Annotated in this window: 866 protein-coding genes, 22 tRNA genes, 6 rRNA genes, 1 other RNA gene, 10 pseudogenes, 1 CRISPR repeat array and 1 riboswitch (2 of these 907 cut by a window edge); of the genes and pseudogenes, 420 read left to right on the forward strand and 485 right to left on the reverse strand. The window is 46.4% G+C overall.

Annotation, left to right across the window (positions count from 1 at the left end):
- From nusG to rpsU, 16 genes are all read right to left on the reverse strand, one after another.
- Window positions 1-325 carry the 5' portion of a transcription termination/antitermination protein NusG gene (gene nusG / locus IMZ16_RS04660; RefSeq protein ID WP_193440687.1) on the reverse strand. It extends 224 nt beyond the left edge of the window, so only the first 325 of its 549 coding nucleotides appear in the window; its start codon is at window positions 323-325; the stop codon falls past the left edge of the window.
- 9 nt (window positions 326-334) lie between these two features.
- Window positions 335-538 (reverse strand): preprotein translocase subunit SecE, encoded by a 204-nt coding sequence (gene secE, locus IMZ16_RS04665; protein WP_193440688.1) that lies wholly within the window; start codon window positions 536-538, stop codon window positions 335-337.
- A 13-nt stretch (window positions 539-551) separates the two neighbouring features.
- A tRNA-Trp gene (locus IMZ16_RS04670) sits at window positions 552-623 on the reverse strand.
- Between the two features lie 59 nt (window positions 624-682).
- Complete coding sequence (gene tuf / locus IMZ16_RS04675; RefSeq protein WP_193440689.1) at window positions 683-1,870, reverse strand: elongation factor Tu; 1,188 nt, start codon at window positions 1,868-1,870, stop codon at window positions 683-685.
- A gap of 132 nt (window positions 1,871-2,002) precedes the next feature.
- Window positions 2,003-2,674 (reverse strand): YceI family protein, encoded by a 672-nt coding sequence (locus IMZ16_RS04680; RefSeq protein WP_193440690.1) that lies wholly within the window; start codon window positions 2,672-2,674, stop codon window positions 2,003-2,005.
- Window positions 2,675-2,712: 38 nt separating this feature from the next.
- Entirely contained in the window at window positions 2,713-5,826 is a 3,114-nt protein-coding gene (locus IMZ16_RS04685) for an efflux RND transporter permease subunit (protein WP_193440691.1), read from the reverse strand.
- A gap of 12 nt (window positions 5,827-5,838) precedes the next feature.
- Entirely contained in the window at window positions 5,839-6,945 is a 1,107-nt protein-coding gene (locus IMZ16_RS04690) for an efflux RND transporter periplasmic adaptor subunit (protein ID WP_193440692.1), read from the reverse strand.
- 11 nt (window positions 6,946-6,956) lie between these two features.
- Window positions 6,957-8,198, reverse strand: a complete 1,242-nt coding sequence (locus tag IMZ16_RS04695) for a TolC family protein (protein WP_193440693.1) — start codon at window positions 8,196-8,198, stop codon at window positions 6,957-6,959.
- A 69-nt stretch (window positions 8,199-8,267) separates the two neighbouring features.
- Window positions 8,268-9,626: a sensor histidine kinase gene (locus tag IMZ16_RS04700; protein ID WP_193440694.1), complete on the reverse strand. Its 1,359-nt coding sequence runs from the start codon at window positions 9,624-9,626 to the stop codon at window positions 8,268-8,270.
- Window positions 9,623-10,303, reverse strand: a complete 681-nt coding sequence (locus tag IMZ16_RS04705) for a response regulator transcription factor (protein WP_193440695.1) — start codon at window positions 10,301-10,303, stop codon at window positions 9,623-9,625. Before IMZ16_RS04705 ends, IMZ16_RS04700 begins: the two co-directional genes overlap by 4 nt.
- A gap of 70 nt (window positions 10,304-10,373) precedes the next feature.
- Window positions 10,374-10,445, reverse strand: a tRNA-Thr gene (locus IMZ16_RS04710).
- Window positions 10,446-10,613: 168 nt separating this feature from the next.
- Window positions 10,614-10,686, reverse strand: a tRNA-Gly gene (locus IMZ16_RS04715).
- 47 nt (window positions 10,687-10,733) lie between these two features.
- Window positions 10,734-10,814, reverse strand: a tRNA-Tyr gene (locus IMZ16_RS04720).
- Between the two features lie 12 nt (window positions 10,815-10,826).
- A tRNA-Thr gene (locus tag IMZ16_RS04725) sits at window positions 10,827-10,900 on the reverse strand.
- A gap of 133 nt (window positions 10,901-11,033) precedes the next feature.
- Window positions 11,034-11,921, reverse strand: coding sequence for a tyrosine-type recombinase/integrase (locus IMZ16_RS04730; protein ID WP_193440696.1), 888 nt, complete (start codon window positions 11,919-11,921; stop codon window positions 11,034-11,036).
- A 77-nt stretch (window positions 11,922-11,998) separates the two neighbouring features.
- Window positions 11,999-12,196, reverse strand: a complete 198-nt coding sequence (gene rpsU / locus IMZ16_RS04735; protein ID WP_073177453.1) for a 30S ribosomal protein S21 — start codon at window positions 12,194-12,196, stop codon at window positions 11,999-12,001.
- A gap of 61 nt (window positions 12,197-12,257) precedes the next feature.
- Between rpsU and IMZ16_RS04740 the strand changes: the two genes are divergently transcribed.
- Complete coding sequence (locus IMZ16_RS04740) at window positions 12,258-15,452, forward strand: UvrD-helicase domain-containing protein (protein WP_227411568.1); 3,195 nt, start codon at window positions 12,258-12,260, stop codon at window positions 15,450-15,452.
- Window positions 15,453-15,597: 145 nt separating this feature from the next.
- Here the strand turns inward: IMZ16_RS04740 and IMZ16_RS04745 are convergent, their stop codons facing one another.
- The 4 genes from IMZ16_RS04745 to folE form a co-directional block, all read right to left on the reverse strand.
- Complete coding sequence (locus tag IMZ16_RS04745; RefSeq protein WP_193440697.1) at window positions 15,598-16,599, reverse strand: glycosyltransferase family protein; 1,002 nt, start codon at window positions 16,597-16,599, stop codon at window positions 15,598-15,600.
- Between the two features lie 26 nt (window positions 16,600-16,625).
- On the reverse strand, window positions 16,626-19,280 hold the full coding sequence (locus IMZ16_RS04750; RefSeq protein WP_193440698.1) for a 4-alpha-glucanotransferase: 2,655 nt from the start codon (window positions 19,278-19,280) through the stop codon (window positions 16,626-16,628).
- Between the two features lie 44 nt (window positions 19,281-19,324).
- Complete coding sequence (gene cysS / locus IMZ16_RS04755; RefSeq protein ID WP_193440699.1) at window positions 19,325-20,785, reverse strand: cysteine--tRNA ligase; 1,461 nt, start codon at window positions 20,783-20,785, stop codon at window positions 19,325-19,327.
- An 85-nt stretch (window positions 20,786-20,870) separates the two neighbouring features.
- Window positions 20,871-21,530, reverse strand: a complete 660-nt coding sequence (gene folE / locus IMZ16_RS04760) for a GTP cyclohydrolase I FolE (protein WP_193440700.1) — start codon at window positions 21,528-21,530, stop codon at window positions 20,871-20,873.
- A 137-nt stretch (window positions 21,531-21,667) separates the two neighbouring features.
- Between folE and IMZ16_RS04765 the strand changes: the two genes are divergently transcribed.
- Genes IMZ16_RS04765 through pyk form a run of 5 tightly spaced genes read left to right on the forward strand, consistent with a single transcriptional unit; the run spans window position 21,668 to window position 25,830 of the window.
- Window positions 21,668-21,907, forward strand: a complete 240-nt coding sequence (locus tag IMZ16_RS04765; RefSeq protein WP_193440701.1) for an acyl carrier protein — start codon at window positions 21,668-21,670, stop codon at window positions 21,905-21,907.
- Between the two features lie 24 nt (window positions 21,908-21,931).
- Window positions 21,932-23,176: a beta-ketoacyl-ACP synthase II gene (fabF, locus tag IMZ16_RS04770; RefSeq protein WP_193440702.1), complete on the forward strand. Its 1,245-nt coding sequence runs from the start codon at window positions 21,932-21,934 to the stop codon at window positions 23,174-23,176.
- A 6-nt stretch (window positions 23,177-23,182) separates the two neighbouring features.
- The gene (locus IMZ16_RS04775; RefSeq protein ID WP_193440703.1) at window positions 23,183-23,950 is read left to right on the forward strand and encodes a ribonuclease III family protein; all 768 of its coding nucleotides are present in this window, start codon (window positions 23,183-23,185) and stop codon (window positions 23,948-23,950) included.
- Window positions 23,943-24,392, forward strand: coding sequence for an IPExxxVDY family protein (locus tag IMZ16_RS04780; protein WP_083541107.1), 450 nt, complete (start codon window positions 23,943-23,945; stop codon window positions 24,390-24,392). Before IMZ16_RS04775 ends, IMZ16_RS04780 begins: the two co-directional genes overlap by 8 nt.
- On the forward strand, window positions 24,385-25,830 hold the full coding sequence (gene pyk / locus IMZ16_RS04785) for a pyruvate kinase (protein WP_073177477.1): 1,446 nt from the start codon (window positions 24,385-24,387) through the stop codon (window positions 25,828-25,830). The genes IMZ16_RS04780 and pyk overlap by 8 nt, the downstream gene beginning before the upstream one ends.
- A 62-nt stretch (window positions 25,831-25,892) precedes the next feature.
- On the opposite strand, the gene IMZ16_RS04790 is transcribed toward pyk, so the two are convergent.
- The 5 genes from IMZ16_RS04790 to IMZ16_RS04810 form a co-directional block, all read right to left on the reverse strand.
- Window positions 25,893-27,185 carry an aldehyde dehydrogenase family protein gene (locus IMZ16_RS04790; protein ID WP_193440704.1) on the reverse strand — a complete coding sequence of 431 codons (1,293 nt, stop codon included), beginning with the start codon at window positions 27,183-27,185 and terminating at the stop codon, window positions 25,893-25,895.
- 53 nt (window positions 27,186-27,238) lie between these two features.
- Window positions 27,239-28,498, reverse strand: a complete 1,260-nt coding sequence (locus IMZ16_RS04795; RefSeq protein WP_193440705.1) for an Nramp family divalent metal transporter — start codon at window positions 28,496-28,498, stop codon at window positions 27,239-27,241.
- 6 nt (window positions 28,499-28,504) lie between these two features.
- Entirely contained in the window at window positions 28,505-29,422 is a 918-nt protein-coding gene (gene hutG, locus IMZ16_RS04800; protein WP_193440706.1) for a formimidoylglutamase, read from the reverse strand.
- Window positions 29,423-29,483: 61 nt separating this feature from the next.
- On the reverse strand, window positions 29,484-30,740 hold the full coding sequence (gene hutI, locus IMZ16_RS04805) for an imidazolonepropionase (protein WP_193440707.1): 1,257 nt from the start codon (window positions 30,738-30,740) through the stop codon (window positions 29,484-29,486).
- Between the two features lie 153 nt (window positions 30,741-30,893).
- Window positions 30,894-32,153, reverse strand: coding sequence for an Nramp family divalent metal transporter (locus IMZ16_RS04810; RefSeq protein ID WP_073177492.1), 1,260 nt, complete (start codon window positions 32,151-32,153; stop codon window positions 30,894-30,896).
- Window positions 32,154-32,250: 97 nt separating this feature from the next.
- On the opposite strand from IMZ16_RS04810, the gene IMZ16_RS04815 reads away from it, so the two are divergent.
- From IMZ16_RS04815 to coaE, 4 genes are all read left to right on the forward strand, one after another.
- Window positions 32,251-32,928: a metal-dependent transcriptional regulator gene (locus IMZ16_RS04815; protein ID WP_227411569.1), complete on the forward strand. Its 678-nt coding sequence runs from the start codon at window positions 32,251-32,253 to the stop codon at window positions 32,926-32,928.
- A gap of 104 nt (window positions 32,929-33,032) precedes the next feature.
- Window positions 33,033-34,055, forward strand: a complete 1,023-nt coding sequence (gene ruvB, locus IMZ16_RS04820) for a Holliday junction branch migration DNA helicase RuvB (RefSeq protein ID WP_193440708.1) — start codon at window positions 33,033-33,035, stop codon at window positions 34,053-34,055.
- A 44-nt stretch (window positions 34,056-34,099) separates the two neighbouring features.
- A complete protein-coding gene (locus IMZ16_RS04825) occupies window positions 34,100-34,966 on the forward strand; it encodes an MBL fold metallo-hydrolase (protein WP_193440709.1) in 867 nt (288 codons plus the stop codon).
- Window positions 34,967-35,007: 41 nt separating this feature from the next.
- The gene (gene coaE / locus IMZ16_RS04830; RefSeq protein WP_193440710.1) at window positions 35,008-35,637 is read left to right on the forward strand and encodes a dephospho-CoA kinase; all 630 of its coding nucleotides are present in this window, start codon (window positions 35,008-35,010) and stop codon (window positions 35,635-35,637) included.
- A gap of 62 nt (window positions 35,638-35,699) precedes the next feature.
- Here coaE and IMZ16_RS04835 read toward each other — a convergent pair whose 3' ends face one another.
- The 4 genes from IMZ16_RS04835 to IMZ16_RS04850 form a co-directional block, all read right to left on the reverse strand.
- The gene (locus IMZ16_RS04835; protein WP_193440711.1) at window positions 35,700-38,624 is read right to left on the reverse strand and encodes a reprolysin-like metallopeptidase; all 2,925 of its coding nucleotides are present in this window, start codon (window positions 38,622-38,624) and stop codon (window positions 35,700-35,702) included.
- Between the two features lie 126 nt (window positions 38,625-38,750).
- The gene (locus IMZ16_RS04840) at window positions 38,751-39,398 is read right to left on the reverse strand and encodes a DUF6048 family protein (protein WP_193440712.1); all 648 of its coding nucleotides are present in this window, start codon (window positions 39,396-39,398) and stop codon (window positions 38,751-38,753) included.
- Window positions 39,364-39,807, reverse strand: a complete 444-nt coding sequence (locus IMZ16_RS04845; RefSeq protein ID WP_193440713.1) for a hypothetical protein — start codon at window positions 39,805-39,807, stop codon at window positions 39,364-39,366. The genes IMZ16_RS04840 and IMZ16_RS04845 overlap by 35 nt, the downstream gene beginning before the upstream one ends.
- 421 nt (window positions 39,808-40,228) lie before the next feature.
- Window positions 40,229-40,924 (reverse strand): hypothetical protein, encoded by a 696-nt coding sequence (locus tag IMZ16_RS04850; protein ID WP_227411570.1) that lies wholly within the window; start codon window positions 40,922-40,924, stop codon window positions 40,229-40,231.
- Between the two features lie 1,248 nt (window positions 40,925-42,172).
- On the opposite strand from IMZ16_RS04850, the gene IMZ16_RS04855 reads away from it, so the two are divergent.
- Window positions 42,173-42,712, forward strand: coding sequence for a ClbS/DfsB family four-helix bundle protein (locus IMZ16_RS04855; RefSeq protein WP_193440714.1), 540 nt, complete (start codon window positions 42,173-42,175; stop codon window positions 42,710-42,712).
- Between the two features lie 89 nt (window positions 42,713-42,801).
- Here the strand turns inward: IMZ16_RS04855 and IMZ16_RS04860 are convergent, their stop codons facing one another.
- Together IMZ16_RS04860 and IMZ16_RS04865 are read right to left on the reverse strand one after the other, a co-directional pair.
- On the reverse strand, window positions 42,802-43,971 hold the full coding sequence (locus IMZ16_RS04860; protein ID WP_193440715.1) for a site-specific integrase: 1,170 nt from the start codon (window positions 43,969-43,971) through the stop codon (window positions 42,802-42,804).
- Window positions 43,972-43,976: 5 nt separating this feature from the next.
- The gene (locus IMZ16_RS04865) at window positions 43,977-45,206 is read right to left on the reverse strand and encodes a site-specific integrase (RefSeq protein WP_193440716.1); all 1,230 of its coding nucleotides are present in this window, start codon (window positions 45,204-45,206) and stop codon (window positions 43,977-43,979) included.
- Window positions 45,207-45,220: 14 nt separating this feature from the next.
- Here IMZ16_RS04865 and IMZ16_RS04870 point away from each other — a divergent pair, with 14 nt between their 5' ends.
- Window positions 45,221-45,499 (forward strand): hypothetical protein, encoded by a 279-nt coding sequence (locus IMZ16_RS04870; protein ID WP_193440717.1) that lies wholly within the window; start codon window positions 45,221-45,223, stop codon window positions 45,497-45,499.
- A 206-nt stretch (window positions 45,500-45,705) separates the two neighbouring features.
- On the opposite strand, the gene rlmD is transcribed toward IMZ16_RS04870, so the two are convergent.
- The 7 genes from rlmD to lpxB all read right to left on the reverse strand — a co-directional run bounded on the left by rlmD (window position 45,706) and on the right by lpxB (window position 55,348).
- On the reverse strand, window positions 45,706-47,115 hold the full coding sequence (gene rlmD / locus IMZ16_RS04875; protein ID WP_193440800.1) for a 23S rRNA (uracil(1939)-C(5))-methyltransferase RlmD: 1,410 nt from the start codon (window positions 47,113-47,115) through the stop codon (window positions 45,706-45,708).
- A 53-nt stretch (window positions 47,116-47,168) separates the two neighbouring features.
- Window positions 47,169-48,668, reverse strand: a complete 1,500-nt coding sequence (locus IMZ16_RS04880; RefSeq protein ID WP_193440718.1) for a TlpA family protein disulfide reductase — start codon at window positions 48,666-48,668, stop codon at window positions 47,169-47,171.
- 162 nt (window positions 48,669-48,830) lie between these two features.
- Window positions 48,831-49,598 (reverse strand): succinate dehydrogenase/fumarate reductase iron-sulfur subunit, encoded by a 768-nt coding sequence (locus tag IMZ16_RS04885; protein ID WP_073177505.1) that lies wholly within the window; start codon window positions 49,596-49,598, stop codon window positions 48,831-48,833.
- A gap of 20 nt (window positions 49,599-49,618) precedes the next feature.
- A complete protein-coding gene (locus IMZ16_RS04890; RefSeq protein ID WP_073177507.1) occupies window positions 49,619-51,631 on the reverse strand; it encodes a fumarate reductase/succinate dehydrogenase flavoprotein subunit in 2,013 nt (670 codons plus the stop codon).
- Between the two features lie 41 nt (window positions 51,632-51,672).
- Window positions 51,673-52,347, reverse strand: a complete 675-nt coding sequence (locus IMZ16_RS04895) for a succinate dehydrogenase cytochrome b subunit (RefSeq protein WP_193440719.1) — start codon at window positions 52,345-52,347, stop codon at window positions 51,673-51,675.
- 97 nt (window positions 52,348-52,444) lie between these two features.
- Window positions 52,445-54,235, reverse strand: a complete 1,791-nt coding sequence (locus tag IMZ16_RS04900) for a ComEC/Rec2 family competence protein (protein ID WP_193440720.1) — start codon at window positions 54,233-54,235, stop codon at window positions 52,445-52,447.
- A gap of 9 nt (window positions 54,236-54,244) precedes the next feature.
- Window positions 54,245-55,348: a lipid-A-disaccharide synthase gene (gene lpxB / locus IMZ16_RS04905; protein WP_193440721.1), complete on the reverse strand. Its 1,104-nt coding sequence runs from the start codon at window positions 55,346-55,348 to the stop codon at window positions 54,245-54,247.
- An 81-nt stretch (window positions 55,349-55,429) separates the two neighbouring features.
- Between lpxB and IMZ16_RS04910 the strand changes: the two genes are divergently transcribed.
- A complete protein-coding gene (locus IMZ16_RS04910; protein WP_193440722.1) occupies window positions 55,430-56,071 on the forward strand; it encodes an MBL fold metallo-hydrolase in 642 nt (213 codons plus the stop codon).
- Here IMZ16_RS04910 and IMZ16_RS04915 read toward each other — a convergent pair.
- From IMZ16_RS04915 to aspS, 6 genes are all read right to left on the reverse strand, one after another.
- Window positions 56,068-56,628 (reverse strand): thioredoxin family protein, encoded by a 561-nt coding sequence (locus IMZ16_RS04915; RefSeq protein ID WP_073177985.1) that lies wholly within the window; start codon window positions 56,626-56,628, stop codon window positions 56,068-56,070. The genes IMZ16_RS04910 and IMZ16_RS04915 overlap by 4 nt on opposite strands.
- Before the next feature lie 4 nt (window positions 56,629-56,632).
- On the reverse strand, window positions 56,633-57,544 hold the full coding sequence (gene miaA / locus IMZ16_RS04920) for a tRNA (adenosine(37)-N6)-dimethylallyltransferase MiaA (protein ID WP_193440723.1): 912 nt from the start codon (window positions 57,542-57,544) through the stop codon (window positions 56,633-56,635).
- Between the two features lie 72 nt (window positions 57,545-57,616).
- On the reverse strand, window positions 57,617-57,871 hold the full coding sequence (locus IMZ16_RS04925; RefSeq protein ID WP_227411571.1) for a YkvA family protein: 255 nt from the start codon (window positions 57,869-57,871) through the stop codon (window positions 57,617-57,619).
- 132 nt (window positions 57,872-58,003) lie between these two features.
- Complete coding sequence (locus IMZ16_RS04930) at window positions 58,004-58,552, reverse strand: TlpA family protein disulfide reductase (RefSeq protein WP_193440725.1); 549 nt, start codon at window positions 58,550-58,552, stop codon at window positions 58,004-58,006.
- A 58-nt stretch (window positions 58,553-58,610) separates the two neighbouring features.
- Entirely contained in the window at window positions 58,611-59,684 is a 1,074-nt protein-coding gene (aroC, locus tag IMZ16_RS04935; protein ID WP_193440726.1) for a chorismate synthase, read from the reverse strand.
- 36 nt (window positions 59,685-59,720) lie between these two features.
- On the reverse strand, window positions 59,721-61,469 hold the full coding sequence (gene aspS / locus IMZ16_RS04940; protein WP_193440727.1) for an aspartate--tRNA ligase: 1,749 nt from the start codon (window positions 61,467-61,469) through the stop codon (window positions 59,721-59,723).
- Window positions 61,470-61,880: 411 nt separating this feature from the next.
- On the opposite strand from aspS, the gene IMZ16_RS10485 reads away from it, so the two are divergent.
- Window positions 61,881-62,075, forward strand: coding sequence for a 30S ribosomal protein THX (locus tag IMZ16_RS10485; protein WP_193440728.1), 195 nt, complete (start codon window positions 61,881-61,883; stop codon window positions 62,073-62,075).
- Between the two features lie 38 nt (window positions 62,076-62,113).
- Here IMZ16_RS10485 and IMZ16_RS04950 read toward each other — a convergent pair whose 3' ends face one another.
- Together IMZ16_RS04950 and IMZ16_RS04955 are read right to left on the reverse strand one after the other, a co-directional pair.
- A complete protein-coding gene (locus tag IMZ16_RS04950; RefSeq protein WP_193440729.1) occupies window positions 62,114-62,746 on the reverse strand; it encodes a DUF937 domain-containing protein in 633 nt (210 codons plus the stop codon).
- Window positions 62,747-62,766: 20 nt separating this feature from the next.
- Window positions 62,767-63,276 (reverse strand): DUF2480 family protein, encoded by a 510-nt coding sequence (locus tag IMZ16_RS04955; RefSeq protein ID WP_193440801.1) that lies wholly within the window; start codon window positions 63,274-63,276, stop codon window positions 62,767-62,769.
- Between the two features lie 53 nt (window positions 63,277-63,329).
- Here IMZ16_RS04955 and IMZ16_RS04960 point away from each other — a divergent pair, with 53 nt between their 5' ends.
- Window positions 63,330-64,541 (forward strand): type IX secretion system plug protein, encoded by a 1,212-nt coding sequence (locus tag IMZ16_RS04960; protein WP_193440730.1) that lies wholly within the window; start codon window positions 63,330-63,332, stop codon window positions 64,539-64,541.
- 7 nt (window positions 64,542-64,548) lie between these two features.
- On the opposite strand, the gene IMZ16_RS04965 is transcribed toward IMZ16_RS04960, so the two are convergent.
- Both IMZ16_RS04965 and IMZ16_RS04970 read right to left on the reverse strand, forming a co-directional pair.
- Window positions 64,549-65,724, reverse strand: a complete 1,176-nt coding sequence (locus IMZ16_RS04965; protein WP_193440731.1) for a hypothetical protein — start codon at window positions 65,722-65,724, stop codon at window positions 64,549-64,551.
- Window positions 65,725-66,165, reverse strand: coding sequence for a hypothetical protein (locus IMZ16_RS04970; RefSeq protein WP_193440732.1), 441 nt, complete (start codon window positions 66,163-66,165; stop codon window positions 65,725-65,727).
- A gap of 96 nt (window positions 66,166-66,261) precedes the next feature.
- On the opposite strand from IMZ16_RS04970, the gene IMZ16_RS04975 reads away from it, so the two are divergent.
- From IMZ16_RS04975 to folB, 4 genes are read left to right on the forward strand one after another with little or no spacing between them, the layout of a single operon-like run.
- Window positions 66,262-67,116: a YicC/YloC family endoribonuclease gene (locus tag IMZ16_RS04975; protein ID WP_193440733.1), complete on the forward strand. Its 855-nt coding sequence runs from the start codon at window positions 66,262-66,264 to the stop codon at window positions 67,114-67,116.
- Window positions 67,117-67,168: 52 nt separating this feature from the next.
- Complete coding sequence (gene gmk / locus IMZ16_RS04980; protein WP_193440734.1) at window positions 67,169-67,732, forward strand: guanylate kinase; 564 nt, start codon at window positions 67,169-67,171, stop codon at window positions 67,730-67,732.
- Window positions 67,733-67,755: 23 nt separating this feature from the next.
- On the forward strand, window positions 67,756-68,772 hold the full coding sequence (nadA, locus tag IMZ16_RS04985; RefSeq protein ID WP_193440735.1) for a quinolinate synthase NadA: 1,017 nt from the start codon (window positions 67,756-67,758) through the stop codon (window positions 68,770-68,772).
- A complete protein-coding gene (folB, locus tag IMZ16_RS04990; protein ID WP_193440736.1) occupies window positions 68,772-69,131 on the forward strand; it encodes a dihydroneopterin aldolase in 360 nt (119 codons plus the stop codon). Before nadA ends, folB begins: the two co-directional genes overlap by 1 nt.
- Here folB and IMZ16_RS04995 read toward each other — a convergent pair.
- The 4 genes from IMZ16_RS04995 to IMZ16_RS05010 are packed head-to-tail and all read right to left on the reverse strand — an operon-like array spanning window position 69,128 to window position 73,827.
- A complete protein-coding gene (locus tag IMZ16_RS04995) occupies window positions 69,128-70,126 on the reverse strand; it encodes an LLM class flavin-dependent oxidoreductase (RefSeq protein WP_193440737.1) in 999 nt (332 codons plus the stop codon). The two genes, folB and IMZ16_RS04995, sit on opposite strands and share 4 nt — an antisense overlap.
- A complete protein-coding gene (locus IMZ16_RS05000; RefSeq protein WP_227411572.1) occupies window positions 70,113-72,239 on the reverse strand; it encodes a helix-turn-helix domain-containing protein in 2,127 nt (708 codons plus the stop codon). The genes IMZ16_RS04995 and IMZ16_RS05000 overlap by 14 nt, the downstream gene beginning before the upstream one ends.
- Before the next feature lie 45 nt (window positions 72,240-72,284).
- Entirely contained in the window at window positions 72,285-73,265 is a 981-nt protein-coding gene (locus tag IMZ16_RS05005) for a YihY/virulence factor BrkB family protein (RefSeq protein ID WP_193440738.1), read from the reverse strand.
- A gap of 49 nt (window positions 73,266-73,314) precedes the next feature.
- Window positions 73,315-73,827 (reverse strand): gamma carbonic anhydrase family protein, encoded by a 513-nt coding sequence (locus tag IMZ16_RS05010; protein ID WP_193440739.1) that lies wholly within the window; start codon window positions 73,825-73,827, stop codon window positions 73,315-73,317.
- A 120-nt stretch (window positions 73,828-73,947) separates the two neighbouring features.
- On the opposite strand from IMZ16_RS05010, the gene IMZ16_RS05015 reads away from it, so the two are divergent.
- Together IMZ16_RS05015 and hemH are read left to right on the forward strand one after the other, a co-directional pair.
- Complete coding sequence (locus IMZ16_RS05015) at window positions 73,948-74,826, forward strand: NifU family protein (RefSeq protein ID WP_193440740.1); 879 nt, start codon at window positions 73,948-73,950, stop codon at window positions 74,824-74,826.
- Window positions 74,827-74,946: 120 nt separating this feature from the next.
- Window positions 74,947-75,978 (forward strand): ferrochelatase, encoded by a 1,032-nt coding sequence (gene hemH, locus IMZ16_RS05020; RefSeq protein WP_193440741.1) that lies wholly within the window; start codon window positions 74,947-74,949, stop codon window positions 75,976-75,978.
- Here hemH and metF read toward each other — a convergent pair.
- From metF to IMZ16_RS05035, 3 genes are read right to left on the reverse strand one after another with little or no spacing between them, the layout of a single operon-like run.
- Window positions 75,975-76,931, reverse strand: coding sequence for a methylenetetrahydrofolate reductase [NAD(P)H] (metF, locus tag IMZ16_RS05025; protein ID WP_193440742.1), 957 nt, complete (start codon window positions 76,929-76,931; stop codon window positions 75,975-75,977). The genes hemH and metF overlap by 4 nt on opposite strands.
- 44 nt (window positions 76,932-76,975) lie before the next feature.
- Window positions 76,976-79,663, reverse strand: coding sequence for a methionine synthase (gene metH, locus IMZ16_RS05030; RefSeq protein WP_193440743.1), 2,688 nt, complete (start codon window positions 79,661-79,663; stop codon window positions 76,976-76,978).
- Window positions 79,664-79,670: 7 nt separating this feature from the next.
- Window positions 79,671-80,687 (reverse strand): homocysteine S-methyltransferase family protein, encoded by a 1,017-nt coding sequence (locus IMZ16_RS05035; protein ID WP_193440744.1) that lies wholly within the window; start codon window positions 80,685-80,687, stop codon window positions 79,671-79,673.
- Window positions 80,688-80,748: 61 nt separating this feature from the next.
- Window positions 80,749-80,852: riboswitch (SAM riboswitch) on the reverse strand.
- A 99-nt stretch (window positions 80,853-80,951) separates the two neighbouring features.
- On the opposite strand from IMZ16_RS05035, the gene IMZ16_RS05040 reads away from it, so the two are divergent.
- Window positions 80,952-83,570 (forward strand): MGH1-like glycoside hydrolase domain-containing protein, encoded by a 2,619-nt coding sequence (locus IMZ16_RS05040; RefSeq protein ID WP_193440745.1) that lies wholly within the window; start codon window positions 80,952-80,954, stop codon window positions 83,568-83,570.
- A gap of 16 nt (window positions 83,571-83,586) precedes the next feature.
- Here the strand turns inward: IMZ16_RS05040 and IMZ16_RS05045 are convergent, their stop codons facing one another.
- The 7 genes from IMZ16_RS05045 to IMZ16_RS05075 are packed head-to-tail and all read right to left on the reverse strand — an operon-like array spanning window position 83,587 to window position 90,192.
- Window positions 83,587-84,015 (reverse strand): OsmC family protein, encoded by a 429-nt coding sequence (locus tag IMZ16_RS05045; RefSeq protein ID WP_193440746.1) that lies wholly within the window; start codon window positions 84,013-84,015, stop codon window positions 83,587-83,589.
- A 17-nt stretch (window positions 84,016-84,032) separates the two neighbouring features.
- Complete coding sequence (locus IMZ16_RS05050) at window positions 84,033-85,352, reverse strand: DUF58 domain-containing protein (RefSeq protein ID WP_193440747.1); 1,320 nt, start codon at window positions 85,350-85,352, stop codon at window positions 84,033-84,035.
- Window positions 85,353-85,355: 3 nt separating this feature from the next.
- Window positions 85,356-86,351 carry an AAA family ATPase gene (locus IMZ16_RS05055; protein WP_193439148.1) on the reverse strand — a complete coding sequence of 332 codons (996 nt, stop codon included), beginning with the start codon at window positions 86,349-86,351 and terminating at the stop codon, window positions 85,356-85,358.
- Between the two features lie 17 nt (window positions 86,352-86,368).
- On the reverse strand, window positions 86,369-87,508 hold the full coding sequence (locus IMZ16_RS05060; RefSeq protein WP_193439149.1) for a DUF4350 domain-containing protein: 1,140 nt from the start codon (window positions 87,506-87,508) through the stop codon (window positions 86,369-86,371).
- Window positions 87,505-88,281 (reverse strand): DUF4129 domain-containing protein, encoded by a 777-nt coding sequence (locus IMZ16_RS05065; protein ID WP_193439150.1) that lies wholly within the window; start codon window positions 88,279-88,281, stop codon window positions 87,505-87,507. The genes IMZ16_RS05060 and IMZ16_RS05065 overlap by 4 nt, the downstream gene beginning before the upstream one ends.
- Entirely contained in the window at window positions 88,278-89,234 is a 957-nt protein-coding gene (locus IMZ16_RS05070; RefSeq protein WP_193439151.1) for a DUF4013 domain-containing protein, read from the reverse strand. The genes IMZ16_RS05065 and IMZ16_RS05070 overlap by 4 nt, the downstream gene beginning before the upstream one ends.
- Window positions 89,212-90,192, reverse strand: a complete 981-nt coding sequence (locus IMZ16_RS05075; protein WP_193439152.1) for a stage II sporulation protein M — start codon at window positions 90,190-90,192, stop codon at window positions 89,212-89,214. Before IMZ16_RS05075 ends, IMZ16_RS05070 begins: the two co-directional genes overlap by 23 nt.
- Before the next feature lie 20 nt (window positions 90,193-90,212).
- On the opposite strand from IMZ16_RS05075, the gene IMZ16_RS05080 reads away from it, so the two are divergent.
- Both IMZ16_RS05080 and IMZ16_RS05085 read left to right on the forward strand, forming a co-directional pair.
- Complete coding sequence (locus IMZ16_RS05080; protein WP_193439153.1) at window positions 90,213-90,947, forward strand: RDD family protein; 735 nt, start codon at window positions 90,213-90,215, stop codon at window positions 90,945-90,947.
- 36 nt (window positions 90,948-90,983) lie between these two features.
- Window positions 90,984-91,274: a GNAT family N-acetyltransferase gene (locus IMZ16_RS05085; RefSeq protein WP_193439154.1), complete on the forward strand. Its 291-nt coding sequence runs from the start codon at window positions 90,984-90,986 to the stop codon at window positions 91,272-91,274.
- 33 nt (window positions 91,275-91,307) lie between these two features.
- On the opposite strand, the gene IMZ16_RS05090 is transcribed toward IMZ16_RS05085, so the two are convergent.
- The 3 genes from IMZ16_RS05090 to smpB all read right to left on the reverse strand — a co-directional run bounded on the left by IMZ16_RS05090 (window position 91,308) and on the right by smpB (window position 94,129).
- The gene (locus tag IMZ16_RS05090; protein ID WP_193439155.1) at window positions 91,308-92,048 is read right to left on the reverse strand and encodes a YebC/PmpR family DNA-binding transcriptional regulator; all 741 of its coding nucleotides are present in this window, start codon (window positions 92,046-92,048) and stop codon (window positions 91,308-91,310) included.
- 96 nt (window positions 92,049-92,144) lie between these two features.
- Window positions 92,145-93,593, reverse strand: coding sequence for an OmpA family protein (locus tag IMZ16_RS05095; protein WP_193439156.1), 1,449 nt, complete (start codon window positions 93,591-93,593; stop codon window positions 92,145-92,147).
- Between the two features lie 77 nt (window positions 93,594-93,670).
- Window positions 93,671-94,129 carry an SsrA-binding protein SmpB gene (gene smpB / locus IMZ16_RS05100; protein ID WP_193439157.1) on the reverse strand — a complete coding sequence of 153 codons (459 nt, stop codon included), beginning with the start codon at window positions 94,127-94,129 and terminating at the stop codon, window positions 93,671-93,673.
- Window positions 94,130-94,202: 73 nt separating this feature from the next.
- On the opposite strand from smpB, the gene IMZ16_RS05105 reads away from it, so the two are divergent.
- The 5 genes from IMZ16_RS05105 (at window position 94,203) to IMZ16_RS05125 (ending at window position 100,940) form a co-directional block, all read left to right on the forward strand.
- A complete protein-coding gene (locus IMZ16_RS05105; protein WP_193439158.1) occupies window positions 94,203-95,828 on the forward strand; it encodes an ABC-F family ATP-binding cassette domain-containing protein in 1,626 nt (541 codons plus the stop codon).
- A 156-nt stretch (window positions 95,829-95,984) separates the two neighbouring features.
- A complete protein-coding gene (recJ, locus tag IMZ16_RS05110) occupies window positions 95,985-97,697 on the forward strand; it encodes a single-stranded-DNA-specific exonuclease RecJ (protein WP_193439159.1) in 1,713 nt (570 codons plus the stop codon).
- Between the two features lie 3 nt (window positions 97,698-97,700).
- Window positions 97,701-98,288, forward strand: a complete 588-nt coding sequence (gene nadD, locus IMZ16_RS05115; RefSeq protein WP_193439160.1) for a nicotinate (nicotinamide) nucleotide adenylyltransferase — start codon at window positions 97,701-97,703, stop codon at window positions 98,286-98,288.
- Window positions 98,289-98,294: 6 nt separating this feature from the next.
- Complete coding sequence (locus IMZ16_RS05120) at window positions 98,295-98,636, forward strand: DUF3817 domain-containing protein (protein ID WP_193439161.1); 342 nt, start codon at window positions 98,295-98,297, stop codon at window positions 98,634-98,636.
- Window positions 98,637-98,732: 96 nt separating this feature from the next.
- Window positions 98,733-100,940, forward strand: coding sequence for an outer membrane beta-barrel family protein (locus IMZ16_RS05125; RefSeq protein WP_193439162.1), 2,208 nt, complete (start codon window positions 98,733-98,735; stop codon window positions 100,938-100,940).
- A 6-nt stretch (window positions 100,941-100,946) separates the two neighbouring features.
- Here the strand turns inward: IMZ16_RS05125 and ctlX are convergent, their stop codons facing one another.
- Window positions 100,947-101,870: a citrulline utilization hydrolase CtlX gene (gene ctlX / locus IMZ16_RS05130; RefSeq protein WP_193439163.1), complete on the reverse strand. Its 924-nt coding sequence runs from the start codon at window positions 101,868-101,870 to the stop codon at window positions 100,947-100,949.
- A 66-nt stretch (window positions 101,871-101,936) separates the two neighbouring features.
- Between ctlX and IMZ16_RS05135 the strand changes: the two genes are divergently transcribed.
- Window positions 101,937-102,608, forward strand: coding sequence for a copper homeostasis protein CutC (locus IMZ16_RS05135; RefSeq protein WP_193439164.1), 672 nt, complete (start codon window positions 101,937-101,939; stop codon window positions 102,606-102,608).
- A gap of 133 nt (window positions 102,609-102,741) precedes the next feature.
- On the opposite strand, the gene IMZ16_RS05140 is transcribed toward IMZ16_RS05135, so the two are convergent.
- Window positions 102,742-103,656, reverse strand: a complete 915-nt coding sequence (locus IMZ16_RS05140; protein WP_193439165.1) for a dimethylarginine dimethylaminohydrolase family protein — start codon at window positions 103,654-103,656, stop codon at window positions 102,742-102,744.
- Between the two features lie 234 nt (window positions 103,657-103,890).
- Between IMZ16_RS05140 and IMZ16_RS05145 the strand changes: the two genes are divergently transcribed.
- Both IMZ16_RS05145 and IMZ16_RS05150 read left to right on the forward strand, forming a co-directional pair.
- Window positions 103,891-104,256 (forward strand): hypothetical protein, encoded by a 366-nt coding sequence (locus tag IMZ16_RS05145; protein WP_193439166.1) that lies wholly within the window; start codon window positions 103,891-103,893, stop codon window positions 104,254-104,256.
- 198 nt (window positions 104,257-104,454) lie between these two features.
- A complete protein-coding gene (locus tag IMZ16_RS05150) occupies window positions 104,455-105,270 on the forward strand; it encodes a T9SS type A sorting domain-containing protein (protein WP_193439167.1) in 816 nt (271 codons plus the stop codon).
- Between the two features lie 77 nt (window positions 105,271-105,347).
- On the opposite strand, the gene IMZ16_RS05155 is transcribed toward IMZ16_RS05150, so the two are convergent.
- A complete protein-coding gene (locus IMZ16_RS05155) occupies window positions 105,348-106,631 on the reverse strand; it encodes a citrate synthase (RefSeq protein WP_193439168.1) in 1,284 nt (427 codons plus the stop codon).
- 57 nt (window positions 106,632-106,688) lie between these two features.
- Complete coding sequence (gene eno, locus IMZ16_RS05160) at window positions 106,689-107,990, reverse strand: phosphopyruvate hydratase (protein WP_193440803.1); 1,302 nt, start codon at window positions 107,988-107,990, stop codon at window positions 106,689-106,691.
- A 114-nt stretch (window positions 107,991-108,104) separates the two neighbouring features.
- Here eno and IMZ16_RS05165 point away from each other — a divergent pair, with 114 nt between their 5' ends.
- Window positions 108,105-108,449, forward strand: a complete 345-nt coding sequence (locus IMZ16_RS05165; RefSeq protein ID WP_193439169.1) for a hypothetical protein — start codon at window positions 108,105-108,107, stop codon at window positions 108,447-108,449.
- Between the two features lie 242 nt (window positions 108,450-108,691).
- Here IMZ16_RS05165 and rplQ read toward each other — a convergent pair.
- From rplQ to IMZ16_RS05320, 31 genes and pseudogenes are all read right to left on the reverse strand, one after another.
- A pseudogene (gene rplQ / locus IMZ16_RS05170) lies at window positions 108,692-109,180 on the reverse strand (50S ribosomal protein L17); the annotation flags it as partial.
- Between the two features lie 5 nt (window positions 109,181-109,185).
- A complete protein-coding gene (locus tag IMZ16_RS05175) occupies window positions 109,186-110,181 on the reverse strand; it encodes a DNA-directed RNA polymerase subunit alpha (RefSeq protein ID WP_193439171.1) in 996 nt (331 codons plus the stop codon).
- A gap of 33 nt (window positions 110,182-110,214) precedes the next feature.
- Window positions 110,215-110,823, reverse strand: a complete 609-nt coding sequence (gene rpsD, locus IMZ16_RS05180; protein WP_073177590.1) for a 30S ribosomal protein S4 — start codon at window positions 110,821-110,823, stop codon at window positions 110,215-110,217.
- Between the two features lie 107 nt (window positions 110,824-110,930).
- A complete protein-coding gene (rpsK, locus tag IMZ16_RS05185; RefSeq protein ID WP_193439172.1) occupies window positions 110,931-111,320 on the reverse strand; it encodes a 30S ribosomal protein S11 in 390 nt (129 codons plus the stop codon).
- 12 nt (window positions 111,321-111,332) lie between these two features.
- Window positions 111,333-111,710: a 30S ribosomal protein S13 gene (gene rpsM, locus IMZ16_RS05190; RefSeq protein ID WP_073177594.1), complete on the reverse strand. Its 378-nt coding sequence runs from the start codon at window positions 111,708-111,710 to the stop codon at window positions 111,333-111,335.
- A gap of 10 nt (window positions 111,711-111,720) precedes the next feature.
- Window positions 111,721-111,837 (reverse strand): type B 50S ribosomal protein L36, encoded by a 117-nt coding sequence (ykgO, locus tag IMZ16_RS05195; protein ID WP_014203383.1) that lies wholly within the window; start codon window positions 111,835-111,837, stop codon window positions 111,721-111,723.
- A gap of 36 nt (window positions 111,838-111,873) precedes the next feature.
- Window positions 111,874-112,089 carry a translation initiation factor IF-1 gene (infA, locus tag IMZ16_RS05200; protein ID WP_073177595.1) on the reverse strand — a complete coding sequence of 72 codons (216 nt, stop codon included), beginning with the start codon at window positions 112,087-112,089 and terminating at the stop codon, window positions 111,874-111,876.
- A 5-nt stretch (window positions 112,090-112,094) separates the two neighbouring features.
- Window positions 112,095-113,474 (reverse strand): preprotein translocase subunit SecY, encoded by a 1,380-nt coding sequence (secY, locus tag IMZ16_RS05205; protein ID WP_073177597.1) that lies wholly within the window; start codon window positions 113,472-113,474, stop codon window positions 112,095-112,097.
- 8 nt (window positions 113,475-113,482) lie between these two features.
- Window positions 113,483-113,932 (reverse strand): 50S ribosomal protein L15, encoded by a 450-nt coding sequence (gene rplO, locus IMZ16_RS05210; RefSeq protein WP_073177599.1) that lies wholly within the window; start codon window positions 113,930-113,932, stop codon window positions 113,483-113,485.
- 62 nt (window positions 113,933-113,994) lie between these two features.
- Window positions 113,995-114,171 carry a 50S ribosomal protein L30 gene (rpmD, locus tag IMZ16_RS05215; protein ID WP_073177600.1) on the reverse strand — a complete coding sequence of 59 codons (177 nt, stop codon included), beginning with the start codon at window positions 114,169-114,171 and terminating at the stop codon, window positions 113,995-113,997.
- A 14-nt stretch (window positions 114,172-114,185) separates the two neighbouring features.
- The gene (gene rpsE / locus IMZ16_RS05220; RefSeq protein WP_193439173.1) at window positions 114,186-114,707 is read right to left on the reverse strand and encodes a 30S ribosomal protein S5; all 522 of its coding nucleotides are present in this window, start codon (window positions 114,705-114,707) and stop codon (window positions 114,186-114,188) included.
- 16 nt (window positions 114,708-114,723) lie between these two features.
- Window positions 114,724-115,071, reverse strand: a complete 348-nt coding sequence (rplR, locus tag IMZ16_RS05225) for a 50S ribosomal protein L18 (RefSeq protein WP_073177603.1) — start codon at window positions 115,069-115,071, stop codon at window positions 114,724-114,726.
- Between the two features lie 13 nt (window positions 115,072-115,084).
- Window positions 115,085-115,630: a 50S ribosomal protein L6 gene (rplF, locus tag IMZ16_RS05230; RefSeq protein WP_073177605.1), complete on the reverse strand. Its 546-nt coding sequence runs from the start codon at window positions 115,628-115,630 to the stop codon at window positions 115,085-115,087.
- A 21-nt stretch (window positions 115,631-115,651) separates the two neighbouring features.
- Window positions 115,652-116,050, reverse strand: a complete 399-nt coding sequence (gene rpsH / locus IMZ16_RS05235) for a 30S ribosomal protein S8 (protein WP_193439174.1) — start codon at window positions 116,048-116,050, stop codon at window positions 115,652-115,654.
- A 72-nt stretch (window positions 116,051-116,122) separates the two neighbouring features.
- Window positions 116,123-116,392, reverse strand: coding sequence for a 30S ribosomal protein S14 (gene rpsN / locus IMZ16_RS05240; protein WP_002661334.1), 270 nt, complete (start codon window positions 116,390-116,392; stop codon window positions 116,123-116,125).
- Between the two features lie 2 nt (window positions 116,393-116,394).
- On the reverse strand, window positions 116,395-116,946 hold the full coding sequence (rplE, locus tag IMZ16_RS05245; protein ID WP_073177608.1) for a 50S ribosomal protein L5: 552 nt from the start codon (window positions 116,944-116,946) through the stop codon (window positions 116,395-116,397).
- 2 nt (window positions 116,947-116,948) lie between these two features.
- Entirely contained in the window at window positions 116,949-117,269 is a 321-nt protein-coding gene (gene rplX, locus IMZ16_RS05250; RefSeq protein WP_193439175.1) for a 50S ribosomal protein L24, read from the reverse strand.
- A 20-nt stretch (window positions 117,270-117,289) separates the two neighbouring features.
- Window positions 117,290-117,658 (reverse strand): 50S ribosomal protein L14, encoded by a 369-nt coding sequence (rplN, locus tag IMZ16_RS05255; protein WP_073177612.1) that lies wholly within the window; start codon window positions 117,656-117,658, stop codon window positions 117,290-117,292.
- Window positions 117,658-117,912, reverse strand: a complete 255-nt coding sequence (rpsQ, locus tag IMZ16_RS05260) for a 30S ribosomal protein S17 (protein ID WP_073177613.1) — start codon at window positions 117,910-117,912, stop codon at window positions 117,658-117,660. The genes rplN and rpsQ overlap by 1 nt, the downstream gene beginning before the upstream one ends.
- Before the next feature lie 14 nt (window positions 117,913-117,926).
- Entirely contained in the window at window positions 117,927-118,115 is a 189-nt protein-coding gene (gene rpmC, locus IMZ16_RS05265; protein WP_193439176.1) for a 50S ribosomal protein L29, read from the reverse strand.
- 11 nt (window positions 118,116-118,126) lie between these two features.
- Entirely contained in the window at window positions 118,127-118,552 is a 426-nt protein-coding gene (gene rplP, locus IMZ16_RS05270; protein ID WP_073177616.1) for a 50S ribosomal protein L16, read from the reverse strand.
- Window positions 118,553-118,659: 107 nt separating this feature from the next.
- Complete coding sequence (rpsC, locus tag IMZ16_RS05275) at window positions 118,660-119,394, reverse strand: 30S ribosomal protein S3 (RefSeq protein WP_073177618.1); 735 nt, start codon at window positions 119,392-119,394, stop codon at window positions 118,660-118,662.
- A gap of 8 nt (window positions 119,395-119,402) precedes the next feature.
- Window positions 119,403-119,801 (reverse strand): 50S ribosomal protein L22, encoded by a 399-nt coding sequence (gene rplV, locus IMZ16_RS05280; protein WP_073177620.1) that lies wholly within the window; start codon window positions 119,799-119,801, stop codon window positions 119,403-119,405.
- Window positions 119,802-119,806: 5 nt separating this feature from the next.
- Window positions 119,807-120,085 (reverse strand): 30S ribosomal protein S19, encoded by a 279-nt coding sequence (rpsS, locus tag IMZ16_RS05285; protein ID WP_073177622.1) that lies wholly within the window; start codon window positions 120,083-120,085, stop codon window positions 119,807-119,809.
- Between the two features lie 2 nt (window positions 120,086-120,087).
- Window positions 120,088-120,909 (reverse strand): 50S ribosomal protein L2, encoded by an 822-nt coding sequence (gene rplB / locus IMZ16_RS05290; RefSeq protein WP_073177624.1) that lies wholly within the window; start codon window positions 120,907-120,909, stop codon window positions 120,088-120,090.
- A gap of 85 nt (window positions 120,910-120,994) precedes the next feature.
- On the reverse strand, window positions 120,995-121,282 hold the full coding sequence (gene rplW, locus IMZ16_RS05295) for a 50S ribosomal protein L23 (RefSeq protein ID WP_073177626.1): 288 nt from the start codon (window positions 121,280-121,282) through the stop codon (window positions 120,995-120,997).
- A 6-nt stretch (window positions 121,283-121,288) separates the two neighbouring features.
- Window positions 121,289-121,918, reverse strand: coding sequence for a 50S ribosomal protein L4 (rplD, locus tag IMZ16_RS05300; RefSeq protein WP_073177628.1), 630 nt, complete (start codon window positions 121,916-121,918; stop codon window positions 121,289-121,291).
- Entirely contained in the window at window positions 121,909-122,532 is a 624-nt protein-coding gene (gene rplC, locus IMZ16_RS05305; protein WP_073177629.1) for a 50S ribosomal protein L3, read from the reverse strand. Before rplC ends, rplD begins: the two co-directional genes overlap by 10 nt.
- 218 nt (window positions 122,533-122,750) lie before the next feature.
- Window positions 122,751-124,259 (reverse strand): leucine-rich repeat protein, encoded by a 1,509-nt coding sequence (locus IMZ16_RS05310; RefSeq protein ID WP_193439177.1) that lies wholly within the window; start codon window positions 124,257-124,259, stop codon window positions 122,751-122,753.
- Between the two features lie 85 nt (window positions 124,260-124,344).
- Complete coding sequence (locus tag IMZ16_RS05315; RefSeq protein ID WP_193439178.1) at window positions 124,345-124,482, reverse strand: hypothetical protein; 138 nt, start codon at window positions 124,480-124,482, stop codon at window positions 124,345-124,347.
- Window positions 124,479-124,742: a hypothetical protein gene (locus tag IMZ16_RS05320; protein ID WP_193439179.1), complete on the reverse strand. Its 264-nt coding sequence runs from the start codon at window positions 124,740-124,742 to the stop codon at window positions 124,479-124,481. The genes IMZ16_RS05315 and IMZ16_RS05320 overlap by 4 nt, the downstream gene beginning before the upstream one ends.
- Window positions 124,743-124,854: 112 nt before the next feature.
- Here IMZ16_RS05320 and IMZ16_RS05325 point away from each other — a divergent pair.
- Both IMZ16_RS05325 and IMZ16_RS05330 read left to right on the forward strand, forming a co-directional pair.
- Window positions 124,855-125,043 (forward strand): annotated as a pseudogene (locus tag IMZ16_RS05325) (transposase); the annotation flags it as partial.
- Window positions 124,995-125,984 (forward strand): IS3 family transposase, encoded by a 990-nt coding sequence (locus IMZ16_RS05330; RefSeq protein WP_227411574.1) that lies wholly within the window; start codon window positions 124,995-124,997, stop codon window positions 125,982-125,984. The pseudogene IMZ16_RS05325 and the gene IMZ16_RS05330, both read left to right, overlap by 49 nt.
- On the opposite strand, the gene IMZ16_RS05335 is transcribed toward IMZ16_RS05330, so the two are convergent.
- The 3 genes and pseudogenes from IMZ16_RS05335 to IMZ16_RS10355 all read right to left on the reverse strand — a co-directional run.
- Window positions 125,971-126,519, reverse strand: a complete 549-nt coding sequence (locus IMZ16_RS05335; RefSeq protein WP_193439182.1) for a GLPGLI family protein — start codon at window positions 126,517-126,519, stop codon at window positions 125,971-125,973. The two genes, IMZ16_RS05330 and IMZ16_RS05335, sit on opposite strands and share 14 nt — an antisense overlap.
- Before the next feature lie 101 nt (window positions 126,520-126,620).
- Entirely contained in the window at window positions 126,621-126,827 is a 207-nt protein-coding gene (locus tag IMZ16_RS05340) for a hypothetical protein (protein ID WP_193439183.1), read from the reverse strand.
- Between the two features lie 245 nt (window positions 126,828-127,072).
- Window positions 127,073-127,177: pseudogene (locus IMZ16_RS10355) on the reverse strand (30S ribosomal protein S10); the annotation flags it as partial.
- Window positions 127,178-127,806: 629 nt separating this feature from the next.
- Between IMZ16_RS10355 and IMZ16_RS05345 the strand changes: the two are divergent.
- From IMZ16_RS05345 to IMZ16_RS05395, 11 genes and pseudogenes are all read left to right on the forward strand, one after another.
- Window positions 127,807-129,411: an RHS repeat domain-containing protein gene (locus IMZ16_RS05345; RefSeq protein ID WP_227411578.1), complete on the forward strand. Its 1,605-nt coding sequence runs from the start codon at window positions 127,807-127,809 to the stop codon at window positions 129,409-129,411.
- Window positions 129,408-129,803, forward strand: coding sequence for a hypothetical protein (locus IMZ16_RS05350; protein WP_073180947.1), 396 nt, complete (start codon window positions 129,408-129,410; stop codon window positions 129,801-129,803). Before IMZ16_RS05345 ends, IMZ16_RS05350 begins: the two co-directional genes overlap by 4 nt.
- A 175-nt stretch (window positions 129,804-129,978) precedes the next feature.
- The gene (locus tag IMZ16_RS05355) at window positions 129,979-131,463 is read left to right on the forward strand and encodes an RHS repeat domain-containing protein (protein ID WP_227411481.1); all 1,485 of its coding nucleotides are present in this window, start codon (window positions 129,979-129,981) and stop codon (window positions 131,461-131,463) included.
- 2 nt (window positions 131,464-131,465) lie between these two features.
- On the forward strand, window positions 131,466-132,140 hold the full coding sequence (locus IMZ16_RS05360; protein WP_073180959.1) for a hypothetical protein: 675 nt from the start codon (window positions 131,466-131,468) through the stop codon (window positions 132,138-132,140).
- A gap of 150 nt (window positions 132,141-132,290) precedes the next feature.
- Window positions 132,291-133,796 carry an RHS repeat domain-containing protein gene (locus IMZ16_RS05365; RefSeq protein WP_193439186.1) on the forward strand — a complete coding sequence of 502 codons (1,506 nt, stop codon included), beginning with the start codon at window positions 132,291-132,293 and terminating at the stop codon, window positions 133,794-133,796.
- Window positions 133,796-134,137 (forward strand): hypothetical protein, encoded by a 342-nt coding sequence (locus IMZ16_RS05370; RefSeq protein ID WP_193439187.1) that lies wholly within the window; start codon window positions 133,796-133,798, stop codon window positions 134,135-134,137. The genes IMZ16_RS05365 and IMZ16_RS05370 overlap by 1 nt, the downstream gene beginning before the upstream one ends.
- Before the next feature lie 65 nt (window positions 134,138-134,202).
- Window positions 134,203-134,391 (forward strand): annotated as a pseudogene (locus tag IMZ16_RS05375) (transposase); the annotation flags it as partial.
- Entirely contained in the window at window positions 134,343-135,332 is a 990-nt protein-coding gene (locus tag IMZ16_RS05380; protein ID WP_227411579.1) for an IS3 family transposase, read from the forward strand. The pseudogene IMZ16_RS05375 and the gene IMZ16_RS05380, both read left to right, overlap by 49 nt.
- A gap of 6 nt (window positions 135,333-135,338) precedes the next feature.
- On the forward strand, window positions 135,339-135,677 hold the full coding sequence (locus IMZ16_RS05385; protein WP_193439189.1) for a hypothetical protein: 339 nt from the start codon (window positions 135,339-135,341) through the stop codon (window positions 135,675-135,677).
- Between the two features lie 143 nt (window positions 135,678-135,820).
- Window positions 135,821-136,213 (forward strand): annotated as a pseudogene (locus IMZ16_RS05390) (RHS repeat domain-containing protein); the annotation flags it as partial.
- Between the two features lie 537 nt (window positions 136,214-136,750).
- Window positions 136,751-137,047: a hypothetical protein gene (locus tag IMZ16_RS05395; RefSeq protein WP_073181053.1), complete on the forward strand. Its 297-nt coding sequence runs from the start codon at window positions 136,751-136,753 to the stop codon at window positions 137,045-137,047.
- 815 nt (window positions 137,048-137,862) lie between these two features.
- Here the strand turns inward: IMZ16_RS05395 and IMZ16_RS05400 are convergent.
- From IMZ16_RS05400 to IMZ16_RS05460, 13 genes are all read right to left on the reverse strand, one after another.
- Window positions 137,863-138,117: a hypothetical protein gene (locus tag IMZ16_RS05400; protein WP_193439191.1), complete on the reverse strand. Its 255-nt coding sequence runs from the start codon at window positions 138,115-138,117 to the stop codon at window positions 137,863-137,865.
- 88 nt (window positions 138,118-138,205) lie between these two features.
- On the reverse strand, window positions 138,206-138,367 hold the full coding sequence (locus IMZ16_RS05405) for a hypothetical protein (RefSeq protein ID WP_193439192.1): 162 nt from the start codon (window positions 138,365-138,367) through the stop codon (window positions 138,206-138,208).
- 126 nt (window positions 138,368-138,493) lie between these two features.
- Window positions 138,494-140,005 (reverse strand): hypothetical protein, encoded by a 1,512-nt coding sequence (locus tag IMZ16_RS05410; protein WP_193439193.1) that lies wholly within the window; start codon window positions 140,003-140,005, stop codon window positions 138,494-138,496.
- Between the two features lie 17 nt (window positions 140,006-140,022).
- Window positions 140,023-140,196, reverse strand: a complete 174-nt coding sequence (locus tag IMZ16_RS05415; RefSeq protein WP_159430214.1) for a hypothetical protein — start codon at window positions 140,194-140,196, stop codon at window positions 140,023-140,025.
- Window positions 140,183-140,467 carry a helix-turn-helix domain-containing protein gene (locus IMZ16_RS05420; RefSeq protein ID WP_073177639.1) on the reverse strand — a complete coding sequence of 95 codons (285 nt, stop codon included), beginning with the start codon at window positions 140,465-140,467 and terminating at the stop codon, window positions 140,183-140,185. The genes IMZ16_RS05415 and IMZ16_RS05420 overlap by 14 nt, the downstream gene beginning before the upstream one ends.
- Window positions 140,468-140,705: 238 nt before the next feature.
- Entirely contained in the window at window positions 140,706-141,014 is a 309-nt protein-coding gene (locus IMZ16_RS05425) for a helix-turn-helix domain-containing protein (protein ID WP_193439194.1), read from the reverse strand.
- 67 nt (window positions 141,015-141,081) lie between these two features.
- Window positions 141,082-141,876: a hypothetical protein gene (locus IMZ16_RS05430; protein WP_193439195.1), complete on the reverse strand. Its 795-nt coding sequence runs from the start codon at window positions 141,874-141,876 to the stop codon at window positions 141,082-141,084.
- Window positions 141,877-141,945: 69 nt separating this feature from the next.
- Window positions 141,946-142,197 carry a hypothetical protein gene (locus tag IMZ16_RS05435; RefSeq protein WP_193439196.1) on the reverse strand — a complete coding sequence of 84 codons (252 nt, stop codon included), beginning with the start codon at window positions 142,195-142,197 and terminating at the stop codon, window positions 141,946-141,948.
- 27 nt (window positions 142,198-142,224) lie between these two features.
- Window positions 142,225-142,539 (reverse strand): helix-turn-helix domain-containing protein, encoded by a 315-nt coding sequence (locus tag IMZ16_RS05440; protein ID WP_073177644.1) that lies wholly within the window; start codon window positions 142,537-142,539, stop codon window positions 142,225-142,227.
- Window positions 142,521-142,859, reverse strand: a complete 339-nt coding sequence (locus IMZ16_RS05445; protein ID WP_193439197.1) for a type II toxin-antitoxin system RelE/ParE family toxin — start codon at window positions 142,857-142,859, stop codon at window positions 142,521-142,523. The genes IMZ16_RS05440 and IMZ16_RS05445 overlap by 19 nt, the downstream gene beginning before the upstream one ends.
- Window positions 142,860-142,896: 37 nt before the next feature.
- A complete protein-coding gene (locus IMZ16_RS05450) occupies window positions 142,897-144,252 on the reverse strand; it encodes a tyrosine-type recombinase/integrase (RefSeq protein ID WP_193439198.1) in 1,356 nt (451 codons plus the stop codon).
- 201 nt (window positions 144,253-144,453) lie between these two features.
- Window positions 144,454-144,525 (reverse strand) — tRNA-Glu (locus tag IMZ16_RS05455).
- A 34-nt stretch (window positions 144,526-144,559) separates the two neighbouring features.
- Window positions 144,560-145,855 (reverse strand): N-acetylmuramoyl-L-alanine amidase family protein, encoded by a 1,296-nt coding sequence (locus IMZ16_RS05460; protein ID WP_193439199.1) that lies wholly within the window; start codon window positions 145,853-145,855, stop codon window positions 144,560-144,562.
- Window positions 145,856-145,965: 110 nt separating this feature from the next.
- Here IMZ16_RS05460 and IMZ16_RS05465 point away from each other — a divergent pair, with 110 nt between their 5' ends.
- From IMZ16_RS05465 to IMZ16_RS05475, 3 genes are read left to right on the forward strand one after another with little or no spacing between them, the layout of a single operon-like run.
- Window positions 145,966-148,488, forward strand: a complete 2,523-nt coding sequence (locus IMZ16_RS05465) for a putative LPS assembly protein LptD (protein WP_227411482.1) — start codon at window positions 145,966-145,968, stop codon at window positions 148,486-148,488.
- 46 nt (window positions 148,489-148,534) lie between these two features.
- On the forward strand, window positions 148,535-148,915 hold the full coding sequence (locus IMZ16_RS05470; protein WP_193439200.1) for a RidA family protein: 381 nt from the start codon (window positions 148,535-148,537) through the stop codon (window positions 148,913-148,915).
- On the forward strand, window positions 148,915-149,364 hold the full coding sequence (locus IMZ16_RS05475) for a hypothetical protein (protein WP_073177664.1): 450 nt from the start codon (window positions 148,915-148,917) through the stop codon (window positions 149,362-149,364). Before IMZ16_RS05470 ends, IMZ16_RS05475 begins: the two co-directional genes overlap by 1 nt.
- A 45-nt stretch (window positions 149,365-149,409) precedes the next feature.
- Here the strand turns inward: IMZ16_RS05475 and IMZ16_RS05480 are convergent, their stop codons facing one another.
- Window positions 149,410-150,930, reverse strand: coding sequence for a trypsin-like peptidase domain-containing protein (locus IMZ16_RS05480; RefSeq protein WP_193440805.1), 1,521 nt, complete (start codon window positions 150,928-150,930; stop codon window positions 149,410-149,412).
- 301 nt (window positions 150,931-151,231) lie between these two features.
- Here IMZ16_RS05480 and IMZ16_RS05485 point away from each other — a divergent pair, with 301 nt between their 5' ends.
- Genes IMZ16_RS05485 through IMZ16_RS05495 form a run of 3 tightly spaced genes read left to right on the forward strand, consistent with a single transcriptional unit; the run spans window position 151,232 to window position 153,283 of the window.
- Window positions 151,232-152,476 carry a peptidase U32 family protein gene (locus tag IMZ16_RS05485; protein WP_193439201.1) on the forward strand — a complete coding sequence of 415 codons (1,245 nt, stop codon included), beginning with the start codon at window positions 151,232-151,234 and terminating at the stop codon, window positions 152,474-152,476.
- Between the two features lie 7 nt (window positions 152,477-152,483).
- A complete protein-coding gene (locus IMZ16_RS05490; protein WP_073177666.1) occupies window positions 152,484-152,714 on the forward strand; it encodes a ferredoxin in 231 nt (76 codons plus the stop codon).
- Entirely contained in the window at window positions 152,714-153,283 is a 570-nt protein-coding gene (locus IMZ16_RS05495; RefSeq protein WP_193439202.1) for a 5-formyltetrahydrofolate cyclo-ligase, read from the forward strand. Before IMZ16_RS05490 ends, IMZ16_RS05495 begins: the two co-directional genes overlap by 1 nt.
- Here IMZ16_RS05495 and IMZ16_RS05500 read toward each other — a convergent pair.
- Window positions 153,238-153,822, reverse strand: a complete 585-nt coding sequence (locus tag IMZ16_RS05500) for a hypothetical protein (RefSeq protein WP_193439203.1) — start codon at window positions 153,820-153,822, stop codon at window positions 153,238-153,240. The two genes, IMZ16_RS05495 and IMZ16_RS05500, sit on opposite strands and share 46 nt — an antisense overlap.
- Window positions 153,803-154,957, reverse strand: a complete 1,155-nt coding sequence (locus IMZ16_RS05505) for a hypothetical protein (protein ID WP_193439204.1) — start codon at window positions 154,955-154,957, stop codon at window positions 153,803-153,805. The genes IMZ16_RS05500 and IMZ16_RS05505 overlap by 20 nt, the downstream gene beginning before the upstream one ends.
- A 165-nt stretch (window positions 154,958-155,122) precedes the next feature.
- Here IMZ16_RS05505 and IMZ16_RS05510 point away from each other — a divergent pair, with 165 nt between their 5' ends.
- Window positions 155,123-155,482, forward strand: coding sequence for a hypothetical protein (locus tag IMZ16_RS05510; RefSeq protein WP_193439205.1), 360 nt, complete (start codon window positions 155,123-155,125; stop codon window positions 155,480-155,482).
- 185 nt (window positions 155,483-155,667) lie between these two features.
- Here IMZ16_RS05510 and IMZ16_RS05515 read toward each other — a convergent pair whose 3' ends face one another.
- The 8 genes from IMZ16_RS05515 to rpsL all read right to left on the reverse strand — a co-directional run bounded on the left by IMZ16_RS05515 (window position 155,668) and on the right by rpsL (window position 161,284).
- Window positions 155,668-156,201, reverse strand: coding sequence for a GLPGLI family protein (locus IMZ16_RS05515; RefSeq protein ID WP_193439206.1), 534 nt, complete (start codon window positions 156,199-156,201; stop codon window positions 155,668-155,670).
- A gap of 50 nt (window positions 156,202-156,251) precedes the next feature.
- Complete coding sequence (locus IMZ16_RS05520) at window positions 156,252-156,497, reverse strand: hypothetical protein (protein WP_193439207.1); 246 nt, start codon at window positions 156,495-156,497, stop codon at window positions 156,252-156,254.
- A 120-nt stretch (window positions 156,498-156,617) separates the two neighbouring features.
- Window positions 156,618-157,448 (reverse strand): GLPGLI family protein, encoded by an 831-nt coding sequence (locus tag IMZ16_RS05525; RefSeq protein WP_073177676.1) that lies wholly within the window; start codon window positions 157,446-157,448, stop codon window positions 156,618-156,620.
- A gap of 8 nt (window positions 157,449-157,456) precedes the next feature.
- Window positions 157,457-157,666 carry a hypothetical protein gene (locus IMZ16_RS05530; RefSeq protein ID WP_193439208.1) on the reverse strand — a complete coding sequence of 70 codons (210 nt, stop codon included), beginning with the start codon at window positions 157,664-157,666 and terminating at the stop codon, window positions 157,457-157,459.
- A 178-nt stretch (window positions 157,667-157,844) separates the two neighbouring features.
- Entirely contained in the window at window positions 157,845-158,150 is a 306-nt protein-coding gene (gene rpsJ, locus IMZ16_RS05535; protein ID WP_073177681.1) for a 30S ribosomal protein S10, read from the reverse strand.
- A 99-nt stretch (window positions 158,151-158,249) separates the two neighbouring features.
- Window positions 158,250-160,367: an elongation factor G gene (gene fusA, locus IMZ16_RS05540; RefSeq protein ID WP_193439209.1), complete on the reverse strand. Its 2,118-nt coding sequence runs from the start codon at window positions 160,365-160,367 to the stop codon at window positions 158,250-158,252.
- A 6-nt stretch (window positions 160,368-160,373) separates the two neighbouring features.
- On the reverse strand, window positions 160,374-160,850 hold the full coding sequence (rpsG, locus tag IMZ16_RS05545; protein WP_073177684.1) for a 30S ribosomal protein S7: 477 nt from the start codon (window positions 160,848-160,850) through the stop codon (window positions 160,374-160,376).
- A gap of 23 nt (window positions 160,851-160,873) precedes the next feature.
- The gene (gene rpsL / locus IMZ16_RS05550; protein WP_073177686.1) at window positions 160,874-161,284 is read right to left on the reverse strand and encodes a 30S ribosomal protein S12; all 411 of its coding nucleotides are present in this window, start codon (window positions 161,282-161,284) and stop codon (window positions 160,874-160,876) included.
- A gap of 285 nt (window positions 161,285-161,569) precedes the next feature.
- Between rpsL and IMZ16_RS05555 the strand changes: the two genes are divergently transcribed.
- From IMZ16_RS05555 to trpS, 12 genes are all read left to right on the forward strand, one after another.
- Window positions 161,570-163,168 (forward strand): leucine-rich repeat domain-containing protein, encoded by a 1,599-nt coding sequence (locus IMZ16_RS05555; RefSeq protein ID WP_193439210.1) that lies wholly within the window; start codon window positions 161,570-161,572, stop codon window positions 163,166-163,168.
- Between the two features lie 41 nt (window positions 163,169-163,209).
- Window positions 163,210-164,382, forward strand: coding sequence for a nicotinate phosphoribosyltransferase (pncB, locus tag IMZ16_RS05560; RefSeq protein ID WP_193439211.1), 1,173 nt, complete (start codon window positions 163,210-163,212; stop codon window positions 164,380-164,382).
- 29 nt (window positions 164,383-164,411) lie between these two features.
- Window positions 164,412-165,911 (forward strand): DNA recombination protein RmuC, encoded by a 1,500-nt coding sequence (rmuC, locus tag IMZ16_RS05565; RefSeq protein WP_193439212.1) that lies wholly within the window; start codon window positions 164,412-164,414, stop codon window positions 165,909-165,911.
- Entirely contained in the window at window positions 165,908-166,678 is a 771-nt protein-coding gene (locus tag IMZ16_RS05570; RefSeq protein ID WP_193439213.1) for a TrmH family RNA methyltransferase, read from the forward strand. The genes rmuC and IMZ16_RS05570 overlap by 4 nt, the downstream gene beginning before the upstream one ends.
- A 9-nt stretch (window positions 166,679-166,687) precedes the next feature.
- Entirely contained in the window at window positions 166,688-167,734 is a 1,047-nt protein-coding gene (gene ansB, locus IMZ16_RS05575; protein ID WP_193439214.1) for an L-asparaginase 2, read from the forward strand.
- 83 nt (window positions 167,735-167,817) lie between these two features.
- Window positions 167,818-169,215, forward strand: coding sequence for an aspartate ammonia-lyase (aspA, locus tag IMZ16_RS05580; protein ID WP_193439215.1), 1,398 nt, complete (start codon window positions 167,818-167,820; stop codon window positions 169,213-169,215).
- A 148-nt stretch (window positions 169,216-169,363) separates the two neighbouring features.
- Window positions 169,364-172,873 (forward strand): isoleucine--tRNA ligase, encoded by a 3,510-nt coding sequence (gene ileS / locus IMZ16_RS05585; protein WP_193439216.1) that lies wholly within the window; start codon window positions 169,364-169,366, stop codon window positions 172,871-172,873.
- 11 nt (window positions 172,874-172,884) lie between these two features.
- Complete coding sequence (locus tag IMZ16_RS05590) at window positions 172,885-173,265, forward strand: TraR/DksA family transcriptional regulator (protein ID WP_193439217.1); 381 nt, start codon at window positions 172,885-172,887, stop codon at window positions 173,263-173,265.
- 69 nt (window positions 173,266-173,334) lie between these two features.
- Complete coding sequence (locus IMZ16_RS05595; RefSeq protein ID WP_193439218.1) at window positions 173,335-173,955, forward strand: lipoprotein signal peptidase; 621 nt, start codon at window positions 173,335-173,337, stop codon at window positions 173,953-173,955.
- Window positions 173,956-173,975: 20 nt separating this feature from the next.
- Window positions 173,976-174,275 (forward strand): nucleotidyltransferase family protein, encoded by a 300-nt coding sequence (locus IMZ16_RS05600; RefSeq protein WP_193439219.1) that lies wholly within the window; start codon window positions 173,976-173,978, stop codon window positions 174,273-174,275.
- Window positions 174,268-174,618 carry a HepT-like ribonuclease domain-containing protein gene (locus IMZ16_RS05605; protein ID WP_193439220.1) on the forward strand — a complete coding sequence of 117 codons (351 nt, stop codon included), beginning with the start codon at window positions 174,268-174,270 and terminating at the stop codon, window positions 174,616-174,618. Before IMZ16_RS05600 ends, IMZ16_RS05605 begins: the two co-directional genes overlap by 8 nt.
- 3 nt (window positions 174,619-174,621) lie before the next feature.
- Window positions 174,622-175,590: a tryptophan--tRNA ligase gene (gene trpS, locus IMZ16_RS05610; protein WP_193439221.1), complete on the forward strand. Its 969-nt coding sequence runs from the start codon at window positions 174,622-174,624 to the stop codon at window positions 175,588-175,590.
- Here trpS and IMZ16_RS05615 read toward each other — a convergent pair.
- The 6 genes from IMZ16_RS05615 to IMZ16_RS05635 form a co-directional block, all read right to left on the reverse strand.
- Window positions 175,587-176,279, reverse strand: a complete 693-nt coding sequence (locus IMZ16_RS05615) for a YjjG family noncanonical pyrimidine nucleotidase (protein WP_193439222.1) — start codon at window positions 176,277-176,279, stop codon at window positions 175,587-175,589. The two genes, trpS and IMZ16_RS05615, sit on opposite strands and share 4 nt — an antisense overlap.
- A gap of 32 nt (window positions 176,280-176,311) precedes the next feature.
- The gene (locus IMZ16_RS10430) at window positions 176,312-176,446 is read right to left on the reverse strand and encodes a hypothetical protein (protein WP_262891486.1); all 135 of its coding nucleotides are present in this window, start codon (window positions 176,444-176,446) and stop codon (window positions 176,312-176,314) included.
- 48 nt (window positions 176,447-176,494) lie between these two features.
- The gene (locus IMZ16_RS05620; protein WP_193439223.1) at window positions 176,495-177,085 is read right to left on the reverse strand and encodes a sigma-70 family RNA polymerase sigma factor; all 591 of its coding nucleotides are present in this window, start codon (window positions 177,083-177,085) and stop codon (window positions 176,495-176,497) included.
- 153 nt (window positions 177,086-177,238) lie between these two features.
- A complete protein-coding gene (locus IMZ16_RS05625; RefSeq protein ID WP_193439224.1) occupies window positions 177,239-177,736 on the reverse strand; it encodes a hypothetical protein in 498 nt (165 codons plus the stop codon).
- Window positions 177,737-177,833: 97 nt separating this feature from the next.
- Entirely contained in the window at window positions 177,834-179,111 is a 1,278-nt protein-coding gene (metK, locus tag IMZ16_RS05630) for a methionine adenosyltransferase (RefSeq protein WP_193439225.1), read from the reverse strand.
- Between the two features lie 175 nt (window positions 179,112-179,286).
- The gene (locus IMZ16_RS05635) at window positions 179,287-179,499 is read right to left on the reverse strand and encodes a hypothetical protein (protein WP_193439226.1); all 213 of its coding nucleotides are present in this window, start codon (window positions 179,497-179,499) and stop codon (window positions 179,287-179,289) included.
- Between IMZ16_RS05635 and IMZ16_RS05640 the strand changes: the two genes are divergently transcribed.
- The 5 genes from IMZ16_RS05640 (at window position 179,498) to IMZ16_RS05660 (ending at window position 183,528) form a co-directional block, all read left to right on the forward strand.
- A complete protein-coding gene (locus IMZ16_RS05640) occupies window positions 179,498-180,802 on the forward strand; it encodes a catalase (RefSeq protein WP_193439227.1) in 1,305 nt (434 codons plus the stop codon). The genes IMZ16_RS05635 and IMZ16_RS05640 overlap by 2 nt on opposite strands.
- A 33-nt stretch (window positions 180,803-180,835) precedes the next feature.
- Window positions 180,836-181,603 carry an enoyl-CoA hydratase/isomerase family protein gene (locus IMZ16_RS05645; protein ID WP_193439228.1) on the forward strand — a complete coding sequence of 256 codons (768 nt, stop codon included), beginning with the start codon at window positions 180,836-180,838 and terminating at the stop codon, window positions 181,601-181,603.
- Window positions 181,604-181,694: 91 nt separating this feature from the next.
- Window positions 181,695-182,126, forward strand: a complete 432-nt coding sequence (locus IMZ16_RS05650; RefSeq protein WP_193440806.1) for a deoxycytidylate deaminase — start codon at window positions 181,695-181,697, stop codon at window positions 182,124-182,126.
- Window positions 182,123-183,019 carry a site-specific tyrosine recombinase XerD gene (gene xerD, locus IMZ16_RS05655; protein ID WP_193439229.1) on the forward strand — a complete coding sequence of 299 codons (897 nt, stop codon included), beginning with the start codon at window positions 182,123-182,125 and terminating at the stop codon, window positions 183,017-183,019. The genes IMZ16_RS05650 and xerD overlap by 4 nt, the downstream gene beginning before the upstream one ends.
- Window positions 183,016-183,528 (forward strand): NUDIX hydrolase, encoded by a 513-nt coding sequence (locus IMZ16_RS05660; RefSeq protein WP_193439230.1) that lies wholly within the window; start codon window positions 183,016-183,018, stop codon window positions 183,526-183,528. Before xerD ends, IMZ16_RS05660 begins: the two co-directional genes overlap by 4 nt.
- On the opposite strand, the gene IMZ16_RS05665 is transcribed toward IMZ16_RS05660, so the two are convergent.
- The 14 genes from IMZ16_RS05665 to IMZ16_RS05730 form a co-directional block, all read right to left on the reverse strand.
- Window positions 183,522-183,983, reverse strand: a complete 462-nt coding sequence (locus IMZ16_RS05665) for a heme-binding domain-containing protein (protein WP_317173197.1) — start codon at window positions 183,981-183,983, stop codon at window positions 183,522-183,524. The two genes, IMZ16_RS05660 and IMZ16_RS05665, sit on opposite strands and share 7 nt — an antisense overlap.
- Window positions 183,964-185,598: an Ig-like domain-containing domain gene (locus IMZ16_RS05670; RefSeq protein WP_193439231.1), complete on the reverse strand. Its 1,635-nt coding sequence runs from the start codon at window positions 185,596-185,598 to the stop codon at window positions 183,964-183,966. Before IMZ16_RS05670 ends, IMZ16_RS05665 begins: the two co-directional genes overlap by 20 nt.
- Before the next feature lie 24 nt (window positions 185,599-185,622).
- Complete coding sequence (locus IMZ16_RS05675; protein ID WP_193439232.1) at window positions 185,623-186,882, reverse strand: serine hydrolase domain-containing protein; 1,260 nt, start codon at window positions 186,880-186,882, stop codon at window positions 185,623-185,625.
- 75 nt (window positions 186,883-186,957) lie between these two features.
- Window positions 186,958-187,914 carry a 2-hydroxyacid dehydrogenase gene (locus tag IMZ16_RS05680; protein WP_193439233.1) on the reverse strand — a complete coding sequence of 319 codons (957 nt, stop codon included), beginning with the start codon at window positions 187,912-187,914 and terminating at the stop codon, window positions 186,958-186,960.
- 32 nt (window positions 187,915-187,946) lie between these two features.
- Complete coding sequence (locus IMZ16_RS05685) at window positions 187,947-188,456, reverse strand: acyl-CoA thioesterase (protein WP_193439234.1); 510 nt, start codon at window positions 188,454-188,456, stop codon at window positions 187,947-187,949.
- A gap of 15 nt (window positions 188,457-188,471) precedes the next feature.
- Window positions 188,472-189,026: a hypothetical protein gene (locus tag IMZ16_RS05690; protein WP_193439235.1), complete on the reverse strand. Its 555-nt coding sequence runs from the start codon at window positions 189,024-189,026 to the stop codon at window positions 188,472-188,474.
- A gap of 45 nt (window positions 189,027-189,071) precedes the next feature.
- Entirely contained in the window at window positions 189,072-189,812 is a 741-nt protein-coding gene (locus IMZ16_RS05695) for a sulfite exporter TauE/SafE family protein (protein WP_193439236.1), read from the reverse strand.
- Complete coding sequence (locus IMZ16_RS05700) at window positions 189,797-190,258, reverse strand: FixH family protein (protein ID WP_193439237.1); 462 nt, start codon at window positions 190,256-190,258, stop codon at window positions 189,797-189,799. The genes IMZ16_RS05695 and IMZ16_RS05700 overlap by 16 nt, the downstream gene beginning before the upstream one ends.
- Window positions 190,259-190,260: 2 nt before the next feature.
- Entirely contained in the window at window positions 190,261-191,715 is a 1,455-nt protein-coding gene (ccoG, locus tag IMZ16_RS05705) for a cytochrome c oxidase accessory protein CcoG (protein ID WP_073177735.1), read from the reverse strand.
- Window positions 191,716-191,793: 78 nt separating this feature from the next.
- Entirely contained in the window at window positions 191,794-192,678 is an 885-nt protein-coding gene (locus IMZ16_RS05710) for a cbb3-type cytochrome c oxidase N-terminal domain-containing protein (protein WP_193439238.1), read from the reverse strand.
- Complete coding sequence (locus tag IMZ16_RS05715; protein WP_392437316.1) at window positions 192,675-192,833, reverse strand: cbb3-type cytochrome oxidase subunit 3; 159 nt, start codon at window positions 192,831-192,833, stop codon at window positions 192,675-192,677. The genes IMZ16_RS05710 and IMZ16_RS05715 overlap by 4 nt, the downstream gene beginning before the upstream one ends.
- Before the next feature lie 45 nt (window positions 192,834-192,878).
- Window positions 192,879-195,158, reverse strand: coding sequence for a cytochrome-c oxidase, cbb3-type subunit I (ccoN, locus tag IMZ16_RS05720; protein WP_193439239.1), 2,280 nt, complete (start codon window positions 195,156-195,158; stop codon window positions 192,879-192,881).
- Window positions 195,139-195,363 (reverse strand): cbb3-type cytochrome oxidase assembly protein CcoS, encoded by a 225-nt coding sequence (gene ccoS / locus IMZ16_RS05725; protein ID WP_073177742.1) that lies wholly within the window; start codon window positions 195,361-195,363, stop codon window positions 195,139-195,141. Before ccoS ends, ccoN begins: the two co-directional genes overlap by 20 nt.
- Before the next feature lie 84 nt (window positions 195,364-195,447).
- On the reverse strand, window positions 195,448-197,841 hold the full coding sequence (locus IMZ16_RS05730; RefSeq protein ID WP_193439240.1) for a heavy metal translocating P-type ATPase: 2,394 nt from the start codon (window positions 197,839-197,841) through the stop codon (window positions 195,448-195,450).
- Window positions 197,842-197,916: 75 nt separating this feature from the next.
- Here IMZ16_RS05730 and IMZ16_RS05735 point away from each other — a divergent pair, with 75 nt between their 5' ends.
- The 3 genes from IMZ16_RS05735 to IMZ16_RS05745 are packed head-to-tail and all read left to right on the forward strand — an operon-like array spanning window position 197,917 to window position 200,178.
- Window positions 197,917-198,627 (forward strand): Crp/Fnr family transcriptional regulator, encoded by a 711-nt coding sequence (locus IMZ16_RS05735; protein WP_073177746.1) that lies wholly within the window; start codon window positions 197,917-197,919, stop codon window positions 198,625-198,627.
- A 37-nt stretch (window positions 198,628-198,664) separates the two neighbouring features.
- Window positions 198,665-199,480, forward strand: coding sequence for a 3-methyl-2-oxobutanoate hydroxymethyltransferase (panB, locus tag IMZ16_RS05740; RefSeq protein WP_193439241.1), 816 nt, complete (start codon window positions 198,665-198,667; stop codon window positions 199,478-199,480).
- An 11-nt stretch (window positions 199,481-199,491) separates the two neighbouring features.
- Window positions 199,492-200,178 carry an RluA family pseudouridine synthase gene (locus IMZ16_RS05745; protein ID WP_193439242.1) on the forward strand — a complete coding sequence of 229 codons (687 nt, stop codon included), beginning with the start codon at window positions 199,492-199,494 and terminating at the stop codon, window positions 200,176-200,178.
- A 50-nt stretch (window positions 200,179-200,228) separates the two neighbouring features.
- Here IMZ16_RS05745 and IMZ16_RS05750 read toward each other — a convergent pair whose 3' ends face one another.
- Window positions 200,229-202,508, reverse strand: a complete 2,280-nt coding sequence (locus IMZ16_RS05750) for an aconitate hydratase (RefSeq protein WP_193439243.1) — start codon at window positions 202,506-202,508, stop codon at window positions 200,229-200,231.
- Between the two features lie 164 nt (window positions 202,509-202,672).
- On the opposite strand from IMZ16_RS05750, the gene IMZ16_RS05755 reads away from it, so the two are divergent.
- The 3 genes from IMZ16_RS05755 to IMZ16_RS05765 all read left to right on the forward strand — a co-directional run bounded on the left by IMZ16_RS05755 (window position 202,673) and on the right by IMZ16_RS05765 (window position 206,696).
- The gene (locus tag IMZ16_RS05755; RefSeq protein ID WP_227411483.1) at window positions 202,673-203,452 is read left to right on the forward strand and encodes a WG repeat-containing protein; all 780 of its coding nucleotides are present in this window, start codon (window positions 202,673-202,675) and stop codon (window positions 203,450-203,452) included.
- A gap of 278 nt (window positions 203,453-203,730) precedes the next feature.
- Window positions 203,731-205,860, forward strand: a complete 2,130-nt coding sequence (locus IMZ16_RS05760) for a TonB-dependent receptor (RefSeq protein WP_193439244.1) — start codon at window positions 203,731-203,733, stop codon at window positions 205,858-205,860.
- Between the two features lie 65 nt (window positions 205,861-205,925).
- Window positions 205,926-206,696, forward strand: a complete 771-nt coding sequence (locus IMZ16_RS05765) for a hypothetical protein (protein WP_193439245.1) — start codon at window positions 205,926-205,928, stop codon at window positions 206,694-206,696.
- A 40-nt stretch (window positions 206,697-206,736) separates the two neighbouring features.
- Here IMZ16_RS05765 and serS read toward each other — a convergent pair whose 3' ends face one another.
- From serS to IMZ16_RS05785, 4 genes are read right to left on the reverse strand one after another with little or no spacing between them, the layout of a single operon-like run.
- Window positions 206,737-208,005 (reverse strand): serine--tRNA ligase, encoded by a 1,269-nt coding sequence (serS, locus tag IMZ16_RS05770; protein ID WP_193439246.1) that lies wholly within the window; start codon window positions 208,003-208,005, stop codon window positions 206,737-206,739.
- Between the two features lie 24 nt (window positions 208,006-208,029).
- A complete protein-coding gene (locus IMZ16_RS05775; RefSeq protein ID WP_193439247.1) occupies window positions 208,030-208,530 on the reverse strand; it encodes a hypothetical protein in 501 nt (166 codons plus the stop codon).
- Window positions 208,527-209,792, reverse strand: a complete 1,266-nt coding sequence (locus IMZ16_RS05780) for an oligosaccharide flippase family protein (protein WP_193439248.1) — start codon at window positions 209,790-209,792, stop codon at window positions 208,527-208,529. The genes IMZ16_RS05775 and IMZ16_RS05780 overlap by 4 nt, the downstream gene beginning before the upstream one ends.
- The gene (locus tag IMZ16_RS05785) at window positions 209,789-210,904 is read right to left on the reverse strand and encodes a glycosyltransferase (protein ID WP_193439249.1); all 1,116 of its coding nucleotides are present in this window, start codon (window positions 210,902-210,904) and stop codon (window positions 209,789-209,791) included. Before IMZ16_RS05785 ends, IMZ16_RS05780 begins: the two co-directional genes overlap by 4 nt.
- A 39-nt stretch (window positions 210,905-210,943) precedes the next feature.
- On the opposite strand from IMZ16_RS05785, the gene IMZ16_RS05790 reads away from it, so the two are divergent.
- Window positions 210,944-211,759 (forward strand): class I SAM-dependent methyltransferase, encoded by an 816-nt coding sequence (locus IMZ16_RS05790; RefSeq protein ID WP_193439250.1) that lies wholly within the window; start codon window positions 210,944-210,946, stop codon window positions 211,757-211,759.
- On the opposite strand, the gene IMZ16_RS05795 is transcribed toward IMZ16_RS05790, so the two are convergent.
- The 7 genes from IMZ16_RS05795 to IMZ16_RS05825 all read right to left on the reverse strand — a co-directional run bounded on the left by IMZ16_RS05795 (window position 211,756) and on the right by IMZ16_RS05825 (window position 218,058).
- Window positions 211,756-212,247: a hypothetical protein gene (locus IMZ16_RS05795; protein ID WP_193439251.1), complete on the reverse strand. Its 492-nt coding sequence runs from the start codon at window positions 212,245-212,247 to the stop codon at window positions 211,756-211,758. The two genes, IMZ16_RS05790 and IMZ16_RS05795, sit on opposite strands and share 4 nt — an antisense overlap.
- A 12-nt stretch (window positions 212,248-212,259) precedes the next feature.
- Window positions 212,260-212,538 (reverse strand): virulence protein, encoded by a 279-nt coding sequence (locus IMZ16_RS05800; RefSeq protein ID WP_193439252.1) that lies wholly within the window; start codon window positions 212,536-212,538, stop codon window positions 212,260-212,262.
- On the reverse strand, window positions 212,538-212,711 hold the full coding sequence (locus IMZ16_RS05805; RefSeq protein ID WP_185113755.1) for a hypothetical protein: 174 nt from the start codon (window positions 212,709-212,711) through the stop codon (window positions 212,538-212,540). Before IMZ16_RS05805 ends, IMZ16_RS05800 begins: the two co-directional genes overlap by 1 nt.
- 18 nt (window positions 212,712-212,729) lie before the next feature.
- Complete coding sequence (locus IMZ16_RS05810; RefSeq protein WP_193439253.1) at window positions 212,730-213,515, reverse strand: (Fe-S)-binding protein; 786 nt, start codon at window positions 213,513-213,515, stop codon at window positions 212,730-212,732.
- A 12-nt stretch (window positions 213,516-213,527) separates the two neighbouring features.
- The gene (locus IMZ16_RS05815) at window positions 213,528-214,862 is read right to left on the reverse strand and encodes a (Fe-S)-binding protein (RefSeq protein WP_193439254.1); all 1,335 of its coding nucleotides are present in this window, start codon (window positions 214,860-214,862) and stop codon (window positions 213,528-213,530) included.
- A 7-nt stretch (window positions 214,863-214,869) separates the two neighbouring features.
- Window positions 214,870-215,817 (reverse strand): MlaD family protein, encoded by a 948-nt coding sequence (locus IMZ16_RS05820; protein ID WP_193439255.1) that lies wholly within the window; start codon window positions 215,815-215,817, stop codon window positions 214,870-214,872.
- A 111-nt stretch (window positions 215,818-215,928) separates the two neighbouring features.
- Window positions 215,929-218,058 carry a peptidylprolyl isomerase gene (locus IMZ16_RS05825; protein ID WP_193439256.1) on the reverse strand — a complete coding sequence of 710 codons (2,130 nt, stop codon included), beginning with the start codon at window positions 218,056-218,058 and terminating at the stop codon, window positions 215,929-215,931.
- A gap of 911 nt (window positions 218,059-218,969) precedes the next feature.
- Between IMZ16_RS05825 and lon the strand changes: the two genes are divergently transcribed.
- The 11 genes from lon (at window position 218,970) to IMZ16_RS05880 (ending at window position 229,156) form a co-directional block, all read left to right on the forward strand.
- Window positions 218,970-221,381 (forward strand): endopeptidase La, encoded by a 2,412-nt coding sequence (lon, locus tag IMZ16_RS05830; RefSeq protein ID WP_193439257.1) that lies wholly within the window; start codon window positions 218,970-218,972, stop codon window positions 221,379-221,381.
- A gap of 95 nt (window positions 221,382-221,476) precedes the next feature.
- Complete coding sequence (gene pgi, locus IMZ16_RS05835; RefSeq protein WP_193440809.1) at window positions 221,477-223,117, forward strand: glucose-6-phosphate isomerase; 1,641 nt, start codon at window positions 221,477-221,479, stop codon at window positions 223,115-223,117.
- A gap of 12 nt (window positions 223,118-223,129) precedes the next feature.
- Window positions 223,130-223,423 carry a nucleotidyltransferase family protein gene (locus tag IMZ16_RS05840; RefSeq protein ID WP_227411484.1) on the forward strand — a complete coding sequence of 98 codons (294 nt, stop codon included), beginning with the start codon at window positions 223,130-223,132 and terminating at the stop codon, window positions 223,421-223,423.
- A complete protein-coding gene (locus IMZ16_RS05845; RefSeq protein ID WP_193439258.1) occupies window positions 223,413-223,760 on the forward strand; it encodes a HepT-like ribonuclease domain-containing protein in 348 nt (115 codons plus the stop codon). Before IMZ16_RS05840 ends, IMZ16_RS05845 begins: the two co-directional genes overlap by 11 nt.
- Window positions 223,757-224,059 (forward strand): putative quinol monooxygenase, encoded by a 303-nt coding sequence (locus IMZ16_RS05850; protein ID WP_073177781.1) that lies wholly within the window; start codon window positions 223,757-223,759, stop codon window positions 224,057-224,059. Before IMZ16_RS05845 ends, IMZ16_RS05850 begins: the two co-directional genes overlap by 4 nt.
- A gap of 14 nt (window positions 224,060-224,073) precedes the next feature.
- Window positions 224,074-224,952 (forward strand): bifunctional methylenetetrahydrofolate dehydrogenase/methenyltetrahydrofolate cyclohydrolase FolD, encoded by an 879-nt coding sequence (folD, locus tag IMZ16_RS05855; protein ID WP_193439259.1) that lies wholly within the window; start codon window positions 224,074-224,076, stop codon window positions 224,950-224,952.
- 2 nt (window positions 224,953-224,954) lie between these two features.
- Window positions 224,955-226,196: an MFS transporter gene (locus tag IMZ16_RS05860; protein WP_193439260.1), complete on the forward strand. Its 1,242-nt coding sequence runs from the start codon at window positions 224,955-224,957 to the stop codon at window positions 226,194-226,196.
- 63 nt (window positions 226,197-226,259) lie between these two features.
- Window positions 226,260-226,883: a 7-carboxy-7-deazaguanine synthase QueE gene (locus tag IMZ16_RS05865; protein ID WP_193439261.1), complete on the forward strand. Its 624-nt coding sequence runs from the start codon at window positions 226,260-226,262 to the stop codon at window positions 226,881-226,883.
- A gap of 68 nt (window positions 226,884-226,951) precedes the next feature.
- Window positions 226,952-227,704: an MlaE family ABC transporter permease gene (locus IMZ16_RS05870; RefSeq protein ID WP_073177788.1), complete on the forward strand. Its 753-nt coding sequence runs from the start codon at window positions 226,952-226,954 to the stop codon at window positions 227,702-227,704.
- A complete protein-coding gene (locus IMZ16_RS05875; RefSeq protein WP_193439262.1) occupies window positions 227,704-228,522 on the forward strand; it encodes an ABC transporter ATP-binding protein in 819 nt (272 codons plus the stop codon). The genes IMZ16_RS05870 and IMZ16_RS05875 overlap by 1 nt, the downstream gene beginning before the upstream one ends.
- Complete coding sequence (locus tag IMZ16_RS05880) at window positions 228,506-229,156, forward strand: outer membrane beta-barrel protein (RefSeq protein WP_193439263.1); 651 nt, start codon at window positions 228,506-228,508, stop codon at window positions 229,154-229,156. Before IMZ16_RS05875 ends, IMZ16_RS05880 begins: the two co-directional genes overlap by 17 nt.
- A 6-nt stretch (window positions 229,157-229,162) precedes the next feature.
- Here the strand turns inward: IMZ16_RS05880 and IMZ16_RS05885 are convergent, their stop codons facing one another.
- From IMZ16_RS05885 to IMZ16_RS05930, 10 genes are all read right to left on the reverse strand, one after another.
- Window positions 229,163-229,501, reverse strand: coding sequence for a DUF1049 domain-containing protein (locus tag IMZ16_RS05885; protein WP_073177793.1), 339 nt, complete (start codon window positions 229,499-229,501; stop codon window positions 229,163-229,165).
- A gap of 58 nt (window positions 229,502-229,559) precedes the next feature.
- A complete protein-coding gene (locus IMZ16_RS05890; protein WP_193439264.1) occupies window positions 229,560-230,366 on the reverse strand; it encodes a M48 family metallopeptidase in 807 nt (268 codons plus the stop codon).
- A 372-nt stretch (window positions 230,367-230,738) separates the two neighbouring features.
- Window positions 230,739-231,089, reverse strand: a complete 351-nt coding sequence (locus tag IMZ16_RS05895; protein ID WP_193439265.1) for an Imm10 family immunity protein — start codon at window positions 231,087-231,089, stop codon at window positions 230,739-230,741.
- Window positions 231,090-231,195: 106 nt separating this feature from the next.
- The gene (locus IMZ16_RS05900; RefSeq protein WP_193439266.1) at window positions 231,196-231,693 is read right to left on the reverse strand and encodes a hypothetical protein; all 498 of its coding nucleotides are present in this window, start codon (window positions 231,691-231,693) and stop codon (window positions 231,196-231,198) included.
- Between the two features lie 111 nt (window positions 231,694-231,804).
- A complete protein-coding gene (locus tag IMZ16_RS05905; RefSeq protein ID WP_193439267.1) occupies window positions 231,805-232,161 on the reverse strand; it encodes a hypothetical protein in 357 nt (118 codons plus the stop codon).
- A gap of 9 nt (window positions 232,162-232,170) precedes the next feature.
- Entirely contained in the window at window positions 232,171-232,794 is a 624-nt protein-coding gene (locus IMZ16_RS05910) for an RHS repeat-associated core domain-containing protein (RefSeq protein WP_193440810.1), read from the reverse strand.
- Window positions 232,795-232,880: 86 nt separating this feature from the next.
- Window positions 232,881-233,033, reverse strand: a complete 153-nt coding sequence (locus IMZ16_RS05915; protein WP_193439268.1) for a hypothetical protein — start codon at window positions 233,031-233,033, stop codon at window positions 232,881-232,883.
- A 160-nt stretch (window positions 233,034-233,193) separates the two neighbouring features.
- The gene (locus tag IMZ16_RS05920) at window positions 233,194-233,628 is read right to left on the reverse strand and encodes a hypothetical protein (protein ID WP_073177813.1); all 435 of its coding nucleotides are present in this window, start codon (window positions 233,626-233,628) and stop codon (window positions 233,194-233,196) included.
- Window positions 233,629-233,702: 74 nt separating this feature from the next.
- On the reverse strand, window positions 233,703-234,779 hold the full coding sequence (gene prfA, locus IMZ16_RS05925) for a peptide chain release factor 1 (protein WP_193439269.1): 1,077 nt from the start codon (window positions 234,777-234,779) through the stop codon (window positions 233,703-233,705).
- Between the two features lie 163 nt (window positions 234,780-234,942).
- A complete protein-coding gene (locus tag IMZ16_RS05930) occupies window positions 234,943-235,248 on the reverse strand; it encodes a hypothetical protein (RefSeq protein WP_073177818.1) in 306 nt (101 codons plus the stop codon).
- A 134-nt stretch (window positions 235,249-235,382) separates the two neighbouring features.
- Between IMZ16_RS05930 and fumC the strand changes: the two genes are divergently transcribed.
- Entirely contained in the window at window positions 235,383-236,777 is a 1,395-nt protein-coding gene (gene fumC, locus IMZ16_RS05935) for a class II fumarate hydratase (protein ID WP_193439270.1), read from the forward strand.
- A 259-nt stretch (window positions 236,778-237,036) separates the two neighbouring features.
- Here the strand turns inward: fumC and mutS are convergent, their stop codons facing one another.
- The 6 genes from mutS to hemA are packed head-to-tail and all read right to left on the reverse strand — an operon-like array spanning window position 237,037 to window position 244,187.
- The gene (gene mutS / locus IMZ16_RS05940) at window positions 237,037-239,619 is read right to left on the reverse strand and encodes a DNA mismatch repair protein MutS (protein ID WP_193439271.1); all 2,583 of its coding nucleotides are present in this window, start codon (window positions 239,617-239,619) and stop codon (window positions 237,037-237,039) included.
- Window positions 239,620-240,255, reverse strand: coding sequence for a putative polyvalent protein kinase domain-containing protein (locus IMZ16_RS05945; protein WP_193439272.1), 636 nt, complete (start codon window positions 240,253-240,255; stop codon window positions 239,620-239,622).
- Between the two features lie 30 nt (window positions 240,256-240,285).
- Window positions 240,286-241,314 (reverse strand): uroporphyrinogen decarboxylase, encoded by a 1,029-nt coding sequence (gene hemE, locus IMZ16_RS05950; protein ID WP_193440811.1) that lies wholly within the window; start codon window positions 241,312-241,314, stop codon window positions 240,286-240,288.
- A gap of 2 nt (window positions 241,315-241,316) precedes the next feature.
- Window positions 241,317-242,009: a uroporphyrinogen-III synthase gene (locus IMZ16_RS05955; protein WP_193439273.1), complete on the reverse strand. Its 693-nt coding sequence runs from the start codon at window positions 242,007-242,009 to the stop codon at window positions 241,317-241,319.
- Window positions 242,009-242,935 carry a hydroxymethylbilane synthase gene (gene hemC, locus IMZ16_RS05960; RefSeq protein ID WP_394368268.1) on the reverse strand — a complete coding sequence of 309 codons (927 nt, stop codon included), beginning with the start codon at window positions 242,933-242,935 and terminating at the stop codon, window positions 242,009-242,011. The genes IMZ16_RS05955 and hemC overlap by 1 nt, the downstream gene beginning before the upstream one ends.
- Entirely contained in the window at window positions 242,913-244,187 is a 1,275-nt protein-coding gene (hemA, locus tag IMZ16_RS05965) for a glutamyl-tRNA reductase (protein ID WP_193439275.1), read from the reverse strand. The genes hemC and hemA overlap by 23 nt, the downstream gene beginning before the upstream one ends.
- Window positions 244,188-244,365: 178 nt before the next feature.
- Between hemA and IMZ16_RS05970 the strand changes: the two genes are divergently transcribed.
- The 14 genes from IMZ16_RS05970 to IMZ16_RS06035 all read left to right on the forward strand — a co-directional run bounded on the left by IMZ16_RS05970 (window position 244,366) and on the right by IMZ16_RS06035 (window position 257,794).
- Complete coding sequence (locus IMZ16_RS05970; RefSeq protein WP_073177832.1) at window positions 244,366-245,391, forward strand: rod shape-determining protein; 1,026 nt, start codon at window positions 244,366-244,368, stop codon at window positions 245,389-245,391.
- Window positions 245,392-245,408: 17 nt separating this feature from the next.
- Window positions 245,409-246,263: a rod shape-determining protein MreC gene (gene mreC, locus IMZ16_RS05975; protein WP_193439276.1), complete on the forward strand. Its 855-nt coding sequence runs from the start codon at window positions 245,409-245,411 to the stop codon at window positions 246,261-246,263.
- Entirely contained in the window at window positions 246,253-246,759 is a 507-nt protein-coding gene (gene mreD, locus IMZ16_RS05980; RefSeq protein ID WP_193439277.1) for a rod shape-determining protein MreD, read from the forward strand. Before mreC ends, mreD begins: the two co-directional genes overlap by 11 nt.
- A 6-nt stretch (window positions 246,760-246,765) precedes the next feature.
- Window positions 246,766-248,796: a peptidoglycan D,D-transpeptidase FtsI family protein gene (locus IMZ16_RS05985; protein ID WP_193439278.1), complete on the forward strand. Its 2,031-nt coding sequence runs from the start codon at window positions 246,766-246,768 to the stop codon at window positions 248,794-248,796.
- Window positions 248,793-250,022: a rod shape-determining protein RodA gene (gene rodA / locus IMZ16_RS05990; protein ID WP_193439279.1), complete on the forward strand. Its 1,230-nt coding sequence runs from the start codon at window positions 248,793-248,795 to the stop codon at window positions 250,020-250,022. The genes IMZ16_RS05985 and rodA overlap by 4 nt, the downstream gene beginning before the upstream one ends.
- A gap of 63 nt (window positions 250,023-250,085) precedes the next feature.
- Window positions 250,086-250,733 (forward strand): DUF4271 domain-containing protein, encoded by a 648-nt coding sequence (locus IMZ16_RS05995; RefSeq protein ID WP_193439280.1) that lies wholly within the window; start codon window positions 250,086-250,088, stop codon window positions 250,731-250,733.
- Window positions 250,734-250,759: 26 nt separating this feature from the next.
- Window positions 250,760-251,500, forward strand: a complete 741-nt coding sequence (locus tag IMZ16_RS06000) for a uroporphyrinogen-III synthase (protein WP_073177841.1) — start codon at window positions 250,760-250,762, stop codon at window positions 251,498-251,500.
- 80 nt (window positions 251,501-251,580) lie between these two features.
- Window positions 251,581-251,949 (forward strand): hypothetical protein, encoded by a 369-nt coding sequence (locus IMZ16_RS06005; RefSeq protein WP_193439281.1) that lies wholly within the window; start codon window positions 251,581-251,583, stop codon window positions 251,947-251,949.
- A gap of 111 nt (window positions 251,950-252,060) precedes the next feature.
- Entirely contained in the window at window positions 252,061-253,608 is a 1,548-nt protein-coding gene (locus IMZ16_RS06010) for a sensor histidine kinase (RefSeq protein WP_073177845.1), read from the forward strand.
- A gap of 81 nt (window positions 253,609-253,689) precedes the next feature.
- Window positions 253,690-254,373, forward strand: a complete 684-nt coding sequence (locus tag IMZ16_RS06015; protein ID WP_073177846.1) for a response regulator transcription factor — start codon at window positions 253,690-253,692, stop codon at window positions 254,371-254,373.
- Window positions 254,374-254,495: 122 nt separating this feature from the next.
- On the forward strand, window positions 254,496-255,212 hold the full coding sequence (locus tag IMZ16_RS06020) for a polyprenol monophosphomannose synthase (protein ID WP_193439282.1): 717 nt from the start codon (window positions 254,496-254,498) through the stop codon (window positions 255,210-255,212).
- Window positions 255,185-255,565, forward strand: coding sequence for a DUF4296 domain-containing protein (locus IMZ16_RS06025; protein ID WP_193439283.1), 381 nt, complete (start codon window positions 255,185-255,187; stop codon window positions 255,563-255,565). Before IMZ16_RS06020 ends, IMZ16_RS06025 begins: the two co-directional genes overlap by 28 nt.
- Window positions 255,566-256,699 (forward strand): tRNA guanosine(34) transglycosylase Tgt, encoded by a 1,134-nt coding sequence (gene tgt, locus IMZ16_RS06030; protein WP_193439284.1) that lies wholly within the window; start codon window positions 255,566-255,568, stop codon window positions 256,697-256,699.
- On the forward strand, window positions 256,700-257,794 hold the full coding sequence (locus tag IMZ16_RS06035; RefSeq protein WP_193439285.1) for an LptF/LptG family permease: 1,095 nt from the start codon (window positions 256,700-256,702) through the stop codon (window positions 257,792-257,794).
- On the opposite strand, the gene IMZ16_RS06040 is transcribed toward IMZ16_RS06035, so the two are convergent.
- Entirely contained in the window at window positions 257,788-258,507 is a 720-nt protein-coding gene (locus tag IMZ16_RS06040) for a biotin--[acetyl-CoA-carboxylase] ligase (RefSeq protein ID WP_317173198.1), read from the reverse strand. The genes IMZ16_RS06035 and IMZ16_RS06040 overlap by 7 nt on opposite strands.
- Before the next feature lie 83 nt (window positions 258,508-258,590).
- Between IMZ16_RS06040 and rsfS the strand changes: the two genes are divergently transcribed.
- From rsfS to IMZ16_RS06075, 7 genes are all read left to right on the forward strand, one after another.
- Window positions 258,591-258,953, forward strand: coding sequence for a ribosome silencing factor (gene rsfS, locus IMZ16_RS06045; protein ID WP_073177855.1), 363 nt, complete (start codon window positions 258,591-258,593; stop codon window positions 258,951-258,953).
- A gap of 32 nt (window positions 258,954-258,985) precedes the next feature.
- Entirely contained in the window at window positions 258,986-260,965 is a 1,980-nt protein-coding gene (gene ftsH / locus IMZ16_RS06050; protein ID WP_193439286.1) for an ATP-dependent zinc metalloprotease FtsH, read from the forward strand.
- Window positions 260,966-261,056: 91 nt separating this feature from the next.
- On the forward strand, window positions 261,057-261,638 hold the full coding sequence (locus tag IMZ16_RS06055; protein WP_073177859.1) for an LUD domain-containing protein: 582 nt from the start codon (window positions 261,057-261,059) through the stop codon (window positions 261,636-261,638).
- 6 nt (window positions 261,639-261,644) lie between these two features.
- Window positions 261,645-262,499, forward strand: coding sequence for a phosphatidate cytidylyltransferase (locus IMZ16_RS06060; RefSeq protein ID WP_193439287.1), 855 nt, complete (start codon window positions 261,645-261,647; stop codon window positions 262,497-262,499).
- Window positions 262,499-263,149: a phosphatidylserine decarboxylase family protein gene (locus IMZ16_RS06065; RefSeq protein WP_193439288.1), complete on the forward strand. Its 651-nt coding sequence runs from the start codon at window positions 262,499-262,501 to the stop codon at window positions 263,147-263,149. The genes IMZ16_RS06060 and IMZ16_RS06065 overlap by 1 nt, the downstream gene beginning before the upstream one ends.
- Before the next feature lie 55 nt (window positions 263,150-263,204).
- A complete protein-coding gene (locus tag IMZ16_RS06070) occupies window positions 263,205-263,768 on the forward strand; it encodes a hypothetical protein (RefSeq protein ID WP_193439289.1) in 564 nt (187 codons plus the stop codon).
- A 3-nt stretch (window positions 263,769-263,771) separates the two neighbouring features.
- Entirely contained in the window at window positions 263,772-265,814 is a 2,043-nt protein-coding gene (locus tag IMZ16_RS06075; protein WP_193439290.1) for a cation:proton antiporter, read from the forward strand.
- A 14-nt stretch (window positions 265,815-265,828) separates the two neighbouring features.
- On the opposite strand, the gene IMZ16_RS06080 is transcribed toward IMZ16_RS06075, so the two are convergent.
- From IMZ16_RS06080 to IMZ16_RS06120, 9 genes are all read right to left on the reverse strand, one after another.
- Entirely contained in the window at window positions 265,829-267,667 is a 1,839-nt protein-coding gene (locus IMZ16_RS06080) for an ABC transporter ATP-binding protein (RefSeq protein ID WP_193439291.1), read from the reverse strand.
- 23 nt (window positions 267,668-267,690) lie between these two features.
- Window positions 267,691-268,221: an RNA methyltransferase gene (locus IMZ16_RS06085; protein ID WP_193439292.1), complete on the reverse strand. Its 531-nt coding sequence runs from the start codon at window positions 268,219-268,221 to the stop codon at window positions 267,691-267,693.
- Window positions 268,222-268,232: 11 nt separating this feature from the next.
- Complete coding sequence (locus IMZ16_RS06090; protein ID WP_193439293.1) at window positions 268,233-268,550, reverse strand: hypothetical protein; 318 nt, start codon at window positions 268,548-268,550, stop codon at window positions 268,233-268,235.
- Window positions 268,551-269,510: an endonuclease/exonuclease/phosphatase family protein gene (locus tag IMZ16_RS06095; RefSeq protein ID WP_193439294.1), complete on the reverse strand. Its 960-nt coding sequence runs from the start codon at window positions 269,508-269,510 to the stop codon at window positions 268,551-268,553. It lies immediately after the preceding gene.
- Complete coding sequence (locus tag IMZ16_RS06100; protein ID WP_193439295.1) at window positions 269,507-270,154, reverse strand: rhomboid family intramembrane serine protease; 648 nt, start codon at window positions 270,152-270,154, stop codon at window positions 269,507-269,509. Before IMZ16_RS06100 ends, IMZ16_RS06095 begins: the two co-directional genes overlap by 4 nt.
- 4 nt (window positions 270,155-270,158) lie before the next feature.
- Complete coding sequence (gene mutL, locus IMZ16_RS06105; RefSeq protein WP_193439296.1) at window positions 270,159-271,919, reverse strand: DNA mismatch repair endonuclease MutL; 1,761 nt, start codon at window positions 271,917-271,919, stop codon at window positions 270,159-270,161.
- Between the two features lie 64 nt (window positions 271,920-271,983).
- Complete coding sequence (locus IMZ16_RS06110) at window positions 271,984-273,192, reverse strand: BaiN/RdsA family NAD(P)/FAD-dependent oxidoreductase (protein ID WP_193439297.1); 1,209 nt, start codon at window positions 273,190-273,192, stop codon at window positions 271,984-271,986.
- Between the two features lie 67 nt (window positions 273,193-273,259).
- Window positions 273,260-274,063: a YsnF/AvaK domain-containing protein gene (locus IMZ16_RS06115; RefSeq protein WP_193439298.1), complete on the reverse strand. Its 804-nt coding sequence runs from the start codon at window positions 274,061-274,063 to the stop codon at window positions 273,260-273,262.
- A gap of 19 nt (window positions 274,064-274,082) precedes the next feature.
- Window positions 274,083-274,565: a DUF2382 domain-containing protein gene (locus IMZ16_RS06120; protein WP_193439299.1), complete on the reverse strand. Its 483-nt coding sequence runs from the start codon at window positions 274,563-274,565 to the stop codon at window positions 274,083-274,085.
- Between the two features lie 158 nt (window positions 274,566-274,723).
- On the opposite strand from IMZ16_RS06120, the gene IMZ16_RS06125 reads away from it, so the two are divergent.
- The 3 genes from IMZ16_RS06125 to IMZ16_RS06135 all read left to right on the forward strand — a co-directional run bounded on the left by IMZ16_RS06125 (window position 274,724) and on the right by IMZ16_RS06135 (window position 276,189).
- Window positions 274,724-275,962 carry a bifunctional folylpolyglutamate synthase/dihydrofolate synthase gene (locus IMZ16_RS06125; RefSeq protein WP_193439300.1) on the forward strand — a complete coding sequence of 413 codons (1,239 nt, stop codon included), beginning with the start codon at window positions 274,724-274,726 and terminating at the stop codon, window positions 275,960-275,962.
- Window positions 275,963-275,995: 33 nt separating this feature from the next.
- Window positions 275,996-276,070, forward strand: a tRNA-Val gene (locus tag IMZ16_RS06130).
- A gap of 44 nt (window positions 276,071-276,114) precedes the next feature.
- Window positions 276,115-276,189, forward strand: a tRNA-Val gene (locus tag IMZ16_RS06135).
- Window positions 276,190-276,215: 26 nt separating this feature from the next.
- Here the strand turns inward: IMZ16_RS06135 and IMZ16_RS06140 are convergent.
- From IMZ16_RS06140 to IMZ16_RS06165, 6 genes are all read right to left on the reverse strand, one after another.
- Window positions 276,216-277,628: a nucleoside recognition domain-containing protein gene (locus tag IMZ16_RS06140; protein ID WP_193439301.1), complete on the reverse strand. Its 1,413-nt coding sequence runs from the start codon at window positions 277,626-277,628 to the stop codon at window positions 276,216-276,218.
- Window positions 277,629-277,655: 27 nt separating this feature from the next.
- Entirely contained in the window at window positions 277,656-278,126 is a 471-nt protein-coding gene (locus tag IMZ16_RS06145; protein ID WP_193439302.1) for a DUF6973 domain-containing protein, read from the reverse strand.
- Window positions 278,123-278,974, reverse strand: a complete 852-nt coding sequence (gene accD / locus IMZ16_RS06150; protein WP_193439303.1) for an acetyl-CoA carboxylase, carboxyltransferase subunit beta — start codon at window positions 278,972-278,974, stop codon at window positions 278,123-278,125. Before accD ends, IMZ16_RS06145 begins: the two co-directional genes overlap by 4 nt.
- 139 nt (window positions 278,975-279,113) lie before the next feature.
- Window positions 279,114-280,184, reverse strand: a complete 1,071-nt coding sequence (fbaA, locus tag IMZ16_RS06155; RefSeq protein WP_193439304.1) for a class II fructose-bisphosphate aldolase — start codon at window positions 280,182-280,184, stop codon at window positions 279,114-279,116.
- Window positions 280,185-280,228: 44 nt separating this feature from the next.
- Entirely contained in the window at window positions 280,229-281,107 is an 879-nt protein-coding gene (locus tag IMZ16_RS06160) for an NAD kinase (protein WP_193439305.1), read from the reverse strand.
- The gene (locus IMZ16_RS06165; protein ID WP_193439306.1) at window positions 281,107-281,760 is read right to left on the reverse strand and encodes a CBS domain-containing protein; all 654 of its coding nucleotides are present in this window, start codon (window positions 281,758-281,760) and stop codon (window positions 281,107-281,109) included. Before IMZ16_RS06165 ends, IMZ16_RS06160 begins: the two co-directional genes overlap by 1 nt.
- Before the next feature lie 232 nt (window positions 281,761-281,992).
- Between IMZ16_RS06165 and IMZ16_RS06170 the strand changes: the two genes are divergently transcribed.
- On the forward strand, window positions 281,993-282,283 hold the full coding sequence (locus IMZ16_RS06170) for a GIY-YIG nuclease family protein (protein ID WP_193439307.1): 291 nt from the start codon (window positions 281,993-281,995) through the stop codon (window positions 282,281-282,283).
- A 383-nt stretch (window positions 282,284-282,666) separates the two neighbouring features.
- On the opposite strand, the gene IMZ16_RS06175 is transcribed toward IMZ16_RS06170, so the two are convergent.
- Both IMZ16_RS06175 and IMZ16_RS06180 read right to left on the reverse strand, forming a co-directional pair.
- Window positions 282,667-284,496: an acyltransferase family protein gene (locus tag IMZ16_RS06175; RefSeq protein WP_193439308.1), complete on the reverse strand. Its 1,830-nt coding sequence runs from the start codon at window positions 284,494-284,496 to the stop codon at window positions 282,667-282,669.
- Window positions 284,497-284,601: 105 nt separating this feature from the next.
- Window positions 284,602-284,991, reverse strand: a complete 390-nt coding sequence (locus IMZ16_RS06180) for a DUF4293 family protein (RefSeq protein ID WP_193439309.1) — start codon at window positions 284,989-284,991, stop codon at window positions 284,602-284,604.
- A 144-nt stretch (window positions 284,992-285,135) separates the two neighbouring features.
- On the opposite strand from IMZ16_RS06180, the gene rho reads away from it, so the two are divergent.
- Window positions 285,136-286,998: a transcription termination factor Rho gene (rho, locus tag IMZ16_RS06185; protein ID WP_193439310.1), complete on the forward strand. Its 1,863-nt coding sequence runs from the start codon at window positions 285,136-285,138 to the stop codon at window positions 286,996-286,998.
- 74 nt (window positions 286,999-287,072) lie between these two features.
- Window positions 287,073-287,684: a superoxide dismutase gene (locus tag IMZ16_RS06190; RefSeq protein ID WP_227411580.1), complete on the forward strand. Its 612-nt coding sequence runs from the start codon at window positions 287,073-287,075 to the stop codon at window positions 287,682-287,684.
- 61 nt (window positions 287,685-287,745) lie between these two features.
- On the opposite strand, the gene IMZ16_RS06195 is transcribed toward IMZ16_RS06190, so the two are convergent.
- A complete protein-coding gene (locus IMZ16_RS06195) occupies window positions 287,746-288,282 on the reverse strand; it encodes a hypothetical protein (protein WP_193439312.1) in 537 nt (178 codons plus the stop codon).
- Between the two features lie 93 nt (window positions 288,283-288,375).
- Here IMZ16_RS06195 and IMZ16_RS06200 point away from each other — a divergent pair, with 93 nt between their 5' ends.
- Window positions 288,376-288,771, forward strand: a complete 396-nt coding sequence (locus tag IMZ16_RS06200; RefSeq protein WP_193439313.1) for a thiol-disulfide oxidoreductase DCC family protein — start codon at window positions 288,376-288,378, stop codon at window positions 288,769-288,771.
- Between the two features lie 40 nt (window positions 288,772-288,811).
- On the forward strand, window positions 288,812-290,071 hold the full coding sequence (gene pepT, locus IMZ16_RS06205) for a peptidase T (protein WP_193439314.1): 1,260 nt from the start codon (window positions 288,812-288,814) through the stop codon (window positions 290,069-290,071).
- A gap of 2 nt (window positions 290,072-290,073) precedes the next feature.
- Here the strand turns inward: pepT and IMZ16_RS06210 are convergent, their stop codons facing one another.
- Window positions 290,074-290,523 carry a YkgJ family cysteine cluster protein gene (locus tag IMZ16_RS06210; RefSeq protein ID WP_193439315.1) on the reverse strand — a complete coding sequence of 150 codons (450 nt, stop codon included), beginning with the start codon at window positions 290,521-290,523 and terminating at the stop codon, window positions 290,074-290,076.
- Between the two features lie 256 nt (window positions 290,524-290,779).
- Here IMZ16_RS06210 and IMZ16_RS06215 point away from each other — a divergent pair, with 256 nt between their 5' ends.
- Complete coding sequence (locus IMZ16_RS06215; RefSeq protein WP_073177920.1) at window positions 290,780-291,160, forward strand: group III truncated hemoglobin; 381 nt, start codon at window positions 290,780-290,782, stop codon at window positions 291,158-291,160.
- Here the strand turns inward: IMZ16_RS06215 and IMZ16_RS06220 are convergent.
- From IMZ16_RS06220 to IMZ16_RS06245, 6 genes are all read right to left on the reverse strand, one after another.
- Window positions 291,157-292,230, reverse strand: coding sequence for a calcium:proton antiporter (locus IMZ16_RS06220; protein ID WP_193439316.1), 1,074 nt, complete (start codon window positions 292,228-292,230; stop codon window positions 291,157-291,159). The genes IMZ16_RS06215 and IMZ16_RS06220 overlap by 4 nt on opposite strands.
- Before the next feature lie 54 nt (window positions 292,231-292,284).
- The gene (locus IMZ16_RS06225) at window positions 292,285-292,998 is read right to left on the reverse strand and encodes a DNA alkylation repair protein (protein ID WP_193439317.1); all 714 of its coding nucleotides are present in this window, start codon (window positions 292,996-292,998) and stop codon (window positions 292,285-292,287) included.
- Between the two features lie 26 nt (window positions 292,999-293,024).
- Complete coding sequence (locus tag IMZ16_RS06230) at window positions 293,025-294,308, reverse strand: cation:proton antiporter (RefSeq protein WP_193439318.1); 1,284 nt, start codon at window positions 294,306-294,308, stop codon at window positions 293,025-293,027.
- A gap of 51 nt (window positions 294,309-294,359) precedes the next feature.
- Window positions 294,360-295,565 (reverse strand): GTPase HflX, encoded by a 1,206-nt coding sequence (gene hflX, locus IMZ16_RS06235; protein ID WP_193439319.1) that lies wholly within the window; start codon window positions 295,563-295,565, stop codon window positions 294,360-294,362.
- A 59-nt stretch (window positions 295,566-295,624) separates the two neighbouring features.
- Window positions 295,625-295,897 carry a SemiSWEET family sugar transporter gene (locus tag IMZ16_RS06240; protein ID WP_193439320.1) on the reverse strand — a complete coding sequence of 91 codons (273 nt, stop codon included), beginning with the start codon at window positions 295,895-295,897 and terminating at the stop codon, window positions 295,625-295,627.
- A 71-nt stretch (window positions 295,898-295,968) separates the two neighbouring features.
- Window positions 295,969-296,430, reverse strand: a complete 462-nt coding sequence (locus IMZ16_RS06245; RefSeq protein WP_193439321.1) for an META domain-containing protein — start codon at window positions 296,428-296,430, stop codon at window positions 295,969-295,971.
- A 50-nt stretch (window positions 296,431-296,480) separates the two neighbouring features.
- Here IMZ16_RS06245 and IMZ16_RS06250 point away from each other — a divergent pair, with 50 nt between their 5' ends.
- The gene (locus IMZ16_RS06250) at window positions 296,481-298,622 is read left to right on the forward strand and encodes a S46 family peptidase (RefSeq protein WP_193439322.1); all 2,142 of its coding nucleotides are present in this window, start codon (window positions 296,481-296,483) and stop codon (window positions 298,620-298,622) included.
- Window positions 298,623-298,676: 54 nt separating this feature from the next.
- On the opposite strand, the gene IMZ16_RS06255 is transcribed toward IMZ16_RS06250, so the two are convergent.
- Window positions 298,677-299,795, reverse strand: coding sequence for a DUF3078 domain-containing protein (locus tag IMZ16_RS06255; protein WP_193439323.1), 1,119 nt, complete (start codon window positions 299,793-299,795; stop codon window positions 298,677-298,679).
- 111 nt (window positions 299,796-299,906) lie between these two features.
- Between IMZ16_RS06255 and IMZ16_RS06260 the strand changes: the two genes are divergently transcribed.
- From IMZ16_RS06260 to IMZ16_RS06275, 4 genes are all read left to right on the forward strand, one after another.
- The gene (locus tag IMZ16_RS06260; RefSeq protein WP_193439324.1) at window positions 299,907-300,674 is read left to right on the forward strand and encodes a rhomboid family intramembrane serine protease; all 768 of its coding nucleotides are present in this window, start codon (window positions 299,907-299,909) and stop codon (window positions 300,672-300,674) included.
- Window positions 300,675-300,798: 124 nt separating this feature from the next.
- Window positions 300,799-301,905, forward strand: a complete 1,107-nt coding sequence (gene dprA, locus IMZ16_RS06265; protein ID WP_073177934.1) for a DNA-processing protein DprA — start codon at window positions 300,799-300,801, stop codon at window positions 301,903-301,905.
- A gap of 90 nt (window positions 301,906-301,995) precedes the next feature.
- Window positions 301,996-303,354 (forward strand): NADP-specific glutamate dehydrogenase, encoded by a 1,359-nt coding sequence (gdhA, locus tag IMZ16_RS06270; protein ID WP_193439325.1) that lies wholly within the window; start codon window positions 301,996-301,998, stop codon window positions 303,352-303,354.
- 118 nt (window positions 303,355-303,472) lie between these two features.
- Window positions 303,473-304,324: a UDP-2,3-diacylglucosamine diphosphatase gene (locus IMZ16_RS06275; protein WP_193439326.1), complete on the forward strand. Its 852-nt coding sequence runs from the start codon at window positions 303,473-303,475 to the stop codon at window positions 304,322-304,324.
- On the opposite strand, the gene IMZ16_RS06280 is transcribed toward IMZ16_RS06275, so the two are convergent.
- The 5 genes from IMZ16_RS06280 to IMZ16_RS06300 are packed head-to-tail and all read right to left on the reverse strand — an operon-like array spanning window position 304,321 to window position 307,392.
- Window positions 304,321-304,830: an acyl-CoA thioesterase gene (locus IMZ16_RS06280; RefSeq protein ID WP_193439327.1), complete on the reverse strand. Its 510-nt coding sequence runs from the start codon at window positions 304,828-304,830 to the stop codon at window positions 304,321-304,323. The genes IMZ16_RS06275 and IMZ16_RS06280 overlap by 4 nt on opposite strands.
- An 18-nt stretch (window positions 304,831-304,848) precedes the next feature.
- Entirely contained in the window at window positions 304,849-305,814 is a 966-nt protein-coding gene (locus tag IMZ16_RS06285; RefSeq protein WP_193439328.1) for a ferric siderophore ABC transporter substrate-binding protein, read from the reverse strand.
- 4 nt (window positions 305,815-305,818) lie between these two features.
- A complete protein-coding gene (locus tag IMZ16_RS06290) occupies window positions 305,819-306,217 on the reverse strand; it encodes an ExbD/TolR family protein (protein ID WP_193439329.1) in 399 nt (132 codons plus the stop codon).
- 2 nt (window positions 306,218-306,219) lie between these two features.
- Window positions 306,220-306,900 (reverse strand): MotA/TolQ/ExbB proton channel family protein, encoded by a 681-nt coding sequence (locus tag IMZ16_RS06295; protein ID WP_193439330.1) that lies wholly within the window; start codon window positions 306,898-306,900, stop codon window positions 306,220-306,222.
- Window positions 306,901-306,933: 33 nt separating this feature from the next.
- Window positions 306,934-307,392 carry a hypothetical protein gene (locus IMZ16_RS06300; protein WP_073180111.1) on the reverse strand — a complete coding sequence of 153 codons (459 nt, stop codon included), beginning with the start codon at window positions 307,390-307,392 and terminating at the stop codon, window positions 306,934-306,936.
- Window positions 307,393-307,522: 130 nt separating this feature from the next.
- Here IMZ16_RS06300 and proC point away from each other — a divergent pair, with 130 nt between their 5' ends.
- The gene (gene proC / locus IMZ16_RS06305; protein ID WP_193439331.1) at window positions 307,523-308,326 is read left to right on the forward strand and encodes a pyrroline-5-carboxylate reductase; all 804 of its coding nucleotides are present in this window, start codon (window positions 307,523-307,525) and stop codon (window positions 308,324-308,326) included.
- Window positions 308,327-308,409: 83 nt separating this feature from the next.
- Complete coding sequence (locus IMZ16_RS06310; RefSeq protein WP_317173199.1) at window positions 308,410-310,212, forward strand: DUF885 domain-containing protein; 1,803 nt, start codon at window positions 308,410-308,412, stop codon at window positions 310,210-310,212.
- 90 nt (window positions 310,213-310,302) lie between these two features.
- On the opposite strand, the gene nth is transcribed toward IMZ16_RS06310, so the two are convergent.
- On the reverse strand, window positions 310,303-310,920 hold the full coding sequence (gene nth / locus IMZ16_RS06315) for an endonuclease III (protein ID WP_193439332.1): 618 nt from the start codon (window positions 310,918-310,920) through the stop codon (window positions 310,303-310,305).
- A gap of 30 nt (window positions 310,921-310,950) precedes the next feature.
- Here nth and bcp point away from each other — a divergent pair, with 30 nt between their 5' ends.
- The gene (bcp, locus tag IMZ16_RS06320) at window positions 310,951-311,412 is read left to right on the forward strand and encodes a thioredoxin-dependent thiol peroxidase (protein ID WP_193439333.1); all 462 of its coding nucleotides are present in this window, start codon (window positions 310,951-310,953) and stop codon (window positions 311,410-311,412) included.
- 63 nt (window positions 311,413-311,475) lie between these two features.
- Here bcp and IMZ16_RS06325 read toward each other — a convergent pair whose 3' ends face one another.
- The 3 genes from IMZ16_RS06325 to IMZ16_RS06335 form a co-directional block, all read right to left on the reverse strand.
- On the reverse strand, window positions 311,476-313,008 hold the full coding sequence (locus tag IMZ16_RS06325) for a YifB family Mg chelatase-like AAA ATPase (RefSeq protein WP_193439334.1): 1,533 nt from the start codon (window positions 313,006-313,008) through the stop codon (window positions 311,476-311,478).
- 113 nt (window positions 313,009-313,121) lie between these two features.
- On the reverse strand, window positions 313,122-314,171 hold the full coding sequence (locus tag IMZ16_RS06330) for a mannose-1-phosphate guanylyltransferase (RefSeq protein WP_227411485.1): 1,050 nt from the start codon (window positions 314,169-314,171) through the stop codon (window positions 313,122-313,124).
- A gap of 3 nt (window positions 314,172-314,174) precedes the next feature.
- Window positions 314,175-314,756, reverse strand: a complete 582-nt coding sequence (locus IMZ16_RS06335) for a SprT-like domain-containing protein (RefSeq protein WP_193439335.1) — start codon at window positions 314,754-314,756, stop codon at window positions 314,175-314,177.
- Between the two features lie 63 nt (window positions 314,757-314,819).
- Between IMZ16_RS06335 and IMZ16_RS06340 the strand changes: the two genes are divergently transcribed.
- Window positions 314,820-316,334 (forward strand): GH3 auxin-responsive promoter family protein, encoded by a 1,515-nt coding sequence (locus IMZ16_RS06340; RefSeq protein WP_193439336.1) that lies wholly within the window; start codon window positions 314,820-314,822, stop codon window positions 316,332-316,334.
- A 1-nt stretch (window position 316,335) separates the two neighbouring features.
- On the opposite strand, the gene msrA is transcribed toward IMZ16_RS06340, so the two are convergent.
- Entirely contained in the window at window positions 316,336-316,983 is a 648-nt protein-coding gene (gene msrA / locus IMZ16_RS06345) for a peptide-methionine (S)-S-oxide reductase MsrA (protein ID WP_193440815.1), read from the reverse strand.
- 11 nt (window positions 316,984-316,994) lie between these two features.
- Window positions 316,995-317,963 (reverse strand): ROK family protein, encoded by a 969-nt coding sequence (locus IMZ16_RS06350; RefSeq protein ID WP_073180060.1) that lies wholly within the window; start codon window positions 317,961-317,963, stop codon window positions 316,995-316,997.
- An 81-nt stretch (window positions 317,964-318,044) separates the two neighbouring features.
- Between IMZ16_RS06350 and IMZ16_RS06355 the strand changes: the two genes are divergently transcribed.
- Window positions 318,045-319,520 carry a GMC family oxidoreductase N-terminal domain-containing protein gene (locus tag IMZ16_RS06355; RefSeq protein WP_193439337.1) on the forward strand — a complete coding sequence of 492 codons (1,476 nt, stop codon included), beginning with the start codon at window positions 318,045-318,047 and terminating at the stop codon, window positions 319,518-319,520.
- Window positions 319,521-319,570: 50 nt separating this feature from the next.
- Here IMZ16_RS06355 and secA read toward each other — a convergent pair whose 3' ends face one another.
- From secA to IMZ16_RS06370, 3 genes are all read right to left on the reverse strand, one after another.
- Entirely contained in the window at window positions 319,571-322,642 is a 3,072-nt protein-coding gene (secA, locus tag IMZ16_RS06360) for a preprotein translocase subunit SecA (RefSeq protein WP_193439338.1), read from the reverse strand.
- Window positions 322,643-322,757: 115 nt separating this feature from the next.
- The gene (locus IMZ16_RS06365; RefSeq protein ID WP_073180054.1) at window positions 322,758-322,979 is read right to left on the reverse strand and encodes a DUF2795 domain-containing protein; all 222 of its coding nucleotides are present in this window, start codon (window positions 322,977-322,979) and stop codon (window positions 322,758-322,760) included.
- Between the two features lie 83 nt (window positions 322,980-323,062).
- On the reverse strand, window positions 323,063-324,094 hold the full coding sequence (locus IMZ16_RS06370) for a GDP-mannose 4,6-dehydratase (protein ID WP_193439339.1): 1,032 nt from the start codon (window positions 324,092-324,094) through the stop codon (window positions 323,063-323,065).
- 113 nt (window positions 324,095-324,207) lie between these two features.
- On the opposite strand from IMZ16_RS06370, the gene IMZ16_RS06375 reads away from it, so the two are divergent.
- Together IMZ16_RS06375 and IMZ16_RS06380 are read left to right on the forward strand one after the other, a co-directional pair.
- Complete coding sequence (locus IMZ16_RS06375; protein ID WP_193439340.1) at window positions 324,208-325,002, forward strand: DUF2797 domain-containing protein; 795 nt, start codon at window positions 324,208-324,210, stop codon at window positions 325,000-325,002.
- Between the two features lie 32 nt (window positions 325,003-325,034).
- On the forward strand, window positions 325,035-327,641 hold the full coding sequence (locus IMZ16_RS06380; protein ID WP_193439341.1) for a hypothetical protein: 2,607 nt from the start codon (window positions 325,035-325,037) through the stop codon (window positions 327,639-327,641).
- Between the two features lie 65 nt (window positions 327,642-327,706).
- Here IMZ16_RS06380 and IMZ16_RS06385 read toward each other — a convergent pair whose 3' ends face one another.
- A complete protein-coding gene (locus tag IMZ16_RS06385; RefSeq protein ID WP_193439342.1) occupies window positions 327,707-328,057 on the reverse strand; it encodes a hypothetical protein in 351 nt (116 codons plus the stop codon).
- 50 nt (window positions 328,058-328,107) lie between these two features.
- The gene (locus tag IMZ16_RS06390; protein WP_394368269.1) at window positions 328,108-330,294 is read right to left on the reverse strand and encodes a prolyl oligopeptidase family serine peptidase; all 2,187 of its coding nucleotides are present in this window, start codon (window positions 330,292-330,294) and stop codon (window positions 328,108-328,110) included.
- Between the two features lie 94 nt (window positions 330,295-330,388).
- On the opposite strand from IMZ16_RS06390, the gene IMZ16_RS06395 reads away from it, so the two are divergent.
- Window positions 330,389-330,571 carry a hypothetical protein gene (locus IMZ16_RS06395; protein ID WP_193439343.1) on the forward strand — a complete coding sequence of 61 codons (183 nt, stop codon included), beginning with the start codon at window positions 330,389-330,391 and terminating at the stop codon, window positions 330,569-330,571.
- 80 nt (window positions 330,572-330,651) lie between these two features.
- On the opposite strand, the gene IMZ16_RS06400 is transcribed toward IMZ16_RS06395, so the two are convergent.
- Window positions 330,652-331,197 (reverse strand): hypothetical protein, encoded by a 546-nt coding sequence (locus tag IMZ16_RS06400; RefSeq protein ID WP_193439344.1) that lies wholly within the window; start codon window positions 331,195-331,197, stop codon window positions 330,652-330,654.
- Window positions 331,198-331,214: 17 nt separating this feature from the next.
- On the opposite strand from IMZ16_RS06400, the gene mnmA reads away from it, so the two are divergent.
- Genes mnmA through IMZ16_RS06415 form a run of 3 tightly spaced genes read left to right on the forward strand, consistent with a single transcriptional unit; the run spans window position 331,215 to window position 334,608 of the window.
- Complete coding sequence (mnmA, locus tag IMZ16_RS06405; protein WP_262891538.1) at window positions 331,215-332,441, forward strand: tRNA 2-thiouridine(34) synthase MnmA; 1,227 nt, start codon at window positions 331,215-331,217, stop codon at window positions 332,439-332,441.
- Between the two features lie 30 nt (window positions 332,442-332,471).
- Window positions 332,472-333,887 carry a sensor histidine kinase gene (locus tag IMZ16_RS06410; RefSeq protein ID WP_193439346.1) on the forward strand — a complete coding sequence of 472 codons (1,416 nt, stop codon included), beginning with the start codon at window positions 332,472-332,474 and terminating at the stop codon, window positions 333,885-333,887.
- 7 nt (window positions 333,888-333,894) lie between these two features.
- A complete protein-coding gene (locus IMZ16_RS06415) occupies window positions 333,895-334,608 on the forward strand; it encodes a LytR/AlgR family response regulator transcription factor (protein ID WP_193439347.1) in 714 nt (237 codons plus the stop codon).
- A gap of 50 nt (window positions 334,609-334,658) precedes the next feature.
- On the opposite strand, the gene IMZ16_RS06420 is transcribed toward IMZ16_RS06415, so the two are convergent.
- From IMZ16_RS06420 to IMZ16_RS06435, 4 genes are read right to left on the reverse strand one after another with little or no spacing between them, the layout of a single operon-like run.
- Window positions 334,659-335,033 carry an MliC family protein gene (locus tag IMZ16_RS06420; RefSeq protein WP_193439348.1) on the reverse strand — a complete coding sequence of 125 codons (375 nt, stop codon included), beginning with the start codon at window positions 335,031-335,033 and terminating at the stop codon, window positions 334,659-334,661.
- Between the two features lie 18 nt (window positions 335,034-335,051).
- Window positions 335,052-335,774 (reverse strand): hypothetical protein, encoded by a 723-nt coding sequence (locus IMZ16_RS06425; protein WP_143154072.1) that lies wholly within the window; start codon window positions 335,772-335,774, stop codon window positions 335,052-335,054.
- 17 nt (window positions 335,775-335,791) lie between these two features.
- Complete coding sequence (locus IMZ16_RS06430) at window positions 335,792-336,736, reverse strand: hypothetical protein (protein WP_193439349.1); 945 nt, start codon at window positions 336,734-336,736, stop codon at window positions 335,792-335,794.
- Window positions 336,737-336,757: 21 nt separating this feature from the next.
- Window positions 336,758-338,824 carry a TonB-dependent receptor gene (locus IMZ16_RS06435; RefSeq protein ID WP_193439350.1) on the reverse strand — a complete coding sequence of 689 codons (2,067 nt, stop codon included), beginning with the start codon at window positions 338,822-338,824 and terminating at the stop codon, window positions 336,758-336,760.
- Window positions 338,825-339,032: 208 nt separating this feature from the next.
- Between IMZ16_RS06435 and IMZ16_RS06440 the strand changes: the two genes are divergently transcribed.
- Window positions 339,033-339,530 (forward strand): superoxide dismutase family protein, encoded by a 498-nt coding sequence (locus IMZ16_RS06440; protein WP_193439351.1) that lies wholly within the window; start codon window positions 339,033-339,035, stop codon window positions 339,528-339,530.
- A gap of 12 nt (window positions 339,531-339,542) precedes the next feature.
- On the opposite strand, the gene IMZ16_RS06445 is transcribed toward IMZ16_RS06440, so the two are convergent.
- The 5 genes and pseudogenes from IMZ16_RS06445 to IMZ16_RS06465 all read right to left on the reverse strand — a co-directional run bounded on the left by IMZ16_RS06445 (window position 339,543) and on the right by IMZ16_RS06465 (window position 344,305).
- Window positions 339,543-339,914, reverse strand: coding sequence for a YraN family protein (locus tag IMZ16_RS06445; RefSeq protein WP_193439352.1), 372 nt, complete (start codon window positions 339,912-339,914; stop codon window positions 339,543-339,545).
- A 12-nt stretch (window positions 339,915-339,926) separates the two neighbouring features.
- Complete coding sequence (locus IMZ16_RS06450; protein WP_193439353.1) at window positions 339,927-340,859, reverse strand: S66 peptidase family protein; 933 nt, start codon at window positions 340,857-340,859, stop codon at window positions 339,927-339,929.
- Window positions 340,860-340,975: 116 nt separating this feature from the next.
- Window positions 340,976-341,614, reverse strand: a pseudogene (locus IMZ16_RS06455) (LysE family translocator); the annotation flags it as partial.
- Window positions 341,615-341,697: 83 nt separating this feature from the next.
- On the reverse strand, window positions 341,698-343,851 hold the full coding sequence (gene rnr / locus IMZ16_RS06460; protein ID WP_193439355.1) for a ribonuclease R: 2,154 nt from the start codon (window positions 343,849-343,851) through the stop codon (window positions 341,698-341,700).
- 25 nt (window positions 343,852-343,876) lie between these two features.
- The gene (locus IMZ16_RS06465; protein WP_193439356.1) at window positions 343,877-344,305 is read right to left on the reverse strand and encodes an RpiB/LacA/LacB family sugar-phosphate isomerase; all 429 of its coding nucleotides are present in this window, start codon (window positions 344,303-344,305) and stop codon (window positions 343,877-343,879) included.
- A gap of 520 nt (window positions 344,306-344,825) precedes the next feature.
- Here IMZ16_RS06465 and IMZ16_RS06470 point away from each other — a divergent pair.
- Window positions 344,826-346,016: a phosphoglycerate kinase gene (locus IMZ16_RS06470; protein WP_193439357.1), complete on the forward strand. Its 1,191-nt coding sequence runs from the start codon at window positions 344,826-344,828 to the stop codon at window positions 346,014-346,016.
- A gap of 101 nt (window positions 346,017-346,117) precedes the next feature.
- Here IMZ16_RS06470 and IMZ16_RS06475 read toward each other — a convergent pair whose 3' ends face one another.
- The 6 genes from IMZ16_RS06475 to IMZ16_RS06500 are packed head-to-tail and all read right to left on the reverse strand — an operon-like array spanning window position 346,118 to window position 354,455.
- Window positions 346,118-346,945, reverse strand: a complete 828-nt coding sequence (locus IMZ16_RS06475; protein ID WP_193439358.1) for a class I SAM-dependent methyltransferase — start codon at window positions 346,943-346,945, stop codon at window positions 346,118-346,120.
- 6 nt (window positions 346,946-346,951) lie between these two features.
- On the reverse strand, window positions 346,952-348,820 hold the full coding sequence (gene mnmG, locus IMZ16_RS06480; RefSeq protein WP_193439359.1) for a tRNA uridine-5-carboxymethylaminomethyl(34) synthesis enzyme MnmG: 1,869 nt from the start codon (window positions 348,818-348,820) through the stop codon (window positions 346,952-346,954).
- 28 nt (window positions 348,821-348,848) lie between these two features.
- On the reverse strand, window positions 348,849-349,262 hold the full coding sequence (gene ybeY / locus IMZ16_RS06485; protein WP_193439360.1) for an rRNA maturation RNase YbeY: 414 nt from the start codon (window positions 349,260-349,262) through the stop codon (window positions 348,849-348,851).
- A gap of 3 nt (window positions 349,263-349,265) precedes the next feature.
- Window positions 349,266-351,425, reverse strand: coding sequence for a patatin-like phospholipase family protein (locus IMZ16_RS06490; protein WP_193439361.1), 2,160 nt, complete (start codon window positions 351,423-351,425; stop codon window positions 349,266-349,268).
- Window position 351,426: 1 nt separating this feature from the next.
- Window positions 351,427-353,871 (reverse strand): bifunctional UDP-N-acetylmuramoyl-tripeptide:D-alanyl-D-alanine ligase/alanine racemase, encoded by a 2,445-nt coding sequence (locus tag IMZ16_RS06495; RefSeq protein WP_193439362.1) that lies wholly within the window; start codon window positions 353,869-353,871, stop codon window positions 351,427-351,429.
- Window positions 353,868-354,455 (reverse strand): thymidine kinase, encoded by a 588-nt coding sequence (locus tag IMZ16_RS06500; protein WP_073180008.1) that lies wholly within the window; start codon window positions 354,453-354,455, stop codon window positions 353,868-353,870. The genes IMZ16_RS06495 and IMZ16_RS06500 overlap by 4 nt, the downstream gene beginning before the upstream one ends.
- A 61-nt stretch (window positions 354,456-354,516) precedes the next feature.
- Here IMZ16_RS06500 and IMZ16_RS06505 point away from each other — a divergent pair, with 61 nt between their 5' ends.
- From IMZ16_RS06505 to fabG (IMZ16_RS06515), 3 genes are read left to right on the forward strand one after another with little or no spacing between them, the layout of a single operon-like run.
- A complete protein-coding gene (locus IMZ16_RS06505; RefSeq protein WP_193439363.1) occupies window positions 354,517-355,569 on the forward strand; it encodes a hypothetical protein in 1,053 nt (350 codons plus the stop codon).
- Window positions 355,570-355,571: 2 nt separating this feature from the next.
- A complete protein-coding gene (gene rsmI, locus IMZ16_RS06510; RefSeq protein ID WP_193439364.1) occupies window positions 355,572-356,246 on the forward strand; it encodes a 16S rRNA (cytidine(1402)-2'-O)-methyltransferase in 675 nt (224 codons plus the stop codon).
- A 12-nt stretch (window positions 356,247-356,258) separates the two neighbouring features.
- Window positions 356,259-356,996, forward strand: coding sequence for a 3-oxoacyl-[acyl-carrier-protein] reductase (gene fabG / locus IMZ16_RS06515; RefSeq protein ID WP_193439365.1), 738 nt, complete (start codon window positions 356,259-356,261; stop codon window positions 356,994-356,996).
- A 1-nt stretch (window position 356,997) separates the two neighbouring features.
- Here fabG (IMZ16_RS06515) and surE read toward each other — a convergent pair whose 3' ends face one another.
- Window positions 356,998-357,768, reverse strand: a complete 771-nt coding sequence (gene surE / locus IMZ16_RS06520; protein ID WP_193439366.1) for a 5'/3'-nucleotidase SurE — start codon at window positions 357,766-357,768, stop codon at window positions 356,998-357,000.
- Between the two features lie 113 nt (window positions 357,769-357,881).
- Here surE and IMZ16_RS06525 point away from each other — a divergent pair, with 113 nt between their 5' ends.
- Genes IMZ16_RS06525 through uvrB form a run of 6 tightly spaced genes read left to right on the forward strand, consistent with a single transcriptional unit; the run spans window position 357,882 to window position 364,213 of the window.
- Complete coding sequence (locus IMZ16_RS06525) at window positions 357,882-360,002, forward strand: carboxy terminal-processing peptidase (protein WP_193440817.1); 2,121 nt, start codon at window positions 357,882-357,884, stop codon at window positions 360,000-360,002.
- A gap of 25 nt (window positions 360,003-360,027) precedes the next feature.
- Entirely contained in the window at window positions 360,028-360,783 is a 756-nt protein-coding gene (locus tag IMZ16_RS06530) for an SDR family NAD(P)-dependent oxidoreductase (protein ID WP_193440818.1), read from the forward strand.
- Between the two features lie 2 nt (window positions 360,784-360,785).
- Window positions 360,786-361,457, forward strand: coding sequence for a tRNA (adenosine(37)-N6)-threonylcarbamoyltransferase complex dimerization subunit type 1 TsaB (gene tsaB / locus IMZ16_RS06535; protein WP_193439367.1), 672 nt, complete (start codon window positions 360,786-360,788; stop codon window positions 361,455-361,457).
- Between the two features lie 56 nt (window positions 361,458-361,513).
- Complete coding sequence (locus tag IMZ16_RS06540) at window positions 361,514-361,861, forward strand: type II toxin-antitoxin system RelE/ParE family toxin (RefSeq protein WP_193439368.1); 348 nt, start codon at window positions 361,514-361,516, stop codon at window positions 361,859-361,861.
- Window positions 361,858-362,154, forward strand: a complete 297-nt coding sequence (locus IMZ16_RS06545; RefSeq protein WP_193439369.1) for a helix-turn-helix domain-containing protein — start codon at window positions 361,858-361,860, stop codon at window positions 362,152-362,154. The genes IMZ16_RS06540 and IMZ16_RS06545 overlap by 4 nt, the downstream gene beginning before the upstream one ends.
- A 55-nt stretch (window positions 362,155-362,209) precedes the next feature.
- Window positions 362,210-364,213 carry an excinuclease ABC subunit UvrB gene (gene uvrB / locus IMZ16_RS06550; RefSeq protein WP_193439370.1) on the forward strand — a complete coding sequence of 668 codons (2,004 nt, stop codon included), beginning with the start codon at window positions 362,210-362,212 and terminating at the stop codon, window positions 364,211-364,213.
- 44 nt (window positions 364,214-364,257) lie between these two features.
- Here the strand turns inward: uvrB and IMZ16_RS06555 are convergent, their stop codons facing one another.
- From IMZ16_RS06555 to IMZ16_RS06580, 6 genes are all read right to left on the reverse strand, one after another.
- Window positions 364,258-365,343: an AI-2E family transporter gene (locus IMZ16_RS06555; protein WP_193439371.1), complete on the reverse strand. Its 1,086-nt coding sequence runs from the start codon at window positions 365,341-365,343 to the stop codon at window positions 364,258-364,260.
- A gap of 18 nt (window positions 365,344-365,361) precedes the next feature.
- The gene (locus tag IMZ16_RS06560) at window positions 365,362-366,096 is read right to left on the reverse strand and encodes a hypothetical protein (protein WP_073179993.1); all 735 of its coding nucleotides are present in this window, start codon (window positions 366,094-366,096) and stop codon (window positions 365,362-365,364) included.
- A 45-nt stretch (window positions 366,097-366,141) separates the two neighbouring features.
- On the reverse strand, window positions 366,142-366,864 hold the full coding sequence (locus IMZ16_RS06565) for a hypothetical protein (protein WP_193439372.1): 723 nt from the start codon (window positions 366,862-366,864) through the stop codon (window positions 366,142-366,144).
- A 57-nt stretch (window positions 366,865-366,921) separates the two neighbouring features.
- The gene (gene menD, locus IMZ16_RS06570) at window positions 366,922-368,619 is read right to left on the reverse strand and encodes a 2-succinyl-5-enolpyruvyl-6-hydroxy-3-cyclohexene-1-carboxylic-acid synthase (protein ID WP_193439373.1); all 1,698 of its coding nucleotides are present in this window, start codon (window positions 368,617-368,619) and stop codon (window positions 366,922-366,924) included.
- A gap of 23 nt (window positions 368,620-368,642) precedes the next feature.
- Complete coding sequence (locus IMZ16_RS06575; RefSeq protein WP_193439374.1) at window positions 368,643-369,686, reverse strand: PA0069 family radical SAM protein; 1,044 nt, start codon at window positions 369,684-369,686, stop codon at window positions 368,643-368,645.
- A gap of 117 nt (window positions 369,687-369,803) precedes the next feature.
- Entirely contained in the window at window positions 369,804-372,326 is a 2,523-nt protein-coding gene (locus tag IMZ16_RS06580) for an ATP-dependent Clp protease ATP-binding subunit (RefSeq protein WP_193439375.1), read from the reverse strand.
- Between the two features lie 142 nt (window positions 372,327-372,468).
- On the opposite strand from IMZ16_RS06580, the gene IMZ16_RS06585 reads away from it, so the two are divergent.
- From IMZ16_RS06585 to IMZ16_RS06605, 5 genes are read left to right on the forward strand one after another with little or no spacing between them, the layout of a single operon-like run.
- Entirely contained in the window at window positions 372,469-372,705 is a 237-nt protein-coding gene (locus tag IMZ16_RS06585) for a uroporphyrinogen decarboxylase (protein ID WP_073179984.1), read from the forward strand.
- Window positions 372,702-373,802, forward strand: a complete 1,101-nt coding sequence (locus IMZ16_RS06590; protein ID WP_193439376.1) for a glycosyltransferase — start codon at window positions 372,702-372,704, stop codon at window positions 373,800-373,802. Before IMZ16_RS06585 ends, IMZ16_RS06590 begins: the two co-directional genes overlap by 4 nt.
- 9 nt (window positions 373,803-373,811) lie before the next feature.
- Window positions 373,812-374,234 carry a SufE family protein gene (locus IMZ16_RS06595; RefSeq protein WP_073179980.1) on the forward strand — a complete coding sequence of 141 codons (423 nt, stop codon included), beginning with the start codon at window positions 373,812-373,814 and terminating at the stop codon, window positions 374,232-374,234.
- A complete protein-coding gene (locus IMZ16_RS06600) occupies window positions 374,231-375,202 on the forward strand; it encodes a glycosyltransferase family 9 protein (protein WP_227411487.1) in 972 nt (323 codons plus the stop codon). The genes IMZ16_RS06595 and IMZ16_RS06600 overlap by 4 nt, the downstream gene beginning before the upstream one ends.
- On the forward strand, window positions 375,199-376,098 hold the full coding sequence (locus IMZ16_RS06605; protein ID WP_193439377.1) for a glycosyltransferase family 2 protein: 900 nt from the start codon (window positions 375,199-375,201) through the stop codon (window positions 376,096-376,098). The genes IMZ16_RS06600 and IMZ16_RS06605 overlap by 4 nt, the downstream gene beginning before the upstream one ends.
- Window positions 376,099-376,134: 36 nt before the next feature.
- Here IMZ16_RS06605 and IMZ16_RS06610 read toward each other — a convergent pair whose 3' ends face one another.
- From IMZ16_RS06610 to mraZ, 14 genes are all read right to left on the reverse strand, one after another.
- Window positions 376,135-376,545, reverse strand: coding sequence for a BrxA/BrxB family bacilliredoxin (locus tag IMZ16_RS06610; protein ID WP_193439378.1), 411 nt, complete (start codon window positions 376,543-376,545; stop codon window positions 376,135-376,137).
- Window positions 376,546-376,643: 98 nt separating this feature from the next.
- Complete coding sequence (ftsZ, locus tag IMZ16_RS06615; protein WP_193439379.1) at window positions 376,644-378,497, reverse strand: cell division protein FtsZ; 1,854 nt, start codon at window positions 378,495-378,497, stop codon at window positions 376,644-376,646.
- Window positions 378,498-378,589: 92 nt separating this feature from the next.
- Window positions 378,590-379,972: a cell division protein FtsA gene (gene ftsA / locus IMZ16_RS06620; RefSeq protein ID WP_193439380.1), complete on the reverse strand. Its 1,383-nt coding sequence runs from the start codon at window positions 379,970-379,972 to the stop codon at window positions 378,590-378,592.
- A gap of 5 nt (window positions 379,973-379,977) precedes the next feature.
- Window positions 379,978-380,976, reverse strand: coding sequence for a cell division protein FtsQ/DivIB (locus IMZ16_RS06625; RefSeq protein WP_193439381.1), 999 nt, complete (start codon window positions 380,974-380,976; stop codon window positions 379,978-379,980).
- Window positions 380,977-381,008: 32 nt separating this feature from the next.
- Complete coding sequence (murC, locus tag IMZ16_RS06630) at window positions 381,009-382,367, reverse strand: UDP-N-acetylmuramate--L-alanine ligase (protein ID WP_193439382.1); 1,359 nt, start codon at window positions 382,365-382,367, stop codon at window positions 381,009-381,011.
- Window positions 382,368-382,373: 6 nt separating this feature from the next.
- Window positions 382,374-383,480: an undecaprenyldiphospho-muramoylpentapeptide beta-N-acetylglucosaminyltransferase gene (gene murG, locus IMZ16_RS06635; protein WP_193439383.1), complete on the reverse strand. Its 1,107-nt coding sequence runs from the start codon at window positions 383,478-383,480 to the stop codon at window positions 382,374-382,376.
- 99 nt (window positions 383,481-383,579) lie between these two features.
- Window positions 383,580-384,803, reverse strand: a complete 1,224-nt coding sequence (locus IMZ16_RS06640; RefSeq protein ID WP_193439384.1) for an FtsW/RodA/SpoVE family cell cycle protein — start codon at window positions 384,801-384,803, stop codon at window positions 383,580-383,582.
- Complete coding sequence (murD, locus tag IMZ16_RS06645; RefSeq protein ID WP_193440820.1) at window positions 384,800-386,125, reverse strand: UDP-N-acetylmuramoyl-L-alanine--D-glutamate ligase; 1,326 nt, start codon at window positions 386,123-386,125, stop codon at window positions 384,800-384,802. Before murD ends, IMZ16_RS06640 begins: the two co-directional genes overlap by 4 nt.
- 120 nt (window positions 386,126-386,245) lie before the next feature.
- The gene (gene mraY / locus IMZ16_RS06650) at window positions 386,246-387,487 is read right to left on the reverse strand and encodes a phospho-N-acetylmuramoyl-pentapeptide-transferase (RefSeq protein WP_193439385.1); all 1,242 of its coding nucleotides are present in this window, start codon (window positions 387,485-387,487) and stop codon (window positions 386,246-386,248) included.
- Between the two features lie 86 nt (window positions 387,488-387,573).
- Window positions 387,574-389,034 carry a UDP-N-acetylmuramoyl-L-alanyl-D-glutamate--2,6-diaminopimelate ligase gene (locus IMZ16_RS06655; RefSeq protein WP_193439386.1) on the reverse strand — a complete coding sequence of 487 codons (1,461 nt, stop codon included), beginning with the start codon at window positions 389,032-389,034 and terminating at the stop codon, window positions 387,574-387,576.
- A complete protein-coding gene (locus IMZ16_RS06660) occupies window positions 389,034-391,025 on the reverse strand; it encodes a penicillin-binding transpeptidase domain-containing protein (RefSeq protein ID WP_193439387.1) in 1,992 nt (663 codons plus the stop codon). Before IMZ16_RS06660 ends, IMZ16_RS06655 begins: the two co-directional genes overlap by 1 nt.
- Window positions 391,009-391,374, reverse strand: coding sequence for an FtsL-like putative cell division protein (locus IMZ16_RS06665; protein WP_073179958.1), 366 nt, complete (start codon window positions 391,372-391,374; stop codon window positions 391,009-391,011). The genes IMZ16_RS06660 and IMZ16_RS06665 overlap by 17 nt, the downstream gene beginning before the upstream one ends.
- Window positions 391,375-391,450: 76 nt before the next feature.
- A complete protein-coding gene (gene rsmH, locus IMZ16_RS06670; protein WP_193439388.1) occupies window positions 391,451-392,344 on the reverse strand; it encodes a 16S rRNA (cytosine(1402)-N(4))-methyltransferase RsmH in 894 nt (297 codons plus the stop codon).
- 14 nt (window positions 392,345-392,358) lie between these two features.
- Window positions 392,359-392,826, reverse strand: coding sequence for a division/cell wall cluster transcriptional repressor MraZ (mraZ, locus tag IMZ16_RS06675; RefSeq protein ID WP_193439389.1), 468 nt, complete (start codon window positions 392,824-392,826; stop codon window positions 392,359-392,361).
- Between the two features lie 230 nt (window positions 392,827-393,056).
- On the opposite strand from mraZ, the gene IMZ16_RS06680 reads away from it, so the two are divergent.
- Together IMZ16_RS06680 and yihA are read left to right on the forward strand one after the other, a co-directional pair.
- Entirely contained in the window at window positions 393,057-393,815 is a 759-nt protein-coding gene (locus IMZ16_RS06680) for an alpha/beta fold hydrolase (RefSeq protein ID WP_193439390.1), read from the forward strand.
- A 61-nt stretch (window positions 393,816-393,876) separates the two neighbouring features.
- Window positions 393,877-394,500, forward strand: coding sequence for a ribosome biogenesis GTP-binding protein YihA/YsxC (gene yihA, locus IMZ16_RS06685; protein WP_193439391.1), 624 nt, complete (start codon window positions 393,877-393,879; stop codon window positions 394,498-394,500).
- Here yihA and IMZ16_RS06690 read toward each other — a convergent pair.
- The 8 genes from IMZ16_RS06690 to IMZ16_RS06725 form a co-directional block, all read right to left on the reverse strand.
- Complete coding sequence (locus IMZ16_RS06690) at window positions 394,497-394,823, reverse strand: iron-sulfur cluster assembly protein (RefSeq protein ID WP_193439392.1); 327 nt, start codon at window positions 394,821-394,823, stop codon at window positions 394,497-394,499. The genes yihA and IMZ16_RS06690 overlap by 4 nt on opposite strands.
- A 4-nt stretch (window positions 394,824-394,827) precedes the next feature.
- Window positions 394,828-395,523, reverse strand: a complete 696-nt coding sequence (locus IMZ16_RS06695) for a 3'-5' exonuclease (RefSeq protein ID WP_193439393.1) — start codon at window positions 395,521-395,523, stop codon at window positions 394,828-394,830.
- 9 nt (window positions 395,524-395,532) lie between these two features.
- The gene (gene sufD, locus IMZ16_RS06700) at window positions 395,533-396,840 is read right to left on the reverse strand and encodes a Fe-S cluster assembly protein SufD (RefSeq protein WP_193439394.1); all 1,308 of its coding nucleotides are present in this window, start codon (window positions 396,838-396,840) and stop codon (window positions 395,533-395,535) included.
- Window positions 396,841-396,863: 23 nt separating this feature from the next.
- Window positions 396,864-397,607 carry a Fe-S cluster assembly ATPase SufC gene (gene sufC, locus IMZ16_RS06705; protein ID WP_193439395.1) on the reverse strand — a complete coding sequence of 248 codons (744 nt, stop codon included), beginning with the start codon at window positions 397,605-397,607 and terminating at the stop codon, window positions 396,864-396,866.
- Between the two features lie 156 nt (window positions 397,608-397,763).
- Window positions 397,764-399,212 carry a Fe-S cluster assembly protein SufB gene (sufB, locus tag IMZ16_RS06710; RefSeq protein ID WP_193439396.1) on the reverse strand — a complete coding sequence of 483 codons (1,449 nt, stop codon included), beginning with the start codon at window positions 399,210-399,212 and terminating at the stop codon, window positions 397,764-397,766.
- 49 nt (window positions 399,213-399,261) lie between these two features.
- The gene (locus tag IMZ16_RS06715) at window positions 399,262-399,636 is read right to left on the reverse strand and encodes a four helix bundle protein (RefSeq protein WP_193439397.1); all 375 of its coding nucleotides are present in this window, start codon (window positions 399,634-399,636) and stop codon (window positions 399,262-399,264) included.
- Between the two features lie 49 nt (window positions 399,637-399,685).
- Window positions 399,686-400,015, reverse strand: coding sequence for a HesB/IscA family protein (locus IMZ16_RS06720; RefSeq protein WP_193439398.1), 330 nt, complete (start codon window positions 400,013-400,015; stop codon window positions 399,686-399,688).
- Window positions 400,016-400,117: 102 nt separating this feature from the next.
- Window positions 400,118-400,759, reverse strand: a complete 642-nt coding sequence (locus tag IMZ16_RS06725) for a 50S ribosomal protein L25/general stress protein Ctc (RefSeq protein ID WP_193439399.1) — start codon at window positions 400,757-400,759, stop codon at window positions 400,118-400,120.
- Between the two features lie 93 nt (window positions 400,760-400,852).
- On the opposite strand from IMZ16_RS06725, the gene IMZ16_RS06730 reads away from it, so the two are divergent.
- The gene (locus IMZ16_RS06730) at window positions 400,853-401,437 is read left to right on the forward strand and encodes a Uma2 family endonuclease (RefSeq protein ID WP_193439400.1); all 585 of its coding nucleotides are present in this window, start codon (window positions 400,853-400,855) and stop codon (window positions 401,435-401,437) included.
- Between the two features lie 11 nt (window positions 401,438-401,448).
- Here the strand turns inward: IMZ16_RS06730 and IMZ16_RS06735 are convergent, their stop codons facing one another.
- The 3 genes from IMZ16_RS06735 to IMZ16_RS06745 all read right to left on the reverse strand — a co-directional run bounded on the left by IMZ16_RS06735 (window position 401,449) and on the right by IMZ16_RS06745 (window position 405,310).
- On the reverse strand, window positions 401,449-402,384 hold the full coding sequence (locus IMZ16_RS06735) for a ribose-phosphate pyrophosphokinase (protein WP_193439401.1): 936 nt from the start codon (window positions 402,382-402,384) through the stop codon (window positions 401,449-401,451).
- Between the two features lie 121 nt (window positions 402,385-402,505).
- A complete protein-coding gene (locus IMZ16_RS06740) occupies window positions 402,506-404,065 on the reverse strand; it encodes an SGNH/GDSL hydrolase family protein (RefSeq protein ID WP_193439402.1) in 1,560 nt (519 codons plus the stop codon).
- A gap of 12 nt (window positions 404,066-404,077) precedes the next feature.
- Window positions 404,078-405,310 (reverse strand): OmpP1/FadL family transporter, encoded by a 1,233-nt coding sequence (locus tag IMZ16_RS06745; RefSeq protein ID WP_193439403.1) that lies wholly within the window; start codon window positions 405,308-405,310, stop codon window positions 404,078-404,080.
- A gap of 442 nt (window positions 405,311-405,752) precedes the next feature.
- On the opposite strand from IMZ16_RS06745, the gene IMZ16_RS06750 reads away from it, so the two are divergent.
- Genes IMZ16_RS06750 through IMZ16_RS06765 form a run of 4 tightly spaced genes read left to right on the forward strand, consistent with a single transcriptional unit; the run spans window position 405,753 to window position 411,458 of the window.
- Window positions 405,753-407,003 carry a PSP1 domain-containing protein gene (locus IMZ16_RS06750; protein WP_193439404.1) on the forward strand — a complete coding sequence of 417 codons (1,251 nt, stop codon included), beginning with the start codon at window positions 405,753-405,755 and terminating at the stop codon, window positions 407,001-407,003.
- On the forward strand, window positions 406,990-407,469 hold the full coding sequence (locus tag IMZ16_RS06755; protein WP_193439405.1) for a gliding motility lipoprotein GldH: 480 nt from the start codon (window positions 406,990-406,992) through the stop codon (window positions 407,467-407,469). The genes IMZ16_RS06750 and IMZ16_RS06755 overlap by 14 nt, the downstream gene beginning before the upstream one ends.
- Window positions 407,470-407,479: 10 nt before the next feature.
- Window positions 407,480-409,879 carry a transglycosylase domain-containing protein gene (locus tag IMZ16_RS06760; RefSeq protein WP_193439406.1) on the forward strand — a complete coding sequence of 800 codons (2,400 nt, stop codon included), beginning with the start codon at window positions 407,480-407,482 and terminating at the stop codon, window positions 409,877-409,879.
- A 37-nt stretch (window positions 409,880-409,916) separates the two neighbouring features.
- Window positions 409,917-411,458: a protein adenylyltransferase SelO gene (locus tag IMZ16_RS06765; protein WP_193439407.1), complete on the forward strand. Its 1,542-nt coding sequence runs from the start codon at window positions 409,917-409,919 to the stop codon at window positions 411,456-411,458.
- Between the two features lie 90 nt (window positions 411,459-411,548).
- Here IMZ16_RS06765 and IMZ16_RS06770 read toward each other — a convergent pair whose 3' ends face one another.
- Window positions 411,549-412,097 carry an SPOR domain-containing protein gene (locus IMZ16_RS06770; protein ID WP_073179927.1) on the reverse strand — a complete coding sequence of 183 codons (549 nt, stop codon included), beginning with the start codon at window positions 412,095-412,097 and terminating at the stop codon, window positions 411,549-411,551.
- Between the two features lie 183 nt (window positions 412,098-412,280).
- On the opposite strand from IMZ16_RS06770, the gene IMZ16_RS06775 reads away from it, so the two are divergent.
- The 18 genes from IMZ16_RS06775 (at window position 412,281) to IMZ16_RS06860 (ending at window position 432,055) form a co-directional block, all read left to right on the forward strand.
- Window positions 412,281-413,648, forward strand: coding sequence for a c-type cytochrome (locus tag IMZ16_RS06775; RefSeq protein ID WP_193439408.1), 1,368 nt, complete (start codon window positions 412,281-412,283; stop codon window positions 413,646-413,648).
- A 25-nt stretch (window positions 413,649-413,673) separates the two neighbouring features.
- The gene (locus IMZ16_RS06780; protein ID WP_193439409.1) at window positions 413,674-416,751 is read left to right on the forward strand and encodes a TAT-variant-translocated molybdopterin oxidoreductase; all 3,078 of its coding nucleotides are present in this window, start codon (window positions 413,674-413,676) and stop codon (window positions 416,749-416,751) included.
- An 18-nt stretch (window positions 416,752-416,769) separates the two neighbouring features.
- Window positions 416,770-418,170: an NrfD/PsrC family molybdoenzyme membrane anchor subunit gene (nrfD, locus tag IMZ16_RS06785; protein ID WP_193439410.1), complete on the forward strand. Its 1,401-nt coding sequence runs from the start codon at window positions 416,770-416,772 to the stop codon at window positions 418,168-418,170.
- Complete coding sequence (locus IMZ16_RS06790) at window positions 418,160-418,681, forward strand: DUF3341 domain-containing protein (protein ID WP_193439411.1); 522 nt, start codon at window positions 418,160-418,162, stop codon at window positions 418,679-418,681. Before nrfD ends, IMZ16_RS06790 begins: the two co-directional genes overlap by 11 nt.
- Window position 418,682: 1 nt before the next feature.
- The gene (locus tag IMZ16_RS06795; RefSeq protein ID WP_193439412.1) at window positions 418,683-419,390 is read left to right on the forward strand and encodes a c-type cytochrome; all 708 of its coding nucleotides are present in this window, start codon (window positions 418,683-418,685) and stop codon (window positions 419,388-419,390) included.
- Between the two features lie 8 nt (window positions 419,391-419,398).
- Window positions 419,399-420,730, forward strand: a complete 1,332-nt coding sequence (locus IMZ16_RS06800; protein WP_193439413.1) for a quinol:cytochrome C oxidoreductase — start codon at window positions 419,399-419,401, stop codon at window positions 420,728-420,730.
- 68 nt (window positions 420,731-420,798) lie between these two features.
- Window positions 420,799-421,983 carry a hypothetical protein gene (locus IMZ16_RS06805; RefSeq protein ID WP_193439414.1) on the forward strand — a complete coding sequence of 395 codons (1,185 nt, stop codon included), beginning with the start codon at window positions 420,799-420,801 and terminating at the stop codon, window positions 421,981-421,983.
- A complete protein-coding gene (locus IMZ16_RS06810) occupies window positions 421,984-422,520 on the forward strand; it encodes an adenine phosphoribosyltransferase (protein ID WP_193439415.1) in 537 nt (178 codons plus the stop codon).
- Between the two features lie 44 nt (window positions 422,521-422,564).
- Window positions 422,565-423,266, forward strand: a complete 702-nt coding sequence (locus IMZ16_RS06815; RefSeq protein WP_193439416.1) for a YfgM family protein — start codon at window positions 422,565-422,567, stop codon at window positions 423,264-423,266.
- Between the two features lie 3 nt (window positions 423,267-423,269).
- On the forward strand, window positions 423,270-423,785 hold the full coding sequence (ribH, locus tag IMZ16_RS06820; protein ID WP_193439417.1) for a 6,7-dimethyl-8-ribityllumazine synthase: 516 nt from the start codon (window positions 423,270-423,272) through the stop codon (window positions 423,783-423,785).
- Between the two features lie 57 nt (window positions 423,786-423,842).
- The gene (gene ypfJ / locus IMZ16_RS06825; RefSeq protein WP_073179908.1) at window positions 423,843-424,697 is read left to right on the forward strand and encodes a KPN_02809 family neutral zinc metallopeptidase; all 855 of its coding nucleotides are present in this window, start codon (window positions 423,843-423,845) and stop codon (window positions 424,695-424,697) included.
- A 66-nt stretch (window positions 424,698-424,763) separates the two neighbouring features.
- Window positions 424,764-425,540 (forward strand): Rossmann-like and DUF2520 domain-containing protein, encoded by a 777-nt coding sequence (locus IMZ16_RS06830; RefSeq protein ID WP_193439418.1) that lies wholly within the window; start codon window positions 424,764-424,766, stop codon window positions 425,538-425,540.
- A 118-nt stretch (window positions 425,541-425,658) separates the two neighbouring features.
- A complete protein-coding gene (locus IMZ16_RS06835) occupies window positions 425,659-426,546 on the forward strand; it encodes a GLPGLI family protein (protein WP_193439419.1) in 888 nt (295 codons plus the stop codon).
- Between the two features lie 123 nt (window positions 426,547-426,669).
- The gene (locus tag IMZ16_RS06840) at window positions 426,670-426,921 is read left to right on the forward strand and encodes a FeoA family protein (protein WP_073179903.1); all 252 of its coding nucleotides are present in this window, start codon (window positions 426,670-426,672) and stop codon (window positions 426,919-426,921) included.
- Window positions 426,922-426,942: 21 nt separating this feature from the next.
- Entirely contained in the window at window positions 426,943-428,898 is a 1,956-nt protein-coding gene (gene feoB / locus IMZ16_RS06845) for a ferrous iron transport protein B (protein WP_193439420.1), read from the forward strand.
- Window positions 428,895-429,050, forward strand: coding sequence for a hypothetical protein (locus IMZ16_RS06850; protein ID WP_193439421.1), 156 nt, complete (start codon window positions 428,895-428,897; stop codon window positions 429,048-429,050). The genes feoB and IMZ16_RS06850 overlap by 4 nt, the downstream gene beginning before the upstream one ends.
- 157 nt (window positions 429,051-429,207) lie before the next feature.
- Window positions 429,208-430,596 (forward strand): phosphoglucosamine mutase, encoded by a 1,389-nt coding sequence (glmM, locus tag IMZ16_RS06855; protein WP_193439422.1) that lies wholly within the window; start codon window positions 429,208-429,210, stop codon window positions 430,594-430,596.
- Window positions 430,597-430,684: 88 nt separating this feature from the next.
- A complete protein-coding gene (locus tag IMZ16_RS06860; protein WP_193439423.1) occupies window positions 430,685-432,055 on the forward strand; it encodes a tetratricopeptide repeat protein in 1,371 nt (456 codons plus the stop codon).
- A gap of 85 nt (window positions 432,056-432,140) precedes the next feature.
- Here the strand turns inward: IMZ16_RS06860 and IMZ16_RS06865 are convergent, their stop codons facing one another.
- Both IMZ16_RS06865 and msrB read right to left on the reverse strand, forming a co-directional pair.
- Window positions 432,141-432,881, reverse strand: a complete 741-nt coding sequence (locus IMZ16_RS06865) for a murein L,D-transpeptidase catalytic domain family protein (protein WP_193439424.1) — start codon at window positions 432,879-432,881, stop codon at window positions 432,141-432,143.
- Window positions 432,882-433,021: 140 nt separating this feature from the next.
- Window positions 433,022-433,555, reverse strand: coding sequence for a peptide-methionine (R)-S-oxide reductase MsrB (msrB, locus tag IMZ16_RS06870; protein ID WP_193439425.1), 534 nt, complete (start codon window positions 433,553-433,555; stop codon window positions 433,022-433,024).
- A 21-nt stretch (window positions 433,556-433,576) separates the two neighbouring features.
- On the opposite strand from msrB, the gene IMZ16_RS06875 reads away from it, so the two are divergent.
- On the forward strand, window positions 433,577-434,821 hold the full coding sequence (locus IMZ16_RS06875; RefSeq protein ID WP_193439426.1) for a DUF445 domain-containing protein: 1,245 nt from the start codon (window positions 433,577-433,579) through the stop codon (window positions 434,819-434,821).
- Here IMZ16_RS06875 and IMZ16_RS06880 read toward each other — a convergent pair.
- A complete protein-coding gene (locus IMZ16_RS06880; RefSeq protein WP_193439427.1) occupies window positions 434,806-435,852 on the reverse strand; it encodes a quinone-dependent dihydroorotate dehydrogenase in 1,047 nt (348 codons plus the stop codon). The genes IMZ16_RS06875 and IMZ16_RS06880 overlap by 16 nt on opposite strands.
- 122 nt (window positions 435,853-435,974) lie before the next feature.
- Here IMZ16_RS06880 and IMZ16_RS06885 point away from each other — a divergent pair, with 122 nt between their 5' ends.
- Complete coding sequence (locus IMZ16_RS06885) at window positions 435,975-437,516, forward strand: glycine--tRNA ligase (RefSeq protein ID WP_193439428.1); 1,542 nt, start codon at window positions 435,975-435,977, stop codon at window positions 437,514-437,516.
- A 46-nt stretch (window positions 437,517-437,562) separates the two neighbouring features.
- Complete coding sequence (locus tag IMZ16_RS06890; RefSeq protein ID WP_193439429.1) at window positions 437,563-438,789, forward strand: cysteine desulfurase; 1,227 nt, start codon at window positions 437,563-437,565, stop codon at window positions 438,787-438,789.
- A gap of 50 nt (window positions 438,790-438,839) precedes the next feature.
- On the opposite strand, the gene IMZ16_RS06895 is transcribed toward IMZ16_RS06890, so the two are convergent.
- The gene (locus IMZ16_RS06895; RefSeq protein ID WP_227411584.1) at window positions 438,840-440,024 is read right to left on the reverse strand and encodes an endonuclease/exonuclease/phosphatase family protein; all 1,185 of its coding nucleotides are present in this window, start codon (window positions 440,022-440,024) and stop codon (window positions 438,840-438,842) included.
- Window positions 440,025-440,271: 247 nt separating this feature from the next.
- Here IMZ16_RS06895 and IMZ16_RS06900 point away from each other — a divergent pair, with 247 nt between their 5' ends.
- Window positions 440,272-443,091, forward strand: coding sequence for a carboxypeptidase regulatory-like domain-containing protein (locus IMZ16_RS06900; protein ID WP_455423662.1), 2,820 nt, complete (start codon window positions 440,272-440,274; stop codon window positions 443,089-443,091).
- Window positions 443,092-443,114: 23 nt separating this feature from the next.
- Window positions 443,115-444,557, forward strand: coding sequence for a DUF5689 domain-containing protein (locus IMZ16_RS06905; RefSeq protein ID WP_193439432.1), 1,443 nt, complete (start codon window positions 443,115-443,117; stop codon window positions 444,555-444,557).
- Window positions 444,558-444,612: 55 nt separating this feature from the next.
- On the opposite strand, the gene aat is transcribed toward IMZ16_RS06905, so the two are convergent.
- Window positions 444,613-445,260 carry a leucyl/phenylalanyl-tRNA--protein transferase gene (gene aat / locus IMZ16_RS06910; RefSeq protein WP_193439433.1) on the reverse strand — a complete coding sequence of 216 codons (648 nt, stop codon included), beginning with the start codon at window positions 445,258-445,260 and terminating at the stop codon, window positions 444,613-444,615.
- A gap of 58 nt (window positions 445,261-445,318) precedes the next feature.
- Window positions 445,319-445,696, reverse strand: a complete 378-nt coding sequence (locus IMZ16_RS06915) for a DUF3127 domain-containing protein (RefSeq protein ID WP_193439434.1) — start codon at window positions 445,694-445,696, stop codon at window positions 445,319-445,321.
- Window positions 445,697-445,857: 161 nt separating this feature from the next.
- Between IMZ16_RS06915 and IMZ16_RS06920 the strand changes: the two genes are divergently transcribed.
- From IMZ16_RS06920 to IMZ16_RS06945, 6 genes are all read left to right on the forward strand, one after another.
- A tRNA-Leu gene (locus tag IMZ16_RS06920) sits at window positions 445,858-445,939 on the forward strand.
- An 11-nt stretch (window positions 445,940-445,950) separates the two neighbouring features.
- Window positions 445,951-446,023: transfer RNA gene (locus IMZ16_RS06925), tRNA-Gly, on the forward strand.
- 48 nt (window positions 446,024-446,071) lie between these two features.
- Window positions 446,072-446,155: transfer RNA gene (locus IMZ16_RS06930), tRNA-Leu, on the forward strand.
- A 61-nt stretch (window positions 446,156-446,216) separates the two neighbouring features.
- A complete protein-coding gene (locus IMZ16_RS06935) occupies window positions 446,217-446,603 on the forward strand; it encodes a hypothetical protein (protein WP_193439435.1) in 387 nt (128 codons plus the stop codon).
- 247 nt (window positions 446,604-446,850) lie between these two features.
- Window positions 446,851-447,141, forward strand: coding sequence for a helix-turn-helix domain-containing protein (locus IMZ16_RS06940; RefSeq protein ID WP_193439436.1), 291 nt, complete (start codon window positions 446,851-446,853; stop codon window positions 447,139-447,141).
- Window positions 447,142-447,143: 2 nt separating this feature from the next.
- Window positions 447,144-448,187 (forward strand): primase-helicase family protein, encoded by a 1,044-nt coding sequence (locus IMZ16_RS06945; RefSeq protein ID WP_193439437.1) that lies wholly within the window; start codon window positions 447,144-447,146, stop codon window positions 448,185-448,187.
- Between the two features lie 155 nt (window positions 448,188-448,342).
- On the opposite strand, the gene IMZ16_RS06950 is transcribed toward IMZ16_RS06945, so the two are convergent.
- Window positions 448,343-448,657 (reverse strand): hypothetical protein, encoded by a 315-nt coding sequence (locus IMZ16_RS06950; RefSeq protein WP_193439438.1) that lies wholly within the window; start codon window positions 448,655-448,657, stop codon window positions 448,343-448,345.
- 1,069 nt (window positions 448,658-449,726) lie between these two features.
- On the opposite strand from IMZ16_RS06950, the gene IMZ16_RS06955 reads away from it, so the two are divergent.
- The 13 genes and pseudogenes from IMZ16_RS06955 (at window position 449,727) to IMZ16_RS07005 (ending at window position 461,213) form a co-directional block, all read left to right on the forward strand.
- A complete protein-coding gene (locus IMZ16_RS06955) occupies window positions 449,727-450,113 on the forward strand; it encodes a hypothetical protein (protein ID WP_193439439.1) in 387 nt (128 codons plus the stop codon).
- Window positions 450,114-450,132: 19 nt separating this feature from the next.
- Window positions 450,133-450,756: a DUF3347 domain-containing protein gene (locus tag IMZ16_RS06960; RefSeq protein ID WP_193439440.1), complete on the forward strand. Its 624-nt coding sequence runs from the start codon at window positions 450,133-450,135 to the stop codon at window positions 450,754-450,756.
- Window positions 450,757-450,770: 14 nt separating this feature from the next.
- Window positions 450,771-452,054: an efflux RND transporter permease subunit gene (locus IMZ16_RS10435; protein WP_193439441.1), complete on the forward strand. Its 1,284-nt coding sequence runs from the start codon at window positions 450,771-450,773 to the stop codon at window positions 452,052-452,054.
- A 2-nt stretch (window positions 452,055-452,056) separates the two neighbouring features.
- Window positions 452,057-454,015, forward strand: coding sequence for an efflux RND transporter permease subunit (locus tag IMZ16_RS10440; protein WP_193439442.1), 1,959 nt, complete (start codon window positions 452,057-452,059; stop codon window positions 454,013-454,015).
- An 18-nt stretch (window positions 454,016-454,033) separates the two neighbouring features.
- Window positions 454,034-455,281, forward strand: a complete 1,248-nt coding sequence (locus IMZ16_RS06975; protein WP_193439443.1) for a TolC family protein — start codon at window positions 454,034-454,036, stop codon at window positions 455,279-455,281.
- Window positions 455,278-456,528 (forward strand): efflux RND transporter periplasmic adaptor subunit, encoded by a 1,251-nt coding sequence (locus IMZ16_RS06980; protein ID WP_227411488.1) that lies wholly within the window; start codon window positions 455,278-455,280, stop codon window positions 456,526-456,528. Before IMZ16_RS06975 ends, IMZ16_RS06980 begins: the two co-directional genes overlap by 4 nt.
- 11 nt (window positions 456,529-456,539) lie before the next feature.
- On the forward strand, window positions 456,540-457,745 hold the full coding sequence (locus IMZ16_RS06985; protein WP_193439444.1) for an efflux RND transporter periplasmic adaptor subunit: 1,206 nt from the start codon (window positions 456,540-456,542) through the stop codon (window positions 457,743-457,745).
- Window position 457,746: 1 nt separating this feature from the next.
- Window positions 457,747-457,929, forward strand: coding sequence for a heme-binding domain-containing protein (locus IMZ16_RS06990; RefSeq protein WP_193439445.1), 183 nt, complete (start codon window positions 457,747-457,749; stop codon window positions 457,927-457,929).
- A 41-nt stretch (window positions 457,930-457,970) separates the two neighbouring features.
- A complete protein-coding gene (locus tag IMZ16_RS06995; protein ID WP_227411489.1) occupies window positions 457,971-458,543 on the forward strand; it encodes a DUF305 domain-containing protein in 573 nt (190 codons plus the stop codon).
- Window positions 458,544-458,580: 37 nt separating this feature from the next.
- Window positions 458,581-460,707 (forward strand): heavy metal translocating P-type ATPase, encoded by a 2,127-nt coding sequence (locus IMZ16_RS07000; RefSeq protein ID WP_193439446.1) that lies wholly within the window; start codon window positions 458,581-458,583, stop codon window positions 460,705-460,707.
- A gap of 43 nt (window positions 460,708-460,750) precedes the next feature.
- Window positions 460,751-460,858, forward strand: a pseudogene (locus IMZ16_RS10525) (heavy metal-binding domain-containing protein); the annotation flags it as partial.
- Window positions 460,859-460,861: 3 nt separating this feature from the next.
- The gene (locus tag IMZ16_RS10530) at window positions 460,862-461,008 is read left to right on the forward strand and encodes a hypothetical protein (protein WP_455423665.1); all 147 of its coding nucleotides are present in this window, start codon (window positions 460,862-460,864) and stop codon (window positions 461,006-461,008) included.
- Window positions 461,009-461,015: 7 nt separating this feature from the next.
- The gene (locus tag IMZ16_RS07005) at window positions 461,016-461,213 is read left to right on the forward strand and encodes a type I restriction endonuclease subunit R, EcoR124 family (RefSeq protein ID WP_455423664.1); all 198 of its coding nucleotides are present in this window, start codon (window positions 461,016-461,018) and stop codon (window positions 461,211-461,213) included.
- A 6-nt stretch (window positions 461,214-461,219) separates the two neighbouring features.
- Here IMZ16_RS07005 and IMZ16_RS07010 read toward each other — a convergent pair whose 3' ends face one another.
- The 9 genes from IMZ16_RS07010 to cas6 all read right to left on the reverse strand — a co-directional run bounded on the left by IMZ16_RS07010 (window position 461,220) and on the right by cas6 (window position 475,490).
- Complete coding sequence (locus tag IMZ16_RS07010) at window positions 461,220-462,449, reverse strand: site-specific integrase (protein WP_193439447.1); 1,230 nt, start codon at window positions 462,447-462,449, stop codon at window positions 461,220-461,222.
- Window positions 462,450-462,747: 298 nt separating this feature from the next.
- Window positions 462,748-467,267: direct repeats of the CRISPR family, unit length 30 nt; unit sequence ATTTCAATTCCACAATGGTGCGATTAAAAG.
- A 227-nt stretch (window positions 467,268-467,494) separates the two neighbouring features.
- Complete coding sequence (gene cas2, locus IMZ16_RS07015) at window positions 467,495-467,758, reverse strand: CRISPR-associated endonuclease Cas2 (RefSeq protein ID WP_073178992.1); 264 nt, start codon at window positions 467,756-467,758, stop codon at window positions 467,495-467,497.
- Window positions 467,758-468,762: a type I-B CRISPR-associated endonuclease Cas1b gene (gene cas1b / locus IMZ16_RS07020; RefSeq protein WP_193439448.1), complete on the reverse strand. Its 1,005-nt coding sequence runs from the start codon at window positions 468,760-468,762 to the stop codon at window positions 467,758-467,760. The genes cas2 and cas1b overlap by 1 nt, the downstream gene beginning before the upstream one ends.
- Complete coding sequence (gene cas4 / locus IMZ16_RS07025; RefSeq protein WP_193439449.1) at window positions 468,759-469,289, reverse strand: CRISPR-associated protein Cas4; 531 nt, start codon at window positions 469,287-469,289, stop codon at window positions 468,759-468,761. Before cas4 ends, cas1b begins: the two co-directional genes overlap by 4 nt.
- 7 nt (window positions 469,290-469,296) lie before the next feature.
- Window positions 469,297-471,579 carry a CRISPR-associated helicase Cas3' gene (cas3, locus tag IMZ16_RS07030; RefSeq protein ID WP_193439450.1) on the reverse strand — a complete coding sequence of 761 codons (2,283 nt, stop codon included), beginning with the start codon at window positions 471,577-471,579 and terminating at the stop codon, window positions 469,297-469,299.
- On the reverse strand, window positions 471,563-472,477 hold the full coding sequence (gene cas7p, locus IMZ16_RS07035; protein ID WP_193439451.1) for a type I-PGING CRISPR-associated protein Cas7/Csp1: 915 nt from the start codon (window positions 472,475-472,477) through the stop codon (window positions 471,563-471,565). Before cas7p ends, cas3 begins: the two co-directional genes overlap by 17 nt.
- A gap of 22 nt (window positions 472,478-472,499) precedes the next feature.
- Window positions 472,500-474,023, reverse strand: a complete 1,524-nt coding sequence (gene cas8c / locus IMZ16_RS07040; protein WP_193439452.1) for a type I-PGING CRISPR-associated protein Cas8c/Csp2 — start codon at window positions 474,021-474,023, stop codon at window positions 472,500-472,502.
- Window positions 474,020-474,706 (reverse strand): type I-PGING CRISPR-associated protein Cas5p, encoded by a 687-nt coding sequence (cas5p, locus tag IMZ16_RS07045; protein ID WP_193439453.1) that lies wholly within the window; start codon window positions 474,704-474,706, stop codon window positions 474,020-474,022. Before cas5p ends, cas8c begins: the two co-directional genes overlap by 4 nt.
- Window positions 474,699-475,490: a CRISPR-associated endoribonuclease Cas6 gene (cas6, locus tag IMZ16_RS07050; protein ID WP_193439454.1), complete on the reverse strand. Its 792-nt coding sequence runs from the start codon at window positions 475,488-475,490 to the stop codon at window positions 474,699-474,701. The genes cas5p and cas6 overlap by 8 nt, the downstream gene beginning before the upstream one ends.
- A 342-nt stretch (window positions 475,491-475,832) precedes the next feature.
- On the opposite strand from cas6, the gene IMZ16_RS07055 reads away from it, so the two are divergent.
- Window positions 475,833-477,092 (forward strand): Na+/H+ antiporter NhaC family protein, encoded by a 1,260-nt coding sequence (locus IMZ16_RS07055; RefSeq protein ID WP_227411585.1) that lies wholly within the window; start codon window positions 475,833-475,835, stop codon window positions 477,090-477,092.
- Window positions 477,093-477,099: 7 nt separating this feature from the next.
- Here IMZ16_RS07055 and recN read toward each other — a convergent pair whose 3' ends face one another.
- The 6 genes from recN to IMZ16_RS07085 all read right to left on the reverse strand — a co-directional run bounded on the left by recN (window position 477,100) and on the right by IMZ16_RS07085 (window position 483,022).
- A complete protein-coding gene (gene recN / locus IMZ16_RS07060) occupies window positions 477,100-478,749 on the reverse strand; it encodes a DNA repair protein RecN (RefSeq protein WP_193439456.1) in 1,650 nt (549 codons plus the stop codon).
- A gap of 3 nt (window positions 478,750-478,752) precedes the next feature.
- Window positions 478,753-479,649 carry a type IX secretion system protein PorD gene (porD, locus tag IMZ16_RS07065; protein ID WP_193439457.1) on the reverse strand — a complete coding sequence of 299 codons (897 nt, stop codon included), beginning with the start codon at window positions 479,647-479,649 and terminating at the stop codon, window positions 478,753-478,755.
- Window positions 479,646-480,845 (reverse strand): bifunctional phosphopantothenoylcysteine decarboxylase/phosphopantothenate--cysteine ligase CoaBC, encoded by a 1,200-nt coding sequence (gene coaBC / locus IMZ16_RS07070; RefSeq protein WP_193440824.1) that lies wholly within the window; start codon window positions 480,843-480,845, stop codon window positions 479,646-479,648. The genes porD and coaBC overlap by 4 nt, the downstream gene beginning before the upstream one ends.
- A 90-nt stretch (window positions 480,846-480,935) precedes the next feature.
- Window positions 480,936-481,256 carry a DNA-directed RNA polymerase subunit omega gene (locus IMZ16_RS07075; protein WP_193439458.1) on the reverse strand — a complete coding sequence of 107 codons (321 nt, stop codon included), beginning with the start codon at window positions 481,254-481,256 and terminating at the stop codon, window positions 480,936-480,938.
- A 34-nt stretch (window positions 481,257-481,290) separates the two neighbouring features.
- On the reverse strand, window positions 481,291-482,295 hold the full coding sequence (locus IMZ16_RS07080; protein WP_193439459.1) for an outer membrane protein assembly factor BamD: 1,005 nt from the start codon (window positions 482,293-482,295) through the stop codon (window positions 481,291-481,293).
- An 85-nt stretch (window positions 482,296-482,380) separates the two neighbouring features.
- A complete protein-coding gene (locus IMZ16_RS07085) occupies window positions 482,381-483,022 on the reverse strand; it encodes a TetR/AcrR family transcriptional regulator (protein ID WP_073179017.1) in 642 nt (213 codons plus the stop codon).
- Between the two features lie 92 nt (window positions 483,023-483,114).
- On the opposite strand from IMZ16_RS07085, the gene IMZ16_RS07090 reads away from it, so the two are divergent.
- Genes IMZ16_RS07090 through rnpA form a run of 3 tightly spaced genes read left to right on the forward strand, consistent with a single transcriptional unit; the run spans window position 483,115 to window position 484,843 of the window.
- On the forward strand, window positions 483,115-483,738 hold the full coding sequence (locus IMZ16_RS07090; RefSeq protein ID WP_193439460.1) for a TatD family hydrolase: 624 nt from the start codon (window positions 483,115-483,117) through the stop codon (window positions 483,736-483,738).
- Window positions 483,735-484,454 (forward strand): tRNA threonylcarbamoyladenosine dehydratase, encoded by a 720-nt coding sequence (locus IMZ16_RS07095; protein WP_193439461.1) that lies wholly within the window; start codon window positions 483,735-483,737, stop codon window positions 484,452-484,454. The genes IMZ16_RS07090 and IMZ16_RS07095 overlap by 4 nt, the downstream gene beginning before the upstream one ends.
- Window positions 484,451-484,843 carry a ribonuclease P protein component gene (rnpA, locus tag IMZ16_RS07100; RefSeq protein ID WP_073179020.1) on the forward strand — a complete coding sequence of 131 codons (393 nt, stop codon included), beginning with the start codon at window positions 484,451-484,453 and terminating at the stop codon, window positions 484,841-484,843. The genes IMZ16_RS07095 and rnpA overlap by 4 nt, the downstream gene beginning before the upstream one ends.
- On the opposite strand, the gene IMZ16_RS07105 is transcribed toward rnpA, so the two are convergent.
- Genes IMZ16_RS07105 through miaB form a run of 5 tightly spaced genes read right to left on the reverse strand, consistent with a single transcriptional unit; the run spans window position 484,840 to window position 490,318 of the window.
- Window positions 484,840-486,276, reverse strand: a complete 1,437-nt coding sequence (locus IMZ16_RS07105) for a hypothetical protein (protein ID WP_193439462.1) — start codon at window positions 486,274-486,276, stop codon at window positions 484,840-484,842. The genes rnpA and IMZ16_RS07105 overlap by 4 nt on opposite strands.
- Entirely contained in the window at window positions 486,276-486,812 is a 537-nt protein-coding gene (lptE, locus tag IMZ16_RS07110; RefSeq protein ID WP_193439463.1) for an LPS assembly lipoprotein LptE, read from the reverse strand. The genes IMZ16_RS07105 and lptE overlap by 1 nt, the downstream gene beginning before the upstream one ends.
- 6 nt (window positions 486,813-486,818) lie before the next feature.
- Window positions 486,819-488,075, reverse strand: a complete 1,257-nt coding sequence (locus IMZ16_RS07115; protein ID WP_193439464.1) for a sigma-54 interaction domain-containing protein — start codon at window positions 488,073-488,075, stop codon at window positions 486,819-486,821.
- A 24-nt stretch (window positions 488,076-488,099) separates the two neighbouring features.
- Window positions 488,100-488,882 (reverse strand): Fic family protein, encoded by a 783-nt coding sequence (locus IMZ16_RS07120; protein WP_193439465.1) that lies wholly within the window; start codon window positions 488,880-488,882, stop codon window positions 488,100-488,102.
- The gene (gene miaB, locus IMZ16_RS07125) at window positions 488,879-490,318 is read right to left on the reverse strand and encodes a tRNA (N6-isopentenyl adenosine(37)-C2)-methylthiotransferase MiaB (RefSeq protein WP_193439466.1); all 1,440 of its coding nucleotides are present in this window, start codon (window positions 490,316-490,318) and stop codon (window positions 488,879-488,881) included. Before miaB ends, IMZ16_RS07120 begins: the two co-directional genes overlap by 4 nt.
- Before the next feature lie 179 nt (window positions 490,319-490,497).
- Here miaB and IMZ16_RS07130 point away from each other — a divergent pair, with 179 nt between their 5' ends.
- Complete coding sequence (locus IMZ16_RS07130; protein WP_193439467.1) at window positions 490,498-491,274, forward strand: threonine/serine exporter family protein; 777 nt, start codon at window positions 490,498-490,500, stop codon at window positions 491,272-491,274.
- Window positions 491,255-491,809 (forward strand): threonine/serine exporter family protein, encoded by a 555-nt coding sequence (locus IMZ16_RS07135; protein WP_193439468.1) that lies wholly within the window; start codon window positions 491,255-491,257, stop codon window positions 491,807-491,809. Before IMZ16_RS07130 ends, IMZ16_RS07135 begins: the two co-directional genes overlap by 20 nt.
- Here the strand turns inward: IMZ16_RS07135 and IMZ16_RS07140 are convergent.
- Complete coding sequence (locus tag IMZ16_RS07140) at window positions 491,806-493,029, reverse strand: 3'-5' exonuclease (RefSeq protein WP_193439469.1); 1,224 nt, start codon at window positions 493,027-493,029, stop codon at window positions 491,806-491,808. The genes IMZ16_RS07135 and IMZ16_RS07140 overlap by 4 nt on opposite strands.
- Before the next feature lie 3 nt (window positions 493,030-493,032).
- On the reverse strand, window positions 493,033-494,592 hold the full coding sequence (locus tag IMZ16_RS07145) for a helicase HerA-like domain-containing protein (RefSeq protein ID WP_193439470.1): 1,560 nt from the start codon (window positions 494,590-494,592) through the stop codon (window positions 493,033-493,035).
- 105 nt (window positions 494,593-494,697) lie between these two features.
- On the opposite strand from IMZ16_RS07145, the gene IMZ16_RS07150 reads away from it, so the two are divergent.
- From IMZ16_RS07150 to IMZ16_RS07165, 4 genes are all read left to right on the forward strand, one after another.
- Complete coding sequence (locus IMZ16_RS07150; RefSeq protein WP_193439471.1) at window positions 494,698-495,141, forward strand: hypothetical protein; 444 nt, start codon at window positions 494,698-494,700, stop codon at window positions 495,139-495,141.
- A gap of 102 nt (window positions 495,142-495,243) precedes the next feature.
- A complete protein-coding gene (locus tag IMZ16_RS07155) occupies window positions 495,244-496,623 on the forward strand; it encodes an MBL fold metallo-hydrolase (protein ID WP_193439472.1) in 1,380 nt (459 codons plus the stop codon).
- 2 nt (window positions 496,624-496,625) lie between these two features.
- A complete protein-coding gene (locus tag IMZ16_RS07160; RefSeq protein ID WP_073179038.1) occupies window positions 496,626-496,922 on the forward strand; it encodes a cupin domain-containing protein in 297 nt (98 codons plus the stop codon).
- Window positions 496,923-496,933: 11 nt separating this feature from the next.
- Window positions 496,934-497,236, forward strand: coding sequence for a thioredoxin family protein (locus IMZ16_RS07165; RefSeq protein ID WP_193439473.1), 303 nt, complete (start codon window positions 496,934-496,936; stop codon window positions 497,234-497,236).
- Window positions 497,237-497,270: 34 nt separating this feature from the next.
- On the opposite strand, the gene IMZ16_RS07170 is transcribed toward IMZ16_RS07165, so the two are convergent.
- Complete coding sequence (locus IMZ16_RS07170) at window positions 497,271-498,023, reverse strand: amidohydrolase (RefSeq protein WP_193439474.1); 753 nt, start codon at window positions 498,021-498,023, stop codon at window positions 497,271-497,273.
- 87 nt (window positions 498,024-498,110) lie between these two features.
- Here IMZ16_RS07170 and IMZ16_RS07175 point away from each other — a divergent pair, with 87 nt between their 5' ends.
- From IMZ16_RS07175 to IMZ16_RS07210, 8 genes are all read left to right on the forward strand, one after another.
- Window positions 498,111-498,551, forward strand: a complete 441-nt coding sequence (locus IMZ16_RS07175; RefSeq protein WP_193439475.1) for a DUF6646 family protein — start codon at window positions 498,111-498,113, stop codon at window positions 498,549-498,551.
- A 14-nt stretch (window positions 498,552-498,565) separates the two neighbouring features.
- Window positions 498,566-499,432 carry a carboxylating nicotinate-nucleotide diphosphorylase gene (gene nadC, locus IMZ16_RS07180; RefSeq protein ID WP_193439476.1) on the forward strand — a complete coding sequence of 289 codons (867 nt, stop codon included), beginning with the start codon at window positions 498,566-498,568 and terminating at the stop codon, window positions 499,430-499,432.
- Window positions 499,433-499,642: 210 nt separating this feature from the next.
- A complete protein-coding gene (locus tag IMZ16_RS07185; protein WP_193439477.1) occupies window positions 499,643-502,981 on the forward strand; it encodes a TonB-dependent receptor in 3,339 nt (1,112 codons plus the stop codon).
- Window positions 502,982-503,054: 73 nt separating this feature from the next.
- Window positions 503,055-503,489, forward strand: coding sequence for a hypothetical protein (locus tag IMZ16_RS07190; protein ID WP_193439478.1), 435 nt, complete (start codon window positions 503,055-503,057; stop codon window positions 503,487-503,489).
- A 40-nt stretch (window positions 503,490-503,529) separates the two neighbouring features.
- Window positions 503,530-503,739 (forward strand): hypothetical protein, encoded by a 210-nt coding sequence (locus IMZ16_RS07195; protein WP_073179049.1) that lies wholly within the window; start codon window positions 503,530-503,532, stop codon window positions 503,737-503,739.
- A complete protein-coding gene (locus IMZ16_RS07200; RefSeq protein WP_193439479.1) occupies window positions 503,729-504,058 on the forward strand; it encodes a hypothetical protein in 330 nt (109 codons plus the stop codon). Before IMZ16_RS07195 ends, IMZ16_RS07200 begins: the two co-directional genes overlap by 11 nt.
- Before the next feature lie 3 nt (window positions 504,059-504,061).
- Entirely contained in the window at window positions 504,062-505,069 is a 1,008-nt protein-coding gene (locus tag IMZ16_RS07205) for an aspartate-semialdehyde dehydrogenase (RefSeq protein WP_193439480.1), read from the forward strand.
- Between the two features lie 38 nt (window positions 505,070-505,107).
- Window positions 505,108-506,100, forward strand: coding sequence for a cation diffusion facilitator family transporter (locus tag IMZ16_RS07210; protein ID WP_193439481.1), 993 nt, complete (start codon window positions 505,108-505,110; stop codon window positions 506,098-506,100).
- Here IMZ16_RS07210 and IMZ16_RS07215 read toward each other — a convergent pair.
- Window positions 506,097-506,540 (reverse strand): exosortase F system-associated membrane protein, encoded by a 444-nt coding sequence (locus IMZ16_RS07215; protein WP_073179057.1) that lies wholly within the window; start codon window positions 506,538-506,540, stop codon window positions 506,097-506,099. The genes IMZ16_RS07210 and IMZ16_RS07215 overlap by 4 nt on opposite strands.
- Complete coding sequence (xrtF, locus tag IMZ16_RS07220; RefSeq protein WP_193439482.1) at window positions 506,524-507,048, reverse strand: exosortase family protein XrtF; 525 nt, start codon at window positions 507,046-507,048, stop codon at window positions 506,524-506,526. Before xrtF ends, IMZ16_RS07215 begins: the two co-directional genes overlap by 17 nt.
- A gap of 56 nt (window positions 507,049-507,104) precedes the next feature.
- On the opposite strand from xrtF, the gene IMZ16_RS07225 reads away from it, so the two are divergent.
- The 6 genes from IMZ16_RS07225 to IMZ16_RS07250 all read left to right on the forward strand — a co-directional run bounded on the left by IMZ16_RS07225 (window position 507,105) and on the right by IMZ16_RS07250 (window position 511,175).
- Complete coding sequence (locus IMZ16_RS07225; protein ID WP_193439483.1) at window positions 507,105-508,106, forward strand: aminoglycoside phosphotransferase family protein; 1,002 nt, start codon at window positions 507,105-507,107, stop codon at window positions 508,104-508,106.
- A gap of 90 nt (window positions 508,107-508,196) precedes the next feature.
- Entirely contained in the window at window positions 508,197-508,616 is a 420-nt protein-coding gene (locus IMZ16_RS07230; RefSeq protein WP_193439484.1) for a RapZ C-terminal domain-containing protein, read from the forward strand.
- Entirely contained in the window at window positions 508,613-509,326 is a 714-nt protein-coding gene (locus IMZ16_RS07235; RefSeq protein WP_193439485.1) for a nucleotidyltransferase family protein, read from the forward strand. The genes IMZ16_RS07230 and IMZ16_RS07235 overlap by 4 nt, the downstream gene beginning before the upstream one ends.
- A 153-nt stretch (window positions 509,327-509,479) precedes the next feature.
- Window positions 509,480-510,187 carry an LOG family protein gene (locus IMZ16_RS07240; protein WP_227411586.1) on the forward strand — a complete coding sequence of 236 codons (708 nt, stop codon included), beginning with the start codon at window positions 509,480-509,482 and terminating at the stop codon, window positions 510,185-510,187.
- A 38-nt stretch (window positions 510,188-510,225) separates the two neighbouring features.
- Window positions 510,226-510,699 (forward strand): DUF6702 family protein, encoded by a 474-nt coding sequence (locus IMZ16_RS07245; protein WP_317173200.1) that lies wholly within the window; start codon window positions 510,226-510,228, stop codon window positions 510,697-510,699.
- 44 nt (window positions 510,700-510,743) lie between these two features.
- Window positions 510,744-511,175, forward strand: a complete 432-nt coding sequence (locus tag IMZ16_RS07250; protein ID WP_193439487.1) for a nucleoside deaminase — start codon at window positions 510,744-510,746, stop codon at window positions 511,173-511,175.
- A gap of 1 nt (window position 511,176) precedes the next feature.
- On the opposite strand, the gene IMZ16_RS07255 is transcribed toward IMZ16_RS07250, so the two are convergent.
- From IMZ16_RS07255 to IMZ16_RS07275, 5 genes are all read right to left on the reverse strand, one after another.
- Complete coding sequence (locus IMZ16_RS07255) at window positions 511,177-511,941, reverse strand: type III pantothenate kinase (RefSeq protein WP_193439488.1); 765 nt, start codon at window positions 511,939-511,941, stop codon at window positions 511,177-511,179.
- Window positions 511,938-513,803 (reverse strand): M1 family metallopeptidase, encoded by a 1,866-nt coding sequence (locus IMZ16_RS07260; RefSeq protein WP_193439489.1) that lies wholly within the window; start codon window positions 513,801-513,803, stop codon window positions 511,938-511,940. Before IMZ16_RS07260 ends, IMZ16_RS07255 begins: the two co-directional genes overlap by 4 nt.
- Before the next feature lie 61 nt (window positions 513,804-513,864).
- Window positions 513,865-515,523 carry a DUF6909 family protein gene (locus IMZ16_RS07265; protein WP_193439490.1) on the reverse strand — a complete coding sequence of 553 codons (1,659 nt, stop codon included), beginning with the start codon at window positions 515,521-515,523 and terminating at the stop codon, window positions 513,865-513,867.
- A gap of 102 nt (window positions 515,524-515,625) precedes the next feature.
- The gene (locus IMZ16_RS07270; protein ID WP_394368270.1) at window positions 515,626-516,234 is read right to left on the reverse strand and encodes a C40 family peptidase; all 609 of its coding nucleotides are present in this window, start codon (window positions 516,232-516,234) and stop codon (window positions 515,626-515,628) included.
- 294 nt (window positions 516,235-516,528) lie between these two features.
- Window positions 516,529-518,730, reverse strand: coding sequence for a glutamine synthetase III family protein (locus tag IMZ16_RS07275; RefSeq protein ID WP_193439492.1), 2,202 nt, complete (start codon window positions 518,728-518,730; stop codon window positions 516,529-516,531).
- A gap of 167 nt (window positions 518,731-518,897) precedes the next feature.
- Between IMZ16_RS07275 and IMZ16_RS07280 the strand changes: the two genes are divergently transcribed.
- Window positions 518,898-521,177 carry a DUF5686 family protein gene (locus tag IMZ16_RS07280; protein WP_193439493.1) on the forward strand — a complete coding sequence of 760 codons (2,280 nt, stop codon included), beginning with the start codon at window positions 518,898-518,900 and terminating at the stop codon, window positions 521,175-521,177.
- Between the two features lie 67 nt (window positions 521,178-521,244).
- Here the strand turns inward: IMZ16_RS07280 and rpmA are convergent, their stop codons facing one another.
- Complete coding sequence (gene rpmA, locus IMZ16_RS07285; RefSeq protein WP_073179078.1) at window positions 521,245-521,502, reverse strand: 50S ribosomal protein L27; 258 nt, start codon at window positions 521,500-521,502, stop codon at window positions 521,245-521,247.
- Window positions 521,503-521,530: 28 nt separating this feature from the next.
- Window positions 521,531-521,905, reverse strand: coding sequence for a 50S ribosomal protein L21 (gene rplU / locus IMZ16_RS07290; protein WP_073179080.1), 375 nt, complete (start codon window positions 521,903-521,905; stop codon window positions 521,531-521,533).
- Window positions 521,906-522,132: 227 nt separating this feature from the next.
- On the opposite strand from rplU, the gene IMZ16_RS07295 reads away from it, so the two are divergent.
- Together IMZ16_RS07295 and miaE are read left to right on the forward strand one after the other, a co-directional pair.
- Window positions 522,133-523,962, forward strand: a complete 1,830-nt coding sequence (locus tag IMZ16_RS07295; RefSeq protein WP_193439494.1) for a fibronectin type III domain-containing protein — start codon at window positions 522,133-522,135, stop codon at window positions 523,960-523,962.
- A 104-nt stretch (window positions 523,963-524,066) separates the two neighbouring features.
- Entirely contained in the window at window positions 524,067-524,645 is a 579-nt protein-coding gene (miaE, locus tag IMZ16_RS07300) for a tRNA-(ms[2]io[6]A)-hydroxylase (RefSeq protein WP_193439495.1), read from the forward strand.
- A 54-nt stretch (window positions 524,646-524,699) separates the two neighbouring features.
- Here miaE and porW read toward each other — a convergent pair whose 3' ends face one another.
- The 8 genes from porW to IMZ16_RS07340 form a co-directional block, all read right to left on the reverse strand.
- Window positions 524,700-527,369 carry a type IX secretion system periplasmic lipoprotein PorW/SprE gene (gene porW, locus IMZ16_RS07305; RefSeq protein WP_193439496.1) on the reverse strand — a complete coding sequence of 890 codons (2,670 nt, stop codon included), beginning with the start codon at window positions 527,367-527,369 and terminating at the stop codon, window positions 524,700-524,702.
- Between the two features lie 62 nt (window positions 527,370-527,431).
- Window positions 527,432-528,007: a Maf family nucleotide pyrophosphatase gene (locus IMZ16_RS07310; protein WP_193439497.1), complete on the reverse strand. Its 576-nt coding sequence runs from the start codon at window positions 528,005-528,007 to the stop codon at window positions 527,432-527,434.
- On the reverse strand, window positions 528,007-528,528 hold the full coding sequence (locus IMZ16_RS07315) for a KdsC family phosphatase (RefSeq protein ID WP_193439498.1): 522 nt from the start codon (window positions 528,526-528,528) through the stop codon (window positions 528,007-528,009). The genes IMZ16_RS07310 and IMZ16_RS07315 overlap by 1 nt, the downstream gene beginning before the upstream one ends.
- A gap of 34 nt (window positions 528,529-528,562) precedes the next feature.
- Window positions 528,563-531,265 carry a TonB-dependent receptor gene (locus IMZ16_RS07320; RefSeq protein WP_193439499.1) on the reverse strand — a complete coding sequence of 901 codons (2,703 nt, stop codon included), beginning with the start codon at window positions 531,263-531,265 and terminating at the stop codon, window positions 528,563-528,565.
- A gap of 107 nt (window positions 531,266-531,372) precedes the next feature.
- Window positions 531,373-533,169: a translation elongation factor 4 gene (lepA, locus tag IMZ16_RS07325; protein ID WP_193439500.1), complete on the reverse strand. Its 1,797-nt coding sequence runs from the start codon at window positions 533,167-533,169 to the stop codon at window positions 531,373-531,375.
- Window positions 533,170-533,319: 150 nt separating this feature from the next.
- Window positions 533,320-533,769, reverse strand: a complete 450-nt coding sequence (locus IMZ16_RS07330) for a hypothetical protein (RefSeq protein WP_193439501.1) — start codon at window positions 533,767-533,769, stop codon at window positions 533,320-533,322.
- A 4-nt stretch (window positions 533,770-533,773) separates the two neighbouring features.
- Window positions 533,774-534,322 (reverse strand): hypothetical protein, encoded by a 549-nt coding sequence (locus IMZ16_RS07335; protein WP_193439502.1) that lies wholly within the window; start codon window positions 534,320-534,322, stop codon window positions 533,774-533,776.
- A gap of 10 nt (window positions 534,323-534,332) precedes the next feature.
- Window positions 534,333-534,884, reverse strand: coding sequence for an RNA polymerase sigma factor (locus tag IMZ16_RS07340; protein ID WP_193439503.1), 552 nt, complete (start codon window positions 534,882-534,884; stop codon window positions 534,333-534,335).
- Between the two features lie 252 nt (window positions 534,885-535,136).
- Here IMZ16_RS07340 and IMZ16_RS07345 point away from each other — a divergent pair, with 252 nt between their 5' ends.
- From IMZ16_RS07345 to IMZ16_RS07355, 3 genes are read left to right on the forward strand one after another with little or no spacing between them, the layout of a single operon-like run.
- Window positions 535,137-537,779: a TonB-dependent receptor domain-containing protein gene (locus tag IMZ16_RS07345; protein ID WP_193439504.1), complete on the forward strand. Its 2,643-nt coding sequence runs from the start codon at window positions 535,137-535,139 to the stop codon at window positions 537,777-537,779.
- Between the two features lie 2 nt (window positions 537,780-537,781).
- Entirely contained in the window at window positions 537,782-539,194 is a 1,413-nt protein-coding gene (locus tag IMZ16_RS07350) for a tetratricopeptide repeat protein (RefSeq protein ID WP_193439505.1), read from the forward strand.
- A gap of 6 nt (window positions 539,195-539,200) precedes the next feature.
- The gene (locus tag IMZ16_RS07355) at window positions 539,201-540,502 is read left to right on the forward strand and encodes an alkaline phosphatase family protein (RefSeq protein ID WP_193439506.1); all 1,302 of its coding nucleotides are present in this window, start codon (window positions 539,201-539,203) and stop codon (window positions 540,500-540,502) included.
- A gap of 170 nt (window positions 540,503-540,672) precedes the next feature.
- Here IMZ16_RS07355 and IMZ16_RS07360 read toward each other — a convergent pair.
- The 7 genes from IMZ16_RS07360 to IMZ16_RS07390 form a co-directional block, all read right to left on the reverse strand.
- A tRNA-Asn gene (locus tag IMZ16_RS07360) sits at window positions 540,673-540,746 on the reverse strand.
- A gap of 73 nt (window positions 540,747-540,819) precedes the next feature.
- Window positions 540,820-542,304, reverse strand: coding sequence for an RIP metalloprotease RseP (rseP, locus tag IMZ16_RS07365; RefSeq protein ID WP_193439507.1), 1,485 nt, complete (start codon window positions 542,302-542,304; stop codon window positions 540,820-540,822).
- Window positions 542,305-542,352: 48 nt separating this feature from the next.
- Window positions 542,353-542,988, reverse strand: coding sequence for a Type 1 glutamine amidotransferase-like domain-containing protein (locus IMZ16_RS07370; RefSeq protein ID WP_193439508.1), 636 nt, complete (start codon window positions 542,986-542,988; stop codon window positions 542,353-542,355).
- Between the two features lie 42 nt (window positions 542,989-543,030).
- Window positions 543,031-544,611: an L-aspartate oxidase gene (gene nadB / locus IMZ16_RS07375; RefSeq protein WP_193439509.1), complete on the reverse strand. Its 1,581-nt coding sequence runs from the start codon at window positions 544,609-544,611 to the stop codon at window positions 543,031-543,033.
- A 62-nt stretch (window positions 544,612-544,673) separates the two neighbouring features.
- Entirely contained in the window at window positions 544,674-545,144 is a 471-nt protein-coding gene (gene rnhA / locus IMZ16_RS07380; protein ID WP_193439510.1) for a ribonuclease HI, read from the reverse strand.
- Between the two features lie 109 nt (window positions 545,145-545,253).
- A complete protein-coding gene (dnaB, locus tag IMZ16_RS07385; RefSeq protein WP_193439511.1) occupies window positions 545,254-546,831 on the reverse strand; it encodes a replicative DNA helicase in 1,578 nt (525 codons plus the stop codon).
- Between the two features lie 65 nt (window positions 546,832-546,896).
- A complete protein-coding gene (locus IMZ16_RS07390; RefSeq protein WP_193439512.1) occupies window positions 546,897-547,334 on the reverse strand; it encodes a hypothetical protein in 438 nt (145 codons plus the stop codon).
- A gap of 66 nt (window positions 547,335-547,400) precedes the next feature.
- Here IMZ16_RS07390 and IMZ16_RS07395 point away from each other — a divergent pair, with 66 nt between their 5' ends.
- Window positions 547,401-547,739, forward strand: a complete 339-nt coding sequence (locus IMZ16_RS07395) for a DMT family transporter (RefSeq protein ID WP_193439513.1) — start codon at window positions 547,401-547,403, stop codon at window positions 547,737-547,739.
- Window positions 547,740-547,772: 33 nt separating this feature from the next.
- Here the strand turns inward: IMZ16_RS07395 and IMZ16_RS07400 are convergent, their stop codons facing one another.
- A complete protein-coding gene (locus IMZ16_RS07400) occupies window positions 547,773-549,266 on the reverse strand; it encodes a GH3 auxin-responsive promoter family protein (protein WP_193440826.1) in 1,494 nt (497 codons plus the stop codon).
- 66 nt (window positions 549,267-549,332) lie between these two features.
- A complete protein-coding gene (locus IMZ16_RS07405; RefSeq protein WP_193439514.1) occupies window positions 549,333-549,578 on the reverse strand; it encodes a hypothetical protein in 246 nt (81 codons plus the stop codon).
- A gap of 139 nt (window positions 549,579-549,717) precedes the next feature.
- Here IMZ16_RS07405 and mfd point away from each other — a divergent pair, with 139 nt between their 5' ends.
- Together mfd and pth are read left to right on the forward strand one after the other, a co-directional pair.
- Complete coding sequence (gene mfd / locus IMZ16_RS07410; protein WP_193439515.1) at window positions 549,718-553,146, forward strand: transcription-repair coupling factor; 3,429 nt, start codon at window positions 549,718-549,720, stop codon at window positions 553,144-553,146.
- Between the two features lie 36 nt (window positions 553,147-553,182).
- The gene (gene pth, locus IMZ16_RS07415; RefSeq protein WP_073179123.1) at window positions 553,183-553,746 is read left to right on the forward strand and encodes an aminoacyl-tRNA hydrolase; all 564 of its coding nucleotides are present in this window, start codon (window positions 553,183-553,185) and stop codon (window positions 553,744-553,746) included.
- 15 nt (window positions 553,747-553,761) lie between these two features.
- Here the strand turns inward: pth and IMZ16_RS07420 are convergent, their stop codons facing one another.
- From IMZ16_RS07420 to IMZ16_RS07460, 9 genes are all read right to left on the reverse strand, one after another.
- Window positions 553,762-554,442 carry a carbonic anhydrase gene (locus IMZ16_RS07420; protein ID WP_193439516.1) on the reverse strand — a complete coding sequence of 227 codons (681 nt, stop codon included), beginning with the start codon at window positions 554,440-554,442 and terminating at the stop codon, window positions 553,762-553,764.
- A gap of 38 nt (window positions 554,443-554,480) precedes the next feature.
- The gene (locus IMZ16_RS07425; protein WP_193439517.1) at window positions 554,481-555,032 is read right to left on the reverse strand and encodes a serine O-acetyltransferase; all 552 of its coding nucleotides are present in this window, start codon (window positions 555,030-555,032) and stop codon (window positions 554,481-554,483) included.
- 23 nt (window positions 555,033-555,055) lie between these two features.
- Complete coding sequence (locus IMZ16_RS07430; RefSeq protein ID WP_193439518.1) at window positions 555,056-556,285, reverse strand: glycosyltransferase; 1,230 nt, start codon at window positions 556,283-556,285, stop codon at window positions 555,056-555,058.
- 134 nt (window positions 556,286-556,419) lie between these two features.
- Complete coding sequence (locus tag IMZ16_RS07435; protein ID WP_193439519.1) at window positions 556,420-557,484, reverse strand: Fic family protein; 1,065 nt, start codon at window positions 557,482-557,484, stop codon at window positions 556,420-556,422.
- A 4-nt stretch (window positions 557,485-557,488) separates the two neighbouring features.
- The gene (locus IMZ16_RS07440; RefSeq protein ID WP_193439520.1) at window positions 557,489-558,052 is read right to left on the reverse strand and encodes a DapH/DapD/GlmU-related protein; all 564 of its coding nucleotides are present in this window, start codon (window positions 558,050-558,052) and stop codon (window positions 557,489-557,491) included.
- 4 nt (window positions 558,053-558,056) lie between these two features.
- Window positions 558,057-558,731 (reverse strand): NAD-dependent epimerase/dehydratase family protein, encoded by a 675-nt coding sequence (locus IMZ16_RS07445; RefSeq protein ID WP_193439521.1) that lies wholly within the window; start codon window positions 558,729-558,731, stop codon window positions 558,057-558,059.
- Complete coding sequence (locus tag IMZ16_RS07450; RefSeq protein WP_193439522.1) at window positions 558,728-559,891, reverse strand: glycosyltransferase; 1,164 nt, start codon at window positions 559,889-559,891, stop codon at window positions 558,728-558,730. Before IMZ16_RS07450 ends, IMZ16_RS07445 begins: the two co-directional genes overlap by 4 nt.
- Window positions 559,891-560,724 carry a glycosyltransferase family 2 protein gene (locus IMZ16_RS07455; protein WP_193439523.1) on the reverse strand — a complete coding sequence of 278 codons (834 nt, stop codon included), beginning with the start codon at window positions 560,722-560,724 and terminating at the stop codon, window positions 559,891-559,893. The genes IMZ16_RS07450 and IMZ16_RS07455 overlap by 1 nt, the downstream gene beginning before the upstream one ends.
- A 3-nt stretch (window positions 560,725-560,727) precedes the next feature.
- On the reverse strand, window positions 560,728-562,011 hold the full coding sequence (locus tag IMZ16_RS07460; protein WP_193439524.1) for a nucleotide sugar dehydrogenase: 1,284 nt from the start codon (window positions 562,009-562,011) through the stop codon (window positions 560,728-560,730).
- A gap of 75 nt (window positions 562,012-562,086) precedes the next feature.
- Between IMZ16_RS07460 and IMZ16_RS07465 the strand changes: the two genes are divergently transcribed.
- Window positions 562,087-562,857, forward strand: a complete 771-nt coding sequence (locus IMZ16_RS07465) for an O-methyltransferase (RefSeq protein WP_193439525.1) — start codon at window positions 562,087-562,089, stop codon at window positions 562,855-562,857.
- Between the two features lies 1 nt (window position 562,858).
- Here IMZ16_RS07465 and IMZ16_RS07470 read toward each other — a convergent pair whose 3' ends face one another.
- The 18 genes from IMZ16_RS07470 to IMZ16_RS07555 all read right to left on the reverse strand — a co-directional run bounded on the left by IMZ16_RS07470 (window position 562,859) and on the right by IMZ16_RS07555 (window position 581,212).
- The gene (locus IMZ16_RS07470) at window positions 562,859-563,797 is read right to left on the reverse strand and encodes a glycosyltransferase family 2 protein (protein ID WP_193439526.1); all 939 of its coding nucleotides are present in this window, start codon (window positions 563,795-563,797) and stop codon (window positions 562,859-562,861) included.
- Window positions 563,797-564,753: a glycosyltransferase family 2 protein gene (locus IMZ16_RS07475; protein ID WP_227411491.1), complete on the reverse strand. Its 957-nt coding sequence runs from the start codon at window positions 564,751-564,753 to the stop codon at window positions 563,797-563,799. Before IMZ16_RS07475 ends, IMZ16_RS07470 begins: the two co-directional genes overlap by 1 nt.
- A complete protein-coding gene (asnB, locus tag IMZ16_RS07480; protein WP_193439527.1) occupies window positions 564,726-566,516 on the reverse strand; it encodes an asparagine synthase (glutamine-hydrolyzing) in 1,791 nt (596 codons plus the stop codon). The genes IMZ16_RS07475 and asnB overlap by 28 nt, the downstream gene beginning before the upstream one ends.
- Before the next feature lie 3 nt (window positions 566,517-566,519).
- Window positions 566,520-567,491, reverse strand: a complete 972-nt coding sequence (locus tag IMZ16_RS07485) for a glycosyltransferase (protein ID WP_193439528.1) — start codon at window positions 567,489-567,491, stop codon at window positions 566,520-566,522.
- Window positions 567,492-567,495: 4 nt separating this feature from the next.
- The gene (locus IMZ16_RS07490) at window positions 567,496-568,287 is read right to left on the reverse strand and encodes a glycosyltransferase family 2 protein (RefSeq protein ID WP_193439529.1); all 792 of its coding nucleotides are present in this window, start codon (window positions 568,285-568,287) and stop codon (window positions 567,496-567,498) included.
- Between the two features lie 9 nt (window positions 568,288-568,296).
- The gene (locus IMZ16_RS07495) at window positions 568,297-569,442 is read right to left on the reverse strand and encodes a glycosyltransferase family 4 protein (RefSeq protein WP_193439530.1); all 1,146 of its coding nucleotides are present in this window, start codon (window positions 569,440-569,442) and stop codon (window positions 568,297-568,299) included.
- An 8-nt stretch (window positions 569,443-569,450) separates the two neighbouring features.
- Entirely contained in the window at window positions 569,451-570,395 is a 945-nt protein-coding gene (locus IMZ16_RS07500; protein WP_193439531.1) for a glycosyltransferase family 2 protein, read from the reverse strand.
- Entirely contained in the window at window positions 570,392-571,204 is an 813-nt protein-coding gene (locus tag IMZ16_RS07505) for a glycosyltransferase (protein ID WP_193439532.1), read from the reverse strand. Before IMZ16_RS07505 ends, IMZ16_RS07500 begins: the two co-directional genes overlap by 4 nt.
- On the reverse strand, window positions 571,201-572,034 hold the full coding sequence (locus IMZ16_RS07510; RefSeq protein WP_193439533.1) for a glycosyltransferase family 2 protein: 834 nt from the start codon (window positions 572,032-572,034) through the stop codon (window positions 571,201-571,203). The genes IMZ16_RS07505 and IMZ16_RS07510 overlap by 4 nt, the downstream gene beginning before the upstream one ends.
- A 1-nt stretch (window position 572,035) precedes the next feature.
- Window positions 572,036-572,944, reverse strand: a complete 909-nt coding sequence (locus IMZ16_RS07515) for a glycosyltransferase (protein ID WP_193439534.1) — start codon at window positions 572,942-572,944, stop codon at window positions 572,036-572,038.
- Complete coding sequence (locus IMZ16_RS07520) at window positions 572,941-573,789, reverse strand: glycosyltransferase family 2 protein (RefSeq protein WP_193439535.1); 849 nt, start codon at window positions 573,787-573,789, stop codon at window positions 572,941-572,943. Before IMZ16_RS07520 ends, IMZ16_RS07515 begins: the two co-directional genes overlap by 4 nt.
- Before the next feature lie 138 nt (window positions 573,790-573,927).
- The gene (locus tag IMZ16_RS07525) at window positions 573,928-574,791 is read right to left on the reverse strand and encodes a glycosyltransferase family 2 protein (protein WP_193439536.1); all 864 of its coding nucleotides are present in this window, start codon (window positions 574,789-574,791) and stop codon (window positions 573,928-573,930) included.
- A gap of 6 nt (window positions 574,792-574,797) precedes the next feature.
- On the reverse strand, window positions 574,798-575,802 hold the full coding sequence (locus IMZ16_RS07530) for a glycosyltransferase (RefSeq protein WP_193439537.1): 1,005 nt from the start codon (window positions 575,800-575,802) through the stop codon (window positions 574,798-574,800).
- On the reverse strand, window positions 575,799-576,776 hold the full coding sequence (locus IMZ16_RS07535; protein ID WP_193439538.1) for a glycosyltransferase family 2 protein: 978 nt from the start codon (window positions 576,774-576,776) through the stop codon (window positions 575,799-575,801). Before IMZ16_RS07535 ends, IMZ16_RS07530 begins: the two co-directional genes overlap by 4 nt.
- The gene (locus tag IMZ16_RS07540; protein WP_193439539.1) at window positions 576,773-577,804 is read right to left on the reverse strand and encodes a polysaccharide pyruvyl transferase family protein; all 1,032 of its coding nucleotides are present in this window, start codon (window positions 577,802-577,804) and stop codon (window positions 576,773-576,775) included. Before IMZ16_RS07540 ends, IMZ16_RS07535 begins: the two co-directional genes overlap by 4 nt.
- Window positions 577,801-579,033: an ABC transporter ATP-binding protein gene (locus tag IMZ16_RS07545; RefSeq protein WP_193439540.1), complete on the reverse strand. Its 1,233-nt coding sequence runs from the start codon at window positions 579,031-579,033 to the stop codon at window positions 577,801-577,803. The genes IMZ16_RS07540 and IMZ16_RS07545 overlap by 4 nt, the downstream gene beginning before the upstream one ends.
- 10 nt (window positions 579,034-579,043) lie before the next feature.
- Window positions 579,044-579,886 (reverse strand): ABC transporter permease, encoded by an 843-nt coding sequence (locus IMZ16_RS07550; RefSeq protein ID WP_227411492.1) that lies wholly within the window; start codon window positions 579,884-579,886, stop codon window positions 579,044-579,046.
- A gap of 12 nt (window positions 579,887-579,898) precedes the next feature.
- Window positions 579,899-581,212 carry a UDP-glucose dehydrogenase family protein gene (locus tag IMZ16_RS07555; RefSeq protein ID WP_193439541.1) on the reverse strand — a complete coding sequence of 438 codons (1,314 nt, stop codon included), beginning with the start codon at window positions 581,210-581,212 and terminating at the stop codon, window positions 579,899-579,901.
- A 113-nt stretch (window positions 581,213-581,325) separates the two neighbouring features.
- Between IMZ16_RS07555 and IMZ16_RS07560 the strand changes: the two genes are divergently transcribed.
- From IMZ16_RS07560 to pckA, 15 genes are all read left to right on the forward strand, one after another.
- Window positions 581,326-582,495, forward strand: coding sequence for a lipase family protein (locus tag IMZ16_RS07560; protein ID WP_193439542.1), 1,170 nt, complete (start codon window positions 581,326-581,328; stop codon window positions 582,493-582,495).
- A 63-nt stretch (window positions 582,496-582,558) separates the two neighbouring features.
- On the forward strand, window positions 582,559-582,831 hold the full coding sequence (locus IMZ16_RS07565; protein ID WP_193439543.1) for a hypothetical protein: 273 nt from the start codon (window positions 582,559-582,561) through the stop codon (window positions 582,829-582,831).
- Window positions 582,832-583,016: 185 nt separating this feature from the next.
- The gene (gene rimP / locus IMZ16_RS07570) at window positions 583,017-583,484 is read left to right on the forward strand and encodes a ribosome assembly cofactor RimP (RefSeq protein WP_193439544.1); all 468 of its coding nucleotides are present in this window, start codon (window positions 583,017-583,019) and stop codon (window positions 583,482-583,484) included.
- A gap of 33 nt (window positions 583,485-583,517) precedes the next feature.
- On the forward strand, window positions 583,518-584,753 hold the full coding sequence (nusA, locus tag IMZ16_RS07575) for a transcription termination factor NusA (RefSeq protein WP_073179168.1): 1,236 nt from the start codon (window positions 583,518-583,520) through the stop codon (window positions 584,751-584,753).
- A 61-nt stretch (window positions 584,754-584,814) separates the two neighbouring features.
- On the forward strand, window positions 584,815-587,604 hold the full coding sequence (infB, locus tag IMZ16_RS07580) for a translation initiation factor IF-2 (protein WP_193439545.1): 2,790 nt from the start codon (window positions 584,815-584,817) through the stop codon (window positions 587,602-587,604).
- 269 nt (window positions 587,605-587,873) lie between these two features.
- Window positions 587,874-590,915 (forward strand): SusC/RagA family TonB-linked outer membrane protein, encoded by a 3,042-nt coding sequence (locus IMZ16_RS07585; protein ID WP_193439546.1) that lies wholly within the window; start codon window positions 587,874-587,876, stop codon window positions 590,913-590,915.
- Window positions 590,916-590,927: 12 nt separating this feature from the next.
- Complete coding sequence (locus tag IMZ16_RS07590) at window positions 590,928-592,376, forward strand: SusD/RagB family nutrient-binding outer membrane lipoprotein (RefSeq protein ID WP_193439547.1); 1,449 nt, start codon at window positions 590,928-590,930, stop codon at window positions 592,374-592,376.
- A 273-nt stretch (window positions 592,377-592,649) separates the two neighbouring features.
- Complete coding sequence (locus IMZ16_RS07595) at window positions 592,650-595,682, forward strand: SusC/RagA family TonB-linked outer membrane protein (RefSeq protein WP_193439548.1); 3,033 nt, start codon at window positions 592,650-592,652, stop codon at window positions 595,680-595,682.
- 13 nt (window positions 595,683-595,695) lie between these two features.
- Window positions 595,696-597,201 (forward strand): RagB/SusD family nutrient uptake outer membrane protein, encoded by a 1,506-nt coding sequence (locus IMZ16_RS07600; RefSeq protein ID WP_193439549.1) that lies wholly within the window; start codon window positions 595,696-595,698, stop codon window positions 597,199-597,201.
- 108 nt (window positions 597,202-597,309) lie between these two features.
- Window positions 597,310-599,226: a putative porin gene (locus tag IMZ16_RS07605; RefSeq protein ID WP_193439550.1), complete on the forward strand. Its 1,917-nt coding sequence runs from the start codon at window positions 597,310-597,312 to the stop codon at window positions 599,224-599,226.
- Window positions 599,227-599,228: 2 nt separating this feature from the next.
- Window positions 599,229-600,815 (forward strand): bacillithiol biosynthesis cysteine-adding enzyme BshC, encoded by a 1,587-nt coding sequence (bshC, locus tag IMZ16_RS07610; protein WP_193439551.1) that lies wholly within the window; start codon window positions 599,229-599,231, stop codon window positions 600,813-600,815.
- Between the two features lie 36 nt (window positions 600,816-600,851).
- Entirely contained in the window at window positions 600,852-602,720 is a 1,869-nt protein-coding gene (locus IMZ16_RS07615) for a LysM peptidoglycan-binding domain-containing protein (RefSeq protein ID WP_193439552.1), read from the forward strand.
- Between the two features lie 33 nt (window positions 602,721-602,753).
- A complete protein-coding gene (gene fabD / locus IMZ16_RS07620; RefSeq protein ID WP_193439553.1) occupies window positions 602,754-603,629 on the forward strand; it encodes an ACP S-malonyltransferase in 876 nt (291 codons plus the stop codon).
- A 307-nt stretch (window positions 603,630-603,936) separates the two neighbouring features.
- Entirely contained in the window at window positions 603,937-604,842 is a 906-nt protein-coding gene (locus IMZ16_RS07625; RefSeq protein WP_193439554.1) for a GYDIA family GHMP kinase, read from the forward strand.
- A gap of 98 nt (window positions 604,843-604,940) precedes the next feature.
- A complete protein-coding gene (pckA, locus tag IMZ16_RS07630) occupies window positions 604,941-606,545 on the forward strand; it encodes a phosphoenolpyruvate carboxykinase (ATP) (protein ID WP_073179184.1) in 1,605 nt (534 codons plus the stop codon).
- Window positions 606,546-606,618: 73 nt separating this feature from the next.
- Here pckA and aroQ read toward each other — a convergent pair whose 3' ends face one another.
- A complete protein-coding gene (aroQ, locus tag IMZ16_RS07635) occupies window positions 606,619-607,035 on the reverse strand; it encodes a type II 3-dehydroquinate dehydratase (protein WP_193439555.1) in 417 nt (138 codons plus the stop codon).
- Between the two features lie 71 nt (window positions 607,036-607,106).
- Between aroQ and IMZ16_RS07640 the strand changes: the two genes are divergently transcribed.
- Together IMZ16_RS07640 and IMZ16_RS07645 are read left to right on the forward strand one after the other, a co-directional pair.
- On the forward strand, window positions 607,107-608,405 hold the full coding sequence (locus IMZ16_RS07640; protein WP_193439556.1) for a phenylacetate--CoA ligase family protein: 1,299 nt from the start codon (window positions 607,107-607,109) through the stop codon (window positions 608,403-608,405).
- An 8-nt stretch (window positions 608,406-608,413) separates the two neighbouring features.
- The gene (locus tag IMZ16_RS07645) at window positions 608,414-609,007 is read left to right on the forward strand and encodes a hypothetical protein (RefSeq protein ID WP_193439557.1); all 594 of its coding nucleotides are present in this window, start codon (window positions 608,414-608,416) and stop codon (window positions 609,005-609,007) included.
- A 2-nt stretch (window positions 609,008-609,009) separates the two neighbouring features.
- On the opposite strand, the gene IMZ16_RS07650 is transcribed toward IMZ16_RS07645, so the two are convergent.
- Window positions 609,010-610,236, reverse strand: a complete 1,227-nt coding sequence (locus IMZ16_RS07650) for an NAD(P)/FAD-dependent oxidoreductase (protein ID WP_193439558.1) — start codon at window positions 610,234-610,236, stop codon at window positions 609,010-609,012.
- Between the two features lie 101 nt (window positions 610,237-610,337).
- Here IMZ16_RS07650 and IMZ16_RS07655 point away from each other — a divergent pair, with 101 nt between their 5' ends.
- From IMZ16_RS07655 to IMZ16_RS07690, 8 genes are read left to right on the forward strand one after another with little or no spacing between them, the layout of a single operon-like run.
- Window positions 610,338-611,864 carry an HAL/PAL/TAL family ammonia-lyase gene (locus IMZ16_RS07655; protein ID WP_193439559.1) on the forward strand — a complete coding sequence of 509 codons (1,527 nt, stop codon included), beginning with the start codon at window positions 610,338-610,340 and terminating at the stop codon, window positions 611,862-611,864.
- Window positions 611,861-612,976: a WG repeat-containing protein gene (locus tag IMZ16_RS07660; protein WP_193439560.1), complete on the forward strand. Its 1,116-nt coding sequence runs from the start codon at window positions 611,861-611,863 to the stop codon at window positions 612,974-612,976. Before IMZ16_RS07655 ends, IMZ16_RS07660 begins: the two co-directional genes overlap by 4 nt.
- A complete protein-coding gene (gene fabG / locus IMZ16_RS07665; RefSeq protein WP_193439561.1) occupies window positions 612,977-613,708 on the forward strand; it encodes a 3-oxoacyl-ACP reductase FabG in 732 nt (243 codons plus the stop codon). It abuts the gene before it with no gap.
- 33 nt (window positions 613,709-613,741) lie between these two features.
- On the forward strand, window positions 613,742-614,962 hold the full coding sequence (locus tag IMZ16_RS07670; protein WP_193439562.1) for a beta-ketoacyl-[acyl-carrier-protein] synthase family protein: 1,221 nt from the start codon (window positions 613,742-613,744) through the stop codon (window positions 614,960-614,962).
- Between the two features lie 5 nt (window positions 614,963-614,967).
- Window positions 614,968-615,222: an acyl carrier protein gene (locus IMZ16_RS07675; protein WP_193439563.1), complete on the forward strand. Its 255-nt coding sequence runs from the start codon at window positions 614,968-614,970 to the stop codon at window positions 615,220-615,222.
- A 7-nt stretch (window positions 615,223-615,229) separates the two neighbouring features.
- A complete protein-coding gene (locus tag IMZ16_RS07680; protein ID WP_193439564.1) occupies window positions 615,230-616,111 on the forward strand; it encodes an LpxL/LpxP family acyltransferase in 882 nt (293 codons plus the stop codon).
- 1 nt (window position 616,112) lies between these two features.
- On the forward strand, window positions 616,113-617,591 hold the full coding sequence (locus IMZ16_RS07685) for a phytoene desaturase family protein (protein WP_193439565.1): 1,479 nt from the start codon (window positions 616,113-616,115) through the stop codon (window positions 617,589-617,591).
- Entirely contained in the window at window positions 617,588-619,246 is a 1,659-nt protein-coding gene (locus tag IMZ16_RS07690; protein ID WP_193439566.1) for a C45 family autoproteolytic acyltransferase/hydolase, read from the forward strand. The genes IMZ16_RS07685 and IMZ16_RS07690 overlap by 4 nt, the downstream gene beginning before the upstream one ends.
- Here IMZ16_RS07690 and IMZ16_RS07695 read toward each other — a convergent pair.
- The 21 genes and pseudogenes from IMZ16_RS07695 to IMZ16_RS07795 form a co-directional block, all read right to left on the reverse strand.
- Window positions 619,243-620,411: pseudogene (locus IMZ16_RS07695) on the reverse strand (DUF2062 domain-containing protein). The gene IMZ16_RS07690 and the pseudogene IMZ16_RS07695 overlap by 4 nt on opposite strands.
- Window positions 620,411-620,890, reverse strand: a complete 480-nt coding sequence (locus tag IMZ16_RS07700; RefSeq protein WP_193439567.1) for a hypothetical protein — start codon at window positions 620,888-620,890, stop codon at window positions 620,411-620,413. The pseudogene IMZ16_RS07695 and the gene IMZ16_RS07700 overlap by 1 nt, the downstream one beginning before the upstream one ends.
- Complete coding sequence (locus IMZ16_RS07705; RefSeq protein ID WP_193439568.1) at window positions 620,887-621,264, reverse strand: 3-hydroxyacyl-ACP dehydratase; 378 nt, start codon at window positions 621,262-621,264, stop codon at window positions 620,887-620,889. The genes IMZ16_RS07700 and IMZ16_RS07705 overlap by 4 nt, the downstream gene beginning before the upstream one ends.
- Window positions 621,265-621,882 (reverse strand): LolA family protein, encoded by a 618-nt coding sequence (locus IMZ16_RS07710; protein WP_193439569.1) that lies wholly within the window; start codon window positions 621,880-621,882, stop codon window positions 621,265-621,267. It abuts the gene before it with no gap.
- Window positions 621,879-622,625 carry a polysaccharide deacetylase family protein gene (locus IMZ16_RS07715; RefSeq protein ID WP_193439570.1) on the reverse strand — a complete coding sequence of 249 codons (747 nt, stop codon included), beginning with the start codon at window positions 622,623-622,625 and terminating at the stop codon, window positions 621,879-621,881. Before IMZ16_RS07715 ends, IMZ16_RS07710 begins: the two co-directional genes overlap by 4 nt.
- 34 nt (window positions 622,626-622,659) lie before the next feature.
- Window positions 622,660-623,721, reverse strand: coding sequence for a beta-ketoacyl synthase N-terminal-like domain-containing protein (locus IMZ16_RS07720; RefSeq protein WP_193439571.1), 1,062 nt, complete (start codon window positions 623,719-623,721; stop codon window positions 622,660-622,662).
- Window positions 623,718-624,914, reverse strand: coding sequence for a beta-ketoacyl-[acyl-carrier-protein] synthase family protein (locus IMZ16_RS07725; protein ID WP_193439572.1), 1,197 nt, complete (start codon window positions 624,912-624,914; stop codon window positions 623,718-623,720). Before IMZ16_RS07725 ends, IMZ16_RS07720 begins: the two co-directional genes overlap by 4 nt.
- Window positions 624,914-625,171, reverse strand: coding sequence for a phosphopantetheine-binding protein (locus IMZ16_RS07730; RefSeq protein WP_193439573.1), 258 nt, complete (start codon window positions 625,169-625,171; stop codon window positions 624,914-624,916). Before IMZ16_RS07730 ends, IMZ16_RS07725 begins: the two co-directional genes overlap by 1 nt.
- A 6-nt stretch (window positions 625,172-625,177) precedes the next feature.
- On the reverse strand, window positions 625,178-625,717 hold the full coding sequence (locus IMZ16_RS07735; protein WP_193439574.1) for a 3-oxoacyl-ACP synthase: 540 nt from the start codon (window positions 625,715-625,717) through the stop codon (window positions 625,178-625,180).
- Entirely contained in the window at window positions 625,704-626,864 is a 1,161-nt protein-coding gene (locus IMZ16_RS07740) for a beta-ketoacyl synthase N-terminal-like domain-containing protein (RefSeq protein ID WP_227411493.1), read from the reverse strand. The genes IMZ16_RS07735 and IMZ16_RS07740 overlap by 14 nt, the downstream gene beginning before the upstream one ends.
- A gap of 23 nt (window positions 626,865-626,887) precedes the next feature.
- The gene (locus IMZ16_RS07745) at window positions 626,888-628,159 is read right to left on the reverse strand and encodes an ABC transporter permease (RefSeq protein WP_193439575.1); all 1,272 of its coding nucleotides are present in this window, start codon (window positions 628,157-628,159) and stop codon (window positions 626,888-626,890) included.
- On the reverse strand, window positions 628,149-628,901 hold the full coding sequence (locus IMZ16_RS07750; protein ID WP_193439576.1) for an ABC transporter ATP-binding protein: 753 nt from the start codon (window positions 628,899-628,901) through the stop codon (window positions 628,149-628,151). The genes IMZ16_RS07745 and IMZ16_RS07750 overlap by 11 nt, the downstream gene beginning before the upstream one ends.
- Window positions 628,902-628,927: 26 nt before the next feature.
- Window positions 628,928-629,923: a BtrH N-terminal domain-containing protein gene (locus IMZ16_RS07755; RefSeq protein WP_193439577.1), complete on the reverse strand. Its 996-nt coding sequence runs from the start codon at window positions 629,921-629,923 to the stop codon at window positions 628,928-628,930.
- On the reverse strand, window positions 629,923-630,327 hold the full coding sequence (locus tag IMZ16_RS07760) for a hypothetical protein (RefSeq protein ID WP_193439578.1): 405 nt from the start codon (window positions 630,325-630,327) through the stop codon (window positions 629,923-629,925). Before IMZ16_RS07760 ends, IMZ16_RS07755 begins: the two co-directional genes overlap by 1 nt.
- Window positions 630,324-630,752, reverse strand: a complete 429-nt coding sequence (locus tag IMZ16_RS07765; RefSeq protein WP_193439579.1) for an ABC transporter permease — start codon at window positions 630,750-630,752, stop codon at window positions 630,324-630,326. The genes IMZ16_RS07760 and IMZ16_RS07765 overlap by 4 nt, the downstream gene beginning before the upstream one ends.
- A 3-nt stretch (window positions 630,753-630,755) precedes the next feature.
- The gene (locus tag IMZ16_RS07770; RefSeq protein WP_227411494.1) at window positions 630,756-631,217 is read right to left on the reverse strand and encodes a hypothetical protein; all 462 of its coding nucleotides are present in this window, start codon (window positions 631,215-631,217) and stop codon (window positions 630,756-630,758) included.
- 4 nt (window positions 631,218-631,221) lie between these two features.
- Window positions 631,222-632,361, reverse strand: coding sequence for a beta-ketoacyl-ACP synthase III (locus tag IMZ16_RS07775; protein WP_073179227.1), 1,140 nt, complete (start codon window positions 632,359-632,361; stop codon window positions 631,222-631,224).
- A gap of 3 nt (window positions 632,362-632,364) precedes the next feature.
- Window positions 632,365-633,267, reverse strand: a complete 903-nt coding sequence (locus tag IMZ16_RS07780; RefSeq protein WP_193439580.1) for a dialkylrecorsinol condensing enzyme DarA — start codon at window positions 633,265-633,267, stop codon at window positions 632,365-632,367.
- 14 nt (window positions 633,268-633,281) lie between these two features.
- Window positions 633,282-636,911, reverse strand: coding sequence for an MMPL family transporter (locus IMZ16_RS07785; RefSeq protein ID WP_193439581.1), 3,630 nt, complete (start codon window positions 636,909-636,911; stop codon window positions 633,282-633,284).
- 217 nt (window positions 636,912-637,128) lie between these two features.
- Window positions 637,129-637,353: a hypothetical protein gene (locus tag IMZ16_RS07790; protein ID WP_193439582.1), complete on the reverse strand. Its 225-nt coding sequence runs from the start codon at window positions 637,351-637,353 to the stop codon at window positions 637,129-637,131.
- 26 nt (window positions 637,354-637,379) lie between these two features.
- Entirely contained in the window at window positions 637,380-639,464 is a 2,085-nt protein-coding gene (locus IMZ16_RS07795; RefSeq protein ID WP_193439583.1) for a TonB-dependent receptor plug domain-containing protein, read from the reverse strand.
- Between the two features lie 94 nt (window positions 639,465-639,558).
- Here IMZ16_RS07795 and IMZ16_RS07800 point away from each other — a divergent pair, with 94 nt between their 5' ends.
- The 5 genes from IMZ16_RS07800 (at window position 639,559) to IMZ16_RS07820 (ending at window position 643,093) form a co-directional block, all read left to right on the forward strand.
- Entirely contained in the window at window positions 639,559-640,065 is a 507-nt protein-coding gene (locus IMZ16_RS07800; RefSeq protein WP_227411495.1) for an aminotransferase class I/II-fold pyridoxal phosphate-dependent enzyme, read from the forward strand.
- A complete protein-coding gene (locus IMZ16_RS07805; protein ID WP_193439584.1) occupies window positions 640,062-640,697 on the forward strand; it encodes a TetR/AcrR family transcriptional regulator in 636 nt (211 codons plus the stop codon). The genes IMZ16_RS07800 and IMZ16_RS07805 overlap by 4 nt, the downstream gene beginning before the upstream one ends.
- Before the next feature lie 217 nt (window positions 640,698-640,914).
- Window positions 640,915-641,421, forward strand: a complete 507-nt coding sequence (locus IMZ16_RS07810) for a hypothetical protein (protein ID WP_193439585.1) — start codon at window positions 640,915-640,917, stop codon at window positions 641,419-641,421.
- 386 nt (window positions 641,422-641,807) lie between these two features.
- On the forward strand, window positions 641,808-642,539 hold the full coding sequence (locus tag IMZ16_RS07815; protein ID WP_193439586.1) for a hypothetical protein: 732 nt from the start codon (window positions 641,808-641,810) through the stop codon (window positions 642,537-642,539).
- Window positions 642,530-643,093, forward strand: a complete 564-nt coding sequence (locus IMZ16_RS07820; RefSeq protein ID WP_193439587.1) for a hypothetical protein — start codon at window positions 642,530-642,532, stop codon at window positions 643,091-643,093. Before IMZ16_RS07815 ends, IMZ16_RS07820 begins: the two co-directional genes overlap by 10 nt.
- Window positions 643,094-643,348: 255 nt before the next feature.
- Here the strand turns inward: IMZ16_RS07820 and IMZ16_RS07825 are convergent, their stop codons facing one another.
- Window positions 643,349-644,167 (reverse strand): IS3 family transposase, encoded by an 819-nt coding sequence (locus tag IMZ16_RS07825; protein ID WP_124802870.1) that lies wholly within the window; start codon window positions 644,165-644,167, stop codon window positions 643,349-643,351.
- Complete coding sequence (locus tag IMZ16_RS07830) at window positions 644,161-644,427, reverse strand: transposase (protein ID WP_123249589.1); 267 nt, start codon at window positions 644,425-644,427, stop codon at window positions 644,161-644,163. The genes IMZ16_RS07825 and IMZ16_RS07830 overlap by 7 nt, the downstream gene beginning before the upstream one ends.
- Window positions 644,428-645,050: 623 nt before the next feature.
- On the opposite strand from IMZ16_RS07830, the gene IMZ16_RS07835 reads away from it, so the two are divergent.
- Together IMZ16_RS07835 and IMZ16_RS07840 are read left to right on the forward strand one after the other, a co-directional pair.
- Window positions 645,051-645,464: a single-stranded DNA-binding protein gene (locus tag IMZ16_RS07835; RefSeq protein ID WP_193439588.1), complete on the forward strand. Its 414-nt coding sequence runs from the start codon at window positions 645,051-645,053 to the stop codon at window positions 645,462-645,464.
- A complete protein-coding gene (locus tag IMZ16_RS07840) occupies window positions 645,439-645,876 on the forward strand; it encodes a hypothetical protein (protein ID WP_193439589.1) in 438 nt (145 codons plus the stop codon). The genes IMZ16_RS07835 and IMZ16_RS07840 overlap by 26 nt, the downstream gene beginning before the upstream one ends.
- A 70-nt stretch (window positions 645,877-645,946) precedes the next feature.
- On the opposite strand, the gene IMZ16_RS07845 is transcribed toward IMZ16_RS07840, so the two are convergent.
- Both IMZ16_RS07845 and IMZ16_RS07850 read right to left on the reverse strand, forming a co-directional pair.
- Complete coding sequence (locus tag IMZ16_RS07845) at window positions 645,947-646,303, reverse strand: helix-turn-helix domain-containing protein (RefSeq protein ID WP_073180981.1); 357 nt, start codon at window positions 646,301-646,303, stop codon at window positions 645,947-645,949.
- Between the two features lies 1 nt (window position 646,304).
- Window positions 646,305-646,601, reverse strand: coding sequence for a type II toxin-antitoxin system HigB family toxin (locus IMZ16_RS07850; protein WP_193439590.1), 297 nt, complete (start codon window positions 646,599-646,601; stop codon window positions 646,305-646,307).
- Window positions 646,602-646,665: 64 nt separating this feature from the next.
- On the opposite strand from IMZ16_RS07850, the gene IMZ16_RS07855 reads away from it, so the two are divergent.
- The 3 genes from IMZ16_RS07855 to IMZ16_RS10535 are packed head-to-tail and all read left to right on the forward strand — an operon-like array spanning window position 646,666 to window position 652,505.
- Complete coding sequence (locus IMZ16_RS07855) at window positions 646,666-647,352, forward strand: hypothetical protein (RefSeq protein ID WP_073180985.1); 687 nt, start codon at window positions 646,666-646,668, stop codon at window positions 647,350-647,352.
- Complete coding sequence (locus tag IMZ16_RS07860; protein ID WP_227411496.1) at window positions 647,291-651,781, forward strand: N-6 DNA methylase; 4,491 nt, start codon at window positions 647,291-647,293, stop codon at window positions 651,779-651,781. The genes IMZ16_RS07855 and IMZ16_RS07860 overlap by 62 nt, the downstream gene beginning before the upstream one ends.
- Complete coding sequence (locus IMZ16_RS10535) at window positions 651,768-652,505, forward strand: hypothetical protein (protein ID WP_227411497.1); 738 nt, start codon at window positions 651,768-651,770, stop codon at window positions 652,503-652,505. Before IMZ16_RS07860 ends, IMZ16_RS10535 begins: the two co-directional genes overlap by 14 nt.
- A gap of 83 nt (window positions 652,506-652,588) precedes the next feature.
- Here the strand turns inward: IMZ16_RS10535 and IMZ16_RS07865 are convergent.
- Together IMZ16_RS07865 and rpsT are read right to left on the reverse strand one after the other, a co-directional pair.
- Window positions 652,589-652,660: transfer RNA gene (locus tag IMZ16_RS07865), tRNA-Glu, on the reverse strand.
- A gap of 9 nt (window positions 652,661-652,669) precedes the next feature.
- Complete coding sequence (gene rpsT / locus IMZ16_RS07870; protein WP_073178659.1) at window positions 652,670-652,924, reverse strand: 30S ribosomal protein S20; 255 nt, start codon at window positions 652,922-652,924, stop codon at window positions 652,670-652,672.
- Between the two features lie 181 nt (window positions 652,925-653,105).
- Here rpsT and IMZ16_RS07875 point away from each other — a divergent pair, with 181 nt between their 5' ends.
- From IMZ16_RS07875 to rrf (IMZ16_RS07970), 20 genes are all read left to right on the forward strand, one after another.
- Window positions 653,106-654,827 (forward strand): thiamine pyrophosphate-dependent enzyme, encoded by a 1,722-nt coding sequence (locus tag IMZ16_RS07875; RefSeq protein WP_193439591.1) that lies wholly within the window; start codon window positions 653,106-653,108, stop codon window positions 654,825-654,827.
- A gap of 131 nt (window positions 654,828-654,958) precedes the next feature.
- The gene (gene topA, locus IMZ16_RS07880) at window positions 654,959-657,520 is read left to right on the forward strand and encodes a type I DNA topoisomerase (protein ID WP_193439592.1); all 2,562 of its coding nucleotides are present in this window, start codon (window positions 654,959-654,961) and stop codon (window positions 657,518-657,520) included.
- Between the two features lie 6 nt (window positions 657,521-657,526).
- Entirely contained in the window at window positions 657,527-658,600 is a 1,074-nt protein-coding gene (locus IMZ16_RS07885) for an arginase family protein (protein ID WP_073178666.1), read from the forward strand.
- A gap of 7 nt (window positions 658,601-658,607) precedes the next feature.
- Window positions 658,608-659,597, forward strand: coding sequence for a glycosyltransferase family 2 protein (locus tag IMZ16_RS07890; protein WP_193439593.1), 990 nt, complete (start codon window positions 658,608-658,610; stop codon window positions 659,595-659,597).
- A gap of 1 nt (window position 659,598) precedes the next feature.
- On the forward strand, window positions 659,599-660,723 hold the full coding sequence (locus tag IMZ16_RS07895) for an EpsG family protein (protein WP_193439594.1): 1,125 nt from the start codon (window positions 659,599-659,601) through the stop codon (window positions 660,721-660,723).
- Window positions 660,724-660,726: 3 nt separating this feature from the next.
- Window positions 660,727-661,845 carry a glycosyltransferase family 4 protein gene (locus IMZ16_RS07900; protein WP_193439595.1) on the forward strand — a complete coding sequence of 373 codons (1,119 nt, stop codon included), beginning with the start codon at window positions 660,727-660,729 and terminating at the stop codon, window positions 661,843-661,845.
- 23 nt (window positions 661,846-661,868) lie between these two features.
- Window positions 661,869-662,687 carry a polysaccharide biosynthesis/export family protein gene (locus IMZ16_RS07905; RefSeq protein ID WP_193439596.1) on the forward strand — a complete coding sequence of 273 codons (819 nt, stop codon included), beginning with the start codon at window positions 661,869-661,871 and terminating at the stop codon, window positions 662,685-662,687.
- A gap of 3 nt (window positions 662,688-662,690) precedes the next feature.
- A complete protein-coding gene (locus tag IMZ16_RS07910; protein WP_193439597.1) occupies window positions 662,691-665,216 on the forward strand; it encodes an exopolysaccharide transport family protein in 2,526 nt (841 codons plus the stop codon).
- Window positions 665,217-665,335: 119 nt separating this feature from the next.
- Window positions 665,336-666,256, forward strand: coding sequence for a DUF6089 family protein (locus IMZ16_RS07915; RefSeq protein ID WP_193439598.1), 921 nt, complete (start codon window positions 665,336-665,338; stop codon window positions 666,254-666,256).
- Window positions 666,257-666,269: 13 nt separating this feature from the next.
- Entirely contained in the window at window positions 666,270-667,025 is a 756-nt protein-coding gene (gene uppS / locus IMZ16_RS07920) for a polyprenyl diphosphate synthase (protein ID WP_193439599.1), read from the forward strand.
- Window positions 667,026-667,046: 21 nt separating this feature from the next.
- The gene (gene bamA / locus IMZ16_RS07925) at window positions 667,047-669,605 is read left to right on the forward strand and encodes an outer membrane protein assembly factor BamA (RefSeq protein ID WP_193439600.1); all 2,559 of its coding nucleotides are present in this window, start codon (window positions 667,047-667,049) and stop codon (window positions 669,603-669,605) included.
- 13 nt (window positions 669,606-669,618) lie between these two features.
- Window positions 669,619-670,179 carry an OmpH family outer membrane protein gene (locus tag IMZ16_RS07930; RefSeq protein WP_193439601.1) on the forward strand — a complete coding sequence of 187 codons (561 nt, stop codon included), beginning with the start codon at window positions 669,619-669,621 and terminating at the stop codon, window positions 670,177-670,179.
- Window positions 670,180-670,213: 34 nt separating this feature from the next.
- Window positions 670,214-670,711, forward strand: coding sequence for an OmpH family outer membrane protein (locus IMZ16_RS07935; RefSeq protein ID WP_193439602.1), 498 nt, complete (start codon window positions 670,214-670,216; stop codon window positions 670,709-670,711).
- A 56-nt stretch (window positions 670,712-670,767) separates the two neighbouring features.
- Window positions 670,768-671,259: an acyl-CoA thioesterase gene (locus IMZ16_RS07940; RefSeq protein WP_193439603.1), complete on the forward strand. Its 492-nt coding sequence runs from the start codon at window positions 670,768-670,770 to the stop codon at window positions 671,257-671,259.
- Window positions 671,256-672,113: a dTDP-4-dehydrorhamnose reductase gene (rfbD, locus tag IMZ16_RS07945; RefSeq protein WP_193439604.1), complete on the forward strand. Its 858-nt coding sequence runs from the start codon at window positions 671,256-671,258 to the stop codon at window positions 672,111-672,113. Before IMZ16_RS07940 ends, rfbD begins: the two co-directional genes overlap by 4 nt.
- Window positions 672,114-672,662: 549 nt before the next feature.
- Window positions 672,663-674,171: ribosomal RNA gene (locus tag IMZ16_RS07950) — 16S ribosomal RNA — on the forward strand.
- 172 nt (window positions 674,172-674,343) lie between these two features.
- A tRNA-Ile gene (locus tag IMZ16_RS07955) sits at window positions 674,344-674,417 on the forward strand.
- Window positions 674,418-674,426: 9 nt separating this feature from the next.
- Window positions 674,427-674,500 (forward strand) — tRNA-Ala (locus tag IMZ16_RS07960).
- Between the two features lie 167 nt (window positions 674,501-674,667).
- Window positions 674,668-677,406 (forward strand): 23S ribosomal RNA (locus IMZ16_RS07965).
- Window positions 677,407-677,495: 89 nt separating this feature from the next.
- Window positions 677,496-677,603: ribosomal RNA gene (rrf, locus tag IMZ16_RS07970) — 5S ribosomal RNA — on the forward strand.
- The 16S, 23S and 5S rRNA genes sit together here with 2 tRNA genes alongside, the layout of an rRNA operon.
- Before the next feature lie 138 nt (window positions 677,604-677,741).
- On the opposite strand, the gene IMZ16_RS07975 is transcribed toward rrf (IMZ16_RS07970), so the two are convergent.
- The 5 genes from IMZ16_RS07975 to IMZ16_RS07995 all read right to left on the reverse strand — a co-directional run bounded on the left by IMZ16_RS07975 (window position 677,742) and on the right by IMZ16_RS07995 (window position 683,206).
- The gene (locus IMZ16_RS07975) at window positions 677,742-679,352 is read right to left on the reverse strand and encodes a BamA/TamA family outer membrane protein (protein ID WP_193439605.1); all 1,611 of its coding nucleotides are present in this window, start codon (window positions 679,350-679,352) and stop codon (window positions 677,742-677,744) included.
- Window positions 679,353-679,372: 20 nt separating this feature from the next.
- The gene (locus tag IMZ16_RS07980) at window positions 679,373-680,161 is read right to left on the reverse strand and encodes an SDR family oxidoreductase (protein ID WP_193439606.1); all 789 of its coding nucleotides are present in this window, start codon (window positions 680,159-680,161) and stop codon (window positions 679,373-679,375) included.
- Window positions 680,162-680,268: 107 nt separating this feature from the next.
- Window positions 680,269-681,492, reverse strand: coding sequence for a 3-phosphoshikimate 1-carboxyvinyltransferase (locus IMZ16_RS07985; RefSeq protein WP_193439607.1), 1,224 nt, complete (start codon window positions 681,490-681,492; stop codon window positions 680,269-680,271).
- On the reverse strand, window positions 681,489-681,815 hold the full coding sequence (locus IMZ16_RS07990) for a nucleotide pyrophosphohydrolase (protein ID WP_193439608.1): 327 nt from the start codon (window positions 681,813-681,815) through the stop codon (window positions 681,489-681,491). The genes IMZ16_RS07985 and IMZ16_RS07990 overlap by 4 nt, the downstream gene beginning before the upstream one ends.
- Window positions 681,815-683,206 (reverse strand): hypothetical protein, encoded by a 1,392-nt coding sequence (locus IMZ16_RS07995; RefSeq protein ID WP_227411498.1) that lies wholly within the window; start codon window positions 683,204-683,206, stop codon window positions 681,815-681,817. The genes IMZ16_RS07990 and IMZ16_RS07995 overlap by 1 nt, the downstream gene beginning before the upstream one ends.
- A gap of 169 nt (window positions 683,207-683,375) precedes the next feature.
- On the opposite strand from IMZ16_RS07995, the gene IMZ16_RS08000 reads away from it, so the two are divergent.
- From IMZ16_RS08000 to guaB, 3 genes are all read left to right on the forward strand, one after another.
- Complete coding sequence (locus IMZ16_RS08000) at window positions 683,376-683,627, forward strand: type B 50S ribosomal protein L31 (RefSeq protein ID WP_073178697.1); 252 nt, start codon at window positions 683,376-683,378, stop codon at window positions 683,625-683,627.
- Between the two features lie 74 nt (window positions 683,628-683,701).
- Window positions 683,702-684,862: a GlmU family protein gene (locus tag IMZ16_RS08005; protein ID WP_193439609.1), complete on the forward strand. Its 1,161-nt coding sequence runs from the start codon at window positions 683,702-683,704 to the stop codon at window positions 684,860-684,862.
- An 88-nt stretch (window positions 684,863-684,950) separates the two neighbouring features.
- On the forward strand, window positions 684,951-686,411 hold the full coding sequence (gene guaB, locus IMZ16_RS08010) for an IMP dehydrogenase (RefSeq protein WP_193439610.1): 1,461 nt from the start codon (window positions 684,951-684,953) through the stop codon (window positions 686,409-686,411).
- Between the two features lie 152 nt (window positions 686,412-686,563).
- Here the strand turns inward: guaB and IMZ16_RS08015 are convergent, their stop codons facing one another.
- The 3 genes from IMZ16_RS08015 to ruvC all read right to left on the reverse strand — a co-directional run bounded on the left by IMZ16_RS08015 (window position 686,564) and on the right by ruvC (window position 696,131).
- Entirely contained in the window at window positions 686,564-692,392 is a 5,829-nt protein-coding gene (locus tag IMZ16_RS08015; protein ID WP_193439611.1) for a DEAD/DEAH box helicase, read from the reverse strand.
- Window positions 692,393-692,394: 2 nt separating this feature from the next.
- Window positions 692,395-695,475: a hypothetical protein gene (locus IMZ16_RS08020; protein WP_193439612.1), complete on the reverse strand. Its 3,081-nt coding sequence runs from the start codon at window positions 695,473-695,475 to the stop codon at window positions 692,395-692,397.
- Between the two features lie 95 nt (window positions 695,476-695,570).
- Entirely contained in the window at window positions 695,571-696,131 is a 561-nt protein-coding gene (ruvC, locus tag IMZ16_RS08025; protein ID WP_193439613.1) for a crossover junction endodeoxyribonuclease RuvC, read from the reverse strand.
- A gap of 53 nt (window positions 696,132-696,184) precedes the next feature.
- On the opposite strand from ruvC, the gene IMZ16_RS08030 reads away from it, so the two are divergent.
- Window positions 696,185-696,568 carry a DUF3060 domain-containing protein gene (locus tag IMZ16_RS08030; RefSeq protein WP_073178708.1) on the forward strand — a complete coding sequence of 128 codons (384 nt, stop codon included), beginning with the start codon at window positions 696,185-696,187 and terminating at the stop codon, window positions 696,566-696,568.
- Between the two features lie 85 nt (window positions 696,569-696,653).
- Here the strand turns inward: IMZ16_RS08030 and IMZ16_RS08035 are convergent, their stop codons facing one another.
- Window positions 696,654-697,739: a serine hydrolase domain-containing protein gene (locus IMZ16_RS08035; RefSeq protein ID WP_227411499.1), complete on the reverse strand. Its 1,086-nt coding sequence runs from the start codon at window positions 697,737-697,739 to the stop codon at window positions 696,654-696,656.
- Window positions 697,740-697,857: 118 nt separating this feature from the next.
- Here IMZ16_RS08035 and IMZ16_RS08040 point away from each other — a divergent pair, with 118 nt between their 5' ends.
- The 4 genes from IMZ16_RS08040 to rpsB all read left to right on the forward strand — a co-directional run bounded on the left by IMZ16_RS08040 (window position 697,858) and on the right by rpsB (window position 700,134).
- The gene (locus tag IMZ16_RS08040) at window positions 697,858-698,190 is read left to right on the forward strand and encodes a hypothetical protein (protein ID WP_193439615.1); all 333 of its coding nucleotides are present in this window, start codon (window positions 697,858-697,860) and stop codon (window positions 698,188-698,190) included.
- 143 nt (window positions 698,191-698,333) lie between these two features.
- A complete protein-coding gene (gene rplM, locus IMZ16_RS08045; protein ID WP_073178953.1) occupies window positions 698,334-698,789 on the forward strand; it encodes a 50S ribosomal protein L13 in 456 nt (151 codons plus the stop codon).
- A gap of 3 nt (window positions 698,790-698,792) precedes the next feature.
- A complete protein-coding gene (gene rpsI / locus IMZ16_RS08050) occupies window positions 698,793-699,179 on the forward strand; it encodes a 30S ribosomal protein S9 (RefSeq protein WP_193439616.1) in 387 nt (128 codons plus the stop codon).
- A 193-nt stretch (window positions 699,180-699,372) separates the two neighbouring features.
- Window positions 699,373-700,134, forward strand: coding sequence for a 30S ribosomal protein S2 (gene rpsB / locus IMZ16_RS08055; RefSeq protein WP_193439617.1), 762 nt, complete (start codon window positions 699,373-699,375; stop codon window positions 700,132-700,134).
- 200 nt (window positions 700,135-700,334) lie between these two features.
- On the opposite strand, the gene trmB is transcribed toward rpsB, so the two are convergent.
- From trmB to tsf, 3 genes are all read right to left on the reverse strand, one after another.
- Entirely contained in the window at window positions 700,335-701,015 is a 681-nt protein-coding gene (trmB, locus tag IMZ16_RS08060) for a tRNA (guanosine(46)-N7)-methyltransferase TrmB (RefSeq protein ID WP_193439618.1), read from the reverse strand.
- A gap of 5 nt (window positions 701,016-701,020) precedes the next feature.
- Complete coding sequence (locus tag IMZ16_RS08065) at window positions 701,021-701,803, reverse strand: hypothetical protein (protein ID WP_193439619.1); 783 nt, start codon at window positions 701,801-701,803, stop codon at window positions 701,021-701,023.
- Window positions 701,804-701,922: 119 nt separating this feature from the next.
- Window positions 701,923-702,888: a translation elongation factor Ts gene (gene tsf / locus IMZ16_RS08070; RefSeq protein WP_193439620.1), complete on the reverse strand. Its 966-nt coding sequence runs from the start codon at window positions 702,886-702,888 to the stop codon at window positions 701,923-701,925.
- Between the two features lie 99 nt (window positions 702,889-702,987).
- On the opposite strand from tsf, the gene IMZ16_RS08075 reads away from it, so the two are divergent.
- Window positions 702,988-703,572 carry a DUF6759 domain-containing protein gene (locus IMZ16_RS08075; RefSeq protein ID WP_193439621.1) on the forward strand — a complete coding sequence of 195 codons (585 nt, stop codon included), beginning with the start codon at window positions 702,988-702,990 and terminating at the stop codon, window positions 703,570-703,572.
- Window positions 703,573-703,608: 36 nt separating this feature from the next.
- Here the strand turns inward: IMZ16_RS08075 and IMZ16_RS08080 are convergent, their stop codons facing one another.
- The 5 genes from IMZ16_RS08080 to IMZ16_RS08100 form a co-directional block, all read right to left on the reverse strand.
- Complete coding sequence (locus IMZ16_RS08080) at window positions 703,609-704,565, reverse strand: acetyl-CoA carboxylase carboxyltransferase subunit alpha (RefSeq protein WP_193439622.1); 957 nt, start codon at window positions 704,563-704,565, stop codon at window positions 703,609-703,611.
- Between the two features lie 32 nt (window positions 704,566-704,597).
- Window positions 704,598-706,109 carry a glutamate--tRNA ligase gene (gltX, locus tag IMZ16_RS08085; RefSeq protein ID WP_193439623.1) on the reverse strand — a complete coding sequence of 504 codons (1,512 nt, stop codon included), beginning with the start codon at window positions 706,107-706,109 and terminating at the stop codon, window positions 704,598-704,600.
- A 64-nt stretch (window positions 706,110-706,173) separates the two neighbouring features.
- On the reverse strand, window positions 706,174-706,392 hold the full coding sequence (locus IMZ16_RS08090) for a hypothetical protein (protein ID WP_193439624.1): 219 nt from the start codon (window positions 706,390-706,392) through the stop codon (window positions 706,174-706,176).
- 1 nt (window position 706,393) lies between these two features.
- Complete coding sequence (locus IMZ16_RS08095) at window positions 706,394-707,383, reverse strand: CgeB family protein (protein WP_193439625.1); 990 nt, start codon at window positions 707,381-707,383, stop codon at window positions 706,394-706,396.
- Window positions 707,380-708,207, reverse strand: coding sequence for a glycosyltransferase family 2 protein (locus IMZ16_RS08100; RefSeq protein ID WP_193439626.1), 828 nt, complete (start codon window positions 708,205-708,207; stop codon window positions 707,380-707,382). The genes IMZ16_RS08095 and IMZ16_RS08100 overlap by 4 nt, the downstream gene beginning before the upstream one ends.
- A 14-nt stretch (window positions 708,208-708,221) precedes the next feature.
- Here IMZ16_RS08100 and IMZ16_RS08105 point away from each other — a divergent pair, with 14 nt between their 5' ends.
- A complete protein-coding gene (locus tag IMZ16_RS08105) occupies window positions 708,222-709,364 on the forward strand; it encodes a glycosyltransferase (protein ID WP_193439627.1) in 1,143 nt (380 codons plus the stop codon).
- Here IMZ16_RS08105 and rocD read toward each other — a convergent pair whose 3' ends face one another.
- The 9 genes from rocD to pdxA form a co-directional block, all read right to left on the reverse strand.
- Complete coding sequence (rocD, locus tag IMZ16_RS08110; protein WP_193439628.1) at window positions 709,365-710,612, reverse strand: ornithine--oxo-acid transaminase; 1,248 nt, start codon at window positions 710,610-710,612, stop codon at window positions 709,365-709,367. It abuts the gene before it with no gap.
- Between the two features lie 18 nt (window positions 710,613-710,630).
- Window positions 710,631-710,705 carry a hypothetical protein gene (locus tag IMZ16_RS10445; protein ID WP_262891540.1) on the reverse strand — a complete coding sequence of 25 codons (75 nt, stop codon included), beginning with the start codon at window positions 710,703-710,705 and terminating at the stop codon, window positions 710,631-710,633.
- Window positions 710,702-710,908, reverse strand: a complete 207-nt coding sequence (locus tag IMZ16_RS08115) for a type II toxin-antitoxin system RelE/ParE family toxin (RefSeq protein ID WP_262891495.1) — start codon at window positions 710,906-710,908, stop codon at window positions 710,702-710,704. Before IMZ16_RS08115 ends, IMZ16_RS10445 begins: the two co-directional genes overlap by 4 nt.
- Window positions 710,905-711,135: a DUF2683 family protein gene (locus IMZ16_RS08120; RefSeq protein ID WP_193439629.1), complete on the reverse strand. Its 231-nt coding sequence runs from the start codon at window positions 711,133-711,135 to the stop codon at window positions 710,905-710,907. Before IMZ16_RS08120 ends, IMZ16_RS08115 begins: the two co-directional genes overlap by 4 nt.
- Window positions 711,136-711,206: 71 nt before the next feature.
- A complete protein-coding gene (accC, locus tag IMZ16_RS08125) occupies window positions 711,207-712,559 on the reverse strand; it encodes an acetyl-CoA carboxylase biotin carboxylase subunit (RefSeq protein WP_193439630.1) in 1,353 nt (450 codons plus the stop codon).
- 71 nt (window positions 712,560-712,630) lie between these two features.
- Window positions 712,631-713,134 carry an acetyl-CoA carboxylase biotin carboxyl carrier protein gene (accB, locus tag IMZ16_RS08130; RefSeq protein ID WP_193439631.1) on the reverse strand — a complete coding sequence of 168 codons (504 nt, stop codon included), beginning with the start codon at window positions 713,132-713,134 and terminating at the stop codon, window positions 712,631-712,633.
- 97 nt (window positions 713,135-713,231) lie between these two features.
- The gene (rpmF, locus tag IMZ16_RS08135; protein WP_073178744.1) at window positions 713,232-713,435 is read right to left on the reverse strand and encodes a 50S ribosomal protein L32; all 204 of its coding nucleotides are present in this window, start codon (window positions 713,433-713,435) and stop codon (window positions 713,232-713,234) included.
- Between the two features lie 57 nt (window positions 713,436-713,492).
- Complete coding sequence (locus IMZ16_RS08140) at window positions 713,493-714,026, reverse strand: YceD family protein (RefSeq protein ID WP_193439632.1); 534 nt, start codon at window positions 714,024-714,026, stop codon at window positions 713,493-713,495.
- 59 nt (window positions 714,027-714,085) lie between these two features.
- Entirely contained in the window at window positions 714,086-715,171 is a 1,086-nt protein-coding gene (pdxA, locus tag IMZ16_RS08145; RefSeq protein ID WP_193439633.1) for a 4-hydroxythreonine-4-phosphate dehydrogenase PdxA, read from the reverse strand.
- 84 nt (window positions 715,172-715,255) lie between these two features.
- Between pdxA and IMZ16_RS08150 the strand changes: the two genes are divergently transcribed.
- The 3 genes from IMZ16_RS08150 to IMZ16_RS08160 are packed head-to-tail and all read left to right on the forward strand — an operon-like array spanning window position 715,256 to window position 717,976.
- Entirely contained in the window at window positions 715,256-715,846 is a 591-nt protein-coding gene (locus IMZ16_RS08150; RefSeq protein WP_193439634.1) for a riboflavin synthase, read from the forward strand.
- A complete protein-coding gene (locus IMZ16_RS08155) occupies window positions 715,833-717,284 on the forward strand; it encodes a sensor histidine kinase (RefSeq protein WP_073178752.1) in 1,452 nt (483 codons plus the stop codon). The genes IMZ16_RS08150 and IMZ16_RS08155 overlap by 14 nt, the downstream gene beginning before the upstream one ends.
- On the forward strand, window positions 717,284-717,976 hold the full coding sequence (locus IMZ16_RS08160; protein ID WP_193439635.1) for a tRNA1(Val) (adenine(37)-N6)-methyltransferase: 693 nt from the start codon (window positions 717,284-717,286) through the stop codon (window positions 717,974-717,976). Before IMZ16_RS08155 ends, IMZ16_RS08160 begins: the two co-directional genes overlap by 1 nt.
- A gap of 2 nt (window positions 717,977-717,978) precedes the next feature.
- On the opposite strand, the gene IMZ16_RS08165 is transcribed toward IMZ16_RS08160, so the two are convergent.
- Window positions 717,979-718,689 carry a cell division ATP-binding protein FtsE gene (locus IMZ16_RS08165; RefSeq protein ID WP_193439636.1) on the reverse strand — a complete coding sequence of 237 codons (711 nt, stop codon included), beginning with the start codon at window positions 718,687-718,689 and terminating at the stop codon, window positions 717,979-717,981.
- Between the two features lie 127 nt (window positions 718,690-718,816).
- A complete protein-coding gene (gene rpmH, locus IMZ16_RS08170; protein ID WP_073178756.1) occupies window positions 718,817-718,972 on the reverse strand; it encodes a 50S ribosomal protein L34 in 156 nt (51 codons plus the stop codon).
- Between the two features lie 163 nt (window positions 718,973-719,135).
- Here rpmH and IMZ16_RS08175 point away from each other — a divergent pair, with 163 nt between their 5' ends.
- The 4 genes from IMZ16_RS08175 (at window position 719,136) to IMZ16_RS08190 (ending at window position 725,411) form a co-directional block, all read left to right on the forward strand.
- Window positions 719,136-721,955 (forward strand): hypothetical protein, encoded by a 2,820-nt coding sequence (locus IMZ16_RS08175; RefSeq protein WP_193439637.1) that lies wholly within the window; start codon window positions 719,136-719,138, stop codon window positions 721,953-721,955.
- A gap of 27 nt (window positions 721,956-721,982) precedes the next feature.
- Window positions 721,983-722,573: a hypothetical protein gene (locus tag IMZ16_RS08180; protein ID WP_193439638.1), complete on the forward strand. Its 591-nt coding sequence runs from the start codon at window positions 721,983-721,985 to the stop codon at window positions 722,571-722,573.
- A 108-nt stretch (window positions 722,574-722,681) separates the two neighbouring features.
- The gene (locus tag IMZ16_RS08185; protein ID WP_193439639.1) at window positions 722,682-723,689 is read left to right on the forward strand and encodes a DHH family phosphoesterase; all 1,008 of its coding nucleotides are present in this window, start codon (window positions 722,682-722,684) and stop codon (window positions 723,687-723,689) included.
- 207 nt (window positions 723,690-723,896) lie between these two features.
- Complete coding sequence (locus IMZ16_RS08190) at window positions 723,897-725,411, forward strand: T9SS-dependent choice-of-anchor J family protein (protein ID WP_193439640.1); 1,515 nt, start codon at window positions 723,897-723,899, stop codon at window positions 725,409-725,411.
- 52 nt (window positions 725,412-725,463) lie between these two features.
- Here IMZ16_RS08190 and IMZ16_RS08195 read toward each other — a convergent pair whose 3' ends face one another.
- The 7 genes from IMZ16_RS08195 to IMZ16_RS08225 form a co-directional block, all read right to left on the reverse strand.
- Window positions 725,464-726,219, reverse strand: a complete 756-nt coding sequence (locus IMZ16_RS08195) for an alpha/beta fold hydrolase (RefSeq protein ID WP_193439641.1) — start codon at window positions 726,217-726,219, stop codon at window positions 725,464-725,466.
- A 264-nt stretch (window positions 726,220-726,483) separates the two neighbouring features.
- Window positions 726,484-726,873: an HU family DNA-binding protein gene (locus IMZ16_RS08200; RefSeq protein ID WP_193439642.1), complete on the reverse strand. Its 390-nt coding sequence runs from the start codon at window positions 726,871-726,873 to the stop codon at window positions 726,484-726,486.
- 262 nt (window positions 726,874-727,135) lie between these two features.
- The gene (locus tag IMZ16_RS08205; protein ID WP_193439643.1) at window positions 727,136-727,357 is read right to left on the reverse strand and encodes a hypothetical protein; all 222 of its coding nucleotides are present in this window, start codon (window positions 727,355-727,357) and stop codon (window positions 727,136-727,138) included.
- Window positions 727,357-728,124, reverse strand: coding sequence for an HNH endonuclease (locus IMZ16_RS08210; RefSeq protein WP_193439644.1), 768 nt, complete (start codon window positions 728,122-728,124; stop codon window positions 727,357-727,359). The genes IMZ16_RS08205 and IMZ16_RS08210 overlap by 1 nt, the downstream gene beginning before the upstream one ends.
- Before the next feature lie 64 nt (window positions 728,125-728,188).
- Window positions 728,189-728,695: a hypothetical protein gene (locus IMZ16_RS08215; protein ID WP_193439645.1), complete on the reverse strand. Its 507-nt coding sequence runs from the start codon at window positions 728,693-728,695 to the stop codon at window positions 728,189-728,191.
- Complete coding sequence (locus tag IMZ16_RS08220) at window positions 728,692-728,919, reverse strand: hypothetical protein (protein WP_193439646.1); 228 nt, start codon at window positions 728,917-728,919, stop codon at window positions 728,692-728,694. The genes IMZ16_RS08215 and IMZ16_RS08220 overlap by 4 nt, the downstream gene beginning before the upstream one ends.
- A gap of 43 nt (window positions 728,920-728,962) precedes the next feature.
- The gene (locus IMZ16_RS08225) at window positions 728,963-731,062 is read right to left on the reverse strand and encodes a protein-disulfide reductase DsbD family protein (RefSeq protein WP_193439647.1); all 2,100 of its coding nucleotides are present in this window, start codon (window positions 731,060-731,062) and stop codon (window positions 728,963-728,965) included.
- Between the two features lie 97 nt (window positions 731,063-731,159).
- Here IMZ16_RS08225 and IMZ16_RS08230 point away from each other — a divergent pair, with 97 nt between their 5' ends.
- The 3 genes from IMZ16_RS08230 to IMZ16_RS08240 are packed head-to-tail and all read left to right on the forward strand — an operon-like array spanning window position 731,160 to window position 734,290.
- The gene (locus IMZ16_RS08230; RefSeq protein WP_193439648.1) at window positions 731,160-733,562 is read left to right on the forward strand and encodes a heavy metal translocating P-type ATPase; all 2,403 of its coding nucleotides are present in this window, start codon (window positions 731,160-731,162) and stop codon (window positions 733,560-733,562) included.
- A 38-nt stretch (window positions 733,563-733,600) separates the two neighbouring features.
- Entirely contained in the window at window positions 733,601-733,816 is a 216-nt protein-coding gene (locus IMZ16_RS08235) for a heavy-metal-associated domain-containing protein (RefSeq protein ID WP_193439649.1), read from the forward strand.
- Entirely contained in the window at window positions 733,817-734,290 is a 474-nt protein-coding gene (locus IMZ16_RS08240) for a thermonuclease family protein (RefSeq protein ID WP_193439650.1), read from the forward strand.
- Window positions 734,291-734,420: 130 nt separating this feature from the next.
- Here the strand turns inward: IMZ16_RS08240 and IMZ16_RS08245 are convergent, their stop codons facing one another.
- Genes IMZ16_RS08245 through IMZ16_RS08255 form a run of 3 tightly spaced genes read right to left on the reverse strand, consistent with a single transcriptional unit; the run spans window position 734,421 to window position 737,690 of the window.
- A complete protein-coding gene (locus tag IMZ16_RS08245) occupies window positions 734,421-735,476 on the reverse strand; it encodes a DUF3810 domain-containing protein (protein ID WP_193439651.1) in 1,056 nt (351 codons plus the stop codon).
- A complete protein-coding gene (locus tag IMZ16_RS08250) occupies window positions 735,463-736,923 on the reverse strand; it encodes an MFS transporter (RefSeq protein WP_193439652.1) in 1,461 nt (486 codons plus the stop codon). The genes IMZ16_RS08245 and IMZ16_RS08250 overlap by 14 nt, the downstream gene beginning before the upstream one ends.
- A gap of 29 nt (window positions 736,924-736,952) precedes the next feature.
- Window positions 736,953-737,690, reverse strand: coding sequence for a lysophospholipid acyltransferase family protein (locus IMZ16_RS08255; protein ID WP_193439653.1), 738 nt, complete (start codon window positions 737,688-737,690; stop codon window positions 736,953-736,955).
- An 87-nt stretch (window positions 737,691-737,777) separates the two neighbouring features.
- On the opposite strand from IMZ16_RS08255, the gene IMZ16_RS08260 reads away from it, so the two are divergent.
- From IMZ16_RS08260 to rrf (IMZ16_RS08305), 10 genes are all read left to right on the forward strand, one after another.
- Window positions 737,778-738,635: a BadF/BadG/BcrA/BcrD ATPase family protein gene (locus IMZ16_RS08260; protein WP_193439654.1), complete on the forward strand. Its 858-nt coding sequence runs from the start codon at window positions 737,778-737,780 to the stop codon at window positions 738,633-738,635.
- 44 nt (window positions 738,636-738,679) lie between these two features.
- Window positions 738,680-739,264, forward strand: a complete 585-nt coding sequence (gene ruvA / locus IMZ16_RS08265) for a Holliday junction branch migration protein RuvA (RefSeq protein ID WP_193439655.1) — start codon at window positions 738,680-738,682, stop codon at window positions 739,262-739,264.
- Between the two features lie 89 nt (window positions 739,265-739,353).
- Window positions 739,354-746,367, forward strand: a complete 7,014-nt coding sequence (sov, locus tag IMZ16_RS08270) for a T9SS outer membrane translocon Sov/SprA (RefSeq protein WP_193440832.1) — start codon at window positions 739,354-739,356, stop codon at window positions 746,365-746,367.
- Window positions 746,368-746,427: 60 nt separating this feature from the next.
- Window positions 746,428-746,805 (forward strand): glycine cleavage system protein GcvH, encoded by a 378-nt coding sequence (gcvH, locus tag IMZ16_RS08275; protein ID WP_193439656.1) that lies wholly within the window; start codon window positions 746,428-746,430, stop codon window positions 746,803-746,805.
- Complete coding sequence (locus IMZ16_RS08280) at window positions 746,750-747,163, forward strand: VanZ family protein (protein ID WP_394368271.1); 414 nt, start codon at window positions 746,750-746,752, stop codon at window positions 747,161-747,163. Before gcvH ends, IMZ16_RS08280 begins: the two co-directional genes overlap by 56 nt.
- A gap of 533 nt (window positions 747,164-747,696) precedes the next feature.
- Window positions 747,697-749,205: ribosomal RNA gene (locus IMZ16_RS08285) — 16S ribosomal RNA — on the forward strand.
- A 172-nt stretch (window positions 749,206-749,377) separates the two neighbouring features.
- Window positions 749,378-749,451 (forward strand) — tRNA-Ile (locus tag IMZ16_RS08290).
- Between the two features lie 9 nt (window positions 749,452-749,460).
- Window positions 749,461-749,534: transfer RNA gene (locus tag IMZ16_RS08295), tRNA-Ala, on the forward strand.
- A gap of 167 nt (window positions 749,535-749,701) precedes the next feature.
- A 23S ribosomal RNA gene (locus tag IMZ16_RS08300) occupies window positions 749,702-752,440 on the forward strand.
- 89 nt (window positions 752,441-752,529) lie between these two features.
- Window positions 752,530-752,637 (forward strand): 5S ribosomal RNA (gene rrf / locus IMZ16_RS08305).
- 86 nt (window positions 752,638-752,723) lie between these two features.
- On the opposite strand, the gene IMZ16_RS08310 is transcribed toward rrf (IMZ16_RS08305), so the two are convergent.
- Window positions 752,724-754,352, reverse strand: coding sequence for an acyl-CoA carboxylase subunit beta (locus IMZ16_RS08310; protein WP_193439658.1), 1,629 nt, complete (start codon window positions 754,350-754,352; stop codon window positions 752,724-752,726).
- 98 nt (window positions 754,353-754,450) lie between these two features.
- On the opposite strand from IMZ16_RS08310, the gene IMZ16_RS08315 reads away from it, so the two are divergent.
- Window positions 754,451-755,335, forward strand: coding sequence for a DMT family transporter (locus tag IMZ16_RS08315; RefSeq protein ID WP_193439659.1), 885 nt, complete (start codon window positions 754,451-754,453; stop codon window positions 755,333-755,335).
- Window positions 755,328-756,410 (forward strand): putative type IX sorting system protein PorV2, encoded by a 1,083-nt coding sequence (locus tag IMZ16_RS08320; protein ID WP_193439660.1) that lies wholly within the window; start codon window positions 755,328-755,330, stop codon window positions 756,408-756,410. Before IMZ16_RS08315 ends, IMZ16_RS08320 begins: the two co-directional genes overlap by 8 nt.
- Window positions 756,411-756,446: 36 nt before the next feature.
- Here IMZ16_RS08320 and IMZ16_RS10540 read toward each other — a convergent pair.
- Window positions 756,447-757,362: pseudogene (locus IMZ16_RS10540) on the reverse strand (M23 family metallopeptidase).
- Window positions 757,363-757,455: 93 nt separating this feature from the next.
- Here IMZ16_RS10540 and IMZ16_RS08330 point away from each other — a divergent pair.
- Together IMZ16_RS08330 and mqo are read left to right on the forward strand one after the other, a co-directional pair.
- The gene (locus IMZ16_RS08330; protein ID WP_193439661.1) at window positions 757,456-758,487 is read left to right on the forward strand and encodes an NAD(P)H-dependent glycerol-3-phosphate dehydrogenase; all 1,032 of its coding nucleotides are present in this window, start codon (window positions 757,456-757,458) and stop codon (window positions 758,485-758,487) included.
- 19 nt (window positions 758,488-758,506) lie between these two features.
- Window positions 758,507-760,003, forward strand: a complete 1,497-nt coding sequence (mqo, locus tag IMZ16_RS08335; RefSeq protein WP_073178793.1) for a malate dehydrogenase (quinone) — start codon at window positions 758,507-758,509, stop codon at window positions 760,001-760,003.
- A 53-nt stretch (window positions 760,004-760,056) separates the two neighbouring features.
- Here mqo and recO read toward each other — a convergent pair whose 3' ends face one another.
- The 4 genes from recO to IMZ16_RS08355 are packed head-to-tail and all read right to left on the reverse strand — an operon-like array spanning window position 760,057 to window position 764,716.
- On the reverse strand, window positions 760,057-760,731 hold the full coding sequence (gene recO / locus IMZ16_RS08340) for a DNA repair protein RecO (protein WP_193439662.1): 675 nt from the start codon (window positions 760,729-760,731) through the stop codon (window positions 760,057-760,059).
- A complete protein-coding gene (porZ, locus tag IMZ16_RS08345) occupies window positions 760,731-763,007 on the reverse strand; it encodes a type IX secretion system anionic LPS delivery protein PorZ (RefSeq protein WP_193439663.1) in 2,277 nt (758 codons plus the stop codon). The genes recO and porZ overlap by 1 nt, the downstream gene beginning before the upstream one ends.
- 3 nt (window positions 763,008-763,010) lie before the next feature.
- Window positions 763,011-763,955, reverse strand: coding sequence for a bifunctional metallophosphatase/5'-nucleotidase (locus tag IMZ16_RS08350; RefSeq protein WP_073178798.1), 945 nt, complete (start codon window positions 763,953-763,955; stop codon window positions 763,011-763,013).
- Entirely contained in the window at window positions 763,955-764,716 is a 762-nt protein-coding gene (locus IMZ16_RS08355; protein ID WP_193439664.1) for a 5'-nucleotidase C-terminal domain-containing protein, read from the reverse strand. Before IMZ16_RS08355 ends, IMZ16_RS08350 begins: the two co-directional genes overlap by 1 nt.
- Window positions 764,717-764,821: 105 nt before the next feature.
- Here IMZ16_RS08355 and dapA point away from each other — a divergent pair, with 105 nt between their 5' ends.
- Both dapA and IMZ16_RS08365 read left to right on the forward strand, forming a co-directional pair.
- Window positions 764,822-765,700, forward strand: a complete 879-nt coding sequence (dapA, locus tag IMZ16_RS08360; RefSeq protein ID WP_193439665.1) for a 4-hydroxy-tetrahydrodipicolinate synthase — start codon at window positions 764,822-764,824, stop codon at window positions 765,698-765,700.
- A 75-nt stretch (window positions 765,701-765,775) separates the two neighbouring features.
- Window positions 765,776-766,084 (forward strand): hypothetical protein, encoded by a 309-nt coding sequence (locus tag IMZ16_RS08365; protein WP_073178804.1) that lies wholly within the window; start codon window positions 765,776-765,778, stop codon window positions 766,082-766,084.
- A gap of 48 nt (window positions 766,085-766,132) precedes the next feature.
- Here IMZ16_RS08365 and recG read toward each other — a convergent pair whose 3' ends face one another.
- From recG to IMZ16_RS08385, 4 genes are all read right to left on the reverse strand, one after another.
- Complete coding sequence (gene recG, locus IMZ16_RS08370; protein WP_073178965.1) at window positions 766,133-768,220, reverse strand: ATP-dependent DNA helicase RecG; 2,088 nt, start codon at window positions 768,218-768,220, stop codon at window positions 766,133-766,135.
- A gap of 48 nt (window positions 768,221-768,268) precedes the next feature.
- Entirely contained in the window at window positions 768,269-769,792 is a 1,524-nt protein-coding gene (locus IMZ16_RS08375) for an FMN-binding glutamate synthase family protein (RefSeq protein WP_193439666.1), read from the reverse strand.
- Window positions 769,793-769,870: 78 nt separating this feature from the next.
- Window positions 769,871-771,226 carry a tRNA (N(6)-L-threonylcarbamoyladenosine(37)-C(2))-methylthiotransferase MtaB gene (mtaB, locus tag IMZ16_RS08380; RefSeq protein ID WP_394368272.1) on the reverse strand — a complete coding sequence of 452 codons (1,356 nt, stop codon included), beginning with the start codon at window positions 771,224-771,226 and terminating at the stop codon, window positions 769,871-769,873.
- 59 nt (window positions 771,227-771,285) lie between these two features.
- The gene (locus IMZ16_RS08385) at window positions 771,286-772,086 is read right to left on the reverse strand and encodes a hypothetical protein (RefSeq protein ID WP_193439667.1); all 801 of its coding nucleotides are present in this window, start codon (window positions 772,084-772,086) and stop codon (window positions 771,286-771,288) included.
- A 150-nt stretch (window positions 772,087-772,236) separates the two neighbouring features.
- Between IMZ16_RS08385 and glgP the strand changes: the two genes are divergently transcribed.
- The 4 genes from glgP (at window position 772,237) to IMZ16_RS08405 (ending at window position 780,028) form a co-directional block, all read left to right on the forward strand.
- Complete coding sequence (gene glgP, locus IMZ16_RS08390) at window positions 772,237-773,898, forward strand: alpha-glucan family phosphorylase (RefSeq protein ID WP_193439668.1); 1,662 nt, start codon at window positions 772,237-772,239, stop codon at window positions 773,896-773,898.
- A gap of 124 nt (window positions 773,899-774,022) precedes the next feature.
- Window positions 774,023-776,149 carry a S9 family peptidase gene (locus tag IMZ16_RS08395; RefSeq protein WP_193439669.1) on the forward strand — a complete coding sequence of 709 codons (2,127 nt, stop codon included), beginning with the start codon at window positions 774,023-774,025 and terminating at the stop codon, window positions 776,147-776,149.
- Between the two features lie 103 nt (window positions 776,150-776,252).
- Entirely contained in the window at window positions 776,253-777,932 is a 1,680-nt protein-coding gene (locus tag IMZ16_RS08400; protein WP_193439670.1) for a peptide MFS transporter, read from the forward strand.
- 209 nt (window positions 777,933-778,141) lie between these two features.
- Window positions 778,142-780,028, forward strand: a complete 1,887-nt coding sequence (locus IMZ16_RS08405; protein ID WP_227411501.1) for a peptide MFS transporter — start codon at window positions 778,142-778,144, stop codon at window positions 780,026-780,028.
- 130 nt (window positions 780,029-780,158) lie between these two features.
- Here the strand turns inward: IMZ16_RS08405 and IMZ16_RS08410 are convergent, their stop codons facing one another.
- Window positions 780,159-780,878: a hypothetical protein gene (locus tag IMZ16_RS08410; RefSeq protein WP_193439672.1), complete on the reverse strand. Its 720-nt coding sequence runs from the start codon at window positions 780,876-780,878 to the stop codon at window positions 780,159-780,161.
- A gap of 40 nt (window positions 780,879-780,918) precedes the next feature.
- On the opposite strand from IMZ16_RS08410, the gene IMZ16_RS08415 reads away from it, so the two are divergent.
- Complete coding sequence (locus IMZ16_RS08415) at window positions 780,919-781,356, forward strand: RNA-binding S4 domain-containing protein (RefSeq protein ID WP_073178819.1); 438 nt, start codon at window positions 780,919-780,921, stop codon at window positions 781,354-781,356.
- Here the strand turns inward: IMZ16_RS08415 and IMZ16_RS08420 are convergent.
- Window positions 781,331-781,849 (reverse strand): shikimate kinase, encoded by a 519-nt coding sequence (locus tag IMZ16_RS08420; protein ID WP_193439673.1) that lies wholly within the window; start codon window positions 781,847-781,849, stop codon window positions 781,331-781,333. The genes IMZ16_RS08415 and IMZ16_RS08420 overlap by 26 nt on opposite strands.
- 84 nt (window positions 781,850-781,933) lie before the next feature.
- Here IMZ16_RS08420 and IMZ16_RS08425 point away from each other — a divergent pair.
- From IMZ16_RS08425 to IMZ16_RS08435, 3 genes are all read left to right on the forward strand, one after another.
- Window positions 781,934-782,006 (forward strand) — tRNA-Lys (locus IMZ16_RS08425).
- 27 nt (window positions 782,007-782,033) lie between these two features.
- Window positions 782,034-782,117 (forward strand) — tRNA-Leu (locus IMZ16_RS08430).
- Window positions 782,118-782,194: 77 nt separating this feature from the next.
- Window positions 782,195-782,267 (forward strand) — tRNA-Lys (locus IMZ16_RS08435).
- Window positions 782,268-782,355: 88 nt separating this feature from the next.
- Here the strand turns inward: IMZ16_RS08435 and panC are convergent.
- Window positions 782,356-783,204 (reverse strand): pantoate--beta-alanine ligase, encoded by an 849-nt coding sequence (panC, locus tag IMZ16_RS08440; protein ID WP_193439674.1) that lies wholly within the window; start codon window positions 783,202-783,204, stop codon window positions 782,356-782,358.
- A 119-nt stretch (window positions 783,205-783,323) separates the two neighbouring features.
- Here panC and IMZ16_RS08445 point away from each other — a divergent pair, with 119 nt between their 5' ends.
- The 8 genes from IMZ16_RS08445 to IMZ16_RS08480 all read left to right on the forward strand — a co-directional run bounded on the left by IMZ16_RS08445 (window position 783,324) and on the right by IMZ16_RS08480 (window position 793,287).
- Window positions 783,324-784,088 carry a glycogen/starch synthase gene (locus tag IMZ16_RS08445; RefSeq protein ID WP_193439675.1) on the forward strand — a complete coding sequence of 255 codons (765 nt, stop codon included), beginning with the start codon at window positions 783,324-783,326 and terminating at the stop codon, window positions 784,086-784,088.
- A gap of 12 nt (window positions 784,089-784,100) precedes the next feature.
- Complete coding sequence (locus IMZ16_RS08450) at window positions 784,101-785,597, forward strand: DUF4270 domain-containing protein (RefSeq protein ID WP_193439676.1); 1,497 nt, start codon at window positions 784,101-784,103, stop codon at window positions 785,595-785,597.
- A gap of 11 nt (window positions 785,598-785,608) precedes the next feature.
- The gene (gene glmS, locus IMZ16_RS08455) at window positions 785,609-787,462 is read left to right on the forward strand and encodes a glutamine--fructose-6-phosphate transaminase (isomerizing) (RefSeq protein WP_193439677.1); all 1,854 of its coding nucleotides are present in this window, start codon (window positions 785,609-785,611) and stop codon (window positions 787,460-787,462) included.
- Window positions 787,463-787,542: 80 nt separating this feature from the next.
- Window positions 787,543-788,958 carry a T9SS ring complex lipoprotein PorK/GldK gene (porK, locus tag IMZ16_RS08460; protein WP_193439678.1) on the forward strand — a complete coding sequence of 472 codons (1,416 nt, stop codon included), beginning with the start codon at window positions 787,543-787,545 and terminating at the stop codon, window positions 788,956-788,958.
- A 23-nt stretch (window positions 788,959-788,981) separates the two neighbouring features.
- The gene (porL, locus tag IMZ16_RS08465) at window positions 788,982-789,659 is read left to right on the forward strand and encodes a type IX secretion system motor protein PorL/GldL (RefSeq protein WP_073178833.1); all 678 of its coding nucleotides are present in this window, start codon (window positions 788,982-788,984) and stop codon (window positions 789,657-789,659) included.
- A 38-nt stretch (window positions 789,660-789,697) separates the two neighbouring features.
- Entirely contained in the window at window positions 789,698-791,257 is a 1,560-nt protein-coding gene (gene porM, locus IMZ16_RS08470) for a type IX secretion system motor protein PorM/GldM (RefSeq protein ID WP_193439679.1), read from the forward strand.
- Between the two features lie 15 nt (window positions 791,258-791,272).
- Entirely contained in the window at window positions 791,273-792,205 is a 933-nt protein-coding gene (gene porN / locus IMZ16_RS08475; RefSeq protein ID WP_193439680.1) for a type IX secretion system ring subunit PorN/GldN, read from the forward strand.
- Between the two features lie 50 nt (window positions 792,206-792,255).
- Window positions 792,256-793,287: an NAD(P)/FAD-dependent oxidoreductase gene (locus tag IMZ16_RS08480; RefSeq protein WP_193439681.1), complete on the forward strand. Its 1,032-nt coding sequence runs from the start codon at window positions 792,256-792,258 to the stop codon at window positions 793,285-793,287.
- 66 nt (window positions 793,288-793,353) lie between these two features.
- Here the strand turns inward: IMZ16_RS08480 and porX are convergent, their stop codons facing one another.
- Window positions 793,354-794,898, reverse strand: a complete 1,545-nt coding sequence (porX, locus tag IMZ16_RS08485) for a T9SS response regulator signal transducer PorX (RefSeq protein WP_193439682.1) — start codon at window positions 794,896-794,898, stop codon at window positions 793,354-793,356.
- Between the two features lie 188 nt (window positions 794,899-795,086).
- Here porX and IMZ16_RS08490 point away from each other — a divergent pair, with 188 nt between their 5' ends.
- The 10 genes from IMZ16_RS08490 to IMZ16_RS08535 all read left to right on the forward strand — a co-directional run bounded on the left by IMZ16_RS08490 (window position 795,087) and on the right by IMZ16_RS08535 (window position 803,421).
- Window positions 795,087-796,295 carry an HD domain-containing protein gene (locus IMZ16_RS08490; protein ID WP_193439683.1) on the forward strand — a complete coding sequence of 403 codons (1,209 nt, stop codon included), beginning with the start codon at window positions 795,087-795,089 and terminating at the stop codon, window positions 796,293-796,295.
- Between the two features lie 56 nt (window positions 796,296-796,351).
- Window positions 796,352-797,380, forward strand: a complete 1,029-nt coding sequence (gene lpxD, locus IMZ16_RS08495) for a UDP-3-O-(3-hydroxymyristoyl)glucosamine N-acyltransferase (protein ID WP_193439684.1) — start codon at window positions 796,352-796,354, stop codon at window positions 797,378-797,380.
- Entirely contained in the window at window positions 797,373-798,773 is a 1,401-nt protein-coding gene (locus IMZ16_RS08500) for a bifunctional UDP-3-O-[3-hydroxymyristoyl] N-acetylglucosamine deacetylase/3-hydroxyacyl-ACP dehydratase (protein WP_193440834.1), read from the forward strand. The genes lpxD and IMZ16_RS08500 overlap by 8 nt, the downstream gene beginning before the upstream one ends.
- On the forward strand, window positions 798,773-799,561 hold the full coding sequence (lpxA, locus tag IMZ16_RS08505) for an acyl-ACP--UDP-N-acetylglucosamine O-acyltransferase (RefSeq protein WP_073178844.1): 789 nt from the start codon (window positions 798,773-798,775) through the stop codon (window positions 799,559-799,561). Before IMZ16_RS08500 ends, lpxA begins: the two co-directional genes overlap by 1 nt.
- A 98-nt stretch (window positions 799,562-799,659) precedes the next feature.
- The gene (gene efp, locus IMZ16_RS08510; RefSeq protein ID WP_193439685.1) at window positions 799,660-800,226 is read left to right on the forward strand and encodes an elongation factor P; all 567 of its coding nucleotides are present in this window, start codon (window positions 799,660-799,662) and stop codon (window positions 800,224-800,226) included.
- Window positions 800,227-800,264: 38 nt separating this feature from the next.
- Window positions 800,265-801,164: a UDP-3-O-(3-hydroxymyristoyl)glucosamine N-acyltransferase gene (locus IMZ16_RS08515; RefSeq protein WP_073178851.1), complete on the forward strand. Its 900-nt coding sequence runs from the start codon at window positions 800,265-800,267 to the stop codon at window positions 801,162-801,164.
- A 56-nt stretch (window positions 801,165-801,220) separates the two neighbouring features.
- On the forward strand, window positions 801,221-801,508 hold the full coding sequence (locus tag IMZ16_RS08520; RefSeq protein ID WP_073178852.1) for a nucleotidyltransferase family protein: 288 nt from the start codon (window positions 801,221-801,223) through the stop codon (window positions 801,506-801,508).
- Entirely contained in the window at window positions 801,498-801,845 is a 348-nt protein-coding gene (locus tag IMZ16_RS08525; protein WP_193439686.1) for a HepT-like ribonuclease domain-containing protein, read from the forward strand. The genes IMZ16_RS08520 and IMZ16_RS08525 overlap by 11 nt, the downstream gene beginning before the upstream one ends.
- Before the next feature lie 28 nt (window positions 801,846-801,873).
- On the forward strand, window positions 801,874-802,752 hold the full coding sequence (gene sucD / locus IMZ16_RS08530; protein ID WP_193439687.1) for a succinate--CoA ligase subunit alpha: 879 nt from the start codon (window positions 801,874-801,876) through the stop codon (window positions 802,750-802,752).
- A 6-nt stretch (window positions 802,753-802,758) separates the two neighbouring features.
- Window positions 802,759-803,421 carry a porin family protein gene (locus IMZ16_RS08535; protein ID WP_073178858.1) on the forward strand — a complete coding sequence of 221 codons (663 nt, stop codon included), beginning with the start codon at window positions 802,759-802,761 and terminating at the stop codon, window positions 803,419-803,421.
- A 38-nt stretch (window positions 803,422-803,459) separates the two neighbouring features.
- Here the strand turns inward: IMZ16_RS08535 and IMZ16_RS08540 are convergent, their stop codons facing one another.
- Complete coding sequence (locus IMZ16_RS08540; protein ID WP_193439688.1) at window positions 803,460-804,755, reverse strand: ABC transporter permease; 1,296 nt, start codon at window positions 804,753-804,755, stop codon at window positions 803,460-803,462.
- Window positions 804,752-805,666 carry an ABC transporter ATP-binding protein gene (locus IMZ16_RS08545; RefSeq protein ID WP_193439689.1) on the reverse strand — a complete coding sequence of 305 codons (915 nt, stop codon included), beginning with the start codon at window positions 805,664-805,666 and terminating at the stop codon, window positions 804,752-804,754. The genes IMZ16_RS08540 and IMZ16_RS08545 overlap by 4 nt, the downstream gene beginning before the upstream one ends.
- Before the next feature lie 184 nt (window positions 805,667-805,850).
- Between IMZ16_RS08545 and IMZ16_RS08550 the strand changes: the two genes are divergently transcribed.
- From IMZ16_RS08550 to IMZ16_RS08560, 3 genes are all read left to right on the forward strand, one after another.
- Window positions 805,851-806,090, forward strand: coding sequence for a hypothetical protein (locus IMZ16_RS08550; protein WP_143154037.1), 240 nt, complete (start codon window positions 805,851-805,853; stop codon window positions 806,088-806,090).
- 78 nt (window positions 806,091-806,168) lie between these two features.
- Window positions 806,169-807,356, forward strand: a complete 1,188-nt coding sequence (locus IMZ16_RS08555) for a cupin domain-containing protein (RefSeq protein WP_193439690.1) — start codon at window positions 806,169-806,171, stop codon at window positions 807,354-807,356.
- Between the two features lie 47 nt (window positions 807,357-807,403).
- Window positions 807,404-808,255, forward strand: coding sequence for a sucrase ferredoxin (locus tag IMZ16_RS08560; RefSeq protein WP_193439691.1), 852 nt, complete (start codon window positions 807,404-807,406; stop codon window positions 808,253-808,255).
- On the opposite strand, the gene dusB is transcribed toward IMZ16_RS08560, so the two are convergent.
- Together dusB and IMZ16_RS08570 are read right to left on the reverse strand one after the other, a co-directional pair.
- Window positions 808,250-809,242, reverse strand: coding sequence for a tRNA dihydrouridine synthase DusB (dusB, locus tag IMZ16_RS08565; protein WP_193439692.1), 993 nt, complete (start codon window positions 809,240-809,242; stop codon window positions 808,250-808,252). The genes IMZ16_RS08560 and dusB overlap by 6 nt on opposite strands.
- 52 nt (window positions 809,243-809,294) lie before the next feature.
- Window positions 809,295-812,705, reverse strand: coding sequence for a hypothetical protein (locus IMZ16_RS08570; protein WP_227411502.1), 3,411 nt, complete (start codon window positions 812,703-812,705; stop codon window positions 809,295-809,297).
- A 218-nt stretch (window positions 812,706-812,923) separates the two neighbouring features.
- On the opposite strand from IMZ16_RS08570, the gene IMZ16_RS08575 reads away from it, so the two are divergent.
- Window positions 812,924-813,700: a T9SS-dependent choice-of-anchor J family protein gene (locus IMZ16_RS08575; protein ID WP_193439693.1), complete on the forward strand. Its 777-nt coding sequence runs from the start codon at window positions 812,924-812,926 to the stop codon at window positions 813,698-813,700.
- 81 nt (window positions 813,701-813,781) lie between these two features.
- Complete coding sequence (locus IMZ16_RS08580) at window positions 813,782-814,564, forward strand: T9SS type A sorting domain-containing protein (RefSeq protein ID WP_193439694.1); 783 nt, start codon at window positions 813,782-813,784, stop codon at window positions 814,562-814,564.
- A 92-nt stretch (window positions 814,565-814,656) separates the two neighbouring features.
- Here IMZ16_RS08580 and IMZ16_RS08585 read toward each other — a convergent pair whose 3' ends face one another.
- Window positions 814,657-816,018, reverse strand: a complete 1,362-nt coding sequence (locus tag IMZ16_RS08585; RefSeq protein WP_193439695.1) for an orotate phosphoribosyltransferase — start codon at window positions 816,016-816,018, stop codon at window positions 814,657-814,659.
- A gap of 53 nt (window positions 816,019-816,071) precedes the next feature.
- On the opposite strand from IMZ16_RS08585, the gene IMZ16_RS08590 reads away from it, so the two are divergent.
- Genes IMZ16_RS08590 through IMZ16_RS08600 form a run of 3 tightly spaced genes read left to right on the forward strand, consistent with a single transcriptional unit; the run spans window position 816,072 to window position 818,152 of the window.
- The gene (locus IMZ16_RS08590) at window positions 816,072-816,293 is read left to right on the forward strand and encodes a hypothetical protein (protein WP_073178874.1); all 222 of its coding nucleotides are present in this window, start codon (window positions 816,072-816,074) and stop codon (window positions 816,291-816,293) included.
- Window positions 816,278-816,586, forward strand: coding sequence for a type II toxin-antitoxin system RelE/ParE family toxin (locus tag IMZ16_RS10510; RefSeq protein WP_193439696.1), 309 nt, complete (start codon window positions 816,278-816,280; stop codon window positions 816,584-816,586). Before IMZ16_RS08590 ends, IMZ16_RS10510 begins: the two co-directional genes overlap by 16 nt.
- Window positions 816,587-816,589: 3 nt before the next feature.
- Window positions 816,590-818,152 carry a serine hydrolase gene (locus IMZ16_RS08600; RefSeq protein ID WP_193439697.1) on the forward strand — a complete coding sequence of 521 codons (1,563 nt, stop codon included), beginning with the start codon at window positions 816,590-816,592 and terminating at the stop codon, window positions 818,150-818,152.
- Here IMZ16_RS08600 and IMZ16_RS08605 read toward each other — a convergent pair.
- The gene (locus tag IMZ16_RS08605; protein ID WP_193439698.1) at window positions 818,149-818,628 is read right to left on the reverse strand and encodes a SixA phosphatase family protein; all 480 of its coding nucleotides are present in this window, start codon (window positions 818,626-818,628) and stop codon (window positions 818,149-818,151) included. The two genes, IMZ16_RS08600 and IMZ16_RS08605, sit on opposite strands and share 4 nt — an antisense overlap.
- Window positions 818,629-818,703: 75 nt before the next feature.
- Here IMZ16_RS08605 and ruvX point away from each other — a divergent pair, with 75 nt between their 5' ends.
- Genes ruvX through mazG form a run of 4 tightly spaced genes read left to right on the forward strand, consistent with a single transcriptional unit; the run spans window position 818,704 to window position 821,097 of the window.
- Entirely contained in the window at window positions 818,704-819,117 is a 414-nt protein-coding gene (gene ruvX, locus IMZ16_RS08610) for a Holliday junction resolvase RuvX (RefSeq protein ID WP_073178881.1), read from the forward strand.
- On the forward strand, window positions 819,114-819,686 hold the full coding sequence (gene def / locus IMZ16_RS08615; RefSeq protein ID WP_193439699.1) for a peptide deformylase: 573 nt from the start codon (window positions 819,114-819,116) through the stop codon (window positions 819,684-819,686). The genes ruvX and def overlap by 4 nt, the downstream gene beginning before the upstream one ends.
- 26 nt (window positions 819,687-819,712) lie before the next feature.
- The gene (locus IMZ16_RS08620; RefSeq protein ID WP_317173207.1) at window positions 819,713-820,276 is read left to right on the forward strand and encodes a DUF5606 family protein; all 564 of its coding nucleotides are present in this window, start codon (window positions 819,713-819,715) and stop codon (window positions 820,274-820,276) included.
- 47 nt (window positions 820,277-820,323) lie between these two features.
- On the forward strand, window positions 820,324-821,097 hold the full coding sequence (gene mazG / locus IMZ16_RS08625; protein WP_193439700.1) for a nucleoside triphosphate pyrophosphohydrolase: 774 nt from the start codon (window positions 820,324-820,326) through the stop codon (window positions 821,095-821,097).
- Window positions 821,098-821,170: 73 nt separating this feature from the next.
- On the opposite strand, the gene IMZ16_RS08630 is transcribed toward mazG, so the two are convergent.
- From IMZ16_RS08630 to IMZ16_RS08715, 18 genes are all read right to left on the reverse strand, one after another.
- The gene (locus IMZ16_RS08630) at window positions 821,171-822,547 is read right to left on the reverse strand and encodes an NADH-quinone oxidoreductase subunit N (protein ID WP_193439701.1); all 1,377 of its coding nucleotides are present in this window, start codon (window positions 822,545-822,547) and stop codon (window positions 821,171-821,173) included.
- Window positions 822,548-822,561: 14 nt separating this feature from the next.
- The gene (locus tag IMZ16_RS08635) at window positions 822,562-824,073 is read right to left on the reverse strand and encodes a complex I subunit 4 family protein (RefSeq protein ID WP_193439702.1); all 1,512 of its coding nucleotides are present in this window, start codon (window positions 824,071-824,073) and stop codon (window positions 822,562-822,564) included.
- Complete coding sequence (gene nuoL, locus IMZ16_RS08640) at window positions 824,073-825,986, reverse strand: NADH-quinone oxidoreductase subunit L (protein ID WP_193439703.1); 1,914 nt, start codon at window positions 825,984-825,986, stop codon at window positions 824,073-824,075. Before nuoL ends, IMZ16_RS08635 begins: the two co-directional genes overlap by 1 nt.
- 3 nt (window positions 825,987-825,989) lie before the next feature.
- Window positions 825,990-826,319, reverse strand: a complete 330-nt coding sequence (gene nuoK / locus IMZ16_RS08645) for an NADH-quinone oxidoreductase subunit NuoK (RefSeq protein WP_073178893.1) — start codon at window positions 826,317-826,319, stop codon at window positions 825,990-825,992.
- Entirely contained in the window at window positions 826,320-826,814 is a 495-nt protein-coding gene (locus IMZ16_RS08650) for an NADH-quinone oxidoreductase subunit J family protein (protein WP_193439704.1), read from the reverse strand.
- Window positions 826,814-827,368, reverse strand: a complete 555-nt coding sequence (locus IMZ16_RS08655; RefSeq protein WP_193439705.1) for a NuoI/complex I 23 kDa subunit family protein — start codon at window positions 827,366-827,368, stop codon at window positions 826,814-826,816. The genes IMZ16_RS08650 and IMZ16_RS08655 overlap by 1 nt, the downstream gene beginning before the upstream one ends.
- A gap of 76 nt (window positions 827,369-827,444) precedes the next feature.
- Entirely contained in the window at window positions 827,445-828,509 is a 1,065-nt protein-coding gene (gene nuoH, locus IMZ16_RS08660; protein WP_193439706.1) for an NADH-quinone oxidoreductase subunit NuoH, read from the reverse strand.
- Window positions 828,510-828,519: 10 nt separating this feature from the next.
- Complete coding sequence (locus IMZ16_RS08665; RefSeq protein ID WP_193439707.1) at window positions 828,520-829,542, reverse strand: 2Fe-2S iron-sulfur cluster-binding protein; 1,023 nt, start codon at window positions 829,540-829,542, stop codon at window positions 828,520-828,522.
- Between the two features lie 32 nt (window positions 829,543-829,574).
- Window positions 829,575-830,933 carry an NADH-quinone oxidoreductase subunit NuoF gene (gene nuoF / locus IMZ16_RS08670; RefSeq protein WP_193439708.1) on the reverse strand — a complete coding sequence of 453 codons (1,359 nt, stop codon included), beginning with the start codon at window positions 830,931-830,933 and terminating at the stop codon, window positions 829,575-829,577.
- Window positions 830,934-830,935: 2 nt separating this feature from the next.
- On the reverse strand, window positions 830,936-831,202 hold the full coding sequence (locus IMZ16_RS08675; RefSeq protein WP_193439709.1) for a DUF4160 domain-containing protein: 267 nt from the start codon (window positions 831,200-831,202) through the stop codon (window positions 830,936-830,938).
- Window positions 831,186-831,449 carry a DUF2442 domain-containing protein gene (locus tag IMZ16_RS08680; RefSeq protein WP_073178904.1) on the reverse strand — a complete coding sequence of 88 codons (264 nt, stop codon included), beginning with the start codon at window positions 831,447-831,449 and terminating at the stop codon, window positions 831,186-831,188. Before IMZ16_RS08680 ends, IMZ16_RS08675 begins: the two co-directional genes overlap by 17 nt.
- A gap of 10 nt (window positions 831,450-831,459) precedes the next feature.
- Complete coding sequence (locus IMZ16_RS08685) at window positions 831,460-831,966, reverse strand: NADH-quinone oxidoreductase subunit NuoE family protein (RefSeq protein WP_193439710.1); 507 nt, start codon at window positions 831,964-831,966, stop codon at window positions 831,460-831,462.
- Window positions 831,967-832,014: 48 nt separating this feature from the next.
- Window positions 832,015-833,238: an NADH-quinone oxidoreductase subunit D gene (locus IMZ16_RS08690; protein ID WP_193439711.1), complete on the reverse strand. Its 1,224-nt coding sequence runs from the start codon at window positions 833,236-833,238 to the stop codon at window positions 832,015-832,017.
- A gap of 12 nt (window positions 833,239-833,250) precedes the next feature.
- Entirely contained in the window at window positions 833,251-833,745 is a 495-nt protein-coding gene (locus tag IMZ16_RS08695) for an NADH-quinone oxidoreductase subunit C (protein WP_193439712.1), read from the reverse strand.
- Between the two features lie 85 nt (window positions 833,746-833,830).
- The gene (locus IMZ16_RS08700; protein ID WP_193439713.1) at window positions 833,831-834,388 is read right to left on the reverse strand and encodes an NADH-quinone oxidoreductase subunit B; all 558 of its coding nucleotides are present in this window, start codon (window positions 834,386-834,388) and stop codon (window positions 833,831-833,833) included.
- A 9-nt stretch (window positions 834,389-834,397) separates the two neighbouring features.
- Complete coding sequence (locus tag IMZ16_RS08705) at window positions 834,398-834,769, reverse strand: NADH-quinone oxidoreductase subunit A (protein ID WP_193439714.1); 372 nt, start codon at window positions 834,767-834,769, stop codon at window positions 834,398-834,400.
- A 75-nt stretch (window positions 834,770-834,844) separates the two neighbouring features.
- Window positions 834,845-835,048, reverse strand: a complete 204-nt coding sequence (locus IMZ16_RS08710; protein WP_193439715.1) for a hypothetical protein — start codon at window positions 835,046-835,048, stop codon at window positions 834,845-834,847.
- Window positions 835,045-836,193, reverse strand: a complete 1,149-nt coding sequence (locus IMZ16_RS08715; protein WP_193439716.1) for a GNAT family N-acetyltransferase — start codon at window positions 836,191-836,193, stop codon at window positions 835,045-835,047. The genes IMZ16_RS08710 and IMZ16_RS08715 overlap by 4 nt, the downstream gene beginning before the upstream one ends.
- Before the next feature lie 103 nt (window positions 836,194-836,296).
- Here IMZ16_RS08715 and IMZ16_RS08720 point away from each other — a divergent pair, with 103 nt between their 5' ends.
- Window positions 836,297-836,980 carry a zinc metallopeptidase gene (locus IMZ16_RS08720; RefSeq protein WP_073178918.1) on the forward strand — a complete coding sequence of 228 codons (684 nt, stop codon included), beginning with the start codon at window positions 836,297-836,299 and terminating at the stop codon, window positions 836,978-836,980.
- On the opposite strand, the gene IMZ16_RS08725 is transcribed toward IMZ16_RS08720, so the two are convergent.
- From IMZ16_RS08725 to rbfA, 7 genes are all read right to left on the reverse strand, one after another.
- Window positions 836,977-837,582 (reverse strand): IMPACT family protein, encoded by a 606-nt coding sequence (locus IMZ16_RS08725; RefSeq protein WP_193439717.1) that lies wholly within the window; start codon window positions 837,580-837,582, stop codon window positions 836,977-836,979. The genes IMZ16_RS08720 and IMZ16_RS08725 overlap by 4 nt on opposite strands.
- On the reverse strand, window positions 837,579-838,598 hold the full coding sequence (gene ribD, locus IMZ16_RS08730; protein WP_227411503.1) for a bifunctional diaminohydroxyphosphoribosylaminopyrimidine deaminase/5-amino-6-(5-phosphoribosylamino)uracil reductase RibD: 1,020 nt from the start codon (window positions 838,596-838,598) through the stop codon (window positions 837,579-837,581). The genes IMZ16_RS08725 and ribD overlap by 4 nt, the downstream gene beginning before the upstream one ends.
- Before the next feature lie 72 nt (window positions 838,599-838,670).
- Window positions 838,671-840,320 (reverse strand): DUF349 domain-containing protein, encoded by a 1,650-nt coding sequence (locus IMZ16_RS08735; RefSeq protein WP_193439718.1) that lies wholly within the window; start codon window positions 840,318-840,320, stop codon window positions 838,671-838,673.
- Between the two features lie 71 nt (window positions 840,321-840,391).
- A complete protein-coding gene (locus tag IMZ16_RS08740; RefSeq protein WP_193439719.1) occupies window positions 840,392-841,117 on the reverse strand; it encodes a shikimate dehydrogenase family protein in 726 nt (241 codons plus the stop codon).
- 59 nt (window positions 841,118-841,176) lie between these two features.
- The gene (locus tag IMZ16_RS08745) at window positions 841,177-842,232 is read right to left on the reverse strand and encodes an endonuclease (protein ID WP_193439720.1); all 1,056 of its coding nucleotides are present in this window, start codon (window positions 842,230-842,232) and stop codon (window positions 841,177-841,179) included.
- Between the two features lie 63 nt (window positions 842,233-842,295).
- Complete coding sequence (locus tag IMZ16_RS08750) at window positions 842,296-843,498, reverse strand: ABC transporter permease (RefSeq protein WP_193439721.1); 1,203 nt, start codon at window positions 843,496-843,498, stop codon at window positions 842,296-842,298.
- Window positions 843,499-843,502: 4 nt separating this feature from the next.
- Complete coding sequence (gene rbfA / locus IMZ16_RS08755) at window positions 843,503-843,865, reverse strand: 30S ribosome-binding factor RbfA (protein ID WP_193439722.1); 363 nt, start codon at window positions 843,863-843,865, stop codon at window positions 843,503-843,505.
- A 127-nt stretch (window positions 843,866-843,992) separates the two neighbouring features.
- Here rbfA and IMZ16_RS08760 point away from each other — a divergent pair.
- Window positions 843,993-844,066 (forward strand) — tRNA-Ile (locus IMZ16_RS08760).
- Between the two features lie 150 nt (window positions 844,067-844,216).
- On the opposite strand, the gene gap is transcribed toward IMZ16_RS08760, so the two are convergent.
- The gene (gene gap, locus IMZ16_RS08765) at window positions 844,217-845,221 is read right to left on the reverse strand and encodes a type I glyceraldehyde-3-phosphate dehydrogenase (protein ID WP_193439723.1); all 1,005 of its coding nucleotides are present in this window, start codon (window positions 845,219-845,221) and stop codon (window positions 844,217-844,219) included.
- 34 nt (window positions 845,222-845,255) lie between these two features.
- Window positions 845,256-846,242, reverse strand: a complete 987-nt coding sequence (gene pfkA, locus IMZ16_RS08770) for a 6-phosphofructokinase (RefSeq protein ID WP_193439724.1) — start codon at window positions 846,240-846,242, stop codon at window positions 845,256-845,258.
- Between the two features lie 136 nt (window positions 846,243-846,378).
- Here pfkA and recA point away from each other — a divergent pair, with 136 nt between their 5' ends.
- Entirely contained in the window at window positions 846,379-847,383 is a 1,005-nt protein-coding gene (gene recA / locus IMZ16_RS08775; RefSeq protein ID WP_073178936.1) for a recombinase RecA, read from the forward strand.
- 142 nt (window positions 847,384-847,525) lie between these two features.
- Here the strand turns inward: recA and IMZ16_RS08780 are convergent, their stop codons facing one another.
- The 3 genes from IMZ16_RS08780 to IMZ16_RS08790 form a co-directional block, all read right to left on the reverse strand.
- Window positions 847,526-848,500 carry a deoxyhypusine synthase family protein gene (locus IMZ16_RS08780; protein ID WP_073178937.1) on the reverse strand — a complete coding sequence of 325 codons (975 nt, stop codon included), beginning with the start codon at window positions 848,498-848,500 and terminating at the stop codon, window positions 847,526-847,528.
- A gap of 75 nt (window positions 848,501-848,575) precedes the next feature.
- Complete coding sequence (gene arfB, locus IMZ16_RS08785; protein WP_193439725.1) at window positions 848,576-848,968, reverse strand: alternative ribosome rescue aminoacyl-tRNA hydrolase ArfB; 393 nt, start codon at window positions 848,966-848,968, stop codon at window positions 848,576-848,578.
- Window positions 848,965-850,062 (reverse strand): acyl-CoA synthetase family protein, encoded by a 1,098-nt coding sequence (locus IMZ16_RS08790; protein ID WP_193439726.1) that lies wholly within the window; start codon window positions 850,060-850,062, stop codon window positions 848,965-848,967. The genes arfB and IMZ16_RS08790 overlap by 4 nt, the downstream gene beginning before the upstream one ends.
- Before the next feature lie 83 nt (window positions 850,063-850,145).
- Here IMZ16_RS08790 and IMZ16_RS08795 point away from each other — a divergent pair.
- Together IMZ16_RS08795 and IMZ16_RS08800 are read left to right on the forward strand one after the other, a co-directional pair.
- Window positions 850,146-850,216, forward strand: a tRNA-Gln gene (locus IMZ16_RS08795).
- Window positions 850,217-850,357: 141 nt separating this feature from the next.
- The gene (locus tag IMZ16_RS08800) at window positions 850,358-851,734 is read left to right on the forward strand and encodes a trigger factor (RefSeq protein ID WP_193439727.1); all 1,377 of its coding nucleotides are present in this window, start codon (window positions 850,358-850,360) and stop codon (window positions 851,732-851,734) included.
- Window positions 851,735-851,782: 48 nt separating this feature from the next.
- Here the strand turns inward: IMZ16_RS08800 and aceA are convergent, their stop codons facing one another.
- Together aceA and aceB are read right to left on the reverse strand one after the other, a co-directional pair.
- Entirely contained in the window at window positions 851,783-853,069 is a 1,287-nt protein-coding gene (aceA, locus tag IMZ16_RS08805; RefSeq protein WP_193439728.1) for an isocitrate lyase, read from the reverse strand.
- 34 nt (window positions 853,070-853,103) lie between these two features.
- Window positions 853,104-854,672: a malate synthase A gene (aceB, locus tag IMZ16_RS08810; protein WP_193439729.1), complete on the reverse strand. Its 1,569-nt coding sequence runs from the start codon at window positions 854,670-854,672 to the stop codon at window positions 853,104-853,106.
- A 107-nt stretch (window positions 854,673-854,779) separates the two neighbouring features.
- Between aceB and IMZ16_RS08815 the strand changes: the two genes are divergently transcribed.
- Complete coding sequence (locus IMZ16_RS08815) at window positions 854,780-856,246, forward strand: helix-turn-helix domain-containing protein (RefSeq protein WP_193439730.1); 1,467 nt, start codon at window positions 854,780-854,782, stop codon at window positions 856,244-856,246.
- On the opposite strand, the gene IMZ16_RS08820 is transcribed toward IMZ16_RS08815, so the two are convergent.
- Together IMZ16_RS08820 and IMZ16_RS08825 are read right to left on the reverse strand one after the other, a co-directional pair.
- The gene (locus IMZ16_RS08820) at window positions 856,243-856,833 is read right to left on the reverse strand and encodes a DUF3109 family protein (protein ID WP_193439731.1); all 591 of its coding nucleotides are present in this window, start codon (window positions 856,831-856,833) and stop codon (window positions 856,243-856,245) included. The genes IMZ16_RS08815 and IMZ16_RS08820 overlap by 4 nt on opposite strands.
- Complete coding sequence (locus IMZ16_RS08825) at window positions 856,830-857,741, reverse strand: DUF6427 family protein (protein WP_193439732.1); 912 nt, start codon at window positions 857,739-857,741, stop codon at window positions 856,830-856,832. The genes IMZ16_RS08820 and IMZ16_RS08825 overlap by 4 nt, the downstream gene beginning before the upstream one ends.
- Before the next feature lie 42 nt (window positions 857,742-857,783).
- Here IMZ16_RS08825 and IMZ16_RS08830 point away from each other — a divergent pair, with 42 nt between their 5' ends.
- Window positions 857,784-858,014 carry a hypothetical protein gene (locus IMZ16_RS08830; RefSeq protein ID WP_073179823.1) on the forward strand — a complete coding sequence of 77 codons (231 nt, stop codon included), beginning with the start codon at window positions 857,784-857,786 and terminating at the stop codon, window positions 858,012-858,014.
- Between the two features lie 55 nt (window positions 858,015-858,069).
- Here the strand turns inward: IMZ16_RS08830 and IMZ16_RS08835 are convergent, their stop codons facing one another.
- From IMZ16_RS08835 to IMZ16_RS08860, 6 genes are all read right to left on the reverse strand, one after another.
- A complete protein-coding gene (locus IMZ16_RS08835) occupies window positions 858,070-858,507 on the reverse strand; it encodes a universal stress protein (RefSeq protein ID WP_193439733.1) in 438 nt (145 codons plus the stop codon).
- 42 nt (window positions 858,508-858,549) lie between these two features.
- Window positions 858,550-859,155 (reverse strand): fumarylacetoacetate hydrolase family protein, encoded by a 606-nt coding sequence (locus IMZ16_RS08840; protein WP_193439734.1) that lies wholly within the window; start codon window positions 859,153-859,155, stop codon window positions 858,550-858,552.
- 71 nt (window positions 859,156-859,226) lie between these two features.
- A complete protein-coding gene (locus IMZ16_RS08845) occupies window positions 859,227-859,991 on the reverse strand; it encodes a 3'-5' exonuclease (RefSeq protein WP_193439735.1) in 765 nt (254 codons plus the stop codon).
- 28 nt (window positions 859,992-860,019) lie between these two features.
- Window positions 860,020-860,730, reverse strand: coding sequence for a CDP-alcohol phosphatidyltransferase family protein (locus IMZ16_RS08850; protein ID WP_193439736.1), 711 nt, complete (start codon window positions 860,728-860,730; stop codon window positions 860,020-860,022).
- Window positions 860,730-861,590, reverse strand: a complete 861-nt coding sequence (locus tag IMZ16_RS08855) for a lysylphosphatidylglycerol synthase transmembrane domain-containing protein (RefSeq protein ID WP_193439737.1) — start codon at window positions 861,588-861,590, stop codon at window positions 860,730-860,732. The genes IMZ16_RS08850 and IMZ16_RS08855 overlap by 1 nt, the downstream gene beginning before the upstream one ends.
- Window positions 861,571-862,524 carry a glycosyltransferase family 2 protein gene (locus tag IMZ16_RS08860; RefSeq protein ID WP_193439738.1) on the reverse strand — a complete coding sequence of 318 codons (954 nt, stop codon included), beginning with the start codon at window positions 862,522-862,524 and terminating at the stop codon, window positions 861,571-861,573. The genes IMZ16_RS08855 and IMZ16_RS08860 overlap by 20 nt, the downstream gene beginning before the upstream one ends.
- A 38-nt stretch (window positions 862,525-862,562) precedes the next feature.
- On the opposite strand from IMZ16_RS08860, the gene IMZ16_RS08865 reads away from it, so the two are divergent.
- The 9 genes from IMZ16_RS08865 (at window position 862,563) to IMZ16_RS08905 (ending at window position 872,671) form a co-directional block, all read left to right on the forward strand.
- Window positions 862,563-864,188: an ArnT family glycosyltransferase gene (locus IMZ16_RS08865; RefSeq protein WP_193439739.1), complete on the forward strand. Its 1,626-nt coding sequence runs from the start codon at window positions 862,563-862,565 to the stop codon at window positions 864,186-864,188.
- A 109-nt stretch (window positions 864,189-864,297) separates the two neighbouring features.
- Window positions 864,298-864,714 carry a DUF2147 domain-containing protein gene (locus IMZ16_RS08870; protein WP_073179810.1) on the forward strand — a complete coding sequence of 139 codons (417 nt, stop codon included), beginning with the start codon at window positions 864,298-864,300 and terminating at the stop codon, window positions 864,712-864,714.
- 109 nt (window positions 864,715-864,823) lie between these two features.
- On the forward strand, window positions 864,824-865,807 hold the full coding sequence (locus IMZ16_RS08875) for a pyruvate dehydrogenase complex E1 component subunit beta (protein WP_193439740.1): 984 nt from the start codon (window positions 864,824-864,826) through the stop codon (window positions 865,805-865,807).
- A gap of 94 nt (window positions 865,808-865,901) precedes the next feature.
- A complete protein-coding gene (locus IMZ16_RS08880) occupies window positions 865,902-867,881 on the forward strand; it encodes a KUP/HAK/KT family potassium transporter (RefSeq protein ID WP_193439741.1) in 1,980 nt (659 codons plus the stop codon).
- A 56-nt stretch (window positions 867,882-867,937) separates the two neighbouring features.
- Window positions 867,938-868,408, forward strand: coding sequence for a Fur family transcriptional regulator (locus IMZ16_RS08885; RefSeq protein WP_073179805.1), 471 nt, complete (start codon window positions 867,938-867,940; stop codon window positions 868,406-868,408).
- Window positions 868,408-870,126, forward strand: coding sequence for an OstA-like protein (locus IMZ16_RS08890; RefSeq protein WP_193439742.1), 1,719 nt, complete (start codon window positions 868,408-868,410; stop codon window positions 870,124-870,126). The genes IMZ16_RS08885 and IMZ16_RS08890 overlap by 1 nt, the downstream gene beginning before the upstream one ends.
- A gap of 2 nt (window positions 870,127-870,128) precedes the next feature.
- Complete coding sequence (locus IMZ16_RS08895; RefSeq protein ID WP_193439743.1) at window positions 870,129-871,313, forward strand: aspartate aminotransferase family protein; 1,185 nt, start codon at window positions 870,129-870,131, stop codon at window positions 871,311-871,313.
- A gap of 105 nt (window positions 871,314-871,418) precedes the next feature.
- Window positions 871,419-871,805: an START-like domain-containing protein gene (locus IMZ16_RS08900; protein ID WP_073179799.1), complete on the forward strand. Its 387-nt coding sequence runs from the start codon at window positions 871,419-871,421 to the stop codon at window positions 871,803-871,805.
- A gap of 59 nt (window positions 871,806-871,864) precedes the next feature.
- Complete coding sequence (locus IMZ16_RS08905) at window positions 871,865-872,671, forward strand: aminotransferase class IV (protein ID WP_073179797.1); 807 nt, start codon at window positions 871,865-871,867, stop codon at window positions 872,669-872,671.
- Here IMZ16_RS08905 and IMZ16_RS08910 read toward each other — a convergent pair.
- Window positions 872,668-873,216: a YqgE/AlgH family protein gene (locus tag IMZ16_RS08910; protein WP_193439744.1), complete on the reverse strand. Its 549-nt coding sequence runs from the start codon at window positions 873,214-873,216 to the stop codon at window positions 872,668-872,670. The genes IMZ16_RS08905 and IMZ16_RS08910 overlap by 4 nt on opposite strands.
- Before the next feature lie 27 nt (window positions 873,217-873,243).
- Between IMZ16_RS08910 and pdxH the strand changes: the two genes are divergently transcribed.
- Window positions 873,244-873,885 carry a pyridoxamine 5'-phosphate oxidase gene (pdxH, locus tag IMZ16_RS08915; protein ID WP_073179793.1) on the forward strand — a complete coding sequence of 214 codons (642 nt, stop codon included), beginning with the start codon at window positions 873,244-873,246 and terminating at the stop codon, window positions 873,883-873,885.
- Window positions 873,886-873,924: 39 nt separating this feature from the next.
- On the opposite strand, the gene IMZ16_RS08920 is transcribed toward pdxH, so the two are convergent.
- Both IMZ16_RS08920 and IMZ16_RS08925 read right to left on the reverse strand, forming a co-directional pair.
- Window positions 873,925-874,236 (reverse strand): HU family DNA-binding protein, encoded by a 312-nt coding sequence (locus IMZ16_RS08920; RefSeq protein WP_193439745.1) that lies wholly within the window; start codon window positions 874,234-874,236, stop codon window positions 873,925-873,927.
- Between the two features lie 114 nt (window positions 874,237-874,350).
- The gene (locus tag IMZ16_RS08925; protein ID WP_193439746.1) at window positions 874,351-875,322 is read right to left on the reverse strand and encodes a two-component regulator propeller domain-containing protein; all 972 of its coding nucleotides are present in this window, start codon (window positions 875,320-875,322) and stop codon (window positions 874,351-874,353) included.
- A 231-nt stretch (window positions 875,323-875,553) separates the two neighbouring features.
- Here IMZ16_RS08925 and IMZ16_RS08930 point away from each other — a divergent pair, with 231 nt between their 5' ends.
- The 3 genes from IMZ16_RS08930 (at window position 875,554) to IMZ16_RS08940 (ending at window position 879,164) form a co-directional block, all read left to right on the forward strand.
- Entirely contained in the window at window positions 875,554-877,581 is a 2,028-nt protein-coding gene (locus tag IMZ16_RS08930) for an alkaline phosphatase (protein ID WP_193439747.1), read from the forward strand.
- 207 nt (window positions 877,582-877,788) lie between these two features.
- On the forward strand, window positions 877,789-878,139 hold the full coding sequence (gene panD, locus IMZ16_RS08935) for an aspartate 1-decarboxylase (RefSeq protein ID WP_073179786.1): 351 nt from the start codon (window positions 877,789-877,791) through the stop codon (window positions 878,137-878,139).
- Window positions 878,139-879,164, forward strand: coding sequence for a lysylphosphatidylglycerol synthase transmembrane domain-containing protein (locus IMZ16_RS08940; RefSeq protein WP_193439748.1), 1,026 nt, complete (start codon window positions 878,139-878,141; stop codon window positions 879,162-879,164). Before panD ends, IMZ16_RS08940 begins: the two co-directional genes overlap by 1 nt.
- A 106-nt stretch (window positions 879,165-879,270) precedes the next feature.
- Here IMZ16_RS08940 and IMZ16_RS08945 read toward each other — a convergent pair whose 3' ends face one another.
- Window positions 879,271-881,295, reverse strand: a complete 2,025-nt coding sequence (locus IMZ16_RS08945) for a M3 family metallopeptidase (protein WP_193439749.1) — start codon at window positions 881,293-881,295, stop codon at window positions 879,271-879,273.
- A 113-nt stretch (window positions 881,296-881,408) separates the two neighbouring features.
- On the opposite strand from IMZ16_RS08945, the gene IMZ16_RS08950 reads away from it, so the two are divergent.
- The 5 genes and pseudogenes from IMZ16_RS08950 (at window position 881,409) to rnpB (ending at window position 885,446) form a co-directional block, all read left to right on the forward strand.
- A complete protein-coding gene (locus tag IMZ16_RS08950) occupies window positions 881,409-883,004 on the forward strand; it encodes a Na+/H+ antiporter (protein WP_193439750.1) in 1,596 nt (531 codons plus the stop codon).
- 3 nt (window positions 883,005-883,007) lie between these two features.
- On the forward strand, window positions 883,008-883,457 hold the full coding sequence (locus tag IMZ16_RS08955; RefSeq protein ID WP_193439751.1) for a hypothetical protein: 450 nt from the start codon (window positions 883,008-883,010) through the stop codon (window positions 883,455-883,457).
- A 174-nt stretch (window positions 883,458-883,631) separates the two neighbouring features.
- A pseudogene (locus tag IMZ16_RS08960) lies at window positions 883,632-884,195 on the forward strand (30S ribosomal protein S16); the annotation flags it as partial.
- 327 nt (window positions 884,196-884,522) lie between these two features.
- Window positions 884,523-885,041: a ribosome maturation factor RimM gene (rimM, locus tag IMZ16_RS08965; protein ID WP_193439753.1), complete on the forward strand. Its 519-nt coding sequence runs from the start codon at window positions 884,523-884,525 to the stop codon at window positions 885,039-885,041.
- 88 nt (window positions 885,042-885,129) lie between these two features.
- An RNA gene (rnpB, locus tag IMZ16_RS08970) (RNase P RNA component class A) lies at window positions 885,130-885,446 on the forward strand.
- Here rnpB and IMZ16_RS08975 read toward each other — a convergent pair.
- Both IMZ16_RS08975 and IMZ16_RS08980 read right to left on the reverse strand, forming a co-directional pair.
- Window positions 885,447-886,319, reverse strand: coding sequence for a PPK2 family polyphosphate kinase (locus IMZ16_RS08975; RefSeq protein WP_193439754.1), 873 nt, complete (start codon window positions 886,317-886,319; stop codon window positions 885,447-885,449). It lies immediately after the preceding RNA gene.
- A 62-nt stretch (window positions 886,320-886,381) separates the two neighbouring features.
- On the reverse strand, window positions 886,382-886,861 hold the full coding sequence (locus IMZ16_RS08980) for a DUF1573 domain-containing protein (protein WP_073179771.1): 480 nt from the start codon (window positions 886,859-886,861) through the stop codon (window positions 886,382-886,384).
- 125 nt (window positions 886,862-886,986) lie between these two features.
- Here IMZ16_RS08980 and IMZ16_RS08985 point away from each other — a divergent pair, with 125 nt between their 5' ends.
- From IMZ16_RS08985 to IMZ16_RS09040, 12 genes are all read left to right on the forward strand, one after another.
- On the forward strand, window positions 886,987-889,605 hold the full coding sequence (locus tag IMZ16_RS08985) for a valine--tRNA ligase (protein WP_193439755.1): 2,619 nt from the start codon (window positions 886,987-886,989) through the stop codon (window positions 889,603-889,605).
- Between the two features lie 26 nt (window positions 889,606-889,631).
- Entirely contained in the window at window positions 889,632-890,540 is a 909-nt protein-coding gene (locus IMZ16_RS08990) for a PfkB family carbohydrate kinase (RefSeq protein WP_193439756.1), read from the forward strand.
- Entirely contained in the window at window positions 890,528-891,385 is an 858-nt protein-coding gene (locus tag IMZ16_RS08995; protein WP_193439757.1) for an alpha/beta hydrolase family protein, read from the forward strand. The genes IMZ16_RS08990 and IMZ16_RS08995 overlap by 13 nt, the downstream gene beginning before the upstream one ends.
- A 12-nt stretch (window positions 891,386-891,397) precedes the next feature.
- Window positions 891,398-891,985, forward strand: coding sequence for a hypothetical protein (locus IMZ16_RS09000; protein ID WP_193439758.1), 588 nt, complete (start codon window positions 891,398-891,400; stop codon window positions 891,983-891,985).
- A gap of 185 nt (window positions 891,986-892,170) precedes the next feature.
- On the forward strand, window positions 892,171-893,145 hold the full coding sequence (locus tag IMZ16_RS09005; protein WP_193440838.1) for a ribonucleotide-diphosphate reductase subunit beta: 975 nt from the start codon (window positions 892,171-892,173) through the stop codon (window positions 893,143-893,145).
- Window positions 893,146-893,181: 36 nt separating this feature from the next.
- On the forward strand, window positions 893,182-893,385 hold the full coding sequence (locus tag IMZ16_RS09010; protein ID WP_073179760.1) for a hypothetical protein: 204 nt from the start codon (window positions 893,182-893,184) through the stop codon (window positions 893,383-893,385).
- Entirely contained in the window at window positions 893,382-893,552 is a 171-nt protein-coding gene (locus IMZ16_RS10450; protein ID WP_193439759.1) for a PIN domain-containing protein, read from the forward strand. The genes IMZ16_RS09010 and IMZ16_RS10450 overlap by 4 nt, the downstream gene beginning before the upstream one ends.
- A 44-nt stretch (window positions 893,553-893,596) precedes the next feature.
- Window positions 893,597-893,803 carry a PIN domain-containing protein gene (locus IMZ16_RS10455; RefSeq protein ID WP_262891499.1) on the forward strand — a complete coding sequence of 69 codons (207 nt, stop codon included), beginning with the start codon at window positions 893,597-893,599 and terminating at the stop codon, window positions 893,801-893,803.
- A 2-nt stretch (window positions 893,804-893,805) separates the two neighbouring features.
- The gene (locus tag IMZ16_RS09025) at window positions 893,806-895,464 is read left to right on the forward strand and encodes a ribonucleoside-diphosphate reductase subunit alpha (protein WP_193439760.1); all 1,659 of its coding nucleotides are present in this window, start codon (window positions 893,806-893,808) and stop codon (window positions 895,462-895,464) included.
- Window positions 895,465-895,547: 83 nt separating this feature from the next.
- On the forward strand, window positions 895,548-896,432 hold the full coding sequence (locus IMZ16_RS09030) for a DUF72 domain-containing protein (RefSeq protein WP_193439761.1): 885 nt from the start codon (window positions 895,548-895,550) through the stop codon (window positions 896,430-896,432).
- Between the two features lie 285 nt (window positions 896,433-896,717).
- On the forward strand, window positions 896,718-897,986 hold the full coding sequence (glyA, locus tag IMZ16_RS09035) for a serine hydroxymethyltransferase (protein ID WP_193439762.1): 1,269 nt from the start codon (window positions 896,718-896,720) through the stop codon (window positions 897,984-897,986).
- Between the two features lie 68 nt (window positions 897,987-898,054).
- The gene (locus IMZ16_RS09040; protein WP_193439763.1) at window positions 898,055-898,510 is read left to right on the forward strand and encodes a regulatory protein RecX; all 456 of its coding nucleotides are present in this window, start codon (window positions 898,055-898,057) and stop codon (window positions 898,508-898,510) included.
- A gap of 68 nt (window positions 898,511-898,578) precedes the next feature.
- Here IMZ16_RS09040 and IMZ16_RS09045 read toward each other — a convergent pair whose 3' ends face one another.
- Together IMZ16_RS09045 and IMZ16_RS09050 are read right to left on the reverse strand one after the other, a co-directional pair.
- Window positions 898,579-898,833 carry a hypothetical protein gene (locus IMZ16_RS09045; RefSeq protein ID WP_143154068.1) on the reverse strand — a complete coding sequence of 85 codons (255 nt, stop codon included), beginning with the start codon at window positions 898,831-898,833 and terminating at the stop codon, window positions 898,579-898,581.
- Between the two features lie 4 nt (window positions 898,834-898,837).
- Window positions 898,838-900,448: a hypothetical protein gene (locus IMZ16_RS09050; protein ID WP_193439764.1), complete on the reverse strand. Its 1,611-nt coding sequence runs from the start codon at window positions 900,446-900,448 to the stop codon at window positions 898,838-898,840.
- Between the two features lie 15 nt (window positions 900,449-900,463).
- On the opposite strand from IMZ16_RS09050, the gene IMZ16_RS09055 reads away from it, so the two are divergent.
- The 20 genes from IMZ16_RS09055 to IMZ16_RS09150 all read left to right on the forward strand — a co-directional run.
- Window positions 900,464-902,434, forward strand: coding sequence for a T9SS type A sorting domain-containing protein (locus IMZ16_RS09055; RefSeq protein WP_193439765.1), 1,971 nt, complete (start codon window positions 900,464-900,466; stop codon window positions 902,432-902,434).
- Window positions 902,435-902,453: 19 nt separating this feature from the next.
- Entirely contained in the window at window positions 902,454-902,705 is a 252-nt protein-coding gene (locus tag IMZ16_RS09060) for a hypothetical protein (protein WP_193439766.1), read from the forward strand.
- A 137-nt stretch (window positions 902,706-902,842) separates the two neighbouring features.
- Window positions 902,843-903,877, forward strand: coding sequence for a Gfo/Idh/MocA family protein (locus tag IMZ16_RS09065; protein ID WP_193439767.1), 1,035 nt, complete (start codon window positions 902,843-902,845; stop codon window positions 903,875-903,877).
- A gap of 99 nt (window positions 903,878-903,976) precedes the next feature.
- Window positions 903,977-905,917 carry a polysaccharide biosynthesis protein gene (locus IMZ16_RS09070; RefSeq protein ID WP_193439768.1) on the forward strand — a complete coding sequence of 647 codons (1,941 nt, stop codon included), beginning with the start codon at window positions 903,977-903,979 and terminating at the stop codon, window positions 905,915-905,917.
- Window positions 905,918-905,944: 27 nt separating this feature from the next.
- Window positions 905,945-907,114 carry a glycosyltransferase family 4 protein gene (locus IMZ16_RS09075; RefSeq protein ID WP_227411504.1) on the forward strand — a complete coding sequence of 390 codons (1,170 nt, stop codon included), beginning with the start codon at window positions 905,945-905,947 and terminating at the stop codon, window positions 907,112-907,114.
- Between the two features lie 92 nt (window positions 907,115-907,206).
- A complete protein-coding gene (locus tag IMZ16_RS09080) occupies window positions 907,207-908,010 on the forward strand; it encodes a polysaccharide biosynthesis/export family protein (protein ID WP_193439769.1) in 804 nt (267 codons plus the stop codon).
- The gene (locus IMZ16_RS10460; RefSeq protein ID WP_193439770.1) at window positions 908,010-910,385 is read left to right on the forward strand and encodes a GumC family protein; all 2,376 of its coding nucleotides are present in this window, start codon (window positions 908,010-908,012) and stop codon (window positions 910,383-910,385) included. The genes IMZ16_RS09080 and IMZ16_RS10460 overlap by 1 nt, the downstream gene beginning before the upstream one ends.
- Window positions 910,386-910,398: 13 nt before the next feature.
- A complete protein-coding gene (locus tag IMZ16_RS09090) occupies window positions 910,399-910,992 on the forward strand; it encodes a hypothetical protein (protein WP_193439771.1) in 594 nt (197 codons plus the stop codon).
- Window positions 910,993-911,129: 137 nt separating this feature from the next.
- Complete coding sequence (gene wecB / locus IMZ16_RS09095; protein WP_193439772.1) at window positions 911,130-912,266, forward strand: non-hydrolyzing UDP-N-acetylglucosamine 2-epimerase; 1,137 nt, start codon at window positions 911,130-911,132, stop codon at window positions 912,264-912,266.
- Window positions 912,244-913,557 carry an oligosaccharide flippase family protein gene (locus IMZ16_RS09100; protein WP_193439773.1) on the forward strand — a complete coding sequence of 438 codons (1,314 nt, stop codon included), beginning with the start codon at window positions 912,244-912,246 and terminating at the stop codon, window positions 913,555-913,557. The genes wecB and IMZ16_RS09100 overlap by 23 nt, the downstream gene beginning before the upstream one ends.
- A 49-nt stretch (window positions 913,558-913,606) precedes the next feature.
- On the forward strand, window positions 913,607-914,653 hold the full coding sequence (locus IMZ16_RS09105) for a glycosyltransferase family protein (RefSeq protein ID WP_193439774.1): 1,047 nt from the start codon (window positions 913,607-913,609) through the stop codon (window positions 914,651-914,653).
- Window positions 914,634-915,722 carry an EpsG family protein gene (locus IMZ16_RS09110; RefSeq protein WP_193439775.1) on the forward strand — a complete coding sequence of 363 codons (1,089 nt, stop codon included), beginning with the start codon at window positions 914,634-914,636 and terminating at the stop codon, window positions 915,720-915,722. Before IMZ16_RS09105 ends, IMZ16_RS09110 begins: the two co-directional genes overlap by 20 nt.
- Window positions 915,719-916,507: a glycosyltransferase family 2 protein gene (locus IMZ16_RS09115; protein ID WP_227411505.1), complete on the forward strand. Its 789-nt coding sequence runs from the start codon at window positions 915,719-915,721 to the stop codon at window positions 916,505-916,507. Before IMZ16_RS09110 ends, IMZ16_RS09115 begins: the two co-directional genes overlap by 4 nt.
- Window positions 916,508-916,602: 95 nt before the next feature.
- Entirely contained in the window at window positions 916,603-917,640 is a 1,038-nt protein-coding gene (locus IMZ16_RS09120) for a right-handed parallel beta-helix repeat-containing protein (protein WP_193439776.1), read from the forward strand.
- Window positions 917,640-918,839 (forward strand): glycosyltransferase family 4 protein, encoded by a 1,200-nt coding sequence (locus tag IMZ16_RS09125; protein WP_193439777.1) that lies wholly within the window; start codon window positions 917,640-917,642, stop codon window positions 918,837-918,839. Before IMZ16_RS09120 ends, IMZ16_RS09125 begins: the two co-directional genes overlap by 1 nt.
- A 26-nt stretch (window positions 918,840-918,865) precedes the next feature.
- Window positions 918,866-919,474: a sugar transferase gene (locus IMZ16_RS09130; RefSeq protein WP_193439778.1), complete on the forward strand. Its 609-nt coding sequence runs from the start codon at window positions 918,866-918,868 to the stop codon at window positions 919,472-919,474.
- On the forward strand, window positions 919,474-920,070 hold the full coding sequence (locus tag IMZ16_RS09135; RefSeq protein ID WP_193439779.1) for an acetyltransferase: 597 nt from the start codon (window positions 919,474-919,476) through the stop codon (window positions 920,068-920,070). The genes IMZ16_RS09130 and IMZ16_RS09135 overlap by 1 nt, the downstream gene beginning before the upstream one ends.
- Entirely contained in the window at window positions 920,071-921,204 is a 1,134-nt protein-coding gene (locus tag IMZ16_RS09140) for a DegT/DnrJ/EryC1/StrS family aminotransferase (protein WP_193439780.1), read from the forward strand.
- 53 nt (window positions 921,205-921,257) lie between these two features.
- Window positions 921,258-921,602, forward strand: a complete 345-nt coding sequence (locus IMZ16_RS09145) for a phosphomannose isomerase type II C-terminal cupin domain (protein ID WP_193439781.1) — start codon at window positions 921,258-921,260, stop codon at window positions 921,600-921,602.
- 21 nt (window positions 921,603-921,623) lie between these two features.
- A protein-coding gene (locus tag IMZ16_RS09150; RefSeq protein WP_193439782.1) for an exopolysaccharide biosynthesis polyprenyl glycosylphosphotransferase crosses the window boundary here: on the forward strand, window positions 921,624-922,746 show its 5' portion. It continues 248 nt past the right edge of the window; only the first 1,123 of its 1,371 coding nucleotides appear in the window; it begins with the start codon at window positions 921,624-921,626; the stop codon falls past the right edge of the window.

The following is a 922,746-nucleotide window of genomic DNA, read 5'->3' on the forward strand; positions in this document are numbered from 1 at the left end:
GGTTTACCTCGCTCTTTCGCATTGGTACCGGATCTCCGCCCTTTGTTAAAGACAAAAAAGATACTACACCTGGAATGTTTTTGATGATATGTGGTATTTCGCCACTGAGATTGGCTTCAACCATTAAGTAGCCTGGGTAGTACGGGCGTTCTTTCGGAACCTTTTTTCCGTTTTTCAGCTGGATTACCTTCTCCATAGGTATCACTACCTGGGTAACATAATCCTCCATACCAAGACGCTTCATTTCGTTCTCGATATAGTTTTTTACTTTATTTTCCTGACCGCTGACTGCCTTCAGCACATACCACTTCAGATCTTCACTCATTGGAAAATATTAGTTGAACAAATTGATGAGCAATGTTAAAATATTTCTGATTGCCTTGGCAAAGAGTTCATCAACTCCAAAGGTGAAAAGTGAAAGAAGTATGGTACTTACAGTAACCACCACGGCGGACTGCTGCAAGTCTGCCCACTTCGGCCACTCAACCTTATGACGGAATTCGTAGAAAGAATCTTTTATGTAATTTACTAAACTCATTGCCTTACAAAAGCACGGGCACAAGGATTCGAACCCTGATCAACGGTTTTGGAGACCGGTATCCTAGCCATTGGACGATGCCCGTAGATTAAAAAAGTCCCGCAAGGTTCCTCACGGGAACTTTTTATTATTTAAACTAATCTCTTAGTCAAGGATTTCAGTAACCTGACCTGCACCTACAGTTCTACCGCCTTCGCGGATAGCGAAACGAAGACCTACATTAAGTGCAATTGGCTGAAGAAGCTCAACAGTAATGGTAAGGTTGTCACCAGGCATTACCATCTCAGTTCCTTCAGGCAGGAAGATTTCACCTGTAACATCGGTAGTTCTCACATAGAACTGCGGACGGTACTTGTTGTGGAACGGCGTGTGGCGGCCACCCTCTTCCTTGGAAAGGATATAAACCTCTGCCTTGAATTTCTTGTGCGGAGTAACGGAACCTTGCTTGGCGATTACCATACCTCTCTTGATGTCAGTTTTTTCAATACCTCTCAAAAGAAGACCAACATTATCACCAGCTTCACCTCTGTCAAGGATTTTGCGGAACATTTCCACACCAGTTACAGTAGAAGTAAGTTTCTCATCACCCATACCTACGATGTCCACAGCATCACCAGTGTTGATAACACCGGATTCGATACGGCCAGTTGCTACGGTACCACGACCAGTGATGGAGAATACATCTTCAATCGGCATCAGGAATGGTTTATCCTGATCACGAACTGGCTGCTCAATCCAAGTATCCACGGCATCCATCAGCTCTTCTACAGTTTTCACCCACTTGTCCTCACCGTTTAGTGCGCCCAGTGCAGAACCCTGGATTACAGGAGAATTGTCACCATCATATTCATAAGTAGAAAGAAGATCGCGAAGCTCAAGCTCTACTAGCTCAAGAAGCTCAGCATCATCCACCATATCCACTTTGTTCATAAATACTACGATGCGCGGTACATTTACCTGGCGGCAAAGCAGGATGTGCTCACGAGTTTGCGGCATAGGACCGTCCGTAGCAGCACAAACAAGGATAGCACCATCCATCTGAGCAGCACCAGTAACCATGTTCTTCACATAGTCGGCGTGTCCAGGGCAGTCCACGTGTGCATAGTGTCTGTTCTCAGTTTCGTACTCGATGTGCGAAGTGTTGATGGTGATACCTCTTTCTTTTTCTTCCGGAGCAGAGTCGATAGCGGAGAAGTCTCTCTTCTCAGCAAGACCTTTGTCAGAAAGCACTTTGGAGATTGCCGCAGTAAGAGTGGTTTTACCGTGGTCTACGTGACCGATGGTACCGATGTTCAAGTGCGGCTTGTTACGATTAAACGTTTCCTTTGCCATGATTTTAAATTATTGATTATTTTTTAGTTTCGTTTTCGGTTTGCAAATATAAGCAAATTTCATAATAAAAAAATTTTTTGCAAAAAAATCGCGCACCATTCTAAAGTGCGCGACTCTGTATTGCGCGGAATTTTATTTTTTTGCTAAAATATTAAGATCCAGCTCCACATCCTGCGATATAGCCCAGTCGGCAGGGTTGCCCTCCGTTTTATAATTCAGTCCCCAGTCTTTCCTGTTGATAATGAATTTTGAAGCCAGCCTCAACTCATTTTCTGCCACATCAACTTTTGCCGGGAAGGTTACATTCACCGTCTGACCTTTAATGCTCAGATTTCCGCTCACGAGCTTATTGGCACCCTCAAGTCTGGCTTCGGTTCCAGCAGCCAGATCCTCAACTTTTGTGATAGTAAAAACAACATTCGGGTGGCTTGCAACATCGAAGAAATCTTCGCTTTTCAGGTGCTCGTCCAGGTCGGTAGATTTCTTTCCTTCATTTGGGTTTACTGCAGCAGGATCTGTAAGCAGCGTGTTCATATCTGCGGTATACTCGCCGGAAACGAGGTTGCCGTTATCGGCTGTAAGCGTGCCAGTGCCGGATACCGTGCCGTAGCGGGGATTGAGGCCGCCCTTGTGCGTCGCGTGCCACTTGATGGTGGAGGCGGACTGGTCAATGGTGTAGGCATCGCCGGAGTGCGCCGCCGCGCTCTGCTCGGTACCGGTAGAAACGCTGTCTGCAGTCTTGTTGTCCTTGCATGCCGTAGCTGCCAATGCCGCAGCAAACATCATTACTGTAATTTTTTTCATTAGAATAAATTTAGATTATCCGCAAATATACATTTTTTTTATATTGATCTGCGGCCAGGCCTTACGCCTCTACCTTCGTGGTTGAATATCCGGAAAATCACAGGGAAGATCAGCAGGGTAAGCACCGTGGCCGTCTGCAGCCCGCCGATGATCACGATGGCAAGCGGCTTTTGCGACTCCGAGCCTATGCCCGTGGAAAGCGCAGCGGGTACCAGCCCTATGGTCGCCATCAGCGCCGTCATCACCACCGGCCGCGTGCGGTCGCGGATGCCTTTGGCAATGGCGGTATCCACATTCATTCCTAATTTTATATTTTTATGAAATTCCGTGAGGAGAATCACGCCGTTCTGGATGCATATCCCAAACAGGGCAATGAACCCCACACCGGCAGAAATGCCGAAATTCATCCCGGTAAGGTGCAGCGCGATGATGCCCCCTATGAGCGAGAAGGGGACATTCGCCAATACCAGCAGCGCGTCCTTCATATTACCGAAAAGTATGAATAGGAGGAAAAATATCCCGAGCAAACTTATAGGAACCACCTGCCCCAGCCGCTTTGTGGCACGCTGCTGATTTTCGAACTGCCCCGTCCATCCCACCCGGTACCCCTCCGGGATTTTGATTTCCGAGACCTTTTTCTGCGCCTCTGCGATGGTGCTGCCCAGGTCGCGGTCGCGGATGGAGAACTTGATACCGATGTACCTTTTAATATCATCCCGATAGATAAAGGCAGCGCCATTCTGCCGGCGGATGTTGCAGATTTCCCTCAGGGGGATGAGGCCTCCCTCCTGCGTGGGCACCATCAGCTGGGCAATATCGTTTTCATCCTTCCGGTAATCCTTTTCGTAGCGGATGCGGATATCGAAGCGCCGCTCGCCCTCGTAAAGCGTGGAAGCCGTGACGCCTCCGAAAGCCGCCTCCAGCACAGCCTGTGCATCGTCCAGCGACACGCCGTACTGCGCCATCTTCTGCCGATTGAGAATTACCGACACCTCCGGCTGCCCGATGTTTTTAATGATGCCCGCATCCTCTATCCCTTTGATATCCTTTATTTTATCTAAAACTTCTTTGGCAATACGGTCCAGAGTGCGAAGATTATCGCCATAAATCTTGATGCCGTTTTCTGCCTTAAAACCTGCCACCGCCTCTGCCACATTATCCGAGATCGGCTGTGAGTAGTTGTAGGTCACCCCCTGATACTGCCGCAGCTTGCCGTCCATCTCCCCTATCAGTTCGTCGTAGGATATTTTGCGTTCCCATTTCTCTTTCGGTTTCAGGTTTACGGCAAATTGTATAAATCCGAAGCCGTTGGGGTCGGTGCCGTCGTTGCTGCGCCCGGTTTGGGTAAGCACCCCGGTGACTTCCGGCAGGCTCAGGATTTCTTTTTTAAGTTTCTCGGTTGTTTTCAGGGATTCGTTGAGGCTCGTGCTCATTGGGAGCTCTGCAGTCACCCACAGGGCGCCCTCGTTCAGTGTCGGTAAAAATTCCGTCCCGAGAAATTTAGCCGAGAACAGCGTGATGACAAGGAATGCCAGCGCCGCGGCGAGGCTGCTTTTCTTGTGTTTAAAGGTATAAACGAATGCCTTTTCCACAATCCTGTCCCAGAACTGTACGAATTTATTATGCTTCTCGCGCACATTTTTGTTGAGCAAAATATGGCACAGCACCGGCACTAGCGTAAGCGTGAAGAGCAGCGCGCCCAGCAGTGCGAAGCCCAGAGTATACGCCAGCGGGGAGAACATCTTGCCCTCCACCTTCTGGAAGGAGAATATCGGCAATAGCGAGGTGATGATGATGAGCTTTGAGAAAAAAATCGCCTTGCCAAGCCCCGCGCCAGTATTTTTTATCCAGCCGCCCTTCGCCATCCTGTTGAAGCGCTCCATCCCGTATTTTGATGCTTTATGATCCAGCATTACAAAGATTCCTTCCACCATTACCACAGCCCCGTCTATAATGATTCCGAAATCTATCGCGCCTAGGGAGAGGAGGTTGGCGCTCATACCAGCCAAATTAAGGCAGAAAAAGGCAAACAGCAGCGACAGCGGTATCACGAGGGCGACTATGAGCGTGGTGCGCCAGTCCGCCATGAAGAGGAAGACCACCACCGTCACCAGCACGATGCCTTCCAGGAGGTTGTGCTCCACGGTGCTCGTGGTGAAATCCATAAGGTCCTGCCTGTCGTAAAATGTTCTGAGTTTTACATCCGGCGGGAGGATCTTCGTGTTCAGCTCCTCTATTTTTTCTTTTACCGCCTTCAGTACTTCTTCAGGGTTTTCGCCTTTGCGCATCACCACGATGCCTGCTACCACATCGTTTTTATCGTTAAGCCCTGCCTGCCCCACTCTGGGTAGGGAGCCTTCCTCCACCTTTGCTATGTTTTTTACCAGGATAGGGTTCCCGCGGTCGTTCCTTACGATTACATTTTCGATATCCTGAATGCTGCCCAGCAGCCCGATGCCGCGCACCACATAAGACTGGCCGCTTTTCTCAATCACATCCCCGCCCACATTCAGGTTGCTGCGCGACACGGCCTCGTGGATCGCCGCCGAGGTAAGCCCGAAGGTTTCCAGCTTTCTCGGGTCTATGCTGATGAGGTAAATTTTTTCCTGACCGCCGAAGACATTGACATCTGCCACACCCGGTACGCCGCGTAGCGCCCTATCCACCACCCAGTTCTGAAGCGTCAGCAATTCCCGCGAATCGCGCTTTGGGCTCTCCAGCGTGTAGCGAAAAATCTCGCCCGTGGGCCCGTAGGGGGGCTGTACCTCCGGCTCGGCGCCGTCTGGGAGCTCCACGGTGCGGATGAGGTTATTCACCTGGTTTCTTGCAAAAGCATCCTCTACGCCATCATCAAACATTATTTTAATGATGGACAGGCCGAACATCGTGGTGCTGCGGATGTTTGTTTTCTTCTGCAGCGGGCTCATCGCCAATTCCACCGGGGTGGTCACGAAGCGCTCCACCTCCTCGGCGCTGCGGCCGTTCCACTGGGTGATGATGGTTATTTGGGTATTGGTAACATCCGGAAACGCATCTATCGGCATCTGCCGGAAGCTGATGATGCCTGCTACCGTCAGTATTGCGACCCAAAAAAATGTAAAGCCCTTGTTCTTCAGCGAAAAGGCGATGATATTTTTTATTAATTTGTTCATCTTTTTATAAGGTTAATATGAAAGTGCCTGGTAGATCATCAGCTGATTGCCCGTAGCCACCCTTTCTCCCCTGGCTAGCCCCTCCGAGATGTAGGCGGTATCTTCCGTCTGGCTAAGGACCTGTACCTCCCTTACCTCCACATCCTTCTCGGAGCGGTACACCACCACGAAGTTTTTATTGTCATCAAAAATCAATGCTGCCGCAGGTATGGCGATAGCGGAGCTTGCGGTGGCGTTTCTCACGGTGATGGTCGCTTTACTCTCCGGTATCAGTTCGCCGGTGGTGTTTTCCAGATTTACCCTCGCCTGCATGGCATTGGTTTCCGGGTTGATGACTTTTATAATCCGGTCTATCGTCCCGGGGTAGCTTTTCCCGGGGTTGGCAATGGTGGATACCTGCACCCTCATCCCTGTCGATATTTTGCTGATGTCGCTCTCATTCACATTCACCAGCGCCCAGACATTTTTCGTATTGGCGATATCGAAAATATTATCGCTGCGGTCGCTGCGGAGCTGCATATCCTTGTTGATGTTTTTATAAACCACATATCCGGAGATTGGCGCGGTGACGGTGTAGATATTCCCGTTTTTAATGTTGTAAATCTGGCTGATCTGGCTGGCGCGGCGCAATTCATCCTGGGCGCGCTGCACACGGCTCTTCGCCTCGGCTACATCGCTGGAGGTATTCAGGCGGCTGTCGTACAGTTCCTTTTGCACCCTCAACTGATTCTGCGCCACAGCGAGTTCGTTCTTGGCATCGCTTACATCCCGCTGGACATCAGAGAGCTCCGTAGAGCGGATGGTGGCGAGCGCCTGTCCTTTATGCACATAATCGCCGAGGCTTACATAAACATTCAGCACATTGCCGCCCACCAGCGGATATACATCGATGTACTGATTCTGGTCTGTGGTAATTTTCCCAAAAAACCTGAGCTCTTCCTCCACCGGGGCAGCCTGCGCGGTGGCGAGCGTCAGCCCGCTGAGCATGGTTTCGGTAAGGCTGAATTTCTGAGCTTCCGCCGGCTGGGGAGCTTGGTTTTGCGGCTCTTTTTGGCAGGAGCCCAGCACAAGGGAGGCAGTTGCCGTGAGGATTATTGATTGGATGAAACGGTTTTTCATTTGAAAAGATTTTAATTAAAAGGAACCTGAATCAGGCGGCTGATTTCTTCTGCATCGGTCAGCACCTGCAGCTGCATATCGCTCAGCTGCATCATCGTTTCATTGAAACTTTCGAGGAAATCGGTAAAGTCTATCAGGCTTACATTCCCCCGTCGGAAATTCTCCGTCATACCTAGGAATACCTTCTCGAGATCCTGCGTATCCCGCTCAGATACGGAATTTAGAAGTGCGCGGCTGCTCTGCCATTGCCGGTATGCTTTCGCTACTTCGGCTTGCAGCTCCTGCTTGCGGTATTCGGCGGTAGCGCGTTTCTGCTGCAGTGCCGCATCTGCACCGACGATGTTTCCGTTGTTCTTCTTCCACAGCGGGAGGGGTATGGCGATGCCGGCATTCACTTCATTTTTAAAGACGCCCCCGTCCTGGTTGTATTGCAGGTATCCGCTAATATCCACAGTGTTCAGGGACTTCTGCCACTCCAGATAGCGGCTGCCGGATTCGATGTCCTTCAGGGCATAGAGGTATTCCGCATTGTTTTTTTCAGCTTTTATTTTCAAATCTTCCAGGCTGAGGAGCGGCTCGTGCTGTAGTGCGTAGCGGATTTCCTCAGCGGGGAATTCCGGCAGCAGTTCCTCGGGCAGGCCCGTAAGTATGCGCAAATTCTTTTCTGCCTCGGTGATGGCGCTTATGATTTCCGCGCGCTGGGCTTTTAAATTAATAACTATGGCATTCAGCCTTACCGCATCTTTCAGGGATACATTCCGGCGCTCCGCCTGCTGCCTGTACGCCTTTACCAGATCCGCGAGGTAGCCCAGCTGCAGGTCGATGTTTTCAATCTTCTTTTGGCTGAAGTATACCTCGTATGCCGACTGCCGGAGCCTGGCGAGCAGCTCTACCGCCAGCTGCCTGTACTGCAGCTGCGCCAGTTCTTTATTGGCGCGCCAGTATTCTACCTCTTTTCTGCGCTTTCCGCCGAGCAGAAACAGCTGCGAAATTTGCAGGCTTTTGTAATTTCCTACATTGAAGAAGGAGGGCTTTTCAGGATTAAGGGCATTAACTTCTAGCTGCGCCTCGGGCAGGTCCCAGATTTTTGCCTGGATGACCTCTGCATCCGCCTGAGAGATATTGTATTGCTCGGCGAGGAGCTGCAGATTATTCCTGCGGAATGCGGCTTCCATCTCGGGCAGCGTCAGCCTGGTTTGAGCGCCGGCAGCCGCTGAGACTGATAAAACTATTGCAGCAAAAACTTTTCTCATAGAAGAAATTGGAGCCGCAAAAATCAATTTACCCGATTAATTAACGCTTTAAAAAATCTTAAATTTCAATTAAACTTTTGGTTCGCCAGGAAAGGCGATACAGAATACATTCCTGCCGCCCTGCTGCCGGTAGGAAATTTCAGCCTTGTGGTAATCCAAAATCCTCCGGGAAATTCTCAGGCCAAGACCGGAGCCGGGTTTCCTGCCGGAATTCCCGCCACGGCTGAATGCCTGAAATATTCTCTCCCCGTCTCCAGGGGGAATAAGCTCGCCACTGTTGCTGATTTCAATGGTGATATTTTCCGATTGCGTGACGCTCACTTCCGCCTTTTTATCCTCAGAATAGAGGGCGGCATTCTTCAGCAGGTTATTAAACACTATCATCAGGAGGGACTTTGCGCCCATTACCGAAAAATCGGCGTCATCATTTTGGGAAGATAGGGAAAAATCCATCTCGAACTCGGGGAAGTTTTTTTTAATTATTTCAAAAGAATCAAAAATCACCTCATCAATCCTGATCGGGCTGAGCTCAAGGTTCTGGCTTTCCTCGGTCTTTGCCAGCAGCAGCAGGGACTCAAGTGTGTCGGAGAGCTGAAAAACATCCTCGCGTAACGACTGCACATAGCTGCCCACCTGCGCCTCTAATGGCAGCTCGGAGAGATTTTCCAGCCGGTAGGCTATCCTTGCCAGCGGCGTCTTCAGCTCGTGCGAGGCGCTGGAGGTAAATTCCTTCTGCGAAGAGTAGGCGCTGTCTATCCTTGCCAGCATCTTGTTAAAAACTTCCGCGAGGGTATTCAGCTCATCCCCGCTCCCGGAAACGGGCAGTTTCTCATCCAGATTCTGGGCAGAGATTTGGGTAATTTTTTTCTGAAAGATATCCAGCGGCAAAAGCATCCTATTCGTCACGAAATAGCTTAGCATCCATACGGAGGCAAGGCTGATGAGGTAGGAGAAAAGCAGGATGATCCTGAGATAGCGGAGCTTTTCCCTGCCCCAGCTGTCGTCCGCCTTGGTGAGGATGGTAAGCGGCTGCCCGGCTACCACCTCCCTGCGCGCAAAAATCTCCCACTGCCCCTCGCGGAAGAACTGCCTGTTTTTCCTGCGCACCTCTTCTAGTATCCGCCCATCCATCGCGGGCGCTGGGGCGTGCCGGTTGGCAAAAATAAGTTCGCCACTATCGTTATACACAAAGATTTCCTCGTTGAAGAGAGGGTCTTCGGTATCGATGGAAAGGATCTTCATCCCCGAATCCTCGATGGGAAGGGCCGAGAGGGCACGCATCGTGATTTCCGTACTCTGCTGCAGTCGAAGGTGGAATTCCTCCGTTCGGTAGTTGGAGAAAAGGAGATAAATTGCCAGCATCACCACGCTGAGCAGCACCGAAAAGGCGATGCTGAGCGCCAGGGACATCCGCTGCTTCAGATTCATTGCTTCCCCTGTATGTAGTAGCCGAAGCCCGGGCGGGTGTGTATCAGCTTAGGCTCAAACTCTTTGTCGATTTTCTTCCGGAGGAAGTTGATGTACACCTCTATGGTATTGGTATTCGTATTAAAATTAATATCCCAAACCGCCTCGGAAATCTGCTGCTTGGAAAATATCTGCCCGGGGCTCTCCGCCAGCAGCACCAGCAGCTGGTACTCCTTTACAGTCAGGGGGATCTCCTGCCCGTCGCGCCACACCTTCTTCTGCACCTTATCTATGCTGAGATTCTCCACCCGGATGATTTCTGCCGCATCCTCTGCCCTCTGCTGCCTCCTACCCAGCGCCTCTATCCTCATCATCAGCTCCTCAAACGCGAAAGGCTTTACCAGATAATCATCCGCCTGCCTGCCGAAGGCCTCCTTCTTATCCGAAATATCCCCGAAGGCAGAGATCATCAGGATCGGCGTATCAGCATCCGTTTCCCGGATTTTCGCACAGACCTCCAGCCCATTTACTTTCGGCACATTGATGTCCAGCAGATATAGGCCGAAGCTATTCCTGCGTATTTCCTTCAGAAATGCCTCGCCATCGTACACCTGCACTACCCCGTAGCCTCGGTTCTCAAGAAATTTACTTAATTCGGAGGAGAGCGTAGCATCATCCTCAAGCAAAAGGATTTTCATTCTCGGCTTTTTGCGAAATTACGACATTCTGAAAAAAAAGAGCTCCCTCAGCAAATGAAGGAACTCCCGGAGCCAACTATGGGATTTGAACCCACGACCTCTTCCTTACCAAGGAAACGCTCTACCCCTGAGCTAAGTCGGCAAAATCTTTAGCCGCAGTAATTTTTTTGGGCGCCTTTTCCGGCTATCCGCTGCTACTCCTCGCATCGCCGCTCCGCGGCTCTTCTGCGGGGTATCCGCTACTATCCGGGGCGCAATTACCGCAAACTTAAAAAAAAATCACAAGCCAAAAAACCGGGTTGTGATTTTGAGCGGAAGACGGGGGTCGAACCCGCGACATTCAGCTTGGAAGGCTGACGCTCTACCAACTGAGCTACTTCCGCGATTATATTGTGAGCAATATACCGTTGGTATGCACTGCTATAAAATGTGGGGAGAGCAGGATTCGAACCTACGAAGCCGAAGCAACTGAGTTACAGTCAGTCCCATTTAGCCACTCTGGAATCTCCCCAATTTTATACCGAGCCTCCAGAGGGATTCGAACCCACGACCCCGAGATTACAAATCACGTGCTCTGGCCAACTGAGCTATGGAGGCAAAAATTCTAAAGACCTTTGCTCTTTTTTGCGAGTGCAAATATACGCGAAGTTTTTGCAATCTCACAAATATTTCACCTCTTTTTTTTCTTAAAAATAGTTTTTAGTTTCTTAATTCATTGATTTCAAAACAGTTATTCTCCCGAGCTGCTCTTCGCGCGGGGGTGCGCTCCGCTGAAAACAGCCTTCAGCTGCTCTATGTCCGAATGCGTATAATCCTGCGTGCTGGCTATGCTCGTATGCCCCATCAGCTGGCGGATTTTGGAGATTTCTGCGCCGCCGTGCAGCGTGTGGGTGGCAAAACTGTGGCGCAGGATGTGGGGGCTCTTCTTGGCTTTCTGAGTGACTGCTGCCATTTGCTTGGTAACAATTTGGTACACCGCCTTCTCGTTGAGTTTTTTCCCCTTGGGAGTTAAGAAAAGCCGTTCCTCGCCATCCACAGCAGGGCGGTCTTGTTCAATATACTGGTGGATTTGCTCGACAAGCGCCGAGGAAATGGGGATGTTTCGTTCCTTTTTACCTTTGCCAAGCACGCGTATTTCTGGTTTTTCAAAATCTACGGAGCCAAGCGTGAGGGTGCAGAGTTCCGTGCGGCGCATCCCTGTCTGGTACAGCATCTCTACCACGAGCCTATCGAGCGCCGGGAAATCTTCCGCGGCAGACAGTTCCTCGAAATCCTCCATTTCTTCTGCGGAAAACGGCACTTGTTTTTCTCGGTAAAATTTCGGAGAGGAAATGCCTTCCATCGGTGAAGATTCTATTTCCCTGATTTTCAAGAGGAAAAGATAATACCCCCGCAGCGCGGAGAGCTTCCTGTTGATGCTGCGCTTGCTGATGCCCCGGGCGGAGAGGGCTGCCATAAAATTCCGTACCATACGGCGGTCGGCCTCAGGCAGATTTTCGTGCCCCTCGCTCTTTAGAAGAAATTCCTGAAAATCCTGCAGGTCTCTTCGGTAGCTTAGCACCGTATGCCCGGAATATTGCTTTTCCGTACGCAGGTAATCTAGGAATTTCTCTATCATTTTTAGGCAATAAAAAATCACTTACCAAATTTATAAAAATCTGGAAAGTGATAAATTTATATGGAAAATTAAGGGGCTTACGCCTGTTCTTCCAGGCTCTGCATACGCTGCTTGTGCGCTGCTCTCAGCCTTTGCTGGCGAAGCTCCACTGATGGTTTGGTGTATTGCTGCTTTGCTCTCAGCTTGCGCACCACGCCTGTTTTATCAAATTTTCTTTTGTACTTTTTCAGTGCTCTGTCGATAGATTCACCGTCTTTTACAGGGATTATTAGCATATTTTACATCTCATTTGGGCTGCAAATATAGACATTTTTTTTAAGTTTTTAAAATTTGAGTATGCTCTATTATAAAACCCTGAAATTAATTATTATCTTGCAGCCTATGGATCGACCGAAGAATTATACCGCCATCACTGCTTCCGCGGGAAGCGGGAAGACCTACGCACTGGTTCAGAGAATCCTGATGATTTGCCTCTCCCAGCCCAAAAACGAGCAGGCGATAGGGCGTATATTGGCACTCACCTTTACCAATAAGGCAGCCAACGAGATGAAGGAGCGCATCCTGAGCTGGCTGAAGGGTTTTACTAAAGACAATTATAAGGACAACCGGGACTTAATCAATATACAGGAGGCGCTGGCGGCGCGAGGCATACGGGTGCCCATGGAGGAGCTCCACGCGCGCTCCAGGGCGCTACTGGACTACATCTTGCATCACTACTCCACCCTGAACATCGGCACTATCGATAAATTTAACGCAAGGCTTGTGCGAAGTTTTTCGTACGAACTGGGGCTGCCCAGCCAGTTTAACATTGAAATAAATACCGAGCCATTCCTGGTGCAGGCGGTGGAACGGATGCTGGATGAGATCGGCATAGACGGGCAATTATCAAAAGCCTTCATGGATTTCGTGCATTACAATCTTGATAATGAGAAGCGCGTGAATCTGAACAAAGTTTTGTATGAAGGCGCCAAGGAGTTTGCTAGCGACATCCATTACGAAGATCTGAAAGGCAACGAGGGCTTCGACTGGGCGCGCTACGAGGCATCGAAAGAAAGGCTTCGGAAGGAAATTGCGGAGCACGAGGCATTGGCAATAGAAAACACGGAAAAAGCACTGCAACTAATGGCAAGCCGCAACCTGAGTGTATCTGATTTTGCAAATGGAAAAGATGGCATTGGCGGATTTTTTGTAAAATTCAGGTCCAATGGCTATCCGCTGATGTACGAGACAAAACAAGAAGAAGAGAGCCGAATTAACAAAATTCTCAAAGGTGCCTCCAGTACAAGTAAAAAGCGGGAGAGAGACATCGAAGAGGTATTGGATGAGCTTTTGGAAAGAAGGCAAACTGTTATTATCAACCATGTTTTATCCCTGAAAAAAAAGCACATCCTAAAGCAGCTGCTGCCACTGAAGGTGAACAAGGAGATCCAGGATCAGCTGAGGATGATAGAGGATGAGAATGATGTGCTGCTACTGTCGAGATTCAATGTGCTCATCGGGGAAAATCTGCGGAATGAGCCCTCGGCATTTATATACGAAAAAGTAGGCACGCAGTTCAGCCATTTTTTCATCGATGAATTTCAGGATACTTCGAAGATGCAGTGGCAAAACATGCTGCCGCTGAAGGACAATGCAGTCTCCGAAACTACCAACAGCTTTACGCTCGTGGGCGACCCGAAACAGAGCATCTACAGGTGGCGCGGCGGCGACAGCAGCCTTATGCTGAACATCATCAACGGCAGGGAGGAATCGCCGGTGGAGGTGAGCGTGGAGACGCTGGCAGAGAACTACAGGAGCGCAAAGAACTTGGTGGATTTCAACAATGAACTTTATGAATTCCTTTCTACAAAAAACCTGCAGGCAGACCACTGCGAACTTTTTTCTCTAAAAGCAAGGCAGACACCGCGGAAAGACATCCCGGGCAGAGTGAGGGTCTTCACTACCCCATATTCCCAACCGAAGGCCCCGTACATTGAGGCGGTGACGGACCAGATGCACCGGAGCATCCAGGAATTGGTGGAGAGGGGTTTCAACCTGAAGGACATCACGATCCTCTTCCGGAACAATGAGGATATCCGAAGTTTCTCCATCCTACTCGGTTCCAAAAAAATCGTGAGAAACGGTAATGAGGAATTCATTAAAACCATCTCCGACAAAGGCATCACACTGAATCTCTCGCTCACGCTGCGCGCGCTGATGGACTTCCTGCGGTGGGAGTGCAGCCCAGAAAATAACCAGCACGCCGTGACTATGCTCTACTGGCTGAATCGATTGGGAAGAATTGATATCAGCGACTTCACTGCGGAGATGCAGGAGATGCTCGCTCTGGGCTCCAGAAACGCTAAGCTGGGCTGGATGCAGGAAAGATTTGGTTTAAAACTGCATCGGGCGGGCAGCTCCCCACTGAACCTTTACAACTATATTGAGGGCTATCTGCACGAGTTTTCCGTAGAAGAGAAGGAAACGGATTTCCTTTTGAGTTTCCTGGAAACGCTGTATGGATTCAGCCAGAATTCTGCTGCAACCTTGAAGGATTTTGTGGCCTACTGGGAGGAGGAAGCATCGAAGATCTCCGTACAGGCGAGCGAAAGCATAGAGGCAGTAAAAATGATGACCGTGCACAGCGCAAAGGGGCTGGAATTCCCGGTGGTTTTCCTACCGGTGAGGCACGCCAATAAGGATTCGAAATTTAGTGAATGGCTGCCGATGGAGGGCTTTGAAGGACTGAAATCTGTAAATATTGAGCAGTTTAAGAAAGAGCTCGCCATTTATGACCGGGAGGTTGAAGAGTTTAATTCTGAAAACAATTATAAAAACCGAATCGACCGTTACTGCGTGCAGTATGTAGCGACTACCCGCCCCGTGGAGCAGCTTTTCCTCTTCCTAGAAAAACCATCCAGCAAATCCGTACCGACGGAGATTTTAGAATTCGCGCAGCAGAAAAACCCGGAGGGCCTCGATGAGTTCGACATTTATCCGGAGGAAGGCGATTCCTACAGCAAGCAGACGGGGAAGGCAGAGGCCAGACCGGAAACGATGCGCATTACCCAGCTTTCCGCGAGGGGTGAGGCGCGCGGCAATATTAAAATCGCAACCCCGTCCAGAAAGTATCAAAACACGAGGGCGGAAGTTAGGAACGGCATCTTCACCCACGAGATTTTATCGCAAATCAATTCAGCGGAGGATGTGGAGCGAATTTTAAGAAAGTACTTACTGAAAGGCGAAATCAGCACGGAGGAGAGGGATGAGATAAGAGCGAGAATTTTAAAAATTATAAATGATGAGAATTTCGGCCAGTATTTCCGCAAAGGCCTGAAAATCATCAACGAAAAAGACATAATGATAAGCGGCACCGATGGGGCAAAACTCTACCGCCCAGATAGGCTGATAGAGACCGGGGAAGGCATCTTCATCATCGATTTTAAAACTGGTGCGCCGAAAGATTCCCACAGACTTCAGGTAGAAAATTATAGGAAAATCCTGCTGCAGCTCGGCAAAAAAGTTGCCGGTACGGAGCTGATATACATTTAAAAAGGCAGCTCCCGGAATATCAGGACCTGCCTTTCCAACCATTAAAAAATAAAACTATGAAACTACTTCTGCAGGAACTGCATGGGTATTCTTTGGATTAAAGATTTTCTGAAAAGTTAAATCCGAAAAAGAAAATTTTTACAGTTTATTTCTCAAAGCCTTTTCCATCGCCATATTTCGCTACTAGATCAGCGATGATTTTTTCGGTTTCATCGGGAAAATCCACCGGAACCACCTTTCCGTTTTCCACCCAATCTTTCAGTTTTTTCCCGAATTCATCTTCCGACCAGACCACCGGAACACCCAGCTTTTCAAGGCCTAAAGCGTTGCACTGCTGCTCATACTGATTTTTCATCGGCACCGCTAACACCTTCTTTTTCAGGAACAAAGCTTCGGCAGGCCCTTCGAAACCACCACCAGTCAGCAAGCCTGCAGAATCAGCCAAGGATTCTAAAAATTTCTCATTATCTAGCGCAAAAACCTTGGCGTTTTTACGGCTGTAATCTTCCTTGGAATGCTTCGAGAAAATATGCCATTTTGAATCCGGCATTTTTTCAGTATAGCTCAAAATAAACTCGTCCGAATAAGCCGGAAGATAAACGGTGTAATGCCCTTCTTCCGAAGTTTTCAAATTACGAATTTCGCTACGAATAACCGGTTTGTTTATAAAATCATCAAAACGCTCAAAGTGAAAACCGATATAAGCATCAGACGGCGCATAATAATCTAAAATCAGCTTGCCCCAATGAAATCCTTTGAGCTGCGGTGTTTTCGGCGATTTGTACGCACACTGATGATTTAAGCCCACATTCTTCTTTCCACGAAACTTGCACGCCCAGGAAGTCACAGGCTCAAAGTCACTGATTATCAAGTCATAATCATTCACCGGAAGCCGTTTCAAATCATACAGAAAACGCAAAAACCGGAATTGCTTAATCGTGGCGAGAAAATCCACGCCGCCATTTTTCCCGAACTTGAAACCCAAACCGTGCAGCCGGTACTTCACCGGCTCTTCCAACCCAATTTCCACGTGGGTGCCGCTCACCACCAAATCCACAACGCCGTGCTTCTTCAAGTGCGGAATAATTTCACGGGCCCTACTGATGTGGCCGTTCCCCGTTCCCTGAATTGCGTACAATATTTTCATCGATGTAAATTGTTGACAATCAATAATTAAACTCTTCCAGAATCTTTCATCCAGTTGTAAATTTTTTCGCTAAAATCAGTTCGGGAATTAAGATTTTCCAAACTGATATGCATTCTGTAGCGCCAGTAATGCGGAAAATTTCCAGGGTCGTTTATTCGTTCGTTTTCAAGCTTCGGATTGGCAATTTCAGCATCGGTTGCAAAGAAATCCTGGATCGGGAAAATCGCAAGCATCGCATCGGAATAGATGTGCTGCTTCAAAATCATTTCCGCAAGATACGGCTCTAAATCCACCGGTGCAGTGCCCCACTGATGAAGCTGCTGATTGAAGTAATCCTGCGTAAGACCGCGGTTTTCCTGCCACCATTGCCGCAATGTGGAGCTGTCGTGCGAACTTGTGGTAACCACATTGAGATAACCCGCAACTTTCGGATTGTAAAACGGCAAATTATCAGGCGCCATACGTTGAACTTTCAACGCCAAAATCCCCAGCCTGTCCATTACAACAGGAACGCTGTCCGGAACGAAGCCAAGGTCTTCAGCGCAAATTAGCATAGCGGAAGAATCGAGAATTGCCGGCAGCTTTTCCATCGCACTTTTCGCCCAGAGCTCATCCTGCCAATTGAAAAAATAATCTTTGTGAAGATGGTAAAATTCGTGTTTTTCAAAGTCGGAAAGGAAACGGTACGAATTTGTTTTTGCCAAACTAAACTGCGGATGAAACACGGATTTTCCATCACGAATTTCTTCAATTAACAGAACATTTGCAGCCAGCGAAAGCAACTTCTGCTTCAAATCTTCATTTTTATTATTCTCAAAATATTCAGTAATTTTTTGCTGATTATAAAATTCAGGTTTTAAGGAAAACTCAGCATTTTCTTTCGCATCAAGAAACTGAGATTTAATATAATCTTTCTCTTCGCCGAAATATTCATCTAAAATTTGCTCGTTTATAAACGGCCTTACGAAACGCTCATAATTCAGTGGTATATTTCTACGGGAAAGTTCTTCCTCCGTGATCGGAACCGCAGGATAAAAGTAGCCCAGCAAAGCCTGCGTGGCTGTGGTTGGAATGCGCCAAATCCTAAAAAAACCAAGGATGTGGTCTATTCTCATCGCATCAAAATACTTTTCCAAAGCGGCAAATCTGCTCTTCCACCATTGGTAGCCATCGGCCTTCATCGCTTCCCAATTGTAAGTCGGGAAACCCCAGTTTTGCCCAAGCTCTGTGAAGAAATCTGGCGGTGCACCAGCCTGAAAATCCATACCGTAAAGCTCAGGCTCCTTCCACGCTTCCACGGAAAAACGGTAGATGCCTATTGGCAAATCGCCCTTTAAAGAAATCCCAAAATTATGGGCATATTTTATCGAATCTGATAATTGCTTATCCAACTGAAACTGCACCCAGCAATGCAGCATCGCCTCCCTGAAATCTTTACTTTTTTCCTGAAAAATTGCAGCAATTTTCCCGGCCACAAATTTCCGGTGCGTTTTCCATTTTGAAAAATCCGGCGTATTATAGCGGTCTCTCAGGATGCAAAACGCAGCGTAAGGCTGCAGCCATTCCTCATTACTTTTCAGGAATTTTTTGAAATTCCTGTCTTTTAAAATCTTGGAATAGTTAGCATCAAAAACCACGCGCAAAAATTTCCACTTAAGTGCGATAACAGCCTCGTAATTAATTAATTCTAAGGCATTTAGCTCATTTTTATTCTGCAAAAATTCCTCCTGATATTCATCCGGAATTTTAAAATCTAATTCCGAAAAAGAGATGTAAATCGAGTGCAGAGCGTAGAGCGAAATCGGTGCGTATGGATAAGAATCCGTCCAAGAAAAATTGGCAGTGGTATCGTTAATTGGCAGCGTTTGAATTACCGTCAAACCAGCATCTTTAGCCCAATCTGCCAGAAGTTTTAAATCCGAAAATTCACCGATACCAAATCCGTTTTCACTACGCAGGGAAAAAATCGGGATTGCAATGCCGCCTGCATAATACAGCTGCGATTTTTTGAAGCGGAAAAAATGATCCACACGAATTTGCAGCACGCCGCTTTCCGAATTTGGCTGAAGCATTCTGCTTTCACCAGCTTCAATGTCAAACACTTCGCCGGATACCGAATTCTTCAAACCGTATTTATACTCTATCAATTGATTTTCAGGAACATACAGCGCCGCTTCCCAAACACCCAGTGCCGTTTGCTCCATTTCAACAGCCTTGGCTGAATCCCAATTTCCGAGCGCTTCGCTTGCACCCATTATCACAATTTTCCAATCGGGATTGTAGATGGGCGCTTCCAAACGGAACAAGTGAGAATGCTTTTTCAGCGGTAAAACTTTCTTGAATTTCGTGCTGCCGAGTGAATTTTCAAGCACCTTGTTCGTCAAATAATTTTCAGGAAAATTTTTCTTGTTCCAAAAGTCAAACACCTGAAAATCAGCATAGTTATGAGAGAAACTGAGATGATGCAAGGCTAATTCTTCGTTGAGAATTTCGCCAGAATCATTCATCAACTGATATTTGTAAGCGATGCTTTTTGAGAAATAATCGATGGAAACCATCCACTGAGAATCACTTTCATAACTCATTGGAAACGAACGGATTTCCGCATCATTTTCAACAATGGCAAGGCAAAGATTCTGGCCAGGCTTCGTAAAATAATTGATATGAAAAGTTATGCGCATTTGAAAATTTTTATCGGGATAATTTTAAGTTTAAATATTGATAATCAGCGAATTACAAAGGTAGTTCCCTCTCTGCCGTCTTTTAGTTCGATACCTTCTTCCAGAAGTTTGTCGCGAATCTGATCGGAAAGTTCAAAATTCTTGGTTTTCCTTGCCTGATTTCTGATGTCGATTAAAATCTGCATCGCTTGATCCAGTTTTCCGCTGTCGCTCTGCTGAATATTTTGTAAGCCCAAAACATCATAAACGAAGCCATTCATCAGCTTTGAAAGCTCCTGTAAGTCAGCAAATAAAATCGTTTCTTTACCATCCCTGATTTTGAAAATCCAGTTCACGGCTTCAAACAAGTGGGAAATCAAAATCGGCGAATTGAAATCGTCTGTCAGTGCATCGTAGCAATCATTTTTCCATCGGGAAATATCAATGGTAGATTTTTCGTTAGTTGGCAGATTTTCAATTAGTTGCAGGGCTTCCATCAGTCTTTCGAAACCTTTTTCGCTGGCAATTAATGCTTCGTTCGAAAGATCCACCACACTTCTGTAGTGCGCCTGCATAAAGAAAAACCGCACAACGCTCGGATGAAATCCTTTCTGAAAAAAATCATTCTCACCAGAAATCAGCTGCATCGGCAGAATCGTATTCCCGGTGGATTTGCTCATTTTTTGTCCGTTCAGCGTCAGCATATTGGCGTGCATCCAGTAGTTTACCGGCTCGTTTCCAAAGCAGCCTTTGCCTTGCGCAATTTCGCATTCGTGGTGCGGAAATTTCAAATCCATTCCGCCGCCGTGAATGTCGAATTTTTCACCTAAGTATTTGGTACTCATTGCAGTACATTCCAAATGCCAGCCCGGAAAACCCATTCCCCAAGGTGAAGGCCACTTCATAATATGTTCCTGCGAAGCTCTTTTCCAGAGCGCAAAATCCTGCGGATTTTTCTTCTCATTCTGCCCGTCCAAATCACGGGTATTGGCAAAAAGCTCATCGATATTCCGCTTGGAAAGCTCGCCATAATTCAGGCCTTTGGCATCGTATTCCCGAACATCAAAATAAACCGAGCCATTACTTTCGTAGGCTAAACCATTGTCTATCAATACTTTAACAAGCTCAATCTGCTCAATGATGTGTCCGGTAGCTGTAGGCTCGATATTCGGCGGAAGATTGTTGAACATCTTCAGAACATTATGGAAATCCACCGTATATTTCTGCACGATTTCCATCGGCTCCAGTTTTTCCAGCCTGGATTGTTTCACGAAGCGGTCGTTATTCACATCGCCATCATCCGTCAAATGCCCAGCGTCCGTAATGTTCCGTACATAGCGCACATTGTAGCCCAGGTGCATCAGCGCACGGTAAATGAAATCGAACGACATAAAGGTGCGCACATTGCCCATATGCACATTGCTGTAAACCGTGGGGCCGCAAACATACATTCCGACGCGGTTTTCGTGGATGGGTTTGAAAATTTCCTTCTCGCCGGAAAGTGAATTGTATATTTTTAGGTTCAAAGTTTTTTGGTTTAAAGGTTAAGGTTGAAGTTTAAGGTTGAGTGGTTGAATTTTAAAATTAGCTAATCTTCAAATTAGCAAATTCTCAAATTAACGAACCGATATTCACATAATGCAGAAATTCCTGCCGTGTAATCGGGTTGGTGCGGAAAATCCCGCTGAGTTCCGCCGTGATGGTGGAGCTTGCGGTGTCCTTTATTCCGCGGCAGTTTACGCAGAGGTGTTTCGCTTCTATGATGCACGCCACATCCTTCGTACCCAGCGCTTCCTTCATCGCATCCACAACCTGCATCGTAAGCCTTTCCTGAACCTGCGGCCTTCTTGCATAATAATCCACAATTCGGTTGATTTTCGAGAGGCCTATAACCTCGCCGTTTGAAATGTAGGCTACGTGGGCTTTCCCGATGATTGGCAGGAAATGATGCTCGCAGAATGAGTACACCGAAATATCTTTTTCCACCAGCATTTGGCGGTACTTATATTTATTGCTGAAGGTGGAGATTTTCGGCTTATTTTCCGGCAGCAGCCCGCCGAAGATTTCGTGCACATACATTTTGGCAACGCGTTTCGGCGAATCTTTCAGGGAATCATCCGTCATATCCAGCCCAAGCGTATGCATTATTTCCGCAAAAAGCTCTTCTATGCGCTGCGATTTTTCAGCAGGAGACTTCCGAAAAGCATCCTTTCTGAGCGGGGTTTGCTCCTTGCCGGTAAATACATCGTCGTCCATATCTAGTAAATCCATAGATGCAAGATAAAAAGCAAATTTAACAATATTAAGCTTAAAACATTTTTAAAATTCAATTTTAAAAGCGTGAGTAGGTTTTCCGTTTTGTTTAATTTTTTATATTTGCAGCTAATTAAACCATAAACTAAGAAGACATGTCTGACATTGCACAAAAAGTAAAAGCTATCATCGCGGATAAGCTTGATGTAGAACTATCTGAGGTAACTCCTGAGGCAAGCTTCACGAATGACCTTGGCGCAGATTCCCTTGACACTGTGGAATTGATTATGGAATTCGAAAAGGAATTCAACATCCAAATCCCAGATGACCAGGCGGAGAAAATTACTACCGTAGGCCACGCTATCGCATATGTGGAAGAAGTAGCCAGCAAGTAATTTTAAAAAACACTAATTTATTTTATGGAATTGAGAAGAGTAGTCGTAACCGGATTTGGCGCTATCACACCTATCGGCAATAATGCCCAGGAATACTGGGACAGCCTCATCAAAGGTGTAAGCGGTGCGGCGCCGATTACTCTTTTCGATGCCACAAATTTCAAGACGAGATTTGCCTGCGAAGTAAAAGGCTTCGATCCTTTGAATCATTTTGATAAAAAGGAAGCGAAGAAGATGGACCGCAACACGCAGCTTGGTATGGTAGCGGCAAAGGAAGCCGTAGAGCACGCCAGGCTGAACGACGGCAGCGTAGATAAAAACCGCATCGGCGTGATTTGGGGCTCAGGAATCGGTGGCCTTGATACTTTCGAATCGGAAGTTGTCAACTGGGCTAATTCCGAAATTCCCCGCTTCAATCCGTTCTTTATTCCAAAGATGATTGCGGACATCACTGCTGGCCAAATCTCTATTGAATACGGCTTTCACGGGCCGAACTATGCCACGGTTTCTGCCTGCGCTTCCGCTGCCAACGCTCTGATTGATGCCAAGATGCTACTGCAGCTTGGCAAGGCAGATGTGATTGTTTGCGGCGGTTCGGAAGCTGCCGTTACGGCAAGCGGTGTAGGCGGCTTCAATGCTTTGATGGCGCTTTCCACAAGGAACGACAGCCCGGAAACTGCATCCCGCCCTTTCGATAAAGACAGGGATGGTTTTGTGCTTGGTGAAGGTGCAGGCTGCATTATCCTGGAAGAATATGAGCATGCTAAAAAGCGCGGCGCTACAATCTATGCCGAACTGAAAGGCGGCGGGCTAAGCGCTGATGCACACCATATGACGGCACCGCATCCTGAAGGACTTGGCGCCTACCTCGTAATGAAAAACTGCTTGGAAGATGCAGGAATTTCGCCGGAAGAAGTGGACCATATCAATATGCACGGCACTTCCACGCCGCTTGGCGATTTGGCCGAATCCAACGCTATCACAAGGCTTTTCGGTGAGCACGCTTACAATATTCAGATTAATTCCACAAAATCTATGACCGGGCATTTGCTTGGTGCTGCCGGCGTTATCGAAGCTATTGCCACCATTGGCAGCATTCAGCACGGCATCGTTCCGCCAACCATCAATCATTTCACCGATGATGAGAAGATTGATGCAAAACTGGATTTTACCTTCAACAAAGCGGTAGAGCGCGAAGTAAATGTGGCAATGAGCAACACCTTTGGTTTTGGCGGCCACAATGCCTGCGTACTTTTCTCAAAAATCTAGGTGCGAATGAAGTTGCAGAAATTCTTCATAAAATTTCTGAGCAATAACAAGAATACCTTCCGTACAGAGGAAGATTTAATATTTCGCCGGAAAATCTCGCAAATAGTTGGTTGCGAAATAGTTAACTCACACATCTACAAGGAAGCCTTTACGCTTAAAGAGCCCGGCGTAAAAAATTCCCCGAGCTACGAGCGCCTCGAGTTTCTCGGGGATGCTATTTTAGGCTCCATTATTTCTTGCTATCTTTTCAACGCATATCCCGGAAAACGGGAGGGCTTCCTTACTCAGATGAAGTCGAAAATCGTAAGCCGGAACAACCTCAACAAAATCGGCGAAGAACTTGGCCTTCCCGACCTGGCGGAGCAGAAAGCAGGCGTCAGCGCTGGGGACAATCTCGCGGGAAACCTTTTCGAGGCACTCATAGGCGCTATTTATCTGGATCTTGGCTACGAAGTCTGCGAAAAAACAGTTCTCGGAAGGCTGCTGACACCGCAGGAAATTGCCAAGCTGGAGAATAAGATAATGAGCTACAAAAGCTTGCTGCTGGAGTGGGCTCAAAAAAACAAGCTGGAGCTGACCTACGAAACCACGGAGGAACATCTTCCTAATAAAATCCTTAATTTTAAATCGGTAATAAGGATAGGCTCGGAGAAAATCTCAAACGCATCCGACAGTTCCAAGAAGAAGGCCGAAGAAAAGGCTGCGCAGAGAGCATTCTACTCATTAAACAAAAAAGAAAACATCCTTGAAAAATCAACAATTTCTATTGGATGATGATGCCGCCGAGGGCATTTCGGTGGGGCTGCTTCGGCTCTCGAAACAGCTTCCGCCTCACGAGTTTTTTTATCATTTCAACTGTGCCAACCGCCAGATTTACCTGAAGAGAATCAAGGATTTAAAAAATATAGGGAGGGACTACTCGTCATCCCATCTCCGTATGGAGGGCTATCATAGAGAGCTGCGCTGCCAGGTGCAATTTATTGAGAACCGGGCGTCGGAATCGCAGGTTTTTGAACACCAGGGGAACCTTTTCTCAGACGGGGCGGATGTTAATTTTTTGTTACCAATGCACCCCGATGTAGATTTTGTGGTGCGTACCACAGACAATCTTGATGATTTTTCATTAATTTTACTGCCGGAAGGCCTCACATTTTCAATACAAAACTTTCAAATTGACGCCGGGAGCCTTTCAGATTTAATACAATTTTATGACTAACAAAGACTTAAAGAAAACCAAGATCATCGCTACCATGGGGCCGGCAACGGGAACCAAAGAAATCCTTATCGAGATGATCCGGGCGGGGGTGGATGTTTTCAGGATAAATTTCTCTCACGCTGATTATGAAATTGTAAAAAACAATGTAAAAATGATCCGCGAGATCAATGAGGAGCTCGGCACTTCCGTGAGCATCCTTGGCGACTTGCAGGGCCCGAAACTCCGCGTGGGCGTGGTAAAGGAGGGATCTTACCTCAACCCAGGGGATGTACTTACCTTCACCAACGAGGAGGTAGAGGGCGATTCTACGAAGGTATATATGACCTACCAGCAGTTCCCGAAGGATGTAAAGGTGGGCGAAAGAATCCTCATCGATGATGGCAAGCTGGTGCTCGTGGTGCTGGAAACCAACGGAATCGATACCGTACGCGCTAAGACGATCCAGGGCGGGCCGCTGAGCTCCAAAAAAGGCGTAAACCTGCCCAACACGAATGTATCGCTGCCGGCACTTACCGAGAAGGACATCCGCGATGCGAAATTCATCCTTGAGCTAGGCCTGGACTGGATTGCGCTGTCCTTCGTACGACACGCGCAGGACATCCGCGACCTGAAGGAGCTTATAAAAGAGCACGGCGAAGGTTTTAAAACGCCAATCATCGCGAAGATAGAAAAGCCGGAAGGCGTGAAGAATATTGACGAAATCCTTCAGCAATGCGACGGCATCATGGTTGCGCGGGGCGACCTGGGTGTGGAGGTTCCGATGGAGGAAGTACCGGCAATTCAGAAGAATCTTGTGCAGAAAGCGCGCGCTTATTCCAAACCGGTAATCATCGCCACACAGATGATGGAATCGATGATCAGCAGCCTTACTCCGACGCGTGCCGAAGCGAACGATGTGGCGAATTCCGTGCTGGACGGCGCCGACGCGGTGATGCTCTCCGGCGAAACTTCCGTGGGGAAATATCCTGTCCAGGTGGTGCAGAATATGGCTAAGATTGTAAAAAACATTGAAACCACGGAATTCTACCATCGCTACAACCCGATCGTAGACAAGCAGTTCCAAAGCGAGGCAGTGAGATTTATCACCGACAGGATCAGCCTTGCAGCGGTCAGGATTGCCCGTACGACCGATGTTCAGGCGATCATCACCCTTACCAATTCAGGCTATACGGCATTCCAGATTTCCGCACACCGGCCGAACGCGCATATCATCGTATTCAGCTCCAGCCGACGGGTAATTACGATGCTCAACTTGTTGTGGGGCGTCCGGGCATATTATTACGACGGCAACGAGAGCACCGACGAGACCGTGGTGCAGGTAAACAGGCTGGCGGCCGATCTCGGCTATGTAAACGAGGGCGACCTCGTGGTAAACTTGAACGCCACCCCTGCAAATGCAAACGGGAAAACCAACACCCTGCGCCTTACCACCATTTAAATTTTTGGCAAAAGCTGGTGTTACTCAACCGTGAAGTTTCTACTCCACGGTTATTTGTTTGGTTAATGACCGACAATCGTTTTCGCATGGACGAACTCGCGGAGTGCCAGATGAGAAAGCTCCGTACCGAAGCCGGAGTTCTTTATGCCCCCGAAGGGCAGCCGCGGATCCGAGCTGGACATTTTATTAATGGAAACCATACCGCATTCCAGGTTTTCCGTAAAATAATTTGATAACTTCTCGTCACGCGTCCATACGGATGCCGAGAGCCCGTACGGAACATCATTAGCAATTTCCAAAGCTTCCGCAGCATTTTCTGCGAAAAGTATAAATCCCAGCGGGCCAAAAACCTCCTCTTTTAAAACTGGATTGCCTGGCAAAACTTTCAGCAGGCCTGGCTCGAAGGCAATATCTGAAACACGATTCAGCGGGAGGAGGATTTCCGCGCCAGCCTCCACTGCGCGCCGGTACTGCGCCTCCAGATCATCGCCAAACTCCGCTTTTGCAAGCCCACTGAGCAATGTTTCAGCTTTAAATTTATCCCCCGGCTGAAACTTTTTAAACTCTTCCACAAGCATCGGGACGAAATCTTCAGCTATATTTTCCTGGACGATGAAACGCTTGCCGGCATTGCACGCCTGACCGCAATTTTGCAGCCTTGCTCTTGCACCTTCCTCTGCCGCCCGCCGCAAATCTGCATCCTGCATTACGATAAAGGCATCGCTGCCGCCCAGCTCTAGCACAGATTTTTTGATGTGTATTGCCGCGGTGGAAGCCACCTGCGCCCCCGCTTTTTCGCTGCCAGTAAGGCTCACCGCACGCACTGCCGGGTGTGCCAGAAGCTCCTCAACCTCCTTATGGCCAATCTCCAGATTCTGGAAAACTCCCGCCGGGAAGCCGGCCTCTTCCATCGCGCTTTCAATAGCCTTGCCGCTGCCAAAACAAATGGAAGCGTGCTTCATCACCGCTACATTCCCGGCGAGGATAGCAGGAATGATGAACCTTAGAGCCTGCCAGAACGGGAAATTCCAAGGCATTACCCCTAATATAATGCCCAGCGGTTCGTAGCGGATTTCAGAGATTCTAAATTCAGTTTCTACTTTTTCGGCAGCATTATAATTATCGATTTCGGAATAATACCGCACCATTTTTATACATTTTTCTATTTCTGAAACCGATTCGGAAATGGGCTTATTCATCTCTGTGGTGATGAGCCTTGAAAATTCATCTTTGTATCTTTCCAAAACTTCTGCAAACCGAGGGAGGTAGCTTTGCCGCTGATCAAAACTTAGACTTCCCCATTCCTGAAACTGCTGCTCGGCAATGCTGATTTTATTTTTTAAATCTTCTTTCATCCTAAAAAATTTTTCATCCTAAAGCAAAAACCGCGCAATTTTAACTTCAGAATTCAACTTAGAGTTTGCCAGAGTAAAACGAGGTTGAGAAGGATAATCATTGCCGTGATGGTAATCGCCACCGCCTGCTTCCTGCCGGAATTGCGGAAGGTACCCATTATTTTGCTGCTTCCTGTAAACTGCACGAGGGGTACCACGGCAAAACTTAGCTGCATAGAGAGAATCACCTGGCTGAGAATCAGGAGCTCATTGGTGCCGCTCTCGCCGTAGAGGATTGCGACGATAAGTGCGGGGACTATCGCTATGAGCCGCGTAATAAGCCTCCTGGCCCAGGGCTTTAGCCGGATATGCACGAAGCCCTCCATCACAATCTGCCCGGCCAGCGTGCCGGTGAGCGTGCTGTTCAGCCCGGAAGCAAGCAGCGCTACTCCGAAAATTTTCGGCGCCCACTGGGAATTGAGAATGTTTCCGAGCATCTTGTATGCTTCCTGAATTTCTGCAACTCCGGTGTAGCCGCCGGTGTGGAAGGTGGAGGCGGCTACAATCAGTATAGCGGAATTGATGAAAAACGCCAGCAGTAGAGCTATATTGCTGCCCCAGGTCGCAGCCTGGATTGCAGATTTTTTCCCATCCATCGTTCTCCGATAATTTTTATGATACACGATATGGCTGTGCAGGTAGAGGTTATGGGGCATCACCGTGGCACCAAGAATGCCGATGCCAATGTAGAGCATCTCGCGGTTTTTGTAGATCTGCGAGGTTGGCACAAAACCATTTGCCACTTCTCCAAGATCCGGTTTTGAAAGAATAAGTTCATACCCAAAGCAAGCCAGCACGATGAACATAAGTGCTGCCACAATGATCTCCAGCGGGCGGAAGCCTTTGCGTTGTAGCAACAGGATCAGCAGCACATCGATACCGGTAATCACGATTCCCCAGACCAATGGAATTCCGAAAAGAAGGTTCAGGGCGATTGCCGTACCAATAACTTCCGCTAGGTCGCACGCTGCGATGGCTATCTCACAGAGAATCCAGAGTATAAAATTGACTGGTTTAGAATAATTTGCGCGGCAGGATTGCGCCAAATCCATCCCGGTAGCTATACCTAATTTGATGCAAAGATGCTGGAGGAACATAGCGAAGACATTCGATAGCAAGATCACGGACAGCAGCGCATAGCCGAACCTTGCCCCGCCTTCTATATCCGTAGCCCAGTTGCCGGGATCCATATAGCCCACAGCCACCATCAGCCCGGGCGCGGTGAACATCAGCACGCTTCTGAGCTTATGATAAAATGTCTGACTTTCGAGCATTATGCATTAAACTGCTAAAAACCATTCGTTTATAAGGCTTGCTGCCAGGCGCGCGGTACGGCCGTCGATATCGTATTCCGGATTTACCTCCGCCACATCCATTGCTACCATTTTTCCGGATTTTAAAATATGGCGGAAAATATGCATAAAGGCTGCATCCACGAAAATACCGTTGTACGCCAGCGCAGACACCCCGGGCGCGATACCGGCATTGAAGACATCCATACAGAGGGTGAGGTACAGGCAGTCTACACCTGCCAGAAATTCATCAATTTTTCTATAAATATTCGGGAGATTTTCAAAAAACAACTCATCTGCAAGGATGTAATTCATGCCAAAATTGTGCGCCGTATCGAAAAGCTTCAGAGTGTTGGAATTGCGCTGTATGCCGATATGCAGCGAGTGCATCCGCCCCTGCTGCGCAATCTGCCAGAAGCCCGTGCCGGAGCTTGCTCCCACGCCGGGTTCCGGCTCGCGGTTATCGAAATGCGCATCTATGTTAACGATACCCACCCTCTCCTCCGGGAATGCCGACTTTATGCCGGAATAATGCGCAAAAGCAATCTCGTGACCCCCGCCGAAACCCACAGACCGCGCACCCTGCGAAAGCACCCGCCGTACGCAGGCCGCAAAATTCGCCTGCGCCTCTTCCAGATTACGGTTTTCGCAGCGGATATTTCCAAAATCTGCCAGCAGGAAATCAGGGGACACCACCGGGAAGTTTGCCGCCGCACTTCGGATCCTGTCCGGCGCGGATGCCGCCCCTACCCTGCCCTTGTTTCTGCGGACGCCTTCGTCCACAGCGAAACCGTGCAGAGCAAACTGCCCCGGTTGCAGGTTTTCATAATTCAAATCCGTGAGCACCCGCTGGAAAATCCTTTGGTGCAGCGCATCTTCGCCGTCATTTCTGCCTGTCCAAATCATCTTTGGTTCAAAGGTTAAAGGTTAAAAGTTGAAGTTTAGATTGAAAACCAAACCTAATTTTTCAAATTGCAAGATCCTGATTCTTTCCTTCTAAGGTCTCAATTACTTCTCCACCGATCACTACTTTCGCGGGGCGCAGCATACCCTGCCGGTAGAGCACATCCAGGAAATTATCGGTTTCGTAGATTTGGAAATCTGCTCTTTTTCCTTGGGCCAAAACTCCGCGGTCGGAAAGGTTCAGTGCCTTTGCAGAGCGGAAGGTCATCGCGGAAAGCACTTCGGCAGTAGTCAGTTTTTGATAAGTGGCGAGTACCGATGCCTGGGTGACCAGGCTGCCCATCGGGGCGGATCCGGGATTCCAGTCGGTACCGATGGCGAGAATCGCGCCGGCATCCAGCAGCTTCCTCGCCGGGGTAAATTTTTCGCCCAACCCGAGGCTTGCGCCGGGTAGCGCGGTAGCCACCGTTTCGGACTTTGCAAGGAAATCGATATCCTCTTCCGATGTTGCCTCCAGATGATCTGCCGAACACGCGCCCACCTCTACCGCCACGCGGGAGCTCCCGGAGGTGAACTGATCGGCGTGCACGGTAAGCTCAAAGTCCATTTCCTTTGCTTTCAAAAGAAATTCCCGGCTTTCATCTATTCCAAATGCAGATTTTTCGATGAAGATATCCACCCTTCGGGCGAGGTTTTCAGATTTTATAATAGGTAAAATGTCAGCGAGGATATAATCCAGATAGTCGTGGCTGGTCCCTGAGAAATCTTTCGGCACCGTGTGCGCGGCAAGGCAGGTAGGCACCAGCTTGGCAGGCGTATGCTTCTGCGCTTCTTGGATGACGCGGAGCATTTTCAGCTCGTTTTCTGCATTCAGGCCGTAGCCGCTTTTTACCTCGATGGTGGTGATGCCCTGGGAAATCAGCTCGCCGATTCTTTGGAGCATCCCATCCAGCAGCTGCTTTTCCGAGGCATCCCGAGTATGCGATACGGAAGACCAGATGCCGCCGCCGTTTTCGGCGATTTCCAGGTAGGTTTTCCCAGCGTTGCGCATGGCGAAGTCGCTGGCACGGCTGCCGCCGAAGCATATATGTGTATGCGGATCCACGAAGGCAGGCAGCGCAATTGCACTTTGCTGCTGGAAGACGCTTTTGGGCTTTTGGCTTTGCAAAGTTTCAAAATCGGAAACTTCGGCGATGAAGCCATCATCATCCACCAAAATTCCAGCATTGGGAATGATTTCCAGCTGCTCATCGCAGAGTGCGCCGCGCAAAGGCAGCTTGTCCATCGTCACAACCTGCGTGAAAGGTCCGTAAAGTGTCATACAAAATTTTTGATAAATATAAGAATAATGAGGAAGTTCTTTACCATAAATTTAGAAACGCCAGCAGCAAAGCGCCAGAGGCTATCAGCTATAAAAAACGCTGCCGGAATTTCTTCCGAGCAGCGCCCTGCAAACACTAAAAAAAGGATTTGATTAAAATAATATCTGCAAAAGCAAGATTAAATTTAGGATAATGATAATGGCGGTGATGATGATGGCCACGGCTTGCTTCATTCGGGAATTTTTGAAAACGCCCATTATCTTGCCGCTTCCCGTAAACTGCACCAAGGGTACTACCGCAAAACTAAGCTGCATCGAGAGTATCACCTGGCTCAAAATCAGCAGTTCATTCGTGCCGCTTTCACCATAGATTATTGCCACAATCAGCGCAGGCACTATCGCTATCAGCCGTGTTAGCAGCCGCCGAAGCCACGGTTTTAGGCGGATATGCATAAAGCCTTCCATCACAATCTGCCCGGCCAAAGTTCCGGTTAGCGTGCTGTTTAATCCCGATGCCAAAAGCGCTACGCCAAACACGATGGATGCCCATTTGGAATCCAGTATGTTGCCGAGCATCAGGTAGGCATCTTGAATTTCTGCGACGCCGGTATGCCCGCCAAAATGAAATGTAGATGCCGCCACAATTAGGATGGCCGAATTAATAAAAAGCGCGATTATCAGGGCAATGTTGCTACCCCAGGTTGCATATTTTATCGCCGATTTCTTGCCCGCTTCTGTTTTGCCGTATTTTTTGTGGTAAATGATGTGGCTGTGCAGGTACAGGTTGTGGGGCATCACGGTAGCGCCCAAAATTCCAATGCCGATATACAGCATTTCGCGGTTTTGGTAGATTTCCCTCGTTGGCACGATGCCTTCTGAAACAGCCTTCCAGTCGGGCTTTGAGAGGAAAAGCTCGTAGCCGAAACACATCAGGATGATGAACATTAGCGCCGCCACGATGATTTCAATGGGGCGGAAACCTTTGCGCTGCAGCATCAGAATCAGCAAAACATCGATGCCAGTAATCACGATGCCCCAAACCAATGGAATTCCAAAAAGCAAATTCAGCGCAATAGCAGTACCAATTACTTCTGCCAAGTCACAAGCCGTAATGGCAATTTCGCAAAGAATCCACAGTGTGAAATTAACAGGTTTGGAGTAATGTGCCCTACAAGACTGAGCCAAATCCAACCCGGTAGCTATGCCTAACTTTATGCAGAGATGCTGCAAGAACATGGCAAAAATATTAGAGAGGAAAATCACGGAAAGCAGTGTGTATCCGAACTTTGCGCCCCCTTCAATATCCGTAGCCCAGTTTCCTGGGTCCATATATCCTACCGCCACCATCAGTCCTGGCGCTGTGAACATCAGCACTGTTTTCAGCTTTTGGCTAAGTGTTTGGTTGCCTCCCATTTTATTATCAAAAATACCGAATACTTTCTAAGATGCAAAATTAAGTAAAAGTTAGGAAAACCTAAATAATTTGCTAAAATAATTTTTTTTAAATTTGATGAAAGTAATTCCAATGGGAAGGTCAAGCACTGAAGAAAATTATCTGAAAGCCATTTTCACGCTAGCACAAAATGCACCAAATTCTGAAGCGGGAACCAACCAGGTTGCTGCATATCTCGGCATAAAACCGGCATCCGTAAACGAAATGCTGAAGCGGCTGAAGGATAAAGATTGGGTGGATTATGAAAAATACGGCAAAATAAAACTCACCAAGAAAGGCCAAAGTTTGGCAATACAAACCATTAGGAAGCACAGGCTTTGGGAAACTTTCCTTTATCAGAAATTGGGTTTCGGTTGGGAAGAAATTCACGAAGTGGCGGAAGAACTGGAACATATTCATTCTGAAAAACTGATTTCCGCTTTGGATAAATTTTTAGATTACCCTAACTTTGATCCGCACGGTGATCCGATTCCAGATAGTTCCGGCAGGATTGAAAAAGTAATTCGTAAAAAATTAACAGAAGTAGAAGTGGGCAAAAATTTCAGGGTGGTGGCGGTAAAGGATGTGAATGCCGAATTTCTGCAATATGTGGAAAGCGTGGGGATTGTTATCGGCAAAGAGTTTCAGCTGATTTCCCGCGAAAACTTTGACGGACAAACCACTCTGAAAATCAACGGCGATGAGAAAATCATCAGCGAAAAAGTAGCAGAAAATATTTTTGTGGTGGAAGTTTAATTTAATGTAACAATGAACGAATGTAACAGTGTAGCAATTCTTGTGCTAACAACAGTAACGAAGTCTCAAACCGCTAAAACATTTATCTTTGCTTAAACTTCCCGATGCCTGATTTCCTTCATCCTGATAAAGAAAATTTTTCCGATGATGAGCTGCAGCTCGAGGCGCAGATTCGCCCGCAGAGCTTTGATGATTTTGCAGGGCAGCGCAAGACGCTGGATAATCTTGAAGTCTTCGTGGCTGCCGCGAAGCGCCGCGGCCAGCCTCTGGATCATACCCTGCTGCACGGGCCGCCGGGCCTGGGGAAGACGACGCTGGCGCACATCATCGCCAATGAGCTGGGCGTAGGGTTTAAGATGACTTCGGGGCCTGTGCTGGACAAGCCAGGTAATCTGGCAGGCCTTCTCACCAATCTGGAGGAGAATGATGTGCTCTTCATCGATGAAATTCACCGCCTCTCGCCCGTGGTGGAGGAATACCTGTACTCCGCGATGGAGGATTTTAAAATCGACATCCTGCTGGAGACCGGCCCAAACGCGCGCAGCGTACAGATCGGGCTGAATCCCTTTACCCTCGTGGGCGCTACCACCCGTAGCGGAATGCTCACCAAACCTCTGCTGGCGCGGTTCGGCATCCAGAGCCGGCTGGAGTATTACAGCATCGAACTCCTCTCCACCATAATCCAGCGGAGCGCAAGAGTGATGGAAATCCCCATCCAGGAAAATGCCGCCATAGAGATTGCAAGACGGAGCCGCGGGACGCCGAGAATTGCCAACGCCCTGCTGCGCAGGGTGCGGGATTTTGCAGAGATAAAGGGTAACGGGAATGTGGAAATTAATATCACCCGATTTGCCCTGGATTCGCTGAATGTAGATGAGTTTGGGCTGGATGAGATGGACAATAAAATCCTGCACACGATGATCGAGAATTTCCGCGGGAAACCGGTGGGCATCTCTGCACTAGCGACCTCCCTCGGCGAGAATTCGGAAACGCTGGAGGAGGTCTATGAGCCCTACCTCATACAGCAGGGCTTCATTATCCGCACCCCCCGAGGGCGGGAAGTAACCGAGAAAGCCTACAGACACCTCGGCCTCAGTAGAAACGGAAACTTAGGAGAACTTTTTTGAATGTTCCAAGAGGGAAAGTTTTTTAACTTTAAAAAAAATTTAAAATGAAACTTTACACTGTACAGTGCGGGAAATTTAAGCTGGACGGCGGCGCTATGTTCGGCGTGGTGCCCAAAAGTCTTTGGCAAAAAACCAACCCTGCCGATGAGCGGAACCTCATCGATCTGGGCTGCCGCTCGCTGCTGATAGAAGATGGTGAGAAACTCATCCTGGTGGATACCGGGCTGGGAGACAAGCAGGATGAGAAGTTCTTCGGGCACTACGCACTCTGGGGCGGGGAAAATGTGGATAATGAGCTTGCCAGATACGGCTTCCACCGGGATGATATTACGGATGTTTTCCTTACGCATCTCCATTTCGACCACTGCGGCGGCGCGATAGAATGGGATGAGGACAAATCCGCCTACCGCCCGGCATTTAAAAATGCGAAATTCTGGAGCAATGAGGCGCACTGGCAGTGGGCAACGAAGCCAAACCCGCGGGAGAGGGCAAGTTTTTTGCCGGAAAACATCCTGCCGATGCAGGAAAGCGGACAGCTGAATTTCGTTCCGCTCCCGAAAGACGGGAATAAAGTTTCTGCGTCGGAATTGAAAATGGACATCCTTTTTGTAGACGGGCATACCGAGAAGCAGATGCTGCCGATGGTACATTATCAGGGGAAAACAGTCATCTACACGGCAGATCTCATCCCCACAGCCGGGCATATCCCGCTGGTGTACATCCCCGGCTACGACACGCGCCCGCTGCTCACAATGGATGAGAAAGATGAGTTCCTGAAAATGTGTGCGCAAAATAATTACCTTCTTTTCTTCGAACACGATGCGCATAATGAACTCGCCACTGTAAAAATGACGGAAAAGGGCGTGCGGCTGGACGAGGTTTTTTCCTTCTCAGAAGTTTTCGGTGGGTGATTGCTTTAATTTTTTTAACTTTGATTTTTCAAATTTAGCAAATGGAAAACAGCGAAGGGCGATCGGCAAAGCCGGAGCCCGAACCCAAGATCATCGGACTGACGGGCGGTATCGGGTCCGGAAAAACTACTGCCGCCACTATCATCGAGCGTTCGGGCTTCCCGGTTTATTACTCTGACGGGCGTGCGAAAAGCATCGTAAATGATGATGCCGTGCTGAGAGAAAAAATCATCTCGCTGCTGGGTGCAGAAGCCTACGACGAGAGCGGACTTTACAACAGAAAATTCGTTTCTGCCCAGGTATTTGAGAGGCCTGATTTGCTTGAAAATCTCAACAGCCTGATACACCCTGCAGTTCGGCAGGATTTTGAGAAGTGGCTTTCGGCGCAATCTTCGAGGTTTGTTTTTAAGGAAACCGCTCTTTTGTTTGAGCTTGGCCTAGATGAAAATTGTTTCAAAAGCCTGCTGATAACCGCGGACGACAGACTGCGCATAAAGCGCGTGATGGACCGAGACGGGAAAACCTACCGCGAGGTGGAGGCCGTGATGGAAAACCAGATGCCGGAGAAGGAGAAAATCAAGAAGGCGGATTTTATCATTTACAACAATGATACCCAGGAAGCCCTGGAAGAGGAAGTTTCTAAATTTTTAACCGAGCTGGAGGATTTTTAAAAATTAAAAATAAAAAAATGGCTGCCCCGAAAGGACAGCCATTTGTATTAAAACATCCTCAATTACTTTCTGATGAATTTCGCGGTGGATTTCTTATCCCCGTCTTCCACAGAAATTAAGTAAGTACCTTTCGGCAGGGCGGAAACATCCGCTTTACCGGCAGAAAGCACTCCTCTGGAAACCAGCGTACCATTCATACCGAAGATGCTGTAGCGGGCATTGACAGGTACGCCGCTCAGCGCAATCTGGCTTTCCGCGGGGTTAGGATATACTTTTATTACAGTACCCGCGTCCGCTTCGCCTGTGGCAAGCCCCTGAGCAATATAGATGCTGTAATCCTCCACCTGGCCATATGAGTGGGATCCGCAAGGCTGGAAGGTGGAATTTATACTGGAATCCTGCAGGCGGATGCGCATACCAGTTTTAGTGCCTTTTGCCATTGTGGAGGGTATGGTAATCTCGCCGGTCCACGGAGATTTTCCTTTCGGGGTAAGCAATAGCATTTCATTTTCTTCAAACACTTTATTATTATTGGTATCTATCCAAACTGCGACCTGATCCATAATGCTGGATTTTGCGCTCGTCACCGTGAGTGTATATGTGCCCCCGGCTGCTACATTTGCTACTACCGATGCAAAGTTTTCGTAGCCTGCGGTGGAGGTAGAGCTGTTATCTATATCTGCAAATTTAACATTGCTGATTCTCTCGTAGCTTGCGTTGTTTGCCGATGCCTCGCAGTACTGCTGCTCCACGGTAGTAAAGCTGTAGACCTCGCAGGCGGTATTGGCTCCGAAATCATTTTTCGGCACTACTTTCCAGTAGTATTTGGTAGAAGGCTTCAGATCTTTTTTTGATAAAGAAAGTGCCGCTGTGCTGGCGAGCAGTGTGGTAGGATTTTCTTTGGTATCGAGGTAAACATCGTAAGAATCCGCCATCTCTCCTCCCTGCGCAGCCGTCCAGCTGAGTTTTACCTCGCGGTAGTTCACATTATCAGCATTGTTAGCAGGGCCTGTGAGCGTTACGCAGTTTGGCGCGGAAGTCGGGAATTTTTTTGCTTCCAGTTCCTTCACGGCATAGAACACATTCCCGATAGCAGATATTCTTACTTTTATCCTCTTGCCTTCCTGCAGAAATCTCAGGTCAAAATTCTCCTTTCCGTCATTCGGAGTAGAGTCGGCAAGTACCACCCAGGTTTTGCCGTTATCTTCAGTATAGTCTATCCTTACATTCTGAACATTGTAAGGTGCAGCGGCTGTATTGGCGACATCCCACTCTATTGGTGCTGACGCTATGTCGTTATAAACTCTTTTGGTTGTCACCAGGAAAGGCCCGTCCTTGCCCACAACTACCTTCTGCGTTGCATACTGCGTCTGGCGAATGTTCTTTGCGGGATCGTTTTCCCTCACGAGGGCGGCGAAGTTCATCTCGCGTGCCACAGTGGATACTGCCTCCCAGGTGCGTTTGCTGTTGTCCAGCACGCCGTTCATTACGGATTCAAATTTAGGGAAGTATCGCACCGGCGAGGGATCAGGATTGTAGACGCGGAAGTTTGGACCACTGGAAAGCTTACCTATGTTGGTGCTGGTAGTGGCCGTCTTAGCGTTGTCTACCTGCTCCCAGCTGTAGAGTAGGGGGTCGCCCTCCGCATCGGATGCTTCTGCAGTAAGGAAGAAAGCCGTACCTTTCGGGATGTTGATATCCGCCATTGCTTTTACTACAGGCGGCTGGTTGTCAAGCGGGGTTTCCACATCGCAGCTTTTTGCAATAAGGTTATCCTGCATCTGGCGGATGCTGAGCGTGTGAAAGTACGGATCCGAGTGTTCTTGGACATTCTGCGAGGTAATCCCTGCATAGCCCATAATGGTACTTCCGGAACCGGGCTCGGCATTTACCCCGGCGCTTTCCAGCCTGTGGCTGAAGGTATGGTTAGCACCCAGCTGGTGGCCTATCTCGTGTGCAACATAGTCTATATCGAAACTATCACCATAAGGTTTCTTGTCTGCCGGTGATGTATATGCAGAGCCCTTTCTTCTAGGATTGTTCGGGGTTGGAGATTCGCAGATACACCCGATACAGCCAGCATTACCGCCGCCGCCATCGTGGCCGAAGAGGTGGCCAATATCGTAATTCTCCTCACCTACCACATTGGTAAGCGTCTTCTGGAGCTCCGTGGTCCAAGAATCCGGCGCACCTCCGGCTACAGAGGAATAAGGATCCGTGGCAGGATCGGTATAAATCAGCTGCGGATAATCCTGAAGATTAAGGTGCAGCGCCATCTCCCTTTCGTACACGCCGTTTACGCGGGTTAGCGTCGCATTTACCTGCGCCAGCGCTGCCTCCACGCTGCCGAACAATTGCGTATACTCGCCGGTGGTAGAGATTACAAGCCTCAGCGTGCGGTACTTTCTGTCTGAAGATTTGCTGAAATCGGTAGGGTCGTTACCCAAAACATTACCACCGGCCTTCAGGTTTTCCATCTGTTTCTGGCTTGCCGTAGATTCCTCTGTGTTGCATACGAAAGCACTTCCTTTCGTAAAGTTGGTTTTGGCAAATACTCCGTATACGGATTTATCCGCATTCTGCGGCTCTACGAACTGGTATTTTCCATCTTTCACTATCATCGCCTGGAAATCGTTCGGCGCTACGGAAAACCTCACATATTTCTTCGGATCATCCACACCTACGCCTACATACGAGCCAAGCTGATAGCGCTTTGCCAGAGACTCCGCCACTACTGGGAAGCTGTATACCCGGAAGCGCTCCACCCTGCCCTCCAGCGTGGGGATGGACACCTCCACTGCCTTCGCATTTCTCCCCTGCGGCTCGGCAGTGGCTAGCTGTGCGCGTATTTTGCCTATATCCAGGCTGTAGAAACTTTTTGCCCCGGTAGCCCTGCGGCTCTCACCGGTAGGCACCGCCGGCGACCACTGCGCAAACGCTGTGGCAGCTGCAGTGAACGCCAGGACTCCTGTAAATATTTTCTTCATAAATTTAAATTTTAGTTCTCAAATGTAAATAAAATTTCAATACAATATTAAAAAATTGTTAAATTTTTCAATCATAAACAAACGGTGATTCAGCAACATCCCGGAAGGATACGCGCTGCCCCTGATTTAAAATTTATAAGACAAATTCCAGGAGAACCCAAAATTAAACCGGCCAGAAGATTTGCCGAAGCCTGGTACTATCATCGGTTTGATATTCTCCTGCTTTACGCTGTAGACCAAATATTTTGGCTGCGCACGCAAATCAATATAAAATGGCGATTTAAACGGCTGCACCCTCCCCCCTACATTGGCCTCCACCCAGTAGGAGGATTGCGCAGCCTCGGGCATTTCCAGAAAATACTCCTGCCCCTGGAAGCCCCGCACGGGGATTTTGAAGAAATGCTGCCGGTAGAAGGATGCCGCCAGATTTGCCCCTGCAAAGAAGCCGTTCAGGTCATTTTCGCTGTCCTTCGCCAGCATATAGAAGGCACCCAGCTTTACGAATGGCCCCATAGCCTCGGCGTCGTAGCCGTTTTTACTGTAAATATTCTTTTCGTGGCCGGCTTCCCCATTGGCGTGGATGTCGCCCGAAACTTTCGCAGAGACATATCCCTGGAAAATCTTGCGATCGGAGAACAGCGAGATGCCCGCATTCGCTACATCTAAACCTGCCATTAGGCGAAAAGCCTCTGCCTTCTTCCGCTCAGCATTTTGCGGAAATGCCGCTGCAGAAACCAGGCTAAAAAGTAATATATAGGTGCGTGCGTATCTCATCGGTTATTTCATTTTGCGCTGGCTCAGCCGCTCTTGCTCCCGCAGCAGGATGCAGCTGGTACCGAACATCCCGGTAGAGCTTGCGGATACCGCAGGCTGGCGACACATACTCTGCCTGCTCAGCGTACTGCAGCTGCAGGCGCGCGGGCATTTCCGCTTTTCTCCTGCGTATCTCCAGCAGCGTACTCCCGGAGCCATCGATACGGAGAGGCACGAGCACAGAATCCACCCTTGCCGCCTGTACTACCGCCTGGGTACCGCCGCCATAGTCTGCGGAGATGTAGAGGGAATCCAGAGTGGCAAGCCTACCTGCGGAGTCTTTAAATTTCATTTTAAGGCGAGGCGTGCCCTCGCTGTGCAGGCAGATATCATCATCACCGGCGCAGGATGCCGCAAATATGCCCAGCATTAATACAAATAACATCCCCAATTTTTTCATTTTCCAAAGATAATGATTGACAGCTGATTGTTGATACGCCCCAACCAACACGCTGAATGCCCTGCGGAAACCTGCCTTTTTCCGCTTGTTTTTAAGCCTCTGGAAACGCCGATGAATAAAGGGCCACAAAAACCTTGCTGATTTTTTGGTTTCGGACTATCTAGCTGAGAAGTAAGAGGTTACCTTTTGGAGAAGTGTGGATAGGTAACGATTTAGAAATGAGCGGAGTGCTTTGAAGTACATCGTTTTGGATAGCCAAAGAACGCTCACTATTATCACTTGCAAAGGTAGTGATTCGTGGGAGAAAGTGAGCGTTCTTACGTGATTTTCTTCTTAAAAGTTTAGTCTGAGTCCAAACATTACAATGAAAGGGGAAGGAGATGTCTTATCTCTACAGTCGTTGCGAGCGATTACGATTGACAAGCTGTTTCCATTTCTGTTCGCACCAATCTGGAACAGATAGTCCATTGATGGTAAGAATAGGCTGACGCTTCTCGTTGGTTATAATGCGTAGCTCCGCATTTTCTTCCGTGAAGTTTCGTTTGTACACTCCCGAATATGCCGTAGCTGTACCACGGACTATCTCTTGATCTTTGTGCATCTTGACCACCGTATCATCATCAAAGCCCATTTTGCGGAGCATCAGACGGATATTGAGTAAGAGGTAGAAGCTGTGAAAGAAGCGTTTGATAAAACTCCGCTCCTCCTCGTACACCTTGATTTCTCGGTGTTGTTCAGAGATAGTCTTGTCCTTATCTCTAATGGTGTCCTGAAGGAGTATGACCTCCTTGCGGATTTCGGCTTTCTCCTTTTCCGAAAGATGTCGTTGCCGTTTGACTTCTTGCTCCAACTCTTCGATGCGCTGTTCCGCCTTGTCAAGCTCGGAGTTGCCAAATAGCGAGTAGAGCGTACCCTTTACTCGGAGCTTGCCCGCCTGCTTTTCCAACTCTCTGACCTTTTGAATTAGTTCTTCCTCCTCAAGTTGTTTCTGCTTGGTCTCTTTGAGGAGCTCTTTGTAATACTCCATATTAGTACGGTGCTTGGCTTCAGATCCTTGTACCCCTCTACTCAGCCCAAATGGTCGCATTTGCTATGCGATGTGCAATAGCTTCTGTACGGTTGGTGACATTTGCGGGGAATTGCACCAAGTCTCGATTGAGGTGCGTGCGAGAGGCATCGACATTGTTCGGCACGAATGTTCGCTCGATGTGGGCACTCATTGCCGAGTCGTTGCCCCGAGCCTTGTCTATGTGTAATACTGCGTAGCCCATAAGTTGAATATAGCTTTAGGGGGTATCCAAAGGGGCTGTTTCCCCTTGGCTCAGGAGGGCTTTTTTAGCGGTAACGAAGTGGAGCGTGAAGAAAATGCCCTAATGAGCTATGGCATTTCTCCAAATGCCCGCTCCGCCCTGTCCCGCAGCCTGCCCTTGAAGTGCTTGCATTCTCTGAATGCACTGAGTCTTTGTTTCTAAGTTTGCCCCTGCAAACTTGCAACTCCAAGGGGGTGCCATAACTCTTGAAACAAAGGCTCCCATCTATACGCTTTACAGCTCTAGTCTCTTAGAAGACCCGATGGTTCCGTTGTTGAAATTTCGCTCTTTTGCGTTATCGTCTAAGCCCCCTTTTGAGCAAAAGCCTCTTCTTCCGCTGAACCTTATTATCGAACAGCAATACTGCCCGATTTTTCAATTTCGGTCAATCTACAGTTTCGTCTTTGGATTTGGATTGTTCGTATTCCTTGTTCACGTGTTCTTCGTATTCTTTGTTTGCTGTCTCATTGTATGTTCTGTTCTCTCTATTTTCTCTTTTTGGAGTTTTCCCCTTTTTATCTTACTACCTTTCTACACTAGGATAAGTGATTGACAGTGAAAGAGAAAAGTGTAACACTTTGTCGGGGTTTATCCTACTACACCATCTGTCTACACCACTTATTCTCTATCAAGCTGTAGAAGCGTAGAAGGATTGTAGTAACATCTGTCGTAAGATGAATGTCTTCTGCAATCCTTTCTCTTTCACTGTATTATCCTTAGTTGTAGTAACGTAGTAAGGAGAATAGGAAAGAAAAGAGAAAGGGGTATTACAAAGGGCGTGCAACAACAGAGTGCTATGGTGGTTGCTCGGGGTAAAATCTTTCCTGTATAGCGGTAGTCGGATAAAGCTAGTGGGCAGAGCAGGTCTAGAAAGGTCGTTTTGGAAAGACTGAAAAATGAGACGTCATATTCCGCCAAATATGTCGTCATATTTCACTCGATATGTCGTCATATTTTGTACCTTTACTCGTAAGAACTAAAAAACATACCAACCGACAATCGAATAACAACTAAAATAAGAAGATATGGCACGAGCAACAACAAAAGTTGATTTACTTGCATCCGCCAATGGGCAATTCGAGAAAATGTGGAAACTCATTGATAATATGAGCGAGGAACAACAGGTGAGAACATTTGCGGAGGAAATGGCATCGGCTGATAAAGAAGCACATTGGAGTCGGGATAAAAACCTGCGTGATGTTCTTGTTCATCTATATGAATGGCATCAGTTATTGCTAAATTGGATAAAAGCTAACAGCAACGATGAACGTAAGCCATTTTTACCTGAACCGTATAATTGGAAAACCTATCCGACAATGAATGTTGAGTTCTGGAAGAAGCACCAAAATACGCCATTGGAGGAAGCCAAAGCAAAGTTAAGAGAGAGCCACAAAGATGTAATGGCACTGATAGATCAATTCTCCAACGATGAACTCTTTGCCAAAGGAACACTAGCTTGGACAGGAACTTCCCCACTCGGATCTTACTGCGTTTCGGCAACTGCCAGCCATTACGACTGGGCGATGAAGAAAATAAAATTGCATATCAAAACATCTAAGGGATAATGCAAAAGAAATCATAATAGATACTTGCTATTAAAAGAGCTTGTTCCAGTTAATGGAGCAAGCTCTTTTTATGCTTAGGTTATCTGCTCTCATTGTTGCATCAGCCTCTCCATATCCCTTGCAATCTTTTGGTCGGTGACTTGAGCATAGATTTGCGTGCTGGCAATAGACGAATGCCCCATCATCTTAGCGATACTCTCGATAGGCACACCAGCCTCTAGCGTTAGCGTGCCGAACGTGTGTCTTGCACAGTGCCAAGTCAACGGAGTGCGGATGCCACAAGCCAACCCCACGGCTTTGAGATGACGGAGTAGCTTCCAGTCGCTCATTGTATCGGGAAATATCTTGTAGTCTCCTCTGCTCTGCTCCTTCGTGTAAAGGGCGAGTATCTGCTCCGCTATCGGGTGTAGTGGGATTAAGCTCTCGACTTCTGTCTTTTGGCGTGCTTTGCGAATATACCGCTTCCCCTCGCTGTTCGTCTCGATTTGCGAAGCTCGTAGCCCCTGCAAGTCAACAAAAGCCAAGCCTGTAAAGACGGAGAAAAGGAACATTCTTCGGCTTAGTTCTGCCCCTTTATCCTGCAACGGGAATGCCAAGAGCTTTGACACATCGCCCTTACTCAGAAAACGAGGTTTGCGCTCTACGACTTCATACTTCACCTCTTCAAACGGATTGATGCGTATTGTTCCCTGACTGACGGCTCGATACATCAATCGACTCAACCAACAGAGATGGCCATTTATCGTTGCGGGCGCATAGCCCTCCATCTTCAGATAGCAGCGATAATCCTCAAAGAACTCAATCGTAAGAGCCGACAAGGGGACATCCAGCTCCCTGCGACTGCGCACAAAAGAGTTAAGCAGCCTATCGGCATACCGATTGTTTCTATACGTACCCGCACTACTGCATTCTCGTTGGGCTTTGAGTTCTTCCGCACTAAGAGCAAGCAGGGTCGTTGGAGTTTTCCCGACACCCTGCAAGTAGTTCTTCAGCAACTCGGCACTCACTGCTCCATATTTGTAGAGCAAGGTGTTATAGCCTTGTTCTACATTCTCCCGAAAGGTTTGCAGGCGTTGGTTGGTCTTCTTCTCCTTTGTCGCCCTTCGCTTCACGCTCCAATCCTTTGGGGCAATGCTTTCGCCTGTGGTTATCACCGCGCTCGCTCCGTCTATGGTAATACGGCAAAGGATTGCCGTTGTGCCGTCTGCTTTGGTCTTGCTCTTATTGATATAGAATAGTATTCTGAATGTACTACGCATAGCTCTTACAAGGTTAAGGTTAAGTCTTCAGTGAAAGAGAGAAATTGCTCAAACTCATCGAAAAGCTTCTTCGGAGTCACATGAGCATATCGCTCGGTCGTTTGGATATTGCTATGCCCCAACATGCGGCTCACCGTTTCAATCGGCACGCCCCGCTCCAAAGTTATCAACGTGGCAAAGGTGTGGCGACCAACGTGTGCCGAAAGGGAAATAGAGATACCTGCTCGAAGTTGTAGAGCTTTGAGTTGGGAGAGGTAAACCGAATAGGGAATAGGAGCAAAGAGCGTAGTTCGTTCTCCCGATTGATGTCGCTCCATCAGACGGACCGCTTCAGATAAGAGTTTCACACGACAAAGCGTATTGGTCTTCTGTCTGCGAAACTTAAGCCATAATGCCCCCTCATCATCCGTAAAGAGATGCTCCCGACTAAGGGCAACCATATCGCAGTAGGCAACACCCGTATAGCAAGCGAAGAGAAAGAGGTCACGAGCAGTCTCCAACTTCACTTCATACGGCTCAAAGGTCAGGCTCTGCAACTTATTCAATGATGCCCTGTCCAATGCACGAGGTCGCTTGTTCTCTCCTCGTTCGATCGTTACGTGAGCAAACAGTTGTCGCGTTATCAACCCTTCACGATATGCCAAACGACAGATCTTCTTCACCGCTAATGCCATCTTACGATAATGACCTTGCGAATGCCCCAACTTGCCGACAGAGTAGCGTTGTAGGCAATCCAAGAAGTCTTCTTCTACCAGTCCGAAAGCAATATCTGAAGTGTGAAACTTCTCCTCAATAAAGGCTCTCAGATGCTTTCGAATAGTAAAGTAACTATTCAGAGCTGTTGCCTTTATCTCGATACCCACCTTTTGCTTCATCTCTTCGAGCATTTGATCATATCGTTCCAAGAGGGTGATTTGGCTTTGCATACTACCTTGCAGCAGCTCCTTAATGTCAGTCGCTGTAAAGACAATCCCTCGCTCACAAAGGGTTTGATAAGCCGACTGCGCCGAGAGAAGCAAGCGCTCCAACTTGCCATTCGTTGCCACAGCTTCACGGCTCTTGCCGTTCAGCCTGCTCTCACGAGCATTCCACAAGTTGGGGGCGCACGACAGCTTACAGCTGAACTGAGCTATCGTTCGCCCGTAGGTTATCCGCCCCATAATCGGAGCTTGCCCCGACCTGTCCAATCCGCTCTTTTTTAGGTAGAGCAACACCTTCATTTTGTCTGTTTGCATACGCTTCTGTTTTTATGGGCAAAGTTACCCGTTACCGAAGCGTTCTCAGCTATGCAAAGCATTGTATATCAGAGCAACAGCACCCGAATCGCAGAGAGTTCACTTACCGAATACTCTTCCGTCAGTTACCTGCTCCTACCTCTTCGTTACCATCCGGAGAATGGGCTAACGATTTGGTAACGGAACTTCTGCACAAATCCACGCTTTCTGCACTTTACCTCATAGCGCAAACCACTGAGATATCGTGCGAACCGCTCTCATTTCCATTTACTTACCCGCAATCCTCTCCCTAATGCCCTTCCCCCTAATAGTTCCTGCGCAGGTTTTGCTGAAAACCTAAGCACCTTTTTACAAAAACCTGCGCAGGTTTTTGTAAAAACACCCGTGTCTTTTAATAAAAACTCTTATGTGTTTTTTGGTAGGCGCTATTTGTTTTGTTTAAATGTTATCAGATTCTCTGCGCAAATAAATGATAACCCACCACATTTTATGAATTTCATCAACTTCTCCTGATGAGCAAAGCGATGTTTTCGATGTGGTGCGTTTGTGGAAACATATCGACTGGCAGAATCTTCGTGAGCGTGTACGCCTCCTTCAGCAGCGCTATGTCCCTTGCCTGTGTGGCGCTGTTGCAGCTTACATACACTATTTTCTCCGGGCGCAGCTTCAGGATTTGCTCTACCACCTTTTGGTGCATACCATCCCTCGGCGGATCGGTGATGAGCACATCGGCTTTCGGATGCGCCGCCAGAAATTCCTCTGTGAAGACTTCCTTCATATCACCGCAGTAGAAGGTGCAGTTTTCCAGGCCGTTCAGCTTGGCGTGGTCTTTCGCAGCGGCTATGGCTTCTGGCACGGCTTCTATGCCGATGACCTGTCCTGCCTTCCGTGCCAAATATTGGGCGATGGTGCCGGTGCCGGTGTACAGATCGTAAACCGTTTCGCCGCCTTGTAAATCAGCAAGTTCCAGCGTTTTGCGATAGAGTTCCAAAGCCTGGTGATAATTCGTCTGAAAGAATGATTTTGGGCCGATGCGGAATTTCAGGCCGTCCATTTCTTCGGTTAAAAAGCCTTCGCCGAAATAGGTTTGGAAATCCAGATCGTAGATGCTATCATTAGTCTTTGGGTTGATGGCGTACAGCAGCGTTTTAATCTGCGGAAATTTCCCGAGTAGGAAGTCAAACAGCGCCTGGCTGTTTTCTTTCTCTTCGCGGAAAAGCTGAAACGCCACCATCCATTCCCCTTTGGAATTTTGGCGAAGCATCAATGAGCGCAGAAAGCCGCCGTGATTTTTCACATCGAAAAATTCCAGGCCGTTCTTCGTGGCGAAATCTCTCACCGCCAAGCGTATTTCGTTGGATGGCGCTTCCTGAAGCCAGCATTCTTTCAAGTCCAGAATCTTGCTCCACATTCCAGGTATGTGGAAGCCCAGCGCATTTCTCTCGGCTATTTCTTCCTGAGAATTTATTTCCTTCGGCGAAAGCCAGCGTGCATTGGAAAAGGAAAATTCCATCTTGTTTCGGTAGAAATATTGCCTTTCCGAACCAAGAATCGGCAGCGTTTCAAAATCCGACAGCCCGCCAATTCTGCGAAGATTGTTTTCTACTTCATTCTTCTTGAATTCTAGCTGCTTTTCGTAGCTCAGGTTTTGCCATTTGCAGCCGCCGCAAACTCCGAAGTGTATGCATTTCGGCTCCACTCTGCCCGGCGATTTTTCCAGGATTTCCACTGCATCGCCTTCTATGTACCGGGATTTGTTTTTGCGCACCAGCACATTCACAAGATCGCCAGGTACAGCGCCGCTTACCAGCACGGTTTTCCCCTCGTCGGTTTTCCCGACAGCCACACCTTTTGCGCCGGCATTTTCTAGCCGGATGTTTTCCAGAATGTAGTGCTTTTTTCTCGCCATATTTGTCGCCAAAAAAGCGGACAAATCTGCCCGCTTGATTTTTTTTGGTTTAATCATTTCGTTGCCGCGGAATCAATCGCTTCTCCACCCACTTTAATTTGCACCGGATATTCGGCTTGAATTTGCGGTGCCTTCAGCCCTGTGGCATTATCCAGGGCGTTTACCAAATCGGAATCGCCAAGGTTGTAAAACCGCCGGCTTGCCAGTTTACCATCCTTATCCACCAAAATAAAATGCGGCAGCGTGAAGCCGAAAATTGCAAAATCCCTTGCAGCCTTGCTGTTGATGCCGCCTTCAATCCAGTAGTTTTTCCCAGGGAAGCCGCTGAACATTGCGCTGCTCGTCTTTTGGAACTGCTCTTTCGTATCATCCAGATTTACGAACGCAAAATCCATTTTCGATTTGTAGAAATCTGCCACTTCTTTCAGCATTGGCACGGTGTTCATTGCGATGTTTGGATTCCAGGATGTATAGAAAGTTACGAGTGTAGGCCTGCCTTTCAAATCTTTCAGGCTGATGGATTTCCCGTCCGTTGTTTGCAGTTTTAGGTTGGGTTCTGTTCCTTTTTGAAATCCTAAAACAGCGACATGCAATTTTTTCAGGTCAGATTTTACTTCGCCGTTTTTGATGTACTCATCGGTAATTTTAGTGATTTTGTCAAAGTTTTTGGCATTCATTGGGTTGATGTCAAACTGCGCCAAAACCGTTGCTATCATATAATCCTTCGTGATTTGCGAAAAATCTTTTTTGGTTTCCAGATATTTCCCGAAAAGCTCCGTCATCATCATATCATCCGTAGGATTTTGCTTTTGCGCAAATGCGTCGAAATCTTCACCGATGCTTTCCAGCAGGAAAGACCGATATTGCGGGAATTGCTTTACTAGCCGGTCATTTTCCTTCGTCATTTCCTTTTTATAATCCAGCAGTGCCTGTGACGGTTTGTAGGCCACATTGCCAGAAATTCGCCCGTGCACCTTGCCGTAAATTTCCACGATGCTGGCAAGCTGAATTTTTGTTTCGTCCTTTTTATAATTTACTACTTCTTTGTCGGCATTTATTTTCTTTGCCTCGTCGTCAATCGCCTTATTCAGCTGTGTTTCAAGTTTCTTCACGGATTCCAGGAAGGCTTTCTCATCTTTCGTAAGCCACTCATTTTGGTTGATGCCGCTCATTATTTCTTGAAACTTTTTCTCCGTATTTGCTAGGAAATCGTTGTTCGCCTTGGCATCACCACTGATTTTAAACTTGCCCTCAAAATCGTTGGCATCGGAAGTAATCTGCAGATTCTGCCCTTTTTTCAGGTAAAAGGTCGTCATTTGTCCGGCACAGGTCATCACATAGACGCCGTTTTTCGGCGCTACAAACTCGCCGGAAAATTCGCCCTTCGGGCTCACCGGTATGTTGATGAGCGGCAAAGCTGTAACGCCGGAAGCCTCGATGAATTCAATCCTTTCCAGCGGAGAAGCATTAGCGATTTTACCTGAAACCTCCGTTTTTTTCGAGCAGGAAACGATGGTCATCGCCAGCAAGAGAAACCACAAAACTTTTTTCATTGCGCAATAAATTTCGATTTGCAAAAGTAAGAAAAGCGAATGAAAGGACGATTTTCCCGATATAATTGATTACTGAAATTTGATAATTGATATTTGAACCGTACACCACCATAAAAAAACGCCGCTCGGAAATCAAGCGGCGTTTTAATTATTCTATAAAAATTATCCTCTGTCGATAAATGCAGACATATATTCCCTGTTCAACCTTGCGATGTTCTCCATCGAAATTTCTTTCGGGCATTCCACCGAACAAGCACCAGTATTTGAGCAGTTTCCGAAGCCTTCCTCATCCATCGTCTGCACCATATTGAGCACGCGGCGTTTCGCCTCTACCCTGCCTTGCGGAAGCAATGCAAACTGAGAAACTTTCGCACCTACGAAAAGCATCGCAGAGCCGTTCTTACAAGCAGCTACACAAGCGCCGCAACCAATGCACGCCGCAGCATCCATCGCCTTATCGGCATTATCCTTCGGCACAGGGATAGCGTTGGCATCCAGCGTGTTACCAGAAGTATTCACGGAGATGAAACCACCTGCCGCCATAATTCTGTCGAACGCAGAGCGGTCCACCACCAAATCCTTAATCACCGGGAAAGCCGCACTTCTCCAAGGTTCGATGGTGATGGTTTCTCCATCCCGGAACATCCTCATATGAAGTTGGCAGGTTGTAATTCCGGTATCAGGTCCGTGCGGACGACCGTTGATGTATAGCGAGCACATCCCGCAAATTCCTTCGCGGCAATCGTGGTCGAAAGCTACAGGCTCCTTGCCGTCGTTCACCAGGTTTTCATTCAGGATGTCCAGCATTTCCAGGAATGAAGAATCTGGGGAGACATCGGAAAGTTTGTAAACTTCGAACTGCCCTTTAGATTTATTGTTTTTCTGCCTCCAGATTTTCAGAGTCAGGTTAAGTCCTCTTTTTGCACTCATAATATATCGGTTTGTGCGACTTATTTATAACTTCTTGTTTTCACCTCGATGTTTTCGTACACAAGTTCTTCTTTGTGCATCACCTCAGCATTGATGTCCGCACCTTTGTATTCCCAGGCTGCTACATACATATAGTTCTGGTCATCGCGTTCTGCTTCACCATCCGGTGTGGAATGGTCTTCGCGGAAGTGTCCACCGCAGGATTCGTTTCTTTCCAAAGCATCTATCGCCATCAGCTGCCCAAGTTCCATAAAATCGGCAACGCGGAAAGCTTTCTCCAGCTCGGTATTCATCTCGTTGGCTCCGCCAGGCACTCTTACATCCTGCCAGAATTCTTTGCGAAGCTCTTCAATTTCACGGATGGCCTCCCTCAGACCTTCCGGCGTTCTTCCCATACCTACCTTGTTCCACATAATGTTGCCAAGGATTTTGTGGTAATGATCCACGGAATGCTTACCATTATTGCTAAGGAAGAATTCCACTTTATCTCTCACTGCTTTCTCAGCCTCGTCAAATTCCGCAGTATCAGTCGGTATTTTTCCGGTTCTGATGTCTGCAGAAAGATAATCTGCAATGGTGTACGGCAGCACGAAATATCCGTCAGCAAGGCCCTGCATTAAAGCGGAAGCACCAAGCCTGTTCGCACCGTGGTCAGAGAAATTTGCTTCACCGATTACGAAACAGCCAGGGATTGTGGACATCAGGTTATAATCCACCCAAACTCCGCCCATTGTGTAGTGTACCGCAGGGTAAATCTTCATCGGCGTTACATAAGGATTATCCGCCGTAATCTTCTCATACATAACGAAAAGGTTGCCGTACTTTTCTTCTACCCAGGCTCTTCCAAGCTTGTAGATTTCTTCCTGAGAAGGATTGTGCAGGTGTTTCTCCATCGCTGCTTCCCTTCCCTTTTTCATAATTTCTGTAGAGAAATCCAGGAAAACGCCTTCCTTAGTATCGTTGTTCTCAATGCCGAAACCTGCATCGCATCTTTCCTTTGCTGCTCTGGAAGCCACATCTCGCGGAACAAGGTTTCCGAAGGCAGGGTATCTTCTTTCAAGGTAATAATCGCGGTCTTCTTCCTTAATATTTTCTGGCTTCAGCCTTCCTTCACGAATGGCGATAGCATCTTCCTGATTTTTCGGCACCCAGATTCTTCCGGAATTTCTCAGGGATTCAGACATCAAAGTCAGTTTAGACTGCTGGGTTCCGTGCACCGGAATGCAGGTAGGGTGAATCTGCACGAAGCAAGGGTTTGCAAAATAAGCGCCCTTCTTGTGAATTTTCCACGCGGCAGAGCAGTTGGAGCCCATAGCATTGGTAGAAAGGAAATACACATTGCCATAACCGCCGGATGCAATAACCACAGCATGTGCAGAGTGCCTTTCGATTTCGCCGGTTACCAGGTTTCTCACAATTACGCCGCGTGCTTTCCCGTCCACAATCACCAGGTCCATCATTTCGTGGCGGTTGTACATTTTAATCTTGCCCTTACCGATTTGGCGGCTCATCGCTGAATAAGCGCCCAGCAAAAGCTGCTGCCCGGTTTGTCCTTTAGCGTAGAAAGTTCTCTTCACTTGCACACCACCGAAAGAGCGGTTGTCCAGCTGCCCGCCGTATTCTCTGCCGAAAGGCACACCTTGCGCAACGCACTGGTCGATGATATTTGCGGAAACTTCCGCAAGCCTGTAAACATTGGCTTCTCTCGCACGATAGTCACCTCCTTTGATGGTATCGTAGAACAGGCGGTAAGTGGAATCGCCATCGTTCTGATAATTCTTCGCAGCGTTGATACCGCCCTGTGCAGCGATAGAGTGTGCACGGCGTGGCGAATCCTGATAGCAAAAGGCCTTTACATTATAGCCCTGCTCTGCCAAAGTAGCTGCCGCAGAACCGCCGGCCAAACCGGTACCAATAACGATGATGTCAATCTTATCGCGGTTGTTCGGCGCCACAAGGTTCATATGGTCTTTATGATTTTTCCATTTGTCCTTTAGTGGACCGGCAGGAATTTTCGAATTGAGAGTGCTCATATTTTCAGAAAAATCTTTAAAATTAACAACAATCCTTCAGCCTAATAAATTGGTGCATCGGCAAAAAAATGATAAAGCGCAATGAAGATGAAGCCTGCAGGGATCAGGATGGAATACCACTTGCCGAAACCTTTGATGAAAGGCGTGTACTTTGGATGCCTTGCACCAACCGACTGGAACGACGACTGGAAGCCGTGCGCCAAATGCAGGCCAAGCAGCACATTGGCAATTACATAGGCTGCCACACGAATAGGATCTTTAAACTTGTGGTTCAGCTCGTCCCAAAATCTGTCCGTTACCACGGCTTCTCTTGCGATGTATTTGTAGTTCATCTCGTGAATCCAGAAATCATACAGGTGAAGCGCAAGGAACGCCAAAACCACCGCACCGGAAATTATCATATTCCGGCTCATCCAGGTAGAGTTTTCGTTGCCGCGGTTTACCGCATATTTTACAGGCCTTGCCTGCTTGTTTTTGATTTCCAGAACGAAGCCCATTACAAAATGGAAAATAACGGCAAACAAAAGGATGGGCTGCATAAGCACCTGGACTAGCGGACTATAGCCCATAAAGTACGACGCCTGATTGAAGGCATCCTTATCGAAAACCGAAATCATATTGACGCTAAGGTGCATCACCAGGAAAATAAGCAGGAACATTGCCGATAAAGCCATCGCATATTTTCTGCCAATGGTAGAGCCAGTAAGACTTGCCATAATATTTTGAATTATTATCGCAAAGTTAAAAATTGACAGCCTATTTTAAAAGTGAGAAATGTCAGAAAACTTCAGTTTGTAAACTTTCTAAATAAACTCAGTCCAGCGGATAAGCCTTCCCACCGTGATTTGCGCTGCGTGCCTTCTCAGGAATTGGATGAATTCTAAATTCCGAAATGCGGTTTTTGCTAAGGTAAGGCTCCACCAGGTATTTCGCGGCCTTCGCTTTATCGGCCTTCGGCGAAAGGTAGAATTCCGCCAAATTCTTATCCTTTATAATAAGGTGTTTCTGCTGGAAATTTTCCACGAGCAGAACTTCCGATTTTTTGAAATAATAATAATTGAGCGAAAGCCTCAGTGCGATAAACAGCAGGAGAATCGCGGCGAAATTCAAAACCGGCCGAATTTTTTTGCGAAGAAAGACCTGCCGCAGAAAATAAATCGTGAGAAATGCCAAAAGTACCTCTGCCAGAGTCATTGGGATATTTTTCGCAAAACCGAAATCTGCATTCGCAAAGGCGTGAATTACCTTCAGCAAAAACTGAACAGCGGCGTCATACACTTCCGTAAGCCATTGAAGTTCAATATTTAACGAAAACAAAGTAGCGAGAAACAGCGAGAAAATAATGATAACTTCTACCACAGGAATTACGAGCAAATTGGCAGGGATGGAAACCAGCGAATATTGATGAAAATAGTAGATAACGAGCGGCAGCGTAGCGATTTGTGCGCTCAGGCTCACAGAAAACACCGTGGCGAAAAGCCTTTTCCAGCGGTTTGCCAAATTTCCGAACCACGCTAAAATCGGCCGGTTCATCCAGAAAATTCCCAGCACAGCGATGAAGCTCAGCTGAAAACCGACATTATAAAGCTGATGCGTATCCACCAGCAAAATCGCGAAAGCTGCTAGCGCTACGGCGTTCAGCAAATCGGGTTTCCTTTGCAGCAAAACGAAGGCGTAGTATGCGGTGAGCATTATGCAGCTTCGCACAACGGAGGGCCCATAATCAATTAAAACGGCGAAAGCCCAAATGAAAACCAAGGCTAAACCGATTTGAATTTTTCTCAACCTAAACGGCAAAATTTTACGAATAACGAAAAGCATTGTCCAGAAAATAATCGCCATATGAGTTCCAGAAATTGCCAGGATGTGCACTAGGCCACTTCGGTTAAAATCGTTCACAGTTTCGGAATCCATTTCCGTTCTGTCTGCCAAGATAATTCCCTTCAATAATTCTCGGCTTTTCGGCGAAAGTTGTGAAGCATCGATGTTTTCTAAAATTTCCAGCCTTTTCTGTTTGATTTTCTCAGCGAAAGACAAATCTTTTCTTGAAATCGGTTCAATTCCAGAATTGAGAAAAGCCTGATGACAAATGCCTTTCCGTGAAAGAAACTTAGCGTAATCAAACTGAAAATCATTGTTCGGATGCTCCACTAAATTGATGAAAGATTCCGCCTGATAATAGTGTTTGAAATCGGGTTTTACCTCATCTTTCGGAATTGAAACCACGATTTTCAAAGGTTCAGGATTGCCACTTTTAAATGATTTCAACTTTAAAATTTCAGCTTCGTAACGACGGTATCTTTCGTTCGAATTTAATTTTTTTGTAATCTTAAAAATGAATTTCTGCCGGCCTACAAATTCATCAATCTTTGGTAATTTGCTGTTCTGAAAATGAAAAAATCCGCCAATTGATAAAAATAAAATTCCTAAGAAAACGCCACGAAATTTCTGAAAAATGTAATTTGGAATAAAACTAAGGAAGCCGATTAAAACCGAAGCTATTAAAATGAAATTCCAAACTTTTGCACCGAAATGAAAATTTTCCGCCAGAAGAATTCCAGCGATAAAACAGGCCAACATTATAAACAGCGGCTGCTTTTGCATCGGGCTAATTTACAGATTTACAATTACTTCCGCAGCTTTTTCGCTTGCTCCTTTTCCTCCAAGTTTTTCGCGCAGCATAGCGTAATCTTCCAGAATTTTTCCGCGATCTTGCCCTAAAATCAAGCTGAGTTCCCGCACCAAATTTTTCGTCGTCAGCTCTTCCTGAATCAGTTCCCGCACAACCTCCCTGTCCATAATCAGGTTCACCAGCGAAATAAAGCGGATGCTTTTCACCAGCATTTTCCCGATGGCAAAGGAAACTGCGCTGCCTTTGTAGCACACAACTTCCGGCACATTCAGCAGCGCCGTTTCCAGCGTGGCCGTTCCGGAAGTTACGAGCGCAGCCTTGGCGCAGCGCAGCAAATCGTAGGTTTTATTGCTTACGAATTTCACATTTTCATCGGTGAATTTCTCATAAAATTCCCGCGGCAAACCCGGTGCACCAGCTATCACAAACTGGTATTGCGGGAAGCTTTTCCGCACCGAAAGCATTACGCCGAGCATTTTCTCAACCTCCTGCTTTCGTGAGCCTGGCAAAAGCGCAATAATTTCCTTTTCGCCCAAGTGATTGTAAGACTTAAACTCCTCACAATCAATCGGTTGCAAATCCGAAATTGCATCAAGCAAAGGATGCCCCACAAATTTTGCACTCACCTGATGTTTTCGATAAAAATCTTTTTCAAACGGCAAGATGACGAGCATTTCATCCACAAATCTCCGGATGGTTTTCACCCTGCCTTCTTTCCACGCCCAAAGCTGCGGCGAAATATAATAAACCACCTTAATTCCCAATTTCCTTGAGAATTCTGCAATCCTCAAATTAAAACCAGGATAATCGATAAGCACTAATGCATCAGGCTTCCAATCCGCAATATCATTTTTGCAAAATTTAATATTCCGCAAAATTGTGGGCAAATTTTTAGCAACTTCCAAAAAACCCATAAAGGCTAAGTCTTTATAATGCTTCACAGGTTTTTCGCCGCTTGCTTCCGCCATCAAATCGCCGCCCCAAAACCGAAACTCGGCCGAAGCATCTTTCGCTTTCAGAGCCTTTATCAAGTTGCTTCCGTGCAAATCGCCCGAAGCTTCACCGGCTATGATGTAGTATTTCATACGCTTATGACCTTTGGCAAATTAAGTAAATTTCCCGCATTCTGGGTGGTTTTAAAATATTAACTTTGTAAAAAACCTGCAGTGCTTAGTCTTAAAATTTTCACCTTCAACCCGCTCGGCGAAAACACCTACATCCTTTACCACAAAAATAAAAGCGCGTGGCTCATCGACCCGGGAACTTATTGGGAAGAGGAACGGCGCGAGCTTGATAACTTCTTGAAATCCAACAATTTAAATATCGAAAAAATTTTGCTGACGCATGGCCACATCGATCATGTAATGGGGCTTCAGTGGGCAGCGGAACGATATGGAGCATCCACCTATCTGCACGAGGCGGATGAACCTTTGCTGAAAACATTCCACCTGACGGGGGAAAGGTTTGGTATGCAGCTGCAGCCGATTTCACTTGAGACCAAACGACTCAACGAAGGCGAAGAATTAGACTTTTGTGGTGAGATTTTAAGAGTCTTACACATACCGGGACACTCCCCGGGAAGTTTGGTTTTTTATCACGAAAAAGGAAAATTTGCAATCTCCGGAGATGTACTTTTCGAGGGAAGTATCGGCCGCACCGACCTTCCAGGCGGCAATTATGAATTATTAATCAAAGGAATCAGGGAAAAACTACTGACGCTTCCGCCAGATACTAAAATCTTTCCCGGCCACGGGAACGCGACCAGCATTGGGTTTGAAAGAGATCATAATCCATTCCTCAGGGATTAGGACTTCCACTTGATGTTGCAGCCCAAACTTGGCATCTGCATTTCTTCCTGCGGTGTTCCGGCGAGCAAGTTTTCAAATGCCACAATCAAATCCTCACCCGTGATTTCATGCTGGTTTCCAGGGCGTGAAGCATCCATCTGCCCGCGGTAAATCAAGTCCAGCTTCTCATCGAAAAAGTAAAAATCCGGCGTGCAAGCTGCATCATAAGCCTTGGCAACTGCCTGGCTTTCATCAAAAAGATACGGAAATGCGAAGCCTTTTTCCTCCTGAAAATCCACCATATTTTCCGGTGAATCCGCCGGATAATTTTCAATATCGTTCGAGTTAATGCCGATGAATTCAATGCCCTGCGCACGATAATCATCATAAAGCTCCGCCAGTTTTTCGATGATGTGGATCACGAACGGACAGTGGTTGCACATAAAAATCACCAGCGTTCCTTTCTCACCTTTCAGCGACTCAAGTGACTGAATTTCATTGTTTTGCGCAGGGTTCGGAAGCTCGAAATACGGCGCTTTAGTTCCCAGCGGAAGCATATTGGATGGTGTTCTTGCCATAATTTTAATTTTTCTGAATGCCGAAATCTTCCAGCAAAGATAGCGATTCTGCGAAAGCATTTTCAAAATTCACCCAATGAATATCGCTTTCGCCACGATACCAGGTGAGCTGCCGTTTTGCGAACCTCCGAGAATTTTTCTTGATTTCCGCCACGGCAAATTCCAAATCCCATTCTCCGTTCAGAAAGCGGAAAAGTTCCGTATAGCCTACTGTTTTCAGCGGTACTGATTCTTGGAATTCCGCTAAAGATTTCACTTCGGCGAGAAGTCCGGCTGCCATCATTTTATCAACCCGCTCGTTTATTTTTTGGTAAATAATTTCGCGCGGCGCTTCAATCCCGATTCTTATCGTGCGGAAATCCCGCGCTTTTTTCGGCTCGGCAATCAGCTCAGAATATTTTTTCCCGCTTTGCCAAATCACATCTATCGCCCTGAGGATTCTTCTCGGATTATCTTTGTCAACAATTGTAAAATATTCATTATCAATATCTTGCAGGGTTTCCAGAAGTTTTTCGTAGCCTTCTTTTTCCCAAATTTCTGCCAGCTTTTTCTGATTGTCAGCATTGGCTTCAGGCAAATCATTCAGGCCTTCGATTACCGCCTTTTCATACATCATACTACCGCCAACCAAAATTACAACATTTTGATTTTCAAATAATTGCGATAATTTCTCCAGTGCATCATTTTCAAACTGACCGATGGAATAATAATTCTGCACGGAAAGATGCGCGATGAAATGGTGCATTGCCTCGGAAAGTTCCGCTTCGCTTGGCGCCGCAGTTCCAATTTTCATCTCTCTGAAAAACTGCCTAGAATCGCACGACAAAATTTCCGCATTGTAATGCTTTGCCAAATCAATTGCCAGCCGTGTTTTGCCGATGCCCGTAGTTCCGATAACCGAAATTAGCGTTTTCACGCCGCAAAGTTCTGATTTTTCAAAATAAAAAAACCGCCCAAAAATTCGGGCGGCACAAAATTGTTATGAAAATTATTCTGCGTCCACTTCAATTGTGGTGATGTCGTTTTTCTTGTCGCTTTCCCATTGTAGAAAACGCTCTACCTCGTTCATTAGGCGAGGCATTAAGAATGCTAATACTGCCAAATCATCGACGATTCCGACGAACGGAATCGCAATTTCTGGTAAAATATCAATCGGCGAAATGATGTAGGCCAACCCCAAAAAAACCGTCCACATCGAAACTTGGCTCGTCTTATAATTGCCCCTTCGCCACTGCTTTAACATCCGCCAAATAACGGGTATGCTAGCTAGGAAACCCTTTTGCCTTGCGGCGTGGCTATAAACCCTGAACCTTCTTCTCATTTTGATTTCAATTTAATATCGCTAAATTAGCAAAAAATATACCGATTCTCGGTTTTATTTCGCATTTAGCAAATTCTCAATAAAGGTTAAATTACTTTGCGAATTCCAATTTCTCATTCCGCTTTCTTTCATCACTATTCTACCATCTTTGTAAATGATGAAGGTTGTCGGGAAAGTATTTGGCAAAATCTCTCCTGAAATCGGGCTCTGTGCGATGTAAACCGGCGCTGTATACTGGTTTTCGGCAATAAATTTCCGCACATCTTCTTCCTTGTCCTGCATTGCGATCAGCGCAAAATCCATCCGCTCTTTTTTGCCGTTGTAAAGTGCTTCAATCGATGGCCATTCCTGTCGGCAAGGCGGGCACCAGGTTCCCCAGAAATTCAGGAAAAGCAAATCTTTTTGCTGCAAGTTTTTCAGGTTGGTATCCGGAACATTGATGCCTTTCAAATCTATGTCTAAATCATTGGTTTCCAATTTTGTAGCTTTTTCAATCGCAGCGATTGGGAAGAAGGTGTCCCGTAAAAAAGTGCGTACATTGGGAATCATCAGCAATCCCAAAATCAAAATGGTAACGATGGTGAAAATTGTGTTTTTCCGCATAGCTTTTTATGGTTGATGATCGTTAAAATCCGTCTTTGCAATCCTTATAGCATACAGCCTAAAGCCTATCGCCCTTCCTTAGTTTATTGATTAAATACAAATCTGCCAGCACAAAAGCCGTAAGATTTTCAACGATGGGAACGGCCCTTGGCAAAACGCACGCATCGTGCCTTCCCTTTCCTTCCACAATTGCGGAATTCCCAAATTTATCCACGCTTTCTTGTGGTTTCATCAAAGTGGCCACAGGTTTGAAAGCCACACGAAAATAAACATCCATCCCGTTCGAAATGCCACCCTGAATTCCGCCGGATAAGTTCGTTTTCGTGCTGAAATCTTCGTTGAAAATATCATTATGCCCCGTGCCTTTCATCTTTGCACCACAAAATCCGCTGCCGTACTCAAAGCCTTTCGCAGCGTTAATGCTCAGCATCGCTTTCGCAAGTTCTGCCTGGAGTTTGTTGAAAACCGGCTCGCCAATTCCTGCCTGCAAATTTTGAACGACACAAGTAATCGTGCCGCCGATTGTATCGCCATCTTTCCGCACTTCCCGTATTTTTGCCTCCATTTTTTCCGCTGTTTCTTCATCCGGACAGCGAACGGCGTTGCTTTCCGTTTTGCTGAAATCCAAATCCTGATAAGGTTTTTCGCAAAAAATCTCACCAACCGATGAAACGAACGCATTGATTTTCAAATCGTTAGGAAGTAATTGCTTCGCTAAAGCGCCGGCCACAACCCAATTTACCGTTTCCCTTGCGCTCGATTTTCCGCCACCACGATAATCACGGATGCCGAATTTTTTTTCGTAAGTAAAATCAGCGTGAGAAGGGCGGTAAACATTCTGAATATGCGAATAATCCTGCGACTTTTGATTTTCATTTTTGATGATGAAACCGATGGGCAAGCCCGTAGTTTTCCCTTCAAAAATTCCCGATAAAAACTGCACTTCGTCGCTTTCTTTCCGCTGAGTTACAATAGCAGATTGGCCGGGTTTTCTGCGGTCCAATTCTTTCTGAATCGCTTCGAAGTCTACCGCAATTCCTGCAGGCACATTGGAAATAATTCCGCCATAAGCTTCACCGTGGCTTTCGCCAAAAGTGTTGAGCGTTAAAAAATTTCCAAGTGTATTCAGCATTTTTCGTTTTATTGATTTTTCGGGATTTATTGCAAATTATTGTGAAATCCGTAAATTGAGTTCGCGTAATTGTTCATCGGCAATCTGGCTTGGCGCATCAATCATCACATCTCTACCGGCATTATTTTTCGGGAAGGCAATGTAATCCCGGATGACTTCGTTGCCGTCGAGAATCGCAACAAGCCTGTCGAAGCCGAATGCAATTCCAGCGTGCGGTGGTGCGCCGTATTTGAAGGCGTTCATCAGGAAGCCAAACTGCGCCTCGGCATCTTCCTGAGAAAACCCGAGAAGTGAGAACATTTTGGATTGCAATTCCCGGTCGAAAATCCGCACGGAACCACCGCCAATTTCATTGCCGTTCAAAACCAAATCGTAGGCATTAGCTCTCACATTGCCAGGGTTTTCGCTGAGCAGCGCGATGTCCTCAGGCTTCGGCGATGTGAAGGGATGGTGCATCGCGTGAAACCTGCCAGATTCTTCATCCCATTCCAGAAGCGGAAAATCCACCACCCAAAGCGGTGCAAATTCGTCGCCTTTTCTCAAGCCAAGCTGATTGCCAAGTTCCATTCTCAGTGCGGATAGCTGCGCGCGAACTTTGCTTTCATCGCCGCTGAGAATCAGCAGTAAATCGCCTGGTTTTGCGCCAAATTTTTCAGCGATAATTTTCAAGGCCGCTTCATCGTAAAATTTATTCACCGAGGAAGTCAGCGTGCCGTCGTTCTGATATTTTACCCACACCATTCCGGAAGCGCCAATCTGCGGGCGTTTCACGAAGTCCGTATAGTTGTCGATTTGTTTGCGCGTCCAGTCAGCCGCATTTTCTACGCAAATTCCCACCACAAGTTCCGCATCGTCAAAAATCTTAAAATCGCGGCCTTTAGCCACATCGTTCAGTTCCACGAATTCCATTCCGAAGCGTATGTCTGGCTTATCATTCCCAAATCTGCGCATCGCTTCATCGTAGGTCATTCTTGGGAAATCCGCGAAATCTTTGCCTGTCACTTCCTTCAGCAGGGATTTGGTGAGGCCTTCGAAAATCTGCAGCACATCTTCCTGCTCGGCAAATGCCATTTCGCAATCGATTTGCGTGAATTCCGGCTGTCTGTCGGCACGAAGGTCTTCATCGCGGAAGCATTTCACGATTTGGAAATACCGGTCTAAACCGCCCACCATCAGCAGTTGCTTGAAGGTTTGCGGAGATTGCGGCAGGGCGTAGAACTGCCCGGGATTCATCCGGCTTGGCACCACGAAATCTCGTGCGCCTTCCGGTGTGGATTTGATGAGCACCGGCGTTTCCACTTCTACGAAACCTTTTTCGGACAAATAGTTGCGGACTTTCTGCGCCATTTTGTGGCGGAACATCAGCTTGTCCTTCACGGGATTTCTTCGGATGTCCAGGTAGCGGTACTTCATCCGAAGTTCTTCGCCGCCGTCGGTTTCATCTTCGATGGTGAATGGTGGCAGTTCGGATTCGTTCAGAATGTTGAGTTCGCTTGCCAAAATCTCGATTTCGCCGGTTGGAATTTTCGGGTTTTTGGACGAGCGTTCGATGACTTTTCCTTTGACCTGGATGACGAACTCCCTACCGATTTCCCGCGCTTTCTCGAGCAGCGCTTTGTCGCTGCGGTCTTCATCAAAAACAAGCTGCGTGATGCCGTATCTGTCACGCAGGTCAATCCAGATCATAAAGCCTTTGTCTCGCACGGTTTGCACCCAGCCTGCAAGCGTTACTTCTTCGTTTAAATTTTTGGCGGTGAGTTCGCCGTTCGTATGTGTTCGGAACATTCGCGTTTTAGATTTTAGCTGCGAGAGCCAAGAGTCAAGATTTTAGGGCAGTTTTTAATTCGTGCGCTGATTGCAAATGAAATTTCTAACCTTCAAACTTTTTGCGTCTCAATTCTTGAATCTCGGTTCTTGGGTCTTGATTCTAATTCTGCAAAGATATGGATTTTGGCGGTGGGATTTTGCGTGAGGGATAGTAGCGGATACCCCGCAGCGTAGCCGCGAAGCGAAGCGGAGCGGCAAAGCGAGGAGTAGAAGCGGATAGCCCGACGCTAAACGGAGTGAGTGGAACGCGCGAGCGAAGCGAGCGCCGAAACGAACGAAGTGCAGCGGCACGCCCAAATTATTGAGAATGAATTTGCAGGTTTGATGAATTTTTGCTAAATTCGTTTAAAATTTGAAAAATTCGTAAAAATGGGAAAAGGCGATAAGAAGACGAAGCGCGGAAAAATAACTTCCGGAAGCTATGGGAAAACGCGGCAGCGCAGGAGATCTGCGGCGAAAATACCTGTGAAGGTGATGGATGAAAACGAGAAACCGGCGCCAAAAGCAAAGGTGCGGAAAAAGGTGGGCGAACAAACCGAGCCTACGGAAAACGCCGAAGTTTAAAGAAAAAAACCGAAGCAAATTCGCTTCGGTTTTTTTAATTATTTAAACAAACTACCGAAAAGTCCGCCCAGTCCGTTTTGTTTTTGCTGCGGCGCGCCGCCCAATCCGGCGAGAATTTCGCCAAAGGGATTATTGCCGCCTTGCTGACCGGAAAGTACGGATGACAAAATATTGTTCAGCGGATTTGCGCTGCCTGCCTGGGCAGCGGTGTTGTTCAGGATGCCACCCAGCAAATCGCCGATTCCGCCGGCACCTACATTGTTCTGGCGTTTCTGCTGGCCGATGTAGCCCATAATCACCGGTGCAAGCATCGCAAGCAGGGCGCCGATCTGGTTCTGCGAAATCCCGGTTTGTTGCGCCAGCTGGTTTTCCACTTCAGATTTTTTGCTGCCGAAAATGTGAGACAAGATGGATGAGCCTTCTTCCTGGCGTTCTGCTGCCTGTGCAGGATTGCTGATGATGCTTCCATCGTGGTCTTTGTCCAGCGCGTTGTTCAGGGCTTCCGCTTCGGAAGGGTTTTCGCGGGATTTTTTCTGCAGATAGGAAATTATCAGCGGTGCGGCTACAGCTGCCAAGGCAATCATCTGGTTTTTCTCCACGCCGTAGCGGTTTTCGGCCTGCTGGGCAACTTGTGCGCCCGCATTGCCGGTAAGTAAGTCTATTAAATTCATGAAATTTTTTTGCAAGATAATCAATTTTTGAAAATCGGCACGCTGCTGCAGGCTTCGCCGAACATCAGGGATTTTACAAGTGGGCGCAGCTTTTCCACGAGTTCTATGTAGGCATTCAGCGGGATTTCCTTTTCTGAGCAGCCTTTTACCAGAACGCGCTTGTTTTCTAACGGCGAAAAATCGTAGGTTGAAATGGCGTCGTGCATTAGCATCGTTTCCAAATCTGCAGGGCTGCCGTAAACGATTTTTTTCGCAAAACCGCTGAGCCTGGAAGTGAGCAGGAAATACGACCAAAGCGGAACGATGGCATCCGCAGAATTGTGGATGTTCACGAAGCAATCGCGAAAATCTTCCGGGTTGATTGCTGCCACTTTTTCACGGAAATCCTTTTCTTTCAGGATAATGCCTTCGAAGAGATAATCTTTCAGGTCGATGCTTTTGCGCGTGCCTTCCGGAATCAGTTCGGCAAGGTCAAAATTGATGAGGCCACTTTCTGCTACGCGGTTTTTGATTGGGAAATCTTCGGAAATCATTAGGCAAATTTAGTTTAAATTTGGGGAAAATTTTTCCAAATCTTTCCAAGATGAAGCGCGCAGCATTTTTTTTTCTGCTAATTTCAACCCATTTTTTTTGTCAAAACATCCACGGCATCCAGCTTTTTAATCCTCAAACCAACGATGAAACCCCGGTGATTGGCTTTAATGAATCGCTGATTCTCCGCTTCGATGATTTCGATAATACAAGCAGGCTGTACCGCTACACCATTCGCCATTGCGACCGGAACTGGCAGCCGGACGGACTTTTTTTTACCGAAATCGCAAGCGGCAGTATGAGCGGACTCATCGATAATTACAGCTATTCCTTCAATACACTGCAGAAGTACACCCATTATGAACTGAAATTTCCAAACGAGAAAATGCAGCCGAAAATTTCCGGAAACTTTGAGCTTATTGTTTACGAAAATTCACCCGAGCGGCCGCTTTTCCGAAGGAGATTCAGCATCTCGGAGGGCCTTGCCAGCGCTTCTCTGCGCGTGAGCCGTACGGCGGACGCCAGGCAACCTGCCGCGAACCAGCGTGTGGAGGTACAGGCGACTTCAGAAGGATACGATATAAACTCCGTGGCTAACTTGCTGACTATGAGCGTAGTACAGAACAACAATCCTTGGATGCGGATTGATAACATCCGCCCGACCTCCGTTCTTGCCAACCGTATCACTTTCCAGCATCCCGGCATCATTTTCCCTGGCAATAATGAATTTTATTACTTCGATAATAAAAATATCACCGCGGCTTTCGATATGGTGTCTGCCACAGAAAGCATTGAGGATCAGTATTATACCTATTTGTTTCCAGTCTGGGCATTCCCGCAGAATTATCAGTATATGCCGGATGTGAACGGTGCCTACTATTTCCGCAGGAACGACCTGGGAACCGAGCGAGACCCGCACCGCGAGGGCGACTACAGCTGGGTGTATTTTGCGCTGGATTCCGAGCCGGTTGACAAGGAAATTTTCGTGCTGGGCGGGTTTAACGAATTTCAACCTTCGCAAAAAAACCAGATGTTTTATGATGAAAATGCAAAAAAATACATAGCGAAAATCTACCTGAAACAGGGCTTTTACAACTACATACTCGCGACAAGATCCGGCGGGGGCACTCCGAATTTCGGGGAAATCAACGGGAATTTCTGGCAAACTGAAAACCTCTACCAGGCGTACCTGTACTACCGCCCGTTTGGCCGAAACTACGACGGACTGCTGGGCTATGGCGAATTCCGCACTCCGGTGAGATAGCCCTTGCCTACACCATAGGGTGGCGCCTGAATTCCCTGCTCCTGTCGAAGAGGTAGCGGTAGGTCACTAGCCGGCGGGTGATCCGCGTATCCAGCGCCTCTGCGATGTGCATCATTTTTGGATTAAAGTCTCCAATCCACTGCATCTCGGTGGTTTCGTATGCCGTTTTTTTCTGAATGTGCGAGGCCCCTTCCACTATCATCAGCCCTTCCACGCCGGTTCTCTGCCACTGCGGCACTACTCCGAAAACGATGCCTACCATCTTGGTATTTTTCCTTATTTTTTTAAAAAAAAGGAATTTTAATTTTTGCAAAATCCCAAATTTTCCCCGCAAATATTTAAACCACTGATTAAGGTCCGGGATATTGACCCACATTGCCACGGGGCGGTCCTTATGATAGGCGAACCAGATGATGTTCTCGTCCAGCACGGGTTTCATACTCCGGAACATTTTCAGGACTTTTGGAAAATCCAGCTCCTTCCCGCCTTCGCTGTGGCCAGCCCAGGCGAGATTGTAAATTTCAGTAAAATCTTTTGCAAATTTCTCAAGCTCATTCTTCCGCAAATGCCGTACGGAGAAATCCGGGTTGGCCAGGTGCTTCCTGTGAGAAAGCCTGAAGTGCCGCGAAAGCTCCGCATGCACAGGCCTGCTGTAGCATAACTGATTGAAGTACAGCCTGAAACCATAATTCTCGAAAAGGGCCGGGTAGTAGGGCGCGTTGTAGTTCATTCCGTAAAGGGGCTCGCTGAAGCCCTCCGCCAGAACGCCCCAGAACTGATCCCGCTCCCCGAAGTTTATACTGCCATCCATAGCCTCCATACCCCTGCGAAGAAGCCAGTCTTTACAAAAATCAAAAATAAAATTGGCAACCTCCTGATCGTTTACACAGTCGAAAAAACCGATGCCGCCCGTGGGCTGATCATTGGTATAATTAGGATTCACGAAAACCGCCACCTTGCCGATGGTATCTCCTTCGGAATTTTTGAAAAGAAATCTCTCGCATTCCCCGGTCTGGAAAAGTTTATTTTTTTTAGGATCAAAAACTTTCTCAATGTCCTGATCCAGCGGGCGGATATAATTTTGATCATCGGCATACAGCCTCGCGGGGAAATCTAGAAATTCCCTCCGGAGTTCTGCAGTATCCACCGCTACGGCATTGATTTTCAACAGAGAGGGGTTCATTTACAATTCTGGGCAGTCCTGCACTTTCACATTCCGGAGCTGCACCTGCGCACCGCCTGCCACTATCCTTACCGACGGAAATTCGCCATATGCGCAGTCGGATTCCACTTCGCCAAAATCTCCGTTTTCCGCACTGATGCTTACATCATCGCCGCTGAGCCTGTAGCTATTTTCAGAAAACTCGATGTTATTTAATGTGTAAGGCTTACCATTAACAACAACCTCGCCCTTCTGCGAGCGGGAATCGAACGCAATCACCACCCTACCCTCCTGCGTGAAAATGGTCTTCCCAAGATCGGGAGCTACGGCGAGCGTGGCTACTTCGTTGGTTGCAATTTCTGCCTGATTCGTTTCCACAACAGTAGACTCCGGAAGTTTCTCCTCTTTTTTGCAGCTAAGCACTGCTACTGTGGAGAATAATATTAAACAAAACTTTTTCATTCAGGAAAATATCTTCCAAAGATAGAGAATTTAAAAAAAAAGCCATCCCGAAAGAAAATTGCCGAAAACTTATATTTGCACACTAAACTCAGCAGAATGGTACTATCGATGACAGGTTTTGGGCGCAGCGAGGGCATTTTTGAAGGAAAAAAAATCAGCGTGGAAATCAAATCGCTGAACAGCAAACAGTTAGACCTTAATCTTCGCCTTGCGCAAAAATACCGCGAGAAAGAATTTGAAATTCGCAAAACATTGAGCGACAGCATTTTACGCGGAAAAGCGGACTGCTACATAACCATTGAAAATACCGAGGAAAATTCATCAGCGAAAATCAATCAGGATTTGGTGGAAAATTACATTTCCCAATTGCGAAAAATTGCGGATGATGCGCCGAATTTTCAATATTTGAAAATGGCGCTTAAAATGCCCGATGTACTTTCTACCGAAAATGAAGAATTCTCAGAAAATGAGTGGATTTACTTAAAATATCTCATTTCGGAATGCCTTGCAAAATTTAATGAGTTCCGGAAAATTGAAGGCGAGGCTTTAAATTTCGATATTCGCGAAAATATTGCTGAAATTCGCGAAAATCTGCAAAGCGTAAATCCTTATGAAAGTGAGCGGCTGGAAACCGTAAGGCAGCGCTTCCAGAATGCGCTGAAAGATTTTGAAGCGGATGAAACGAGATTCTATCAGGAAATGGCTTTCTACACGGAAAAACTGGATATTCAGGAAGAGAAAGTTCGGCTGGCACAGCATCTGAAATATTACGAAGAAGTTTTGCAAAAAGAGCAACAGAACGGAAAAAAACTGGGCTTCATCGCGCAGGAGATGGGCCGGGAAATCAACACGCTGGGATCGAAGGCCAACCACGCTGAAATCCAGAAACTTGTGGTGCTGATGAAAGACAGTCTGGAAAAAATTAAAGAGCAAACGATGAATATTTTATAGCCTAAAGCCTTAGGCATCAACAAGTTATCTTTATCGCTCATCAATCATGAAAATGGAAAAAGTAATCATTTTTTCGGCGCCTTCAGGAAGCGGCAAAACCACGCTGGTAAAATATTGCCTGGAAAAATTTCCGCAGCTGGAATTTTCCATCACCGCAACTACAAGAGCTTTGCGCGGAACGGAAATTCACGGGAAGGATTATTTCTTCATCACCGAAGAAGATTTTAGACAACGCATTGAAAATCAGGATTTTGTAGAGTTTGAAGAAGTTTATCCTGGTAAATTTTACGGCACTTTAAAATCGGAGATTGAACGAATTTCATCCTTGGAAAAAGTGGTAATCTTCGATGTGGATGTAAAGGGCGGCATCTCACTGAAAAAGTATTTTGGCGAAAAAGCGCTCTCAATTTTCATAATGCCGCCAAATATTGAAGAGTTGGAACAGCGTTTGATTTCTCGTGGAACTGATGATTTGCCAACGATCAAATTACGCGTGGAAAAAGCGGCGGAAGAACTCACATACCGAAATCAATTTGATAAAATAATCGTAAACGACAGCCTTGAAAATGCGAAAAATGAAATTTCCGAGGCAATTTCAGAATTTTTAAATTCATAATTTTTTACACTATTTATTGAATAATGAATAATTCACTTGAAACAGCAAAAGCCAACCTGCCCGTAAAAGGTTTTTTGGATATTTCAGATTACGCCATTCCCCAAGGTGAAGAACTGGTACAGGCGATTTTAGACTTAAAAAAGGAAAAAAGCGCGGTGATTTTGGCGCATTATTATCAGCCAGCGGAAATTCAGGACATCGCTGATTTTCTGGGCGATTCACTGCAATTAGCGAGGCAGGCAAAGAATACGGACGCTGATATGATTGCGTTTTGCGGCGTGCACTTTATGGCGGAAGCTGCAAAAATCCTGAACCCTACGAAAAAGGTGGTCCTGCCAGACACACAGGCCGGATGCTCGCTTGCCGACGGATGTTCCGGCGAAGGCTTGCGGAAAATGCGCGAAGAACACCCTAACGCATTGATTGCCACATACATCAACTGCAACGCTGAGACGAAGGCTGAGAGCGATATCATCGTAACAAGCTCGAACGCTGAGACGATTATTGAATCGATGCCGAAAGACCGCCCGATAATTTTTGCGCCGGATAAAAATCTGGGACGCTACCTGATGAAAAAAACCGGCCGTGATATGATTTTGTGGGATGGCAGCTGCATTGTGCACGAGGCGTTTTCGATGGAGCGCATCGCCAAACAACTCGCGGAAAACCCTGATGCCAAGCTGATTGCCCACCCTGAAAGCGAAGAGCCAGTGCTACAATTGGCGCACTTTATCGGCTCAACTTCTGCCCTTTTGAATTTCGTGGAAAAAGATGATAGCCAGAAATTCATCGTGGCTACGGAAGAAGGCATATTGCACGAGATGAAAAAGCGGGCACCGCAGAAAACGCTAATCCCGGCGCAGGTGTACGACGAAAGCTGCAACTGCTCGGAATGCTTTTTTATGAAGCGAAACACGATGGAAAAGCTTTACCTCTGTATGAAATACGAACTCCCAGAAATTACAATTGGGGAAGAACTACGCCTGAAAGCGCTGAAACCAATCGAAAAAATGCTGGAGCTTTCCGAAGCCATCAAATAATGAACTCGAAAATCTTCATCGAAAACCTGAAAATCTACGCATACCACGGCGTTTTGCCGGAAGAGAAAATCATCGGCACTTACTATTTCTTGAATGCGGAATTTCACGCCGATCTTCGGAAGGCTGCAGAAACTGACGACCTGAACGACGGCATCAGCTATGCCGATCTGAACGACATTATTCGGGAAGAAATGCTGATTCCATCGAAGCTTTTGGAAAATGTTGCGGGAAGAATCATCAAAAAAATCCACGAAAAATTTCCGCAGATTTCTTTTATCAAAATTAAAATCACCAAAACCGCACCGCCAATGAACGGCGAATGTTCCGGCGCAAGCGTAGAATTTTCCGCCGAGTTCTAGGTCAGGCTTTCCGCCGCTTCCTTTATGATTCTGTACGAGTGCTTTCTTGCATCGTGGTCGTAGATGTGCGCCGTTATCATTATTTCATCAACCATCACTCTTTTTTGAAAATTTGATAATTCCTCAGCAATCGTTTCTTTGCTGCCAATGAAGCTCACCCGAAGCATTTTTTGCACATAGGCCTTTTCCATCGGGCTCCAGATTTCGTCCATATTTTCAGGCGGCGGACCGAAGGGCTGTCTATTGTCCCGCACAATGTTCGTGAACGCCATATACAGCGTGTTGCTCAGTTTTTGTGCCTGTTCATCGGTGTCCGCAGCTATTCCGTTCACGCAGGCAATGGTGTATGGCTCGGCAAGATATTCGCTCGGCCTGAAATTTTGGTGGTAAATTTTAAACGCCATTTCCATCTGATCCGGTGCAAAGTGCGCCGCAAAAGCGTAGGGCAGGCCCATTTCCGAAGCGAGCCAAGCACTATCCGTGCTGGAACCAAGGATGTAAATCGGGATGTTCAGCCCTTCACCAGGCACCGCACGAATTGGCGCATCTTCTTGATTTTCAGAGAAAAAGTACTGCAACTCCTGAATTTGCCGCGGGAACTGCTCATTAATACTTGCCGGATTTCTGCCCAGGGCTTTCGCCGTAATGCCGTCAGTTCCTGGCGCTCTTCCAACGCCCAAATCTATTCTGCCGGGATAAAGCGTTTCCAGCGTTCCGAACTGTTCTGCGATGACGAGCGAACTGTGGTTGGGCAGCATTACGCCGCCTGATCCTACCCGGATTTTTTTCGTTCCGCCGGCTATATAGCCGATGAGCACGGAAGTTGCCGAGCTTGCGATGCTCTTCATATTGTGGTGCTCGGCAAGCCAGAATCTCTTGTAGCCCAGGCTTTCCACGGTTCTTGCCAAATCCAGGCTGTCTTCAAAAGTGTTAAGAATGGTTTTGCCCTTTTTTACAGGTGCAAGGTCTAATACGGATAATTCAAAATTTTTCATTATTCTTTGCTAAAAATGCAAAATGGTTAACAAGTAATCTCAGCTCCTGAAACTCAAATTCCGAAGGTAGAAAATTCCTCCACTGCGTAAGGTTCCAGTCCATCTTATCTTTAGCAAAAGCCTTTCCAAAAATTTCCAGGCGTTCGTTTGGCACGATGCGTTCGATTTCGAGCCTACCTTCCGAGGCGAATTCCGCAAGATGCCCATAAATCGTGCTTTTCATCAGTCCGCGCGTTTTGCAGATTTCCGGAATAGATTTTCCGTTTTGGAACATTTCAAAAGTAATGGAAGGCGAAGGCTTTTTCGCAACAGCCTTGTTGATTTCTGAATTCTCATCTTTATTAAATAATTGATAATCAAGTAGTTTTACCCGTTTTAAATCCTCCAGATAATCTTCCAAATCGGTAAGCAAAGTGCGCGTAACTTCGTTGTATTCCTTCAGGCCTTTCCCACCCTTTGTCTCAGCATAAAATTCTTTCAGCGGGATGTAAACTTTCTCGTTCACATTTTGGTAGAAAAAATTCACGGCGCCTTTTGCCTTGGCTTCAACCTCTGCCCAATTGTCTTCCACATCGTTTCGCCGCGATTTCTGCGTTAAAACTTTTGCGAATTTTGCATAAATCTCTGCCAAATTGTCCACATCTTTTTCAAGCAGGAAATGAATATCGGCCGCTTTTTCTTTGTCAAGAAAACGGCTTGTTTTTGCAGAATTATACCAACCTGAAACCGCCTGCTTAATCCATTGTAAATCGGTGAATCTCAAAACTTTAGCAATAGCGAAATCGAATTTTTCTGCGCTGAGAATTTCGTTGATTCTGTCATTGGCACCGGTTTCCGTCTGAAAATTTTCCACACGATGGTCACTGAAAATCACTTCCCGCGAAATCTTCGATTTCAGCACGATGCCTTCCAGCGTTCGGCAGCGTGAGAGCGCCACATAAACCTGGCCAGATGCAAAGGATTTCCCCGCATCGATGATGACGCGGTCGAAAGTTAAACCCTGAGATTTGTGGATGGTAACAGCCCACGCCAAACGAATCGGGAACTGCTGAAAGCTGCCGAGAACTTCTTCCTGAATGCTTTTGTCCGCAGCCAGAGAGTATTTTTTCTGCAGCCATATTTCGCGCTTCAGTTTGTACGGCTCGTTTTCACCATCGATGATTACGGAGATTTCATCTTCGGAAAGCGCCACAACTTCCGCCAGTTTCCCGTTGAAATACCTTCTCTCGCTGGATGCATCATTGCGGATGAACATCACCTGTGCGCCCACTCTCAGCTCAAGCTCCGCATCGTTCGGGAACTGATTTTCATTAAAATCACCCTCGATTTCCGCAGGGTAGAAGTACGACGGGCCGTGCAGCTCGCTGAGCTTTTTACGGTTGATGCCATCCGCCATAAAATTGTGTGAGGTAAGGTGTACAAAGGCTTCGTCACCAGGTTCAAAATTCGGGATATAGCGGGAATTCAGCGTTTCGAAATCAATTTCGTCGCGGTTTCCATTACGGATTGCGTTGAGGATTTTCAGGAAATGCTCGTCTTTTTGGCGGTAAACCTTCGTGAGTTCTACGGTGATGAGCGGTAATTCTTTCAGAGCAAAACTGTCGAAGAAAAACGGCGAGCTGTAGAACCGCATCATAAATTCCTCGTCCTTTACAACCGGCGGCAGCTGGTATAAATCTCCGATGAATAGCATCTGTACGCCGCCGAATTTCTGGGCATTTCTCCTGATGTGGCGCAGCGAAAAATCCACCATATCCAGCACATCGGCACGAAGCATCGAGACTTCATCGATGATGATGATTTCCACTTCGCGAAGCAGTTTCAGCTTGTCCTTCCGGTACCGGAAATGCGACACAAGGTCTGGGATGTTCATCGCTCGGTTTTCATCAATGCGGTCTATCGTAGGTATAAAATTCCGCAGCGGCAGCCCAAACATTGAGTGGATTGTAACGCCGCCTGCATTAATTGCCGCAATCCCTGTGGGCGCAAGAACGATGTGCTTCTTCGCTGAGCGGCGCACGAAATCGTTCAGGAAAGTGGTTTTCCCGGTGCCAGCCTTTCCTGTGAGGAAAATGCTTCGGTTGGTGTACTCGGCAAGCTCGAAAATATCCAAAATGCGAGGCGCAAGATTATATCATCTTTTCCAAATCAAATAGCGCTAAATCATTGCATCGTGGTGGGTTTTTGTGTCGGGCGCCACGCGCTTCATCACCTTCTCCCTTATAAACTCATCGGCTTCCTCGGGTGTGTTGATCTGCGGCACGGATTCTGCGTGAGGAGATGGCTCAATTTTATGCCCGTAATACCTTGCAGAAACTTTGGTAAATTCCGCCCCGAGGAAGATGAGCTGGCAGGTGTAATTGATCCACATCATCAGCAGCACCACCGTCCCCGCCGCACCGAAGCTGGAAGATGGCTTGAAGTTATCGAAATAAAGGGTGAGCGCAAATTTCCCAACGGCAAAAAGCAAGGAAGTCACGAAAGCTCCCAGCCAGACGGAGCGCCACTCAATATCTGCATCCGGAAGAATCTTGAACATCATTGCGAAAAGTACGGTCGTAATTATTAAGCCTATCACAAAATTTGCGAGGTTTACCCAAAACAGCGTATCCAGGTGGAACCACTGCACGATGTAATTGTTCAGCAGGCCAATCATAGAGGAGATGACCATCGTGACCAGCAGCAGGAAGCCGATGGTGAGGATCATACCTAGGGAGTTGGCACGGTCCAGCAGGAAGCGGTACCACGCCTGTTTCGGGGCGGGGCGCACTTCCCACATCTTGTTCAGCGATTTCTGCAGCTGGAAGAAGAAGTTGGTAGCACCGAAGACCAGCGCCGCCACACCTATGATTTTCATAAACCAGTCGTCCTTATCCACCATACTTTTTAGGATAAGCTCCTCGATCGTTTTCCCTACCTCCGCTCCCATTAGTTCGCCAAGCACGCGGGAAACTTCGCCGCGCGCCGCCTCCTCCCCGAGGAAGATGCCCGCCGTCCAGATCACGATGATGAGCAGGCCGGGAATTGAGAAAATCGCGCTATACGCCAGTGCCGCAGCATCTGTACCCGCATTGCGGGTGCCATAATCCTTGAAGGTTCGTTTGGTAATTTCCCAAATGTCCTTGAGTTTTTTTTTCATAGGAAAAATTTCATCGCAAATGTAAGTTTTTCAAAAATGGCAGCAACCGCTACTTGTACCAGGAGGAATATTTTACATAATTATTCGCAATCCTGTTCACCTCGCCTTCCAGAAGTTCGCGCGAAATATCCTTAATCTTCCTCGCTGGAACGCCGCCCCATACCTCGCCGGATTTTATGTGCGTACCCTGCGTCACCACGCTTCCTGCGCCCACAATGCTGTCGCTTTCCACTACGCAATCGTCCATCACTATGGCACCCATCCCAATCAGCACATTATCGTGTATCGTGCAGCCATGCACGATCGCACTATGGCCTATTGAAACATTGTTGCCGATGTTCAGCGGGAATTTTTCGTAGGTGCAGTGCAGCATCGCATTATCCTGGATGTTCACCTTGCTGCCGATTTTGATGTAATGCACATCGCCACGGATTACCGCATTGTACCACACGCTGCAGTCTCTGCCCATCGAAACATCGCCGATGATTACGGCAGTTTCCGCCAGGAAGGTATTCTCGCCAATTTGCGGCGATTTCCCGAGAAGTTCCTTGATTAATGCCATTCTTGAAGTTTGATGGTTTGAAGTTTTAAATTTAATAAATCTTTTCTCTGTCCACAAGACTTATTCATTTCGCTAATTCTTTTTCCCGTATTTTTGCATTTGTTTTTAGCAAAAAAATAAATGCGCGAAATTACCATAGAGCCTACGGCCAATCCTAAAGTGATGAAGTTCGTGGCGGATTATACCCTGATTCCTGGCGCTGTAGAGCTCGACAGAAATTCCGATGTTTCCGAAATCCCTTTGGCGCAGGAACTGTTCAATTATCCTTTCGTGGATAAGATTTTCATCACCGCCAACTTCGTTGCCGTGGCAAAGCAGGACACGGTGGAATGGGATATGGTGCAGGCCAACCTGAAAAATGTGATTGAGGACGAGCTGCTTGCCAACCCGAGAATTTACCGGCAGAAACCGCGCGAAATCTTCCCGATTTATGCGGAAATGACGCCCAATCCTAATGTGATGAAATTCGTTTCGAACAAGCTGATTCTGGATGGTTTCGTGGAAGTGAAATCCAGGGAGGAATCTTCGCAAGTTCCTTTGGCAAAAGGGATTTTAGATCAGTTTGATTTTGCGGAAGAGGTTTTCATCTCGGATAACTTCGTGGCCGTTACCAAAAACGATTCCGTGCAGTGGAACGAAGTGATGGTGGCGGTGCGCAGCTTCATCGCCGATTTTCTTCAGCAGGGAAAAACGGTTTCCGAAAAATCGCCCACGAAACACGAAAACCCTGTGGAGCAGCTGATTAACAGGGAATATACGGACGATGAGCAGCGGATTTCCGACATCCTTACGGAGTATGTAGCGCCAGCTGTGGAGAACGACGGCGGGAAAATCTCGCTGATTGAATACGATGCTGAAACGAAGACGGCGAGAATGCTTTTGCAGGGTGCCTGCAGCGGTTGCCCAAGTTCTACGGCTACTTTGAAGGGCGGCATCGAAAGTTTGCTGAAGCAATTCGTGCCAGAGCTTGTGGAAAGCGTGGAGGCGGTAAATGGTTGATAGTTTCAAGTTTAAAATTCAAAGTTCAAAATTTAATGTGCAACGCATACTTTGATTTCAGACCTTAAACTTTGAACCCTGACCCCTGAACTTTAATCTTTGAACATTTAACTTTAAACTTTGAACAAAAAGGGCATACTTCTGGTAAATCTCGGCTCGCCGAAATCTACTTCCGTTCCGGATGTGAAGGAATATTTGGATGAATTTCTGATGGACGAAAAAGTCATCGATTACCGGTGGTTTTTCCGTTCGCTTTTGGTGCGTGGCATCATCCTAAGAAAGCGCCCGAAAAAATCGGCGGAAGCCTACAAAACGGTGTGGACAGAGCATGGTTCGCCGCTCATCATCATTACAGAACAAATCCGCGAGAAGCTTCAGCAGCGCTTCGATGTTCCCGTAGAAATCGGGATGAGATACGCCGAGCCTTCCATAGAAAATGGCATTCAAAAACTTGTAAATCAGGGAGTTACGAACATTGTGCTTTTTCCGCTTTATCCGCAGTATGCGATGAGCACTACGGAAACTGTGGTGGATAAGGCGGAGGAAGTGCGGAAGGAAAAATTTCCGGGCGTGCAGATTTCGTATGTGGAGCCGTTTTACGCCAGGGATATTTACATCGATTGCCTTGCGGAAAGCTTGCGCGAAAAATTACCGGAAGAGTTCGATGCGCTGCAGTTCTCGTATCACGGCGTTCCGGAACGGCATCTCTACAAAACGGACCCTACCGATACCTGCAAAATTGGCGATTGCTGCCACGAAGAATCCAGGCCGTCGCACAAATTCTGCTACCGCCATCAGTGCTATAAAACTACGGAATTGGTGATTGAAAAACTCGGCATTCCGAAGGAAAAAACGATAGTTTCGTTTCAATCAAGATTGGGAAGGGACAAGTGGATTGAGCCTTATACCGATGAAACTTTGGAAAATCTTCCGAAGAAAGGCGTGAAAAATCTGGCGATTTGCTGCCCGGCCTTCGTTTCGGATTGTTTGGAAACTTTGGAAGAAATTTCCGAGGAAGGCAGGGAAACCTTCCTTCATTCCGGTGGAAAGGAATTCCACTATCTGCCCTGCCTGAACGATGAAGATCGGTGGATAGATGTGATTGAAACACTCTGCCGCGAAAAATTGGACGGTTTTTATCTGGTCGGCTAAAACACCTGCTCAGCAATTTTCGTGATATTGCTGCTCTTTCCCATTGAATAAAAATGCAGCACCGGCACGCCGAAATCCAGCAGCTCTCTGCATTGTGCCACCGCCCATTCTATCCCGATTTCCCGCACCGCAGCGTTGTCCTTCGCCGTATCCATCGCTTTTATCAAATCTTCTGGCAAATCAATTTTAAAAGTCTTGGGCAAAATGGACAAATGGTTTTTCGTAGCCACGGGCTTTATGCCGGGGATTATCGGCACCGTGATCCCGATGTTTCGGGCGGCATCCACAAAGGCAAAATATTTCTGATTGTCAAAAAACATCTGCGTCACCACATAATCCGCGCCCTCGTCCACTTTCTGCTTCAGCTTTTCCAGGTCATATTTCAAAGATGGCGATTCGATGTGCTTTTCCGGATAGCCCGCCACACCGATGCAGAATTTGGAATTTTCCCAAGCCCTGCCTTCATCCGTAAGAAATTTTCCGTGGCCTACATCATCTATCTGCCGCACAAGCTCGCCGGCATTGGCATTGCCGCCGTCTGTAGGCGCAAAATGGCTTTCGCCTTTGCGTGCATCCCCACGGAGCGCCATCACATTCTCGATGCCGAGGTACAGGCAATCCACGAGAAGATACTCTGTTTCTTCCCTTGTGAAGCCGCCGCAAAGCACATGCGGCACGGTATCCACACCGTATTTGTACATTATCGCGGCGCAGATTCCCAGCGTCCCGGGGCGCATTCTCGTTATGCGGCGTTCCATCAGGCCGCCGTGTTTTTCGAGGTAAACGAATTCTTCGCGCGAAGTGGTAACATCGATAAATGGCGGCTGAAACTCCATCAGCGGATCGATGTTGCGGTACAGGTCGTCTATGCTTTCGCCTTTTGTTGGCGGCACTACTTCCACAGAAAACAGCGTTTTGCCGTTGGCTTTTTTAATATGCTCAGTTATTTTCATTTCATTAAGGCTTCCTCTAATCTTTGATTTTTGAACTTTAAATGTTAATCCGCCAAGTTCGGTGCCAGCCATTTTGCCGCCAGCTCAGCATCCATATTTTTTCTTTGGGCATAATCTTCCAGCTGATCTCTGCCGATTCTTCCCACGCCAAAGTATTTGGCTTCCGGATTGCCGAAATAATAGCCGGAAACTGCGGCAGTAGGATACATCGCCATACTTTCCGTGAGGTGTACGCCGATGTTTTCCTCCACATTCAGCAGCGAAAAAATGCTGAGTTTTTCCAGATGGTCCGGGCAGGCAGGATACCCGGGCGCAGGCCGGATGCCCTTGTATTTTTCGGAAATTAAATCTTCGTTTTCCAGATTTTCGTTTTCGGAATACGCCCAGATTTTCGTGCGGATTTCCCTGTGAAGAAATTCCGCGAAAGCTTCTGCCAAACGGTCTGCCAAAGCCTTCACCATTATGGCGTTGTAATCATCGTTTTCCTGCTCAAATTTTTTCGCTAATTCTTCCGCGCCGAACCCTGCACAAACGCAGAAGGCACCTATGTAATCCTGCCTTCCGGAACTTTCCGGCGCAATGAAATCGGAAAGCGCCAGGTAGCTTTTCCCTTCGGAACGCTCGGCCTGCTGACGAAGCGTGCGGAAAATTGTCTGCGTGTTTCCGCCCAAATCCCTCACCAGAATATCATCCCGATCATTGGAATTGGCAGGGAAAATGCCGTACACAGCCTTTGCCGTCAGAAGTTTTTGGCTAATGATTTCGCCGAGCATTTTTTGAGCATCCGCGAAGAGTTTCGTGGCTTCTTCCCCCACGATTTCATCTTCCAGAATCTGAGGAAATTTCCCGAAAAGCTGCCAACTTCTGAAGAAAGGCGTCCAGTCGATAAACCCCACCAAATCCCCAAGGTTCTGATTTTCAATTGTTTGTACGCCTAATTGCTTCGGCTCAGAAATCTCGGCATTTTCCCAATCGATTTGGAATTTATTTTCGCGCGCCTTTTCTATCGAAACATATTTTTTCTCCACCTGACGGTTCAGGAAATTTTCCCTGAACTCAGCGTACTCCATTTTCAGCTCCGCAACGAATTGCCCACTGTTCTCACCAAGAAGCGCCGTGACAACGCCCACAGAGCGCGAAGCATCAGCTACATGCACCACGGCATTTTTATAGCTTGGGTCTATTTTCACGGCGGTGTGCGCCTTGGAAGTCGTGGCACCGCCTATCATCAGAGGAAAATTCAGGTTCTGCCGTTCCAGTTCGCTCGCTACGAAAACCATTTCATCAAGGCTCGGTGTGATGAGCCCGCTCAGCCCGATGATGTCCACCTTTTCCCGCACTGCCGTTTCCAGAATTTTTTCCGCAGGTACCATTACGCCCAGATCCACGATTTCGTAATTGTTGCAGCCCAGCACCACGCTCACTATGTTTTTCCCAATATCGTGAACATCGCCTTTCACAGTAGCCATCAAAATTTTCCCGTTTGATTTTTCGTCCGCGCTTTTTTCTGCTTCGATGAATGGCTGCAGGTATGCCACGGCTTTCTTCATCACCCTTGCCGATTTTACAACCTGCGGTAGAAACATCTTTCCGCTGCCGAATAAATCGCCTACGACGCTCATCCCCGTCATTAGCTGATTTTCAATCACTTCCAGAGGCCTCGCAGAATTTTGGCGGGCTTCTTCCACATCTTCTTCGATGAATTTATCGATACCCTTCACCAAAGCGTAAGTAATTCTTTCCTGAAGATTTTCCCTTCGCCATTGCAAATCTTCCGTGGTGGTTTTCTTCGCGGATTTGTTTTTTTCGGAATAATCCAGCAGTCTTTCCGTAGCATCCGCCCTCCTGTCCAGAATTACATCTTCCACCAGCGCCAGCAAATCGGGCGGAATTTCGTCGTACACTTCCAGCATTGCAGGGTTTACGATTCCCATATTCATCCCTGTCTTTATCGCGTGGAACAGGAAAACCGAGTGCATCGCTTCGCGGACTCTGTCGTTTCCGCGGAACGAAAAAGATACATTGGAAACGCCGCCGGAAACCGAGACATACGGCAGATTTTCGCGCACCCATTTTGTAGCTTCGATGAAGTCCAGCGCATTCCTCCGGTGCTCCTCCATCCCCGTCGCCACTGGGAAAATGTTCAAATCGAAGATGATATCCTGAGGCGGAAAATTTACTTTCTCGGTGAGGATTTCGTAAGACCTTTTCGCGATTTCGATGCGCCTTTCAAGGTTGTCCGCCTGACCTATCTCATCGAAAGCCATCACGATTAATGCCGCGCCATAGCGTTTCACGAGCTTTGCCTGGCGGATGAATTCTGCTTCGCCGCCTTTCAGCGAGATGGAATTTACCACCGCTTTTCCCTGGACCACTTTCAGCCCGGCTTCGATGATTTCCCATTTTGAAGAATCTATCATTATCGGGATTCTCGCAATGTCCGGCTCCGCGGCTACCAGGTTCAGGAATTTTACCATACAGTATTGGCCGTCCAGCATTCCGTCGTCAAAATTCACATCCAGGATCTGGGCACCGTTTTCTACCTGATGCCGCGCGATTTCCAACGCTTCTGCAAAATTTTCTTCCTTAATGAGCCGCAGGAATTTTTTAGAGCCTGCCACATTTGTTCTTTCCCCTACATTGATGAAGTTGGATTCTGGCGTGATGATGAGTGGTTCCAGCCCGGAAAGCTTCATCGGGCGGAAATCTGTTCTGTAATTATATTCTGCCATTTTTGGACTAGCTCAAAATTGTTTGCGGAATTTTTCTCGGTTCAAAATCTTTCACTACATCGGCAATCGCAGCGATGTGAGCAGGCGTAGTACCGCAGCATCCGCCCACAATATTCACGATGCCGCGCTCCGCATAGTCCTTCACCTGCATTGCCATAGCCTCCGGCGATTCATCGTAGCCGCCGAAAGCATTGGGCAGGCCAGCATTTGGATAGGCGGAAATGTAATAACCCGACTGATTGGCGAGGGTTTCCAGATAAGGCGTGAGCTGCTTTGCGCCCAGTGCACAATTGAAACCGACGCTAAGCAAATCGTGGTGCGAAACGGAAATAAGGAAGGCTTCAGCGGTTTGTCCGCTAAGCGTTCTGCCGGAAGAATCTGTGATGGTACCGGAAACCATTACAGGAATTTTCGCACCGCTTTCTTCCTGGATTTCATCTATGGCGAAAAGTGCAGCCTTGGCATTCAGCGTATCAAAAATGGTTTCCACCAGAAGAATATCGGCGCCGCCCTCCATCAAAGCCTTGGCTTGCTGCTTGTAGGCTTCGCGAAGCTCATCGAAGGTAATGGCGCGGAAGCCGGGGTCGTTCACATCAGGGCTAAGGCTCGCCGTCTTGTTCGTAGGGCCTATGGAGCCTGCCACGAACCGGGGCTTCGCAGGATTTTTATCGTTGAATTCTTCGCAAACTTCGCGGGCGATTTTTGCAGATTGGAAATTCATTTCCTGAACGAAATCTTCCATCCCATAATCTGCCATTGCTATGGTGGTGGCGCTGAATGTGTTGGTCTCGATGATGTCCGCGCCTGCTTCCAAATATTCTCTGTGGATTGCCGCGATAATTTCCGGCCGGGTAAGAGAGAGCAGATCATTATTGCCCTTCAAAGGCTTTTCCCAATCTTGGAAGCGTGCGGAGCGGTAATCGTCTTCATCCAGCTTATAGCGCTGGATCATCGTTCCCATAGCACCGTCCAGAAGCAGGATTCTTTCACCAAGAGAGCGGTAGAGTTCGGCTTTACGGTTCATTTCAAACAAACATTTAATCATTGAAATTCGCCGGAAAAAGCCCAGAGGAAAACTGCGTTCTCGGTTATCTTTCCTAAAATTTTTAGGTAGAATTTAGCACCTTCTCAATCCTGAGGGTTGCTAAGGCTTCGCAGGGTCTATTCCCTCAGCCTTTCCTGATAACTTCAATGTTGTGAGCTGCAAATATAGTTTTTTTCGGTATAAAATTCATTTGCATAAAAATTTTGAAAAAACTTTATCTTCGTAAAATAATTGAGCCAAAATATGATTGCAGAACGGCAAAGATTGCAGGATGACGCGTGGAAAACCTGGGGGCCTTATGTGAGCAACAGACAGTGGGGAAATGTGCGCGAAGACTATAGCGCCGATGGAAATGCGTGGGATTTCACGGGGCATAATACCGCGAAAAGCTACACCTACCGATGGGCGGAGGAAGGCATCGCAGGGATTTCTGATAACAAGCAGCGGCTGTGCTTTGCCTTCAGCTTCTGGAATAAAAATGATGAGATGCTGAAGGAGCGCTTCTTCGGGCTGAGCAACCACCAGGGGAACCACGGCGAAGATTTGAAGGAAATTTTTTACTATCTGGACAGTTCGCCCACACATTCATATATGAAGATGCTCTACAAGTACCCCATCGGTGCCTTCCCTTATGAGAAGCTGGTTCAGGAGAATTTGTCGCGCAGCAGAAAGGACCCGGAATTTGAAATTATCGACACGGGAATCTTCGATAATGATGAATATTTCGACCTGGAAATCGAATATTGCAAGGTGGACCCGGAAGACATCTTCATCCGCCTTTCCGTGCACAACCGCAGCGAAAGGGATGCACCGCTGGTAATACTGCCAACAATCTGGTACCGAAACAATTGGAGGTGGGGCTACAATTCTTACAAGCCGAATTTTTTCGAGAAAGAGCGGGGCATCATCGGAATTGAGCATAATGATATGGCGGTGCGAAATTTCTACTCGAGAAGCCGTGGTGCAGAGAGCCTTTTCTGCGAGAACGAAACCAACCCAGAAGCGATATACGGCGAACCAAGGCAGGAAGGATTTTTCTACAAAGACGGCATTAATAACCACATTCTCTTCGGTGATGATTCCGTAAATCCTGAAAAATTCGGGACGAAGGCTTGCTTTGCAATCGAGCAAGTGATAAAGACCGGGAGCTCTGAAATCTTCGATTTCAGGATCAGTCCTCACGATATTTTTCCGGATGCCTTCTACGATTTCGATGAAATTTTCGAGAAGAGAAAAAACGAGTGCCAGGAATTTTACGCGGAAATTCAGCAGGATATAGCAAGCGATGATGAGCGGAATGTGCAGCGGCAGGCTTTCGCAGGCTTGCTCTGGAACAAGCAGTTTTACCATTACAAAGTTTCCAAATGGCTGAAGGGCGACCCAAATTTTTCAATTGAGCGGGATTTTGAAAGCTTCGTGCGGAATAAGGACTGGGAGCACCTTCACAACAAGGACATCATTTCGATGCCAGATAAATGGGAATATCCGTGGTATGCCACTTGGGATTTGGCGTTTCACTGCGTGCCTTTTGCCTTGATTGATGGCAATTTTGCCAAAGAACAGCTGAGACTGCTGACGAAGGAATGGTATATGCGGCCGAACGGACAAATGCCGGCCTACGAATGGAACCTGAGCGATGTGAATCCGCCAGTTCACGCCTGGGCAACCTTCCGCGTTTTCAAAATTGATGCGAAGCTTTCCGAAAAGCCGGATTATTTCTTCCTGGAAGCCGTTTTCCAAAAACTTTTGCTGAACTTCACCTGGTGGGTAAACCGGAAAGATAAGCGCGGCGAAAATATTTTCGGCGGCGGATTTTTAGGACTGGATAACATTGGTGCCTTCGACCGAAATATGGAACTGCCCGACGGACAGCACCTAGAGCAAGCCGACGGCACAAGCTGGATGGCGATGTTCGCGCTCAATATGATGCGCATCGCAATGGAGCTCTCCCTGTACAACCCAGTGTACGAAGATATGGCGATAAAATTCTTCGAGCATTTCCTCTACATCGCTCAGGCAATGAACAAATTGGGCGATAAAGACGGGCTGTGGAACGAGGACGACGGCTTTTTCTACGACCTTATTCAGCTGGAAAACGGCGACGCCATTTCGCTGAAACTGCGGAGTATGGTAGGCCTCATCCCGATGTTTGCCGTGGAAGTCATCAGCCACGAAATGCTGGAGAAACTTCCGAACTTTAAAACCAGGATGGACTGGGTGCTGCGCAATAAGCCAGAACTTGCGGAGCTGGTATCCAACTGGCAGGTTGAGGGCGAAGGAAAGAAGCATCTCATCAGCATCCTTCGGCAAAAAAGGCTGAAAAAAATTCTAGAGAGAATGTGCGACCCGAATGAATTCCTCAGCGATTATGGCATCCGCTCAATGTCCAAATGCTACGAGCAAAACCCGTTTGTTTTCGCGGCGCACGATACGCAATATGTGGTACGCTACACCGCGGCAGAAAGCGACAGCAGTATGTTCGGCGGCAACAGCAACTGGCGTGGCCCGATTTGGTTTCCGCTGAATTTCCTGGTGGTGGAAAGCCTGCAGCGTTTCCACTATTATTTTGGCGACAGGCTGAAAGTGGAGCATCCAAAGGGAAGCGGCGCAATGCTGAGCCTGGATGAAGTGGCAAACGATGTGAGCGAACGCCTGCAAAGCATTTTCAAGAAGAATGAAAACGGCGAAAGACCTTTCAACGGCGGCAACGCCAAGTTCAACCACGATGCGTATTTCCGCGACAATATTTTCTTCTACGAATATTTCGATGGAGATACAGGGCGTGGCCTCGGCGCTTCACATCAGTGCGGATGGACGGCCACCGTAGCAAAACTTATTCAGCCAAGGCTTGGCGAGAGCTAAGAGCCAAGGCAAAAGTTTAATTTTTCTCTACCAATTCACCATTCACCTTCACCGAGAATTTTACTTCTACATTGGGTTCGAGAGTTTTCGAGACGGAGCAGTATTTTTCGAAGGAAAGTTCGGCGGCACGGTAGGCTTTCTTCGGGTCAATATTGCCGGACAAACTGAAATTCACCGTGATGGTTTTGAAGACCTTGGCATCATCTTTCGGGATTCTTTCGCCTTCCACTTCCGCAGAAAAATCCGTGATGCCCTGCCGCTGCTTTTTCAGGATGGAAACAATGTCTATGCTGCTGCATCCTGCCACAGCCATCAGAACGGCTTCCATCGGTGAAACGCCCTTGGCATCGGGAAGTGTGGCATTATCCAGGAGAATTTTGTTGCCCGCAGAATTGCTGCATTCAAACAGAAAATCGTCGTTGATTCGGTTCAGAGAAATTTTCATAATAAAAAATTTTTAAGTTATAGCAGGCCTTGCGCCTTGATTTCCAGATATTTGTTAATGGCTTCCACGCTGAGATTTTCCGGCAGGGTGTACAGGCTGTAGATGCCGTATTTCCGCAGTTCCTGAATGATGAGCTTCTTCTCGAACTCGAATTTTTCAGCGATGATTTCATCATAAATTTCCTGCATATTTTCCGGATTTCGGTGGATGATTTTTTGCAGCTCGCTGTTTTTGAAAAACACCACCACTACCAGATGGTTTCGCGCAATAGCCCGCAGAAATTTCATCTGGCGGTTCACTGCATCCAGCGTTTCAAAATTAGTAAAAAGTAAAATCAGGCTTCGCTGGCTGATGTTTTGCCGAATATTACGGTAAAGCGCGCCGAAATCGCTCTCGTAAAAATTCGTCCGAATGTTGTACAGCGCTTCCGAAATTTTCCGCAGCTGCCCTGCCTTACTTTCCGCAGGCACTCGGTTTTCCGCAGTTTTCGAGAAGGTCATCACTCCCGCTCTGTCGCCCTTTTTCAGCACGATGTGAGAGAGCGCCATCGCAGCATTTATCGAGTAATCCAGCAGCGAAAGCCCGCCGAAAGGCATCTGCATCGTTCTGCCCTTATCTATGATCATCCAGATTCTTTGCGAGCGTTCCTCCTGATATTGGTTCACCATCAGATGATTTCGCTTGGAAGTCGCCTTCCAGTTGATGGTGCGGATGTCATCGCCTGGCACATAATCCTTGATTTGCTCAAATTCCGTCTGGTGCCCTATCCTCCGCACTTTTCTTGCGCCCAGCAAAAACTGGTCACGAATGGCCTGCAGCTCGTACTTTCCGAGGTGAATGAAGGACGGATAACTTGGCAGCGAAGCATCCTTCTGAAACCTGTAACGCTTTGATACTAAGCCAATTGCAGATTTAGCGTAAACATTTAGCGCACCGAAAACAAATTCACCGCGCTCCTTCGGTTCCAGGATGTACTGCAGGAAAACATTTTTTTTCGATTCAATTTTTCTTTTAATGTTAAAGTCCCTCATCTGAAACTGAAACGGCACCTCGTCGATTATTTCCGTTTCAATCGGGAAAGGATAGTCGTTCTTCACATCCAGCTTCACGCGATTTTCATCGCCGTTGCTCAGTTTTTCCGGTAAAATCCGCTGCGCTATTACGCCGTTTTTCTTCCCGAAAAGCATTGCATAATCGATGATTGCGGCAAGGATGACCAGCCCGAAAAATACGCGCACAAAAGGCAGGAGCCAGCCGATGAAAAACGCCAGCACGAACAGCAGCATTACCACGCTGAGCAATGCGAAAAGCCTTTTGGTGAGGTAGAGGTTGCGCATTTTTTATCTTGGAATTTCGATGCCTTCAATGATTTGGCGGATGATTTCATCGGCGGTAAGCCCTTCCATCTCCCTTTCTGGCGAAACCACGATTCTGTGGCGAAGAACTGCCGGTGCTGCAAACTTTATATCATCCGGCGTTACGAAATCTCTTCCGCGAATTGCCGCAAAAGCCTTCGATGCCATCAGCAGTGCGATGCTTGCTCGCGGCGAAGCGCCGAGGTAAAGGAACGGATTTTCCCGCGTGTTCACGATGATTTTGGCGATGTATTCCATTAGCTGCGGTTCCACCACGATTTCCTTCATAATTTCCTGATAGCCAATGAGTTGCGCTTCGGTAATCACTGGATTTACCACTGTGGTTTTATCTTTTTCACGGCTTTCGTGATGCCTTTGGATGATGGCGATTTCGCTGCTGTAATCCGGGTAGCCTACCACCACTTTGAACAGAAACCTGTCCAGCTGAGCCTCCGGCAGCCGGTAAGTTCCTTCGTGCTCGATAGGGTTTTGCGTGGCCACCACCAGGAAAGGCATTGCCATAGGGTATCTCGTGCCGTCCATCGTTACCTGCCGTTCTTCCATCACTTCGAAAAGTGCGGCCTGCGTTTTCGCTGGTGAACGGTTGATTTCATCTATCAGGATGAAGTTTGAGAAAATCGGTCCGGGTTTAAACTCAAATTCCGTGGTTTTCATATTGAACACGGAAGTTCCCAAGACATCGGACGGCATCAAATCCGCCGTGAACTGTATTCTGCTGAAGCCTGTTTCCACGGTTTTTGCCAAAAGTTTCGCCGTGATGGTTTTCGCGACGCCCGGCACACCTTCTATCAGGATGTGCCCGTTGGCAAGCAGCGCGGCAATCAGGTGCTCTATCATTGCCTCCTGCCCCACTATCACCTTGCCTATCTCGCTTTTTATTTTTTCCACGCCTTCTCTCAGCTCGTTCAGCTGAACCCTCGGCGCAAACTGCATATCGTTTTGATTTTCAATATTTTGCATAATTATTTCTGGTGTTTTTATTTTGAAATTTCATCGAGAAGCCTGTTCATTTTTTCCAAATCTTGCTTCGTAACATCGTGGCTTTGGCTTAATGATTTTTGGATTAATGCCACGGCTTCCCGTATTTTTTCTTCCGGCTGTCCGCTTTTTCTGATGAGTTTTTTTATAAATTCTTCGTCGAGCCTTTCGGTATCAATCAAAAATTCCGTTCTTACAAAATGCAGAAAGTAAGTGGCTTTCTTCACCATCATATCGCGGAAATCGCCTTCCTGAAGGTAAAGGTTGCCGATGCTTTTCACGAATTCTGCCGATTTATTTTCCGGCGGGGAAATTACCGGCACGATTCTTTGGCGGCGTTTCGCATTAAAAATCATAAAGAGCAACATTGTGACAAGGAATGTCCACCACGCAAATTTCAGCGGTGGATTGCTCAGCACGAAATACATTGCGTTGTAATTTCCCTGCGTACTGAAATCCTGAAACCAAACGGTTTCCCTATTCGGTAAATAGCTGAGAACCTGCGCTGCATAGCGTTCTTCACCGGGTTTCAGCAACTGATAATTTGTGAGAAACAGCGGCTCTGTATGGATAAAAATGTTGCCCTTCCCTTTTGGGATTTGTATAAAGTTAGGATAGCTTTTGTTGGCAACTTTTGTATAACCTAAAATTTTTGCATTCTTCGGAACTCTGCTGATATACAGCCTGTCTGGAAATTTATCCAGCTTCTGAATGCCGTTCAGGTTGCGGTGCAGCAGGTGCAGGTAAACATCGTCACTGTTGAAATACCTTGAAGTGTGAACACCCATTCCATAAAGGTCGGGATTTCCGGCGATAAAAAGGTCGCTGCCTTTCTCCACTTCCTTCAGCAATCTTTCCAGCGAAGTTTCGTCCAGGAATTTATTGATGAACAGAATGTTCTGCGGCTGCTGATTTTTATTGGCGAAATATGTGTACGGCGATTGTACGGATTTCTTGAGCTTTCCGCCGAAAATTTTTTCCGCTTCCTTATCGAAAACGAAAAGTCCGAACGGTGCCTTGCTTCCCGCATCAAAGGTTTTGCGCCAATCCACCACGGTTTTGCGGCTCAGTTCCAGAAAGCCGATGAGCGCTAGGAACAGCGCCAGCACAATTCCGTAAATTCTCAGCGTGCGTTTCATATCAGGCGGTGTGCGTTTTCAAAGCTCGTGCGGTAGCCTTGGTAATCCTTTTCGGAAACTGGGAATTCGCCATACCAAACATAATCGTAAATCCTTGCCAAACTTTTAAACTGCTTTTTAAACTCAGAATTTTTTAGCTCGGCCAAATATTCCAGGTTGGTTTTTTCCGGCTGCCATTGGATGAAGCTCCGCTCGTCCATCATTTTCAGCAACTGAAGAAAGCGCATCCTGACTGCTGAGCGAAAATCTGCATTTTGTTCAAATTTCGCAATTTCCGCAGGGAAATTTATCGCGTGAATATCTTCTATCAAATCTTCCGCAGGAATTTTTGTCTTTCGGTTTTTTCGGCTAAAAATGAAGCTGCCATCGTTGCTCACCACATATTTCACCAGGAAATAAACCAGCACCAGAAAAAGAATTCCGGCAAGGAAATGCAGCAGCGTTTCAGACCTGTCGTTAAAATCGTTCACCTGCTTTGTAAAAAGCCTGTCGAAAAATTCGGCAATCTTCCGCTTCCATCTGTCCCAAAGGGTTTCGCGCGGTTTGGATGCGCTGTAGTCAAATTCTGGCGAAGTATATTTCCGCCTGAAATCCTGCCCGAAATTCCGCTGCGTTTTTGCAGGAAGCACCGTGCTTTGAACCCTCATCAGAGAATCTGCGGAAATTTCGGGCTGCTTTTCTTCAAAAACATTAGTTTTCGCCACCGTTTTTTGCGAAAAAACCGGCGCTGAAAACATCAGCAGCAGAAGAAGGAGAACGCGCAGCCTCATCATAAATTCTTCCCGATTTGATCAATCTCGCTGAAATCTTCGTTGCGCTGAAGATCCGTTCTGCTGTCGTAGTACATCAGGCCGCTGCACACATACATCAGGTTCGCCAGAATAAAACTCAGGAGAAACGAAAGGGCGGAGGCTATGGCAATCCACATCATATTCGTTGACGAAAAGCCATCGAAATTAGCTGCTTCTGCCGAAGAATACATTGCCACCATAAAGAATATGTAGGGAATCATCGTGATGACGCCAATTACCGTCTGGATGATGAAGAGAATTATGATGGATGAACCCCAGTACTTCCAGAACGGCGATTTTTCCGTGATGCCCTGATAATTGAATTGCGCATTGAAGCTATACGACAGCGACTGGAAGAAATTTCTGCCGCTGTGATAATAATCGAACAGCGTGAAATTTATGATGTTGTAAACGACAGGTGCTGCCAGCAAAATCAGGAAAATTCCGATGAGGAGCAGCATCAGAAATAGAGAAATTCCGAAGAACACGAAGAGCAGCGGTGTGATGATGAAAAGCACGCCAAGCATAAACTTGAAGGCCTTGCCCAGATACCGCCTGATGTCGCCGGAAATTTCATCCAGCTGAATTTCGGTAGCGCCAGTTTCAGAAATTCGTTTCAAATAAAGCACCGGGTAAGAATAGGTGATGATGTAGAACGCGATGAACAGTAGGAAACCTACCAATACTAAGACAAGGAGTAGCGGCAAATTCTCGTCCAGAAGGCTGTCGAAATATCCGGCATCCATCCCAAAATCCTGGCTAGCAAGCGGCACAAGAAACGCACGGTAGAAAAAGAAGAAAAGCACCATCATCAAAATCATCGGCAAACCGTTCAGGATTAAGTAGTTACGGAAATAATTTTTGCCGTAAACCTTGAAGAACGAAAAAGTATCGGAAATCAGCGCGTTGAAATCACGGCGTTTTATCAGCTGCATAGTTTAGTTTTTTAGCGATTTTCCGCGGATAAATGATGTAGTAAAAAATCATAAACCCGAGCGAACCGAGAATGATGAAAAGTATGATAGGCAAAGGCATTTCTGGTGCAAGCCTTGTAACGAAGCCTTCGATAATCCCTGCAATAATCGTGAGCGGAACCGTACTTAGATAAATTTTGAAACTATTCTTGAAGCCCGTTTTAAACGAATTTATCCGCGAAAAAGTTTTTGGGAAAAGCATCGATGCGCCCAGGATAAAGCCTGCCGCAGCTTCCACCACCATCCCCAGAATTTCGAATGTACCGTGTAGCCAAATGGCTTTCGCGCTTTCTGCCAGCACACCTTGCGTTTCAAAAAAATATTGAAAAGTGCCCACCATTATAGCGTTCTGCATCAGGATGAACAGCGTGCCCAGCCCAGCGAAAACCCCGTAAACATACAGCTTTGCACCCACCATTAAATTATTGAAGATAATGGCAAGCGCCATATCCAGCGGCGTTCTGGTGCCGTACACACCGGTAGGATTTCCTTTCTCGATGTTTTCCAGCGTCATATTCACATAGCCGTCGCCCAAAATATGGCGCACAAAATCTGGATCGTATTTGGTGGAAACCACGCCAATCATCACAAAAGCCAGAAACAGCAATATCGTGAAATATAGATATTTACGGTATTCAAACATTATCAGCGGAACTTCGTAAAGGAAGAATTGCGAAATGCGGTTTCGCTCCAGCCTCTTGGTTTTATAGATCCGCTGAAACATCATCGATGAGAGGTGGTTCAGGTAAACCGTGGTGCTGCTCTTCGGATAATAAGTTTGCGAGAAAGCCAGGTCGTTCAACAGATTGATGTAGAGCGACGAAAGCTCATCGGGATTTTTTTTCACTTTCCCAGCAATCACCGCTTCATTTTCCAGCCATTTTGCTTTATTTTGTCTGATGAAAGCCACTTCTCTCATAGGCGTAAAATTAAATAAAAATGGCAACTGTAGCCATCAATAGTTCACAAAATGTGAAAATAGATTTCACTTTGGCAAGCGTGGGCGAAAGAATCTTTGCCTGCATTATCGATTTCATCGTGATGTTCGGCTATATAATTGTCGCCCTGTTTCTTTTCAGCGAGATTGAAAAATTCATCCCATACGAAAGAAAAACCGCATTCTACATCCTGCTGGCATTGCCCATTGTATTTTACACCTTAATTTCTGAAAGCGTAATGCAGGGGCAGACTTTGGGCAAAAAGGCATTGAAAATAAAAGTGGTGAAAATCGACGGATACCAGGCAACCTTCCCGGATTATGCGATGCGGTGGTTTGCAAGGCTGGTGGATGTTTATGTGAGCAGCGGTATTGTGGGCATCGCCTCCATCATCACCTCGGCGAACAATCAGCGGCTTGGCGATATGGCTGCCGGTACCACGGTGATTTCCCTGAAAAACCGCGTAAATATTTCCCATACGATTTTTGAAAACATCGCGGAAACTTATGTGCCGGCTTTTCCGCAGGTTGTGGCTTTCAGCGATAATGATATGAGAATTATTAAGAATAACTTCGTGAAGGCGCAGAAAAACCGGGATGGAAAACTGATGATAAAACTTTCGGATAAAATTCAGCAAACCATTGGCGTTCAACCAGATAGCAAGATTTTCACGCACCAGAGCTTTATCGACAGGGTGATAAAAGATTACAATTTTATGACGGGCAAAGAGCAATAGCCTGAATTTTGCAGGGTTATTTTAAATTTAATTTTTATGAATTTCGATAATCAAAAATCAGGAAATGGCGGCGTAATCGTGATGACGAACGAGAACGCCGAAGAAGTGGGGCGGCTTACCTACACGCTTTTCCCGGAAAGGCAAACCCTGGTGATTTCCTATGTGATGGTTCACCCGCAGTTTGAAGGTCGTGGTATGGGAAAATTCCTCGTGCAGGAAGGCATCAGTTTTGCGCGGGAAAATGCGTATTCCGTAGTTCCGCACTGCTCCTATGCACGCTCTGTGATGCTGAGGATGCCGGATGTTTCGGATGTTTTCCGCGGTTAAAAAAACCTTCAGAAATTCTGAAGGTTTTTTTGTTTAAAGCGTTTCCAGCAAAGCGTCCGTCATTTCCATATTATGATAGACATTCTGCACATCGTCGTCCTCTTCAAATCTCTCAAGCATTTTCATATTCGCTTTGAACTGCTCTTCGTTCACATCCTTTGTATTATTGGCTAATCGCTGAAGCTCAGCGCTTTTCGGTTCAATGCCAAGCTCTTCCAGCTTGTGCGAAAGGCTTCCGAAATCTTCAAATGCCGTGGTAATCATCACTTCTTCATCATCCTGATCAATTTCTTCCGCACCACCGTCAATCATTTCCATTTCAAAATCATCCCAATTCATTTTGATTTGAGACTTATCGATTGAGAAAATTCCCTTCCGGTCAAAAATAAACGCCAGCTCGCCATTCTTCCCAAGGTTGCCGTCAAACTTGTTGAATACCGCGCGCACATTGGCCACAGTTCTCGTAGGATTATTGGTGGTGCACTCCACGAAAAATGCTACACCGCCCTGTCCATAGCCTTCGTAGGTAACCTCTTCATAATTTTCCGCATCAGCGCCGGACGCTTTCTTGATGGCTCTTTCCACATTATCCTTCGGCATATTTGCACCCTTCGCATTCTGTATGCAGCGGCGCAGGGCAGGATTGCTTTCAGGATCAGGTCCGCCGGCTTTCACGGCCAGTGCAATATCCTTCCCGATTTTGGAAAAAGTTTTCGCCATTTTGTCCCATCGTGCTAGCTTCGAAGCTTTTCTGTATTCAAACGCCCTTCCCATTTTGTAAATAAATTGTTTGCAAAAATAAGAAATCAACATAAAAAAACGCCCTCATTTCTGAGAGCGTTTTCGATGTAATATTTAAAAAAGATATTATTATCTCTTCTTTTTCACTGTCTTCTTCTGAACTACTGGAAGATCAGATTTTTGTAGCGCATCCCAAGCAGCACCGCTGATAGCTTCTACAACCACTTTTCTATCTTGTAGTCTTTCTTCGTTAGAAGCAGTAGCAGGTACTCTAGCATCTCTTGCACCTACACCGGTAGATTTCAGTTGAGATGGATCTACACCTCTGTTTTCAAGTTGTTTTACAACCTCAGCAGCTCTTCTTCTTGAAAGGTTCAGGTTATAGTTAGGGTTACCTTTAGCATCAGTGTGTCCTGTTACAAGGAATGTACCTCCATTGGAAGATCTGATGATTTCAGCCACCTGCTGCAGTCTGTCGTGGGACTCAGGACGGATAGTTGCTTTGTCAAAGTCGAAAAGAATACCTTTCAATGCGCCTGTAGCTTCATCTGCGTATGCACTTTGAGGTTTAGGGCAGCCGTTGTATTCTGGCAGACCTGGCACTGTAGGGCAAGCATCGTCTTTATCAAGGATGCCATCTCCGTCAGTATCTGGCCAAGGGCAGCCGTTGTTTTCAACTGGACCAGCAACAGTAGGGCAAGCATCGTCTTTATCAAGTACGCCGTCACCATCAGTATCTGGCCAAGGGCAACCTTGGTTTTCAGCAGGACCAGCTACATCTGGGCAAGCATCAACCTTATCGAATACGCCGTCACCATCGGTATCTGGGCAACCATTGAATTGCGGATCTGCAGATGGAATACCTGGCTCATCCGGACAAGCATCGTCTTTATCTAGGATGCCGTCTTTATCTCTATCTCTCTGGCCAAATCTGAATAGAAGAGATGCAGAAGCCTGCCAAAAGTTTGCTACACCAGACTTATCACCCGGAGTTCCAACATAATCACCTTGGATTCCAAGACCGAAATTTTTTGTAAGCCAAAGATTAAGACCAAGACCTGGGTTGAGAGCAAAGTGATCAGCACCTACATTTTTTCCATCTTTATCTACAGCATTGATCTGATTTTCGTAATCGTGTCTTAGATAGTTTGCACCTACACGCACATAAGGATCAAACCAGCTCTCCTCTCCACCGAAAAGACCGGCAAGCTTTATTTGAAGACCAAGACCCGTCATCAGCATGAATTCTTTATCCATACCGATTTTCTTATTATCGATATTACCTACAGAGGTTTGCCAGTCAAGAACGATACCTGGGCCAAGATTTCTTGCCACGGTAAGTTTGGAAAGTGGTGGTACCACGGTGAAGTTGTTCATTACATAAAGCTGATTCTTCTCGAATACACCTTTTCCACCGAAAGCACTTCCAAGCTGCTCGCCAGTTTTACCCTGCGCAGCAACATGGTTTACACCATGCGCACCAACACCGATCAACCACGGGTTGGTAGTGGTCTGAGCGAATGCTGCACCGCCAATGCTAAGCGCCAGTGCCGCCATTCCTACTTTTAGATTTTTCATAGAATTATACGATTAAATAATTGATGATGCAAATTAAAAACAAATATTTTTTCTAAACAAAGTTTTTTATGAATTTTTTAACTTTTTTTAAGGAGTCTGTCTAGATTGCGTTTATTTTCCCTCTCCTTTATCGTTTCCCGCTTGTCAAACTGTTTTTTTCCACGGCCTACCGCAATCAAAACTTTCGCCCTGCCTGCATCATTTATGTACACCTTCAGCGGAACAATCGTATAGCCCACATCTTTCACGCGGCGTTCCAGCTTTTGCAGTTCTCTTCGGTGCAGCAGCAATTTCCGTTCCCTTTTTGCTTTATGGTTGTAAAAAGTGCCCAGTTTATACTCCTCAATCTGCATATTGATGATGAAAAGCTCACCATCGATAAATTGGCAAAAACTTTCAGCAATGCTTGCCCTGCCCATCCTGAGGCTCTTGATCTCAGTTCCCGTCAGCACAATTCCCGCTTCCATCTCATCCGAAAGCTCGTACTCAAAACGCGCCCTTTTATTCAGGATGGAAACCGTCTTCTGTATCTTCATTATATATTATGGTGTGGCATGGCTGCCAATCTGCGCTTTATTTCGTAAATTCGCGGCAAATTTATAACATAATATGTTAACTGTTTCAAACTTATCACTGCAATTCGGAAAGCGCGTGCTCTTTGACGATGTGAACATCAATTTCACCAAAGGCAATTGCTACGGAATCATCGGTGCGAACGGCGCCGGGAAATCCACCTTCCTGAAAATACTTACCGGAAAGCAGGAACCTACCACAGGGAATGTTTCGCTGGAACCGGGCAAAAGAATGTCCGTACTGGAGCAGGACCACTTTGCCTACGATGAATACACCGTGCTGGAAACCGTGCTGCGCGGCAATAAGAAACTTTTCGAAATCAAGGAAGAAATGGATGCCCTGTATGCCAAGCCGGATTTTTCCGATGAAGACGGGATAAAGGCTGGTGAGCTGGGCGTAATCTACGATGAAATGGGTGGCTGGAATGCAGAATCTGATGCGATGACGATGCTTTCCAATGTGGGAATTCCGGAAGATATGCACTACCAAATGATGGGCGAGCTGGAAAATAAGGACAAGGTAAAAGTGCTGCTGGCACAGGCGCTTTTCGGCAATCCTGATGTGCTGATCCTGGACGAGCCTACGAACGATTTGGACATCGAAACCATTGCCTGGCTGGAAGATTTCCTTGCAGATTATGAGAATACGGTAATCGTAGTTTCGCACGACAGGCACTTCCTGGACACAGTTTGCACGCACATTGGCGATTTGGATTACAGCAAGCTGAACCTTTACACCGGCAATTATTCCTTCTGGTACCAGGCCTCACAGCTTGCCACGAAGCAAAGGGCTCAGGCAAACAAAAAGGCGGAGGAAAAGAAGAAGGAACTTCAGGAATTTATCGCAAGATTCTCTTCCAATGTGGCGAAAGCCAAGCAGGCTACCGCAAGAAAAAAAATGATAGAGAAGCTGAACATCGAGGACATTAAGCCTACTTCGCGCCGCTATCCTGCGATAATCTGGGAAACAGAAAGAGAAGCAGGCGATCAAATTCTGGAGGTGAAAAACCTGGAAAAATCGAAGGACGGCGAGTTGCTTTTTTCCAACATTGATTTCAAATTAAAAAAAGGCGACAAGGTAGCGATTATTTCGAAGAATACTTTGGCAATCACCGAATTTTTTGAAATAATTTCAGGAAATGCCACGCCAGACAACGGTGAATACAATTGGGGTGTGACGACCACGCAATCCTATATGCCGCTGGACAACACGGAATTTTTCCAGGATAAAGATCTGAACCTGGTGGACTGGCTAAGGCAATTCACCAAAAATGATGAAGAGCGCCACGAAGAATTCATCCGCGGTTTTCTGGGTAGGATGCTTTTTTCCGGTGATGAAGCGCTGAAATCCTCCACCGTGCTTTCCGGGGGCGAAAAAATGCGCTGCATGTTCAGCCGGATGATGCTGCAGAAAGCGAATGTGCTGATTTTGGATGAGCCTACGAACCACCTGGATTTGGAAAGCATCACCACGCTGAACAATTCCTTGGTGAATTTCAAGGGCAACATCCTGCTGGCATCGCACGACCACGAAATGCTGCAAACCGTTTGTAACCGCATCATCGAGCTTACGCCGAAAGGCAACATAGATAGGGAGATGACCTACGATGAATACCTTGCCGATAAGAAGGTGAAGGAACTACAGGCACAGCTTTACAGCTGAAAATTAAATGATTAAAGAATTAAGGTATTAAGAAAACAGCGCCGGAAGTTTCGGCGCTTTTTTTCAAACCAAAAGGATTAGTTTTGCCACCTTGTGAATTACTTTGCCTTTCTACTTTTCCTCGGCTCTTATCCGTTTTCCTTATCTTTGTCAATTATGAATCAAAAGTGGATTTTCCGGCAGGAACCTGATGAAGAAACGGTGGACAGGCTCAGTATGTCGCTCGGTTTCGGCACTTTTGAATCTAAACTGCTGGTGCTGCGCGGCATCGATAATTACGAAAAAGCCCGCGAATTCTTCAAGCCGAAAATGGAAGACATCCACAACCCCTTCCTGATGGCCGATATGCAGAAGGCAGTGGAACGCGTAGCCACAGCCATAGAAAACGGCGAGAAAATCCTGATATACGGCGATTATGATGTGGATGGAACCACGGCGGTTTCGCTGATGTACCTATACCTTTCCAAAATCGTGGAAAAGCGCTACCTGGATTTCTACATACCGGACAGAAACTCCGAAGGCTACGGCATTTCACACGAAGGCATACAGTTTGCGCATCAAAACGGCTTCAGCTTGATTATCGCTTTAGACTGCGGCATCAAATCGAACGAAAAGGTGGAATTTGCGCGGCAGTTCGGCATAGATTTCATCATTTGTGACCACCATTTGCCCGGCGAAGAAATTCCGAACGCTGCGGCAGTTCTCGATCCGAAGCGCAAAGATTGCCGCTATCCTTTCAAGGAGCTTTCGGGCTGCGGTGTAGGCTTCAAGCTTTGCCAGGGCCTGAACACCATTTACAAAATTCCGGAATCGGAAATTTTCGAGCTTACGGATTTGCTGGCGATTTCCATCGCTGCGGACATTGTTTCGATGACGGGCGAAAACCGGACGCTTGCAAAAATGGGACTGAAAATCCTTCGGAAAACCCGGAACATCGGGCTGAGGTTGCTCATCCCGGATGAAAAACTGCCAACCTACGATATTTCCAACATCGTGTTTGAAATAGCGCCGAAAATCAACGCTGCGGGAAGAATTTCCCACGGAAAATCTGCGGTGGAACTGATGGTTTCCGACAACCTGAAACACGCCCACCAAATCGTAAATGAGATTGTGGACCTGAATGATTCCCGAAGAATGCTGGATTCTGCCAGCACGGCAGAAGCGCTGGAACAGGTCCTCGAAACCAGGCAAACCGAAAACTTTACCACCGTGGTTTACGGGCCGCACTGGAACAAGGGCGTCATCGGCATCGTGGCTTCCCGCCTCACCGAAACCTACTACAAACCCACCGTGGTTTTCACCGATGGGAACAATGGTGAGCTGGTGGCATCGGTACGCTCCGTTCCGGAATTTGATGTGCACAAGGCGCTAGAGCAGTGCTCGGAATTTTTTATCAAATTCGGCGGGCATCCTGCTGCTGCAGGGCTTTCAATGGAAAAGGAACGCTTCGATGAATTTAAAATAAAATTCGAAGAAGTGGTGGCGGAAATGATTCGGGATGAACAAAAAGTGCCCACTTTAACCATCGACAGCGTAGCGGTAATTGAAAACCTGAACCGCGATTTCTTCAACTTCCACAGAAAGCTGGCGCCCTTTGGTCCGCACAATATGAAGCCAGTGCTGGTGCTGGAAAACCAAAGCGCCTCTGGCCTTGTAAAGCAGATGGGAAAAGACGGCAACCACATAAAATTCTACATCCATAACCCGGCAAATTCCCGAAACATCGAGTGTGTGGGCTGGAAGCTTGGGACTTTTCTGGAAGATTTTAAAACAAAATCTTTCGACCTTGCTTTTACGGTGGAAGAAAATCACTGGAAGGGCAATGTGACTTACTACCTGCAAATTCGTGATGTAAAATTTCTGAATTAAAAAATGCGCAAAAAAACGGGACTTTTTTTCGGATCTTTCAATCCTATTCATATCGGGCATTTAATCCTGGCTAATTATATTCTGGAAAATTCTGATATGCAGGAACTATGGTTCATAGTAAGCCCACAGAATCCGTTCAAGGAAAAAAAATCCCTTTTGGATGATATGACAAGGCTGGATTTGGTAGAACGCGCTTTGCGGAATTATGAAAAAATGCGTGTTTCCAATGTGGAATTTTCATTACCGAAACCAAGCTATACCATTGATACTTTGACCTATCTGAAAGAAAAATTCCCGAACCATAGCTTTGCGCTGATAATGGGCGAAGACAACCTTGCCGGCTTGCCGAAATGGAAAAATTCGGAACTTCTGGTGAAGAATTACCAAATCATCGTTTACCCGAGGTATTTCGAGAAAAGCGAAACGCTGGAGAGCTACGAAGAGCACGAGAACATCACGCTGATTGATGCACCAATTATTGAGCTTTCTGCCACGCAAATTCGGCAAATGATAAAGGAAGGCAAGAATGTGCGGCCGATGCTTCCACCCGAAGTTTTCGATTACATCGATGGCTCCAGCCTATATAAATAACTGATAATGAGCATTGTAGAAAAATTTCTGGAAAAATATCCGCAGGGAAAAATCGTGCGGTGGTTCAGGTTGGTATGTATACTGGAAGCGGTTTCCTGGCTGTTACTTTTTTCTGCAATGGTGTGGATTCGGATGGATAGGGAAAGCCTGGCACCCACCATTTACATCATTATTATGGGCAATATTCACGGGCTTTTCTTCACGCTTTATCTTTTGCTGGTTTTCCCAGCGAAGAAAATTTTCCGGTGGGATGATGAGGATTTCGTGTTTGCTTTGGGCGCAGCTTTCTTCCCTTTGGCAACAATCTGGGTGGATAAAAAGCTGGCACAGTTCAACCGTGGAGAATAAATTTCGCCCCAACATTTTTTTTAAAACTTTTTCTACATTGCATTGCATAGTATAAAAAAAAACATATATCTTTGCCTCGTTAAAAGATTTGAAACGATGAGAAAGATAAGCATCGCAGCCCTACTTTTAGGCGGAATGATTTCCGCGCAGCAAACGCCGAAGCAAGATTCTGCAAAGGCGAAGGACATTCAGGAAGTGAATATCACGAAGAAAATTTTCGAGCGGAAAACCGACAGGATGGTGTACGATGTAGCGGCATCGCCTTCTGCAAAAGGCAGCACAGCGCTGGATCTTCTCAAAGAAACGCCAACGGTAATAGCCACCGAAGATGATAAATTTTCAATGCCGGGAAAAAGCGCCGTGGCCATCTACATCAACGGGCGAAAAACGAATATGAATGCCGATGCGCTGAACGCTATGCTGAAAAACACACCGGCGGAAAACATCTCCAAAATCGAAGTGATTTCTATGCCGGGCAGCGAATTTGATGTGCCGGGAAATACGGGCATCATCAACATTGTAATGAAAAAACGCACAACGGACGGCTACAACGGAACGCTGAGAATGGAAAACGAAAAGGCGTACCGCAGCAATCCTTCTACCGCGCTGAACCTGAACCTGCGGCAGAATAAATTCGGTGCGAACATCAGCACGGGCTACAGCGAAACAACTTATTTTCAGGAGATGATTCTGGAAAACGGAATACGCGAAAATTATACGGTGAGCAGCGGAAGTATAAATCTTTTGTCCAAAAACCTGTACGCCAACCTTAGCCTGGATTATGATATTAATGAGAAAAACTATCTGAACTTCGGCTTTAATTCGAACTTCTCGAGAATTAAAAATTATTCTGCGGAATTTTCCAACCAAAGCTTCTACAGCGGCAGCATCACGAATGAAAACTATAACCGAACGGATAATCCGAAGAATCAGTCGGACAACCTTTCCGGGCAGATCCGCTATGAACTGACGCACGGAAAGAACGACAGCAAGTTGAAATTCTTCGCATCCTACCTGAATTATAAAAAAGATGAGCACAGCGAAAACCGCACCTTTGCGCTGCCAACGATGAGAATGCTGGGCGGTTTTAACCAGATTTCACCACAGCAGATAGATGCCTTTATTTTTCAGGGGGACGAAGTCCTGAAGTTCAAGGATGAAAGCACGCTGAGTTTCGGCGGGAATGTAAACCTTACCAAAACCGATAATGATACGCGGTATGAAACTGCGGACGGTTTCTATTTCATCACAAATCCTGAACTTAGCAACCACTTCGTTTACAAGGAAAATATAGCTTCTGCCTACACGAATTATGAGAGGAATTTCAGCGAGAAAATCTCGGCAAAAGCAGGGCTGAGATTTGAGCATACAACGATGGACGGTGAAATTTCTGACAAGCCGGAATACAACTTCCGCCGTTCGCTGAACGACATCCTGCCCTTCGTAAACCTGAGCTGGCAGCCTACAGAAAAACACAGCCTGAACTATGGCTTCACGAGCAGGGTGCAGCGCCCAAGCTTCTGGGAACTGAACCCGGTGAGAAACTATACCACGCCGAATAATTATGTTCAGAACAATCCGTTTATGATCCCGGCAAAAATCTATGAGCAGGAATTGATGTATATGCTGAACGGCGCCTGGTATCTGCAGCTGAGCCACTACTACACCAGGCATGCTTCCGCGCAAATTCCTTTGCAGAAAACCGATGCCAGCGGAGATGTTTCGCTAAGGTACATCCGCACGAACTACGGTGATAATCAGGGCATTACAGCAACCGTAGGAATGCAAAAGGCTTTCCTGAAGGGCAGATGGATTGCTAATGCTTCCGCCAACTTCAGCCACCAAAAGTACAGCGGAAGCGTGGATACAGACCCGCTGACTCTGGAAGTTTTCGAGCCATACATGGTGGATAGAACCACGGATTTTCTCACCATCACTGCTGGCAGCAGATATGCTTTCGACAAGGCTAAAACCTGGTGGCTGAATGCACAGTATTTCCTGCAAACGAAAAAAGAATTGGAGATGGGACATCTGCCGCTGCTGCACACGCTGAACCTTTCCCTACAGAAAAACTGGGAAAACTGGACTTTCAAGGGCTCGGTATCTGATGTGTTTAACGGCCTTAGAAAAATGGATATCATTAATGAAAATGGCAACGGCTATTTCAATAATGTTCGGCAGAGAAACTACAGCCAAAGATTTGCGCTGGGCATCACCTACAATTTCGGCAACCAAAAGCTGAAACGCACAAGGCAGGACGGCGGCGAAGCCAGCGAGCTGAAAAGCAGAACCGGCGGGAAATAATCTCGCTTATTTTCTTGGCAGGAAAACTTCGCTCATCATACAGCGCGCGCTTCCGCCGCCGTTCGTTTCGATGGTGTGAAGATCAGCGTAGATGATTTCGGAAAATTTTTCAATTTGGGAAATCTGTTTCGGCGACAAGGACTTGTAGGCAGATTCGCTCATTACCAAAAAAGTTTGCCCTTCGGAATTCCGCACCTGCAGCATATTTCCAGCGAAATTCTGCATTTGCTCTTCGGAGATTTCCACGATTTCCTTCCTGGTAAGTTTCAGCTTTTCCTCAACCATTTCCCGTTCCAGTTCGCTGTCGATGGCATCCAGGCAAATCACCGCAAATCTATCGGCTACGCACATCATCACATTGGTATGGTATATTGGCAGCCTTTCTTCGCCAGCAGTTTGGAAGCTGTGGAAAACCACGGGTTCATAGCCGATTTTCGTGCAATAATCACGGAAAAGCTGCTCATTCAGCCTTAGCGAAACCGAGCCGTAAGCCACTTTGTTATCGTGATCGAAAATCATACTTCCGGTGCCTTCCAGAAATTTCCCTTCATTTTCGCTGCCGCTCAAATCCACGATTTCCGTAATTGTAAACCCTTGATTTTCAACTTCTTCCAAAATTTCTTTGCGGCGTTCATCTCTTCGGTTTGGTGCAAACATCGGGAAAAGCGTCACCCTTCCATCGCTGCCGAAACCTACCCAGTTATTCGGGAAAATGGAATCGGGTGTGTGCGGATCCAAAGTGTCTTTCACTGTGATCACATTAATGCCCTTTGCCCGGAGCTTTTCCACAAAAGCATTAAATTCCTTCAGCGCATTTCCCTGAGTATCAGCACTTTCCGCATTGTTTTGGAAATAATTATTTTCGGCAGTCTGTGCATTGTAGCCAAAAGCTACGGGCTCTATCATCAAAACGGTATCGGTAGCCTGCATTGTTCTTTGTAAATTTTTCAGGACAAAATTAACCAAATTTCCGTACTTTGCGGAAGAGTTTTTGCGATGGAAAACCTACTGGAAATTGCCTGCTTTGAAATGACTTCCGCTGAAACGGCGCTGCGCTCAGTAGCCGATAGGATTGAGTTTTGCGCCGGGCAAAGCTTGGGCGGCATCACGCCAAATATTGATGAATTCCGCTATTTGAAGAGCCACTACAGCAAGCCGATTTTCGTGATGATTCGCCCGAAAGGCGGCGGCTTTCTCTATTCCGATGAGGATTTTCTGCGGATGAAAAACAGCATCGTGGAATTTAAAAATGCCGGTGCAGACGGTTTTGTTTTCGGCGTTCTTTCGCACGGCAACATCATCGATATGGAAAGAAACCGCGAGCTTCTAAGTTTGGCGGCAGGGAAGCCCTGCACTTTTCACCGTGCTATCGACCGTACTCCTGATGTGGAAAAATCTGTGGGAAAATTAATTGAGCTGGGCTTCCGCAATGTGCTGACTTCCGGCGGTGAAGATACTGCGATGAAAGGCCGCGATGTCCTAAAAACGCTGGTGGAAAGGTATTCTCACCGCATCAATATTTTAGTTGGCGGCGGCGTTCGTTCCGGCAACATTCGCGAACTGAAGGATTTTACCGGTGCGTGGAATTTCCATTCTTCCGCAATTCCATCTTACGAAACCTATGCCAACGAAGATGAAATAATGCGCCTGAAAGCGGAAATAAGTTAGGTTGATTTTCAGGTTGAGGTTAAGAAATTTCAGGCAAAGGTGCAGAGATATTTTCTCGTTTAAGATTACAATATTTCTTTGTGGATTTTGCTGAAAAATTTTTGCGTGCAATATCACTTAATTTCCTAATCTCTCAATCCCTAACCAGCGGCATTGTGCTGCAGCGCAGAAGCCCGCCCATTTTGGAAATTTCGCGGTACGGAATCTCTTCCACGGTGAAGTTCCACTCGTTTCGAAGGAAATCGTTCATCCCGGTAAAGGCCGAATCTGATACGATGACTTCCGGCGAAATCGAGAAAATGTTCGGGTTCATCGCAAACATTTCTTCCCTGCTTACCTGGAAGCAATTTTCTTCACCGAAAATATCGAGCAGCAAATTGTAATCGGCCTCATCCACAAAACCATCTTTGTAGATGATGCATTTATCCGTACCTATCGGGTTGAAAGTGCAGTCCAGGTGCAGGATGCCTTCGTAAGGCACGGTGTCATTTTTCTTCAATTCCAGGTCTATAATGCGCTTTTTCGGGAAGTATTCCTTCAGAATTTCTATGGCGTACTCGTTGGTTCTCGCCGTTTTGAAATTCCTGTAATCCTCTGAAAAGCAGGTGCCTATGAAGAGGAAATCGTTCCATACAATTACATCGCCACCTTCAATGTGCGCAGTTTCCGGCAGGTTGATGATTTTGCGCCATTCCACCTTCTCGAAAATTTTGCTGTAGGCATCCTGTTCATCGGCTCTGTCCGGCAGAAGATTGGCAAGTATCATCTTATCATCAATCACGAAGGCCACATCTCGCGCGAAAACCTGGTTATAATCCTGGATGACATCCGGCCGGAAAACTTCCACGCCGTACTTTTTCAGCACGCTTTCAAAGGCGCACATTTCCGCAGTGATGTCTTCTTCCGTAGGATAATTTCCCTGCTGAATCGTGTGGTAGGATTTCGCGTCGTAGCTATCTTCCAGCGTAGGCACGGCGCCGTTCGATTTTGGCTGGCCCAGCACCACAGAGCGCAGCCTGCCGGTTTCGTTTTTAATGTTGAGTTGCATAGCGCTTCAAAGATAGGGATAATGCAGCAATGTGTAAATGAAGTGAGAGGCAGGAAGAACACATCATTTTACAGAGAAAATAATATCTTCGCCGATTGTAATACACAACCTCTTATGAAGACCCTTAGGTTTGTGCTTTTTTTTGCTGCCCCTTTCTGTGCCTTTATCATTTTCAAGTTTGTATTACCGGACCTCAACTATCGTGAGGACGAGCATTTGCCTCTAAAAAGAACCGTGAAAAGTTCTGAAATTATTAAAATCCGAAACTATGGCGATGGATGGCCGCGGTACAGAAAAGTGCTCCAGCTTACATTTACTGACCACAGCAGGCTGATTTTTACTGGTGAAAAAGGTAGCCATTCTAAGGAGATTCGCGCAAAAGCCAAGCCTGGTTCGGAAGTGATATTCCGGAAGAGGCTTGTAGGAAATTCCGAACACAATCCGCATTCATTAATGATAGACGAGGAGGTAATTTATACTAAAAAAGATTTTGAAGCATATTCTTATTTCGCACTAGTATGTCTTTCCCTACCCATTTTATTGTGCGTTTACATAGAATTTCTGAATATAATAAATTCAATAAAGGCTAGAAGTTCATAAACACTAAATAATATGTATAGCATATGACTTTTTTAAAAAGGCCTTCCCACCTCGTTTTTGAGTTGTATTTTTGTCCAAAATCAAATAAACACAAATCATGAAAAAGATTATTCTTGCAGCAAGCTTTTTTGCAGCAGCGCAGATCACGGCGCAGACCACCATTTCATTTGAAACATCCGAAGGTTATAAACCGGAAAGTTGAAAGGCCAGAAAGACAATGAATGGGTATTCTCCTGGCAAAGGCCAACTCAGGCTGAAATGGATGCAATACAGATTTCAAGAGACAAAGCATCCACGGGATCCCAATCACTGAAAATTGCATACAACAGCAAGAGCCCCGCGTCTTCAACGAATGCTACTTACGAAATTACCCACTTGTATAAAACGAAGCTGGATGCTAATGACGCTGCCTTTTCAGTAGATGTATACCTTACTGATGCATCTAAAACTTTCCATACCATATTTGGCGAAGGAGAAAAGGAAACAGCGTTCCGTGTAAATTTTAAAGGAGGGGAAGTTTATGTACTTACTAAATCTGATGAGTCTTTGGTCTATGCAGGGAAATGGAATGCCAATAAATGGATGAAACTGAAAGTAGAATCCCTGAATGGTAAGCTCAACTATTACTTAGACGGAAAGCTAATAAAATCGGTACCGGCTATTACTAAAGAGAAATGGACAATGACCTCATTCGCCCATAACAACGCCAGCGGAGACGCGTATTTTGACAATGTTAAATATGGATCCACAAAAAGTTTAGCAGTTACTGAAATTCAGAAAGGGGAAAATAGGCTTGTAATAAATCCAAATCCTGCTTCAGAATTTATAAATATAAAATCCGGAGGGTATAACTTAGAAGCATACAAAATTTACTCCTCAGATGGTAAACTCGTGCTGGAAGGCACCAAGCCTGCTGAGAGAATTTCCGTGAGCAGCCTCCCGAAGGGCGTTTATATTTTAACGGCTCAAACCGCAGATGGCCAGTCCATTAGCAGCAAGTTTATTAAAAAATAGAGACTTTATTTAATAAATTAGAAACTAAAATCCCTTCCGAATTTGGAAGGGATTTTTTTTGTTATTTTTTGCGAAGATTACCTGTTCTCCATTTTCACATATTCGCGCACCTGCGCCCCTTGGTACACCTGTCTCGGTCTGCCAATTGGGTCGCCTTTTTTGCGCATTTCTTTCCATTGGGAAATCCAGCCTGGCAGCCTTCCCAGCGCAAACATCACAGTGAACATTTCTGTAGGGATGCCCAGCGCTCTGTAAATAATTCCGGAATAGAAATCCACATTTGGATAAAGTTTTTTACTTACGAAATAATCATCTTCCAGCGCAACCTGCTCCAGCTGAAGTGCGATGTCCAAAGCCTTATCGTGAATGCCAAGGGAATTCAGAATATCATCCGCCGCTTTTTTGATGATTTTTGCTCTTGGGTCAAAATTCTTGTAAACCCTGTGCCCAAAGCCCATCAGGCGGAAATTATCCTCCTTGTTTTTCGCTTTCTCCACATATTTCGCTACATCGCCGCCGTCCTGCTCTATCATTTCCAGCATCTCGATTACTGCCTGGTTTGCACCGCCGTGAAGCGGACCCCAAAGCGCGGAAACGCCCGCGGAGATAGACGCGAACAGGCCTGTGTGTGCAGAGCCCACCATCCGTACGGTGGAAGTAGAGCAGTTCTGCTCGTGGTCTGCGTGGAGAATCAGAAGCTTATCCAGAGCGCCTACAACTACAGGATCAATTTCAAATTCCTCGTAAGGCTTGCGGAAAGTCATCCGGTAGAAGTTCTCCACATAGTTCAGCTTATTATCCCCGTGGTTTACTGGAAGGCCCATTTTCTTGCGGTAAGTCCACGCACAAAGGTGGGCAAATTTGGAAATCAGCATAATGGATGCGTGTTCCATATCATCCTCGGAGCTTACATCCACAGACTTCGGATTGAAGGCTACGAGTGCGGAAGTAAGCGACGAGAGTACACCCATAGGATGCGCAGAACGAGGAAACGCATCCAGGATTTTCTTCATCTCATCGGCTACGAAGTTGTAATGCTTTATTTCATTTTCAAAGACTTCAAACTGATCCTTAGTGGGCAACTCCCCGTGAAGCAGAAGGTACATCACCTCCGAAAAGTTTGACTGTTCCGCGATTTGCTCAATCGGATAGCCCCTGTAGTAAAGCTCGCCCTTATCCCCATCAAGATAAGTAATTTCGCTGATGGTGGCCCCAGTGTTTTTATATCCAAGGTCCAGGGTGATGAGGCCTGTCTGATCGCGCAGTTTCGAAATATCGAAACCCTTATCGCCCATCGTGCTGTCTACAACCGGGAATTCATATTCCTGACCGTTGTATTTTAATTGTACTGAATCTGACATTTATATTTTTTTAATTGTTCATGACTTAAATCCCTGCCTGCATCAGGGTTGCAGGTTTTAAATTTTTCCTCTGGAAATATGAAAAGCTGACAAACCAGGGAACACTGCGGATTCTCCCAGTGCTTCCTCGATTCTCAGCAACTGGTTGTACTTCGCCATTCTGTCTGAGCGCGATGCAGAGCCGGTTTTAATCTGTCCGCAGTTTGTAGCCACCGCCAAATCAGCGATGGTGGAATCTTCCGTTTCGCCGCTACGGTGAGACATCACGGCAGTATATCTGTTGCGCTGCGCCATCTGTACGGCATCCAGCGTTTCCGTCAATGAGCCGATTTGGTTTACTTTCACCAAAATGGAATTCGCCACATTCTGCTCGATGCCCTGAGAAAGCCGCCTCACATTCGTTACAAACAAATCATCGCCCACAAGCTGCACCCTGTCGCCAATTTTCTCGGTAAGCATTTTCCAGCCATCCCAGTCGTCCTCGTGCATTCCGTCTTCTATGGAAATAATCGGATATTTGTTCACCAGCTCTTCAAGGTAAGAAGCCTGCTCGCTGCTTGAATACTGCGCCGCATCTTCGGTCTGGAATTTTCTGTAATCGTAAACGCCGTCTTTGTAGAATTCGGAAGATGCACAATCTAGCGCAAGCATCACATCGTCGCCAGGCTTGTAGCCTGCCTTTTCAATTGCCTGTAGCAAAGTATCGAGCGCATCCTCTGTTCCCGTGAAAGTCGGTGCGAAACCGCCTTCATCGCCAACCGCAGTGGAAAGGCCTCTGTCGTGAAGGATTTTCTTCAGGCTATGGAAAATCTCCGTGCCTTTGCGCAAAGCGTGCGAGAAGGAATCCGCCTTCACAGGCATTACCATAAATTCCTGAAACGCAATCGGCGCATCGGAATGCGAACCGCCGTTAATTACATTCATCATCGGCACAGGCAGCGTGTTGGCATTTACGCCGCCCACATATTTGTAAAGCGGCAGCCGCAGTTCTGCAGCCGCAGCCTTCGCCGCAGCAAGGGATACGCCCAAGATTGCATTGGCGCCCAGCTTACCTTTGTTATCGGAACCGTCCAGCTCCACCATTATTCTGTCGATAAGGTTCTGCTCGAAAACAGGCATACCAATCAATTCTGGTGCGATGGTTTCGCGGACATTCTCCACCGCCTTCATCACGCCTTTTCCAAGAAAATCTTCGCCGCCGTCTCTCAGCTCCACGGCTTCGTGCTCACCTGTGGAAGCGCCAGAAGGCACCGCAGCACGGCCCATAGCACCGCTCTCTGTGAATACATCTACTTCTACTGTGGGATTTCCGCGCGAATCCAGGATCTGCCGTGCTTCGATATAAGATATGTAGCTCATCTTGTTGGTTTTAATGATTTCTACAAATTTAAGGATTTCGTATGAAAGCACCGAGAGAATTATGTGCCGAAGTATCTTAATTTTAATTAACTTTGGAAAAGATTTTTTAAAAAAATGAAAAGATTAATAATTGCTGCAGGTACTTGCGGCCTCATAAGCATTACAGCCTGCAATAAGGAAAATAATGAAAACCTTGCCACCACGGAACAGGCTGCAGGCCCCAGAAAGCCTGGCGACCACGGCAGTTTTACATACAGGGCAAAAGATGGCTCACGAGCAAGGGTATATTTCGATCATAAGAAAAATACGATGAGCATAACATCGAATAATACCACCTTCGAGCTGGATGATAAAGGCAGCGGCCATTACGAGCGGCGTGGCATTACAGCAGACAGGAAGGGTGATTCCTTAATTATCACTCAGGAGGAGAATGTGATAGAGCTGGTTTGGGACAATTAATAACCAAACAGGCATCCGTAACGGGATGCCTGTTTATTGCTAAGTTATAAAAATTATTTTTCTTCCTCCTCGGCGGCCGGCGTACCGGTAGCTTTGTCGATATTTACATCCTGCTCATCCGCAGGAGCGTTGGGATCGTCAGAGATTCTTACAGATTCGCCCTCCGTCATTTCATCTTGTGATGTTTGTTCTTCGGATGCCTGAACGGTGGTAGCTTCAGTAGATTCATCCATTGTTACATTCTCCATATCTGTTTCCATAACTATTGAGCTTTCTTCGGCAGAAACATTCTCTGAAACGGCAGCCTTTTTAGCTGTAGAACGCCGGCTTCTTCTGGTAGCTTTTTTCTCTTCTGCCTTAGGGTTATAGAGGTCATTAAAGTCAACGAGCTCTATCATTGCTGTATCAGCAGCGTCGCCAACGCGGAATCCTGTTTTGATGATGCGCGTATAGCCACCCGGACGATCTGCAATCTTTGGGGCAACTGTCCGGAAGAGCTCTGTTACTGCATACTTGTTTTGTAGATATGCGAAAACGGTTCTTCTGTTATGCGTGGTATCTTCCTTGGCTCTGGTCAGAATCGGCTCTACATATACACGGAGTGCCTTCGCCTTAGCCACAGTAGTGTTGATTCTTTTATGCTCTATGAGAGAACAAGCCATATTAGAGAGCATCGCCTTCCGGTGCGGGGCGGTTCTTCCCAAGTGATTATTTTTTTTACCGTGTCTCATTGTAATTATTTATCAGCGTCAAGTTTATATTTCGCCACATCAAAGCCAAAATTAAGGCCTTTGCTGTGTACTAGTTCTTCAAGCTCGGTAAGGGATTTTTTACCAAAATTCCTGAATTTCATCAGATCAGTTTTGCTGTAAGAAACCAATTCGCCAAGAGTTTCCACCTCAGCAGCTTTCAGGCAGTTCAGTGCGCGCACGGAAAGATCCATATCCGCGAGTTTAGATTTAAGAAGCTGGCGGGTATGCATAGTTTCTTCATCATACTGAGCACTTGCCTTTACGGCTTCTGTCTCAAGAGTGATTCTTTCATCTGAAAAAAGCATAAAATGATAGATGAGGATTTTGGAAGCCTCTGTAAGCGCTCCCTGCGGGCTGATAGACCCGTCTGTCTCAATATCAATCACGAGTTTTTCATAGTCCGTTTTCTGCTCAACACGATAGTTTTCAATAGAATACTGAACTTTTTTTATTGGCGTATATACGGAATCAATTGCAATCGTTCCTATTGGCGCATTTGCAGGTTTGTTTAATTCAGATGGTACATATCCGCGTCCCTTACCGATTTCAAAAGTTATTTCAAACTGTACATCAGTAGTTGTATGCGCGATGACAAGATCCGGATTCAAAACAGTGAAACCGTTGATGGATTTTTCAAAATCTCCAGCAGTAATCATCTCCTGTCCGGAAATCTTAACGGTAACTGTTTCCCCTTCTTGCTTTTTAGAATTAGCCTTGAAACGGAGTTGCTTAAGGTTGAGAATAATCTCGGTAACATCTTCTACCACTCCCGGTATTGTAGAGAACTCGTGTTCTACTCCTTCGATTTTAATGGAGGTAATAGCGTAACCTTCCAAAGATGAAAGCAGCACCCTGCGAAGGGCATTACCAATCGTAAGGCCAAAGCCTGGCTCCAGAGGCCTGAACTCGAACTGACCCTTAAAATCGTCTGAGTTCAGCAGGACGACTTTATCAGGTTTAATGAATTGTAAAATTGCCATAGTATTTTTGGGGCTTTAGCGAAAGGTTATGGATTATTTAGAGTAAAGCTCGACGATGAGGTTCTCCTTGATGTCCTCAGGTATCTGGATCCGCTCCGGAGCGGAAATAAAGGTACCTTCCTGCTTCTCATCGTTGTACTGCAGCCATTCGTAAGATGAGCGACTAGCCAGCGCATCACTCACTACTTCCAGTGACTTGGATTTCTCGCGCACAGCTACTACATCTCCAGCCTTCAGAATATATGAAGGGATATTTACAATTTCTCCATTCACAGTGATGTGGCGGTGAGAGGTCAGCTGTCTTGCAGCAGCTCTAGTCTTTGCGAAGCCCAGTCTGTACACCACATTATCCAGACGGGATTCACACAGCTGTAGTAAAACCTCACCTGTAACACCTTTCGCGCGGTTTGCCCGCTCGTACATATTGGCAAACTGTCTTTCTAGAATGCCGTAGGTATACTTTGCCTTTTGTTTTTCAGCTAGCTGAATAGCGTATTCCGAGCGCTTCGCACCTCTTCTCTTATTTGGTCCGTGCTGCCCCGGCGGTTGGTTCTTACGCCTTTCGAAATTTTTATCATCACCAAAAATTGGCGCTCCAAACTTACGCGCTATTTTGGTTTTTGGTCCTGTATATCTTGCCATTTAAAAATAATTTAGAATTAAAAGCCTGCGCAAATCAGATTAAGATTGATGTTGAGCAAGTTGTTAACCTCCAAACTCCAATCCTAGCGGCGCAAACTAAAGAGTTCCTACACTCTTCTCCTTTTTGGTGGACGGCATCCATTATGAGGGATTGGCGTCACATCAATAATTTCGGTAACTTCGATACCGGAATTATGAATCGTTCTAATCGCTGACTCGCGGCCTGCACCAGGTCCTTTCACATATACTTTTACTCTTCTGAGACCCGCCTCGTGTGCCACCGCTGAGCAGTTTTCCGCTGCCATTTGTGCGGCGAACGGCGTGTTCTTTTTAGAACCGCGAAAGCCCATCTTGCCTGCAGAAGCCCATGATATCACCTCCCCGTTCTTATTGGTGAGGGAGATGATGATATTATTGAAAGAAGACTGGATATGCGCTTCACCGATGGCTTCTACTTTTACTTTTCTTTTCTTGACTGTTTTGGTCTGTTTTGCCATTTTTCTTAACGATTATTTAGTCGCCTTCTTCTTGTTAGCAACAGTTTTTCTCTTTCCTTTACGGGTTCTCGAGTTGTTTTTCGTTCTCTGGCCTCTTAAAGGTAATCCAAGCCTATGACGTATTCCTCGTTGGCAACCTATATCCATCAGGCGCTTGATGTTTAGCTGAACTTCAGAACGAAGCTCACCTTCCACCTTTACATTATCAGTAATGTAAGACCTGATGGCAGCCAATTCATCGTCATTCCAATCTCCGACTTTTTTGTCTTCGCTGATACCGGCGGACTTAAGGATCTCCGAAGCGGTGCTTCTTCCGATGCCGTAGATATAAGTCAAGCCGATAACACCTCTTTTGTTTTTAGGTAAATCTATACCGGAAATTCTTGCCATAAATTTTTACTTAGCCTTGTCTTTGTTTAAATTTCGGATTCTTTTTGTTGATCACATAGAGTACCCCCTTACGGCGTACAATTTTGCAATCAGCGCTTCTTTTTTTGATCGATGCTCTTACTTTCATTGCTTTGCTTTATGCTAAATTTAAAATGCAATCAGGTCAATACCTGAAAGTGATCCTCCCTTTTGAAAGATCGTAAGGCGACATCTCAAGTCGCACCTTGTCTCCTGGGAGCAGTTTTATATAGTGCATACGCATCTTGCCCGAAATATGGGCAATCAACATATGACCGTTCTCCAGCTCTACGCGGAACTGCGCATTGGACAATGCTTCAGTAATCACGCCATCCTGCTCGATATGTTTTTGTTTCGCCATAATAATTACAACCCTGAAGTTCTGGAAAGTTTACTTTGCATCAGCCCATCATAATGATGATTCAGCAGATAAGTGTTAATTTGCTGCACCGTATCCAGGATAACGCCAACCATGATGAGCAGCGAAGTTCCTCCGAAGAACAGTGCGAAAGCATCTGTCTGCACGATAGTTCCATGTACTATCGCGGGAAGGACTGCAAAGATAGCTAAAAAAATTGAACCCGGCAAGGTGATTTTTGACAGAATATCATCAAGATAATCTGCAGTTTCCTTACCCGGGCGAACTTTAGGGATTAGGCCGCCATTTCGTTTTAAATCATCTGCCATCTGGTTTACAGGAATGGTGATCGCAGTGTAAAAAAATGAAAAAACAATTATCAGTATTGCAAACAAAACATTATACTGCCAGCTAAAGACATTTTTGAACCCTGCAAGGAATGTATTACTTTCATCCACCTGAGTCAAAAGGCCAGGGATGAACATAAGCGCTTGGGCAAAAATGATTGGCATCACGCCTGAAGCATTGACCTTCAGCGGTATATACTGCCGCGCACCCTGCATCAGGTTCCGGTTGACGCCGCCTCGCGCTTGAGCCCTGCTTACATACTGAATCGGGATCTTGCGTACAGCCACCGAAAGCATAATAGCCAGTACTACCACAAGCATCCAGAACAGAACTTCAATTAAAACCATTATGGTCCCTGCACCGCCCTTTCCTGTTTGGGTAGCGACCTCCTGTGCAAAAGCCTCTGGCAGTCTGGATAAAATTCCCACCATTATGAGAATCGAAATACCGTTGCCGATACCTTTGTCGGTAATTTTTTCCCCAAGCCACATCGCGAACACTGCGCCAGCAACAAGGAGCACCACCGACGGCAGCCAGAACCAGATAGATCCCGGTTCTACGAAATACGCCGTACGAAACTGCTCATACGGTAGGAATACACCTGTGATGGTACCAAGATAGAAAGGTGCCTGAACAAGGCAAACCCCTATCGTAAGCCAGCGGGTAATCTGGTTCAAGGTATTTCTTCCGGACTCTCCGTCCTTCTGCAGCTTCTGGAGATATGGAATCGCCATACCCATCAACTGTACGATGATGGAAGCAGAAATATAGGGCATAATCCCCAGCGCCAGGATGGAAGCATTGGCAAAAGCACCACCGGTAAAGGAGGACAACAGCCCCAAAAGCCCTGCCCCCTGATTATTACCGCCCTGCTTTCTGTAATGATCGAGCAGGTTGCCGACTTCTGCGAGGTTGATGGCAGGAAGTGAAATGTGCGTCGCGAATCTATACACAAGAATCATCCCAAGAGTGAAGAGAATTTTTTCTCTCAACTCATTTACGCTCCAGATGTTTTTTAATGTCTGTATAAATTCTTTCATTACAAATATTAAAGTGTAACAGCTTTCCCGCCAGCCTTCTCTATTAGATCCGCTGCTGATTTTGTAAACTTATCAGCAGAGATATTTACGCCGGACTTCAGCTCACCTCTGCCCAATATTTTTACCAATTCATTCTTCGCAAGCAAACCATGCTCTATCAAAACCTCCCTTGTAATATCTCCAGAGAGATTTTTAGTGTCGATAAGTGTCTGGATAGTATCCAGGTTGATTCCACGATATTCCTTGCGGTTAATATTATTAAAACCGAACTTCGGAAGCCTTCTCTGAAGCGGCATCTGCCCACCTTCGAAGCCTATTTTCTGTGAATATCCGGCTCTGGACTTCTGTCCTTTGTGCCCTTTTGTGGAGGTGCCGCCTTTCCCGCTGCCCTGGCCACGGCCAATTCTTTTGGAATTGTGCGTAGATCCTGCAGCCGGCTTTAGATTACTTAGATTCATTTTCTTGTTTGGTTTAAAGTAAATGGATGAAGACCGAAAATAAGCCAGCATCCATCTTGAATTTATTTTTGAACTTCCACTAAATGGCTTACGGTACGGATCATTCCCTGGATTGTAGGGTTGTCCTCGTGTTCTACCACCTGGTGAAGTTTCCTGAATCCTAAAGCTTCAAGTGTTCTTTTCTGGTTCTTGGTGCGGCCGATTGCGCTGCGCACCTGTTTAACTTTTATAGTCGCCATTGTCCTGAAGTTATTTAGTGTTTAAAAACTTTATCCAGTGTAATACCCCTCATCCTTGCAATTTCTTCCGGCGTTCTCATATCGAGGAGGGCGCGGAATGTTGCTTTAACCACATTATGCGGGTTGGAAGAGCCTTTGGATTTTGAAAGGATATCCCTAACACCCGCAGATTCCAGTACGGCACGAACCGCACCACCTGCTATAAGGCCCGTACCTTCCGCCGCTGGGCGAAGAAATATATCAGCGCCGCCGTAGCGTGCGGTAGTTTCATGCGGGATGGTAGCATGCGTCACAGGTACGCGTACTAGGTTTTTCTTCGCATCCTCCACCGCTTTTGCGATGGCGGTAGCTACCTCTTTTGCCTTACCGAGTCCGAAACCAATTACCCCGGCCTCATCCCCTACCACAACGATAGCGGAAAAGCCGAACGCACGACCCCCTTTGGTCACTTTTGTTACTCTGTTTACAGCTACGAGACGATCTTTAAGCTCTAATCCTCCCGGCTTTACTTTTTCTACATTATCTATTCCTAACATTTTTCCGAAATTTAGATTAGAATTTAAGACCGCCTTCTCTTGCCCCATCTGCCAGAGCTTTTACTCTGCCATGGTACACGAAGCCGTTTCTGTCAAACACTACATTTTCAATACCGGCGGCTTTTGCTTTCTCGGCGATTGCCTTGCCAACCTCCGTGGAGATTTCTGTTTTAGTACCAGAAACATTCAGTGCGCGGGAAGAAGCTGCCGCAAGTGTGCGGCCCTCTTTATCATCGATAAGCTGTGCGTAAATCTCTTTGTTGCTTTTATAAACGGACAGTCTCGGTCTTTCGGAAGAGCCGGTGATTTTCCCTCTTACTCTTCTTTTTATCCTTTGTCTTTTTTGTTCTTTCGTAAGTGCCATTTCTTAAAATTTATTAAGCAGATTTACCAGCTTTTCTTCTAACTTCTTCACCAACAAAGCGGATACCTTTTCCTTTGTAAGGCTCAGGCTTGCGGAAGGATCGGATCTTTGCCGTTACCATACCCAGCAGTTGCTTGTCGTGCGAGCTGAGAGTGATGATCGGGTTTTTACCCTTTTCCGTCTGAGTATCCACTTTTACTTCCGCAGGCAGTTCTACCACGATACCGTGGGAGAAGCCGAGCGCGAGCTCCAGTTTCTGTCCGGAGTGGGAGGCTCTGTAGCCCACACCTACAAGCTCCAGCTGCTTGGTGAACCCCTCGGATGTACCGACAACCATATTGTTGATGAGTGCGCGGTACAGGCCGTGCAGTGCCTTGTGCTGCTTGGAGTCAGACGGGCGCGTTACTGTAAGCACCCCGTCATTCTGCTCTATAGAAATACCCTCGCTAAGCTCTTGGGAAAGCTCTCCCTTCGGGCCTTTCACAGTTACAGTTTCCCCATTTTGGGATACCGTAACTCCTGCAGGGATATTTATAATTGCGTTACCAATTCTTGACATTTTCCTTTTTCTTTAAAAATATTAATAAACATAGCAAATTACCTCGCCGCCCACATGCTCGTTCTTAGCCTGCTTGCCAGTCATCACGCCTTTGGAAGTAGAAATCACCGCGATACCCAGACCGTTAAGCACCCTTGGCAGTTCGTCGGCACCTGCGTAATAACGCAGACCCGGACGGGACGCCCGCTGAATTGACTTAATGGCCGGCTTACCGGTTTTTTTATCATACTTCAAGGCGATCTTGATATTCCCCTGAACAGCATTATCCTCAAACTTATAGTTTGCGATATAACCCTGATCAAACAGAATCTTGGTAATCTCCTTTTTGATTTTCGATGCAGGAATTTCCACCACTTTGTGGCCTGCGCATTGTGCGTTCCTTACTCTTGTCAGGAAATCTGAAATTGGATCTGTTAACATTTAATTTAATTATTGGTTAATGACAGGCAGTATTTAAACTATTAAACTTACCTGTCCTGATGTAAAAACTCGTTACCAACTTGCTTTTTTCACGCCAGGGATGAGGCCTTGGTTTGCCATCTCGCGGAAGGTAACTCTGGAGATGCCAAATGTCCTCATGTAGCCCCTTGGCCTACCTGTAAGCTTGCAGCGGTTGTGCAGCCTTACCGGCGAAGCGTTTTTCGGTAGTTTCTGCAGTGCCTCGTAGTCTCCGGCTTCTTTCAGAGCTTTGCGCTTCTCGGCATATTTCGCTACCATAGCTTCTCTTTTGCGCTCGCGCGCTTTCATTGATTCTTTTGCCATTCTTATTTCTTTTTAAATGGTAGACCGAAGTGGGTAAGCAAAGACTTCGCCTCTTTGTCCGTCTTCGCAGTAGTCACAAATGTGATGTCCATACCCTGGATCTTCTTCACTTTGTCGATAACGATTTCCGGGAAGATGATCTGCTCGGTAATACCTAAGTTATAATTGCCTCTTCCGTCGAAGCCATCTGCCTTAATTCCGTTAAAGTCGCGGATGCGCGGCAGCGCTGAGGAAGTAAGTCTGTCCAGAAACTCATACATTCTGTCTGCTCGGAGGGTCACCTTCGCTCCTACGGGCATACCTTTTCTGAGTTTAAATGCAGCCTCATCTTTTTTGGATATGGTACCTACAGCCTTCTGACCTGCGATTGCGGTAAGTTCCTCCACTGCATAATCGATGATTTTCTTATCAGCTGTAGCATCGCCAAGCCCCTGAGAGATTACGATCTTTTCAAGCTTTGGCACCTGCATTACGCTCTTATATCCGAACTCCTCCATCATCGCCGGGATGATTTCGGATTTGTATTTTTGTTTTGGTCTTGCGATATATTCCATGATCAGATTTCTTTACCGGTTGTTTTAGCGATTCTCACTTTTCTGTCGCCATCGATTTTGTAAGCGACTTTCGTTGGTTTCCCGGTTTCATCCATGAGGGATACATTGGAGATGTGGAGCGGCGCTTCTTTCTCTACAATACCTCCCTGCGGATTGGCGGCTGAAGGTTTTGTGTGTCTTTTCACAACATTTACGCCGGCAACCACCACGCGCGGGTCTTTGCCCTCCTTGCGGATCACTTCCAGTACCTCACCTTTAAGACCTTTATTTCTGCCGGTGGTAACGATCACATTATCACCTCTTCTTATTTTAACTTTAGTCATTATCAGAATAGTTTAAAGGGTTAAAGTACTTCAGGCGCAAGGGAAATCACCTTCATATATTCTTTATCTCTCAATTCTCTTGCCACAGGGCCGAACACGCGGGTCCCCCTCATCTCCCCTGCCGCGTTCAGAAGCACGCAGGCATTATCATCAAACTTGATATAAGAGCCGTCCTTCCTCCTTACAGCCTTCTTCGTGCGCACCACTACAGCTTTGGAAACCTGGCCTTTCTTCGCATTCCCGGATGGGGTAGAATCTTTGATAGTCACGACGATTCTATCACCTACGGAAGCATATCTTCTTCTGGTACCGCCCAGCACTCTGATTACCAGCACCTCCTTCGCACCGGTGTTATCAGCAACTTTTAATCTTGATTCTGTCTGTAACATTACTTCGCTTTTTCAATAATTCTCACCAGTCTCCATCTTTTGCTCTTGCTGAGCGGGCGTGTCTCCTGGATTAATACTGTATCGCCTTCCTGGCACTCGTTCTTCTCATCGTGTGCATGGTATTTCTTCGTCTTTAGTACAAACTTACCATACATCGGGTGTTTCATTCTCGCAGTCTCGCTTACAACAATCGTCTTATCCATTTTGTTGCTGGAAACCACTCCGATTCTTTCTTTTCTTAAATTTCTTTCCATTTTCAAAAAGGGACTTATTGTTGTCTAGATGCTATTTCTGTATTCAGTCTCGCGATGGTTCTGCGCATATTCTTAATCTGCATCGGATTCTCTACCGGGCTGATCTTGTGCGCCAGCTTTATCCTTTGGTACTCCGCAGTAGTCTGAGCCAGCTGTGCCTGCAAATCTTCAGCGCTTAAGTTTTTAATTTCAGCTTGTTTCATTTCGGTAAGATTTATTCAGGTTTTACAAAATCATTAGCTACTACAAACTTGGTAACGATCGGCAGCTTCTGAGCCGCGAGGCGCAATGCCTCCTTTGCAGTCTCGTAAGGTACCCCGCCGACTTCAAACATAATCTTACCAGGCTTTACTACCGCTACCCAATATTCTACAGCACCCTTACCCTTACCCATACGAACTTCCGCAGGTTTCTTGGTAATCGGCTTATCCGGGAAGATTTTAATCCAAAGCTGCCCCTCCCTTTTCATATATCTCGTCGCTGCAATACGGGCTGACTCTATCTGCCTTGCAGTAATCCAAGCTCCTTCCACCGCCTTGATGCCGAAAGTTCCATACGCAAGCTGGCTACCCCGCTGCGCATTTCCCTTCATCTTCATCTTATGAACACGACGGAATTTTACTCTTTTTGGTTGTAACATTTTATTTGAATATTAGATGTTAGATAATAGATGTTAGATGTTAGATAATTTTCAATCAGCGCTTGTAACGGAAGTTCTAATTTCTAATTTCCTACTTCTAACCCTAATTAATTATTGTTTCTTCTTGGGCGACGCTCTCTCTCACCGCGCTCCGGGCGGTCTCCCCTTCCTGCAGATGCCTTCTTCTGCTGACCTACCAGCGGAGTAAGCTCGCGCTTGCCGTACACTTCTCCCTTCATGATCCAGACTTTTACGCCAAGCCTGCCGTAAGCGGTGTGCGCCTCTGCCCAGTTGTAATCGATATCTGCACGGAAAGTAGAAAGCGGGATACGGCCCTCCTTGAAGGATTCGCTCCTTGCCATCTCCGCTCCGTTCAGACGGCCGGAAATCATAACTTTAATACCTTCTGCTCCCATCCTCATTGTGGAAGCCATCGCCATCTTTACCGCCCTTCTGTAAGAGATACGGTTTTCGATCTGCTTGGCAATGCTTTCAGAAACAAGCACCGCATCCAGCTCCGGTCTTTTGATTTCAAAGATGTTGATCTGAACATCCTTGCCGGTAAGCTTTTTGAGCTCCTCTTTCAGCTTATCCACTTCCTGTCCGCCTTTGCCAATAATCAGCCCGGGGCGCGCAGTGGTGATGGTAACGGTAACAAGCTTAAGCGTTCTTTCGATATAAATTCTGGAAACGCTGGCCTTAGAAAGTCTTGCTCCAAGGTATTTTCTGATCTGATAATCTTCCTTGATACGGTCGCCATAGTCGTTCCCGCCATACCAGTTAGAGTCCCATCCTCTGATGATGCCTAACCTGTTGCCAATTGGATTTGTCTTCTGTCCCATACCTTGAATTAGATTTCTTTATTGCCTAAAATGATTGTCACATGGTTGCTTCTCTTGCGGATTCTGTGCCCCCTGCCCTGCGGTGCTGGACGAAGCCTTTTCAGCTGGCGTGCGCTATCCACATAGATTTCTTTAACGATAAGGTTTGCCTCCTCTATGTCCGCGCCCTCGTTCTTCACCTGCCAGTTCGCCATTGCGGAAAGCAGGAGTTTTTCCAGCTTGTTCGATGCTTCTTTTTTGGAATATTTAAGGATGTAGAGAGCCTTATCAACACTCTCTCCGCGGATGATATCAGCAACGAGTCTCATCTTGCGGGGAGAGGACGGGCAGTCATTCAGGCGTGCCTTTACCACATCCCTGTTCATTTCTTTGCGCGCAAGTGCGCTGTCCTGTTTTCTTGATCCCATAATGATTATCTGCTGCCTTTATTTTTGTTACCTGCGTGTCCTCGGAAGGATCTTGTCGGAGAAAATTCGCCAAGCTTGTGCCCTACCATGTTTTCAGTGACATACACAGGCACGAAAGTTTTGCCGTTATGTACTGCGATGGTCTGGCCTACAAAGTCCGGAGAGATCATGGAAGCTCTGGACCAAGTTTTTATTACAGTTTTCTTTCCTGATTCTATATTTGCCTGAACCTTCTTATCTAAATGATGTGCGATAAAAGGCCCTTTTTTAAGTGATCTAGCCATAATTATTTCCTTTTAGATACGATATAGCGGTTCGAAGTTTTATTTTTCTTTCTGGTTTTGTATCCCTTAGCCGGCATACCTTTGCGAGATCTCGGGTGGCCGCCGGAAGATCTACCTTCACCACCACCCATCGGGTGGTCTACAGGGTTCATTACCACGGCTCTTGTCCTTGGCCTTCTTCCAAGCCATCTGCTGCGGCCTGCCTTACCGGAAACGGTAAGCTGGTGATCGGAGTTGGATACGGAACCGATGGTTGCCATACACTCCACAAGGATCATTCTGGACTCACCGGAAGGGAGTTTAATGATCGCATACTTCCCGTCGCGGGAGGTCAGCTGCGCGGAAGATCCTGCGGATCTCGCCATAATAGCGCCCTGCCCGGGCCGCATCTCGATGCAGGAAATCACCGTACCAAGCGGGATGTTCCTGAGCTTCATTGCATTACCGATGTTTGGTTCCACATTCTCCCCGGACACGATCTTCTGCCCCACCTTGATGCCATTCGGTGCGATGATGTACCTCTTCTCTCCATCGGTATATTCTACCAGGGCGATGAAGGCTGTCCTGTTCGGGTCGTACTCTACAGATTTTACTTCAGCCTCTACATCAAATTTGTTTCGCTTGAAGTCAATAATTCTGTATTTCCGCTTGTGTCCACCTCCGGTGTAACGCATGGTCATCTTACCAGTGTTGTTACGCCCACCAGACTTCTTAATACCGACTGTGAGAGACTTCTCAGGCCTGTTGGTAGTAATTTCCTCAAAGTTGTTCACAACTCTGAATCTCTGTCCCGGGGTGATAGGTTTTAATTTTCTAACAGACATTACTAATTGTTAAATGATTATTGCTTTATGCTCTAAGCTTTTGGCAGAAAGCTTGCCGCCTACTGCCAAAAGCTTACTTTCCATTTTAAACAGAGAAAATATCAATTACTTCTCCTTCTGCAAGCTTCACCACAGCTTTTTTCAGCTTGTTGGTCTTGCCTACCTGCAGTCCTCTCTTCGTATACCTTCTGGAAACTTTAGGTGCATAAATCATCGTATTCACATCGGATACCTTTACACCATAAGTTTGCTCTACCGCATCCTTGATCTGGATTTTATTCGCAGCCGGATCCACCAGGAAGGAATAAACACCTCTCAAATCAGTCAGGTAGCTTGCCTTTTCTGAAATTACCGGTTTTATGATAACTGACATAATGATTTATTTCTTTAAAATTTCAGTGAACTTCTCTACTGCGCTGTCTATGAACACGATATCACCTGCATTCATCAGATCGTAGGAGCTGATCTCGTTATAAGTCAGCACCTTCGTTTTCGGAAGGTTGCGGGAAGATAGGTACACATTCTGATTGGCTTCCGGAAGAATGTAAAGAGATTTCTTACCCTCGAAACCAAGCGCGTTATTGATCGTGATAAACTCCTTAGTCTTAGGCGTTTCAAAGCTGAAAGACTCCACAACTTTGATGGAGTTATCCCTCATCTTCTGAGACAGTACAGACTTTTTCGCCAAACGCTTCACAGCCTTGTTCAGCTTAAACCTGTAATCCCTCGGCTTAGGGCCGAATACGCGGCCACCACCCTTGAAAGTTGGCGATTTGATATCGCCATAGCGCGCCGAGCCGGAGCCCTTTTGCTTTTTCAGCTTCTTGGTAGAAGCCGTAATCTCGCTTCTCTCTTTGGATTTATGCGTGCCCTGGCGCTGCGCGGCAAGGTATTGTTTCACTTCCAGATACACAGCGTGCTGATTTGGCTCGATCCCGAATACAGAATCATCCAGCTGCACTTTTTTGCCCGTATCTTCGCCTTTTATGTTAAATACTGTTAGTTCCATCTTCTGATAACTACATAAGAATTTTTAGCTCCCGGAACCGCACCTTTTACAATCAGAAGGTTTTGCTCCTCATCTACTTTCAACACCTGGAGGTTCTGCACAGTTACCTGCTCGCCTCCCATTCTTCCGGCCATTTTCATCCCTTTGAAAACTCTTGAAGGGTCGGATCCGGCACCAATGGAACCTGGTGCTCTCAGCCTGTTGTGCTGCCCGTGCGTAGCCTGCATTACACCGCCGAAGCCGTGCCTTTTCACCACGCCCTGGAAGCCTTTACCCTTGGAAGTCCCCGTAACATCCACAAACTCTCCTTCGGAGAACAGCTTCACGGTCACCTCGTCGCCAACTTTCAAATGATCGAAACCGTGGTGGAATTCCACAAGTTTCGCCTTCGGCGAGGAGCCTGCTTTCTTGAAGTGGCCTAGCATCGCCTTGGAGACATTCTTCTCCTTTTTGTCATCGAAACCGAGCTGATAGCCTACATAGCCGTCATTCTCTACGGTTCTGACCTGCAAAACCGAGCAAGGCCCCGCCTGGATGACGGTACACGGAACATTCTTTCCGTTCTCGTCAAAAAGGGAAGTCATCCCGATTTTCTTACCAATAATACCTGACATTGTTATATAAAATATAAAGTTATCCGTGGTTTCCTCCTGAGTTTCAGTGATTTCTATTTCTGATATAGGCACACTTTTCGCTCAAAATGAGAGTGCAAATTTAGGAATAATTCCTGAACCCGCAAAAACATTTTGCAAATTATTTCTAAAATTTTGAAAACCAGCACGAAAAAAGCCAATCGATAAAGATTGGCCCTTGATACTTTATGTGGTTAATTCTACCTCTTCAAAACCTTGTAAGTTTCGCCGCCTATTTTCAAGAGGTATATGCCGGCAGCTTCCCTGCTGATATCCACCGTGTTTTTACCAGCGCTCAGCTTGTAGCTTTTTATCAATTGGCCACTCATATTATATATGGTAAGCTCAGCGGGATTTTGCTGTTCGATGAAAAGGCTGCCAGAAGTTTGCGGAGGATAGATCTTCACTGAAGTTTTCGCATTTTCGGAAGTGGCCATCGCTGCATCTTCCTCAATTTTAAATTCCTTCCAGATCGCCGCAGCTCTGTATGCATCGCCAGCACCTACAGGCACTTTCAGCACGATGTTAGCTCTCGGCATCTGGTCCAGCGCAGCAACTTCCAAAGCTGGCGGAATAGTAGCTGCACAGTAAATAGTTTTCAGGTTTTTAGAGCCGAAAAGTGCGTAGCGCGAAATTTTCTTCAGGCTGGCAGGCAGGCGCAGAACATTCAGCGCCAGAGCGTTGCTCATTGAGTAGCGCCCGATTTCTTCTACCGTAGCAGGCATTTTGTAATCCGTGCCAATCATCACCGGGAAATTGATTAGCACTTTCTTTGCCTTGTCGAAAAGCACGCCACCTTCAGAGGTGAATTTAGGATTGTTTTCCGCCACATAGATGATGCCAAGTTTCGGGCAGTTCAGGAAGGCCTGCTGTCCGATGGTTTCCACGCTTTCCGAAATCTCGATAACCTGCAGGGAAATGCAGCTGAGAAAGGCATTCACACCGATGGACTTTACACCGTTCGGAATTTTAATTTCCATCAGCCTTAGGCAGTTCACGAAGGCCGCTTCAGAAATGGTTTCCAGCGAATTTGGCAGATTGATATAGTAAAGCCTGGAACCTTCCATAGCAGCGGTGCCCATCGTTTTCACCGTATTGGGAACGCTGAAGGAATCGCCCTGTTTTCCGGCAGGGTACTTCACGAGCACGCTTCCATCCTTGCTGTACAGCACGCCTTCCACGCTTTTGAAATGCTGGCTGGCCTCATTAACTTTGAAAGCGGCGATAAACCAGGAATCCGTGAAGGCATTGTCACCAATGGTGCTTACGCTTGCCGGAATATCCACCCTTTTTAATGAAGAGCAGGAGTAGAAAGCGCCGGTTGCAATGGATTCCAGGCTTTCGTTCAGCGTGATGGACGAAAGCTCCGATGCGTTCATAAATGCATTGGCATCAATTTTCTTCACCGAGGAAGGAAGTTCCACACCGGTAATTTTCTCATTGTTGTAGAAGGCATTTTCACCAATGGCAATCACGCGGTAATCCGTGCCGTTGTTCTGCACCGTTTCAGGAATTGTGATTTCTCCGGTAGCAGTAGCACTTACGCCAACCTTCACGGTTTTATCGGCCGCAGAAACCACATCATACCTTACCTTATTTATGGTGAACGATTGTGCCAGTACGAAAACATTGGCGGCCACTACAGCAGCCGCTGTAAAAATAGACTTTTGGTAAAAATTTCCCATAGTAATGGATTTTTGAATTCTCAAATATAGAAAATTTTATACAGATAAAAGTAAAATTAACGGATGAATAATACAATTGTAAAATATATTCTTCACCGCTAGCGAAAATTTAATAAAGACTTTTTTCTGATGAAAAGCTTTGCGCTTTAGCGCTTGCTGTTGGCATTTTTTTCAAATTTGGCCATTGCGCAGAATTTTCTGCAGAAATAAAAAAACCGCTCTCTTTTGGAGAGCGGATTTCTATCATGGTTTAAGTTCGATAGGATTATTTTTTTTCCTCTCACGATTCTGTGCGTTTTTTAAGGCATCATTCCCAATTATGATTCCGGAGCGCCTTAACTCCTCTCCCATGTTATCAATATAATTATTTTTAGCAGATAAATATTGTTGCTTAGTGGCTGAAGTACCATTGAATAGCCTGCTTTCCATGGCGATTAAACTTCTTTGTTTTGAAACATCTTTAAAATTTGACAATTCAAATTTGTAGTAACCCTTTTCATCCTCCATTTTAAGAATAAGCCCGGGTAATCCGGAGAACTTATACGGACCTATAATGTACCCCTAAACTCAGACCACGAGTTAAGTTTAAAAAAAAGAATTAATTTTAACTCGTAAAAAGATGAAAAAACAAAGACGAAAATTTACTCCAAGCTTCAAGGCACAGGTTGCCCTCGAAGCACTGAAAGAAAGGCAAACGTTGGCAGAATTAGCCTCCCGGTTCGAAGTCCATCCCCAGCAAATCCAAAACTGGAAGAAGGAATTTTTAAGCAAGTCCGAGCAGGTTTTTGCTTTAGAAAAGAAAAAAGAACACTCCGCCGGGAAAGAGGAAAAGCTCTATCAGAAAATCGGGCAGCTGCAGATAGAAATCGATTTTCTAAAAAAAAACTTAGGGATGCTCGAGGAATAAAGGAAAGACAGGAAATGATAGACAGGAAGCACCGGCTGAGCATCCGCAAACAGTGCGATTTACTATGCATCAACAGGAGTAATTTGTATTATAGTCCGCAAAGAGAACGCGATGCAAATTTAATATTGATGACGGAAATCGATAAAATCCACCTGAAATATCCCAGTTTTGGCATCCGAAGGATCACCCGGGAACTCAAGGAAATGGGCTTTAGCGTGAACCGGAAGAGGGTTCGCCGCCTGATGCAGGTGATGGGCATCGCCACCATTTACCCTAAAAGAAATTTGAGTAAATTGGGCAAGACAAGCTATATTCGACCGTATCTTTTGAGGGGTTTAAAAATAGAAAGACCCAACCAGGTTTGGCAGATAGACATCAGCTACATCCCGATGAAAAGGGGCTTTATGTACCTTACGGCGATTATCGATGTGTATAGCCGCTATATTGTGGGCTGGCAACTTTCCAACACTTTGGAGATGGAAACCCAGACTTCGGCGATGAATGAGGCGATAAAGAAATATGGCAAGCCTGAAATCGTTAACTCCGACCAAGGGAGCCAGTATACTTCATCAAACTGGCTAGATTGCATGGAAGGACATGGCATAAAAATCAGCATGGACGGAAAAGGTAGAGCTACGGACAATATTTATATTGAACGCTTTTTTAGAACGATAAAATATGATTACATTTACTTGTATGCAATAGAATCAGCATGGGAATTGAGAGATGGTATTAGAGATTTTATTGATGAATATAACCAAAGAAGACACCAAGGAATTAATCATCAAAAACCAAAAGATTTGTTTATTTTTGAACCAACCAACAAACTTAAATCTGCTTAACCGTGGTCGAAATTTGGGGGACAGGATAACCTTCTGGTATAGCTATATCTAACGAATACCAGGTTTTATATTTTCTGCCCCCATAATTTAAATACGCTATACCGCATTCCATATTCTCAATGTTTTCTTTTTGAGAGGTTATTACCCAATCAAGAAGCATTTTTTCGGTATAGTTTATTGCTGTTCTAAAAAGCAAATCATAAAATGAAACTGTTTTTTCCGGAATATCTTTTACAATCCGATAAGAAAATGCAGATTTTGGCACATTCGCTAAATTTAATCCTGAAAGGTTATTGCTTTTCACTACCTCGTTTCTTATAGAGTCTCTTTTAAAAGTATTTTCTGAAACGAATAGCGATTTCTTTCTTCCAATAAACAATATAAAATTTTCCTGCTTCCTACTATTTAGATCTGTAGAATCGCTTTGATATGTCAAAATATAATCTGCATGATATTTTAAGCTGTCTATTACAACATCTTGAGACTTGAATACACAACTAATTAATATAGCAATAATAAAAATAATTTTATTCATCTTTCAATCAAAAAGCCCTCCTTATGAAGAGGGATAATGCTTTAATATATTTAGAAATTACTTACCACAAATTGCTTTATCAACTTCCCATATCAGAAAAGCTAATTCTGCAGTATTGTCGCCACAAGCGGTTCCTTGTACTCCGCACGACAAAGTGAATGGGAAGCAGCCTTCTGGAACTTTTTTATTCTTATTGGAGTACTCAACATTTTTTTTAGGTGCCTGTTCTTTTTTTGTTCTTCTACGCCGCCTTTTGCACTCATCAAACCTACGACACCAAGTGCTGCAACAATTAATAACTTTTTCATAACACTAAAATTTTGTTTGTTAGTGCAGCTAAACTAAAACTAAAACTAAAACTAAAACTATGCAAATTTTCTATGACAAAAAACATGTTTTAAAGAAATTTAGAATGATTCCAAACAAAAAATCCGCTCCCTAAAAAGGAACGGATTTTCTATCATGGTACGCTTCGGTTTTGCTCAGCGTACGGAAACATTATTTGTGGTTGCTGAAAAACTTCAGTCTTTCGACTTCCATCTTCCGGCATTTATCACACTTTAATTTCTACATCAACACCGGAAGGAAGTTCCAGTTTCATTAATGCATCAACCGTTTTGGAAGAAGAAGAGTAGATGTCCATCAGCCTCTTGTGAGAAGGGACTATCTTCCAACGGTGTTACCACTAAGGTAACCATAGAGAATGTATATGATAGCTGGAGCGGCGAACTTTTCCAGCTGAAGGATAAGAATACCGGCAAGGTACTGTGGGAATTGCAGAAGGCCAATGCCAAGGGGCAGGTAACTCGGGCAAAACTCGGCGCTACGGATATCCTGAACATTTACGACCAGTGCGGTTTCCTGATGAGCGTCAGCCACACGACGCCGAATAAGACTATCCTGCAGGTGAACTACCGCTTCGACGCGGTGAAGAACGAGCTGCTCAGCCGCAACACGGGTGGCGATTTCAATATTCTCGAGAGCTTTAGCTATGATGATAACAACCGGCTTGTTTCCTGGACGAACCCGAGAACCGGCGGCATGTCGTCCAACGGCTATGACGCCGAGGGAAGGATAAAGGAGAACGACATGCTGGGAAGTGTGAAGTTCGAGAACAACCAGTTTGTCTATAGGCCAACCTCCGTCGTATTGAATGCTGCGGGACAGCAGAAACTTGCAAACGACCTTGTGCAGACCATCGTCTATAACGAGAACAACGACCCTGTATTTATAAACGGTGTAAAGGGCGATGTAAGGTTTGAATACGGACTCACAGAGATGCGCCAGATGGCCACATACGGCGGAAACTTTGCAAATACTGGCGAGGGCAGGTTTACAAAGTATTACAGCGAGGACGGCTCCTTCGAGGTGACGAGGAATAACCAGACTGGGGAGGAGAAGCATGTGCTGTATATAGGAGGTTCTCCATACGAAAGCAACATCATCTTCGTTAAGAATTATACAGAGAGCAGCGGTTCTTACAAATTTTTGCATAAGGACTACCTGGGCAGCATACTGGCCATCAGCGACGAGTCTGGGAATAAGATTGAGCAAAGGCATTACGATGCGTGGGGCAACCTCACGCACCTGCAGGTTAATGGCGGAGCAATTGTGACCGACGAAAACCAGATAAGAGATTTTCTATCCAGCGGAGGTCTTCTCGTAGATAGAGGCTACACCTCACACGAGCATTTTGCCGAGGTTGGGCTCATCCATATGAACGGAAGGCTCTACGACCCACTATTGCGCAGGTTCCTTAATGCCGACGAGAACATCCAGGATATGTTCAACACGCAGAACTACAACAAGTACGGGTATGTGCTGAACAACCCGCTGATGTACAACGACCCGAGTGGTGAAGTATTTTTCTTGATACCATTGGTTGGTTATTTTTGGTCTGCAGTAATTGTCGGTGCGGTAATTGGAGCGGCAAGCTATCTGGTATCCAGCGCAATAATGGGGCAGGCCATTACTCTTAAAGGATTTTTAAAATCGACTTTATGGGGAGGTATTTCTGGCGCGGTAACTTTTGGCATAGGGAGCATTTTTAGCGTCGCAGGAAGCACGGCACTTACTGCAACGGGAACTGCAATAAAAGAAGCCGTTGGAGGCGTTGGTTTAGCAATCGTTCAGGCGGGTACCCATGCTGTTGCGCAAGGTGTAATGTCGTTAATGCAAGGTGGTACATTCCAGCAGGCATTTTGGTCGGGGGCTTTAGGAAGTTTGGGAGCTTATGCTTTTGGCGCTGTTGTAGGTTCAGATTTTGCTAATAAAGCGCTTGGGCAGATAACATTTGGAGCACTTAGTGGCGGTATAGGTTCAGAACTTACTGGTGGAAACTTCTGGCAAGGTGCAGTAATTGGAGGTATTGTTGCAGGATTGAATCATGCGATGCATAAGTTTGATTTTGATCCTAAACCAAAGAAAACTGCATACGAAAAATTGAAGTCAGCATTAGATGGATTGGGTGTAAACAATGCTACAAAAGAAGCAATTCTATCCTTAGTTAAAAATCCAGATGATTTAGGTAAGATAGGATTAAAGTTTAAGAACATTATTGGTGTTGCGGGTAAAGCATTAGGGGCTGCATCAGTTGGATTGGCTATAAATGATTATATCCAAAATCCTACAACAGCAGGCTTGGTTAAGGTTATATCAACAATTAGTGCGTTAGGTATTACTACAGTTGTTTCAGGCGGAGTTGCAACGTCTGTTACCGGTTGGGTGTTATCAATTAGTGACGCGATTGGAGCTTCAGACTTCATTTATGGTGAAATTGGAAAATTCATAGATACTAATTTTTACAATGGTAAATCATTAGGGCACGAAGTTTATAAAAATATAAGTAATTTTTTAACGCCGCCCTCTCCAATTTATAATTTTGTAAAATGAAAAAGTTAATATTATTCTTACCATACACCATTTATCAATTTTTGAAAAAGTATAGTAAAACAGAATATGTTGCATATACTAATAGTTTGATGTGGTTTATAATATTGATTTTGTTATATTTACAATTTTTATTTCCTCAGTTTTTACATTTTGTATTAGGCAAACCCAATGAAAATATTTTAATGCATTTTAGATTTTTAAATAATCTTCGTTTAGCGAAATATATTGGATATTTTTTATTTGCTATCTCAATATTTGTTTTTTTAAAAAAAACCACATTAGATAATTTAAGATATAATGAGTTTCAAATTAGAGTCGTTTATATTTTATCAGCAATTATAATATGGTTACCACCAATATTATTAATTATTTTGCTTGTTAAAGCTTTTTAATTGGTTGTGGACATGTCGGTTTGTCATAATATGGGATTTAGGGATAAAATAAGGAATAGTATCAAAACAAGTGCAGGCATTTTAATTTGTGCAAGAATAAAAGCCCTTTTCGTTTAATAGCAATAATCTCAACAAACATGTAAGGTTTGAGTACGGTCTTACCGAGATGCGCCAGATGGCGACTTACGGCGGGAACTTTGCCGCAGATGGCGAGGGCAAATTTACCAAATATTACAGTGAAGATGGCAGCTATGAAATCATTAGAAACAACCAAACAGGACAAGAAAAACACTTGATTTACATTGGTGGTTCGCCCTATGAAAGTAATATTGTATATTTGAAAAACTTCCAAGAAGCGCAGGCGAAGTTTGTGTTTTTACACAAAGATTATCTGGGAAGTATTTTAGCCATTAGCGACGAGGCTGGAAATAAAATTGAGCAAAGGCATTTTGACGCTTGGGGCAATCTCACCCACCTGCAGGTGAACGGCGGAGCCATCATGACGGACGAGAACCAGATACGGGATTTCCTATCCAACGGCGGATTGCTTCTTGACAGAGGTTACACCTCCCACGAGCATTTTGCCGAGGTAGGGCTTATCCACATGAACGGAAGGCTCTACGACCCACTATTGCGCAGGTTCCTGAACGCCGACGAGAACATACAGGATATGTTCAACACCCAGAACTATAACAAGTATGGATATGTATTGAATAATCCTTTGATGTATGCAGATCCTTCAGGAGAGTTTATTTGGTTTATTGTCGGAGCAATTATTGGAGCTTACATTACAGGAGCTTCAGCAAACGGAACATTAAATCCATTTAAATGGGATTGGAAGGCAACTTGGGGAAAGATTGCGTTAGGTGCAGTATTTGGAGCAATAAGCGGTGGTGTTGGAGCAATGGCAGGAAGTTCGGCGGCGGTTTTTGCGGCTTCTAGTTGGGGGATACAAGGTGGTGTTCTTGGAGGTGCAATTGCAGGATTGGTAGGAGGTGCAGTTGGAGGAGCAATAAGTGGATTAGGAAATGCGGTAATCTTCGGCGAGAGTATAGGAAGAAGTATTGTAAGAGGTTTTATTTCTGGAGCAATTGGCGGTGCTATTATTGGTGGAGCTGTAGGAGGAATACAACAGGGAATAGCAAATGCAAAAGTTACCACTACAGGTGTCGGAACAAGGGGAAATATTTGGACAGGCAAGGAAATAGCCGTAGGTAGGAGTGCGTGGGCTCTGAATAATGCCCCAAAGACGACTACTGTCGGAAAAATTCCTAAAGTGGAAATGGGTATGCCTAGCGAAGAAGTAATAATGGGCAATGGAGACGGAAATTTAAAACTTCGGGATTTGGGAGATGGAGTGAAAGTCACGCCAAAACCGAACGAGATTATTCAAAATGTTGATGAATTTAATATTACGGGAAAAGGTAATTTAAATGGTAATATAAACATTTCACAATCCGATTATAATAACTTATTTACTGGATATACACAGAATTCTACCCCAATATATAGACCAAATGGTGATATTGTATATCCTTTTAAAATAAATAATTATAGTGGTTCTTTTTATACTTCAACTTCTGGTGGAATACCATCGATGCAGATTTATAATGAAACAACAAAGTATTTATTTAAAATAAGATTTACTATAAAACCATAAAAATGAAAAATGAATTACAATTAAATATACCTAAAAATTATATTTTATTCTTTTTTGATGATAATATATTTAAAAATTATACCCAATTTTTAAGTGAAAAAGATATTGACAATTGTCTTTATTATGCAAAAAAATTTGATTTGAATAATATTAGTAATAAAATAATATTAAATGTCAAAAATGATGCTGATGTATTAAATAATGCAAAGTTAAAAGAGATTAAAAATATGTGTTCATTGTTTAATGAAAAATATTTTTATTTTTTTTCAGGAGATAAAACGAATGGAGCATGTTTTAAATTTCCTTATGATTTTAAAATTAAAGTTGAGAATAATTCGGAACAATTATTTTATTCTCCTTTGTCTTCTTATAATAGTTGGATGACAAGTAATTGGTGTAGATATGTGAGCGGAGGTCATAAGTCAGATATTAGTATTGGAGAAAATAAATACTTAGATTTTTCTCACGAATTGGTAGTTTTCAAAGCAGAACATTTTGAAAGCATATCTAAAATATATGAATCTAAATATGGTGTTATTACTCCAATTTTACAACACAAAGAATTTTTTGAAAAAATATTTGAATTAGAGTTTAAATATCTTCTTTCGAATAATGTATATATAACAAATAATTCAATTGATTATATAAAAAAACAATTAGATTCGTCAATCTACTGAAAAGGGTGTATTAAAAAAAATAGGTAATCTTCCAGGCATGTTGATTTTCCATAACCATCGGGGTTTAAGAGATAAAAAATAACAATAACAAACTTTTGCAGGCATTTGCCTGCAAAAGCGCAGAAGTTCTTTTTGGTTTTTTAATGAGGTTTGTCTTATGAGGTAAATATTGTATATTTTAAAAACTATACAGAGAGCAGCGGATCTTATAAATTTTTGCACAAGGACTACCTGGGCAGTATTCTGTCGATAAGCGACGAGGCTGGGAATAAGATTGAGCAACGCCACTATGACGCTTGGGGCAACCTCACCCACCTGCAGATTAATGGCGGAGCAATTGTGACCGACGAAAACCAGATTAGGGATTTCTTATCCAACGGGGGTCTATTGGTTGACCGCGGCTACACATCCCACGAACATTTTGCCGAAGTCGGCCTCATACACATGAACGGAAGATTGTATGATCCATTGCTGAGAAGGTTTTTAAATGCCGACGAGAACATCCAGGATATGTTCAACACCCAGAACTACAACAAGTATGGGTATGTACTGAATAATCCGTTGATGTTTAGTGATCCGAGTGGGGAATTCTTTATATTTGGTTTTCTTGCCGGAATGGCCTCTAAATTTTTAGCTGGTCTTATAACGGCCGCTATAATTGGAGCAGGTGCTGGTCTTGTTACGTATACTTTATCAGTAGCATTAACTGGACAAAAATGGCAACTTGGAGGAGCTTTGAAATCTATGTTTTTTGGAGCCGTCGGTGGAGCTGCAAGTTTTGGTATAGGTAGTATATTTACAAATGCTGCAGGAACAGCAACTCAAATAGCCGATGCTTTAGGGAAGTTTGGTACAGCTGTAGTGCAAGGTGGTTGCCACGCTATCTCACAAGGTGTATTAGGTTTGATGCAGGGGCAAAACTTTTTAAGTTCTGCTGTTGCGGGCTTTGCGGGAAGTTTAGGTGCAAGTGGCTGGAGTAGCATAATGGGAACAAGTGGCGGTGCAATGATTGCTTTTGGAGCATTAGGTGGTGGCATAGGTGCAGAACTATCTGGTGGTAATTTTTGGCAAGGAGCTTTGATTGGTGGGGTAGTTGCAGGATTGAACCACGCGATGCATAAAATGAGTGGATTTGATAATGGAGAAGATCCTCGAAAACCATTAAGAAGTAAAAGATTAATTAGCAAAAGTCAAAATCATTCCTTATCGAAAGGAAGTAGAGGCGGACAATCTGTTATTACTCGCGAAAATCCTACAAATCAGGTTGGAAATGGTAAAGGAATGTTTGCGCCAACAGGCTCACAAAGTATGACGACTTCTGATTTAACCTATTATGATGACGGGACTGTTGATGTTAATATGACAACACAAGTTGCAAAAATGAATACTACGGGCTCTTATATAGCTAATTATGACATTGTTGGCCCCAATGGTAATATAATTGATGCCGGTTTTTTGGTTAATAAAGGATTTGGAATTAATGCAAGGATGGATTATAGAGTGTACACTACACAAGGTAGTGCAGCAGTTTTATCCACTGCTAAATTTACAGTGCCTCTAAATTCTGTAATAAGAGTAAATGTAGGTCTTACCTACAAAATTCCTGCAGGTGCAACAGGAGCTATAACAACTACCCATATAATTAGAGTAAGGTAATGATTAACTATAAAATATCTATATTATGTATTTTTTTTCTTTTTCTTAGTTGTAAAAAGAACGAAGAAAAGTGTTATGAAAAATTTCAAGATTTATATTTGAAAAGATATTCTCTTTGGATGACTTTTGACAGGACTGGGATCAATTCTAATAGTAATTTTTCAAGCGAAGATTATAAAAAATTAAAAAAACAATTAAATGACAGTCTCCAAATTACTATAGATTGTGCTTTAGAAAATGATAAAAAAAATGAACTTTTTTATTTGTATAAAATGAAACAACTTTATTTGGCAGATAAATTGTATGAAGTGAAACCTTTTCTGAAAACAGTTGATATATAATGTACCCCTAAACTCAGACCACGAGTTAAGTTTAAAAAAAAGAATTAATTTTAACTCGTAAAAAGATGAAAAAACAAAGACGAAAATTTACTCCAAGCTTCAAGGCACAGGTTGCCCTCGAAGCACTGAAAGAAAGGCAAACGTTGGCAGAATTAGCCTCCCGGTTCGAAGTCCATCCCCAGCAAATCCAAAACTGGAAGAAGGAATTTTTAAGCAAGTCCGAGCAGGTTTTTGCTTTAGAAAAGAAAAAAGAACACTCCGCCGGGAAAGAGGAAAAGCTCTATCAGAAAATCGGGCAGCTGCAGATAGAAATCGATTTTCTAAAAAAAAACTTAGGGATGCTCGAGGAATAAAGGAAAGACAGGAAATGATAGACAGGAAGCACCGGCTGAGCATCCGCAAACAGTGCGATTTACTATGCATCAACAGGAGTAATTTGTATTATAGTCCGCAAAGAGAACGCGATGCAAATTTAATATTGATGACGGAAATCGATAAAATCCACCTGAAATATCCCAGTTTTGGCATCCGAAGGATCACCCGGGAACTCAGGGAAATAGGCTTTATCGTGAACCGGAAGAGGGTTCGCCGCCTGATGCAGGTGATGGGCATCGCCACCATTTACCCTAAAAGAAATTTGAGTAAATTGGGCAAGACAAGCTATATTCGACCGTATCTTTTGAGGGGTTTAAAAATAGAAAGACCCAACCAGGTTTGGCAGATAGACATCAGCTACATCCCGATGAAAAGGGGCTTTATGTACCTTACGGCGATTATCGATGTGTACAGCCGGTATATTGTGGGCTGGCAGCTTTCCAACACTTTGGAGATGGAAACCCAGACTTCGGCGATGAATGAGGCGATAAAGAAATATGGCAAGCCTGAAATCGTTAACTCCGACCAAGGGAGCCAGTATACTTCATCAAACTGGCTAGATTGCATGGAAACTCACGGCGTAAAAATCAGTATGGATGGCAAAGGCAGGGCTACGGACAATATTTATATTGAACGCTTTTTCAGGACGATAAAGTACGATTATATCTACTTAAACCCTGTGGAATCGGGCTGGGAACTGTACGAAGGAATTAGGGATTTTATTAGCGGATACCATCGAAGAAGCCATCAGGGTATCAACCTTCAGAAACCAAAAGATTTGTTTATTTTTGAACCAACCAACAAACTTAAATCTGCTTAACCGTGGTTGAAATTTGGGGGACAGTACAATAGAGATATAGTAAAGGATGACATTTATTTTCAATTATCTTTATTTAACTTGCTTTGTCAAGAACTATATTTGAAACAACAACCAACACAGGAATATATAAAACTTTTAAATTCGTATTCCCCCACCTTGAATCCGATTTATAAAGATAGAGCAATACAAGAGTTTTTAAACTATCTTATTAATAATAATACTGAAGAATTTAAAACTAAATTAAAAGCGAAATATCCATCTTCAAATTCAATTTTATTTGAGAATGATCGAGAAAGAATTATTAAGGATATAATGATGAGAGGAGATATGCTAATTTTTGACTAAATTCCAAACATGTGGTAATGTTCCAGATGTGTTGGTTTCCCGTAACCATGGGCTTTAAAAGATAAAATAAGAAACAACAATAACAAACCTGTGCAGGCAAATGACTGCAAAAGCGTAGAAGTTCTTTTAGGTTTTTAAAATGAGGCTCGCCATACGAAAGCAACATTATCTTCGTTAAGAATTATACAGAGAGCAGTGGTTCCTATAAATTTTTGCATAAGGACTACCTGGGCAGCATACTGACCATCAGCGATGAGGCTGGGAATAAGATTGAGCAAAGGCATTACGATGCTTGGGGCAACCTTACGCATTTGCAGGTGAACGGCGGGGCTATATTGACCGATGAGAACCAGATCAGGGATTTTATGTCAAATGGCGGGTTACTTATTGACAGGGGTTATACTTCCCACGAGCATTTTGCCGAAGTTGGGCTTATACATATGAACGGAAGGCTATACGACCCTCTGTTGGGAAGATTTTTAAATGCTGATGAGAACATACAGGATATTTTCAACACCCAGAACTATAACAAATATGAAACTCCTTTTCCACAACTACGAGTTACAACTACCATTTTGGCAATGGCTCAAGCATCAATCAATACCCTTTATTTAGATAGATTATGATATACAAGGACTTGCTTAAAGTAAGCATATATTTTGTTGCAATAAAACTTTTTATAGACTTTGGTTCGCAACTACCCGAGAGAATTTATAATTCATTCTATTTAAAGACGGGTAGCTTAAGCGTAGATGTTTTACTGTATACTTTGATAAATCTTTTTTTTATCATATTACTGCTCGCCAAAGGTGGATTTTTCGTGGATATTCTTTTTAAAGAAAAAAAAGAGTTGTTAAAAGAAAGCTTTAAATCATCAAATGCTGTCCTCAAAATTGCCTTAATAGTTTGTTCATACTATGTTATTTTAAATAGTTTATTCTCCTTGATAATGATTTTGCCTAATTTTCAATTTAACTCTTATACATTAGGAGTTTTAATGAACATCATTATTTCATTCCTAATATTGTTTTTCTCGGAGAAAATTTCCGTGAAATATAGAATTTAAGAGAAATATGAAAAAGCGAATTAAAGACAATGAGTTGAAAGAAAAAAAATCAGATTTTTTTGAAGTGTTTGAAGAATGGCACGACAGAAAATATAGTGATGAATACCGATATAGAAATAAACTTCCTTTCTATTTTAACCAAAAAAACTATTTAAAAATAGGTTTTTTATCTTTGGTTATTCCACTGCTATGCCTGATTATATCAATTATTATAGATTTGGGAATAGGGTTTTATATATTTTTTTTGCTAACCTGTTTCCCAGGAATGAGACTGATTATAAAATATTATAATTCAAAACAATAATGACGCCTTTGCTTTGTGAGGCGTTTTTATTTGGTAATGTTCCAGATGTGTTGGTTTCCCGTAACCATGGGCTTTAAAAGATAAAATAAGAAACAACAATAACAAACCTGTGCAGGCATTTGCCTGCAAAAGCGTAGAAGTTCTTTTTGGTTTTTAGCGGCTACACCTCACACGAGCATTTTGCAGAAGTAGGATTGATACACATGAACGGAAGGCTCTACGACCCACTATTGCGCAGATTCTTGAATGCCGATGAGAATACACAGGACCCGTACCTCATCAGATTACCTAATTTTCTAAAAGAAAGTTACCGCCCTTCATTTCAAAAATGGTAATTCGTCAAATAAAATATGACCAAAGCGAAAAGGAAGAATAAAAAAAAACAGGGACTATTTAGTCCCTGTTTTAGTCCCTAACACTTGTAAAGTACTGATTCTAAGTGTTGTTTGTAGCCTATAGGGGACTTCAATGTTGTCTGATTATCAATTGGTTATGAAAAACTTTCCCCATTCTTTCCCCGATTATTGAAATTATCTTTTTTTCCGCATTATTTTTCCAGCTGCTGTTGATTGAATTTCCACACTCGTTTTCAGCCTTCAAATTTATTCTTTTTCGTTATCTTCAAAATTCTTTCCCCCTAAAATTCAAATGCTATTTGTCAAGTCTGTGTCAATTATCTTGCAGGTTATCGTATTCATTTTTCATTCCCGTTGGTTTTTGCAGATAATTTTCCTTGCCGTGCGCCTCTTGCGGCAGTCCTGCTGAGAATTTCCCGCATTCCCTATTCTAAATATACAATGCCGTTCTCGTAGGTTTCAATTTTTATGTAAATGTTTGCTCGTCAAATTTGGCGAACAAAAATCTCTTTCGTATTCCAGCGCAAGTTCAATATAGTAGCATTTGGCGCAGAAAAAAAACGCGGTTTTCACATAGGGGGCATCGTGGTGGGCATCCCTGAATGCCAAACGGAAATCCTGATTTGATTGCCGATTTTGTGCGGACGCAATCCTTCGTAGGAATATCCGACAGTGGATTTTCCACCATTGGATTTCCACATTGTGGTTTTCCATTTTGTACCACTGTTAAAAGTTTGTAGTCTGTAACCCACTGACCTTTTTCGTCGTGACTTTCAGGATATAGATGTACACCCGAATTGCCTCACGCACTCATCGTTACTATCGGCATCATCCTCTTCACTCGCATCTTAAACTGATGCAGCGGTATCTCTTTGCCGTGAATATAGTACCTGATGCTGCCGCTGATGAATAACGCCACCGGGTTTTTATAGCTCCTCCGCACCGCCTCGTCTATCACTTTCACTTCAGAATCATTACTTGGTAAGCGCTCATAAAGTCTATCCCCCTATCCCCCTTTATCAAAAGGGGGGGCGATTGTGCGCTCCGCTATCGCTACACTTACAACCGACACTGTTTTTTTTTCTTTGCATCAATACACAAACGCAAACTGCAGTTGTCCCTTAGGGTAATACCTTTCCTCAAACTTCTTGCGGTCACGGTGGTAGTTGGTATAGGTGTTGCGTATGTTGTGAGCTATGTTGTAGTTCAGCTCCTCAATAGTGCTTGCGTTGCTGTCCCTTAGAAACATCCTCTCAAGTTCCGCATACGCGTCGGGATGATGAGCACGGTAAAAGTTAAGTCCCGTAGTGTTCAGAAACCTGCTGTCTTTCTTCTGCATACCGATTGGTAATTTCGTTACTATACAAAACCTGTCGTCTTGTGTGGAATTTCGTAGGTTCTCATCTTTGTAAAAAAGTTCCCCAAATGGTGCATCAATAGATTGAAAGGGTAGGGTAAACCTCATCTCATCCCTTTGTTCATCGTGGTTTTCGCTGTTTAATATGCCGTTTTGGTGTCGGACTATTTCGTCGTGTTTTTTGCAAGTAGTTGTCGGACTATTTCGTCGTGTTTTTTTGTTTCCTTCTTTTAAGATTGTCGGACTATTTCGTCGTGTTTTTTCTTTCTCGTGGGTTACACTATCCCAATTGAAATCTGTCGGATTTGCCCTGTTTACTTCGTTCGCTATGGCATTTGTTATCTGCTCTTGGAAGTCATATAACTTTGGCATTCCTTCGTAAATCTTTCTTTCCCTGCTGTAAAATTCCCCTCTCAAGTTCCTGAAGTAGCCTTTTGAAGTCTGCCATTGATAATAATGTTTCAGCTGGATGTTTGTCAATTTCCTTTTGTCTATGCTCTTATGGTCGTAGAAAAATGTTTCCCCCACCTGTTTCATCAGGATGTTCCGCAGCCTTTGTTCTCCATCCGCTGTGAATAGGTTTTCCAAATTGTGCCAGCCAAATGCCTTGTGCTGTTTTGTGTCCAAAATCTTTACCTCATACCTCATCGTGTCCGCCTCGCAGTAGCCGAGCTCCGCATAAGTCTTTCCGCTGGCATCGTCTTTCTGCTCCGCCTTTATGTAGAATTTTATCAGCCTGCCGCCCTTAAAGTTCTTGCCCTCCCTGCCTGCCACCGTGTAGTGTGGCTTGCCCTTATCCGGAATATGGAAGTAGTAGGTTTTGCCGTTCTTTATCGCCGTGTTCAGTATTTCGTGGCCGCATCGCATCATACTGAAGTTTACGCCTAATTCCAAGTGGATTATCCGGAACAGGTGATAGTCCGCCCGCTCAATTCCGAACATACTTAGCGTCTTTACCATTATGGCTCTCGCCTCGTTCATCGTGCAGCGGTCGGCATTATGCAGCCCTCCGTTCTTCAGCTTGTGAGCGGAAAATTCTATCTGCACATATCGCCGTGCAGCCTGTCCGTTGTTGTAGAATTGTGTCCCGAATTTTAGCCGTATGTTGCTGCAGGGGGACTTATATACCGCCTCCCGTTTTCCGCCATTGTTGGTATAGCTCTTCCCGTAGGTTGTCGGTATATATCTCCGCACCTTTTCCACAATTTCCTGCAAGTCGCACCTTATCTTCAAGAAATCCAGCATCCTTATTCTCTCGTTTTTTATTCAGCCGCAGCGTATTCCTCTTGTATTTCTTCCGTTAAGTTCCCCTCTTCATCCACCAAGCCGTAATCCTCGCACGCGGAAAACACATCGGCAAATTCCAAGTCGCATCTTCCTGCCGCCTCCTCAATGGCATCGCAGATATTGATTTTCTCCCTGTCAAGATTTTTCACGCCCAGTATGTTTTTCCGTTTCCTGCATTATCCCGTTCAGCTCTCCTCGCAGATACATTACCTTTCTACCTGTGCCGTATCTCTTCAGCACTCCTGCCTTCCGTAGTTTGTATAGGCTCGTGCGACACATCCCAGTGTATGCTGCCGCCTGCTGCTGTGTCATATACTCCGTGTGCTCTCCAGCCGCCTGTCCGCCCTTCAGCTCTCGCAGTTCGGTTAGTATCTGCTCCAGCATACTCTGCACTTGGCTTGCGCCTTTTTCCTGTATCATACCTTCGTTTTTGTCAAAGGTAAATCGTGGTGCTGCCGTGAACGGTTTTGCTTAATTGTGTTCAGTGGTAAACGCTGCTGCATCAGGCATTTAGCCCGTTGGGATGCATACATTGGAAATAGCACTCGGCTATTGTGCCGTGTGGGAATTTATCTGTAATTTCGCAGCGCAGTCATAAAAGATTGTAGGTTTGAACGCCTTAAGGGGACATCTTCCAGTCCCCTTTCTTCGTTCCCGTTCAGCAGGCTTGCAGCTGCATCGCCTTTTCCACCTCGTCCCACTTGTAGTAAACTCGCGCGCCAATCTTGTAGGCTTGGATGATGCCCCTCTTCCTCCATTCGTGCACGGTGGGCTTGGTAATGCTGAGCCTCTTGCAAAGTTCCTCCGCAGAAATGTATTCGGCAGGTTGTTTCGGTATGAATTGCTGTTTCAGCTCCTCCATCAGCTGGCTCTTCACGGTGTCGGCAATCTGCTGGATGTTCTCCTCCGGCACGGATAATTTAATTGTATTCATAATCGTAGCGATTTTATTTGTTTTAATTTTCACGCTACAAAGATTAAGTGGGTAATTGCTGGGTAATACTCTTTTTTACCCGAAATAAAAAAAACACTGACTATTTGCCAGTGTCCTTATTCTTCAATTTCAGCTTGTCCCATAATCGTTCCGCCTCTTGCACGGTTTTTTCGCTGTTGTATGGACTATTGTGTTCGGCATTGGTATAGCTGCGTAAGGCGTTAATGTAAGTGCGCAGGGTCTTGGCTTCCTCTCCTGTTATTGCGCTAATAACTTGCGCCAAATGGGTTACATTACCCTCATCAATCAGGCTTGCCGCAATCGCATCTATCACGCCCAGCTTGTCCAGCAGAATTAATTTTATTTTGGGTTTCTGGTTGTTCTCTCTGGAATAATCATCAATAGGCTCTGCACTCTCAATTTCAGCTGCCGGTTTTTCTGCCTTTGTCTTTATTCGGTTAATCTCCTCGCTGATGAAGTTTGGAATATCAAAAAATTTACTTTTATTTAGATACCACCTGAAATCTTCTAATTGTGCCAAATGGAAATCTCGCATTGCCAAAGTTTCTTCAGCGGAATTATATAATTTATCAATAAATCCGGGAAATGGCTGCTGCCACCTCCTTTCTTCCCATTTGTATATCTCGTAAAGTTTAGTGTAATAGTCCTGATACAGCCACAATGTTTGAAGTATGGTTAAGTCTTGGGGTTTTTCCTCCTCATACCTTTCTTTAAATAATTCCAAAGAATGATATACTGGCAATTTTATTGGAAATCCTAATTCTGAAAAGTCGCTGTAGATGTTCAGCAAATCAAATGTTCTTTTTAAATTTACCGTAGTAGGATTAAAATCCCCCAAAAATCCCCGATGAGAATATCTGTTACTATTACTCATAAGTCTGAACGCCTTTAAAATTAAAAATGGCGCATCACCGTGCGCCCTGATGAGAAGGATAGATTTTACTTATAAGTTTGAATGCGTCTTCAAGATATTCAATGCATCCTGAAGATTTTCCGTATGCTCTTTTAGTGCATCCTCAATATAGAAATATTCCGTTTCGTAATGATGGAATGCCCCCGTGCTGTCGTTGTTGGCATTATACTCGTTTACTTTGGTTAATATGCTGATGATGGTTTCAATCTTCTGCAATGCATCAGCTGCATTATCCCTCGCTGTGAAGAATTCCAAGCGGTTGTCCTTTAGTGCTGTGTTCATATCTGAAATGTATTTTGTGTTAAACCTTTACAATATCTGCATCCGCAGCCCCAGCGCGTTGATAATCTGCACGAAGTTGCTCATCTGCAAGTCCGTCTTGCCCTGCTCAATACGCGCGATGTACGCCCTCTCTTTGCCTACCCTGTCCGCCAGCTGCTGCTGGGTAAGTTTCTGCTCCTTCCGTGTTTCCCGTATCAGCTCCCCGTAGTAATAGGATAGCGCATCAGCGTGGAATTTCTCCCGTTCCGGTGTCCCTTCCTTTCCGTGCCTGCTCTCCAGCCATTCGCCGGCATCGTGGCACTCCGCCTTCGCCTTCTCCCAGTCTATCTTCGGTCTGTCCATTGCTCCAAAATTTTTAATGCCCTTTTTATCTGTTTGTCGTAGTCCTTCGTCGCCTTCTTCATAAATGCGTTCAGCAGCAGTATGTTCCGTGCCTGTGTGATGTTGTCGTGGTCAATCGCGAAACACAATATCCTGTATTCGTTCCCCACCTGTATCCGCAGCTCGTGCAGCGGTGTGCCCGTTAGTTTCTTCGCAGTCTTGGCATTGACGACCGGTTGGCTCTGCAAGATGCTCAGCACATAGTCAAACTTTATCAGCACGCCCTCATCCGCCTCCTCCAGAAACGCCCTTACCTCATCGCTGTATAGAATTGTCCTCATACAAATCTTATGCAAATGTAATAAATTCGTAACAATATCAGTTCGCCTTCCGAATATCCTCCGCAGCCTTTGCCTCTTCACGCTGCCTCTTCCAAACTTCGTGGAATTTGCGAGCAAGGGGGTCATCCTTCTTCCCGATGTAATTCAACAGCTGCTGCTCTGTGGAATGCCCCGTAACCGACTTTATAACGGAAGTAGGGAATTCCCCATAATACATCGTGGCGAAAGTTCTCCGCAGCGAGTGTGCGTTGAAAACTTCGTAGAGGGGGTAGTGCCCGTAGATATATCTCTTGTTCTCCTCGTCATATTTCTTGCCGTATTCCAGCCGGTCAAGTCCCGCCCGTTTGCAAAGTCTTTTGATTAGTTTCAGGAAGATGGTCGTATTGCTGTCGGGGTTGTCCAAAAACTTCTCAGGGAAGTTACCGCCGTGTTTTTCCAATATCTCCAGCACATCGGGGTGCAGCGGTATCTCCACCTTCGCCCCTGTCTTTTGCTGTGTATGCACAAGGTATCTTTCTCCCCCGATTGTTATAATCTGGTTTGGAGATAGACTGAACAAATCCGATACCCTTTGTCCCGTGTGGATGCCGATAATCATCCAGTCCCTGCATAATTTTAATCTTGGGTCAATCGTGACGAAGTCCTTTAGCTGCTGCAGTTCGTCAATGCCTCTCTTCTTGTCAATGATGAGGATGGGGCACGGTGTTTCAGGCTTGCTGCCCTTCACTTCGGTAAATACCAGCTCGTTTACCTGAATTCCCATACGCCTCGCATCCTTCAGGATTGCCTTCGGTATCGTAATCTCTCTCCCGATGGACACCGCCGAATGTTTCAAATCATTTTTCAAATAATCTTGGAAACGGTCGCTGATATGTTTATCGTAGTCGGAAACCTTCAGGTTTAGATTTTCCTTCGTCTGAAAATTTTTTAAATGCTCAATGATTTTCCTGTATTTATCCTGCGTCCTCGTGCTCAATACCTTGCCGGAATTTTCAGCGCTCTTGTGCGGCAAAATCTTTTCTATAAAGTGATTCAGGAAATTGTTCAGATTATCCAGCAGCTCCGTGCGCCTGCCCCCGTTATAGTAAGCCTCAATCACTTCATCCAGCCACTGCCCGTTGATTATCTCCGTGTCCTTCCTGTTTCGGTATTGGTCGGCAATGTAGGTTGAAAGTCCGTTCAGTGTTTTCTTCAGCTCCACCAGCCGCTCCTTCTCATCGGTCGTCGCACTTACTCTGTTAGGATTTTTCACGGTGCTGTCCTTCCCGTTCCAGAAAATAGGGTTTACGGTTTCCCTCGTTTTCTTTTCCAGCCTTTGATTGTCTGCCGTAACACGCAGGTAGATTGTCGCGGAATTACCCTTTCCCTTCCTGATGCGAAATGATGCTGTCATAATTGATTTGTTTGAACGATACAAAGGTAAAAATCTTTCCCCGAATTTTCCCCCGTTTTCCCCGAAATAATTTAAACGCATCTTATCCATCCTTACCTTAGGAAAACATCCAAACATCCGCAATTGCCTATGAATAAAGGGTTTAGTGCTAAAAAATAGGCAATAAAAAAATCCGCCTGATTTAAGCGGATTAAGGAATTGTAGCCTATAGGGGAATCGAACCCCTGTTGCAAGAATGAAAATCTTGAGTCCTAACCACTAGACGAATAGGCCATCCGAAGCGTGCAAAATTAGATATTATTATTTATTACTTCGTTACTTTCTGGATCGCGGTATAGTTTATCCCCATTGCAGCAAGCTCCTGCTGGAGTTTTATGGCTTCCTCCAGTGTACGCACTTGGCCGTAGGTATAGTAGAATGTGCCCCTCACCTTATTGCGCTGAACATTTTTCAAGTTCCTCATTACCAGTGAGCTGTCTGCAAGCTTCTCCTTACTTGCTGCGAGCTCGATCGTGTAGTAGCCGTTGGTAAGCGCCTGATTAGGCATAAAGGAGGTGATGGAAGCATTCCTGAAACCGGCATCTTTGGCAATTTTAAAATTAGCATCTCGGGTGCTGGCGAAATTAGTAGAGGCAAAGTAATAGAAATAATTCCCGTTTTCCTTGATAGTGAGGATGTCACTTAATCCTTTCAGGGCGGGATCGCCGATGTTATATTTTACGGGCGAGCTCATCAGCAGTATTCGGAAGCTGCTTTTCAGGGGCTGCTCCTTCGGCTTTTCCGGCTCTGCAGGCGCAGATGCCAAACGGCCGCCGCGGCGGTCAATAGCCGCTCGGTAGCTTTCCACGGCATCGTAAATGCTCTGGGAAATAGCCTTCTGCCCGGCAGCTGAGGAGATGTATTGCGCTTCGCCAAAGTTGCTTACGAAGCCAATTTCAATCAAAACCGAGGGCATGGCATTCAGGCGGAGCACATGGAGGTTCTGCTGCTTTACGCCGCGGGAGAACCTGCCGTCTTTCTTAGAAAAATTATCCTCCACGAAACCGCCCATCAACAGGCTTTTCTGGAGATACTTCTCCTGCTGGATCCTCAGCGCGATGAGCGACTCCGGCGAGGAGGCGTCGTAAGAGCCAAAGGTTTCCTTATCCTTCTCGTCCAGCCAGATTACGGCGTTTTCCGCCTTGGCTACTTCCAGGTTCATCTTATTCTGGTTGGGACCCTGCACGAAGGTCTCCGTACCGTGCGCCGAGGTGTTGCCCGCGGAATTCACATGGATGGAGACGAAGAGATCCGCCTTGCTCCGGTTGGCAAGATTCGTACGCTCGGTAAGGGAAGGATACTCATCCACCTTGCGGGTGTAGATTACTTTGTATTCCTTGTTTTTTTCCAGCATACGCCCCACGGCGAGGGTGATATCCAGGGTAATATCCTTCTCCCGCAGCGTTCCTAATTCTCCGTAATATTTGGTAGCGCCGGCATCCTGCCCGCCGTGGCCGGCATCCAGAACTATGGTGAACTTCTTCTGCGCCAAGGCAGGCACGCAGGCAAGAAAAAGTACGAGAAGCAGGGAGATTTTGTAGAAATTTTTTAGCAGAATCTTCATCACATATAAAATTGTTATAATTTTGACGCCGGCAATACGCGCCAGCTAAATTTCCGCAAGGCATCAAAAATAAAATACATATCCCGATTATCCTAATTTTTAACATTTTTTTGGCAAATGCACAAAGCCGGGACGATGTTAAAAACCAGCAAGCCGTTGGCTCAGCCACTGGGCAGGACAGCCTGAAGAAGAAAGAGCCGCTGGATGCGGTGGTGCATTCCAGGGCGGAAAACATCCGAAACGACATACCGCGCAGGATGTCTTTCCTTACCACTAAGGCTGCTGTGACCTACCGCGATATGCAGGTAGAGGCAGATTACATCTCTATCGACTGGAATACGGGGAACATCTTCGCCCGCGGAAAAACCGATGCCGAAGGCAGGCTGCAGGAACCGGTGGTGACAATGCAAGGCGGGAAAAAGTACGAGACCGACCAGTTCAGCTTCAATTTTAAAACAATGCAGGCCATTGCCTACAATGCGCGAACGGAGGAAAGCGAGGGGGTGATAGTGGCGCAGAAAACGAAGAAAGTAAATGATTCCATATACTTTATGCGCCGCGGAATGTACACCACCGATGAATATTTCATTAAAAAGAAGGACTCCGTGGCGGACTACCACCTGCTCGCGCCGGACATAAAACTGATACGCGGGAAGAATGCGTCACAGGTGATCACCGGCCCCGTGCAGATGTACATAGAGCAGGTGCCTACGCCGCTGATAATGCCATTTGCGATTCTCCCGATTACCGACAAACGCTCCGCGGGCATCCTCATCCCAAGCTTCGGGGAGCGGCAGGATATGGGCTTCTTCCTGAACGGGCTGGGCTACTACCAGCCGCTGGGCGATCATTTTGATGTAAAGCTACTTGCCGACCTGTATACCAAGGGCAGCTGGAACCTCCGCCCGGAGGTGAATTACAAAAAAAATTACCGCTACTCCGGCAACTTCTCCGCAGAGGCGGGCACCACCGTCCGCGGCATCCGCGGCCTGGCGGATTACAGCAAGAGCGGCACCTACCGCATCGGCTGGCGGCACCAGCAGGACCCCAAGGCCAACCCTTACCTGAATTTTTCGGCATCCGTGGATATCGTAAGCCAGAAATTTTACAACAACACCGTAAACAACAATTATTTCTTCAACCAGAATGCGCTGAACACGCAGCAGAACTCCTCGGTGAGCATTACTAAAAGGTTCCTTACCCTACCGCTGTACATCACGGGGAGCGCATCCTACAGCCAGAATTTTGCGACGAATTTTGTAAATCTCAGGCTGCCGCAGCTTACGGTAGCGGTGAATCAGTTTTATCTTTTTAAACCCAAAAACGGCGGCGCGAGGGAGGGCCTGCTGGAAAACCTTACCGTAAACACAGGGCTGAATTTCTCCAACTATGTGAATGCCCAGTCTCAGGAGATGTTTACCAAAGGAATGTGGGACAAGATGCAGACCGGGGCGCAGAATAATCTCGCGCTTTCCACCAATACCACCCTGGCAAGGTACTTCACCCTGAGCCTCAGCGCAAATGCTAATAATGTACTGAGTACCAAGACTTTAAGCCGAGCGTACGATCCGGTAAAGAACGAAATAGTAAATAATTACCGGAATAAGATTGCCGGATTCTCTACCTTTTCCACATCGGCAAGTTTGCAGACCACGCTCTACGGCCTGCTGAATTTCAAAAAAAGCAGTGCGGTACAGGCGATTCGCCATATAATGACGCCGAGCATCGGCTTTACCTACTCGCCGGATTTCGGCTCGCCATCCTGGGGCTATTATCGGCACTACTACGACGCGAGCGGCGCGATGACACCCTATTCCATCTTCGAGGGCGGCGTGTATGGAGCGCCTGCCAGCGGCCTGGTGCAGAGTTTAGGCTTCAATATCGGCAATAACATCGAGATGAAGGTACGCTCGAAATCCGACTCCGCCGGGGTGAAAAAGGTGAAGATTTTTGAAAGCCTGAATATTTCCGGCGGCTACAATTTCGCTGCAAAGGATTATAAATGGTCGATGATTAATGTAAGCGGGCAGACCTCGCTTTTCGACAGCAGACTAAGCGTGAACACCAGCCTGGTGGTAGATCCTTACAAAACCAACTATGATGAATACGGCATAGGTACCCGCACTACCAGGTTCGGCGGTTTCGGAATTCAGGGCTTCAATGTGCAGATGTCCGTGCCGCTGAGCGATGCCATTTTCGGCGAAAGGGAAAAACCGGAAAGCAGGTACCAGACCAGGGGCGCCATCCGCAATGAAAATTATTTCTTTGACGAGGAAAATTATGCGCGCTTCAGCCAGCCTTGGACGCTGAACATCAATGCCAACTACGCCTACTACCGCAGCTCTACGCGCTTCGGAAACGAGGTAGCCTCCGTAGGGCTGGACGGCAGCGTGAAGCTCACCCCGTATTGGAATATAAACTACAGCACGAACTACGACCTCGCAAGCGGGAAAATAGGCTATACCAGGCTTGGCTTCAACAGGGACCAGCGCAGCTTCCTTATTACTTTCAACTGGGTGCCTTTTGGCGCATACAAGGTTTATGACTTCTTTATCGGCATTAAAGCAAACATCCTCCGCGACGCAGTGAAGTACAAGCAGAGAAGTTTTAATGATGCAAACGCGCCGTTCTGATGAAGAATATTTTCAAGGGTAAATATATCGGATTATCTTTGCCACTATGAAAAAGATTATCAACTCAGAAATGGCGCCTGCAGCGATAGGGCCGTACTCCCACGCCGTGCTGGCGGGAGGCTTTCTCTACATCTCCGGGCAGGTGCCCGTAAACCCAGAAAACGGAAGCGTGCCCGAAGGCGTGGCAGAGCAGGCAGCGCAGGTAATGGAGAACCTGAAAGCCATCCTTACCGAAGCGGGGCTGAATTTTGAAAATGCGGTAAAGGCTACGATATTCCTTACCAATCTGGATGATTTCCAGGTGGTGAATGAAGTGTATGCCTCCTACCTGGCCGAGGGTTCCTACCCTGCGAGGGAATGCGTGCAGGTCTCCCGGCTGCCGCGCGGGGTGGATGTGGAAATTTCAATGATCGCATACAAGGGCTGATGAATTTCCTTCGCAATACCCTGGGCGTGCTGCTGGGGCTCGCAGTTTCGGCGCTCATCATCGGGCTTGCCATCCGCATCAATCCTGAATGGGTGACCTATGACAAATTTCTGCCCTTCCAGCACTGGGCAAAGTTCTTGGAATCTGTAAGCCAGGAGAAGGGCTTCTTCTGGTTTCTAATCCCAACAATCGGCGTGGCATCCATTCTGGGCGGCGTGGCGACTGCCCTTGTTGTAAAATATGCTAAGGTGGCGTACGCAATGCTTACCGGCTTGCTGCTGCTGAGCCTTGCCGTTTTGGATATCCTGATTTTCCCGTATCACCCGTGGTTTTACAAAATTGCCGTCATCTTCATCTACTTTCCGTGCGCCTGGCTGGGCGGGAAGATTGTGGAATACATCCTTGACAGGGCGGAGAAAAGGCGGCTTTCGAGGAAGCTTAATCTATAAAAAAAGGCTGCAGTTGGTTGCAGCCTCTTTTCTTTTTGTTAACATCTACTCCGGCATTCGGAAGCCTTGGGTGTAAATTCTTCCGTAGCCATCCACAAATTTTACGGAAACATTGCCCCGATGATTTTTCAGGATGTTTTCCACATCTTTCTGTGAGTTTACGCCTTTTCCGTTGATTTCGGTAATGATGTAGTTATCACCAATGCCAATCTTCGAAAGCTCTCCTCCCTGAATCACATTCTTCGCAATCACCCCGCTGTACAGGCCGTATCTCGTTTTGAAGCTATCGCTGAGCGGCTCAAATTCCGCTCCGATTTTTTCACTAACAGTCAGGTCTGCCCGGCTTCTGGCAGAAGTGCCGCCTTTCTGATCGTGCAGGGTAACAGGCACGGTAGTTTCCCGACCATTGCGCAGGTAGCTCACATTTACTTTATCCCCTGGCCTTCTGCTACCCACCAGTACGGAAAGGTCGCTGAAACTGCTCACCGGCACATTATCGATTTTTGTAATAATGTCACCCTTGCGCAGCCCTGCGGACTCTGCACCGCTATTGTCCTGAACGCTGATGACATACATACCGTTACCCGGCTTCAGGCTGGTGCGGTACTGTTGGTTGTACCTTGCCACCGACTGATCATCGGAGAGGTCCAGCGACTGCACACCGAGGAACCCACGCTGAACAAGGCCGTATTTTTTAAGATCCTCCACCACTTTCCTGGCAAGATTGGATGGCACCGCAAAGCCGTAACCCGCGTAATAGCCGCTCGGCGAAGCGATGGCGGAATTAATGCCTATCAGGTTTCCATTGGTATCCACCAAAGCGCCGCCGGAATTCCCTTGGTTAATTGCAGCATCCGTCTGGATGAAGCTCTCGATAGGGTTAGTGGCCGTGCCGCTTTGCGAAAGAATCCCGATGCCGCGGCCTTTTGCTGAAACAATGCCCGCCGTGACCGTAGAGTTCAGACCGAGCGGATTTCCCACCGCCAACACCCACTGCCCCACTTCCACCGCATCAGAATTGGCGAAATTCAGGTACGGCAAACCTTTCTCCTCAATTTTAAGGAGGGAAATATCCGTGTTTGGATCGGTGCCCACAAGCGTTGCAGAATACACCTTTTTGTTGCTCAGCACCACATCGATTTTATTGGCACCGGCCACCACATGGTTGTTGGAAATAATGTAGCCATCCGGCGAAATTATCACGCCAGAACCCATACTGGTAGGCATATTTTCCGGCATTCGCTGCTGGCGCTGCTGCTGCCTTCCGAAAGGATCTCCGAAAAAGCGTTCAAAAATATCCTGCTCTGTAATTCTTCCGGCGGAGCGGTTGCTGTAATTTCTGATGGTAACCACCGCAGGCACCGTAGTTTTGGAGGCTTTCACGAAATCATCACCGATTGCTGCGGAATTCAGGCCGGCAAAGGAAACATTTTCCGCCGTCTGGAAATAGCCCGTGTCGCTGGATGCGCCACCATTCCCAAAATAATGGATGGCTCCGAAAGTAGTAGCGCCAGACATTACGCCAACCAACGCATACGGCACAAGTTTTTTCAATCTATCCTTCATCATTTTCAATTTTCTATTTGTGAATTTTCGCAATTCATTACAAATTTAATGCTAAACCCTGTTGAGCAAAGTAAAAAGGCACAAGTAAAAAGTAAAATATGGCTTGAATACTTTTCACGCTGAGTCTTTTGAAGCGTTTTTTTAAGATTTAAAGATTGTAAAAAATCGGTAAAGCTTTGCGTATTTGCGTGCTATTAACTTTTTGCTTAAAATCTTGTTTCTCAAATCTCGGTTCTTGGCTCTGAAATCTAAACTTCTGCAAATCCTTATCTTTGCAAAAATTTTTCAGGAATTAAAATTAATGACGAAAAGCGGAAAAATAGAACTGATGGCACCTGCAGGCGATTTTGCATCGCTTCAGGCAGCGATTGATAACGGCGCAGATTCCGTGTATTTCGGTGTGGAGCAGCTCAATATGAGGGCGCGCTCTACGGTGAATTTCACGCTGGATGACCTGCCGGAAATTTCGCGGCGCTGCGCCGAAAAAGGCGTGCGCACTTATCTCACGCTCAACACCATCATCTACGATCACGACCTTTCCATCATCAAAACCCTTCTCAATAAAGCGAAGGAAGCAAACCTGACCGCCGTGATTGCGATGGATCAGGCGGTGATTGCTTACGCCCGCCAAATCGGGATGGAGGTGCATATTTCCACGCAAATCAACATTACAAACATTGAAACGGTAAAGTTTTACGCGATGTTTGCCGATACAATGGTGATGAGCCGAGAGCTTTCAATTAGCCAAATTCGGAAAATTTGTCAGCAAATTGAAAAGGAAGATGTTCGCGGTCCTTCCGGAAATCTGGTGGAGGTGGAAATCTTCGGGCACGGTGCGCTCTGTATGGCGGTTTCCGGGAAATGCTACCTGAGTTTGCACTCGCACAATTCATCGGCAAACCGTGGTGCCTGCAAGCAGAACTGCCGCAAAAAATATACAGTGATAGACCAGGAATCCGGCTTTGAAATCGAGCTGGATAATGAGTATATGATGTCGCCGAAAGACCTTTGCACGATAGGTTTTCTCGATGAAATCGTGGATGCCGGTGTGAAAGTTCTGAAGATTGAAGGCCGCGGAAGAGCGCCGGAATATGTGGCCACCGTGGTGAAATGCTACCGCGAAGCGATAGATGCAATTGCGGACGGAAACTTTGATGCTGACAAAGTGGCAGACTGGATGCAAAGGTTGGAAACGGTTTACAACCGCGGTTTCTGGTCGGGCTATTATCTTGGTCAGGAATTGGGTGAGTGGTCTCCAAATCCTGGCTCAAATGCTACGCAGAAGAAGGTTTACATTGGGAAAGGTCGGCATTTTTATCCGAAATCGAATATTGCGGAATTCCTGATTGAGGCCTACGATTTGAGCGTGGGCGATAAGGTGCTGATTCAAGGGCCGACAACCGGCTCGCAGGAAATGGTGGTGGAAGAAATGATGGTGGATGAGAAGGGCGCTGCGGAAAAAGCGACGAAATCTGATGTGATAACTTTCAGGACGAATTTCCGCGTAAGACCGAGCGATAAGCTGTATAAGGTAGTACCGGCTTAAAAGTCTGATGGTAATCGTCACTCTTCAACGCGAAAAATGCATCGGCTGCAATTACTGTGCGGAATTTGCGCCAGAATTTTTCCGTATGTCAAAGAAAGACGGGAAATCCGTACTGCTAAAATCCACTGAAAAAAAAGGCTTTCACACACTGAAAACGCCGCTGCATCACGCTTTTGAGCCCTGTGAAAAAGCGGCAAAAGCCTGCCCGGTAAACATCATCACTGTAAAAGAAATCTGATGACAAAGACTGCGCTGCGCAAAATTTACAGAGTAAAGAGAAAGGCGCTGAGTCTGAATGAAATATCTCAATTTTCAGAAAGGATTTTTGAGAATTTTATAAATTGTTTTGATTTAAAAGATTCGCAAAAAATCCACATATTTTTATCGGTTTCAAAATTGAGGGAAGTAAAAACCGAAAGTTTTATTGACTATTGTTTTCAGCGGAATATTAGTGTTTTTGTTCCGAAAATGATAGGGGATAATTTGATTTCTGTGGAAATTTTTCCTGAAACAGAATTGGAAATCAACAGTTATGGAATTTCTGAGCCAAGAACTAATGCTGATTCCGGCGAGAAATTTTTTGATTATATCATCACACCTTTATTGTATTGCGATGAATTTGGCAACAGGGTAGGCTACGGCAAAGGCTTTTACGACAGGCTTTTTGCCCAGGTTGATGAAAATTCTTTGAAGGTGGGTGTGAATTTTTTCCCACCAGCTGAAATTATTGAAAATGCCGATAAACACGATGTTCCGCTCGATTATTTGGTGACGCCGGATGAAGTTTTTTCATTCGGAACTTTGTAGTCCAAATCTTCAAAGAAAAATTTAAATTCCTTTTTAAACTGCACTGGCTTCAGCTTCATCGTAAAGCGCGCAGTTCTCGGCAAAGTCCCTACAGCACGGCTATCCTGGTTAAAATATTCCACATCGAAAGTTGCAAAATTCACAGTGTCTTTCCCGATGATTTCCTTGTGAACATTCAGGTTGGAAACCTTCGCATTTTTCGCATTTAGGCTGTCGATTTCGCGAAAAAGTTTTTTGAAAGCAAGCGAATCTGGTTTTTCAAAATAGGTTTGCATTTGCGCAAAAATCACTGAATCTATTTCAGAATCGCCGTTCCCTGAACGGTAAAGCGCTGCCAAATCCAGCAGCTCCTGCGTTTTTTGTGAGGTAATTTGCGCCATTGCCTGTGCGCTGTCCAGCTTTGCAGCAGGGTAGGTTTTCTCGTTTTTGTTATTGCGCCAGTTTTCGTTATCGGTAATTTTATCCTCTTTTTTATTGCAGGCAAGCAGAAGACTTGCGATAATTGTGGATAAAATAAAATTATTCAGCAGGTTTTTCATCGGTTTTCAAAATTCGGAATTTAATCATATTAATTTTGCCTTTGGCATCGGTTTGTGTGCTTATCACATCCAGGTTTTCCAGCGAGGTTGTCGGCAAAGTTACTAGGCTGATGTACCGCTGTTTGTCCATTGTTTCTACGCCGTATTGCTCGCTGTCGAACACCTGGTAAATCAGCGCATTATCTGCAATCAAGCGTTCCAGCTCTTGCCTTTTTTTCTTCAAATCCTTTATAGATCGCGAATAATAGTAAAGCATTTGTGCGTAATCATTCGGCTGAAGCTCGATGGTTTCGTCTCTTGGCGCATTTTCAAGGTTTCGGTAAATTTCCTTTTCCTTGTAAAATGTCGATGAAACCACCATTTTCAGTTCCTTTGCCTTTGTGTTGTAAGTGAATTCCTGCTTTGGCTGTAGCTTTACTAATATTGGGCTTTCGTCGTTTGGCCGCAGAATTTTTACTTCTACAATGTCTGCTATCAGGCTGTTTCTATCGGCGTCGATAAATCTATAGGTGTATTTTTTACTGAAAATCTCATCCTGAAAAATTAAAATCCCAAGCAAAACTGCCGCGAGAATCGTAGAAATCCACCAAAGATGATCTTTGAATGATTTTTTATGTCTTATTTTTATCTCGCTTTGATTCTCTCTATGTTTTACAAAAGCCTGATTTTCAGTATAGTTTAATTGTAAATCAGGTTTTTCATCCGTTATTTTATATTTTTCCGCAGAACTTTTTTCGGTGGATTTACTTAAAAGTTCTTCTTCACTTTCCGCCGCCGCAATTTCCTTATCAAGCTCTTCGGAAGTAATGTCTTCATCATTTTCTTTTAGTATTTCATCAGCGAAAAGATGCTGTTTTTTGAAATCGTACCACGAAGCGTAACCCGCATAAATGCTGAGGATATTTAGTAAATCAATCCTTGGCAGCTTGCTGACCGGCGATGTTTTGAAGTAGGTGTAAAAAGATTTTTCAGAAATGCTTCCCTTGGCAATCCGGCGCAGTTCTTCCTGAAAGTAGATGATGTCTATCCCTTTCCATTTGGAAATTTCTTTATCAGAAGGGCTGTGATTTTCCAGATACTTATCCTGAATCTCCTTTTTCAGCTGTTCAAAATGCAGTAAATCTATATCGTCCAAAATTGCTTAAATATTATAAAAGACTGATTTTCAATTAAGTTAAATTGTAAATCACTTTACAAAGATATTACAATTAATTTTCTATTGGATTTTTTTTGGCTGCCCTACATTTGCCTTGTTCAAAAGTGAACGAAAGAAAAAATTTAACCCTTTAATATTTTCATTATGAAAAAATCATTGTTCGTAGCGGCTGTTGCTGCTCTTTCGCTTGCTGCTTGCAAGAAAACTGAAACTGTAGAAACCAACAATGCTGCTGAGACTGACGCTGTTCTGGCTTCTGACTCTGCTCAAGCTGCTGCTGAGGACGCTGCCGCTACAGTAGACTCTGCTGCTCGCGTAGTTTCTGACGCTGCTAAGGATGCTGCTGCTGCAACAACTCAGGCTGGTGTAGATGCTGCCAAAGAAAAAGCAAACGCTGCCGGCGATGCTGCTCAGGCTGCTGCTGACAAATCTGCTGATGCCGCTGCTGAAGCTAACAAAGCTGTGAAGGACGCTGTTGGAAACGCTGCAACTACTGTAAAATAATTACAGTAAGGTTTTGAAAAAGAGTCCGGTATAAATCGGACTCTTTTTCTTTGAGTGTTGCTCGCCAGTTTGTAAAACATAATGTTTCTCAGAATCTACAGCTGTAATCCTTCCAAAACAAAAAATCCGGCCATCTTCACAGCGGTTATTGATTTATTAAGAAACAGGATGTATTTTCAAAATTTTTATTTCGAAGGATAGTTGATGAGCTTGTCCCGCTCTATAGGGTTGTAATACTTCTTTATAGTCTCTTGATAGCTTCTCCTCCTTGCGTCAAGTTGGCTCGTGGAAGTTATTTCCTCGCTACCAATCCTTATCGATTTTCCTTCTCTAAGGGATTTTGCCAAGCGATTAAAAGGGTCGTTATACTCATCGAGCATAAGCTTCTCATACTTTTTCCAATTGATAGCTATCGGATTATCGCCATAGAAAGTCTCCAGAAAGTTAGAAGTATCCGCCGTTTCCCGAAGCTGAGTGTTGCTCACAAGTTTATAAACATAATGTTTCTCAGAATCTTCCACTTCAAATATCAGCCCCGGTAAGCCGCAGAATTTATAAGGCCCCTCCGAAATTGGAACATCTGGGCTGAACCAGGCCACCCAATGCCTTCCGCGAAAATCTGCAGAAGCTTTCTGCAGGGTGTATCCATCCAGTTCCCTCAGTTCGTCGCTAAGCTTCCATTCAATGGGATCATCGCTGGCAATAGAAAAATAATTCAAATCGCTGTTCGCAAAATAGCTGATGTGCTGGTGCGAATTTCTTTTGCGCTTCAGAACTGCTGAGAAAAGGAAGTCGTTCGAATCTCTTTGTCAGGATTCTTCTTGTTGGCAGAATCAATTTCTATAAATCTGTAGTCGTAGAATTTCACTTCATCCGGATTTACATCCAGTACCATTTTAAAATCCCTCGTGGCTCCGCCAGCTTGCCGTGAAAGATTATAGATAAAGCGGTTCGTTTGCGCAGAAATATCGCAAACCAACAAGTAAATAAATAAAAGTGATAAGTGAAATCGCATAAGTTTTAATTGATAAATGCTTCAAAATTAAAACTAAAACTATGCAAATATAATATGACAAAAATCATATTTTAAATAAATTTAAAATCATACATATAATCCCACCCACTTTGGAGGAAATTATTCTAATTCTAAAGGTAAATATAAGCGCTTCTTATTTTGTAGTGAAATTTCTTTTCCGTATTGGTCATATGCTTTACCGCTCATAAAAATACCTGGATTCTCGAAATAGTTTTGTTGCATCTTACGAAAATTCTCTCTTGTTACCGGGACAATATTTTCTTCATTTCTCCAATAAATATTCATCTTCTTTTTTTCAATTGCTACAGCGGTAAAATCATAAGTGCCAACTTCATCTGTAATTTGTAGAATAAGACCAGGCAAACCCTGAAAAATATAAGGCCCATCGCTTTTTGGAATTTCTTCGGTATACCAAGCATTATATTTTCGACCTCTAAAATCCGTTGATGCTGATTTGCATTTATAACCCAACAATGTTTTTTCCGAGTTGCCCAATATCCATTTTATTTTCGGAATTGGTTCTGAATATTGATAGGTATTCTTAAATAGTCTTTCCTGATAAAGAATAGAATTTGAAAGATAATCTTTTAAAACACTTTTCTTATATGCAACATTAAATTGGCCTAATTCGTTTAATTCCTTTGCGCCTACAGACTCTAATTTACTATGTGCCTGTATTAAAGAATCTCTGCCAATGGTGTTTACATCTAAAAATTTAGAGTAATTATACCCACTTTGCAATAAGGTTTTTGCAATAGAACTTTTTCCTTTGCCGTCAGAAAAAGTAATTTCATATAAGACTACAAAATCTGACTTTTCTTTTATATCACTTCGGAATTTTGGCGCAGTAAATCTTTGAATCATAGAAAATTCCTGTCCAGAGAAAATGGAAAATTGACAGAATAAAAATAAAAAAAGAAAGTTTTTCATTTAAATATTCAATAAGGAAGATCAAAACCGTATCCTTCTCCACATTGGGCATCACATCCAGTTGTAACACTCACCCAATCATGAATTATTGGCTTCCAAACAGCTAGAGAACAAGATAAGTTAATGTTTTGAGTTTTGATGGGAGAAATTATTTTCTCAGTTTTAGCGCTCAATAATCCTGCGAAGCTAAATGCTACGGATAAAAACAGTTTCTTCATACCAAATATTTTTAATTAGTGCTTCAAAACTAAAACTAAAACTATGCAAATCTAATAAGACAAAACTCATATTTCATATTAAATTTGTAATCATTCCAAACAAAAAATCCCGCCATTTTCACAGCGGGAATTATTCATACAAACTTTCGGCATCAGGTCAGATGCCTTCAGCTAGTTATCACACTTTAATTTCTACATCAACACCGGAAGGAAGTTCCAGTTTCATTAATGCATCAACCGTTTTAGAAGAAGAAGAGTAGATGTCCATCAGCCTCTTGTGAGAAGAAAGTTGGAACTGCTCCCTTGCCTTCTTGTTCACGTGCGGCGAACGAAGCACCGTGAAGATTCTCTTGTTGGTAGGGAGCGGAATCGGCCCGTTCACTACAGCTCCGGTAGATTTTACCGTCTTTACGATTTTCTCGGCAGATTTATCCACCAAGTTATAATCGTAGGATTTTAATTTTATTCTGATTCGTTGTGCCATATTTTGCTTTTTGCTTTATGCAGTAAGCAGTAAGCTTTCTGCGAAAATTAAAACCTCAGGCAACTGGCGTAAAGCCTACTGCCTAAAGCTTATTGCGTTTTACCCTTTCGCCTTTGCAATTACTTCTTCGGCGATGTTCTGCGGTGCAGCCTCGTATTTCTCAAATTCCATCGTGGATGTTGCACGGCCGGAAGAAAGCGTTCTCAGCGCCGTTACATACCCGAACATTTCGGAAAGCGGCACAAATGCCTTAATAACTTTCGCGTTGTTCCTGTCATCCATACCGTTCACGGTGCCCCTCCTTCTGTTCAGGTCGCCCACAATGTCACCCATATATTCCTCTGGCGTTACCACCTCCAGTTTCATAATCGGCTCCATAATTACCGCTTTAGCAGCCTTTCCGGATTCCTTGAAACCAAGTTTTGCAGCAAGCTCGAAAGAAAGCTGGTCAGAGTCCACCGCGTGGAAAGAACCATCCTTCAGCGTTACCTTCATAGAGTCAACTTCGAAACCTGCCAAAGGCCCATTCTTCATCGCTTCCTTGAAACCTTTCTCTACGGAAGGGATGAATTCCTTCGGAATGTTACCACCCTTGATCTCATTCACGAATTCAAGGCCGCTTTTACCCTCATCGGCAGGCCCGATTTCGAACACGATGTCCGCAAATTTACCACGGCCGCCGGATTGTTTTTTATAAACCTCTCTGTGGTTTGCGTTTTTGGTAAGCGCTTCTTTGTACTCCACCTGAGGCTCGCCCTGGTTTACTTCTACCTTAAACTCGCGGCGCATTCTGTCTACAATAATGTCAAGGTGAAGCTCACCCATACCAGAAATAATCGTCTGTCCGGAAGCCTCGTCAGTTTTAACTTGGAAGGTTGGGTCTTCCTCGGCAAGCTTCGCTAGGGCGTTACCCATTTTATCCTGGTCTGCCTTGGTCTTCGGCTCCACTGCGATACCGATTACTGGATCCGGGAATACCATAGATTCTAGCACGATAGGGTTTTTCTCGTCGCAAAGTGTATCTCCAGTTTTGATGTCTTTAAAACCTACCGCAGCGCCGATGTCTCCAGCCTCGATGTACTCTATTGGCTCCTGCTTATTGGCGTGCATCTGGAATATACGGGAAATCCTCTCGCGGCTGTCCGACCTTGTGTTTAGCACATAAGAACCGGCATCCAATCGTCCGGAATAAGCGCGGAAAAATGCAAGGCGACCTACGAACGGGTCTGTAGCAATTTTAAATGCAAGCGCCGCAAATGGCTCACTTACGGATGGCTTTCTGCTTACCGGCTCGTCAGTTTTTGGATCGGTACCGTCTATCGCCTCCTTGTCCATTGGGGACGGAAGGTAGCGGCAAACTGCATCCAGCATAAACTGCACACCCTTATTCTTGAAAGAAGAACCGCAGGTCATCGGGATGATGCTCATATCCAGCGTAGCCGCTCTTAGTGCCGTATGGATTTCCTCTTCTGTGATGGATTCTTCATCCTCCATATATTTTTCTAGAAGATTCTCGTCATAGGCAGCAATTTCTTCGATAAGTTTTCCTCTGTATTCTTTTACATCGGCTTCCATCTCTGCAGGGATGTCCACAACATCAAAGGTAGAGCCGTGGTTTTCATCGTGCCAAATGATGGCGCGGTTTTTCACAAGGTCTACCACTCCTTTGAAATCTGCTTCATCTCCGATAGGCAGTACAATTGGTACCGCGTTAGAGCCAAGCATTTCCCTTACCTGATTACATACTGCGAGGAAGTCAGCTCCCTGGCGGTCCATTTTATTTACAAAGCCCATTCTCGGCACTTTGTAATTATCTGCAAGGCGCCAGTTGGTTTCAGATTGTGGCTCTACGCCATCTACCGCCGAAAACAAAAACACCAGGCCATCCAGAACGCGAAGTGAACGGTTTACCTCCACGGTAAAATCCACGTGCCCTGGTGTATCGATGATGTTGAAGTGGTATTCTTTCGCTTCAGGAACCGGCTTGCCCTGCTCTGTCGGGAATGTCCAGTTTACTGTTACGGCTGCAGAAGTAATCGTGATACCTCTCTCCGCCTCCTGCTCCATCCAGTCGGTGGTGGCAGAACCTTCGTGGGTTTCGCCCAGCTTATGGTTTTTCCCGGAGTAGAAAAGGATACGCTCCGTGGTAGTGGTCTTTCCCGCGTCGATGTGGGCGGCAATACCGATATTTCTTGTAAGTGTAAGATCTCTTGCCATTTCAGGTTAGAATTTAAAGTGTGAGAATGCTTTATTAGCTTCCGCCATTTTGTGCGTATCGGTTTTCTTTTTAAAGGCCGCACCCTCTTCGCGGGACGCTGCCAAGATCTCTGCCGCAAGCTTTTGCGCCATAGACTTATCGTTTCTTGCCTTGGAATATTTGATGAGCCACTTCATCGCCATAGAAATTTTCCTGTCGGCACGAATTGGCATCGGGATCTGGAAGTTCGCTCCACCTACCCTTCTTGAGCGCACCTCTACATGCGGCATCACATTAGTGAGGGCATCTTTCCAGATTTCAAGGGCGTCTTTTTCAGTTTCGCCTTTTTTCTTTTCTACAATATCGAGTGAATCGTAAAAAATCCTGAATGCGATGGACTTCTTGCCGTCCAGCATCAGGTTGTTCACAAATCTTGTCACCAGCTGATCATTAAATTTCGGATCCGGCAGCAACGGTCTTTTTTTCGCTTTCGTCTTTCTCATTGTACTTTTACCTTATTTAATGATTACTTTTTCTTTCCTTTAGCATCTGCCGGTGCCTGCCCCGGTTTAGGGCGTTTCGCGCCGTACTTCGATCTGCGCTGCGTTCTTCCGTTCACGCCCGCGGTATCCAGCGCACCGCGCACGATGTGGTATCTCACTCCCGGTAGGTCTTTCACCCTTCCGCCTCTTACCAATACTATCGAGTGCTCTTGAAGATTGTGTCCTTCGCCCGGGATATAAGCGTTGACCTCCTTACCGTTAGAAAGCCTTACCCTCGCCACTTTCCTAAGGGCAGAGTTCGGTTTCTTCGGCGTGGTAGTGTACACACGGGTGCATACACCGCGTCTTTGCGGACAGGAATCAAGGGCAGCCGATTTGCTCTTCTTGGCAAGCGTGGCTCTTCCTTTTCTTACTAACTGTTGAATAGTAGGCATCTAAATGCTTTATTTTTAGGCTGCAAAAATAAGGATAAATTCCGAAACCGCAAGCAGTTACAAATAATTAGCTCGCAGGAATAAAAAAATCTTAGAAAAAACGGAGCATCCCGGGGTTTCGCCCCACTTTTGCTTCGGTCTTCTCCCAGTCTGCCTTTCAAAGAGCAGCATTTTTCCGAACGGGACCGGAACAAAACTGGACTGAATCTCGAAGATATCTGCAAATTAAAAAAATCTCCTCTGCAAATTTTTGCGGAAAAATCTACCTTTGCCAAAACTACTCTCTTGAAAAAATTTTTACTCTTTCTGCTGATTTCTGTATGCTGCAGCGCACAAAGCGTTCTGCCGGAGGAAAAGGCGGCACTTATCAGGCTATACAACGATGCCGGCGGCGAGGGATGGGCAATCCCCTGGGATACGGATGCGGAGCCGGATGAGTGGTACGGCATCACCACGGAAGACGGGCATGTGACGGAGATAAAGCTCAACTCCAACAACCTGAAAGGCAGGCTACCATCACTTGCAGCATTAACGAAGCTGAAAACCCTCTACCTGAATGCCAACAACCTCGGCGGGGATCTGCCGCAGCTGCCTCCGACGCTGAGGGCGCTGGACATCCGCGAGAATGCTTTTACCGGAGATATTTCCCTGGTCGCCGGCTCGCTTACCAACCTTACGGAGCTGAACTTAGGAGGAAACGCGCTCTCTGCCAGCAGTTTTTCATTTCTGCAAAATTCTCCCCTGATGGCTTCACTCGATCTCTCCGGATTCGGGCTAAAGGAAATTCCTGAGCCACTAGGCCGCCTCTCTTCCCTGGAAATTCTTAATCTCTCGGGCAATGAGATCCGGGATTTTTCAGCTTTGGCTAAGCTGAGCTCCCTGAAAGAATTAGATCTTTCCGGAAATCAGCTGGCAAAAGTTCCTAACGAGGCTTCTGCCCTGAAATCTCTGGAAATTCTGAATCTTTCCCAAAATAAAATCACGGACTTCTCTGCGCTGCGTTCGCTCTCTGGTCTGCAATGGCTTTCCTTTGCAGAAAATGAATTGAAAGCAGCGCCTGTAGAGCTCGGGGTGCTGAAAGATCTGGCGCACCTGGATATGAGCGGGAATCGTTTGGAAAATTTTCAAATCCTCGGCCGCCTGAAAAATCTGCAGCTCCTGAACCTCGACCGGAATGAACTTAGCGCCATACCTGCTGAAGTGGCAGAGCTCCCGAGGCTGCAGTATCTCTCGCTGATCGGGAACCAACTCAGCGGGGAAATTCCGCAAAATCTTCCGGATATCGTGCAGCTGCAGAACAACCGCTACAGCCTTAATGAGATTAAAAACTTCCATTCCGCCAGGCGTTCGTTTACCGATATAGCCTACTCTCCGCAGAGGTATGACGAAACAGAAACGGTAGCCGGCAGAGAGGGTGGGGAAGCCACGCTGAAACAGAGCCTGCCCACGGATGTCTACAAAATCTCCTGGCTGAAAAACCTGGATGAGTACACAGGCGTGAGCACCAAAAACTTTCAGTTCAGCTCCATTAAAAAAACCGATTTTGCAGACTATACTGCGGAGGCGTATTACCTGGAGACTTCCGGCGGGGGGTATTTCGAGCTCTCCCTCTTCCGCGAGCCCGTGACACTTGCCGACGGCGCGCTGGGCACGGAGGAAGCTGATGCAAGCTTTGCCGTTTATCCCAACCCGGCGAGCGATTACCTCCACATCCGCTGCGGCGGCGAAAGGCTGGAATCTGCGGTAATTTTTGACCAGAGCGGCAGAGCAATCATCAAAACAGACAGCATTACCGTCTCTGTAGCCGCCCTGCCGGCGGGGGTTTATACCATATTAATTAAAACCGAAGGAACCGTCCGGAGTTTTAAATTTATAAAAAAATAAGCTGTGGCGGGGCCTGATTTTAAACCTATCCTTTTAAATATATGTCAAGCATTCCTCTGAATTCGATACTTGATAACGATTTTTACAAAATTACGATGCAGTGCGCCGTGGTGCAGATGTTCCCGAGCGAGCGGGTGAAGTATTCCTTTATCAACCGCGGGCGCCACAGCTTCCCGGATGGCTTCGCCGATGAGCTCCGCAAGATCGTGGAGGCTATGGCGGGGCTGGGCCTCACCCGCGAGGAGAAGGCGTGGCTGCAGCGCACCTGCCCGTACATCAAGCTGCCGTACATCGACTTTCTGGAGGGCTACCGATACGACCCGGATGAGGTGAAAATCACGCAGAACGGGGCAGAGCTGGAGGTATCCGTAGAGGGCCTGTGGTACCGCACCATCCTGTGGGAGGTACCGCTGCTTTCGCTTATTTCGGAGCTGCATTATGAGATGAACCACCTGGAGAGGGACTCCAATGAATCCGTGGTGCAGACAACCCTGAGGAAAGCCGAAAAGCTGAACGAGCTCGGGGTGTCCTTCGCGGAATTTGGCACGCGGCGCAGGCACTCCTACAAGGTGCACGACTTGGTGGTGGATTCCCTCATCAAAAGCCATAATTCTAAATTCATCGGCAGCTCCAATGTGCACCTGGCGATGAAGTACGGCATAAAGCCCATAGGCACCCACGCGCACGAGTGGTTTATGTTTCACGCGGCGCAGTTCGGCTTTAAAATGGCAAACGCCCTCTCGCTGGAGCATTGGGTAGATGTGTACCGCGGCGATCTGGGCGTGGCACTCTCGGACACCTATACCACGGATGTTTTCTTCCGGCAGTTCGACAAGAAGTTTGCGAAACTTTTCGACGGCGTTCGGCACGACAGCGGAGATCCACTGGAATTTGCGGACAAAACCATCGCACACTATGAGAAGCTCGGCATCAATCCTTTGTACAAATACATCATTTTTTCAGACGGGCTGAATCTGGAAAAGGTGGAGGAAATCACCAATTACTGCAGTGGGAAAATCGGGATCTCTTTCGGCATCGGCACCAACCTCACCAATGATGTGGGCCTGAAGCCGATGAACATTGTAATGAAGCTCACCGGCGTGATGGCGCAAAACGGCGACTGGATACCGACTGTAAAACTGAGTGACGAGAAAGGCAAATATACCGGAGACCCGAAAATGATAGAGCTAGCAAAAGAGTTTCTGAGAATCTGAAATTGAAGCCTTTTTCCTATTTTTGAAATATGGAAATTTTGTATATCGCTTTGGCGTTTTTGGTGGGTGCGGTTTTGGCGTATTTCATCGGGAAATCTCAGTCGGTTTCAAGGAAGGTGCACGAGGAACTGAATGCGAATTTTATTAAAAGTCAGTCGGATTTTGATAATTCCTGCAAGAAAAATGATGAACTGAGCCAACTGATTGATAATGAGCGGAAAACAAACCGCGAACAGACCGAAATTCTTTCCCAGCTGAAGGATGATTTCGCCCGAATTTCCGCGGAGCATTCCTCTTTAAACTCTCAACTTTCTGAGCAGAAAAATCTTAACACAAAACAGAGCGAGGAAATTGCCTCTCTGCAAAAAAGCGGGCAGGATTATCACGCGAAAAACTCTGAGCTGGAGGCCATTAACAAAAATCTGGAACGCAGCCTTGCCGAGCAAAAAGAGGAGCTGAAGAAAATCCACGAGGCGGCGAAAAATGAGTTTAAAAACCTTGCAAACGAAATCCTTGAGGAGAAAACGAAACGCTTCACAGAAAGCAATAAGCAAAACCTGGATACACTGCTGAAGCCGCTTGGCGAGAATATCGAGAATTTTAAAAAGCAGGTGGATGAGGTTTACAAAAATGAATCGCGCGAAAGATTCTCGCTGAACAACACCATCAAGCTGATGATGGAGCAGACGAACAAAGTGTCTCAGGAAGCGAACAACCTGGCCGCCGCGCTGAAAGGCCAAACGAAAACGCAGGGTGACTGGGGCGAAATGATTCTGGAGCGAATTCTGGAAGATTCCGGGCTGACAAAGGGCAGGGAATATTTCGCGCAGCACACCATTACGAATGAGGACGGCGAAACGCAGCGCCCGGATTTCATCCTGAAACTTCCAGGCGAGCAAATCGTAGTCATCGATTCCAAAGTCTCGCTGAACGCTTATGACCGAATGTGTTCCGCGGAAAATGAGGAACAGCGGCTGCAAAACCTGGCGCTGCATACCGCTGCGGTGAAAAGGCACATCGATACGCTGGCCACAAAGCGCTACGACAACATGAAGCAATCGCTGGATTTCACTATAATGTTCATCCCGATTGAACCGGCGTTTCTTTCGGCGGTGCAGCACGACACGAACCTTTGGAACTATGCCTACCAAAAGCATATCATCATGCTGAGCCCTACGAATTTAATTGCATATCTCAAGCTGATTTCCGATGTGTGGAAACGCTCTGACCAGAAGGATAATGCCGAAGAAATTGCGAGAGTTGCCGGCGCAATGTACGATAAATTCGAAGGTTTCGTGCAGGATTTGCTGAAAATCGGGCGAAAGCTGGACGAGACGAAAACCGATTACGAAACGGCGATGAAGAAACTTTCCACCGGAAGAGGCAACCTCGTGACTTCTGCACAAAGAGTAAAATCGCTGGGTGCATCAGCGAAAAAGAATTTGCCGGAAGCCATTGTGGAAAGGGCTACTCTGGAATTACCGGAAAATGGGGACAATTTATTCCCTGAAAAAAGCGGCGAAGAATGACGATTGAAAGTCTTCAGAATGAGAAGGTGAAGCATTTGGTGCGGCTTTCTTCGGACAATCGTTTTCGGAAGAAGTCGCGAACTTTCGTGGTAGAGGGCAGGCAGGAAAACGAGCGCGCTTTGCGGTTTGATTTTCAGCCTATAGAGTTTTTCATTTGCGAAAAAATTTTTGATGGAAAAATTCCGGAAGGAAAAATAAATTTCGTTTCCGAAAAGGTTTACGAGAAAATAGCTTACCGAGGAAGCTCGGAAGGCATCATTGGAATTTACAATGAAAAAGAAAATCTACTGGAAGATTTTCAGCCGGAAGAAAACTCAGCCATCATCATTGTAGAAGGCGCGGAAAAACCTGGAAACCTGGGTGCTATTCTCAGAAGTTGTGAAGCTTTTGGAATAGATGCATTAATTGTAACTGATACAAAATCGGATTTTTACAATCCAAATGTGATTCGTTCAAGCGTTGGCTGTTTGTTTGGGATGAATTTTTTCTCGGCGGAAAATTCTGCGGTTTTTGAATTTTTGAACCAAAACAATTTCAACATTTTCTCAACCTATATGGATGAAGCGGCGCAAGAAATTCAGCGGAAAAATCTCACGAAAAAATCAGCGGTGATTTTCGGAACCGAGCATTCCGGAATTTCGGATTTCTGGAAAGGCAAGGCTGAGAATGTTTTAATACCTATGGCAGGAACTATCGATTCTTTAAACCTAAGCAACGCCGTAGCAATTACGAATTATGAAATTTTACGGCAAAAAATTGCGAAATAAACATCCTTAATGAAAAAACTTATTTTTTGCATCATCACAGCGGTGTTTTCCGTCCTTGTTTTCGGGCAGAAACCGAAAATCCGCATCCTCGCCACGGGGGGCACCATCGCCGGGGTGAGCCAATCGGCTACGGAGACCAGCTACAAGGCCGGTGAGCTCGGCATCTACACCCTCCTCCAGGCGGTGCCGGAGCTAAAAAATATTGCTGATGTCAGCGGTGAACAAATCGCGAACATCGGCTCTCAGGATATGAATGATGAGGTTTGGCTAAGCCTCGCGAAACGCTGCAACGAACTCCTCAACACAGAGGGCTACGATGGCGTTGTGATCACCCACGGCACCGACACTATGGAGGAGACTGCCTACTTCCTGAACCTGACCGTGCACAGCAAAAAACCGGTGGTGATGGTAGGCGCAATGAGGCCTTCCACAGCGATGAGCGCAGACGGCCCGAGGAACCTCTACAATGCCGTAAGCGTGGCAGGGAACGGAGCCTCGCAGGGGCGCGGAGTTTTAGTGGTAATGAACGACCTGGTGCTGGATGCCAAGGATGTGATAAAAACAAGCACCGTGGCGGTAGAGACCTTTCAGGGGGCGAATTTCGGGCCGCTGGCACACATCCGCAACGGCATCCCGTACTATGGCAGAAATGTGGAGAACAGGCACACCTGGCAGTCGGAATTTAATGTGGAAAATTTAAAAAAACTCCCGAGGGTTGGCATCGTTTACGGCTATTCCAACGCTTCCGAGCTGCCAATGAGGGCGTTCATCGGCGCAAAATTCGACGGGATTGTGCTTGCGGGGGTGGGCAACGGGAATCTTTACCGCACCAACTTTGAACTCGCCGCGGAAGCACAGCAGAAGGGCATACAGATTGTGCGCTCTTCCCGCGTACCTACCGGCGCAACGACGCTTGACGCCGAGGTGGACGATGCCAAATACCACTTCGTGGCTGCGCAAAACCTCAACCCGCAGAAAGCGCGGGTGCTGCTAATGCTCGCCCTTACCAGAACCAAAGACTGGCAGGCGATCCAAAGGTATTTTAATGAATACTAATGCATTGCTTACCTGCCGGGCTCTCCTACCGAAATTCCTATGGAAAAATGGAATATCTTTGCTAAACTAAATCATAAAGCATAATGGATAGTTTCAGAATAGAATCTGACCTTCTGGGTGAATTGAAAGTCCCTTCCAGCGCGTACTACGGCGTACAGACGCAGCGCGCCCTAGAAAATTTCCGTATTTCCGGGACCAAGATGGGCGACTATAAAGACTTCGTGAACGCCATAGCCTTTGTAAAACTTGCCGCAGCAAAAACCAATAACGAGCTGGGGCTCCTAAGCGACGAGCTCACAGGGGCAATCTCCGCGGCTTGCGAAGAAATCATCAGCGGTAAGATGCACGACCAGTTCCCTGTGGATATGATACAGGGCGGCGCGGGAACTTCTGTAAATATGAATGCCAACGAGGTAATCGCCAACCGCGCGCTGGAGATCCTTGGCCACAGCAAAGGTGAGTACCAGTACTGCTCCCCCAACGATCATGTGAACCTATCGCAATCTACCAACGATGCCTACCCTACCACCTTCCGCCTGGCAATGCTCAATATGAACAAAGAGCTGGTAAAGCATCTCGACCTGCTGATACAGGCATTCCGCGCAAAAGGCAAGGAGTTTTCAGATGTGATAAAGATGGGGCGCACCCAGCTGCAGGATGCCGTGCCGATGACTCTGGGGCAGGAGTTTGAAGCATTTGCTGCTACGCTTGAAGAAGAAATCATGCGCCTAAACAACAATGCCCACCTCTTCCTGGAAATCAATATGGGCGGTACCGCCATAGGCACCGGGCTGAATGCGCACCCGAGATATGCGCGCCAATGCGCCGAGAATTTAGCAAAAATCACGGGTTGGGAGTTTTTCTCCGCGCCGAACCTGGTGGAAGCCACGCCGGATACGGGCGCTTATGTCATCTACTCCTCCGCGCTGAAGAGGCTCGCAGTAAAACTCTCGAAAATTTGTAACGACCTGAGGCTTCTCTCCTCCGGGCCGCGCGCCGGGCTGAATGAAATTAATCTGCCGCCGATGCAGCCGGGATCCTCCATTATGCCCGGTAAGGTAAATCCCGTGATTCCGGAAGTCGTGAACCAAGTTTGCTTTAAGGTGATTGGGAATGATCTCACCGTCACTTTTGCCTCAGAAGCGGGCCAGCTTCAGCTGAATGTGATGGAACCCGTGATGTGCCAGGCAATCGTGGAAAATATCACTTTCTTGACCCGCGCAATGGACACTTTGAAGGAAAAATGCATAGACGGCATCACCGCCAACCGGGAGGTCTGCTATAATATGGTGAAAAATAGCATCGGCATCGTGACGGCGCTCAATCCGCATATCGGCTACAAAAACAGCACGAAAATCGCTAAAGAAGCATTGGAAACAGGGGCTTCCGTGTACGACCTCGTGCTGAAGTATGACCTGATTCCTCAGGCAAAACTCGATGAAATTCTTGACCCGGCTAATATGCTGGTGCCGCATGTGTAATCACAGGAGGCTCGTTTTTTTTTACCAATCCCTGCCGAACGGCTGGGATTTTTATTTAAAAAAGCACGGAGCAAGTTCCTTTACAAGTGCCGTTTTAAGACAAATTTTCATTATATTCGCAAACTTTAATTTTCGCAAGATTTGCAGGATGGAGACGAAGTTTGCAGAGTATAAAAGCCTGGACCTGAATGCGGTAGCAAGCCGCATCGCCAAGTTCTGGGACGAGAACGATACCTTTAAAAAATCGGTGGAAAACCGCGCCGGAAATCAGGAATTCGTGTTCTACGAAGGGCCGCCTTCTGCCAATGGCCTTCCGGGAATTCACCATGTGATGGCACGCTCGATAAAGGATATTTTCTGCCGCTTTCAAACTCAGAATGGAAAGCAGGTTTTCCGGAAAGCAGGCTGGGATACGCACGGTTTGCCCGTGGAGCTTGGCGTGGAAAAGGAGCTTGGCATCACGAAGGAAGACATCGGCAAAAAAATTTCTGTGGCAGATTACAACGATGCCTGCCGCAACGCCGTGATGCGCTACACCGATGTCTGGAACGATTTGACACGGAAAATCGGCTATTGGGTGGACTTGGAAAATCCGTACATCACCTATGAGCCGAAGTATATGGAATCGGTTTGGTGGCTACTGAAGCAGCTTTACGAAAAGGGCTTACTCTACAAGGGCTACACGATTCAGCCGTATTCACCGAAGGCTGGCACAGGGCTTTCTTCGCACGAGCTCAATCAGCCGGGAACTTACCGAGATGTAAGCGATACGACCGTTGTGGCGCAGTTTAAAATCCGGGAAATATCGGATGCTTTGCGCAAGAAGCTGCATGCTGGAAGCTTTGATTCTCAAGAAATTTCAGGAGCAACCTGTGGCGGTGCTTTGCATTGGGAAGAGTTTGATAACGAGAGGCAAGATAAAGGATATGAAACACAGGACATCCACATTTTAGCGTGGACGACAACGCCTTGGACTTTGCCTTCCAACACGGCGCTTGCCGTAGGGAAAGATATTGATTATGTACTGGTTAAAACTTTCAACCAATATACTTTTGAGCCGGTAAACCTCATTTTGGCGAAGGTTCTTCTCCAGAAAAATTTCGGCAAAAAATATCACGAAGCTGAAAACAACGAAGCCTTTACCCAATTCAAGGCGGAAGACAAAAGCATCCCTTATCAAATTCTCGCCGAATTCAAAGGCAGCGATTTGGAGGGCACAACTTATGAGCAACTGATTCCTTGGTTTACGCCGGATGAAGGTGCAGAAAAGGCTTTCCGCGTAATTACCGGAGATTTCGTGACTACGGAGGATGGTACAGGAATCGTGCACATTGCGCCTACTTTCGGTGCGGATGACGCAAGGGTTGCCAAGGAAAACGGCATTCCTCCAATGCTCGTGAAGGATGAGCACGGCAACTTGGTTCCGTTGGTTGATTTGCAGGGCAGGTTCATCAAGGGTGAAAATGTTCCCGAAGAATTTGCTGGAAAATACATTAAAAACGAATATTACGACGAAGGCGAAGCACCGGAAAAATCCTGGGATGTGCAGCTTGCAATTTTGCTGAAGGAACAGAACAAGGCCTTTAAAGTTGAGAAATATTCACACTCCTATCCGCACTGCTGGAGGACGGATAAGCCCGTACTTTACTACCCTTTGGATTCGTGGTTTGTGAAGATGACCGCCGTGAAAGACAGGCTGGTAGAGCTTAACAAAGAAATCAACTGGAAGCCGAAATCTACGGGAGAAGGCCGCTTCGGAAATTGGCTGGAAAATGTGAACGACTGGAATCTCTCACGCTCAAGATATTGGGGAATTCCGCTGCCTGTCTGGAGGACGGACGCTTCATCCGGGAAAAAGCAGGAAGAAAAGGTGATAGGTTCCGCGGAAGAACTTTACCAGGAAATCGAGAAATCTGTGGCGGCAGGCTTTATGGCGGAAAATCCGTTCAGAGGTTTTGAGCCGGGAAATATGTCCGATGAGAATTATGCAAAAATCGATTTGCATAAAAACATCGTGGATGAAATTACCCTGGTTTCTGATTCCGGAGAGCCGATGAAGCGGGAAAGCGATTTGATAGATGTGTGGTTTGATTCCGGTGCGATGCCGTATGCACAGCTTCATTATCCTTTTGAAAATCAGGAACTTATAGACGAAAGGAAAGCCTACCCTGCGGATTTTATTGCGGAAGGCGTGGATCAGACAAGGGGCTGGTTTTATACGCTGCACGCCATCGCAACTGCGGTTTTCGATTCGGTGGCTTACAAAAATGTGGTTTCTAACGGATTAGTGCTCGACAAAAACGGGCAAAAAATGTCCAAACGCTTGGGCAACGCCATTGACCCTTTTGAAACCCTGGAAAAATTCGGGCCGGATGCTACGAGGTGGTATATGATTTCCAACGCCAACCCTTGGGAAAACCTGAAATTCGACCTGGATGGCATAGATGAGGTGCGCCGCAAATTCTTTGGCACGCTTTACAACACCTACTCGTTCTTTGCGCTCTATGCCAATGTTGACGGCTTTAAATATGAAGAAAAAGACATCGAAAACCGCCCTGAAATTGACAGGTGGATTCTTTCCGAGCTGAATATTTTGGCGCGCGATGTGAAGGAATTTTACGAAGATTACGAGCCTACAAAAGCAACGAGGGCGATTTCCACCTTTGTGAACGACAACCTAAGTAACTGGTATGTAAGGCTTTGCAGGCGCAGATTCTGGAAGGGCGAGTACTCTGAGGACAAGATTTCGGCGTACCAAACGCTCTACACCTGCCTGGAAACCGTGGCGAAACTTTCCGCACCGGTTGCACCGTTTTTTATGGATGCGCTCTATCAGGATTTGAATGCCATCACCAAAAAAGATGCGGCAGAATCCGTGCACCTTACGGACTTCCCTGCCGTAAATGAGGCACTTATCGATCAAAATTTGGTGGAAAAAACACGGCTAGCACAGCAGATAACATCTATGGTGTTTTCATTAAGGAAAAAGGAAAACATCAAGGTTCGGCAGCCGCTGCAAAAGGTGATGATTCCTATTTTGGATAAAACTACGGAAGCGCAGATTCTGGCCGTGGCAGAACTCATTAAACAGGAAGTGAATGTGAAGGAAATCCAGCTGATCGACGGTGATGAAGCGGCGAATTTGATTGTTAAACAAATCAAGCCGAACTTTAAATCTCTGGGTGCAAGACTGGGCAAGGATATGAAAACCGTGGCAAATGAGATTTCTTCATTAAATCCTCAAAAAATTGCGGAATTCGAAAAATCAGGAACGATGGAAATCGGCAGTTATGAGATTGGTTTGGATGATGTGGAAATCACCACGAAAGACATTCCTGGCTGGACTGTTACCAGCGAAGGAAGAGTGACCGTAGCTCTGGATTTGAACATTACCGATGAACTGAAAGCCGAAGGAATTGCACGGGAATTCATCAACAGAATCCAGAATTTACGCAAGGACAAAGGTTTTGAGGTAACGGATAGGATTGAGATTTCCCTGGAAGAAAATATGGCATTCCGTAAGGAGCTTGAATTGAACGAAGGCTATATTTCCGGTGAAGTTTTGGCAGAAAAAATGAACTTCATCCCAGAAATTTCAGACGACGAAAACCTGGAAATTGATGATGTGAAATTCACAATAAAAATTAGTAAAATTTAAAAAATACGAAAATGACGGAAGAAAGAGCGAGATACAGCGATAAGGATTTGAAGGAATTCCGTGAGCTGATCCAGGCAAAAATTGAAAAGGCAGAGAGGGATTTGGCGCGGATTAATGAAAGTTTCATCAACGACCAGAACAACGGCACCGATGATACTTCGCCGACTTTCAAGGCGTTTGAAGAAGGTGCGGAAACACTGAGCAAGGAGCAAAACGCGATTTTGGCAGGGCGGCAGGAAAAATTCATCCGTGATTTGAAGCACGCCTTAATCCGCATCGAAAACAAGACCTACGGCGTTTGCAGAGTGACGGGCAAGCTGATCCCGAAGGAAAGGCTGCGCGCTGTGCCGCACGCTACGCTGAGCATCGAGGCGAAGAATATGCAGCGCTAATTTTCACCAAAAAATACCGTGAAACTTCTGCTTTTTTAAGCAGGAATTTTTAAAAATCTTAGAAGAACTTTGAAGAAAATCACACTCATCACGCTGCTGATTTTGCTGATAGATCAGGCATCGAAAATCTATGTGAAAACGCATTTCTACCTTGGCGAAAGCGTGGATGTTTTCCCGGGCTTCAAGCTCACTTTCGTGGAAAATCCTGGTATGGCGTACGGCTTTCATTTCGGCGGCCTACTTGGCAAATACCTGCTGGTAATCATCCGCATTTTCCTGATTGGCGGTATGGTTTACCTTTTCCGAAAATGGCTAAGGGAAGGCCGCACCACGAATTTCCTGCTGATACCGATGGCGATGATTTTCGCCGGAGCAATCGGCAACCTGATTGACGGGATGTTCTACGGTATGATTTTCGACAGCGGCACCGTGTACGATGAAGAGCTCGGCCGCTGGATTGATTACGGCGGCATTTCGAACCTTGTACCTTTTGGCAAAGGCTATTCGGCGTTTATGAAAGGCTGCGTGGTGGATATGCTGCATTTTCCACTGGTGGATACCCAAATCGGCAATACACGCATCGAATTTTTCAAATACATCTTTAATGTGGCGGATTCTGCGATAACCATCGGCGTTGCCTTGCTTCTGATTTTCAGGAAGAAAGCCTTTCCAAACGGACTGGATTTTTAGAATTCCTTACCTTTGAAACGATGGAAGGGCTGAATTTAACAGAAAAACAAATCCGTACGCTTTGCCAAGATCACAATGTGGAAGCACTCTACCTTTTTGGCTCGGCGCTCAATGATAATTTTAATGATGAAAGCGACATCGATTTTCTGGTAAAATTTCTGCCTATTGATTTGCAGCATTATTTCCGGAATTATCTTTCGCTAAAGGAAAATCTTGAAAACATTTCCGGCAGAGCTGTGGATTTGGTAGAAGAGCAGAGCATAAAAAACCCTATTTTCCGCAAAAATATTGACCGCTCAAAAGTAAAAATTTATGGATGAAGCTGTGCTGAAATATCTTCACGACATCCAAAATTCCATTCTGGAAATTAATTCTTATTTTGAAAACAGGCCAAAGGATTTCTTTGAATATCAGCAAAATACAATGCTGAAAAGGGCGGTGGAAAGGGATTTGGAAATTATAGGTGAAGCAATGAACAGGATTTTGAAAAAAGACTGTTCTATCACTGAGCAAATCCCGGAATCTCGTTCGATAATCAGCTTGAGAAACTTGGTAATCCACGCTTACGACAGTATTTCAGACGAAATTATCTGGTCCGTAATAATTCATCATTTGCCTAAATTACAGGGCGAAGTAGAACAACTCATCAATCATCAACAATAAAAAATGGCACGCATTCTCACCGGAATTCAGGCAACAGGCACACCGCATCTCGGGAATTTGCTCGGCGCAATCATCCCTGCCATCGAACTTTCCAAAAACCCGGACAACGAATCCTTCCTGTTCATCGCCAACCTGCATACGCTCACGCAAATCAAAAACGCGGATGAACTTCGCCAAAACACGCAGCAAATTGCGGCTGCCTGGCTGGCTTTCGGACTGGATACGGAAAAAACGCACTTCTACCGGCAAAGCGACATCCCGGAAGTTTGCGAGCTGTACTGGTATCTCTCCTGCTTTTTCCCGTACCAAAGGCTCACGCTGGCACATTCTTTCAAAGACAAAGCCGATAGGCTGGATGATGTGAACGCCGGGCTTTTCAGCTATCCGGTTTTGATGGCGGCAGACATCCTGCTGTACGATGCGGAAATTGTTCCCGTGGGAAAAGATCAGCTGCAGCATCTGGAAATGGCAAGGGATATTGGCGGAAGATTCAATCATCAAATGGGCGAAACCTTCGTGCTGCCAAAGGCTGAGCTGGAAGAAAGCACGAAATATGTGCCGGGAACTGACGGACAGAAAATGTCGAAATCGCGCGGCAATATCATCAATATTTTCCTGCCGGAAAAGCAGCTGAAAAAGCAGATAATGTCCATAGAGACGGATTCTACACCGTTGGAAGAACCGAAAAATCCTGACACCTGCAAAGTTTTCTCGATTTATTCCCTGATTGCTGATGAAATACAGACTGAGGATTTGCGCGAAAATTATCTTGCAGGAAACTTTGGCTACGGCCACGCAAAAACCGAGCTGTTGAATTTGATTTTGGATAAATTCTCCAAAGAGCGCGAAACCTTCAATTATTTCATCGAAAATCCTGCCGAGCTTGAAGAAAAACTAAAACACGGTGCCGAAAAAACTCGGCCAATCGCACAGGAAACTTTGGCAAGGGTTCGGGAAAGATTGGGGGTTTAGAAGAAATTTTTCAGTTCGTCCAATTTTTTGATGGTCGGAATTTCCGAATCGAAATCGTCATTAAAACGGTCGAAGAAAATCGCGGGAATTCCAAAGGCCAGTGCACCTTCAATATCGGCAATCCAATCATCACCTATCATTATCGAGTTGGTTTTCAATGCATTAGCCTTTTTTAGAGCGTGGGCATAAATTTCAGGCTGCGGTTTCCTGATGCCAATATCATCGGCAGAAGTTATCGTGCTGAAAAACTTTTTTATGCCGGAATTCTCGCACTTTCTCAGCGTTTCTTCACCAAAGCCGTTGGATAGGATATGCATCGTGAAGCCTTTATTCATCAGGTATTCCAAAATTTCAGCCGCACCTTCTACCAAATCGTTGAAATTCAGAATTTCTGAGAGAAAGGTATTTTCGAAAAACTGAGACAACCCTAAATCATCAATCCCGAAAAACTGGAAAGTATCGTAGAAACGGTGCTTCCGAAGGTACGCCTTGTCAATTTCCTTATCACGAATTTTCGCCCAAAGATTTTCGTTCACGGTGTAATATTCCCGATGAAATTCTTCAAACGAAATCCCGTGCAAATCCTGAATCCTTTCCCGTGTAAATATCTGATTTAAAGCAAGATAGGCATTCCGGCGATAATCCCACAAAGTATTATCAAGGTCAAAAAAAATGTGCTGAATTTCCACAGCACAAATGTAAGCAATTCCGTTTTCAGGCTTCAATTTTTACAGACTACCACCCTGCCTTTCGCAGTTTTCAGCGCCGCAAGGCTTTGGGAATAATTTAGTAAAAATCGGATGGTTTCAGGTTTCGGCATTGCAGCCTTCACACTTAAAGCGTCGATTTTCTTCATTCGCGAAAAATTTAGGTTTAAACCTAAAACGAAGAAAACCGGGAAATATTATTTCGTGAGCGTCACGGAATGCTCTTTCATTATTTTCCGCAGGTTCATCAGTGCGTAGCGCACCCTGCCCAAAGTTGTGTTGATGCTTGCATCGGTTTGCTCAGCGATTTCCTTGAAGCTCAGCCCGTCGAAAAACCGCAGCCTAATTACTTCCCTCTGATTTTCAGGAAGATAGGCAATTATTTTATGCAAATCTTCATTAATCTGCTGCTTCACCAAAATTTCTTCGATGCTTTCGGAAGGCTCTTTCAGCAGATCGAAAATCGAGAAATCCTCATTTTCATAGGTGGTTTCGGAAATGTGCTGCTGCTTGGTTTTCAGCCTGTAATGGTCGATAATCAGGTTGTACGCCACGCGTTTTGCCCAGATGATAAATTTCCCCTCCTCGCGGTATCTGCCTTCTTTCAGGGTAATGATGATTTTCACAAAGGTATCCTGAAACAGGTCATTTGCCAGCTCCTCATCTCTCACTTTTTTCAATATAAAGCTGAAAAGTTCGTCTTTATGGCGGCATATGAGGCTGGCGAGCGCTACTTCATTGCCAGCCTGATACTGCAGGATCAGCTGACTGTCGGGATCTGGAATCATAAAACACAGAATTATCGTGCAGCAATTCTGCAACTGCCATAAGCGCACGGGTTAATCTGTAGTTTTACTGAATATGGTTTCTTTTAGTAAATGTTTCGGTGCAAATATAAAATTTTCCAGGAACTGTTGAAATTTATTAAACAACATTCCCAATTATTTAAACAAATCCACCAGCAAAGGTATCGGCATATTCAGCGTAACGCCGATGTTCAGGCCCTCCAGTTTCTTGCCCTTCAGGGTCTGATTTTTATAGGCAAAGCCATACCCGCCGGTGATGTCCAGCATACCGGCAATATTGAAGCCCGCCTTCGGCGCGATATATTTATCCGTAGCCTCCGCGCCTGCGAGGAAATACCAGGAATGGTAGAAATCCACATTCCTCCGGAAGTTAAACAGCACATCTGCCTGCGCCTTCGGCATAATGGCGAATTCCGAATTGGAAGACCCCATAAGCGCTGCCGCCCCCACACGGAATGCAACATCATCATGGCGCAACAGCAGAATGCGCCCCCCTACCTCGCCGAACCCGCTGTTCTGATAAACATAGCCGATATGCACGAATTTATGCATCGTAAGCGGCTCCTGCGAACGAACCTGGGCATACAAGGAAAAATTGATAAGGAAAAAAAATACGGCAATCAGCTTTTTCATCTATTTAAAATCTGGGCGTAAATTTAAAACTTATCTTAAAATAAAAACCGCCTCCAGAGAAACGGTTTTCAACCTATACCTATACCAAGGAATATCATTAAATTCCGAAGGCCTTTTTAATATCATCCACCCTGTCCAGCTTCTCCCAGGTGAAAAATTCCAGATTTTCAATAGTTCTGGATGTCCCGTCCGGCTTGGTGAAGGTTTTGGTCTCCACCTTATGCTCGCGCCCCATGTGGCCGTACGCCGCCGTCACCTGATAGATTGGGTTGCGAAGCTTCAGATTTTGCTCGATAGCATAAGGCCGAAGATCGAAAAGCGCATTGATTTTCTCCGCAATCTCCCCGTCGGTAAGCTCTACTTTGGCGGTGCCATAGGTATCCACAAAGAGGCCGCACGGCTGCGAAACCCCGATAGCATAAGACACCTGCACCAGCACCTCATCCGCCACGCCTGCGGCTACCAGGTTTTTCGCGATGTGGCGCATGGCGTATGCCGCACTCCTGTCCACCTTGGAGGGGTCTTTTCCGGAGAATGCTCCTCCGCCGTGCGCCCCCTTACCGCCGTAGGTATCCACGATGATTTTACGACCAGTGAGCCCCGTGTCCCCATGCGGGCCGCCAATTACGAACTTGCCGGTCGGGTTGATGTGGTAAGTGATTTCGTTTGTAAAAAGCTTGGCGATTTCCGGCTTCTGGCGAGCGCGCACCGCAGGGATGAGAATGTTGATAATGTCACTTTTAATTTTTTCCAGCATTGCGCCCTCGCTGGCGAACTCGTCGTGCTGCGTGGATACCACGATGGTATCGATGCGCTGCGGCTTATGATCATCGGAATACTCTATGGTCACCTGCGCCTTGGCATCCGGGCGGAGGTAAGGTATGGTGCCGTTTTTGCGAAGGTTGGCGAGTTCGTACATCAACTCGTGGGCTAGGTCCAGCGCAAGGGGCAGATAGTTATCCGTCTCGCTAGTAGCGTAGCCGAACATCATCCCCTGGTCGCCGGCGCCCTGCTTCTCGGCCTTGGTTTCAAAATCATCGTCCTCGGAGGCGCGGTCCACGCCCTGATTGATGTCTCCGGACTGCTCGTGGATGGCGGAGATGATGCCGCAGGAATCGCCGCTGAACATATATTCGCCCTTGGTGTAGCCAATATCGTTGATGACTTTGCGTGCGATGGACTGCACATCCAGGTAGGTTTCGGACTTTACTTCGCCGGCGAGCACTACCTGCCCGGTGGTGACGAGGGTTTCGCAAGCCACTTTGGACTGCGGGTCGAAGGCCAGGAAGTTGTCAATCAGCGCGTCGGAGATCTGGTCTGCTACTTTGTCCGGATGCCCTTCGGATACGGATTCTGATGTGAATAGGTAGGACATAATTTCTTTTGTTTTTAAAATTTGCCCCGCGTGGATTTAGCTGCGCAACTACAAAAGAAACTAAAATAGAGAATCTGTTTTAGCATTTTTTTGCGAGGTTGCAAGCAGTCAAATTTTTCCTCGGGGTTTTATAGCGGCAAAGGTAGTTTCTTTTTTTTAATCTGAAAAGTCTTCTTTATGATTTTTGGCAGGTGTGAGCCGATGCGCGCGCCCCGGATAGCAGCGGATACCCCGCAGGGAGCCGCGGAGCGAAGCGGAGCGGCGATACGAGGAGTAGGAGCGGATAGCCGGAAATGGCGCCCAAAATATTGCCGAACGCGGGGATGCCCATCGAAGTTGTAAAAATTTTAAAGTAAATTTGATTTCTGAAACTAAAAAATACCGCCATGGAGGGTAATAATATACGGAACAAGGCGCGCACGGAGCAGCCAAAACCGGTAATGAGCGATTTCCTGCTGCAGGAGGAGCTTGCGGGCTTCGTACGGGAGCGCATCCCAGAGCGCGTGGTATTCGCCGGGGGGGCGGGGGCGTACGGCACATTCACCACCTCGGCGGACCTGTCTCGCTACACAAGGGCGGAACTTTTTTCCAAAGCCGGGAACAGCTGCCGGATTTTCGCGAGATTTTCTTCTTTTTTCAATGAGAAAGGCACGCCGGACGGGGTGCGGGATGTGCGTGGATTCGCGGTGAAATTTATGCCAGAGGGCGGCGTGTGGGATCTTGCGGGGCAGAATTTCCCTGTGAGCTTCGTGGAAGATCCGGGGAAGTTTAAAACCCTGGTGCATGTGCTGAAAAAGAATCCCGAAACGAATACGGAGAACCGCGCCGCGGCCTGGGAGTTTTTTTCGCAGAATCCGGAGACGCTGCACCTGCTGCTAATGCTTTTTTCCGAGCGGGGGATCCCGGCGGGATACGGCAATATGGATGGCTTCGGGGTGAATACTTTTTCCTTCGTTAATGAAAATGAGGAAATTTTCTGGGTGAAATTTCACCTGAAAACCCGGCAGGGCATAAGGAATTCCGAAGAGGAAAATCCCAGCAGGCTGAATTTTGCGCAGTCGCTGGTGGATGATGTATCCTCGGGGAATTTCCCGAAGTGGAAAATGTATGCGCAAATAATGACGCCAGAGCAGGCACACGCGCTGGACTGGAACCCTTTTGACCCGACAAGGGTATGGCCGCACGGGGATTTCCCGCTTGCCGAGCTTGGCGAACTGGAACTGAGCAGCCTGCCAAAAAATTATTTCGAGGAAGTGGAGAAAGCCGCATTCTCCCCTACCAATCTCATCGACGGTATCGGGATCTCCCCGGACAGAAATCTTCAGGCGCGCCTCTTTGCCTACCGAGACGCGCAGCGCTACAGGCTGGGCACGCAGGCTGCGCAGCCACAGAGCAGCAGCCCCCATATCCTCGGAGATTTCTCGCAGTACGAAACGGTTTCCTATCCGCAAGATCCCTACACCCAGTGCGGCCTATTCTATACCAAGGCCCTGAAAACGGATGAGGAACGCAGCAGGCTTGCCGAGAACATTGTGAAAAGTATGATGGAAATTTCCTCCCCGCGTAAAAATGATATTATTTTCCGGCAACTGTGCCACTTTTTCCGCGCAAATGTGGAGCTCGGGATGAAGATTTCAACCGGGCTGGGCATCAATATTGATATGAATATGATGAGCCACGCGGGTTTTTAGCTTAATTTTATCAAAAATTAAATTTCAAAAAAAATGAATTTCGAAAATATCATCACAGAAAAAGATGGAAGAATCGCCACAGTCACCATCAACCGGCCGCAGGCACTGAATGCACTGAATGCCGCGACCATCCGGGAACTCAGCGAAGCATTTGAGGAACTTGGAAACGATGCGGATGTGCGCGCCATCATCCTGACAGGGGCGGGAGAAAAATCCTTCGTCGCGGGAGCGGACATCAAGGAATTCAGTGATTTTGGCGAAGAAAAGGCTACCGAACTTTCCAGAAAAGGGCACGAAAGCCTTTTTAACAAAATTGAAAATCTGAAAAAACCAGTGATTGCGGCGGTAAACGGTTTCGCGCTGGGCGGCGGGCTGGAACTGGCGATGAGCTGCCACATCCGCTACGCTTCGCAGAATGCGAAACTCGGTCTGCCGGAAGTTACGCTTGGGTTAATACCTGGCTATGGCGGCACGCAAAGGCTGCCGAGGCTGGTGGGCAAAGGGCTTGCGAACGAAATGATTTTTTCTGCGAAAATGATTTCTGCCGAAAGAGCGAAGGATATTGGCCTGGTAAATGAAGTATTTTCTGCGGAGGATCTTCTGCCAAAAGCCAAAGAACTCGCCGAAACCATCGCGAAAAATTCACCGATGGCTATTGCCAAAGCCATCGAAGCCGTGAACCTTTCGGACGGCCCGGAAGGTTTTGAACGGGAAATAAAATCCTTTGGCGAACTTTTCGAAATGGATGACAAGAAAGAGGGCGTGGCTGCATTTTTGGAAAAAAGGAAGCCGGAATTTTAGTAATGGACGAAGAACTCATTCTTCAGGAGAGGGCTTTTCTGGGCAATCTGCTCCTGGGCGAAAATCCCGAAGTAAATCTTAAAAATTGACCATTACAAAATTTGACAAAGCATATTTAAAAATGGCTCAGGAATGGGCGAAACTTTCCTATTGCCAGAGGAAAAAAGTAGGCGCGCTCATCGTGAAAGATAGGATGATCATCTCCGATGGGTACAACGGGACGCCTTCAGGCTTCGAAAATGAGTGCGAGGATGAAAGCGGAAATACCCATTGGTATGTGCTTCACGCTGAAGCCAACGCGATCCTGAAACTGGCTAAGTCCACACAGTCTGCAGAAGGTGCCACTCTCTACCTCACTCTTTCGCCGTGCCGAGAGTGCAGCAAACTCGTGCTGCAGGCGGGCATCCGAAGGCTTGTCTACATCGATGATTACTCGGATCGCAGCGGTATTGCCTTCCTGAAAGATCGGGGCGTGGAGGTATTGCAAATCCCGCAAATACAACTGATGAGCGACGAAATATGAGGTGGGAAGATAGTATTTCTGATTTTGAAAACTACCTGAAGTTCGAGCGAAATCTTTCTCAAAACACCGTCGCCGCCTACCGCCGCGATGTCGTTAAACTGAAAAATCTCGCTGAAGACACCTCGCCCGAAACCCTCAGCTACGAGCAGCTGCAGGAGATACTGTACAGGCTCAGCCGGGAGGGCCTCGGCGAGAGGACGCAGGCACGCTGGATTTCCTCGATGAAAACCTTTTTTAAATGGATGCTGGAGGAGGATTTCCGCAGTGACAATCCCTCCGCCCTGCTAGAAACGCCTAAGCTCGGCAAGTATCTGCCCGATACGCTCAGCTTTAACGAAATAGAAAAAATGATCGCCGCCATAGACCGGAGCGAGCCCACCAGCGAGCGGAACCGCTGCATAGTGGAAGTGCTCTACGGCTGCGGATTGCGCGTCTCCGAGCTGGTAAATCTGAAAATTTCAGACATCAATTTCAAAGAAAACTACATCCGCGTGCTGGGCAAGGGTTCCAAAATCCGTCTTGTGCCGCTTGCCGATTTCACGGCAGAAGTCATTACCGCTTACAAAACCGGCGCACGGGCAGCGGGCATCATTCAGGCCAATTTTGAAGACTTCCTTTTCCTGAACAGAAACGGGCGACCGCTCACCAGAAATATGGTTTTCATCATCATAAAAAATCTCGCCGCGCAGGCGGGCATCCGCAAGAACATTTCGCCACACACCTTCCGCCACTCCTACGCCACGCACCTGCTGCAGAACGGCGCAGACCTCCGGTTTATCCAGGAAATGCTAGGCCACAGCAGCATTACCACCACAGAAATTTACACACACCTGCAGACCAGGGAGCTGCGCGATGCGATCCTGAACTGCCACCCAAGAAATAAAAAAATATGAAGCAAATGAGATTCTGTCCGCAATGCGGCAACAAAAGCCTCCGCTGGGATGGCGAGAAAAAATGGGACTGTCCGGATTGCGATTTTGTTCTGTTTCACAACTGTGCGGCGGCAGTGGCCGTGGTGGTGAAATGCGGTGAGGAAATTTTGCTGACGCGTAGAAACCAGGAGCCCTGCAAGGGGAAGCTGGATCTGGCTGGGGGCTTCTCCGATCCCGGGGAATCGGCTGAGGAAACCTGCGCCAGGGAGCTGCGGGAGGAACTGAAACTGGAAGCCGCGCCGGGGGATTTTAAAATCCTCTGCACTATGCACAATGTGTATCATTACAAAGGCATCGACTACAATACGCTTGATATTTTCTTTGAGCTGAATCTCGCGGAGAAACCGGATTTCACCCTTGCCGAAGAAGAAATCGGAGAAGTACTCTGGCTAAAGAAATCAGAAATAAAGCCGGAAGAAATCGCCTTTGAATCCCAGAAAAAATTCTTCCGGGAATATCTTGCTCAGTAGTTGCCGCTCTTCAGCAGCCCGTCGAAATAGCTGATCAGCAGCTTGCTCTGTGCCTCGCTGAGCCGCGCATCGGGATGCTGCGCCACATAGCCCGGCAGCGGCATCCGCTTCTCGATAATGTCTGCCGAGGAATTTCGAAGCATACTTTGCTTCAGGTTATCATTGTAAGTGCCCCACTCGGAAAAATTTAGGTGGCGGCGGCCGGAATTGATGTGATTTTTTAATGACCAGGAAATTGGCGCTACATAAGCGTAGTCGGGGTAAACAGTCTCGTTAGAGTGGCAGTCGTAGCAGGAATTTTTCAGCAGCTCGGCGATTTCCGGCGGAGTCTGCATCAGGTCTATGAAATTTTCACTTTTTTTCACCGGTTTATTGGTTCTGTCTACCGGGATGAACTGAATGAGCGCAAAAACAATCAGCGACCAGTAGAGTATGTTAAGAAGTTTTTTCATCATTTCTCAAATCCCAGGTTTCTACCATTTCCCAAAGCGCGCGGATTTCAACTGGCTTTTTGTAAATGTACACATCTTCTGCAGGCGTCCCCGACTGAAAATCAGCATAATCGTACACTCCGTTGCCGTCATTATCCACCAAGATCCTCGCGGTGTACCGCCCCGGTTTCAGCGCGGAAAATTTTATCAAGCCTCCCTGTGTAAATTGGGAGTAAACTGGCTCAAATCTTTCATCCAGCAGCTGGAACCAAAATTTCGAATCCGGCGCATTTTTCAGTTGAAATGTGATGGTGCCGAAATCTTCGCGGCGGGCGGTTTCAAACTCAAAGCGATAAGAACTGGCGGGGCTCTCGTAATAGCTTCTCACGCTTCCTTTCGGGATATCCAGCTGCCACCGCCTAGATGGCTCAAACTGAGATTTTACCAGAATTTTAAAGGGGTTGTCCGGAGAAATTTCGGCGGTAAATTGCTGGTTTATACTGTCTGATTTCAGCGTCCATTTCTGGGTATCAATGGCGTGGATTTCATAATTGGAAACGATTTCAAAACTGTTTTCCGGATGAATGGAGCCGCCGCTGTAGCTCTGCAGCGTCATCTCATTTTTAGGGCTCATCCGATAGAAAATGGAAGCCGTGCCGCTAAGAGTATCCGCCCTGTAGCGGAATTTCAGGTTTTCACTTTTGCCCTGCCCAAGGTTCTGTGCCTGCGCATCGAACCAGATACGCACGCTGTCGGATCTCGTTCTGTGTGTGGTTTTGTATTCCGTGAGCCTTTCATCTTCCGGGGAAATTTCCACCTGCTCCGGCCCGCCCTCGAAAAGCATCAGGATACCGCCAGGCACCTCCCGCGCTTCGGAGAACCTCAGCCTTTTTTTTACGGGCATCAGGCTCAGTTTCATCCCTGAAATATTTTCATTTAAATCAAAACCGCTTTTCAGAAATGCCACCGATTCCTTGCCGGCATCGTAAGCGGAATTCTGATTTTCATCATTGAAAGCCAAAATTCGGTACCGCCCCTCCGCAAGGTAAGACAATTCGAAATACCCGTCTGGGTCGGCCCTGGTGATGTAGTAAGGTTTTTTGGTAAAATCTGCCCGGCCTGCCGTTTCAGGGTAAAGCCCCACCACAATATTGCTCTTCGGGTCCCGCTGCTCGGCTCCGCTGCCCTTCATCGCGTCGGAAACCTCGCCGCTGATGTAGAGGTTATCAATCTCAGGCCCCGTGGAAAAGGCAAAATTGAAATACGGTAGAGCGTTCCCCTCGTTCAGGTCTGCAATGGCATTCCCAAAATTGAAACTGTAGGTGGTGTTTGGCTGCAGATCCTCCTCCCACCGGATTAGGATGTACCTGTTGCCAAGGTTGCTGGGCAGTATCCTTTTAATGCGCCTTATCTCCGGGGTAATGGTAAGGTTACGGCTAATGTCCCTCAGCGTGATGAGCTCATTAAACTCCAGCCTCAGCTCGCGCAAATCGGTAGGTACATTTATTCGTGTGGAGTCTATATTTGCCTTTACAAACTTCGGGGCTATGGTATCCCTCGCACCGCCCACGGGCGAACCCACTCGGGCGCAACTGCCGAGGACCAGGGCGAAAAATATGAGAGAAAGCCAGCGCTTCATTAGAAAAATTTACACAAAAATAGGCTATTCGGAGTAAACTTCGGCACTGTCTGCCTGCTGGGGATTCGCGTGCAGCTCTTTTCTCAGCCGGTCTGCTTCCGGCGGAAAATCTTCAAACATCGAGGAAATCGCCAGCGCAGAATACACCCTCCTGGAATATTTATTCCCAATGGCAACGATGGTGGCTTTGCTCTTCGGCAAATGCGCGAAAACCGCGTTGCTGCCGTGCCACCAGCCGTTGTGGTAAGTGAGTTTTTCGCCATTATCAAAAATCTTCATGCGGAAGCCAAGCCCATAATTGTTCACCCCCGGTTTTTCGGTGCTGTACGGCTGGAAAATCCTATCCATCAGATCCTTTCTAAGAAATTTTTCGGAAAACATTGCCTGGGAAAACCGCAGCAGATCCCGCGGCGTGGAATAGACATTTTTATCTCCGTACACAAGGTCTAGCCGGTCTAGCGCAAACTGCTTCGGCCCTTTCGGGTAGAAGGACGGTGTGGCGGTAGCGGAATCTTTTCCCATAAAAATGAAGCTGCGCGACATTTTCAGCGGCTGGAATAGCATGATCTGCATAGCCTCTGGGAAAGGCTTTTTCGTGATTTTTTCTATGATGAGCGCCAGCATCGTATAGTTGGTATTGCAGTACATAAAGCCCGTGCCGGTAGGCCGCGCCAGGGGCGGCTGGTATCGGATGAGGAGATTCAGGATGTCCCTGTTGGTAAGGAATTTTTTGCTGAGCTCCTCCGGCACAGGTTTTAGTTTTTCGATGAAATATTCGTATTTCGGCAAGCCGCTCCTCTGGCTGAGCAGCGTGAAAACTGTGACTTCGGGATACGGAAATTCCGGGAAGAATTTCGTGACCTTGTCCTCCAGGCTGAGTTTGCCGGTTTCTACCAGTTTCAGCGCTACCACCGCTGTCATCGGCTTGCTCACGGAGGCTATGTGCATCGGCGTTTCGGCATCTATCGGCTCGGTATTAGGCCCGTAGCGGTGGCCGCGGTACTCTTCCAGCAAAACATCATCTGCCTTCGCCACCAGAATACCTCCCCAAAGGTCGCCCGCCTCCCACACGGATTTATAATAATCCTGCAGCTCCGCTACCTTTGCCTGGCGGTCGGGCATTTGCCGGTCTCTTTCCGAGAAAATTTTGCTGAAATCCACCTCGCTGAAATCGCCGTACTCCGGCGCCGCGCTGACCGGCTCTTTCCTCAGTTCTTCTTTTTTTTTGCAGGAAAGCAGGCTTATAAAAATCAATATTACCCAATGAAACTTCCGGATTCTCATTCAGAAATAAAAGGTAGCAATTTACTGGAAAATGTCGCAATGGCGAAACTGTATTCTTTTAAAATTTTCTTAAAATTAATCTCCTGCCAGGGTGCCGGAATAGAGTTTTAGTATCTTTTCGACTATGACTTTTGCCAGTTTTTCCTTGCTCTCGCGCGTCCAACCGGCGATGTGCGGCGTGATGATAACTTTCTCGGAATCAAGGAGAAATTGGAGGTTCTCGTCCGCGGCTTTCAGGTTTTCAAAGGAGGATTTTTCATACTCCAGCACATCGAGCGCGGCACCCTTTATTTTTCCCGATTGTATGCCGGATGCCAGGTCTGCAGTATTTACATTCTCCCCCCTCGCAGTATTGATGAAGTAAAAAGGCTTCTGCATTTTTCGTATAAATTCCTCATTTATCAGGTAGCGCGTCTCGGCACTCAGCGGAATATGCAGGCTCAGGATATCCGCCTGGTTCTGAAGCTCTTCCAGAGATACCTGCTTGGCAAATCTATCTCCAAGCCCAGAAACTATATCGTGGAAAATCACCTCGCAGCCAAAGCCCGAGAGCCGCTTCGCGGTAGCCTTCCCCATATTTCCGTAGCCTATGATTCCGAAAGTTTTCCCCAAAAGCTCCTCGCCGCGGTTTTCCTCCCGTAGCCAGATGCCGTTTTTTACTTCGCTGGAGGAAATAATCAGCCTGTTCATCAGCGTGAGCAACATACCGAGGACATGCTCGGCAAGGGCATCGCGGTTGCCCTCGGGCGCGTTCAGGAGTGCGATGCCGAGCCGCCCTGCCGCACCTGTATCGATGTTTTCCATCCCCGCACCTACCCTTGCGATGAATTTTAGGTGGGGAGCATTTTCCAGAAAATTTTCATCCAGAGGAATTCTGCTGCGGATGATGATTCCTTCAAAATCGTTTATTTTTTTTAAAACCTCGTCATAGTTTGAAGAAAAGTCATCATAAATTTGAAAGCCCCGAGCCGAAAGCTCTTCGGCAATCAATGGATGATTCCTGTCCAGCTGCAGAATTTTCCCGGAGTTCATTCAATTTTTTTTCTGATTTTAGAATTGGTAAATTACTCAAAAATCTTCCTCAGCTCGGCAGAATCTTTCGGCTTCATACGCCCGGAAAGCACGAGCGACAGCTCTTTGCGGCGCTGGGCAGATTCGTACCGCTCTTTTTCCTGCTCGCTCTCGGGCTCTATGGGCGGTACCGGCGCAGGTTTTTTGTCCTCGTCTATTGCCACGAAGGTATAGATGCCCTCATTGGTGTGAATCCGTTCACCGCGGATGGGATCGTCCAGCCAGACATCCACATAAATCTCCATGGAGGTGGAGAACGCACGCGTGACCTTGGACTCCACAATTACGATGCCCCCAAGGGGGATCGGCTTGTGAAACGAGACATGATTTACCGAGGCGGTCACGACATTTTTGTTGCAGTGGCGCGTTGCAGAAATGGATGCGCAGCGGTCCATACGCGCCAGAAGTTCACCACCAAACAGGTTGTGAAACGAATTGGTTTCGTTTGGCAGTACAATGTTGGTCATTACCGTAAGGGATTCAGAAGGTTTTTTTGGATTCATGGCTTCAAAAGTAAGTTATTCCCAAAAAGGGCTTAATGCAAAATATTCGCAGCCGATAAGATAGGCATTAATTAAAACCAACAAAACAATCAGTAGCCACCACAGCCAGCCGAGTTTTTTTTGAATTCTGGCGGGTGGTCCTTGTATTTTTGGGATTGAGTTTGGGTTTATTTTCGGAAGATGAATTTCCTCCAGCCCGAAAAAATTATCCGCGGGATAGGGCTGAAAGTTTTCCGCGGCTGGCGTAGAGCTCCCGGCGAAAGAGCCAAGTGGCGCAAGATCCAGTTGAGAATTAATTTCGAGTGTAGAAAGCCAGGTAATGACTTCGTTTGTCACAAATTTTTCTGCTTCAGTGATATCCAGATGATTTTTTTGAGCAAAAAAATGAAGGAATTCGGCTGAAGCATCGCCGCCTTTCTCAAAAGAAATGATAGTAGCGGGAGGTTTCAGCACCTGATCTTCTTCCAGCAGGGTTGCTGGGTTTTGCCTTGAAACAAAGGTACCGAAGCGCGGCACGGCACAGCGGCCGTTTGCGTTTAAAAATTCAAAAATATCTTCTGGCAAATTCATTGATGGCAAAAATAGCTGAATTTTGTTAGCCTTCAAAATAGGCTGCTAATGACAGCTGTGGCCCTGCGTTTTGCCCGCTTCATCGTGATCGTGCTGAATCTGCAACGCCTCTGGCTTTGGGGAGATGTAAGGAATCCCGAGCTCGAGCCCGCGCAGTATAAACAGCCCGCCCAGGAGGAACATTATCACTGGAATGATTTTCAGCACCGCGGTACGGAAATTTTTGGAAATCATTCCGCCTGCGAGCGCTACGGCAAACATAAAGGGCAGCGTGCCGAGCCCGAAGAGGAGCATATAGAGCGCGCCCCCTGCGATGCCGCCAGCCGCTAGCGATGCGGTAAGCGCCATATAGACCATGCCGCAGGGCAGCAGGCCATTCAGCACGCCGGTGAGGAATCTGGAGGAGTAGCCTGTTTTCTGCAGCTGCCTCCCGAGGGCTATTTTCACCTTTACCAAAACGCCCGATACTTGGGGAATTTTTGTCACAAAATCTTGGCCGCCGAATGAGAGAGCAGCCATAAGGATAAGAACTGCCCCACTGAAGATGGTGAGGTAGCTTTGCAGGCCGGCCAGCTCAAACCCTTTCCCGAGGATCCCGAGCAGGGCGCCAAGCAGCGCGTAGGTAAAAATTCTTCCCAGCTGGTACGCCAGATTTTTTAAAACAAGCCGCCCTGCTTTCGCCCCGGAAAGCCCGAGGGATAGCGCGATGGGCCCGCACATACCGATGCAGTGGAATCCCGAGGCAAAGCCGAGCGCCAGAGCGGAGAAAATTAACGGGGCATCCATAGTACATCGTAATCAATCTGATAATCTAGCGCGTCCTTCGTCCAGAGCATTTTCAGCGTGTAGCTGCCAGGCTTGAGGATTTTTGCCGGAAGGTAGACTGAATTGTTCTTGTCCAGCTTTATTTTGGCATTTACATCATAGCGGCGGTCATCCGTACGGAAGAGGTTGAAGGAGAATTTCGAGTTGGAATTATTGATGCTCTCCGGGAAGCGGATGGTAATGCCGCCTTTGTCCTGGCTGTACTCGGGCTTCTCCGCGAGTCCGTCGGCGCGGTTTTTTGCATCTATTACATTCTGATACACGAGTTCTTCCTCGTAGTAATTATCAGAAACCATTTCTGCATTCTGCTTCCCTATGGGGAAGAGAAAGATCATACCCAGTATAAAAATAATGAAGGACGCCAGGGCGGCGATGATGCCGTGCCCCCAGTGGAATCTTTTAAACATACTTAAAATTGCATTTTGAACGGGCCTTCAAAATATGTCTGATACTCGTCAATCTTTTTGCCCTTCTGGTCGTACACACCGATGGTGATGTTCTGCTTGGAGAGTTTTATAAGGGATTCCGGGAAGCTTACATTTATGGTGCCTTTCGTGATTTTATCCCCCTCTACCAGTATTTTATTTTTGCCGCTGTAGCTTATTACCCCGCCTTCCGGCTCTTCAATCTTAAATGTAACCTCCACTTTTTCGTTCGATTTATTCAAAAGCGTGTAGTTGTAGGTGTTGCTGATTCTGCCGTCCCTTATTACGAATGTGGAACCGGCGGGTTTTATGAATTTTGCCTCCATGCTGCCACGGTTGTACAGCAGCACGCCGAGCGCAACCCACAGGCCAACGAGCACCGCGGTGTAGGCCTTCATTTTCCCGGTGAATTTAAACGGCTTTTCTTCTTCTATCTCTTCTTCTGTTGCGTATCGGATGAGCCCCGGCGGCAGGCCTACTTTCGTCATTACCTCGTCGCAGGCATCGATGCACGCGGTACAGTTTACGCACTCCAGCTGCTGCCCGTTCCGGATATCGATACCTGTAGGGCATACCACCACGCACTGGTGGCAGTCTATACAGTCGCCCTTACCGGCGGCCTTTCTATCCTCTCCTTTTTTCCATTTCGCTCTGTTTTCTCCCCGTTTATAATCGTAGTAAACATTGATGGTCTGCTTGTCGATAAGGACTCCCTGGAGCCTGCCATAAGGGCATACCAGCGTGCAGACCTGCTCGCGGAACCAGGTGAAAACGAAGTAGAACGCAGCGGTAAAGAATATCATTACCAGAAAATTGGTAGGATGCGCGAGCGGCCCTTCCTTCATAATTTTTAAAACCTCCTCCTTACCGACTATGTACATAAACATGAAGTGTGTAACTATGAGGGATATAATGATGTAGATACCCCATTTTAGGGAGCGTTTCCAGATTTTCTCAGCGTTCCAAGGCTGTTTGGCGAGCTTCATCTGCTTATTTCTGTCGCCCTCTATGGCGTACTCTATTTTTCTGAAAACCATTTCAAGGAAAATAGTCTGTGGGCAGATCCAGCCGCAGAAAATCCTGCCGTACACTACGGTGAACAGGATGATGAATACTATAGAAGCAATGGCCCCTAGCGCAAGGATGGAGAAATCCTGTGGGTAGAAGGGCATCCCGAAAATATAGAATTCCCTGTCTAATATGTTGAACATAAGTACAGGATTACCGTTGATTTTCAGAAATGGCAGAATAAAAAATACCGCCAGAAGAAAGTATGCTACAATAGTCCTGTAATTAGTATATTTTCCCTTGGGTTTCCTTGGGAAAACCCATTTACGTTTTCCGGATTGTTCCATAGTACCCACGGAATCGCGGAAGGTTTCCGGATCGAGCACCTGTCCCTGCCCGCCACGCAGGTTTTCGTTGATTTGATTTGCCATATTTTAAAACAAAGAAACATAACCCTCCACCTATGCAGGGCGGCGGGTTATGCTTATAGATTTTATATTTTGTAAAAATTATTGCTGCTTCTCCCAGTTAGCCTCGGTTCCTTGAGGCGCAGCACCACCCTCTGCTGGTGTAATTGGCGCCTGCTCCTGGTTAATATGATATACATATGCTGCAATCTTTTCTATATCGTTTCCGGTAAGCTCCCCATTTTTACCAAAGCCCCTCATCGAAGGGTTGTTCGGAGACCCGTCCCATACCATGTGGAAAATGTTTTTATACAAAGATGGTTCCACCTGGTTTATCCAGTAATTATCTGTCAGATTGGGGCCAATACCGCCACGCCCGCCGTCACTATGGCAGGAAACGCAGTTCGTCTGGAAGAGTTCTTTACCTTCTTCAATGTTATCAGCGCTATATTCGGCTGTTTCCAGCGTTGCCTGAGGCACGGTTTTCATATATTCATCCACTGCGGCTATCTGCATCTTATATTCATCTTCGTATTCCTTTATCGGATTAGCAAAATCTGTAAGGAAGAACGAGATAAGGTAGATAACGCAGTACGCCACGCCGAAGTAAAATAAACCGAGCCACCACTTCGGGAGCTGGTTATCCAGTTCCATAATCCCGTCGAAGCCGTGGTCGATAAGGATATCCTTCTCCTCGCTGGCTGTTTGTTTCTTGAAAGCTGCCTTGTATAGTCTTTGAAAATACGGGGTGTTTTTTACAGCCAGGTATTCCCTTTTTTCCTCATCATCCAGCTTTTTAAACTGTTCGTTTTCTATAAGATCGCCCAGCGCCTGGTTTATCATTGCAACGATTACCGTTATCAGCACCATACCCCAGAAGAACGGTGATGAGAGGAATGCCGAGCTCTGCACAAACATATAAAAGAAAATGATGAGCAGTACGAATAGCGTTAGAATTGTAACCGCAAGCGGTGTTCTCTGTTTCATAATTGTTGGTTTTTTTCGTCGTCATCTAAAGGCAATTCCGCCTGGTCTTCATAGTACTTTTTCGGCTTGCTGAAAACATACCACAGCAGTGCGATAAAGAATGAGAAGAAAATAAGGAGCGCTATAATCTGGTAAAGGCTTTGGCCGTTACTCAAAATATCTTTAAAGCTCTGCGGAATCACCTTTAAATCTTAAATAAATTAATTATTGCTTGCAGTCTGTACTTCAGTAGTTTTAATGTCCGTACCCAACCTTTGCAGATAAGCAATAAGGGCAGTGATTTCTCGCTTCTCTAGCGGTACAAAGTTTCCGCCCTGCTGCGCCTTCTGCTCATCAAATGATTTTTTCACATCGGCAGCTTCCGCATAAATGTCCCGTACGATTGCCGCAGCCTGATTATCTGCCCAGGCATTGGCAGAATCAATTTCTGCTTTTGAGTAAGGCACATCAAATACATCCTTCATAAGGTTAAGCTTGTCTACCATCTGAGACCTGTCCAGCGTGTTGGCAATTAGCCAAGGATAGCGCGGCATAATGGAACCTGCCGAAGTAGATCTCGGGTTGTACATATGCTTAAAGTGCCAGGAGCTCGGGTTCTTACCGCCTTGCCTGTGCAAATCTGGGCCAGTTCGCTTAGAGCCCCAAAGGAATGGCCTGTCATAAACGAACTCCCCAGCCTTTGAGTATTGTCCGTTTTTCCCGTTAAATCTTACAACCTCATCGCGGAACGGGCGGATCATCTGAGAGTGGCAGGCATTACATCCCTCTCTGATATAAAGATCCCTGCCTTCTAGCTCCAGTGGGGAGTAAGGCTTCACAGCAGCGATTGTAGGTACATTTTCTTTTATAGTAAGCGTAGGTACAATTTCTACCAGACCACCGATAGCCACTGTGATAAAGCCTAAAGTTGTGAGCAACCAAGGTGTTCTTTCCAGCCATAGGTGGAAGCCTTCCCCCTCTTTTCTTTTGCTGGTAATGTTCGCCAGAGCAGGTGCTTCAGCCTCAACTTCTCTTTGGAATGAGCCTTGCTGAGCGGTTTTTATCACATTTATGGTCATAAGCACCGCACCGATGAAGTATAGCAGACCGCCGACGAATCTCATCTGGAAATATGGGATGATAGCAGTAACGGTATCCAGCCAGTTTTTCCAAACCAGAGTTCCGTCCGGGTTAAACTGCTTCCACATCAGCCCCTGAGTAAATCCTGCAATGTAGAGCGGCACAGCATAGAAAATAATACCCAGCGTACCGAGCCAGAAGTGCCAGTTGGCCATTTTTGTAGACCAAAGCTTAGTTCTCCAAAGGATAGGAACCAGATAATAAATCATACCGAACGCTATAAAGCCGTTCCATCCGAGAGCACCTAAGTGAACATGCCCAATTACCCAGTCGGTATAGTGTCCAATTTTGTTAAGGGTTTTAGTTGCCAAAAGCGGTCCTTCAAAAGTCGCCATACCGTAGCAGGTTACCGCCACCACGAAGAATTTCAGCACTGGGTTTTCGCGCACCTTATCCCAGGCACCGCGCAGCGTAAGGAGCCCATTCAGCATACCGCCCCAGGAAGGTGCGATAAGCATAATGGAAAACGCCGTACCTAAAGCCTGAGCCCAGGCAGGAAGCGCCGTGTATTGCAGGTGGTGCGGCCCTGCCCAAATGTAGACAAAGATAAGCGACCAGAAGTGGATAATGGATAGCTTATAAGAGAACACCGGACGATCCGCAGCCTTAGGCAGGAAGTAATACATCAGGCCAAGCACGGGCGTAGTAAGGAAGAACGCCACGGCATTGTGCCCGTACCACCACTGCACTAGGGCATCTTTTACGCCTGCGTACGCAGAGTAGGATTTCCAGCCGGTGAATGTCAGCGGAACTTCCAGGTTATTAAAAATATGCAGCATTGCCACGGCAACCCAAGTACCAAGGTAGAACCAGATGGCCACATATAGGTGGCGCACCCGTCTCTTCGCAATGGTGCCCAGCATATTGATACCGAAAATCACCCAAACGACAGTGATCAGGATATCTATTGGCCACTCGTGCTCTGCGTATTCCTTTGAAGTGTTAATACCAAGGAAGAAGGTAATGACCACCGATACAATCATCAGCTGCCATCCCCAGAAATGCACCCACGAGAGCAAATCGCTGTACATCCTGGTCTTGAGAAGGCGCGGCATCGAGTAATAAACGCCGGCAAATATGGTATTACCCACGAATGCAAAAATCACCGCGCTGGTGTGTAGCATCCGGATACGCCCGAAGCCGAATGCCCCCTGGGTGTTAATAAGCCCCTGCAGGTTTCCGGCCGCAAGACTTTTAATCGTCGGGTCATCCGTACCGAAAAGAAATTCCGGCAGCTCGGGATAAAATAGCATCAAAGCAGCCGTAAGCCCCAGCAGGAAGCCTACAAGGCCAAACACAATCGTAGCCCAGAGGAAGGCTCGCACGATGGTGTTGTCATACCTAAACTTTTGTGTTTCCATTTATATTTATATCGTTTTTTCGTCCGTCTCCTGCATCCGCCGCCGCAGGCTCTTTTGTCTTTTTAGCCTCATCATCTAGGAGGATGCGCACCGCAGGCGATTCATCATCCTCAAACTGACCCTTCCTGGCACTGACGATGAATATTACCAGAAAAACTGCGGCAAGCGAAACGCTGCAGATAATCATTAGGTACAGTATATCCATCTGGCTAACAAAGGTATATTGTTTTAGGCATCAAAATTAAATAAATTTGATGATATTCCTCATAGCGGATAATTTATAACGCTTCTAAATACCGTGCCCTCCAAAATTCCTTACGGATGCAGCCCAGGAGGCAAGGGAGGTAAAAACCACCACCGTGATGGAGCTTGCCGGCATCAGGATGGCCGCCACCAGCGGGGACAGATGCCCGGAGACTGCAAAACTCAGCCCGATGATGTTGTAGAGGAAGCTTATGCCCACCGTGATTTTCACAATGCGCATTGCATCTTTGGACATCTTCAGGAATTTATCCGCCCACACCAGCGCGCCGCCATGCATAATTACATCCGAGGACGGCGTAAAGGTGTTGGTGTCTTCCGCAATCGCTATACCCACATCGCTCTGCTTCAGCGCGCCGGCGTCGTTCAGCCCGTCGCCAAACATCGCCACCCTATCTCCCTGGTTCTGAATATTCTGAATATAATCCAGCTTATCCTCAGGGCTTTGGTCGAAGGCCATCTTAGAGCCACGGGGCACTATATTTTCAAGGTTCTGCCGCTCGGCCTCGTTATCTCCGCTAAGGATGTGGATTTTGTAATTTTTCAATCTTGAGAAAAGATCTTCCAGCCCCGGGCGGTATTCATTTTTAAAGACAAATTTACCAAGGAAAATTCCACCGCGGCTGATGTAGACCGCTGTTTCCAGATGCTCCGCCTGCTGGCCGCTTAGCGACGCGGAGCCCACCGTGTAGGCGTTCCCGCGCACCTCCGCCGAGTAGCCCTTGCCGGGGATTTCCGCAAAATTTTTTGCCGGGAGGTACGGATCTTCCACTGCCAGATGCTCGTATAGCGCCTTGGACAATGGGTGTGTGGAATTCTTAAGCAATGATTTTAAATCCTCAAGAGTTTCCTTCGGCAGCTCTTTGCCTGCATACTGGATTTCCGATTTCTTACTGTGGGTGATGGTCCCCGTCTTGTCGAAAACCAGCGTATCCACCCCGGAGAGTTTTTCTATCGTGTGGGTATCTTTTACATAAAAACGGTGCCTGCCGAGGATGCGCATCACATGGCCCAGCGTGAAAGGCGCCGCGAGGGCGAGGGCGCACGGGCACGCCACGATGAGGATTGCAGAAACTACCTGCCACGCCCGGCCGGCATCGATCCTGAACCAGTACAGCGCCGCAAGCGCAGTGATGCCGAGAATCACAAAAGTAAAATACTTGCTGATGCGGTTGATCACCGTATCCAGCCCTGTTTCCTTCTTCCGGAAGGCGTCCTTGTTCCATAGCTGTGTGAGGTAGCTCTGGTCCACATTCTTTACCACCTCCAGCTCCAGCACCGCGCCCAGCTGCTTGCCTCCGGCATAGATTTTATCCCCGGGATTCTTCGGGACGGCAGCGCTCTCTCCAGTGATGAAACTGTTGTCTATATTTGCCTCGCCATTAATGAGCACCGCATCTACGGGGATGATTTCCTGATTCCTTACCAAGATCCTGTCGCCCACCTGCAGATCCGAGAGCAGCACATTCTGCTGTGAGCCATTAGCGATTTTCGTAACGGCGATAGGGTAAAAGGATTTGTAATCGCGGTCGTAAGACAGGGCGCTGTAAGTCCTCTGCTGGAATATTTTGCCTAAAAGCATAAAGAAGAGCAGCCCGCAAAGCGTATCGAAATAGCCCGGGCCATAGTCGGTGAGCACTTCGTAGATGCTGCGCAGGTAGAGAACCGCAATGCCGAGGGATATAGGCACATCGATGTTTACCACCTTATTTTTCAAGCCGTACCAGGCGGATTTAAAATAGCCCGAAGCGCTGTAAAACACCACCGGCGTGGCCAGCAGGAAGCCCGCCAGGCGGAAGAGATTTTTGTAGCGGCTGATCCAGAACTCCCCGTCCTGCACATATTCCGGGATGCTGAAGAACATCGCATTGCCGAAGGCGAAGGCAGCCACGCCGAATTTTATGATCAGGCTGCGGTCTATTTTCTCCGGTTTTTTCTCGGAGGATTCCAGCGAGATCGCAGGCTTGTAGCCGAGGCTTGCGAGGTATTTTGCCACATCGCTCAGGTTCATTTTCTCCTGATTGAAGGAAACCTGCAAGGTTTTTTTTGTAAAATTTACCTGGGTAAACTTAATATCCGGATGGATGCTCGGCAGGCTTTCCAGCAGCCAGATGCAGGATGTGCAGTGGATTACGGGGATTTTGAAGGTCACTATCGCCGTGCCCCCGTCTGAGAAGTCGGTAAGCCTTTCGAAAACTTCCGGGGTATCCAGGTAATCAAATTGGGAGAGGTTGGTATCCGGGCGCACCCCGGAGTGCCTGTTCAGCGAGTAAAAATTCTCAAGATTGTTCAGGTTTAGAATTTCATATACCGATTTGCAGCCCTGGCAGCAAAATGTTTTCTCATCGAAAAGTATCCGCTCTCGGCCTATTTCCAAACCACAATGGTAGCATTTTTCCTCTGCAACTGTTCGGGATTCCACGCTGCAAAATTAGCCTAAATTTGAATGAGTTTAAAAATTTGGCTACATTTGTGACAATTATCATCTAAAACCAAGATGTCACTCCAGCAACAGCAAACGATAGAAAAAAACCTGCGCGAAGCCTTCGATTTTGAGCGCCTGCGTACCAGCCTTGATCAGGAAACCTACGACCTTGCCAGCAATTCTCTTAAAGAAAAAACCTATAAAAAAGGCGAGTGTATCTTCGACGACGGGGAGTTTCCGAAAGGCGTTTACTTCATCACCAAAGGGACTATAAAACTCTCTAAATCAGGGACTTTCGGGAAAGACCAGATTCTCAGGTTCATAAAGGAAGGCGATCTGGTAGGCTACCGCTCCATCCTCAGCGGGGAGGATTTCCAGGCGCGGGCCGAGGCGATGAATGATGTTTCCGCGACCTTCGTTCCCGCTGCCGTGTTTCTGAAATTACTGGAGGAAGATCCAAAAATCTCCTACGCAATGCTTCAGAAAATCGCTTACGAACTGGGAGAATCTTCCAAAACCATTACCTTCCTCGCTCAGAAAACGGTACGCGAAAGACTCGCTGAGGTGCTGCTGCTTCTGGAGCACAAACTTGGGGCTGACCAGGAGGGCTACATAAAAATCTCACTAACAAGGGAGGAAATCGCCAACCTGGTGGGCACCGCCACGGAGAGCGCCATCCGCCTCATTTCTGAATTTAAATCCGATAAACTGATCCAGACCGACGGCAGAAAAATAAAAATCATCAACCACGAGAAGCTCAGAAAGCTGGCGCATGTTCAGTAGGCATTTATTTTAATCTTAATTTTTCCATTCACGAAAAATGTCCGTACACTCCGAAATAAAAAAAATCACTACTGAAACCCTCCGGGAAATGAAACGGCGCGGCGAGAAGATCTCCATGCTTACCGCCTACGATTTTACCACCGCCAAAATCCTGGATGCAGGCGGCATAGACACTATACTCGTGGGCGATTCTGCCGCCAATGTGATGGCAGGTTTTGAGACTACGCTGCCTATCACCCTAGACCAGATGATCTACCACACGCAGTGCGTAGTCCGCGGCACAAAACGGGCACTCGTAGTAGCGGACCTTCCATTCGGCACCTATCAGGGAAGCCCTGAAAAGGCCCTGGAATCCGCCGTAAGGATGATGAAGGAAGGCGGTGCGCAGGCGCTGAAACTGGAAGGCGGGAGCGAGATTTCGAAATCACTGGAAAGAATCCTAAAAGCAGGGATCCCGGTGGTAGGGCATCTTGGGCTTACGCCTCAGTCGGTACATCAGTTTGGCGGGTACGGGCTGCGCGCAAAAGATGAGGCAGAGGCGGAGAAGCTGCTGCGCGATGCGAAATTGCTTGAGAGCCTCGGTTGCTTTGCTATTGTTTTGGAAAAAATACCTGCAGCACTTGCGCGGAAGGTGAGCGAAAGCCTAAGCATTCCTACAATCGGCATCGGGGCAGGCGCCGGTTGCGATGGGCAAGTGCTTGTTTTTCAGGATTTTGTTGGGATGAATAAGGGCTTCAAACCGAAATTCCTGCGGCAGTACCTGAATCTTTTTGATGAAGTCAGCGCGGCAGTGTCCAGATTTGACGGGGATGTGAAAAGCGGTAATTTCCCGAACGAAAAAGAGAGTTACTGATCAGTTTTCTAATGCAGGAACAGATTATCTACGAAGACAACCACCTCCTCATCATCAACAAAAAGGCCGGGCAGCTGGTGCAGGGCGATAAAACCGGTGATGAATCTCTGCTGGATTTGCTGAAAAACCACATTAAAATCCGCGATGAAAAACCCGGCAATGTTTTCCTGGGGCTGGTGCACCGCATCGACAGGCCTACCTCGGGGCTCGTGATTTTTGCCAAAACATCAAAGGCGCTTTCGCGGCTGACACAGATGGTAAAAAACCGGGAAATCCGGAAAACTTACTGGGCACTCGTGGGCAAAGAGCCGATGCCGCAGCAGCAGCGGCTGGTACACTACCTGAAGAAAAATGAGAAAAACAATAAAGCAATTGTTTTCCCATACGCTACCGAAGGCGCGAAGGAAGCCATCCTCACTTACAGAATTCTGAAAACGCTTGATAATTACCGGCTTCTGGAAATCGATCTGGAAACCGGAAGGCACCACCAGATTCGTGCGCAGCTTTCGCAGATTGGCGCACCCATAAAAGGCGATTTAAAATACGGCGCACCGCGCTCCAATCCGGATGGGGGTATTTCTCTCCTTGCCAGGAAGCTGTCGTTCGTACACCCTGTCTCGAAGGAGAGTATAGAAGTCACTGCCCCTGTTCCGCAAAATGATGCGGTATGGAGGGCTGCCGAGCATTCTGAGGAATAAAAAATCCCGACAGAATTTCCGCCGGGATTTTCAATTTTTACCAATCGATATTATGCCAGGTTTCTCTTCGCTTCTTCAGCGATAAGGTTCAAGGCAGAGCCTGCACGGAACCAGCCAACCTGCTGTTCATTGTAGGTATGGTTGGCAATCACGGTATCTTTTGTGCCATCACTGTGGATGAATTCCAAAGTCAGCGGCTTACCAGGTGCGAACTGATTCAGATCAAGGAAGTTCACGGTATCATCTTCCTGAATTTTATCATAATCTTCCTTATTGTCAAAAGTCAGCGCCAGCATACCCTGCTTTTTCAGGTTGGTTTCGTGGATTCTCGCAAAAGATTTTACCAGAACAGCCTTCACGCCAAGGTGTCTCGGCTCCATCGCAGCGTGCTCCCTGGAAGAGCCTTCGCCGTAATTCTCGTCGCCCACAACGATTGACGGAATGCCGTTTGCCTTGTATTCTCGCTGAACCGCAGGCACTTCGCCGTAATCACCGGTCAGCTGGTTTTTCACCTTATTGGTTTCCATATTGTAGGCATTTACCGCGCCAATCAGCATATTGTTGGAAATATTATCCAGATGCCCGCGGTATTTCAGCCAAGGCCCAGCCATCGAAATATGGTCTGTAGTACATTTCCCGAAAGCTTTAATCAGAACTTTCGCACCGGTAATGTTCTGCCCGTCCCAAGGTTGGAAAGGCTCCAGCAGCTGCAGCCGGTCAGAATTCGGGTCCACAATTACCTGAACATTCGAGCCGTCTTCAGAAGGCGCCTGATAGCCATTGTCATCCACATCGAAACCTTTCTCAGGAAGTTCGTAGCCGCTCGGCTCGTTCAGCTTCACCTGCTCTCCGGCTTCGTTCGTAAGCGTATCAGTTATCGGGTTAAAATCCAGCCTTCCGGAGATTGCCACGGCAGCCACCATTTCTGGCGATGCTACGAAAGCGTGCGTGTTTGGGTTGCCGTCCGCCCTTTTCGCGAAGTTTCTGTTGAATGAATGGATGATGGAGTTCTTCTCGCCTTTTTCCGCGCCTTCCCTATCCCATTGCCCGATGCACGGTCCGCAGGCGTTGGTGAAGATTCTCGCGTTTTCAAATTTGCGGAAAGAATTCAGGAAGCCATCTCTTTCTGCGGTGAATTTCACCTGCTCAGAACCAGGGTTGATGCCCAGGATTGCTTTAGGCTTCACGCCTTTTGCTACGGCATCTTCCACGATGGAAGCTGCGCGGGAAAGGTCTTCGTAAGATGAATTCGTGCAGGAACCAATCAGCGCCCACTCTACATCCAGTGGCCAATCGTTCGCTTCCGCCTTCTCACGGAATTCTGCAACTGGCGTAGCCAGATCCGGTGTGAACGGCCCGTTCAGGTGCGGTGTCAGCTCATCCAGATTAATTTCAATTAATTGGTCAAAGTATTGCTCCGGATTTTCGTAAACCTCAGGGTCGCCCGTCAGGTGCTCCGCGATTTTATCGGCAGCATCCACCACATCCTGCCTGCCCGTGGCAGCAAGGTAGCGGCGCATCGCATCATCGTAGCCAAAGGTGGAAGTTGTAGCCCCAATTTCCGCACCCATATTACAGATGGTGCCTTTTCCGGTGGCAGAAAGGGATTTTGCACCCTCGCCGAAATATTCTACGATGCAGCCCGTACCACCCTTCACGGTAAGGATTCCTGAAACTTTCAGGATGACATCCTTCGCGGAAGTCCAGCCGTTCATTCTGCCGGTAAGTTTCACGCCGATAAGTTTCGGCATCTTTAGTTCCCACGGCATTCCGGCCATTACATCCACCGCATCTGCACCACCTACACCTATGGCCACCATTCCTAGGCCGCCGGCATTTACCGTGTGAGAATCGGTACCTATCATCATACCGCCAGGGAATGCGTAGTTTTCCAGCACCACCTGGTGAATGATCCCTGCACCTGGCTTCCAGAAGCCGATGCCGTATTTATCGCATACGGAGCTCAGGAAATTGAAAACTTCAGAGTTTTTGTTGATGCCTTCCTGCAAATCCTGCTCTGCACCTACCCTTGCCTGAATTAGGTGATCGGCGTGGGCCGTGGAAGGCACGGCTACCTTTTTGCGGCCAGCCTGCATAAACTGCAGCAGTGCCATTTGTGCTGTGGCATCCTGCATCGCTACGCGGTCCGGCGCGAAATCCACATAAGAATTTCCACGCTCGAAAGTTTCCGTAGCCTCGCCCTGCCAAAGGTGGGTGTAAAGGATTTTCTCAGCAAGCGTAAGCGGGCGGTTCACAACCTTGCGGGCTGCCTCTATCCTTGCCGGATACCGCTCGTACACCTTCTTAATCATATCAATATCGAAAGTCATAGTAATGATGTTTTTTTTATTTACCAAAAATTATCAACAAATATACAAAATATGAACTTTCTCATTCAAAAATTATTACATTTAGATTCTTTATAAATAATGCCTGCCTTAAAGATAGGCATGCCAAAATAAGCTGTGGAAGATTTCCTAAATTTGCCTCTATAATGAAGCGCTTAATCTTTTTCTTGAGTTTTACCGCCTCCATCTCGCTGAATGCTCAGGCGAAAAAACCCTCTGCCGCGAGTGCCCGGAGCAAAACCTCTGCAGCGAAAACTTCTGCAAAACAGGGAATGCCCACCGCTAAATCCCAGGATTTAGCAAAAATAAACGACAGCGTGCCGGCCCTGCTTCCTTTTAAAGAAAACGGGAAGATGGGCTTTAAAAACCAGTCGGGGAAAATCATTATCCCAAATACCTACTCCAATGTGGGTTTTTTCTATGAAGACTGCACCCTGCTGCACTCCCCGAGGGAGCAGGCAAGGAAGTACGGCAGCGGCGAGTATGCCTCCGTGCGGGATGCGGCAGGGGACTACCGCATCGACAAGAATGGAAAAAAAGTTTATAAATTTAAAGACGAAGACCTCGGAAAATGCCCGGCGGAATTTAAAAAACAAAAGTACCACGCCTATGTAAAAGCGGGGTTCTACGGGCTGATAGATGACGAAATTTTCAAGGATGAGAGCGACTACCGGCAGTACAGCATCTACCCACAATTCCAATACCTGCATGTGCTGGAAGGTGATGATCTTGAGAACCCGATGATCATAGCCGCGTACAAGGACCGCTTCGGCGTGATAGACAAACACGGCAAAATCATAATCCCGTTTGAGTATGAGGACATTAAGCGGAACTACAGCTGGAAAATCGCGCGGCTATTCGAGGTGACGAAGGATAATAAAAACTACTTTTTCGTGGATGCCAGCAACCGCATCTTGGGAAAGTGATTTTCTTTCCACGATTTTAATACTTTTTTAACAAATATTTTCTAAATTTGCCGCTGAATAAAGGGGTGCTGCAAAGGCGGCTGAGATTACACCCATAGAACCTGGAACGGGTAATGCCGTTTAGGGAAATCGGTTGAATGTAGCAATTTACTGATTTAACATATAACAATTTTCGGGCGGGATTTCTTGCCTGGAAAAAATTGGTAAACCGTTATATTTTTTCAAAACGCTGCACTGCGAAGCTCCTTTTATTCAATAATTTTTAAAAAATTTATAGAATGAAAGGATTTCTTATTTTGGGACTTTGCGCAATCCCGGCAGTGTTCTTCGCACAGGCGCAGAAGGAAAGAATCAGCAGCGACAGCATCCGCGAGAAGCAGATACAGGAGGTGCAGCTCATCAGGCGGCTGCCCGTGGCGAAGGAAATCATCAGCGTGGAGCGCGACCTCGCCGTGAAGAACCTTGGGCAGGACCTGCCCATTTTGCTGGGCAACCAGATGTCGGTAGTGACGACCTCCGATGCCGGTAACGGCGTGGGCTACACGGGATTCCGCATCCGCGGGGTGGGCGGCAATGCCATTAATGTGATGATGAACGGCGTGCCGTACAACGACTCCGAATCCCAGGGCACCTTCTTCGTAGATGTTCCGGATCTGATGAGTTCCGCCTCGCAGGTGGTGATCCAGCGCGGCGTGGGCACTTCCAGTAACGGCGTATCGGCATTCGGTGCCAGCGTGAATGTAATTTCCAAAGACCCAGAGGAAGTTTTTTCTGCGAAAATCGACAATTCCTACGGCTCATTTAACACTCAAAAATATGCCGGGGAGATAAACTCCGGCAAACTCCTCGACGGCAAGCTGAGCCTGATGGGGCGCTATACAAAGATAAAGAGCGACGGATACATCGACCGCGCCACATCCAACCTTGATTCTTACAACGGCACCGCACTCTTCGAGGCGGGGGACACCAGGCTGCGCTTTATGGCCTTCGGCGGGAAGGAGATTACCTACCAGGCCTGGAACGGTATAGACCGCGAGACCTGGCTTACTAACCCGAAATTTAACTTCGGCGGGGCAATCTACAACGAGGATTGGTCGGAAATTGTCGGGTTTTATGACAATGAAGTTGATGATTACAAGCAGAACCACTACCAGCTCCTCTGGGGCCAGAAATTCTCTGACCGGTGGAATCTGGAAACCACCCTGCATTATACCAAAGGCAAAGGCTATTTCGAAAATTATATGCAAGGGCAGGAGTTTGCCAGTTACGGTCTAGCGGATGTTACTGGGCTGGGCTATGCCGACTTTATCCGGAAAAAATGGCTGAACAATGATTTCTACGGCATCGTATCCACCCTATATGGCAACACGGGAAATTTAGACCTGAACTTCGGCTTGGTGGCCAACCAGTACTACGGCAGGCACTACGGAAATGTTAGCGGCGTGGCGCTTCCGCAGATTTTCGAACACGAGTATTACAGGAACCGCTCCGTAAAAAACGAAATCTCCGGTTTTGCCAAGGCTGTGTACGCGTTGGATGATTTCGAGATATTCGGCGACCTGCAGCTGCGCAATATCGACTATGATACGAAGATCCTCCTGGAGCATCCGGAAGATGGGGCAAATATGGATAAAAACTGGACTTTCTTCAACCCGAAAGCCGGCATCAGCTACAGATTCCCTGCGGGCAAGGCCTTCCTTTCCGCTGCGGTGGCGCACCGCGAGCCGAACCGCGAAGATCTCCTCGCCAATCCTGAAACCAAAGCGGAGCGCCTGTACGACTACGAAGCCGGGGTGGAGAAATCTTTCGGGAATTTCTCTTTCACTGCCAACCTGTATTATATGCAGTATACCGACCAGCTGGTGCTGACGGGCGCCATTAACAATGTGGGGGCCTTCATCCGCGAAAATTCCGGGAAAAGCTACAGAACCGGCGTTGAGATTGGTGCGCTGGCAAACATCTCCGATATGCTGAGCCTCTCCGGAAACCTTACCTGGAGCGAGAATAAAAACAAAGACTATAAAGTGGAAACCGATGCCGGCGCGGTGAATCTCGGGAATACGGACATCTCCTTCTCACCAAAATTCATCGGGAATCTCGGCTTTAGCCTGAAACCTGCAAAAGGACTCTCCTTCGGGATGCAGGGAAAATATGTGGGCAGCCAGTACCTGGACAATACGCAGAACGATGCACTGAAATTGGATGATTTCTTCCTCGCCGATGCCAACGCGCGCTATACTCTGCCGCTCAACAAGGTGGATCTCGACATCAAGCTTTTGGTAAATAATATTTTCGACAAGAAATATGTTTCCAACGGCTATGTTTATGACGCCGCACCTTACTACTACGCCCAGGCGGGAACGAATTTCCTAGCTGGGGTTACCGTAAAATTCACCAACAGAAAATAGCCTGATATTGAGGAGGTTACACTTTTGGTATTCGTTTTGATGGTAGTCATTCGAAACTTTTTATAATGAAAAAATACCTTTATCTAGCTTGCGCTGCCTTGCTTCTGTTGCTTACTTCCTGCTCAGTCAATTCAGAATCTACCTTTTACAAAGATGCCACTACGAGTATGGAGACCAAGATCCTTATGGATCAGGGGATGATTCAGATGCTGAATATGTACAACAGGGGCGATTTATCTGCTCAAACCAAAGGACTGACCCACGACTGGAAAAGCCTTTATGATATTCAGAAAGATAACAGGATTATTCTGAATGGAGACTCTGCAGCGGTGCTGAAAAAAGTTTTCGTAAAGCTGAATAATGAGCAGAACGAGGTGGCAGGCATCTCGCTGAAATATGATAAAATGAGCCAGGACGAGATTAATAAAATGTTTTCCCAAAGTCGCGAGATGAAGAATCTTCCTCTCCAGAATTTTGCCAACTGGGACGGCAGAACGCTTACCATTGATACTGAGAAATTCGATTTGGGGATGCTTGGCAAAATGGTGGAGGACAGAGGAAGATTCCCAGGGAAACAGCCGGAAACAAAGCGGGATTCCCTGCAGATGTACGGCAGAAAAATGGCGGAGGGGATGGCAGGAATGATGCGAATGTTTAATGCCGATATCTCTGCCACATTAAAATTTCAAAGGCCGATAAAAGATATTGCAGGAAGACACGATTTTGTTCAGCAAGTGGATAATAAAACCGTGAAGGTAACGCTCCGCAGCAACGACCTGCTGAATCCCGAAAAACTGGAAAATAAAGATAAAAAAATCGTAATTACCACAAAATAAAAAAAGCCTGAATTCAGGCTTTTTTTCTGTCTTAAGTCCTCTAAACAATCTCCTCAAACCTGCAATATTCCGCGATTTTCGCAGGAATTCTGATGCCGTTTTCCGTCTGGTTATTTTCCAAAAGAGCGGCCATAACTCTCGGCAAAGCCATTGCAGAGCCGTTCAAAGTGTGAACCAGCTGCGTTCTTCCATCGGCTTTGTATCGGCATTTTAAGCGGTTGGCCTGGAAAGTTTCAAAGTTGGACACGGATGATACCTCCAGCCATTTCTCCTGAGCAGCGCTCCAAACTTCGAAATCGTAAGTGAGTGCCGATGTAAAGCCCATATCTCCACCGCAGAGCCGAAGAATCCTGAACGGCAATTCTAAATCCTGCAGAATTTCCTTCACATGCTCCACCATCTCATCCAGCGCAGCATAGGAATTTTCCGGCTTCTCGATGCGCACGATTTCCACCTTCTCGAACTGATGCAATCGGTTCAGCCCGCGTACATGGGCACCGTAGCTTCCGGCTTCTCTTCGGTAGCATTGGGAAAACGCCGTGTTTTTTATCGGTAAATCCTTCTCCTCCAGCAAAGTATCGCGGTAAATGTTCGTCACCGGAACTTCCGCCGTAGGAATCAGGTACAGGTTGTCCTCATTCACGAAATACATCTGCCCTTCCTTGTCGGGCAGCTGCCCGGTGCCATAGCCCGAAGCCTCGTTCACCACATGTGGCGGATTGATTTCCAGATAGCCAGCATCCGTATTTTTATCCAGAAAATACTGCACCAGGGCACGCTGAAGCCTCGCACCTTTGCCCAGATAAACCGGGAAGCCTGCACCGGCAATTTTCACGCCGAGCTCAAAATCTATCAGGTTATACTTTTTCGCAAGTTCCCAGTGTGGAAGCGCATTTCCGCCCAAGGCATCCGCATTCCCGGACTGGAAAACCACTTCATTATCCTCCGCAGAAACGCCCGGTTTCACGATTACTGCCGGGATGTTCGGGATCTGGTAAAGCACCTGCTGAAGCTGCTCTTCCTTCTCCTTCAGCTTGGCCTGTAGGCTCTGGCTCTTCTCCTTAAACTCCGCGGTTTGCGATTTTGCCTTCTCTGCTTCATCTTTTTTCCCTTCCTTCATCAGTGCACCGATTTCCTTGGAAATCCGGTTCATTTCGGAAAGATTTTGGTCGAGCTCAAACTGCAGCGCTTTCCGCTCATCATCCAACTTTATGGCATCATCCAGCAGATGGATTTCTTTGAAATTCCGTTTCTTCAGGCCTTCTTCCGCCCGAACTTTATTTTCCCGCAAAAAATTAACCTGTAGCATATTTCGTTTTTAGCAAAATTAAAATTATTTAATGATTGTGAAAGCATTCGGCTCCGCCCCGGATTTTTTAAAGACGCATTTTCTGTTATAGCTAATGCTCTTCACGCTGAATTTCCGTGGCGTCCATTCATAAAGGACGATCATTGTGTCGCGGGTGATGTCGGTTGCGGAATCTTTCTTCAGTTCCAATAGCATCTCCGATCGGTAGAATTTCTGTTCCGGGTTTAGGGAATCGGTGAGGTTTCTTTTTGCGCCAGCGATGTATTCCGCGAAATATTTTCCGGCATCATCCCGGGCAATTTTGGCATTTCCCAAAGAAACAAGGTCGCGGATGCCGCCAAGGTCTTTCAGATGAACTTCCCGAAAGCCAGGTTTTGCATCTTTGCTAAGCAAATCTTCCCCCCCGGCATTTTGGAAGTAAATGTGCACCACCTGATCGATGATCTGCGCATCATCCCCGTCATTTCGGCAGCCTGCCATTGCCAAAAGCGATACGGCAGCAAAGCTCAGAAATTTATTCTTCATTTTGTAAAAATACGGCTTCGTGAGAAATTAATTTTTGAAAAATACAGGGCAAAACCTACCGCGCCAGCCACGAGCAGGGCTATGAGCATTGCCCAAGCCATGCCCAGAATACCTAATGGCGGTACCAGAACCGCCCCCGCGCATACGAGCACAAGCACAGAGAGAACCCCGGTAGCCGTATTTACCCGCACAAAGCCGGAAGCCGCCAGCAGGTAATTGGCCAAAACTTTGATGAGCATACTGATGGCGAAGGCAACAGTAAGCACGCGGAATGCGCCGGCTGTTCCGGTATAGGTTTCCCCAAAGAAAATGCGGATAATTTTTTCATCCCAAATAAAGAGCACGAGGATAAGGACCGCCGACACCGGAAGGAAGAGCTTGTAGAACTGCAGAATGTAGTTCCGCACAAAAGCTCTGTCGGCGTGCTTTTTAACAAGTTCGGGATAATCTGCCTGTAGAAAACTTTGCGCAAGGAAGATGATATTGGAAGGTATAAGGATCGCCGTGCGGTACTCCGCCACTGCCTGCTCATTCATCAGGAAGCTGATCATCAGGATATCTGCGGAGTAAAGAAGCTCGGAGAGCGCATTGGTAATGCCCGTATGGAGAGAAAAAGACCTCATTTCCCGGATGCTGAACACTTTTGTAGCCTCCATTAAACTGAAATACCTGCCACGCTTCCAGAACAGACTTAGAAATGGGGCGAAGGCAAACACGATAAGATAGCCGCGGAGCCCGCCCGCATATGCCGCAGCAACCACTATGGCGAACTGCAGAAGCGCATTTGCCAGGGTAAATCTTGCATAGGCAGCATTGCCGCGGCGCACCCTTAGCTCGCACTGTATGTGCGTGTAGACGAACAAACCGAGGAGGCGTACCGCAAACGCTGTGAAGATCGGGATAATGCCCTCGTACCTATCAATGTAAAAAAGCGAGCACAGGAAAAAAAGCACGGATAATATGACCTGAGAAAAAAAGCCCCGACGAAACAAATCTGCGGAGAGTCGCCGTTGATCCTCTTCCGACTCAGCGAGCAGCCCGTAGCGCAGCAACGCGTTTGGGTAGCCCAACCCGGCGAAAGGTGCAAAAACCGTAAAAAATGCCGGCGCTATAGACAATAGCCCGAAATCTTCTTTTGTCAAAAAACGGATAAGCAGCACATTGGTGAAAAATGAAGTAAGCTTCGCCACCGCAAAAGCGAGGAATACCCACTGCCCGTTTCCCCTAAGAAAACTCCGCAAGAAATGCCACAGACTTTTCATCCCAAAACTTCTTCATAAATTTCCGAAAACTGCGCCGCGATTTTTTCGGGTGAAAAGGTTTTCCGGGCAAATTCAGCGGTTGCTTTTTCGTGCAGAAAGCTTTTCTGTAAAACTTCGCGCATTGCAGTTTCCAAGGCTTCCGTGGAAATTTCTTCGAGCAAAATTCCCCCACAATCAGGGAAAAATTCCACAATGCCGCCAACATCTGTGGAAATCACCTGGGTTCCGCAGGAAAAGGCTTCGGCAATTACGCAGGGCTGATTTTCATAATCGCTGAACAGAATGAAACAGTGGGCACCACCCATTTTAGCAGCAACTTCTTCCGAAGTTAAAGTTCCAAAAATTTCAATTCTTTCTGTAAATCCCGAATTTTCTGCGATTTTTTTCAAAGGCGAAACATCACCATCACCACCAATTTGCAGTTTAAATTCATAACCTTCGTCCAAAAGTTTCAGCGCGGTTCTTAAAATTTTATCCGCATTTTTTTGTGGCGAAAGATTGGAAATATGCAGAAATGTAAACGCTGCATTTTTTGGTTTTGGCGTAAAAACTTCCGTATTCACAACATTTGGCACAACTTTCATCGGCGTTTTTATGCCCAATTCCTGAAGGCTTTGCTTCAGATTTTCGGAAACCGGCATTATTTTATTTGCTTGATTTCCAATGAATTGCGACAGTTTCTTCTGAAGAAATGATAACTTAGGATGATTTTCACGCTGTAATGCCGTCCAATGCTCAGTTACCACAAACGGAATTTTTTCAAACCATTTCAGCCAAACCACGAAAAGCAAATTGTTGTAAAGCACATTGCCGTGAACAACATCTGGACTATTAACTCGCTGAAAACCAATCCTGTAAGCCCACATCCTGCGGAAGAAATTCACCGCTTTCAGCGAACTTTTTCGGTAATAAACGATGAGGGTTTTCACGCCGTTTACTTTTTCCTCCGAAATCCGAAAGGCTTTTTCCTGCTTAATGCCCACAGAATGCAGCACTTCCACATTTTCGCGAAGCCCTACCGCTTCAGCGTGCCGCTTCACAAAATTGCCGTTCGTAGGTTCCACTTCAGAAGGGTACCACGATGAAATGAACAGGATGTTTTTCCGCTTCAAAATCCGAAATCTTATCTTTGCCGGAATTGCCGGGCATTTATGAAAGACAAATTTACTAAACTTGCGGAAGCTGCGAAGATTCTGGTGAAGCAGCCCAGCCTGATTAATCTGATGCTGAACAGTAATGAGAATTTCAAAACTAAATTCCAGGCAAAATATCCGAATATTTCCGCGCTCAATCAATTGACTATCAATGATTTGTGCGATGAAGTTCCGCAAATTCCGGTTACCACATTTTTTCTTGACGGCGGCTCGATGCTCACAGATTTACGCTTGCTGATGGGCCTGGCTTCGCGCAAAGATGTGAATTCTTATTTCGAAATCGGGACTTGGCGCGGCGAAAGCGTTTTCAATGTGGGGAAAATTCTCGAGGATTGCACCACGATGAATCTTTCGAAAAAGGACATTGTGAGTTTGGGACTGAATGCTGGATATGCCGAACAGCACGGCATTCTGTCGAGAAAGAATCCAGCAATCAAGCACATCGAAGCGAACACGAAAACTTTTGATTTTTCAAAACTTGGCAGAACATTCGACCTGATTTTCATCGATGGCGATCATTCTTATGAGATGGTAAAGAACGACACGCAGAAAGTTTTCGCCAGCCTTGTTCAGGAGAAATCCATCGTTGTTTGGCACGATTACGCATACAGCCCGCGGAAAATCCGCTACGAAGTTTTTATGGGAATTCTGGATGCACTGCCGCAAAACCTGCATAAGAAGCTGTATCACATCAAAAATACGATGTGTGCGGTTTACTTTCCATTTGAAATTTCATCAGAAAAGTTTGCAGAATTTTTCCTGCCGGAAACTGTTTTCGATGTGGAAATTTCGGAAAAGGAATTCAGAAATTAACGCAGATATTGCCCTGCCCAGCTTCTTTCCAGCGGCAAAAGAAAATCTGAGAGAAAGGCTACGAAGGTGTTCTTCGAGAAATCGAACACCTGCACTTCTTTGGAAATCTCTCCGTTTTTCACCGCGTTGCGAAAATCTGCCAGCGGCATAGTTTTCACTTCGCCGTTTTCCAAATAGCTGGCCTTCATCCTGTCGAAAAATCCCAGCTGAAATTTGGCGTCCAGTTCGCACATTACACCGTTCAGCGCATCCATCGAACAGCCTGAGGCAGGCTCCGCATCTTCATCTACCGTGATGATTATGAATTGGTTACGCTCAAATTTGAATGATGAAGAGAGCGGTTTTCCGTGGGCTTTCCAGTTTGAGAGAAAATCGAACAGCCGCTCTGAAACCGCCTTGCTTTCCTTTGCGCTGAAAGGCCGTGACGCCGGATAAATTATCACCCGGTAATCATTCGTTTCAATAATTTCAGACTCGTTGATTTTCATTTTGCTTTGAAATTATTCTTTCATAAATTCAGTAAAATCCGACCACTGTTCCACACGGAATGCTTTGATATCACGGACAGATTTTGCAAACCAAGTTGTTGATTTTAAAGCTGTTAAAGCGCGAAGTAGATTTGCCATATCTTCATTCGTCGAAAGATAAACGCTTCCCTGTGTGTTGTAGAAACCGTATTGGCTTAGGATTCTCCCAATCTCAAAATACGCATTATTGTATGGCTCGCCGAAATGCTCTTTCAGCTTCCCAACCGTCATATCAAAAGCAATGGCAAACATCAGGCAGCAACAAAAAATTTTTCTTCGCCAAAGAAAATTCTGCCGAGCGCATCTTTTATTGCGATAATAATGCCTTTGAAAGGGTTTTTCTGAATATCAATCACAATTCCTTCCACCCATTCATCAAGCCCTGTAAAATCAGGATCCACCTTTGCTTTATCACCAATTTTCATCGCGGATTTTTTACAAAGTTACAAATCTTCCGCTTCAGCCAGAAGCTCCGCGATGTCCTTCACCGCAACTTCCCGCTCTTTGTTGAAATGCTTTACGCCATCGGTAATCATCGTGTTGCAGAACGGGCACCCTGTGGCTATTACCGCCGGCTTTTCCTGCAGTGCTTCCTCGGTCCGCTCGATGTTGATGTCCTTATTTCCTTTTTCCGGCTCTTTAAACATCTGTGCACCGCCAGCCCCGCAGCACAGGCCGTTCTGCCGGCAGCGTTTCATTTCCACAAGCTCTGCATCCAGGCTTCGCAGCAGTTCGCGAGGCGCTTCGTACTCATCATTTGCACGGCCAAGGTAGCAGGGATCGTGGAAGGTGATTTTTTTGCCTTCAAACTTTCCTCCTTCCACTTTCAGCCTGCCGCTTTCCATCAGGTTTTTCAGGAATTGTGTGTGGTGCAGCACCTCGTATTTTCCGCCAAGGCTAGGGTATTCGTTCTTCAAAGTATTAAAGCAGTGCGGGCAGGCAGTTACGATGGTTTTCACTTCGTAAGCGTTCAGCACTTCGATGTTGGTTAGCGCCATCATCTGAAACACAAACTCATTTCCGGCGCGCTTCGCAGGATCACCTGTGCAGGATTCTTCCTGTCCGAGCACGGCAAACTCTACCCCTATTCTGTTTAAAATCTTAGCAAAAGCCCTAGTAATCTTTTTGGCTCGGTCATCAAAACTGCCGGCGCAGCCCACCCAGAAGAGTACTTCGGGAGATTTTCCTTCTGCGGCATATTCTGCCATTGTTTTTATAGCGAAATCCATCTTTCTGAAAAATTAATCATTTGCCCAGTTCAGGCGGTCTGCCTGGTTATACTGCCAGGGCGCGGCATTGTTTTCTATATTGCTCATCATAAGGTTCCATTCCTGCGGTGCGGAACTTTCCTCCATAATCATATACCTGCGAAGATCCATAATGATGGAGAGCGGATCTATCAGGATTGGGCACGCTTGTACGCAGGCATTGCAAGTGGTGCAGGCACGCAGCTCCTCCCGCGTGATGTGGTCGTCAATCAGTTTTTTTCCATCATCCACGAACTTTCCGTTGGCGTTGATATTTCTACCTACTTCCTCCAGCCTGTTGCGGGTATCCATCATTATTTTCCTTGGGGAAAGCTTTTTCCCGGTAAGGTTTGCGGGACAAACGGAGGTACACCGGCCGCACTCCGTGCAGGTATAGGCGTTGAGCAGCTGCACCTGGTTGAGATCAAAGATGTCATTTGCACCAAATTTTTCCGGTACTGCGTTCGGGTTCGGTTCCGGTGCTGCAGCGTACGGGTCAGCATTGGGATCCATCATCAGTTTTATCTCATCAGTTACGGACTGAAGATTGTTCAGCTGTCCCTTTGGCTGAAGTTTTGCAAACCAGGTGTTGGGGAAAGCAAAAAGAATGTGCAGGTGTTTAGACCAGTAGAGATAATTCATAAAAAACAGCACACCGAGGAAGTGAAACCACCACGCGAATCTTTCTATAAACATCAAGAAAGTATCACTGAAACTGAAAACCTCGAAAAACGGCGCTATCAAGTTGGAACTGATAGGGAAGGAACCGTGTTTCGGCAGCACGCCCCTCTGCTGCAGGATGCTGTCTGCGGCATTCATACTGAAAAACGCCATCATAAGGGCAAATTCAATGATCAGGATTAAATTGGCATCCTTCATCGGCCATCCTACCATCTCCTTCATATTCAGCCTTTTGATGTGGATGATATTCCTGCGGATAAAAAACACCACCACGGCTATGGTAACCAGCAGCGCCATAATATCCAGCAGCGCCGTAAAGTAGCTATAAAGCGTATCCCCGAAAATGCCTGCTAGGAAGCGGTGTGTACCGAAGATACCGTCAATGAAAATCTCTATCAGCTCCAGATTGATGATTATGAAACCCGAATATACCAGGAAGTGCATAAAGCCCGCGACAGGCCTCGCCCCCATCTTGCTTTGCCCAAAAGCTACCCGGAACATCGTGTTCCAGCGTTCTTTCGGGTGGTCCCTTCTGTCGATGGATTTACCAAGCTTTATATTCCGGTAAATCTCCTTAATGTGCTTATAAAAAAGCCCCAGCCCGGCTATTAGGCAGATCGCAAAAAATATATTATCAAGATATTGCATATTGACTCTAATTACTGTTTTTGCCGAATACAGAGAAATTCACATAGCGTTTCGGGTTACGCTTTACATCCAGAATCAGGCTGTCCAGATGGTTGGAAGTTCTGTTAAGATTTTGGTAAAGCTCCTCATCATACGCCAGCTTGCCAAGCGATCCATTGCCCTGCTGAATATTGGTCACTACATTGTTCAGTTTTTCGGATGTCACGGAGAGCTGGTCTATCGTTCTGTTAAGCTTCTGCACATCGATTTCATCTGCAACGCGGTAATACCTGTCCAGCGCGGTACGGGCGCTCAGGGTGGCGAGGCTCGCATTGTCCAGCACCTGCTGCAGGCGGGGATCATTATTAGTAAAAAGCGTATTCGCCCCGGAGCCAGCGGTCTCAAAGGAAGCCACGGCGCGGTTCATATTTTGAAGCAGTTGCCGGATCTCTTCGCGGTTCCGTGCATCCACCACCTGGTTGGTGCTGATAAGCAAGGAGTCCAGGTTCGCCATCACCACCTGGAATTGGTCTTTCACAGGCTCCAGTTGCGTAGAAAGGTCATTCAGTGCAGACGACTTGATGTGGCCCGCCAGCGTGTCGCCGTCCTTAGCCATCAGGCTGCCCGTCCCGAGGTTAATTCTCATCTCCTTACCGGCCATAAACCCGGGCTCAAATACTTCTACCGTAGAGTTTCGGGCGAATTTAAAATCATCATTTATCCTTAATTTCAGGATGAAGAAGAGCCTGTTTGCCTTGTCTGTTATGGGGGTAATCTCCTCCACCTGCCCTACCTTCATCCCGTTAATAGAAACAGGGCTGGATTGGGAAAGACCTTCCACATTGTCGAATTTTGCGTAGTACACATCATCCGTGCTGAAGATGTGCTTCCCGCTCATAAACCTGTACATAAATACGAAACCGAGGATCGCGAGTACAGCAATAAGCCCGGCTTTTAATTCTTTAGAAAATTTCACAGTTGTGCGCAGTTATTTCAGATGACAAATATAGATAAAATTTCAGAAGACAAAGATGAAAAAGGCAGGCCTTCCGCCTGCCAGTATTTTATATTAATTCTAAATTACGGCTTACCTCTCCGACCTGTTCCGGATTTCGATCCTGTAGTCCTTTATATCTGCATTCCTCTCCAGGCTGTTGATCAGCGCCAGACCAAACTCCTGTGCATTCCGGGAGGATAGTGTTTTGGCGATCTCCTTGGCATCCGGGCCGGGCTGCTTATTCACGGTCTCATTCTTCTTCACGAGAAGGTAGACACCCGTCATACCCTCCACTGGCTTGCTTGTTTTTCCTTTCGCAACGCCGAAGGCCGCACCGGCAACCTTAGGCTCTATGCTGCCGTTCACCATCGGGTTCAGCATATTCACCTGCGCGGTTTGCTTCATTTCTCCGAACATTTTTGCTGCGGCATCCATCGATGGGGTATTTCCAAGTTTTTCGATGATCTTTTTCGCTGCCAGCTCATTTTTCACTATTGGCTCTATCTGGTCGCGCACACTCTCTGCATCTGCGAGCCCGGCGTCCTGCTTACCGTTGAGATAAACGACTATTCTGTCGCCCGTGCCTTCCACCTGGAAAAGCTCTGTATCTCCCTTCTTTCTTTTCTTGTCGTATGCCCAGGCGATGATTTCTTCATCCTTGTCCGTGCCAAGTCCCTGGATGTAGCCCGTAAACCTCTTCACAGATTTTGCATGGCTGAACTGCCCTCCCGATTTTTTTGCAAGATTTACAAAATCGTTAAAAGACTTGCCTTGCGCCTGCTGGATGAACCGCTTGGCATCCCTGTCTGCGGCGGCTTCGGTTTGCTCACTCGGCTTTATTTCCTTTACCAGATTCGCGATCTGGTAAGTCATCGCGCCTGCTTTTTTGTCTTCTATATTGATGATATGATAGCCAAACTGGCTCTCCACCACGCCGGTAGCTCCTTTGGAATTTTCAAGTAAAAACTTCTGAAACTCCGGCACGAACGGCGTCTGCGGCGTAGTCCAGCCTAGGCTGCCGCCCTGCACAGCCGAGCCGGGGTCGTTGGAAAGATTAACAAATTCGGAAAACCTCGCCGGGCTAGCTTTTACGATGGCACCGATGGAATCTGCAAGTTTCGCCGCCTCTTCTCGGCTCCGCTTCACGCCCTGCCCCGCGGGGCTGCCGCTGTACGCAATCAGGATATGCCGGGAAAGCGTGGAGTCGCTGGGCTTCTTATCTATCAGCTTGGAAACTACATATAGATTATCCTGCTTGTACGGCCCTACCATAGTCCCGCTGCCGCCGGAGATCATTTGGGCGCGGATGTTTTCCGGCATCTGGTTGGGCATCAGGTAGTTATCGTTAAACTTTACATCCGAGTAGGCATTAAGGTACGCCCTTGCATCCGTGGTATTGGCAAAGTTTTCGGATGTCTCGCCACTGGCAAGCCTGGTGATTTCTTCCAGCGCGGCAGCGTCATCCGCTGCGGAGGGCACCGCCGGGAAGTGTACTGCTGCGAGGTTTCTGCTTGCTTCCGACTTAAATAACGACGGATGTTTTTTAATATAATCCTCCAGATCCTTGTCGGAAACTTTCAGCGGATTTTTCTGCAGGTACTTTTCGTAATCAATTTTCACGAAATCTATATCCGCTACGGCATCGCGCCGGCGCATCATTTCCTCCGCCTCTTTGCTGCTGGTGGTTACGCCCGCCGTTACATTACCGAAAACCTGGCGCGCCATCATTCGGTATTCTATCATCCGCCGCATTTTCAGCCAGTCGTTATACGCCTCGGTATTCCCGGAGTTTTTCAGGTCTTCTACCTGTTTCTTTATTTCCTTAATTCTGAAATTCCCCTTTTCATCAAAATTCTCCTGATTTTGCGCAAAGAGCGGATCAAACTGAAGCTGGTTATAGAAAAAATCCTCCGTCAGCTCCAGCCCCATCTTTTCGAACTGCTGGCGGATGAGCTTCCCCTGCACCACCATCTGCCACGCCTGGTCCTCCAACCCCTGAGACGGCTGCCCCTGCTGCTGAGCCTGCGCACGAAGCACATACAGCACATCGTGGTATTCATCGGCGGTGATCTTCTCGCCGTTCACCTTGCCCAGCACATTTGGGTTTTTGCCAAAAATATTATCCAGACTGCTCGGATTCACCAAAAAAGCCAATAGCCCCAGCGCAATCATCACAATTACGAGCCACGGGCGATTCCTTATCTCTGTTAAAACTGCCATTTTACTTTCTACAAAATTATCAGTCTGCGAAGATAGAAATTTTTGTTAATTAGAGAAGAAAATGCAGCTATAATTGATAAAAGATGATGGGTGTTTTACAGAAAACCTAATCAACTAAACACTGTGGCTCCGTGGTTCAAACTTTAAACACGGTGTCAGGGATTTTTTTCTTGAGGGGGGTGAACAAACACAGAGAACACGGATTTCTTCTAAACAATTAAAAAAACTGTGTCTGTGTTTTGCTGAAGATTCAATCAATCAAACGCTGCGGCTCCGTGGTTTAAAATTTTTAACACGGCGTCACGGATTATTTTTCTCCACCAAAAACTCTGTGAGTCTGTGTATTATAAATAATCGACCAAACTCTGTGGTTCAAACTTTAAACACGGTGTCAGGGATTTTTTTCTTGAGGGGGGTGAATAAACACGGAGAACACGGATTTCACTTAACAATTAAAAAAACTGTGTCTCTGTGTTTGCTGAAGATTCAATCAATCAAACGCTGCGGCTCCGTGGTTTAAAATTTTTAACACGGCGTCACGGATTATTTTTCTCCACCAAAAACTCTGTGAGTCTGTGTATTATAAATAATCGACCAAACTCTGTGGTTCAAACTTTAAACACGGTGTCAGGGATTTTTTTCTTGAGGGGGGTGAACAAACACAGAGAACACGGATTTCTTCTAAACAATTAAAAAAACTGTGTCTGTGTTTTGCTGAAGATTCAATCAATCAAACGCTGTGTCTCCGTGGTTTAAAATTCTCGCCACTTCAGAAATCTTTCTGCCAAATCGTCTGGTGGCATAGGAATTGAGCAGATAACGCTCCTGATGAATTTTTGCGGGTTTGCGGGCATTGCGATGGTTCGCTCAGGAAATTTCGTGGAAAAAATGACTTTTTGTCACCCAAGTTTATGATTGATTTTGAAGATATTGATATGGGCAGCGTGCTGCCGGACGGCATCGGAATTTTAACCGAAGAAATCAGCCTGAAAGATTTGGAACAGGTGCTCGGCGAAAATGAGAAACAGCAGAGTTTCCCGATTTTGCCGGTGCGGAATATGGTGATGTTCCCTACCGTGATTACGCCGATAACCGCAGGCCGCGAGCAAAGCAAACGCCTGCTGGACGATGCGCTGAGCACCGGTGATCTGGTGGGCATCATCTGCCAGAAAAATTCTAATGTGGACAGCCCTGCCCAAGAGGACCTATTCAGCGTGGGAACTTTGGCTAAAGTACTGAAAACCATCAAGTTGCCCGATGGAAACATCTCTGCCATCGTCCGCGGAATTCAGCGGTTTAAAGTAAAAAATTATACCGACAGAAAGCCGTATTTCAGAGCGGAAATTGAGAAGCTGGGCGACAGCAAGCCGCGGAAAAAGGAAGACTGGGACGCCCTTCTGGACAACATCAAGGATCTGGCGCTGCAAATCGTAAACCTTGACCCAAGCATTCCGAACGGTGCGGCTTTCGCCATCAACAACCTTGGCAACCGGGAAGAGCTGCTGAACTTCATCTGCTGCAATGGCAATTTTGAAGCGGCGCAGAAGCAGAGGCTCCTTGAAGAAAAAAGCCTGCAAAAGCGCGCCGAAATGTGCTACGAGCTGATGCACGAAGACTTCCGCAAGCTTGAACTGCGCAACCAGATTCACCAAAAAACCAATAAGGAGCTCGACAGAAACCAGCGGGAATATTACCTGAACCAGCAAATCCGCACGATACAGGAAGAGCTGGGCGGCGGACCGGATACCGATGCTGAGGAGCTTTTGGAAAAGGCAAGGTCGAAAAAATGGGACGAGGAAACCGAAGCGCATTTTCAGCGGGAACTGAAGCGGCTTCAGCGGCAAAATCCCAGCTCGCCGGATTATAACATCCAGCGGAATTACCTTGATTTCTTTCTGGAACTGCCATGGCAGCATTACTCAAAAGACATTTTCGACATCAGGAAGGCGCGCAAGACGCTGGACAGAGCGCACTTTGGCCTGGATGACATCAAGAAGCGCATCCTGGAACATATGGCCGTACTGAAGCTGAAGGACAATATGAAATCGCCGATACTCTGCCTGGTTGGTCCGCCCGGTGTCGGGAAAACTTCGCTCGGGAAAAGCGTAGCCGATGCCCTGGGTAGAAAGTATGTGCGCGTTTCTCTGGGCGGCCTGCACGACGAAAGCGAAATCCGCGGGCACAGGAAAACCTATATAGGTGCTATGGCGGGGCGAATTTTGCAAAGCCTGAAAAAAGCGGGCACGGGCAATCCAGTGATGATTCTAGACGAAATCGACAAAATTGGGCGCGGCGTACACGGCGACCCAAGCGCTGCGCTTCTGGAGGTGCTGGACCCGGAGCAAAACAGCAGCTTCTACGACAACTTCCTAGAAATGGGCTACGACCTTAGCAAGGTGATGTTCATAGCCACGGCAAACACGGTGAGCGAAATACAGACACCGCTGCTGGACAGGATGGAAGTGATCCGCATTGCCGGTTACACACTGGAGGAAAAGGTGGAAATCGCGAAACGCCACCTCATCAAAAAAATACAGGAAGAGAACGGGCTTCCCGCCGATTCCTTCAAGCTGGGAAATGCGGAGCTAAGGCACATCATAGAAGCGCACACATCGGAAAGCGGCGTGAGGGCGCTTAACCAAAAAATATCTGCCATTGCAAGATGGGCAGCACTGCAAACTGCGATGGGCAATGATTATGACGCAAAGATTTCCATCAAGAAAATAGACGACATCCTTGGCGTGCCAAGGCCAAAAACCTTATCGGAAATCACGGATTCACCAGGCGTAGTTACGGGCTTGGCGTGGACATCGGTGGGCGGCGATATCCTCTTCATCGAAAGCATCCTGAGCAACGGCGAAGGCAAGCTGACGATGACGGGAAACCTGGGCAATGTGATGAAGGAATCTGCACAGATCGCGCTGGAATACATCAAGGCAAAGCACGACCAGCTCGGCATTTCGGAGGAAATGATGGCGAAAAAAAATGTGCACATACATGTTCCAGAAGGTGCCACGCCGAAAGACGGGCCTTCGGCCGGAATTGCGATGCTGACATCGATGGTGAGCAGTTTTAAAAACAAAAAAGTGAAGCAGCACTGGGCAATGACAGGCGAAATCACGCTGCGCGGAAAGGTGCTTCCTGTGGGCGGAATCAAAGAAAAGCTGCTGGCCGCCGCACGAGCCGGCATTACGGATGTGATCCTGTGCGATGCGAACCGGAAGGATGTGGAAGAAATAAACCAAGACTACCTGAAAACCCTAACGGTGCACTATGTAAAGACAATGAGCGAGGTGATAGAGCTGGCAGTGGATGATAATTAATAGATGCGATTGATAATTGATAGGTGATTTTTCCCCAGGAATTTTTCCGGGGATTTTTTATTTGAGTAAATTTGAAGAAAATAAAAACAAACACAATGCTTCCGAAAATTAACCCTGAAAACACCGATGCCTGGCAAAGCCTGAACGAGCATTTCCTGAATTCTGATTTTGAACTTCGCCAGTTGTTCGCCGAAAACCCTAACCGCTTCGCCGAATTTTCCGTGAAGGGGGAGAATTTCCTTTTTGATTATTCCAAAAATCTGGCGGATGAAAAAACGATGGAGCTGCTGCTGAACCTTGCCGAGGAATGCCAGCTGAAAACGGCAATTGATGCGATGTTTTCTGGGGAGAAAATCAACGAAACGGAAAACCGCGCCGTGCTGCATACTGCGCTACGCGATTTTTCTGACCGCGAAATTTTAGTGGACGGCGAAAATGTAAAGCCATTGGTTCAAAAGGTTTTAGGGCAGATGAAGGCCTTTTCTGAAAAGGTGGTTTCCGGTGAGCACAAAGGATTTTCCGGCAAGGAAATCACCGATGTTGTGAATATCGGCATCGGCGGTTCGGATTTGGGGCCTGTGATGGTTTGCAGTGCGCTGAAGCATTTTAAAACAAGGCTAAATGTGCATTTCGTTTCCAATGTGGACGGCAATCATCTCGCGGAAACTTTAAAAAATCTTAACCCTGAAACCACGCTGTTCATCATCGCCTCAAAAACTTTTACCACGCAGGAAACGATGACCAACGCGGAATCTGCGAAGGGCTGGTTCCTGAAATCCGGCAGCGAAGGCGATGTGGCAAAGCATTTCGTGGCGCTTTCCACCAACCTGGAAGCCGTGAAGAAATTCGGCATAGCGGAAGAAAATGTGTTCGAGTTCTGGGATTGGGTTGGCGGCAGATATTCGCTGTGGTCGGCAATTGGGCTGAGCATTGTGCTTGCCGTGGGCTACGATAATTTTGAGCAGCTTTTGCGCGGCGCTTTCGATACGGACGAGCATTTCCGCAGTGCGGATTTCCGCGAAAACATCCCTGTGCTGATGGGGCTTTTGGGCATATGGTACCGCAATTTTTACGGTGCGCCAACCTACGCCATCCTGCCTTATTCTCAGTACCTCGACCGTTTTGCGGCGTATCTGCAGCAGGGCGATATGGAGAGCAACGGCAAATCTGTGGACAGAAACGGCGATTTCGTGGAGTATGAAACCGGGCCGATCATCTGGGGTGAACCGGGAACTAACGGACAGCACGCGTTTTACCAGCTGATTCATCAGGGAACGGAGCTGATTCCGGCGGATTTTCTGGCCTATGTAAAATCGCCGAACGAAGTGGGCGACCATCAGGAAAAACTTCTGGCGAATTTCTTTGCTCAGACAGAAGCCCTGGCTTTCGGGAAAACGGAGGACGAGGCGGAAGCCGAACTGAAAAGCAGCGGGAAGAGCGATGAAGAAATCCGCAAGCTGCTGAATTACAAGGTTTTCGGCGGAGATACGCCTACCAATTCCTTCCTGTTTGATGAGCTTACGCCGTTTTCCCTTGGGCAGCTCATCGCACTTTACGAGCACAAAATCTTCGTGCAGGGCATCATCTGGAACATTTTCAGTTTCGATCAGTTTGGCGTGGAGCTTGGCAAAGTGCTGGCAGGCAATATTTTAAAGGAAATAAAAACGGGCACGGAAGTCACCACGCACGATTCTTCCACGAATGGGCTGATGAATTATTATCTTTCGAAGAAGTAGAAAAATTTTGGGATGATTATGATTACTCAAACGCAATCCAATAAAATCATAGAGATACTGAAACCGTATAATCCTAAAAAAATAGGTGTGTTCGGTTCTTTTGCGCGCGGTGAAAATCTTGAAGGCAGCGATTTGGATATTCTTTACGAATTTGCGGAGCCTATTTCCCTGTTTAAAAAATTTGAAATTCAGGAGGCATTGGAAGAAAATCTAAAAACTTCGGTAGACCTGGTGTCTGAGAAGTACCTGCATCCCTTACTGCGCGAAGAAATTTACCGAGATTTGAAAATTATTTATGAAAACTAATCAGGATATTCTGCGGCTGGAACATATTCTGCAAAGCATAGAGCGGATAGATTTTGTACTTAAAAATCTTTCATACGGTGAATATTTGGAGGACTGGCAAAAGCAGGATATAATAGTCAGAAATATGGAAATTATTGGCGAAGCATCTCGCCATATTTCTGATGAATTGAAAAATTTACACTCTGATGTTGCTTGGAAACCTGCTGTAGGAATGAGAAATTACCTAATTCACGAATACTTTTCTGTCAATTATGATGAAGTTTGGACTACTTTGAAAGAAGATTTACCAATATTTAAAAATCAAATCAAAAACATTCTCAAAACCCTAACCCAATGAACAAATACCTACTGCACGGCGCGCTTTCGGCGAAGGCCGGAAAAGCAAATGAACTGGCGGAAATCCTGCTGGAAGCATCCCAACTGGTTTCCACGGCGAAAGGCTGCAAACTCTATGTCATCAGCACCGATGGTTCCGATAAAGTTTTCGTGACGGAAATCTGGGACAGCAAGGAAGACCACGATAATTCCCTGAGCATCCCTGGAGTTCGCGAGTTCATCGGAAAAGCGGTGCCCTTGCTGGAGGGCCAGCCGGAGAAAGGCCAGGAACTGAATTTACTGGGCGGTTTCGGAATTTAAAATCAAAAAGAAAAATGGCAAAAATCCTCGACGGACAGGCCCTGTCCCAAACCATTAAAAATGAAATAAAGGCGGAGGTTTCTAAAATCACCGAGGGCGGAAAAAGGCCGCCGCATCTTGCCGCAATTCTCGTGGGAGAAAACGGCGCAAGCAAGGCCTATGTAAATTCCAAGGTGAAGGACTGCAAGGAAGTAGGCTTCGGCTCTACACTTTTGCGCCTGCCGGAAACGATTTCGGAAGATGAGCTCCTCGCTGAAATTCAGAAGCTGAACGATAATCCGGAAATTGACGGCTTCATCGTGCAGCTGCCTTTGCCGAAAAATTTTGACCAAGAAAAAATCATCGAAGCCATAGACCCGAAGAAAGATGTGGACGGCTTCCACCCGGAAAACTTCGGGAGAATGGCGCTGGAGATGGAAGCCTTCCTCCCAGCCACACCCTTCGGAATAATGCAGCTTCTGGAAAGAAACCAAATCGAAACGAAGGGCAGGCACTGCGTAGTCATCGGCAGAAGCCGCATCGTAGGCAGGCCGATGAGCATCCTGATGAGCAGTAAGGGAAATCCCGGAGATTCTACCGTGACCATCGTGCACAGCCACACACCGAACATTGCGGAATTTACCAAAATGGCAGACATCGTGATCGTTGCGCTCGGAAAGCCGAAATTTCTGACGGGCGAAATGATAAAGGACGGCGCCGTGATTGTGGATGTGGGCATCACCAGGGTAGATGATGATTCCCGCAAAGGCTATCATCTGGAGGGCGATGTGGATTTCGATTCCTGCGAACCCAGGGCATCCTGGATAACGCCTGTGCCAGGAGGCGTAGGCCCGATGACAAGGGCAATGTTGATGAAAAATACGCTGATTGCTTACCAAAAAAATTTTAGATAATTATGTCAACTCAAATTAAAAACCAACACACGCAAAACGCGTTCATTACCGCCTGGGCTATAGGGCTCGTTTTTTATTTCATTGCCTATGCCACGCGTTCCACGCCTTCTGTAATGACTCAGCAGTTTTCTGACCTATACGGAGTGGCTCCTCAGCGCGCGCTGGAAATCTTCGGGGCATATTATTACACCTACTCCATCTGCGCTTTGCTGGCGGGCATTTGCCTGGATAAATTCGGGGCTAGGCGGTCTATGTTTGCGGGCACTCTTGTTCTGGGCATTGGCTGCGCACTGTTTATCCTCGCCTCAGAGGCTACCGGCGTTACGGGGCGGATGCTCCAGGGGGCGGCGAGTGCGTTTGCATTCCCGGGCTGTATCTTCCTCGCTACCAGAGGTTTTTCTCAGAAAACACAGGCAACGGCTATAGGCATCACGCAATGCGTGGGGATGTTCGGCGGCTTTGCTGGGCAGTCCTTTATGCCGCTGATAATGTCTCTCGGGGTAGAGTTTAAGACCGTGTGGCTGGCACTCAGCGCGCTGTGCTTCATCCCTGCGGTTTTAATGCTCCTAATCATCCCAAGGCCGACCCCGGAGGACGCGGCACGCAGGAAACAGATGCCCATCCTGGAGCCGCTGAAAATAATCTTCAGCAATCCGCAGTCGTGGCTTACGGGTGCCATCTCCGGGCTGATGTTTGCCCCTACTACCGTGTTTGTAATGACTTGGGCGGTAGGCTATTTCGTGACCGATCTCGGCTTTACCAAAGAGCTGGCAGCGCGTACCGCCGCTATGGCATCCCTCGGCTGGGTGGCGGGGGCACCGCTGATGGGCTTCATCTCCGACAGGATTGGCAGGAGGAAACCCGTAATCTTCGGCGCGCTGATCGGTATGGCACTGATGATCGTTCAAGGTATGCTGGCACCCAACCTGCTGCCGCCAAAGCTTACTATGTTCCTGTTCGGCGTTTTCTCCGGCTCGGCTATGGTTCCGTATTCCATCATTAAGGAAGTGAACCCGAAGAATGTAATTGGGAGTGCTTCCGGGGTACAGAATTTCATCACCTTCGGGGTCACCAGCATTATCGGGCCTTTGTTTGCAAAAACCCTTGGCAGCCAGCTTGCCACGGTTACCGACCTTCACGAGCATTTCCAAAGGAGCCTGATGTTCTGGGTATTCTGCATCGCGCTGGCATTCATCCTCACCTTCTTCCTAGAGGAAACCCACGGCAACCAGAGAGAGGAGTAAGGTTTTTAGCTAAATTTACTGCCCGTCCGTTTTCGCTAAAGTTTTGCGTAATTTTGCAGACTGATGACTTTAAATTCTGATCTGGAAAGCGGGCTGGCACTTCCCGTGATGGAGCATTTCTACACGCTGCAGGGCGAGGGTATGCACAGCGGCAGAGCGGCGTACTTCATCAGGCTGGGCGGCTGCGATGTGGGCTGCCACTGGTGCGATGTGAAGGAAAGCTGGGATGCGGAACTTCATCCGCTTATAAACGCGGAAGAACTGGCAAAAACTGCGGCGGCACACTGCAAAACCATCGTGATAACTGGCGGGGAGCCGCTGATGTGGAACCTGAAACCGCTTACGCAGCATCTGAAATCTCTGGGCTGCGCCATCCACATAGAAACCTCGGGAGCGCACCCTTTGAGCGGAAGGCTGGATTGGGTAACGCTTTCGCCGAAGAAAAACTCCCTGCCTTTGGAGGAAATTTATCAAAGGGCAGACGAGCTGAAAGTCATTGTGTACAATCAGCATGATTTTCAGTTTGCAAAAGCCCAGGCGGAAAAGGTCTCCGATAGCTGCCATTTGCTGCTGCAGAGCGAGTGGGGCAGGCGGGAGATTCTGTACCCGGAGATCACGAAATTTATATTGGAAAACCCGAAATGGCGAGCATCCGTGCAGACGCATAAGTATCTGAACATACCCTGATAAGCTATCCATTTGGTTTTGAAACAGAAAAGCATAGAAGACAACTAAAAAAATCTTACTTTCGCAGTATGATAAAAAAATTCCTGACCGCAATCGGCGAATATTTTCTGCTGCTGGGCAAGGCGATCCGCCCCCCGCAGAAGTGGAATATGTTCTACAAAGCTTTTATGCGGGAAATCAACGACTTAGGTGTCAATTCTTTTGGACTAACGGTTTTCACATCCATATTTTTCGGGGCGGTGGTCGCCATACAGATGTATAATAATTTTGATGCATCCACATTCCCGATCCCTACCACCTTTGTGGGGTACGCTACCAAGGCCGTGCTGGTACTGGAGTTTGCCCCCACGGTCATCAGCCTGGTGCTGGCGGGCAAGGTAGGATCTTACATAGCCTCCAGCATCGGGACTATGCGCGTTTCCGAGCAAATTGACGCGCTGGACATTATGGGGGTGAATTCACCCAACTTCCTCATCGCTCCAAAGGTGCTGGCAGCCGTAATTTTCAACCCGCTGCTGATAGCCCTGAGTATGGTATTCGGCATCCTGGGAGGCTACTGGGCAGGGATGATGACCGGGAAGTGGACGACTGCCGATTATATCACCGGGATCCAGATGTATATGCCGGCGTACTTCTACCGCTATGCGTTTATCAAGACGGTGGTCTTCGCCTTTATTATTGCCTCCGTGCCTGCCTATTTCGGCTATACGGTAAAGGGCGGCTCCCTGGAGGTGGGCCGCGCAAGTACCGATGCCGTGGTGTGGACGATGGTCTTTATCATCGTTTCTGAATTACTTTTAACCCAAATGCTGATGAGCTGATGATTGAGGTAAAAGATTTAACGAAACAGTTCGGGGATAATAAAGTTTTAAAAGGCATCACCGCCACTTTTGAGACAGGAAATGTAAACCTCGTAATCGGGCAAAGCGGCTCCGGAAAAACCGTGTTCCTGAAAAGCCTGCTGAATGTGCACGAGCCCACCAGCGGCAACATCCTCTTCGACGGGAGGGACATCACTAAGATGGGCAGGGAGGAAAAGCAGAACATACGCATGGAAATAGGCACCGTGTTTCAGGGCAGCGCGCTTTTCGACTCTTTGACGGTGGCGGAAAACATCAGCTTCCCGCTGGATATGTTTACCAACCTGTCCTTCCGGGAGAAGAAGAGAAAGGTACAGGAGGTAATGGACAGGGTGCATCTGATAAAGGCAGGGAGAAAATACCCGTCTGAAATCTCCGGAGGTATGCAGAAGCGCGTGGCAATAGCCAGGGCAATTGTGAACAACCCGAAATACCTCTTCTGCGACGAGCCAAACTCCGGGCTGGATCCGTTTACCTCCAATGTGATTGATGACCTGATTCTGGAGATTACCCGGGAGTACCAGACCACCACCATCATCAACACCCACGATATGAACTCCGTGCTTACCATCGGGGAAAAAATCGTGTACCTGAAGGATGGGCTGAAGGAGTGGGAAGGTACCAAGGACGATGTAATCTCTGCGCCGAATGAAAATCTGATTAATTTCGTGTACTCCTCTGAAATGTTCAAAGAGCTGCGGGATTATATGCTAAGAACCAATAAAACTTCCATTGAAAACATCATCACAAAACCACCGAAGAATGAAGGATTTGATTAGCGCCATCGCCCTTGCGTGCAGCGGTATTGCCTCTGCACAGTTTGTATCGTTTTCTGCCAAGACCCACCTGCTGGTGCCGGTAGCCAAGGCAGACTGGAAGCAGGGCTACGCCGCGGCGAAGGAGACCATTAGCAGAAAGGGCGAAAACAGCACGGGGTTCAACATTGGGCTTTCCTCAAAAATCAATTTGCCGATGTCCCTATATGTAATGCCGGAGGTTTACTACACTCATTTTAAAAACGAAATCACGGAAGCCGCTTACAATGAAAAAATAAAAGCGAGCAGCAACCGCCTGGACATCCCCGTGCTGGTAGGCTACAAGATCTGGGGCAACCTGATTAGCACACATACCGGCCCTGTGCTGAGCTATAATTTCTCACCGAAAAGTGAGGATATCAGCGATGACAGCTACCAGCATTTTTATGAAGATTCTGAAAAAAACCTCAATGTCGGCTGGCAGTTTGGCTTCCAGAGCGAAATTAAGAAGCTGGTATTAAGCCTAAAATATGAAACAGCCCTGTCCAAAGAAAAGAGGAAATTTGTAGAAAAAGTAATGGATGGCGGAGGTTACAACAATATCTCCTACGACTACCGCCCGGCCTTTGTGATGCTTGGCATTGGCTACAAACTTTAATAAAACTTATTTCCTGGTAAAGAATCGGGCGGCTTTTCTCAGCTCCTCCGCCTGTGGGTCATAGTCGGGCTGGCTCATCCGCTCCGCCTGCGCGGCGCGCCGTTCCAGCTCTTCTTTCTCGCGGCGCAGCCTCTCCAGTTCCTGGCGCTTGCGCTCGGCCTTTATGGCGCTGCCCTTTGCGGAGTATCCTACAATACCGCCGATGATGAGCCCTATGCCTACCCCGCCCATAATGCCCATTATGTGGGATAATTGAAATTTCTCTATCGAAAAATCTGTTGTTAGATAAAAAAGCAATCCTGAAATAAGTAGGAGTACGAAGCCTACAGCGGTAAGTCCTTTCATTTGCAGTAAATAAAAACTTCCCAAAGTTACGAAACTTGGGAAGTTTTTGTGGAATTAATTAAATCTTCCCTCCGGAAGCCTTATAATATTCTAGTGCGCGCGGCAGATTTTTCTCTATATCCCTTACGCGGTTGCCAGGATTCGGGTGGGTGGAGAGGAATTCTGGAGCGCGCTGCCCGCCGGATGCTGCCTCCATCCGCTGCCAGAAGGGTACCGCCTCTCGCGGATCATAGCCCGCCATAGACATTAGGTAAAGCCCCATCTGATCTGCCTCCAACTCTTGGCTGCGGCCGTATCGGAGAAGTACGACCTGCGAGCCGATAGGGTAAGCCGCCTGGAAAACCTGCTGCCAGGCCGCACTAGAGATCGTGCTGCCCGCTATAGCTCCGCCGTACTGCGCCAGCATAGCCTGGGAAATTCTCTCGTTTCCGTGCCCCGCCAGGGCGTGAGATACCTCGTGCCCCAAAACTACGGCGAGGCCTGTATCATTTTTTGTCACCGGCAAGATCCCGGTGTATACCGCCACCTTTCCGCCAGGCATACACCAGGCGTTCATCTGGTTTTCATCTATGAGGTTGAATTCCCAATTGTAATCCTGCAGGTCGCTGCTGCGTCCTATGCTACGGTAATAGTTTTCGGCAGCGTTTTTTATCCGGAGCCCTACATTGTTTACCTGTTTTGATGCGGCAGTGTTAGTAATTACCTTAGATTCGGAAAGCGTCTGGCGGTACTGCTGGAAAGCCATAGCATTTATCTGTTGGTTATTTACCATCTGCAGGGAGCGGCGCCCTGTCACGGGATTTGTGGTACAGGCAACAGTGGCAAATGCAGCAGCCCCCATCGCGATAGCTTTTATTTTTTTCATTATAATTTCCTTAAAATTTCAATTTTGCATATCAATTTCTATTCCAAGAGGTTTTTCAAGACTTAAGCATATTTTGTGATTTGGATTCAAAAAGAAAAAATGTTTCGTCTCCTTTTGATTTTATTTACTTTTCCTCTACTTTGTGTTTATAATGGCTGCCTAATCCTTTCTGCTCAATATGGCTTGCTAATTGAACGATTCGGGCAACAGGCTCAAAGCTACCTTGCTCATACACCGTCGTAAAAATCTGCTCATCGGTGTATTCTTGGATTTGCCAATTGCTGTCTTATAATGAAAAGCATTTGCTAGTTTTTTAGGCTAGCAAATGCTTTTTATTGATTTTCATGGTGGACGGGCAGAAATATTGATATCTTACAAAACTTCTAGCACTGTATCACTATCTGAAAAAAGCTTAATTATTTTTTCCTTCATCTCATTATTAAAATCAAAATCTATTTCTAAAATCTTAATACCATCTTTATAAATTTTTTGATTTGAGTTAAATAAAACTATTAAACTGTTGTTATTTATTTGTACTTTCTCAATACCGCCATCATTTGAATACATTTGAGAATTAACTTCATAATAGTAAATTTCAGAATTATCTACTTCTCTCTGTAAAATTAAATATCTGTTTGGGTCAGGCTTCTTACTGTCAGCAAAGGCAATAGTAAGTATTTCATCTTCAATATAATATACTGAATTTTCTGATTTAAATTTCATGTCAGATTTCCTTTAGAATTAACATTCAGGTTTAGGTGTTTTCTTCTTAAGTTTTCTTCCAGCATGCCAATCTTCGGCTTCTGGAGACTTATAAATAATATCTACTTCAATTATCAAAAAATTCTTTAACATCATTCATTTTACCCTTACAGCTTTTACAGGCTCTGTATTCACCTTCAATTATAACTGTATCACCTTTTTCTAAAACTGGCTTCAAAAATCTTACCAAATGCCCACGCTGATTAAGCTTACTCGATTTTTGCGTACTACTTGACTTGCCAATCCGTCGCCCAAACGCATCATAGTAATAATGCGTCGTCGTTGTGGTGACATCAAAGCCTTGTTGGTGGATTTTAATGGACTTCTCAAGCTCATTGTTTGGCGTATAAAACAGTTGTAGAGATTCCAAATACCCCACAATACTTTGGCTAGACTGCTTTAACGGCTCACCGTCTTTATCAACAGGCGTTAACGTCTTAGTCTTAACCCTGCCATGCTTATCATAAAAATAACCGACCTGTTTACCTTGGCTAATCAATTTAGTTGGGCGGTGGGTTTTCTTATCAATGCCTTGTAAATCGTTGGCTAATCCAGTAAAAAGCATTTGCTAGTTTTTAGGCTAGCAAATGCCGTATTTGTAAGTGTTTACGATAGACAAGATAATTTTATTCGGAATTGGCTAGGGAATAAAAAAATATAAGAAAAACTACTATACTTAATCTTCATCCAAATATTCTATTTGGATTTTGTCTTGAAAGTCGTAAATATCATTACCTTTTAATCTCATTTCAAGAGAACCCAAAGCCCCTAAACCTAATTCAAAAATATTCTCTCCACTATCTCTTCTAATAAAAAACCCTAAATCTCCATCTTGACCTATCAATATTGCATTAGGTTCAAAGGTTTGTATATCATACGTCATATTTCTTTCTATTAACAAAGAAAGAGGATATAAGCTAATAGACGTATTAGGAAGTTCAAATATTTCTTCACCTATGTTGGTAACAAATTTTAGATACTCTTTTGGTAATTTAAGGTTGAAATGTTGTTCTATTGATTGATTTGGTTTCATATTTTACCTCTATATATCAAATAATGGATTATTTACGTTTTGTTCTCTCAGTCCATCAAAATATTTATAAGCTTTCTTATAAGCTTTTTTAGCATTTTTTGGACTTACACCTGAATTTATCATCTCCCTATACCCTTCATTAAATTCATGTCTTAAAGAAGTATTCCAACCATTAGGTTGAGCTCTTCTAGTTCTTTGCAAAGCACTTATTTGTGCGTGAGACATACCTGAAGAAGACGGTAGAAGTATACCTGGTGCTCTATTTCTTCTATAACCAGAAATATTTCTCTGTGCCCATTCGTCTTGAATAGGATGATGACTTTGAATAAAGTTATCACTTGCATTATTTCCATGACCATCTGCACGGTTTTTTTGAGGAGATAAGTTGCCATGATTGTCTATATCATGTGTTTTATAGCCATTGGGGTCTTTACATTTAAGTCCCCACGGGTCAATCCACCCAATCGGATTCGGAGCATACTGGAATACATTATTCCCACCGAGCAGACCGATAGGGTCTCTGGAAATGAACATCCCCACATCAGAATCATAATACCTAAATCTGTTGTAGTGAAGTCCAGTCTCAGTATCTAACGACTGCCTTTGAAATTTTTGTTTACCTTGGCTTTGCAGACCGCCAGTCCATCAGTTTTGATGGTTATTTAAAATAAAAAAAACGGACAAGTTTCCTGCCCGTTTTTTTCAAATATTTACATAATTTAGTTTGTAGCCGCTTCCGGAGTCGTCACAGTAGTAGTTGTAGATGTAGCTACCGTATCTACCACAGCTTCGTTTGTCTCAGGCACTACTGTTTCGCCAGTTGTCATAGTCTCCTCAGCAGGCGTTACTACTTCAGTTTCTGTTGTTTCCACAGTTTCTACTTCTTTTTTCTGGCAAGATACTACAGAAAGTACTGCCACAGCGCTAAGCGCGAAAAATGCTTTTTTCATAGTTGATAATTTTTTTAGTGCTGCAAAATTAAAACTTTGCGACGATTTTGCAAATAAAAGTGATGAAAAGTGTGATTTTATTTTATCTGGTCCTCCTTTCGATGTCTCTTTGCACATCCTGTGCCCCTGCCTTTACATCATTGGCACCTTTTTTCGCCGCTGTACTTACATCATTGGCTACTTCTTTTGCTCCTGCCTCTACATCCTGAGCGCCTTTTTTAATGGCGTTACCCGCCTTGTCAAGGCCTTGTTCAGTTTTGTCAAGAGCGCGTTCGAAGTCGTTTTTGGCTTCATTCGAGGGTTCCAAAGTGGTAGTTGTGCTGGTGGTGGTTTCCGTTACCGGCCCGGTGCTCACAGCTCCCGTGCTTAGGGTATCGCCAAGGGAGGAGGTATCGCCAAGGCTGTCTGCTTCGTATACCACAATATTCTCATCCGTGTGGATTTCTTCTTTTTCCACTTTTTTGCAAGATACTACCGCAAGCGTAAGGGCTGTGGCAGAAAGGATTAGTTTTTTCATTGTATAAAATTTTATTCGGGACAAAAATAAAAAAAGTTTTTAATGATCAATATTTTATAAACAAATTTTAATTATCACTCCTCACCCTTCATTTTCTCAGCGTTTTCCGCCATTATCACGGCGTCCATCATTTCCTGAATATCGCCGTTCATATAGGCATCCAGGTTGTAGATGGACTTGTTGATGCGGTGGTCCGTCACCCTTCCCTGCGGATAATTGTAGGTTTTGATTTTCGCGGAGCGGTCTCCCGTGGAAACCATCGTCTTGCGCTGCGCCGCAATATCGCCCTGAACTTCCTGCAGCTTCATATCATAAAGTTTCGCGCGAAGCATCTCCATCGCCAGCTCTCTGTTCGCCAGCTGAGAACGCGCCTGCTGACAAACCACCACTATGCCGGAAGGCTTGTGCGTAAGCTGCACCTTGGTTTCCACCTTGTTCACATTCTGTCCGCCTGCTCCACCGGATCTTGAAGTCTGCATTTCAATATCGGCCGGGTTTATTTCTACATCCACTTCTTCGGCTTCCGGCAAAACTGCCACGGTAATTGCCGATGTATGCACCCTGCCCTGAGACTCCGTTTCCGGAACGCGCTGCACGCGGTGCACACCGGATTCAAACTTCATCACGCCGTACACTCCATCGCCTTCCACCTTCATTATCAGCTCTTTATAGCCTTTCGCCGCTTCGTTTGAATCGGTGATTTCGTGGCGCCAGCCTTTGTCCTTAAAATACATCGAATACATTCGGTACACATCTTCCACGAAAATCGCGGCTTCGTCTCCGCCTGTGCCTGCACGCAGTTCCACGATTACATTTTTATCATCGGCTGGGTCTTTCGGAATCAGCAGTATTTTCAGCTCTTCCTCCAAATTGGGAATTTTCTCCTGAGCTTCCAGCTTTTCCATTTTGGCAAGCTCCGCAAGGTCTTTATCTGAGCCATCTGCAATGATTTCATCAGATTCTTCGATGGTTTTCAGCGCAGCAGAATATTCATCAAATACCTTCACGATTTTTCCCAAATCGCTGTATTCCTTGTTCAGCTGTCCGTACTTCTTTTGGTCAGAAATCACATCGGGCTGGATGATCAGGTCTGCCACTTCGTTGTATCGCTGCTTTATCGCTTCTAATTTGGGAATAAGGGACTTGGCCATTTTTGGAAAATTGAATTTGCAAAGATAGCATTGTAAGATTAAATGATCCCACAGAATTTGTAGTGCGCTTTTGCAAATGAAAATTATTATCTGCTCAAAATCACAAAACAAAAAATTCCGCAACAATTTCTGCTGCGGATTAAATTTTCTAAAGATTTAAGGGCTACTGATAGGTAGGCGCATCGTCAGCATGCGTGCCGTGGCCGTGCTCGTGGATGAAAGGCCCCTCGCCTTTAGGGTTGCTGTAGACCACTTCCACACCTTCCTGCTCCGGCAGGGTTTTCCTTCGGATATCTTCCGGGTCGAACGGCTTGGTTTTGCCAAAATATTCTGCAAGCCCTTCCGTAAGCCACATTGGCACCACTACCAGGCCAAACATAAATATACACCAAAACCCCACTAAGAACATAACCAGAAAGAACAGCGTCCAGAGAAATTGGTAAAATGGCCAAAGAAGAAAAGTAAGCATCCTGTTTGATTTTAGGCAAAAGTAAGACAAATTTCCATTTCCGCAAAACATTTATATATGATTTTTTTCGTTTGCGGCAAGGAGATTTTTTTGTACTTTCGTTGCAGACAGTTTAAACATAAAATTTATCAAATATGGAATTCCGTATTGAAAAAGACACAATGGGCGAAGTGCAGGTGCCCGCCGAGAAATTCTGGGGCGCACAGACAGAACGGTCCCGAAACAATTTTAAAATCGGGCCGGAAGGCAGTATGCCGCACGAAATCATCGAAGCCTTCGCCTACCTGAAAAAAGCCGCAGCCTATACCAATGCGGAGCTTGGCGTGCTGAGCGAAGAAAAGCGCGACGCCATAGCGAAAGTGTGCGACGAAATCCTGGATGGAAAGCTGGACGACCAGTTTCCGCTCGTAATCTGGCAGACAGGCTCCGGCACGCAGAGCAATATGAATGTGAACGAAGTAATTGCCAACCGCTCTCATACCAATGCCGGCGGAAAACTGGGCGAGAAAACTACCGTGCACCCGAACGATGATGTGAACAAATCGCAATCATCGAACGATACCTACCCAACCGCAATGCACATCGCAGCCTACACCAAAGTTGTGAAGCACACCTTGCCTGCGTTAGAAAAACTTCGCAACACGCTGGATGAAAAGGCGAAGAAATTTGAAAACATCGTGAAAATCGGGCGTACGCATTTGATGGACGCTACGCCTCTAACGCTCGGTCAGGAATTTTCCGGCTATGTAGCTCAGCTGGATTATGCGAAAAAAGCCATCGAAAATACGCTGGCACACCTGAAGGAATTAGCTCTCGGCGGAACGGCCGTAGGCACCGGGCTGAACACGCCGAAAGGCTACGATGTAAAGGTAGCGGAATACATCGCGAAATTTACAGGGCTGCCTTTCGAAACGGCACCAAATAAATTTGAAGCTCTGGCAGCGCACGACGGCATCGTGGAAACGCACGGCGCATTGAAGCAGCTTGCCGTGGCGCTCTACAAAATCGCGCAGGATGTGCGTTTGCTGGCATCCGGCCCAAGGTCTGGCATCGGTGAACTTTTCATCCCGGAAAATGAGCCCGGCTCTTCGATAATGCCCGGCAAGGTGAACCCTACGCAAAATGAAGCGATGACGATGGTGTGCGCGCAAGTTCTGGGCAACGATACCACGATTTCCTTCGCCGGAACCCAGGGAAATTACGAGCTGAATGTGTTTAAGCCAGTGATGGCATACAACTTCCTGCAATCGGCGCAGCTTTTGGCGGATGCGATGATTTCGTTCAACGACCATTGCGCCGTGGGCATCGAGCCGAACGAGCCGAGAATTAAAGAGCTGGTGGAAAAATCCCTGATGCTTGTGACGGCGCTGAACACACACATCGGCTACGAAAATGCGGCGAAAATTGCGAAAACCGCTCACAAGAACGGCACCACCCTGAAGGAAGAAGCCATCAATCTGGGGCTGCTAACGGCAGAGCAATTCGACGAGTGGGTGAAGCCTGAGGATATGGTGGGAAGCCTGAAGTAGAGCCAAGACACAAGAATTAGATACAAGTTTCAAGTTCAAGGCTAAAAGTATAGTTTACAGTTTAAGGCTGCGGGCTTGCGGTTTTTGCGTGAGGGCGGAAGCCATTGTTTGAGCTCTTGCGAAGCGCAGCAAAGCGAGTGGCTGCAGACCGACCCTAAGTTTCGCGCCTTAGCGAAACTTAGGGGCACGCCAAAGAATTCAAAGTTTTAAACTCGATAAATAAAATCCGGCGGAATTCTGCCGGATTTTTGTAAAATAATCACCCGCCGATCATTTTCTTTATCGCGTTCAGCTTCATCAGCGCTTCGATGGGTGTGAGGGTGTTGATGTCGATTTTCGTGAGTTCTTCGCGGATGTTTTCTAGCACAGGGTCATCCAGCTGAAAGAAGGACAGCTGCAGGTTTTTTTCCGTTACGCGCTTTATTTTGTCGGTGCTTTCTGCGCTGCGGCTCGCCTCCAGGATTTTCAGGATTTCCTGTGCGCGGCTCACCACCTTGGCAGGCATCCCGGCAAGCTTCGCCACATAAATTCCGAAGCTGTGCTCGCTTCCGCCGGGCAGAAGTTTCCGCATAAAAATCACGCTGTCCTTGTTTTCCTGAATCGCGATGTGGAAATTTTTAATTCGCCCGAAAGTCAGCGCCATTTCGTTCAATTCGTGGTAATGCGTGGCGAAAAGCGTTTTCGGTCGTGTAGCGTGCCCGTGCAGAAATTCGGCAATCGCCCAGGCTATGGAAACCCCGTCATAAGTGGAAGTTCCGCGCCCTATTTCATCCAGCAGAATCAGGCTGCGCTCGGTCACATTATTCAGGATATTCGCCGCCTCGTTCATTTCCACCATAAAAGTGGATTCGCCGGCTGAAATATTGTCCGAAGCGCCAACTCTCGTGAAAACCCTATCCAGAATGCCGATTTCTGCGTGCTTTGCCGGAACGAAACTGCCAATCTGAGCGAGTAGGCAAACAATCGCCGTTTGCCGAAGTATCGCCGATTTTCCCGCCATATTCGGTCCGGTTACCATCAGAATTTGCTGCGTTTCATTGTCCAGAAAAATATCATTCGGAATGTATTTCTCGCCAAGCGGTAGAGAATTTTCTATGATGGGATGCCTTGCCTCCTGCAGTTCAATCGCAAAGCCTTCGTTCAGAATCGGTCTTGTATATCCTTGATTATCAGCTATTAAGCTAAAACCTAAAGCTACATCAATCTGAGCGATAATGGCGGAATTTTGCTGAATTTCATCCATGAATTCCAGAACCTGCGCACAGATTTTCCGGTAAAGCGAATATTCCAGCGCCGAAATTTTTTCTTCCGCACCAAGGATCTGCGTTTCATAATTTTTCAGTTCTTCGGTGATGTAGCGCTCGGCATTCACCAAAGTCTGCTTCCGCACCCAATCCTGCGGCACCTTGTCTTTATGCGTGTTTCGCACTTCGATGTAGTAGCCGAAAACATTGTTGAAATCTATTTTCAGCGATGCAATTCCGGTGCGCTCTGTTTCCCTGGCACACATTTCCTCCAGGTAGTTTTTCCCGTTCTGCTGCAGGTTTCGCAGCGCATCCAGCTCATCATCCACACCCTCCCTTACCACATTGCCTTTCGCCAAATTTACTGGCAATTCTTCCTGCAGATTGTTTTGCAGAAATGTGATGATTTCCGATAAATCGTGCAGCGGCTCAATCCAGGCAGGTATATCGTGAAAACGACGAAGTAACTCCCTGATTTTCTGTACACTAACTAAACTTGAGCGAAGGTAGCCCAGCTCTTTCGGCGAGATTTTTTCTGATGCTAATTTCCCAATTAACCTTTCCAGATCAGAAATGCTTTTCAGCAATTCTGAAATCTCGAAACGCAGCTGCTCCTCCCTGCTGAAAAACTCCACCAGGTTTAGCCTCCGGTTAATTTCGTTCACAGATTTCAGTGGCAACATCAGCCTTCTTCGCAAAAGCCTTGCGGCCATTGGCGTTGAAGTTTTGTCGATAATGTCCAGCAGAGATTTTCCGTCCGGATGATTGGGCTGCAGGATTTCCAGATTGCGAAGCGTAAAGCCGTCCAGCATCAGGAAATCGTCCTGCGGAATCAGCTGAATCTTCGTAATGTGCTGAAGCAAAGAGTGATGCGTACTCTCAACTAGGTAAGCGAAAATGGCGCCTGCTGCTGTGATGGCCAGCGGAAATTGCTCTATACCGAAGCCTTTCAGCGAGATGGTTTTGAAGTGCGCCGTGAGTTTTTCGTAGGCATAGGGGTACTGAAACGCCCAGTCTTCTAGCTTGAAAATGCTGCGGGTCTTCAGCTGTTCAGGGATGGGCACGCTTCTTTGGTGGATGATTTCGGCGGGATTGAAGGTGTGCAGGATGTGCAGCAGTTTCTCCAAATTGCCTTCTGCCACCAGGAATTCTCCGGTGGAAATATCGACCAGCGCTATGCCGTATTTTCCTTTTTCCTGATGCAGCGAGAGCAGGAAATTATTCTTTCGGGAATTCAGCACCTGATCGTTGAAGGTTACGCCCGGTGTCACGAGTTCGGTTACGCCGCGCTTTACGATGCCCTTCACAGTTTTCGGGTCTTCCAGCTGATCGCAGATTGCCACGCGAAGCCCTGCCCGAACAAGCTTCGGCAAATAAGAATCCAGCGAATGATGCGGGAAACCGGCAAGCTCCGTATGAGAATCGCCGTTGTTTCTCTTGGTAAGTACGATGCCCAGGATTTGGGATGTTTTCACGGCATCCTGCCCGAAGGTTTCGTAGAAATCGCCCACGCGGAAAAGCAGCAGCGCATCAGGATATTTCGCCTTAATGCTGTTGTACTGCGTCATCAGCGGTGTTTCCTTACGGGATTTTGCCATTTACTTTTGGTAGAAATTTTCAGTGAGGTAAAAAACGGTGTCGATGAAAAATGGAATTCCATTCTCAAATATCACATTCTCATCGTGTATGTCTTCTAAAATGAGCCCTAAATCTTCATTAATAAAATCCTGATTTCGTATTTTTCTGAAACTGTTGTGCTCCAAAAAATCATTTACAATTTCAAGATTCACAGGTTCGGTTTCCTTTACAAATGATTGGAGCACTACGGAATAAATTTTATCATCAAAAAATTCAAAACCCAATAATTCATAGGCGGTTAAAGGGAAGAAGTAATTATGAATCAGCAGGCTGTTCAGGTAGTCCAGCCAGAATTCGTAGAAAATACCATCATTAAATTTAACAACTTTTGAATTTCCAAATCGGTAAACTTTCTGCTCTGCGCCTTCGGAAAGATAATTTAGGTTTAAATCTTCTCTGTTAAAAATCAGTCCGTTTTCTTCACAGAATTTTCGCAGCAGCTTTTTTTCTTCACTTTTGATTGGCTTCTGCACTTTATGTTTTGCACCTGCTCCCTCATTTCCTCCAAGGTAAATTTGCGCTCTTTTGAGAACACTTCCGCCGCAAGCCTGTTCATCTCCTGAAATGATATTTTGTAGTTCATCCTTTACCAGCATTGGATTACAAAAATAGGAAATTTTGCCGCGCTATTCCGGCCGCCATTCCACCACTGCCTTTACGAAGGCCTCCGCATTTTCCACCGGAATGTTCGGCAGGATGCCGTGCCCAAGGTTCACGATGTAGCGGTCTTTGCCGAAACGCCTTATCATCTCGTGCACCATCTTCCGTATGGTTTCCGGCGAAGAATGCAATCTCGCAGGGTCGAAATTTCCCTGAAGCGTAATTTGGTTTCCGCTAAATTTCCGCGCGTTTTCCGGCGTTATCGTCCAGTCCACGCCAAGTGCTGAAGCCTTGCTGTGCGCCATTTCTTCCAGCGCAAACCAGCAGCCCTTCCCGAAAACTACAACCTTCGTTACTTCGCTGAGCGCTTCCACGATTTGGTTGATGTACTGCCAGGAAAATTCGCGGTAATCTTCCGGCGAAAGCATACCTCCCCAGGAATCGAAAATCTGCACTGCCGAAACGCCTTTTTCCACTTTGCGTTTCAGGTAGGCTATCGTGGTATCGGTGATTTTCTGTAAAAGTAAATGCGCGGCTTCAGGCTCGGTGTAGCAGAATTTTTTGGCCAAATCAAAAGCCTTAGAGCCCTTGCCTTCTACGCAATAGCAAAGGATGGTCCACGGTGAACCGGCAAAGCCAATCAGAGGAACGGCACCGTTGAGTTTCTCCAGCGTAAATTCCACAGCATCAAGTACATAGCCTAAAGTTTCGTCCACATCCGGCACTTGTATTTGCTGCACTTGTTCTGCCGTTCTTATCGGGTTTTCAAGCCAAGGTCCTACGGATTCCTTCATCTTGAAATCGATGCCCATAGCCTGCGGAACCACCAGAATATCCGAGAATAAAATAGCGGCATCCAGCGGAAACCTGCGCAAAGGCTGCACGGTAATTTCCGCTGCCAACTCTGGCGTTTGGCATCTCGTGAAGAAGTCATATTTCTCCCTAAGTGCCATAAATTCAGGTAGATAGCGCCCGGCTTGCCGCATCATCCAAACCGGCGGTCTTTCCACGGTTTCGCCGCGCAAAGCACGAAGATAAAGGTCGTTTTTCATCATAATTATTTCGCTGCCTTCTTGCCGCAGCATTCTTTTTTAATCAGGGAAAGTAAATCATCAATGTTGCTTTCCGTGCTTGTAAATATTTGAGAATCAGTGTGTTTTCTAATTTCTTTTTCGGTGGTGTAGCCTATGGAAAATATTTTTTTCCCTTCCAGCGTATTTTTTTCTACAAAGCTTCTCACGCCGCTCGGACTGAAAAATACCACCGCATCAAATGGCTTTTCAACCTTCGGGTAAAGCAAAATCGTGTTGTATACCACCACCTTTTTATACCAGATGTTCTGCAGCGGCAGCGTTGCATCCAGCACATCCAGCGCTAAATTTCCGCAGAAGTGCAGGAATTTTTCTCCCGCAGAATTTGCCGTGATAAATTCCGCCAGTTCCTGTGCGTGCTTCTTCACCTTGAAGGTTTCGTAGCCGTGCTTTCGCAGCTCTTTTTTCGTCTTTTTCCCAACGGCGTAAATCTTGTTAAAATTCTCCTTCGTGAAATCGGCCTTCGGTTTGAAACCATTGGCGAAAAAAGATTCCACTCCATTTATGCTCGTGAAAATCAGCGACTTACTCTTCAGGTCAAACGGCTCCACCTCCAGATGTTTTGCCGAAATTACCTCCACGAAATCAAAGCGGCAGTTGCCGTTCAGCACTTCGGAAATCTTCTTTCTCTCGGTTAATTTTGTAAATAAAATCTCCATCAGCTTCCCACATTCATTTTCCGCAGGGCATCCATTATTTCCTTTCCTCCGTTCTCCAAAACTTTCTGCGCCAACCTGCTTCCAAAGCCTGTAACAAATTGAATATCAGTGATTTCATCTGTTTCAATACAGTCTTTCCCATCGATTGAGCATAGCCTTCCCACAAGTCTCATCTTTCCGTTTTCAATTTCGGCAAAGGCACCTATTGGCGCTGTGCAACCGCCTTCCATCGTCTGCAAAAATTCCCTTTCAGCCTGGACGCAAAGTGCAGTTTCTTCGTGATTGATTTGGTTTAAAATCGAGCTTATCCATTGATTATCAGTTTTTCCAGCGATTGTAACCACACCTTGCGAAGCTGCGTTCAGCATAAAAGGCAAAAGTTCATAATCAAAGTTTAGCGCCAATCTTTTCAGACCTGCCAAGGAAAAAATCGTGGCATCTGCCAAGCCGTCCTCTATCTTCTGTAACCTCGTCTGCACATTTCCTCTGATGTCGGTAAATTCCGTGTTGGGAAATTCCTTCAGCCAAAATGCTCTGCGGCGTAAACTGCTCGTTGCAACTTTCAGGTTTTCAATGGGTTTCGCTTTAGATTTTGAATTTCTCACCAAAACATCCTGCGGAAAATCGCGCTCTAAAAATGCGTATAGCGAAATATTTTCTGGCAAGATCGTGGGCACATCCTTAAGGGAATGCACCGCGATATCAATCTCGTCACTCAGCAAAGCGGCGTCCAAATCTCTCGTGAAAACGCCGGTTATTCCCATCGAATACAGCGGCTGAGAAAGATTCTTGTCTCCAGAAGACAGCACCGGAACTATCTGACAATCAACACCTAAGCTCTTTAGCTTTCTCGCTGCCTCGTTGGCCTGCCAAAGTGCCAAGGGTGAATTTCTTGTGCCAATTCTAATGCTTTTCATTGAATTCATTTTTAGGCTGCTCCACCAGAATTTCTTTCATCAGAGAGCTCACCTCTTCCGCTTTCCAGGGGTGATCTATGATGTACTTTGCGAAGCGGTTCGTAAGTTTCTGTACCAGGCGGTCGCTCAGCTCCATATCTTCTATGCTGATGTAGCGGTGCTTGCGGTGGATGTTGTGCATTTCTAAATCTTCCATCCGCTTTAGTACTGCCTTAAATTCGTGAATTTTTGGCGCCATTTTCCTGCGTCTCTCCCACTCCTGGAACTCTTTGGTCATCACACGGATGATATTTTCCGCCTTGGGAACTTCCTTTTTGCGTTGCTCCATCGTCTCGCCGATCTGCTTCGAAAGTGCATCCACATCCACGAGGCTAATACCTTCCAGCATTCCCACGGATTTCTCCACATTGTTGGGAATAGAGAGGTCGAGGATAAGCATTGGCCTGCCGGCGGGGATGTGCTGCATTTTCACCACAGGTTCCTGTGCACCGGTCGCTACGATGAGGATGTCCGTCTCGAGAAGCTCCTTCGTGAAATTTTCAAAAGGGATGAAGGGGATATCAAACTTTCTGGAAATCTCTTCCGCTGTTTCCTGCGTGCGGTTGGCAATTTTTACCTTTGGTTCTTGGATGTGCTTCAGCAGGTTTTCTACTGTATTCCTGCCTATTTCGCCTACGCCCAGCAGCAGGATATTCCTTTCGGAAAGCCACTTTTGGGTATTCAGAATGTAGTGCACCGCTGCATAGGATACGGAAGCCGCTCCGGTGGAAATGCCCGTCTCGGTCTTTATTTTCTTGGAAATTTGAATCGCCAGATTAATGGCGCGCTCAAGGTAAGGATTGGAGTATTTTTTTTCCTTTTTAAATCTTGAGTAAGCCTTTTTTATCTGCCCGATGATTTCAAAATCCCCGATGATCTGGCTCTCCAGCCCCGCCGCTACGCGGAAGAGATGCATCAGCGCCTCTTCCCGGCTGTAGACGGTGACATACTGCATAAACTCCATTAAAGAAACACCCGTAGCCCTGCAGAATTCTTCAGCAATGAGCAGGTAATTGTGCGTCGTGGTGTAGATTTCCGTGCGGTTGCAGGTAGAGACGATAAAGGCATCGCCCAAATCCTTATCGTGAATATTTTTTACGAAGCCCTTTATCTGGTGATCAAAAAACGCAAATCTCGAGCGTGTCTCCGCATCGGCTTTTTCATAGCTGATGCTGAGCACCACAAAATTGGCAGTCTGATAAGTATTTGATGGAGCGGACATAAAAATGACTGCAAATTTACTGATTTTTTTTGCTTAAGGCCGAGTATTTCGGGAAGGAAGCTGCTACCACTTGGACAAATCTGAGGGCAATTCATCAAAATTTCACTCAAAATTCCAAAAGGGGAGGAAAATGATGAAGGCAAATTTATATCTTTGTAAACTTAAACGCTTTCAAAAAATGGGACTTTTTGATATGTTCACTCAGGAGATCGCCATAGATCTCGGTACCGCGAACACACTTATAATACACAACAACAAAATTGTAATCGACCAGCCCTCCATAGTAGCCGTGGAGCGCTCCAGCGGCAAACCCATCGCCGTGGGCGAGCAGGCGAAGCATATGCAGGGCAAGACGCACGAGGATATTAAAACCATCCGCCCACTGAAGGACGGGGTGATTGCGGATTTCCAGGCGTCGGAGCATATGATAAAGGAGTTTATCAAAATCATACCCGGGATCAAGGGTAAGCTTATACAGCCGGCGCTGCGCATAGTGATCTGCATCCCCTCCGGCATTACAGAGGTAGAGAAGCGCGCCGTACGGGATTCCGCCCAGAAGGTGAATGCTAAGGATGTAAGGCTGATCTACGAGCCGATGGCGGCGGCAATCGGCGTCGGCATCGATGTGCAGAAGCCGGAGGGCAATATGATCATCGACATAGGCGGCGGTACTACGGAGATCGCCGTAGTGGCGCTGGGGGGTATCGTCTGTGATAAATCGGTAAAAATCGCGGGAGATGCCTTTACCAACGACATCGCCTACTATATGCGCACTCACCACAACCTGTATGTGGGCGACCGCACCGCGGAACGCATTAAAATAGAGGTGGGCTCCGCAGTGGAGGAGCTCGACATAGAAATTGACGAAATCCCCGTACAGGGGCGCGACCTCATCACCGGGAAGCCGAAGGAGATAATGGTAAATTACAAAGAAATCGCCCGCGCGCTGGATAAGTCCATCATCCGCATCGAAGATTCCGTGATGGAGACCCTATCCCTCACCCCACCGGAGCTTGCGGCGGACATCTACAAAACAGGCATCTACCTCGCTGGCGGGGGCGCGCTGCTACGCGGGCTGGCAGACCGCCTGAACCGCAAGACCGGCCTGCCGGTGTTCGTTTCCGAAGATCCGCTGCGTGCGGTGGTGCGCGGTACGGGCATCGCGCTGAAGAATATGGATAAATTCAATTTCCTGATAAAATAGCAATACGGTAGCGCAGGGTGGGATATCTTTTAAGATTTTTAAGGGAGAATGCACTTTTCGTGCTGTTCTTTTTCCTGCAAATAATCGCCCTGGTGCTGATGTTCAGCCGGAATTCCATGCAGCGGTCGTGGATCGCGGCGCAGGCAGCCGCATTCAACTCCCGCGTGTCGGGCTATATAGACGAGGGCGCCTCCTACCTGAAGCTTAAGCAGATTAATGAGCAGCTGGTAGCCCAGAACCGCCAGCTGATGCTGGAGCTCTACGGGAAAGATTATTCCAGAAACCCGCAGTTCCGCAAGGTGCACGATACCGTGGGCGGCGGGCAGATTTATACCTTTGTGGATGGGGAAATCGTTTACAACAGCATCAACAGGCAGGATAATTATTTTACCATAAACCGTGGCAGGCGGGATGGCGTAAAGCCGCAGATGGGCGTCATTGCTCCCCAGGGCATCGCCGGGATCGTTGTAAATACCACGAACGAATACGCCCTTGTGCAGTCGGTTTTAAGCGTGAATAAAATTAAAATCAACGGGTCGCTGAAGAAATCCGGGTATTTTGGCACCCTTACCTGGCGGGGAGATAATTCGCGGATCATGCACCTTGCAGATGTCCCGAAATATGTGCCGCTGGCCATCGGCGACACAGTGGTAACTGACGGGAAATCCGCCATCTTCCCACAAAATGTGATGATCGGGCGGGTGGCTGGCTACCAGGTGGATACCAAAACCGGATTCTGGGACATCTCTGTGGAGCTCTCCGAGCAGATGGGGAAACTCAGCAAAATTTATGTGGTGAAAAACCTCCGGAAAACAGAGGTACAGAAAATTCAGGATACGCTGCAGGCGGCAATGAAAAAGGATGATCAGTAAAACGCTATATTCCGACATCATACAGATCGTGGTGCTGGTGGCGCTGCAGATTTTTGTGCTGAACAGGGTGACGCTTTTCGGCAGATATACCCCCGTGATGTACCCAATGTTCGTGATGTTCTGGCCCTTCTTCCGGAACCGGTATCAGTTCCTCGTACTTAGCTTTCTGCTGGGCTTAAGCATAGATGCCTTCCTTGGCACCTGGGGCATCAATGCCTTCGCCACCACCGCGCTCGCCTACTTCCGCACGCTGATTTTCAGGACTTCTACCGACACGGAGAGCGATTTCTTCTCCTTCCAGTCGCTTCAGTGGCCGCAGTTTCTCTTCTTCATCTTCAGCAGCATATTCCTGCATCAGTTCCTTGTGCAGTTTATGGAGTTTTTCAAGCTAAGCCGGGTTTTAGAAATTCTGCTAAACATCCTCATTACCAGCACGATTTCTTTCTTCTGCATTCTGCTGTACGCCCTGGCTTTTAAAATTAAACAAAAAGTTTAGCAAGGTTTGAATCAGCAGTATCTGAAAATAATAACCGCTATAGGCATCATCGCTGTGATTTTCATTGCGAGGCTCGCCTACCTGCAGCTATTTACGGACCGCTATGCGCTGAATGCCGCCAACACTTCCATCAAGGCGGAGTACATCATCCCGCAGCGCGGCATCATTTTCGACCGCAACGGCAAAATCCTCGTGGGGAACCAGCCAGCGTACGAATTGTCCTTTACGCAGGCTCTTATGATGCCGGACTTTGATACGCTTGGCTTCTGTAATTTGCTAAAAATCAGCAAGCAGGAATTCATTACCAGAATAGAAAACATTAAAAAGGAAAAATATTACTCGAAGCTCACGCCGATGACTTTCGCGAAAAACCTCAGCCGGGAAGACATCGCGCGCATCCAGGAGATCATCTTTAAATACCCGGCGTTCAGCATCGTGCCGAGGCCGCAGCGCCAGTATGAAATCAACACCTCCGGCAACCTCCTCGGCTACACGAACGAGGTGAACGATGCCGATATCAGGCGGGATTCCCTCTACTACCTGCCGGGCGACAACATCGGGAAGAAAGGCGTGGAACGCTCTTACGAAAAAGAACTCCGCGGCGTGAAGGGCGTGAACTACATTCAGAAAGATATAAAACTGCGGAGCATCGGGCCCTATAAAAACGGGGCGCTGGACAGAGAGGTGGTTTCCGGGAAGGATTTAACTCTTACCATCGACTACGACCTGCAGAAACTGGCGCAGGAAATGCTGGTGAACAAGCACGGAGCGATAGTAGCCCTGGACCCCAACAACGGGGAGATCCTGGTAATGGCTACCGGGCCGGACATAGACCCCAACCTCTTTACCGGGCCGGAAAAAACCAAAAACCTCTACCGCATCCAGAACGATACGCTCTACAACAACAAGCCCTCCTTCGACCGATCCGTGCAGGCTGCGTACCCGCCAGGTTCTACCTTCAAGCTCTTTACCGCGCTCGCCGGTATGCAGATGGGCGTAATGACGGATAAAACCATCTTCCCCTGCGGCGGAGGTTTTTACTATAAAGGTTTGAGAATCAAGGGCCACGGTGGCGCAGACCCGCTGGTGCCGGCAATACGGGTTTCCAGCAACTGCTATTTCTCCTACGCATTCCTGGCTATGACGAACAAATACCCGGGCAATCCCAGCAAAGGCGTGGATGAATGGCAGAAAATTATGAACAGCTTTGGCTTCGGAGTATTTCTGAATAATGACCTGGCATCCGGCGTGAAAGGCAGGATCCCCGGTGGCGAGTTTTACGAAAACAGAATGGCGCGCATCTACAAAGCCAGCGGCTCCAAAGCAGATCCTGCGAAGTGGGACCCCCTGGCGACTGGTGCCGTATTCAACGGGATGGGGCAGGGCGATATTATGATAACACCGCTGCAGCTCGCCAACGGGATGGCTGCCATAGCGAACAAAGGCTGGTACTACACGCCGCATATCGTGAAATCCATAGACGGGAAACCAAACCCCGACCCGAGATTTAAGGTAAAACATAAAGTACTGGTGGACGAGAAGTACTTCGATCCCGTGCTGGAAGGTATGGCGCAGGTAGTAACCGGCGGTACCGCCAGAAGGCTGAAAAGCAACGACTTTACGCAGCTAGCGAAAACCGGAACGGCGCAGGTGCCGCAGGGCAAGGACAACTCTATTTTCGTGCTGATAGCCCCGGCAGAAAATCCTAAAATAGTGGTAGCCGCCGTGATGGAGCACGCAGGTTTCGGAGCCACCTGGGCGGGCCCGGCCTCCAGCCTTATCGCTGAAAAATACATCACCGGGACCATCAAGCGGGAGCACCTTTACAAGCAGATGGTAAATGCCAGCTTTATGCCCGAATACAAGCGGCAATACACCGCCGAGCTGAAGCGCAAGGGCTGGTATGTAGAACCTAAGCCCGACTCCGCAGCACTGAAGCGGCAGCAGGACAGCATAGACCTGCTGAAAAAGAAGCAGGACGCAGCAAAAGCTACGCAGATGAAAAAAGATTCACTAAAAAAACAGGCAAAGAAATGAGGTGGGCGCAGGGTTTGGATAAGCTAGGCCTCGGGCTGTACTTCGTGCTTTGCATCTTTGCCATCCTGAACATCTACAGCGTAGATCCCGGCAGCGGCACACGGCAGGCGGTATGGTTCGGAGTGTCGCTGCTCGTGGGCCTTTTAATTTTTTTAACCAGGACAAAATTTTTCGAAAATCTTTCGGGCATCATCTACATCATCGGCGTTCTACTGCTGATAGGGCTCTTCCCTTTCGGGAAGGAGGTGATGGGGCAGAAAAACTGGTACAAATTCGGGCCGGTGAGCCTTCAGCCAGTTGAGTTTGCAAAAATCGGCACTGCGCTGATGCTAGCAAATTATCTAAGCAATCCGGATTTTAATATAAAAAACAGACGGTCGCTCCTCGTGGCGCTTGCCATCATCGGGCTGCCGGCATTGGTAGTGCTTGCGATCCCGGATGTGGGCTCGCTGCTGGTCTTTATGGCGTACTTCATCGCCCTCTACCGCGAGGGAATGAGCGGCTGGTTCTTTGGGTTTATCGCCATTCTCGCAGCGGTATTTCTGCTGTCCCTAGCGGTGGTGCCGCTGTATGTTGTATTGGGGATCGTCGTGTCGGCAGGAATTATTCTACTGTTAAATTCCCGCAGGATCCACTGGAACGCGCTGAGCGTAGCAGGCATAGCAGGCGGGATTTTGCTGCTTTCCGGGCTCTCGTTTGCCTCGCCCTTTGTTCTGGAAAAACTTCCGAAGCACCAGCGCGAGAGGATCGAGGTTTTGTTTAAAGGCGAGCGGGCATTCCGGGATACATCGGGTTACAACCTTCTCTATTCCAAAACGGCGATCGGCTCGGGCGGGTTGTTCGGCAAAGGCTACCGCGAGGGGTCTGTAACGCAGGGGAAATTCGTGCCGGAGCAGAGCACTGACTACATCTTCTGCACCGTGGGCGAAGAGTGGGGCTTCCTCGGCAGCTCGCTGCTGGTACTTGCCTACAGCCTTTTTATAGGAAGAATTTATTACCTTGCCGAGAATCAGAAAACGACTTTCAACAGGGTCTTCGGATACTGCTTTGCTGGCGTGCTGCTGATGCACTTCTCCATCAACCTCGCCATGGTGATGGGCCTCTTCCCCACCGTGGGCATTCCGCTGCCGTTCTTCAGCTATGGGGGGAGCTCGCTGCTTGCCTTTTCCATTATGACCGCCATTTTCTTCAAACTCAACTATGCGGATAAAAACAGCCTGGTATAATTTCGATAGCTGGGAAACATTTGCCCGCCAACACTCCGGGGACTTTATTATTTTTGCAAAAATTTGATTTTGCCAAGAATTCCTGAACAGCACGACTGGGTTTTCTTCCTAGTTTTCGGATGCCTGGGTGCCCTTGCCTTTACATTAAATATTTTCAACAGGGATGCATCGGTAAAGGATTTCCTGCTGCAGGACCGCGCATCTGCGGCAAATATATTCCCAAGTTGGCTGCTGGTATCTGCAGCAGACGCCCTGCTGCTTGCCGCCTTGCTTTCTAAAATGCTTCCCGGCCTGCCAAGGTGGGCAGAGAGCCTAAATCTTTTTGGTTTCGGGATGAGCAGATTTGGTCTGGCATTTGCCGGGCTGCTGATACTCTACCCGCTGCGCGCGCTGCTCACGCTGCTGCTTTACTACACCACGGGCAACGGCGAGCGGTGGGAGAGGTTTTATTTCGTGGCGGGGAAATTTTATTTCGTGCTTGCCTTCCCGCTGGCGGCCGCCGTCTTCTATGCCTACTACAGCGGGGTAGATGGGTTGCTTTTCTTCCGCGCCGCTGCCGCTGCCGCCTGTATTGTGTTCATTTTCAAAAATATATTCTACCTGGCGCACCCTCTCCACATACTTCCTCGGCAGTGGTATTATAAAATTTTGTACCTTTGCACCCTGCAAATGGCGCCTACCTTAGCGCTCGTGAAACTGCTGTTTCTCTAAAAACACAGAATAATAAAGAATCGTTGATGAAGATCAAATCCATACTGGTATCGCAGCCCGCACCAGGAGAGACTTCGCCCTATGCGGAGATTGCAAAGAAGGAGAAAGTAAAGTTTGATTTCCGTCCGTTTATTCAGGTCGAGGGCGTAGATTCCAAGGAACTGAGGACACAGAAAATCGATCTTTCGCAATACACGGGAGTCATTATGACATCCAAAAACGCGGTAGACCATTACTTCCGCCTCGCCGAGGAAATGCGCTTTGCCGTGCCCGATTCTATGCGGTATGTATGCCAGTCGGAGGCTATTGCCAATTACCTTCAGAAGCATGTCGTTTACCGTAAAAGGAAAATCTCTTTCGGGGAGAAAACCGTGGTGGATATGCTGCCGCTCTTCAAAAAATACCCAGACGAAAAGTACCTGATACCCACCTCCGATGTGATGAGCCCGGATATCCCCGCGGCACTGAACAAGGCGGGCATCGACTGGACGCGCGCCATCATGTACCGCACCGTATATTCCGACCTCTCCGACCTCCGGGTGAAGGATTATGATATGATAGTCCTCTTCACGCCGCAGGGCATCCGCTCACTCAAGGATAACTTTAAAGACTTTGAGCAGGGCAGCACAAAAATCGGCGTCTTTGGCGCCAATACGCAGAAGCTCGCAGAAGAGGAAGGCCTTACGGTAGATGTAATGGCACCCACGCGGGAAACCCCGAGCATGACGATGGCAATAGAGCGCTATATCCGCAGCATGAATAAATAATTTAAACTTCAAGCAATGCATTCTGAGCCAACTCGCGGAGTTGGCTTTGTCTTACAAAAATTAAAATAGCTTACAAAAAAATGAGCGATGCGCAACTTTGGGAATGGATTGAGGACTTCTTCCGGGAGAATTTCGGCACCGAGCAGAGCGCCTCGCTCGACACCATTCTTTTCCTCATCGGCGTACAGGAGCTGGGCAGCGGCCCGCAGGCTTTCAGTAAGGATGATAAGCTGAACCTCCTCCACATCGCCGTGTGCCGCCTGCTGGAGCCCTTCGGCTATTATGAATTTTCGCATTATGACCAGGATGGCTTCCCGCATTTTTCAGAAAAAAAGCCTCTGCCCGCACTAAAGCCAAATGAACAGCAGATCCTTATGAAAAAGGCTGTGATCCAGTACTTTATCGACGAAAACCTATTCCCTGAAGAGATCGTTGCTGGGATGATTTAGGCAAATATGTTAAAACCAACTTCTAACCAAATTAATGCGCAGAAATTCGGCGCATTTTTTGTTAGAGATTTGTTAAAAAATTAAATTTTAACACTTTAACTAAACTTCTGGATGAATAAGCGTTTCATTCCCGTGATTGCCGTTCTTATGACGGTTTCGCTGCTTATCTTCGTCACGCTGCAGATTCGCTGGCTGAAGGTGTACTACAGCGCCCTGAACAAGGAGTTTTCCGGCAGGGTGGCTGGCGCGATGGAGAATTCGGCAAAGCGGGTGAATGAAATCGAAATCGACACCTACCTGAACGGCATTAACCCAAATTTCGCCAAAACCGTAGAGGAACACAGCAGCCAGCCGAGCCTCATCGCCGTGAACCAGGTGCAGGACTCGGCATCGAAGACGGTGCTCACCTTCCAGAAAAGCATCATCGAAAGGCAGGATATGCCGCTTTCCACCCGGGGAGACAGCCTGAAAATCACCAAGCTGTGGAATGAAGAGGGCATTGAGCGCATCCGGAAATCCCCCGGGAGCACGGCGCCCCTTACCACTGATCTGAATAACTCCATAGCCTCCGGGGAGTACACCCTGAAGGAATTTGCAAAGCTGAACGCCGAGAATGTGCCGATAGAGAAGCGTGTGAGCAAAGCTACGCTGGACAGCGTCATTAGCCGGGAACTGAGGGAGAAAGGCATCTCTGCCGGCTTCAGCTTTGCCGTGCTGGATAAAAATTTTAATGTAACGCCCATCGCCACGGAGGATTTTAAAAAAGGGGAAAAAAAATCATACCGGCGTACGCTCTTTACCGACCGGGAGGACCGCCCGCTCTACACCCTTGCCGTGGCATTCCCGAATAAAAATTTCTCGCTCATCAGGAGCTACTACCCTATGCTGCTGGGTACTTTCTTCTCGCTTATAACCATCCTTGCCATCTACGCCACCTCCATCAATTATATGATGAAGCAGAAGAAAATTGCCGATGTGAAGACGGACTTCCTCAACAATATGTCGCACGAGTTTAAGACGCCGCTGGCGACCATCTCCATCGCGACCGACTCGCTGGCGAATGACAGAATCGCCACCAATCCGGAGAAAGTAAAATATTACTCCCAGGTCATAAAGCAGGAAAACCTCAGGATGAAGAATCAGGTAGATAATGTGCTGAATATGAGCAAATTGGAACGAAACGAAGTAAAGCTCTTCCTGAAAGAAACGGATGTAAGAAAACTGATAGAGGATGTGAGTGCATCTTTTGAGCTGATCCTCCGCGAGAGAAGCGGTGCGCTGAATAAGTATTTTCAGGCGGAAAAATTCCTCTTCAGGGTGGACGAGCTGCACCTCTCGAATGTACTGGTAAATTTATTGGATAATGCCAACAAATATTCTCCGGAAAACCCGGAAATCACCATACGCACACGGAACGAGGGGGACTGCTATGTGATCGAAATTCAGGATAAGGGCATTGGGCTTGACCCTCAAAATAAGAATAAAATTTTTGAAAAATTCTTCCGGGAGGAGACTGGCAACATCCACAATGTGAAGGGCCAGGGGCTTGGGCTGTCTTATGTAAAAAAAATTGTGGAGCTGCACAATGGTAAAATAGAAGTGGAATCCCAAAAAGGAAAAGGCTCAAAGTTTATAATAAAATTGCCGATGAATTTATGATTCATAATTGACATATTATTAAATAGTAATACTTTTTCAGTAAAATTTACAACCAAATCTCAAAAATTTAAAACAAAGAATATGAACAGAATACTATTGGTAGAGGACGACCAGAGCTTTGGCGCGGTACTGAAAGACTACCTAAGCATTAATAATTTTGAAGTAACCCTGGCTACGGATGGCGAGCTGGGGCTAAAAGAATTTACCGACGGAGAATTCGACCTGTGCATTTTCGATGTGATGATGCCGAAGAAAGACGGCTTCAGCCTCGCGGAAGATGTAAAAAAAATAGACAAAAACACCCCGATCATCTTCCTCACAGCGAAAAATATGCGGGAGGATATTCTGAAGGGTTACCAAATCGGGGCAGACGACTACATTACCAAACCGTTTGATACTGAGCTACTTCTGTACAAAATCCGGGCGATCCTGCAGCGAAGTTCCACATTGGAAAACGAGGAGCAGGAGCAGTTTAAAATCAGCAACATTTACTTCGATTCAGTGCTGCGGCAGCTGAAGGTGCACGACCAGGAACACAAGCTTTCCCCGAAGGAAAACGACCTGCTGAAGCTGCTCTGCATACACCGCAACGACTTTATGCCGAGGGATTTGGCGCTGCGGAAAATCTGGAAGAAGGAAAACTACTTCACGGCGCGCAGTATGGATGTGTACATCGCCAAGCTGCGCAAGCTACTGAAGGACGATGAAGGCTTGGAAATCATCAATGTGCACGGCGAAGGCTTCCGGCTGCTGGTGAAGAATTAATTTTTAGAACGGAGATTTTAGAGCCAAGAATCAAGAGTTTTGGTGCGTCGCGAGATCCATTGATGAGTCTTGATTCCTAGTTCTTGCATCTTGTGTCTCAAGTCGTATCTTTGCCGATTTAAATGAAGAAGCTCGTCATCATCCCAACTTTCAACGAGAAGGAAAATATCGAGGCCATTATCCGGGCGGTTTTCGCTATGCAGCAGGGCTTCGAAATTCTTGTGGTGGATGATTCTTCTCCGGATGGCACGGCGGAAATCGTGCAGGAACTTCAAGCGGAATTCCCTGAAAATCTGCACCTTACGGTTCGGAAAACTAAGGATGGCCTTGGCAAGGCGTACATCCACGGTTTTCGCTGGGCGCTGGATAGAAACTACGATTTCATCTTCGAAATGGATGCCGATTTCTCGCACAATCCCGAAGATTTAATCCGCCTTTACAACGCCTGCCAAAACGCAGATATGAGCATCGGCTCACGCTATTCTCAGGGTGTGAATGTCGTGAACTGGCCTATGGGTAGGGTGCTGCTGTCGTACTTCGCATCCATCTATGTCAGGCTGGTGCTCGGCATCCCCGTGGCAGATACCACGGCGGGCTTTGTTTGTTTTAAACGGGAAACTTTGCTAAAAATTAACATTGACAAAATAAAGCTGAAAGGCTACGGTTTTCAGGTGGAGATGAAGTACCGCGCATTTTTGCAGGGGCTGAAAATCGTGGAAGTGCCGATAATCTTTACCAACAGGGTACGCGGCGAAAGCAAGATGAACGGCAACATCATCGGTGAAGCTGTGGTGGGAATTTTGCAACTGAGATGGAAAGCATTGACGGGAAAATTATGAAAAAGCTCCAGATTTTAGCCTTATCTGTACTGCTTTCCTGCAGCGGCACCATACCGAAGCGGGAAAACCTGATACCGGAAGGGGAAATGAGCAGCATCATCGCGGATTTTGCAATCAATGACCAAATGGGCTTACTGAACCAGCAGGGGGATATGCAGCAGCAGGGACTTTTCATACTTCAGCAGCACAGGATCTCGCAGGAGCAATTTTTGGAAAGCCACCGGTATTACCTCACGAAACCCTGGAAGCTGGAGAAAATTTACTCAGACGCTCAGGACATTATTCTGTCGAAAGATCCAGAAGCTAAGGCTTATATTGAAAAGAAAACAAAAGAAGAGACAGCCCCAAACTAAATGAATCCTTTTTTCCAAATTGAAAAAACCACGGAAAGCAAGGCAAGGGCCGGAATAATTTCCACAGATCACGGCAAAATCGAGACGCCGATTTTTATGCCTGTGGGAACAGTGGCTTCCGTGAAAACCGTGCACCAAAGTGAACTTCGGGAGGATATCAAGGCGCAGATAATCCTTGGGAACACCTATCACCTATACCTTCGTCCGGCAATGGAGGTGATGCAGAATGCTGGCGGTTTGCACAAGTTTATGAACTGGGATTTGCCGATTCTCACGGATTCCGGTGGCTTTCAGGTGTTCAGCCTTTCGGATTCAAGGAAGATGACGGAGGAAGGCGTGAAATTCAAATCGCACATCGATGGAAGTTATCATTTCATCTCACCAGAAAAATCAATGGAAATTCAGCGGCAGATAGGCGCCGATATTTTTATGGCCTTTGATGAATGCACTGCCTATCCTTCCACCTACACTCAGGCGAAGCTTTCGATGGAGATGACGCATCGCTGGCTGAAACGCTGCATAAAATGGTGCGAAGAAAATCCGGAAATCTATGCGCACAGGCAGCACCTTTTCCCGATTGTTCAGGGCTCTACTTTTTCGGATTTACGGAAGATTTCCGCGGAATTCATTTCGGAGCAAAACTGCGATGGCAACGCAATTGGCGGGCTTTCCGTAGGTGAGCCGGAAGACGAAATGTACCGCATAACGGATGAGGTGACGGACATTCTGCCGAAGGAGAAACCGCGCTACTTGATGGGTGTGGGTACGCCGTGGAACATCCTGGAATCCATAGGCCTTGGTATCGATATGATGGATTGCGTAATGCCTACGCGAAACGCAAGAAACGGGATGCTCTTCACCTGGAAAGGCGTCATCAACATTAAAAACGAGAAGTGGAAGAACGATTTTTCGCCACTGGATGAATTTGGCAAAAGCTATGTGGATAGGGATTATTCCAAGGCTTATGTGCGGCATTTGTTTGTATCGAGGGAGTACCTCGGGAAGCAGATTGCATCCGTGCACAACCTGGCATTCTATCTGGATTTGGTGAAAACTGCGCGGCAGCACATCCTTGCAGGCGATTTTTACCAGTGGAAAAATTCCGTGCTTCCAGAATTGAAAAACCGACTTTAGATGAAAATCATCGACAGATACATCATCCGGAAATTCCTGGGAACGCTGGCGTTTATGCTGGTGCTGCTGTCGGTAATCGTGGTTGTTATCGATGTTCAGTCAAAGGCTCCGAGAATCGAAAGCAACGGCTATACCGTGGGCTATTTCCTGCTACACTACTATCCGTACTGGATGGTGTATCTCATCATCACCTTTATGTCCATCCTCGTTTTCATCTCGGTGATTTTCTTCACATCCAGGATGGCGAACAATACTGAGATCGTGGCAGTGGTGAGCAGCGGCGCGAGCTTTCACCGTTTTGCGCGGCCATATTTTATCACCTCGCTGCTGCTCGCCGTGATGGCATTTTTCATCAACCACTACGGCCTGCCGAGGGCGAATGTGAAAAAGAACAAGCTGGAAGCCTATGTAGGCACAGAGCGCAAAAAACAGGCTCTGGAAGGTGATGTGGAAATCGCTACCAAGCTTACGCCAGACACTTATCTTTTCATCTTCAACTACAACCGGAAAAGCGAGCGCGGTACGGGGATGCTTTGGCAAAAATTTGATAAAAACGGCAAGCTGCTGCACCAGATTTCAGCGAATGATATATACTGGGACCCTCAGAAGCAGCGCTTTGTCCTTAGCAATTTTTATGAAAGGAAAGCAGGGGAAAAAGATACGCAAATAATCAGCGATGGCGACACAAAAATGCTGGACTTCGGCAGGCCGCCGAAGGAGCTCTTCCCGGACGAACTTTCCGCACAATCCAAAACCACGCCGGAGCTCCGCAGCTTCATCCGCGAGGAAAAACTGAAAGGGAACGGCAACCTGACCACCAACTACATCGAACTTTACCAGCGGACCTCTATGCCGGTGTCCATCATCATTCTCAGCGTACTGGCACTCTCCCTCTCCTCGCAGAAAAAACGCGGCGGCCTGGGCATCAATCTTGCCATCGGCATTGCGCTGGCGTTCGTTTTCATCTTCTCCTTCGAGGCGCTGAAAGTGGTGGCGGAGCACAATACCATCCCGCCGATGCTGGCGATGTGGCTGCCCAACATCGTTTTTGCGCCGGTAGCCTTTTACCTGTACTGGAAAAGGGCAAATCAGTAGAGCAGCTCCATTTCTTTGTGGTAAAATTTCCTTAGCCCTCCGTTTTCCAACTCTACCCAAAGGAAACCTTCCGCATCGGCTTTTCGGATGATGCCATTTTGTCTTACTTTTTCAATTTCAAAAACGGATACTTCATCCTTGCGGAACAGATGCCCGTTAAATTTCTCCAGGATTTCTTCATCGCCTTTTTGGGGGAAAATATTCTCGCTAATGTACTGGTGAAATTCTTCCGTAAACATATGTAAATCAGGCCTTAAGCCCGTTTGAGTGAATATCGATCCCGCTTTCGGCAGCTCCGAAAACTCATCATTTAAAATATTGATCCCTATGCCGATAATGAAATATTCCCGAAGATTCTCAGCCTTATGTTTCTCAATCAGGATGCCGCAGATTTTCTTTTTTTTAAGGATAATATCGTTCGGCCACTTTATTTCCGCATCACAATCAGTCACTTTGGCAATGAAATCTCTCACCGCCGTGGCGGTATGATAATTGAATAAGTTCGCAGAAGTGCGGAGTAAATTCGCTTCTACAGCAAGGCTGTATGCGAGGTTTTCTCCGGGGCGGCTCTGCCAGCGGTTGCCGTATTGCCCACGCCCTGCCGTTTGGCAAAATGTGTATACGGCCGTACCACAGGGGTTTTCCTGGATGAATTCCAGGATTTCGGAATTGGTAGAACCGCAGGTGGGGATATGGTGCAGGCTTATCAACATTGTAATATTTTGAAAATCGAATAATTATTTTTTTAACTTTAAACTTGGCAAAAAGCGGTAAATTTGCAAATATAAATTTTTGAATGACAAAATCTGCAGAAAAGCAAAGACTAATATCAACAATCACTGAAGCCATCCAGGATGTAAAAGGCGAAGAAATTCGCATACTCGATCTTTCCGGAATAGAAAACGCCGTAGCCGAAACATTCATCATCTGCAGCGGCAACTCCAACACGCAGGTGGCAGCCATCTCCGCCGCGATCCAGCGCCGCGTAAGGAACGAGGCAGGCGAGCGCCCGTGGCATGTGGAAGGCGAGGAGAACGCGATGTGGATCCTGATGGATTATGTATCCGTAGTTGTCCATATTTTCCAGAAACAAATCCGTGAGTATTATGACATCGAGGAGCTCTGGGGCGATGCCAAAATCACTGCCATAGCAGATTAATTTTTTTAAAACAATTTTTTCCAAATTTTAAGATGAACAACAAGGGATTCAACTGGTTTTTCCCAATAGCCATCCTCGCGATGATTTTTTTCTTCTTCGGTAATGGATTCGGGGAAGATTTAGCTAAAGCAAAAATTAATGAAGAGCGCTTTTTCGAGCTGATGCGCGAGGGCAAAGTAGATAAACTAATCCTTTACAAAGATGCCGAAGATGCCGATGTATTCCTCACAAAGGAGGCGGCATCGGCGAGCGTGAAAAACAGCCGCGCCGAGGAGATGTTCCCGGGTATGAATTTTGCTGCCGGGCCGGTGGCGGATTATTCGTTCAACTATGGGGACCTGCAGCATTTCCAGGAAAAATTCGATGCCGAAAAGGCAGCCAACCCGGCGCTAACGACACAGCTGAACATAGACCGCAAGGGCTCCGAGATGAAGAGCCTGCTGCTGCAGATGGCGATGTGGTTCGGCGTAATGTTTTTGATCTATTACATTTTCTTCCGCAGAATGGCTGGCGCAGGGGGCCCCGGGGGGCAGATTTTCTCCATCGGGAAATCCCGCGCAAAACTTTTTGACGAAAAGGAAAAAGTAAATGTAACCTTCGCCGATGTTGCAGGCCTAGAAGGCGCGAAGGAAGAAGTGCAGGAGGTGGTAGATTTCCTTAAAAATTCTGAAAAATACACCAAGCTTGGAGGGAAAATTCCAAAGGGCGTGCTGCTGGTGGGCCCTCCGGGAACGGGTAAAACCCTTTTGGCAAAGGCTGTAGCCGGCGAAGCCAAGGTGCCGTTCTTCTCACTTTCCGGCTCAGATTTCGTGGAAATGTTTGTCGGTGTAGGGGCGTCGAGAGTGCGTGATTTGTTCGCGCAGGCGAAAGCAAAATCTCCGGCGATTATTTTCATCGATGAAATTGACGCCATCGGCAGGGCACGGGGAGGAAAGAATTTCACAGGTGGTAATGATGAGCGTGAAAACACTCTGAATCAGCTACTTACAGAGATGGATGGTTTCGGTACGGATACCAATGTCATCGTAATGGCGGCTACCAACCGCGCCGATATTCTGGACAAAGCCCTGATGCGCGCCGGCCGGTTCGACCGCTCAATTTATGTAGACCTGCCGGAACTCCACGAGCGGAAGCAGATTTTCAATGTGCATCTCGCTAAAATTAAGGTGGATGAATCTGTAGATGTAGATTTCCTTGCGAAACAGACACCGGGATTCAGCGGTGCTGATATCGCGAATGTCTGCAACGAATCTGCCCTGATCGCCGCGCGGAACGGGCACGAAGCCGTTACAAAACAGGACTTTCTGGATGCTGTAGACCGAATTATCGGCGGTCTCGAGAAGAAAAATAAAGCCATCAAGCCTTCGGAGAAAAAGCGGGTTGCCTACCACGAGGCCGGCCACGCCACGATTTCCTGGCTGGTAGAGCACGCCGCACCGCTTCTTAAAGTAACCATCGTTCCGCGCGGCCGTTCCCTCGGCGCAGCCTGGTATCTTCCGGAAGAGCGGCAGCTGACGACCACGGAGCAGATGCTGGACGAGATCTGCGCTACCCTCGGCGGGCGCGCCGCGGAGCAGACTATTTTCGGAAACATCTCCACCGGTGCGCTGTCCGATTTGGAAAGGGTAACCAAACAGGCACAAGCGATGGTGACCATTTATGGGCTGAATGACAAAGTAGGGAATATTTCCTATTACGACAGCTCCGGCCAGGCAGAATTCAACTTTGGCAAGCCTTATTCCGAAGAAACTGCAAAAACCATAGATGAGGAAATCTCCAAAATAGTGGAGCTGCAGTATCAGCGCGCGCTGGAGATCCTTGGCACCCACCGCGACAAGCTAGAGAGGCTGGCAGAAAAACTATTGGAAAAAGAGGTGATCTTCCGTGAGGATTTGGAAGAGATTTTCGGCAAGCGCGCCTGGGATCCGGAGCTTACGGAAAAACCTCTGACCACCGTAGAAAACGAAATTCCGGAAACGGTGGTGGCGCCGGAGAGCGGCGGAGTTATTTAAATAAGTTTAATAATCCCTCGGGGCCCGCCTGGGGGTTTTTATTATCGGTAAAAATATTTATACATTTGTATAATAATACACGCACGGTCAGTTGAGTATTTTTAAGAAAATAATAAAAAAAATCGTCCCGCAGCAGGAGCCCGCAGACGAGCGCAATGTGGCAAGGCTTGCCGATCAGCTGAAGAATGCTGATCCGGACTACCGATTTGCTCAGCTCTTTACTCACGACGGAGGCTTTTTCAACTATTGCGGCGATGAGGCCGAGGCATTGCAGACGCTGAATCAAATAATTAAAATAGAAGAAATCCAGTCAGTGTACTGTTTCGATGAAGATCTGAAGAATTTCCTCAGCGTCATCAATGTAAAATATACTCCCGTGCTGGAGCTTTTTAATGACGCGGCATTTATCACTTGCGAATATCTAATGGCGGACAGCGGGCGTATCATGCTCACTTCCAACAATATACAGCATTACCCTTCTTCACGCCTGCCGGATAAAATCATCATAATGGCTACGGTATCCCAGATAGTGACGAACCTGAACGAGGCTATGATGAAGGTAAAACGCCAGGGCACTTGCAAAAACCTGACCTCCATCAGTTGCGGGAAAGGGCAGCTGGAGACCATGGAGAAGGCGAACACAAAAATCTTCCTACTTTTGCTGGAAGATTAGCATCTTATGGACCGCAACCTCATCCTGCGTACCGTCTCCGGCATCGTTTACTGCGCGGTAATTATCGTGTGTACCGCTCCCGTGCTGCAGGCTATCTTCCCGCACTTGCCGCAGCAGCACCTGTTTTGGGGCCTGATGGGCTTCCTGATGCTTTGCGGGGCGTGGGAGTGTACGCGCCTGATGAAATTCGACAAGAGATCCTGGGAATTCTATGCCGTATTCCCGCTAGTAATTCTTGTTTTCTACAGATTTTCGGTGCGCTACTACCGACACGGGTTTTATTTCAGCTTCCATCTTCCAGAGCTGCTGGAGCTGAGCCTGATTGCCCTCGCCGCAGTCACATTATTCAGATTCCGCGATGAGCTGTATTATGAAAACGGGAAGCTGATTTTCACAGTGATCTACACCGCGCTGCCCTTCTCCTTCGCCCTCGGGCTGCCGAAGTTCGGGAACAGCGGTTTTTCTCTGGAGGTATTTTTTCTCTTCATCCTCATCTGGTGCAGCGACACCTGCGCCTACCTGGCGGGGCGGCTCTTCGGAAGACACAAGATGGCGCCGAAAATTTCTCCCAAAAAAACCTGGGAAGGCTATGCCGGGGGAGTGGTTTTAACGCTGATCGTTTCATTTTTTGTGGAAAAATACAATCCCGACCTTCGTGGCAACTGGATCGCGGTAGGCCTGCTGGTCTCGCTCTTCGCCCCCCTGGGGGATCTGGTGGAAAGCCAGCTGAAACGCAGCTTCGGAGCGAAGGACAGCGGCAAGCTGATCCCCGGGCACGGCGGCGTGCTGGACCGGCTGGATAGTTTCATCATTTGCGCCCCGGTTGTATATTTGTACTTCTTAATCGAAAAACTTTTCTGATGAAACTCCACCGAGAATCCAGGGCTACGCTCCTTATTTCCTCAGTTTTATTTGCCATTATCGCGGCTATTTCCATCTACTACCTGGAAATGTGGTCGCTGCTGATAATAGTGCCGCTGCTGGTAACTTACGGCCTGATCCTGTGGTTCTTCCGCGTGCCGAAGCGCCAGATCGCGGAGCACAGCGAGACGGTGGTAGCCCCTGTGGACGGCAAGGTGGTGATGATAAAGGAGGTGGAGGAAAATGAGTTCCTAAACCAGAAAGTGACGCAGATTTCCATTTTTATGTCACCGCTGAATGTGCACATCTGCCGCTACCCCGTCACCGGAGAGGTGATTTATAAAAAATACCACCCGGGGAAGTACCTGATGGCGTGGAACGAGAAATCCTCCACGGAAAATGAGCGCACTACCCTTGCGGTACAAACCGCTCTAGGGCACCCGGTAGTGTTCCGCCAGATCGCCGGGTATATGGCGCGGCGCATCGTGTTTTATGCCAATGAGGGCGATGTGGCAAAGGCCGGCCACGAGTTTGGCTTCATCAAGTTCGGCTCGCGGATGGATGTCTTTATCCCGACCAATTCCGAAATCCGGTGCAAAATCGGGGATAAGGTAAAAGGCGGGCTGGATGTAATCGCTAAGCTGGTGTGACTGTAGACTGCAGCATTTAATTTTATTTTTCTTAAATTTTCCAAAAATTTTTCGGATGAAGTTTCCCGCGTCTCTCTTTGCCATTGGCATTATTTTAATCTCCTGCAGCAAAATTGACAACAGCCGCGAGGCAGGCCTGCGCGAGCGAGATTCCTTGCTTACCGCGCGCGAACAGGCTTTGGCTTTAAAGGAAGCCGATTATCAGAACCTTATAAAGATGCGCGACAGCATCCAGGCACAGCAGGACAGCCTTGCCGTCACCCCGCAACTTTCTCCCGTTTTTGCCGGTAGGTGGAATGGTAAAGTAGTGTGTACAGAATCCAACTGCTCCGACTATGTGGTGGGAGATACGCGGGTAGATGCCTGGGAGCTCACGATAGACGGCAGCGACATAGCGCTTTCCAACACCAACAAATCCGGCAGCGTACAGGTATACAAAGGCCAGTACGACGGGACGAACATAAACCTGACGAATGAGCGCACCACGGATTCCGGGAAGCTCATCGAGATAAGAATGCAGCTGAATAACTTAGGGCAGAAGCGCATTTCTGGCACGCGCGAGCTGCAGGTAGATAAAAACTGTACCGCAAAATACACCGTGGAACTCATCAAAGAATAGCGTATGCTAACAATTTTAGATCATTTTACCCTGCCGGTGGAGGATCCTGTGCTGAAGTTCCTCCTCATCCTGCTGATTATCCTCTTTGCGCCGCTGCTACTCAATAGGGTTAAGGTGCCGCACCTCATCGGGCTGATAATCGCCGGCGCGCTGGTGGGCCCGAACGGCTTCAACATCCTGCCGCGCGATGCCAATATCGTGGTTATTGGGACTACAGGTCTGCTTTTCATCATGTTTCAGGCAGGGCTGGAGATCGACCTTACGGAATTCTACAAAAATAAATGGAAAAGCCTGGGGTTCGGCTTCTACACTTTTATGATCCCGCTGATTTTCGGGATCATCGCTGGGCGGTACTTCCTTGGTTTTGATTGGCTTACGGCGGTGCTCTTCGCCAGCCTCTTTTCCTCGCATACGCTCATCACCTACCCGCTGGTAAGCAAGCTCGGCATCGCGAAAAACCCTGCCGTTACCATCACCGTGGGCGGAACGATGATTACCGACATCGCCGCACTCCTGATACTCGCCGCGTGCGTGGGAATGGCGAAGGGTGATGTAACCACAGAGTTCTGGATACGCCTGGGTGCCTCCGTGCTTGCCTTTGGCGCCGTGGTTTTGTGGCTTTTTCCCATCATCGGGCGGTGGTTTTTCAAGACAGTGGATGATAAAATTTCGCAGTTCATTTTTGTAATGGTGATGATTTACTTTGCCGCGCTGCTCGCCGAAATAGCAGGCATTGAGGCAATCATCGGGGCATTCCTCTGCGGTCTCGCGCTGAATAGGCTCATCCCGCACACTTCCGTACTGATGAACCGCATCGATTTTGTCGGGAATTCATTATTCATTCCTTTTTTCCTAATCAGTGTGGGGATGATTATTGATTTCAGAGCCTTCTTCAAAAACCCGGAAACGATAAAGGTGGCTTTGGTAATGACGGTTCTTGCGCTGGTGGGGAAATATCTCGCCTCGGTAGCCACACGAAAGACCTTCCGCCTCAGCCGTGCCGAGGGCGGCGTGATATTCGGGCTTAGCTCTGCCTCGGCGGCGGCTACCCTGGCTTCGGTAATGGTAGGCTACAACATCATCCTTGGCGAGAATGAGAATGGAGAGCCCATCCGCTTGCTCAACGAAAGCGTGCTGAATGGCAGCATCCTGCTTATTTTGGTGAGCTGTACCATCTCGTCCTTTGTGACCCAGAAAAATGCGGGGAAAGTAGCGCTGGAGATGGATGAAGAAGATGATAGCGGAGAGGGCGAGGAGCGCATAATGATAGCTCTGAATTATCCCGAAACTATAGAAAGCCTGACGGAGCTAGCCCTGCAGACAAAATCCCCCAAGAATAAGGACAGGCTCTTCGCCCTGAACATCATCGTAGAGGATGAAAGCGCGGAAGTAAATGAATCCAGCGACAAAAATGCGGATAAGCTTCTGCAGCAGGCTACGCAGATCACCACGGCTTCGGATGTGGCGATGACCCCGCTAAAGCGGTACGATTCTGATGTGATCGCGGGCATTAACAATGAGATCAAAAAGAATAAAATCACCGACCTGATCATCGGGGTGGAGCCGGATAAAGGCTTCTCGCCCACTTTTGTGTACAATCTCTACAGCGGATACCTGGCGGATGAGGATACCACGGTGCTGGTTTCGCACATACTACAGCCTATCGGCACGCTTGCGGAGTTCCACATCGCGTTGCCGGCTGGGGCAGAGCTGGAGGCCGGCTTTCAGCAGGCGCTCTCCCGAATCTGGAATTTAGGGAAAAACCTTGGGGCAAAAATGAACTTCTACGCCACAGAAAAGACCATCCGGATACTTGAAAAATTCCAGCGAAGAACGGCTTTGAATGCGGAATTTATTATCCTGGAAAACTGGAAGGAACTTTCAAAGATTTCCGGCAAGATAAAAGCCAACCATTGCCTGATCCTGCTAATGTCCCGCCGGGGGCGTGCCGCATACCTGCCGGAGATGTCGGCAGTGCCGGACTTCTTGAATGGAAACTTCCGCGAGAAAAATTATGTGCTGATCTACCCGGGAGTGCAAAGCTGAGAGACGCTTTCTCATTAACCAAAATTCTGCAGCTCTACCAGTTTTCTGTATATACCGCCCAAGGCAAGCAGCTCGGAATGCGTACCCTGCTCCACGATGCTGCCGCGTTCCATTACCACGATTAAATCCGCTTTTTTAATAGTGGAAAGCCTGTGGGCTATCACCAGCGAGGTGCGGTTTTCCATCATCTTTTCAAGGGCATCCTGCACAAATTTCTCGGACTCGGTATCCAGCGCGGAGGTGGCCTCATCCAGAATCATCACGGGTGGGTTTTTCAGCACGGCGCGGGCTATGGAGAGCCGCTGCCGCTGCCCGCCGGAGAGCTTGCTGCCCTCGTCCCCGATATTGGTATGGTATTTTTTAGGGAGGCTTTCTATGAATTGATGCGCATTGGCAATTTTCGCGGCTTTTACCACCTCCTCCTCCGTAGCCCGGGGGTTGCCGATAAGGATATTGTTGTACACGGTATCGTTGAACAGCACCGACTCTTGCGTTACCATACCGAGCAGGCTGCGGAAATCGGTCAGTTTTAAATCTTTTACATTCACCCCGTCTATCAGGATTTCTCCTTCGGAAACATCGTAGAACCGCGCGAGCAGGCTAGCCACCGTGGATTTCCCGGAGCCGGACTGCCCTACGAGTGCCACAGTTCTCCCCCGCGGTATGGTGAGGTTAAAATTTTTGAGTATGATATTTTCTTTTTCGTAAAAGAACCCAACATTGCGGAACTCGATTTTATCCTTAAGATTTTCCACCGGCAGTGCATTTTCCCGCTCCGCCACTTTTATATCAAAATCCAACACCTCGGTGACGCGCTCCAGGCTTGCCATACCGCTCTGCACGCTGCTGATGGCGTTGGAGAAACTCTTTGCAGGCTCCAGAATCTGGAAAAAAAGCCCGATGAATACCAGAAATGCCTCCGGCTGCATGCTGTGCTCCTCTATAATCTGCCTGCCTGCAAACCAGGTGATCAGCAGTATGGTGACGCTCCCCAGGAACTCGCTGGAGGGCGATGCCAGCATACGGCGGCGGCTCATCCGCATCGTGTAGTCCTGCCAGTTTTCGGATGTGGTATTAAACCGCCGTTTAAGAATTTCTTCCGCATTAAATATCTTAATAATTTTCGACGCCCTCAGGGTTTCATCTACCATAGAAAAGAGATTCCCCAGCTCGTGCTGGGCTGCGTGTGCCTCGCGCTTTAGGGACTTGCCTACGCGGGAGATGATCCAGCCCATCACGGGGAAAACGATCAGGGAAAACATGGTAAGCTGCGGCGAGAGGGCGAAGAGCGCCAAGAGGGAGAAAATTATCATAAAGGGCGCATTTACCAAATCCACCAGGCTGCCGAGTATCCCCGAATCCACCGTATTGATGTCGTTGGTAATGCGGGACATCATATCCCCTCGGCGGCGCTCCGTGAAGAAGGCTACCGGCAGCTGCAGAAATTTATTGTACATCTCGGCACGCATATCCCTGGTAATGAGCACCCTGTAATTCACGAGCAAAAGCGAACCGATGTACCGGAAAAGGTTCCTCAGCAGGAAGGCGAACCCGGTAACCGCGCAGAGCACCGCCAGCACCGGGATGGCGCCGTGCTCATTGATCTGCAGCTGGATGGCGTAGTAAACACGCTGCTGCAGGGAACCGAAGAATTCCGAAATTCCGCCTCCGCTGGGCGGCGCCTGGGTGGTATCCACAGCATCCACAGTGCCGAACATCAGCCCAAGAATCGGGAGCATAGTGGCTACGGAGAAGATATTCAGCACGGAGTACAGAATGTTGAAAAACATACTGCCCCAAAGATAGCGGCTGTATGGTTTGGCAAATTGCAGGATTCTTTGTGAAGGCTTCATTGGTTTTCAAAATTAAATAAAAATTACCGCAAAATCCGGAAGAACTCCCACATTATGATCCCTGCACACACGGAAACATTCAGCGAGTGCTTGGTGCCCAGCTGAGGAATTTCCAGAAAAGCATCGCAGTGCTTCATGGCGCGCTGCGAAAGCCCCTCCACCTCATTGCCCAGCACGAGGGTGTATTTTTTGTCTTTGCAGATTTTAAAATCGGTAACAGCCCGCGAGGCCGTCGTTTGCTCAATGCCGATGATTTCGTACCGCAGAGTTTTAAGATCGAGCAGCGCTTCAGATATATTCTCGTAAAACTGCCACTCTACGCTTTCCGTAGCGCCAAGCGCAGATTTGTGGATTTCTCGGTGGGGCGGCTTTGGCGTAATGCCGCAGAGGAAGATTTTCTCCACCAGAAACGCGTCCGCCGTGCGGAATACCGCGCCTACATTGTGCATGCTCCTCACATCATCCAGCACTACGACCAGCGGGGTTTTTGCGGCGTTCTTAAACTCCTCGATGCTTATCCTACCGAGCTCTTCAAGTTTTAATTTTTCTGTCAATTTTAATAATATTATTCTGCGGCCTTTGGCTCGCTCTCGTTGTCTTTAGTCCTGTCTTTCAGGTTTTTATCCTGCGGCTTCTCGGCTTTTTTCTTTGCGGAGTCTTTGGTTTTTGGCTTAATGTTTTTTAAGGAATCTACCGGCACCGTGTCGTATCTCACCAATACCACATTCCGCGAAGTGGCGCCCGGGGCGAAGGAATCCACCGCGGCGGTATCGTAGGGCGCAGGAAGGTTATCCGCTTCTGCTGCCGGCAACTCGCCCTGTGGTTTGCTGCAGAAAGCAAGGCAAAGGGCTGCCGAAAGGTATAAAAATTTATAAGCTCTCATCTATTTCAAAGTGAATGTAGCGATTACTGGGTAATGGTCGGAGTAGCGCACGCCCCGGTCTACGCGGTAGGTACTCGGCAGGATATCTTTGGAACAGAAAAGATAATCGATGCGGATCGGGAATTTAAAATCGTGAAAGCTGGTGGCGCTGCCCCTGCCTGCCGCGGTAAACGCGTCCTGCAAGCCTTCCGAAAGCGAGTAATATTCAAAGGAGTTGGGTACGGAATTCAGGTCGCCACCTACGATCACGGGATAGGGCGAGTTTTTGATAAATTTTTGGATTATCGGCACCTGCTGCCCGTGAATGCGGAAGGTGGAGAGTAGCCTGTTTTTCAATACCTCAGCTTTCATTTCATTTTTCGCTGCAGATTTCACTAAATCTTTATTGATATAAAACGGCTCGAGGTAGATGTTGATAAAACGGATTACTTTGCCGTTTATCTGTATGTCTGCCGCCATCGCCTGAGAATTTCCGTCGCCAATATCTATGAGCTGATAATTTACGATCCTGTGCGCAGAACTGATGGCAACCACAGATTCCTGCTTCACGAAAGGGTAGAAATTCTCCGCCGGCCTGTATTCCTGATGGAAAACCACATCCGCGTTGTGCCTCAGCAGGTAGTTCCGCACCGCATCATTCTCGCCGCCGTTATAATGACCGTTGTAGGTGATCACCTTAAAATTTCCGGGCTTTTTTTCAGGGGTAAAATTAATCCACCTCTGCGCCGGTTTGAAGAAAAAGATGCTTATCAGCAGAAAAAACACGGCACGCTTGCGCCGAAGTAGCAACCAAAGTACGGAGAGCGCGACATGAATGCCAAGCAGCGCCGGGAACGCCAGCGAAAGGAGGTTGAGGTAAGGAAAAACGACCGGCGACACCACCGCATTCAGCCCGCAGAGCAGCAGGGCCACCACCACCAGAAGGTGGACGGCGGCAAGGAAAGTGCGCAGCAAATTCATCGGTAGAAATTATGTTGAGGTAGTTTTTTCTTCCAGCTCCGTGCCATTATCCAGCCAACGATTGCCCCGCCCACATGCGCGAAGTGCGCTATCCCGCTCATCTGGTCGCTGAAGCCCAGGTATATGGATACTACGATGATGACCGGGAGGATGTACTTTGCGCTGATGGGTACGGGTATGAACATAAAGTAGAGCTTGGTATCCGGGAAGAGAGTGGCGAAGGCGGTCATCACCCCAAAAATAGCCCCCGACGCCCCCACCATCGGCGTATTCAGTATGGCGTCGCCCTCTGCGGTGCCTGCTGCCTGGGTGTAGAGGTAATAATTCCATAAATTAAACAGCAGAAATGCCCCGAGACCGCTAAGGAAATACAGCAGGGTAAACCTCTTCCCGCCAAAGAGCCGCTCTATGGTAGGCCCGAAACTCAGAAGCGTAAGCATATTGAAAAGGATGTGCATAAGGCTGCCGTGCATAAACATATGCGTAACCACCTGCCACCACCGGAAATAAGACGAGAGTGGAAAATAGGCTGGGAAGCTCACCAGAAGCTGGTGCACCGCGGGCAGGGGGAGGTACATCAGTGCAAAGATCACTGAGTTGAGCAAAATAATATTTTTGGTGATGGGCGCCTGATTGTCAAACATTGGTTTAAAATTTATTTTTTAATTCCTCCAAAGGTAATTCAATAAAACAAATTTTACCGTCCGGAGCGTAATTTGGGAAGCCCGCCGCGGAGAAATCCTTGAGCAGCTCCTGCATTTCATATTTATAAATAAAATCAAACCGGGACTTGGAATGCAGCTTATTCCACTGATTGTCATAAAAATGCAAAAAATCCTCCTCGGTGTGATAGTCAAGGATTTCGAAGAGGTCCTCCAGGAATTTTATCACCTTCGTCTCCTTCAGCCCCTGCGGCACGGCGTCTATCCTCAGCACATTCTCCTGTGCCAGCGTCATATCAAAACCCAGCTGCGGGAGGTATTTCTTTATGGAGCGGAACTTTGTTTTCTCAATTTCATTGAGGTGATATTCCAGCGAGAATAGCAGCTGGTGGGCTTCCGTACTTCGTTTTTTTCCTTTATTTCGCTCCGCATTGATGACGCGGTGCATCCGCCCGGGGTCCAGCATCAGCGTCCCGCCCTGGCGGTTCAGCAGCCAGTAGCCGTTGGGCAGCCGCAGCAGGTCTTCGTCAAGGTTTTCATCATCCTCAAAAAGGTTGATTTTTGAAGGAGCAGTTTCGGCAGTGCCGTAGATTTCCTCCAGATTCAGCATTTCCGGCTGGGTTTTGCCTTCCTGTTCAAAGGGATTGAAATTCCGGTCTACCGTGATGCCCGCCGGCTTGTTCAGCGAGCTGGCCGTAGCGTTTCCGAGAAAATTCTCAACCTGCGGATCTCGGTCAAAATCTAGCGACGGGGCAATGTTGTAGATGCCCAGAGCGCGCTTGACGGTGGAGCGGATGAGGGCGAAGATCAGGCTTTCATCCTCAAACTTTACCTCGGTTTTCTGCGGATGTATATTGACATCAATCCTGCCAGGATCCAGCTCCAGGTAGAGGAAAAATGACGGAATGTAGCCCGGCATCAGCAGCCCTTCGAATGCCTCCACCACTGCCTTGCTGAGGTACGGGCTGCGGAAATACCTGCCGTTTACAAAGAAAAACTGCTCGCCGCGCACCTTCTTTGCCCCCTCCGGCTTAGCCACATATCCGTGAAACCGTACCCAGTCCAGCTCCTCTTTTATGGGGATAAGGAGCGGCTGCAGCTTCCGCCCGAAAATCTCCACGATGCGCTGCAGCTGGGAGCCCTTGCGCAGGCGGAAGACGATATCGTCGTTATGATAGAGATCAAACTCCACCTCCGGATGCGCAAGCGCCACCCGCTGGAACTCATCGAGGATGTGCCGGAATTCCACATTATTATTTTTCAGGAATTTGCGCCTTGCGGGGACATTGTAAAAAAGATTTTTCACCAAAAAATTGGAGCCTTCCGCCGTCTGTACCGGCTCCTGAAACTGGAGCCCCCCACCTTCTATGTAGATGTTGGTACCTATGGGCGCATCCTTTTTCCGCGTCTTCAGCTCTACCTGCGCCACCGCCGCGATGGACGCCAGCGCCTCGCCGCGGAAGCCCTTGGAGGCTATTTTAAAAATATCCTCAGTGTTTCGGATTTTGGAAGTGGCGTGCCTTTCGAAGGCCATTCGGGCATCCGTTTCGCTCATCCCGATGCCGTTGTCCACCACCTGGATGAGGTTCCTGCCGGATTCTCGCACGATAAGTTCTATTTTGCTAGCCTTTGCATCTATGGCATTCTCCAGAAGCTCCTTCACGATGGATGCCGGGCGCTGCACCACCTCGCCCGCTGCTATCTGGTTCGCCACATGATCCGGCAAAAGTTGGATGATATCTGCCATTTCACCTGCAAAAATAGGCTTTTTATGCGTGCCACCTTATTCTTATTTCTCATTTGCGAAAACTTTAGACAGTGCCATTCAGTGCCTGGGCAATCAGCCAAGCCTCGCTCCAGCACGCTTGGAAGTTGAAGCCGCCGGTTACGGCATCGATGTCCAGAACCTCGCCGGCGAGGAAGAAATTCTCCAGCAGTTTGGATTGCATCGTTTTAAAATTAATTTCTTTCAGCTCCACGCCGCCCGCCGTTACGAACTCCTCTTTGAAGGTAGATTTCCCGTTTACCGAAAAACGCTTCCTGCAAAGATTTTCCAGCATTGCCATTATTTCTTTTTTGCTGATTTGGGAGAGCTGTTTTTCAGCTTTGATTTGAGATATTTCGAGAACTCTCTGCCAGAAGCGGTGAGTTACATTGAAAATTTTGCTCTGGCCTATGGATTTTTTAGGATGGTTATTTCTAAAATCAAGGAAAATTTCTTCAGTATCCCGAATGTTTTCCCCGATGAAATTCACAAGGATTTCAAACCGATAATTCTGCGCCGCTAATTCTCGTGCCTTCCACGCTGAAAGTTTCAGGATTGCCGGCCCGGAGAGCCCCCAGTGCGTGATGAGCAGCGCGCCAGATTCTTCCGTTTTTAAAGCGGGGACTGATATTTCCGCATATTCAAAGTTTGTGCCGGAAAGCCCCTCCAGCAGCGCATCCTGAACATTGAAAGTAAACAGCGACGGCACCGGCGGCACGATGCCGTGACCGAGATTTTCCAATATTTTCAGCGATCTTGGCGCGCTGCCCGTGGCGAATACTACGGCATCGGCAGGGTATACCCCCCCGGAAGTAGAAATTTTATAAATTTCTTCCTCACAGGCGATGTCCCGAATGGCGCAGCGTGTCTTCACCTCGAATCCCTTTGCTAGAACTTCTTTCGTGATGGTGTCAATGATGCTTTGCGAGTTGTTACTCTCCGGGAACACGCGGTTGTCGTCCTCGGTTTTCAGCTTCGTGCCGCGTTCTTCGAACCAGGCGATGGTATCCGCCGGCTGGAATTTTGAGAATACGCTTAAAAGCTCCCTGCTGCCTCTGGGGTAAAACTTGGCGAGCTCGCGCGGATCGAAGCAGGCGTGGGTCACATTGCACCGCCCTCCGCCAGAGATTTTTACTTTCTGCAATACATCGGCATTCTGCTCGAATATCTTTACCTCACATTTTTCCTCTTCAAGATTGGCGGCGCAGAACATCCCTGCAGCCCCGCCCCCGATGATTGCCACGCGCATTTTCATTCCGTAATTTTTTTCTAAAAAATAAAAAAGCCGCCCGAGGGCAGCCTAGATTAGGAATTTTAATTATTTAAACAAGGTCATCTCTTCTGTCAGAACCAAGGTTTTCTACATCTACCTCAGTTTCGCGTACAGTATCGGAGATGGTTTCGTCGCGCTCTGTCACATCTTTTGCAAGCTCGATTTCTTCTACCACGCGGGCAGTTTTATCTACTACCGGCACTTCGTGAGTTTCAGACATTTCCACAGTCTGGTTTTGGAATGCGCGGTCTGCGTCAGTTACCGCTCTATCTACCGGTTGTCTTTTCACATACACACGCTCTTCACGAAGGCGTACACTTTCTTCCACTGGACGCTCGATGATGCGGCTCCTTAGGCGCACACCGCCTTGCTCTACTTCTCTTTTGCCTACATTCAGCTCTTCTTTTACTACTTCCACCTTGTCTGAACCTTCAGTGGTCTGAGCAAAGTTCTGTGTTTGGGTACCTTCTACCGCTGTTCCTGCAGCATATCCAGCTTCATTATAGCCTGTAGGGATGTGGTCATCCACGCTGATAGCGCCGTTTTCATCCATAATGTCTCTCGCTCTTTCAGCGCGGTCTGCATCGTCTGTGTATACTGTTACCACATTGCTTCTTGCACCTGCTGCGCTGTAAGTTCTCCGTACGGGCTCATCTGCGCCGAAAAGCCTGTCCCAGAAGGATCCGGACCTTTCGTCTTCATCATAATCAAAATCCTCCCCTTCGTAATCCCCTTCGTATCTGTACGGAGAGTAGTCTACATTTTCTTTTTCGAATCCTGCATCATCAAGTCTTTCTGATGCTCTTTGTGCTTCTTCTGCGGTTCTGAACAAACCTACTACAGTGTAGTTCATAATAATAATTTTTTAATTGTTAGATATTTTGTGAATTGTTTTCTGTCTCAATAAATTCGTGCTTAAACTCTTCCTCCCGCACGAAAGCATTAACTGTTTCGGTGTGTGCTTCCGTGGTTTTGGTAATGATAATTTCCTCCACGAGCATAAGCTTCTTCACTACCACGGGGACCTCTTTCACCACGGGGATCACGGTTACATCGCCTTCCTGACGAATCTCTGGGATGAAATCAACCTCCTCGTTTTTTGGCACTCGCTGTATGTCAAATTTATCTGACCGAAGTTCAACTTCTGCTGGAACCTCCCGCTCAGATACTTCTTTTCTGAAAATGTGCCTGCCCCTTTCTACTTCCTTTTTCCCGAAGGCAACCTCCTCCTTTACAATTGAGATTTTCTCTGATGAATTTACGCCGTAACTTTTTTCTGATGCAAGCTCTTTTTCAGTAGCGCGTTCCGCATCCGATAAATTTTTATTTTCGTAAATACCCTCGTAGCCCTCCATAGTGCGTTTTGTAGAACGGAAGATGCAAATGCCTTTCCAAAAGTTTGAACTTTTAATGTTTTAACAATTAATTAACCTTTTGTTCATTTCTTTGTTTAAATTTTTATAAATCCTGCAGCAGCTATACTCTTACTAAATTTGCAATTCAAAAATCTCCTATGACAGAAAACGAATATACGCAAGCCGTGGAATGGCTGTACGCACAAGCCCCCCGCTGGGAGAGCGCCGGCAAGGGCGCCTACAAACCAGGGCTGCAGAACATCGCCAGGCTTTGCGATTTTTTTGGAAACCCGCAGAAAACTTTGCGCTGCGTACATATCGCGGGGACCAACGGCAAAGGCTCCGTGAGCAGTATGACGGCAAGCGTACTGCAGGAAGCAGGCTACCGCACGGGGCTGTACACCTCGCCGCACATACTGGACTTTACCGAGAGGATCAAGGTTAACGGCCAGAATGCCAGCCGCGATTTTGTTTTTAGCTTCATCCAAAGACTGAAGGAAATCCCCCAAGACATAAGGCCTTCTTTTTTCGAATTTACCACTGTAATGGCTTTCGAATATTTCCAGCAGCAGCAGGTAGATTTTGCAGTGATAGAAGTCGGGCTCGGCGGCAGGCTGGACGCTACAAACATCATCCACCCCGTGCTCACCGCCATTACCAGCGTGGCGGTGGACCATCAGGATGTTTTGGGCGATACTGTGGAGGAAATCGCGGCAGAAAAAGCGGGCATCATTAAAGAAGGCATCCCCGTAGTTTGCGGAGAAGAAAATCCGACAGTACAGGAAATCATCCGAAATATCGCTGCAGAAAAAAAAGCCGAATTCATTGATGCCACAAAGATTAGCACCGACCTGAGCACCGACCTGAGTGGCAATTACCAGAAAAAAAACATCCGCGTGGCAGTGGCTATCGCAGAAGAACTCCGCAGGCAGAATGTTCGGATACCCGGCAGCGCGCCCCGTACCGGGCTTGGGAATGTGCAGCGCAACACGGGCCTCCTGGGCCGCTGGTACGAATTTTCTCGGGACCCGCTCACCATCTGCGACACGGGGCATAACCTGGCCGGCCTCACGGAGGTATTCAGCCAGCTCAACGAGATGCCGCAGCGCAAGCACATCATCCTCGGCTTTGTGAATGACAAGAAAATAGGTGAGGTTCTGCAGATGCTGCCAGAAAATGCAGAGTATTATTTTGCTAAACCTTATGTGGCAAGAGGCAGAAACCCGCAGGAATATGAACACCAGCTAAAAAAATCCGGTATACCTTATAAAATTTTTGAAAAAGTGCAGGATGCCTATCTTTCTGCAAAAGAAACACTTACGCCTGGAGAGATGATTTTTGTAGGCGGTAGTAACTTTATTGTTGGAGAATTTTTGCAAAATAATTTGCAGGTTTAAAAAAACGCCGTATATTTGCCGAACCAAAAACAAGGGTTCTTAGCTCAGTTGGTTCAGAGCATCTGGTTTACACCCAGAGGGTCGGGGGTTCGAATCCCTCAGAACCCACAAAAATCTCAGAGTAATCTGGGATTTTTTTTATTGTATTAAGCGGACGGTTAGCTCAGTTGGTTCAGAGCGCTGCGTTGACATCGCAGAGGTCGCTGGTTCGATCCCGGTACCGTCCACAGCGCCAATTCCGCAGTAGCGCGCATTACCCGAAGAACATATAGGCAAGAACGATAGATGTGATCACACCCACCAAATCTGCCAGAAGCATCGCCGGAACGGCATATCGCGTGTTGGTCACCGCCACGGAGCCAAAGTACACTGCGATAACATAAAATGTAGTATCCGAGCTGCCCTGCAGCACCGCAGCCAGCCGGCCCTGAAAGCTGTCCGGCCCGAAGGTCTGCATCGCATCCACCATCATACCCCGCGCCGCGCTTCCGGAAAGCGGCTTTATCAGGGCGGTTGGCAGCCCGTCCACAAAACGCGTATCGGCACCCGAGAGATCGGCGAGCCAGCGCATCCCCCCGATGATTACATCAAAAACGCCGGAAGTGCGCAGCATAGAAATAGCCACCAGCATACCCACCAGGTACGGGATAATCTTCACGCAGGTGGTAAAACCGTCTTTCGCGCCATCGATAAACGCATCAAAAACATTGATTTTCTTATAAACACCGCCGAGGACGATGAGTAGAAAAATTAACAAAATCAAGCCGTTGCTCAGCACTTTGCTGAACTGATCCAGCCCCTCCTTCGAGAGCCCCGTGAGGTACCATACCAATGCGGCGATGAGTGCGGAAATCCCTCCCACATAGGCAAGCACCGTAGCATTCAGCAGATTGATTTTCTGATAAATTGACACAATAATCATCGCGGCCATCGTGGCGGCAAAGGTCGCTATCATACACGGCAGGAAGATATCCGTGGGCGACTGGGAGCCCAATGAGGCGCGAATCGCGATGATGGACACCGGTATCAGCGTCATCCCCCCGGCGTGCAGGCACAGGAACATGATCTGTGCATTGCTCGCCGTGTCCTTCTTCGGGTTCAGGGTTTGCAGGCTCTCCATCGCCTTCAGCCCAAACGGCGTAGCAGCATTGTCTAACCCCAAAAGATTGGCGGAAAAATTCAGCAGCATATGCCCGAAGGCCGGGTGGTCTTTCGGGATTTCCGGGAAGAGTTTTGAGAAAAAGGGCTGAATCGCCCGGCTGAGAACCGTGACGGCACCCGCCTTCTCCGCGATGGACATAAAGCCCATAAACAGCGTCATAATACCCACAAGCCCGATGCAGATATCCACGGCGGTGCGGCTGGTGCCGATAACCCCATCGGTATCCTGCACGCGGAATTTTTCAGCGGTTTGCTGCTGAGGATTTATTTTATATTGAATTCTTCCTTCCGCTGCCACCGCATTCGCAGGCTCTATTTCAAACTTTGCCAAAACCTCCCCCGGTACTTCCCTCAGCGGCACAGTGGAAATCCGCACGGTATCGCCGCCCCTGCCCACTACCATATCGTTGAAGATATCCTTATAATCCGGGGAAGTAAGATATTTCCACCCCGCCACGCAGAGCGCTACGATGATGAATGCGGACCAGATGCGGCTGAGAACCATTTTTTTATTTTTGGCGAAATTACCAATTTAGTAAATACCTTCATTATTTTTTGCTATTATTAGCGAGTCGGGGCCTGCGGCTTCCGGCTTGCCTTCGGCATTTTTTATTTTAGATAAAAGCCCCGGCACAAAGAAGGAGGTCTCGAAAAACTGGCGGTGCACCCCCGGTAGTAATTCAAAAAAATGGCTAACGCCCACATTTATGTTATGAAGGTTTATTTCCTGCGCAGATGGATTTTTGGTAAAAACTTGCTCAGTAAGTTCTGCGATCCGGCGTGCCCAGGCGGCAGATTTTCGAGGAGATGATATCTTGCAGCAGTACATCATCACCAGGGAGCCGAGCAGAGCATTTTCATACGCCCGGAAGGCGCTGCTTCTTCGGCTGCCCCGCCAGGTCTTCTCTGCTGTTATTTTTGTTTTAATGAATGCAAGTCCAGAGAGCAGCGCGAAGGCGGGGCGAGACAGCACGAGCAGAAAGAAATTCAGGCAGGGCTTCACTTGTTCATCAGCAGCCGCAGGGTTTGGCTTACGGTTTCCTTTATTTCCGTACGCTTTACTATGAAGTCCACGAAACCTTTCTCCAGGAGGAACTCCGAGGTCTGGAAGCCTTCCGGGAGATCCCTTCCTATTGTTTCGCGGATTACGCGCGGCCCTGCAAAGCCTATGAGCGCGCCCGGCTCCGCCATGATGATGTCGCCCGTCATTGCAAAAGAGGCCGTCACCCCGCCGAATGTAGGATCGGTAAGGTACGAGATGTATGGCAGCCCCGCCTCGGAGAGTTGCGCGAGCTTGCACTGCACTTTTGCCATCTGCATTAATGAAATCGCTGCCTCCTGCATGCGCGCCCCGCCCGTCTGGTTGATGATCATATACGGAAGCCTGTTTTTTATGCAGTAGTCTACCGCGCGGCTGATTTTCTCGCCCATCACGGAGCCGAGGGAGCCCCCGATGAAGGCAAAATCCATACAGGACACCACCATCTCCAGCCCGTTCACGCTGCCGGTAGCGCTGCGGATGGAGTCCGTAAGCTTTGTTTTGCTCTTTACCTCCTTTAGGCGGTCGCTGTACGCCTTGGTATCTTTAAATTTCAGCGGGTCTATGCTTTCTACCTTGGCATCCAGCTCCCTGCAGGTGCCCCCGTCGAATATTATGTCGAAATATTCCTTGCTCCCGATCCTTACATGGAAGTCATCTTCCGGCGATACATAGTTATTTGCCCGCAGGGCGTCGTACTCTATGATCTTCCCCGTGGGGGTTTTATGCCAAAGCCCTTTGGGCATATCCTTCTTCTCCGCGGTGGAGGTAGTAATGTTTTTCGCCTGCCTTCTAAACCATTCAAACGCCATGCAGAATTTTTAAAAAAGAAAATTTCAGCTAAGGTAATTATTTTCGTTCATAGTCAAAATTATCTTGCCTCAACTTGTCATCAGAAAAAAAGCCCGGCAGAAATTCCGCCGGGCAGGTGATTTATTTTCTAGGCAAGGTTTACCCTAATGTGTTCACATTGTTCAGGTCTTCGAAAGCCTGGGTAAGCCTTTTGGTAAATGTTTCCTCACCTTTTCTCAGCCACACGCGCGGGTCGTAGTGCTTTTTGTTCGGGGAGTCCTCGCCTTCCGGGTTGCCGATTTGCCCCTGCAGATAGTCGGTTCTGTCGCGCATATAATCGCGGATGCCTTCCAGATAGGCGTACTGCAGGTCGGTATCTATGTTCATTTTGATTACGCCGTAGCCGATAGCCTCGCGGATTTCTTCCAGCGAAGAGCCAGATCCTCCGTGGAATACGAAGTTGATAGGCTTCGCTGCGGTGCCGAATTTTTCCTGTACAAATTTTTGCGAATTGTCGAGGATCTTCGGCGTCAGCACCACATTGCCCGGCTTGTATACGCCGTGCACATTCCCGAATGCCGCGGCGATGGTGAAGTTTGGCGAAATCTGCTTTAGTTTCTCGTAGGTGTATGCCACATCTTCCGGCTGGGTATAGAGCTTTGCGTTATCCACATCGGAGTTATCCACGCCGTCTTCCTCGCCGCCGGTCACCCCGATTTCCACCTCGATTGTCATATTCATCTTCGCCATCCTCTCAAAATATTTCTGGGAAATTTCCAGGTTTTCCTCCAGGGTTTCTTCGGAAAGATCCAGCATATGGGAGGAATAGAGCGACTTGCCGGTCTGATTAAAATGCGCCTCATTGGCATCCATAATCCCGTCTATCCATGGCAGAAGTTTCTTCGCGCAGTGGTCCGTGTGCAGGATTACCGTGGCTCCGTAGGCTTCCGCAAGGGTGTGGATGTGCTTTGCTCCTGCCACCGCCCCCAGGATGGCAGCCCGCTGCCCGTCGTTGTTCAGGCCCTTGCCCGCATTAAAGGCTGCCCCACCGTTGGAGAACTGGATGATTACCGGCGCGTTCAGCTTCGCAGCGGTCTCCATAGTGGCGTTCACATTGCTGGATCCGATTACATTCACTGCCGGGAGGGCAAATTGGTTTTCCTTGGCGTACTGGAAGATTTCCGTTACCAAATTTCCTGTGGCAACACCTGCCGGGAATTTTCTGCTCATAACTTAGAATTTTGATAAACTTTTGTCGTAAAATTAAAGAATTTTTATGAATTTTTATGCTCTCTTCTGTCCTGCCCCCACAGCAGTTTCTGGCGGATGGTTTCGTAGAAATTCAGATCATTGGGGTGTACCAGAGCGAAATGGAACTGCGCCTTCCTCACGCTGAACTCCGTCTCCACCGGTATGTGCACCAGCCGCGAATCCAGGGAGAGGGTAAAATGTTTGGCGCGGCTCTGCACACGGAATTTTACCTCCACATCGTCATTCACAATCAGCGGGCGCACATTCAGGTTGTGCGGAGCGATGGGAGTGATCACGAAATTATTGTTGTTCGGGGCGATGATCGGCCCGCCGCAGCTCAGGGAATAGGCGGTGGAGCCCGTAGGGGTGGAGACTATAACCCCATCTCCCCAGAACACATTCAGGAACTCGTTATCTATATAGGATTCCACCGTGATCATGCTTGTGGTTTCCCTCCTGGAGATGGCTACATCGTTCAGCGCGTAGGGGAAGATGTCGTACTCCTCCGGCAGGTGCACCTCCACCACGCTGCGGTGGCTGATGTTGGTATTCCCTCTTAAAATATCATCCAGGTAGCCGAAGAGGTTTTCCTTGGTAAAGCTCGCCAGAAAGCCCAGCCTGCCCATATTTACCCCCACCACCGGGATGCCCAGGTCCTGAATGTAGTATAGGGAGCTTACGATGGTGCCGTCTCCGCCGAAAGAGAAAAAGAAATCCACGCCGTGGCTCGCCAGCCCCTCGTAGTTGGAGAAAGTCTTGAAATTCGCAGAGAACTGCAGGTTCTCCGCCGTGCCGGTATGCACTATCGCCTTTACGCCGCGCTTATCCAGCTCGGAGATGAACCTGCTGAGGTAAAGGAAAACATCCAGGTCGTTCTTTTGGGTATAGATGGCCGCCTTCATCACACTTCTATATATTTCTGCAGAAAATCGAATCGCTGGCGCATCAGCTCATCGCGCTCGTTCTGATAATGCTTGTTAATGATAATATAGCCATAGCGCTCGAAGGTCTCCTCTATCGAGCTGAGCCCGCCACTGCTGATTTTCAGGGTAATTTCGATGCTGTCCGTATTTATCCTGCTGATGAATACGCCGTGTATCCGCCCGTTGCTGCCCTCCACAATCTGCGAGATTTCGCTCATCGACCAGTGCGCCGCCGGCGTCTGCAGGGTGAGCACCGCTCCTGCCTCGCTAAAAAGCGGGTAGCGCGCCAGCTCCGCAAATACATCGCGGTACTCCACATAGCCCTCGTACCTCTCCTCTCTGGAGATTATGGGCACCACGCTGGTGTTGTAGGTGTGGAATACCGGGAGGCTCTCCAGCACCCCGGCATCCGCTGGCAGGGCGAATTTTTCGTAATGCACCCTCAGGTCGCTAAGCCTGCTCTCTAAAAAATCTTCAAGAAAATCCTGGCGCAGCGCACCGGCGAAATACCCCTCTTCCTCAATAAAAATGTGGGTAAAGCCGAAGCTGCGGCAGATTTCGTACGCCTCCTCTGCCGGATCTTCCGGGCTGAATGCGGGATAATCCCGCGAGATATATTCTGAAACAAACATCAGGCGAATTTACTTAAAAATACTTTTAGGTAAAGAATGAGGTTTAGGCTGAGTGATTTTATCACGCTGAGCCTGCCGAAGCGCATCCTGTCACGCTGAGCCTGTCGAAGCGCATCCTGTCACGCTGAGCCTGTCGAAGCGTAAAGCCTCAATAGTTTTTGCCCTTCGACAAGCTCAGGGTGACAATCCCTGATAAGGGTGATTAAAAACTAATTTTTCATATTTTCACGGAATGAAGCAATACTTCGTTTACATACTTGAGTGCTCGGACGGCAGCTACTATACGGGAATCAGCGGAAACCTAGAACAACGCCTAATACAACACGATGAAGGTCGCTATCCCGATTGTTATACCTTTTCAAGGCGACCCTTGAAACTCGTATTTCAACAGGAGTTTAATGATGTCGTGCAGGCTATAGCTTTTGAAAAGCAGGTGAAAGGCTGGAGCCGTAAGAAGAAGCAAGCTATCATCAGTGGGCAATGGGAGTTGCTTCCGGAGCTTGCTAAGAGCAAAAAAAGTTAATGCCTTGCCACGCTGAGCCTGCCGGAGCGCATCCTGTCACGCTGAGCCTGTCGAAGCGTAAAGCTTCAATTGTTTTTGCCCTTCGACAAGCTCAGGATGACATTCCACCAAAACCTAAGCTGCAGCGTTTTAATGAAAGTAAAAGCTATAAAACTCTGTGACTTCGTGCTTACACGAAAACTAAAATTTAAACTCTCAACTTTAAACTAAGAACCATCTTTCGATGACATTAAAAAAACTGTGTGCCTCTGTGGTTAATAAAATTAAATACCGCAGCACAATGTTGAACCCTAAACTTTCAATTTTAAACATTAAACAAAAAACAGCCCCGAATTCCCAGGGCTGCCTTCACTCGAAAAGTTCCGAAGCTCTTTTTTCCTGTATTATTTTTTGAATGTCTCGGGATCTACCTCCTTCAGAAACTGATAAAAATCCTCTCCGGAATAATCGGCAAGACGCCGCGAGCCGTAAGTGTTGATATGGTCGCCGTTATAATAAATCACGGTATCATTCAGGTACGGCGCCGTTTTAAACACAGGGCTTTTGGAAATGTCGTAAATAAATACATTTTCAGTTTTCAGAGATTGTAAAAATGCAGCATCATTTGGGTTGTCCCTTGATGAGAGCTTCATTTTTGAATTGCGAATCATCCCATTGTTTATTTTGAGTGGGTTTTGTATGAATATAGGGAATGTTTTTATTAAAATGAGTTTTTGCTTGTCGTCCAGTCTCTGGATTAATGATTTTAAGGCTGGAGCTAATTCCGGTCTTGAATAAAAAATTGATGTTATTACAATTACATCATTACTTCTTATAAGGCTATCGGTTTTTGGTACGATCGACTGGCTGTATTCATAATACCTATATCTGCTTGGATCATTCAGGTCTATTGCATCCTCATTATAACCCGAGAGAGCAGGAAACACATCGCAAGTGAGAGTCTGGAATGAAAATCCTTTCTTTTGGCCTAATTTATCCAAAAAAGGCTTCATCATAAGGGCGTGGCTATCGCCTATTAGTACCATTTTAGTATCTTCGTTTAAATCTCCAAACTTTTCAACTTCCGGAGTTTTATGTGATTTCATTCCAAAATAAGGACGCGCGTAAATTGCTTCAATGTCCTTCATTTTTTTCACTTGCCACATACCATATCTTACAAAAAGGAAAAGAAACAGTATAGAGAGGGGTAATGCGACGCGGAATTTTTTCCACGAGGTTTTCCTTTGTTTTTCTTCAACAAAATGAAATGAAAGCCATGCCAAGATAAAAGTAAGAATGCAGATCATCAGCACCTGAAGAGCCGTAAATTCATACGAATCTGTAGAATATCTTATAAATGCCATCACAGGCCAATGCCACAAATACAACGAATAAGACAGTGTGCCGATATACACCATCGCGCGTGAAGTGAGAAATCTGGAGAGCGGGGTTTCGACCAGCAGCATCACCGCGGCGGCGGTGCAGGGAACTAGCGCGAGAGGCCCCGGGAATTTCGCATCTTCTGATATCAGGAAAAAGCAGCAGAGCAGCGCCACACAGGCTAGGGAAAAGAGCCAGTCGGAATGCTTCGTACGCACCTTCTCGCCACGAGGAAACCGCCCGGCAATCATACAGCCCACAAGGAACTCGGGGATTCTCGCAGGAAGTGAAAAATAGGTTTTCAGCTTTTCCCCGGCAATGTAGATAGAATAACCGGAAAGCGCGGTGAGGACCAAAGTTGCAACGAGCAGAACCAGGAACCTCCTCTTCTTTACAAAATAAAGAATAAACGGAAGGATAAGATAAAACTGCATCTCTATGGCCAATGACCAGGTGTGGAGCAAAGGATTCTCGCTCAGCTTGGCACCAAAATAGGAATCTCCGCGGGAGAAGATTTTATTGGAGAGGAATATTAACGCATACGAAAGGTCGTCCCTGAATGTTTTAATATCCGTGCTGAGGTAGAATAGGCAGGCAGCAAGCGACACCCCAAAAATCAAAGCATAGTATGCCGGCGCGATCCGGACGAGCCTTTTTTTAAAAAAATTTCCGAAAGTAAATCTGCCCTTATCCATATCCGAAATTGTGATGGTGGTAATAAGGTAGCCCGAAATCACGAAGAATATATCAACCCCCAAAAAACCACCTGGCAACCAGGCTTTGTTTAAATGGAAGATAAAAACACTCAAAAAAGCAATAGCCCTAAGACCCTGAATATCTGCACGGAATATCATTTTATTTCAAAGAAAATTTTCCAAATATACAACCGGAAACCGTCAGCACAAAAAAAACAGCCCCGGGAGTCCGGAGCTGTCTTCACTCAAAAAAAAGTTTCCGCTTTACCGCAGCCTGTCCACAGATTTCACGAGCCTCTCGTCCCGGCGGATAAATGTGTTGGCAATAGCCAGGCACACCATAGCCAGGAGGGGAAACAGCGGCTCAATACCCTTCTCAGGAAACTCCATTCCTCCGGGTAAGCTTAGCAGCCAGTACGACAGCAGAGCGAGCAACAATGCGTTCAGTACGATGCCGATCCTGTTCAGCAACACCTGTAATTTTCTATTTTTAAAACTGTAAATGCTGAAAACCGTAAGCGCTGTAAAAACCGCCATAAGGAAGTAAAAGGCGCCATCCAAAAGCTGCGGCCCAAGGTCGTCCTTTACAAAAATCAGCGAGAAGCCGCACAACAAGGCAAGCGCCATCCAAACCGTCTGAATTCTCTGAAGCATAGGTTTTCAGGAAATATTTGGCAAAAATAAGATATTTTTTTGCACAATTCAAAAATTGCTGTAGATTTGCAGCACTTAATCACAGAAACCGCACCATCTCAGCCGGTTTCCATTTCATTTGTTTGATACTTTTTGTGACCTTATATGTTCAATCTCGAAACGCTTAGCGGAAAAACCGCAGCGGAACTGACCAAGATAATGAAGGGCCTTGGTCAAAATGTGCCGAAAGGCAGCACAGCACAGGATTTAGCCTATGCCATCCTGGATTTTCAAGCGGCGAACAAAGCAACGGCAGCGGAATATTATGCCAAAAACTTCGGCACGAATGCCGAAGAAACCACGGCAAAAGCAGAGCCGAAAAAAAGCGGCAGAAAACCAGGCAGGCCGAAAAAAGTTGTGGAAGCCCCCGATGAAATTTCTGCGGAAAACGCCGTGGAAAATTCTAAAGAAATAGCAGCAGAAAAACCTGCAACCCCAGACACCTCCGAAGAAAGACCAGCACCTAAAAAGCGCGGCAGAAAACCGCGGAATGCCGCAGCACAGGAAGCCACAGCGCAGGAGCAGGAAACCACCGTTGCTGAAATTGCAGATGCTGCAGCGCCAGCCGAAACACCGCAGGAAAACGGGGAAGAAATTCCGCAAAATGCCCAGGAAGCAAGGCAGCAGAAAAATTTGAAAAACAATAACCACCGAAACGGACAAAACGGCAGGCAAAACCCGAACCACCAAAACGGAAACGGCGGAAATTCCCAAAATGGTAATCATCAAAATGGTAATAGCAACAACGGTAGCCGCCACCACAACAATAATCAGCACGGGCAAAACCCGCGCTTTCAAAACCAGCGAAACGGCGGCAGCTCGGAAGATGTAGAGGCGAAGAAGGAATTTAATTTCGACGGGATTGTGGAAATCGAGGGCGTGCTGGAAATTCTACCTGATAATTACGGCTTCCTACGCTCATCGGATTTCAGCTACATTTCTTCGCCGGATGATGTGTATGTTTCCACGGCCCAAATTCGCAACTACGGCCTGAAAACCGGCGATACCGTAAGAGGCATCGTACGCCTACCGAAAGAAGGCGAGAAATACTTCTCTCTTTTAAAGCCTGTAGAGGTGAACGGCCGCGATGTTTCCTACCTGAAAGACCGCGTGGCCTTCGAATACCTTACGCCGCTTTTCCCGGAAGAAAAATTCAATCTTGCGGGCAGAGGCTCCACGGTTTCCACAAGGCTTGTGGATATGTTTGCGCCTATTGGCAAAGGACAGCGGGCGATGATTGTGGCGCAGCCGAAAACCGGGAAAACAATGCTTCTGAAAGACATTGCCAACGCTATTTCCGAAAACCACCCGGAAGCCTATATGATGGTATTGCTAATCGACGAAAGGCCGGAAGAAGTAACGGATATGGAACGCAGCGTGAATGCGGAAGTAATAGCCTCCACCTTCGACGAGGCGGCAGAAAAGCATGTAAAGGTTGCAAATTTAGTTCTGGCAAAGGCCCAAAGAATGGTAGAGTGCGGGCACGATGTGGTGATACTGCTGGATTCCATCACAAGGCTGGCAAGAGCTTACAACACCGTGACGCCGGCTTCCGGAAAAATTCTTTCCGGCGGTGTGGATGCCAACGCGCTGCACAAGCCGAAGCGGTTTTTCGGGGCTGCAAGAAAAATCGAGAACGGCGGCTCATTAACCATAATTGCCACAGCGCTGATTGACACAGGTTCTAAAATGGACGAGGTGATTTTCGAGGAATTTAAAGGCACCGGAAATATGGAACTTCAGCTGGATAGAAGGATTGCCAACAAGAGAATCTTCCCGGCGATTGATTTGGTGGCTTCCAGCACAAGGCGTGATGATCTGCTCCTGGATGAAATGACGCAGCAGAGAATGTGGATATTGCGGAAATACCTTGCAGAAATGAACCCAGTGGAAGCTATGGAATTTGTGGAGAAACGCGTAAGAGAATCGAGGAACAATGAGGAATTCCTGATGAGCATGCAGAAGTAAACACTGTTAAAGTGTCTTAAAAAATCGGGCAGTCCGGCAGAATTACTGTATATTTGGCCAACACTAAAAACAGGATTATGTTTACACTACCACAACTAAGCTACGATTACGCAGCCCTTGAGCCGCACATTGATGCGAAAACTATGGAAATCCACCACACCAAGCATCACCAAACTTATGTGGACAACCTGAACAAAGCGATAGAAGGCACCGAGCTGGAAGGAAAATCCATCGAGGAAATCTGCAAAACTGGCACGGATAAAACGCCAGTGAGAAACAACGGTGGCGGCCACTGGAACCACACATTCTTCTGGGACATCCTTACACCCGGCGGAAGCAAAGAGCCGGTGGGAAATATAAAGCAGGCTATTGAGGACTTTGGCGGATTTGAAAAATTCAAGGAAGTTTTCACAGAAGCGGCAAAGGGGCGCTTCGGCTCCGGATGGGCATGGCTGATAAAAACTGCAGACGGGAAAGTGGAGGTGACCTCCACACCAAACCAGGACAACCCGCTGATGCCTGTGGCCGAGAAGCAGGGCACACCGCTGGTAGGGCTGGATGTGTGGGAACACGCCTACTACCTGAAGTATCAGAACAAAAGACCGGACTATATTTCCGCTTTCTGGAATGTAATTAACTGGGATAAGGTGGAGGAAAAATTCAACGAAAGCAATTCCACCTTCTAAAAATTAATTTTATAAAAAGCCGTTCGGGACGCCAAACCTGGGCGGCTTTTCGTATTACAATCTACGGGCTGAAGATTTTCTTCCCGATATTCCACGCTGTTTCAAAATTGAGGAGGCTAAGGCCGTGAGGAGTTTTTGTAGCAGCCAGCAGGTTGATGATCTGCATTGTAGAGAGGCACTTTAACTGAGCGCCGGGGTTAAACATACTGACTGTAAAAGATTGACATCCACCCTCCTTTAGCTCTATCAAGACAGCATCCGGGTTTCGGGCAAAATATTCTGATTTTGGGGCTGAGGCTGAAGCAAGAATTACGCTGTCTATTTCGGGATACTTTGATGCCGCATCCACCGCAGGGAGGCTCTGCGCCGTTACGAGAATTTTAGTGTGAGAATTATTTTTATCAATATTTTTCAGCACCTTTATCATATCCCCTGCCTCCGAAAAAATACCGAGCGAAACGGAATCAAAACCCACCGATAACAGCGCATTAATGTAATTTATTTTGCTATCGGTAGATATCTGGAATCCCGTGCTCCATAGCAGCCCAGCAGACAGCTCGGTAATTTTAATTTCTTTTTTTTCGGTACCTTCAGCCACGCAGAATTTTAAAAATGAAAAAGCAATTTTGCTAATTTAAACTTTTCCCGGCGAAACTCTGCAGCCTATTGCCATAAAGTTTTACTTTGAATTATGACTTTTGATAATATTGTTCTCTACGATGGGGACTGCGGTTTTTGTAATTTCTGGGTGCAGTGGATTTTAAAACGCGACCGGGTAGGCAGGTTTCGCTTTGCGCCCCTTCAGAGCGGGTACGGGCAGGAGTACCTTCGCAGCAGGGGGTTGCCAGCGGAAAACTTCAGTACTCTTTATTTCCTGAAAAACGGCCGCCGCTATACGAAAATGTATGCAGTGATAGAAATCGGGCGCACCCTGGGGGGAGGCTACCGCGCTCTGGGGCTGCTGAGGGCGTTTCCAAAAATAGTTTTGGACAAAATCTACGATATGGTGGCGGAAAACAGAAAGAAAATAGCCGGCGAAAGCTGCCTGCTGCCTTCCGCGGAACAGCGAGAAAGGTTTATTTCCTGAACGCATCACCAAAAGCCGTAACTTTGTTAAAAATTAAAAAATGTACACAACCGGCTTTGATAAAGTATGGGAGGAAAAACTCCTGAACCGCTTCCTGAATTATGTAAAAATATACTCCACCAGCGACCCGGAGAGTGCCAGCACGCCATCCACACCACAGCAGTGGAACATCGCGAAATTCATCTTTGAAGAACTGCAGCAGATGGGGCTGGAAAATGTGGAGATCGACGGTAATGGCTACATCTACGCTACCATCCCCGCTACCCGCGATGCGCAGGAGCCTACCGTGGGCTTCATTGCCCACTACGATACCTCGCCGGATTTTTCGGGGGAAAATGTAAACCCAAAAGTCTGGGAAAATTACGACGGGGGCGATTTGCCGCTCAACCCTGAAACGGGGTTCACCCTCTCCCCGGCTCAATTCGAAAGCCTCAAAAACCATATCGGCCATACGCTCATCACCACGGACGGCACCACGCTCCTCGGGGCGGATGACAAAGCCGGCGTGGCAGAAATCGTAACCGCTGCAGAATTCCTGATGGCGCACCCGGAAATTCCGCACGGGAGGATTGCCATAGGCTTCACGCCGGATGAGGAAATCGGCAGGGGCGCCCACAAATTTGATGTGGAAAAATTCGGCGCAGAGTGGGCATACACTATGGACGGCGGCGAGGCTGGCGAGCTGGAATACGAAAATTTCAATGCCGCAGGAGCCGTAATTACGGTGCGGGGGCTGAGCGTACATCCCGGATATGCTTTCGGTAAAATGAAAAACGCGGCACTGATGGCAGCAGAGCTCGCCTCCGTTCTTCCTTCGCAGGAAACGCCGGCGACCACACGGGGTTTCGAGGGCTTTTACCACCTCACGGATTTCAGCGGAGATGTATCCTCTGCTAAACTTCAGTACATCATCAGGGATCACGATGCAGAAAAGTTTGAAAGGAGAAAGTTATTTTTGAAGGAAAAGGTAACGGAATTTAATCAAAAATACGGAAAAGATACTTTTAGTATCGAAATAAAAGAGCAATACCGCAATATGAAGCAGCAGTTTGAAGGTAAGATGCACATCATCGATATCGCGGCACAGGCGATGCGGGAAGCGGGCATAGAGCCGGACATCAAGGCGATACGCGGCGGTACGGACGGCGCGCAGCTTTCGTATATGGGGCTGCCGTGCCCTAATATCTTCGCCGGCGGCCTGAACTTCCACGGACCCTACGAGTATGTGCCGCTGGAAAATATGGTGCTTGCCACGCTGGTAATCCTGAATATTGCGAAGGCGCAGAAGCACAGCTCGTAAACTTATTTGAGCTTGCCCATCATCTTTTGTACCCAGAGATCTGCGGCGGGGCAGATTTCGGCGTTTTTCAGCATGAGGCGATTGATCTGGTAGATTTTCCGGCGGTCGGTGTGCGGATATTCTCTGCAGGCTTTGGGGCGCACTTCGTAGATGCTGCAGTAATTATCTTCAAGAAGGAAGGGGCAGGGCAGCTCCTGCAGCACCTTGTCGGCATCCTCATCGGTGCGGAGGTATTTTTCCTCAAATTCTGAGGGCTTTTGGCGGAGGTATCTGGCGATGCGCTCGATGTCTTTTTCCGTGAAAAGCGGGCCGGTGGTCTTGCAGCAGTTGGCGCAGCTGAGGCAGTCGATCTCGCGGAAGACCTCGTCGTGGGTTTCCTGGGCGAGGTGGTCCAGGTTTTTGGGCGGCTTACGCTTGATGCCGTCGAGGAATTTTTTGTATTCGTGGTTCAATTTTTGGGCTTATTTTTTGCAAATTTCGGAATTTTGGTTTGGGCATTGTGAGCCGCCCGATGCGCGCGCCCCGGATAGTAGCGGATACCCCGCAGTGGAGCCGCGGAGCGAAGCGGAGCGGCGATACGAGGAGTAGGAGCGGATAGCCGGAAATGGCGCCCCAAATATTGCCTGTGATACGCTTGATAAATATCATAGCGAAATCTTTGCGGCAGGCAGATTTTGTGGTTAATTTTATCTGGAATTTTTAAAAATTATGAAAAAGTTAGAAAGCCGCCAGGATATCGAGCTCCTGGTGAATAGTTTTTATGCTAAGGTGGCGAAGTCCGGCATCGGATTTTTCTTCGATGATGTGGCAAAGGTGGACTGGGGTGCGCACCTGCCGAAGATGTACAGCTTCTGGGAGACGCTGCTGTTCGGGCAGATGAGCTATAAGGGCAACCCGATGGCAGCGCATTTCCCAATCAATGAGGCGGTGCCGATGGAGCAACAGCATTTCGAGACCTGGCTTCAGCTTTGGACGGAAACCGTAGAGGAAAATTTTGAGGGTGAAGCGGCCGATGCAGCCATCTATAAAGCTGGAAATATCGCGAGGCTGATGTCCCACAAAATGGAGATGGCGAGGCGCTTGGCCTAAGGGAAAATTACGGTGAAAATGTATGCCGCAAGGTTTACCAACAGCACGGTTCCGTACAGTAGGTTGGTCTTCCCACGGCTTAGCGAAAGCATCACGGTAAAAACCGTTAGGCAGAGGAGTACGATGGATTTGGCATCCAAACCGAGCACGAATGGGATGTCATTAAGGATGCACACCAAGGATACAGCGGGGATAGTAAGCCCTAAACTTGCCAGCGCAGAGCCCAGGCCAAGATTGATGGATGTCTGAATTTGGTTTTTCCGGGCGGCACGCACAGCGGCAAAACCTTCTGGCAGAAGAACCACGCAGGCAATAATAACCCCAACTAAAGAATACGGAGCATCGATACTTTTCACAAAACCCTCCACCGCTGGAGAGAGTGCTTTGCTTATCAAAATCACGGAAGCCAGAGAAATAATCAATATAATTAGGCTGAAGATAGCATTTTGAGTGCTTGGCATATGCTCTTCGGACAGGCTGTTTTCCGCATCGGCAACGAAATAATTTCTGTGGCGCACCGTCTGAACCATCAGAAATGTGCCGTAAATTGTCAGGCAGGCAAGCGAGACAAACGCCAGCTGTGCCCTGCTGTAAAATGGCCCCGAATGGCTTGAGGTAAAGTTGGGCAGAATCATAGTAAGCACAAGAATGGAGGTAATGCTTACCAGATAGGAAGTCGCCGAGCTTCGTATAAAAAACTGCTCCTTGTATTGCACGCTACCGATAAGGATGCAAACGCCGAGAATGCCATTCAGGATGAGCATTACCGCTGCAAAAACGGTGTCCCTGGCGTAAGTGAGCGCATTTTCCCCTCCGGAAAGCATAAATGAGATAATTAGCCCTACCTCCAAGACCGTGATGCAAATGGCGAGAATAATGGTTCCAAAAGGCTCGCCTACGCGCGCAGCCACTACCTCAGCGTGATGCACAGCGGAAAGCACGCTGGAAATCAATAACATAGCGCCAACTATTGAAGAAAACAGCGAATCATTCAGCATACCGCTGAAGTAAAACAGCGCGGAGAGTATTGGGAAGAGGACTGTCCAGTGAAGAAAGGTCTCTAATTTCATAAATTTGTTTCGGGTAAGATATAAATTTTTTATTATGTCAACCAAGATAACTGGTTATATTCTTCCCTTCAAAATCTCCTGCCGCTGGCTTTCTTCCAGTTTCTCAATGGCATAGCGTAGGGTGGTGCGCGGGATGAGCGGATAGTATTCCCGAAGGAAATCCAGGAGCGCCGCCTCGTCTTTTTTTCCCATTTCCCGTAGGAGCCAGCCGTTTGCCTTGTGCATCAGGTCGTGAGGATGCTGAAGATTTTTCAGCACGATTTTTTTCATTAAATCGAAGCTGCCTCGGCGCACGAAATACATCGTGGAAACTATTGCGATGCGCTTTGACCAGAGGGACTCTTCCTCGGCGAGGAAAAGAATGCGGCTGCTGTCCCCGGTTTCGTAGGCCTGCCTGCCGAGGATTTTGTATGCGGAATTATCCACCAGATCCCAATTGTTCACGAACTTTCGGTTTTGGAAATAAAAGTCTGCCAGTATGTTTTTTTCCTCCTGGGATTTTGTTTTTTCAAATTTTAAAGTGAGGATGAAGAGCGCAGTGCTCCGGTGCTCGTGGATTTCCGAGGAGAGCAAAGGCAGGAGTTCTTCCGGAGAAATTTTATTCCAGAATTCCTTTGCCACCTTCCGCTGCTCCGGTATCGTGACGCCCACGAAAAGGTCGCCCTCAGCATAGTGCCCCGGCCCGGTTTTAAAAAAACTGGAATATGTGGATGCAACCTGCGGATCGGTCATTACACTCAGAGCGGCTGCAATATCTTCGGCAGTCATTTTAGCCAAAATTTGGGTTTAAAACTTTAAGGCTGCCCCGCTGTCTCCGCACCCTCTGTGTTCTCCTCTATCACCATCTGCCTCGTGTTTGCCACTTTCCCAATCGTAAGCCCCTGAACCACGATGGAGAACACCACCACGCAGTAGGTGATACTGATGATTGCCTCGCTGTATTCGCCCTTAGGGATGGAGAGCGCCAGCGCAATCGATACGCCGCCGCGTATGCCGCCCCAGACGAGCACCTTCACCGTTTGCCTCGTAAAGCGGTAGCGGCGGGAGAGCAGCGTAGCCGGCAGCAGTATGGAAACCCACCGCGCCAGTAGCACCACGAGGATGCAGATGCCGCCCGCGGCAAGGTATTCGTTCAGGTCGTCGATGGTGAGCAGCTCAAAACCGATGAAGAGAAAAAGCACGGCGTTCAGGATTTCATCGATGAGTTCCCAGAATTTAATCAGGTAGTCCTGAGTTTCTGTTTTCATCATAAATTTTCTGCTGAAATTTCCCACAAACAGCCCGGCAGCCACCATGGCAAGAGGCGCGGAAATGTGCATTTCGTGTGCTATGAGGTAGCCGCCCATTACCACGGCGAGGGTTATTAAAACGGAAATAATGTAGTCGTCCACCTGGCGTATTGCCCGGGATGCGGTATAGCCCAGGATAACGCCGAGCAAAAGACCGCCGCCCGCCTCCTGCAGCAGCAAGCTACCGATGCTCTCCGCATTCAGCTCCACATGGTTCCCTGCGGCAAGCTGCAGCAGCACGGAGAAGACCACCACCGCCATACCGTCATTAAAGAGAGATTCCCCGGCTACCTTGGTTTCCACCGCTTTGGGGACATTGGCCTGTTTTAAGACGCTGAGAACGGCTACGGGATCCGTGGGAGAAATAAGCGCCCCGAAAACCAGGCACCAGATCAGCGGCACCGGCAGCCCTACCAGCGGGAGGAGATAGTATGCCCCGAAGCCTACGGCGAAGGTGGATATCAGCACGCCCACGGTAGCGTACACGGCTACCGGCCCGGTTTGCTCTTTTAAATCCTGGACATTAATGTGGACCCCGCCCGCAAAAAGCAGGAAATTCAGCATAGCGCCCATCAGCACTTCGCTGAAATCCACACTGTTTATGAGGCTGTAAAGATTTTTGTAAGTCTTCGGGAGTGCGGTTTCGCCGAACATTACAAGGAAAACTGAAACTGCGATGGCAATCACCATAATTCCGATGGTGCCGGGAAGCTTCAAAAATTTATAATTTACAAATGCAAAAGTGGCGGCAAAAACAATGAGTATTGAAAAAGAATAATACAGTTCCATCGGGCTAAAAATACGATTTTCCGATAAAACTTACCTAATTGTTTTGCCAGGCTAATCCTCATCGAAATACTCGAACAGGAAATCGTTGTAAGGAAAGCGGGAAATGTGGATCTTCAGCACCTCATCATAGATGAGCTTCTTCATCTCGGGAAAGTTTTCCTTCGTCAAAGCCGAAATGAAAACGGCAGGATGTTCGGATTTGGACATCCAGGTTTTCTTCCACTCATCCAGCGAGATATTTTTCTTCGTGGCAGGCGTCAGATCGTCCTCATCCTTTTTCTCGTAGGCGAAAGCATCTATCTTGTTGAAAATCATCACGGTAGGTTTTCTATGCGCATCGATTTCCTGCAGGATGTCGTTCACGGAAGCGATGTGGTCTTCAAAGCTTGGGTGAGAAATATCCACGATGTGCAGCAGCAAATCCGCTTCGCGAACTTCATCCAGCGTGGATTTGAAAGACTCTACCAGCTGTGTCGGCAATTTTCGAATAAAGCCCACAGTATCGGTGAGCAGGAATGGCAGGTTGCCTATCACCACTTTGCGCACCGTGGTATCCAGCGTTGCGAAAAGCTTGTTCTCTGCGAAAACTTCCGATTTGGAAATGGCGTTCATCAGCGTAGATTTGCCAACATTCGTGTAGCCTACCAGGGCTGCACGCACCAGCTTTCCACGGTTGTTTCGCTGCGTAGCCATCTGTTTATCAATGGTTTTCAGTTTTTCTTTCAGCAGGGAGATTCTATCCCGGATGATTCTTCGGTCTGTCTCGATTTCCGTTTCACCGGGACCACGCATCCCAATTCCGCCGCGCTGCCTTTCCAAGTGGGTCCACATACCGGTAAGCCTTGGCAGAAGGTACTCATACTGGGCAAGTTCCACCTGGGTTCTTGCGTAGGAAGTTTGCGCCCGCTGTGCGAAAATATCGAGAATGAGGTTAGTTCTGTCGATGATTTTAACTTCCATTTCCCGCTCAAGATTTTTCTGCTGAGAAGGCGAAAGCTCGTCATCGAAAATCACCGTATCTATCTCATTTTCTTTTACATAGGTTCTTATTTCTTCCGCTTTTCCGCTGCCTACAAATGTTCTTGGGTCGGGCTTTGGCAGCTTTTGCGTGAAGCGCTTATCCACCGCAGCACCTGCCGTGAAGGCCAGAAATTCCAGCTCATCCATATATTCCCGAAGTTTTTCCTCGTCCTGATTTTGCGTCACAAGGCCTACCAGCACAGCCTTTTCGTAAAGATGGTCTTTTTTCTCAAGCATAAATTTCGCACCGTTTTCCGGCTTTCAGCAAAAGTAAGGATTTCGGTTTTAAGGAAAAATCAGGCGGATTTCCTTCGGGAATAAATGAGCTTTAAAATGAAGAGTAATAGCGTGGCGGAAACTGCCAGTGCATTGGTGACGATCATCGAAATGTGGCCGTTCAGAAAGCCGTACCAAAGCCAAAGTGCGGAACTGACAACGCCGATGATGCCGGTAATCAGCGAGAAACCTTCTGCCGATTTTTCGCGGATGATTTTCGCAATCTGCGGTATGAAGAGCACGCTTGAAAGGCCGCCAGCAATAAAGCCGATGATTTCAGGGTTGATGACCATAAAAGATAATTGACTGTGAAGATAATGACTTTCCAGAAATTATACGGATATCAGCTATCACTATTTGATGATTAATCCCAATCTGCCGCTACGAATTTCATTGCCCTGCCATTGCCATCATACAAAATCAGGGTGTGGCCTTCGGTTTTATAGGTTTTGGCCTGGCGTAGAAACTGCTGAAATTCTTCACCAAAACTACCGCTGCAGAATATAGTACCGGTTCGGAAATCTGTGAATTTTATTTCACTTCTATTTTTTGTTTGTGCGTTGAAATACAATCGGTTACAGCCGTCAAAACTTGAGAAGTTAGGATGGTTTTTTGTAGGAGATAAATCCAGCTGGATTTTATTTTCCGAAAAAAATTCTTTCGGGTAATTTTCAAATTCCACCAGAAACCATTGCCTGCTGAGCTTGGTGGCTTCTATGGGAACGGATGTACAGCTTTTGGTAAAGGCGGTGGAAGTTATCAAACCGAGAATGGTGAAGAATTTTGAAAATCCTTTAAATTTTATTGGGAAAATCGCAGTGTGCATTTGCCTTGAATATTAAGAAAAACCTAAATTAGCAAAAAATTTTTGCTAAAATGAAGAAAATCTTTTTAATGTGCTCGTTCCTTCTGAGCTTCGCGCAGATGCGTGCCGACGAAGGAATGTGGCTGATGATGATGATTAAAAGGCTGCAGGGCCAGAACCTGCAGGAAAAAGGCCTGAGGCTGACACCAGAGGAAATTTACTCGGTGAACAAATCCAGCCTGAAGGATGCGATTGTACAGTTTGGCGGCGGCTGCACGGGTGAAATAGTTTCAGATCAGGGCTTGCTTTTCACCAATCACCACTGCGGTTACGGCAATATTGCCGCGCTTTCCACGCCGGAAAAAGACTATTTGACGAATGGCTTCTGGGCGATGAAAAAATCCGAAGAGCTTCCTGCAAAAGGGCTTTCTGTAAGATTTCTGGTGAGGATGGACGATGTGTCTCAGCGCATCAACGGCAAGCTGAACAACCAGATGACTGCGGAAGAGCGCAAAAACATTATCGATGCGGAATATAAAGCCATCCAGAATGAAAATTCCGAGAACGGAAAATATACCGTGGTAGTTCGCGATTTCTTTAACGGGAATGAGTTCTATTACTTTGTGTATCAGGACTTTAAGGATGTTCGCTTGGTAGGTACGCCGCCAAATGCACTGGGCAAATTCGGTGGAGATACAGACAACTGGGAATGGCCAAGGCACACCGCAGATTTTGCCGTTTTCCGTGTCTATGCAGATGCCAACGGGAACCCTGCGGAATACTCTCCGAACAATGTTCCGCTGAAGCCGAAGCATTCCCTGCCGATTTCCTTGAGAGGCTATGAGCCGGGCTCTTTCGCAATGATTGTGGGCTATCCGGGAAGAACGAACCGCTATATGACTTCGTACGGAATAGACCAATTGGTAAACCGTGACTATCCTGCCTGGGTGGAAGCTTCCAAGGTGGCGATGGATGTGATGAAGAAATATATGGATAAAGACCAGGCTACGAAGCTGAACTACGCATCCCAGTACGCATCGGTGGCCAACTATTGGAAAAACCGCCAGGGCACTATAGATGCAGTGAAGAAAAACGGCACCATCCAAGATAAGCAGAAGGTGGAAGAAGTTTACAGAAAATGGTCTCTTCTGCCGGAAAACGAGAAAACTTACTACGGCGTTCTGGAAGACATCCAAGCTTACTACCGCCAGATTTCCGCGAGAAATGTGGAGCGCAACTATTCCGCACAGCTGCAGAGAAATGCGAAGTACATTAGCCTGGCATACACTTTAGGCTCGATGTTTAAAACCTATGCCGATCAGGATGATGCTGGAAAAGCGGCGATGAAGCCGAAAGTTGTAGAAGCGGTGGATAAGGCTTACGAAAAATTCAATGTGCAGCTGGAAGGCGAAATGCTTAGCAAAATGGTGAATCTGTATCAGCTCCGCGTGAATAAAGATGTGGCATCGCCAACACTGGTGGCTGCTGATGCCGCTACGCTGCCGAATGTAGCCTACTCGTCCATCTTTGCAACCAAAGAATCTGCGATGAATTTCGTGAACAACCCTGATCGTTTGAAAATCGATGCTGACCCGATGAAGAAAATTGCCGACGGCTTCATTACCGATCAAAGGCTGCTGAGCGAAAGATTTGCTAAAGTGGAAGATAATTTCGCCAAGAACAACAGGCTCTTCCTTGACGGGCTGAGGAAATCTATGCCGGAAAAAGCCTTCTATCCGGATGCTAATTCCACAATGCGACTGACTTATGGTAAAGTGACGACGCTTCCGAAACGGAACGACAGAAATTATTTTGGAATTTCCGAGAAGGACAATTATTACACCGATGTTTACGGTATGGCGGCGAAGTATAAGAAGGGCGATGAAGAGTTCGACCTGCCGCAGCAATTCCTTGATTTAGTGAAGCGTAGGGATTTCGGCAGGTATGTGGATAAAAAGACGAAGAAACTGCAGGTGAACTTCCTTTCCGATAATGATATTACAGGCGGAAATTCCGGCTCGCCGATTTTGGATGGCCGTGGAAACCTGATTGGCCTGGCTTTCGACGGCAACTCTGAGGCGCTTTCTGGCGACATCGTTTTCGAAGAAGACTGGCAGAAAACCATCAATGTGGATGTGCGCTTCGTGCTTTGGGTAATCGAGAAATACGGCAAGGCAGGGCACCTAATCAGCGAGATGAAGTTTGTACAGTAATAATATTAAATATTCTAAAAAAACAGGCTGCTCCGTTCGGAATAGCCTGTTTTTTTACTTTGTCACAAAAGGTTTTATCACCTTTTTGCTGCTGGGGCGGGGCGCAGTATCTGTACCGACATTATAGTTTAGGCTAATGCCGAGCGTCTGTTTCACCTGCAGTTTTTCAATCTGGTCGTGGTCGTATGCCAAATCAATATTTACCGCTGCAGAAATTAATTTATTGACTTTAAGGTTCAGCGCGCCAGCGTAATGAATATCCACCCTGTCCGGCCTGTGCAGATAGTTGGAGAAAAAATTTAGCTGGCTCAGGTAAGAGATGTTTTCAATGATATTAAGCCTGTAAATGAAGTTCAGCATCGCACCAAGCTCCGAGCGTACGCTCTGCCCGTCCCTTTCCAGTCCGAACCTTCCCGCCTGCTGAAGCTGCTCATCCAGCACAAAAGTAAACTTCCCATTGGCAGGGCGGAAGATAATCTGCAGATTTTCCGAAGGGTTGTAGGAGACACCCATCCCCACATTCAGGTAGCCAGGCGCCATAAATTTTGAAACCCTGTCGGCATATTTCGGCTTAGAAGTCTTGGAATAATTGTACCCGGGACTGAATTGTGACAAAAACTGATAACCCGCAGAAATATAGACATTCCTGCCCATATCGTAGCCATAGTTGGAAGATACGCTGAGGACATCCTCCGTTTTGCGCGACCCCTGGTTCTCCGCATTTACGAATCCATAGCCCAGCTTTATAATATTCTCCACGAAGTGCCTGCCGTTTTTGTAGCTGAGATTATAATCTACCCTGCCGATGACGCCGATGTTATTATTGCCGCCAGTATACCAGTTCGAAAATGCTGCCTGATTAAAAATCAACGCATTTTTACCGAAGAAATACCATTTCTGTGGGCGGTCCTCACGCATCAGGTTATAAGGCGTTACCGGCAGATTTTCCGGCGCGCTTATTGGCTGCGGCCTCTCCCGGATCAGTATGGTGTCTTTCCTGTTCTTGCGGGGGATTTCCACCAGCCGGGGGTTGGTAAGGCTGTCCAGGTCGGTAGCCGCGCTGTCCCATTTATTTTGGTAAAGAGAATCGATTTTCCGTCGGATGTCCGTGCGCTGCGCCGCCACATCAAACGAAATAATTACAAGTAAGAATAGTGTTAATTTAATACGCATATTCCAAAATTCCGGCAAAAATAACAATTTACCCGTCGAACCCTTCAATATTTTCACTGCCAAAATTTCCGCCATTCCACGCTGGCAGTTTTTTTGAAAAAAAAATTTATAATGAAATTCTCTCGCAGGCTGGGCAGGGCTATCCTCTACCCTTTTGTACTTCTCTCCCTTATGTGGGGCTCCTTCCTGCTGCAGGCACACGGCTGGTTTTCAGGCTGTTTTGGCGCCATCATCCCCCTCTCCCCGGAGGGCCTCAAAGGCGTACTGCTAAGCCCCCTGCTCCACGGCAGCCTGGATCACATCATCAGCAACTCCATCCCGATAGCGCTGCTGAGCTTTCTGTTGTTCTACTTTTACAGCCGTATAGCCAGGCAGGTACTCTCTACCGGGTGGCTTGCAGCCGGCCTGCTCGTGTGGCTGCTCCCCCCGGTAGACATCTATACGGGGGATTTGCGCTACACCTGCATTGTGGGGGCGAGCGGCGTGGTGTATGTGCTGGCATTTTTTCTGTTTTTCAGCGGGATCTTCCGCAGGGAGCGCGGCCTTCTCGCCATCAGCCTTATGGTTGCGCTATATTACGGCAGCCTTATCTGGGGCATTTTCCCGGAGGAATATTTCATAAAAATGGAGCAGCCAAGCAGAATCTCCTGGCAATCCCACCTTGCTGGGGCTCTGGTAGGCATCGTCCTGGCATATATCTACCGCAACACCGGCAGCCGCCGACGCCGCTACATCTGGGAATACCCCGGCTACTACAGCGAGCGGGACGATAGGCTCTGGCAAGATTACAAGGCGCGCCACCCGGAGGATTTTGAAAGCCTGCCTCAAAAGCCGGAGGAGGACATCTGGAAATACCTGGACGAGCTCCGGAGAAGATGAAGGTTGAGGGAGTTTTATTGCTAAATCAATGTTTGTAAATTATACTTTTCGAGGGATTATTTTTACTTTTAGTAATTTAAAATTCTGTTTTAGCCTAAATCTCAATATTTCCTATTTTTGAAAAATGTTTTCCGAGGAGCACCTCTATTCCATCGCGCTGCGCAGCGCAGCTTTTATAGGCGATTTTAATTTCCGAAAGCTTACCGACGCTCTCGGCTCAGCAGAAAATGTCTGGAAAGCCAGCAGGAACAGCCTTTTAGGAATCGAGGGAATTGGGCTAAAAACCGCATCAGATATCGGAAATGAGGAGCATCTAAAATTCGCGGAAAAAGAATTAATTTTTTGCGAAAAACAAAAAATAAAAATTCTGCTTCGCCAAAGAAACGAGCTGCCATTTTTGCTTAATGAATGTGATGATGCGCCGTCCGTACTTTATTTAATGGGCAAAACTGATGAGGAAAAATTCCCCGTAAGCATCGTGGGCACCAGGAACCTCACGGCCTATGGCAGGCAGTTCATCTACGAGCTGCATCAGGCAATCCAAAGCCGCAGTGCCATTACCGTGAGCGGGCTTGCCCTGGGTGCGGATACGCAGGTTCACAGGGAATCCCTCTCGGCAGGAATTCCTACCATAGCCGTTCTGGCACACGGTTTCCAAACGCTTTACCCTTCCCAAAACAGAAAACTTGCGGAGGAAATCCTAAATTCCGGCGGGGCACTCCTTACAGAATTTAATTCTTCTCAAAGGCCTGACCGAGAGCATTTTATCCAGAGGAACCGTGTCATTGCCGGACTTTCTGAAGCGACCATCGTGGTGGAATCTGCTTTTGGCGGCGGCTCTATGAGCACCGTAAATTTTGCCAACCAGTACAGCCGGGATGTGTATGCCCTGCCGGGAAAGATCACCGACAGGTTCAGCCAGGGCTGCAATCAGCTGATCGCCCAGCACAAAGCCGCAGCTATTGCCACAATTCCGGACCTTGTGCACCAAATTTTTGGCAAAACCGAACTGCAGCAACCGGAGCTATTCAGCAGAAAAGAAGTGCCTTCCGCCATTCTGCCCCACCAGAAGGAAATTTATGAAGCCATAGCCGCAAGCCCAAACATTCCGCTGGACGAGCTTTCCGAAATTCTCTCATTGCCTTCTTACAGAATTTTGCCCGTAGTTTTGGAGCTGGAAATCGCAGGGCTGATAAAAACGCTTTCTGGCAGGCAGTTTGTAGCTATTTAATGACTTTGTGAAATTTCTAAAAACTGACAAAATTCTTTTTTCGGTATAATGAATTAAAGCTAAATTTGTTCAGAAAAATCCAGACAAAATATGAACAGCCTTACAGTGGAGCAGCGCATCCAGAACTTTGTAGCAAAAATTGAAGCCAAAAACCCCAATCAGCCGGAGTTCCTCCAGGCGGTGAAAGAAGTGGCTCTAACGGTAATCCCCTTCGTGGCCACACAGGAAAAATACGACGGGATGAAGCTGCTGGAGCGTATGGCAGAGCCGGAGCGCGTCATCATCTTCCGTGTGGCTTGGGTGGATGACAAAGGAGAAATTCAGGTAAACCGCGGCTTCCGCGTACAGATGAACTCCGCTATCGGGCCTTACAAGGGCGGCATCCGCTTCCACCCGAGCGTGAACCTCTCCGTACTGAAATTCCTCGCCTTCGAGCAGGTTTTTAAAAACTCCCTCACCACCCTCCCGATGGGCGGCGGCAAGGGCGGCTCCGATTTCGATCCTCAGGGAAAATCCGATATGGAAATTATGCGCTTCTGCCAGGCATTTATGACGGAGCTCTGCAAACACATCGGCCCGGAAACCGATGTCCCTGCTGGCGATATCGGTGTTGGTGCTCGCGAAATCGGCTATCTTTTCGGGCAGTATAAAAAAATCCGCAACGAATTTACGGGCGTTCTTACAGGGAAAGGCCTCGCCTACGGTGGCTCGCTGATACGCCCGGAGGCTACCGGCTACGGCGTTGTGTACTTCGCGGAGCAGATGCTGCAAACCATTGGCGAAAAAATCGAAGGAAAAACTGCCACAATTTCCGGCTTTGGAAATGTAGCCTGGGGCGTGGCGAAAAAATTCACGGAACTTGGCGGCAAAGTATTGACTATTTCCGGACCGGACGGTTATATTTATGATGAGGATGGTATTTCCGGTGAAAAAATCGATTATATGCTGGAGATGCGCGCATCGGGGAACAACCGCGCGGAAGATTATCTGAAGAAATTCCCTTCTGCGAAATTCTTCGCCGGGAAGAGGCCTTGGGAAGTGAAGTGCGATGTGGCCTTCCCTTGTGCTACGCAGAACGAGCTGGACCTGGATGATGCGAAGAACCTGGTATCCAACGGCGCAATCTGCGTGACGGAGGCAGCAAATATGCCTTCTACCCTGGAAGCAATCAACCATTTTATCGACAATAAGGTGCTCTTCTCCCCGGGTAAGGCCTCCAATGCCGGCGGTGTAGCAACTTCCGGGCTGGAAATGACGCAGAACAGCATCCGCCTAAACTGGTCTTCCGAGGAAGTGGATGCACGGCTGAAGGAAATTATGACCGGCATCCACCAAGCCTGCCTGACCTACGGCAAGGAAGAGAGCGGCTATGTAAACTATGTGAAAGGCGCGAACATTGCTGGCTTCGTGAAGGTGGCCGAAGCAATGCTGGCACAGGGCGTGGTATAGCTTACCATCCCTCGATAAATTTTAAAAAATGCCGGCATTCCCGGCATTTTTGTTTAAAATTAACATTTTCGCAACATTCATTTTAATCTACTTATGTACTTTTGCGAAAATTGCAAAAATGCCAAAAAGCCGACGGGAAGTAGAAGTTGTCATTATTTCAGATGTGCATCTCGGCACATACGGTTGCCACGCCAAAGAGCTGCTCTCTTACCTGAAATCCGTAAAACCTAAAATTTTAGTTTTAAACGGAGACATCATTGATGGCTGGGCTTTCTCGAAGCGCTATTTTCCGAAGTCTCATATGGCGGTCATCAGCGAATTGTTTAAACTGATGAAGAAGGATACGCAGGTGATCTACATCACCGGAAACCACGATGAATTCCTGCGGCAATACACGGATCTTCAGATGGGAAACCTTTTCCTGACTGATAAATATCTGCTGGAACTAAACGGAAAAAAACACTGGATTTTCCACGGTGATGTGTTTGACAACACCACCAAGGGCTGGGCAAAAATGATCGCGAAGCTCGGCGGACTGGGCTACGACTGGCTGATCCTCGTCAACCGCGCGGTGAACTGGCTGCTGAATGCGATGGGCAGGCCGAAGGTTTCGCTATCGAAGAAAGTGAAAAATTCCGTGAAGGAAGCTGTGAAATTCATCGCCGATTTTGAAGAAAAAGCGATAGAATTGGCGATTGACAACAGGTACGATTTCGTAATCTGCGGGCACATCCATCAGCCTGCGGACAGAATAGCGACGAATGACACCGGCAGCGTGCATTACCTAAATTCCGGCGACTGGATTGAGAACCTGACTTATCTGGAATACAACGACGGCGAATGGAAGCTTTGCCAATTTGACACGAAAAATTTCGTTGAAGAAAAAATAGACGGCCAAAGCATCAACCTAAACTTGGAAAGGCTGATGCAGCCGCAGGTTTTCGCGGCAATGAATGAGCTTCAAAATTAATTCTCCAAACCCCCTGCTAAAATTTCAGCATCAATATTCTCCGGCTGGAATGGCAAGTTTTTGATATCCTCGCGCGACATCACGGCGCAGTTTTCGCTGCGGTATTTCCTCATCACATCCAGTATGTCGTCCGGCGGCGTGGTGCTCTTGCGAAGCATCAGATCGATCCAGACTCCGGTGGCTTCCCCGGTGGCGATGTGCGTACCATCCGGCAGGAAAAACCGCTGAAAAAACCGGTACACTGCGCCATCTTCAGAGAAACCTCCAATCTCCACGCTTACGAAAAACTCCTGCCCGTAATGGATTTCGCGGAAAAATGAAAATCTCTCGTGAAGGATTGCCGGGCCTACGCCCCAGCGGTTCAGCTCCTTCAGGCCTATGCGGTGCTGCTCCATAAAGCGCATCCTAGCCTCGGCGGTGTACTGCATATAGGCAGAATTGCCCATATGCCTGTTGGCATCGATATCCGCCCATTGCACGCGGAATTTTGAGAAATATGTTGACATTTTTAGTAAAAATTTATATTAAAATGAAATCTTATAGCTTCCTGTGCTGGAAACTGCCGCCCGCTCGGCTTTCACATAGCGCTTCACCCAACCAATGGAGGTGGATACAACGCACGGATCCGAAATACCGCCGCTGCGCCGCGCCGAAACCACATTGCCCGCCTTATCCACGGTGTACGCAATGGTGATGGTGCCCGTAGCCGTGCAGCTGTGCGTAGGCTGCGCGCCGCCACGCCCCATCGTACCAGGTATGAAGCCCGTAAGCTGCCTATCCACACCTATTTTGCTGTCGCCGTTTCCATCGCCGCCAAGCGGATCGCCGGAATTTCCCGCGGCATTGCTGCCGTCACCCTGGCTGCCCTGCTTAGTTCCGCGGCCACGAAGCAAATTGCCAACGGCTGCGGTGCCCTGCCCATCGCCTTTTCCTGTGGGGGCATTAGGTGCGGCAGCATTGCTCCCTGGCTTTTTTGCAGATGAATTTGCACCGCTACTTTTAGCGTTCGGTTTCCCGGCTGGCTTTGAATTCTTGCCAGAAGTTGCTACCGCTTTATCCGTTTTTTTTGACGGTGTTTCGGTGGTTTTTACCTCGCGCTTTTTATCTTTTCCTGTTAATATTTTTTCGGGCTGGGCTTTGGCTTTCGGCTCAGGTTTTGGCGCCGGTTCTTCCTTAGGTAAATCTTTCGGCGAAGCTTCCGGCTCAGAAATGATTTGGGTAGAATTTTCCGCCGGTGATGAAGGTTCCGCCGCTGCATCCGCCGCCAAGCTTCCTTCCTGATTGGCCGGCTCTTCCAGGCCTGTGTCTTCCCGGTTATCACCGAAGTTGATGAGCATTGCGGATACCGTTTCGGTTTTCGGCACCGGAAGCGTTTCAGTAAATTTATACAAAAACAAGAAAAGCAGCAGCCCAGCAAAAACTACTGCGGTGATGATGCCGCTTTTCACCCGGTCGGTTTTGTTTCCGGTATCGTAACTGAAACTTCTCATTTTCTTACTGCGCTTTCTGCGTGGCTATCGCGATGCTGTACTTGTGCTTCTCGGCAATTTCCATCACGAAAACCACATCCTTGTGCATCGCGTTTTCATCGGCACGAATCGTGAACGATGGTGATGCGGCGTTCTGCATCCTAGCCAGGATTTCTCTCTCCAAATCCTGCTTCTGCACCGGCAGTTCATCTACAAAAAAACTGCCATCGCTGCTGATGCTTACCGCTAAAGGATTCGGGATGTTCGGCGCTTCGGAATTTCCCTGTGGCAATTTTACATCTATGGCGCTCTGCTGAGACACCGCGGAAGTTACCATAAAGAAAATCAGCAGCAGCAGGAAAACATCCACCATCGCTGCAAGGCTGAATTCCGGGTTGGAGGTATTTCTGCGTTTCAGTTTCATTTTCAGGAAGGATTGTTGATGATGTCCAGAAAGTCCGCAGTAAGATTCTGAACTTTCAGGGCAAATTTATCTATCCTCGTAAGGAGCAGATTGTAGAAAAAATTGGCAGGGATAGCCACGGCAAGCCCCATCGCCGTATGGCCGAGGGCGGTGTATATGCCTGCGGAAAGCGTCTGCGGCGAGAAGGTGCCTTCTGAATTTGCCATACTGAAAAACGCCATAATGATGCCTATCACCGTGCCGAGGAGCCCGAGCATTGGGGCTATGGATGGCACTGCGGATAGCAGGCTGAGGTTTTTTTCCAGGCGTGAAACTTCTATCTGTGCCTGGCTTTCCATCGCGCTCACGATGTCGGAAACCGGCCTTCCGACGCGCGATATTCCTTTTTCCAGAATTCTGGCATCGGGGCTGCTGCTCCTTTTGCAGTAATCTGCGGCGGCTTCTACGCGGCCTTCATTCAGGAGGTCTTCGATGTTCTGCAACATATTTTGCTCCGGGGTTTTCGCCATACGGTTGATGAAGAAGAGCCTCTCCAAAAAGAGGTACAGCGCAAGGACGCCCAGCAGGATGATGGCTACCATCACTGCATTGGCGAAAATATTATCGTGAAACAAAATTTCCCAAAGGGAGAAACTGCGCTGCTGCACGGATGCTGCAGCCGGCGTGGCGGCCTGTAGAAACATAAAAACTGGTTTAAAAAAATAAATAATTGGTGGCTAATCCTCTACCTCGATAAGTTCCGGCCTGAAGTTGCACTTCAGCTTGAAGGGAATTTGCGTGCCGGAGCCCGTGTAGAAATCATCGATTTCCCCCTTCCATACCAGGTGCAGCACCTCCTCCTCATCCTTGGTGAAGCTCAGCTCGTTGTCGTACAGGTAGGCCTCCTCATCATCGTGCAGGTCCACCTCGGTATAGTCATCCTCATCAGAATCATTGATGAGGATTGGCTTTCCGCAGAGCTCCGCAGAGTCGGTCGGGAAGTCGTAAATGTGGAAGGAAAGCTGCGGGTAGTTGTACTGCAGGGAATCGTCATCCACATGATCCAGGCAGTCGTCTGTAATAATCTCCACCTCCAGCAGGTGCTGCCTGTTGCTGTATACCGGCTTGCAGTAGGTACTTTTAATGTTGTACTTCAGAGTTTCCTCCGGATGGTAGATTTTCAGAATCCCTTTCATTTTTTTCAGGATAAATTTGGTTTTGGTTTTATAGTTTGAGCAAAGATAAAAAATTGCAGCAATGCGGAAATTTAAAATTAAAATTCCCGCGGAAAACCACAAACTTTTTTAAATTTGGCTAAAAACCACGATGAAGATTGCCGTACTGGGTGCCGGGAAAATGGGCACCTCCTTCTCCAGATCCTTCTTGAAATTCGAACTTGTAAAGCCAGAAAACCTGCTCCTCATCACAAGAAACAAGCAAGGCAAACCGGAAGTGGAAAAGGAATTTCCAAACTGCAAAGTCCTGGCTTTCAGCGAGGTGGAAGAATGCGGCGCAGATCTGATCATCCTTGCCGTAAAGCCGCAGGATTTCGCTGCCACCGCGGAAAACCTCCCCTTCAAAATACCGGAGGAAAGCGTTCTGCTTTCCGTGATGGCGGGCATCTCCATAGAAAACATCCAGCAGGCCTGCAACCATAGCTTTGTGGTAAGGGCGATGCCCAATACTCCCACGATTTTAGGCCGCGGGATCACGGGGTATACCGCAGCGAAAGGCATCCCGCTGGAAAAAATAATGCAGGTCGAGCGCCTATTAAATTCCACGGGCAGGTCGGTTTACCTTGAGGGGGAAAGCCTTCTGAACGGCGTCACGGCACTTTCCGGCAGCGGCCCGGCTTATTTTTACTACATCGTTTCGGCGATGGTACAAGCCGGAATTTCGATGGGCATTGATGAACATCTCGCGAAGCTTTTCGTAAAGGAAACTATGCTGGGTGCCTACCACCTCATCAATAATTCTGAAAAATCCCTGGACGAACTGATAAAGGATGTGGCATCGAAGGGCGGTACCACGGAAGCGGCTCTGCGGACTTTTGAGGAAGGCGGCCTGAAAGAAATTCTGCAGAAAGGCATCATAGCCGCAAAAGAACGCGCCCAAGAGCTGAGCAGATGAAGAATATTTTCTTTAAGAAATAAACTTTACTTTTGCTAAGACCAGGCTCTTCTTAATTTTTCCTTGAATTTAAAAACTAAATAGTGAAAACAATTCTAAAATTTGCCCTTCTGCTATGCCTTGCTGCAGCCTTCTCCTGCAAAAAAAAAGATATGCCCCTAGCAAAGATAACCCCGATGAACCTGGACAGTATAGCGGCTAACTACTACGAGCAGTACCTGAAGATGCACCCGCTGGAGGCCACCGCACAGGGCGACTACAGATATAATGACCAGCTGCCCGTAGATATCGACAAAGATTTCATCGACACAGAAGTGGCTTTTTATAAAGGTGTCCAGAAGCAGCTCGAGAAAGTGGATTATGAAAAACTTCCTGATGATAAAAGGGTGGTTTTCGATGTGCTGGAATATACGCTGAAAGACAAGATTGAGCGCTTCGCATACCACCCGGAATACATCCCCTTCACGCAGTTCGAAGGCCTGCCGCTCACTTTCCCACTGCTTGGAAGCGGCAGCGGAAACCAGCCTTTCGAAACGGAAAAGGATTATGACGACTGGCTTAGCCGGATGGAAAAATTTCCGCTGTGGATGGATGCTGCGGTGGAAAACTTTAACGATGGCATAGCCGCAAAAACCGTGCTGCCGAAAAAGCTGGTGCTTAGGATGATAGCGCAAACCGAAAACCCGGACATCATTTCCGATGATTTTGAGCGGAATATCTTCTACGGACCGGTGAAAAATTTTCCAAAAAATTTCTCCGATGAGCAGAAGGAAAAATACACGAAGCTTTACAAAGCGGCAATTGCCGAGAAAATCATCCCTGCATATAAAAATATGGCGGGCTACCTTAAAACTACCTACCTGAACGCTGCGAGAGATTCCGACGGGATAAACGGCATTGCCAACGGCGATAAAACCTACCGCTACTATGTAAAAAGCTGGACGACTACCAATCTTTCTCCAGAAGAAATCCACGAAACAGGGCTGAAAGAAGTGGCGGAACTTCGCAGCGAAATGGAAAAAGTAAAGGCAGAGCTGGGCTTCCAAGGCTCGCTGGAAGAATTTTTGGCAAGCCTGAAAACCGACCCGAAAGCTATGCCCTACAAAACTGCGGACGAAGTTTTAGGTGCCTTTAATTCCGTTTTGAAGAAAATTCAGCCAAAGCTGAAAACGATGTTTTCCGTAACGCCAAAAACGCCGTTCGAAATCCGCCAGACAGAAAAATTCCGCGAAAGCACGGCAAGCGCAGAATATATGCAAGGCTCTGCAGACGGCAAAAGGCCAGGTATTTTCTACCTTCCGCTGCCCGAACCAAAGGCCTTCAATGTAGCTTCCGGGATGGAATCGCTCTTCCTACACGAAGCAATTCCCGGGCACCATTACCAAATTTCCATTCAGCAGGAAAATGAAGATTTGCCGAAATTTATGCGCTTCGGCTGGCTCGGCGCTTACGGCGAAGGCTGGGCGCACTACTGCGAAACGCTGGGCCCGGAACTTGGGCTCTACACGGACCCTTACCAAAAAATGGGCTACCTGAGCGACCAAATGCTGCGGGCGGTTCGGCTGGTAATTGATACTGGCATACATTCTGGCAAGATGACAAGGGAAGAGGCCATAGCCTATTTCCTTAAAAATGTGGCGTACGACGAGAATTCCGCAACGGCGGAAATTGAGCGCTATATGGCTTTGCCTGGCCAGGCTTTGGCTTACAAAGTGGGCTCCCTAAAAATCAAGGAATTGCGTGGAAAATATTCCGCGAAGCTTGGGAAAAATTTCTCCCTGCCGAAGTTTCACGACGAGGTTTTAAGCCAGGGCTGCCTGCCGCTTGCCGTTTTGGAAAGGAAGATGGAAAACTGGGCAGCCCATCAGGAAAAAGGTAAAAAGTAATTTTAGAGCTAAGAGTTGAGAGCCAAGACGCAAGATTCAGCGGTGCAAAAAACTTTTTACTTTTGCCTTTAAAGTCTTGGTTCCTAGTTCTTAAACCTCAAGTCTTTTAGTGATAAAATCCCCTTCCCGCTTGCCTTTTGCCGGCGAATATTCCCTGCCGTAATAGATGATTTGCAGGTGAATTTTATTCCAGCGGTTTTTCGGGAAAAGTTTTTTAGCATCGGCTTCAGTTTGCGCCACATTTTTCCCGTCGCTCAGTTTCCACAGCTTCATCAGGCGGTGAATGTGCGTATCCACCGGGAAAGCCGGTACGCCGAAACTTTGCGCCATCACCACCGAAGCCGTTTTATGGCCTACACCTGGCAAGGCTTCTAGCTCCTCGAAAGTTTGCGGCACTTCGCCGCCGTGCCTTTCTACCAGAAGCTCGGACATTCGTTTTAAATTCTTCGCCTTTTGGTTGGAAAGCCCTATTTCTCGGATAAAATCCTTGATTTCATCCACTTCCATGGCTGCCATTTTCTGCGGCGTATCAGCCCGCTTGAAAAGTTCGGGCGTTACCTGGTTCACCTTTCTGTCGGTAGTCTGGGCGGAAAGCGCTACCGCAACTAGCAGCGTGAATGGGCTGTAGTGGCTGAGCGGGATGGGAACTTCCGGGTAAAGTTTTTCGAGCTCATCCATCACGATTTGTGCGCGCTGCTTTTTCGTCATCCTCCGTAAATTTGCCCAAAAATAATTATTATGCTAAAAGTTGGCGACAGACTGCCGGATTTTGAAGGCGTAAATCAGGATGGAGAAAGGGTGTCGTCCGAAGATTTTTCGGGAAAGAAACTCATCGTTTTCTTTTACCCAAAGGCCAATACGCCTGGCTGTACTGCGGAAGCCTGCAACCTTTCGGACAATATTTCCAGGCTGAAAAATCAGGGGTTTGAATTGATGGGAATTTCGGCAGATGCAGTGAAAGCGCAGAAAAAATTCCACGAGAAATTTAATTTTCAGTACGATATAATTGCGGATGAAAACCGGGAAATCATTGAAAAATTCGGTGTTTGGCAGCTGAAGAAATTTATGGGCAGGGAGTTTATGGGCATCGTGCGCACCACTTTCATTTTCGATGAAAACGGCACCTGCACGAATGTTATCGATAAAGTGAAAACCAAGGAAGCTGCGGAGCAGATTCTGGAAACGGTAAGGATCCAATAAATTTAAAAGCGGTTCAGCTTTATTACTTTTTTCTTGGCTCTTGGTTCTTGTGTCTTAGCTCTCTTACGCATTCCAAAACTCTCTGTCCAAAGAGCGGTACTGGATGGCTTCGGCGATGTGTGGCGGCCCGATGCTTTCGGAATTATCCAGATCGGCAATTGTGCGGGCTACCTTCAGAATTCTGTCGTAGGCTCTCGCCGAAAGGTTGAGTTTTTCCATCGCTGATTTTATTAAATTCAGCGAAACATCGTTCAGGCCGCAGTATTTCTCGATTTCCTTCGGTCCCATCTGAGCGTTATAATTAATGTCCAAATCGGCATAGCGCTCGGTTTGGATTTTCCGCGCATTCAAGACTCTTTCCCGAATTGCCGAGCTGGATTCTCCCTTCCGCTTATCGGAAAGCTGCTCGAATTCCACCTTCTGCACCTCTATGTGGATGTCAATCCTGTCAAGCAGCGGCCCGGAAAGCTTGTTCATATACCGCTGCATTTCATAGGCGGAAGATGTGTTGTTCGGGTCGTCCGGAAAATAGCCGCTGGGCGAAGGATTCATACTTGCCACAAGCATAAAGCTCGCAGGGTAGTTCACCGAAAACCTTGCCCGCGAAATCGTAACCACGCGGTCTTCCAAAGGCTGCCGCATCACTTCCAGCACGCTGCGCTTGAATTCCGGCATCTCGTCCAGAAAAAGCACGCCATTGTGCGCCAGCGAAATTTCGCCGGGCTGTGGGTAGCTTCCGCCGCCTACCAGTGCCACATCGGAAATCGTGTGGTGCGGATTGCGGAAAGGCCGCACCGTCATTAGCGATGTTTCCGCACCGATTTTCCCGGCCACTGAGTGAATCTTCGTAGTTTCCAGCGCTTCCTTCAAAGTGAGCGGCGGCAAAATGCTCGGGATCCTCTTCGCCAGCATCGTTTTTCCGCTTCCCGGCGGACCGATCAGGATGATGTTGTGCCCGCCTGCTGCAGCCACTTCCATTGCCCGCTTTGCTGTTTCCTGCCCTTTCACTTCAGAAAAATCGAAAGGGAAGCGCTGCGCCTTTTCCTGAAATTCTTTCCGCGTATCTATCACCGTTCTTTCCAGCGGCTTGCCTTCGTTGAAGAAGTCAATCACTTCCCGTATGTTTTCCGCGCCGTACACTTCCAGGTTGTTCACAATGGCCGCTTCCTTCGTGTTTTGCTTCGGCAGGATGATGCCCTTGAAGCCTTCTTCCCTTGCCTGAATGGCTATGGGCAGCACGCCTTTGATGGGCTGCAGTCCGCCATCCAGCGAAAGCTCGCCCATTATGATGTAATCGCCGATGCTTTCTGCGGCGATGAGGTTGGATGCCGCCAGAATTCCGATGGCGATGCTGAGGTCGTACGCCGAGCCTTCCTTCCGAAGATCGGCCGGTGCCATATTGATGGTGATTTTCTGCTGCGGAAGTTTCAGGCCTACATTCTTCAGCGCGGCAGAAATGCGGTGGCTGCTTTCCTTGATGGCGTTGTCCGGAAGCCCTACCAGATGGTAGCCCACGCCTTTATCCACATTCACTTCTATGGTGATGGTTTGCGCAGAAACACCGTGGATGGCACTTCCGAAAACTTTGACGAGCATCTGAGTAGAATTTAAAGTTAAGGGTTAAAAAGTTTAAATATTGCTGGGGTGTTTGTTTGGGAATTGAAAATATGAACCATCACAAATTTGCAAATTCCTAAATCACCAAATTTCTAATCTCTCAATTTTCCCACATACTCCTTTATCAGCTGGTCATTTTTTCTTGGGCAGATTAAGAGGGCATCCTTCGTATCCACCACGATGAAATCCTGCAGCCCATCTATCACCGCTACCTTTCCAGCCGGCATTCTCACCGTGTTGCCTTCCGAATTGTAAAGGAAAATCTTTTCGGAATTTACCGAATTTCGCTCGGCATCTTTTTCCGCATTTTCAAAAACGGAAGTCCAGGTGCCAAGGTCCGTCCATCCTAAATCTGCCGGAATTACGAACACATTGTCCGCCCTTTCCAGAATGCCGTTGTCAATGGAAATGTTATCAACTTTCGGGTAAATTTCCGCGATGCATTCCGCTTCTTTCTCCGTGTTGAATTCGCACTTTTCAAATTCCTGCAGCATTTCGGGAAGGTGCTTTGCAAAGGCTTTCAGGATGGTATTGGCATTCCACACGAAAATTCCCGCATTCCAAAGATACTCGCCGGACTGTAGGAATTCCTGCGCGATTTCCAGCTTCGGTTTCTCCGTGAATTTTTTCACCTTGGAAATTTCGCCGCCGTTTTCTGCAAAATTAATGTAGCCATAGCCAGTATCCGGCCTCGTTGGCTGGATGCCCAGCGTTATCAGGCACTCGTTTTCTGCGGCGGCTGCCAGTGCGCTTTCAATTTTTTCGGCGAAGGCATCTTCCTTCAAAATCAGATGGTCTGCCGGAAGAACGACGATGTTCGCTTCCGCATTTTTCGCCAGGATTTTCTTCGCCATATAAAGGTTGCAGGCTGCGGTGTTCCGCATCATTGGTTCGCCCACGATGTTTTCCGCAGGAATTTCCGGCAGCTGTTCCCGGCAAAGTTCGATGTACTCTCTGTTGGTAATTACCAGGATGTTTTCCGGCGAAATTACTTTTTTAATTCTGTCGAAAGTCTGCTGAATCATCGTCCGTCCTGTGCCTAGGATGTCCTGAAACTGCTTAGGGTTTTGCTGCGTGCTCATCGGCCAGAACCTGCTTCCAATGCCTCCTGCCATTATCACGCAAAAGTTGTTTTGCTTCATCGTTCAGAGTTTTTGCACCGTAGCCAGCGGCTTGAAAAGGTACTGCTTTCCGGTGCGTGCTTCCCTGCAAAGATAATTGATTTTCCGCCGTGCCAAAACTTCGTAATCCCTGCCTTTGTAAGAAAATCTTTCTCCAGCGGAAAGCTCTTCCACCGTCACCAGATTTCCATCCGAATTGTGGAAGTAGCGCGCTATGCCGTGGCTTGCCAGAAAATTGGCCTTTGGCGATTTGGCGAATTTCAGGATTTCCGGCCGAAGGTCTTCCGGATAAACGGCAAGGCTTTCCACCAGCATTTCCCTGAAGGTATGCTTCCACTCTTTTCCGTGCGGAAGGATGTTTCGGCCGAATTTTTCAAAGGCGATGAGGTGCGCTATTTCGTGCGTGAGGACGAAGAAGAACAGCGGCCTTGGCAGCGTGGAATTGATGGTGATTTTATGGCTGCCGTCCTTCAGTTTGCGGTAGTCGCCCAGCTTGCTTTGCCGCTCCTTCGTAATCCTGATGTGCAGCGAAAAGCTGCCGCACCAGCCTTTCAGGTACGGCAATGCATTTTCCGGTAAAAATTCGGGAAGTTTTCCGATTGGCATTCTGCAAATTTAAGCAAGGCTAAAGCATCATCAAAATTGAAAAATCCCTAAATTTGTTTCCCTATGGCAACAAAGGCGCTTTTTAATTCCGTGGTGAATTGGTTCATCAAGCAGAGGATGGATGATATTGAAAAATTCATCCAAAACCCGATAGATACGCAGGATGCCGTGCTTCTCTCGCAGCTTTACCGTGCGGAAGATACGGTGTACGGCAGGAAGTTCGGCTTTAATGACATCCGGAATTACGAGGATTTTCAGCGGCAGGTTCCCATAGTGGCCTATGAGGAAATAGAGCCCTTCATCGAGCGAGCGAGGCAGGGCGAAAAAGATGTGCTTTGGCCGGGCAGCGTGAAGCATTTTGCCAAATCATCCGGCACTACGAATGCCAAGAGCAAATTCATCCCGATTACGCAGGATTCTTTGGACAGGTGCCATTACAAGGCAGGGAAGGATATGGTGTCCATTTATGCCAATAATCATCCTGATAATCAATTGTTTACGAATAAAAACTTGCGGCTTGGCGGAAGTGCGGAGCTTTACGAACATTTCAACACGAAATACGGCGACCTTTCTGCCATCCTGATTGAAAACCTGCCTTTCTGGGTGGAAATTACCACCGTGCCAAGCAAGAAAGTTTCCCTGATGAGTGAGTGGGAAAGCAAGATGAAGGCGATAGTTTCGGAAGTGCGCGCTGCTGATGTGGGCAGCCTTGTAGGCGTGCCAAGCTGGATGCTGGTGCTGTTGCAAAGGGTGCTGCAGGAAACCGGTGCGGAGAACATCGGCGAACTTTGGCCCAATCTCGAAGTGTTTTTTCACGGCGGCATCAGCTTCAAGCCGTACCGTGAGCAGTACCGGAAGGTCATCGGCAGGGAAATAAATTATTACGAAACTTACAACGCATCCGAAGGCTTCTTCGCAATACAGGACAGGCCGCACGAAACGGATATGCTGCTGATGCTGGATTACGGCATTTTCTACGAATTCCTTCCGATGGAAGATTTCGGGAAGGAAAATCCGAAAGTTGTAAGCCTGGCAGATGTGGAACTTGGGAAGAATTATGCCGTAATCATCAGCACAAATGGCGGCTTGTGGCGCTACCTGATTGGCGATACGGTGGTTTTCACTTCGCTCAGTCCGTTCAGAATCAAAATTACGGGCAGAACGAAGCATTACATCAATGCCTTCGGCGAAGAGCTGATGATAGATAATGTGGAAACCGCGCTGCAAAAGGCCTGCGCAGAAACGAACGCCGCCGTTTCGGAATATACCGGTGCGCCGGTTTTTATGCAGGATGGTGCATCCGGTGCGCACGAATGGATTTTTGAATTTGCAGAAAAGCCTGATGATTTCGCAAAATTCTGCCAAAGCTTTGATGAAAACCTGAAGGCGCTGAATTCCGACTACGAGGCGAAGCGCTATCAAAATATGACGCTGAACGAGCCCGTGATCCACATTGCGCGGGAAAACCTTTTTTACGACTGGATGGAATCCCGCGGAAAACTGGGCGGGCAGAACAAGGTGCCAAGGCTCAGCAACGAAAGGGACTACATAGAGCCGCTGCTAAAAATGAACAACTGATCTAATCCTCTATCATCCCTAAATCCTGAAAATGCTTTCGGAATTTCTGGATTTTTGGACCCACCACCGCGCTGCAGTACGGCTGGCTGGGGTTGGCTTTATAGTAACCCTGATGATAATCCTCCGCAGGATAAAACTCCGTAAAAGGTACCACTTCCGTCACTACTTTTCCGGCATATTTTCCTGAAGCATCGATTGCTGAGATTTCTGCCTCGGCTCCCCTTTTTTCCTCCTCGTTATTATAAAAAATTACAGAGCGGTATTGCGTCCCGATGTCATTCCCCTGCCGGTTTAGCTGGGTAGGATCGTGAAGGAAGAAAAACACATCCAAAAGTTGCTGGTATGAAATTTCCTGCGGATTATAGGTAATTTGCACAACTTCAGCGTGGCCGGTACTCCCTGTGCAAACTTCTTCATAAGTTGGGTTTGGAATGCTTCCGCCGGAATATCCGGAAACAGCGCTCTCCACGCCCTTCAGCATATTGAATGCGCCCTCAATACACCAGAAGCAGCCTCCTCCAAATGTGATTTGTTTTAAATTTCCCACTTTAACTTTCTTATTTTGAATTGGTTTCGCCAGGTTTTTCTCCGTTTGCCCACTGCAGGAGATGAGAAAAAAACAGGCTAAAAATTTGAAAATATTCCTCATTAAATCCTCCCTTACTTCTCCCAAACAAGGGCGCTAGCGCCGAGGATCGCGGCATCCGCCTCGCTTAGCTCGCTGAAAATAAGCTTTACCTTCCCCCGGAAGTGCGGGAAGAGGTTTCGCTCCATATGCAGCCTCGTAGGCTTCAGCAGAAAATCTCCCGCCTGAATGACCCCGCCGAACAGCAGAATAGCCTCCGGGGAGGAGAACATCACAAAATTCGCCAACGCCTCGCCGAGTCTCTGGCCCGTATAGCGGAAAACCTCGATTGCCGTAGCATCACCTCGCAGCGCACATTCGTGTACGGTTTTTGCGTTAATTTCCTCTTCAGGATATTCATTCAGGACGGACTCTGGGAACTCAGCGCGCATCTTCTTCGCTGTGATGGCTATTCCCGTTGCGGAGGCATAGGCCTCCAGGCTGCCCTCCGAGCCTGTGTTCCAGTGCTTGCGCCCTGCAGGTTTTACTATCGTATGCCCCAGTTCTCCGGCAAATCCGTCGTGGCCGTAGATCAGGTTACCGCCGCTTACAATGCCGCCGCCCACGCCCGTACCGAGGGTAATCATTATAAAATCCTTCATCCCGCGTGCCGCCCCGTACATCATCTCCCCCAGCGCTGCCGCATTGGCATCATTGGTGATCTTAGCCGGCACACCAAACTTCTCCGTAATCATCCCAGCAAATGGGATGGTGCCGCGCCAGGCGAGGTTTGCCGCATCCTCTATCGTGCCCTTGTAATAGTTGGCATTCGGGGCGCCTACCCCTATGCCCCGGAGGGTCTTTCCATTTAAAAACGGACTTATTACGGGCTGTATTTTTGCGTGCAGCGCATCTACAAAATCCTCTACCACGGGGTACTGGTCGGTACGCATCCAGCCTTTCACTAAAATCTCGCCGGTAGGCGTTACCAGACCAAATTTCGTATTGGTGCCGCCCACATCGATGCCGAGGGCTACTTCTTTTGAAAATCCATTTTCAGACATTTGGGAAAATTTAAAGCCATAAAGTTACTGAATTTCGTGTTAATTTGCGGCTCTGGCATTAGATTTTCTCTGTTAAAAATTATGGAAAACCCTGATAAAGCTTTTTCAGAAAACCTCATCATAGGCACTGGCTACAGCGGCGCGGTGGCTGCCCTGCGCCTTGCAGAAAGAGGGAAGCCCGCTACTATGCTGGAGATGGGCCTGGACTGGGGCAAGGCAGGCATCCCGTTTTCGCGGATGATAAGGCCCGGGCGCTCCGCAGCGTGGCTCCGCAGGAAAACGATAGCACCATTTTTGAATATTTTCCCCTTGAAAAAATTCACCGGTACGCTGGACCGCTGGGATTACCCTTTCATAAAAATCTGGATGGGCAGGGGCGTGGGGGGAGGCTCCCTGGTGAATGGCGGCATGGCGGTACGCCCGAAGCAGGATTGGCTTAAAAAAAAACTTCCCGAGCTGGATGATGAACTTATTTACCAAAAATACTTCCCCCTGGCAGAAAAAGAGCTAAAAGTAAATACAGCGGATGAAGACTTCCTGAGCCGCTCCGACTATTACCAATTCTCCAGGGTGGGCGAGATGGAGGCGCGCAAGGCAGGCTTCCGAACCGTTCGCGTGCCGAATGTTTATGATTTTAAGCATATGGAGCAGGAGCACGGCGGAGGCAAGCCTGGCTCGGCTTTCCGAGGGGAGGTGATATACGGAAACAACCACGGGAAAAACTCTCTTGACAAAACTTATCTGGAAAAAGCCCTGGCTACGGGAATCGTAGAAATCCGCGAGCTTCATCACGCGCAGTCCATCCGGCAGGAGGCGGACGGAACCTACACCGTTTTTGTGAATAAAATAAATACTCTGGGCCAGGTGAGGGAGAAAATTGAGATGCGCTGCAGGAACCTGTTCCTCTGCGCGGGCACTATGGGCACGCTGGAGCTTTTGTTGCGCTCCAAAGCAGAGCACCAACTTCCGATGAATGAGGAAGTCGGAAAAAACTGGGGCAATAATGGGAACTTTATGACCGGGAGGAGTTTCGTTCAGATGTTCCGGGGCGGTACCGGCTCCCGGCATTCTACCATACCCGTGGGCGGTATAGATAATTGGGACGATCCGGAGCATCCTTTTTTTGCGGAAATCGCGCCACTGCCTACCGGCATAGACCTGGCTACATCGCTTTATCTGATGATCATCCCGCCAGATAGGCCAGGCAGTGTGTCTTACAATGCGGTGACACGGAAGATTGATGTGCATTGGGATGCGAGCAACACTGCGAAAATGCGCAGAACCGCGGACTATTTTATCCGGAAAATGAATGCCGCCAACGGCGGTATGCGCTCGCTGCTGCTTTTCAAAAATGGGTTCGGGGCGGATATCTGCTACCATCCTCTGGGTGGTGCCGTGCTGGGCAAAGCCACTGACCTTGGCGGGCGGCTGAAGGGGCATAGGAACCTCTTCGTGCTGGATGGCTCCTTGATTCCGGTGTGCGTGGGTGTAAATCCCTTCCTGGCAATTACGGCACTTGCGGAATATTGTATGGAAAAAATCCTGAGGAACGCATAAAAAACTCCGCAGTTTTCTTTGGTGCGGAGTTTTTCATTCAAGTTTTAATTCTAAGCCGGTATCTCTCCTTTATAAAGAAAGCCGATGATTTCCCTGTTCATCTTGTCCACCATTTCGCTGAAAAGGTAGAAGGATTCCTGCTTGTAAATTACCAGCGGGTCTTTCTGCTCGTACACCGCGCCTTGTGAAGAACGGCGAAGATCATCCATTTCGCGAAGGTGCGTTTTCCAATTTTCATCGATGATGGCCAGCGTCACATTCTTCTCAAAATCGTTAATCAAACTTTCGCAATTCGTCTCGTAGGCCTCCTTCAGGTCGGTCACTATGGTCATCGTCTTATGCCCGTCGGAAAACGGCACCTGTATCATCCGGAAAAGATTGCCCTGATTTTCGTACACATTCTTGATGATCGGCATTGCCTTTTCCTTCAGCAGTTCCAGGCGCATTCTGTAATCTTCCTCCGCAGCTTTGTAAACGATGTTGGCAAGGTCTGCCACAGATTTATTTTTGAAATCCGCTTCGGAAACCGGTGAGCCCATCGTGAAATGCTTGATGATTTCAAACTCAAATTCCTTGAAATCTCCGGCGGCTTTCCCAGCGGAAACGATGGATTGCGACACATCGTAAATCATATTGGAAATATCGTACTTCAAGTGGTCTCCAAAGAGCGCATTCTTGCGCCGCTTGTAAATCACATCGCGCTGCTTGTTCATCACATCGTCGTACTCCAGCAGCCTTTTTCGGATGCCGAAGTTGTTCTCCTCCACCTTTTTCTGCGCCCTCTCTATCGATTTGGAAATCATCGAGTGTTGAATAACCTCCCCCTCTTTATGGCCCATCCTGTCCATCATTTTGGCAATTCTTTCCGAGCCGAAAAGCCTCATCAGGTTATCCTCCAGCGAAACATAAAACTGCGAGCTTCCCGGGTCGCCCTGCCTTCCTGCACGGCCTCTCAGCTGCCTATCAACACGGCGGGAATCGTGGCGCTCCGTACCGATAATCGCCAAGCCGCCGGCTTCTTTCACGCCTTCGCGAAGCTTGATATCCGTACCTCTACCTGCCATATTCGTTGCGATGGTTACAACGCCCGGCCTTCCGGCTTCCGCTACGATTTCTGCTTCTTTTTTGTGAAGTTTCGCGTTGAGAACTTGGTGCGGAATTTTCCTCATCTGCAAAGCCCTTGAGAGCAATTGCGAAATTTCCACGGAGGTTGTTCCCACAAGCACCGGCCTTCCCTGCGATGTTAATCTCTCGATTTCCTCGATTACCGCGTTGTATTTTTCGCGGTTGGTTTTGTAAACTAAATCGTGGCGGTCGTCCCGCTGAATCGGCTTATTGGTAGGGATTACCACCACATCCAGCTTGTAGATTTGCCAGAATTCTCCGGCCTCCGTTTCCGCAGTACCAGTCATTCCCGCAAGCTTGTTATACATCCGGAAATAATTCTGCAAGGTAATGGTGGCAAAGGTTTGCGTAGCCGCCTCAATCTTCACATTTTCCTTCGCCTCTATGGCCTGGTGCAGCCCGTCGGAATACCTTCTGCCTTCCATAATCCGGCCGGTTTGCTCATCCACGATTTTCACCTCGCCGTCTATCACCACATATTCATCGTCTTTTTCGAAGAGCGTGTAGGCCTTCAGAAGCTGGTTCATCGTGTGGATGCGTTCGGATTTTTCGGCAAAATCTGCGAATAGCTTTTCCTTTTCGGCAAATTCTTCTTCCTTGGTTAAATTCTTCGCTTCCAGCTCTGCAATTTCAGTTCCGATGTCCTGAAGCACGAAGAAGTTGGGGTCAGAATTTCCCTGAGACATATAGTCCACGCCCTTATCCGTCAGGTCAACCTGATTATTTTTCTCATCTATTACAAAGTACAAATCTTTATCAACGATCGGCATATCGCGGTTGTTGTCCTGCATATACTTAGCCTCGGTTTTCTGCAGGAGCGTTCTGTTTCCGCTTTCGGAGAGGAATTTTATCAGCTGCCTGTTTTTCGGCAAGCCTCTGTAAGCCTGCAGAAGTTTGAAACCGCCTTCCGTGGTATTGCCCTGGTTGATTAGCCTTTTGGCGTCGTTGAAAATGGTGGTAATGGTTTTGCGCTGCACTTCCACGATTCTGTCCACCGAAGGTTTCAGCACATCAAATTCCTGGCGATCGCCCATTGGTACGGGGCCTGAAATGATGAGCGGCGTTCTGGCGTCGTCCACCAATACAGAATCCACCTCATCCACAATGGCGAAGTTCAGCTCCCGCTGCACCAGTTCTTGCGGAGAACTTACCATATTATCCCTCAGATAATCGAAGCCGAATTCATTGTTCGTACCGTAGGTAATGTCCGAATTGTAGGCCTTTCTTCTCGCGTCAGAATTGGGCTGATGAAGGTCGATACAATCGATGCTCATCCCATGGAACTGATACAATGGCCCCATCCACGCTGAGTCCCTTTTGGCAAGATAATCGTTCACGGTAACCACATGGACGCCTCTTCCAGGAAGCGCATTCAGGTAGATTGGCAGCGTGCCCACCAGCGTTTTACCTTCTCCGGTAGCCATCTCGGCTATTTTGCCGCTGTGCAGCACCACGCCGCCTATAAACTGCACATCGTAGTGCACCATATCCCACACAATCTGCGAGCCTGCGGCGTTCCAGCTGTTTTTCCAAACCGCCGTATCCCCCTGGATTTCCACGAAATCGCGGGTTTCCGCCAGCTCTCTGTCCCAGTCTGTAGCCGCCACGCGAATTTCGCCGTTCTGTGCCCAGCGCCTTGCCGTTTCCTTCACCACGGAAAATGCTTCCGGCAGAATTTGGTTCAGCACTTTTTCTTCCACAGCGTAGGAATCTTTCTTCAGGGCTTCCACACGGCTGAAGAGCGCTTCCTTCTCGTCCACATTCTGCGTGGTTTTTATCTGCTCACGGATTTGCTCAATCTGCGCGGTGATGTCTTTCGTAGCGGTTTGAATCTTTCCTTTAAACTCGGCGGTTTTCGCGCGAAGTTCATCATCGGAAAGCTGCGCAATGGCAGGCTCTGCCGATTTTATTTTGGAAACTACTTTCTTTACTTCCTTCAGGTCGTTCGCGTTTTTATCGCCGAGAAAGCCTTTCAGGACTTTGTTTAAAAAACTCATTGTTTTAATGCTTTAGGCCGTGGCTGTATGCCGTGGCGCTGCCGAAAAACGGCATTATTATTAAATGTAAAAAGCTCTAAGCCTGCCGCCTAAAGCCTTTGGCTAACTGCCTTTTTTAGTATTCATCCTCGTTCCAAAGGAAATCTTCCTCGGTAGGATAATCGCTCCACACTTCCTCGATGGATTCGTAGATTTCGCCCTCGTCCTCTATGGCCTGCAGGTTTTCCACCACTTCCATCGGTGCACCGGTTCTTATGGCATAGTCTATCAGCTCAGCCTTCGTCATCGGCCAGGGTGCGTCGCTAAGGTAGGAAGCGAGTTCAAGTGTCCAGTACATATTTTAAATCGTGTTTTTAAATTTTTGCAAAAGTATAAAATTGAGGCCTACAAAATCCGCGAAATACCGTTTTCTGAAAAATTTTATTTGCGGCGGCTCAAAAACCATTCCACAAAGATTTTTATGCCAGTTTGGAAGTCGGTTTTCGGCTCGTAGCCTATCAGGCTTTTCGCCTTCGTAATGTCTGCATTCGTCAGTTTCACATCGCCAGGCTGCATCGGCAGCATTTTCCGCTTCGCTTTTTTGCCGAGCGCATTTTCGATGCTTTCCAGCATTTCTGCCAAATTGACCACCTGATTTTCGCCAAGGTTGATGATTTCGTAAACGCCCGCATTTTCTTCCAGAAATTTAATGGACTTGGTAACGCCATCTATGATGTCATCAATAAAGGTATAATCCCTTGCTGTATGGCCATCTCCATAGAACGGGATTTCGCCGCCTTCATCGATGATTTTGGTGAATTTATGAATTGCCAAATCCGGTCTTTGCCTCGGGCCATAAACCGTGAAAAACCGCAGCTGCACCATATCGATTTGGTAGAGATGGTGATAGGTGTGCCCGATGATTTCCGTGGCTTTCTTCGTGGCAGCATAGGGTGAAATCGGCCGGTCCACATTGTCGGTTTCTGAAAATGGCACCTTTTCATTGTTCCCGTAAACGCTTGAGCTGGAAGCACATACGAATTTTTTAATGCCAAATTCTTTGCAGAGCTCCCAGAGATTCATTGTACCCTGGATGTTCACGGCTTCATAATCCAGCGGCCTTTCAATCGACGGCCTTACGCCGGCCAAAGCTGCAAGATGAACGATTAAATCAATTTTATTTTCGGTGAAGATTTTCCGCAGCGCATCTTTATCGCGAAGGTCATTATAGTAAAGCCTGTAATTATCTGACCTGGTAATTTCCCTTAGGCGCTGAATATCAGCATCTTTCGAAGAAAATTCAAAATCATCCGGATTTTCGGCCACAGATTCCAGCGTGTTTTTTACCTTGATTTTATAATCGTAGAAATCGTCAAAATTATCAAGATTTATGACAGAATGTCCGCTTTTCAGAAGCGTTTCCGCTAGGTGTGAACCGATAAACCCGCTTGCTCCGGTTATTAGGTAGTTCATTGAAAATTAATAAGTTTCAGATTTTCAATGTGCTGAAAATCTTTTTTGTTAACAAAAATACAAATTTGCTAAAGAACTTATTTGCTATTTTTACCTATTAATTTTTTGGGGAAATGATTTTTGAAGGACAGCTGAGAAAGATGTGTACACAGAACGGAAAACCGGTGCAGTATTACCTGAATCTTTCCGGCGACCTTATTAATATGAACCAATTGTTTGGCGAGAAAATAGCCTTGCAACACATTGGTTATCAATGCTTAAGCTGCAATTCTGACCAGAAAATTTTCCGTATGGGCTTCTGCAAAAAATGCTTCTTCGAAAGTCCGTATGCCAGCGAAACCATCATTCGTCCCGAACTTTCCAAAGCGCATCTTGGCATAGGTGATAGAGATTTTGAAGTGGAAAGCGCGATGCAGCTTGTGCCGCACATTGTGTACCTGGCGTACACCGGCGATGTGAAAGTGGGCGTTACGAGGGAGAGCCAAATCCCGACAAGGTGGATAGACCAGGGCGCTACTTTTGCGCTGCCGATAGCACGCACCGAAAACCGCTACGAAGCCGGAATGATAGAGGTGGCGCTGAAAAAACACCTGCCAGACAAGACGAATTATAAAAAAATGCTGCAGTGCGAATTTGAAAGCGAGGTGGATCTGCACGATTTCCGGGAGAAAATCAAGGAATATTTCCCGGAAAATTATCGGAATTTCTACCGGGACGATAATGAAATCTGGCGCATCGATTACCCTTATCAGCAACCGGAAAATGTCTCGGTTTGCACGCTAGAAAAATCGCCGAAAGTTGAGGGAATTCTGAAGGGAATCAAAGGGCAATACCTTGAGTTTCAGGACGATACATTCATCAACATCCGTTCGCACGAAGGCTTCTTGGTGCAGTTGTGCATCGGCTGAAAACTTAAATTTCGTTTAACTACATTTGCCCAATGAAAAAGTGGCAAAAAATTACGCTCATCGTGCTGGGCAGCCTGCTCGGGCTCATCATTCTCCTCAACATCGGGCTTAATCTTTGGCTGAAATATGGATTGCCGGATACTATAAAGAAAAATTCCGACTATAGGGTAGATTACAGCCGGCTTGATGTGGACCTGATGACAGGCAACATACTTGCCGAGGATATTAAAATTGGAACCAAAAATCCGGAAGATAAAGAAGTTCTTGGCATTGAGGGAACCGTAGATACGCTGAAAATCAGTAAGTTAGGATTGATAAAAGCAGCCACGCAGCAGAGGATTAATTTCAGCGATCTGCAGCTTGACAAGCCAAATCTTAAGATTACTCTTGCCAAAAAGGATCCTCAAAAGGAGAAGAAAAAACAGAGCATCCCGGATTTCGATAATGTGAAAATCACAGGGGGGAATGTAGTGGTTTTGAATGAGCGGCAGTCCAAGGTATTCTCTGGCAACAATCTGAATATCAACTTACAAGATTTGAATTTCGTTTCAAAGCCATCGCTTAGCATTATCCCCTTTGTGTTTGGGAAATTAGACATCCACGGGGATAATATTTTCTTCCGTTCCGATGACATTTATGCGATGAAGGCTACAGAAATCAATACCGACGGGGGGCAAATCCAGATAAAAAATTATGAGCTGATCCCGCTGCTTACTCACCAGCAGTTTATGAAATTTTATCCTAAAAAGCGAAATTTATTTGATTTAAAAACAAAGGAGGTAATTTTTACGGATTTCAAAATTGACAAAGAGAAGCTGAAACTGGAAAATGTCACTCTTTCCGAGCCGCGTCTGAAACTCTACACCACCACTGCGAAAACCGAAAAAAAGGAGCAGAGTTTTAAGTACAAAGTCAATCTGGAAAATGCTAAAGTACTGAATGGCAAGGTGGATATCATCTATCCCGACGGCAATACGATGATGGATGTGGAAAACCTCGGGATGGAAATTACCAAGATTTTTATGGACGAACAAACCGCCAAGGGGAACATTCCGTTCAATTACGAAAAATTCAAAATAACAGGAAAGGATTTAGATTATTTCAGCCATACCCAGCACATCGCCGTCAATATTTTTGCCATCAATAAAAAATCTGCAGACCTGCGCCAGATCAGCCTGAAACCGCTCGCCAGCAATGCTACCACTACAATCTTTGACCTTAATATCTCCCGCGCCCGGCTGCTGGTAAACGATTGGAGCCTGGAGAACGATAAGCTGAAGATGGATGCTGAAAAAGTAGAAATCGATGAGGCTAAAGGTAAAATAATGCCGGCAAGAAATCCTAAAAATAAGAAGGCAGACTATTCCGGAATCGCCTTCCCGCTGAAGCTAAAGACTTTCGCGCTGAGAAATTCTGACATAATCCTCAGCGGGGACAAGCAGCCGCTAGCTATGGCTGATATCAACGCCACGCTCTCGGATATTATAATGGATGAGGCTTCGTCAAAAAACAAAATACCGTTCCGCGCCGGGGATTACAACCTTGATCTGAAAAGCATTAACTATGAAATGCGCCCATTCTACCGCCTGAGCTCCGGCAAATTTATCCTCAAAAAACACAGCGCGCAGCTGAGGGATTTTAAATACTCCCCGCTGGTAACCAGGGCACAGTATGTGCGCATGATACCGCACGAGCGCGACCTGTACGACATCAAGGCGGGCAGCATAAACATCACCGGCGACTGGGACCTCTTCTCCGACACGAAAATATTCAACGGGGAAAGCGCCTCCATCGATGGGGTGGTGGCAAACATTTTCCGCAGTAAAATCCCCCCGGACGACCTCTCGGAGAAGCCGATGTATTCCGCCGCGCTCCGGAAAATAAAGTTTCCTTTTTTCCTGAAACAGACAAAGATCAACAACGCCTTCCTGGAGTACGAGGAGGATACCAAAAGCAGCGACGGGCCGGGGAAGCTCACTTTTTCTAACCTGAGTATGGACATCCGCAACCTGAATTCAGGCAAAATGAAAGGTAAACCGACGGAGGTTCCTATTGATGTCTCCGCATCTTTTATGAAAGCCTCTCCGCTGAAAGTAAAATGGATTATGAACACCGCCGCAGCGGATGATGCCTTCTCTATTTCGGGTACTATCCACGACCTGCCCGCGCCCCGCATCAACCCTTTTGTGGAGCCCTATCTCGGTATACGCACCACGGGCACCATTGAGCTGCTGAAATTTGACTTCCGGGGGAACAAGGAGGGCATACGCGGCACGGAGCAGCTACACCCCGTGAACCTGCGGGTTCAGTTTGTAAACGATGAGGGCGGCGTGAAGAAACTAGCCACGGGGGTGGCGAATATCTTCATCAGCGGGAACAAGAGCGAGCCGAAATCTGCGGACATAGGCTATGTACAGAGGGATAAGACCAAGTCTTTCTTCAATATGTTCTGGAAGGGCGTACAGGAGGGGCTGGCGAAAATACTCATCAGCAAGAACCTCAGCGTGAGCAAATTACAAGGCAGGAACACACCAGAAGGACAGAGCAGCAACGATTCCGGGAAGAAAAGTAAAGCTGATAAAAAAGCCGAAAAGAAGGCGCGGAGAAACGAATCCAAAAACAGTAGTCTTTGGAACTGATGAAGATTTCTTCCTAAAAAAAATCCCGGCTTTAGGCGGCCGGGCTTTTTAAAACTTTCTGATATCTATTTGTCAAAATCATATTCATCATCTTCCTCTACCGGGATGCTGCGTACGAATTCATCAAACTTATCGCCAGGGTAGTTGCTGTCCGCCCCATAGGAGTCAATCATATAGCCCTTGTTGCCATCCTTATCTTCGAGGAGATAGAGCACCGCATTGTCCGACGGATCACTCATTCCCTCAAATCTGTAGGACTTTAAGATTTTCAGCTCTTCGGGTGTGTACTGGTGTTCGGAGTCTTTCAGTAGCATCTCGCCCTGGGCGTTCATGCAGAATTCTCTTGTTACATTCTTGTCTTTGGCAAGCTTTGCCATCACCTGGCTCAGCGTAAGCATTGGTTTCGGTTCTTCCATTGTTTTTATTTTTTAGGTCAAAATATTTCAGCAAAATTTAAACCATTTCCCTATTTCTTCGGCAAGTTTCTGACACCCATTTCCCAGAGTGCGAAGCTCAGCATATCGGCATTTTCACCGATTACCTGCTCTGTGCTGCGGCCTGCACCGTGGCCTGCATCCACCTCTATCCTTACCAAAACAGGATTTTGGCAGGCCTGATTCTCCTGAAGCTCTGCACCGAATTTGAAGGAATGCGCCGGAACCACCCTATCATCGTGGTCACTGGTGATAATCATCGTGGAAGGGTAGCATACGCCGGCCTTCACATTGTGTACCGGTGAATAGGATTTTAGATACTCGAACATTTCACGCGAATCCTGGGCCGTGCCGTAGTCGTAAGCCCAGCCTGCACCCGCCGTAAACTGATTGTAGCGGAGCATATCCAAAACGCCAACGCCTGGGAAGGCAACCTTCGCCAGATCAGGGCGCATAGTCATGGTGGCACCTACCAGAAGGCCACCGTTTGAGCGGCCGGACATCGCCAAATATTCCTTCGATGTGTAGCCGTTTTTCTGCAGATATTCGCCAGCTGCTATGAAGTCATCGAACACATTTTTCTTCTGCAGCTTCGTGCCGGCATCGTGCCACGCCTTGCCATATTCACCGCCACCACGGATGTTCGGCACGGCATAGATTCCGCCATTGTCCATCCACACAGCATTCACCACGGAAAAACCGGGACGAAGGCTGATGTTGAACCCACCGTAAGAATACAGAATCGTCGGGTTTTTACCGTCTCGTTTCAGGCCTTTTTTATAGTTGATCATCATCGGAATTTTCGTTCCATCCTTTGATGTGAAGAATACCTGCTCGGAAACATAATCATCCGGATTGAATTTCACTTTCGGTTTTTGGTAAACTTCCGATTTGCCGCTGTCTGCATTGAATTTGTAAATGGTGCCCGGCATTATGTAGTTGGAGAACGAGTAGTAAAGTTCCTTATCTTGCGCCCTTCCGCCAAAGCCAGAAGCCGTACCGTTCCCAGAGAGGGAAATCTCGCGAACCAGCTTTCCATCGTGGTTGTACTGCTTCACATAGGTGAGCGCATCACGCATATAATTTGCGAAAATGTAGCCACCACCTGTGGAAACGCTCAGCGCGTTCTTCGTTTCTGGGATTACTTCCGTCCACTGTTTTGGGTTGTTGATGTTGAATTTCACAACGCGGCGGTTTGGCGCATCCTTATCGGTGAGGAGGTAGATCCAGTCGCCTTTTGTATCGATTACGCTGCTGTTGTGATCAAATCCTGTTTGGATGGCTATCCAGTCCGATTTTGATTTTAAATCCTTGATATACAGCTCATTACCATTGGTAGCCACCGAAGCGGAATTGATAAGATAGCGCTCGTCCTCCGATACGGAAATTCCCATATAGCGCCGCTTCAGATCGCCGTTTCCTCGCACGATTTTATCATCACTCTGCTTCGTCCCGATTTTGTGGAAATACACCTTCTGCTCATCGGTTATCCCGCTCAGCATACTTGCATTTTTCGGCTGTTCGTAGGTGCTGTAGTAGAAGCCCTCGTCGCCAAGCCAGGATGCACCGCTGAACTTCATCACGATGGGCTCATCCAGAATTTTCTTGGTGATGGCATCCATAATGATGATTTTCTGCCAATCTGAACCGCCTTCCGAAATGGAGTACGCCACCAGGTTTCCCTTCTTGTTGAAGCTGATGCCTGAGAGCGATGTGGTGCCTTTTTCGGAAAATTTATTCGGGTCCAGGAAGATTTCCGTCTTGCCGTTTTTATCCGTTCTGTACAGCACGCTTTGCGCCTGAAGCCCGTCGTTCTTGTAGAAATAGGTATAATCGCCACGCTTGAAGGGTGCGCTGATTTTCTCGTAATTCCATATTTCGCGAAGCTGATTTTTAATATCATCGCGGAAGGTAATCTGCGAGAGATAATCATTGGTAAAGGCTACTTCCCGCTTCACCCAGTCTTTCGTATCGGCCGCCCTGTCGTCTTCCAGCCAGCGGTATGGGTCTTCAACCTTCGTCCCGAAATATTCATCGGTGTGGCTGATTTTCTTCGTTTCCGGATACTTCATCGGTTGAGAATGTGCGGTTTGCCCTGCAGTGTGGCTTTGCGGCGCGCCTTCGTTCTGCGCGGTTTTTTGGCTGCTACAAGATGCCAAGAAGGCTGCAACAGCGATGCCCATAAATGGTTTCAGTTTCATATCGATAATTTTGTTCATCTTCAAAAATACCAAATTTTTAACAAAATTTTATTTCGCGGCCTTTCGGTTTGGGAATATTTTTTGCTGATGCAGTTTACTAAAAGGTATTTGGATGAAAGCGAACAGGGTGATAGCAGTGGGCATATTGGCTGGGCTTGTGGCTACGGCTGGCGTGATAGTTTGGAAGAAGAAGAATAACAAAGAGCTGCTTTACAAGAAATATTACGCCGATTTCCACAGGCTTTTCGAGCTGAGCAAGCCGGAAGAACAGCACGGCATAGAATACCTGCCCTGATATTTTCCATTTAATCAAAACAAAAACCGCCAACATTTGCTGACGGTTTTTTTAATTAAGTGCCTTTGTATTTTTTCAAATTAAATCCCAAACACCACCCCAAAAACCGGCGTGAATCCCGAACCGAATATCGAGGAGTCTTTTTTGTAAAGTACATTGTAGTAGGCGCCCACCTGTAGTGCCGCCTTGTTCCCGAGGCGCACATTGTATCCCGCACCCAGATTTAGCGTACCCTCGTCGCCATCGGTTTTGTAATCATAAACCTTGTTTTTCCAATTATAAAAATAATGCCTATAATCGGCGTGCAGGAAGAGATTCGGAAGTACATAGTAATTCGCAAAAGGCCCCAGCCCGTACATAGAATGCGAATAATTCTTGCCGCTCGCCCAGCCGGCACTGCCCATTAGCCCGGCTTCCAGTTCGGGGGATGCAAGGTATCCCACCCTCGGAGAAATGCTGATGCTGGTTCCATAGCCGCTACTGCCTCCGGAAAGCCCAATGCCGATGCCGCCGCCAAAAGTCCAGCGGCTCTCCTTCCCGGCTCGAACTGTAGGAGAAGAAACCGCCACCTGGGCGGATGCTGCACCAGCCGCCCACGCAAAAACAACGCAATAAAGTTTTTTCATAAAGTACCGAATTTTTGCTGAAGTTATTAAAGCGTAAATTTGCAAAAAATTTCCGGATGAAAATTGTGGTCGGGCTTTCCGGCGGTGTAGATTCCAGCGTGGCAGCCTACCTTCTGAAACAGCAGGGGCACGATGTGATTGGGCTTTTTATGCGAAACTGGAACGATGCTTCCGTAACGCTGGAAGACGAATGCCCGTGGATTGAGGACAGCAACGATGCGCTTCTTGTGGCGCAGAAACTCGGCATACCCTTCCAGGTTATCGATATGAGCGCGCTGTACAAAGAGCGCATCGTGGACTATATGTTTGCGGAATATGAGCGCGGAAGAACACCGAACCCTGATGTGCTGTGCAACAGGGAAGTGAAGTTTGATGTGTTTCTGCAAACGGCCTTATCGCTAGGCGCAGAGAAGGTTGCCACAGGGCATTATGCGCAGGTTACCAGCTCTTTCGATGATGATGGTGAGGAAATTTTTCATCTTTTGGCGGGAAGGGATGCGAACAAAGACCAGTCGTATTTCCTGTGCCAGCTAAGCCAGCAGCAGCTTTCGAAATCGCTGTTTCCGATAGGGCATCTTTCGAAGCCGGAAGTTCGGGAAATTGCACGGGAAGCAGGGCTTGCCACGGCGGAAAAGAAAGATTCCCAGGGGCTTTGCTTCATTGGGAAAGTAAGTTTGCCGGAATTTCTGAAGCAGCAAATCGCACCGAAAGAAGGAGAAATCGTGGAAATCTTCCCGGATTTTGAAGCCTATCACCAGCCTTTGCCAGAATTTGAAAACAAGCGTGAAGAGCTGGAATTTCTCTCGGCAAAAATTCATTACAAAAAGGCCGATGGCAAAGTAATCGGCAAGCATCAGGGTGCGCAGTATTTCACGATTGGGCAAAGCAAAGGCCTTGGAATTGGCGGGCACAAGGAAAGCTGCTTCGTCATTTCGCGCGATATGCAGCACAATATTTTGTTCGTGGGCGAAGGCAGAAATTTCCCGGGGCTTTTCCGTAAAGCATTGAAAATCAATAACGATGATGTGCATTGGGTGCGTGAAGACTTGCGCCTTAAACCCGGCGAATCGATGGAAGTTTTAGCGAGAATAAGATACCGGCAGCCATTGGAAAAGGCGGTGCTTTATCAGTTTGAAGACGCCTTCTACATTGAGTTTGAAAATCCGCAAAGCGCGATTGCCGAAGGGCAATTTGCAGCGTGGTACCTCGGTGAAGAATTGCTAGGAAGTGGGGTTATTGCCTGATTATTAATTAATTACAGCCTTGTCTCAGCAATGCATTTTTCCAAAAAAATAATCTTTGCAGGGGGCGCAGGCATTATTGCCATTTTTCTTACTTTAGCGCTCTACGCGGTGTATTTCTCTCAGCAAACCGTGCGGAAAGTTCGTGTACAAAACATTGAAAACGAGGCACATATCAACTCTGAAATGCTGCGCCACGAAATTCACAACCTGCTGGAACTGCCCCGCCAGATCCATTTTGCCATAGAAAATTCCTGGCAGAACAATGGGCAAATCCGTGATACCGAGCTACAGCCACTCCAGAACATCCTCGAGGCCAATCCCAATTTTTTAAATGCCACACTCTGCACGCCGGGTGGGAAGAATTTTGTCCTGAAAGGAAGGGGTTTTGAAGCGGAAAAATTGAATTCAACCCCTGCCGTATCCGTGGTACCGCCAAGCACCCTGAGATACAAAACCGCCGGTCCGCAGGCCTCTTTCTTTGTCTATGACATTTCTTTGGAAGAACTGAACTGCCACCTCGCAGAGAACCACCTGGGAAGCGATCAGCAGGCGGTTGTAACGCTCGGGAGCGGACAAATCCTCTTCTCGGAAAAGCCCGACGAGTGGGGCAAAATCCTCCCGAAAAATGCAGAATTTGAATGGCAGGGCCCTATCCGCACCGATCTCCCGGAGCCTCTGATTCTCTACCTGAAATTCTCCCCGGAAAAAATCAGCCGCGGCTCCGGGCAGATTTCCCTGATGCTGTACGGCGTATCCGCGCTGGCGCTCCTTGTGCTTGTGATGCTGTATCTTTTTTACCAGAGAAACCTTTCCAGGGAGCGCAGCGTGAGCTACCGGCTCTCTGAGAAAAACCAGCAGCTACAGCTGGAAAACGAGCGTCGCCTGAAGGAAAATGCGCTGCTCCAGCTGCAGCAGATCAAGACGCAGATTAATCCTCATTTCCTCTTCAACAGCCTGAATTCCCTAAAGGCGCTGATAGAGACGGAATCCCCGAAATCCAATGAATTTTTGCAAAAACTTGCCGATGTATACCGCTATGTTCTAAAAAATAATGAAGGCGCGCTCGCAGAGATTTCAGATGAGATTCAGTTTGTTGAGGAATATTTTTACCTTCAGAAGATCCGCTTCGGCACGGCGCTGGAAATGGAAATTTCCGGTAATTTTGAGCGGGGGAAAATCCCCTTCCTCTCGCTTCAGACTCTGGTGGAAAATGCCGTGAAACACAATGCGCTATCGAAAAACCTACCCCTGAAAATCGAAATCCGCTCCGATGGAGAAAGGCTAACGGTAAAAAATAATTTAAACCCAAAAAAGAATTCTCCGGATGCCTCCACGGGGATCGGGCTGGAGTACATCGCCAATATCTACCGCTTCCACGGCAGGGGCGGCTTTGGGTTTTTGGAAGAAAATAATTATTTTGTGGTTTTTGTTCCCTTAATTTTTTAATATGTAAATGAGAGCCTTAATTGTTGAAGACGAAGATTTGGCATCGGATTTATTATTGAATATCCTGCAAAACCAGCAGATTATTGAGTTTTATGAAATCCGCAGGGCTGACAGCTTTGAATCTGCAGCGGGCATTCTTGCCAATTTTATTCCGGATGTCATCTTCCTTGATATCCAGCTGGGCGACGGCACCGGCTTCGATCTTCTCGATACTATGCAGCCACCAGCCCCCGTGGTGTTCCTCACCGCGCACGAGGAGTACGCTCTTAGGGCGCACAGCTACAACGCTTTAGGCTATATTACCAAGCCATTCGACAGGGGCAGCATTTACAAACTTCTCACAAAGATCGGTGCGCGGCAAAAATCGGCTGCGCGCACTCAGCGGCGCTTCCTTGTTTCGGAAGGGAGCAAGATGCTGAGCCTCAAGGAGAGCGAGATTGCCTACTTCTATGCCGAGGGGAAGAATCTGTTTATCCATAGTATTTCCGGGGATACCTACCTCTACGGCAGCACGCTCGGGAAGGTGGCGGAGAGCCTGGATCCGAGACTTTTTTTCAAGATAAACCGGAATGTATGCCTGAATATCGAGGCGGTTTCGGAGGTGCACAGATATTCCGGGCAGCGGCTCTGCGTGGTGGCAGTGCCGCCCTTCCCGCAGGAGGAGATGGGCATAGTAGCGAAGGCTTCTCTTGCAGATTTCAAGCATTGGCTGAACCATTGACAAAAAAACTGCTCCCGAAAAGGGAGCAGATAAGTGGAATTTCCTGCAGGTTAGTGTATCTCGCGTCCTTTCACGAGGGTTTCCTCTCCTTTCCCGAACTCGAATTCGCCCTGGTGCGTCCAGAAGAAATATCCTTCTTTGTCCGTAAATTTTGCACCGCTTGCAGATTGTGCGGTCTGCATTTCGTAGGTTTTTCCCTCTGCCTCGTTGGTTACTCGCGCGGTGCCCTGGTCAGGGTTGTACACCGCGTGAAACCTCGTACGCCCGTCTTCGCTCTGGTAAGCCATTTCGTATGTGGCTGCTGGCGCTGCCTGAGTTTCCGTCACGGGCGCGCTGCCGGTTTCAGTGGTCATCGATTCTGATTCTTTCTTTGCGCAGGAGGCCAATGCAACTGCCGCGGCGAGCGCCATTATAAAGTTTTTCATAAGAATTTAGTTAAAATATTAAAGATCCCAAGGGATGTTGTTCTGGAATTCCAAACTGTATGCCGCTTTTTCCTCCGCCTTTGTATATTTTAGAATCATTATCGGCGAGTTCTTTTCTGCGGAGCTGTTAGAAATATAGGGTTTGGGGTTGTTTTTCCAGATGATTTCCCCGTTTACTTTTTTTTGAGGATTTCCCAGCTCGCGAATGAAGGTCTCATAATCTGGCACTTCCTCGTAATATCCCAGATCGTAGTTATAAAGCGTAAACTCGCGCGGCTTCCCCGCCGGATCGAGTTTATTTAGGCGGCTGTGGAAATAATCGAACACCTTTTTATAATCGGCTTCCGCAGCGTTGCTTCCGTCCTGATTTACAGGGTGGATCCTTATGCCGGATGTGCCCCTGTACCTCTGAACCGGGTTGCCGTACTTTACATTCCTATCGGTATCCACGAATTCTATTCTGTACCTTTTAAACGGTGATGCAGGGTTTTCAGCAAAGTAATGATTCCAGTCACCATAAGATTTTTCGGAAAAGGCTACCTTGTGCTCTATAAGCTTTTGCTTGAAAACTCCTTCTTCCGCGCCCATCATTTTGTAGAGTACCGGCAGCTGCATTGTGGCGAGCGTTTGCGGCGCATTTTCATCAAAGCCCGCTGCAGGCGCATCATCGTCCCTGCCACAGGATATTACCGTGAATGGAACGCCAAGGGACAGCGTTGCCCATAGCAAAAATCTTTTCATATTTATATATTTATTTATCACATCCAGAAACCAGCGCTCTCGTCGTGTTCTGTTTGCAGATTTTTTTTCACCTCTTCAGGAGAGATTTTATAATAATCCGCTATTTCTTTTACATATTTTTCATAAGACTCCGGCGTGCCATCCAGGCTGAAATCTGCCACTACTACGAAAGGCACCGTCTGGCTAAAATCCGTAGTCCCGCTCGCAAGCAGAGATTCTGCCGGGCTATTGGCAGGGTACCAGGTTCCATTGTTGGCATATTTCGGGGTGAAAAGGTGCGCGAAGCGGATCTTCATGTCGAACCTTACGCTGCCTTTTGTGAATTTAAAATAGCCCTTCAGCCCCACGGCATCGTTCAGAAGTTGGGTTTGCTGTGTGGTACCAGGGATGAATTCGCCTTTCATCAGGTCTATAGGGTCGGTATCGCGGTAGGTATAGCTGTAGAGATTGGTGATGTAGCTGCTGCCCTGTGCATCTGTGGTGGCACCGGTTTTCAGGTCGGAGAAGGATTTTGTAGTAAAAAAGTGCTGATGCACAGGCAGCATTTCCTTGGTTACAAACTGGCTGTTCATCCGCTCCCCTTTGGCATTGTAATAATTGATCTCCATAGAGTAGCCCCAGAAACCCGCCTGCACCACCACCGGCGATTCCCCGGGCTGAAGTATTTTCCCGTTTTCATCCTTGCGGACGATGTTCTTATTAGCGTCCAGCTCGAAGGTAAATTTCTGGATTTTTGGTAAAATTGGCGTCTTCCCGCTGTTGGCGTGGAAATCATCCTTGTGAAAATGCCCCTCCCTAACGATGAATTCCACCTTGGCCCAGGTATCGTGCCCGCCGCCGTTATTCTCGTTCGTCGGTGGCGGTACGCTTTCCTCATCGCTGCGGCACGCGGAGAGCGCCAGCGTCATTACCATCAGCAGCCAGGCTGCGAGCATTCTGCAAATTCTTTTTCTTGTGTTCATAATTGAAAATTGTTTTTGGTTTTAAAAATTAAAGCTTACCCGGAACTGCAGATTCCTGCCCATCTCGTGGGCAAAATACCGGAACCGGTTGGTGTAGTCCTTATAAAGTTTATTGAAAAGATTATTCGCCTGCAGCGAGAGCGCCATATCGTCCTTCCGGAAGGTGCTCACCTGCGTGCCGATGCCCGCCCCGAAAAGGTGGTAGCCCGGCGGAGAATCCGGCAGCAAGTCTGTTTCTGCGCTGAACCTGCGCTGCTTATTCACCCACTGGTGCTCCAGCCGGAGCCAGCCTCCCCGCAGATTGGTGAGCCTATCCAAGCTGAACTCTATGTTCTGACTGAGGCGCTCCGGGGAAATGTTCGGAAAATAAAATTCCTCCGTCCGGTTGTCCGCATACACAGATGAAAACGCCGCCTGATATTTTACCCTCTCCGAAATCTGAAATCTCAGCTCCGCATCTGCACCTTTCAGCAGCGCATCCGACTGCCGGTACACGAAAAGCGGGAACAGACCGCCCCAGGTGTTTTTGTATTCGCCGGTGGGCATTTCATAGATGAAGCCGTCGATTTTTTGCAAAAAACCTTCCGCGGAAATGTAGAGCCTGCCCGTTTCGTACTGCAGCCTGGCAGTCCATTTTAGGCCTTTCTCAGTTTTGAGATTTTCGTCTCCCAGAAGGTAGAGCGCGCTGCCGTGGTCCAGCCCGTTGCTGAAGAGCTCCACCGCCTCCGGCGCACGCCAAGCTTTGCCAATGCTGGTGGCGGCGGAAAAGCCATTGCCAAACAGCCGCTGGATGCCAAGCTCGTAGCTGATGCTGCTGTAATCCCGCTGGCCACCGTAGTACTCGCCGTAGCGGTTGTAGCCCGCCGCGCTGAAGTCCTTAAAATCATAGCGGATGCCGCCCGTAGCCACCCAAGAATTTCTTCTGAACTCCTCCGAGAGCCACACGCCGGCATTATTGGAAACAAAATTGGGGAGGATGGAATTCACGCCCGTACCGGGGATGTTGAAGTTTTTCTGGTGGGAATACGCCACCCCCGCCCTGGTTTTAAAATTCTCAAGGAAAACCCTCTCGTAGTCCAGCGTGCCGGAGTGTGTTTCCAGCTCCACATCCAGCACCGGGCGGTCGGCAAGGGGTCCCGTACGCCGGTCGAATTCCTTGCGGTGGTTTTTCTGATAGGCATAATTAAATTCTGTCTTGCCAAAAGGCCGGTCGCTTTGCAGGGAAAATTTTGCAAGATGATGGTTCACTTCCTGGTTGGGCGCCTGGATCTCAAATCCCTGCGGAAACACCACGGGCGGCTTTCCAAGGCGGAGCCGCAGATTCCAGTCATCTGCACTGCCAATCCTTGAACCCATAAAGACGCCGAGGTTTGTGGAGAACTGGCTGTAGAAAACCTCTGCCGTTTCATAAGGCATTTTATAACCCAATGATCCGGAAAAATTTAGCTCCCTCGCTGCCGTATTATTCACATAATAGTCTGCGGTTTTGTAGTCGCCAAGGCGTTTCCCGCTGCCCTGAACGTGCCAGGCAAATGCGCCCGCGGCTCCGTGCAGCATCAGGTTACCACCAAATCCGGAGTTGTTGGATTGCCCTACCATTCTCGCATTTCCTCCGATTTTCTCGCCAAAAAAAGGCAGGGGGCGGTTCTTCATCACGATTACTCCTCCCAGTGCGTTGGACCCGTATCGCACGGCGTCGGAGCCTTTTATTACCTCGATCTGGGAGGCAAGATTCGGGTCTATTTCCGGCGCGTGGTCGCTGCTCCAGAGCTGGCTTTCCAGTTTTATTCCATTGTTGATAATGGCGATGCGCTGGTTGGTAAGTCCCTGAATTACAGGCTTGGAGATATTGGCGCCGCTCTGCAAAGTATTCACTCCTGAGAGCTGTTTCAAGACATTGGCAAGGTTCTCTCCGGAAGCATTTTCCAGCTGCCTACCGGAGGTAATTTCTGAATTTTTGGGCTGCCGCAGTATTCTGCTTTTGCGGATTTTTACACTGTCGATCTGCGTAATTTTTGTTTCCTGGGCCTGCAGCCTGCCAAGGCTTAGCACCACGATAGCAACCAATATTTTTCCTTCGATGTCCATTTTCTGAAAATCCTCACAAACTTAGTTTTGGAGGTAATTTAAAAAAAATGGATTGGAGTGAAATGGAGGATTGGCGGTGTGGATAAAGAAAATAATGGCTCGGAAAAAAATGAATAAATGCGGGAGTTTTTCTAAATTTTTATAAATAAAATTTCCTTTTAAAATCTGCATAATTTTTGCTTTCTAAAAATCACTAAATATTAAAACTATGAAAAATCCAATTATGATTGCAGCGGCTGCGTTGCTTTTGGCATCGTGCGGAACTACGAAAAATTATCAGATTCTGTCAAAATCTGGAACGCAAACTCAAGGAACAGCGAAATTCACGCAAAGTGGCGAGAAAGTTTCACTTGCCTTGAATGTGAAAAATCTGACACCGGGAATTCACGCGGTGCACATCCACGAAAAAGGCGACTGCTCTGACCCGAAGGCTGAAAACGCCGGCGGACACTGGAACCCAACCTCCGAAAAGCACGGCAAATGGGGCCACGCTGAGTTTCACAGCGGCGATATCGGCAACCTGACTGCTGATAATAGCGGCAATGCGAAACTGAATTTTTCGACTGATAAATGGTGCCTGGGATGCAGCGATGAGCAGCGCAACATCATCGGCAAAACGCTGATTATCCACGAAAAAGCAGACGACTTCCACACCCAGCCTACGGGTAATGCCGGCGGAAGAGTGGGCTGCGTGGAAATTAAGTAGTTTCCCTAAAATTTAAACCGCATCGATGCTTTCAAATGCGGCTTCGATGTGGTTTATTTCCAAATTTCCGGTGGTGCTTGGCATCACGGTAATGATGTCGAACCTTGCCGTTTCTTCGGCGTCGATGCTTTGCAGAAAGGCATCTGCCGCAGAAATTATGCGCCGCATTTTCCCTTTCGTCACGGCTTCCTGCGGTTCCATCAGCACATTGTTCATCCGCGCTTTCACCTCGGCAAATACGATTTCGCCGGCCTTTTTGCAGATGATGTCAATCTCCGCTTTTTGGTAAAGAAAATTTCGCGCAAGAATTTTGTAACCCAGCTTCTGCAGGAAATCGCAGGCCATATCTTCCGCCATTTTTCCGAAATCGTTGTGAGAAGCCACGGTTTAAATTGATTAATTAGGGTAACTGAATTCTGCCTTTTTGCCAACTTTCATCCGGATTTTTCCACCGATGATGATTGGGCGATTTTCGAAAATATGGCCGTTCGGAAACTGAAACGCTACGGGAAAATCGTACTTTTTCAAACGATGGTGAATTAGCTCGTAAGCCTTTTCATCAAAACTGCTTTCGTAATTTTCGTTGGATTTTTCATCGCCCATATTAATCATTCCACCGACAATCAAACCGCTGATTTTCCTGAAAACACCAGCCAATTCCAGCGCCATCAGCATTCTGTCTAGCGCATAGTATTTCTCACCGATATCTTCCAGAAACAGAATTTTATCCTTGAAATCAAAGCTGTATTTGGTGCCTAAAAGTGCGTAAACTAGCGCAAGGTTCCCTCCAACTAAAATGCCGTTCGCTTCACCTTTTTTATTGAAAGGATGACCATCAACTAAAATTTTAGTTGAACCGCCTTTTAGGATTTTAAAAATTTCTTCATAGCCTTCCTCACAAACGCCGAAACTTGAAGTTTTTAAGGTTTGCCCGTTGATTGATGCAAAACCTTTCTTCAGTAAATAGCTGTGAATCACCGTGTTATCAGAATAACCGATGTACCATTTCGGATTTTTCTTAAAATTTCTCAGCGAAATTTTTTGCAATAGATGCTGACAACCGTAGCCACCTCTTGTAGCCCATACTGCCGAAATTTCCTCATCATTCAACGCCCAATTCAAATCGTGAAGCCGCTCTTTTTCTGTGCCGGAATATGGATAGCCGTTCTCAAATTTTCCAAGTGCAAATTTCCCTAAAACTGGCACGAATCCCTTGGCCTCAATCATTTCTAAGCCTTGGGCGATCTGTGATTCTTCCACAAATCCAGCGGGCGAAATCACGGCGATTTTTGCACCGTTCTTAATAGGTTTAGGATGTTGTATTTTCATTGATTATCAATCTGTTGCAGCGTTTCATCTTCACCAAGCGGTTCCGCTTCTACAGTTTCCGTTTCTTGCTTTTTTGGCGAGATTACAGTTTCATTTCTCGCCTTTTTCTTTTTCTTCTTTTTAATTTTTACCGGCGTTTTTTCCGCCTTTTCCAACTGTTTATCAAAAGTGTTAAAGCGTTTATAACTTTGGATGAAAATCGCAAAGCTGAAGAGAATCAAAATCACCCCAACAGCTTTTCTGACTGCGTTTGCAATCTTGTCCGTCAACTTGTCGTGGAATTGCTTAGCGAGTTTTATTTTCAAAAAATCGATGCTCAGGAAAGTGAGAATCACGATGCTGATATACAGGAAAAAATTTTCCGGATCAGGGTATTGGTTGCGCACAGAAATTACGGTGACCAGCCAGAATAAAATTACACCGATGTTTAAGCCATTGAATAAGAAGCCGTTCAGAAAGGTGCGAAGGTAATTTTGTGCGATTAATCTTTCTTCGTTCGGTATGTGCATTTTCACTTTGGTGAGCATCATCACCACGCCGTAAATGAAGACCAGCAGCGCTGTGATACGATAAAAACCGGGATAAGTATCTATAAGGTGCACGATATCCTTGCTTGCGTAATAAGCCAGGATGATGCAGACGATATCTGCCGTTACCACGCCAAAATCCAGCGCTAAAGCATGTTTCGGGCCTCTCGTAAAACTCGTTTCGATGAGCAGGAAAAACATCGGCCCGACGAAAATCAGGCTGAGCATAATGCCTAAAATTACCGCAGAAAATATTAATCCACCCACTAATTTTCTTTAAAACTAAATTTTTAGTTTAAGCTAATTTTTTATCAATCTTCAATCCGGAAGTCCAGCTGCTTCGCCACAAGATTAGCCTTCATCACCTTGATTTTCACCTTATCGCCAAGCTGATATTGATTACCTGTTCTTGCACCAATCACCGAATAAGTTTTCGGGTCAAACTGGTAGGAATCGTCCATCAAATCGCGCAATTTAATCAAACCTTCGGCACCGTTTTCAGGAATCTGCACCCAGAAACCGAATTCCGCAACGCCAGAGATCACACCCTCGAAAACTTCTCCGAGGTGCTTTTCCATAAATTTCACCTGCATAAATTTTATGGAATCACGCTCTGCATCGGCTGCCAGCCTTTCCATTGCAGAGCTGTGCTTCGCCTGATCCTCGATTTCATCGCGGTTTACAGATTTTCCGCCGTCCAGGTAATGCTGTAAAAGGCGGTGCGCAATGATGTCCGGATAGCGCCTAATCGGCGATGTGAAATGCGTATAATACTCAAATCCAAGGCCGTAATGCCCGATAGGCTCCGTGCCGTACACTGCTTTGGCCATACTTCGCATCGCCAGCGTTTCTATCATATTTTCCTCGCCTTTTCCCTTCACATCGCGCAAAAGCTGGTTCAGGCTTTCCGTAGTCCGCTTGGAATTCGAGATGTTCATTTTGTAGCCAAAAGTGGACACAAATTCCTGCAATGCCGCCAGCTTTGTAGGGTCCGGATCATCGTGGATGCGGTAGATGAAGGTTTTCTCGCTGCGCTGATTGTTGCTTTTCAGCGAAACGAATTCCGAAACTTTCCGGTTGGCCAAGAGCATAAATTCCTCCACAAGATGATTGGAATCTTTGCTGATTTTGAAATAAACGCCTACAGGCTCGTTGTTTTCGTCCAGATTAAAGCGCACTTCGCTTCGGTCGAAAGTTACCGCGCCGTTTTTAATCCGTTCTTCACGCATAATTTTCGCCAGCCTGTCCATCACCAGAATTTCCTGTGCCAAATCACCCTGCCCGGTTTCAATTCTTGCCTGCGCTTCTTCGTAGGTAAATCTTCTGTCGGAGTGCGTTACCGTTCTGCCAAACCACTGCTTTACAACTTTGGCATTATCATCAATTTCAAAAACCGCCGAGAAGGTGTACTTGTCTTCTTTCGGGCGAAGCGAACATACATCATTGCTGAGGACTTCAGGAAGCATAGGCACCACCCGATCCACAAGATAAACCGAGGTTGCGCGCTTAAAGGCCTCAGCATCCAGCAGCGTTCCAGGCTTTACATAGTGCGATACATCGGCAATATGCACGCCGATTTCCCAGTTGCCATTTTCCAGCTGCCGTATCGAAAGCGCGTCGTCAAAATCCTTGGCATCTTTCGGGTCAATCGTGAAGGTAAGAGTTTCGCGCATATCACGGCGGCGCGCAATTTCTTCCGGGCGGATTTCCCTATCAAGCTCGTTGGCCTCGCGCTCTACATCGGCAGGAAACTCATACGGAAGGCCGTATTCGGCAAGGATGGAATGGATTTCCGTTTCGTGCTCACCGGGCGAACCAAGCACCTCGATGATTTCGCCTTCCGGATTTTTCTCGCCTTTCTTCCAGGCGGACATTTTCACGATGACTTTTTCGCCGTCCTTCGCACCGTTGATTTTATTTTTCGGGATGAAGATATCCGTGTTTATCTGCTTTTTATCGCAAACTACGAAGCCAAAATCCTTATGCTGGATGAACTGAAAAGTGCCCACAAATTCGCTGCGGCTGCGTTCCAGAACTTCAAGCACGGAGCCTTCTATACGCTTGTCTTTGTAGTGATAGGTGACGATGAGAACGGTATCGCCCTGCAGAGCATCCTTCACATTTTTCGAGTGGATGAATATGTCTTCTTCCAGGCCATCCACCTTCACATAGGCGTTTCCTGTCTGGTTGAAATCGATGATGCCAGTCAGCGTGCCGTCTATTTTCAGGTTCAGCAGGTACTTCCCTTTTTCGACTTCCTTTATCGTGTCATCGGCTCTTAGCTTGTGCAGTGCCTGTACTACCTGCTCTCTTTGCCGCGGATTTCTGTAATCAATGCCATCGGCAATTTGCCTGTAGTTATAAATTTTCGTGGGGTTCTCGTTCATAAAACGGGTAATCAGCCGCCCGATTTCGCGCAGCTTATACTCGTTTTTCTGAGAAATATATCGTGATTTTTTTGGCATCGATGTATAAAACTAAAATTTTAGTTTAAAAACAAATTTTCCGAACGCGTTCGTTATGCCTGCCGCCCTCAAATTCAGTGCTAAGGAATTTTCTCACAATTTCCAGGGCAAATTCTTTCGCGATAAATCTTGCAGGAATTGCCACCATATTACAATCATTGTGCTGGCGGGAAAGTTCGGCAATTTCTGGCATCCAGGCTAAGGCACAGCGGATGCCCTGGTGTTTATTGGCGCTTAGCTGAACGCCCTGTCCGCTTCCGCAAATCAGGATTCCGAATTCGTTTTCTCCGTTTTCCACGGAAGTTGCTGCAGGATGCACGAAATCCGGATAATCCACAGAATCAATACTTTGCGTACCGAAGTCCTGTATTTCAAATTCCGCAGAAAGCTCTTTTTTTAGAAATTCCTTGTACTCAAAGCCTGCGTGGTCGGCTGCTATTGCGATTTTCTTCATTGCGTTCGTTTATGTACAAATTTAAGTTTTTTAGTAATAACCGCAATTGATTATAAATTGTTGATAGCACAGATGATTTGATGTGGAAAACTTTGCGCAAAATTTTCTTGCGCCGTTAACATTTAATTCATATTGGAAACTTTTTCCGGCTCTCAAGGAATTTTTTTGACGGAATTTTTAGCGATGATATTCCAGCGAAATTCACAACGCATTCTTTCGCAAAAGAAATTCCAAAGCTTATTCACAATTGTTGATAAACCTGTAATCTCGCTCTTTTTCAATGCGTTGCAATGTGAATATATCGTGAACGCAATGTAAACCAAATGTTACGAAATTCCCGAAAAAACTTTTCCCAAATTTCACACCGCATTACAACATTTACAATTTCTTTCTTTCTAAAATTTAAAAAAAATTGTTGATTAATATCGCTGTACCTCTGTTGAAATTTTTCGGGCAAAGAATTTTTTTTCAGGCACGGAAAGCGTAAATTTGCTAAAGTCAAACCCGCAAATTCAATCTTATGAAAACCATCCAAAATTACGATTTCAACGGCAAAAAGGTGCTTGTGCGCGTAGATTTCAATGTGCCGCAAGACGATAATCTGAAGGTGACCGACAATACGAGAATTGTGGCTGCGAAGCCAACCATCGAGAAAATCCTAAACGACGGCGGTTCTGTTATTTTGCTTTCGCATCTTGGCAGGCCAAAGGGCGAAGTTTCCGATAAATTCTCGCTGAAGCACATCGTTTCCGAAATTGAAACCGTGCTTGGAAAGCCTGTGAAGTTCTGTGAAGAATCTACTGGGGATGCTGCGGCAAAATGCGCGCAAGAATTGCAGCCGGGCGAAGTGCTTTTGCTTGAAAATCTGCGCTTCCACAATGAAGAAGAAAAAGGCGACAGAACTTTTGCCGAGCAGCTTGCAAAGTTGGGCGATGCCTATGTGAATGATGCGTTTGGAACGGCTCACAGGGCGCACGCTTCCACGGCGATTATCGCTGAGTTTTTCCCAGAAACTAAATTTTTCGGTGAACTGATGTTCAAAGAACTCCAGGCGATCGATAAAGTGCTGAACAACGGTGAAAAGCCAGTGACAGCGATTATCGGTGGCTCTAAGGTTTCGTCAAAAATTACCATTATTGAGAATATTTTGCCAGCAGTTGACAACCTGATTATTGGAGGCGGTATGGCGTTCACCTTCATCAAGGCAAAGGGGGGACATATCGGAAATTCTTTGGTGGAGGAAGATAAAATGCAGTTGGCGCTTGAAATTTTGGAAAAGGCAAAAGCTCAAAATGTGGAGGTTCATTTGCCGGTGGACAGTGTGATTGCTGATGATTTCAAAAATGACGCAAAAACCGATGTGGTGGACATTTACGAAATTCCGGAAGGCTGGATGGGCTTGGATGTTGGCCCGAAAACTCGTGAACTTTTCCACGATGTGATTTTGAAATCTAAGACCATTTTGTGGAACGGACCGGTTGGCGTTTTTGAAATGGAGAATTTTTCTGCAGGAACTAAATCTTTAGGTGATGCGATTGCAGAGGCTACCAAACTTGGCGCATTCTCGCTTGTTGGCGGTGGAGATAGCGTGGCTTTCGTGAAGCAGAATAAATACGAGGACAAAGTTTCCTATGTTTCTACTGGTGGTGGTGCGATGCTTGAAAGTTTGGAAGGTGTGGAATTGCCAGGCATCAAAGCGATTAACGATTAGTATATTTTTATATAAATGTTTACAAAATTATTCCGCTTTTTTTGTAGCGGAATTTTTTTTATCGAAATTTGGCTTTCAGAAACAGGCTAAAAATCGGATAACTAATTTTTTTCGATAAAGTATATCAGACTTGAAAATTCACCGGATTTTACCGCCTTAAAATTAGAAATCGCTCCAATCGTCATCCCAAACAGGGGAAAAAATGGATTTTTCCGATATTTTTCACTCAGTATCGAAACATAGAAAGCGTCAAAATGCAGAGGTTTTATTTTTGTGATTTTTAAATTTTTCTGTGAAAGAATATTCTGCATCCCTTCTTGCGAGTAATGAAAAAGATGGCGGGGAACATCGTAGGCTGCCCAATATTTTCCGTAGAATTTAGCATCGTAAGATTTGTAATTCGGAAGCGCGATAATTAGTTGGCCAGAATCCTTCAGCTTGCTCTTAAAAATCTCAAGCATTTTTCCCGGATTTTCCAGATGCTCGAAAACATGCCAAAGCGTAATGGCATCTAGGCTTGAATTTTCCAGCGTTTCAATGTCAGAAATAAATTGCGCAGAATTGGCTTTTTGTTTTGCAATTTCACGAGCTTTTTCATTTGGTTCGAGGCCAATCATTTGAAAATCATCCTTGCAGAATTCCAAAAAATCGCCGGCACCACAACCATAATCCAGAACCCTGGCATTTTGGAAAAGCATCGCTGCTAAAAGATTCCGTTTATAATTCAGATTAATTTTCTGAAAGTATTTGTAAATTTTTTCCTTGAAACTTTTGCTGTCCTGATGGTGCGAAATATAATTTTTGCTGTCGTAATATTTTCCCAAATCTTTAGGCTCAGGCAGTGTCTTTAGTACGCCCGGAATCTGAGTTTCTGTAATTTCAAATTCTTCCTGAGTCAGAAAATAGTCTTTCAGTTGTAAATGTTTCACGTGAAACTATTTATTAAGGTAGATGAGCAAAACATTAATATCAGCCGGCGAAACACCGCTAATTCTCGATGCCTGAGCAATGCTCGTAGGTTTAATTACAGAGAATTTCTGCTTCGCTTCGGAAGATAATGAGGTAATTTGTGAAAAATCAAAGTCCGCAGGAATTTTGATGTTTTCCAACCGTTTCAGTTTATCCACATTTTCCCGCTCTTTATCGATGTAGCCTTTGTACTTTATGTTTATTTCTGCCTGTTGCTGCGCTTCTTCATCATAATTTTCCAGTTCATTTCCAATTTCGGAAATCTCTGAAAGCTTCAGTAAATCGATGTTTGGCCTCGTTAAAAATTGTGAAGCTTTGTAAGCCTGATCCACCGGATTACTCTCATTAGCTTCCAAAATCGGATTGATAACATTCGGTTTCAGCGACAAATCCCGCAGGAAATTTTCCAGTTTCTGGCTGTTTTCCAGCTTCTCTTCTACCCTTCTCATCCTTTCTTCGCTCGCCAAACCAAGCCTATAAGATTTTTCCGTCAAACGAATATCCGCATTATCCTGCCGTAAAAGCAGGCGATATTCCGCGCGCGAAGTGAACATACGATAAGGCTCTTCTGTACCTTTCGTAATAAGATCGTCGATGAGTACGCCAATATAGGCTTCATCCCTGCTCAGCACGAATTCTCCCTTCCCGTGAATTTTGTTGTGAGCATTAATTCCGGCCATCAACCCTTGCGCTGCAGCTTCTTCATATCCCGTTGTTCCATTGATTTGCCCTGCAAAATACAGGTTTTCTACAAGCTTGGTTTCCAGGGTATGTTTTAACTGTGTTGGCGGGAAATAGTCGTACTCAATTGCATAGCCAGGACGGAAAATCTTCACATTTTCAAATCCGGGAATTTGGCGCATTGCTTTTGCCTGAATCTCTTCCGGCAATGATGAACTAAAGCCGTTCACATAAATTTCCACGGTTTTCCAGCCTTCAGGTTCCACAAATAATTGGTGGCGATTTCTGTCAGAAAACCTATTAATTTTATCTTCAATCGAAGGGCAATATCTTGGCCCGGTGCTTTGGATGGTTCCGTTAAATATCGGGCTTCTTTCAAAACCTTCACGAAGAATATCGTGCACGGTTTCATTGGTGTAAGTGATGTAGCAACTTCTTTGCTCCTTCAATTTTGGCGTATCTAAATAACTGAACTTCAATGGATTATCATCGCCTCTCTGCTCATCCATTTTAGAATAATCCAGACTTCTGCCGTCAACTCTTGGTGGCGTACCGGTTTTCATTCGTCCGGCGTCAAAGCCTAAATCAGTAAGTTGTTCGGTCAATCCATAGGCCTTTGGCTCGCCCATTCTTCCGCCGCCAAATTGTTTCTCACCGATATGAATTAAGCCGTTCAAGAAAGTACCATTCGTAAGAATTACCGACTTTCCATAAATCTTGATGCCCATTGAAGTTTCCACACCAGCTACCCTATTTCCTACCAAAATCAGGCTCTTCACCATATCTTGGAAGAAATCCAGATTTGGTGTTTGTTCTAATGCTAAGCGCCATTCTTCGGCAAAAAGCATCCTGTCGTTCTGTGTTCTTGGCGACCACATTGCTGGCCCTTTGGATAGGTTCAGCATCTTGAATTGTATTGCGGATTTGTCGGCAATAATTCCACTGTAACCGCCCAACGCATCAATTTCCCGTACAATCTGCCCTTTTGCAATACCGCCCATAGCAGGATTGCAGGACATTTGCCCGATGGTTTGCATATTCATCGTCACCAGAATCGTTTTGGAACCAAGGTTGGCAGCGGCTGCAGCTGCTTCGCAACCAGCGTGACCTGCCCCAACTACGATGACATCATATTTTTCTGAAATAACACTCATAAAATAAAAAATGTTTCACGTGAAACATTTAAAAATCCAATTGAGATAAGTAAAAATCTTCTTTCTGCCGCATTAAAATCTGCTCGTCGTCAGATTTGTCTTTATACCCGCACAAATGTAAGATGCCGTGAGCCAATACCCGATGAAATTCTTTGTGAAAATCAGCGTTTTGCTGTGCGGCGTTATCCTCAATGCGCTGCAAAGATACGAAAATGTCGCCCGATATAATTTTTCCACGAACATAATCGAAAGTGATAATATCCGTATAATAATCGTGCTGGAGAAAATCCTGATTCACCTTCAGTAAATATTCATCATCGCAAAGGATGTAGGAAATTTCGCCAGGCTTCCTCCCTTCTTCGATGATAATCGATTCCAGCCAGCTTTTAATACCTTTAGCCAGCTTGAACTCTGGTATTTCTTCAAAGTGAAAAGTAATCATAATTTAAAACCAATGACCCATTATTACACTGAATACACCATTATAACCACTGTTCAGCGGCTGAGAAAAATCCACCCTAATCTGCCCGAACGGCGACCGGTAACCTCCGGAAATGCCAACGGAGTGATGAGATATCCGCAACACTTTTTTCATATCGCTGCCGGCAAATAAATTGGCGAGGGAGTAATGACCTGTAGCAAAGAAATTTCGTGCAAATTCCACCTGAAGATTGTTTTTAAATGAAAACAAATTATCAGTAGCAAGATCGCCAAAGCGGTATCCTGTAAAGGAGGTGAAAGTACCCAAAGGCTGCCCGATGACCGCCCCCGGCCGGAAGAGGTAAAAATGCGGTGCCTCTTTGCCGAGTGAAATGCCCGCAAAAGTATCAAGTGAAAAGGTAAAAACTCTGGAAAGCGGGAAAAAAGCTCTAAGATCCAGGGTAGTCTGCAGAACCTCGTCCGACGAGCTAGAAAATATATCCAGATAGCGTGCGCCGGCATCCAAATAGAGACCCCGGGTGGGGAAATCTTTCTGATCGCGCGTATCACTTTTGATAAAAAAGTAAGGATTAAAGTAATTGTGGGACTTGTTGCCCTGCCATCCTGGTGCGGAATTTATTTCATAATAATCGTGGCTGAGGCCGCCGCCGATCGCATACCGATCCAAGAATGTAGATTGCAGAAAGGCATTATTCCGTACCCAACCCCACTTTTCCTTGATGTCGTTCTGCGAGTTTTTCAACTGAAGTTTAAAGCCTGTGGAGCTTACACCAAAGCCCGGAAGATAGCCATTGTCAATAAAATAATTGAAGTAATATCTAGGCTGATCCCCAATGATGAAGTCTGCGGAAAGAATAGCATTGCGGAAAAGTACACGCTTGCCCGTGGCATTGATAAGCAGACCTGTTTTAAAAACATCGTCATAATGCAGGCCGAATTTCAGGAACAGCCTCGTGTCATCCTCCTGAAGCTCCAGGTGCAGCGTACTTTCAGAACCTCTTTTTTCAAGGTCATAATTGATGAATTCATAATTGCCTGTGGTGTAAAGCTTATCAATTTTCTCGTTAATCTGTAGGTAAGAAAGCTGCTCTGGGAGTTTAAGATTCATCTTCCCAAGCACATAATTTCTGCCGAAAATATTATTGCCTTCCATTACCACATCCTGTATCGGGTACTGCGCGTCCCTATCCGGGACTATAATCTTGTTGAGATTATTTCCTCGTTTCGGGAGCTTGTCGAGAATTTCGGCATATTTCAGCCCTTCCCTGTATCCTTGGGTCAGTAGTAATTCTTTTTCTCCGAAATCGGCAGAGGTTTTGTTCTTTAGATCGGGTTTTATATTGATGTCGGTAAAGCCATACTGCCGCTGCGTTTCCCTCTGTATCTGGAAATCTATGACTTGGTTCAATATGTCTACCACAGAATTGAGCTCCTCCCGGGTTGACAGTTCTTGGCTAAGATCAACGCCAATTACGATATCCATGCCCTTCTTTTTAAGATGTTCCGAAGGATAATTCACAGTGATTGCACCATCGATATAAATGCTGTCGCCAATTTTCACCGGATCCATAAGTGAGGGAAATGCGGAGCTCGCAAGGATGGCAGAAGGCAGATCCCCGCTCTCGAAGACCCGCATTTTACCGGTTTCTGCATTCGTGGCTACACACAGGAACGGTATGGGCAATCGGGAAAAATCCTCCGTTTCTGATACATGATGAAGAAGCTCCCGAAGTTTATTTCCCATTTTCTGCCCTTTGGCTACAGCTTTTGGTACGGCGTTAAATTTACCGTTTTTGTAAGGCACCGTCAGCAGATATTTGTCATTTCCTTTGTTATAAAAGGTGTTTTTGCCCCACTCCTTTTCATTAAGGATGAGGTCAAAAAAATCCGTATCCCGCACCACTTTCTCAATTTCCTTGGCGCTGTAGCCACTTGCGTACAGCCCACCAACAATCGAGCCCATACTCGTGCCGGAGATATAATCCACCTTCACGCCCAGGGAGTCCATTACCTTTAGCACGCCTACATGCGCGAAGCCTTTGGCGCCGCCACCTGCGAGAGAGAGACCGATCTTAGCGTCTGGCGGTATACTGAGCGGTTCTTTCACCTGAGAAAAAAATCCGGAGGAGACGAAAGCAAAAAAAATAAACAGAAATTTTTTCATTTTAATCTTTGATGTAAATGCGTTTTACTCTTGAAGAAATGGATGTTAAAACTTCGTAAGGTATTGTATCACAATAATTTGCAAAGTCTTGGAGCGACGGGTCATTGTGAAAGATGATGACCTCATCACCCTCCTCCGCGGCAGCATCGCCGAGGTCTATCATCAGCATATCCATACACACAGAACCTACGATGGGGCAAAGTTTGCCACCTACGGATACACTGCCTTTACCCCCGCTCAGCGAGCGGCGAATTCCATCTGCGTAGCCCACTGGGATAGTGGCGATTCTCGTTTCTTTAGCAGCGGAGTATCTTCTGCCGTACCCTACGGTTTCGCCGGGTTTTAGCACCGATATCTGAGAGATTACTGTCTTGAACGCCACTACCGGCTGCAGCTCATTCTGGAGCAGTCTGTTGGCAGAAATTCCATACATACCAATTCCCAGCCTCACCATATCATACTGATATTCAGGGAATAAGCTAATTCCGGCGCTGTTGCAGATGTGGCGCATAGGCCTGTAGCCTAATTCCTCGCTTAGTTTTGCGGACATCCGTTCGAAATTTTCTGCCTGAAAGTGGACGAAACCACTTTCCTCGGGCATATCCGCGGTAGCAAAGTGGCTGAAAATACTTTTCACCACCACATTTTTAGTCTTTAGTAGCGCTGCGAGCTCCATAAGTCCCTTTTCCTCAAAGCCAAGGCGGTTCATCCCTGTTTCTAGCTTGATGTGTACCGGGAATGCCTCCTGAATCCCTTTTTCCGCCAAAGCCTTCGAAAAAAGCTCCAGCACGCGAAAGCTGTAGATCTCTGGCTCCAGCCCAAAATCAATTACAGTACCATAACTGTGCTGTTCGGGATTCATTACCATAATGGGTACCGTAATGCCTTTTTTCCGCAGTTCCGCGCCCTCGTCTGCGAACGCAACACCCAGATAATCAATATGATGATGCTGAAGAAATTCCGAAATTTCGAAACTACCTACTCCGTAGGCATTGGCTTTTACCATTGCCATTAGCCTGGTTTCCTGGCGCAGGAAGTCACGGTGGCGGTTGATATTGTGCAGCAGGGAATTAAGGTTTATTTCCAAAACTGTATCGTGCTTCTGCAGCTGGAGGAATTTTGAAATATCTTCCATCCGGAATTTCCTTGCGCCTTTAACAAGGATCAGTGAGTGGGAAATGAGCGTAAGGATTCCGCTTTGCAAAAGAGCTTGTGTGTCTGGGAAAGAATGGGTATCAGCAATGAGGCCGTGCTGGTATTTAGGAAATTCTTCGCCCACTAAAATAATTCTGCTGAAACTTTGAGCGTTGATTAATTTAACGATTTCTGGATAAAATTTTTCCGGAGACCGGACTTCTGCAAAATCGCTGATGATCAAAATTTTGTTTTCATTCTGATACTCCTGAAGTGACTGAAAAGCAACGGATAAAGAGTCCCTATCCAGCGTGTAAGAATCATTAATTATTAGGTTCCTGCGTATTCCTTTCACGCTCTCCATCCGCATTTCTATTGGACGAAGCTGAGAAATTTTTTGAGAAATTTTTTCTGGAGAGAAATTAAAATAATTTAATATTCCTGCGATGATAAGAACATTGCATAGAAATTGGTCATCCTTGTAACAGATTGGTAATGAGAGTTTAACCTTAAAATTATTAATTACAATACAGATTGTATCATCTGCGGCTTTTATCGGGTATATGTCATTCTGGGGTGATAAACCGAAGCTAATAATTTGTTTTCTGTCGAATTTTCCTCGAACTGCTGCAGTGATTCGGGTATCATCACCGTTGTAAAAAATGACTTTTGAATTCTGAAAGAGTTTTAATTTTTCTTCTACATGTTGCTCAAAACTCTGAAAATGAGACGAGTGAGCGAAGCCAACATTCGTAAGCACCCCAATTTCTGGCTGCAGCACTTCTTCCTGCAATTCCATTTCGCCTGGTTGAGAAATCCCAACCTCGAAAATTCCTAGTTGATGTTGGGCATCCGCAAGGAGGATGGATAACGGCAGACCAATTTGAGAATTATAGCTTTTAGGACTTTTCACGGTGCGGAACTCTGGCAGCAGACATTGGTATAGCCATTCTTTCACAACCGTTTTCCCGTTGCTTCCGGTAATTCCGATCTTCGTCATCCTAGAAAAATTATTCAGATGGGCTATTGCAAGCCGGCGAAGAAACGAAATCGCATCGCTACATTTTATCCATGTAATGTCCTGATTATCAATTTCTAAACTCTCAGAAATAATAACCTTGATACCCTTAGAAACAGCATCGGTGATAAATTTTTCTCCGGAATTCCGAGCCGTCCGTATAGCAATAAAAGCAGTTTTTTCAGAAGAGAAAATGCTTCGGCTGTCAATCGCGATATTTTCTATGACTAGTTCCGCATCCCCAGCAAACTGCGAATTGGTCAGCTCAGCGAGTTCTCTTACGCTGTACCTCATCCCCTTTTAGTTTTTACTTCCTTTACAAAAATTTTCCGGCTCACGGCTTCATATTTTTCGGTTTCCCCCAGCTCCACCAGTTGGTTGCCACCGCTGACTCTCATCGAGTAATTTGCCAAATTTCCTGTCCGCCTGCAAATCGCGTGAACCTTCGTCACATATTCTGCCGTTGCCATCAGGTAAGGCATCGGGCCGAAAGGGCGGCCTAAAAAATCCATATCAAGACCAGCAATTACCACGCGTATTCCACTGTCTGCCAATGTGTTAGCTATTTCCACAATGCTCTCGTCGAAGAACTGCGCTTCATCAATACCCACCACTTCACAATCGCTCGCCAAAAGTAAAATTTCGTTCGGCGAATGCACCGCCGTGGAACGGATTTTCGTCTGGTTGTGCGAAACCACATTGCTTTCATCGTACCGGGAATCGATGCTCGGCTTGAAGATTTCCACGCATTGTCCCGCCATTTCGGCGCGCCGCAACCTGCGTATCAGCTCCTCGGTTTTTCCCGAAAACATTGAGCCGCAGATGACTTCCATCCAGCCGCTCTGCTTGCTGTGGTTTATTGTATTTTCTAAAAACATTTGCTATTTTAGCCGTAAAATAATCTCCAAAATTACGGAAATTTAAAAACCTCCTTGCCCGATGAAGACAGCCCTCAAAGAATCTGCCGAATTTATTTTCAACGAATGTCAAATACGGCTTAAACAATTGTCAGAACTCAATTCTCCGCAAGATTTAGTGGAAAAAATAAATGAGCTGAAGGAGCTGCCAAAGTTTGCAGAAACGCTTAGGATTCTCCTAAGTTTTGGAGATTTACCAATGGAAGAACCGCCTATGTATCCCATTGAAAACCAGTTAATAAACTCAAAAAAAATCGTTGAGGAGGAAGATATCAATATTGAACGATTACAGGAAGATGTCGAATCTTTCACGAATGCAGAAATATCGGAAAACCCAGTAGAAAAGGATGATATTTCTGAAGTTTCAGAGATGAATTTTTTAGAAACTGTTCGCGAACCCGTGTCTCAGGATGAGCCAGAAATTTCCTCGGAAGATTCATTGTTTAGCGCTGAAGCTTTCTCTACAGAAGAGGTAGATACGGAAAAATTTTTGGAAAATTATTGGAAAAAGTACAGCACAGCGGAGCCTGCAAGGGAAATGAGTGCGGAGGAAGAAGCCAAAAAATTGTCCGATCTTCAGCAGGAAGAAATGCTCATTGAAGCTACAATTGATGAGAATCTATACGAAAAAAATGTTAGGATCCGTGAGGAGGAAATTTTGCAGGAAGAAAAGTTTCTCTCAGAAAATGCAAAGCAGGAAATTCCAGAAACCCCTGTTCAGCAGACAGGCAACAAAATTAAGCTCGCCAATATCAAGGCTTTCAGCAAAAATCAACCTTCACTTTTTGATGAGCACACAGAGGATAATTTTTTGAGCTTAACTTCTGAAAATCAAACTCATACAAAGACTAAACCTGACTTCAAATTAGATTTGAACGACCGCATTGCCTTCACTAAAAATTTGTTTAATAATAGCCAAACCGATCTGAACGATTCCATTAAAACGCTCAATTCTTTCGAGACTTTGGAAGAGGCGCAGGAATATTTGAGCGAAGTTTATTACGACCGAAATTGGAAGAAAGTTGATGAGTATGCACAGCGGCTTTGGTCTTTGGTGGAGAACAAATTCCTGTAGTTTTGTCAGGCATACTTTATTTCGTTCCTACGCCGATTGGAAATTTGGAAGATATGACTTTCAGGGCGGTAAATGTCTTGAAATCAGTGGATTATGTACTTTGCGAAGACACGAGGACTTCTGGTGTTCTGCTTAAACATTTCGAAATTTCACGGCCGCTGAAAGCCTATCATATGCACAATGAGCATCAGGCTACGGAAAAGGTGATTCAGGATTTGAAGCTTGGGCAGAACATCGCCATCATCTCCGATGCAGGAACGCCCGGAATTTCCGATCCTGGTTATCTTCTTGCAAAAGCGGTGGCAGATGAAGGCCTGGAAATGATTTGCTTGCCCGGCGCTACGGCCTTCGTTCCGGCACTCGTAGTTTCCGGCTTGCCGAATAATGAATTCCTTTTTGCCGGATTTTTACCGCAGAAAAAAGGCCGGCAAACCAAGCTGAAACAATTGGCGGAAGAGAAAAAAACCGTGGTGCTTTATGAAAGTCCACACAAGATAAACTCAACTTTGCAGCAGATAAAAGTTTTTTTCGGCGAAGAAACAAAGGTAAGTCTTAGCCGTGAAATTTCGAAGAAGTTTGAAGAAACTAAAAGAGGGACAATCAATGAGTTAATTGAGTTTGCTGAAAGTAAAAATTTAAAGGGTGAGATTGTCCTCGTGATTAATAATTCGATATAAAAAATTTTGTAAATGGGATTACTTGAAGGAAAAGTGGCGATTGTAACCGGTGGAACTCGCGGAATAGGAAAAGGCATCGTAGAAGCCTTCGTGAAACAGGGCGCAAAAGTAGCCTTCACTTACGCAGGCTCGGTAGAAAAAGCCAACGAAATTTCGGCGCAGTTTGGCGACAGCGTTAAGGCATATCAATCGGATGCTTCCGATTTTGATGCAGCGCAAAAGCTTGTGGATGAGGTACTTACAGATTTCGGTGCGGTAGATGTGCTCATCAACAATGCCGGAATTACCAAAGACAATCTGCTGCTAAGGATGTCCAAAGAAGATTGGGATGCGGTGCTGCGCGTAAACCTTGATTCCGTGTTCAATCTCACAAAAGCCGTTACCAAGCCGATGATGAAAGCCAGGGCAGGCTCTATCATTAATATGACTTCGGTGGTTGGTGTGAAGGGCAATGCTGGCCAGGCGAATTATGCCGCTTCCAAGGCCGGTGTCATAGGTTTTACAAAATCCGTGGCGCTGGAGCTTGGTTCCAGAAACATCCGCTGTAACGCGATTGCGCCAGGCTTCATTGAAACGGAAATGACGGCAGCGCTCGATGAGAAAGCCGTGCAAACTTGGCGGGATGGCATCCCATTGAAACGCGGCGGCTTGCCGGAAGATGTGGCTAATGCCTGCGTTTTCCTTGCCAGCGATTTGTCGGCGTATGTTACAGGCCAGGTGCTGAATGTGGATGGCGGAATGCTGACTTAAATCAAAATTCCAAAGTCTGGCGCAGAGTGCCGATATGTTCGTAAGCCGTAAGGTCGAACTTCACCGGAACAATTGAAATGTAGCCTTCGGAAAGCGCGTTCTCATCGGCATCGGCGCTCTCATCCATATTGTTGAAGTACCCGGTAAGCCAGTAGTATTTCTTGCCGTGCGGGTTCACGCGCTCGTCAAAATTCTCTTCCCATTTTGCATCGGCCTGCTTGCAGACTTTCACGCCCTTTATCTCATTTTCAGGAAGTTTCGGGATGTTCACATTCAGCACAACGCCCTTTGGCAAAGAGTTTTCCAGAACGCGGCGCACAATGCTTTGGATGAATTTTTTAGCCTGAAGAAAATCGGCATCCCAGGAAAAATCCAGCAGAGAGAAACCGATGGCCTGAAGCCCTTCCACACCGGCTTCTACAGCGGCACTCATCGTGCCGGAATAGATGACATTGATGGAGGAATTCGCACCGTGGTTGATGCCGGAAACCACAAGGTCCGGGCGGCGCGGCAAAATTTTATCCAGCGCAAACTTCACGCAATCCACCGGTGTTCCGCCGAGGGAAAAATCGCGCTGCGGACCTTCCAGGCTGATTTCTTCGAACATCAGGGTAGAATTGATGGTGATGGCGTGGCCTTTTCCGCTTTGCGGGGAATTGGGCGCCACCACGATTACATCGCCTATCTCGTTCATAAATTCGGTGAGGTGCCTTACACCAGGTGCCGTTATGCCGTCGTCATTTGTCACTAATATCAGTGGTTTCTCTGTCATTTTTTCATTTTCCGCAAATTTAAGTAAATTTAAAGCCAAAATCAGGAAATAGGTCTTAAATTTGGTGGCTAAAAATTCGCGCCAGCAAAGCGCTTTTGCCTTTTATGAAAAATATATTTAAACAACTGAAACTAAACACCTTACTGCTGTTCATCCCGCTTACCACGCTGATGTTCTGCTTTAATGCGCCGAAGGATGATAATGAGAAAATGTCCACCATTATGGTGAGTGTGAAGAACACACTCTCCTATCTCCATTACAGCCCGAAGCCCATTAATGATGCCTACTCTGCGGATGTTTACAAGAAATATTTTGAGTATATCGACCCTTCGAAGCGCTACTTTCTGCAGTCGGATATGAATGAATTTGCAAAGCACGAAACAAAGCTTGATGATTATCTGAAAACAGGCGACCTTACCTTTTTCAACCTGACCCACGACAGGCTAATGAAGCGGATTGACGATGCTGAGGCGATCACGAAGGACATATTCAGCAAGCCGATTAATTTCAATGAAGATGAAAGCCTTGTGCTGGAACCCAAGGTAAAGACCGCGCCGAGAGACCAGAAGGAAATGTATGCCGAGTGGCGAAAATTCATCAAATACAATATCTTACAGGAAATAGAAACTCTGAAATCCCGCGAAGAATCTCAGCAGAAAAAGAAGGATTCCTTCCAGAGGAACAAACTACCGGATACTGTAAATGTGAAAATCCTGACGCCGGAGGAAAAAATGACGAAGGCAACTTCCGAAGTGAAAGACCTGCTTGGCAATTCCTTTAAGAGGATAAAAAAAGTAAAAAAAATGGACTGGTTTTCCAGGTATATGAATTCCTACACGCTGGTTTTCGATCCACACACCAATTATTTTTCGCCAAGGGACAAGGAAGATTTCGATACGCAGTTTGTCGGGAAAATCATCGGAATCGGGGCGCTCATCAAGGAAAGCAAGGGCTACCTGGAGCTTGGCGAGCTTACCGTAGGTGCGCCGGCGTGGAAATCTAAACAGCTTTCGGAGGGGGATAAAATTTTAAAAATAAAATCCAAACCAAAAGAGCAGGCAGTGAATGCCATAGGAATGCTGAGCGAGGACGCTGTCCGCCTGATCCGCGGTGCCAAAGGAACGCCGGTAACGCTAACGGTACAGAAAAAAGACGGTACCGTACAGGAGGTGACGATGATCCGCGAGGAAGTTTCCATAGAGGATACATTTGCACGAAGCATTATGATCACTGCCAAAGACGGAAAAAAATACGGCTTCATTTATTTACCTAGCTTTAATGCGGACTTCAATGATCCGAAGGGCAGAAACGCCAGTGATGATGTAAAGGCAGAACTCCTAAAGCTGAAGGCGGGAGGAGCGCAGGGCATCATCCTCGACCTTAGAAATAACGGCGGTGGCTCGCTCACGGAAGTTGGCGATATTATGGGCCTGTTTATGAACGAAGGGCCGTATGTGCAGGTAAAGGATGGCAACGGTAAGATCCAGACCCTCCGAAACAAGACTAACAGCCCAATATGGACGGGGCCGCTGCTCATTATGCAGAACGAATTTTCCGCCTCGGCATCGGAAATTCTTGCCGGCGAAATGCAAGATTATGGCCGTGCAGTGGTGCTTGGCTCGCCGCAAAGTTTCGGGAAAGGTACGGTGCAAACCTTCGTGGATTTGAACCGTTTTCTAGATACCTCCGATGATTTCGGCTCGCTGAAAATGACGATTCAGAAATTCTATAGGGTAACGGGAGAATCCACGCAAAGAAAGGGCATCGAGGCTGATATCAAAATGAAAGACCTTTTCAGCCACGCAGAAGTGGGCGAGCGATATGTGGATTTCGCATTGGCGTGGGATAAAATCCCGGCGGTAAAATTTCAGCCAGTGGACAGAGTAAACCCGAATGAATTGGCGGTACGCAGCGCGGCGAGGCTTGAGGAAAACCCTCAGTACAATCTTTTAATACAGTCTGTAGAGTGGAAAGAATCACTGGATAAAGAGGAACGCATCACCGTAAACCGGGCAAAATTTGATGAGCTGATGAAGCAGCGCAAGGAACAGATTAAAAAGTTTGAATCGCTGCAAAAATTCAACAACGGCTTGCAGTTTACCTTAACGAAGGATGAAATTGTTCGCGAGACCAAGGATGATATTTATAAGAAAAAAACCGAAAACTGGATTAAGAATCTTCGCAGGGACATTTATCTGCAGGAAGCGGTAAATGTGCTTTCGGATATGAAATAAAACTTTCACCGTTAATTTTTTAACAATTAAAATGACAGCATTAATCACCGGTGCAACTTCTGGCATAGGAAAGGCCACGGCAAGAATTTTCGCAGAGCAGGGCAAGAAACTCCTCCTTTGCGGAAGAAGAGAAGCTTTGCTGAAAAGTTTGGCGAACGAGCTTTCCCAGAAAACCGAAGTGCACACCCTGGTTTTCGATGTGCGGAAATTCGAAGAGGTGGAAAAGGCGATAAATTCCATCCCGAAAGATTTTTCCACCATAAATATTCTGGTGAACAGCGCCGGAAATGCGCACGGCCTGGATTTGCTGGAAGACGCTTCCATAGAAGACTTGGACGCGATGATTGACGGAAATGTGCAGGGGCTGCTGTATGTTTCCAAGCTGATAATTCCACGGTTGAAGGCGCAAAAAAGCGGCCATATTGTGAACATCAGCTCCATCGCTGCGCTCAGAACTTACCGAAACGGCATTGCGTACAGCGCTTCCAAAAGGGCGGTGGACGGTATTTCTGAAGGGATGAGGGCGGAGCTTACCGAGTTTGGAATCAAGGTGACGAACATTCGTCCTGGTGCTGTGGCTACGGAGTTTTCGGAGGTGCGTTTCAAGGGCGATAAAACCCGTGCTGCCGCCGTTTACGAAGGCTACGAAGCCTTGCTGGCGGAAGATATTGCCGATGTGATTTCGTACTGCGTGAATCTTCCGAACCGAGTTTCCATTTCGGATTTAACGATCTACCCGAAAGCCCAGCTGGAAGCGCAAACGATTTACAAAACACTTTAAGTTTGAAAATTCTGCACCTGGAAACCTCGTCGAGAAACTGTTCCGTAGCCGTTTCGGAAGGCAGGGAATTGCTGTGCCTTTGCGAAGAAATTTCGGATGGGTACAAGCAGTCCGAAAAGCTGCATCGCTTTGTGGAATGGGCTTTGGAGGGTGCGGAAATTTCTCTACAGGATTTGGATGCCGTGGCATTGAGCCAAGGGCCCGGTTCATACACGGGCTTGAGGATTGGCGCTGCTTCGGCGAAAGGTTTTTGCTTTGCAATGGAAATCCCGATGATTGCTGTGGATACGATGCTATCAATGGTGCAACCTTTTGAAAATCAGGGATTTGATTACATTGTTCCGCTGATTGATGCCAGAAGGATGGAGGTTTACACGGCAATTTACGACGGGAAAACCGGTGCGGAAATTCAGGTTGCCACCAACCTTATTTTGGATGAAAATTCTTTTGCCGAACTTGAAAACCGAAAAATTCTTTTCGTGGGTGACGGTGCAAAAAAGGCGTCAGAAGTTTTAAAAGTGAAGGCGGAATTCCAGCCTGAAGTTTTTCCTTCTGCTCAATTTATGGTGAGAGCTGCCTCCCAAAAATTTGAAAATAAAGACTTTGTAGATGTCGCTTACTTTGAGCCGTTTTACCTGAAAGAATTTCAGGGCGTGAAGAAGCCTGGCAAATAAAGTGTGTTTTTTCTGTTGCACTAAAGGAAAACTTTTAACTTTGCAGAAGGTTTGGTATGAAATACAGAAAAGTATTTTTTTTCAGGGATTATTTCCAAAAATTTTTTGAGAAACTGAACAAGAAAGTGAAGTCTAAAATAGTGTGGACTTTGGAGCTGCTTGAAGATTTGGAGAGAATTCCTGAAACTTACCTCAAACATATTGAAAGTACGGATGGACTTTACGAAATCAGAGTAAAGCACGGCAGCGATATTTTCAGGATTTTCTGTTTTTTCGATGAAGGCAAATTAATTGTTGTTGCCAACGGTTTTCAGAAGAAAACGCAAAAAACACCAAGGTCAGAAATTGAAACGGCATTGAAAATCAAGGAATTATACTATTCGGAAAAAGTAACGCAAAAATGAAAAAAAGTTTAACATCACTCGAAGAATTTAAAACTAAAAATTTTGGTGAAGCTGGTTCTGAGGACAGAAATGAGCTTGAAACCGGTTATCAAAATTTTAAAATCGGTGCGATGATTCAGCAGGCAAGGCTGGAAAAGGGCCTCACACAGCAGCAGCTTGCAGAGAAGGTGGGTACCACGAAATCTTACATTTCCAAGATTGAAAATGATATTAAGGAAGCGAGAATTTCAACGCTGCAAAAAATTGTAAAGGAAGGTTTTGGCGGTCAGCTTGATTTATCCATCAAGTATTGAGGTATAGCAGTCAATCACCTTTGCAACTATTTGATTTACAATACTTAAGCTAAAAATGAAATTCCAACTGAAATCTGATTTTAAGCCGACAGGTGATCAGCCGAATGCCATCCAGAAACTTTCGGAAGGTATAGAAGTGGGAGAGAAGTACCAAACTTTGCTCGGCGTTACAGGTTCTGGAAAAACCTTTACCATAGCCAATGTGGTGAACAATGTGCAGCGGCCTACTTTGGTGCTGGCGCACAATAAAACCCTGGCAGCGCAGCTTTTTATGGAGTTCAAGGAGTTTTTCCCGCAAAACGCGGTGGAATACTTCGTGTCCTACTACGATTATTATCAGCCGGAAGCCTACATCGCTTCGTCGGGAACTTACATCGAAAAGGATTTGAGCATCAATGAAGAAGTGGAAAAACTGCGGCTTTCCGCCACGGCAAGCCTGCTTTCCGGGAGAAGGGATGTGCTCATCGTGGCGTCGGTTTCCTGCATCTACGGTATCGGCAATCCCACGGAATTCCACAAGTCGCTGATTTCCATAAAGGCAGGCGAAAAAGTAACGAGAACCGCGCTGCTGCACGCCCTGGTGAATGCGCTTTATTCCCGCTCAATCAACGAGTTTCAGCGCGGAACTTTCCGCGTGAAAGGTGATGTGGTGGATGTTTTCCCGGCTTATGCGGATAATGCCATCCGTGTTCAGTTTTTCGGTGATGAGATTGAGAAGATCCAAACTTTCGACCCGATTTCTGGAAATGTGGAATCGGATTTTGAGCAAATTCAAATTTACCCTGCCAACCTTTTCGTGACGACAAAGGAAACGCAGCAAACGGCAATCCGCGAAATACAGGACGATTTGGTAAAGCAGGTAGATTTCTTCACCGAATTGGAAAAACCGCTGGAAGCCAAGCGCTTACAGGAAAGAACCGAGCTGGATCTGGAAATGATGAAGGAGCTGGGCTACTGCAGCGGCATCGAAAATTACTCAAGATATTTCGACAGAAGGCTGCCGGGAACACGACCTTTCTGCCTTTTGGATTATTTCCCGAAAGATTATCTGATGGTCATCGATGAAAGCCATGTTACAATTCCACAAGTTCACGCAATGTACGGTGGCGACAGAAGCCGGAAGGAAGCCCTGGTGGAATACGGTTTCCGCTTGCCTGCAGCTTTGGACAATAGGCCCCTGAAATTCGAGGAATTTGAAGGGATGCAGAATCAGGTCATCTATGTTTCGGCAACGCCGGCAGATTACGAGCTGGAAAAAACCGGCGGCATTTTCGTGGAGCAAATCATCCGCCCAACTGGCCTCTTGGACCCGGAAATTGAAATCCGCCCGACGATTAATCAGATTGATGATCTGATGGAGGAAATCCAGAAGCGCGCAGAAATTGACGAGAGAGTGCTGGTGACCACATTAACCAAGAAAATGGCGGAAGAGCTTACCAAGTATTTCACGAAATTTGGCATACGCTGCCGCTACATCCATTCCGATGTGGAAACGCTGGAACGCATACAGATTATGCAGGATTTACGCACGGGGCTCTTCGATGTATTAATCGGCGTGAATCTTTTGCGCGAAGGGCTGGATTTGCCGGAAGTTTCGCTGGTTGCCATTCTGGACGCCGATAAGGAAGGGATGCTGCGCTCAAGACGCTCGATGATTCAGACGGTAGGCCGTGCGGCAAGGAACATTAACGGAAAGGCGATAATGTATGCTGATAGCATCACGGGCAGTATGCAGCGCACGATAGAAGAAACGGACTACCGCCGCAGAAAGCAGCAGGAATACAACGAGGCGCACGGCATAGTGCCAAAGCAGGTGAACAAGAAAATTTCCGAGGCGCTGGTTGGCAGGGCGAAAGATTTCCCTGATGAAAAGTACACCCAAAAGGAAATCCTGAAAAGCGTGGCGGAAGACCGTGCGAACTACAACGCGGAAGATTTAGAGCAGCTGATTGCCAAGAAGCAGAAGGAAATGGAGGCCGCCGCGAAGAATCTGGACTTCATCAAGGCTGCGAAAATCCGCGATGAAATCAAAGCGCTGAAGGAAGGGATTTCTGCTTAGGTTTTCAACAAAAAACCTCGGGAAATTTTCCTGAGGTTTGTTTTTTAAAGCATTAAATCAATCTTTTTCTCAATGGGTTGCTCGCCAAGGTGCAAGTCTGGAGGGGTATCTTCGTCGGAGAATTCATTGGCATAAACCTGGATGAGGAGGAGCGTCATAGATACGAGAATAGGGCCAAAGATCAGGCCGATAAACCCGAAGAGATTTACCCCCATAATGATACCAAAAACCGTATTCAGCGGGTGGATGTCCTCAAGTTTTTTCAAAACGGTAAATCTCAGTACATTGTCGGTAGTTCCCACCACAATCAGGCAGTACAGCGTAAGCCCGATGGCGTTGCCCGTATCACCTATTGCAAACATGTAGAGCACTACGGGCACCCAGACAATCATCGTCCCCACCACCGGCAGCACCGATGCTATCGCCGTAAGCACGAAGAGCAGCGCAGCACTTGGCGCCCCGAAAATGAGGTAGCCAATCAACGCGAACAGGCCCTGGCCTATGGCAGTCACCGGCAGCCCTACGGCGTTCGCCATTACCAGCTTGCGGAATTTTTCCCCAATCATATTTACATTCGTTCTCTTCAGGGGAAGCAGCTGGGCAGCCGTTTGTTCAAATTTGCGTGGATTGGCAAGCATAAAATACAGAATGAAGAACATGGAAAGCACCACAGTAAGCGTATTCACAGTTTCGTTCACCAGGGAAGTCCCAATTCTGCTTATGGAGCCCTGCAGCTTGTCCATATTTCCTTTGCTCAGGAGGTCAATATTCGTTTTCTCATAAACATACTCCTGAGACTTCAGGATGTACTCATTAATCTGGCTCATATACTGCTGAGAGCTGCCGATTTTCTGTACCAACAAGTCACCTATAAAATACATCGGGATGATGATTACCACCAGGCATAGAAGGATTATTACACTAGTAGCGAGCGCGGGCTTCCATTTTTTCTTTTCCTGCAGATAGAAATTCAGATCGCGCGTCACCACATACAGCGTAATGGCGCCCAGCAGAGACGGGATGAAGAGTAGCAGATTTTTTACGATGAGGTACAGCAGCCCTACAATCACCCCGATGAGGAGGATTTGCTTTACCTTTACATTGCTGATTTGTTGAGGGTTGTAGGACATTTCAGATAATTAAAAAAATTAAATATTTCCATAGATTGGCCTTGGCCTGCCCACGAAGGCGCAGTATGCGGAGTACATAGCCACGAAAATGAAGGGATAAGTAAGAATAATACCGACGAAGCACAGCAACAAGCCTGCTAAGCTGATGAGAGCGCTGAGGATAAAAATGCCGAGGAATGCGCCGTAGTTCTCCTTCGCGATATTTACAGATTTTTTTATTGCCTCTATCGCTGTAGCATTTTCAAATAGCACGATCGGGTAGCCGAGCATAAATAAAGGCGCCACGAATAAGCCCGGCAGAAAGCAAAGTGAGAAGGAAAAGGATAAGATTATACCCGAAAGAAGCCCGTAGAGAAGGACCTGACCGAAATTCTGCCTGTAGTAAACAAACAAATCACGGAATTCCGGGCGGTGCCCGTTATGATATTTGCTGGCAATGTATATCACGCCCGCAAGCAGTGGGGAGAGCAGGATACCTATAATCCCGCTGACCACCGACATGGTGCTGTATTGCGAAACAAGCTCGGGATCCAGTCTTGAAAAATCTCCGCCGGACTGCTGCACCTGCCTCATAAACTCCTGAGAATCAAAAGGGAAGAGAGCCCCAAGAAGGGAATTTAGAACAATATAAAGAACGGTGGCCAGCAGGGCATAGGCAAAGATGCCCTTGTAAAGATTAAAAGCGTGGCTGATGACGCCGCTTGTACTGCGCTCCGGGATTTCCTGCGCCGGATTTAAGTTGAAATTTTCCATAAATTTTTATTTATAAACTTGGCTCAAAAGTAGCAATTTCTTCATTTATTCCCGCCTGTAAATTTCAGAAAACATCACCTTGTACATGGCATAAATCACTGCGTTCCAAAACGGCAGGGTAAGAATGGCGCCTGCCACCGAGAATATCCCGGCATATTTTATAATGGCCGCCGCGGCAGTACAGAGGATAATCTCCGCAGGGAAGATGCGCAACGCCCGCCAGGAAAGGCTGATGCTTTCGAAGATTTTTTTGTTCATAAAAAACATCAGCGGCGCACAGAATACGGTGGCTATCACCCAGAAATACGCGAGGAAAACAGTGGAAAACAGCAGGCTGTACACCACCGACCAAAAAAGATAAAACCCGGTGAAGATGAAAAAGTTTGCCCCCTGATAGCCTGCCAGGATATCTGCTGCAGAAACTTTCTCATTCAAATCCATCTTTCGGAAAACCTTCATCAGCCCCAGATTTAAAGGGTAAAGAAATACGGAGGTTAGCATCAGCAGCCAGGATAGCCGCTGAAAACCCGGCGTGCGGGAGAGCGCCTGAACCGCTTGCGTATAGGCTTCTGAAAATGGTTGTAGCTTGCTGATGCTCAGGAGCTCCTGCCCTATCCCAGTCTTTGCGATGCCGAAAAACACCGCCGTAAGGAATACCGATAAATATATCAGCGAAAAAAGTACCTGATAGCGCAGCGTGCGCCGCCAATAGTCAAAGGCATTCCGGAGGATGTCTGCAGCAGAAGGGCGCTGCGGATTTTGCTTCATTCGAAAAAATTTCCTGCAAAAGTACGCAACGCCCGCTATTTTGCCGAATCACCGTAATTACTCATCCACCCGCACCGGATTTTTCCCGGACAAGTGATCAAAATAATTCCTCAGCACATCAGCATTCTTAGCATTACCGGTAAAGATCTCAAGGATCTTGGGCTCATTCGACGGGCTGAAGAAATTATCCAGAATCCGCTCCAGCGTAAGCTCGTCTTCCGCTTTTGCATATCCGAAACCGAAATGCTTCGCCAGGATTTCGGCGCTTCTTCGGTGTTTCGTGCCAATAAATTCGTCCAGCACATTACCGTTGGCATTCTGCGGCCCCGGGATTATTTTAAAAATATTCCCCTCCTGATTATTCAGGATAATGATCCTCGTAAACGGCGGTATATACTGGTTCCAAAGCCCATTGATGTCGTAAAAAAAAGCAAGATCGCCCGTAACAAGCACGGTGGGTGCCGCGTGCCGGATGGCAAAGCCCATCGCGGTGGAAGTAGAGCCGTCGATACCGCTGGTTCCGCGATTGCAGTAACATTTAAACTTTTGAAAATCAAATAGTTGCGCATACCGTATAGTCGCGCTGTTGCTAAGATGCACGGCGTGGTTTTCCGGGATTTTTTCGGAAATAATTTTACAGGCTGCAAAATCTGAAAACGGTGCCCGTAGTGTGAATTCCCGATGCAGCGCGTCCTTCCTTTCCCTCAGGCTGTTCCAAAGATTGTAATATGGCCGGGGGTTCAGGGAAATGTTATAGATCAGTTTGCTGAGGAAAATTTCCGGCCGCGCGGAGATTTTTTGGGTTAAATGAAAATAAGTGTCCGGGTGCCAGTGCTCGTCAATATGCCAGTGCGAATGAATATCTGCGGCCCTAAAAAACTGCTTAACTTTTTTTGATACCACATTCTGCCCAATTGTGATGAGCAAATCCGGCGCAAATGTGCGGATATCCTGCTCATCAAAACCAGAAATATAGCGGTCGATATGGTGCAGGAATCTCGGGTCTTTCAGGTTAGAATTTGTTTCGCAAAGTACCACGACAGTGTGATTCTTCACCAGCTGAATGAGCTGATTTTCAAGTTCTTCGCTTTGTTTAACGGTGCCTACAAGTATTAAGATTCTCTTGGCTAAATTCCATTCGGCAACAAGGGTGGAGGGCAGTTCTGTACCGCGTTTCCGAATAGTTTTCTCTACCTGCGGTACCAGGGGGAAATCTTGCACAAGCTCGTATAGCGGCTCCTCCAGCGGTATGTTGATGTGTACGGGGCCCTGCTTCTCGATGCATAGCTCTACCGCTTTTTTAATTGTTTCAAGGTTAAAATCATCCGCATCCGCACTACTGTCCTCCATCAGTTCAAAGTCGCCGTAGGAATGCTGACTGAAGAGCTCCTTCTGCCGGATGGTCTGCCCATCAAATATATCCACATAATCTGTAGGCCTGTCTGCGGTAAGGAGCAGCAGGGGGATATTTGAGTAAAAAGCCTCTGCAACGGCAGGGTAGTAGTTCGCCGCCGCAGAGCCGCTGGTGCAGGTAACAGCCACTGGCTTTCCCTCGCTCAATGCCATACCCATCCCCACGAAGGCGGCGCTTCGCTCATCCACGATGCTGTAGCAGTTAAAGTATTGGCTTTCAGCAAGATGTATGGCTATCGGCGCATTACGCGATCCTGGAGAAATCACGATGTTTTGTACGCCGTACTGCTGCAGTACGCTACCGAGGATCTGCACGCTGCGCTTGGAAGAAAACTTTTTCATGCGGCAAATCTACAAAGAAAGGCTCAGAAAAGGCTCAGCTGCTGCACAGTGCTCCCCGTGAAATGTTCCGTAGAAAGCGAAGGCATACTTTTGCCAGAAAAATATTTCCGCCTTGCGAGTTTATAGGTGTTGTGTATCATTTCTGCTATATTTCCTTCACCTTTGTAGCGCTCGAAAAAGCGCTTTTCCCCGAGCTCCCCACCGCGCATGCTGCGGATGAGGTTCAGCACCTTCGCCGCACGGTCCGGGTAATAAGTCTCCAGCCACTGCACGAACACGGGTTCCACAGAGTCATTCAGCCGGATGAGCGCATGGTGTGCACTGAGGGCGCCCAGTTCCGAAACGGTTTTGTATAGGCTAAGCCCCTCCTCAGAGTTCAATCCGGGGATAACGGGTGCCGCCATCACATTTACCGGGATGCCGTTCTGCGAGAGCGTTTCCACCGCCTTCAGCTTGTTGCTTACGGATGAGGTACGCGGTTCCATCACGCGGCGGAGGTCTTCATTCAGCGTCGGGATGCTCATATTTACCGAGACAAGGTTCAGCTCTGAAAGTTTTGTCAGAATGTCTAAATCTCTCAGAATCAATGCGTTTTTTGTGATGAAGGAAACCGGGTGCCGGTAGGCAAGAAATTTTTCCAGAAGCTGGCGCGTAAGCTGCAGCTGCCTTTCTGCAGGCTGGTACGGATCCGTGTTGCCGGAGAGCGTGATGGTTTTTGGCTGATATCCCTTCCTCCGGAAAAACTTTTCAAGGAGCTCCGGTGCGTTTTTCTTCACCATAATATTGCGCTCAAAATCTACCCCCGCGGAGTAACCCCAATACTCGTGCGTGGGGCGCGCAAAGCAATATGCGCAGCCATGCTCGCAGCCCTGGTAAGGGTTCAGGGAATATTCCATGGAAATATCCGGGCTCTTCACCTTGTTGACGATGCTTTTGGGAAATACCTCTGTGAATGTAGTTTTCCGGCTATCTACATCACCTTCATCTGGCTCGTGCGTGTACCGCTCAAAGCGATTTTCAACATTCCTTTGCGCGCCCTGGCCTTTTATTTTTGTCTTAATTTCCACAATGCAAACTTAGCAGATTATCTTGTCAAAAAGTTTTTTCTAAGAAAGAAATTTTGAGAGAAAAAATAAAAAAAACCTGCCTTCGCAAGCAGGTCTTAATAAAATTTTCTCAAGAAACTACTCCGCCATCTCTGCAACAGCGCTCTCTTTTTCCAGCGCGTCTTTAGCATCATTTAGCTTCAGCACTACGGTTTCGCCCTCTGTAATTTCTTTATTTACAAGCAGTTCCGCCAGGAGATCCTCGATGTACTTCTGTACGGCGCGTTTCAGAGGCCTTGCGCCGAAATCTTTGTCCCAGCCCTTTTCCACGATGAAGTCCTTCGCCTCTTCGGTAAGCTCCACGCGGTAGCCCAGCTTGCTGATTCTGCTGTAGAGCTTCGCAAGCTCGAGGTCGATGATTTTGCGGATATCTTCCTGCTGCAGCGAGTTGAAGATAATGATGTCATCAATCCTGTTCAGGAATTCCGGCGAGAAGGCTTTTTTAAGAGCATTCTCTATGGTCGCTCTCGCTCTGGCGTCGCTCGTGCTGCGCTTCGCCGAAGTACCGAATCCTACGCCGTCGCCGAAGTCTTTCAGGTCGCGGGTTCCGATGTTTGAGGTAAGGATGATGATGGTGTTTCGGAAGTCGATCTTTCTGCCCAGCGAGTCGGTGACATGTCCCTCGTCCAGAATCTGCAGGAGTATGTTGAAGACATCCGGGTGGGCCTTTTCTATCTCGTCCAGCAGCACTACGGAATAAGGTTTGCGCCGCACAGCCTCCGTTAGCTGGCCGCCCTCCTCGTATCCCACATAGCCCGGAGGCGCGCCCACGAGTCGGGACACGGCGAATTTTTCCATATATTCGCTCATATCGATGCGGATCAGCGCTTCATCAGAGTCAAAAAGCTCGCGCGCCATTACCTTCGCAAGTTCGGTTTTGCCGACGCCTGTGGTACCAAGGAAGATAAAGGTGCCTATCGGGCGGTTCGGGTCTTTCAGGCCGGCGCGGTTTCTCTGGATGGCTTTTACAACTTTTTTTACCGCATCTTCCTGCCCGATGACTTTCCCGTTCAGTTTCTCATCCATCTGGGCGAGTTTCTCGAGTTCGTTTTTGCCCACCTTCGTTACCGGCACGCCACTCATCATAGAAACCACTTCGGCAACATTTTCCTCGTCCACGGTTTCTTTTTTCTCCTTCACATCTTTGTCCCAGTCTTCCTGAGCTACCTGCAGCTCCCTACCCAGGCGCTCTTCTTCATCTTTCAGGCGGCGAGCCTCCAGGTAGTCCTGTGCCTTTACGGCCTTCTGTTTCTGCTCGCGGATGCGCTCGATAAGTTTTTCATTTTCAATGATCTGCTCCGGCACTTTCATGTTTTTGATGTAAACCCTGGAGCCCGCCTCGTCCATAGCGTCGATGGCTTTATCCGGCAGGTAGCGGTCTGTGATGTACCGCGAGGTGAGGTTTACGCAGGCGTTTATCGCCTCATCGGTATATTTTACATTGTGATGATCCTCGTATTTGTCCTTAATCTGATGCAGAATCTGGATGGTTTCCTCTATGGAGGTAGGCTCTACCATCACCTTCTGGAAGCGGCGTTCCAGCGCGCCGTCCTTTTCGATGTACTGGCGGTATTCATCCAGGGTGGTGGCACCAATGCACTGGATCTCCCCTCTTGCCAGGGCAGGTTTAAAAATATTCGATGCGTCCAGCGATCCGGTGGAGCTGCCCGCGCCCACGATGGTGTGCAGCTCATCGATGAAGAGGATTACATCGCGGTTTTTCTCCAGCTCTGTCATTATGGCTTTCATTCTTTCTTCGAACTGCCCGCGGTATTTCGTGCCGGCTACCAGGCTAGCCAGGTCGAGAGTGATAACCCGCTTGTTGTAGAGCACGCGGGACACATTTTTCTGGTGTATCCTCAGGGCAAGCCCTTCCGCTATTGCAGATTTACCCACGCCGGGCTCCCCGATTAGCAGAGGGTTGTTCTTCTTCCGCCGCGAGAGGATCTGCGATACGCGCTCGATTTCTTTATCCCTTCCTATCACAGGGTCCAGCTTGCCTTCCGCCGCCGCCGCAGTCAGGTCTCTGCCGAAATTGTCCAGCGTCGGGGTTTTGGTTTTCCCGGTGGCGAGGTTACCTGCCGGCCTGCGGGATTGCTGGCTGTAGGCAGGTTCGTCATCGTCATCATCCTCATAAACGCTCATCTGCGGAGCCTGCCCAGAATTTTGAATCATTGAACGGTATTCAGTGGTAACTCTTTCGTAATCAATGTCATAAGCTTCCAGTATGTTAGCGGCGGGATCTTCCTGCTTGTAAAGAATGCCCAGCAGAAGGTGCACGGTATTTATCTCCCCCGTTTTATACTGCCGGCTTTCCAGCTCTGCGCGTTTTACAGCCTGGTCCGCCATCCGCGTGAAAGAAATTTGACTGCTTTCCATAGCGAGCGGGTTGGCGGTAGGCATACTGATGCTCTCTATCTTCCGCCTTATCATATTGAGGTCTGCGTTAAGGTTTTTAAGAATATCCTTTGCGGAATTTTCTGTTTTTATAATGCCCAGCAGCAGGTGCTCTGTATTGAGGAATTCGCTTTTCAAACGCCGCGCTTCGGTTTTACTCTGTTTGAATACTTTGCTCAAACCGTCTGAAAATTTATTGTTCATATCGAAATAAAATTGAATTTAAAGGTAGGAAAAATTTTTTACCTGAACTCTTTTTGCAAATAACCTACCAGCAGATTTTTCTGCCGAAATGTCATAAAAATATTTATCTTAAAGTCTTAAATTTGTAAAATTCGCTAAAAAGATGGAAATATCATTCGCAGATATCTGCGGCTACCTAGGCTCCGCCCTCGTTGTTGCAAGTTTTATGCTGAAGGATTTGCGGAAAATCAGGATCGTTAACCTTGCAGGCTGCCTTTTTTTCGTAATCTATGGCGTGCTCAAGGGAGGGGGAGACGCTGCCGCAATGTATTGGCCCGTCATCATCCCCAATGGATTTCTATGCTTTATCCAGGCTTACCATATTTTTAAGGCTAAATGAGGGTTATCGTAAGCGTTTTCAACAATCTGGTGACCGATCAGCGGGTAGAAAAAGTATGCCGTACACTGCACGAAGCCGGCCACGAAATCATCCTCATCGGGAACGACTGGGCAGGCGCTCCGCCGCTGGAACGGCCTTATAAAATATTGAGAATCAGAATAAAATCTAAAAAATTAAAATTCGCATATGCGGAATTTAACCTGAAATTGTTCAGGGAAATAGTAAGGTTTAAAAGTCCGGGCTGTGTACTGCTTGCCAATGACTTGGATACGCTGCCTGCCAATGATTTAGCTTCAAAATTATTTAAAATTCCGCTCGTATTCGACAGCCACGAAATCTTCACAGAGCAGCCCTCGGTTCAGGGTAGGTTTTCTCAAAAGATTTGGAGGTTTTTAGAAAAAGCCATAGTTCCGGGCTTAAATTATATGATGACGGAGAGCGCCAGCTACGCGGGGTGGTTCCGTGCGAAATACGGGATAAGCCCCGTGGTAGTGAGGAATATTCCAAGAAGAATTCCCGGCCGGATAGATTTTATAGAAAATTCTCCGAAGATCATCATTTGGCAGGGAGCCCTAAACGAGAGCCGCGGCTTGTTTCAGGCTATTTCCGCTATGAAATATTTGGATAACGCCATTCTGAAAATCGCGGGTGATGGCAACCTAAGGGCTGATTATGAGAAACATACACGTAAGGAAGGCCTAGGGACAAAGGTGGAGTTTCTTGGCAGGCTTTCTCCGGAGAAGCTGAGGAAATTTACCAAAATTGCCGATGCAGGGCTCGCAGTAGAGGAAAATAACGGATTGAGCTACTATTACTCGCTGCCGAATAAAGTGCCAGATTACATCCAGTCGCTAGTGCCTGCAGTGCTTATCAACTTTCCGGAGATAAAAAAAATTTTCGACCGCTACAAAATAGGGGAGATGATTGATAATCATAATCCAGAAACCATCGCCGCCGCGCTAAAAACAATACTTGAAAACGGCAGAGAGTTTTATGCCGATGCCTTGCGCGGAGCGGCAAGGGAATACTGCTGGGAGATGGAGGAGGAGAAAATTCTGGAGCTTTTCAGGAAAGCCGAAATGCTCAGCAATGCTTAAATTTGCCGGATGAAAACTATTACCGAAAATCAGCAGGAAATCGTGGATGAATTTGCCTTCCTGGGAGATTGGGAGCAGAAATACGAGTACATCATAGACCTCGGAAAAGACCTGAAAGGGCTCCCGGAGGAGAAGAAAACCGAAGCCAACCAAATAAAAGGATGCCAAAGCAAGGTATGGCTGGATGCGGATTTCCGCGATGGCAAACTGTTTTTCGATGCAGATTCCGACGGTATTCTGCCAAAAGGAATTATCGCTCTGCTTGTCCGGATTTACTCCGGGCACAGCGCGGAAGAGATACTCAGTTCAGATTTTAAATTCATCGAGGATATCGGGCTGCAGGAATTCCTTTCCCCAAGCCGCGCAAATGGGCTGATGGCAATGACGAAGCAAATAAAATTCTACGCCGTAGCTTATCAGCTGAAGTCTTGAAGAAAGTTCTCGCATACCGGTTTTCTGCCTTCGGAGATGTTGCTATGGCAGCGATAGTCTGCAGGGAATTTCTGCAGCAAAATCCCGATGTGCAGGTGATGATGGTAACCCGGGAGAACTTCAGAGAGCTTTTCCTCGGGATTCCGAACCTTGTTTTTAAAGGTGTAAATCTCGATGATTACCGGGGCTATTTCGGCTTGCGCAGGCTGGCATTGTCTCTGATAAAAGAGTTCCAGCCAGACGGGATCGCCGATCTGCACGATGTCATCCGTACAAAGGTTTTCCGCAGGATTTTTGAATTGCGAGGATATCGGGTCGCCATTATCGACAAGGGAAAAGAGGGAAAAGAAGCGCTCACAGATGTGCAGAATCTGGACAAATTCCAGCTGAAACCTACCGTGGAGCGGTATGCTGATGTCTTCCGCGACTTAGGGTTTCCCGTGAAACTTTCCCACGAACTGTGCCCCACCACAGAAGAAAAACAAAACATCGGCTTTGCACCATTTGCCCAGCACAAGGGCAAAATGCTCTCCCCGGCAAAATCTTTCGAGCTGGCGCGGCTCCTTGCAAAAGAGGAAAAAGTCTATTTCTTCGGAGGCGGCGAATCCGAAACCGAAACACTGCGGCACTGGCAGGCGGCAATCCCCAATACGGAATGTGTGGCGGGCCGCCTCAGCCTCACCGAAGAGCTTCAGCTGATTGCGCGCCTTCGCCTTATGGTCTCTATGGATTCTGCCAATATGCATCTGGCGAGCCTGGTGGGCACGCGCTGCATCTCCGTGTGGGGGGGCACCCACAGATACGCAGGCTTTCTAGGCTACGGACAAAGCGTGGCGGATGTTGCCGAAGTCAAGGATCTAAGCTGCAGGCCCTGCTCAGTTTTTGGCGACAAAGAGTGCTACCGGGGTGATTATGCCTGCCTGGAGGAGCTCTCGATTCAGCAGATTTTAGAAAAAATAAAAAGGTGAAACTTTCGGTCTGCATCCCGGTTTTTAATTTTGATGTCCGCAGGCTGGTCTCGGATTTGGCGCAGGAAATTTCCAGGAAAAAAATTGATGCGGAAATCATCCTGATCGATGATGCGTCAGAAGATTATTTTCAGGAAAAAAATTCGGAAATAACCCCGAGAGTAAATAGCTATATTTTTCTGCAAGAAAACATCGGGCGCTCCGCAATCCGCAATATGTTTTTAAAATACGCCTCAGGAGAGTGGCTGCTATTCCTCGACTGTGATGCGGGAATTGTCAGCGAAAATTTTTTAAGCAAATACCTTGAATTCTTTGCTCAAAACCCTGAGGCTACAGCAGTTTATGGCGGATTTTCAGAAGACGGGGCTCAGCGCACCCTGCGAAATTACTATTCAGCAAAAAGAGAAGTGCCGGATATTGCCGCTCGCAGGAAACACCCGCATACATCATTGAAGGGCATCAATTTCGCCATCCGCAGAGATGTTTTTGCAAAAATCAATTTCGATGAACGCATCTCCACCTATGGCTACGAGGACTGGATGCTGGGATATTCGCTGGCGAAAAATGAATTTCCCGTGGATCATATTGAAAATCCCGTACTCCATCTCGATAAAACCACAGATGCGGAATTTCTTAAGAAAACAGAATGCTCTATGCGGACACTAGCCAGGCTCCTGAAAGACAAGCAATATGCGGATGCAATCTCCGGTATGAAAATAGCCAAAGCCTATAGGCTCCTTAGCTATCTTCATTTAGCGAAGCATTTCTCCGAGCTTTTCAATGTTTTTGAAAAACCCGTAAAGAGGCTCCTTTTATCAGGAAATTATTTCATCCCTTTGCTGGATTTTTACAAAATACTGCTCCTCTGCAGCCTTATGGAGCAGGATATGGATTAAAAAAACCGCCCTTTTTAGAGCGGTTTTTTCAGTTTCTTAGCAGAACTCTTCGTAGGCAGCCTGCAAGTTCGCCGCGATGGCGCCCGCCGGGTTACCCTCAATGTGGTGGCGCTCCAGCATATGCACCAGCTCGCCATCTTTGAAGAGTGCCACGCACGGAGAACTTGGCGGGAAGGGCGCCAGGTGCTTCCTCGCCTCTGCCACCGCATCAAGATCAAAGCCAGCAAATACAGTGGTAAGGTGAGTTGGTTTCTTGTCCCCGGAAAGGGAATGAACCACCCCCGGTCTTGCGGCCCCGGCCGCGCATCCGCAAACGGAATTTACCATCAGCAGGGTAGTGCCGGGTCTTTTCAGAGCATCGGTTACTTCTTGCGGCGTTGTTAGATCTTCGAAACCGTTATTCGTTAGTTCTGCCTTCATCGGCAATACAAGTTCCTGTGGATACATTTTGATTTAATTTAATTGTTAATGAAAATTATTGAGTACCCTCATACACTCAAATTCTGCGCCGAAATGGCATTAAAGGATTTTCTGCCAATATGGCATCAGTCCACATCCTTATTCAGAAATCTGTTTTCTCGAACCTGAAAACCGCCGCGCTGATCTTCCGCCAAAAAGGTGTTGATCTGCTGCTCTGATGCATTTTCCTGAGAGATGTTGATATTCTTCCTCCGGAATGCCGGCACTGTCTCAAAATCATTATCCGACTCAAAATTCTGGTAGCGGGAGTTGAATTCTTTCAGCTTGTTCCGGCGTTCCGCGGCCTTTGCGCTTACGCTTTTGCTGATGATGGTAAATTGTTCAACTTCCTCCTCATATACTATTGTTTCCGTTTCCTTCTGGGGGAGCTCATCTTCCGTGTTTTCTATAGGCGCATCCGCTTCTTTAATATTTGCTGCAGGGACAGGCGAGAAAGATTGGCTTCTGTTTTCAATGCCAAATTTGGATGAGCTGCCCAAAGTGTCAGGATCTCCCGAATTGCTTCTCACCTGAATTTTAGGCTCCTCTTCCTTAGGCTCATTTATGAAAAATGAAAAATCGCCGGTATTGCGGCCGCCTTCCGCGGGGTTCTCCCCTTCGAAATCAAAGGTGAAGGATACGGTTTCGTCTTCGTCCCTGTCGGAGGAGAAGATACTTAGCATTTCATCCTCATCAGAGTCATCCTCCAGCCTCAAATTTTCTTTTTCAAAATCCTGAGTGTCCTGCTCGGCGGCAGCCTTATCAATGGCATCCTGCTTTGTAGAGGTAAAAAATGGAGATGCCGGCTGGTCTTCCTCATCATCCAGGAGGAATATTGTATCGCCGGCAGTATCTTCCCCACGCTCTTTTCTGGTTTTGAACGGAGATTCGCGGCGTTCCGGCCTGTCGTGCAGGTTAATGAACTCCTTCTCCACATGCCCGGTATTTTTCTCTTTTGCAAACCCGGTAGCGATTACCAGAACCTTTATCGCCTCGCCGAGGCTCTCGTCTGTGCCCACCCCGAAGATGATGTTCGCCGTATTCCCCGCCTCGCTCTGGATGTAGTCGTTGATGAGCCCGATTTCGTCCATCGTGGCCTCGTGCGCCTCATCGGTGCCGCTCTGTATGAGCAGCAGAACATCCTTTGCCCCAGTAATTTTGTTATCATTCAGCAGCGGGGAATCCAAAGCCTTGCGCACCGCCTCTTCCGCGCGTTTCTCCCCGGTAGCGCTGCCTGTGGACATTAGTGCGGTGCCCGAGTTCTGCAGTACGGATTTCGCATCGCGGAAGTCAATGTTGATGGTAAACGGCGCGGTGATTACTTCCGCCATACCCTTCGCCGCATTGGTCAGCACTTCGTCTGCTTTGGAGAAGCCCTGCTTGAAGCCCAGGTTTCCAAACTGCTGGCGGAGTTTGTCATTGTTTATAACGATCAGGGAATCCACATTGTTGCGGAGTTTTTCCAGCCCCGATTCCGCCTGCTCCAGGCGCCTTCTGCCCTCAAAGCTGAACGGCACAGTTACGATCCCCACGGTCAAGATGCCCATTTCCTTAGCGATTTTTGCAATCACAGGAGCCGCTCCGGTGCCTGTGCCGCCGCCCATACCTGCGGTGATGAAGACCATCTTGGTATTCTGCCCCAGGGCCGCCTTTATATCATCAATACTTTCTATTGCCGCTTTTTCCCCTACTTCCGGGTCTGCGCCGGCGCCCAGGCCCTCGGTAATGCTGATGCCCAGCTGAACTTTATTGGATACCGGATTGTTGTCCAGCGTCTGCGCATCCGTGTTGCAGATGATGAAATCTACCCCGTGGATGCCCTTTTCGTACATATGCATCAGGGCATTGTTACCACCGCCCCCTACGCCGATTACTTTTATGATAGATGAATTCCCTTTTGGTAGGTCAAAGGTAAAACCCTGATTTAGTGTATTTTCCATTCTTTTAAAATTGCTCGCCAAAGGCTTTTATGATTTGGTTTTTATGAGCAAAAATTCTGCTCACAATTTATAAAAATTTTCTGTTTTTTTCCTTAATCTTCCACTTCTTCGAAGAATTTTTTTACCTTTTCCATCAGCTGCTGGCCGAAGGTAGGGCGCTTAGCCTTAGGCTCGGTGGAAAAGTCGTTTGCATCAGTCGTTATTTGCGCGATGTCGGTAGCGGAAGCTATTTCCTTTTCTATTTCTATTCCCCTTCCGGTTTCTTTTGCTGCCGGTTCTGTTTCGGCCTCCTTTTCAGGCTCTGCTTTTTTGTCCCTGATTTTCAGGCTTTCCATTAACAGCCCGATGGAGGTCGCATATTCCGGACCCTTCAGGTGTTGGTTTTTGTCATTCGCCACATATTCATTGGCGAAGCCGATTCTGCTGTCGAAGCCGGTGGTATAGTTGGCAAGCTGCCGGAGGTGCTTCAGGTTGGAGCCGCCGCCGGCAAGCACGATGCCTGCGATGAGTTTCTTTTTCTGCTCGAAAGCGCCGTACGCCTTTAGTTCGGTATTTACCATTTCCAGGATTTCCTCTACCCTTGCGTTGATGATTTGGGCTAAAGTTTTCAGGGAAATTTCCTTATCCGGTCTGCCGTGCAGGCCTGGAATTGTCACATAGGTGGATTCCTTCTCCATCTCCGGCACTGCGGACCCGAATTTTACTTTTAATTGCTCGGCGTGTTTTTCGATAATGGAGCATCCCTCCTTGATATCTTCGGTGATGATGCCCCCGCCGTATGGGATTACGCAGGTGTGGCGGATGATGTTGTCCTTGAAGATGGCGATATCCGTGGTGCCGCCGCCTATGTCTACGATGGCCACGCCGGCCTCCTTTTCTTCCTTGGTGAGTACCGCTTCGGAAGAGGCGAGGGGCTCCAGGGTGAGGGACTCCATCTCCAGGCCAGCTTCGCGCACGCAGCGGGCGATGTTGCGGATGCTGCCCATCTGCCCCACCACTACATGGAAGTTTGCCTCCAGCCGTTTCCCGCTCATGCCTATCGGCTCGTGGATTTCGCCGTCGCTGTCCACCTTGTATTCCTGCGGCAGCACATGGATGATTTCCTCGCCAGGCAGCATTACGAGTTTTTTTACCTGGTCTTTCAGGCTTTCGATGTCTTTTTCGGTGATGACTTCCTCCGGGTGTTCTCGCATGATGTAATCCGAGTGCTGGAGTGAGCGGATGTGCTTCCCTGCGATGCCCACCGTAACTTTTTTAATGGGAACTCCGGCGCTTTTCTGCGCCTCATCTACTGCCGTGCGGATGGAGGCGATAGTCTGCGCGATATTGTTCACAATGCCCTTGTGTACCCCGAGGCTTTTGGCTTTGCCTACTCCCATTACCTCGATTTTCCCGTGGTTGTTCCGCCTGCCGACGATGGCTACAATCTTGGTAGTCCCGATGTCCAGCCCTACTGAATATTCCTGGTTTTCCATATATGTTATTTTTTCTTTTCTTTGTTTTTTGCTTCGTTTTTCTTTTTCGGCTCCGCTTTTTTTGTTTCTGATTTCTTTGGTTCCGGTTTTTTCTCAGTTTTTTTCTCCGGCGATTTTTTCGCTGCTTCTTTCTTCGGCTCCTCTTTTTTCGGCTGTGCCTTTTTTGCTTCCGCTTTCTCCGGTTTTTTCGCCGCAGGCTTTGGCGTGGCTTCCGGTTTGTTTTCCGCTTTCGCGATTTTTTCTTTGGATGAATTTATCGCCGCCTCGTTTTCCTTGAAATTCGGATTCAGCGTGGTAACGATTTGGTTATCATACTTCACCGAAATCTTACTGTACTTCCGCTGGTCCTGGTACACCAGGAATTTTTCTACGAAGGTTTTAAAGCCCTTCACCTTGAAATCGATATTATCCAGGTCGCCAATTTCCACCTTATAATTGCCATCGCTCGTCAGCAGGTTGTAGCTGTTTTTTTCTTTGCTGATGCCGATGAAGAATTTCTTGCAGAAATCGTCCGCATCTATCTTTCGCACAAGCTCCGCCAGCTTTTCGTATTCCTCCGGCTGCACATTGCCCTTCACCAGCATACAGGGATGAGCGTAGTTTTTCGAGAGCGGAAACTCCGTGCCCTGCTCATCCACATAAAATTCCTGGTTGCCCTTGCTCAGGCGGAATACTGGGATTTTCTGGTGCACATCTATGTTCAGCTGCCCGTTCAGGTTCAGGTAAACATTGGCGCTGTCCACGCTTTTTATCTCGTTGATTTTCCGTTCAAGTTCCGGTATGTTGATGCCGCCCACTTTTCCGGAAGGGTTGTCCTTCCGAACGATGTCGCGTATTTGGTTTTCATCCACGAAATACACCGGAATTGTGGTGGTGTTCAGGTTGATGGCGGTCATTTCCTCGCTCACCGGTTTTTCGCTGAAGCGGTTCAGCGAGAAGCTCAGCAAAAATCCAAGGATAATTACCGTCACAAAAATCTTCAGAAACCGCCACTTATTCTTCATTCCAAATCAAATCATTTATCGCTTATCATTCATCAGTTTTTTCCCAGCCATTCCACAATCCCATCGTACAGCGTATCGATGTTTCCTGCACCCACCGTCAGCAGTATGTCGAAATCTTTCTGCTGAATTTTCTCGAAGGCTTCCTGCAGGCCAGCCGTTTCCTTTTTTTCCAGATTGATTTTTTCCAGAAGCCAGTCTGAAGTAATCCCCGGGAAGTTTTCCTGAAGTTCTCTTGCAGGATAGATGTCCAGCAGCAGCAGCTCCTCGCAGTTTTCCAGGCTCTTGGCGAAGCCTTCCGCAAAATCCCTTGTCCTGCTGAAAAGGTGCGGCTGAAAAGCCACCAGCAATTTTTTCTCAGGGTAGAAATTGCGGATGGAGCCAATCACCGCATCAAGTTCTGTGGGATGATGCGCATAATCATCGATGTAGATTTTCCCGCTTTCAAAACGGTGCTTCGTATATCTTCGCTTGATGCCTTTGAAGGCTAAAAGTCCGCTCTTAAGTGTCTGAAAATCAACACCTAAGCTATAAAGTAAAGCGATGGCAACCGTAGCATTTTCCACATTGTGAATGCCCGGGATTTGCCATTTGAAATCCTTCACGGTTTCACCCTTCGTGTGGAAATCGAACAGGATGAAATCGTCCTCCATTCTCAGATTGTCCGAGTAGAAATCCGCCTCTTCATTTACGGCGTAAGTCATTGATTCTCTGCCGATTTCCAAACCCTTCCGCACGAAAAGTTTTTGCTTTTCCGGAACTAAGGCGGCGAAATCCTTGAAGCTTTGCTCAATGGTCGCTTTATCGCCGTAAATGTCCAGATGATCGGCATCCGTGGAAGTTACGATGGCAAAATCCGGATGAAGGTTCAGGAAGCTTCTGTCGTACTCATCGGCTTCCACCACGGAAAATTCATTTCCGGTATAGATGAAGTTGGATTGAAAATTCTCAGAAATTCCGCCTAAAAAGCAAGAAAATGATAATCCGGAAAAATGGCAGAGATGAGCCACCAGAGATGAAGTGGTGGTTTTCCCGTGAGTTCCCGCTACAGCGATGCACTTAGTTTCATCGGTTATCATCCCGAGAACCTTCGCCCTTTTGAGAATGGTGAAATTTCTTTGCTGAAAATCATCGAGAATGCCTAGCGTCTTCACGGCAGGAGTGTAGATAACCAGAGTTTTTTCAGGCTTTAGCGAAGAAATACGTTCCGTGATTTCATCTTGGAAGGAAATTTCTATGCCTTCGGAAATCAGTGCAGAAGTGAGTTTTGTTTCGGTTCTGTCATAGCCCGAAACATTTTTGCCGATGGATTTGAAATAGCGCGCCAAAGCAGACATCCCAATACCACCGATACCGATGAAGTAGAAATTTTCAAATTGTTCCAAATTCATCATTTAGTCTTATTTTTTGAGAATTTGATAAATTGAATTCACGATTTCTTCCGCAGCTTTTGGCTTCGCAAAAAATGCGATGTTTTCTGCCATCTCATTTCTAAGCTGTTCATTTTCAATCAGTTCTGAAAGCATTGCCCAGAATTTTTCCTTCATTTCAGAATCCCGCACCATTTTAGCCGCATTTTTTTCGACCAAGTTCAGCGCGTTTTTCGTCTGGTGATCTTCCGCAGCGTTTGGAAACGGCACCAGGATTACGGGCTTTTGCGCTACGGCCAACTCGGAAATTGCGATGGCACCTGCTCTGGAAACGATGATATCCGCAGCGGAATAAGCCAGCGGCATTTCGGAAATAAATTCGCGGATTTGCACCAGTTTTCGCTGTGCTTCGCTAAGGTTTCTTCCTTCAAAATCTCTTGTAATCGATTGATAATCAAGCTTTCCGGTTTGCCAAATTAGCTGTACATTTTTCCCGATGAGCTTTTCCAGATTTTCCTTCCAGGCATTGTTCAAAGTTCTTGAGCCTTGGGAACCTCCAACGGAAAGCACGGTGAGCTTGGCTTTGTCCAGCCCTAATTTTTCTTTGGCTAAATCCCTGTCAATCAAATCATTAACGATATTTTGCCTGATTGGATTTCCTAGAAAATGAATCTTTTCCTGCGGAAAGCCGTCCACTTTTGGATAAGCCGTGAAAACCGCTTTTGCACGCTTGCTAAGGATTTTATTCGTAACGCCGGCAAAGGCATTCTGCTCCTGAATGAAAGTGGGCACTCCCAAGCTGCTCGCCATAAAAAGCGCCGGGCCGCTTGCAAAGCCGCCGGTTCCAACGGCAAAATCCGGGTTGAAATCGCGGATGATTTTCCGGGCCTTGCTCAGGCTCTGCAAAAGCTTGAACGGCAGTTTGAAATTGGACAAAAGATTACCGCGATCAAAACCGGCGATGTTCAGACCTTCGATTTTATAGCCGTTCTGCGGAACTTTTTCCATTTCCATTTTTCCGTTGGCGCCGATGAACAGGAACTCTGCATCCGGATTTCTGCGCCGGATTTCATCGGCTATCGCTACAGCCGGAAAAATATGTCCACCGGTACCACCACCGCTCATTAAAACTTTCATAATATTTTCATTAAACCAAGAGCCAAGTAAAAAGTTTTAAAACTCATTTCGCCTTTACCTCAGCCTTATTATCAATTACCAATTGCCCATTACTTATAATTAAGCGATGTCGTTTATTTCTTCAATATTCTGTTTTCTGCCGATGCCTTCTTCATCCAAAACCTGAATGCGCGAGCTGACATTCAGGATGATGCCCAGCTGAACATAGGTGACAAGCATAGATGTACCGCCATAGCTGATGAGCGGCAAAGGCTGCCCTGTAACCGGAATTAAATTCACGGCTACGGCGATGTTCACCGAGAGCTGAACGAAAATCATTATCCCAAGCGAAATCACGAGCAGTGAGCCGAAGAACGCCGGCATCTTGCTTGCAATCATCACTATGCGGATGATCATTATGAAGTAAAGGCCTATCAAGCCTGCGGCACCCAGCAAGCCGTATTCTTCCACAATGATGGCGAAGATAAAATCTGATGCAGATTGCGGTAGCATCTGTTTCAGCGCGCTTTTCCCCGGGCCCTTTCCGTTAAAGCCGCCGTTCACAATGGCAGCCTTCGCCTGATTTACCTGGTAATTCTTCGCCTTATCGGCTTCGGTTTCCGCATCCTTGTTTTTATCGAAAAAAACTTCAATACGGCTCATCCAGGTATGCACACGGTTGTTGCTGAATAGGTTGGTGTTCAGCGCTACGGTGATGAACAGCCCGCCCGCTAAAACTGCGGTGGCCAGAAAGCCTACGATGTATTTCCAGTTGAGCTGGCCGATGACTAAAACCGCGAGAGATACGATAATCATCATCAGCGCTGTGGAGCCGTTGTCTTTGGCAACCAGCCCGGAAACTACGAGTATCGGAACAAATATCGCCACGATGTTTTCCAGCGGAAGCCTTTCCCTGCCGATTTTTTTGGTGAGATAGCGGCAGAGATAGATGATGAGTGCAAGGTAGGCGAATGCCGATGGCTGAAATGAAATGGGCGTGCCGGGAATTGTAAACCAGCGCGATGCCGATGCACCATCGATGGTTTGCCCAGTAAACGCTGTGGCCACCAGAACGAGAGTCATTACCACCAGGCCGAAAAAGCTGAGCTTCCCGATGTGCTCGTACCGCACAAACAGAACACCGCGCATCAGTCCAAGCCCTAAAACAACGAAGGCGATGTGTTTCACGATGTGTGAAGTGGTAGTGCCGCTGTTCACGATGTATTCCAGGTTAGAGCTTGCCGAGTAAACCGGGAATATCGAGAACAACGAAATCAGGATGATCACGCTCCACAGGACTTTGTCGCCCTTTAGAATTTCCGTTCTTTGCCGTTGCTCATTCATTTCAAAACCTCGTTTTTAAACTGCTTTCCGCGGTCTTCATAGTTTTCAAACAAATCAAAACTTGCGCAGCACGGCGAAAGCAAAACCGCATCACCATCCGTCGCAATCTGCTTGCTCAGCTTCACGCAATCTGCCATATTTGCTGTGCTGTATATCATCTCCACCTTGTTTTTGAAGTGCTCTATAATCTTTTGATTATCAAGGCCTAAGCAAATTATCGCCTTTACTTTTTTCTTTACTAAGTCGTCCAGCTCGCTGTATTCGTTACCCTTATCTACACCGCCCAAAATCCACACCGTAGGCTGCCGCATACTTTCTAGCGCATAATATGCGGCGTTCACATTGGTAGCCTTGCTGTCGTTAATGAATTTCACGCCGCCTATTTCCGTTACAAATTCCAGCCTGTGCTCTACCGCCTGGAAAGTCATCAAGGAATTTCTGATGCTTTCATTGCTGATTTTCAATATCTTACCAGCTATGGAAGCGGCTAGGCTGTTCGCTACATTGTGGCTTCCGCTGAGGCTCAGTTCGGAAACCGGCATCTGGAAATCATCGTCCAATTTCACGCGGATTTCATCGCCGCTCAGGTAGCCGCCTTCCTTTAGGTTTTCCTTCAGGCTGAACGGAATTTTCTTCGCGCGGATTTCAATTTTTTCCAGGATTTGCCGGCTCATCTCATCATCTTTGTTGTAGATGAAGTAGTTGTCGTTTTCCTGGTTTTCCGCGATGCGGAATTTCGCCAGCGCATACTCCTCGTAGTTGTAGTTGTATTGGTCCAGATGATCCGGGCTAAGGTTCAGCAGCAGAGAAATGTAAGGCCTAAAGTGCTGAATATCATCCAGTTGGAAAGAGCTTACCTCCAGCACATAGTATTCAAAATCCTCATCGGCCACCTGCCTTGCAAAGCTTGTCCCGATGTTTCCACCAAGGCCTACGCTCAGTTTATCGTTTTTTAGAATATGGTAAATCAGCGATGTGGTGGTGGTTTTGCCGTTGCTTCCTGTGATGGCGATGATTTTTGCATCGGTAAATTCCGCCGCAAACTCAATCTCGGAAGAAATCTTAATGTTGCGGTTTTTTATTTTGCCGATGATTTCCGCCTTTTTCGGAATTCCCGGCGATTTCACCACCCAATCTGCCGAAAGGATTTTCCCTTCGCTGTGCGTATTTTCCTCAAACTCAATCCCATTTTCTATGAGCAGGTTTTTGTAGTGCGGCTTTATTTCGCCACGGTCTGAAACGAACACATCCAAACCCTGCTTCTTCGCAAGGTAGGCCGCACCGAAACCGCTTTCACCGGCACCCAAAACCACAATGCTCATTCTTTCCTTCGTCATTTTGCTCTTAGCTTCTTGCTTTTTTTATTTTTCAATTTCAAATTTTCAACTGTTCAGCAAGCACTTTTTACTTTCTACTTTTGCCTTTTTACTTGGCTCTTTCTCCTATCTCACTTTCAGCGTTATCAAACAAATAATCGCCAGCATCACGCCGATGATGATCATCCGGTTCACGATTTTGCTTTCGTGGTAGCCCAGCTTTTGGTAATGGTGATGAAGCGGCGCCATCTTGAAAAGCCTATTGTTCTGCGCATATTCCAGCCCGAATTTTTTCCGACGGTATTTAAAGACCATCACCTGAAGAATCACCGATAAATTCTCGATCAGGAAAATTCCGCAAAGCACCGGCAGCAGCAGTTCCTTCCGAAGGATAATCGCCAGCACGGCTATTACGCCGCCCAGCATCAGGCTGCCCGTATCGCCCATAAAAACTTGGGCAGGGTAGGTGTTGTACCAGAAAAAACCAATGATGGCGCCCACCAGTGCCAGCGCGAAAATCGTGGTTTCGCCAGTGTTGGGCAGGAACATTATGTTGAGATAATCGGCGAAAATCGCGTTGCCGGAAAGGTAGGCGAAGAACGCCAGCGTCAGCACGATTACGGCGCTGGTTCCCGCCGCCAAACCATCGATGCCATCGGTAATATTAGCACCGTTCGAAACTGCCGTGACGATGAAAATCACGATTGGGATGAAGATGATCCACGCCCATTCTTCAGCTTCCTCCTCATCCATCCAAAACAGTGCACCGCTGTAGTCGAACTCGTTGTTCTTCACCAAGGGCACGGTGGAAATTGCGCGCTTTTCCTCCTGCATAAAGTTCTGTTCCACATTGTTGCGGTTCACAACGGAAGAATCGGCATACTTCCGCTTCACGGTAATATCCGGATGGAAATACATTGTAACGCCTACTATCAGCCCTAAGCCTACCTGCCCTATAACTTTGAAAACGCCGTGCAGGCCGTCTTTGTTTTTCTTGATTTTTTTCAGATAATCATCGATGAAGCCTATGGCACCCATCCACACAACGGATGCGCTGAGCAGGATGATGTAGATATTGTCCACCTTGGTGAATAGCAGCACTGGAACAAGCGTGGCCAGAATGATGATGATGCCGCCCATTGTAGGCGTGCCCTCCTTCTGTTTCTGGCCCTCCAGCCCAAGATCGCGCACTAATTCGCCCATCTGTTTCCGGCGAAGCAGCTTGATGATTCTTTTGCCGTAGAGCAATGCGATGGCCAGGGACAGCAGAACCGCCATTGCCGCACGGAACGATATGTAGCGGAAGAGGTTCATCCCTGGAATGTGGATGCCATTTTCAGCGAGATATTCGTAGAGATAGAAAAACATAGCTTAGTTCAAGGTCAAAGGTTCAAAGTTTAAAGTTGTTTGGCGTGGTTCATTTCCAGATTTCCAAATTGCTCAATTTTTCAAAATTATTTACTCATCTTCTTCAGCAAATCTTCTATCACTTCCTTGTCATCAAAATGGTGTTTCACACCGTTGATTTCTTGGTAATTCTCGTGACCTTTGCCGGCAACCAGCACTATGTCCTTCGGCTCGGCAAATTTTATCGCCGCCTTTATCGCTTCCATCCTATCCGGTATCACGGTGAATTTCGCGAAGTGCTGTGGCTCGATGCCTGCCGCTATGTCCTCGATGATTTGCTTTGGATCTTCCTTGCGCGGATTATCGGAAGTAATGATTGCAAGCGTTGATTTTCGAGTGGCAATTTTTCCCATTTGCGGTCGTTTCGCGCTGTCACGATCGCCGCCGCAACCGAATACTGTGATGAGCCTTTCATTATTTGTTCTGATTTGGTTAATACTGTCCAGAATATTCTCGAGCGCATCGGGTGTGTGTGCATAATCCACGATGAAGAAGATGCCGCTCTCGGATTTTAGCGTCTCGAAGCGCCCTTTTACGCGTGGCAGTTTCGAAATCGCCTGCAGTATTTCATCAGCATTAAAGCCCAGCTCGCAGGCTACTGCATATACAAGTAAAAGGTTGTAAGCGTTGAACTTCCCGGTAAGCGCCGTCCAGAATTCCTTGCCGTTGAAATTCAGCAGCATCCCGTTGAAATCCGCCTCGGAAATTTTCCCGTGATAATCTGCCAGCGTTTTCAGCGCGTAGCCGGATTTTTTCGCACTAGTATTCTGCAGCATTACCGTTCCGTTTCTGTCGTCCAGGTTGGTTATCGCCACCGCATCAGCCGGAAGCTCGTCGAAAAATCGCTTCTTTACCTTTATATATTCGTCAAAAGTTTTGTGATAATCCAGATGATCGTGCGTGATGTTCGTAAAGCCCGCCACCTTAAACTTCAGGCCATCCGTTCTGTTCTGATGGATGCCGTGCGAAGAGACTTCCATAAAGGCATACTCACAGCCTGCATCCACCGCCTTCCTCAGGATTTGGTTCAGGGTGAGAACATCTGGCGTGGTATGTGTGGAAGGGAAGGCTTCATCGCCAATCCGAACTTCCACAGTGGAAATAAGCGCAGATTTAAAGCCCAGGTTTTTGAAGGTTTCAAAAAGAAGCGTGGTGGTAGAAGTTTTGCCATTAGTTCCGGTAATGCCCACCAATACTAAGTTCTCGGAAGGATTGCCGTAGAAGTTCGCCGCCATTTTTGCGAGGGCCTTCGCAGAATTTTCCACCTTGATAAAGGTGATGCCTTCCGCTTTCCTTTCCGGCAAATCCTCACACACAATGGCTTTCGCACCATTCTCAATTGCAGAATTAATGAACTGATGCCCATCGGAAACTGTGCCCTTCATCGCCACATATAGCGAGCCTTCGGCAGCTTGCCGGCTGTCAAAAACAATCTTGGAAACTTCCCGGTTTTCATCGCCGAAAATTTCTAATGTCTTTACATTGTTCAATATTTCGCTCAGCTTCATCAGTTCTGCAGGCTTAGATAAATTTTCTGGTTCTTGCTGATGACCGTGCCTTCCAGCGGAAATTGCTCGGTGATTTTCCCTACGCCTTTATAATCCACCCTGTAGCCCAGGTTCTCCAGCTGTGGTATCACATTCTTGCCAATCAGCCCGGTTACATTGGGCATCTTATTGTTCGTCACCGCTATTTTCACATTAGGCTCGGTCATTTTGCTCAGGTCCACCTTCTTTTCCACCAGCATTTCCTTCTCGATGTTTTGCGGTGTTTTCAGGAAGGTTTTTCCCGCAATTTCCTTGAAAACCGGCGCAGCCACTGTGCCGCCGTAATACGATTTTCCGGGTGCAGGCTCGCTTATCATCACATAGCAGGTGTACTTCGGGTCGTCCGACGGGTAGAAGCCGGCGAAACTTGCGCGGTACTTCATCGGGCCTGGCTTCCAGTACTCAAATCTTGCGGTGCCGGTTTTTCCAGCCATTTTTAAATTTGGTGTGTAGATGCTTCTTGCGGTGCCTTTTTCCACGGCTTTTGTAAGAGCGCTGGTCATCATTTCTATCGCTTCCTTCGATGCCATTTTGCTTACCATCACCTGTGGTTTCGCATCGTAGTTTACCTTGCCATCCTTCATTATTTTGTCGATGAACAGGGGCTTTACCATCACGCCTTTGTTGGCGATGCCGTTGTAGAATGTGGTGAGCTGAAGCAGGTTGATATTCGTGGAGTAGCCGTAGGAAATGGAAGCCAATGTGGCGGCGTTCCAGCGTTTGTTTTCCGGCGTTACTATTCTTGGCGTGGTAATGCCTGGCAGCTCTATGTCCATTTTATCCATCAGCTTCCAGCGTTTCAGGTGGTTCAGGAAAACCTGCGGATTTGAGGCGTAGTGCTTGGTGATGAGCTTTGCCGTGCCCACATTGGAAGATTTCGCCAGCACATCGGAAATTTCGTAAGTTCCGCCACCGTGCCCGTCGGAAATTTTCTGTCCAGCATAGGTCCAGCTTCCGCCGCCCACACTTACCGTGGTGCTTTCGTCTATGAAGCCATCGTCCATCGCTGCCAGAAGGGAAACCGCTTTAAAGGTAGAGCCTGGTTCAATATTGTCCTTTATCGCGTAATTGTAGGCATCTTCGTAAACGCCCGGCTCCTTCCGCTGAAGGTTTACCATTGCCCGCACTTTTCCGGTCTTGGTCTCCATCACGATTACCGTTCCGTGCTGTGCGTCGTATTCCACGAGCTGCCTTTTCAGGGCAGAGTGCGCTATGTCTTGTATTCGCAAATCCAGGGTGATATAAACATCCATCCCATCCACTGGCTCTTTCACCTTCCAGAAATCGATGGGTTTCCATTGCGATGAATTCACGCGCTGCTCCAGCCTTGTACCGTCCGAACCTTTCAGGTATTTGCTGAATGCCGCTTCCAGGCCAGATTGCCCGCGCTCATCATCCATGCCTATCGTTCCTGCGCCAATTTCTGAAGTGGCAAGTTCCCGTTTGTAATTCCTATCCACGATGAAGCCGCCGCGGTTTTTGCCTTTGTTAAAAAGCGGAAACTTGCGGATTCTATCGTACTCGTCGAAATCCAGGCCACGAACCAAGGTGTAGTATTGGTTGTTCTTCTTTTTCTCCGCGTCAAATTTTTGGCGGAAATAGCTCTTCGGCTTCCCGAACATTTTCCCGAGAGAATCCGTCAAAGCGTTAACATTGTTGGCGTAAACCGTATCCCGAATCGTTTTGAAATCGATGTAAATATCGTAGCGCATCACCGTGGTTGCCAGGATGGAACCGTCCGATGCGTATAGGTTTCCACGGGCAGCCTGCAGCGTAGCTTCGCGGTAGTTTTTGTTTATATAGTTGTCCCGAATCTCTTCTACATCAGTGTTTTGCAGCACGATGATGCGGGTGATGAACACGCAGAACACCACGAAAGCCGTGGCGGCGAAGAGGTAGCCCCACCGCAATGTGCGCTTCCGCTTGATGTCGTATTCATTTTGCTTTTGCATCCGTGCTGTCCAGTTTTATCAAAAGTTTGTGAGGGTGGCTTTCCAGCGTCATCAGGGAATCGCCTATCACTTCCCTGCCCAGCTGAGATTCCATTTTCACCTTTATCAGCCTGCTTTGCGCGTAGGCATTTCGCGATTTGTATTCCTCCGTCTGCTCTTTCAGCTGGTTCACCAGGCGGATTTTTTGGCTGACCAGGTGGTTGCTGTAGATCATCAGCATCATCAGGATGAAAAGCAGAGCGAGGTATTTGGAGTGTGCCTTTATTTCATCGCGGTTCAGGAAATTCCCTTTCACGATGTCCATAAAGGTCAGCTGCTTCTTCTTATATGTCTGCCTTCTCTTCGCCAAGATTTTATGGTTGATGATTAATAATTGATACTCCCATTAAACTTTAAATTCTAAATTTTTCCTTTTTCCTTGTTTGTTACATCTTAATCCCTGTTCTCAGTTTCGCGCTTCTTGCCCTGCTGTTTTCCGCGATTTCCGCTTCGTCGGGAATTACCGCCTTGCTTTGCAGCAGTTCAAATTTTTTGGAATAATTGCCGAACACATCTCTTTCTGGCTCACCGCTGAACATCCCGTTCTTCAGGAAACGCTTTACCAGCCGGTCTTCCAGAGAATGGTAAGAGATTACCGAGAGTCTTCCGCCCGGCTTCAAAACTTTCAGGGCCTGCACCAGCATTTCCTTCAGCGCTTCCAGCTCCTCGTTCACCTCGATTCTTATCGCCTGGAAAACCTGCGCAAAAAACTTGTTCTGCCGGTTTGCCGGGATGTACGCAAAAACTGATTTCAGCTCAGCCGTTGTATTTATCGGCTTTTCCTTCCGGTAGCTCACGATTTCGCGCGCCAGTTTTCTCGCCTCACGAAGTTCGCCGTAATGGTAGAACAAATCTGCCAGCTGCTCCTCCTCATATTCGTTGATGATGCGCCTTGCATCCAGGTTTTGCCGCACATTCATCCGCATATCCAGCGGTGCATCGCTTCTTGTGGAAAAGCCTCTTGCCGCCTCGTCAAACTGATGGGAAGAAACGCCCAAATCTGCCAGAACGCCGTCCACACCGCTGATTCCATACATCAGCAAGGAATTTTCCAGGAAGCGGAAGTTTTGGTTGATGAGCGTAAACCTCGCATCGTCAATCTTATTTTCCAGCGCATCCAGATCCTGATCGAAGGCGAAAAGCCGCCCGTTTTCCGAAAGCCGCGAAAGAATTTCGCGGGAATGTCCGCCGCCACCAAAAGTGCAGTCCACATAAATTCCATCAGGATTTGTCACCAAATCATCCACGCTTCGTTTCAGCAGTACAGGCTTGTGATACATTGATTATGAATGACTTACGCTAATTCGTCAAAATTAATTTCACCCATCACCTCCTCGGAAAGCTGCGCAAAATCCGCTTCGTTCGTCGCGATGTTTTCCTCATAAGCCGCCTTATCCCAAATTTCAAAGAACTCACCAACACCGGAAATCACGATGTCTTTCTCCAGGCCAGCGAAAGTTTTCAAATCCTTCGGTATCAGGATTCTTTCGGCCTTATCCACCTCTGCCGATTTTACGCCGGCGGTAAACATCCGGATGAAGTCGGCGTTTTTCTTCACGAACCTGTTCAGCCCGTTGATTTTCTGCATCAGCTTTTCCCACGGTTTTGCGGGGTACACTTCCAGGCATTTTTGAAACACCGCACGCTTTATGATAAGCTCTTGATTATCAATGCTTTGCAAATGCTTCACCAGCGATGAAGGAAGCTTCAGCCTGCCTTTATCATCGATTTTGCACTCGTATGTTTCAAAAAAGAAATTCATTTGGGGACAAATTTATACATAAATTTCCAAAAATTCCCACTTTTTCCCACTTTTTGACTTATTGTGGATAAGTTTTTTAAAACCGCTAATCAATTGATTGCTAAAATGTTAAAGAACTGTTAATGTTTCTCGTTTAAATTTCACACCCTTATCTTGAATGATTTTTAATAAAAACTTTTCCTTTATATTTTTTCGTGAAAGTTGTAAATTTGTTGCTTGCTCATCGCATTATGACTTTCAATTTTAAAAAGGATAAAAAATTCTCTTACATCGAAGAAGGTGAGGGCCACCCAATCATCTTGCTGCAAGGCTTGATGGGCGGTCTCAGCAATTTCACTTCGCTTATTGGGTACTTCTCGTCCCGCGGTTTCAAGGTGTTTTTCCCGGAACTTCCAATTTATGATTTACCGGTGCTGAACACCAATCTTTCGGCACTTGCGAAATTCGTCGCCAAATTCATCGAAGAAAAAGTGGGTGAGCCTGCTACCATCGTCGGAAATTCAATGGGCGGGCACATCGCCTTGATTTTAACCGTCAATCGACCGCATTTGGTGAAAAACCTTGTGCTGACGGGAAGTTCCGGGCTTTACGAGCGTTCTTTCGGCGACAGCTTCCCGAGAAAAAGCGACCGCTCTTACATCCGCCGGAAAACGGAAGAGGTGTTCTACGATCCCAGCGTTGCCACGGAAGATTTGGTGGATGAGGTTTTTGCCATCGTGAACGACCGTGGCAAAGGCATCAAAACCGTGATGCTTGCACGAAGCGCCATCAAGCATAATATGGCGAAGGACCTGCACAAAATTGAAACGCCCACCTGCATTATTTGGGGCAAGCAGGATAATGTGACGCCGCCTGATGTAGCGGAAGAAATGCACCGCCTGATACCGAATTCTGACCTGTTTTGGATGGATAAATGTGGCCACGCAGCAATGATGGAAAAGCCGGATGAATTTAACGAGATTCTTTATAACTGGCTGAAAAATAAATAGTTATATGTTGAATTAAAACTTATAAATTCAAAGTTAAAAAGCTACTGCAAAAAACAAAACGATGCTCATCCAAACCGCTGAGTTTGTAAAAAGTTCCGAGAAGTGGCAGAGTTGCCCGCCGCCTGAATTGCCAGAGTATGCCTTCATCGGCCGCTCGAATGTTGGGAAATCTTCGCTCATCAATGCAATGGTAGGCAGGAAAGATTTGGCGAAAACTTCACAGACGCCCGGAAAAACGCAGCTCATCAACCATTTCATCATCAATGAAGATTGGTACCTTACGGATTTGCCGGGCTATGGCTATGCTAAGGTTTCCAAGGTGCAGCGGAAGGATTTTGAGAAACTCATCACCAATTACATCCTGAACCGGAAAAATCTCGTGAACCTTTTCGTGCTGGTAGATTCCCGGCACGAACCGCAAACCATCGATCTGGAATTTATGGAGTGGTGCGGCGAAAGCACAATTCCGTTTAGCATCGTTTTCACGAAAACGGACAAGCTAAAACCTGCGGCCATCACTGCAAACATCGAGAATTACAAGGCGAGGCTTTTGGAATTTTGGGAAGAGCTTCCGCCCATCTTTTGCACTTCCGCTGAGAAGAAAATTGGCACGGATGAAATCCTGAATTTCATCGAAGAAACCAATGCTGATCTGGAAAGGCAGGGCGTGGTTTTCGGGAGCTAAAGCATCCCCAGCTCAAATTTCGCTTCCTCGCTCATCATATCCTTGTGCCACGCCGGTTCGAAGGTTAGTTCTAGATCCACGCTGCGCACATCTTTCACGATGGCCACCTTGTCTTTCACTTCCTGCGGCAGCGTTTCTGCCACAGGGCAATTCGGCGTGGTAAGCGTCATCACCACCTTTACATCGCCTTCGTCGGAAATCTGCACATCGTACACCAGCCCAAGTTCGTAGATATCCACCGGGATTTCCGGATCGTAAACGGTTTTCAGGACACGGATGATATTTTCGCCAATTTCTGCAATCTGTTCATCTGTAAATGCCATAGTATCAGTCAGTTAGTCGTTCAAGCAAGTCTTCCTGGCGCATTTTCCGGAAAACATTGGCTAAAGTTAATACATCTTTTTCACAATAATCTACGATGCGCTGCAAATCTTTTTCCCGGTGGTAAACTTGGGCAACCATCGAGCCGTCGATGTCGTCTTTCGGCGTGGGAACTTTGAAGATGTGCGCCAGAAGTTCCAGCGAGACGAAGGTTTTATAATCGCCAAACTTCCAGAGCTCCATCGTATCCAGGTGCGGAATATCCCACGGTTTTTTCCCGAAAGTCTGAAACGGAAGCGGCGGCATAAAGCCGTTAATCATACATCGCCGCGCAATCCACGGGAAATCGAATTCCCTGCCGTTGTGTGCGCAGAGGATTACGCCGCTTAATCTTGGGCTGTTGAAGATTTTACCAAAATCCGTGAGGATTTTCTTCTCATCATCACCGAAAAAGCTGCGGATTTTCAGTTTTTCGCGCTCCATCATTCCCACAGAAATGCAGATGATTTTGCCAAACTCCGCCATTACGCCGGCTCTTTCGTGATAGAAATCTTCCGCGGAAATTTCGTTCCTGCGCTGCGCGAAAGTTTTTTTGTCCCAAAGTTTCTGTTCAGATTCCGGCAAATCTTCCCAGGCTGAAGCGTTCGGTACCGTTTCAATGTCGAGAAAAAGCACCTTTTCTATGGGAATATTCTGCAGCATTTTGCGCGCTTAAAATTCCATTTCCACTTCGAGTTTTTCAGCAAGAAGTTTTGATAATTTCAGCCTAAGTGCCTCAATATCAATATTTTGCATAGCATCATTGGCAAAGGCATAGAGCAGAAGTGCCTGCGCTTCTTTTTTGGAAATTCCTCTTGCACGAAGGTAAAAAAGCGCATCTTCATCCAGCTGACCAACGGTGCAGCCGTGCGAGCATTTCACATCATCGGCGAAAATTTCCAGCTGCGGTTTGGAATCTATCGTAGCGCCCTCGCTCAGCAGCACATTGTTGTTTTGCTGATAGGCATTGGTTTTTTGCGCAATTTTATCTACGAAAACCTTCCCGTTGAAAACGCCGTGCGCTTTATCCTTGAAAATGCCTTTGTAATTTTGGTAAGATTCGCAATTCGGCTCGTTGTGGTGCACCGCGGTATGATGATCCACCAGCTGTTCATCGCCGATGATCGTGATGCCGTTCATAAAGGAATTGATGTTTTCGCCTTCGTGAATGAAATCCAGATTGTTTCGCACCAGCTTTCCGCCGAAAGAAAAAGTATTCACCGTGGCCAGCGAATCGCGTTTCTGGCTTGCGTAAGTGTTGTCAATCAGGTAGGTTTTCTGCGAATCGTTCTGAAGTTTGTGCCAATCGGCCTTTGCATTTTGCCCGACGAAAATTTCGGTAACGGTATTGGTGAACACAAAACTTTCATCAAAATTATGATGGCTTTCGATGATTTCCACTTTTGCACCCTCTTCTGCAATCAGCAGATTCCGCAAGTTATAAAATGAGTTAGTTGTCTGATTATCAGAAATATAGAAGATATGTATCGGCCTTTCTACCACCACATTTTTCGGAATGTGCAGGAAGAAGCCGTTTCTGCAATAGGCCGCATTCAGATTCGCCAGGGCATTGTTTTCGTCGGCTAACTTGTTGAAATACTGCTCGAAAGCTTGGCGGTGGTTGTCGTCATTCAATGCGTAGCGCATCGAAAGCAGCTCTGCATTGGCAAAGGAAATTTTCGAAAATTCCTTGTGCAGAACGCCATTGATGAAAACGATGCGGTCAAAATTCTCTTCGCCCACCTGAAGCTCATCAAGCTGCGCTTTCGTAACGCTGTGATTTTCAGCGGGAAAGAAGTTGTAATCTTTCTCGGTAATTTCTTCAAGCGAAGTGTATTTGTATTCCTCGTCCTTTTTCGTGGGGAAGCCTTTTGCCGCAAATTTCTGCAGCGTATCCTTCCGGAAATCATCCAAAAAACGGTGGTGCAGGCTGCCTAAAAATTCTTCGTGCTTATTCAGGATTTGATTATAAAGTGCCATTCTAAAAACTTCAAAATTTCAAACTAATTCACCAGCCAATCGTAGCCTTTTTCTTCGAGCTCAAGGGCTAAAGATTTGTCGCCGGTTTTGATGATTTTCCCGTTGGCAAGCACATGGACAAAATCAGGCTGAATATAGTCCAGAAGCCTTTGGTAATGGGTGATTAAGAGCACGGCGTTCCCAGAATTCTTAAAGGAATTCACGCCTTCCGCCACAATTCTCAGCGCATCAATATCCAGTCCAGAATCCGTTTCATCCAGGATGGCAAGTTTCGGATCCAGCATCAGCATTTGGAAAATTTCGTTGCGTTTTTTTTCTCCGCCGGAAAATCCTTCGTTCAGCGAACGGGATAGAAAATCCGGACGGATGCCCAGTTTATCGGCCTTTTCACGAATCAGCGCCAGCATTTCCTTTGCCGGCATTTCTTCCAGGCCTCTGGCTTTTCTGTTTTCGTTGAGAGCGGCCTTGATGAAGTTCGTCACCGAAACACCCGGAATTTCCACCGGGTATTGGAAGGACATAAAAATCCCTTTGTGGGCGCGCTCTTCTGGCGCATCTTCCGAAATATCCTCACCTTCGAAAAAGATTTCCCCGTCAGTAATTTCGTAGTCTTCTTTCCCTGCAATCACCGATGACAGCGTGGATTTTCCGGAACCGTTCGGGCCCATAATTGCGTGAACCTCACCAGGATTAATCTGCAGGCTGATGCCTTTCAAAATTTCCCTGCCTTCCTCAATTTTTGCGTGTAAGTTATTGATTTGTAGCATTTTACCTATTTTATTTTTGAAAGTCTCAAATTTTTCGATACTCAATTTGTGACTGTATCCTAATTGTTTTCAATTGTAATTTACGCATCAAACGGAATAATTTCCAAGTCTTCGGAAACCATAATAGCCGTATTAATTGCCTTATCCGCTTCCTAATTACCCCACACTTCCTTCCAGAGAAATTTCCAATAATTTCTGTGCTTCTATCGCAAATTCCATCGGCAGCTTGTTCAGGACTTCCTTGCTGAATCCATTGACAATCAGCGCAATAGCTTTTTCCGTGTCAATCCCTCTCTGATTGCAGTAGAAGATTTGGTCTTCGCCGATTTTGGAAGTCGTGGCTTCGTGCTCCAGCTGTGCCGTGGGATCTTTAATTTCCACATAAGGGAAGGTGTGCGCACCGCATTCATTGCCCATCAAAAGCGAATCGCACTGCGAAAAATTCCGTGCGCCCTTTGCCGTTGGTAAAACCTTCACCAAGCCACGGTAAGAGTTTTGCGATTTCCCTGCGGAAATTCCTTTGGAGATAATTGTAGATTTCGTGTTTTTCCCGATGTGTATCATCTTCGTTCCGGTGTCTGCCTGCTGTTTATGGTTCGTCACTGCGATCGAATAAAATTCTCCCACAGAATTATCCCCCAGCAAAACACAGGACGGATATTTCCAGGTAACGGCAGAGCCGGTCTCCACCTGTGTCCACGAAATCTTCGAATTTCTGTAGCAAAGCCCGCGCTTTGTCACGAAATTATAAACGCCGCCGTTTCCGTTTTCATCGCCAGGAAACCAGTTCTGCACGGTGGAATATTTGATTTCCGCATCATCCAGCGCAATCAGCTCCACCACTGCAGCGTGCAGTTGGTTCTCGTCTCGTGCAGGCGCTGTGCAGCCTTCCAGGTACGATACATAGCTGCCCTCATCGGCTATTACCAGCGTGCGCTCGAACTGCCCTGTTCCCGCCTGATTTATCCTGAAATATGTGGAAAGCTCCATCGGGCATTTTACACCTTTCGGGATGTAGGCAAAAGAGCCATCCGAAAACACGGCGGAATTCAGTGCGGCGTAGAAATTATCAGTTCGCGGAACCGCTTTCCCGATGTACTGCCGAACCAAGTCAGGATGGTTTTTAATTGCCTCGGAAATCGAGCAGAAGATGATGCCCTTCTCCTCCAGCGTTTCCTGAAAAGTCGTCTTCACGGAAACCGAATCCATCACGATGTCCACAGCAACGCCAGCAAGCCTTTTCTGCTCCTCGATGTTGATGCCCAGCTTTTCGAAAGTTTTCAGAAGTTCCGGGTCCACTTCGTCCAGGCTTTCCAGTTCTGGTTTTTTCTTTGGCGCGGCGTAGTATTTTATTGCCTGGAAATCAGGTTTTTCGTAGGTTACATTCGCCCAGTCCGGTTCCTCCATTTGCTGCCAGTTTCGGAAGGCTTCCAGGCGCCATTCCGTCATCCAGTCCGGTTCCTCTTTCTTCGCGGAAATCGCCCGGATGATATCCTCATTCAGCCCTGCAGGAAACTCCTCGTACTCAATATCGGTATAAAACCCCGCTTCGTACTCCTTGGTTTTCAGGTCTTCCCGTAAATCGTCTTCAGTGTATTTGGCCATAATTTCAATTAAGAAATTCAGAAATTGGGTGATTAAGAAATTAATTCGTTCACTTGCTTCCCGCCGAATTTCTTTCTAAATATTTTATAAAGTGATACAGTTCCTTCCCGATTTCCAAGCACCTTTCTGATAAGTTCTTGAAATCCTTCTCATCTATTTTTCCAAGCATCAGCAAAAGGTACAGCATACTCCGCACTTCCGCGCTGCTGCCTTTCGCCATCCATAAAAAGCGGATGAATTGCCGGTTATTATTATATTCCGAGCCTTCCGCAATATTATTAGAGATTGAAATTGTCGCTCTTTTCAGCTGGTCTGCCAGTGCAAATTCTTTATTAAAGCTCTCAGCATCAAGCAGCTGGAAAATATCAACTGTAAAGTCAACAGTTTTCACATACACAGGGAATTGTTCAAAAGAAACCGTCATAATGTTTCTGCTAATTTCTTAATCTCCAAATCCCCTAATCCCTTAATTTTTAAAGCGAAAAACTCTCCCCACATCCACAGGTTCTTGCAGCGTTCGGGTTGTTGAACACGAAGCCTTTGCCGTTCAGCCCGCCGGAATATTCCAGCGTAGTTCCCGCCAGATACAGAATCGATTTTTTATCGACAAGGATTTTAATGCCATTGTCTTCAAAAACCTGATCGGTATCGGCCTTCGCATTATCGAACTTCAGCACATATTCCAGGCCGGAACAGCCGCCGCTTTTCACGCCTACACGGATGAAATCCTTCTCAGGTTTGAAGCCGTCTTCCTGCATCAGCCTTGCCGCCGTAGCTTTCGCCTCATCGCTTACCTTGATCATTTTTAATTAGAATGTTTTCAGATTGCAAAGTTACGAATTAACTATAAAGTCCGGGCACAAAAAAACCTGCCTAATGGCAGGCTAATTTATCACCAAAGAAATTTATTCAGTAGCTGCAGGCGCTTCAGCATCCGGAGATTCTGTAGCTGGCACTGCAGTTTCTTCTTCATCGTCTTCCATTCCTGCACCGCCTTTCATGGCCGTTCTACTCATCTTCACAGCTACCACCACAGCATTATCAGGGTGCATAAATGTGTAATTTTCGCTCTTGATATCGCCCACATAAAGCTTGTTCCCGATTCTCAGCGGCGTTACATCCACCACGATTTCATCCGGAAGATTAGCAGGGATGGCCTTCAGCTTCAGCTTTCTGAAAGACTGGCGAAGAACGCCACCTGCTACCACGCCTTTCGCACGGCCTGTGATGCGCACCGGCACCTCCATAATCACCGGCTTGTCATCAGCCAGCTGATAGAAATCGGCGTGAAGAATTTTGTCTGTAATCGGGTGAAACTGGATGTCCTGCAGCACGGCAGCAATGGTTTCATCACCGATTTTGAGCTCTACCGTGTGTGCATCCGGAGTGTAAACCAGGTTCTTGAAAGCCTTTTCGTTTGCGGAAAAGTTCACTGGCTGTTCACCGCCGTAGACAACACAAGGGACTAACTCAGCATCGCGCAAAGCCTTTGTGGATTTCTTGCCCACGCTTTCTCTTTTTGTTCCTTGAATTGTAACAGATTTCATTTATAAAAATTTTGAGACCGCAAATGTAAGGACTTTTTTCGAGATGGTGAAGGAAATTGCTGAAAATCTTTAACTTTGTATCAAACTGCGGATATGGAAGTTACCAATTTCAGCGATTTGGATTTATCGAAATCCTATACATACGCCGATTATCTGCTTTGGAAATTTCAGGAAAGGGTAGAACTTTTTAAAGGGAAAATCTTCAAGATGAGCCCTGCATCTTTGCGGTTACATCAAAGGATTTCATTGAAGATTACCGATGTTTTCCTGCAGGCTTTCCGCTCGCATACTTGCGAAATCTATGTTGCACCTTTCGATGTTCGTTTTCCCGATGTAGATGGGAAAATCCGCACCGTTGTTCAGCCGGACCTCTGCGTAATCTGTGATCTGGAAAAGCTGGATGAGCGCGGTTGTCTCGGCGCGCCAGATTTGGTGGTGGAAATTCTTTCGCCCGGAAATTCAAAGAAGGAATATGACAACAAGTACCGGATTTACGAAGAAAACGGCGTAAAAGAGTACTGGATTGTGCACCCCGGCGAAAAAAATGTGCAGCAGTTTGTGCTTCAGGGTGAAATCTTCATCGGGCTGAAACCTGCTACAGAAGGCGAAATCTTACAATCCCGAATTTTCCCGCAGCTTTCTCTAAGCGTGAGCGAATTGTTTTCCGGGATAGATTAGCAATAGAAAAACTAAATCACAAACTTATCACTGATGGATTTATGCTCGTGCACCATATGCATTACCTCTGCAAAAAGCGGCGCGCACGAAAGCACCTTTATCTTCGATGAAAGCTCCGTTTTAATCGGGATGGTATCCGTCACAATCACTTCCGAAAGCTTGGAGTTTTCTATGTTCTCGTAAGCCTTTCCGGAAAGCACACCGTGCGTAGCCATCGCCCTTACGGATTTTGCGCCCTTTTCCATCAGGATGCTCGCCGCCTTGCAAAGCGTTCCCGCTGTATCTATCATATCATCTATCAGGATTACATTCCTATCCTGCACATCGCCTATCAGGAACATCTCTTCTACCACATTGGCTTTCTTGCGCTCTTTGTAGGCTATCACCACTTCTGCGCCCAGGTACCCTGCATAGTTTTTCGCGCGCTTCGCACCGCCCATATCAGGAGATGCAATCGTCAGATTATCAAGGTTCAAGGATGTAATGTAATCCACAAAAATCGTGGAGGCGTACAGATGATCCACCGGAATTTCGAAGAAGCCCTGAATCTGGTCGGCGTGCAAATCCATCGTCATTATCCTTGTAGCACCCGCTGCGCTCAGCAGGTTGGCCACCAGTTTTGCGCCTATCGGTGCCCTGGGTTTATCCTTCCTGTCCTGCCTTGCAAGGCCGTAGTACGGGATTACCACGGTAATGTTTTTTGCCGATGCCCTTTTGGCGGCATCTATCATCAGCAAAAGTTCCAGCAGGTTGTCTGCCGGTGGAAATGTGGAGCCGATGAGGAACACCCTGCCGCCACGAACCGACTGATCGAGAACCGGCTCAAATTCGCCGTCGCTGAACTGCTGAAAATTAATTTTACCCAGCTCCTGGCCGTAGTGCTCGGCAATTTTCTGTGCCAAGTCGTAGCTGGTGCGCGTGCTGAAAAGGTAGGAGGATTGTGCCATAGTCTAAGGATGTTGATGCAAATTTAACCAAAATTTAATCCTCGGAAAGTGCCCCAGAGAGAATTAATAGCAAAAAAACGACCCGCATAGGCGGGCCGGTATTGATCATAAGCTGAATAGATTAAGGAAATTCCACGCCGGAATACAGGTTTGCATCCACAAGGGGAAGGTTGGAACGGTATTTCTGGTTGATAGCCTTCAGGAATTCATTGGCCACCATAGCGTAGCCCTTGCCTGTGAGGTGTATACCATCCAGAGAGAAGGTGCCTCCCGTCACGAAGCCCGCGTTGTAGCGCACGCCGTTCCACACAATGCCGGACTGGCTGTTCAGCCTGTTCATCAGAGAATTTATGTCAACAAGAGCCAGCCCGTACTGATTTGCGAGGCTGCTGATCGCAGCGTTGTATGCGGCGGTCGCTTTGTTTACATTTTCAATCTCTTTCGCCGTTAGGGAGAAGTTGTCCCCCAGCGGGAAGGTCACCCCTACGATAAATTGGGTGCCTGCCGTAGGCGCCGCATTGGTCATAGCATCCTTCCCCAATACGGAGGACGAGGTAAGAGTGAGTAGCTCCCCGCTCTTCGCGTGCCTTGCTTGCCCGAAAACCTTGCCGAGCATCGCCGCCTGAGCTGCCGGTACGCCAGCCTGCGTAAATGCCGCGGTAAGCTGCGCAGAGAGGTCCGCCAGAGCGTTATCCACAATCAGAACTGGGTTGGCTCCGGCTGCTGCGAGGTTTACTCTGTCGCCCTGCCCAAACGCTGTGAGCGCGGCTTTCAGGTTCTTCAGCAGGGCACTATTCATCTGGGTAGCCTGAGCTTCGCTGAGGTTGACTGCGTTATAAGGCACTCTGGTGAAGAACGGCGTGGAGGTGATGGACGGGATATTGGCAATTACGCCTTTCTCCGCTCCGGCAGATTTCATTCCTTCTATAATTATCTTAATAGAACCCGCCACCAGCTCCGGGGAGGAGATGTCGTTGGCTTTGTAAAGTTTCGGATCGGTGCCTGTCTGTACGGTAGCCGGTGCGTGGTAGGTTTGCCCGTTCACGCTTACGGGGTTGGTACCCCCATTGCTGGCGTAGGAAAGCACATCGTTATTGCCGATCCAGAGGGAGAAGAAGGTCGGCTTCTGAGCTATGGCATCCTGCAGCACGCTAGCGTTTGGCGAGGTGGCGAAGCGTACGAAGTAAGGGTTTGCGGTACCGCTCGCCAGCCCGGCGGCGCTTCCGTATCCCGGGGCAATCAGGTGGTAAGATTTCGCGCCCGGAACGCCCATATTTTGGTAAGGTCCTCCAGAAGCCACATTATCCAGATCGCCACCCGCCTTGGTAGGCACCGGCGCGAGCGCCCCGTTTGCCGACTGGAGCATTAGTTTTCCGGCAATGCCCAGATTGGCGAAGCCGCCCGTTTCATTAGGCATCAGCGGCAGTTTAAATTCTCCGCCGCCTGCGGCTTTCATCTGCATAGCCATCAGGTTGGGATAGCTTTCCTGCTGCGCGGTGGCGTAGAGCGCATTGTCCCTGTAGCCGGAGGTCAGCGAGTTGCCCAGTGCTACATATTTGCTGAAATTAGCATCTCCTGCTGTGATGAGGATGTCCTCCACATCATTATCGAAATCGTTCTTGCAGCTCATCGCGGTGGCAGCCAGTGCCACGGCCGCTGCCCATATCGTTATTTTTTTCATCAGACAGTTATTTTACAGGTTATAGCGGAGCCCGAGGCCGAAATAAATAGCTTTCATTTTTGCCTCTCCTACGAAATTTTGATAAGTGTTGTTCACGGTGCGCGGTTCGCCCAGCGGCATGCCCACGGCTGCATCCAGCCCGAAGCCGTTAAAGTTCATCCCGAAGCCGGCGGTAAGCACATGCAGGTTGAAGGATGGAGTTTCCGGGATGAAGTATTCATCATCATAAGGCGTCTCATCGAAATAATAGCCCAGCCTGCCGGCAAATTTCTCATTAAACTGATACTCCGTACCGATGCGCAGGGTGTGGGCGTTGTGGAAGTTTTTCGGTACTGTCAGGATCGTCGGGTCCTCCGGGTGGTTGCCCAGCGGCGCCTGCTCGAAGTCGAGCGTCAGTGCGCTGTATCGGTGCCAGCCGTGGTAGTTCAGGTCTGCGGAAACCTTCCACTGCGGAAGTATGCGGTAGGTAAGCCCAATGGTGTACTCCTCCGTGAGCGGCAGGGTGGCGGTGAACCTATCCTGCCCGTTCTGATCCAGCCCCACCACGGAATAGACGGATGGCTTTATGTTGAAGGCCACTACGCCCTCCTTCGCCTTCATGTCAATTGGCGAGCGGTAGGAGGCGCCCGCCTCAAATTTATCATTCGGTTTAAAGTAAAAACTGATGCCGTAGCCGTGGCCTTTAGCCTTCTCGTCCTTTATGTTCATATTCCCGTTCAGCAGCGTCACGGCGCGCGTCCAGTCCACCAGGCCTTTGGAGTAGATGTAGCTTGCGCCTACGGAGACCTCCGGGGAGAGCTTCACTGCGAGCATCGGCTGAAAGTAAAGCGCCTTCAGTTCCATACGCTGCACGATTTCCCTGCCTTCCCAGTCCTCCGGCCACTCCACCACGCTGCCGTAAGGCGTGGTAAAGCTGAAGCCCAGTGATACCTTGTCATTCAGCTTGTAGGCGAGTGCGGCATACGCAGGCGTACCCAGGGGGTTGTCTGTATCAGTTTTGGTTAAGGTCTGCGGATTCTGGAAGGTCACGGTATTTTTGACCCCAATACCTCCGGCAGCCACGCTCAATTTTGCTGGGATAAAAGAAATACCCGCCGGGTGGAAGAATGCCACGCTGGCATCCTCGGTGTGTGCACTGGTGTGTGCCATCGCCAGCTGCCGCACGCCCTGCAGCGAAACGCGGAAGCCTCCCGCGTAGGCAGAAACGCCGGAAAGGAGAGCGATGCTAAATAATATTCTTTTCATATGCGCTTGATTTTTTTTCAAATATAAAATATTTTCTAAAACAAATGTTAATTTTTTAAAAAATTTACAAACGAAATTTATTTTAAATATTCGTTTAATTGTAAAACTTGGATGTAACCTTCTGATAATAAGTAAGTTAATTATGAAAAACAATTTATTAAATATTTATGTTTAAAATAATCATTTTGTAGTTTTTGTTTAAGATATTCCCTCAAATTGGTTTGAATTTAGAATATAATCTCTATATGCTGTTTATGTGTTTAGTAAATGTTTAACGGTTTGTCTGTGTTTTCGTCCAAAGCAGGTTTAAAAAACCTTTACCAGAGATTTGGAATTTTGACAAAGCTCCCGCTATCCTTACCCTGAAACTGAAAACTCATCCTTAAACTCATTCTTAATCCTTAAATTAATAACTTTGCAGGAATTTTATTAAACAGAAAGTATGAGTTGTGGATGCAAGACATCCGGCGATTCCGCGCATTCCTGCGGCAGTAGCGCGGGCGGCTGCGCCAGCGTAGATACCTGTGGGAACAGCTATAAGTTAAGCGTTTTCGACTGGCTTGCTGGCATAGAAAGTCCTGGCAATACCCCGGAGAACGACTTCGTGGAGGTACGCTTTAAAAACGAACGGAAATCTTTTTTCAAAAATGTGAACCGCCTGCCGCTCCATCCGGGCAGCATCGTTACGGTGGAGGCAAGCCCGGGACACGATATCGGCACTGTAAGCCTTACCGGAGAGCTGGTGAAAATGCAGATGAAACGCAAGAAATTCCCGGAAGTACAGGCATTGAAAATCTACAGAATTGCCAACCAGAAGGATGTGGAAATCTGGCATGAGGCGAGAGCTAAGGAGGATTATATAAAACAGCAGGCGAAGAAAGTCGCAGAAGCACTCGGGCTGGATATGAAGATTACAGATGTAGAATTCCAGGGTGACGGCACCAAGGCGACCTTCTACTACACTGCCGACAGCCGCGTGGATTTCCGCCAGCTAATCAAGGAGCTGGCGCTGGCATTCCGCATAAAGGTAGATATGAAGCAGATCGGCTTCCGGCAGGAAGCGGCGAAGATAGGCGGAATAGGCTCCTGCGGCAGGGAGCTGTGCTGCTCCTCCTGGCTTACGGACTTCCGCTCGGTGAATACTAACGCGGCACGCTACCAGCAGCTGAGCATCAACCCGCAAAAGCTTGCGGGGCAGTGCGGCAAACTGAAGTGCTGCCTGAACTATGAGCTGGATTCCTACCTGGATGCCCTGCGGGATTTCCCCTCCTCCAACGCTAAGCTGGATACCGAGAAAGGCCTTGCCTACTGCATTAAAATCGATGTATTTAAAAGAAAAATGTGGTTTACCTATGCGGATAATTCCTTCGCGTGGTACGATCTGGATGCCCCAAAGGTGAAAGCGCTGCTTGCTGAGAATAAAAAAGGGGTAAAGAGCCCGCCGCTGGAAGACCTCGCTTCGCCGCAAAGCCTTACGCCAAAATCTGCCGACCTCATCCAGGAGGATAGTGTGGACAGGTTTGAGAAAAAGCGAAGCGGGAAGCGCAGCTCTAAAAAAGACCGAAAGCCCGCCGCTACTAAACCGCAGCAAAATATCCGTAAAGATGGAGAGAGCGGTGAAAGGCGCCCGCAGAACAAGGGGAGGAAAAATTTACCAAAAAAACCAAAACCAAATGGCGATGCAGGCGCGTAAGATATTCCCCACCCTGCTGGTGGCCGCTGCGGTAGCCATCCCTGCGGCTTGCTCCCGTATGGGCGGCGATGTCTACATGAACAGTGTAGAAGGCTCCTGGCAAAAAGAAAGCGCGCAGGTTTTCAATTTTGAAATAAAGGACGCGCAGCAGCCTAAAAACATTATATTTGTGGTCCGGAATAATGAGGATTATCCCTACAGCAACCTGCGGGTTTTCAGCGTATTAACGAAAGAAGGAGGGAAGGCGGCAACGCCTGATACGCTCAATTTTATCCTGGCAAAGCCCAACGGGGAATGGGTTGGAAGCGGCTTTGGCGCCGTGAAGGAAACGCTCTTCCAATACAGAACGAACTACAGATTCCCGGAAAGCGGCCGCTACCGGCTGGAAGTAAGGCAGGCAATGCGCAGGGATACGCTGCCGGGCATAGAGGATTTTGGAGTAATGATAGAAAACACAAAACCGTAGAAACATATTTATGGCAAAAATAAATCAGCCGGAAGGCACGCCGAAATCAACCTTTCCGCTGCCGCGGAAAAAGAAAAAAAACACCGGATGGAGGTGGTGGGTCAGCTTCATCTGGATCGGTCTGCTGGCAACGGTGCTCGGGATAGCGGCCCTATTTTTTGGTGTGTCTCAGGGTTTTTTCGGCGAAATGCCAGACACCGAAGAGCTGGAAAACCCAGACATCTATGTGGCTTCCACGATCTGGTCGGCAGATGGGGTGCTGCTCGGGAAGTTTGAAAAAGAAAAAACCATCCCGGTGACTTACAAAGACTTGCCGCCTTACCTCGTGTACGCCCTGGAGGCTAAGGAGGACGAGCGCTTCCGCGAGCACTCCGGAATAGATATAAAATCCGTAGGCCGCGCGGTATGGTTCCGGGGGAAAAGAGGCGGCGGCTCCACGATTTCTCAGCAGCTGGCGAAGCTTCTCTTCACGGGCACGGCATCTCAGAATCCGCTGCAGCGCGCCACGCAGAAACTCAAGGAATGGTCGGCAGCAGTAAGCCTCGAGAAGCGCTATACCAAGGAAGAAATCATCACCCTCTACTTTAATAAATTCGATTTCCTTTTCAATGCGAAAGGCGTGGAGATGGCTTCCCGAATTTATTTTAACAAACATACCAACGAACTCACCCTGCCGGAGGCGGCAACCTTCGTAGCAATGCTGGAGAACCCGCGCAAAAACAACCCGATGCGCTATCCGGAGCGTGCCAAAGACAGGCGCGATGTGGTGCTAAGCCAGATGCTCACTACCGGATACATAGACCAGCAGACCTACCAAAAGGCGGTGGAAACGCCAATAGTAACCGACTATCAGCCGGTGAAGTCTGTGGAGGAAGGGTATTCCGCATATTATAAATTTTATCTTCGGCAGGAAATTAACCAGTATTTGAAGGAATATGAGCGCAAAAACGGGAAACTGCTGAATATTTATAAAGACGGCTTAAAAATCTACACCACGCTGGATTCCCGCATGCAGCGCTACGGCGAGGAGGCTGTTAAGGAGCACCTTACCGATCTTCAGCGCAGATTTGATGCGGAGCAGCGCGGCAGGAAGAACAGGCCATTCTACGGCATCAGCGAAAAAACTGCTAACGAGCTGATGCTCCAGGCGATGCGCAGGACAGGCCGTTACAAAATGATGAAGGCTGAAGGAATGCCGGAAGACTCCATAATCCTGGAATTTAAGCAGCCAGTAAAAACCACGCGCTTCACCTGGCAGGGAGAGGAAGAGGTGGAAATGAGCCCGTGGGATTCCATACGCTACCACAAGCAGATAGCTCAGGCGGGGCTGATGTCCATGGTGCCGGGCACAGGGGAAATAAAAACCTGGGTGGGCGGTATCAACTGGCAGCACTTCCAGTACGACCATATTAAACAGGGTAAAAGGCAGGTGGGCTCCACATTCAAGCCGTTCGTGTATGCCACTGCTATTATCAACCTCGGGATGACGCCCTGCAGCACCGTTTCCAATGCCACTTACCAGAAAGGAAACTGGCGGGTTCTAGGCTCCGGCGGCAGCCTTACCCTGAGAGATGCCCTTGCTCATTCCAAAAACCCTGTTGCAGTGCGCCTTATCGAAATGGCATCGCCGAAAAAAGTAGCAGAACTCTGCCGCGACCTGGGCATTACCGAAGAAATCCCCAACCAGTATCCGGTAGCCCTCGGCTCCACAGACATCACGATCTACGAAATGGTGGGCGCCTACGCTACCTTCGCCAATTTTGGTAACTATACAAAACCGCAGATGCTGTGGCGGGTGGAGGATGCCAACGGGAGGGTGATAAAAGAAGTGCAGCCGGAGGTGCGCGAAGTGATGAATGAACTGTATGCCTACACGATGGTAGATCTGATGAAAGGTGTAGCCGCCTACGGTACGGCATCAGGAGAATTGAGGAGAAGAGGAGTGTCTGCAGACATCGAGATCGCTGCGAAAACCGGTACCACGCAGAATAATTCCGACGGGTGGTTTATGGGAATGGTGCCGAATCTCGCCACCGCCGTGTGGGTAGGCTGGGAGGACCGCGCCACCCACTTCTACAGCACCGGAGAAGGCCAGGGTGCGAAAATGTCCCTACCGATCTGGGCTATTTATATGAAAAAAGTCTGGGCGGATGAAAGCCTCGGAATAAAAAAAGATGATAAATTTATAAAACCGTCCGACTGGACGGGTGATTGTGACGCTCTTCGAGGACTGCGGGGCGGCTACGGAGACGAAGGCCAGCTACAGACGCTCGATCAGCTGAAAAACCCTGAACCTGTGAGGCAGCAGGAGGAAAAACCTTCATCTTCCAGGCCGAAGCCTGCACCGAAACGGGAGGAGAACCTGAACGAAACGCTGAACCAAGGCTCAGATATAGATTTTAACAATTAAAAAACACCTACCTTCCTCCGCGGAAGGTTTTTTTAAAATGAATTTAGAAAAGATCTCACAAAATTTTACCCAAGAATTTCCCGGAGACAAATCTGGCAGCCTGATGCCGCGGCAAACCACGGGATTGCTCTATTCTCTCGCATCGCCCGCAGGCTTTCCCGATGCACGGCTGATTCATTTGAATGAAAAGCTGGCAAATGAAATTGGTTTAGGAACATTTGAAAATCAGCAGGATGAGGATTTTCTGAATGCCAATCTCTCCCCAGCATTCGCTAAAAAATCCTATGCCACCGCTTATGCCGGCCATCAGTTTGGCAACTGGGCGGGGCAGCTGGGCGACGGCAGGGCGATATTCGCCGGAGAAATTGTGAATGATGAGGGAAAAGCAATGGAGCTGCAGTGGAAGGGCGCCGGCGCCACGCCCTACTCCCGCCACGCCGACGGCAGGGCTGTGCTGCGCTCCACCGTGCGGGAATACCTGATGAGCGAGGCTATGCACCACCTGAATGTGCCCACTACCAGGGCGCTGAGCATCAGCCTGACAGGGGAGGATGTGGTGCGGGACATTATGTACTCCGGGCAGCCTGTGGAGGAGCCCGGGGCGCTGATGGTGCGCACGGCGCCGAGCTTTATCCGCTTCGGCCACTTTGAATTTTTATTCGCCAGCGGGGAGGCGGGGCTTACGGCAAAGCTGGCAGATTACATCATAGAAAATCATTATCCTGAAATTTCTTCCGGCGGTGCGCAGAAGTATCTGGATTTCTTCTCTGCAGTCTGCAAGCGTACGGCGAACTTGATGGCGGAATGGATGCGGGTGGGCTTTGTGCATGGGGTGATGAATACGGACAATATGTCCGCACTGGGGCTTACGATAGATTACGGCCCGTTTTCGATGCTGGATGCTTTCGACCTTGCTTTTACGCCCAACACTACGGATTTGCCCGGCAGGCGGTATGCCTTCGGCGAGCAGCCGAAAATCGCACAGTGGAATCTCTGGCAGCTAGCCAACGCCTTGCACCCGCTTATTAACGATGGGGAGGCTCTCCAGGAAATTTTGGATAATTTTGGTGGATACTTCTGGAACAGACACGACCTGATGATGGTGAAAAAATTCGGGTTGGACAGGCTTACGCAAAGCGACCTGCAGCTGTTCAACGCGTGGCAAGGCGTATTGCAGCGGCTGGAGCTCGATTATACGCTCTTTTTCCAGAAGCTGGAGCGGCCGGAGGCGTTCGGCAGAGAGGAGCTTCAGGCGATTTCCTATAAAAAGCTTACGGATACGGATTTTGCAGAATTTCAGGGAGTGATGAATGATTACCAGAAGAGGCTGAGCTCTGCGAGAATCACCAGAGAGGATTCTCTGCGCAAGATGCGGGCGGCAAATCCGCGCTTTATCCTCAGAAATTATCTCCTGTTTGATGCGATTGAAAAACTGACCGATGGCGAGCGCGCACCATTTGATAAACTTTACAGCGCGCTGCAGCGGCCTTATGAAAATATCTTCCCTGAGTTCAATCAGAAACGGCCGGCTAAATATGAGGGTGTGCCAGGGTGCTCGTCGCTTTCCTGCAGCAGCTGAGATGGTGAGGTATGGTGGATGAATGATGGCGGATCAGTTGCTGTTCTGGCTTAACCTCAAGCTGATCGTCAGCCTCGATCCCGACCTACATCATTTCGCTTCCACGCAGAAAATACGGTACTGCACGGCGATGGCGCCGGGATAGGCTTTGCGTATTCTGCTGAGATCAGATGAGGCGCTCTGCTTTGTAAAGTAGCTGCCCACGAGAATCTTGTAATTTGGCCGCAGGGAGGCATCTACTTCCACTTTCAGGCTGGGGAACTGTCGCCGTATATCTGCTTTTATTTTATTTGCCTCATCATTACTTTTCACCACCGCTGCCTGTATTTTATAACCGAGGATACGAGGGTTCTGCTGGCAGATTTCCGCATTGGTAAGCTCGCGGTTTGCTACTCGGCGTACCGCAGGCGCCGGCGGGCTGTAGGTTCCGTAGGCCTCGTTTCTCCCAGTGTTTCTGGAGCTTGATTTCGAAGTAGCGCAAGTGTTTTCCATACTTTCCAGGGTTTTGCTCACCTCGGCATCCATTAAGATAGTAAGCGGGGTGCCGGCGATGGTGTCTTTCTGAACCACGAGCTGCGCGCTGGAGGGGATTGCTGAAAAAAGAACTGCGAGGATGCAGAATCGGTAGATAAACTTCATTGTAAAAATTTGGGCAAAAATAATATAATTCGAAATTATGGAGCGGTGTCTTATTTAGAATTTGTATAAATTATAATGAGTTGATAAATTGCAGTCGGGATTGCATTGTTAAAAGATCATAAATACCTTACTTTTGCGGAATTGAATGTGTACTCGTTTATTTTTAACACAAGACTATTCTAGATGATAAGTTGGAGAAAGCATTACAAAAGTGCCCTCGTAGCTCTCGGGATGCTGCTTTCGGCAGGTGCACCGCTGCACGCCCAGGAAGGCGATCCAAAAAAGGGTGAGCAGCTCTTTAAGACAAACTGTACGGCTTGCCACGCTTTAGATAAGCAGCTGGTAGGCCCTGCTTTGGAGAAGGTGGAGGAGAGGCTGCAATCGGAAGCCGGTGTGGACAGGGACTGGCTGCATAAGTGGATCAAGGATAATAAGGCGCTTCGTGAATCCGGCGATAAATATGCCAATGAGGTTTATGAGAAGTATAACAAATCCGAGATGCAGCAGTTCCCGAATTTATCGGAGCAGGATATTGATGACATCCTGGCTTATACTGCCAACCCGCCGGCTAAAGAAGAGGCTGCTGCAGGCGAGGAAAAAGAGGATGCAAACTCCCTGAAAGCCATAGAGGATGCACAGAAGAATAGTGTGAACTCACGCATCGTAATGGTTTCATTATTTGTAATTGCCGGGCTTCTTCTCTGGCTGCTTATAAGGCTCCGAGAGTTGGTGAAGCTGCAGAGAGATGAGACGCTGGATGTGCTGCAGGAAGGCAGAGTGAGGAATTTCGGGGAAATATATGAGAAGTATAACCCAGTCTTTAAGGGGCTTCTTGGTCTTCTTGCGCTGCTCGCGCTTTACGGAATCTGGAATTCCCTTATGTGGATAGGTGTTTATAAGGGCTATAAGCCTGAACAGCCGATATATTTCTCGCACAAGATTCACGCTGGTGAGAATAAAATAGACTGCCAGCTTTGCCACTCCGGTGCGAAGTATGGCAAGGTTTCCGAGATTCCTTCCCTGAATGTATGTATGAACTGCCACAGAAATATTTCTGAATATAACGGTAAATATATGGAGCCCGGCAAGGACAAGGCTTTCTACGATGCGGAAATTCAAAAGATTTACGAACATGCCGGGTGGGACCCTGCAACTCAGTCTTACACAGGTAAAGCCAAGCCGGTGCAGTGGGTGAGAATCCACAATATGCAGGACTTCGTATATTTCAACCACGCGCAGCATGTGGTGGCAGGAGAGAAGACAATCATTGATGGGTTTAACAAGAAAAATCCTAATAACCAGATAGATATTGTCTGCAAAGCTTGCCACGGAAAAATTGACACGATGAATGTGGTGCAGATGGCGAACGACTTTACAATGGGTTGGTGTATAGAATGCCACCGAACTACAGAGGTGGATATGAACAACGGCTACAACCAGGCGTATTTCTCAAAACTGCACGAAAAGCTTAAGAAGCAGTATCCTAAAGATGGCGGCAAAATTACCGTTGATGCCATCGGCGGACTTGAGTGTGGTAAATGTCACTATTAATCTTATATAAAAATCAGAAGTATAAATGGCTTCCAACAAAATACACTTCAGAAGTATTCACGAGCTAAAGGATCCTGAGCTGAATGCGAAGCTGGCTCAGAAGGAGTTTCAGAACGAGATTCCGGTAGATGAGTTTTTAGCTGATGAAAAGCTCAGCACTTCCGCTACTTCCAGAAGAGACTTTCTGAAACTTTTAGGATTCTCAACTGCGGCAGTTTCATTAGCTGCCTGCGAGTCTCCGGTAATAAAAACAATTCCGTATGTTGTAAAGTCTCACGACATTATTCCAGGGATTCCGAATTATTACGCATCAACGCATTTTGATGGTTACGATTTTGCCAGCGTTCTTGTAAAAACTCGCGAGGGCAGGCCAATTAAAATTGAAGCAAATCCTGCAGCTGGGGAGTGGGGAACTACTAATGCCCGCGTTCAGGCAAGCGTGCTCTCCCTATATGATAATGATAAGCTGAAACAGCCAAAATTAAACGGAAAAGATGCAACCTTTGATGCAGTAGATGATTATATGCTTAAAGGCCTTGCTGAGGCTCAGGCATCAGGAAAGAGGATTGTTCTCGTTTCAAGATCATTCCCTTCCCCTACATTTAAAAAACTTTTCGCAGATTTTAAAACCAAATATCCTAATGCAGAGCTTGTAACTTACGATCCCGTGTCGTATGCTGCAAACCTTGATGCCGCACAGGAAGTTTTCGGCAGAAGGGCACTCCCGGTTTATGATCTGAAAAACGCTGAACTGGTAGTGTCTTTCGGTGCGAATTTCCTGGAAGATTTCAACGCTCAGTCGTTATCAAAATCTTATGCGGAGGCACGACAGCCAGGCGCCGGTATGCTTAGACATATTCAGGTTGAGTCCAACCTGTCACTCACCGGAGCAAATGCTGATACCCGCTACAGACTGAAGCCATCCGCAGTATATAGGACGCTGGTGGAAGTTTACAATGCGATCTCTGGCGGCGGAACTTCCGACAAAAATGCAGCAGCCATAGCCAGAGAACTACAGGCTAAGGGCAGTAGGGCAGTAGTTTTCGCAGACGGCTCGAAGGCGGCTATTGTACTTTCTCACCTTATCAATCAGAGACTTGGGTCAGCTGCTTTTACCGGAGCTGCAAATTATCTTAAGGAATTTGACGGTGCGCGCTACGCAGAATTTTTAACTTGGCTGCAGTCAGGTCAGGTCGGGGTTCTTATTACAAATAATATTAATCCGGTATATACTGCTGCCAAAGGCCGTACATTTAAAGATGCGGTTGCAAGAGTGCCGTACACACTCGCCGTTGCGGATAAGAAAAACGAAACAGCAGCAACTGCCAAAGCAATAATACCAGCAGCGCACTGGTTGGAATCCTGGGGCGACCTTCAGCCTGCGAGCGGCGTGTATAGCCTTATGCAGCCTACGATTCAAAAAATTTTCAAATCCAGGCAGATAGAGGAATCCCTTCTGGTTTGGATAAACGGAAAAAATAATCCGGCGAATAATTATTACGATTATCTCAAAGCAAATTCGGCTCAATATTTAGGTGGCAAATCTTTCAACAAAGCATTGTACGATGGCTACAATGGTCAGCTTGCTGCCGCAGGGCTAAGCTATACCGGAGGGAATGCAGCACAGGCGATTTCCGAGCTGAGCGCTTTCCGCCCATCTGAGCTGGAACTCATGCTTTACACCAAAACGGGCGTGGGAGACGGTACTCAGGCCAATAACCCTTGGCTTCAGGAGTTGCCGGATCCTATTACAAGGATGTCCTGGGATAATTATTTAACGGTATCTCCTAAAGATGCCGAGCGCTTAGGATTGGAAAATACGCTAAACGGCAGGATGCAGCTCGATGGATCCAGAGTGAACATTACCGCAAACGGCATTACGCTGAAAGATGTGCCGGTATTTATACAGCCGGGCCAGGCAGATGGCTCCGTAGGTCTTGCCCTTGGCTATGGTCAGGTGGGCGCAGGAAAAGTTGCCGAGACAGGGATAAATGCTTACCCGCTTTTCGACGGTTCTAATTTTGCAGTTTCAAATGTAAAAATTGAAAAAGCCGGCGGGAAACATAAATTTGCCGGGATGCAGCTGCAGAATACCCTGATGGGAAGATATGATATTGCCAAAGAAGTTTCCCTAGATGATTTCATCAATATCAAATACGATGATCCTAAGAAAGGCTGGAATAAGCCAATAGAGTATCATACACTTACTAGTGCGGCTCCGGCTGATAAAATTGATCTTTGGGATGCGTGGGATGATACGGACGGTCCGCATTTTAACCTTTCTGTAGACCTCAATGCCTGTACCGGTTGCGGAGCCTGCGTGATTGCCTGCCAGGCAGAGAATAATACACCTGTAGTAGGAAAGGATGAGGTGCGTATGTCCCGCGATATGTATTGGCTGCGGATAGACAGATATTATTCCTCCAGCGAAAAACTTAAGGTGAAAGACGCACTTGACAAAGGTATGAATGTTCCTGATATGTATGGGAACGCCTTCAGCAAAGAGGCTGGCGTACTGAACCATCCGGCGGATAATCCTGATGTGATATTCCAGCCCGTAATGTGTCAGCATTGTAACCATGCGCCTTGCGAAACCGTTTGTCCTGTGGCGGCAACTTCACACGGTAAGCAGGGGCAGAACCAAATGGCTTACAACAGATGTATCGGTACTCGCTACTGTGCTAACAACTGCCCGTATAAAGTCCGCAGATTCAACTGGTTTACTTACAATCTGAATGATAAGTTCGATTATAACATGAATAACGACCTTGGCCGTATGGTGTTGAACCCGGATGTGGTAGTAAGGACCAGGGGGGTAATGGAGAAATGCTCCATGTGCATCCAGAAGACACAGCTTACAATTCTTGAAGCCAAGAAGGAAGGCAGAAGAGTCGCGGACAGCGAATTCCAGAATTCCGTAGCTTGCGCCACGGCGTGTCCATCCGGGGCTATGAAGTTTGGAGATATGAATGATAAAGAATCTCTTGTACGCCAGCTTTATAAGAGCGACAGGAGATATCACCTGCTGGAGGAAATCGGCACAAGGCCAAATGTCTTCTATCATACCAAGGTAAGAAACAGAAGGGAAGAAAATAATGTTTAAACAATTAAGAGCTTAGAAATGTCACATTACGAAGCACCGATTAGGGAACCGTTAATTCTTGGTCATAAGACTTATCACGACATCACTGAGGATATTGCCAGGCCAATAGAGGAGAGGGCCGGCAAACTTTGGTGGATCTCAATGACGCTCGCACTGATTTTGTTCATCTATGGCTTTGGCTGCATCGCCTATACAGTGGGCACAGGTATCGGCTCCTGGGGCCTGAACAGGACAGTAAACTGGGGTTGGGATATTACTAACTTCGTATGGTGGGTGGGTATCGGCCACGCCGGTACGCTGATTTCTGCCGTACTCCTGCTCTTCAGGCAGAGATGGAGGATGTCTGTAAACCGCTCTGCAGAGGCAATGACGATTTTTGCAGTAGTCCAGGCAGCAATCTTCCCGCTAATCCACATGGGTAGGCTTTGGCTTGGGGATTGGGTATTCCCGGTGCCAAACCAGTTTGGCTCCCTTTGGACTAACTTTAACTCGCCGCTACTCTGGGACGTATTCGCTATTTCTACCTACTTCTCAGTATCCACAGTATTCTGGTTTGTAGGGCTTATACCGGATTTTGCTATGATCCGCGATAGGGCTAAGACACCTTTCACCAAGAAAATCTATACCTTCCTGGCTTTCGGGTGGGGAGGAAAAGCTAAACATTGGCAAAGATTTGAAGAGGTGTCACTTGTGCTGGCCGGCCTTGCAACACCGCTGGTATTCTCGGTACACACCACCGTATCATTTGACTTTGCAACATCTGTAATTAAAGGATGGCACTCTACCATCTACCCACCATATTTCGTTGCCGGTGCTATTTTCTCAGGATTTGCAATGGTACAGACGCTGCTGCTGGTTGCCAGGAAAGTTTGCCACCTTGAAGATTACATCACAATGTATCACATCGAAATTATGAACATCGTAATTATCGTTACCGGAGGTATGGTTACTGTTGCATATGCAGTGGAATATTTCATTGCGTGGTATTCCGGCTCAAGGTTTGAAGATTTCACTTACCTTTCCCCGGGTGCAGCTACTGGACCCTACTGGTGGGCTTTCTGGGCACTGATAATCTGCAACCTTATAATCCCGGCATTGTTCTGGTTTAAAAAGGTGAGAACCAACATTATTGCGACCTACCTGATTGCCTTGGTAATTAATATCGGTATGTGGTTCGAGCGTTTCGACATTATCGTAATCAATCTTTCCAGAGATTATCTACCAAGTTCCTGGACGATGTTTAAGCCTACAATCATTGATGTGGGCGTATATCTGGGAACCATAGGGTTCTTCTCAGTCCTATTCCTGCTCTATGCAAGAACATTCCCCGTGATTGCGCAGGCTGAACTGAAATCCATACTTAAAATATCTGGTGAAACCTATAAAGCTAAAGAAGGAGATGAGCACCATGAACACTAATAAAATAATCTACGGGCTTTACGCAGACGATGATGAAATGATGCAGGGTATAAAAGCTTGCAACGAAAAGGGCATCGCGATCAATGAAGTTTATACACCTTTTCCGGTACACGGGCTGGATAAAGCATTGGGTCTTCGTAAAACCAGGATTTCCGACGCTGCTTTCCTTTATGCCATATATGGCTTGCTGATAGGAGGGTTGGTAACTTGGTATACAATGAACCACGACTGGCCGCAGAACATCGGCGGTAAGCCAGCGTTCGACTGGGCACACAATATGCCGGCATTCGTTGTTCCCATGTTCGAGCTTATGGTTTTCTGCTCTGCCCACCTGATGTGTTGGACATTTTTCATCAGAAATAGAATGTACCCACTAGCGCCGGCTCAAAACCCTGATCCGAGGACTACCGATGATAAGTTCCTTGTAGAGTTCGTTGGAGGAGATGTTGAAAAAATCAAACAGATACTCGTAGAAACCGGTGCTGAAGAAATAACTGTAAAAGACGCTTAAGATGAAACTTAATTTTCTGAATATACCGTTTTCAATAGCTTTAGGAGCGTTGGTACTTACATCCTGCAGCGACAGTTCGAAACCGCCACTGCAGTACTTTCCTGATATGTACTACCCTGTCGCCTATGATCCGCTGCAAAAAGCAGAAGACCCTTATTCCAAACATGAAAACGAAATCCCCGCTTTCATCGCTCAAGAAGGAGCCACTGCGCTGAAAGCAGTTGCGGGAACCGTTTCCAGGAACGCGGATGGAATTCTCGCTGAAGATAAGCTGCCATCCAATCCAGATGAATATAATGCAGGCTACGAAGCATCGAAATCAATAACTGCTTCTCCGTTGTTTGATGGCAATAAAGAAAAGGATATAGAACGAGGGAAGAAAATGTACGAATATACTTGCGCGGCTTGCCACGGGTCAGCTGGCGACGGACAGGGGCCAATCGTACAGAGCGGAGCATATTCCGGAGTTCCCAATTATGCAGATCGAGAGCTTACAGTAGGCTCCGTTCATTATGTTCTCACTCATGGCCGCAACGCTATGGGATCCTACGCCGGGCAGCTTACTCCCGGAGACAGGTGGAGAGTTGCTATGTATGTAATGAGTGCCTTTAAAGCTGGAAATACAGCTCAGCCTGCAGGGGCTCCAGAAGATAATAACAATCAGGCAGAGGCAGACGCAACCGCTAATACTACTAATGATTTAAAATAATTTCGGTAATGTATAAGTTTTCACCTAAATTAAAATCTATCTCCCTAATCACTCTTGCAGCTGGATTGCTACTTTTTTTGATTGGGTTTTTCATTAACCGGAGCTATGATGCAGGCCATATTGAACATATGATGGAAGCCGTACATCAGTCTGGGCATACGGCGCCAACACACTCAAGCGAGATGACGGGGCCACAGGATCACGCCGCACACCTGGATCACGCAAAAACCCAGGTTGGCAATCAACCTTTGGCGTCGCTGCATTTTATGGCGGTATTTGCCTTTGGTACTGCGTGCTGCGTACTCTTTTTTTATTGCATTCAGCATGCGGCACACGCTGGCTGGTCTATCATCATTACCAGGGTAATGGAGGCTGTTTCATACTTCATCCCTGTTGCAGGCGCTGTGCTGCTGATTATAATGGCACTGAATGTGACTCACATCGGTCATCTTTTCCACTGGATGGATCCTGAGCTTGTAAACCCTGAAAGCGACCATTTTGATGAGCTTATTTATGAAAAAAGCAAGTTTCTGAATATTCCAGGCTATATTATCAGAAATCTGATCTATGTGCTGGGTGCAAGTTTCTTTGCCTGGAAACTAAGGAAGCAATCCAAACTAGTTGATGAAACCAAGTCTGCAGTAGAATATCAGAATCTTTACAGATGGTCAGTAGGATATATCGTGTTTTTCGGTTTTTGCTCCGCAGCCTGGGGCTGGGACTGGCTGATGACCATCGATCCACACTGGTATTCTACCATGTACATCTGGAACGCCATGGTAAGCAATCTTGCAACCTGTATGGCGGTAATCACGCTGCTTTGTATTTATCTAAAGAAAACCGGCGCCCTGCCTGAATTTAACGACAACCACCTGCATGATATGGCTAAATATCTTTTCGCTACATCCATGCTTTGGGCTTATACCTGGTTTGCTCAGTTTATGCTTTACTGGTATGCCGATATTCCGGAGGAGGTAAACTATTTCAAAGGGCGATTTGATCACTATGGAGTAACCTACCTGCCGATGCTCATCATTAATTTCTTAATCCCTCTGATGGTAATGGTTTCTTCCAGCATTAAGAGAAATTACGCAGTGGTAGGCGCTATGGCAGTTATTGTAATCATTGGACACATTGTTGACTTCTTCAATATGGTGATGCCGGGGACGGTGGGGCCATACTGGCGGGATCCAGCTATGATCCTTATGGTTTTCGGGTCTATACTTTTATTCACGGGCGCTTTTATTTTCGTGGTGATGAATGGGCTTGCAAAACTGAAGCTAATCCCTACAGGAAACCCATACCTTCACGAGTCTATCATCTATGAATACCCTTTCTGATTAAACTATAGAAATAATTCCCGGCATTTCTTGCCGGGTTTTTTTATTTTAGCACAAAATATTTTAGTATGAAACTAAAGTTTAACCTATTCTTAGCAGCCGCATTTGTATTTCTTCTGTCCTGCAAGAAAGATAATGTGGATGGTACCACGCCGCAGGCTTTTCAGGCGAGTATAAATGATATGTCTTCCTCACTGAATACATTGCAGCAAACTAAGTTTAACGAGGCTCTTTACATCCTGAAAACTTTCGGAACGGATGGGAAAAACGATCAGGAGCAACTGAACAGCTTAGCAAAAATGCTCGATGGCAAAAGTGTAAAAGAAATATTTGCTATGGCAGATCAGGTCGCAGCATCCCACAATATTACTTGGAGTAGCGACGGGCCGCCATCTCTTGGCTCTATGAATATTTTTGGTAATGAGGCGCCGGCTCAGTACGATCCTAATGATATCAAGGCAGCGGGTCTCAGCATTGAGGTAGAGCCACTTTCCATAGAATCCGGTGTAGGGCCAAAAGCATATCAAATTATCCCCAGACTTGTGGACAGCGGAGGAAATCCTATTAAATTTACTGGAGCCGCACTGGAGGCAGAGATGGAAGTCAGCAGTGGCGGCAGCAGGCTTCTCACGATGAAAAGCCTTATGCAGGACAGTGACTTTCAGGGCTTTAATGTTCGGCTAGACAGAATTCCTGCTTCAAAAGTTTTAGATAATGCCATTGACATCACAATTTCCGTAAAAACTACCAAAAAAACCTTCCGTATGCTGAAAACCGGTGTTCCTGTAAACTCTGCGGCACTAAAGGCAACTCCGCCAGCGAATGCTGATTCCGCTACAGTAAAAAAAGATGAAAGGCTGGCGGAGCAGGTTGAAGAAAACAGGCCGGTAAACGATGCCGAGGAATCCCTCCGGCAGCAGGGAAACACAAATCCGGCAGGAGACCCGAGAAGTACTGTAGAGGCATTCTTGAAAAATCTCAATGATCAGAATTTCAGAGGTGCGTATGGAAATGCCGACAACCCTGCGTGGAGTTCCTATGAAGCCTTTGCCAACCCTGCATCAGGCTTCGGAGGGGTGAAAAATATTTCTATAAAAAGCATCGGGAAGCCCACGGTAAGCGGTAATGCGGCAACCGTAAATGCCAGCTACGAGGCTACCGACAAGGAGGGAAATACAACTCCTCTCAAGGTAACCTTCGGGCTGAAGAATGTAAATGGAAACTGGAAAATCTCAAGCTACAAAATCAATTAAATGACAGATAAAGTTCTCCGCAACAGACTCGCGGAAAGCATAGAAACTATCCCTGACTTTCCCAAGGCGGGGGTGATGTTCCGCGATATCACGCCAATATTTCTGGATACACCACTGTACGAAGAAGTCATCAAAAGCTTTGCAGACTTCAGCAGAGGGAAAATAGATGTGGTATGCGGCATCGAAAGCCGCGGCTACCTTTTCGGCATCGCCATCGCCGTGGCACTAGAGGTTCCGTTTATCCTCATCAGGAAGAAGGGAAAACTCCCGCCTCCCGTAGTATCGCAGGTCTACGACTTGGAATACGGTAGCAGCGAAATTGAAATGCGGGAAAATCAACTAAAACCGGGGCAGCGCGTCCTCATCCACGACGATCTACTCGCCACAGGCGGCACAACGGAGGCTGCGGCTATGCTTGTACAGAAACAGTCTGCCGTAGTCTCGCAGTTCAGCTTCCTTATCGAGCTGGATGATTTAAAAGGAAATGAAAAACTGAAAAGGTTCGGGGCAGAAATCTACAGCATTCTTCATTACTGAAAAATCTCACCGCGATTGCTTACATTTGCAAACATTTACAAAATATGGCTAAAAAAGAAGATATAAAAGAAAAAGAGGGCAAAGAAACGGTTGAGTTTTTTAAAGAACTCGACAGGGACGCGCTGCAAACAGAGAAGTTTTTTGAGAAACACGCAAAAACTTTTGCCGCAGTCATTGGTGCGCTTGTGCTGCTTGCCATCGGGTATTTCGCCTATTACCAGTATGTCATCGTTCCTAAGAATGATGAGGCGGCCCTGGCTTTCCTGAGAGCGCAAAAAGCCCTGAACGAAGGAGATGAAAAAGCTGCCCTTGGGAAAAAGGGCTCTGCCAACCCTGGCTTTATAGGGACATATGAAAATTACTCCGCTACCGATGCGGGCAAGCTGTCAGCGTACAATGCCGGAATCCTAAAGTTCAGAGAAGGAAAATTCAGCGAAGCCTACGATCTTCTGGATAAATTTAAATCCTCAAACAAAATCCTTATGGCGATGAAGTATGGCGCAATGGCCGACTGCAAGGCAAATATGAACAAAAAGGAAGATGCGCTAAGCCTTTTGGACAAGGCTATTGCCGCATCCGGCGATCCCTACACGGAATGCTATTTCACAAGAAAGGCAGGGATGCTTTCGCTAAGTGCCAAAAAGAAAGAGGCGGCAAAGAAATATTTTTCTAAAATTGAGGAAAAATACAGGGATTATGACAACGGTATGTCTGATGCCTATATTGAAATGGTAAAATATTATTAGAATATGGCAAGTGTAAATCTTTCCGATTACAAGCCGATCAATATCGCCAATGCCGAGGAAATTTCTGTCGGCATTGTTTTTTCTGACTGGAACAGCTTCGCAACGCACGGGATGCGGGACGGAGCGGTGGGGGTTCTTACAAAAGAAGGAATTTTAAAAGAAAACATTAAAATCTTTGAAGTGCCCGGCGCATTTGAGCTCAGCTATGCGGCAATGCAGCTCTGCAAAACAGGGAAATTTGATACGGTGATCGCCATCGGCTGCGTGATAAGGGGGGAGACGCCCCATTTTGATTATGTGTGTTCGGCGGTGGCGCAGGGCATCAAAGACTGCAATATACTAACGGAAACCCCTGCCATTTTCTGTGTGCTTACTGATGATACCAAAGAGCAGAGCATCGCCAGAAGCGGCGGCACGCTGGGCAACAAGGGCGTAGAAGCAGCGGCAACTGCTCTGCAAATGGTGGAATTCAGGCGGGCGGTAAAATTGAAAGAGTCGCCGATTGGTTTTGGCAAATAAAATTATATTTGTGAATAAATTCTCAAATTTTATAAATTTAGACCTAATTTTCTGAATATGAGATGGATAAACGAAAGCAGCGGCGGTAATGTTTCCGACAGGCGCGGCAGAGGTGGCGGCGGGATGATAATCGGCGGGGGCCTGGGCACTCTGATTATCGCGGCTATTGTCTTCTTTCTTGGCGGGGATCCGTCGGCAATCCTCGGCTCAAGCATTTCTGGGCAGCCCCAGACGGAAAGCCGCGAGCTGACGCCGGAGGAAAAACAGGTATACAGGTTTGTGGATATGATAGCAGGGGCCAATCAAAATACCTGGAACGAAATTTTCGCGGAAAATAATATGAGATTCACTCCGGCAAAAATTGTAATGTTTGAGAATGGAACAAGCAGCGGCTGTGGTGTGGCGCAGTCCGCTATGGGGCCTTTCTACTGCCCAAATGATCAGACCATCTATGTGGATATGAGTTTCTTCAATGAGCTCCAGAGTAAGTTTGGCGCACGCGTATCTGAATTTACCGTGGCCTATGTCCTCGGGCACGAGTACGGGCACCATGTCCAGAACCTTCTGGGTACGCTGGATCAAACGGAACGCCTGCGCAGAAGCGGCAGATATTCTGAAAGAGAGTTGAACCGCGTTTCCGTAGCGACAGAACTGCAGGCGGATTTCTTTGCAGGGCTTTGGGCTAGGAAAACTAACGACCGCACGAACTTCATTGAGCCGGGCGATATCGAAGCGGCGATCTCCGCTGCAGAAGCGGTGGGAGATGACAATATCCAGAGGCGAGCGCAGGGATATGTACGCCAGGAAAGTTTTACGCACGGCAGCTCTGCCCAGAGGAAAGACTGGTTTATGCGCGGCTACAACACGGGGGATATCCGCCAAGGCAATACCTTTGATCAGCTTCTTAGATAACATTATTTTGTTTTATCATTAAGTCTGGGCAGCGGAAGCAGATTTTCCTATGCTCATACATCGCAAATGAAGATATGCATTATCGGTTCCGGGAATGTAGCTTACCACCTTGCCAAGGCTTTTAAAACCAGCGGGATAAATGTGGATAGGATATATGGGCGCAACGAGGCTGCGCTGCGGGAAATCTCTGCCAGTCTGGATATTCCGTTTGCAACAGAGAGCCTTCCAGAAGCGGAGCTCTACATCATTTCCGTAAAGGATGATGCAATAGCCGAGGTGTCTTCATTTATCCAAGACAAAAAATGCCTGGTAGCGCACACCTCCGGCTCGGTGCCTATGCAAAGTCTTCGGGGAGGCTACCGCAAGGCAGTGTTTTACCCGCTGCAGACCTTTTCCAAGGAAAAAAACCTTAGCTATCGTGACATACCCTTCTTCGTAGAAGCAGAAAATGAGAAGGACGAAAAACTACTAATTAAGCTTGCCGGACAGATTTCGGATAAAGTCAGTTTGGCGGATTCCGTTCAGCGCAGATATATCCATCTCGCCGCAGTATTCGCCTGCAATTTTGTAAATCATCTATTCGCCCGTGCAAAGGAAATAGCTGAAAATCACGGCATAGCTTTTGATAACTTCCTACCGCTGATTACGGAAACCGTGGGGAAAATCTACACGATGGATCCAAAAAAGGTGCAAACGGGACCCGCAATTCGCGGAGACTTTTCAGTGATAGCTGCCCACCGCCTATTGCTAGAAGAGCAGATGCCACAGAAGATTTTTGATGTAATGAATGAATCCATAATTGAAATGTACCACCCACGGAAAAGAGAAAAATCCCGCAACTAATGTCGCAGGATTTTCCTCATTACTAACCCAAAAATTCTATGAAAAAGAATGGGGTAAAGTTACTAATATTTCTTAAACCTACAAGACTATATTATTTAAAAACAAAAAATCCGACAAGATGAAAAGATTCCTCACGCTAATTTTGCTCACAATTGTGCTTGGTGTAAATGCTCAGCAGGCTACAAGATTCTTCTACGAGCTGAATTATAAGCCAAAAAAAGATGCCGAAGGTACGGAGAAAGTAATGACAGTGCTGGACATTACGGGAGAAAAATCAATCTATAAAGATTATACACTTGCTGCGCAGGACTCCGCAATTGTAGCTGCGGTGGAAGAAATGGAGCGTACTAAAACCTGGAAGGATCCCATGAAAATGCTCACAATGCCGAAGTTTACTTACAAAATCACCAAACATTACCCCATTACACAGACCCGGTACACGGACAATATTAGCCGGAATCTTTTCGCCTATGATGAGCCGGTAAAATTTGTATGGAAGGTGGAAAAAGATAGGCAGAAAATAGGGGAATATAGTGCACAAAAAGCCACTACCGAGTTCAGGGGCCGCAATTGGACAGCGTGGTTTACTCCTGACATTCCCTTCCCAGACGGCCCTTATAAATTCTACGGTCTGCCCGGACTCATTGTGAAGATTGAAGATTCAGAACAAAATTATTCCTGGGAACTCAAAGGTAACCGAAAAATAGAGAAATACTCCGAGCAGACGGAGGCGGACAAAATAAATGCAAGATACGGCCTGGACCAGACGCCAAAAATTATCACCAAAGAAAAATTCGAACAGGCGGAGAATGCCTTCCGCGCTGACCCACTAGCAGAATTCCGCCAATTTATGACCCCGGAGATGATGGGAAGGAAGATGCCGGGATCGGATAAAACAGTGGCAGAATTTATGAAGGAAAGAGAAAAAATGGCAAAGGATTTCTTCAACTACAACACCAACCCGATAGAGCTTACGCAGTCGGAGCCCAAGAAACAACGAAAATAATTCACTAAGATTCTGATCAACTGCTCCCTGTGGGCAGTTTTTTTATGCGTTAATCTTGGGTTTCTCTCAGGCGTTAATTAGATTAAATTTAAATTAGCTAACTTTGCAACCAAAGCGAAGCCGATGGATAGCCTGAAAAAAGAAACTCTATGCTGCTTCCCGAAAAAGAAACTCGGGCAAATCTGCGATTATAACGATGGGCAGGATACGATGCCCTGCAAAATCGTGGAAATGGGCCTGGTGCCCGGCACAAAATTCCGCGTGCTATATCAGGCGCCGTTTCGCGGGCCACTCTACATAGAATTCGGCACAGAAAAAAGCAGGCTGGCACTTCGCGAAGAAGAAGCGCGGTACATACAGGTAGAAAGCCTTTAACCAAAAGTTTCGGCGGAAGCAATGCAGGAACGGAAGGAAATTTTACTGGTAGGCAACCCGAATGTTGGGAAATCCACGATTTTCAACGCGCTGTGCAACACCACGCAGAAAACCGGAAATTACGCCGGCGTTACGGTAGCATCGCTCAGCGGAAACTACACCTACCGAAATCAGGAAGTGCAGGTGGTGGATTTGCCCGGCGCCTACAGCATCTATCCTTCGGCGGAAGATGATGCAGTTTTCGCACGCTATCTGTTTGAAAATCAAGAGAATTACTCAGGAATTGTTTACATCATCGAGGCGCTGAACTTAAAGCGCGGGCTCCTGCTATTTCAGCAATTGCAGGATTTAGGGCTGCCGCTTTTGGTAGTCATCAACCAAACTGATGAAGCGGAAAAGCGAGGCATTACCATTGATTTACAATTACTTAGCGAAAAACTCGGTGTGAAGGTTTTAGGGATGAATGCCAAAGCTCAGCAGGGCATTGATGCGCTGAAGGAAGCCATACATCGGCAGGAATTCAGCATCAGCGAAAAACCGCAGTTTGAAATTCCGGCAGAGCATACTTTCGCGAAAAATTATAACGAATGGGCGGAATTTGCTTCCGGAACTAATTTACCCAAAAACCTTTCAGCAAGGCGGTTACAAACGCAGGAAACGGTAAGGCGATATCAGAACATTGAAAAATTTCTGCCGGAAGTTTACCACCAAAAACCAGATGCCAAAGAACTGCTTACAGAAAAACTGGATAAAATCTTGGTGCACCCAGTTCTCGGCTATATAATCTTCGGCATCGTGCTGCTGATGCTATTTCAGGCGGTTTTCTGGATGGCGGAATTTCCGATGAGCTGGATTGAGGACGGCTTCTCGTGGCTTTCAGCCGTGGCACATCAGAATTTGCCAGAGGGCCCGCTTAATTCACTGGTTTCCAACGGGATAATTCCAGGAATTGGCGGCATTGTAGTTTTCGCACCGCAAATCGGCATCCTGATGTTTTTCCTGTATCTGCTGGAAGATTCCGGCTATATGGCAAGGGCGGTATTTTTGATGGACAGGTTTCTGCGGCCATTCGGGCTGAATGGGAAAAGCGTGGTGCCGCTGGTTTCTGGCACAGCCTGCGCGATACCTGCCATTATGGCAGCCCGCAACATCGAGAATGCTAAAGAGCGGCTCATCACCGTACTTGTAACGCCGTTTATGACCTGCTCTGCCAGGCTGCCCATCTACACCACAATCATCACGCTGGTTATTCCGTCCGGAGATTTTCTCGGCATCCGGTACGATGCGCTGGCACTTCTGGCGATGTACATCCTCGGTTTTCTGGCGGCGATTTTCTCTGCATTTATTTTGGATAAAATCATTAAAACCGGGAAAAAATCTTTCCTGGTGATGGATTTGCCGACTTACAAAATGCCGATGTTCTGGAAAGATTTCAAGCTGATGCTGGCAAGAGTGTGGGAATTTATCAACGGTGCAGGGCGCATTATTTTCTTCATCAGCATCATCATCTGGTTTTTCAGCTTCATAGGCCCGAAAACCGAGCCCCAGCAAAAATTCGTGGCCACCGATGTGGAAATGCAGGATTCTTACCTGGCAAAAGCAGGGCAAATCATTGAGCCTGCGATAAAACCTTTAGGCTACGACTGGAAAATTGGCGTGGGCATCCTCACAAGCTTCGTGGCCAGGGAAGTTTTCGTGGGCACGATGAGCACGCTTTACAGCCTGGAAGAAGATGCGCCGGAAACCAAGCTTATCGAGAAAATGCACGCCGACACCTGGCCAAGCGGCGAAAAAATTTACAGCCTTGCCACAGGGCTTTCCATCCTGGTTTTCTACGCTTTCGCGATGCAGTGCGCTTCCACGGTAGCCATCGTTTACCGCGAAACGCAATCCTGGAAATGGACGGCCGGACAAATGCTGGGGATGACGGCGCTTGCCTACATTGCGGCATTTTTGGTTTATCAGATTTTTAAATGATGGAAACTTCTCTGCTCATTCAGTACATCATCGTAGGCCTGCTGGTCTTGTCGGCTTTCTACGCTATTTTCAGGGTTTTCCGCAAGAATTTTTCGCCAAAGAAATTCAGCAAAAAAGGAGGCTGCGAAGATAATTGTGGCTGCGGTAATTGATTTTCCCTGAAAGATTTCCCAGGAAATTTTGCTAAGTTTGAAACGGCAGCAGATGCTTTCGCTTTGCTGGATTAATCTTACTGTTAATCCGAACTTTGCGTAAATTTGCTGAAAACATCCAAATTTCCAATTTCAAACTTCTAATCTTAAACAAAGCATGGCTTTAATCAAATCAATATCAGGAATCCGCGGAACGATTGGCGGAAAAGTGAACGACAACCTTACGCCGCTGGATGTGGTGAAATTTAACGCAGCTTTCGGCACCTGGCTTCAGAATAAAAATCAGCGGAAAAATCTAACGCTGGTCATCGGAAGAGATGCAAGAATTTCCGGGCAAATGGTGTCATCTCTTGTCACGGCAACTTTGCAAGGACTGGGAATAAATGTGATTGACCTTGGCCTTTCCACAACGCCAACGGTGGAAGTGATGGTGCCAGAACTGAAGGCAGACGGCGGAATAATCCTGACGGCATCGCATAATCCAAAGCAATGGAACGCGCTGAAACTTCTGAACGACAAGGGTGAATTCATCAATGCAGAAGCTGGCGCAGAAGTTTTGCAACTTGCTGAAAATGAAGATTTTACCTTTGCTGAAATCGATGATTTGGGCAGCTATGAAACCAATGATGAGGGCTTTGAAATTCACATCCAAAAAATTCTTGATTTGAAATTGGTGGATGCAGAAGCTGTAAAGGCGAAGAAATTCAAGGTGGTGCTGGATGCGGTGAACTCTACCGGTGGCATCGCAATTCCGCCGCTTTTGGAAAAATTAGGCTGCGAAGTCGTAGAGCTTTATTGCGAGCCGAACGGCCATTTCCCACACAACCCGGAGCCTTTGAAAGAGCACCTGACGGACATTTGCGAACTCGTGAAAAAGGAAAATGCAGACCTGGGCATCGTGGTGGATCCTGATGTGGACAGGTTGGCGCTGATTGATGAAAACGGCGAGATGTTTGGCGAAGAATATACGCTGGTTGCCGTGGCAGATTATGTGCTGAGGCATACGAAAGGCTGCTCGGTTTCCAACCTATCATCCAGCAGAGCGCTCAGAGATGTAAGCCAACTCTCTGATTGTGAATACTTTGCAAGTGCTGTGGGCGAAGTAAATGTGGTGAACCTGATGAAGGAAAAAAATGCGGTAATTGGCGGCGAAGGAAATGGCGGCATCATCTACCCAGAGCTGCATTACGGCAGAGATTCGCTGGTTGGCATCGCGCTGTTTCTCACACACTTAGCGAAGGAAAACAAGACGGTTTCCGAACTTAGGGCCACATATCCGCCGTATTTTATGGGCAAGAAAAAAATCGAGCTGACGCCGGAAATTGATGTGGATGCGCTTTTAACAAAAGTGCGGGAAGCCTATCCAAATGATGAGGTTTCCACGGTAGATGGCGTGAAAATTGATTTTGAAAACAACTGGGTGCATTTGCGGAAATCTAACACGGAGCCTATTATTAGGATTTATACCGAGGCGCACACTCAGCAGGAAGCCGACGAACTTGGCGATGCAATGATTGCGAAAATCAGGAGTTTGGCGACATTCTGAAGTGATAATAAAGTATGGAGTAATGAAAAAAGTCTTCCGAAGTTTGTAAAAATTTTTCGAACTTTGGGAAGGACGATTTAGAAGAATATTGGAAGAATTTTTTGAAAACGAGCTCGCGAAAAAGTTCGAGCAAATGGTGGAAACCGGCGAGCAAACTTATTTCGACAGCGAAGAGCTGGAGGACATCATCATCTATTATCTGGAAATCGGAGATATTAATCTGGCGGAGCTTGCCGTGAATTTTGCAAGGCAACTTCATCCGAATTCCATCGAGCTGAAAACCAAGGAATTGGAGGTTCTGCTAGAACTGGAAAATTATCCTGCAGCGAAAAAAATCATTCGGGAACTTCGCGATTTAGGAATGGAAAGCACCGATTTTTTCGTGTGCTGTGCGAAGTATTATTCCAACCTTGGCAATCCGCAAAAATCCATCGAGTATTGCGAAAAGGCGCTGGAATTTGAGCAGGAAGAAGATTTTCTGCACAATTTTATCGCCGATGAATTTGTAAATCTAAACGACCCGTTCAACGCGCTGAAGCACTACAAACTTGCGCTGCAATACGAACCGCAGGACGATTATGCGCTGGAAAACATTATGTTTTGCTACGCACAATTGCAGCGGCACGATGAGGCGATAAATTTCCTAAACGACTACATCAACCAATTTCCGTTTTCGGAAACGGCTTGGAATGAGTACGGGCAATTCTACTTCAGCCGGAAAAACTACGAGGAAGCCATCCGTGGTTTTGATTACCTTTTGGCCATAAACAGCGATGCCATCGGCGTTTACGCAAACAAGGCAGCCTGCTACGAAGCGATGAAGCAGTGGGAAAATGCGATAGAAGTGTACGAAGAGCTGCTGGAAATAGAATTCACGAAAGCATACACCTACTACAAAATCGGGCTGTGCTACCGCGAAATGCAGCAGCCGATGAAGGCGCTGAAAGCCTTCCAGAAATCTCTGGTGGAAGACCCACAATTTTACCTTTCGATGATGGAGCAGAGCGCAATTTACGAAGAGAACGGGCAGCTAGTGGAAGCCCTGCATTTCGCGCGGGAAGCCGTGGCGCTGAACGAAGGCGATGTGGAGTTTCAGAAGCGGCTTGCCTTCCTGTACATCGACAGCGGAATGTTCGAGCAGAGTGTTGCTTGCCTGCGGAAAATCGTGGAGATTGAGCCTGGAAGATTTTATAACTGGTACGCTTATTCGGAAGTTCTGATGCTGCTGCACGAGTACGAAGAAGCCATCACAATTTTAAATCAGGCGATAAAAATTCACAACCGCGCAGAGCTTTTCTACCAAATCAGTAACTGTCTGTATATTCTTGATTATGAAGAAGATGCAAAGTTGGCGCTGGAAAAAGCGCTGGAAATGGACGACAGCATTTACAATGAAATGGTGATGAAATATCCTACTATTAAAGGCAAGGGAAAGAAGCCAAAAAGGACGAAGAAATAAATTTTGCTAAATTTATTACGAGAAAAAAAATCCCTAAACTCAAGATTTAGGGATTTTTAATTTTTCTGTTAAATTTTTGAAATAATCACAAAAGCCATTCCGAACTGGAAAGGTAATTTTGGTCCGGGTAGTAAAGGAAGAGGCACTGCTTGCCTTTCACGGTATCGATGATTTGCTGCGCCAATTCGCTCGGCACCGCAGGGCAGCCCCAGCTTCTGCCGATTCTCTTGTGCTGCGCCGCAAACTGCTCGCTCACATACTTCGCGCCGTGCATCACCACTGCCCGTTCAAGCGCCGCATCATTCCAGCCCTTATCCATCCCATGCAAGCGCAGCGAGTAACCGTTGCCGCCGAAATAGGTGTCATCCGTCACATAAAATCCAAGGCTGGATTGCAGGGAGTTTCGGTTGTTGGAAAAATTAGTGGCAAATTCATCGCCAGTATTTTTCCCGTGGGCAACCAACGAATTAAACAGCACTTTTTTGGAATTCAAATCGATAATCCACAGCCGTTTTGTATTGGATGATAGCGAAAAATCTACGATGCTGAGAATCTGAGATTCCTGCGGAAGTTTGCCCGCCGCTTTCAATTTCTGGAAACCCTTGTAGGCTTTTTCGAAAACTTCAGGATTCAGCTGATTGATGCCAGAAAAATCTATCGTGGAAAAAATTTCTGTGGAAGAAACCGCATTTTCCTTAATTTCTGAAATTGACTTTACTACGCTAACTGCCTTGTTTTCAACGGTTTCCGTTTCAAAATTTTCACGGTTGATGAACGAGGTGGAAAGCGCGGAAACCAAAGCAAGCGATGCCAAAAGTTTTTTCATCAAATATTATGTTAAGTGATTTAGCGCTGCAAAATTAGAAAATCTCAAAGGTTTAAACTTGAAAACAAGAGAGTTTAACGAAACTTTAGCGTTCCGTTAAGATTTTGTTTAAAATTGCTAAATTGTTGATTTTGAGTTAGTTACTCTTGCTCGTCCGCCTTAAAATTCAAACTGACGGAATTCATACAATAGCGCAGGCCAGTAGGTTCAGGGCCGTCGTTGAAAACATGGCCAAGATGCGATTCGCAGCGCTTGCACAGCACCTCGATGCGCTCCATCCCGTGCGAAGAATCACGGCGGTAAATCACGCCGTTTTTATCCGCCTCGAAAAAACTTGGCCAGCCACAGCTGGAAGCAAATTTCTGCGTGCTCTTGAAAAGATGATTTCCGCAGGCCGCGCAAAAATATTCACCCACTTCATCGAAATCGTTGTACTTCCCTGTGAAAGGCCTTTCCGTGCCGGCTTCACGGGCAATCCGGTAGAGTTCCGGCGAAAGCGCATTTTTCCAATCTTCGTTGCTCACGCTAATTTTCGCGGTGTCCGTTTCGGAATAGTACGGGTTGTTTTTGCTGTTATCCATCGTGATTTTATTATTTTTGGTTGAATTTTGCGGAAGCTGCGAGCAGGAAATTCCCGCCGAAAACATTAATGTATAAATGATGAGTTTTCGCATTTTCGATTTAAACAAAAGTAAATGACTGAAGCTGAAAAGCGCCGAAGCCTGCGCAAATATAAGACTTTCGCCACAGGTTTGTTCGTTCTGATGGCACTAATTTTCGTGGGAATGACGCTGCTGCAAAAATCAAATAGCGGTGCCTGGATTGGCTATGTGAAGGCGTTTTCCGAAGCTGCTATGGTGGGTGCCTTGGCAGATTGGTTCGCCGTTACGGCGCTGTTCCACCATCCTTTGGGACTGAAAATTCCGCACACCAATCTCATCCAGGAAAAGAAGGATGCCATTGGTGATAACTTGGGAAATTTCGTGGTCGGAAACTTTTTGAATCCGCAAAGTATCCGACCTTATATTGTGAATTTGAAAATTTCGCCCTATGCCGCAGATTGGCTACTAAACCCTAAGAATCAGAAATTTCTAGTACAGGAAGGTTCGGAAATTTTCAAGGATTTAATTATGAAAATTGATGATGCAGTGATGTCCAAATTTATTTCGGATAAAGCGATAGATTTTGGTAAGCGTTTGGAAATCAATGCTTTGGCTGGGCAGATGATTCATTACTTCTTAAGCAGAGATGACCACCAAAAGCTCATCACCAATTTGACGAGAGAGCTGAAAATTTACATCGAAAATAATCGGGAAATGGTGCAAAACCGCGTGGAAAAGGAAAGCTATGCCATCATCCCGAAATTTGTGGATAGGGCTATTGCCGATAAAATTACATCCGGAATGCTGCGCTACGCCGATGAAATTCAGCAGGATTTAGAACATCCGATTAGATTAGAAATTTCTAATAAATTACTAACTTTTGCTGAAGAGGTTTCATCAGGAGAGAAATGGAGCGATGAGTTTGATAAATTTAAAACCAATTTCTTAACGGAAGAAAAAATCGGAAGTTACGCTTCGGATATTTGGCTTTCTGTGAAAAAATCCTTGGTAGATTTATTGACGGAAGAGCAATCTCCGATGAAGATTTATTTCGAAAACAGCATACGAGATTTTGCAGTTAATCTTCAGAACAACAATGAGTTACAGCAGCGAATAGATAGGTGGCTTCGTACTACGATCTACAAGCAGGTTCTGAAAAATCGCCATCGTGTTGGTGAAATGATAAGTGCAACGGTGGGTAATTGGGAAGGCAAAGAGCTTTCGGAAAAACTGGAGCTGGAAGTTGGGAAAGATTTACAGTTTATCCGCGTGAACGGAACTTTGGTTGGCGGTTTGGTTGGGCTTGTAATCTATACCTTGGCTCAATTATTACTTTGATAATTTTCAAGTAATTTTTTATTAATATCGTAAATTAGTTTTGGGCCTTCGTAAATGAAGCCGGTGTAAATCTGAACAAGGGTAGCACCAGCGTTGATTTTTTCCAAAGCATCAGTGGCAGAATGAATTCCGCCGACACCGATGATCGGGAAAGCCCTGCCGGATTTTTCCGAAAGATAGTGGATGATTTCCGTGCTGCGCTTCGAAATTGGCTTTCCGCTGAGCCCGCCGTTTCCAATTTTTTCCAGCTCAGATTTCGGTGTTTTCAAGCCGTCCCGATTTGTGGAAGTATTGGTAGCAATAATGCCGTCGATCTTCGTATCTCTCACTAAATCAATGATTTCGTCCAATTGTTTATTGGTAGAATCTGGTGAGATTTTTAGCAAAATCGGTTTTTGTTTCGGCTTGGAATTATTGATTTTTTTGACTTCCGAAATCAGTTCGCGAAGGTAATTCACATCGCCCAATTTTTCGTGGCTGCCAACATTCGGGCAGCTGATATTCAGCACGAAATAATCGCAGTAAGGGTGCAGCGCTTCGAAGCATTGCAGATAATCCGCAGTGTAATCGTCAGGGTGTGTGGCAGTATTTTTTCCGATATTCCCACCAATTATCACTTTTTTTTGATTTTTCTTCAAATTCTCAATCGCCGCTGCAAGGCCGTCATTATTGAAACCCATTCGGTTAATAATGCCTTCGTCATCCAAAATGCGGAACAGCCTTTTCTTCGGATTTCCAGGTTGAGCTTTCGGTGTTACGGTGCCGATTTCGATGAAGCCAAAACCTAAATCGGCAAGTTCATTGTACAGCGCCGCATTTTTATCGAACCCTGCAGCAAGCCCTACGGGATTTCTAAATTTCAACCCGAAAACTTCGCGTTCAAGTCTCTGATTTTCAATGGGTTTCGGTAGAAAAAATTTTATCAGCCAATTGAAATTTTTCAGGACAGAGAAGGTGAAGTGGTGCACTTCTTCCGCATCAAACCGAAAAAGCACCGGCCGAATTGCCGCTTTATAAAGCCGTGAAATCATACTGCAAAGTTAGGAAAGTTTGTGTTTTGAAGTTTGGAATTTTGGCGAAGTTCTGAGGAAGAATTTTAGCGGAAAAATACTTCCAGGGATTTTGATTATTTTTGTTCAAATTCAGAAAATTTATGGCAAAGCAGGAAGATCTTTTCCGCGATGTGGTGTCGCACGCTAAAGAATACGGTTTCATTTTCCCAAGTTCCGAAATTTATGACGGGCTTTCGGCAGTTTACGACTACGGGCAGAATGGCGCCGAACTGAAAAACAACATCAAGCAGTACTGGTGGAAAGCGATGGTGCAGCTGAACGAAAACATAGTGGGCATCGATTCTTCCATCCTGATGCACCCTACCACCTGGAAGGCTTCCGGGCACATAGATGCGTTCAACGATCCGCTGATTGACAATAAGGATTCCAAGAAGCGTTTCCGTGCAGATGTGCTCATTGAAGATTTCGCGGCAAAGCTGGAAGATAAAGCGCAGAAGGAAATCGAGAAGGCGGCGAAAAGATTCGGCGAAGCCTTTGATAAGGCACAGTTTGAAAGCACCAACCAGAAAGTTATCGATTATCGCCAAAGGCAGAAAACAATTCTGGAAAGGATGGCGAAGTCTTTGGAAAACAATGATTTAGCAGATGTAAAAGCCTTAATAGAAGAGCTAGAAATTGCCGACCCAGATACCGGCTCGAAAAACTGGACGGATGTACGGCAGTTCAACCTGATGTTCGGCACAAAGCTCGGCGCTTCGGCGGAAAACGCGATGGAGCTTTTCCTTCGTCCCGAAACGGCGCAGGGCATTTTCGTAAATTTCCTGAATGTGCAGAAAACTTCGCGGCACAGGCTGCCGTTTGGCATCGCACAAATCGGCAAGGCCTTCCGCAACGAAATTGTAGCGCGGCAGTTCATCTTCAGAATGCGCGAATTCGAGCAAATGGAGATGCAATATTTCGTGCCGCCAGGAACAGAATTGCAGCACTACGAAGAGTGGAAGCAAAAACGCCTGAACTGGCATTTAGCACTTGGGTTAGGCGCAGAAAACTACCGCTTTCACGACCACGAAAAACTGGCACACTATGCCAATGCTGCTGCAGATATCGAGTTTAAATTTCCGTTCGGCTTCAAGGAACTGGAGGGCATCCATTCAAGAACGGATTTCGATTTGGGTGCGCACGAAAAGCATTCCGGCAGGAAGCTGCAGTTCTTCGATCCAGAGCGTAACGAGAGCTATGTGCCATTCGTCGTGGAAACTTCGGTTGGGCTGGACAGGCTTTTCCTTGCCATTTTCTCCAACGCACTGAAACAGGAAAAATTGGACGACGGCTCGGAAAGAACCGTGCTATCTTTGCCGCCTGCATTAGCACCGGTAAAAGCCGCAATTTTACCATTGGTAAAGAAAGACGGCCTGCCGGAATTTGCGGAAAAAATCTTCAACGATTTGAAGTTTGATTTCAATGTGATTTCCGAAGAGAAGGACAGCATCGGGAAGCGCTACAGAAGGCAGGATGCCATAGGAACGCCGTTCTGCATCACGGTGGACCACGAATCGCTGAGCGATAATTCCGTGACGCTTCGCGAAAGAGACACGATGAAGCAAGAAAGAGTTTCCGCATCGGAACTTCGCAGAATCATTGATGAGAAGGTGAATATGCGCAGCTTGCTGGAGAAGATTTAAAGCAAAAAATTATGGCAGTTTAGACTTTACGATTAAAAATTCCACAATGCTCAACCTAAAAAACATCCGCTCGGAATTTCCGATTTTAAGCCGGGAAGTGAACGGCAAACCGCTGGTTTACCTTGATAATGCGGCCACTTCGCAAACGCCGTTGCCCGTGCTGAACCGCGTAATGCAGTACTATACGGAAACCAACGCCAATGTGCACCGCGGAATACATACGCTAAGCCAAATAGCGACGCAGGAAATGGAAGATGCGCGGAAAAAAGCGCAGAAATTCATCAATGCTAAACACGATTACGAAGTCATCTTCACCAAGGGAACCACCGAAGGCCTGAACCTGATAGCCTATGCGGTGGGAAATTCCGGGCTGGTAAAGGCAGGCGATGAAATCATCGTTTCTCAGCTGGAACACCACTCCAACATTGTGCCGTGGCAGCTGCTCTGCGAAAGAACGGGCGCAAAGCTGAAGGTAATCCCGATGGATGAAAACGGCAAACTGCAGCTGGATTTCCTGGATGAAAACCTTAGCGAAAAAACAAGGCTCGTTTCCTTCAACCAGGTGTCGAACGCTTTGGGCATCATTAATCCTGCGGAAGAAATCGTGCGGAAAGTACGGCAGAATTCCAACGCTTTGATTGTTGTGGATGGCGCACAATCTGCACCGCATTTTCAGATTGATGTGCAGAAGCTGGGCTGCGATTTGTTCGTGTTCTCCGGCCACAAAATGTACGGAATGATGGGCACCGGAATTCTGTATGGCAGGGAGGAAATCCTTGAAAAGCTGGCGCCGTTTCACGGTGGCGGCGAAATGATTGCCACCTGCAGTTTCGAGAAAACCACTTTTGCCGGGCTGCCCTTCAAGTTTGAAGCCGGCACGCCGAATGTTGGCGGAAACATCGGTCTTGGCGCTGCCATCGATTGGATTGAAACCATTGGCAGGGCAGAAATCCACGAGCACGAAACAGCGCTGATGCAGTATTGCCAAAGCGAACTGCTAAAACTCGGCGGATTGAAAATTTACGGTGAAAAAGCCAATCGAATAGGCGTGGTATCCTTCACATTGGAAAACGCTGGCATCGCTTCCGACGCTGGTATGATTCTGGATAAAATGGGCATCGCTGTACGGACCGGTCATCACTGCACTCAGCCGATTATGGATTACTTTAAAATCGCTGGCACCATCCGTGCAAGCTTCGCCGTTTACAACACTTTCGAAGAAGTAGATATTTTAGTGGAAGGCATCAGGAAAGCACAGAGGATGCTGGGTTAACAAAAATCCTGACGGGAAATGCGTCAGGATTTTTTTGTTTTACATTAAGTTTAATTCTGTTTTACCGCTTTCTGCACCACTACAAAAGCCGGGAAGTGATCGCTGTAGCCGCCAGTCCATCTATCGCCAGACCAGGAGCGGAAGGGGTAGCCCTTGAAATTTCCGTCTTTCGTGATGAGGTAGGGCGGTGCATAGAGCTCGGCTTTCTGAACCTTATAGTCTGTGGTAAGGAAATCCGACACTAAATTTCTTGACACGATGATTTGATCAAAAAGGTTAGGCGCATCCTGATATGCCAGCGACGCCACACCTTTTTTATAAAGCGGGTACATCAGGTTCAGGTACGGAGTCTCGTCGGAAAGTTCCTTGGGCGTGCCCACGGCTTTCAGGTGTTTTTTCAGGCTGGAACTTACAGGGTCGTCATTAAAATCGCCCATAGCAAACATCTTTATACTCGGGTGCGCAGCTCCTATGCTGTCCATTTGCTGCTTCAGCAATGCGGCTGCTGCGTTTCTCTTTGGCAGGGACACCGCCTCGCCACCGCGCCGGGAAGGCCAGTGGTTCATAAAAACCGCTACCTTCTCATCATCCAGATAGCCGATGGCAACAAGGATGTCGCGCGTGTATTCCCGCTTGCCGTCCGGGTTGTAGATTTTCAGTTCTTTTTTATAAGAATTTACAGGGATAAAACGGCTCTTCTGATAAATCAGTGCCACATCTACCCCCCTCGCATCAAACGAATTATAATGAATAAGGTCGTAATTATATTTTTTTAATGCCGGCTGGCTGATGAGGTCTTTTACCACATTGCGGTTCTCCACTTCTATCAGGCCCATTATCACCGGGGCAGAGCCCGTCTCCCGGAAGCCTACCTCTGATATTACCTTTGCCGTATTATCCAGCTTCTGCTGATATATTTTCTTGCCGTAGCGCTTATTGCTTTCCGGGGTAAATTCTTCCGCCACCACCTGATACCTTACCACCTTTTTGCCCTTCAGCAGCGGGTCGCTCCACTGGCCTTTGTATTCCTCCGTCACCTCCAGATGGGGGATGGAATCTACCGGAATGCTGCGGTGGTATGCCGGGTTCCTCGGGTCTTTAGTGCCGTCCACATAATCGGCTGAGCGGATGGTATCAAACAGATTTTCCACATTCATAAAGCCCACGGTGGCCAGCCTTCGAGGCTGTTTCTGCGCAGGTTTTCTTTGCTGTGCGCTTAAAACGCCGATGATCATCAGCAGGCTGAAAAAAGTGATTCTAAACTTCATAGGTGCCAGTATTATTTCGCCAAATATAAAAAGTTTTTGTCTTGCGTATGTTAAAGAATTATTAATAAAAAAATAATATTGAGGCGCTTGCCCGTTTGGCAAATAAGTTTAATTTTGGCGCCAATGCTCCTCAGCTTGTTGGCGAGGATGCCAAATGTAGAAATAAATTAGTGATATGCTGAAAAAACTATCATTGGTTTCTCTTTTTTCATTGATGCCCGCATCCTTTTATTATGCGCAAACTACCGTTTTTGCATATATAAAGGACGGCCAGGGGCAGCCGGTGGAAAATGTGGAAATTGATCTGAAAGGCGAGGGGCTGGATGTGCGCACCGATAAAATCGGATACTTCCAGTTCGTAGACCTGAAGGACGGACATTATCAAATCGTAATCGCGAAGCCCACTTTTGAAACTTCCGTTTTCGATTTTGAGGTAAACGGCGAGCGGCGCAAGGATCTTGGCGTCATTACGCTGAACCAATACCAGATCACTGCCGATCAGGGGCTTGCTTATGCGGACGGCTTCACCTCGGAGGAAGACACCAGCCAGTCCACCACTGTGGGGCTGCTGCAGTCTTCTCAGGATGTGTTCAGCCGCGTAGCCGCATTCGATCTCGGTGCCTACTGGTTCCGCCCCCGCGGCATTGACGGGAGAAACGGGGAAAATATGATCAACGGTGTCTCCATGATCAGGCAGGACAACGGCCGCGTGGAATTCGGGAACTGGGGAGGCCTCAACGAGATAATGCGATACCCTGAAATCGCCACCAACCACTCCCCTTCGGAATTTGCCTTCGGAGGCTCCGCAGGGGTTATTTACAAAAATACCAAGGCCAGCGAGTACCGCAAAGGCTTCCAGGCCACCTATTCCCTAGCTAATAGGAACTACCGCAACCGCGCATCTCTGCGCTATACTTCCGGGATGAGCAAATCCGGATGGGCGGTGACCGCGATGGCGGCGAGGAGATGGGCAGAGGAGGGCATACAGGAGGGTACCTTCTACGATGCCTGGGGCGCATTCCTCGGGGTAGAAAAGAAGTTCAGCGACAGGCATACCATCACCCTGAACGCCATCGGCGCGCCCTACCGCCGCTCCACTGCCAGCCCGAGCACGCAGGAAGTTTACGACTACCGCGGCGTGCATTACAATTCCTACTGGGGGTGGCAAGATGGCGAGAAGCGCAGCGAGCGCGTGCGCAGAGGCTTCCAGCCCATCATCCAGCTGCAGGATTTCTTAAAACTAGGAAAAGATGCCAATCTTTGGACATCCGTCTCCTACCAGTTTGGTAAAGACTACGGCTCCCGCCTGGACTGGCAGAATGTTCAGAATCCATCGCCAACCTACTACCGCTACCTGCCTAGCTATTATGCCTCCCTGAATCCTGATGCTTCTACGACAGCAAACGGCAAGCCTACCACCGCACAGCAAGCCTACCAGGCTGCCGTGGAGGGATGGATAAACAACGACCCGCAGTATACGCAGATCAATTGGGATGCGCTCTACCGCAGGAACCTCGCGCAGGCACCAGTAACGAGATACGGCGCCACCGGCAAGCGCGCACTCTACTTCCTGGTTGATGATGTCAGTGATGAGAAAATCTGGAATGCCGGCACGCATTTTACTTACGACTTCAGCCCTAGCACGAGGTTTATTTTAAACCTTTCCTACCAAAACTATTACGCTGAAAACTACCGTGAAATAAAGGATCTGCTGGGTGCGGATTTCGCCTTCAATGTGGATCCGTTTGGCCCGTCCAACAAGCCCGGAGCGAGCTATCAGTACAACGAGGGTGAGGAGAATGTAGCCAAGTTTAAAGGCGATAAAATCAATTACGACTATATATTCAGAAGGCAGGAGGCAAAAGTAAATCCTGGCCTGAAGTTCTCCGCCGGCAGGTTTGACGGATTTGTCTCCGCGCTGGCAGGCTACTCCACTTCCTCCCGGGAAGGGCTCTTCCGCAATTATCTTTACAAAAGTTCCTTCGGCAAGAGTAAGGAGCACGAATATTGGGATTATGGCGTGAAGGGGCGCCTTGTTTACCGGATCGACGGGCGAAACTTCCTCGTTTACAACGGTGCTTACTACAGCCACGCGCCTTATCTCGAGGATCTTTTCATCAACCCGAGGGCCAATGCGAGCATCTCTCCGCTGGTGACGAATACGGTGATTAACGCCAACGACCTGAGCTATGTGGTGAATGCGCCAATGTTCAAAATGCGCCTTACCGGCTACATCCTGAATGCTGAAAATGAAACAAATGTGCAGAGGTTTTTCGCAGACGGCATCCAGCTGAGCGTGGATAACGCGGACGGCACAAGCACTGTGGCGCAGAGTGCATTCGTGACGCAGGTGCTCTCCGATATGCAGCGCCAGAATCTGGGAGGCGAGCTCGGCATCGACTGGAAGATAACGCCAACATTCTCCCTGCAGGGGGTGGCGAGCTACGGGCAGTATGTTTATAAAAACAACCCGAATGTGCTCTTTACTTCAGATGCTACGGGGGATTTGCCCGGCGGGGTGCCTTACATTAACCTCGGTAGGGCTTACCTGAAGAACTACAGGGTGGGTGGCACGCCTCAGCAGGGCTATACGCTCGGCCTGCGCTACAACTCGCCGAAGTACTGGTGGGTGGGCGTTACCGGAAACTATCTTGCTGAAAATTATCTCGATCCTTCAGCGATCCTCCGCTCGGAGAGATTCATACAAAACTCCTTTACCGGTACGCCGTATACGGATGTTACGGAAACGGAGCTACGCAGAAGGCTGGCGCCTACCAAGCTGGAAGATGCCTTCTTCTTGAATGCCAATGCGGGGAAATCCTGGCTTTTCGGCAAATATTATGTGCTGCTGACTGCCACGGTAAACAATGTGCTGAATAATAAGGACTACCAGACCGGCGGCTTTGAGCAGACGAGGAATGTAAGCTTCCCGAAATTCATCCAGGATGCCGACAGGGAGCGGCCGCTTTTTGCACCTAAATACTGGTATACCCAGGGGCTTCAGTATTTTATAAACCTGCAGGTGAGATTTTAATTTTAACCCTTTAAAAATTAACAATGATAATCAGAAATTATTTTAAACTTGCTTTCGGCCTGGTAGTGGGCGCCGTGGTACTGAACTCGTGCGTACAGGATGATGACTGGGACACTCCGCCGGTAAACTGCAATAATAAATTCGCCGCACCTACTAAAACGATGGCAGAGGTAGCAGCGATGGCGCCCTCCTCCGGCGCGTATACCTTTGATGCAAAGGATGGCGATATCATCATCGACGGATATGTGGTTTCCTCCGATGAGTTCGGGAATTTTTATAAAACCATTTCCTTTCAGGACAGGCCAGAGAACCCGAGCGTTGGTTTGCAAATAGAGGTGGACCGCGCCAGCAACTACGCTGATCTGCCCGTGGGCAGCCACATCCGCCTGAAGCTGAACGGGCTGAAAATTGCCAAAGACCGCGGCGTCATCAAAATCGGCAGCGAAGATCCTACCTACACCATAGGCAGGATTCCATCCTCGCTGGCAGGCCGCTATTTCTCCGGTGTCTGCGGCGGGAATGGACTGGAGGTGGCGACAATAAAGCCACTGGAGCTTCCAAGCCTGAAGGCAGCGATGAGCGATAAGTACCTCAATATGCTGGTAAGCGTGCCTGATGTACAGTTTGCAGATTCGGAAATAAAACCAGTGGTGCAAACCTTCGCCCAGGTAAATGCAGACGGGTCCAGACAGGATACCGACAGAAAAATTGAGGACAAGGCAGGCGGAAACACAGTAATCCGGACCTCAGGATATGCGAGTTTCGCAGCGAGAACTCTCCCGACGGGAAGCGGTGTGGCAACCTTCGTGGTGAGCAAGTATAATAAAAACTACCAGATGATCGTCCGCAATGAGAATGATCTTGCCTTTACAAGAGAAAGGTTCAGCGGAAGCACTACGCCGGCGCCGAACCCTACGCCGTCTCCTACCGACTCTGCACCGCCGAAAGGCTCTGCCAATGTTACTTACCCATCTGTAATTAACGAAACTTTTGAAGGTTTCTCCCCTATTAATCTTGAAGTATTCACAAATTATATTAATGATGCGGTGGTGGGCAACAGGTACTGGCAGCTGAAATCCTACAATAAAAACCAGTACATTCAGATGAGTGCCAATGCAGGCACAGGTAATTACCACACTTATTTCGTGGTTCCGGTGAACTTCACGCCTGGCAAGAAGCTGAGCTTTAATGTAAATGTGGGCTACTATAAGGGTGACGGGCTTAAAGTTTATTACTCAACCGACTACAAGCCGATGGGGGATATGACCCAGGCGAAGCTTACCGATATTACCTCAAGCTTCACCCTGCCGAAAGCACCGGCAACAGGGTACGGCACCCTTGGCAGCGCGGGCAGCTACACTACACCTGCCAGCCTGAGCGGAAACGGCTTCATCATATTTAAGTATGAAGGGAATGGCAGCGGAGTGACGACTACTTATCAGATTGATGATATCAAATATGAGTAACCGATAAAGTTTAAATTAGCGGCCGCCTGAGAAATCGGGCGGTTTTTTTATTGGTTTAGGCAGAGCCATAAGCCGGGAGGTAGCTTAGAAACGCCTGCTTGGATATCATCCCCGCCCCGAGGCTTTCCAGATGCTGGGAATGTATCTGGCAATCGATGATTTCAAATTCCCGCTGCTTTGCTACGAAGTTTAGAAACACGGCTTTCGAAGCATTGCTTTCCTTCGAAAACATACTCTCACCGCAAAAAACTTTTCCTATGGCAAGGCCGTAAAAACCACCTACTAATTCGCCATCCCTCCAGGCTTCGAAGCTCTTCGCAATGCCAATGTCGTGCAGGATTTTAAAGCTATCGATTAATTCCTCGCTAATCCAGGTGCCGTCTTGTCCGCTTCTCGGTGCCTCGGCACAGCTGCGCATCACCTGCTCGAAACATTGGTTTTCGGTAAAGCTAAACACTTCATCCCGAAATATTTTCCGCATAGATTTGGAAATTTTCACATCGCCGGGGAAGAGCACAAAGCGCGGGTCCGGGCACCACCACAGGATTTCTTCATCCGGGTCGTACCACGGGAAAATGCCGTGGCTGTACGCAAGCCATAGACGCTCTGGAGAAAGATCCCCGCCGGAGGCGATCAGGCCCTGCGGAGGGTGATACCACATAGGGTCGGGAAAGTTGAGCTCATCAGGATTCAAGTAATACATAAATAAAGAATCCCACAGTGTTTGCGGGATTTTTTTGACAAATTTTACCAATTAAATGCTAAAACGGAAGATCGTCGTCCTCGTCGTCCGCAAAGGGATCATCGTTGCGCAGCGTCTGCCCGGAAACCGGTGCAGCTTGAGTAGGTTCCTGTACCGTGGTGGTGCTGAGTTTTTCGATTCTCCAGCCACCAATCGAAGTAAAATACTTTACTTCGCCCTGTGGGGAAGTCCACTCCCGGCCGCGTATGTTGATGGAAACTTTCACTTCATCGCCTTCGCTGATGCTGTCCAGAAGGTTGATTTTATCCTGCGTGAATTCTACTGCGATCACCTGAGGGTATTGCTCGGTAGTATTCAGGATGAGTTCCCGCTTCTGGAATCCGCTTGGGAAAGTCTGAATATCAGTTAGTTTTTTTACTGTGCCCTGTAGTTCCATAATCAGTTTGTTGAGGTTGGTAAAATTAAGCAATAAATTTTATTGTGTAGTGATGGTAATGAAAAAAAACAGAAAAAAATAATCTTTAAAAAAATTTGCTGGTAAAGAAAATTGTTTCTATATTTGCACTCACAAAAAAGAACGGCGGTCTTTTTATTTCTGCGGATGTGGTGTAATTGGTAGCCACGCCAGACTTAGGATCTGGTGCCGAGAGGCGTGGGGGTTCGAGTCCCTTCATCCGCACGGATTTTTTTGCGAAAATAGCTCAGCTGGTAGAGCGCAACCTTGCCAAGGTTGAGGTCGCGGGTTCGAGCCCCGTTTTTCGCTCGGCAGGAGGGAAGTTTTTCGCAAGACTTCCCTTTTTTTGAGCCTGATGCTCTGGTGGTGGAACTGGTAGACACGCAGGACTTAAAATCCTGTGCCTCTTTTGGCGTACGGGTTCAAGTCCCGTCCGGAGTACTAAAAACGCTGTTAATCTTTTGATTATCAGCGTTTTATATTTTTAAGGGTGGCCAAAAGGGTGGCTAAATTTACATCTGTTTTATTTATCCTTTGTTTTTCTAAAAGTGAATTTTGTAATTCTACATCAAAAACTTGTTTGGAAAAAATGTTGATTGAATCCCACGAAGAATTCTTAAGGAATGTTCTACTTAATGAAGGAAGAGTTACAATCTCAGATGATATAAATACCTTAATTATTGAATTTGATGGCTTTGAGGAGTATGAAGTTTTGGTAAACGGGGTGCCAATAAAATGTTTTGACGGTTTTTTCGGAGCCTGGCACTGTTTTCAGGAGCTTGCAAAGAAACTAAAGATGCCATTTGACAATCTAACAACGGAGATAGAAAACTGCGCGGAAGTGCGCGATGAATACTATTTCTCGGGCTGCAATAATTTTTCAGCCTGAATTGAATTTGTGCACCTGGTGTCAGAATAAAGCTGCCATAATTAACGGTCAGAAGGTTCATTGAGAGCCTGAATTCCATTTTACTTTTTAATTAAAGTCTTTGGTGATTTTTCTCTACTGTACATCGGTTTCCGATTAAAATTAACAATTAAGCGACCAATCTCTGCATTTATGCGCTCACTCTCTGCACGCTATTGCTAAAAACCTTTAATGCTTTTAATATTGCCATAAAATTAAAAATCAAGCTATGGCAATTCATCTTTATTCGCATTCCAGGCAGGACCTGGAAAGAGCGGTAGAAATAATTCTACAGAAAGCAAACGCCCTTGTCTCTGCTCAGCAAAGAATCCAAGACGAAAAAACTGATGACCTGATTCCTCAGAACGAGGCCGCTGAATTTTTAAAGGTCTCACTCCCAACCATAACTGATTGGCGGAAGAACAAGGGACTGCCATACTACAATTTTTCGGGGCGATTTTATTATTCAAAATCCGAACTCCTGGAATACGGAAGAAACCGTAACCGAAAAATGATTTGATAATGGAGGATGTATGCTACATAAGGGCGGCTACGGAGTATTACAAGGTTTCCGAAAAGCCCACGATTAACGGCCACAAGGAACAAAATTTAATCAGGTGGAAGCTGTCAACGATTAACCAGGACCACAGTACGTCATATAAAAACAGGATCCCCCAATATGATGACTTTTGCTGCCTCCCCAGCCACCTTGATTTCCAGCAGGATGTGGATGGGTATTTCAACCTTTATTCTCCGCTTCCTCACAAGCCTTGTGACGAACCGGTCATTGATTTTGACATACCTGCCACGCTGTCTTTCATCAGGCACATCTTTGGCGAACAGGTTGAGCTGGGACTGGACTACCTACAGCTGCTTTACGAAGACCCGGTGCAGAAACTTCCAATTTTGTGCCTTGTAAGTTCTGAGAGGGAAACGGGCAAAACTACATTCTTGAGATGGCTCAGCGAGCTTTTTGGAAAAAATATGACATTCATTAGGAGCGAGGGACTTTCAAGCCAGTTCAATGCTGACTGGCTCGACAAGCTGCTTATCGGAATTGACGAGGCATTGATAAATGAAAAAGTGATGCTGGAGCGACTTAAAAACCTTGCAACAGCAACCAGGGAGAAGCTCGAGCAAAAGGGAAAGGATAGAAGGGAGACTGATTTTTTCGGAAAGTTCGTGCTATGCTCTAATAATGAGGAGAGCTTCGTGCAAATGGATAGAAATGAGAACCGGTTCTGGGTTCGGAAAATCCCTGTAATACCGGAGGAGATATACTCCTCAACCTTCTTTGAAGAGCTAAAATCAGAAATCCCCCAGTTTCTCCGCTATTTATTGAACAGGGAACTTTCCACCAAGAAAAGATGCAGGCTCTGGTTTGACAGGCACCAGATAGCTACAAGCGCTCTTGAAAAAGTGGTGGAAAACACTACGGATAAGCTTGAGATACAGCTGATACAGACACTTTACGCCGTATTTGAATTTACAGGAACGGATTCCATTGTAGTCCCACCTTCTTTTCGCCCTTCTGCAACAAACTACAATTTATTTATAATCATATAAAAAAATATTAAAGAATAGCGGCTACTTGTTGTAGCTGCTTTTTTTATTTAAACGGTAAGTACTTAAACAATGCACAAAAAAAGGAAACTGAAAGAAAAAAAGGAAGTGAATTTTTCTCTTTCAGCTTTCTAATAAAGTGGGATGGGCGGTGTGTTTCAGCTCTGGAGCTGGAGTGGCTTGATTTTCGGGAGTGCTAATTTTTCTACCGGTGCTATAGTAATTGTTTTGAAGTTTTTTACGATCTGCTTTAGCGTGCCCTGCCACTTGCTTAAAGGTCTATCGGTTGCCTGGCTCCTCCAGCCGTTAGTCTTCCAGCTATCGTACTTTTCTCGAAGAAAGCTATCCATCTTCTCCTCGTAATCTTCCAGGCTCTCAGCAAACTCTATGAATTCATTCCAAGAAGGAATAAGAATGCCGACTGGAGAATATTCCGGCTCAATGGATGGTTTGGCTTGTGGTTGGTCGTCCAAGTGGATACCCGCTAATTTTGAAATATTAATTTGAGAATTTTCAGGCAATCCATCCTGCGCCGAATTCTTCTTTTTCAGTTTACTGGCTTCCTTCTCTTTTTGTTGCACGGTTTGCAGGTTGATTACGGTGTAAAGCGCTACATCCTTGTAAAATACGCCTCGCCTTTTTCTTTGCAGAAAAAAGGTGGAAAATTTCGGAACTCAATTTTCAATCATTTAGAGGTGATCAGAATGCATAAATTATATTACACAAAGTTAATATAAGATTAGCCTTGGGTTAACATTTTTCTCACCGCTTTTCTTATCTATGCTGAAATTTATTCAGATGAAAAAAGATAAATGCTATGGCAAAGTTTAATATGTTGTAAACCCTAACTTTTTTAAGGAAGTAGTTTAGCTTCTAAAATAATTCCCTATCTTTGTGCTGTTTACTTACAATGGTCGGAAATTTTAAAATACTGTTGCTTTCCCTTACACTCGCGTTATTTCTGGCGCCAGGGATTTCTCAGGCTTGCAGTAAAAAGGAGAAGCAGGTTATTAAAACCGCGACCAGTTTGCAAACTTTCATAAAACAGTCATTCGCACAGATACAGCCGTCTTGCGACAGCGGCGATTGCAAAGAAGAATGCTGTCACCCAAAATCACACAATTGTCAAACCGATGGATGCTCAGGAAATTGCAGCGGAAACCTTTGCAGCACTGCTCAGTATACCATTCTATCAGACAGCAAATTTTTAGAGGATTCTAAAAACGAAGCGTCCGGTTACGATGACAAAAATTCTAATTTCTCTTATCAGTATCCCCATTACTCCGGTGGATTCCACACCATTTGGGAACCGCCCAAAATAGGTTAAGATCTTCTTTTACAGCCCGAATTGTGTCTGGTCGTGAAGTGTTTATGACACTTTCCGCAGATTATTTAGCGGTGCTGAATGTCCCTTCGAACTTCCACTTCTCGTTTAAGTAATCTTTTAGAAAAGAATGTTCTTAAAGAACAACTTGAAGATCAGGATTTTCGTACACAGTCTCTCAAGACGGAGGCTCAAAATTAACCTTTAACGATAATTTAATGAAGAATATTCTTTTAGGAATACTGGCTTTTGTAGCAGTGTTCCTCGTTTCCTGCACCAATTCAAAAGCCGAAAATACCCAAATTACCAACGCACAGTTCAAGACCGGCGACATTGTTCCCCACGACCAGGTCTGTATGGTAAACAACGCCTACATGGGCAAAAAGCAGCTCGAAGTAAAGCATGACGGCAAAACCTACTACGGTTGCTGCGAAAACTGCAAACTCAGAATCCCGCAGGAAGAAAATGCTCGCATGGCGTATGATCCGATATCTCATCAACTCATCGATAAAGCAACCGCAATTATTGCAATCTCTGATAAAAATGATAATGTCGTGTACTTCGAAAATAAAGCAAACTACGAAGCCTTTTTTAATAATAAATAACCTTTAAACTTATAAAATAATGAAAACAATACCATTCAGCCTTTTGGCAATCTGCACTTTTGCACTCTCTTCATGTAAAGAAAACAAAGAACAGAAAAAATCCACTGAAACATCAATGCAGCATGATATGAGCACGATGTCGGACAGTTCAGCGATGGACAATATGGCAATGGATGCTAAGGTAACTGTTACCGACGCAAAAAAAACTTCCGCTGACCTTACGGAGCTTTATTCTCATTACACCCACCTTACATTCGCGTTGTCCGGTGATGATGATAAGGAAGCGGTAAGTGCAGCAAAAGGAATCTTGGCGTCCTTTCCTAAAATAGACAAAAACGGTTTTTCTGCTGAACAGAAGAAAGAATTTGCGGACCTGGAATCAAGCATCAGTGAACACGCCGAGCACATTGCAGATAATGCCGGAAAGATTGATCATCAGCGCGAACATCTGGATTTAATGAGCGCCGATTTTTACGACCTGCTGAAAGATTTCGGAACTCCAAAACCGGTGTATAAAGTATTCTGCCCGATGTATAACGATAACAAAGGCGCTTTTTGGCTTAGCGATTTACGTGAGGTGAAAAATCCTTATTACGGCAAAGAAATGCTTTCATGTGGCGAGGTTCAGGAAGAAATTAAGTAAAGCCGTACAGAACCATGATTCAAAATTTAATCAAACTGTCCCTCCGCAACAGGTATTTCGTTTTGCTGATAGCAATCGGCCTTTTTATCTGGGGTATTTTTGCGGTAAGGGACAATCCCATCGATGCCATTCCGGATCTGAGTGAGAACCAGGTCATCGTTTTTACGGAGTGGATGGGCAGAAGTCCCCAGATTATTGAAGATCAGGTGACTTTCCCTCTGGTCAGCAACCTTCAGGGAATTCCGAAAATTAAGAACATCCGCGCCTCTTCCATGTTTGGGATGAGTTTCGTGTATGTTATTTTCGAAGATAATGTGGATATATATTGGGCCAGAACCCGCGTAATGGAACGGCTCAACTATGCCCAACGCCTACTCCCGCAAGACGCAACGCCTACGCTCGGACCGGATGGTACCGGCGTTGGTCACGTCTTCTGGTACCATTTCGATGCACCTAAAATGGATTTGGGAGACCAGCGCGCCCTCCAGGACTGGTATGTGAAATTTGCTCTGCAGACGGTTCCCGGTGTGGCGGAAGTAGCCTCCTTTGGCGGCTTCGAAAAACAGTACCAACTCATTGTAGATCCTGTAAAACTCCAGTACTATAACGTCTCTCTGATGGATGTCATGAACAAAGTGAAAGCCAACAATAATGATGTGGGCGGACGTAAATTTGAAATGGCTGATATGGCCTATATCATTCGCGGTCTGGGTTACATCAAGAACGTAGCCGATATCGAAGAAATTGCTTTGGGAAATTACAACGGTATTCCCGTGCGGGTCAAAGATATTGGCTCTGTACAGATGGGTGGCGATCTGCGTCTGGGTATTTTTGATGCAGACGGTGAAGGCGAAGTTGTGGGCGGTATCGTAGTGGCACGGTATGGCGAAAATGCAGATAAGGTCATCAACGATGTGAAAGAGAAAATGAAGGATGTTGAAAAAGGACTCCCTGAAGGCGTCACCTTCAAGACATCGTACGACCGCAGTACGCTGATTGAAGGGGCAATAGACAATATCAAAACCAAGCTGATTGAAGAGATCATCGTGGTGGCAATCATTGTTATTCTGTTCCTATTCCACTGGCGAAGTGCATTGAGCATCATCATTCAGATTCCGGTCACCATTGCCATCAGTTTTATTCTGCTCAATGCGTTTGGACTTTCCTCCAATATTATGTCGCTTACCGGAATTGCACTGGCAATCGGGGTGATTGTAGATAACGGAATTATCATGTCCGAAAATGCGTATAAAAATCTCTCCAATTGGCAGAACCATCAACAAAATAAAAACCCATAACAATGAAAACCAACTGGTTTAAAAATATATTCAGAAAAAAAGACAAAGAGAAAGAGAGTTGCGTTAAAATTCCCGAAGATATTCGGATGAAGATTATCGAAAAATCATCCTTACAGGTATCTAGAGGGGTCTTTTTCTCTACGGTGATTATCGTGGTTTCCTTTCTCCCCGTATTTATGTTGACAGGTCAGGAAGGTAAACTTTTTCACCCGCTGGCGTACACCAAAACCTTTATACTGATCGTTGATGCGATCCTGGTACTTACCCTTGCGCCGGTGCTTATCTCTTTTTTCATGAAAGGAAAGTTTAAGGATGACAATAAAAACCCAATAAATCGGGGCTTGGAACGGGTGTACGAACCCATCATTCGCTGGTGTATGAATTGGAAGAAAACAACCCTCGGCATTAATATTCTTGCCCTTCTGGTCAGCATCCCTTTAATTATGAATCTGGGTCGCGAGTTTATGCCGCCCTTAGATGAAGGCTCACTACTCTTCATGCCGGTCACGTTGCCTGATATTTCAAACTCTGAAGCCAAAAGATTACTCCAGGTGCAGGATAAAATCATTAAGGGTGTTCCTGAAGTCGATCATGTCCTCGGAAAAGTTGGACGGGCAAATACCGCCACAGACAATTCTCCCATTTCCATGATTGAAACCATTATTCTGCTGAAACCTCAGAACGAATGGCGTGACGGCCTTACAAAAGACGATATTATTAATGAATTGAATGCCAAACTGCAGATTCCCGGCGTAACCAATGGCTGGACCATGCCGATTTCCAACCGCATCAATATGCTTTCAACAGGGATTAGAACGGATGTGGGCGTAAAAGTGTACGGACAGAACCTGGACAGTATCGCCGTCCTTTCCGAAAAAATAAAAAAGGAGCTCACCGGTATTGAAGGAATTAAAGACATGTATGTAGAACCCATCACCGGCGGAAAATATGTGGATATCGAAGTGAAACGCGAAGAAATAGGAAGATACGGCCTAAGTGTGGATGATGTAAATGCCGTCGTGGAAAGTGCCCTCGGCGGAATGAAACTCACCACAACCGTTGAAGGCCGACAGCGCTTTTCGGTAAACGCCAGGTACGGCCAGGATTTCAGAAATAATTTGGAGTCACTGAGAAGGCTGCCCATGCAGACGATGGAATTTGGTTCCATTCCGCTGAGTGCAGTGGCGGACATTCGCCTTACAGAAGGTCCTCCAATGATCAATTCTGAAAACGCAATGTTGCGCGGAACCGTTCTGTTCAACGTCCGTGACCGGGATTTGGGCAGCACCGTAGAAGAAGCCCAGGCAAAACTCAATAACATGGTGAACAAAATGCCTAAAGGTTATTTCGTGGAATGGAGCGGACAGTACGAAAACCTGATTCGCGGTGAGCAGACTTTAAAAATAATTATGCCCCTCGTATTAATCGTGATCTTCCTTTCCATGTACTTTGCATTCAATTCTTACCGCGAAGCTTTCTTTAATCTCATCAGTATTCCTTTCGCCTTAATCGGCGGCGTCTTTATGATTTCGCTTTGGGGTGTTAATCTCTCCGTAGCAGTAGCAGTAGGATTTATTGCCCTATTCGGACTTGCGGTGGAAACCGGAATCGTGATGGTTATCTACCTGAACGATGCCATGATTCAGCTTATCACGAAGAACGGCAACTCACGGGAGACCATTACCAATGAAGAACTTCGGGAGTACGTCATCAATGGAGCAGCGAAAAGATTAAGACCTAAAATTATGACAGTGTGTGTTACCCTTTTCGGGCTGGTACCCATTCTTTGGAGCCACGGCGTTGGAAGTGATATGATGAAACCAATCGTATTACCGATGGTGGGTGGCGTTTTTACTTCCGCAATTCACATCCTTTTGGTAACACCTGTTATCTTTTATATGCAGAAAGAGTGGGAACTGAATAAACTGGGGAAAATTGACGTCCTCGACGCTTCCCATTAATCCTTAAATGATTACAAAATGAAAAAATTCATAATAACAGGAGTACTTACCTTGCTTTTTACCGCCACTTTTGCTCAGCAAATGTCCCTGCCCGCTGTAATGGACAGTATCGCAACCAACCATCCGGTGGTTAAAATGTATAATGCGGAAGTCCGGTCAATGGACGCTGCGGGCAAAGGCGCAAGAAGCTGGATGCCCCCAACCGTTGGAGCCGGTTTCTTCATGACGCCCTATAATCCAAAACTCTGGCAGCGCGACGGCGATATGCTCGGTATGGGCTCAGTAGCAGTTTCGGTAGAACAGATGTTGCCCAACAGAAAGAAACTCGATGCCAACGAGAATCTGATGAAGGCAATGTCCTCTGTGGAAAAGGAAAAACTTTTTGCCGCCCTCAATGAAAACTTTCAGGATGCGAAAAAACTGTATTACAGTTCAATCGTCTTGGATAAAAAGCTGAAGGTCGTAAAGGAAAACGAAAAGATGCTGGATTTCATGATCAGAAACGCCGAAATCCGGTACAAAAACGGACTCGGTAAAATATCGGCCTATTACAAAGCAAAAGCTGCGCTTGGCAGTTCCAAAAACATGCAGCTCATGTACGAGAATGACCTTCGCGTCAACCGGATCCGGTTGAATGCCCTCATGGGAAGGGACGCGCTCGCACCGCTGGAGATTGAGCCCGAATACAACCTGAATGACTACTCTCTCGAGACTTTTGGTCAGGATCTCTTTTATCAGAACAGAAGTGATCTCCGCGGCATCGACCGGGAAATCAATATTGCCAAACTCAAACAGGATCTGGAAAAGCAGAATCTAAAGCCGGAATTTGGCGTAAAGTTCGAAAACATGTTTGGTTTTGGTGGCCAGCCCATGCAGTTTTCTCTGATGCTGATGGCAAAACTACCTTTCCTATCCTGGGCTTCAGGCATGAATAAAGCCAATATTGAAAGCCTGAAACTGAAAGAAGAAGCCTTGCAGGCACAGAAAGAAATGATGGTGAACGAATACAGCGGAATGGCCTACGGAATGCGCAATGAACTGGACCTGAATAAAAATCAGCTGAAACTCTATGAAGACACCATTATTCCGGCCTTAAAAAACAACTACAAATCCATGCAGTTGGGCTATGAGCAGAATACGGAAGAACTCTTCATGTTATATGACGCATGGGAACAGCTGAATTTGGCCCAACTGGAATATTTCGAGATCCTTACCAAAGCACTGCAGACGCAAACTGAAATTGACCGCTTAATTGAAAGAAGATGAGAAAAATTATAATATTCACTATGCTTTTATTTGGTTTGACGGCGTGTGACAAAGTTAAGTTCTGGGAAGATAAGCACTCGGCAGAAGCTGCAATGCATACTTATACCTGTCCGATGCACCCGGAAGTGATTTCAGACAAACCCGGCAAATGTCCCAAATGTGGGATGGATTTGGTCCTGAAAGATGCCGCTGAAAAAAAGGAAGAGGGGATTAAACTCGACGATCTGCTGAAACCAACCAATGAATTTGTAGTGTCGGAACAGCCCGTAATAAAAGTAAAAAGAGAAAACATACCCACCACGGTCGATGCTTTAGGGACGGTAGAATACGATACTCGACAGATTGGCAGTATTTCCTCACGCGTTGCGGGCCGTATCGAGAAACTCTATGTGCGGTATAAATACCAGAAAGTGTCGAAAGGGCAGCGTATTTTAGATATATACAGCCCGGAACTTTTAACCGCACAGCAAAACCTGCTCTTCGTTATTAAAAATGACCGCTCAAACAAAACAATGATCGATGCTTCGCGCCAGAAACTCCTTCTTTTGGGAATGCCGGCTTCACAGATACAGAAAGTCATCCAGCAAGGGAAACCTGATCTCACAGTTCCGGTTTTCAGCAATTACAGCGGACACATTCAGCAGGCAGGATCGGCCGGAAGCATGGGGTCATCACCACAATCTGCACCCGCAATGGCTTCTAATACGGCAGCCACCGCTGAACTACCCCTAAAAGAGGGAATGTATCTCCAGAAAGGACAGAATATTTTCAGTGTCTACAATCCCAACAGAACCTGGGCCCTGATCAATATTTTCTCTGAAGACATTGCACTGGTCAGCAAAGGACAGTCAGTCATGATCATCCCGGAAGCCAATCCTGAAAATCGCTTCAAAGGAATCATCGGTTTTATTGAACCCTTTTTCAGGCAGGGCAGCAAAACCGTAACGGCGCGCGTCTATTTTGATAATTCCACCGCAAAAATTCCTGTCGGAAGTCAGGTTAGAGCGGAGATTATGAGCCACAACAGAATGGCAGATTGGCTGCCGAAATCAGCGGTGGTTTCTTTGGGGATTGATAAAATTGCGTTCAAAAAAGTTGAAGGCGGTTTTATTGCCCACAAGGTTGTTACCGGCGCGGTGGTAGGCGATAAAATTCAGATCGTCAGTGGTTTGCTTCCTGAAGATGGAGTTGCCGAAAATGCACAGTACCTGATGGACAGCGAAAGTTTCATAAAAATTAACAGATAAAAATTGATAAGATGAAATTCAATATTTTAATGCTGGCCTTGCTGGTTTTTCTTTACTCCTGTAAAAAGGAGGAAGATCCGCATGCCGGCCACGATATCTACTACACCTGTTCCATGCACCCGCAGGTAGTCTCCGATAAACCCGGAAAATGCCCCATTTGTCACATGGATTTGGTGCCTGTCGAGAAGAAAAAGAATGCTGATCCTAACGAAATTATCTTGAATGACGAGCAGGTTAAACTTGGGAATATCAAAACAGTCGCGCTATCTGATGGGTCTATGGCCGACAAACTTACCCTGACTGGAACACTCAATTTTAATCAGTACCAAATGCAGGCAGTAAGTTCAAGAGTAATGGGTAGAGTTGAACGGTTGTATTATAAAAACATTGGCGATTTTGTTCCGAAGGGGGCGCCGTTGGTCGATATTTACAGTGAAGAACTCAATAATGCAAAGCAGGAATATTTGCTGGCATTAGAAAGACGCAAGCTGTTCGTCGGTAATACTTCCATTGATTTTGATCAGTTGCTCCAAAGTTCCCGCAACAAGCTTTATTTATGGGGAATGTCCGAAGGCCAGATCAAACAGCTGGAAAGATCAGGAAAAGCCACACCTACTACTACCGTATTCAGCAATGCGGCCGGTTACATCACCGATCTGAGCATTGCCGAAGGCGATTATCTTGCCGAAGGTAGCACCATCGTGAATCTGGCAGATCTTTCATCGCTTTGGGCAGAGGCGCAGGTGTATTCTTCCCAAATGGCTCTCCTTCAGAAAGACAGCAAGGTCACCGTATATATTCCCGATCTGGATAATTTGAAGATAAATGGGAAGGTTGATTTTACAAACCCTGAAATAAGCGCCTCCAGCAGGATAAATCTGGTTCGCATTTCCGTGCCCAACAAAGGAAATCTGCTGAAACCCGGCATGCCGGTATATGTTCTGGTGGAAAACAAATCCCGTGATGGTCTTTCAATGCCTGTGGATGCGGTAATCAGGGATGGCAAATCTTCCACGGTGTGGGTGAAAACCGCGAAGAACACCTTCGTCAACAGAATGGTGGAAACGGGTCTCGAATATGAAGACAGAATAGAAATCACATCAGGAATTAAGGCGGGAGACGAAGTAGTGGTCTCCGGGGCCTACCTTCTGAACAGCGAATATATATTTAAGAAAGGGGCAGATCCCATGGCAGGTCACGATATGAGCACAATGTAATATGAGAAAATTGAATATGATAGGCTGGAATTTTGATGAGTTTAATAACTATTCAAAAAGACGGAAAAAAGCAAAAATAAAAAGCATCATCAGCCAGATTGAGAAAGACGAAATGCCTTTAAAATCATACCGCATGATGCACGGAAACGCCAGATTATCAGCGGATGAAAAAAAGAACTGTTAGATTTTTTTAATACCATTAACCCACACTAAAAAATTACTAAGATGAAAAATTTAGAACATGATCACAACATGCTTAAGGATACTGATTCAACAACAGGCAATCATTCCAAACATGAAATGGAATCGGGCAAGGAGTCTGTCCAGCACGCGCAAGAAAGCCATGCCTCTGCATACAAAAAGTTATTTTGGATGCTTCTGATTTCCTTTATTTCAATGTTTATACTAATGTATGCGATGGTGGACAAGCTGGCTAACGTAATTCCAAACATAAACCAGTTATACATGGCAGGCCTGATGGCTTCTCCTATGTTGATCATCGAACTGCTGTTAATGGGGAAGATGTATCCCAACAAAAAACTCAATAAAATTCTTATGGGCCTCGGAGTGCTGATGATGGTGCTGTTTTGGTCGGGGATTCGGCAGCAGACCGCCGTTGGAGATATGCAGTTTCTAAAGTCCATGATTCCACACCATGCAGGGGCTATTCTAATGGTCGAAGAAAGTAATCTGGTCGATCCGGAAGTGAGAAAGTTGGGCGAGGAAATTATCAAAGCACAGGAGGAAGAAATTGCCGTCATGAGGGCGAAAATTAAGGAACTTCAAACCCGGAAGTAATCTCAAATAGCAGAATTTAACGCAAAAAAATTGAATTATGAAAAAATACACCTGTCCCATGCATCCCCAGATATTGAAGGACGAACCGGGGAAATGTCCACTTTGCGGAATGAACTTAATTCCCTTCGGAGGAACCGCCCGACCTGAAAAAGACGAACACAGCCATCATCATCAGAATCATGATCATCACTCAGAATCTGATAGTTCAGCGGCGGGATTTGACAAACATGCAGGTCATCATACTCCGGATTTTTTAAAAAGATTCTGGATTACACTGGTACTTTCTGTCCCGGTGCTGCTGCTTTCCCACATGATTCAGCAGTGGCTTGGTTTCACCATAGCTTTTCAAGGCGATAAATACGTGCTGTTGGTTTTGGGAAGTATTATTTATTTCTACGGTGGAATGCCTTTTTTCAAAGGGTTTTTGGGCGAAGTGAAAGCCGGAGCTATTGGGATGATGACGCTCGTTGCTTTGGCGATTACCGTAGCTTATGTCTATTCCGTTGCCGTCGTATTCGGGCTGCCGGGCATGGATTTCTTTTGGGAGCTCGCCACCCTAATTGTCATCATGCTTCTGGGTCATTGGCTCGAAATGCGTTCACAGATGGCAGCTTCAAATGCGTTACAATCCTTAGTGGCATTGCTACCAAATGAAGTAACCGTCGAGCGTAACGGAAGTCCGGTAAAAATAAAACTGGAACAGCTGAAAAACGGAGATACCGTAATCATAAGACCGGGCGAAAAAATCGCCGCTGACGGTCTGATTGTCGAGGGCAGTTCCTATTTAAATGAAAGCATGCTGACGGGAGAAAGTGTTCCTGTAAGAAAAGAGTCCGGTGGAAAGGTTATCGCAGGGTCTATCAATGGAGACGGGGCTTTAAAGATAAAAGCAACAGGGGTTGGGAAGGATTCGTACCTCAATAAGGTCATTAATTTGGTTCAGGATGCGCAGGCAGCAAAGTCGAACACTCAGAATCTGGCGGATAAAGTAGCCAAATGGCTTACTATAGTAGCAATTGTGGTGGGAGTAGGAACTTTCGCTTACTGGTACATCACCATGGGAGATTTGGCTTTTGCTCTGGAACGGATGGTAACGGTAATGGTAACGGCCTGTCCGCATGCTTTAGGAGTGGCAATCCCTCTGGTGGTGGCCATTTCCACTACACTTTCAGCGACAAATGGTTTACTCATCAGAAACCGCACGGCTTTTGAAACCACCAGAAAATTATCGACCATTATTTTCGATAAAACCGGCACCCTTACGAAAGGTTCCCACACTGTGCAGAAAATCATTCCTCTAACGGAACACTATTCGGAAAACGATTTACTCCAGTATGCAGCAGCAGTGCAGCAGAACTCCGAACATCACATTGCAAAAGGAATCATGCAGACCCTTTCCGAAAAAAAACTGGAGCTATGGAAGTCAGACAGTTTCCGCTACATGCAGGGAATTGGAGTGACAGGAATCGTAAACGGTAAATCGGTTGTCGCGGCTGGGCCTAATTATTTTGTTCAAAACAATAAACAGGTACCTGCCATTCCGGAAGAAATCAACCAGGATGCAGAAACAGTGAACTTTATTTTGATTGATGACGTGCCCGTGGGTATTGTTTCTTTAGCAGATACCATTCGCGAAGGCGCAAAAGAAGCTATTGACCAACTTCGAAGCATGGACATTAAGTCATTCCTGCTTACAGGTGATAACGAAAAGGTAGCGGCGGCGGTGTCAAAGCAGTTAGGAATGGACGGATATTTGGCAAATGTACTTCCGCACCACAAACAGGAAAAAGTAAAAGAATTTCAGGATAAAGGAGAAATCGTTGCCATGACAGGTGACGGCGTAAATGATGCACCGGCTTTGGCAGCAGCAGATGTAGGCATTGCAGTTGGCAGCGGAACTGATGTTGCTGCCGAAACCGCAGATATTATTCTGGTCAACAGTGACCCTCGAGACGTGGTGAAAATGATAGATTTTGGAAAGAAAACCTACAGCAAGATGATCCAGAATCTCGTATGGGCAGTGGGCTACAACGTCGTGGCTATTCCACTTGCTGCGGGTGTTCTGTATCCTACATTTGTCCTGAGTCCCGCCATGGGCGCAGTGCTGATGAGTGTCAGTACCATCGTGGTCGCACTTAATGCAACTTTGTTAAAAATTAAATAATCACAGGATGAAATATATATTTTCGCTCTTCCTATTTATGGCAATGTCCATAAACAGTTATTCACAGAGCACCAAAACCGTGTACACCTGCCCGATGCATCCACAGGTCGTGAAATCAGCACCTGGTAACTGCCCCATTTGCGGCATGACACTGGTGAAGAAAACCATCACCGAAAAAAAACCGGCAGCCAAACCCGCAGCTGCTCCTAAAAAAGTTACAGCAGTTAAAAAAACTACGGCTAAGAAACCTGAAATTACCGCTGCAAAAACAGAAAGAGGAGGCGGAATCATTAATCAGTGAGGAAAATCTGAACACGGATGAAGCCAAGCGCTATATCGCGACATCGCTACGCCGCCAATTTGCCAGTGAGAACGGCACCGAGCTGAACGCCCTGCTTCCGAAAATGAGTCCACTAAACCCACAGTACCTCACAACGAAGCAAAGAGTTTTTGAAAAAATATCTGCTTTCGTGGAAAAATTCAAGGAAGTAGGCGGGGAAATTTAGGACTATTTACCCCCAGGCCTTTTCCATTTGCTCATCGGTATAGGCTTCGGTAATCTTCATATACTTGCTGAGAACCGCATCCTTTTTAATATTGGCTATCTTCTTGATGGCGGCTGGTTCCATACCAAGCAGCAGAGAATTGGTGATGAAAGTTTTCCGCGCAGTATGGCTGGTAATCAGTTCGCATTTTGGCTTTGTTTCGCTCATTTTCTTATTGCCTACATACCAATGCCTTGTAAAGGGTGTGTCTATTCCTGCAATTCTGCAACATTCCTTGATGTAGTTGTTGAATTTCTGGGAAGATATCGATGGCAGTGGTTCATAGATAGTGCCTTTGTACCTTTCGAGAATTGCTTTGGAATATTTGTTAAGCCTAATGGTATGGTTCTGCGTCTTGGTTTTCTGTATTGAGAGGGTGATATGCGTTTCGGAAATGTTGGCAAGGTAAAGTTTTTCAATGTCTGAAAATCTTAATCCGGTAAAGCATCCGAAGCAGTAAAAATCCCTGACCTGCGATAATCTATCGCTCTCAAATTCAAAGTTATACAGTGTCATCAGTTCTTCGAATGTAAGAAAGATAATATCGATATCTTGCTCAGAAGCTTTAAAATCGAGAAATTCGCTTTTTCTATTATAGCCCTTTTTTAAAGCCCACCTCCCAAACGACTTGAGCACCGCAATAATCTTTGCGAAATAATTCGCTTTTACATTTCTTTTGGTAAAGGCATATTTTGACAACTGTTGAAAAAAAACCATATCGAAGGCTGAAAAACTTAATTCAAAGTTTCTATCAATGCAAAATTGCTTAACGAAATTTCTTACAGTTACCTGAGCTTTTATAGTATTAAATGCCTTAGCAACTCTTCCGTTTTCGATAAACTCATCGAAGCATTCAAAAAAATCAGGCTCATCCGTTTCAGTAAGCTCTTTATCTTTGTCCTCAAACTTCTCATCAAAAATTTGTTTGGAAAATTTAATGTTATTCGCCTTGAGGTAATGGTTTATGCTAAGGCATTTATCCTCAGCGTGCTGCAGCAGGTGGTTTATGAACTCGTGATTGTTAGGTTTTTCTTTCTTTTTATTTGGCTTCACACGACTTCCCGTCCAATGCTCAAGCTTAACGGACACGCCTAAATTTTTTCTGACACGGATACTTTCTGAGCGTACTACCAATTGTATAGGTATCAGGCCATCAGCTGTTTCTTTTTCTTTCCTAAGTTCAAATACAACTTTCATAGTAATTAAAGGCGTTTTAAGACAAAAAAAGGGTGGCTAAAAGGGTGGCTAAATTTGTTTTTAAGCCCATAAAATCCTACAAAAGCAAAGATGAGAAAAATCAAACAAATACGTAACTAATTGATATAAAGCGATTAAAAAACAGTAAAATTACTGATAAAATTGAGGAAGTTCGGTCCTGGGTACTAAAAACGCTGATAATCAAAAGATTAACAGCGTTTTACATTTTTAAGGGTAGCGAAAAAATGTGGCTTAGTTTGTGTCTGTTGATGTCCGGTTTGTCATTGATTTTCCTCCGATTTCAATTCCAGTGTGGTGCGATTAAAAGTGAGAAAGCTGGAAGACGCTGTATTTTTTGCGCTAATTTCAATTCCACAATGGTGCGATTAAAAGAAAAACAAAACGAAAAAATGGAAAAACTAACACAATATTTCAATTCCACAATGGTGCGATTAAAAGAAATAGACTATTAAAAATTTCCCTGCCACACCGGCATTTCAATTCCACAATGGTGCGATTAAAAGCAGTAGTATGTAGACTATTTTCTTCATTTTATCTTATTTCAATTCCACAATGGTGCGATTAAAAGGTAAGCGATTAACGCTCAATACATCGTTTCCGTGTGATTTCAATTCCACAATGGTGCGATTAAAAGCCTTGGGTTACCATCATCTAACCTTAGTTTTAAGTAGATTTCAATTCCACAATGGTGCGATTAAAAGGCCAACATACCTTTCCCAAGACCACTTGATTACGAATTTCAATTCCACAATGGTGCGATTAAAAGATGGAAATGGCGGTGATGAAATACAAAAGACAAATATTTCAATTCCACAATGGTGCGATTAAAAGGCGATATTTGTTGCTGAAATCCGTCACTTCCGTCAAATTTCAATTCCACAATGGTGCGATTAAAAGGAATATCAGGCGGAGAGGGCACGGCTTTACACAATCATTTCAATTCCACAATGGTGCGATTAAAAGATGGAAATGGCGGTGATGAAATACAAAAGACAAATATTTCAATTCCACAATGGTGCGATTAAAAGGCGATATTTGTTGCTGAAATCCGTCACTTCCGTCAAATTTCAATTCCACAATGGTGCGATTAAAAGGAATATCAGGCGGAGAGGGCACGGCTTTACACAATCATTTCAATTCCACAATGGTGCGATTAAAAGTTGACGATATTTTTGATGAAATCTCCATCAGGGGCATTTCAATTCCACAATGGTGCGATTAAAAGGCCGCCTTCTTGATAGCCCTTAGCTCGTCTATGCTTATTTCAATTCCACAATGGTGCGATTAAAAGTAATTGAAATACAAAACGGAAAATTTCTTACAAATAATTTCAATTCCACAATGGTGCGATTAAAAGGTGGACGCCTGGATTGGCGAAAGATACGCTACGAAAAATTTCAATTCCACAATGGTGCGATTAAAAGGAAAAGCACGAAAAGCGAAAAAAGATAAAAATTCTGATTTCAATTCCACAATGGTGCGATTAAAAGGAAGGGACGGTGAATTTTCGCCGTCCGATATTGCATATTTCAATTCCACAATGGTGCGATTAAAAGAATTTCCTGAAGAATAGAGATTACCATTTTTACAGTATTTCAATTCCACAATGGTGCGATTAAAAGTCCACTTCTTTCGTGTTATAATCGTCATAATCTTCCATTTCAATTCCACAATGGTGCGATTAAAAGTCGCTGGGCAAGTGAGTTAATACCGGTACCGCTACGAATTTCAATTCCACAATGGTGCGATTAAAAGAATCAGAATAAACGGCGAAACTGTGGATGCCTGGATATTTCAATTCCACAATGGTGCGATTAAAAGGATGATAACAAACCAACAAGCGGGGCCAGATTATCTATTTCAATTCCACAATGGTGCGATTAAAAGTCGCCGGTACTGAAGACTTGGTGGGAAGATTAGTATATTTCAATTCCACAATGGTGCGATTAAAAGTGGCTGGAAACTATAGTCCTTCCGTTTCCTGAAATAAATTTCAATTCCACAATGGTGCGATTAAAAGTCTGCTTTGTTAAAAGCATACCGCTTGCGCCGATAAATTTCAATTCCACAATGGTGCGATTAAAAGAATGTAAAGCTGAAGATTATTCAGAAAGTTTCCCGTATTTCAATTCCACAATGGTGCGATTAAAAGCTTACCTCTATAAAGAAATTATCAGCAAAAGTGAGATTTCAATTCCACAATGGTGCGATTAAAAGGAATATCAGGCGGAGCGTGCACGACTTTTTGAAGTGATTTCAATTCCACAATGGTGCGATTAAAAGAATTTCCGAGAGAATAGAAATAATCATTTTTACGATATTTCAATTCCACAATGGTGCGATTAAAAGGAAAACATCCTCATCTACCGTGATTTCATCGACCATATTTCAATTCCACAATGGTGCGATTAAAAGAATCGCCGTTAATAGCGGCGCAGAAGCCGCTATGATATTTCAATTCCACAATGGTGCGATTAAAAGATTAGAGATATTCGGCGATGTGATAGAGATAAAAAAATTTCAATTCCACAATGGTGCGATTAAAAGTGTTGTCATAAACAATAATTTAATTTTGTTTGACAAATTTCAATTCCACAATGGTGCGATTAAAAGTTTAATAAGGCAGAGCGAATAAAGTATATTGTTAAGCGATTTCAATTCCACAATGGTGCGATTAAAAGTCTTCCACTATCAAAATTGGCTGGTTCCCTGAGATCATTTCAATTCCACAATGGTGCGATTAAAAGTTAAAACCTCTGTGTTTCGCCACCAAGGATTTGTAAATTTCAATTCCACAATGGTGCGATTAAAAGTATCTGTCGCCGTTACGGTCGGCTTGTCAACCTTCTATTTCAATTCCACAATGGTGCGATTAAAAGCAGCAGAGATTTTGACGAGAGAGCTGCGTTCATCAGATTTCAATTCCACAATGGTGCGATTAAAAGCCGTTACTTTGGCGGAGCTAAACAAAGATTTGGCGGATTTCAATTCCACAATGGTGCGATTAAAAGTATCTTAGAATTTATAAATGCTGTTGATGATTAATGATTTCAATTCCACAATGGTGCGATTAAAAGCCACGCCGTTCCATAGCCTTATCCTATATTCTCCCTCATTTCAATTCCACAATGGTGCGATTAAAAGGCGATATTTGTTGCTGAAATCCGTCACTTCCGTCAAATTTCAATTCCACAATGGTGCGATTAAAAGCTTTAAAAAATTAAAGCAACTAAGAGACGAGGAGCTTATTTCAATTCCACAATGGTGCGATTAAAAGGAAAAACAAACAAAAAAATTGAGCGAGCTGGAAATGATTTCAATTCCACAATGGTGCGATTAAAAGAAAGATTGAGCGAACTCTACAGATTTTGTAAGTCTGTATTTCAATTCCACAATGGTGCGATTAAAAGGATTTATGTATTTATATAAATCTATAAAATATGGGCATTTCAATTCCACAATGGTGCGATTAAAAGTCTTTCATATCGGCATTATCGAATTTAGCTGACATTATTTCAATTCCACAATGGTGCGATTAAAAGCATCAGAAATTATGTTTACGATTGTAATTAAGGCGAATTTCAATTCCACAATGGTGCGATTAAAAGTGGAAAAAGCCGATGAATTGCTGGACCTTATCGAAGATTTCAATTCCACAATGGTGCGATTAAAAGTCGGCGATGGCTTCCTGCACATCGTCGAATTTCGTGATTTCAATTCCACAATGGTGCGATTAAAAGAGGTACTTCCATATAGCCTACTCATTCTGGAAACTAATTTCAATTCCACAATGGTGCGATTAAAAGTTTCGCGGGAAGCAGATTCAGATAGGCTGATGTCTGATTTCAATTCCACAATGGTGCGATTAAAAGTGAAGGCTCTGCTAATGTGCGATGCGCTGAAACTATAATTTCAATTCCACAATGGTGCGATTAAAAGTGAAGAACTGTCGCTGTATTTCGCATTTAAAAACATATTTCAATTCCACAATGGTGCGATTAAAAGTAACAAGCCCGATTGGGTATCTATTACCTGAAAAATATTTCAATTCCACAATGGTGCGATTAAAAGGTGAAAACAGAGCCTATATAAAACCTGAAAAACCTAATTTCAATTCCACAATGGTGCGATTAAAAGCCCCATTGCCCGGAAGCTTCTATCTGCGTTACCCTATTTCAATTCCACAATGGTGCGATTAAAAGCCTTATACCACTATTGGAGGAAGCATTACTAATGGAATTTCAATTCCACAATGGTGCGATTAAAAGGAAAATGAGAAATTCTTTTCTTTAGAAGTTGAGGAATTTCAATTCCACAATGGTGCGATTAAAAGTGGACAACAACAATACAATCAATGTTATCGCTGAAATTTCAATTCCACAATGGTGCGATTAAAAGTCTGAAGGATTACAATGTCTTTCGGGCTGTTGATTTATTTCAATTCCACAATGGTGCGATTAAAAGTCACATTCTCTTCCAGCCTCTTGAAGCTTTCGTCCTATTTCAATTCCACAATGGTGCGATTAAAAGCAAAGATTTTTGAAGCAAGAAAAAATGAGAGATTATTATTTCAATTCCACAATGGTGCGATTAAAAGCTGTAATTCTTCAAAAAGAAGTACGCAATCTGCTTGAATTTCAATTCCACAATGGTGCGATTAAAAGTATGAAGAAATTAAACGATACGCTAAAATTTGCCTTGATTTCAATTCCACAATGGTGCGATTAAAAGGGTAGAGCAAGATTTAAAGAGTTTTATTTAAAAAGGATTTCAATTCCACAATGGTGCGATTAAAAGCCGTGGCTTTCGCCGGTACAAAGCTAATAAACACTGGCTTCGCCGCCAAATGTTTCAACGGATTTTTCTTAATAAAATCGTCCACCCCCAATCATATGATTCCATTGAGGGTTGGACGACTTCCTACCCACCTCATTTCCAATAACTTATAAAAAATTAACGTTTCGAAAATGTCAAAGAGCATCATTCCGCAGGAGTTCGACGACTTCGCTACGGTTTTGGGCGCGCTAAAGAAAATTATCCAAATTATTCTTTTCCAAGCCTATCACCTGTTTTTCAAGCCATTTTTCGTCGCGTGATGTAAAGATAATCAAGCTATCCGTTTCATCATCCATTATTTTTTTGGCATTGGCTATCAGCTCTTTCAGTTTCACCTCGCTTATTTCGCCTTCAAAAACGCTGTTCTGTATCCAGTTCAGGTAGCGCCTGCACAGCTTCAGCATCTTTGCCACGCGCCTTTGCTCTATATCGTAAACGAGTATGCAGTACATTACCACCAGATTTTAAAAGGTTCGTAGCTGTCTATTTTCATAATGTGCTTCACGAGCTTGTAGCATTCCAGCCGGATGAGGTGGCGGTAGCTCACGCTTTTGCCCAGCGTTCTGTGCTTTATGGTTTCGCCCAGCCTTTCCTCCCAGGCACGAATTACTTTTTGTGTGGAAGATGGCTTCAGCAGGCAGCTGTTGAGATTGGCATCGAAATCCGATGCGCTGATTTGCCTTTTGTTCAGCAGCGAAAATATTAACCTGTCCACCAGGATGGGCTTGAAGATTTCCGCCAAATCGAGAGCGAGCGAATAGCGCCGAAATCCCGGCTCGTGAAGATAGCTGATGGTAGGGTTTAGCTGTGTATGGTAAATCTGATCGAGGCAGGCCGTGTAGCACACCATATTGAGAAATGATATCAATGCATTCACTTCATTATTGGGTGGCTGCTTCGTGCGGCTGTTCATTTCAAAACCGTTGATGATTTCGCCAAAGCATTCGTAATACAAAATGCGCACATTGCCTTCTATGCCCATCAGTTCGTCAATTTCCGCGGTCTCGCCAATTCGGGAAATGAGGTGCTCAATCTGCGGAATTCTCTCGCCGGTTTCCCTGCCACGGTTGGCGTAGTATTTCAGGTTGCGCAGCATATTGTAGGCGCCGCCTTCCACAAACTTTTGGGCTATGGCCATCCGCTTTTTCTTCGCCGTGTAATGCTCTACCTGGTGCACCAGCACTTTGCCGCTGAGCAAATATTCCTTCGGCATAAAGCTGCCGGTGTAATGCTCGTAATAATCGAAGAAATGCACGGGAATCTGGCTCTTGCCGAGAAAATTGTACATTGCGGAATTGGCATCCAGCGCGCCAAAGCAGTAAAGATTTTTGATGCCTTCTATGGGCAGAAATTTTGGCACACCTTCTTTCCCGTGTTCATCCGTGGGTACGAATTTCAGCGTATTGTCTTTGCGCGAAAGCCTTCCGGGATTGAACAGGTAGTAGGATTTCTTCATAATTCAGAGGAATAACAGAATTCGAAATAAGAGCAGCTTCTGCAAATCTTGGCGTGCAGCAAGGGCGGACAGGTTTCGGACTGCAGCGTTTGTGCAATTTTCGGGATGATGCTTTGCAGATATTTTTCATCTTCATCGCTCAGCGATACATCTGTGGTTTGCCGCAGCTTGGGATATTCAATTTTTCCAGAGACGCCGTGCATTCCATTCAGCGCGAAGAGCCAGATGTAGAATTTCACCTGCATTTCGTGTGCAGCTTCCACTTTGTTGCCGCGCTTTGTTTCGTGGATGATTTTTTCTTTCTTGTCGAAGAAATCTATTTTTCCAGCCAGTTCGTTGCCAGCAAAATCTGCCTTCAGCTCCACTTCGCTGTATCTTTCCGCCCTTTGTGGATAGCTTGTTTCGTGCAGCAACTTCCCATCATACACCAGTTCGGAAGTATGCTCCATTGTGATGCCATTTGAAAAAAGCCACAGCTTTCTCTTACAAACTACGATGTAATTGATATGCGTAGCGGTGATAGGCATTATGACATTATAAAAATTGGTCTTCTTTGGATTGCGTGCTTAATTCAAGTCCATATTCAAATGAATACGAATTAATTGCTACATAAATCTTCCTCACTTCATTATTCACTGTAATTTCTACAGCTGTCAGCCTATTATATTTTAAACCAATTTTGAATAAATAAGCCGAAATATCAATAGAATTTTCAATTTTGAATTCCTGGAAATCTTGCCAATAATAGAAATATTCCTGCTCTGGAAACTTTACAAATACTGACACATTCTCTGCGATATCTCTTGATTTCCAGTCTTGCATATCAACATCTTCTTCTTCATTTTGTTCACGGGGGACGATAATCCAGTTCGAAACAAATTTTTGTTTTAGCAATACTGCATTCTGCTGAGCTTTCGTTGAAAAGTTTTTAAATGTAGGGTAAACTTCATTAACCATTGCAACAAAATCATTTGCTGAATATTTTTTGCAGTCGAGAATCTGATTAGTTTTTATCAAAGATTGAAGAGGTTTCCAGCCCCTACCTGGAACATATTCCCCATAGGGCGCTGGGTAGAGGTGACCATCCTTTTCTGGATTTACTACAAATAATTTACCCACTTTTCTTTTTTCGAAACGGCATAACCGCCCTGCTCTCTGGACTAATCGATCTATAGGACAGGTTTCGGTAATCATAATATCCGCACTAATATTGACGCTCATCTCGCCAATTTGTGTAAGTATTGCTATACCGGAAGCTTTTCCCTCTTCCCAAACCTCTTTGCCAAGCATAGATAAAAGTTGTTCTTCTTTATGTTTTTTATCTGGCTCGGTAAATCTGCTGTGGTACACAATTATCGGAACACCTTTGTCTTTAAACCATTCATAAAATTCTATGGCTCGTGCCACTGTGTTTGCATAAATTATAGCTTGGCCTTTTTCTATACAAAGTTCAAATAAGTCACTAAGGTCTTCTGCTTCTTCGTAATCTCTTATTTCAACTATTTCACATCGAAATCTTGAGTTATCTGATGTATCCTCTATTATGGAGTTCACTCTGAATCCTGCATTTCTGTACATATCGAGACTAGCTTCTGGAAGTGATGCGCTCATGATCATTACAGGTACACTTAGAACTTTAAGGGCTTCTAAAAGCACAAGAATATTGGCTTGTGTGAATTCATCATAAAAATCTGCCTCATCGATAACTACACAACTGTTAGCGAGATTGAAGACAATGCTATGGTGATCTTCGCGCGATAATGTAAGCGCCACAAGCAAATGATCAATTGTACAAACGGTCACAGGCATTATTAACTGCCGGGCTGCTTCGTGCTTTTTTCTTGCAATTTCTTTTTCTATAACACCATGCTTTACATCTTTATGAAATTTACTAAACCAAGCACTAGAGTGGTACAGCCCAGTGGACGAAAGTGTCTCTGTAATATTTATGGATAAAGCGTTCGATGTAAATCTTGTGGGCATAGCAATTATTAATCTTTCCGCTTTATTATGTTTTACTTGCTTTTGCGCCCATAATAGGCAGGCATCAGTCTTTCCTGAACCAGTAGGTGCACGAAGTAGCAGAAGCTCATCATTAAAATGTTGCTCAGCTAATTGCTGAACTTTTCTTTTTTCCCAACCCGTAGGAAATTCATATTTGAATTTATCAAATCCTACAATATAACCATTGTCTTCTAAAGCACTTCCTCTTCGGTCGGCAAGCTGTAAAAATGCTCGCACACCAGAATATTCGTAATGCTCTTTTACAGCTTCAGTAAAGTAATTATGATTGCGAAATTTGGCATTAAGGTTTTTAAAAACATTCCACAAAGCAGTTGAATTTTTTCCGGAACTATTATCGAGCCATCTATACTCGTGCTTAAAACTTAGTTTGGAATGATGTGCCGCTATTGATGCTTGCACTGGAAGAGAAAAGTTATGATCCCAATGCATATCAAGAGACGAAATTTCGTGTCTTATGCCGCTTCTCCTTAGATTTTGCCCAGCTGTTTTATTGCAATGTTTGCTAAAGTCGCTGAAATTTCCAACATTGGCTTCCTTCCACTCAATATAAGTGTTGTAATCCGCACAACACGCTTTTTGCCAAGGATCTTTTTTCTTGCCATCATCATGGTACTTTATCGCTGCGGAAAGTCTTTTATATAAATCTTTTCCCGTAAAACATTTGTATTTGATAAAAGTGAAAGGAAAACTATTAAAAATGGCATCACCTTGCAGCAGCACATTTTCAATATGTTCTGATAGGGTGATGCCAGAAGGCTTGGCTAAAAACAAGCTATTACTTTTCTGTTTCAAACGCTTCAGCAAATGTTTTTATTTCAGATTCTGGAGGGCAAGGGTTGTATAAATTTTCAGAATTGAGGAATGATAGTGCACTTTCATAGGCTTGGGAAACAGACATTTCACCAGATATATCATTGCCGGCAAAATATTTGGCCTCCCTTGCGTCAAGTTCTTCCAAAATATTCTGCTTTTCATTTTCACCGGCTACAAAGTACCGTGCAGCTTTTCTGCTGAGTTTGGTGTCAAATACAATCAATACTTGCTGCGGCTCTCCGCTAACTGCATTTCTGGCCTGGTTTGCATAATCATTCATCATTCTTGTGGAGTCGATGAATAGTTTTGTTCTGCGCAGTTTCTCTTCCAATCCGATGTGTTGTATGTAGCTGCTACCAAAGCTGAAATTGTCATGGTAATGAAAAACCTTGGAAACTCCTACCATTCCAACATCAAGGGAAAAATTCATATGCATCATATCACCCTGGCTAAATTCTCTGGTTGCCACGGCATTATTCCTATCCATGGTGGAAAGTCTCAGCATCAGGTCTCTACCTATTTCACTTGGCTCTAATGCCACAGCAGGTGTAACACTTAAAGGCGCGATTCTTCTGCCTGAGTAATCACCTTTATTTGGATGCATAAAACCTCCCAGATCCGCTCTTATATCTAGTTCGATAGCATTTCCGATTCCATCGCCATTCGAAATATAGGTTTCTCCCTTGTGAGAATCATCTTCATTTAGCCGATCCATTGCAGAGAAAAGCACATGGCGCTGCATCTGCCCAGAAATATACACTTTGCCATCCGGTCTTCTTTTTATTGATGAAGCGTTGCCCAATAGTTTCTCCCCTCCATTAGCAATGTGGTTCTCCATTGGAACGAGCATTGTAACTAAAATTCCTTTTACTGTCATAATTTTATTTTTATTTGATTAGTTATTCTTGTGCATCTGAGAAATCTTCTTCGTTCTCTTCATCATCATCATTTTCAATCTCTTTTTCAATTGGATTCTGTTTCTGTTCAAATTTATTTCTTAGCCGCGAAAAAGCGATTAAAAGGTACTTAGCAGAATCAAGGCTTATTTCCCCTGTAGAAGTCTTTATCATAAACAATTCTGCTTCTGGGGGTGCATCAAGTCCTGAGGCCCTACCTGCCCTGGTAATAGCCTGAAAGATCAGCGCATCACCACTTCTTGCAGAGAAAATCGAACTTTCAATTTCAATCAGGTTTTTTGCCTTTGCTTCTTGGATTTTACTCTTTCTTTCTTCTACAGGATTCGTGTTATTCACATTGGTTTCTGCAACCCTGTATGCTGCATAGTTCAGCCATTTGCCAAGTTCTCTGGCAGAGTGTACTATTTCTTCTGATATGTTTTCCATATTAACAAAATAAGTTTTAAAAAGCATTTCTAATTGATGAGGATATTCGGCCCTAAACGAGAAAAAATCCTTAAATGAAGGCGTATTGAATAGCTGGAGAAACCGCGAAGCAAACAAATCGAATTTTTGATATTCACCAGTATTTTTAGTATCTCTTGCACCTTGGTTATAAAGTATAGTGTAATAAATACTGTCGACAATTTCACTTAGCTTATTAGCCTTAGCAAGTTCTATAATATAATGATTGTATTTAAAAGTTTGGTAAGTTTTGGTTCCTACCAGATAGATTTGTGTGTTCTTAAGACTGTCCAACACTTTTTTTGCCCACTGGATAGCTTCTGCATCTTTTGACCAAGAACCAAGGGCGGCCAACAGTGCCACAGCACCTAAGGAACTGCTTTTAGGAGCATTAGGAAAATTACCATTGTAAATTTTAGGTCTTTGCGGCTTGTTATCTTTTTGACTGACATAGCCCGTCATAAGCTGATCTGTAGACTGATTTTTAATTAATTCAAACAAATCTATGAAATCAATCATTTCAGGAAGTTCCAAATCTGGAATGATTGCAATGTTTTCAGTCTCATTTTTTTCCTTTCTATAACTCTTAAACATCAAAGAAGGTTTTTTTGAAGTGGAAGTTGTAATGGCAGCAAAAGCTGCAACTTCCGTAACCATCTTGGGCTTGCCCCTACCTATAGATTTATCTCCAAAACTCGTAAATTCTCCTGCGATTGGTGTAATAGATCTTGTAATATCAGTGCTCTTTTTGTTATTCTTTAAATCTGTTTTTAGTTGTTCAATTTTTGTTATTACACTTTTTGCTTCCTTATTACCAGACAAAACAGATGGTGACAAATATATTCCTTTTCCTGGCTCTCCCTTTTCGTTATCACAATAGACAAACTTTACAATTTTCTGACCTACAAATAAAGACTGGGGTTTCAAACGGAAATGATTTCGCGAAATTTCAAGTTCTTTTATTATATGCTCACGAGAAATTTCGCTTACTTCACTTAAGCGATTTTCCCGCATTACTACTGCAATTCCATATCTTATAAAGGGATGTGTTGTCTGATTCATATTTCCTCAATTTTTATATCCACCCATCCTTCACTGTTGCCCAAATAGGCGGTACTGTTTTCAAGCAATGCATTCTTTAATTGATCAAATAATTTAGGATCCATATGTATGCTAATGTGCATTTCTCCACCTTCGTAATCTATATATTCCCGAGGGGTTGGCGTAGTGTAAAACATAGGATAACTTCTTTTTCTTTTCTCAAAAAAATCCGAAATATTTCCGTTTTTCAAAAAGGTATGTTTCTCTTTAATAATACTGTAGTCCAAATTGGGTGTTCCATTAGGGTGAGCAGGTCCAGCACCACTATCCAATCTTGTAAATGATCTTTTCCAATAATCATTGTACTGCACAGAAGGTTGCTTAAAAACCATTCCAATCTCAAAGTAATCTACCAGCAAACATTGAAATCCGGAATTGGAAGGCTGTGGCACATAATCTTTTTTCCTGGCGCTTTTTTTCTTAATGTGTTTAATAATTTTGCCCCTATCGTTCTTGCTGAAATGCCATCCAAGAATATTCTCAAGCAGTCCACTAATTTTAAATTTGTCAGGCGTATCAAGTGTTTTATAATAAGATCCCGGTATTTCTGAAACCATAGATAGTGGTGCCAACGGCTGAATTATCAGTTTTAAATGTTTAGAAATTTCTGGTTTATTTAATAAAAAGTCTATATTGTTAATCATCTTCTAAAAAGTTTTTTTTAGACATAATCCCCCACCCCAAACTATTATAAATTCCAATTCCCGAATTTAGTAAAATTTCCACAAATTTCCTTTCCGCCGTCACCTCAATTTTTAGGTTCATCCAACCTCTGATTTTGGTTTGCTGTGGCGAGCCTTCCTTTATGGTTATCAGTCGGGATTTTGGCGGCTTTTGCAGTAAAATCGGCTTCAATAAAAGCATTGCATTTTGCGCTGTTTCATCATCATAGCACGCCGCAATTTTGCTGCGCCAGTTAAATAATAAGCTTTCTGCAAACCTTGCATCTTCCGGCGAAAGAAAGGTGTAATTACCATTCTCATTTTTCACTGCCGCTACAATTGGCGATAGCGGTTCCAGCTCCATTTTAATGATTTCGTTCTCCTTTACTTTCTGCAAAGGATTTGGTAAACTCTCTACAGATTTCACGGAAAAAACTGCGCGGGATTTCTTGTCGGCAATCTCGATTTTCTGCGACTGAAACAGCCCTTTCACGAAATTCTCCATTGCTTGCGGCAAATGAAACGCAATCTGAAAACTCACCTCATCGGTAAGCAAATTCATCCTGTCACCATCGATTTCAAACTTGCAGTTCAGCTGAGAAAATGTGAAAAACTTGAAGCCCTTGCCGTAGCCTGTATTATGCAGAAACTCGGCATACTCAGCATCGCCCTGCGAAATGATTTTATAAATCGCCGCACTCATCGGATACTGATAATTGATAGGAATGATGCGGTCCTTCGTCTGCAGCCTGACTAGAAATCTCATTAATTTTTGCTTTATTCAAATTTAAATAAAACAAAATTATAAGCAAAAAAACAGGAGCCTTATAATTAACAACTATTTCAGCGCCTGCTTTCAGTAACTTTTTGCATTCTAATAAATAAAAAAGCGCTTCTGCGAAAGCACTTCCAGTATTGGTCGGGTGCTTACTTAGGCGCAGGCCCGCTTCATATAACAAACAAAATTACAAAATTTCCATTAATATGGGTGGGGTATTCGTATTGGACGAATCCCCTGTTTTTTAAGTGCGGTATTACTCAAAATTCTAAATTTGCTGAAAAATTTTCGGTGAAAAAAAATAGCGCTTTTGCACTCCTGCCTTTTTTGGTGTTTGTAATACTTTATTTCGGGGGTTCCGTTTATGCCGGAGATTTTTATGCGCTGCCTGCGCCGCTTATATTTTTGGCTGCTGTTATTATTGCGCTCCTCCAGTTCCCGAAAGATTCTTTTGAGAAGAAGCTGAACGCTTTCGCGAAGGGCGCCGGCGATCCCAACATTATGATAATGATTATCATATTTCTCCTCGCGGGGATCTTTGGAGAGATCAGCAGGGGAATGGGCGCGGTAGAATCGGCCGTCAATTTCGGGCTGCAATACATTGCGCCGCGTTTTATGCCTGCCGCGCTGTTTGCCATTGCGGCATTTATCTCGCTTTCGCTGGGCACTTCGGTAGGAACGATTGCCGTACTCGCCCCGTTCGCGCTCGGTATAGAGCAAAGTGCGCCCGGGCACCTGGGGATTCTGCTGGGCGCGGTGGTGGGCGGATCTATGTTTGGGGATAATCTTTCCTTCATTTCTGATACCACCATCGCAGCGACGCGCACTCAGGGGATAGGTATGAGGGAAAAATTCCGTACAAATATTAAAATTGTATGGATTCCCGCCTTGCTGTCCGTTCTGGCTTTTATCTTTCTGAGCACCGATCTTAGCGGGGTTTCCGGCGGGGTACGGGGAAGCTACACTTTGCCGAAGATTCTGCCTTATCTGCTGGTTTTTGTATTAGCCCTCCTTGGGCTGAATGTAATCTGGACGCTGCTTACCGGGATAATTTCTTCGCTGGTTATCGGTTTTTTCTATCAGGATTTCAGCGCGCTCGAGGCTTTGCAAATGATGGGGAAGGGGATGTCCTCGATGTTCGAAATCAGCATTATTTGCCTTTTGATTGGGGGCATGGTCGGGATAATACGGCACAATGGCGGCATTAGCTATATCCTCGCCCACCTGAAACGGAGGACGAATTCTGCCAAATCGGCGCAGCTTACTGTAGCGGCACTTACCGCAGCTGTGAATGCCTGCACCGCGAATAACACCATCGCCATCATCATCGTAGGGCCTATAGCGAAAGAAATGAGCGATGCCACAGGCGCGAAGCCCCGGAGTATGGCGAGCATAATGGATACCATCTCGTGTTTCGTGCAGGGTGTGCTGCCCTATGGTGCGCAGATCCTCACGGCGCTGTCCATAGTTTCCTTCGCGGTTTCTCCCTGGGAGGTTATTCGGTACCTCTTTTACCCATTCCTTATCGGGGTTTTTATCATGGGGTATATTTTATTGCAGAGGGAGAATCCTATGGCGAAAGAGCGCTGAAACGCCATCATTTCATAAGCTCCTTAGCCTGTTCCAGGGCGGCATCTGTGATTTTGGCGCCGGACAGCAACTGGGCAATCTCCGTTAATTTTTCATCCGCAGAAAGCGGGATTACAGTGGTGCGGGTTTTCCCTTCCATATCGGATTTTACTACTTTATAGTTGGCATCGCCCTTGGCGGCAACCTGAGCCAGATGCGTGATCACGACCAGCTGGAGATCCCGGGACATCTCTTTCATCAGGGTTCCGATTTCCTCCGCCACCTTTCCGGAAACTCCAGTGTCGATTTCATCCAAAATCAAGGTGGGCAGGGCGGAGTTTTCAGCCATAATTTTCTTTATAGCCAGCATTACGCGGGACCTTTCACCACCCGATATCGCCGACTGTATGGGCCTCAGAGGGAATCCTGAATTTGCCCTGAAAAATATACCGATTTCCTCGCCGCCAAATGGCCCGGGCTCTGCCGCAGGGGTGAGCTCCGCGGTGATTTTTGCCTTCCCCAGTCCAAGTCTCTTCAGCACCGATTCTGTTTTTTCCGAGAAAACGGGTGCTGCGGAGGTTCGGTTTTCAGAAAGCTGCCCTGATAAGTGCATCAGTTTTTCATACGATTCTGTAAGGCTTTTTTCCGCATCAGCAATCTTGCCTTCCATATCCTCGAAACTGCTTTCCTGTGCTGCCAGTTCTTCGCGGATTTCTACCAATTCATCAAGGGATTGAGCTCCGTGCTTCAGGAAGAGCGCGTTCAGGCGGTTGTTTACACTGTTGAGGGACGCCAGCAATTCGGGGTTGATTTCCAGGTTTTCCGCGCCGCTTTCCAGTTCGCCGAGGATATCTTTTATTTCGAAATAAGTTTCTTCCAGCCTTTGCTTAAGATCATCAAACCGCGGGGAAAGTTCTGAAATTCTGGTTAATTTCATCCTCGCGTCGTTCAGCGAAGAAATCACCCCGACCTCCTCAGCATTGAATTTTGAAATTACTGAAAAAAGCTGCTCCGAGATTAATTCCGCATTCTCCTGAGTGGCAAGCTGCTGCTGAAGGTCCTCATAGTCCAGCTCGTCCAGCTGCATTTCCTCCAGTTCATTCAGCAGAAACCTGTTGTAATCCGTGGTTTTGTTTCCTTCCGCAAGCTGGGTTTTCAGCCTCTTTAGTTCTTGCTTTAATTTTTGATATTCAGTGAATTCCGCCTGATAATCAGAAAGTAAGGGATAATTCCCGGCGAGCCCGTCCAGAATCTTAAACTGATATTCCTGAGAAAAAAGCTCTGAAGTTTCAAACTGAGAGTGGATGTCGATAAGCTTTGAGGAGAGGCTTCGCAGCACTTCCAGCGTCACGGGTACATCGTTTATAAAAGCGCGCGACTTCCCGCTCGGCAAAATTTCCCTTCGGATGAGCGTCTGGGAATCGTAATCCAGGTCGTTTTCCTCAAAAAAAGCCTTCATCTTCTCGCTGATACGGAACTCCGCCTCCACTATGCTTTTCTCTCCCGATTCGCTCACCGCTTTGGCGTCTGCCCTCTCGCCCAGAATAAGGCGCAGCGCCCCGAGGATGATGGATTTCCCGGCACCAGTCTCCCCCGTAATCACCTGCAGGCCGGGGCTCAGGCTGAGCTCCAGCCTTTCGATCAGGGCAAAATTCTGTATAAAAATCCGCTCCAGCATCGGCTACTTCAGTTTGTTCCACTTCTCAGAATCTTTCGGGGAGAGCGTGTTCAGCAGCGCCTGCAGCTCCGAAATATTCACCCCGGAAGTGTTTCTCCCTGAGAAAACATTGTAAATCTCATCCTTTTTCGTATCCATATAAATGTTGAAAGGATAGTTCATCTGGAAGTTGGTCTCGTATTGTTTCAGCATCATCAGCGAGCTGAAAATGCCGCGCTTTGCCTGGTTCTGATCCTGCTGGTAGAGCTGGTCCATCCCGTTTCTGTGGTAGGAGTAGAAGGAATTGCGCATCGTGTTGCTGTCCGGGTTCAGCAGGGTTTCTATGAGCCTCGCCCGTGTGCGCGGCCCCTCGGATTGCGACCATCCGGAAAAGCGCTGATTCTGAGAATTTTGTGAAATCTTTAGCGCCTTCTCAAACCAGGGTTGGCCACCCATCTGCGCGAAACTGTCGGCATCGTAGCCAAGTATGAGGTAGGTGTAGAAGGCGACCACATCTATCATATTCTTCCCAGAAAAGGCACGCTCGTTGAACGCCAGGTTCTCATTTTCGTTGTACTCAAATTCAAATTTCTGGTCGTTGATGTTCAGCAACGGGCTCTCATAAGTGGTGTTGAACACCGGGCGGGAGGCCTGCACCACGATACTGCCGGCGTACTGGTTGCCGTTTCTGCCGGTGAGCAGTATCGCGAAGTTGCATTTTATTTTTTCGAAATTCTGGAGTTTTCGCCCCGTCCAGCTCGTGTTGTTCACAAAGTCGCGGAGCGTTTTCTCCATTGTTTTAAAGACCTGAGGATTCGTGCTGCCGAGCTGGCTGTAGTTTACCTGTACATTGGCAAGTAATTCCTGCGCCCCTGCCGCCTGCGAGAGCATTACCATCAGGATAAATATTAATTTTCTCATGAATTCAGTATTTCGTTTTCCAAAAAATCCAGGATGTCTGCCGCCACTCCCTTTTTTGGTTTCAAAGAATATTCCCGGGTGGTTTTTTCCGTTAAAATTTTAATGTGATTGGTATCATTGCGAAAGCCCGCGCCTTCGCTTCGCAGGGAGTTCAAGACTATCATATCCAGGTTTTTGGACCGGAGCTTGCCCATCGCGTTCTCTTCCTCGTTTTGCGTTTCCAGCGCGAAGCCTACGAGTTTCTGCCCCGCCTTGCGCTCGCCCATTGTGCGGAGGATGTCTGGGTTTTTCACAAGCTCTAGGGTCATTTCATCCTCCTTTTTTTTAATTTTTTCGGTTGCTGTTTCTTTCGGCCGGTAATCCGCAACGGCCGCGCTTGCGATGGCAACATCTACATCATCAAAAAACTGGAAAACCTTGTCGAACATTTCTCGAGCAGTGGTCACCCGATGCAGGATAATATTCCTGTGCAATGCGGAAAGTGCTGTTGGTCCGGATATCAGCACTACTTCTGCGCCTCTTTCTGCCGCCGCTTCTGCCAGGGCGAATCCCATTTTCCCTGAGGAATGATTCCCGATGAAGCGCACGGGGTCGATAGCCTCGTAGGTGGGGCCGGCGGTCACCAGAAATTTTTTTCCGCCTAATGATGTTGCTGTCCTGCCAAAGTACCCCCGCAAAATACCAATTATATTCTCAGGCTCCGCAAGCCTGCCCTCGCCGGTGAGCCCGCTCGCAAGTTCGCCGCTCTCAGCAGGGATGATGATGTTTCCGAAATCTTCCGCTGCTGCAAGATTCTGCCGTGTGGAGGGGTGCGCGTACATATCCAGATCCATAGCCGGGGCGATGAATACCGGGCATTTTGCGGAAAGATATACTGCGACTGCGAGGTTGTCGCAAATGCCGTGAACCATCTTCCCGAGCGTGTTTGCTGTGCAGGGCGCTACCAGGACGGCATCTGCCCAAAGTGCCAGTTCCACATGGTTGTTCCAAGAGCCATTACTGCCAAAAAAATCCTGATAGACATCATTTTTTGAAAGTGTGGAGAGGGTAAGCGGCGTGACGAAATTAGCCGCATCGGCCGTCATCACCACGCGGACCTCTGCGCCAGCCTTGACGAGCAGACGCACAATGAGCGCAGATTTATAGGCGGCGATGCCCCCTGTGACTATCAGCAGGATTTTTTTTCCTTTCAAAATTCAAACTTTGTGGAAACGAAAATAAGCATTTCCTTAAAAACAAAAAAAGCCGCGACAAGTGCGGCAGTAAATTGACAAAGAAAAGTCTTGTTAATTTCTCTCATCCGTCCTGCGGAAATAGATTTCATCATTCATCCACTCTGCGATGGCTATGGATGTCGGTTTTGCCATTTTCTCATAATGGCGGGATATCTCAATCTGTTCCCGGTTTTCGAAAACTTCCTCAAGGGTAGCATTCTGGACGGAGAATTCCTCGAGTTTTTCATGCAGTTCGCTGCGGATTTCAGCGTTGATCTGCTCCGCTCTTTTTCCCATAATTACGATGGCGTCATAAATTGAGCCTACTTTGTCCTCAATTTGTTCTCTGTCGTAAGTAATCGTGTTGATTTCCGGCTGTACTTTAGTGCTCATTAAAGCGAATATTTAAAGTCTGCAAATTTACGAATTAATTTTTTACCGGTAGCGTGATTGCCGGGGCAGGGGTGGATGCCTCTGCGCTGTCGATCCTTGCTTTGTCTGTCTGCTGCAGGCTTTTTTGAAGGTCGTTTTCTCCTTCCTCAGCTAGTTTTTTCCGCCTTTTGGCGCTTGCCCTTGCCTCTTCTGCCTTTTGCTTTTCTGCGAGTTTTTCTTTGTGTTTTTCAGTATCGGCTTTTACTTTGGCAAAGCGTTCCTTCTCCGCAAGCAGTTTCGGCTGCTGCTCGGCTGCGGTTTTTGCGGCATCGGTGCCTTGAGCATTTTTTTCCAGAAATCTTGCGTAGGAGAGCGCGTTTTCTATCCGTTCCTCCTTAAGGCTGTATATGGAGTTCATCGCCAGCTCGTAGCGGGACTTCATTATATAATCATAGATTTTTGGGCGCAGGGTGGTGGCGGGGAAGTCGTCCAAAATATTTTCAAAAGAGGCGTTCGCAGCCTTATATTCTCCCATTTTGAAGAACTGGCGTGCGTTTTCGTATGCCTTGTATTCCAGTTTGTAGCTAAGTTCCTCTATCAGCTCGTTGATGTTTTTGGCCTTCTCCGAGTCGGGATAGCTGTTTAGAAAACTCTGCATTTCATTGATGGCAGATTCCGTGCTTGTTTGGTCTAGGTTGTACTGCAGGGAGCCCTGGTAGTAGTTCAGCGCTGCCATATAGGCCGCTTCCTCCGCCCGCTCGTCATTGGGGAAGGTGGCGGCATATCTTTTAAAATGGCTGGCCGCGAGCTTGTAATTTTTATCGTAGTACTCGGCATAGGCGGTTTTAAAAAGCACCTCCTGCAGCTCATCAGTACCGGCTACCAGCTTTGCCGCACGCTCGTAGAGCGCCAGTGCCTCCTTCCATTTTTTCTTGGAGTACATATCATTCGCCGCAGAGAGGATTACATCTTTGTCTGTGCTTTTCATCGCGGCGTCGTACTGGTTTTTGCAGGAAGCCAGCAATGCCGCTATGCTGAGGATATAGAGAATCTTTTTCATAAAATTTTGACCAACGCGGCCATTCAGTCGGCAAAAATACCAATTTTTCAATTGATGGTTTCCCGGCAGGCACTTTTATGATTTTTTAACGAGGATCGGCTTCCGGCTGATAGCCAAGCAGCGAGAAGATATTCTGGTAAGAGCTGCTCAGCACCTTCGCCTGAGCCTTTTGCAGGTAGGTCTCGCTATCGTTATCGGGGATGTATTTTTTATAGAAATTTTCATTGCGGATGGCAAACAGCGCCGCCCCGATAATGGTCACCAGTATATCCTCAGACTTTGGCGCATAGTGGAAAACGCCTGTAGCCACGCCCTTTTTCACGATGGCATCTATGTAGGTCGTCACCCTGTGGTAGAATTCCAGCAAGTCATCCTTTATCACCTCGTCGTGCTGGAATTCCTGCCGAACGAAGCCGTGGAAATAGCTGTAGTGGAACATCTGGTTCACCACGAACTTTATAATTTCCTTCATCTGCATCTCCGGCTTCCCATCGATGATGGTCTGCGCAAACTCAGAGAGGTTCGCACGGGCGCGCTGCACGCGGTACTGGTACAGGTAGGCGAGCATCTTCTCCTTGGAGCCAAAGTAATAGGAGATCATCGCTACATTCACATTTGCCTTAGAGGAAATTTCCCGAACGGAGGTGCCTTTAAAACCCTTTTTTGCGATGAGCTCCTCTGCCACATCGAGGATGTGTATCTGCTTGTCAGTAAATTTCTTACTCATTAAACCGCAAAATTTTCTGCGGTAAATTTAACTTTTTTTAACTAATAAACAAATGTTTAACAAGCCGATCAATATTTTCCATACTTTTGAATGTGCAATACTTCGATTTTCACCATCATAAAAAAGAACTCTCCGGCGGTATTTACAATCTCGTTATGGATGAGCCTCCCGCGCAAAGATGGTTTTCCGCCGGAATTCACCCGATGGACATTACGGAAAATTGGCAGCAAAAATTTGAGGAAATCAACCGTAAAGTCCTCAGCAGCCGCTGTATAGCGATTGGAGAATGCGGCCTGGATTCCCGCGCCGCCGCGCCCCATAGCCTTCAGGACGAAGTATTTTTAAAGCATCTTGAGCTCGCAGAAAGCCTCCGCAAGCCGCTCATAATCCACTGTGTGCGGCGGCATCAGGACCTTATAAGGCTCTGCGGAAACGCGCAGGTGCCGCTCATCGTACACGGTTTTAATAAAAAATCTGAAACCGCACGCGCGCTGCTAGGCGCCGGATTTTATCTTTCCTTTGGCGCAGAGCTTTTGCGCAGTGTATCTTTGCAGGAAATTTTCCGCGAAATTTCTCCCGACAGATTTTTCCTGGAAACCGATGATTCCGAAATTGAAATTGAAGAAATTTACAGCAAAGCAGCGGAAATTAAGCAAATGACGGTATTTCAAATAAACGAGCAAATCGTTGAGAATTTATCAAAATTAAAAAAATGAAACAAAATTGGCAGGAAAGAACGGAACTTCTCGTGAAGCAGGATGGCTTGCAGAAGCTGAATGCTGCCAATGTTTTAGTGGTTGGCCTTGGCGGCGTGGGCTCTTTCGCCGCGGAATTTTTAGCGAGAGCGGGCATCGGGAAAATGTCAATTGCAGACGGAGATTCTGTGGATATTACAAACATTAACCGGCAACTTCCTGCGCTGCAAAGCACCGTGGGAAAACCGAAAGTGGAAGTAGTAGCAGAACGGCTAATGGACATCAATCCGGAACTTAAGCTGCAGACAATCAATGAGTTCCTTATTCCAGAAAAAATGCACGAGCTTCTGGATTCGGAAAATTTCGATTATATATTAGATTGCATCGACAGCCTCTCGCCGAAAATCGCGCTGATAAAGGCGGCAAGGCAGCGCAAACTGAAGATCGTAAGTGCGATGGGCGCCGGCGGGAAAAGCGACCCGAGCAAGGTGATGGTGCGCGATATATCCAAAACCAGAGACTGCTACCTCGCGAAGCAGGTACGAAAGAGGCTGCGAAGAGATGGGATTAATAAAGGCTTTCGATGCGTATTTTCCACCGAACTTCAGCAGGAAGATGCGCTGAAAATGACTGACGGCGAAAATTTCAAAAAATCGTACTATGGCACCATCAGCTTTATTCCTGCCATCTTCGGGCTGTACGCCGCTGCTGAAGTCATTAACCACTTAAGGAAATGACAGACCGCGGCTACAAACGCAGTGAGAAACTGAAGGGGAAAAGCGGAATAGACAGGCTGTTCCGCGAGGGAAAATGGCATACGGGCGGCAGCCTCCGCGTGATTGTTCTGCCCGATGAAGGAGGTAAGATGCCGAAAGTAGGGGTTTCCGTATCGAAAAAATTTCTGAAAAAGGCAGTAGACCGCAACCGTGCAAAGCGGCTCCTGCGCGAAACTTACCGGCTGAACAAGGCATTGTTTCTTGAGGCTTTTGGAGTATCTTCCTCGATGCTTTTCTGGGTTTCGAGAAAATTACCCAAAAACCAGGCGGAGGTAGAAGTGGATTTTATAAAACTTTGCGAAAAAATTAAAAGACAGAAGGCTGCGGAGGAAGATGAAACCAATGCCTAAACACGCCCCCGCAATTCCTTGATTTCGTTGATCTTAGCCTCAAAATAATCCTCCCTTGCAGGATATTTGTCCTTTAGCAGCGTAAATGCCTTTATGGCCTTTGCATACAGCTTCTGTTCAGCGTAGAGATTGGCAAGGGTTTCCGTCATCAGGTGGGAAATATCGCTGCCCCTTTCCCTCGCTACGAAGCTGCTATCCTCATTCAGGCGGGAGATTTTTGGCTCAGTTTCGATGAAGCGGTCAATCGCGGAAGCTTTTGCATCAGATATAGGACCTGTTTTTGAAAGGTTTTCTGCGGGCTCGGCGGAAGTTTCTTTCGCAGCTGCTATTCCCAGTTTCAGCCAGTTTTTCCAGGTGTCTATGAAAATAGGGACATTGCTTTCGTTTGTGTTTTCAACTCTTTCCCCCGCTTGTTCGTTTTCGTGCTGTGTCCGGCTGCTTTCGCTGAAGTTCGTCTCCTGGCTGATATTCGCATCAGGCTCCTCACTGGCTGCATCCGTTTCGATTTTGTGTGAGCTGCCAGCTTGCTTTTCAAGTTTTTTTGCCTGCATTTTTGCTTCTACAGAAGCGATCAGTGCGCGCATCTCTGCATCGTGCCTGCTAAGTTGCTGCGGAGGTGGCATCTGTATATGATTTCCGCCGGCTTTCAGGTTTATTTCAGGGAAAAAATTCTCCTCGCTTTTAAAACTTGTCTGCGCAGAATGCCTGGCCTGTTTAGTCTCCCGAGTATTTGCTGAAGTTTCCTCCAGAGTTTTCCGGCTATGAAGATTTTCTTCATCCATAATTTCCTGATCTCCTTTTGCTCCTTCAAATTGCTGAATTTCAGTGTTTAAACCGTTTTCAGCGGGTTCATTTTTTAAAAGTTTTTGCTCCAAGATTTTTTCCTGATTTTGCGGTTGGGCAAATTCTCCAGTATCGCTATTCGCCAAAACAATCACCCCGGACTCCTTGGTAGATTCCAAATCGATTTCCACCGCCGGCTGATTCATGAAATCTTCCTCGCCCTCAAACAGTATTCTGTTCAGCTCACCATTCACATACACGGGCTTCAGCTTTTCTTCCTGAATAAGTTCCGGTATTTCATTAAAACTAAAATCCGGAGTTGTTCCAGCAGCTTCCTTTGCCGGCACCAGGCGGAAGCTTTCTACATCCCGGTTGTCAGAAATAGTTTCCGGTATTGATGGGCGCTCCTTAGTTTGTCTGTGTTTTCTTATGAGGCGGTAAAGCAGTTTTTTATCCGTGGTAAAAGCCGCAGTTTTAGAAAGTTCTTCAGTATAATTTACTGAGTTAAAACTCTGAATACCAATCAAATACAAAGCCCTAAAACTTTGTGCATAAGGAAATTTTTCAATGGCATTTTCTAAAATTGGCAAATCATCCGATGTGATGCTTTTCGGGTTTTTCGCCAATTGCAAAATTCTTGAATTTATCATTACCAATCTGCGATGATATCGTTAAAAATTTTATTGATAATCCGCTCATTCACTATCTTCACCTGTGAAGCTTCAATCTGATTGATGTCCAGGTCTGAACTGAAAACCGCTTCATCGGAATAAGTTCTGTCGAAGCCTTTTTCCGGATTAATTTTATTCTCGTAATGCACTTTAACTGTGATAGTTAGCTTGTTTTGCGCCGCTTGAATTATACCGCCCTGCGTTTCAATTCCGCTTGAAATCGTTGTCGGCGAAATCACATAATCCGTAATCTCACCTTCGATTAAAAGGTCCGGCTGAACCGTTGCACCCTTCAAAGTTGTGCGCTGATAAAATCGGTTTTGGATGTCGGTAGAAAACTGCTGCGCCAAATTTGGATTGACCAGAGAAGCCGTGTTTACAAAGTCCCGAACTAAAATTGTTTTCACTTCCGGACTCAGCGAAGAGCCCGTGAAACTATAGCAAGAATTCAGCAAAAATATTGCGAATAATGCAATTTGTGAAAAGCAATTTTTCAGCCTGAATTTTATAGCCATCAGCATTTACTTTTCTAAATCATACTGCTTTATCTTCCGGTACAGCGTGCGCTGCGAAATACCAAGCTCATCCGCTGCACGGTTTCTGCGGCCTTTGTGCTTTTCTAAAGCCTTCATTATCAGCTCTTTTTCATTGTTTTGCAGTGACAGCGTTTCCGGCTTTTCCTCTTCAATTTCCACATCTTCCACATCCTGATATTCCGGTGCTTCCGCCGAAATCACAGGGTTCGTCACCGCCTGATTTTCAAAATACAGCAGCGAACCAGGATTCGTCTCCTGCGTGTAGATGCGGTTTATCAGGCTTTGCTCGTGGTTTGTAAGCGCTGCGTTACCGCGGTTTTTTATCAGCTCCGAAGTTAAGGTTTTTAAATCATTAATGTCGTTCCGCATATCGAAAAGGATTTTGTACATCAGCTCCCTTTCGCTGCTGAAATCGCTGCCAGCCGAAGAATTTTTCTGCACAACTGCCGGCAGATTCTCCTGCATCGGTATGTACTCCGCCAGCTTCTGCCCGCTGATTTCGCGGTTCTGCTCCACTACGGTCATCTGCTCCACCAGGTTTCTTAGCTGCCGCACATTTCCCGGGAAAGCGTAGCCCTCCAGATATTGCACCGCATCCTGAGACAGGCTGAGCTCCGGCATCCGGTATTTCTCGGCAAAATCTATCGCAAATTTCCGGAACAGCAGGTGGATGTCGCCCTTTCTTTCGCGAAGCGGCGGCATATCAATTTGCACCGTATTCAGCCTGTAGTAAAGGTCTTCGCGGAATCTGCCATCCTGAATAGCCCTCAGCATATTCACATTCGTAGCCGCCACGATGCGTACATCCGTTTTCTGAACTTGGGAAGAGCCCACCTTCATAAACTCGCCGCTTTCCAAAACGCGAAGCAAGCGAACCTGCGTCTGCAAAGGCAGTTCGCCCACCTCATCGAGGAAAATTGTGCCACCGTCTGCCACTTCGAAATAACCTTTCCTTGTGGAAGTAGCACCAGTAAACGCACCTTTTTCGTGACCGAAAAGCTCCGAATCTATCGTGCCTTCCGGGATTGCGCCACAGTTTACCACGATGTACGGCTGATGTTTTCTTCGCGATTCGGAATGGATGATTTTCGGGATGAACTCCTTCCCGGTTCCCGATTCACCGATGACCAGCACGGTGATGTCTGTAGGCGCCACCTGGATTGCCTTTTCCAGCGCTCTGTTAAGCGCAGGATAATTTCCGATGATGCCGAAGCGGTTTTTTATTGGTTGTAAATCTGCCATAGATTTTTTGTGTTAAATTTTGTTTTATTGCTTGATTTTCAAACTATTAGGAAGCATCAGCAGAAAATCCAATGCCTTCCCGAAATCCAGAAAATCGAATTCCAGCCCAAGCTTCCGAAGGTTTTGGTAATATAAATTATGATGTCGATAATAAAATTTTTCACTTTGGATGAGCCAGGCTTTTTCGCCAAGTTTCTCCGCAAGAAACCACTTTTCCAGAAGCCGTGCAAGCCTTCCGTTGCCATCGTTCATCGGGTGGATTTTCACAAAGGTCAGATGAATTAGCGATGCGAAAAATAAAGTTTCATTAATCGTTAACTCTTCACAAATCAAATCTTTAACCTCATCAACAAACGATTTCATTTCATTTTCCAAAGCCTCAGGATTTGCCGCCACATACTCTATTTTCCCATCCTCCGTCATCACGAACATATTGCCGGTGCGAATTTTTCCCTGCTGATTTTTCGCCAGAATATTCCTTGACAAAATTTTATGCGCTTCGAAAATATTTTCTTTGGTTAATGAATTCTGCTGCGCAAAAAGATACGCATCAAACAGGTCGTCCACTTTTTTGGTGAAATCGGGCTGAAACTCCGCCAACTGATTTTTATGTTTCAGGAAAGAATCCAGCTCCATTTCCTCACCCTCAATTTTTGACGAAAAAACCGACGACACCGAAGTATAAAAACTGAAATTCTCCGCCGAAACCTCCGCATCCTTCAGCAATGAAAAATCTTCCGCAACACCTTGTGCTTCAGTAAGATATTGCGGGAAAAGTTTATCGTAAATTTCTCTGAAGCCAATCATTCCTCCACCGTTCTGCCTTTCAGCGTTCCCTGGGTATTGTCGTACACGAAAACTTGCACCGTATCGCCGATGTTTTGGCCGGGAAGTTTGTCGAAAACGCAAACCGCATTTTGGGAATTCCTGCCCTTCCATTGATTTTCATCTCTTTTGGAAGTGCCTTCTATCAGAATTTCGTGCACCCTGCCCACATAGCTCTGCATTCGCTTCCGCGAAAGCTCCCCCTGCAAATCTATTACTTCCTGCAGCCTATGCTTTTTGGTTTCAGGCGGCACATCGTCCGCCATCTTTTTGTGAGCTGGCGTTCCAGGGCGCTCCGAGTACGCGAACATATAGCCGTAATCGTACTCCACTTCGCGCATCAGCGAAAGTGTATCCTGGTGGTCTGCTTCTGTTTCCGTGCAGAAGCCCACAATCATATCCTGCGAAAAGGCAACATCTGGCACTATTTCGCGCGCCGCTTTTATCAGGTCTATATACTCCTGCCTTGTGTGCTGCCGGTTCATCAGCTGCAGAATTCTGTCGCTGCCGCTCTGCACCGGTAGGTGTACATAGCGGCAGATGTTCTTGTGCTTCGCCATCGTCCGGAAAACGCTCAGGCTCATATCCTGCGGATTGGATGTGGAAAATCTTATCCGCATTTCTGGCACGGCAACTGCCACCATATCAAGCAGTTGTGCAAAATCTACCGCTGTAGCCTTCTGCATTTCGGATGCCTTGGCGAAATCCTTCTTCGGTCCGCCGCCATACCAAAGATACGAGTCCACATTCTGGCCAAGCAGCGTCACCTCCTTGTAGCCATTCTCCCAAAGTTCGCGGCATTCCTTGATGATGGAGTGCGGATCCCTGCTTCTTTCGCGGCCTCTGGTGAAGGGCACCACGCAGAATGTGCACATATTATCGCAGCCTCTAGTAATCGTCACAAAGGCTGTCACGCCGTTTCCACCCAAGCGAACGGGATTAATGTCCGCATAGGTTTCCTCCTTGGAAAGTATCACATTTATCGCATCTCTGCCGTCCTCCGTTTCCTTCAGAAGATTGGGCAGATCCCTGTAAGCATCGGGGCCTACCACGATGTCCACCAGTTGTTCTTCCTCTAAAAACTTCGTTTTCAGGCGCTCTGCCATACATCCTAAAACGCCTACCTTCAGCCGTGGGTTTTGCTGTTTCTGGTTCTTAAACTGCGACAGTCTTTTGCGCACGGTCTGCTCCGCTTTTTCGCGGATTGAGCAGGTGTTCAGCAAGATTAAATCTGCTTCCTCCGGCACCAGCGTTGTGTTGTAGCCCTGCTCATTTAGGATGGAAGCCACGATTTCCGAATCCGAAAAATTCATCTGGCAGCCGTAGCTTTCCAGGAAGAGCTTCTTCGTATTCTCCGGCCTTTCCGCAATCGCAAAGGCTTCGCCCTGCTTGGTTTCGTCTATATATTTCTGTTCCACTACTTTGGTTCAAAGTTTAAGGGTCAAGGTTTAAAGTTAATTTGGTAAAAAGTTCCGTTTGCTAGTTGTTGATGCTTTTGTATTAAACAAAAACTCTCAAGAACTGGGCTGCAAAGATAAAGAAATAAGACAAAATGGCAGATTTGAATAGATGAGTACTCTTTCTTAAATTTGCCGATATGCCGGAACAAAATCAATTATCCCAAATTTGCGAAATCCTTTCGGAGACTGGTAATCTGCTCGTTTCCAACGGGGCCAATGCCACAAGGACGGCAAGAAACCTGCACCGGATGGCGGGTGGTATGGGCTGCGAGGCGGAATTTTTCTTTTCTCATTCCGCATTGATTTTCAGCATCTTGCACAAAAAAAGTGGCAGGAGACAGACGGTAGTAAAAAGCATAAAGGGCTACCATGTAAATTACGGCATCGTTTCGGAAATCAGCATTCTTAGCTGGGATGTGGCTCAAAAAAAAATGACTCCTGCAGAAATTCAGGAAAAACTTACGCATATCTCCAGGCTGAACGGATACCCAGAGTGGGCGAAACTAACAGGCGTCGCGCTTGCCACGGCGGGGCTTACGGGGCTCTTCGGCGGCGGCATCGGGCAGATGGCTGCAGGCTTTATTGCCGCGGCACTCGGGTATGCGGTGCGCGGCATAGTTCTTAGGAAAAAGTTTAATATGCATGTGGCTTGGTTCATCGGCGCGGCAGTTTCGGCAGGCCTCGTGGAGCTGTTCTCCCTGATATTTTCAACCCGGTTCGACGGTGCGCTTACCGCGAGCGTACTGTGGCTGATACCCGGCGTGCCTCTCACCAATGGCTGCCTGGATCTCATCTCCGGCCAGGTGGTTTCCGGCTGGGCAAAGCTCGCGATGGCGATGATGATGGTGGCAGCCGTAGCCCTGGGGTTCAGCGTGGCACTTTTATTATTTGGAAATGGGACAGGAATTCTTTAAGGAAATATTTTTGGCAATCTGCGTGGCGGTAGGCTTTGCGGTACTTTTCAGCACTCCGAAGCGCGCGCTTTGGGTGGTCGCAGTCCTGGGAGCAGCAGGCTTTACGGTTAGGAATTTTTTTTTACAATTCGTATCGGACAACATCATCGCAGCATCGCTTGCCGGAGCCTCAGTGATTGGGATATCAGGGTTGTATTTCGCACATCGTGTGCACACCCCGCCGATAGTTTTTACGGTGCCGGCAATTACCAATATGATTCCCGGCAAGCTTGGTTATCAGTTCATCATCGGCCTGCTGAAATTTGTAAGTGAGGATGTGAATTCTGCGCAGATTCAGACCTATCTCGAAATTTTGAGCGATGGCCTCCGCGCTTCGCTTATAATGCTCGCCCTCGCCATAGGAATCATCTTTCCCATCCTTGTATTCAATACCCAGACAGTGAAGAATAAAGATCCGCAGGAAATAATCAGAAGAAAGGTTGAACGCAACAAGCGGCTAATAAGATCAGCACGGCTAAAAAACAAACGCCGCTAATCTTGAGTAAATTCCTGGACTCTATAGTCTCCGCGTAACAGGCTGATTTTTAGTTCGTTAAGGGTGTCAGAATCTGGTTTGGCATTTACCATACTCTGGTGAATTTTTTCTAAAGTGTTGATTTGGGTGTTGATTTCAAAGAAACCATAGCCTCGCAGCCTGCCTTTCTCAATAAAAAGAAAAGATTTTTCGCCAATCTTCCTGCCCGAGGATATGAGAAGAAAATTTCTTTCAGGAAAATTAATTTTTTGGTTTAAAGACTCTAAATCAGTAAGTTGCAGCTCTGAAGATAGGTATTGTAGTACCTTTTTCGCCTGGCTGTAAGTTTTAAATTTAAGAATAGCATCTCTTCGGTTTTCAGTATTAAGATCTGATATAATAAACTGATTTTCAGTAAAAAAGAGACCGTGAGAATATCGGTTCCTTCGTGAGATGCCCAAATTTTTTATCATCAGCCCCGCAATTACCGGGGTACCCGTAAGCTCGTAATTAACCTGCCGAGTATTTTCTTGCAGAGCGCGCACCCTTGCAGATTTTGAGTTGAACATCCGTTTAGCCGAGCGGTTTATATTTTCAGAATAGTCGCAGCGGAGTATCTCGCCAGATGCGTTCTGAAAAAAAATAATTCCTTTGTCCGCCGGCAAATCCTGCGTCAGCTCTTTTACTTTGTTCGTATAAGTTTTCGCATTGGTTTCTTCGAATTGCTGCTCGATGATTTTTCGGTCTATATCTTTGGTAATCAGCAGTTTAAACAATTCCAAAGTTGCCCTTGCATCGCCAGAAGCCCTGTGCTGCGAAGTCAGCGGAATTCCCAGCGATTTCACCAGTTTTCCCAGCGAATAACTTTCAGCGTTGGGGATGAGTTTCCGCGAAAGCTCAATCGTATCTAAAGTGTTGATTCTGAATTCATAACCGAGCCGTTTGAAACTTTGGCGAAGCATCCTATAATCGAATTCAATGTTGTGGCCAACAAGCGTGGCACCTTCCGTAATTTCGAGAACGCGCCTTGCCAATTCGTGAAATTTCGGCGCGGTTTTCACCATTTTTGGCATAATGCCGGTCAGCTTCTGCACATACTTTGAAATCTCGTCTTCCGGATTGACGAGCGATATGAACTGGTCCGTAACTTCGTGACCGTCAAAGCGGTAGATGGCAATTTCGATGATGCTCTCCTCCCGAAATTTTCCGCCGTTGCTTTCGATATCGATGATGGCATACATCGTTTAGCGCCGTTTTCTTCCGCCTAAGCCAAGCATTCCCAAAATGCTTTTCGCACCCTCTCTCGCCAAAGTATTCGTGAAGGTTCTGCCCTGCCTGGAATTGAGAATTTGCTCGAAAACTGACGCTTCCTGTTTAGAGCTTGTGCGCTGATTTACAGTGCGTTGCGTAGGCGTATTGTAGGTTGGCGGCACTTGTTGTTGCGCGGCCTCTTCCATTCTGTGCGTCAGCATTTCGTAGGCCGAAACTTTATCCACCGGGTTTTCGTATTTTTTCACGAGTTCGGATTGAGATGTAAGCGCCGTAACCTCCTCATCTGTAAGCACATCCATCCTGGATTCCGGCGAAAGCAGGTAGGTATCCACCAAAGGCGTTGGGATGCCCTTTTCATCCAAAGCGGTGACGAAGGCTTCGCCAATTCCCAAATTCTGGATGAGCTGCGCTGCATCGTAATATTCCGTAATCGGATAATTTTCCACAGCCTTCGTGATTTCCTTTTTGTCCTTCGCTGTGAAGCCGCGCAAAGCGTGCTGAATTTTCAGCCCAAGCTGCGAAAGCACATTTTCCGGAACATCGCCCGGAATCTGCGTGATGAAGTAGATGCCCACACCTTTTGAGCGGATGAGCTTCACCATCGTTTCAATCTGCGCTAGCAAAGATTTTGATGCTTCTTTGAAGATGAGGTGCGCTTCATCGATGAAGAGCACGAGCTTCGGTTTCCCGGAATCTCCTTCTTCAGGGAATGTCATAAAAATTTCCGCAAACAGCGACAGCATAAAGGTGGAGAACAGCTGTGGCTGGCTTTGGATGTTGGCTACGCGAAGGATGTTTACCACGCCTTTTCCGTTTTTTTGGCGAAGAAAATCCTGCACATCAAAGCTTGGCTCGCCGAAAAATTTCGTGGCGCCCTGCTGCTCCAAAGCCACGATGTTTCTGCGGATGGCACCGAGAGAAGCCGGCGAAATCGCGCCGTAATTATTGGTAAACTCCGCCTTGCCTTCCTTATTTTCCGTGACGAACTGCAGCACTTTTTTCAAATCTTCCAAATCAATAAGCGGCAAGCCGTAATCATCAGCATATTTGAAAACGATGGACATAATGCTGGTCTGCGTTTCGTTCAGCCCTAAAATTTTGGACAAAAGCAAAGGCCCGAATTCTGTAACCGTAGCCCGAAGTTTCACGCCCTTCTCACCGGAAATCGTCATCAGTTCCACAGGGAAGCTTTGCGGCGAAAACTGCAGCCCGGTTTTAGTATATCTTTCCTTAATTATTTCATTTTCAGAGCCTTGCACGGCTATTCCCGAGAAATCTCCCTTAATATCCAGCACCAAACTTGGCACGCCTGCTTTGGAAAGCTGCTCCACAAAAACCTGCAGCGTTTTGGTTTTTCCGGTTCCCGTAGCACCGGCTATCAAGCCGTGGCGGTTGATGGTTTTCAGCGGGATTTCCACCGAAACTTCCGGCACCACCTCTCCGTTCAGGATGCCCTTTCCCAGCACTATGCTGTCGCCTTTTGCCGTGTATCTTGCACTAAGTTCGTTGATAAATTTCTGTTTGTCCGCCATCTTTTTCGTTCAGAATTAAGGGCTAAAGTTAATTTTTTTTGGCGAAACCTGCGCATTTCAAACATTGGTTTATTTTTTGTTAATTTTGAGTAAAATATTTTTGTGATGACGAGAAAGGACATAATGCAGGCACTGATGGACGAGCAGCAGCAGATGGTACAGCGCCTGGCGAAACGAACGGACGAGCTGGACAACGCTGCGGATTTGGATGAAGATGATACGATAGACCCAGAAGACCTCTCTCACCAGGATGAGCTAAAGCAGCAGCAGTACGGGATGGAGGATGTGCTGGCGAAAGCAAATGAGAATCTGGCAATCCTAAAATCTTTTGAAAACCAGGAATTTACAACGGTAGAAGAAGGCAGCATCGTAGATTTGGGCGAGATGATTGTGTTCTTAGGCGCTGCAATTCCTGCGGTGGATTTTAACGGGAAGAAACTCATCGGCATTTCTTCGGACGCACCTGTTTTCGCAGGCGTTCAGGGAAAAACCGTGGGCGAAAAAGTAAAGCTCGGCGAGAAAAATGCTGAGATATTAAATATTTTCTAATAAAAATTAAGGCATTGAGAAATTGAGCCATTATGAAATTTTCTCGCTGAATTTCCTAATTTCTTAATCTGGTAATTTCTTAATTTGTTAATGACAACTAAAGTGAAAATCGAACAAATCTACACCGGATGCTTAGCGCAGGGTGCCTATTATATCGTCTCCGGAAACGAAGCAGCCATCATAGATCCCTTGCGCGAAATAGCGCCTTACCTTCAGCGTCTGGATAACGACGGCGTTACGCTGAAGTACATTTTTGAAACACACTTCCACGCAGATTTTGTTTCCGGCCATTTGGATTTAAGCCAGAAAACCGGCGCACCCATTGTGTATGGGCCAACTGCCGAGCCAAGCTTTGAAGCCATCATCGCTGAAGATGGGCAGCTCTTTGAAATTGGCGATGTGAAGATAAAGGCGCTTCACACACCGGGGCACACACTGGAAAGCACCACCTACCTTCTGCTGGATGAAAGCGGAAAAGAAATCGCGATTTTCTCCGGCGATACCTTGTTTTTGGGTGATGTAGGCCGCCCTGATTTAGCGCAGAAATCAGCGAATATGACGCAGGAAGAACTTGCCGGAATGCTGTACGAAAGCTTGACGGAAAAAATTCTGCCGCTGCCCGATGATATCACGGTTTATCCAGCTCATGGCGCTGGCTCTGCCTGCGGAAAAAATATGCAGAAAGAAACGGTGGATACCCTTGGCAATCAGAAGCGCACGAATTACGCGCTGAACCAGCCTGATAAAGAGTCTTTCGTGAAGGCTGTGCTGGATGGGCTGGGTGCGCCGCCGAAATATTTCGGGATGAATGTGGCGATGAACAAGGGTGGCTACGAAAGTTTCGAAAGCGTGATGCAGCAAGGCCTGAAGCCGCTTTCCGCGGAAGATTTTGAAATGGCGGCTGAGCAAACCGGCGCCGTAATTCTGGACACAAGAAGTGCAGCGGAATTCCACAAAGCCTTCATTCCCAATTCGGTAAACATCGGCCTGAAGGGCGATTTTGCACCGTGGGTTGGCGCGATGATTGTAGATGTGCAGCAGCCTTTGCTCTTGGTTTGCGAGCCGGGCACCGAAGAAGAAGCGATCACAAGGCTTGCAAGGGTGGGCTTCGATAATGTGGTAGGCTATTTGGACGGCGGTTTTGCTTCGTGGAAAAATGCCGGGAGGGAAACCGATGCGGTGCGCAGAATTTCTGCCGATGAAATGGCGCAGGAAATCTCGCCGGATTCAAAAATTGTGGATGTGCGGAAATGCGCGGAGTTTTCTGCCGGCCACTTGGTGAATGCGCAAAGCTTCCCTTTGGCGGAAATTGCGGAATGGTCTCCGCAGATTTCAGATGATGAGCACTTCTACCTGCATTGTGCGGGCGGCTACAGAAGTATGGTGGCGGCAAGCATACTGAACGCGAAAGGCATCCGGAATTTCACGGAAATTGACGGGGGTTTTAACAAAATTAAAGAAACTAAACTCAAAACTGTTTGATTATGAATATTTTAGAGAATATAGAGTTCAGCGCTGAAAAAGCAAATATTTTCAAAATCAAAAATTCCCCCAAAAGCCGTCAGTTTGTTGTGGCTTTAGGTGAGGGTGCGGTGATGAAAAAGCATCAAACCCCGGTGCCGGCAACGCTCATTGTACTGAAGGGTGAGATCAATTTCCTGATTGAAGGGCAGGAGCTACGCTTCGGCGAGGCGGATGTCTACGAAATTCCTGTAAATGTGCAGCACGAGGTGGTTGGGATTCAGGAAAAGAATCTATTTCTCATTATTCAGGAGCTTTAATCCAATTTTTTATGTCACAGAAATTTCAGGAACTTATCCACTCGGAGCGTCCCGTCCTTATTGATTTTTTTGCTACCTGGTGCCAGCCGTGCAAAGTGCAGTCGAGCGTTTTGAACAGCGTGAAGGAAAATGTGGGCGAAAAAGCGCGGATCGTGAAAATCGACATCGACCAATATCCCTCGATTGCTGCGCAGAACGGCGTGAGAGGTGTGCCTACTTTGGCGATTTTCAAAAACGGCGAGCAGCTGTGGAAAGCAAGCGGTGTGCACGATGTGAATACGCTGACAGAACTGCTGAACCGTTTCGCTGATTAAGTGATTGAGAAAGAAGGGACTTGAAATTCCGTCCTTAGAAAACAAGTTCAAAATCGTCGCGGTCTTGAAGGAAGTGGAATTTCTCACGGAATTTCTGCAATTCAGCTAAACCGAAATTGGCGGTGATGAGGTTTCCGGATTTTTCGGAAATTTCCGAGCCGTCGGCAAAAAACGCGTGCGAACTTTCTTCGTAGAAAAGCTGGTTGCCATCCGTCCCAATTCTGTTCAGGCCAAAAACGAAGGCTAAATTTTCTATCGCCCTGGCTTTCAGCAAACTGCGCCACGCATCCACCCTATTTTGCGGCCAATTGGCAACGAAGAGCATCGCCTCATAATCATCGCGGTTTCTGGAAAAAACGGGAAAGCGCAAATCGTAGCAAACCTGCAGCAGAAAGCGTATGCCGCGAAATTCCACAATGTTCCGTTTAGTTCCCGCTTGGTAAATTTCATCTTCGCCGGAATAGGAAAATAGGTGGCGTTTATCATAAAAATCCGCGCAGCCATCGGGCTTTACGAAGTAGAAGCGGTTGAAAAACTTCCCGTTTTCCTTTACGGAAGCGCTGCCTGCAACTGCCGCATTTTTCTCCTTCGCCAAGGCTTTCATCCAGGCTAAAGTTTCGCCGGAACTATCAGCAATTTCGGCGGCATCCATACAGAAACCGGTGGAAAACATTTCCGGCAGAAGAATTACATCCGTTTGAACCTCAGCGAATTCATTTTCGATAATTTCAAAATTCGCCCTTGGGTTTTTCCAAAAAATATCAAGATTCAGCCCGGTGATTTTCACAATATTTCCCAAAGTTTTCAGTTTTTAAAACAATTCAAAGTTGGCGGTTTGCCATATTTTTTGGAAATTTACACAAAATCAGAGAAAATGAAGAAATTTTTGCTTGGCGCTGCATTATTGTTTGTCGGAAATTTCGTGCATGCGCAGGCTTGGGAGGGCCAGCAATCTCATACTGTTCAGGGCGGTGCCAATGTGTACGGCTACGGTGCAGGCCTGTCGGTAAACTACGACTATGGCCTTACCAATATGCTGAGCCTGGGTGCTGGGCTGCACCTGTACCTGAACAACGGCAACCAGAGCGGCAAAGTGCGGCAGTATTTCCTTTTTGCAAGGGCGAACGCACACCTTCAGGATGCGCTGAATTTGCCGGAGAAATGGGATGTTTATCCTGGGCTGGATTTAGGCATTGCCGGTGGAAATTTTGGCGTGGGCGCTCACATTGGCGGAAGATATTTTTTCAATGATAAATTCGGTGCTTTTGCAGAGATTGGGAGCCACGGGGCGCTTGGCATCGTTGTAAATCTTTAAAAAAAGTAAACAAAATGATAGGTACCCGACCACCGTATGCGACAGAAGAGGCGCTGCGGGAATTTGTACAAAATGCCCTGAAGGAAGATCTCGGGCCTGGAGATTTCTCCACGCTTTCCACGATTCCTGAAGGGATGGGGCAGAGCGCGAAACTCCTCATCAAGGAAGATTGCATCCTTGCCGGAATTGAGCTGGCGGAGATCATCTTCAAAACCTTTGACGCTGACCTTAGCCTGGAAATCTTGATGAGGGATGGCGATGCTGCGAAAGCCGGTGATATTGGCTTCATCGTGAAAGGCAGCGCACGGAGCATCCTGCAAACGGAAAGGCTGGTGCTGAACTGTATGCAGCGGATGAGCGGCATAGCTACGCTGACGCACGACTGGAATTCGCGGCTTCTCGGCACGAAGGCTAAGCTTCTTGACACGCGGAAAACCACGCCGAACTTCCGCGTTTGCGAAAAATGGGCGGTAGCAATAGGCGGCGGCACGAACCACAGGTTTGGCCTTTATGATATGGTGATGCTGAAGGACAACCACATAGATTACAACGGCAGCATAACGAACGCCGTGAAAATGTGCAGGGAATACCTGGCGAAAAACAATTTAGACCTGAAGATAGAAGTAGAAACGCGGAACCTTGATGAAGTGCGGGAAGCGCTGGAAACCGGCGTGGACAGGATAATGCTGGATAATATGCCGATACCGATGATGCGGGAAGCCGTGGAAATAGTGGGCCGCAGAACGGAAACAGAAGCAAGTGGTGGCATTACGAGGGATGTGCTGCACGCCGTGGCAGAAACCGGCGTGGATTATATTTCGGCGGGCGCCCTCACACACTCGGCGAGAAATATCGACATAAGCCTGAAGGCAGTGAAATAGGAAAATGCGGGAATCTTACAATTTCCGCTTTTTTTGCGATATTCTGAATTATGATTTTTATCATATAAATTTTAAACTGCTGATTTTCAGCAATTTATGAAACTTATTTAATTTAGATTGCTAAAAGTTAACATTAAGTTAATAAACAAGATTTAAATAAATCACATTTTTGCATAAATTTTCTGTAAAGAACCAAAAATATATAAAGGAATGAATACAGTGAAAAAATCAGTGCTCATAGCTGCCATCGCCTTTGCTGGCTATGGCACGGTGCACGCTCAGGTTACGACTTCGAGCATCCAGGGTGTGGTGGCTCAGGCTTCCGGCGCTACGGTAACGGCTACGCACCTTCCTTCCGGAACGGTGTACACCGGTACGGCGGACAATGCCGGTGGCTTTACGCTCCCGAATATGCGTGTGGGCGGCCCTTACCGCGTGGAGATTACAAAAGCAGGTGAAGCGCCTGAAGTTTATGATGATATTTATCTGGAACTTGGCGTTCCATTCGTGCTAAATACAAGCGCTGCCGCCAACAATGATGGTGCTGTGAAAACTACTATCCTTAGGGAAGTGGCAATCACCGGGACGCGGTCCAAGACAAACATCAACAGAACCGGTGCTGCAACCAATGTGGGGCAGAAAACCATTCAGGAACTTCCACAAATTAATAGGAGTATTACAGATTTTACAAAGCTGACCCCACAGGCTAACGGTACATCATTTGCGGGTCGGGATGCGCGCTACAACAATTTGCAGATCGACGGGGCGAACTTTAATAACGGCTTCGGTCTTAGTACCAATCCGCTGCCAGGTGGTGGTTCCCAGCCAATTTCTTTGGACGCCATAGAGGAAATTACCGTAAACATCGCCCCATTTGATGTTACACAGTCCGGTTTTACCGGCGCCGGTATTAATGCTGTAACGAAATCTGGAACGAATAAGTTTCACGGATCATTATACGGCTACTATAACGGGAAAGATCTAAACGGCTGGAAGATTAACGGTGAGGAGATCACAAAATTAAGGGGGGCAAAAACGATCAACGGTCTTACATTTGGCGGGCCGATTTTAAAGAACAAATTGTTCTTCTTCGTAAGCGGCGAGATGGAAAAATCCACCGGAGCAAATGCTAGCGGTGCAAATCTTTGGAAAGCTTCTCAGGATGGCGTCGCTAACACTGCTACGAATACGACGAGAGTTCTTGAGTCTGACCTTATTGCTGTACGCAATCACTTGATTAACAGATGGAACTACGATCCGGGTAGGTATCAGGGGTATGCTGATGAAGCGGAACAGCACGGTAACAAGTTCTTAGCCAGAATTGATTGGAATATCAACCCTCAGCATAAGCTTGCGGTACGGTACAATTATCTAAAAGGCGAATCCATGCAGGTTGCCAACGGCAGCTCCGGCCCTCAGCCGAGGTCTTCCTGGAATAGGGTAAGCGAAAATGCAATGACTTTTGAGAACGGTAATTACTCTTTTACAAACGAAGTTCAATCGGTAACTGCGGAGCTGAATTCAACTTTTAGTAATAGATTTTCGAATAAATTCTTATTCACTTACTCGAAAATTCAGGACACAAGAAGTACTCCGAGTGGCCAGCTGTTCCCGTTTGTTGACATCTGGAAGGGTGGGGGTAACTATATTTCTTTCGGGACAGAGCTGTTCTCTTATTTGAATGATGTGGTTAATGATAATTATTCCTTTATTAACAACATCACTTATAACGCAGGCAAGCACGCCATTACCGGGGGTATAGCCTATGAAATCCAGAAATTTGGTAATTCCTATACCCGTATGGGAACGGGCTATTACAGATATAATTCTGTAGAAGATTTTCTAAAAACCGGTACACCGGACGAAGTTGCCCCAATTAATTTCGGTTTAACTTATCCATATGCTGGTCAGGAAACATATGCGAGAGTAAATTTCGGATTGGGATCCCTCTATGTGCAGGATAAGTTTTCTGTAACTGACCGCTTTAATTTCACAATAGGTCTTCGCGCAGAACTTCCGTTTTATCTTAATGATTTAACTGCTAACCCTGCTATTGATGCGCTGCAGTTCGTAGACCAGGATGGAAATCAGAGGAATTACTACTCTTCCAAATGGCCGGATCAGAAAGTTCAGCTGTCCCCAAGGTTTGGATTTAACTTTGACGCGCTTGGTGACCGCTCGCTAATTTTCAGAGGTGGAACAGGTATATTCTATGGAAGAATCCCGTTCGTATGGCTAACGAATATGCCTACAAACGCAGGGGTATTGCAGAACACCATAGAGCCGTCCTATGAATCTGCCGCACCTTGGATTGGCCAGATCCGCTTCCATCCGGAGGATATTTATTATTATGTAAATAATCCTGTGTATTATACCAACCCTAAAGGTGAAAAGGTAACGCCATTTATATCTTCGCCAAGTGGCGGGGCTCCTGGTACAATTGCTACCGTGGATGATAAATTCAAAATGCCTGCTGTATGGAGATCAAGTTTAGGAATTGATTACAAAATACCAAACACTCCCGTTACATTCACTACTGATATTCTTTACACAAAAGATGTAAATGCGGTGTTTCAGTACAATCCGAACAGGAAGCCGTCCGGTGTTAGTATGACCAATCTGCCGAGAGAGTTTTATCCTGCAGCTCCTAAGGGACAGACTGCTGTATATCAGGTAAATCCGGCAATTGGTGCCAATAATGTAACGGTATTGACCAATACCAATGAGAAGGGGCATGCGTTTTCAGTGACCGGCGGCTTTAACATTCGCCCTTGGCATGGATTATCTGGCTCTGCTTCCTACACCTATTCTGAAGCAAAAGATGTTACTAGCAACCCAGGTTCCGCGGCTGGATCTGCTTGGCAAGGCCTTCCATCAATAAACAACCCTAATGAGCAGATTCTCAGCACCTCAGATTTTGCTATCCCTCACCGGGTAACTGCGAACATCAGCTACAATATGCCTTGGGGAACTACTATTGGTGCATATTATAATGGCTCCAACCAAGGGCGCTTCTCATACTATTATAGTGGAGATATAAACGGTGATAATATTGCATATGACCTGCTTTATATACCACAGAATACAGCGGATATGAAGTTTGCGCCAATTACTGATAACAAAGGGAATGTCCTTTATACTGCTCAACAGCAGAGAGATGCTTTCGAGAAATATATCGTCGATAATAAGCTGGACAAATACAGAGGTTCCTTTGTGCCCCGTAATGCAGGCCTTCTGCCTTGGCTAAATAGGGTAGACTTAAGAATATCTCAGGATCTTTTCCGGGATATGCTGGATAAAGGCCATAAACTGCAGATTTCCCTTGATATTGTAAACTTTGGGAATATGTTAAATTCTGATTGGGGAATACAAGACAGAGTTCTCTCAAACGGACGCAGCGTGCTGAAAAAAGTTGAGAGAGAAGCCGTCGCAGATCCAACATTCCAAATGCTTATGGATGGGAAAGATTTAGTGACAACACCTTATAGGCCGGTAAGTTCAAGATTTACCACCTGGAGTGCAAACTTCGGTATTAAGTATATGTTCTAAAAACACACTTATTATTTTTATTTTCCCGGCCCCACAGCCGGGATTTTTTTATCTTTGCTCAAAACAAACAATTATGGATTTTAATCTAATGCTTAACGCCCACCGTGGCTTCGCTTACCTCGTCCTGCTGGCAACGGCGGTTTTTCTCGTAGCACTTGCAATGGCAATGTTTGGCTACAGCGGCAGAATTAGCAAATTCCTGCAAAAGTCTACCCTTGCCACGATGATTCTGTTCCACATTCAGGCGCTCATCGGCCTGGTATTGCTGCTCTTCTTTTCAGACGGCTTCAAAGCGGCAAGAGAATCCGGAATGCTGATGAAAGACCCGGTGCTTCGCCACACCTATGTAGAGCATCCCACAGCGATGGTGATTGCCGTAGCGCTGATGACCATCGTAAACAAGAAATTCAAAACCAACACCCACCTGAGAATGCCTTGGGTGGTGATGGCCCTCATCGCTGTAGCCCTGATGCTGTGGGCGTTTCAGTGGCAAAGGCTGTTTGGGTAAGCGTTTAAGGTTAAATGTTTAATGTTCAAAATTTGAGGCGATGACGATTTTGGTAGAAATCCCGGATAATAAAGAAAGTTTCGCACTGGAAGTTCTGCGCAGCCTGAAGTTTGTGAAAAAAGCGGAAGTTGCCGAGCAGGATGAGCCTGAACTTCTGAAAGACATACGGGAAGCCGTGCACAATCTGAACCTTGTGAAGAAAGGCAAAATGGAGGCGAAACCTGCAAGAGAGCTTCTGGATGAGCTTTGAAATATTTACAATTCCACCGTTCGACAAGCAGCTAAAGGCGTTGTCAAAAATGTATTCATCAATCAAAAGAGATTACGATGAATTGCTTACTGAATTGGAAACTGATCCGCTAATTGGCGTTGCCATTGGGAATCAGTGCCGAAAACTCAGAATGAAAATCTCTTCAAAAAACAAAGGTAAAAGTGGCGGTGGAAGGGTAATTGCTTATGTGGCAATTTCTAAAAACTCGGTTTATCTTTTGGCGATTTATGATAAATCCGAGAAGGAAACCGTTTCCGAAAAAGAAATTTCCGCACTGCTGAAATTTATTGAAGATTAAGATATGAAACTTGCTGTTGTAGGTGCTACAGGAATGGTTGGGCAGGTGATGCTCAAGGTTTTGGAAGAGCGGAACTTCCCAGTTTCCGAGCTGATTCCCGTGGCTTCCGAAAAATCTGTCGGCACGAATATTTCTTTCAAAGGAAATGCTTACAAAGTGGTTTCTTTGGAGAAGGCTGTCGAACTAAAACCGAAAATTGCGCTGTTTTCTGCGGGCGGACAAACCTCTCTGGATTGGGCGCCGAAATTTGCGGAAGCTGGCTGTACCGTGGTCGATAATTCTTCGGCGTGGAGAATGGATGCCGGCAAAAAACTCGTAGTGCCGGAGATCAATGCCGATGTTCTCACGAATAACGATAAAATCATTGCAAATCCCAACTGTTCCACAATTCAGCTGGTGATGGTTCTGGAGCCGCTTCGCAAAAAATACGGACTGAAACGCGTCATAGTTTCCACATATCAATCCGTAACTGGAACTGGTAAAAACGCTGTAAACCAGCTGGAAAGTGAGATTGAAAATTATATCAGCCCAAATTCTTCGGCAGCGGAAAAAGTTTACCCTTACCCGATTTTCAAAAATGCACTGCCGCACTGCGATGTATTTTCGGATGATTTTTACACCAAAGAAGAGCTGAAACTGATGCGTGAACCGAAGAAAATTCTTCGCGACGAAAGTTTCGGAATTTCTGCTACGGCGGTTCGCGTTCCGGTGCAGGGCGGCCATTCCGAAAGCGTAAACATCGAGCTTCAGAAGGATTTTGAGCTGGAAGAAGTCCGCGAAGTTTTAAGCCAGATGCCCGGCGTGAAAGTTCTGGACGATTTGGAAAATCTGCAGTATCCTATGCCGCTTTTTGCCGAAGGTAAGGACGAAGTTTTCGTGGGAAGAATCCGCCGAGATTTTTCTCAGCCCAACACGCTGAATCTCTGGATAGTTGCCGACAATCTTCGCAAAGGTGCCGCCACAAACACCGTGCAAATCGCGGAATACCTTGTGCAGCAAGGTTGGGTTTAAAGCAAAATTTCCACAAATTCAGCTGATTATTTAAAAAAATGAGGCCGTCCGAAAAAACGAAATTCTCATTCCAGCGCAATGTAGCTGTGGTGGGAATTTTGCTTTTTGCGGGAAAACTTTTAGCGTGGCTGCTCACCGATTCTGATGCGATTTTCTCCGATGCGATGGAAAGCATCGTGAATATCATTGCCGCTTTTATGGGTCTTTATTCGCTGCACATCGCATCAAAACCACGCGATTCCGACCATCCTTACGGCCACGGAAAGATCGAGTTCGTCACTTCCGCTGTGGAAGGTGCGCTGATCATCTTTGCCGGAATAATGATTATCATTCAGGCGGGAACCTCGCTGGCAAAAGGCAACGAGCTTCAGAAACTGGACTGGGGGATTCTCATCGTAGCGGCAACCGCAGCCATCAATTATTTTATGGGCTATCTCTCCGTGCAGAAGGGCATCAGGGAAAATTCCGCCGTGCTGATTGCCTCTGGAAAACATCTGCAGAGCGACACCATCACAACAGCCGGTGTAGTGCTGAGTTTGGTGCTTGTTTACTTCACGAAAATTTTCTGGATTGATGCGCTGGTTGCCCTGTTTTTCGGCGGCTACATCATTTTCGTTGGGTATAAAATTATCCGCAGTTCTTTGGTCGGGATTATGGATGAGGCCGATGTAGAGCTGCTCTCTGGCATTGCGGAATTTCTTGAAAAAAAACGGCAGCCACAGTGGATTGATGTGCACAATATGAAAATTCAGCAGTATGGCAGCAGCCTGCACATCGATGCGCACCTTACTTTGCCGTGGTATCTGGAGCTTCGTGCGGCGCACGCCGAAATGGAAAACATCGTGAAGGAGATTGCGCAGCATCTTGACCGGCCTGTGGAGTTCAATTTCCATATGGATGACTGCCAGGCCTTCAGTTGCCACATCTGCACGCTGGAAAACTGCCCTGCGCGCAAACAGCCATTATCCCAAAAAATCACCTGGAATTTTAAGACAATTACACAGCCTGAAAAGCACGGGAAAGGCCACTAAGCGAGATTTCTCTTCTGCATCTCCCTCCGGTAATAAAACATCGGGACAATCAGCAGGATGGCTATTGGCTGGATGACAAAGCGGCGCACATAGAATGAAAACAAATTGCCAATGCTGAATTCGGTGTGCAGGCAGTAGAGATAGATAGGAAAGGCAATCGCAAAGACGAGGGCTATTAATAATGCTGCCTGAACTGTCCACCTTTTATTCCGGAATAAAAAATGAACGATGACGAGCGAAAAAACCAGGTTGAGAACGAAGCGGAATAAGTGGCTGAGAATCAGCGGCAGCCATTCGAACTGTGGGAATTTTCCGTGCTTATCGGCTTCGTGGAAATACTGCAAAAAAGGGTCGTAAAACAGTTGGTCTTCGAAAAAGCGCACCGCAACCAAGCCTGCAATTCCTGCCAAAACCAAGAGCCAATCAAAAAGCCTTCTCATCTTTCAGCACAAAAACTTTAATCCAAACCAGCCACAAAATCACAACGCTGCCGTAAATTACCGCAGGAAAAAGATAATCGTGGCCGATTTTAAAATATTTCTCGCCCTGAAAATACATCAGGTTCAGCCCAGCAATTCGTAACACATTCATAATGTGTAAGATAACGAGCGAAATCAGCGCGAAAACGAAGGTTTTCCTTCCTTTATAAAAAGCAAAAACGAACGCCAAAAACAGAATCATCACGGAAATCGCATTGCAGCCCTCCACCATTCTGGTCGGCATTTTTCCGTTCACCTGAAAATACGCCGTTTCGTAGCGGTGGTCCGGGATTAATTTTGATTCATATCCCAAAAAATTCTGCACGGCAACCACCTGTTTCCCCACCCACATTGAAACTGAATCCAAACCGCTCTGCGTGTTGAGATACAGCTGGTAAAGCAGCAACAGCGCAATGTAGATGAGCACGAAGCGCAGAAGGATTTTCAGTACTGGTTTGAAATCGGACATCGTTGCAAAGATAGGTTTTGGCTTCAAATTTGGCAAAAATCTTAAATTTGTAAGCGATGACGGACGAACAGGCATTAGAGTTTTTCGAAAATTTTTCCGCCGGAAATGTGCGGGATTTTAAAAGGCTGGCGCAAAGCGGTTCGGCAAGAATTAACTGGCTGGCAACTTCCGGTGATGAAAATTTCATCGTGACTTTCAACGAAAATCTTCGGGAAAATGAAGCCTTCTTTTATTTCTCAGAACTTTTTTCCGAACTGAATCTCAATACGCCGGCAGTTTTGAAAATTTCGGATGACCGCAAAATCTATGTTCAGGAATTTCTCGGCGCAAAAACCCTGTCGGAAATTATTGCGGCAGAAGGCACTTCGCAGCGTGTGAAAAATCTCGTAAGGCAAACCCTGACCAAGCTTTACACGCTTCAAACTAAAACTTTAGGGAAAACGGATTTTGCCAAAACCTTCGAGTACGAAAGCTACGATGCGCTGCCTGTGATGCACGATTTGTATTATTTCAAAAACTTCATTGCGGATGTTATGGAGCTGCATTACCACAAATCTTCACTGCTGAAAGAATTCCTGAAACTGACGGAGATTGTGGAAAACCTGCAACCTAAAGTATTGATGCTCAGGGATTTTCAGGCGCGGAATATTTTGGTGAACGACCAGGACGAAGTTTTCTTTATCGACTATCAATCTGCGATGGAAGGCCCAGCGATTTACGATGCGGTTTCGTTTCTGTTTCAGGCGAAGGCCAATTTTCCAGAAGATTTCAAAAATGAAATGCTGGAATTTTATTTTTCACTTTGGGAAAATGAAGCGCAACGCAATCAACTAAAATTTTCGTTGAAGCCCGTAATGCTGATGCGCTTCCTGCAGGTTCTGGGGGCATACGGTTTTCGCGGGCTGGTTCAGCGGAAGCCACATTTTCTGCAGAGCCTGAATCTCGGCATAAAAAACATCACGGAATTTTCAGAAAACTGGGAAGAAATGCAGCATTTCCCGGAACTCAAATCCGTAATTGCTCAGCTCGATTCTAAAAGAACTGAGATTACGACATAAGAGCCAACGCATAAGCCAACAGATTTTAGCGAAATGCAAGCCTACGGCTAACAAATTTTTCCTTAGTTTTACGGCTGAAAGTCTGATTTTATGGCGCTGAATATCGACATCCATAGTTTTTCGTACAAGAAGGGCGGCATCCCGAAGGATGAGTCGGGAAATGGCGGCGGTTTCGTTTTCGATTGCCGCGGCATCCTGAATCCCGGCAGAATAGATGAATATAAATCGCAAACAGGCAGCGATGAAGCCGTGAAAAATTACCTGAAGGAAAAAACGAAAATCCACGATTTTCTGAGCGCTGCTGAGCAGATTATTTCCATCAACATCGATGATTATCTGGAGCGCGGCTTCGAAAATCTGCAAATCAATTTCGGGTGTACAGGTGGGCAGCACCGCTCGGTTTACGCCGCCAACTACATCGCAGAATTTATCCGCGAAAAATATCCGCAGGTTTCGGTGAAACTGACGCACGACGAACAACCGCAACTGAACCAAAACGCTGCAGAATGAAGGCGATGATTTTCGCGGCAGGAATGGGCACCCGCCTGAAACCCTTTACAGACAGGCATCCGAAGGCTTTGGTTCCGGTGAACGGCGTTCCGATTTTAGAGAGAAATATTCGCTATCTTCAGAGTTTCGGGATTAATGAATTCGTGATTAACATCCATCATTTCGCGGAGCAAATTGTTGATTTTTTAGAAAAAAATAAAAATTTCGGAGCGATAATTGAGCTTTCCGACGAAAGCGCGGAGCTTTTGGAAACCGGCGGAGGCTTGCTATTTGCCAAAAATTTTCTGAATGGCGATGAAGATTTCCTGGTGATGAACGCCGATATTCTCACCGACCTGGATTTACGACCGTTCATCAGCAATCATCTTCAAAACAAAAATCTGGTGACGCTTGCCGTTTCGGCAAGGGAAAGCTCGCGTAAACTTCTGTTTAATGATGAGATGATTTTGCGCGGCTGGATCAACCATAAAACCGGAGAGCAAAGGCTGGCGGAAACTAATTCTGGATTTAAAGAGCTGGCTTTCAGCGGGATACACTGCATTACCCCGAAATTTTTCAGCCTGATGAAGCGTACAGGAAAATTTTCGATTATGGAAGAATATTTGGATTTGATGAAGTCGGAAAAGATTTTCGGCTATGAGCATCAGGCCAAACTAATCGATGTAGGCAGGGCAGAATCGGTGAAGGAAGCGGAACTTCTATTTAAGTAAAAAGTTTAAGAACCGAGACACAAGAACCAAGGACAAAGTAAAAAGTAAGCTTACGGCATAAAGCCTATAGCGTAAAGCGATTAAGTAATGAAAACCAACAAGATACAGCCAGATTACGATGTAAAAAAAGACGAGAGCCTGATAAATCCTGCGGTGGAAAACGAGGACGGCAGGCTGCAGGAGAGCTTCCGCAGGAAGACCTGGAATGAGAAGGTGACGAAGGATAGCTGGATGGTATTTAAGGTGATGGCGGAGCTTGTGGAAGGCTACGAAAAAATGGCGAAAGTTGGGCCGTGCGTTTCGATTTTCGGTTCGGCAAGATTGAGCCCGGAGGATAAGTATTACAAAATGGCGACAGAAATTGCGCATAAAATCACGGAGCTTGGGTTTGGCGTGATTACAGGTGGCGGCCCGGGAATTATGGAAGCTGGCAACAAAGGCGCTTTTGAAAACAACGGTACTTCAGTAGGGCTGAATATCGACCTGCCCTTCGAGCAGCACCTGAATCCTTACCTCAATCCGCAGTATGCGATGAATTTCGATTATTTCTTTGTGCGGAAGGTGGTTTTCGTGAAATATTCCCAGGGCTTCATCGTGATGCCGGGCGGTTTTGGAACGCTGGATGAACTGACTGAGGCGCTGACATTAATCCAAACTAAAAAAATCGGGAGGTTCCCAATCGTGCTGGTTGGCAGCGATTTCTGGGCACCGCTTCTGGACTGGTTCAAAGATACGCTGCTTGCCAACAACCTGATTTCCGAGCAGGACCTGAACCTTTACAGGGTGGTGGATTCTGCGGATGAAGCTGTTGCGCACATCAAGGCGTTTTACGACAAATATGCGGTGAATGTGAATTTCTGATTGGCATATAATTTGAGCAATGTTTGTCAAACGATTTAATGATGAAGAAGTTTTTCAAACAGTTATTTTTTCTCGGGCTTGTGCTTGCAATGAGTTTTGCCAATGCGCAGTTTTACTCATCAATGACGAAGGCTGATTATGTGGAGGGCAACAAGTCGCTGAAATTCACGACAAAAATGAACACGGAGCACATTTCCAATGCCATTAAAATCAATCCAAATACTGCTGGTTTTGAAGCGGAAGTAAAAAAGTATGTGAACCGGAATTTCAATGTGGCGGTGAACGGTAGCGATAAGCCGCTGACCTTTACAGGAAGCCAGGTGAACGGTGAATCGGTATGGGTGTATTTTGAGGCTGGAAGCGTGAGCGATATTAAGTCGCTGAAAATCCGCAATTCGATTTTGATGGATGCCTACCCGAAGCAAACGAATGTGGTAAATGTGGCGTACAAAGGGCAGCAGAAGACGATGAGCTTCCAGAAAGGCAGGGAAAGCAGCGAGATTAGTTTTTAGAATTTGATATATTTCGCCCGAGAATTTCGGGCGTTTTTCTTTTGATGTTTAGCGACGAATATTTTATGCGCCTGGCTTTGAAGGAAGCGGAGGAAGCCTATCATCAGGGCGAAATTCCTGTGGGCTGCGTTGTGGTCTCGCAAAACCGAATCATCGCCAAAAGCCATAATCTGACTGAAACGCTGAACGATGTAACGGCGCACGCTGAAATGCAGGCGATAACTTCTGCCGCAGAATTTTTGGGTGGCAAATACCTGAGAAACTGCACGATGTTTGTAACGCTGGAGCCCTGCGTAATGTGCTGCGGCGCACTGAACTGGGCGCAGATTTCGCGGCTTGTCATCGGTGCAAGGGACGAGCAGAGAGGCTTCATCAGCAAGAAGCTTTCACTGCACCCAAGAACGGAAATGAGCACCGGAATTCTGGAAGCGGAATGCTCAGAGATTGTAAAGCAGTTTTTTCGGGAAAGGCGGTGAGTTAGTCAGAAACATTCATTCCCAAAAAATACAAGCCCTTCAGCGTGTGCAGCCTGTCGGCGATGTGGATTTGCTCGGTGAGTGGCTTGTAGATGTGGGAAACGCCTCCTGTTGCTATCACGAAACAATCGTCTTGAACTTCGGCGTTGATGCGCTGTATGAAGCCTTCCACCATCCCTAAATAGCCATATACCATACCGCTCTGCATACAAGTTTCCGTATCCAGGCCAAGCACAGATTTCGGCTTTATGAGCTCGATTTCCGGAAGCTGCGCCGTTTCGCCCACCAAAGATTTCAGCGAGGTGATGATGCCCGGCGCAATGATAACGCCCACCGTATCGCCATCTGCCCTGATGCAGCTCACGGTAAGTGCCGTGCCGAAATCGATGATGATCTTCGTTTTATCCGGATAAAGCTTGTGCGCCGCCACAAGGTTAGCGTAGATGTCTGTACCCATTTGGTGAGATTTCATCGGCACTTCGCTCGGCGTATTCCTGTCCACCACTATTGGTTTTTTGCCGTGAATTTTCTTGAGCGCCTGAGAAATTTCGTGCGTAAGCTGCGGCACTACGGAACCGATGATGATGCGGTCTATAAGCTGCGGCTCTATGCGGTGCGTTTGGTACAGCATCATAAATTGCGCCTGCATCTCGTCACTTGTTCGGTAGGGCTTAGTGTTGATGACCCAGGAAATATCGCAGTTGTCATCATCGAAAAGCCCGAAACGAATGTTGGAATTGCCGATGTTTACAATGATGGATTTCATCGTTTTCCGTTTTTTGAATTGGTTAAATCTATGAAATTATCTTCCGGGTTTACATCCGCCAACCTTTGCGAAAAATCGATGCCAAGTGCTGCTATTTCGCTTTTACTGAAAGGCAGGGTGAAGCTGTATTCCTTCTGCGTCCAAGGCCAGAAATTCAGCGTGGTAAATTCTCCGTAAACATCCTGCTTCTTCCAGTTTCTCGTGAGGTTGGTAGGGATGTTATAGGTTGTAATTTTTCCATCCTTCGTCAGCACGCCGAAATCTATCGGCATCGGCACGCCGCCTTTGTTGATGAGCGTTACTGTAGTTTCCGCCGCACCGTATTTCACATCCTTTATCGCGTAGTCTATCGTTTTCGTAGTATTTATCCAGTAGTGGTAGAACCATTTTAAATCCATCCCGCTCACTTTCTGGGCGATGTGCATAAAGTCCCTTGGCGCAGGGTGCTTCATCTTCCATTCGTTATAGAATTCCTTCATCACGGTGCTTAGCGCAGGCTCACCGATGATGTAGCCCAGCTCTATCAGGAACATCTGCCCTTTCACATACGAAGCGTGGGAATACGCCGCGCCGCCATCGTGATGATCGGCAAGCCAGGATGCCGGCGTTTCCATTCCTCTTTTGGTAAAATTAATGTAGCGCTGAACGGTGTCGAAAAACGGATTCGGCACAGGGTTTTCCGGCGGGAAGAGCCTGTACATCGCATAATCTTCGGCATAGCTGGTGAAGCCCTCATCCAGCCAGGGATACATACTCTCGTTGCTTGCCAGCATATGCTGATACCAGGAATGCGCCGCTTCGTGGAACATCAGGCCGCAAAGCCTTTCCAGCGTAGGATGCTCGCCCAGCATCAGCGTACACATCCCGTATTCCATACCGCCATCGCCACCCTGGATAAAGGCATAAGACGGATAGACATACCTGCCGAAAGTTGCATTCATCAGCTGGAAAAACTTCGTGACATACGGCTTGCTTTCTTCCCAAAATTTCGTGCGCTCATTTTTTTGGTAAACAAAATAAACCTTCGGACCGTCAAGAATGGTAAAGGAGTCCACAAAATAATCACGGTCTGCCGCCCAGGCGAAATCAAGGATGCTCTTTGCCGTCCACCTCCAGGTTACTTTTCCGTTTTCATCCGGCGTTATTTCCGGGTTCTCTGCATAGCCCTTCACTTCCGTAGGGTTTTCCAGAGTTCCGCCGGCACCTATGATGTAATCCTTATCGATTTTAATGCTCACCTCAAAATCTGCAAATGGCGCGTGAAATTCCCTGCCCACATAATCGAAGGCCGCCCAGCCATCATAATCGTATTCCGCAATCTTCGGGTACCATTGCGTCATCGTCATATCTATGCCCTCGCTGCTGTTCCTGCCTGCCCTGCGGATTTGCTTCGGCACCACGGCATCCCATTCCATCGTGAATGTGGTGGTAGCGTTTGGCTTCAGCGGCGCTGCAAGCTGCACCTTCATCACCGTTTCCTGAATTTCAAATTTCAAATCCCTGCCGTTCTGCTTAATGAAATGGATGTTCTGCGCACCTTCTTCATTTTTCGGGATGCCCTGCAGGCGCGAAACGCCGTTCGTATGAAGCCTGCTATCGCCCATTTTTCCCTGAGCCTGCGCCCTTTGGTCCATCATAGAATTTGGGCGGAAGGCATTCCAGTAAAGGTGGAAGTACACTTCGTGCAGCTCGTCCGGCGAATTATTGGTGTAGGTAATGCTTTGGCTGCCTTTGTAGGTAAAGTTCGCCGCATCTACATCTATTTCCATTTTATATTTCGCAAACTGCTGGTAGTAAGGCTTTTGCTGTGCGGAAAGGAAACTCATCAGCAGGAGAAAAATGATGCTCGGGATTTTTTTCATCTGAATTAAAAAATTTGAAAGATTAAAGGATTAAAAGATGGCGGGACTTAAGCATAAAAAATCAGCCCAGTATCTTTTCGAGAATTTTGTAAGTGATCAGGTAGGTAGGCTTTACGCCGGCAATACCAAGGCCCCCTGAAGAAAGCGTGCTGCCGGTTTCCAGCGGATTGTCCGATGCATAGTAGGCGTAGCACAGGAACAGATCCTTCGAGATGTGCCGCCGGATTTGCGATGCTATCTGTATCGCTTTCTGGTAGTGCGCGCCCTCCATTTCCAGCCCTATCGTTTTCCAGGAGCTGTTCAGGAAGTAGGATAGGATGTCCTTATTCTGCAGCGATGTGCCCAAAACCGTGAGCATACTGCCTTCGAAAACCTGCAAATCTTCGCCTTCGAAGTCGGATTTCTTTAGCGCATTTTCGAACGGGTAATTGTCCGCCGTTCCTTCAAAAATGTGTGAGGTAGGGATCATTATATCGCCCTTCTGCCCTTCCAGGATGCCGGCCTTTCCCATTATGGAAATGGATTTTATCTTCATCATTAATACCTGATCTCCTACCGTGTAGGGCCGCAGCAATTCATCCATAATCTCAAAAGCCTGCTCACCAAAGGCATAATCGAACACCACTATTACATCATCACCGCTGTAGCCGCTGTCTGCAAACGGCGTATCTTCCAGCCGGGTTTTCGCCAGGTCGATAATCTGAACATCAATGTTGCTGCCGGAATTATCCTTGATGTAAATCATCCCGTTCCGCGTGGCGGTTTGCAGCACCTTTTCCTGCAAGGTCCTATCATTGCTGATGTCCTCATAAAGCCTGTAATCCACGGTAGAACTCGCCGTTTTCCCAAGCGCTTCGTTCGCGAAAAGCATATTCTTCACGGAATGCATATTGGCGGAAACTATGTGCAGCGCCTTACCGTTCAGCCCGTTTTTCACCAGGGTTTCCTTCACGGCATCAGCCCATTTTTCACCAAAAAAATGATGCCCTACGCGCTCCCTCAGCACCGCGCTGAAAAATACTTCGCGCTCTCGGATATCTAGCAAATCGTCCAGGCTCGTTTTGCCAAGCCAATAGATGATTTTAAACAGCCTGTCCGGATTTTCATCCGAGCCAAACCTATGGTAGGATTGCAGAATTTCCTCAAAAGTCCGCCCCAGCAGTGCCGAGACTTGCGTGAGCGCCACCTCTTTCTCCTGCCTGCTTTTTTTTGCACCGAGCGCTATTTCCTCAATCATCGCCCAAGCGCGGCGCGGCCTGTAGTCTTCGTCTTTCAAAAAGGCAAGATTGCGGATTTTATCCGCCTCAATGTAGAGGAAGGTGAGGTGGGTAAGTATGTCGTAAATTTCCGACCTGCCCAGCAGAACTTCGATGTTCATCTGGTGCTGATCGATTCGGAAGCAGTTCCGCCGGCGTTTTTTTGGGACAATGACTTCAAATGAGCCCTTGCCAAAACCCTCGTCAGATGTCAGGAATATAAAGGGCGTTTCCTCGATGCCTTCCGGAAGCCTGTCCAGCACATAGAGGAGCCCATCCAGCTCCACCTTGTTGGTGATGCCCATAGAGCCGTAGATTTCCGGAGAAATGGTCATTAGCAGGTTTCTTAGCTGCTCTCCGGAGACACCTCCCGGCTTGAAGAAGCCGCGATAAAAAAGGTGCCGCATGCTCACATATAGCCGCTCTATTGCTACGGTGGTTTCTCGCGCCCGGGAGTTGTTCATTATAAACAGTTGTCGGTTGGGCTACAAAGATAGCAAATCATCCTCGGGCTTAAAATAAAAAAATGCCGCCCAAAAAGCGGCTGTGAAGATAAGTCGTTCGCATTAGTTGCGGACAAATCCGCTGGATTCCGTGAGCATATCGTTTATCACCCGTCTCGCCTGAACAAACCTTGGCCCCCAGTACTTGTCGGAAAGAGCGGAAATCATCACTCCGCGGGATGTGGCTGCGTGAATAAACCGCACCTCGCCGCTTTCATCTACATCGTGCACGATGCCCACATGGCCAATTCTGCCGCCGCCGTGCGAGAAAAATACAAGGTCTCCCACCTTCAGCTCTGAGCGGGAAATGCGCTCACCCTGAGAAGCCTGCGAGGAGGATACCCGCGGCAGGTCTATGCCAAGAGCGGCGCCGAAAACAGACAAAACAAAAGCCGAGCAATCTATCCCGCTTCGGGTGGTGCCCCCGTATCGGTAGGGCGTCCCCAGGTAAGATTCTGCTTCGGCAATTAGGGAGCTTATTTTATTTTCGTGGAGGATGGCTTTCTCTATCTCTGCCTTTTTCCTGGATGCCTCCAGATTGGCGAGGGCGGCATCAATCTGCTTGGATGGGGAGTACTGTTTTTGCGGCTCCGTCAAATCTACTGCCGCAATCGGAGTAACTTTGGCATCAGATTTGTAAGTGTTACTCTGAGGAGAAGCTGGAGCCGACACTACATAATTTGTAACGCAAGACTGCAGGCTTAAAGCGGAAAAAAAAGCGGTCAGGTAAATTAAAACTCTTTTCTTCATATATTTTGTTCTATAGTTGAAAAAGGTTTTGTGATTCACATCAGCAAGGCAAAAGTATAAATAAGCCCCTGATAGGTTGGGCAAATGATCTTTCACAGAACAAATTTTAACATCTTTTAACATTTTCGCTTAAATTTTTAGCAAACTAAAACGCAAAAACCTGAGACATCTCAGGTTTTTGCGTTATTTTATTAAGAGATTTTAACAGCTGTAAATTTACCTCGTGAAAAGCATCTCGCGGTATTTCACCATCGGCCACAGTTCATCATCCACCATCATTTCCACGGCATCGGCAGCATCGCGGATTTTACCAAAACGCGTGCGGACATTGTTGCAGAAAAAATCTGCCTTTTCCTGCGGGTCGGCTATGGCAAGTGCCTCCGCGCGCGCTGCCAGCAGCTCATCTACACCCACCTTGATCTGATGAACATTCGCGGAAAGTTTCCGTATGAGATCCAGCTGCTCCTTGGCAACTTCCTGAAACTCACCCTCCGGGAATATCTCCTTAAGGCCTTTCACATTATCTACCAGCCTGGTTTGGTAATTCAACGCTGCAGGGATGATGTGGTTGCGGGCAATATCGCTGAGGACGCGGGCCTCTATATCCACCTCCATACTGTAGTTTTCCAGCTTGATTTCGTTTCTCGCTTCGAATTCTTTTCTGGTGTAGATGCCGAGTTCCTCGTACAGGTTTATGAATTTTTCATCCAGCTCCAGCTTCAGGGCATCCGGGGTGTTTTTTTTATTGTTAAGTCCGCGTGCCCCCGCTTCCTGCTCCCATTCGGAGGAGTAGCCATCGCCCTCGAACAAGATTTTTTTCATTTGTTTGATGTAATCCCGCAGCACATTGAATATCGCCTCATCCTTCTTTAAATCTTTGGTGAAAATCAGCCGGTCAACTTCCTTTTTAAACTCCTGGAGCTGCTTGGCCATAATGGAGTTCAGCACTATCATCGGCCCAGCGCAGTTTGCCGAGGAGCCTACCGCGCGGAATTCAAATTTATTTCCAGTGAAAGCAAACGGCGAGGTTCTGTTTCGGTCGGTATTATCGAGCAGGATTTCCGGGATTTTGCCGACCACATTCAGTTTCAGCTGGGTTTTTTCCTCGGGGGATAGTTTGCCGTCGTTCACTTTTTCCAGCTCATCCAGCACGGAATATAGGTGGCTGCCGATGAATGCGGAGATGATTGCCGGCGGAGCCTCATTGGCGCCAAGCCTGTAATCGTTGCTCGCGGAAGCTATGCTGGCGCGCATTAAATCTGCATAATCGTGTACAGCCTTCAGAGTATTGATGAAAAATGTGAGGAACCGAAGGTTTTTCTTCGGATTTCTTCCAGGGCTCAGCAGGTTTTCGCCCGTATCTGTGCTAAGGGACCAGTTGTTGTGCTTGCCGCTGCCGTTCACGCCTGCGAAGGGTTTTTCGTGGAAAAGGATGTGGAAATGGTGGCGGTGGGCGATGCGTGCCATCACATCCATCAGCAGCGAGTTGTGGTCTACAGCGATATTGGCCTCCTCGAACATCGGTGCCAGCTCGTACTGGTTAGGCGCCACCTCGTTGTGCCGCGTAGTTACCGGGATGCCCAGCTTTATACATTTTATTTCCAGCTCTTTCATAAAATTCATCACCCGGGTGGGGATCGAGCCAAAATAGTGGTCTTCCAGCTGCTGCCCTTTCGCTGGGGCGTGGCCAAGGAGTGTTTTCCCGGTAATTACAAGGTCCGGCCTTGCCTGGTACAGCGCGGTATCCACGAGGAAGTATTCCTGCTCCCAGCCGAGGGTGGCTATCACCTTGTTCACATTTTTATCAAAATATGATCTGCAAACCTCCGTGGCAGCCGCATCTACAGCGTTCAGAGCGCGCAGCAGAGGAGTTTTATAATCAAGCGCCTCGCCTGTGTAGGAGATGAAGATAGATGGGATGCAAAGCGTGGTACCCATGATGAACGCCGGGGAGGTGGGATCCCAGGCGGTGTAGCCGCGCGCCTCGAAGGTGTTTCGGATGCCTCCGTTCGGGAAGGAGGAGGCATCCGGCTCCTGCTGAATGAGCATATTGCCGCTGAAGCGCTCGATGGCGCGGCCGTCTTCCGTAGGCGTGAAGAAGGAGTCGTGCTTCTCTGCCGTGGTACCGGTGAGCGGCTGGAACCAGTGCGTATAGTGCGTGACGCCCTTGCTCATCGCCCAGTCCTTCATTGCTGCGGCGATCTGGTCCGCCGTGTGCCGCGGGATTTTTTCCCCGTATTTCACGGCAGACTGTATGGCAGAAAAAGCCTCCCTGGTAAGGTAGGCACGCATCGTATTTTCGTTAAAAACATTCTCTCCGAACAGGTCCGAAAGTTTTTCAGGTACCTGCACGGCATTTTCTCTTCTATAATCTCTGAACGGAAGCGCTTTAAGCGCATTAAATCTTAAAGTGGACATATACCCCTATTTTTATGGGGCAAAGTTAGTTTTTTTTGGATAAATTGATGGTAGTACCCCAAGAACTTTTTTGGAAGATTACTTTTTTACTTTTTTCAGCTCGAAATTAAATAAGTGTTTAAATATAATATTTGCCTAAATTTGCAAATCTTTTCCTTTGAATTTTGATGAAAATCAGATACCTGCTGTTCTCATTACTCTTCGCGATTCCGCTGCACGCCCAGGAGGATACGAAGGAGATAGAGGGCGTTACCATAAAATCCGGCATGAGTAAGTACAAAAACAGGCGAGAGAACCCTGCCTATGCCATAATGCAGGAAGTGTGGAGGCGGAAGCGAAGCAACGGACTGGCGCAGTACGACACCTACAGGTACAAAGAGTATGAAAAAATCGAGATAGATGCGGCGAATCTCGACAGTGCTTTTACGAAGAAAAGGCTCTTCCGCAATATGGACTTCATCTTCGATTATGCAGACTCGACAGCAAGCGGAAAGCTGGTGCTCCCGCTTTTTATCAATGAGTCGATCTATAAAACCACCGGGGAGAACCGACCGCAGCAGAGAAGGAAGCGCCTGCTGATCGCGCAGAAAAATTCAGGCTTTGAAGGCAACCAGGTCATTACCAAAACCGCGCAGAACCTCTACCGCGACATCAATATCTACGACAATACGCTGAATTTCTTCGATATCGGCTTCCCGAGCCCCGTGTCCTCCGACGGCTTTTCCACCTACGACTACGAGCTGATGGAGGAAACCGTGCGCAACGGTGCCGAAGTATACCGGATAAAATTCCAGCCAAAGCGTGCCGATGTGCAGGCATTCGCCGGGGTGCTTTATATTTCGAAAGAAAGCTATGCCGTGGTGCAGGCAAACCTCCGTTCCACGAAGCAGCTGAATGTAAATTTTGTGAACTCCATCGCGCTACAGCTTTCTTACGACAACCCGGATGAGCATACCTTCCTTCCGCTGCAGGTCTATACCGAGCTACAGCTCTCCATTTTATCCAAAAGTAAAGAAGCTCAATCCATGCTCGCCAAACGCACGCTGAATATCTCCGATTACGAACTCAATGTGCCGCTAAACAATGCTGACTTTGAAACCAGAAAAGAGGAGCTAGAGCCGGATTTCGCATCGCAAGATGAAGAGTTTTGGATAAATTCGCGCGCCGAGGAGCTTACGAATCAGGAGAAGGCCATCTACGAAATGCATGAAAAACTGAAACAAAATCCGAAATTTCAGCGTGTAGTAAAGGCTTATGAAACTTTGGAGTCCGGCTATGTGAATTTCGGAAATAAAATCGATATCGGGAATCTCTACAGCATCTATGGCCGAAATGCTGTGGAGGGCGACCGTATCCGGCTGGATGCTCGCACTTACTTTTCTCAAAATGATATGTGGCGCGTGCAGGGCTATCTGGCATACGGCTTCCGCGACGGGAATTTCAAGTACGGCGGAGAGGCCAAATATATGTTCAATAAAGTGAACCGCCTTACCCTCGGGGTGGCGGGGCGCAAAGATATCGTGCAGATGGGCGTGCAGCTGACTGGCGACGAAGGCATTATGAGCAGGACTTTTGCGTCTTCATCTGTTTTCAGCCGTGGGGAAAATGCCTCCCTAAGCGAGGTAGGGCAGGGGAATATTTTCACATCAATAGAACCCTGGAAAAACATCCAGCTGCGGCTGGACGGCACTCTGCAAAGCATACGATCCGCAAACCCAGAGGGTTTCAATCTGGAATATTTCCGCCAGGGCGAGCCTCGGAAAACAGTGAACGATTCTCACCTAAGCCTCAGCGTTATCGCCAGGCCGGGCGCGCTTTACTCGAAGAGCGGCGTGGAGCGCAGCGAGCACTCCACCCTGGCGGCCACCATTGTGGCACGGTACTCCCGCGGCATCGAGGGGCTTTTCAATGCAGATTTTACCTACGATAAACTTCAGCTGCTTCTTTATAAGCCTTTCCTCACAGGGAGCTGGGGAAGGATGGAGTTGAGCCTGGAGGGTGGCAAAAATTTTCAGACTTTGCCGCTGGCGCTTCAGAATGTGATCCCTGGCAACCAATCCTATTCGGTGGTGCAGAATACTTTTGCACAGCTGAATTATTATGAATTCGTAGCCGAGCAATATGCAACCCTGCATCTTGAACATCATTTCAACGGGAAACTTTTCTCCTTTCTGCCCATTCTGCAAAAATTGAAATTAAGAGAAATACTGATGTTCCGCTCGGCGGTGGGCTCGCTGAGCGACGAGGCGAAATCCATCAATGTGGATGGCTGGCGGTACTCTGCGCCGGCAGAGCACCCGTATTATGAATATGGCTTCGGGATTGAAAATATCGGGGTCGGCAATCTTCGCCTCTTCAGGCTAGATTTCAACTGGCGGGGCAATTATTTGGAAAACCCCGGGGCGAAACGGTTCGGGGTAAAGTTCGGCTACAGATTCTATTTCTAAATCAGCAAAAAATAAACAAAAAAAATCCCGGCAAAACTGTCGGGATTTTTAATGCTATGTAATCTGCTTAAGCGTTAGGCTCTACAGAAACGAAAGACCTTTTGTTGGCTTTCTTTGTGAATACCACCTTGCCATCTACCAGTGCGAAGAGCGTATGGTCTTTGCCCATACCCACATTTTCGCCAGGGTGGTGCTTAGTTCCGCGCTGCCGCACGATGATGTTTCCGGCAATGGCATTCTGCCCGCCAAAAATCTTTACTCCAAGCCGCTTGGATTCTGACTCTCTACCGTTTTTGGAGCTACCAACTCCTTTCTTGTGTGCCATCTTATTCTAAGGGTTTTGGGTTAAAAACTTAATTTTCTGCAGCAGCCTCTTCCGCGTTTTCGGCCTGCGTCTGCTTAGCCGCCGTACCATCGGTAAGCCCATTGATCCCTGTGATACGGATCTGCGTCATTTGCTGCCTGTGGCCGTTTTTCTTCGCGTAGCCTTTTCTGCGTTTTTTCTTGAAGACGATCACCTTATCCGCCTTCACATGATCGATAATTTCTGCATCCACGGAGATGCCATCTACAGCCGGGGCGCCCACTGTGGTTGTGCCGTTTACAGTCAGGAGAACTTTATCGAAGCTCACTTTGTCGCCTATCTCCCCTTGCAGACGGTTTACAAACAGCTTGCGGTCTTGCTCAACTTTATATTGAAGCCCTGCTATTTCTACAATTGCAAACATGTCTTATATTTGGTTTATAAATCAGGCTGCAAAAGTAGGAATTTTTTTTAAATAAAGCACCCTTGTTTTTAAATATTTTATACAAAACCAAACCTTGGCAACTTCTCAGCTGAAGGTCCTGCCTCCGCTCCCCCGCGATCCAGGATTATAATTAATGATTTCTTAATATAAATTTAATGCTGTCTTGGTATCCATTCATCAATTTTGTAACTGCAAATTTTAAACAAATGAAATACAAAATCCCAAGCCTGAAGGTGAAGGCTACAGCACTACTCGCCTTCGCCTCGGCCCTCGCAGATGCGCAGGCCCTACCGAAAGACTGGAATGAATACTCCATCCCATCCGTCAGCGAATATTATCTCGGCGGCAGAGATGCTTCAGCTCTGAAGCCGAATACCACGCCGTTCAGCATTAATATGACAATCAACGGGGATCCGAGAACGCGTATGGGCTTCGCTTGGTTTACCAATCAGATTCCTGCGAACGACGGAAGCGTGGTCCAGATTGTGGCTAAGGCGAACGCCACAGAGGCAGATTTCGCGAATGCTGTCTCTATTCCTGCCGCAGAGCAGAAATTCTCTATGAACTACATGAGTACAAAAAATGTAAACGAGAAAAGAACGCTGGAGCAGGAAGCAAAGAAAGACGGTATCTCGCTGCCCAATTTCAGGAACTATACCTCGCACAAAGCAGTAGCAGAAAACCTGACTCCAGACACGGACTATTCTTTCCGCGTGGGCAAGGAGGGCGCGTGGAGCGGCATCGGATCCTTCCGCACCGCGCCCCAGGGTGGCGGTTTTACTTTTAATTATACAACGGACACCCAGGCGAACACACTTCAGATGTTTGATATTTCTGCTAAGACGATAAACCGTGCAATGAAGATGTTCCCCAATGCGCTCTTCAACCTGAATACCGGCGATTTCATTGAAACGGCTTCAACATCCACAACTACCAACAACGCCTCCGAGTGGGAGTGGGAAAGATGGTTCGCCACTATGCAGGAACACTGGCTCACCACGCCCCTGGTACCGGTACTTGGCAACCACGATATGAGCGTGATAGATGTAAACTTCCACCGCCATTTCAATACCGACACCAGCTGGAACGCGGAGCATCCGCAGGTGGCAGCGCGTATGGACGGGGCAAACTACTCCTTCGTGTATGGCAACACGCTGTTTATGGCGCTGAACTATGAAGAATATAAAAAAGAGGGCTACCTGGAGACCCTGGGGGAGTGGATCACCGAACAGGTGGCGAAACACCCTGATGTAAAATGGAAGGTGCTGATGTCTCACCGAAATGTATATACCGGCGCCAGCCACCACGCAGATACTGACCAAAGGCTCATCCGCGAGAAAATTCTTCCATACATAGAAAAAAGCAACATTGATGTATACTTCCAGGGGCACGATCACGTTTATGAAGTTATCGGCCCGGTAAGCGGGGGCAAAGTAGTGGAGGGCTCCGTAACGGAACAGGAAACCGTAAAAGGCGGCGTACGGGAAAATATGACCGGGAAGCTCGGGGGCACTTATAATGTTTATAAAGGAACACTTTATCTTGTAAACAACTCAGCGGGCAAGAAAAAATATGAGCCTAAAACAGAGGCACAGATGAAAGCCCTGGAGGGATTCACCAATGTGAAGGACTATTACAAGCTCTTCACCGGGCGTTTCGGGCAGACTGGCGAGCCGACTTTCAGCAATGTAATAGTAACCGACGATATGATGAAAGTGGCCACCTATACGGTAAGTGATGAAGGCGATGCCACGCTCTTCGATGAAATTAAAATAATAAAAAAAGAGACAGCCCTGAATGTCGCAAACCTCGCCACAAACCGCCACACCTCCGTGTACCCAGTACCCGCGAGCGATGTACTGAATATCTCCGCGGAGCAGATCCAGCAGGCAGATATTTTCACCACGGAAGGCAAGCTAGTCCTTAGCTCCCCTAAAAGCAAAATAGATATCTCAAAACTGACCAAAGGTAGCTATGTGGTGCGCGTAGTACTGAAAGACGGCTCCGCAAGCACGCATAAAATCCTTGTAAACTAAGTTTACTAAATAAACTGTAAATCCGCTCCTAAGCCTGGGGCGGATTTTTTTATCATTTGCAAATTTTTACCCTTGAATCTTTAATTTTGCCCAAACTAAAAAAAATGTTCAGATTAAAACTTCCTACAGACCCCAGGTGGGCGAATATCGCCGAAGGCAACCTCGAGGAAATCCTGACGGACCACGCCTGGTGCGAGCAGAAGGCTGCCACCAACGCCATCACCCTCATCACTATGCTGCCGGAGTACCCCGAAATCATCACCGAGCTCCTCGCCATCGCGCAGGAAGAGCTGGAGCATTTCGGAATGGTGCACGAGATAATTCTGAAGCGGGGCTACACATTCGGCAGGCCGCGCAAGGATGATTATGTAAATGATCTGGCTAAATTCATCGTGCAGGGAACGCGCGCGGAATATATTATCGACAGGCTGCTGTTTGCCGCAATGATTGAAGCGCGCAGCTGCGAGCGGTTCAGGGTTTTAACGGAGAATATTAAGGATGATGAGTTACGGGAATTCTACCGAGAGCTAATGATTTCTGAGGCAAATCATTACACCACCTTCATCGGCTTCGCAAGGCAGCTCGGCGATCCTGAGACCGTAAATGCCCGCTGGGAGCAGTGGCTGGAATATGAGGCGGGCGTCATCGCTTCCTACGGAAAGAGGGAGACGATACACGGGTAACAAAAAAGCCCGGTTTTGCCGGGTTTTTTTATTTTTTTAATTTGATTTTTAAACTTATCTCTCTGCAGATTTCCTCATAGATTCCACATCCTGAGCCGGGTTGCCAAAGCCGTCGTTTTTTCTCATCCCCGGCGTGCGGAGTGGAGGCCTCTCTTGGTTGCGCCGCATCACGGGAGAGGTAGGCAATTCCGAATTCTGCATTGGCTGCACCACATCTTGCGTGGTATTGATTTCTGGTATGGGGCGGTTGGCTTCCTCGAGCCTTACCCTGGAGGTAGGCACGGATTCCCTCTCGATGCCCGCGGGGTCATCCCCGTCTAGCGGGTTTTCTGCCCGCGCCTGCGGCGCGGCCTTTTCGGCAGCAGGGATGCGGTTGCCACTTTCATCCGTCATTTCCATCTGTAGGTCGCTCTGCAGGTAGTTCAGCATTTCCGCCGCCTTCATCCCCTCCGGCGTTTTGGCATAGTTTAGGGCGAGCTGTTCCAGTTGGAGGATCATAATTTCCTTGCCTGCAGTTTTCCCGGTGTTGTAAGCGTTCAGCAATGCAAATTTCGGAACCAACGCATCTTTTGGATACTGCTCTAATGATTTGGAAATCAGCGACATGGATTCTTCATACTTCCCGTCTTCATACAGGCTGAATGCATCGGTGTAGGCTTTTACCACTTCCTTTGAAGATTGCGTAAAATCCGTATTCTTCGGGTTTTTCACAAATTCTGCATAGGAAGTATAGGGATAATCGCTCAGTATGATCTGCTTGGCACGCTCGGCGGCCTGCGGATTTTGTTCATAATTCATAGCGAAAATCTGGTATAGTGCCTGCAGCCTCACCTCATCTTCGGGCTTGGCATCCGCCAGGCTGTAGAGGGTCTCCGTAGCGAGCGGGCGGTTGCCGAAGTAGGCATTGTACATCCTGCCGAGCCCCAGGCTCGCCGTGTCTCTGGCCTTTTTCAGCGAAGCAATTTCCTCGGGATTTTTTGGCAGGTTTTCGGTGTAGAATTCTACCTCGTACCTTCTCGGGTCGCGCACGGAAGCGATGCCCATACTTTCGTTTTTTGCATCTTCCAGCGTTCGGTTTCTGCTGCTGTAGCGCCAGTTGTCCTGCGCGGAGCGGCTTCCCCAAATTTGCTTAAAATCTGCCTGGCCTCTTGCTACCGTACCCTGGTTAGCGAAGTAAAACCCCCCTCTGCTTCCCCCTGCGGAAAAATCCTGGAAGCCCCTCGGTGCAGAATTCATTGCTGCGTTTGTATCGTAATCACCGGTGTCAAAACCTTTCGTTCTTTCGCGCTGCCGTGCAAGTTTCGCCGCCTCTTCATCCTCGCGCATTTCTTTTTTCCGAATCTCGTCGACGTGTTTCGCAAAGAATGCATTGCGCTCATTTTCAGGCATTTGCACTAAATTCAAGATGGAATCGTTGCGCTTTACCAAGTAATAATTTTTGGTAATATCCTTTATGTTTTGGGACTGAAGCTCCAGCTGTGCTTTCTGCGGCTGATAGGTCATCACCGCAACAGCGGAATCGTAGTAGGCGCCTGCCGCAATGTAGTCGCTTTCGCTGAGGTACGCCCTGCCGATTTCATAATAGGTAAGGCCGCGAAGCTGCGGATCCGAAAGCTCTTCCCTAAGGGCAAGCCGGAAGAAATTCTGCGCATCTTCGGGCTTTCCGGCTTCGTTCGCCATCAGGCCAAGCGCATAGTAAAACTCGTTTTTCCGCGAAGCGTAGGTTCCCTTCTTGCTGATATTTTCCAGGTAGTTTTTCGCACTTTCATAGTCGTCATTTTTCCCGCGGAAAGTTTTAGCGATTTCAACCTGGGAGCGTACTTCAAACTGAAAATCGTTCGAGTATTTATAAGCCGTGGCAAAGCTTTCCCGGGCATCTTCATTCCGGTTCAAATCCGCCAAAACCTGCCCGCGAAGAAATGCGATACGGCTCCTCAGGTAGCGGTTTTTGTTGGCAGTAAATGCGTTCTCCAGCTCATTGATAGCAGCCTCTTTCTTCCCTGCTGCCAGCAACATTTCTGAGTAATAAATGGTTTTAAGTTTGTCGTAAGACCGTGGCATCCCGTTCAGCGAGCGGAAGATTTCATCCGCACGGAAGTAGTCGCCGAGCTTTGTGTATGCCTGCGCCTGGTATACCTTTGCCAGCCCGATGCGCTTGTCCTCCGGCATCGTCGTGAAAATATTGTTCAGGGCATCCAGTGCCTCGAGAGGCCTGTCCTGAAGCAGGCGAACTTGGGCCAGCGTGATGTAGGCATCGAAAATGGTTTTGTTTTTTTCCCTGCCATTTTTTATGACAGAATATTTTGTAATGGTTTTCTGCGCCTTGGCAGCGGCGATATCCAGCACGGATGTACCAGCATTTTGCTGACTGATGAATCCCGGGCGCGCGAGCTGCCTCCCAGCTTGGTTTGTAGGGTTTCTCCTACCCAGCGCTGACGAAGGATCATCATCATCCGAAAAGAAAGAATTCGAAACATCGAAATTACTGCCGATAGGCTGATCTTCTTCCTTCAGGATTTTGATGTAGGGCTGGTAAAAGTTGTCCTGGTGAGATTTCTTCCGCCCGTCGATTTCCGCCTTCAGCGCTTCCTGCCCGTTGAAGAGCGTGTTGTAGTAGGCCGTGTATTTCTTCAGCCCGAGATTTTTTTCTTTTTTATAATTGTTCTTCGATGAGCAGGCCAAAAGCGTGGCGATGCCCAGCAGCAGTAAGATTCTGTTTTTCATCCTGAAAAAGATAACTTTTTTCCGCGGCTTTTATTGTGGCGCGGCGGAAATAGTTTCCAAAACTAATGAATTTGCGGCAATGCTGGAAACTTTCGTAACTCATTGTATAGCAAATGAGTAGGTAGGCCCATTATGGTGTAGTAGCTGCCTTTGATCGCGGAAATCTTCGCCATACCGAGCCATTCCTGAATGCCGTAGCTGCCGGCTTTGTCCAGCGGCTTGAAGTTTTTGACATAATATTCCGCTTCTTCGGGCGATATTTCATCGAAAATCACTTCTGCCACATCGCTTTTCGTGGTGATGCTACCCTGGATTTTCACGGAAAACCCCGTGAAAACCTTGTGCGTTTTCCCGCTCAAATCCAGCAGCATTTCCACCGCATCGCTTTCGCTTTCTGGCTTGCCGAGCACTTGGTTTCCGTTTACAACAATGGTGTCCGCCGTTATCAGGATTTCATCGGCTTCCAGATTTCGGAAGGCGTTGGCCTTTTTCGCAGCAAGGTAGAAGGCGATTTCTTCCACGGGTAAATTTTCGGGAAAATCTTCCTCCAAATTGATTTCCGCAATTTCAAACCGGTAGCCAAGATTTCTCAGCAATTCTGCGCGGCGTGGCGATTTGGAACCCAGCAATATTTTCATTATTGAGACTGTATGTTATCTTCTTCCTTCCAATCTCCGCGCACCTTCATCACCTGCTCTATCACATCGCGCACCGCACCTTTCCCGCCGAAAACTGGCGAGATATAATCTGCCACCGCCTTTATTTCCGGAACTGCATTGGCAGGGCAGGCACCGATGCCGGAAAGCCGCATTATTTCCCTATCCGGAATATCATCGCCCATCATCAGGATTTCCCCGTTCTGCAGGTTGTATTTCGCCTTAAAGTGTTCAAAATCAATGCGTTTATTCGGAGATTTTGGGTAATAATCAGAAATTCCGAGATAGTGGATTCTCTGCTTCACGCCGGGATTATCACCCCCTGTTATCACGCCGAACCGATAGCCTTTGCTGATGGCCTTTACTACGGCATACCCATCCAGCACGCTCATTGTGCGGCACATTTGGCCGTCTTCCAGCAGCATAATGCTGCCGTCCGTAAAAACGCCGTCCACATCCAGCACGAAGGTTGTGATGTCCTTCAGTTTTTCCTTGTAGCTCATAGCAAAGCAAAAATAAAAAATTTAAGCCAAACTCTTACTTAAAATTAAACTTTACCACTGCCAATATTTGTGCCGGGCGCAGCTCTATTTTAGAATATTGCTCCGATAATGTGCCTACGGAATAAGTTTCAAAAGCCTTCCTGTTGCCGATATTCACCCACCGCAGCTCCAGGTCTATCTTGCGCTTCGTAAGTGTATACTGGTAGGAGAGGTCGAAAAACGCATTGCTGTAGTCCTGGCTGCCACTGCCGCTGTTAATCTGATCCCAATTAAAGCCAATGATTTGATTTTCAAAAGGATAGAAGAACGCCGCAAGCGTATGAGTATAGCCATTGCTCTTTATTGTAAGGTCTGCGGTGCGCTGCTTGTTCCAGCTCAGGCTGGCATTATAATCCAGGCTCATCCACTTAAAATAAGTGTTGTTGAATTTCAGCCCAAGGCTCTGCGTATTGAGTTTCGTCCCCAGCAAAAGACCGTTGCGCATCTGCTCGCTCTCTGTGCTGTTTATCCTCGTGCTGACTGAAACATTGGTTTTAATTTTCGGAAAATACTTGCCGATTTCTCCACTGAAAGAATTACTGTCAGAATCCAGGTCACGCAGGAGGTACTCTACCGTGCTGGTGCCGATGCCCGCGGTGAGGAAGTTTGGGGTAAGGTTTCTGCTCGTGTGGCTCCGGCGGTAGGTGGTATTGAAGAAAAGATTGTTCAGAGGGTTGCGGTACTCCAGCCTCGGCCCTGCGCTCAGGCTGCTGTTTTCCGCGATAGGATTTTCAGGATTCATCTGGCTGAACCTGAGAGGATCTCGCAGGATGCTGCCGGCATATACATCGCTGATGCTCCCGAAACTGTGGTTCCAGGAGCCCATTATCCCGGCCTTCCAGAAGGAAGCAAAAGAATACATCGCGAAGAGGTTCGGGTCGAAGGTCGCCTTATCAAGCTTCTTTTCGAAATTTCTGAAATCATCCTTTGCCGAAATATGGTTGAAGCTCACCGGTAGCCGGCCCATCAGCTGCAGCGCATTGTTTTTCATACTGATGCCCACCGCTGCATACGGTACAGACTGGGTAAAGCGCAGATCGTTTCGGAATCTCTCGCCGTAGTTTATATCAGATGTAGCGCTTTCTCCGCTGAGGAGCGAGTTCATATCATTGGTCTCGATGTCAAAGCCCACTTCCGGCGTTATGTTGAGCCCTAGTGCCTTGAAGGTTAAATTGGCGGAATGCTGCGCTTGGAAGGTCTTTATCCTGAAATCCTGGCGGGCAGTCTGTGCACCCAGCCAGTCGAAATAGCCTATCTGTGCGTTGCTCCGCAGCTCGGGAATCCGTATATAGTCCGCCGGAAGTATGCTGAGCGTCTGCTTATCATCCTGATAGCTGATGTAAGATCTCAGGTTGACGAGTTTCTCCTTCCAGGGGATCACGGTGCTCAGGGAATTTTGCAAAGCCGTGGTGGGCGCCTCTAGTGTCTGCCAGGCATCGCGGCTGCCGAAAAGGGCATCCTCCCGGTGCGCCCCGGCGCGGTCTGCATTCCAAAACTGTGTAAAGCTTGTCACATTTTTGAAGAAACCTTTCTTGGCGTTTCTGGTAAAGATCAATTCGCCTTTCAGCTGGTCCGTGAAAAACCGGTTGTAGGTGGAGGAGGAGTAGGTCTGGTTAAATTCCAGGTCGCGGGTCAGGCTGAAATCCCCCCGTTTTATAAAATTATTTGTGTAATTTGCATTCGCCTTCAGCTCCCACTCCTGGTTTTTAAAAGGGTTGGTAAGGATGTTCGCGGAAAGGAAGTGCACATTGTTTAAAAGATAGCGCTGCTCCGGCACGGAAGGCGTACCGGCCTGCTCCAGGTTCAGCCAGATGTTCTGCCCTGCCTGCACGCGGCGCCCCTCCCAGGCGTTGCCAAAGGCAAGCATATTTCCTTCGTTTTCCACGCTTTCGCCGGAATTGTTGGTCTTATAATTGGCCACCCACTGGTTTTTGCTCCCGAAGAACATCGGCGTGAGCTTCAGATTCCAGAGGAAATCATCCTCGTTAAAACCTGCGCCTGCCTCGCCACGGCCGGTCATCGTCACTTGCTTTTTCAGGACGATGTTCAGCGCGGCCTGCTCGCTGGGCACTTTGTCCTGAAGTACCTTTACCGGCTGGTGGTTTTCCATTACTTCCACTTTCTGCACGGCATCTTTCGGCAGGGAATTGTTCACCACGCCGTAGCGGCCCTCCATCAGGTCTTTGCCGTTTACATAAAATTTGTTGATAGGCTCGCCCTGGTAGAGCACGGTACCGTTCGCCCGCACCTCGATCCCGGGAATTTTTTTCAGAACATCAGCAATACTTCTGTCCGCCTTGCTCTCGAAGGCTTTTATGTCGTAGCTTATGGTATCGCCTTTTTTGGTGATGATGCGCGTTTTCAGCTTTACCTCTTTGATTTCTGTAGCTTCGCCCTGGAGCGAAAAATTTGCCGTCTGGTCGGTATTTTTCACCACCTGCTTCTGAGGTTTATGGTTGAACGCCTTTACATTTATTTCCACATTCGGCTCTGCCGTGCTGAAGGTCAGCTTATAATCCCCCTTTGTATTTGTAATACCGTAGGCAATTATCGTCTCCTTGCCAGCATCAGAAATGGTAACGGATGCGCTGGGCACGGCGGCGCCCTCCGAATCCGTAACCTTCCCAGAGATGGTTTTTTGGGCAAATAAGAAAAAAATACCAAAAAAGGTTGAAAGAAAGGTGAAAAACAGCCTCATAAGTTCGTTAATGTGAAAATAGTAAAAATCTCACTTATCATTATTGTTGGCTAAATTAAAAATAATATCCGAATATCCAATTTTTTTCGGTTTTTTCTAAAAAAAAATTAATCATTTAGCTTCAGCACTGCCATAAATGCACTTTGCGGCACTTCCACCCTGCCTATCTGCTTCATCTTCTTCTTGCCCTCCTTCTGCTTTTCCAGCAGTTTCCGTTTCCGCGAAATATCGCCACCGTAGCATTTCGCCGTTACATCCTTACGCAGCGCCTTTATCGTTTCGCGCGCTATCACCTTCGTTCCTATGGCTGCCTGCACAGCAATGTCAAACTGCTGCCTTGGTATCAGCTCCTTCAGCTTCTCGCACATTTTTTTGCCGATTGTGTAGGCGTTGCTTTCGTGGATGAGGGATGATAGCGCATCCACCATATCACCGTTGATAAGGATGTCCATCTTCACCAGCTTGGATGCGCGGAAACCGATGGGGTGATAATCGAAGGATGCGTAGCCTTTGGAGATGGATTTTAGGCGGTCGTAAAAATCGAAAACCACTTCTGCCAGCGGCATATTGAAAACAAGTTCCACGCGGTCTGCAGTCAGGTAGCTTTGGTTTACGATTTCGCCGCGCTTCTCGATGCATAGCGTCATCACAGGCCCTACGAATTCCGCTTTGGTGATGATGGTGGCCTTTATGTACGGCTCTTCCACGCGGTCCATCGTCACAGGGTCCATCATTTCGGAAGGGTTATTGATGAGTATCGGCGTTTCGGGATCTTTCTTCGTGAAACCGTGGTAGGATACATTGGGAACGGTGGTGATGACATTCATATTAAACTCCCTGTCCAGCCTTTCCTGCACGATTTCCATATGCAGCATCCCGAGGAAACCGCAGCGGAAACCAAAACCGAGCGCCGCGGAACTTTCCGGCTCGAAAACCAACGATGCATCATTTAGCCTAAGTTTTTCCAGCGATAATCTTAATTCCTCAAAATCCTCAGAATCAATAGGATAAATACCAGCAAAAACCATTGGCTTCACCTCCTCGAAACCTTCGATCGGCTTCTCGGCGGGCTTTTCCGTAGCGGTGATGGTATCGCCCACCTTTACTTCGCGGGCATCCTTTATCCCGGAAATTATGTAGCCTACATCGCCGGTTTTTATCTCGTCTTTCGGCTGCTGTTTCAGTTTTAAAGTTCCCACCTCATCGGCATCGTATTCCTTTCCTGTCGCCATAAATTTCACTTTCTGGCCTTTGCGGATGCTACCGTTCACGACTTTGAAATAAGCCTCAATGCCGCGAAATGGATTGTAAACGGAATCAAAAATCAGCGCTTGAAGCGGTGCTTCGGGATCTCCCTGCGGTGCAGGAATTCTCTCCACTATTTGCTCCAGAAGTTCGTGCACGCCCTCACCAGTTTTCCCGGAAACCCGCAGAACATCCTCATAAGCGCAGCCGATAAGGCCCATTATTTCGTCCGTCACTTCCTCCGGATTTGCGGAAGGCAGGTCTATCTTATTTAAAACAGGGATGATGGTAAGGTCGTTCTCCAGCGCAAGATAAAGATTGCTAATCGTCTGAGCCTGAACGCTTTGCGCTGCATCCACAATCAGAAGTGCGCCTTCGCACGCAGCGATAGAGCGGGAAACTTCATAGGAAAAATCCACATGGCCCGGTGTATCGATGAGGTTCAGCACATACTTTTCGCCCTTGTACTCGTAGTCCATTTGTATGGCGTGAGATTTTATGGTAATGCCGCGCTCTTTTTCCAGGTCCATATCATCCAGCGTCTGGGCTTGCAGTTCCCGCTGGGTAACGGTGTTGGTATATTCCAGCAGGCGGTCTGCCAGCGTAGATTTCCCGTGGTCGATATGTGCAATGATGCAGAAATTGCGTATATTCTTCATTAAAAGCTAAATGTGCGCAAAGTTAGTAAAACTTGCGTTTTGCATTAGGCTATAAGCAATATGCTTTAAGCATTTAAGTTACCGCCTACAATTGAACAACCCTTGCGGAATCGCTCTGCAAGGGTTGCCCAACATTAAAAAAACAAACTATTATGGGTGTTTCTCCAAGGCTTTGCATTCGTGCGCTGCCTGCTGGTGTATGATTTTTTGCCGCACCATACCTTCCGTGCTGAACAGCTTCAAAACCTGCTGCGGCGAAAGCACGCTCTGCATTTTCTGCGAGTAGGCACGGCGGTTGTTCAGCAGCGCTTCGCCTACTTCAAAGCTTTCGTTCAGCTTCTGCAGGGCTTCGGCATCGCTCAGTTTTTCCGGGTTAAAATCCGTGCTGAAGCGCGATTTTATCTTCCGCTGAGAATCGTGGTATTCCGAGTAAATCCTGCGGAATTCCGCCTCTTCCTTCGGCGAAACCTTCAGGCTCTGCACCATCATATCGGCCCTTGCAGCGCGCATTTCCTGCATCCGCTCTTCCGTGTGGAACTGCTGTGCGCTAAGCATCGCTGCGCCGAAAAACGCCGCCGAACAGAATAATTTTGATTTCATAGAATTAATAGTATATGTCCAGATACACATCGTTTTCCGCGTTTTTAATGTAGTCTGCCACCTCATCCTGCGTCATCCCTGCTATCACCTGTTCCACCAGAACTTCCTGCCTTGCGCCGCTTGGCGCTTTTTTCGGCTGAATTTTCCTCGGTGAAGCGGCTGGGTTTTCAGGGCGTTCGGTTTGGCTTGGATTAATGTTTTCCGCAAAAGTTAAAACCGGCTGGCTTTCATCCGAAAAATTTTCTTCCAGAATGCTTGCCGGCTCTGCATTCTGTACCATCGGTTCTGCAACTTGCTCGGTTTCAATGGTTTTAGCCAAAGTTTGCTGTGCCGGCTGTTCATTGGTGAAAAGGTAGCCCAGCCCAAAAACCGCTACTATCGCCGCTGCAGCAGCATACCACCAGCCATTTTTCTTTGGGGCTAATGGGATGATGGATGAATGGTTTTGCGCCGCCGTTTTATCCAGAACATTTTGTTGCATCTTCCCGAAGAAACCTTCCGGCACGCTGTAGATGTTTTTCCGCTCAAGTCGTTCAATATCAATATTTTCCATCGCTGAAAAATTATAATTCGTAGTTCTGCCTTATAAAATCTTCCACCTTTTGCTTCGCGTAGTGGTAGTTGGTTTTCAGTGTATTCACCGACATTTGCAAAATTTCGCTCATCGCATCGTACGGCAAATCGTCGTAATACCGCATCGTGAAAACCGCCTTCTGCTTTTCCGGCAGCGTTTGTATCGCCTTCTGCAGCAGTATTTGTATTTCCTCCGCATCGCCCGCCGCATTTTCCGCCACCATATTTTGCAGGATGATTTCCGCATCATCTCCCGCCTTCTGCAATCGCTTCGCCTTCTTTAAATATTGAAGCGCCTCGTTGGTCGCAATTCTGTAGAGCCAAGTGTATATTTTGCTTTCATTTTTAAACTGATGAAAGTTTTCATAAGCCTTAATGAAAGTATCCTGCAGGATATCCTGAGCGGCGTCATGCTCTACCACCAACCTGCGGATATGCCAGTAGAGCCGGCTCTGGTAGGCGTCCATCATCGCGCGTAAGCCTTTCTCGCGGGTGCGTGGCTCTGCCATCCATTCCAAAATCCGGTCATCCTGGTTATCCATCCGCTGGTTTTAGTTTGATGCAAAATTTCGGATAAAGTTAAATATTTGAGACTATTTTCCTAATCTCGAAATTACCCGTATGATTCAGAATAGTTAGATGTATACAGTTCTTCCATTTAGCTTTTGCTAAACAACTCTCTGATTTTGATCGTCAATTAAGAAATTTTATTAACACAAAATTATTGTACGGTTAATGTTTTCTTAATATGTAAGAAAAGACCTAATTGTATGTTTGTAAAAATTTAATTATAAATGAAAAGAGAAGTTCAGGCAGTCAAATTTCTTTTGGCATTTGGTGTTCTTATTGTCGGCGAGAATGCGATGGCGCAGACCAAGGATTCAATTAAAACGAGACAGATTGATGAGGTTGTAATCACGGGGCAGGGTGCTGCAATCTCCAAGCGGAGAATTTCCAACACTGTCACAACCATCAACAGCAAGGAACTGGAAAAGGTGCCGTCACAAAGGCTGGATGCTCAGCTGAGCGCTTTAGTACCGAATGCCCAGATTAATCTTAGTGGCGGACAGGCAGGATCCACTTCCATCATAAAAGCTAGGGGTATAAATTCCGCATTTCTGAATTCCACTCCTATAATATATGTGGATGGGGTAAGGATGGATAATATGAATACCAGATCTGCATTCGGTACTTCCCAAGCCTCGGCGATGAGTTCAATTGCAGACATCCCTATGGATAATATTGAAAGGATTGAATACATCAACGGTGGTGCGGCTACTACACTTTACGGTGCTGATGCGGCCAACGGCGTAATCCAGATCTTTACTAAGAAAGGCAGTGGCAGAGGAACAAATTATTCACTACTGGCTGAGACAGGGTTTCAGACACCGACTGCCGATTTTCTTTATTTTAAGAGAACCAAAGATCTTCTATTTGAAAACGGATATTCCCAAAAATACCGGTTCAACATGAACGGAAAATCCGGCAAAGACTTTGGGTACAGCTTCTCCGCAAGCTATCTGAACAGCAGTGGTGTGCAGATTTTTAAGCAGAATGAAAATCAGAAAATAGACATCAGCACCGGCTTCCGCACGAAACTTTTTGAAGGAATGGATTATGAATCCTCTTTCAGCTATGTGCGAAACGAATATAAACATAACCGAAACGGAAACCTAGGCGGATATACAGGTCTTTGGTTTACGGAATCCGGTGCGTCGAAGATTACGGGGCCGGGCTTTAATAACCGGTTGGACGATCTTACGGATCAAGAATTTCAGGCCATCCGCGATTATGTTCGCGAAGCTGAAAGACTGCAGGACAATGCCATTACTGTCAACAGATTTTTTACTTCCCAGACGGTGAAATACAGACCAGTTAACAGTCTTAACATCAAGCTGACCGGAGGTTTGGATTACCGTACGCAGAAGCAGAACATCATCACTACAAATCAGTATCTATCCCATACCACTGGAAAACCCGTTACCAACCAGGGCAGCATCTCAAATCTTACGCGGGATTATCTGGGTATTACCGGTGAACTCACAGCGCAGCATACTGCAAAAGCGCGTGATTTTTCCTTCATCACTACAGCAGGTGCCCAGGTTTTCACCACGGAGGATTATCAGGTTTCCTACAGCGGTACCAATGTGCGCGACGGTGCAAAGCTGGTATCAGAAGCTGCTGTGAAAACCGCCAATGATTTCTTAAACCAGTCCGTGAACTATGGTATCTATCTCCAGGAAAACATCGGATTCAAAAATAAAGCCTTTATAGATTTAGGAATTCGCGGAGATAAAAACACCTCCTTCGGGGAGGAAGTCGGTATGCAGTTTTACCCGAAAGCCGGGCTTTCCTATGTACTTTCCAGCGAACCTTGGATGGGTGATTTCTTTTCTACCCTGCGGCTGAGAGCCAATTACGGTGTCGCAGGAAATCTTCCACCGGCCTATGCCAATGATAAAACCGTGAGGTTCTTAGGTTTCGGAGGTGAGCAGGCTGCATTTTTCGGGCAACTCGGGAATGAATTCCTGAAACCGGAGAAAACAAAAACCTGGGAAGCCGGTATGGATGCTAATTTCCTCGATAACAGAATCAATCTTTCCGCCGGATATTACAATGCAAAAACTATAGATGCGCTTTTCTATCTGCGCTTGGCACCATCTTACGGATATTCATCCAATCAGCTTTTTAACATTGGTGAAATTGAAAACAAAGGATGGGAAACCAGGCTGTCCCTTGTCCCGGTGCGTACCGAAAATACAGAACTGACTTTAAGCGGATCCTTCAACACGGTGAAAAATAAGGTGCTGGATACAGGAGGCGCTCCTGCTTTCAACATCAACGGTTTTAGCGAAAGAACTATTCAGACTGTGGTGCAGGAAGGCTATCCTGTAGGATTTCTTCGCGGCTACCACGGAATTTTTGATGACAACGGTGTTCTAAAGGAAAGCATTCCGCTGTCTTATCTTGGAACTACAATCCCAGAATATTATGGTAATGTAGGGTTGAATTTCCGGTATAAAAACTTTAATCTGTTTTCATCGGGCAGCTATCAGATGGGTGCGTATGCATCGAACTGGGATGCGCAGTTCCGTTTCCTGTACGGTGCCTCAGATGATAATGTGCCTGCCGGGGAAATCAATCAGAACGGCAGAAAGAACTGGCTGAGTTTTTCCAATGCATTTATTGAGAAAACGGACTTTCTGAAAATCAGAAATATCGGTATGACCTATACCTTTGACCTAAATAACAATCAAAGCCTCACAGCAGGTTTTAACGCTATCAATCCGTTTAACTTTGCTAAATCCTCCTTCGATCCGGAGGCTACCATACCGGGAGGTGCCCAGGGACAGGGCGGCGCCACTACAGGGGGTATTTCCTACGCTACCTATTCCGCTCCCAGAGAATTTCTAATTTCACTTAAATACAATTTCTGACCATGAAAAAAATCATAATCGCTTCAGTAGTATTAGCATCCATAATCACCGGTTGCAGGGACAATCCGAATGTAACGGAAGATGTTTTCCTGACAACACCAAACTCTATGAGTAGCTGGATTGTAGGTGTAAACCGGCAGGCCGCGCTTACAATGAATTCCGTAATCATCAATGCTGAGATTACTTCCGATAATTACTTCAACAATTATTCGCAATATACCAAGGTTTTTGACCGGCTGCAGATCGAGTATTTCGACTATGATGTGAACCAACTGCAGAATCAGGTTTCTGCGCTGTATGAAATGGCAGATTACGGAATTACAAAAGTAGCTGCTGCCGATAATACCACAACGAAAGCCAATATCGCCTACCTGCATCTGATGAGAGGGTATGCAAGGATTCTGGGCGGCGAGCTTTTTATTGCCCTGCCGGAATCTCCAAAAGGCAAGATTTTAACATCCCAGCAGCTAATCCAGAAGGCTGTAGATGATATCAATAATGCCATATCGCTTGGCTTGGGTGCAACTGATGCGCAGTTTGCCCACCTGCTGCTGGCAAGGGCTTATTACAATCTAGGTGATAAATCCAATGCTAAGAAAATGGCTACCACCGTCATTTCATCAAACCCTCAGATGCTTTACACTATTAAATATGACGGTCAAAACGGAGTGGGCAATGAGATGCAAAATGCCACATTCCAAGCGCTGCCAAACCGCCTGGCGCCCTTGCCAAGGCTCGATTTCCTGGATCCGAAATATTTTTACAAAGGCACTGCAGCTCTGGAGCAGAAGAGCATTGCAATCGGCAAAAGCGAAGAAGCCTATCTGATTCTTGCGGAAGCCTACCTTAGTGAAAACAATCTCTCCTTTGCGAAAGATGTTCTTATCAACCTCATAAACGATGTGGTGGCAAAAAGGCCTACAGCGATGGTGAATGATAAAAAGGAAACCAGAAACGGAGGCAACAGAAAAGATTATCCGCTGAAAGCCGTAGGCGTGAAATTTTCTTCAGATGCTCCTGTGAAAAACGGTCTGGTGCTGGATAGGCAGGCAGGAGATGTGAAAGTTTATACAGTCTCAGGAACAAGTGTGAGCGCTGATGATGTGGCAAAAGCAGATTCTGTGGAAAGTCTGCTTTATCTCACTTACCTTCTGCGCCAGGAAATTTTCATCTCTGAAGGAAGGAGGCTTTTGGATCTTGGCATCAAGTACCCGATTTCTCAGATTGAGGAGAACAATAATCCTAATGTAACTGCGGAATTTACAAAGGTCCAAATCCCGGAATTTGTACCAAAAGATTTAGGTTTGGATGATTTTTCCACCGATGCCAGCGGCACTGTCACCATTAAAAATGATATGAACCGCATCATTGTGAATAACCGCAAATCGCCATTTATAGCACCATTTTTCAAGTAGAATGATATGAAAAAGTTAATAATAAGCCTGTTTATCATTGTTTCATCTGTACTTTCAGCACAGAGCGATAGATATATGATATTGATTACAGTTGACGGTTTCCGTCCGGAATTTTACAGAGACCAGTGCTTTCCTGCGCCTACACTGCAGTGGCTGGCAAAAGAGGGTACTTCTGCAGATGAGGTGAAAACTATTTTTCCGTCCGTTACCTACCCATCTCACACCACAATCGTTACCGGCGTACTTCCTGCGAAGCACGGCATTTATTACAACACGAAATTTGATGAGAACGGACAAATGTCCGGCTGGGTTTACGATTCAAAGGAAATAAAAGCCACTACCATTTGGGAAACCCTGAAAGGGAAAGGCCTGACAACAGCTTCTGTAAGCTGGCCGATTACCGTAGGAAATAAATTTATAGACTATAACATTCCGGAAATCTGGTCTTTTGAAAACGGTGAAGACAGAATCTCCGCAAGCCGAGAGTATTCCACGCCCGCAGGCTTATTTGATGAGGCAATGCAGAATGCTACAGGGCAGATGCAAATCCCGGAGTTTAACCTTTCGTCTATGGTGATGGATCAGAATCTCAGCAGACTTTCCGGGTTTATTTTTACTAAGCACAGACCGAACTTTATGACGCTTCACCTACCAATTGTGGACGGCGCACAGCATCTGGAAGGTAGAGAGGGTGATAAGGTGAGAATGGCAGTGGCCAATGCGGACAGTGCTATTGGTCTCCTTCTAGAAACAGTCAGGAGAAGCGGGCTTTCCGAAAAAACTGATGTCATCATCACCGGAGATCACGGCTTTGTGACCAGGAAATTCAGTGTTTCACCAAATGTATGGCTGAAGAGAAATAATCTTTATGAAAAAGCCTATTTCGTAAGCACAGGCGGATCCGTATTCCTTTATCTCCGTAATCCGAAAGACAAATCCACCCTGGCAAAAGTAAAAGATATGCTCGCTAAACTGCCTGCAGAGGAGAGGAAAACCTTTACAATAATTGAAGGTAAAAAGCTCTCTGATGCTATGGTAGATCCGGCTGTTTCTTTGGCACTGACCGCTGCAGACGGATATGCCTTCTCTGCGGCTGCTGATGGTGATGTTATTAAAAAATCCGAAGGCGGTACGCACGGCTATTATCCGGATTTTCATAACATTTATACCGGATTCATTGGTTACGGACCAAGTTTTAAAAAGGGTGCGAAAGCCGAAAACCTTAGCCTTACAGATTTTTATGACCTAGTTCAGGACATATTTTTCGGTACCCAGAAGGTGAAGAATGATTTTATCATCCGAAAGTAGTTATTCACTTTTCATTATTTCGGTTGGCTCTGTAGAATAATATCTCTACAGAGATTTTTTATAAAAAAATAACCGAAATTGTCAGAATATTTTCGGAAGTTTCATTTAATAATCAGGGATTCTTAAAGAAAAGCCACTCACAAATCTCTGTAAGTGGCTGATTATCAGGGCTCCTCCTGCTGGGCTCGAACCAGCGACCCTCTGATTAACAGTCAGATGCTCTAACCGACTGAGCTAAGGAGGATTGTGCTTTTCCTGAAAGCGTGTGCAAATATAAGGCAGTTTTTATTTCCTACCAAATTTTATTGCAATTATTTTTAAAATCCGCCCGTCAAAAGCTTGTAAATATCATTGCCGAAAACCAGCAGCATCAACCCTAAAAGGAAGATGACGCCTATCAGCTGTGCGTGCTCCAAAACCTTTTGTGGCACGGGTTTCCCAGTGATGATTTCCCACAGCGTGAACATCACATGGCCACCATCCAAACCAGGAATCGGTATGAGATTTAAAAATGCCAGCCATACGGAAAACATCGCCGTAAATTTCCAGAAGCCCGCCCAGTTTATCGCGATGCTGCCATCCGCTTTCTTATCCACAGGCATCATATTCACAATGGCAATCGGGCCGCCCACATTTTTGTAGCCCTGCACCTTGGAATTGAAAATTATTTTAAACTGCTTCACCTGCATCGTGAGCGCTTCTATCGTGCGCGTAAAACCGCGCGGAATGCTCTGCCAAACGCCGTATTGCCTCTCCGTCACGAATTTCGTCATCGGCTCCAGGTTTTGCATCACGCCAATTTTCCCATTGGCATCTACAGGGATGCTTGCCGTGCGGATTTCGCCGCCGTTCTCCAGCGAAAGCTCCACGGTTTTCCCTTTGTTTTGGTTGAAAAAATCCTTCACCTCATCGTCAAAGTTCACCGGTCGTCCGTTCACCGCCGTTACTTTGTCGCCCTTTCTCAGCCCTGCATTCCTCGCACCTTCGGAAAACGCGCTGTCTATCACCATCGGAAATCTCGGCAGCATATACAGCGCCGCTTCTCTCTGCCGTATCACTTCGGCTATGCCTTCCTCGTTCACGGGGAAGGTTACTTCGCTGCCGTTTCTCTCCACCGTCACTTCATCGCTGAAGAGCAGGTTGATGGCAGTTTCTTCAAAGCGCTCCACCGGCTTTCCGTCCAGCCTTAGGATTTTGTCTCCGTTCTGCAATCCGATTTTTTTCCCGGATGATGATACGGAAATTCCATCATCAAACTTCTTTAAATCCGTGAAAAATTCGCCGTTGAAAAAGCTCAGGCAGGAATAGATGAGCCAGGCCAGCAGGAAGTTTACGGTAACGCCGCCCAGCATTATGATGAGCCTCTGCCACGCTGGTTTGCTGCGGAACTCCCACGGTTCTGCGGGTTTTTGCAGCTGTGCGGTGTCCATGCTTTCGTCCACCATCCCGGCGATTTTCACATAGCCACCCATCGGAAGCCAGCCGATGCCGTACTTCGTGCTTTCCGGGTGCTTTCGCCAATCGCTTTCCGGCAGCCTGCCGATGTCTATCGGGATTTCCTTTTCCTTGCCATCTACCATAATTTTCTCGGTGTCAGGCTGGTTGGGCGAAAGGAATTTGTATTGCCACTTCCCGTTGATTTTCTTCATTGAAAACAGCGAGAAGTAAGGATCGAAGAACAGGAAGAATTTCTCCACCCTGGTTTTGAACCACTTTGCCGGAAGGTAGTGGCCTAATTCGTGCAGCACCACGAGAATTGAGATGCACAGCACAAACTGAAAAATCTTGATAGCTATCTCCATCTGTAAAAATAATCCTGCAAAGATAGCGAATGTTGCGCGTATTTTGGATTAAGGTTTTTTCGGGGGATTTTGGCGGGCAGCTTCATCCAGGATTTGCACATCCTCGCCATTCACAATTATCGCCTGTGAATTATTAATTGTTTTCAGATTAAGCTTATTGCCGTACTCGTTGAAAATTTCCTGCATAGGTTCTTTAAAAGGCTCTTCCCCAAAATGTGGAACCGTGTAAAAGTCGACCAGCGATAAACCTTTGAAATCCCAAATGTCATCAATTTTTTTATCCGCTTTTCCGATGTACTCGATGTTGGGTGATGCAATAACCGCACCTGCAGATTCTCCGATGAATAGCATCCCGGCTTTTATGCGTTCTGCGATGGTTTTTCCTAAATTCTTCTCCTGAATATTTTTAAGTAGATAGAAGGTGTTTCCACCGGAAAAGTATATAATGTCAAAATTGGAAATTTTCGATTTGATTTCGGCTTCCGAAAAAGTAGCCAAATCCATTTCTTCCGGCTCAAAACCTAAGCCCACGAAAGCTTCCCTTGCCTCATCCACAAACCTTTTATATTCCTCCAAATTGGAAGCGGTAGGCACAAATAGGATTTTGTTCGATTTCGATTCCGACAAAAAATCTCTGACCAGATTTTTAGTTCCCGCAAGATGGGATGTTAAAAATAATTTCATCTTTTAATCTCCAAGTTCTTAATCTCTAAATCTCCCAATCCCTTAATTCCTCACCAAATCCTTATTAAAAAAACTGCCTTTGTTTTCCTGCATCGCCAGGGAATGTTTTATGATTAAGTAGCTCACATTCACCAGGTTGCGAAGCTCGGAAAGTTCGGGCGAGATTTTGGAATGGTTGTAAAGTTCCGTTACCGCTTCGAAGATTTCGCGCTGCTTTTTCCGTGCCAGTTCCAGCCGGTGATTGCTGCGCACTATGCCTACCAGATCGCTCATCATCTCCTGCAGCTGCTTGCGGAAATACGAAATCATCACCTTCTCCTCCAGCGTTCGTATGCCCTCCTCATTCCATTCTGGTATGGCTTTCAGGTCATCAAAGTTAAACTCATTTTTCCGAAGAAGCTCGATGCTTTTCATCGCTGCATTATGCCCGAAAACCAGGCCTTCCAGCAAGGAATTGGAAGCCAGCCGGTTGGCGCCGTGCAGTCCGGAATTCGTGCATTCTCCCACGGCAAAAAGGTTTTTGATGCTGCTTTGCCCGTCCAGATCAATATCGATTCCGCCCATCAGATAATGGCACGCTGGAACCACCGGAATCATCTGGCGGAACGGATCGATGCCTTCGTCCAGACATTTTTGGTATATGTTCGGGAAATGCTCGCGGAATTTCTCCCTGTCCATCTCACGGCAATCCAGCCCCACGAAATCATCGCCGCTGATTTTCAGCTCGTTGTCTATCGCCCTTGCCACGATGTCCCGCGAAGCCAGCTCCTCACGCTCATCATATTTATGCATAAATTTCTCGCCGTTTCTCAGGCGAAGTTTCGCGCCATCTCCACGCACAGCCTCCGAAATCAGGAACAGCATCCCGTCTCTTTTCGAATACAAAGCCGTGGGGTGGAACTGATAATACTGCATATTGCTTACTTTTCCGCGGGCCCTGTGCACAAAGGCAATGCCATCTCCTGTCGCAATTTTCGGGTTCGTGGTGTTCTTGTACACATGGCCTGCACCACCTGTAGCCACCATCGTAATTTTTGCGGTGATTTTCTTAATCTGCTTCTGTTTTTCATCCAGAATGTACGCACCGTAGCAGTTAATATTCTCTTTGTCGAAGTGCTTTCCGGGAACATGGTGCTCCGTAAGGATATCGATTACATAATGATGATCCAGCATCTCGATGTTCGGCAGTTGGCGCACGGTTTCCAGCAATGCCCGCTCTATTTCGTAGCCCGTAATGTCTTTGTGGTGCACGATGCGGTTCTCCGAGTGTCCGCCTTCTCTGCCCAGCTTGTACTCGCCGATTTTATTTTGGTCAAAATGCGTACCCCATTCCACAAGTTCCTGAAAGCGTGCCGGTGCCTCGCGGATTACCATCTCCACAACTTCGCGGTTATTTTCGCCGTCACCAGCACGGATAGTGTCCTCAATGTGTTTCTCAAAACTGTCCTGCGCGAAATTCATCACCACGGAAAGCCCGCCCTGTGCATACTTCGTATTGCTCTCATCCTCGTCAGATTTTGTCACGATCATTATTTTCGCTTCGGGCAGCTGTTCCGCAATTTTTATCGCATAGGTAAGGCCGGAAATTCCCGAGCCTACAACCAACACATCCGCTTTTATCATCCCTCAAAAAATTTTAAACGAAATTAAGAAAAACTTGAAGAAGGGTAGGCTTATAGCAAAACTTAAAACAACCCGCCCATTTTCTCAAAACCTTCATCAATTTTCAGGTTTTCGCCTTTGGCAGCTTCTACGGCAAGGCGGTCGCAGAGCTCGTTTTCCGCGTGGCCGGCGTGGCCCCTTATCCAGTGGAATGTTGGGTGATGAACTTTCATCAGCGCATAAAAACGCTGCCAAAGGTCGGGATTTTTCACTTTGGCGAAGCCTTTCTTCACCCATCCGAAAATCCACCTCTGGTTGATGGCATCTACCACATAGCGGCTGTCCGTATAGATGTGCACCTCGTGGCCGGGCTCCTTCAGCTGCTCCAGCGCCGATATTACGGCGAGCAGTTCCATACGGTTATTAGTCGTTTTGCGATAGCCCTGGCTGAAGGTTTTTTGGTAATTTGTGCCGGCAACGCGCATCAGTACGCCATATCCGCCTTTGCCAGGGTTTCCGCTGCAGGCACCGTCCGTGAATATTTCGATGGTCATCGCATTTTATAATTGATCATTGATAAATGATAGAGTGCAGCAACTGTCTGAAAATTTAACCTTTATAATTAATAAACCTCATTAATTATCGATTACCACTCATCACTCATCAAAACGGCATTTCGCTGAAGTCGTCATCATCCAGATCGTTCAGTGCAGAGCCGCTCAGCCTGCCGGTATCCGGCATACCGAATGCCGCGCCGGGATCTATGGTCGTCCGGATCTGTTCATAGCCGCTTGGCTCCGGAGCCTGCGAGAAGCCGCCGGTTCCGTAAAGGTCCAGATCGGCAAATTTCCCGATGTTTTTGAAGAACGAGAGCCGCACATCTGCCGTGGCGCCGTTGCGGTGCTTGGCGATGATCAGCTCAGCCTGGTTTTCCGTGGAGGATTTCATACCCTCTTCATCATTATCCCACTCGGTGATTTTGTAGTACTCCGGGCGGAAGATGAAGGACACGATGTCGGCATCCTGCTCTATGGCGCCGGATTCCCGCAGGTCGGATAGTTGCGGCCTTTTCCCGGGCCTTGTTTCCACCGTACGCGAAAGCTGGGAGAGAGCGATTACCGGTACATTAAGTTCTTTGGCGATGGCCTTCAGGGATCGCGAGATGGTTGCGATTTCCTGCTCGCGGTTGCCTATGGCCTTGCCGCCGGTGTTTGCCGTCATCAGCTGCAGATAATCCACCATAATGATTTTCACGCCGTGCTGCATCACGAGCCTGCGGCACTTGGCGCGGAAGTCGTAGATGGAGAGGGAGGGGGTTTCGTCGATGTAGAGCGGCGCGTTTTCCAGCTCGGAGATGTTGGAGAAAAGCCGCTCCCACTCCTCATCGCTCATCTTTCCCGTTCGGAGTTTTTCGGAGGAGATGCCCGTTTCGGAAGATATCATCCTTGTTATTAGCTGCACGGAGGCCATCTCCAGGGAGAAGAGCGCCAGGGGGATTTTCCTTTCCACCGCGATGTTCCGCGCCATCGAAAGGAGGAATGCCGTTTTACCCATTGCCGGCCTCGCCGCGATGATGATGAGGTCAGAATTCTGCCAGCCGCCAGTTTCTCTATCCACCGCCGTAAAGCCCGATGGGATCCCGGAAATTCCCTCCTTGTCCTTAAGGCTTTTAATGGTGTCAATGGCCTGTTTCACGAGGTTGTTCGCAGTGGCGAAACCTTTTTTTATTGTCCCGTTGGTGATTTCGAAAAAGCTTTGCTCAGCCTTGTCCAGAAGTTCGAATACATCCGTGGATTCCTTGTAAGAGCTGTCGATCACATTCGCAGAGACATTGATGAGGCTCCTCAGGATGAATTTTTCTAATACGATTCTTGCGTGATACTCGATGTGCGCGCTGGAGGATACGCTGAGCGTCAGGTCGATGATATAGGCGTCCCCGCCCGCGGCATTGAGTTTCTCCGTACGCTTCAGTTCCTGTATCACCGTCATCATATCCACAGGGTTGTTGGCCTCGAACAAGGCGCGTATGGCGGTAAAAATCTCGCGGTGGCGCGGGTCGTAGAAGACCTCCGGCGTCAGCAAGTCGAGGACATCATTCAGGCCCTTGGTGTCTATGAGGATCGTGCCGAGAACAATGCGCTCGAAATCAACGGCATTGGGGGGCATTTTGCCGTCGGCTATCGAAAGCTCCCGTGCGAAATTGCCATGGGTGAGAGAAGATAGGGTTTCCTTTTGTGCCATTCTGCAAAAATACGCTTATTAATCTGCGCCGCTGCATAATGTGCAAATGTGGAAAACCTTTGCAGTTATTCCGCACGGTATTTTTTTATTTCATTGATGTAGATGCTCCGCTCGCCAGGATCATATTTTACCGAATCTTTTAGGTAAACTCCCGTGCTGTCCCTTTCCATTATAAAAGATTTTTTCTCAGAATTCGGCAGGAAGATTTCAGCCTTGGATTTTTCTTCGTTAAAAAGTATAAACGCGCTGATCACCGCCTCGCCGGGCTTGGCCTCGGTAGGGTTCAGCCTGTCTCCCACATTGAAGATCCTCACGCAGGTCTGCAGCAGCTCGCTCCAGCTTTCCCCGGCGGCGCCCAGGCAGCCGTGCTCGTCCTTGGAGTTGCCGGTTAGTGCGCTGGGTTTGTCTTCGTTTTTTGTTTCTAATTGGGTCCCGGCGGCGGGCTTGCTTTCCGAGCAGGCAGCGAGTAAGAATAGGGTAAGGATGGGCAACAGCTTTTTCATAAGCGTAAATTTAGCGTAAATTTTACATTTGCACCTCATTTATAATGCAAAAATTATCTTTGCGCTGTGAACTGGTTGTTGATCATCATCGCAGGCCTTTTTGAAACTGGTTTTGCTTTCTGTATGGGGAAGGCGCGGGAGGCTACCGGCACATCCGCGGTGCTGTGGTGGCTGGGGTTTGTGGTTTGTATGGGCACCAGTATGGCGCTGATGTTCCGCGCCGTGAGCGGCCCGCAGGCGATTCCCATAGGCACTGCTTACGCGGTGTGGACGGGCATAGGTGCGGTGGGCGGCGTGCTTGTCGGTATTTTGTTTTTTAATGAACCCGCCACCTTCTGGCGGCTGTTTTTTGCCTTTACCCTCATCGCATCCGTGGTGGGGCTTAAGTTGGTAAGCGGGGAATAGCGGACAGTTTTTTATGATTTTCTTTAAAATTTTTTAAAAACTTTTGATGGCATCTGCAAGGGATCTATCATTCGCTAATCTTGGAATTTTGTTTTGCCCGCCGAATTTTCCCACGGATTTTGCGTAATCGATGAAGGCGCCCTTTCTTAGCTTAAAGATTTTCAGCGGCTGCAGCACATTTCCCGCAATCAAATCATCGTAATAGGTATTCAGCTGCCGCACTTCGAAATCTAGGGTGTTGGCAAATTCCTTCAAGTCTTCCGGCTCCGAACTGAATTCCACAAACCATTCGTGAAATGGCAGGCCTTCCTGCGGATTTACCTGCGGTGCCAGATGAAATTCCGTAATCTGCGCTGGATGCTTTGCCAAAGTGCGCTTCATCGCTTCTTCCACTTCATAGCCAATTATGTGCTCGCCAAAAGCCGAAGTGTAGTGCTTCGTTCTGCCGGAAACCAAGACACGGTGCGGATTTTTCGAGATAAACCTCACCACATCGCCTATCGAATACGCCCAGAGTCCGGAGTTTGTAGAGATTACCATTGCATAATCCTTGTCCAGCTCAATCTCGCTGATTTTCAGTCTTTTAGCGTCCGGTTTGCCATAGTCTTCCAGCGGAATAAATTCGTAAAAAATACCGTGGTTTGTGAGCAGCAGCAGGCCATCATTTTCAAAATCATCCTGAAAGGCGAAGAAGCCTTCGCTCGCCGGAAAAGTCTGCACGATGTCCACTTTTCCGCCGAGAAGCTGCTGCATTTTTTCGCGGTAAGGCTCGTAATTCACGCCGCCTGTTACGATGATTTGCAGGTTCGGGAAAATTTGTTTTATGGTTTTGCCGTGTTTTTCCGTCAGCTTTTCGTAGTACATCACGAGCCAAGGCGGTATTCCGGAAATCAGCGTCATATCCTGGTTTTCAGTCTCTTGCACTATGGCATCCACCTTCGTTTCCCAGTCTTCTATCGTGTTCGTTTCCCAGCTTGGTAGGCGGTTTTTCTGCAGATAATTCGGGATGTGGTGCGCCACGATTCCGGAAAGCCGCCCGGTTTTTATACCGTTCATTTCTTCCAGCACAGGGCTTCCTTGAAGGAAGATCATCTTGCCGTTTACAAAATCGGCGTTGTTTTTTTTGGCGATGTAGTGGAAGAGTGCGGATTGTGCGCCCCTCACCTGAAAATCCATACCTTCCTTCGTTAGCGGAATGTATTTTGCGCCGGAAGTTGTGCCCGAAGTTTTCGCGAAATATTCCGGAATTCCGGGCCAGAGAATATTCCTGTCGCCGTGCTTTATTTTCTCGATAAAAGGTTTCAGGCCTTCATAATCCTGCACCGGAACTTTCGCCTGAAAGTCCTTCACGGAGCGGATTTCTCCAAACTGATGCACTCTGCCGAAAAGCGTTTTCTCGGCGGTTTTCACCAGGTTCATCAGCAGTTTTTCCTGGTCTTCCGCAGCATTCCGCTTGAAGTTTTCGGAAGATTTGATATGATTCTTAGCCCATATTTTGGCGGCATTTTTTTTGATGAAATTCAGCACGGCAGAAAATTTAGCCAAAAATAAAAAAAAGCCTGCGCAATGCAGGCTGTTCGGTTTTTTTGCGGGCTATTTATTTTCCTTGTACCGTCTGTCCGGCGTACCGTCTTTCTTCAGTTTTTTGTTCTCTTTATAGCGTTTGTCCGGTGTTCCGTCCTTCTTTAAATGACGATGGTGTGGAGGGGTTGGAAGCTCATCTTTTGCAGGTTTTTCCCTGTGATGTTTCGTTGGATGAGGGTGGTGAGGGTGAGTTTGCTGCGCCGAAGTCATACCCATAGCAAGAACGAAGGCAAGCGTTGAAATTAACTTTTTCATTTTCAGTAGGTTTAGGTTGCAAATGTAATGTTTTTTCTAAATTTCTTAAAAATAACGAGGCGCGGTTTCCTGCGAAAAAATTTACCTTTGCGCTGCGGTTTCGTGCGTTCGTGCGGAATCGTTTTTGGCGTTCGTGAAAATGGAATTGAAAAGTATCAGAGAAAGTTTTTTGCCTGCTATGCTGCAGCGGAATTTCGGCAGGGCAATTTTTGAAAATTTAGAGGAAAACCAGCATACAAAGGTGAAAGGTGCCGCCGGTTCTGCACCTTCGCTTTTCGCCGCAGAGTTGTTCCTGGCGCTGCGGCAGAACATCCTTTTCGTGCTCGATGACAAGGAAGATGCGCACTATGCCACGGCAGAACTGGAAGAATTGCTCGGCGAAAAGAGCGTGCTCTACTTCCCGGAAACCAACCGCGAACCGTACCATATCGAGAAAACTCAAAATGCGAATATCGTATTAAGAACGGAAGTTTTAAACAGAATCACTAATGATAATAATCCGAGAATCATCGTGGCAAATGCTGCGGCGCTTAGCGAAAAAGTGCTGAAAAAGGAAGATTTCAAAGCGATTTCTCACACAATAAAAACCGGCGACCAACTTGATTTCGATTTCACTGAAGAATTGCTCACACAGTTTGATTTCGAGGTGACGGATTTCGTTTCCCAACCTGGCGAATTCAGCGTTCGTGGAGGAATTGTGGATGTGTTTTCCTACTCGAACGAAAAACCATACCGCATTTCTTTTTTCGGAAATGAGGTGGAAAGCATTCGGGAATTTGACATCGAAACCCAACTTTCCACGCAGAATATCGATTCGTTTGAACTTATCTCAAATATGAATTACGCGGTCACTGGAAGTAAGGTTTCGCTTTTAGAGATTTTGCAGAAAGAGACGCTGATTATTACGAAAAACTTATTTCTGATTCAGAAGAAATTAACGCAGATTTTTGAGAAAGCGGAAGAGAATTTTGCAAAACTCAGCGAGGCTATTCAGCACGAAAAACCGCAGGAGCTTTTCGTAAGTTCTGATGATTTTATCAAAAATTTTTCTCAGTTTAAAACTATCGATTTTACTTCGGAAAGTACAGAAGGAAAGGTTGATCATCAATCGATTAGCTCAAATTTAATTCAGCTTTCTCAATCGCCGATGCCGGTTTTTAACAAGAATTTTGAGATGTTGGCTGAAGATCTGATCCAGAAGAAAAAAGACGGCTACGAAGTCTGGATTTCCTATTCCAACGAGAAGCAGCAGGAAAGGCTGGATGCAATTTTGAAAGCGGAGCGGGAGAAGGTTGAGGTTGAGTTTGAGGCTTCAGGAAATGTTGACGAATGGAAAAGCTGGCGGGAAATTAAAAGTGAGGATTTCCACGAGGGCTTCATCGATTCCGAAGAGAAAATCGCGGTTTATACGGACCACCAGATTTTCGGGCGCTACCAAAGATTCAAGGCGAAAAATTCTTTCGCAAAATCGGAACAGCTCACGCTGAAAGACCTGATGTCCCTGAAAGTAGGCGATTACATTGCCCACATTGATCACGGCATCGGGAAATTTATGGGCCTGGTGAAGCTGAACAACGATGGCAGGGTGCAGGAAAGTTTTAAACTCGTTTACAAAAACGGCGATCTGCTGTATGTTTCCATCCACTCGCTGCACAAAATTTCCAAGTACAATGCGCCAGAAGGCAAGGAGGTTGTGCTCTCGAAACTCGGTTCGCCGGCTTGGAAATCATTAAAGCAAAAAACGAAAAACAAGGTAAAGGAAATAGCCTTCGACCTGATAAAGCTCTACGCAAAACGCAAGACAGCAAAAGGCTTCGCATTCTCGCCGGACACCTACCTGCAGGACGAGCTGGAGGCCAGCTTCATCTACGAAGACACGCCCGATCAGGAAAAGGCAACGCACGATGTGAAGCGCGATATGGAAGCGGAAACCGTGATGGATAGGCTAGTTTGCGGCGATGTAGGCTTCGGGAAAACGGAAGTAGCAATACGGGCGGCTTTCAAAGCGGCAACGGACGGAAAGCAGGTCGCAGTGCTGGTGCCCACCACAATCCTGGCGTTTCAGCATTACCGAAGTTTCAGCGAAAGGCTGGCGGAATTTCCCGTGAACATCGCCTATCTGAACAGATTCCGCACCGCAAAACAGCGCACGGAAATCCTGAAAGATTTGGAAGAAGGAAAGCTGGACATCATCATCGGAACGCACCAGCTGGTTTCGGACAAGGTGATATTCAAGGACTTAGGCCTGCTCATCATCGATGAAGAACATAAATTCGGCGTGGCAGTGAAAGATAAACTAAAAACCCTGAAAGCCGATGTGGATACGCTGACGCTGACGGCAACGCCGATACCCAGAACGCTGCAGTTTTCACTGATGGCAGCACGGGATTTATCCGTAATAAAAACACCGCCGCCAAACCGACAACCTGTTGAAACACAAGTGATTGGCTTTGATGAGGAAACCATTCGTGATGCGGTTTCGTACGAAATTCAGCGTGGCGGCCAGGTGTACTTCATCAACAATAGAATTGAAAACCTGCAGGAAATAGCCGGACTGATACAAAGGCTGGTGCCCGATGCAAGAATCATCACAGGGCACGGACAAATGGAGGGCAAGAAGCTGGAGCAGAATGTGCTGGATTTTATGGCGGGAAATTACGATGTGCTAGTTTCTACCACAATTGTAGAAAGCGGCGTGGATGTGCCGAATGCGAACACGATATTCATCAATGATGCGCAGAAATTCGGAATGGCAGACCTGCATCAAATGCGCGGAAGGGTAGGGCGCAGCAACCGTAAGGCCTTCTGCTACCTGATAACGCCGCCGTACGATTTGATTTCTACCGAAGCGCGGAAAAGGCTGGAAGCCGTGGAGCAATTTTCGGATTTGGGCAGCGGTTTTCAGATTGCGATGAAAGATTTGGAAATCCGTGGTGCCGGCGATTTATTGGGCGGAGAACAGAGCGGCTTCATCAATGAGATGGGCTTTGAAACTTACCAAAAAATAATGCAGGAAGCGCTGGAAGAACTGCGGTACGACGAAGAATTTCAGGGCGTTTTCGATAATGAGCAGGAGCGGAAAAAGCTTTTCCGCAGCGTGAAGGATGTGAACATCGATACGGATTTTGAGCTGATGCTGCCAAGCGATTTTGTGCAAAGCACGGAAGAACGGCTGCTGCTTTACCAAAAGCTGGCGGAGATTACCGATAAATTCACCCTGAGCCGCTTTGAAAATGAACTAATGGACCGCTTCGGAAAATTGCCGGAGGAAGCGCAGAACCTGCTGAAATCCGTGGAGCTGAAATGGCTTGCCGCGGAGATTGGTTTTGAAAAAGTGGTGATGAAGAACGGCGTTTTCCTGGGCTACTTCCCTGAAAATCCGCAGGATAAGTATTACCAAAGCGAAAGATTCCAAAAGATACTGCGGCACATTACACAAAATCCGGAGGGCATTACGATAAAAGAAAAGAACAATCAACTGCTGCTCCGCAAAGAAAGCGTGCGCAGCCTTCAGCAGATAATGCCTGTAATGGAAAAACTGGTGGAGAAGTTGAGTGATGAAGGGTGAAGATTTACTGGTTGAATTTTATCAAAAAATAGCGAAATGAAATACCTGATAATCGGGCTGGGAAACAAGGGTGATGAATATAAGGGCACAAGGCACAACATCGGCTTTGATGTGGCGGAGAAGATTGCCGCGGAAATTGAGGCGCCCTTCCAAACCGCGAATTTCGGATGGATTGCCGAGGGCAAATACAAGGGCAGGAAAATCCTGCTGCTGAAGCCCGATACCTATATGAACCTTTCCGGAAAGGCGGTGAAATTCTGGATTCAGAAGGAAAACATCCCTGTGGAAAACATCCTGGTCATCACCGATGATTTGGCGCTGCCTTTCGGAACTCTGCGCCTGAAGATGAAGGGCTCTGATGCCGGACACAACGGCCTGAAAAGCGTGCAGCAAGAGCTTGAAACACAGAATTATCCGAGGTTGCGGTTCGGAATTTCGGCGGATTTTGCGGAAGGAAGGCAGGTGGATTATGTGCTTGGAAAATGGACGGAAACCGAAGCGGAAAAACTTCCGGAACGCATTGAGACCTTTGCGAAAGCCGCACTCTCATTCACCTTTGCTGGCGGTGCCAATACGATGTCGGCGTTTAATGGGAAATAGGCGATAGTTCAAGGTTTAAAGCTCCAAATTTCTCCTGCTCATCACCCATTTTGAATTTGTAAGGTCGTAAATTTTTTGGATATTTTTTAGGATTTCTTCAAAATCAATGTTTAGGTCGATGAGGTTGCCTGTCCGCATATCAAAAACCCAGCCGTGAACTATCGGGAACTGCTCCAGAATATACCGCTCCTGAACGCACGCCATCTTGATAATGTTGATGCACTGCTCCTGCACATTTAGCTCTACAAGCCTGTCGTAGCGCTTGGTTTCGTCTGAAATTTCATCCAGCTCATTCTGGTGAAGCCGGTATACATCGCGGATGTTCCGCAGCCACGGATTCATTAAGCCCATATCTTCCGGCGTCATCGCAGCCTTCACGCCGCCACAACCATAGTGCCCGCAAACTATTATGTGCTTCACCTTCAGATGCCGCACCGCATACTCAATCACTGCGGTGGAATTCATATCCAGCGAGTTCACAACATTGGCAATATTCCTGTGCACGAAAACTTCGCCGGGTGCTGCTCCCATCAGCTCTTCTGCGGTTACGCGCGAATCTGAGCAGCCGATGTAAAGGTATTCTGGTGACTGGCCCACCGCTAATTTTCTAAAGAAGTCAGCATCAGCATTCAGCTTATTCTGAATCCAGGATTTATTATTTTCAAAAATGCTCTCGTAAGTTTTCGAATTATTCATTCTTCAAAAATAAACAGAATTATTGCGGAATTTGTAATTTAAATTTTATTATTGATGTAGCCTTCGGTCGCATTTTTTTTCTCGATGATTTTTGCGGGATTGCCCACCACCACAGAATTTGAAGGCACATCGGTCGTCACATAGGAATTTGGCGCAATCAGCACATTATCACCAATTGTGATGGCGCCCACAATCACGGCATTTGTTCCTATCCATACTTCATCGCCAATAATCGGTGTACCTTTCTTCTTGCCGCGGTTGGATTGGCCAATCGTTACACCGTGTGCAATATTGCAGTTTTTGCCGATTTTCACGGCCTTGTTGATGACTACCGTTCCCCAATGACCAAGGTATAGGCCTTCGCCGATTTGCGTTTCCGGATAAATCTGAAAACCGTAGCGTATCTGTAATTTCCGTAGCAAGACACGCCAATAAATTCCCAGCGGATTTTTCTTCCGGTGCTGCTGGCATTTCCTCAAAACATAGATGTAGTGCAAGTTTGGGTTGATGAGTTTCCGCCGGATTTGCAGCGCATTCAGCCACTTTCCGCTTTCCCGGAAAAAATCTTTTTGGATGATGGTGTAAGGCATATCGCAAATTTAAACTTTCTCCACTAAAGGCTGTCGATAATATCCGTGATTTTCTTCACCGAAGATTTTAGTTCAAATGGCGGCTCATAGTTTTCCAGCGCGTTTTTATAACTAAATTTTTCGGTGAGTGCCTTTTTCATTCCCTGGTAAATTCCTTCCTCCGAATTTTCTACGATTAAGCCCAAGTCTCCGTCCAGAAGCATTTCGCGAACTCCCGAAACATCCGTAGCGATGATGTTTTTCTTCAGCGTGATGGCTTCGAAAAGTACGGTGGGAAAGCCTTCGTAGCGCGAACTCAGCACAAAGTAGTCCGCGTTTTTGAAGTAGGGATAAGGGTTATCTGTAAAGCCGGTCATTTCCGCTGAATTTTCCAAGCCAAGCTCTGAGCGAAGCTTTTTAATGTTCTCGAAATCATAGCCATCGCCCACGATTTGGATTCGGTGCGGCAGGCCTTCTTCCAGCAATTTTTTATGAACCCTCAGCAATCTGTCAAAGCCTTTCTGTGGGAAAACCGTGCCTACGGAAAGGAACAGCGGCGTTCTCTGCACCAAGTCCTCACTGAACGAGAGGGGAGCTGCGCCGCTCTCTGTGGGAAAATCTTTAGTCTGGATTCTTGCTTCCTGCCCTTGGCTCTCAGGTCTTGGCTCTCGGCTTTTGGATAAGATTTCTTCCGTATCCAGCGGATTGTAGATGCGCACGATTTTGCTGCGCTCTTCATCATTTTTGGCTAAGGATTCGAAATCGCTTTGGATGTGCTCGGAAATTACCAGGATTTTATCAAAGCCGAAGAACTTGCGGATTTCCTCATCGGTATAGTTGTGGAACTCGGTTTTGCGCAGGTCATTGTGAATCCACACGATTTTTTTGGAGGATTTCAGCGGTGAATTCAGGATTTCGTCGCGGAAACCATGTATCGCTGCAAACTCTATGTCGTAGGTTTTACCTTTTAGAATGAACTTGTAAAGCAGCTTCGGAAACCTTTTCAGCAGCCACTGATAGGCAACGCGCCAGGCTTTTTTCGGGATGTCCTTCGGGCGATTTGTGGTAATCATTTCGCCTTTGTTTAGGTACAAAACATTAATCCACCCTGGGATTTCTGAGAGATACTTGCCGGAATACAGGTTCAGCAGCAGGTCGATTTCGTATTTTTCCGGCGGAAGATTCTTCAGGAAAGTAGCCAGCACCTTCTCTGCTCCACCGTGCCTTAGCGAACCAATACGGATTAGAATTTTCTTTTTCCCTGCCGTTTTCATACACTATCCATACTTTATCTATACTTTATCTGCGGATTATCTGTGCCGTGCCTGATGTTCTCTCGTGTTAAGAAAATAGAATTTTTTTAACATAAAAAAAATATGTGTTAAAAAAAATGAGTTTAGTTAACTTGTTATTGTCCGGATAAAATACTGGCTAAATTTACATTGATAAAATAATTGTATTTGCCTACTTTCACTTTTTCCAATAAGCCGATTTCGCTAATCTGATCGAGGTAGCTGGATGCGGTCTGCCGAGAAATGCCCAAATCTTTCACAAGGAAATCAATTCTTGTGTAGGGAAACTTGAACAGGTTGTTAAGTAAATCCTGGCTGTAGATTTTTGGGAGCTCTGCTCTCATTCTGTTCTTATAGCGCTGCAGTAGTGTGCGTATTTCATCAATTTTTATCACGGTTTCTCCCGCTGTTTTTTCAATACCTTCCAGAAAATACAAGACCATAGTTTCCCAGTCTTCGTTATCGCGCACATTCTGCAAAACTGTATAGTAATCCTGTTTGTTCTGAGTGATGTAGCGGCTAAGGTAAAGAATGGGCAGGTTCAGCAGGTTTTGCAGAACGAGGTAAAGAATATTGATAATCCGCCCTGTTCTTCCGTTGCCGTCGTAAAACGGGTGGATGCTTTCAAACTGATAATGGATTACGGCCATTTTAATAAGTGGATCCAGGGCGGAAAAATCACCGTTATTGATGAATTCCTCCAAATTTGCCAGCAGGGTTAAAATTTCTTCTCTGGATTGGGGCGGTGTATAAACCGTTTCACCGGCGCTGTTTTTTAGCACGGTGCCACTTTGGCTACGAATTCCGGCAGAATTCTCCACTAGGATTTCCTGAATTTGCACAATATGCCTGTTCAGCAACATATTTTCTGAGCGAACGATTTCAAACCCAAACTGCAATGCCCTGGAGTAATTGTACGCTTCTTTGGAAGCGGCAGAAGTGTGGATGTCAATGTTCTCTTTATAGAGCTCATCGTGCGTGGTTACAATGTTTTCGATTTCGCTGCTGTCTTTGGCTTCCTGTAGAGAGAGCGTGTTGATCAGAATGGTTTCATTCGGGATTGTTTGTGCCACACCTTTCAGTTCAGCTAAGGCTTTGTGAGAGCGCACAAGCTGCTTTAGGATTTTCACCGTGTCGAAATCAAAATCCGGCGGCAATGGTTTTAGCTGGAAGTCTTTCATCGCGCTACAATTTCACAGGCTTGTATTTGTGCGGCAGGTTTTCGCTGATGTATTTCTCGAGGGCTTTTCTGTCCTGCTCCAGTTCACGGGGGTACGCGGTGTTGTTTTTCAACAGCCTTTCGCCATATTCATCAATAGTGCAGATGTATTTTGCGGGTGTGCCTCCGTAAACCGAATTGTCGGGAATTGAGCTGCTGACAAGGCTGAGGGAGCCTACGATACAATTGCTGCCTATAGAAACGCCCGGCAAAATTATCGTACCCTTTCCTATGAAAGTATTGTTTCCGATTTTGATTCTCCCAAAATTTCTGCCATCGCTGTAGCTTTCAAGCCTTTTTGTAACTCTTGCATCGCCGGCGTGATTGATAAAGCTTGCGCCTTCTGCCAAGGTGACATTATCGCCAATTTCAACCAAGAAAGGCTCAGAACCGAAATTTGGAATGCCCTCGATATAAAGGTTTTCGCCCACCTTCATACCTTTACTTTTGGCAATTTCAAGCGTTGCTTTTTTGACAAGGTTATGCCATTCGGTGCGCAGTTTTAGAATTATCCGATAGAAAAATATCATTGGGCTAAGAATAGTATTTCGTAATAAGGTTGGTGAGGTACAGCTGGTGATTTTCCTTGCCTTTGTCAAAAAAATAATCTGCTATTTGAGGTATCTCGATGTCATAGCTGTCACCTTTTTCCGTGTAAATTTTTTTTGCTGGTTTATCCAAAACTCTTTCAAATGTGCTCACGATTTCACCAATTGGGAAAGACTTTAGGTAAGCTATATTAACGGTAGAATTTCCCTGCGGATTCTGCAAAATCAATTCCGTAATGTTGGCAAGGTCTTCAACATCGATGAGGTTTCTGGTTGCATTAGTGTGTATTTCAATCGCCTCGTTGTTTAGAATGCTTCTATGCAGAAAATTTAAAAGCAGGTGAGGATTTCCACCATTTCCTACCGCATTGCTTACCCGTAAAATCAAAAAATTATCACTTTGGCTGCGGATTAAATCTTCCATTTCAAGCTTGTGCTTCACATACAGGCTTTCTTTTTTTGAAGAATCTAAAACGCTGCAAGTAGAAAAATACACCAGTTTTTTATTTTCTGTGGTTTGCCTTTCAATTAATTTTCGCTCTCGTTCAAATTGCAACGGGTTGGTTTCCAGTGAATTGGAAACGCCTGCAGCCAGAAATACCACATCATCCCTATCAATATTTCGGATGGCATTAGCTATGAGGCCGTTTCCAATTATCATTTTTCTGCTAAATTAAGTAATATGCCTTCGATTTTATCAAAAATCTTTTGGTTGTCAAACATTTCTTCGCTATTCCTTAGGTTTTCATTGATTGTTTGTAAAAGTTCTGGATTAGTTAAGAAATTTTTCATACCGTCATAAATGGACTGCTCATCATAGTTCATCAGGTAGCCGGTTTTTTCGTGCGTTATCATTTCAGGAATTCCGCCAACATTAGTTGCCAAAATCGGTTTTTTCAGGATAAGTGCATCGGCTATTACCAGTGGCCAACCTTCTGATTCTGAAGGCATTATGAAGTAATCCGCATTCTTTATATAAGGGTAGGGGTTGGTTTTGGTGCCAAGTAAATGGAATGTATTTTCAACCTTTAGTTTTTTTATCTGCTCTTCCAAACTGGCCCTTTCCTCGCCATCTCCAACGATGTAAATGTGGTGGGAATATCCGTCAGCAATGAGTTTTGCGTGTGCCGAAATTAATTTATGGAAACCTTTTCGCGAATGAAGCCGATTGACGGAAACGAAGATTTTATCGCCCTGCAAAACCGGTATTTCAGCCAGCGATTTGCTTTTAATTTCATCAATCGGGATGGGATTTCGCAATATTTCGTTTGGCGGAAGCTTAATGTGCGGATAGCTTTCTGTGAAAATATCTTTTGATTGCTTCGAACCGAAAATAAAAAAATCAAATTTTGGGATTTCGCCAAGGATTTGCGGAACTTTTGGCTGAAGTTTCGGCACTGTGATATCCGAATGAAACCACCCGATTTTCTTCGAATTTTTATTGGAAGAATTCAGAACCATCGGGAAATCATTGTAGGTCATCGCGATTTCCACATCGTAGCTGTCTTTCAGAATTTCTTTGTCGATGATTTCCGGCTTTCTATTCAGCCTTGCCAGTTTTCTTTGTCGAAGAAACAGCTGTATTTTTTGGATTAGCGGATTTTTGGATAAATCTTCCCTTCCTTTTGCCAAGAAAACTTTGCGCACGGCCTTCGGGAAATCATCACGCAGCTCACCTTGATTCAGGCTTAGCAGAACCGCCATTTCAAACTTTTCCCAGTCCAGATTGTTCAGCAGGCTTAGCATCACCTTCTCTACGCCGCCCATTTCCATAGAGCGGTGCCGGAAAAGTATTTTGGTTTTTTTCCTATTTGCAGTCATCAACCTGTAATTTTCTCCCAAAAAATTTTCAGTTTCTTTTTTATTCTGTATGGAATTTTATTCTGGTACTCCAGCATCTCGAAAATCTTTTCGCTGCCCGGATATTCGTCCGGAACAGGTACGCCGTTGATTGATTTCAGGTTCCGCCTTTTCATCGCAGCAAAAATCACTTTGCCAAAATTTTCTTTTGCCTTATTTTTGGATGAGCTTTGGGAAATTCCCTTTTCGTGGCGGCGGTATAGATAAAGGTTTTCCGGGATGAATTTTGCATCGCCGTGCTCAAGCAATTTTAGATATAAGTCCTGGTCTACAGCAGAGCTCAGGCTTGTATCTATGCCGGAAGTTTTATCAAAGGCTGATTTTCGGAAGACAAAGAGTGCATTGATCTGAGTGGGCAAATTGAAGAAGTACGGGTCATTGTAGATCTGCCGAATCTGCTTAAAGTCATACATAGGTTTCAGGTCGCTGTCGCAGAAAGTTATTTTCGAATAAGCAGCTATAATATTTTCATTTGTAAATGCCTGTAGGCATCTCTCCAAAGCATTCTCGGCAATGGCATCATCCGGATCAAGATAAGCACAGAATACGCCGCGCGCCTCCGTGGCGAGTAGGTTTTTCACATAGCCCACGCCTTTGTTTTCCGGAAGCTCAATCAGCCTGAACCGTTCATCGCTGCCGATGATTATTTTGATGACTTCCACGGAATCGTCCGTAGATTTATCATCAATGATTACCGCTTCCCAATTGCCGTAGGTTTGCGCAATGATGGAGTTATAGCAGTCCTGAAAATACTTGCCGTTATTATAATTGGCGATGAGCAGCGATACTTTCATAGTTTACAATCTTGCATCTACCGTATTTCTCTCCAGAACGCTCTTGCAGTCATACACGACCCCAGGATTTTTAATGTAATTTGGCAGTTCAAATTTCAAAAATTCATCGTGAGCCACTGCTAGAATGATAGAATCAAACTTTTTCCCGGTCAGTTCTTCGCGAGAGATCAGGCTTATGCCGAGCTCGTGCTCTACCGCCTGAGGATCTGCCCAGGGGTCATACACACTTACCGTGCAGCCGAATTCCTGCAGTTCCGAATAGATATCCACCACCTTCGTGTTGCGGAAGTCCGGGCAGTTTTCTTTAAAGGTAATCCCCAGCAGCAGGCATTCCGCGTCCTTAATCTGCATACCCTTGCCAATCATCATTTTTACAACTTTATTTGCGATGTATTCACCCATAGAGTCGTTTACCCGCCTGCCGGAGAGGATCACATTCGGTATGTATCCTGCCTGCTCCGCTTTGTATGCGAGATAATAAGGGTCTACACCTATGCAGTGCCCACCCACAAGCCCCGGGCGGTATTTCAGGAAGTTCCATTTGGTGCCTGCAGCTTCCAGCACTTCGGTGGTATCGATTCCTATTTTATCGAAGATAAGTGCCAGCTCATTTACAAAAGAGATATTCACATCTCGCTGCGCATTTTCGATGGCTTTAGAAGCTTCCGCAACCTTTAGAGAAGCCGCTTTGTAGGTGCCCGCCGTAATGATGGAGCGATACAGTTCATCCACAAAATCTGCCGTTTCCGGCGTAGAACCGGAGGTGACTTTTTTTATCTTGGTTAAAGTATTCACCTTGTCCCCCGGATTAATTCTCTCCGGAGAATAACCCACGAAAAAATCCTCATTGTACCTTAGCCCGCTTTCCTGCTCAAGTATCGGCACGCAGACCTCCTCAGTACAGCCCGGATAGGTAGTAGATTCGTAGATTACCGTATCCCCTTTTTTCAGGATGGAGCCAATGCTTTTACTCGCAGATTCCAGAGGCTTCAGGTCCGGGCGGTTGGACGCGTCAATCGGTGTCGGAACGGTGATAATGAAGACATTGCAGTCCCTGATGTCTGACAAATCATCTGATATGCTAAGGCCATTGCCTTCAGAGCTCAAAACTTCCCTTAGTTCGGCTTCATCGGCTTCCATTGTGCTGTCTTTTCCGCCCCGCAGTTCGCTTACCCGGCGTTCTGAAATATCATAGCCCACCGTGGGGTATTTCTTGGAAAATTCAATAGCCAGCGGAAGGCCTACATAGCCCAGGCCTATTATTGCTATTTTTGGCTCTTTTGTCATCTTTAATTTTATTGATCCCTGCAAAGATAAAAAACGCAGCACTAAATTTTTTATTTTTGCAGAATATTAGAACTCATGAGCGAAATTTCCCGCATTGCCCAAACTTTTTTGGCCTATCTGAAAAGGCCGGACCTTTATCCAGAACTTGCCCGCAAGGTTTATAAAAATATTTTTCGCAGAAATGCCGCATTTAAAGGGAAGGAGAAAACCAATGCCTGGGCAAAAGCCAGGGCGGTAAGCCAGGAAGAGGCGATTAAGCAGCTTTTCGGGACGGTGCCGAAGAAGTTTTCCGAGAGCTTCCCGCAGGATTTTGCGTCCGCAGAAAAGCGCCAGGCGGAATGCCCTGTGAAAATGGGCGGCGCCGGTGCGCTGGAGCTGATTTATTACGCCTGCGAATTCACAAGGGCGAAGAATGTTCTGGAAACCGGTGTGGCCTATGGCTGGTCGTCCTTTGCGGCGCTGAAGTCTTTAGAGAAAAGGGCAGGCACGCTTTACAGTTCGGATATGCCTTATCTTGCACTTGATGGTGACAGGTTTGTAGGCTGCGTTGTTCCCGACGAATTGCGTAAAAACTGGAAACTTTTCCGCTTTGCAGACCGGGAATCTCTGCCGAAGATTTTTGAGGAGCAGAACGTATTTGATGTGGTGCACTACGATTCCGACAAATCCTACCAGGGAATGAAGTGGGCGTACAGCCAGCTTTATCCGCGGTTGCGCAAGGGCGGCGTTTTCATCAGCGATGATATAAATGACAACTCTGCCTTTCAGGATTATTGCGAGGAGCAGAACATCCAGCCCACCGTTGTGGATTTTGAAGGAAAGTTTGTAGGGGTTTTCGTGAAGTAGCTCAAAACAGATCCTTCCGGAAATTGATGTTGTACAATCCTGAGCGGATGCCCTTATAATCGCTGAGGAGGCCGCCGAGAATCATCTGCCATTTTCTAATGCCATCGGCATTGGCAATTTCAAAACTGCGGTGCATTCTGCGGATGTGCGTTTTTATATCATCTGGAATTCGGGCTTCAGTTCCCGACCAGTCTTTCAGGGATTTCCAGAGTTTCACGCGGGTTGTAGCTGGCTTTATTTTCTTTGTATCCACCTGAGAAATGCGGTTGCTTTCGTGGATGCCACGCATTGCCACGGCTTCGTCTATAATTCCTGGATAAAGAGCGGCATACCAGGAAAGCCTTACCAAAAAATCCGTATCCTGGTGAAGACGAAGTGTGGAGTTCATCAGTTCGTTAATTTTAGCCAAGGCGCTTTTTCGGATGGTAATGGCATCCATATGGAATAAGCCAAAGCTTCCGCGGAGCCCAAGCAATCCCGGAAAAACATCTTCGGGCGGATGTTTTTTATAAACGGTGGTGAGCTTTTTGCCATAAACCTTTTGATATTGCTCCCTTGCTGCATCAGACCAGTAGTGAACACCTATGGCGCCGTAAACGCCTTCAACTTCCGGGTTTTCAAAAAGTTTCTTTTCCGCATCGAAGCGGTTCGGCAGGTAAAAATCATCGGCATCCAGAAAGGCAATGAAATCGCCTGTTGCCTTCTCGATGCCCAAATTGCGGGAGGCACCGGCACCGTGATTCTCCTTGTCAGGATGCTGAAAAAGTTTCACCCTGCTGTGTTTGTTCTCGAGATTTCTGCAAACTTCCAGCGCATTGTCCGGAGATTTGTCTTCTACCAAAATCACTTCCGAAACCTCATCAAACTGCAGCGCAGATTCCACCGCGTTGCCTACATATTTCTCGGCGTTGTAGACAGGTATTATGACGGAGATTTTCATCAGCGTTTCAGAAAAGTAAAGCGGTATCTTGTTTTTAGGATGTCTTTGTTCCGCAGAATTTCTCTCGCAAAGTTAATATATTTATGAATTGGCTTCTGCAGCGCAAGTTCGAAAGCTGTCTTTTTTAGCCTGATGTGTTCGCTATATTGCATAGGCATCGCTTTATCAAGGCTCCATTCGTGAAGAGAGTTCCAAAGTAAAAACTGACTTTCGTTATATTTCTGCGAATATATCGGGATTTTCGTAATCCTGTTATCATCGTGCACACCACGGATAGCAACAGCTTCGGTAATGTTTCCGCTTTTAAGGTGCGCACAGTAGGAGAGTTTGATAATGAAATCCGTATCCTGATGTACCCTTAGCTTTCTGTTAAATTTCAATCCGCACTTTTCCAGAGCGGTTTTTCTGATTGTAAGCCCGTTTAAATGAAAGAAAGTACCAAAGGAGTTGTCCAATCCCAGAAGTCCGAAGAACACTTCTTTGCCTTCGGCTTGTTTTTTTACCGTGGTTAATTGGATTTGCCCAAATTTCTGATGGAATTCCTCCCTGCCTTTTTCGGTTAGAAATTCAGTTCCGATGGCGCCAAACACACCGTCGATATTTTCGTTTTTAAAAATTTCCCGCTCTGCATCAAACCTGTTGGGAAGGTAGTAATCATCGGCATCCAGAAAGGCGATGAATTCCTGTGATGCCTTTTGCAGCCCAAGATTTCGTGTAGCTCCTGCACCGTGATTTTGCCGATCGGGATGCTGGAAAAGTTTTATGCGTTCGTCTTTATTCAGAAGATTTCTGCAGACATCCAGCGAGGCATCTGGTGAGCCATCTTCTACGAGCAGCACCTCCTTCACTTGCGGAAACTGCAGCGCAGAAGCCACCGCCTTTTCCAGAAAGCGCTCAGCGTTATAGACAGGGATGATGACGGAGATGTTCATATGCTTATCAATTTGTTCGACCAAATTCCCAGCTGCAGAAGGTTCCAGTGCTGTTTGCCGCCGTTTAAAAACGGCTGGGCAGCGTTGTAATTTACTAAATCATAAACTTTGTTCTGCTTACTTCCCAGAATTTCATTGCTAAGAGTCTTCATTGAATCTGTATTTAGCCAGGCAGAAACCGAGGAACCGAAGCCCTGCTTTCTGCGTTGGCGGATGCTTTCAGTCCAATATTCTCCTACGGCTTCGCGAAGGATTATTTTATCACTTTCCCCGGTAATCTTCAGGTTTTCAGGCAGCGAAATGCAAAATTCCGCAAAATCTTTATCCAGAAAGGGTGTGCGCACTTCCAGTGAATTGGCCATTGCCATCCGGTCGGATTTTACCAGCATATTCCCTGGTACATATTTTTCCAAGTCGGTTCGCATAATGTCATTCAGCGAATCAGGATGGGCGGAGAAGCTATAGGCCTGCCGGTATTTTGCATTAATGCCCAGCGCTTGGATTTCCGAATCGGCAAAATAATTCCGCACAAAGTTCTGGTGGAAATCCAGAATGCTGCTGTACTCAAGATTTTTTTGGGTAATGAAAGAAACCGTTCTGAATTTCGACCAGAGTTTCAGTCCGAATTTTGCGACAATGTTTTTATAGCTGAAATGGCTCCTCAGCTGATGTTCCACCCTGTAGAAATCGTAGCCGCCGAAGAGCTCATCGCCCACATCCCCCGCAAGAATTACCGTGAGGTGCCTGGCTGCCGCTTCACTGATGTGGAACTGCGGCGTGTAGCTCATATCGGAAAAAGGCTCGTCCAGGAATTTTGCCGCCCGCAGAATTTCTTCGGCAATATCGCCGCGGTTTTCGTGGATTTCTATATGTTTCGTTTTGTATTTATCGGCAATTTCCCGGGCAAATTTCAGCTCGCTTCTTTCGCCTTCGTAGCCGAAACTTATCGTGGTTTGCTTAGGTAAAAATTCGTTCACCATTGCCACAATGGTGGAGGAATCCAGCCCTCCGCTCAGAAAGCTGCCGACTTCCACATCGGCTACCAGCTGTTTCCTCACTGCATTTTTTAGAAGGTGTGTGAATTCTTCCTTCGCTTCGGCAAGTGAGATTTGGTCGTCGTTTTTCGGTAAGGAATAGTAGCGCTTCAGCGAAACTTTGCCGTCCCTGAAAATTAAAAAATGTGCGGGCGGAATTACGGAAATGTTTTTGTAAATGCTTTGCTGGGCGCTTATATAGCCGTATTTCAGAAAGTGATAGAGGGCATCTGGACTGATTTCCGGCTGCACCAATCCGGAAGCTAAAATCGCCTTGATTTCTGATGCGAAGATGAATTCCCCATTTTTTCCGAAGGCGTAATAAAAGGGTTTTTCGCCGAAGCGGTCTCTTGCGCAGAAGAGTTCCTGCCGTGCGTCGTCCCAGATTGCGAAAGCAAACATCCCGGGAAGTTCGTTCAGCATTTCGCTAGCTTTCTCCTGGTACATTGCCAGGATTACTTCTGTATCCGTGCTGCTTCTGTAGGGGTAGCCGTATTTTTTCTTCAGATCCTGGTAGCCGTAGATTTCTCCGTTGAACACGATGCATTCCTTCTTGGAAGCGGAAAACATTGGCTGTGCGCCGCTTTCAGAAAGGTCCACAATGGAAAGCCTGCGGTGCCCCAGCGCTGCGTTTTCGAAGAACTCGAAACCTTCAGCATCGGGACCGCGATGCGCAATGCTGTTGGCCATCCTTTTCAGGTGCCCCCGGTAGTTTTCTGCATTTGGTGTGATGATGCCTGCTATTCCGCACATAGATTATTGATTATATCTCAAAAAAACTTCGTTAAACTTCTTCATCACGGTTTCCGGCAAAAATTTTTTAAAACGGTGGGCTGCGTTTTTCGTTAAATCCGCATCCAGCAGTATTTCCTGTAGGCTGCGCTTGTCGGTATAGTAGTACGCCTCCTCGCCAAGCTCCATTATGTGCGCTTTTTCCGGCGCACCGGCAAAGGTAATCACAGGCTTGCCCATCAGCGCAAATTCCGCCACGGTAATGCCGAAGGTTTCGCCGCGCTCTCTGGCGTGAAGCAGTGCGTCGCAGGTGTTGATGAATTTCACCTTTTGCAGCATATCCGATGAAGGCGGCAGGAAGATGATGTTTTTCGGCAGGCTTCTCCACCAGGATTTTTTCACGAAAGGGCTTACGCCCATAAAGATGAAAAAAATATCGCGGTACTTCCTCGCGGTTTTCTCCACCACTTCCTGCGCAAATTTTATGTTGAAGCTTGCGGCGCCGCCGTAATAGCCGAATACTTTGGCATTCTGCGGTATGTTCAGTTCGCTTCGCAAGTTTTCGTACGTACTTAGCGGGATGTTCACCATATGCGGTACGAAGGGTGCTTTGCCACCAGTCATCACCTGAGACAGCCATTCCGAAACATAGGCGTACACATCGCCGTGCGGCTCGTAGTATTTGAAAACCGTGTGCACGGCGCTTCGGCATTCCTTGGTGTCGATGCCGTCGATATTACCGTTTTTAATATTGTAGAACAGGTCGAAATTTCCTTTGCGGATGAAGCCGTCAATTTCATTCGGGTCAGAATATTCCAGAACTTCGAAGCGTTTTTTGAATTTTTCGATGCCGGCAGGATGATTGGTGGGCAGGGTTTTGTTGTAAATAATGACGGCCTGATGCCCCAGGAATTCTTCACTGAAATGTGCATAATCGTACAGCGCGGTAGATTGCCCGCGGTAGTTCAGCTCGTTCTCGTGAAAAAGGATTTTCATATTTCTACCAATTCAATAGTCGCCTGATTCGTTTTTTAATTCTCGCCAAAATGCGCGGCGTAGGATATTTCTTCAGGTCGTTGTGCATAAACAAGCCTTCGCCCTGTGCAATTTTAAAATCTTGCTGTACCCACCACGGTGCGATGATTCTTTCAAACTGCACGCCCTCTCCTGCAAAGGGCGCAATTTTCTGCAAAAATAATTCTTTCCGCATCAGGAAGGGATTGTTCGTCCAGTTGGCCCAGCGGGATGTAGTTACAAAAAATTTTCCTTTCTTCTGGATTTTATCCGGAAATTGCTCGGCGGGATCCAGCCAGTGCAGCGATTCAAGCAAGTGCGGTGAAGATACTTTGTGCCAGTCGTCGTAATAATTCAGCTCGTTGCCTTTGTGCCTGATGGAATATAGCGGATGCCCGGGCTTTTTCCGGCTCCTGAAACGGATGATGTGAAAGCCGTTGTTCAGAAGTTCCAGGCCTTCGCTGAGTTCTGCGGAAAGTGTTTCGCAGTTTTCCACTAATTCCCAATCGTTCTCCAGGAAAAGGAAATGCTCGTATCCTGCATTTTCTGCAAGCCTGATGATTCCTTTGCCTATGCCGATGTTTTCTTTCAGGCTGATGAATTTTACACCGAATTTCTTCGCCAGTTTTTCATCGTGTGTGCTGCCTTCCTGAAAGAGGATGGTGATGTCGTCCGACAGATCCAGAAGCCCGTTTTTCTGGTAGGATTTCAGGGAATTTTCCAGAGATACGCGGTTATTCCAGGAAAGGATGCAGATGCTGATGGGAAGTTTTTCCATTATTACAGATTATTTTATACCTTCCATCAGTGCGGCCATTTTTTCAGCATAGACATCCCATGTCTGGTCTTTTACTTTTTCGTGGGCGTTTAGGCAGAGTGCACGGTAATCTTCTTCGGTCATTTCAAAAATTTTGCGGATAGCTGCAGCTACGGTATTTACCTCTGTATTTTCGAGATAAATACCAAAATTGTTTTCTTTTCCGTAATCCATCTCAAACGCCTCATATGGCTTTATTATTATAGGCGTATAGTTATACATACACTCTACAGTGCTGGAGTATGCCGCCCAAGTTTCGGACGGGTTTACAAGGATTCTGGCATTGGTTACAAGATTGTAGTATTGCTTTCGTTCTGTAGGGTTACCTTTATCCAGGTATCCATAGCAGTTAATGTTTATATCCCCCTCCTCCAGCAGCAGCCTTTCTTTAGCGATATTTACGATATTTAGGGTAATATCAGGATAATCTCTGCGGAGTAACCTTGCCGCCCGCACAAGTTTTCGGGCTCCTTCAAGATATTTCATTGAACCTATAAGAAGCAACTCGTATGATCGTTGTTTGATGGATAAGATTTCGTTTTCTGGAAGCCTATTATCATTCAGATCGTTAACAACATTAGAACCAAGGTGGCGCACTGGTACATTGTGCCGTTCCGAAATTAGCTTCTGCGCATCTTGGAAAAGAGATATTACTTCTTCAGAATTTTTAAATGTCAGAGTTTGGTAATTTATAAACCATTTTTCAAAGAAATAGGGTTTTCGCTGGAGCCTGTCCAGGATCATCATATCATAACTCCAATCGTGCAATAAAATGGTAGGTGCCGTGCTGAATTTATTGTAAAAATCAAAACTTAATATTAGGACAAAATCTATTTCAGGGTGCTCCTTTACAGCTTTTCTAATTTTTTGGTAGGTAAGAAGGCGGTGCAACGGTGTCTTCACATAGCTGTACTGATGCCCCTTCCAAAATTTTGAAAGAAGTTTCTCGGGATATTTTCTCCAGAGATTCTCCATTTTTGCATTTGGCGATATGTCAATGCGGATCAGCTCATATCCAATTTTGATAAGATTTTCCCCGAGAAGAAACGGAACATTCGACCACGCCTTAGGAGACCTGGAGTCACCGTAGCAGATGTATAATATTTTCTTACCCATTTTTTTGATTAAAGATTTAAAAAAGCGTGTGGCGCAATGATTGCCGTTTCTCGATGTTTACCAATAGTCTGAAGATTTGGCAGAAAGTATTTCATCATATCCCATTGTTCTTTTCCATCTCTAAACCTCCCTTTGAGCATTAATTTTATAAAATCCGTCCAAAGCTCTCTCTTTACAGTATCAGCTTCGAAATAGTGTAAAGGATTAAAATACACTGCTTGCTTCTGTAGCCGGAATGATAGCCATTTCTCTCTTATCGGGTCCTTGCCAGCCATTTTTTCCTCATTTTTTTTTGCATCGTGCACTACCTTACTACCAGGGGCAAAAAACAGCTTCTTCTCCTTGAATGCCAATCTGTTTACATATTCGTAATCTTCGCCGTAATGAAAGTAAAAAGGATTAAAGCCGCCAACTTTTTCTATTGTTCCTTTAGGTAATAGCCAATGTGCTGCATTTACAAAATTCATTTCATAAAATGGCTGCAGGGTTTGCAGGTAGCTTTCTCCGATGAAGTTATTTATATCTACGCTTCTCGCTATGTACCGCTGGAAGTGTGGGTCCAGCCGCAATTCGCTACCATCAAGATGCATCGGGCTTAGTATCCCGATTTCTTCTTTGTGAGGATGGTTTTCGTAAACCTCCAGCAGTTTTTCAAACGAATCTTCAAAAATCCAGGCATCCTGGTTCATCAGGTAGAAAAATTCTGCGCCCTGCTTGTAAGCCTTTTCAATGCCGATGTTGTTCGCCTTCCCGAAGCCAAGATTTTCCTCGGATTGTATGAACTCCACTTCTGGAAAATTTTTTTTAATGAAATCCTGCGTGCCATCCGTAGAGCCGTTGTCTACCGCGATGGTTTTCACGGGTACAGAGCTGCGGCGCAAACTGCCGAAGCACCGCTCTGCCCACTTCATAGCGTTGTAAGTAGCAATGATGACGAAGAAGTTAGCTTTCATATTTTTACTTTAAGTTTTTTCAGCACTTTGCCAGAGAGCCTTCTTAAATTCGCCAGCATTGCATCGGTTTTTGAAACCTCCAGCATCCGTTCTCCCACAATTCCATATTCCTGCTGCGGAAAAGAGACAAGGCGTTTCAGGCCTTTGGTTTCGTTGTTCACCATATTAAACTGATGAATCAGCTGGATGTACATCGGGTTTTTATTGTCAATTACAATATCAGGATATCTGGCATATACAGGATGCCTGTCCTTTATCACGGTTTTTGCCTGCCGTGTTTTTTCTACCAGGCTTACGAAAGGGCTTCCCGCCATGTAGGCTTGGCTTACGGTGGCCCTGTTTCCCGGAAGAATTGCAAGCTGAAAGCCGATCCTTAAATCAATCACGAAATCGTTCCGTGGCTGAAAATATTGCTGCACCGTTTTCACATAATCCCGATGAAGCATATCATCATTATCAATATCGGCAGAGATGATGAAATCCGTATTTTGGCTTTGGGCGAAATCTTCCACGAAGGCTGCCATCATAGGGAAATCTTTCACGAAAACTGGTGTGAAGTTTGAAAATTCTTTTTCAAAATCCTTGATTTTTTCACGGTAGAAACCGTTGGTCTGCTCATCGAAGAACACCAGCCAAACAAAGTTTTTCTCCGACTGATTTTTAAAAGACGGGAAGCAGTATTTGCCGAAAATCTCAAAGCGGTCTCTCAGCCACTCTTCGGAAAGTGCTTTGTGGCCGGTTCTTGTGGTCGTCCAGCTTTCCGTGGGCACATTAAAGCGCGTGGTGATGATGTGGGTAAAGGTGTTCACTTAAAAAGTTTTACGATTTTATCATAAATCTTATACGGCTTGCTGCTGTATATTTTCTCAAGTTTCTGCTCGTAAAAAAGCATTTTGCTCAAAACCTGAAAATAATTTGGGTAATACTCATAAATCACATCCTTATGGTTTTCAAAAATCAGAATTCCGGAGCGCTTTCTTCTCGCTGCATCTTGCTTTCCCGCATCGTGCGCAGATTTTCCGTGCTTCCTGTATTTAAAAATTTGATAATCAATCTTCTTTACATTGCTGCTCCTATCCCGGTTTTTCTTGAACAGCCTTATCCAGTAGTCCCAATCCTCTCCTGGCTGCCCAAGCGGCTCATCGTAGAAAACGCCCTCTGCATCTTTGCGCTGGAACATTGAAGTTATAAATAATCTGTTGGTAAGCAGTAGATCCTTCAGCCCAAATTGCGGCGCAGAATTACTGCTTTTCGGCTCTATGCCTTCGCCGAAGGAAGTGGTGTCCGAAAACACTACCAGAAGTTCCGGGTCTTTTTCAAATTCTTTCACTGCCTCTTCCACGCCTCTTGGGTTCAGCACATCGTCACCATCCAGCATCAGCAGGTATTTTCCGTTGGCGTTCCTCAGCCCGTTGTTTCTTGCGGCAGAGACGCCAGCGTTCTCTTGGTAGAAATATTTAATGCGGTCGTCTTTTTCTGAAAAAGATTTAATCACGGCGGCAGAGTTGTCCTGCGAGCCATCGTCTGTTACCAGGCATTCCCAGTTTTGATAAGTCTGGTCAAGCACGGATTGTAAGGCTTCCTTTATAAAGCCTTCCTGATTGTAGCAGGGAACGATGATGGATACTTTGGGCTGCATATTATTTTAATAAGTCAAATGTTTTGTACCGGTACTTTAAATTGATAAAGGCTGCTATCCTTTTATGGAGGGGTAATGATGCCAGGTGTCTACTGCAGTCGTCCTTTACTTTATTTTTGTAATTATGATAATACTTGCCGTCAAGGTGAAAGCTATCCGTCAGCAGTTTTACAAAAGGTATACCCCTGGCTCTTCGGTTTAAAACCTTTAACGATAATGCCTTAGGTGTTTTTTTCCCGCCGGCCGCTACTCCTATCGTCTGGTTGTCGTGCTTTCTGTAATGCGTCAGCACCTCATCTATTATTAAGAACCCGTTTACCGCGGCTGCTTTAAGTGCCAGTTCATAGTCGTGGCTTACCAGCCTGTGAATTTTTTGAAAGGGCAGGTATTTGTCTTTCGCCTCCGAAGTAAGCGCCATAGACATCCCCGGGAAAATATTGCCTTTAAAAATCAGGAATTCCAGCAGCTGGTCATTATTCCACGAAACATCAAAATCGGGACGATTCCAAAATGCGCCTTTGAAAAAGCCTCCATTTTCCAGCAAAACATCTATACGGTGGGCGAAAACTTTTTTGTCGGGATTAGCCTTTGCTGCCTGCTTTACCCGCGCAACTTTTTCTGGAAGCCAGATGTCATCCTGGTCACTGAGGAAAATCAAATCACCGGTGCAGAGGTTTATCGCTTTTTCAAAGTTTTTGATGTATCCCAGGTTTTCATCATTGTAGTGCAGGGAAAATATCCCGGGGTGCCTATTCCGGTAGCCTTCAAGTATCCCCCTAGTTCCATCCGAAGAGCCGTCATCACAAACCACGATTTCGTCCACGGGCACCGTCTGCTGCAGGATGCTGTCCAGCTGTTCGGCGATGTACCTCCCACCGTTGTAAGAGCAGAGCGCTACGGATGTTGTCATTTGCTGAATATTTTCCGGATTTTCAAATAGGCCTTTAGTACTTTTGTGGACTGCAGCTTTCTGATATATATTTTCTGGTTGTAGTTTTCGTTATTAACTTTTCGCAGAAGGAAATTCAATTTATTGAATAACATATCCTTTACCTCCTGGTTGCCCGATGTATAGATTAAACTATGCACATCAAAGATATTCTGATATACCAGCGTGAAATTTTTACTCAGGCTGTTAGGGTTATGCCGGTAATAGACTAGTTTTTCATCTATGAGTTTATAGGAGAAGCGGGGCAGGCTTGTCAGCTGTATCCAAAACCACCAATCCTCCTTTGCCTTTAGCTGCTCGTTAAATTTGATGTCTCTGATTCTGCTTTTGTTGAATAATCCGCAGTGGATGGGGATGTTAAAATCCAAGTCCCACCGCGAAATTATATTGTCCGTGTTTACTTCATATTTAGTGATGTCGCAAAAGGGCGGGGTCACATTGCCATCCGACACCATATAAAAATTTGTGAGAATGACATCAAAAGTTTCGCTGTCCGTTATGGACTTTTGAAGCTTTTCGCTGTCCATATAGTCATCACAATCCAGAAACTGTATCCACTCTCCCTGTGCCATTTCGATTCCCGCATTGCGGGCAGAGCTCAGGCCGCCGTTTTCTTTTTTAAGGTATTTAAAGCGCGGGTCCTTTTCCAGCCAGCGCTTGGCTACTTCCTCGGTATCGTCCGGGCTGCCGTCGTTCACGATGATGCACTCCCAATCCTGAAAGGTCTGCTCCAATACGGACTGCAATGCTTCATCCATATACTGGGCCTGGTTGTAACACGGGACGATGACGGAGATTTTAGGCATTGGTGTTTCTTTTATTCTAATGGCTGTTTAAACCGGTGCAAAGATAATCTTAAAAAACTTTTATAAGATGTGGTCCTTCGCGAGACCTTATATTTAGCCCGCAAGTTTTGTATAATTTATGAGAAAGCGCAGGAAGAACTACAGCCTGTCGTAGAATTTTACAAAGCCAAGCCTGTTTCCGAGTTTCAGCCAGCGCGATTTTTTCAGCAGGTCGAGTTTTCTTTCCCAGTCGGCTTTTTCGCGGTCGTAAAGATTTTTGCGGACATAGTTTTCACTGAAAACAGCCTCAATATTATTGCCCCTCCGCTCCGCTGCGTGCAGCACCGCGAGCGTGTGCCAGTAAAAGGCCTTTTCGCCGTTTCCAAAAGTAGAAACACCCCCGGTGTGAATTCTGTACAGATACAGGTCTTCATCGATATAATGCACCGGGGCCGCGTCGTACAGCTTCAGATACAGGTCCTGATCTACCGCTCTTCGGAAGAATGGATTGATGCCGGATGTTTTTTGGTAAACGCTTTTCTTGAAGGTGGCGAAATGTGAAATTTTGCCCCCGAAATTATAGAAGTTGATATCATCATTCTTTACCAGGGAGCATTTATAGGTAGATCTTGGGTTCAGGTTTTCATCACAGATGACAAAATTGGAATAGATGAGCCCTGCCTCCGGATGCTTAGAATGGGCGCTGTTCATTTTTTCTATGGCATTCCCTACCAATGCATCGTCGGGATCCAGGAAGCCGCATATCTCCGAAGTTGCCAGTTCCACCAGGCGGCGTTTGGTATAGCCCACGCCCTGGTTCTTTTCGTTTTCAAAAACTTTGAAGCGGCTATCGTCGCCAATGATTTCCTTTATAATCTCGAGGGAGTTGTCGGTGGAGCAGTCGTCAAGGATTATGGCTTCCCAGTGCTGCTCGGTTTGCCTGAGAAGGCTTTCGTAGCAATCTTGGAAGAACTTTCCGTTGTTGTAATTGGCGATGAGGAGGGATAGGAGGGGCTTTTTCAAGGTGCGTTATTTTAATAAATCTCTATAAATATCCATATGCATTTTGGCGACTTTTTCTATGGAGAATTCTTTGTCGCTGAAGCTTTTGTTTCTGCTGCCCAGTTTTTGGAAATCCTCTGCTGCAGCCTGCATAGCCGCCGCTATGGATTCCACATTCTTCGGGATGAATGCGGGGTTTCCCGTGGTTTGCAGGATCTCGTTGATGTTCCCGGTATTCGGGCCTATTACAGCCTTGCCAAAGCTCATCCCCATATAGACTACCCCGGAGTTCAGGGAATCGGTTCTGGGGCTTATGATGATATCTGCGCTGTTGAAATAATCATTAATTTCCTGTTCTGAGAGTTGGCCAGTTTTAAAAGTTATATTCCTTTCCGCGAGCATTTTGCTTTTTTTCAGATATGCCCGTTTTTTTAGGAATTCTCTTTTCCTGAAATTTGGTGTTTTTCCCAGCAGGGAATTAGTGATGATCAGAGCGGTATCCTGCCTGTTGAGGCGCAGGAATGCGTCTACGATCTGCTGTTCTTCTTCGGGTTTCCTGATCTTGCCGAAAGAGAGAAAGGTTATTCTCTCGTGGGGTTTGGGATCTACGGTAATCTGCGCATTGTAGTTGGGATGCGGGACATAGAAATTGTTGGCCTGCGGATACAGGCTGAAGCTACGCCTGCCCAGGTGTATTATGGCGTCGGCATTTTGGTAAACGGCGTCGTACAGCTGGCGGTCATTGGGGTGGTTGCGGTGCGGCAAGGCATTGTGCAGGGTAGCCACGATTTTGGTGTTCCTGTTTTTCCAGTAGATTATTCTTTCCTCGAGTTTCTTTAGGTCTTGCTGTGAAACCTCGCGCCACCAAAAAAGTTCCTCCGGCCACTGTATATGCACTATGTTGAAAGGGATATTGGAGGTCCAGAAATTCTGCCCCTCGGTAGCAATCTCGCTTTCTTTAGCAATCTCGTTTACCAGGCAGCTGAAATAGCTGTTCGGCGAGCGGTATTCAGAGGGCAGGAGGATTTTCATTTTTTCACTTTCTTTTCAATTCTTTCGATATAATCAAAAATATAAGTTTTTTTCAGGGTAAAATTCGGGAAATACCTAAAAAGTTTTTTCTCAAGTTTTACAGCGATGGAGTCTTTTTTTGTAACGGGGATAGCTATGTTGTCTATTTTTTCAAAATTCCTGTTATTTGGATTATAAGCAGAGGTGAATATTTTTTTCAAAAATTGATATTCGTACTGTATTCTATTATTTAAATAGTCTTTATCCAGCTCGTTGTTTTTAATGAAAAAATTAAATTTATTTAAAACTTTTATCTGAGAGTTTAAATGCACCAGGTTAAATCCTCCGGTCATTATTGAGTTTTCTCTTTTTAAATAGTTTAGCAAGGAATAATTTATGCCAATAACTTTTTTTGCTTTCTTGTAGATATCAAGATTTAAATATATGTCCTCAAAATACATTTGTTCTGTAAACTTAAAGTGATTTTCAATCAGAAAATCTCTTCTGTAGCACTGCGTCCACGCATTAATTGGCAGGATTTTGTATTCCGCTATGTATTGCGCACCAGATAGTACTTTTGTGTTTGACGGGGCATTTATGTTTTCCCAGCCGTTTTTTTTATTATCTTCAAATACGACTGTGTTGTTGAATATTACTATCTCGGGATATTGATTTGCTATTATGGTGTTAAAGATTTTCAGCAAAGCATCATTGTCAGATAAATGGTCATCGCTATCTACGAACCAAATATATTCACCCTTAGCCTTGGGCAGTCCATAATTCCTAGCAGAGCTAAGGCCGCCATTAGGTTTTGAGAATATTTGTATCCTCGGGTCCTGGAATTTATTTTTTATGATTTCAATGGACCTATCTGGTGAAGAATCGTCAATAATAATGATTTCAAAATCTTGATAGCTTTGATTTAAAATGCTGGATAAGCACTTTTCAATATATTTTTCAACATTGTAAACAGGGATAACAAAAGAAAATTTCATTTTATTTCTTTTATTAATACTTCGAATTTTTTTTCCAAATTCTTTTGTGGCGTTCTGTGGTTGCCTTTTTCCGCAATAAGTTGGTTTAAATTTTTAAAAGCATTTTCTATCTCCTCAATGTTATCAATAAAAACAGTATTGGTAGAGTCGGCAATCCAGTTGTAAGATTCTTTTATTTTGTGATTGTAGTTGGTTATTGCAATACAGGGGGTGCCGGTGATCGCAGATACTATCATCCCGTGTAGCCTGTCGGTAACGACTAGGGATGAACTATTGAAAAGTTTAATCTTCTCATCGATCAATTTTTGTCTGAAAGATGCATTATCTATTTCGGTTGTTCTATCTTCATAGAACATATCCGTTATAACGACCTTTTTACTTTGCTGCTCTAAAAAAGAAATGATTCGTTGTCTTTTTTTATCATCCAACACACTTTCCCTGTCACTTCGCAATACTCCAACAGATAAGGGCTTATTATCAATGCCCCCCGTATTCTTAAAAGTTGGGTGATATTGTAGTACGATATCGGGCACTAGTATTACTTTGTTATTAAAATATTCCTGAGCAAAATCGAAAGATTTTTTTTCTCTTGCGCAAATTGTCAAGTCTTTATGAAGGCTATAAATTTTCACGCTCTCCTCTAGTTCTTTACGCCCTTTCTCACTTTCGGAAAAGAAAATGGTTTGAGGTAAGATAATAATTTTATTCTTCGAGAATAGAGTGATTATATCTCGCCTCAGTTTCTCGTGATGGATGTACTCGTCGCCCAGGTTCCCGCCACCGTGTAGTAAAATAATATCGTTCTTAGAGATGAATTTCCTGAATTGAATAAAATCTTGGACTGATTTCTCATTTATTTCAATGAGATCATACTCTGGAAAATTCTCTTCAAGAAACTGGATTTCAGCCACAGAAATAAAGTGATCACCTATGTTTATGTGGGTAGGCGTCTGGAGGAGAAATAATCTTTTATCTTTCTTTTTGACGGTGATCTTTAAAAATAACTTCAGTCTATCTTTGAGAGTCATTGGATTCTATCGATTGGGTTGTTTTGAATATAAAGATTAGCTTTGGTGAATGTAGTTGAATAGGTAGATGTTTCTAGCCCCCTGATAATTATCTGCGTAAAGCTTTTATATGCACATAAATTTTTACCGCCTAACTCTTGTTTTTCGTAAATCATATAGGAAATAGTATATTCCCCGTTAACTAAATTTACTTTAGGAAAAACGATTTTAACTTTTTCCCCTTGGTCTGTATTAATATAATGATGCACAATATCACCAATGTAGGTGTTCACCAATTTTAAATCCTTATCTATAAAATCAATATTGATAGAATAGTCTTTGATCTTAGGATCAGTGATCTTTACATCAAATTCAAGAATAATATCATCGCCATAAGAAACAGAAACTTTCTCTTTTCCATTATAAGTGTTGATCCCATTAATAAGAAAATTAGACAACTCCGCACCGTTATTTAAGACGGTACCTTTTTCGCCTTTAAACTCCTCAAAATACATTTCAATGCCTTTGTGGACATTGTTCCCAATATAATACTCCTTTCCGTGACGCATAAAGAGCACAGAATCGCACACTCGGGAGATTTGCGGCATAGAATGGCTTACGAAAATTACTGCAGCATTCTGCATAATCTCCTTCATTTTATTGAGCGACTTGGTTTTAAACCCCGCATCGCCAACCGCCAGTACCTCATCTAAAATCAGCACATCCGGCTCTGTATGTGCTGCTACAGAAAAGCCAAGGCGCACCTTCATCCCGGAGCTATAGTACTGAACGGGGGTGTCTATAAACTCCTCCAATTCAGAGAACGCTACAATTTCATCAAACTTTGCACGGATTTCTTTTTCAGTCAATCCCAAAACAGCGCCGTTGTTGAAGATGTTCTCCCTTCCGGTCAATATAGGATTGAAGCCGGCGGTTAATTCTATCAGCGCGTTCACTCTTCCGTGCAATTCCACCCGGCCTCTGTCCGGAGCTATTAGGCCGGTAAGCACCTTCAGCAGGGTACTTTTGCCGGCACCGTTGTGCCCCAGCAGCCCCAGGCATTCCCCGCGCTTAACTTCAAAACTAATGTCGTCAACCGCCCAGAATTCTTTTTTCCTTAATTCCCTCGGTTGGTCTGAGCCAAAAACACTTGCTCCTAAATCCTGCAGTCCGTACCATAGTCCAAGATTCAGGTCCTTACAGAATTTTTTGCTTACATGCTCTGCTTTTATTAGTATTTCCTCGCTCATTTCATTTTGATTACATTCTTTCTACAATCACAGGGATTGACACCCTATAAAATACCCAGCCAAAAAATCCAATAAATACAGTGGCAATTAAAATAACAAGCAGATACGCCGGATTATCGAGCCCGTCACCGATTGCAAGATTTCTGGTGGAATTAATCAGTGGAGTGAGCGGGTTGTAATCAATGAACTTCTGAAGGGAAGGGAATTTCGTTTCCTTATACACTACCGGCGTTATATACATTAAAAAAGACAAAGCCATCGGTATGGCCCTCCCGATGTCTTTATAAAGCATCCCTACGGGAGTTAGCAATAGCCCGATGCTTATTCCAAAAAAGATAATGAAAAGAAGCATACCCAAAAACCCGGCAAATGAAAGCACTCCCGGGAAGAAACCGAATATTAGTAAAACACTTATTATAATGATGAGTTTTATTCCCGTGTTAAACAACAGGTTATAAAATCCCGAAATCAAAATGGCTTCCTTTGGAAAATTAATTTTTGAAATCAGCGCTCTTGCGGAATTTGTCCCAGTAAGCGGCATATTGACGGATTCTGAAAAAATTCCCCAAATCATCGTTCCCAGAAAGACAAATAAGGGATAGGGGATGCCGGTACCTGTAACATTTATCGCGCCGGAAGCACTAAGAAATATCCATACTATGGCGTTGGTAAAAGGTGTGATAAATGCCCACAATATACCAAGAACGGACTGCCTGTATTCTGCTTTTTTGTCCCGGATGAAAATTCTTTTTGCGAGGCTTAAAGAAGATGTAAAATCTTGAAACATCTCCTGCAGAAGTTTCCCTAAACTTTTTTTTTGGCTTTTCGGTTCGTAAACTTGAATGTTATTCATTTTAGAGAAAACTTATTTTCCATTTACCGTCCTCCTGCCGATTGATTTATAATAAAAGCCGTGCTGCTCCGGAAGCTCTACCGGGAACATATTGCGGCCGTCGAAGATTGCCTTGTTGTTCAGCCTTTCAGCCATCAGGTCAAAATTCGGGTTCTTGAACTGCGGCCATTCCGTAGCGATGAATAGGCAGTCTGCGCCATCCAGTGCAGAATACATATCCGCAGCATATTCAAGCTTATCGCCCAAGATCCGGCGCACATTTTCTTCCGCAATCCTGTCGTATGCCACGATCTTCGCGCCCTTTTCCAGGAGAATTTTAATATTATCCAGAGATGATGCTTCCCGGATATCATCAGTATTCGCCTTAAAGGCAAGGCCCCAAACAGCAATCTTTTTACCCTTCAAATCGCCGAAGAATTCTTCCATCGCATCCACCAGGATCACCTTTTGCTTTTGGTTGATGTCTTCCGTAGCCTCCAGAATCTTGAAGTCAAAATCTTCATCCTTGCCAGATTTTACCAGCGCCTTCACATCCTTCGGGAAGCAGCTTCCGCCGTAGCCAATGCCCGGGAAAAGAAAGCGGTGGCCAATCCTGTCGTCGCTTCCCATCCCAAGTCGCACCTTATCCACATCGGCACCCACCTTTTCGCAGTAGTTGGCGATTTCATTCATAAAGGTGATCTTCACGGCAAGGAAGGAATTGGCGGCGTATTTCGTAAGCTCGGAAGATTTTTCATCCATAAAAATCAGCGGCACACCGGTGTTGGTGAACGGCTGATAAATCTGCGCCATTATCTCCTTCGCCTTCTCGGAAGATGCGCCCACTATTACTCTTGCAGGGTTCATCGAATCCTCCACGGCGAAGCCCTCGCGCAGAAATTCCGGGTTGGAAACCACATCAAACGGGATGCCCGTTTCTGCCGAAATCACTTCGCGTACCTTGTCGGCAGTTCCCACCGGCACGGTGCTTTTATTTACGATGACTTTATAATCCGTCATCATTTTGCCGATGTCCTTCGCCACGCTCAGCACATAGGAAAGATCTGCAGAGCCGTCTTCACCGGGTGGCGTTGGCAGGGCAAGATATACCACTTCGGATTTATCCAGCGCTTCCTTCAGGTGGGTGGTAAAGAAAAGACGGCGCGCTTCTATGTTCCGCTGGAACATTTCTTCCAGGTTTGGTTCGTAGATGGGTACGATGCCCTCCTTCATCCGCTGCACCTTATCCGCATCGATATCCACGCAATATACCGAATTTCCCAGCTCAGCCAGCGTAGTTCCGGTCACCAGGCCTACATAGCCCGTGCCAACGATGGTAATGTTCATTAGTAAATGAAATTTTCGGGCAAAGGTAATAAAAAGTGTTAAGTTAAAAACCCGGAAAAATTTGTGTTTGTAATGCTTGGTTTTGCTAAATTGCCCACTATAAAAATTCAATTATGAAAAACTTTAAATACGGAGTATTCATCGGCTGTCTGTTGATGTCCTCCTGCAATAAATCTGAGAAAACAGATGGTTCCGCGGAAAATAATTTAACAAAAAAAGAAATGAGCGCAGAGAATGCAATTTTCACCAAAAAGGAAAAATCCGAAGTTCCTGCGGCGCCGAAAAGTGGCGAAACCTACCTTGTAAAATATAAATCCACAGGTGCTAAAGGCAATGAAATCTGGATGACCGGCCTTGTAACTTTCCCTGAAAATTATGAGCAGAATAAGGCCGGAACGCACATTATTTCCTGGGCTCACGGCACCACGGGCATTTCCCGAAACGCTGCGCCTTCGCTTTTCCAAAAAGGCGGTGCCAATGAAGAAGCGCTGCTAATGGTGGCAGGTTATCTGGACAATTGGGTGCAGAAAGGCTTCATCGTTGTGCAGCCCGATTACGAAGGCCTGGGCTCGGAAGATTCTAAAGGCACTTACCTGAACAGGCAAAGCCTGAGCAATGCGGTAAATGACTTGGTAAAAACCGTAAAATCTCAACACCAGACTTCTGGAAAATGGGTAAATATAGGTTGGTCTCAGGGTGGATACGCCGCAATTTCTGCTGCGGATAATGCGGCAGAAGGCCTGGTGGGAACGATTTCCATAGCGCCTGGTGACAGCGAAATTGTAACGCCGGAATTGAAGGCTAAAGGCCTGAAACCGGAAGATATTCTGCGGATGATTGAAGGCGACAATCTTGGCTTCATCCCGATTTTGCTGGGCGGTGCAATAAATGCAAATGATGCCGTAAAGGCAGATGATTTCTTGAGCGAAAAAGGTAAAGAAATGATTCAAAGCGCTGATAAGATGGGACTTACCGAACTTCGCAAATCTTATTCTCAACTTTCCGGGAAGGATATGCTGAAGGAAAATCCGAACACAAAACACCTGCAGGATTATATGGATTCCCAAAGGCTTGAATTGGCGGAACCAAAGGGCGATGTGCTGGTCATCCTGGGTACGGAAGATGTTACAGTGACTGGTGATACCGTGCGCCGCCTTGCAGAAAACTGGAAAAAGCGCGGGCTGAGCGTGGATTTCAAAGAGATAAAATCTGCAGACCACAGGCAATCTGTGCCGCAAAGTTTTGATGTGCAGTGGGATTTCGTGCAGAAAGTTCTGAAATAAGCCCAGCCTTATTATTTTTCCCGATTCAAAATACTGAAGCATTTTATGCCCTCCTTCAGTAAAATGAGAAATTCAGCCCACGCAATCCGCCGATGGAGGGTGGTCGTGATGGCGCTGCAGTTTCAGGTGCTGAAACTTGCGCCCGAAGCAACGGATGTGGCGATGTCCATATTCTCCGGAATTTATAACATAGGCATCGGCGGCGGCGCATTGCTGGGCTCGCTGGTTATTGCCGCCTGGGGGCTGGGTTTGGTAGGCGCGGTGGGCGCGGGGATTGTTTTGCTGGCTCTGCTAATCCTTACAGGATACCGGCTGTTTCGCCGAAGAAGGGTATAAGCGCAGCATTTTAAAGTTGCGGGAACTCGCTTATGCGGTTTTCTGCATCACTCATCCCGCCACAATTCACCTATTGGTTCTAAAATCTTTTTTCCCTATCTTTGCACACGATTTACGGTATTAATGTCTGAAGGCCTTCGAAAGAAAGCCTTTTTTCGTAGAAACAGCCGCAAATGTTATAAAAAATGGAATTCAGACAAAAAGTAGAGCAGCTGCTCACGGATTTTTTGCAAAGCCGTCCCGATCTGTTCCTGATGGATTTAAAAATCTCCGCTGGGAATGATATCACCGTAATGCTGGACGGGGATGGGGGCGTAAGCCTTCAGGACTGCCTGGATGCCAGCCGCGCCATAGAGAACAACCTCGACAGGGAGGTGCAGGATTTCTCCCTCCAGGTGATGAGTTACGGTGCTGCGGAGCCGCTGCTGAAGCCCCGCCAGTTTGTGAAAAATATTGGCAGAACGCTGAATCTTCAGTTGGAGGATGATACCGAAATAGAAGGTGAGGCAACCCGCGCGGATGAAGATTCCGTAGCCCTAATGCTGCGCTACCGCAAACCAAAGGATGTCGGCAAAGGCAAGGTAGATGTGGAGGAGGAGCGCGAAATTCCTTATTCGCAAATAAAAAAGGCGGCAGTTGTCATAAAATTTTAAACTCAATAAAAAATAGAAGTGTAAATTGTAAAAATGAATACACAGGCATTATTGGACGCCCTGGGCGACTTTAAATACGAGAAAAATATCAGCAAAAGCGAGCTGACCGCCATCATTGAGGAGTCGCTAAAAACGCTGCTGAAAAAAAGGTACGAGACTGATGATCAGTTTGATGTGGTCATCAACCCGGATAAGGGAGACTTCGAAATCTGGCTCAACAAGCGCATCGTGGAAGACGAGATGTCCGAGGATGACGATCTAGAAATAGAAATCTCCGAAGCTCGGAAAATTGATGAAAGCTATGAGGTGGGAGAGGAGTACAGCGTGCAAATTCCGATAGAGGAACTCGGCAGGCGCAACATCCTCAGCCTGAAGCAAATCCTTGCTACGAAACTCCAGGAATTCTACAACTCGCTGCTGTACGAGGAATTCCGTGACAGAATCGGGGAGATCGTAGTCGGCGAGGTGCATCACATACGCCGCCAGCAAGTAATCCTCCTGGATGACGACGGGAACGAGTTCGTCCTCCCGAAGGAAAATCAAATCCCGGCAGACTTTTACAAAAAAGGCGAGAGCGTACGCGCCCTGGTGGAAAGTGTGGACTTCAAGGGTGCCAAGCCGCAGATCACCGTATCCAGAACTTCGCCGCTCTTCCTCGAAAAGCTGCTGGAGCTGGAAATCCCGGAAATTCAAGACGGCACCATCATCCTTAAAAAAGCCGTGCGCATACCGGGCGAAAAAGCAAAAATCGCGGTGGATGCTTATGATGATAGAATCGATCCCGTAGGTGCCTGCGTGGGCGTGAAGGGATCCCGCATCCACGGCGTGGTGCGAGAGCTCCGCAATGAAAATATCGATGTGATACAATGGTCCAAAAACCCGGAAGTACTCATCAAGCGAGCGCTGGGAAATGTGACCATTAACAAAATAGAAACCAACCCGGAGGAAAGCTACGCGATGGTGTACACGCCGGTGGACGAAATCTCCCGCGTGATAGGCAAGCAGGGGCAGAATATCCGCCTCGCATCCCAGCTTTCCGGCTACGAAATCGATGTATACCGCGAGACCAGTGAGGATGATGATGTAGAGCTGAAGGAATTCCGCGATGAGATTGAGGACTGGATTATAGAAGCCTTCCAGGAGGTAGGCCTTACCACGGCAAAGAGCGTTCTCGACAAGGATACCGACAGCCTGCTGAATATCGTAGACCTCGAGGAGGAGACCATCGAGGAAGTGAAGCAGATTCTCCGCGCCGAGTTTGAAGATTAGCCGGGAATAACCAAGAAAAAAGTTAAATTAGCCGCGCCAAATAGCGGTACCGCAAGTTTGTATGTCAAAAATTAGATTAAATAAAGCCGCAAGAGAGTTCAATATTTCCGTAGCCCGCGTAGTGGAATTTCTGCAAGGCGAAGGCTTCGAAGTAGACAGTAACCCCAACTCCCAGTTGGACGATGCGGCATACTCTGCGCTGGAATCCGAGTTTGCTACCGATCTGGAGCAGCGCCGGGCTTCCCGCGAGGTCGTCATTTCCAAAGTTCCGGAAGAGAAGCTGGAGCTGGAAGAAAAGAAAGAACCTGAGGTCATAAGAGCCAAGGCTGCAACGCCTGCAGCAAAAGTTTTGGGCAAAATAGATCTGGAGCCTAAGAAGGCAGAGCCCGAACAGCCCGCGCCATCCCAGGCAGAAGCCGCTCAGGAAAATTCTGCTGAAGAAGCTCCCGCAGAACCGAAGCAGGGGTTTAAGGTTTTGGACAAGATAGACCTGTCCGCCGTGGAGGCTTCCCGCAAGGGACGCTGCCGGGGCAGGGAGAAATCTCAAAACAAAAAACCAGAAACCGCAAGGGATACGCCTAAGGCAAGCCCGGCAGAAACTATTCCGGCACCGGCTGCGGAAAAACCTGCTGAAACCAAGGAGGAGCCTGCAAAAGAAAGTCAGCAGCCGCAAGAGCCGGAAAAAATTGAAACCGTTTACCAAAAGCTGGACGGGCCTAAGATTCTCAAGGAAAAAGTAGATCTGTCCCAGTTTGAGCGGCCGAAACCTTCCGCCAACAAGAAAAAACGCAAGCGGATAGAAAAACCTGCATCCGGAAATCAGCAGAGCAATAACAATAACCAGAATCGCGGCAGTCAGGGTCAAGGCAAGCAAGGCCAGGGCGGACAAAACCGCGGCGGACAGCGGCAGCAGGGCGGCAGAAGAAACGCGCCGGCTGCAGAGCTTACGGATGAGCAGGTGAAGAACCAAATCAAGGAAACGCTGGAAAAGCTGACGAGCAAAGGCGGAAAATCCAAGGGTGCGAAATACAGAAAGGAAAAGAGGACTTTCCGCAGAGAGCAGGAGGAATTCCAACAGGAGCTGGAGGCATCCGACAGAACGCTGAAAGTTACCGAGTACATCACCGTGGGAGAGCTGGCGGCTTTGATGGATGTGAGCCCTACCGAAGTGATTTCGGCGTGCTTCTCACTTGGCGTAATGGTAACAATGAATCAGCGCCTAGAGGCCGATACGCTTTCACTGGTTGCCGATGAATTCGGCTACAACATCGAGTTTGCGGATGCCGATCTGGAAGAAGCAGCGGCAGATGAAGAGCCTGACAATGAGGAGGATATGGAGCTCCGTGCGCCAATCGTTACCGTGATGGGCCATGTGGACCACGGAAAGACTTCCCTGCTGGATTACATCAGAAAAACCAATGTGATAGCCGGAGAATCGGGAGGAATCACGCAGCACATCGGTGCATACAATGTGAAGCTGGAGGGCGGAGAGCGCATCACCTTCCTGGATACACCGGGCCACGAAGCCTTTACAGCGATGCGTGCGAGAGGTGCGCAGGTTACGGACATCGTAATCATCGTGATTGCGGCGGATGATGAGGTGATGCCGCAAACGAAGGAGGCCATTGCGCACGCCCAGGCAGCGAATGTTCCGATGATTATCGCTATCAACAAAGTGGATAAGCCGAATGCCAATCCGGACAAAATCCGTGAGCAGCTTTCCGCAATGAATATTCTTGTGGAAGAATGGGGCGGTAATATCCAGTCGCAGGAAATATCCGCAAAGTTTGGTAACAATGTGGATGAGCTTCTGGACAAGGTCTTGCTTCAGGCAGAATTGCTGGAGCTGAAGGCCAATCCGAACAAGAACGCCCAGGGTGTAATTATCGAGGCCTCTCTGGACAAAGGCCGGGGCTATGTTTCCACGCTGCTTGTTCAGGCGGGAACTTTGAAGGTGGGCGATTATCTTCTGGCGGGTAAAAACCACGGCAAGGTGAAAGCAATGTTGGATGAGCGCGGCAGAAATATGAAGGAGGCTGGGCCATCCATTCCGGTGACGGTGCTTGGGTTGGATGGTGCGCCAACTGCCGGCGATAAATTCCGTGTGTTCGATGATGAGCGCGAAGCGAAGCAAATCGCGAACAAGCGGGAACAACTACAGCGCGAGCAATCCATCAGAACGAAAAAGCACCTTACGCTGGATGAAATCGGGCGGAGAATTGCGCTGGGCGATTTCAAGGAGCTGAATATTATTCTGAAAGGTGATGTGGATGGCTCTGTGGAGGCGCTTTCCGATCAGCTGCAGCAGCTTTCTACGGCGGAAATCCAGGTGAACATTCTGCACAGCGGCGTAGGGCAAATTACTGAATCTGATGTGCTTCTTGCCACAGCATCCGATGCGGTGATCATCGGTTTTAATGTTCGTGCCGGTGCCAATGCAAGGGATCTGGCGGACAAAGAGCAGATTGAAATCCGCACTTATTCCGTAATCTATGCGGCGATTGATGATGTGAAGGAAGCGATGGAGGGGATGCTTTCGCCGGAAATTCGTGAGCAGGTTATCGGAAATGTGGAAGTGCGCGAAACCTTCAAGATTTCGAAAGTGGGTACGATTGCAGGCTGTATGGTACTTTCCGGAAAGGTAACGCGGAACTCCAAGATCCGTGTGCTGAGGGACGGCATCGTAAAACACGACGGCGAGCTGGAAAGCCTGAAACGCTTCAAGGACGATGTGAAGGAAGTGACTAAAGGCTATGAGTGCGGCCTGAACATCCGTGGCTACAACGATATAGAAGTGGGCGACATCCTGGAAGTTTATGAGGAGGTAGAGGTGAAGAAGAAATTGAAGTAATCCCCAGTTGTAAATAACAGTAAAGCTGCTCTTTAGGGCAGCTTTTTTTATTTAGAAATTTAAAATAAATTTTTTATAATAAAAATCATTGTGATTGCAGAGTATTTTCTGTATGCGCAAATTTTATTAGATAAATTACATTTAAATGTTTATTAAATGTGTTTTTGTTAACCTAATTGCTTTTATAAATGAAAAAATTATATTTCAAAATTTGCTATATTAAATTTTATTAACATATTTGCATAGATAAACTTAAAAACTGTTAATCAATGAATGTTAAACTGAAATTAATGCCTATAGGCGCGCTGTTTTTTGTGAGTGCCAGCCTGTACGGGCAGAAAACCGATTCGGTAAAGACTAAGGACATCGAGGGTGTGGTGGTAACTGCGCTGGGCCTTAAGAAGCAAGCGCGCTCGCTTACCTATTCCACACAATCTGTGAGGGCAGAGGATGTGGCAAGGGTGCCAACTGCCAACTTTACGAGCAACCTCAGCGGAAAGGTCGCTGGTCTGAACATCAAAACGAGTGGTAATATCGGGGGCTCAGTGGATGTTACCCTGCGTGGATACCGATCTATGACGGGAAATAACCAGCCGCTGTTCGTGATCGACGGCACGCCGATGATTAACTCATCCAACTCCATTAGGAACTCGGGGCTTGCGATAGATATGGGAAATACCATTTCGGATATCAACCCGGATGACATCGCGGAAATGAATGTGCTGAAAGGTGCTGCTGCCACTGCGCTCTACGGCTCGCGCGCTGCCAATGGGGCGATCATCATTACCACAAAAAAAGGCAGGGCTTCCAAAAGGTATGATGTGGATCTGAGCTCTTCCGTTTCTGTATCGGTGATTGATAAGGAGACTTTCCCGAAATATCAGACGCAGTACGGGCAGGGCTATGGTACGGGCTACTCCCTGAACAAGGGCTACTTCGACAGCTACAACGGCGAGCCTATGGCGCCAACTTACGAGGATGCATCCTACGGGGCGGCGTTTGATCCGAACCTGCTTGTGTGGCAGTATGCGGCATTCATCCCGGGATCGCCTACATATGGAAAGGCTACGCCTTGGGTGGCGGCGAAGAATGATCCTTCAAAGCTGTTTGAAACGGCGTTCAATTATAACAACTCCGTTTCCTTCTCGAAAGGAAATGAGGTGTCCAGCTTCCGCCTTTCTTACCAGAATGTGAATGGTACGGACATACTCCCGAATACTTATCTCAACAAAAACAGCATTACGGGTAATGCGTCGTATAAAATTGCGCCGAACTTTACGGCGAGCCTATATGCTACCTATGTAGATCAGCATACCCGCGGTAAAAACCCGACAGGCTACCACGGCCTCACGGGTAACTTCCGCCAATGGTGGGCCACCAATGTGGATATCAAAGAGCAGAAGGCGCTCTATAAGCTTACCGGGCGAAATGTTTCCTGGAACATTAAGGATGCTAATGATGTGTCCCCGGCTTACTGGAACAATGTCTATTTCCAGCTGAATGAAAACTACATTACGGATTCTAGACAGAGATTCGCCGGGAACTTCAGCTTGAATTATGATATAAACGAGCACTTTAATGTAGTAGCGAGGATGTCCCACGACGGGTACGAGTACTTTATAGATGAGCGCCGCGCGATAGGTTCGTTGCCGGATAATATGTCCATCGGGCCAGCCGTCGGTAACCAGCCATCCGGCTATGCCATGATGACCCAGCGGAGAAGTGAGGAAAACTACGATGTGATCGGTAATTATAAAGGAATTTTCGCAGGAGATAATGTGACAGTGAACGCGCTTCTGGGTACTAACATTAATGTCCAAAGCTTCAAATCCAATGCTCAGGGAACGCAGGGCGGGCTTTTTGTGCCTGGCGTGTACTCCATTACCAACTCTGCTACCACGCCGAACAATCCGCTGCTGACCAATACTACGAAAAGAATTTACGGCATTTTCGCTGGTGCCAATTTGGGCTTCCTTAATACCTACTATCTTGAAGGAAATGTACGAAATGATACCTCTACAGCCCTGCCGACGCAGGATAATCAGAACAATTACTGGTATTATTCCGCTTCCGGAAGTATCGTGCTAACCGGTTGGGACTTCCTGAAAGATTCTCAAGTCCTTTCATTTGGTAAACTGAGGGCTTCCTATGCCGAGGTGGGCAGCGATACCGAGGCTAACCAGCTAAATAACCAGTATTATACCTCTACGCCATTCGGTACGCCAACATACTATTACAATACCACCGCAAAGAATAGCAGCCTGAAGCCGGAGAAAACCAAGTCTAAGGAAATCGGCCTGAACCTTCAGTTTTTCAACAATAGGTTCGGCTTTGATGTCGCAGCTTTCCAGAATGACACCTCAGATCAGATCCTCCCGCTCGCGGTATCCTATTCCTCCGGTGTGCTTTACAAATTCCAGAATGTAGGAAATATGCGCTCCGAGGGTGTAGAAGTATCCCTGAACGCTACACCGGTGAAAACAAAAGCAGTAACCTGGGATATGAACATCAACTGGTCAAATCCTCAGTCCAAAGTTACAGAGCTTGCCGAGGGTGTGGAGAACATTACTCTGGGAAGCTTCCAGGGAGGTGTGACGGTAAATGCCACCAAGGGGGAAAAGTTTGGAGCCATAAAAGGTAGCGACTTTAAATACGACGGTAACGGAAACAAAATCGTAGGAGCGGATGGAAAATATGTAAAAACAGACGGTAATTCCGTAATCGGAAATATGCAGCCGAAATGGTTCGGCTCAATTGTCAACAAAGTTTCCGTGAAGCAGCTCGCCCTATCCTTCCAGGTAGACTGGAGAGAAGGTGGCGATATCTTCTCCCTGGACCAATACTACGGGCAGGCTACTGGCCTCTATCCGGAGACGGTTTTCATCAACGACCTGGGCAACCCAGTGCGTAATACGCTGGCAAATGGCGGGGGCTACATTCTCCCTGGCGTGAAGAATACAGGCACTAAGGACAACCCGGTGTATGTGCAGAACGACATCCGCCTGGATGCTTCCGAGTTTGGTGCTATGGGCTATGCCGCATTCCCTGCAAAGCAGTTTGTTTATAAAGGGACCTATGTAAAGCTCCGCGAGGTAGCGCTCACCTACACCTTCCCGAGGGAGCTGCTTCAGAATACATTCCTTTACGGCGCATCTCTCAGCCTTGTAGGGAACAACCTTTGGATTATGAAAAAAGATCTGCCGTATGCAGATCCGGAATTCGGCCTCTCCGCGGGGAATGTTCAGGGCTATCAGACCAGCCCGCTGCCGGCAACCAGGACTTTTTCTCTTAATGCAAAACTAAACTTCTAACCTCAACAAAACATGAAAAAATATTTAATCGCGCTAATCGCCGCTGCGCCTCTTATGAATTCTTGCGTAGATGATGCAAGGATGGAGGAACTCAATAAAGACCCGAATAGCTACTACACCACGGTGCCTTCTACGCTGGTGACCTATGCTGAGAAGCAGCTTACGGACTATATGAACACCCCAAATGTGAATGTGAACAACCTGCGCCTCACTATGCAGTACTGGCAGGAAACCACCTATACCGACGAGAGCCGCTACGATTTCGATACGCGCAATGTTTCCAACCGGGTGTTCGATTATACCTATGTGAGAACTCTGAAGAATCTGGACCAGGCGAAAAAATTGGTGAACGAATATAACCCCACAGCCGCTGAGCAGGCTACCTGGCAGCAAACTAAGGTAAACCAGCTTGCCATTATTGATATGCTGCAGGTTTATACCTTTCAGGTGCTGGTAGATACCTTCGGGGATGTGCCGTATACCGAAGCCCTAGTCGCCGAGCAGAATACGCTAACTAAGTACGACAGCGGCAAGGATATCTACGCAGGGCTGATCAAAAGACTGCAGGCAGACCTTGCGTCCCTGGATACTTCCGCGGGGAGCTTTACCTCCGGGGAGAAGTTTTATAATGGCAAAACCGCTTCCTGGAAAAAATTTGGCAACTCACTTCTTCTAAAGCTTGGCATAGCTCTCGCTGATGCAGATCCTGCGCTCGCGAAAGCTACCTGTGAGGCTGCAATAAAAGGCGGAGTTTTCACTTCAGGCGCGGATGACTGCCTGCTTCCTTATCTTTCTGCCTCGCCAAATTTCAACCAGATCTACAGCAACCTGGTAGCATCCAACAGGAATGATTTCGTAGCCGGGAAAACTATTGTAGACCATATGAACGGCACTCAGGACGCCCGCAGAAGCGAGTACTTTCAGCTGAGAAACGGCGCATATATTGGAGGCGTTATTGGAGAAAACTCCCCGTTCAAGCAGTACTCCGCGCCTGGGAAGTTCGCCTATACAGCCACCACGCCGGGCATTTTGCTAAATTACACAGAGGTGGCGTTCTATCTTGCAGAAGCAGCCGCCAGATGGAATATTGGGAATGCGGAAGAACTTTATAAAAACGCTGTGAGGGCCTCGTTTGCACAGTGGGGCAAAACCGCTGCAGAAGCAGATGCATACCTCTTGGCAAACCCGTACAGCGCTGCGAACTGGAAGCAGTCCCTGGGGATGGAAGCCTGGGTAGCTATGTACAACCAGCCGGTGCAGGCCTGGAACTTTTGGCGCCGGCTTGACTATCCTAAGCTAAAGCCAGCGGTGGGTGCCGTGAACAGTGCGAATGGGCAAGTACCGGTGCGCCTGACCTACCCAACTTCTGAGAAAACAACCAACCCTACGAATTATGCTGCTGGCGCGGCAGCAATAGGCGGAGATTTTCTCTATACGAAGATCTTCTGGGATAAAAATTAACCAGCAAAAAGCTAAATATGTGACTGTAAGATACCCAGGAGGCGGGTATCTTACAGTTTTTTTAGGAACTTGCGAGGATGTTTAATTGATAAATCAAAGTTTGTATTTGTAATAAAATTTTGTTAAAGTTTTCAATTTTAGTGAAAATTTCTGAAAATTAATTGTTCTGATTTTAAATTCGGCGCCAACTAATTTTTTTCCTGACAAAAAAAAATTTTGCTATGTTAATTTTTATTAACATATTTGCTAACTCAAATATTAAAAACTGTTAATATGAATGTAAGAATAAAAGCACTAGGTGCCGGGGTAGTATTCTTCCTTGGTGGAGGGGTGCTTTCTGCACAGGTGCGGGATTCTGTAAAGACTAAGGAAATTGATGAAGTCGTAATCGTTGGTTATACTGCGGTTAAAAAAGAAGATTTTGTTGGATCAGTTTCCAAAGTTAAGAGTGAGGACATCAGCAAGAAGAATGTCTCCAATGTAGCGCAGGCTCTTACCGGTGAGGCTGCTGGTGTGCGAGTAATTACAAACTCCGGTCAGCCGGGTTCGAATCCTGAGATCCGCGTGCGAGGCTTCGGTTCCGTGAGTGGTAATAGGGCTCCGCTTTTTGTGTTGGATGGTGTGCCATTCAGCGGGAATGTAGCATCCATTAATCCGGACGATATCGAGAGTATGAATGTCCTTAAGGACGCTACTTCTACTGCGATCTACGGTTCCAGGGGAGCGAATGGTGTTGTTTTGATTACGACCAAAAAAGGCCGCGCAAACCGCGATGTTGTGCAAATAGAATCTAAGATCGGTTTCAACGGCGCATTTCTTCCGCGCTATGAAACCATCAACAACCCGGAGCAGTATATCGGGCTTGCCTGGGAGGCGCTTTATAACCAGCGCATGCTGATGAATCAGGCAAATCCAGCTAAGGCGGTGGATCCTGTTGCATATGCGAACGCCAATCTGTTCAGCAGCCGGGGTATTAATGCTAAATATAATATGTGGAACGCAACGGGAGCGGAACTTATTGATCCCGCTACCAGAACAGTGCGCCCGGGTATTACAAGAAAATATGACCCTGAAAATTGGGAAGATTACGCTTTCCAGACTTCGATGCGGAATGAGAACAATCTCAGCATCAGTGGGGGTTCTGGAAGAACAACTTACTATTCCGGTATCGGTTATCTTAAGGATGTTGGCTATAGCATCAACTCAAAATATGAGCGCTATAGCGGCCGTCTGAATGTTGGCCACCAGGCGCGTCCTTGGCTGAAGGGTGAGTTCAACATGGGTTATGCTTACACCAATGCTGATAGAAATGGACAAACCAATAACAGCGGAAGTGTATTCTGGTTTGTTGATAATATCCCATCCATCTATCCTCTGTTCTTAAGAGATGCCAAGGGAAATAAAGTGGCAGACCCTTACTACGGGGGCTACCAGTATGACTACGGTGCAGGCCGCGGATTTGGTGCGCTTACCAACGCTATTGCAGATGCTACCTATGGCATTGACAATTATAAAAAGCACGAGCTAAACTCGAACTTCTTCCTAAAGGCAGATATAGTAAAAGGACTTAGTTTTGAAACTCGTTTGGGAGGCCAGTATTTTAATAATAGCCGTAACTGGTTTGGCAACCCATATTATGGTAGTTCTGCTTCGCAAAATGGTTCCCTTTACAAAACAAGAACTGAACTCTTTTCTTGGAACTGGCTTCAGTTGCTAAGATATATGAACCGCTTTGATAATCACGGGTTGCAGGTCTTTGCAGCACACGAAACTACCGACTGGAAGCGTAACTTCCTATCCATATCAAAAAACGGTCTAGTAATACCTGACGGTAAGGAGTTGAATAATGCTATAAACCAGAATCCAGCTTACTCTTATGAAGATAATTATTCTCTAGAAAGTTACTTTGGTCAGCTCATGTATGATTACAGCAACAAATACCTCCTTTCTGCGAGTGTCCGTAGGGATGGTTCTTCCAGATTCCTTAATGATAAATGGGATACCTTCTACTCCGTAGGTGCAGGCTGGGTAATTTCGAAAGAGGATTTCATGAAGGATAATTCCGCATTCAACATGCTGAAGCTTAAATCCAGCTATGGTACAGTTGGTGATCAAGCGGGTGTAGGCTTCTATCCTGGTTATAATGTTTACAATGCTGGTAATTTCATGGGGCTGCCAGGAGCGGCTTTTGATAGGATTGGTTACCCTGACTTAACTTGGGAAAAATCCAAAATCTTCCAAGCGGGTCTGGAATTCGGGCTTCTGAAAAATCGCGTAATTGACGGTACAGTGGATTATTATAAGAAAACAACTGATAACCTGATATTTGATAAGCGCCTCGCGCCTTCTACAGGTAATGCGATTCTGAAGGCCAACGACGGCCAACTCGAAAACCAGGGATGGGAATTCACTCTTAACGCACATCTTGTAAACAAGGGAGATTTCTTCTTCGATCTAAGTTTCAATGGTGAAACTCTTAAAAATAAACTTACCAAAATGCCAATCGATGATACTACCGGTAAGGAAAAAATCATTGATCTTTCTGAGAGTGGCTTTGGTAGAGCAAAAGGCCATTCCATCTATGATTACTACCTGAGAGAATGGGCTGGAGTAAATCCGGATACTGGGGCAGCTCAGTGGGTGATGAACTATGTAGATACCAACAACAACGGAAAATTTGATGCAGGCATAGATAATGCTATACTATCTCTATATGAGTTCCAGGCCGCCAATCCAAATGTTGCTGTGGCAGAAACCCTTACCACAAACTATGCGATGGCAACTCAAAAGTTCGTTGGTAAATCTGCAATCCCTGATTTCCGAGGCGCGTTCTCTGTAAATACCGGTTATAAATCGATATCTGTAGGTGTGCAGTTTCTTTATGGCATCGGCGGTTATTCCTATGATTCTGTCTATGCTGGTTTGATGGGAAATGGTAAGATTGGTGGGAACAATTGGCACCAAGATATTCTGAATAGATGGCAGAAGCCAGGGGATATAACAGATGTCCCTAGGTTATCAAATAACCATTCAGGTGACAATAATTTCTCCAGCCGATCTACAAGATTCCTTACAAAATCAGACTATATCGTACTTAATAACGCACGCGTTGCTTATAGATTGCCAAGCCAATTCTTAGAAGGCTGGGGGCTGAATGGTCTTGAGCTTTCTGTATCTGGAGATAACCTTTGGATAAATACTAAACGAAAAGGCTTCAATCCTACTACTTCTGAAACCGGAGGCAGCGATACCTACAGATATTCTCCACTTTCTACTGTAACTTTCGGTGCTAAACTTAACTTCTAAAATTTATACAGAAATGAAAAAACTTATAATATTAGGCTCGCTCCTTGGTGCTTTAGTTTCTTTGAACTCTTGTCGCGATGAATTTCTGGAAAGTGAACCAACGGAAACCCTAGCAAACCCAGATGCACAATCCAAGCTGAACGGTTTGTACCTTATGATGGTGAATACAGAAACCGGGGGTACTAAAAACCATGATGATTTCGGACAGAAAGGTTACGATATTTACTCTGACCTTCTTTCCAGCGATATGGTGCTTTCTGCTGAAACTTATGGTTGGTACAGCCAATTCTCTAGGCTTAATGGTACGGCGGATTACACAAACCAAGTGAACTATAAACCTTGGAGGTATTATTATAGAATTGCATATGCTGCCAATGATGTAATTGCCGGCTTAGGAGGCAATGATGCTACAGTGACAAATGTAAATGATAAATATGCAATGGGTCAGGCCAAAGCAATGAGAGCCTATGCATATTTTAACTTGATGCAATTCTATACACCGGCTTACGATGCTTCAGGGGACGGGGTGCCTCTTTACACTTCTACAAGCGTAGCTGCTCAGCCCACGGCAAAGCAATCTGAAGTCTATGCACAGATCATTAAAGATTTAAATGAAGCGGTAGCGCTTTTGGAAGGTTATTCCCGACCGAACAAGGGCGTTGTAAATAAATTTGTTGCAGAAGGTCTCCTTGCTTATGCATATGCCGCGACTGGTGATTATACAAATGCTGCAAAAGCTTCTTTGGACATAGTTCAGAAAGGTGGTTTTCCGCTTACTAAGAAGGAACAGGCATACGATCCTTCATTCCAGAAAGGGGGCTTTAATAATATCCATACTGAAAGCTGGATGTGGGGCTTTGATATCACTGAAGCCAATGACCTTAGTTTAGTAAGTTGGTGGGGGCAGGCTGATATCTTCACCTACTCTTATGCTGCTGTAGGAGATTATAAATCAATTGACCTAAATCTTTGGGCAGAAATTCCATCATATGATGTGCGCAAAAATCAGTTCGTTACTGTTACAGAAAACAAAGATGGATCGTTAAAATTATCTGATGCAGATCAACCTGGCGATTATGAGGCAGTTCCAGCAAATAAATTCTACACTCCGCAGCGCGAAATACAGGGTCAGAGAAACATCGTGACAGATTATGTCTTTATGCGTGTAGATGAGTTTTATCTGCTTGCGGCAGAGTCTCTTGCCAAAACTGGTCAGGAAGCGCAAGCCAAGATAGTTCTTAAGGAGTTACTTGCCGAGCGGTATAGCGATAGCTCTAAACTGGCTCTTATTGACACACTTTCTGGTGCAGCTTTGTTGAAGGAAATAAACTTTCAGACACGCATAGAACTTTGGGGTGAAGGAAAGAGTTATTATGCTCTTAAGAGAAATAGAGGCACTATTAATAGAGGTCCTAATCACCTCTACTTCGTGGGTCAGCAAATCCCTTACAACGATAAGAGGCTTTATCTAAAAATTCCGCAAGCGGAAATCAACAATAACCCTCATATATCTAATTAATAATCTATAAAACCCCGCAATCCGCGGGGTTTTTTTGTCATTGCCATGGCGATAGGTTTTTCCCCTTTTACCGAAAATTTTCAATAGTTTTGCAGTCTAATCTTTCTGATGAGGTATTTCTGTTGGCTATTGTTTTTTTTTGCGGCATTGCTTCCGGCACAAGTCGTCAATAAGACGGATTCCAATCGGCTGCCGGCTGTTCGCGATACCCTCATCATAGACAATGGCAGGAAGGATTCTGCAAAAATTTTCCGCCCAACCATCGAGGATTACCGCCACCGCACCGAGTTTTCGGGTTTCAAGCCCTTCGATACCTCCTTCACCGTACAGAAGTATTACCGCTTTACACAGTACAACAATACCGATAATTTCGGAAGAATCCGCTTTGCCAACATAGGCGCGGGATTCCAGGATTTGTTTTTTGAATACAAACCCGCCCAGGCCCTGAGCCTGCTGCCAGGCAACAAGCGCTACCGCATCCTCACTGCGGAAGACATTGATTATTATGATGTAAAAACGCCCACCACAAGTTTCGTTTTCCACAGCGGCGTGCGGGATGGCGGAGCACTAAAAACCACCTATACGCAGAACTTCGGCAGCAACCTTAATCTCGCGGTGGAATACTCCGGTTTGCGCTCAAAAGGGCTTTACCAGAACAGCCTTACACAAAATTCGCATTTCCTGTTTTCGGGCCATTATTTTACCAAGAACCGAAGCTATGAGGCATTTGCTCATTTTGTTTCCCATAAAATAAAGGCAGAGGAATATGGTGGTATTGCCGATCCTGACTTGTTCGAAGAAAACGATTCCAGGTTCCGAAACCGCGAAAATCTCGAGGTATTGCTCAGCGGTACCTGGTCGGATTACACATCCAAAAGGGCTTACCTGAGCCACACGCTGCGTCCGTTTGGAGCCAACGGACTTGGAATCCGGCACCGCATTTATTATCAGGGCGATGATTACCGCCTGAACCTTAGCGCTGACGATTGGAAAACACTCAGCCCCAACGCTACAGATGGGCTTGCGCTAGAATCCAAAAAGTTTGCACGGGATTTCAGCAATACTGTCTCGGCAGTTTTTGAAAGAGAAAAATTTTCCGCAGACGCAGGCATCCGCTTCCGCAACCTGCAGCTCGGCTACCGGGATGTGGAGCTCACGGGGGCGCCTGATGCAGTAAAGAAAGAAAACAGGATTGGAGTAGTTGGCAGCTTGCGCATAAGTCCGTGGAGCGAAGCAAACCTTCGTTCCCGGCTAGAATTTTCAAACGGGGAATTTTTCGGGAATTTTCTGCAGTCGCGGAATGAGCTTAGATTAAAAATTTTCGAAGATTACAGTCTTGAAGCATCACTAAATTATCAGAGCGCTGCGCCGAGTTTCAATTGGTTGGTGAATTCCACCGCAGTTTTGCCAGGCAATTATAACATCACCGATTTTAAGAATGAAAATCTGCTGGAATTTGGCGGCTCCGTTGGTTTGCAATGGTTTCATTCTCAATTGTTTGCGAAATTTTTCCGAGTGGATAACCTGGCCTATTGGGATGCCGAACTTCAACCAAGGCAGAGTAGTGACGCGCTGACTGTCTTGCAGTTGGGTGCCGATGCGACTCTTGATTACAAAAAATTCCACCTGAACGGCAGGCTGCTGTTCCAGAATCACGGGGGAGCGAGGGAGGTTTATCCTGTTCCGAAATTTATCGGGCGCGGCAATCTTTATTATCAGACCTGGGCATTCCGCCGTGCCGCGGAGCTCATGGGGGGGATAAAGGTCTATTACTTCACAAATTTTGATTCCAGGGAGTACTCGCCGCTGCTAAATGAGTTTGTGATGGCGCGCCGAGGGTACTCCGTAGGAGGCCGGCCTGTTGTGGATGCGTACCTGAATATGCGCGTAAAGACGATGCAGTTCTTCATCGAAGGGCAGAACTTGACCACCACTTTTTCGCGAAACCGAAACTACACGGCGCCCTATTATCCGCTGTATGATTTCCGCGTGAACATCGGCATTGTTTGGAATCTATTTAGTTGATAATGAAGCAGATAGAGCAGATTCCGTTTTCTGAAATTCCTTCCGTTCCGAAAATTGTGAAGGATTTTATTTCTGGTGAACTTGCTGATTCTCAGCAGTTTAAGTTTAGCAAAGAGAATTTTGCAAAAATCATTCAGCAGAAATCGGAAAGCTATCCGAAACATCACCGTGAAGCTTTGCAGCAGGTTTTTCTTGAACAGCATAAAGCATTGAGCCTGAGTGATTTGCAAAAAAATAATCTGAAGATTTTGAGCGATGAAAATTGCTTTACTGTAACCACGGGTCATCAGCTGAATTTATTTACCGGGCCTGTTTTCTTCATCTACAAAATTCTTCAAACTATAAAAACTGCAGACTGGCTTCGGAAGCAATTCCCTGAAAATCAGTTTGTTCCGCTGTTTTGGATGGCATCGGAAGACCACGATTTCGACGAAATCAATCATTTCCAAACGAAGCAGAATTTTTACCAATTTAATGCAGAAAACGGCAAGGCTGTCGGCAAAATCATTGTGGAAGATTTGTCTTTTGCAGAAGAATTCCGGCGGGACTTTCAGGATAGAATTTTCGGCGAAGAACTCATCCGAAGAATGCAGCAGGCCTATGTTTCCGGACGAACTTTGGCGGAGGCTACACGGCATCTGGTGAACGGGCTTTTTTCCGAGTGCGGATTGCTGATTCTGGATGGTGATGCTACTGCACTGAAGGCTTTGGCAGAGCCAGTTTTCCGCCAGGAATTGCTGAAAAATGCCGTGCAGAAAAGAACGGAAAAACGCGTGGAATTCCTTCGTGAAAAATATGGACAAGTTCAAGTAAATCCGCGGGAAATCAACCTTTTTTACCTGGGTGAAAAGCGGGAAAGGATTGATGCTTTCGGCGATGATTTCGTCCTATCGGAAACCAGGCAAAAATTTTCCCGTGGAGAAATCCTGAATGCGCTGGAAAATCATCCCGAAAAATTCAGCCCGAACGCTTTGCTTCGGCCGGTTTATCAGGAAACGATTTTGCCGAACATCGCTTACATCGGTGGAAATGCGGAAGTTGCTTACTGGCTGGAAATGCCGGATTTCTTCGCGGAAATCGGTTTGCCTTTTCCAGTTTTAATTCCCAGAAATTCGCTGGTCTTCCTTACCGAAAAAACTTTGCGAAAAATTAAAAAAACGGACTTGCAGTTAGAAGATTTCTTCGGTGATTTTAACCAGAAGGTTTTTGATGATTTGCTAAAAAATCAGCCGCTTTCTGATGAAATTGAAAATCAGAAGAAAAAAGTGAAAGAAGCTTTTCAGGTTTTGATGGAAAAATCTGAACTTACGGATGTGTCGTTCAGAAACCTTGTGGCAGCGGAACAAAAGCGGCAGTTAAAATCTTTCGAGCGGATGAAGAAGCGACTGCTTCGTGCGGAAAAAATCAAGGAAGGAGAGAAGGTGGAAATGCTCGAAAGGCTTTATCAGGAAGTGCATCCCGGAAAAATCTGGCAGGAAAGAAGCTGGAATTTCAGCGTGTTTTTCGCCGATGAGGGCAGGGCGTTTTTCGATGCGGCGTATTCAGCAATCGATGTGGAAAACCCGAAGCTTTCAATTATTCAGATTTAATCGGAAAGCATTATTTTTGTGGCTCACACCCGAAAGATGATAAAGAAGTTTTTAGCACTTTCTGCGCTGGCAATCTTTGGAATGGCCGCTGCGCAAAGGACTTATACCGTGAAGGCTGGTGATAACCCCACCACCATTGCACGGCAGCACAATATTTCCCTGAACGAACTTATCCGCCTGAATCCTTCGGCGAAGGATGGCAAACTGCAAATCGGCGAAGTGCTGGTCATCAGCCAGGGCAAGGCTGGTTCAGCAGGCACAAATGTTCAGAAAACTTCGGTAAAAACTACCGCCACTGGCACCATTGTGCTTCAGCCAAAGCAGACCTTGTACGGCATTACCAAGCAATACCACATTTCCGAGGAAGAGGTGAGGAAGCTGAATCCTAATCTTCAGATGAAGGTTGGGGAAGAAGTGGTACTGCCATTGGAAAACTTAAAAAAATACGCTCTGCCGGGGCAAGAGGTACGCTCTACCACGGTATCCACCACCACTACCACGGTCTCTGCGCCGGAGTCCGACACCTACACCGTTCAGCCGAAGGACAATTATTACAGGATTACCAAGCAGTTTGGCATTACGCAGCAGCAGCTTTTCGCGATGAATCCAGGGTTGGAGGCGAAGGGTCTTCAGCCAGGCGATGTTATCGTGGTAAAAGGCGACGCCAAGAATTTAGCACAAAATTCTTCGCCAGGCCAATCAGGCAGTGCGGCGAAATTGCCGGGTGATGAATTCGTAACCTACACGGTGCGGGATGGCGATACGGTTTTCGGAATCCTGAACCGTTACCAAATTGATTTGGATGATTTGCTTACGCTGAATCCTGATGTTACCAAAGGCCTGAAAGCAGGGATGGTTTTGCGCATCAAAAAAGCGGAAGCTGCCTATGTGAAAACTTCCGGCGATGCACTGAGCGTGGTGCTGATGCTGCCTTTCGGCTTTGATACGAAGGATGCGAAAATGCGCGGCATAGCCACGGATTTCCTTTCCGGCGCAAAGCTTGCCATCGAGCGCAATGCAAGGCAGGGTATGAAGCTGGACATCCGTGTGATAGATGCCGGCAATGAAGCGAATTTTAAAAACGCGCTTTCTCAGCTGAACCAAAATAATACCGACCTGATAATTGGCCCGTTCTTCAAAAGCAATGTGAAGGAAGTGCTGGATTTTGTAGGGCCGAAGAAAATTCCTGTGGTGGCACCTTTCGCCAATTCGGAAGACCTGTACGGCTACAGCAACCTGATTATCGTGGAAACGAGCGACGAAGTTTATGCGCAGCGCATCATCAGGGAAGTGAAGGATGCGTACAACGGGCAGAAAATTTTCATCGTGGCGGATAAAGATAGGAAGTATGCCGATTTCATTAAATCCGATTTGGAAAAACTGCTGAAAAATCCGCAGGTTGAAATCGTAAATTCGCCGAATGAAATTCAGCCGGAAAAAAATATGATGACTGGGCAGAATGCGCCCGTTATCGCAGTTCTCGCGAATTCCAGCGACAGCGTGGGCAATGCTTTTGCCGATAAAGTCATCAGCCTTACGAAGGAAACTTCCGGCGTGAAGGCGTTCAGTATGTATTACAGCCCGGTTTTTGAGAAGAAGGTAGATGCGCTTAGTCAGGCGAATTTCGTATATTTAATGGACAGAAAAATTTCCGGCGACTCAAGTTTCGAGAAGGAAGTTCTTGCGGATTACCGCGCGAAATATTGCAAGGCGCCGCCGAAATATGCGGTAATTGGCTTCGATGTGGTAAACGATATGCTGTCGCGCGAAAACAGCCGCGGCGAAATTTTCCGCCAGATGAACAAGCCGCAAACCCAGCTTGCCACGAAATTTGAATTCGTGCGCGCAAAAAACAATGGTGCCTACATCAACACTGGATATAGGGTGGTAAGGCTGGTGCCATAGCAAAGCCGTAATTTCGGCGAGAATGAAATTGATATGAAGAAAGCTTTAGTTTTTCCTGGCCAAGGTTCGCAATTTGTAGGAATGGGCAAGGAACTTTACGATTCCCGTAAAGATGTGAAAGATTTGATGGATTTTGGCAATGAAATCCTTGGTTTTGATATTCTTTCCATAATGTTCAGTGGAACGGATGAAGAGCTTCGGCAAACAAGGGTCACTCAGCCTGCCATTTTCATCCATTCAGTTGCAGCCGTGAAGGCGGCCAATGCCTTGGGTTCTGCAATGGTGGCAGGGCATTCTCTCGGCGAATTTTCTGCATTGGTTGCCAACGGCGTTCTCTCGTTTGAAGACGGGCTGAAACTGGTTTGCGCCAGGGCGGAAGCTATGCAGGAAGCCTGCGATGCCAACCCTTCTTCGATGGCGGCAATTCTGGGTCTGGAAGATTCCAAGGTTGAAGAAATCTGCGCGGAAACGGAAGGTGTGGTGGTTCCGGCGAATTACAACTGCCCTGGTCAGCTGGTGATTTCCGGCGAAACCGCAGCAGTGGAAAAAGCCTGCGAAAAGCTGAAGGCTGCCGGTGCAAAACGCGCTCTGCTGCTGCCTGTGAACGGTGCCTTCCATTCACCGCTGATGCAGCCTGCACAGGATAAACTGGCGGAAGCCATTTATAACACGAAGTTCCGCCAGCCTACGATGCCGGTTTACCAAAATGTGACGACAACCGCAGTCACCGATCCGGAAGAAATTCAAAAAAACCTGGTGGCACAACTAACGGGCGCTGTGAAGTGGACGCAAAGTGTGCAGAATATGATAAAAGATGGCGCGGGAATTTTCGTGGAGGTGGGACCTGGAAAAACGCTGCAAGGCCTGATTAAAAAAATTGACTCGGAAGTTTCTACGACGAGCTCTTAATCCATCATTGATTATTGATAAATGATCATTGATTAGCTTGGCTGCGCTGGTGAAAGGTTTCAAATCTTTGACAAAGGTGTTTAAACCACAGAGTCACGGAGAGATTTTATCGTTAGTCTCATAAAACGCGGAGACACAGGGTTTTTGTCAAAGTCAGATTATATTAACCACAGAGTCACAGTGAGATTTTTTTAATTTAATTTTTATTTAAGATATCGCGGCACAAGATTTCGGTTGTTATGTTTTCGTTGAAATCCTTCGACAAGCGCAGGATGACAAGCTGATCGATTATCAATTATAAAAAAATATGTCCAGATTTTTCTCGCCTGGAAAGTTGCTGCTGAGCTCGGAATATGCAGTTTTGGACGGTGCTTTGGCATTGGCCGTTGCCACAAAACCTGGCCAGGAACTTTTTGCTGAAGAAAAATCGGACGGGAATTCCAGTGTTTTCTGGACGGCGAAGCATCAGGGAAAAGACTGGCTTTCAGCGGAAATCGATTACAAGCACTGGAAAATTCTTCGCACCAACAAGCCTGAGGCTGCGGAATTTGTAATGAAAGTTCTGCGGATTGTGCAGCGTTTATCAGAGGAAAAATTCCATTCGGACGCTTCTTATTATTTAACGACTAATCTGGAATTTCCTGCGGATTATGGCTTGGGCAGCAGCTCCACTTTGATGGCCAATCTTTCAAAATGGGCAGGAACCGATGCCTTTGCGCTCAACGAAAAATCGCTTGGTGGCAGCGGTTATGATGTTGCCGTGGCAATGGAAAAAGCGGCTATTCTTTACCGAAAATCAGAAAACGGAAGGGAAATTGAAAAAGTGGAATTTTCGCCTGAGTTTCGTAACGAGCTGATTTTCATCCATTTAAACCAAAAGCAAAATTCAAGGGAAGGCATCGGGCTTTACCGTGCGAAAGAAAAATCTCAGCAGTTGATGGATGAGTTTTCGGAATTAACGATGAAGATCTATCAGGCGGAAACTCTGACAGAATTTTCCCGGCTGATGGAAATTCACGAAAAAAAGCTGTCGGACTTTCTGCAGACCAAAACAGCGAAGGCGCTGCACTTCGCCGATTGCCCTGCATTCATCAAAAGTCTTGGAGCCTGGGGCGGTGATTTTGTGATGAGCCAAAAATTTGAAGGCTGGCAGCATTATTTTTCCGCTAAAGGTTTTAAAACTATTTTTGAGTGGGATGCGCTGATTCTTTAATTTCCTGTTTTCAATTCTGATTTTTATCATTAACTTTATCACCGAAATGGTGGTGATTATCGTTAAATTTGTGGAATAAACATTGAAAAACAGAATTTATGAAAAACATCAAGATCATCCAGCAGCTGGACAGCCTTGGCATCACAGGCTATGAGGAAATTGTGTATAACCCGACTTACGAAAAGCTTTATCAGGACGAGATTTCCGAGAAAAATCAGGGCTTTGAAAAAGGTACGGTAACGAAATCCGGAGCTGTGGCCGTGAAAACCGGAATCTTCACAGGGCGTTCGCCAAAGGACAGATATATCGTAAAAGACGACGAGACGAAGGATACCATCAACTGGGACGGGAAGGTGAATTTCCCTACGACCAACGAAGTTTTCCAGCACTGCAAGAAGCTGGTGATGGAGCAGCTTTCCAAGTCGCCAAAAATTTATGTGGTAGATGCATTCTGCGGTACCAACCCTGATACAAGGCTGAAGGTGCGCTTCATAATGGAGGTGGCCTGGCAGGCACACTTTGTAACGAATATGTTCATCCGCCCATCGCTTTACGAGCTGGAGCATTTCGGCGAGCCGGATTTCATCGTGGTGAACGGTTCCAAAACTACGAACCCTGACTGGAAGGAGCAAGGCCTGAATTCCGAGAACTTCGTGATGTTCAACCTTACCGAAAAAATGCAGATCATTGGCGGTACCTGGTATGGCGGCGAAATGAAGAAAGGGATGTTCGCGATGATGAACTACTACCTGCCGCTGAAGGGTATGGCATCGATGCACTGCTCTGCCAATGTAGGTGAGGAGGGCGATGTGGCGCTGTTCTTCGGACTTTCTGGAACAGGGAAAACCACGCTTTCTGCAGACCCGAAACGCTACCTGATTGGCGATGATGAGCACGGCTGGGATGACCACGGCGTTTTCAACTATGAGGGCGGCTGCTATGCTAAGGTAATTGATTTGACGGAGGAGAAAGAACCAGACATCTACCGTGCAATCCGCCGTGATGCGCTTCTTGAAAATGTAGTGGTGAAGGAGAACGGTCAAACCGATTATGCGGATAACAGCATCACGGAAAACACAAGGGTTTCCTACCCAATCTACCACATCAGCAAGATCGTGCTGCCTTCCAAGGCTGGCCACGCGAAGAAAATCGTTTACCTTTCTGCGGATGCGTTCGGCGTACTGCCACCGGTTTCCATCCTGGATGAAGATCAGGCGCAGTACCACTTCCTTTGCGGCTACACATCCAAGCTTGCCGGTACGGAAAGAGGCATCACGGAGCCGCAGCCATCGTTCTCGCCGGCTTTCGGTGAGGCCTTCCTTACGCTTCACCCAACAATGTATTCCAAAACATTGATTGGCAAAATGAAGGAGCACGGTGCGAAAGCCTACCTGGTAAACACCGGCTGGAACGGTACCGGAAAAAGGATTTCCCTGAAAGATACAAGAGCGATTATCGATGCGATTATCGATGGCTCAATCGACAATGCGGAAACTGAAACACTTCCGGTGATGAACCTGACTTTCCCTACGAAACTACCGAATGTTTCCGAAGGAATTCTTGACCCGAGAGCCACCTATGCCGATGCTTCCCAATGGGAAACGAAAGCGAAAGACCTTGCGGCGAAGTACATCAAAAACTTTGAGCAATACTGCGACAATGACGAAGCTAAAAGGCTGGTAGCTGCAGGTCCGCAGATTTAATTTTTTAGAATAAATGCAAAAAAGTTCCCTTTCAGAAATGAGAGGGAATTTTTTTACAATTCATTTTTAACTTTTATAAACGACCTATCAAGAAATCAGCAGCCAGTTTGTAGCCATTCGTTCCAAAGCCGGAAAGCACGGCGTTACAATGCTCAGCGGTTACGGATTTCCGGCGGAATTCCTCCCGCTGGTAAATGTTGCTGATGTGCACCTCAATTTTTGGGACGGAAATATTTTTCAGGCAATCTGCAATGGCGTAGGAATAGTGCGTGAAAGCGCCGGGATTGATGATGAGCGCATCGAAATCTTCCTGCTGAAGCCTGTCGATAATTGCACCTTCCGAATTGCTTTGATAAAAATCAATTTCTGCGGGAGGGAATTCTTCGCGCAAACTTTGCAGAACGCTTTCCATCGAAACCTTGCCGTAAATTTCTGGTTCGCGTTTTCCCAAAAGATTAAGGTTCGGGCCGTTTACAATGAGGATTTTCATAGGGTAAAATTAGCAAAAATAAAATTCCCGCCCGCTCAATTTAATCCTTTACCTTTGCTCAAAATTCTGATTTGAATCTCAGGCCAAGAATAGAGTACGAAAGCCCGGAAAATATCAGGCGTTTCCAGGAGGAAAAACTGCGGGAGCTTCTCATTTATCTTAGGGAAAAATCGCCTTACTACCAAAGGTTATTCATTGAGCAAAATATTGACATTCAGGAAATTAAAAAGCTGGAAGATCTGCGGAAAATCCCATTTACCACGAAGGATGACCTGCACAATTTCAATGCGGATTTCTTCTGCATCCCGATGAATGAGGTGGCGGATTTCAGCACAACTTCCGGAACGCTGGGCGATCCCGTAGCCTTTGGTCTTTCGGCAAAGGATTTGGAGAGGCTTGCGTATAACGAAGCGCTGTCCTTTGCCTGTGCTGGTTTGCAACAGGGCGATTTGGTGCAGATGATGACCACGATTGACAAGCGATTTATGGCTGGAATGGCGTATTTTCTCGGGCTGCAGAAGCTGGGTGCCGGTGTTGTTCGTATGGGGCCCGGAATTCCGGAGCTGCAGTGGGATTCAATCCTGAGATTTCGCCCAAAATGGCTGATTACCGTGCCATCCTTCCTTCTGAAAATGATAGAATATGCGGAAAGCCACGGCATTGATTACCGAAATTCTTCGGTTTTCGGTGCGGTATGCATCGGCGAAAGTTTGCGGAATCAGGATTTCAGCGATTCTGATTTGGCGGGAAGAATTCGCGAAAAGTGGGACATCCAGCTTTTCTCAACCTATGCATCAACGGAAATGGCCACCGCTTTCACCGAATGCGAATTTCAGAACGGCGGACATCATCATCCCGAACTAATCATCACCGAAATTGTGGATGATGCCGGGAAACCTGTAGCTGAAGGGCAAAGCGGCGAACTCGTGATTTCCACGCTGGGTGTGGAAGCGGTGCCGCTGCTTCGTTTTAAAACCGGCGACATCGTGCAGGCCCACACGGAAAAATGCCGCTGCGGAAGAACGACGCTGAGGCTGGGACCGGTGCTCGGACGGAAGCAGCAGATGATAAAATACAAGGGCACCACGCTGTATCCACCGGCTTTGATGGACATTCTGGCGGGGTTTCCCGATGTGGAAGTTTATCAGATTTGCATTAAGACCAACGAAATTGGCACGGATGAAATCCTGGTGCGGATCGCGGCGCAAGATGCTTCCGAAGAATTGCTTCTGGAAATTCGGGATCATTTCCGCGCGAAACTTCGGGTGACGCCAAAAATCGAAATTTGCGACAGCGAAGATTTGAGCAAAAAAGTTTTCAATCCGAAATTCCGTAAGCCGATAAATTTTGTAGATTTGAGAACTAATTAATCTTAATTATGAAAAAGCTTGTTCTGTTTTTCGCGTTGCTGCTGAGCGTTGCGGTTTTTGGCCAAAAACTAAGATTGGTTTCCGGAAACCTGGATTTTCTGAAGGATGTTCAGGAACTGAATGTGGAGTTCGATTTTTCGGAAGTGGCTTTCTACAAAGAGAATATCAGCGAAAGCCAATACATCGAAAGGCGCAAAAAGGAGATTTCCCAAAATAAGAACGAAGCGGAATTTGAAAGATGGGAAAAGGATTGGCGCCGTACGAAAAGCGTGCAGATTCCGGAGAAATTTCTGGCGTCTTTTAACAAATATCAGAAAAAAATGAAGGCTGACACTGGCGTCAAATCGAAATACACACTGAAAGTGAAAACCACCTGGATTTACCCAGGGTGGTTTGCCGGCGTGATGAGCCAGCCTTCCAAGGTAAGCACGCTGCATCAGTTTGTAGAAACTGCGAATCCATCAAAAGTTTTAGCGGAAATAGAGTGCCAAAATGCGCTGGGCGATAACTATGTGGGCCTGCCGAATAACAATGACAGAATTGCGGAAGCCTACGCGAAAACTTCCAAGGAACTGGTGCAGTTTATTGCTAAGAAACTTTAATTTTATCCAGCGTCAATCATCATCGCTAAATTCCGTACGGCATTTTTATGCTTGCGAACGAACGGGTTTTCGCGGTTCCAAACATAGCCTGCAAGTACGGCGCAGATTTTCCGCTTGATGTCCGGGTTTTCCGGCTGATGAAAAAATAATTTCTGCAGATTGCCGGTGTACCATTCCGAAACATAGGTGCGGAAAACATCCACGCCAAACTGGATGTGCGCGGCGTATTCCTTTTCCCAATCCACCGTTTCGCCTTCCAGCTGGCGCTTTGCAAGCTTCGCTGCAAGCATTCCGGATTCCGTAGCGAAGGCCATTCCGGAAGAAAAAACAGGGTCGAGAAATTCCGCGGCATTTCCAGTGAGAGCGTAGCCTTCGCCGCAAAGCTGCTTCACAGCGCAGGAATAATTGGTAAGCCTCTTCGGTTCGAATAGAAAATCCAAATCGCCGAAACGCTTTGAATAGTAATCAGATTTTTTAATGGCATTCCGCAGGGCTTCCTCTGCATCGCCGCTTTCGGAAAGTTTGTCGATATAATCGGTAGGGCCTACGATTCCAACGCTGGTATTGCCGTTGGAAAACGGGATTACCCAAAGCCAAACCTGCGTTTCCAGAATATCGAAAGAAATCTGCGTGCCTTCCACACCTTCTTCCCGATTGATGTCTTTAATGTGCGTGAAAACCGAAGAGTGCGCATCCAAAACGGAAGGCATTTCCAGGTTGAGAAGCCGTGGCAAAACACGACCGTAACCGCTGGAATCGATGATGAATTTTGCGCGAATTTGCCGTTCGTTTCCGTCCTTATCACGCAGCGTAGTCACGGAATTTGAGCCGTGGAATTCCACATTTTTTACTTCCGTTTCAAACTCGATTTCCACGCCATTTTGCTGCGCGGCTTTTGTCAAAGTATCGTCAAAATCTGCCCTGGGAACTTGCCAGGTCCAGTCCCAGCCTTCGCCAAATTTATCACCGAAATCGAAAACGCAGATTTCCTTTCCGCGGATGAATCTTGCGCCGAATTTCTTCTCGAAGCCCTGCTCGTCAAGCAGCGGGAAAAGCCCTGCTTCATCGAAGTGGTCCATCACCCTGGGTATCAGGCTTTCACCTATGACAAAGCGCGGAAACTTCGCCTTTTCTACAACCTTCACCTTCACGCCGTTGCGCTGCAGCCAAGATGAAGCCACGCATCCTGAAGGCCCTGCACCAATCACAAGAACATCCGTTTCTTCCATTGGATTTTAAATTTTCGGTTTGAGCAAAAACTTTATATTTGCGACACAAATGTATTCAAAAACATTTGAGAAACAATGTTTTAGAGTCAATAATTTTAAAGATGAAACTCAGCGGAAAACTAAGCCTGCAGGATTTTCTCAGCATCGCTGTTCAGGGGGAAAAAATTGAGATAGATGATGCAGTGCTTCGCCGTGTAGAGCGTAGTTTTGAGTTCCTGAAAAGCTTCTCGGATGACAAGGTAATTTATGGCGTGAACACTGGTTTTGGTCCGATGGCTCAATACCGCATCGCCGATTCAGAGAAGAAAGAATTACAGTACAATCTTATCAGAAGCCATTGCGGTGGCATCGGGAACCCGCTGGATGAATCAACGGCAAAAGCCGTGATGCTGGCAAGGCTGAACACCTTGGCGCTCGGGAAATCGGGTGTGCATCCCAGCGTGATTTTTCTGCTTAAAGAATTGATTAACAGAGAGATAACGCCTCTGATTTTTGAGCACGGCAGCGTAGGTGCAAGCGGTGATCTGGTGCAGCTTGCTCATCTGGCTTTGGTGCTGATAGGTGAGGGCGAAGTTTTCTACAAAGGTGAAAGAAAGCCGACGGCAGAAGTGTTTCAAAATGAAGGGCTTACGCCGATTGAGATTCACATCCGTGAAGGCCTTGGGCTGATGAACGGCACTTCTTGTATGAGCGGTATCGGAATATTGAATCTTCATTATTCTGAGCGAATTATTGAAATATCGTTAAAGCTATCCTGTGCGATTTTAGAGCTGGTAGAATCTTACAGCGATTATTTTTCCGAGCAGCTGAACAATTCAAAACTTCACGAAGGTCAGCGGAAAATAGCTGAGAAAATGCGTTCGAATTTGCACGATAGCAAGCTGGTAAGAAGAAGGGAAGACCATCTTTACACTTCTGGAAACAGCGAAGAAATTTTCAGCCAAAAGGTTCAGGAATATTATTCGCTGAGATGTGTGCCGCAGATTTTAGGGCCAGTTTTAGATACTTTGCATTTTTCGCAAGAAATACTTGAAAATGAAATAAATTCCGCAAATGATAATCCGATTATCATTCCGGATGAAGACCTGGTATACCACGGTGGAAATTTCCACGGCGATTATGTGGCTTTGGAAATGGATAAGCTGAAACTTGCCATTACACGGGTTTCAATGCTTGCGGAGCGCCAACTGAACTACCTAATGAATTCCAAAATCAACGAAATATTCCCACCGTTTATGAACCTTGGCAAGCTCGGTTTCAATTTCGGAATGCAGGGCGTGCAGTTTACGGCGGTTTCTACCACGGCGGAAAACCAGGCGCTTTCCACATCGGTATATGTGCATTCCATCCCGAACAATAATGACAACCAGGATATTGTAAGTATGGGAACAAACGCCGCCACGATGTGTGCGAAAGTCATTGATAATACTTTCGAAGTGCTTGCAATTCAGGCAGTTACGGTAGCGCAGGCTGTAGATTTTTTGAATGCCCACGGCAAAATTTCATCTGCCACGAAAAATCTTTACGATGAAATCCGAAGCATCGTCCCGAAATTTTCGGATGACCCGGTGCTTTATCCATCCATCGAAAAACTTAAACAACACCTTAAACACAATATCAAATTATGAAAAAGTTAATCCTGATCTGCACAGTGCTGCTTTCGGTTTTCGCCGTAGCGCAGCGCAGCCTTGCCCTTGTAAAAATCGGAGATAAGTGGGGCTACATCAACGAAAGGGGCGACCAAGCCATCGAAGCGAAATTTGAAACGGCGAAAAGCTTCTCGCCGGATGGCCTTGCTACTGCACGAAGTGGCAAGCTGTGGGGCTACATCGATACGAAAGGCAGCTGGGCAATTGAGCCGCAGTTTGCCAACGCTCATCCGTTTTCCGACGGCGTAGCCTTGGTGGAGAAAGACAAGAATTCATACTACATTAACAGAAAGGGTGAAAGGCTGGAATTTCCGCAGACTGATAAGCTGTTCAGCTTTCAGGGTGGCACAGCGGTTATTCGGCGCGGAAACAAAGTGGGGCTCATTAACCCGAAAGGTCAGATCGTAGCGGAAGCGAAATACGACGAGATAAAGCCGATGATAAACGGCTTTGCAAGAGCGAAGCTTTACAACAGGTGGGGAATTTTGGATGCCCATGGGAAAACCGTGGTGGATTTCGATTATGATGAAATCGGGGAGTACAGCAACGGCGTAACCTGGGCAAAGCGCGGCGCACAGTTTGGCACCGTGTACAAAGGGAAATTCAATGCGGTGGAAGGCGCGGAAAAAATCTGGGATTTCGACGGCAGCGATTTTACCTATGCCAAAAGGCTGGGGAAGATTGGCTTCATCGACAAAAAAGGCGATTGGGTAATAGAGGCGAAATACGATAAGGCAAGGTCTTTCAACGACGGTTTTGCGCCGGTTTACCTTGGTAAAAAGTGGGGCTACATTGATACGAAAGGAAATTGGCTGGTAGAGCCACGCTATGAAGATGCGGAAATTTTCAGCGAAGGTATGGCGCCTGTGAAAAGCAAAAGCTGGGGCTTTATCGATAGAAGCGGAAAGCTGGCAATTCCGCACGAATACGATATTTCCGTGAATTTCAACTTCTGGCAGAAAGAGAAAGGCTTCCAAAATGGCCTGGCAAGAGTGAAGCGTGATAAAAGGTGGGGCTTCATAGATAAGCAGGGCAATACTTTGGGGAAGGTTTGGTATGAAAATGCCGAGAATTTTGTAAGAGTAAAGTAGATGAAGTGCGCAATTGTAACCGGTGCTTCCCGTGGAATTGGCAGGGCGGTAAGCCTGAAGCTTGCTGAAGATTTGGGCTACCACATCCTGCTGAATTACACATCCAATGATGCTGCGGCGGAAGAAACTTTGCAGAAAATTCAGGAAATCGGTGGCAGTGCTACGCTGCTGAAATTCGATGTTTCTAATGCTGAGCAAACGCAAAGCGTTCTGCAGAAATGGCAGCAGGAAAACCCTGATGCCGTGGTAGAAATCATCGTGAACAATGCGGGAATTACGCGGGACGGCCTTTTTATGTGGATGCCGAAGGAAGACTGGCAAAGCGTGTTGGATGTAAGCCTGGGCGGCTTCTTCAATGTCACAAATTTTTTCATACAAAAACTTTTGCGGAATAAATTCGGGCGGATTATTAACATCGTCTCGGTTTCTGGCGTGAAAGGTACGGCTGGCCAGGTGAATTATTCCGCGGCAAAGGCTGCCCTGATAGGTGCCACGAAAGCTTTAGCACAGGAAGTTGCAAAGCGGAACATCACGGTAAATGCCGTAGCGCCGGGCTTCATAAAAACGGATATGACGCAGGATTTCGATGAAAATGAAATGAAGGCGATGATCCCTGCCCACCGCTTCGGCGAAGCGGAAGAAGTGGCGGATTTAGTTTCGTTTCTCGCTTCCAAAAAGGCGTCGTATATTACGGGCGAAATTGTGAATATCAACGGCGGCATTTATTCATAAACAAAAATTATAGGAAAAAATCTATTTTCTGGGATGGAAAACAGGGTGGTAATCACCGGGATGGGAATTTGGTCTTGCCTTGGCACTTCGCTGGATGCGGTGAAGAATTCGCTGTATGAAGGGAAATCCGGAATTCAGTTTCTGCCGGAAAGGAAGGAGTTCGGCTTTCGCTCGGCGCTTTCAGGAGTGGTGCCGAAGGCTGATGTGAAGCCGTTCCTGAACCGCAGGCAGCGGATAAGTATGGGCGAAGAAAGCGAGTATGCCTACCTTGCAACTTTGCAGGCGCTGGAACAGGCTGAGATTTCGCAGGAATTTCTCAGCGAGAACGAAGCCGGAATTCTGTATGGGAACGACAGCGTTTCCAAAGCGGTGGTAGAATCCATTGATTGCGTTCGCGAAAAAAAGGACACCACGCTGATTGGTTCCGGCGCGATTTTCAAGTCGATGAATTCCACCGTTACGATGAATCTCTCCACGATTTTTCAGCTGCAGGGCATCAACCTTACCATCAGTGCTGCCTGTGCAAGTGGCTCACACTCAATAGGTTTGGCGTATCTTTTAATCAAAAACGGCCTGCAGCAAATGGTGATTGCAGGCGGTGCGCAGGAAACCAACCAATACGGTATGGCGAGCTTTGATGGCCTGGGCGTTTTTTCCACGAGGGAAGATGAGCCTGCGAAAGCTTCCCGCCCTTTCGATAAGGATAGGGATGGCCTGGTGCCTTCCGGCGGTGCAGCCACGCTGATCATCGAAAGCCTGGAATCTGCGGAAAGGCGCGGCGCGAAAATTTTGGGCGAAATCATCGGCTACGGGTTTTCTTCAAACGGCGGCCACATTTCCACACCTAATGTGAATGGCCCTGCACTGTCTATGCAGCGCTCTCTAGAGCAGGCGAAAATTTCTGCTGATGAGGTGGATTACATCAATGCGCACGCTACTTCCACGCCAATTGGCGACAGCAATGAAGCGAGCGCGATTTTTGAAATCTTCGGTGATAAAACGCCCGTAAGTTCCACAAAATCGATGACTGGGCACGAATGCTGGATGGCCGGTGCAAGCGAAATCGTGTACTCAATGCTGATGATGCAGCACGGATTTCTGGCGCCGAATATCAACCTGGAAAATCCGGACGAAGCTTCGGCGAAAATCAACATCATAAAAGAGGTGCAAAATAAAAAAATTGATGTAATTTTGTCGAACTCTTTCGGTTTTGGCGGCACGAACTCGTCGATTATCGTGAGGAAATTTAACTGACAATTATGACTGTAGCAGAAATCGCCCAAACTGCCAACGATTTTCTTGTAAGCGAGTTTGAAGTGGATGCCGATGAAATCTCGGCTGATGCCAACTTCGGCGAAACGCTTGGGCTGGACAGCCTGGATTATATCGACCTGGTAGTAGTCATCGAATCGAATTTCGGTGTGAAGTTTGGCGAGAAAGATTTCAAGGAAATCACAACTTTTGAAGATTTTTATCAAGCAATAGCGCAGAAAATTCAGCAGAAAAATTCATAAATCCACTATGAAAAAGTGGGACGGAAAATCGCGCGGCACACTTCTCGGCTACCGTATTTTCGTCTTTTTCCTTAAAAATTTCGGTGTCCGGTCGGCATACGGCGTGCTGTATTTCGTAGCGGCATACTATTTCCTTTTCCTGAAAGAAAGCAACCGCTCAATTTTTTATTATTTCCATAACCGGTTGGGTTTCACTAAAGTAAAAGCGAAAATTTCTGTTTATAAAAATTACCTGGTTTTCGGGAAAACGATTATTGATAAAACGGCGATTTCCTCAGGGCAGAGGAATCAGTTCTCGTATGAATTTGACGGGATTGAAAATCTGCAGCGGATGATGGCAGGTGGAAAAGGCGGCGTGCTCATCAGCGCACACATCGGGAATTTCGAAATTGCCGAGCGGTTTTTTTCGGAGATTGATTTCAATTACCAAATCCACATCGTGACTACGGATCAGGAACATTCCCACATCAAGGAATACCTGGAAAGCCTTGCTGACCGGCCGAAAACCACGAAGTTCATCTACATCAAGGATGATATGTCCCACATTTTTGAAATCAGCGAGGCGCTGTCGAAAAATGGCATCGTGTGCTTTACGGGTGACCGATATTTTGAAGGCAGCAAGTTGATGGAAGAAGAATTTCTGGGAAAATCGGCGAAGTTTCCGGCAGGTCCGTTTCAGATTGCGTCCCGCCTGAAAGTGCCCGTAGCGTTCGTTTATGTAATGAAGGAACCAAAGTTGCACTACCATCTTTTCGCGAGAATTGCGAACGCAAGGCACCGGGATTCTCAGGCTTTGCTGAAGGCCTACACCGAAAATCTTGAGCAGATGCTGGCAAAGTATCCGCTGCAATGGTTTAATTATTTCGATTTCTGGGACGATTTGGAATGATATGCAGAAATTTGATGTCGTTGTAATTGGCAGCGGGCTTTCTGGCCTGGTTTCCGCCTTGATTTTGGCGAAGCACGGTCATAAAGTCGCTGTGCTGGAACAGAATGTTCAGTTTGGCGGCAATCTGCAGACTTTCAGCCGTGAAAAGTGCATTTTTGATACCGGGGTTCATTATTTGGGCGGGCTTTCCGAGGGCGAAAATCTTTACCAATTCTTCGATTATCTGGGCATAATGCAGGATTTGAAACTGCAGAAGATGGATGAGGTTTTCGATAAGATCATTTTTTCCGATGAAGATTCTGAGTTTGGAATTGCGCAGGGTTTTGAAAATTTCGTGATTAATTTGCTTGATAAGTTCCCAGAAGAAAAACCAGCGATTGAGAGGTATTACGCTGATATTCTGAATTTTACGAATCAATTTCCAAATTATGTACCTGGGAGAAAAGGCATAATTCCGGTTGAGATTTTATCAATAAATGCCCGAAATTATTTCGAAAATCTCACTTCGAATATGGAGCTACGAAGCGTTTTGGCAGGGCAAAGTTTTCTATACGGTGGGCTGGATGAAGAAGCGCCGTTCTACATCCACGCTTTGTGCGTTAGCTCTTACCTGAAAAGCTCGTGGAAAATTCAGAATGGCGGCAGCCAAATTACAAAACTTTTGGTTCGTGAACTGAAAGCTTCGGGCGCACAACTGTTTAAAAGACAGAAAGTTACGGCATTCAATTTTGATAATGAAAAGTTAATTTCAGTTTCAACAGACAGCGACAATGATTTTTTCGCAGAAAAATTTATTTCAAATATCGAGCTTAAAAAAACGATTGAACTTGCTGGAAATCAGCGGTTTAAAAAAGCGTTTACCAATCGGTTGGAAAAGCTAAAATCTGGGAAATCCTGTTTTAGTGTTTATCTGGTTTTGAAGCCTCAGACTCTGCGATATTTCAATCATAATTTTTACCATTTTGAAAATTATGAAAGTGTTTTTTGCGGAAATGAAGGATTTTATATGCTTTCTGCAACTGAATCATCAAAATTTCCAGGTTTTGCAGAAAGCTTAACAATTTTGGTTTATATGAATTTTTCCGAAGTGGAAGCGTGGGAAGCTTCGCAGAATACCGCCGCAAAACCTTCCGAAAGACCGGAAAATTATCAAGATTTTAAAGCAAGAAAATCGGCGGAAATTATTGATTTGGTTTGCAAGAAATTTCCTGAAATTCGTGATGCCGTGAAGTCGGTTTATGCTTCGTCGCCGCTTTCTTACCGCGATTACATCGGCACAGATAGCGGTGCGATGTATGCTTACGAACACTCGTCCGAAAATCCGCTACAAACGGTTTTCTCGCAAAAAACATCCGTGCCCAATCTATATCTCACCGGGCAAAGCGTGAATATGCACGGCATTTTAGGTGTTACAATTGGTGCGTTTTCTTTGTGCCGAGAAATTCTTGGCTATAATTTTTTGAACGAAGAACGCCAATGAGAAAGTTTCAGATTTTTTCGCTGGCTCTTTATTTCCTGCTGGTTTCCTGCGGTGCGAAGAAGCATTTGATTAATGAAAAAGAAATCGCTTCCTATGATTTATCCATTCCGGAAATCGAGAAAATCAACGATTCTACCCTTATTTATCAAAATGTATTTTTGACAAAAAATCAGTACAAAGTTTACGAATTGTATAATTCGGGTAATGCTTTACAACTGGGCTACAATCACGGTGCTTTGGCGGAAAATCTTTTGCATCAGCAGGAAAGGGCGCTTTTTTCCAAAGTTGAAGAATTCGTCCCATCGAAATTTAAGCAGGGAGTTCTTCGGAATCTCGTGAGAATTTACACGGGCAGTATGCCGAAGAATGTAACCAAGGAATTTCAGGCGGAAATTTTTGGGATTTCCCGCTATGTTTCGGATGAGTTTGATTTCATCGCGCCGAAATTCCAGCGTCAGATGATTCTGCACGCAGCGCACGATATCGGGCACGCAATGCAGGATTGGTTGCTTGTAGGCTGTTCGTCACTAGCAGTTTGGGACGAAAATTCCCACAACGGAAAATTGCTGATTGGCCGCGCTTTCGATTTTTATGCCGGTGATGAATTTGCGGAAAATAAATTGTTGCAGTTCGTGAAGCCCGATGAAGGAATCCCGTTTGCTTCCGTGTCCTGGCCTGGAATGATTGGCGTAGTTTCCGGGATGAATGCCGAAGGTCTGAGCGTGACGATTAATGCCGGAAAATCCGGAATTCCGCTTTCTGTGAAAACGCCGATTTCCCTGCTGACAAGGGAAATTCTGCAGTATGCAAGCACGATAGATGAGGCGGTAGAAATTGCAAAACGGCGGAAAGTTTTCGTGGCGGAATCGATAATGGTGGGCAGCGCGAAAGACCGGAAGGCTGTGATTATCGAAGTTTCGCCGAAGAAAATGGGCGTTTACGAAGTTGAAAATTCGGCACAACTGGTTTGCACGAACCATTTCCAGTCCGAAACTTTTTCGGATGACCGGCGGAATAAAAAGTGGAAGGAGAAGAGCCACTCTGTTTATCGCCAGAAAAAAATCAACGAGTTTTTAGTTGAAAATCAGAAACTTACGCCGGAAAAGATGGCGGGAATCTTGCGTGAGCGTTCCGGAATAAAAAACCGTGATATTGGCAACGGCAACGAAAAATCCATCAATCAACTTTTGGCGCACCACGCTGTGATTTTCTCGCCGGAAGAAAAAATCATCTGGGTTTCCGCGAAGCCTTATCAGCTCGGCGAATTTGTGGCTTATGATTTGGGCGAGATTTTTTCGGGAGCACTGGAGCAGAAAATTCCAAAGAGAAAAGATTTGATGATTGCCAAGGATCCGTTCCTTGATTCGGAAGAATTTGCGAACTACGAAAAATACCGAATTGCCGACAGACAGCTGGATTCCGCGATAAAATTTGGCGAAATTCTCAGCGAGGAATGGCTGGAAAATTATCGTGATCTCAACCCGGAACTTTGGATTGTGCATTTCAAATCCGGGAAATATTATTTCGAAAAAGGTAATTTCCACGAAGCGAAAAAACATTTCGAAATTGCATTAACAAAGGAAATTTCGTCCGTACCGGAAAAAGAGACCGTGGAAAAATATCTGCGGAAAACCAGGCGGAAAATTCGGGATTAGTTTTTCTTCCGATCGTAGAAATTCAGCAGAAAATAAGTCAGAAATCCAAATATTATCGCTGAAACCGCCGATAAAATCAGGCTTCCCACAATGTATTGCCAAAGATGATTCGGGATGTCTGACAGTGTGAGGTTCTGGCTCAGCAAAGTTTTTCCTGGTATAAATTGCTGCCCGATTTTTACCGAGGCCAGGATTACAAATGGAATGAGCGGCGGTAGAGACAGATTGGAAAAAGTGAAAGTCAGCACCTTGTTGAGCCCGAAAAATACGGCAAGGCTAATGGCTAGAACGGTGTGAAAACCCCAAAAAGGCGAGAACGCGATGAAGGTGCCGAGCGCTACGGAAAGCGCTTTTGTGCGGTTGCTGCCAGAGCTTTCCAGCACATCTTCACGGATGAACTGCTTTAGGCTTTTTTTTTAAAACTTCGCAGAAAATCGCGCGGCTTGATGTAGAGCAGCGTGATGGCGACAAGCACGGTATTCAGGATGCTGATGCGTGTGAAATCCTGAAACGGCCGAAAGTGCGAAACGCGTTCAGCAGGGTCGTACAGCACCTTCACCGGTACATTCTGCACGATGACACCGTTCCACGCTGAGCGTACGATTACTTCGATTTCGAACTCAAATTTTCTCGTGAAAAATTTTTTAGGCAGCCGTTTCAGCGGATAAAGCCGGTAGCCTGATTGTGTGTCGTTCAGCTTGATTCCGGTTTCAAACTGGTACCAAAAATTGCTGAATCTGTTGCCAAAACTGCTCTTTTTCGGAACGCCATCCTGCGCCATATTTCGCTCGCCAATCAGCAGGATGTCGCGGTTTTCTTCCTGAAGTTTTTCCACAAATATTGGAATATCATCAGGAAAATGCTGGCCGTCCGAATCGATCGTTATCGCAAAATGGAAGCCTTTTTCCAGCGCAGTTTTGAAACCTTGCCGAAGCGCAAAACCTTTTCCGCGGTTTTTCTCAAAATGAATTTGCGTGAGTTCAGGATATTCCGCCAGAATTTTTCGGGTGGAATCCGTAGAGCCATCGTTCACGATGATGATGTGCGAAGTAAATTCCAAAACGCCGTCAATCACGCGCTGCAAAGTCCGTTCATTGTTGTAAGTCGGAATAATCACGCAGATTTTCAAATGCTGCATCGCTTGTTTCACGGCGGCGTTTTCCATTATTTCAGCGTCGCTTTTTCAGTTGGCGTCATCGTTTTGGAATATTCCGAAAAATCACGAATCAGCTTCTGCGTCCGTTTATTTTCCGACTTGTAATGTTCTAAAATGAATTTCTTGTCATCCACCAAATTCTTTTTGTAGCCCACGATTCCTGGCAGGTTTTCCTGCAGGCTCATCCGGATTACGCGGAGTTCCGTATTCCTCGGATTAGCGGCTATCAGGCTTTCCAGCGATTTTATGCCGCCCGAAATCATCTCCTTTCTTCCCGCGCCTTTTTCAAATTTGGAGAGTATCACTCGTGCAGCCGCTTTGTACGCTTTTCCAGCCACATCACTGGCATTGCTGCGCTCTGCCATTTCCACAAAAGTTTTGGCGTTTTGATGAGATTCCGAAGCTTTCGGGTAAAAACTCCGCAATTCTTCGGTGGAAACTTGCAATAAAATTGTAAAAGCAGCAAAAAGCGAAATCAGGAATTTCATTGGAAAAGTATTTTGTAGGTTGCATTCAGTTTCAGTGCTACGGTTTCGCCAAAAGTCGCTATTTGGCTTACCTTCACTCTTTGGTTTTCTTCCGTGCAGGTCAGTTCCAGCCGTATGTCCGGATTTATTTCTGGATTGATGATTGCCATAAATTTCACATTGCTTGCCGACACTAGCTCCAGCTTTTTTTCAAAAATAATTTCCGCGATGTCTTTCACGATTTGTAGCATACAAACGCCCGGTGTCACGGGGTTTCCAGGAAAATGCCCGCGGAAAATCGGGTGCCCGGCATTCAGCCTGATGTTCGCCACCATTTTGTTCGGCGCCGTTTGCTCAGCCGAAGTAATGCGGTAGAAGTTTCCTAAAATACTCATTTAATTGAAACTGCCTCTTGGCAGCGCTTCGTTTACTTTTGTGTTGCGGAATTGTATCGCCGTTTCGTCACCGCTGCTGTCGAGCAATTTCACTTGCGAAACCGTGTATTTTCCCTCGGGAAAATGCAATTCCATTTGCCTGATAAATTTTTTCAAATCCTTTGCAGCCGGCGAAAAGCGCACGATATTTGTGCCGCCGTTTTTGTGATAGCTCACCCTAAAATCCGGGTCGGCAAACAGCGCGCCGTTCGCACTGCCAATCATCAGCCTGCTGATTTTTTCGAAGGCACGGTTTTTCGCGCCAACTTCCGTGGTTTTGCCTTTGCTCGTCACGAAAAGTTTGCCATTCCGCGAAATCATCGTCGTAGGTTTTGGTGTGATGTATTTCCAGCTCAGCAGCGATGGATTTTGGTAAGCCATCTTCCCTGTAGAAACCGCCGGTTTATCCAACATTGCCGATTTTTTCGTTTGGGTAAAATCCGTCTGCAAAGTCTTTATCGATTTGCTACCTGCCGTAAAATTTCGGATGAAGGTCGCGCTTTCATCAGCAGTCATAGGCCTTTGTGCGAAAATCACAACTGAAAAAAGGGCGAAAAAAAGTTTCAGAAAATTCTTCATTTCAATTCTAAAAGTTCGGAAACCGTGGCAAATTTGAAGCCATTGTCCCGCAAATTTAATAATAAAATCTTCAAGGCTTCCAGCGATTTTTCCGAAGTATCGTGCATTAGAATGATGCTTCCTGGTTTTGCTTTTTTTGTAATCCTTTCTGCGATTTTATGCGGATTTTTAATTACGGTATCCAGCGAGCGAATATTCCAGCCGATGCTTGTTTTTTTGGTTTGTTTAATGGCCTTTGCAATGTTCGGATTCGTAACGCCAAAAGGTGGCCTGTAAAGATCAGTTTTTATACCGGCAATTTTTTCAAAAACTTCATCGGCTTTTTCAATTTCTTCTGTCATTTTTTTTGCAGAAAGAAAACCGGTTTTTTCAGAGTGGCTGTAAGTATGATTGCCGATTTGATGACCGTTTTCAATGATTTGCTGAAAAATTTTCGGGTGAATTTCCGCCTGTTTTCCGATGCAGAAAAAAGTGGCTTTTGCGTTAAATTCGTTGAGTGTTTGCAGAAATTTTGGCGTGAATTCCGTCGGTCCGTCATCGAAAGTCAGTGCCACGATTTTTTCAGCAGTAATTTTTCCGTGCAATGATTTTGTAAAAAAATTCAGCCTGATGTCGAACGATGCCCAGGAAATTATTGCGATGAAAATTGCCAATGGAAGAAAAATCCAAACCCAGGGAATTTCTGAAACTAAAATCAGTAAAATGCTGATTGCCAGCAGGATTTGTAAAATTCTGAATTTCATCAGGAAAAATTTTCAGCCTGATTTTAGTGCAATTTTATGCCTTCGCCAAAAGTGTAAAAGAATGCTCTTTGCCAAGGAAATTATTGTAAATCAAAACGGTACGGATTTGCTTTCTCTCAGCTGAATTGATTTTTATGATTTCAGGAATTCTTTGCTTTCCTAAAATTTCATTGGCTAAAAACAGAGCGAAACCAGATGAAGTATTAAACTCTCCCGACAAATGCTTCCAAAATCCCAATTGTGAATTTCTGAAAAAACCGCGCATTTTTTTGTGAAATTCATCAGCGCTTTTATCGCCCGAAAATCCAAGTAAAACCAAATCGATATCTGCCAATGTTAAGCCATTTTTCTGAAGGAAATTTTCCGCAAAATTTTCGGTTTCTTCCAATTCTAGCACATTGGTTATTTCCACGGCTTTCACTTCAGCGCCCGTATTTTCCAGCTTTTCATTAGCCAAAACAAAAAATGCCGCGCCCTCACCCCAGAAAACGCCTTCCGTTTCAGAATTCAGCAAATCGATTGGAAATTCGTCCTGTTTCTTGATGATTTTCGCCAGCTGATAAAGTTCGGCAGTTCGCTTGGCGGTTTCATCGCAGGCACCCACCAAAACCTGCCTGGCTTCGCCGTTTTCAATTTGCAACTTGGCATCCAGCAATGAAAATTCCAGCGAAGAACCGCTGCTCACATAGGTGAAATTGTAAGCGTGGCAGCCGATGCCAAGGGCAATTTGGCCGGCAACTGTGTTGTGTGTGGATTGGATGAAATTCGTTGGCGTCAGGTGGTCTTCATCATTCTGAATTACATTGCGCAGAAATTTCTCGGAATCTTCCGTGCAGCCCATACCGGTTCCTGTGATGATGGCATCAGGCATAGAAATTCCGGCAGCATCCATCGCTTCTTGCGCGCTCACTATGCCCATTTTCACAACCTTGGACATCCGGCGAATTTGTGCTGGCGGTATGAAATCCTTGTAATTCGGCTGCTGAGCGTAGATGATGTTTTCCGAAGGATTTATTTCCAGACTCTCAAGAAAATCTGGCTCCAAACTTTTCTGCGCCGAAATGCAGGCCGCACCGTTGATATAAACCGGTTTCACGATTTTGAAAAAATTAGTGTGGAACAATTTCCGCCGAAGCCAAACGAGTTGGAAAGCACATTTTGCAGAGGTTTTTCTTTCATTTCGGTCACGGGTTTCAGGCTGAATTCCTTCATCGGCGTTGAAAAATTCAGATTCGGGAAAATCGTGTTGTGCCGCAGCGCAAGCAAGGAATACACGGCTTCTACCGCTGCAGCAGCCGCCAAAGTGTGCCCTGTGAATGGCTTGGTAGAACTGAAATCCGGCACAGCGTTTTCACCGAAAATCCTGATCATTGCTTTGCCTTCGGAAAGGTCGTTATTTGGCGTTGCCGTTCCATGAACATTCACATAATCAATATCTTGTGGCGAAAGTCCGGAAATTTTCAAAGCCTGATCCATCGCCAAAAAAGCGCCCTGCCCATCATCGCTGGAAGCGGTCTGATGATGCGCATCATTAGCATTGGCATAGCCTGATAAATATCCCAGAATTTTCTTGCCAGTTTTTTCAATCACCGCATCAGATTCCAGCACCAGAAATGCCGCTGCTTCGCCTAAATTTAGGCCTTTGCGGTTTTCGTCAAACGGCGTATTGTATTCATCCGTCACAATCATCAGCGTTTTAAAACCGTTCAGGGTAAACTTGGAAAGCGCATCGGTGCCACCCACAATCACTCTTTCCAGGATGCCGTTCTGAATTAGCTTAGCGCCCATCATCACAGCGTTTGCAGCGGATGAGCAGGCCGTGCTGATTGTGGATATCATCCCTTTCAAACCGAAATAATCTGCAATGGCAGCGGTGGAAAATCCGGCTTCGTGCGAAGTGATGAATTTCTGCTTTTCGGGATGGTTTTCATAATCGAAAAACCAGCGCTCACTCATATCCATTCCACCAACCGATGTGGAAGAAATCAGCCCGGTTCTAAATTGGTTAACATCCTGGAAATCAGCAGATTGTAGGGCTTCTTTTACTGCAAGGATTCCTAAAAAAGTTGTGCGTGTTAGCTTCGTATCTTCTGGCAAACTGAGCATTTTTATCAATTGCTCGTTGGTCAGTTTTATCTCGCCAGCTTTCAGCTTTCCGTGGTATCGTGTTTCCAGAATTTCAATATCGGAAATGCCGTGTTTTCCGGCAGTCAACGAGCGGAAATTTTCTTCAACGCCAATGCCTGCCGAAGAAACGATTCCCATTCCTGTGACTGCAACTTTCGCCATTATTTCGTCCTGTGTTCCGTGATGTAGGCAGCCATCGTATCGATGGATTCGAAAATCTGCTTGCCTTTTTTCGGGTCAGAAAGCTTGATGCCGTACTCCTTGTCCAGCAGCACGATGAGTTCCAACGCATCGATGGAATCAAGGCCAAGTCCGCTGCCGAAAAGTTCCGCAGAATCCTGAATATCAGCAGGTTGCACATCTTCCAAATTCAGCACTTCGATGATTTTCGCTTTGAGCTCTTCCTTTAGGTTATCCATTTTTCTTCAGTAATTCAGCAAATATACAAAAGCCCTATGATAATCGCCAAGCAATTCCACCCAGCCACAAAGTGCCTGCGCTGCTTTCCCCGATTTGAGCAGGTTTTCCGCGTATTTATCAAGTAGATTTCTGTTGAAATCTTCCATCACGAAGAAAATATTTTCCGTCTGCAGCTGATGCCGAATGCTGATTTCGCCAAGGCATATGTTTGGTAGCGTGTAAACGAAAACCGCAGGGCTTGGAAAGTAGTTTTCCCTGTCATTAATGCTTTGCTGATGCTTCAGGTCTGTGTCCAAACTTGAAGATTTGTTGGCGAAAATCAATGCTGTATCTTTTTGATTTTCAGTTGATAAGCATAATTCGGAAGCAAGGAATGCCAGCTTTGTAAGATTATCCATCTTGTGAAATTTGGGATAATCTATATTGATTTTTTTGTAAAATTCTTTGGCAAATTCTGCGAAGTTTTTTGTTTCAGATTGAAAGATGATTTCGCCATCCAGTTTCACTTCGAAATTATGGATTTCGCAAATTTTATTCGTTTTCATTGCCAATCATCTTTTTGAGAATTATTGCGGAATTGCTGCCGCCAAATCCAGATGCAGTCTTTAAAAATGTGCGAATTTCTTTCGCCGAATTTTCGGTAATTATGTTCAGAGGATGAGAAACGCCGCAATTTTCATAGTTCAGTGATTGGATTAAAATGTTGTGTTTCGCGCTTTCCATCGCCATAATAATTTCGAGCAAACCGGATGCACCAAGGCAGTGTCCAAAGTACGCCTTCAGGCTATTCATAGGTGTTTCCGAAAGATGAGCACGAGAAAAAGCAATGGATTCCATTTCATCATTGTAAATCGTTGCCGTTCCGTGAGCATTGATGAAATCGATGTCATCCGGAATAATTCCTGCTTCATTCATTGCGTTCTGAATGCTGCGGAAAAGACCTTCACCGGTTCTCGAAGGTCCGGAAATATGGTTGGCATCGTTAATCGACGAATCGCCTAGAATCTCAAAGCAAGTTTCTGATTTTTTTTCCTTGGAAATAAAAACCGCCGCTGAAGCCTCGCCCAAATTGATGCCGTCCCGATTTTTATCATAAGGCCTGCAAACATCGTTGCTCATCGCTTGAAAAGAATTGAAACCAGACAAAACGAATTCAGAAACTTCATCGGCAGCAATTACAAATGCATCTGAAAATTTTTCAATTTGCAAAAAAATTTTACCTGCGGAAACTGCCATCACGCCAGAAACACAGGCATTAGAAATTACAATGGGCTCATTTTTAAATCCTAAAAATTTTGCCACTTTTTTTGCGGAAAATGAAAGATAGGCGTTTTCTGGGGGAATGCTTTGATTTTGCAGGTATTTCACATTGCCTTTGGTTGTTGATAATATCAACAGGCTTTTTTCCGAGACGGAATGTTTGTCAAGCAAAGGTTTCAGCGCCAGCACGAGCATCTGTTCGAACCTTGTAAAATATTGATTTTCAGTGTTTAAACTTAATTCTGAAAATTTTTCTTCCACTAATTTTTCGGGAATAATTGCCGCGCAAACTTCGGGAAAGTTTTCGGAAAAATATTGTTTTTTAATGCCGGTTTCATTTCTCAGCAAGGCTCCGAAATTCTGTTCTGCACCGAAACCAAGCGGCGAAATGCAGTTGTAATCTGAAATGAAAACCGGTAAGAATTTAATCACTTTCGCAGAAGATTTTTGCAAAATTAAACATCGGATTTTTTCCGTTCATAAAGGATGGAAGCGCCACAGCAAACCAAGTAGAACAGCAGCAAAAGCGCGCTGTGCTGCAGGATTTCCAGAACACCTGCATTGCGCAGGATGATATCGTAGTAGCCTTTCAAGCCCCAATTCATCGGAGAAAATTTCGAGATGCCCTGCATAATTTCCGGCATCATAAAAACCGGCACCCAAATTCCGCCGATTGCTGCAAGGATGACCACCGCAGTTGCACCGAATGGCGCCGATTGCTCCTGCGTTTTAAAAACCGTGCCCACCAAAATTCCAAAGCCGATGGCTGCCAAGCCTGCAAAAACGGTCAGAAACATTAGCGGAAAAATTTTCCCGGAAACTTCGAAACTCTGAAGGCCAAGCAACGGAAAGAGCCATTTCCCGACGGCCAGCATCATTAGAAATTGTAAAATGCAAATGAAAAGGTACGCCACCGTTTTGCCGAGAAGGTGCAGTGCATAAGGCGCCGGGCTTGTTTTCAGGCGGATTGCCGTGCCCTGTTGTTTTTCCTGAACCAAATTGATGGAGAGCGGAATTACGATAAGGAAAATCGCGAAAAGCGACCACGCCGGAACATTGTGCTGCACGGAATTTGGCTTCGCACCAGCATTTCCGTTCGGCGTTATTTCTTTGAAACTGATGAGTTTATCGCCTCTCAGGATGCTGCCGTCCGCGTCCAGTTGCTCTTCAAAAGCCGTGTAGATTTTTTGGTTTTCCACCTGGAAAATCATCTTATCGATTGCGGTTTTCATCCCGTTTTTAAAACCGTCATTTGCAGCAGGGTCGAAGTAAAGTTCAATATCGGCGGTTTCCGGCGGAGGATTTTTTTGTGCCAAACTGTCAGCGATTGGGTTGTAGCCCAGGGCATCTATAATGCTTTCAACACGGAAATTAATATTGTCCGAAAGATTTTTGCTCAGGTTTTCCGGCAGAATTACCGCCATCTGATATTTTCCAGAAAACACGGCTTTTTTCGCTGAATTTTCATCGAAGCCTTTTTCCAGAATTTCGAAGGAGCCGCTTTCCGAAATGCTTTGGCGGATGCTCTGCGAAACTTCGCCCTTGTCTTTGTCGATGAAAATTATCGGCAATTTGGTGTCGTCAAAATTTCGGAAACTCGAATCCTGAATCATCGTGATGGTGATGATGAGCAGCAATGGCATCAGGAAAATAATGATTAAACCGCCGATGTCGCGCGATAAAATCTGGAATTCTTTTACGATGGCACGCCAAATTTTATACAGCATCGCGAAGGTTTTTTCCGGTTAATGCTATGAAGACGCCTTCTAGATCGGTAGCGTTTTCCGTGCTGGCAATCAGGTTTTGAGGCTCAGCCTGCGCAAAGATTTTTCCGTGATCGATGATTGCGATTTCCGTGCAGAGGTTCTGCGCTTCCAAGAGGTGGTGCGATGTGTAAATAATCGTAGTTCCTGCTTGATTGATGTCCCTAAGAAAGTCGATGATTAAAGCTCTTGACTGCACATCCACGCCTACGGTAGGCTCATCGAGGAAAAGGATTTTTGGCTGATGCAGCAGGCCTGCGAGAATGTTGCAGCGGCGTTTCATCCCGCCGGAAAAGTGCGCAATTTTTCTGTCGGCAAATTGCGAAAGCCCCACTCTTTCCAGTCCGCTTTTTATCCGTTGCTTCAGTTCATCGTGTTTCAAGCCAAAAAGGCTGCCGAAAAACATCAGGTTTTCCGTTGCTGTAAGGCTTGGGTAAAGCGCATAATCCTGCGGAATGATACCGATGATTTTTTGGATTTCCCGTAAATTTCTGTCCGGCGAAAATCCAGCTATCTCATACCTTCCGGAAGTTGGCTGAAGCAGACCGCACAGTATGGAAATCAGCGTGGTTTTGCCGGCGCCGTTCGGACCGAGCAGCCCGAAAATTTCGCCTTCTTGAATTTTAAGGGAAATATCACGGATTGAAAAATCCGCAGCATTTTTATATTTTTTTGAAAGATTCTGAATTTGGATGATTGCAGGCATCAGGCCAAAACTTTTCGCAAATATACTCAAACCGCTTTCTTCAGCCTGCGGAAAAATGCTTCTTCCAAATCGGCAATATGCAGCATCTGCTTGGAAAGTTGGTTGTAAATATCGCTTTTCGAATTCCGGTTTTTGTAAACCCGTGCAATATCCACCGCAAAATCCCGCCACAAATCGCCAATCATCGTGATTTCCTTGGAAAGTTCGCGTAGCTCCTCGTTCTGCAAAACATCCGCCGCTTCCTGCAGGAAAGCGCCGTACAGAAAGCGGAAACCGCCACCACCAGTACCTATTTCTTCCTGCATCCTGATGAGCTGCCCAAGGTAATGGTTCGTGGTTTTCGCGCCCTTTTTCGCTGCCCATTTTGGTATGCTCTTCGCCACCCAGCGCATCGCTTTCACGCCTATGATTGGTGCCGGTGCCAGCATCCGCTTCGAAGTTTCCCGGATGCCTGCCTTTATCGCCGATGCAAGTTCCACGGTTTCAGGCACTTCCACCGGGAAATACATATGGCCACGCGGCGCAAAAGCACCTTTTGCATAGCGTACTTTTTCCAACTCTGCCTCGGTAAGTTTTGTCGGGAAATCCATCACAGGGTCCGAAATCAGATACTCGCCGTTTTCCTTGCCGAAAGCCACGAGATTGTGGGCATTGAAGTGGAATTTATACTCTTCCGGAAAATAGGTGAGGTGGAATACGCCAACCTGCATCCCTGTGGGAATTCCCTTGCGAAGATTCTCGTCCAGCGCTTTTTGCGCATCTTTTGGATTGCGGAATTTCTGCCGTTTTATTTTAAAGCCGAGCCGCTTTGCCGCTTTTGAAAAAATGCTGCCAGGCATCGAACGGTAGCTGAATCCCGGTGCAAAATTCACCTTTAAAAATGGGAGGTAAACGAAGAATAGACCGGAACCGATGCCGAAAACCATGGGCTCGCTGATTTCCAAGCCCTGACTTTTCAAAAGGTTGGATGCCACGCCGTTTTCACAGTGCGCCGCCTGATGATGTTCAAATTGCAGTTTCATCAGTTGCCGTCAAAGTTTTTTAATTCATCCGCAGGAATTCCGAATGCATCGGCATATTTTTGCAAATTTTTATCGCTTAATCTTGCGAAATTCTTAGGCTTCGCATCGGCTTTCACGAACCAGGCCCATTTTCCAACATAGGCCGCCAGAACATTCCAGTCCATTTTGTTCATTTCCATAAAATAATGTATTGGGCTTGCCGTGCCGTTTTTCACCTGCGTTTTCGCGGCCTGCACGCGCTCTTCAATCAGCGCCATAGATTCATCCAGGGCAGAATTTTTCGCATCCCAGCCGCTGCTTTTTTCCGTGGTGTAGCGGTCGTTTTCATCCGTTACATATAGCACTTCCGTCATTCTCGCTTTTTCCAGGTAGCCGCCTTCCTGCGGTACTTCGCCCTTTTTCATCCGCTGATTTTTTGTAAAAACATTACCATTTCCGCTTCCAGCAATAGCTGTTCGCCGGCAAAACTTTCGCACGCAATATGGCAAATATTTTCAAATTCCGAAAGCAGCCTGGCTTTGCAGATAATTTCTGCGCCGCAGCTTGGCAGGGCGTGGATTTTTACTTTTTTAATATTGCTGATAAAGCCGATGACATCGGGGTTTTCATCATCTATGAAATGATTTTGCCCGGTGATTGTAGAGCAGGTTTGCGCGCAGTTTTCAATCAAGCCGGCTTCGTTGAATTTCCCGTTTTCGCAAAAGATATTGTCCGGCTTTACCAGGAATTTCGTAGTTGCAGAATCGTGGTTGATTTCCAGAACTTCGTCCGTCATCAGCATCGGTTCACGGTGCGGCAATATGTTTTGCAGGTCGATGTTCTTCCGCATTTTTCAGGCAAGGATTGTTTTCAGTTCGGCGGTTGAGATGGTTTCGCCGGCAAGTTTCGTAGTGGTTTTTACCAGCGTAATGCCTTCCATTTCTGCAAGGATTTCCACCTCGGTTTCCAGCGTTTCACCGATTTTCGCTAATTTTTTTACCTCGAAGATTTTCACGGCGCCAAGGTAGCCAACCGGCGCAGCTTCACCCTTCAGGAAATACTGAAAGCCGGTGTGCAGCGCCACAGATTGTGCCTGATGCTCCAAAATTCCGGGTGCCTGGAATTTTCCGTTTTCGCAGAAAATATTTTCGGCAGGAATCGTGAAGCCGGATTTTAAATGCGTCTCGGAAAATTCCAGTAGGGCATCCACCATCAGGAATGGCTCAGCCTGCGGAATGAGTTTTTCCACAAGGGAAATATCGGTAATCGGTAAGCTGCTTGGCGACAAAATTTTGGCTTTAATGAATTCGGGCAAAAAATTAAACCACCGTTAAGAGTGCGCAGGAATACGAAAACCTGCCGCTTTCCGGAATGCAGAGCAGCACTTTCTCGCCCTGTTTCAGTTTGCCGGAATTTACCAGCTCTTCCAGCGCAATGTAGATGGAAGCTGCGCCGATGTTGCCAACTTCTGACAGATTGTAGAACCATTTTTCCGCAGGGAAGTCCATATCCAGCGCTGCAAATTCTTCCTTTAGCCCGTCTTTAAAAAAGTTGGACGAAATGTGCGCAAGGACATAATCAATTTCTTCCGTCTTCAGATTGTGCTTGTCGAAAGAAGTGCGCAAGGCCTGGGCACCTTTTTTCAGGATGTTTTCGCCGAGAAGCTTCGTATCCTGCTTCAGCGCGAAAATCGATTGGTTCAGCCATTCCTGCGCAGGATATTCCGCCCAGGATTTCAGCGAGCCGTCGTCCTGCTTTTCCGCACCGGAATACATACAGGCCTCCAGTTCGTGCGCGTAGGAATAGAAATCGATGAATTCAATCCGCAAATTCACGCCGCCATTTCTCGGTTTGTTTTCCAAAAGAAAAGCGCCTGCACCATCGGAAAGCATCCAGCGAAGGAATTCCCTTTTAAAGGCGATAATTGGCCGCTCTTCAAGCTGTTTCAGGTTTTCCGCTTCCTCGTTGAATTTATCGGCGGTCATCCACGCTGAAAACCGCTCTGAGCCTACGCAAACCGCATTATTGGAATTGCCCGATTTTACGGACATATAGCCGTACTGAAGGGCATTCATCCCTGAATTGCAAAGACCTGTGGCAGAATTCACTTCGTAGGATTTCTCGGGCTTCAGTTCGCCGTGCACCATTGAAGCGTGCGAAGGCTGAATTTGATCTGCAGAAGTTGTTCCGCAGGAAAGCACTTCTATGTCTTGCTTCGTAAAATCATCGTCCAGCAGGGCTTCCACAGCTTTCGCAGTGATGGATGCGTTCGTCTCCGTAGGCACGCTGTTTTTATCGAGGGCATAGTACCTGGTTTTAATGCCGTTGTTTCTGAGAATCAGAGATTTAGCCTTGGAAGGCGTACCATTCACATAGCCCAGGAAGTCTTCCATTTCATCGTTGCTGATAGGGTTTCCGGGGAAATATTTTGATAATCTTGTGATATAAACTTCGCTCATTTTTTAAATGCCTTTGTAGTATTGAATTTTTTTCTGCCGTTCCTTCCGGAAAATCGGCGTGGTTAAGTTATAGAAAATCAGCACGATAGGTGATACAATCCAGATTGCCGTCATCAGATAAATCTTGAAAAGCTTCACCCAAAACTTTCGCTGCGCTGGATTTTTTTTGATTCTTCCAGAGAAAAAGGTGAAAAGCTTGTTGCCCACTTCTTCCACTTTTACTAAAAACGGGCGAACTTCTACGGCGCCTTTCTGCAACAGCTTCTCCTGTAATCCGTCATAATTTGCCCTGTCTAAAAATGGCTTGATAACTTCGCCGAATTTTCTGGCCCCCGCAATTTCCCTATCCGAAACGCCGGCCTTTGGCAGCGGTGGTTTCTGCTCTTTTTTACCGGTGCTCATCCAGTTCAGGATCGTGATAACGCTGGTGTAGTTGTCGTGCCTGTCCACCAGGGCTATGTTGCCCACCAGTTTTGTGCCCAGCCTATTCAGGTGCGCTTTCAGTTTGTCCTGAGACAGCATCCACATATTCCGCGTTGCAGAAATCGTGACAACTGGTGTGTTTTTCAGAAGTTTTTCGGCGAAAGGGCTTTTCAGGAAAGAGATGGTGGGAATGGATGGCGTGAGAAACCATACCTGATAGCCGAATAAAATAAGGTCGTATTTCTTGCTTAAAATTTCCTGGCTTGGCGGAAAAATTTCCCGCGGAATTTGCAGGTAAGATTCCGGGAAGGTGTTGTAGAAAACATCTTCAGGCCAGGGAAACGGGAAATCTTCCTTCGGCTGAATTTGGTAGAAATCCACGCTGTAATCAGGGTTTTGCGAAAATGGCTCCGCAATGTTTTTCACGATGTCTTGCAGCTGTCCGCTTTGCGAATAATAAACTACGAGAATGTTTTTCGGCATAATGTTGCTAAAATTCAGCGTTTCAGCACGGTGATTTTTTCGTTGCGCCGTGCCGCTGAGAACTCGGTAAATTTACCATTATTTTTGCATCTCGCAATAATAATTTGGCGGATGCTTTCCGGCAGGCTAATTTCTGGAACATTTTCATCCGAGATGATTAGCGTTGTAAAATGTTGATTTTCAGGAATTTCCGCGTGGTAGAAAATCCTGCGCTTCTTTACCACAAAATTTTCTGAGGCAATATTCCGCCGGTTTTCCTCCGGAATAACGCTGTGGATTTTCCGCGCGCTTTCGCTCAAAGCCAGAAGCATATCAATCTGCCCAAAATCACCGCAGAAATGCAGGATTTTCTCATCGGCAGAAATCAGGCGGTTCATTTCAAAATACGCCGATTTATTTTCTTCAAAATCCCGTTTCGCTTCCTCTGAAATTTCCCGTTCTTTGTAAAGGAAACTTCCGAAAATCAATGGTTTAAAGTAATTTTCGTCCTCCATTTCATTTCGGAATTCCTGAAATTTTTCCCGGTAAAACTGCTGGATTTTCTTCGTTCTTTCCGAATAATTTTCGCCGAAATTTTTATCATCGGCCGAAATTCTGCCGCCAACTTTCACGGTGATTTTTCCGTCGTGAATCATAAAATCGCCTTTCGGCATCACTTCAGAATTTCCGTGGATGAACACCGGCACCACATCAAGCCCGTATTTTTCGGCAAGGTAGAAGGCACCCTTGTGAAAGCGCTGAACACGGTTGGTTTCCGAGCGCTGAGCTTCCGGGAAAACCGCCAGGGAATAGCCTTGGTTGATTTTTTCCTGCAGAACATCGTGGCCGTTTTCAATGCCCTGAGACACAGGGTAGAAGCCGAAGCGCTTCACCACTTTTCCGAAAATCGGCGAGTTGTACACCCAATCATTTACCAAATAAACGATTTTGGGCGTTACCATTGCCATTGCCAAAGTGTCGAGAAATGAAGTGTGATTGGCGATGATTACGGCAGGCCTACTGAAATCTTCGCTTGGGTTTGGGATGAATTTTTTGCGGACGAAGGGGTTCGTGTATAGCACGGACACCAGGAATTTCGATGCCGGAACTTTCAGGATGCGCTGTGCGTTTTTCCCGAAAATCATTGCCAAAATTGAAAAGAAAAATCCGCCCAAAGCATAGTAAATCAGCGAGAAAACTGAGTTGAGAAAAACGCGGATGCTCACCGGCTGAAGGCCTTTCTGCGTGCGCTTTCGGATGAAACTGAAAATCAGCGGATATATTGTAAATGAAATGATGACCACGGAAAGCATCCCCACCGTTGCTACCGCTGCAACGGATTTTAGCGCCGGATGTTTTGCGAAAATCAGCGAGCCGATCGCCAATAGTGTGGTGATGAGCGCCAGAATGATGGAAACGCGGTAGGTGGGCAGCGCGCTTTTCCCGGTGGAAAGTTCCTTCTGCAAAGCCTTTGTGAGAAATATGTTGAAATCTACACCGGCACCGAAAACCAGCGTGCAAACGATGGTGCTGAAGATGTTGAGTTCCAGCCCGAGAAAATAGAAAATACCTGCGGTGACGATGCCGGAAAGCAAAACCGGAATGATGGCGAAAATTGTAAGGCCTAAGTTCCTGAAAAACAGCAGGAAAATCGCGATAATGGCAATCAGGGAATAATTGATAAGGCTAAGGAAATCGTCTTTCAGCAGGCCAAGAAAATTCTCGTTCATCTGCTGGCGGTCAATCACCAAAGTGTTCGGGTTTTTTTCGGCAGCACTGATGAAATCGCCGCGCTTTTTCTCGTCCAGTTTTACGATGCTCACCAAAGTTGCAAGGTCATCTTCTTCGGTGAGGAATTCGTTCAGCCTTAACGCTGGAAGTTCCTGAAATTCATTAATTTGCAAAGGGTGATGGTTTCTGTACAACAATTCCTCAAACTCAGAAAAAGCGCTCTCACTAAAACCGCTGGTTTTTCCTGCCGACTTAATTTTGGCAATGGTTTGGGCTTTTCTCGCATCGTCCCAAAAATTTTTCCAACGGGTAATTCTTTCCCCTTGCAAACTTTCTGGAATCAAAATTTCGCCGGAAGAAGTGAAGTTCAGGATGTTTCCGCCGGATTTTTCCTGGCGCAGAAATTCGGCAACTTTAGTGTTGTGCTTCAGCGCTTCTTCCGCTGTCTTTCCATAGGAAAAAACATATACCGATTTTTCCGCTAAATCTGTGATACTCTGCAACTTAGCTTCGCTTTGCTGCATTTCTTCCGGCACGAAATTCAGGTCAGAAATATCGCTATTGAATTTCACCTTGCTGAAACCAAAAAGGCAAACCGGGATTGTAATTAAGCAACTGATTATCAGGAATTTATAGCGTTCGAAAGGGTAGCCTGCCACTTTGTCAATCAGTGTTTTTTTCGGTTCTATTTCCACAGCCTTAGGCCGGTAAATTTGCGGAATGATGATGAGCGAAAAAATGGCGGAAAGCATCACAGTGATTGCCGCAAAAATGCCGAGGTCTTTCAACGCTTCGCTTCGCACGAAAACTAGGCACAGAAAGGAAACCGCCGTGGTTGCGGCGCTCATCAGCACAGGCTGCGTAATTTCGCGGTAGAGTTCGGCGATGTTCGTTTTGTGCTTGTAATGCGTGAGGATGTGCAGCGCATAATCCACCGTAAGCCCCACCAATATTGCGCTGATGCTGAGCGAAACTGCGGAAATCCGGTCTTTGATGAAATAAATAATGACGAGCGAAATGATCACGGAAACTGCGGTGGGAACGAAGATGATGAGCGGCGTGAGCCAGTTTTTGAAGTAGAAAATGAGCAGCAGGAGAAGCAGCGCCATCGAAACCAGCACGGTGCTTTGGATGTCGTGCTTTATCTGTTTGGCGTTCGCCACGGCGATTAATGGTGCGCCAAAATACGAGATTTCCGTTTTGCCGCGGTACTTTTGGTTCAGTTCGCCACGAATTTTTTCCAGGCCTTCGGCAAATTTCTCGTTGTTCTTGGTTTCGCTGCCGCCAAATTTCGGCTCGATGAACAGCAGCAGATGTTGGCCGTTTTCACTCACCACATAATTGTCTTCCAGCTGAAAATTGCTATTAGAATTCAGGCTGTTTAATTTTTGGAGCGCAATTCCCGAAAAGTCAAGCGGGTCTTTCCGGATGAAATCCTTTGTGACAACACTTGTTGGCGAAAGCATTGTGGAAAAATTATCCGAAATTTTTTGGGAAATGCTGTCGTTGTTTAATTTTTCCCTGATGATTTCGTAGTCTTTTTCTTCCAGGAAAATCGGCAGGTTTTCGCTGATGAAATGGAAGGACTGCAGGATTTCTTCGTCATCTACTTTTCCCTGGACATCGCTGATGTAGGGTTTTAGCGGCTCGATTTTTTCGAGGAAATCATCGGCAGTTTCGGAAAGCGCGTAATCATCGGTAGCGTTTTTCTTCTCGACAATTACAATCACTTTATCCGAGAAATTCTGCTGTTTCAGGACTTTTGCCGTGATGTCTGCCTTGTCACTTTTCGGGATAATTTGGCTGATATCTTCCTCGAAATTTATTTTGGTGATGCATAGAATACAAAGTACAAGAAATGCCAGCAAACCCAGCAGCCAAGGCAATTTTTGCTTAGAAATTTTGAAATAAACTTCGGTAAAAAAGCGGTGCATCCCTCTCAGAAAATTCTCTGCAAAATAAGGAAAAGAAAAATTTGGGACAGTCTTGGGAACAATGGTAAAATTAAAAACGCAACCATTTGATTTTAAAGTGATTGCGCTTGAAAGTCGTAGCCCGTAGGGAAGTATTTGTATATCCCAATGAATCCCACAGAGTAATCATTTTGCTTGATTTTTAAGTATTTATGATTTGTGTGGATTGTCTTTAAAATCATAAATACTTGTGAATATCCCTTGATTTAGTCAAAGAGGTGGATTTTGAGAATCCCCCTTTTATTTGCCCTTTCGCGTTTTCCTTAAGTGTTTCCATTTTTTTTACCAATTCTTGGAATTTTTGATTTTGCTTTTCCATTTTAATCTTTTTTTTGGAAATTATTAATAAATCTTTTGCTTTAAAGAAAGCTGTATTTAAACATTTCACATTTGCATTGCGCACTACAAATTAGAAACGAGAAAATCAGTTTAAAACGTTGAAGCCGGAGCGGTGGAGTTGTTCAGTTTCTTTTGGATCTGCAGTTTCTTACCTGAAGAAAAATTATAACTCAAACCGAGGACGAACATATTTTTATTGTTATATATATTTGAAATCCGTTCATTTAGCACTATACTACCTTCCAAAGTTTTATTGTGGTAATGGGAAGGCATCCCAAGCCAGTAGGCACCAGTATATATCTGTAAATTTTGTTTGAAATTATAGGAAACGAGGAAATTGTTCTGATTCTCATCCAAACTTAAAAACGCACCGTTGATTTGATAAACAGGCAGGCTGAAATTATAATAAATTCCAAAGTTTTTAAATTGCGAGGTTAATGCAAAATTACTTCTTATAAAAGTGTTATTAAATTTTCTGCCGTCATATAGTTTTAGAGACATTCCTACAGGCTGGACAAATGCTTTTATGACCAAAACCTGCGTTCCAAAAGGCTTGTAAGAGCCACTTATCTGAATACCTTTTTCATTGAAACCCGCATTTTGGTAGGTTAATGCATAACCATTTGTCACCGCATCAGTTTCAAAAATTTGTGCAAAGTATTTATCCACAATATTATAAAACGCGTTTACATTTACATCCAGTTTCTTTCCGTCGTAAGAATAAATAAAATTGTTTCTGAATAAATGTTGAGACTTCAAATACGGATTTCCACGCTGAACAATATTCGGAACAATCTGTGTAACATTGCTGCTCAATGCTGAAGCCCAAGGACTATTCGAAGTATATGTACTCGTAAACCGCAAACTTTGGTTTTTCGCCAAATCATAACTCAACACGAGTTTTGGTGTAGGCGCCCAGTCGTCCTGAGTGGTTTCCGCGCTTTTGTTGTGGATATTTGTAACGCCGATGCCTACACGATAGCCCAATTTATCCCATTTTCCAGAATATTCGGTGTAAAGATATTGTTCGAGATAATTCACATCATAGTGCGAACTTCCTAGAAGATTCACCAAATCATTGGAAATCGCCGTTTTGGAAATGCGGTAGCCGGAACTCAATTTGCCTTTCTCAAACTGATGGACGTGCGCAATCTCACCCACGATGCCGGTCTGCTTCGCCTTCAGATTCATATCGTTGTTGAAGATATCGGAGTTGGTTTCAGTATTCCATTCGTGGTCGAACTGCGAGGAATTCGTGTTGTAGTGCGAGCCAATTAAGTTTAAACTTACTTCGTCCTTTTTGCCGATATTTTTGGAATAATAAAGATCTAAAGTCGGTGCGGTGTAGGCGGAATTGCTGTTGTGAATGGTGCTGTGGTTCTCCGCTAAGTTATCTTTTGTGAAAACGCTTAGCCCCAAACCTTTGTTGAAATTTGAATTAATGAAAATGCTTCCTTTCGCCTGAAATGTATAATTACCGGGAACCACATTCGCGTATCTTAATGCGATATTCTGGTTGGTGTAGCCAAAATGATCTTTCTGCTGTTCTGTGGAATTATAGTGGCTGCCGTTCAAGTTGTAGTCGTAGATTTTATCAACTATACGGTTATCGTAATCTCTCAAGTTAATGGAATATTCCAGTCCGAAATCGTTTTTGCCTTTGGTGTATCTTGCATATGCAGAACCGTTCACAAAACCTGTTGTTAATGCAGAAGTAACATCCGCACCGTAGGAATACCCGATTTCGGGATTTTTGGTGATGATGTTCACCACGGTATCGGCTCTCTGTGAATATCTTGCAGGCGGAATGTCGAAATATTCCACACGCACAACATTTGTCGGCGCAATGCTTTTAATCTGGTTGTCGCTGGCTTCAATTCCATTAATCAGAAAGAGAATTTTTCCACCCCTGATACTTGTAACAGTATTGGAAATCGGGTCGAGTTGCAGTTCGGGAAGCGTGGTAAGCAAATCTTTGGAATGCCGTGCTTTTTCCAGGGCTTCTTTATCGAAAGTATAGTTGGCGTGGTCGGCAAACTGCTTTTTCCGCTGTGCTTTAATTAAAACTTCCTGAATTTCCTTCGTGGAAATGGAGTCTTTTTTTTCCTGCGCATGTATTTTAGATGATATACTCAGGCAATTTGCAAAAAATAATATGATTATGTTGTTTTTCATGAGTTATATTCAAAATGAATCATGTAGTTTCTCGATCCTTTTATTTGTGTCAAATCTAAAAAACTATTTAATATAAATCACTGAAAAGAGATTAATGTTGAAATTTATAATCGTTCTAAACAGTAAAACCTTTGCAAATGTTGGCGGTTATGTCATTACATCGCCAAAATTGGCCGCTTTCATAAGGTTTCAATCGCGACAGCAGCAGATTTTTTCTGCAACGGCTCCGCCATCGTCAATGGGTATTATTAAAGCCATAGAGCTTATTGACGAGGAGCCACAATGGAGAGCTAAAATTTGGGAAAATATCAATTATTTTAAAAGTGGATTGCAAAGTTTAGGGCTAAATACTGGTACAACTTCGTCAGCAATAGTACCGGTCAAAATTGGTGATCCGCATATTACCGGGGATGTAGGCAGGATGTTAATTGATAGAGGAATTTATACCAATCCAATCCTATATCCGGCCGTTGCGAGAAAAGATGCCCGAATAAGAATGGCTGTAATGGCAACTCATACAAAATCCCAGCTCGATAAGACGCTTAATGCCTTTGAGGATATAAATAAAAAATTGCAAATTGCATCAAATTCGTTCAAATGATTCGTAAAAAAGTTCAGGGTCCCATTAGAGACAAAGAAAAGACGAAACTTAGAATGCTAAATGCCGTTGGAAAAATTTTGAAATCTAAGGGATATCAAGGATTACAAGTAACCAAAATTGCTACGGCGGCCGGCGTAGACAAAAAATTAATCTATGATTATTATGGCAGTGTTGATAAGTTAATTAACGAATATTTGAAACAAAGGGATTATTGGAACTCTGTTTCCGAATTGGTAGAGACTACAGACATTAATGATGGAGGGAAGGTTTTAGCAAAAGTTTTACTTAGCGGCCAATTTGATGAATTAAAAAAAAATAAAGAGCTTCAAAAGATAATTCTTTGGGAATTGTCCGAGTCAAAATCTGCATTAAGGAAATTAGCTGATGAACGGGAGGCTGCCGGAGAAGAGATGTTTGCCAGCATTACAGACAGGTATTTTGGCTCAGAAGCAAAAAAGTTTAGAGCTTTAATGGCGATACTTGTTTCATCCAGTTATTATCTCAATTTGCATACAGATTTTAATGGAAGTGCTTTTTGCGGGCTAGATTTAAAAGATGATGAAGATCGGAATGTCGTCAAAGGCGTGATTTCCGAAATGATAGATATGTTTTTTAAAGAGTATTCAGAATAAACAATTAATGGGAATGACCTCACCAAGTCATCATGTTAAACATAACGATTTTTTTGGTTTATTTATCACTTTTAAGTGATATGTTTTTTATATTTGGGACGGGAGATATTTTAAAAATTAAATCACTAAAGTTAGAGCAAACACCAGCTCGCTTTAAAGTGGTAATTTTTGGCAAGGTGCAGTAATTGGAGGTATTGTTGCCGGGTTGAATGCTGCGATGCATAAATTAGACCCACCTAAAGGTTACAAAGGCAAAAAATGGGTTGATGACACTGGAAGCTATGAGAACAATAACGATGGTTCTTGGAATGCTACCTCTCCGGATGGAAAAAAATATACTTTGATTGAAGAAATAGAACTCTATGGGAAATCTAAATTAAGTCAAAATTTAGATAATGCCGCAAATGGATTAGGTATTAATGCTGCGACAAAAGAAGCTCTTTTTGAATATGCAGGAAAAACAAGTGAATTATCTTCCACAGCGTCTAAATACTTAAAATACACAAAGGTTTTAGGTAGAGTAACAGGAATATACAGTGCAGGATCTTCAATTTATGATGCTTATAGAAATCCTACTACGGGAAATATCCTTAAAGCAACATTTAATACAGGAATGCTATTTTTAAGAGTTAATCCTGTAATAGGTTTGGGTATTGGTGTTTTAGACGCAACAGGTGTAACTAATCAATTTTTTAACGGTGTTGGGAACTTTATAAATAGATAATAATATGAAGTATTTATTTTTAATGTTTTACAAGTATTATTCTGATGGAAAAGCAACTAAATCGACAGCATATATTAGTGCTTTGGGTGTTGTTAGTATTTATATTTTTGTTTTCCTTTTGAATTTATGTAAAGCTTTTAATATTGATTTTAAAATAATGTTTTGGAGTGAAAACGTATGGATGAACTATCTTTTAATTGGAATAGTCTTATTACCTATTAATGTTTTTCTTTATTTAATTTTTCCACCCAAAAAAGTTAAAGAATTGATCTTAAGCTTTAAGTATGATGTTTACAAAAATATTTTCTTTATACTATTTTTTATAATTATATTTTTCTTACTTTTTGTAAAATACTAATGGAAGGTAACCACAGGGAACATTGGCTATGATGCAGGGCGGCAATTTTGTTTCCGGCGCTTTTTCCGGGATGTTTGGTAGTCTTGGAGCTTCGGGTTTCGGAGCAGTTGCAGGAGATTTTGCTAAAACAGCTGAAGGCATTGTGTTGTCCGGAGCAGTTTTAGGAGGCGTGGGATCGGAGCTTACAGGTGGCAATTTCTGGCAAGGAGCTGTTATAGGAGGTATTGTTGCAGGATTGAACCACGCTATGCACAAGATATCGAATTCTATTGAGGAAAGAAGTATCGCAGAAAGAGAATTAAATGCAGTGGGTATTGAAGATATTAATGCAACCGCCCCTAATACTCAAGAAAGTTTGGATAAAGTTCTTAGTACTGAAACATTATCTTCCATGCATACTAAATCTGGAAATGTTGGAATTACTTATGGAACGCCAAGTGATAATAGTTATTTAGGCGAAACTACCCCAAATGCTGGTTCTACAAGAGCAACAGGAATTATAATTAATCAAAGTAAAACATTTTCATATTTTAAACTGTATGGAACTTTGGGGCACGAATTAACTCACGCAATTGATTATATACAGGGAACAGCTCTTTCCATTTTTAGAAGATATTATAAGCAAAATCCAAAAACAGCACAAACAAGATATAACGATAGATTAGAGTACAGAGCTTATCAATGGGAAGTAAAATATGCACCTACGGTTTTAGGAACTCAATGGTATAATTATTATCAAACTAAATACGGATGGAAATAATAAAGTGGAAAATTCTAATTGTAGCAATGTGTTTTATAATAAATGGATTTACTAAAGCACAGAATATTAAGATGCATTTATCATTCAACCAAAGAAAACAAATTAATATAGATATTGAATCGATTCATAATATAAAAATAGGAGCAAATTTAGAATATGCAAATGAAAGATGGAAAGAAATTTCTAAAAATGGATTATCTGAAAATCAATTGTATTTATTTATTTATGATAAAGATAAACTTATAGATAATTCTGTTGCACAGAAAAATATTCAACCAAGTGAACCTCCTATCTATTATGAAAAAAGAAAGAATGATGCGGAAATCAAAAAGAATGCTAAAATAAATTTATGTTCAAAGAAATTAAAAAATTTACAATATAATCTTTTAGTTTATCCTAATGTTGATGCTGTTTTTAAAGATAATCCTTGTAAAATATTTAATTGTTGGTATGAATTCTACTCTTTAGAAAAAGGGAAGAAATACAGAATGCAAATACAATTAAAAGTAAAATCTAAAATATACAAATCTAATTTTGTTGAATTTACATACTGAATAAATGAGGCTGTCTCAAAAGGGCAGTCTTTTTTAGTTTCTAAGGTTTTTCGGTAAGTGGTCTACTTTTTTGACAGTTTGTAAATATAGTTTTTTCAATCGAAATTTGCACCTGCCAACCGAAACGGAATTAGGCTCTGCTGAGGAGCAACCTGAGAGGGATAGGTTGGCCGACGAAATATAGTTTTCAAGGGCACTGCTTTTTGCGGTGCTTTTTTCTGAATTATATTTCAGAAGTTCATGCCTTAAAAAACCTTATGCTGCCTCATATTCCGATGGGGTTTTAAAGTCCAGTGCTTCGTGCGGACGTTCATAATTGTAGTCTTCTATCCAGCGTTCCGTAAGGTCTTTTACATCCTGAAGGGAGAAAAACAGGTTGGCGTCCAGCACATCTTCTCTGTAGGTTTTGTTGAAACGCTCGATAATGGCATTCTGCTGTGGCTTTCCTTTTTGGATTTTAACCCATTCAATGTTGTTTTTATCCAGCCAATCCTGGAAAAGGCCCGAGGTAAACTCCGGGCCGTTGTCCGTGCGTATTCCCTTGGGCTTGCCGTGCTTCTCAATCATGCGCTCCAAAAAATGGATGACCGCTCTGGACGGCATGGATGTACGCGCATCAATCCCCAGACATTTTCTGTTGTACTGATCAACAATATTCAGCGTTCGAAATCGGGATCCCCTCGCCAGTGCGTCACTCATAAAGTCCATTGCCCATTCCTCATTACGCTCCAAAGGTACAGCGATGGGATTGGCAGGATTGTCAAACCGTTTCCTTTTCATTCTTTTGTAAAGCGAAAAACCATACTTCTGATAGACCCTTCGGATTTGCGAAGAACCGTACCCCGGGTACTTTTTACGAACCTTCACGATGACTTTCTTGCGTCCCAGCCTGCTGGTTCCCAATATCGAGGTGATGGCTTCTCGAAGTTTTTCATCTTTTTCGGGCATCCGTTTTTTATAATATTTTGAGGTTCTTGAGCGTCCCATTACGCGGCACACCTTAGCATAACTTATCTCCGGTCTTTTCTCCCGAATATAAGCAATACAACGCTCCTTCTGATAAGGTGTTACCACTTTTTTGAGTTGACCTCCTTTAAAATATCGATGGAAATCTGCTGGTCCGCCACAATGCGCTTGAGACGGGCATTCTCCGCTTCAAGTTCCTTGACACGCTGGAGTTCCGAAAGACTCATTCCTCCATACTTGCTCTTCCAGTTGTAAAATGTTTGTTCGGAGATACCGTATTCCCGGCAGATCTCCGCCACTTTCTTGCCTTCCTGCTGGCTCTGGAGCATCCTGATAATCTGAGGCTCCGTAAATCTTGATTTTTTCATTGCTTTTTTTCCAAAGTTAAAGTTAATACTCCAATTTTAACCTGTCTGAAAAAAGCAGCCATGTACCATACTGTATTTAAAAAACTCCTTTATTTCAATTGATTTTTATTTGTTTTCCCATTGCAAAGAACACCTGCATACCATTGAATTTTGTTTCGAACTGTGGTTTGGGCTTTTGTCATTTGCAAATGTAGGACGGCATCATCCACGCCAAAAAATCTTTTTGGGTATCTACAAAAATTCTTTCCGCAAGCTCCAATAATTTTTCCAGACACTCCTAAATCCTTCGGACAAAAAGATTTCAAGCCCGATTCGGGATTTTGTTATTCTGAAAAGCAGCTCCGAATCGGGTTTGGTGTGTATGCTACCGTCCTGTGGTCATTGGCAAAGAAAAAGCCGGAACCTCAGTTGTACGAATCAAATCAATAGAAGGAGTTCTTTGAAATCAACGGAAAAACAGAAAAACACAGAGAATAATAATGTTTTTCCATCCAATTAAAAAAAAGAAAGCCGAGTGTCCTCGATACCAAATCATATCATTTGGTTTTTTAATCATCATCACAAAACGATAAAACGAAAAACGAGTAACGAAAAACAAAATCTACACTTAAATATTTAAAATTATGAACACAATCGTAGGTAGAATTACCAAAAATGCACAAATCAACACGCTGAAAGACCAGAGACAGGTTGTAAACTTTTCAGTAGCCATTAACGACTACTACAAAACCAAAGCTGGCGAAAGAAAGGAGCAAACCACTTTTTACAACTGCTCTTACTGGATAAGTCCCAATGTTGCCAAAATTCTTACCAAAGGCACATTGGTAGAATTGACAGGTAGAATAAGTCCATCGGCTTGGATAGGCAGAGATGGAGAAATAAAATCAGGACTGAACTTCCTTACATTGCGGATAATGGAACACGGCAATATAACATCTAATATGATTTGTGAAGATCAGGACTTCAATTCAGTAATGGCGATGCTGAAAATTTTGGTTCAACATTCCGCGTATGTTTATAGTGTTGGAGGGGCGTAGCGTAAAAATCGAGTTCCATAAGCCGAAAAGCGACCAAAAAGAAACTGCCTTTGTAAAACTCAATTTTGAGGAGCCTAAAACCGAAAACGACAATTACAGATTTCAGAACTTTTATCAGAATTATGGTGTAGATACCCAAAAAATCGTTGAAAAATCCAATCTGATTTTCGGTAAGCCTGAATACAAGGACAACACCATCAAATCTTTGGAAAAAGGCAATGTGGTAAAGGTAAAATTTGAAATGAATGACAAGGTGGTGGAAGGCAAAGCCGTCCTCAATCCCCAATACAAGAATTTAAACCTGTATGACAGCGATATGAACCGTATCAACACCAATAAGGCTTTGGAAGGGATGGAACAGGAGCAGAAAAATGAAAAAGCAAATGCCCGGGAGCAAAGCATTAAAAGATAGCTTGTTGCAGTAGAGATGACAGAGGGCTGCTTGGTGTGTGGCAGCCTTTGTTGTCTTCTATTGTATGGTTTTATTGCAAGATGATATTTGCACTGATGTTCAGTTTTTTGTGGATGTTTTTAGCCACTTGTAAAGTCGGTTCGCTTTTCCCGGAAAGATATTCGCTAATACGTGGAGCAGACACGCCCAAAAGCTCAGCTAATTTAGCCTGTGTAAGGTTCATTTCATGCATCTTGAATTTAATCGTATCCACCAAAGAAGGTGTAGCAATAGGATAATGGATATTCTCATAAACTTCTACAGCATCAGACAAAAGCATTAATTCAATCATATTTTTATCTGTTGCAGGAGTTTGGTCGTCCACTATTTTAAGAAGTTCATCAATACGGGCCATAATTGCTTCATATTGGGTTTCATTTTTTATCATATCAAATGTTTTTTATGTCGTTAATTTTATCATAATCACTATGAGTGCCTACAAACCGGATATATACCTGTTGGACTGAAAAAAGAATAAGAGCCACGATACGGTAATGATTGCCTTTGATATTAAATACAAATCTTTGATTGCCTACACTATCTACGCTATTAAAATCCTTTTTAATGTCTGCAAAATTATTCCATTCAGCTGCTGATACTGTACTATACCAATGCTCTAAAGCCAATTTAGCATCAGCGTGATGAGTATAAAATAACACCAGCGATTTTTTTGATATGACCCTCACTTTTTAAAATCAATCGGATTAGTTATTACAAAATTAAAAATATTATTACAAAATACAAAACTTTATGAAAAATTATTTTAAGCTATTAATACTTACTCTATCCTTTATGACGATTCAGTCCTGCCATAAGAAAATACAGTCTGAGAAAGGTGGAATAGACCTCGTTTCCAATGTTTATTTTAATGCCTCTAAAGGTTTGGACAAAATGCAGAGCTTCCATCTATCGAAACTCAACTATTTTCAGAACCAGATGGTGGAAATAATTCCGGATTTGGAAGTTCAGGAGTTTAACAGGAAGGTCTATTATATCAAAGATTCTCTTTGTTTTCCTTTGGAAAATACAGAGGGCAGCAATATTATTTTTTCAGAGCTAAATAAACAGCAAAAAGCAGTTCTCGTATGGAATAAAAAAGAAGGCGCAATTTTTTCAAAAGAGCATATCCCCAACTACCAAAACAGGAGAAAACTCCCAGACACGCTCTTGTTCCGAAAAAACTATAAACGCTTTGAAATCAATTCACCCTGGACTTACAGTCGTTTTTACATTTATCCCACAGATACGATAATGCCGTACTCTCTTTACCGCCATGCCGAGGAAGATTACGGAGGAAGATTAGAGCGCATCGACTACTATAATAAAAAGACCGATGTATTTGTCAGCCTGCAACTGCTCCCAAGGAAGAATTGGGATGCTGCAGCTAAAGAACTTTTCGATTACAACCAATTCGTCAACAATAAAAACCGTGAGTAACAGCCTATATACCGGACTTCCAGTTAAAAATATCTCCATAACCGAGGGAGCCAAAAATGAACTCATCGTATTTCAGTCTGAAATAGACAAACAAGCTTTTTTAGAACTGCTCCGGTTGAATTCACAGACCAATAACAGGAGTATGGCGGTGTTGCATCAATTAGGAAATGCTGGCCAACTTACAAATCATTTCCGGTATTATGAAGGAAAGATATTTCTGTGCCTTTCCGGGGACCATTCGGGAAGATCAGCAACGCAAGAAATACTAAATGAGCTAAAAGATAAAAACATCAAAGATATCCGTCCTTTATATGGAATTGGAAAAGAACATCTGAGCCTCAATGATTATCTCAAAAAAAAGATTGAGAATCAAAATGAAAATCAAACCAAAAATTTTAATTTAGGCGAAATAAAAAACAATTCAGATGAACAACGAAATAACCCTGAATCCAAAAGAATTTCCAATTCTGAGCAATTGGAATCAGACACGGCTAAACAAAACCTTGGAGCAACTGAGCAGAACAGCCAATCCGGGCAAGACGGAAATCACACCGGAAGATATGCTTTGGTCAGCCAGGATGCTGGAAATGGACTTACAGGCGGAAATGAGCAGCGTTTGGGAGACGGAGGAAGAGGAAGATCCGATGACGGAACACAACAGAAAAATGATGCAGAAGGTGCGGAAAGAGAACATTCCGTGGGCGGAATCCTATCCGGGAGAACTCTATCCGATACAGGATTAAGAATTCCAGCATCAGACTTATCTGAAATTGAAAACTTAGAGAAACGCATTGCCCAATACAAAGGTCAAAAAGTCAGCAATGAGCAAATCTCTGAGATTGTAAATCTTGTTACCACTGTTGGAGATGGTCAAAAAATCCATTTAAAACATCACTTAGCATCTCACGAAGACCTCAAGGATATTTGTTCTCGGTATAAAAGTGGCGGCACGGCAAAAGAAGGTCGTGGTATTTTAGATGAATACTACACGGATGCTAAAATTGTTGATGCTGTTCGAAACCTTATCAAAAACAGAGTACATGCCCAAAATGAAATCTTTGTTTTAGAGCCAAGTGTAGGCACTGGCAATTTTCTCTATGCTGCTAAAGATTTAGGTATTAAAGCCAATATAACCGCCTTTGAAATCAACGAAACAACGGCAAAGATTGCAAAAATACTCCACCCGGAAGCTAATATTCATCTTCGTTCCTTTGAAACTGAGTTTATCGACGATAGAGGGCATAAAAAAGACTTTAGCCAAAAATACGATTTGATTATTGGTAATCCACCTTATGGCGACCATAGAGGTTATTACAAAGGTTTGGGAGAAGAGCCCAAACTCTCCAAATACGAAGATTATTTCGTCAAGCGGTCCCTGGATGTTCTTAAACGGGATGGTATCCTTGCTATGGTGCTGCCTTCGGGCTGGTTGAACCGCCAGACTAAACTTAAAGAAGCAGAGCTTATCGATGCCCTTCGGCTACCTTCAGGAGTATTTCAAGGGACGCAGGTGGGCACAGATATTATCATTCTTAAAAAGAATACGCATAAAATTTCGGAGGATATTTCCGGATATTTTGAAAAACATCCCGAACATATTTTAGGGGAAATCCGTGAAAAAACCAATCGCTTTGGAAGACCGGAGCAGTATGTGCATGGCAGTTTGGAAGAAGCCTTGCAAAAGATAGTTCATCTTCAAAATAAAAAAGAAACGCTTCGGATAGGCAATTTGTTTGAAGACTTTTTTAATCAGGATCCATTTCCTAAACAAAATACGGAATCCAAAGAAGCCATCATTAATTTAGAGGAAAAATCGGGCGCATCAATAGAAGAAAAGGCACTTAATGAAGCAAAGGAAAATATTAAAAATGCCTTATCAAAACTGGGAGAAATCAAGTTTAAAAGCCCGGCCGTAGAATCTGAAATATCTAAATATGAAAACCTATTAAAGGATATTACTAAAACGCCTGAAAAGTTTGATTCAGAAAGCCTGTCGGAGATTAATGAAAAGGCAGAAAAAATCATTAAAAAACAAAGCGAGCGAAATACAGAATATCGGGTTCAAACGCAACCCGAAATAAAAAAAGGAATTTTAAAATACCATTTCAAAAAGCCGGATGCTATTGTAGAAACAGCACTTCAAAATAGTTCGGAGCTTACACATGAGCAGATAGCAGCATTCCGGGATACGGAATATGACGGAACGCTCAATAATCACGGAAAACATTACCAATTTGCCAATTATCACGACGGCAAATGGATGCACGATTTCTATTACGCCGAAGGAAATATCTACGCCAAATTAGAGCAACTGGAAAAAGACTTCGCAGACAAATTTTCGGTAGGTGGAATGGAGAACCAATACGAAAAACAGAAAGTACTTTTACAAAGTGTTTTGCCGAAACCTAAAAACTTAGACCAAATTTTTATGAGTCCCAACCACGAGTTTGTCCATAACTTCATTATTGGAGAAAAGGAAAGAGAGCAGTGGAATGCGGACAGCCAAAAAATGGAAATCATTAAAGAGCCTAAAAGCCTTGCGGATGAATTCAAAAGTTTTGTCGGCAAACTTAGCAGCGAAGCCTTTGCAGGTTCATCCTACTGGGAAGTTTGGAGTTTTGTAGACAATGAAAATGTAACCGGGAGCGACAAAGAACGAAACGCCCTTATTCGGGAGAGAAGAAAAGCTGCTGCCAATGATTTGTTCCAAAAGTTTTTGAGAGAAGAATTATCTGAAGACCTTAGAGAGCGATATGTAAAAGAATTTAACAGAAACTACAATAACATCTATGTTCCAGATTATTCCAAATTTCCATTGTTTTCAAAGATTTATCAAAATTTTAAAGGAAAACCACTCACACTAACCGAAGTTCAAAAAGCAGGAATAGGCAGGCAAACGACTAAGGGTGTCGGGCTTTTGGCTCACGAAGTCGGGTTTGGGAAAACCCTATCCGGAATTCTGTCTATGCACGAAGCCATGGAAAGAGGTAATGCCAAGCGACCGCTTATTGTGGTTCCGAATGAAAGTATCCTCAAGCAATGGATAGAAACCATTTTTGAGACCATTCCTGATGCTAAAGTGAATATTTTAGGCAATCTTGGAAAAGATTATGACCTTTCTAAATTTGACAATAAAGACGGAGAAATTACTATTGTTAATTATGAAGGCTTTAATAATATAGGCTTCAAAGAAGATATTACACAGCGTTTGGCTTCCACCTTTTCGTATATTTCAGAGAGTGAACTTAAAAGTGTCAATTCCATTAGCGAGAGAGATTTTCAAAAGGAACTTGAAAAGGAAAAAGAACTCGTTGGAAAAATGAAACGCGGAAAAATCTACGATTGGGAAGATTTTGGGTTTGACCATCTTACTTATGATGAAGTCCATAATGCTAACCACATCGTTGGTAAAGTAAGAATAGAAGATCGCCGTTTTGCGTCTGACTTTAGAAGTCAAAACCAGCAGACTTCAAAATTGGGAATCAATACCTGGATGGCAGCACAATATATTCAGGAGCAAAATGATGGCAGAAATGTAACACTTCTATCCGCTACACCATTTACCAATAAACCATTGGAGTATTATTCTATTTTATCACTCATTGCCAACAAACGATTGGAGGAATCAGGTTATTTTAATGTGAATACCTTTTTTGAAACCTTTATGGAGGCGGATAACGATATGGAAATTGATGCCAAAGGCGATGTGAAATTCAAAGCCAATGTAAGACGCTTTAAAAATAATTCCCTGTTCCAGCAACTGCTTTCAGAATTTATTGATATCAAAGGCGAGGAAGACAATCCTGAACTGAAACGCCCCAATAAAATCAACAAGGAATATAAAATTGAGCAAAATGATTTGACCAAAGAGCAATATGAGATGCTCAATGAGAATTTTGAGGAAACACAAAAGGGTGCCATTTTAACGCATATCCTCAATGCCAGATTGATTGCAATTTCGCCGTATCTATCTCCGTATTATGAAGATGAAGAACCGTCGTTGGAAGAGTTTATCGAAAACTCTCCAAAACTCAAACAGACGATGGATTTAATACGGCAGAATAAAAAAGACATCCCTAATTCAGGACAAATCATCTATTCTGAATTAGCAGTTTCAGAATTTCCAAAACTGAAAGAATACTTAGTGCAGAAAATAGGATACCAACCTGAAGAAATCGGAATCATCACAGGAGCAACCACCAAATCCAACCGATTAAAAATACAAGAGAATTTTAATGAAGGGAAAATAAAAGTGGTTATTGGAAGTGAAGCCATTCAGGAAGGAATGAACTTACAGAAAAATACCACTGATGTTTATATGCTTTCTTTACCCTATAATTTTACCTCATTGCGACAAGTAGAGGGTAGGGCATGGCGACAAGGCAACCAAAATGAGAATGTCCGCATTAATTTTTATGCTGACCAATGATAGCATTGATGTCTTTATGCTTCAAAAATTGCAATCCAAACAAGCCCGATATTTAGAAGCGATGAAGAAAGGAGCTGATGTGTTGGATATTTCTGATATTAGTACACAGGAACTTAAGACCGCTATTATTACCAGCCCGGAAACAAGAGCCAATATCGAGATTGAATTACTGAAAAAGAGAATTGAAAATCAAAAAAGCAGGTATGTCGCAGACAATGCTTTTATCCTTAGAAAGCATCAAGATTTTTTGAAAATTCAGGAGGGAGTAACCAAAGCCCAGAACGACTACAACCGTATTTTGAGCTATTCTAATGATGGAAGTGCAAATTCAGATTATTGGAAAAATCAACTTTCATTCTATCAGAAAAATATTGATGCTGCTAAACAAATGGTAGAGGAAAAAATTAGTGAGTTGGCAGGCAAGGGCGTCAATGTAGAGGAAATTGAAAAGCAGACCAAGTCCACCGATGAAAAGATTGAGGCCTTAGAAAAAGAATTAGAAAAACTCCCGGAAGTTAAGGCTAAATTGGTATCCAAATATACCGAGGAAAAACAGAAACAACTACTGGAAAATCAAAAATTGGATTATGTAAAAGAGCGGGCTGATGAGAATGCAAAATTGTTTGGTGCAGTTCCATCTTTTGAAGAAGAAAAGCTGGGAATCGCAGAAATTGAATTGGCGGAGGAAGTTGAGAATAAGGTAAGTTTTTCGAGGAGAAGGTAAATTGTAAAAAAATAAAAACAGGGACTTAATAGTCCCTATTTTAGTCCCTAACCTTGTAATCTATTGATTTATAGCGTTGTTTGTAGCCCGTAGGGGAATCGAACCCCTCTTGCAAGAATGAAAATCTTGAGTCCTAACCGATAGACGAACGGGCCATTTGCTAATTAAGCAAGTTTGTTTACATGCTTGCTCAGCTTGCTCTTTAGGTTGGCAGCCTTGTTTTTGTGGATGATGTTTTTCTTAGCCAGCTTGTCAAGAAGCGACATTACTTTCGGCAATTGTTCCTGCGCTACAGCTTTATCCTCCTCAAGGCGGAGCTTCTTCATCGCAGTTCTCGCCGTTTTGTGATAGTATCTGTTGCGAAGTCTTTTTGCTTCGTTCTGTCTGATTCTTTTAAGTGCTGATTTATGATTTGCCATTATCTTCTCTCAAATGTGCGTGCAAAGATACAGCTATTTTTTAAACCTGCAAATTTTCTTGATAAAAATCTCCAAAAAATTTTTTTATGATTTTTTTGGCAAAACTTAGCAAGAAATTTGTTGCGTTAAAGGCGTGCAAATTTATGACTTTCCATGATATTATAATATAAAATCATTAAAAATGAATGTTTCTGACCAACTAGTCTTGATGCTGAAAGATGCCGGAGTAAAACGCATTTATGCTATTACCGGTGACAGTTTGAACCCTGTGAATGATGCCATCCGCAGAGATGGGGAAATAGAATGGATCCATGTACGGCACGAGGAAGCCGCGGCATATGCTGCGTCTATGGATGCGGAGCTGCACGGCATCGGCTGCTGTATGGGAAGCTCCGGCCCGGGGCATGTACACCTTGTAAATGGCTTGTACGATGCCAACCGCGCAGGTAATCCCGTTATTGCTATCGCCAGCACGGTGCCTACAGGGAAGGTGGGTACGGATTATTTCCAAGAAACCTTCCCGCAATTTCTGTTCGAAGGCTGCAGTAAATACAACCAGGCGGCCAATACTCCGCAGCAGTTCGTCACTATGCTTCAGCAGGCGATCCAGGTGGCGAAGAACGAGCGCGGCGTGGCGGTGGTATCCCTGCCGGGGGATGTGGCGGCTGCCTCGTACGATGAGGTGGTGACCTCCGAGCATACCTACCACCCCAAACCGCTGTACCGCCCTCAGGATAGCGAACTCGCAGAGCTGGCAGCCATTTTAAACCAAAATGAAAAAATCGCCATATACGCCGGGTATGGCGCCAAAGATGCCGTGGGAGAGGTAGAGGCGCTTGTGGAAAAACTGCAGGCTCCATTGTCCTTCTCCTTCCGCGGGAAAATCTTCTTCGATAAAACCGAGAGCAAATACACCTGCGGTATGAACGGCCTTCTCGGCAACCCGGGAGGCTTTAAATCCCTGCACGATGCAGATGTGGTGCTTATGCTCGGTACCGATTTTCCTTATGCCGAGTTCGTCCCCCAGGATAATATTTTAATCCAGATTGATGCCAAGCCATCCCAAATTGGCCGCAGGGGCAAGGTGGACCACGGCTATGCTGGGGACATCAAAGATACAATCGCCGCTCTGCTGCCTTTGCTTCAGCCGAAGGACGACTACAGCTTTGCAGAAAAATATCATAAAGAATATGTAAGGGAGCACGCCCATCACCGAGACAAAGTGAATAAGCAGACTAAAACAGACCACATCCATCCGGAAGCGGTAGCTGTGCTGCTAGACGATATGGCAGATGAGGATGCCATCTTCACCGTAGATGTAGGAATGACCTGCGTATGGGCGGCGAGGCTGCTCTCCCCGAAAAAGGGAAGATATATGACGAGCTCTATGAACCACGGCTCCATGGCGAGTGCGCTCCCGCAGGCTATCGGGGCTGCAGCATCTACAAAAAACAGGCAGGTCATCGCACTCTGCGGCGATGGAGGTCTCTCTATGTCTCTCAGCGAGCTGGCTACCGTGATGCAGTATCAGTATCCGGTAAAAATCGTCGTGTTTAACAACCGCTCCCTCGGTATGGTAAAGTTGGAGATGGAGGTGCAAGGCTTTGTAGACTGGCAGACGGATATGGTAAACCCGCCGTTTGAAAAAGTGGCAGAACTTTTCAACATAAAAGGCTACGCCGTACGCGAGAGGGGTGAGCTGGACAGTACTATGAAGGAATTCCTGGCACACCAAGGGCCGGCACTACTGCACATATACACCGATCCCGGTACCCTCGCTATGCCGCCGCAGGTGACATTTGATCAGGTAAAAGGCTTCGCGAAATCCGCCATCCGCAAGGTAGCCCTCGGCAGGTTCTCAGATGTCGGGGATATGGTAAAAGCAGGGCTCGACGCGCTATAAACATACATCGCTACATCAAAAAGCCGCCCCAATGCCGGGCGGTTTTTGTTTCTGTCTATAATATATTGACAAACTTCAATACAGTCTGTTTTGAAAAATCTTCTACTTTTGCAAAAATTTTCCAAGCCCTTATGCCTAAAAATTTAGTAATCGTAGAATCGCCGGCGAAAGCCAAAACCATCCAAAAATATCTCGGCAAAGATTTCGAAGTAAAATCAAGTTTCGGGCATATTCGCGATTTGCCGAAGAAAGGTATGGGTGTGGATTTGGCTACTTTCACGCCGAATTACGAAGTTTCTGCCGATAAGAAAAAAGTGGTTGCAGAGCTGAAGAACGCCGCCAAAAAAGCGGAAACCGTGTGGCTGGCTTCCGATGAAGACCGTGAAGGCGAGGCCATTGCCTGGCATCTTGCGCAGGAGCTGGATTTGGATGAGGATACCACGAAACGCATTGTGTTTCACGAAATTACGAAAAATGCCATCCAGAAAGCGATCGAAAGCCCACGGACTATCAACAAAAATTTGGTGGATGCCCAGCAGGCAAGAAGGGTGCTGGATAGAATCGTAGGCTTCGAAATGTCGCCGGTTCTTTGGCGAAAAGTAAAAACCGGGCTTTCCGCAGGAAGGGTGCAGAGCGTGGCCGTTCGGCTGATTGTGGAGAGAGAGCAGGAAATCCGCAGCTTTAAACCGAAGGCGTCCTTCAAAGTGGAAGGCGTATTTCTGAACGAAGGCAGGCAGGAAATTTCTGCAAAACTTAAAAAAGATTTTTCAAAGGAGGATGATGCGGAAGATTTCCTAAAACTGGCTAAGCAGTTGGAATTCAGCGTTTTAAATGTTGAGAAAAAGCCTGGCAAGCGCTCGCCTTCTGCACCGTTCACAACTTCTACGCTGCAGCAGGAGGCCGGAAACCGGCTTGGCTATGGCGTTACCACCACGATGCGTGTAGCCCAGCGGCTTTACGAGGAGGGCTACATCACCTATATGAGAACGGATTCCGTGAATCTTTCGCAGGAAGCAATTTCCGGTGCGAAGGCGCAAATTCTGGCGGAATACGGCGAGAAATATTCCAAGCCGAGAAATTTTAAGACAAAATCTGCATCGGCACAGGAGGCGCACGAAGCCATTCGCCCAACGGATTTTTCCGTGAAAAACATTGGCGACGCCCAGCTCAACAAGCTTTACCAACTCATATATAAAAGGACGCTGGCGTCACAAATGGCGGAAGCGGAAATCGAGAAAACGGTGATTGAGATCGGTAATGAAAATTTACCGCAACACTTTGAGGCTCAGGGAGAAGTAATTGTTTTCGATGGCTTCCTGAAGGCCTACGGCATCTTCAAAAATGAGGATGATGAGGATGCGGATGACAAGCTGCTGCCAAAAGTAAATAAGGGCGAAAAGCTGGACTACAAGAGAATTACAGCAACCGAGAAGTTCAGCAAGCCTGCTGCACGATACACTGAGCCAGGCCTTGTGAAAAAACTTGAGGAGCTGGGGATTGGCCGCCCTTCCACCTATGCGCCCACCATCCAAACCATTCAAAACAGAGGCTATGTAGAGAAGCCGGAAATCTTTCCACAGCAGCGCGAAATCCTGAAAATATCTCTGGAAAAAAATTCGGAAATCAGAAAGGAAATTTTGACGGAAAATTTCGGAGGCGATAAAAATAAATTTGTGCCTACTGATATTGGCGAAGTGGTGAATGAATTTCTCACGAATAATTTTACCGAAATCCTGGATTATGGTTTTACCGCAAGGGTTGAGGAGAATTTTGACGAAATTGCCAACGGTTCGGAACAATGGCGCGAGGTTTTGGGCGGGTTTTACGAGAAATTCCACCCGAAAATTACGGAAGTTCAGGAAAATGCTGACAGGGCAACCGGCGAAAGAATTCTGGGAAAAGACCCTAAAACCGGCAAAACCGTGCTGGCAAGAATCGGCAGGTATGGCCCGATGATTCAGATTGGTGAGACGGATGCTGAGGAAAAACCGGCGTTTGCTTCGCTGCTTCCAAATCAGAATATTGCCACGATTTCCCTGGATGAAGCCCTGGATTTGTTCAAGATACCATTTGATCTGCAAGATTTTGAAGGTCAACCAGTTAGCGTAGGTGTTGGTAGGTATGGCCCTTATGTAAAATGGGGGGATTCGTACATTTCTTTAGGGCGGGGCACCAACCCTTTCAGCGTGGATCAGGAAAAGGCCGAGGAAGTCATCCGCCAAAAAATCGAGGCGGATAAACCTGTGGCGTTTTATGATGGTGAGCCGGTGACCAAAGGTGTGGGAAGGTTTGGCCCGTTTTTGAAATTTAAGGATTTGTTTGTAAATGTGCCGAAAAAATATGATTTCGATAATTTGACTCAACAGGAAATTAATGAGCTGATTTCGGCGAAAATCGAGAAGGAGGCAAACCGCTACATTCAGAATTGGGAGGATGAAAAAATTGCGATTGAGAACGGAAGGTGGGGGCCTTTCATCCGTTTTGGAAAAAAAATGCTGAAAATTCCGAAGAACAGCAGCGGCGAAAAATACACCGCGCAAGAACTGAAAAGCATTCCGCTGGATGAAGTGAAAAACTGGATAAAAGCGCAGGATGATACGGCCTTCAAAGAAAAGAAGCCGGCCAAAAAAACTGCAGCAAAAAAGTCCCCTGCTAAAAAAGCTTCTCCCAAAAAACCTGCTGCAAAAAAATAACAGAATATGAATTTTTCTGATGTTTTAATACCGGCATCCGGAATCAGCGCGGAACAGTGGCAATTGGGATACAGAATCTCAAAGGAGCTGCATCCCGGCGGCGTGGCGCTTATCTTCGCTTCGGATTTCCGCGGCGCAGGGCTTGGCGGCGGGCTGTGCAACTTCTCCACCGTTCGGGAAAATCTCTACAGGCTCTCGTGCGCGGATTTCGAAATTCCCATCTCCGATCTGGGAGACCTCCGCACCGGGCAGTCCTCAGAAGATACGCATTACATCCTTCAGGAAGTGCTTCTCACCTGTATTCGCCAGAAAGCTCTGCCGGTGATCGTCGGCGGGTCGGAGGATTTGTCTTACCCGCTTTGCAAGGCAGTTTGCAGCATCAGGGAAGAAACTTCCTACACGCACATCAGCAGTAAGGTTTCACTTAAGGCAGAAGATGGGATGCTCTCCTCGGGAAATTTTTTTCACAGGATTCTGGGTGGTAAGGAGTTTTCGCTGAAGAATGTGCATTTGCTGGGGCTGCAGTCTTATCTGAACGATTGGGAGTCTGTGGCATTGCTTGCGGACATCGGTGTGGATGCCGTAAGGCTTTCGGAAATGGCGGGCAGCCCTGAACGCTGCGAGCCCTACTTCCGGCGTGCAGATCTGGTAACCATCAGCTGCGATGCCGTGGAGAGTTTTTGCGGAGAATTTTCCATCCATCCTCAGGTAAACGGGCTGGGCAGAAGGGAGGTCTGCGCCTATATGAAAGAGGCGGGGCTGAGCGAAAACCTGAAGGCTGCGGGCGTTTTCAATTTTAATTTCTTTTCGGAAAACACTCTGAATCATCAGCTCTTGGCGCAGATGATCTGGCATTTGATCGAAGGTATCAACATAAGGCGCACGCATCCTCAGGAGAAAAATTTCGAGACCTATTATGTGCTGGCCGGGGATAATGAATACGCCTTTCACAAGGAGGTTTTCTCCGGGCTGTGGTATTTCGGGAATTCCAGGGACGAGGGGCAGTGGCTGCCCTGCTCCCGGATGGATTTTGAGGATGCGAAGCGGGGATTTATAAAGCCGAAATTTTTGGAAAAATAAAACCTTTATGAAAAAAGTTTCCGTGATTGTCCCGGTTTACAATACCGAAAGGTATTTGAGAAAGTGCCTGGAATCCCTTGTCAATCAGACGATTGACAGTATCGAAATCATCGTGGTGAATGATGGCAGCCAGGATGATTCGCAGGAAATCATTGATGATTTTGCGGGAAGGTTTCCTGAGAAAATTCTGGCTTTCAAAAAGGAAAACGGAGGGCTGAGCGATGCGCGGAATTTCGGTTTGGAAAAGGCTTCCGGCGAATTCATCGGTTTTGTGGATTCCGATGATTTGGTGGAGGAGGAAATGTTCGCGGAAATGTATGGGCTGGCGAAAAAGCACCAGGCGGAGATGGTGATTTGCAATCTGCAAAAAGTAAATGAAGCGGGAAAAGTGACGCAGAAGCTTACCCAAATCCCCAATATGCCGGAGAAAATAGAGCTGGGGGAAAACTTTTCCGTATTCTCGGACTTAAGCTATTTCGCGTGCAACAAACTTTTCCGCAGGGAGCTCTTCGAGGAAAGGAGGTTTAAAAAAGGCATTCATTTTGAGGATATCCAGCTGGTGCCACAGTTGTTGCTGGAATGCAAAGTTTTGGCGCAGACTCAGAATTATCATTACAGCTATTTTGAGCGTTCAGGTTCCATTACCAAAACACATAATGCTCGTGGGCTGGATATCCTTCGTGCGGTGGAAGATGTGGAGGAGGCTTTTCGCAGATCGGGATTCCGCGGCAGGCAGGCGGAGCTGAAGAATTTCCAGATCCTGGAGGGTGTTTATACCTATCTTGCCTATCTCGCCTTTGTGAAAGATGAGGTGCTTTACAGAAAGATGTCCGCACGGCTGAAGCTTTTTATGAAGCAAAGAAATATTAAGGTTTCAGAGGTTTTGAGGTACAGAAGGTTCGGAAAAAATTATCTTCTATCTTTGCCGCTGAGAAAGCAAGCTTATTATCTGCTCTATTTTCTGGGGCAGGAAAATCTTCTCAGAAAGATAGTGTAGTATGCAGATCTTACACCCGGTTTTTACGGTTTCCGTGCTGTTTATGATGGCCTTCAGCGTTATGGAAGGCTATCAGAACCAGTATAAAAACTATAAGGAAGCATGGTTTGTAATCATGGCGCTGATACTATTTTCGGGATTCCGGATGAATGCGGGGGCGGATTATGGCAGCTATACCACTATGTATCAGTATTACGGCCTTACGGCTACCTATCCACAGATATTGGAGGGTGCCACATTTAAGACCACCGATATTGAGGTAGAGTGGCTCTTCGTTTTGATAGGGAAGGTGTTTTTTGATTTGGGAATGCCTTTTCATTATTTCTCATTTTTCATAGCGATTATTTCCATTATTCCTAAATTTTACAGTTTTCAAAAGAATTCCGTATACCCGGCTCTATCCTGGTTGCTGTATATGTTCCCACAGTATTTTACCTCCGATGCGGGGCAGATACGGCAGGGCGTAGCCATGGGACTGGTATTTCTGTCCCTGGAGTTTATAAAGCAGCGCAGGCTGATTCCTTTTCTCATCGTCATCTACCTCTCTATGAGTTTCCATAAATCGTCTGTGATTTTCATCCCCGCCTATTGGTTTGTGCGGTATAATTTTAACAGCAGGTCTATTCTTACCGTCATTCTGATCTGTATGGCGCTTTCGCCTCTGAAACTTTTCAATTATATGGGCTTCCTCAACAGTGTGGCACCGGAGGAAATTTATGCCGGCTATACGGATTATATTGCGCTTCAGCACAGTAGGGGCGGTGTGATGTTTACGGACCTGCTCTGCCTGCTGTATACCTACTTTCTTGTAATGTACGACAAGCAGGCGTGTGCCAAAATACCATACTACGAATATGGGCGAAACCTTACCGTTGCGGGTATTTGTATTTACTTCATTATGCGCGGCAGCCCTATCTTCTCTTCCAGGCTTACCTCGATATATCTGGTCTTCAGCGCGATAGCTTTGCCAAACGCGGTAGCCGCTGTAGGCAATCTTCAGATGCGCAGATATCTGTATACAACTTTGCTGGCTTTTGTGGTATTCTATTATTTCGTTTATGCAGAAATGCAGGCAGATAAGGCGAACTACACGCCGGGCAGCTATCGTAATTTCATTTGGAGTTAAAAAATGCAAAGCTTAGATATACTTCTGGAGAGTGGCGGTATGGAGGCTTTTATAATAAAGCTTTTAATATCCGTGCTTTCCTCGTTTTTGATCAGTTTTTACACTATCCCCACCATCATAAAGATTTCCCGGCGGAAAAACCTTATGGATGAACCGGGGCTGCGCAGCTCCCATGTGAGGAAGATCCCCAACCTGGGGGGCATCGCCATAGTGTATGCGATATGCATCAGCGGGAGTATATTTGCCTTCGAGCTTTTCCATAGCTTTAAATTTCTTTTTGCTTCCATCATCATACTTCTTTTCATTGGGGTGATGGATGATATCGTGGTAATGCGCGCCTACAAGAAACTGATAGCTCAGCTTGTGGTTTCCGCGCTGATAGTATTGGGGTCAGGTGTGCGGATCAGGAGTTTTTTCGGGCTTTTCGGGGTGTATGAGCTCCCGTACCTGCTAAGCGTATTTTTCTCGGTCGCCGTCTTTGTGGCGATAATTAATGCCTTTAACCTGATAGACGGGATAGATGGACTTTCAGGCTCCTATGCCGTTCTGTGCTGCCTTTTCTTCGGCATAAGTTTTTTCCGTTTAGGGCAGCCGCTTTTCCCGCTGGTTATTTTTTGTACTGTAATTATTGGCGCGGTTTCCGCATTCCTGTACTATAACCTCTCCAACCGGCGCTCCAAAAAGATATTTATGGGGGATACGGGCTCTATGGTTTTGGGCTTTTTACTTGCCTTTACCGCTGTAAATTTCATTGATATTTTCATAAAGAAAGACCTGCCCGGCACGCCAAATTACCACCTTCAGACAGCGCCTGTAATAGCAGTAGCCATCCTTATTCTTCCAATTATCGATACCCTCACCGTGATGCTCAAGAGGCTGAGGGAGGGCAAGGGGCTGTTCGAGCCGGATAGAAACCACATCCACCACAAAATGCTCAGGCTGGGCTTTACGCACCGCCGCTCCACATTCTACATCATTTTATATTACCTTTTGATAGTTGGGCTTACCTATTTGCTGCGGCATATGAATGTGAATTTGCTTCTGATGATAATACTTGCTTTAGGTTTCATTGGAGCTTACCTGCCAGAGATAGCTTTAAAGCTGAGAAAAAAAAATTCTTAATTTTGCTAAATTTTTAAAACCAGATGAGAAAGTTTTTCCTCATTGCCATATTTTCCATACTTGCCACTTCGTGCATCACGCAGCGCGAGGTACGGTATTTTCAGCCAAGCGAAAGCCTGCAGATCAACGAGGAGGGGCTGATTCCATACAATTACCAGCCTTACAGGATCACGAAAAACGACATTTTAAATCTCCATATCGTTACTACGCCGAAAGGCGATGCAGCGCAGTTTTACTCCGATCTGAATACAAAGGCGCCTACCGGTACCGGAAATGTCTCAGGAGAAAGCACCAACGCACGACAGTATTATAATGGCCTGAAGGTAGATTTCAACGGGGATATCCATGTGTTCGGCATCGGATATATCAAGGCTGAAGGGCGCACCCTGCAGGAGGTAAGCCAGGAAATCCAGGAGAGAGTAGATGAGAATTTCTTGGAAGGCAAATCCGAAGTACGCCTCACCACAGACGGCATTACCTATTACATCCTTGGCGATGTGGAAACTACAGGGCTCACCGGCGCTAAAAAGTCTTACAAAAATACACTGAATCTTTCGGAAGCGCTGGCGACAGAGGGCGGACTAAACAGGAGCGTGGACCGTAAGAACATAGTGATCCACCGCAAATATCCGGAGGGCATAAAAATAGTCCATCTGGATCTTACGCGGGAGGACGCGATGAATTCCCCCTACTACTGGCTACAGAACGGGGATGAAATCTACCTCAGCACACGCGGTAAAAACCTGAACGGATTCGGTGCTACCCCTATGCAGACTCTTACGCAAGGTGTATCTATATTAACTACTTTAATGTCCATCTACCTCATTCTTGACAGGCTTTAATATATGATACCAGATAAAATCGGCAATACAAACGCCGCTACGGGCGATGCAGCGCAGGAGAATGAGAGAGTAGGGAGTTTCCCGCTTTTTGATGTACGGCATTTCCTCCGCAGAATTATAAAAAACTGGTACTGGTTCGTGCTGATGGGCGTGCTCGGATACCTTATCTCCCAATATTACAGCCGCTATTACGCGCAGAGGATTTATGCATCCAGCCTTTCGCTCAGTATCTCCAACACTACTGCCAGCTACTTCACGCCGAATCAGTCCATCAACTTTATTTGGGGGCAAAATTCCAACCGGGATGGTGTTTTTTTAAAGAAAATGCTCCTCTCGCGCAGCCATAATGAGTATCTGGTAAAGGAGCTGGATCTTTTCTACAACTATACCACAAAAGGGACCCTGAAATCCACCTATCTCGACTGGTCGGATTCCCCCGTAAACATAGAAATAGATAAAAGCCACCTGCAGCAGACGGGCTACCCCATCACCCTAAAACCGGCGGGCGACGGGAAGTACCGGGTGGAACTGCCAAAAGAAGGACACTCTACCAGGCTCTACAGCTACCTTACAGAATCGTTTGTAAGCGTACCCGCCTACGGGCAGCCTCAGAGCAAAGTTCTGAGAATAGGGCAGTGGTACGAAAGCCCCAATTTGAAATTCAGGCTGGTAAATAATCCTCTGCCCGAAGCAAAAACAATGTCGCTCGATAATGTGATTGTCACCCTTTCCACGGTGAACGATGCCGTGAACGAAATAGTGCGGAATATCAGTGTAGATTTCGACAAGGAGCTACCGAGCGTAATGATTATCACAAAAAAGGGATACAACCTCAACGGTACGGTAAACTTCCTAAATACCACGGTGGAAAAACTGATAGAAAAAAGAGCTATCGATAAGGGGGTGGTAGATGAAAACACCAATAAATACATCGAGGAAAATCTGGTAATCGCACGCAGGCGGCTGGACAGCGCCGCGAGTGTAATGAACGACTTACGCGTGAACGAGCGCCTTTTTGATATCAACAACAAAGACCAGAAAATGTTGGAGGAAATCAACTCTCTGGAGAAGCAGAAGGCGGAGCTCCTCAACCAAATCTCGGCGCTGAACAATATTACCAGAACCTTAAACCGGGCGGATTTTGATAACATCATCGCTCAGGAAGCCGCGGGGATAAGCGATGCGAAGATCTCATTCTCCGTAGATGAGCTAAAGGAACTTTATAAAAAACGCCGAGAAATGGCGACTATCTACACCCCGCAGTCTGAACCGATGCGCGAAATCAACCGGCTGATTGCAGAGGCGCGAGGGAAATCTACGGGGACGCTTCGGAATTATAACGATAGCTTCGTCAGGCAGCTGAACGACATTAACGCAAAAATCCGCAATGCGGAAAGTGTGCTGAACAACTTCCCGGAGAAAGAAAGAAAGTACCTGGACGCAGAGCGCGGCTACAAGATGATTGAAGCAAGCTACAACAGCCTGCTCAACAGGCAGAACGAAACACAGCTGAGGGTGGCGGGGGCAAAGAGCGATCTCGTGATAATAGACCCGGCGAAGAATCTCAGCCAGGGCCCCATCGCTCCGGATATCAAGAAGACTCAGAATATGATCATGGGAGGCCTGCTCTTCCTCCCCCTACTCTTCATCGGTGCGGCGGAGCTTCTGGATAACAGGGTTCGACGCCCTAAAGAGGTGATGGCAGCCACGAAAATTCCGCTGCTGGGAATCATCGGCAGGAATAATCATGAAAACAATCTCTCGGTAATAGAGCAGCCCAAATCCAATGTAGCAGAAGCTTTCCGGGGCGTGCGTGCCAATATGAGCTTCCTCTACACGGACGACGGTAAAAGTAAGGTGATACTTGTAACCTCCTCCACCAGCGGAGAGGGGAAGACTTACAACTCTATCAACATTGCTTCCGTGCTGGCGCTCAGCGGGAAAAAGACCATCCTGCTCGGCATGGATTTAAGAAAACCGAAAATCTTTGATGATTTCAAGGTTGATAAAAAGGTTGGGCTTTCCAACTACTTGTCCGGGGAGCTTTCCCTACACGATATCATTAAAACCACAAAAGTGCCCACGCTACATTTGGCAACGGCAGGGCCCATCCCGCCAAATCCTTCCGAACTGCTGATGAGCGAAAGAAACAGAGAACTCATCGGCGAACTCAGAAATCTCTATGATTTCATTATAATCGACTCGCCGCCGGTGGGCCTCGTGGCAGACTCTTTTGAGCTGATGAAATATTCTGACGCCAATATCTACATCGTACGCCATGAATATACTGAAAAGTATATGCTAAAAATGATAGCAGAAAAATATCAGAAAAAAGAAGTGGAACACATAGGCTTGATTTACAATGATTTCATAAATCCGAAAGGCTACGGTTATGGCTACGGTTATGGCTACGGCTACGGCTACGGCTATGGCTATGGCTATGGTTATTTCGACGAAGATAAAAACTTCAAGGAGCCTTGGTACATCCGCGTGCGCAACAAGGTTCAAAACCTTACCAGCCGGAAGTAGATTAAAGGCCGCCACACCCCAGAGGCGGTTTTTGTTTTTTTTTAATATTTTCACCCGCCTTTTAACAGCTTATTATGATAAACGCTAAGGATATTTTGTTTTATATTTGCACATTGTAAATGAAAGCACCGGGCATTCTTTTCCGAATATTTTGCTGCATCACCCTGTTCATCGGCATCAGGCTGGGGGCGCAGCGCAACTATGTGGGCGTACGCGCAGGGATGGCGAATCTCGTGGGCGATGTCGGCCGTACCGCGTTTCTTTTCCAAAAACCAATGAATGTGTCCGAATTCGGGCTGCCGGTGCAGTTTGAGCTGAGCTATGGAAAAAACTTCAACCCTTACCAAACCCTCCGGGCGGATTTCTCGATATCGCATGTTCAGTTCAGCGACCTTAGGTCAAAAGAAGATTACCGCCATATGCGCGGCGCCGGCGGCACCAACACCGTTTATGCACTGGATGTAATGTTTGAATACAACTTCCTCCCGGTAAACCTTGAGGACGATAGAGTGCTGAGCCCTTATATTTTCGGCGGGCTGGGCCCGATGGCTTATTCCAACAAGAGGGTGACGATAAAAGAAGCTAATAGCAGGCTTAAAGAGGGGAGAATCGTCTCAACAATTGTTGCGGAAGATGAGCTTTTTAAAGATTTCAAGCTTTCAATACCATTCGGGGCAGGGCTTAGGTATAAGTTTAATATGAACTGGGCTATCACCGGGGAGCTGAAATTTCGGTATACCAATAGCGACAGTGTAGATTACAGCAGGTTGTCCGGCAAGAACATTCACCTGAAAAGCATACGCCGAGAGGAAGGAAACCCAACCGATGCCTCTGTTTTGAGACAGCCTCAGGGCAACAATTTGATCTATGACCACGCCAAGCTGGGGAATAAATTTTCTCACGATGAAATTTATAACGCCCTGGAAGCTCAAAAAAACAAGTACATATCGGAGGAAAATTTTGGCAACCTCCACGATAAAGACTGGATAAACGCCATCACGCTCGGCATCACCTACTATTTCGGTTGGCCGCATTATTAATTTTTTAGTTTGAATGGCTCCGACATATAAAAATCTTATCAGTTCCGAAAAACTGCCGCGGCATGTCGCCATCATTATGGACGGCAACGGCCGTTGGGCAAGATCCAAGGGGGAGGAGCGCACCTTCGGCCACAGGAGCGCCATAGATGCCGTGCGCAACGCTATTAACGCCTGCAACGAGGTCGGGATACCTTACCTTACCCTTTATACCTTCTCCACGGAAAACTGGCAACGCCCTGCGGATGAGGTGGATACGCTGATGAGCCTCCTCTCGGAAACCCTCCTTTACGAGGCGGATCATATGTTCAGCAAGGGCTTGAAGCTGCATACCATCGGCGATATCAGCAGGCTGCCCGCGCAGGTGCAGGAGCATATCGAAAGCATTAAGAATTATACCAAAAATGGCACCCGAGGGAACCTGATTCTCGCCCTGAACTACGGTGCCCAGAGGGAAATCCTGAATGCAGTGCAGGAAATCTCCGCCAAGGTAAAATCCGGGGAGATCTCGCCTGGGAACATTGATGAAGAAGTCTTCGCGGCGCATCTTTACACAAAAGATTTTCCGCCGGTGGATCTGCTCATCCGCACCAGCGGGGAAGTCCGCGTCAGCAATTTTTTGCTTTGGCAAATCGCCTATGCAGAAATGCAGTTCCTCGATGTTCTCTGGCCGGATTTTACGAAGGAAGATTTTTTTAAGTGCATTGTGGATTACCAGTCAAAAGAAAGACGGTTCGGGAAAACCAGCGAGCAGCTGAACGGTACCGTTTAAAATAAAGAAGAAGATAAAAAGATGAGACTAAAGTTCTTGCCGGTATTGCTGTTTGCGGCATCTGCGCATTTCTATGCGCAGGAAGTGCCTATGCAGGGCGCCGCCACTGCTGCAGTGGAGCAGCGCGTTATGGAGCCGGGGACCTACATTTTGAAAGACATCGTGGTGGATGGCGCGAAACGCTACAGTGCTGCGCAGATCCTCCGCTTTACGGGGCTTAATAAAAACGAAGAAGTAGAAATCCCGGGCATAAAAATCAGCAACGCGATAAAAAAACTCTGGGCTACGGAATACTTTTCCGAAGTGCAGGTATTCGTGCAGAGTGCTGAAGGGAATCAGGTGGTGCTGAGATTTAATCTCCAGGATCTGAAGGAACTGGGCGATGTGAAAGTAACGGGCAAAGGCATCAGCAAATCGAAAGGGGAAAAAATTGCCAAGGATAATAACCTGACCCCGGGGACTAAGATTACCAATAATTTAGTCACCTCTGTAAAGCACAAAATCCCGCAGGAATATGTGAAGAAAGGCTTCGCCGATGCGCGGGTACTCATCCACGACAAGCCGAATGCAGGCGACCCGAACCTGGTGGACTGGACAATAGAGGTGGAGAGAGGGAAGCGCGTGAAGATTGCCAGCATAGATTTCGAGGGAAATGAAAATTTCAGCGATAAAAAACTCCGCCAGAAGGGGTTTAAAGACACAAAGCAGAAAGGGCTGAGCTTCCGGAGAATATTCAAGCCGTCCAGATTCATTGAAGATAAATATGAAGCCGATAAAAAGAAACTCATCAGTTTCTACCAATCTGAAGGGTATCGGGATGCGCGCATCATTTCCGATTCTGTGAGTCGGAACGCCAACAATCAGTATGAAATCAATGTAAAACTGAACGAGGGGCAGAAGTATTACATCGGCGACATCACTTTCTCGGGGAATGTCACCTATACCACGGAGGTCCTCCAGAAGATTCTGGGCTATAAAACCGGCGATGTGTACGATGCGGTAGGCTTTAACAAAAAAGTGGGAGAGGATGGCGGAAAAGAAGATGATTCGGACATAAAGTCCCTTTACCTGAACAATGGTTTCCTTTTCGCCAGCGTAATCCCGGTGGAAAAGTCCGTGGAAGGGGATAAGGTGAATCTTGAAATCAGAATTACCGAAGGCGAAAAGGCCACCTGGAACCGCGTAACCTGGTCGGGAAATACGGTGACGCATGACCATGTTATCAACCGCTCCATCTACACCCGCCCGGGCAATCTTTTCTCCAAGCAGGACATTAAACGGACCTACTACACGCTTGCGGGGATGCAGTACTTCGATCCTCAGCAAATCGGGCAGGACATCAAGCCAAATCCGCAGGACAATACCGTGGATATCCACTGGTCTCTTGTGGAAAAAGGATCCTCGCAGGTGCAGCTCCAGGCGGGCTACGGCGGGGGCTCGTTTATCGGTACGCTGGGGCTGACTTTCAATAACTTCTCCCTGAGCAATTTCCTTAAATTTAAAGACTTTAAGCCGGTGCCGCAGGGTGACGGACAGACTTTCTCCATACAGGCGCAGGCTGGGCAGTATTTCCAGAACTATGGTATTTCTTTTACAGAACCTTGGCTTTACGGGAAAAGGCCTACCGCGCTCTCTATAAGTACCAACTACTCTCGGGTGAGGTACCCTGCATCTTGGGATAGTACGAACCATATGCCTATGAAGCTGCAGATATTCAATGTCTCTGCCGGGCTGAACAATCAGCTTTCCTGGCCGGATAACTGGTTCTCCGTGTACACAGGTCTGCAGTACCAAAACTATAATTTCCAGAATTACGGTTTTATGTTCGGGGATACCAGGGAGTACAACGGGAATACCAACAACTTCTCTATCAACCTCGGCATCAGCCGGAATTCTGCCGGCTTCGACCCTATCTTCCCTACCCAGGGTTCCAACTTTGATCTTTCATTGAAGTTTACCCCGCCGTATTCTCTGTTTGAAAATAAAGATTACTCAGCAATGCCGCCGGTGGAGAAGTACAGATGGATGGAGTTTTACAAAGTGAAATTCCGCGCGGAAACTTTCAATACCATCGTGGGTAAGCTCGTCCTCCGTAGCTATGCGGATATGGGCTTTATGTCGGGCTATAATGAAAAGCTTGGCGCCCCGCCTTTCGAGAGATTCTATATGGGTGGTACCGCGCTCTACAACGGCCGCTACGACGGGCGCGAGCTCATCCCCCTCCGCGGCTACGAAAACGCCTCCGAGAACGGCTACAGCAGCGCGGCAACCTATGACATCACGCCATATGGCGGCGGTACCATTTACAACCGGTTTGTTGGCGAGCTCCGCTACCCGATTTCTCTGAACAATACCGCCAAAATCTTCGGGCTTGGTTTTGTGGAAGGCGGGAATGTCTGGAATAAATGGAGCAACTACAATCCATTCCAGCTGAAGCGCTCCGCAGGCTTTGGCGTGCGGGTGTATATGGGGGCCTTCGGCCTCATCGGTTTCGATTTTGCATACGGATTCGATAAGGCGCTAGGCACTCAGGAAGCTTCCGGATGGAAAACTCACTTCCTGATGAATCAGTCACTTTAAATTCTGAACAAAAATGAACAGACTTAAAATAGCATTTTTCGCAACAATTGTTGCCGCCGCGGCAAACGCGCAGAAGATAGGCGTGGTAGATACCAACTACATCCTGGCGAGAATGCCGCAGTATAAAGAGGCGGAGGCACGCCTGAATTCCCAGGTAAAGCAGTGGGAAGAAGAGGTGCAGCGCCTGCAGACGGAATACGAGACCAAGCGCAATACCTTTGAAAATGAGAAGGTTCTGCTGGTTGGCGATCAGCTGAAGCAACGAGAGCAGGAAATAAAAGACTTAGATGCCAAGCTGAAAAATACCGTATCCCAGCGCTTCGGCACCGATGGGGAGATGAACCGCTCCCGATCTGCCCTCGTGAAGCCTTTTCAGGATCAGATTTGGAATGCCATTAAAACAATGTCTGAAAAAAACAATCTCGGCATTGTTTTGGATAAAAGCAACAACATCAGCGTTATTTTCTTGGATAAAAAATATGATTATACCGATAAAGTGTTAGATTTGCTGCTTCAAAAAAATAACGCAGCCGGTGCAGAATCAAAGAAAACCGGAAACAATAAGAGAAATTAAATTTAAAACAACTCAATTTATATTAAAAAAGATTATGAAAAAACTAAGTGTATTTTTTGCAGCGGTAATGGTGTTCGTTGCAGTAGGGTTTACAAATGCTCAAAAAGTGGCTGCGCTGGATTATCAGGAGATTCTCGCACTAATGCCGGAGACAAAAAAAGTAACTTCAGAGCTGGATACCTTCAGCAAAACTAAAGAAGCCGAGCTGAAAAAGCAGGCAGATGCTTTCCAGGCGGAGGTGCAGAAATATCAGTCAGAAGGTGCGAAGATGACCGAGGCCCAAAGACAGACGAAGGAAACAGAACTTGCGAAAAAGCAGCAGGATCTTCAGCAGCTTAGTTTCACGGCGCAGCAGGACCTTAATAAAAAGAGAGAAAGCCTTTTGCAGCCGGTGATAGACAGGCTTAATAACACCATCGAGAAAGTGTCCAAGGCACAGGGTTGGGACTATGTGATCGATTCATCTGCGCTGATCTACAGCAACGGAAAAATCGACGGCACTGCTGCAGTGAAAAAAGAACTTGGCATTTAATATTGATACTAAAACCTTCAAACCGCTTCCCTGAGGCGGTTTTTTATTTTTGTACGATGAGCCACGAAATCAGTTCACTCACCAAAGTCCGCTTCTGGCACTGCGACCCCCTGGGGCATCTTAACAATGTTCGCTATCTGGAATATATGCTCAATGCCAGGGAAGATCACTTCGAGCAGGCGTACGGCTTTACATATGAAGAACACATCGGCGACACTGGCTGCACCTGGGTGACAGTTAAATCTCAGATCGCTTACCTTTGCGAAGTCCGAAGCAATGAAATGGTAGCGATTACCAGTAAAACAATCTCGACAGACGAGCGAACTTCCACGGTGGAGATTTTAATGACCTCTGCCGATGGCTTAGTCACGCATTGCCTACTTTGGATCACCACGATTTATTTCAATCTGCAGACCAGGAAGGCAGTGGAGATGCCTGAAAGCCTCCTTCAGACTGTGAGGGAAACGATAGCGCAGGTTGAACAAACAGATTTCGACGAGAGAGCAAAATACTTGAGACACCAAAACAAAAAAAGAATACCAAAATGAAAAAAATTCTCGTTACCGGGGGCAGCGGCCAGCTGGGAAGCTGCCTGAGAAAACTCAGCGAAAACTATAAGGAAGCTTTTCAGTTTGATTTCCAAAACTCACGTACTCTTGATATTACCGACGGCGCAGCAGTTTCCGACTATTTTGAGAACCAAAGACCGGATTTCTGCATAAATGCTGCCGCCTACACCGCCGTAGACAAGGCAGAAAGCGATGAGGAAAAAGCCTATGCCGTAAATGCCCTGGGGGTGGAAAACCTTGCAAAGGCGTGTGCGGAAAACGGAACGGTTTTTATCCATATTTCCACCGATTATGTATTCGATGGTGATACGCAGCTGCCTTACGAGGAAGGAGATTCTCCCAACCCGCAGGGTGTATATGGCGCATCCAAGCTAAAGGGGGAAGAGCTTGCGCTGGCTGCCAATCCAGAAACCATCATCCTCCGTACCTCGTGGCTATACTCAGAATTCAGTAAAAATTTTGTAAAAACAATGCTCACACTTTTTAGCCAGAAAGATGAACTGAATGTAGTGGCGGATCAGTACGGGCAGCCGACCAACGCCAACGACCTTGCTGAAGCGATTATGAAAATAATTGAGTCAAAAAATAAAACCTACGGAATTTTTCATTTTTCAAACTATCCCGAGACCACTTGGTACGATTTTGCGTCGAAGATTGCAGAATCCTCAAAAAATAATATTAAAATCCACCCCATCCCCACATCAGAATATCCAACCCCCGCAAAGCGCCCGGCGCGCAGCACCATGTCCCTGGAAAAAATCGAGCGTACATACGGCATCGAGCCAAAACATTGGGAAGCCAGCCTGGAAAAGTGCCTAGAAATTCTTATATAATCATCCCCCGAAACAATTACCCCTCTCTCCACTCGGAGCAGTTTACGATAACCATTTACTGCCGAGGCGGTCTTTCTTTAAAATTTTTCTACCTGAAAACCAGCGACTTGGGCTCGGCGGTAGATTTTTTTTAAATTATCTCTTGCCTGTTCGGGAAATCCCCTTATCTTTGCACTCCCGATTTGGTATTGGGGGAGCGTTGCGAGGGGATAATAAGCCCTATTTGAAATTATAAAAAAAAAACTTGGCGGGGCATTTGGAAGTTTGAGTGACAAATTCCTACCTTTGCCCACCCGTTTTTCGGGTCAAGCGTGGGGGGGATTTTTGCTGGGGCTCCGGGACGAAAAAAAATTAAATTTTTTTTCAAAAAAGTTTTGGTAGTTTCAAAAAAGTTCTTACCTTTGCAACCGCAAATCACGGGAGGCCTTTGGCCTGGTGGTTTGGAAGAGAGAGGATCATTGAAATCAACGATACATACAACCAGGTAAGGGGCGGCGCCCGGGTATGCTTTGTGGCGTATTCGATGGGGCGCCGCGGAACGATAGAAATACAATGGAGAGTTTGATCCTGGCTCAGGATGAACGCTAGCGGGAGGCCTAACACATGCAAGCCGGGCGGGATCCCTTCGGGGTGAGAGCGGCGTACGGGTGAGGAGCACGTGTGCAACCTGCCCCTGTCTGGGGGATAGCCCTCCGAAAGGAGGATTAACACCCCATAGGATGTTCGCCGGCATCGGCGGTCATTGAAAGGTTACGGACGGGGATGGGCACGCGCAGGATTAGGTAGTTGGCAGGGTAACGGCCTACCAAGCCTTTGATCCTTAGGGGGCCTGAGAGGGTGATCCCCCACACTGGTACTGAGACACGGACCAGACTCCTACGGGAGGCAGCAGTGAGGAATATTGGACAATGGGTGGAAGCCTGATCCAGCCATCCCGCGTGAAGGACTAAGGGCCTATGGCCTGTAAACTTCTTTTGTACGGGGATAAACCTATCTACGCGTAGATAGCTGAAGGTACCGTACGAATAAGCACCGGCTAACTCCGTGCCAGCAGCCGCGGTAATACGGAGGGTGCGAGCGTTATCCGGATTTATTGGGTTTAAAGGGTCCGTAGGCGGGCCTGTAAGTCGGAGGTGAAATCCCGCGGCTCAACCGCGGAACCGCCTTCGATACTGCGGGTCTTGAGTAGGCTTGAGGCGGCCGGAATGAGTGGTGTAGCGGTGAAATGCATAGATATCACTCAGAACACCGATAGCGAAGGCAGGTCGCCAAGGCCTTACTGACGCTGATGGACGAAAGCGTGGGGAGCGAACAGGATTAGATACCCTGGTAGTCCACGCCGTAAACGATGCTCACTCGTTCTCGGGCGTTATCGTTCGGGGGCTAAGCGAAAGTGATAAGTGAGCCACCTGGGGAGTACGGGCGCAAGCCTGAAACTCAAAGGAATTGACGGGGGCCCGCACAAGCGGTGGATTATGTGGTTTAATTCGATGATACGCGAGGAACCTTACCAGGGCTTAAATGGGGGCCGACCGGCGCAGAGATGCGCCTTTCTTCGGACGGTCTTCAAGGTGCTGCATGGTTGTCGTCAGCTCGTGCCGTGAGGTGTTAGGTTAAGTCCTGCAACGAGCGCAACCCCTGCCGCCAGTTGCCATCATTAAGTTGGGGACTCTGGCGGGACTGCCTACGCAAGTAGCGAGGAAGGCGGGGACGACGTCAAATCATCACGGCCCTTACGCCCTGGGCCACACACGTAATACAATGGCCGGTACAGAGGGCAGCCACGCGGCGACGCGGAGCGAATCTCGAAAGCCGGTCTCAGTTCGGATTGGAGTCTGCAACTCGACTCTATGAAGCTGGAATCGCTAGTAATCGCGCATCAGCCATGGCGCGGTGAATACGTTCCCGGGCCTTGTACACACCGCCCGTCAAGCCATGGAAGTCCGGGGTACCTGAAGTCGGTGACCGTAAAAGGAGCTGCCTAGGGTAAAACGGGTAACTAGGGCTAAGTCGTAACAAGGTAGCCGTACCGGAAGGTGCGGCTGGAACATCTCATTTTAGAGGCTTTATCAAGTCAATAAGCACACGGCCCTTCATGGGCCCCGCGCGCCGGAGGGCGCCGCCCCGCCCTGTTGTTGTATAGTATCGGATCATATAAAGTAAAAGGAGGATTCACGCCCGGGCGCGAGCCCAGCGCATTGTCGCGGGCCACGGGTCAGGCGGGTAGAGGAGTCTCGTAGCTCAGCCGGTTAGAGCGCTACACTGATAATGTAGAGGTCGGCAGTTCGAGCCTGCCCGAGACTACGGATGCCTGGGGAATTAGCTCAGCTGGCTAGAGCACCTGCCTTGCACGCAGGGGGTCAAGGGTTCGAATCCCTTATTCTCCACAGCCGCTGAATGCGGCCTGCCGGAAGCCCTTGGGGGGCGCTGCGAAGGAAGGATCCTGCAGCGTGGGTCCCTGGGGTGGGAGGCTAGATTGAGGATCATTGACATATACGGTAAGACATCACAAAGAGACGACCGGGCGCCGGGAGGCGCACCGAGAACCTTAGGGAAAGAAATCGTTAAGGGCGCACGGCGGATGCCTAGGCTTCAAGAGGCGACGAAGGACGTGGCAAGCTGCGAAAAGCCGCGGGGATCGGCACACACGAATTGATCCGCGGATATCCGAATGGGGCAACCCGGCACGCTGAAGGCGTGTCACCAGCAATGGGGCGAACCCGGGGAACTGAAACATCTAAGTACCCGGAGGAAAAGAAATCGAAGAGATTCCGTGAGTAGTGGCGAGCGAAAGCGGACTAGCCCAAAAGCCTTGATATGCTTAGCGGAACGCTCTGGAAAGGGCGATCGGAGAAGGTGACAATCCTGTACGCGAAAGGCATGTCAGGGTGAAACAAGAGTAGGGCGGGACACGTGAAATCCTGTCTGAATACGGGGGGACCATCCTCCAAGGCTAAATACTCCTTGAAGACCGATAGTGGACCAGTACCGTGAGGGAAAGGTGAAAAGCACTCCGAACAGGAGGGTGAAAGAGAGCCTGAAACCGTGCGCCTACAAGCGGTCGGAGTCCCGCGATGGGATGACGGCGTGCCTTTTGCATAATGAGCCTACGAGTTAATGTCGCCGGCGAGGTTAAGCGCTTAAGGCGCGGAGCCGGAGCGAAAGCGAGTCTGAACAGGGCGCGTAGTCGGCGGTATTAGACGCGAAACCTTGTGATCTACCCATGGGCAGGCTGAAGCTCTGGTAACACAGAGTGGAGGGCCGAACCGGTTGGCGTTGAAAAGCCTTCGGATGACCTGTGGGTAGGGGTGAAAGGCTAATCAAACTGGGAGATAGCTCGTACTCCCCGAAATGCATTTAGGTGCAGCGTCGCGCGAGTCCTCCGGAGGTAGAGCTACTGATTGGATGCGGGGGTTTCACCGCCTACCAATTCCTGACAAACTCCGAATGCCGGTGGATGCTGCGCGGCAGTGAGGGCGCGGGTGCTAAGGTCCGCGTCCGAGAGGGAAAGAACCCGGACCAACGGCTAAGGTCCCCAAATGCGCGCTAAGTTGGAGAAACGCGGTCGGACTGCACAGACAGCTAGGATGTTGGCTTGGAAGCAGCCATTCATTTAAAGAGTGCGTAACAGCTCACTAGTCGAGCGGTCCGGCATGGATAATAATCGGGCATAAGCGCGCTACCGAAGCCATGGGATATATTATATCGGTAGGGGAGCATTCCGGCGGCCTGGAAGCCGCGCCGCGAGGCGCGGTGGAGCTTCCGGAAAAGAAAATGTAGGCATAAGTAACGATAATGCGGGCGAGAAACCCGCACACCGAAAGACCAAGGCTTCCCCGGCCATGCTAATCAGCCGGGGGTTAGTCGGGGCCTAACGCGAACCCGAAGGGGGTAGCGGATGGACACAGGGTTAATATTCCCTGACCCGCCCACACTGGAAGTGACGGTTCTCCGTAGCTGCTGGAGACTGACGGAATAGTCAAGGCCTAGCCTTCGGGCGAAGCTGCTGCAGCGAAGGGGGATCCAAGAAAAGCGAGTGAGGCGGCCCGTACCAAAACCGACACAGGTGGTCGAGGAGAGGATCCTAAGGTGCTCGAGTGAGTCGTGGCTAAGGAACTAGGCAAAATTGTCTCGTAACTTCGGAAAAAGAGACGCCCCCGGCGACGGGGGCCGCAGTGAAGAGGCCCAGGCGACTGTTTATCAAAAACACAGGACTCTGCCAAATCGAAAGATGACGTATAGGGTCTGACACCTGCCCGGTGCCGGAAGGTTAAGGGAGGCGCTTAGAGCAATCGAAGGCGCTGACTGAAGCCCCGGTAAACGGCGGCCGTAACTATAACGGTCCTAAGGTAGCGAAATTCCTTGTCGGGTAAGTTCCGACCTGCACGAATGGTGTAACGATCTGGGCACTGTCTCGGCCACGAGCTCGGTGAAATTGTAGTATCGGTGAAGATGCCGATTACCCGCAGTGGGACGAAAAGACCCTGTGAACCTTTACTATAGCTTCGTGTTGACTCTGAGCAATCAATGTGTAGGATAGGTGGGAGGCTATGAAGCGGGCACGCCAGTGTCTGTGGAGCCGCCGTTGAAATACCACCCTTTGCTTGCTTGGAGCCTAACTCCGGAAGGAGGACACCGCGTGGCGGGTAGTTTGACTGGGGTGGTCGCCTCCAAAAGGGTAACGGAGGCTTTCAAAGGTACCCTCAGCACGCTTGGTAACCGTGCGCAGAGTGTAATGGCATAAGGGTGCTTGACTGCGAGGCCAACAAGCCGACCAGGTGCGAAAGCAGGACATAGTGATCCGGTGGTTCCGTATGGAAGGGCCATCGCTCATAGGATAAAAGGTACTCCGGGGATAACAGGCTAGTCTCCCCCAAGAGCTCACATCGACGGGGAGGTTCGGCACCTCGATGTCGGCTCGTCGCATCCTGGGGCTGGAGAAGGTCCCAAGGGTTGGGCTGTTCGCCCATTAAAGCGGCACGCGAGCTGGGTTCAGAACGTCGTGAGACAGTTCGGTCTCTATCTACTGCGGGCGTTAGACGCTTGAGGGGGCTTGGGTCTAGTACGAGAGGACCGGCCTGAACAGACCTCTGGTGTACCAGTTGTGCCGCCAGGCGCACCGCTGGGTAGCTATGTCTGGTTCGGATAAGCGCTGAAGGCATATAAGCGCGAAACCTGCCCCGAGATTAGGCGTCTTTTAAGGGTCGTGGGAGATGACCACGTCGATAGGCCGCAGGTGCACACCTGGCAACAGGTCAGCCGAGCGGTACTAATTGCCCGTAGATTTATGGCCCCGAGGCCGGAGCGCCAGGGCGCCCGATGGGTCGCCTCCTTGTGATGACGTTACCGTAAGAAATAAGCCTTTTATGAGGGCTGTCCAACTTGGGCGGCCACTGCGGAGGGGCTCACCCGTTCCCATCCCGAACACGGAAGTTAAGCCCTCCAGCGCCGATGGTACTGCGAAAGCGGGAGAGTAGGTCGCCGCCAGTCTTTTTAAACCGGGACCCCCGCCACCCAGAGTGGCGGGGGTTCTTCTTTTTTGCCCCCCGTGGCGCGCAAGAACGGGCCCCGACGGCTCACACCTGGACGACGCCAAGAAAGTTAGGTTTTATTAAATAGAATCTTTTGTTAAAACTTTGTTAAAAGACCCCAATGGATTTTTGTATCATCAAATTTTAATGGTGTGCCACTAAGTCCACCATTGCTTAGCTGGAAAGTCATAATTCCTAACTTAAACTGCATTGTAAAGCCTGCTCCAAAACTGTAAAGATTTGGATTCTTTTCCAGATTTTTATTTTCCAGAAATCCATATTGTCCAAAAAGATCGAAGTATATTCCGTCATTGACAAGATATCTGTATTCCAGACCGCCAAATGCATAGAAGGTCGCCAGAATCGACTGTTCACCAAAGCTACGCATAGATTTCCACCCTCCAAACCTCAGCATAGTATTATCTGCCGTTTTATTAGAACTACCTGGTGTAATCCCTGCTGCTTCAGCGCTTATATTTATCCAGTTCTGTTTAAATATTTTTATGTTTTGCCCATAGCCTGCTTCGAATTTAGTTTGCGTTGTCCGATGCCCAGAATCATTGTATTTCAATTTGGCAATATTTACCCCCGTTCTTAGCTCAGTATCGTATAGAAAAATTGGTATTTCAGAGTTTTTTGTAAATGAGTACCAAATACCTACTCCGTTTGAATTATAATTTTCAAAATTAGCATAACTGCCCCCTTCCAGTACTGCAGATGTTTCAAACAATGCGTTTAAACCTATTTTATTTCTTTGGTTAATTTGTCGGTAAAGCGACGGGAGAAAACGAACTTTAGCAAAGGCTGAATCCTGCACGAAAATATTCATATCAATGTTCGCTCCGGTTCGTGATTTGAACAGGAAAGGCACATCGACCTGCAAGCTGAGATTTTGTCCACCGTCCTGGCTGCGCTGCCAGTGAAGCGATATATCCTCAAAAGAATTCAGGAGATTTATGAACTGTAAATCCAGGAGCCCGTTGAATTTAAATTTTCCTCTTTCGTCTGTCCCAAAACCGATTATGCCATCAAAGGAGCTAGCCTTTTTTTTCTGAAGAAAAAGATAGATTTTGGTGGAATCTTTTGTGAATTGTGTCTGCGCTTGCCTTTCAAGTGCAATAAATTGATTTTGACTGATTTCTGTGTTTAAGTTTTGAATAAGCTTTTGACTGTATGGTTTCCCTGCATATCTCCGATTAATGTTTTTCACAAAAGCTCGAGGCACTTTATCATACCCTCTAATTTCAACGGAGTTTATTTGTCGCAATTCGCCAAGGTCTGCAGATAACCGCACCGTGGCTTGCCCTTGCTTAAAACCGATCCATTGAGTAAGCACCCGATTGAAAGGATATCCACTATTGTACAAATCTCTGCTGATGGATTTCTGAAGTGAATCCAGTTTTTTAGTGTAAGTGATCCTCTTATAATTGCTCAGTTCTGGACTGAACTCCAGGCGTGCCTGATTGAAATTTTTACCCTTTTCAAAAATTATTCTCACATCGGATCCATACTTCTCTGCCACGACAATTTTCGTAAGAAAATAGTTTGCAGAAACGAGCGAATCCAGAAATTTAACAGCGCTCATCGAATCTTTCCGCACGAATTCTTTCCCGGTTTCAATGTCTTTCAGGATGAAATTCTGAGCGAAACTCAGCGAACAAACTAAGGCAAAACTCAGCAAGAAAACTCGTGCAGCAAAGGCATTCATAGGCTTAAAACCCAGAAAATCTACATTTTATTATACCGCCTCATCAGTTTTTCGTAGAAATTCTGCGGCAAGATGTGTTTCAGCGGAATGCCGATTTTCTGCCCGAAAGGTCCGAAGAAGTAGTGCGCTTTCCAGCGCTTTTTTTGCAGCAATTTTTCGATATAAACTGCCACAAGTTCAGGCGAAGTTCCAGCCTCCACATGAGCATTCATCAGGCTGTAAACCGAGTTGAACATTTTCCTGTACGGCTCAGAAACTTCGGAACGCACACGGTTGTCCGCAATTTTCGTTTTGATGTCACCCAAATGCAGCGCACAGATTTGAATATTCCACGGCAAAACCTCGTAGCGCACAGCTTCCGTCACCTTATCCACAGCAGCTTTCGACGCGGAATAAAATCCTCGAAAAGGCAATCCCATCTCAGAACCAATGCTCGAAATATTGATGATTTGCCCGAATTTCTGTGCCCGCATTTTTGGTAAAACCGCACTCATCATTTGCACGGTTCCAATCAGATTCAAATCGAAAAGCCGCTGAATTTCAGGCTTTTGCGCATCTTCCACAGCACCCACCATTCCCATGCCAGCGTTGTTGATGAGCACATCGATGCGATTTTCTTCTTGCAAAATTTCCGAAACGGCTTTTTCGATTTCCCCGGCATTTGTAATGTCCGTTGGGATTGTCGTAAAATATTGAGAATCAGTAGGTTTTCTGCTGAGCCCGTACACTTTGTGCCCCAGCCTTCCAAGATGTTCGGCAAGCGCATAACCGATTCCGGCCGAAGTTCCGGTGATTATAATGGTTTTCAATCGAGATTTTTAAAAAGTTCTTCAGCGGCAAGTTGGGAGTCCGGGAAAATGTAGGAATTTACAATACCGTCGTCCACAATTGGCGGCTTTCGGAACAAATTTAGCGATTAATTTTCGGGCGAAAGAATCTTTACAAAATCCAGCCAAAATTTTGGATAAGATTTCTCTACAACCTGCTGATTTTCAATGGTTAATGGCTGTGCTAAACAATACGGCGCAAAACTCATCGCCATCCTGTGATCGTCGTAGGTTTCGATCAAAATCTCATTTTGCGGTTCAACGAATTTTTTAGTTTTAATAAAGTCATCGCCAATTTCTGTAATGCAACCGATTTTTTCCAGCTCATTTTTCAGAGCAGAAAGCCTGTCGGTTTCCTTTATTTTCAAAGTTTTCAGTCCGGAAATTTCGAACGGAATTTTCATTGCAGATGCCGTTGCACAAAGCGTTTGCACAATATCCGGACAGGAATTCATATCCAATGAAATTTTTTCCGGCTTGCTGAATTTTTCTGTTGGAATCAAGGAAATTGTTTCGTCAGAAAATTCGGTTTTTATTCCGAAAAAATTCTTGTAAAGTTCTGCAACGAATGCGTCGCCCTGCAAAGAATTTTGCTTGAAATTTCTCAGGCTGATTTTTTCACGACCAATTGCACAAGCCGAATAGAAATAGCTTGCCGAAGACCAGTCGCTTTCTATCACTAATTTTTTAGTTGCTAAATTTTTCGCCGGAAAAATCCGAATGATGCTGTTTTCAAAATGGCTTTCAATTCCGATTTCCGTGAGCAGATTGAGCGTCATTTCCAGGTACGGTTTGGAAGTGATTTCACCCAGAAGCTCGATTTCTAGGCCGTTTTCCAGCTTTCCGCCAATCATCATCAGCGATGAAATAAACTGTGACGAAATTCCGGCATCGATTTTTATGCGGTGATTTTTCAGTTTTTTCCCAACGATTTTCAGCGGCGGAAAACCTGGATTTTCCAAATAATAAATTTCCGCACCAAGCGCAAGAAGTGCTTCTACCAACGGTTTTACAGGCCTTTGCTTCATTCTTTCGCTTCCTGTGAGAATCGTGGTTCTGCCTTCCTGAATGGCGAAAAACGATGTCAAGAATCGCATCGCCGTTCCAGCGTGATGAATGTCCGCTACTTCTTCGGTAGAAACCAGCGCCCGCTGCAGCAATTGGGTATCTTGCGAATCCGAAAGATTTTCGATTTGGATGTTGCCGTATAATTTCTGCAGAATTAAAAGCCTGTTGGATTCGCTTTTTGAGCCACAAATTGTCAGCGATTTATCCCGAATTAATTTGGATTTCGGCAGGAAAATATCGCTCATTTCAGCTTCTCGTTGTTTTGATGCCGCTCGAAATCCCGCTCGGTTTTCAGCTTCATTTTGCGGTCAAAAGCTGCCTGTAGATCGATGTTCGTCTGATTGGCAAGGCATAAGGTGACGAACAGAACATCCGCCAACTCTTCGCCTAAATCTTTAGTTTTATCGCTTTCCTTCTCGCTTTGCTCTCCGTACCTTCTTGCGATAATCCGCGCAACTTCGCCCACTTCTTCGGACAAAATCGCCATATTGGTCAGCTCGCTGAAATAGCGCACGCCAACGCTTTTAATCCACTCATCCACCTGCTTTTGCAGCGCCGAAATTTCCATTACTGATAAGCACCGATGGTTGCAGGATTTGTGCGCGAAGTTCCGGCAATATCTTTCTCTAATCCGCTGATTACTGGTGCTTTAGCCTTTACCGGAGAATCATCCTTCACCCGTAAATTTAGCTTATGCGTGAAGATGTTTGCAAATTTCGGGTCTTCGTTTTTGATGGAATTTCTGATGGCAGGATTTGCGTCAAAAGTAAAGCCCGAATCTTTGCCGATTTTCAGCAGAGAGTGCGAAAATTGATAAGAAAAATTCTGTCCGTTAATCGGTTTAAACGAAACGGCATTCTCCCTTTCTCCAAAAATAATCGAGTTTTTCACGGTTAAATTTACAGCGCCGTTTTCCGTGGAATTTCCATTGTTAAATTCGTTGGTCACGAAAAGTGCGTACGCAGGCATTGCGGAATTCAGCTTCCAAAAATTCGCCAAAGTGCTATGCAGAATCGTAGTACTGCCACCTTTGTAAATTCCAAGATTGGCTTCGCCGCAATTTGAAAGTACGGAATTTTCCAAGTTTAATTTTGATGCAACTGACTGAATACCAAACTTTTGGAATGTGTGGATGATGGAGTTTTTAATTTCAGCCTCGGAAGAATTGAGCAAAATCCCGGTTTCGCCGCCGAAAATCTTAGCATAATTAATATTGAGTTTTGCGCCCTGTTCAGCGGAAATTCCTTTCCAGTTCAGCGCAATTGTATCATATCTCGTATCGCTTCTGTCGCCGCGAAACAGCACCTCATTGCCCAGTTCACCATTCACTTTCAGCGTGGAATTTTTACCAAGGCTAAGGCTTCCGTTTTTCGTAAAATAAACCTTTGTTCCTTTCTGAATCGTTAGGGTTTTTCCTTCTGATAAGGATAATTTTCCAAAAATTACCTTAGCCTTTGAATTATCCCAAACGGTATTTTCCGTGATGATGTTTGGGTTAGTTTTACTTTCGATAAAAAATTCTGCATCCTGAACCACGGAAAACAGCGTGATTTCTTTCGTGTTTGCCGCACCCTCAAACTGAATTTTGTCTTCGGCAATGGCTTCCGCAGCATTAGCTTTCGGCGCCATTTCCACGAAGATAAAAAGGCTGTCTTTCCGGCGCAGTGGCACATTCGTAAACCGTGTGCCAGGCCTTCCGTCCACATTGATTCGGTATTGAGAATTTGCGCCGTCCCGCAAAGCAATCCGCGGAATCATCACATCCTTGTCTTCCTGATTGTAAACTTTCACGGCGTAGGCTTCGGAACGGATCTGGTGGTAAACCGTGTCGATAAACACCGTGTCCTTCGAAAATTTCAGCGCAGAAGTAGGCGCATCAAACACGATTTCATCGGTCTTGCAGGAAATGGCGGCGAATAGTATGCAGAGCATTGTGCCGAAAAAATATCTGAAATTCATCGTTTAAAAAATGAAAAGTTTTCAAAAATAGGAAAAGATTGGAATATGCAGAAAAATTAATGCTGAAAATTTTCCTAAAAACTTTTTGCCGGAATGAAAAAGTTTTGTATTTTTGCGGTCTAAAATTTTGGCGGAAGAAAATGCCGCAGAGTTTAAAAGTAAGCACATTATGAAAAACGGAATCCACCCAGACAATTATAGGCTCGTAGTTTTCAAGGATATGAGCAACGATGAAATGTTCCTTTGCAAATCCACAGCGGAAACGAGGGACACAATTGAGTACGAAGGCGAAACTTACCCTTTGGTGAAGATGGAAATTTCTTCCACTTCACACCCTTTCTACACTGGTAAGGTGAAGCTTGTGGATACGGCTGGCCGTGTGGATAAATTTATGAACAAATACAAGAAATTCGCGAAGTAATTTCCGCGGAAATTCAGCTAAGCCTTCTCAGTCGGGAAGGCTTTTTTTATGTATTTTTGACAAAAATCGAAGCTATGCAACTGGTATTTTCGGACGCGCAATATTGGGAAGAATTTTTACCGCTCACATTCACACGGCCCGTCGCAGGAATGCGATGCGGAATTTTAACCTTTTCAGAAAGATGGCGTAATCTCCTGGAAATCAGCGAAGTGAGGTTTTTAACTGAGGATTATTTGCAGGAAAAATTTTCTTCGCCGACGGATGAAGAGGGTTTGGTAATTGTCCCGAACTTTTTGCCAACGGAAAAAGTTTTAAGCCAAATCAAAAATCTGCAGCTTGGCGAGGCGCTGTTTTACGAGGATGAACTGCTTGCTGCAAAGGTGCGTATGCAGGATTTTTCGCTGTCGCAAATTGAAAAAATCACAGAAGTGGCAGATCCTTTGGTGTTTTTCAAAAAGCGTACGGATTTGTTCAGCTTTAACGACAAGGCGATTGATTTCGATTTTCAGCTTTTAACGAAGGGCAGGGCATCTCAGCCGCTATCTTCCACGAACGGTCTGCTCGGAAATCCGGAAGATTTGTTCATCGAGGAAGGTGCCACGGTGGAATTTTCCACGCTGAATACGCTGACTGGAAAAATCTACATCGGGAAAAATACCGAAGTAATGGAAGGCTGCAATCTTCGCGGTCCCATTGCGCTTTGCGAAGGCTCGAAGTTTAATCTTGGCTCGAAAATTTACGGCGCCACCACGATCGGTCCGCACTCGAAAATTGGCGGCGAAGTGAATAACATAGTAGTTTTCGGCTACAGCAACAAAGGCCACGAAGGTTTTGTTGGCAACTCGGTGATTGGTGAATGGTGTAATCTTGGCGCCGATACGAATTCTTCCAACCTGAAAAATAATTACGCCAATGTGAAACTTTACAGTTTTAAATCCGAAAAACTGGAAGATACTGGGCTGCAATTTTGCGGGTTGATAATGGCAGACCACGCGAAAACCGCGATAAATACACAGCTGAACACTGGTACTGTGGTGGGCGTTGCAGCCAATATTTTTAGGGCTGGCTTTCCGTCGAACTATGTGGAGAATTTCAGCTGGGGCGGTTTTTCCGGTGATGAAAAATTTAAGCTGGATAAGGCCTTTGAAGTTGCGGAAAAAGTAATGCATCGCCGAAAAGTAGCGCTTACAAAGCAGGACAAGGATATTCTGGCGTATGTTTTTGAGAACTTTTAATCCCCAGCATTCGAAAAAATTAGTATTAATTCGAATTAATACGCTTTCGCGGAAACTATTTTTGCCGTAATTTTGCAAAGAAAGTGCGATGCCTATTCAAGACAAAATCTTAGAGCAAGCCATCACTTTCGATGATGTGCTGCTAATCCCTGCATATTCCGAAGTCCTGCCCAACCAGGTTTCCCTCAAATCAAGGCTTTCCGAGAAAATTATGCTAAATGTGCCCATCGTTTCCGCAGCGATGGATACCGTAACCGAAGCCGAAATGGCCATAGCCCTGGCAAGAGTTGGTGGCCTAGGCTTCATCCATAAAAATATGCCAATTGCCGATCAGGCTGGACAGGTGAACAATGTGAAGCGCTCGGAAAACGGTATGATTTCTGACCCGGTAACTTTAACGAAAGACCACACACTCGGCGAAGCGAAGCAGCTGATGGCACGCTATAAAATCTCCGGACTTCCCGTGGTGGATTTTGAAAATAAACTTCTCGGCATCATAACCAACCGTGATGTGAAATATCACGAGGACGATTCCCAAAAGGTGGAAACGCTGATGACGAAGGACAACCTCATTACTTCTCACCTCGATACAACGCTGGAAGATGCGAAGAAAATCCTGCTAGCCAACCGTGTTGAAAAACTTCCAATTGTGGATGAGCAATACCGTTTGGTAGGATTAATCACGATAAAAGACATTGATAACCAGCTGGAATATCCTAATGCGCTGAAGGACTCCAGCGGCAGGCTGATTGTGGGGGCTGGCGTTGGCGTTGGCGATGATACGATGGAGCGGATTTCTGCGCTAGTAACTGCAGGTGTGGACATTATTGCCGTCGATTCTGCACACGGCCATTCCAAAGGCGTTCTGGAAAAGGTGAAGGAAATCCGCAACGCATTTCCGGAGCTGGACATTGTTGGCGGAAATATTGTGACGGCTGAAGCGGCGAGAGACCTGATAGATGCTGGTGCCAATGTGCTGAAGGTGGGCGTAGGCCCGGGCTCAATCTGCACTACGAGAGTTGTAGCAGGAGTTGGCGTGCCGCAGCTTTCCGCAATTTACAATGTGTACGAATTTGCCAGGGAAAAAGGCGTTTCCGTAATTGCGGACGGCGGCATTAAACTATCGGGTGACATCGTGAAGGCCATTGCCAGCGGTGCTGCAGCCGTGATGCTTGGTTCACTTTTGGCGGGAACCGATGAAGCGCCGGGGGAAGAAATTATTTTCCAGGGCAGGAAGTTCAAATCTTACCAGGGTATGGGCAGTTTGGCGGCGATGAAACGCGGTGGCAAGGAGCGCTATTTCCAAAGCGAAGCGAAAAAATTTGTACCGGAAGGCATTGAAGGCAGGGTGCCGCACAAAGGCAAACTGCAGGATGTGATTTTCCAGCTGACCGGCGGAATTCGTGCGGGGATGGGCTATTGCGGTGCGAAAGACATTACCGCGCTGCAAACGGAATCCAAAATGGTGAAGATTACGGGCAGCGGTTTGAAGGAATCTCATCCGCACGATGTAATCATCACGCAGGAAGCCCCGAATTATTCGTTGTAATAAAATTTAATCTAATATTTAAGCCGCAGAGATTGCGGCTTTTTTTGCTTCTTACTTTCAGTCTTTTGTACTTTATAATCCTTCTCACAAACCACAAAAGATGGACTGAATTATAAAGATTTATTTTAAGAATTCATTATAGCACTTTGCATTTACTCAACCGATATTGTATAAAGAATTGGATTGTCGTCTTTCTTCCTTATTCGGAATTTATCAATAGCATAGATTTCGTCATAGCCGATATTTTCCACAGCGATCCAGCCGTGTTCGATGCCGGCATCAGGCCGTATGATTATTTTTTGGCTTCCGTTACCGTTAATAAATTCGAAATAACGGTAGTGAGGTATGTTTCCTTCAATTAATCCAAAATTTGGAAGATCAAATTCATTTTCTGCGATTGATTCTAAAAATTTATCCCTTTCCTCTGAGTTTTCAAATTCGTGAAAAAATTTGGAAGGTTTTTTCTGATTTGCGAAATCCTTTATGTTTACTGTTACGCTCTCCAAATTGAATCCTGTTTTATCTTTTAGTTTTTCAAGGAACTGTAGCATTAGCAGCACAGCGAAGGGAGATTTTACATACCTGTCGTAATAGGCTGCCTGGTAAGTGTTTCCCGCCATTAAATCCTGTAAGTTGATTCCTTTTTTTGCTAATTCTTCTAAAACTATTTCTGCAATCTCCTCTGAGTTGATTTCCTGGTGGGTTTTTATAAAAATTTCTGCTACAGAACTTCCGGTATTGAAAGTAGGCTCTGGCACTTCGGAAAATTCCGGCAGTGATGCTTTGTGCAAAATGTATGAAGCTCCTGAAATAATTGCTCCCCAATTCTCATCCGGTTTATCGGAAAATTCCTCAGCGTAATAATCAATTAACTCGCCATTCTTTAGCTTCATTATAGCTACGCGATGCAAAGGCAGGTTTTCTCCGGAAACCTTCAGTATGTTGCCATATCTTTTTGAAGTGAAAAATGTAATTTTATCGTGCTGATTTCTATAAATAGGTTCATCGGTTATAACGAAATTTATTTTGGTATTTTCACTCAGGTGCTTTATGATTTTGGAGGATTCCAAATCCCAGTGCTCGAAATTGCTGTCTGTATAGAGCCATATTTCTTCAATATCATTACGGTAGATGTATTTGTTAATATCATCCCGCACATTTCCAATAAGTTTTTTAATGCCAAGCATTTTTTCGGCAAGTTCTTTAGGCACACTTTGGTCTAGCGCTCGTTTAAGCCAATCGATAGCAAGGTGCCTGTCCAGCCAATTAAGGTGATGATTTGAATTTCTATCGATTAGGCATTTGGTACAGGCAGTCTGGCAATCGCAGTTTTCAAGTTTGTTTAGTGATTTTTCCAGAATTTTTTCAAGATATAGTGAGAATTGTGGCGCATATCCTGCACCGCCGGTTGCTGTATCAAAAATGAACAGAGATGAATAGGAGCCATACTGTTTGAGGTTGAAACTGAGCTCCTGCTCGTCTATAGCCAAGTATTCAGCAAGCATTTTTGTGAACATAACGCCTAAGGAATACAGCAGCTTTTCATCGTTGGAAAAATTATTCCCTTCATTTTTCACTCTGATTTCCACAAAATCTGTTTGGAATCTTCCGCCAAGAATTACATTATGTTTTATACTGTTGCCATCTCCGCTGCATATCGTGCCATCCTGATCTTTACCACCTCTCAGCCTTCGGTGGCTTTCCAGTTTTTGCGGGTCAAGTGATGCTCTCCCACAAACCAGGCATACTGAAAAACCATCGCCCTTACCTTTATTGTAGTATAGTATTTCTGCATTCCTATCGCTTTCTCTGATATCGATTAGTGAAGATTCATCGTTTGCCCAAGGCTTAATGTTTAGCAGTAGCGGCTCTACCGTGCTTAGACTGGTAGTTTCTTTTATTTTTCGTGATTTTTCGCTGTATAAATCTACGGCAAAACCGGCGGGCTCTATCAGTTCTGTAAAAGTTCCGGCTCCTCTAGTTGCCATAGATATGCCTACAAAGTCTGTGTGTTGGCAATTGGCGCAAGGTTGTTGTATGTTGTTTTCCTGGTCGCCCTCTACAACTCTTTGGTAGCCGCATTTTCTGCATTGTTGTACCACGGCGTGCCTATCCTGTCCGCCATAGATGTTTTGGGAAATAATTCCTCCCGAAATATATTTCCAGTTGTTTATTACAATTTCATTGCCTGGTGCATAGGCGGCCAAGGCTCTTGTAATGTGGTAGGACGGATTTTCTTTGTTCTGATTTTTCTTTAAATCATTTATCGTGGTGGTTTCAATTTCTACTAAGCCCGTAGGAATTCCTGCGCTTGGCGCGAAACCTTCTTCTACCAGGTTAGTAAGGGCATTCCTACTTAAGTACCGCCCCAACTGAAAATTTACCGCTTTGTAAGCTGGAGAATTTTCTCCATACTCTCTCCTAAGATTTTGCAGTGTATTTTCGAAATTCGTTTTTCTGGTTTCAGCCTTGTTTTTTAGTTTCTCAAAATTTTGTTTTACATTATGAATGTATGTTGAATTTTTCAGGCCTGCCATAGGTGTGCCTTTTGTAAGCTTTTCTATTTCATTAGAAAACTCGGTATCGTTCAAATTGATTAACCAATCAGAGAATCTTTGTGCCAGCGGCTCTGCACCTTCAATGCCAAAGAAGAAAGTGTCAATGCTGTCTTTCACATTTACGCCACCAATCTCTTCTGATTGGATGAATTTTCCAAACAGCAGTGCGTTGATGTGCCGCGAAACAACTTCCGGGCTTCTGAACTGTAGCATAGGTGGTGCAATCTCGTGTTCCAACGCCCACTTAGGATTGTTGAAAACATTATACCCAATAGGATTAGGAGTGCAAATGGTAACGGCAAGAGACTTCTGCTCCTGGCGCCTTCCCGCTCTACCGCTTCGCTGAAGATAGTTTGCAGGGCCTGGCGGCACATTGTTCATTAGCACCGTGGAAATCCCACCAATATCTACACCCATTTCCATCGTGGTGGAGCAGTTCAGGATGTTCAGCTTACCTTCGTTAAACTGCTCTTCAAGTTTCTTTAATGTTTTGTCGCTTTGTTGAGCAGAATGCTCTCCTGCCAAGAACAATGGCTTTATATCCAAAACTCTTTCCTGAAGGTCGCTCCAAACGCCTTGCTCTCTGAGTGTTTTTGAATTTTCAGAAATCCATATCCTCGTTTGATGGTGATTTTGTTCATTTTCACCATTCAAATTGAACGGATAGGGCAGTTTAGGAATATCAACTTCTTTAGTTATCCTGAAATTTTCTACATTCTCTGGCGTGAGCCCTCCAGTAATCCACGGTGAGTAACTGCGGAAATGCCTGTCTATCAGCCGCCGTTTTACCGGGCATAAATATGCTTTTGAATTTATGCTGAATTCGCTCTTTTCCTCCAGATTTAATTGAAACTTATTTTCACCGGTATTTGTTAATAAATTCGCTTGTAATGTTTTGCGAATTTCATTAATAAGTTCATCGATTTGGTCAACTTTTTTTTTAGACAGATCTTCGTAATCGTGCCAGCCGAGCCCAGCACAAATAAGCATTACAAGCCTGTTTTGCCGCTTGCTGTTCTCCTGCGCTTTTGGCCAGTCTTCCTCTTTTACTGTTTGATATTTCCGATAGAACCCGCTCGTTAATTGTGAAGCTGTCTCAGGGATGCTATAATAAAATTTAGCTCTGATGAAGTAGTCTACGGTAATTTTCAATAAATCTTTCCATTCATCTATAGTTATTCCGAGTTGTTCAGCGATTGCAGGGCGATTGGCAATGGCGTCAATTTTAGGGTAAGATAATGATACAAGTCCCAGATTCTCCAGAGAGTTTTCTCGTGGAAGCCTTCTGCCGAATTGGTCGTAAAGCAATGCGGTAAGGAAATCTTTCCAATTATCTCCGTATGTAAATCTGCTATCACTCAGGTTGTTTAAGAAAATGGTTTTCAGTTCGCTGCTTCTATCCGAATCAATTCTAACTATTAAATCCTTCCATTTAATTTTGGGCAGTGCATTGTTAACTTTAGCTTTTTCTTTATCTATTTCCTTTTTCAGGTGATCTCTGATTATTTGCTTCTCTGCGTTATCAAACTGTTTCTGAAGGTAATGCAGAATAGAGTTTGGATCAGCATTTGGGTTTTCCCCGTTCTTAAGCAGAAAGTGGTAAACCATCGATTTAATCCAGTTTTTTTCCGTGTCTTGATTTTGGAGCGCAGAAATTTTCGCGGTTCCCTGCCTGCTGTCAGTAAAGGAAATATATTTTCTACCTTCCCAAAGTGCCTTATCATCATTTGTCGTTCCTTCCGTTTCCCCCAGGATAATATCGGAAAGAAGCCGATTAGTGAAGGCGGTAGACATCCTGAAGTGATAAGCATTAGCGGCGCTTTCTCCGCAGAATGGGCATCTGTCAGGGACTTGGTGAGAAATTAAAAAACTTTCGCCATCATAATTTAAACGACCATCGGTTTCAATTGCACAGCGACTATACGATTCATGGGCATACTTTTTATTTGGCAAATTAGGTAAAATGATGATTTTATTTCCTTTTTGCTCAGATATATTGTCTATTTCTTCATCGTCTTCTTCCTCGTGAATGTTGAATGCCGTTCCATCTTCAATGGTAATCTGCCTGATTTTGTCTTGTTCAAAAATCTCTCCTTCCATCATATAATTTCCGCAGGATTTGCAGGAGATCAGTTCCAGCAAAGGCCAGCCGCATTCACAATTTTTGGCGGCAATGGTGTGCAGTGTTCCGGGTATATGCTTCGGCTTAAACTCTTTATGCTTTTCGCAATTTGGATTTGTGCAGCAGAATAGCCCACCCAAGCTTCTCAGAAAGAAATGTGCACGAAGCGGCACCGCATCGCTTTCCGATATAATGTCGGCAGATTTTAGAAGGTTATCCCTTAAATCAGCTGGTGAATAAGTCTCCAGATTTTGAAGAGGCATAAAGTTATTCTTAACTATATCGCTTCGCAGTTGCTCTATATTTTTAATATCAAATCGGCTGTCGGTCAGTTTGTTTTCGTCGAAAGTTTTGTTTAAAACCCTTTTGCCTTCTATCACGGCGATATTTTCTTCAGGAATGCCGCACAGGTTTGCCATAAATTTTTTCAGCGCATCATCGTTTCCGCTGCCTACGGTTGCCGAAGTAAGTGCAAAGCGAATATCTTTTATATCTGTTTTAAATGCATCCACAAGCCTACGGATAAGTAGTGCCATCTCTGCGGCTGAAGAACCCGTGAGGGTGTGCGCTTCATCCAGCAATATCCACCGCAATTTTCCCGCAGATTTCTCCAATATAGGGGTATCCTGCCTGCGAAGAAGAATGTACTCCAGCATTGATGGATTTGTGAAAAGGATGTTTGGCGGCGTGTTCCTAATTTTCTCCCGGGAAATCAGCTGCGGGTAGGCTTGCGAATCTTGATTATTCTTGCTGTTCTCCTCAGTTTTACTGTTGTACATGGCGTATGTAATGCCGCCAAGTTTTTGGCACCAGGCATCCATTCTCTTTTGCTGGCTGGCGATCAAGGCGTTTAGCGGATAGAGGAATATCGCATTAATGCTGTTGGAATTTTTACAGTTGGCATATAAATCTTGGAGAACAGGCAACATAAAACATTCTGTTTTCCCAGAGCCTGTTCCTGTAGTTACTACTATGGATTTTTTTTCATTAAGCAGTTTTTGCCAGCTTTGAACCTGGTGCTTGTAAGGCTTTCTGTCTTTTGGAAAGCGGTACTCACCCTTTACCTTATCAATGGCGGAAATAAAATTTTTCTCAAAAATCTCAGGTGCATATTCTTCCATAAGCTTTTCAGCACTTTCCCAGGGAAAAGTGTTTTGCAGCACTGGCTCTGCAAGCAGAGGCTGATCTTTGAAAAGATATTCCAGGTAGCGCTGCATTTCTGCATCACCCATTGCCCAAAGTGCGTTGATGGAATCTTTCAGCCTGCCATCAACTTTATTGTAGAAATTATCGAAATTCATTTTTATTGCAGTTTGTTGATGGAATACAAAAGTATTTGATTGTACCAGTTTTTATCCATTTCTCTTGCATAGAGGTAGTTTCGGCGGATTTTAAAACCATCTATAGAATTCTCCCAAATTTTTCGGTTTTTATCCTTGATGGAAAGGGCTGCAGCTATGGGAGCTTCTAGTAAAAGTCGGATTATTCTGTGATCATCAGCTTTATGAATTAAAGTATCAACTTCCTCAAGATCCCAATATGTGTTTGGGATTTCATTCAAAACTTGGTTGCCAAGTCTTTGCCTTAGCCCTTGAAGGATTGCCGGAGTTGGCATTAAATGCTGCATATTTGGCTGCTGCGTAGAAATGTCATAACACATATTATTGATTTCTATCTTGGTGCTTTCTTTCAGGAAGGGTACTACTGCGGAGATTTCCATGGAAGCCCATCCTGCCGCTGAAATCCATTCTTTTTGCGGAACCCAGTGGAACAGGAACCCGGTATCTTCTTCCAGTTTCCTCAGCTGATTATGAAATTCCTCAGCGTTTTGGTACGCTCTCAGTTTCTCATTCAAAAAGAAGAACGCTCTTGCGGCTACTTTTGGATTTATGGCCACACTCCGTAAAATATCGAAGGCGGCAAACGGTAATTTATAATAATCGCAGGTTGTAAAATAAATGTTGAACTTATACCAGGCCTCTGAATCTATTTCGCTTTTCGAAAGCTCGTCAGCATAGCTACTAATTCTTTCAAGCCTATCATGCTCATCTGTTGGCACATTGTCCGGGTCGCTTGTCACAAAAATTGGCAGCAGAGTGCTTTGAGCATTTTCATTACTCTCCACAATTAAAAATTTATCAGAAGGCAAGTTATCAGGGAACCGGAAAATACCATCAGATTTTTCAAGGGAGATAGTGTCTATCTGTGATGCGCTGCAATCTAAAGGAATGGCGATAAGATCCGCATCGGAATCCCTTTCAAAACGCAGAAGAGTTTCGTCGTTCTCGCAGCTTTGTTCCACTCTGTTATTGTATCGGCCAATGTTAAAACTGGCTTTTCTTCTTAAGTTATCGCGTTGATTTTCGCAAATTTCAAACAGGATTTTGCAATTATCATCCATCAAATCAGAAATTGAAAACAGCCTGCGAAAATCATTGAGATAATCTATAATCGGAATATTGCCTTTGGCACATTCTCTAATTATTTTAATTTCACCATTGCAGGTATTGCTCATTCTTACAGAAACTTTCCCATTCTTCCTGTTTACCAGCCTGCAGCCGTGAAGGTCAGAGATATTTAGTTCTGAACCTTGCTTTACAATATTGTTCTCATTATCAATCACTTGGATGCCTTCAAAAGGCGGTGCAATTTCTATAAAAAGCGCCCTGTTGTCTTCCCTTGATTTTAACGCGAAGCGTAGGGTTCTCGGGCTTTTTAGCCTGTTCGTCAAACTGATCTTAAATTCGCCATTGTTGATTTCTTCTATATCCCAGAGTTCATTTGGCTTTGGCTCAATAGAAAAATCAGCGCGGGAATGAAAGCTTATAGTGGCAGAAACCGTAGTGGCATCCTGATTTTGAATTTCAAGATTTCCAATGTTAAATACCACAGCTTCCTCCATCATATTGCCGAAATGAATTCTTAAATATAGTAAGCCGTAGGGTAGGAATTCTTTTCGTTTGAGAGTTTTCCAGTTAGTTTTGTCCTTCGAATATTCGATCTTCCTTGCCTCAAAAGTTTTCTCATCATCGTCATCATCCACTTCATTTTCATCCCCACCTTTTTTAAACACATAAATACGGGATATCGTATTCTTTACAACATGAAGGTTGGATTTTATGATTTCCTCCGGTAGAATATCGGTAATAATTTGGAAATCAAAGCTTTGTGCGTTTGTTTTGAATTCCTTGGTTTCTCCCGTTTCGTTGTATATCAGTGTTTCTGAGTCTTCTACTTCAATGGCTTGCAATTCCACCCCATTGATGATTATTTCAGTTTGCTCTTTTTCCGAAGAAAAACATTCTGGAAAAGTGAGCAGGGCTTCTTCCCAAGCTGTTTTGGTAGATTTTTCTAGAATGTATTCATCCTCAGATCTTTTACCCCAGTAGTTGGGCTGCGATGTCGATGGTAAGTGCGTTATTAAATTATCAACTCTATACGAATTTCCTTTGCTGTCCATAAGGAAAACTTCCGGTAAAATGTCTTCATTATTCCATCTTACCATCGTAGAATTACTCCAGGTTAGGCTGTATTCGCCACCGATATTTTTATAAAAACTACAGAGGAGGTAATCTCCCGCAAAAAGATTATAATGATTTGCAAGGTCATCCTTGTTTGGAAGCTCCCGAGAGAGATTTTTAAAGGATTCAGCATCCATAGATCCTGGTTCATTCGTAGCCAGCAAAACGATATAAGTGTCCTCTTGCTTTTTGAGAATCCAGTCCGCCTTCAGTGATGTTTTTCTGGTGCGTTTCTCATTTTGGTTTTGAATATTGTTTCGTAAAAGTATCCTTAGATCTTCTTCCAGATTATCGTAGCGTTCATCTGAATTTATACTTTTAATCAAATCCAGACTGCTGCGGTATACATACTCGTTACGCATACTTTTGGGCAAAAGCTTTACAAGGAAATAATCGGATTCAATGTCAGCCTCCGAGTCGGGATTCTTTTTCTGCAATTTTAAAAGAAAACGGGTATACGAATCGTAATTATTACCACTTTTGATGTGATTTAGTGGTAGGCCTCCCTGAGAAAGCAGCGTGCGGAAGTAAAGTTTGTTCTGCCTTCTGATCCAAGCAATACCGATTTTTTCAGCACCTTTCCGCGCATGTTTATAGAAATCTTCTGCGCCATAATCGGTGTTCAGTTCGAGCGATTCGTAGATTTTTTCTTTCGATGGAGTGCCGCCGCTGTATAAATAGCGCCACCAAAAAGCATAATATAAACTGGCATCTCTCGCATCAAGCCTTGCTAGGTAAGGCGTTCCTTTAATGTGAGTAGAAAGAGTTGTGAATTCCTCTTCCGAAATGATAATCTGCTGGATAGACTTAACACTGTTAGGACTAATTCCTCGCTTGTCGAGTAAATCATTAAAGAAAGACATGGTCTTATAATTTATTGTGAATTTACGAATATTTTATTTTTTTTCAAAAATAATTTGTAAAGACTTGTAAACTGAATTTTGCAACATTGCAAAACCTACCTCTCCCTCCCAGGATTATCCTTTAAAAAGCTTTCCCAGCCGGTATATTTTTTATCGGAAACGGTATTTCCGGAATTGAAATGATGGCAAACCGCCACAGCCAATCCGTCCGAAGCATCCAGGTATTTCGTCGGGAATTCCTTCAGGTTCAGCAGGTTTTGCAGCATTCCGGCTACTTGTTCCTTGCTGGCGTTGCCGTTCCCAGTTATCGCCATTTTCACTTTTTTCGGCGAATATTCTGTAATCGGGATGTCCCTATGTAGCGATGCTGCCATTGCCACGCCCTGTGCCCTGCCCAGCTTTAGCATACTCTGCACATTTTTCCCGAAAAACGGCGCTTCTAAGGCCACTTCATCCGGATGGAATTCATCTATCAGGCTCAGCGTTTTCTCGAAAATATATTTCAGCTTGGTTTCGTGGTTCGGATATTTTTTCAGCAAAAGTTCGTGGATGGACACCAGCTGCATCTGCCCCTTCTGCACGGAAATAATGCCAAAGCCCATCACGGTAGTTCCCGGGTCGATGCCGAGAATAATTTTTTCTGGTTCGGTATGCATTTTGCAAAAATAATATCGCTAAATTTACAACCGAAAAACTAAAAATTCAAATTATGAAAAAAGTGCTTTTAAGCCTGTCTTTCATGGCGGCTATTGCGGTGGCGAACGCTCATCCTGTTATTGCGGCTGATAAAGTAACTCCTGCAAAAATCCAGCAGAAACATGTGGTAATCGATGGAATGGGCGTGAAGAAATCTATCACTATGAACGGCGGAACGCTGGAAGTGAACGGTGCAAATTGCGACATTACCGTGAAGGGTTTTGCCAATGAAATCATCGTGAACGGCTCGAATGTAAATGTACGGATTGACAAGGTAAACCGTGTGGAAATGAACGGCGTGAATGCGAAAGTATACTACAAAACCACCGACAATAAATCCGGAAAAGTGGCAAGCGAAGTGAACGGCCTGAATGCGAAGGTTATTAAAGTGAAGTAAGCTTCTTTTAAAAATATCTCAAGATCCTTGCTTTCTGGCAGGGATTTTTTTTCAACCTAGCAAACTTTGCACCTTATCGCGAAATTTATTGCGCCACCTTCTTTATCATCTCGCTACGCACTTTTTCGGCGGCAAGTTCCACGGCATCTGCAGCGGTTTTCATCTCTTTGTGCGGCTGGAAAAATCCGTTCTTGCTTTTCCGTTCGTCCGCAATGTTGGAAAGTATGATTACCGAAGTTTTTGTCTTTGGGTAAAAAATATTCAGCGACGGCGAACCCTTCACATAGCCTGTGTGGAAAAAGGCTTCCGGCGCAGTAAGGTTCAGCATAATGCCGTAGCCGTAGCCTACATTTCCTAAAATTTCGTGTTCGCGCGAAGTGTATTTCGTGGTGAGAAGTTTCAGGCTTTCGGGCTTCAAGATTTTTCCGCCGAAAAGTGCCAAGTTCCATCGGTTCAAATCATTCACCGTTGAAAGAATTCCGCCGGCAGAAGTTGAGATAGAATTTTCCGCAAGCCGTGCAGGCATATTTTCCACGATGCTGTATTGCGTGGCATTTCCCGTGTAGGCGCTGCCAAAATTTTGATTGTCAAAGGTTTTCGGCGTGAAGGTGCTGTGCATTCCTGCCTTCGCGAAAAGCTCCGCCGCATTTTCATCAAAACTTTTCCCGGAAACCTCTTCGATTAATTCGCCCAAAAACCGGTAGCCTTTATTGCTGTAGCTGAATTTTTCGCCGGGCTTCGAAAGCAGCCCGTTTCCAAAATCGCTAATTCCTGAAGTGTGCGTAAGCAACTGATGAACCGTAATATCCTGATAGGTAACATTTTGAAAATCAGTTAGATAGGTGGAAACTTTATCGTTCACGCTAAGTTTCCCCTCTTCTTGCTGAAGTAAAATTAAAACCGCCGTAAACTGCTTGGAAAGCGAAGCAATCGCAAAAACCGTACTGCTGTCTATTGCCGTTTTCTGCTTAAAATCTTCAAAACCCTGCTGTTTTTCGTATAGCAAATTCCCATCCTGAAATACCGAAATGCTGCCGTTGAAATCGTATTTCGAAAAAACGGAATCCATCTTCGCTGCGTACATCGCCTGCTGAAAATTTACCAAAGTGCTGTCAATCAAAGCGTTGCGCAATTGCTGGGCGTCAGGTTTTTTTCGGCAGGATGTGATCATAAGCAAAAGCAGTGTTGCTATTATGCTGAAAGTTTTATGTCGCATTATCTAGTTACTTTATTTTTAAAGTTTATTGAATCCTGCCGCGGCAGATGCTTAACTTTGCAAAAATAAGAAGATGCCAAAATTTTTCCCGTGGCTTGTGGCCGCCGGCACCGTTCTGGTAGGTTTTGTAGAATATTTCTGTGGGGATAGTTCCGGTGTTTCAGAAGTTATCTTCTCTGCCATTGTTTTCGGCACAGCGTGGCTGGCGGCGTACCTGGCAGACCGCCCGGGCTGGCCATTCTGGAAGAAACAGCTGCTGACACTATTACCGCTGCTGCTGATCGCCGGAGCAGGGCAGGTATTTTTCTCCGAAGAAATCTGGGTGTTGCAGGTAATAAAATACGCTGCCATCGTGATGCTTTATTTTCTGCTCGCCAGCCTCAGCAGCCGTAAGACGCTGAGGTGAATGATCATTGTGTAAACAGCTAAAGGTATTTCTCGAAAACTTTATTCCTTAAATTTCAAACTTTTAGCGGTTAATCCAAAAAAAAGCTGTACCTTTGCGCACTCTATTTGGGAGAGGAATGTTTAATCTATAATCTTGTAAGTGTGAATACATTAAGTTACAAAACGATTTCAGCGAACAAGGCTACCGCTAATAAAGAATGGGTTGTGGTAGACGCTGAAGGACAGCCGCTGGGGCGCCTCGCCTCCACGGTTGCCAGGATTTTGAGAGGTAAGCACAAGGCAAACTTTACACCGCATGTAGACTGCGGCGATAATGTAATTGTGCTGAATGCCGGCAAAGTGACGCTTTCCGGTAACAAGTGGGAAGATAAAACCTACATCTGGCACACGGGTCACCCGGGAGGGCAGAGGTTCCGTACCGCGCAGGAGCAGCTGAAAAAAGATCCGCTGAAAATCCTCGAAAGATCTGTAAAAGGTATGCTTCCGAAGAACAGGCTGGGTGCTGCCATCCTGAAAAATCTGTATCTGTACGAAGGCGCGGAGCACAAGCACGAAGCTCAACAGCCGAAAACCATTAACATCAACGAATTTAAATAATATATGGCAACAGTTCACAAAATCGGTAGAAGGAAGACTTCTGTGGCAAGGGTGTATGTAAAGCCCGGCAGCGGAAACATCACCGTGAACAGGAAGGATGCGAAGGAATACTTCAATACGGATGTCCTCGTTTACAAGCTGAATCAGCCGTTCCTCCTTACGGAAACTACAGGGCAGTATGATGTTACTGTAAATGTGTTCGGCGGCGGTATCACAGGGCAGGCAGAGGCGATCCGCCTGGGTATCTCCCGCGCTTTGACGGAGATTAATGCTGAGTACCGCCTGATCCTTAAGCCTGAAGGCCTCCTTACCAGAGATTCCAGAATGGTGGAAAGAAAGAAACCGGGACAGAAAAAAGCGAGAAAGAAATTCCAGTTCTCGAAGCGTTAAGATTTGCAGAAAGCAATATGCTTTATGCAGTATGCATTTAAAAGAATTCTTTAACCGCTTGAAGCCTAAAGCCTTCTGCATTTGGCCTAAAGCAAAACAATCTGCCGTTTAGTTTAGCATCCAAACCTTACTCCCACTCATCGTAAGGTTGATTGCCGAAGTAGCGGAAAGTAAACTAAAAAAACAACAAAAAATGGCAAGAGCAAATGTAAAAGACCTCCTCGAGGCAGGGGTGCACTTCGGACACATGACCCGCAAGTGGAACCCGAATATGGCTCCATACATCTTTATGGAGAAAAACGGTATTCACATTATAGACTTACATAAAACTGCTGTGAAACTCGATGAGGCTTGCGAGGCACTCGAGAAGATCGTAGGTTCCGGCAGGAAAGTTCTCTTCGTAGCGACAAAAAAACAGGCGAAGGAAATCGTAGCAAAGCATGCCCAGGAGCTTAATATGCCCTATATCACCGAGCGCTGGCCAGGCGGTATGCTTACCAACTTCGTGACCATCCGCAAGGCTGTGAAGAAGATGAACGCTATCGACAAGATGAAGAAAGACGGTACTTTCGAAACTTTGTCCAAAAAGGAGAGGCTACAGGTAGACCGCCAGCGTGCAAACCTTGAGAAAAACCTAGGCTCCATCGCAGATATGGTGCGCCTGCCGGCTGCCCTTTTTGTGGTAGATATTATGGCAGAGCATATCGCGGTAACAGAAGCTAAGAAACTTGGCATCCCAGTGTTTGCAATTGTGGATACCAATTCCGATCCGCGCAAGGTGGACTTCGTGATCCCTGGAAATGATGATGCATCCAAATCTGTGGATATGATTCTGTCCGTAGTTTCGGACGCGGTAAAAGAAGGACAGACGCAGAGAAAGGCTGAAAAAGAAAAATCTAAAGAAGAAGGGCAGGCTGTAACTGCCGATGCGGATGAAGATTTCGATGCGGAATAATTTTCGTCCCAATATCAAAATAAAAACCGGAACTCATCATTCCGGTTTTTTTATTTTTTAGGTGGTTTACGATAACCGCTTCCTTTGTATTTTTCATCGCCTTGGAATAGTTTCGCTTGCAAATCCTTGCGCTGTTTTTGGACAAAAATGCAAAAATCTGCCCAAACTGAGCAGATTCCATTATTAAGATTAAAGTAAATTTACTTCAGCCGAAATTTCAGATAGGTAATTGTTTTGCCTTTTTCTTCGAAAAGCGTTTCGTAGTAGGTTTTCACTTCGCGTAGCAGCGGTGTTCCCGGTTCGTATTCCGGTGCGCCGTAAATATCGTGGTGCGCCGAAAGAATCTCGTGCCCTAATCCCTGCAGAAGCCCTATGGTATAGCCGTGCAGAAATTCCGAATCCGTTTTCAGGTGGATGATACCGTTCGTTTTCAGGATGTTTTTATACCTCGCCAAAAATTCAGGATTGGTAAGGCGGTGCTTCGTGCGGCGGAATTTTATCTGCGGATCGGGAAAAGTAATCCAGATTTCATCCACTTCATTCTCTGCGAAAAAATATTCGATGAGCTCAATCTGAGTGCGCAGAAACGCCACATTTCCCAGCTCTGCCGCCAAAGCCTGTTTTGCGCCGAACCAAAACCTCGCACCTTTAATATCGATGCCGATGAAGTTTTTCTCCGGGAAAGCCTTGGCAAGGCCCACGGAATATTCGCCTTTTCCGCAGCCCAGCTCCAGAACCAGCGGGTTTTCATTCCTGAAAAATTCCTGCCGCCATCTGCCTTTCAGGTGAAATCCCTGCAAAGCCTCGTCTCTTGTAGGCTGCAGCACATTTGGCAGTGTGCGGTTCTCGGCAAAGCGGGCAAGTTTATTCTTTTTTCCCATTAGTTTTAAAATTGATTCCGCCACTTGGAGTCAGCGAGCCTCCGCTGATAAATAGGCAGGTACTTTTCAATGTGAGGTTTTATTCCTTCAAAATTTTTTCTTTCTAGATAAGGCTGCAAATTATCCGACTGATATACGAACTGAAGAAAGTTATCAGTTAAATTTTCCGGAATTTTCAGTTTGGTGAAGTATTCCACACCGAAATACTTTTTAATATTCTCAATATTTGCAGTCATTTCCTGATGATTTTTCAGCCGTTGCTTCCGCCCTCTGTCGCCGCTTAGCCAATCGTAAATGGCTTCAATGCTGAACGAAATTCCACCGTCCTTCAACGACGCCAGGCTTTCCGGCGTGCTGCCGTTTTTCGGCGAAGGTAAGCCGATGATTTCCGCAACCTGCAAATTTTTCTGCTTGATTTGCAGCGCCAGAACATCCGTTTTCAAAACGCCGGTAGGTTTAAAGGTAATTACAACTTCCTCAATCTCACGGAATTGCGACTGAAGCTCGATTAAATTATTTGCCGACTGAAGCAGCGCATTAGTGAGTTTCACATCTTTCCGTTCAGAAATCATCGAGGTGAAGCGGATGACATCGCCTTCTTCCGCGGCAATCCGAAAAACACCGCGGTTATCCGAAAGCACGGTTTTCATCGTGCGAAGATTCGTCACGAAAATATGGTTCAGGTAAACCACGGAATTTTCCCGCATCATTACCTGCCCTTCAAAATTTTGGGCGAAGAAATTCTGCGCAAAAAATATCAGGAAAAAACCAACAAAAATCTTCCGCATAAGTAGGCAAAAATACTGCAAACGCTGAGCATTTGATGAAAACCGCCTGTTAAAGTTTTGCTAAAAAATAAAAAACTCTGCCCCAAAAAAGGCAGAGCATTGCTGTGAAAAATTTTAAATTAAAGGCTCACCCTGATGAAGCCAAGCACTTCTACGCCGTCTCCAAAAGACGCCACATAGTCAGAAACTTTTTTGCTTTCGTCTTTGATGAAATTTTGGTCAAGCAGCGCTCTTTCCTGGTCAAGGCTCGTATTATCGCTGATGAATCTCTGCATTTTCCCTGGCAGAATTCTATCCCAGATTTGCTCCGGCTTACCTTCTGCACGAAGCTCCGCCTTAGCATCCTCCTCAGCCTGCTTCAAGATTTCCTCCGTAAGCTGTGAGTAGGAAATGTAGCGTGGAACATTCTTCGTAGGCTTGCCAAGGCGTACCAGTTCCTCGTTATCTTTTTCGATGGCTGCAATTCTTGCCTCGGTTTCGCTCGCTACAAATTCCGGCGTGAAATTTTTGTAAGACAATGTATCCGGCGCCATAGAAGCTACCTGCATTGCAAGGTCTTTGGAAAGCTCAGCCGCTTTGTCGAAATCTTTGGAAAGGGAAACAATGGCGCCGATTTTCTTGCCGTGGATGTAGTGCCCAAGGTATGGCCCTTCGATTTTTTCGAACGCGCCCACCTCGATTTTCTCGCCGATTACACCTGTCTGCTCGATAAGTTTTTCGGAAACAGTGATGCCGCCGAAATCTGAAGCTAGGAATTCATCCTTGCTTGTAAATTCCAGAGCCTTTTCAGCAAGCTCGTTGGCAAGTTTCGTGAAATCTTCATTTTTCGCTACGAAATCCGTTTCGCAGTTTAGGGAGATTATTACGCCGCGCGTTTTATCGTCGCTCACTTTTGCAATAACCGCACCCTCTGTAGATTCTCTGTCGGCGCGGTTTGCCGCCACTTTCTGGCCTTTTTTTCTAAGGATTTCGATGGCTTTTTCGAAATCGCCTTCCGCCTCCGTTAGGGCTTTTTTGCAGTCCATCATTCCTGCACCCGTTGTGTTTCTTAGTTTCGCGACATCTGCCGCTGCCGGTGTGTACATATATTTGTCTTTACTTTATTAAAAATCCTCCCTGAGATTTGGGCTACGCAAAGATACTAAAATCAGCAAAATATTTTCATATTTTTGCGTTTAAAAATTATGATTACAGTAAAACGCAGGAAATTTTCCGGAATGAAGAAAGCTGTCACGCTCTTCTTTATACTCAGCAGCGCGTCATTTTTTGCCCAAACTAAATATACCGCAGAGCAGGTTGAAAAATCCAGCGATCCCCAGGTGATTGCGAATTTTATAAAAAACAATCCCGATCATCCGAAGACACCTTTTTTCCGCCAAAAACTTGCGAGCATCGTTTTAAACGGGAACGATGCGGCGAAGCCGAAAATAGAGCCGACGAGCAAAGAGAAATTGGCGAGCAATGTGAAGAAGGACATACGCAGCGGCAATACCGATGCCCACACGAAAAAGACGGTGGATATGCTGAACCACCTTTTCAGTAATGACCCAAACAAGCGCGAAGCCTATGTGGTGATTGAGAATAAATCGAAGTGCAACCTGATAATCAAATTTGCCGGGAAGAAGTACTACAACCTGGATGTGAAGGCGCACGACCAGAATTACATCCTTATCGACAAAGGCACTTACACGCTCACCACCAATGTTTGTGATGCAAAATATTCTTCCACCAAAAACATCAGGCAGGATATCGTGATAACGCTGAAGTAGGTTTAAGATTTAAGACTTGATTCTTGGCTCTTTCCCTCAGCCCTTAAACTCACCAATTTCAATAAACTTTTCCTGCCGCTGTTCCACCAATTCCTGCGGTGTGAATTTGGAAAAAGTTTTAATATTGCTCAGAATAGAGGCCTTCACCGTTTGGAAAGTTTGCTGCGGATCATAGTGCGCTCCGCCAAGCGGTTCCTTCACAATACCGTCGATAATCTTATTTTTCAGCATATCCTTTGGTGTCAGCTTCAGCGCATTGGCCGCCTCTTCCTTATGGTTCCAGTTTCTCCACAAAATCGATGAGCAGCTTTCTGGAGAAATTACTGAATACCAGGTGTATTGCAACATATAAACCTTGTTGCCCATACCTACGCCAAGCGCACCGCCGCTGGCACCTTCACCGATTATATAGGTGATGATGGGCGTTCTCAGCTTTGCCATTTCGAAAAGGTTTTGTGCGATGGCTTCTCCCTGTCCACGCTCTTCCGCTTCTAGGCCTGGATAGGCACCCGGCGTATCTACGAAGGTAATTACTGGGATTTTGAATTTCTCGGCAAGCTTCATCAGGCGTAGGGCCTTCCTGTAGCCATCTGGATTTGGCATCCCGAATCTTCTGTGCTGGCGTTCCTTCGTCGTTCTGCCTTTTTGCGTCCCGATGAACATCACGGAATTTCCGTCAACCTTCGCCAAACCGCCTACCATAGCAGGATCATCGGCAAAGCTTCTGTCGCCGTGCAGCTCGATGAAAGTGCCTGCATCAGCAATACCGTTGACGTAATCCAAAGTGTAGGGCCTGTTTGGATGCCTTGAAAGTTGCACCGTTTGCCACGGTGTAAGGTTGCCGTAGATTTGCCGCTTGGTATCCTCGATTTTATCCTCAATATTTTGGCACGCCGCCTTCATATCCACGCCGCTTTCGCTGCTCAGCACGGTGCAGCGCTCGTACTGCTCCAGCAGTTCCTTCACCGGCATTTCAAACTCCAAAAACTCCATTCAAAATTTTTCTTCAATCAAAAGTAAACAATTTATCCGAGACTTGGCACGGCGGCCTCAATCCTCGCCAGGCTTTCCTCTTTTCCTAAAATCGCCATAATGTCCGGAACATCAGGGCCTTTCAGTTCGCCCACCAATGCAAGTCTCAGCGGCATCATCACTTTGCCCATTCCTACGGCTTTTTCTTCCGCTACTTCGTGGATTTTCTGTTTTAAATTTTTTGGCGAAAATTCCGCATCTGAAAGTTTTTGGGAAAATGTTTTCAGAATTTCCGCAGAGCCTTCGTTCCACGCTTTTTTTGCGGCTTTTTCGTCAAAACTTTCGGGTTTTTGGAAGAAGAATTTTCCTTCATTATAAATGTCCTGTGGAAAATTCGCTCGCTCTTTCATCAGCGCAATTACCTTTAAAATCTGCCCGTCAGAAAGTGCAGAATTTTCCACGCCGTCCAGTTTTTTCAGCATTTGCAAAATTTCCTCGTCCGAAGTTTTCTGCAGGTACTGATGATTGAACCACTCGGCTTTTTCCCTACTGAATCTTGCGCCCGCCTTATGAACTTTTTCCAGGTCAAATTCGGAAATCATCTCATCCATCGAAAGAACTTCCCTGTCGCCAGAAGGTGTCCAGCCAAGCAGCGCCAGGAAATTGATGAAGGCTTCCGGCAGATAGCCTGCTTCACGATAGCCTTTGTAAGTTTCGCCGCTATCTTTGTCAAAAAAATTCAGCGGGAAAACCGGGAATCCGAATTTTGCGCCATCCCTTTTTGAAAGTTTTCCTTTGCCTTCTGGCTTCAGAATCAGCGAGAGGTGCGCAAATTTTGGCGGTTCCCAGCCGAAAGCTTCGTAGAGCAGTGTATGCAGACCGAGCGACGGCAGCCATTCTTCACCACGAATTACATGTGAAATCTGCATTTCGTGGTCGTCTATCACATTGGCAAAATGATAGGTCGGCATTCCGTCGTTTTTCACTAAAACCTTGTCATCCAGCGAGTTAGTGTTTACTGAGAAATTTCCACGGATGATGTCGTCCAGATTCAGGATTCTGTCAAACGGCATTTTAAACCGCACCACATAAGGCGTTTTTTCCGCCAGCAATTGCTCCACTTCCTCCTTCGGTAGCGCAAGGCTGTTGCGCAAGTTGTTGCGTGTCTGATAGTTATACGAAAAAACTTCACCTCCGTTTTCTGCTGCTTTCCGCGCTTTTTCCAGTTCTTCAGGCGTATCGAAAGCTAGGTAGGCATAGTCCGTCTGCAGGATTTGCCCGGTATATTTGTCGTAAATTTCTCGCCTTTCCGATTGGCGGTACGGCGCAAAAGGACCTCCTTTGCTCGGGCTTTCATCGGCTATTATTCCGCACCATTGCAGCGCTTCCTCAATGTATTCCTCAGCGCCTTCCACAAATCTCGCAGAATCGGTATCCTCAATTCTCAGCACAAAATCGCCGCCCCGATTTTTGGCGAAAAGATAATCGTACAGTGCCGTTCTCACGCCGCCCAAATGCAGCGCACCGGTAGGACTTGGCGCAAAACGCACCCGAACATTGCTCATCAGAAAAAATTTGTGGCAAAAATACGAGAAAAGCTCAAAAGGTTTAGGCTGAGGCTAAGTTTCGCTAAATTTTTCCCTCGTGTTGAAGGCCCATTTTTGTCATCAGATTGAAGCCTTCGGTGGTTATCGCCACGGAAATTGAGCCATCGTCCGCAGAGGTCATCATCCGGATTAATCCTGCTTCTTCCAGCTTTTTCAGTTCGGAAACCAGCTCAGGATTTTCCGCCTCGCTTGTTCGGAAGTTCTTGTCTTTCAATAGTTTAAGTAATTCTTCAGGTTGCATTTTATAAATTTTTAATTGTGTTCCACCAGTTTTCGAAGGAATATTTTTCAACGATTTCCAGCTCTACCGTTTCATATTCGCTCGAAAGAAATTCTTGTATTTTCTCTCTTGTCAGTTCTTCTATATTGTTGAAAATCAAAATATTATTTCGTTGGTAAAAATCTGCCAACTCTGCCGCAGGATTATTGGTGATAATTTTTTGCCTAAAATACAGCGCTTCATAAAACCGGAAAGATAAGCCGCTGTGTCCATCAAATTTAAAATCCAGCAAGCATTTTGCACGGCAGGAGATTTTCACCATTTCCTTGTAGCTAAGCATTTGATTATCAATGATTAACCCATTTTTATTCGCTTCAATTTTTTTCTTCTGATTGTTGATGAAAAGTTTAAAGTAGGTTTTGAAATTCAGCTCATTGGCTATGTTCGCAAAGTGCTTCAGCAGCAGTTTCCGCTCATCATCCAAAGTTCCGAAATACACCAAATCTAAATCTTTCTCACAACTTTTTGTTGTATCAAAATAAAAATTGTGGGTGAGCTTTAGATTTCTGAATTTTGATTTATATTTATCGTAATCATCCTTGTCAAAAATTGCGAAAACATCAAAACGGTTTACCAGGCCATCCGGCAAGTTAAAGCGTGAAAATCCATCCCACTGATAAGCAATAGTTTTTCTGCAAATATGTTGAAGCTGCGCCGCAATTTTTTCTGTAAATTGATCTGGACGAATTACCAAGCAGTAATCAAAATAGTTTTCGGGATAATCCAATTCCGCTAAGATATGTTCTTCTAACGCATTGGTTTTCAGTTGGTTTTTAAAATTTTTATTTTTAAAAAAAATCTTCCTGAAAAAGTTTTCGCAGCGCTGTTGAAAGTTGGCATACCGAAACGCCGGCACATCAAGGTAGGTCACTTCGTAGCCCATTTTTTCCAAACTTTCCCGAATCATTTCGTGGAAACCGAAATGGGAAGTCATCATCAGAAGTAGCCTCATTTCACGATTCCGTTTTCCGCCCAGAAACCTTTACGCTTCAGCGCTTCTTCCAAAATTTGATGGTTTTTTTCCAGATTTTCCTTGCTGTTTTCCTTGTGGTAAAGGTGGTACTGCACCGCTGCAAATTTTACTTTCCTGCGGTAACAGCCCTTTTTTATCAGCCGAATTACCAGGTCAGAATCTTCTCTGCCCCAGCCAACAAAACTTTCGTCATAACCATTGATTTCCAGCAAATCCTGCCGCCAAAAACTCATATTGCAGCCACGAATTCTAGTCGTCATTTTTTCCAGCGGATTGTTTTCTGGCTTTGCGAATTTATTAAAAATCGGGAAATATATTGCGTTTTGTGCATTTTTAATTCCCTTGGAAAATGGAGAAATTTTCGTTTGTTTTTCTGTTAAAATTTCTTTCGAGAATTCCGGCGACAGCAAAACTCTTGAGCCTGTGATAAAACAGTTTTTCTTGGCTAAATTTTTATGGTCTTTCACAAAATTCCGGTGCAGAATAACATCGCCATCAATTTGAATAATGTAATCGTGCTGCGATTTTGCAATGGCCTTGTTGCGAATTTCCGCCAAACGAAATCCTTTGTCCTCGTGCCAAATGTGATGAATTGGCACCCGATTTTCCGACTGAAATTTTCTGATTAAGTCTGCTGTCTGTTGCGAAGAACCATCATCTGCAATAAGGATTTCATCGGGCGGAATGCTTTGCGAAACCGCACTTTTCAAAACGGTTTCCAAGGCTTCCGGCCAATTGTAAGTGGCGATAATCAGCGAAGTTGTCAATCGGAATATTTTACCAAAATTATAAATTTGCGGCATATTTCCCAAAGCTAATGACCGCCGACAAAAAAAATTCCACGCCAATCGCTTTTTTCATCATCGATTATACTGCTTCAGGCGGTGTGGAAAAAGTAACGGCAGATTTAATGCAGGGCTTTGCTGATAAGGGTTTTACCAATCTTCATTTGCTTTCGCTTCAGCCGTCGAAGGAAATTCCTACGATGAATTTTCCGGTAAAATTTTATGCTAAAAATAATTTGGGTAAAAAAGAGAATTTCGAAAAAAATCTAACCAATTATTTAAAAAACAACAAAATTGAATTTCTGATTTTTCAGGGTGACAATATTAGTATTTCGCTGAAAATTCTACAGGTTTGCAACGCAATAAAGGTACAGGCTTATCCGCAGTATCACGGTTCGCCGTTTGCCTACCTTAAAAAATATTCTGATGCTGAGCGGAAAAATTGGGATAAGAAAATCGTGGCTGCACTGCAGTTTCCGTTTAAAAAAGCGAAATTAAAACGCTATATTTCAAATTCTAAAAACGGGATTTTTTGCGTGAGCGAAGGCTCTGCTAACGAACTGAAAAAAATATTTCCAAGTTTGGCGGATAAGGTTAAAGTCCGCCGAAATCCGATAAATTTTAATTTTCCAGGATTAGAAAAAAAGCAAAAAATCGTCAGTTTTTTATCAAGAATGGAAAATCGGCATAAGAACGCTTTTCTGAGTGTGAAGGCTTGGCAAAAAATCCACCGCAATTTTCCAGATTGGTCGCTACATTTGGCCGGTGAGGGCGCTTTGTTGAAAAAGATGAAACAATTTGCGGCTGAGCAAAATATCGAAAATATCGTTTTCCACGGCTTTCTGCAAAACCCTGAAAATCTTTTGGCAAAAAGCGCAATTTCCATCAGTTGTTCAAACTGCGAAGGCTACTCAATGTCCATTGCAGAAGCCATTGTGCACCGCAATGCCATTGCCGCAACGAAAAGTGACGGCGGAATTCAGGATATGCTGATCGACGGGCAAACTGCATTGCTTTCGCCGAAGAATGATGCCGAAGGTTTGGCGGAAAATATTGCCAGGCTTATCCAGGATTCAGATTTGCGCAGCCAGGTTGCTGAAGCGGCTTTAGAAAACTTGAAACAACAAATGCCGACTGATGTGCCGGCATTGTGGATAAATGAATTTTTTGGCTGATTATTTGCGAAATTCTAAGACCGTTTTTTCGATGATGCCTACACAATCCAGCAATTGCTCTTCTGTGATGACAAGCGGCGGTGCAAGGCGGATGATGTTTCCGTGCGTTGGTTTTGCGAGTAAACCATTGTTTTTCAGTTCGATACAAAGATTCCAAGCAGTAGGTGAGTGCTGAGAATCGTTGATGATGATGGCGTTCAGCAGGCCTTTTCCGCGCACATTTGAAACAAGGTCGGTTTTTGCAATAACCTTCCTGATTTCTTCCCTGAAAATTTGCCCAAGTTTTTCCGCTTTTTCGGAAAGCTGCTCTTCCTGCACCACATCCAGAGCAGCCATTGCCACAGCGCAAGCCAGCGGGTTTCCACCAAAAGTGGAGCCGTGCTGCCCAGGCCTTATCACATTCATAATGTGGTTGTTAGCCAGAACTGCGGACACCGGATACATACCGCCAGAAAGCGCTTTGCCGAGAATCAGAATGTCGGGCTGCACATTTTCGTGATGGCAGGCAATCAGTTTTCCGGTTCTTGCGATGCCTGTCTGAACTTCATCGGCTATGAAAAGTACATTGTGATTTTTGCAAATATCGTAAGCATTTTTTAGGAATCCTTCATCTGGAACAAAAACGCCTGCCTCACCCTGAATCGGTTCCACCAAAAACGCTGCGATGTTCTGCGCATCGTTCTTCAAAACATCCTCCAGTGCATCGGTATCGTTGTACGGAATCCTGATGAAGCCTGGTGTAAAAGGCCCGTAATTGTCGTGTGCATCGGTATCGTTCGAGAAGGAAACGATGGTGGTCGTTCTGCCGTGGAAATTATTTTCGCACACCACAACTTTGGCATTGTTCCCTTTGATGCCTTTCACTTCGTACGCCCATTTTCTCGCGAGTTTGATAGCGGTTTCCACTGCTTCTGCGCCGGAATTCATTGGCAGAACTTTGTCAAAACCGAAGAGTTCCGTGATTTTTTTTTCGTATTCACCAAGTTTGGAATTGTGGAAAGCACGGGAAGTTAGGGCCAAAGTTTGAGCCTGATTTGTCAGTGCTTCCACGATTTTGGGATGCGAATGTCCTTGATTTACAGCGGAATACGCTGAAAGAAAATCGTAGTACTTCTTGCCTTCCACATCCCAAACGAAAACGCCTTCTCCCTTTTCCAAAACAACCGGTAAAGGATGGTAGTTGTGCGCACCGTGCTTGTCTTCCAGCTCGATGAAATATTGTGAATTTTTTTGCGAAATATTTTCCATTTTAATAATTTTTGAAAGTTAATTGTTGTCATAATGTCCGTAGGCTGAAAGCACCAAAACCACTACCTTATCCTCCTGAATTTCGTAAATCAATCTATGCTTTTGTGATATTCTTCTTGACCAGGTTGGTTTCGAAAATGCTTTAGCTGTTCAGGTTTGCCAGTGCCAGATTTTGGGTGTTGTTCTAATTCTTCCAGAAGTTTGTAAAGCTTTCTCAAGCTGCCTTTGTCGCCAGATTTTTCTAGCCTTAGAATATCATCTTTGGCTTCCTGCGAAATTTCAACAGAATATTTCATAGGATACTTTTAAAAAGCTCCTGCTTCAATTCTGGTGTCAGCCTAATGGATTTCCCTTCTTCCGCTTGTTTGCGCGACTTCTCGATTTTCGCTAAAAATTCCTCCTTCGTCATTTTCGTTTCGTCTTTTTTGCGCTTCACCCTGAAATCCACATTCATTTCTTTGAACAATGATTTCAAAAGTGCCGACTGCTTCTTGCTTTCCGGGCTGATGATAATATCTTCCATCGCTTTGTTTTTTACAAATTTACTCAAATTTCTTTCAAACAAAAACTGCTTCCCGAGGGAAGCAGCACTTTTTAATAATCGTATTCTTTATCCATTTCAAAATCATCCATAAAGGCCGTGGTATAGTTGCCCTCAAGATACCGCTCATCATCCATCAGCTGCCTGTGGAACGGAATTGTGGTTTTCACACCTTCAATGTAAAACTCCTCCAAAGCCCGGCGCATTTTTGCAATCGCCTCTTCCCTTGTTTGGGCGGTGGTGATGAGCTTCGCAATCATCGAATCGTAATTCGGTGGAATGGTGTAGCCCGCGTAAACATGGGTATCCACCCTTACCCCGTGCCCACCAGGAATATTCAGTCCGGTGATCCTTCCCGGGCTTGGCCGGAAATCGTTGTAAGGATCTTCCGCATTGATCCGGCACTCTATGGAGTGAAGCTTCGGGTAATAATTTTTGCCGGAAATCTTAGCTCCCGCGGCGAGCATTATTTGCTCCCGGATGAGGTCGTAATCTACCACCTGCTCGGTAATTGGATGCTCCACCTGGATCCGCGTATTCATCTCCATAAAGTAGAAATTCCGATGTTTATCCACCAAAAACTCTATCGTGCCTACGCCTTCATAGCCGATGTATTCTGCAGCTTTCACGGCAGCCTCGCCCATTTTCTCGCGAAGTTCATCCGTCATAAATGGCGAAGGGGTTTCCTCCGTAAGTTTTTGATTCCTGCGCTGAACAGAGCAGTCTCTTTCCGAAAGATGGCAGGCTTTGCCATACTGATCACCAGCGACTTGTATTTCAATATGCCTCGGCTCTTCGATCAGTTTTTCCATATACATGCCCCCGTTGCCGAAGGCTGCCTCTGCCTCCATCACTGCAGAATCCCAGTTCTCCTTAAGTTCCTCTTCATTCCATACCCTGCGCATACCCTTGCCGCCGCCCCCTGCAGTAGCCTTAATCATCACGGGATATCCTATTTCTTCGGCAATTCTCACCGCATCATTATAGCTGTCAATCAGGCCGTCAGAGCCCGGTACGCACGGCACGCCTGCTTCCTTCATCGTAGCCTTGGCATTGGCTTTATCGCCCATTCTGTCGATTTGTTCCGGGGTAGCTCCAATGAATTTTATACCATTTTTTTGGCAAACTTTTGAAAATGTTGAATTTTCAGACAGGAAGCCATAGCCCGGATGAATAGCATCAGCATTCGTAATTTCTGCCGCGGCAATGATGTTTGGAATTTTAAGATAAGAATCCTTGCTCATAGCAGGCCCGATGCACACGGCTTCGTCCGCAAAGCGCACATGCAGGCTGTCCTTATCGGCTGTAGAATATACCGCTACCGTTTTGATGCCCATCTCCTTACAGGTTCGCAGGATGCGCATCGCAATTTCGCCGCGGTTAGCTATCAGTATTTTTTTGAACATTTCGGTAATTTTAAATTTTAGATGACAATGATGATCAACCTTCTGGTTTACAGACGGTTTTCACCTAAAATTTATGAAGGATCTACGAGGAATAGAGGCTGGTCGTACTCCACAGGAGTAGCGTCGTCCACTAGGATTTTTACGATTTTCCCGCTTACCTCGGATTCAATTTGGTTAAAGAGCTTCATAGCTTCTATTACGCAGACCACGGTGCCGGGAGCTACGGCGTCGCCAACCCCTACGAACACATCTTTGTCCGGGGATGGTTTCCGGTAAAATGTCCCGATCATCGGCGATTTTATGGTGATAAATTTGCTCTCATCCTCAGCGGAGGTTTCCGGCTGAGATGGCACTTCCGGATGCGCCGGTGTAGCCGCCGCAGGAGGCGGAGCTACCACAGTGGAATGAACAGGCGGTGGGAAGCTGTGCGGAATCGGCTGTGCAAAACCCGTGTTCTCAGGAGTGTAGAGCGGAGTTTTAATTGTAATTTCGAAGTCCTTCGTTTTATACTTTACCTCGGAAACCTCCGCCTTGGAAACAAATTTAATTAAATTCTGTATTTCTCTGATGTCCATCTTTTCGGAAAATTATGGGCAAATGTAGCTAATTTACGCAAAAAATCACTCATCTTTCTCAGAAAACGAGTGATTTGTATGAAATGATTTCAGTATTTTAGATTTCCTCCGTCTGCTCGCTGGATTTCTCCATTACCACTTTGCCGCGGTAGTAGAGTTTCCCTTCGTGCCAGTGTGCTCTGTGGAACAGGTGTAGTTCGCCGGTGGTAGCGTCTTTCGCCAGAGTAGGGCGCTCCGCCTTGTAGTGCGTTCTGCGCTTATCTCTTCTTGTGGATGACTGTCGTCTCTTAGGATGTGCCATTTTCTTTTTATTTTTAATTGATGAGCGATGAGATGCCATCATCTCATCATTAAATACTTAATTTTTATTTTTCAGATTTTTCAATGCAGCCCAGCGAGGATCTATAGTCGTTTCATCATAGTTCTCCTCCACCGGAACTTCGCTTACGCTGTACCGCTCAACAAGCTTGAAATCTTCCTCCGTAGCCTGCGGGCTGATTTTCTTCATCGGTACCGAAAGCATTACCTCTTCGTAAATGAGCTGTGCCACATTAAAAGCGTGGTTCCCTGCAGGGATGGTGATCACCTCCTCATTACTGTCATCATATTCCTCGCCAAATTTTACAAGGACTTTTATGCTGCTGTCGATATCGTAATCAAACGGGTCAGCAGTAATGTCGCATATCAGCTTAATAACCCCGTATGTGCGTACTGTAAATTCCAGAAAAGTGGAATGCTTGTCCAGCAATACATCCGCGGTCAGTCTCGGGTTGGTAAATTCTCTTTCGGTATCAAAAAGTTCAAAGAACGCCTCGCTTATCTCAAATCGGAATGAGTGCTTCCCAGTTTTCAGGCCGGAGAACTCTACATCATAGTTTCTTAACCTGTCCATAATTGAGTGTGCAAAAGTATTAATAATTTGCTAAACTGCAAAATGTTACAGCTAAAAAATTAAGCCTCTTCCGCCGGCAGGTCCTCATCCACATCATTTTCTGCAGCAGATTTCCTGGTTCGGAGCTGCCCGGAGGTAAGTTCCGCATACTCCGTGCGGTTTTTAAAAATTTTAATTCCGGCGAAAATCGCTTCCGAAAAACTGCGCTCATCCGCCAAATTTTGCCCGGCAATGTCGTAGGCCACACCGTGATCCGGCGAGGTGCGTACGAAGGGCAATCCTGCGGTAAAATTCACCCCATCTGCATAGTTCAGAGTTTTGAATGGCGCGAGCCCCTGGTCGTGGTACATCGCGAGTACCGCATCAAACCGGCTGTATTTCGACGGCTGGAAGAAACTGTCGGCAGGGTAGGGGCCAAATGCCAGCACGCCCTGCCCGCGCATTTCCTCAATCACCGGGGAGATGATTTCTATCTCCTCCCTGCCTATGGAGCCCCCGTCGCCGGCATGCGGGTTCAGCCCCAGTACCGCAATTTTTGGCTTTTCGATGCTAAAATCCTCTCTCAGCGATTGGTGCAGAATCTTAATCTGCTTGCGGAGCCGCTCCTTTGTAATGCTCTGCGCCACCTGCGAGATGGGGATATGGTGCGTGGAAACTGCTACCTTCAGATTGTCGGTCACGAGGAACATCAGGCTGTTTTTCCCAGATTTCTCCTCCAGGTAGGTGGTATGCCCGGCGTGGCGGAAGCCAAGTTTCAGCATTTCATCTTTGTTGATGGGCGCCGTCACCAGGATATCCACTTCGCCTGCCATCAGGGCATTTGTAGCGGCTTCCAGGGAGTCGATCGCCATTCTGGTTGATTCTTCCGTAGGCGCGCCAAGGCTCACGCTCACGCTGTCTTTCCAGAGGTTTACCATATTCAGCTGCCCTTCCTGCGCGCGGGATGCCTCCGTGATGTAGTTGTAGGTCTGCTGTATTTTAAAAATATTTTTCTGATAAGTGAACAGCTTGCCGGAGCCGAAAATCACGGGGGTAAAAAGCTCCGTGATGGCTTTGTCCTTTAATGATTTAATGATGATTTCCGGACCGATGCCATTAAAATCCCCCACAGAGATGCCCACCCGTATTTTGCGGTTTTTGGTCATTTATTTATCTTTGAATTCTGATTCTGCGGCAAATTTATTATTTAATTTTATAATATTTCTGCCGCTTCGGTTAGCCGTTTTGAAATGTTTACAGGAATTATAGAAAGTACCGCCACCGTAATGCATCTGGAGCACGGCGGCTCGAACATCACCTTTACCCTGCAGGTGCCCTTTGCCAAAGAATTAAAAACCGACCAGAGCGTGGCGCACGATGGCTGCTGCCTTACTGTAGAGGCGGTGGAGGGAGATATGTACAAGGTAACTGCGATAGACGAGACCCTGCGAAAAACAGCCATCTCCGGATGGAAGCCCGGAACCATGGTGAATGCGGAACGCTGCGTGAAGCTGGGCGATAGGCTGGATGGCCACCTCGTGCAGGGGCATGTGGATGCGGTGGGCGTTATCGAAAGCATTGAGGACCGCGGCGGAAGCCATTTCATAACAATAAATTACGATGCTGATTTCATCACGGTGCCCCAGGGTAGTATCGCGGTAAACGGGATCAGCCTGACGGTGGCGCAAAGCGGCGGGCGTAAGTTTTCCGTGGCTATCATCCCCTATACCTGGGAGTTTACCAACCTGAAATATCTCCGCGCGGGCAGCCGCGTGAATCTTGAGTTTGACATCATCGGGAAATATTTAGCAAAATTCTCAGCGGGATATGCCGGCAGGTAATTACAGCGGTTTCAGCCTGCGCAACAGGATTTTTGCAGCGATGATGAGCATCACCTTCCTCGCCCTGCTGCTTACCTCGGCGGTGTCTTACATCATACTGAAGAAAAATCTGGAGGAGCAGAGCGCGGCAGATATGCGCCGGAAGGCGGATGCGATGATGGCCTCGCTGGACTACGCCGTAAGCGAGAAAAAACTCGAAACTGAAGATCTGCCGGTGGTGCTTCAAAATAAAATTTACGAAATCGCCGATATCAGCAAGCACGATGTGCTGCTGTACGACCTGAAAGGTAACTTCTTGGTTTCCAACAGGGAAGGTGATAAATCATCGGCCAAGAAACTCCCGGAGGGCATTACCGACGAGGTTTTGATGAAGGAAAGAATTACCCACAAGGAGCGGGATCCGCAGACCGGCCAGGAATTCTACTCCTCCTATATTATCCTGAAAAACAATGTGCTGGAGCCCGTCGCGATCGTCTATTTCCCATATTATCATAACGCAGGCCTGTACCGCGAGGTGATGAATCAGGGGTTGAAGTACATCATCCTCGTGAATGCGGTCATCATATCTCTCGCGCTGCTGGCCAGCTACCGCATCTCCCGCCGCCTTACCAACAAACTGACGATATTTACGGAAAAAGTGGAGGGCATTAACCTGATGTCCAACGACCTGCAGCCCATAAAATATTATAAAAATGATGAGCTGAATATTCTTGTAAAAGCATACAACAAAATGATTCTGGAGATACAGGATCAGAAGGACAGGCTGGCGCACATAGAGCGCGAGGGCGCCTGGAAGGAAATGGCGAAGCAGGTGGCGCACGAGGTGAAAAACCCGCTGACGCCGATGCGGCTGACCGTCCAGAATTTCGAGCGGAAATTTGACCCGGAAGATCCGAAAATCCGAGAGAAGGTCAAAAAAATGAGCACAATGGTGATCGATCAGATAGACCTCATCGCCACCGTAGCCACCGCGTTCTCCCAATTTGCGCAGCTCCCGGAGCGCAACGATGAGGTTTTCAACCTGAATGCAGAGGTACAGAAGGTACTCGATGTTTTTAATGATGAGAATGTCTTTATGCACGCCAACCGGGAGAATATCATGATAAAGATGGATAAAATCTACCTGAACAGGATCGTGACCAATCTCGTGACCAACGCCCGCCAGGCCGCAAGGGAGGGCGTGGAGCCGATAATAAATGTGGATCTCGAGCAGATACAGAAACGAATTACCCTCACGGTGGAGGACAACGGCACGGGCATCCCGGAAGATAAAATCGGCCGGATTTTTGAGCCGAATTTTACCTCAAAATCTTCCGGTATGGGGCTTGGGCTTACGATGGTAAAGCGTATGGTGCAGGATGGAGGCGGGGAAATCCGAGTGGAAACGGAGCTGGGGAAGGGCACGAAATTCATCATCACCCTGCCGAGCAACCTGTGATGGAAGTTTTCCGGCTGCAGCAGTTTTCCGTAAGGCAATCGGTGGAAGTTTTCCGTGTGGGAACTGATGCGATGCTCCTCGGCGCAATGGCTGATGTGCCAGGGAAAAAATCTGCGCTGGAAATTGGCACCGGTACTGGAATTATCAGTTTGATTTTGGCGCAAAGAAATCCGCAGCTTAAAATTCTGGCAATCGATATTGATGAAAAAGCGGCAGATCTCGCCGAAGAAAATTTCCGCAACTCGGTTTTTAGCGACAGGCTTTCCGTTCAGCAGGCTGATTTTAATTTTTTCAATCCTGAAGAAAAATTTGACCTGATTATTTCGAATCCACCGTTTTTCGACGAGAATAATTCTGCAAAAGACAAAATTGCACGGCAGAAAGTTGCGCTGAGTTTTGAGGATTTAATTCAGAAGTCTGCGGATTTGCTAAGGGAAGAAGGCGTTTTTTCTGTAATTATTCCTTCCGCTGATTCTCAGCATTTCATTGATTTTGCTAAAAATTGCGGGCTGCACCTCATCCGAAAGATTAATATTTTCGGAATTGAAGGCGGAAGTTTGCGGCGCAACATTCTGGAATTTTCCCCTGCCAAAAAGGAATTTTCTGAACGGGATTTCACCATAGAAAAACGCCCGAGAACCTACTCGGACGAATATCTGGAACTCACGAAAGATTTGCATCTTTTCCGCTGAACTTACTCGAATAGCTCGGAAGTTTGCAGCACGGTTACCTTGCCGTCTTCACAGCGAATCGCTTCTCCCGGGAAATTCTGGATCATATGGTAATCGTGCGTTGCCATCACCACCGCAGCGTGGTTTTCGGCTGCCACCTGTTTCAGCACCGTCATAATCTCGTTGGAAGTTTCCGGGTCGAGATTTCCGGTAGGCTCATCGGCCAGAATTAACTTCGGATGGTTCAGCAGCGCCCTTGCAATGGCCACCCTCTGCTGTTCTCCGCCGGAAAGTTCGTGCGGCATTTTGTGGCGCTTGCTCTTCATCCCAACACTTGCCAAAACTTCGGAAATCCGCTCATCTATTTTGCGCTTGTCCTTCCAGCCTGTGGCCTCCAGCACGAAGCGCAGGTTGCGCTCAACATTTCTGTCCGGCAGAAGCTGGAAATCCTGGAACACGATGCCGAGATGCCGGCGCAAATTCGGGACATCGGAAGTGCGGAGTTTCTCCAGATCGAAGCCCACCACCTGGCCTTGCCCTGCTGTAAGCGGAATCTGGCCGTAGAGTGTTTTCAGCAGGGAGCTTTTTCCTGAGCCCGTTTTCCCGATGAGGTAGCAGAAGCGCCCCTTCTTCACGCTGATGTTCACATCGTTCAGCACGGTAAAATTTTTCTGCGCGATTTTGGCATTCTGCAGGCGGATGATGTTCTCACCTTCAATGTGGGTGTGTGGCATTTTTTAGAAATGAGAATCAAAAATAACCAAAACTTCCAACTTCGGAAATTTTTTGTGAAAATTTTAACAACAAAAAATGCCTGAAAAATTTCTTTTTCAAGCACGGGATTTTAATTGCTGTGCCCAGTTACCTTTTGGCGCGGCATACGCTTACCGAAAGCCTTTTGCGACCTTTTGCGCGCCTTGCGGCAAGCACCCTTCTGCCGTTCGGCGTGCTCATTCTTTCGCGGAAACCGTGCTTGTTTCTCCTCTTTCTATTGGATGGCTGGAATGTCCTTTTCATTTCAAATATCTTTTAGCGTAATACTGCCCTAAATTTTCAGACCGCAAAGATAAAACTTTTTTTTAAAATGTGCAAAAGAATTTTAGTCTTTAAATTTTATAGCAGAGAACTTTTTTATTTGTATTCAATCGTTTATCGTATATTTGCACACTAAATTTTTCAAATGAAGAAAATTCTCAACCTTTTATTCTTCCTGGCTACTGCGCTGCTTTATGCCCAGCTTGAAGATTTTACAGTAACCGCTACCAAGGTAAGGGATGTAGAGTGCCCGAACGCCGGAAGCATTTCCTGGGAAGTTTCCGGGAATACTACCGGTGTTATGATCTATACAGTGATAGATTCCCAGGGCAAAAAAGTTCTGTCCACAGATGAACTGCAAACGAGCAACCTACTGGCAGGAGACTTCCGCGTGGTGGCTACGCAGACTTCCGGGCAATATACCAAGCAGGCTACCAGTAATGTGGTGCACCTGGATAATAAATATATTCCGCTGGATATTACCAGTATATATGCGCAGCCTGCATACTGCGATAACGGAGTTATTTATGTATATGCCACAGGAACAGGAGAGCTAAAGTACAGCTATAGAAAAGAAGGGGAAACAAGCTGGGCAGAAACCAACACCACGGGTGAATTTGCCGGGCTTTCTGTTGGTACATACGAAATATTAGTGGTAGATGGGTGCGGTGCCTCACGCACAGGTGTAGCCGCAGTAAGCAAAGGGAGGTCCAGTTGGGGTGTTTCTACTCCTCGGCATGTAGTGATAGACTGCGAAAAGGTCGTTATAAATAATTATTTTAGGGGTATCATACCATATCCTTATACTGTAACTATTACAGCTAAAAATCCAAAAACAGGCCAAACGGAAACATTTGGATTAAATGAAGACGGAGAGCTCATAGTGCCATACTGGGTGGCAAACGAGGGCTATAGCCTTACAATAAAAGATAACTGCGGGAAGACAGTAACTAAAACAATAGGGAAGCCTAATAATGTGTATAGAATTTCTCAATTTGAAACCGGCAGTTGTGGTAATCCTTATCTTTCAATTGGGTCACCTTTAAATTTTACTAAGGCTTTCAGAGTGGTAAAATTTACTAAGGCTCCGTCAGGATTTAACCCACAGGAGCTAAATGACGACCACGGTAAGTTTTTAAATTCTCATACTTATGGAAAAGCTGATGGAGTACCTGTAGGCGACTACGAATTCATAATAGAGGATCAGTGCGGTGTGCGGACAACCCAGAGTATAACCATTACGCAATATGATGTTGTTAAAGATTTTATTGTAGAAACTAACTTTACATCTTTGTGTAATGCGCGGGCAGAGGCGCTTGTTGTATCCGGTCGGGAAGGAAGCGCTTATCAAATCGGGACTGTAAAAATCACCGCTGCCCCAGAGTCCTTCGTGGAAAAATATGGCGCTTTGCCGTATACAGTGCCAGAAGAATACTTCGGCGTGTCCCGCGGGTCCGGACGGCGCATTATGCAATTGCCGGTAGATTTAGAGATGGGTAAAACTGAAAGCTTCAGCATAGAAGTAACCCCTGAATGCGGCGACGGCTTTACATATCAGCGTACTATCGAAGTCACAAACCAACCGCTTACTATCCCTGATCCCCCAACCATAGAAGATTATTGTGACGCAGTAATATTCCGCAGTAATGCAGAAATCCAAAAATATTCACCTGAAATGGGCTGGGGTTGGGATGACGGTAATGGATTTAAAGAAGGAAAATCTAAAAATATAAACAGTGACTATGTCTTCCGAGAGCCCGGTAAATACAGAGCTATCGATATGCGACTATATTATACCCTAATAAATGGCGTGTACTACGACAAGTACTGCCCACCGACACCATTAAAAGAATTTACCATAGGTGAAGGAAACCTAAAGTTCATTAATGCCTATGCATTTCCTTGCGAGGATGGGAAGCATACCTTAGCCATAGCAGCGGAAGGCACAGGGCTGCAGTATGCGCTGGTATCCGGCCAGAATAGTGATGCCACGCTACTTACTGAGTATCAAGATACGCCACACTTCACCGGCCTTCCGGGCGGCACCTATTTCATAAGGATAAAGGACAGCTGTGGCAACTTTATTACAGAAAAGAAAGAAATTACCCAGCTCAACCAGCCAGAAATAGAGGTAAGCGGCAGCTGTGAGGATGGTAAATCCAACTTCCATCTGCAGATCAGCGCGCTGGATTTCCTTCAATTCAAATGGTATAAGTATAAAGATGCCCAGGGCAACCTTATAGAGAATCCTCAGATTATTTCCACCGAATCATTTATTGATATAGTAGACTTTAAACCAGAAGACGCAGGAACCTATAAAGTTGAAATAAGTTCAGATGATGCCACAGCCTGCGTGGAGGGCTCTGAAGTAGTAATCTTTAGCCCGGATGCCGCTACCAACCCTAAGGCAGGCACCGGCAAAACAGTTGAGATAAACTATGACGGTAGCCAGCAGTCACTCCTAAATCTTTTCGATTACCTGGAGGGAAGCTACGACAGCTTCGGTACCTGGGAGGAAGTCGGCTCCATAAAAAGCTATATGCAGGAAGGAAATTATTTCGATATTACCTGGGCTGGCAATGGCACTTACCAGTTCCGATATACTGTAAATGCAGTGTGCGGCGGCGGTAGCGACAGCACGGTAGTAACTATCCACCTTAATAAGCTGTGCTACAAAGAGCCGAAAACCGATGGCACTAAGCGGCCAACGCTGGCAGGCATCACAGCTTTAGAAAGGGCGGGCACACTGAGTGGTGATAACTGGCCTATGGTGCGCCAGAGCGGATGGGTTGCCCTGGAAGCCAATAAAAAAGGATTTGTATTGAATAGGCTTAGTACAGCGCAAATTAACGCGATTGCGAATCCGCAAGCCGGAATGATGGCGTACGATACCGATGAGAAGTGCATGAAAATCTACGACGGCACTGGATGGAAGTGCCTAACGAAGCAAACCTGCCCGAATTAATTAAAAATTCTAACGAAATTTCTTAAAATGAAAAAAGCGATTGTAATATTAACACTTGGAATATTCGGATGGTCTTCAGCGCAGGTAGCCTTTGGCAAGGATGAGATTTCTCACCCGTCTGCCTCGCTGGAATTTGGAAACGGTGCCAAGGGACTCATTCTGCCGTATGCAAATTCTGTGTCTGCACTGGCTGATACAGAAGCAGGCCAACAGGTGGTACCCGGTACGCTGATTTACGATGCATCGGACAACATCATACGCTACTGCAAAGAGGGCGATTGTGCGGATAAAGCGCAGTGGTTGGACCTCAGCAAAAATGTTCAGAATGTAAAGTATCGGGATGTGGCTATTGCTGATACTACGGGAAAGGTAGATTTAAGCATTCAAAACGGGAAAACAGATAATAAATCTGCAAGGGTGGTAATTGGCTCCAATGAGGATGCGGAAGAAGCCTCCGGCATCCTGGTGCTTTCAGATACGGACAAAGTAATGATTCTACCAAAAATGGAAAGTCCGCACCTGAACATCATCAATCCAGAGCCAGGCACCATCGCTTACGACACAAAGGCCAACCAAGTAGCGGTGTTTAACGGCACCGTTTGGAGCTTCTGGCGATAAAACTGCGCTATTGACTCGCATTCTTGAAACTCTGCTAAGATTTTAGCAGAGTTTTTATTACCAATTCTGATCGCCAAACGCTTTTAACTTTTCCTTTATCTTTGCCCAATGTTTACAGCTGCAGAAATTTTAGATATCAATCAGCTTTTGGTGCCGGAAAATAAAATCGTCATCATCACGCACTACAATCCGGATGGCGATGCCATAGGGAGTTCGCTCGGGCTGAAGCATTACCTGAAGGCTAAAGGCCTTTCGCCAGAAGTGGTGGTGCCGAACGATTTCCCGAAATTCCTGAAATGGATGCCGGAAGCGAAGAAGATTACCATCGCAGATTATAAGCGAAAAAAGGCGGCAGAACTGATTGCGGAGGCCGATGTTCTTTTCATTCTAGATTTCAATGCGCCCATCCGTGCAGGCCAGCTTGTGGCACCTTGGATTGAAAAATCGCGCGCCAAAAAAATCCTTATCGACCATCATCAGCAGCCGGAAAATTTCGACTTCGTATATTCCGATGTCACGATTCCCGCCACATCTCAGATGGTTTACCACTTCATCGAAGCGATGGAAGAAGAGCGGCTGGTGAACCTGGAAATCGCGCAATGCCTGTACACCGGGATTATGACGGATACCGGCGGTTTCCGCTTCCGTTCTACTAGTGCTGCCACGCACAGAATCGTGGCCAACCTCATCGATAACGGTGCAGATCCTGCAATGATTTCCGGCAATACCTGGGATACCAACACGGTTTCGCGGCTGCATTTGCTTTCGCTGATTTTGGGCAGAATTGAAATCGTGAAGGATGGAAAGGTGGCGATACTCTGGCTGAAAAGGGATGAGCTGGAGCGCTACGGCTTCGAGAAGGGCGATACGGAAGGCTTTGTGAATTACGGGCTGAGTATTTCCGGTGTGAAGCTTTCGGCGTTTTTTATGGAGGATTTGTATGAAAATTTCATCAAGATATCCTTCCGCTCGAAAGATTTGGTGGATGTGAACCAGCTGGCGCGAAAGCATTTCAATGGCGGCGGGCACATCAATGCGGCGGGCGGTAAATATTATAAGGACATCTACGAAACTATTGAAGATTTCAAGGAAATAATCTTGGATGAAGAGTTTTAAACAATGGTTTAAAAATTTTAGGGAAAGCATAAGGGCTTTCCTTTTTTATTATAAATCTGGATATACTGTGCCAAATGCTGATCCATAAGCAGGTTTTAAAAATTATTAAAAAAAATTTGGTTGATTCAAAAATTTGTTTTTAAATTTGATGCACAATCATTAAATCTTTATCAAATAAAAAAACAATTACTTGCTGCGCTTGTTGCATTGCCACTAATTGCACACGCACAATTCACGGAAGGTTTCGATGCTGGAACCAAGCTTCCTGCAGGCTGGTCTGTAATCAACCAGGGTGATCCCAACGGTTTCGTTTTTGGCCCTGCAGCATCGGAATCCACTTACTCCCTGCCAAACGCTGCGTTCATTCAGTATCACGCTACAGCGCACGATGACTATCTGGTGACGCCGAAATTTACGGTAACTGCCGGCGCGACGGACAGGCTGAGCTATTTCGTGAAAAACCAAGACCCAAAGTATGTAGAAGACTATGCCGTGAAGCTTTCCACAACAGGTGCCACGGCTGCTGATTTTACGACCGTGCTAAAAGCTACCGAACCGGCACCAAGTGTTTGGACGAATGTGACCATCGACCTGAGCGCCTTCGTAGGGCAGGAGGTGTACATCGCTTTCCACGCCACCTCTGCGGATAAATTCCGCCTGCTTTTTGATGATATTTCCGTTGGTACGGCGCCTACCCAGGCACCAGCTGCCGTTACGCTGAAAACTCCTGCCAATGGCTCCACCTTAGCTACCTACAATAATGCAAGGCTCACCTGGCAAGTTGCCAATGCTCACCATAGCGATACTTATGAAGTATATTGCGATGATAAACCTAATCCTACCACTAAGATAAGCAACGGTAAGTTCTTCGCTAATGTTGATAAGCTGAAAGATAATACCACTTATTACTGGAAGGTTGTAGCGAAGAATGTTGTCGGCGAATCCGTTTCTGAAATCTACAATTTTACTACTGCTAAAAATCCGGCTTTACCATATTGCGGCCCAATCGTCTTTACGCAGTATGTGGACCCGATTTCTTCAGTTACCTTCGGAGGTATGACTAATACTTCATCAAGTTCCACAATAGGTCAGCCTTCCCACGAGTTTTTCCTGGATAAAATCGCAACCGTCTCTCAAGGATCAGAGCAGGAAATCGTATTCGCAGGGAACACCGCCGGTCCGTATACTTCCCGCTTTATAGTGTTTATTGACTGGGATCAGGATGGTAAATTCAACAATACCACCGAAACTTATTTCGCAACATCGACAGACAAAGTCACGCTTGCGAATTCCACCGGTGAGGACGGCAAAACCGCCAAAGGCGTAATAAAAGTGCCTGCCGATGCCAAGCTTGGCGAAACAAGGATGAGAATTAAGAAAAACGACGGCGCCGGACCATTTGCAAATCCTTGCTTCTCAGGAAATGGCAATAATGTAAATTTCGGTCAGGCAGAGGACTACACCGTGAAAGTAGTGAGCACACTTGGTCTTACAGAAGCGAAGGATGTGAAAACTACCATCTATCCAAACCCTGTGAAAGATGTGATGAACATCGGCACTGCGGATAAGGTACTGGCTGTGAGCATCTACTCTGCGGAAGGTAAGCTCGTAAAGACTACCGATGCTAAGTCCGTGAATGTAGCCGATTTGGCGAAAGGCGTTTACATCGTGAAGGTGAAGACCGATAAGGGCGAAACTACTCACAAGGTGGTGAAGGACTAAACCCTCGGTAATCTGCAAGACGAAGGACTGCTGTTTTACGGCAGTCCTTTCTTTATTTCAGTTCGCGGCAGATGATTTCCGCGCAGATTTCCGGGCGTTCCCAATGCCCATTGTGCGCGCAATCGAGGAGGTACGCCTTGATGTTCGCCTTATCCGGTAAGCCTTTCAGCGTGGCAAGGGAGTCAATGGCGGAATCGTGCCTGCCCAGCATTACCAAAATTTTCCCCTGAAATTCCTGCAAAACACTCTGGCGGTCTGGGCGTTCCATAATGCCCTTTACCGCTGCCAGTGCGCCCAGGTTGTTCGTTTGCAACGCCATTTCCTTCGCAATCTCCACCACGCCTTCCATCTCCTCCGCTTCGTGCGGGTGAAAATTCATCGGCACACCTGCCGCCACATAACGCTCGTATTCCTGCTCTATGATGCGGAAGCTTTTCCTGCGCGTCTCCTTTTTCTCCTCGCTATCTGGCAGATATGTTGAGAAAAACAAGGAGAATCCTGCCAAAACTTCCGGCCATTTTTCAGCGAAGGCTAAGGCGGTGTAGCCGCCCATACTGTGCCCCAGCAGGTAGAAATCCGTGAGGTTCAGCTCGTCCGTTACCTGCTTTACCTTGGTTGCCATCATTTCCACGGTAGAAATCTCGCCCGTCAGTTCTGATTTTCCGTGGCCTGGCAGGTCTATTTTCACGAGCCTGAAATCCTTTTCCAAGCGGCTTTGCATCCCGTCCCAAATGTGGCTGTTCTCCATCAGGCCGTGCAGCAGCACCAAAGTCTTATCCGCATTGCCAGAAATTTCATAGTGGAGCATAAGTATAAGTTTAAAAGTTTAAGGGTAATATTTAAGGCCCTTCGACAAGTTTGGGATAGCATTCCTTAAAAAGCCATAGGCAAAACGCCATAAGCCATAAGGAAATTTGTAACGCTAAACCTGTCGAAGCGCCCATAAAATTAATAGTTTAAGATTAAAGGATTAAGGCGCTTAATAAAAAGCCTGCATCGCAGTGGTAAGGCTGTTGCGCAGGTTTCGGTTATCAATTATCAATCCTCGCAAATTCTTATGCGGCGGTTTCGCCTACTTGCCCTTTTTCTTTTGTATCCTTGCCGTCTTTAGAGCGTTCTTGATTTGCTTGCCAGGGCGGAAGATGGTGCGTAGGCTCTTGATATCCGCCTCGGTTACCTGCTCTGCCTTGTCCTTGCCGGTGCTGCTGCCACCCGCCTGAAGCGTGAAATAATCGCCTACATAAACGATCTTCCCATCAGCTACATCCTCGGCAATCTTCTCGAAGGTGCTCTCCAGCACGGCGAGCACATCGGCCTTGCTCACGGTGGATATGCTGGAAGCGTAGCGTGCCAGGTCGTCCAGCGTAGTTTTCCCATCGCCGATGATGTTGGCATAATACTTTGGCGGGTCGTCGCGTTTCTGCGGGTTTGCCCGCTCTACTACAGTAAATGTGATTGGCATAATAAAAAGGTTTTAAAGTTGTTCGTATTGAATTGCACGGTTGGAATTCCTCTCAAATATAAGAAAAATTCTATATCAAAAAAGGGGTATAAAATAATTCACACGGGTCTTTCAAAAAAAACACACGAGAGTTTTCAACAAAACACACGAGAGTTTTAATGAAAAGACACGAGAGTTTTGTAAAGCCTTTACTGGTGGGCGTTTCCGAAGGCTATTTTTCCTTGCCGAAAACGCAGTAGGGAAGAGGTGGTTTTTTAGGGGATTATTCGCTGAAATGCTCTTGATTTTTCGGAAGTTCATCAAGTGGAAGCCAGGCATCCCAGCCTACGGCTTCATCAATGCCCTTCAGGAAGGCCGCTGCTTCTTCTGCGGAGTTGAAGGAAAAGCGTTTCACATTAGTCTCAAGTTCATCGGGGGAAAGTTGCCCACCGTTCTCATAATTTCGGATTTCTTCCCTGCCGAAAAATATAATTAGCTCGTGCATTAGCCTTTGAAGATTTGTGTGAAATGATAATCTAAATAGTCCCTTTTTGGTAAAAAGCGGTCGGGAAGTGTGATTTTTCTCCTATTATACTTCAGGAAAAACGCCTGTACGGTATCATAATCACCACAATTATTTATAGCGTCCGATATTGTAATTTCATAATCTGGCGTTACGCTTATAAAACCTTCATCATAGGCTTTGTGGTGAAGCGCACTTAAACATAAGCCATTTTGCGGGTTGGTTCTCGTAGTTTTATCCTTATGCCACGGCACGATGTGGCAGGCGTGAAGGAAGGATGCGTGGTGGATGCCGGTGATGCAGCACCGAATATTGTAAGAAGAGAGCACGGCGCTTCTGAAGAAAGACTGATTGACCCTTGTGCGGACAAGCTGCTCCTTCACCTCTCCAGAAGGCAGGTTTTCCAAATCTATCCCAATGTTTTTCTCGATAGGTTGATGCTGAAGTTCGGCAATTATCCGCTCGCTTTCAAAGGTAAGCGCATCCCAATTGCCTTGAAATTCATTCCAAACCTCCTCGTCCATCCTGCTTCCATTGTCCAAACCTATAATGCCTTGCTTTCGAAGTTCAGGGTCTAACCTTCCGAAATTCCCTATCTTCATATTTAAAGCCGATGGCGTTCTGCCCAAAATATTAGCGTATTTGATTACGGTGGGGTGGGTTTTGCTGCTGCTTTTGAAGGGGATTTTGCAATAAACATAAAAGGCAACTATAGTTTCTTCCCGTGTCCAGTTCGCAGATTTTGCCATTGGCTTAAGTAAACTTTTTATTGAAGTTTGTCAACTACCACAATATATATTGTAAAAACTCTAATCAGTATCCAAGCAACAATATGCCTTTCAGCGGCAGTTTTAGCCTATTACTTATATATAAGGTCTCAAGGAATGCGTAGATTTTCATAAAGTCATCAGCGCCACGATACTGATTTCTCACCGCGATAATCAGGTATTCCACTTCAAACATCATACAGGCTTGGAAGATATCCTTTAGGAATTGGTTATTATCCACCGCTCTTCCTGCTTCTACTTCCAGCACGATTTTCCCATCTGCACTTACCGCATCGGCATTAAAACTTTTGTCAATGGTGTTATTCTGCCCAAAGAGTACGGGGATATGTATCTTGTCTAAAGTGGATTTCCCCGCCTCCACGGTGAAGTTTATCTGTTCAAGATGCGGTCTTAAGTGGGATAGAACGGCGTTGCTGTTCAGCTGAAACTTGGTAGAATCAATAGCGTTTTCTGCCAAAAGAAAGCAGTTGATAACGGCTTGTATCTCAGGCGTGATGCCGTGCGAGCGTGGAAAAAACTGGAAACGAATCATATATTCCTTTTTATAAACACTATAATCTCTTCATCACTCTTGGCAAAAACTTCCTGCGGAACATAGTAAAATATCTGTTCGTCTATCAGCCTTGCTTCCTCGGACGCGTAGTTTCCGTTCAGCATCAGGGCATCGTTCAGTTCCTCCGTGCTGATGCTCAAGCCAGCAAGCCCAGGCGTTTCCAAAGTTTTCACAGGGTATTCCCTGCCAAAGATGCGTATCATTTCGCTAAAAACTTATCATCCATCACTCATCATCCCCCGCCATCTATCTCACTGTGCCCTTCTCTTTCCACCATCTCACGCCGCACTCCAGGAATTTTTTGAAGTCCTCCTTCGGCATATAGCCGGAGACTGGCGAGTTGATCACGCGGCCGTCCGGCGTTACCAGCACATAGTGCGGCTGGGAGTTGTTGTTGAAATTCACCTGCTGGAACATACTCCAGCGGTCGCCCACGCTGCGTACCTTCTTCATCTGGCCGCCGCCCAGGTCTATGCTCGTCTGCTGCTCCTGAGGTAGTTCCTCGCGGTCGTCCACATATAGGGATGCCAGTATCACCTCGTTCTGCAGTATCGGCAGTATATCTGGCTCGCTCCATACGAATTCCTCCATCTTGCGGCAGTTCTCGCAGCCATAGCCGGTAAAGTCTATCAGCACGGGCTTCTGCTCCTTTTGCGCCAGCGCTACGGCGTCGAAATAGTCGTGCTGTGGGTGCATCCCCAGTATGCCGTCCTCCTCGTTGTGGAACCAGCTCACATTCACGGGTGGCAGTATGCCGGAAAGCATCTGCAGCTTCGGCCGCTCACCTGGGAACAAGCCTTGGATGAGGTATATGGTAAAGCCGATGCCCAGCACGCCGAGTCCCTTCCTTGCCGGTGAGATTTTAGCATTCTTGTCATCGTGCGGAAAGCGAATGATGCCGAAAAGGTACAGCACCAGCGCAATGGTGATGAGGATCCAAAGCAGGATGAAGAGCTCGCGCGATAGCAGGAAAGTCTTGCTTACCAGGTCTGCCTTGGAAAGGAACTTTAGGGCGAGGGCCAGCTCCACGAAGCCCAGTACCACCTTTACCGTGTTCATCCAGCCGCCAGACTTCGGCAGGCTTGCCAGGGCGTTCGGGAAGAGCGCGAGCAAGCCGAACACCAGTGCCCACGAAAGACCGAAGCCCGCCAGCGCAAAGGTAAGCAGCATAGGCACATCCGACGAGCCCGTAACCGCGCTGCCCAGCAGGGAACCCAGGATAGGCCCCGTGCACGAGAATGAGACGATGACCAGCGTAAGCGCCATAAAAAATATGCCGATGATGCCGCCGGCTTCCTCTGCCTTGCTGGATTTATTGGCGATGCTGCTCGGCAGGGCAATGTCGTAATACCCGAAGAAGCTGCCCGCGAAGAACAGGAATATCAGGAAAAACGCGATGTTCAGCCATACCGATGTTGAGATTTGGTTGAAGATATTACCCGCAATACCGTCAATAATGTGGAAAGGTACGCTGAGCAGCACGAAGATCAGCAGGATGAAGAAGCCGTAAAGAAGCGCGTCCCTCCTGCCTTTCGCCTTATTCTTCGCCCCCTTTGTAAAGTAAGAAACCGTGAGCGGAACCATAGGGAACACGCACGGCGTAAGTAGCGCAATGAAGCCCCCAAGGAAGCCAAGCAACAGATAGGTAATGAAGTTTTCGGAAAACTCCCGCTTCGGCGTGCCGCAATCTGTAAGCGGATTCTGGAAATCCAGCGTGGAAATGCGTAAATCCTTAGGGTTTATGCTAGCTTTCGTGCTTACTGTTGAGACTGGATCAGAAGTTAAGGTTGGGTTTACGGCCGCGCTGTCAGCAGTATTTGGCAAGGCGATTGGTGCTTCTAAACCTGCTTCCTGCTCAGGCTTAGCCTCGTCCGCCACCTTGCTTCCGCCGCTAACTTTCGACTGAAATTCGAGCGTGTTCGGCGCAAGGCATATGCGGTCGTTACAGGTTTGATAGGTGATTTCGGCGATGGCCACGGAAGGCTTCGCAGGGTCCTTAAGCTTAAATTTCCGCTTGAACTGAGCCGTGTTGGAATAGTACACGATTTGCGCACCGAAGGCTTCCGAGAATTCGTCGTATTTCTTCCCGACTTCCACGGTATTGCCTATGGGAATTATATTCTCGCCGCCCAGCTTCATCTCGGTAGGTATGCCAGAATCTGGCGGCAGGTCTTTAGAGTAGATGTGCCAGCCAGGCTCCAGCGTGGCAGTAAGCACGGCTTCGTACTCGCCGTTTTGAAGGGCATTCACTGCATATTTAAACTTCACAGGGTCCTTAATCTGCGCTTGATTTAAAGCGAAAAGAAGAATTGTAAACCAAAAAGAAAAAAAGGATTTAAGTTGCATTTATTCAGAAATCATAAAATTTGGGCGAAGTTACAGTTTTAAATTAAAAAACCCCGGAAAAGCCCATTAGATGATTTTTGGTTAATTTTGTGTTGCAATGGCAAAATTCAGCATCAATATCCCCTACCGGGGGGAAATAAACCAATCAGCAGCTCAAGACCTGCGGGAGAAGTTAATTAGCCTGAAGGGCGTGGAGGATCCTGTTTTTGATGAAGATTCTCACTGGCTGCAGCTTACAGTAAAGGACAGCGAGGCAATTGCTGCGGCGGTTGTAGCCCTGAAGGGAGCCGGTGTGCAAATACCCTCCCAGCGTGCAAGCTTCCCCGTTCTTGGGATGACTTGCGCGGCGTGCGCCTCCAGCGCGGAAAATGTGGCGAAGTATACCGAGGGCGTCCTAGATGCCTCCGTGAATTTCGCCACAGGAAACCTGAAGGTAGAGTACCTGCCCAGCCTCACCGGCCCGGAAGGAATCCGCCGAAGCGTGCAGGAAGCCGGCTACGACCTGCTGATTGAGGATAAAGCCAAGGAGCAGGAAAAGCTCAGGGAAATTCAGGAAGAAAATTTCAGTAAGCAGAAAACCAAAACCCTTCTTGCCGCCGCGCTTTCGCTGCCGGTGGCGGTGCTTGGGATGTTCTTTATGGACTGGAGGTATACGCCGGTTGTTTCGGCAATACTCTCTGCGCCGGTGGTTTTTTGGCTGGGGCGCAGTTTCTTTGTCAACGCCTTTAGGCAGGCGCGCCACGGCAGCGCGAATATGGATACCCTGGTGGCACTGAGTACCGGTATCGCTTATTTCTTCAGCCTTTTCAACCTGCTTTTCCCACAGGTTTGGGAGTCGCGGGGTATGGAGGCTCATGTGTATTTTGAGGCAGCGGCAGTCATCGTTACCTTTGTCCTGCTCGGTAAATTAATGGAGGAGAAGGCGAAGGGAAACACCTCCGCGGCGATAAAAAAACTCATCGGCCTGCAGCCTAAAACTGTGACAATCATCACTGCAGACGGGGAGGAGATCATCAAGCCCATTGAAGAAATCTCAGTAGGAGAGGCAGTCTTAATTCGCCCCGGAGAGAAAATTCCTGTGGATGGTGTGGTGCAGTCCGGAGAATCTTTCGTGGACGAGAGCGCGCTTACTGGCGAGCCTCTTCCCGTACGAAAATTGCAGGATTCCGAGGTGTTTGCCGGCACATTAAACCAAAAAGGAAGCTTTGTTTTTAAGGCAATAAAGGTTGGCAGCGATACCGTTCTGGCACAAATCATAGAAACCGTGCAAGAGGCGCAGGGCAGCAAGGCGCCGATCCAGAAACTTACCGACAAAATTGCTTCGGTTTTCGTGCCGGCGGTGCTGGGGATTGCTGCTTTAACCTTTTTTATATGGATGATATTTGGCGGAGACGATGGATTTGCGGGTGGGATACTTGCGGCTGTCACGGTGCTCGTCATTGCCTGCCCCTGCGCGCTTGGTCTTGCCACGCCTACCGCGGTGATGGTTGGCATCGGGAAGGCGGCAGAAAACGGCATCCTGATAAAAGATGCGGAAAGCCTGCAGATGATCGGGAAAATAGACACCGTGGTTCTGGACAAGACGGGAACCATCACCGAGGGGCATCCCCAGGTTACGGACATCCGGTGGGCGAAGTATGCGGACGAGGTGAGCCGCCAGGTGCTCTTCACCCTGGAGAAGCATTCCGAGCACCCGCTTGCGGAAGCCATTGTAGCGCATTTTCCAGGGTTCCGCAGCCTTCCCCTCGCAAGTTTTGAAAGTCATACAGGCGAGGGCATTTCGGGGGAATATAACGGGAAAAAATACTTTGCAGGGAACCAAAAGCTGATGAATAGAAATAATGTTCAGGCGGGGGAGTTTCAATCTTACGACGCTCTTGCCAGCAGGGGTACCACGCAAATTTATTTCGCAGATGATTCTCAAGTTCTCGCAGTCGTCAACATCGAGGATAAAATAAAGGAAGGCTCGGCAGCCGCAGTCGCCGAAATTCAGGAGGCGGGCATCGATGTATGGATGCTCACCGGGGACTCCGGCAATGCTGCAGAAAAAATCGCCGCGCAGGCGGGCATCAAAAATTTTAGGGCAGAACTCTTACCCAACGACAAAGCCGATTTTATAAAAGAACTGCAGCTGAAGGGAAAAAGAGTGGCGATGGCGGGCGACGGGATCAACGACAGCACCGCAATGGCCGTGGCGGATGTGAGCATCGCTATGGGGAAGGGATCTGATATCGCCAAGGATGTAGCGAAGATGACCATCATCTCCTCCGACCTGCGGAAGCTGCCGCTGGCGGTAAGGCTTTCGGGACAAACGTCGCAGACCATAAGGCAGAACCTGTTTTGGGCGTTTATTTACAATATCATCGGCATACCTGTGGCTGCAGGGGCGCTGTATCCTGTCAACGGATTTTTGCTGAATCCTATGCTGGCTGGCGCTGCGATGGCTTTCAGCAGCGTGAGCGTGGTGCTGAACAGCCTGCGCCTGAGGTACCGGAAGTGAAATTTTCCATACATTTGATTAACTAAAATTCTTTAAAAATGAAAGAACTGAAATTTAAAACCAACCTGAACTGCGGCAATTGCGTAGCGAAAGTGCAGCCCGCTTTCGATGCCGAGGAGGGCATCCTCGAGTGGAATGTGGATACTGAAAATCCTGATAAAATTTTATCCGTTAACGCCAGCGAGGAATTGGAGGAGGAAGACATCATAGTAATGGTGCGGAAAAAAGGTTTCCAGGCAGAGGTGTTGAAATAAATGAGAATTGCATTCCTGGCTATCTTTTTTTTTCCGCTCAGCATCTTTTCACAGATTAAGGCAAAAATAGTAGGGGTGAAGGACGGCGATACCGTAGTGGCCTTGCTGGGAGGCAACCAGCAGATGACCCTGCGCCTCGCTGATGTGGACTGCCCAGAGAAAGGCCAGGCATACGGCACCCAGGCGAGGAAATTCACCTCCGACCAGGTTTTTGGTAAAAATGTAGTATTTTACATAGAAACCACGGACCGCTACGGCAGAGCGGTGGCGCGGATCTACGACGGAGGCAGATACCTTAGCGAAGAGATCATCCGCGCGGGGTACGGCTGGTGGTACGAGCGGTATTCCAAGAATATATATTTGAAAACGGTGGAGGCGGAAGCGCGCCGCGCTAAGCGTGGATTATGGGCAGATCCGCACGCTGTGCCACCCTGGGACTACCGTAGGATGCAGCGAGGCAAAAAAGCAGCATAATTTTTTTGGAATGTCTTGCATAAGTCGGGTGGAAGTTATAAATTCGCATTATTCTTAAGAGCTGCTAAGTTCGGAGAAGAATTTTTTTCATCATTTGTGTTTTTGGGCCGTGCATCTTGCACGGTCATTTTTATTGATCAGACTCATACCCCACCAGCAGGTATACGAAGTAGGAGTAGGATATGCTTCCATCCTGCCGGTTGGATTTCAGAAAGAAATCATTCGTGAAACCAAAAATCCGCGCTATCGGCCCTTGGTTCCTCTCCCGAAATTCTATTTCTGCAAGCCGGTCTCGCTGCATGCCTGGGCTGTAGCGAGAAAGAATATTCAGTACAAACTCAGGTTCCTCATCAGCCAGCGCATTCAGCAGGCTTTTCAGCGCAAAGTATCCTGAGGCATAGCGCAGCTCCGCATTTTGCGAATCTTTTCCGCAGAGGAACCCGATGAAGCTTGCCTCCTGCTCGCGGGCATAGCCCAGCTGGTGGGCTGCCTCGTGGGGCAGCGTGGCGGCGAGCATCGTGTGGGGCATTTCAGGGTCGTACTGCGCCTCCGCGGTGAAGGGATTGTAGTAGCCAAGGATGCCGGTACTGCTCATTATTCCGCGGAAAAGGCTGGGTTTTATGCTGATGATTCCCGTATATTTTTGTTGTAAATCTTCCTTCAAAAAAAACTGCCGGAGGATGATTTCTGATTTTAATTCCTCTATATCGCGGATTTCCATAGTACCGCTTACGCTTTCTTTCACCTTCTCTCTGTCCCGTTTGCAGTTTTCGAGATATTTTTCTGCCAGATTTTTTAGCAAAGAAGTAGGCGGGCTACCGGCGTCGCCTATCTCTGCGATGGGTTTCTGATGATACAGCATCCCCCAAAAAATAGTGTAAAGAAAATAGGCAGCATTGGCGAAAACTAAAATTGCAGAAATGGCGCTTCGCCGATATTTTTTCAGAAATAAAAGGACGGAGCAGATAGCGAGAAAAAATCCGCAGAGAAAATAAAGTGCGTCACCAACGGAAAACGGCACGCCGCAGAACAGCCTCTGGTGCCCACCTTTTTGCCAATGGAAGAAATCTGCGAAATACCCTACCGCTGCTTCGGACAGCGACAGGGCGGAGAACAGCACCACCTGCCCGATTAGGAGAAACCCCAGCCGGGCAGTTTTGGATTTGAGGAGTTTACTTCGCCTCATCGCCCGTGCCTATGCCCTGCTTCTTTAAAATTTTCCTGGCATAATAGCCGTAGAACGCGAGGTATGCATAGCAGGCCACCGGGATGATGTAGGATAAATGCGTGTAGGTAGTGCCGAAAATTCCGGCAGGCCGGCTTTGGTCAAGGTCGCAAACCGCGCCCTGGATCAGCGGGATCACGCCGCCGCCGAGGATCATCATAATTAGGAAGGAGGATGCTTTCCCCGTGTTTTTGCCAAGCCCGGCAATCGCCAGATCGAAGATGGAAGGCCACATAATGGAGCAGAACAGCCCGCCGGAGATGAAGAAGTACACCGCCAGTTTTTTATCCGGTAAAACCAGCCCGCAGAGCATCATCAAAATACCCGCAATGCCGAAAACCATTAAAGTTTTCCCAGGATTTTTGCCCCCGATGAAGCTCATCAGAATAAATAAAATAATCCAGGCGGGATAGATGAAGAACTGCGAAACATCGTGCCCGCCGGCGCGGTTGGCCAGTATGAATACCGCAAACGCAAGGAACGGTACCGCAAAATGCATCAGGAGGGAGGCGGGTTTGCTAAGACTAAACACATTGATCCCGCCATTCCACCGCCCGATCATCAGGCTGCCCCAGTATAGGGAGATAAACGGCGCGATGCGGCTTTCCGGGATGCTGCCGAATTCAGGCGTGTTCAGCAATGCCGCCAGGTTGCTGGGGATGGAGACTTCCACACCTACATAGACGAAAATCGCGAGCATCCCCAGATACAGCTGCGGGTAGCGCGAGATGCGGAATTTTTCCATCGGGGTGTTATCTGCCACTATCTCCTGCACGCTGGTCGGGTCCTCTATTTTGGAGAAAAGCAGGAATGCGCCCACCAGCAGGAACGCGATGCCGAGGATAGCAAATGGCAGCCTCACATCCTGCAGGGCAAGTTCCGTGTGCCCGCCGGAGGTCCCGAAAAGCGCGATGCCGAGGATCACCGGGCCGATGGTGGTCCCCAGGGAATTTACTCCCCCGGCAAGCGTCAACCGGTGTGCGCCTGTCTCCGGGCTGCCCATTTTTATCGCCAGGGGGTTTGCCACAATCTGCTGCACGGAAAAGCCCAGGCCTACGATGAATAATCCCGCCAAAAACATCCAGAAACTTCCGGCAGATGCTGCGGGGACAAAAAGAAAAGCACCGCACGAGGAAATCGCCAGGCCGATGGCGAGAGCCTTTTTATAGCCAATTTTTTGAAGAATGTCCATCCGCAGGGAGATTAGGAAAAATATGAGAGAACCGACGAAGTATGCCGCATAAAACGCCCACTGCACCAGCTGCGACTCCAGCTGGCTGAGCGTGAAACTTCTCTTGAATACGGGAATCAGGATGTCGTTGTTGGCGGCTACAAAACCCCAGAAAAAAAAGACGATAATCAGCGAGATGAATTGGGACCACTTGGTCTGCTCAGAATGTTGATTCATTATGAAATTCTTAAGGGAAACAAAGATATTTAATTTTTTTTCAAATAATATTGCCTCAGCGCATCGGAAATCATCCCGTGAGCGGCTTCTTTTGTTTTGAGGAAATCTGGATTGGGCTGCAGAATATCCAGAAAGAAAGCCACCGCCTTGCCAGGATAGCCTCTGGAATTATCAAACGGGAACATTTCCTTCAGCCCGCCCAGCGCAAGTACGGCTATCGGCACATTTTCGCCTGCAGAAATGCTGAATGCCCCGTTTTTAAAATCATCCAGGAGCACGGAGGTATCATCCGGCACGCCGCCTTCGGGGAAAATTATCACGCTGGTGCCTGCCCTCAGGCGCTCCGCGGTTTTCCCGTATACCGCGTGCCGGCTTCGTGCGGATTTTCTGTCAACCAAGATGCAGATTCTTTTATAAATGGTTGCAAAAAAAGGAATCTTCGCAAGCTCCGCCTTGCCCACAAAGGATACGGGGTGCCTTGGGAAAAGTATCGGGATCAGCATTATATCCATTATTGAATAATGATTGGAAATTATGATATACGGCTGGTTATCAATAAGTTGCTTCGATGTTTTTCGGATAAGTTCATAGCGGAAGCCCGCCGCTGCGAAGACGCATCTGCACCAGGTTCTTACGAAGAAGTAGGCGAATTTGTAGTGCTCTTTCCGGATGGAAAGCAGGTATACCGGCAGGAAAAACAGGAGGAAAAGCACCGCGGCTACGAGTATAATCCACAGGCGCCAGAGATAGTTGAATATTGCAGGCATTCTGCAAAAGTAAACAACACGGCGGAATGTGAGTTTTAATTATTTGTTTAATTTTTGCAAATCCGCTACTTTAGCAAAAATTTGACTATGATAGCCATTGCGGACGGGGGCTCTACGAAATGCGACTGGGTAATTCTGGACAATGCCGGCGGGGTGATGCTGCAGGCAGTGACGGATGGGTTCAACCCGAACCTGATCCCGCGTGGAGAAATTTGCACCAGGCTGCTCGCCCAGCCTGTTTTGAATTCAGTTAAAGCTGAGGTTACCAAGGTATTTTTCTATGGGTCCGGCTGCGGCCTGCTGCAAAACAGGGAGATCGTGCGGGAGGAATTTCAGAGCTTCTTCACACGGGCGGAAATTACGGTGAAAGACGATCTTACCGCGGCGGCATACGCGGCATACGAAGGTACTCCGGCCATTATCTGCATCCTGGGCACGGGCTCTAATTCCTGCTTTTTCGATGGTAAGGAAATCCGTAGAGATCTGCCCTCGCTGGGCTACCTGCTGGGGGACGAGGGCAGCGGGAGCGCGATAGGAAAGCAGCTTCTGAAGAAATATTTTATGAAAAAACTGCCTCCCGATCTTCACGAAGAATTCACGAAAGAATACGGGCTCACCATTGAGGAAGCAATTGCAAAAATTTACCACAACCCGAGGGCAAATGCCTGGCTGGGCGGGTTCAATAAGTTTGCCGCGGAGCGCAGGCAGCATCCTTTTATCCAGGAGATGATCTTCGCGGAATTCAGAAACTTCCTCCACTACCAGGTGCTGCCCTACCCGGAGGCGCACTCTGCGGAGATAAATTTCATCGGCTATATCGCCTTTATCTACGAGGAAATCCTGCGAGCGGCTGCCGCGGAATTCAACCTAAATGTGGGAAATATCCTCCAAAAGCCCATCAGCAGGCTTGTGGATTATCATAAAAAGCATATGGAATCATCTTAAAAGATTGGCAAAATGTGCTTATATTTACCCGCTAAATTATCTGCATGATTTATTCAGTTCGGGGTATGGTCATAGAGGTTGCGCCTACCTATGCTATTTTAGAAGTCGGCGGAATTGGCTACCACATTGGGATAAGCCTTCAGACCTCGTCCCTGCTAAAAAAGGGCGGGGAGGCATTCCTCTACACGAGGCAGATTATCAGGGAGGATGCGCACCTTCTCTACGGTTTTGCTTCCGTAGACGAGCGCGAGGTTTTCGATCTCCTCATCAGCGTTAGCGGGGTGGGGCCCACCTCGGCTATGATTATGCTTTCCTCGCTTACGGGGGCGGAAATTGCCAATGCCGTGAGTGCCGGGGTAAGTTCTGAACTTCAGAAAATAAAGGGCATAGGAGCAAAAACCGCGGAGCGGATCATCGTAGACCTGCGCGAGCGAATGAGAAAATATAGCACTACCGAAGAGGAGATTTCTGTTCAGAATGACAATAAAGTCCGCGGCGAGGCGTTATCTGCCTTGGAGGTGCTGGGTATCCAGCGGCGCATCGCAGAAAAAGCAGCGGATAAAATCCAGAAACAGGAGCCGGATATTTCGGTGGAAAATCTTATTAAGCAAATTTTAAAAAGCATTTAATCAGTTCATAAACATAACAGAGCTAAGTGTACAGTAGCAGCGTGAAACATACATTCAATAATATTTTAGAGTGTGGAAGGCCGGCGGCAATCCGGATACTATTTTTACTGGTTATTAACCTTATTAATACAGCTGTAGCGCAGGAGCGCCCGCTGGACAGCCTCAGCATCCGGCAGGATTATACCCTGCCCAGCCCGGTACGCTACGAAGCCTATTACGATGTGGCTACAGGCAAGTACCACCTCTACCCGAAGGTCGGCAGCATCACGGTGGGGGCGCCTACCGTGATGTCCCCGGAGGAGTACCGCGCCTATATGCTCAGCACGCAGCTGGCGGAATATTACCGCCAAAAATCCGATGATAATAATATCGTTTTCAGAAAGGACGAAAAAGAAGCTGAGAAGCGCGGCCTGATCCCGGCAGTGAGGATAAACAACCGCCTTTTTGAATCCATTTTTGGAAGCAATAAGATAGAGATAATTCCTCAGGGGTTCGCATCCTTCGACCTCGGCGCGCTGCATCAGAAAATTGACAATCCGATGATCCTGCCGCAGAACCGCTCCAGCTTTGCCATCGACATCCAGCAGAGAATCCAGCTGGGGCTTACCGGTAAGGTGGGGGACAATCTCCAACTCCGCGCCAATTACGATACGCAGAGCGGCTTCGCCTTTGAAAACAAACTCAATGTGGCGTGGCAGGCAAGGGGCACCTGGCGCGACCTGCAAAACAAAGGCCTGAACGACCGCACCACCGGCGGCGAGGATAAAATAATAAAGAAAGTAGAGTTCGGTAATGTGAATCTGCCGCTCTCTACCAGCCTCATCCGCGGCTCGGAATCGCTTTTTGGCTTAAAAACGCAGTTCCAGCTTGGGAAAACATTGGGTACCGTGGTGCTCTCCCAGCAGCAGGGAGAGGCGAGGAACATCGTGGTGCAGGGCGGCGGCGCGGTGCAGACATTCAAGATCAATGCCTCCGATTATGAAGATAACCAGCACTATTTTTTAGGGCATTATTTCCTTGATAATTACGACCGAGCGCTGCAAGATTATCCGCTGATCAATTCCACCATCAGCATCAACAGGATTGAGGTCTGGGTGCTGGAGCAGGGCTCTGGCAATTTGCAGGAGCAGAAAAGCATCCTCGGCATCCGGGATCTCGGGGAAGGAGCATCGGGCTATCCGGACAACTCGCAGAATGGCCTCTACCAAAATATCGCCGGCCTGGGCACAGCGGTCCGCGATGTGAATCTCGCATACAACGCCGTGCTGGGGCAGAATTTCCCAAATGCGGCGGGCGCTCCGGAACGCTATACCGACGGCGAGCAGTTTATTTTCAACCGCAGAGCCAGAAGGCTTCAGACCAATGAATTCAACTACAATCCTCAGCTGGGCTACATTTCATTAAACCAAAGACTTAATGACAATCAGCTGCTTGCGGTGGCGTATTCCTACACTGTAAACGGGCAGAAAACTGTGTACAAAGTGGGTGAGTTCTCTGACGAAAGCCCGGTGCTTATCGTAAAATTACTGAAGCCAAACTCCACTGTTCGCACCTCCTCGCCCATGTGGGACCTGATGATGAAAAACATCTACCCTATGGAGGCGAACCAGATCAGCGCCGATCAGTTTATGCTGAATGTGTACTACCGCGACAGCCAGGCGGGCAAGGTGAATTATCTCCCGGGGACCGCCGTGCAGGATGTGCAGCTGCTGAAACTATTCAACTGGGACAGGCTGAACATTAATAATGATATGTCCGGCGATGGCGTGGCGGGTGACGGCCTTTTCGATTTCGTTCCCGGCATCACCATTAATGCCAATGATGGGAAGCTGATATTTACCAAAGCCAAGCCTTTCGGCTCTTATCTTGAAAATGTTCTGGGAAGTAGCGATCCGAAATTCGTTTTCAATGACCTATACACTATGCAGAAGGAGGTGGCGGCGCAGCAAAACCTGGCGCAGCGCTACACCATCGAAGGGCGGTACAAGGGTGCGCAGGGGAGCGGCATTTCGCTGGGTGCCATCAATGTGCCCCGCGGTTCGGTAAAAGTGACATCAAACGGCCAGCAGCTGATGGAGGGTGTGGACTACACCGTGGATTATATGCTGGGTTCGGTGAATATCATTAATGAGGCCCTGAAAAATTCTGGGCAGGCGATCAATGTATCGCTGGAAAATCAGCTGACTTTCAATACGCAGCGCAGAAGCTTTATGGGGCTGAACCTTGAGCGGCAGTTTAATGAGCGCCTCCTCCTTGGTACCACCATCGTGAACTATTCCGAAAAACCAATTACCCAAAAAGTAAACTTCGGCAATGAAGCGGTGAATAACACGATGGCAGGCTTCAACCTGATGTACAACAACGAATTCCCGTTCCTCACGAGGCTCACGGATAAAATTCCGCTTGTAAAAACGGATGCTGCTTCGCGCTTGAATTTCCGTGCCGAGGGTGCCTACCTGATTCCTGGGCAGGATAAGAATGCAGGAAATCAATCCTATATTGATGATTTTGAACAATCTTCTACCAAAATTTCCCTTAAAGAGCCGGGCTTCTGGGGGCTAGCATCCAAGCCTGAGCAAAACAGAAACGATCCTCAGTATGCCAATGCCGGCCTGGTAAACGATGTGCGCGAGGGCTACGGCAGAGGGCTTCTTTCCTGGTATAATATCGATCCGCGCTTCTACGGCGTCGGCGGAAAAGCTCCGGCAGGCATCAATGCGGAGGCGGTTTCCAACCACGCATCTCGGCGGGTGCAGACTTCCGAGCTGATGAACAACCGGGATTTCGTAGCCGGAGAGCAAACCTACACCAACACGCTGGATATTACTTTCTACCCTAAAGAGCGCGGCCCTTATAACCTTAACCCAATTGACGAGCCGGCAAACCAGCGGTGGGCGGGGCTGATGCGACCTATTTCCGTGTCCAACTTTACCGGTTCCAATATCGAGTATGTGGAATTCTGGTTGATGGATCCCTATGCTGACGGGCGAAATCTTGGTACCTCGCCAAAATTGAAACTCCACCTCGGGAATGTTTCTGAGGATGTGCTGAAAGACGGCAAACTGATGTACGAAAACGGTATGCCTACGGCCTCCAGCGCGGTTTCTACATCCACCAGCAACTGGGGCGTTCAGCCGAACCAGTTCCCGGTACTGTACGCCTTTTCCACCGAGGGCGAGGAGCGTCGCGCGCAGGATGTAGGCTACGACGGGCTGAACAATGAGCAGGAAGCGCAGAAATTCGGTACCGGATACATTAATCCGATAACTGGGGAGCCCGATCCCGCGGCGGATGATTTCGTTTTTTATCTTTCTAATAAATTCACCGGCGCGCAGGCGTCTTCCGTGACAGAGCGGTACAAATATTTTCGCAACCCGGATGGCAATTCCCAGTCCGGATCGCTGGAAGTAGCCACGCAGATGCCAGATGCTGAGGACATTAACCACGATTATAACCTGGATCTTAATGAAAACTATAACCAGTACACCATAAACCTCGACAGGAACAGCCTCGCAGTCAACAGAAATTTTATTGTTGATGAAAAAGAAGTTCCCGTGCGTTTCCAGAACGGACAGAAGGGCAGGAATAAATGGTACCTCTTCCGCGTGCCGGTGCAGCAGTTTGATACCAATGCCGGTGCGGCTTCCGAGGATGTATTGAATAATGTACGCTTTGCGAGAATCATCCTCGATGGCTTCGATGATACGGCAACGCTGAGGTTCGGTACGCTGGATCTTGTACGCTCCGAGTGGCGGAAGTACAACAAAAATATTGTAGCGGGCAGCCTTCCGGGTGCTGCTGATAACGAAGGTTCGATGCTTGTGGACAATGAGAATTTCTTCGTGGGCAGCGTAAATCTGGAGGAGAATGCGCTGGGTGCGCCGCCTTATGTGATGCCTCCGGGCATTGATCGCCAGGTTCTGCAAACGGCTGGCGGTATGCAGCGGCAGAATGAAGCATCCCTTTACCTTAAAGTTACCAACCTGAAAAACGAAGCGCGCGCTGTGGTAAAAAATACCTTTGTGGATATGCGGAGGTACCGCAAGCTGGAAATGTTCGTACACGCCGAGGACATCCGCGGTACAGGAACTAGCAGCCAGCTGGATCGGGATATGAAGTTTTTCGTGCGTTTCGGTAGTGATGCCACGGATAATTATTATGAGTACGAAGCCTCTTTGAAATATACTCCGCGTACTGCCAGAACTGCCACTGAGATCTGGCCGCTGGAAAATATGGTTAATATCAACCTCCAGGATTTTGTAGACGCCAAAATAAAAAGAGACCAGGCCGGCGGAAACCTTATTGGCAGCAGGTTTCTCTATGCCGAGGCAAGCGACGGCGACCGGAAGATATTCGTGAAAGGCCGCCCTGTACTTGGGAATATTACCACTATGATGATCGGGGTGCGCAATACCTCCGGCGTAGGCAAAGATGTGGTACTTTGGGTAAACGAAATGCGCATCTCCGGAATCGAAAATGAGGGAGGCTACGCGGCGAATGCTAGCCTGGATTTCAACCTGGGGGATTTTGCAATGGTGAATGCCGGCGGGGCGTACTCCACGGTAGACTTCGGGAGCATCATCTCAAAACCTGCCGAGCGGAACCAGAGCACCAATTCCGCGCTGAACATCAGTACCACGGTTAATCTCGATAAATTTATCCCGGAAAAGGTAGGGATGCGGATCCCGGTAAATTACACCTATGCCCAAACCATCGAGGATCCTAAGTACAACCCAATCGATATCGATGTAGAATTCGAAAAGGCGGCAAACAGAGAGGAGCTGAAGCAGGTCGCGAGAACTTACACGCAGCAGCGCAGCATCGGTGTGGTAAATATGCGTAAGGAGCGTACGAACACTGAGCGGAAATCCCGCTTCTATGATGTGGAAAACCTGGCGCTTACACTGAATTACAGCGATGATTACTACCGGGATGTCTACACCACCAAAAACTATCGCCAGTATCTGAGAGGCAATCTGGATTACAACTACAGCTTCCGGCCGTGGGTGCTGAAACCGTTTAATAAAATGGTGAGCGATACCGCAAAATCCGCGAAATATTTGCAGTGGTTTAAGGAATTTAATTTCAACCCTGTGCCTACGAGAATCTCCGTGCGTACGGAGCTGGACAGGAATTACAACGAGCTCCAGTTCCGGAATATTGAAGCGCTGATGAACGGCGTCGCCGGCTCAGACTTCGATGTGATCCGAAACCGCGCGTTCTACTTCGGGTGGCAGTATGCTGTAGGTTTTAATTTTACAAGGTCATTAAAGCTGGAGATCAATTCCGCTACCAGGACTTTGAACGACAATATCAGCCCGACTGCGATGGACACCCGCAGCATTTTCGAGCAGCCTTTCCGCTCCGGGCGCCCCGTGCTTTACAATCACAGGGTGCAGCTGAATTACCGACTGCCGTTTGAGTATCTGCCATTTATGAACTTCCTCACTGCGGAGGTGGGCTACGGCTTCCAATACAACTGGAACGCCCGCTCTACGGTGCTTACGCAAAGCAATGCCGGGAATCTGGGGAATCTCGCACAGAATACCAACACGATTGTAGGCACGGCGACTGCCAATATACCGCAGTTCCTGAACAATTTCGCCTACTTCAGGAAGATAGAGGAGGTCAGGAATAAGCGGCGCCAGGAAATCGATTCCCTGAATAACGCCTATGCAGAAAGCGCCCTGAAGAAAAGCAAAAAGAATAAGTTTTTCGTATTTAATACTTACAAAGGTTATACTTTCAAAAACCGCCTGACACCGATGCAGACTGTGGCTTCGGCGTTGTTTTCAGGCAGGCAGCTTGATATTAATTATAATGAGAACAACGGCACGGTGCTTCCTGGCATATTGAGTTCACCGAATTTCTATGGCTACGGGCAGAATATCGGCGGGCCTACAGCTGGCTTCCTGCTCGGCTCGCAGGCGGATATCCGGAGAACGGCCATCGAGCGCGGATGGATTTCTTCGTCTCCATATATGAATGATCCCTATTCGCAGCAAAATTCAAAATCTTTCGATGCAAATCTCCAGCTCAGCCCGCTGAACGATTTGAGAATAGATATCAATGCGCTTTGGAGGCACAACAGAAACCTCGTGCAGGGAGGCTACAACCTAGATGCCGATCCCGCTACGCCGCATTTTGATTTTGCCTTCGAAAACGAGCTGGTTACTCATTCCAAATCTGTTTGGATGCTATCTACTTCATTTAAAAATTCAGGAGATTTATTCCCGAGAATTATTGAAAATGCTAGAGCGCTCTCTCAGCAAATGGGCACGGTGCCTGGTGCGGCAGGCTTCGCTCAAGGATATTCATTGGGGAATGCGTATGTACTGGTGCCTGCCTTCCGAGCAGCAGTGGAAGGGCGCAGCCTGGAGCCGATGGACAACCCGAAAAAATCCGGCTTCCCGTTGCCAAACTGGAATGTCGTTTATTCCGGCTTCCGCAACCTGCCGATGGTGGCAAGTCAGTTCTCTAAATTTGACATCCTGCATTCCTACAAATCCACCTACACGGGTACGGGGGTGCAGTCGAACATCGATTACTACAACGATCCCGACGGGTTTGATGTAAATGGCGACAGGCTCAATCCTTATATTTTCAGTCAGGTAGGCTATGTGGAATCCTTTGCCCCGCTTATCGGAGGAGATTTTACGCTTAGGAACAATATGCACTTCCGCGCGATGTACAACCGCGACCGGATGCTGCTCCTTGGCTTGGTAAACAATACCCTCACGGAGGACTACAGCAAGGAATATGTCTTTGGCTTCGGCTACATTGTGAAGGATTTAAGGATGAAACTCAATATGGGTGGCAAGCCGCGTAATGTCGTAAGCGACCTGAATGTCCGCGCAGATTTCTCTCTTAGAGATAGCGAAACACGAATTACCAACATACTCCTGGAGGATTCTCAAGTCACAGGCGGGCAGAAACTTCTGGGGATAAAATTCAGCGCGGATTACAATGTCTCCGAAAATTTTAACCTGAGATTCTTCTACGACCAGCTGGCTACCAAATACAAAATCTCCACAGCCTACCCGCTCTCCACCATTCGGGCGGGGCTCTCCGCTACATTCAATTTTAACGGCGGCATAAGATAAATTTTTAAAAACCTATTTGCAGAGACAATTTATTTAATAAATTTGCTAAAACGAAAAAAAATGAACACACCGGCAGAACTCAAGTACACAAAAGACCACGAGTGGGTAAAAATCGAAGGAGATACAGCCACCATCGGGATCACGGATTTCGCGCAGAGCGAATTGGGCGACATCGTCTTTGTTGATGTTGACAGCCTGGAAGAAGAACTCTCCGAAGGCGAGGTTTTCGGTAGCGTAGAAGCGGTAAAAACTGTATCCGATCTATTCCTACCCGTTTCCGGCACCGTAGTAGAGTTTAACGAAAAACTAGAAGAGCAGCCAGAACTTGTCAACTCAGACCCTTACGGCGAAGGCTGGATCATCAAAGTGCGTTTAGCAGAAGATGCCGACCAAAGCGGCCTCCTCTCGGCAGAAGATTATCAGGCACTCCTTGGATAAAATTCGGAAAATATCACTTATATTAATGCCCATTTATTGGGCATTTCTCACTTATATGCTCCTAAAACCCGGCGAAGAAAGTTCCGAATTCGTCTGGATATACTCCGGGTTTGATAAAATCGTGCATTTCTGCATATTCGCCGCGCTTGGCATTCTCCTACTTGCCGCCTATCCAAAAATACACCGGAGGAATTATTTCTGCATAATGTTCATCTACGCTATACTGACTGAAATACTGCAGGACGAAATGCGCGTGGGACGCTCGGCAGAACTTCTAGATGCCGTCGCCGATTTCATAGGCGCTGCGGCAACCTGGCTCTTATGGCGGTTCATTACAAGTCGCTCAGCTGCATCGTAATTCCTCGTTCTGCTCGTTGGAGCTTGGGGGTGTTTGTCTTTTTTACTGCCGTGTTGGTCTTTCTTTAAAATTTTTCTACCTGACAACCAGCGACTTGGGCCCGGCGGGCAGATTTTTTTTAAATTACCTCTTGCCTGTTCGGGAAATCCCCTTATCTTTGCACTCCCGATTTGGTATTGGGGGAGCGTTGCGAGAGGGGTAGGAAGCCCTGTTTGAAATTATAAAAAAAAACTTGGCGGAGCGTTTGGAAGTTTGAGTGACAAATTCCTACCTTTGCCCACCCGTTTTTCGGGTCAAGCGTGGGGGGGGATTTTTGCTGAGGCTCCGGGACGGAAAAAATTTTTTTCAAAAAAAGTTTTGGTAGTTTCAAAAAAAGTTCTTACCTTTGCAACCGCAAATCACGAGAGGCCTTTGGCCTGGTGGTTTGGAAGAGAGAGGATCATTGACATCGACGATACATACAACCAGGTAAGGGGCGGCGCCCGGGTATGCTTTATGGCGTATCCGATGGGGCGCCGCGGAACGAAGGAAATACAATGGAGAGTTTGATCCTGGCTCAGGATGAACGCTAGCGGGAGGCCTAACACATGCAAGCCGGGCGGGATCCCTTCGGGGTGAGAGCGGCGTACGGGTGAGGAGCACGTGTGCAACCTGCCCCTGTCTGGGGGATAGCCCTCCGAAAGGAGGATTAACACCCCATAGGATGTTCGCCGGCATCGGCGGTCATTGAAAGGTTACGGACGGGGATGGGCACGCGCAGGATTAGGTAGTTGGCAGGGTAACGGCCTACCAAGCCTTTGATCCTTAGGGGGCCTGAGAGGGTGATCCCCCACACTGGTACTGAGACACGGACCAGACTCCTACGGGAGGCAGCAGTGAGGAATATTGGACAATGGGTGGAAGCCTGATCCAGCCATCCCGCGTGAAGGACTAAGGGCCTATGGCCTGTAAACTTCTTTTGTACGGGGATAAACCTATCTACGCGTAGATAGCTGAAGGTACCGTACGAATAAGCACCGGCTAACTCCGTGCCAGCAGCCGCGGTAATACGGAGGGTGCGAGCGTTATCCGGATTTATTGGGTTTAAAGGGTCCGTAGGCGGGCCTGTAAGTCGGAGGTGAAATCCCGCGGCTCAACCGCGGAACCGCCTTCGATACTGCGGGTCTTGAGTAGGCTTGAGGCGGCCGGAATGAGTGGTGTAGCGGTGAAATGCATAGATATCACTCAGAACACCGATAGCGAAGGCAGGTCGCCAAGGCCTTACTGACGCTGATGGACGAAAGCGTGGGGAGCGAACAGGATTAGATACCCTGGTAGTCCACGCCGTAAACGATGCTCACTCGTTCTCGGGCGTTATCGTTCGGGGGCTAAGCGAAAGTGATAAGTGAGCCACCTGGGGAGTACGGGCGCAAGCCTGAAACTCAAAGGAATTGACGGGGGCCCGCACAAGCGGTGGATTATGTGGTTTAATTCGATGATACGCGAGGAACCTTACCAGGGCTTAAATGGGGGCCGACCGGCGCAGAGATGCGCCTTTCTTCGGACGGTCTTCAAGGTGCTGCATGGTTGTCGTCAGCTCGTGCCGTGAGGTGTTAGGTTAAGTCCTGCAACGAGCGCAACCCCTGCCGCCAGTTGCCATCATTAAGTTGGGGACTCTGGCGGGACTGCCTACGCAAGTAGCGAGGAAGGCGGGGACGACGTCAAATCATCACGGCCCTTACGCCCTGGGCCACACACGTAATACAATGGCCGGTACAGAGGGCAGCCACGCGGCGACGCGGAGCGAATCTCGAAAGCCGGTCTCAGTTCGGATTGGAGTCTGCAACTCGACTCTATGAAGCTGGAATCGCTAGTAATCGCGCATCAGCCATGGCGCGGTGAATACGTTCCCGGGCCTTGTACACACCGCCCGTCAAGCCATGGAAGTCCGGGGTACCTGAAGTCGGTGACCGTAAAAGGAGCTGCCTAGGGTAAAACGGGTAACTAGGGCTAAGTCGTAACAAGGTAGCCGTACCGGAAGGTGCGGCTGGAACATCTCATTTTAGAGGCTTTATCAAGTCAATAAGCACACGGCCCTTCATGGGCCCCGCGCGCCGGAGGGCGCCGCCCCGCCCTGTTGTTGTATAGTATCGGATCATATAAAGTAAAAGGAGGATTCACGCCCGGGCGCGAGCCCAGCGCATTGTCGCGGGCCACGGGTCAGGCGGGTAGAGGAGTCTCGTAGCTCAGCCGGTTAGAGCGCTACACTGATAATGTAGAGGTCGGCAGTTCGAGCCTGCCCGAGACTACGGATGCCTGGGGAATTAGCTCAGCTGGCTAGAGCACCTGCCTTGCACGCAGGGGGTCAAGGGTTCGAATCCCTTATTCTCCACAGCCGCTGAATGCGGCCTGCCGGAAGCCCTTGGGGGGCGCTGCGAAGGAAGGATCCTGCAGCGTGGGTCCCTGGGGTGGGAGGCTAGATTGAGGATCATTGACATATACGGTAAGACATCACAAAGAGACGACCGGGCGCCGGGAGGCGCACCGAGAACCTTAGGGAAAGAAATCGTTAAGGGCGCACGGCGGATGCCTAGGCTTCAAGAGGCGACGAAGGACGTGGCAAGCTGCGAAAAGCCGCGGGGATCGGCACACACGAATTGATCCGCGGATATCCGAATGGGGCAACCCGGCACGCTGAAGGCGTGTCACCAGCAATGGGGCGAACCCGGGGAACTGAAACATCTAAGTACCCGGAGGAAAAGAAATCGAAGAGATTCCGTGAGTAGTGGCGAGCGAAAGCGGACTAGCCCAAAAGCCTTGATATGCTTAGCGGAACGCTCTGGAAAGGGCGATCGGAGAAGGTGACAATCCTGTACGCGAAAGGCATGTCAGGGTGAAACAAGAGTAGGGCGGGACACGTGAAATCCTGTCTGAATACGGGGGGACCATCCTCCAAGGCTAAATACTCCTTGAAGACCGATAGTGGACCAGTACCGTGAGGGAAAGGTGAAAAGCACTCCGAACAGGAGGGTGAAAGAGAGCCTGAAACCGTGCGCCTACAAGCGGTCGGAGTCCCGCGATGGGATGACGGCGTGCCTTTTGCATAATGAGCCTACGAGTTAATGTCGCCGGCGAGGTTAAGCGCTTAAGGCGCGGAGCCGGAGCGAAAGCGAGTCTGAACAGGGCGCGTAGTCGGCGGTATTAGACGCGAAACCTTGTGATCTACCCATGGGCAGGCTGAAGCTCTGGTAACACAGAGTGGAGGGCCGAACCGGTTGGCGTTGAAAAGCCTTCGGATGACCTGTGGGTAGGGGTGAAAGGCTAATCAAACTGGGAGATAGCTCGTACTCCCCGAAATGCATTTAGGTGCAGCGTCGCGCGAGTCCTCCGGAGGTAGAGCTACTGATTGGATGCGGGGGTTTCACCGCCTACCAATTCCTGACAAACTCCGAATGCCGGTGGATGCTGCGCGGCAGTGAGGGCGCGGGTGCTAAGGTCCGCGTCCGAGAGGGAAAGAACCCGGACCAACGGCTAAGGTCCCCAAATGCGCGCTAAGTTGGAGAAACGCGGTCGGACTGCACAGACAGCTAGGATGTTGGCTTGGAAGCAGCCATTCATTTAAAGAGTGCGTAACAGCTCACTAGTCGAGCGGTCCGGCATGGATAATAATCGGGCATAAGCGCGCTACCGAAGCCATGGGATATATTATATCGGTAGGGGAGCATTCCGGCGGCCTGGAAGCCGCGCCGCGAGGCGCGGTGGAGCTTCCGGAAAAGAAAATGTAGGCATAAGTAACGATAATGCGGGCGAGAAACCCGCACACCGAAAGACCAAGGCTTCCCCGGCCATGCTAATCAGCCGGGGGTTAGTCGGGGCCTAACGCGAACCCGAAGGGGGTAGCGGATGGACACAGGGTTAATATTCCCTGACCCGCCCACACTGGAAGTGACGGTTCTCCGTAGCTGCTGGAGACTGACGGAATAGTCAAGGCCTAGCCTTCGGGCGAAGCTGCTGCAGCGAAGGGGGATCCAAGAAAAGCGAGTGAGGCGGCCCGTACCAAAACCGACACAGGTGGTCGAGGAGAGGATCCTAAGGTGCTCGAGTGAGTCGTGGCTAAGGAACTAGGCAAAATTGTCTCGTAACTTCGGAAAAAGAGACGCCCCCGGCGACGGGGGCCGCAGTGAAGAGGCCCAGGCGACTGTTTATCAAAAACACAGGACTCTGCCAAATCGAAAGATGACGTATAGGGTCTGACACCTGCCCGGTGCCGGAAGGTTAAGGGAGGCGCTTAGAGCAATCGAAGGCGCTGACTGAAGCCCCGGTAAACGGCGGCCGTAACTATAACGGTCCTAAGGTAGCGAAATTCCTTGTCGGGTAAGTTCCGACCTGCACGAATGGTGTAACGATCTGGGCACTGTCTCGGCCACGAGCTCGGTGAAATTGTAGTATCGGTGAAGATGCCGATTACCCGCAGTGGGACGAAAAGACCCTGTGAACCTTTACTATAGCTTCGTGTTGACTCTGAGCAATCAATGTGTAGGATAGGTGGGAGGCTATGAAGCGGGCACGCCAGTGTCTGTGGAGCCGCCGTTGAAATACCACCCTTTGCTTGCTTGGAGCCTAACTCCGGAAGGAGGACACCGCGTGGCGGGTAGTTTGACTGGGGTGGTCGCCTCCAAAAGGGTAACGGAGGCTTTCAAAGGTACCCTCAGCACGCTTGGTAACCGTGCGCAGAGTGTAATGGCATAAGGGTGCTTGACTGCGAGGCCAACAAGCCGACCAGGTGCGAAAGCAGGACATAGTGATCCGGTGGTTCCGTATGGAAGGGCCATCGCTCATAGGATAAAAGGTACTCCGGGGATAACAGGCTAGTCTCCCCCAAGAGCTCACATCGACGGGGAGGTTCGGCACCTCGATGTCGGCTCGTCGCATCCTGGGGCTGGAGAAGGTCCCAAGGGTTGGGCTGTTCGCCCATTAAAGCGGCACGCGAGCTGGGTTCAGAACGTCGTGAGACAGTTCGGTCTCTATCTACTGCGGGCGTTAGACGCTTGAGGGGGCTTGGGTCTAGTACGAGAGGACCGGCCTGAACAGACCTCTGGTGTACCAGTTGTGCCGCCAGGCGCACCGCTGGGTAGCTATGTCTGGTTCGGATAAGCGCTGAAGGCATATAAGCGCGAAACCTGCCCCGAGATTAGGCGTCTTTTAAGGGTCGTGGGAGATGACCACGTCGATAGGCCGCAGGTGCACACCTGGCAACAGGTCAGCCGAGCGGTACTAATTGCCCGTAGATTTATGGCCCCGAGGCCGGAGCGCCAGGGCGCCCGATGGGTCGCCTCCTTGTGATGACGTTACCGTAAGAAATAAGCCTTTTATGAGGGCTGTCCAACTTGGGCGGCCACTGCGGAGGGGCTCACCCGTTCCCATCCCGAACACGGAAGTTAAGCCCTCCAGCGCCGATGGTACTGCGAAAGCGGGAGAGTAGGTCGCCGCCAGTCTTTTTAAACCGGGACCCCCGCCACCCAGAGTGGCGGGGGTTCTTCTTTTTTGCCCCCCGTGGCGCGCAAGAACGGGCCCCGACGGCTCACACCTGGACGACGCCAAGGGAAAAGCTATCAGTTATCTCAGAGTTGTTCGCTGCCTCTATTCCCAATGATATCCATTTTCTTGTTTCTTCAGGGTTGATGATTGCGTCTGTCCACAGCCTAGCTGCAGCATAGGTTGGTTCAATTTGTTTGTTATATCTATCAGAAATTTCTCTTAGAAGTTTTTCTCTCTGATTTTCACTTAGTTCTTCACCATTTTTTTTTAGCCCCGCTTCCTGGATTTGAAGCAATACTTTTGCCGCTTGGGAACCTCCCATCACTGCGATTTCTGACCAGGGCCAGGCAACGATAAATCTTGGATCGTATGCTTTCCCGCACATGGCATAATTTCCTGCTCCATAGGAATTTCCAATAATCACTGTGAATTTTGGGACGATAGAATTTGAGACCGCATTGACCATTTTTGCCCCATCTTTAATAATTCCTCCCTGTTCAGACTTGGATCCTACCATAAACCCGGTAACATCCTGGAGGAAAAGTATTGGAATTTTTCTTTGATTGCAGTTAGAAATAAATCTTGCTGCCTTATCTGCTGAATCTGAATAGATTACGCCGCCAAACTGCATTTCACCTTTTCCGTTTTTGACTATTTGGCGCTGATTTGCAACTATGCCTATGCTCCATCCGTCTATCCTGCCAAATCCGCAGATAAGTGATTTCCCGTAATCGGCTTTATATTCCTCAAGCTTTCCTCCGTCTAAAAGACAGTCGAGAATTTCGTGCATATCGTACTGCTCGGCACGGGAGATGGGCATTAAACCAAAAATGTCCGCAGGGTTTCGTTTCGGTTTTTCTGGTTGTGTTCTGTTGAATCCTGCTTTTTTATTGTCCCCGAGGGAGGCTATTATTTTTTTAATATGATTAAGCGCATCCGCATCATCCTTAGCTCTGTAATCAGTAACCCCGGATATTTCGGAGTGCGTTTTGGCTCCGCCAAGTGTTTCATTATCAATGACTTCCCCTATTGCCGCTCTCACTAGATAGCTGCCTGCAAGGAAGATAGTCCCGGTGTTTTCCACAATGATTGCTTCATCGCTCATAGCCGGCAGATAGGCGCCCCCCGCCACGCAGCTCCCCATGATTGCTGAGATCTGAACGATGCCCATCGCACTCATTTTTGCGTTATTCCGAAAGATTCTCCCGAAATGCTCCTTATCCGGGAAAACTTCGTCCTGCATTGGTAGGTAGGCACCGGCAGAATCCACAAGATAAATTATCGGAATACGGTTTTCCATTGCAATTTCCTGTGCCCGGAGGTTCTTCTTTGCGGTGATGGGGAAGTAGGCACCGGCTTTTACTGAGGCATCATTGGCTACCACCACGCAAAGCTTCCCCGAGATGTAGCCCAATCCAGCAACCGTGCCGCCGGCAGGGCAGCCGCCATGCTCCTCGTACATCCCGTGCCCGGCAAATGCCCCGATTTCCAGAAAATCTGTGCCTGCATCGAGGAGGAAATTTATGCGTTCCCTGGCGGTCATTTTACCCTCTTCCCGTATTTTCTGCAGCCGTTTTTTGCCGCCGCCCATTTTTATTTCTTCTAGAAGCCGGTTGATTTCCGCCAATTTCAACTTATTGTGATCTTCTCTCTTGTTGAATTCCAAATCCACGATTTAAATTTTTAAGATAAATTTTATTGCGACCTATTATAATTCGCACTAAACAGGAAACGCAAAATTGCGAAAATTATGAATAAATTTGCATCCTGATGAAAAATTCTGCTGTATTTCGGCTGCATCTAATTGTCTTTATCTGGGGCTTTACTGCTGTGCTGGGCAAGCTTATCCAAGCAGGGGCATACCCGCTTACATTCTACAGGATGCTATTCGCAGCATTTTTTCTTTTTATTTATTTAAGAATGATTCGCAAAGAATCCATCGCGGTGCCTAGGAGGCTGCTGCTGCAGCTCGTTGGTATCGGCGGGCTGATGGCTGCGCACTGGCTGTGCTTTTTTTATTCTATCAAGGTCTCCAATGTCTCCATCGCCCTGTCGTGCATGTCTCTCTCCACGCTATTTGCGGCGTTTATTGAACCTATGGTATACCGCAGGCGGATAGACCTTACCGAGTTGCTTTTAGGCATCGTTATCGTTTTTTGCATCGGCTTGATTTTCAGGACGGAGTTTCACTACAAGGAGGGCATCGTTGTCGGCATTATATGTGCGCTTCTGGGAACCATATTCTCAGTACTGAACGGGAAAATTTTTGGAAAAACTTCGGCGGGAAATATTATTTTTTACGAAATATTTGGCGGATGGCTTCTGATGGCGATTTATTTCACGATTTCTGGCGATATTTTTAGTTTTACTGAAATATCCGGTCGGGATTTAGCGTTAATACTTTTGCTTGCCAGTGTTTTTACCGCATATCCGATGTTTGAATCTGTGAGGCTAATGCAGTACATTTCTCCATTTACCTTAATTTTAACTGTAAATTTGGAGCCCGTGTACGGAATTATCCTCGCTTACCTTATCTTTGGAGAATCGGAGCATATGAGTCCCATGTTCTATCTAGCGTCCCTCGGGATGATTCTGGCGATAGTAGTTAACGGAATCATAAAAGCAAAGCAAAAATCTGTTTCTCAGTATGATTAAGAGAATTCTTCCCGTAATATTTGCCTTCAGTTCAGGCTTTGCACACTCGCAGATTGTCCGGAAATATTCCAATGAATTCCTGAACATCGGCGCGGGAGCACGCGGCCTCGCCATGGGCGGAGCGGTGATTTCCCATCAGAATGATGCCTATGCCCCGATGTGGAACCCTGCGGGGCTTACCGGCGTGGAGAGCGACTGGCAGGGCGCTGCGATGCACGCAGAATATTTTGAATCCATCGCGAAGTACGACTATATCTCCTATGCCAAAGCGCTGGACAACAACGGCGGTGCGCTGGCGCTTTCCTTGGTGCGGCTTGGGATAGATGACATCCTCGATACTACACAAATGATAGATCCGGAGGGGAATATCGATTATGACAAGATTTCAAAGTTCTCGCAGGCAGATTATGCGGGGCTCATTTCGTATGCCTTCAGGCTGAACCAGAGGGTGGATGTGGGAGCCACCGCCAAAATCGTTTACCGGAATGTTGGGAAATTTGCCAATGGTTTTGGGTTTGGCTTTGATGTCGGTGCCCTGTATCACGCAGATTCAGGCTGGAATTTTGGCGGGATGCTGCGCGACGCCACTACTACGGTAAATTTTTGGAAGATCAATGAGGAAAAGCTCTCCGCAACTGTAGAAGGCGAAGAATTTAACCCCGCACCAGAAGATAGGCTGGAACTCACAATGCCCAAGCTAAATCTCGGCGCAAGTAGAAATTTTACGCTGTCCAGAGATCTATCGCTGCTACCTGAAGTGGGCATCAATGTGGACTTTGCTAAAACCGCGGCGGTAATTTCCACCGACTTTGCCAGCATCACGCCGTACTTCGGTGCCGAGCTGGTGTACGATAATTTAATTTTCCTACGCGCGGGAGTGAACCGTTTTCAGACCATCACCGATATCGAAAACGAAAAAAGGAAAGTTTCCTTTCAGCCCAGCGCGGGCATCGGCGTGCGCTACCGCGGCGTCACCGTGGATTATGCCATTTCCAACTCCGGGGTGGGCGGGTCTAATTATTACTCTAATTTCTTCTCACTGAAACTGGATATGGCGCCTATCCGTGGCAGATGATTTAGCGCCAAGTGCCGAGAGCCAAAAAACGAAGATTTAATTCAAAAATAGTTTCGGGTTTACGGGCGTGCCGTTGCGGTGTACCTCGTAGTGCAGGTGCGGCCCTGTGGATCGCCCACTGTTGCCCGTTTTTGCGATCACTTCGCCTACCTTTACCTCATCGTTTACCTTGGTAAGGATTTGCGAAAGATGCCCGTATAGCGTAGCGAGCCCGTTTTTGTGGGACACGATTACGCAATTCCCGTAGCCTCCTTTTACTCCGGCGAAAATTACCGTTCCCTCCGCGGTGCACCTCACATCGCTGCCATAGGGTACCGCGATGTCCATACCTTTGTGAAACTGCATTTGCTCCGGTTCGGATTCGTCGCTTTTTCCTTCCGCCTTACTTTTTCCTGTGGGCTTTTGCGCTGCTATTTTGCCCGGTATTATGTTCCCCAGGCTATCCCTTTCTTCAGGGTATATCTCTGCAGGCTTGGCAGGCAGCAGCGGGTTTTATTTCTTTAGCTTTTGGCGGAATTGGATTTTTTCTCAACCCGAAATTTGATGACACATACCCATCGGCGGGCATACCCAGCGGGGTTTGCAGCAGTTTTTCCTGAAGCTCGGCAAGGTAGCGGCTGTAGCGCTGGCTGCTCCTGGCGAGGTATACTGCGCTGGCGAGGCTGTCCGTGGAGAGTTTCTGTAGTTTTTCATTCGGGATTTTCTTTGCCGCAAAAAGATTGTTAAGACTCCGGAGATATTGATTTACATCCGCCAGGTCGCTGCGCATCTGCAGAAAATCTACGCTGTCCCGCTCGTTCTTTATGGGCATCAGATTTACTTCGTACAGCTTGCCGCCTGCCTTATCTTCTGTTTTGAGTTTTAAGATCCACAACGCCTGTGCTATGATAATTGCTAAAAGAATCACTACCGACAGCGGGCTTTTTGCCACTTTTTTAAATATGTCCTTCATCGGGATTTGAAAATAAAAGCAAAAATACAAACTTAATAACAACTTAATCCCTAATGAATTAGTATCTTTGCTCTCATTATTTTTTCAGTAAAATTGGCTGCAAAAAAAGCGAAGAAATCGGAGAAAAATACCAGAACCCTGCCTGCAGTAGGCGTAGTGGGCAGCGGCAGTTTTGCCACGGCTATTGTGAAGATGTTGTTGGAGAACTGCGAATGCGTGCACTGGTGTGTACGAAGCGAGTTTGTAAAGGGCGCCATAGAGCTCCGCGGCCACAACCCGACATATCTTCCAGCGGTCAATTTTAACTTAAAATGCCTGAAGCTTACCACTGATATCAACGAGCTGGTGGCACAGTGCGATGTGGTAGTGCTCGCCACGCCATCCATTTATCTCTCAGAAGCAGTAGAAAAACTCTATGTACCGTACGAAGGCAAGATTTTTGTTTCCGCAATAAAGGGTATTGTTCCGAAGGCAAATGATGTGGTAGCCCACTACCTGAGGAATGAATTCAACATCCCTTTTGAGCGCCAGGCGGTGCTGGCCGGCCCGTGCCACGCGGAGGAAGTGGCGATGGAGCGGCTCTCCTACCTTACCATAGCGGCTGGGTGCGCCGAGGTTTGCGGGATGCTGGAGCAGGCATTCGCTTCTGATTTCATCCGGGTGCACCCCAGTGCCGATATTTTAGGAAATGAATATAGCGCTATCCTGAAAAATATTTATGCCGTGGGGGCAGGCATCAGCAGCGGGCTGGGATATGGGGACAACTATACGGCGGTCTTTGTAAGCAATGCTATCCGCGAGATGGAACATTTTCTGGAAGGCATACACGAGGTGCCCCGAGATGTGAACGAAAGCGCCTACCTTGGCGACCTAATCGTGACGGCGTACTCTCTATTTTCCAGAAACAGAAATCTTGGGAACTTAATAGGGAAGGGCTACACCGTAAAATCAGCCATCCAAAGCATGAATATGGTTGCGGAAGGCTATTACGCTGCCAAAAGCATCTACGAAACCTCCAGGGCAAAGGGCTTGCACACGCCGATCATTGATACTGTCTACAGAATCCTTTACGAGGAAAAAAATCCGGAAAAGCAGTTCCGGAAGCTAAGCACAATACTGAATTAAAAAAATAAAAAATTAAAATATGCCACAAAATAAAACTCCAAAACCGCACTACGACGCCGTAATGATCGGCGGAGGAATAATGAGCGTAACCCTTGCTATGATGCTCCACGAGCTGAACCCGGAGATGAACATAGCCATCTTTGAGAGGCTTGGGAAATTTGCCAAAGAAAGCTCCGATGCTTGGAACAACGCAGGCACCGGGCACTCCGCTTTTTGTGAGCTGAACTACACCCCGGAGGCGAAGGACGGAAGTATATCAATCTCAAAGGCTGAGAAAATCGCCGAGCAGTTCGAGGTTTCCAAGCAGTTCTGGGCATACCTCGTGGACAAGGGCTATATCGAAAACCCGGCGGATTTCATCAATACCTGCCCGCATATGAGCTTGGTTTTTGGTGAGAAAGATTCAGCTTTTTTAAAGAAAAGATTTGAGGCTCTTCAGAAATCTCAGCTTTTCGAAGGAATGGAATTCAGTAACGAGGCTGAAAAAATCAGAGAATGGGTGCCGCTGATGATGAGCGGAAGAAGCGAGGCAGAAGCCATCGCGGCCACAAGGATGCACCTGGGTACCGATGTGAATTTTGGCGAACTTACCCGGAAAATGGCGCAGTACCTCTCGCAAACTGGTAAGGTAGAAACCTTTGTTTACCACGAGGCCAAGGATATTACCCCGGATCAGAATGGTAAGTGGAGAATCACAATCAAAGACAGGATCAATAAGCATAAGCAACGCGTTTCTGCAGATTTCCTCTTTATCGGCGCGGGCGGGTATGCCCTGCCGCTCCTGAATTCTTCGGGAATCAAAGAGTCCCAGGGCTACGGTGGGTTCCCCGTATCCGGGCAGTGGCTGGTATCGTTCAATCAGGATCTGGTAAAGCAGCACCGCGCAAAAGTCTATACCCAGGCAACGGTGGATGCGCCGCCAATGTCTGTACCGCACCTTGATTTAAGAATAATCGACGGGAGGGAGGCGCTTCTCTTCGGGCCGTTTGCCGGCTTTTCCACAAAATTCCTCAAGCAGGGCAGCTACCTGGATCTGCCGTTCAGCGTGAATTTTAAAAACCTGGTGCCGATGCTTGGTGCGGGCATTCACAACATCCCGCTTTCAAAATATCTTGTGGAGCAGGTGGCGATGACCAAATCGCAAAGGATGGCGCACCTTCGCCATTTCATAAAAGATGCCCGCGATTTTGACTGGGAGCTAAAGATAGCGGGGCAGCGCGTGCAAATCATTAAGGCCGACGAAAAAGATGGCGGAAAACTTGAATTTGGAACGGAGGTAGTAGTGAACAAAGCCGGCAATCTGGCATCGCTCCTCGGCGCGTCCCCAGGCGCCTCTACCGCGGTTTTTGCGATGCTTACTGTCATCGAAAAGTGCTTTCCGGAGCAGGTGAAAGGCGATTGGAAAGAAAAACTTTCTGCGATGATCCCATCTTACGGTAAATCGCTTGCAGAAGATGCCGGCTTGGTAAAAGAAATCAGAGATTACTCCCACAGCAAGCTTGGTTTGAAGAGATAATAAAGTTATAAAAAAACTGAAAAATCCGGCCAATAGTGGTCGGTTTTTTTTATTTATTCTGTCATTTGCTTTATCACTTCAAGAGATTTCGGGATTCTGATGCCCTGGTGATAGCTTAGAAATACCAGCAGGCTCTCCAGCAGTGCTTCCTTTTTTTGGATAGGAATTTTTTCGGCGTAATCAATCCCTGCGTCTAAAACTCGCTTCCAAATTTCAGAAACCTCTGCGCTGAAAAGTGTACTGCTCTGCTCCGCAGAAAAAATCCCTCTTTCGGGATCGAGAAAATCCCCACTACCCGACAGCGGCAGGATGCCAAATATCTCAATCAGTTTGAAGATGAAAAGATAATGCGCGCTGTAATTCCTGCCCTCCAGCTGCCGGAGGAATTCTTCAACGGCGGTGTATACCGCAATGTTTTGTTGCTCATCCCGCAGCAAATCATTCAGCAAATCGGCGGCGAAAAACAATATGAGATTAGCTTTTACGCTGAATTCCCGGGAAGCCTTTGCCTCAAACCTTGAAAGATATGCTAAGCTGGAGTGCCTCGTACTGTAGGAAAATTCTACTTTCTGCAAGGGTTTCAGTAGGGCTTTCTTACCTCTTCTGGATTTAAAAACAGATTTTGAAAAAAAACTTTGGTAGCCGGAGTTTTGTGAAAAAATATGCACTACGGCATCATAATCTCCCACTTTTACAAATGAGAGTAGGTAGCCTTCATCGCTGTGCATCAGTTTACTACTGCAATTTTTGCCGATGCCTTGTCGGTGCCGTCCGCATTGGTCATCAGCACGAAATAAATTCCGGACGCCACTCTTTTGCCCTTGCTGGTAAGATCCCACTCATAGGTGCCGCCGCGTGCCACCGCCTGGTGCACCAAGTTGCCGGCTGCATCCGTAATCCTGATATTTGTTTTCTCTGCAAGGCCTTTCAGGTGTACGCTGCCCTTGTACTGGGTGTAAATCACGGGGTTAGGGTAAACGAGGACATCGGAAAAGTTTTCAGTGACATTGGCAGTATCCCCCTGAAAACTTACTATCCCAGAGTGTGACACGAAATATACCTTGCCGGAGGAGTCTATTTTAATGTCCGTTACGCTGTTGTCCGGCAGCGGTGAATTTTCCTTGGTGAAATGATAAATAGTCTGCTGCCCGGAAGCGCTGAGATAATACACCCCGCCGCCATCCACGGATACCCACTTGCGGTTCCCAGAATCCACCGCGATCTGAAGGATAGCCGAATCTCGGAAGAGTTCCTCGCCAAGGCCGTTTTGCGTGATAATAATAGGTTCTGCCCGTGGATTGTTTTTCACTGCTGTATTGGCGTTGGCCAAAATTCTTAATCCGGCATCTGTTCCAAGCCACGCATCACCGTTCTTGTCAAAGGCAATGGATAATCCACCCTTTGCATTAGCAGGTAAATTAGGTGTCGTGCCCTTTAAAATATAAACTTCATCATCATTCAAATTTTGCGGCGTATTTTTCAAATCAATTGCGATGAATTCATTTGCCCTTGGATCTCCATACCAAAGAAACCCATCATTTATTACAGGTTTTTGCGCTGCTGCGTAACTTTTAACTTGTCTTCCACCAATTATAAAAGAGTTTTTTGTGTCTAATAAATGGTATCCACTACCATCGTCAGTACCAAAATATGAACTGGTAAGAAATAGATTTCTGTTATCATCTACTACAAAGCCCACAGGCCTTTTATTATAGGATTTAGCGCTACTATTTAAGATGAAATGTTTCTTGATTATAAAATCGTCCCCGTCTTTCTCTATTAGTAAGACACCTGCGCTCTCTCTTGGATTACTATAATTAGCTATAAAGGTTTCATTTAAATTTTGCGGATTTCCAATGGCATCTAAAACATTAAGTTCCACTGAATATTTTCTAAAAAGGTCTGGGTAGTGCCATTTCTTCCCGTCAAAATAATAGAAGCCAAGCTGGTTCAGAATTGTTGGCGCTTTGTTATAGCGGTCTTCCCTTGTTCCTGTGGAAACCCATATTCTATCGCCCTTCAAATTTATCTTGTAAGAAAAATTATTGAAAGGCCCATCCGGTTTAACTTCTTTTACTTTTTCAGCATTTTCCTTAAATAAAATTCCCTTGGTTTTAGAACCTGAAAATAAACTATTAGCAAGATAAAAACCAGTGTTTGAAAACGCTTCGAAATGCTCAATTTTATTTTCCGTTAAATTCTGAATCCAGGAATTTTCACCTTCACTTGTAGCTACAAGTAGTGAATTATTAGTGCTTAAAATATCCTGAATTTTACTAGCGAAGATTGTAGAACTTCCGCCCAAATTGTGGAGTGCCGTATCATTACCCGCAAAATAAACCGCCCCATTATGTAATGCTATATTATGAAAATCGCCTGTTGAACGATTTTTCCAGCTACTATACAGCGGGAAGGTCACATTTATTTCGTGGGATTTCAGGCCTTTGTTCGTTACGGTATAAACCTCGTTGTTCAAAATCACAGCCTCTCTGCTGGGCTCGCTCATTATCACCGACTGCCCGAATTCCTTTTTTTCGAGGTCAAATATAGCCAGAGCATACTGGCTGGATTGTTTGCCATTCTCGTAGCCTATCGAAACCGCCGCCCGATTCCCTGTGATGGAGATATGGTTGATGCGCTTCGTGCCCCTATATCCGCCAGAGAGCGGCACATCCACCACAAGGCTAATGCCCTCCGGTGTGATCACATCCAGACGCCCGTTTTCGTAGCCGATGAGTCCCGTCTTTGTTTCATTATTATAATCAAAGGCGGAAATTTTTACCTCGTGTAGCCCATTGGCTTTGGAAAGTTTGCTGATCTCCCCCGAAACGGGATGGTAATAAAAAATTCCGTTCTCCGCGGCAGCTATCAGCCGCTCCCCGTCTTTACGGATGGCGAGGACATTATTGTAAGAAAACAAATCCTGCCAGCGGCTGTCGCTTATCTTCTGAGCAGAAGACAAAAAAGGTAATGCCGAAAAGATGGCAAATATAATTTTCCTCATATCTTACACAATTATGCTGCCGTCCACCGGCAGTGCACCCCACGCGATGCGCTGCACATTTTTCTCCTTATCGAAATAATAATCCAGCCGGCCGAGGAGCAGCCCTGCCCAGCCAACTTGGTTAATGAGCACCGGTTTGCCGGCTCGGTTCATCACCTGCTGGGGCTCCGGGAGGAAGGTATGCGTATGCCCGCCGAGAATCAGGTCGATGTTTTCCGTCCGCGGAGCAAGCGTAAGGTCTGAAATCTGGTCATTGCCGTACTTGTACCCAAGGTGGGAAAGGCAGATTACCAGGTTGCATTTTTTTTCTTTCTTTAAAAATTCAGAATAATGCTGCGCCATTTCTACAGGGTCAAGGTATTGAGTCTCCCCGTAGTGCCTTTTGCCCACCAGCCCTGCCAGCTTTATACCGAGCCCAAAAATTCCCACCCGGATTCCTCCTTTTTCAAAAACTTTATATGGGAGGGTCTTCCCGCTCAGGATAGTATTGTCAAAATTATAATTTGAAATAATATAGGGGAAATTGGCATTCGGCATCACCTTCAGCAGGCCCTCCAGTCCGTTGTCAAACTCGTGGTTGCCTATAGTGGTAGCATCGTAGCCCATCATGCTCATCAGCTTCAGCTCCAGCTCGCCGCCGAAGAGGTTGAAATAAGGCGTCCCCTGGAACACATCCCCCGAATCCAGCAGCAGCACATTTCTTTCCTTGCCTCGGATGTCGTTTATCAATTTGGCGCGCCTGGCGAAGCCGCCCTGGTTGGGGTTGCGGGTGTAGCCGGCATCGAAGGGGTCTATACGGCTGTGCTGATCGTTCGTGTGGAGTATCGTGAGCTTGTGCTGCGCTTTTTCCGCAGAGAGGTTTCTGCCGCCGGCAAACAGCATGCCGGGAGCGAATGATGCGGCAAGTATGCCGCCGCCCGCTAGTTTCAGGAAGTGTTTTCTGTCCATTATCTGCCGGTTTTTTTGTTTTTAAAATTAAGCCGAATGTCGCTCGGTGCGGTAATTTCTGGGTTTTCCCTGAACATTTCCACGAAAGCATCCCGCAGTTTCAGCCCGGTGCTTATCATCTCTCCTTTGCCGAAAAAATCCATATTGTCCCCGCCCAGGGCGAGGTAGTCTGAAGTAGCGATTATGTAAGTCTTCTCCGGGCTCGGCGCTGCCCCCCGGATAAGGTAGTTAGTAAGCCTGCCGCTGTCGGTTTCAATATAGAGCTGAGAAACCGGATTGTTTTTCTCCGTTGTTTCATAATAGTGGAAGAGCTCCCCTATGTCCTTACCCTTTATTTTTACCAGTACCAGTTCGTTTTCAAACGGCATTACTTCGTAAATATGCCGCAGCAGTATTTCGCCGCGCCCGATGGTAGAGCGGATGCCGCCGATATTGATGATGGCCGCGTCGGGCTCCGCGATGCCGTTTTGCCTTGCCCAGCGTTTGGCGCTTTCCAGCGTGTAATCTGCCAGCAGTGCGCCCAGGTTGCTGTTGTCCCCGTTTTTTGTAAGGTCCATCGCGGTATGCGAGATGCGCTCGTTCATCTGCTTTTCCATGGTGTTGCGGTAGGGCTCTATCGTGGCGCTCACGCGCGGCTCATCCTCCAACTCCGCAGTGATGGCAATGTTTTTCTGAGTATGCACATCCGCTACTGCCAGCGGAGCCCTGCAGGCGGATAGCGCTACGGAGGCGGCAGCGAGCGCGAAAAATTTTCTTTTCATCGGAGAGAAAGTCTTGCGGGCAAATATAATGATATACTCTAAAAATCGGTTGCAAATCCGGCGCATACTCGGTTATTTTTTTTAAATTTGGATAAAAGATTTGCTATGGAAAAACTTAGAGGTGTTGGGGTGGCCCTGGTGACGCCTTTTCAGGATGATTTGTCAGTTGATTTCGAAGCGCTCACCCACCTGATAGAATTTAATATAGAAAACGGCACAAACTACCTCGTGGCGATGGGTACCACTGCAGAGGCAGCCACGCTGAGCACGGAGGAGAGGTCGCAGGTCATCAGCCATATTATTAAGGCGAATTCCGGCAGGCTGCCGCTCGTCCTTGGCATCGGTGGCAACAATACCGCCGAGGTTAGACATCAGATCGAGGCTGCGGATCTTTCGGAATTCGAGGCTGTGCTTTCGGTCTCTCCCTATTACAATAAGCCAAACCAGGAGGGGCTTTACCAGCATTACAAAACCCTCGCGGAAACGGGCAAACAAATCATCATCTACAATGTACCGGGGAGAACCGGGCAGAACATAGACGCTGATACCACGCTGCGGCTCGCCGGGGAGTTCCCGAATCTTTTTATGATAAAGGAGGCAGCGCCGAACATCAGCCAGTATTTCGATATTTTAAGGAAAAAGCCCGCGCACTTCAGCCTTTGCTCCGGTGACGATGAGTATACGCTGCCCGTCACGCTAGCGGGTGGAAGCGGCGTGATTTCAGTAATTGCGCAGGCTTACCCGAAAGAATTTTCAGATATGGTACAGTTTGCTTTCAGCAGGAAGGTGGACGAGGCCTATGAAATTCACAACAGGCTTGTGGATATTACGCGGCTTATCTTCGCGGAGGGGAATCCGTGTGGCATCAAAACGGTGCTGGCAGAAAAAGGCATCATCAAAAACAATCTGCGCCTGCCGCTGGTGAAAGCATCCGATATTCTCCAGGAAAAAATCCGGAACGAAATGCGCAAGATTTCTTTTTAAGGAAATTTTAACAATTTTCTACCGTCTTCGGCAGCATATTTGCGGTAAACTATTCAAATTTTAAATCTTATAATTATGAGCGATTCAAACAAAAAAGAAGTCCTTCTAGGAACAGCAGCAGTAGTGGGCGTAGGTGCGCTAGCTTATTATCTGACTAAGGGGAATGACAAAAAATCTCTGAAAAAAACTAAGAAAAAAGTAAACAAATTTGCGCACAATGCGTCTGACAAATTTGAAGACTGGAGAGACGAGGCAGAAGATAAAGTAGAGGATGCAAAGGAAACCATTTCCGACTTCGTAAATGATGTTCTGGATTATATCGTAGATAACCGCAAACTTATCGAGAACACAGTATCTTACGCTACTAAGATTTTTGGAAAATAATCCTTCACAAAAGTTGAGACAAAACCTGCAGATTGCTGCGGGTTTTTTTTATGAAATCCTGCCCCAGCGATTTTTCTGACGAAGATTTTTTTGATAAAAGTTTTTTACCAACATATTTTTTGGAAACAACAATAGTGGGTCTTCTTCCAGCAGCCGTTCTGCGGATTTCTTTGCCGCGCGCATAATGTGTGCATCAGCCACGAGGTCTAGTTTTTTAAAGTCCAGCGTCCCGCTTTGCTGTGTCCCGAGAATGTTGCCGGGACCGCGAAGCCTCATATCCATCTCGGAAATCCTGAACCCGTCGTTCGTTTCGCACATTGTCTTTATCCTCGTGCGGCTGTCCTGAGAAAGTTTATTGGAAGTCATCAGTATACAATAACTTTGCTCGGCTCCGCGTCCCACTCTGCCCCGAAGCTGGTGCAGCTGCGAAAGCCCGAAACGCTCGGCGCTCTCGATTATCATCACAGAAGCATTGGGCACATTTACCCCAACCTCTATCACGGTGGTAGCTACCAGGATCTGCGCATTTCCTGAGGCGAAATACTGCATCGCTTCTTCCTTTTCATCAGGCCGCATACGCCCGTGCAGCATTGCCACATTGTACTCATTGAAAAATTCTTGGATGTGGGCGAAGCCTTCCGTAAGATTTTTATAATCAAGCGTTTCGCTCTCCTCTATCAGAGGATATACGAAATAAACCTGCCGGCCTTTCCGGATTTCATCTGCCGCAAACCGGTAGACGGACAGCCGTTCCTGCTCTCGGCGGTGCACGGTGAGTACAGGTTTGCGCCCTGCCGGGAGTTCATCAATTACGGAGACATCCAGATCGGAATAGAAGCTCATCGCCAGCGTCCTGGGAATTGGGGTGGCGCTCATGATCAGGATGTTCGGAGGCGTGCTATTTTTCGCCCATAGCCTTGCGCGCTGTGCCACGCCGAAGCGGTGCTGCTCATCGATGACGGCAAGCCCGAGGTTGTGAAATTCCACCGGATCCTCCAGCACAGCGTGTGTACCGATGAGGATGGGCAGGGCGCCATTTTTCAATTCCTCAATGATGCCGCGGCGGGCGGAATTTTTCGTAGAGCCCGTGAGGAGCGCGGTTTCGATGCCGGTGTTTTTCAGTAATTCCGAAATGCTGCTGTGGTGCTGTTGCGCAAGAATTTCCGTAGGTGCCATCAGCACGCTTTGGTATCCGTTGTCCATCGCAATCAGCATAGATAGTAGCGCCACCATAGTTTTTCCGGAGCCTACATCACCCTGAAGCAGCCTGTTCATCTGGATAGGAGACTTCAGATCTGCGCGTATCTCCTTTAAAACTCGTTTCTGTGCAGCGGTGAGCTGAAAGGGAAGATGATTTTCATAAAAATCATTAAAATAATCTCCTACTGCAGGCATTGCGATTCCCGCCGGCGTGCTTTTCCTCAGCTGTTTTTTCAGTGCGTAAGTCAGCTGGAAGTAGAAAGCCTCCTCAAATTTCAGCCGTTCCTCAGCCCTCTTAAAATGCTCCAGATCTTTTGGGAAATGGCTCTGTTCAAACGCCTGGCTGCGGGGCATCAGTTTATATTTGTTTAAAATATCTTCCGGCAGGTTTTCCGGAAGCAGCCTTTCAGCTTCGGCAAGGATCAATTTGTTTGTTTTAAGGAAAAATGCCTGATTGAAGCCGCGTTTTTTAAGTTTTTCCGGCAATGAATAAACCGGCATTAACGAGTGATCTTCCAAATTTCCTTTTGGAATTTCAATTTCCGGATGCGCTATTGAAATTGAGTGATTAAAAAAATTGGGTTTCCCGTACACCAAAACCTCACGGTCCGTCGGGATTTGCGCAATCAACCAGTTTTTGTAGCGGAACCATACCAGCTCCAGCGAGCCGCCCTCGTCCTGAAACCTCGCAGTCAGCCTCCTTTTATAGCCTTCGCCCACCTCGCGCAGTGCTGAGATTCTTCCTTTCAGCAGTACCTCCGAGGAGAGTTCCGGCTGGAGTTCGGAAATTTTATAAATTTTTGTTTTATCGGTAAATTTAAACGGGAAATAGAAAAGAAAATCCTCCACAGTCCGTATGCCCAAGGCGTCGTTCAGTAGCTTGGCGCGCTCCGGACCGATGTTCTTCAGAAATTCTATGGAGGTGTCCAGTTCCAGCAACACAATATTAAAAAAAGAGGCCGAAGCCTCTCGTAGATTATCTGATCAGGTGTTCGGCGCAGGTTTCTTCCGCACATTGGACAGAATATCCGGGAAGAACTGATCAGAAAGATGATCAAATTCATCCCCACGCATAAACATCGAAGCATCTACCTGATCGTAGGTTTCCCTTCCAGCCGCGGCTAGCAGCTCGTTGCAGGTGTGTAGCGTATTCTTGTGAAAGTGGTAAACGCGCTCTGCCTTATCGGTAATGTTCAGGCCTTTAATCAGGTTTTTATCCTGCGTAGCCACACCTGTAGGGCAGGCGTTGGAATCGCAGCGCAGCGCCTGGATGCAGCCCACCGCGAACATAAAGCCGCGCGCATTGTTGCACAGATCGGCACCCATTGCCAGAGCGCGAAGGATATCCAGCGCCGTTAAAACTTTTCCACTCGCAATGATTTTGATTTTATCGCGTACGCCATAATTGATCAGCGTTCTGTTCACGAAAATAAGGGCGGGTTCCAGCGGCATCCCCACGCCGTCGGAAAATTCCGGCGGAGCAGCACCAGTTCCTCCTTCAGCACCATCCACCGTGATGAAGTCTGGGTAAATGCCCAGCAAATTCATCTGCTCACAAATGTCTTCAAATTCCTTCGTATCGCCGATGCAAAGCTTAAAGCCGATAGGCTTCCCATTTGAAAGTTCTCTCAGCTGCTGCACAAATTTGAGCAGCCCAGCCGCATCTGAAAATGCACTATGCCCCGGCGGCGATAGGATGGTAACGCCCGGCGTCACATGGCGGATCTTCGCAATTTCCGGGGTGTTTTTCACGCCTGGCAAAACGCCGCCGTGCCCCGGCTTTGCTCCCTGGGATACTTTAATCTCAATCATTTTCACATTCGGGATAGCGGATTTTTCCCGGAAAAGCTCGGGATAGAACATCCCTTCTTCATCGCGGCAGCCGAAATATCCTGTCCCGATTTGCCAGCAGAGATCGCCGCCCTCCAGGTGGTAGGGGGAGATGCCGCCCTCGCCGGTGTTGTGGTAAAAATTCCCTTTCTTCGCGCCGCGGTTCAGGGAAATCTGTGCGCGGTCACTCAGCGAGCCGAAACTCATCGCAGAAATATTGAAAAGCGAGGCGCTGTAGGGCTGAGTGCACTGGTGGTTGCCCACGGTTACGCGGGGTAGTTCCTCTTTCGGGATTTTTGCATAGATGGAATGCTTTATTCCTTCGTATTTCCTGTGGTTGATGTCTAGCTGGGTACCGAAGGGTACGGTATCTCGCAGGTTTTTTGCCCTGCGGTACACTGCGCTTCTCTGATGCCTTGGAAACGGCCTGCCGTCGGTTTCCCTTTCGATGAAATACTGCTGAATTTCCGGCGAAATGCTCTCGAAGAAATAGCGGAAATAGCCTAGAAGCGGGAAATTCCGCATAATGGCGTGGCGTTTCTGCGTCATATTGTAGATGCCGATCCCAAACAGGATAGTGAGGATAATCGGTATCGAATAATGCACTTTGAAAATCAGCGTCAACGCCCAGCTTACGGCCAGGATGATGCCGCCATACATCAGAAATTCCTTTCTCATTATTTCAAGCTAAAAAATTGCTCAAAGGTAATAAAGTTTTTGATAAAATGTAAAAATTCTACAGGTCGCGAAGCCGCGTTAAATAACCCTGCTGAGGAAACTGCGGAAAGCATCTGCGGAGGAAGCTGGCTCTATGGCAACTGTGCCGTCATCCTCAGCGGAAATAAGTTTTACAAGCTCAATCTTGTTTGCAGAATCCGCATTATAAGGTTTTTTTACCCTTACATAATTTTCTGTGAATCCATACATCGTCCCGTTTTTGTTGTCGTGCTCCCAAAGCACAGGCAGCGTGTTCCCCATTTGTGTGCGGTAAAATTCCGCCCGCTTTTTCTCGGAGAGAATCCTTAGCATTTTGGTGCGCCGCTTTCTCTCGGCAATTGGCACGGCGCCTTCCATCAGCACGGCTTCTGTATTTTGCCTTTCGGAATAGGTGAAGCAATGCAGGTAGGAAATCGGCAGGCTGCTCAGGAAGTGGTAGGTTTCCAGGAAGTGCGCTTCCGTTTCGCCGGGAAATCCGGTGATGACATCCACGCCGATGCAGGCGTCGGGCATTACTTTGCGGATTTTCGCAATGCGGTCTCTGTAAAGTTTCGTGAGGTAGCGCCGCTTCATTTTCTTCAGGATTTCATCGCTGCCGCTTTGTAGCGGGATGTGGAAGTGCGGCACGAATCTTTCTGACCTGGCCACAAGCTCTATGCACTCGTCTTTCAGCAGGTTGGGCTCTATGGATGATATCCTGATACGCTCGATGCCTTCCACTTTATCGAGTTCGGAAATCAGGTCGAGGAATGTGTGCTCGTGCTTTTTGTTGCCAAATTCACCCTTGCCGTAATCGCCGATGTTCACGCCGGTAAGAACAATTTCCTTAATGCCTTTTGCCGAAATTTCTCGGGCGTTTTTTAGCACATTTTCAATGGTGTCAGAGCGGGAAATTCCGCGCGCCAAAGGTATGGTGCAATAAGTGCATTTGTAATCGCAGCCGTCCTGAACCTTCAGGAAAGCCCGTGTCCTATCGCCGATTGAGTAGCTGCCCACGAAGAAATCTGCCTGCTCGATTTCGCAGGAATGCACGGTGCCAAGGTTTTCCGCTTTCTTCAAATCATCGATGAAATGGGCGATGTTGAATTTTTCCCTGGCTCCCAAAACCAAATCCACACCGGGAATCGCGGAAATTTCTTCGGGCTTCAGCTGTGCGTAGCAGCCTACCACCACCACCAAACCATCGGGATTGGCTTTCATAGCGCGCCTTACCACGAGCTTGCATTCGCGGTCTGCATTTTCTGTGACGGAGCAGGTATTGATGACATACACATCTGCCGCATCATCGAAATTCACCTTTTGGAAGCCTGCATCGCTGAGGTTTCGGGCAATGGTGGAGGTTTCCGCAAAGTTCAGCTTGCAGCCCAGGGTATGATATGCGGCGGTTTTCGGCAAAGAAAAGATTTTTAAGGGTGCAAAATTAGTGAAATAAAGCTAATTTTCTCTGGAGTGGCTCAAGCCTTAATGGCCGTGATGTTTCCGCAAAGGTTTTCCAGGTGAAAAATCTTATGGAACGGGCTCTGCACCTTGCTCAGCTTCTCCTTGTTAAGAATGAAGGAATAGCGCGAGGCGAGGGAATTCATATCGGAAACAATCACCAGCCAGCATTCATCCACGGTGCGGTCGTAGTAGGGATATTTCTTGTTTTTCTTCTCAATCAGGCTGATGATTTTCTCCGAAGAAAGCCCGTCGAACAGGTTCAAATCATACTCATAGGTGATAAACACATTGCGGCGGTGCGGCGTTTTCCGTAGTTTTTTCACCGCGCCGCAGGGCCTGCCCAGCCGGATGGACTTCGTGATATCAGCAATGATCTCCGCCTCGCGGCAATAAACGCCCGCGGATTTCTGCTCGGCAAGTTCCACAAAATAAATGCCGCGAAATTCCGCGACATTCTCGTTCTCCAGCTCCAGCTCCGCCTTGCGGAAAATTTTGTTCAGAACCGATTCTTTCTTCTTGATTTCCAGGTGGTTGATAACTTCAGTAAGCTCGATGCCTATCTTTTTATCATTCACCTTCGCTATAAAATCCGGGCTCTCGCAGGTCAGGTTCTCAAACTGCACATCCGGGAAGTGGTGCAGGAAGGCATTCAGCAGCAGGATCTCAGATTTCTTTTTAAACTTCTCCCGCTCGTGCAGCGCGGAGCCGTCTATTTCCTCGTGGTACTTCCGGATCCGGGTTTTTTTCAGGTGCCGGTTGTGGTAGTACAGGGAGAGATTTTTTACCAGGTTATCATCAAAAGCAGCAGTTTTCATTGCAGAAACTTTTTGATAATGAAAAAATTACGATGCTAAAGTTAGCCAATATTTTAAAACCAAAATCATTGTTAAGGAAATTTAAAATAAGGAATTAGGCTGCAAGATTTTAATGCCTAACTTTGCACTTTAGCAAAATTTTTTCTTGTGATGGATTTTAGAAATTTTGAAATGCCATTCGCCATCAGCGAAAAATATAAGAAAAAGGTGGCATATTTTTCAATGGAATTTGCGATAGATCAGTCGCTGAAAATCTACTCCGGGGGGCTGGGCTTCCTCGCAGGCTCCCATATGCGCAGTGCGTACAGCCTCCGGCAGGATTTCGTGGGCATCGGCATCCTCTGGAAGTACGGCTACTACGACCAGGCGCGTAACGCCGACCAGACGCTGGTCCCGGTATGGACGGAGAAATTCTACTCCTTTCTTGTGGATACAGGCATCAAGTTCCAGATAGAAATACACGGAGCGCCGGTTTGGGTAAAGGCGATGTACCTCGATCCGGTAACCTTCAACACGGCGCCGATGTTCTTCCTCACCACCGACCTGGAGGAAAATGATGAGATGTCAAAAACCATTTCCCATCGCCTTTACGATGCCAACCAGGCCACCAAGGTGGCGCAGTATATCCTATTGGGCAAAGGCGGGGCTAAGCTACTGGACGAGATGAATTTTGAGCGCGATATATACCACCTGAATGAGGCGCACGCGCTGCCAGCAGCATTTTATTTACTCGATAAATTTGGTGGAAATATAGAGAAGGTAAAGGAGAAGCTGGTCTTCACCACGCATACGCCGGAAGAGGCGGGGAACGAGAAACACAGCCTCCAGCTCTGCGAGGAGATGAGCTACTTCAGCGGGCTTTCCGCCGAAAAGGCGAAAGAAATTGAAGGCTACCCCGCTCCGGATCAGTTTAACCATTCCCTTTGTGCACTGAAGATGGCGCGCATCTCCAACGGTGTATCCCAGCTGCACGGGATTGTTTCCAATGAAATGTGGGGCAAATACGAAGGGATATCTGAAATCACCTCCATCACCAACGCTCAGGATTATAAATATTGGGCGGATAAGCAGCTCTACGATGCAAAGGACGACAGCGACGGGGCGCTTTTCGAATTCCGAAAAAAAAGGCTAAAAAAACAATTATTCCAAATAGTGGCGGATCAGTGCGGAAAGCTTTTCGATCCGGATGTTCTCACCATCGTCTGGGCTAGGAGATTTGCAGGATACAAGCGTGCAGACCTCCTTTTGAGAGACAGGGAAAGATTCGAAAAACTACTGAACAATCCGGAGCACCCCGTGCAGATCATCTGGGCAGGAAAGCCGTATCCGCTGGACTATGCAGCGATAGACACCTTCAATTATCTGGTGAGGGAGAGCCACAATTACAAAAATATGGCGGTGCTTACCGGCTACGAGCTGGAACTGAGCCGCGAGCTGAAACAAGGCTCCGATGTATGGCTGAACAACCCGCGGGTGCCGCGCGAAGCATCGGGTACTTCGGGGATGACGGCCGCAATGAATGGCTCCATAAACCTCTCTACCGACGACGGCTGGATTCCGGAATTTGCCCGCCACGGAGAAAATGCCTTCGTGGTGCCAAAGGCAGATTATGAAAATATGTCCATAGAAAAACAGGATCAGTACGATCTTGAAAAAATCTACGAAATAATTGAAAATGAAGTACTGCCGACCTATTACGATAAGCCGGCAAAATGGAGGAAAATTCAGTTCGCGGCGATGGATGAGGTAAAGGAGTGCTTCAGCAGTGACCGTATGGCAGATGAGTATTATACCAAATTATATAATTTTTAAAATTTTTTAAAAGATATTGAAAATTCCGCAATTTGTAGGTTGCGGAATTTTTTTTTTCCCTGCCTGCTTTTTAGTCTGGCTGAGAAAATCTTATCTTTGAAGATTTTGTAAAGTTAATTTTTTTATGAAGAAATTCTTTTTTTCCGCGGCGGTTTTTATGGCGGTTTCGGTGTTTGGCCAGGAAATTACCCTGGATAAAATTTACTCGGGATATTACCGTGGGAAGGGCATTGCGGGAATTTCTTCGATGAAAAACGGCGAGAATTATACCGTAATGGAAGCCGGCGGAATCGCAAAATATTCCTACAAAACTTCGCAAAAGGAGGGCAACATTGTGGAAGGCAGTTTTCAATCTTACGAGTTTTCGGGTGATGAATCGAAAATCCTTTTTCTGAAGCAAAGGCAGCAGATTTACCGCCATTCTTTCCTGGGAAAATATGAGGTGCGCGATTTGAAAACCGGAAGAACGCTGGCTATTAACAATGGGGATTTCGTGCAGGAGCCCGCATTTTCGCCGGATGGAAAAAAGGTGGCCTTCATCGCGGCGAACAATCTTTTCTATCAGGATTTGGATTCCGGGAAAATCGTGCAGATTACCACTGATGGCGAAAAAAATAAAATACTGAACGGCCTGGCAGACTGGGTTTATGAAGAAGAATTTGGGCACGCTAAGCAATACGAATGGACGAAAAACTCCGATGCCATAGTCTTCGTGAAGTCCGATGAATCCGAAGTTCGTGAGGTTTTGATTCCTGTTTATGAGAAGCAGCTTTATCCATCGGAAATGCGTTTCAAATATCCAAAAGCCGGCGAGAAAAACTCGGTGGTTTCGGCGCATCTTTACAGGCTGGATGCCGGAAAAGTGCTGCCCATCAACCTTTCGCAGTTCAAAAACTACTACATCCCGAATGTTTTCCAAACGGCGAAGGCCCATGAAATGGTGCTGATAACTTCCGGCAGAACGCAGAATGCGAGCGATGTGCTGAAGGTGAACACGAGGAACGGCAGCGTGACAAAACTCTTCACCGAAACCGATGACAAGTGGATTGATACGGATAATGTGACGATGGAATTTTTGGAAGACAACTCGTTTCTCTGGGCTTCTGAGCGTGATGGATTCCGCCATCTTTACTGGTATTCTGCGGACGGAAACTTGAAAAAGCAGGTAACGAAAGGCAACTGGGAAGTTACGAATTATTACGGCTATAATCCTGATACTAAGGAAATTATGGTGCAAACTACGCAGAACGGCAGCACGAATAAAGTGGTTTCCAAAATCAATATTCTCACTGGGAAATCTCAGCTGATTTCCAATGCTGAGGGAAATAATTCCGCGGCGTTCTCGAAGAATTTTAAATATTTTATCGAAACTTCTTCCACCGCTGTAAAACCGCATACTTTTACCCTGAAAAATTCGGACGGTAAGATTTTAAAAGAAATTCAAAATAATGACGAATTATTGCGAAAACTTCAAAATGATAATTTTGTGGTAAAGGAGTTTTTCACCATACCGAACGAAGCTGGCGACCAAATGAATGCCTGGATTCTGAAGCCGAAAAATTTCGACAAAAACAAGAAGTACCCGCTGTTTATGTTTCAGTATTCTGGACCCGGTTCTCAGCAGGTTTCCAATTCGTGGGATGGTGGTAATACGATGTGGTTCAACCATCTTGTGCAGCAGGGCTACATTGTAGCATGTGTGGATGGCAGAGGTACAGGCTACAAAGGCTCGAGGTATAAAAAAGTGACTTTCAGGAACTTAGGCAAATATGAAATTGAAGATCAGATTGCGGCGGCAAAATGGTTTGGCAATCAATCTTACATCGATAAAGACCGCATCGGGATTTTCGGCTGGAGTTTCGGAGGCTATATGGCGAGCCTTGCACTTACGAAAGGTGCCGATGTTTTCAAGCTGGGAATTGCCGTGGCACCGGTTACAAACTGGCGTTATTATGACACGGTTTACACCGAGAGATTCCTGCTGACACCGCAGGAAAACCCATTAGGATATGATGAAAATTCACCCACAAATTTTGCGAATTTGCTAAAAGGAAAATTCCTGATGATTCACGGAACGGCTGATGACAATGTGCATTTCCAGAACGCATTGGAATTTTCCGAAGCGCTGATACAGCAGAAGAAGCAGTTTGAATTTATGGCCTATCCAGACAAAGATCACGGCATCTATGGCGGCAACACAAGGCGCCAGCTTTATGAAAAAATGACACAGTTTGTGGTGGAGAATCTTTAATCCAAATGAAATTGTGAAGCTATAAGTTTAACTTCCATAAAAAAACTTTTTGCATTTTTGTGACTTGTAAATTAATTTAGTGTTAAATTTTTATTCAAAGGAAATGCAGAAAAATTCGCCAAAACATCCGAAAGGCCTGCCGTATTTATTCCTCACAGAAATGTGGGAACGCTTCGGTTATTACCTGATTCTGGGGATTTTCGTGCTGTATCTCATTGAGCCTGAGGGATATAACGGTGGACTTGGCCTGCCCGATAAAGCGGCGGACGATATCTTCGGCACCTTCATAGCGCTCACCTATCTTACGCCTTTCATCGGAGGTTTCTTGGCAGATAAGGTCATCGGCTATGTGAAGTCCATCTACATTGGCGGCATCCTGATGGCTGCTGGCTACATTGGTTTGGGTCTTTTCAAGGAAATGCCGCTGTTCTACCTTTCGCTGGCGTGCATCATCATTGGGAACGGATTTTTTAAACCCACGATTTCCACCGTGCTTGGTAACCTTTACAGCGAAGAACCCTACAAGGCGAACAAAGATTCCGGCTACAATATTTTTTATATGGGCATCAACATCGGTGCGTTCATCTGCAACATTATTGCGGCCTATATGCGCAACAAATATGGCTGGGGGCCTGCGTTCATCACGGCAGGTGTTGGTATGCTGCTGGGCTTGGTGGTATTCACGATGGGTAGGCCGCACTACAAGCACGCCGTACATATGAAGCCCGTGCAGGAAGGCGATACGAAGCTTTCCGAAATTTTGCTGAAGGTTTTCGTGCCGGCAATTATCGCAGGAGTTATCGGCTGGTTTTTACCAAGTTTATTGCTCGGGCAGCCACTTATCGGCAGCCAGAATACGGATGCGTTCATCTTTGCCTGCATCCCAGTCATCTACTTTTATGTATCGCTTTACTTCAAATCCAACCCTGTCGAAAAGCCTGCGCTTGGAGCCCTGCTTTCGATATTTTTGGTATCGATGTTTTTCTGGGCGGTATTCAAGCAGAACGGAACGGCCTTGACACGATGGGCTAATTACTACACCGAGCGTTCCGTGCCGAAAGCTGTGGAAAAACCGCTCGCCAATCTTTTCCTGGTGGAAGAGAAAACCTTTGCAGACAAGGAAGTCCCGATTTACGATAATGAATTTCGGGCAAAAAAGGATGCTGACGGTAAAACGCTGAAAACTATCGGAAAAGATGTTTATTTCCAAAATGCTTCGCCGGAGCAAAAAGTCGAACTGGCGAAAAATCCGGAGCAAACGGTTTACCTCTACAACACGGAGCTTTTCCAATCGGTAAATCCTTTCTGGGTAATTGTTCTCACGCCTGTGTTGGTGGGCGTTTGGGCATTTTTGAGAAGGTTCGGAAAGGAGCCTTTGACGCCGTCCAAAATCGTACTCGGATTATTCATTTCTGCACTGAGTTGCTTGGTAATGTATTTCGCCGTAAAGGCTGGAGACAATGGCGCTGTGAAAGTTTCACCATGGTGGCTGATTGCATCATACGGCGTGATTACAGTGGGAGAGCTTTGCCTTTCACCAATGGGATTGTCGTTTGTTTCCAAGCTTTCGCCCCCAAGGCTTACTGCTTTGATGATGGGCGGTTTCTTCCTGGCAAATTCCGTGGGCAACAAGCTTTCCGGGATTTTGGCGAGCACCTGGTACAGCTACGAAGACAAGGGCCATTACTTTTTGGTGAATTTTGCGCTGCTGATTTTCGCCACACTTCTAGGCCTATCCATGCTGAAAAGGCTGAATAGAATTATGAGGGAGCAAGGACATTAGTGTATTAAGGTTTAGTTTAAGGCTGAGACTGAGTTTAGGTTGGACAGAATAAAAATATACAGTAAAATTTATACTTAAAAACTTTTCTCAACCAACTTCCGCCTTAATCTCAAACTTAACCTTATTCTCAAACAATACTTTTTCAAAATAAACTATATTTGCATTTGTTAAAAAAATCTTAACACATGTTAAACCCAGATTATAAATTAATGCTTATCGCCTGGATTGGCGTGGCACTGTGGGTTGGAATCGTGATTTTCTCCAACCGGAAAGTTCATCCTAAGGCACTCTTCACGCTCTTTATGGTGGAGCTGTGGGAGCGCTTCAGCTACTATGGTATGCGTGCGCTGCTCATACTTTATATGACGGCAAATCTGATGGACGGCGGCTTCGATTTCGATGATGCCAAAGCCTATGGTGTTTACGGTGCCTACGGTGCCTTGGTTTACCTTACGCCTATTATCGGCGGTTATTTCGCGGATAAGCTCATCGGTTTCCGCAGGGCTATCGTTGTCGGATGTTTGCTGATGGCAGCCGGTCAGTTTACTTTATTCCTAAACAATCAGACCACATTCTATATCGGCCTGGCGCTGCTTGTGGTAGGGAACGGCTTCTTTAAACCAAACATTTCATCGATGGTTGGCCGTTTCTATGAAGACGGCGACAAAAGGAGGGACGGCGCTTTCACCCTGTTTTATATGGGTATCAATATGGGTGCGTTTCTTGCGCCGCTTACCTGCGGTGCCATCGGTGAAAACGAAGGCTGGCAGTACGGTTTCCTTACGGCTGGTATCGGTATGCTGCTCGGTTATGTCATTTTTGCCGTGGCTTCGCGCCGTGGTGTTTTCAAGGAAGTTGGGCTAAAACCTGACGAACTTCCGGCGAAGGATGTAGTGCCTGCAGTGCCAAACAACATCCTGCCGTACATTACTATTGTTGCCATGGTGGCAGTTTCCTGGTTGCTGATTCGCAATAATGATATTGTGGATGTGCTGCTCAGCGTGCTTGCTGTGGGAATTATCGGCTATCTGCTGTTTCAGGCGAGCAAGATGGAAACCGTGGCAAAACAGAGAATTTGGGTGGTGGTAATCCTGTTGCTTTTCACCACGATTTTCTGGACATTCTTCGAGCTTGCAGGCTCTGCGCTGAACCTTTTCACCGCAAGGAATGTGAACCGCCAACTTTTCGGGCTGGAAGTTCCTACAACTTTCTTCCAATCCATCAATCCGCTCTTCATTATGCTTTTTGCGCCGATGTTCTCGCTGCTTTGGATAAAGCTTGCTAATGCGAACAAAGAACCTGCGGCACCATACAAATTTGGTATCGGGCTGTTGCTTCTTGGTGCAGGATTTTTGATGCTAATGTTCGGCGGAAATTTCGCAAAACTGGGTATGGTGCCTGCGCTTTTTATGGTGCTGCTTTACCTGCTTCACACACTGGGTGAGCTTACGCTTTCGCCGGTTGGCTTGTCGCTGGTTACCAAGCTTTCGCCAAAGCATATGGTGGCATTTATGATGGGAATTTGGTTCCTATCATCATCCATCGCTCACCAGGGCGGAAAGCACATTGCAAAACTAACCACCGTGAACGAGAAAACCATCGTGCAGAGCGATGCCTTCCGGAATTCTCAGGAAATTGATCAGGATATTAAAAACCTGCTGCTTAGTGAAGAATTCGTGAACAACCTGGATGAAACTTCCGTGGAAAGCCTTTTGGTTTCGGATGAATTCATCAGCAAAATTAATTCTGTAAATCCTGAAAAGCAGTATGCGAAAACCACGGTAAAAATTAAGGATTTGGAAGAAAATGCGCAGAACTACCGCGGTACGAAGCGTGATAAGATGCTGCAATCGTCGCAGGCTTCCTTCCTTACAACTGCCGACAAAGCGCAGAATACCGAAGTTCAGTCGATTGAAGATTACGAGAAACTGCTGGAGCAATCACCGGTTTCAAAAATCGGCAGCGTAATTGCCAGCGAATCCCTGAACAAAGGCCTCAGCGTATTTTCCACACTTGGTTTCATTGCGATTGGCTGCGGTATTTTATTGTTCGTCCTTGGCCCATTCATCAGCCGCTGGATGCACGGCATCAAATAATTGCCTTAATTTAAAACGAGAAAAACGCGGGACGAAATGTTCCGCGTTTCTGTTTATGCAGAAAATTTAACAAAAATCCGTGCCGCAGGATTTTAAACGGCACGGATTAGTTTTGATAAAAGCGGAAATATTACTTTCTTTCCGAAGTTTTATAAACCTGAAAATTAAAAACAAAGTTGCGGTTGCGCCAGCTGGTGCTGCCGTAGGGATAGTGCGCGTCCCGAGCAAATGCCGCGCGCGAAGGCACGATAATCACGCCCTGGAGGTTATAATTCTGGCTGTCCGGGATTTCGCAGCTTTTGAAGTGTTTTAATCCTTCGCGGAAACCTTCTATTTCATAAAAATCTCTTGCCTTGCCGGATTCTGATAGAGTTTTAGCGCTGGCAAAATAGAAAGACGGGTCGTTCTGCGGTGCGCCGGAGCCATCAATCGTATTTCCGAAAACAAGCTCGGAGATGTAGTTCGCCTTGCCATCTTCCAGGTTGGAAAGGAAGGTGCCGGTATGGTGCATAATCCTTATGATATCGGTATCGCCTATGCTTCGGCCATTCTCCGGTTGCGCGCCTTCTCGCAGTATTACGACTACCCCCGAGCTCAGCTTTAAAGGATTCATTGAAGAGAGCCTCGGGTGGTTTTCAGGAGTTTCTGTGGCGGTAAATGACATTATTTTCCCCTGGCTGTTCAGGTAATGCTCATCCAGATACTTGGCGATGGCAGCATCATCATTCGCGTTTTGCGTGGAAATATTTTCGGGTTCTACATAGGCGGGCTGGCCGTCATTATCATCATCTTTCTTGCAAGCACCGAGGCTGATGCCAGCCACCATTGCGAAAATGAGCACTTTTTTCATCAGAATCTTTTAAATTTGATTGACAAAAGTAACAAATTTTATGAGAGTGGATAAGTTTCTGTGGTCGGTAAGGTTTTACAAAACCAGAAGCATCGCCGCGGAGGAAATTAAGAAAAACCGTGTATCGGTGGGCGATTCTGCCGTGAAATCTTCCAGGGAAATAAAGCCCGGGGATGTCATCAAAATCAAAAAAAATCAGATTGAGTATGCCATAGAGGTAATACAGCTGCCGCAAAGCAGGGTGGGGGCGAAGCTTGTGCCGCTGTATGTGCGCGACAGAACGGAGAAGGCACAGTACGAAATTCTGGAGCGGCGCAGGCTGGAGCAGAGCTACTACCGCTCGAAAGGTGAGGGCAGGCCCACGAAGAAGGACCGCCGGGAAATTGCGGAATTCATTGACAATGACGAAGATACATCAAAAACTTCCTCGGAAGATGATTGGGATGCGTTTTTCAGAATGCAGGAAGAAGACGAATGATTTCATCGGAAACTTCCTGCGCAGTTTTTCCATCAACCGAGATAACTGCCTGACACTGAGTGTAATAAGGATTTCTTTCGAAGAGGTGTTTCGCGATGAATTCCGGTAAATCTTCATCCGAGATTTTTGCGATTAGCGGCCTTTCGGATTTCTCAGATTGAAGTCTTTCGGATAAAGTTTTCACGCTGGCCTGCAGGAACACGCTGAAGGATTTTTGGTTGAGTAGGTGTATGTTGTCAAAATACGCCGGGGTACCGCCCCCAAGGCTCAGTACGCTGTTTTCGGGGGCGTTCAGGATTTTTTCCAAAATTTTCCGCTCAGCTTTTCGGAAAAAAAATTCACCTTGCTTTTCAAAAATTTCCGAAATCTCAAGTTGGTTTTCGGCTATAATTTGTTGGTCTAAATCTACAACCTTAAAATTTAGTCTTTTGGCTAAATCGTTAGCAATCAAAGATTTGCCGCTTCCCATATATCCTGCGAGAGAAATAATCATCTTTGGATTTTGCACAAATTTCGAAAAAAATTTTGAGAGCTGTAAAAAAAGCGTATCTTTGCACCGCTTTTTTAGAAAAAGGGAGACTCGGTAGCTCAGCTGGTAGAGCAATACACTTTTAATGTATGGGTCCTGGGTTCGAATCCCAGCCGAGTCACGGGTAGCCGTGCGACGCGGCAGTGCAGCCTGTGTGGTGAAATTGGTAGACACGCCATCTTGAGGGGGTGGTATTCGTAAGGATGTGCTGGTTCGAGTCCAGTCGCAGGCACAATCCATAATTGATGGATGATTATTGATCCTTGATGACAATCAATTATCGCATATCATCTGTCAATTGTAAATTTAGACTCGGTAGCTCAGCTGGTAGAGCAATACACTTTTAATGTATGGGTCCTGGGTTCGAATCCCAGCCGAGTCACGAATTTGCTGCAAAGTAGATTTTTTTCATATTAATATTTTGTGATTTGGTGTTCGGAGGCCTTCCCTTATTGGGAGGGCTTCTGTTCTTATTCCAGGTGCATATTGTCTATCAGCCGCACGCCTTCCGCCCATACTGCGATGAAGGCGCGGTAGCTTTTCCCCGCGTAGAAAAAATCTGTTTCCTTCAGGGTTTCTTCGTCGGCAATGATGAAATATTCGAGATCGAAAGCTTCTTCCTTCTCAAAAATTTCCTGAACTCTTTTCTTGATCTCCGGGATGGAAATGATGCGGAACCAGTCCTTTACTTTCACTAGTGTTTCGTGGATCAGCGCAGCTTTTTCCTTCATTTCTGGGCTTAGGCGCATATTCCGGGAGCTCATCGCCAGCCCGTTTTCTTCTCGTTTTATTTCTACGCTGCGGATTTTTACGGGAATTTTTTCATCGGAAACCATTTTACTTATGATCGCGAGCTGTTGAAAATCTTTCTCGCCAAAATAAGCATTATCAGGCTGCACCTGTTGGAAAAGCTCCTTCACCACGGTGCCCACTCCATCGAAGTGTCCCGGTCTGGAGGCGCCCTCCATCTCGTTTTCCAGCCCGCCGAAATCAAATTTCTCGCTTATTGCGCCGTTCGGATAAATGTCTTCCACGGAAGGCAGATACACTGCGTCCACAAGGCCACTCTCCTTAAGTTTTTCGATGTCCTGCTCCACCGTTCTGGGGTATTTTTCCAGGTCTTTGGGATCGTTGAACTGGGTAGGATTTACGAAGATGGAGGAAATTACCACATCGTTTTCAGGCCTTGCAGCGGCGTAAAGCGAAAGGTGCCCGGCGTGTAGTGCGCCCATCGTAGGTGCAAAGCCGATAGTCTTGCCGTCAGTTTTTATCTCTGAAATATATTCCCCGAGGGCGGAGCGGCTTTCTAAGACTTTCATATGAAAATATTTTTTTGACAAAGATAATAAGCAGATGCCCAAGTGGGGAATAAATTTCCATTACTTCATTTTTTCGTAATTTTGCCGCCAGAGCTTTCAGAAAGACAGCCTGATTGATTATGCCAGGACAGAAAATTTTATTTGTCACTACAGAAATGTCCCCCTACCAGGAGGATAGTGCCATAGCGGAAAGCGTGAACAGGATGGCGCTGAAGATGCACCGGGAGGGGAACGATGTGCGCGTACTGATGCCAAGATTCGGTCAGGTGAGCGAGCGTCGGTTTCAGCTGCACGAGGTGATCCGCCTTTCCGGGATGAACATCATTATCAACGACCTCGATCAGCCCCTGATCATAAAAGTGGCATCGCTGCCCGGAGAGCGGCTGCAGGTTTATTTTATTGATAATGAGGAGTATTTCAAGAGAAAGGCATACTATCTCGATGCAGAGGGGGAGCCTTTTGAAGACAACTTCGAGCGTGCGGTATTCTTCGCCCGGGGAGTGATAGAGACTGTGAAAAAGCTGAACTGGGTGCCGGATGTAATCCACCTGAACGGCTGGATGTCGGCAGTGGTTTTGGTTTATCTTAAAACTTTTTACAAGAAAGATTTTTATTTCAACAATACAAAGCTCGTCCTTTCACTTTACAACGAGCCTGATTTCGACTTTGCCGGTAGTGCCTCGGATGTGTTGAAATTTGATAAGATCCCTGCGGAGCTCTCCCTTGCTTCCGTGCGGGGTACGCTGAAGGCTGCGGCCGGTTTTGCAGATGTGCTGCTGCAGGGCGATGAGTTCCTGGAAGGGGAAATTCAGGATGCGTATGAGGCTTCTTCCGCTCAGAAGGGCGGCCACCTGGATGCCGATGCTGTATCATCAGTTTATTAAGCAACTCTGATTATGACGAATTTTAAATTAATTTTAAAGACTTCCATTGCCATAATTGGGAGCTTTCTGCTGTTTAGCTGCGAGCCCGAGCTGGATTCTCTTGGGTCTCAGCTTGTAAAAGACAATGTAATCCCGGGCAATGTGGTGTCCTATGATGTAGTGGCTTACAATGTGAACAACGGTGACATTATCCGCACCGACGGGAACAAACTTACCGCGGCCACTATTGGCGCGTTTCACGAGTCTCAATTCGGATTGCAGAAGTCATCTTTCATTACGCAGATCCGGCCCTCCGCTTATGCCCCGGATTTTGGAAAAAACCCGGTGGTAGATTCCGTAGTGCTTGTGCTGAAACCTTATTTTGCATCCGACAGCCTTACCACATCCACCGACGAAAACTTCCAGTGGAACGGCACCGCGGCGAAGAAAACGGTCAGCAGGTATCCTATCACTAAGTATGGGAAAGCCAAAAAGAATATGACGCTCCAGGTACACGAGGTAAAGGATTTCCTTGGCTCGGCGAGTGACACAATTTACAGTAACAGACAGGTAAACACAGGCGTAATGCTTGGCACAAAAAACCTTGACGGGAGTGTATCTGCAGTAAAAATTGTAAAAAAAGATGATAATTCAGAGCTACTCAGCCGGGATGCGGGAATTAGAATATCATTGGACAAAAACTTTTTCCAGGATAGAATTATCAGCAAGGCAAAAAGCCCTGAGATGGCGGATGCCTCGAATTTTGTGAGATATTTCGGAGGCCTCAGGATTTCAGTCGCTGAGGACGATGGATACATTTTTACAATGGCTCCCGGCGGAATGGAGCTTATAATGTACTACCACCACGACGCTGATGCGAATGGCAGCAGCACTGCGCAGCAAGGTACTTTCTCCTTCATTTTTGGAGGAGCGAATGCAAGGTTTAACCAGATATGGTACGATAGGAAAGGAAGTGCACTTGCCAATTGGGCATCCGATGAAAATATGGGGGATAAAAAACTTTACGCCCAGGGTATGGGAGGCCCAGGTTTCGGTATAAGGATTCCTCAATCCGTCGTTGCCCAGATAAAGCAGCTCGGCGCGTCCCAGGATCTGGCAGTGCTTTCAGCAAAACTCAGACTGTATTCCGATGTTTCCACCTGGAATAATACTTTTGCCAAGCCTGTAAGCTTCGTGATTTCTCCAAAGGGCAAAACTTCCTTTATCTCCGATATGACTGCCTTTGCGGCAAACCCTGTTTTTTCTTTAATAACTACCTCATCCCTGAAAGAAAATCCGGCATATTATGACATCTCCATCACTCAGACTTTAAAGGACATTATTGAGAAGGATGCGGAAAATACAGACCTGATTCTGAATGTCGGATATTACGAGGTAAATGCCTCTAATATAAAACTCGGAGCGGAGCACACCTCCACTGCCTACACGCCGAACAGGATTGTGCTTGTGGGAAGCGACGCCGGGAATGACAAGCGCGCACGATTACAAATAATTTACACTAAACGATAAAATGATATAATATGTGTGGAATAGTAGGTTACACCGGACACAGGGATGCTTATAATATCGTAATAAACGGCCTGCGTCGACTAGAATACAGGGGATATGACAGCGCCGGGATTGTTCTGGATGCTGAGAATCAAGAGTTTAAAGTTGCAAAAACCAAGGGCAAGGTAGATGATCTGGTTGCCATCTCATCCAGCCTGGAAAATACAGCCAATAACGGGATGGGGCATACGCGCTGGGCTACTCACGGAGCGCCAAGTGACAGAAACTCTCACCCGCATCTGTCTAACAATGGGAAGATAGCCCTGGTGCACAACGGCATCATAGAAAATTATGACGCGATAAAAACTCTCCTCTCCGGCAAAGGTTTCAGCTTTAAATCTGATACCGATACGGAAGTGCTGGTAAATCTCATCCAGTATTTTATGGATGTAAATGGGGATGTAGGCTTCCCAGAAGCGGTACGCATGGCTCTAAACGAAGTTTACGGCGCCTACGCAATCACCGTAATGCACGATGACTACCCCGGGCTGCTGGTAGTAGCGAGGCTGGGCTCCCCGCTGGCAATCGGGCTGGGGGATAGGGAATACTTCATAGCCTCCGATGCATCCCCGTTCGTAGAATTTACAAAAGAGGCCATCTACCTTGAGGAAGGGCATATGGCTACAATTTCTACGGAAAACGGTGTGGAGATAAGAAGCATTGAGGCTAATGAAATTATTAATCCGCTGGTGCAGGAGCTAAAACTAAACCTTGAACAAATAGAAAAGGGTGGCTACGAACATTTTATGCTGAAAGAGATCTTCGAACAGCCGAAATCCGTGCTGGATACAATGCGCGGCCGCCTTCTAATGAGTGAAGGAGACATCCGGATGGCCGGCGTGTGGGACCATATCGATAAATTTAGAAATGCCGACCGCATTATTATCATCGCCTGCGGCACCTCCTGGCACGCGGGACTCATTGGCGAGTACCTCATTGAAGAATTTGCCAGAATACCGGTGGAAGTAGAGTATGCCTCAGAATTCCGCTACAGAAACCCGATCATTCATGAGAACGATGTAGTGATAGCCATATCCCAGTCCGGCGAAACAGCAGATACTATGGCAGCCCTGAAACTTGCGAAGGAGAAGGGCGCCTTCATCTACGGCATCTGCAATGTGGTAGATTCTTCAATTGCAAGAATCACCGATGCCGGCTCCTACACGCACGCAGGACCGGAAATTGGTGTGGCGTCCACAAAAGCATTTACCGCCCAACTTACGATTCTTTCCCTGATAGCATTAAAACTTGGTAAAGAAAAAGGTAAAATAAGCCAGGCAGAATTCATATCACTCATTTCTGATCTCAACGCCCTGCCATCCAAGATTGAGGAAGTGCTGAACGGTACGAATGAGCTGGTAAAAGAAATTTCCAAAAATTTCGTGGATGCGCAAAACTTCCTGTACCTCGGGAGGGGCTACAACTTCCCTACGGCGCTCGAGGGCGCGCTAAAGCTTAAGGAGATATCCTACATCCACGCGGAAGGCTACGCGGCAGCAGAGATGAAGCACGGGCCAATTGCGCTGATTGATGAAAATATGCCGGTTGTCATCATCGCGCCAAAGCGAGGCCACTACGATAAGCTCGTGAGCAATGTTCAGGAGATAAAGGCAAGAAAAGGCAAAGTGATTGCAATAGTGAATCCCGGGGACGAGCAAGTGGCCGGCATTACAGATTATGTGATAGAAATACCGGATGTTCACGAGGCATTTTCGCCTATTATCGCTTCCGTTCCGCTGCAGCTGCTCTCCTACTATATCGCGGTTTTCCGTGGTGCAAATGTGGACCAGCCGAGGAATTTGGCAAAATCTGTAACGGTGGAATAAAATATTTGCTCAATTAGAATAATTAATGCAGATTTGCGTTCGAAATAAATGGACGCTTTGCTTAAGCAAAAAGCAATCAAATGAAACTCAAAAAGGCAATAATTTATGCGCTGGCAGCAGTGGCTCTTTCTTCCTGCGGGGGCAAAGGGAGGTCTGCCGGTAAACCTGGAACGAAAGGGGAGCTTATTCCGAAAGAAAAATCAAAAAGCTTCGTGGCGGAAAGGCCATATGGAATGGTAGCCATTCCTGGAGGCTCGTTCGTAATGGGGCTTGCGGACCAGGATATGACGAACCAACCTGAAAAGGCGCCCCTGAAAACTGTAACTGTTTCATCTTTTTTCATGGATGAAACGGAAACTACGAACGCAGAGTATAGAGTTTTTGTACAATATGTAAAAGATTCTATTGCAAGAGCTCTGCTCGCTGAAGCTGCGGGAGACGGCGGATCTTCCGGGAATGGCGGCAGCATTTCTGACTATGCCTACCTGGCAAAAAAGGACGGCTCCAAAAATGCGTATCAGGAATTTCTTGAGTCTCAGGGCGGGCGTGATGGCTATGATGAATCAAAACGGCTGGATTGGTCGGTACCATTGCATTGGAGAACTTCCGAATATCCGGATGTTCAATATGCTGAAATTATGGAATCTCTGTATCTGCCGCAAAGCGAAAGGATTAACAATGAAAGACTTATAGATACCCGCAAGCTGAAATATGCTTATAACTGGGAGGATGTGACCACTGCCGTGAAGGATGGCAGGAGAAGTTCTACCTATTTGAAGCATGAAAGTATCGCAGTTTATCCTGATACCACCGTGTGGGTGAAGGATTTCAATTATTCCTATAATGAGCCGCTTTTTGACCAGTACTTCTGGCACAACGCCTACAAGGATTACCCCGTTGTCGGTGTCACCTGGGATCAGGCGAGGGCGTATTGTAACTTCAGAACCAAACTTAAAACCGATTACAATAAAAGCCTGAAGCGCTCAAAACAGAAATCTATGACCTTCCGCCTCCCTACAGAAGCTGAATGGGAATACGCAGCGAAGGGCGGTCTCGAAAATGCGACCTATCCTTGGGGTGGCCCGTATATGACAGACAGCAGAGGCTATTATCTCGCTAACTTTAAGCCGAAGCGTGGTAATTATATCGAGGATGAAAAGAAGGGCAACTATCTCTATACTGCTCCGGTAAAAAAGTTTAAGCGCAATGGCTACGGCCTATATGACATGGCAGGAAATGTAGCCGAGTGGACGGAGTCCCCGTACAGCAACTCCACTTATATGTTCTCTTCTACCATGAACCCGCAGCTCTCAAACCAAGCTTACAGAGAGACGAAGAAAACAGTAAGAGGCGGTTCCTGGAAAGATGTGGGCTACCTACTAATGACTGGCTACAGAGACTGGGAACATAAGGATTCTGCACGAAGCTACATCGGATTCCGCACCGTACAGGATATCGCTGAGGGATCCGCCAAGTTTAAAAGAAAAACAAATTAAAAATAAAACACAAAATAATTATTATGAGAAAAGAAGCAATCTTTAACTTCATCTACTCCATCGGTGCGGCTATTGTAATCATCGGTGCACTTTTCAAATTGACACACTGGAGCCTTGGGCCTCTTAGCGGCAATGTAATGCTTGCAATCGGTTTGATTACTGAAGCCTTAATCTTCATTGTTTTTGCTTTCGACCCTCCAAAATCCGAGATCAATTATGCTTGGGAAAATGTATATCCGGAACTTATGGATCCGAATGCCCAGCCAAAAGCGCGACCAGCAATCACCCAGCAGTTCGCTGAAACTAAAGAAATTGAGAGCTCGCTTTCTGATAAACTTGATAAAATGCTCGCAGAAGCAAAAATTGATTCAGGCTTGTTTGACCGCTTAAGAGAAGGTATGGACAGGTTTTCAACAACCGTTGAGCAGATGAATAAGGCTACAGATGTTTCCGCAGCTACATCAAAATATAACGATCAGCTAAACCTCGCCGCTCAGCAGCTTGAGAATATGAATGCGCTATATGCCACACAGCTGGAACACGGAAGAGCGCAGACGGAATATAGCAGGAAATATGTTGCCGATCTAGAACAGTCAGCCCAGCAATCTCAGAAATTCAACGAGGAACTTGGCGGACTTACACAAAATCTAAGCAATCTCAACCGAGTGTATGGCGGAATGCTGAATGCTATGAAGTTTTAATCCCGGGCGTTTTAAACTTTATTTTTAAATTTATTTAAATGGCACAGGGAAAACAGACACCAAGGCAGAAGATGATAAACCTGATGTATCTGGTTTTCATCGCAATGCTTGCAATGCAGATTGATCAGGAAATTATAAGGTCTTACAGGGATACTAACCAGTCCCTTACCGATACCAGGGCTCTCACTCAGAAAAACAATACCATTTTTGAGCAGACACTTCGGGCAAAGGCACGGGATAATCAGGAATATACCGCTGCTGTTCAGCAGTATGATGGTCTGAAAGCTAAAGCTGACGCGTTAATTGCGGAAATAGAAGGGATAAAAGCTCAGCTGAGTAAGGATGCGCAGTATAATCCTAGCCTTGATATTAGCGAGAGCTTTACCGCGCTGAACAATACAGATCCTTCCACTCAATTCTTCTTTGAAAGGGGAGATGAAGGTAAGCCCAGCAAGCAGGCAGCTTCTATGAAGGCTAAGATTGATGATTTCAGAAATTATGTGATAAGTAATTTCAGTAATAACGGCCAGATGCAGGGGGTAGTTGAGCGAGCAAAAAGTAGCGCGATGCAGACTGAATTTCAGCAACCTATTAATAACAAAAACTGGCTTCAGTACAAATTTTATAATCAGCCGTTGATCGCCGCACTTTCCAACTTGGAAGTAATAGAATCAGCTGCAAGAGGCATCCAGACGGATGCATTGATGGTGATGCTACAGGAGAAGGTTGATGCAAATATCCAATTCGATGCGTTTCGGGCAATTGTATCCGCGCCTACCACAGTTATCCAAGGTGAGAATGCAGTTGCTGAAGTAGCGATTGGTAATTATTCCAGCAATGTGCCTGGACTATCTATGCCAGGGCTTACAGTGACCAATGGCGTCGGTAAAAGGCAGCTGAACACCTCATCCGTAGGGCAGCAGTCCTTCAGTGGTACAATCAACTTTACGGATGCTAAAGGTAAAACATTAAGCTTGCCGTACAACCATACCTATAATGTAATTGCTGGCGCAAAAGAAGTGGCGCTGCAAAGCGGTGCATTGGTATCTGCGGATAAGATGAATGTGCTTTATCGCGGACTTCCGAATCCAGTTTCAGGATCCATCCTCGGCGCAGATAATTCTCAGACTTCTCTTTCGGCATCTGGCGCATCTGTGAGCGGAGGAAGAGGCAAGTGGACGGTAACGCCAACCGGCGGAAATCAGGTTACATTAACTATCTCCGGCAAGGATCCCAAAGGCAAAACAATCTCACAATCATTCCCGTTCCGCGTGAAAAATGTGCCGCCACCAGTCGGCGAGATCCGCGGACAGAGCGTGGTAAGTATGCCTGCAAGCTCAATCCCAAATCAGACTGTTTCCGTGAATATGCCTGATTTTGATTTCCCAGTTAGTTTTTCTGTAAACAGTTTTATGTTTAAGGTTCCTGGAAAGCCTGCGATGCAGGTAAGCGGCAACTCTCTCAGAAGTGTTGAGGGACTGGTGAGAAATCTTCGTTCCGGCGATATCGCTTATGTTTTTAAAATTAATGCAACCGCTACTGGGCTTGGAAACCAGCAATTAAAAGAAATTCCGCCAGTAGTAATTAATGTCCAGTAACATCTGGCAACAATTATGAAGAAAGTATTTTTAACATTATCACTTCTGTCTTCTCTGTATTCGTTTGCACAAAATATTCTCAATGCAAAATCCCCGGCTGAATTCCGTGAAATGAGAGAACAGAATATGGCGATGAAGGGTGACTCTGCGGTATCGGTAAAGAATCAGCCGCTCAGTTATGGCTTTATAGAAGATAAAGATGTCCTGAAAAGTATGGTTGTTTGGGAAATTATCGATATGAATGACCGTATAAATCAGCCGCTGTACCATAATTCTGACGGAATTGTAGGAGGTAGTAAGTCTCTTTATCAGCTCTTGCTTGATGGAATAAACAATGGTGAGATTACAGAAGTCTACGATGATGAAATGTTCACTACGAAGCTTACACCAGACCAGATCTCTGCACGCACACATAGTGAGCGTATTTCAGACTGGCTCGTAGACAAAATAAATTCGGGAGAAAAAATTTCTGATGAAGACAGGCAGGCAGGTACCGATCGATATGAGACTAAGACAGAAAATGTAAAGCTCATCAAAATTAAAGGGATGTGGTACATTGACCGCAGAGATTCTCAGATGAAATACAGGCTGCTCGGCATTGCAGCTATGGGGCAAGACCCTGCTACGATGGGGCAATTTGGGCCGGATGGCCAGCCAATTGCGGACAGAGACGAACTCATTGATTTGTTCTGGGTTTGGTACCCTGATGCAAGGGAAATCTTGGCCAATAATGTAGTTTTCAATGGTGATAATATTTCTTCTGATATTACTTATGACGATATCCTGAACGCCCGCCGGTTTTCGTCCATTATCTACAAATCCTCCAACGGGCCAGGCGACGGCGTCATTGCGAATTATATACCTCGTAATGCAGATGAACAACTGGAAGAACACGACCGGATAAAGAATAAAATTCTGGAAATGGAGAACGAAATGTGGAATTATTAATCTGAAATTCTTGCAAAAATAAACCTGAGTAACCGCTCAGGTTTTTTCTTATGACTACGGATTACATTATTGTTGGCGGCGGTTTTGCGGGGCTTTTCTTGGCTCACCAGCTCATTAAGAACGGGAAAAATTTCCAGCTGTTTTCTGACGGCAAAACTGGTGCTTCGCAAGTTTCCGCAGGTATTGTAAATCCAGTGGTGCTGAAGAAATTCACGACCTTCTGGAAAGCACAGGAGCAGATTGGGCATCTGCAAAAAACGATGCTCGAAATTGCGCAATATGCCGGTGAAAATTTTTTGGTGAATGAGCAGGTTCACAGGATTTTTCACGATGAGAAGGAAAAAGAAATTTGGCAGAAGAAAAGAGCGCAGCCGGATTTACAGAATTTTCTTTCATCGGAATTTGTTGATTTTCAAATTGTTAGCAATCCATTTTCTACGGGTAAAGTTTTACAATCTGCACGAATGGATGTGAAAAGTTTTTTTCAAGGAATGCAGGATTTTCTCAGGAAAAATAATTTTCACATCGAAGAAACTTTCGATTATAGAACGCTAAATCCCGAAAATTCCACTTATGGAAATCTAAAATTTAGCAAAATTATTTTTGCGGAAGGCATTGCAGCAAGGCAAAATCCATTCTTTCAAAATTTGCCCATCGTTCCGAACAAAGGCCATCACTTGCTCGTGAAATTTCCAGAACCGCTGAATTTATCGGCTACTTTGAAGAAGAAGCATTTTCTTTTTTCGGTGGATGAAAATCTGTTCTATTACGGCGGAACTTATGAACGGGAAAATCTCGGGAATTCGATTGATGAAGCCGCAATTTCCCAATTGAAAAAAGGGCTTTCGGAAATTTATGACGGTAGCTTTGAAATCATCGAAAAAAAATTTGGCTTTCGCGCAACTGTGAAAGACCGACGGCCGATTTTAGGCAGGCATCCGGTTTACCGCAATTTATTCATTTTCAATGGTCTTGGTGCCAGAGGGATTCTGAATGCCAGCTATTTCTCGCAACATCTTTTTGATTTGGCGGAAAACGGAACTGCGCTTCCGCAAGAGATTGATTTGCGGCGGTTTACATAAAAAACCGGAAAAAAATCCTGGGACTTTTTCCGGCTTCCACAAAAACAAATAAACTATGAAAAAAAACTACTTAGGTTCCAAAATTGCAATCGGGATGATGCACTCTTCCAGCGAAATTCCGCCGTGCTGATAGGTATTCCGGTAATAATTCACGAAGTGGTTGTAATTTTTCGGGTAGGCAAGGAAGGTGTTGTTCTTCGCGAAAATGTACTTCGAACTCAGGTTGCCTTTCGGCAGAAACAGTTTCTCAGGCTGAGTAACCGCCCAAACTTCCTTTTCATCATATGTCAAACTGCGGCCGGTCTTGTAGCGTATGTTCGTGGAAGTTTCACGGTCGCCCACAACCTGGCTCGGTTTTTTCACATAAATCATTCCGTGATCTGTGGTAATTACCAGCTTGAAACCGCTTTCTGCAGCCAGCCTCACAAGTTTCACGATGGATGAATTTTCAAACCAGTTGTAAGTGAGCGAGCGGAAAGTTTTATCGTCCCTAATCAACTGATCCACAATTACATTGTCCGTTTTTGCGTGCGAAAGTATGTCGATAAAGTTGTAAACTATCGTGAGCAAATCGTACTTTTTATGCTGGTTGAAATCTTCAAAAACCTTGCGCTCAAAATCGGCATTTAGGATTTTGATGTACTTTCTCGTCTTCGCCGAAAGCCCAAGCCGCTTCATCTGGTCGTCCAGAAATTCCTTCTCGTACTCGTTTTTATTGCCGTCCTCATTATCGTTGAACCACTTGTCCGGAAAGCGTTTTTCAATTTCCGACGGCAACAGCCCGGCGAAGAAAGAATTCCGTGCATATTGCGTAGCTGTAGGAAGAATTGAGTAATAATAATCTTCCGAAATCTTGTTGTAATACCGCGTGAAAAGCGGCTCTATAACCTTCCATTGGTCGTAGCGCAGGTTGTCAATCACCAGCAGAAGCACCTTGTCGCGCTCAATTTCCGGCTTCACTTTTTCCTTGAAAAGCGTGTGGCTCATCAGCGGTTTGTCATCGGTATGAAGCCAGTCTTCGTAATTTTTTTCGATAAATTTTGCGAATTGTATATTGGCCTCTTCCTTCTGTGTTTGCAACAAATCCGCGAATTCACTATCGAAAACATTATCGAAGCGAATTTCCCAGTTTAGGATTTTTTTATAATAATCCGCCCATTCTTGATAATTTCGCAAATATCCCAGTTCCATCGAAAGATTGCGGAATTCCTGCCTATATTCTTCGATGGTTTTTTGCTCAACCAGCGTATCTTCCTGCAAATTTTTCTTCAAAGAAAGAAGAATTTGATTAGGATTTACCGGTTTCAATATATAATCCGCAATTTGCGAGCCGATGGCCTGCTCCATAATGTGCTCTTCCTCATTCTTCGTCACCATCACGATTTTCACGGCAGCATCCTTCGCCTTTATCATCGGTATCGCTTCTATGCCGCCAATTCCCGGCATATTTTCATCCAGCAGGGCCAGCGAGAAATGCTGCTCATCCAGCAAATCCAGCGCATCATTCACATTGTTCACAGGCGTTACCTGGTAGCCCTTTTTCTCAAGGAAAACAATGTGCGCTTTCAGCAAATCCACTTCATCATCTATCCATAAAATCTTTCCCGACATCTGTTTTTCAAAAATTTAAGTTCAAAATTACGCAGAAAACTTCCTAAGATTTTTGTAAATTTTTTGATGGATTAGTTAAAAATAGTTAAGGTTGATTTTTCAGAAAGAAAGAGCCGGGGCAAAAGTAAAATGGCAAAAGTGCTACCTTTGGAAGATTAAAGGATTAAAACTACTAAAATCTTTCCGCGTTGAACAAACTCAAAATCATCAACGATCCGGTGCACGGCTTCATCAGGATTCCGCACGAAATCCTATTCGATGTTATCGAGCATCCGTACTTCCAAAGGCTTCGGAGAATCGGGCAAACCGGCTTGCTCAGCCTGATTTTCCCGGGGGCTACGCACACAAGATTCCATCACGCCATAGGAGCGATGCACCTGATGCATCAGTCTTTGGAAACGCTGAAAATCAAAGGGATAGAGATTTCACGGGAAGAAGAAATCGCGGCACTTTTAGCTATTTTGCTGCACGATATCGGGCACGGCCCATTCTCTCACGCCTTGGAAAATGTGCTGATGAACAGCTGGCATCACGAGAAACTTTCGCTGATTTTAATGCAGGAAATCAACCGTGAATTTAGCGGTGAGCTGAGCCTTGCCATCGAAATGTTCCATGGGAAATACCACCGCAATTTCTTCAATCAATTAGTGTCTTCCCAATTGGATGTGGACCGGCTGGATTATTTGAAGCGCGATAGTTTTTACACCGGCGTTGCCGAAGGAAATGTGAATACGCAGCGCATCATTTCGATGATGAATGTCTCTGAAAATGAATTAGTTGTGGATGCGAAAGGCATCTATTCCATCGAGAATTTTCTCACGGCAAGGATGTTTATGTACTGGCAGGTTTACTTCCACAAAACCGCGGCGCTTTCCGAAAGACTTTTGGTGAAAATTTTAGGCAGGGCAAAATTTTTGGCGAAAAGCGGCGAAGAAATTCCTGCGCCGGAAAATCTGCAATATTTTCTGCAAAAAACCGATGAAAATTTAACGAGGGAAGACATCGAAAGATTCACTTTGCTGGATGATAATGATGTAACAATGGCGATGAAACTTTGGCAAAACCATCCGGATGCTGTGCTGTCTTATTTCTGTAAAGCGGTGATACAGAGGAAGTTGCCGAAAACTAAAATACAATCGAAACCTTTTCCTCAGGAATTTATCTCGGAAAAAGTAAAGGAAGCCGGTGCGTTTTTTGGCGAAGGTTTGGGGCAGTATTTTGTGGAAGAAATTTCGCGCAGCCTTTTGCCATACAATAAGGAAGAAAAACCGATATGGCTCCTGCTGAAAAACGGCAGGAAAATCCGACTGGAAGATTCTGAAAATCAGATACTTGCATCATTCATCACTACAGAAACCACGAAGCATATCCTGTATTTTCCGCGGGAAATTTCCTGACCGAAAATTTTGCGAAAGCCGCACGGAATTAATGCAAATTTCTATCTTTGCAAGATATGGAATTTACGGCTGGGCAAATTGCGTCTTTTATCGGCGGCAAAGTTATTGGCGATGAGAACGCGCTGATTACCGGTGTTTACCCGATTGAACAGGCGATGCCAAACGGCTTGTCATTCATTGCGCAGGAAAAATTTCTGCCGCTTTTGAAGGACACGGATTGTTCCGTAGTCATAGTTTCCGAGAAATTCATCGGCGAAGAAAAATTCCGTCCCACACTGATTTTGGTGGAGGACGCTTACCTTGCCGTGCAGCAGCTGATGAAAATTTACGCGCAAAATAAGCCGCAGAAAACCGGCATAGAAGCCAATTCGTCCGTAGCTGAAACAGCACAGATCGGTGAAAATGTTTACATCGGGAGTTTTAGTTACATTTCTGAAAATGTTAAAATAGGCAAAGATTCTCAAATTTATCCGCAGGTTTTTATAGGGAACAATGTGAAAATCGGAAGGAATTGCATTATTTACAGCGGAGTTTCCATTTGTGATTATTCTGTGATTGGTGATAATTGCATCATCCATTCCAACACGGTGATTGGAGCGGATGGCTTCGGTTTTCAGCCTACGGAAAAGGGCTTCGAGAAAATTCCGCAGCTTGGGAATGTGGTAATTGCCGATGATGTGGAAATCGGCGCTAATTGCACAATAGACCGCGGAACCATAGGCTCTACGATTATCGGCAAAGGTACGAAAATCGATAACCTGATACAGATTGCACACAATGTACGCATCGGCGAAAATAATGTGATTGCAGCACAGGCAGGAATTGCAGGCTCTGCCACGATTGGTGATTGGAACCAGATTGGCGGGCAAAGCGGAATTGTAGGCCATATTAAAATTGGAAACCAGGTGAAAATTCAGGCGCAAAGCGGCGTGAATAATAATGTGAACGACGGTGAAATTATTTACGGTTCGCCTGCGTTTTCTGCTGGAGATTTCCGCAGAAATTATGTGCATTTCAGAAATTTCACGGAAATCGTAAAAAGAATTGAAAATCTTGAAAAAAACGCAAAACACAGCGATGAGTGACAAGCAGAAAACCCTTGCCAAAGAAGCCGAGCTGAAAGGCGTAGGGCTGCATACCGGCAAAGAAGTGAGAATGGCGCTGAAACCTGCAGCGGAAAATACGGGCTTCGTTTTCGTGCGCACCGATCTGGAAGGGCATCCAAGAGTGGAGGCCGATGTGAATTTCGTGACGACTACAGAGCGCGGAACCACGCTGGAAAAAAACGGCGTGCGCATACAAACCTGCGAACATCTGCTCGCCGCCTTGGTAGGCTGCGATGTGGATAATGCCATCATCGAAATGGACAGCGCAGAGCCGCCGATTCTGGACGGTTCGTCAAAATTTTTCGTGGAAGCCATTGAAAATGCGGGAGTTATAGAGCAGGATGCAGAGCGCGAATATTTTGTGGTGAAGGAAGTAATGCAGTACACAAATCCGGAATCTGGTTCTGAATTAACCATCATTCCTTCCGAAAAATACGAAGTAACAACGATGGTGGATTTCGGCACGAAAGTTCTGGGAACGCAGAATGCCACGCTGAAAGATATTTCGGAATTTAAAACGGAAATCGCCTCTGCAAGGACATTCAGCTTCCTTCACGAAATCGAGATGCTACTGGATGCAGGCCTGATCAAAGGCGGCGACCTGACGAATGCCATTGTTTATGTGGATAAAGAACTGACCGAGGAAACGGCGCAGAAACTGAAAAAAGCCTTCAACAAAGAAGATGTTTCCATCCATCCAAACGGCGTTTTGGATAATTTAACCTTGAAATATCCAAACGAAGCAGCACGGCACAAATTGCTGGATGTCGTCGGAGATTTGGCTTTAGCCGGCGTAAAGCTGAAGGGCAGGGTGATTGCCAATAAGCCTGGCCACTTCGTAAATACGCAGTTTGCAAAGCTTCTGAACAGGCAATGGAAGCAGGAAAAGAAAAAAAGCGTGCCGCAGTTTGACCTGAGTGCAGAGCCGCTTTACGACATCAAGGGTGTGATGAGGATGCTGCCGCACCGTCCGCCGTTTTTGCTCATAGATAAAATTCTGGAACTCACAGAAACAATGGCAGTGGGCGTGAAAAATGTAACGATGAATGAGCCATTCTTCGTAGGGCATTTTCCGGAAGAGCCTGTGATGCCGGGCGTTCTGCTCATCGAAGCAATGGCACAAACCGGCGGAATCTTCGTGCTGGCCGGCGTTCCGGATCCGGAAAATTATTCCACCTACTTTATGAAGATGGATAATGTGAAATTCAAGAAAAAAGTAGTGCCTGGGGATACCGTGGTTTTCCGAATCGAGCTGCTGGAGCCTATTCGCCGCGGAATTGTGCAGATGCACGGCGAAGGTTTCGTGGGCGAAAATCTGGTGGTGGAGGCAGTCCTGATGGCACAGGTCATAAAAAATAAAAATATCGAGTGATGGTGCATCAGCTGGCTGCCGTGGACAAGCGTGCGAAAATCGGGAAAAATGTAGTGGTAGAGCCTTTTACCACGATTGCTGCAGATGTGGAAATAGGCAGCGGAACCTGGATAGGGCCAAATGTGACGATAATGGACGGCGCGAGAATCGGGGAGAACTGCCGGATTTTTCCGGGAACGGTGATTGCCGCAATTCCGCAGGATTTGAAATTCGACGGCGAGGAATCTCAGGTAATCATCGGTAATAACACCACCATTCGTGAATGCGTAACCGTGAACCGCGGAACGAAGGCGCTGGGCTACACGAAAGTTGGCAACAACTGCCTGATTATGGCGACTTCGCACATTGCGCACGACTGTGTTCTGGGCGATAATGTAATCATCGTGAACGGCTGCGGAATTGCAGGCCATGTGGAAATTGGCGATTTTACGATTCTGGGCGGGCTTTCGGCGGTGCACCAGTTTGGGAAAATCGGGAAGCATGTGATGGTTTCCGGCGGAACCTTGGTGCGGAAGGACATTCCGCCGTATGTAAAGGTGGCGAGAGAACCGATGAGCTATGCCGGCATTAATTCCGTAGGGCTTCGCCGGAGAGGTTTTACCAATGAGAAAATTTTTGAAATCCAGAAAATTTACCGCTATATTTTCCAGATGAAAATGAATGTGACGCAGGCTATGTCCTTCATAGAAAAGGAAATGCTGCCCACCGCAGAGCGCGACGAAATTTTAGAATTCATCAAAAATTCACCTAGGGGAATTGTGAAGGGCTATGGCTCGGCGAAAGAGTGATGGAGAATCATGATTGTAGAGGCAAGAAACAAGAATCCTCAATTTAAACATACAACAAACGGCAGGCTGCCGATAGCAATTAGCAAAAAAAAATTTTTATGGCGACAAGTAACGATATTAAAAAGGGAATGTGCATCGAGTTCAACAATGATATCTATAAAGTCATTGAGTTTCTGCATGTGAAACCGGGTAAAGGACCGGCTTTTGTGCGCACGAAACTGAAATCGGTAACGAACGGAAAAGTGCTGGACAATACCTTTTCCGCAGGGCATAAAATCGATGAGGTGAAGGTAATCACCCGGAAATTCCAGTACCTGTACGATGATGATAATGGCTTCCACTTTATGAACAACGACGATTTTTCGCAAATCTACCTGAACAAGGATATGATTGAAAATGCGCAGTTTATGAAGGCCGGGGAAGAGGTGACCATCATCCTGAAGGAAGCCGATGAAACGCCGCTTTCTGCGGAAATTCCACCGGCGGTTTATCTGGAAGTGGTGGAAGCAGATCCCGGCGTAAAAGGCAACACGGCAACGAACGCGCTGAAAAACGCCATCGTGGAAACGGGTGCAAGAGTGATGGTGCCGCTGTTCATAGAGCCCGGTGATAAAATTAAAATCAACACGGAAGACGGTGCCTATCTGGAAAGGGTGAAGGAATAATTCATCATTTATCACTCATCAATTATCATTTATAAACGGTGCGTTTCACACATCCACAAACGCTGAAATCCATTGCGGAAATCATTGATTGTCAATTCGTTGGCGATGAAGATTTTCCAGTTTTGGGCACGAATGAAATCCATCTTGTTCAGCCGGGAGAAATCGTGTTTGTAAATCACCCGAAATATTACGACAAGGCGCTGAAATCTTTGGCCACGGTAATTCTCATCGACAAAGAAGTGGAGGTTCCGGAAGGAAAAGCGCTGCTGATTTCGGAAGATCCGTTCAGGGATTTTAACCGGATTAATACGCATTTTACCAAAATATCCAACTTTCGCGAAGAAAGGCACGCCTTGGAAATCGGGGAAAATAGCTTCATTCATCCGTCGGTTGTTTTGGGAAATGAGGTGAAAATCGGCAGCAATTGCCATATTTTCCCGAATGTAGTAATTGGCGACAGAACGGTCATTGGCGATGATGTGATTATTCAAAGCAATACGGTTTTGGGCGGAGATGCTTTTTATTACAGAAAAATCGACGGGAAATTTGACCGGCTGATTTCCGTGGGAAATGTGGTGATTGAAAACAATGTAGAAATTGGCAACGGCTGCACGATAGACCGCGGCGTAACGGATTCTACGGTGATTGGCGAAGGCTCTGTGCTTGATAACCAGATACAGATTGGCCACGATACGAAAATCGGCAAACGGGCGCTGATAGCTTCTCAGACGGGAATCGCAGGCTGCTGCGTTGTGGAAGATGATGTTACGATTTGGGGTCAGGTAGGCATTGCATCGGGAAACCGTATTGCGAAAGGTTCTGTATTGATGGGGAAAACCGGAGTGAACAGGGACTTAGAAACGGGAACATACATCGGGATGTTTGCCGAGGATTATCGGGAATATCTCAAAAAAGAGGTGAAGCTGAGAAATTTATAGAGGAAAAAATTTTAGCAGAAAAATTAAATTGAGTAAATTTACCGAAAGTTTTAGGAATGCTGACTTCTCTGCAAATTAATACGATAATCAATACGCTGAAACCTTATGCACCGAAAAGCATCGGTGTGTTTGGTTCTGCAGCTCGTGGCGAGGATTTGGAGAGCAGTGATATTGACATCCTTTATAACTTTGAAAACGGAATCACGCTGTTTCAGCTTGCGAAAATGCAGTACGAGCTGGAAGAACGGCTGAACCGAAAGGTGGATTTGATTTCTGCAAGCTACATCAGTCCGTATTTGGAAGAGGGTATCAACAGGGATTTGAAGGTGATTTATGAAGCCTGAGGATGAAGCGAGGCTGCAGCATATTCTGGATTCAGCGGATAAGATTTTAGAAATTTATTCCGAAGTGGATTTCCGGAAATTTTCGGAAGATTGGCGAAGTCAGGATTTGATGATAAGGCATTTTGAAATTATTGGCGAAGCGGCGAAGCATTTGAGTGAAGAATTGAGGAATGAGTACGATGATGTGGAATGGCGTGCTGTGATGGGAATGCGGAACCTCCTGATCCATCAGTATTTCGAAGTGGATGTTGCCACAGTCTGGAATACGGTGAGCTGGGATTTGAAGCCTTTTAAACAGAAGATTGAAGGAATTTTAGCTAAAGAAAACAAAGCTTAAACGAAAAAAATTACAAAAACATAACACTATGTCAGTATTAGTAAACAAAGATTCGAAAGTAATCGTTCAGGGATTTACAGGGAATGAAGGTACTTTCCACGCTGAGCAGATGATCGAGTACGGCACCAATGTGGTAGGCGGCGTAACGCCTGGGAAAGGTGGCAGCGAGCATCTTGGCAAGCCGGTGTTCAATTCCGTGGCGGAAGCTGTGAAAAAAACCGGCGCGGATGTTTCCATTATTTTCGTGCCGCCTGCATTTGCTGCGGATGCCATTATGGAAGCGGCAGAAGCCGGCGTGAAAGTGATCGTGTGCATCACGGAAGGCATTCCTGTGGCTGATATGGTGAAGGTGAAGGACTACATCAAGGATAAAGGCAGTCGCCTTATCGGGCCGAACTGCCCTGGTGTGATTACTTCCGGCGAAGCGAAAATTGGCATTATGCCTGGCTTCGTTTTCAAAAAAGGAAAAGTGGGCATCGTTTCAAAATCTGGAACTTTGACCTACGAAGCGGCAGATCAGGTGGTGAGGGCAGGCTACGGCGTTTCCACAGCGATTGGAATCGGCGGTGACCCAATCATCGGCACAACGACGAAAGAAGCGCTGGAACTTTTCATTAATGATGATGAAACCGAAGCGGTGGTGATGATCGGTGAAATCGGTGGCTCTCTGGAAGCGGAAGCTGCAAGATGGTATAAGGAAAGCGGTTCCAAAAAACCAGTGGTGGGCTTTATCGCTGGACAAACCGCGCCGAAAGGCAGGACGATGGGGCACGCCGGCGCAATTGTAGGTGGTGCAGAAGACACAGCGCAAGCCAAAATGGCGATTATGAGAGAATGTGGCATCACCGTTGTAGATTCTCCGGCTGACATCGGCAAAACTGTTGGGCAGGTTCTTGGAAATAATTGATAATCAATGAAGAAGATTTTCATAACATCTGCGTTGATTGCTGCCTCTGCAGTGTCAGCGCAGATTGATTTTAGCAGCACCCGTTTCGGAATCACGGGTGGATACAATTATTCGCGCGTGCGGAATGCGCACAATCCTTCCGGGCCAAGGCATACTTTCCAAGCCGGAGTGCTGGCGCTGATTCCGGTTGATAATAATGATCAATTCTATCTCCAGCCGGAGATTACCTACTACGGTGCAGGAGAAACCGGAAAAGACAAAGATGCCAAAAACCGCCCGGGATATGATGCACTTTATGCTATTAATTATATCAGCGTGCCTGTTTTTGCAAAGGTTTATTTCTCAGAATCCGAAAGTGAATTTTTCGGAATGATAGGCCCGAGGTTCAATTTTGTGATTAATGAAAAAACAGAAAAGTATCCTGAAAATAAGCCTTATTATTCCAAGGATACGGAGTTTGGTGATGCTGCAAAGTTCCACTTGGCTTTAGCTGCGGGGTTGGGGTTCAGCTATAAGCGGCAGCTGGAAGTCGCCCTTCATTATGATTTTGGGATTTCCAATACCTATCCCCACCTGAAGAATTCGCCGGATGCGAATGTTGATAATGCCGCGAAACTTCACAAGGCACAGCACATCGCCGGCGTTACATTAAATTATATATTCCCGTAAATAAATTGATTCCCGAAGCTGAAGATTCGGGAATTTTTTTATCCCTTAATCCACTTCCAAAGTTCGCGGAAAGTGGCTTTGTTGCCGTACATCAGAATACCGACGCGGTAGATTTTCCCGGCAATCCATACCATTAGCAAGGCCGAAATTATCAGCAGGGAAAGCGAAAGCAAAATCTGCCAAAGCGGCACACCGAAGGGAATTCTTGCCACCATGGCAACTGGCGATGTGAACGGGATGATGGACAGCCACAATGCCATTGGGCTTTCAGGATTGTTGATGACTGAGAAGCTGCCGTACATCGCTATCATCAGCGGAACCACGGCGAAAAGTGAGAACTGCTGCGTTTCGGTTTCGTTGTCTACCGCAGAGCCGATGGCTGCGTACATCGAGCTGTAAAAAATGTAGCCCAGCAGGAAAAACAGAATGAAAACCACGATAATCTGCGGATAATTGAGGCTGAGCAGCGTGTGCGAAATTTCCGTGGCGGTTGCCGTGAAATCTAGATTGGCGGCTTCATCGGCATTCATCATTTCGGTTTGCAGTGTGCCGAAACCCTTGTTCAGAAACAGCGCGCCAAGAACCGCCATCGTAATCCACACGAAAAATTGTGTGAGCGCAACGCCTGTAACGCCGAGGATTTTCCCCATCATCAGCTCGAATGGTTTTACCGATGAAATCAGAATTTCTACTACGCGGTTGTTTTTCTCTTCCAGAACGCTGCGCATCACACGCACCCCATAGATGATGATGAACATCAGCGTGGAATACATCAGCAGGAAGCTGAGCCCGGTTTGCACACTCAATTCCAAATCGCTGTTTTCAGAATTTTCCGCTACATTGTTGATTTTCAGCGGGAAAGGCTTTTCCAAATTTTCCATTTCATTTTTGGAAAGCCCTAAATCCTGAATTTTTTTCGTGCGCAGAACGCTGCCCAAATCTGCACTAATTTTTGCTCTTGTTTCAAGCCCGATTTTTTTATTCACCAAAAATTCCGTGCCTTGCTCAATTTGCGAATAATCTTTCGTGAAGGGGATAATTAGAAGGCCATCAATTTCAGGCATTTCTTTTAGGGTGGATTTTAGCTGGTTTTCGCTCTCCGTATTTACGAAAATGTATTTTACATCGTCATCAGATTTCAGTTCGCCGCGGAAAATTTCACTCTTATCTATCACATTTACAGTGTGTTGCACTCTGCCAGAATTCATCAGGTAAGCCATAAAGGCACCCAGTGCCAAAACCATCAGCGGTGCCAAAAGCGTGAGGATGATGAAGGACTTTTTGCGAACCTGGGTGAAATACTCCCGTTTTGTAATCAGCCAAATATTCTTCATAACCCGTTGGTTTTCACTGCATTTATAAAAACTTCATTCATACTCGGAATTTTTTCTTCAAAAGTGCGGATGCTGCCAATCTGCATTAGCTCATTTATCAAATCATTTTGCGTGCCGTGATTTTGTAACTCAAACGAAATCAATCCGTTATCGTTTTTCAAGTCTTCGATTTTATATTTTTGCTGAAAATTTCTCAGATTATATTCATCCGCATCGCTGAGGACAACGCGGAAAATATTCTGCTTGAATTGCTCACGAACATCGAAAACTTTCCCGTCCAACACCTTTTTGGAATTGCTGATAAGCGCCACGAAGTCGCACATTTCCTCCACGCTTTCCATTCGGTGTGTGGAAAGGATTATCGTGGTGCCTTCCGCTTTCAGCCGCAGAATTTCATCCTTGATCAAATTGGCATTCACAGGATCAAATCCGGAGAAAGGCTCGTCCAAAATCAAAAGTTTCGGCTGGTGCAGCACCGTAACCACGAACTGAATTTTCTGCGCCATACCTTTGGAAAGCTCGGCCAGTTTTTTCTTCCACCAATGCTCGATGTGCAAACGATCGAACCAGAATTTCGCCCGCTCCAAAGCTTCGTTTTGCGAAAGGCCTTTCAGCTGCCCGAAATACATCAGCTGCTCACCTACTGCCATATTTTTGTAAAGTCCGCGCTCTTCCGGCATATAGCCTATCTCATTGATATGGTGGATGTTAAGCGCTTTATCGTTGATGATAATCCTGCCAGAATCCTGCTTTGTAATTTGGTTCAAGATTCGGATGAAGGAAGTTTTGCCCGCACCATTTGGACCGAGAAGTCCATAGATTGAGCCTTGCGGAACGCTGATGCTAAAATCATCGAGCGCGATTTTTTTGCCGGCGTTGTAAGTTTTGGTGATGTGTTCTGCCCGTAGCATTTCTGCGAAAAGTAAGTGAATTTTGCTAAATTTCACAAAATTAAAAACAAATTTTATACCCGCCAATTTGCCAGAATTTTATTAAATTTGTAACTGATGAAATTTTTACCGCAGGAAAATCTCGGTATAAAATTTGCTGGATGAATTAACACCAAACTGAAGTTTAACCATAAAAATTACGACAATGATTTCACAAGACGAACAACTGAACCCTGAAGATGTAAAGGTAACGAGAGAAGACGAGATTACGACGCAGAACGCCCTGAACGGCGATGGCGACGGAACCGATGGTGATGGTGACGGTACTGATGGGGATGGCGACGGAACCGATGGCACTGACGGTGACGGAACCGATGGCGATGGAGATGGAACGGATGGCGATGGAGATGGAACGGATGCGGATGGCGACGGAACGGACCTTTAATCTTTTACAATGAATACTGAAGTCGCGGGAATTTTCCGCGGCTTTTTTATTCCTTATATTTGAATAAAATTTAGAAAAATGGAAAATCCTTTTTTCAGCAAAATCGTGGCGCCGCTTTCTGTGGAAGAGTTTTTCGAGAAATACCACGAGAAAGATATGCTGCACATCGAGAGAAATGACGAACAATATTATAACGATATCCTGACTTCGCAGGAAATTTCTGACTACTTGGAAAGGCAGGACATTTTCTATCCTTCGATAAGAATTGTGAAAAACGGGAGCGAACTTCCGAATTCCCAATACACGAAATCGCAAATCCCAATCGGTTTCCACAAAAAGGACGGCCTGATTGATACGGAAAAAGCCTTCGCGCTTTTCAACGCAGGAAGCACGCTGGTTATTCAGGCTGGGCAGCGGTATTTCGACCATCTTTCGAAATGCTGCCTGGATTTGTCAAACAAGTTTGGTTCGCCGGTTCAGGCCAATCTTTACATCACGCCGAATAAATCGGTGGGCTTCAATCCACACTGGGACACGCACGATGTTTTCGTGCTGCAGATTGCCGGCACCAAGACCTGGAAACTCTACGGCTTCGAAAACGAATTGCCTACCGTAAATCAAAAATCAAAACTCAAAAATTACCAAAAAGAGCCACTGAAAACGCTACAGGTAAAGCCAGGAGATTTCCTCTATGTTCCGCGCGGTTTCGTGCACGATGCAATGGCGGACGACGGAATTTCCGCACACATCACCATCGGAATTCTCTCGTTCACCTGGATGAGATTTTTCAGCGAACTTCTACCGCAGCTTGAAAACTTCCGGGAATTTCGCGAGGCCGTGCCTTTCTGGAAAGAGGATTTGACACCAATCATCGCCGAAAAACTGGATTTGTTCAAGCAAAAAGCAGCGGAGCTTGATACGCAGAAAGTAGTGCGCAAGCTCAATTCCGCACAGAAAAGAATTCAGCCGCAGCCTTTTAACAATTATTTCGAGAGCCTTTTGAATATCGAAAAAATTTCCGAAAGCACCGTGTTTGCGCTGAACGAAGGCATCATCATCAGCAGAAAAGAAAATGCAGACGGCATCAGCCTGAGATTTATGGGTAAAAGCATAGCGCTGCCTTTGCCGATGAAGGATTTTATCGACGGTATTTTTGAAAAGAAAATTTTCACGGTGGAAGATTTTGAAAATACACGGCCGGAAAATGCGCTGAGTGCGGCGAAAATTTTGCTGAAAGAAGGTGTGATAAGCATCAAAGAAATTTAGGGTTGGAAGGGAAGTTATTTTGCGAAACCGTCTTTTTCTGCAGCCAGTTGTCGCGTGATTTCGGCGAAAATCTTCACGGCACGGCATCGCAATACCGCGGTTTTATTTTGGTGGAGTACAGCGAGCCTTTTCCCAAAAAGGCTTTGGATGCAAGGCTGGATGCCAGCTGGCTCCAGCAAACTAATGCGCTGGCAAAATCTCTGGGTGCAAAATTAATATTGATCAGAAACGGACAATCAGACGGTAAGTCGCTGAAAATCATCTATGTAGATGCCTTGCGGAAACGCTGGTGCCAGTACATTTCTGATGCGCAGACTTACAAGTATTTCAACCTGGCGCTTTTCATTGATGATGATGAAACGCACTGGCACCACGAGCCGTTTTTCATCGTCTGCACAAATGGAAAGAAGGATAAATGCTGCGCGAAATTCGGGCTGCCGATTTACAGGGCAATGCAAAACAACAGCGATTTTACGGTGTATGAATGCACGCATTTTGGGGGCGATAGATATGCAGGAAATGCCGTGCTGATGCCGTTTGGCGTTTATTACGGAAGGCTTCTGCCGGAACAGACTGCAGATTTGATTTTAGCGACGAAAGCCCGAAAAATTTTGGTGGATAACTACCGCGGAACTTGCACGATGAATTTCGCAAAACAGTCGGCGGAATTTGAACTGCGAAAATTTCTCGAAGATTACCACATCGATTTTCATTTTCAGGTGATTGCCGAAAGGGCGGAAGGTGATATTTTCGTGTTCGAAGCGCTCACCGATTATGGAATTTTCGACATCACGCTACGGAAATTTTTCCTTCCGGAAAAGCGGCTTCTGACCTGCGCTGCCAAAACGCCCAATCCTGTGGCAAACTACGAGCTCATCAGCATTGTGCAGAAGTCATAGTGCGAATTCTTTGGCGTAGAAATCCTTCACTTCGCCGATTAAATCGTCCATTTCCTGCAGCGTGAAAATTTCGAGAAATCTTTTGCGCCATTCCTTAAAATGCGGCACGCCGCGGAAATAATTGCTGTAGTGCTGCCGCATTTCAAGCAGCCCGAGCCTTTCGCCCTTCCATTCTGCAGACCATTCTGCGTGCTGACGAACGGCGGTCAATCGGTCGTTCAAGTTTGGTTCCGGCATTTTTTCCCCGGTTTTCAAGAAATGCTTGATTTCGTTAAAAATCCACGGATAGCCGATGGCCGCTCTACCAATCATCATTCCGTCGCACGCATATTTCCTGCGGAATTGCACCACCTTTTCCGGTGAATCGATGTCGCCGTTTCCAAAAATCGGGATTTCAATGTTCGGGTTCTGCTTGATGCGCGAAATATGTTCCCAATCGGCGAAGCCTTTGTACATCTGTGCCCGCGTTCTCGCATGAATTGTGAGCGCCTTAATACCGCACTCTTGCAGCCTTTCCGCCACTTCATCGATGTTGATGGAATTCGTGTCCCAACCCAGTCTGGTTTTCACCGTCACGGGAAGATGCGTAGATTTTACCACCGCCTTCGTAAGGCGCACCATCAGATCCACATCCTTCAGAACGCCAGCACCAGCACCTTTGCACACCACCTTTTTCACCGGGCAGCCAAAGTTGATATCCACAATATCCGGCTGCACGGTTTCCACGATTTTTGCGGACATTGCCATCGCCTCTTCATCGCCGCCGAAAATCTGAATGCCGATAGGCCTTTCGTAATTGAAGATGTCCAGTTTTTTTCGGGATTTAATGGCATCACGGATTAAACCTTCGGACGAGATGAATTCCGAATACATCAGGTCTGCGCCGTGCATTTTGCAGAGCTTTCGGAAAGGCGGATCGCTCACATCCTCCATCGGTGCAAGCAGGAAAGGGAAGTCCGGCAATTCTACCGTGCCGATTTTTAGCATCCGGCAAAGTTACATAAATGATAATCAATTGTCTATTATCCACAATCATTCATCAAAAACTGGCCCGAATTTGTACGCTTCCAGTGTGTATCGTGCGCTCGCCGGAATTTCTGCCGTCATAGCTTAGGTTCAGGTTGATGAAGGAATTTATTGCCTGCTGAAGATACACATTCCAAACGGCATTTTTCCCAGGCTGAAGTCCGTCCAGCATCTGGTTGCCCACAATCGAAAAACTGTTGCCGTGGAAAGCATTGCTGATGAAGGAAAAACTTCCGCGCACAGAACTGCGGTTCCTCTGCCACTGCAAAGTTCCCGTGGCTTCCCACGCCTTCAGCTTTTCCGCGCCAAGCTGGTTGCCGCGGTTTCGGTAGGCCGCCAAAGCTTCCGCCTGAAAGGCATTCGTGAAGCGGTAGGTAATCTTCGGGCGGCTTTCCCAGTTTTCCAGCCGGTAATTTCTCGATGAGAAAAGTTCAGAATTCGCCTTCACATTCTCGAAGGAATTTTCAAAATCCAACCGAAAATCCTTGCTGAAAGCATAGCCCAAGTTCAGGAAATGCAGCGCCCGCCGATTTTCTTCCTGGCTGAAATTCGCATTTATTAGATTATCGTTCGCCGTAAATCGGTAGCTGCCGTTCCAGCCTTTCAAATCGCTCGGGTTGAAATTTAGCGATGCCAGAAAGCTCTGGTTTTTAAGGATTTGCGATGCTTCCCGCTCAAAAGGGTTCCACGCCAAAACACGGTTTTTCTTCAGAAATGAGTTTTGCGAGTTGAGCGATAAATTCAGCTGCCAGCGTTTTAAGAATGCATTTTCCGAACTGAAAACCACGGCAGGATTTACGAAAAGCGAAAGCTGCAGCTTGTTTTTGTTCGAAGGCAGGTAGCGCACAGAATTCGTGTAAATCCTGATGTACTGCGCCAGATCCGAAAACTCCGCCACCTCAAATTCATCCAGCTGCTGCACGCCGTCCGCATTGTAATCCGTCCATTTGTACACACCCTTCCCATCGGTCACCTTCACATACTGAAATTCGCGCTGCGCTTCCTGCCCGTTTCCAAGCTCGTAAAACGCCTGCAAACGCATACCGTTACGGAAAAGCTGCTGATGGTAATTCACATTTCCAACCACGAAATCCTGGTTATCACCATTGCTGAATTCCGCTTTTTTGTAGATGATTTTTCGGTAATGAGCCAAAGCGCTCAGCGTGGCTTTCTCAGTCTTAATCAATTGACTTTCAGCCATTAAGCCAAAAATATTGTTGATGTGCTGCAACCTGTTTTCCCGAACGGAATCATTGCTGCGGAGGTAAATGTGCGAGAGCAATTTCGTTCTCGCAGAATCGCCGATTTTCCTTTGAGCAAAAATTTCGCGCCAGCTGAAACTCGTAGCATCAGTAATTTTTAACTGGTTGATTTCCTTTACATTATGTTCCAAGCTGCCGCCAATTGCCCAGCTCCCTTTCTGCCCGAAATATTCCGCAGATAAATTTCCTCGGGAAAATTTCGTATCAACATCCGGCGATTTTGTGCTAAGGTGAGAAAGCTTGCCGTGCGTTGCAATGCGGTTTTTCCGCCAGCCAAAATCCAAATCGTTTTTGAAGCCTTGGTAAAAATCCTTCTCGTCAAGAAAATTCAGGCGGTAATTCAGAAAATGCTGATTTTGCCAAAGGTTTAAAAAATTGAAAATCAATCGGTTCTGCGTTCTTCCGTTAAATTCATTCGCCAGATTAAAATCCCGAGCAAATTCCACGCTGTTAATCCTGTCCAAAATGTGAAACCTTTGGCTGATGTGCTGGTATTCCAGCGATGAAGTGCCCTGCCAGTCCTTCCTCCGGAAGATTTTATCACCGAAGATTCTGGCAGCATAGCCCAGATTCTCATCATTATTCTTCGCCGAAAATAGGTTTAAATCCCGGTTGCTCAGCGAAACATCCGCACCTATTTTCCCGCCTTCAAAGGTGAAAACGCCGTCCGCAGAAAATACCTGGCTTTTTTCCGGCGCAGGAAGTTTCCGCACCGCGGAATAATCGCCCAAGCCTTTACCCGCAAATTCGAAAATCCTGCCGTTGTTCAGGCTCTGCTTTATTCGGTAATCGCCACGGTTTTGCCCGAAATAGGTGAAGGCCACGCTGTAGAGCGGCTCATCAGCATTGGTGGAATATTCGTAGAAATCGCCCGCAGCACCGCTTCTCTTCGCATACAAAATCTTATCCGCAGAAAATTCTGCCAGCTCGGCGCTTGGCGCAAACATCAGGCTTTCATCGCTGCCTGCATTCGCCAAAATCTGCTCGTCGTCTTTCCTTAGGTTCAGCGAGAGCGGCGCATTTTTGTTATCATTTTCTAAGAACCAATGCAGCCCAAGCTTCAGCCGCTGCCTTTCGTGGCGCAGGTTTCCGGTTATCAGGTAGCGGTTGTAGTTGCGGTTCGTGTAGTTGTAGGCTATGGTGATGAAGTTCTGCTGGTAGATCGGGCGGAAGCTCGTGAAGGTGATTTCCCCCGTGTTGTAATTGATGGTGTAGTCCGCATCCTCGCCGCGCCGCATCGGCACCCCATCGATGAACACTTCTTCCGAGCCGGAAAGTATCGTTATGAAATTCTCGCCGTTTTTCCCGGTAAGCCTGTAAGGGCCCTGGTTGCCTTCTATGCCTTGGAAGCGTATGCGGTGGAATTCGCTTCTTGCAACGCCGGCGGAAATTTCCGCGAAAGTCCTGTTTTCCTTGCCGAAATTCGTCTGAAATTCCAGCCCCATACTTCGCCTTTGGAAGCGCGCGAAGTGTGGCCTTGTTTCCAACAAATCCAGGTGGCCGCCACGCAGCATTGTGTTTTTTTTGATGTTGAGCTGGATGTAGATTTTATCGAATTCCGCCAGGCTCTGCGTATATCCGTCGGCCTGGATGGGCAGGTTGTGGTCCGAAATGCTGGCAAGGATGGAAACCTCCGGCGTAAGCTTGCCGGAAAGCTGCAGGTCCATACTGCTTTGCACGCTGCTTCCCTGGTTGTTGCCGAAGCTTACACCGCGGATTATCGCGCCGCTGGCGTTCAGGTCGCCCAGGAATCTGTCGCGGTCGTTCTTCGCCTTTGCGGCCTCCTCCACAATCATCGTGGAGCCGCCAGTGCGTATGATGCTTGCCGTATCGCGCACGAAGTACTCTCTGTTCATCCTTGCCGCGAGGATACTGTCCTGCCGCAGGCTATCCTTTTCTAAATTGAGATTGTTCCAGGAGAAGATTTGCGCCTGAAGGAAATTTAGGCAGAAGAACAACGCCACGAAAAAAACTGCAAACCTGCGCAAAGCCACAGGCAAAGATAAGCGATAAATGGGGATTGAAATCCAAAGAAAAACTGCCGCGATTTTAAGTGCGATAAAGCCGTTCTGATTAAAAGATTTAATCCCTTTTATAAAAATACTTAAGAGCTTTTGCCCAAAAGCACGCGTGGTTTCATCAAAAGACACGCGTGGTTTCATCTAAAAGCACGCGTGGTTTGTGAGCCCTTTATTCATAGGCGTTTCCAGAGGAAAAAAAATAAGTGGAAAAAAGCATTATTGTATGGTACTTAGCAGGTGCCTGTGGACTATTGAATGGCTCTAAAAGTTCACAAATAATTAACATTGGCATATTACTCAGGAAGGAAAAAGCTCTTATTTTTGTGGCTGAAATTTTAAACCATATTAAATCTTTTACGATGAAAAAATTCTATTCTCTAATTGCTGTGGTAGGTATCGCAGCTTCTGCTTTCGCACAGCAGGTGGTGTTCAACGCTACATTTGATGATGTAGATGGTGTGGGCGGTAACGACGGCTACTTCAAAAACGACAAGGATGCTGGCGTAAACAATGTGGCTGCATCTGATCTGAAAGCATATTCTACCGGTGGCGAATGGGGCCTGGAAAAAGCTTACAAGGCAAAAGAGTGTGTGAAGCTAGGAAGTGGAAAAGCTGCTGGAAGCATCACCACTCCGGCGATCAATCTTTCAGGTGACGGTGTTCTTACTTTCAGAGCCGGCGCTTGGGACGGGAAAGGTGAGAAGCTGAATCTTGCCGTTTCTGCAGAAGGCGCAAATGCTGCACCTGCTCAGGTAACAATCGAGATTGGTAAGTTCAATACTTATACAGTGAATCTTTCCGGCGGTAATGGTAATGTGAAGATTACTGTAGCATCTGCAGCGACAGCTAACAACAGATTCTTCATCGATGATATCAAGGTTGAGAGTAAAAGCCTTAGCGTATTGGACGCAAGCAAAACAGCTGTGAAACTTGCTAAGACTACTTTTGTAACTGAGGAGATCGTTTTCGGTGCTGAAGCTACCGTATCCCTTGTAAATATGAACGGCCAGGTGGTAAAAACTGCTTCCGTGAAGGAGAACGACAGAATGAATGTGGCGAACCTTGCTAAAGGTACCTACATCCTTACCGGCGTAGTAAACGGCGAGAAGGTATCCCAAAAAATCGTGAAGAAGTAAATTTAACGAAACCTTAACAAAGACCATCTATCGCAGGTGGTCTTTTTTGTTATCTTTACACCCAATTAAAAATTTTCAGTTATGAAAAAAATCTTTACAATCTTAGGCGTTGCAGCGCTGGCATTTACTGCAAACGCACAGCAGGCAAACCTGGTACAGAACCCAGGTTTTGAACAGGGAATTGCTCCGTGGAAAGGCGGTACAGGTAAGGGGTACTCGGATCCTCAGCTCATTACTTCTGATAAGCACAGCGGCAACAGCAGTGCTGGTTATGAAAACCCTAGCGAGACGACTGGTTTTTATCAGAATGTGGCAGTGCAGGCTGGCAAAACCTATACCATTTCTTTCTGGTATAAAACCGAAGGCAGCAAGGCTTCCCTTGCCAGACTTTGGAGCGTATATAAAGACGGCAGCAATAAAACGGTGTATACTACCTCGGACGCTAAAGAGGATGCTTTCAGAACCTATAACAAGTATCTGGAAAATACCAACGGTACCTGGGTTCAGCATACGGCTACGATGCCGGCTGGTGCAGGAGCTGTTTCTCTAGATGTAGCAGTCCGTGCCTACGGAGCAGCGTCCAAAGCCTATTTTGACGATTTCTTAGTGGTGGAGGGTGCCCTTGCAACATCTGAAGTTGGAATTTCCAGGCACGCGCTGATAAAAAATACTGTAGTCGCTGAAGAGCTTACTTTTGCAGCAAAATCCAGCATCGAAATACTTGATATGTCCGGTAAGGTGGTGAAAACAGCAGAGGTAACCGATGGTTTCAATCTGAATGTAAGTAGCCTGCCAAAAGGCACATACATCGTGAAAGGTCTTGCCAACGGAGAAACGAGCGTACAGAAATTCGTGAAGAAGTAATCCTCACAATCCATACCCTAAACCCCTCTCCAAAGGAGAGGGGCTTTTTTGTTTATAATCTAAAGCCTTGAATCTCAGCTCTTGCGTCTGTATTACTTCGCGCTTTCTTCATACGCCTTCCACCCGGCGATTTTGTATTCAAGCGCAGCCTGTTCGGGATTAGGGTTTTTGTAAATTCCGCGGCCTACGATGATGAAATCCGTGCCCAGGTTTTGGAAAGCAAAATGCGGCGTGTTGTACTGCTGGCCTTTGCCATCACCCGAAGTTTCCAGGTTGATGCCCGGCGTAAAGTGCAGCAGGTCTTCCGGCAAAGATTTCTGCGAAACGCCGCCCAAAATGTTGTGGTGTTTCTGCGCGATTTCCACCGCCTTGCCGAAATAATGGTCGTCCGTCAGCGCACCTTCGCTAGACATACTAAGGATCGCCACTACACCTGTATCCGCAAACAAATCCGCGGACTTTTCGCCGGCTATCAAGTGCGCTGTAATCAGGTCTGCCCAGGCGGAAATCTGGTAAGTTCCGTAGGCATACTGCAATTCCTGCGTGCTTCCGATGTCGGCAAACTTGCGGTCTTCCATCAGCAGGAAGTTATGCTTTTGCGCTAAATTTCTCAGCGGATAAATGGTTTCATCGAAAGTGAAATCGCTAAGGATGTCGATGTGTGTTTTCAGCGCGGCAATGTGCGGGCCTACCTTTTCCGCGAAAGCGAGCAGCTCCTTAGTCGTCAGCAAATCTGCTGAGGCAATCAGGTTGGTTTGCTTTTCAATGGCTATTTCCAAAAGTTTTTTAGCGGATGGGTGCGCAGCCGTTTCCAATTTTTGCTGATAGGTTAGCCGCCGTTTTTTCTCAAAACTAATCGGGTTTCCGGCGATGAAATCTTTAATCCTCTTCACCTCGTCGGCATTGATTTTTCCTTCCTGATGAAGAATTTCCACCGCTTCGGAAATTGTGAAAAGCGCCGAAACCTTATAGCCTTGGTTTTCAAGAAGTTGCTTGCCGCCCTGTTCACGATCCAGCACCACCACGATTTCGGAAACCTTCACGCCTTCGCTTTCAATTTCCGGAATGGTTTCCAGCAGAGATTTCCCGGAAGTTATCACATCTTCCACCACAAGGCATTTCTGCCCGGCTTTGTAGATGCCTTCTATCAGTTTCTTCGTGCCGTAGGCTTTCGCTTCTTTCCGCTTGATAATCAGTGGGATATCGGCTCTTAGGGACATTGCCGTTGCCATTGGAAGCGCAGCGTAAGGCACGCCGCAAATCAGTTCGGAATTCTGGATTTCCGTAAGGCTCAGCAGCTGTTCGGCGAGCGATTTCAGAATTTTCGGATCCGAAGCCAAAGGCCTGAGGTCCACATAAAACGGACTCTGGATGCCGCTTTTCAGCGTGAACTGCCCGAATTTTATTATTCCTAAATCATAGCACTCGAGGAAGAAATCCCGTTTGTTTTGCATAAAAATCGTTTTCCACAAATTTAGGCAAATGTTTATCTTTGAAGAAAAGATTTATGCAAACAAGCACGATAAAACTGGTGGGCGAAGTTTCCCCAGAAAAATATGAGATGGCTGTAAGGGTGCTGGAAGCAATTGGCTTGCCCGTAGAGTACGACGGGCTCTCGGATTACGAAATCGAGGGAATTGAAGAAGGGCTGCGGCAAATGGAAGAAGGCAAAACGGTACCGAGCAGCGAAGTTCACAGGATGGCAGAATTGCTATGCACAGAAAAATAAGCTGGACTGAGAGGGCCTCATACGAGTTTCAAAATACTTTAAATTATTGGAATGAAAGAAACGCTACTTTTGATTATTCCAATAAAATCAGGAATGCCGTGAAAGAAGCGGAGGAAAACCTGATGCAGTTTCCGTTTATTGGAAGATTGCTTGTAAATCGTCGGGCAAAGAATGTTCGCCGATTGATAATATTACGGAATTATTCGTTGTATTATAAATTAGATGATGACAATAATATTACTGTTCTTTTCTTTTTCGATAACCGAAATAATCCTGCTAAATTAAAATTTTAGAAAATGAAAATCCGTGCGGCTATAATCTCGCTTTTTGCTTTCGCAATTTCTTTCGCCCAAATTCCTGAGCATCAATTAGATGCGTTAATCCAAAACACGCTGAAAACATTCGATGTCCCGGGAATTTCCGTGGGCATAGTGAAGGACGACAAGTTGATTTACGCCAAAGGTTTCGGAACGCGATCGCTGAAAAATCAGCAGCCTATGAACGAGCAAACGCTGGTGGGCATCGCTTCCAATTCCAAAGGCTTTACCTGTGTGGCGCTGGCAATGCTGGCGGACGAAGGGAAGCTGAGCTGGGATGATAAGGTGACGAAATTTATCCCGGAATTTAAAATGTACGACGATGCGGTGACGAACGAAATCACAGTGAAAGACCTGGTGACGCACCGCAGCGGTTTGGGATTAGGGCAGGGCGATTTGATGTTTTTTCCGGAAGGCGGCACGCTGAGCATTAATGACATCGTGCACAATGTTCGCTACCTGGAGCCTAAGGATTCCTTCCGTAACAAGCTGAATTACAATAACATAATGTACATTGTGGCTGGAGAAGTTGTCACGAGAATCAGCGGGAAAAGCTGGGCGGAATTCATTGAGGAGCGCATCTTGAAACCAGTAGGGATGAATGCAAGTTTCGGCAGTTACAACCGTGCGATTTCTGGCGGTGCGAAGAACATCATCGATGCTCATGCACCTGTGAACAGGAAGGCCATTGCCGTTCCGCACGATTGGAATGAGACGGCCAATGCTGCCGGAGGAATTATTTCCAACATTGATGATATGGCACTGTGGGCCAACTGCCTGATGAACGGCTTCACAACGAAGAGCGGCAAGAAGCTGGTTTCCGATAAGCAAATCCAGCAGCTATGGCAACTGCAGATGCCAGAAACTGTGGCGCTGAAAAACCCGTACGATACGCATTTCTACGGCTATGGCTTGGGCTGGTTTCTTAGCGATGTGATGGGTAAACTGCAGGTGCAGCATACCGGTGGACTGATTGGAACGGTGACGCAATTCACGCTATTGCCCGAATTAAAGCTGGGCATCATCGTTCTAACGAATCAGCAGCAGGGCCTGGCATTCAGCACAATTACTAACACGGTAAAGGATTCTTACCTTGGAATTTCGGAGAGAAACTGGCTGAAAACTTACGGCGAGCGTTACCAAAAAGCGAACGAGCGCTACAATAAAGAAAGGAACGAAGCCTACGCCAAAGCTGCGGAATTTAGCAGGAAGAAATCAGAGCAAGTTCCTGTAAATCAGATTGTTGGAGCTTACAATGATCAATGGTTTGGTGATGTGGTGATTTTTGAGCAGAAGAAAAAACTTCGGTTGGAATGTAGAACTTCGCCAAGGTTGAAAGGCGATATGCTGCCATATTCCCACGACACCTTCATCGTGAAATGGGACGACAGAAGCTACGATGCCGATGCCTACATTACCTTCACTTTTCAGGATGGCAAAGCGGTTTCCGCAAAAATGAAAGCGATATCTTCTGTTACCGATTTCAGTTTCGATTTTGAAGATTTAAATCTCAAGCGGAAAAAATCTGCGGAGAATAATTAAATATCCTTCGGCTTAAAGAAATTCACAAGTTTGCCCTCGGCTTCCTGGAAATTCCGCCAATCATTGGTGTTAATTTCGTAAATGCCAACACCGCAGGTCGGGAAATCCGGTGTGCTTTCATCGATAGATTTGCCAAATTCCGTAATGCCGTTGTTGTGCGAGAAAATCGCGATGGAATTGCAGGTGATTTTCAAATTGGCAATTGTGGTGATGAAGTCCGTAAGAAGCGGCTCATACAAATCCACAACCTTTGTAACTTCCCGATTGCCAAAGGTTTCCGCAAAATAGCGGCAGGTTGTGGCGGCGCGTTTTGCAGGGCTCGTGAAGAAGCCCTCAATGTTGCAGCCGCTGTCCACCAGGTGCTTGGCCATTTTCCGCGCTTCCTGGTGCCCGTATTCAGAAAGTGGCCTGTCGAAATCTTCCGTATTTTCCGGGTGCTCTGCTTCGGCGTGCCGGATGAGATAAATTGTCTTCATTGGTAAAAGTTTTTAGCGAAAGCTTTGCAAAAGCATTCTTCGAGTAAAAATATAAATTTTGCGTAATTTTGCCAAATGCCACAAATCCTCGCTATCGATTATGGCGGAAAGCGCACAGGAATAGCTGCTACGGATGATCTGCAGCTTATTTCCAGCGGGCTTCCCACCGTGGAAACTTCGCAGCTTTTCAGCTTCTTGGAAAAGTATTTTTCTGAAAACGATGTGGAGAAAATAGTGGTGGGCTTGCCGAATGATTTGAAGGGCAATCTTTCCGAGATTGAGACTGAGATTCAGGCATTTATACAAAAATTTAGAGAGAAATTTCCAGCGGTGGAAGTGGATAGGCTAGATGAAAGATTTACATCAAAAATAGCCTCCTACTACATCAGCCAGAGCGGAAAGAGAAGGAAACAGCGGCAGGATAAGGCCTTGATTGATAAGGTAAGCGCCACCATAATCCTGCAGAATTATTTAGAACAGAAGAAATGATTTTACCGGTAAGAGCATTTGGCGACCCGATTTTGCGGAAGGAATGTGCGGAAGTTCCGCAGGATTATCCCGGCTTGCAGGAACTCATCGAAAATATGTTTGAGACGATGTACAATGCGAACGGCATCGGGATTGCGGCACCGCAGGTTGGGCTTGCGCTGCGGCTTTTCGTGGTGGATGTAAGACCTTTGGCAGATGATGAAGATTTCAAGGATGTGGCCGATAAACTTCGGGATTTCAAGAAAGTCTTCATCAACCCTACCATTCTGGAACGCAGCGGTGAGCCGTGGAAATTTAACGAAGGCTGCCTTTCCATACCGGAAGTTCGGGAGGATGTGCTGCGCGAAGAAACCGTGAAGGTAGAATATTTTGACGAGAATTTCCAGAAGCATACCGAGGAATTTTCGGACATCAGGGCAAGGGTTGTTCAGCACGAGTACGACCATATTGAAGGCATACTTTTCACGGATTATCTTTCACCTCTGAAGAAAAAAATGGTGAAGGGCAAGCTTACAAAAATTGCGAACGGCGATGTGGATGTGAACTATAAAATGCGTTTCGCCAAATAATTAACTAAAATTTAAAGAAAACAACAATGATGCAGTTAGAAAAAATTATATCCATTTCCGGAAAACCGGGGCTTTACAAGCTGGTTTCCCAACTGAAAACCGGCTTCATCATCGAAGATGTGAGCACGAAGAAGAAAATCAGAATCGGCAATTCAAGCCAGGTAAGTTTGCTGGATAATATCTCGATGTTCACGGTTGAGCAGGAAGTTCCGCTGTTCGAAGTCTTTGAAAACATCGCAAAAGACAATGATTATCAGGAAAGCATTCCGCACAAATCTTCCGACGAAGAACTGCGCGCCTTTATGCTGAAAGCGCTGCCCAACTACGATACCGAGCGCGTTTACATTTCGGACATTCGGAAACTTGCACAATGGTACAACATTCTGCACAAGGCTGGCTACATAACGCCGGAAAGCTTCGTGAGAGAAGATGCGGAAGTTGCTGAGCCTGAGAGCTTTACGGAAGCAGAACCTGAAATGCCAGAGCCAAAGAAGGCGAAAAAAGCGGCGAAGGAAACCGAGGAGAAACCGAAGGCGAAGAAAACTGCGAAGCCGAAGAAAAAGGCGGACGAAACAGAAACCCAGAATTAATAACCCTAACAAACCTTGTGTAGCGCAAGGTTTTTTATTTGAAAACGATGAACAGCAAGCAGCAAAAACTGGAAGCATTTTCCCGGCTACTCGATATAATGGATGATTTGCGGGAAAAATGCCCGTGGGATAGGAAGCAAACGATGGAAAGCCTGCGGCATCTGACGCTGGAAGAAGCCTACGAACTTTCTGACGCCATCCTGGAAAACAATTTGCCAGAAATCAAAAAAGAATTGGGGGATGTAATGCTGCATTTGGTTTTCTATGCGAAGATTGCCTCAGAGGAAAAAGCGTTCGATATTGCAGATGTCATCAATGCGCTGACCGACAAGCTAATTTTCCGCCATCCTCATATTTACGGCGATGCAACGGCGGAAGATGAGGAGGCCGTGAAGCAGAACTGGGAAAAGCTGAAACTGAAAGAGGGCAATCGCTCTGTTTTGGCGGGCGTTTCCAAAGGTACGCCGAGCCTTGTGAAGGCCTACAGGATTCAGGATAAGGTGAAGGGTATTGGCTTTGATTTCCCGGACGAGCATTCCGCTTTGAAAAAGGTGGAAGAGGAATTTGCGGAATTTCAGTCGGAAAGCGCTACGGAGAAAAGGGAGGAAGAATTTGGCGATGTGCTTTTCTCGCTCATCAATTATGCGAGAATTACCGGCATCAATCCTGATACAGCCTTAGAGCGCACGAACCAGAAGTTTATTTCTCGCTTCCAAAAAATGGAGCAAATAGCCGCGGAACGAAAACTGAACCTTACAGAAATGTGCCTTCAGGAAATGGACGAACTTTGGGACGAAGCTAAGGGAATTTTGGAAGAGTAAATTGAGTAACACAAGCACAAAGAAAAACCGCCGCACATTTCAGTACGGCGGTTATTTATTTAGGCAAGATATTTTACATCAAACCTTTTGCAAATAAATCTGGGCTGATGCCTAATGCGAAAAGTAGCAGTATGATGAAGGCCGCCACGATTTTATAGGTGATGCTCGCCGTTTCCGTTTTTTCGAAGGTGTCTTCTTTGAAGAAAAACATCGACATTATCAAACGAAGATAGTAAGCAATGGATATAGCGGAACCAAGCACCGCTACCAATACCATAAATGGCGCGGTTTTGATGGCCTGCGCAAAAAGGTTGAATTTCGCTACGAAGCCTGCAGTAATAGGGATGCCTGCCATAGAAAGTACGGAAACAGCGGCGCAAACTGCAAGCAATGGCTCCGCTTTTACCAAGCCTTTGAAGGCGGAAAAAGATGTTTCGCGTTTCATTTTTTCCACATAAATCAGCGAGATGAAAACGCCTAGCGTTGCCAGGGAGTATGCGAAGAGGTAAAATGCCAATGTGTGCACGGACTGATTGGTGAGCCCGAAGAAAACCAAGCCAAGGTAGCCTGCGTGAGAAACCGATGAGTAGGCCAGCATCCTTTTGGCGTTGCTTTGCGCAAGGCCCATCACATTCGCTACGAACATTGTGATGATTACCAAAACACCGATGATGTTTATCCACGATGGAAGCACGCCGGAAAACACAATCGTCATCAGGCGGAAGAAGCCGTAGAACGCCGCGAGCTTCACAATGCTTGCCATAAATGCAGTGATGAGCGAAGGCGCACCCTGATAAACATCCGGGCTCCACATATGGAACGGCGCCAGCGAAACCTTGAATGCCATAGCGCAAAGCATCAGGATGGCACCGCTGATGAACATCATATTTTTTGGGTTTTCCACGCCGAAATTATGCAGTTCATAAATATCGAAACTTAGCGCAGAGCCGTAAACTAGCGCAACTCCAAAGAGCAGAAATCCAGTGGCAAAGGCACCTATCAGAAAATATTTCATCGATGCTTCTACGGAACGGATGTCCGTTTTATTAGCACCAGCCATCACATACAGCGGAATTGAAAGAATCTCAATGCCAAGGAACAGCACCACCAGATTTTGGAAGGAGAACAGCAGGATGCCGCCGCACAATGCGAAAAGCATCAGGGCATAAAGTTCGCTCTGATGGCTGCGGTGACTGATGAATGCGAAACTTCCCAGGAAAAAAATCAGGATGGTGATGATAAGAGCGATGCGTGTGAAAAGTGCAGCATTAGCACCAAAATCAAACATTGATTTAAACTGCGTGAAAAACTGATGCTCCGGCTGGAAGCTGAAGCCCAGCGCAATAAGAAGTCCGGCAATTCCCACATAACGCGCCAGCTTTCCCTGACCGAAAGTGCCGGTGAAAAGCGTTGCAATGGCTGTAAGGAAAACGATAATTAATACTGTCATCTCTAAAAATCAAATTAACTTGCCATCGAATGGAAGATGAATTCCAGCGAACTTCCTACCAATTCGATGATTGGCTGAGGGTAAATTCCGAACATCAGTGCGAAGCCTGCGATGCTTGCCAGCACGGCAAATTCCGAATCCGACAAATCATTTATCGTGGAAAGCTTCTGCTCATCACCTTTGCCGAACATTGTTTTTGCATAAAATCTCAGCAGGTAAACCGCCGCCAAAATGATGGTGAAACCAGCGAGAATTCCCAGCACGGTATTGAAATCAAACACGGATTTTATCAGCAGAAATTCTCCGATGAAACCGTTAGTCAGCGGCACACCGAGCGAACCGAAAAGCACAATCATAAACAGCACTGCAAATTTCGGCATCACCGCTGCAGCACCTCCCATTTCATTGATATTCCTCGTGCCGAACCTTTTCATCAACACATCTGCACAAAGGAAAAGCCCCACTACATTGAAGCCGTGCGCAAAAGCCATCACCATAGCACCTTCAGCACCTTCGCTGAAATACTGCGGATTTCCGGGCTGAGAAATTTTCAGGCAGAGCATTGCTGCGGCGAAAATTCCGGCAGTAATCAAACCGATGTGAGAAAGTGATGAGAAAGCGATGAGCCTTTTGGCATCATTCTGAACGATGGCGATGAGTGCGCCGTAAAGCACGGTGAACACCGCGAGAAGCAGCACAATGCCGCCGGAAGTTCCGCTGATTGCCGCAGGAACAATCGGCAGGAGATAACGGAAAAGTCCGTACACTGCCATTTTCAGCATAATCCCGGAAAGTAGCATACTGCCCTGAGTTGGCGCCGAAGAATAGGTATCAGCTTGCCAGGTATGGAACGGGAAAATTGGAAGCTTCACGGCGAAAGCCAAGAAGATAAACCAGAATACCACATTCTGTTCGCCCACAGTCAGTGATGCATTATACAAATCGGTGAGCGCGAAAGATGCGGCGTTTGTGTAAACATAAATGAGCCCGGCAAGCATAAACAGTGAGCCAACGAAGGTGAACACGAAAAACTTCGTGGTAATGTGCAGTCGCTTTTCCGGCTCACCCCATAATCCTACGATGAACCAAATCGGGATGAGGGTGATTTCCCAGAAGATGTAGAACAGCAGGCCATCCAGCGAAGTGAATACGCCGAGCAAACCGAACTGCATCATTAATATTAAAGCATAAAAACTTGACGGGTAGGTTTTACTTTCGTTGAATGATGAAAAAATTATCAGTGGCACCAGGATGTTGGTAAGCATCACCATCAGCATTGAAAGCCCATCCAAACCGAAATGGATGGAGCTCTTAATCCTGTCTGACCAAGGCCAGTTGATTTCGTGCTGCAGCACAGAATCCACGGTTGGTTTCGCATCGAAATCTATCAGGAGATAAAAGGTGAAAACCAGCTGCAGAAGCGCAATCAGGAAGGCTGCCCACTTGCTGAAATTCTTCGGGAGGAAGAACAGCAGGGCAGAGCCGATAAGCGGAAGCAGCAGCAGTGCAAGCAAATGATAAGACATCAGATTAGTGGGAAATTTACAATTAATATAATACCGATGGCCAGCGCCATAATCAGGATGTAGGTTTCGGTGTTGCCGTTCTGCAGGCGTTTCATAGCGTGCCCCGAATCTTCTGCGCCTGTACCGATGAATTCAACGGCAGGATCCAGGATGTCCTTATCGAACATTTTTCCGGCTCTGCCAAGGCCTTCCACGAATTTTACAAATAGCACATTATAAATTTCATCGATGTAGAGCTTCCGTGCTGAAAGCCTTTCCCATCCTGTAAACTCGTTTTCTGCCTGAGGTATTCCGTCCGGAGAAGCATATTTCTTTTTCATCCAAAGCCAGACGCCGAAGAACATCAGCACTGTGGCTGCCATTAAAATCATTTCTGTGGTAAAACTCAGGCTGCTAAGCAAGGCTTCCTGAGCGTCCCAGGAACGCTGCGCCAAAACAGGCTGAAGCCAGCCGGCAAGCTTGGCATAATTGCCGTGACCGATGTAATGCGCAGGATTGATGAAGCCGCCAGCTACAGAAAGCACAGCAAGGGCAATCAGTGGAATGGTCATATTCATCGGGCTTTCGTGCAGGTGCTGTTCCTGCTCTTTGGTTCCGCGGAAATTTCCGTGGAAGGTGAGGTAGTAAAGGCGGAACATATAGCAGGCTGTCATAGCAGCCACGATGAACAGCGTAGCCCAGATCCACGGTGATTTTGCGAAAGCTGCCGCTAAAATCTCATCCTTTGAAATCATTCCGGAAAGCAGCGGGAAGCCGGAAATTGCCAGCGTACCAATCAGGAAGGTAATGTGCGTTACCGGAATTTTACTTTTCAGCCCGCCCATCAATCGCATATCCTGTTCACCGCTCATAGCGTGAATTACGGAGCCTGAGCCCAAGAACAGAAGTGCCTTGAAGAAAGCGTGCGTCATCAAATGGAACATTGCTGTGGTGTAGGCACCGAGGCCCAGCGCCACGAACATAAAGCCCAGCTGAGAAACGGTAGAGTAGGCGAGGACTTTCTTAATATCGTTTTGTCGAAGCGCCATAAATGCTGCGATGGCCGCTGTAACAAGCCCTATGAATAGGATGCCTTCCTGAACTGTAGGCGTAAGTGTGTATAAGAAATTTGTGCGCACTACCAGGTAAATTCCGGCGGTAACCATTGTGGCAGCGTGGATGAGCGCGGAAACCGGTGTAGGCCCAGCCATTGCATCAGGCAGCCAGGTAAAGAGCGGGAATTGTGCAGATTTCCCGATGGCGCCGATGAACAGGCTGGCACAAATGAATATCAAAATAGGTGCATCCACATCGAAATTTGCGGAAGCGTTTCTCACCGTCAAATAATCAATCGCGCCAAACTGGTTGGCAATCAGGAAGATACCAATGAGCAGACCAAGGTCGCCAATTCTGTTCATAATGAATGCCTTCCTTGCAGCCTTGCCGTATTCCCAGTTTTTAAACCAAAATCCGATGAGCAAATATGAGCAAATGCCAACACCTTCCCAACCGATGAATAGGATGAGATAATTGTTGCCGAGCACCAGCAAAAGCATCGAGAAAATAAAGAGATTAAGGTATGCGAAGAACCGCGAAAAACCAGGGTCTTCCTTCATATATCCGATGGAGTAGAGATGAATGAGCGAGCCGATACCTGTGATAATCAGCGTCATCATCAGCGAAAGCTGGTCAATCTGAAAACCGAAAGGCACGCTGATATTTCCTACCTTAAACCATTCAAAAGCGTTGATGATTATAGGCTGAGAACCGGCGGTAAAGCCGGAAAAAATTCCCAGTGCAATGCAGAACGGCGCAAAAACCATCAAGCTTGCCAAAGTGCCAACAACATTCTTCGGCATCCTTTTCCCGAAAAGCCCGTTGAATACAAAGCCAAACAGCGGCAAAAGAATTATCGCATAAATTAACTGTTCCATCCTTTAGCCTTTTAATCTGTTTAAAATACTGATATCCACCGACTTAGCGTTGCGGTACATCATCGCAATAATGCCAAGCCCTACGGCAACTTCCGCCGCTGCTACCACCATTATGAAGAACACCAGAATTTGCCCGGCAGCATCACCATTGTATGCGGAAAACGCCGCCAGAAGAAGGTTTACGGAGTTCAGCATCAGCTCTACACAACCCAGAATGATGATGGCGTTTTTCCTAAGCAAAACACCCAAAACGCCGAGCGAAAACAGCACCGTGCTCAGCACGATAATGTATTCAATTGGGATGGTTTGTATGAATGTATTTCCGGTTTCCATTTACAAATCTCTTTTGCCGACAAGCACCGCGCCCACAATCCCCGCCAAAATCAGGATGGATGCAAACTCGAACGGCAGCACATATTCATTAAATAGTAATTTCCCAAGATTCTTCGTCAGCCCCACCGTAGTATCGGCAGAAGTTGCCACGGTATTTCCGCTCAAACCTTTGTAAGCGCCCAGCAATCCCAAAAACAGAATGCAGGTTGCGAAAACTCCGATAAATTTATTGGCATTATGTTTCTTTACATCATCTATCTTATTGAGGTTCAGCATCATAAGGATGTAGAGGAAGAGCACCATAATGGCACCGGCATACACGATGATTTGGATGATGAAGAGGAACTGCGCATTCAACATCAGGTAAAAACCTGAAATAGAAAAGAAGGTGACAACCAGCGAAAGAATGGCATACAGCGGGTTTTTCCCCACCACGAAATATACCGCGCTCGCTAAAGTAATGGCCGCCAAAACGAAAAATACAATCTGATCCATTACTTCACAGCGTTTTTTTGGCGTTCAGTTTGCCGCGGCGTTATATCGATTCTGTTATTCACATCCTCCACCAGTTTGTCCTTACCATAGATAAAAGAACCACGGTTGGATTCCACATTTACCAGCCTATCCGTCAGATAAATCGCTGATTTTGGGCAGGCTTCCTCGCACATTCCGCAGAAGATGCAGCGTAGCATATTGATTTCGTAAGTGATGGCGTATTTTTCTTCGCGGTATAGGTGCAGTTCGTCCTTTGTTCTTTCGCCTGAGGTCATCGTGATGGCTTCGGCAGGGCAGGCCACGGCGCAAAGTCCGCAGGCTGTGCATCTTTCGCGGCCTTCTTCGTCGCGCTTCAGTATGTGCTGCCCACGCCAGATTTTCGCGCGGTGCCTTTTTTCTTCAGGGTAAGAAATTGTGGCAGGCCCTTTCACGATGGTTTTAATGGCGTGCTTCATCGTGATGCCCATACCTTTGAAAACGGCAGGCAGGTACACGCTTTCAGCCAGCGTCATTTTCTTATTCGAAGCAACTTTAGAGCGGTTCGTCAGTTTCATTTCTTAGCTTAATTACTTCCTTGTCAGGAAATCAGTTCAGCAATTTAATCAATTATCAATCAACACCTATCGTTCATCATCTGTGGATCAGCAGCATTACCACGGCTGTTATCAGAAGGTTCACGAGAGATAGCGGTATGAATTTCTTCCAGCCAAGGTGCATCAGTTGGTCATATCTGAATCGCGGCAAAGTCCAGCGGATCCACATAAAAATCAAAATTCCTATTACCACCTTGGTGAACATTGCCAGGATGGAGAGCACGCCTGCCCAGTTTTCGCCCCAGTTTTCCGTCACCCAGTCAATCCCTGGATATTGATAACCGCCGAAGAAAAGGCAGGTGATGAATGCGCTTGAAATAAATAGGTTCACATATTCGCCGAACATATACAGCCCCAGCTTCATCGATGAATATTCCGTGTGATAGCCGTTCACCAGTTCGTTTTCGCATTCTGCCAAATCGAAAGGTGCACGGTTCGTTTCCGCCAAAGCTGTTACGAAAAAAATGATGAAGGCTAAAGGCTGATAAAATATATTCCAGTTCATTCCGGAAACTTCCGGCAGGATGCCCCAGATTTTCCCGGTGCCCTGCTGTGCCACGATTTCGCTGAGGTTAAGGCTGCCGCTCATCAGGATGATGCATAGCAGGCAAAGCCCCATTGCCAATTCGTAGGAAATCATTTGCGAACTAGCACGGATGGCGCCAATCAGGGAATATTTATTATTGGATGCCCAACCACCGAGCAAAATGCCGTAAACGCCGATGGACAGCATCCCGATGAGGTAAAGCACGCCCACATCTATATCTGCAATTTGCAGTGCGAAACTTTCACCGCCGATGTTCAGAGATTTCCCCCAGGGTATTACAGCGCCGGTAATCAGCGAGATGAACATTACTAAAGATGGCCCCAGCACAAAGAGGAACTTATCTGCATTTGCAGGCGTAAAATCTTCTTTGAAGAAAAACTTTCCACCATCTGCCAAAGGCTGCAGCAAACCGAAAGGCCCCGTTCTGTTCGGCCCGATTCTGTCCTGCATCACGGCAGCCACTTTCCGTTCCCCCCAGGTTGAATACGCCGCCACAAGCAGCGAAACCAGGAAGAGAACTAATATCAGGATAACTTTAAAAGTTAATACGCTCATTTTAAGTTAATTATTCCAAAATTTTTTCGCCATACTGATTATCATCCGAAGCGCTGATTTCCTTCGCATCGCGGTTATCAATTTGGCGGAAATAATCCTTCGGGTTTTCGTAATGATTCAGTGAAATCACAGAGTGCCTGTCAATATGTCTCGGGCCTTCAATCGTCCAGAGTTTCGGGTCCTTCTTCTCGAATCGGCATTCATTGCAGATGAAATCTTCCACTTCATCATATTGATTCTTCCGCGCCGTAACCCGGATAATTTCATCATCCTTCATCCAGAGCACCGCCTTGCCAGAGCATTTATCACATGTGCAGTGGGCATCCATCGGCTTGGTGAACCATACCCTGCTTGCAAATCTTGAAGTTTTGTCGGTAAGCGCACCTACAGGGCATACATCAATCACATTGCCGATGAAATCGTTGGTAAGCGCTTTGTTGAGATATGTTGAAATCTCGGCGTGGTCTCCGCGGAAAAGTATGCCGTGCTCCCTTTCTTCCGTCAGTTGATTAGCCGTCAGAACGCATCTTGCACAAAGTATGCAGCGGTTCATATGCAGCTTGATGTACGGCCCGATGTCTTCCGGCTCGAAAGTCCGCCGCTCGAATTCTGTTCTCGTATTTTCTACGCCGTGCTGGTAGCCCAAATCCTGAAGATGGCATTCGCCGGCCTGGTCACAAATCGGGCAATCCAAAGGGTGGTTAAGAAGAAGAAATTCCGTCACCGCCTTTCTTCCAGTCTGCGCTTTTTCGGAAGTCAGGTTTTTCACTTCCATTCCGTCCATCACCGCTGTTCTGCAGCTTGCCACTAGTTTTGGCATCGGCCTTGGGTCTGCCTCGGAGCCTTTGGAAACTTCCACCAGGCAAGTTCTGCACCTGCCGCCGCTTGTTTCCAGAGGTTTGTAGTAGCACATTGCAGGCGGTACGGATTTCCCGCCGATTTTCCGCGCGGCTTCCAGAATTGTGGTGCCGGCATCTACCTCGGTGGTTTGTCCGTCTATCGTGATTTTGAATTTTTTTACTTCTTCGCTCATATTTTCTTTGCCAAAATCAGGCGCAGATTTTATTATACTGTTGCGGCAACTGCCGATATAGGATCTGCATATCCTGCCAATCCGTAGTTCTGCGTGCGGCAAAGTTCGGGATTTAAAATATGCCATTCAAATTCATCGCGGAAATGCCGTATCGCTGCAGCTACAGGCCAAGCTGCGGCATCGCCCAGCGGACAAATGGTGTTGCCCTCAATCTTGCTTTGGATGTCCCACAGCAAATCGATGTCTTGCATAGTGCCTTGTCCGTTCTCGATTTTTTGCAAGATACGGTACATCCATCCTGTTCCTTCGCGGCAAGGTGTGCACTGCCCGCAGGATTCGTGGTTGTAAAACCTCGCCAAACTCATCGTGTGCCTTACCACGCATTGATCTTCGTCCAGAACTTCAAAGCCTCCAGAACCCATCATTGTTCCCGTTGCAAAGCCTCCATCTGCCAAAGATTCGTAATTCATCATCCTAGGTTCGCCGTTCATTGTTTTCAGCAGAAGATTCGCTGGAAGAATCGGCACGGAAGAACCGCCCGGGATGCAAGCCTTCAGCCGTTTTCCGTTTGGAATGCCGCCACAATATTCGTCAGAATAAATAAATTCTTCCACGGAAATCGTCATATCGATTTCGTAAACACCCGGCTTGTTGATGTTTCCGCAGGCAGAAATCAGTTTGGTTCCGGTAGATTTCCCCACACCGATTTTCGCATATTCCTCTCCCCCAAGCTCGATGATTGGGACAATGGCAGCGATGGTTTCTACATTATTTACTACCGTTGGCCTTTCCCAAAGCCCTTTCACAGCGGGGAATGGCGGTTTCAGCCGTGGATTTCCGCGCTTGCCTTCCAGAGATTCCAGAAGGGCCGTTTCTTCTCCGCAGATGTAGGCTCCGGCACCGCGCTGCACGAAGATTTCCAAATCGAAACCGGTGCCCAGGATGTTTTTGCCTAAAAATCCGTTTGCTTTCGCTTCTTCGATGGCCTGCTCCAGAATATCGGGAATCCAGGAATATTCACCTCTGATATAAATGAAGGAAAGATTGGCGCCGAGCGCAAAGGACGAGATAATCATTCCCTCAATCAAAAGGTGCGGAATGTACTCCATCAGGTACCGGTCTTTGAAGGTTCCTGGTTCGGATTCATCTGCATTTACCACCAGGTGTCTTGGCACGCCTTCAGGTTTTGCAAGGAAGCTCCACTTCATTCCGGTAGGGAAGCCTGCACCGCCACGCCCACGAAGTCCGGAAGTTTTCACCTGTTCCACAAGTTCTTCCGGCGTCATTTGCAGAGCTTTTTCCACGGCAGCATAGCCTCCGTTTTCTCGGTAAGCCTCGAAAAACCGAATGCCTTCGATGTGTGCGTTTTTAAGTAAAAGTTTCCTGCTCATTATTATTTTAGCGGCTCGATTTTTTCAAACGAAGCCGGATTGTTTTCATTTAAGTTGTTCCAATTTTTAAGCAAATCTTCCCTGTGGATTGCGGCCCACTCCATTACCATTGATAAAGCTTTGGGTGGGAATTTTCCTTTTATTACTGCAAAGTTTTCAATTGCAATCATTATTTCATACTCCTCGTACCTTGCGTGGAAATGTGGCGGATTATGGTCCTGCAAATACATATAGATTACAATCCCATAAAATCTACTGATTTCCGGCATATTCAAAAAAGTTTTTTCCAATGATTTTCAAATACATTGCATCGGCATCCATCTCACAGTTTTCATTCCAGCTGATGATATTGCGGTCGACTGAAAACTTTTCAAAATCATTATTCCAAACACTGAAAAATCCACATCTCGGAATTTCGGACAAATCCACTTTTCCCTGAACGCCGTCATCGAAACTTAGTTCTAGTACAAAGTTTCCAACTGGTTTTGCAGATTTTAAATTTGGAATCTCTCTCATAATTATTTCATCAGCCCAAATCTATCGCTCCATCTCTGCACAGCTGCAGGATTTCGTCCACTTTTTCAGTTGTTAAATTCTCGTGGTAGAATTTCCCAAGCTGCATCATGGGTGCATAGCCGCAAGCTCCGAGGCATTCCGCAGGCTTCAGCGTGAACATTCCGTCTGCCGTAGTTTCACCGTCATTGATGTTCAGCACCCTTCTGATATGCTCTAAAATCTTATCGCTTCCGCGCACCATACAAGGCCCTGTTCTGCACACTTCCAGCACATACTTTCCCACAGGCTTCATATTGAACATGGTGTAGAAAGTCGCCACTTCATAAACTTCAATCGGCTTAATCTGCAGTAAATCAGCCACATAATCCATCACGGGAACATCCAGCCAGCCGCCAAATTCCTTCTGCGCAATATGCAGCACGGGAATCAGCGCCGATTTCTGCCGCCCTTCAGGATAGCGTGCTATAATTATATCGACCTGCTCTAAAACTTCCGGTCTGAAAGCTATTTCACTCATTTACAATCAATTAAGAATAATTAACTCTTAATTTTAATTTTTAAAACTTTACGCATCCAGCTCACCTGCAATTACATTTAGCGAGCTCAGCGTTACGATGGCATCCGAAATCTGCGCACCGGTAATCATCTCGGGATAAGCCTGATAATAGATGAAGCAAGGCCGGCGAAAATGCAGCCTGTACGGGCTTCTGCCGCCATCGCTCACCAAATAGAAGCCAAGCTCCCCGTTGCCTCCCTCCACACAATTATAAACTTCGCCGCGTGGAATTTCCGTCTCACCCATCACGATTTTGAAGTGGTAAATCAGGGCTTCCATTTTTGTGTAGACATCGGCCTTTTCCGGCAGATAAAAATCCGGAACATCAGCGTGGAAAGGCCCTTCTGGAAGATTTTCGTACGCATTCTTCACAAGCCGGATGCTCTCCCAAATTTCCTGCTGGCGCACCATAAATCTATCGTATGTATCGCCGGAAGTTCCCACAGGAATTGCGAAATCAAAATCGTCATAGGATGAGTACGGCGCAGCGTAGCGAACATCATAATCCACACCGGTTGCCCGAAGGTTTGGCCCTGTAAAGCCGTAGCTAAGGGCTCTTTCCACAGAAATGCTGCCGGCGTTTATCGTTCTGTCCATAAAGATTCTATTGCGCTCCAGCAAATTGCTGAATTCCTGGAATCTTTTCGGAAAGCCGTCCAAAAATGCACGCAGCATCTCGTGGAAGCGTGGCGTAAAATCGCGCTCAAAACCACCGATTCTGCCCATATTGGTCGTCATTCGGTAGCCGCACATTTCTTCGTACATTTCGTAGATGCGCTCACGATCTTGGAAAACATGGGTAAAGCCAGTCAAAGCGCCTGTATCTACACCGGTTACCGAGTTGCAAACCAGGTGGTCGGCAATTCTCGCCAGCTCCATCATTATGATACGCATATAATCCACACGCTTCGGAACTTCGATGCCTGCCAGCTTTTCTACGGTGAGGTGCCAGCCGATGTTGTTAATCGGTGCTGAGCAGTAATTCATCCGGTCCGTAAGTGTGGTAATTTGCGCGAAATTCCTCCGCTCGGCAATTTTTTCAAAAGCCCTGTGAATGTAGCCCACCGTCTGCTCGGAATGCAGGATTCTCTCACCATCCATCGTGAGGATGTTCTGGAAAATCCCGTGCGTTGCAGGGTGCGTAGGCCCAAGGTTCAGCGTATAAAGCTGCCCGTCGATCTGCTCCTGTGCATCGTACGAGTTTAAAAGGTTTGAAAGTGCGTTGTCCTTCATTGCTTTACGGCTTTATCTGCCGAACATTTTATCGTCTTTATCCGTTCTTGTGCCGTCTTCCAAGCGGTATTGCTTCAGCATTGGATGATAGCCCATTTCAGGATCGTTTAAAATAATTCTCAAATCGGGATGTCCCTTAAACTTTATGCCGTAGAAATCGTAAGTTTCGCGCTCCATCCAGTTCGCCCCTGCAAATAAGTCCGTCAGCGAATCGATTTCCGCATCATCCTTCGGCATGTAGGCCTTTATGCGAAGCCTGGTGTTCTCCGGCATATTGTGGAGGTGATATATCACGCCCAGTTCCTTTTCTGGATTTTCCGGGAAATGAATTCCTGTAACATCTGTAAGAAAATGGAAATTCAGCGATGAATCTTTCAGATGATGTATGATTTTCTTCGCATCGTTTTTGCGCACTTCTACCGTCAGCATCCCGTAAGGTTCAGAGTGCTGCACGATGCTTTCTGGGAATTCCCTTTTCAGCGCTTCTAAAACAAAATCATTCGTCATACTGTAGATTCAAGATACAAGAATCGAGAGCAAGGATTTATTTTTCATACTCTCACATTCTTTAATTATCGCTTATCACTTATCATCAATTAATACCGTAGCTTTCCAGCAAAGCCTTATACTCCGGTGAATTTCTTCTCCTCAGGCTTTCGTTCTGCGCTAATTTCTGCACCTCCATTATCCCGTCCAAAATCTGCTCTGGCCTTGGCGGGCAGCCCGGCACATACACATCCACCGGCATTATCTTATCCACGCCCTGCAGAACGGAGTAGGTGTCGAAAATTCCGCCGCTGCAGGCACATGCTCCCACGGCTATTACCCATTTTGGCTCTGCCATTTGTGTATAGACTTCCTTCAGTACCGGTGCTAATTTCTTAGCGATGGTTCCGCAAATCAAGATTACATCGGCCTGCCTTGGTGAAAAACTCATCCTTTCGCTGCCAAATCTCGCCAAATCATAATGGGGGGACATAGTGCCCATAAACTCAATGCCGCAGCACGATGTAGCGAATGGCAGCGGCCAAAGCGAATAAGAGCGCGCCAAACCGATAAGGTCGGAAAGTTTCGTGGCAAAGAAGCCTTCACCTTCGTAACCTGCTGGCGGTGCAGCGTTGGTATTTATTACGGGTTTATTCTCTTGCATTTCAGTTGTTTACTTATCCCAGTCTAAAGCGCCGCGTTTCAGCACATAAATGAAACCTACAAAAAACACGCCTACGAATGCTAAAATTGCAGCGAAGCCTTCCCAGCCGAAGCCCAGGAAATTCACGGCGTAAGGATAAAAGAATACGATTTCAATATCGAACAGCACGAAAAGCACTGCCGTAAGGAAATATTTGATGGAATACGGCGTTCTTGCGTTTCCTTCCTGCTCGATGCCGCACTCAAAGTTTTTGTTTTTTTCCACCGCGCTTTTGCGCTGCCTTGCGCCAAGGTATTTTGCGCCAAGCAAAGACATCAGCACGAAGCCTACGGAAACCGCAGCCATTATCAAAATCGGGATGTAGTCTGTAGGCAGATTCATAGGATTCAAAAATTCAGCAAACAAAGTTAGAGAAAATCATAGGGACATTCAGAGTAGGTTTTTAATTTAGAAGCATTATAATTTATCATCTTTACTGGCGTTCTTCATTTTTTTTAAAAATAATATGGCGATAACTGCCAGATAAGCCAAAAGTATGCTGCCAAACAAAATGATGACTGCGGTATTCGTACGCTCATCATCAGTGGGCGGGAAGAGATTGAGTAAGAGGTAAGCGAGGATCAGCGCGCCGTAGATGTAAAGATGCTTGTTAAAATTCATACGCTCCAGTTAGTAATGTCCATCCCGTAGGTTCTTCGCCGTTTATGATTTATAGGGTTATAATCCTGCCACAGAAGCTGTATGCTTTTATTTTCCTCCAGCTCGGGGTTTGTTTCAAGAAACTTTACGCCTTTTCTCCGGAAGGTTTCATAAATTTCTTTGAAAATTATTGCTGTTACGCCCCTGCGCTGGTACTCCGGATGTATGCCGATGAGGTAAAAATTCGCCCTGTCGTTCCTGCGGCTGGCTTCCAGAAGATGCATCCAGCCAAAAGGGTAGAGGCGGCCACCCGCTCTCCGCAGTGCCTCGGAGTAGCTGGGCATCGTGATAGCGAAGGAGATCAGGCGGTCTTCCGGATCGGCGATGCAGATCACAAAGTCTTTATTGATGAATGAAAAATACTGTTCCTTGTAGGTTTCCATCTGCTCGCTTGTCAGCGGGGTATAGGTGGAGAGGTTTCTGTAAGTTTCATCCAGCAGGCGAAACATCGGCTCCACCAGCGGCAGCAATTCCTCCTTTTTCTTGAATTTTAAAACCCGGAGGCCGTACTTTTCCTTGATCAGCTCGCTGAATTTCGTGATTTTATCGGGCAGGACATCGGGGAATTCAATTTCGTACTCCACCCATTCTTTCTCCTTTTCCAGCCCAAGGTTCTCGAGATGCCGCGGATAATACTCAAAATTGTATAGCCCGATCATCGTTGCGAGGCGGTCGAAACCCATGGTCAGCATCCCCGCTTTGTCCAGGTTGGTAAAGCCCATCGGACCTTCTATTTTTATAATCCCATTTTCTTCCGCAAAATCCACAGCTTTCTGAATCAAAGCGCGCGAAACTTCCTGGTCATCAACGAAATCCAGCCATCCGAAGCGCACCTTCTTTATCCCAAGCTCCCTGGCCTCCTTATGGTTGATGATCACAGCGATTCTCCCGACCACGCTGCCCCCCCTTATCGCAATATACAGCCTGGCATCCGAGTAGGCGAGGGCAGGGTTTTTCCTCGGGTTCAGGATTTCCATCTCATCACCTATGATGGGCGGCACAAAATAAGGATTATCACGGTAAAGCTCTATCGGGAAGCGGACGAACTTCCTTAAGTCCACCCGTGTTTTTACCTCGATGATTTGTAGATTTTCCGCTGTGCTCATCAGGGGCAAAGATACGGTTTACGCAGAAAACTTCCTGCCGTAGTTTTAAAGCGTTTGGCACACTTTTTAGTAAGGATTTAAACATAACATTTATAAAGTTTAAATGAGCTACTATTTACTTTTTGGAATCATCTTTCTGGCGTCTCTGGCTGTGCAGACGATGCTGAAGTCAAAATTTAAACGCTATTCCGAACTTCACCTCCGCAACGGGATGTCCGGAAAGGAGGTGGCAGAGAAAATGCTGCGCGACCACGGAATCCACGATGTGCAGGTAGTGTCGGTACCCGGGCAGTTGACGGATCATTACAATCCTCTCAATAAAACCGTGAATCTTTCCGAAGGGGTCTATATGCAGCGGAATGCCGCCGCCGCCGCCGTAGCCGCTCACGAATGCGGGCACGCCGTACAGCACGCCGTAGGCTACTCTATGCTGAAGCTGCGCTCAGCGTTAGTACCAATTGTCAACATATCGTCTTACCTTCTGCAGTTTGTTTTAATGGCGGGAATTTTTGTGATGGCTTCCTATGGAAATCCTACACTCTTCACTCTCGGAATTATACTCTTTGCAGTCACTACCGCTTTCGCATTCGTAACCTTGCCGGTAGAGTACGACGCGAGTAACAGGGCGCTGGCGTGGCTCCAGAATACCGGTACGGTAACCCCGGACGAGTATGCCGGCGCGAAGGATGCGCTGAAGTGGGCGGCAAGAACTTATGTAGTAGCGGCACTTGGTTCGCTGGCGCAGCTGCTGTATTTCATTTCAATGCTTAATGGCAGAAGGGATTAAAAGAATTCAAACTCAATAGCCAATTCCGAAAGTTTTTGTGTAAATTCTTCCCTATATCTGGCTTTTATTTTCGCATAAATTTCACCCTGTTCTTCAGCGGTGAAATTTTTTATTTCAGCAGAAAATTTATTCAGCAGCGTGAAAACCACATTCTGCTTTACCAATGGGAATTTAGTTAATAGTTTGATTTCCAGCTCCTTGGTGATGATCTCCGTTTCGTCCAAAGTCATCTTCGCAGATTCTTTATACGCCTTTATTAGCCCAGATACGCCCAGCTTGGTACCGCCATAGTAGCGCACCACGACCAGTAGAAGATCGGTAATTCCGTGAGACAAAATCTGGTTGTAGATTGGCAGGCCGGCACTTCCTGAAGGCTCCCCGTCGTCATTAGTCCTATAGATTTCTCCCGCAATGCCCAGCCGGTAGGCATAGCAATGGTGCGTGGCTTTCGGATGAAGGGCGCGGACCTCATCAAGAGCATTCTTCACCTCAGTTTCATCAGATACCGGAGTTGCGAAGCCTATGAATTTGCTGCCCTTTTCTTTGAAAGTAATATCCTTTACAGGGCTTGCTATCGTCTGAAATTCAAAAATTTCGTTCATTTATTCCGGTAGAATTCTACAGTATTATTTCCGAAGATTTCAGTCTTTAGCGGGCTGAAAGGAAAATCCGGAGCGGGTGTACCTGAGTGCAGCTGCAAATCCGGCCGTTTAATATTAACGGCTTCATCCCATAAGTTTCGTCTAATGAAATCTCCCAGGATTTGCCCCCCACCTTCTACCATAACAGACTGAATTTCATTGTTATACAGTTCTTCAATAATCTCGTCCAAATTCAAGCTTTCAGTTTTAATAAACCTAACGCTGCCGCGCTCATCGTTTTTAACGGAGTTGAACACCAAAGTCGGCGCCTCATCATTGAAAACTTTGAAATTTTCCGCGACAGCAAGTTTGGTATCCAGTAAAATTCTCACGGGATTTCTGCCGGCAACTTCGCGCACCGTTAGGCTGGGGTTGTCATTTATAGCAGTATTTTTCCCAACGAGGATGGCCTGTTCCTCGGCGCGCATCCTATGCACCATCTGCTTCGTAAAGGCATTCCCAATCTGGTACGGCTGGTGGTTTTGGTCAATAAATCCGTCACTGCTTTGTGCCCACTTCAGCACTATGTACGGTCGCCTTTTTTGATGATAAGTAAAGAACCGCCGGTTGAGTTCGCGGCATTCTTCTTCCAGGATCCCCTGTGTCACGCTGATGCCGGCTGCCCGCAGAATTTCGATGCCCTTTCCTGCCACCTTTTCATTTGGATCTGTACAGCCGATGATGACCCGTTTGAATTTTATTTCGGCAAGTCTCAGCGCGCAGGGTGGGGTGCGGCCAAAATGCGCGCAGGGCTCCAGCGAAACGAAAATTTCCGACTCCTCCAGCACGCTTTTGTCTTCCACGGAATTTATCGCGTTGATTTCCGCGTGCGGTTTGCCGGCGCGCTCATGGTAGCCCTCTCCGATGATCTTCCCTTTGTAGACTATTATGCTGCCCACCATAGGGTTCGGGTAGGTGCTGCCCTCTGCTAGCCTGGCAAGCTGTATGCACCTTCGCATTAAATCTTTGTCTTCCACAATTGATTTGCTAAAAAAAATGTCAGAGGGTTGCGCCGCTCTGACCAGAATTTAGATTATTTTTTTTGCGAATTAATTCTCTGTCTGCGCAGATCTCAGCTCATTTTTAAGGATGTTCAGCTGCTCGCGCTTCTCATCGATGCTGCGGTAAGTATCGGAAAGCAGAGGATTTTCTCTAGAAGGATTGCTGAAGAAATTGAGGTTGCGCTCCAGGTTGGAAATTTCATTTTCCAGCTCGGAAATTTGGTTTCTCAGCTTCCGCATACCATCGTCCATTCCTGTATCCCTGCGGCTGTCGTTTCTTCTTCCGGCAAATTTTCTCTCGCCATCTGCAGAAGGAAGTTTCTCCCGGATGATGCGGTTAAACTCCTGGTTGATGCTCATCCTGTCCCGCGGAACTTTGCCTATGGCATCCCATTCTGTACGGATCTCACGGGCTCTGCCTTGTTCCTCCTCGCCGAGGGATTTCAGCTCCTCCAGGAGGGCTTCTTTTCGCTTAAGATTTTCTTTCCAGTTGTCGCCGGAGACTGTTTGGCTGCTGCCCTTTTTCCTGAAATTATCGAAGAAAGTGTTGCTAGCCTCGCGGAACTCCTCCCAGATTTTCTCCGCTTGCGCGCGCGGTACGAAGCCGGTATTCTTCCATTCTTCCTGGAGTTTTTTAAACAGCGGCACGGCAGTATCCCAGTCCTCAGAGTTCATATTGTCCTGAGCGGCCTTCAGCAGCTCCCTTTTTTTCTCCAGATTTGCCTGCTGATCGCCTTTCAGATTTTTGTAAAATTCGTTCTTTGCCGAATTGAAATCCCTTAGGCTGTCCTTAAAATCCGTCCAGTTCTGGTTGGAGAGCTTCCTTGGCACGCTGCCCACCTGCAGGAATTCTTCGCGCAGTTGCTCCACTTTTTTTATGGACTGCTGCCAGAATTTGTGGTTCTTTTCTTCCGTACTAGCGAGTATCTCCTTTATTTGCTGGATCAGCGCATTTTTCCTTTCAAGGTTAGCATTCTGTACCGCCTCGATTTCCTCACTCAGCTCGGATTTTCTTGCGTGGATCTGGTTAGAAATTTCCTTAAATTCCTGCCAGGTCTCTTCGCGGAACTCCTCCGCCACTGGGCCGGCCTCCTCTTTCCAGACTTTATGAAGATACTGCAGCTCGTTCAGCGCCTTCTGTACGGAAGATTCTTCCAGAAGTTCCTTCGCTCTCTCGATGATGCTACGCCTGCGCTCAAGATTCTGCGCATATTCCTGATCGCGGTACTCCTTGTTCAGGTCCAGCATTTTGTAGAACTGCCCAAGGTGATAGAAATAATTGTTGCTGATGTTTTTAAAATCCGCCTTTGCCACATGCCCAGCGGTTTCCCAATGGTTCCTGATTTCCCGGATTTCCTTGAAGAGATTGGTGCCGGGCTGGGTGTTCATATAGAGGTTTTTCAGGCGCTCCACAATGCCCTCGCGCTCGGCAATGTTTTTGGCATTCTGTTCAGGATCCGGTTCGGCTGTGTCCGTCTTCGCGCTGCTTGCATCATCAGCGGTTTCATTAGCGCTGCTACCAGGTGCTTCAGCAATATCAGCAGCCAGATTCGTTTCAAGATTCTGATTTTCTGAGGAGTTTTCTTCATTGGTGCTCTCCTCACTGCTGAATTGTTCTAGTATTTCCTGCTGGTTTTGGTTGTTTCCGGCAGAAGTCGGGTTCAGTGCCTCGTTTTCGGATGTATCTTCCGGGCTCATGCTTATTAGTTTTAATATCAAAATAATCCGCTTGGCGGGATATAAAATCGGCTAAAATTAAAAAGATTTTCCTATCTGTACCAAATTTCCCAAGATTTTTCCGCCTGCATTTCCAGCATCAGCTGTCCGTTCACGGTTTCTGCGCCGTTTTTCCGGCATTCTTTCAGGAATTTGGTTTCGCTGGGGTTGTAGATTAAATCAATCGCTAAGTGTTTGTCGCTCAACGCATTAAATGGAAATTTTACCGAGTTTTCAATGTCAGGAAAAGTTCCAACCGGTGTGCATTGGATGATGATTTTGCTTTCGCGGACAAGTTCTACGGTTAAATTTTCGAAATTTATTTTTCCCTTTCTACAAACGGTTACATACGGAATGCCGTGTTTTTCCAGCACGAATTTCACGGCTTTTGCTGCGCCGCCATTTCCTAAAATCAATGCTTTGTCGTGATGCGGTTTTTTGTATTTCAGCAAGGTTTGTTCAAAACCGAAAGCATCCGTGTTAAAACCTGTGGCTTCTCCGCCAGAAATTTTCACAGTGTTTACCGCACCTATTTTTTCCGCTTCTTCTGAAAGTGCGGTTAAATAAGGTATAATTTCCTGCTTGTACGGAATCGTCACATTAAAACCTACCAGATTTTCCTGCGAGAAAAGGCTTTCGATGTCGTCTAAGTTTTCAAAATCAAAAAATTCATAGGAATGGTTTTCCAGCCCAAGTTCCCGGAATTTTTCCGCAAAATATTTTTTCGAGAAAGAGTAAGAAATATTCTTTCCCAGCAAGCCAAACCGCTTTTTTTCCATCGGCTAAAAATAAAAAACCGAAGTTTTCCCTTCGGTTATTTTCCTCAAATCTTAGATTTCTACTGCACCACAAGTTTCGTTGTCGCCTTGCCGGCCTTCACGATGTAGGTGCCTTTCGGAAGGTTCAGGTTGATGCTGCCTTCGCTCTTCGTAGTCGTGAAATAGCGCACCATACGGCCTTCCGTATTGATGATTTTAATCTCGGTTTTCGGTTCAGCGCCGGAGTAATTCATAAAGCCGTCCTTCACAGGATTCGGGAAAATCCGGAAATTCTTCTGAGTTTCCGTTTCGCTTGCCGACAGATATTGTCCCCAAACTTTTTCCACGAAATCTGGGCGGTCGATGTACGGGTTCCTGTTGCCCTGGTAGGCATAGGCAGCATTGTTCCGAGAGATTTCTTCTGGCGAAACTGGGTCTTGCTGCGCCCATTTCAGGAGCTGCCTCAGTTCCCATTCCTGCAGGCCTGGATAAGCGCTGCCGCCAAGAATGTTTTCCGTTTTGAAGGTCGAAAGCTGAGATTCATACCTCGTCACGAAATACAGGATCATCCGCGCTACATCGCCTTTGAAAGCGTCAATCGGCTCGAAAACTGTACCGCCATAACCAGGCGATGCAGAGCTGCCCAGCTTGGAGCCATTCTTAGTGGTGATGCTCGCATTTTTCACCACTCCAAATGGATAATTGTCACGGTAGCCGTTTACTTTTCCGTCCGTCGCACGAATGTGATGCACATCGCTCTTCATCGGGAATTTCTCGCTAAACAAGCTCTGTGGCACGATATGCTCACGGTTGTAGCAATCGCCTTCCACTTTGTAATTTCCGCACTGGTCGGTCACCATTATAAAATTGTACGGATCTGCACCGGTAGGATTTTCGGAATAAATATCCAGCACGGTACCGTCGTTTTCGTAGAATTTATCAACATCCGTGGTTTTAAACGCCGTCCAAAGCCCGTTGTAGCCTCTATCCCTGTGGCCGTTAGAAATAATTTTGCTAAGTTCGGTTTTCAGCGCCGCGCCGCTCAGGTTTTCGGCACTGTTGTAATAATTGGCAGGAGCCTGTGCCAGGGAGAGACCGAAGCACAGTGCTAATAAAAGCTGGATGATTTTTTTCATATTAAAATTTCGGCTAAAATATAAAATTATGATTAACTATTATATTACAAAAATATTAAATCCTTAGTAAACAGTATTCCGCACTTTCGGTTTTGAAAATATTCGGGAAACCAGCAGGCCAAAAAAGGCTGATACCGCTGCAACCGTAAAGTAATTTACAGGCCGAATTCTCACCGGAAACGGCAATTCTGCGGTTGCCTTGAAAAAGCCCGTCTCTATCTGCAGCCAGCAGATCAGCGTACCGAGCACCAGGCCAGCCGCCAGGCCCGCAAATACTATCAGCAGCCCTGTGTAGAAATAGATTTGCCTTAAATCTTTTGCGGAAAATCCTATTGCAGAGAGGGCGCGTTCCTGCTCACTTTTATCGAGCTGGAGGATGATGATAGCCCCGGCCAGGTTGAATGTGGTGATGAATATCACAAGGGAAAAGATAAGATAGATAATCATTTTCTCTGTGTTTATCATTTTCCAAAAGGCAGAATTTTCCTCTTCCTTTGTTTTGATGATGAAGTTTTTTCCGAGTTTTGCAGCAAGATTTTGCTTTACGGCATCCGCCCTCTTCGGGTCCTTTAATTTGATGACAATTTGGTAAGCGGCTTCCGGTGGGAGGTCCAGAAGTTCCTGCGCGAGATCTATCGGGGCTATTAGGTAGCTGTTCAGCTGGTCTTTACCTGCAAAGACCCCCGAGGCGTAAATTTCTTTTTTATTGAAAATATCTTCCTCCCTGGTGATAATCCCCACGCCCGGCTTTGCCATATAAATATAGGCGTAGTCTTCCGTCTCGCCCACGGGCAGGCGCAGGCGGTTGTCCAGGCTGTTTTCAATAAGAACCTCATTGGTGTAAGTAAAATCCGGATACTTTCCAAAGAAGACCTCCCTGTTTATCGGGTTCACGGTGGTATATGCAGAATCTACCGCGCGCAGGTAGGCAATTTCGGAAACCTCACCGTATGATACCACTACTTTTTCCTCGATGATTTTGGAGTAGGCGGCGATTTCCCGGTGGCTCCGGATTAAGTTTTCTGTGGTGTTAATGTTTTTCAGCCTCTTGCCGCTTGCGGATGAAATTGTAAGATCGGCGTGTAGGTTGGCAATAAGATCCCGGTTCATATCCTCCAATCCCGAAAATACGGAGAGGATGATGAACATTGCTGCGGCAGCCGTCATCATTGCAAACGCGGCCAGCCAGGTGATGAAAGTAACGGCGGTGCTCCCTTTTTTGGAGATGAGGTAGCGGCGCGCTATGTGCAGGGAAGTTTTTGCCACGGGATCAGAGTTTCGGATTGTCGCCTTCCCCCTTCAGCTCGCGCTCCAGGCGCTCCACATCGTCCAGGGAGGTATCCAGATAAAATTGCAGGTTGGGGATCGTGCGCACCTGCCTAGCCATCTTCTGCCCCAGGAAGTTCCTGTACTGGGGCTTATTCAGGTCTATTTCTTTCATGATCGGCTCCCGAAATTCCGGCGGGAATACGCTGAGGTAGATTTTCGCAATGCCAAGGTCGGCAGTTACGCGCACATCCGATACGGTAATCAGCAAATTATGAGGGCTCTCGGCGGACTGCTTTCTGAAGAGTTCCGAGAAATCTTCCTGGATGATCTGTGCGATCTTTCTCTGGCGGTTATTTTCATTCATTTCACAAAAATACTTTTTTTAGATGAAAATACTTTTTTGCGAAAATAAATAGGTTTGAAAATAAAAAAAATTCTTATTTTTGCAAACTCAAAAGTGAGTGTCGTGGAGACAGGCATTCACTTACGGCGGCCTTGTAACTCAGTTGGTTAGAGTAGCTGACTCATAATCAGCAAGTCCTTGGTTCGAGCCCAAGCTGGGCCACACTGAAAATCAGCCACTTACGAATAGAGTAGGTGGCTGATTTATTTTTTGAAGAGTATTAGCCGGACTTTTTGCCAAACCCCTGTCAGCGGCTGATTAAGAAAAAAGCCCTCCAATGTGGAAGGCTTAAAAAAGTTCGGCTTTAAAATTTTACAGCGTTGAAGAATATTCCAGCAGATCCACAAGCTTATTGGAGTAGCCCATTTCGTTATCGTACCAGGATACTACTTTCACGAAAGTTGGCGAAAGCATAATGCCGGCATCTTTATCGAAGATGGAAGTTCTCTTATCGCCCACGAAATCCTGAGAAACCACCAATTCTTCAGTGTAGCCCAGGATGCCTTTCAGTTCGCCCTCGGAAGCCTCCTTCATCGCAGCGCAGATTTCTTCGTAAGTTGTTGGGTTTTCAAGCCTTGCCGTAAGGTCCACTACGGAAACATCTACCGTAGGCACGCGGAAAGACATCCCTGTGAGTTTGCCGTTCAGCGATGGGATTACTTTGCCTACAGCCTTTGCAGCACCCGTGGAAGAAGGGATGATGTTCACGCTTGCAGCGCGGCCACCTCTCCAGTCCTTCATTGAAGGGCCGTCCACAGTTTTTTGCGTAGCAGTGGTAGCGTGCACCGTAGTCATCAGGCCTTCCGCGATGCCGAATTTATCGTGAAGCACTTTGGCAACCGGTGCAAGGCAGTTCGTGGTGCAGGATGCGTTCGAGAAGATTTTCACATCATCGGTAAGCTCCTTGTGGTTCACGCCCATTACGAACATTGGCGTATCGTCTTTGGAAGGTGCGGAAAGCACTACTTTTTTCGCGCCAGCATTCAGGTGGGCAGAAGCTTTTTCCTTATCCAGGAAAAGCCCTGTAGATTCCACGATGTACTCCGCGCCGATTTCGTTCCACTTCAGGTTGTTCGGGTCTTTCTCTGCCGTCACACGGATTCTCTTGCCGTTCACTACAAGGTCATTACCTTCCACGGAAACTTCGCCGCAGAATTTGCCGTGCACAGAGTCGTACTTCAGCATATAAGCCATATACTCCGCATCGATAAGGTCATTGATGCCTACCACTTCGATGTTTTCACGCTCCGCCATTGCACGGAAAACCAGGCGCCCGATTCTTCCGAAACCGTTGATACCTACTTTGATTGTTGACATAATATTAAATTTAATTGGTTTAATGGTTTTAACTTTAAAGAGCCAGAACCTCGGAAATGAGTTTTAGCTCCGGATCTAGGTCGTTATGTTTTTTGATGGCTTCAGCAATAGGCGTGAAAACCAGCTTGTTGGACTGTATTCCTGCCATCACGCGAGATTGCCCCTCCATAAGTCCCTTTACCGCGCCGTAGCCTAGGCGGCTTGCCAGAACGCGGTCGGCGCAGCTAGGCCTGCCGCCCCTCTGGATGTGCCCCAGCACGGAGATGCGGATATCATAATTCGGGTAGTGCTGCTTGGTAATGCGTGCCAGTTCATAAACATTGCCGAGCTTTTCACCCTCTGCCACCACCACGATGCTGGAGTTTTTCCCCCGTTTAGCAGCTTTGTCAAATGTTTCAAACATCTCATCGATGCTGTCTGTTTCTTCCGGGATCAAAATATCCACAGCGCCGGTAGCAATTCCGGAATTCAGGGCGATGAAGCCGGCATCCCTGCCCATTACCTCCACGAAGAAAACGCGGTTGTGGGAAGTGGCGGTATCGCGGATTTTGTCGATGGCGTCCATCGCGGTATTCAGCGCGGTATCGTAGCCAATGGTATAATCCGTCCCGAAAATATCATTGTCGATAGTCCCCGGGACGCCCACCACGCGGATTCCCGTTTCTTCTGCAAATACATTCGCACCGGTAAAGGTTCCGTCACCCCCGATGCAGATCAGCCCATCAATCTGATGTTTCTGGCAATTTTCGAATGCCCTCTGCCTGCCCTCCGGAGTTTTAAATTCCAGGGATCTTGCGGACTTCAAAATTGTCCCGCCAAGGTTGATGATGTTGCTCACCGAGCGTGGGCCCATCTTGGTAAAATTATCCTCCATCAGCCCGTTGTAGCCACCGCGAATGCCGTAGCAATCCAGGTGAAAGTAGTGGGCAGTCCGCACCACAGCGCGAATCGCTGCATTCATTCCGGGCGCATCGCCGCCGGAGGTAAGTACCCCGATGGATCTGATTTCTGTAGCCGACATAGAGAGCAGTTTTTAAACTTCACAAATTTAATTAAAATTTCCTTCCCAGAAAATGCTTGATAAAAGTTTCCCCCATTAAAAATATCACCGCATATCTCTTCATTTTTTTATAATTTTGTGAATATTTAAGGATAAAATGAGCACAGCAGAAGACAAGAAAAAAGCGCTATCCTTAGTGCTTGAGAAACTCGATAAAACCTATGGCAAAGGCACGGTGATGACGCTGGGTGACGAATCTGTGGATACTTCCATCGAAGTAATTCCCTCCGGTTCGCTCGGCCTTGATATTGCGCTCGGTGTGGGCGGCTATCCGAAGGGCAGGATCATAGAAATCTACGGCCCGGAATCCTCCGGTAAAACCACGCTTACGCTGCACGCCATCGCAGAAGCGCAGAAGCAGGGCGGCATAGCGGCATTCATCGATGCGGAGCACGCTTTTGACAGAAGCTACGCCGCGAAGCTTGGCATCAACCTGGAAGACCTGATTATTTCTCAGCCGGATAATGGTGAGCAGGCCTTAGAAATTGCCGACAACCTGATCCGTTCCGGCGCGATTGACATCGTGGTGATCGACTCTGTGGCTGCCCTTACGCCGAAGGCTGAGATTGAAGGTGAGATGGGCGATTCCAAGGTTGGGCTTCACGCAAGGCTGATGTCTCAAGCCTTGAGGAAACTTACCGGCACGATTTCCCGTACGAAATGCACCGTGATTTTCATCAACCAGCTTCGTGAAAAAATCGGCGTGATGTTCGGCAATCCGGAAACTACAACGGGCGGTAATGCTTTGAAGTTTTACTCCTCCGTACGCATCGATATCCGGAAGGCAAGCCAGCCGATTAAAAACGGTGACGAAGCCATAGGAAGCCGCGTGAAAGTGAAAATCGTGAAGAATAAGGTGGCGCCGCCTTTCAAGCAGGCAGAGTTCGACATAATGTATGGCGAGGGCGTTTCCAAATCCGGCGAAATCCTTGACACCGCGGTGGATATGGGCATCATCAAGAAAAGCGGCTCGTGGTTTTCCTACGACGATACGAAGCTTGGGCAAGGCCGTGATGCCGTGAAAGATGTGCTGCGCGACAACCCTGAGCTTTCTGAAGAAATCGAGGAGAAGATAAAGGAAGAGATAGTTGCGAGAAAGTAATCTATATTTAAAGTGTAAAATTAAAACTTAGCAGGTTTTAAAATTTGCTAAGTTTTTAAGCTAAAAAATCTCAAAAAAACTGCCCGGCAAAATCGCCGGGCAATTTCTTTATCCCTCAATCTCCTAATTTCTAAATTTGAGCTTACGAATTTTCAAGCACATAAGTGAACATCAGTGGTGCGCAAATTGTGGCATCGCTTTCCACGATGAATTTTGGTGTATTGATGTCCAGCTTTCCCCAGGTAATTTTCTCATTCGGAACGGCGCCGGAATATGAGCCGTAGGATGTAGTAGAATCCGAGATTTGGCAGAAGTACGACCAGAACGGCACATCGTGCATCTCCAAATCCTGATACAGCATCGGCACCACGCAGATTGGGAAATCACCGGCAATTCCGCCGCCAATCTGGAAGAACCCGATGCCTTTTCCGCCAGAATTTTCACGGTACCAGTCGGCAAGGAATGTCATATATTCAATCCCGGATTTCATCGTAGAAGGCTTCAATTCGCCCTTGATGCAGTAGCTTGCGAAAATATTTCCCATCGTGGAATCTTCCCAGCCTGGAACTACAATCGGTAAATTTTTCTCCGCAGCGGCAATCATCCAGGAATCTTCCCGTGGAATTTCGTAATACTGCTCCAGCACGCCGCTCAGCACCATTTTGTACATATATTCGTGAGGGAAGTAGCGTTCGCCTTTCGCTTCCGCATCCTTCCAGATTTCCACGATGTGCTTCTGCAGGCGGCGGAAGGCCTCTTCTTCCGGGATGCAGGTATCCGTCACACGGTTCAGCCCGCGCTCCAAAAGATCCCACTCTTCCTGCGGTGTAAGGTCTCTGTAGTGCGGCACCCTTTCGTAATGAGAGTGTGCCACAAGGTTCATCAGATCCTCTTCCAGATTGGCACCTGTGCAGGAAATAATCGCCACTTTATCCTGGCGAATCATCTCGGCAAGAATCTTCCCAAGTTCTGCAGTGGACATCGCTCCGGCAAGGGAGATCAGCATTTTGCCGCCGTCTTTCAGGTGCGCCACATAGCCTTTGGACGCATCCACCAATGCTGCCGCATTGAAATGCAGGTAATATTTCTCGATAAACTCCGTAATCGGTTTGCTCATAATAAATTATTTTGTGCTAAGATAGCGATTAGAAAATGAATGGCGATTCTGCACGCAAAAACGCAAAGTTTTTACTTAAAACTTAAACCTCCTGCTCTCCTTCTTCTCCGAAATTTTCTTTTTTGCCGAAAGCCGCTTCTCAATCTGCGCTTTCGAAGGCTGCGTTTTCTTTCTCGGTTTTTTCTTTATGATGGCAGCATTCACCAAAGCCAAAATTTTCTCCGTGGCAATTCTCCTGTTTTGTAGTTGTGTCCGTGCTTCCGAAGCATTTACCTGCAGAATTCTCTCAGAATTGATGCGGTTGGCAAGCTTCGTTTTAATTAAAACTTTTTCCACCTCGCTGAAAAACGCGCTGTCCTCCACCTTCCAAAGCGCCGCCACAGCAGTTTCCACCTTGTTCACATTCTGGCCGCCGGCTCCGCTGCTGCGCGAAGTTTTATAGGTCAATTCTTTGGCGAAATCTCTCATTGCAGTGCTTTTCGAAGCTGGATTCTATCCACCTTTCCATTTGGTGTCCGTGGAATTTGCGGGATGAAAACGATTTCCTTCGGTTTGTGGAAAGATTTTTCATAGGGCAAATTGTAAATAATTTCGGCTAATTTTTCGCTTTCCCTGCCTTCAATCACGGCGATTAATTTCTGCCCAAAAAACTCATCCTCCATTCCCAAAAATACGATTTCGTTGGTGATTTCTTTTTTTGCCAACGCCTCCAGCTGTTCCGGAAAAATCTTCGCTCCGCCGGAATTTATGACATTGTCGATTCGTCCCAAAAATCGAAATTCCCGCCCGTTTTTGATTTCCACCAAATCGTTGGTCTGAAGAATTTCCATGCTAAGTTTTGGCGCTAAAATCCTCAGGCAGCCTCTTTCATCTGTGGAAATTTCCACGCCATCAAAGGTTTTGAAATAATGCTGAGCTTCTGGCGCAATTTGTTTCAGCGCAATGTGCGACAAAGTTTCGGACATCCCGTAGGTTTCGTAAACAGCATTTGGCTTCTGGCCGTTGGTTGATGGCTCTCCGCTAATTTCCTTAAGCTCCGTTACTTTGTAGTTGTCAAAAAATGGTTCCTGGTTCTTGATTCTCGATTCTTGAATCTTATACCTCAGCCTTTCCGAAACTGCCGCACCACCTATGATTAGATTTTTGATGAGATGAATTTTATCGAGGGAATTTTCAACCTGCAAGGGCGTCATCGCGCAAAAATCAATTCTTCCCCTGAAATTTTCCAGCGGCTTGGACGAAGGATTTACCACAAAAAGTTTCAGCCCTCGTTCGATGGCCCTCACCACCATCATCTTCCCGGAAATATAATCGATAGGCAGGCACAGCAGCGCAGAATCGCCTTTCTCTAAGCCCAGAAAATCGCAGGTGATTTGCGCGGAGTTCAGCATCCTGGCTTTCTCCACTTCAAAAACCTTTGGCGCACCTGTTGAGCCCGAAGTTTTCACCGGCACAGTTTTCGACCAGGAGAACCAATCTTCGACAAAATCTACCACCTTAGCTTCAAACTCTGTTTCAGGTTTTAATTCCGGTAAAATATCTTCAGAGAAATCGATAAGCATATTCAAAGGGTATTTACAAATATTTTACAGCGAAAAATTTGCCAATTATAAAAAAAGTTATACATTTGCACCACCAAAAACGGAGACCCATAGTGTAACGGTAGCACACCAGATTTTGGTTCTGTTCGTCGGGGTTCGAATCCCTGTGGGTCTACTCAATCACTTGCAACGCCTTGATTTTCAGGGCGTTTTTATTTATTTCACAAGCAGAATTTTATTATCTGATATCCGATTGATATTTTGAAGAAAGATAATTGAAAAAATCCTTATTTTTGCAAACTAAAATTTTGAACATATGAATGTTACAGCTACTAATCATGACGATGTCAGCGCTAAGTTGACCGTGACGATTGATAACGCAGATTATAAAGATAAAGTTGAAAAGCAGCTGCATAACTATGCGAAAAATGCACAGGTCCCTGGTTTCCGCAAAGGAAAGGTGCCGATGAGTATGGTGCGCCGCCAGTTTGAGGCTAATGCGGCGCTGGAAGAAATCAACAAGCTGGTTTCCGAAGCTGTAAATAACTATATTTCTGAAAATAATCTGCGGCTGGTAGGCCAGCCGGTCCCCAATCCTGTGGATGATTTCGATTACAAAAAGGATCAGCTGAGTGTAGAATTTGAAGTTGGTTTTGAACCGAACATCACGATAGACCTTGCAAAATATGAGGCGCCGTATTTCAAGGTGGAAGCTTCTGATAAGGAGATCAATACCTCGATAGAAAATATGCAGAAGCGCTTCGCGGAGCAGGTTCCGCAGGAAGAAATAGGCGAGGAATCTTTTGTTAATCTCGAAATTCAGCAGGTGGTGGAAGATGGTGCGGTGGGAGAGCATCACCACGCTCCAAAAAACGCCACGATAAATGCGCAGACTAAAGAGGCTTTTGAGCTGGTAAAAGGTAAAAAGATGGATGAGGTTTTCCGGATTTCAAAAGAAGAATTGGTTAACAATGAAGATCTTGCGAAGCAGCTGGGTTTCAGCAAAAATGAGGTTGATCATCTACATCATAATGAGCTGGAAATCAAAATTAAAGATTTTTACGGCCTGAAAGACCACGAGCTGAATCAGGAACTTTTTGATAAAGTTTACGGCGTAGGCAACATTGCGTCCGAAGAGGCTTTGAGGGAAAAAGTAAAATCCGAGCTTGATGAGTATTTCCAGCAGAATGCCGATGTGCATTTCGTGAATAAAATTCTTGAGCAAATCGTAAAAACAGAAGAAATACAGCTGCCTGAAAATTTCCTTGTGAAGCATCTGATGTTTACCAACCAAAATGTAACCTCCGAGCAGCAGGCACGCGAAATTCTTGAAAGGGAAAAAGACCAGCTGAAATATCAGATCATCGAGGGTAAGCTGATGAATGATAATGAGGTAAAGATCGATTACAGCGATGTTCTGGAGCAGGCGGAGCAGCTGGTGAGAAACCAGATGGCGATGTATGGCATTCACAACCTGGCGGATGAGGAAGTTCAGAAATACGCAGTGGAGATCTTGAAAGATCAGAACCAGCTGCAGCAGATTTCCAGCGAGGTGGCGATGGCCAAGCTAAAAGATGTAATTCTTGAAAAGGCAAAGAAAAATGAAAAAGCCATCTCCCACGATGAGTTCCTTGAAGAGATAAAAAATAAAGAGGAGGATACAGCTGACAATGCTGAAACTTCTGGAAACTAAAAAAACCGCCTCTTTTGAGGCGGTTTTCCTTTTGAAAAGAGACAGTTTTTAGTGGAACTGCTCGGTTTCAGTGGAGCCTGCCATCGCCTTTACCGACGACTGACCGGCGGTGACCACAGTCTGGATTTCATCAAAGAAAGATGTACCCACGAAGTTTTGGTGTTTTACGGCGCGGAACCCTTTTTCCTGAAGTTTGAATTCTCTCTCCTGCAGTTCGCTGTAGCCTGCCATTCCGCGGTTTTTGTAGGATAGGGCCAGCTCAAACATTGAGGTGTTCAGCGCGTGGAAACCGGCAAGCGTAATGAACTGGAATTTATAGCCCATTTTTGCAAGTTCCTCGCGGAATGTCTCCATCTCCGGAACGGAAAGCTTTGCCGCCCAGTTGAAAGAAGGCGAACAGTTGTAAGCAAGCATCTTCCCAGGGAATTTTGCGTGGATACCTTCAGCAAATCTGCGTGCCTGCTCTAGGTCCGGGTTGGAGGTTTCCATCCAGAGCAGGTCGGCATACGGCGCATAAGACAGCCCGCGGTCGATGCCTTGCTCCACTCCGTTTTTCACGCGGTAAAAGCCTTCAGAAGTTCTTTCACCGGTGATAAATTTATGGTCTCTCTCGTCGATGTCGGAGGTGAGGAGGTCGGCAGCATCCGCATCAGTCCTGGCGATTAGCACGGTTGGTACTCCGCAAACATCCGCGGCAAGCCTTGCAGCAATCAGCTTATTGATGGCCTCCTGAGTAGGTACAAGAACCTTCCCGCCGAGGTGTCCGCATTTTTTCGCAGAAGAAAGCTGGTCTTCAAAGTGAACGCCTGCAGCGCCGGACTCAATCATTTGCTTCATAAGCTCGTAGGCATTCAGGTTGCCGCCAAAGCCGGCTTCAGCATCCGCAACGATTGGAACGAGGTATTCTTTCCGCTGGTCCTCGCTTACCCCGTTTACGCTTTGTATTTGATCAGCACGGAGCAATGCGTTGTTAATTCTTTTCACTACTGCAGGTACGGAATTAGCAGGGTAGAGCGACTGGTCCGGATACATCTCACCGGAAAGGTTGGCATCTGCCGCTACCTGCCACCCGGACAGGTATATCGCCTCGAGCCCGGCATCCACTTCCTGAACCGCCTGGTTGCCTGTAAGCGCTCCCAGGCCGGCTACGAAGTCTTTCGAATTTAGCTTGCTCCAAAGCGTTTCAGACATTTTGGTGGCAATGGTGTAGTCCAGTTTATAGGAGCCTCTAAGTTTCAGCACATCCTCCGCGCTGTACGGTCTTTCCACGCCTTTCCATCTCGGGCTCTCGTTCCATTCCTGCTGCAGTTTTGCAGCTTCATCCTTGTTGATCATTTTATAAATTATTTTATGTTAAAATATGGTTGATTTAAATATATTGGTAGGCTTTAGTAGTGAGGAATTCCTCAAAATCATCATCCAGAACCAGCTCGTTAAAAAGCTCAGTGGCGAGTTGGAATCTGCCGTTTTCGAAGCGCGATTCACCCACATAATCCTTTATTTTTTCTAATTCCTCATTTTCCCATTCTTTCACTATTTCAGGGCTAAGGATTCTTCCATCGTCCAGCTTGGCATTGTTTTTCAGCCATTGCCACACCTGGGTGCGGGAAATTTCGGCTGTGGCAGCATCCTCCATGAGGTTGTAGATTGCTGCGGCGCCGGCTCCCATAAGCCAGGATTCGATGTAGAGGATGCCTACATTGATGTTTTCGCGAACGCCCTTCTCGGTGATGGTTCCTTGAGGAATTTCCAGCAATTGCTCCTCGGTGATTTCTTCCTGAGAAATAGGCCTGTCAATCTGGTTTTTTTCTGGCATCTTGTCATTAAAAACTTCCATTGCTACCTGCACGAGCGCCGGGTGGGCTACCCAGGTACCGTCGTGCCCGTTATTTGCTTCGCGCTCCTTGTCTGCCCGCACCTTGGCGAAGGCGGCATCGTTCGCTGCATCATCACCTTTTACGGGGATCTGTGCTGCCATACCGCCCATAGCGTGTACGCCGCGTTTGTGGCAGGTCTGTACCACAAGCCTTGAGTATGCGCTCATAAATGGGGCAGTCATCGTTACCTGGCTGCGGTCCGGAACAATGAACTCCGGCTGATTGCGGAATTTTTTGATGTAAGAAAAAATGTAATCCCAGCGCCCGCAGTTCAGCCCGGCACTGTGCTCCTTCAGCGCGTGGAGGATCTCGTTCATCTGGAAGGCGGCGGTAATGGTTTCAATAAGCACGGTGGCTTTTATGCTGCCCTGGGGCACTCCTAGGTAATCCTGCGCGAAAACGAAAACATCATTCCACCACTGCGCCTCGGCGTAATGCTCCAGCTTCGGGAGGTAAAAGTAAATGCCCCCGCCGTCTTCTATGGCTTTTTTGGCATTTCTAAAGAAATAAATTCCGAAATCTACCAGCGAGCCGGAAGCGATTTTCCCGTCTATCTCGATATGCTTTTCGTTTAGATGCAGCCCGCGCGGTCTTACGAGCAGGGTGGCGGTTTTTTCGGAGAGTTCGTATTTTTTTCCTTTTTCGTTCTCGAAAGAAATCGTTTTTGCAACCGCGTCGGACAGGTTTTTCTGGCCCTCCATACAGTTTTCCCAGGTAGGGGAGTTGCTGTCCTCAAAATCTGCCATAAAGCAGCTGGCCCCGGAGTTCAGCGCGTTGATGATCATCTTTCTGTCCACCGGTCCGGTGATTTCCACGCGGCGGTCCTGCAGGTTTTCCGGAACTGGGGCGCACTTCCAGTCGCCGCTGCGGATGCTTTCGGTTTCGGGGAGGAAGGTAGGTTTTTTTCCGGCATCAAATTCTTTTTGCTTTTCTTCTCTTGCCCCGAGGAGCTCGAGGCGTCTTCCGTCAAACTTTCTGTGTAGCTCCGTGATAAAATTTGAAAGCTCTTCGGTGAAAATCTCGCTGTATTTTGCATCAGCCAGAATTCTAAAATCAGACATAGGATTAAAATTTTGAATGCGACAAATGTAGTTAAAAATATTCACAAACAGCGAATGTTCGCTAAATTTTATAAAAAGTTTTTTTGATACATTTGCATCTTGCATTTATGACAGATAGCGAGTTTATAAGAATTGTCTTCGGGCTGAAAGTACGGCAGTACAGGCAGAAGCTGGGACTTTCGCAACAGCAGCTGGCAGGCGGAACCGGGCTTTCCAAATCTTACATTAATGAGATAGAGAGCGGGAAAAAATATCCAAAGCACGAAAAAATTGTCCAGATCGCGGATGCCCTAGCAGTATCATACGACCAGCTGGTATCCACGAAGCTGGATAAGAGCCTGGAGCCCCTGGCGGAAATCCTCCGCTCAGATTTCTTCAAGCAGATACCGCTGGAGCTTTTCGGTATCAATAAAATCAACCTTATCTCCATCGTGAGCGAGGCGCCGAAGGATGTCACGGCTTTCATCAACACCATTATTGAGATATCGCAGAATTACAACCTCAGCAGGGAAGATTTTTATTTCGCCGTGATGCGTAGCTATCAGGAGCTGCACGAAAATTATTTCCCCGAGATAGAAGAAAAAGCATCGGCTTTCTTTGCAGAAAACCAGCTCCCTTCAAAGCCTTCCGCGGAAAAGCTTAGGGAAATTTTAACTGAAAAATTTCATTACAAGATCACGGATCAGGATTTCCAGAAATTCGGCGCTACGGGCAAGCTGCGGTCGCTCTATTTCCCAGACAATAAGCTGCTGATGATGAACGAACTTCTGGATGAAAACCAGAAGGCCTTCATCCTCGCGAAGGAAATCGGATACAATGTCCTGGGAATCTCCGCGCGGCCGAGCACCTACTCCTGGCTGGATTTTTCCAGCTTTGATGAGCTGCTGGGCAATTTTTTCTCCTCCTATTTTGCGGGCTGCTTGCTGATTTCCAAAAGTGATGTACTGCCGGAGCTATCCGCCTTTTTTGAGGAAAAGCAATGGGATGCCCGGAAGTTTTCTTCGATGATGGCAAGATTCACGGATTCCCCGGAGACTTTTTATTACAGGCTTACCAATCTATTGCCGCAGGAGTTTGGTTTTAAGGATATTTTTTACCTCTGTTTTACTAAGAAAAAAAATTCTGATAATGTGAAGATTATCAAAGAAATGCATTTGAACAGGAAGCAGTCTCCCCGCTCCAGCGCGGTGAACGAGCATTACTGCAGGAGGTGGGTGGCGGTGAAGAACCTGGGCAGTTTGCAGCGCCGCGGGCAGTATTCGGACATCCAGATTTCCAATTATGCGGAAAGCGGCAGGCGCTATCTCGTGATCTCCACCTCGGAGCAGAATCCCTTCTCAGACGGTACCAACCGCAGCTACTGTATCGGGATCCTTATCAACCCTGCGGTGCAGAAAAAAATCCGGTTCCTGAAAGAAGTCCCCGAGGTAAGCGTAGGCACCACCTGCGAATACTGCCCGATCCAGAATTGCGAAGTGCGGCAGGTGCCGGCGGTGCGCCTGGAGAAGGAAAAATTTAATGAGGAGCTGAAATCTGCGATCGAAAAAATTAAAGAGACTGCAGATCCGGATTAATTTTTCTTTCCGAACTCCCGGTGCCATTCTTCTGCGGCATCGCTTAGTGTTTGGAAAAAATCCTCCCCATATTTCCTGATGAGAGGCGTTTTCAGAAATTTGTAAACTGGCACCTTCAGTTCCCTTCCCAGGGTGCAGGCATCGCTGCAGATAGGCCATTCGTGATAGTTCAAAGCGGTAAAAGTGCGGTATTCTGTCACGCGGATCGGGTATAGGTGGCAGGAAATCGGCTTCTGCCAGCCGACAGTGCCGTCTTCAAAGGCCTTCTCGATACCGCATTTCGTGATGCCATTCTCATCAAAAGTCACATACGCGCACTCTCTGCCCTCTACCATCGGCGTTACAAAATCGCCATCCACAGGGTCGGTAGTCCAGGTGCCCTGAGCCTCCAGCGCCTCAATTCCTGCGGGGGTGAGGTAGGGTTTTATCTTTTCGAAAATGTTCTCTAAAATTTCGGTTTCCTCCTTCTCCAGCGGGGCTCCCACATCGCCCTCCACACAGCAGGCGCCTTTGCATTTGTGCAAATTGCAGACGAATTCTTCGCTGAAAATCTCTTCAGAAATCAGTTTGTCATCAATCTGGATCATATGATCTTTATTAATTTGTAAGTTTCTGCTCTAAAAATTACCAAACTCAAAACAATAAGCCAGAGGCAGGCTTCTTTCATCCAATATTTCGGTAGGAACCACAGCATCCGGCTGAGAATTATGGAAAACGGCAGCGCAAGCAGAAGCAGCAGCTCAAAATGATAGCCCATGTACAAGAAGATGCTCACAAGCTGCGCACCAGTGAAGGTGAGAAGGAAAGTGTATTTGTAGCGGCTGGAGGGGCTCTTTTCGCTGTAGTGTCGGAAGTGATCCAGCAGGGCGTAGATGCCCATCAGTAGCAGGGACGCGAGGCAGGCGATCGGGCGGAAGTCAGAAATAAAATTTTGCTCCGGGATTGGGAAATAGTCGTAATTTATTTCATTTAAACCAAAAAAATAGGCGATGCAGAAGTAGCTGCCCAGCGTGAGCGCGATCCCGAAAAAAAGCCTCAGCAGATTGAGCCCTATCCGGCGCGAAGTGGCGACAATGTGGATGACGAGGAACAGGAGCATCGGCCACGCGGCAGGCAGGAAAAGGTAGCCAAGGCACTGCACTACCCCCGCCAGCACATAATTTTTCCGGCTGATATTGTCATCCGGATTAGTGAGCATCAGCAGCAAAAATGAGTTGGTGAATAGCGCTGCGGAGATACCGATATCCAGCCCGGGACTATAGAATGCGAAGATGAAAAATGTGTACAGAAACAGCGGCAGATGCGTGCTGTAAGTAAGGTTCATCTGAAAAAAAACATAATACCCCAGCGATGCACCGCATAGTGCGATAATGGAGGATGTGAGGTTTAAGTAATTGAAATCCAGTATGTTGAACCCGATGAGCATCAGCAGCAAAAAACCGATGTAAAAGGGAATTGAAAAAATTGTTGACTCTTTAGAGAGCAGTTTAAACATTTATTTCTAAATTTGTGCAAAGTTAATTCAAAACCTAAAAAAATGACTTCATTCTGGCTTGCTCTGAGCAATTTCTTTAAGTGGACCTTCGGATTTTTCGACTTTGCCGGTTATGTGTTGAACTGGATTCTTTTCCTCGCGGCATCCGCAATCTTCATCTACTGGTGCTACACGCTGGTTGTAACTTTGGGCAACAACAAAGACAAGGAATATTTTTCGCCAACTGAAGGGAAGCACCCATACTACGATCCTGAAATTTATAAGAAAAATTAATCCAAAAAAATAACGCCACATCCCAAGATGTGGCGTTCAGGTTTCAATACTCTGGTTAACTGTGCATCGGGATTACCAGCACAGGGATTTTGGAATCCCTCGTCAAAGATTTTGTAAGGCTGCCCACGAAAACATCGTACATATTGCTTCTGCCGTGGCTTCCCATCACTATGTAGCTCGCCGATTTTTCTGCGGCGTATTCCAGGATGATGTCTTTCGCAATGCCCTGCTTCAGAAGGTGCTCGCAATCCACGCCAAAACCTTTGATTCTCTGCTCAATATCGCTCAGCATCTTCAGTTCTTCGCGAACTTCCATTTGCTCAATTTCCGGGAAATACTGAAACCCCATATCGCCGATTGCAAAGCCGATGTCTGACGGCGTTACATGGATCAGGCAAATTTTTCCGTTGATATCCTTCGCGAAATTCACGCAATTTTCAACGAGCAAATCGGTTTTTGCGCCGAAATCAATGGGCAGGATGATGTTTTTCATAGCACTGAATTTTGGTTAAAATTAATGAAATTCCGCCAAAAATCAAAATATCCGAATGTCCAAAACCTTCTCATTTTCCAGAAATCCTTGGAGCATATCGCCTTCGGAAATTTTCCCAACGCCTTTCGGTGTGCCGGTAAAAATCAGGTCGCCGGCTTTCAGCGTGAAGTATTTCGAAGCAAATTCAATGATGTCTTCCGGCTGAAACATCATCAGCGATGTGCTTCCCTGCTGCACCGTTTCACCATTTTTCGCCAATGAAAAGTTTAGATTTCTCAGGTCGAAATTTTCCTTCGGAAAAAATTGTGAAACTACCGCGCTTCCATCGAAAGCCTTCGCTAATTCCCAAGGTAAACCTTTGGTTTTCAGTATGTTCTGCAGATCTCTTGCCGTGAAATCTATTCCCAGGCCAATCTCGTCAAAATGCTTTGCCGCATTCTCTTTCAGGATGTATTTTCCGCCTTTGGAAATTTTCAGCACCACTTCCAGCTCGTAATGGATTTCCTGCGAAAATTCTGGGATGTAGAAATCAGTTCCCTTTAAAACCGCGGTATCAGGCTTGATAAAAATCACCGGGTTTTCCGGAATTTCGTTGCCCAGTTCCTTCGCATGATCGGCGTAATTTCTGCCAATGCAGATGATTTTCATTTCTTTGGAAAATTAAAGATTAATAATTTAAGGATTGAAAATTAAAAATATCCAACTCTGTTTCCTTTTTCTCAAAACTTGCTTCGCAGCTGAATTTTGGTGAAAATCTTTTTAGTATATAACGGGAAATCAGCGTTTTGCAGCCAGCCGAAATAGCCCGGGTCTTTCGCGAAAATATCCTTCACCCTCATCCCTTTGTATTTCCCGAACGCAAAAATTTCCTGCCCAGCTTTGTCGAAATGTATCATTCCGGCAAGGTCGGCAAATTTCTGATGGTGCGAGAATTCGCTGAGCGCATTCACATCCTTCGGCAAATCAGGATAATGCCCAACCTGTGCATCCAGGATTTCGAAAGTTGCCTGCACATCGGCTTCTGCAGAGTGTGCGTTCAGCAGCTCTTTTCCACAGTAAAACTGGAATGCCGCCGAAAGGTTCCGCGGTTCCATTTTGTGGAAAATCGTTTGTGCATCCACCAGTCTATGCTTGCTCAAATCGAAATCATAGCCTGCGCGAAGCAATTCTTCCGCAAGAAGCGGCACATCAAACCTGTTGGAATTGAAGCCCGCCAAATCGCTGCCGGAAATCATTTCCACAATCTTCGGCGCAATTTCGCGGAAAGTCGGTGCATCCTTCACATCGTCGTTCGTAATGCCGTGAATTTCAGTAGCTTCCGCAGGAATATACATTTCCGGATTTACCCGCCAGGTTTTCATTTCGCGCGAACTGTCCGGGTTTACTTTCAGGATGCAGATTTCCACAATGCGGTCTTTGCCGATGTTGTTTCCGGTGGTTTCCAAATCGAAGGTGCACAGCGGCCTGTGGAGTTTTAGGTTCATTAAGGTTTAAAGTTTAAGGTTCAAAATCTCAAATTTGGTTTTGGTAAAGCAGCGATGTGAAGATGTAAAACACGATGACGAGCGGAATTCCCGTGATACCGAAAAATGCGAGAAGAAGGATGGCGCCAGTTGCTAAAACAATTTTCGAGACATTATCCCGAATTTTCATCGACTTAAATTTCAGCGAAAGCATCTTCACCGGGCTAACTAAGAGCCAACTGCTGAGTAAGGTGAGCAGCAGTAAAAGTGCAGGGTTTACCGCCAAAAAACGGAAGCTTCCAGATTCTTGATTGGCAAGGTAAATTCCGAAAATTAAAAGCGTGTTGCTAGGCGTGTTCAGGCCTTTGAAGTAGAATTTCTGCTCGTCATCAAGGTTGAAAATCGCAAGCCTCAAACACGAGAAAAGCGTGATGAAGAAGCCGAGATATTTGATTTCAAAACCGGCATTCATCCCAAAAAAATCGCTGCCGAAAGGCTCCAGCATTTTGTACATCGTGAGTCCCGGCAAAAAGCCGAAAGTTACCATATCTGCCAGAGAATCCAGCTGCACGCCAAGCTCAGAATTGGCCTTCATTGCCCTTGCCACAAAGCCATCGAAAAAATCCAGAATCAGCGAAATGGCGATGCAAAGCGCCGCCGTTCTATAATCGCCGCCGAAAAGGTGTGCAGCACCGATGCAACCGGAAAAAAGATTTCCCAGCGTGAAAGCGTTGGCAAGATTTTTTCGGATGAAATTCATCAATCGGATTTCAGCTGTAAATTTAATTTTTTTGCCTGAAAGTAAAGGCCGAAAAGCGAGAAGAACGCCGTAATTACGGTAAATAGCAGCGATGCGGAAACCGAAAATTCCGGGGAGAATTCGAAGAGCTTGGATGCCTGGAGAAACAGCATTTCGCGAATTCCAAGCCCGGCAAAGGAAATCAAACTAAGCACCGAACTCAGAAGGAAAACCAGCGAATAAACGCCGTATCCATCAGAAACGCCAAGGCTTTTTAGCAAAAGTGCAAAGCAGATTAACTGGCAAACTTGAACGCCGATGGAATAAAGTAAGCCGGGCCAGAAATTCACGCTGAGAATCGGGAAAAGTTTTCTGATGAAAAACCAGGAAATTGCCAGGCCGATGAGGAAAAGCAACACTTCATAAGTCCAAAATTTCGGCAGAAAAAAAATTGCTAAAATGCAGATAATCAGGCAGATGCAGATTAGGCCAATCAATCTATCGATGAAAATTGCAGCGGTAAGTCCTTTGGCATTCCAGCCAAATTTTTTGTTCAGGGCAAATACTTTGTAGGCATCACCACCAATTCCACCGGGAATGAAAAAATTGTAGAACATTCCTACGAAATAAAGTTTCAGATTGCTGTGGAAACCCAGCGGAAAATCGGCGGTTTCAAAAAATTTCTGCAACCTGAGCGCTGAAATGATTTGCGAAATCAAAAATAAAATGGCCGCAGGAATCAGGTAAAAACCATTCACCTGCCTCCAAAGATCCGTGATGTCTTTCAGCGGGATTTTGCGAAAAACGAAAAATAGCAAAGCCAGGCTCACAAGGATTTTTACGGCATTCAGCGCCGATTTTTTAATGCGCTGCTTTGCCAAAATCTGTGATTTTCCGGATGTTAAACGGTCGTTTGTTCTGGGATTCGTAGTAGGTTTTCATCAGCATATCCACGATGATACCCGTCGTGAAAAACTGAATGCCGATGAACACGAGCAAAACGCCGAGAATCAGCATCGGTCTTCCGCCGATATGTTCACCTAAAATCTTGAGAATCAGCAGGTAAAGGTTGATGAGCATCCCGAGCGAAAACGCAAGAAGCCCGATGTTTCCGAAAAGGTAAATCGGTTTCGAAAGGTATTTCTGATTGAAAAGCACCAGCAGTAAATCGTTGATTACCTTGAAGGTACGGTTCATTCCGTATTTCGAAACGCCGTGCTGCCTTGCGTGGTGCTTCACGGGCATTTCCGCAATTTTCGCGCCGTTCAGGTGGGCCATCAGGCTGATGAAGCGGTGGTTTTCGCCGTACAGGTTCAGTTCCTTCGCCGTTTCCCGCGTGAAAACTTTCAGCGCGCAGCCTTGGTCAGAAATGTTCAGCTTCGTCGTATTTTTGATGATGAAATTCGCAATTCTCGACGGGATGGTGCGCACCGAAGAATCCTGCCGGTTGGCCCGTTTTCCCACCACCAAATCGTAGTTTCCGCGCTCAAGCAGGTCCACCATTGCAGGAATATCGCTCGGGTCGTTCTGCAAATCGCCATCCAGGGTGATGATGTAATCCCCCGTCGCAAAATCGAAGCCAGCCATCATTGCGGAGCTTTGGCCGTAGTTTTTCTTCAGCTCGATGAGCACCAGGTTTTCATCCGCCGCATCACGGATTTCCTGCACCGTACCATCGGTGGAGGCATCGTCTATCAGGATGAGTTCGTAGCGCAAGCCCTGCATCGCTTCGCGAATTTTCCGGATGAGCGGCGCAGCATTGCCCTGTTCGTTGTACATCGGGATTACGAGCGAATACGATTTCATCAAGTCCATAATCTGTAAATTTGTGGCAGCCCTGCAAAAATAAGACTTTGGAACAAAAAATTCTTTCGCGGCACAGCATCGCCTTTTTTTACGCCGGTTTTTTCGCGGTTTACCTTTGCGGAATGCTCGTTCCGCTGATGCAGAACGATTCGGCGCAGCACGCTTCAATGGCGATGAGAATGGCTTTGAGCGGAGATTTCCTGAATATTTACAAGGGCGAAAACCCGTACCTGGATAAGCCGCACCTTCATTTTTGGCTGGCTGCCATTTCGATGAAAATTTTCGGGATAAATCATTTCGCTTACCGGATTCCTGCGGTGCTGTGCCTTTTCCTGGCGGCGTTTTCCACGAAGAAGCTGGCAGATTTACTTTATCGAAACGAAAATCTCAGCCATTGTGCCGCGCTGATTTTTCTTTCGGCGCAAACCATCATTCTTTCGGCGCACGATGTACGCACTGATGCGGTTCTCACAGGTTTTATAGCCTTTGCAATCTGGCAGTTTGTCAATTTCATTAAAACGCAGAAAATTTCCGCGGCAATCTTAGCAGGATTTTCAGCGGCGATGGCTTTTTCGGCGAAAGGGCAAATGGCAGTGGTAATCATTGGGCTGTGCATTTTCTCGTATCTGCTTTATTCAAGGGAATGGCGGCGATTTTTCAATGCTAAAATTCTGGCGGCAGTTCTCGCATTTTTACTGGGAATTTTCCCGGTAGTTTTCGCTTATCATCATCAGTTCGGTTTGGAGGGCGTGAAATTTATTTTGTTCAACCAGAGCTTGAATCGCCTTACAGCAAGCGGTTTTATGGAAACTTCGCCGGATTATTTTTTCTTTTTCCACACTTTGCTGTGGGCATTTCTGCCGTTTTCGCTGCTGTTTTACTGCGGGGTTTTTCAGCGCTCTATTTGGTTTTTCAAAAATAAATTCCAAAAAAAGCAAGGCGCGGAATTTCTTACGCTCGGTGGATTTTGGCTGGTGATGCTGCTCTTCAGTTTTTCCAAATTCAAGCTGCCGCATTATCTCAACGGACTGATCCCCGTGATTTCGGTTTTTACTGCGGCTTATTTATTTTTAATCCGAAAAGAAAACCGACAAAGATTGATAAAAATTTTATGGCAAATTCAGTTGCTTGTAATATTTTCAGGAATAGTTGGAATTTTTATATTAACCGAAATTTTCACTGGAATTCCAAAGCCTATATTATATATGGTGTCGGTTTTTGTGCTGATGATTTTGCTGAACCGAATTTTCGTGAAGGAAAATTTATTCTCAAAATATCTGAAGGCATCGCTGCTTTTTTCTATCGGGATGAATTTGTTTTTGAACTCGCAGTTTTATCCGGTTTTAACGCAATTTCAAGGGCCATTGAAACAGGCAGAATTTGTGAATTCCCAAAATTTACCGAAGGAAAAAATCTTTATGCTGAAGGATGATGAATCCTGGGCGTTTGATTTCTACACGAAAAGAAATACGCCGCGCATTATACCTGAAAATCTTCGGTATGGTGATTATCTTTTAACTGATGAAGTTCACCTGGAGGATATCAACCGACATTATAAAATAATCAATTCAGAGAAAGATTTCCGCATCACAAGGCTATCCCTTAAGTTTCTGAATCAACAGCGGCGAGAATCTCAATTGGGAAAAAAAATATTGATTCAAATAACTGACTGATTTATGTCGTGAAGATGAATCAAAAAAAAATGAAGGTGTTTAATTTATGTTTAAATTTTTTCCTACATTTACTTCCTGGAAACTTTTTAACAATTAACATCATAACATTATGAAAAAATCAGTATTTGCATTCTCAGCAATGCTCATCTCAGCACTTTCATTTGCGCAAATCGAAGGTAAGTGGCAAACCGTAGACGATGAAACCGGCAAGCCAAAGGCAATTGTCGAAGTTTTTAAAAAGACTGACGGGAAGTATTACGCTAAAATCGAGAAACTGCTGGTGAAGCCTGCCAACAACAACTGCGTAAACTGTACGGATGACCGAAAAAACAAGCCGCTGGAAGGGATGGAAATCATCCGTGGGCTGAAGAAGGAAGGAGATAAATTTACCGGGGGAAGCATTGTAGATCCGCAAAACGGCAAGACTTACAAGTGCGCCGTATCCCGCGATGGTAATAAACTTAATGTTCGCGGCTATTTGGGAGTTGCGGCACTGGGCCGTACGCAGGTTTGGAATAAGCTGTAAATATCCCTGCCATCATATTTTAAACTGATAAATCTTATATTTTTTAATCTTCTCGTCCATTATTTTCCAAGATTAAAATCTTAAATTTGTATTCAAAATTAAAAGACTGATGGCTGAATATACTTTCCGGGAAGTGATCGCGCAGGCGATGAGCGAGGAAATGCGCAAGGACGAGTCCATATACTTGATGGGCGAAGAAGTGGCGGAGTACAACGGTGCTTACAAGGCGTCCAAAGGGATGCTGGATGAATTCGGGCCGAAGCGTATAATCGATACGCCGATTTCTGAGCTCGGTTTTGCGGGAATTTCCGTGGGCGCTGCAATGAACGGCAATAGGCCGATTGTGGAATTTATGACCTTCAACTTCTCGCTTGTCGGCATCGATCAAATTATCAACAATGCGGCAAAGATCCGCCAGATGAGCGGCGGACAATGGAGCTGCCCTATTGTTTTCCGCGGGCCTACGGCTTCTGCCGGTCAGCTTGGCGCCACGCACTCTCAGGCGCTGGAAAGCTGGTACGCCAATTGTCCCGGGCTCAAGGTTGTAGTGCCTTCCAACCCTTATGATGCGAAAGGCCTTCTGAAAACCGCCATTCAGGATAATGACCCCGTGATTTTTATGGAATCGGAGCAGATGTACGGCGATAAAATGGAGATTCCGGAGGAGGAGTACTACCTTCCGATCGGCAAGGCAGATATTAAGAAAGAAGGAAAAGATGTGACGCTCGTATCCTTTGGCAAAATAATGAAGGTGGCGATGCAGGCAGCAGAAGACCTGGAAAAAGAGGGGATTTCTGTAGAAGTTGTGGACCTTCGCACCGTTCGCCCTTTGGATTACGACACCGTTCTGGAGTCCGTGAAGAAAACCAACCGGCTTGTAGTCCTGGAAGAAGCCTGGCCTTTTGCAAGCGTATCTGCCGAGATCGCCTATATGGTACAGCAAAAAGCGTTTGATTATCTGGATGCGCCTATCAAGAGAATTACAACGGCAGATGCTCCTGCGCCTTACTCCGCGCCGCTTTTCGAGGAATGGTTCCCTAAGGTAGAGAAGGTAAAAGAGGAAATCAAAAAAGCGATGTACCTCCCTGCTTAGGGCTACTTATCAACTATTTTCCCGGCACTTCGCCGGGTTTTTTTCGTTTAGGTTACTCCGGAAATTCGTTTAATTTTGCACATATTTTTTTGCTATGTCCCCATCCTCGAAACACCTGGATATCACCCGGCTCTCCGCCCTTGGCGTGCTCGTCTCTCTCGGTATAGTTTTCGGGGATATCGGTACTTCCCCGCTATATGTGATGAAGGCGATTGTAAATTCCCGCCAGGAAAGCGCAAGCCTCCCGTTTAATGAATACATCGAGGGAGCTCTATCCTGCATCATCTGGACGCTCACGCTGCAGACTACTGTAAAGTATGTCCTCATCGCGCTCCGGGCGGATAACCGCGGAGAAGGTGGGATACTCGCGCTTTTCTCCTTGGTGAAAAATCTAAAAAAACGCTGGCTCTATCTGATTGCCATCATCGGAGCATCGGCACTCATTGCAGACGGGGTAATAACGCCCAGCCTTACCGTAATGTCCGCCATAGAGGGGCTAAAAATCTATAACCCCCACACGCCGGTGGTGCCCATCACCATCGGGATACTCATCGGGATATTCGTGGTGCAACAGTTCGGGACATCGTTCATCGGTAAGTTTTTCGGCCCGGTGATGATCTTGTGGTTCCTGGTGTTGGGCGTCCTCGGATATATTCATATGATAGAAAATTTTGAAATCCTGAAGGCTTTCAACCCGTATTATGCCTACAAACTCATCGTAAATTCCCCGAGTGCCATCCTGATTCTGGGGGCGGTTTTCCTTTGTACGACGGGCGCGGAGGCGCTGTATTCGGACCTGGGGCACTGCGGCGTGAAAAACATCCGCGTCAGCTGGATTTTTGTAAAAACAATGCTGATATTGAACTACCTGGGGCAGGGCGCGTGGGTTTTGGCAAATCCTGATGCAGTGCTCGGTACCGGGCTCAATCCCTTCTTCGGCATAATGCCGGAGTGGATGCTCATTCCCGGCGTGGTGCTGGCTACTGCGGCGGCTATTATTGCCTCGCAAGCCCTCATCACGGGCTCTTTCACGCTTTTTTCCGAAGCGATGTCGCTGAGCTTCTGGCCCAATCAGAAAATCAACTATCCCTCCGGTGTGAAGGGGCAGATGTACATCCCGAAAATAAATTGGGGGCTGCTGGTATCCTGCATTTTTGTGGTGTTATATTTCAAAGAATCCGGCAGAATGGAGGCGGCGTACGGGCTTTCCATCACCGTTACTATGTTTATGACCACCATACTGCTGACCTTCTGGCTGCTGAAACGCCGTGTGAACAACCTACTGGTACTGCTGTTTTTCCTTTTGTACAGCGCCATAGAGCTGGGCTTTTTCGGCGCCAATATTATAAAGTTCTTTGACGGGGGATGGATCTCGGTAATCCTCGCCGGCTCTATCGCGCTGGCGATGTATGCCTGGTACAACGGGCGCAGAATCAAGATGAAGTTCATCAAATTCGTACCGCTGGCCAAATATATCACCATTATAAAAGATATGAAGCTGGACGAGACGATCCCGAAATACGCCACCAACCTTGCCTTCCTCAGCAATGCGAAAAAGGAGGGCGAGGTAGATGCGAAAATCATCTACTCCATCATCCGGAAGCAGCCGAAGCGTGCCGATCATTACTTTATTCTGAGCATAGTAAACCAGGAAGATCCGTACACTTTTGAATATACCGTGGATGAAATAATGCCGGGCACCATTTTTAAAGTCAATTTCCTCCTTGGTTTTAAAATAGACCGCAGAATTAACGATTATTTCGATGATGTGCTGAAAGACCTGATGGAGCAGGGCATCATACCGGCGCGCAGCAGCTACCCGTCGCTGCGGGTTCACAACATCCCGCCGGACCTTAAATATGTGGTGATAGATAATACCTATATCAGTGATGCGCTGCTGACGCTGAAGGAAAAGATAACCCTTAAGATCTACAACCTCGTGAAGGTAATAGGCAGCGACGACTTCAAGACTTGGGGCGTATCCCCGCACAATGTGGTGGTAGAATCTGCGCCGATCTGGGATCAGAATATAGTGGCCAAGAAAATCCGCCAGAGGGAGATTCACTCGGTATAAAATTTCGCCCTGCAGAAATTATTCTGAAAACAATAAATTTGTAGAAATATATTTTGATGAACCAAAATCAGAAGATTACGGATCAGGCGGTGATCAAAGAAGTGCTGCGGAAATACCTTCAGGAAAAGGGGCTGCGCAATACCCCGGAGCGCTACACCATTCTGGAGGAAATTTATAATATGGATCAGCACTTCAATGTGGACGACCTGTACCTGCTGATGCTGCAGAAAAAATATCATGTATCCAAGGCCACAATTTACAACACCATAGATATTTTCCTGGATGCGGGGCTGATAAGGAGGCACCAGTTTGGCGAAAAAGCTTCCACAAGCACCTACGAGAAATCTTATTTCGACCGTCAGCACGATCATTTAGTAATTTACAGGGATGAAGGCGCAAAGGAAATCCTGGAAATCATCGAGTTCTGCGACCCAAGAATCCAGGGGATTAAAGATTCCATAGCGGAGGCGTTCGGGGTGAATATCCACGCACACTCGCTCTACTTCTACGGTTCAAAAAAATCCTGATGAGCCGCATCCTGCTCATTATCCTACTGATTTGCAGCGGATTGCAGGCGCAGGTACGGCAAGATCCGCCTACCAAGGATCCCTTTTTCTCAAAACCGCCTCAGCCGAAAGAGAGTGAGAAGATCCAGCATATACATTCCGACCTCTTTGGCGTGGATCCTATGCAGTTTGAAGGCAATCCTTACTTCTCCGGCAATGTGCAGTTTTCGCATCAGGGATCAGATCTTTTTGCCGATCTGGTGGTGCTTTACAAAGATCAGAATTTCGTAAAAGCCATAGGGAATGTGCGCCTCCAAAATGCTGACGGCTCTGTGATTACCGCCAGCGAAATGGAGTACGACGGCAACTCCCAACGCGGCATCGCAAGAAAAGATGTAGTGCTGACCGACCCGAAACAGACCATAAAAACCGAAACCCTCTACTACGACCGTGCGGCGAATACCGCTTACTTCAATTCCGGAGGGATAATTTTCGCCAATAATGCTGTAACTTACACAAAATCAGCTACTTACTTTGTTGAGAGCCGCACCGTGGATCTTTCTGGAAATATCAATATTGATAATGGCCAGTACATCGTGGAGGGCAGCAACATCCGGCAGAACCAGAATACGAACATTGCCGATATTTTCGGGCCTACGACCATCATTAACAAGCAGAACCCGGCCAACCGCGTTTACACCGAAAGCGGGAAATACAATATGAATACCCGGGAGGTTTTTCTGAATAAAAATTCCACCATTTTTTACAACGGGAAAACTCTGAAGGGTGATAAAATGTTCTACAATCAAAACTCGGGCTATGGCCGAGCCACGGGCAATGTACTGCTGAACGATCCTGCAGAAAGGCGCTTCATCCGCGGGGGGGTCGGAGAGGTTTATGAACTAAAAGACTCAGCGGTTATTACCGAAAAACCTTATGCGGTGAAGGTTCTTGAAAAAGATTCCATCTATTTCTCCGCTCAGAAAATCATCGCCTACCAGAAGCTTACTCCCGAAGGGAAGAAAAGTTTCCTGCGCGCCTTCCGCCAGGCAAGATTTTTTAAATCTAATGCCCAAGCGAGAACAGACTCGCTATCCTTCAACGAGACTGATGGAATCCTGCACCTGCACGGCAGTCCGGTGCTCTGGAGCGGGGCGCGGCAGGTCACGGGTGAGGAGGTCCAGGCGTACTTCGATCTGGAGCGAGAATACCTCGATTCGGTGAAGGTCAGTGGGAACGCTTTCGCCATTGTAAAGGTGGATTCACTCAGTAAAAAAGATGAGTTTCATCAAATAAAGGGCAGGCTGATGACGCTGAAATTCATTCAGAACGAAATTCACACCGCGGCGGCTATTGGCAACGCACAGGCAATTACCTATGCCGACAATGAGGATTCTAAGACAAGGGAAATGGAGCGCATCGGCGTTGCAATTTCTGCATGTGGCAACATCGAAGCACTGTTCCAGAGCAGGATTGTGCAAATCATCTCCTGCAACATCGGGGCTAGCACCGATATTTACCCGATGAGTTTCATCAGCAGAGAGCAGAGATTCTTCCCCGATTTCAGCTGGAATACCAGGGACCGCCTGCGCCGCTGGCAGGATATTTTTCTGGAAAGTCCCAACTATCCCGAAGAAATTTACATCTCTGATGATTCCCTATACGAGGCAGCTCAGGAGGAAATCCTGAAGGAGCAGGAAAAAAATAAGGCGAAGCAGCCGAAGCGCAACAAACGATAAAAATGAAGGAAGATTTTTTCAGATACCAGGCGCAGACCACACAATTTGCCTCCGCATTTGAAGTGGATAGGGCAGAAGGCAGCTACATCTACGGAAAGGATGGGGGGAGATATTTGGACTTCGTGGCAGGGGTATCCGCCAACACCCTTGGGCACTCCCATCCGAAAATCATCGATGCCATAAAATCTCAGGCAGAGCGCTACCTGCACACGATGGTGTATGGCGAGTATGCGATGGAGAAACCGGTGGCGCTCTGCAGGCTGCTCGCGGAATCCACGCCCGCGCCGCTGGAGGTCACTTACCTCGTGAACTCCGGTGCCGAGGCAATAGACGGCGCGCTGAAGCTCGCGAAAAGATTTACCGGTAGGGAAGAGATCATTGCCTACAAAGACGCCTACCACGGGAATACGCAGGGCGCGCTGTCTGTAGCGGGCAACGAGGTGCATAAGCGAGAATTCCGCCCGCTGCTGCCGATGGTAAATTTTATTGAGTTTAATAAACTCTCTGATTTACAATATATTACTGAGAAAACTGCCTGCGTTATTGTAGAAACCATACAGGGAGCCGCAGGATTTATTTTACCAGAAGAAAATTATTTCCGAAAACTGAAGCAGCGCTGCGAGGAAGTGGGTGCCCTCCTGATTCTTGATGAAATCCAGCCGGGTTTCGGAAGAACGGGAAGGCTATTCGCATTCGAGCATTACGGCATAGTGCCGGACATCCTGGTGATGGGCAAAGGCATGGGCGGGGGCGTGCCTGTGGGCGCCTTTATGTCCTCCGCAGAGATTATGCAGTCCCTCTCGCACTCGCCGAAACTGGGGCACATCACCACATTTGGCGGCAACCCGCTGATCGCGGCTGCGTCCCTCGCCACGCTTACAGAAGTGCTGGAAAGCGGCCTGATGGATGAGGTAGAGCGTAAGGAAGCGCTTTTCCGCGAGATGCTCTTACATCCAAAAATAAAAAAAATCAACGGCAGGGGGCTGATGCTCGCCGTAGATCTCGGCAGCCCGGAATTCACCCTAAATGTGGCGCAGCGATGTATGCAGAAGGGGCTCATCGTGTTTTGGCAGCTGTACCGAAACGAGTTTATGAGGATCTCGCCGCCGCTGACAATCAGCGAGGATGAGATACGGGAAGGCTGCCGTATCATACTGGAAGCACTGGATGAGGCGGAATTTGTTTGAACCTCCGGGTGGCGAGGTTTAATTTAAAATTAAATTCCGCCTGAGCCTTGCGGAAAACAAAAAATTAATCTTTATATTGCGCCTCGAAAAAAATGACAGTCCAAAATGGCTAAGCAAAAAGTGCAGTACGAATTCCCGATGCGCTGCCAGTCTGAGATTCTTTACGAATATCTCGCCAGCGGGGAGGGGCTTTCCGAGTGGTTCGCAGATGAGGTGACGGAGAAGGGCGATGATTTTTATTTTAGCTGGAATGGCGGGCCCGAGGAAAAAGCGACGCTGATCCGCTACAAGCCGGAAAGTTTCGTGCGCTTCCGCTGGGAGGAGGACGAGGGCACCAAGAACTTTTTCGAGCTTTCCATTGTGATAGATGATATCACGGAGGATTTGGCTCTGATGGTTACAGATTTTGCAGAGGAGGGCGAAGAGGAAGAGAACCGCCTGTATTGGGAAAATCTTATTGAAAATCTGAGGATTAAGCTCGGTGCGGCTTAGTTTTTTAAAAAAAATTAATCTTTGAGTGAGCGATTTTTTTTCGTTCATTTATTTTTACAATGCAGGGGCATTTTTATCCGGAAAATTTTGAGGCGGCAAACCGGGCGTTTCTCTTTGGGGATGCGGTAAAAGCTTATTTTTTCGTTCGTGAGGGCAGGCTGGTAATGCACGAGGAATGCTATTTCTTCCTGATGGCGAGTATGCGCAAGATGCGTATGAACATTCCGCTGGGCTTTACGCTGGAGTTTTTCGAAAATCTGTTTTCAGAGAAGATCATCGCCGGCGGTATTTCGGATGCCGTTATTACATTTCTCGCGTACCGCGCGGAGGGGGAGAAGCTCTGGAAGTCCGACATCCACTACTGGCTCCGCGCGGAGCCGGGGAATATTTTCGATCTTCGGCAGCCGGCAGAGCTGGATATTCTGAAGGAAATAAATGTAAACGCCGGCCTGCTAAGCAGCCTCCGTGTACACTGCCCGGAGAATATTTATGCAGAAATTTACGCGCGCGAAAATGATCTGGACGATGTAATACTTTTGAATCCCCATAAAAGGATCGCGCGAAGCATCTGGGGAAATCTCCTCTTCCTGGAGGGCAATGATGTAAAAATCCCAAAGCAGGCAGAGGGCGCCTACATTTCTCCGATGATGGAGAATTTCGTTACTTTTCTGCATAAAAAAAGCATAGCGCTGATCACTGAGGCTGAATTTAATCCGTTTGAATCGCAGAAGGCGGACGAAATTATTATTTTCTCGGATGAGCGCGGCATCACGCCCGTCCGAAAAATCAGAAGCAAGGAATTCCCGATGGAGAGGTTCCCCGAGATGATCCGCGAGTGGCAGTCCAGCTTTGCCGTTACGGATTAGTTCATCATTACATTTTCGGGAGCGTTGGCATAAAGCAGGAACTCTCCGCCGAGGTTCTGCATAATATGCTTCCAGAGCGTCTGGTCGTTCGGCGCGGTATAGTCCATATTGAAGACTTCTACCACCGTCCAGGCACGGCGCGCGATCTCGGATTCCAGCTGCTTTGCTGCCCAGCCGCTGTATCCAGAGAAAATCTTCACATCCTCCGCATTCAGCCTCCCGCTGATTATTTCGGCTGCTATCGCCTCCACATCCTCGGTCAGGTAATAATTTTCGTCAACCTTCAGGAATGCTTCCGTAAGCGGTACGCCGCGGACGATAAAAAAAATCTTGTCATTCTCCATCGGGCCGCCCTCGTACACAGCGACATCGAAACCGAAAATCTGCCGCATATGCGCGCTGATCTCATCGTTGCGCCGGTTGAGAATCAGCCCGAACGCCCCTTGCTCATTGTGGTCAATCATCAGTACCACAGCCCTTGAAAAGATATCGCCGGAGAGATCCGGAGCGGAAATTAAAATTTTACCTTTGTAAGAAAATTCCATATTCCGAATTTACAAAAATTTGAATAGATGAAAAACCTGCACGACAAAAGACAAGTTTACGAAAAATTTGAGCTAAAAGAAGATGAAATCCTTCCTGATCCTATGGCGCAGTTTGCCGCTTGGTACGGGGAGGCGGAGCGGGATTCCGGCATTGCCGAAGCCAATGCGATGTGCCTCTCCACCCTGGATGCGGATGGGTGCCCGCGCACGCGGGTAGTTTTGCTTAAGTCTTTTGACCAGAGCGGGCTGGTATTTTTCACCAATTATCAATCGAAGAAGGGGAGGTCCCTGGCAGAGGCGCCCCTTGCTTGTTTAAGTTTTTTCTGGCCGGATATGGAGCGGCAGGTGATTTTTAAAGCTCGTCTGGAAAAAGTTTCGCCCGCGGAGAGCGATCGGTACTTCGGTGAGCGCCCCCGTGGCAGCCAGTTGGGCGCGTGGGCTTCTCCCCAAAGCACGGAAATCCCGAGCAGGGAGTACCTGGAGGCTAGTTTAAAAAAATACGAGATTGAATTTGAGAATAGCGAAATCCCCCGGCCCGCCCACTGGGGCGGCTACATTGCCCGCCCGTACGAGGCAGAGTTTTGGCAGGGTAGGCCAAACCGGCTGCACGACAGGATTTTGTATAGCTTGGGGGGCACTTCCTGGAAAGTGCACCGCCTGGCACCTTAAAAGAAAATCCCGCAAATAATGCGGGATTTTATTTATTATTTATTTCTTTTTCTTGGAAGCGCTTTTTTTCTTCATAGAATCTACAGCTTCAGCGAGCTCTGCGCCAGGCTTGAATTTCGCTACCATTTTAGCAGGAATTTCAATTGGCTGCTTTGTAGATGGGTTGATGCCTTGTCTCGCAGCTCTTTCGGATACGGAGAAAGTTCCGAAACCTACCAATGACACTTTGCCGTTTTCCTGGGAAAGAGTCTCCGTCACATGCTTGATGAAAGATTCAAGCGCGGATTTAGCAGCTGCTTTTGTGATTTCTGCATCCTGTGCAATCGCTTCGATTAGTTCAGATTTGTTCATAATATGTTTGTTTTAAATGGTTTCTGTAGCGACAAATTTAAGATTTAATTTTAAATGTGCAATATTGGGAATGAATTTTAGCACGATTTCAAATAATATCCACATTCACGATATTTATTTTCCAGATAATTTCCCGGATTTTGGTATTTCAGGGATATTTACTGCCCACAGGCTGGTGCCGTTAAAAAGATATAGTTTATTTTTATGAATGGCGCCATTCAGGATGCTTGCAGTTCGCTCGCCCTTCGGCGTTCCCAGTTTATCGGCACTTAGGCGAAAAGCCGGGGAGTTTTCCTGATTGAAAACCTCGCCGCCGTGGTGCTCGTGCGCGAGGGAAGCCTCGGGAAATAAAAGTACGCCCTCCCGCGTGATGAAAAGAAATGCTGAGCGGCCGGTATTCAGAATGTTGTAGATTTCGTTCTCCTTACTGCCTACAAAGGCGAAAGACGGCATTTCGCCCATCATTTGGCCGCTTTTGCGAAACGCGATATTATCGGGCATAATGATCCAAAGGTTGGACTGATAGTCTGAAAAAAGTTTTTCCACATAATTATCCGGCAGCCCGTAGCCGCTGTGTGCTTCCTCTGCATAGCGGATGAAGGTATTGTCCGGTCTGATGCTGTAAAGGCCGAGATTGGTGCCCGCATTCACCAAGCCATCCGGCGTGGCACATACCACATACCCTGCGCCTGCGCTCAGCACTTGGGTAAAGTCATTTTTTTCCGATTGTTTATATATTCCGCTGAATTTGGTGGACGCCCAGATTTTCCCGTTAGAATCCTTTGTCAGCGATGTCACATCCAAGTCGCTCAGCAGCTGCGATACTGCCTTGCCATCGGCTAAACTGTAGGTTATGATGCCCTTTTCGGTAGCTGTCCAAAGCAAGTTGTCCTGGATAATTGCGTCATTAGCGGGGCTTCCAAAATCTGCAATCTTATCAAGTTTGCCCTTTTTATTTATGAACAGTGCCTGCTCGGTAGCTGCATACTCCTTTTTCCCGTTAAAAAGGATTTTACTGAAAGACTGGGCAGAAACCGGAAACAAGCCTAAAAGTGCCAGCGAGATGCTTATTAGTACTTTCCTCATTTTTAAAAAATTTACTCCGCAAAACAAAGAATTTATTTTTAAATATCATATAGTTTAAAAACAAAATCCGATAGCTTATACCTATAAATATGGGAGTTACATTTAACAAAAATTTAATATTAGGCTGTTTTCACACTCTGGTTTTTAGGTTAAATTTGTCAGTGTAATTGATAAACTTAACCCCCTAAAACTATATTTATGAAAACAAAATTATTTTGCGTGGCAGCATCTATGGCAGCAGCCGTAGCATTTGCACAGAAGCCAAAGCAGGTGATCATGTACATCGGCGATGGCTACGGTACATCCTCCAAAGTAGCGGCAAGGATGGCGATGGGCCAGGGTACTGAAGGCAAGCGCGTAACCAGCGATGCAAACTTTCATGTACTGGCTATTGACAAATTAAAATATCAGGGCTCCCTTACCACCCACTCGCTAAACTCTTGGATTACGGACTCCGGACCTGGCGCATCTTGCTATGCCGCCGGCGAGGCTGGTAAGCTGGATAACGAGGCCATCTCCTTCAATGTAGGAAAGGGAGAATCCGTACAGACTATTCTTGAAAAAGCAAAAAAAGCCGGCTATGCCGTGGGGCTTATCACCACTACGCGTATCACCCACGCTACTCCGGCTACCTTCGGATCCCATATCTGGTTCCGCGACCTTGAGGATTACATCGCTGCTCAATATATTTCCACCACCCAGCAGGAGTATGAGGACATTTTTAACAACTCCGCAATCAAGCCTTACAACGAAGGCAGAGACTGGATCCTCCCAGAGCCGAAAAAAGGCGTGGAGATAGATGTACTGCTGGGGGGCGGAGCAAGGCACTTCCTTCCGAAAGGCTACAGCGACCCGTACCTAGATTCCAAAGGAAATCCGATTATGGATAAAAACGGAAAAGCCGTGGCTCAGGCAGGCCGCAGGGTGGATAATGTAAACCTCGTGGAAGTGGCGAAACAGCGCGGATATTCTTATGTAAACAGCCGCGACGCCCTGATGAACCTGGATCTTTCAAAGTTTAAATCTGATAACAACGCGAAACTTCTCGGCCTCTTCAATGCATCCCATGTAAACTACGAACAGGATCGCCAGATGAACGCCGATTGGGAACCATCCCTTCCTGAAATGACAGAAATGGCGATCAAAGTTTTGCAGGCGAAAGGCGGTAAAAAAGGCTTCTTCCTGATGGTGGAAGGCGGAAGAATAGACCACCTGGAGCACGCCAACAGCGGCGGTATCTCCGTAATTTCTGATAACGGGAAAAATGTATACACTGTAGATGCCAACAAACCATCCTACATGGGCGGTGGCGAGGCTGTATACAGAGCCACGCCGGATACTCCGCGCCATACGGATGTTTTCGGATCAGACTATATGATCAAAGAAGTTCTCGCTTTCGATTATGCTATTGCGCAAGGCAGAAAGCTACTCGCAGATAACACAGCAGAAACGCTAATCTTCTCATCTTCAGACCATGAATGCGGCGGTGTCGCGATCGTAGGTCTGAACGATGCCGCAAATGTACAGAACAACGGCACCTACATCCGTACCTACGCTATGGGGCCACGCCAGAACGGAGCCAACGCATCCTCCGGCGGAGCCGCTACAGCAACTACCGTAGCAAACCCGGCCGGTGTAAAGCGTGGGGACATAGACTTCGGCACCACCAGCCCGAACGGCTGGTACCCCAACTATACGAACTATATATTCCAGAACAGAACCGAAGAGCCGTGGCCGAAAGTAGACATAAACGGCAGAAGGATCGTCATCGCCTATGCATCCAACCCACTAACCAACGGCAATGGAAACCTAGCCGGCGGAACTCCGGGTAACCACACCCCGATGGATGTATTCGTAGGCGCAGAAGACAATGTCCAGGGAGATTTCGCAAGAAGAATCACCGGAAAAGGACAGCTCGACAATACCTACCTTACCCAGATCATGGCGGATTTCCTTCAGGTAGGCGCCCTATCCGCAAAAGAGGCGAAGGCAGAATCTCCGGACGCTGTAGGCAAGGTATCCGTATACCCCAATCCTGCAACCTCCAGCGCCACTCTGGACATCAACCTTAAAAAACCCTCCACGGTAGCGGTAAGCGTGTACGATATGTCCGGCAAGCTCGTAACCGCAGTTGCAGAAGGCAGAAACGCCCAGTCCCACAAGATCGAAATCAGCACCCAGGCGCTCACCTCCGGCTCCTATGTTGTCAATGTAAAGTGCGACGCGGGCAGCTTCTCCACGAAACTAATCAAAAAATAACTAACCCTTTAAAATTCTGAAAAGGCCGGCACCCCGCCGGTCTTTTTTTTTGGCGGCAATTCCCGCTATCCGCTACTACTCCTCGCTTCGGCGCTCCGCTTCGCTCCGCGCCCTCGCTGCGGGGTATCCGCTACTATCGGGGCCGCAAGGGATTCCCCAAAATTCTCGCCTCAGAAAAATCAAAACCAAAAAGCTTAATTTTGCCCCATGCTAATAGAAGTCTTTAAATCCAAAATACACCGGGTGCGTGTTACCGAATCCGACCTGAACTATATCGGCAGCATCACAATAGACGAGGACCTGATAGACGCCGCCGGCCTCATCCCGGGCGAAAAAGTACAAATCGTAAATGTGAACAACGGCGAGCGATTCGATACCTATGTCATCCGAGGGCGAAGGAAGTCGGGAGAAATCTGCCTAAACGGCCCCGCGGCACGCAGGGTACAGCGCGGGGATGTCATCATCATCATCGCCTATGCGCTGCTTACGCCGGAAGAAGCCAAAGACTTTCAGCCCAAAATCATCTTCCCGAACGAAGAAACCAACCTGCTCTTCTGATGCCCGCCCCTGGAAAAACCAACCTGCTGAAAACGGTCCTAACCGTTGTGCTCTCCATCGCCGTGGCGGCATTCTTTATGTGGCTTGCCTTCCGCGATTTGGATTTTCGGGAGATTGCGGAATATTTTCGCCGCGCAGATTACCGCTGGGTGGGCATATCCGCTGTATTTGGTTTGCTTGCCTATTGGTTCCGCGCGGTGCGCTGGAATCTCCTTTTCGAGCCGCTTGGCTACCGCATCACCACAAAAGCCTCCCTATGGTCGCTGTCTTTCGGCTATCTTATGAACCTTACCATTCCGCGCAGCGGGGAGCTCGCCAGGGCTACGGCACTCTACGGCGTGGAGCAGATACCTGCAGACAAGTCTTTCGGAACCGTCATCCTCGAGCGCATCGTTGATCTCTGCTGCCTGCTCGTATTTTTTCTGCTCACCATTATTTTTAAATACGACGCCATCCTGTCCTTTGGCAGATACATTAGCGAAAAGCGCGCATCCGGCGAAGGTGGCGGCTGGTTTCGCTGGGTCATCGGCGGTATAGTTTTATTGTTTATTTTAATTTTCGCTTTCCGACAAAAATTAGCACAATATTCATTTTTCAACAAAATTTTCAATATCGCGCGAGGGCTGGGGCAGGGCATTACCTCCATATTCCGCCTGAAACAGCCCGGGAAATTCCTAATTTATACAATCTTAATCTGGCTCTGTTATTACCTTGCTTCATATTTGATAATTTTTGCTTTGCCGGAGACCTCCACCCTTTCTCCGGCGGACGGGCTGTACATCATTGTAGTAGGCACACTCGGGATGATTATTCCCGCATCGGGGGGCATCGGGGCATTTCACTATGCACTGAAGATAGGCATCGGGGCGCTTTTCCTCTCTATGGGCCTCGCGCTGGAAGACGGGGAGAAGGCCGGCCTTGCCTATGCCTTCATTTCGCACACTATGCAGCTTGTCCTCATCGTGGTGATGGGCTTTATATCGATCCCCGTGCTGGCTTCGATGCGCAAAAACCAGGTTTCATAAAATTATTTCATTGTGATAGTCGGTATCGGGCATCTTATTGTCACCGCTGGTCGCTTTCCGCCATCATAAAGTAAAAAACGCAAGCCTCCTATGCCTGCGTTTTTCATCATCCGAAAGCCCGTTTCAGCAGGCTGTCAATTTTAGGTTCGTCCCCCCGAAATTCCTTATAAAGCTCCATCGGGTCTTTTGTGCCGCCTTGCGAGAGAAGGTACTTAAACTTGTTTGCGATATTTTCATTAAAAATACCGTTTTCTTTAAAATAATAAAATGCATCGGCATCCAGCACCTCAGCCCACTTATAGGAATAATAGCCTGCTGCATAGCCGCCCTGGAAAATATGAGAGAAGGTAGGGCTCATAGCCGTATCGGGATTTTCAGGATAAAGGCTTAGATCCCTAAGTATCTCATTCTCAAATGCTTTGATGTCTTCCACTTGTCCTGCCCTGGTATGGTATGCCAAATCTAACAGTGCGAAACCTACCTGCCGCATAGTTTGGTATCCTTCCATAAAATTCTTGGAAGCCGAGAGTTTTTCAATTTTTTCATCGGGAAGGGTTTCGCCAGTTTGATAATGTTTCGCAAAAGTCTTCAGGAATTCCGGTTCGTAGCAGTAGTTTTCTAGGAATTGACTTGGCAATTCCACAAAATCCCATTCTACGGATGTGCCGGAAAGGCCGGGATACTGCGTGTTTGCCAATATGCCGTGCAGGGCATGACCAAACTCGTGGAAAAGCGTGGTGACCTCCTGAAATGTCAGCAGGCTAGGGCGCTCGGCGGTTGGCTTCGTAAAATTGCAGACAATGGAAATATGCGGCCGGGAATTTTCTCCATCCTTCTGCCACTGGTCTTTATAGTTCGTCATCCAGGCGCCGGCCTGCTTGCCTTCCCTCGGAAAATAATCTGTATAAAGGATAGCTACCAACTCGGTATCGTCTCTTTCATCATAGACTTCAAACACCTGAATATCAGGGTGATACTTTTGATATACGCTGCTTTGTTTAAACTTAAGGCCGAAAAGTGTCCCCGCCAGCCCGAAGACTGCCTCCTGCACACCTTCCAGCTCAAAATACGGGCGCAGCTCCTCTTCGTCTATATCAAATTTTTCTTTGCGAAGTTTCTCCGCAAAGTAAGCATGATCGTAGCTTTGCATTTCGCTGATGCCTTCGGCGGCTGCCATTTTCTTTAGTTCGGCGATTTCCTTTTCTGCAAAGGGCCTTGCTTTTTCGAGTAATTCGTTAAGAAATTTATAAACTTTTGCCGTACTTTTTGCCATTCTTTCTTCGAGAATGAAATCAGCGTAATTATCATATCCTAAAAGCTGAGCTTCATTATTTCTCAATGTGATAATTTCGCGGATCAGTTTCTGATTATCCCTTTCCGAATTATCAAAGGCCCGTCTTCCGCTCGCCAGGGCTATTTCTTTGCGGAGCTGGCGGTTTTTGGCATATGTCATCAGCGGGAGGTAGCTTGGCGATTTCAGCGTGATTACAAAGCCATCCAGCCCGCGCCGCTGCGCCTCCTCGGCATATTGCTGCATTATGCTCTCGGGGATGCCTTCCAGCTCACTTTTTTCCGTGATATGCCGAAAAAAGGCGTTGGTAGCCGCCAGCACATTCTGCCCAAACTGGAGGGTTTTGGTGGAGAGTTCCTTGTCGATGTCCTCAAGTTTTTTCTTGCCCTCTTCGTCCAGGAGGGCTCCGCTGCGAACGAAGCCCAGGTAGGTGTCTTCCAGCAGCATCTCCTGCTCGCCCGATAGTTTTAAGCTCGCCCTATTGTCATAAACGGATTTAATTCTGCTGAAAAGCTCTTCATTTTGAGAAATTTTGGAGGAAAACTCTGAAAGCATCGGGGATACTTCCTGGGCTATTTCCTCAATTTCGTCGCTGGTCTCTGCGGAGCTCAGGTTGAAGAACAGGCTGGATACCCTGTCCAGCTGCTGCCCGGAGTAGGCCAGTGCCTCTATGGTGTTGGCAAATGTGGGCGGCTCCGGGTTGCCCGCGATTTGCTGAATCTCCCCCTCTGATATTTTAATTAAATGCCGGAATGCAGGCAGGAAATCAGAGGTTTTTACTTCCTCGAAGGGCGCGGTTTCATATTTTGTTTTAAATGGCGCTGTCAGAATATTTTCCATCAAAATTTTTTGTGCAGATGGTGGCAAAATTTGTTCCGTGAAAAATTTAGCGGACAAATTTGCAGGCCGTAATTTTTTTTGCCAAATAAATCTCAAATCTTGAAATTTGCCGCATGCAAACTGAAAGCCTTACAGAATACCTCCCGCTGATTCTCGTGCTGCTTGTGCTCATCATCGTGCTGGTGCTTTTGGCACAGCGCATCCGTGTGGCATATCCCATCTTACTTGTGCTTGCAGGCCTTGGGCTCAGCTTTATCCCGAATCTTCCCAGGCTGCATATAGATCCGGATATCATATTTTTTATGGTGCTGCCGCCGCTACTTTTTGAGGCGGCCTGGTCCATCTCCCAGAAAGAATTGTGGAGGTGGAGGAAGATTATCCTCTCCTTTGCCTTTTTGGTGGTGTTCTTTACCGCTACCGTGGTAGCCTTTGTGGCGGAGCGCTTCATCCCGGGTTTCTCCCTGGCGCTCGGTTTCCTGCTGGGCGGCATCGTCTCGCCGCCGGATGCGGTAAGTATGGGTGCTATTTTGAAATTTGTAAAGGTGCCCAAGGCTACATCCTCCATCCTGGAAGGGGAGAGCCTGATGAACGATGCCTCGTCATTAATCATCATCAAGTTTGCGCTGATAGCTATCGGCACCGGGCACCTGGTATGGGGCGAGGTAGCCGCCAGCTTTAGCTGGATGGTGATAGGCGGGCCATTGGTGGGGATAATCCTGGCGTATCTGTTTCTTATTGTTCACAAATTTCTTCCGAATGACAAGAGTGCCGATATTTTGCTCCTGTTCATACAGCCATATTTAATGTATCTGCTTGCTGAAGAGGTGGGCAGCTCCGGAGTACTGGCAGTGGTGTCGGGAGGCTTGCTGCTCTCGCGCAAGCAGTATCGCAGCCTTACGGCATCTACCAGGGTGGGCCTGGGAAATGTCTGGGAAAGTTTCTCGTTCCTTCTTAATGGGGTGGTTTTCATGGTGATAGGTCTGGATCTCCCGGAAATAATTGAAGGACTGAAGGGGGACGGCGTCTCCATAGGCAAGGCCATAGGCTTCGGCGTGTTAATTACTGTAATCCTGATATTGGTAAGGATTGTAAGTTACTATATTTCAATGCTTTCCGCGTTATTTATGCGGCGGAAGAAAATTACCAAAGGTATGCTGAACGGCTGGCAGTTCTTCCCAATCGTAATGGGCTGGACGGGGATGCGCGGCGTGATCTCCCTTGCAGCGGCGCTTGCCATCCCGAACTTTATCGGCGGTAATGAATTTCCCCACCGAAGCCTTATAATTTTCATTTCATTCACAGTAATTGTATTAACCCTCGTGGTTCAGGGGCTTACCCTTCCGTATATGATTAAAGCCTTCAGATGGCCCGAGCCGGAGATTTCCGATGAGGATCTTTCCATAGAGATCGAGCGGGAGAAACTTAAATTCTCCATCGCTCGCGTGAGAGAAAAGTATGGCAGCGAGATAGAGAACAACCCAACACTCAGCCGAGTTCTTTCAGATTGGGAAAAAAGGATTGCCCTGCCCGACGAGAGATTTATGGATCAGGAAAAAATCAACTTTTTCCTCCGCCTCTACGATGCCCAGCGGCAATTCCTCCTAAGGGTAAATGCAGAAAACCCGAATATGAACGAAGATATAATCCGCGAAAAATTATATGTCATTGATCTTGAAGAGGAAAGGATTCGGCACTTTAAAGTCGATTGATATATGCTGAATGCCGATTATGACAAATCCGAAATCCGGAACCATATCCTGGAAATGCTTTCCGGCAAGGTGAAGACGCTGGATTTCTACCGCAATTTTACGCTGGAAGCAAGCCGCGATATTAAGAAAACGCCGAAGTACGACAGCTTCCGCGAAGAAATGCAGCAAGAGATTTATCACCTTGATAGACAGCGGTTTGCATTGACGACGATGCAAAAGGAAATGACGAAAGTTCTGAACTTCCCGGCGAAAACTGCAGGAACAGGTGCGCTCGTCATCACGAACAAAGCGCGGTTCTACATTTCTGTGGCGCTCGGTGAATTTTTCTTCAGAGGCGACAGATTCTACGCGATTTCGCCGGAAAGCCCGATGGCAAAAATAATGGAAGGGAAAACCGCCGGCGATGAATTTACGCTGAATGGGATTTATCAGAGAATAGAGAAGGTGCTGTAGTTCTTATTTTAAGGTCAAGTCATGAAGTTTAAGGTTGCTTAAGCGAGTTTGAAAATTCAGTAAATTCAGAGCCGTGAAAAACTTTGATCTTCAAATTTTAAACTTTGAACTAAAAGTGTTATCTTTGCACGCTTAAAATTATTAATCGGGACGAGTTCCCAAAATTTAACATTTATGGTAAAAATCAGATTGCAAAGGCACGGGAAAAAGGGCAAGCCTTTCTATCACATCGTGGTGGCAGATTCCCGCGCGAAAAGAGACGGCCGCTTCATCGAGAAGCTGGGCACTTACAACCCAATCACCAACCCGGCAACCATCGAGCTGAATGTGGATTCTGCCGTGCAGTGGCTGAACAACGGTGCGCAGCCTACCGATACAGCAAGGGCGATTCTCTCCTACAAAGGTGCACTTTACAAAAAACACCTTATGGGCGGCGTAGCTAAAGGCGCTTTCGATGAGGCTGAGGCAGAGAAGAGATTCAACGCTTGGCTTGAGGAAAAGGAAGGAAAAATCAAAGGAAAAACCGAAGGCCTGGCAAAGGCGAAGGCTGATGCCAAAGCTGCAGCGCTGGAAGCCGAGCAGAAAGTAAACAGCGACAGAAAGGCTGCTCAGGATGCGGTTCGTGCAGAAGCTGAGGCAGCGAAAAAAGCGGAAGAAGAAGCGGCGAGAGCTGAAGAGGAAGCCGCTAAGAAAGCTGAAGAGGCTGCTGAGGCAGAATCTTCAGAAGAAAAAACTGAGGAAACTGCTGCTGAAGAAGCGCCACAAGCTGAAGAAAAAGCAGAAGAGCCAAAGGCAGAGGAAGAGCCTGCTAAGGAAGAAGCAGCGGAAGAACCGAAAGCTGAGGTTGAAACTGAGGAGAAATCTACAGTGGAGAAAATCGCGGAGGGCATAGGAAGTGCAGCTGCAGCGGTAACTAAAGCGGTAGAGAATGTGGTGGACGCTGTAACCGGCGGAAACGACGAGGAGAAGGCAGAAGGAGAGGAGAAAAAAGAGGAAGCCTAAATTCCGTATAAAAAATTAATTTTGCAGAGGCGCAGTTTTGCGTCTCTGTTTGTTTCTGAAGAAATGCACAAGGATTATTATTTTCTCGGGAAAATCACGAGGACGCACGGTTTGGCGGGCAATGTGATTTTAAAACTTGATACAGATCAGCCGGAATTTTACGAAAAATTGGAATCTTTTTTCGTGGAAATCAACGGGCTTTTGGTTCCGTTTTTTGTGGAGAAACAGCAATGGACGAAGGATAATTCGAAAATCATCACCTTTAAAAATGCTTCGCTGCAAATGGCGGAACAAACCGTGGGAAAGGATGTGTACCTGCCACTTTCCACTTTGCCGGAACTCACTGGAAATCAGTTCTATTACCACGAAGTTCTGGGATTTCAGGTTTTGGATGATGAGGGAAAGGAAATCGGCAGCATTCAACAAATCAATGATCAGACGGCGCAGCACCTCTTCATCGTGGATTCAGGCAAAAAGGAAATCATCATCCCAATCATCAAAGACTGGATTGCCGAGGTGAACCGCGAAAAGCGTTTCATCAAAATGAATCTTCCAGAAGGATTGGTGGAAGTGTTTGGGTAAGAGCCAAGACACAAGACTTGAGAACCAAGATTAAGGCAAAAAGCTAGTAGCCAAAAGCTATCAGCATTTGCTATCTTTGCAATTTCCACGAGAATTTCGGCCTGCCGAACTTTTTCCCGAAAAAAGTTAGGAAAGTCCGGACACCAAAGAGCGGCATAGCGGGTAATGCCCGTCCACAGCGATGTGAGGACCAGTGCAACAGAAAGCAGGTACAGGTAAGGCTGTAGTGAAATCCGGTAAACTCTATGCGGTGCAATGCCAAGTATATCATCTGCCAAGGCCTGCTCGGCCAAAGATGAGGGGTAGGCAGCTAAAGCCGCGCAGCAATGCACGGCTCAGATAAATGGCAGGCACAGGTTTTATTTTTTTCCTGTACAGAATCCGGCTTACAGATTTTCTCGTGGTTTATTTTTCGCTGAGCAGCCGCTGCTTCGCTTCCTGTAATTTTAGCGTAACATCCTGAGAAACAGCGGGATACTTCGGGTTCATACTTTCCAAAGCGTTGATGATAATTTGAATGGCTGCCACTCTTGCGAACCATTTGTCATCGGCTGGAAGCACGAACCACGGCGCAAAATCCCTCGAGGTTTCATTGATGGCTCTTTCGTAAGCCGCCATATAATCGTCCCAAAGTGCGCGCTCTTCCAAATCGCCAAACTCGAATTTCCAGTTTTTTTCCTGCTCATCTATTCTGCTCAGGAAGCGCTCCTTCTGCACATCTTTGGAAACATTCAGAAAGATTTTCACGATTTTCGTTCCGTTCAGGGAAATGTGCCTCTCAAAATTCCGGATGCTTTCGTAGCGGTTTTCCCAAAATTTCTCGTCAAACTGCTCTACAGAATTCCAGGTTTTTTCGTTAAGATTAAACTGCGGATGAACCTTCGTCACCAAGACGCTTTCGTAATGAGAACGGTTGAAAATCCCGATGTAGCCTTTCTTCGGCAGAGCTAAATAATGCCGCCAAAGAAAATCGTGGCTGTATTCCAAAGTGGATGGCCGCTTGAAACTCGTGACATTGCAACCCTGCGGATTTACGCCGCTGAACACATGCTCAATTAGCGAATCTTTTCCGGCGGCATCCATCGCCTGAAGCACGATGAGAAGTGCCTGGCTTCCGTCTGCATACAGTCTCTCCTGCAAGTCGTAAAGTTTTTCCTTCTCTTCGGCAAGCATTTTTTTGCCGGCAGATTTATCGAGATTTCCACGGTATTTCGTAGACCAATCTTTGATGGAAAATTTATCTTTTACTAAAAAATCATCGGTGAAATCTAAATCCATTGCTGTAGATTTTTAACAAAAAAACCGCTCGTGAAAGCGGTTTCAGTCAGTGAAGAACTCAATTATTTTCTCGTGCGTGAAACTTTTGTTGTGGTAGTTGTGCGCACAGCCTTGGCATCCGCCTTTGTTTCGGCAGCCTTTGTAGGCGCTGCGGTGGCAGCTTCCGGTGCATTAGGGTCAATTTTCCCGGTGATGTAAACCGTAGCCCTGCCGTTTTGCGGGTCGTTGGAAAATACCTCGATGATTTTGCGGAAACCGTTCGGGTCCACGATGTTCGTATCGTAGCCCACCTTGATTTTAGCCGATTTCCCCGGCTGAATCGCTTCTGTAGGCCAAACCGGTGTGGTGCATCCGCAGGAAGCCTTCACATTGGTAATGTTCAGCGGCTTATCACCAGTATTCGTCACGGTGAAATAGCGCTGGCCATCAGAGCCCGGTTTAATCGTTCCGTAATCGATAATCGTTTTATCGAAAGTAATGGTTTGTGCCGTTCCAAGCACGAAAGCGCCAAGCAACGCAGCGCCTGCAAACAATTTTTTCATAATATAAATTTTTTGCAAAAATGCTATAGTTTGATACAAATTCAACGCCAAAGTTAAAAACATTTTTACAAATCGCTTTCAATTGAAATTCCGTTCCATTATTTTTGCAAAAGTTATTTCAGATTATGCAGATTTCAGACAAATACAACCCGCAAGATACAGAGCAGAAGTGGTACCAGTACTGGTCGGAAAACGGCTTCTTCCGTTCCGTGCCTGATGATAGGCCGCCTTACACCATCGTAATTCCGCCGCCGAATGTTACGGGAATTCTTCATATGGGCCATATGCTGAACAATACGATTCAGGATGTGCTGGTGAGAAGAGCGCGAATGACGGGCTACAATGCCTGCTGGGTTCCCGGTACGGACCACGCTTCCATCGCCACCGAAGCTAAAGTGGTGGCAAAGTTGAAGGCGGAAGGCATCAGTAAAAACGAGATTTCGCGTGAAGAATTTATGAAGCACGCCTGGGAATGGAAGGAGAAGTATGGCGGCACAATCCTGGAACAGCTGAAGAAATTAGGTTGCTCGTGCGACTGGGGCAGAACGCGCTTCACGATGGAACCAGAAATGTCTGCACAGGTGATTAAATCCTTCGTGGAGCTATTTAATAAAGGTTTAATCTACCGAGGATACCGGATGATTAACTGGGATCCTGAAGCTAAAACCAATATTTCCGACGAAGAAGTGATCTTCAAGGAGCAAAATGGCAAATTGTATTATCTTAAATATAAAATAGAAAATTCTGAGGATTTCATAATTGTGGCAACTACAAGGCCAGAGACGATTTTCGGTGATGTGGCGGTTTGCGTGAATCCAAATGATGAGCGCTATATTCATCTGCACGGAAAGAAAGTTACCGTGCCTATTGTAGGCAGGGAAATCCCAGTAATTGCGGATGATTATGTGGATGCGGAATTTGGAACCGGAGCGCTGAAAATCACGCCGGCACAAGATGTGGCGGATTATGAAATCGGCATCCGTCACAATCTGCAAATCATTGATTGTCTGGATGATGATGCAAATTTGAATCATCACGGATTGCATTACCACGGCAAAAACCGTTTCGAAGTTCGGAAGGCAATTGCCAAAGAATTGGAAGAAAAAGGCCTGCTGGAAAAGGCGGAAGATTATGTAAATAAAGTAGGCACATCTGAGCGGACGGGCGCTGTAATTGAGCCGAAAATTTCTCAGCAGTGGTTCCTGAAAATGGATGAAATTGCGAAGCCTGCGCTAGATGTGGTGATGAACGATGAGATAAAATTTCATCCCGAAAGATTCAAAAACACCTATAGGCACTGGATGGAGAACATCCGAGATTGGAATATTTCGCGGCAGCTTTGGTGGGGGCAGCAAATTCCGGCGTATTATTATGGTGATGGGGAAGATGATTTTGTGGTGGCGGAAAATGCAGATGAAGCCTTGGCATTAGCCAAAGAAAAATCCGGCAATGTGGCATTGAAACTGGAAAATCTGAAGCAGGATGAGGATGTGCTAGATACCTGGTTCTCATCGTGGCTGTGGCCGATTTCAGTTTTTAATGGATTGCTTGATGCTGAAAATCAGGATGTTAGGTATTATTATCCGACAACTGATTTGGTGACAGGGCCGGATATTATTTTTTTCTGGGTGGCAAGAATGATAATGGCAGGGCTGGAATTCCGTGAGGAAATTCCCTTCAGGAATGTATATTTCACCGGAATTGTTCGGGACAAACAGCGGCGGAAAATGTCAAAATCCCTCGGCAACTCGCCAGATCCTATTGAGCTGATAGATAAGTACGGCGCAGATTCTGTTCGGGTCGGCATTTTGCTGAGTTCGTCGGCAGGAAATGATTTGCTTTTCGATGAAGATTTGATGCTTCAGGGTAGGAATTTCGCCACGAAAATCTGGAATGCATATAAATTAATTCAGGGCTGGGAAAAAGCGGATAAAGAGGCAGGAAATGCAGAGCTGCAGGCAGTGCAATGGTTTGAAAATCAGATGAATAAGAGTATTACGGAAATTCAGCAGCAGTTTGAAAAATTCCGGATTTCTGATGCGCTGCACATTGTTTACAAGCTGATTTGGGACGATTTCTGCAGCTGGTATCTGGAAGCCATCAAGCCTGATTTTGGCGAACCGGTTTCGCAAGAAGTTTTCGACAAAACCATCGAATTTTTCGGTGAGCTGCTGAAAATTCTGCATCCATTTATGCCGTTTTTAACGGAGGAACTTTGGCAAAATTTAGCAGAAAGAAAAACTTATGAAGCCCTAATCATCGCTCAGCAAAAGCCGGCAGGAATTTTCAGCGAGGAATTAATTTCAAGATTTGAAACTACCAAAGAAATTATTTCAGGTGTCAGGAATTACCGGCAAAGCAAAGGTGTTTCGCCGAAAGAATTAGTGGAAATTTATACGGGTTCGTCAAAATTTGAGAATGAAGATTTGATTAAAAAACTAGCGAATGTTTCCGAAATTTATTTCTCCGAAAAAACGGAAAAACCAAGTTTTTCGTTTTTAGTTGGCGCTTCGGAAATTTCAATTCCGCTGAGCGAAAACTTGGATTTGCAAGCAGAAAAAGAAAAAACGGAAGAAGAGCTGATTTACCTGAAAGGCTTTTTGGCATCGGTGGAAAAGAAACTTTCCAACGAGAAATTCGTGGCGAATGCCAAGCCTGAAATCGTAGAGAACGAACGCAAAAAGCAGCGTGATGCCCAGGAAAAAATTGCGCATCTCGAGGCAAAACTGAAGTCTCTTGACTGAGAATTTTTTTTGCTAAATTAGCAGTAATGAATTTAAGAAATCCACATCCTAAAATCATCGTGGTGGGCAGCTGCTCTATCGACCTTGTTTTAAATACTGAAGAATTTCCCGGGGCGGGGGAGACGGTTCTTGCCTCGCGATCCGAGAATTTTTTTGGCGGAAAGGGCGCCAACCAGGCAGTAGCCGCTGCGCGCCTTGGGGCTACCGCATATTTCGTGGGTGCTGTCGGTATGGATCCCAAGGGCCAGCAGGTGCTGCGGCATCTGGTAGAGGAGGGCGTGAATGTAGGCTTCGTGGCAGAAAAAGAAAGCGTGCCTACGGGCGCTGCTTATGTGGCGGCGGCAGGAGGCCAGAATACCATCATAGTGGTGCCTTCAGCCAATCACCAGGTAAGACCAGAGCAAATAGATTTTGCAGAAAAACATTTTGCAAGCTGCGATATGGTGCTTCTTCAGCTGGAGATCCCGATTGCGGTGGCAGAAAAGGCAGCAGCTTCTGCCCTTTATCACGGAAAGAAACTCGGAATATATGCCTCCCCGGGGATTGCTCTGCCGCAGCAAATGATAGATGCTGCCACCTTCATCGTAGTAAAACAAAAGGATGTCCCAAAAGTTTTCGGTATGGAGACGGAGGAAGCCCTGCGCCGCTATCCAAACAAAATATTCATCCGCGAAGATGCGCTCACCATAAAATATTCTGATGGTTTGGAGGTGCAAAGGGAGGACGGGGAAAGACCGGATCCGGTGCACGCTATGGGGGCAGGGGATGCCTTCACCGCCGGACTGGGTGTGGCGCTGTGCCATGGCAGCTCGGTGGCAGACGGCGTAAAATTCGGTCTCGCGGTAGCGTCGCGCGCAGCTGCAAAACGCGGGTCGCAGGCTGGTTTACCTTTTTTAAAAGAATTGAAAAACGCCGACGGAATATGGAAGAACTGAAAATAAGATCTGCAAATGGCTGTATGCTCTCGGTACACCTCTTCGAGCCGGAGCGGGCTCGGGGTAGGCTGCTCCTCATCAATTCTGCTACGGGTGTGCGGCAGCAGGTTTATTTTAAGTTTGCCCGTTTTTTTGCAGAGAAAGGCTATACGGTTTTAACTTATGATTATGAGGGTATCGGGAATTCCAAGCCGGAAAATCTGAAAAAGTGCACAGCCTCGATGAGGAGCTGGGGGACAGAAGATTTTGCCTCCCTGCTCAGTTTTATAAATGAAAAGTATCCTGACCACCGAAAATTCTGCCTCGGCCACTCGGTGGGTGCGCTGATAATGGGGATGGCAGACTCCCGGATGTTCGAAAAGTTCGTGTTTACCGCCACTCAGGACAGCTGGTACCGCAACCTTCCTAATAATGTAAAACCTATGGCATTGATATGTTTCGGACTGCTGGTGCCGCTTCTTACCGCGTTTTTGGGATATTTTCCAGCGCATCGTTTTGGTCTTGGCGAGAGCTTGCCAGCCGGTTCGGCGATGGATTGGCGCACGCTCATCCTTAAGCAAAAAAGTACTTTTGAATTATATTTAAAAATAGGGAAAAATTTTGCCAAATCCTTAACACATGAAACACTGATGCTGAGTGCGGAAGACGATGCGTGGGTGACGAGGGCGGGGATGGAGAACCTCTTGAAGCATGTGTACCCAAACCTCCGGCCGGAATGGCACCAGCTAAAAAAATCCGAGTCGCCTTTGAACGACATCGGGCATATAAACTTTTTCCGTAGCTACAACAAACCGCTGTGGGAAGTGCCATTGCGGTGGCTGGAAAGTTCAGATAGCATTCGTTAACGGCGGGTATCAATGGGATATATTCTTTTTACAATTTTCGTTCTGCTTTCCCTTTCGCTGCTGCTTTCGTTTTTTAAGGAAGGGAGGCGGGCGAGGATTTTCAGGATTATCCGTTGGGCAGCAGTTTCTCTTACCATACTTTTTTTTGCCTGGAAGTTCGCCGAGGATTTTTTTAAACAGCCCAGTAATGAGGATGTTTCTGTACAGGTTATCAACAGCCTCCCTCAGCCGCTAGACTTTTACCTGATCAGCCGCGATACTGTAGGGGCGGGGCCAGTCATACACCTGGGAAAAATAAGACCCGACCATTACAGAATGGAGTATCTCCGCTTCGAAAGCGGTGGAGAACTATGGCTTGCAGGCTTTTTAGGAAATAAAAATATGGTGTATCTTTCCCGGCATCCGATGGTAAGCCGAAATCTCGACCCTATTATCGAGGTCCGCAGCTACGAGGACCTGGGTCAGGTGTTACACGCCCGTGCTGAAAAAGAGATTGGTTGGTACCGTACGCAGGCTACCCGGAGGGCGGTGCTTGCCGTTCTGTGCCTGCTGCTGCTATTTGTGAATGTTATAACATTATTGCGCAAAAGCAGTGTTTAATTTTAAGTTACTGTAAACCAGATAGTTGAGAACTTGGTTTAATTCAAAATTTCATTTTAGGGCTCTTAGAAGTCTTAATAGTTTATAAGTCGCTAAGAATTAAGCACTTACAGTTCCTTGTGGATAACTCCTTTTTCTCAATCGGAGTATCTTGGTTACTTTTGTTCACAATTCATCTGAAAACTATGGGAATTTTTGACAAAAGAATCAGCTACAAGCCGTTTGAATATCCGGAAGTTTTGAAGTTTGTGGAGGCGATTAATAAATCCTTCTGGGTGCATTCCGAAGTGGATTTCACTGCAGATGTGCAGGATTTTCACTCGCAACTTCAGCCGCACGAGAAAAACGCCGTGAAGCACGCTTTGCTTGCCATCGCACAAATCGAGGTTTCCGTGAAAACCTTCTGGGGAAATCTGTACAACCACCTGCCAAAGCCTGAGCTGAACGGCCTTGGCGCAACTTTCGCAGAGTGCGAATTTCGCCATTCCGAAGCGTATAGCCGCTTGCTGGAAGTGCTGGGCTACAACGAAGAATTCCTGAAAGTGGTGGAAATACCGGCCATTAAAAAACGCATAGACTTCCTGAGCAATGCGCTTCGCCACGCCAATTCCACAACGCCGAAGGAATATGTATCATCCCTGCTGCTGTTCTCCATCCTGATTGAAAATGTATCGCTGTTCTCGCAGTTTGCCATTATTCTGTCATTCACAAGGTTTCAGGGCTATATGAAAAATGTGAGCAACATCATTGCGTGGACTTCCGTGGATGAGCAAATCCACGCCAATGCAGGCATTTACCTTATCAACAAAATTCGGGAAGAGCAGCCGGAATTGCTCTCTGAATCGGACATTGAGGATATCTATACGCTGATAGACCATTCTATCGATGTGGAAGAGGAGATCCTGGACTGGATTTTTGAAATGGGAGAGATTGAGAATTTGACGAAGGAAAATCTGCTGAACTTTATGAAATTCCGGGTGGATGACTCTCTGAAGAAAATCGGGCTGCAGCCACGCTACGAAGTCTCGCCGGAAGAATACAGGCCGATGAAGTGGTTCGAGGAAGAAGTTTTCGCCAACTCTCTGGACGATTTCTTCGCGAAAAGGCCTGTGGACTACACGAAGCACGACAAGAGCATCACTGCGTTTGATTTGTTTTGAGTAAATTGCAGAAAGTTCAACTAAAAAACTTTAAAAATGACAATCGAAAGGGCTAATGGTGAAATTCTGCTGAAAGTCTCTGATAATGTTGATGTTATGAGTTTGCAGAAGGTTGTAAATTTTTTGAAATATAGGGAAACACTGAAAAAAAGTAAAGCTTCTGAAACTGAAGTGAATGAGCTGGCTGACGAACTGAAACGGCACTGGTGGCAGGAAAACCGTGAAAGATTTCTGCAGTGAATCTAGTTGTAGATGCCAATATCATTTTCAGCGCGCTTCTGAATCCATCATCGGATATTGGCACGATGCTGCTGAGTTTTGATGCTGAGTATCGGCTTTTTGCGCCAGAGTTCATCAGAACTGAACTCAGCAGATATTCGGAAAAAATCAGAAGTATTCTAAACTGAATGATGACGAACTGCAATTAATCTGCCGTGAAGTTTTCAGCACGGTGAATTTAATTTCAGAAGACCTAATAAGCTTGGAGAACTGGAAAAGGGCGCACCATTTATTAAAAGAAATTGATGAGGATGATACGCCGTTTTTAGCTCTGGCATTAGAACTAAATACAAAAATTTGGACAGGAGATAAGAGACTTCTAACAGAATTGCAAGACCATACGGTTTCAAGCAGGGAGCTTTTATCTGGAAAATTTTAACTATGGAAGAACAAAACACAGATATTTGGTGGCTCAATGATGAGTCCGAGCAGATGCTGAACCGCGGCTATCTGCTTAAGGGTGAAACCGTAAAAGGTGCGATAGAGCGCATCACAACTGCCGCGGCGAAAAGGCTCTACAAACCGGAGCTTCAGCCAGCCTTTGAAGAGATGATTACCAAAGGCTGGATCTCCTTTTCGTCGCCGGTTTGGGCAAATATGGGTACGCAGCGTGGCCTACCGATTTCCTGCTTCAATGTGCATGTTCCGGACAGCATCGAAGGCATTACGCACAAGCTAGGCGAAGTGATTATGCAGACGAAAATCGGCGGCGGAACCTCCGGATATTTCGGTGAACTACGGCACCGCGGAACGGCGGTGACGGACAACGGAAAATCTTCCGGCGCCGTATCGTTCATGAAACTTTTCGATACTTCGATGGATGTGGTTTCGCAGGGCGGCGTTCGGCGCGGTGCTTTCGCAGCTTACCTGGATATCGATCACGGTGATATCGAGGAATTCCTGAGCATCAAGGACATCGGAAGCCCGATACAGAACCTGTTCATCGGCGTTTGCGTTCCAGATTACTGGATGCAGGATATGATTGATGGCGATATCGAAAAGCGCAAAATCTGGGCAAGAGTTCTGGAAAGCCGGCAGCAAAAAGGCTTGCCGTACATCTTCTTCACAGACAATGTGAACCGCAATAAACCTCAGGTTTACAAGGACTTAGGCCTTACGGTAAACGCTTCCAACCTTTGCTCAGAAATTATGCTGCCGTCCACTCCGGAAGAATCTTTCATCTGCTGCCTATCATCGATGAACCTTGAGCTTTTCGATGAATGGAAGGATACCCACGCCGTGAAGCTGGCGATATATTTCCTGGATGCCGTGCTTTCAGAATTCATTGAAAAAACGGAGGGCAACTATTACCTGCAGGGCGCCAGGAATTTCGCAATGCGCCACAGAGCGCTTGGGCTCGGCGTTTTAGGCTATCACTCTTACCTTCAGCGCAATATGATTCCGTTCGAAAGTTTCGAAGCCACGCAATTCAACGCTCGGGCTTTCCGGCACATCCGTGAACAGGCTGAGCAAGCTTCGGCAGAACTGGCCAACATCTACGGTGAGCCGGAACTTCTGAAGGGCTACGGAAAGCGCAATACCACGCTGCTTGCCGTGGCGCCAACTACTTCCAGCTCGGCGATTTTAGGGCAAACTTCGCCGGGAATTGAGCCTTTCGCCTCCAACTATTACAAGGCTGGCCTTGCGAAAGGAAACTTTATGCGGAAGAATAAGTACCTCGCCAAACTGCTTCAGGAAAAGGACTTGGACAATGAAGATACCTGGCGGGAAATTATGCTGAACCACGGTTCCGTGATGAAAGTCCAGGGATTGACTGATGAAGAAAAGGCGGTTTTTAAAACCTTCCAGGAAATTTCTCCGATGGAGATTATTTCTCAGGCAGCGCAGCGGCAGCAGTACATCGATCAGGCACAATCGCTGAACCTGATGATACCGAGCACGATGCCTGTGAAGGATGTAAATTACCTCTACATCGAAGCCTGGAAGAAAGGCGTAAAAACGCTGTATTACCAAAGAAGTTCATCCGTCTCCAAAGAACTGATGGTGAATTTCGTGACTTGCACCAGCTGTGAAGCGTAATATTTAGAATAAAGACATAAGAACGAAGGCAAAAGTAAAAAGTAAGTTAGCGAAGGTTTAAATTAAGTTTTAGCTTAAACAAAATGAAATTCGGACAGGTAGAAAATCCTTCAGAGATAGATTTCAGTTTGCCAAAAGATGATAAGCGGACTGCGGAAATCCTGAAGCAGAATAAAGAGCCGCTGAAAACCATTTCCGTTGGCTGTGCAAAGTGGAACAAGACTGATTTGAAAGGATTTTATCCGCGCGGAACGAAGGATGAGCTGGCATACTACTCCACGCAGTTCAATTCTGTGGAGCTGAATGCCACATTTTACAAAATGCCTTCGCCTGAGCAGGTTCTGGAGTGGAAGGACAAGACGCCGGGCGATTTTAAATTCTTCCCGAAGGTTAATCAGAGCGTGTCGCATTACCGTAGGCTGAAGGATGTGGAAGAGCCTGTAACGCGCTTTACCACGGCGGTTTTGAATTTCGGTGAAAAATTAGGGATGAGCTTCCTGCAGCTGCACGATAATTACAAGCCGAAAGATTTCGACCGGCTGGAAAGCTTCGTGAAAGATTGGCCAGAGGAAATTCCGCTGGCTGTGGAACTTCGCAATCAGGAATGGTTTGAAGATAAGCAGATTTTTGAGCAAACGATGGCCCTGTTCGAAGCGCACAACATTACCAACATCATCGTGGATACGGCTGGAAGACGCGATATGCTGCATATGCGCCTTACGACGCCCAATGCGTTCATACGCTATGTAGGCGCCAATGCGGAAAGCGATTATACGAGGCTGGATGACTGGCTGCTAAGGCTGACGGAATGGAAGGATGCCGGCCTGCAGAACCTGTATTTCTTCGTGCACCAGAATGTGGAAAAAGCATCGCCGCTGCTTTCCGCCTACTTCATCGAGAAAATGAACAAGGCCTGGAACACCGACTTGGAAATTCCCGAAATGGCAGAGGTGAAGGAGAGGTTTTAGGGACAAGGTTTAGATTTAGGTTGAGGTTGAGGTTGAGGGATTCTCGTTTATGAATAATGGCTCTTTTGTCCTTCATTTTTGTCTTGGTTTTTGGCTCTTGATTCTTGTGTCTAAGTCTGCGCCCCGGATAGAAGCGGCTACCCCGCAGTTTTTGCCGCGGAGCGAAGCGGAGCGGCAAAACGAGGAGTAATAGCGGATAGCCGGAAAAGGCGCCCAAAAAATCTGCGGGGAAATGGTGCGCTGAAGTTTCTTTTTGCTAATTTTGAGGGATAGAATTTTTTTGTGATGAATGACCAAATCTTTGAGCTGATTGAGAGGGAAAGACAGCGGCAAACACACGGGCTGGAACTGATAGCATCGGAAAATTTCGTGTCCGATAATGTAATGAAGTCGATGGGCAGCGTGCTGACGAATAAGTATGCCGAGGGCTACCCGGGAAGACGCTACTACGGTGGCTGCGAAGTGGTAGACGAGGTGGAAAACCTGGCGATAGAGCGCGCCAAAAAACTCTTCGGCGTGGAGTACGCTAATGTTCAGCCACACTCTGGCTCTCAGGCGAATGCCGCGGTGTACCTTGCCGTGCTGAAGCCCGGCGATAAGGTGATGGGTATGGATCTTTCGATGGGTGGGCATCTTACGCACGGCTCCTCGGTGAATTTTTCGGGGATCCAGTACGAAATCTGCTCGTACGGGCTGAGCAGGGAAACCGGCCTGATTGACTATGAGCAGATGCGCGAAACGGCGCTGCGCGAAAAACCGAAAATGATAATCGCCGGGTATTCCGCGTATTCAAGGGATTTGGATTACCAAAAATTCCGTGAGGTGGCGGATGAAATTGGCGCTACACTTTGGGCGGATATTGCGCACCCTGCAGGGTTGATTGCGAAAGGTCTTTTGAACTCACCGTTTGAACATTGCCATATCGTGACTACTACCACGCACAAAACTTTGCGCGGACCAAGAGGCGGAATGATAATGCTGGGCAAGGACTACGAAAACCCATACGGCCATAAAACGCCGAAGGGCGAAGTAAAAATGATGAGCGCAGTGATGGACAGTGCAGTTTTCCCAGGAACGCAAGGCGGACCGCTGGAGCATGTGATTGCTGCAAAAGCCGTGGCTTTCGGCGAAGCGATTGACGGAAAATTTGAAACATACGCCAAACAAGTGATTGCCAACGCACAGGCTTTGGCGAAAGCTATGGTGGATTTAGGCTTCGACATTGTAAGTGGCGGAACTGATAACCACCTGATGCTCATTGACTTACGCAATAAAAATGTGAACGGCAAGGAAACGGAAAAAGCGCTGGTAAAGGCAGACATTACCTGCAATAAAAATATGGTGCCGTTCGATGATAAGTCGGCGTTCTTGACTTCCGGAATTCGTTTGGGAACGGCCGCAATTACAACAAGGGGCCTAAAAGAAAACGATATGCCGAAAATTGCCGAGCTGATTTCTGAGGTGGTGGATAATATTAAAGATGATGCCGCAATTTCCGGCGTGAAAAAGAAGGTGAATGAGATGATGGAAAGCAGGGAATTGTTCGTGTTTTAATGAATTTTCAATTTTTATTTTAAAAAGATTGCAGCTGAAAATATGGCTGCAATTTTTATTTTTGGCTGATGAAAAAAAAGCTGTTTACCTTTGAGGAAATCAAGCAGAAAATGGCGAACTACTGTGCGTATCAGGACAGGTGCCATAGCGAAGTGGAGCAGAAGATGCGGGAATTCGTGCTGATTCCGGAAGCGAAGGAGGAAATTCTGCTTTACTTGATTCGGGAAAATTACCTTAATGAGGAGAGATTTACACGAAGCTTTATCCGCGGAAAATTTTACCAGAAACACTGGGGCAGAAACAAAATCCGGCAGCATCTGAAATTGAAAGGCGTCCCTGAAAAGCTGATGAACAGCTGCTTTGATGAAATTGATGAGGAGGATTATTTCGAAACGGCAAAAAAAGAATGGGAAAAATATCACGGCAGGCTGCGCGGGATGCAGGATTATCAGAAGAACATTAAAACTACGCGGTATTTGATGGGCCGTGGTTTCGAGTGGGAGGTTTTACAGGAAATCTTCTAATTCTACTGCATAAAAAAACTCCTGCAATCCGCAGGAGTTTTTTCAATTAATCAATAGCAAGCTTATAATTATGCTTTTGCGCTCTGTTTTCTACCCATATAAGCTGCAAGGGCAACACCCGCAATTATTAGAACCGGCAGGTAATCATTAATCGGGGAAGGCGGTACATTTGGTTCCGGATCATCATCTCCAAAGAATACACCATCATGCCCAGGGTTAATACTGTTTGCCCTTTCTGTGTTATTTTCATATATATTCGGCTCTCCGGCATAGGAGCTTCCCAAGCCTGCTACGAGCATCAGAGTTGCTAAAATCTTTTTCATATTCTTAAAGTTTTATTTTTTTGTTAACCTTATTTCCGTCAGCAAGTTCTACATTTACCAGTACAAGTTTGCTGCCATTCACTCTTACTTCAGCTTTTTTAGCATTTACATTCTGAGAAGTCAATAGTCTTCCGCTAAGGTCATACACGCTGATCTTCGCAATTGTCTCCGCTGAAGTTACATTCACTTTCCCTGCGTTGCTGTAAATCTGGATGCCTGCTTTCGCTGCTTCCCCAGTTGCCAGTTTTGCATTATCATAGTATACGGTAAAGCGGCCAGGGTTAGATTTCTCTGCAGTAAAGCTATACTCTCCGGCTGAAAGTTCAGCGGTTGCGCCTGTTTCATTATCGCGGAGGTAGATTTTCTGGGTATCAAAAGCACCTTCTTTCTTCACAAGGGACAGCTGATAAGTACCCGCCTGCTCCACATCTACGCCAAGAGTGATGGCATCAGCTGCATCGAAGGATCCTCTGCCGTCGATGATGAGTTTCTTACCCTCCACGCTGCTGTAGATATCGGCACCTCCGGAAGGGATCAGCTCAGCATCGTACCCTCCCTCGTAGTTTTTGCTGCCGCCTTTGTAGCCTACCAACAGGTTTTTCGTTAGCCCTGCATCATTCTTTATGTTCAGCCAGAAGCGGTCCGCAGTCTTGGCACCTTTGTTGAAAAATTCATAATCAATCAAGCGCATATCGTTGGTGAAATTCACCGACTTTACGCCCTCCTGGCGGGCTACAAGGAAGCCTTGTGCCGGCGGTACAAGCTCATTCCCGGTGATTTCGGTAGAGCCTGTAATGGTGTATGCGAAGTACAGCTGCTCCATCGGGGTTTGGCCTGCTGCCACATTGTTAGCCTCTACGCTGTTCCAGATGTAGGTCGCGTTGATCTTAGGATTCGCCGTCAGGAAGGCATCCAGGTCCAGAGTACTTGGATATGGGTTTCCTACGAAGGCATAGGTACCTTCTACAAAGTATAGGCTGCCGTTGATATTCCCGTTGTTCGGCTTGGATCCTTCGAATCTGCCAGTAAATACTGCTGTCTCCGGTGCCGTAGGGAAATCGTTCGGTACGCGGATCAGGTAGCCCCTTCCCACTCCGAACTTAGTCCTGTGGGCATCTACCGGCTCAAACCTGCCGTCGTTATAGTGATAGAATCTCCCATCTACCGTTTTTGGCGAGAAGTCTTTAAGCGTAATATTGCTCACCACTGGGGTGGACCAAGCAGCATACTGTAGGCGGGATAGCGGCTTAGTATTCTGCTCATATACAAAGACACCTTCAGAGTAGTTGTCATCCGTACCTTCTTCGTTGGTGTTCCTCTGCACGAAGCTCGCGCCATCCTTTACCACTATGGTACCGAAGTTCTGCAGCGCGCCCTTCATCTCCATAGAGCGGTTGATGGTAAGGCTTACGCCCGGCTCTACGATGATGTCCTTCGCCCTGCTGAAGCCAGCCTCAAGGTCAGATTTTATCACGATGGTGTTCCTAAAGGAGCTGGCAGGCTCCCGCGGGGTCCATTGACCGTTTTCGTAAGTATAGGTAGTCTGTGCAAAGGCACCCGTGAAGGCAAGTACTGCAGCCGCCGCCGCAGCTTTTCTTGTCTGGTGTAGTTTCATCTTCATAATTATTTTATGTTTGAGTTTGCAAACAAACCTGGTAACGATACCACCATCTCAACTAACGCTGCTGCAAAAGCCTTCACAGAGAACGGCACCGTGCAGCCGGGAACCTGGCTGGGTTCCAACGGTACCAACTGGTTCTACTGCGAAAACTGGGAAAACTATCAGGTGCCGGATAAGACTACGGATGTCATCATCCCAGCCACCGCTACTAACAAGCCTGTGGTAAAGGCTGACGATGTTAATGCAGCGAAATATAAAAGCACCGCTACCTTCAACAATATCACGATTGAGAATGGCGCATCCCTAACGATGGGCGACAATACCGAAATCGAAATGCACGGCAACTGGAATAACGCGGGAACTTTCGAGATGGGCAACAGCACCATTACCTTTGCAGGAACAGGTACGCAGGTAATCAACGGCAACGATACTGCGAAGGCAGAAACCTTCTACAATGTAAACCTTGCGAACAACTTCAACACCCAAGAATCCAACAACCTGATTGCCAAGGGCAAGCTTAGCGTACAGCCTGGCTATAAGGTAACCGCTGCAGACGGGCGCTACATCTCCGCAGGAAACTTCGAAAACCAGGGAGACGGCAGCAACTTCATCGTGGAGAAGGACGGCAGCTTCGTAATTGATAATGCGGCGGCAAGCGTAAGCGGGCAGATCACCGTGCAGCGCGAAACGAAGAATGCGGACGACAATCAGTACAACTTCCTTTCTATGCCGGTAAAGGGCGTGAACATCAAAACCGCTACAGAGGCTAAGAGGGTGCTTTATTATGATGAGAAAACGGATTTCTTCAAGGATTCGGACGGTGCCTATGTAGTGGGCAAGGCCTACGCTGTGAAGGATAAGGCAAAGGAGAACCTGTACGGCTTCAAAGGAGCGGTGGTGCACGGCAACCAAACTTATAAACTGGAGAAAGGCGGCGAAGGCTACAACCTTCTGGGCAACCCATATGCCGCGAAGTTTAGCCTTGAAAACTTCTTCGTGGTAAACAATAATCTAGATACTACATTCTATCTGTGGGATAGCGCGGTAAACAAGGAGGTGCAGCAGTACGGCGGTGCATACAACGGTAACTCCTACGCAACCTACAATGTGGATAACTCTACCGGTACGAGAGCAACCGGAGGGGTAGCACAATCCAACGCGCAAGCGGAAACAGCGAATGATAAAGTACCGAACGGCATCCTGAAAGTAGGGCAGGGCTTTATTGCCAAGGCTACTACGGAAGGCAATGCTACATTTACCAACGAAATGATGGTGAGAGAAGGCGGTGTGGCATTCTTCGGAAATACCGCAAGGAAGCAGGATAGAGACCGCTACTGGCTAAGCCTGACGGCGCCTACAAAAATGAACAACCAAATTGCCGTGGTGTATTATGAGAATGGCAAGAAAGGTTTTGGCCAGGATGACTCTGAAGACATCAGCGGAGCTTCCGACCTGCTGTTCAGCGTGGTGGAAGGGAAAAAGGTCATCATCAACGGCCGCCCGAACTTTAAGGGAGATGATGTGGTGCAGCTGGGCACCGCCAACTTTATGGCGGGGGAATACAGCATCCGTATCGATAAGGCGGAAGGCATCTTTGCAGGCAAGCAAGACATCTTCCTGAAAGATAAAATGACGGGCAAGGTGGCAAATCTTTCACATGGCAAATATACATTCACCGCTGAAGAAGGCACCACTACGGACAGATTTGAAATCGTGTACAGCGATAATCTCCTGAAAGCCAACGATATAGCGAAGGAGGATTTGCAGGTTTACGAAGATAATCTTACCTTTGTGGCGAAATCTTCCGGTGAGCGCATCAGCAGCGTGAAGCTTTACGATGCATCCGGCAAGCTGGTATTCAGCGGTGAGTTCAACAGCCACGAGGCGAGAATTCCTGCAGCCAGCCTGGCAAAAGGCCTGTATATCATTACCGTAAAAGCTGGTGAACAAACGCTGACCAAGAAGATTTTAAAAAAATAGCAACTCAAAAAGATGAGATATGAAAAAGTTTTTGTTTAGCCTGATGCTAATGATTTCTGCGGTATCCTTCGCGCAAATCAACGAAGGTAACAGATTCCATAACGAGAATACTGCCGTAGAAGCAGGGCAGCCTTTCAGCGAAACGGCTAGGCCCAAAGGCCCGGGTAACCCTGCTGATCCAGCGCCAATCAGTGATTATATTCCTGTGCTTGTTGGAGTATCCTTAGCGCTGGCGGTTTACGCTGCTCAAAGAAACACAGCAAAGGCGTAAGTTAAAAAAGTATTTTGATAGTGAAAAGCTTCCGAACGGAAGCTTTTTTTATTTTAATTGTTTATAAACGCTGCTTATTTACTACCTTTGAAAATTGCTAAACCCAAAGTAATTTTACTGGCAATCACATATTTTAAATGAAAGACAAGATAAGATTTGCAGTGGTTGGCGGTGGGCACATTGGTTGCCGGCACGCTGATCTGATAAACCGCAATGAAGATTGCGTTTTGGATTCTATTGTTGATATAAGGGAAGATGTACGGCCTGTTGCCGCACGGTACAACGCTGACTTTTACGGCGGTCTTGAAGAGTTTTTGCACAGTGAAAATAATGCGGATGTTGTCGTAATAGCAACGCCCAATGGCTTGCATTTTGAGCAGGCTATGCATTGTATTTCTCACGGAAAGCACATTGTTCTGGAAAAGCCTATGGCGCTGAATATTAATGAAGCTAAGGAAATTATCTCGCACGCTGACAATAAAGGGGTAAAGATCTTTATGGTAATGCAGAACCGCTACTCTCCACCGGCCACATGGCTTAAAAAGGTCGTGGAATCCGGCGTGCTAGGACGGATATTGATGCTTCAAATCAATTGCTTTTGGAACCGTGATGAGCGCTATTACATCAAAAATTCCTGGCGGGGAACTAAGAATCTGGACGGCGGCACGCTCTTCACGCAGTTCTCCCATTTTATCGACATTCTCTACTGGATTTTTGGGGACATCAGTGATGTACAGTCTGTGATGGATAATTTTACCCATCAGCATCTCACGGATTTTGAAGATACAGGCATTGTCACTTTCAGATTGAGTGATGGTGGTCTGGGTTCGCTGAATTTTACGACAAGTGTTTGGGATAGCAATCTCCAAAGCTCATTGACAGTTATTGCGGAAAATGGGAGCATAAAAATAGGCGGACAGTATATGGACACAGTGAATTACTGCCATATCAAAAACTATGAAATGCCAGAGATTGCCCCAACGAATGGGTCAAACGATTACGGCTGTTATAAAGGCAGCGCGGCAAATCATCATTTTGTGATTGAAAATGTAGTGGAAGTGCTGAATAATAATGGTGAGATTTCAGTGCCTGCTGAGGACGGAAGAAATGTTATAAGTATTATAGAGCGGATGTATTCGTGCAGATTGTCCTCAGCGAACACTCCTAAATAAAGGTTATGTCAGTTTGTCATCTTTAGAAAAAGAGGTTGAAATTTTGTTGCGTATTAGAAACGAATTCCTTTCCTTTGCAATTGCAATTCACTGTTAATTATGCAGCGTTTAGAGTCTGCGTTTCGGCAGATTTACAGGGGGGATAATCTCATCAGGCTATCGGAAATCCGCTATCTTCCAAGATGGCTGGTGCTGCTGATTGATGTAGTGCTGTGCTTCTTTGCACTCGTCATTTCTTATCGGATCATTCATAAGCTTAATGTTGTTCCGCCAAGTGGCATCAGCCCAGAAGCCAAATACGCCATAATACTTACTGTAACGGCGGTTTTTATGTTCGTTTACCGCACTTATTCCGGCATTATCCGGCATTCAAGTTTCCTGGATTTATTTAAAATACTTTTGGCGTGCACTTCGGCTGCTGCTACACTACTTATCATCAATTATGCCTCTTATTTCTTTGCAGGTATCAAGCTGTTTCTCACGCCTGTTCCGCTGGTTTATCTCGTGGTATCGGTTACGCTCCTTTTCCTTTTCCGCATCGTGGTAAAGCAGGCGTTCCACTTTGTAATCGAGTTTAAAAAAACCACTTCACGGAAGAATGTTCTGGTGGTTGGGATTGGCGAATCTATGGTGGCCATTGCCACTGCCATTCAGGATAATCCTGTGGTGCCGTACCAGCTCGGCGGCTTCATCACCGCCCGTTCAGATTACAAGAGGGCGAACCTCCTCGGCAAGAAAATCTACCCGAAGGAAATTCTCTTGAAGGACGGGATTTCAGAAATGTTCGATGCCATCCTGATTATCAAGGAAACTATGCAGCGGCAAGAACTGGAAGAATGGACGAACCTTGCGCTGGAAGCAGGTTTACAAGTTTTGAAAGCACCTTCCGTCCAGAAAATGCGCGCAAGCGATTTGGCGGCAGGAATTAAGCAGCTTCAGATTGAAGATCTGCTGCAGAGGAAGCCCATCAGCATTGAAAATGAAGAGGTTAAAAAAAGGCATTACCAAAAAACTGTGCTGGTTACCGGTGGTGCAGGCTCTATCGGCAGTGAGATTGTAAGGCAGGTGGCCACTTTCCAGCCATCGCAGATCATCGTGCTGGATCAGGCTGAGACACCGCTCTACGACATCGAGCTGGAAATGAAGAAAAATTTCCCAGACATTAATTTTAAATTCATTCTTGCCGATATCTCCAATATTTCAAGGATTGAGCCAATTTTTGAACAGAACGAAATCTCGATGGTTTATCACGCTGCGGCGTATAAACACGTCCCATTGATTGAAGATAATCCGCACGAAGGCGTTTTTGTGAATATTTTGGGAACGCGCAACCTGGCAGATTTGGCTTGCAAGTATAAAATCAACCGCTTTGTGATGGTGTCCACAGACAAAGCCGTGAACCCAACCAATGTGATGGGCGCTACAAAGCGTGCCGCGGAACTTTATGTGCAGGCGCTGCAAACGCAGGAAGGCGTGACAACGAAATTCATTACCACGAGATTTGGCAATGTGCTCGGCTCGAACGGTTCCGTAATTCCGCACTTCAAACGGCAGATAGAAGCCGGCGGGCCGGTTACCATTACGCATCCTGACATCGTGCGCTATTTTATGACGATTCCCGAAGCCTGCGAACTCGTGCTGCAGGCAGGAACGATGGGAAAAGGCGGCGAAATCTATGTATTTGATATGGGAGAGCCGGTGAAGATTGTAGATTTGGCAACGAGGATGATACAGCTTTCCGGGCTGGAACCGAATGTGGACATCCCGATTGTTTACACTGGGCTAAGGCCCGGCGAAAAACTCTACGAAGAGCTGCTGAGCGACGATGCACGAACGCTGCCTACGCACCACGAGAAAATTATGATTTCCAAAGATCCTGGCAGAATTTATAGCGAGATTTCCGAGCTTTTCATACAAATTGTAAGCGAAGCCACGAAGGAAGATAAAATGGAAGTGGTGAAAATCCTGAAGGACATCGTGCCGGAATTCCTCAGCAATAACTCGGAATTTGAGTCGCTGGACAAAAAGTTCGTATCTTAGTCGGCAGAAATTTTCAGCATACTGATTTTGAAGCCAAAAGTCATCCGGGTTTCCACCGTGCCAATGTCGATAAATCATCTGCTGAAAGGCCAGTTGAAATTCCTCAGTCAGCACTTCGAAATAGTGGCAGTTTCCGGTGAAGGAAAAGATTTAGACGAATGCGCAGAAAGGGAAGGCGTACGAACGGTGCCCATAGAAATGCGCCGGAAAATTTCCGTGCTGCAGGATTTAAAATCCCTCATCCAGCTTTATTTTCTCTTCCGGAAGGAAAAACCGCAAATCGTACATTCCATCACGCCAAAAGCTGGGCTTCTTTCAATGCTTGCCGCTAAATTCGCCGGCGTGCCTATTAGGGTGCACACTTTCACGGGTTTGATCTTTCCTTACCGAACAGGCTTTCTGCAGAAAGTGCTCATCCACATGGATAGGCTGCTTTGCAAGGCGGCTACCAATATTTATCCTGAAGGAAAGGGTGTGAAGGAAGATTTGATTCGGTATAAAATCACGGATAAACCGCTGAAGATTTTAGCGAATGGAAACATCAACGGTGTGGATTTGCAGCATTTTAATCCTGGGAAGATCGGTGAAAAAGAAAGGGCTAAACTCAGGCAAACACTCTGGATTTCGGAAAAGGATTTTGTCTTTATTTTTCTTGGTAGATTGGTGAGGGAAAAAGGTATCACAGAATTATTTGATGCCTTTACAAAACTTGATGATAAAAGTGAGAAACCTGTGAAACTGCTGCTGATAGGGCCTTTCGAGAAGGTGTTTGATGAATTGCCGAACGAGGTTGTGGAAGGTTTGGAAGCTCATCCGAACATCATCCTCACAGATTTTCAAAAGGATGTCAGGAAGTTTTACGCGATTTCTAATGCGCTGGTTTTCCCAAGTTATCGGGAAGGATTTCCAAACACGGTGCTGGAAGCCGGTGCAATGAATCTGCCGTCCATTGTTACGGACATCAGCGGTTGCAATGAAATTATTGAGAATGGAAAAAACGGCATTATCATTCCGCCAAAGTCTGCGGATAAGCTTTTTGATGCGATGCGGTTATTTTTAGATAATCCACTGGAAATCAAAAAAATGGGAGAGGAGGCACGGATGAAAGTTGAGCAGAATTTTGATAATCAAACTGTATGGAACGCCGTGCTTAATGAATATCAGGATTTGCTTAAAACTGCGGATTCAGCACAATAGCTTTTGCGTTTGTTTATCTTTTGACAAACAAGGCAATTTAATTTGTTTTTGAACAGAAAATAATAATATCTTTGCGAACACAAAATTTGGGGATGAAGTACATTTGTAGGTTGTATTTTTACTTGCTTTTAATCGCTGTGGCAGCGGTTTCCTGCAAGCCGGCGGCCAGCCTGAATTATATGCAGGATATTGAACAGATTGCCGTGGCAACTTCCATTAAAAATTCGGTGAGCACCATTCAGCCCGGTGATCAACTGATTATTTCGGTTTCCGCAAGAGATATGGATGTGGTGAAGCCTTTTAACCAAAATTATTCATCGTCCAGAGACATCGTGAATTATACGCAGCCAAGTTCAAATGTGCAGCCAGTTACCACGCCGCAAGCTGGCCCAACTTACATCGTGGATTCGGATGGCAACATCAATTATCCGGTAGTTGGAAAAATTTCAACTTCAGGGCTTACGCTGGAACAGTTTCGTGATAAGATGACGCAGATTCTCACGGCTTACGTGAAAAATCCTGTGGTGGATTTGAAGACCGCGAATTATAAGGTAACGGTGCTTGGCGAGGTGAACAAGCCTGGAACCTACATCATTCCGGATGGCAATGTCACGCTGCTTTCTGCGCTTGGCCTTGCCGGCGATCTCACGATTTATGGCGTGAGGGATAATGTTCTGGTGGTGCGGAATATCAACGGTGAAATTACGCGGCAAAGGGTGGATCTGACGAGTGCAGATTTCATCAATTCGCCGTTTTTTTATTTGAAACAAAACGATGTGGTGTATGTGGATGCCAATATCACGAGGCAGCGCGCTTCAAGGGTAAATCCAAATGCCGGCATCTATATTTCCGTGGCATCAGTGCTTATCGGGTTAATCGCCATATTTATTAAATAATGAGAGAGGAAAATCCTGCTGTTGAAAAAAAGGAAGACGGCGAGCAAATCCACATCCGTGAAATTCTGGCACCGTACCTGCACAGGTGGCCTTGGTTTTTGCTTAGCGCCCTGCTGTCGCTGTTTTTGGCGTGGTTCATCCTGCGATATGCCACCAATGTTTACAAAACCGAATCCACGGTTTTAATCAAGGAAGTTGGCAAATCTTCGCAAGGTTCGCCGGAAATTGACATTCTTAATCAAATCGGTGGAATTGGTGGGATGGGAACGAATTCCGTGGACAACGAAATCGAGATTTTCAAATCGCGGAAGCTGATGAATTCCGTGGTTACGGAACTTGGCCTTGAAACAAAAATTTCTGCATTAGGGAAAATCAAGCAGTCTGAGCTTTATAAAGAAACATCGCCAATAATCATTCGCCTTGTTCAGGAGAAGCCCAAGGCTAAATTCCCGAAAAAGCCTGTGGAAGCGGTGCTTCAGGGCGATAAGTTAATCCTGACGTCTTCCGAATTGCCGAAGGGTTCCGTAGTGATGCCGCTGAACAAATCTGTAGCGCTGCCGTTCGGAATTTATATGGTGCAGCGAAATGCCGAATACAGGGTGCCGAAGGAAGGTGCGCCGAAGAATTTTACGCTGGATTTCGCTTCAGCGATGGACAGATCGAGGCAGTATCTCAAAAATCTGAATGTAGCGCTGGCGCAGAAGAATGCTACGGTTTTGCAGCTTTCAATGCAGGATGCCGTGCCGGAAAAAGCGGAGGATATCCTGAGCAGAATTGCGATTAATTATAACAAATATGCCATCATCGATAAAAATTCCGAGGCGCAGAAAACGGCGGATTTCATTGATGAAAGAATTGCGATAATAGGCCGTGAACTGGGCGATGTAGAAAATCAGAAGGAAAGTTTCAAGCGACAGAATAATATTTCGGACATTGAAACCGAAGCGCAGATTTCACTGCAATCCGGTGCGAAAGCGCGCGAACTTGAAATTGAAAACGAGGCGCAATTGCAGTTGGCGGAAGGCCTTTTAAGCTATCTCAACAAGCAGGGGCAGTACGCCATTCTTCCGCTGAATGTAGGCCTGCAGGATCCTGCTACGGCGGCAAACATCGCCACCTACAATCAGCTGATTGTTGAGCGGAACAGGCTTTTGGAAAATTCCACGCCGGCAAACCCTGTGGTGCAGGATGTGACGAAGCAGATTAACAGTATGCGCTCGGCAATTACGCAAAGCCTGCAGAAAAGCCGTGATGCAAGGATACTGGAACGCAATACGCTTCGTGTGGAGCAGAACCGCATCGCCGGAAGAATTGCTAAGGTGCCTTCGCAGGAAAAAATGTTCCGCAGCATCGAAAGGCAGCAGAACATCAAAGAGCAGCTTTACCTTTTGCTTCTGCAGAAAAGGGAAGAGGTGGCGGTCTCGCTGAAAATTGCGGCACCGAAGGCAAGAATCGTGGATGACCCTTTGACAACGGGCATCGTAGCACCAAAACGGATGATGATTTACCTCGGTGCATTGCTCCTTGGCCTGCTGCTGCCGTTTTTGGTGATTTACTTAAAACAGCTTTTAGGTAACAAGATTGAAACGAGGCATGATTTAGAAAAAATAACAAATAACGCCACGGTATTGGCTGAGATCCCGAAAATTAAAAAGGGTGAGCCCGATATAGTGAGGCTAAATGATTTTACGCCGCTTGCCGAGGCTTTCCGTATCCTTATCACTAATATGAACTTTATGCTTCCGAAATGGGAGGACGGTAAGGTTATATTTGTTACATCAAGTATTAAAGGCGAAGGGAAGACAGTTGTATCGGTTAATCTCGCTTTGACAATAGCGTCTAAAAAAAGTAATGTTATAATTATAGGTTCTGATATTAGAAACCCTCAGTTACAGAGGTATAACTTGAGTAGAAAAGGCTTTATTGGTCTGTCAGAATTTTTACACGATGATTCCATCAAAATATCGGAAGTAACCCACAAATCTTCATTTAATGATTATTTGGATGTGATTTATTCAGGCTCCATTCCTCCTAATCCAACTGAGTTACTATCAGGTCCTCGCTATGCAGAATTAATTGATGAGCTTAAAAAGCATTATGATTATATAGTTCTTGATACAGCTCCACTAATGTTGGTTACCGATTCGCTATTGTTTGCTGAGTTTGCTGATGTTACTCTATATGTTACTCGCTCTGAATATACTGAGAGGCCTCTCATTGAATTTGCGGATAATCTTATTAAAACTAAGAAAATTAAGAATGTTGGGTTTGTCTTGAACGGCGTGAGTCATAACAATCTTGGCTACGGCAACAAGTATGGCTACGGCTACGGCAGGGAAAAGAAAATTTTTTTAGATAGGATATTGAAGAATTAAATTTTTGAGTTACATGGAAAATTTATTTTCTGATTATAAAAAACTCTTAAATCAACGTCTTGACACCAAACCTTTACTGTTAATAGGAGAAGATAGTATTAGATATGATTTTTTCTATGCTTTAACATCAAATGGCGTTTCTTCTTTTGAAATTGAAGTAGAAGTTCCAATGGATGAAAATTGTTTTATTCCACGTAAAAATCCTATAGCACTTAGGAAGGAAAAACCACAAATTGATTTGTTGGTCAAATCTGAAAAATTACAGATTGCTGTTGAATTTGGGTTCTTTCGTGAAAACAATAATCCAAAAGGTACGATTAATAAAACAGCTAAAGCAGTCAAAATGTTCAATGATATGTTAAGACTTTCTCTTTACAAGCATTTTACAACTTACCCAGCCTATTTTATTTGCGTTGCCGATTACAAAATGATTGGGCATCAGATGAGGAATAAATATGTTGGTAGTTTTCCCTCTAATTACTACATTACTAATGAATTTATAGATCATCAGTTAAGTCAAAAATGCAATATGTTCGATAGTAGATTTGTAAACAAATATAAACAGCTCAATATAGAACTTACTGCAAAAATTGTCTATAATGAATAGTTAAATGCAGATCATATAAAGAATGAGACGAGGTTGATTATTTGGGAAATCATTTAATGAAAATTTTTTTGACGATATTTTGACTAAAGGGCAACTACTTGCATGATGTTTTCTTAACTTTATATATCTCTGTAGATATGATCAAAATATTATTAATTTTCGGCACAAGACCGGAGGCCATCAAGATGGCACCTTTAGTAAGGGAGTTTCAAAAATATGATGAATTTGAGACTCGGGTTTGCGTAACGGCGCAACACAGGGAAATGCTCGATCAGGTTTTGCGTTTTTTTGAAATTACGCCGGATTATGACTTGGATTTGATGCAGCCTGGTCAAAATCTCTATACTTTAACCGCCAATATACTTTTAAACCTGAAAGGTGTTATAGAGGATTATAATCCCGATTTCGTCTTCGTTCACGGTGATACTACCACTACAATGGCGGCATCTATTGCTGCATTTTATGGCGGGGCAAAAGTATGTCATGTGGAGGCCGGACTGCGGACTCATAATAAGTTGGCGCCCTTCCCCGAAGAAATCAGCCGGCAAATCACCGGTAGAATTGCAGACTTTCATTTTGCTCCAACAGAAAGTGCCAAGCAGAATCTTCTTCAAGAAAACATAACAGAAGACAGCATCATCGTCACTGGAAATACCGTTATTGATGCATTGCTCACCAGTGTTGAAAAGGTGCAGACGCTGGATGATGAAGAGATTTCGAATCTGAAAAGCGTTATTGATGATGGTAAGAAAATCGTGTTGGTGACGGGGCATCGCAGAGAAAATCATGGCGAAGGATTTATCAGGATTTGCAGAGCATTAAAGCAGATTGCGGTTGGAAATTCTGATGTTCAGGTGATTTATCCAGTACATTTGAATCCGCAGGTTCAAAAGCCCGTGTATGAGATTCTCAGTGGTGTGGAAAATATAAAACTTATAGATCCTCTTTCTTACCCTGCATTTGTCTGGCTAATGAATAAATCTTACTTAATCATAACAGACAGTGGAGGTGTACAGGAGGAAGCTCCAAGTTTGGGAAAGCCGGTGCTGGTTATGAGGGACACTACGGAGCGACCGGAAGCAGTGAATGCTGGGACTGTAATATTGGTAGGAACCGATACTGAAAAAATAATTTCGGAAACCAGTAAATTGCTTAGTGATAAAAAGATATATCAAGATATGAGTGCGCTGCACAACCCTTATGGCGATGGATTGGCAAGTAAGAGGATTGTTGATTTTTTTAAAAAAATGTATGCTTCGTGCATTTCGAGATAAGCTATTTTCCTTATCATCTTCAGAGCTGAACCGGAAGATTTTTTCTCATAGCTTCTGGATATTATTGGGCAATACGGTTTCAAAGTTTGCTTTACTTGGAGCCACGATGCTGATGACTAACTACCTCACAAAGGATGAGTATGGGCAGTTTGGGATTATTAAATCCACTATATTGACTTTTGCTGCATTTGCAGGATTGGAATTGGGCCTTACCGCTACAAAATACATTTCACAGTATCATAATAAAGATAGGAGTAAAGTAGAAGGAATTGTAGGGATTTCCAATTTTGTAGCCATATTTATAAGCCTTGTTATTTCCGCAGTGATTTATACTTTTTCAGCAGAAATCGCTGTTCAAATTAATGCTCCTGCACTTTCAAAAGAAATCAAATTGAGCTCTTTCATTGTTTTTTTTTCATCGCTAAACGGTATTCAGAATGGGATTTTAGCAGGTTTAGAACGGTTTAAGGAAATGTCGGTAAACAATTTAATTGCCGGTTTGCTTTCTGCCGTTTTACTGGTGCTTGCCTCCAAATATTATGGGCTTTATGCAGTGGTAGTTGCTTTCGGTTCTAATTTTTTGCTTCTTTTCCTTCTAAATTTAGTTTCACTGAAAAAGAATTTTTACAGCGATTACAGTATCAATATATTCAGTAAGAAAAATTTTGAGCAGGCGGATGTTCTTTGGAAGTTTAGTTTGCCGGCAATTCTGGCGGGGCTGATGGTGGCTCCGGTGACCTGGTACTGCAACTACCTTTTGGTAAACAGCCCCGAAGGCTTTAGCGAAATGGCCAATTTTGATTTGGCAAGTCAGTGGAGGAATACCATTCTCTTCATTCCGTCTGCCTTATCCCAGATTGCGCTGCCGATGCTTTCCTCCAGTGTTGAAGATAAAGAATCTTACAGAACTATTTTTTTTAAGAATCTAAAACTCAACGGCATTGTTGGTTTCAGCGCTGTTATTATTTTCGTAGTGTTATCCCCTGTAATTTTGATGTTTTACAAGGAGGATTACAATAATGCCCTTTGGCCGCTGATAATTATGTTTGTAACAACAGGATTTATAGCGGTGAATAATGTGATAGGGCAGGCTATTGCAAGCCAGGGAAAGATGTGGCTGGGATTTTATGTAAATTTGCTGTGGGCTATTGTGCTTATATCCAGCAGCCTGCTGTTTATTAATTATTTTAAATTAGGAGCTGTTGGGATTAGCCTTGCTTATCTGGTGAGTTATTTGTTTCATACTTTTGTGCAGTATTTATTGATTAAGAAAGGATTAAATATTAAATGATTTTTATAATTGAAATTTTCTTTATAGACTTAAAACCATTGAAACCATTATGAATAATTCAGTTGTGTTTTATCTACCACCAGATTCTTTGAACGAGGCAACTATTTATTATACCGATTTAATCCGTCGTGCATTTATAGATTTGGGATTTTCCATTAAAGATAGTGATCAGGTAACAAATATTGGAGATCCTTCTTGTATAGTCTGTATCCGTCCTGGAGATGTGTTGAAAGCTTTACAGAAAAGTTCGCCAAGTAAAATAGTATCATGGTTTCAGGGAATAGGTCCGGAAGAATATAAGGTGCTACATCCAGGAATACGAGGGTGTATTGGGAAGTATTATCTAAATTTTTCCGAGAAAAAAGCCTTAAGGAAGAGTGATCTATGTATAATGGTTTCAGATTCGATGCTTAAGCATTATGAGCAAAAGTACAATATTCATTTAGCGCATAAAACTGTGATTGTACCGTGCTACAACAAGCCAATTGATTCACAGGCATTTTTAGTAGAGGACAGATATAATAGGCCGAAATTTGTTTATGCCGGTGCTTTATACGAATGGCAGTGTATACGAGAAACGCTTATGATTTTTAAAGAAATAGAAAATAAAAATCCGGCAGCAGAGTTGACAATTCTTACAGGGCAAAGGGAGCAGGCGGAAAAACTTGTCGAGGAATTTAAACTAAAAAATGTTGAAATCGACTTTGAGCCACTATCTACACTTCAAGATCGATTGCAGAAATATAAATACGGTTTTCTTCTCAGAAGGGATAATGTGGTGAATAATGTAGCGACACCAACTAAAATGAATTCATATCTTGCTGCTGGATTGGTTCCAATTTATACTGATGTAATAGATGCCTTTGAAAAATATATTGATTTGAAAGAATTTACATTAAAGACTAATCTGGAAGCAAAATCAATTGAAAGCATCGTCCAGCAAATTTTGGAATTTGATAAAAGGGAAATAGATTCTAAAGCTTTTTTCACGGTGACGGAAAGAATTTTTTCTCATTACTATGATGATTTACAAAATTTGAAAATTATAAAAATGCATTTTAAAAAATTATTGAGCATTGAATCAGCAACAGTTTGAAACGATTTATCATTTGCTTTATGGGACGGCAGGATTTCTATCGCTGATGTTTGCATCTATACAAGATGTTAAAAGGAGGTACTTTTATAAAGCGGGTACTTTCCTTTCCTTCGTTCTTGTATTTTTATTTGCAATATTATTCGGGAGCAGGGGCAATGAAGTGGGTACAGATACTGAAATGTATATATGGCAATATGAAAATTATCAGCTTTTTCCTATCAACATTGATTTTATTTACTCTTACTTGCTAATTTTTTTAAATTGGTTAGATATAGGTACTCATGGATTTCTGTTGGTTATTTCTTGTTTCTACTTATTCATTCTAGGCTGGGCAATTAGTGTTTTTTCAAAAAAGATTCGGCTTAATTTGTTATTCATATTTTTTGCCTTTATAAGTTTTTTCTTTTTTAAAAGTTTGGGTATTAACATTATAAGGCAGGGTGTAGCACTCTCTTTTTTTCTATTAGGAGTTTCTTATTTTTTTAAATTGGATAAGATTAATGGCCAGGCAGTTTTAGCATTTATCCTTGCAGTAGGTTTCCATTATACAATTTTAGTAGCTGCTCTACTGTTCGTTTTTGCAATAATTTCGAAAAAAATAAGGATTGAATATTTTATAACATTTTATGTAACCTGTCTTATCCTCGCTTTGCTCAATTTCGGTATAAAAGATTTTGCATCCGTATTTAGTTTTCTTCTGATTGACGAAAGGCGAAACACTTATCTTGAAGATTATGGGAGTGACAATTACGAGATAGGTTTTAAACCGCAGTTCGTAGCCTTCAATTCCATTTTTTTAATTATTTTTTACTGGATCAGAAGACGATACAAACAAATACAATTGTTAAATGTTAGTAATTATGAAATATTACTGAAATACTATATTCTAATGAGTGGATTATTCTTCCTGACTTTTCAAATAGCCTATAGCGATAGGTGGGGTGTGATGTCTTGGTTCGTAATACCGTTTTTATTTTCTCCTATTTTTTCAATGAAATCTAACGCGCTTTCAGCTACTCTTGGTGTATTTATGCTTATATGCGTTTATGTTATATTTAGTTTTTTATGAGTACTATACTTACTGTTGCCATTCCCTTTTATAACGCTGATAAATACCTTGCAGAAGCTATAGAATCAGTGCTAGCACAAACTTTTAAAGATTGGACTTTATTGCTCGTGAATGATGGTTCAACTGATAATTCACTTCATATTGCTCAGAGATACGCCGAAAAAGATGATAGGATAAAAGTTCTTTCTGATGGTGAAAATAAAAATTTAGGGGCAAGATTAAATGAAATTGCTGATACCGCTGAGACAAAGTTTCTAGCAAGGATGGATGCTGATGATATAATGCATCCGGATAAATTGGCCAAGCAACTTGCTGTATTGGAAAGTAATCCCAATATTGATGTATTAGGTACTAATGCATATTCCATCAATGAAATAGGAGAAGTTGTCGGTATAAGAAACAAGTACAATGGTGATGGGGAAATAATGAAGGTGGATAGTTTTATCCACCCAACAATAATGGGTAAATCGAGCTGGTTTAGGAATAACAAATATGACGTAAAAGCTGTACGTATAGAAGATGCAGAATTATGGCTTCGCACAAAAGATTACTCAAACTTTTATTGTTTGACAGAGCCATTGTTTTATTACAGAGAGTTCGGAGACCATTACTATAAAAAGTATTTTAAAGCTTTTCCTTCATTGCTGTACCTGATGAAAAAACCCAACAAAGATAAAGTTGTCTTTTCATTAAAGTACATACTAGCGTCATTTCGTTGCTATGTTTATTATTTATTAGGTAAAGAGCAGAAGTTAATTGCCAGGAGAAATGAAATTATCTACTAACTCAAAATAGATCATTAATGAAATTTAATTTACACAAGAAATTTATTTTCATAGTTGTCTCTTTTTTCATAGGCATCGTCACAGCCTTTCCGCAAATGAGCTGGAAATATATGAAACCTGAGCAGAAATATAAAGTTTACTTTACACCGATACCCAGCGAAGCACTAGATATTACATCTTATCTGCCAAAAAATTTTGTCAAGGATAAAAGTGCGGATTATACTGAAATTCTGCAAAAAGCTATTGATGAAAATAAAATTGTTTTGCTTCCCAATTTTCCTGTGAAAATAGGTAAAACGGGATTGAGAATACCCTCAGACAGAAAAATTTATTTTAATAAAAAATCTGAGATTTATTTTGATAGTGATGCCAAAGGGAGGCTTGATGATGCCATAAAAATCTATGATGTAGAGAATGTGTCCATTTACAATGCGAATGTTAAGGGTAACAGAAAAGAGAATAAAAAACAGCAAGGAGAATGGAGTGCAGGAATAGCAATTTTGAATTCGAAAAATATTCTTATCCAAAACTTCATAATAGCTGATACTTGGGGTGATGGGCTTTTTGTAGGTTCTGAAGATTTAAAATATTCACAAGATATAACCATTAAAAATGGTGTTATTGATAATGCTCGCAGAAACGGAATATCGATAACTTCAGTAAGAAATGCCTTGTTGAGTGAAATTAATATTTCAAACACAAACGGAACGGCGCCACAATGTGGGATTGATATTGAGCCAAGCGTCGCTGAAGAAATATTAGATAATGTATATTTAAGCAATATATTTACTTATAATAATGCTAATGCTGGGTTAAATATTAATTTAAATGCTTTGAGTGTATTAGATATAAGAAATAGAAAATATGTTTCTATACTTATTGATAACCATATTGATAACTATTCATATGGAGGGTTTTCAACATCCTTAAATGTTTATAACAAATACTATGATGCTGGCGGTGTAATTAGAGTACAAAATAGCGATTGGACAAAAGCTAAAATACCATTCTCTCGTACATCAAACTCCGCAACAGTAAAAATATATTATAAAAATATATATCATATTGATGAAAAAGGCAATAATAAGTTCAAAAAATTAGCGAGTGATCGGAATGTCTTTATTGAAAAGTAATGTTGAAAAAAAATACTCATAAAATAATACGTACCGCGACTGTTCCTGAATCGCTGAATGTCCTTTTGAAAGGGCAACTAGAGTTCCTGCAAAAACATTATGAAGTATTAGCTGTTTCCAGCCCTGGGGAATACTTAACAGAGGTTGAGGAAAGGGAAGGCGTAAGGACTCAAGCCGTTGAAATTCAGCGGAAGATTTCTCTTGTTGACGATTTTAAATCCTTAACTAATCTGTATTCTTTATTCAAAAAAGAAAAACCGCAAATAGTACATTCCATTACACCAAAAGCAGGGTTGCTTTCTATGCTTGCCGCAAAGGCTGCCGGTGTTCCTATTCGGATGCACACCTTTACAGGCTTGATTTTTCCTTATAAAACCGGTGCTTTTCAGAAAATATTAATTTGGATGGACAAGCTTTTATGCTGGGCAGCAACAAACATTTATCCGGAAGGGCAAGGTGTAAAGGAAGATCTGATAAAATTTGAAATAACCAAAAAACCGATGAAAGTTTTGGCCAATGGTAATGTAAACGGAATTGATACTGATTATTTCTCGGTTAAACATTTTACTGATGATTTTAAAAGTAAATTGAAAAATGAGTTGGGAATTGATAGTCAGGATTTCGTTTTCGTTTTTGTTGGGAGACTTGTAAAGGACAAAGGAATTGTAGAGTTGGTAAGAGCATTTGAAAATTTATCAAATAAAGCGGTCGATAAAAAAGTGAAACTTTTGCTTGTGGGTCCATTTGAACAGGAACAAGATCCACTGCCAAATAACATTATAAACGAAATTGATAAAAACACAAATATTATAACGGTAGGTTTTCAGAAAGATGTGAGGCCTTATTTCGCAATTTCAGATGTTTTGGTTTTCCCAAGTTATCGGGAAGGTTTTCCAAATGTAGTGCTGCAGGCAGGGGCAATGGAATTGCCTTCAATTGTCACTAATATTAGCGGAAGCAATGAAATCATTGAGAATGGAAAAAATGGTGTCATTATACCAAAAAAAGATAGCGGTGCTTTGATGGAAGCTATGTTAGAACTTTTGAATAACCATGAGAAAAGAAGCCGACTAAAGTCCAATTCCAGAGATTTAATTGTAGGCAGGTATCAAAATGCGAAGGTTTGGGAGGCAGTTCTTTCAGAATATGAAAAACTTTTGGAAGAGAATCCCAAAACCACAGTGAGGAAAAAATCTTAATTTTGTAATGTTCTAATCCTTTAGGAATGTTATATAGGGATTTTTTAAAACCACTGTTAGATTTCGCTCTGGCGCTCATCGGCTTCGTTGCTTTATCGCCGCTGTTTGTGCTGGTTACGGTAGCCTTATTCTTTGCCAATGCAGGAAAGCCTTTCTTTTTTCAGCTTCGTCCAGGAAAAAGCGGAGAGATATTCCGCATCATAAAATTCAAAACGATGAATGACCGGAAAGATGCGCAAGGAAATCTGCTACCTGATGCCGACAGGCTTACAAAAGTTGGCGCGTTTGTACGCAAAACCTCTCTGGACGAAATTCCGCAACTTATCAATGTCCTCAAAGGGGATATGTCTTTAGTTGGGCCAAGGCCGCTGCTGCCATCCTACCTGCCGCTTTACAACGATTTTCAGCGGAGAAGAAACGAAGTAAAGCCGGGAATCACAGGCTGGGCACAGGTGAACGGCAGAAATGCGATCAGCTGGGAGCGTAAATTTGAGCTGGATGTCTGGTATGTAGATCACATCAGCTTTTGGGTTGATTTAAAAATTCTTCTACTTACTGTGAAGAAGGTTTTCGTTCGTGAAGGCATCACGCAGGAGGGCCATGTAACTTCTGAAGAGTTTAAAGGGAATAAATAATGGTACTTTTCGGAGCCAGTGGTCACGCTAAGCCTATCATTGATATTGCACTCTTAAGAGGGGAGGAGGTAGAGTTAATCTATGATGATAACCCAAAGTGCAGTCATATTTTTGGCATCCCTGTGGAGAAATGTAACGGAATATTCCCATTGCATAAAAAATGTGTGATTTCTATCGGAAATAATCATGTCAGGCGCAAGATTGTTGAGCGTCTCAATTTCAATTACATATCATTAATTCATCCGAATGCAGTGATTTCATGCTATTCAGAGGTGGGGGTAGGAACAGTTATAATGGCAAACGCTATTGTAAATCCTGCCGCTCAAATCGGAAGGCACTGCATTATCAATACAGCGGCTGTTGTTGAGCACGATTGCATTATTGATGACTATGTTCATATCTCACCAAATGCAGCCCTAGCAGGTGGTGTAAAAATTGGTGAGAATACCCACATTGGAATAGGAGCATGCATTATCCAGGGTGTAAAAGTGGGTAAAAACTGCATCGTGGGAGCAGGTACTGTCATCATCCGCGATGTACCGGATAATTGCACCGTGGTGGGGAATCCTGCTAAACCGATTAAATTTATCGATTAAATGAATACAAAAATATGGCTTTCTTCGCCACATATGGGCGGAAGCGAACTGAACTTTATCCATCAGGCCTTTGATGAAAACTGGGTGGCGCCACTTGGTCCCAATGTGAATGATTTTGAAAAAGATCTTGAAAATTTTCTGGGCGGGGAATCTAAGGTGGCTGTGCTCAGTGCAGGTACTGCAGCGCTTCACCTTGCGCTAATAATTTTGGGCGTAAAGTCGGGAGATACTGTTCTGTGCCAAAGTTTTACTTTTTCTGCATCGGCCAATCCAATAACTTATGTTGGCGCAAAACCTATTTTTATCGATTCCGAGCCGGAAACTTGGAACATGTGCCCGCACGCATTGGAAGAAGCCATAAAAACGGAGATAGAGGCAGGCCAAAAACCGAAGGCAATAATTATGGTGCATTTGTATGGAATGCCTGCAAAACTGTCTGAAATTCAGGAAATCGCAAAACGTTACGAAATCCCTGTAATTGAGGATGCGGCGGAAGCCCTTGGCTCGGAATACAAAGGACAAAAGTGCGGAACTTTCGGCGAACTATCCATCCTGAGTTTCAACGGGAATAAAATCATCACCACTTCAGGTGGCGGAGCCTTGGTCTGCAAAACTCAACAGCAGAAGGACAAGGCGGTATTTCTTTCCACGCAAGCTCGTGACAATGCGCCGCATTACCAGCATTCAGAGATTGGCTATAACTACCGTATGAGCAACGTGTGTGCTGGGATTGGCCGTGGACAAATGGAGGTGCTGCCAGAAAGGATTGCTGCCAGAAGGAAGATGCACGATTTTTATAATGAGCTTTTCAAAAATGCTGCAGGCATCACGCTTTTCACAGAGCCGAATCCAGATTTTTTCTCCAATCACTGGCTTTCCGCAATTACGATTGACCAGGAAATCGCAGGCTTTTCAAGGGAAGATTTGCGCTTGAAATTCTTGGATGATAATATAGAATCGCGGCCGCTTTGGAAGCCAATGCATCTGCAGCCAGTCTTTGGAAATGAAAAATATTACGGTGGCAATGTAGCCGAAAAATTATTCGAAAACGGGCTCTGCCTGCCTTCTGGAAGCAACCTCACGGATTCTGACCGAGAGAGAATCGCTGCGGTTATAAACTCGTTACTTTTCTAACCAAACAGTTGGTATAAAGGAAAAATCGTATCTTTCCCAACTGAATTAAGTATATGGACCACGATTTCAGACCTTGGGGTGAATATTGGGTTTTAGAAGATGCGCTTACTCACAAGGTAAAGAAAATTTTTGTAAAGCCAGGCCATCGGCTTTCGTTGCAGTATCATAAGCATAGGGCTGAGGTATGGACAATTATTACAGGAATGGCTACTGTAACACTTAATGATGAAGTAAAGGATTTTCTTCCTGGTGAGGTTATCCGTATACCACGGGGTGCGCAGCACAGAATTGCGAATAATTCAGAAGAAGATTTATACTTCATTGAGGTGCAGTATGGAGAGTACTTTGGTGAAGATGATATCGTGCGGATTGAGGATGATTATAATAGGAGTGAGTAGGAAAAAATTCGAGAGCTGGAGATGCGACAACTTTATCATCGTTTTGCTTCGATTTTAAAACTTTCAGATGCTATTTCGCTTCTACTAACTTTTCTTTTATTACACTTTTTCAATTTATTCCCTGTTGCGTTTGCGGAGCAAGTAGTTATTTTGTTAGGGTTGTTATTGATATGGTTTGTAATTTCTTGGTTCACAAAGCTTTATGAGAATGCTTACGTAAGATATGCCCAGGAGCATTTGGGGGTTCTTGCTAAAACTTATATAGTTTTTAGCTCTGTTAGTTTAAGTATATATTTTCTCCTTTTTGAAATTTTACCTAAAAGAAAAGCAATTCTTTCGGCAATAGTCATTTGCGCAGTATTTCTGTTTATATTTAGAATTTTAACGTTTCTTTACAGGAGAAAATACCGAATTTATCTAAACCGCAGGCTTGTAAGCGTTCTCTTAGGGAAGAGCAGGGATATTGAAGTTTTTTTGAGAAAAAAGAATTTCCGTTCATCATTGGGCATCAAGGGTTTTTATACGGTAAATGCTGAAAATGATGTCGGCCGTGGAAAATACCTAGGTGATTTGAATGATTTGTTAAATGATTTAAATGAAAATAATATTGACAACATCATTCTTTGCGATACAGAAAATTTTCAGGAAGATTACAAAACGGTTTTAAAAAAAGCGGATGACCAAATGGTGAGAATTTATCTTTTACCGGCGTTAATCAGCAATGTGCCCTCAGCTTCCCTTAATATTGTTGGAGATGTCGCACTATTTAAAATGATACCGGAACCTTTGCAATCACTGGAGAAAGCATTATTAAAAAGAACATTTGATATCATCTTTTCACTTGTTGTCATTATTTTCATTTTGTCGTGGCTTACGCCGATAATTGCCATCATCATCAGGGCGGAGAGCAAAGGCCCGGTGTTTTTCACGCAGCTTCGTTCCGGTTTGGATAATAAGCCGTTTAAATGCTTTAAGTTTCGAACGATGAGGGTAAACGATGAAAGTGATACACGGTTAGTTGCAAAAAATGATGACAGGATAACCAAAATAGGGGCCTTTCTTCGAAAAACGAGTATTGATGAATTTCCCCAGTTTTTCAATGTTTTGCTTGGTGATATGTCTGTCGTTGGGCCTCGCCCAATGA

The organism is Cruoricaptor ignavus, from assembly GCF_014961145.1.
In the GTDB taxonomy this organism is placed as follows: Bacteria; Bacteroidota; Bacteroidia; order Flavobacteriales; family Weeksellaceae; genus Cruoricaptor; species Cruoricaptor ignavus.

Excerpts from the sequence above, each read along its gene's own strand:
- secE (WP_193440688.1), bottom strand. The coding sequence starts at position 538 with ATGAGTTTAGTAAATTACATAAAAGATTCTTTCTACGAATTCCGTCAT.
- tuf (WP_193440689.1), bottom strand. The coding sequence starts at position 1,870 with ATGGCAAAGGAAACGTTTAATCGTAACAAGCCGCACTTGAACATCGGT.
- IMZ16_RS04680 (WP_193440690.1), bottom strand. The coding sequence starts at position 2,674 with ATGAAAAAAATTACAGTAATGATGTTTGCTGCGGCATTGGCAGCTACG.
- IMZ16_RS04685 (WP_193440691.1), bottom strand. The coding sequence starts at position 5,826 with ATGAACAAATTAATAAAAAATATCATCGCCTTTTCGCTGAAGAACAAG.
- IMZ16_RS04690 (WP_193440692.1), bottom strand. The coding sequence starts at position 6,945 with ATGAAAAACCGTTTCATCCAATCAATAATCCTCACGGCAACTGCCTCC.
- IMZ16_RS04695 (WP_193440693.1), bottom strand. The coding sequence starts at position 8,198 with ATGAGAAAAGTTTTTGCTGCAATAGTTTTATCAGTCTCAGCGGCTGCC.
- IMZ16_RS04700 (WP_193440694.1), bottom strand. The coding sequence starts at position 9,626 with ATGAATCTGAAGCAGCGGATGTCCCTGGCGCTCAGCATCGCCTTTTCG.
- IMZ16_RS04705 (WP_193440695.1), bottom strand. The coding sequence starts at position 10,303 with ATGAAAATCCTTTTGCTTGAGGATGATGCTACGCTCTCCTCCGAATTA.
- IMZ16_RS04730 (WP_193440696.1), bottom strand. The coding sequence starts at position 11,921 with ATGATAGAGAAATTCCTAGATTACCTGCGTACGGAAAAGCAATATTCC.
- rpsU (WP_073177453.1), bottom strand. The coding sequence starts at position 12,196 with ATGCTAATAATCCCTGTAAAAGACGGTGAATCTATCGACAGAGCACTG.
- IMZ16_RS04740 (WP_227411568.1), top strand. The coding sequence starts at position 12,258 with ATGCTCTATTATAAAACCCTGAAATTAATTATTATCTTGCAGCCTATG.
- IMZ16_RS04745 (WP_193440697.1), bottom strand. The coding sequence starts at position 16,599 with ATGAAAATATTGTACGCAATTCAGGGAACGGGGAACGGCCACATCAGT.
- IMZ16_RS04750 (WP_193440698.1), bottom strand. The coding sequence starts at position 19,280 with ATGCGCATAACTTTTCATATCAATTATTTTACGAAGCCTGGCCAGAAT.
- folE (WP_193440700.1), bottom strand. The coding sequence starts at position 21,530 with ATGGATTTACTAGATATGGACGACGATGTATTTACCGGCAAGGAGCAA.
- IMZ16_RS04765 (WP_193440701.1), top strand. The coding sequence starts at position 21,668 with ATGTCTGACATTGCACAAAAAGTAAAAGCTATCATCGCGGATAAGCTT.
- fabF (WP_193440702.1), top strand. The coding sequence starts at position 21,932 with ATGGAATTGAGAAGAGTAGTCGTAACCGGATTTGGCGCTATCACACCT.
- IMZ16_RS04775 (WP_193440703.1), top strand. The coding sequence starts at position 23,183 with ATGAAGTTGCAGAAATTCTTCATAAAATTTCTGAGCAATAACAAGAAT.
- pyk (WP_073177477.1), top strand. The coding sequence starts at position 24,385 with ATGACTAACAAAGACTTAAAGAAAACCAAGATCATCGCTACCATGGGG.
- IMZ16_RS04790 (WP_193440704.1), bottom strand. The coding sequence starts at position 27,185 with ATGAAAGAAGATTTAAAAAATAAAATCAGCATTGCCGAGCAGCAGTTT.
- IMZ16_RS04795 (WP_193440705.1), bottom strand. The coding sequence starts at position 28,498 with ATGCTCGAAAGTCAGACATTTTATCATAAGCTCAGAAGCGTGCTGATG.
- hutG (WP_193440706.1), bottom strand. The coding sequence starts at position 29,422 with ATGATTTGGACAGGCAGAAATGACGGCGAAGATGCGCTGCACCAAAGG.
- hutI (WP_193440707.1), bottom strand. The coding sequence starts at position 30,740 with ATGACACTTTACGGACCTTTCACGCAGGTTGTGACGATGGACAAGCTG.
- IMZ16_RS04810 (WP_073177492.1), bottom strand. The coding sequence starts at position 32,153 with ATGGGAGGCAACCAAACACTTAGCCAAAAGCTGAAAACAGTGCTGATG.
- IMZ16_RS04815 (WP_227411569.1), top strand. The coding sequence starts at position 32,251 with ATGAAAGTAATTCCAATGGGAAGGTCAAGCACTGAAGAAAATTATCTG.
- ruvB (WP_193440708.1), top strand. The coding sequence starts at position 33,033 with ATGCCTGATTTCCTTCATCCTGATAAAGAAAATTTTTCCGATGATGAG.
- IMZ16_RS04825 (WP_193440709.1), top strand. The coding sequence starts at position 34,100 with ATGAAACTTTACACTGTACAGTGCGGGAAATTTAAGCTGGACGGCGGC.
- coaE (WP_193440710.1), top strand. The coding sequence starts at position 35,008 with ATGGAAAACAGCGAAGGGCGATCGGCAAAGCCGGAGCCCGAACCCAAG.
- IMZ16_RS04835 (WP_193440711.1), bottom strand. The coding sequence starts at position 38,624 with ATGAAGAAAATATTTACAGGAGTCCTGGCGTTCACTGCAGCTGCCACA.
- IMZ16_RS04840 (WP_193440712.1), bottom strand. The coding sequence starts at position 39,398 with ATGAGATACGCACGCACCTATATATTACTTTTTAGCCTGGTTTCTGCA.
- IMZ16_RS04845 (WP_193440713.1), bottom strand. The coding sequence starts at position 39,807 with ATGCTGGGCATATTTGCGGCATCCTGCGCCGGTGATGATGATATCTGC.
- IMZ16_RS04850 (WP_227411570.1), bottom strand. The coding sequence starts at position 40,924 with ATGCGACCATTTGGGCTGAGTAGAGGGGTACAAGGATCTGAAGCCAAG.
- IMZ16_RS04855 (WP_193440714.1), top strand. The coding sequence starts at position 42,173 with ATGGCACGAGCAACAACAAAAGTTGATTTACTTGCATCCGCCAATGGG.
- IMZ16_RS04860 (WP_193440715.1), bottom strand. The coding sequence starts at position 43,971 with ATGCGTAGTACATTCAGAATACTATTCTATATCAATAAGAGCAAGACC.
- IMZ16_RS04865 (WP_193440716.1), bottom strand. The coding sequence starts at position 45,206 with ATGCAAACAGACAAAATGAAGGTGTTGCTCTACCTAAAAAAGAGCGGA.
- IMZ16_RS04870 (WP_193440717.1), top strand. The coding sequence starts at position 45,221 with ATGGGCAAAGTTACCCGTTACCGAAGCGTTCTCAGCTATGCAAAGCAT.
- rlmD (WP_193440800.1), bottom strand. The coding sequence starts at position 47,115 with ATGGCGAGAAAAAAGCACTACATTCTGGAAAACATCCGGCTAGAAAAT.
- IMZ16_RS04880 (WP_193440718.1), bottom strand. The coding sequence starts at position 48,668 with ATGAAAAAAGTTTTGTGGTTTCTCTTGCTGGCGATGACCATCGTTTCC.
- IMZ16_RS04885 (WP_073177505.1), bottom strand. The coding sequence starts at position 49,598 with ATGAGTGCAAAAAGAGGACTTAACCTGACTCTGAAAATCTGGAGGCAG.
- IMZ16_RS04890 (WP_073177507.1), bottom strand. The coding sequence starts at position 51,631 with ATGAGCACTCTCAATTCGAAAATTCCTGCCGGTCCACTAAAGGACAAA.
- IMZ16_RS04895 (WP_193440719.1), bottom strand. The coding sequence starts at position 52,347 with ATGGCAAGTCTTACTGGCTCTACCATTGGCAGAAAATATGCGATGGCT.
- IMZ16_RS04900 (WP_193440720.1), bottom strand. The coding sequence starts at position 54,235 with ATGCAAAAGCAGCCGCTGTTTATAATGTTGGCCTGTTTTATCGCTGGA.
- lpxB (WP_193440721.1), bottom strand. The coding sequence starts at position 55,348 with ATGAAATACTACATCATAGCCGGTGAAGCTTCGGGCGATTTGCACGGA.
- IMZ16_RS04915 (WP_073177985.1), bottom strand. The coding sequence starts at position 56,628 with ATGGCAAGAACACCATCCAATATGCTTCCGCTGGGAACTAAAGCGCCG.
- IMZ16_RS04925 (WP_227411571.1), bottom strand. The coding sequence starts at position 57,871 with ATGTTAAAGCAGTGGCGAAGGGGCAATTATAAGACGAGCCAAGTTTCG.
- IMZ16_RS04930 (WP_193440725.1), bottom strand. The coding sequence starts at position 58,552 with ATGCGGAAAAACACAATTTTCACCATCGTTACCATTTTGATTTTGGGA.
- aroC (WP_193440726.1), bottom strand. The coding sequence starts at position 59,684 with ATGCTGAATACACTTGGAAATTTTTTAACGCTCAACACTTTTGGCGAA.
- aspS (WP_193440727.1), bottom strand. The coding sequence starts at position 61,469 with ATGTTCCGAACACATACGAACGGCGAACTCACCGCCAAAAATTTAAAC.
- IMZ16_RS10485 (WP_193440728.1), top strand. The coding sequence starts at position 61,881 with ATGGGAAAAGGCGATAAGAAGACGAAGCGCGGAAAAATAACTTCCGGA.
- IMZ16_RS04950 (WP_193440729.1), bottom strand. The coding sequence starts at position 62,746 with ATGAATTTAATAGACTTACTTACCGGCAATGCGGGCGCACAAGTTGCC.
- IMZ16_RS04960 (WP_193440730.1), top strand. The coding sequence starts at position 63,330 with ATGAAGCGCGCAGCATTTTTTTTTCTGCTAATTTCAACCCATTTTTTT.
- IMZ16_RS04965 (WP_193440731.1), bottom strand. The coding sequence starts at position 65,724 with ATGAACCCCTCTCTGTTGAAAATCAATGCCGTAGCGGTGGATACTGCA.
- IMZ16_RS04970 (WP_193440732.1), bottom strand. The coding sequence starts at position 66,165 with ATGAAAAAGTTTTGTTTAATATTATTCTCCACAGTAGCAGTGCTTAGC.
- IMZ16_RS04975 (WP_193440733.1), top strand. The coding sequence starts at position 66,262 with ATGGTACTATCGATGACAGGTTTTGGGCGCAGCGAGGGCATTTTTGAA.
- gmk (WP_193440734.1), top strand. The coding sequence starts at position 67,169 with ATGGAAAAAGTAATCATTTTTTCGGCGCCTTCAGGAAGCGGCAAAACC.
- nadA (WP_193440735.1), top strand. The coding sequence starts at position 67,756 with ATGAATAATTCACTTGAAACAGCAAAAGCCAACCTGCCCGTAAAAGGT.
- folB (WP_193440736.1), top strand. The coding sequence starts at position 68,772 with ATGAACTCGAAAATCTTCATCGAAAACCTGAAAATCTACGCATACCAC.
- IMZ16_RS04995 (WP_193440737.1), bottom strand. The coding sequence starts at position 70,126 with ATGAAAAATTTTGAATTATCCGTATTAGACCTTGCACCTGTAAAAAAG.
- IMZ16_RS05005 (WP_193440738.1), bottom strand. The coding sequence starts at position 73,265 with ATGAAAAAAAAACTCAAGGACATTTGGGAAATTACCAAACGAACCTTC.
- IMZ16_RS05010 (WP_193440739.1), bottom strand. The coding sequence starts at position 73,827 with ATGGCATTAATCAAGGAACTTCTCGGGAAATCGCCGCAAATTGGCGAG.
- IMZ16_RS05015 (WP_193440740.1), top strand. The coding sequence starts at position 73,948 with ATGCGCGAAATTACCATAGAGCCTACGGCCAATCCTAAAGTGATGAAG.
- metF (WP_193440742.1), bottom strand. The coding sequence starts at position 76,931 with ATGAAAATAACTGAGCATATTAAAAAAGCCAACGGCAAAACGCTGTTT.
- metH (WP_193440743.1), bottom strand. The coding sequence starts at position 79,663 with ATGGCAGAATATAATTACAGAACAGATTTCCGCCCGATGAAGCTTTCC.
- IMZ16_RS05035 (WP_193440744.1), bottom strand. The coding sequence starts at position 80,687 with ATGAACCGTAAAGCCGAACTCTACCGCTCTCTTGGTGAAAGAATCCTG.
- IMZ16_RS05040 (WP_193440745.1), top strand. The coding sequence starts at position 80,952 with ATGATTGCAGAACGGCAAAGATTGCAGGATGACGCGTGGAAAACCTGG.
- IMZ16_RS05045 (WP_193440746.1), bottom strand. The coding sequence starts at position 84,015 with ATGAAAATTTCTCTGAACCGAATCAACGACGATTTTCTGTTTGAATGC.
- IMZ16_RS05050 (WP_193440747.1), bottom strand. The coding sequence starts at position 85,352 with ATGCGCAACCTCTACCTCACCAAAAGGCTTTTCGCATTGCTCAGCGTG.
- IMZ16_RS05055 (WP_193439148.1), bottom strand. The coding sequence starts at position 86,351 with ATGCAAAATATTGAAAATCAAAACGATATGCAGTTTGCGCCGAGGGTT.
- IMZ16_RS05060 (WP_193439149.1), bottom strand. The coding sequence starts at position 87,508 with ATGAAACGCACGCTGAGAATTTACGGAATTGTGCTGGCGCTGTTCCTA.
- IMZ16_RS05065 (WP_193439150.1), bottom strand. The coding sequence starts at position 88,281 with ATGATGAGGCTGCGCGTTCTCCTTCTTCTGCTGCTGATGTTTTCAGCG.
- IMZ16_RS05070 (WP_193439151.1), bottom strand. The coding sequence starts at position 89,234 with ATGCAGCTGATAAAACGCCGTGATTTCAACGCGCTGATTTCCGATACT.
- IMZ16_RS05075 (WP_193439152.1), bottom strand. The coding sequence starts at position 90,192 with ATGAGAGAAGTGGCTTTCATCAGACAAAATAAAGCAAAATGGCTGGAA.
- IMZ16_RS05080 (WP_193439153.1), top strand. The coding sequence starts at position 90,213 with ATGGCAACTGTAGCCATCAATAGTTCACAAAATGTGAAAATAGATTTC.
- IMZ16_RS05085 (WP_193439154.1), top strand. The coding sequence starts at position 90,984 with ATGAATTTCGATAATCAAAAATCAGGAAATGGCGGCGTAATCGTGATG.
- IMZ16_RS05090 (WP_193439155.1), bottom strand. The coding sequence starts at position 92,048 with ATGGGAAGGGCGTTTGAATACAGAAAAGCTTCGAAGCTAGCACGATGG.
- IMZ16_RS05095 (WP_193439156.1), bottom strand. The coding sequence starts at position 93,593 with ATGAAAAATCTAAAAGTAGGAATGGCGGCACTGGCGCTTAGCATTGGC.
- smpB (WP_193439157.1), bottom strand. The coding sequence starts at position 94,129 with ATGAAGATACAGAAGACGGTTTCCATCCTGAATAAAAGGGCGCGTTTT.
- IMZ16_RS05105 (WP_193439158.1), top strand. The coding sequence starts at position 94,203 with ATGTTAACTGTTTCAAACTTATCACTGCAATTCGGAAAGCGCGTGCTC.
- recJ (WP_193439159.1), top strand. The coding sequence starts at position 95,985 with ATGAATCAAAAGTGGATTTTCCGGCAGGAACCTGATGAAGAAACGGTG.
- nadD (WP_193439160.1), top strand. The coding sequence starts at position 97,701 with ATGCGCAAAAAAACGGGACTTTTTTTCGGATCTTTCAATCCTATTCAT.
- IMZ16_RS05120 (WP_193439161.1), top strand. The coding sequence starts at position 98,295 with ATGAGCATTGTAGAAAAATTTCTGGAAAAATATCCGCAGGGAAAAATC.
- IMZ16_RS05125 (WP_193439162.1), top strand. The coding sequence starts at position 98,733 with ATGAGAAAGATAAGCATCGCAGCCCTACTTTTAGGCGGAATGATTTCC.
- ctlX (WP_193439163.1), bottom strand. The coding sequence starts at position 101,870 with ATGCAGGCTACCGATACCGTTTTGATGATAGAGCCCGTAGCTTTTGGC.
- IMZ16_RS05135 (WP_193439164.1), top strand. The coding sequence starts at position 101,937 with ATGGAAAACCTACTGGAAATTGCCTGCTTTGAAATGACTTCCGCTGAA.
- IMZ16_RS05140 (WP_193439165.1), bottom strand. The coding sequence starts at position 103,656 with ATGCAACTCAACATTAAAAACGAAACCGGCAGGCTGCGCTCTGTGGTG.
- IMZ16_RS05155 (WP_193439168.1), bottom strand. The coding sequence starts at position 106,631 with ATGTCAGATTCAGTACAATTAAAATACAACGGTCAGGAATATGAATTC.
- eno (WP_193440803.1), bottom strand. The coding sequence starts at position 107,990 with ATGAGCTACATATCTTATATCGAAGCACGGCAGATCCTGGATTCGCGC.
- IMZ16_RS05165 (WP_193439169.1), top strand. The coding sequence starts at position 108,105 with ATGAAAAGATTAATAATTGCTGCAGGTACTTGCGGCCTCATAAGCATT.
- IMZ16_RS05175 (WP_193439171.1), bottom strand. The coding sequence starts at position 110,181 with ATGGCAATTTTACAATTCATTAAACCTGATAAAGTCGTCCTGCTGAAC.
- rpsD (WP_073177590.1), bottom strand. The coding sequence starts at position 110,823 with ATGGCAAGATATACAGGACCAAAAACCAAAATAGCGCGTAAGTTTGGA.
- rpsK (WP_193439172.1), bottom strand. The coding sequence starts at position 111,320 with ATGGCAAAACAGACCAAAACAGTCAAGAAAAGAAAAGTAAAAGTAGAA.
- rpsM (WP_073177594.1), bottom strand. The coding sequence starts at position 111,710 with ATGGCAAGAATTTCCGGTATAGATTTACCTAAAAACAAAAGAGGTGTT.
- ykgO (WP_014203383.1), bottom strand. The coding sequence starts at position 111,837 with ATGAAAGTAAGAGCATCGATCAAAAAAAGAAGCGCTGATTGCAAAATT.
- infA (WP_073177595.1), bottom strand. The coding sequence starts at position 112,089 with ATGGCGAAACAAAAACATATCGAGCAGGATGGCGTGATTACTGAAGCA.
- secY (WP_073177597.1), bottom strand. The coding sequence starts at position 113,474 with ATGAAAGAATTTATACAGACATTAAAAAACATCTGGAGCGTAAATGAG.
- rplO (WP_073177599.1), bottom strand. The coding sequence starts at position 113,932 with ATGAATCTAAGTAATCTAAAGCCGGCTGCAGGATCTACGCACAATTCC.
- rpmD (WP_073177600.1), bottom strand. The coding sequence starts at position 114,171 with ATGGCGACTATAAAAGTTAAACAGGTGCGCAGCGCAATCGGCCGCACC.
- rpsE (WP_193439173.1), bottom strand. The coding sequence starts at position 114,707 with ATGTTAGGAATAGATAATGTAGAAAAAGTAAAGCCGGGAGGATTAGAG.
- rplR (WP_073177603.1), bottom strand. The coding sequence starts at position 115,071 with ATGGCACTTACGAAAGAACAAAAAAGACAAAGGATAAAAAGAAGAGTA.
- rplF (WP_073177605.1), bottom strand. The coding sequence starts at position 115,630 with ATGTCAAGAATTGGTAACGCAATTATAAATATCCCTGCAGGAGTTACG.
- rpsH (WP_193439174.1), bottom strand. The coding sequence starts at position 116,050 with ATGTTAACAGATCCAATTTCAGATTTCCTGACAAGAGTAAGGAACGCA.
- rpsN (WP_002661334.1), bottom strand. The coding sequence starts at position 116,392 with ATGGCAAAAGAATCAATGAAAGCGCGCGAGCGCAAAAGAGAAGCTATG.
- rplE (WP_073177608.1), bottom strand. The coding sequence starts at position 116,946 with ATGGAATATATCGCAAGACCAAAACAAAAATACAAATCCGAAATCATC.
- rplX (WP_193439175.1), bottom strand. The coding sequence starts at position 117,269 with ATGACTAAAGTTAAAATAAGAAGAGGTGATAATGTGATCGTTACCACC.
- rplN (WP_073177612.1), bottom strand. The coding sequence starts at position 117,658 with ATGTTACAGACAGAATCAAGATTAAAAGTTGCTGATAACACCGGTGCG.
- rpsQ (WP_073177613.1), bottom strand. The coding sequence starts at position 117,912 with ATGGAAAGAAATTTAAGAAAAGAAAGAATCGGAGTGGTTTCCAGCAAC.
- rpmC (WP_193439176.1), bottom strand. The coding sequence starts at position 118,115 with ATGAAACAAGCTGAAATTAAAAACTTAAGCGCTGAAGATTTGCAGGCA.
- rplP (WP_073177616.1), bottom strand. The coding sequence starts at position 118,552 with ATGTTACAACCAAAAAGAGTAAAATTCCGTCGTGTTCATAAGATGAAG.
- rpsC (WP_073177618.1), bottom strand. The coding sequence starts at position 119,394 with ATGGGACAGAAGACAAATCCAATTGGCAACAGGTTAGGCATCATCAGA.
- rplV (WP_073177620.1), bottom strand. The coding sequence starts at position 119,801 with ATGGGATCAAGAAAACAGGACAGCGCACTTGCGCGCAAAGAAATGAAC.
- rpsS (WP_073177622.1), bottom strand. The coding sequence starts at position 120,085 with ATGGCTAGATCACTTAAAAAAGGGCCTTTTATCGCACATCATTTAGAT.
- rplB (WP_073177624.1), bottom strand. The coding sequence starts at position 120,909 with ATGTCTGTTAGAAAATTAAAACCTATCACCCCGGGACAGAGATTCAGA.
- rplW (WP_073177626.1), bottom strand. The coding sequence starts at position 121,282 with ATGTCAGTTATCATAAAACCGGTAATTTCAGAAAAGGCAAGCTACCTG.
- rplD (WP_073177628.1), bottom strand. The coding sequence starts at position 121,918 with ATGGAACTAACAGTATTTAACATAAAAGGCGAAGATACGGGCAAAAAA.
- rplC (WP_073177629.1), bottom strand. The coding sequence starts at position 122,532 with ATGTCAGGTATTATTGGTAAGAAAATCGGGATGACTTCCCTTTTTGAC.
- IMZ16_RS05315 (WP_193439178.1), bottom strand. The coding sequence starts at position 124,482 with ATGATAGAAATCCGCTCTCCAAAAGAGAGCGGTTTTTTTATTTCTGCA.
- IMZ16_RS05320 (WP_193439179.1), bottom strand. The coding sequence starts at position 124,742 with ATGGAGGATGAAAAGGGTTACTACAAATTTGAATTGTCAAATTTTAAA.
- IMZ16_RS05335 (WP_193439182.1), bottom strand. The coding sequence starts at position 126,519 with ATGAATAAAATTATTTTTATTATTGCTATATTAATTAGTTGTGTATTC.
- IMZ16_RS05340 (WP_193439183.1), bottom strand. The coding sequence starts at position 126,827 with ATGAAAAAGTTATTAATTGTTGCAGCACTTGGTGTCGTAGGTTTGATG.
- IMZ16_RS05345 (WP_227411578.1), top strand. The coding sequence starts at position 127,807 with ATGGCCACATACGGCGGAAACTTTGCAAATACTGGCGAGGGCAGGTTT.
- IMZ16_RS05350 (WP_073180947.1), top strand. The coding sequence starts at position 129,408 with ATGAAAAAGTTAATATTATTCTTACCATACACCATTTATCAATTTTTG.
- IMZ16_RS05355 (WP_227411481.1), top strand. The coding sequence starts at position 129,979 with ATGGCGACTTACGGCGGGAACTTTGCCGCAGATGGCGAGGGCAAATTT.
- IMZ16_RS05360 (WP_073180959.1), top strand. The coding sequence starts at position 131,466 with ATGAAAAATGAATTACAATTAAATATACCTAAAAATTATATTTTATTC.
- IMZ16_RS05370 (WP_193439187.1), top strand. The coding sequence starts at position 133,796 with ATGATTAACTATAAAATATCTATATTATGTATTTTTTTTCTTTTTCTT.
- IMZ16_RS05395 (WP_073181053.1), top strand. The coding sequence starts at position 136,751 with ATGAAAAAGCGAATTAAAGACAATGAGTTGAAAGAAAAAAAATCAGAT.
- IMZ16_RS05400 (WP_193439191.1), bottom strand. The coding sequence starts at position 138,117 with ATGGAAAACCACAATGTGGAAATCCAATGGTGGAAAATCCACTGTCGG.
- IMZ16_RS05410 (WP_193439193.1), bottom strand. The coding sequence starts at position 140,005 with ATGCTGGATTTCTTGAAGATAAGGTGCGACTTGCAGGAAATTGTGGAA.
- IMZ16_RS05420 (WP_073177639.1), bottom strand. The coding sequence starts at position 140,467 with ATGATACAGGAAAAAGGCGCAAGCCAAGTGCAGAGTATGCTGGAGCAG.
- IMZ16_RS05430 (WP_193439195.1), bottom strand. The coding sequence starts at position 141,876 with ATGAGTAATAGTAACAGATATTCTCATCGGGGATTTTTGGGGGATTTT.
- IMZ16_RS05435 (WP_193439196.1), bottom strand. The coding sequence starts at position 142,197 with ATGAACACAGCACTAAAGGACAACCGCTTGGAATTCTTCACAGCGAGG.
- IMZ16_RS05440 (WP_073177644.1), bottom strand. The coding sequence starts at position 142,539 with ATGGACAGACCGAAGATAGACTGGGAGAAGGCGAAGGCGGAGTGCCAC.
- IMZ16_RS05445 (WP_193439197.1), bottom strand. The coding sequence starts at position 142,859 with ATGAGGACAATTCTATACAGCGATGAGGTAAGGGCGTTTCTGGAGGAG.
- IMZ16_RS05450 (WP_193439198.1), bottom strand. The coding sequence starts at position 144,252 with ATGACAGCATCATTTCGCATCAGGAAGGGAAAGGGTAATTCCGCGACA.
- IMZ16_RS05460 (WP_193439199.1), bottom strand. The coding sequence starts at position 145,855 with ATGAAGATTCTGCTAAAAAATTTCTACAAAATCTCCCTGCTTCTCGTA.
- IMZ16_RS05470 (WP_193439200.1), top strand. The coding sequence starts at position 148,535 with ATGAAAAAGATTATCAACTCAGAAATGGCGCCTGCAGCGATAGGGCCG.
- IMZ16_RS05475 (WP_073177664.1), top strand. The coding sequence starts at position 148,915 with ATGAATTTCCTTCGCAATACCCTGGGCGTGCTGCTGGGGCTCGCAGTT.
- IMZ16_RS05480 (WP_193440805.1), bottom strand. The coding sequence starts at position 150,930 with ATGAAGGATAGATTGAAAAAACTTGTGCCGTATGCGTTGGTTGGCGTA.
- IMZ16_RS05485 (WP_193439201.1), top strand. The coding sequence starts at position 151,232 with ATGACGAAAAGCGGAAAAATAGAACTGATGGCACCTGCAGGCGATTTT.
- IMZ16_RS05490 (WP_073177666.1), top strand. The coding sequence starts at position 152,484 with ATGGTAATCGTCACTCTTCAACGCGAAAAATGCATCGGCTGCAATTAC.
- IMZ16_RS05495 (WP_193439202.1), top strand. The coding sequence starts at position 152,714 with ATGACAAAGACTGCGCTGCGCAAAATTTACAGAGTAAAGAGAAAGGCG.
- IMZ16_RS05500 (WP_193439203.1), bottom strand. The coding sequence starts at position 153,822 with ATGAAAAACCTGCTGAATAATTTTATTTTATCCACAATTATCGCAAGT.
- IMZ16_RS05510 (WP_193439205.1), top strand. The coding sequence starts at position 155,123 with ATGAAAAAATCATTGTTCGTAGCGGCTGTTGCTGCTCTTTCGCTTGCT.
- IMZ16_RS05520 (WP_193439207.1), bottom strand. The coding sequence starts at position 156,497 with ATGCGATTTCACTTATCACTTTTATTTATTTACTTGTTGGTTTGCGAT.
- IMZ16_RS05525 (WP_073177676.1), bottom strand. The coding sequence starts at position 157,448 with ATGAAAAACTTTCTTTTTTTATTTTTATTCTGTCAATTTTCCATTTTC.
- IMZ16_RS05530 (WP_193439208.1), bottom strand. The coding sequence starts at position 157,666 with ATGAAGAAACTGTTTTTATCCGTAGCATTTAGCTTCGCAGGATTATTG.
- rpsJ (WP_073177681.1), bottom strand. The coding sequence starts at position 158,150 with ATGGCACAACGAATCAGAATAAAATTAAAATCCTACGATTATAACTTG.
- fusA (WP_193439209.1), bottom strand. The coding sequence starts at position 160,367 with ATGGCAAGAGATCTTACACTTACAAGAAATATCGGTATTGCCGCCCAC.
- rpsG (WP_073177684.1), bottom strand. The coding sequence starts at position 160,850 with ATGAGAAAGACGAAAGCGAAAAAAAGACCGTTGCTGCCGGATCCGAAA.
- rpsL (WP_073177686.1), bottom strand. The coding sequence starts at position 161,284 with ATGCCTACTATTCAACAGTTAGTAAGAAAAGGAAGAGCCACGCTTGCC.
- pncB (WP_193439211.1), top strand. The coding sequence starts at position 163,210 with ATGTCAAGCATTCCTCTGAATTCGATACTTGATAACGATTTTTACAAA.
- rmuC (WP_193439212.1), top strand. The coding sequence starts at position 164,412 with ATGGAAATTTTGTATATCGCTTTGGCGTTTTTGGTGGGTGCGGTTTTG.
- IMZ16_RS05570 (WP_193439213.1), top strand. The coding sequence starts at position 165,908 with ATGACGATTGAAAGTCTTCAGAATGAGAAGGTGAAGCATTTGGTGCGG.
- ansB (WP_193439214.1), top strand. The coding sequence starts at position 166,688 with ATGAAAAAACTTATTTTTTGCATCATCACAGCGGTGTTTTCCGTCCTT.
- aspA (WP_193439215.1), top strand. The coding sequence starts at position 167,818 with ATGGATAGTTTCAGAATAGAATCTGACCTTCTGGGTGAATTGAAAGTC.
- ileS (WP_193439216.1), top strand. The coding sequence starts at position 169,364 with ATGGAGACGAAGTTTGCAGAGTATAAAAGCCTGGACCTGAATGCGGTA.
- IMZ16_RS05590 (WP_193439217.1), top strand. The coding sequence starts at position 172,885 with ATGACGGAAGAAAGAGCGAGATACAGCGATAAGGATTTGAAGGAATTC.
- IMZ16_RS05600 (WP_193439219.1), top strand. The coding sequence starts at position 173,976 with ATGGAAGGGCTGAATTTAACAGAAAAACAAATCCGTACGCTTTGCCAA.
- IMZ16_RS05605 (WP_193439220.1), top strand. The coding sequence starts at position 174,268 with ATGGATGAAGCTGTGCTGAAATATCTTCACGACATCCAAAATTCCATT.
- trpS (WP_193439221.1), top strand. The coding sequence starts at position 174,622 with ATGGCACGCATTCTCACCGGAATTCAGGCAACAGGCACACCGCATCTC.
- IMZ16_RS10430 (WP_262891486.1), bottom strand. The coding sequence starts at position 176,446 with ATGAAGAAAATCGACGCTTTAAGTGTGAAGGCTGCAATGCCGAAACCT.
- IMZ16_RS05620 (WP_193439223.1), bottom strand. The coding sequence starts at position 177,085 with ATGATTCCAGATCCCGACAGTCAGCTGATCCTGCAGTATCAGGCTGGC.
- IMZ16_RS05625 (WP_193439224.1), bottom strand. The coding sequence starts at position 177,736 with ATGAAAAAGCTGATTGCCGTATTTTTTTTCCTTATCAATTTTTCCTTG.
- metK (WP_193439225.1), bottom strand. The coding sequence starts at position 179,111 with ATGTCCTACCTATTCACATCAGAATCCGTATCCGAAGGGCATCCGGAC.
- IMZ16_RS05640 (WP_193439227.1), top strand. The coding sequence starts at position 179,498 with ATGGAGGGTAATAATATACGGAACAAGGCGCGCACGGAGCAGCCAAAA.
- IMZ16_RS05635 (WP_193439226.1), bottom strand. The coding sequence starts at position 179,499 with ATGGCGGTATTTTTTAGTTTCAGAAATCAAATTTACTTTAAAATTTTT.
- IMZ16_RS05645 (WP_193439228.1), top strand. The coding sequence starts at position 180,836 with ATGAATTTCGAAAATATCATCACAGAAAAAGATGGAAGAATCGCCACA.
- xerD (WP_193439229.1), top strand. The coding sequence starts at position 182,123 with ATGAGGTGGGAAGATAGTATTTCTGATTTTGAAAACTACCTGAAGTTC.
- IMZ16_RS05660 (WP_193439230.1), top strand. The coding sequence starts at position 183,016 with ATGAAGCAAATGAGATTCTGTCCGCAATGCGGCAACAAAAGCCTCCGC.
- IMZ16_RS05665 (WP_317173197.1), bottom strand. The coding sequence starts at position 183,983 with ATGATGAAAAAACTTCTTAACATACTCTACTGGTCGCTGATTGTTTTT.
- IMZ16_RS05670 (WP_193439231.1), bottom strand. The coding sequence starts at position 185,598 with ATGAAGCGCTGGCTTTCTCTCATATTTTTCGCCCTGGTCCTCGGCAGT.
- IMZ16_RS05675 (WP_193439232.1), bottom strand. The coding sequence starts at position 186,882 with ATGAGAATCCGGAAGTTTCATTGGGTAATATTGATTTTTATAAGCCTG.
- IMZ16_RS05680 (WP_193439233.1), bottom strand. The coding sequence starts at position 187,914 with ATGAACTCCGGGAAAATTCTGCAGCTGGACAGGAATCATCCATTGATT.
- IMZ16_RS05685 (WP_193439234.1), bottom strand. The coding sequence starts at position 188,456 with ATGAATCCAAAAAAACCTTCTGAATCCCTTACGGTAATGACCAACATT.
- IMZ16_RS05690 (WP_193439235.1), bottom strand. The coding sequence starts at position 189,026 with ATGAATTTGCCAGAAGATATTTTTGAATTTTTAAACGCAAACGGCCGC.
- IMZ16_RS05695 (WP_193439236.1), bottom strand. The coding sequence starts at position 189,812 with ATGGATGCCCCGTTAATTTTCTCCGCTCTGGCGCTCGGCTTTGCCTCG.
- IMZ16_RS05700 (WP_193439237.1), bottom strand. The coding sequence starts at position 190,258 with ATGTTTAAAAGATTCCACTGGGGGCACGGCATCATCGCCGCCCTGGCG.
- ccoG (WP_073177735.1), bottom strand. The coding sequence starts at position 191,715 with ATGGCAAATCAAATCAACGAAAACCTGCGTGGCGGGCAGGGACAGGTG.
- IMZ16_RS05710 (WP_193439238.1), bottom strand. The coding sequence starts at position 192,678 with ATGAAACAGAGAACACCGCTTGCGGTTACAATTCTAACGCTATTCGTA.
- ccoN (WP_193439239.1), bottom strand. The coding sequence starts at position 195,158 with ATGGAAACACAAAAGTTTAGGTATGACAACACCATCGTGCGAGCCTTC.
- ccoS (WP_073177742.1), bottom strand. The coding sequence starts at position 195,363 with ATGGATATACTGTACCTAATGATTATCTGCAGCGTTTCGCTTGCCGCA.
- IMZ16_RS05735 (WP_073177746.1), top strand. The coding sequence starts at position 197,917 with ATGTCACTCCAGCAACAGCAAACGATAGAAAAAAACCTGCGCGAAGCC.
- panB (WP_193439241.1), top strand. The coding sequence starts at position 198,665 with ATGTCCGTACACTCCGAAATAAAAAAAATCACTACTGAAACCCTCCGG.
- IMZ16_RS05745 (WP_193439242.1), top strand. The coding sequence starts at position 199,492 with ATGCAGGAACAGATTATCTACGAAGACAACCACCTCCTCATCATCAAC.
- IMZ16_RS05750 (WP_193439243.1), bottom strand. The coding sequence starts at position 202,508 with ATGACTTTCGATATTGATATGATTAAGAAGGTGTACGAGCGGTATCCG.
- IMZ16_RS05755 (WP_227411483.1), top strand. The coding sequence starts at position 202,673 with ATGAAGCGCTTAATCTTTTTCTTGAGTTTTACCGCCTCCATCTCGCTG.
- IMZ16_RS05760 (WP_193439244.1), top strand. The coding sequence starts at position 203,731 with ATGAAAGGATTTCTTATTTTGGGACTTTGCGCAATCCCGGCAGTGTTC.
- IMZ16_RS05765 (WP_193439245.1), top strand. The coding sequence starts at position 205,926 with ATGAAAAAATACCTTTATCTAGCTTGCGCTGCCTTGCTTCTGTTGCTT.
- serS (WP_193439246.1), bottom strand. The coding sequence starts at position 208,005 with ATGCTACAGGTTAATTTTTTGCGGGAAAATAAAGTTCGGGCGGAAGAA.
- IMZ16_RS05775 (WP_193439247.1), bottom strand. The coding sequence starts at position 208,530 with ATGAAGAATAAATTTCTGAGCTTTGCTGCCGTATCGCTTTTGGCAATG.
- IMZ16_RS05780 (WP_193439248.1), bottom strand. The coding sequence starts at position 209,792 with ATGAAAAGTCTGTGGCATTTCTTGCGGAGTTTTCTTAGGGGAAACGGG.
- IMZ16_RS05790 (WP_193439250.1), top strand. The coding sequence starts at position 210,944 with ATGAAAGACAAATTTACTAAACTTGCGGAAGCTGCGAAGATTCTGGTG.
- IMZ16_RS05795 (WP_193439251.1), bottom strand. The coding sequence starts at position 212,247 with ATGAAAATCAACGAGTCTGAAATTATTGAAACGAATGATTACCGGGTG.
- IMZ16_RS05800 (WP_193439252.1), bottom strand. The coding sequence starts at position 212,538 with ATGTTTGCCATTGCTTTTGATATGACGGTTGGGAAGCTGAAAGAGCAT.
- IMZ16_RS05805 (WP_185113755.1), bottom strand. The coding sequence starts at position 212,711 with ATGAAAATTGGTGATAAAGCAAAGGTGGATCCTGATTTTACAGGGCTT.
- IMZ16_RS05810 (WP_193439253.1), bottom strand. The coding sequence starts at position 213,515 with ATGGATTTCGCTATAAAAACAATGGCAGAATATGCCGCAGAAGGAAAA.
- IMZ16_RS05815 (WP_193439254.1), bottom strand. The coding sequence starts at position 214,862 with ATGCAATATCTTGATAATATATTTTTTGCGATCTGCCTAATAGCCGGG.
- IMZ16_RS05825 (WP_193439256.1), bottom strand. The coding sequence starts at position 218,058 with ATGGCAGTTTTAACAGAGATAAGGAATCGCCCGTGGCTCGTAATTGTG.
- lon (WP_193439257.1), top strand. The coding sequence starts at position 218,970 with ATGATTGATTTTGAAGATATTGATATGGGCAGCGTGCTGCCGGACGGC.
- pgi (WP_193440809.1), top strand. The coding sequence starts at position 221,477 with ATGCTTCCGAAAATTAACCCTGAAAACACCGATGCCTGGCAAAGCCTG.
- IMZ16_RS05840 (WP_227411484.1), top strand. The coding sequence starts at position 223,130 with ATGATTATGATTACTCAAACGCAATCCAATAAAATCATAGAGATACTG.
- IMZ16_RS05845 (WP_193439258.1), top strand. The coding sequence starts at position 223,413 with ATGAAAACTAATCAGGATATTCTGCGGCTGGAACATATTCTGCAAAGC.
- IMZ16_RS05850 (WP_073177781.1), top strand. The coding sequence starts at position 223,757 with ATGAACAAATACCTACTGCACGGCGCGCTTTCGGCGAAGGCCGGAAAA.
- folD (WP_193439259.1), top strand. The coding sequence starts at position 224,074 with ATGGCAAAAATCCTCGACGGACAGGCCCTGTCCCAAACCATTAAAAAT.
- IMZ16_RS05860 (WP_193439260.1), top strand. The coding sequence starts at position 224,955 with ATGTCAACTCAAATTAAAAACCAACACACGCAAAACGCGTTCATTACC.
- IMZ16_RS05865 (WP_193439261.1), top strand. The coding sequence starts at position 226,260 with ATGACTTTAAATTCTGATCTGGAAAGCGGGCTGGCACTTCCCGTGATG.
- IMZ16_RS05870 (WP_073177788.1), top strand. The coding sequence starts at position 226,952 with ATGATAAAAAAATTCCTGACCGCAATCGGCGAATATTTTCTGCTGCTG.
- IMZ16_RS05875 (WP_193439262.1), top strand. The coding sequence starts at position 227,704 with ATGATTGAGGTAAAAGATTTAACGAAACAGTTCGGGGATAATAAAGTT.
- IMZ16_RS05880 (WP_193439263.1), top strand. The coding sequence starts at position 228,506 with ATGAAGGATTTGATTAGCGCCATCGCCCTTGCGTGCAGCGGTATTGCC.
- IMZ16_RS05885 (WP_073177793.1), bottom strand. The coding sequence starts at position 229,501 with ATGAAAGGACTTACCGCTGTAGGCTTCGTACTCCTACTTATTTCAGGA.
- IMZ16_RS05890 (WP_193439264.1), bottom strand. The coding sequence starts at position 230,366 with ATGAAAAAAATAAAAGCTATCGCGATGGGGGCTGCTGCATTTGCCACT.
- IMZ16_RS05895 (WP_193439265.1), bottom strand. The coding sequence starts at position 231,089 with ATGAAATTTAAATCAGAAAATTCAGTATATTATATTGAAGATGAAATA.
- IMZ16_RS05900 (WP_193439266.1), bottom strand. The coding sequence starts at position 231,693 with ATGCTTTTTACTGGATTAGCCAACGATTTACAAGGCATTGATAAGAAA.
- IMZ16_RS05905 (WP_193439267.1), bottom strand. The coding sequence starts at position 232,161 with ATGAAACCAAATCAATCAATAGAACAACATTTCAACCTTAAATTACCA.
- IMZ16_RS05920 (WP_073177813.1), bottom strand. The coding sequence starts at position 233,628 with ATGAAAAAACTAATCCTTTCTGCCACAGCCCTTACGCTTGCGGTAGTA.
- prfA (WP_193439269.1), bottom strand. The coding sequence starts at position 234,779 with ATGGCCAAGTCCCTTATTCCCAAATTAGAAGCGATAAAGCAGCGATAC.
- IMZ16_RS05930 (WP_073177818.1), bottom strand. The coding sequence starts at position 235,248 with ATGCTTACTTTTCTTCTTTGGCCATTTTACCAATTTCTCTGGACGCTG.
- fumC (WP_193439270.1), top strand. The coding sequence starts at position 235,383 with ATGGAATTCCGTATTGAAAAAGACACAATGGGCGAAGTGCAGGTGCCC.
- mutS (WP_193439271.1), bottom strand. The coding sequence starts at position 239,619 with ATGGCAAAATCCCGTAAGGAAACACCGCTGATGACGCAGTACAACAGC.
- IMZ16_RS05945 (WP_193439272.1), bottom strand. The coding sequence starts at position 240,255 with ATGCTGGTAAAGGATGAACTACAAAATATCATTTCAGGAGATGAACAG.
- hemE (WP_193440811.1), bottom strand. The coding sequence starts at position 241,314 with ATGATGAAAAACGACCTTTATCTTCGTGCTTTGCGCGGCGAAACCGTG.
- IMZ16_RS05955 (WP_193439273.1), bottom strand. The coding sequence starts at position 242,009 with ATGGAGATTTTATTTACAAAATTAACCGAGAGAAAGAAGATTTCCGAA.
- hemC (WP_394368268.1), bottom strand. The coding sequence starts at position 242,935 with ATGAATTCAATGAAAAGCATTAGAATTGGCACAAGAAATTCACCCTTG.
- hemA (WP_193439275.1), bottom strand. The coding sequence starts at position 244,187 with ATGTCCGCTCCATCAAATACTTATCAGACTGCCAATTTTGTGGTGCTC.
- IMZ16_RS05970 (WP_073177832.1), top strand. The coding sequence starts at position 244,366 with ATGGGACTTTTTGATATGTTCACTCAGGAGATCGCCATAGATCTCGGT.
- mreD (WP_193439277.1), top strand. The coding sequence starts at position 246,253 with ATGATCAGTAAAACGCTATATTCCGACATCATACAGATCGTGGTGCTG.
- rodA (WP_193439279.1), top strand. The coding sequence starts at position 248,793 with ATGAGGTGGGCGCAGGGTTTGGATAAGCTAGGCCTCGGGCTGTACTTC.
- IMZ16_RS06000 (WP_073177841.1), top strand. The coding sequence starts at position 250,760 with ATGAAGATCAAATCCATACTGGTATCGCAGCCCGCACCAGGAGAGACT.
- IMZ16_RS06005 (WP_193439281.1), top strand. The coding sequence starts at position 251,581 with ATGAGCGATGCGCAACTTTGGGAATGGATTGAGGACTTCTTCCGGGAG.
- IMZ16_RS06010 (WP_073177845.1), top strand. The coding sequence starts at position 252,061 with ATGAATAAGCGTTTCATTCCCGTGATTGCCGTTCTTATGACGGTTTCG.
- IMZ16_RS06015 (WP_073177846.1), top strand. The coding sequence starts at position 253,690 with ATGAACAGAATACTATTGGTAGAGGACGACCAGAGCTTTGGCGCGGTA.
- IMZ16_RS06020 (WP_193439282.1), top strand. The coding sequence starts at position 254,496 with ATGAAGAAGCTCGTCATCATCCCAACTTTCAACGAGAAGGAAAATATC.
- IMZ16_RS06025 (WP_193439283.1), top strand. The coding sequence starts at position 255,185 with ATGGAAAGCATTGACGGGAAAATTATGAAAAAGCTCCAGATTTTAGCC.
- tgt (WP_193439284.1), top strand. The coding sequence starts at position 255,566 with ATGAATCCTTTTTTCCAAATTGAAAAAACCACGGAAAGCAAGGCAAGG.
- IMZ16_RS06035 (WP_193439285.1), top strand. The coding sequence starts at position 256,700 with ATGAAAATCATCGACAGATACATCATCCGGAAATTCCTGGGAACGCTG.
- IMZ16_RS06040 (WP_317173198.1), bottom strand. The coding sequence starts at position 258,507 with ATGTTGATAAGCCTGCACCATATCCCCACCTGCGGTTCTACCAATTCC.
- rsfS (WP_073177855.1), top strand. The coding sequence starts at position 258,591 with ATGACAAAATCTGCAGAAAAGCAAAGACTAATATCAACAATCACTGAA.
- ftsH (WP_193439286.1), top strand. The coding sequence starts at position 258,986 with ATGAACAACAAGGGATTCAACTGGTTTTTCCCAATAGCCATCCTCGCG.
- IMZ16_RS06060 (WP_193439287.1), top strand. The coding sequence starts at position 261,645 with ATGGACCGCAACCTCATCCTGCGTACCGTCTCCGGCATCGTTTACTGC.
- IMZ16_RS06065 (WP_193439288.1), top strand. The coding sequence starts at position 262,499 with ATGAAACTCCACCGAGAATCCAGGGCTACGCTCCTTATTTCCTCAGTT.
- IMZ16_RS06070 (WP_193439289.1), top strand. The coding sequence starts at position 263,205 with ATGAAGTTTCCCGCGTCTCTCTTTGCCATTGGCATTATTTTAATCTCC.
- IMZ16_RS06075 (WP_193439290.1), top strand. The coding sequence starts at position 263,772 with ATGCTAACAATTTTAGATCATTTTACCCTGCCGGTGGAGGATCCTGTG.
- IMZ16_RS06080 (WP_193439291.1), bottom strand. The coding sequence starts at position 267,667 with ATGAAGCCTTCACAAAGAATCCTGCAATTTGCCAAACCATACAGCCGC.
- IMZ16_RS06090 (WP_193439293.1), bottom strand. The coding sequence starts at position 268,550 with ATGAGAGCTTATAAATTTTTATACCTTTCGGCAGCCCTTTGCCTTGCT.
- IMZ16_RS06095 (WP_193439294.1), bottom strand. The coding sequence starts at position 269,510 with ATGAATTTGCTGCGCACTTTCCTTGCCGCCGTCCACCTTCTGGTGGTG.
- IMZ16_RS06100 (WP_193439295.1), bottom strand. The coding sequence starts at position 270,154 with ATGTTTGACAATCAGGCGCCCATCACCAAAAATATTATTTTGCTCAAC.
- mutL (WP_193439296.1), bottom strand. The coding sequence starts at position 271,919 with ATGGCAGATATCATCCAACTTTTGCCGGATCATGTGGCGAACCAGATA.
- IMZ16_RS06110 (WP_193439297.1), bottom strand. The coding sequence starts at position 273,192 with ATGAAAATGCGCGTGGCAATCATCGGGGGCGGGGCTGCAGGGATGTTC.
- IMZ16_RS06115 (WP_193439298.1), bottom strand. The coding sequence starts at position 274,063 with ATGAACTACACTGTAGTAGGTTTGTTCAGAACCGCAGAAGAAGCACAA.
- IMZ16_RS06120 (WP_193439299.1), bottom strand. The coding sequence starts at position 274,565 with ATGGAGGGCTACGAGGGTATTTACGAAAATAAAAATTTATCGGATGCG.
- IMZ16_RS06125 (WP_193439300.1), top strand. The coding sequence starts at position 274,724 with ATGACAGAAAACGAATATACGCAAGCCGTGGAATGGCTGTACGCACAA.
- IMZ16_RS06140 (WP_193439301.1), bottom strand. The coding sequence starts at position 277,628 with ATGGTTCTCAGCCGCATCTGGTCCGCATTCATCATCGTAGCGCTCTGC.
- accD (WP_193439303.1), bottom strand. The coding sequence starts at position 278,974 with ATGGCGTTTGAATGGTTTAGAAGGCAGGCGAAAAACATTACTACCTCC.
- fbaA (WP_193439304.1), bottom strand. The coding sequence starts at position 280,184 with ATGAGCAGAAAATTCCCGGCAGGTGTTGCCACAGGAAATTTGGTAACG.
- IMZ16_RS06160 (WP_193439305.1), bottom strand. The coding sequence starts at position 281,107 with ATGAAGGCGGCCATCTATACCCAAAAGAACGACCTGGATGTTTTCCTT.
- IMZ16_RS06165 (WP_193439306.1), bottom strand. The coding sequence starts at position 281,760 with ATGTTTGTTTCAGAATATATCTCGCGGGATTATCCCGCATTCAGCCCG.
- IMZ16_RS06170 (WP_193439307.1), top strand. The coding sequence starts at position 281,993 with ATGAAGCAATACTTCGTTTACATACTTGAGTGCTCGGACGGCAGCTAC.
- IMZ16_RS06175 (WP_193439308.1), bottom strand. The coding sequence starts at position 284,496 with ATGATATTCCGTGCAGATATTCAGGGTCTTAGGGCTATTGCTTTTTTG.
- IMZ16_RS06180 (WP_193439309.1), bottom strand. The coding sequence starts at position 284,991 with ATGCTTCAGAGAATTCAGACGGTTTGGATGGCGCTTGCCTTGTTGTGC.
- rho (WP_193439310.1), top strand. The coding sequence starts at position 285,136 with ATGTTCAATCTCGAAACGCTTAGCGGAAAAACCGCAGCGGAACTGACC.
- IMZ16_RS06200 (WP_193439313.1), top strand. The coding sequence starts at position 288,376 with ATGACTTTTGATAATATTGTTCTCTACGATGGGGACTGCGGTTTTTGT.
- pepT (WP_193439314.1), top strand. The coding sequence starts at position 288,812 with ATGTACACAACCGGCTTTGATAAAGTATGGGAGGAAAAACTCCTGAAC.
- IMZ16_RS06215 (WP_073177920.1), top strand. The coding sequence starts at position 290,780 with ATGAAAAAGTTAGAAAGCCGCCAGGATATCGAGCTCCTGGTGAATAGT.
- IMZ16_RS06220 (WP_193439316.1), bottom strand. The coding sequence starts at position 292,230 with ATGAAATTAGAGACCTTTCTTCACTGGACAGTCCTCTTCCCAATACTC.
- IMZ16_RS06225 (WP_193439317.1), bottom strand. The coding sequence starts at position 292,998 with ATGACTGCCGAAGATATTGCAGCCGCTCTGAGTGTAATGACCGATCCG.
- IMZ16_RS06230 (WP_193439318.1), bottom strand. The coding sequence starts at position 294,308 with ATGGAACTGTATTATTCTTTTTCAATACTCATTGTTTTTGCCGCCACT.
- hflX (WP_193439319.1), bottom strand. The coding sequence starts at position 295,565 with ATGCTTGAGAAAAAAGACCATCTTTACGAAAAGGCTGTGCTGGTAGGC.
- IMZ16_RS06240 (WP_193439320.1), bottom strand. The coding sequence starts at position 295,897 with ATGGTCATCAACCCTGAAATCATCGGCTTTATTGCTGGCGGCCTTTCA.
- IMZ16_RS06245 (WP_193439321.1), bottom strand. The coding sequence starts at position 296,430 with ATGCACACTGCGATTTTCCCAATAAAATTTAAAGGATTTTCAAAATTC.
- IMZ16_RS06250 (WP_193439322.1), top strand. The coding sequence starts at position 296,481 with ATGAAGAAAATCTTTTTAATGTGCTCGTTCCTTCTGAGCTTCGCGCAG.
- IMZ16_RS06255 (WP_193439323.1), bottom strand. The coding sequence starts at position 299,795 with ATGCGTATTAAATTAACACTATTCTTACTTGTAATTATTTCGTTTGAT.
- IMZ16_RS06260 (WP_193439324.1), top strand. The coding sequence starts at position 299,907 with ATGAAATTCTCTCGCAGGCTGGGCAGGGCTATCCTCTACCCTTTTGTA.
- dprA (WP_073177934.1), top strand. The coding sequence starts at position 300,799 with ATGTTTTCCGAGGAGCACCTCTATTCCATCGCGCTGCGCAGCGCAGCT.
- gdhA (WP_193439325.1), top strand. The coding sequence starts at position 301,996 with ATGAACAGCCTTACAGTGGAGCAGCGCATCCAGAACTTTGTAGCAAAA.
- IMZ16_RS06275 (WP_193439326.1), top strand. The coding sequence starts at position 303,473 with ATGCCAAAAAGCCGACGGGAAGTAGAAGTTGTCATTATTTCAGATGTG.
- IMZ16_RS06280 (WP_193439327.1), bottom strand. The coding sequence starts at position 304,830 with ATGTCAACATATTTCTCAAAATTCCGCGTGCAATGGGCGGATATCGAT.
- IMZ16_RS06285 (WP_193439328.1), bottom strand. The coding sequence starts at position 305,814 with ATGAGAAGTTTCAGTTACGATACCGGAAACAAAACCGACCGGGTGAAA.
- IMZ16_RS06290 (WP_193439329.1), bottom strand. The coding sequence starts at position 306,217 with ATGAAACTGAAACGCAGAAATACCTCCAACCCGGAATTCAGCCTTGCA.
- IMZ16_RS06295 (WP_193439330.1), bottom strand. The coding sequence starts at position 306,900 with ATGTTTCTACAGGCCGCCACGCCGGCTGCAGCATCCGTGCAGCAGCGC.
- IMZ16_RS06300 (WP_073180111.1), bottom strand. The coding sequence starts at position 307,392 with ATGAAAGGGATTCTGAAAATCTACCATCCGGAGGAAACTCTGAAGTAC.
- proC (WP_193439331.1), top strand. The coding sequence starts at position 307,523 with ATGAAGATTGCCGTACTGGGTGCCGGGAAAATGGGCACCTCCTTCTCC.
- nth (WP_193439332.1), bottom strand. The coding sequence starts at position 310,920 with ATGACGAAAAAGCAGCGCGCACAAATCGTGATGGATGAGCTCGAAAAA.
- bcp (WP_193439333.1), top strand. The coding sequence starts at position 310,951 with ATGCTAAAAGTTGGCGACAGACTGCCGGATTTTGAAGGCGTAAATCAG.
- IMZ16_RS06325 (WP_193439334.1), bottom strand. The coding sequence starts at position 313,008 with ATGCTCGTCAAAGTTTTCGGAAGTGCCATCCACGGTGTTTCTGCGCAA.
- IMZ16_RS06330 (WP_227411485.1), bottom strand. The coding sequence starts at position 314,171 with ATGAAGCAAAACAACTTTTGCGTGATAATGGCAGGAGGCATTGGAAGC.
- IMZ16_RS06335 (WP_193439335.1), bottom strand. The coding sequence starts at position 314,756 with ATGCCAATCGGAAAACTTCCCGAATTTTTACCGGAAAATGCATTGCCG.
- IMZ16_RS06340 (WP_193439336.1), top strand. The coding sequence starts at position 314,820 with ATGGCAACAAAGGCGCTTTTTAATTCCGTGGTGAATTGGTTCATCAAG.
- msrA (WP_193440815.1), bottom strand. The coding sequence starts at position 316,983 with ATGAGGAATATTTTCAAATTTTTAGCCTGTTTTTTTCTCATCTCCTGC.
- IMZ16_RS06350 (WP_073180060.1), bottom strand. The coding sequence starts at position 317,963 with ATGTCTGAAAATGGATTTTCAAAAGAAGTAGCCCTCGGCATCGATGTG.
- IMZ16_RS06355 (WP_193439337.1), top strand. The coding sequence starts at position 318,045 with ATGGAAAACCCTGATAAAGCTTTTTCAGAAAACCTCATCATAGGCACT.
- secA (WP_193439338.1), bottom strand. The coding sequence starts at position 322,642 with ATGAGTTTTTTAAACAAAGTCCTGAAAGGCTTTCTCGGCGATAAAAAC.
- IMZ16_RS06365 (WP_073180054.1), bottom strand. The coding sequence starts at position 322,979 with ATGTACTGGACACTTGAACTCGCTTCCTACCTTAGCGACGCACCCTGG.
- IMZ16_RS06370 (WP_193439339.1), bottom strand. The coding sequence starts at position 324,094 with ATGAACTACCTAATAACCGGAGCAAGCGGGTTTATCGGTTCACACCTA.
- IMZ16_RS06375 (WP_193439340.1), top strand. The coding sequence starts at position 324,208 with ATGATTTTTGAAGGACAGCTGAGAAAGATGTGTACACAGAACGGAAAA.
- IMZ16_RS06380 (WP_193439341.1), top strand. The coding sequence starts at position 325,035 with ATGAAAAAGTGGCAAAAAATTACGCTCATCGTGCTGGGCAGCCTGCTC.
- IMZ16_RS06385 (WP_193439342.1), bottom strand. The coding sequence starts at position 328,057 with ATGGAAGAACCGAAACCAATGCTTACGCTGAGCCAGGTGATGGCAAAG.
- IMZ16_RS06390 (WP_394368269.1), bottom strand. The coding sequence starts at position 330,294 with ATGAACAAAATTATCGATATGAAACTGAAACCATTTATGGGCATCGCT.
- IMZ16_RS06395 (WP_193439343.1), top strand. The coding sequence starts at position 330,389 with ATGAAAGCGAACAGGGTGATAGCAGTGGGCATATTGGCTGGGCTTGTG.
- IMZ16_RS06400 (WP_193439344.1), bottom strand. The coding sequence starts at position 331,197 with ATGAAAAAACTTTATTGCGTTGTTTTTGCGTGGGCGGCTGGTGCAGCA.
- IMZ16_RS06410 (WP_193439346.1), top strand. The coding sequence starts at position 332,472 with ATGCATTTTTCCAAAAAAATAATCTTTGCAGGGGGCGCAGGCATTATT.
- IMZ16_RS06415 (WP_193439347.1), top strand. The coding sequence starts at position 333,895 with ATGAGAGCCTTAATTGTTGAAGACGAAGATTTGGCATCGGATTTATTA.
- IMZ16_RS06420 (WP_193439348.1), bottom strand. The coding sequence starts at position 335,033 with ATGAAAAACTTTATAATGGCGCTCGCCGCGGCAGTTGCATTGGCCTCC.
- IMZ16_RS06425 (WP_143154072.1), bottom strand. The coding sequence starts at position 335,774 with ATGAAAAGATTTTTGCTATGGGCAACGCTGTCCCTTGGCGTTCCATTC.
- IMZ16_RS06430 (WP_193439349.1), bottom strand. The coding sequence starts at position 336,736 with ATGAACACAAGAAAAAGAATTTGCAGAATGCTCGCAGCCTGGCTGCTG.
- IMZ16_RS06435 (WP_193439350.1), bottom strand. The coding sequence starts at position 338,824 with ATGGACATCGAAGGAAAAATATTGGTTGCTATCGTGGTGCTAAGCCTT.
- IMZ16_RS06440 (WP_193439351.1), top strand. The coding sequence starts at position 339,033 with ATGAAAAATCCAATTATGATTGCAGCGGCTGCGTTGCTTTTGGCATCG.
- IMZ16_RS06450 (WP_193439353.1), bottom strand. The coding sequence starts at position 340,859 with ATGAAAATACAACATCCTAAACCTATTAAGAACGGTGCAAAAATCGCC.
- rnr (WP_193439355.1), bottom strand. The coding sequence starts at position 343,851 with ATGCCAAAAAAATCACGATATATTTCTCAGAAAAACGAGTATAAGCTG.
- IMZ16_RS06465 (WP_193439356.1), bottom strand. The coding sequence starts at position 344,305 with ATGAAGAAAATCGCAATAGCAGCCGACCACGCAGGCTTTGAGTACAAG.
- IMZ16_RS06470 (WP_193439357.1), top strand. The coding sequence starts at position 344,826 with ATGAAAACCATCCAAAATTACGATTTCAACGGCAAAAAGGTGCTTGTG.
- mnmG (WP_193439359.1), bottom strand. The coding sequence starts at position 348,820 with ATGAGTGTTATTTCAGAAAAATATGATGTCATCGTAGTTGGGGCAGGT.
- ybeY (WP_193439360.1), bottom strand. The coding sequence starts at position 349,262 with ATGATTACTTTTCACTTTGAAGAAATACCAGAGTTCAAGCTGGCTAAA.
- IMZ16_RS06490 (WP_193439361.1), bottom strand. The coding sequence starts at position 351,425 with ATGAAAAAATTTCTGTTTATTTTTTTTGCTTTCGTCTCCTCCGGATTT.
- IMZ16_RS06495 (WP_193439362.1), bottom strand. The coding sequence starts at position 353,871 with ATGAGGTACAGCGTAAGAGAACTCGCTGAGCTGACCAATTCGCAGTTT.
- IMZ16_RS06500 (WP_073180008.1), bottom strand. The coding sequence starts at position 354,455 with ATGTTTTTAGAAAATACAATAAACCACAGCAAGCAGAGCGGCTGGATG.
- IMZ16_RS06505 (WP_193439363.1), top strand. The coding sequence starts at position 354,517 with ATGAAGACAGCCCTCAAAGAATCTGCCGAATTTATTTTCAACGAATGT.
- fabG (WP_193439365.1), top strand. The coding sequence starts at position 356,259 with ATGGGATTACTTGAAGGAAAAGTGGCGATTGTAACCGGTGGAACTCGC.
- surE (WP_193439366.1), bottom strand. The coding sequence starts at position 357,768 with ATGACAGAGAAACCACTGATATTAGTGACAAATGACGACGGCATAACG.
- IMZ16_RS06540 (WP_193439368.1), top strand. The coding sequence starts at position 361,514 with ATGAAATACAGAAAAGTATTTTTTTTCAGGGATTATTTCCAAAAATTT.
- IMZ16_RS06545 (WP_193439369.1), top strand. The coding sequence starts at position 361,858 with ATGAAAAAAAGTTTAACATCACTCGAAGAATTTAAAACTAAAAATTTT.
- uvrB (WP_193439370.1), top strand. The coding sequence starts at position 362,210 with ATGAAATTCCAACTGAAATCTGATTTTAAGCCGACAGGTGATCAGCCG.
- IMZ16_RS06555 (WP_193439371.1), bottom strand. The coding sequence starts at position 365,343 with ATGTCCTACAACCCTCAACAAATCAGCAATGTAAAGGTAAAGCAAATC.
- IMZ16_RS06560 (WP_073179993.1), bottom strand. The coding sequence starts at position 366,096 with ATGGAAAATTTCAACTTAAATCCGGCGCAGGAAATCCCGGAGCGCAGT.
- IMZ16_RS06565 (WP_193439372.1), bottom strand. The coding sequence starts at position 366,864 with ATGAAGCAAAATCCGCAGCGCCCTTCTGCTGCAGACATCCTCCGGAAT.
- menD (WP_193439373.1), bottom strand. The coding sequence starts at position 368,619 with ATGAAAAAGTTTTCTTCCAAGCGCAGCGTGCAGATCCTCGGTAGCGTA.
- IMZ16_RS06580 (WP_193439375.1), bottom strand. The coding sequence starts at position 372,326 with ATGAACAATAAATTTTCAGACGGTTTGAGCAAAGTATTCAAACAGAGT.
- IMZ16_RS06585 (WP_073179984.1), top strand. The coding sequence starts at position 372,469 with ATGGAAATATCATTCGCAGATATCTGCGGCTACCTAGGCTCCGCCCTC.
- IMZ16_RS06590 (WP_193439376.1), top strand. The coding sequence starts at position 372,702 with ATGAGGGTTATCGTAAGCGTTTTCAACAATCTGGTGACCGATCAGCGG.
- IMZ16_RS06595 (WP_073179980.1), top strand. The coding sequence starts at position 373,812 with ATGAAAACTATTACCGAAAATCAGCAGGAAATCGTGGATGAATTTGCC.
- IMZ16_RS06610 (WP_193439378.1), bottom strand. The coding sequence starts at position 376,545 with ATGTATCCACAGGAACTTGTATTGCCGATGAAGGCAGAACTAACGAAT.
- ftsZ (WP_193439379.1), bottom strand. The coding sequence starts at position 378,497 with ATGGAAAATACACTAAATCAGGGTTTTACCTTTGACCTACCAAAAGGG.
- ftsA (WP_193439380.1), bottom strand. The coding sequence starts at position 379,972 with ATGGAAAACCAGGAATATTCAGTAGGGCTGGACATCGGGACTACCAAG.
- IMZ16_RS06625 (WP_193439381.1), bottom strand. The coding sequence starts at position 380,976 with ATGAAGAATAAGTGGCGGTTTCTGAAGATTTTTGTGACGGTAATTATC.
- murC (WP_193439382.1), bottom strand. The coding sequence starts at position 382,367 with ATGATGAATTTGGAACAATTTGAAAATTTCTACTTCATCGGTATCGGT.
- murG (WP_193439383.1), bottom strand. The coding sequence starts at position 383,480 with ATGAAAGTTTTAATGAGCGGTGGTGGTACCGGTGGACATATTTTTCCG.
- IMZ16_RS06640 (WP_193439384.1), bottom strand. The coding sequence starts at position 384,803 with ATGAATGAGCAACGGCAAAGAACGGAAATTCTAAAGGGCGACAAAGTC.
- murD (WP_193440820.1), bottom strand. The coding sequence starts at position 386,125 with ATGAGCATTGTGGTTTTGGGTGCCGGTGAAAGCGGTTTCGGTGCGGCC.
- mraY (WP_193439385.1), bottom strand. The coding sequence starts at position 387,487 with ATGTTTTTCTATCTCTACGAATATCTCGCTGAAAATGGCATCCACATT.
- IMZ16_RS06655 (WP_193439386.1), bottom strand. The coding sequence starts at position 389,034 with ATGAAGCTGAGCGAAATATTGAACAATGTAAAGACATTAGAAATTTTC.
- IMZ16_RS06660 (WP_193439387.1), bottom strand. The coding sequence starts at position 391,025 with ATGCAAAAGCAAAATGAATACGACATCAAGCGGAAGCGCACATTGCGG.
- rsmH (WP_193439388.1), bottom strand. The coding sequence starts at position 392,344 with ATGTATCACAAGCCTGTACTGCTGAAACGAAGCGTGGATGATTTGGTG.
- mraZ (WP_193439389.1), bottom strand. The coding sequence starts at position 392,826 with ATGAATTTCTTTTTTGAAACATACGAGTGCAAAATCGATGATAAAGGC.
- IMZ16_RS06680 (WP_193439390.1), top strand. The coding sequence starts at position 393,057 with ATGACTTTCAATTTTAAAAAGGATAAAAAATTCTCTTACATCGAAGAA.
- yihA (WP_193439391.1), top strand. The coding sequence starts at position 393,877 with ATGCTCATCCAAACCGCTGAGTTTGTAAAAAGTTCCGAGAAGTGGCAG.
- IMZ16_RS06690 (WP_193439392.1), bottom strand. The coding sequence starts at position 394,823 with ATGGCATTTACAGATGAACAGATTGCAGAAATTGGCGAAAATATCATC.
- IMZ16_RS06695 (WP_193439393.1), bottom strand. The coding sequence starts at position 395,523 with ATGCTGCAGAATATTCCCATAGAAAAGGTGCTTTTTCTCGACATTGAA.
- sufD (WP_193439394.1), bottom strand. The coding sequence starts at position 396,840 with ATGGCACTTTATAATCAAATCCTGAATAAGCACGAAGAATTTTTAGGC.
- sufC (WP_193439395.1), bottom strand. The coding sequence starts at position 397,607 with ATGCTACAAATCAATAACTTACACGCAAAAATTGAGGAAGGCAGGGAA.
- sufB (WP_193439396.1), bottom strand. The coding sequence starts at position 399,212 with ATGGCCAAATACACTGAAGACGATTTACGGGAAGACCTGAAAACCAAG.
- IMZ16_RS06715 (WP_193439397.1), bottom strand. The coding sequence starts at position 399,636 with ATGACGGTTTCTTTTGAACAATTCCCTGTGTATGTGAAAACTGTTGAC.
- IMZ16_RS06720 (WP_193439398.1), bottom strand. The coding sequence starts at position 400,015 with ATGATCAAGGTAAGCGATGAGGCGAAAGCTACGGCGGCAAGGCTGATG.
- IMZ16_RS06725 (WP_193439399.1), bottom strand. The coding sequence starts at position 400,759 with ATGAAATCTGTTACAATTCAAGGAACAAAAAGAGAAAGCGTGGGCAAG.
- IMZ16_RS06730 (WP_193439400.1), top strand. The coding sequence starts at position 400,853 with ATGGAAGTTACCAATTTCAGCGATTTGGATTTATCGAAATCCTATACA.
- IMZ16_RS06735 (WP_193439401.1), bottom strand. The coding sequence starts at position 402,384 with ATGGCACAATCCTCCTACCTTTTCAGCACGCGCACCAGCTACGACTTG.
- IMZ16_RS06740 (WP_193439402.1), bottom strand. The coding sequence starts at position 404,065 with ATGAAAAAAATAACGATATGGGCAGCGGCCGTGGCACTGGCTGCCACC.
- IMZ16_RS06745 (WP_193439403.1), bottom strand. The coding sequence starts at position 405,310 with ATGAAAAGAATATTATTTAGCATCGCTCTCCTTTCCGGCGTTTCTGCC.
- IMZ16_RS06750 (WP_193439404.1), top strand. The coding sequence starts at position 405,753 with ATGAGTTGTGGATGCAAGACATCCGGCGATTCCGCGCATTCCTGCGGC.
- IMZ16_RS06755 (WP_193439405.1), top strand. The coding sequence starts at position 406,990 with ATGCAGGCGCGTAAGATATTCCCCACCCTGCTGGTGGCCGCTGCGGTA.
- IMZ16_RS06760 (WP_193439406.1), top strand. The coding sequence starts at position 407,480 with ATGGCAAAAATAAATCAGCCGGAAGGCACGCCGAAATCAACCTTTCCG.
- IMZ16_RS06765 (WP_193439407.1), top strand. The coding sequence starts at position 409,917 with ATGAATTTAGAAAAGATCTCACAAAATTTTACCCAAGAATTTCCCGGA.
- IMZ16_RS06770 (WP_073179927.1), bottom strand. The coding sequence starts at position 412,097 with ATGAAGTTTATCTACCGATTCTGCATCCTCGCAGTTCTTTTTTCAGCA.
- IMZ16_RS06775 (WP_193439408.1), top strand. The coding sequence starts at position 412,281 with ATGATAAGTTGGAGAAAGCATTACAAAAGTGCCCTCGTAGCTCTCGGG.
- IMZ16_RS06780 (WP_193439409.1), top strand. The coding sequence starts at position 413,674 with ATGGCTTCCAACAAAATACACTTCAGAAGTATTCACGAGCTAAAGGAT.
- nrfD (WP_193439410.1), top strand. The coding sequence starts at position 416,770 with ATGTCACATTACGAAGCACCGATTAGGGAACCGTTAATTCTTGGTCAT.
- IMZ16_RS06790 (WP_193439411.1), top strand. The coding sequence starts at position 418,160 with ATGAACACTAATAAAATAATCTACGGGCTTTACGCAGACGATGATGAA.
- IMZ16_RS06795 (WP_193439412.1), top strand. The coding sequence starts at position 418,683 with ATGAAACTTAATTTTCTGAATATACCGTTTTCAATAGCTTTAGGAGCG.
- IMZ16_RS06800 (WP_193439413.1), top strand. The coding sequence starts at position 419,399 with ATGTATAAGTTTTCACCTAAATTAAAATCTATCTCCCTAATCACTCTT.
- IMZ16_RS06805 (WP_193439414.1), top strand. The coding sequence starts at position 420,799 with ATGAAACTAAAGTTTAACCTATTCTTAGCAGCCGCATTTGTATTTCTT.
- IMZ16_RS06810 (WP_193439415.1), top strand. The coding sequence starts at position 421,984 with ATGACAGATAAAGTTCTCCGCAACAGACTCGCGGAAAGCATAGAAACT.
- IMZ16_RS06815 (WP_193439416.1), top strand. The coding sequence starts at position 422,565 with ATGGCTAAAAAAGAAGATATAAAAGAAAAAGAGGGCAAAGAAACGGTT.
- ribH (WP_193439417.1), top strand. The coding sequence starts at position 423,270 with ATGGCAAGTGTAAATCTTTCCGATTACAAGCCGATCAATATCGCCAAT.
- ypfJ (WP_073179908.1), top strand. The coding sequence starts at position 423,843 with ATGAGATGGATAAACGAAAGCAGCGGCGGTAATGTTTCCGACAGGCGC.
- IMZ16_RS06830 (WP_193439418.1), top strand. The coding sequence starts at position 424,764 with ATGAAGATATGCATTATCGGTTCCGGGAATGTAGCTTACCACCTTGCC.
- IMZ16_RS06835 (WP_193439419.1), top strand. The coding sequence starts at position 425,659 with ATGAAAAGATTCCTCACGCTAATTTTGCTCACAATTGTGCTTGGTGTA.
- IMZ16_RS06840 (WP_073179903.1), top strand. The coding sequence starts at position 426,670 with ATGGATAGCCTGAAAAAAGAAACTCTATGCTGCTTCCCGAAAAAGAAA.
- feoB (WP_193439420.1), top strand. The coding sequence starts at position 426,943 with ATGCAGGAACGGAAGGAAATTTTACTGGTAGGCAACCCGAATGTTGGG.
- IMZ16_RS06850 (WP_193439421.1), top strand. The coding sequence starts at position 428,895 with ATGATGGAAACTTCTCTGCTCATTCAGTACATCATCGTAGGCCTGCTG.
- glmM (WP_193439422.1), top strand. The coding sequence starts at position 429,208 with ATGGCTTTAATCAAATCAATATCAGGAATCCGCGGAACGATTGGCGGA.
- IMZ16_RS06865 (WP_193439424.1), bottom strand. The coding sequence starts at position 432,881 with ATGAAAAAACTTTTGGCATCGCTTGCTTTGGTTTCCGCGCTTTCCACC.
- msrB (WP_193439425.1), bottom strand. The coding sequence starts at position 433,555 with ATGCGAAAACTCATCATTTATACATTAATGTTTTCGGCGGGAATTTCC.
- IMZ16_RS06875 (WP_193439426.1), top strand. The coding sequence starts at position 433,577 with ATGACTGAAGCTGAAAAGCGCCGAAGCCTGCGCAAATATAAGACTTTC.
- IMZ16_RS06880 (WP_193439427.1), bottom strand. The coding sequence starts at position 435,852 with ATGATTTCACGGCTTTATAAAGCGGCAATTCGGCCGGTGCTTTTTCGG.
- IMZ16_RS06885 (WP_193439428.1), top strand. The coding sequence starts at position 435,975 with ATGGCAAAGCAGGAAGATCTTTTCCGCGATGTGGTGTCGCACGCTAAA.
- IMZ16_RS06890 (WP_193439429.1), top strand. The coding sequence starts at position 437,563 with ATGCTCAACCTAAAAAACATCCGCTCGGAATTTCCGATTTTAAGCCGG.
- IMZ16_RS06895 (WP_227411584.1), bottom strand. The coding sequence starts at position 440,024 with ATGATCATCGGCGTTTTAAGCGCACAGCAAAGAAAACCTGCGCAGAAA.
- IMZ16_RS06900 (WP_455423662.1), top strand. The coding sequence starts at position 440,272 with ATGCCCGCATCCTTTTATTATGCGCAAACTACCGTTTTTGCATATATA.
- IMZ16_RS06905 (WP_193439432.1), top strand. The coding sequence starts at position 443,115 with ATGATAATCAGAAATTATTTTAAACTTGCTTTCGGCCTGGTAGTGGGC.
- aat (WP_193439433.1), bottom strand. The coding sequence starts at position 445,260 with ATGTATTACTTGAATCCTGATGAGCTCAACTTTCCCGACCCTATGTGG.
- IMZ16_RS06915 (WP_193439434.1), bottom strand. The coding sequence starts at position 445,696 with ATGGAACTACAGGGCACAGTAAAAAAACTAACTGATATTCAGACTTTC.
- IMZ16_RS06940 (WP_193439436.1), top strand. The coding sequence starts at position 446,851 with ATGGCAATTCATCTTTATTCGCATTCCAGGCAGGACCTGGAAAGAGCG.
- IMZ16_RS06945 (WP_193439437.1), top strand. The coding sequence starts at position 447,144 with ATGGAGGATGTATGCTACATAAGGGCGGCTACGGAGTATTACAAGGTT.
- IMZ16_RS06955 (WP_193439439.1), top strand. The coding sequence starts at position 449,727 with ATGAAGAATATTCTTTTAGGAATACTGGCTTTTGTAGCAGTGTTCCTC.
- IMZ16_RS06960 (WP_193439440.1), top strand. The coding sequence starts at position 450,133 with ATGAAAACAATACCATTCAGCCTTTTGGCAATCTGCACTTTTGCACTC.
- IMZ16_RS10435 (WP_193439441.1), top strand. The coding sequence starts at position 450,771 with ATGATTCAAAATTTAATCAAACTGTCCCTCCGCAACAGGTATTTCGTT.
- IMZ16_RS10440 (WP_193439442.1), top strand. The coding sequence starts at position 452,057 with ATGAAAACCAACTGGTTTAAAAATATATTCAGAAAAAAAGACAAAGAG.
- IMZ16_RS06975 (WP_193439443.1), top strand. The coding sequence starts at position 454,034 with ATGAAAAAATTCATAATAACAGGAGTACTTACCTTGCTTTTTACCGCC.
- IMZ16_RS06980 (WP_227411488.1), top strand. The coding sequence starts at position 455,278 with ATGAGAAAAATTATAATATTCACTATGCTTTTATTTGGTTTGACGGCG.
- IMZ16_RS06985 (WP_193439444.1), top strand. The coding sequence starts at position 456,540 with ATGAAATTCAATATTTTAATGCTGGCCTTGCTGGTTTTTCTTTACTCC.
- IMZ16_RS06990 (WP_193439445.1), top strand. The coding sequence starts at position 457,747 with ATGAGAAAATTGAATATGATAGGCTGGAATTTTGATGAGTTTAATAAC.
- IMZ16_RS06995 (WP_227411489.1), top strand. The coding sequence starts at position 457,971 with ATGAAAAATTTAGAACATGATCACAACATGCTTAAGGATACTGATTCA.
- IMZ16_RS07000 (WP_193439446.1), top strand. The coding sequence starts at position 458,581 with ATGAAAAAATACACCTGTCCCATGCATCCCCAGATATTGAAGGACGAA.
- IMZ16_RS07010 (WP_193439447.1), bottom strand. The coding sequence starts at position 462,449 with ATGAAAGTTGTATTTGAACTTAGGAAAGAAAAAGAAACAGCTGATGGC.
- cas2 (WP_073178992.1), bottom strand. The coding sequence starts at position 467,758 with ATGTACTGCATACTCGTTTACGATATAGAGCAAAGGCGCGTGGCAAAG.
- cas1b (WP_193439448.1), bottom strand. The coding sequence starts at position 468,762 with ATGAAGAAATCCTACTACCTGTTCAATCCCGGAAGGCTTTCGCGCAAA.
- cas4 (WP_193439449.1), bottom strand. The coding sequence starts at position 469,289 with ATGCCTATCACCGCTACGCATATCAATTACATCGTAGTTTGTAAGAGA.
- cas7p (WP_193439451.1), bottom strand. The coding sequence starts at position 472,477 with ATGACAGTAAAAGGAATTTTAGTTACAATGCTCGTTCCAATGGAGAAC.
- cas8c (WP_193439452.1), bottom strand. The coding sequence starts at position 474,023 with ATGAATCAGACAACACATCCCTTTATAAGATATGGAATTGCAGTAGTA.
- cas5p (WP_193439453.1), bottom strand. The coding sequence starts at position 474,706 with ATGATTAACAATATAGACTTTTTATTAAATAAACCAGAAATTTCTAAA.
- cas6 (WP_193439454.1), bottom strand. The coding sequence starts at position 475,490 with ATGAGATTTCTAGTCAGGCTGCAGACGAAGGACCGCATCATTCCTATC.
- recN (WP_193439456.1), bottom strand. The coding sequence starts at position 478,749 with ATGCTGGAGCGGATTTTTATACAGAATTTTGCCCTGATCGAAAGGCTG.
- porD (WP_193439457.1), bottom strand. The coding sequence starts at position 479,649 with ATGAGAAAATTAATATTTATCCTGATGGTAATGCTCTCGCAGGCGGCA.
- IMZ16_RS07075 (WP_193439458.1), bottom strand. The coding sequence starts at position 481,256 with ATGAGCACTAAAGTACAGCCGGAAATCAACACGATTACTTACGACAGA.
- IMZ16_RS07080 (WP_193439459.1), bottom strand. The coding sequence starts at position 482,295 with ATGAAAAAGATTCTCTATATCCTCAGCATAGCGGCATTGCTGGCTTCC.
- IMZ16_RS07085 (WP_073179017.1), bottom strand. The coding sequence starts at position 483,022 with ATGAGTAAGAAATTTACTGACAAGCAGATACACATCCTCGATGTGGCA.
- IMZ16_RS07095 (WP_193439461.1), top strand. The coding sequence starts at position 483,735 with ATGAAACAAAATTGGCAGGAAAGAACGGAACTTCTCGTGAAGCAGGAT.
- rnpA (WP_073179020.1), top strand. The coding sequence starts at position 484,451 with ATGACAGACCGCGGCTACAAACGCAGTGAGAAACTGAAGGGGAAAAGC.
- IMZ16_RS07105 (WP_193439462.1), bottom strand. The coding sequence starts at position 486,276 with ATGATAAATTCAAGAATTTTGCAATTGGCGAAAAACCCGAAAAGCATC.
- lptE (WP_193439463.1), bottom strand. The coding sequence starts at position 486,812 with ATGGCTATAAAATTCAGGCTGAAAAATTGCTTTTCACAAATTGCATTA.
- IMZ16_RS07115 (WP_193439464.1), bottom strand. The coding sequence starts at position 488,075 with ATGGCAGATTTACAACCAATAAAAAACCGCTTCGGCATCATCGGAAAT.
- IMZ16_RS07120 (WP_193439465.1), bottom strand. The coding sequence starts at position 488,882 with ATGATTGGCTTCAGAGAAATTTACGATAAACTTTTCCCGCAATATCTT.
- IMZ16_RS07130 (WP_193439467.1), top strand. The coding sequence starts at position 490,498 with ATGCCGGAACAAAATCAATTATCCCAAATTTGCGAAATCCTTTCGGAG.
- IMZ16_RS07135 (WP_193439468.1), top strand. The coding sequence starts at position 491,255 with ATGGGACAGGAATTCTTTAAGGAAATATTTTTGGCAATCTGCGTGGCG.
- IMZ16_RS07140 (WP_193439469.1), bottom strand. The coding sequence starts at position 493,029 with ATGTATGCCATCATCGATATCGAAAGCAACGGCGGAAAATTTCGGGAG.
- IMZ16_RS07145 (WP_193439470.1), bottom strand. The coding sequence starts at position 494,592 with ATGGCGGACAAACAGAAATTTATCAACGAACTTAGTGCAAGATACACG.
- IMZ16_RS07150 (WP_193439471.1), top strand. The coding sequence starts at position 494,698 with ATGACGAGAAAGGACATAATGCAGGCACTGATGGACGAGCAGCAGCAG.
- IMZ16_RS07160 (WP_073179038.1), top strand. The coding sequence starts at position 496,626 with ATGAATATTTTAGAGAATATAGAGTTCAGCGCTGAAAAAGCAAATATT.
- IMZ16_RS07165 (WP_193439473.1), top strand. The coding sequence starts at position 496,934 with ATGTCACAGAAATTTCAGGAACTTATCCACTCGGAGCGTCCCGTCCTT.
- IMZ16_RS07175 (WP_193439475.1), top strand. The coding sequence starts at position 498,111 with ATGAAGAAATTTTTGCTTGGCGCTGCATTATTGTTTGTCGGAAATTTC.
- nadC (WP_193439476.1), top strand. The coding sequence starts at position 498,566 with ATGATAGGTACCCGACCACCGTATGCGACAGAAGAGGCGCTGCGGGAA.
- IMZ16_RS07185 (WP_193439477.1), top strand. The coding sequence starts at position 499,643 with ATGAATACAGTGAAAAAATCAGTGCTCATAGCTGCCATCGCCTTTGCT.
- IMZ16_RS07190 (WP_193439478.1), top strand. The coding sequence starts at position 503,055 with ATGGATTTTAATCTAATGCTTAACGCCCACCGTGGCTTCGCTTACCTC.
- IMZ16_RS07195 (WP_073179049.1), top strand. The coding sequence starts at position 503,530 with ATGACGATTTTGGTAGAAATCCCGGATAATAAAGAAAGTTTCGCACTG.
- IMZ16_RS07200 (WP_193439479.1), top strand. The coding sequence starts at position 503,729 with ATGAGCTTTGAAATATTTACAATTCCACCGTTCGACAAGCAGCTAAAG.
- IMZ16_RS07205 (WP_193439480.1), top strand. The coding sequence starts at position 504,062 with ATGAAACTTGCTGTTGTAGGTGCTACAGGAATGGTTGGGCAGGTGATG.
- IMZ16_RS07210 (WP_193439481.1), top strand. The coding sequence starts at position 505,108 with ATGAGGCCGTCCGAAAAAACGAAATTCTCATTCCAGCGCAATGTAGCT.
- IMZ16_RS07215 (WP_073179057.1), bottom strand. The coding sequence starts at position 506,540 with ATGAGAAGGCTTTTTGATTGGCTCTTGGTTTTGGCAGGAATTGCAGGC.
- xrtF (WP_193439482.1), bottom strand. The coding sequence starts at position 507,048 with ATGTCCGATTTCAAACCAGTACTGAAAATCCTTCTGCGCTTCGTGCTC.
- IMZ16_RS07225 (WP_193439483.1), top strand. The coding sequence starts at position 507,105 with ATGACGGACGAACAGGCATTAGAGTTTTTCGAAAATTTTTCCGCCGGA.
- IMZ16_RS07230 (WP_193439484.1), top strand. The coding sequence starts at position 508,197 with ATGGCGCTGAATATCGACATCCATAGTTTTTCGTACAAGAAGGGCGGC.
- IMZ16_RS07235 (WP_193439485.1), top strand. The coding sequence starts at position 508,613 with ATGAAGGCGATGATTTTCGCGGCAGGAATGGGCACCCGCCTGAAACCC.
- IMZ16_RS07245 (WP_317173200.1), top strand. The coding sequence starts at position 510,226 with ATGATGAAGAAGTTTTTCAAACAGTTATTTTTTCTCGGGCTTGTGCTT.
- IMZ16_RS07250 (WP_193439487.1), top strand. The coding sequence starts at position 510,744 with ATGTTTAGCGACGAATATTTTATGCGCCTGGCTTTGAAGGAAGCGGAG.
- IMZ16_RS07255 (WP_193439488.1), bottom strand. The coding sequence starts at position 511,941 with ATGAAATCCATCATTGTAAACATCGGCAATTCCAACATTCGTTTCGGG.
- IMZ16_RS07260 (WP_193439489.1), bottom strand. The coding sequence starts at position 513,803 with ATGAAAAAAATCCCGAGCATCATTTTTCTCCTGCTGATGAGTTTCCTT.
- IMZ16_RS07265 (WP_193439490.1), bottom strand. The coding sequence starts at position 515,523 with ATGAACAACTCCCGGGCGCGAGAAACCACCGTAGCAATAGAGCGGCTA.
- IMZ16_RS07275 (WP_193439492.1), bottom strand. The coding sequence starts at position 518,730 with ATGTCCACTTTAAGATTTAATGCGCTTAAAGCGCTTCCGTTCAGAGAT.
- IMZ16_RS07280 (WP_193439493.1), top strand. The coding sequence starts at position 518,898 with ATGAAAATCAGATACCTGCTGTTCTCATTACTCTTCGCGATTCCGCTG.
- rpmA (WP_073179078.1), bottom strand. The coding sequence starts at position 521,502 with ATGGCACACAAGAAAGGAGTTGGTAGCTCCAAAAACGGTAGAGAGTCA.
- rplU (WP_073179080.1), bottom strand. The coding sequence starts at position 521,905 with ATGTTTGCAATTGTAGAAATAGCAGGGCTTCAATATAAAGTTGAGCAA.
- IMZ16_RS07295 (WP_193439494.1), top strand. The coding sequence starts at position 522,133 with ATGAAATACAAAATCCCAAGCCTGAAGGTGAAGGCTACAGCACTACTC.
- miaE (WP_193439495.1), top strand. The coding sequence starts at position 524,067 with ATGTTCAGATTAAAACTTCCTACAGACCCCAGGTGGGCGAATATCGCC.
- porW (WP_193439496.1), bottom strand. The coding sequence starts at position 527,369 with ATGAAAAACAGAATCTTACTGCTGCTGGGCATCGCCACGCTTTTGGCC.
- IMZ16_RS07310 (WP_193439497.1), bottom strand. The coding sequence starts at position 528,007 with ATGAAAATATTGCTGGGTTCCAAATCGCCACGCCGCGCAGAATTGCTG.
- IMZ16_RS07315 (WP_193439498.1), bottom strand. The coding sequence starts at position 528,528 with ATGAGCTACAAGGAAAAACTGAAGGACATCACAACCTTCGTGCTGGAT.
- IMZ16_RS07320 (WP_193439499.1), bottom strand. The coding sequence starts at position 531,265 with ATGAGGCTGTTTTTCACCTTTCTTTCAACCTTTTTTGGTATTTTTTTC.
- lepA (WP_193439500.1), bottom strand. The coding sequence starts at position 533,169 with ATGAAGAATATACGCAATTTCTGCATCATTGCACATATCGACCACGGG.
- IMZ16_RS07330 (WP_193439501.1), bottom strand. The coding sequence starts at position 533,769 with ATGAAATCAAAATTATTCTGTTCGGCGGCGTTTTTCGGCGCAGCGATG.
- IMZ16_RS07335 (WP_193439502.1), bottom strand. The coding sequence starts at position 534,322 with ATGGAAAATATTGATATTGAACGACTTGAGCGGAAAAACATCTACAGC.
- IMZ16_RS07340 (WP_193439503.1), bottom strand. The coding sequence starts at position 534,884 with ATGGATAACCAGGATGACCGGATTTTGGAATGGATGGCAGAGCCACGC.
- IMZ16_RS07345 (WP_193439504.1), top strand. The coding sequence starts at position 535,137 with ATGAAAAGAGAAGTTCAGGCAGTCAAATTTCTTTTGGCATTTGGTGTT.
- IMZ16_RS07350 (WP_193439505.1), top strand. The coding sequence starts at position 537,782 with ATGAAAAAAATCATAATCGCTTCAGTAGTATTAGCATCCATAATCACC.
- IMZ16_RS07355 (WP_193439506.1), top strand. The coding sequence starts at position 539,201 with ATGAAAAAGTTAATAATAAGCCTGTTTATCATTGTTTCATCTGTACTT.
- rseP (WP_193439507.1), bottom strand. The coding sequence starts at position 542,304 with ATGGAGATAGCTATCAAGATTTTTCAGTTTGTGCTGTGCATCTCAATT.
- IMZ16_RS07370 (WP_193439508.1), bottom strand. The coding sequence starts at position 542,988 with ATGAAATTATTTTTAACATCCCATCTTGCGGGAACTAAAAATCTGGTC.
- nadB (WP_193439509.1), bottom strand. The coding sequence starts at position 544,611 with ATGATAAAAGCGGATGTGTTGGTTGTAGGCTCGGGAATTTCCGGCCTT.
- rnhA (WP_193439510.1), bottom strand. The coding sequence starts at position 545,144 with ATGACCATCGAAATATTCACGGACGGTGCCTGCAGCGGAAACCCTGGC.
- dnaB (WP_193439511.1), bottom strand. The coding sequence starts at position 546,831 with ATGGCACAAAAGGAAACCCTATCTTCTCTCACCCATGGCAATTTCGCA.
- IMZ16_RS07390 (WP_193439512.1), bottom strand. The coding sequence starts at position 547,334 with ATGAAAAAGCTGTTGCCCATCCTTACCCTATTCTTACTCGCTGCCTGC.
- IMZ16_RS07405 (WP_193439514.1), bottom strand. The coding sequence starts at position 549,578 with ATGAAAAAGTTAATTTCAACGCTTGCCTTCGTTCTTGCTATGGGTATG.
- mfd (WP_193439515.1), top strand. The coding sequence starts at position 549,718 with ATGGAATTGAAAAGTATCAGAGAAAGTTTTTTGCCTGCTATGCTGCAG.
- pth (WP_073179123.1), top strand. The coding sequence starts at position 553,183 with ATGAAATACCTGATAATCGGGCTGGGAAACAAGGGTGATGAATATAAG.
- IMZ16_RS07420 (WP_193439516.1), bottom strand. The coding sequence starts at position 554,442 with ATGAATAATTCGAAAACTTACGAGAGCATTTTTGAAAATAATAAATCC.
- IMZ16_RS07425 (WP_193439517.1), bottom strand. The coding sequence starts at position 555,032 with ATGCCTTACACCATCATCCAAAAAGATTTTTTCCGGGAAAGCGGAAAG.
- IMZ16_RS07430 (WP_193439518.1), bottom strand. The coding sequence starts at position 556,285 with ATGAAAACGGCAGGGAAAAAGAAAATTCTAATCCGTATTGGTTCGCTA.
- IMZ16_RS07435 (WP_193439519.1), bottom strand. The coding sequence starts at position 557,484 with ATGAAAGACTTCCAGCTAAAACCATTGCCGCCGGATTTTGATTTCGAC.
- IMZ16_RS07440 (WP_193439520.1), bottom strand. The coding sequence starts at position 558,052 with ATGATATTTTTCTATCGGATAATTCTAAAACTGCGCACCGAATGGCAT.
- IMZ16_RS07445 (WP_193439521.1), bottom strand. The coding sequence starts at position 558,731 with ATGATAATTGGAAACGGCCTCATAGCTAATGCCATCCGAAATATTGAT.
- IMZ16_RS07450 (WP_193439522.1), bottom strand. The coding sequence starts at position 559,891 with ATGACTGCAAATAGGAAAAAAACCAAAATACTTTTCCGGCACCGCTCT.
- IMZ16_RS07455 (WP_193439523.1), bottom strand. The coding sequence starts at position 560,724 with ATGAAAGTATCGCTGCTCATCGCCAATTATAATAACGGCAAGTATTTT.
- IMZ16_RS07460 (WP_193439524.1), bottom strand. The coding sequence starts at position 562,011 with ATGACAAAAGAGCCAAAAATAGCAATAATAGGCCTGGGCTATGTAGGC.
- IMZ16_RS07465 (WP_193439525.1), top strand. The coding sequence starts at position 562,087 with ATGAGCGAAATTTCCCGCATTGCCCAAACTTTTTTGGCCTATCTGAAA.
- IMZ16_RS07470 (WP_193439526.1), bottom strand. The coding sequence starts at position 563,797 with ATGAAAATCTCCGTCATAATACCTGTCTACAACGCCGAGAAATATGTA.
- asnB (WP_193439527.1), bottom strand. The coding sequence starts at position 566,516 with ATGTGCGGAATAGCAGGCATCATCACACCAAATGCAGAAAACTACCGG.
- IMZ16_RS07485 (WP_193439528.1), bottom strand. The coding sequence starts at position 567,491 with ATGAAAATCCTTTTTCACGAGAACGAGCTGAACTACCGCGGGCAATCT.
- IMZ16_RS07490 (WP_193439529.1), bottom strand. The coding sequence starts at position 568,287 with ATGGAAAAACTTCCCATCAGCATCTGCATCCTTTCCTGGAATAACCGC.
- IMZ16_RS07495 (WP_193439530.1), bottom strand. The coding sequence starts at position 569,442 with ATGGGTAAGAAAATATTATACATCTGCTACGGTGACTCCAGGTCTCCT.
- IMZ16_RS07500 (WP_193439531.1), bottom strand. The coding sequence starts at position 570,395 with ATGAAAGCTAACTTCTTCGTCATCATTGCTACTTACAACGCTATGAAG.
- IMZ16_RS07510 (WP_193439533.1), bottom strand. The coding sequence starts at position 572,034 with ATGCAGCCCAAAGTATCCATCATCGTTCCCTGCTACAATCAGGAAGGC.
- IMZ16_RS07515 (WP_193439534.1), bottom strand. The coding sequence starts at position 572,944 with ATGACAACATCCGTAGCGCTCTGCTCTTACAACGGTGGGAGGTACATC.
- IMZ16_RS07520 (WP_193439535.1), bottom strand. The coding sequence starts at position 573,789 with ATGCCTAAAATCTCCGTCATCGTCCCGTGTTACAACCAGGCCCAGTAT.
- IMZ16_RS07530 (WP_193439537.1), bottom strand. The coding sequence starts at position 575,802 with ATGAAAATCCTCCTGCCCTCTGAATACCGCTCGCCGAACAGCTATTTC.
- IMZ16_RS07535 (WP_193439538.1), bottom strand. The coding sequence starts at position 576,776 with ATGAAATTTTCTTTTGTTATCCCTGTTTACAATGTTGAAAAATATATT.
- IMZ16_RS07540 (WP_193439539.1), bottom strand. The coding sequence starts at position 577,804 with ATGACTCTCAAAGATAGACTGAAGTTATTTTTAAAGATCACCGTCAAA.
- IMZ16_RS07545 (WP_193439540.1), bottom strand. The coding sequence starts at position 579,033 with ATGAGCGAGGAAATACTAATAAAAGCAGAGCATGTAAGCAAAAAATTC.
- IMZ16_RS07550 (WP_227411492.1), bottom strand. The coding sequence starts at position 579,886 with ATGAATAACATTCAAGTTTACGAACCGAAAAGCCAAAAAAAAAGTTTA.
- IMZ16_RS07555 (WP_193439541.1), bottom strand. The coding sequence starts at position 581,212 with ATGAACATTACCATCGTTGGCACGGGCTATGTAGGCCTGGTGACCGGA.
- IMZ16_RS07560 (WP_193439542.1), top strand. The coding sequence starts at position 581,326 with ATGAAAAACTTTAAATACGGAGTATTCATCGGCTGTCTGTTGATGTCC.
- IMZ16_RS07565 (WP_193439543.1), top strand. The coding sequence starts at position 582,559 with ATGAGAAATTCAGCCCACGCAATCCGCCGATGGAGGGTGGTCGTGATG.
- rimP (WP_193439544.1), top strand. The coding sequence starts at position 583,017 with ATGGAATTCAGACAAAAAGTAGAGCAGCTGCTCACGGATTTTTTGCAA.
- nusA (WP_073179168.1), top strand. The coding sequence starts at position 583,518 with ATGAATACACAGGCATTATTGGACGCCCTGGGCGACTTTAAATACGAG.
- infB (WP_193439545.1), top strand. The coding sequence starts at position 584,815 with ATGTCAAAAATTAGATTAAATAAAGCCGCAAGAGAGTTCAATATTTCC.
- IMZ16_RS07585 (WP_193439546.1), top strand. The coding sequence starts at position 587,874 with ATGAATGTTAAACTGAAATTAATGCCTATAGGCGCGCTGTTTTTTGTG.
- IMZ16_RS07590 (WP_193439547.1), top strand. The coding sequence starts at position 590,928 with ATGAAAAAATATTTAATCGCGCTAATCGCCGCTGCGCCTCTTATGAAT.
- IMZ16_RS07595 (WP_193439548.1), top strand. The coding sequence starts at position 592,650 with ATGAATGTAAGAATAAAAGCACTAGGTGCCGGGGTAGTATTCTTCCTT.
- IMZ16_RS07600 (WP_193439549.1), top strand. The coding sequence starts at position 595,696 with ATGAAAAAACTTATAATATTAGGCTCGCTCCTTGGTGCTTTAGTTTCT.
- IMZ16_RS07605 (WP_193439550.1), top strand. The coding sequence starts at position 597,310 with ATGAGGTATTTCTGTTGGCTATTGTTTTTTTTTGCGGCATTGCTTCCG.
- bshC (WP_193439551.1), top strand. The coding sequence starts at position 599,229 with ATGAAGCAGATAGAGCAGATTCCGTTTTCTGAAATTCCTTCCGTTCCG.
- IMZ16_RS07615 (WP_193439552.1), top strand. The coding sequence starts at position 600,852 with ATGATAAAGAAGTTTTTAGCACTTTCTGCGCTGGCAATCTTTGGAATG.
- fabD (WP_193439553.1), top strand. The coding sequence starts at position 602,754 with ATGAAGAAAGCTTTAGTTTTTCCTGGCCAAGGTTCGCAATTTGTAGGA.
- IMZ16_RS07625 (WP_193439554.1), top strand. The coding sequence starts at position 603,937 with ATGTCCAGATTTTTCTCGCCTGGAAAGTTGCTGCTGAGCTCGGAATAT.
- pckA (WP_073179184.1), top strand. The coding sequence starts at position 604,941 with ATGAAAAACATCAAGATCATCCAGCAGCTGGACAGCCTTGGCATCACA.
- aroQ (WP_193439555.1), bottom strand. The coding sequence starts at position 607,035 with ATGAAAATCCTCATTGTAAACGGCCCGAACCTTAATCTTTTGGGAAAA.
- IMZ16_RS07645 (WP_193439557.1), top strand. The coding sequence starts at position 608,414 with ATGAAAAAGCTTGTTCTGTTTTTCGCGTTGCTGCTGAGCGTTGCGGTT.
- IMZ16_RS07650 (WP_193439558.1), bottom strand. The coding sequence starts at position 610,236 with ATGGAAGAAACGGATGTTCTTGTGATTGGTGCAGGGCCTTCAGGATGC.
- IMZ16_RS07655 (WP_193439559.1), top strand. The coding sequence starts at position 610,338 with ATGAAACTCAGCGGAAAACTAAGCCTGCAGGATTTTCTCAGCATCGCT.
- IMZ16_RS07660 (WP_193439560.1), top strand. The coding sequence starts at position 611,861 with ATGAAAAAGTTAATCCTGATCTGCACAGTGCTGCTTTCGGTTTTCGCC.
- fabG (WP_193439561.1), top strand. The coding sequence starts at position 612,977 with ATGAAGTGCGCAATTGTAACCGGTGCTTCCCGTGGAATTGGCAGGGCG.
- IMZ16_RS07670 (WP_193439562.1), top strand. The coding sequence starts at position 613,742 with ATGGAAAACAGGGTGGTAATCACCGGGATGGGAATTTGGTCTTGCCTT.
- IMZ16_RS07675 (WP_193439563.1), top strand. The coding sequence starts at position 614,968 with ATGACTGTAGCAGAAATCGCCCAAACTGCCAACGATTTTCTTGTAAGC.
- IMZ16_RS07680 (WP_193439564.1), top strand. The coding sequence starts at position 615,230 with ATGAAAAAGTGGGACGGAAAATCGCGCGGCACACTTCTCGGCTACCGT.
- IMZ16_RS07685 (WP_193439565.1), top strand. The coding sequence starts at position 616,113 with ATGCAGAAATTTGATGTCGTTGTAATTGGCAGCGGGCTTTCTGGCCTG.
- IMZ16_RS07690 (WP_193439566.1), top strand. The coding sequence starts at position 617,588 with ATGAGAAAGTTTCAGATTTTTTCGCTGGCTCTTTATTTCCTGCTGGTT.
- IMZ16_RS07700 (WP_193439567.1), bottom strand. The coding sequence starts at position 620,890 with ATGAAATTCCTGATTTCGCTTTTTGCTGCTTTTACAATTTTATTGCAA.
- IMZ16_RS07705 (WP_193439568.1), bottom strand. The coding sequence starts at position 621,264 with ATGAGTATTTTAGGAAACTTCTACCGCATTACTTCGGCTGAGCAAACG.
- IMZ16_RS07710 (WP_193439569.1), bottom strand. The coding sequence starts at position 621,882 with ATGAAGAATTTTCTGAAACTTTTTTTCGCCCTTTTTTCAGTTGTGATT.
- IMZ16_RS07715 (WP_193439570.1), bottom strand. The coding sequence starts at position 622,625 with ATGAAATTCAGAATTTTACAAATCCTGCTGGCAATCAGCATTTTACTG.
- IMZ16_RS07725 (WP_193439572.1), bottom strand. The coding sequence starts at position 624,914 with ATGGCGAAAGTTGCAGTCACAGGAATGGGAATCGTTTCTTCGGCAGGC.
- IMZ16_RS07730 (WP_193439573.1), bottom strand. The coding sequence starts at position 625,171 with ATGGATAACCTAAAGGAAGAGCTCAAAGCGAAAATCATCGAAGTGCTG.
- IMZ16_RS07735 (WP_193439574.1), bottom strand. The coding sequence starts at position 625,717 with ATGAAAACGAATAAAATTTGCGAAATCCATAATTTCGAAGTGAAACTG.
- IMZ16_RS07745 (WP_193439575.1), bottom strand. The coding sequence starts at position 628,159 with ATGCTGTATAAAATTTGGCGTGCCATCGTAAAAGAATTCCAGATTTTA.
- IMZ16_RS07750 (WP_193439576.1), bottom strand. The coding sequence starts at position 628,901 with ATGCCTGCAATCATCCAAATTCAGAATCTTTCAAAAAAATATAAAAAT.
- IMZ16_RS07755 (WP_193439577.1), bottom strand. The coding sequence starts at position 629,923 with ATGAAACTGCAATTTGAACATCATCAGGCGGCGCACTGTGAAAACGGC.
- IMZ16_RS07760 (WP_193439578.1), bottom strand. The coding sequence starts at position 630,327 with ATGAAAAAGGGCGAAGTACCGCAGGAAGGCGGCTACCTGGAAAAAGCG.
- IMZ16_RS07765 (WP_193439579.1), bottom strand. The coding sequence starts at position 630,752 with ATGCGGAAGAACATCGACCTGCAAAACATATTGCCGCACCGTGAACCG.
- IMZ16_RS07775 (WP_073179227.1), bottom strand. The coding sequence starts at position 632,361 with ATGAGCGAAGTTTATATCACAAGATTATCAAAATATTTCCCCGGAAAC.
- IMZ16_RS07780 (WP_193439580.1), bottom strand. The coding sequence starts at position 633,267 with ATGCCGAAAAACATTCTCGTAGTTTATTATTCGCAAAGCGGACAGCTG.
- IMZ16_RS07785 (WP_193439581.1), bottom strand. The coding sequence starts at position 636,911 with ATGCACCGCTTTTTTACCGAAGTTTATTTCAAAATTTCTAAGCAAAAA.
- IMZ16_RS07795 (WP_193439583.1), bottom strand. The coding sequence starts at position 639,464 with ATGAAAAACAACATAATCATATTATTTTTTGCAAATTGCCTGAGTATA.
- IMZ16_RS07800 (WP_227411495.1), top strand. The coding sequence starts at position 639,559 with ATGTTGAAATTTATAATCGTTCTAAACAGTAAAACCTTTGCAAATGTT.
- IMZ16_RS07805 (WP_193439584.1), top strand. The coding sequence starts at position 640,062 with ATGATTCGTAAAAAAGTTCAGGGTCCCATTAGAGACAAAGAAAAGACG.
- IMZ16_RS07810 (WP_193439585.1), top strand. The coding sequence starts at position 640,915 with ATGCATAAATTAGACCCACCTAAAGGTTACAAAGGCAAAAAATGGGTT.
- IMZ16_RS07815 (WP_193439586.1), top strand. The coding sequence starts at position 641,808 with ATGATGCAGGGCGGCAATTTTGTTTCCGGCGCTTTTTCCGGGATGTTT.
- IMZ16_RS07820 (WP_193439587.1), top strand. The coding sequence starts at position 642,530 with ATGGAAATAATAAAGTGGAAAATTCTAATTGTAGCAATGTGTTTTATA.
- IMZ16_RS07830 (WP_123249589.1), bottom strand. The coding sequence starts at position 644,427 with ATGAAAAAATCAAGATTTACGGAGCCTCAGATTATCAGGATGCTCCAG.
- IMZ16_RS07835 (WP_193439588.1), top strand. The coding sequence starts at position 645,051 with ATGAACACAATCGTAGGTAGAATTACCAAAAATGCACAAATCAACACG.
- IMZ16_RS07840 (WP_193439589.1), top strand. The coding sequence starts at position 645,439 with ATGTTTATAGTGTTGGAGGGGCGTAGCGTAAAAATCGAGTTCCATAAG.
- IMZ16_RS07845 (WP_073180981.1), bottom strand. The coding sequence starts at position 646,303 with ATGATAAAAAATGAAACCCAATATGAAGCAATTATGGCCCGTATTGAT.
- IMZ16_RS07855 (WP_073180985.1), top strand. The coding sequence starts at position 646,666 with ATGAAAAATTATTTTAAGCTATTAATACTTACTCTATCCTTTATGACG.
- IMZ16_RS07860 (WP_227411496.1), top strand. The coding sequence starts at position 647,291 with ATGCTGCAGCTAAAGAACTTTTCGATTACAACCAATTCGTCAACAATA.
- IMZ16_RS10535 (WP_227411497.1), top strand. The coding sequence starts at position 651,768 with ATGCTGACCAATGATAGCATTGATGTCTTTATGCTTCAAAAATTGCAA.
- rpsT (WP_073178659.1), bottom strand. The coding sequence starts at position 652,924 with ATGGCAAATCATAAATCAGCACTTAAAAGAATCAGACAGAACGAAGCA.
- IMZ16_RS07875 (WP_193439591.1), top strand. The coding sequence starts at position 653,106 with ATGAATGTTTCTGACCAACTAGTCTTGATGCTGAAAGATGCCGGAGTA.
- topA (WP_193439592.1), top strand. The coding sequence starts at position 654,959 with ATGCCTAAAAATTTAGTAATCGTAGAATCGCCGGCGAAAGCCAAAACC.
- IMZ16_RS07885 (WP_073178666.1), top strand. The coding sequence starts at position 657,527 with ATGAATTTTTCTGATGTTTTAATACCGGCATCCGGAATCAGCGCGGAA.
- IMZ16_RS07890 (WP_193439593.1), top strand. The coding sequence starts at position 658,608 with ATGAAAAAAGTTTCCGTGATTGTCCCGGTTTACAATACCGAAAGGTAT.
- IMZ16_RS07895 (WP_193439594.1), top strand. The coding sequence starts at position 659,599 with ATGCAGATCTTACACCCGGTTTTTACGGTTTCCGTGCTGTTTATGATG.
- IMZ16_RS07900 (WP_193439595.1), top strand. The coding sequence starts at position 660,727 with ATGCAAAGCTTAGATATACTTCTGGAGAGTGGCGGTATGGAGGCTTTT.
- IMZ16_RS07905 (WP_193439596.1), top strand. The coding sequence starts at position 661,869 with ATGAGAAAGTTTTTCCTCATTGCCATATTTTCCATACTTGCCACTTCG.
- IMZ16_RS07910 (WP_193439597.1), top strand. The coding sequence starts at position 662,691 with ATGATACCAGATAAAATCGGCAATACAAACGCCGCTACGGGCGATGCA.
- IMZ16_RS07915 (WP_193439598.1), top strand. The coding sequence starts at position 665,336 with ATGAAAGCACCGGGCATTCTTTTCCGAATATTTTGCTGCATCACCCTG.
- uppS (WP_193439599.1), top strand. The coding sequence starts at position 666,270 with ATGGCTCCGACATATAAAAATCTTATCAGTTCCGAAAAACTGCCGCGG.
- bamA (WP_193439600.1), top strand. The coding sequence starts at position 667,047 with ATGAGACTAAAGTTCTTGCCGGTATTGCTGTTTGCGGCATCTGCGCAT.
- IMZ16_RS07930 (WP_193439601.1), top strand. The coding sequence starts at position 669,619 with ATGAACAGACTTAAAATAGCATTTTTCGCAACAATTGTTGCCGCCGCG.
- IMZ16_RS07935 (WP_193439602.1), top strand. The coding sequence starts at position 670,214 with ATGAAAAAACTAAGTGTATTTTTTGCAGCGGTAATGGTGTTCGTTGCA.
- IMZ16_RS07940 (WP_193439603.1), top strand. The coding sequence starts at position 670,768 with ATGAGCCACGAAATCAGTTCACTCACCAAAGTCCGCTTCTGGCACTGC.
- rfbD (WP_193439604.1), top strand. The coding sequence starts at position 671,256 with ATGAAAAAAATTCTCGTTACCGGGGGCAGCGGCCAGCTGGGAAGCTGC.
- IMZ16_RS07975 (WP_193439605.1), bottom strand. The coding sequence starts at position 679,352 with ATGAATGCCTTTGCTGCACGAGTTTTCTTGCTGAGTTTTGCCTTAGTT.
- IMZ16_RS07985 (WP_193439607.1), bottom strand. The coding sequence starts at position 681,492 with ATGAGCGATATTTTCCTGCCGAAATCCAAATTAATTCGGGATAAATCG.
- IMZ16_RS07990 (WP_193439608.1), bottom strand. The coding sequence starts at position 681,815 with ATGGAAATTTCGGCGCTGCAAAAGCAGGTGGATGAGTGGATTAAAAGC.
- IMZ16_RS07995 (WP_227411498.1), bottom strand. The coding sequence starts at position 683,206 with ATGAATTTCAGATATTTTTTCGGCACAATGCTCTGCATACTATTCGCC.
- IMZ16_RS08000 (WP_073178697.1), top strand. The coding sequence starts at position 683,376 with ATGAAAAACGGAATCCACCCAGACAATTATAGGCTCGTAGTTTTCAAG.
- IMZ16_RS08005 (WP_193439609.1), top strand. The coding sequence starts at position 683,702 with ATGCAACTGGTATTTTCGGACGCGCAATATTGGGAAGAATTTTTACCG.
- guaB (WP_193439610.1), top strand. The coding sequence starts at position 684,951 with ATGCCTATTCAAGACAAAATCTTAGAGCAAGCCATCACTTTCGATGAT.
- IMZ16_RS08015 (WP_193439611.1), bottom strand. The coding sequence starts at position 692,392 with ATGAATTTCGATAATTTCTACAATAAAGTTGATGGCAGGCTGAAAGAT.
- IMZ16_RS08020 (WP_193439612.1), bottom strand. The coding sequence starts at position 695,475 with ATGTCTTTCTTTAATGATTTACTCGACAAGCGAGGAATTAGTCCTAAC.
- ruvC (WP_193439613.1), bottom strand. The coding sequence starts at position 696,131 with ATGCATACCGAACCAGAAAAAATTATTCTCGGCATCGACCCGGGAACT.
- IMZ16_RS08030 (WP_073178708.1), top strand. The coding sequence starts at position 696,185 with ATGAAAAAAGTGCTTTTAAGCCTGTCTTTCATGGCGGCTATTGCGGTG.
- IMZ16_RS08035 (WP_227411499.1), bottom strand. The coding sequence starts at position 697,739 with ATGATCACATCCTGCCGAAAAAAACCTGACGCCCAGCAATTGCGCAAC.
- IMZ16_RS08040 (WP_193439615.1), top strand. The coding sequence starts at position 697,858 with ATGCCAAAATTTTTCCCGTGGCTTGTGGCCGCCGGCACCGTTCTGGTA.
- rpsI (WP_193439616.1), top strand. The coding sequence starts at position 698,793 with ATGGCAACAGTTCACAAAATCGGTAGAAGGAAGACTTCTGTGGCAAGG.
- rpsB (WP_193439617.1), top strand. The coding sequence starts at position 699,373 with ATGGCAAGAGCAAATGTAAAAGACCTCCTCGAGGCAGGGGTGCACTTC.
- trmB (WP_193439618.1), bottom strand. The coding sequence starts at position 701,015 with ATGGGAAAAAAGAATAAACTTGCCCGCTTTGCCGAGAACCGCACACTG.
- IMZ16_RS08065 (WP_193439619.1), bottom strand. The coding sequence starts at position 701,803 with ATGCGGAAGATTTTTGTTGGTTTTTTCCTGATATTTTTTGCGCAGAAT.
- tsf (WP_193439620.1), bottom strand. The coding sequence starts at position 702,888 with ATGTACACACCGGCAGCGGCAGATGTCGCGAAACTAAGAAACACAACG.
- IMZ16_RS08075 (WP_193439621.1), top strand. The coding sequence starts at position 702,988 with ATGATTACAGTAAAACGCAGGAAATTTTCCGGAATGAAGAAAGCTGTC.
- IMZ16_RS08080 (WP_193439622.1), bottom strand. The coding sequence starts at position 704,565 with ATGGAGTTTTTGGAGTTTGAAATGCCGGTGAAGGAACTGCTGGAGCAG.
- gltX (WP_193439623.1), bottom strand. The coding sequence starts at position 706,109 with ATGAGCAATGTTCGGGTGCGTTTTGCGCCAAGTCCTACCGGTGCGCTG.
- IMZ16_RS08090 (WP_193439624.1), bottom strand. The coding sequence starts at position 706,392 with ATGCAACCTGAAGAATTACTTAAACTATTGAAAGACAAGAACTTCCGA.
- IMZ16_RS08095 (WP_193439625.1), bottom strand. The coding sequence starts at position 707,383 with ATGAGGCTACTTCTGATGATGACTTCCCATTTCGGTTTCCACGAAATG.
- IMZ16_RS08100 (WP_193439626.1), bottom strand. The coding sequence starts at position 708,207 with ATGCCGCAAATTTATAATTTTGGTAAAATATTCCGATTGACAACTTCG.
- IMZ16_RS08105 (WP_193439627.1), top strand. The coding sequence starts at position 708,222 with ATGACCGCCGACAAAAAAAATTCCACGCCAATCGCTTTTTTCATCATC.
- rocD (WP_193439628.1), bottom strand. The coding sequence starts at position 710,612 with ATGGAAAATATTTCGCAAAAAAATTCACAATATTTCATCGAGCTGGAA.
- IMZ16_RS08115 (WP_262891495.1), bottom strand. The coding sequence starts at position 710,908 with ATGAAATATTCTGTTGAAATTTCGCAGGAAGCCAAAGATGATATTCTA.
- IMZ16_RS08120 (WP_193439629.1), bottom strand. The coding sequence starts at position 711,135 with ATGGAAGATATTATCATCAGCCCGGAAAGCAAGAAGCAGTCGGCACTT.
- accC (WP_193439630.1), bottom strand. The coding sequence starts at position 712,559 with ATGTTCAAAAAAATACTGATAGCTAACCGCGGCGAAATTGCGATGCGC.
- accB (WP_193439631.1), bottom strand. The coding sequence starts at position 713,134 with ATGGACATCAGAGAAATACAGAATTTAATTAAATTTGTTTCCAAGGCG.
- rpmF (WP_073178744.1), bottom strand. The coding sequence starts at position 713,435 with ATGGCACATCCTAAGAGACGACAGTCATCCACAAGAAGAGATAAGCGC.
- IMZ16_RS08140 (WP_193439632.1), bottom strand. The coding sequence starts at position 714,026 with ATGGACAGGTTAAGAAACTATGATGTAGAGTTCTCCGGCCTGAAAACT.
- pdxA (WP_193439633.1), bottom strand. The coding sequence starts at position 715,171 with ATGACCAAAAACCGCAAAATACGGGTGGGCATCTCTGTGGGGGATTTT.
- IMZ16_RS08150 (WP_193439634.1), top strand. The coding sequence starts at position 715,256 with ATGTTTACAGGAATTATAGAAAGTACCGCCACCGTAATGCATCTGGAG.
- IMZ16_RS08155 (WP_073178752.1), top strand. The coding sequence starts at position 715,833 with ATGCCGGCAGGTAATTACAGCGGTTTCAGCCTGCGCAACAGGATTTTT.
- IMZ16_RS08160 (WP_193439635.1), top strand. The coding sequence starts at position 717,284 with ATGGAAGTTTTCCGGCTGCAGCAGTTTTCCGTAAGGCAATCGGTGGAA.
- IMZ16_RS08165 (WP_193439636.1), bottom strand. The coding sequence starts at position 718,689 with ATGCCACACACCCACATTGAAGGTGAGAACATCATCCGCCTGCAGAAT.
- rpmH (WP_073178756.1), bottom strand. The coding sequence starts at position 718,972 with ATGAAAAGGACATTCCAGCCATCCAATAGAAAGAGGAGAAACAAGCAC.
- IMZ16_RS08175 (WP_193439637.1), top strand. The coding sequence starts at position 719,136 with ATGAAGAAAATTCTCAACCTTTTATTCTTCCTGGCTACTGCGCTGCTT.
- IMZ16_RS08180 (WP_193439638.1), top strand. The coding sequence starts at position 721,983 with ATGAAAAAAGCGATTGTAATATTAACACTTGGAATATTCGGATGGTCT.
- IMZ16_RS08185 (WP_193439639.1), top strand. The coding sequence starts at position 722,682 with ATGTTTACAGCTGCAGAAATTTTAGATATCAATCAGCTTTTGGTGCCG.
- IMZ16_RS08195 (WP_193439641.1), bottom strand. The coding sequence starts at position 726,219 with ATGCTCCACTATGAAATTTCTGGCAATGCGGATAAGACTTTGGTGCTG.
- IMZ16_RS08200 (WP_193439642.1), bottom strand. The coding sequence starts at position 726,873 with ATGCCAATCACATTTACTGTAGTAGAGCGGGCAAACCCGCAGAAACGC.
- IMZ16_RS08205 (WP_193439643.1), bottom strand. The coding sequence starts at position 727,357 with ATGCACGAGCTAATTATATTTTTCGGCAGGGAAGAAATCCGAAATTAT.
- IMZ16_RS08210 (WP_193439644.1), bottom strand. The coding sequence starts at position 728,124 with ATGGCAAAATCTGCGAACTGGACACGGGAAGAAACTATAGTTGCCTTT.
- IMZ16_RS08215 (WP_193439645.1), bottom strand. The coding sequence starts at position 728,695 with ATGATTCGTTTCCAGTTTTTTCCACGCTCGCACGGCATCACGCCTGAG.
- IMZ16_RS08220 (WP_193439646.1), bottom strand. The coding sequence starts at position 728,919 with ATGATACGCATCTTTGGCAGGGAATACCCTGTGAAAACTTTGGAAACG.
- IMZ16_RS08225 (WP_193439647.1), bottom strand. The coding sequence starts at position 731,062 with ATGCAACTTAAATCCTTTTTTTCTTTTTGGTTTACAATTCTTCTTTTC.
- IMZ16_RS08230 (WP_193439648.1), top strand. The coding sequence starts at position 731,160 with ATGGCAAAATTCAGCATCAATATCCCCTACCGGGGGGAAATAAACCAA.
- IMZ16_RS08235 (WP_193439649.1), top strand. The coding sequence starts at position 733,601 with ATGAAAGAACTGAAATTTAAAACCAACCTGAACTGCGGCAATTGCGTA.
- IMZ16_RS08240 (WP_193439650.1), top strand. The coding sequence starts at position 733,817 with ATGAGAATTGCATTCCTGGCTATCTTTTTTTTTCCGCTCAGCATCTTT.
- IMZ16_RS08245 (WP_193439651.1), bottom strand. The coding sequence starts at position 735,476 with ATGAGGCGAAGTAAACTCCTCAAATCCAAAACTGCCCGGCTGGGGTTT.
- IMZ16_RS08250 (WP_193439652.1), bottom strand. The coding sequence starts at position 736,923 with ATGAATCAACATTCTGAGCAGACCAAGTGGTCCCAATTCATCTCGCTG.
- IMZ16_RS08255 (WP_193439653.1), bottom strand. The coding sequence starts at position 737,690 with ATGCCTGCAATATTCAACTATCTCTGGCGCCTGTGGATTATACTCGTA.
- IMZ16_RS08260 (WP_193439654.1), top strand. The coding sequence starts at position 737,778 with ATGATAGCCATTGCGGACGGGGGCTCTACGAAATGCGACTGGGTAATT.
- ruvA (WP_193439655.1), top strand. The coding sequence starts at position 738,680 with ATGATTTATTCAGTTCGGGGTATGGTCATAGAGGTTGCGCCTACCTAT.
- gcvH (WP_193439656.1), top strand. The coding sequence starts at position 746,428 with ATGAACACACCGGCAGAACTCAAGTACACAAAAGACCACGAGTGGGTA.
- IMZ16_RS08280 (WP_394368271.1), top strand. The coding sequence starts at position 746,750 with ATGCCGACCAAAGCGGCCTCCTCTCGGCAGAAGATTATCAGGCACTCC.
- IMZ16_RS08315 (WP_193439659.1), top strand. The coding sequence starts at position 754,451 with ATGAAAAATTCTGCTGTATTTCGGCTGCATCTAATTGTCTTTATCTGG.
- IMZ16_RS08320 (WP_193439660.1), top strand. The coding sequence starts at position 755,328 with ATGATTAAGAGAATTCTTCCCGTAATATTTGCCTTCAGTTCAGGCTTT.
- mqo (WP_073178793.1), top strand. The coding sequence starts at position 758,507 with ATGCCACAAAATAAAACTCCAAAACCGCACTACGACGCCGTAATGATC.
- recO (WP_193439662.1), bottom strand. The coding sequence starts at position 760,731 with ATGCACAGCGATGAAGGCTACCTACTCTCATTTGTAAAAGTGGGAGAT.
- porZ (WP_193439663.1), bottom strand. The coding sequence starts at position 763,007 with ATGAGGAAAATTATATTTGCCATCTTTTCGGCATTACCTTTTTTGTCT.
- IMZ16_RS08350 (WP_073178798.1), bottom strand. The coding sequence starts at position 763,955 with ATGGACAGAAAACACTTCCTGAAACTAGCGGGCGGCGGCATACTTGCC.
- IMZ16_RS08355 (WP_193439664.1), bottom strand. The coding sequence starts at position 764,716 with ATGAAAAGAAAATTTTTCGCGCTCGCTGCCGCCTCCGTAGCGCTATCC.
- dapA (WP_193439665.1), top strand. The coding sequence starts at position 764,822 with ATGGAAAAACTTAGAGGTGTTGGGGTGGCCCTGGTGACGCCTTTTCAG.
- IMZ16_RS08365 (WP_073178804.1), top strand. The coding sequence starts at position 765,776 with ATGAGCGATTCAAACAAAAAAGAAGTCCTTCTAGGAACAGCAGCAGTA.
- IMZ16_RS08375 (WP_193439666.1), bottom strand. The coding sequence starts at position 769,792 with ATGAGAAAGGAATTTCTGATGTATGGCGGCATCATCCTGGCCGTAAGC.
- IMZ16_RS08385 (WP_193439667.1), bottom strand. The coding sequence starts at position 772,086 with ATGAAAACTGCTGCTTTTGATGATAACCTGGTAAAAAATCTCTCCCTG.
- glgP (WP_193439668.1), top strand. The coding sequence starts at position 772,237 with ATGGATTTTAGAAATTTTGAAATGCCATTCGCCATCAGCGAAAAATAT.
- IMZ16_RS08395 (WP_193439669.1), top strand. The coding sequence starts at position 774,023 with ATGAAGAAATTCTTTTTTTCCGCGGCGGTTTTTATGGCGGTTTCGGTG.
- IMZ16_RS08400 (WP_193439670.1), top strand. The coding sequence starts at position 776,253 with ATGCAGAAAAATTCGCCAAAACATCCGAAAGGCCTGCCGTATTTATTC.
- IMZ16_RS08405 (WP_227411501.1), top strand. The coding sequence starts at position 778,142 with ATGCTTATCGCCTGGATTGGCGTGGCACTGTGGGTTGGAATCGTGATT.
- IMZ16_RS08410 (WP_193439672.1), bottom strand. The coding sequence starts at position 780,878 with ATGAAAAAAGTGCTCATTTTCGCAATGGTGGCTGGCATCAGCCTCGGT.
- IMZ16_RS08415 (WP_073178819.1), top strand. The coding sequence starts at position 780,919 with ATGAGAGTGGATAAGTTTCTGTGGTCGGTAAGGTTTTACAAAACCAGA.
- IMZ16_RS08420 (WP_193439673.1), bottom strand. The coding sequence starts at position 781,849 with ATGATTATTTCTCTCGCAGGATATATGGGAAGCGGCAAATCTTTGATT.
- panC (WP_193439674.1), bottom strand. The coding sequence starts at position 783,204 with ATGAAAGTCTTAGAAAGCCGCTCCGCCCTCGGGGAATATATTTCAGAG.
- IMZ16_RS08445 (WP_193439675.1), top strand. The coding sequence starts at position 783,324 with ATGCCAGGACAGAAAATTTTATTTGTCACTACAGAAATGTCCCCCTAC.
- IMZ16_RS08450 (WP_193439676.1), top strand. The coding sequence starts at position 784,101 with ATGACGAATTTTAAATTAATTTTAAAGACTTCCATTGCCATAATTGGG.
- glmS (WP_193439677.1), top strand. The coding sequence starts at position 785,609 with ATGTGTGGAATAGTAGGTTACACCGGACACAGGGATGCTTATAATATC.
- porK (WP_193439678.1), top strand. The coding sequence starts at position 787,543 with ATGAAACTCAAAAAGGCAATAATTTATGCGCTGGCAGCAGTGGCTCTT.
- porL (WP_073178833.1), top strand. The coding sequence starts at position 788,982 with ATGAGAAAAGAAGCAATCTTTAACTTCATCTACTCCATCGGTGCGGCT.
- porM (WP_193439679.1), top strand. The coding sequence starts at position 789,698 with ATGGCACAGGGAAAACAGACACCAAGGCAGAAGATGATAAACCTGATG.
- porN (WP_193439680.1), top strand. The coding sequence starts at position 791,273 with ATGAAGAAAGTATTTTTAACATTATCACTTCTGTCTTCTCTGTATTCG.
- IMZ16_RS08480 (WP_193439681.1), top strand. The coding sequence starts at position 792,256 with ATGACTACGGATTACATTATTGTTGGCGGCGGTTTTGCGGGGCTTTTC.
- porX (WP_193439682.1), bottom strand. The coding sequence starts at position 794,898 with ATGTCGGGAAAGATTTTATGGATAGATGATGAAGTGGATTTGCTGAAA.
- lpxD (WP_193439684.1), top strand. The coding sequence starts at position 796,352 with ATGGAATTTACGGCTGGGCAAATTGCGTCTTTTATCGGCGGCAAAGTT.
- IMZ16_RS08500 (WP_193440834.1), top strand. The coding sequence starts at position 797,373 with ATGAGTGACAAGCAGAAAACCCTTGCCAAAGAAGCCGAGCTGAAAGGC.
- lpxA (WP_073178844.1), top strand. The coding sequence starts at position 798,773 with ATGGTGCATCAGCTGGCTGCCGTGGACAAGCGTGCGAAAATCGGGAAA.
- efp (WP_193439685.1), top strand. The coding sequence starts at position 799,660 with ATGGCGACAAGTAACGATATTAAAAAGGGAATGTGCATCGAGTTCAAC.
- IMZ16_RS08520 (WP_073178852.1), top strand. The coding sequence starts at position 801,221 with ATGCTGACTTCTCTGCAAATTAATACGATAATCAATACGCTGAAACCT.
- IMZ16_RS08525 (WP_193439686.1), top strand. The coding sequence starts at position 801,498 with ATGAAGCCTGAGGATGAAGCGAGGCTGCAGCATATTCTGGATTCAGCG.
- sucD (WP_193439687.1), top strand. The coding sequence starts at position 801,874 with ATGTCAGTATTAGTAAACAAAGATTCGAAAGTAATCGTTCAGGGATTT.
- IMZ16_RS08535 (WP_073178858.1), top strand. The coding sequence starts at position 802,759 with ATGAAGAAGATTTTCATAACATCTGCGTTGATTGCTGCCTCTGCAGTG.
- IMZ16_RS08540 (WP_193439688.1), bottom strand. The coding sequence starts at position 804,755 with ATGAAGAATATTTGGCTGATTACAAAACGGGAGTATTTCACCCAGGTT.
- IMZ16_RS08545 (WP_193439689.1), bottom strand. The coding sequence starts at position 805,666 with ATGCTACGGGCAGAACACATCACCAAAACTTACAACGCCGGCAAAAAA.
- IMZ16_RS08550 (WP_143154037.1), top strand. The coding sequence starts at position 805,851 with ATGATTTCACAAGACGAACAACTGAACCCTGAAGATGTAAAGGTAACG.
- IMZ16_RS08555 (WP_193439690.1), top strand. The coding sequence starts at position 806,169 with ATGGAAAATCCTTTTTTCAGCAAAATCGTGGCGCCGCTTTCTGTGGAA.
- dusB (WP_193439692.1), bottom strand. The coding sequence starts at position 809,242 with ATGCTAAAAATCGGCACGGTAGAATTGCCGGACTTCCCTTTCCTGCTT.
- IMZ16_RS08570 (WP_227411502.1), bottom strand. The coding sequence starts at position 812,705 with ATGAAACCACGCGTGTCTTTTGATGAAACCACGCGTGCTTTTGGGCAA.
- IMZ16_RS08575 (WP_193439693.1), top strand. The coding sequence starts at position 812,924 with ATGAAAAAATTCTATTCTCTAATTGCTGTGGTAGGTATCGCAGCTTCT.
- IMZ16_RS08580 (WP_193439694.1), top strand. The coding sequence starts at position 813,782 with ATGAAAAAAATCTTTACAATCTTAGGCGTTGCAGCGCTGGCATTTACT.
- IMZ16_RS08585 (WP_193439695.1), bottom strand. The coding sequence starts at position 816,018 with ATGCAAAACAAACGGGATTTCTTCCTCGAGTGCTATGATTTAGGAATA.
- IMZ16_RS08590 (WP_073178874.1), top strand. The coding sequence starts at position 816,072 with ATGCAAACAAGCACGATAAAACTGGTGGGCGAAGTTTCCCCAGAAAAA.
- IMZ16_RS10510 (WP_193439696.1), top strand. The coding sequence starts at position 816,278 with ATGCACAGAAAAATAAGCTGGACTGAGAGGGCCTCATACGAGTTTCAA.
- IMZ16_RS08600 (WP_193439697.1), top strand. The coding sequence starts at position 816,590 with ATGAAAATCCGTGCGGCTATAATCTCGCTTTTTGCTTTCGCAATTTCT.
- IMZ16_RS08605 (WP_193439698.1), bottom strand. The coding sequence starts at position 818,628 with ATGAAGACAATTTATCTCATCCGGCACGCCGAAGCAGAGCACCCGGAA.
- ruvX (WP_073178881.1), top strand. The coding sequence starts at position 818,704 with ATGCCACAAATCCTCGCTATCGATTATGGCGGAAAGCGCACAGGAATA.
- def (WP_193439699.1), top strand. The coding sequence starts at position 819,114 with ATGATTTTACCGGTAAGAGCATTTGGCGACCCGATTTTGCGGAAGGAA.
- IMZ16_RS08620 (WP_317173207.1), top strand. The coding sequence starts at position 819,713 with ATGATGCAGTTAGAAAAAATTATATCCATTTCCGGAAAACCGGGGCTT.
- mazG (WP_193439700.1), top strand. The coding sequence starts at position 820,324 with ATGAACAGCAAGCAGCAAAAACTGGAAGCATTTTCCCGGCTACTCGAT.
- IMZ16_RS08630 (WP_193439701.1), bottom strand. The coding sequence starts at position 822,547 with ATGACAGTATTAATTATCGTTTTCCTTACAGCCATTGCAACGCTTTTC.
- IMZ16_RS08635 (WP_193439702.1), bottom strand. The coding sequence starts at position 824,073 with ATGTCTTATCATTTGCTTGCACTGCTGCTGCTTCCGCTTATCGGCTCT.
- nuoL (WP_193439703.1), bottom strand. The coding sequence starts at position 825,986 with ATGGAACAGTTAATTTATGCGATAATTCTTTTGCCGCTGTTTGGCTTT.
- nuoK (WP_073178893.1), bottom strand. The coding sequence starts at position 826,319 with ATGGAAACCGGAAATACATTCATACAAACCATCCCAATTGAATACATT.
- IMZ16_RS08650 (WP_193439704.1), bottom strand. The coding sequence starts at position 826,814 with ATGGATCAGATTGTATTTTTCGTTTTGGCGGCCATTACTTTAGCGAGC.
- IMZ16_RS08655 (WP_193439705.1), bottom strand. The coding sequence starts at position 827,368 with ATGAAACTGACGAACCGCTCTAAAGTTGCTTCGAATAAGAAAATGACG.
- nuoH (WP_193439706.1), bottom strand. The coding sequence starts at position 828,509 with ATGAGCGTATTAACTTTTAAAGTTATCCTGATATTAGTTCTCTTCCTG.
- IMZ16_RS08665 (WP_193439707.1), bottom strand. The coding sequence starts at position 829,542 with ATGAGCGAAGAAGTAAAAAAATTCAAAATCACGATAGACGGACAAACC.
- nuoF (WP_193439708.1), bottom strand. The coding sequence starts at position 830,933 with ATGAGCAGGAAACTTTTACTTAAAAACGCACACATCGAAGGCATTCGG.
- IMZ16_RS08675 (WP_193439709.1), bottom strand. The coding sequence starts at position 831,202 with ATGCCGGAAATCAGTAGATTTTATGGGATTGTAATCTATATGTATTTG.
- IMZ16_RS08680 (WP_073178904.1), bottom strand. The coding sequence starts at position 831,449 with ATGAGAGAGATTCCAAATTTAAAATCTGCAAAACCAGTTGGAAACTTT.
- IMZ16_RS08685 (WP_193439710.1), bottom strand. The coding sequence starts at position 831,966 with ATGAGTGAAATAGCTTTCAGACCGGAAGTTTTAGAGCAGGTCGATATA.
- IMZ16_RS08690 (WP_193439711.1), bottom strand. The coding sequence starts at position 833,238 with ATGAAGGACAACGCACTTTCAAACCTTTTAAACTCGTACGATGCACAG.
- IMZ16_RS08695 (WP_193439712.1), bottom strand. The coding sequence starts at position 833,745 with ATGACGAATGATTTTGTTTTAGAAGCGCTGAAAAGGGAATTCCCAGAA.
- IMZ16_RS08700 (WP_193439713.1), bottom strand. The coding sequence starts at position 834,388 with ATGCAAGAGAATAAACCCGTAATAAATACCAACGCTGCACCGCCAGCA.
- IMZ16_RS08705 (WP_193439714.1), bottom strand. The coding sequence starts at position 834,769 with ATGAATCTGCCTACAGACTACATCCCGATTTTGATAATGGCTGCGGTT.
- IMZ16_RS08710 (WP_193439715.1), bottom strand. The coding sequence starts at position 835,048 with ATGAATTTTAACAAGCATCTTTACATCTACGGCGCGCTGATCCTCGCT.
- IMZ16_RS08715 (WP_193439716.1), bottom strand. The coding sequence starts at position 836,193 with ATGAGCACAGCGGAAAATCTACAAATCATCGAGGTAAAAACACGGGTG.
- IMZ16_RS08720 (WP_073178918.1), top strand. The coding sequence starts at position 836,297 with ATGAGCTACTATTTACTTTTTGGAATCATCTTTCTGGCGTCTCTGGCT.
- IMZ16_RS08725 (WP_193439717.1), bottom strand. The coding sequence starts at position 837,582 with ATGAACGAAATTTTTGAATTTCAGACGATAGCAAGCCCTGTAAAGGAT.
- IMZ16_RS08735 (WP_193439718.1), bottom strand. The coding sequence starts at position 840,320 with ATGAGCCCGGAAGATACATCCGAAAACGAGGCACTGAACCCGACTTCT.
- IMZ16_RS08740 (WP_193439719.1), bottom strand. The coding sequence starts at position 841,117 with ATGGAAAAAAAGCGGTTTGGCTTGCTGGGAAAGAATATTTCTTACTCT.
- IMZ16_RS08745 (WP_193439720.1), bottom strand. The coding sequence starts at position 842,232 with ATGAAAAAAATCATCCAGCTTTTATTAGCACTGTGCTTCGGTCTCTCC.
- rbfA (WP_193439722.1), bottom strand. The coding sequence starts at position 843,865 with ATGAATGAAAATAACCGCCAGAGAAAGATCGCACAGATCATCCAGGAA.
- gap (WP_193439723.1), bottom strand. The coding sequence starts at position 845,221 with ATGTCAACAATCAAAGTAGGTATCAACGGTTTCGGAAGAATCGGGCGC.
- pfkA (WP_193439724.1), bottom strand. The coding sequence starts at position 846,242 with ATGTCGGCTACAGAAATCAGATCCATCGGGGTACTTACCTCCGGCGGC.
- recA (WP_073178936.1), top strand. The coding sequence starts at position 846,379 with ATGAGCACAGCAGAAGACAAGAAAAAAGCGCTATCCTTAGTGCTTGAG.
- IMZ16_RS08780 (WP_073178937.1), bottom strand. The coding sequence starts at position 848,500 with ATGAGCAAACCGATTACGGAGTTTATCGAGAAATATTACCTGCATTTC.
- arfB (WP_193439725.1), bottom strand. The coding sequence starts at position 848,968 with ATGAGAGATTTCGCCAAAGAATTGACCTATAAAACTTCGCGCAGCAGC.
- IMZ16_RS08790 (WP_193439726.1), bottom strand. The coding sequence starts at position 850,062 with ATGCTTATCGATTTCTCTGAAGATATTTTACCGGAATTAAAACCTGAA.
- IMZ16_RS08800 (WP_193439727.1), top strand. The coding sequence starts at position 850,358 with ATGAATGTTACAGCTACTAATCATGACGATGTCAGCGCTAAGTTGACC.
- aceA (WP_193439728.1), bottom strand. The coding sequence starts at position 853,069 with ATGATCAACAAGGATGAAGCTGCAAAACTGCAGCAGGAATGGAACGAG.
- aceB (WP_193439729.1), bottom strand. The coding sequence starts at position 854,672 with ATGTCTGATTTTAGAATTCTGGCTGATGCAAAATACAGCGAGATTTTC.
- IMZ16_RS08815 (WP_193439730.1), top strand. The coding sequence starts at position 854,780 with ATGACAGATAGCGAGTTTATAAGAATTGTCTTCGGGCTGAAAGTACGG.
- IMZ16_RS08820 (WP_193439731.1), bottom strand. The coding sequence starts at position 856,833 with ATGATCCAGATTGATGACAAACTGATTTCTGAAGAGATTTTCAGCGAA.
- IMZ16_RS08825 (WP_193439732.1), bottom strand. The coding sequence starts at position 857,741 with ATGTTTAAACTGCTCTCTAAAGAGTCAACAATTTTTTCAATTCCCTTT.
- IMZ16_RS08830 (WP_073179823.1), top strand. The coding sequence starts at position 857,784 with ATGACTTCATTCTGGCTTGCTCTGAGCAATTTCTTTAAGTGGACCTTC.
- IMZ16_RS08835 (WP_193439733.1), bottom strand. The coding sequence starts at position 858,507 with ATGAAAAACATCATCCTGCCCATTGATTTCGGCGCAAAAACCGATTTG.
- IMZ16_RS08840 (WP_193439734.1), bottom strand. The coding sequence starts at position 859,155 with ATGAAAATCATCTGCATTGGCAGAAATTACGCCGATCATGCGAAGGAA.
- IMZ16_RS08845 (WP_193439735.1), bottom strand. The coding sequence starts at position 859,991 with ATGAACCTAAAACTCCACAGGCCGCTGTGCACCTTCGATTTGGAAACC.
- IMZ16_RS08850 (WP_193439736.1), bottom strand. The coding sequence starts at position 860,730 with ATGAATTTCATCCGAAAAAATCTTGCCAACGCTTTCACGCTGGGAAAT.
- IMZ16_RS08860 (WP_193439738.1), bottom strand. The coding sequence starts at position 862,524 with ATGGACTTGATGAAATCGTATTCGCTCGTAATCCCGATGTACAACGAA.
- IMZ16_RS08870 (WP_073179810.1), top strand. The coding sequence starts at position 864,298 with ATGAAAAAATCAGTATTTGCATTCTCAGCAATGCTCATCTCAGCACTT.
- IMZ16_RS08875 (WP_193439740.1), top strand. The coding sequence starts at position 864,824 with ATGGCTGAATATACTTTCCGGGAAGTGATCGCGCAGGCGATGAGCGAG.
- IMZ16_RS08880 (WP_193439741.1), top strand. The coding sequence starts at position 865,902 with ATGTCCCCATCCTCGAAACACCTGGATATCACCCGGCTCTCCGCCCTT.
- IMZ16_RS08885 (WP_073179805.1), top strand. The coding sequence starts at position 867,938 with ATGAACCAAAATCAGAAGATTACGGATCAGGCGGTGATCAAAGAAGTG.
- IMZ16_RS08890 (WP_193439742.1), top strand. The coding sequence starts at position 868,408 with ATGAGCCGCATCCTGCTCATTATCCTACTGATTTGCAGCGGATTGCAG.
- IMZ16_RS08895 (WP_193439743.1), top strand. The coding sequence starts at position 870,129 with ATGAAGGAAGATTTTTTCAGATACCAGGCGCAGACCACACAATTTGCC.
- IMZ16_RS08900 (WP_073179799.1), top strand. The coding sequence starts at position 871,419 with ATGGCTAAGCAAAAAGTGCAGTACGAATTCCCGATGCGCTGCCAGTCT.
- IMZ16_RS08905 (WP_073179797.1), top strand. The coding sequence starts at position 871,865 with ATGCAGGGGCATTTTTATCCGGAAAATTTTGAGGCGGCAAACCGGGCG.
- IMZ16_RS08910 (WP_193439744.1), bottom strand. The coding sequence starts at position 873,216 with ATGGAATTTTCTTACAAAGGTAAAATTTTAATTTCCGCTCCGGATCTC.
- pdxH (WP_073179793.1), top strand. The coding sequence starts at position 873,244 with ATGAAAAACCTGCACGACAAAAGACAAGTTTACGAAAAATTTGAGCTA.
- IMZ16_RS08920 (WP_193439745.1), bottom strand. The coding sequence starts at position 874,236 with ATGAACAAATCTGAACTAATCGAAGCGATTGCACAGGATGCAGAAATC.
- IMZ16_RS08925 (WP_193439746.1), bottom strand. The coding sequence starts at position 875,322 with ATGAGGAAAGTACTAATAAGCATCTCGCTGGCACTTTTAGGCTTGTTT.
- IMZ16_RS08930 (WP_193439747.1), top strand. The coding sequence starts at position 875,554 with ATGGCAGCAGCCGTAGCATTTGCACAGAAGCCAAAGCAGGTGATCATG.
- panD (WP_073179786.1), top strand. The coding sequence starts at position 877,789 with ATGCTAATAGAAGTCTTTAAATCCAAAATACACCGGGTGCGTGTTACC.
- IMZ16_RS08940 (WP_193439748.1), top strand. The coding sequence starts at position 878,139 with ATGCCCGCCCCTGGAAAAACCAACCTGCTGAAAACGGTCCTAACCGTT.
- IMZ16_RS08945 (WP_193439749.1), bottom strand. The coding sequence starts at position 881,295 with ATGGAAAATATTCTGACAGCGCCATTTAAAACAAAATATGAAACCGCG.
- IMZ16_RS08950 (WP_193439750.1), top strand. The coding sequence starts at position 881,409 with ATGCAAACTGAAAGCCTTACAGAATACCTCCCGCTGATTCTCGTGCTG.
- IMZ16_RS08955 (WP_193439751.1), top strand. The coding sequence starts at position 883,008 with ATGCTGAATGCCGATTATGACAAATCCGAAATCCGGAACCATATCCTG.
- rimM (WP_193439753.1), top strand. The coding sequence starts at position 884,523 with ATGCACAAGGATTATTATTTTCTCGGGAAAATCACGAGGACGCACGGT.
- IMZ16_RS08975 (WP_193439754.1), bottom strand. The coding sequence starts at position 886,319 with ATGGATTTAGATTTCACCGATGATTTTTTAGTAAAAGATAAATTTTCC.
- IMZ16_RS08980 (WP_073179771.1), bottom strand. The coding sequence starts at position 886,861 with ATGAAAAAATTGTTTGCAGGCGCTGCGTTGCTTGGCGCTTTCGTGCTT.
- IMZ16_RS08985 (WP_193439755.1), top strand. The coding sequence starts at position 886,987 with ATGCAGATTTCAGACAAATACAACCCGCAAGATACAGAGCAGAAGTGG.
- IMZ16_RS08990 (WP_193439756.1), top strand. The coding sequence starts at position 889,632 with ATGAATTTAAGAAATCCACATCCTAAAATCATCGTGGTGGGCAGCTGC.
- IMZ16_RS08995 (WP_193439757.1), top strand. The coding sequence starts at position 890,528 with ATGGAAGAACTGAAAATAAGATCTGCAAATGGCTGTATGCTCTCGGTA.
- IMZ16_RS09000 (WP_193439758.1), top strand. The coding sequence starts at position 891,398 with ATGGGATATATTCTTTTTACAATTTTCGTTCTGCTTTCCCTTTCGCTG.
- IMZ16_RS09005 (WP_193440838.1), top strand. The coding sequence starts at position 892,171 with ATGGGAATTTTTGACAAAAGAATCAGCTACAAGCCGTTTGAATATCCG.
- IMZ16_RS09010 (WP_073179760.1), top strand. The coding sequence starts at position 893,182 with ATGACAATCGAAAGGGCTAATGGTGAAATTCTGCTGAAAGTCTCTGAT.
- IMZ16_RS09025 (WP_193439760.1), top strand. The coding sequence starts at position 893,806 with ATGGAAGAACAAAACACAGATATTTGGTGGCTCAATGATGAGTCCGAG.
- IMZ16_RS09030 (WP_193439761.1), top strand. The coding sequence starts at position 895,548 with ATGAAATTCGGACAGGTAGAAAATCCTTCAGAGATAGATTTCAGTTTG.
- glyA (WP_193439762.1), top strand. The coding sequence starts at position 896,718 with ATGAATGACCAAATCTTTGAGCTGATTGAGAGGGAAAGACAGCGGCAA.
- IMZ16_RS09040 (WP_193439763.1), top strand. The coding sequence starts at position 898,055 with ATGAAAAAAAAGCTGTTTACCTTTGAGGAAATCAAGCAGAAAATGGCG.
- IMZ16_RS09045 (WP_143154068.1), bottom strand. The coding sequence starts at position 898,833 with ATGAAAAAGATTTTAGCAACTCTGATGCTCGTAGCAGGCTTGGGAAGC.
- IMZ16_RS09050 (WP_193439764.1), bottom strand. The coding sequence starts at position 900,448 with ATGAAACTACACCAGACAAGAAAAGCTGCGGCGGCGGCTGCAGTACTT.
- IMZ16_RS09055 (WP_193439765.1), top strand. The coding sequence starts at position 900,464 with ATGTTTGAGTTTGCAAACAAACCTGGTAACGATACCACCATCTCAACT.
- IMZ16_RS09060 (WP_193439766.1), top strand. The coding sequence starts at position 902,454 with ATGAAAAAGTTTTTGTTTAGCCTGATGCTAATGATTTCTGCGGTATCC.
- IMZ16_RS09065 (WP_193439767.1), top strand. The coding sequence starts at position 902,843 with ATGAAAGACAAGATAAGATTTGCAGTGGTTGGCGGTGGGCACATTGGT.
- IMZ16_RS09070 (WP_193439768.1), top strand. The coding sequence starts at position 903,977 with ATGCAGCGTTTAGAGTCTGCGTTTCGGCAGATTTACAGGGGGGATAAT.
- IMZ16_RS09080 (WP_193439769.1), top strand. The coding sequence starts at position 907,207 with ATGAAGTACATTTGTAGGTTGTATTTTTACTTGCTTTTAATCGCTGTG.
- IMZ16_RS10460 (WP_193439770.1), top strand. The coding sequence starts at position 908,010 with ATGAGAGAGGAAAATCCTGCTGTTGAAAAAAAGGAAGACGGCGAGCAA.
- IMZ16_RS09090 (WP_193439771.1), top strand. The coding sequence starts at position 910,399 with ATGGAAAATTTATTTTCTGATTATAAAAAACTCTTAAATCAACGTCTT.
- wecB (WP_193439772.1), top strand. The coding sequence starts at position 911,130 with ATGATCAAAATATTATTAATTTTCGGCACAAGACCGGAGGCCATCAAG.
- IMZ16_RS09100 (WP_193439773.1), top strand. The coding sequence starts at position 912,244 with ATGCTTCGTGCATTTCGAGATAAGCTATTTTCCTTATCATCTTCAGAG.
- IMZ16_RS09105 (WP_193439774.1), top strand. The coding sequence starts at position 913,607 with ATGAATAATTCAGTTGTGTTTTATCTACCACCAGATTCTTTGAACGAG.
- IMZ16_RS09115 (WP_227411505.1), top strand. The coding sequence starts at position 915,719 with ATGAGTACTATACTTACTGTTGCCATTCCCTTTTATAACGCTGATAAA.
- IMZ16_RS09120 (WP_193439776.1), top strand. The coding sequence starts at position 916,603 with ATGAGCTGGAAATATATGAAACCTGAGCAGAAATATAAAGTTTACTTT.
- IMZ16_RS09125 (WP_193439777.1), top strand. The coding sequence starts at position 917,640 with ATGTTGAAAAAAAATACTCATAAAATAATACGTACCGCGACTGTTCCT.
- IMZ16_RS09130 (WP_193439778.1), top strand. The coding sequence starts at position 918,866 with ATGTTATATAGGGATTTTTTAAAACCACTGTTAGATTTCGCTCTGGCG.
- IMZ16_RS09135 (WP_193439779.1), top strand. The coding sequence starts at position 919,474 with ATGGTACTTTTCGGAGCCAGTGGTCACGCTAAGCCTATCATTGATATT.
- IMZ16_RS09140 (WP_193439780.1), top strand. The coding sequence starts at position 920,071 with ATGAATACAAAAATATGGCTTTCTTCGCCACATATGGGCGGAAGCGAA.
- IMZ16_RS09145 (WP_193439781.1), top strand. The coding sequence starts at position 921,258 with ATGGACCACGATTTCAGACCTTGGGGTGAATATTGGGTTTTAGAAGAT.